Genomic DNA, 922,746 nt, shown 5'->3' with positions numbered 1-922,746 from the left:
ACGCAACATATGCTGCGCATGATCCGCGAAAAGCCGCCGACCATTGCCGGTGTGGATTGGCTGCTGCAACGCCACAAAGTCACCTTGAAGAAAACCATGAGCCGCCGCCGACTCAAGAGCGCCAGGCCCGATTATCTGGATGAATACACCGTCGCCGATCGCACCACCCATGAAGTGCTCTGGTACGCCCACTTCCACTACTCAACGTCATGGACGCCGGCCAAGGCGTTTATTTCCGCTCGGTTGAAAACTCCGACCGAGCGCCGTCTGGGGCTGGCCGCCGACACCGTCAATGGGCTGAACGCGCAGCAGCGGCTGGATTACTACCGCAGCGAAATCAATCTGGAGCAAGCCCGTCGGTTGTTCTTCAACCTCTGATCGGGCATTGCACGCGGCATGGGAATTGCTCGCTTTTGGCAATCGTCCCAAGGACTTACTCCATGCTGCACTCGCACCTGACCACCCTCAACGCCGTTTCGCTGGTACTCGACGCCTTCAGCGCCGACGGCATCCATCAGCAGGTGCTGCTGGCCGGCAGCGGCATTGCGAGCGCGGACCTGCACCAGCCCGACACGCGAATCACCACGCGTCAGGAGATGCGGGTCTGCGCCAATGCCGTAGCGCTGCGCCGCGATCTGGGGCTGGACCTGGGCCAGCGCATGCACGTGTCGTCCTACGGCATGCTGGGCTATGCGCTGCTCACCAGTGCCACCTTCGGTGACGCTTTGCGCCTGGCGCTGCGCTACCCCGCATTGCTGGGAACACTTTTCGAGCTGAGCCTTGAAGAGGACGGCCAACGGATCTGGTTCACCGCCAGTGATTATCGGGAAGACCCGGCGCTGGCCGCGTTCAATATCGAGCTGTGCCTGGTATCGCTCAAAGTCATCTGCGACGACCTGCTCGGCCAGCCGCTGCCACTGTTGGGGGCGCGCTTCGACTATCCGGCGCCGGCCTATCAGGCACGCTACCGCGAACGTTTCACCTGCTCGTTGCAGTTCCAGGCCGCCGGCAACGCGTTTGCCTTCGACCGTCACTGGCTCGATCAACCGTTGCCGCTGGCCGATGCCATCACCCATCGCGCCATGGCCGAACGCTGCCGCAAACAGAACACCGAATTCACCGGGCGCCAGGCGTGGCTGGGGCGTGTGCGCCAGTTACTGGCCTCGCAACTGCACGCCGCGCCGGGGCTGGATCGGCTGGCCGAACAGCTGAACTGCTCGTCACGCACCTTGCGGCGGCACCTGCACGATCTAGGCAGCAGCTACCAGGAGTTGCTCGACGAATTGCGGTTCGAGCGCGCCAAGCAATGGTTGGCAGAGGATGCGATGCCGATCCATTGCATCGCCGAGCAGTTGGGTTTCAGTGAAACCGCGAGTTTCCGGCATGCCTTCGTGCGCTGGAGCGGGGTCGCGCCGAGCCAGTTCCGGCCATGAAGGGGGCAAAAGAGGCCAGACTGGACAGCGCGCCTGGCCATATTTATCCCCTTTTGGCCGCTCCTGTCGTTCTCTTGCCGCGCCGGCCCGGCAACACTGCAAGGCATCACCCTCAGCCCGCGAGAACAACAACATGCTGACGATCTACTCGGACGATCATCACCTGCACCACGGCCGCTGCGAACTGATGGATGGGCAACTGATGCCCTGTTTCGAAATGCCCTCCCGCGCCGACCATGTATTACAGCGAGTCCAGCAACGCGAACTCGGCCCGGTGCAGGCGCCCCACGACTTTGGCCTGGCGCCGCTGGCACGCATTCATGACCCGGCGTACCTGGAATTCTTCAAAGGCGCGTGGGCACGCTGGGCCCTGTCGGGTCAGGAGGGCGACTTGCTGCCCTACACCTGGCCCGCCCGCACGTTGCGCCAGGTAATGCCCACCAGCCTGCACGGGCAATTGGGCTATTACAGCTTCGACGGCGGCGCGCCGATCACCGCCGGCACCTGGCAGGCGGCGTACAGTGCGGCTCAGGTAGCGCTCACCGCGCAGCAGGCGATCCAAAACGGTACCCACAGTGCGTTTGCCTTGTGCCGCCCGCCCGGACACCACGCCGCCGCCGACCTCATGGGCGGTTATTGCTATCTCAATAACGCGGCCATTGCCGCCCAGGCGTTCCTCGACCAGGGCCATCGCAAAGTCGCGATCCTCGATGTGGATTACCACCACGGCAATGGCACCCAATCGATTTTCTACGCCCGCAACGACGTGCTCTTCGCCTCCATCCACGGCGACCCGCAAGCCGAGTTCCCGTTTTTCCTCGGGTATGCCGATGAGCGCGGCGAAGGCGCCGGCGAAGGCTTCAACTTCAATTACCCGTTGCCGGCCGGCACCGGCTGGGCGCGTTGGAGCGCTGCACTGGACAGCGCTTGCGCCGAGATCGAAGGCTATGGCGCCGATATTGTGGTGGTGTCGCTGGGGGTCGATACGTTCAAAGACGACCCGATCTCACAGTTCAAGCTCGACAGCCCGGACTACCTGGCCATGGGGCAACGTATCGCCCAACTCGGCAAGCCGACGCTGTTCGTGATGGAAGGCGGTTATGCGGTGGAAGAAATCGGCATCAATGCCGTCAACGTTCTCGAAGGTTTTGAGGGGTCAGCCGAATGAACATATTCAGGTCTCTGTTGCTCTGCGCCGCCGTGGCGAGCAGCGCCGTGCACGCCGAAGAAAAAACCCTGCGGGTCTACAACTGGTTCGACTACATCACGCCCAAGGCGCTGGATGACTTCAAGGCCGCCAACCCGGCGATCAAGCTGATCTACGACATCTTCGATACCAACGAAGCCCTGGAAGCCAAGCTGCTGACCGGCAACTCCGGCTATGACGTGGTGGTACCGTCCAACGTATTCCTGGCCAAACAGATCGAAGCCGGGGTGTTCCAGCCCCTGGACCGTAGCCAGTTACCCAACTGGAACCACCTGGACCCCAAGCTGATGAAGCTGATCGAGGCCAACGACCCCGGCAACAAATTCGCCGTGCCCTACATGTACGGCACCATCCTGATCGGCTTCAACCCGGCCAAGGTCAAGGCGGCGTTGGGCGACGATGCGCCGGTGGACAGCTGGGACTTGATCTTCAAGCCGGAAAACATCAGCAAGCTCAAGCAGTGCGGCGTCGCCCTGCTCGACTCGCCTTCGGAAATCCTGCCCCTGGCCCTGCAACACCTGGGCCTGGACCCCAACAGCCAGAACCCCAAGGACTATGAAAAGGCCGAAGCGCTGCTGCTGAAAATCCGCCCCTACATCACCTACTTCCATTCCTCCAAATACATGGCCGACATCGCCAATGGCGACATCTGCGTGGCCGTGGGTTACTCCGGTAGCTTTTCCCAGGCCGCCAACCGCGCCAAGGAAGCCAATAACGGCGTGACCGTGGACATGCGCCTGCCCAAGGAAGGCGCACCGATCTGGTTCGACATGCTGGCCATTCCCAAAGGCGCGAAAAACCCGCAGGACGCCTACACCTTTATCAACTACCTGCTGCAACCCCAGGTGATCGCGCCAATCAGCGATTTCGTCGGTTACCCCAACCCGAACAAGGACGCCACCGAACAGGTCGACCCGGCGATCCGCAACAACCCCAACCTTTATCCCACTGAGGCGGCGATGGCCACGCTCTATACCTTGAAACCCCTCGACAGCAAGGCCGAGCGCGCCAGGACGCGGGCCTGGACCAAGATCAAGTCCGGCACCTGAGCCGGCCGCCACCTGGGCAATGTGCGAACTGTCCTTTACTGAAGTTCGCCACAGTCATAACCAGGCTTTACGCAGTCGCATCAAGGCCTGGGCGATGGCCGCCTCGGGCACGGCGGCGAACCCCAGCACCAGGCCGGCGCGCTGATCCGGCGCAATGGCCGAGTGCGGCAGCCAATAGCTGCTCAGGCCATTGACCTCGACATCCACCGCGCGGGCCTGTGCCAACAACTGTTGCTCCCGGGCGAGGCTGTCCACCCGCACGGTCAGGTGCAGGCCCGCAGCCACCGAGGGCAACTCGCCTACCCCCGGCAGCGCCGCCGGCCAGCCCGCCAGCAAGGTGTTGCGCCGACTCAGCGCGGCGCGGCGCATGCGGCGGATATGCCGTTGAAAGTGCCCCGCCGCCATGAATTCGGCCATGACTGCCTGGGTACTGACTTCCGAGTGGCGCATGTCCACGGCGCGGCGCCGCGAGAACGCATCCACCAGCCCCGGCGGCAACACTAGGTAGCCCAAGCGCAAAGCCGGAAATGCGACTTTGCCGAACGTGCCGACGTACAGCACCCGGCCGCTACGATCCAGCGCCGCCAGGGGCGACAGCGGTGCACCGCTGTAGCGGTACTCGCCATCGTAGTCGTCCTCGATAATCCAGCCGCCCGTGCGCTCGGCCCAGGCCAGCAGTTCCAGGCGCCGCGCCAGGCTCATTACCACCCCGAGCGGGTACTGATGGGACGGCGTGACATAGGCCACGCGGCAGTCAGTCAAGGTATCGAGCACCTCACACTCAATGCCGTCGGCATCCACCGGCACACCATGCAGGTGCGCACCGGCCAGGGCGAAGGCATGGCCCGCGGCGCGATAGCCCGGATTTTCCACCGCCACGCCGTCACCGGGCTCCACCAGCAGCTGTGCACAAAGGCTGATGGCCTGCTGCGCGCCACTGGTGATCACTATTTGCTCAGCGCAGCACTGCATGCCCCGCGAACTACGCAGGTACGCCGCGATCAAGCCACGCAGGCGACCGTCTCCGGCAGGGTCGCCATAGCACAACTGCTCAAGGTTCGGCTTGCGCCAGAAAGCCCCGTTGAGCTTGGCCCATACCTCAAACGGGAACAGATCGAACGCCGGCACGCCGACACGAAACGCCTTCGGCGGGCCAGCCGGCGGTGGCGGCAAATGGTTGTTTTCCAGACGATCCAATCCCGCCTTGTGGATAACTTTGGGGAGCGAATTAACCGGTAAATCCAGCCAATTTGTGGATAAGGCTGGGGATAAGCCTGGTGATAACCCTGTGGACAGTTTTGTGGATAGTTTTTCAGCGGTCGGCAATTGGGCAACATAGGTGCCGTCTCCCACCCGCCCTTCGATAAAGCCTTCGGCATACAGCTGATCGTAGGCGCGCACCACGCTGTTACGGGAAATCGCCAAGGCCGCCGCCAGATCGCGGCTGGCGGGCAAGCGCGTGCCGCCAACCAAGCGCCCATCCAATACACGCTGGCGCAGGGCGTCGTAGAGCTGGCGGGTCAGGCCCTGGCGGCGGTCCAGTTCGATACCGGCGGGGTTGAATGACAAAGGTGGTGCGATGGGCGACATATTGGACCTATGAAATTGGCCACAGATGGCTCTTACAACAGACCATTAGCCTGCCTAGGATGCAGCCATTCGCCAAGGAAAATAATCATGTATACACCGCGCGCCTTTGCCCTCGACGACTTGCCAGAAATCCAGCAATTGATCCAGCACACCCGGCTGGCGCAATTGGTCAGCGTCGGCGAGCACGGCTTGCAAGCCAGCCACCTGCCGCTGTTGCTCAACCCCGATGAGGGCGCCAATGGCACGTTGTACGGGCATATGGCCAAGGCCAATCCACAGTGGCGCGACTTGCAAAACGGCGCTGAAGCCTTGGTGATCTTTGCCGGCGCCGACGCCTACGTCAGCCCCGCGTTCTACCCGGCCAAGGCCGAACACGGCAAAGTCGTGCCCACTTGGAATTACCTGGCGGTGCACGCCTACGGCAAGGCCGAGGTGTTCACCGATGCCGAGCGCTTGCTGGCCGTGGTCAGCGCTTTGACCGATCGCCACGAAGGCGGCCGCCCGCAGCCGTGGGCCGTCAGCGATGCGCCGGCCGACTACATTGACGGCATGCTCAAGGCCATCGTTGGCTTCGCACTGCCCATCGAGCGCGTGATCGGCAAACGCAAGCTCAGCCAGAACCGCAGCCAGGCCGACATCAACGGCGTGCGTAACGGCCTGGCTGCCAGCGAGGACTTACGCGACCAGACCCTCGCCCGCTTTATTCCCCAAGGAGTTGCTGAATGAGCCAGATCGACATCCGCCCAGTCACCGCCGCCGACCACGCCGCCTGGCTGCCGCTGTGGCAGGCGTACTTGAAGTTCTACAACACCGAACTGCCGGACGCCGTCACCCAAAGCACCTGGCAGCGCCTGATCGACCCCAGCGAACCGACCCATTCGGCGCTGGCCTGGCAGGACGGCAAGGCGGTGGGCATGGTCAACTTCATCTACCATCGCTCCAACTGGAGCATCGAGAATTCCTGCTACCTGCAGGATCTGTTGGTGGATCCGGCCCAACGCGGCACCGGCGTGGGTCGCAAACTGATCGAATTCGTCTACGCCACCGCCAAGGCCGACGGTTGCTGCAAGGTGCACTGGCTTACCCACGAAACCAATGCCACTGCGATCCAACTGTATGAACGCATCGCCGAACGTCCGGGTTTCATTCAATTTCGCCAAGGTCTTTAAGGAGCGCAGCATGCCCACTTCCCTCGCCGACTGGAAAGGTGCCCCGGCCCCCTCCGCTCAACTGCTCGAAGGGCGCTTTATCCGCCTGGAAAAACTCGACCCCGCACGCCACGCCGAGCAACTGTGGCAAGCCCTCGAAGGCCCCGGCGCCGACCCCAAACTGTGGGATTACTTGCCCTATGGCCCGTTTACCGAGCGCACCGCGTTCGATGCCTGGCTGAACAACCACGCGGCCAACAGCGACCCGTATTTCTTCAGCGTGATCGACCGCGCCAGCGGCGAGGTGCAAGGTATCCTCAGCCTGATGTCGATCGTGCCGGCCCAGGGCCGCATCGAAATCGGCCACGTCACCTTTGGCGCACCGATGCAGCGTTCGCCGAAAAGCACCGAAGCGGTGTACCTGCTGGCCAAGTACGCCTTCGAGCAGGGTTATCGCCGCCTGGAGTGGAAATGCAACAACGGCAACGCCCGCTCCAAGTACGCGGCCGAACGGTTGGGGTTCAGTTTTGAAGGGGTGTTCCGCCAGCACATGGTGGTCAAGGGGCAGAACCGGGACACGGCGTGGTATTCGATTTTGGACGGGGAATGGCCGGTGGTGGGGGCGGCTTTTGAGCAATGGTTATCGGAGGCCAATCAGACCGCTTCGGGGCAGCTCAAGAGCCTGGCGGAGTGCCGCCAGGCGCTTTAAACGTCAGTTCAGCTTCTGCGCCAGCACCGCAATATGCTCCGGTCCGATCCCGCAGCAGCCGCCCAGGTGACTGGCGCCACGGGCCTGCCAGTCGGCCGCCCATTGCAGGTAGCCCGGCGGGTCGAGGTCTTCGCGCAGCGGGTCCAGGCCGTCGTTGGCCGTGGCTTCCTTGGGTTGCGGCGGGAAGGCATTGGCGTAGGCGCCGATCTGGATCTGCACGCCCAGGCGTTCGAAGGTCTGACGCGCCGCATCGATCGCCGCGCCAATCACTTCAGGCTGGCTGCAGTTGAACAGCAACACCTGTACACCCAATTGCGCCGCCGCCTCGGCCGCGTCCGCCACCGGCTCGCCGGAACGCAGGCGCGGCACTTCATCGGTGTCTTCGTCTTTCAAAGTGAAGGACAGCCAGAATGGCTTGCCGTCCTTTGGCAGACCGGCGTGGATCGCCCGCGCCTCGGCGATGGAACTCTGGGTTTCCGCCAGCCACAGGTCGACATGGGGCGCCAGGCCCTGCACCAAAGGCGTGAGCAATTCGGACACTCGCGCCGGCTCGAACAGATCCGGCCGATACGAGCCGAATAACGGCGGCAACGACCCCGCCACCCGCACGGCTTTGCCCGAGGCGTCCGCTGCGCGGCGCGCCAACTCACCCGCCAACGCTGCCAGGGCCTGGCCTTCGGCGACAAAGCGCGCTTCGCCGATATGGAACGGCACCACGGCGTAGCTGTTGCTGGTGATCACGTCGGCGCCGCTGTCGATGTAGGCCGCGTGCACCGCCTCTACCGCTTGCGGGGCCTCGCTCAGGGCCAGTGCCGACCACTCCGGCTGCCGGAAGGGCGCGCCGCGCCGTTGCAGTTCACGGCCCATGCCGCCGTCGAGAATTACTGTGCTTTTAGCGCCCATATAGCTTTTACTCATATGCTTATGAAAATAACTCACTATGAGAGTCGTTCTTATAACTATTTAATGCGTACCAATCGGTTAATAACAACTTCTTTTTTATTCAGGTGTTCATTTTGAAACTCAAACCGCTATTGGCCCTGGGCCTGACGATGCTGGCCGCTTCAACCCAAGCCTTTGGCGGCGCCACGCTGGATCGGATCGAACAGAAAAAAGAACTGGTGGGCGTGCTGATGGAAAGCTACCCGCCGTTTTCGTTTCTCAACGATCAGAACCAGCTCGACGGCTTCGACGTCGACGTGGCCAAGGCCGTGGCGCAGAAATTGGGCGTGAAGCTGCGCCTGGAAACGCCGTCCTGGGACGTGATCGCCGCCGGCCGTTGGAGCGGGCGCTATGACATCTGCATCTGCTCCATGACCCCGAGCAAGGCGCGCGCCGAGGTGTTTGACTTCCCGGTGGAGTACTACGCCTCGCCTGCGGTGATTGTGGTCAACGCCAAGGATGAGCGCATCCACGGCGCCAAGGACCTGAGCGGCAAAAAGGTCGGCCTGACCAGTGCCTCCAGCTATGAAAGCTACCTGAATAAAAATCTGGTGATCGAAGGCGCTGAGGACACGCAGTTGCAGTACCCGTTCGAAGACGTGCAAATCGCACCGTACGACACCGACAACGTGGCATTTCAGGACCTCGGCCTGGGCGCGGGCGTACGCCTGGATGCGATCCTCACCAACCTGGTCACTGCCCAGCCGCGCCTGAATCAAGACAAGCGCTTCAAGCTGGCTGGCGAGCCCCTGTATGCCGAACCCAACTCGGTAGCCATCGAAAAAGGCGACCCGCAGTGGGACAGCAAAGTGCGTGAAGTCTTCGCGCAGTTGAAACAGGACGGCACCTTGAGCAAGCTGTCGCAAAAATGGATCGGTGCCGACATCAGCCAATGAGTAATCTCCCCAAACCTGCGCGCGGGCTGTTCGGTTTTCGCACGCGCCTGTACCTGACCTGGGCAGCATTGTTCGCCCTGTTCGCCAGCTTCTTCCTGAGTTTTGACCTGAAGTTCTCGATCATCCTCGACAAGCTGCCCAACCTGGTCGGCGTGCACCTGGCGCCCAATGGCTTCCTGCAGGGCGCGGCGCTGACACTGTTTCTGTGTCTGTGCTCGATGCTGGCGTCGTCGGTGCTGGGCTTTATCACCGCTCTGGGGCGCCTGTCGAAAAGCGCCGTGGCCTTTGGCATTGCCAGTTTCTATGCCTCGTTCTTCCGCGGCACGCCGCTGCTGATTCAGATCCTGCTGATCTACCTGGGCCTGCCGCAGCTGGGGCTGGTGCCGGGCGCAATCGTCGCCGGGATCATCGCGCTGTCGCTGAACTACGGCGCGTACCTGAGCGAGATTTTCCGCGCCGGCATCCTTGGCGTCCCCCAGGGCCAACGGGAAGCCGCCCTGGCCCTGGGCATGCGCGACCGTGAGATCTTCTGGCACGTCACCCTGCCCCAGGCCATGCGCACGATCATCCCGCCGGCCACCAACCAGTTCATCTCGATGCTCAAGGACTCGTCACTGATCTCAGTGATGGGCGTATGGGAAGTGATGTTCCTGGCGCAGTCCTACGGCCGTTCGAGCTACCGCTACATCGAGATGCTCACCACCGCCGCGATCATCTACTGGGTGATGTCCCTGGGCCTGGAACTGATCCAGGCACGCATGGAGCGGCACTACGGCAAGGGCTATGCGGGGCGCGGGTGAAGGGGTGTCGATCGCGACTGATTCACCGTGCACTCAATGCTGTGCAGATTTAACGAATTGTTTTATCGCAACGGACTAGAGACATCTCCCGCAAACCCGCAGCAACCGGCCTGACAGTTATCCCCCAGACACCTCGCTAAATTCCCCGCCTCATACATCACGAGGTGGGTTTACATGCCGCTCATACACAAGCAATTCGCACTCGCCATCACCTTGGCATTGGGTGCAATCGGGGCTCAACATGCACAGGCTCGCGGCGACATGGCGCCAGAGGATGAAGTGCTGCAGCCACTTAGAATGAGCAGCACCAAACACCCTTATCAGCCGGTGACACCCGCACCGGAAGACTTTTATTTCGCCGACCGTGCCCTCAGCCGCAACGGCCTGAGCGTGGCCCGTGTGCTGGATGCGGCGGTAGACGATCTGCTGGCATCGGATGAATTCGGCCCACGGGAGAAATACCACCTGGAACATTACGCGCAGTATCTCGCCAGCCTCGAACCCGGTCGCCTGGGGGTTTGGCTTGAGCAACTGGCGGGCAGCCATAACGCCAACCTGGGCACGGCCACCCAAGCCAGCTTGGAGCCTTTGAACGCCAGCCTGCTTTCGGCCATCCGCCAGTTGGATAACAGCACCGACGAGGCAGGCCGCGTGTGGCTGCAGGCCTTTGGAAGCAGCGGCAATCTCGACGCACAACACGGCAGCGCCGGTTTGAAACAGCGTCGCCAAGGCGTGCTGCTAGGTGCCGACTGGTCCCTCGATCACGCTTGGCGGATCGGCCTGGTGGGCGGCAAATCCGCTAGCGACCTCAGCGCCGGTCGTTTCAAGGGCGACGTGGACAGCTGGCACTTGGGCGCTTACGCGGCACGTCAGGACGGGCCGATTGCACTGCGCCTGGGTGCGCTGTACAGCCGCCACGCGGGGCAAAACAAGCGCGAGGTCGATTTCAATTTCATCGATTACCGCGAACACCTCACCGGCCAATACAAGGCCGTCAGCCAAAACGTATTTGCCGAATTGGGCTATCGATTGGACACCGGCGACCTACGCGCCGAACCGTTTGCCGGTATCGGCTTCGCGCGTTATCAGCGTCAGAGTTTTCAGGAAAAAGGCGGCTACAGCGCGCTGAATGTCGGGGCTCAGACTCAACAAAACCTCAGCAGCACCTTGGGTCTGCGGGTGGCCAAGAACTTTACGCTGGATAACCAGATGACCCTCAAACCGAACCTGAGCGCCAGTTGGAAACACCTGTATGGCGACGTCAGCAGTCGCGTGCGTCAGTCGTTCGTTGAGGAGAAACGCGAAGACTTCAACAGCGAGTTCATCATCGGCGGCACGCCCCTGGACCGAGATAACCTGACCCTGCGCACCGGCCTGGATCTGGCACTGTCGGCCAAACACAGCATGGGCCTGACTTACACCGCCGCCTTCGGCAGCCACAGTCGCAACCAAGGCTTGATGGGGCAGTGGGCGATGGCGTTCTAAGGCGTCAAATCCGGCGCAAAAAAAAGGGGAGCACCTGCTCCCCGAGGATTAAGCGGTTGTATCGAAGGCTGTATCAGCCTTCGATTTCAATCAGGATTTCGCCAGGGTTGACCCGATCGCCCTTGGCCACATGCACGGCTGTCACCTTACCGGCAATGGCGGCCTGCACTTCGGTCTCCATCTTCATGGCTTCGGTGATCAACACAGCCTGACCGGCTTTGACCATGTCGCCTTCCTTGACCAGTACATCGACGATATTGCCCGGCATCGCGGTGCTCACATGACCCGGCGCCGTGGCTTGCTTGCGCTGGTTACCGCCGCTGCTGACGAACTCATTGAGCGGTTCGAACACCACTTCTTCCGGCATGCCGTCGATGGACAGGTAGAAGTGGCGCTTGCCTTCGGCCTTCACGCCCACACCAGTGATGTCGACACGGTAGCTTTCGCCGTGCACGTCAATGACGAACTCGGTCGGCACCCCTTCGCCACCGGCACGGGCCACGCCGCCGGCTTCTGGGATCGGCAACAGCACTTCCGGCGCCAGCGTCCCGGCTTCGCGCTCTTCAAGGAACTTGCGCCCGATGTCCGGGAACATGGCGTAGGTCAGCACGTCTTCTTCAGACTTGGCCAGCCCACCGATTTCCCCACGCAACTTGGTCATTTCTGGCTTGAGCAGGTCAGCCGGGCGCACGTCGATCACGTCTTCGCTGCCAATGGCCTGACGGCGCAGTTTTTCGTTCACCACGCCCGGCGCTTTGCCGTAGCCACCTTGCAGGTACAACTTCACTTCGTTGGTGATGGTCTTGTAGCGCTCACCGGCCAGCACGTTGAAGAACGCCTGGGTGCCGACGATCTGCGAGGTCGGGGTCACCAACGGTGGGAAACCGAGGTCTTCGCGTACCCGCGGGATTTCCGCCAGCACTTCGCTCATGCGGTTGAGCGCGCCCTGCTCTTTGAGCTGGTTGGCCAGGTTGGAAATCATGCCGCCCGGCACCTGGTTGACTTGCACCCGGGTGTCGACCGCGGTGAATTCGCTCTCGAACTGGTGATACTTCTTACGCACCGCGTAGAAGTACAGGCCGATCTCTTGCAGCAGCTCCAGATCGAGGCCGGTGTCGAACTCGCTGCCCTTAAGGGCGGCGACCATCGATTCAGTGCCCGGGTGGCTGGTGCCCCAGGCGAAGCTGGAGATGGCGGTGTCGATATGGTCGGCACCGTTTTCGATGGCCTTGAGTTGGCACATCGCAGCCAGGCCAGCGGTGTCGTGGGAGTGGATAAACACCGGCAGGCTCTGCTCGGCTTTCAGCGCCTTGACCAGTTCGCCGGTCGCGTACGGCGTCAGCAGGCCGGCCATGTCCTTGATCGCGATGGAGTCGCAGCCCATGGATTCCAACTGCTTGGCCTGGGCGACGAATGCCTCGACGGTGTGCACGGGGCTGGTGGTGTAGGCGATGGTGCCTTGGGCATGTTTGCCGGCGGCTTTCACCGCTTCGATGGCCACGCGCAGGTTACGCACGTCGTTCATCGCATCGAAAATGCGGAATACGTCGATGCCATTTACAGCCGCCTTGGCCACGAAGGCTTTGACCACGTCATCGCTGTAGTGGCGGTAGCCCAGCAGGTTCTGCCCACGCAGCAGCATTTGCAGGCGCGTGTTGGGCAACGCGGCGCGCAGTTTGCGCAGGCGCTCCCATGGGTCTTCCTTGAGGAAGCGCACGCAGGCGTCGAAGGTTGCGCCGCCCCAGACTTCCAAGGACCAATAGCCGACTTTGTCGAGCTTGTCGCAGATCGGCAGCATGTCGTCGGTGCGCATGCGGGTGGCCAGCAACGATTGGTGGGCGTCACGCAGGATGGTGTCGGTTACGAAGATTTTCTTAGACATTGGAATGTTCCTCACAGGCCTGCGTGGGCGGCAATGGCGGCGGCGATGGCCAGGGCCAGCTCTTCGGGTTTGCGCTTGATCGAGTAGTTGGTCAGCTCAGGGTGGCTTTCCACAAAACTGGTGTTGAACTGGCCGCTACGGAATTCCGGGTTGCGCAGGATTTCCTGATAGTAGGCGGCGGTGGTCTTCACGCCTTGCAGGCGCATGTCGTCCAGGGCACGCAGGCCGCGGTCCATGGCTTCTTCCCAGGTCAATGCCCAGACCACCAGTTTCAGGCACATGGAGTCGTAGAACGGCGGGATGGTGTAACCGGTGTAGATCGCCGTGTCGGTACGCACGCCGGGGCCGCCGGGGGCGTAGTAACGGGTGATCTTGCCGAAGCTGGGCAGGAAATTGTTTTTCGGGTCTTCGGCGTTGATACGGAACTGCAACGCAAAGCCACGGTGCTGGATGTCTTCCTGTTTCACCGACAACGGCAGGCCCGAGGCGATGCGGATCTGCTCACGAACGATGTCGATCCCGGTGATTTCTTCAGTGATGGTGTGTTCCACCTGCACCCGGGTGTTCATCTCCATGAAGTACACCTCGCCCTCGGCGAGCAGGAACTCCACGGTGCCGGCGTTCTCGTAACCCACGGCTTTGGCCGCGCGCACCGACAGGTCGCCGATGTAGGCGCGCTGTTCGGGGGTCAGCTGCGGGCTGGGGGCAATCTCGATCAACTTCTGGTTGCGGCGCTGGATCGAGCAATCGCGCTCGAACAAATGCACCACGTTGCCAAAGCTATCCCCGAGGATCTGCGCCTCGATGTGCTTAGGGTTGACGATGCATTTTTCCAGGAACACTTCCGCCGAACCGAAAGCTTTGGTGGCTTCGGAGATGACGCGGGGGAAGGCTTGTTCGAGTTCTTCGCGGCTGTTGCAGCGACGGATGCCGCGACCGCCACCACCGGACGTGGCCTTGAGCATCACCGGGTAACCGATACGGTCGCCTTCGGTGAGCGCTTCGTGGATGTCGGCCACGTTGCCTTCGGTGCCGGGGGTGACCGGCACGCCGGCCTTGATCATGCTGCGGCGCGCTTCGGTCTTGTCGCCCATGCGGCGGATCACTTCAGCGGCGGGGCCGATGAACTTGATCCCACGTTCGGCACAGATATCCGCCAATTCAGCGTTTTCCGACAGGAAACCATAGCCAGGGTGTAGGGCATCGCAACCGGTTTCCACCGCCAGGTTCACCAGCTTGCGCGGGTTGAGGTAGCCCGCCAGAGGCTCGGCGCCGATGCTGTGGGCTTCGTCGGCCCGTTTGACGTGCAACGCGTGGCGGTCGGCATCGGAATAGACCGCGACCGAACGGATACCCATCTCGGCGCACGCCCGCACGATGCGGACGGCAATTTCACCGCGGTTGGCGATCAGGATCTTTTTTATCACTTGGAAATTCCCTTGAGCCGATTGCTGCATTCTTCGACCCGCTGAAGCCGGGTCGACGCGTGACCAAATGTTTCAGGTCAGTCGCGAGACACACACTAAGCCGCGCAAGGGATTAACAAAAATCAATAATTATTGGGTCGTGCATAAGTAAAGACTTATAGTTGGCCGGACGGCCTTGGGCGAAAGGAATTGGATAATGCGTAAGTCATTGATGCGTATGACGTTGCGTCAATTGCAAATCTTCAATGAAGTGTGCGATTTGCGTTCTTACAGCCGCGCCGCCGAGGAAATGTCTCTGACACAACCGGCGGTCAGCCTGCAAATCCGCCAGCTCGAAGAGCTGATCGGCCAGCCGCTGTTCGACTATGTCGGCAAGAAACTCTATATGACCGAGGCCGCCGAGGCTCTGCAACGGGCCAGCCGCGATATCTTCGGGCGCCTGGAAAACCTCGATATGCAGCTGTCGGACATGCAAGGCTCGCTGCAAGGCCAATTGAAGCTGGCGGTGGAGTCCAGTGCCAAGTACTTCGTGCCGCACCTGTTCGCCGCCTTCAAGCGCCAGCATCCGGAGGTGCAACTGCAACTGACCGTGGTCAACCGCGCCCAGGTGATCCGCCGCCTCTCGGACAACCGGGACGACCTGGTGATCATGTCCATGGTGCCCCAGGACATGGGCCTGGAATTCCTGCCTTTCCTGAATAACCCCATCGTCGCCGTGGCGTTGCCGGATCATCCGCTGAGCCTGCAAGGCCCACTGCGCCTGCAAGACCTGGAACCCTACACCCTGCTGCTGCGCGAACCCGGCTCCGGTACGCGACTGGCCTGCGAAGAGTACTTCAAGGAAAAACGTGTGCACTTCACCCAGACGGTAGAAGTGGCCTCGGCCGAAGCACAGCGCGAATGCGTGGTGGCCGGCCTGGGCATCGCCCTGCTGACCCGCCACGCCCTGAACCTGGAACTGGCCACCGGCGGGCTCAAAGAGCTGCCGGTGGAAGAGCTGCCGCTTTACCGCAGTTGGTGCCTGGTGCAGGCCAAGGCCAAGCGCCTGTCACCGGTGGCCCATGCGTTCCTGGGCTTTATCCGCAGCGAACGGGTGCAGATCAGCGCGCTGGCTGAACGCTTCGCTGGGCGGCCGCGGGTGCCTGCCAATGAAGTTCCGGGTAGTCACTGATGCTCTGGAGCAATTGGCGCTCCTCACAACGGTCTTCGATTGCGCGACGAAACGCCATGCGGCGCTGGTCTTCCTGCTGACGACGGGTCTTGACGGCGCTGTTGCTGTCTTCGTAGGGACGTGCCATTTGGAATCTCCCAATGCGAGTACGGGAGTTCAGGATGGCCTTGGGGGATGACGGGGCGATGACAGCCTGATGAAGATTCTGGACACACAGGACAATCCAATGTCGGAGAGGGCAAGCCCCTTCCGCATTTGCCTGTATTTACAGCGTTCAGTCGTCGAGGGCTTTGACGGATTTGGGCGAGAGACGCAGGCTGCGCAAGCTGCGCTTCACGCTCTTGAGGTGATTGACCAGGCTCGGCCCGCGCGCCATGGCCACGCCCATGGCCAACACATCGATCACCACCAGATGGGCAATGCGCGAGGTCAGCGGGGTGTAGATCTCAGTGTCTTCGTGCACATCGATGGCCAGATTGACCGTGGACAGTTCCGCCAACGGTGTCTGGCTCGGGCACAGGGTGATCAACGACGCACCGCTTTCACGCACCAGGTTGGCGGTGATCAGCAGGTCCTTGGAGCGGCCCGACTGAGAAATGCAGATCGCCACGTCGGTCGGCTTCAAGGTCACGGCCGACATCGCCTGCATATGCGGGTCGCTGTAGGCCGCCGCCGTGAGCAATAGACGGAAGAATTTGTGCTGGGCATCGGCCGCTACCGCACCGGAGGCGCCAAAACCGTAAAACTCCACACGCTGGGCCTGAGACATGGCCGTCACGGCTTTTTGCAGCGCCACCGGGTCGAGCTTTTCGCGCACTTCCATCAGGGTGTGCAAGGTGGTGTCGAAGATTTTCAGGCTGTAGTCGGCGACGGAATCGTCTTCGTGAATCGCGAACTGACCAAAGCTGGCGCCAGCAGCCAGGCTTTGGGCCAGTTTGAGTTTTAAGTCCTGGAACCCGGAGCAACCGATGGCGCGGCAAAAACGCACGATGGTCGGTTCGCTGATGCCCACGCTGTGGGCCAGGTCGGCCATGGAACTGTGCATCACAGCCGCAGGGTCAAGCAGCACATGATCGGCAACCTTGAGTTCCGATTTGCGTAACAGGTGGCGCGACTGGGCGATATGTTGCAACAGGTTCAAAGGGCAGGACTCTTGTTATTGGCAGGGCCAGGGGATGTAGCAAGCTTGTAGTTATACTACAAGAATTGCGCTTTTGCCCGTCCAACACGTCACTAAATCGCCCTGCTGCCCTCTGATTCAAAGGGCAGACGCTTTGTAGCCACAATGGCGCCCTCGGTGTCCCTAAGAAAAATCCGCATTTTTTCGTAACAAATCCGCCATGCCATCGGCCTGCATCGGCCGACTGATCAGATAGCCCTGCACCTCGTCGCACTGCTCTGCGCGCAGGAAATCCAACTGCTGGTGATCTTCTACCCCTTCGGCCACCACTTTGAGCGCCAAGCCGTGGGCCATGGCGATAATCGCCCGGGTAATCGCCGCGTCTTCGCGACCTTGGCCCAGGCCGCGAATAAACGTTTGATCGATCTTTACGTAATCCACCGGAATGCGCTTGAGGTAACTGAGGGACGAATACCCCGTGCCAAAGTCATCAATCGCCAGTTTCACGCCTAGATCGCGTAATTGCCGGAAGGTCGCAATGATGTGTTCGACGCTGTCGAGCAACTGACTTTCGGTGAGTTCCAGCTCCAGGTACTGCGGGTCCAGACCGGTTTCCTCCAACACCTGGCGCACCAGGCTGACCAGTTTGCCCTGACGCAGTTGGTGCACCGACAAATTCACCGACACCCGAATCGGCGCCAACCCCTGACGCTGCCATTCGCACGCCTGCCAGCAGGCTTCACGCAACACGAACTCCCCCAGCGGCACGATCAGGCCGGTCTCCTCGGCCAGGCCGATAAACTCGGCCGGCGGCACCATGCCCCACTGCGGATGCTCCCAGCGGATCAGCGCCTCGGCGGCGTTGAGCTTGCCGGTGGCCAGGCACAACTTGGGCTGGTAGAACACGCTGAGCTGGCGCTCTTCGATGGCTTTGCGCAGGTGGTTTTCCAGCTGCAAGCGCTCCAGGGTGCTGGCTTGCAGGCTGTCGGTGTAGAACTGGAAGTTGTTGCCGCCCAGATGCTTGGCGTGCTGCATGGCCATGTTGGCTTGGCTGACCAGCGCGGAAATTTCCCGTGCGTTATCCGGCAAAAGGCTGACACCCATCGACGCACTGACCACCAATTCATGCCCCTCCACCGTGACCGGCACCCGCAGCTTGGCCAGCAGCCGCGTGGCCACCCGCGCCAGGCTCGACAGGCTGCCGTAGGCATCGAACAACACGGCAAATTCATCGCCGGACAAGCGCGCAATAGTGTCGGCCTCGGGCAAGGCGTTGATCAGGCGCCGCGCCATTTTCTGCAACAGCTGGTCGGCCACTTCGTGCCCCAGGCTGTCATTGAGCAGCTTGAAGCGATCCAGATTGATGTGCAGCAGCGCCAGGCTGCGCCCTCCCTTACGCACTCTTTGATGGGCTTCACGCAGCCGTTCGCGGAACAGCGAGCGGTTAGCCAGGCCGGTCAGTTCGTCGTAGTGAGTAAGGTGACGCATGCGTTCTTCGGACTCGCGGCGCGCCGACAAATCGGCGAAGAACCCCACGATATGACTGACGTTTCCCCGAACATCGCGCACTACATTAAGTTGCAGCCACTGCGGGTAGAGTTCGCCGTTTTTGCGCGTTTCCACCAATTCGCCCTGCCAGGTGCCGTGCATGAGCAATGCCTGACGGATCATCGGGAAGTGACGCCGCGCATCGCGGCTGCTGGGCAACTCCACCACGTTGCGACCCAGCATGTCATCGCGCTCAAAGCCGGTGACACGGCTGAACGCCTGATTGACGGCAATCAGTACGTAGTTCGGGTCGAGGATCACGATGCCTTCGCTGGCCGCCTCGAACACCGTCGATGCCAGGCGCTGTTGCTCTTCCAGGGCTTTGCCAGCGCTGATATCCCGGCGGGTGCCGAGCATGCGGATCACGCGCCCGCTCAGGCTACGTTCAACCGCACGGCCGCGGTCTTCGATCCAGACCCAGCGACCGTCGGCGTGCCGCACACGGTATTCCACCTGGTAGTCCTCGCTACGGCCTTTGAGGTGCTCTACCAGTGCGCGCTTGAGCAACGGCAGGTCGTCGGGGTGCAGGCGCGGCTTGAGGTGACTGAGCATGGCCGTGATGCATTCAGGCTCCAGGCCGAACAGCTCTTTGATCTGGGTGTGATGCACTTCGTCGGTTTGCAGGTTCCAGTCCCACAGCCCCAACTCACTGGCCTGCAACGCCATGACCAGGCGTGCTTCGCTTTTATTCAGGGCCTGGCTGGCGAGGTCCAGTTCCTGGCTGCGTTGCGCCACGCGATCCTGCAAGCCGACTTGTACGTCGCGCAATTCCTGCTCGACTTGGCGCCGTTGCTCGACTTCACGCACCAAGTCCTGATTCAACTGCTCACTGCGCTGCTGCGCCTGCTGCAGATGCTCGATCAATGCCTGGTTTTGAAAGCGGCGCAATAGGCCACGCTGAATCAGGCGATTGACCTGCCATGCCACCAGGCTCAAGGACGCCAGCAGAATCAGGCCGAGTACGCCCCAACCTTGTTGCTGCGGCTCGCCGTTCCAGAACAGATAGACAATGGAAGGCACCAGGCAGGGCAAAGCAAATGACAGAAACGCAGGAAAACTTACGGCATACGCCACGCTGGCCGACAACGTGGCCGCGCCGATCAGGCCGAACACCCACGCCTGCTGCATGAAACTGTTGACCGGCGCCAGGGCGATGGCGGCCGTGGCCAAGGTTAGACCGCTGACTGCCGAACCGAGCATGAACATGCGTCGCCAAATCGGCCTGGCCTGACGGCTGGGCATGGCCGAATCGAAAGCCGCCACCTGGATCACGCGCAGCGCCACCAACGCCAGCAGCCACACCAGCCAGATGCTGTCGAGCAGGTATTGGGCGGGGTTCCACAACAACCAGGCACACACCACTCCGTTGACCAGCATCAACAAGGTCGGCAGCAGCGACCCCTGATACAACAGGCGTGTGCGCTCGACGGCCATTTCGGTGGCGTACAGTTTGTGAATAACCTGCGCGGGCGCGGGCGCGGCCGAGGAGCTGGGCAGGTCAGTGCTGAGGGTCATAGGCAGTGTTCTTATAATGGTGAGCCCGAAACGTCGACGGAGCATACACAAGCAAGCGCTCCGGCCAAACTGCTCCACGTCATAAAAACCTCACGGCTGCGCCGCGCAAACCTTTGGGCCAGACGGCTTGAGCGAGACACCGCGCGGGCTGCGTCACCTGACCAACCGGTCATCCGCCGCGCCGGCGCAAGGAGCATGCCGAAGGTTTTGTCTCGACCGCCCGGCATTGGCATTTGCCCCACTCCCCCGAGGGCCATAGAATGCGCCGATGCGCGATGATCTCTCTCTTTTGCTTAATTCCCTCAACGATGCCCAACGCCAGGCCGTAGCGGCCCCCGTTGGCCGTCAGTTGGTCCTGGCCGGTGCTGGCTCCGGTAAAACCCGAGTGCTGGTGCACCGTATCGCCTGGTTGATCCAGGTCGAGAACGCATCGCCGCACTCCATCCTGTCGGTGACGTTCACCAACAAGGCCGCCGCCGAGATGCGCCATCGCATCGAGCAGCTGATGGGCATCAGCCCGGCCGGTATGTGGGTCGGCACCTTCCACGGCCTGGCGCATCGCCTGTTGCGTGCCCACTGGCAGGAAGCAGGCCTGAGCCAGACCTTCCAGATTCTGGACAGCGACGACCAGCAACGCCTGGTCAAGCGCGTGATTCGCGAGTTGGGCCTCGATGAACAACGCTGGCCCGCGCGTCAGGCCCAGTGGTTTATCAACGGCCAGAAAGACGAAGGGCTGCGCCCGCAACATATTCAGGCCAGTGGCGACCTGTTCCTGGCCACCATGCGCAGCATTTATGAAGCCTACGAGGCTGCTTGCGTACGCGCCGGCGTGATCGACTTCTCCGAATTGCTGCTGCGCGCCCTTGACCTGTGGCGCGACAACCCGGGCTTGCTGGCCCATTACCAGAAGCGCTTCCGGCACATTCTGGTGGACGAGTTCCAGGACACTAACGCCGTGCAGTACGCGTGGTTGCGCCTGCTGGCCAAGGGCGGCGACAGCCTGATGGTGGTGGGCGACGACGATCAGTCGATCTACGGCTGGCGCGGCGCGAAAATCGAGAACATCTATCAGTATTCCGAGGATTTCCCGGACGCGGTCACTATCCGCCTGGAGCAGAACTACCGCTCCACTGCCGGCATTCTCAAGGCTGCCAACGCCTTGATCGCCAACAACACCGGGCGTCTGGGCAAGGAATTGTGGACCGACGGCGGCGAAGGCGAAGCGATCAACCTGTACGCCGCATTCAACGAACATGATGAAGCGCGCTATGTGGTCGAAACCATCGAAAGCGCCCTGAAAACCGGCATCGCCCGCAGCGATATCGCCATTCTGTACCGCTCCAACGCCCAATCGCGGGTGCTGGAAGAAGCCTTGTTGCGCGAGCGCATCCCCTACCGCATTTATGGCGGCCAGCGCTTCTTCGAACGTGCGGAAATCAAGAACGCCATGGCCTACCTGCGCTTGCTGGAAGGCCGTGGTAACGACGCGGCGTTGGAGCGGGTGATCAATATCCCGGCCCGTGGCATTGGTGAGAAAACCGTTGAAGCGATCCGCGAGCATGCCCGCCACGCAGATGTGTCGATGTGGGAGGCCATGCGCCTGTTGATCGCCAACAAGGGTTTGACCGGTCGCGCAGCCGGGGCGCTGGGCGTGTTTGTCGAACTGATCGAGAACCTCGCGGCCAAGTGCGCGGAAATGCCCCTGCACTTGATGACCCAGACCGTCATCGAGCAGTCCGGATTGATCGCCTATCACGAAGCGGAAAAAGGCGAGAAAGGCCAGGCCCGGGTGGAAAACCTTGAGGAACTGGTCAGCGCGGCTCGTGCATTCGAGAACACTGAGGAAGACGAAGAACTGACCCCGCTCGCCGCATTCCTCGGCCATGCGTCCCTGGAAGCCGGCGATACCCAGGCCGACGAGCACGAAGACAGCATTCAGCTGATGACGCTGCACAGCGCCAAGGGCCTGGAATTCCCGTACGTGTTCCTGGTGGGCATGGAAGAAGGCCTGTTCCCACACAAGATGAGCCTGGAAGAACCCGGCCGCCTTGAGGAAGAACGCCGCCTGGCCTATGTGGGCATTACCCGGGCCATGCAGAACCTGGTGATGACCTACGCCGAGACCCGACGGCTTTACGGCAGCGAAACCTACAACAAGGTGTCGCGCTTCGTACGCGAAGTGCCAAAGGGTCTGATCCAGGAAGTGCGCTTGTCCAACAGCGTCAGTCGCCCATTCGGCGGTGGCCAGCAGCAGAACTCCAGCAACATGTTCGCCGGTTCTGAGATTCCGGAAACGCCGTTCAGCCTTGGCCAGCAGGTCAAGCATGCGATCTTCGGCGAAGGCGTGATCCTCAACTTCGAAGGCGCCGGTGCCCAGGCCCGCGTGCAGGTGAACTTCGCCGAAGGCAGCAAGTGGCTGATGATGGGTTACGCCAAGCTCGAAGCGATCTGAACTGCGGGCTTGCCGCTCGTTATCCTTGTTTTTAACGAGCGCGGGCCCATATCTGTAATTAGTCCTACAGATCTTTCGGATTCAGTCCTACGCAAAAGCCCGAAACATTATGTCGCTAGCCACTGTCATTACACCTGTGCAACATGGCGCGCGTGCAATCCTCAAATGGGAATTCCCTTTATGAAACGTTTTCTTAGCATCGCCATGGCGTTGTGCATCGGCCTGACGATGAGCCTCGACGCCAACGCCAAACGCTTCGGTGGCGGCAAAAGTTCGGGCGCAGCCCCCACTCACCAGACCAGCCAAATGGCCCCATCCGCCGGTGCGGGCGGTGCAGCAGCCACCGCAGGCGCGGCCGGTGCAGCAGGCGCTGCGGCCAAGGCCGGCGGCGCTTCGCGCTGGTTGGGCCCTCTGGCCGGTATCGCAGCCGGTGGCCTGCTGGCGTCCATGTTCATGGGTGGCGGCTTCCAGGGCATGCAGATCTTCGACATCCTGATCCTGGCGGTCATTGCCTTCGTGATCTTCCGCTTTATCGCCGCCCGTCGCCGCAAGCAGCAGGAGCACCTGGCTCCGGCCGGCGCGCCGATGCAGCGTGAAGTGTTCGAGCAGAAGCCGGCCATGGGCTCGATCTTCGGTGGTTCGGCAGCGCCTGCCGCCCGTCCGGTGATCAATGCACCGGCCTGGTTCAACGAAGAGCGTTTTATCGAAGCGGCCCGCAGCCACTTCCAGTCCCTGCAGCAGCATTGGGACGCCAACGAAATGGACAAGATCGCCGAGTTCGTGACCCCGCAACTGCTGGAGTTCCTCAAGCGCGAACGCGCCGATCTGGGCGACGGTTTCCAGTCGACCTATATCGACGACCTGCGCGTCCAGCTTGACGGTGTGGATGATCGCGCCGACAAGACCATCGCCACCCTGACTTTCAGCGGTGTGTCGAAAACCTCGCGTTTCGACCAGGGCGAAGCGTTCAGCGAAAGCTGGAACATGGAACGCGCCCAGGGCGATAACCAGCCTTGGCTGGTCGCCGGTATCCGCCAGAACGGCTGATCCCCGCTCGCTTGAGCCCGCAACAAAGAAACCCCGGACCTGTCCGGGGTTTTCTATTTCACGGTTGCACTTATAGCGAGCTACTGTATAAAACGCCCCTATCAACCCGCGCCATCAGCAAGAGGATCCCGGCCGTGGAAGAAATCATCGAACAACTGCGTGAAGCCAACGAACCGGTTCCGGTTCCGCTGGAACTGCCTGACGAAGACCTGCTGGTGGAAATCGAAGAACAGCTGTTCATCGATATCCCCTTTGTCTTCCGCGAATTTCTGCTGACCGTCAGCGACGTGGTCTACGGCAGCCTGGAGCCGGTGACCGTCACCGACCCTCAATCTCATACCTACCTGCCGGACGTGGCCGCCAATGCCTGGGATGCCGGTGTGGAGCGTAGCCTGATCCCGATCTGCCAGGACGGCGACGACTACTACTGCGTTGAGGAAGACGGCACTGTGGTGCTGTGGTCAGCCGAAGAGGAACTTGTCCAGGAAGAAACCTGGGAATCGGTCTGGCACTGGGCGCGGGACGTCTGGCTGGAAAGCTGAGTCCCGTACTCGGCGCTTTAGTGCTCCGGCGTATCGTTATGGTTGTCCAGCGTTTCCAACAACGCGACCTGCATCCGCGTATGCACGCGGATGAACCAGCGCCAGAGCACCGCCGCCACCGCCGCCGCAACCACCGCGATCAGCACCAGCAACTTGTTGGTCGGCAGGATACTGGCCGACAACGCGGCCAAAAGCAGAAAGATCACCAACAGCGACAGAATCGGAATCAGCTCGGCAATCACCCGCCGCACACGCTGGGTATGCCGTCCGGCCATTTCCGGCTTGACGCTCATCTCCGCCAGCAACATCGACAGGGCTTTGAGCTTGCGGTACGCCGCGATCAAAAACGGCAGCGACAACAGCAGCGCCCCGCCCCAGATCAATGCCTTTTGCCAGCTGGGATCGCTGATCCAACCCTCCAGATACCCGCCGATATGTGCGGCGAAATAGCTGCCGGCAAAGAAGATCGCCACCACCAGCGCCAGATTCACCCCTACTTGCAGGACGATTTTGCGGATCATCGCCGCCAGCATCGCGCCCTCTCCCTGAGGTTGAATGCTGCGCAGCCACTCACCGTACATGCCGAACACCCGGCTCATGCGCCGAGGCATCACCGCCGCCATCTTCAATGACAATGGGTCGGCCCCACGAATCAGATAGGGGGTGAGCAAAGTGGTAATGGCCGAGACCGCCACCGCCACCGGATACAGAAAGTCGCTGGTCACCTGCAACGTCATCCCCAACGCCGCGATGATGAAGGAAAACTCGCCTATCTGTGACAGGCCCATGCCGACCCGCAATGACGTACGCCCATCGTTACCCGCGATAAACGCCCCCAGGCCACAGGAGAGCATCTTGCCCAGCACCACCGCCACGGTGATCACGGCGATAGGCCAGGCGTACTGAAGCAGGATCTCTGGGTCGATCATCAGGCCGATGGCGACAAAGAAAATCGCACTGAACATGTCGCGAACCGGCTCGATCAGGCGCTCAATCTTAAGCAACTGCCGCGACTCGGCCATGATCGCGCCAATCAGGAACGCGCCCAGCACCATGCTGTATTCCAGCTTCACCACCAGCAGGCAGAACCCGAAGCACAGGCCCAACACGGTAATCAGCAACATCTCGTTGCTTTCGAACTTGGCCACATAGGCCAGCAGGCGCGGCACCAGCAAAATACCGATCACCAGCGCGACGACCATGAACAGCGAGAGCTTGCCGACCGTGGAAAACACCTCGCCGGAGCTGACCGTGCCGCTGACGGCGATGCTCGACAACAGCGCGATGATGCCGATCCCGAGGATGTCTTCCACGATCAGCACGCCGAAAATCAGTTGGGCGAAGCGCTGGTCTTTCATCTTCAGGTCATTGAGGGCTTTGACGATGATGGTGGTGGAAGAGATGGCCAGGATCGCGCCGAGGAACAGCGAGTCCATGGTGCTCCAGTCGAACCAGCGGCCGATTTCGTAGCCGATCCAGATCATCAGGATGATTTCCAGGAACGCCGCGATAAACGCAGTGGCACCCACCTTGAACAACTTGCGTAGGCTGAACTCCAGGCCCAGGCAGAACATCAGGAAGATCACCCCCAGCTCGGCCAGTGTCTTGATGGTGTCTTCGTCGTGGATCAGCCCGAAGGGCGGCGTGTGGGGGCCGATGATAAAGCCGGCGACGATATACCCCAGCACCACGGGCTGCTTAAGCCGATGAAACAGGATGGTAACCACCCCTGCCACCAACATGATCACAGCCAAGTCCTGGATAAAGCTGATGGCGTGCATGGCGAGGGGCTCCTTGAGGGTACCGGCGCTTTTCCCACTTCAGCTCGCAGCGTTAACTGGTCTTAAAAGGCTGAAGGAAAAGTCTACCTAAATCGTAAGAAATGCCCTGAGACGGGCTTTTGAAGGTTAACACCGCGACTTCCGGCGAAAAGCCGGTGCAATATATGGAAACAGATCGGCCTACGCGTGACGGCAAGCCGCCCGCCGGCGTCCCGTTAGGGCTAGCGCAGTAAAGAGTCCAGCACCCGCAGAGGTGCTTTCCCCACCAATGCCTATAACCCGTGAGTGAGCTATGGAACCCGGAAACGCCCAGCTGTCGATGACGGTCTTGATGACCCCTGATATGGCCAACTTCTCAGGCAATGTCCATGGCGGCACCTTGCTCAAGTACCTCGACGAAGTGGCCTACGCCTGCGCCAGCCGTTACGCCGGGCGCTATGTGGTGACGTTATCGGTGGATCAGGTGATTTTCCGCGAGCCGATCCATGTCGGCGAGCTGGTGACCTTTCTCGCTTCGGTCAACTACACCGGCAATACCTCCATGGAAGTGGGCATCAAAGTGGTCACCGAGAACATTCGCGAGCGCTCGGTGCGGCATACCAACAGCTGCTTCTTTACCATGGTAGCGGTGGACGACCAACGCAAACCGGCGGCCGTACCGCCGTTGCAACCGCATAACAGTGAAAGCAAGCGGCGCTTTGTGCAGGCTCAACAACGTCGGCAGATTCGCCAGGAGCTGGAAAAGCGCTATCAGGAAATCAAGGCCGACGCGCCGTAAGGTTGAGGCTGTAAACCCAACAACAATGTGGGAGCGGGCTTGCTCCCACATTGGGTCAGGTGTGCTTACAGAGTGATGGGTGTCGCTTCGAAGCGAACGCGAGGATGGGCGATACGGTCCTGGGCGCGCACCAGCTCCAATTCATAACTGGCGCAAGCCTGGGTCTCCAGCAGTACTTCGTGGACGGCCGCAGCGGTGAACTCAAAGGCCGCCAGTAAGCTGTCCCCCAACAACACACGCGCCAGGAACAACCCGGATGTCAGGTCACCCACCCCCACCGGCTGGCGCGGGAAGGCCAGCAACGGCCGGCGCAGGTGCCAACTGGCGTCGGCGGTTACCAGCAGCATCTCGAAGCCGTCCGGCAACTTGCCCGGGTAATCCAAATGCTTGACCAGAACCGCCTTGGGCCCACGGGCTAGCAACGCCTTGGCCATGGCCAGGCAATCGAACAGCGAGCGCGGTTTGCGCCCGGCAAAACTGTCCAGTTCCAGTTGGTTGGGGCACAGGAAGTCGGCCATGGCCGCGGCTTCATCAAGCAGGAAATCGCTGACTTCCTGGGGCACGATGCAGCCTTTTTCCGGATGCCCCATTACCGGGTCGCATAAGTAAAGCGCCTTGGGATTGACTGCCTTGATGCGCGCCACGCCGCTGAGGATCGCCCGGCCCTGGTCCGCACTGCCCAGGTAACCGGACAGGATGGCATCGCAGTTACCCAGCTCGCCGATGGCGGCAATGCCTTCCACCAACGCAGGAATTTGCTGCGGCGCCAACACTTCTCCCGCCCACTGTCCATACTGGGTGTGGTTGGAGAACTGCACCGTGTTGAGCGGCCAGACGTTTACCCCGACCCGCTGCATGGGGAACACGGCGGCGCTGTTTCCGGCGTGGCCAAAGACCACATGAGACTGGATCGCAAGCAGATGAGGGGTGCGTTTCATGCAGGGGATTTCCGTAAAGCCGTTTGGATTCTGGCCGCGCAGTATGCGACTAAACGCAGCCTGTACGACAGACCGGCGACACAGTTAAGCTGCTCTCACTTTGTTGGAGTTCATCGCATGCTGACCCTGGGAAACATGTTTGTGTTGATGCTGCTGGCGACCGGTGCCGCCTGGGTGTGGCACAACCACGGCTTGCGCGAGCGCGCGTTGGAGCGGGTCAAGCAGCATTGCGCCAAGCTCGACATCGAGCTGCTGGACGGCGCGGTAGCGCTCAAGCGCATCGGCTTTGTAAAGGATGCCAATGGGCGGCGGCGTTTGGCGCGGGTCTACAATTTCGAGTTCACCGTGACCGGCGAAACCCGCCACCCCGGCACCATCACTCAGTTCGGCGCCCATAGCGCGCAGATTGAACTGGCGCCCTACCCGTTCGAGATCAAGACACCTTTGCCTAGCGCCGAGATCATCGAGCTGAGCCAATGGCGCCAGGACCACAGCACCAAGCACCGTCAATAACGGCAGGCCGCCAACCCGGCCTGCAATGCCGCCACGTCCTTTGGCGTGCTGAAGATCAATTCAAGACGAGAATCACGGCGCCATTCGCTGGGCAGCCACGCGAGCGAGCGGTTATCCAGAGCATTGGCGCTGACCCAACCGTCGCGGCTGTGGATAACCAGCTTGGCGCGCCGCCACGCGAGGTCTGCCAGCCACGCCGCCACGCGTTGAGTGTCGAATTGCTGGCTAGGATGCCAACGCCAACCCACACTCCAGCCGCCGTCCTGGGCGTGGCTCAGGCAAATCGGCACGGCCGGATCGCTCCAGATCGCTGGTATATGCGCCAAGCCTGGGGCCTCATGACCGTTATCCACAGCCTCGCCCGCGTGCTGATCCAACCCCGGCAGCAGGGCCAATGGCAGATGCGCCTGATGGGTCCAGTAACGCGGGCAATCGGGTAACCGGGCCTCAATCGCCTGACGCTGCACCGCGTCCAGCCCCTCCTCCTTGTTCAAGACCAGCAGCCCAGCATTGGTCAGCGTTTCCTGCTGTGCCGGCGGCAAGGGGTTGCCTCTGGCCAGGGCCTGGGCATCCAGGACCAGCACACAAGGCTGGACCGTCAACACGCCCTGCCACGGCACTTGGCGCAACTGCTTGAGCAACTGCGCCGGATGGCCCAACCCCGATGGCTCGATAAACAAACGATGCGGCTTGGCCTTACGCAACAAACGGCTAAGACCTACCTGGAACGGTGCACCGTTCACACAACACAGGCAGCCACCGGCGACCTCGCCCAAGGCAATACCGTCGTCATCCTGGGTCAGCAGCGCGGCGTCCAGGCCGATCTGGCCGAACTCATTGATCAATACTGCCCAGCGCTCATCTTCCGGGCGTTGGGCCAGCAGTTGCTTGATCAGGCTGGTCTTGCCGGCACCTAGTGGCCCGGCTATCACATGAGTGGGAATGTTCTGCAGCATGGAGGGCATCATTCAGGCCGTGTAGAGCGCTTGATCCTACGCGGTTATGCCAGCCAATCCAGCGTCAGGATCAATCGGCGCTCGCCTTCTTTGAGCGCCGGCGAACGATGGATCAAACCGTGGCCTTCGTTACCGTGCCACTTGCTGCCTTTGAGCAAGGCCACTTCGCCACAATGGATCTGCTCAACACGTGCGGTGGGTTCGGCTTCGGGTTGTCCCAAGCGACGCCGGTCCATGACCCCCTCCCGCAACCACTGGCTGCCGACCCCGGCATAGGTGGTGATCAGTCGCACCGGTACGTGGTCGACGTGAAACCGTGGGCACATGGCTTTATCCAGCAAGCGCAGGCGCACGCCAATGCGTCGGGCGCCGAGCAGGCAGGCAAAGGCGCTGGTCAACCAGGACACATCGGCAATAAATCCCTCATAGCCTTCAAGATCGCGGCAATTGGCCGCCAATCCCTGCAAATTCGGCACCGCCTCATCACTGCCCAGTTCCGCCACCAACGAATCGGCTACGGGCTCGTTGAGCGAAACCAGCAAGGCGCCGAATTCGGCAATGTGCAGGGGTAATTGCCGCTGCCACAGCGCCAGATTTACGCCATCTTCGAGGATTTCAGACAGCGCCAACGGGGTTTCGCCGCGGGTTTGGCGAATCAGCGGGCGCAAGGGCGGCAGTGCAGCGAGCATCAGGCCACCTCGTCGTACCAAGGGCCAAAAGGATCGGCCAGCAAGCGCCATCCATCGACACCCAGGGCCATTTCTGCATCGGTGAGCAAGCACGCATCCAACTCGGCGCGTAGCTGGGCAAAGTCGATGTGTTGCCCGATAAACACCAGTTCCTGACGGCAATCGCCGTTGCTCAGTTGCCAATTGCCCATGATTGCCGCGACGCTTTCTTCATCCTGCGGCCACTGGTTTTTCGGCACGAAACGCCACCAGCGCCCGGCGAATCCATGGCGCATCAAGCCACCGGCCTGGGACCAACTGCCCGCATCCTGATGCTTGCTGGCCAGCCAGAAAAAGCCTTTGGAACGCAGCAATTTGCCGTTGACCCAGGGGCGGTCAATAAAGTCGTAGAAACGCTGCGGATGGAACGGGCGCCGCGCACGATAAGCGGTGGACGCGATACCGTACTCTTCGGTTTCCGGCACATGCTCGCCGCGCAATTCCTGCAACCAGCCGGGCGCCTGGGCGGCGCGCTCGAAGTCGAAGCGGCCGGTGTTGAGGATCTGGTCCAGAGGCACCTCGCCCATCACCATCGGGATGATCTTGGCGTGAGCGTTGAGGCGCTCAAGGATCGCCATCAACTCCTCGCGCTCGTGCTGGCTGATCAGGTCGATCTTGCTGATCAGAATCACGTCGGCGAACTCGATCTGCTCGATCAGCAGGTCGGTGATCGAGCGCTCGTCCTCTTCACCCAACGTCTCACCGCGCGAGGCCAGGCTTTCGGCAGCTTGGTAGTCGAGCAGGAAGTTGATGCCGTCGACCACGGTGACCATGGTGTCCAAACGTGCGATATCGGCCAGGCTTTGCTGGTTTTCATCGCGGAAGGTGAAGGTTTCGGCCACCGGCAGAGGCTCGGAAATACCCGTGGATTCGATCAGCAGGTAATCGAAGCGCCCGTCCCTGGCGAGCTTGGCGACTTCTTCCAGCAGGTCTTCACGCAAGGTGCAGCAGATGCAGCCGTTGCTCATCTCCACCAGTTTTTCTTCGGCGCGGTTGAGGGTGACATCGCGCTGCACTTCGCTGCCGTCGATGTTGATTTCACTCATGTCGTTGACGATCACCGCCACCCGCAGGTTGTCGCGGTTGCGCAGGATGTAGTTGAGCAGCGTACTTTTACCGGCGCCGAGGAAGCCGGACAGCACGGTAACGGGGAGTCGATTGGGCATCAGGTCATTCTCATCAGGTCGCCCGTTCGAATCGGGCTGTTATTAATGTTATAGTATAACAACACAAATAAGCCAACCCCCGCTTACTCAACGTGATGAAGACGGCAATGCTGGCACCTGCTGATGTCGAGAACGCCCATGAACTATCTGCTGTATGGCCTGCTGCTGATTTTCGCGACCCAGGCCAATCCCCAAACACCGAGCCTGTTGGCTAACTGCACGCGCAGCGCCAACCTGCTGGCCTGCGTAGACCCGTTGGGCAACGCCTACAGCGTAGCGACGATTGGCAGCACCACATATTTGCGTGGCTTTGAGGTAATCGGTAAACGCTACTGGGCGCAGACCAACAGCCGTTACGGGCAATTGACGTTCTTTACCGGCCTGGCGTCGGACGGTGAAGCGTGGGTCGGTTACACACGCAGAGTCGGTTGGACCACGATCAACCGCTTCTCCAGTTCCGGGGGCGCCGGCGCCACCTTCACCTGCAGCCGTCTCACCGGCTGCTAAGCACGGGCGTTTTTCTGGTCTTGCACCCAGCCCATATAGCTGTTGATCGGCGGATTCTTCTGGAAATAATTTCTCAGGCCCTCGAATAATCCGTCAGCCACAGCCTGCTGGTGACGTGCAGTCACCAGCCGCTGCGCGTCCCGGGCATTGGAGATAAACCCGGTCTCCACCAGAATCGACGGCACATCCGGTGACTTGAGCACCGCAAACCCCGCCTGTTCCACACGCTTCTGATGCAACGACGTGATGCTCTGCAAGCTGCCCAGCACCGAACTGCCCAATTGCAGGCTGGAAGCGATGGTGGCGTTCATCGACATATCAAGAATCACCCCGGCGAGCATCGGGTCTTTGTCCTTGAGATTGAGCAGCGTGGTGGCGCCCAGCAGGTCCGCGCCGTTTTCGCGCTGAGCCATAAAGCGCGCCGTGGCGGAGGTGGCGCCGCCTTCGGACAACGCATACACCGAAGCCCCCGACGCGGTCAGGCGTGGCGCGGCGTCGGCGTGTACGGAGATGAACATATCGGCTTTGTGTCGACGGGCGATGTCCACGCGCTTGCGCAGCGGCACGAAGAAGTCGTCGTTGCGTACCAGCTTCACATCAAAGCCCTTTTCGCGCTTCAAGCGCTTGGCCAGCAGTTGGGCGATGGACAACACCACATCTTTTTCGCGCTGGCCCTTGGAGCCAATGGCGCCGGGATCTTTGCCGCCGTGACCGGGGTCGACCACTACGATGATGTCGCGCTTGGGATGGGCTTTGTCCACCGAAGCCACTAACGGCGCCGATTCAGCTGCGATTTGACGGGGCGCCTGGGTCGCGCGGGTCAGGTCCAGCACCAGACGGTGCCCTTGGCCATCCTGGGGCGGCAGCACAAAGCTGTTGAGCTGCATCGGCGCCGCCAGGTCCAGCACGATGCGCGTGTCGTTCTGGCCGAAATGTCCCGAACGAATCGAAGTGATGCCGCTGTTTTTCAGCACCATCTGCGAAAAATCCCCACTGAGCCCGGCGCCGCTCAGGTCGATGATCAAACGCTCCGGCGTGGTCAGCGAGAAGGTCTTGTACTGCACCGGGCCACTAAGGTCGAACACCAGCCGTAGCTTGTCGTCCGAACGCCATAAGCGCGCGTTGCGGATTTGCGTGGCGTGAACCGTGAACGGCAGGACGAAAAGGGGGCTGGCCAAGAGCAGGTTAAGAAGCTGACGTCTGTGCATGACAAATACCGCGAATAAAGGAGCGTCCCTGCTCGACATGGCTGAACAAAGGCTGGCGTAGAAAATTCATCGTCGACTTGATTGTTATACTATAACATGTCGAATTATTTCCAACGATGGACCTGCTTATGAACGCGCTGACCTTGCCGGACATTGCCGCGCAGGCTTCACGCCAAGCCTTGCCACTCGACTGGGTCGGCATGTGCGGCATTGCCCTGCCAATTCTGATAGACGGCCAGCGCCTGGCCGCCACCGCCGACGCGGGTGTCAGCCTCGACGACGGCACCGCACGCGGCATCCACATGTCACGCCTGTACCTGGCACTGGAGATGCTCGACCAGCAGCCCCTCACCCCTGCACTTCTGCGCACTGTACTGCAGCGTTTTCTCGACAGTCATGAAGGTTTATCTAAGAACGCTTACCTGCGCATCCACACTGATTTGCTGCTCAAGCGCCCAGCGTTGGTCAGCCCTCTGACCGGCTGGAAAAGCTATCCGGTCAGCATCGAAGCGCAGTTGGAAAACCAGATGTTCCACGTGGAACTAAAAATTGACGTCGCGTACTCCTCGACCTGCCCATGCTCGGCCGCGCTCGCCAGGCAGTTGATTCAGCAGCAATTTATCGATGATTTCGCCAACACAGCTTTGCAGCATGCAGACGTACTGACCTGGCTCGGCAGCGCCAAGGGGATTGTCGCCACGCCCCACAGCCAGCGCAGCAGCGCGCAACTACATGTGCACCTACAAGGTGAGCAACTGCCCTTGGTCGAACTGATCAACGACGTCGAAGCCGCACTCGGCACCGCCGTGCAAACCGCGGTGAAACGCGCCGACGAGCAAGCCTTCGCCCTCGCCAACGGGCAGAACCTGATGTTCTGCGAAGACGCCGCCCGCCGCGTAAACCTCGCCTTGAAACGCTCGGACGCGATCAACGCCTTTCACCTCAAAGTGATCCACGCCGAAAGCCTGCACGCGCACGATGCCGTGGCTGAAAGCCGCTGGACGAGACACTCTGCATGATCACCTGCACCGCTTTGCGCTGGGGCGCGCCCGGCCAACCGCTGACGCCACCTGTGGATTTCACCCTTGAAAAAGGCAGCCTCACCGGCGTGATCGGCGCCAATGGCACCGGCAAGAGCAGCCTGCTCAAAGTCATTGCGGGCCTGCAAAAGCCGTTGACCGGTAAGGTCAGCGTGAACGTGCCGCGACGTGGCGGCCTGGCGTTCCTGCCGCAGCAACAGCACTTGGACCGGCAGTTTCCCATCAGCCTGCAAGAACTGGTCGCCGCCGGTTTCTGGGGATTGCAGCTCAGCCCGCAACAGCGCAGCCAGCGCCTGCAAGCCGTACTTGAAGACTGGTGCCTCGGCGGCCTGGAACAGCGCCCGTTAATGGCCTTGTCCGGCGGCCAGTTGCAGCGTGCGCTGCTGGCACGCATGAGCCTGTCGGAGTCGCCGGTGCTGCTGCTCGACGAACCCCACGCCGCCCTTGATGAAGAGGGCCAGGCGCTGTGCTGGAAACACATCCATGCCTGGCACGCGTCGGGCCGCACCTCGGTGGTGGTCTGCCATGACCTGGCATCCGTGCGCCGTCACACTCAAACCGTGTTGCAGATCAAAAGCACCGGCTGCTTGTTGGGCCCGAGCAAAGAGCTGATCCGACCCCAGCCCCAAATGCAGGTGGCCTGATGCACTTCGCCGCCCACCTGTGGATGCCATTCTTTGACTTCGTGTTTATGCGCCGCGCACTGATTGGCGGGCTGGTGCTGGCGTGCAGCACCGCGCCGCTGGGCGTGTTCCTGATTCTGCGGCGCATGAGCCTGATCGGTGACGCCGTGGCCCACGGCATCCTGCCCGGCGCTGCTCTGGGGTTTTGGTTCGCCGGTTTGAGCCTGCCGGCGCTGACCCTCGGCGGACTCGGTGCCGGCCTGGGCATGGCCGGATTGTCGGCGTGGATCACCCGCCGCACCGGCCTGCGCGAGGACGCCAGCCTCGCCGCCATCTACCCCATTTCCCTCGCCGCCGGCGTGTTGATCCTCGGCATCGCCGGCAAACGCCTGGACCTGTTGCACCTGTTATTCGGTTCTGCCCTGGCGGTGGATGAAACCACCCTTACCGGCATGCTGTGGGTGTCAGGGTTCAGCCTGATCGCCATGGCGCTGATCTACAAACCGCTGCTGCTGGACACACTCGACCCACTGTTCCTGCAAACCGTCAGCCGCCTCGGCCCTCTGGCTCACGGGCTGTTTTTGACCCTGGTGGTGCTGAACCTGGTGATCGGTTTCCAGGCCATCGGCGCGCTGATGGTGGTGGGGTTGATGATGCTGCCGGCCATCGCTTCACGGTTCTGGAGCCGGCGCCTGCCGGTGTTGATCGCGGTATCGGCGGTGCTGGGATGCCTGTCGGTATGGCTTGGCTTGTTGCTGTCGTTCTACTACTCGTTGCCCAGCGGCCCAGCAATCGTGCTGGTGGCGGGCGCCGGGTACTTGTTGTCTGTGGTCTTCGGTCCGGTGCACGGCTTGCTGCGCCGCCCGCCCCTACTGTCATCCCAATGAGGTGTTTGCCGATGCGCGCTCTACTCGTGCTGTTCAGTTTGCTGCTACCGCTGTCGATGGCCCAGGCCGCCGACAAACTCAAAGTGGTCACCAGTTTCAGTATTCTCGATGACATCACCCACCAGATTGGTGGCGATCACATCCAGATCAGCAATATGGTCGGCCCCGACGCCGACGCCCATACCTACGAGCCCACCCCGGACGATGCCAAGGCGCTGCTTAAAGCCAAGCTGATTATCAAGAACGGCCTGGGCTTCGAGCCGTGGCTGGACCGCCTGGTGGCGAGTACCGAAACCCGGGCCACCGTGGTCACCGCCAGCAAAGGCGTGATCTCTCACACCATGGAAGAAGACGGCGAAACCATCCCCGACCCGCACGCCTGGCACAACCTGGCCAACGCCGAAATCTATGTGAACAACATCACCAAGGCGCTGATAGCCGCCGACCCGGCCAACCAAGCCGATTACCAGCGCAACAGCCAAGCCTATCTGAAACAAATCTACCGCCTTCTGGCCGAAGCCAAAGCCAAGTTCGGCGCGCTACCGCCGGGTAATCGCCGCATCGTCACCTCCCATGATGCCTTCGGTTACCTGGGCCAGGCCTATGGCATTCAGTTCCTCGCCCCCCAAGGTTTGTCCACCGAGCGGGAGCCTTCCGCAGCCGAAGTCGCCGCGCTGATTACGCAGATTCGCAAGGACAAGGTCAAAGCGGTGTTTATGGAGAACATCAAGGACGCGCGCCTGCTCAAGCAGATCGCCGACGAAAGCGGCGCACAGATCGGCGGGACGCTGTACTCCGACGCCCTCGCCGCCGAAGGCCCGGCCAGCACCTTTATCGGGCTGTTCGAATACAACCTCAACACCCTGTGCAACACATTGGGCAAGCCATGATCCGTAAGAACCCTTCAGGCGATCTGCCGGTGATTGCCGAATCGGCCTACGTGGATAAAACCGCGATCATCTGCGGCAAGGTGATCATCGGCGAGAACGTATTCGTCGGCCCTTACGCCGTGATCCGCGCCGATGAGGTCGACGCCAGCGGCGCCATGGACCCGATCACCATCGGCGCCAACTCCAATATCCAGGACGGGGTGGTGATCCACTCCAAGTCCGGCGCGGCGGTGACCATCGGCGAGTTCACCTCCATCGCCCACCGCTCCATCGTCCACGGGCCTTGCACCGTGGGCGACCGCGTGTTCATCGGCTTCAACAGCGTGTTGTTCAACTGCGCAGTGGGTGACGGCTGCGTGGTGCGGCATAACTCGGTGGTCGACGGCCGCGATTTACCGGACGCCTTCTACGTACCCTCCACCACCCGCATCGGCCCGCACACCGACCTGTCGCAGTTCCCGCCGGTCAGCATCAGTGCCTCGGAATTTTCCGAAGACGTGGCGCGCACCAATGTCGATCTGGTGCGCGGCTACAAAGCCCTGCAAAACGAGTTCTGAACCATGAGCCGGCTGCTGATTCGCAACGCACGCTTGGTCAACGAAGGCCAGGTCCGAGACGCCGATGTGCTGGTCGCCAACGGCCGCATCGAAAAGATCGCCAACAGCATCACCGGCTGTAACGCCGCCGTGGCGATCGACGCGCAGGGCCAGTGGCTGCTGCCCGGCATGATCGATGACCAGGTGCATTTCCGTGACCCCGGTGCGCCGGACAAAGGTAGTTTCTACAGTGAATCGCGGGCGGCGGTGGCCGGGGGTATCACCAGCTTTATGGACATGCCCAACACCTCCCCCGCCACCTTGAACCTGGCGGCCCTGGCCGACAAAAAGCGCCGCGCGGGGCTGCATTCGGTGGCCAACTATGGCTTTCACTTTGGCGTCAGCCACGACAACCTCGATAAGGTCGCCGCTCTCGACCCGCGCGAGGTCGCCGGGGTCAAAGTGTTTATGGGTGCCTCAACGGGCAATATGCTGGTGGACGACCCGCGGATTCTGGAGCGGCTGTTCGCCGAAGTGCCGACTCTTCTGCTCGCCCATTGCGAACACAGCCCCAGCATCCAGGCCAATGAGCAGCGCCTGCGCGCACGCTTCGGCGATGGGATCCCAGCGGTGGCGCACCCGCTGATCCGCGATGCCGAGGCGTGCTATCGCTCGTCGTCTTATGCGGTGGAGCTGGCCAGGCGGTACGGCACGCGGCTACATGTGCTGCACCTGACCAGCGCCCGCGAGCTGGCGTTGTTCGAAGACAAACCCCTGACCGAAAAACGCATCACCGCCGAAGTATGCCTGCACCATCTGCTATTTGATGACCGCGACTATCACCGCCTCGGCCATCAGATCAAATGCAACCCAGCGATCAAGACTCGCGCCGACCGCGACGCACTGCGCCAGGCCTTACTCAGTGATCGTCTGGATGTGATTGGCAGTGACCATGCGCCGCATACCTGGGCACAGAAACAGTTGGGTTATCGCGAGGCGCCGGCGGGCTTGCCTCTGGTGCAGCATGCGCTGCCGGCGTTGATGGAATTGGTGGCCGATGGGCTATTGCCGTTGACCACGCTGGTGGCCAAAACCAGCCACCGAGTGGCCGATCTTTTCGCCATCCCGGATCGAGGCTATGTGCGCGAAGGCTATTGGGCCGACTTGGTGCTGATCAAACCTGAGCCACAAGGCAAGCCGGTCAGTGAGGAGCCGATCCTGGCCCGCTGCGGCTGGACGCCCTTCGCCGAGCGCCGCTTTCGCCACAGCGTCAGTACCACGTTAGTCTCCGGCCACCTGGCGTGGCACAACGGCCAGGTGGTCGACAGTTGCCAAGGCTTGCCGCTGTACTTCCAGCGTTAGGCGCGCGGCTTGACGGTGCCGCAGTCGTTGCCCAGCCATTGGGCATGGCTGTCCAGGCTGCCCTTTTGTTGCACGCCGGTGGCATTGAAAGTGCCATTGACGGTGGTGGTGAATTCTTTCTGGCTCTGGAAGGTGGCCACGCCCGTACCCTGGGCTTTGGGGCAACTGAAGCGGAATTTCCACTGGTTGCCGGTCTTGTCGGTCACTTCCTGGCGGCAGCCCGATTGTGGGTCGGTCAGGGGGATCGAATCGGACGCCACCTGCGCCGGCGTCAGACACACCTGCACGCCTTTACCGGCCATGGTGATGCCCTGTTTTTCCAGCATGGCGCGCTGTTCGGGGGTCATCTGTTGCTTGAGCTGGCCGAGGATCAGCGACAGATCCGGCAGCTCCTGGTTATCGACTTTCATATTGCTGGTGGTCACTTCCCACAAGCCCGGCGCCAACATCTGGGCCTGCGCCGCCACGGGCAACGACAAACCAACAACCATGGTCATACACAGCAGACGAGCATTCATCGGGTAACTCCTGGGTAAAGGTGGAGCGTTAGACGCCGCAAAACAGCCAGTGTTGCACGGCAAATAAAATAGCGACATTCGTGGCCGAACATGGTCTGTTAGGCACTGGATTGCCTGGAGTAACGTCGTCCATGGATTTTTTTGGCCCGCACCTGCTGGCGTACTTTATCGCCACCCTGCACTTCTTCGGCACCCTCGCCGCGATCCATGCGGTGCTGACCGTCCGGACCGCCCAAGGCTCCATCGCCTGGGCCTTGTCGCTGATGTTCATGCCGTACCTGACCCTGATCCCTTACCTGATTTTCGGCCGCAGCACCTTCGATGCGTATATCCAGGCGCGCCGCCAGGCCAACCAGGAAATGCACAGCGCCATCGCCGCGCTCAACTGGCGCCCGTGGGTCGAGGAAGCACTGGCCGCGCGTCACTCCAACGCCTACGGCTCATTGCGCGCCATGCCCAAACTGGGCCGCATGCCGTGCCTGGCCAATAACCAAGTACAACTGCTGGTCAATGGGGATGCCACTTTCAGCGCGATCTTCGACGCCATCCGCAACGCCAAGTCCGCTGTGCTGTTCCAGTTTTTCATCATTCATGACGACGAACTTGGCCGGCAATTGCACGCCCTGTTGAAGGAAAAGTCCGCGCAAGGTGTGGCCATTCATGTGCTGTACGACCGCATCGGCAGCCACGCCCTGCCCCATCACTACGTGCAATCACTGCGTGACGCGGGTGTGCAGATCAAAGCCTTCGCCACCCGCAGCGGCTGGCTCAACCGCTTCCAGGTCAACTTCCGCAACCATCGCAAGATCGTGGTAGTGGACGGCATCACGGGGTTTGTCGGCGGGCACAACGTGGGGGACGAGTACTTGGGCAAAAAACCGCCGCTGGCACCGTGGCGTGACACCCATGTGCAAGTCACCGGCCCGGTGGTGGCGTGCCTACAGGAATCGTTTGCCGAGGACTGGTTCTGGGCCGCGCGGGAACTGCCGCCGCTGATCCTGCCGGATACCTATCCCGAGGACGGCGTGCTCTGCCAACTGCTGTCCAGCGGTCCGGCCGACCCGTACGAAACCTGCTCACTGTTTTTCGTCGAGGCGATTCACGCCGCCACCGAACGGGTGTGGATCACCAGTCCGTATTTCATCCCCGACGAGGCCGTGTTCGCCGCCCTGCGCCTGGCGGTGTTGCGCGGCGTGGATGTGCGCCTGCTGCTGCCATCGCGCCCCGACCATCGCATCGTCTACGCCGCCTCTAGCCTGTACGCGATTGAAGCCGTGCGCGCTGGGGTGCGCGTGTTCCGCTATACCCCCGGTTTTCTGCATCAGAAAGTGGTACTGGTGGATGGCGAAATCAGCGCCATCGGCAGTGCGAATATGGACAACCGTTCGTTCCGCCTGAATTTTGAAGTGATGCTGCTGACCGTCGACGAAGCCTTCGCCCAGCAGGTGGAGCAGATGTTGCTCGACGATTTCGCCCAAGCCCATGAAGTCAGCCAGGAAGAAAGCCGCGAAACCCGCCAGTTGCAGCATTTGGGAATGCGCGTCGCGCGCTTGATCTCACCGATTCTCTAACTGCCAACACGGTAGAAAATGGTGGGAGGGGCTTGCCCCCTCCCCCCTCTGTATCACCGGTTCAGCGGTAGATATCTTCCCGCGTCCACGGCAGTTCATGACTGCCATCGGCATGGGGTTTGACCGCCAGGATCTGGTGCAGGTTGATCCAGCCCCGGGCGAACGCATAAGCACAGCCCGCCAGGTACAGCCGCCAGATACGCAGTGCCTGTTCCGGCACCATTTTGGCTGCGGCTTCCAGGTTGTCTTCCAGGCGCTCGCTCCAGTGGTCCAGCGTGCGCGCGTAGTGCAGGCGCAGGCTCTCGACATCGACCACTTCCAGCCCCACTTCGCTGAGCTCGGCGGTCATCATCGCCAGATGCGGCAGCTCGCCATTGGGGAACACGTAGCGCTCGATAAAATCACCCGCGCCACGCCCGACCGGGCGGCCGTCGGTGTGCTTGGCGGTGATGCCGTGGTTCATCACCAGGCCGCCTTCACGCACGGCGCCGAACAAGGTCTTGCAGTATTGCGCCAGGTTGGCGTGGCCAACGTGTTCGAACATTCCCACGCTGACCACTTTGTCGAAGCGGCCATCCTGGGGCAGATCGCGGTAGTCGAGCAGTTGCAGGTCAACCTGACCCTGCAAACCCTCGGCCTTGACCCGCTCCCTGGCCAGTTGCAATTGCTCTTTGCTCAGGGTGATGCCGTACACCTTGACCCCAAACTCCCGCGCCGCAAACCGTGCCAGCCCACCCCAGCCGCAACCGACATCCAGCAGGTATTCGCCCGGTTGCAACCGCAGCTTGCGGCATAGGTGGCGGAATTTGTCCTGCTGGGCCTGGTCGATGGATTCGCTGCCGGTTTCGAAATAACCGCAGGAGTACGCCATGTCCTGATCGAGCCACAGCTGATAGAAGGCGTTGGACAGGTCGTAATGGTAGGAAATGGCCGCTGCGTCTGTGGCCTTGTCGTGGATCGAGCGCACCGGACGACTGCCTTCGTCGTCATCGACCAAGGCGTGACTTAACTCGTCGCACACCCGGATCACTTCGGTGATGGAGCCTTCAAGCTCCAATTTGCCCACCACAAAGGCTTCGCCCAAGGTATCGAGCGTGGGATGGGAAAGCTGAGACACGACCGTGGGGTCCTTGACCACGATGGTGACGCTGGGCTCTGGGCCCAAGTTGAATTCATGGCCATCCCAGAGTCGAAGACGCAGCGGCAGCTGAAGATTCTGTAAGGCCGGTGGAAGTTGCGCGAGCATGAGTAGTCCCCCCTTGTTTCAGACGTCTGCTGTGAGGGTAGACCATCTCAAGACGCGTAGGAGGCTATCGATTAATAGCGCCTGACTATGCCGCTCGATACTGCAGCAAACCGTCCTGGACCCACTGTTTCAGCCATGTAACAGCCTGCAATGGGGCACCCTCTGCATAAGTGACTGCCAGTTGGGCACACAGTTCTGCAAAACACCCACCGGTCGTCACCATGGCCGCCAGGGCGCTGGCTTCCGCCGGCTCCAGCGTGCGGTAGCGACACACCTGTTCATGGCGCCATACCAGGCAGACCTGCGCAGGTTCCACAGCATGGCTGCCCGGAAAGTCACCGTTATCTTTGGCCGCGCGCCAGATTGCCAGGGAATTGAAATGGCAATCCAGTTGCTGCACCGACGGAACCCACGCCACTTGCAGCCCCGGCCACGCCTGCGGCGGTAGCTCGGCCATGTCCGCCAGGGTCAACGGCTCGCCATGGGGCGCATCGAAGGCCAGAGTAAACGCCCATTCCAAACGGGCCAGTTCGGCCAGCGGCGCGCCGTGTTCTTGCGCCAGGTGCTCAAGGATAAACCTCGCGAACCGCTCACCGAGCCAGCGCAAACTGTAATGCTCGGACGGATAACGCCGCACATAAGCGCCGGCCAGCGCGGCAAACTCATCATCCCCTAACCAGTAGCGCACGGCGCTGAAATCATGCCGCAGCACGTCCAACAGGCGCGCGCGATAAGCGTTGTGGTAGATCGCCAAGCCCGTGTCCACATCCAGGCTCGGCCCGCCGCGCAATGTTGCGGCAAACCCTTGGTCGAGCGCTGGCGCGTCGTTGAGCAGGTGCGCCTCGAACGCCAGCTGCCAGTCGGTCAGGCGCATAAGGCCCTCCCGGCCAAGGCGGATGCGCCTAATTGGCGCGCCTTAGCCAATTCGTCGAGCAGTTCCTGAAACGGCGGGAAATGGTCATCGCGTTCCAATAAGGTCGACACCGGCCCGATGTGCGCGAGGGTTTGTTGATACAGCGCCCACACCGGATCACACACCGGGTGGTCATGGGTATCGACCACGTAATCGCCGTAATCGCGGTGCCCGGCCAGGTGCAATTGGCGGATGCTCTGCGGCGGCAGGTTACGGATAAAGGTCCACGGGTCGAACCCATGGTTACGCGCGCTGACATAGACGTTGTTCACGTCCAGCAGCAATTGGCACCCCGACAAATGGGCCAGGGCATTGAGGAATTCCCACTCGCTGAACTCATCGGCTTTGGCACGCACATAGCTGGAGACGTTTTCCAACACCAAAGGCCGCTGCAATACGTCCTGCACCTGACGAACGCGGCCGGCCACGTAATAGAGGCTTTCTTCGGTGTAGGGCAACGGCAACAGGTCATGCAACTGGTGCGCGTTGCCGCGGCTCCAGCACAAATGGTCGGACACCCATGCCGGCTGGATGCGCTCGGCGAGCTGTTTGATCTGCTTCAGATAATCGAAATCGAGGGCATGGGGCCCACCGATGGACAGGGACACGCCGTGCATCACCAATGGGTAGCGCTCAGCGATGGCGTCCAGGTAATACAAGGCTTTGCCACCCTGCACCAGGTAATTCTCGGAGATCACTTCAAACCAATCCACCGCAGGGGATTGCTCAAGAATCTGTTCGTAATATTCGTTGCGTAGACCCAGGCCGTAACCCAGGAAGGGAAGAGAGGTGGGCATCATGGACTCCGGAAAAAAGTGTCCGCAGCGGTCGCAAAACACGCTGCGGGAGCACTTGGCTTGCGTTTATTCGCCGACTTTGCCGCCCGCCTTATCGCATTCCGCCTTGGTCATGGCCTTGAAACCGTGGCCCTTGCACACCGCCTGGCCTTTGCAGGCGTTTTCCGCGGTCTTGCAGTCGTTCATGCCTTTGCAAGACGTGACGCCGTAGCAATGCACCTGAGCATCAGCCGCTTGTGCCTGGGTGGCGACACCGGCAAACATGGAAGCGGCGGCGATCGCCAGGGCAGCACCGGAAACGGCTTGTTTGATATTCATGGGGTCATCCTCATTGTTCAGTTGGGAAGTCGGCCGAGCACTGCGCTCGGTCCTGACATGCCACTAGAGTGAGGCCCCCCCTCGGCGTTACAGCCGCTCGCATGTATTTCTGAAAATTTATTCTTCCGGTTTCAGCAGCGGCTCCTGAAACCGCAGCAAACGCCCGGCATTACCCAGTACCAGTAGCGTGCTGAGGTTATGCAACAGCGCCGCAATCATCGCCCCCGCTGCGCCCAGCCAGCCGAAGGCCGCGAACACGACGATGGCCAGCGTCCAGCCCAGGCCGATGATCACATTGACCTGCAACGTCTGCCGGCACTGGCGACTCAAGCGCACACAGGTGCCCAAGCGCCGCAGATCGCTGCCGATCAGCACCACGTCCGCCGAGGCCAGCGCGATATCCGCCCCGCCCGCGCCCATGGCCACGCCGACCACCCCGGCCTTGAGCGCCAGGCTGTCGTTGATGCCGTCACCCACCACCATCGGCCGGAAGCCGCTATCGATCTCGGCCAGCACGCGGTTGAGCTTGTCCTCGGGCAACGCCTGGGCGGCGACATCACTGATGCCCACCTCCAACGCCAGGCTGTCGGCGACACTCTGGCGATCGCCGGTGAGCAGCAACTGACGCCCCAAGCCCAGCTCGCGCAGCTCTTGCAGGGCCTGGCGGGCCTCCGGTTTCACGCTGTCGGCCAGCAGCAGCCAGGCCAAAAATTGCCCGTTCAGCGCCAACCCAGCAATCGGGCCGTCATGGGTCGGCACTGCGGTGGTCACGATGCCCAATTGCTCGAACAACTCAGGGCGTCCCAGGGCCGCTTCGCCCTCCTCGGTCTGTGCCACCACGCCCAGGCCCTGGCGTTCGCGGATGTCGGTCAACACCCACATCTGTTCCTGCGTCGCCAACCCCGCCAACGCCCGGCTGACCGGATGGCTGCTGGCCGAGCCCAGGCTGGCTGCCAGGTTCAGCAACACCTGCCGATCGGGCGCAGTGGTTTCGATGGATTGCAGGCGCAGGGTGCCAAAGGTCAGGGTGCCGGTCTTGTCGACCACCAGGGACGTCAGGTCCGCCAATTCCTCTAGAAATGCCGAGCTGCGAATCAAAATTCCATGGCGCGCCGCCACGGCAATCCCGGCAATCGCCGTGGCCGGTGCCGACAACACCAACGCACACGGGCACGCCGCCACCAGCACGGCGAGCATCGCCTGGGCGTCGTTGGTCACAAACCAAGTGACCGCTGCCAACAGCAACACCAGCACCATGTAACTGCCCGCATAGCGCTCCAGCAGCCGCGTGATCGGCGGCTTGGAGCGTTCCGCGTTCTGCATCAATGCAATGACTTTGCCCAAGGTCGACTCATGACCGGTACGCGTCACTTCAAGACGCAACAAGCCATCTAGATTGATCGCCCCGCCAAACACCTGCACACCGGCGCTGGCCTCCAGTGGCACCGATTCACCGGTGATGGGCGCCGTGTCCAGGCTGGCCTGGCCCGACAGCACCACGCCATCGGCTGGCACCCGGTCGCCCGCGCGCACTTCGACGATATCGCCGGTGTTCAGCGTGCCGTTGTCCACTTCCTGAATGCTGCCGTCGGCCTGCACAAGCCGCGCGTGGCTGCGGGTCAGCTTGCCCAGGGCGTGGATCGCCTCTTGGGAGCCGATCACACTGCGTTCTTCCAACACATGGCCGAAAATCATGATGATCGGCAGCAACGCCGCGGTCAGCAGATCGCCGGTGGCCCAGGCGCCGAGCATCGCCAAGGCGATCAGTTGGTCGGTGATGCCATGCAGGCTGGGAAAACGCAGGCTGTACCAGGCCGAACGCATCACCGGCACCGCCACCAGCAGCGAGGCCACGCCCAGCAGCAACTGGCTCACCCCGCTCTGGTCCGGCGCCAGCCAGCGCCACACCAAACCCAGGATCAATAAGCCCAGCGCCAGCATCGCCAGGGTCAATTGCCGCGCTGCGCTGCGCTGCTCGGCGGACGTCAGCATGGGTGCGCTCATTGTTCGGCTCCCTGGATGATCAAGCGGGAATCGTCTTTAGGATCGACCGTGGTCACGGAGCCGGCCTGGCCAAGTATTTTCGGCAGACGCTCGCGGTACAGGCGCAACAGCAGGCCAGGATCTTTGACCTGGGCCAGGCTGGCCACCGTAGCGGTTTGCGCCTGGGCATTGGCCAAGCGTTCGCTGGCCTGGGCGTGGGCCACTTGCACCAACCGGTCGGCTTGCTGAGTGGCAGCCTGGGTGAGTTTCTCGGCTTCGGTGCGCGCATTCGCCACGGCTTTATCGGCCTGTTGGCTCGCGGTGAGCACCGCGTTGAAGGCATTGACCGCCGGGCCCGGCAGGCTCGATTGCACGTCCACACGGGTGACTTCGATACCCAGGCCTAGCCCGCTGGCGGTCAACTCGGCCAGGCGTTTGTTGATGCCTTGCACCAAATCGCCGCGCAAGCGCTCGCGGCGTTCGGCGGCGCCGTTGTCACTGCCGATCAATTCCGGGCGGGCCACCAGGATCGTGTCCAGATCCCGCGCCGCCGTCAGCGCCACCGCGCTGCGGGTCACCAGGCGATCCAGCGCGGGCAGCACATGTTCGCCCTGCAATACAAAGGCATAGGGTTCGGTGACCTTGTAGAACACCCGCACATCCAGTTGCACCACGCCGGCATCGCCGGTCAACAGATAACCGGAACCGGCCAGGGCGTCGCTGAGCGGCGTGGCGAAACTGGCCACGCGGTCGGCCTGGATTGCCGCGTCTGAGCGCAACAACCCTTCCACCCGACGCTCGATCACGCGATCCGCCGCCGGCAGCAACACCACCTGTTCGAACGGCTGCGGCCAGGCCAGCAACAACCCGGCATTCTGGATGCGGTCCAGCGCGCCGAAGTGCAACACCACCGCGCGATTCTGCGGGTCGATCTGACGCACATTGGAAAACGCCCAGGCCAACGCCGCCAGCACCGTCACCGCGTACAGCGCCATAAAGGTCAAGCGCCCGGCCTGGATCCAGGGGCTGTCCGGGCTGCCACGCTCGGTCATGGCTGAACATCCTTGGGCCCGTCCACCAGCGCGCGAAAAGGCGCGGCATCGGTGCGCAGGATAATTTTGCTGCCCGGCGTGACCACCGTGCCCAGGGTGTCGAGAGAACGCAGCAGGTTATATAGCTGCGGATTGCTGGCGTAGGCGCGCCCGTAGATCTGCGCCGCTTCGACCCGCGATTGGGCTTCGATATCGGCGGCCTTGACCGTGGCATCCGCTTGCACGATCCGTGCGTCACGCTCGGCGGCCGAACGGATCTGCGCCGCTTCACGCTTGCCCACGGCGGTACGTTCGGTGGCGATGGTTTCACGCTCGGCGCGCATGCGGTCGACGGTGGCGGTGAGGGTCACCGACGGCAAGGTCAGCCGTTCGACCCCCACCTGCGCGACGCGCACGCCGTACGTGGCGAGCAATTGTTGATCGATCTGCTGGCGCAACTGCGCCTCGAAATCGGCGATGCGCACCTGGCCGGCGTCGGTGTTGACCAGGCTGGACAGGTCGAAACTGGCGGCGGTGGTTTCCAGCGCCGAACCGACAAACGTACGAATCTGCCGCGCGGCTTCATCCGGTTGGTTCTGCACCGCGCGCATAAAGCGCTGCACATGCTCGGCGTCACCCTGCACCTGCCAGGCCACGTAGGCCTGCACGATGATGCGCAGGCCATCGCGCGTACCCACATCCTGCAAACCGCTGGAAGTGGTGCGCAGGCGCAGGTCCACCGGGATCGCCGCTTCGAACGGCGCCGGCCAGCGCCAGCCCAGGCCAGGCTCCAGCAATACCCGCGACGGGTTGCCGAAGCGGGTGATCACCGTGGCCTCGCCGGAACGCACCTGCACCAGGCTTGCCGCCGCCAGCGCAAACAGCACCAGCAACGCGGCCCAGCCCATGCGCCGCCAAGGGATCGGCCCGGCGGCGTGCTCCTCGCCATGGTGATGGTGGTGATGATGGCCGTGGTGATGACCGTGATCGTGGGAATGAGCGCTCAACAAACAGACTCCTTATTGCACGGCTTTACGCGGCGCCATGGGGTCGGCCGGCAAAGTGAAAGAACGCAGATCGATGGTCGGCGCGCCATCGGCGCCCAGACGGTGATCCAGAATGAGCAACTTGGCGTGAGCCAGGCCCTGGCTGAGCTGGCTGAAATACTGCTCCAGCACAAACGCCCGGCCCGCCGTGGCATAGGCCTTTTGTTCGGCCGTGAAACGCAGGTCCGCAGCCTGTGCGGCGGCATTCACTTCACGGGCGCTGGCCTGGGCCTGGTCACGGGCGGTGCTGGCTTGCAGTTGGGCCTGGTTGGTCTGCTCGCTGGCGGCGCCGCGTTCGCGGGCAATCAGGGCCTGGGCTCCGATCTGCGCGGCCTGTACGGCGTGGTAGGCGTTGGCGGCGCCGGCCGGCGGGTGGATGGCTTCCACCACCGTGGCAAGGATTTCCACCCCGCTGTTCAGACGCTGCAAATCTGCTTGCACGGCGCGGCCGATTTCATCCGCCAGGCGGGTGCGCTGCTCACCGAGCAATTCATCAAGGGTGCGCGAGGCAAACTCATGCACGAGGATGCGGCTGGCGGTGCTACGGATCAGCGTCGGCACATCCGCGCTGTTATAGGTAGCGGCGAGCGCAGCCTGGTCGCTGAGGCCGATGCGGTAGACGAAACGCACGTCCATATTGACGATCTGAAAGCCCTGGGTGTCGCCCCGACGGCTGGCGATGACCTGGGATTTGTCGTTCACATGGCTGGCGTCCCAAAGACGATTGGCAATCAGCGGCGGCGGCCCTTCGGCGGGCGCCAGTGCCGGGGCGGCGGCGTCGCTGGCGCTGGTCGCCAGCTCATGCACCACGCCGTTTTCCACCGGCAACACACGCCCCAATGGCCAGGGCAATCCGGCGTGCAGCCCGGGGCCGAACACCTCGACCGGTTTACCGAAGCGCTCATAAATCCCGCGGCCTTGCAGCGGGACTTCATGCACGCCGGTCAACGCCCAGCCAATCGCCAGCACCACCAGTAACACCGGTAAAAACGCGCGGCGCATATAGGTAAATGCCCAGATCTGGCGCAGATCGATGCCGAAGCGGTTGTGCAATTCGTGCTGCAGCGCCAGCAACGGGCGCGGCGGCCAACGCAGCAGATCGGCGATAAAGCTCTGCGCCAGCAGGCGCGGTTCCAGCCGTGGCTGGCGCGGGCTGAACAGCGACAGCACGGCCCTGAGCAAAAACTCCAGCGCCACCAGCGCCGGCAACAACCCAATAAGGGTCGCCAGACGCAGCGGCCACACCGATGCCTCACTGGCAAACAGCAGGCAAACCGCACTGATCACCAGGCAACCGATCGCCACCCGGCACAATTGCGCCAGCTGCGCGGCTTCTGGCCATTGCGCGGCGGTTTCTTGAGCCAACCGACGCTCGAACACCAGCACGCCAAATGCCAGGGCCAAGGCCAGCGCTGCGCCGATACTGGCGGATTGGCCGACTTGGGCGGCCGGCAACGTCAGGTTCCAGAACTCCACCACGCTGATCAGCGCCAGCAGCGACCAACCGCACAGCCACAACACCGGCGTACCGACCTGCGCCAGTAGCCCGCTACCGAAGCGCTCGAACAGCCGCGCCGACCAGCCGTTGGGCGCCTCGGAGGAGGCGATGGGCTCAGCTGTCGTCGGCTCCAGCGCCTGCGCGCGCCAATCCGCCACCCACCATGCCGATTGCAACCCAGCCACCAGCACCAGCAACGCCGAAGCGCAATTGATCAACACCACCGGCCAGATCGACAGCGGCGCAAACAGCGCGACAAACAACGCCAGCACCCAGCCGGTCACCGCCAGCACCGTCAGGCTGATACCGGCCTGGCGCAATCGACGGGCATGGAACAGCCCCTGCTGAAAACGCGGCAGGCCCTCCACCGAGGCGCCGTCAGCTTCTAGATCCACTTGCATCCCAACACGCCTGCTCGTACACAATTCGTTACGATATAACACAGAGCGTGAAATTTTTGTTCGCTTTGGGAGGGGCTTGCTCCTGATGAGGTTGGGTCGGCCCACACATGCATCGACTGTCAGGCAGCTATCGGAGGCAAGCCCCTCCCACCGTTGAGTGTCAGTCAAGAGCGTGATTAAACCCCCATAAACACGCGCTATCACTGGTGTAGGCCCGGAATAATCGGCACACTCCAGCGGGCTCACGGACAAGGAAGCGTCACCTCCCATGATTTCGATCTATCAGCTCAAACCGCGGTTTCAAAACCTGCTGCGTCCCCTCGTGCAGCGCCTCTACGACAACGGCACCACCGCCAACCAGATCACCGTGCTGGCCGGTGTTATTTCACTGCTGGTCGGCCTGTTGATCGCCGGCTTTGCCCAACACTTGTGGCTGTTTGCGTTGATCCCGCTGTGGATGATCCTGCGCATGGCGCTCAATGCCATCGACGGCATGCTCGCGCGGGAATTCGGCCAGCAGTCGCGCCTGGGTGCGTACCTCAATGAACTGTGCGACGTGATCGCCGACAGCGCGCTGATCCTGCCGTTTGCCCTGATCCCCGGCGTCAGCCTGGCGCCGGTATTGCTGGTGGCGTTGCTGGCGGTGTTCAGCGAATACGCCGGCGTGCTGGGCCCGATGGTCGGTGCATCGCGCCGCTACGACGGGCCGATGGGCAAAAGCGACCGGGCCTTTGTGCTGGGCGTGTTGGCCACCGGTGTGGCGCTCGGCTGGTTGGGGGCCGTTTGGGTCGACACGGTGATGTGGCTGGTCGCCGCGCTGCTGGCCTACACCCTGGTTAACCGTGTGCGCCAAGGCATTAAAGAAGCTCAAACCACCTCCCCTTCTGCATAAAGGATTCTGCGATGCGCGAACAGCAAGAGCACACCTTCAGTACCCATGATGGCGTCGGGCTTTTCTATCGGCACTGGCCGGCCACCGCCCCGGCGGGCGGCGAGCCGCGTAAGGCAATCGTGTTGTTCCATCGCGGCCATGAGCATTCGGGGCGTATCGCGCATTTGGTCGACGAACTCGACTTGCCTCAGTTCGACTTCTTCGCCTGGGACGCCCGTGGCCATGGTCAGTCACCCGGCGAACGCGGCGACAGCCCCAGTTTTGCTACCAGTGCTCGCGATGTGCAGACCTTTTGCGACCATATCGGCGTCACCTACGGCATCGAGCAAGAGAACTTCGCCGTGGTCGCCCAAAGTGTCGGCGCGGTGATCGCTGCCACCTGGGTACATGATTACGCGCCGAAAATCCGCGCGCTGGTGCTCGCCTCTCCGGCGTTCAAGGTCAAGCTGTATGTGCCGTTCGCGCGGCCGGGCCTGGCCTTGATGCGCAAGTTTCGCGGCAACTTTTTCGTCAACAGCTATGTGAAGGCCAAGTTCCTCAGCCACGACCCGGAGCGCGTGGCGTCCTACGACAGCGATCCGCTGATCACCAAGGCGATTTCGGTTAACGTACTGCTGGGCCTGTACGAAGCTGCCGACCGGGTAGTAGCCGACGCCCAGGCGATCCAGGTGCCGACTCAGTTGCTGGTGTCTGGCGCCGACTTCGTGGTGCACCGCAAACCCCAGCAGCAGTTTTTCGACCGCCTCGGCAGCCTGAAAAAAGAACTGCATATCCTCCCCGGTTTCTTTCACGACACCCTCGGCGAACGCGACCGCGCGGTGGCGGTGAGCAGCGCACGGCGGTTTATTCTGCAGAACTTCACCCAACCGCTGGACCGCGCTTCGCTGCTGGACGCCGACAAACTGGGCGCCACCTGCGCCGAGTCCGAAGCCCTCGCCGCACCGCTGCCGCGCAACTCCCTGCGTGACCTTTACTGGCGCATGACCCGCGCCAGCATGGGCCTGGGCAAGAACCTGTCCGAAGGGGTCAAACTGGGCTTCGACACCGGTTTCGACTCGGGCAGCACCCTGGATTACGTATACCGCAACACCCCCACCGGCAAAGGCGCCCTGGGGCGGATGATCGACACCAATTACCTCAACTCCATCGGCTGGCGCGGCATTCGCCAACGCAAGTTGAACGTCGAAGAACTGCTGCGCCTGGCCATGGCCAGGTTGCGCGATGAACAGCGCGCGGTGCGCATCGTCGACATCGCCGCCGGCCATGGCCGTTACATTCTGGAGGCGTTGCAAGGGGTGACACCGCTGCCGGAATCAATCCTGCTGCGCGACTACAGCGACATCAATGTGCGCGACGGTGGCGCGCTGATCCGCGAAAAGGGCCTGGGGGATATCGCGCAGTTCGTCAAAGGCGACGCGTTTGACCGCCAGGATTTGGCGGCGCTGGACCCCAAGCCGACCCTGGCGGTGGTGTCCGGGCTGTACGAATTGTTCGCCGATAACGCCATGGTCGGCGGCTCGCTGGCCGGCTTGGCCGAGGCGGTGGAGCCTGGCGGTTATCTGGTCTACACCGGCCAGCCATGGCACCCGCAGCTGGAGCTGATCGCCCGCGCGCTGACCAGCCATCGCCAGGGTCAGGCCTGGGTCATGCGTCGGCGCAGCCAGGCGGAAATGGACCAGCTGGTGGAAGCCGCCGGTTTCCGCAAAATTACCCAGCGCGTGGATGAGTGGGGCATTTTCACCGTGTCCCTGGCCCAGAAGATCTGATCATGCGCGAACCCGGCCTGTTAAAGCCTGCCGTTCTGTGGCTGCTACTGTTGGCACCGCTGTTTTTCAGCACCTACGGCTTTGCCACCTGGGTCACCAGCCAGCGCAGCGATGTCGGCACACTGGTGTTCGATTGGGAAAGCCATATGCCTTTTTGGGCCTGGACCATCGTGCCCTACTGGTCCATTGACCTGCTGTATGGCTTCTCCCTGCTGCTGCCCAACAGCCGCCATGAATTGAAACAACACGCCCTGCGCTTGCTGTCCGCCCAGGTCATCGCTGTCAGCTGCTTTTTGATCTGGCCGCTGCGCTTCACCTTCGAGCGGCCCGAACTGGACGGCGTATTCGGCTGGTTGTTTGCCGTACTGGCGGGCTTCGACAAACCCTTCAACCAGGCGCCCTCGCTGCATATCGCGCTGCTGGTGATTCTGTGGGTGATGTACCAGCGGCACGCTCAAGGCGTGTGGCGCTGGGTGGTACATGGCTGGTTTGCCTTGATCGGTATTTCCGTACTGACTACTTATCAACATCACTTTATCGACTTACCCACAGGCGCCCTTGCCGGCTGGCTGTGCGTGTGGTTGTGGCCGGTGGAGCACCCGAGCCCGCTGCTGAATGCCCACCTGGCCCGCGACCCTAAGCGCTGGCATTTAGGGTTGCGCTACGGGCTGATGGCCGTGGCCCTGGCAATACTGGCCTTGGCGTTTGGCGGCGGCTGGTTATGGCTGCTGTGGCCGGCGGTGTCGCTGGGGTTGGTCAGTACGAACTATTGCGTGCTGGGCGCTGCCGGTTTTCAAAAACGCAGCGATGGTCGACTGACGCCAGCCGCTCGCTGGCTGTACGCACCTTACCTGGCCGGGGCGTGGATAAATTCGCGGCTGTGGACACGCAAACATCCCCAGCCGGATCTGATTGTGGATAACGTCTGGCTCGGGCGAATTCCCACAACTGGCGAGCAAACTTCCTTCAACGCCATCGTCGATCTATGCGCAGAGTTACCGATTCATCCACAGGGCCGTGCCTATCAGTGCATTCCGGTGTTGGACCTGACCACGCCCACACCCGCCGAATGCCTGCAAGCGGCCCAGGCCATCGAGCGTTTGCACGACGACGGCCCATTGCTGGTGTGCTGCGCCCTGGGTTATTCGCGCAGCGCCACCGCCGTCGCCGCCTGGTTGCTAAACAGCGGGCGCGCCGCAACGGTGGATGAGGCGCTGGCTATGATTCGTACAGCGCGGGCCGAAGTGGTCCTGCATCCTGCTCACCGTTTAGCCCTGGAGGGTTTGCCCCATGCCCGCTGATATGGAACTCCAGATCGTCGCCAGCCTGCTGCGCCGCGGCCGCTCGCTGGATCAGTTATCCACAGGCCTTACGCTGGTCGGTGTATTGTTCGGCCTCGCTCAGTTGCTGATGGCCAGCGTGTCGCCGATCTGCCTGTTGCTCAGCCTGTGGATGATTATTCTTGGCTTGCTGCAAAAGTATTGGGCGCTGCGCGTGGCCTTCGATGCAGACCTGTTTGCGTTGCTGGCCCGCGACACCGAACGCACCGCCGACCTCGACCAAGCACTGCAAAGCCTTGGCCTGCAATCGGCCAAGCGCGCCGGCCGGCCTTGGGCCGAGCGCCGTCGCGGCGCCCTCAAACTGCTGCGCAAACAAGCCTGGTTGCTAGGCGCGCAAGCCCTGCTGACCCTGGCCGTGATCCTCGCCAGCCCTTGGCTGCCTTTTGCCGGATAAGGAATTCCCATGTTCGAACCTGTGGTTGCCACGCTGATTACCTCCATGGCCCGCACCGTCACCGGCGCCCGCAGCCTGTGGCTGGGTTGCGCGCCGGTGCCGGTGCAACGTATCTACTTCGCCAACCACAGCAGCCACGGCGACTTTGTGCTGCTGTGGGCCTCGCTGCCGCAAAATCTGCGCGCATTCACGCGGCCCGTGGCCGGTAGCGACTACTGGAACAAGAGCGCCCTGCGTCGCTACATCATCAACCGCGTATTCAATGGCGTGCTGATTGATCGGGAGCGCAAAGAGCCTGTGGATAACCCCTTGCAGCCGATGCTCGATGCCCTTGAGGGCGGCGATTCACTGATCATTTTTCCCGAAGGCACGCGCAATCTGGAAGACGGACTGCTGCCATTCAAAAGCGGCCTCTACCACCTGGCAAAAAGTTACCCACAGGCCGAGCTGGTGCCGGTGTGGATAGCCAACCTCAACCGGGTCATGCCCAAGGGCCGCGTTCTGCCGCTGCCGCTGCTGTGTACCACCAGCTTCGGCGCACCGCTGCACCTGGAGGACGGCGAAGACAAAGCCACGTTCCTCGCCCGTACCCGCGATGCCTTGCTCGCCCTCGCTCCGGAGCATTTCTGATATGCCTAGCCAAACCCTGATGTTGTTCGGCGGGATCGGCGCGATCCTGGTGCTGGCGTCGTTGATCGGGCTGATCCTCAAACTGCGCACCCGTGGCACGCCAAACGCGGTGATCGACAACCTCAACGCACGCATCAATGCCTGGTGGGTGATGGTGGTGGTGATCGGCATTGCCTTCTGGCTCGGCACCGGCGCGGTGATCCTGTTGTTCTACGCCGTGTCGTTCTATGCCCTTCGCGAATTCCTGACCCTCACGCCCACCCGACGCAGCGACTACCCCGCGCTGGTGGCCGCGTTCTACCTGGCGCTGCCGCTGCAATATCTGCTGATCTACTCGGACTGGTACGGCTTGTTCTCGATCTTTATCCCGGTGTACGTGTTCCTGCTGCTGCCGATCCTCGCGTCCCTGGGCGGCGACAGTACGCACTTTCTGGAGCGCGCGTCGAAAGTGCAGTGGGGGCTGATGATCGCGGTGTTCTGCGTGTCGTTCGTGCCAGCGCTATTGACCCTCGACATTCCCGGCTACGAAGGCCGCAACTTGCTGCTGATCGCCTACCTGGTGATCGTGGTGCAACTGTCGGACGTGCTGCAGTACGTGTGCGGCAAGTTATTCGGCAAACGTAAGATCGCGCCCAACCTGTCGCCGTCCAAAACCGTGGAAGGCTTCGTCGGCGGGATTCTGCTGTCCTCCCTGATCGGCGCGGCGTTGTGGTGGACCACGCCGTTCAACCCGTGGCAGTCATTCCTGATCGCCTTGCTGATCAATCTGCTCGGCTTCGCCGGCGGGATTGTGATGTCGGCGATCAAGCGCGACCGGGGGGTGAAGGACTGGGGGCATATGATCGAAGGTCATGGCGGTATGCTGGATCGGCTGGATTCGGTGTGCTTTGCGGCGCCGATTTTCTTTCATCTGGTGCGCTACTGGTGGACCTGACATCACCGCACTTAAACAGCTAATAATCAAAAAGTGGGAGGGGTAAAACCCTCCCACTTTTTGTTACAAAGACCCGTGTAAGATACGCCGCACTCAGCCAGGGATGCTCACCATGTTCGATTCGCTTAAAGCCATCAGCCGCCGTGTTGTGGGCGTGTTTCTGACTCTGGTGGGGGCCGTGTTTGGCCAGTGGCATCCGCCGCGCTGGCTGCGTGCTATTGGCCATGGCCTGGCGAATCTGGGCCACAAGGCGCGTGCTTATCCACGCCAAGCCGGTGCCGGGGTTTTGGGCCTGATGCTGCTGGCGGCCATGGGCTTTTATGGCTGGCAGTGGTATTCCAACTTGCCGCAGCCGCACACCGTGGGCTACTCGCTGCACAAACCTAATTTGACCGACTACACACAGCCATCCCCCGTTGTGGATAACTTGCAGGTGCGTTTTGCCGAATCGGTGGCCCCGTTGGCGGCCATCGGCAAAACGGTGAGCGAAGGCATCAGCCTCAAACCTGCCGTGGCCGGCACCTGGCGCTGGGCCGATGACCACACCTTGTTGTTCGTACCGGAGAAAGACTGGCCTGTAGACGCGGGTTACACCCTGGACTTGGCCAAGAAAAATCTGCTGGCCGATGGCGTATTGCTCAGCCAATACAGCAGCCAGTTTTCCACCCAGCCCTTCCGCGCCACCTTGGCGCAAAACGAGCTGTATCAAGACCCGTCCAACCCGACGCTAAAACAGCTGGTAGCCACCTTCCATTTTTCCCACCCGGTAGATGAAGACAGCCTACGTAAGCGCGTGTCGGTCATCCTCGGCAAAGGCCTGGCGTACCGTGATGCGCAGCTGCCCAATCGCCCGGAAATCACCTTCGACGAGCACAAACTCAACGCCTATGTGCGCTCCGCTGCACTGGCCACGCCGCTGGAAAGCACGCCCGTCAGTGCCAAGTTGGATGAAGGCATCAAGGCCCGCGACGGTGGCAACGCCAGCACTGCACCGCTGATAGCGGAAGTGACCGTGCCCGGGCGTTATCGCCTGACGTTTACCGGTGCCGAAGTGAGCTTTGTGGATAACGCACGCGGCGAGCCCGAGCCTGTGCTGATGTTCAGCAGTTCCAGCGCCGTAGCCGATGACACCATCGCCGGTAAGGTGCAGGCCTGGCTGTTGCCGGAAAAAGCCGAGGACGACACCCGTCCCTACACCACCGTCGACATTGACGATACCCTGCTCGCCCGCAGCACCAAAGTCAGCCTCACCCACGTGCCCAGCGTGGAACCGCTGAACACCCTGCACGCGTTCAAGTTCAAGGCCCCGGCCGGCCGGGCCCTTTATGTGCGCGTACCCGCCAATTTGGAAGCTATCGGCGGCTACTTGGCGAAAAATCCCACGGCGTCCTTGGTAAGCATGCCGGCGTATCCGCGCACGTTGCAGTTTCTGTCCGACGGCGCGTTGCTCAGCCTCAACGGCGAAAAGCGCTTGGGCTTCATGGCCCGTGGCGTGCCCGGCGCCCATGTGGAAATTGCGCGCCTGCTGCCTAATCAGCTGCAGCACCTGGTGGATCAGAGCAGCGGCAGCTTCGCCCGCCCCAATTTCGGTAACGAGTACTTCGATCGCATGGTCGAGCGTCAGGCACTGGACATTCCCCTGTCGTCCAACGACCCGGCCAAAACCGTCTACGACAATGTGGACCTGAGCCACTACCTCACCGCCAACGGCGGCCGGCGCGGTATTTTTGTACTTAAGCTCAGCCCCCAGGATGAACAGGCCGAACGCACCTTCGACTATGACCGCAGCGGCACCCGCGACCTGCGGTTTATCGTGGTGACCGACCTGGGCATCATCGCCAAACGTTCCAGCGATGGCAGCCACGATGTGTATGTGCAATCCATCGGCAGCGGTTCTCCGGTGGCCGATGCGCAGGTCGACATCATTGGTCGCAACGGCCTGCCGGTCGCCAGTGGCCATTCGGATGCCGAAGGCCACGCGCATTTCGCCAAGCTCGATGAACTGCGCCGTGAGAAAACGCCGCTGATGTATGTGGTCACTCGCGGCAATGACCAGTCCTTCTTGCCCATTGCCCGTCAGTCCCAACAACTGGATTTATCGCGTTTTGATGTAGGCGGGTTGGAAGAAGACGGTGCGATCGATCGCCTCAGCGCTTACCTGTTCACCGACCGCGGCCTGTACCGGCCCGGCGAAACCGCGCACCTGGGCATGATCGTGCGCAGTGGTAACTGGAAAGGCGCCCTGCAAGGCTTGCCGGTGGAACTGCAAATCACCGATCCACGCGGCCTGGAAGTGATCCGCCAGCCGCTGAAGCTGTCCGCCAGCGGTTTTGAGAGTTTTGATTTCCCCAGCAGCGAAGTCGCCCCCGCCGGGGATTACACCGCAACGCTGCAGCTGATCGGCCAGAAACAGACGCGCACCGACCTGGGCAGCGTCAACTTCAAGGTGCGTGACTTCGAACCGGACCGCATGAAAGTCAGCCTGAGCCTGAGCGACACCCCGGTGGCGGGTTGGATTGCGCCGGACCAAGTGGTGGCCAAGGTCACTGCCATGCACCTGTTCGGCGCGCCGGCGGCGGACCGTCGCGTCACCGGCAAGATGTCCCTGAGCCCGACGCTCGCGGCCTTTGATCGCTACCCCGATTACCGCTTCCGTCTTAACGACTCTCTGGAAGACGCAAGCACCGAAGACCTCGCCGAAAGCACACTCGACGACAACGGCCAAGCCGTGCTCGACCTAAACCTGCAACGTTTCGCCAACAGCACTTACCGCCTGCAAGTGATGACCCAGGTGTATGAAGCCGAGGGCGGTCGCAATGTGGCAGCGCAGAGTGCCTTGCTGGTGTCGTCCGCGCCCTACTTGGTAGGTGTGAAAAGTCAGGATTCGCTGTCGTACGTCGCCAAGGATGCGCCGCGCCAGGTGCAATGGCTGGCGGTGGCACCGGACCTCACGCCGCTGGCGGTGGATGGCCTGACCAGCGAAGTGGTCGAGCACCGCTATGTCTCGGTGCTGGTGAAACAATCCAACGGTACCTACAAGTACGAGTCGCGCATCAAGAACATCAGCCAGCCGGCCTCACCGCTGGCGATGACCAAGGACGGCGCTACACAGACGTTGAACACCGCGACACCGGGCGACTTCACCCTGCAAGTCAAGGACGCCAACGGCAACCTGCTCAACCAGATCGACTACAGCGTCGCTGGCCATGGCAATACCTCACGCTCTCTGGAGCGCAACGCCGAACTGCAATTGCGCCTGGATAAACGCAGCTATGCCACCGGTGACGAGATCGCTATCAGCCTGCGGGCGCCGTACACCGGGGCGGGTCTGATCACCATCGAACGGGACAAGGTCTACACCCAGCAGTGGTTCAAGGCCGACAGCACCACCAGCGTGCAACATATCCGCGTGCCTGCGGGCCTTGAGGGCAATGCCTACGTTAACGTGCAGTTCGTACGCGATATGGGCTCGCCGGAGGTGTACATGAGCCCGTTGTCCTACGGGGTGGTGCCGTTCAGCATCAACCTGGATGCACGGCGCATGGCGTTGAAAGTGGAAGGCCCGGCGAAGATCGAGCCGGGGCAGACATTGGACATCAAAGTCAGCACCGATCGGCCGGGCCGTGCAGTGGTGTACGCGGTGGACGAAGGCATCTTGCAGGTGGCGCGCTATCAGACGCCGGACCCGCTGGGGTTCTTCTTCCAGAAGCGCGCGTTGGAGGTCGGCACCAGTCAGATCCTTGACCTGATCCTGCCGGAATTCAGCCGCCTGCTCAGTGGCGCGGCGCCCGGTGGCGATACGGAAGGCGCCCTGGCCAATCATCTCAACCCGTTCAAGCGCAAGCACCAGCCACCAGTGGCCTGGTGGTCCGGCCTGGTGGATTTGCCGGCCGGTGAAACCATGCTGCACTACCAGGTGCCGGACAGCTTCAACGGTAAGTTGCACCTGTTCGCGGTAGCGGTGGACAGCGACAGCGTTGGCGTCAGCGAAGCCAACACCGAAGTGCGCGGCCCCATCGTGATCACGCCAAACGTACCCGCCTTCGTGGCGCCGGGTGACGTGTTCAATGTCAGCGCCGGGGTGTTCAGCAATCTCGACGCGGCGGCGGACGTGAAGTTTGAACTGCAAACCAGCACCGGTCTGGTGGTACAGGGTGACAAGGGCAGCACGTTGTCCTTGCAACCGCGCAAGGAAGGCACCGCCGAATTCAAGATCAAGGTCGGCGAAACCCTGGGTTCGGCAGACCTGCGCTTTGTCGCGGTGCTGCCGGACGGCAAACGTATTCAAGTGGCCGAAACCACGTCGATCCGTCCTCTGAGCGAGCATCGCGTGGCCCTGAGCCTGGGTCGCTTCGACAGCGCCAGCAAAGAACTGAAACCGACCCGCGAACTGTTCGGCCAACTGCGCGACGTGCAACTGGGCGTGGCTGCTTCGCCGCTGGTATGGGCCAACGGCCTCAAGCATTACTTGGATGACTACGGCTACGCGTGCACCGAGCAATTGGTGTCCAAGGCCATGCCGGCGTTGATCTGGGGCGGCACGGCACCGGAGGCCGAGCAAGCCTTCGGCAGTGCGGTACGCATGCTGCGCCAGCGCCAGAACCAGGCCGGTGGCTTCGGTTTGTGGGCTGCCAACCCCGATGTGGCGCCGTACGCCAGCCTATACGCCACCGACTTCCTGATCGAAGCCAAGGAGCGCGGGCTGCCGGTACCGGAAGACCTGTTGGTTCGCTCGAATGCTTATCTGACAGACCTGGCCAATGGTCCTAGCGAGGGCCTGTCGGAATTGCGCAATCGCGCCTACGCCAGTTACCTCTTGAGCCGTCAGGGGATTCTGGTCAGCGGCGCCTTGAGCGATATCCGCGAACGTTACGAAAGCTACTTCAAAGACACCTGGCAGAACGACCTGGGCGCAGCTTACTTGGCCGCCAGCTACAAGTTGCTCAAACAGGATCGTCAGGCCGATGCCTTGTTCCGCAAAATCCCATGGCGCGCCCTTGTGGATAAGTGGGACAGCGACGGCCTTTATTACGACCCGCTGGTACACGATGCTGAACACCTGCACCTGCTGGCCCGGCACTTCCCGCAAATGCTGGACGACGTACCGACAGCGTTGCTGGATAAACTCGGCAAGCGCCTCAACGAACAGCGCTACAACTCGCTGTCGGCCGCCCTGCTGCTGCGCGCCTTGGACAACTACGGCCAGCGGGCGCAAAGCGACATGACCCTCAAGGCCAGCGCCTGGTTGAGCGACAAGCAGCAACAACTGTTGGAGATGGCCGGCCAGCCGCCGCGGGCTGCCGTGCCGGCGGCCACGAAGAAGCTGGTGATGGAGAAGTCTGACGGCCCGGCGGCGTTTTACATGCTCAGCGAAGCCGGTTTCGACAAGGGTGCCAAGCTCAAGCCGATCAACAATGGCCTGGAAATCATCCACGAGTACCTCGATCTCAAGGGCGAGCCCGTAAGCAAGGTGGCCGTGGGCGATGAATTCTTGGTGCGCCTGCGTCTGCGTGCCACTGACCGTGACCAAGTGCAGCAAGTGGCGGTGGTCGATCTGCTGCCTGGCGGCGTCGAGCCTGTGTATAACTTGCCGCCGGAGCCGGAATCGGCGAGCACTGAGGAAAGTGAAGGCGAAGGTGACGACGCCGAGTACGTCGAAACCAGTGAAGACAGCCAAGAGGCGGACACGTGGCAAGCCCCCATCGGCGAAACCGAGCTGAGTAACTGGCAGCCGGATTATGTGGACGTACGCGATGATCGAGTGGTGTTGTACGGCACTGCGCTGCGTGACGCAGGCACCTTCGTGTACCGCGTGCGCGCCACCAACGCGGGGACCTTCAATACCCCGCCGGCCTACGCCGAAGGCATGTACGAAACCACCCTGCAAGGGCGCGGCAAAGTAGGCCAGCTTGAAATTACCAAGCCTTAAGCGCCTGACGCCGCTGCTCGCAGCGGCGGTGGTGCTGGCGGGGCTGCGCCTGTGGCCCCATGCCCCGCTGGAACGGGCCGTAACTTCATCACGGGTGGTGCTGGCCGACGACGGCGCGCTACTGCGCATGACCTTGGCGGATGACGGCCAATACCGTCTATGGCTACCGCTGGAGCGGATATCGCCTTCATTGATCGAAGCCTTATTGCTCAAGGAGGATCGCAACTTCTACTGGCACCCGGGGATCAATCCCCCGGCATTGCTGCGCGCGGCCCTTGCTACCTACAGTGGCGGCCAGCGCCAGGGTGGGTCGACCCTGAGCATGCAACTGGCGCGGCGCCTGTGGGACCTGAACACTCGCCAGGTACCGGGCAAGTTGCAGCAGATGGCCTTGGCGCTGTGGCTGGAGGCGCGCTACAGCAAGCACGACATCCTTGAGGCCTACCTCAACCTGGCGCCCATGGGCGGCAATATCGAGGGGGCCGAGGCGGCCAGTCGTATTTACTTCGGTAAATCGGCAGCGCAGTTGTCACTATCCGAAGCGCTGGCGCTGGCGGTGATTCCGCAGCAACCGGGGCGGCGTGCGCGTTTCGGGCCGTCGCTGCAAAACGCACGGCTGCGCTTGATGGCCGACTGGCGCGAGACTTATCCACAAGACCCGCGCAACGACAGCCTGCTCGACCTGCCGCTGGAGGCGCGCAATCGCCAGCAGATCCCGTTTCTGGCGCCGCACCTGAGCGAACAGCTGCTGGCCTCCGAGATCGGCACGCAAATCAACAGCACCCTCAACCTGCCGCTCCAGCAATTGCTGGAACGTCTGATCAGCGGTTTTATCGCCGAGCGCCGCAGCACCGGCGTGGAAAACGCCACGGCCATCCTGATCGACAGCCGCGACCAGAGCGTCAAGGCGCTGGTGGGCTCGGCGGATTACTTATCCACAGGCATCCACGGCCAGGTCAACGGCGTGTTGTCGCGACGCTCGCCGGGGTCGACGCTCAAGCCCTTTCTGTACGGGCTGGCGCTGGACCAGGGGATTATCCATCCCATGAGTATCCTCAAGGATTTGCCCAGTAACTTCGGCTACTTCCAGCCGGAAAATTTCGACGGCAGTTTTGTCGGCCCGCTGACGGCGCGGGATGCTTTGATCCGTAGTCGCAATATCCCGGCGGTGTGGCTGGCCAGCCAGGTCAAGTCGCCGTCGTTGTATGGTTTGCTGCAACGCGCCGGCATCAAAGGCCTGCGCGATGAGAGCCATTACGGCCTGGCCCTCGCCCTTGGCGGCGGCGAAATGACTCCGGAAGAGTTGGCGCGGCTGTACGTGATGCTAGCGGGCGACGGGCATCTGCGGGCGTTGCGCTATGTGCAGGAACAAGCGCCATCCACAGGAGCGCAATTGCTCACCCCTCAGGCCGCCTTCATGGTGCGCGATATGCTGCGCCGCAACCCGCGTCCGGATGGCTTGCCCGCGCGCCATTGGCGCACTGCGTGGAAAACCGGCACGTCCTGGGGCTTTCATGATGCGTGGAGCGCCGGCCTGGTGGGTCCGTATGTGTTGGTGGTGTGGGTAGGTAACTTCGACGGGCGCCCGAACCCGGCGTTTATCGGCGCCAAGACCGCCGCGCCGCTGTTCTTCCGTATCGCCGACGCCTTGCCCCTGGCCTTGCCCAACGTGGTGATCAAACCCGACAAACCGCCCGCCGGGCTGGTACGCATCGACGTCTGCGCCGCCTCCGGCGAACTGCCCAACCGCTGGTGCCCGCAAACCCGCAAGACCTGGTACATCCCAGGCGTCTCACCGATTCGCGTGTCCAACCTGCACCGCCCGGTACTTATCGACACTCGCACCGGCAAAGCCGCTTGCCCACCGTTCGAGGCGCAATACACCCGCGAGGAAGTCTTCGAATTCTGGCCCAGCGACGTACAACGCCTGTACCGCGCCGCCGGCCTGCCGCGCCGCACACCGCCCAACGTGATGAAAAACTGCCAGCCCAACCGCATCAGCGACCAGAGCGAAGCGCCGCAGATTCGTTCGCCGTTGACCCAAGTGAGTTACCAACTGCGCCTGTCCCAGCCCCAGGAAAGCATCCCGCTGAACGCGAACGCGGCCAGCGACGCCGCAACGCTGTATTGGTTCGCCGACCAGACCTTGATCGGCCAGGGCCCGCCGCAGGCCACGCTGAATTGGCGACCGGGGAAGTCGGGGGAGTATCGGTTGCGGGTCAGCGACGATCAGGGCCGCAGTGCGAGTCGGGGGTTGCGGGTGGAGTTTGTGCCTTAGGCATGCCGCTTGTTCTCAACAACCTCTACGTAGCTGGACTCCCCTCCTCCCACAGCCCCCGACAACCAACCCCAGACAAAACTCAGGATAGTACGCCCGGTCTGATCCACACCCACCGTGCCCCGCGACCAACCGGACAGCAGTTCACCGTCCAGTGTCAGACAATGAAAAAGCAGCTCGATGGTATCGACTCCGGTTACGCGTCCGACTTGCATGCCTAGGCGAATTCGACCGCCCTTGTAGGTGCTGGAAATAGCGTCACCCTCAACAAGGTAGTGAAACACCGTGCCGGCACCGGATAGCCCGTGGGTATTGTTGGTGACCGCAAATCGACGATTGTGCAAACGCTCGCCAAGTTGGGAAAAGGTTGGTGTCATCTGCGTCGCGTCCTTGCATAGGCGCCTGGTGACCCAGAATGGGCCCCAGGCGCGTGCGGTATTACTCCACCGTTACCGACTTCGCCAAGTTACGCGGCTGGTCGACGTCAGTACCCTTGAGCACAGCCACGTAGTACGACAGAAGTTGCAGCGGGATGGTGTAAAGGATCGGCGACAGGGTGTCGTGGATGTGCGGCATGTTGATGACGTGGGTGCCTTCGCCATTGCTCATGCCGGCCTTTTCGTCGGCGAACACGATCAGTTGGCCGCCTCGGGCACGTACTTCCTGCAGGTTGGACTTGAGCTTTTCCAACAGTTCATTGTTCGGCGCCACGGTGACCACTGGCATGTCGTCATCCACCAGGGCCAGCGGGCCGTGTTTGAGTTCGCCGGCTGGGTAGGCTTCGGCGTGGATGTACGAGATTTCCTTGAGTTTGAGCGAGCCTTCCATTGCTACTGGGTACTGCGCGCCACGGCCGAGGAACAGGGTGTGGTTCTTGTCGGCGAACAGTTCGGCGACTTTCTCCACGGTGCTGTCCATGGCCAGGGCTTCGCCCAAACGGGTTGGTAGGCGACGCAGTTCTTCGACCAAGGTGGCTTCCACGCCAGCGGCAAGAGTGCCACGCACTTGGCCCAGGGACAGGGTCAGCAGCAACAGGCCGACCAGCTGGGTGGTGAATGCCTTGGTGGAGGCCACGCCGATTTCGCGACCGGCCTGGGTGAGTAGGGTCAGGTCCGACTCACGCACCAGGGAACTGATGCTGACGTTGCAGATCGCCAGGCTGGCCAGGAAACCCAGCTCCTTGGCGTTGCGCAGGGCGGCCAGGGTGTCGGCGGTTTCGCCGGACTGGGAGATGGTCACGAACAACGTATCGGGCTGTACCACCACCTTGCGGTAGCGGAACTCGCTGGCCACTTCGACCTGGCACGGGATGCCGGCCAGTTCCTCCAACCAGTAACGCGCGACCATGCCAGCGTGGTAGCTGGTGCCGCAGGCGACGATCTGTACATTACGGACCTTGGCGAACAACTCGGCGGCTTGTGGGCCGAACGCGTTGACCAGCACTTGCTTGTCGCCAAGGCGACCTTCCAAAGTGCGTTGCACCACGGATGGTTGCTCGTGGATTTCCTTGAGCATGAAGTGGCGAAACTCGCCCTTGTCGGCGGCTTCGGCGCCATCACGGTATTGCACCGCCTCGCGCTCGACAGAGTTGCCGTTGACGTCCCAGATCGCCACGCTTTCGCGACGGATGTCGGCAATATCGCCTTCTTCCAGATACATGAAGCGGTCAGTCACCTGGCGCAGGGCCAGTTGGTCGGAAGCCAGAAAGTTTTCACCCAGGCCCAGGCCAATCACCAACGGGCTGCCACTGCGGGCGGCCACGACGCGGTCGGGCTGGCTGGCGCTGATCACCGCCAGGCCGTAAGCGCCGTGCAGTTCCTTGACGGTGGCCTTGAGGGCGGTGGTCAGGTCGCCGAGATCTTTGAGCTTATGGTTGAGCAGGTGGGCGATCACTTCGGTGTCGGTGTCCGAGGTGAACACATAACCCAGACCCTTGAGTTGCTCGCGCAACACTTCGTGGTTTTCGATGATGCCATTGTGCACCACCGCCAAATCACCGGAAAAATGCGGGTGGGCATTGCGCTCGCACGGTGCACCGTGGGTAGCCCAGCGGGTATGGGCGATGCCCAGGCGGCCGACCAGCGGCTCGCCGGCCAGGGCCTGCTCCAATTCGCTGACCTTGCCCGGGCGACGCGTGCGCTCAAGCTTGCCGGCGTTGGTAAAAACCGCCACACCGGCGCTGTCATAGCCGCGGTATTCCAGGCGCTTGAGGCCTTCGATCAGGATGGGCGTTACGTTACGTTCAGCGACTGCGCCAACAATGCCACACATGGTATTTCTCCTAGATGATTGCCGCGCATATCAGCGTAATGCCGCGGGCTTGGATCTGGTCGCGGGCCTCAAGCGGCAGGCGATCATCGGTAATAAGGGTATGGACGCTGCTCCAGGGCAGTTCCAGGTTGGGAATTTTGCGGCCGATCTTGTCGGACTCGACCATCACCACCACTTCACGGGCGACCTCGGCCATTACGCGGCTCAGGCCCAGCAATTCGTTGAAGGTGGTGGTACCGCGCTGTAAATCGATGCCGTCGGCGCCGATGAACAGTTGATCAAAGTCGTAGGAGCGCAACACCTGCTCGGCGACCTGGCCTTGAAACGAGCCCGAATGCGGGTCCCAGGTGCCGCCGGTCATCAACAGCACTGGCTCGTGTTCCAGTTCGCTCAACGCGCTGGCCACATGCAAGGAGTTGGTCATCACCACCAGGCCAGGCTGGTGGCCCAGCTCGGGGATCATGGCCGCTGTGGTGCTGCCGCTGTCGATGATGATTCGTGCATGCTCACGTAAGCGCTTGACCGCAGCACGGGCGATGGCGCGTTTGTACGCGGAAATGGGTTGGGCAGGATCACCGACCAATTCCTGAGGCATGGTGATTGCGCCACCGTAGCGCCGCAGTAACAGGCCATTGCTTTCCAACGCGGCCAGATCCTTGCGAATGGTAACTTCCGAGGTTTCGAAACGCTTGGCCAATTCATCCACACTGACTTCGCCTCGCTCGTTGAGCAAGGTGAGGATGTTGTGGCGCCGTTGGGGGGTATTACGTTTCGACATGGTAGTGATAAGTTTCGTTTCGAAAGATAACGAAGGCAATCAAAACCTATTGGGATGGTATCGTCAAGCGTCGAGAAGAGATTTTTTAAACGACACATATGAAAATGTGGGAGGGGGCTTGCCCCGATAGCGCTGGGTCAGTCAGCTCATCTGCCACTGACGCACCGCCATCGGGGGCAAGCCCCCTCCCCCTTTGAAGCTAGCTGCTTATGTAACTGTGGATAACTCAGGTCTTCTTGATCTTGACCGGGCGCTTCCAGCCGTCGATGTTGCGCTGGCGAGCGCGGGCGACGCCCAGCTGCAAGTTATCCACATCCTGAATGATGGTGGAACCGGCGGCGGTAGTCGCGCCATCGCCCACTTTGACCGGCGCGACCAACGAATTGTTGGAGCCGATAAATACGTCTTCGCCCAATACGGTCTGGTGTTTATTGGCGCCATCGTAATTGCAGGTGATGGTGCCAGCGCCGATATTGGTGCGCGCACCGATGACGGCGTCCCCAAGGTAAGTCAGGTGACCGGCCTTGGCGCCTTCCCCCAGATGGGCATTTTTCAGTTCAACGAAGTTACCCACATGGGCCTTGGCTTCCAGCACGCTGCCAGGGCGCAGCCGCGCAAACGGGCCGGCATCGCTGCCCTCGCCCATTACGGCACCGTCGATATGGCTGTTGGCCTTGATCACTACGCCTTTGCGCAGGGTGCTGTCCTTGATCACACAGTTGGGGCCAATCACTACGTCGTCTTCGATAATCACGCGGCCTTCGAGGATCACGTTGATATCGATCAGCACGTCGCGGCCGACGGTCACCTCACCACGGATGTCGAAACGTGCCGGATCACGCAGGGTAACGCCCTGGGCCATCAGGCGACGACCTTCGCGCAGTTGGTAGTGACGCTCCAGCTCGGCCAGTTGCTTGCGGTCGTTGGCGCCCTGCACTTCCATCGGGTCGTGGGGCTGCTCGGTGGCCACCAGCAGACCATCGCTCACCGCCATTTCGATGACGTCGGTGAGGTAGTACTCGCCCTGGGCATTGTTGTTGGACAGGCGGCCCATCCAATCCGCGAGGTTCTTGGCAGGCACAGCCAGAATCCCGGTGTTGCCTTCGGTGATGGCGCGTTGGGCTTGGGTGGCGTCTTTGTGCTCAACAATAGCCGCGACCTTGCCGTCGGCGTTGCGCACGATGCGGCCGTAACCGGTGGGGTCATCCAGTTCCACGGTGAGCAGGCCCATTTGGCCTGGAACTACGTGCTGGAGCAGACGTTGCAACGTGTCGACTTCAATAAGCGGCACGTCGCCATAAAGGATCAACACAGTATCTGCGCCGATAAAGGGTACCGCCTGCGCAGTGGCGTGCCCGGTGCCCAATTGCTTGTCTTGGAGGACGAAGTTGAGATCGTCCGCCGCCAGGCGTTCGCGCACCACATCGGCACCATGGCCAATAACGACGTGGATACGCTGGGGCTGCAGTTGCCGGGCGCTGTGGATAACGTGACCCAGCATTGAATGACCGGCGACCGGGTGCAGCACCTTAGGCAGGGCCGAACGCATACGGGTGCCCTGGCCTGCGGCGAGAATGACGATTTCAAGAGACATGAATGGCTACCAATCCTGGGCGGTCCGACTTCAGACCAAAGAAGTGTTTTGCAAAAAAAGAAAAAGGGTAGCCGAGGCTACCCTTTTTAATCAATCGCGCGTGAAGCATGACGGCGTGGCCGCTTACTTCTTGCGGATCTGCTGGAGCGTGCGCAGCTGAGCTGCAGCCTCGGCCAGACGTACAGCTGCAGCGCTGTAGTCGAAGTCCGCACCCTTTTCGTTCAGGGCCTTCTCGGCAGCCTTGACGGCTTCCTGAGCGGAGGCTTCATCCAGGTCACTCGCACGTTGCACGGTGTCGGCAAGTACCTTGACCATGTTCGGCTGAACCTCGAGGAAACCGCCGGAGATGTAAAACACCTCCTTTTCCCCGCCTTGCTTGGTCAGAGTGATCGGACCTGGCTTCAAGCTGGTGATCAATGGCGCGTGGCCCATGGCAATACCCAGGTCACCGAGTTCGCCGTGTGCAATCACCATTTCTACCAGACCGGAGAAGATTTCCCCTTCCGCGCTGACGATATCGCAATGGACTGTCATAGCCATCTGATTGCCTCAACCTGATGAGCGCCCGTTTCCGGGCGCCTGGATTACAGTTTCTTGGCTTTCTCGATCGCTTCTTCGATGCCGCCGACCATGTAGAACGCTTGTTCTGGCAGGTGGTCGTAGTCACCGTTGAGGATGCCTTTGAAGCCAGCAATGGTGTCTTTCAGGGAAACGTATTTACCCGAAGCACCGGTGAAGACTTCAGCCACGAAGAACGGCTGCGACAAGAAGCGCTGGATCTTACGAGCACGGTTTACCAACTGCTTGTCGGCTTCCGACAGCTCGTCCATACCCAGGATCGCAATGATGTCCTTCAGTTCTTTGTAACGCTGCAGCACGTACTGAACGCCGCGAGCGGTGTCGTAGTGCTCCTGGCCGATCACGTTCGGGTCCAGCTGGCGCGAAGTCGAGTCCAGTGGATCGACCGCTGGGTAGATACCCAGGGAAGCGATGTCACGGGACAGTACAACGGTGGCGTCCAAGTGGGCGAAGGTGGTCGCTGGGGACGGGTCGGTCAAGTCATCCGCAGGTACGTATACCGCTTGGATCGAGGTGATCGAACCTTCCTTGGTCGAAGTGATACGTTCTTGCAGAACGCCCATCTCTTCAGCCAGGGTCGGCTGGTAACCTACTGCAGAAGGCATACGGCCCAGCAGTGCGGATACTTCAGTACCGGCCAGGGTGTAACGGTAGATGTTGTCGACGAACAGCAGAACGTCGTTACCTTCGTCACGGAACTTCTCGGCCATGGTCAGGCCAGTCAGTGCTACGCGCAGACGGTTTCCCGGCGGCTCGTTCATCTGACCGTAAACCAGTGCCACTTTGTCCAGAACGTTGGAGTCCTTCATCTCGTGGTAGAAGTCGTTACCCTCACGAGTACGCTCACCCACACCGGCGAACACGGAATAACCGCTGTGCTCGATGGCGATGTTACGGATCAGTTCCATCATGTTTACGGTCTTGCCTACACCGGCACCACCGAACAGACCGACTTTACCGCCTTTGGCGAACGGGCAAACCAGGTCGATAACCTTGATGCCGGTTTCCAGCAGGTCGTTGCCGCCTGCCTGTTCTGCGAACGACGGCGCGGCGCGGTGGATACCCCAACGTTCGTCGGTGGCAATCGGGCCAGCTTCGTCGATCGGGTTGCCCAGTACGTCCATGATCCGGCCCAGGGTCGCTTTACCGACCGGTACGGAGATGGCTGCGCCAGAGTCGATAACGTCCAGACCGCGCTTCAAGCCTTCGGTGGAACCCATCGCAATGGTACGAACTACGCCGTCGCCCAGCTGTTGCTGAACTTCCAGGGTAGTGTCCGCGCCTTGTACTTTCAGCGCGTTGTAGATGCTCGGTACGCTGTCGCGTGGAAATTCCACGTCGATAACGGCGCCGATGATTTGAACGATACGTCCGCTACTCATAGCTGGATCCTCTGAATATTTGAACCGTTAAACCGCGGCAGCGCCGCCGACGATTTCCGAGATCTCTTGGGTGATCGCAGCCTGACGCGCCTTGTTGTAGATCAGCTGCAAATCGCTGATCAGATCACCGGCGTTATCGGTAGCGTTTTTCATCGCGATCATCCGCGCCGCTTGTTCAGCTGCGTTGTTCTCGACCACCGCCTGGTACACCTGCGACTCCACGTAGCGCACCATCAAGCCGTCAAGCAGCTCTTTGGCGTCTGGTTCGTAGAGGTAGTCCCAGTGGTGCTTGAGTTCCTGATCCGGGGTCGCCACCAGTGGAATCAATTGCTCCACGGTCGGCTGCTGGGTCATGGTGTTGATGAATTTGTTGGATACCACGGACAGGCGGTCAATCCGGCCTTCCAGGTACGCATCCAGCATCACCTTCACACTGCCGATCAAATCATTGATCGACGGCTCTTCACCCAGGTGGCTGATAGCTGCAACGACGTTACCGCCGAAGTTACGGAAAAAGGCCGCACCCTTGCTACCAACAACACACAGATCGATCTCGACGCCTTTTTCGCGGTTTACCGCCATGTCCTTGACCAGGGCCTTGAACAGGTTGGTATTCAAACCACCGCACAAACCACGGTCACTGCTCACTACGACATAACCAACGCGCTTAACTTCGCGGTCGATCATGAACGGGTGGCGGTATTCCGGGTTGGCGTTGGCCAGATGCCCAATTACCTGGCGGATACGCTCCGCATAAGGACGGCTAGCAGCCATGCGCATTTGTGCCTTGCGCATTTTGCTGACCGCCACTTTTTCCATGGCGCTGGTAATTTTTTGCGTGCTTTTGATGCTCGCAATCTTACTGCGAATCTCTTTTGCGCCTGCCATGTAACACCTATCAGGTTAGCAAGCGGGAGCCTTGCGGCTCCCGCTGCGGCTTACCAGGTTTGGGTGGCCTTGAACTTCTCGATACCGGCTTTCATGCCAGCGTCGATATCGTCATTGAAGTCACCCTTCACGTTGATCTTCGCCATCAAATCGGCGTGATCGCGGTTGAAGTAAGCAATCAGCGCTTGTTCAAAGCTGCCGACCTTGGCGATTTCAACGTCGGTCAGGAACCCACGCTCAGCGGCATACAGCGACAACGCCATGTCAGCGATCGACATTGGGGCGTATTGCTTCTGCTTCATCAGCTCGGTAACGCGCTGACCATGCTCAAGTTGCTTACGGGTCGCTTCGTCCAGGTCAGAAGCGAACTGGGCGAATGCCGCCAGTTCACGGTACTGAGCCAGAGCGGTACGGATACCACCGGAGAGCTTCTTGATGATCTTGGTCTGAGCGGCACCACCCACACGGGATACCGAAACACCGGCGTTCACTGCAGGGCGGATGCCCGAGTTGAACATGGCCGATTCCAGGAAGATCTGACCGTCGGTGATGGAAATCACGTTGGTCGGAACGAACGCGGAAACGTCGCCAGCCTGGGTTTCGATGATCGGCAGTGCGGTCAGGGAACCGGTTTTGCCGGTCACTGCGCCGTTGGTGAACTTCTCTACATACTCTTCCGAAACGCGGGATGCGCGCTCCAGCAGACGGGAGTGGAGGTAGAACACGTCGCCTGGGTAAGCTTCACGGCCTGGTGGACGGCGCAGCAGCAGGGAAATCTGGCGGTAAGCCACTGCTTGCTTGGACAGATCGTCATAAACGATCAGCGCGTCTTCACCGCGGTCGCGGAAGAATTCACCCATGGTGCAACCGGAGTACGGTGCCAGGAATTGCAGCGCAGGAGATTCCGAAGCACTGGCAGCCACGATGATCGTGTTGGCCAGGGCGCCGTTTTCTTCCAGCTTGCGAACCACGTTGGCGATGGTCGATTGCTTCTGACCGATGGCTACGTAGACGCAGAAAATGCCGCTGTTCTTCTGGTTGATGATCGCGTCGATCGCCAGAGCGGTTTTACCGATCTGACGGTCACCGATGATCAGCTCACGCTGGCCACGGCCGACAGGGATCATGGCATCGACAGCCTTGTAGCCAGTCTGTACAGGCTGGTCTACCGACTTACGCCAGATCACGCCTGGAGCAACTTTCTCGACCGCGTCGGTCTCGGTGTTGCCCAGTGGACCTTTGCCGTCAACAGGGTTACCCAGTGCGTCGACTACGCGACCCAGCAGTTCCTTACCAACCGGAACTTCCAGGATGCGGCCAGTGCACTTGGCGCTCATGCCTTCAGCCAGACTGGTGTATGCGCCCAGTACAACGGCACCTACGGAGTCTTGCTCCAGGTTGAGGGCCATACCGTAGACGCCGCCCGGAAACTCGATCATCTCGCCGTACATAACGTCGGCCAGACCGTGAATCCGCACGATGCCGTCAGATACGCTGACGACAGTGCCTTCGTTACGGGCTTGGGAGGTCACATCGAGCTTGTCGATGCGGCCCTTGATAATTTCACTTATTTCGGAAGGATTGAGTTGCTGCATTGCTCTGCTGCCCCTTCAAACTCAAGATTTCAATGCTTCGGCAAGTTTCGCGATTTTGCCGCGAATCGAGCCATCGATAACCAGGTCGCCGGCACGGATAACAACACCACCAATCAGGGATGCGTCCTCCGAAGCTTGCAGGCGCACTTCCCGATTGAGTCGTGCACTGAGAACCTTGGCGAGTTTGTCTTGCTGTTCTTGGTTCAATGCGAAAGCACTGGTCACTTCAACGTCTACCGATTTCTCTGCTTCAGCCTTGTACAGGTCGAACAGCGCGGCGATCTCCGGCAACAGCGGGAGACGGTCGTTTTCGGCAATGACGTGAATGAAGTTCTGCACCTTCACATCAAACTTGTCGCCGCACACTTCAATAAAAGTGGCGGCCTTGTCTGCGCTCGTCAGGCGCGGGGCCTTGAGCACGCGCTGCATGGTGTCGTCTTGCGACACTGCTGCAGCCAGGCCGAGCATGGCTGACCAAGAGGCCAGCTGCTGGTGGGCCTGGGCGTGCTCGAAGGCTGCCTTAGCGTAAGGTCGGGCCAACGTGGTCAGTTCTGCCATGATCGCCCTCGCTTAAATTTCAGCAGCCAGTTTGTTAACCAGCTCCGCGTGCGCGTTTTGATCGATTGTGGCACCGAGGATCTTCTCAGCACCGCCGACCGCCAGAGCACCCAGTTGGGCACGCAGCGCGTCTTTGACGCCGTTCAGTTCCTGTTCGATCTCGGCATGAGCCGAAGCCTTCACACGGTCAGCTTCGACGCGGGCTTTTTCAACAGCCTCTTCGACGATCTGGTTACCGCGTTTCTTGGCTTGCTCAATGATCTCAGCTGCCTGTGCTTTAGCTTCGCGCAGTTGATGACCCACTTTCTCTTGGGCCAACTCCAGGTCGCGAGCTGCACGGCTGGCAGCGTCCAAGCCGTCCGCGATCTTCTTCTGACGTTCGTGCAAAGCCGCGATGACCGGAGGCCACACGAACTTCATGCAAAACACTACAAAAATGAAGAACGCAACGGATTGGCCAATCAGGGTTGCATTAATGTTCACGCCAACACCTCGCTCATTCGTTGTCCATCACCCCAATCACTCGAAATCGAGTGATTAGCCAGCGAGTTGACCAACGAAGGGGTTCGCGAAGGTGAAGAACAGTGCGATACCAACGCCGATCATGGTCACGGCGTCGAGCAGGCCGGCGACGATGAACATTTTAACTTGCAGCATTGGGACCATTTCTGGCTGACGCGCTGCGCCTTCCAGGAACTTGCCGCCCAGCAGGCCGAAACCAATGGCAGTACCCAGAGCGCCCAGGCCGATCAACAGTGCAACAGCGATAGCGGTTAGACCAACTACAGTTTCCATCTTTCCTCCCGACTTTTACGTCGTATGGTTTAGGTTTTTTAGATTTTAAAGCGGTAAAACAAATCGTTTCATTAGCCCTGGTGGGCCACCTTCCCGTTTCACCGGGAAGGACATCAGACTGGTCGAGACCTGCCTTAATGGTTCTCTTCGTGCGCCATCGACAGGTAGACGATGGTCAGCATCATGAAGATGAAGGCCTGCAGGGTAATGATCAGGATGTGGAATACAGCCCACGCCCACTGCAGAACAACGCCCAGGCCGCTAAGCCAGAGCAGACCGCTGCCGAACATCACAGCAATCAGAATGAACACCAGTTCGCCGGCATACATGTTGCCGAACAGTCGCAGTGCCAGGGAAATCGGCTTGGCGACCAGGGTGACGAACTCCAGCAGGAAGTTCACCGGAATCAGCAGGGCCTGAACGAAAATGTTCTTGCTGCCGAACGGGTGCAGGGTCAGCTCGCCGATGAAGCCGCCGATGCCCTTGACTTTGATGCTGTAGAAAATGATCAACGCGAACACCGACAGGGCCATGCCCAGGGTGGCGTTAGGGTCCGTGGTGGAAACGGCACGGAATGGAATGTGGTGATCGCCGGAGATCAGGATCGCCAATTGAGGAATCCAGTCGACCGGAATCAGGTCGACGGCGTTCATCAGGAACACCCAGACGAAGATGGTCAGTGCCAGCGGTGCGATCACCGGGCTACGGCCATGGAAGCTGTCTTTCACGCTGCCATCGACGAATTCGACCAATACCTCAACGAAGTTCTGCAGGGCACCCGGCTGACCGGAAGTCGCCTTTTTCGCCGCCATGCGGAAAATCAGGACGAAGATCAGACCCAGTGCGACCGACCAGCCCAGAGTATCCAGGTGGAAAGCCCAAAAGCCCATTTCTTTGGCTTCTGCTGCGGTGTGGGCGAAGCCCCAGCCGCCGTTGGGAAGCTGACCGAAGGTCAGGTTCTGCAAGTGGTGCTGGATATAGCCCGAAGCGGTTGTTTCTGCCATGGTTGCCTCAAACGCCCTAAGGTTTCGAAAGTCTTGTTTTCATTAGCAGGGGAGCGAACCAGCTGACCAGTTGGGTCAACACGAAGACACCGAATACAGCCAGCGGCGCCAATGGCTTCACACCTGCAAAGGTCAGTGCAAACAGCACTGCCGTCAAAATCAGTTTCCCCGCCTCGCCGGCATAAAAAGACCGGACGATGGCCTGGGCTGCTCGGGCGCCGGAAAACCGAAAGGCCCTGTGAGCAAAATACATATTGGGCAGCAAGGCTATCAGGCCTCCGCAGAGTCCTGAATATCCGGCTACGACTCCATGCCAATACCAAAGCGCCAATGCGGCGATCAGCAGGATGACAAATTGAGCCAATAAAACCGGGAAAACGGCCAAGCGATGGAACGGCAACGTGTTTGGCGTGCGGGTTTCCATCACTCTTGCTCCTCAATGGTCGGCTGCCGGAAATCAATAACTTGGCATAATTTGTGCCGACAAAATGCGCGCAGAGTATAGGGGCGGTTCAGCCCCTATTCAACTGTCGGGTAGTGATTTCCGATCACGCGCTACATAAGCAAATGTTTCAGCGGATGTGGGCAAGGACGCCCTGAAGCTCATCGAGGGAGTTATATCCGATGACCAATTGGCCTTTGCCCTTCTTGCCATGGCGAATTTGCACCGCAGAGCCCAGGCGCTCGGCCAGGCGCTGCTCGAGACGAGCGATATCCGGATCAGGTTTGGCCGTTTCGACCGGTGCAGGTTTACCACTGAGCCACTGCCGAACCAATGCCTCGGTCTGACGAACAGTGAGCCCTCGTGCGACAACGTGTCGCGCCCCTTCAACCTGTTGATTTTCCGGCAAACCGAGCAATGCACGGGCATGGCCCATTTCCAGGTCACCGTGGGACAACATGGTCTTGATGACTTCCGGCAGCGCGATCAGACGTAGCAGGTTGGACACAGTTACGCGGGATTTACCTACCGCCTCGGCCACCTGTTGCTGGGTCAGCTGGAATTCCTGCTGCAAACGCTGCAACGCAATCGCTTCTTCGATGGGGTTGAGGTCTTCACGCTGGATGTTCTCGATCAAGGCCATGGCGATCGCGGTTTCGTCCGGCACATCGCGGACCATCGCCGGGATCGTCTCTTTGCCGGCCTGCTGGCTGGCGCGCCAGCGGCGCTCGCCGGCGATGATCTCAAATCGGCCCCCGCCGATCGGGCGAACCACGATCGGTTGCATCACACCCTGGGCCTTGACCGAATTGGCCAGTTCTTCCAGCGCCTGAGGATCCATGTCCCGGCGCGGCTGGTATTTACCGCGCTGGATCAGGTCCAGGGGCAGGTGCTGCAACTCGCGCTCGTCAGCCTGCACCGCTTGTTCTTCAAGGGATGTAACGGTCGGACCACTCAACAGTGCATCCAGTCCACGTCCGAGACCTCGTTTCTTGACGGCCATGGGGATTCCTTAAGTTGGCTGGGCGGCAGCGGTGCGTGAGTTGCGGCGTTGGCGACGGACCATCTCGCCGGCCAGTGCCAGGTAGGCAATGGCGCCACGGGACGATTTGTCGTAAGCCAGGGCAGGCATGCCGTAGCTCGGGGCTTCGGCCAAACGGATGTTGCGCGGGATCACCGTATCGTAGAGCTGGTCGCCGAAGTGTTCCTTGAGCTGCGCCGACACATCGTTCATCAGGCTCAGGCGCGGATCGAACATAGTCCGCAAAAGACCTTCGATCTGTAGGTTCGGGTTGAGCAACTCGGCAATCCGCTTGATGTTATCCACAAGATCACTCAAGCCTTCGAGCGCGTAGTACTCGCACTGCATGGGGATGATCACCCCATCGGCAGCGACCAGCGCGTTGAGCGTGAGCATCGACAATGAGGGTGGGCAGTCGATCAAAATGTAATCGTAATTCTCGCGGATCGGTGCCAAGGCGCTGCGCAGACGGCTTTCTTTCATCTGCATTTCCAGCAGCACCACTTCGGCCGCAGTCAGATCGCGGTTGGCCGGCAGTAGCTGATAACCGCCGTGTTCGGAATAGTGCATGGCCTGAGCCAGGTCGCACTCGCCGATCAGCAAGTCATAGACTGAGTTTTCCAGGCCGTGTTTATCCACACCGCTACCCATGGTGGCGTTGCCCTGTGGATCAAGATCGATCAACAGCACCCGGCGCTTGGTGGCCACCAGGGATGCTGCGAGGTTGATGCAGGTGGTGGTTTTGCCCACGCCACCTTTTTGGTTCGCTATCGCGAATACCTTAGCCATTCTTGCTTGTGTTCCCAATCATGCCGTGCGGCGCAGTATCAGCAGATGGCGTTGGCCTTGGCAACCGGGTACGGCCAAGGCGTGTTCGCTATCAAGGTGGAAGTCCGTCGGCAATGCTAACAGCTCATCGCTTGGATGGACGCCCTTCATTGCCAGCCAACGGGTGTCTTGGTCGCCCAGGTGGCGGGTCCAGTTGCTGAAGTTTTCCATGCTACTGAACGCCCGGGAAACAATTCCGTTGAAGGGCTGTTCAGGCTTAAAGGCTTCGACGCGGCTGTGGATAACCTGCAGGTTATCCAATTTGAGTTCGAGTTTGACCTGAGTCAGGAAGCGCGTTTTCTTGCCGTTACTGTCCAGGCAAGTAACTTGAGACTCAGGAAACAGAATGGCCAGAGGAATGCCAGGCATGCCTCCGCCACTGCCCACGTCCAGCCAACGACCATTTTCGATAAAGGGCATCACGCTCAAGCTGTCGAGCAAATGACGCGACACCATCTCGTCGGGATCGCGCACGGCCGTCAGGTTGTAAGCCTTGTTCCACTTGATCAGCAGAGCCAGATAGCCCAGCAGCAAGTCATGCTGGGCCGGGGTAAGGTCGACGCCCAACTGGCGCGCACCTGTGGATAACTCTTCGGCATGTTGCGAGGTGACCAACGAACTCAAGCGCTTTGCTCCAACTGACGGCCCGCGCCGCGTTTTTTCAAATGAATCATCAACAGCGAGATCGCTGCCGGGGTAACGCCAGGGATCCGCGAAGCCTGGCCCAGGGTTTCAGGGCGAGTTATCCCCAGCTTGCTTTGGATCTCCTTCGAGAGCCCGGAAATGCTGGTGTAGTCGATATCCAGAGGTAGCTTGGTGTCTTCACTGGCGCGCAAGCGGGCAATTTCATCCTGCTGGCGGTCAATGTAACCGGCGTACTTGGTTTTGATTTCAATCTGTTCGGCGACCTGTGGGTCTTCTGCGCCCTGCCCCGTCACTTCGACCAAGCCAGCGTAGTCGATTTCCGGACGGGACAGCAGGTTCAGAAGGTTGTACTCGTGGGTCAGTGGCGTGCCGAACTTTTCGGCAATCGCGTCACCCTGCTCGGTGCCCGGGCGAACCCAAGTACTTTTCAGGCGTTGCTCTTCCAGCGCGATGCTCTCGCGTTTTTTGCAGAAAGCAGCCCAACGCACATCGTCGACCAGGCCCAGTTCGCGGCCTTTTTCGGTCAGGCGCAGATCGGCATTGTCTTCACGCAGGATCAAACGGTATTCCGCCCGCGAGGTAAACATCCGGTACGGTTCCTGGGTGCCCAGGGTAATCAGGTCATCGACCAATACACCGATGTATGCCTCATCGCGACGCGGGCACCAGCTGTCTTTGCCTTGGGCACGCAATGCTGCGTTGGTCCCGGCCAGTAAACCCTGGGCCCCGGCTTCTTCGTAACCGGTGGTGCCGTTGATTTGCCCGGCGAAGAACAAACCGCCGATCACTTTGGTTTCCAGGCTGTATTTCAGATCGCGGGGGTCGAAGTAGTCATATTCGATGGCGTAACCCGGGCGCACGATGTGTGCGTTTTCCATGCCGCGAATCGATTGCACGATCTGGATTTGCACATCGAAGGGCAGCGAAGTGGAAATGCCGTTCGGATACAACTCGTGGGTCGTCAGGCCTTCGGGCTCGATGAAGACCTGATGGCTTTCCTTGTCGGCAAAGCGGTGGATCTTGTCTTCGATCGATGGGCAATAGCGCGGGCCGACGCCTTCGATGACCCCGGAATACATCGGCGAGCGGTCGAGGTTCGCCGCGATGATTTCGTGGGTACGGGCGTTGGTGTGGGTGATCCAGCAACTGACCTGTTTAGGGTGTTGCTCTTTGGAGCCCATGAACGACATCACTGGAATCGGCGTATCGCCCGCTTGTTCGGTCATCACCGAAAAGTCCACAGAACGCCCATCGATACGCGGCGGCGTCCCGGTTTTCAAACGACCGACACGTAGCGGCAATTCACGTAGGCGTTTTGCCAGGGCAATCGACGGCGGGTCGCCGGCGCGACCGCCGGAATAATTCTGCATACCGATGTGGATAAGTCCGCCCAGGAACGTACCTGTGGTCAACACCACGGATTCAGCAAAGAAACGCAGGCCCATTTGGGTGACGACACCGCGCACCTGGTCTTGCTCAACGATCAGGTCATCGGCTGCCTGTTGAAATATCCACAGGTTCGGCTGGTTTTCCAGGGTTTCGCGCACCGCCGCCTTGTACAGGATGCGGTCGGCTTGTGCCCGAGTCGCTCGCACAGCAGGGCCTTTGCGGCTATTGAGCACGCGAAATTGAATACCGCCCTTGTCGGTGGCCATTGCCATCGCGCCGCCGAGGGCGTCGATTTCTTTGACCAGATGGCTTTTACCAATGCCACCGATGGCAGGGTTGCAACTCATCGCACCGAGGGTTTCCACGTTGTGCGTCAACAGCAGGGTTTTAACACCCATGCGCGCTGAGGCCAGTGCTGCCTCGGTACCGGCATGACCGCCGCCGATGACGATCACTTCAAAACGGGAAGGGAAATCCACCACGCACCTCGTGCCTGCTTATGTAGGTAATCAGGAATTGTTTGTTGAAAGGGTTTTGGAGCTTTGGCGGCAAGTATAGGGACTTAGCCCTTCCTAAAGAACCCTTTGCACAAAATTTAACCAGCTGTGGATGAATCACAGACAATAGAAATTAAAAGAGAGAAATTTATTAAGTCTTTGTTTTTATGTTTATTTCTACTGAGCAAGCTTTCTGTGGATAGATTGCTACAAGCCTTTATATTCGATGTGTACAGAGGTTCAAAAGTCTGTGGTCATGTGCCGATAAGCCCGTTGGATAACTGCGTTAAGCCTGTGGATTAAAGTGCTGGTTATCCACAGACGAGTTTATCCTTGGTTTTTAAGCCCTGTTATCAACTGGGTACAGTGCCGCTTACCCACAGGGCTTAATCCAAAGATTCTCGCCATTCACCCTGGATTTCGCCCATGGCGTAGCCACACCTATCTTCCGATTGGAGCCGATGACCTCATTGGGAGACCTATTGTGGGAAAACCACAGCGCAGTTAATAATAGCGATTATCATTAACCTACCTACGCGCCCTATGCCTCTTCCTTCTCACACGGCAGCCGTCCAGCACATCTACGAGCAACACCACACGTGGCTGCGCGGATGGCTCAAAGGCAAACTAAATAACGCCTGTGATGCGGCCGATGTGGCCCACGATACGTTCGTGCGCATCTTGGGTGGACGACACGCCTCCCAGATTCTGGAACCGCGTGATTATCTGGCAACCATCGCCAGGGGCCTGGTGATTGATCGTTATCGCCGAAGTGCCGTCGAACAGGCCTATAAGGAGGCCCTGGCTGATCGTCCTGAGATCACCGTCGTTAGTGAGGAGGACAAAGCGCTCATAATCGAGACATTAGTCGCTGTGGATAAAGCCCTGCACGCGCTTGGCGGGCGTGCACGAACAATCTTCATGCTGTCCCAGATCGATGGGCTGACTTATCAACAGATCGCCGATCAACTGCAGGTTTCGCTCACAACGGTGAAAAAACACATGATCCGAGCGTTTACCGAGTGTTCATTGATCATGGCCAGTTCCTGATGGCCGCCCCCGATCGCGACACCTTTGAAGCCGCCGCCACTTGGTATGTGCAATTTCAGTCTCAAGCTCCCACACCCGCCGAACACCATGCCTGGCAGCAATGGTTGAGCCGCGACCCTTCCCATCTGGCCGCTTGGAACCAGCTCGAACAACTGCAACGTAGTCTGGGCGGGTTACCTCAGGACGTCACTCGGCGTGCGCTGTCGACGACTCAACAACGCCGGCAAGTACTTAAATGGATGCTGGTGCTTGGCGGTGGGGGTTATCTCGGTTGGAATCTTCAGCAACACAGTGGCGTGGGAACGTTGTTGGCCGACTACCGCACGCCGATTGGCAAACATCAACGTATCCAGTTGGCCGACGGCACCCGAATCGAACTCAACACTCGCTCAGCAATCGATGTGATATTCGACGAACGGCAGCGGCTCATTCGTCTGCGCGAGGGTGAGGTACTTATCCACACCGGCAGGTTGGCGGCGCAGCTACCCTTCTATGTTGAAACTCGCCAAGGTCGGGTTCAGGCATTGGGCACCCGCTTTACCGTACGTCAGTTGGCCGATTCCACTCGCGTTGGAGTGTTGGAGGATCGCGTACAGGTGTCACCCGCAGACAATCCCTCCTCTGGTCAACTCCTTAAGGCGGGGCAGAGCGCTGACTTTGATCGGCTTAATGTCGGCCCGATCCATCCCTTCACCGCAACTCAGGCCGCCTGGGTCGACGGCCAATTAATCGTGCTGGATGCGCGGCTTGGCGATGTAATCGACGAGTTGTCACGCTATCGTCCCGGTGTCCTGCAATGCGATGCCGTCTCTGCCCGTCTGCGCGTATCCGGGACGTTCCGTCTGGACGCCACCGATGCAGTACTGACCAACCTGCAAGCCACCTTGCCTATCCAGGTGAAATACTTCACCCGCTATTGGGTTTCGATAACGCCAATCGGTTGATCAAAAATAATTCACCAGGCGGGTTACCTTTTTTTCACCTGGCGCGGCCCTACAGGTAATTACGACAATACCTTTAGGGTTTATCCGCCAATGCGCCTCCCCATCCAGCTACGCCAGCGACTTTCCTGCCATGGCATGACCTATGGTCTGCTGATTGCCACGGCCACCACAGCCAGTACCCTGTTTGCCACCGGCGTCTTGGCCGCCAGTACGGTTCAGCATTACGCCATTGCGGCCGGTCCGCTGGACAGGGCGTTAAGCCAGTTTGCGGCCAGCGCGAATGTGATCTTGTCTTTTTCTCCGGAGCAGACCGCACGGCTGATGACACCAGGGCTCGAGGGTGGCTACTCGATTGATCAGGGGTTCGCTGTGCTGCTGCAAAACACTGGGTTGTCGGCGGTCGCTCAAGCTCCTGGCAGCTACGTATTGCAGGTCGCTCCCGCAGACCAACTCACACTTGCACCGACGACGGTGAGTACTTATCAACAGGATGGTTTCGACCAGGATATCGCTGGGGATGTGGGCTACAAGGCGCAGAACAGTCGGATCGTTACCAAAACCAGCACCCCATTGTCGGAAACCCCGCGTTCAGTGTCGGTTGTCACCGGTCAGCGCATCAAGGATCAGAAGGCGCAAAGCCTGACGGAAGTGTTGGGATATGTTCCTGGCATCTTCGCGCCACCCTTTGCCGCCGGCGACAGTCTGGCAGGCGACCTGTTCTTCATCCGCGGTTTCAACGCCACTGATTATGGCTACGGTCTGCTGCGAGATGGCCTACGCGTGCAAGGCAACCGGTACGACACCACCAGCGAACCCTATGGTCTGGAGCGAGTTGAGGTTTTCCGCGGTCCCTCCTCCCTGCTCTATGGCGAAAACGCACCGGGCGGCCTGGTGAATCTGGTCAGCAAACATCCGACGGCCACGCCGCAAGGTGAGGTGCAACTCGGGTATGGCTCCAATAACCGCCGCCAGTTGGGTGTGGATATCTCGGGCCCGCTCAACGGTAATGACAACGTCCTCGGCAGGCTGGTGATGCTGGGGCGAAAATCCGATACGCAAACGGACCATGTACCGGATGATCGGCTCTATATCGCGCCATCATTGACGCTCAACTTCGACGATTACAACACCTTGACCCTGCTGGCCAATTACCAGAAGGATCACACCAACCTGGAACTCGGCCTACCGGCTGCGGGGACTTTGCTTACAAACCCTAGCGGCAAATTATCCAAGCACACGATGCTGGGTAACCCGGACTGGAACACTTTCGAACGGGAAGCCTGGAGCACGGGCTACGAATTCAGTCACAGCTTTAACGACGCCTGGCAGTTCCGGCAGAACTCCCGCTACATGCAGTCGCGCATCAACCGCCATGAAACCTGGCCCAGCGCCCTGAACAATCGCGGCTTTGGCACGCAACTGAATATGACCGCCTACGATCGCTATAACAAATCGATGGTTTACTCCCTGGATAACCAGCTAGAGGGCAAATTCCGACTCGGCGATTTGGAAAATACCGTGCTGTTGGGCGCCAGCTACGACCGTACCTCGTTCAATCAAGATTGGGACGCGGGGTTCGCGGGGACCATTAATGTGTATAACCCCGTGTACCTGCACGATCCGCTGACCCCCATCGCAGTACAAAACACCCTGCTTGAGCAACAAATGAAAGGGGTTTATGCACAGGTACAGAGCAAATACGAGCACTGGTTGTTCTTACTCGGCGGTCGTCAGGACTGGGTGGACAGCGAATTCCGCGACAAGGTGAACAAGGCCAGCAACACCCAGGCGGAAGACCGCAAATTCACCTATCAGGGCGGAGTCATGTACCAGTTCGACAACGGCCTGACGCCGTATGTCAGCTATTCCACCGCGTTCGTCCCTGTACAGCAGATCTCCAACGCCGGCTCACCGTTAAAACCGATCACCAGCAGCCAATACGAAGTGGGCGTCAAATACGAACCGCTCGGCTGGGACACGGCGATGACGCTGTCGGTGTATGACCTGCGTAAACAGGACGACACCTACCTTGACGCCACCACCAACAGCTATCGGCAGGTGGGTGAAAGTCGCGCCAAGGGTGTGGAAGTGGAGGTCAACAGTAACCTCACGCAGAATCTCAATGTGACGGCGGCCTATACCTACACCGATGCGCGTATTACCAAGGACTCGGCCACGTCTTTGGTCGAAGGGCATCAGATGACGGGGGTCCCGCGCAACCAGGCTTCCGTGTGGAGCAAGTATCGCTTCCTCGACGGTCAGCTTAAGGGGCTCTCCCTAGCTGGGGGTGTTCGCTATTTCGACAGTACTTTTTCCTACACCGCGCCGACGTTGTACGGCAAATTGGACGCAGGAAGCGTCACATTGGTGGATGCCGCGGTTGGTTACCAGATTGATAAGCACTGGTCCGTGGATCTGAATGCGAAAAACCTATTCGACAAGGAATATGTGTCCGGTTGCAACGATGCGGGGCGTTGCTACTGGGGTGACAGCCGTACCTTGCTCGGTACGGTGTCTTACAACTGGTGACCAGGTTGTGGATAACCGGTTACTTGCCGATGCAGAAGCTGGAAAAGATCCGCCCAAGTAAATCATCGGAGCTGAAGGCGCCGGTGATTTCCCCCAAAAGCTGCTGAGCCTGTCTCAAGTCTTCGGCCAGCAGCTCCCCTGCTCCTGCCAAGGTCAACTGTGCCCGTCCGTGCTCCAAGGCCGCGCTGGCCCGACGCAGCGCTTCAAGGTGCCGACGGCGAGCGCTGAAGCTGCTTTCCGAGGTCTGTTCGTAGCCCATGCAGGCTTTGAGGTGATCGCGCAGCAGCTCCAAGCCTTCCCCTGCCGATTTGGCGCTCAGACTGAGGGTGACATGGCCATCTTCGCTGGTTTGCAGAGCGATCGCTTCTCCCGTCAAGTCGGCTTTGTTACGGATCAACGTGACCTTGGCCGGATCCGGCCGCTGCTCCAGAAACTCCGGCCATAGGGCAAAAGGATCCACAGCCTCCGGTGCCGTGGCGTCCACGACCAAAAGTACGCGATCAGCTTCACCGATGGCCTTGAGTGCTCGCTCAACGCCAATTTTTTCGACCTGGTCATCGGTATCACGCAAACCAGCCGTATCGACGACGTGCAACGGCATGCCATCGATGTGGATATGTTCGCGCAGGATATCTCGGGTCGTGCCGGCGATCTCAGTCACGATGGCCGCTTCCCGACCTGCCAACGCGTTGAGCAGGCTGGATTTACCGGCGTTGGGACGACCGGCGATCACCACCGTCATGCCGTCACGTAGCAATGCCCCCTGACCCGCCTCACGCAGAACTGTGGATAACTCGTCGCGGACTTTGTCCAGCATCGCCAACACGTGGCCATCGGCAAGAAAATCGATTTCTTCCTCCGGGAAATCAATCGCCGCCTCAACGTAGATACGCAGACCGATCAACTGTTCCGTGAGATTATGCACACGCAAAGAAAATGCGCCTTGAAGCGAGCGCAGCGCATTGCGCGCCGCCTGTGCAGAACTGGCCTCAATCAAATCCGCGATAGCTTCGGCCTGGGCCAGGTCCAACTTGTCATTCAAGAACGCTCGCTCGCTGAATTCCCCTGGCCGAGCCAGACGGCAACCCAATTGCAGACAGCGCTGCAGCAGCATATCCAACACAACCGGGCCGCCGTGTCCCTGCAGTTCCAGAACGTCTTCACCGGTGAATGAATTTGGGCCAGGAAAATACAGCGCCAGTCCTTCGTCCAACACCTCGTTCTCGGCATCCAGGAACGGGCCGTAATGCGCGTATCGGGGCTTCAGGTCTCGCCCGCTGATGGCCTTGGCGGCTACGCCAGCAAGCGGCCCGGAAATACGAACGATACCGACACCACCACGACCTTGAGCGGTAGCGACAGCAGCGATGGTTTCACGAGGAGCGCTCATCAACAGGTTCCAGAACAAATGTGACGGAAAGCAAAACGCCCCACTAGGGGGCGTCTTGAGTGGTTATCCACAGAGTAATTACGCCGCGGCTTTTTGGGTAGCCGCTTCGATTTTACGTGTGATGTACCACTGTTGAGTAATCGACAACACGTTGTTGACCACCCAGTACAGCACCAGACCCGCCGGGAACCACAGGAAGAAGAAGGTGAAGATGATCGGCATCATTTTCATCACCTTGGCCTGCATCGGATCCGGAGGCGTTGGGTTCAGACGCTGCTGGATAAACATGGTCGCGCCCATGATGATCGGCAGGATAAAGAACGGGTCTTTGATCGACAGGTCAGTTATCCACAGCATGAACGGCGCCTGACGCATTTCCACGCTTTCCAGGAGTACCCAGTACAGCGATAGGAATACCGGCATCTGTACGAGAATCGGCAAGCATCCACCCAGCGGGTTGATCTTTTCTTTCTTGTACAGCTCCATCATGGCCTGCGACATTTTCTGCCGGTCATCACCATGTTGCTCTTTCAATGCAGCCAGCTTCGGCGCCACGGCACGCATGCGCGCCATCGACTTGTAGCTGGCGGCCGACAGAGGGAAGAAGATGCCCTTGATCAGCATGGTCAGGAAGATGATCGACCAGCCCCAGTTACCGACGATGCTGTGGATATGTTGCAACAACCAGAAAATCGGTTGGGCAATGAACCACAGAATGCCGTAGTCCACAGTCAATTCCAGGCCTGGGGACAACTCTTTGAGCACAGCCTGGCTTTTCGGGCCGGCATACAGAGTCGCGCTGGTTTCGCCAGTGGCACCTGGCGCGACGGTCAACGACGGGCCGGTGTAGCCAATGATGTAGTTACCCTTGGAGTCCTTGCGTGCCAGAACCACGTTATTCTGGCCTGGCTGTGGAATCCACGCGGTCACGAAATAGTGCTGCAACCAGGCAACCCAACCGCCGTTCACGTTGTAGGTGATGGCTGGCTTGGTTTTGTCTTCGCTCACCTTGTCCATGTCTTTCATGGACACTTTTTTGTACGGTTCCGAACTTGTCCACAGGGCGGCGCCCAGGTAAGTCGCGGTGCCCGTTGCTGTACTGGACGAAGGATCGGAGCTGGCGTCGCGCTTGAGTTGCGCGAACATGGCGCCGTTCCAAGGCTGAGCGCTTTGGTTGTCGATCAGGTAGGTGACAACGATGTCGTACAGACCACGCTTGAGCGTGAACCGCTTGATGTAGTTGACGCCATCCTTGCTGAACTTCAGGTCTACGACCAATTGGTCCTGACCGTCAGCCAGTTGATAACTTTTCTTCTCCGAAGAGAAAACCGGACGACCGGCTTGGCTTGCATCGGGACCGTTGGTACCGATCAGACCGCTTTGAGCCTGGTAAATACGCTCGCCACCGTTATCGAACAGCTGGAAAGGGATTTCCGGATGGTCTTGGCGGCGTGGATACAGCGGCAGGGTCAGCTTGGCTACGTCACCACCTTGTGGGTCGACTGCCAGGTCCAACACATCCGTTTTGATCTGGATGAGGTCGGTGCTTGCTGCAACTGGAACTTCGGCGGGCGCTTTGGCTTCGCCTGCTGCGCGTGGAATGTCATCACTGGCGGCAGCGTTAGTGCCACTTGCCGTGTCGGGAAGTCCCGCAGGTGCAGTGTTGACGGCAACATTCTGAGTCGGCAGGGCAGCTTGGCCATAGTCTTGGTTCCACTTAAGAACCATAACGTAGGACACGATTGCCAGGGCGACGATCAGGATCGTGCGTTTAATATCCATGATTACTCGGCCATCGAAGAAGAACGGGAGGTGGGGACAGGTGGAACCGGGTCATAACCACCGGGATTCCACGGATGACAGCGACCTAAACGACGAAAGGTCAGCCAGCCACCGCGCAGAAGACCATGATTTTCTATGGCCTCTAACGCGTAGCAGGAACAACTGGGGTAGAAACGACAGTGATTGGCCATCAGAGGACTAATGGCGTAGCGGTAAAACTGGATCGGAACGAGGGCCAGTTTACGCATCGTTGCTGTCTACCCCTACAGTTTCGGGGCTGGCTGGAGGTGCTGGCTTGTGGGTACGCGCCAAACGTTTCCAGAGCTTGCCGAAATGCTGAATCAATTCGGGGTTTTCTACATCCCCCAAGCCTTTACGCGCGACGATAACAATATCCCAACCAACCAGGGTGTCCTGGTGGAGGCGAAACGATTCGCGCATCAGACGCTTGAGGCGATTGCGCTCAACGGAGAGCTTTACGCTCTTTTTGCCGATCACCAACCCGAGACGGGGGTGATCCAGATCGTTGTTACGCGCAAGGAGCAGGAGATTTTTCCCCGGAACCTTGCCGGTGGGGGAGTCAAAGACTGCCTTGAAATGCCGGGGAGTTAGCAGACGCTTTTCCCGACTGAAGTCCTGACTCACCACCAGTGCCGGATTATCAAACTGCCAGACGCGCACGACCTTTGGCGCGGCGACGCGACAGGACGGCACGACCGTTCTTGGTAGCCATGCGGGCACGGAAGCCGTGGGTACGGGCGCGTTTGATGGTGCTGGGTTGGAAAGTACGTTTCATGGCGTTGTTACCTGGTTCGTCACAACGGGCCGGAATGGCCCCCGTTTTAAGAGACCGGCGATTCTAGAGAAAGCAAGCCTCTAGGTCAATTTCCAACCAGCTATTCCTTTAATTAGATCTGAATACGGCAGCGTCGCTGTTTTCACCGTTCAGACACTCATCAACACGAACCTAGATATAGAAATAAAGAAGGAAGTTATTTAAAGCTTTTCTGTAAAGCTTATAAAAGCTATGCAGTCCATCATCTGTGGATAACTGCCTCAAGCCCTTATTCCACTTGATGTACAGAGAATGACAACACAGGGGAGAAACGGTGTTCTGCCTGTGCTGCGCTGTCGGATAAGCTGTGGGTGGAATGGCATGTTATCCACAGTCCAGTTACCCACAGACTTTCGGACCTACTTGTGCAACGAGCTCAGGTACGCTTATCCACAGAGCTTATGCACAGACCATCGGTCGGCTTTTTCAAGGTTAAGGCATTGATTTTGGCTGGGGTGTCAGCAAGCTACATGTGGATAAGTGGACAGCTGATCGCTACAATGGCGGCTGTTTTTGCCTCACCGGCTTTCAACTTAGGGGATATCCGTGTCAGTGGAACTTTGGCAGCAGTGCGTGGAGCTTTTGCGCGATGAGCTGCCTGCCCAGCAATTCAACACCTGGATCCGTCCGCTACAGGTCGAAGCCGAAGGCGACGAGTTGCGTGTCTACGCGCCCAATCGGTTTGTGCTCGATTGGGTCAACGAGAAGTACCTGAGCCGTGTTCTCGAATTGCTCGACGAACATGGCAATGGTCTCGCCCCAGTGCTCTCCTTGTTAATAGGCAGCAAACGTAGCTCCGCGCCTCGCGCTGCACCTAATGCACCGCTGGCGGCTGCGGCGTCTCAAGCTCAGGCGGCGACCGCACCGGCTGCCCCGGCGCCTTCCGCTGCGCCGACGCCCTCCAAATCTTCAACGCAAAAAAATGCGCCGGAGCATGAAGAGCCGTCCCGCGATAGCTTCGACCCGATGGCAGGAGCCAGTTCCCAGCAGGCCCCTGTTCGTGCCGAGCAGCGCACTGTGCAGGTCGAAGGTGCGCTCAAGCACACCAGTTACCTGAACCGCACATTCACCTTTGAAAACTTCGTCGAAGGTAAATCCAACCAGCTTGCGCGCGCCGCTGCCTGGCAGGTCGCCGACAACCCCAAGCATGGTTACAACCCGCTCTTCCTTTATGGTGGCGTTGGCTTGGGTAAGACCCACTTGATGCACGCTGTGGGTAACCATCTATTAAAGAAGAATCCGAATGCCAAGGTCGTATACCTGCACTCGGAGCGCTTCGTGGCTGATATGGTCAAGGCCTTGCAGCTCAACGCTATCAACGAATTCAAGCGTTTTTACCGCTCTGTTGATGCCTTGCTGATCGATGACATTCAATTCTTCGCCCGCAAGGAACGTTCCCAGGAAGAGTTTTTCCACACGTTCAACGCTCTGCTCGAAGGCGGCCAGCAGGTTATTCTGACCAGCGACCGTTATCCGAAGGAAATCGAAGGTCTGGAAGAACGCTTGAAGTCCCGCTTCGGCTGGGGCTTGACGGTTGCTGTAGAGCCGCCCGAGCTTGAAACCCGCGTCGCGATCCTGATGAAAAAGGCCGACCAGGCCAAGGTCGAGCTTCCCCACGATGCGGCGTTCTTTATCGCCCAACGCATCCGCTCCAACGTGCGGGAGCTGGAAGGTGCACTCAAACGGGTAATTGCCCACTCGCATTTTATGGGCCGCGATATCACGATTGAGCTGATTCGCGAATCTCTGAAAGACCTGCTGGCTCTGCAAGACAAGCTGGTGAGTGTGGATAACATCCAGCGCACTGTGGCCGAGTACTACAAGATCAAGATTTCCGACCTGCTGTCCAAGCGTCGTTCGCGCTCGGTAGCGCGTCCGCGTCAGGTGGCCATGGCCCTTTCCAAGGAATTGACCAACCATAGCCTGCCGGAAATCGGTGATGTATTTGGTGGTCGCGACCACACCACGGTCTTGCACGCGTGCCGCAAGATCAACGAACTTAAGGAATCCGACGCGGATATTCGCGAGGACTACAAGAACCTGCTGCGTACACTGACTACGTGATGACACCAGCGCAGCTTATTAAGGCAAGGGACTAGACCATGCATTTCACCATTCAACGCGAAGCCCTGTTGAAACCCCTGCAACTGGTCGCAGGCGTCGTCGAGCGCCGTCAGACCTTGCCGGTACTCTCTAACGTATTGCTGGTGGTCGAAGGCCAGCAATTGTCCTTGACCGGTACCGACCTGGAAGTCGAGTTGGTGGGCCGTGTGCAGTTGGAAGAGCCTGCTGAACCGGGCGAGATCACCGTACCGGCGCGCAAGTTGATGGATATCTGCAAAAGCCTGCCGAACGATGCGCTGATCGACATCAAGGTTGATGAACAGAAGCTGGTGGTAAAAGCTGGCCGTAGCCGTTTCACCCTGTCCACGCTGCCGGCCAATGATTTCCCGACCGTCGAAGAAGGTCCCGGCTCGCTGACGTGCAGCCTGGAACAGAGCAGACTGCGCCGTTTGATCGAACGCACCAGTTTCGCCATGGCCCAGCAGGATGTGCGGTACTACCTTAATGGCATGTTGCTGGAGGTGTCCGAAGGCGTTATCCGCGCGGTCGCTACCGACGGTCACCGCTTGGCGATGTGCTCGATGCGCGCCGATATCGGTCAGCCCGACCGTCATCAAGTCATCGTGCCACGCAAAGGTATTCTTGAACTGGCACGCCTGCTCACTGAGCCGGACGGCAATGTGAGCATCGTATTGGGTCAGCATCACATCCGCGCCACTACGGGCGAATTCACGTTCACCTCCAAGCTGGTTGATGGCAAGTTCCCGGATTACGAGCGTGTATTGCCTAAAGGTGGCGACAAGCTGGTCATCGGCGATCGCCAGGCGCTGCGCGAAGCGTTCAGTCGTACTGCCATTCTGTCCAACGAAAAGTACCGTGGTATCCGTCTGCAATTGGCCAATGGTCAGCTGAAGATCCAGGCTAACAACCCAGAACAGGAAGAAGCGGAAGAAGAAGTGGGCGTCGACTACAACGGCGGCTCGCTGGAAATCGGCTTCAACGTGAGCTACCTCTTGGACGTGCTGGGTGTGATGACCACCGAACAGGTTCGCCTGATTCTGTCGGACTCCAACAGCAGCGCGCTGGTGCAGGAATCCGATAACGACGACTCGGCTTACGTTGTCATGCCGATGCGCCTGTAACCATGCTCAGCAGAAGCTAGATGTCCCTCAGTCGCGTCTCGGTCACCGCGGTGCGCAATTTGCACCCGGTGACCTTCTCCCCCTCCCCCCGCATCAATATCCTCCACGGCGCCAATGGCAGTGGCAAAACCAGTGTGCTGGAAGCCATTCATTTGTTGGGGCTCGCGCGTTCTTTTCGCAGTGCTCGTCTTTTACCGGTTATTCAATACGAACAGTTGGCTTGCACCGTGTTTGGCCAGGTCGAACTGGCTGAGGGTGGGCACAGCAGTTTGGGAATATCCCGTGATCGCGGGGGAGAGTTTCAGATCCGTATAGATGGGCAAAATGCTCGTAGCGCGGCTCAGTTGGCCGAAATTCTGCCGCTGCAGCTGATCAATCCGGATAGCTTCCGGCTACTGGAAGGTGCGCCAAAAATACGCAGGCAATTCCTCGATTGGGGAGTGTTCCACGTGGAACCGCGATTTATGGCCACATGGCAGCGCCTGCAGAAGGCCCTGCGGCAGCGGAACTCGTGGCTGCGGCATGGTACACTTGACGCCGCTTCGCAAGCGGCCTGGGACCGTGAACTGTGCCTGGCCAGCGACGAAATAGATGAATACCGCCGTGCCTACATCAAAGCCTTGAAACCAGTCTTTGAACAGACCTTGAGAGAGTTACTGGATCTCGAAGGGCTGACGCTGAGCTACTACCGTGGTTGGGACAAAGAGCGTGAACTCAGTGCAGTTCTCGCCACGTCCTTGCAGCGGGATCAGCAGATTGGTCACACCCAGGCCGGCCCTCAACGGGCTGATTTGCGTCTTAGATTAGGCGCTCATAATGCCGCGGACATCTTGTCCCGCGGTCAGCAAAAGTTGGTGGTGTGCGCTTTGCGTATCGCCCAGGGCCACTTGGTGAGCCAGGCCCGGCGCGGTCAGTGTATTTATCTGGTGGATGACCTGCCGTCCGAACTTGACGAGCAACATCGCCGCTCGTTATGCCGCTTGTTGGAAGACTTACGCTGCCAAGTGTTTATCACTTGTGTAGACCACGAATTATTGAGGGAAGGCTGGCAGACGGAAACGCCAGTCGCTTTGTTCCACGTGGAACAAGGCCGTATCACCCAGACCCACGACCATCGGGAGTGAAGGCATGAGCGAAGAAAACACGTACGACTCGACCAGCATTAAAGTGCTGAAAGGTTTGGATGCCGTACGCAAACGTCCCGGTATGTACATTGGCGACACTGATGACGGTAGCGGTCTGCACCACATGGTGTTCGAGGTGGTCGACAACTCCATCGACGAAGCTCTGGCCGGTCACTGCGACGACATCAGCATCATCATCCATCCGGATGAGTCCATCACCGTGCGCGATAACGGTCGTGGCATCCCGGTGGATGTGCATAAAGAAGAAGGCGTATCTGCGGCAGAGGTCATCATGACCGTGCTCCACGCCGGCGGCAAATTCGACGACAACTCCTATAAAGTATCCGGCGGATTGCACGGCGTAGGTGTTTCGGTAGTGAACGCTTTGTCTGAAGAGCTGATCCTGACCGTACGTCGTAGCGGCAAGATCTGGGAGCAGACCTATGTGCACGGTGTGCCTCAAGCGCCTATGGCCATTGTGGGAGACAGCGAAACCACGGGCACCCAGATTCACTTCAAGGCTTCCAGCGAGACCTTCAAGAATATTCATTTCAGCTGGGACATTCTGGCCAAACGCATCCGTGAACTGTCTTTCCTTAACTCCGGTGTAGGTATCGTCCTCAAAGACGAGCGCAGCGGTAAGGAAGAACTGTTCAAGTACGAAGGCGGTTTGCGTGCGTTCGTTGAGTACCTGAACACCAACAAGACGCCGGTCAACCAGGTGTTCCACTTCAACATCCAGCGTGAAGACGGCATCGGCGTGGAAATCGCCCTGCAATGGAACGACAGCTTCAACGAGAACCTGTTGTGCTTCACCAACAACATTCCGCAGCGCGACGGGGGTACTCACCTTGTGGGTTTCCGTTCGGCGCTGACGCGTAACCTTAATACCTACATCGAAGCCGAAGGCTTGGCCAAGAAGCATAAAGTCGCCACTACGGGTGACGATGCACGCGAAGGTCTGACGGCGATCATCTCGGTGAAAGTGCCGGACCCTAAGTTCAGCTCCCAGACCAAAGACAAGCTGGTGTCTTCTGAAGTGAAGACCGCTGTGGAACAGGAGATGGGTAAATACTTCTCCGACTTCCTGCTGGAGAACCCGAACGAAGCCAAGCTGGTTGTCGGCAAGATGATCGATGCCGCTCGCGCGCGTGAAGCGGCGCGTAAGGCTCGTGAGATGACCCGTCGTAAAGGCGCGCTGGATATCGCCGGCCTGCCGGGCAAATTGGCGGACTGCCAAGAGAAAGACCCTGCCCTCTCCGAACTGTACCTGGTGGAAGGTGACTCTGCTGGCGGTTCCGCCAAGCAGGGTCGTAACCGCCGTACCCAAGCCATCCTGCCGTTGAAAGGTAAGATCCTCAACGTTGAGAAGGCGCGCTTCGACAAGATGATTTCCTCTCAGGAAGTCGGCACCTTGATCACGGCGTTGGGCTGCGGTATTGGCCGCGAAGAGTACAACATCGACAAGTTGCGTTATCACAACATCATCATCATGACCGATGCTGACGTCGACGGTTCGCACATTCGTACCCTGCTGCTGACGTTCTTCTTCCGTCAATTGCCAGAGCTGATCGAGCGTGGCTACATCTACATCGCTCAGCCACCGTTGTACAAAGTGAAGAAAGGCAAGCAAGAGCAATACATCAAAGACGACGACGCCATGGAAGAGTACATGACGCAGTCGGCCCTGGAAGATGCCAGCCTGCACTTGAATGACGAAGCGCCAGGCATTTCCGGTGAAGCGTTGGAGCGCCTGGTTAACGACTTCCGAATGGTGATGAAGACCCTCAAGCGCCTGTCGCGCCTGTACCCGCAGGAGTTGACCGAGCACTTCATCTACTTGCCGGCCGTTAGCCTGGAACAGTTGAGCGACCACGCAGCAATGCAAGATTGGCTGGCTCAGTATGAAGTGCGTCTGCGCACCGTTGAGAAATCCGGCCTGGTCTACAAGGCCAGCCTGCGTGAAGACCGTGAGCGTAATGTCTGGCTGCCAGAGGTCGAGCTGATCTCCCACGGCCTGTCGAACTACGTTACTTTCAACCGCGACTTCTTCGGCAGCAATGATTACAAGACCGTGGTGACCCTGGGCGCACAACTAAGCACCCTGCTCGACGACGGTGCTTACATCCAGCGTGGCGAGCGTAAGAAACAGGTTAAGGAATTCAAAGAAGCCCTTGACTGGCTGATGGCCGAAAGCACCAAGCGCCACACCATTCAGCGATACAAAGGTCTGGGCGAAATGAACCCCGATCAATTGTGGGAAACCACCATGGATCCAAGCCAGCGTCGTATGCTGCGCGTGACCATCGAAGACGCGATTGGCGCGGATCAGATCTTCAACACCCTCATGGGTGATGCGGTCGAACCTCGTCGTGACTTCATCGAAAGCAACGCCTTGGCAGTTTCTAACTTGGATTTCTAAGTTCGATTAACGCGCCAAAAACAAGAAAGGCCAACGCTCTGCGTTGGCCTTTTTTATTGTTGGATGACCAGTTTTGCAAATGCTCCACGTGGAACATCGGCCTACTTAACCCGCCGAGCTGGTAGGAACACTTTCCAAGCGATAGCCATATCCATAAATGGTTAACAGCTGCCATCCCCTATCGGCAGTCAGTCCCAGCTTATTACGCAGTCGATAGATATGCGTATCTAGCGGCCGAGACGAGACCATTTCTTCGTGCGTCCAGAATCGCTCATAAAGGTATTCGCGAGACAGCGGACGCGCCAGATTGGCGAACAGGCAGCTGGCCAATCGGTACTCGCGCTCGGTGAGGTTGATCGGTTTTCCTGCGCGGGTGACTGTCAGTTCAGCATCGTCAAAAGTCAGGTCGTTGAAACTTTGCAGTTCATGGGTCGTGGATTTTTGCAGGCCATGCCGTCGAAGAACCGCGCTGACACGCGCCTTCAATTCATTCGGGCGAAACGGTTTGCTGACATAGTCATCGGCACCGCTGTTCAACGCCGTGACAATATCGCTTTCAGCGTCACGGCTGGTCAGCATAATGACCGCAGGGGGCGCATCCATGTGTTCGCGTGTCCAGCGCAGCAGTGCGATACCGGTGATGTCTGGCAACTGCCAGTCGAGTATCAGTAGATCAAAGGTTTCTCGACGTAACTGGCGTAGCAGGTCTTCACCCCGCTCGAAACAATGCAGGGTCCAAGGCTGTTCAGTGGTACCAGGGATCTGTCGCAGTGTCTGTTCCACCCGGCGCAATTCCGCGGGTTCGTCATCCAGTATTGCGACACGCATGGGTGGGTCCTTTCATTGAAGAGTACGGCAGCCGTCAGCCTGATCAAGGCACGTACTGCGCAGATGCCGGCCGTTGAATCTGAAGAATTGTGCTCAGAAACGGCGCTCCCTGGATCTCTCGGTAGGCTGAAGTCCATGAGCGGTTAACATGGAAATCCTCGCTACTCAGGTAGGGAAGATACCGACTCCCGATAGTAAGGAAAAGGATCAGCCGACGCATGAGCTGTCGTAGACTCCTGTCCGAGTTACCGCCAAATAATCCCATCGTGCTCAATTCGCCACGGGCAATGCCTTCATGAACTTCAAGCAGGAAACATCCTCCAGCGGGTCGAAAATGAGCTTCACTGGGGTCAAGGCGTGTGTGCCTATCCAGCCACTGCTTAGATACGGTGACCTATGATGCTTTGGGGCAAGGCTGAAAAACGCCAACCGACCTACGCCCAGCGGTTGTTTCATGGCCTGGTGCGCGAATGGGTGTGGATTGGCTTGCTGCTGCTGCCTATGACGGCCTACCTGTCGGTGAGTTCGGGGTTGGCGCTGAATAACTCCTTCTATGACACTTTTCGCCGCCTCACTCCTCTACCGGTGGATCCGCGCGTATTGCTGGTGACCATCGACGAACCGAGCCTCAAGAAACTGGGGCCGTGGCCATGGTCACGTAGCGTGCACGCCGATTTGATTGACCGCCTCAACGCTGCACAACCGGAAGGAGTTCTGTTGGATGTCATCTTCAGCGAACCTGAAGAACCTGCGAGCGACAAGCGCCTGTCTGACGCCTTATGTAACGCCGGCAATGTAGTGCTGCCGTTGGTTCGCGAAGGCTCTTCTCGCTACAGCCAGGCCGACGCGCAAATGTTGCCCCTGCTTAAATGTGCCAAAGGGCTGGGCCATATCAACGTAGAAGCCGACCCTGATGGCGTGGTGCGCAGTCTGTACCTACGTGAGGGACCTGCCGGTGCCACCGTCCCGCAGTTGGCCTGGTTGGCTTATGAAATGGGCAGGGAGCCGAACCCGATGCCGGGCACCCCGCAGGCGTCGATATCGCAACGTTGGCAGCGCGAGTATGGGGTTCGTGTCCCCGTTATTGCGTCTGATACCCGGTTTCCCAGCGTCTCTTATGTCAGCGTATTGCATGGTGAGGTACCACCTGAAATGCTGCATGGCCGCCTGATTTTGGTGGGGGCGATGGACTCAGGCCTGGGCGATTATTTTTTCAGCCCGCTCTCCTCCGCTGTCGGCGCCACGGCCGGGTTGGACATCCAGGCCAACGTTCTCAATGCCTTGCTCCAGGGACGCAGCATCGTGGATCTGCCAGGATGGCTGGCGGCGCTGCTAGCGACGAGTCTTGTGGCGGTGCTGCTGGGCCTGCTGCTTCATCGTCCCCGCTATGCCCTGTGGATGACCGTGGGCTGCATGCTCACGGCGTTGCTTATCGCTTTGGGGTTACTGCGGTTGGGTCACTGGTGGTCCCCCGCCGCGTGTTTGATCGGTTTGCTGCTCAGCTACCTGATCTGGAATTGGCGTCGCCTGAGTGTGATCCTGGCCTATTTCGGTTGGGAACTGGCGCGTCTGGATAACGAGCCCAAGGTGCTTCCCGAACGTCGCCGCGCACCCGCCAGCCGTGGTGATGTGTTGCAAGCACGCATTTTTGCCTTGGAACAGGCCGTCAGCCGCACGCGGGACACCCGCCGTTTTATGGCTGATGGGTTGGAATGCCTGCCGGTGGCCACGCTGATTACCGACCCCCGCGGCAATATTCTGTTGGCTAACCGCATTGCCCGTGAGGTGTTCGGTAATGACCTGGTCACCGAAAACCTGCTGGAGCAACTTGCCGATCTGGGCTATCCACCGCTGCACAATGGCGTGCGCCCCGCCCTGTCGGCGTTGGAATTGGTGGAGTTTCGCGACATCCATCAACGCAGTCTGCGCATGGAGCTTGCCCCGTTGCTACCGGCTGAAGGGGACATCGCCCTCGGCTGGCTGCTGAGTCTCACCGACCTGAGCAAAGAGCGCGAGGCCCAGCAGCATCGAGAAACCATGCTGCGGTTCCTGTCCCATGACCTGCGCGCGCCCCACTCGGCCATCCTCGCGTTACTGGATGTGCACAGCGGTGAGTCGCCGGTGTTTGCCCAGGTCGAACAACAAGTTCGACGTGCGCTGAGCCTTACGGAGTCATTTGTGCAGTTGGCGAAAGCTGAGGCCGACGGCTATCAATTCCAGCCGACTTTATTCGCCATGTTGGTGATGGATGCCTTCGACCAAGTGGCAGTGATCGCCCAGCTCAAAGGCATACACCTGGTTCATGACCTGGATGAGACTGACGAAGGCATGGTGTCAGCCGACCAATCGCTGCTGACGCGTGCGTTGTTTAACGTGCTGGAGAATGCCGTCAAATACTCACCTTCCGGGACTACCGTCAGGTTGAGTCACGCCAGTGAGCAGGGCTGGTTGGAATGCCGGATCAGCGACCAGGGCCCAGGTATAGCACCAGAGGATTTGCCGGAGCTGTTCAGCCAGTACCGGCGCTTTGATTCTGCACAGGGCAGCGAAGGGCTGGGGTTGGGGCTGACGATGGTTAAAGCGGTGGTTGAGCGCCATAGAGGCCGGATCGACTGCGAAAGTACACTGGGCAAAGGCACCGCCTTCAGCCTACGTTTGCCCCTTTTGGATGAATGAGAAACGGCTTTTTCACAGGCACAAAAAAACCGGTCATCAGGACCGGTTTTTTTTATAGCTGGAAAAACTTATGCACGGTTTTGGTGATTTTATTCTTTTTTTGAATATCCAACAAAATCAGGTAGTTATGCTTAAAAAAGAGCCATTTGCCAACAATCCGTGCACAGGTTATCCACAGAACTTCAAACGACTGGCGTGTCTACCACCACCGGCTCCGGAGGCAGCGAACCCATGGCCCGTTGCTGCGCTTCATTCCAAGCCTGAGCACGGTCGTTCAGTGCTGCAATAGCCCTTGGGCCCTCTTCTTCGGCGTACATCGGTTCGCCAATCACCACGGTGATCGTGCCTTCGCGTTTGGCCCAGCCAGTTTTTGGCCAGAATTTGCCGGCGTTATGGGCAATCGGCAATACCGGCAGATTGGCGTTGACCGCCAAAGCAGTCCCGCCACGGGAGAACTTGCCCACAGTGCCGTAGGGTACTCGTGTGCCTTCGGGGAAGATCAGTACCCACACACCATCTTTGAGTAGCTCATCGCCCTTCTTGGCAACGTGCTTGAGCGCGGCTTTGGGGTTGTCTCGATCAATCGCGATCGGCCGCAACATGGCCATGGCCCAACCGAAGAACGGAACATACAGCAGCTCGCGCTTGAGCACCTGGCTCAGGGGCGAAAAGTATGCCGAGAGAAAGAACGTTTCCCAGGTGCTCTGATGGTTCGACAGAATCACGCAAGGCTGCTGCGGGACGTTTTCCGCGCCCTTGACCTCGAAACGGATATTCAGGAATACCTTGGCCAACCACAAAGCGCAGCGGCACCAGTAGACGTTGATAAAGCGATAGCGCGCCTTGAACGGCAGGAACGGCGCAATAAAAAAGCTCAGGGTGCACCAGAGAAACGAACTGGTGCCCAGCAGCAGGTAAAAGAAAAAGGTTCTGATGGCCTGCAAGATCGACATGGCGGCATTTACCGTTGCGGGACACGGCCCGCCTGTTGAACAGCGCACTCCCGAACAATCCTTGGTCAGGAAGTCGAGGGCGGCTAGTTGTTGATAAGTTCTGCGGCAACTGCCGCCAGATCGTCAAAAATCAAAGTGCCTACCGGCAGGTTTTTCGCCTGGGTCTTTTCGCCTTTCCCGGTCTTTACCAAAACTGGCTGAGAGTCGACGGCCTTGGCCGCCTCCAGGTCACCGAGGCTGTCCCCGACGAACCATATCCCAGCCAATGGCACGTTGTAATGTTCTGCAATGGTTTTCAACATGCCCGGCTTGGGTTTGCGGCAATCGCAGCCCTCGTCCGGTCCATGGGGGCAGTACACCACCAACCCCACCTCACCGCCCTGCTCGGCCACCAACGTGCGCAAGCGCGCGTGCATGGCGTCCAGGGTTGCGAGATCATAGTAGCCACGGGCAATGCCGGACTGGTTGGTGGCGACGGCCACCGTCCAGCCGGCTTTGCTCAACTGCGCAATGGCCTCGATCGAGCCGGGCAGTGGAATCCACTCCTCCACCGACTTGATGTAAGCGTCGGAGTCGTAATTGATCACCCCGTCCCGATCGAGAATCAGCAGTTTCAGCATGGTCAGCTCAGGGTCGAAATATCGGCGATATTGACGAACAAGCCGCGCAGACGCGCGAGCATGGCGTAGCGGTTTTTCCGCACACCAGCATCTTCGGCATTGATCATCACCGCTTCGAAGAACGCATCCACCGGCTCACGCAAGGTAGCCAGGCGCGCCAGGGCTTCGGCGTAATTGCGTTCTGCAATCAGCGGTTTCACCGCATTCTCGGCCTTGGCGATGGCCGAGTTCAGCGAGAACTCCTTGGCATCGGCAAACAGGCCAGGGTCGACGTCGGCATTGCCCAGGCCTTCGGCCTTGCTCAGCAGGTTCGACACACGCTTGTTCACGGCCGCCAGCGCATCGGCTTCCGGCAACTTACGGAACGCCTGCACGGCTTGTACGCGCTGGTCGAAGTCCAGTGCCGAACCCGGTTGCAGAGCGCGAACCGACAGGTATACCGACACGTCCACGCCCTCGTCTTCGTAACGCGCACGCAGACGGTCGAACACGAATTCCAGCACCTGCTCAGCCAGGCCGGCCTGCTTGACCTTGCCGCCGAACTGGCCGACTGCGAACACCACGGCCTGGGTCAGGTCGAGGTCGAGCTTTTTGTCGATCAGAATGCGCAGCACGCCCAAGGCCGCACGGCGCAGGGCATAGGGGTCTTTGCTACCGGTCGGCAGCATGCCGATACCGAAGATGCCGACCAGGGTGTCCAGCTTATCGGCGATGGCCACGGCCGCGCCGGTCAGGGTGGAGGGCAACTCGGCGCCGGCACCGCGCGGCATGTACTGCTCGTTCAGCGCCAAAGCCACGTCGTTCGGCTCGCCGTCGTTGAGGGCGTAGTAGTAACCGGCGACGCCTTGCATCTCGGGGAACTCACCGACCATCTCGGTGGCCAGGTCGCACTTGGACAGCAAGCCCGCACGCGCGGCCCAGGCGGCATCACCGCCAATGCGCGGTGCAATGTAAGCGGCCAGTTTCGAAACCCGGACGGCCTTGTCATAGACACTGCCGAGTTTTTCCTGGAACACCACGTTCTGCAGGCGCAGGTTGAAGTCTTCCAGCTTCTGCTTCTTGTCTTGCTTGAAGAAGAACTCGGCGTCGGTCAGGCGCGGGCGAACGACTTTCTCGTTACCGGCGATGATCTGCTGCGGGTCCTTGCTCTCGATGTTGGCCACGGTGATAAAGCGCGGCAGTAACTTGCCATCCATGTCCAGCAGGCAGAAATACTTCTGGTTGTCCTGCATTGTGGTGATCAGGGCTTCCTGCGGCACGTCGAGGAAGCGCTCTTCGAACGAGCACACCAACGGCACCGGCCATTCAACCAGCGCGGTTACTTCGTCGAGCAGGTTCGGCGGCACGATGGCGGTGCCTTCCTGCAGGCGGGCCAGCTCTTCGGTGCGCTTGCTGATCAGTTCACGACGTTCATTGGCATCGGCCAATACGTAAGCGCCGCGCAGGTCACTGAGGTAATTGGCCGGCGAGGTGATGCGCACGCCTTGCGGATGATGGAAACGGTGACCGCGGGAGTCGCGGCCGGCTTTCTGGGCGAGGATAGTGCAGTCGATGACCTGGTCACCGAGCAGCATCACCAGCCACTGGGTCGGACGCACGAACTCTTCCTTGCGCGCGCCCCAGCGCATGCGCTTGGGAATCGGCAGGTCGTTCAGGGAGTCTTCGACAATGGTCGGCAACAGGCTGGCGGTCGGCTTGCCGGTAATCACCTGGCTAAAGCGCAGTTTCGGACCGCTTTGATCGATGTCGCTCAGCTCGACGCCACATTTTTTGGCAAAGCCAAGGGCGGCCTGGGTCGGGTTACCTTCGGCGTCGAACGCGGCCTGGCGCGGCGGGCCGTCGAGGTTGATGCTGCGGTCCGGCTGTTGGGTTTCCAGCGCGGTCAGCAACACCGCCAGGCGGCGCGGCGCGGCGTAGACTTTTTTCGCTTCAAACTTCAAACCTGCGGTCTGCAGGCCTTTTTCGATCCCGGCCAGGAACGCATCGGCCAGGGTATTGAGTGCCTTGGGTGGCAGCTCTTCGGTGCCCAGTTCAACCAGGAAATCTTGAGCACTCATTGTGCAGCCTCCAGCTTAGCCAACACTTCATCACGCAGGTCCGGGGTTGCCATCGGGAAGCCCAGCTTGGCGCGTGCCAGCAGGTAGGCTTGGGCGACGGAACGCGCCAGGGTGCGTACACGCAGGATGTATTGCTGACGCGCGGTCACCGAGATGGCGCGGCGGGCGTCCAGCAGGTTGAAGGTATGGGAAGCCTTCAACACCATTTCATAGCTCGGCAACGGCAGCGGCTGATCCAACTCGATCAGGCGCTTGGCTTCGCTTTCATAGAAATCGAACAGTTCGAACAGCTTTTCGACATTGGCGTGTTCGAAGTTATAGGTCGACTGCTCCACTTCGTTCTGGTGGAACACGTCGCCATAGGTGACTTTGCCGAACGGGCCGTCAGCCCATACCAGGTCGTAGACCGAGTCCACACCTTGCAGGTACATCGCCAGGCGTTCCAGGCCGTAGGTGATTTCGCCGGTCACCGGGTAGCACTCGATGCCGCCGGCCTGCTGGAAGTACGTGAATTGCGTCACTTCCATACCGTTGAGCCAGACCTCCCAGCCCAGACCCCAGGCGCCCAGGGTCGGCGATTCCCAGTTGTCTTCGACGAAACGGATGTCGTGTACCAGAGGGTCCAGGCCCACATGCTTGAGCGAGCCCAGGTACAGTTCCTGGAAATTGTCCGGGTTGGGCTTCAATACCACCTGGAACTGGTAGTAGTGCTGCAGACGGTTCGGGTTTTCGCCGTAGCGGCCGTCAGTCGGGCGGCGACTGGGCTGCACATAAGCGGCGTTCCAGGTTTCCGGGCCGATGGCCCGCAGGAATGTTGCGGTGTGGAAAGTGCCGGCGCCTACTTCCATATCGTAGGGCTGAAGTACCACACAACCTTGCTCGGCCCAGTATTGCTGGAGGGCGAGGATCAAGTCTTGGAAGGTACGCACGGCTGGCGTAGGCTGGCTCACGAAATTCACCTGTTACTTGGGCTGCGATTTAAAGAGCGGGAGTATACCCGATTCGGCCGCGCCACCATCCCCTGGAGCCTTATGCCACGCTGCTTTTGGTGTTCTGAAGATCCGCTGTACATGGCTTATCACGATCAAGAGTGGGGAACGCCGCTGCGCGATGCGCAGGGTTTGTTCGAGTTGTTATTGCTCGAAGGGTTCCAGGCGGGCCTGTCCTGGATCACCGTTTTACGCAAACGCGAGCATTATCGAAAGGTGTTGTTCGGCTTCGATGCCCAGCGCCTGGCGCGCTTGAGCGATGATGAAATCGAAGCGTTGATGCAGGACCCAGGCATCGTGCGCAATCGCTTGAAGCTCAACGCCACCCGCCGCAATGCGGCTGCCTGGCTGGCGCTGGAAGACCCGGTGGGCTTGCTATGGTCTTTCGTCGGTGGCGTGCCCAAGATCAATCACTTCAAGGATCGCAGTGAGGTTCCGGCGATCACGCCAGAGGCCGAGGCGATGAGCAAAGCCTTGAAAAAAGCCGGTTTCACCTTTGTCGGTCCGACCATTTGCTACGCCTTTATGCAGGCCTCGGGCATGGTCATGGATCACACTCAGGATTGCGACCGTTACGCGCAGTTGGTCAACGCCGGTTAGAATGCGCGCTTTGCGCACCGCACACGATCAGGAGTGACCTGTGGAAAAGTTTAAAGGCGCCTTGCTGGTAGGCGCTCTCCGGTTGTTCGCCCTACTGCCCTGGCGTGCTGTCCAGGCCGTCGGTACCGCGATTGGCTGGGTCATGTGGAAAACCCCCAACCGCTCTCGCGACACGGTGCGGATCAACCTCTCCAAATGCTTTCCGGACATGGACCCCGCCGAGCGCGAGCGGCTAGTCGGCCGCAGTCTGATGGACATCGGCAAGTCCCTGACCGAAAGCGCCTGCGCCTGGATCTGGCCGGCCCAGCGCTCCATTGACCTTGTGCGTGAAGTCGAAGGACTGGAAGTCCTGCACGAGGCTCTGGCGTCGGGTAAAGGCGTGGTGGGCATCACCAGTCATCTGGGCAACTGGGAGGTGTTGAACCACTTCTATTGCAGCCAGTGCAAACCGATCATTTTCTACCGCCCGCCCAAGCTCAAGGCGGTGGACGAATTGCTGCGCAAGCAGCGGGTGCAACTGGGCAACCGCGTAGCTGCGTCCACCAAGGAAGGCATCCTGAGTGTGATCAAGGAAGTGCGCAAAGGTGGCCAGGTGGGTATTCCCGCCGACCCGGAGCCGGCGGAGTCCGCGGGAATCTTCGTACCGTTCTTCGCCACCCAAGCCCTCACCAGCAAATTCGTGCCCAACATGCTCGCCGGCCACAAGGCTGTGGGCGTGTTCCTGCATGCCCTGCGCTTGCCGGACGGTTCGGGCTACAAAGTGATCCTGGAAGCGGCGCCGGAAGACATGTACAGCACCGACACCGCCACGTCCTGCGCGGCGATGAGCAAGGTGGTGGAACGTTACGTCGGCGCCTACCCGAGCCAGTACATGTGGAGCATGAAGCGCTTCAAGAAACGTCCGCCGGGTGAAGCACGGTGGTACTGACCCACTGCTGACCGAAAAACAACGGCAAACCAAATGTGGGAGGGGGCAAGTCGAATCGTCGCACCGCCCCTCCTACATTTTCGATCTGCTCGGGTTCAGCGGTCGAGTTTCTTCAGGAACACCATCATCTCTTTCTCGGCCTGCTTGTCGCCGTGGGCCTGGGCCGCTTCGACGCCCTTCTCCCACGCCTGTCGTGCTGCGGTGTTATCGCCCAGGCCCAATTGCGCCTTGCCTAACAACTTCCACGCCGCCGAATATTTCGGATCAAAGCCGACGCACCGCTGCAAATGCTCCGCTGCCTTGGCGTTGTCCTTCAAATCCAAATAACCCTTGCCCAGGCCAAAGCGCAGCAGCGAGTTATCCACACCCTTGGCGAGCATTTTCTCTAGGGGTTCAAGCATGCCGGCGTACTCCTAAATCAGAAAAAGCTCAGCCCCACGTGGAACAGTTTCTCCACGTCACGGATATGTTTCTTATCCACAAGGAAAAGGATGACGTGGTCACCAGTGGCGATCACCGTGTCGTCGTGGGCAATGATCACCTCTTCATCGCGAATGATCGCGCCAATGGTGGTGCCCGGCGGCAGGCCAATGTCGCGAATGGCCTTGCCGATGACCTTGCTCGACTTCGAATCGCCGTGGGCAATCGCCTCAATCGCTTCCGCCGCGCCCCGGCGCAGGGAGTGCACGCTGACGATATCGCCACGGCGCACATGGGCGAGCAAAGTGCCGATGGTCGCCAGTTGCGGGCTGATGGCGATGTCGATATCGCCACCCTGGATCAGGTCCACATAGGCCGGATTGTTGATGATGGTCATCACCTTTTTTGCCCCCAGGCGCTTGGCCAGCAGGGACGACATGATGTTGGCCTCGTCATCGTTGGTCAGCGCCAGGAAAATATCGGCGTCGGCGATGTTCTCTTCCACCAGCAGGTCGCGGTCCGAAGCGCTGCCTTGGAGTACGACCGTACTGTCCAAGGTGTCGGATAAATGCCTGCAGCGTGCAGGGCTCATCTCGATGATCTTGACTTGGTAGCGGCTTTCGATGGCCTCTGCCAAACGCTCACCGATTTGCCCGCCGCCAGCGATGACGATGCGCTTGTAGGTTTCGTCCAGACGGCGCATTTCGCTCATGACTGCGCGAATATTCGCTTTGGCGGCGATGAAAAACACTTCGTCGTCGGCTTCGATCACCGTGTCGCCCTGGGGCAGGATCGGCCGATCACGACGGAAAATCGCCGCCACGCGGGTTTCGACGTTCGGCATATGTTCGCGCAATTGGCGCAACTGCTGGCCCACCAAAGGCCCGCCGTAATAGGCCTTCACCGCTACCAGCTGCGCTTTGCCTTCGGCGAAGTCGATCACCTGCAAGGCGCCGGGGATCTCGATCAGGCGCTTGATGTAGTGGGTAACCACCTGCTCCGGGCTGATCAAGACATCCACCGGGATCGCATCGTTATCGAACAGCCCTGCGCGGGTCAGGTAGGCGGCCTCACGCACCCGGGCGATCTTGGTCGGCGTGTGAAACAACGTGTGGGCGACCTGGCAGGCGACCATGTTGGTTTCGTCGCTATTGGTCACGGCGACCAGCATGTCGGCGTCGTCGGCACCGGCTTGGCGCAGTACGGTAGGAAACGAGGCGCGGCCTTGTACGGTTCGGATATCCAGGCGGTCACCCAAATTCCGCAGACGCTCGGCGTCGGTGTCCACCACGGTGATGTCATTGGCTTCGCTGGCCAAATGTTCAGCCAACGTGCCACCGACCTGCCCTGCGCCTAGGATGATGATTTTCATCCGGTCACTCCCTCAAAGCCTTTAGCCGCGCGCGGCGGCGATCTTGATCAGTTTGGCGTAGTAGAAGCCATCGTGCCCGCCTTCCTGCGCAAGCAGTTGGCGGCCATGGGGCTGTTTGATACCGGCCGCGGTGGCGAGGTCCAGCTCCCGCGCCCCGCTGGTGCGCGCGAGAAAGGCTTCAATGACCTCGGTGTTCTCGGTGGGTAAAGTGGAGCAAGTGGCGTAGAGCAGAATGCCGCCGACTTCCAGGGTTGGCCACAGGGCATCGAGCAACTCCCCTTGCAGCGCGGCGAGGGCGGCGATGTCATCGGCTTGGCGGGTGAGTTTGATGTCCGGGTGGCGGCGGATCACGCCGGTGGCAGAGCATGGCGCATCGAGCAGAATGCGCTGGAAAGGTTTGCCGTCCCACCAAGTGGCGGTGTCGCGACCGTCGGCGGCAATCAGTTCGGCGCTCAGGCCCAGGCGCGCAAGGTTTTCCCGTACACGCACCAGGCGCTTGGCTTCCAAGTCGACGGCGACTACCTGCGCCAGGTCTTTTTCCACTTCCAGAATGTGACACGTCTTACCGCCCGGCGCGCAGCAGGCATCCAGCACACGTTGGCCTGGCGCCAGATCAAGCAGGTCGGCGGCCAGCTGTGCGGCTTCGTCCTGCACGCTGATCCAACCCTCGGCAAACCCCGGCAGGCTGCGCACATCGGTGGCGGCTTCGAGCACGATGCCGTCGACGCTGTAGGCGCATGGCGTGGCGCTGAGACCGGCATCGCTGAGCAGTTTCAGGTAGGCGTCGCGCTGATGATGGCGGCGATTGACTCGCAGGATCATCGGCGGGTGCGCATTGTTGGCTGCGCAGATGGCTTCCCACTGCTGCGGCCAAAAAGCTTTCAGGGATTTCTGCAACCAACGTGGGTGCGCGGTACGCACCACCGGGTCATGTTCAAGCTCGGCCAGCAGCGCTTCGCTTTCACGCTGGGCGCGGCGCAGCACGGCGTTGAGCAGGGCCTTGGCCCAGGGCTTTTTCAGTTTGTCGGCACAGCCGACGGTTTCTCCGATGGCGGCGTGGGCCGGCACCCGGGTGTAGAGCAGTTGATAGAGGCCCACCAAAAGCAGCGCTTCGACATCCGCATCCGCCGCCTTGAACGGCTTTTGCAACAGCTTGGCTGCCAACGCCGACAAACGTGGTTGCCAGCGGGCTGTGCCGAAGGCCAGGTCCTGAGTGAAACCGCGATCGCGATCTTCAACCTTATCCAACTGTGTGGGCAGCGAACTGTTGAGCGATGCCTTGCCGTTGAGAACGGCGGCGAGTGCCTTGGCGGCGGCCAGACGAGGGTTCATTGGACGGCTGCCCCGAGGACGGTACCCAGGGAAAACTTCTCACGTCGGCTGTTGAACAAATCGCTGAAATTCAGCGCTTTGCCACCGGGCAATTGCAGACGAGTCAGGCATAGCGCCTGTTCGCCGCAGGCCACCAGCAGGCCGTCCTTGCTGGCGCCGATGATCTCACCGGGCGCGCCGGTGCCGTCGGCCAAGGTAGCGGCCAGCACTTTCAGGGCTTCGCCATTGAGGGCGCTGTGGCAGATCGGCCAGGGGTTGAAGGCCCGCACGAGGCGCTCCAGCTCCACGGCCGGGCGGCGCCAGTCGATGCGTGCTTCGTCTTTGTTCAATTTGTGTGCGTAAGTGGCCAGGCTGTCGTCCTGCACTTCGCCTTCCAGGGTACCGGCAGCCAGGCCGGCGATGGCCTGGATCACGGCCGGCGGGCCCAGCTCGGCGAGGCGGTCGTGCAGGCTGCCGCCGGTGTCTTCGGCGGTGATTGGGGTGGTGACTTTCAGCAGCATCGGGCCGGTGTCCAGGCCTGCTTCCATGCGCATCACGGTCACGCCGCTTTCGCTGTCGCCGGCCTCGACGGCACGCTGGATCGGCGCCGCACCGCGCCAGCGCGGCAATAGCGAGGCGTGGCTGTTGATGCAGCCCAGGCGTGGGATATCCAGGACGGCCTGAGGCAGGATCAGACCGTAGGCCACCACCACCAGCAGGTCCGGTTGCAACGCGGCCAATTCGGCCTGGGCCTCGGCGTTGCGCAGGGTCGGCGGCTGCAGCACTGGGATGTTGTGTTCCAGCGCCAGTTGCTTGACCGGGCTCGGCATCAGTTTTTGCCCACGCCCGGCCGGGCGATCCGGCTGGGTGTACACCGCGACCACCTCATAGGGGCTGGCGAGCAGCGCCTTGAGGTGTTCGGCGGCAAATTCGGGTGTACCGGCAAAAACAATGCGCAGTGGCTCGGTCATGGGCGTTCTCGGTTAAAAACAGTCACAAAAGAAAAAGGCTTGCCGCAGCAAGCCTTTGGAAGAGGGGCATCAAGCTTGCTGGCGATGCTTTTTTTCCAGCTTCTTCTTGATCCGGTCACGCTTAAGCGTGGACAGGTAATCGACAAACAGTTTGCCGTTGAGGTGGTCGCACTCGTGCTGGATACATACCGCAAGCAGGCCGTCGGCGATCAGTTCATAGGGCTTGCCATCACGGTCCAGAGCCTTAATTTTCACGCGCAACGGGCGCTCGACGTTCTCGTAGAACTCCGGCACCGACAGGCAGCCTTCCTGGTATTCGCCCATCTCGTCGGTCAGCGGTTCGAATTCGGGGTTGATGAACACCCGTGGTTCGCTGCGATCTTCCGACAGGTCCATGACCACGACGCGCTGATGCACGTTGACCTGGGTCGCGGCGAGGCCGATGCCCGGGGCTTCATACATTGTTTCAAACATGTCATCGACCAACTGACGAACCTTGTCGTCCACTACGGCCACCGGTTTGGCGATCGTGCGCAGGCGCGAGTCGGGAAATTCGAGGATGTTCAAAATAGCCATAAGCGTAATTGCTGCACATGTGAGGTAAAGGCAAATCGGCGGTGGGATGGACCCATACGGCCGGTGTGAAGCGCTCGAAAGCCGCGAAGGCCAAGGCATTTCACGCGAACGCACATAATAAAGGAGATTGACCCCATGAGGAAATCGCTACTCGTCTTGCTGCTGTGGGCGCCGTTTGCCATGGCGTTCTCGCCGCGGCCAGACCAGCCTCTCGATCCATCGACGCAACAGGCCATCCAACGCTTCCTGCTGCATAACCGCATTCTGGATAAACCCGAGGATCTGGACACAGCGCCTTACATTATCGCGGCCGACAACGGTCGGGTCATGGGCACCAACGGTGAGCGTGTGCATGCCCGTGGCGTTTTGGATCCCGCCCAGCCCGCCTACGCCGTGGTGCGGCGCGGCAAGCTTTACACCGACCCTGCCACCCATGAATTGCTGGGCGTCAATGCCGACGATATCGGCACTGCTCGCTTTATCTACGCTGGTGATCTGAGCACCCTGGTGCTGCAACGGGTGACCCAAGAGGTACGCCCCGGTGATCGCTTGCTGCGTGCCGAGCCTGCGATGGACCTGGCAAGGCTCAAAGTGCCGCTGAATGCGGCGTTTATCGAAGGGCGCATCATCGATGTCCCCCGAGGCGTCACCCAGATTGGGGTACTCGACGCCGTCACTCTGGACAAAGGTCGTCGCGATGGCTTGGTCGAAGGCCAGTTGCTGACCGTCATCAAAGCCGGTGCCACCGTCAGGGACTCCCTGAATGACTCCCCGGTAACGCTTCCCGATGAGCCCGCCGGCACCCTGCTGGTGTTTCGCACCTATGAAAAGCTCAGCTTTGGCCTGGTGCTCAGCGCTTCACAATCATTGGCGGTGATGGACCGTTTCGAGACTGCCCGTCAAACCCAATAAGTAGCCTGCTAAATAAGTTACCAACAGACTTATCCACAGCTTGTTCCGGTCAAGGATGATCAGATGAATCCAATAAACAGCGACGAAATTTCCCCATCAGAACTGGAGGCCCGCCTACGGTTGCACAGGCTGCCAGAGCTGGGGCCGAAGCGTTTTCGTTTGTTGATTGAGGCGTTCGGTTGCGCCTCCAAAGCCATCAGCGCCCCTGCCAGTGCCTGGCGATCTCTGGGCTTGCCGGCCATCAGCGCCGAGGCACGGCGAAGCCAGGAAATCCGCGACGGTGCCAGCGCGGCATTGGCGTGGCTTGAGCATCCGGCCCAGCATTTGTTGATGTGGGATCAGCCTGAATACCCGGCACTGTTGGCTCAGATCGATGATGCACCGCCGTTGTTATTCATTGCCGGCGACCCTGGCATTCTGGAAAAACCGCAGTTGGCGGTGGTCGGCAGTCGTCGCGCATCCCGCCCAGGTATGGACACCGCCGCTGCGTTTTCCCGCAGCCTGGCGGGTGCCGGGTTTGTCATCACCAGTGGCTTGGCGTTGGGTATCGACGGCGCGGCGCATCAGGCTGCGCTGGAGGTGGGCGGTCAGACAATCGGCGTGCTGGGCACGGGACTGGAAAATTTTTATCCACAACGTCATCGGCGCCTTGCCGCGGCGATGATTGCTCAAGGCAGCGCGGTGGTTTCTGAGTTTCCGCTGGATGCCGCGCCCCAGGCTGCCAACTTTCCACGGCGTAACCGGATCATCAGCGGGCTGTCCCTGGGCGTACTGGTGGTGGAAGCCAGCATGGCCAGCGGTTCGCTGATTACGGCCAAACTGGCGGCCGAGCAGGGCCGTGAGGTGTACGCAATCCCTGGCTCTATTCATCACCCTGGCGCCAAGGGCTGCCATCAGTTGATCCGCGAGGGTGCGGTGCTGGTGGAAACCATCGAGCATATTCTGGAAGGGTTGCGTGGTTGGCAGGCGTTATCACAGCCGGCGCCGATCCCGGTTACTCATCCGCTGGTCGCACTGCTGCACGCTGCTCCCCAGACCAGCGAGGGGTTGGCCATTGCCAGCGGGCGCACATTATCCCAAGTGCTGGCGACGCTCACCGAGCTGGAGCTGGAAGGCCAGGTCATCTGCGAGAGCGGGCGCTGGCTCGCGCGTGGCTAGGTTTTTGTGCTGCTAGGTTTTGCAAAGAAGATGGGTAAACTGCGCACAGCTTTAGTCCGGAGAGTTAAACCATGGTCAACAGGTGGCGTGTGCTGAAAGCCGCACAAGAGGTTCGCGCAGGCGCGGTGATTGCCTATCCGACCGAGGCGGTCTGGGGCCTGGGCTGCGACCCTTGGAACGAAGAGGCGGTGGATCGGCTGCTGGCGATCAAGAATCGTTCGGTGGACAAAGGCCTGATCCTGGTGGCGGACAATATCCGCCAGTTCGATTTTCTGTTCGAAGACTTCCCGCAGGCCTGGATCGAGCGCATGGCCAGTACCTGGCCCGGGCCCAATACCTGGCTGGTGCCGCATCAGAATCTGTTGCCGGAATGGGTCACCGGCGTGCACGACACGGTAGCGTTGCGGGTAAGCGATCATCCGCTGGTACGGGACTTGTGCGCACTGGTGGGGCCGCTGATTTCCACCTCCGCCAACCCCCAGGGCCGCCCGGCAGCACGAACGCGGATCCGCGTGGAGCAGTACTTCCGTGGCCAGCTAGACCTGGTGTTGGGTGGTGCCCTGGGCGGGCGCAAGAACCCGAGCCTGATTCGCGACCTGGCGACGGGCAAGGTGGTCCGCCCGTCTTGATCCTCGCACCTACCCTGGGGCGAAGGCGCTGGTTTCGGTTGGCCTGTTAAGCAGGCCAACCAGCCCAGGCACCTCAGCCCGTCAAGGTAACAGGATGGTCGACCCCGTTGTACGCCGTCCCGACAGCTCGGTCTGCGCCTTGGCCGCCTCGGCCAGCGCATATCGCTGGTTGATATCGATGCGTACCTTGCCGCTTTGGATCATCGAGAACAGATCGTCAGCCATTGCCTGCAAGTTTTGTGGATTGTTGGCGTAGGTCGCCAGGGTTGGCCGGGTGACATACAGCGAACCTTTCGCCGCCAGAATCCCCAGGTTTACCCCATCCACCGCGCCCGATGCGTTGCCGAAGCTCACCACCAGCCCGCGTGGCGCGGCGCTGTCCAGCGAGGTCAGCCAGGTGTCCTTGCCGACGCCGTCATACACCACCGGGACTTTTTTGCCGTCGGTCAATTCCAGCACTCGCTGTGCGACATCTTCCTTGCTGTAGTCGATGGTTTCCCACGCGCCGAGGGATTTGGCCAATGCGGCTTTCTCCGGCGAACTTACCGTACCGATCAACTTAACGCCCAGGGCCTTGGCCCATTGGCAGGCCAGCGAGCCCACGCCACCGGCGGCGGCATGGAACAGGATGGTTTCACCACCCTTCAATTCATAGGTCTGGCGCAGCAGGTACTGCACCGTCAGACCCTTGAGCATGGCCCCGGCGGCTTGTTCGAAGCTGATGTCGTCGGGCAAGTGCACCAAGTTGGCGGCAGGCAGCACATGCAACTGGCTATAGGCGCCCAACGGGCCGCTGCCGTAGGCGACGCGATCGCCGACCTTGAATTGCGTGACCTCGCTGCCCACTGCATCCACCACGCCGGCCCCTTCTGCGCCCAGCCCCGATGGCAGGGATGGCGGTGCGTAGAGGCCGCTGCGGAAATAGGTGTCGATGAAGTTCAGGCCTATCGCCTCATTACGTACGCGAACCTGCTGTGGGCTCGGTTCCGCCGGCGTGTAGTCCACATATTCAAGTACTTCGGGGCCGCCATGGGCACTGAACTGGATACGCTTGGCCATCTGCACTTCTCCTTGGGTCGTTTTCACGAAGGCCCCTATCGGACTCCTATGCTTGATCTTCGTCAACTGCGGCGCACCTAAGTGCAGTGCTCATTAAGCGCGGTGGTATCCTGTGCGCCCATTTGCCGCCGACGCCTGATGGCCTCGCGTAGCTTTGCCCGATTCAAGGTGATGCCATGACTACCCGCACCGAGGCTGTAAAGGCCTACCTGCTTGACCTGCAAGACCGCATTTGCAGCGCCCTGGAAACCTTCGAGACGGACACTCGCTTTATCGAAGACGCCTGGACCCGGCCTGCCGGCGGCGGCGGTCGCACCCGTGTGATCGCGAACGGGACGGTGATCGAAAAAGGCGGCGTTAACTTTTCCCACGTGTTCGGCAGCGGCCTCCCACCGTCCGCCAGCGCCCATCGCCCAGAGTTGGCCGGTCGCGGGTTTGAAGCGCTGGGCGTGTCACTGGTGATTCACCCGCACAACCCCTATGTGCCGACGTCCCACGCCAACGTGCGTTTTTTCATCGCCGAAAAAGAAGGCGAAGAAGCGGTGTGGTGGTTTGGCGGCGGCTTCGACCTCACCCCTTACTACGCCAACGAAGAAGACTGCATCCACTGGCACCGTGTGGCCGAGCAGGCGTGTGCGCCGTTCGGCCCCGACGTCTACGCGCGTTACAAAGCCTGGTGCGACACCTACTTCCACATCAAGCACCGCAACGAACCGCGTGGCATCGGCGGCCTGTTCTTCGATGACTTGAACGAGTGGGGCTTCGACACCTGTTTCGCCTTTATTCGCGCCATCGGCGACGCCTATATCGACGCCTACCTACCGATCGTGCAGCGCCGCAAGGCCATGGCTTATACCGAGCAACAACGCGAGTTCCAGGAGTTCCGTCGTGGCCGCTACGTCGAGTTCAACCTGGTCTACGACCGCGGCACCTTGTTTGGCCTGCAATCGGGTGGCCGTACCGAGTCGATCCTGATGTCGCTGCCGCCGCAGGTGCGCTGGAGCTATGACTGGAAAGCCGAGGCCGGCAGCGAAGAAGCGCGTCTGACCGATTACTTCCTGCAGGACCGCGACTGGCTCGGCATCGCGGCCCCCAAGGCGGCGAACTGATGGATCGCTACGTCGTCTTCGGCAACCCCATCGGCCACAGCAAATCGCCGCTGATTCACCGGATGTTCGCCGAGCAGACTGGCGAACAGTTGGACTACAGCACGTTGCTTGCACCGCTGGAGGACTTTACCGGCTGTGCCCGTGAGTTTTTTCAACAGGGCCGTGGCGCCAATGTCACCGTGCCGTTCAAGGAAGACGCTTATCGCCTGGCCGACACCCTCACCGAACGCGCCAAGCGCGCCGGTGCGGTGAACACCTTGAGCAAACTCGCCAATGGCACCCTGCTGGGCGATAACACCGACGGCGCCGGGCTGGTGCGTGACCTGACGGTCAATGCCGGGTTGAGCCTCAACGGTAAACGCATCCTGCTGCTGGGCGCCGGCGGCGCGGTGCGTGGGGCGCTGGAACCGTTGTTGGCCGAACACCCGGCTTCGCTGATCATCGCCAACCGCACAGTGGAAAAAGCCGAATTGCTCGCCGAGTTGTTCGATGACCTGGGCCCAGTGTCGGCCAGTGGTTTTGATTGGCTGCGTGAGCCAGTGGACGTCATTATCAACGCCACCTCCGCCAGCTTGTCAGGCGATGTACCGCCGATTGCCAGCAGCCTGATCGAACCGGGTAGGACTTTTTGCTACGACATGATGTACGCCAAGGACCCTACCCCCTTCTGCCGCTGGGCCACGCAGCACGGCGCCGCCGTCTCGATGGATGGCTTGGGCATGCTGGTGGAACAGGCGGCCGAAGCGTTCTTCCTGTGGCGTGACGTGCGCCCGTCATCTGCCCCGGTGCTGGCTGAGTTGCGTCGACAGTTGGCCTGACGCCCCTCTGGTCAGTCTTCGAAATGGATGGGGCAGCGGTCGGCCCCTTCCAGCTTCTTCAGTTCCTCGACCACCTGCGGCCTGGCCCGACGCAACGTCAGGCTGCGCCCCAACCTGCGTAAACGCCGCGCTTCCTGGTGCAGCATCTCTACCCCGGAATAGTCGATAAAGTTGATCTGCTGCGCCTCGATGACCACGCGTTCGCCCTGTAAGCGTTGCAAGCGCGCTTGCAGGTAGTGGCTGGCGCCGAAAAAGATCGAGCCGCCGACGCGCAGCACATCCTCGTCACCGTCGCGCCAATGGTGGACGCGGGGCTGCGAGGTGCGCTTGAGATAGAAAAACAACGAGGCCAGCACGCCTGCATAAATCGCCGTTTGCAGCTCCAGCAGCAAGGTGGCCACGCAGGTCAGGCCCATCACCGCAAATTCGGCGCGGCTGACCCGGAACAATGCGCGAATACCGCGGTGATCCACCAGGCCCCAACTGATCAGGAGGATGCTGGCGGCCATGCTCGGGATCGGGATTTGTGAGATCAATGCCGCGCCAAACAGCGCGAACAGTGCCACCCATAACGCGGAAAACACCCCAGCCAGCGGTGAGCAGGCGCCGGCTTCATAACTGAGCCCGGAACGGGTAAAGGACCCGGCTGACAGGTATCCGGAGAAAAATCCGCCGATGATGTTGGAGAGTCCCTGCGCGCGAATTTCCTGATTCGCATCGAGCAGCTGTTGCGAGCGGGCCGACAGCGAGCGCGCAATCGACAGGCTGGTCACCAGCCCCAGCATGCCCACGGCCACGGCGCTGGGGAGCAGGCGCAGAATCGTGTCCAGGTCCATCGGCAACGGGCTGAACGGCGGCAATTTGCCCACGAATGAACTGACCCGCGCCACCTGCCCGAACATCGCCGGCCACAGCCAGGCCACCAGGCTACTGAGGGCCAGGGCGATCAACAGCGTCGGCCATCGCGGTTTCCAGTATTTGAGCAGCGCCCCCGCCAGCAATGTGCCGAGGCCCAGAGCGAGCGAGGCGTGGTCCCATTCGCCGCGGTGCTCGATCAGCGCCAGCAGGCTGTTAATCGCCGTGGCCTGGCTGGGCAAATCCAGCCCCAGCAAATTGGGCAGTTGCCCCAGCGCGATCACCACCGCGGCGCCCAGGGTGAACCCCAGCACCACCGAATGGGAGACGAAATTGACCAGCGCGCCGAAGCGCAGCATGCCCAGCAACCACTGGAAAACGCCGGCTATACAGGTGAGCAACAGGATCAAGGTGATGTAGTCCTGCGATCCGGGCACGGCCAGAGGGCTGACACTGGCGTAGAGCACGATGGAAATCGCGGCGGTCGGGCCGCAGATCAAGTGCCACGACGAACCCCACAGGCAGGCGATCAGCACCGGGATGATCGCGGCGTACAGCCCGTATTCCGGTGGGAGGCCGGCGATCAGCGCGTAGGCAATCGACTGCGGCAACGCCAACACCGCGCCGCTGAGGCCGACTATTGCATCGCGGCCCACGCTGGCGCGGGTCTGGCGCGGCAGCCAACTGAGGAAAGGCAAGAGAGTGTGGCGGTTGAGCCGGGGCATTTATAACTCGGTTGAAAAGGTTTGAATCAGGGTATCAGTACACACCGAAGTTTGTGGGAGGGGGCCCTCCCACAATGTCAGCCTTTAGAGTTTGGCTTTTACCGCCGGCAATGCCTCTTGACCGTCCAGGGTTTTTACGCCGTCGAGCCACTTGTCCAGCACCGCTGGGTTCGCCTTGATCCATGCCTTCGCCGCGTCGGCATTGCTGACTTTGTTGTTGGCGACCTCGGCCATAATGCTGTTCTCCATCTCTTGGGTAAAACTCAAGTTGGTCAGCAGTTTTCCTACGTTCGGGCAGGCCTGTGCATAACCTTTGCGTGTCAGGGTGTAGACGCTGCCGGTGTCACCGAAGTACTTCTCGCCGCCCTTGAGGTAGTGCATTTTCAATTGCACGTTCATCGGGTGCGGGGTCCAGCCCAGGAAGGTGACGAAACGCTGTTTTTTCACCGCTCGCGACACTTCGGCCAACATCGCCTGTTCGCTGGATTCGATCAGCTTCCACTGGCCCAGGTCGAAGTCGTTCTTCTTGATGATCTCTTGCAGCGAGATATTGGCCGGTGCGCCGGAGCCGATGCCGTAGATCTTCTTGTCGAACTTGTCGGCAAATTTGTTCAGGTCAGCAAAGTTGTGCACACCGGCATCCCATACGTAGTCCGGCACGGCGAGGGTGAACTCGGTGCCGTCGAGATTTTTCGCCAGTTGCACTACGTCGCCATTGGCCACGAATTTGTCGTAGAAGCCTTGCTGTGCCGGCATCCAGTTGCCCATAAACACATCCACTTGGCCGTCCTTGAGCCCGCCGAATGTGATCGGCACGGCCAGGGTATCGACCTTGGGTTTGTAGCCCATGCCCGTCAGCAGAAAACCGGTGATGGCATTGGTCGCGGCGATGTCGCTCCAGCCTGGGTCGGCCATCTTCACCGTCTCGCAACTGGTGTCTGCGTACACGTTGGCGCTGGTCAGCGCCAGGATGCTCAGTACTACCGTTAACTTTTGCATGGCCTTCCCTCAGTTTTATTGGTGTTGGCAGGGTTGTGGATAACGTGCCTTGCGCTCCAGGTCGTCGAGGTCGATATGGTTGCGCATGTACTGCTGACTGGCGTCGACCAGTGGCTGGTGATCCCAGCTCTTCAGCTTGCCGTGGGTCAGCGCCTCGAACACCAGGCGACGACGGCGTTGGCTGGCGAGCACCTGCTGGTGGATCGCCGGGATGTCCCATTTAGCCCGCGCTTCCTGCAAAAACGCCTCGAACAGTGGCCGGTGTTCCGGTGACTGGCTGAGGTTTTCCCGCTCGTGCGGGTCGTTGTGTACATCGAACAGCAGGCATGGGTCGTCCTCGCTGTAGATGAATTTATAGGCGCCCCGGCGGATCATCATCAGTGGGCTGATGGTGCCTTCGGCCATGTACTCGCCGAATACCTCGTCATGGCCGCCCTGCCCTTGCAGATGCGGAACCAGCGAGCGGCCGTCCAGGGGCAGGCGTGGGTCCAGTTCGCCACCGGCCAGTTCCACCAGGGTCGGCAGCAGGTCGGCGGTGGACACCGCAGCGCTCACCCGGCCCGCCGCGAATTGCCCCGGCGCGTATACCAGCAGCGGCACGCGGGCGGCCATCTCGAACCAGTGCATTTTGTACCAGAGGCCGCGCTCGCCGAGCATGTCGCCGTGGTCGCCGGAGAACACGATCAGGGTGTCGTCGGCCAAGCCGGTGTCTTCCAGGGTTTGCAGAAGTTTGCCGACATTGCTGTCGATGTAACTGCACGCACCGAAGTAGGCGCGGCGGGCGTCGCGGATCTTATCCACAGGCAGCGGCTTGTCCCACAGGTCATAGACCTTGAGCAAGCGTTGGGAATGGGGATCGAGGTCGCCTTGGGCCGGTGTGGCGGGCAAGGGGATATCGCTGTCGTCGTACAAATCCCAGAACGCCTTGGGAATGGTGTACGGGTCGTGGGGATGGGTCATCGACACGGTAAGGCAGAACGGTTGGTCGCCGTCTTCGCGGATATGGTCGAACAGGTATTGCTGGGCCTTGAACACCACTTCTTCGTCAAAATCCAGCTGGTTGGTACGCACGCATGGGCCGGCTTGCAGCACTGAGGACATGTTGTGATACCAGCTGGGGCGCACGTCCGGCTCGTCCCAGTTCACCGCCCAGCCATAGTCGGCGGGGTAGATGTCGCTGGTCAGGCGTTCTTCGTAGCCGTGCAATTGGTCGGGGCCGCAGAAGTGCATCTTGCCCGACAGCGCAGTGCGGTAGCCGAGGCGGCGTAGGTAGTGGGCATAGGTCGGTACATCGGCGGGGAAGTCCGCTGCGTTGTCGTAGGCGCCGATCTTGCTCGGCAACTGGCCGCTGACCAAGGTGAAACGCGAGGGCGCACACAGCGGGCTGTTGCAATAAGCGGCGTCGAACACCACGCCCTGGGCGGCGAGACGGCTGAGGCTGGGCAACTTGATTGGCGAGGCACCGTAGAACGGCAGCAGCGGCGCGGCCATTTGATCGGCCATGATGAAAAGAATGTTCTTGCGCTTCATGGGTTATCGGCATTCCATAGGCGGTGTTTATGCCAATGAGCATGCAGCCCGTGAAAAATGGGGTAAAGCCCATGAAAAGCAATGTCTAGGATAAGCACAGCTTATGTATGAAGCCCTGGGAGATCTGTCACTGGACCTGCTGCGCGCATTTGAAGCCGCCGCGCGCCACCGTAGTTTTACCGCCGCCGCGATGGAGCTGGGCACCACCCAGCCGGCCATCAGCCAGCAGATCAAGCGCCTGGAAGAACAATTGGCGATTCGCCTGTTCGACCGCATCTACCGTGGCATTGAACTGACCGACGCTGGCGCTCTGCTGTTCGAACACGTCCAAGGCGGCCTGCAGGCCATCAACCAAGGCCTGAGTACGATCACCCAGCACAGCCAGCACGAAGTGCTGCAAGTGGCCACCGACTTTGCTTTCGCCGCTTACTGGCTGATGCCGCGCCTGCATCGATTCCACCAGGCCAACCCGCAGGTGGATGTAAGCCTGGTGACCAGCGAACGCAACCACGCCACCTTGCGCAGCGATATCGACGTGGCGGTGTTGTTCGGCGATGGCCGGTTCAAGCAGGGCGACAGTCTGTGGTTGTTCAACGAGGAGGTTTTCCCGGTGTGCAGCCCGCAGTGGCTCAAGGGCCAGGACAAAGCCTTGACCGTGCAGGACTTGCCCGACTGCCCCCTTCTGCACTTGCGCCAGGAAAACAACAGCCAGTGGTTCGATTGGAGCGGCGTGTTCCGCGAATTGGGCCTCAGCGCCGCACCGCCCCCCGGCCAATTACGCTTCGACAATTACACCTTGCTGATCCAGGCGGCGATCGCCGGCCAAGGCGTGGCCATTGGCTGGCGTCATCTGGTGGATAACCTGCTGGAACAGAACTGGCTGTGCCGGCCATTCAGCGACACGGTGATCTCGCGCTTCGGCTATTACGTGGTGCAACCGCAGCGCAAACGGCGTGGGCAACTGGTGGAGCGCTTCGTCGATTGGCTGGTGGCCGAACAAGCCAGCAGCGCGCAATCGCTGACCGGACTGGCCCTGCCCTCGATTGCGGTCTAGCATCTGGCGCACGTCCCCATCGGAGCCGGTCATGCACCGTATCAAGGGTTATCACGCTCATATCTACTTTGACTCCAGCACGCTCGAACAAGCGCGCGCCTTGTGCGAGGACGCGGCCAAGCTGTTCCCGATACGCATGGGCCGCGTGCATGAGCGCCCCGTAGGCCCGCACCCGGACTGGAGCTGCCAACTGGCCTTCGACGCTGAGTACATCGGCGTCATGCTGCCGTGGCTGGCGCTGCATCGAAACGGGCTGGTGGTGTTCTTGCACCCCGATACCGGCGATGAGTTGAAGGACCACACCGACTACGCGATCTGGATGGGTGCGATGCGCGAGCTGGATCTGTCGGTTTTTTAACCTCTTCTTGCAAGACGCAAGTCCGCACATTCCCGATGACACGTAGGACTTTGCTTGCCTATCTCCCACTATATGGGATAGCCATTTATATATTGAGATATTTCACGGCATAGGTTTATAGTCGCCCATCTGCTTATTTCAGCACCCACACATTTCAGGTGAAGCGATGCAGGCGCAATTGATCGCGCTCGACTGGGGGACCAGCTCCCTTCGTGCTTACAAACTCGGCCCCGCAGGCGTGGTGCTGGAACAACGCTCGCTGGCGTCGGGCATCATGCATCTGCCCAGCGAACCCCGCGACATTGCCGGCGTGCGCTGCAGCGATGGTTTTGAGTTGGCGTTCGACGCGGCGTGTGGGGATTGGCTCGACGCCGAGCCACACCTGCCGGTGATCGCCTGCGGCATGGTGGGCAGCGCTCAGGGCTGGAGCGAAGCGGCATACCGCAATACGCCGGTGGACGTCGCCAGTCTCGGCAAAGCCTTGCACAGCGTACGCAGCCTGCGTGGCGTGGCGGTACATATCGTGCCCGGCGTGATCGAGCAAGGCCGCTTGCCCAACGTAATGCGCGGCGAAGAAACCCAGGTGCTCGGCGTGCTGCACAACCGGCCTGCCGGCGGTGAAGTCTTGATCGGCCTGCCGGGCAGCCACTCCAAGTGGGTCGAAGTGGTCGGTGGCTGCATCACCCATTTCGACACCTTTATGACCGGTGAAGTGTTCGCGATCCTCAGCAAGCACAGCATCCTGGGGCGTACGCAACAGCCTTGCGAGCATTTCCAGGCCGAAGCCTTTGATCGCGGCGTGCAAGTGGCGCGCTCTCAGGATGGCCAGCGCGGCGTGCTGTCGACGCTGTTCAGCGCTCGCACCCTGGGCTTGACCGCCGAACTCGCGCCCGATCAGCAAGCGGACTACCTGTCCGGTCTGATGATCGGTCATGAGCTGGCCGGTCTGCCTGAGCGCGCCCGGCACACCCCGATCATCCTGGTCGGCGCCGGCCCTTTATGCGCGCGCTACCAACGCGCCCTCGCCCTCTGCGGCTTTGCCCATGTCAGCCTGGCCGAAGAAGCCACCGAGCGCGGCCTGTGGCAATTGGCGCTGGCGGCCGGGCTCACTCAACCTGCAACGGAGGCCTGACATGCTCAAGCAAGCACTCGCTCAAAACGGTTTGATCGCCATCCTGCGTGGCCTGCGCCCGGAGGAAGCCCAGGCGGTCGGCCAGGTGCTGTACCAGGCCGGCTTTCGCGTGATCGAAGTACCCCTTAATTCACCGGACCCTTACACCAGCATCCGCATCCTGCGTGACAGCTTGCCAGCCGATTGCCTGATCGGTGCCGGCACGGTGTTGACGCCCGAGCAGGTCGAGCAGGTGAAAGCCGCCGGTGGCCAAGTGATCGTCATGCCTCACAGTGACGCCAAGGTGTTGCGCGCTGCCAAAGCGGCGGGCCTGTACCTGTCGCCGGGCGTGGCCACGCCCACCGAGGCCTTTGCCGCACTGGCCGAAGGCGCCGACGTGTTGAAGCTGTTCCCGGCCGAGCAAATGGGCCCGCCGGTGATCAAGGCGTGGTTGGCGGTATTGCCGGCGGGCACGTTGTTGCTGCCGGTGGGCGGCATTACCCCGGACAACATGCAGGTGTTCACCGACGCCGGCGCCAAGGGGTTCGGGCTGGGTTCCGGGTTGTTCAAACCGGGTATGACAGTGGATCAGGTAGCGAGCCGCGCCCAGGCTTATGTCGCCGCCTGGAAAGCCCTGAGCTGAATTCAAGTTCCGCGCCCCTGGCGCTGCATCTACAAGAGAGATAACAGATGAAAATCACCAAACTGACGACCTTTATCGTCCCGCCGCGCTGGTGCTTCCTGAAGGTCGAAACCGACCAGGGCGTGACCGGCTGGGGTGAGCCTGTGGTCGAAGGCCGCGCCCACACCGTGGCTGCTGCCGTTGAAGAACTGTCCGACTACCTGATCGGTAAAGACCCACGCAACATCGAAGACATCTGGACCGTGCTCTACCGCGGCGGTTTCTACCGTGGCGGCGCGGTGCACATGAGCGCCCTCGCCGGTATCGACCAGGCGCTGTGGGACATCAAAGGCAAGGCCCTCGGCGTTTCCGTCAGCGATCTGCTGGGCGGCCAGGTGCGCGACAAAATCCGCGTGTATTCATGGATCGGCGGCGACCGCCCCGCTGATACTGCCCGCGCGGCCAAAGACGCCGTGGCGCGTGGTTTCACTGCGGTGAAAATGAACGGCACCGAAGAGCTGCAATTCCTCGACAGCTTCGAAAAAGTCGACCTGGCCCTGGCCAACGTCGCCGCGGTGCGTGATGCGGTCGGCCCCAACGTCGGCATCGGCGTCGACTTCCACGGCCGCGTGCACAAGCCGATGGCCAAGGTGCTGATGAAAGAGCTGGACCCGTACAAGCTGATGTTTATCGAAGAGCCCGTACTCAGCGAAAACTACGAAGCGCTCAAGGAGCTGGCGCCGTTGACCAGCACCCCGATCGCCCTGGGCGAGCGCCTGTTCTCGCGTTGGGATTTCAAGCGCGTGCTCAGCGAAGGTTATGTCGACATCATCCAGCCGGACGCCTCCCACGCCGGCGGCATCACCGAAACCCGCAAGATCGCCAACATGGCCGAAGCCTATGACGTAGCGCTGGCCCTGCACTGCCCGCTGGGCCCGATTGCGCTGGCGGCGTGCCTGCAACTGGATGCGGCCTGCTACAACGCGTTTATCCAGGAGCAAAGCCTGGGGATCCACTACAACGAGAGCAACGACTTGCTCGACTACGTGCGTGACCCCGGCGTGTTCGACTATGAGCAGGGCTTCGTCAAGATCCCTAACGGCCCGGGCCTGGGCATCGAGATCAACGAGGAATACGTGATCGAGCGCGCGGCCATCGGCCACCGCTGGCGCAACCCGATCTGGCGCCACGCCGACGGCAGCTTCGCCGAGTGGTGATCACCCAATGAAGAGCGCCGGTTAAAAAATGTGGGAGGGGGCTTGCCCCCGATTGCGATGGCCCTGCCACTGACGATGTCGACTGACACTCAGCTATCGGCGGCAACCTCCCCTCCACATTCAATCCGGTTTCTTCAGTAAGACTTGTCCTCAATAAACATAAGAAGAGACTACCCCCATGCAACCTGAATCCTTGACCGGGCAGGCTCCTTTAGTCACGCCTAGCCGAAAGCGCTTCTTCATCATGGTGCTGCTGTTTATCACCGTGGTGATCAACTACCTGGACCGCAGCAACCTCTCGATTGCAGCCCCGGCCCTGACCAGTGACTTGGGTATCGACCCGGTGCACGTCGGCCTGATTTTCTCGGCCTTCGGCTGGACCTACGCGGCCATGCAAATCCCCGGCGGCTGGCTGGTGGACCGGGTGCCGCCGCGCATTCTCTACACCGCTGCCCTGCTGCTGTGGTCTATCGCTACTGTGATGCTGGGGTTTGCCGCCAGCTTCATCGCGCTGTTCGTTTTGCGCATGGCAGTCGGTGCGTTGGAAGCGCCGGCCTATCCGATCAATAGCCGCGTGGTCACCAGTTGGTTTCCCGAGCGTGAACGCGCCACCGCCATTGGCTTTTACACCTCCGGGCAATTTGTCGGGCTGGCATTCCTGACGCCGGTCCTGGCCTGGCTGCAGCATCGCTATGGCTGGCACATGGTGTTTGTGGTGACCGGTGGCGTCGGCATTCTGTGGGCGGCGATCTGGTACGCGGTGTACCGCGAGCCGCGTGATTTCAAAGGTATCAACCAGGCCGAAATCGACCTGATCCGCGACGGTGGCGGGCTGGTGGACCTCAGCACTCAAACGGCCAAGACCAAGACGCCATTCAGCTGGGTCGACCTGGGTATTGTCCTGAGCAAGCGCAAACTGTGGGGGATCTACCTCGGGCAGTTCTGCCTGAACTCCACGCTGTGGTTCTTCCTGACATGGTTCCCGACGTATCTGGTGAAGTACCGCGGCATGGACTTCATTAAGTCCGGCATGCTCGCGTCGCTGCCGTTTCTCGCGGCATTCGTTGGGGTGCTGTGTTCCGGGCTGTTTTCCGACTGGCTGATCCGTCGCGGCGCGAGCGTGGGTTTTGCGCGCAAGTTGCCGATCATCAGCGGCCTGCTGATCTCCACGGCGATCATCGGCGCCAACTTCGTCGAATCGACCCCGCTGGTTATCGCCTTCCTGGCCGTGGCGTTCTTCGGCAACGGGCTGGCTTCGATCACCTGGTCGCTGGTCTCGACCCTCGCCCCGGCGCGCTTGTTGGGCCTGACCGGCGGGGTGTTCAACTTCATCGGCAACCTGGCGGCGATTACCACGCCAATCGTCATCGGTTTCCTGGCCAGCGGCGATTCGTTTGCGCCGGCGATCACCTACATCGCGCTGCTGGCGTTGCTGGGGGCGTTGTCCTACGTGCTGCTGGTAGGCAAGGTTGAGCGCATCGAGCTGTAAACCAGCCACCCGCTGGCGAGGGCGCAATGCCCTCGCCAGCGGGGTTGTTGCCTCAGAGGCGCCGGTCGTTACGGGAGTGGCACCGACATTTCGTTGCGGAACACATTCAATGGGTCCCAGCGTTGCTTGGTTCTACGCAGACGGCTCTCGATGAGGGGGTTGGGGAAGAAAATTCCATACCACGACGGGTTCTTGGCATTGGCCGGGTCGCCGCCAATGTAGGTCATATCCAAGTCCGGGTAGTTGATGTAGCAGCCCTCGAATTGCGCATCGTCCGGCACGCCGGTGCTGAACGCCGCTTTAAAAAGTCCGCGAATCCAGTTGGCATGGGCCTGGTCCACTGCATCGTCCGTCGAATGCCAATAGCACTGCGGTTGCCATTTGAGGTACGAGGAACGCTGGGCGGCGGAGGTCTGCGCCAGGATCGGAGCCTCCATTTCGTTGATGCGCCCGCCAAACGATTGGATCTGGATCAGGCTCTGGGTCAGGTATTGCGCTGGGTCGGGCCATTTCAAAGTGTTCCAGATCGCGTCCTTGACCTGTAGCGTGAACGCGCCTTTCTGATACGCCGATTTATAGCGACCGCGCTGATTGTCGCCGGACCCGTTGAGCGATTGCGTGGCGTACAGCCAGTCCAGGCGCCTGGCGGCGTCATGGGCGGTGCGCAGGGAGGTGATGTGGCGGCCCTTATTCATGCCGCTGGGCTGGTGCACCACATGAAACGGCAACAATGATTCCCGTGCACTCCCGCCGACCGCAGCGAGCATGCTGCTGACAAAGTCGTCGAAGGGCGCGAGGTCATCGAGTTGGCCATCCTTGTCGACGTAATGAATGCCTAGAGTGACGTTGCCGGTATTGGCGTGACGCATCTCCAGCTTGGTGGCCAGGCCCCAGGTGCTGGGGTCCGCCTGATGGCTTGCAAACCAGAGCTGATAAGCGTCCAGCAGCCCGCCGAGCTTGGTGCGGTCCAGTTCGTTCAAATCCCATTCCAACGGCAGCCAAAGCACTTCCTTCGGTGCCGGCGGCAGCGCCTTGAAGTAGTAACTGGTGATGATGCCGAACTGGCCGCCACCGGCACCGCAGCAGGCCGCGAACAAATCCAGCTCGTCGCTATCGGTGCTGTCGCGGGACACATGCACCGGTTCAAGGCCTGTGCCGGTGGCATCGGCAACCAGGATATCCACACCGTCCAGCCAGTCGCAGACCAGCCCGTATTTGCGCGATAGCAACCCGTAACCGCCGCCGCAGATATGCCCGCCCAGCCCCACCGAATAACAGGAACCGCTCGGCAAGGCTTTGCCCGCCAGCTTGTACAGCGCGACGCTGGTGTCCCAATTCTGGCAACCGGGTTCCAGGCGCACGCTGTAGCGGTAGGTCGAGTCGGGCACCAGCACTGAGCCAATCTGCCCATTGGGGTCGTAGGCCACTTGGTTCATCTGGCCTACATCCAAAATCGATAATGCCTCGCCAGGCGCATTGGGCATCACGTTGGAGACGAAGCCCTCGTAACAGTGGCCGCCGCTACGCACGGTGATGCGGCCGTTGGGCATCGCCAAAGCCTGGGCGGCGGCGTCGATGATGTCCTGGGGGGTGTGACACAGGTATATCAGGTTGGCGCCGTCGGGCGACGACTCGCCCTGAACGTTGCCTTTTGGCCAGCGCAGGTTGAAGCCTTTTTGCAAGGTGGAGTGACGCGGGTCTGAAGGTGGGACGAGATCAAATGCCATGATGGACTCCAGGGAGACAATGATGACTTCTGATGCAACTAACTTAACGACCGACGGAGCAAGAACGGTGGGGCTTGCAGAGGTGGTTAGACAGCAATAGGCAAGAAGTGCGTTGAAGGTGGGGCGCAATGCCCACCTTCAGCCTAGCCTAGATCAGTCGGGAGCCTGAGGCCTTTACTTACGAGCGTTACGTACACCTTCCGACAATGCTGCGCAGTGGCTGAGCACGCCGTCGATAGCCTGCTGGTCGCTGCTGGCATTGGCGATGTGATCGATCAACGCCGAGCCCACCACCACACCGTCCGCCAGCCGTGCAATTGCGGCGGCCTGTTCCGGCGTACGAATACCGAAACCGATGCTGATCGGCAGATCGGTGTGCCGACGCAGACGCGTGACGGCTTCTTCGACGTGTTCCAAGGTGGCGGCGCCGGCGCCAGTCACACCGGCCACCGACACGTAATACACAAACCCGGAACTGCCGTTGAGTACGGTCGGCAGGCGCGCGTCATCAGTGGTCGGCGTGGTCAGGCGGATAAAATCCATGCCTGCGGCCTGGGCCGGGTCGCACAGCTCGCCGTTGTGCTCAGGTGGCATGTCGACCACGATCAAACCGTCCACACCGGCGGCTTTGGCATCGTCGATAAAAGCGGGCACGCCGTATTTGTGGATCGGGTTGAAGTAGCCCATCAACACCAGCGGTGTTTCGTTGTTGTCCTTGCGGAACTCGCGAACCATCTGCAGGGTTTTCGCCAGGTTCTGCTTGGCGGCCAGCGCGCGGATGTTGGCCAGTTGAATGGCCGGGCCGTCGGCCATTGGGTCGGTGAAGGGCATGCCCAGCTCGATCACGTCGGCACCGGCAGCCGGCAGACCTTTGAGGATCGCCAGGGAGGCATCATAGCCGGGGTCGCCGGCGGTGACGAAGGTCACCAGGGCGGCACGGTTTTGTTCCTTGAGTTGCGCAAAGCGGGTTTGCAGGCGGCTCATTTAGTGTTTCTCCTGCTGAGACTGTTCCATGTGGTGCATCACGGTCTGCATGTCTTTGTCGCCACGGCCGGACAGGTTGACCACCATCAGGTGATCCTTCGGCAGCGTCGGTGCGCGCTTGAAGACTTCGGCCAGGGCATGGGCGCTCTCAAGTGCAGGAATAATCCCTTCCAGACGGCAGCATTTGTGGAAAGCATCGAGGGCTTCGTGGTCGGTCACCGAGGTGTACTGGACGCGGCCGATATCATGCAACCAGGCGTGTTCCGGGCCGATGCCGGGGTAGTCCAGGCCGGCGGAAATCGAGTGGGCGTCGATGATCTGGCCGTCGTCGTCCTGCAACAGGAAGGTGCGGTTGCCGTGCAGTACGCCCGGTACGCCGCCGTTGAGGCTGGCGGCGTGCTTGCCGGTCTCAATGCCGTGGCCGGCCGCTTCGACGCCGATGATTTCCACGCTCTTGTCGTCCAGGAATGGGTGGAACAGGCCCATGGCGTTGGAACCACCGCCGATGCACGCCACCAGGCTGTCCGGCAGGCGGCCTTCCTGGGCTTGCAGCTGGGTGCGGGTTTCCTTGCCGATCACGGCCTGGAAGTCGCGCACCATCGCCGGGTACGGATGCGGGCCGGCCACGGTGCCGATCAGGTAGAAGGTGCTGTCGACGTTGGTGACCCAGTCGCGCAGGGCTTCGTTCATCGCATCTTTCAGGGTGCCGGTGCCGGCGACCACTGGGATTACTTCAGCGCCCAGCAGCTTCATGCGGAACACGTTGGCCTGCTGGCGCTCGATGTCGGTGGTGCCCATGTAGATCACGCATTGCAGGCCGAAACGCGCAGCCACGGTGGCAGTGGCCACGCCATGCATGCCAGCGCCGGTCTCGGCGATGATGCGTTTTTTGCCCATGCGTCGCGCCAGCAGGATCTGGCCGATGCAGTTGTTGATCTTATGCGCGCCGGTGTGGTTCAGCTCTTCGCGCTTGAGGTAGATCTTGGCGCCGCCGCAGTATTCGGTCAGGCGTTCGGCGAAATACAGCGGGCTTGGGCGACCGACGTAGTCGCGTTGGAAGTAAGCCAATTCCTCGTTGAATGCCGGATCGATCTTGGCCGCTTCGTATTCGCGGGCCAGGTCGAGGATCAACGGCATCAGGGTTTCAGCGACGTAGCGGCCGCCGAACGCGCCAAACAGGCCGCTGGCGTCTGGGCCGTTGCGTAGATCGGTCTGGGACTGAGTCATGGGACGCTCCAGGAAAGAATTCGTGTGGGAAGCAATGAGGGCCACTCTACCCCTCACATTCGATGCTGAAAACCGATAAGATCGCCGCAACCTGTCAGGAAAACTCACAGATGAGCCGAGACCTCCCGCCCCTCAATGCCTTGCGTGCATTCGAGGCCACCGCGCGCCTTAACAGCGTCAGCCAGGCCGCTGAGCAACTGCATGTGACCCACGGCGCAGTAAGTCGCCAGTTGAAGGTGCTCGAAGAACACCTGGGCGTCAGCCTGTTCGTCAAAGAGGGTCGTGGCCTTAAACTCACAGATGCCGGGGTACGGCTGCGGGATGCCAGCGGCGAGGCGTTCGAGCGCTTGAGGGATGTGTGTGCCGAACTTACTCAGAGCAGCGTGGATGCCCCATTTGTGCTCGGTTGCTCAGGCAGTTTGCTCGCGCGCTGGTTGATCCCGCGGCTTGGCCGGCTGAATGCCGATCTGCCGGACCTGCGCCTGCATCTTTCGGCGGGCGATGGCGATCTGGACCCGCGTCGGCCTGGGCTGGATGCCTTGCTGGTGTTCGCCGAACCGCCATGGCCGGCGGATATGCAAGTGTACGAGTTGGCCAGTGAACGTATCGGGCCGGTAATGAGCCCGCGCTTCAGCGGCTACGAGCGTTTGCGCCAGGCGCCCGCCTCGGCGTTGTGTGGCGAGGCGCTGTTGCACACCACTTCACGACCTCAGGCATGGCCCAGCTGGGCGCAGCAATATGGCATCGCACCGGCGGCGTTAAAGCACGGGCAAGGCTTTGAGCATTTGTATTATTTGCTGGAGGCGGCAGTGGCCGGGCTGGGCGTGGCGATCGCGCCGGAGCCGTTGGTGGCAGAGGATCTGCGGGCCGGTCGCCTGGTGGCGCCGTGGGGTTTCAGCGAAACCCCGGCGCACCTGGCGTTGTGGCTACCCAAGCGCGCCGCGGATGGGCGCGCTCGGCAGTTGGCGCAATGGCTCAAGGCTGAGCTGTCGCGCCAACCGGTTTAGTCACCGCGCTTGCACAGCAGGTAAGCCGCCAGCAGGCCCAGCGCGCCAACGGCGACGCCGGCGGTGGTCCATGGGTGCTCTTGTGCGTAATCGCGAGTCGCCACGCCGGTTTCGCGCAGTTTGACTTTGCTTTCTTCGTAGGCGTCGGTGATCAGGTGACGGGAATGCTTGAGCGCGTTCTCGGCATTGCTTTTCAGGGCCTTCAAGGTTTTGCGCGACTCATCGGACGCATCGTCCTTGAGACTTTCAAGGGACTTGAGCAGGCTCGAAATCTCGGCTTCCATGCTTTCCAGCGACGCTTTGCGTAAAGAAGTGTTGGCCATGTGGACTCTCCTGAAGTGATTGAGTGGCGTGTGTAGATACCGACTGCGGGGTTTGCAGAAAGTGCAGTAAATCTGAACTTTCGGGTAGGAACGGCCGCCAGAAGCAGTACGAAGATTGACTGCTAGGCTGCATAAACCACCCTTAGGAGAAACACCATGAGCGATCATCACACGTACAAGAAAGTCGAATTGGTGGGTTCGTCCACCACCAGTATTGAAGACGCAATCAACAATGCCATCGCCGAAGCGAACAAGAGCCTCAAGCATCTGGAGTGGTTCGAAGTCACCGAAACCCGTGGCCATATCGAAAACGGCAAGGTGGCGCATTACCAGGTGACGTTGAAAGTGGGATTCCGGATTGCCAGCAGTTGATCCCGTGAGTTGAACTTGCTGACTGGCCGATTGCCATAACCTGCGCTACACCGTTCGGGTGCCGATGCCATTGCAACGGTATGTCCATTTCGATCAGCGCAAGGAAGTAACGGATGAAGAAGCTCCTGTTAGCAGTAGGTTTGTTGAGCATTGCAGGCTCCGCACTGGCCGCGGGTAAGCCGTGTGAAGAGCTCAAAAGCGAAATTGCCGCGAAAATCGACGCCAAAGGTGCTTCGGGCTATTCGCTGGAAATCGTCGACAAAGGCGCTTCGACCGACGCCCAAGTGGTCGGTAGTTGCGAAGGCGGTACCAAGGAAATCGTCTACAAACGCGGCTAACCCCGTGTTGCAGACATAAAAAACCGACGCGGGTGCGTCGGTTTTTTTTCGCCTGAGGTTGGGTCAGCCCTTCATCAGCTGCGCCAGCAACTCGTAGGAATGAATCCGGTCGGCGTGTTCGTACAGATCGCAGGTGAAGATCAACTCGTCCGCGCCGGTCTGTTCGATCAGCACCTCAAGTTTGGCGCGGATCTTCGCCGGGCTGCCCACCATGGCCAGGCCGAGGAAACTTCCGACTGCGTCCTTTTCATGGGGCAACCACAGGCCGTCCATGGTTTTCACCGGTGGGCGCTGCACCAGGCTCTGGCCGCGCATCAAGGCGAGGATGCGCTGGTAGACGGACGTCGCCAGGTAATCGGCCTGCTCGTCGGTATCGGCTGCCACCAGCGGAATGCCCAACATCACGTAGGGTTTATCCAACACGGCTGAAGGCTTGAAGTGGTTGCGGTACACGCGAATCGCTTCGTGCATAAGGCGCGGTGCGAAATGGGAGGCGAAGGCGTAAGGCAAACCGCGCTCGCCGGCCAGTTGCGCACTGAACAGGCTCGAACCCAGCAGCCACACCGGTACGTTGGTGCCGGTGCCGGGAACAGCGATGACCCTTTGATCTGGCGTGCGCGGCCCCAGGTAGGCCATCAGTTCGGCCACGTCTTCGGGGAAGTCATCGGCGCTGCCCGAGCGCTCACGGCGCAGGGCGCGGGCGGTCATCTGGTCGGAGCCAGGCGCGCGGCCCAGGCCCAGGTCAATGCGCCCGGGGTACAGGCTTTCGAGGGTGCCAAACTGCTCGGCGATCACCAGCGGCGCGTGGTTGGGCAGCATCACACCGCCGGAGCCGACGCGAATCGTCGAGGTGCCGCCGGCCAGATAGCCGAGCAATACTGAAGTGGCTGAGCTGGCGATGCCATCCATGTTGTGGTGTTCAGCCACCCAGAAGCGGTTGTAGCCGAATTTTTCCAGGTGCTGAGCCAGGTCCAGGGAATTGCGCAAGGACTGCGCCGGGCTGCCATTGGCCCGCACGGGCACCAGGTCGAGGGCGGAAAACTTAATGTCGGACAGCGATTTCATAAGCCTGCTTCTCCAGTAGGGGCGCAGGCTTCTTAAGACGAACCAAAACCTGCCGCTTCATGTGCATGTTCTATGCAATGAGGGCATATACCCGAGATTCAATAGTGCGTGTAAGAAATCCTACTTAATTGCTGGGTTTTTCCTATGACTGAACTTTGCCAGAGCTTCTATCCTCAGAACCTTACTGAAGCAAAACCACCGTTCGAGGAGAAAGCTATGAGTATCGTTAAAAAGGCATCCGCGCATTGGGAAGGTGATCTGAAGACAGGTGTGGGCTCCATTTCCACCGAAACCGGCGTACTGCGTGAAGCGCCTTACGGTTTCAAGGCCCGTTTTGAAGGCGGCAAAGGCACCAACCCGGAAGAACTGATCGGCGCGGCCCACGCCGGCTGTTTCTCCATGGCGTTTTCCATGATTCTGGGCGATGCCGGCCTTAAGGCTGACAGCATCGACACCCAGGCAGACGTGACCTTGGACCAGGTCGACGGTGGCTTTGCGATCACCGCCGTGCACCTGACGCTCAAGGCCAAGATCCCAGGCGCCAGCCAGGCCCAGTTCGATGAACTAAGCAAAAAGGCCAAGGAAGGTTGCCCGGTATCCAAGGTCTTGAATGCAACCATCACCCTGGATGGCACGCTCGTAAACTGACACAAGGTCCATCGTGGGAGGGCGTAAGCCGCCTCCCGCGATGTTCTGCGTTAAATCAGAACTCCCGATTCGCAACTGTGGTCCTATACCCTATGCAGCCTAGTCGCACACTCGTGCGCAATGCATTCAGGGAGCTTCAACATGAAACGTTTTGCCTTGGCGATCATCTGCGGTGTGTTGGCCACATCGGCCGTGGCCGCTCCAAAAGATTGTGAAGAACTCAGGAAAGAGATCGAAGTGAAGATCCAGGCCAAGGCGATTCCGTCCTACACCCTGGAAATCATCACCGCCGAAGAAGCGAAGAACCACGACAGCGCCATGATCGTCGGTACGTGCGAAAACGGCACCAAACGCATCATCTACCAGAAGAACAACGACTGATTAGAGGCAGTTCACACTGCGCTCCTCTGCCAGCAACTGACGGCCCGAGTCGTAGAGCCGGATGTTGGGCGTGAAGGCCAGCGAGCGACCTTCCAGCAGGTAGCGCTGGCCGGCCTGGAAGTGGTCGTACTGCAACGTCATAAAGCAGGTTCGGTACATCATCTGGCTGAGGCTACCTAGGCCGCCACCCGCCGGCACCTCAAAATCAAACCGCACCATCAGTTCATGGGCGCCGGGCGGCATTTGGAAGTAGCGCCCGTCGTCGAGATTCTTGCCGTCCAGACGCTGTGCCATCACCAGCTTCGCCCCCGGAGTGGGCGTGATGAAATCGACCCATGCCTGTTGTGGGTCGGCCGACGGCACCGGCGTTGTGGTGCAGGCACTCAGAAGTAAGGCAGCGGCGGCAAACAGCAATGGGCGCATGGCACAGTCTCTATGCAGGATGAGGTTTGAGTATAAACACCTCAGGCCGTGGAAAAATTCCCGGCAGGCACGCTAGTCTGGCGCGCACATTACCCAGGAGCAGTCGGAATATGGTCAGGCGTTTTGTTGTTGCGGCGTTGACTGTGCTGCTGAGCGGTTGCTCCAGTGTCACTTACTACAGCCAATTGGCGAGCGGTCAATGGCAGTTATTGCGCGCCCGCGAGCCCGTGGCCCAAGTCATTGCCGACCCGACGCGCCCGCAAGTACTGCGCGAACACCTGGCACAAGCGCAGAAGGCACGCACCTTCGCCAGCGACCATCTGCACTTGCCCGATAACCTGAGTTACAGGCTGTACGCGGACATCGGTCGTCCCTATGTGGTCTGGAATGTCTTTGCCACGCAGGAGTTTTCTCTGACGCCTCAGACCCATTGCTTTCCCATTGCCGGCTGCGTGGCCTATCGCGGTTATTACAACCAGGGCGCCGCACGGGGTGAGGCGGCAATGTTGAAGCTGCAAGGCATGGATGTGGCGATCGGCGGCGTGGAGGCTTATTCCACCCTGGGGTGGTTCGACGACCCGATCATGAATTCGATGTTGAACTGGGGCGATGAGCGGCTGGCCACGTTGATCTTCCATGAATTGGCTCACCAGCGTTTCTATGTAAAAGACGACACGGAGTTCAACGAGTCGTTTGCCAGTTTCGTCGAGCAAGAAGGCACGCGCCAATGGCGTGCAGCGAGGGGGCTGGGGCCGATCAGCGATACCCAGGCGCGGCAGCGCGAGCAATTTATCCGCCTGATCCTCGACACCCGCCAATGCCTGGAAAAACTCTACGCACAGCCCTTGGCCCCGGAGGTGATGCGGCAGGCCAAGGCGGCGCAGTTCGAGCAATTGCGCCACGACTATCGACAACTGCGCGACACCCAGTGGGCGGGCGATAAACGCTATGACGCCTGGATCAATCAGCCGATGAATAACGCTCGGCTGCTGCCGTTTGGGCTGTATGACCAGTGGGTGCCGGCGTTTGCGGCGTTGTTTGCCCAGCAAGGTGGGGATTGGCTGAAATTCTACGCCGCGGTGGAAAAGATGGGCGAGATGCCGCAGATGCAGCGCAAGGCTGCGTTAAGGCAGTTGGAGGGTGTGGGCTTGTAGGGCCTCATCGGGGGCAAGCCCCCTCCCACCTTTTTACGCTGCACAGCTTGCCCCCGGTGACGATTTTTAAGGCCGCTGCAAAAACGCCCCGTGCATCGCGGCCAATGTCTCGAAATGCCAGGTCGGCGCTTCGGCATTCAATTCTTCAAAGCTGCCAAATCCATACCCCACCGCCGCCGAATCCAGCCCATTGCTACGGGCGCCGATCAGGTCGTGCTTGCGATCGCCGATCATCAGGGTGTTGGCCGGGTCCAGGCCCTCTTCTTTGATCAGGTGGGCAATCAGCTCGACCTTATTTGTGCGGGTACCGTCCAGCTCGCTGCCGTAAATCACCTTGAAGTGCTTGGCAAAGTCGAAATGCCGCGCAATCTCCCGGGCAAATTCCCACGGCTTGGAGGTGGCGATGTACAGCTGGCGGCCTTGGCTGTTGAGTGCCTCCAGCAACGGCATCACCCCGTCGAACACGCGGTTTTCGTACAGCCCGGTGACCTTGAAGCGCTCGCGATAGAAATTCACCGCGTCCCAGGCCTTGGCTTCATCGAAGTCATAGAACTGCATAAAGGCTTGCAGCAACGGCGGGCCAATGAAGTGTTCCAGGCGGGTCAGGTCTGGTTCATCAATGCCCAACTTGGCGAGGGCGTACTGGATCGAGCGGGTGATGCCTTCACGCGGGTCGGTGAGGGTGCCGTCCAGGTCGAACAGCACGGTGGAGTAATGCAGGGTCATCGGTCGAATCCTTCCGCCAGGTGCAGGTCTTTAAGCTTCACGTAGTTCGCCGCGCTGTAGATGAAAAAGGCGCGTTCCTTGTCAGTCAGCGCACGGATTTGTTTCACCGGGCTGCCCACATACAAAAAACCGCTTTCCAGTGTCTTGCCCGGCGGCACCAGGCTGCCGGCGCCAATGATCACGTCATCTTCCACCACTGCGCCGTCCATCACGATGCTGCCCATGCCGATCAGGATACGGCTGCCCACCGTGCAACCATGCAGCATGACCTTGTGGGCGATGGTCACATCGTCGCCGATCAGCAGCGGGAAACCGTCGGGGTTGAAGGGCCCGGCGTGGGTGATGTGCAGCACGCAGCCATCTTGGATGCTGGTGCGCGCGCCGATACGGATGCGGTGCATGTCGCCGCGAATCACGGTCAGCGGCCATACGGAGCTGTCGGGGCCGATTTCGACATCGCCGATCACCACCGCCGAAATATCGACAAACGCCCCGACGCCCAGGGTTGGCGTGTGGTTCTGATAGGTGCGAAGGGTCACGATAGCTTCTCTCTCTTTTGCTGATAGCTGCGGTGGGCATTGATTGTAATTAAGATGGCCCCATCTTTGTTCTTACATGTTTCTCCAGCCAAGGTACCCACCGTGAGCGCGAACAACCCTCTTCTGCAGCCCTACGACCTGCCGCCGTTCTCGGCGATCCGTGCCGAGCACGTTCAGCCGGCCATTGAACAGATCCTCGCCGACAGCCGCGTTGCCATCGAAGGCATCCTGCAAAACCAGGGGAAAAATCCGACATGGGCCGGCTTGGTCCTGGCCATGGATGAACTCAATGATCGCCTGGGCGCGGCCTGGAGCCCGGTGAGCCACCTCAACGCCGTGTGTAACAGCGCTGAATTGCGTGAAGCCTACGAGGCGTGCCTGCCGGCACTGAGTGCTTATTCCACCGAAATGGGCCAGAACCGCGAGTTGTTCCAGGCCTTCGAAGCCTTGGCCAATAGCCCGGAAGCCGCTGGCTTCGATGTGGCGCAAAAAACCATTCTCGAACACTCCCTGCGCGACTTCCGCCTGTCGGGTATCGATTTACCGCCCGAGCAGCAAAAACGTTATGCCGAAGTGCAAAGCAAACTCTCCGAGCTGGGCAGCAAGTTTTCCAACCAACTGCTCGACGCCACCCAGGCCTGGACCAAGCACGTCACCGATGAAGCTATCCTCGCCGGCCTGACTGACTCGGCCAAGGCGCAGATGGCCGCCGCCGCACAGGCCGTGGGCCTCGAAGGTTGGCTGATCACCCTGGAATTCCCTAGCTACTACGCGGTGATGACCTACGCCCAGGACCGCGCCCTGCGTGAGGAAATCCACGCAGCCTACTGCACCCGTGCGTCGGACCAAGGCCCGAATGCCGGTCAGAACGATAACGGCCCGGTGATGGAACAGATTCTCGACCTGCGTCAGGAACTGGCCAGCCTGCTGGGCTACGCCTCGTTCTCCGAACTGAGCCTGGCCACCAAAATGGCCGAGTCCAGCGACCAAGTGCTGAGCTTCCTACGTGACCTGGCCAAGCGCAGTAAGCCGTTTGCCGCTCAGGACCTGGAGCAGCTCAGGGCCTACGCCGCCGAACAGGGCTGTGCCGATTTGCAGAGCTGGGACAGCGGTTACTACGGCGAAAAACTGCGCGAGCAGCGCTACAGCGTGTCCCAGGAAGCCCTGCGCGCCTACTTCCCGATCGACAAAGTGCTGAGCGGCCTGTTCGCCATCGTGCAGCGCTTGTATGGCATTGAGATCGCCGAGCAAAAGGGTTTCGACACCTGGCACCCGGACGTTCGCCTGTTCGAAATCAAGGAAAACGGCCAGCACGTCGGACGCTTCTTTTTCGACCTGTACGCCCGCGCCAACAAGCGCGGCGGCGCCTGGATGGACGGCGCGCGCGACCGTCGTCGCACCATCGATGGCGTGCTGCAAAGCCCGGTGGCCAACCTGGTGTGCAACTTCGCCCCAGCCGACAGCGGCAAGCCTGCTCTGCTGACCCACGATGAAGTCACCACGTTGTTCCACGAATTCGGTCACGGCCTGCACCACCTGCTGACCCGTGTCGACCACGCTGGTGTCTCTGGGATCAACGGTGTGGCGTGGGATGCGGTGGAGTTGCCGAGCCAGTTCATGGAGAACTGGTGCTGGGAGCCCGAGGGTCTGGCGCTGATCTCCGGCCACTATGAAACCGGCGAGCCGCTGCCCCAGGACCTGCTGGAAAAAATGCTTGCGGCGAAGAACTTCCAATCCGGCCTGATGATGGTGCGCCAGCTGGAGTTCTCGCTGTTCGACTTCGAACTGCATGCCACTCATGGCGATGGTCGCAGCGTGGCGCAGGTGCTTGAAGGCGTACGCGACGAGGTTTCGGTCATGCGCCCGCCGGCCTACAACCGGTTCCCCAACAGCTTTGCGCACATCTTCGCCGGTGGTTACGCGGCGGGGTACTACAGCTACAAATGGGCCGAAGTGCTATCGGCGGATGCCTTCTCCAAGTTCGAAGAAGAGGGCGTGCTCAATGCTGAAACCGGCCGTGCGTTCCGTGATGCGATCCTGGCGCGTGGCGGTTCCCAGGCGCCGATGGTGCTGTTCGTCGATTTCCGCGGCCGCGAGCCTTCCATTGACGCTCTCTTGCGTCACAGCGGCTTGAGCGAGGACGCAGCAGCATGAGCCAAGGACCTGTAATCACCAAAAAGCAATTTATCGCCGGGGCTGTGTGCCCGGCGTGCAGCGAGCCGGACAAGCTGAAAATGTGGACGGAGGACAACGTGCCCCATCGCGAATGCGTGGCCTGCGGCTATACCGACACACTCAATGACCAAGGCTTGTCGGTGCCCAAGGAACTGGGTACGCGGGTCAACACCTCGGCGCTGAAAGTGCCGGATCCGAAGGTGCAGGCGGTGCAGTTCTTTCCGAACCCAAAGCTGAAAAAAGACTGAAGAAACCTCACGCAATCCTGTAGGAGCTGGGGGCTCGCAAAGAGCCTCAAGACAATGCGGTCATTCACGTGGCTGCATTGCTTTGATCACGTCCGCCCCTACTGCATCTGCTCCCTCCTTGTTTGAGGTGGAGATCCAATCCTTCATCGAACACAGTGCAAACGCGCTGGTGCTGCAATCTCCGTTTGCCAAGGCTGTGCGCAATTTGCCGACATCGGCCCGCATCATGTAGCGAACGCCGTCCTTGAAACCATTGCTGGTGCCAAATCCACCCAAGGTCATTTCGTTCAGTGCGTCTTCTTTGCTCCACCCTTGAATCACTACCCGGTACATCGCTGCCATCAAGCCCGTACGGTCCGAACCATGCTTGCAGTGCATCAGCACTGGGCCGTTGCTCTCTGCTTGCTGAATGGCGCGTAGCGCCGCCAGTACGTCCGAATCATCAACGTGATTGGTGCGATAAGTTAGTTGCACTTGTTTGATATCGGCTGTTTTAAGCCAAGTGGCATCGGATTCCGGTAGGAAATTGATCACCGTGCCGATCTTCAGCTTTTCCAACAAGGGCAGCGCACGGCTATCCGGTAAGCCACTGCGGTACAGCGTGGGGGTCATCTGGTGCACGTTGTAGTGGGCATCAATCGGTTGCGCCCATTCGGGTGAGCGCACGGAAGTGATGATCTCATCGGCCTGCACGGGGGTAGTGGCGAACAGGCTGACGAGCGTGAGGCAGAGAGCCGCTAATAAGGCGTGTTTCAACATGGTCGACGTAACCGAAAGGAGCTAATGGCTTTCAGATTGCGTGACGTCGGGTCAAGGCCGTGTGAGTCGGTCGTCAAAGAAGCGTGATTTGGCGGGCTTAGTGGCCGGTGATTTTCAGCTGAATCGATTTTCCTCGATGCTTAGCCTGCTATCATTCGTAACTATTCATGTCAGCTGTGTTCTATCTCTCTGAAACAGTTGGATCCAATTGCCCTGTAGACGCTCAAGCCGCTCGCCAGAAGCGGCTGTTCAATCCGTGACCACATGATGAGGTGCTCCATGTCTGATCAAGATCAAGACAACCCCCGGCGTGAGTTTTTACGCAAATCCTTGACCTTGATCCCGGTGGTCACGGTCGCTAGTACCGGCCTGGGTGGTTCGATGCTGATGGCCACGCCTGAGCCGGCACAGGCCAGCGCGGCCAAGCCAGCGGTTAGCGAAAAAGCCTACGAACCCAGCTACTTCACGGCTGAGGAATGGGCGTTTATCCAGGCTGCCGTCGCGCGCTTGATTCCTGCCGATGCCCAAGGCCCCGGTGCCCTTGAAGCGGGTGCGCCGGAGTACATCGACCGTCAGATGAACACGCCCTATGCCAGTGGGGCGTTGTGGTACATGCAGGGGCCATTCAACGCCGACGCCGCCCCAGAGATGGGCTGGCAGAGCAAGTTGGTGCCCAAAGAGATCTATCGCCTGGGCATTGCCGCGACCGATGCCTGGTCGAAGGCATTCAATGGCAAAGCCTTTGCCGCTCAAGACAGCGCTACCCAGGACGATATGCTGCGTCGCCTTGAAGCTGGCGGCGGCGAGGTGTCGGCCCATTTCGAGGCGGTGCCGGCGAAGATGTTCTTCAACCTGTTACTGCAGAACACCAAAGAAGGATTTTTCTGCGACCCGATTCACGGGGGCAATAAAGGCATGGTCGGCTGGACCCTGATCGGTTTCCCCGGCGCGCGCGCCGACTTTATGGATTGGGTGGAACGCAACGAGCAATACCCCTTCCCGGCAGTTTCCATCCGCGGCGAGAGGGCATAAGCGTGGCGACCATCATGAAGAAAGTCGATGCAGTGATCGTAGGCTTTGGTTGGACCGGCGCGATCATGGCCAAGGAACTGACGGAAGCGGGCCTGAACGTGGTTGCGCTGGAGCGCGGCCCGATGCAGGACACCTACCCCGACGGCAACTATCCCCAGGTCATCGACGAACTGACCTACAGCGTGCGTAAAAAGCTCTTCCAGGATATTTCCAAAGAGACCGTAACCATTCGCCATAGTGTGAATGACGTAGCCTTGCCCAATCGGCAGCTCGGTGCATTCTTGCCCGGTAATGGCGTGGGCGGTGCGGGCTTGCACTGGTCGGGCGTGCATTTTCGCGTCGACCCAATCGAGCTGCGCATGCGCAGCCACTACGAAGAGCGCTACGGCAAGCACTTCATACCCAAGGACATGACCATCCAGGACTTCGGCGTCAGCTATGAAGAGCTGGAGCCGTTCTTCGACTATGCGGAAAAAGTCTTCGGCACCTCAGGCCAGGCCTGGACCGTCAAAGGTCAATTGGTGGGCGAAGGGCGCGGCGGCAACCCTTATGCGCCGGACCGCTCAAACCCGTTCCCCCTGCAAGCGCAGAAAAATACCGTCTCTGCACAGCTGTTTCAGAAAGCCGCCACAGAGGTAGGTTACAAGCCCTACAACCTGCCGTCGGCCAACACCTCGGGGCCTTATACCAACCCCTACGGTGCGCAAATGGGGCCGTGCAACTTCTGCGGTTTCTGCAGTGGCTACGTGTGCTACATGTACTCCAAGGCGTCGCCGAACGTGAACATCCTGCCGGCCCTGCGGCAGGTGCCGAATTTCGAACTGCGGCCCAATTCTCACGTACTCAAGGTCAACCTCGACAGCACTAAGCGCAAGGCCACCGGCGTGACCTACATCGACGGCCAGGGCCGCGAGTGCGAGCAACCGGCGGACCTGGTGATCCTCGGTGCGTTCCAGTTCCATAACGTGCGTTTGATGCTGTTATCGGGTATCGGCAAGCCCTACGACCCGATCAGCGGCGAAGGCGTGGTCGGCAAGAACTTCGCTTACCAGAACATGGCCACCATCAAAGCGTTCTTTGACAAGGACACCCACACCAACAATTTCATCGGTGCCGGCGGCAACGGCGTGGCCATTGATGACTTCAACGCCGACAACTTCGACCACGGCCCCCACGGCTTTGTGGGCGGTTCGCCGATGTGGGTCAACCAGGCCGGCAGCCGGCCGATCGCAGGTACGTCCAACCCGCCGGGCACCCCCGCCTGGGGCAGTGCGTGGAAGCGCGCCACCGCCGATTACTACACCCATCAGGTGTCAATGGACGCCCACGGCGCTCATCAATCCTACCGGGGCAACTACCTGGATCTGGACCCGGTATACCGCGATGCCTACGGCCTGCCACTGCTGCGGATGACATTCGACTGGCAGGAAAACGACATCAAAATGAACCGCTTCATGGTCGAGAAAATGGGCAAGGTGGCGCAGGCCATGAACCCCAAGGCGATCGCTCTGCTGGGCAAGAAGGTCGGTGAGCACTTCAATACCGCGTCCTACCAGACCACCCACCTCAACGGTGGCGCGATCATGGGCACCGACCCGAAAACCAGCGCGGTCAACCGCTACCTGCAGTCCTGGGATGTGCACAACGTATTTGTCCCGGGCGCATCCGCTTTCCCACAAGGCTTGGGTTACAACCCTACCGGCCTGGTGGCGGCGCTGACCTACTGGTCGGCCCGAGCGATCCGCGAGCAGTACCTGAAAAACCCCGGCCCGCTGGTTCAGGCATAAGGAGCGATGACCATGAAAGCATTTGTTATCGCGACCTTGGCGCTGCTCAGCAGTTGCTCGATCAGCGCCGCTGAAACCGACCTGATCAAGCAAGGCGAGTACCTGGCCCGCGCCGGTGACTGCGTGGCCTGCCACACCGCCAAGGGCGGCAAACCCTTTGCCGGTGGCCTGCCGATGGAAACCCCCATTGGTGTGATCTATTCCACCAATATCACCCCGGACAAGACCGGCCTGGGTGATTACAGCTTCGAGGACTTCGACAAGGCCGTACGCCATGGCGTCGCCAAAAGCGGTAGTACGCTTTACCCAGCCATGCCCTACCCGTCTTACGCTCGTGTCAGCGAAAGCGATATGCAGGCGTTGTACGCGTATTTCATGAAAGGCGTCGAACCGGTCGCCCAAGCGAACAAGGACAGCGATATTCCCTGGCCCTTGAGCATGCGCTGGCCGTTGACGGCGTGGCGCTGGATGTTTGCGCCGGCCGTTGAGGATTATCAGGCCGTAGCGGGCTCCGATCCGGTGATCAGTCGCGGCGCCTATCTGGTGGAGGGCCTTGGCCACTGTGGCGCATGCCATACGCCGCGCGCCCTGACCATGCAGGAAAAAGCCCTGAGTGCTCAGGACGGCAGCGCGTTTCTGTCCGGCAGTGCGCCGTTGGAAGGTTGGATCGCCAAAAGCCTGCGCGGCGACCACAAGGACGGGCTCGGCAGCTGGAGCGAAGAGCAACTGGTGCAATTCCTCAAGACCGGTCGCAGTGACCGCAGCGCGGTGTTTGGCGGCATGAGCGATGTGGTCGTGCACAGCATGCAATACCTGTCGCAAGACGACCTGACCGCTATCGCCCGGTACCTCAAGAGTCTACCGGCGGTGGATCCCAAGGATCAGCCGCACCAGTACGACAAGCAGGTGGCGCAAGCCCTGTGGAAAGGCGACGACAGCCAGCGGGGTGCGTCGGTGTATATCGACAACTGCGCGGCCTGCCACCGTACCGACGGGCATGGTTATACGCGGGTGTTCCCGGCGCTGGCGGGCAACCCGGTGTTGCAGACGGCGGATGCGACGTCGCTGATCAACATCGTGTTGAACGGCGGCACATTACCGGCCACCCACGCGGCACCGTCCACCTTCACCATGCCGGCGTTCGCCTGGCGTCTGTCGGACCAGGAAGTGGCGGATGTGGTGAGCTTTATCCGGGGCAGTTGGGGCAACCAAGGGGGGCCAGTCAAGGCCAGCGACGTGGCTGACCTGCGCAAAGACGACATGCGCACCACCTCCGGCGATGACCTGGGGCAAGTGACGAAAAAGCACTGATCTTGCATTGACCGCCAAACGGCACTGGTCAGACACCTTGCGCCTCGATACTGTATATAAAAACAGTATCGAGGCGTTCTTATGTCGACTGCGCTGCCACCCCGGGGCCGGGGCACGGCCACCAACCTGCACAACCGCTTTGCGCCCACGGTCAGCGTGGTCGAGGATGACGGTTGGCATCAGGAAGTACCGCCGACCCAGGGCACCGAAGTGCGTATCGAGACGGCCAAGACCATCATCACGCGCAACAACTCACCAGACTTGCCGTTCGACCGCTCGATCAACCCTTATCGTGGCTGCGAGCACGGCTGTATCTACTGCTACGCGCGGCCCAGCCATGCCTATTGGGACATGTCCCCGGGGCTGGATTTCGAAACCCGCCTGATCGCCAAGCACAATGCCGCCCAGGTGCTGGAGCAGCAGCTGTCGAAACCGGGCTATGTGTGTGCGCCGATCAACCTCGGTTCCAACACCGATCCCTACCAACCCATCGAGCGCGAGCACCGCATCACCCGACAGATCCTGGAAGTGCTGCTGCGATACCGGCACCCGGTGACCATCATCACCAAGGGCTCGCTGATCCTGCGCGATCTGGACTTGCTCACCGAGTTGGCGCGCCAGCGTCTGGTGGCGGTGATGATCAGCCTCACCAGCCTGGACGATGAGCTCAAGCGCATCCTGGAGCCACGCACGGCGGCGCCCAAGGCGCGTCTGCGAGCGATTCGGGTGATGCGTGAGGCGGGGGTCCCGGTGGGCGTGCTGTGTTCGCCGATGATCCCGATGATCAACGACAGCGAGCTGGAAAGCCTGCTGAGCGAAGCCCATGCCGCCGGTGCCCAGAGCGCGGCCTACATGATGCTGCGCTTGCCGTTGGAGGTGGCGCCGCTGTTCGAAGAATGGCTGGCGGCGCATTATCCGCAGCGCGCGGCCCATGTGATGAGCCTGGTGCGCCAGGTGCGCGGCGGAGAGGTGTATGACAGCCGTTTCGGCGTGCGCATGCGTGGTGAAGGGCCGTTTGCCGATCTACTGGCCCAGCGCTTCAGCAAAGCGATCAAGCGTTTGGGGCTGGATCGTCGGGAAGGCTTCAATCTGGATTGCGAGGCGTTCTGTCCACCTGGCCGACAAATGGCATTGTTGTAGACTGGCTAGGAAGAATGCACCATTCCTGTAGGAATAGTCGCGTTTTGACATCACTGAAACCCGCGATCTAGAGCGGTTCATTCAGTTTGAGTTAAGTTTCGATGGTTACCTTGTTCAGCGAGTGACTGATGAGTCGGCCCTGGAGTCCGTGGCGGTTTACAACTATTCCACTAGCCAGGCGTCGAACTGACCTGAAAACTCCCCTGCATTAATTAAGAGGATGAATCATGAGTGACAAGGATAAACAGCCGTTGGCTGCGTCGGCATCAGCCCCTCAGGTGGCAGAATCCGCCGATGCAGCGTTGCAACATATCGTTGACGGTTTTTTGCATTTCCATCACGACGTCTTCCCTCAGCAGGAAGAACTCTTCAAGAAACTCGCCACGGCCCAGAGCCCAAGAGCGATGTTCATCACCTGCGCAGACTCGCGCATCGTCCCTGAATTGATCACCCAAAGCTCACCCGGCGACCTGTTCGTTACCCGTAACGTCGGTAATGTGGTGCCCCCTTACGGGCAGATGAACGGCGGTGTTTCCACTGCGATCGAGTACGCGGTGCTTGCCTTGGGTGTACAGCACATCATCGTCTGCGGGCATTCCGATTGCGGCGCCATGCGCGCGGTGCTCAACCCCGACAGCTTGGAGAAAATGCCCACGGTCAGGGCCTGGCTGCGGCACGCCGAGGTCGCCAAGGCCATGGTTCATGACAACTGCGACTGCGCCAATGAAGGCGAGAGCATGAAGGTGCTGACCGAAGAAAACGTCATCGCCCAGTTGCAGCATTTGCGCACCCACCCTTCGGTGGCTTCGCGCATGGCCAACGGTCAATTGTTTATCCACGGCTGGATTTACAACATCGAGACCAGTGAAATTCGCGCGTACGACGCGGAGCAATCAGCGTTCCGACCGTTGAGCGGTTCCGGACCTATCCCTTGCGCGACGCCTAAAGCGCGCTTCTAAAACACTTCCCTGCCGGGTAAAGCGGTGGCTGCCATGGACGCAGCCAGGCTTTACCGCGCCCGGCGAATGCCTCGGGAGAGCCATCATGCGTGCTGCTCAATTGAAAGCTGTACTGCCACGGGAGCTGCTCGCTTCGGTGGTTGTGTTTCTGGTCGCCCTGCCCCTGTGCATGGGCATCGCCATTGCGTCCGGCATGCCGCCGGCCAAGGGCCTGATCACCGGCATCATCGGTGGCCTGGTGGTGGGCTGGCTGGCGGGGTCGCCGTTGCAAGTCAGCGGTCCGGCGGCGGGTTTGGCAGTGCTGGTGTTCGAGTTGGTGCGCCAGCACGGCATGCTGATGCTCGGGCCTATCCTGCTGCTGGCGGGTTTCCTGCAACTGGTGGCCGGACGATTGCGCCTGGGCTGCTGGTTTCGTGTGACCGCACCGGCGGTGGTCTACGGCATGCTGGCGGGGATTGGCGTGCTGATTGTGCTGTCGCAGGTCCATGTGATGCTCGACGCCGCGCCCAAGCCTTCAGGGCTGGATAACCTGGCGGGCTTCCCGGCCGCGCTGGCCGAGGCGATCCCCACCCTTGGCGGTGGCCTCGGCTGGCAAGCGGGACTGCTTGGTTTGTCCACCATGCTGGTGATGTACCTGTGGGACAAACTGCGCCCGCAGTCACTACGATTCGTGCCGGGAGCCTTGCTCGGTGTTGGCCTGGCGACGGTCACCAGCCTGGTGCTGGCGCTGCAGGTCAAGCGGGTGGAGGTGCCGGAGAACCTCGCCGATGCCATCGACTGGCTGCGCCCCAGCGACCTGCTCAACCTGGCTGACCCCCAACTGCTGATCGCCGCGTTCGCCGTTGCTTTCATTGCCAGCGCCGAAACCCTGCTCTCCGCGGCGGCTGTGGATCGCATGCACAGTGGTCAAGGTTCCGATTTTGATAAGGAATTATCTGCCCAAGGTGTAGGCAACATGCTGTGTGGTCTGGTGGGCGCCCTGCCGATGACCGGTGTGATTGTGCGCAGTTCGGCCAACGTCCAAGCAGGCGCTACCACGCGGCTGTCAGCGATGTTCCACGGCGTGTGGCTGTTGGGTTTTGTGCTGCTGCTGTCGAGTGTGCTGCAAAGCATTCCGGTCGCAAGCCTGGCGGGTGTGCTGGTGTACACCGGGATCAAGCTGGTGGACGTCAAGGCGTTCAAGGCGCTGGGACGCTACGGACGGATGCCGATGTTCACCTATGCCGCCACAGCGCTGGCAATCATCTTCACTGACTTGCTGACGGGTGTGCTGGTGGGCTTCGGGCTGACCCTGGTCAAGCTGGCGTTCAAAGCGTCGCGCTTGAAAGTCAGCCTGATCGATCTGCCTCAGGACGGCGAGATGGAACTGCGGTTGATTGGCGCGGCGACATTTCTCAAAGTCCCGGCGCTGACTCAGGTGCTGTCGACCGTGCCTACCGGCACCACGGTGCATGTGCCGCTTAACAACCTGAGCTACATCGACCATTCCTGCCTGGAGTTGCTGGAAGAATGGGGCCGGGCAAATGCGGCCAAAGGGTCGAAGTTGGTGATTGAGGCGCGGGGGTTGAAGCGCAGGCTCGAAGGCCGAATCAGGACGACGACGGGGATCGGCTCGGCACCCTCTATCGGCTGACGGAGCCGGATCAAATGCGGGAGAGGGTTACCACCCTCCCGCATTAGATTGAAAATTCAAGCCGGCTGATCCAGCTCCAGCTCAACACCCAACTGGCGCGACAGGCACGGCCAGCGCTTCCACGCGGCTTCCGTTTCCGGGCTTTTGAGCTGCTCGCGATAGGTCTCCACAGACTCCAGCGCAAAGCTGTCCTCGTTGAGCATTTCATCCACGGCGTGGTGTACGGCTTCATCCAGCTGGTTGGCGAATGCCTCGCCGATCAACTGATGGGCGATCACGTTGGCGACGGTGATATCCACCGGAATCAATGGCTGGCCAAAGTGCTTGATATACAAGTCGTTGACCTCTTCCACCAGACGATGGGCCAGGTACGCTTCATCCAGCAGACCGTCGAGCCCTTCGTGGCCTTGCAGCAAAGCGGGCGGTTGCAGGAAAAAATGCTCGGCGATCTTCAGGACGGGTTTGATCTGACTTTCGATACCGGCCTCGCGCGCCACCTCGTTGGCCGCATCCAGCAGGTCCGGCACGAGGTCGATGTAGGCAGTGACAAAGCGGGTCATGATGGCGACGTGATCACCGTCAGCCAGGGAAATGGCCGAATGCAGGTGCGGCAATTGTTTTTCCAGCTGGCAACCCAGCTGGCCCGTTTCGGTCTCGTGTTGATGGGCACGGGAAATCTGCTCGCGCAATGCGGCGGTGTTCATGAACGCTCCAGTAGTGCAGGCATAAGAAGAAAGAGCATAAGGTAGCTCGTTTATACGAGAGCCTCAGATGCATTTGTCATAATTATTTCACGGTTATACGCAGGCGTTATATTGGATAGCCATCGTTCGTCGGAAAATCGATTCCGCCCCCCGCTTCCATTGGGTTTCCACCCAGCCTTTTCGGCTCATTTGCCCCTACACATTGCGGGGTTGCAGACCCTGTCTATACTCGGATTTGTACGCGATTAGCTGATGACGCCAGACTGCATAAGCAGGCAAGGCTAAGCGGTTGTAAGCAGTATGGAAGCCGCTCCCTTCGACGCAGGTGCAAACCGGCGGGATAACAAGAACGATAAGGGGAACCCGCAATGATGCGACATCCATACGTTTGGATGGGCCTCCTGTTGTGGTCGGTATTCGGCCAGGCGCACGCCGCTTGGACCACGAATATGGCGCCAGGGGCGACAGAAGTCAGTCACGCTGTGTTCGACCTGCATATGACCATTTTCTGGATCTGTGTGGTGATCGGCATCGTCGTGTTCGGCGCCATGTTCTGGTCGATGATGGTCCACCGCCGCTCCACCGGGCAGGTCGCCGCCAAGTTCCACGAGAGCACCACCGTGGAAATCCTCTGGACCGTGGTCCCTCTGCTGATCCTGATCGCGATGGCCATCCCGGCCACCAAGACCCTGATCAATATCTACGACAGCAGTGAATCGGATATCGATATCCAGGTCACCGGCTATCAGTGGAAGTGGCACTACAAATACCTGGGCCAGGATGTGGAGTTCTTCAGCAACCTGGCCACACCCGCCGAACAGATCCGTAACCAGGCTACCAAGGGCGAGCATTATCTGCTGGAAGTCGACCAGCCGCTGGTGCTGCCGGTGGGCGCCAAGGTGCGCTTTCTGGTGACGGCCGCCGACGTGATCCATTCCTGGTGGGTGCCGGCCTTCGCCGTCAAGCGCGATGCCATTCCGGGGTTCGTCAACGAAGCCTGGACCCGCGTCGAGAAGCCCGGCCTCTACCGTGGCCAATGCGCCGAGCTGTGCGGCAAGGACCACGGTTTCATGCCCATCGTGGTGGAGGTCAAGTCCAAGGCCGACTACGACACCTGGCTGGGCGAGCGCAAGGCCGAAGCCGCCAAGCTTAAGGAGCTGACATCCAAAGAGTGGACCCTCGACGAGCTGGTGGCTCGTGGCGACAAGGTCTATCACACCACCTGTGTGGCCTGCCACCAGGCCGAGGGCCAGGGCCTGCCGCCGATGTTCCCGGCGCTCAAGGGCTCGAAGATCGCTACGGGGCCTGCGGCCGATCACCTGAGCATCGTGTATCACGGTAAGCCGGGAACCGCGATGGCCGCGTTCGGCAAGCAGCTCTCGGAAGTGGATATCGCCGCCGTAGTGACTTACGAGCGCAACGCCTGGGGCAACAACAAAGGCGACATGGTCACGCCTAAAGACGTGTTGGCCATCAAGCAGGCGGAAAGCAAATGACTCCTTTCATTGCAAATGCCCTGAACCGCCCCGCCCCTTCGTTTGCAGGAGAACGGCCATGAGCGCTGTGATCGATGACCATGGCCACGCCAGTGACCATGCCCACGGCCCCGCCAAAGGTTTGATGCGCTGGGTGCTGACCACCAACCATAAAGACATCGGCACGATGTACCTGTGGTTTGCCTTCACCATGTTCTTGTTGGGCGGCTCCTTCGCCATGGTGATTCGCGCCGAGTTGTTCCAACCGGGTTTGCAAATTGTGGAACCCGCATTCTTCAACCAGATGACCACCATGCACGGCCTGATCATGGTGTTCGGCGCGGTGATGCCGGCATTTGTCGGCCTGGCCAACTGGATGATCCCGCTAATGATCGGTGCCCCCGACATGGCCCTGCCGCGCATGAACAACTTCAGTTTCTGGCTGTTGCCGGCGGCATTCCTGTTGTTGGTATCGACCTTGTTCACGCCAGGCGGTGGGCCGAATTTCGGCTGGACCTTCTACGCGCCGCTCTCCACGACCTATGCGCCGGAAAGCGTGACGTTCTTCATCTTCGCGATTCACCTGATGGGCATCAGTTCGATCATGGGTGCGATCAACGTAGTCGCCACCATCCTCAACCTGCGTGCGCCCGGCATGACATTGATGAAGATGCCGCTGTTCGTGTGGACCTGGTTGATCACCGCGTTCCTGCTGATTGCGGTGATGCCGGTGCTGGCCGGCTGCGTGACCATGATGCTGATGGATATCCACTTCGGTACCAGCTTCTTCAGTGCCGCCGGTGGCGGTGATCCGGTGCTGTTCCAGCATGTGTTCTGGTTCTTCGGCCACCCTGAGGTGTACATCATGATCCTGCCGGCCTTCGGCGCCGTCAGCTCGATCATCCCGACCTTCTCGCGCAAGCCATTGTTCGGTTACACCTCGATGGTCTACGCCACGGCGAGCATCGCGTTTCTGTCGTTTATCGTGTGGGCGCACCACATGTTCGTGGTGGGCATTCCGCTGGTGGGCGAGTTGTTCTTTATGTACGCCACGTTGCTGATCGCCGTGCCCACGGGGGTGAAGGTGTTCAACTGGGTCAGCACCATGTGGCAAGGCTCGCTGACCTTCGAGACGCCGATGCTGTTTGCCGTGGCCTTCGTGATTCTGTTCACCATCGGCGGCTTCTCCGGCCTGATGCTGGCGATTGCGCCGGCGGACTTCCAGTACCACGACACCTACTTCGTGGTGGCGCACTTCCATTACGTACTGGTGCCCGGCGCGATCTTCGGCATCTTCGCCTCGGCGTACTACTGGCTGCCGAAATGGACCGGCCATATGTACGACGAAACCCTGGGCAAGCTGCACTTCTGGCTGTCTTTCGTGGGCATGAACATGGCGTTCTTCCCGATGCACTTCGTGGGCCTGGCGGGCATGCCGCGGCGGGTGCCGGACTACAACCTGCAGTTCGCCGACTTCAACATGGTCTCGTCGATCGGCGCGTTTATGTTCGGCGCCACGCAAATCTTCTTCCTGTTTATCGTGATCAAGTGCATCCGTGGCGGCCCACCGGCACCGGCCAAACCGTGGGATGGCGCCGAAGGGTTGGAATGGAGCATTCCATCGCCGGCGCCGTACCACACCTTCACCACGCCGCCGGAGGTCAAATGAAGACGCTAATCCCCTGTGGGAGGGGGCTTGCTCCCGATGACGGTATGTCAGCCGACATCACCCTGGTTTGCGACGCAGCAGGTGGGCGTCATGGCTGACTCCGTGCCCGTCAGGCGCCTGGTCACGCGGCTGTTGATCCTGGTGGTGGCGATGTTCGCCTTCGGGTTCGCCCTGGTGCCCATCTACGACGTGATGTGCAAGGCATTTGGCATCAACGGCAAGACCGCTGGGCAGTACGAGGGCTCGCAGGTAGTGGACCCGTCGCGCCAGGTGCGCGTGCAGTTTCTGGCCACCAATGCCATCGACATGGTCTGGGAGTTTCGCTCCAAGGCCGATGAACTGGTGGTCCACCCTGGGGCGGTCAACGAGATGCTGTTCGTGGCCTACAACCCCAGCAATAAGCCAATGACCGCCCAGGCGATTCCGAGCATTTCCCCGGCCGAAGCGGCGGTGTATTTCCACAAAACCGAGTGTTTTTGCTTCACCCAGCAAGTGCTGCAGCCTGGCGAGCGCATCGAAATGCCCGTGCGTTTCATTGTCGATCGCGACATGCCCAAGGATGTAAAGCATTTGACCCTGGCGTACACGCTGTTCGATATCACTGCGCGCCAACCGCCCGTGGCTGCCCATAGCGGCGGCTAGCTACTGTTTGCCCGCTCAATCAGGAGAGCGAATACATGTCGACTCATGATACGTACTACGTACCAGCGCAAAGCAAATGGCCAATAATTGCCACGTTCGGCCTGTTGATCACCGTGTACGGCCTGGGCCTGTGGTTTAACGATCTCAAGGCCGCGCGCCCGGAATCCCACGGGCCGTGGATCTTTTTCGTCGGTGGCCTGCTGTTGGCCTACATGCTGTTCGGCTGGTTCGGCGCGGTGATCAAGGAAAGTCGCGCCGGTTTGTACAGTTCGCAGATGGACCGCTCGTTCCGCTGGGGCATGAGTTGGTTCATCTTTTCCGAAGTGATGTTCTTTATCGCGTTCTTCGGTGCGCTGTTCTATGTGCGGCATGTGTCCGGTCCGGCGTTGGCGGGCGAAGGCCCTAAGGGCATTGCGCACATGCTGTGGCCGAACTTCGAGTTTGCCTGGCCGTTGCTCAACAACCCGGACCCGAAACTCTATCCAGCGCCGGAGGGCACTATCAGCCCGTGGGGCTTGCCGTTGGTCAATACGATCCTGCTGGTCAGTTCCAGCGTGACCATCACCATTGCCCACCATGCCCTGCGTAAAGGCCATCGCGGTGCTCTGAAACTCTGGCTGGCGATCACCGTGCTGCTGGGCTTGGCGTTCCTGGGGTTCCAGGCCGAGGAATACATCCACGCCTATAAAGAGCTGGGTCTGACCTTGGGCTCGGGCGTGTACGGCGCGACCTTCTTTATGCTCACCGGTTTTCACGGCGCCCACGTGACCATCGGCACGATCATTCTGTTTGTGATGCTGATGCGCATCCTGCGCGGGCATTTCAATGCCGAGCACCAGTTCGGCTTCGAAGCGGCCAGTTGGTATTGGCACTTTGTGGATGTGGTATGGATCGGCCTGTTTTTCTTCGTTTACGTGCTGTAGGGCGTTTCACCACGGCGCGTGCGACACCAACTGGCCGCTGAAAAAGCCCCAGGTAATCAAGCCGAGGGTGATCACGGCCAGCACCACGCGCACGGTCAGGGCAGTGACGAGGCGGTTGGAGTGGCCCTCGTCCTTGACCAGAAAGAACAAGCCACTGAACAGGCTCACGACGGTCGCGATCAGCATCAGGGCAATAGCTGCTTTGAGCATGGTGCGGCTCCTGGGCTTTCGAGGGGAGGGGCGATGAAATCCAGTATAGCCAGTGCCTGGCAGCGCTTTCGTCCCGGTATTGCGCCGACGGTGGTAGTGCTTGTGCTGCTGCCGCTGATGGTGGGGCTGGGATGCTGGCAGCTGTCTCGCGGCCAGGAAAAGCAGGTGCTGGTGGACAGCTATGCCGAGCGCCGTGCGGCCGAACCGATCCATGGTGACCAGCTCGCGGCGCTCGCAGACCCTGCGTTTCGTCGGGTTCACCTGCGCGGGCAGTTCGATGCCGAGCACAGCGTACTGCTCGACAACCGCATGCGCGATGGCAAGGCTGGTGTCGAGCTGCTGCAACCCTTCCATGACCAGGCCAGCGGTCTGTGGCTGTTGCTCAATCGCGGCTGGCTGCCCTGGCCGGACCGGCGCACCCCGCCGGCCTTCACCACCCCTGAACAACCGGTGAATCTCGACGCCTGGGTGTACGTGGCGCCGGGCGAAACCTTCCAATTGCAGGCCGACCCGGTGGCGTCCAATTGGCCGCGCTTGCTCACCGCGCTGCACCCCTCCGCGTTGTGGGCCGAGCTGGGTCGCAGCGGGTATGCCTACGAGTTGCGCGCCGAACCCGGCCCGGGCACGTACGAAACCCGCTGGCCGGTCGTGGCCATGGGCCCGGAAAAACATCTGGCGTATGCCGTGCAGTGGTTCGCCATGGTCTTGGCGTTGCTGGCGCTTTATCTCTATCTCGGATGGCACCACACAAAAAAGGAGAAGCCCCATGAGAGCGGCCATGAATCCACCCAACATGTCTGAGCTGCCCGACCGTCGCAAAGGCCGCTGGCAGTTGATCCTGATTCTGCTGATGGTCATCGGCCCGATGGTGTTGGCCACACTCATGTACAAGCTGCAGTTCTGGGTGCCCGATAGTCGCAGCTATCACGGCGAGCTGATTGGTGATGGTCAGACCCGCGCCGACATCGGCGTGCAGGCCGACGAGCAGCGCTGGCAACTGCTGGTTACGGCACCCACGGCCTGCGCCGCCGACTGCCAGCAACTGGTGTACCTGGCGCGGCAACTGCAGATTGGCCTGGGCCGCGATGCTTCGCGCGCCAGTCATGCCCTGGCCAGCGCGCAACCTTTGAGCACTGACTATGACGCCAAGCTCAAGGCCGAATACCCCCAGTTGCAACGCTACGCGCTGGACCTGTCGACCTTCGGCAAAAACGCCGCCGCGCCGGGTGACGCGCAGCTTTGGATCGTCGATCCCCACGGCAACCTGGTGCTGCGCTATGACGCCACGGTCAAGGGCAAGGATCTGCTCAACGACCTGCGTCATCTGTTGAAACTGTCCAACATCGGATAAGGGCATCGTCATGGCCAAACCTGGATTTCGCCTCGCGTTGTTTGCCACCCTGCTGGCGCTGATCGTCGTGCTGCTGGGTGCCTATACCCGCCTGACCCACGCCGGTCTCGGCTGCCCGGATTGGCCCGGTTGCTACGGTTTTATTGGGGTGCCCAACAGTGAAGCCCAACTGGCCCATGCCGAATTGCATTTTCCCAACACGCCGGTGGAGGCCGACAAAGGCTGGAGCGAGATGATCCATCGCTACTTCGCCGGCACCTTGGGGCTGCTGATCGGCGTGTTGGCGGCGCGGTGCTGGAGCCATCGGCGCGATCCCGGTCAGCCGGTGAAGTTGCCGCTGTTTCTGCTCGCCGTGGTATTCGCCCAGGCGGCGTTTGGTATGTGGACGGTGACATTGAAGCTGTGGCCGCAAGTGGTCACAGGGCACTTGCTGGGCGGCTTTGCCACCCTGAGCCTGCTGTTTTTGCTGACCCTGCGTTTGTCGGGAGTGTTACCGGCGTTGATCGTGCCGAAGCGCCTGCAATATTGGGCCACGGCCGGGCTGGTGTTGGTGATCGGCCAGATCGCGCTGGGCGGCTGGGTAAGTTCCAACTATGCGGCCGTGGCCTGTATCGACCTGCCCACCTGCCACGGTCAATGGTGGCCGGCGGCGGACTTTGCCAACGGTTTTCACCTGACCCAACATATCGGCCCGAACTACCTGGGCGGGCAGCTCGACAGCGAGGCGCGTACGGCGATTCACCTGACCCACCGCTTGGGCGCGGTCATCGTCACCTTGGCCCTGCTCGGTTTGGCCTGGCAACTGCGCGCGGTGGGCATGACGCGACTGGCGGGCCTGTTGCTGATTGCCTTGGCCGCGCAAATCGGCCTGGGCTTGAGCAATGTGTATTTCCATCTGCCGCTGCCGGTGGCCGTGGCCCATAACGCCGGTGGCGCCGGGTTGTTGCTGACGCTGGTGCTGGTCAATTACCACGCGCGTACCAGCCTGGTACGGGTGCGCAGTCAGCGGCCGTTCGGCTGGCGCTTTATCCCGCGCAAACAGATATCGGGCCTGACCACCCTTAAAGGAGAAATGCCATGGCGACCTTGACCGGCGCGCGGCACGACCAGGCGCTCTGGCGCGACTATCTGGAGCTGACCAAGCCGAAAGTGGTGGTGCTGATGTTGATCACTTCCCTGGTCGGTATGTTTCTCGCGACCCGCGCTGGCGTGCCGTGGACGGTGCTGATTTTCGGCAATCTGGGGATCGCTCTGTGTGCAGGCGGCGCGGCGGCGATCAACCACGTGGTGGACCGGCGGATCGACGCCGTGATGGCTCGCACCCATAAGCGCCCGTTGGCCCAGGGGCGCGTGCAGCCTGTGGGCGCGCTGGCCTTTGCGTTGGTGTTGTCAGTGGCTGGGCTGACGCTGCTGCTGGCGTTCACCAATCCGCTGGCGGCATGGCTGACCTTGGCATCGTTGTTGGGGTATGCGGTGATCTATACCGGGTTTCTCAAGCGCGCTACGCCGCAGAATATCGTTATCGGCGGTTTGGCCGGAGCGGCGCCACCGCTACTGGGCTGGGTTGCCGTCACTGGGCATGTCAGCGCCGAACCGCTGCTGCTGGTGCTGATTATCTTCGCCTGGACCCCGCCACACTTCTGGGCTTTGGCCATTCACCGCAAAGAGGAGTACGCCAAGGCCGATATTCCGATGCTGCCGGTAACCCACGGCGAGCATTACACCAAGGTGCATATCCTGCTCTACACCTTCGCCCTACTGGCAGTGAGCCTGATGCCCTACGTGATCCACATGAGCGGCCCGCTCTACCTGGGTTGCGCGCTGGTCTTGGGTGGGCGCTTTCTGCAATGGGCCTGGGTGTTGTACCGTGGCGGTCGGCCGCACGCGGCGATCAACACCTTCAAGTACTCTATCTGGTACCTGTTCCTACTGTTTATCGCGCTGCTCGTAGACCACTACTTACTGTTGAACCTATGACTCGAACTCAAAAAACCGTCTTTATCCTGGTGGCCATCGTCGCGTTGATCATGGGCCTGACCGTTAACAAAGTGCTCAACGGCAAAGGCCAGGGCGACCCCACCGCGCTGATCGACGCCGGCATCATCCTGCTGCCGCAAAGCCGCGCGCTGCCGCCGGTGACCATGACCAATCAGGACGGCCAGCCGGTGGTGATCAATGAATTGAAGGGTAAGTGGAGCCTGCTGTTCTTCGGCTACACCTTCTGCCCGGACATTTGCCCTACCACCCTTGCTCAACTGCGCCAGATCAAGAGCGAACTGCCCAAGGACGTTGTGGATAAGCTTCAGGTGATCCTGGTGAGTGTCGACCCCAACCGCGACACTCCGACCCAGCTCAAGCAGTACCTGGGCTATTTCGATCCGCAATTCCAGGGTTTGACCGGCGCAAATGTGGCTGAGGTGCAGAAGGTCTCGAACGCCGTGAGTATCCCGTTCATCCCGGCCGATACCAGCAAGCCGAACTACACCGTCGATCACAGCGGTAACCTCGCGCTGATCGGCCCGGACGGAACGCAACGTGGTTTTATCCGCGCGCCGTTGAACAACCAGAAGCTGGTGGCGCAATTACCAGGGTTGTTACAGCGTCAGTAGTAGCCGACACAAAAAATGTGGGGGGGGCTTGCTTGGCCGATAGCAGAGTGTCAGTCGATGTAGATGTCGACTGAAGCATTGCCATCGGGGGCAAGCCCCCTCCCACATTTGCTTTGTGTTGCCTGAGGGGTCGGGGCCAGCGTCTGCTGTTGATTGGGATCGAGTTCACGCCGTAAAGCTGAATTGAGATGCAAGCCCATCGGGTGGCCGATGTCAGAGGCACTGAACCACGGTTGGTCGTCGATTAGCACATTCGAGTCTTGCACAAACCTAATGTGGGAGGGGGCTTTGTGTTGCCTGAGGGATCGGGGGCAGCGTTTGCTGTTCATCGGAATCGAGTTCACGCCGTAAAGCTGAATTGAGATGCAAGCCCATCAGGTTGCCGATGTCAGAGGCACTGAACCACGGTTGGTCGTCGATTAGCACATTCGAGTCTTGCACAAACCTAATGTGGGAGGGGGCTTGCCCCCGATAGCAGGTGTCAGTCGATGTAGATGCCGACTGAAGCACTGCTATCGGGAGCAAGCCCCCTCCCAAATTGTCGATCGCCAGTGGACTGGGGATCAGTTTGTTTCTTCAGGATCAGAAAGCCGGCTTGATCGCACCTTTGTATTTTTCTTCGATGAATTGCTTCACCTCAGGGGTATGCAGCGCGGCGATCAGTTTCTTCACGGCGTCCGCGTCCTTGTTGTCTTCGCGGGTGACTAGGATGTTCACATACGGCGAGTCGCTGCCTTCGATCAACAGGGCGTCCTTGGCAGGGTCCAGCTTGGCTTCCAGGGCGTAGTTGGTGTTGATCAGCGCTAGGTCGACCTGGGTCAATACGCGTGGCAGGGTGGCGGCTTCCAGTTCGCGGAACTTCAGGTTTTTCGGGTTGGCGGTAATGTCTTTGATGGTCGACAGGATGTTGGTTGGGTCCTTCAGGGTGATCAGGCCGTTGTTGGCCAGAAGCAGCAGGGCGCGGCCGCCGTTGGTGGCGTCGTTCGGGATCACGACGTTGGCGCCGCTTGGCAGCTCGTCCATTTTTTTGTACTTGCTGGAGTAAGCACCCAGGGGCTCCAGGTGTACCCCGCCCACGCTTACCAAGTGAGTGCCCTTGGTCTTGTTGAACTCATCGAGGTACGGTTGGTGCTGGAAGAAGTTGGCGTCCAGGCGCTTCTCGGCCACTTGTACGTTGGGCTGCACGTAATCGGTGAACACCTTGACCTCGAGGTCCACGCCTTCTTTAGCCAGGGCCGGCTTCACGAATTCGAGGATTTCCGCGTGGGGCACCGGCGAGGCCGCGACGGTGAGGGTCTCGGCCGCGTGAGCGGAAAACGCGGCAACGGCGGCGAAAGCAACCAGTAGTTTTTTCATCCAGCAAGCTCCTTGTTCGGGCATCTGCCGGCAGTTGGCCGGCAATGGCCGTTATTTTCGAGAATAGTGTGTCACCAGCTTGTCGCCGATGGTTTGCAGAATCTGCACCAGCACAATCAACATGATGACGGTGACGACCATGACGTCGTCCTGGAAACGCTGGTATCCATAGCGGATCGCCAGGTCGCCCAACCCGCCGGCACCGACCACGCCGGCCATGGCGGTATAGCCCACCAGTGCAATGGCGGTCACGGTGATTGCGGCAATGATGCCAGGCTTCGCCTCGGGCAAAAGTGCCTTGACGATGATCTGCCGAGTAGTGGCACCCATGGCTTGCGTAGCTTCGATGATGCCGCGATCCACTTCGCGCAGAGCCGTTTCCACCAGCCGCGCGAAGAACGTCGAGGCGCCTACCACCAACGGCGGAATAGCGCCGGCCACTCCCAGGGATGTGCCGGTGATAAAGATCGTTGTAGGAATCATCACAATCAGCAGAATGATAAACGGCAGTGAGCGTATAGCGTTGACGATAAACGCCAGAACGCCGTAGGTGGCTTTCTGCTCCAGCAACTGACGTGGGCTGAACAAGAAGAGCAGGATGCCGAGCGGCAGGCCGACCAGCACGGTGAACAGCAGTGAAGTGCTGAGCATCAGCATGGTGTCACCGGTGGCGACCCAAATGTCGGCCCAATCCACCTTATCGAAGTAATGCAGTAACACGTCCATTAACGCAGGACCTCCATATGCACGTCGGCTGCGGTGAAGCGGGCGAAAGCTGCTTCCATATCACCGCCGGTGATGGCCAGAGTCAGTTGCCCGTAGGGAATGTCTTTGATGCGATCGATACGACCGGCAAGGATGCTGTAGTCCACTCCCGTCTCGCGCGCGACGGTACCCAACAATGGCGCGTAAGTCGCTTCGCCCTGGAATGTCAGGCGCACGATACGGCCAGGCACGTGAGCGAAGTCATCGCGCTGTTCGCTTTCGTCGATTTGGTCGGCTTCCTGCACAAAACGCTTGGTGGTCGGGTGCTTAGGGTGCAGGAACACATCCGCCACCGACCCCTGCTCGACGATCACACCGGCGTCCATCACGGCGACTTGGTCGCATACGCGACGGATCACATCCATTTCATGGGTGATCAGCACGATGGTCAGTTTCAACTCGCGATTGATTTCGGCCAGCAATTGCAGGACCGACGCGGTGGTCTGCGGGTCGAGGGCGCTGGTGGCTTCGTCGCACAGCAGGATCTTCGGCTTGGTTGCCAGGGCGCGGGCGATGCCGACGCGTTGCTTTTGGCCGCCGGAGAGTTGCGCGGGGTACTTCTTGGCGTGTTCGGACAGGCCCACGCGAGCGAGCAGTTCTGCCACCCGTTGGTCGATTGCCTTGCGCGACATTTCGCCGGCCAGGGTCAGTGGCAGCGCCACGTTGTCGGCGACGGTCTTGGAAGCCAGCAGGTTGAAGTGCTGGAAGATCATGCCGACCTGCTGACGGAAACGACGCAGGCCGTTGGCGTCCAGGGCGGTGACTTCTTCGCCATCGACCGTGATCTGACCGCCGCTGGGTTCTTCCAGGCGGTTGATCAAGCGCAACAGCGTGCTTTTACCTGCACCCGAATGGCCGATCAGGCCGAACACCTGGCCGTTCTCGACTCGCAGGCTGGTGGGATGCAGCGCGGGGATATCCCTACCGTCGACACGGTAGGTTTTATGGACGTTTTGAAACTCGATCACGTAGCGAACCTTGTGGGGCGCATGAAAAGGGATCAGCGGTTAGCCGGGCGCGCATTTTAGCCTGTCCGTATAGCGTTTCTTAGCATTTATTTCGTATCCAACCAGCGATTTGGCAATAACGCGATCAAAGGTCATAAAAAAGGAACGGCGCAAAACCCTGTCAGTCCCTACTTAAGCAACTCAATTTCCCAGGTGCCGTGCCTGGGGTTTTGCTCAAATGAGCCGGGGAACGCTCTGGCCACTTTGAATAAGGAGTTTTGACTGATGAGCACCAAGAAGCCAGCTACCCCGTCCAAGAGCGAACTCGCGGGGACCGATACCCTGGACCGCGGCAATACCAACGCCAAGCTGCAGGCCCTGGAAGCCTTTCGCTCCGATGCCACCGGCCAGGCTTTGCGTACCAACCAGGGCGTGAAGATTTCTGACAACCAGAACAGCTTGAAGGTCGGCTCCCGCGGCCCGTCGCTGCTCGAAGACTTCATCATGCGTGAAAAAATCACGCACTTTGACCATGAGCGCATCCCGGAGCGCATCGTGCATGCTCGCGGTACCGGCGCCCATGGCTATTTCCAGACCTACGAAGACCATTCGGCACTGACCAAGGCCGGATTCCTACGGACCCCCGAGCATAAAACCCCGGTATTTGCGCGGTTCTCCACCGTACAGGGCCCGCGTGGTTCCGGTGACACCGTGCGCGATGTGCGCGGCTTTGCCGTGAAGTTTTTCACCGAGGAAGGCAACTTCGACTTGGTGGGCAACAACATGCCAGTGTTTTTCATTCAGGACGCGATCAAGTTTCCTGACTTCGTGCATGCGGTAAAACCTGAGCCCCATAACGAAATTCCGACCGGCGGCTCGGCGCACGACACTTTCTGGGATTTCGTTTCCCTGGTGCCGGAATCGGCCCACATGGTGGTGTGGGCAATGTCCGACCGCGCCATTCCGAAAAGCCTGCGCGCCATGCAGGGTTTTGGCGTGCATACCTTTCGCCTGATCAACACTGAGGGCAAGTCCAGCTTCGTCAAATTCCACTGGCGTCCGAAGGTCGGCACCTGCTCCCTGGTGTGGGACGAAGCGCAGAAGCTTGCCGGTAAAGACACCGACTACCACCGCCGCGACCTGTGGGAATCCATCGAGAGCGGTGACTACCCAGAGTGGGAGCTGGGCGTACAGATCGTCGCCGAAGAGGACGAGCATAAGTTTGACTTCGACCTGCTCGACCCGACCAAGATCATCCCCGAAGAGTTGGTGCCCATCACGCCGCTGGGCAAGATGGTGCTTAACCGCAACCCAGACAACTTCTTTGCCGAAGTCGAGCAGGTGGCGTTCTGCCCGGGTCATATCGTGCCGGGTATCGATTTCACTAACGACCCGCTGCTGCAAGGCCGTCTGTTTTCCTACACGGACACGCAGATCAGCCGCCTGGGTGGTCCGAACTTCCATGAAATCCCGATCAATCGACCAGTCGCGCCGTTCCATAACGGCCAGCGCGACGCGCAGCACCGCAGCGTGATTGATAAGGGACGTGCCTCTTACGAGCCGAACTCCATCGATGGCGGCTGGCCGAAAGAAACCCCGCCGGGCCCGACCGACGGTGGCTTCGAAACCTATTACGAGCGCGTCGACGCCAACAAGGTACGTGAGCGCAGTGAGTCGTTTGGCGATCACTTCTCCCAGGCCACGCTGTTTTTCAACAGCATGAGCCACCACGAGAAAGAGCACATTATTGCCGCTTACAGCTTTGAGCTGGGCAAGGTCGAGCGCGAGCATATTCGTGCGCGCCAAGTGAACGAGATCCTCGCCAATATCGATTTGGAACTGGCCAAGCGTGTGGCGCAGAACCTGGGTCTGCCGGCACCGACCAAGGGCACCGTGCCGCCACGCGAAACATCGGTGAAAACGTCGCCAGCGTTGAGCCAAGTGAACCTGCTGTCGGGGGATATCAAGACGCGCAAAGTGGCGATTCTGGCCGCCAACGGCGTGGATGGTGCCGCTATTGATGCATTGAAAAAGGCCCTAGAGGCCGAAGGGGCTCACGCCAAATTGCTGGGGCCGACTTCGGCGCCGGTGAAGACGGCCGATGGCAAAACCCTGGCGGTGGATGCGTCGATGGAAGGCATGCCGTCCATTGCGTTCGACGCGGTGTTTATCCCTGGCGGCAAAGACTCGGTGAAAGCCCTGAGCGGCGACGGTGTGGCGTTGCACTACGTACTGGAAGCCTACAAGCACCTGAAGGCGATTGCCGTAGGGGCGGATGTGAAGCCGCTGCTGGATCAGCTGAAGCTAGAGGCGGATGCGGGGCTGATCGTCGGCTCGGATGCCAAAGCATTCAAGGCGTTCTTCGCCGCGATTGCGCAGCACCGGGTCTGGGAGCGTGAACCGAAGGCCAAGGCGATTCCGGCTTAAGGCAGGAGTTGCTAGTTAGATAGCTATCGGGGGCAAGCCCCCTCCCACATTTGAATGTATTCAAAGTTCAATGTGTGGGAGGGGGCTTGCCCCCGATGCTTTTACTTCACTGCGCCTTGCGCGGAATCAGCACGATCTGCGCCGGGATCTTCTTCAAAATCTGCCGGTGAATCTTCAGGTCATATCCCGAATCAATGCGCTTCACCCGTTTGCTCAGCAGGCTGGCCAGCCACGGGTAATCTTCTGTGCGCGGCACCTGGATACTCACGTCGCACTGGTAATTCACCACGTCGGTGGCGATGGCGTCGAGCTGATGGCGCATGTCTTCGATGTTGGTGAGGTTCAGCGCCACGGTGGTGCTCGGTGCTGCCGGGTCGATGACCTTCGCGGCGGGCTTGGCTTCGGCGGCTTTAAGGGCCTCTTCGGCTTGATCCAGCTCGGCTTTACGGGCGTGAGTGATAGCGCTGTTGACGCCGCCGGTCAGCGCCGGTGCTTTTGGCATCAATGCCCGGGCGCGGCTCAAGGCGGTGGCGGCCGCGTTGACGTCGCCTTTTTGCAGCACGATTTGGCTGCGTTGTAGATAGGCTTCGGCCAGTTGGCGCTGGTAGGTTTCCAGCGCCGGATCATTGGGCGTCTGGGCCTGCAGGGTGGCGAGTTGGTCTTCGGCGGTGGCCAACTCACTGCTGGCCAGGTTTTGCTCCAGCTGCGCGATGGCCGCAGCACGCGGGTCCGTGGCCTCCGGGGCAGCGGGCGGTGTGCTTTGACAGGCACCCAGCAGCAGGGAAAATGCGGCAAGGAGCAGATAACGTGCGGTGAACGGCTTCATTCCTGCGACTCTCTATTTGCGCAAAAAGCGAGCAAGTCTACACCCCTCGACGGGGCAGGACAAAACTCAGCAGAAACAGGGCGGCGGCGGTGACCACGATCGACGGTCCGGCCGGCGTGTCCTTGAACCACGACAACGCCAGGCCCCCACACACCGCAAGCATCCCCAGCAGGCTGGCGCCAATCGCCATTTGCTCCGGTGAGCGGGCGTGACGCTGAGCGGCCGCGGCGGGGATGATCAGCAACGATGTGATCAACAATACGCCGACAATCTTCATCGCGACAGCAATCACCACCGCGATCAATAACATCAAGGCCATGCGCAGGGCGGGCACCGGCAAGCCTTCGACCCTGGCCAGTTCCTCATGCACGGTGATCGCCAGCAGCGGGCGCCACAGCGTCACCAGCAACACCAGCACCATCGCGCTGCCGCCGAGGATCCAGGCCAGGTCGGTGGGGCTGATTGCCAGCAGATCGCCGAACAGGTAAGCCATCAGGTCGATGCGCACTTCATGCATAAAGCTCAGCACCACGAGGCCCAGGGACAAGGTGCTCGGTGCCAGGATCCCCAGCAAGGTGTCGGAAGCCAGCGGCTGGCGCTGTTGCAGCGTCACCAGCAGCACGGCCAGCAGCAGGCAGCCGGCGGTCACGGCGATGGTCGGGCTCACATCCAACAGGAAGCCCATGGCTACGCCCAGCAGCGCGGCGTGTGACAAGGTGTCGCCGAAATAGGCCATGCGCCGCCAGACCACGAACGAGCCCAGAGGGCCCGCGACCAGTGCCAGAGCCAAGCCTGCCAGCAGGGCGTAGAGCAGAAAATCAGCCATGCTTGCAGCTATCTCCGTGAACGTGGGTATGGGGGACGCTCGGGTCGTCGACCACCGCGCCATGCAGGTCATGGGCGTGGTCATGATGGTGATGGTAAATCGCCAGGCTTTGCGCGTTTTTGCCGAACAACTCGACAAATGCCGGGTCGCCGCTGACTTGTTCCGGGTGGCCCGAGCAGCACACATGGCGGTTGAGGCATACCACTTGGTCGGTGGTGCTCATCACCAGATGCAGATCGTGAGACACCATCAGCACGCCACAGCCGTGGCGGTCGCGCAGGCGGGTGATCAGGCTATACAGTTCGGCCTGGCCGGCGACGTCGACGCCCTGCACGGGCTCGTCCAGCACCAGCAGCTCCGGTTCGCGCAGCAGCGCGCGGGCCAGCAGCACGCGTTGCATTTCGCCGCCGGAAATACTTTGTACCGGGCTGTCGATCACCTGTTCGGCGCCGACTTCCTTAAGTGCGGCTTGGGCGCGGGCGCGGTCCACGCCGGGCACCAGACGCAGGAAGCGCAATACGGACAGCGGCAGAGTTGGGTCCACATGCAGTTTCTGCGGCATATAGCCCACGCGTAGCTTGGGCTTGCGCCACACACTGCCGCTGTCGGGCTTGAGCAGGCCGAGCACGGCGCGCACCAGCGTGGTCTTGCCGGCACCGTTAGGGCCGATCAGTGTGACGATCTGCCCCTGCTCCACGCTGAGCGCGATGTTATCCAGCACGTTTTGCCCGGCGAACTTGACGCCGACCTGCTCCAGACGGATTAACGCGTTGCTCATCAAGCCCCCTGGCAACCCGAGCACAAACCGACCACTTCGACGGTTTGCCCTTCGACTTGGAAGCCAACGTCGGCGGCGCTGTGGATAATCGCATCGCTGATGCTTTTTTGTTCAAGCTCGATGGCCGCATGGCACACCCGGCAGATCAGGAACTGGCCCTGGTGCGCATGCTCCGGGTGGTTGCACCCGACAAACGCGTTGAGGGAGGCGATACGGTGGACCAGGCCGTTTTCCAGCAGGAAATCCAGCGCGCGATAAACCGTAGGCGGCGCGGCGCGGCGGCCGTCCTGCTCGCTGAGCACGCCGAGAATGTCGTAGGCGCCCAGTGGTTTGTGGCTCTGCCAGACCAATTCCAGCACGCGCCGCCGCAGCGCGGTCAGGCGCAGGCCTTGGCGTGCGCACAGCGCATCGGCCTCCGACAGCGCGCTGTGCACGCAGTGAGAGTGGTCGTGGGGACGGCTGGCAAGCGGTGTTATAGGCATGAGCGGCGACAGATATTTGATAGAGACGTTATTATGTTACCCGTTCCTACGCCATTGAGTGGTCATCGTGTCCCGACTTTTTCCCGTTTTTGTCGTATTTGTCACCAGTTTATTCATTGCCGGTGCCGCTCAGGCCGACGTCAAGGTGCTCACCAGCATCAAGCCGTTGCAGCTGATCGCCGCGGCGGTGCAGGACGGCGTGGCGGTTCCGGAAGTGCTGTTGCCGCCGGGCGCGTCGCCGCATAACTTCGCCTTGCGCCCATCCGACGTACGGCGTGTGCAGTCGGTCGACCTGCTGTATTGGATCGGGCCGGACATGGAAACCTTCCTGCCTCGCGTGCTCAAAAATCGTACAGCCACAACTGTGGCCGTGCAGGACCTGCCTGGCATGCAATTGCGCCGTTTCGCCGAAGATAGTCATTCCCACGCCGATGAAGCCGACGAACATGATCACGATCACCGTCCAGGCGGCTTGGATGCCCACTTGTGGCTATCGACAGTGAACGCCCGCGTGATTGCCGCGCGCATGGCCTCCGATCTCGCCAGCGCCGACCCTGCCAATGCCGCGCGTTATCAGAGCAACGCCAAGGCTTTCGCCGCACGCCTGGATGCGTTGGACGCGCGCTTGAAGACACGTCTGGCTGGCATCGGCGACAAGCCCTACTTCGTCTTTCACGAAGCCTTCGATTACTTCGAAGCTGCCTACGGCCTCAAGCATGCCGGCGTGTTCAGTGTTGCCGCTGAGGTACAGCCGGGGGCTCAGCACGTCGCGGCAATGCGTACGCGGTTGCAGGAAGTGGGCAAAACCTGTGTGTTCAGCGAACCGCCGCTGCGTCCGCGTTTAGCTGAAACCCTGGTGGCAGGGTTGCCGGTAAAACTGGCGGAATTGGATGCTTTGGGCGGTTACACCCCGGCGACCGCGCAAGGTTATGAGCAGGTGCTGGAAAAGTTGGGTAATGACCTGGCTGGGTGCCTGGAGTCGTTGTAAGTCTTAGTGCAGTTCAAATGCAGGAAGGGTTTGCCCCTTCCCGCATTGTTGACCGGATCGGCGCTTAGAGCGCGAATGGCAGGTTGACCGTGACCTGCTGACGCTGCGCTAGGCGATGTTCGAACTCGGCGGGATCGTGAATGAGAACATCCTGCCCGGCAAACGACTCGGCCGCGATCAAGCGCGAGAGCCAGAAGCGTACACACGCTACCCGCAGCATGGTCGGCCACAGTTCGGCTTCCTTGGCGGTAAATGGCCGCAGGCTCGCATAGGCGCCCAACAGTGCGCGAGCGCGGGGTGCGTCGATCACACCGTCGGCGTCCGAACACCAGTCGTTCAGGGCAATCGCCACGTCGTACAGCATCGGGCCCGAGCAGGCGTTGTAGAAGTCGATCAGGCCGGTCAGATGTGTGCCTTCGAACATCGCGTTGTCGCGGAACAGGTCCGCGTGCACGTTGGCCCGAGGCAAGGCGAGGATCTGAGCCTTATGGGCGGCGATTTCATCCAGCGCGCCTTGCAACAGGCGCTGTTGGGCATCGTTAAGATGTGAAATCAGTTGGTTGCCCTCACTGAGCATCCAGTCCAACCCGCGATCGGTCTTACGCTCCAGCACCTTGTCGCCCTGAGTCGCCAGATGCAGGTGACCGAGCAATTCGCCGACCTGGGCGCAGTGCTGGGCATTGGCATCTTTGATGTGCTTGCCGGCCAGACGCGGCTGCAACAGCGCCGGTTTGCCGGCCAGTTCGCGCAGGGCCACGCCATCGGTTGTACGCAGGGCGTATGGCACGGGCAGGTTGGCGTCGTGGAGTACGTCCAGCAGCTCGATGAAGAACGGCATTTCCTGCACCGGGCCGCGCTCAACCAGGGTCAGGACAAACTCGCCCTGCTCCAGGCTGATAAAGAAGTTGGTGTTTTCGCTACCAGCGGCAATCCCCTGGAAGTCAAGCAGGCGGCCGAGCCCATAAGGGGCAAGAAAGGTTTCCAGCTCGGGCCGAGCCAGGGGGGTAAACACAGACATGGTTAAAACTGCCAGTACGGGCGCCGCGGTGGGCGGCGCCAATTGAAGTTAAGAAGTCATTTCCATTCGAAGATCTTCCATGACGGGATCAGCATATCCGGCTGGTCGGAGCGGATGAAGTTCGCATCGGTTCCGTCTGCGCGCACCAGGAAATAGGGCGGGCCCTTCTTAGGGATCACCTTGATTGCGTACAGGAAGCCATTCTGACGATATTCCTGAATAGTCTTATCGCCTTCCGTGCGAATGGTAACTTGCGGGTCGCCCGAAGGCGCATCGTCTGCCGCCATGGCAGCCATCGGAGCGAGTGCGATCAAGCCGGTCAACAGCAGGCGATTGAATGTACGCATGATAACCTTGTCCCTTTGTTTTCATTGGTCCGGCTATTCTAGCGCCTGACCCGCCGAAAAGGTTGATCCTGCTCATGAGCCAAGCCCCCCTCGTCCTGGTGGACGGTTCGTCCTACCTGTACCGCGCCTTCCACGCGCTGCCACCGCTGACCACCTCCAAAGGCCTGCCGACCGGTGCGGTCAAAGGCGTCTTGAACATGCTCAAAAGCCTGCGCAAGCAGTACCCGGACAGCCCGTTCGCGGTGGTGTTCGACGCTAAGGGTGGGACTTTTCGCGATGACATGTACGCCGAATACAAGGCCAACCGCCCCAGCATGCCTGATGACATGCGCCTGCAGATCGAGCCGCTGCACCAGAGCGTGATCGCCTTGGGCTTCCCGTTGCTGTGCGTCGAAGGCGTCGAGGCCGACGACGTGATCGGCACCCTGGCGCGCAGCAGTGCGGCCGCTGACCGTCCGGTAGTGATCTCCACCGGTGATAAAGACATGGCGCAGTTGGTCGACGGGCACATTACCTTGGTCAACACCATGACCGGTAGCGCCTTGGACGTGGAGGGCGTAAAGGAGAAATTTGGCGTCGCTCCCGAGCAGATCATCGACTATCTGGCGTTGATGGGCGATTCGTCCGACAACATCCCCGGCGTACCGGGCATCGGCCCCAAGACTGCGTCCGGCCTGCTGGTGGGCGTCAATGGTGGCCTCAAAGAGCTTTATGAGCAGTTGGATATCGTGCCGACGCTGCCGATCCGTGGGGCCAAGAACCTGCCGGCCAAGTTGGAAGAACACAAGGAAATGGCGTTTCTTTCCTACCAATTGGCGACGATCAAGATCGATGTGCCGCTGGACGTGGGCCTGGATGACCTGCATCTGATCGAACCGGACCGTGAAAAACTGCTGGAGCTGTACACCCTGCTGGAGTTCAAGAGCTGGTACGACGAAGTGCAGCGTGATACCAAACGCGTCGAACTGAAGGCGTCGACCGAAGCGGCCCCCGTCGCGGCGGTAGCGGAGGCAGTGGTTGTGGCCCCTGTTGAAGCGGTCTACACCACCATCTTGGATCAGGCCACGTTCGACGTCTGGCTGAAGAAGCTCGACGCTGCAACGTTGATCGCGTTCGACACGGAAACCACCGGTATCGACGCTCATCAGGCGCAATTGGTCGGCGTGTCCTTTGCTGTGCAGCCCCACGAAGCGGCCTACGTCCCCCTAGCCCATTCCTACATCGGCGTACCGCAGCAACTGGATCGCGACAGCGTATTGCTCGCCCTGAAACCGCTGCTGGAAGATCCGAACAAGCTCAAAGTCGGCCAGCACGCCAAGTTCGACATGAACATCCTGGCCAACTGTGCCATCGGCGGCGACCCCGCGCACGGCATCACGGTGCGCGGCATTGCATTCGACACCATGCTCGAATCCTACGTGCTCAATTCCACCGCGACCCGGCATGACATGGACAGCCTGGCGAAGAAATACCTGGACTACGACACTGTCAGCTTCCAAGACATCGCCGGCAAAGGCGCCAAGCAACTCACCTTCGACCAGATTCCACTGGAGCAGGCCGGCCCTTATGCGGCTGAAGATGCCGATGTGACGCTGCGTCTGCATCAGGCGCTGCATGCGCGACTGGCCGCCATCCCGAGCTTGGCCAGTGTGCTGACGGACATCGAAATGCCGTTGGTGCCGGTGTTGGCACGTATCGAGCGTCAGGGTGCCTTGGTGGATGCGCAGCTGCTGGGCGTCCAGAGCATCGAACTGGGCAACAAGATGGTGGAGCTGGAGCGACAAGCATTCGAGATCGCCGGTGAGGCGTTCAACCTGGGCTCGCCCAAACAACTAGGGGCGATTCTTTACGAAAAGCTCGGGCTTCCGGTACTGAAGAAAACCGGCAAAGGCCAGGCCTCCACCGCTGAAGAAGTGCTGGCCAAGCTGGCCGAAGATGACTACCCGTTGCCCAAAGTGCTGATGCAGTACCGCAGCATGAGCAAGCTCAAAAGCACATACACCGACCGCCTGCCGGAGCAGATCAACCCGCGCACCGGGCGTATCCACACGTCTTATCACCAGGCAGTGGCGGCGACCGGTCGACTGTCGTCCAGTGACCCGAACCTGCAGAACATTCCGGTGCGTACCGCCGAGGGGCGGCGGATTCGCCAGGCGTTTGTCGCACCCAAGGGCTACAAGCTGCTGGCGGCGGACTATTCGCAGATCGAGCTGCGCATCATGGCGCACTTGTCCAAAGATGAAGGGCTGATGAATGCCTTCCGTCATAACCTGGATGTGCACACGGCCACGGCGGCCGAAGTGTTCAAGGTCGAGCTGGGGGCGGTCACGTCCGACCAGCGTCGCAGCGCCAAGGCGATTAACTTTGGTCTGATCTACGGCATGGGCGCGCAAAAGCTGGGTAAGGACATTGGTGTCGATACCAAGACGGCCAAGGCTTATATCGACGTCTACTTCGCCCGCTACCCGGGAGTGCGCGAGTATATGGAGCGCACTCGGGCCCAGGCGGCCGATCAAGGTTATGTCGAAACCTTCTTCGGGCGCCGGCTGTACCTGCCGGATATCAACTCCAATAAACCCCAAGAGCGCGCCGCGGCGGAACGCACCGCGATCAACGCGCCGATGCAAGGCACGGCGGCGGACATCATCAAGAAAGCCATGGTGCGGGTGGATAACTGGCTTACCGACTCGGGCCTGGACGCCAAGGTGATCCTGCAAGTGCACGACGAACTCGTACTGGAAGTGCGTGAAGACCTGGTTGCGCAAGTCAGCGAGAAGATCCGCGAGCATATGAGCGCCGCAGCCCAGCTGGATGTGCCGTTGCTGGTGGAAGTGGGCGTGGGTGATAACTGGGATGAAGCGCACTGATAACGGGCGCTTTGCCATCGCTAAGGGTGGTGGCATTGCGCTTTATGTCGGAAAGACCTGACAGTTATTTCCAATAGTTTTCGGGCAGTTCGGAACTTAACCTGTGAACTGCCACTCAGAGTTACTGAATGGGTGGTGAAGCCCTTCAATGCTCCTATGTTGTGTTAAGTGTTGGCAGATATCTGGACCCCGCCCTAGCGGTCCGGAACTTGAACCCCGAACTTCCCCTCCCCATAAGAAGTCCGGGGTTTTTTTTGCCCGCAGAAAAGTTACTCGGCGATTTCCGCGCCCTTGTCCGCCAATTCCATCCAGCCCGCTAGAACGGTGTAAGCCTCTTCCAAGCCCATGCGCTTAGGCGCGGAGAACAATTGGATGGTGATCGTATCGCCCCAACCCTTGCGGATTTCCGACTGCACTTTGAGCAACGTATTCTTGGCCGCGCCGTAGGTCAGCTTGTCGGCTTTGGTCAACAGGATGTGCATCGGCATGCCGCTGGCGACCGCCCAATCGAGCATCAGCAGGTCGAAGTCGGTCATTGGGTGGCGGATATCCATCATCAGGATCAAACCCTTCAAACTCTCCCGGCCACCCAGATAAGCCTCCAGGTGACGCTGCCAGTGCAGCTTCAACGGGATCGGTACTTTCGCATAACCGTAGCCTGGCAGGTCGACCAGACGCCGATCATCGTCTAGCTTGAAGAAATTGAGCAGTTGCGTGCGGCCCGGAGTTTTCGAGGTGCGCGCCAGGCTGGCGTGGGTGAGCGTGTTCAGGGCGCTGGATTTACCGGCATTGGAGCGGCCGGCGAAGGCGACTTCAAAGCCTTCGTCATCGGGGCATTGGTCAACTTTGGCGGCGCTGAGCATAAACGTGGACTGTTGGCACAGGCCGAGGATGGGATTCTTGAGTTGCATGAGATTTCCGATGTGGGCGGTGCCGAAAAAGGGTGCGGCAAGCGGTGTCGTTTCCGTTTCAGTGGCGCCAGTATATAATGCCGCAGATTTTGTGTGTGCTTTGTCCCAGCGAAGGATGAAGTTCACGGGAGCGATAGACCTTCATTGCGCATTAGAACGCAAAACGCTCTCAAACCCTGAAAAGGTCGATGTATGACCAGATGGTTGCTCGCTGTCGGTGTCCTGATTCCGCTTTACGGCGCTCAGGCTACACAGGAACCGGAAGCGCTGTACAACCGAGTTTGCGTGGCTTGCCATGCTGGCCAGTTGCCGAACGCCCCGAAGCGGGGTGATCAGGCAGCCTGGGCGCCGAGATTGGCGCAAGGTATGGACACGCTGGTACAGCACGTGAGCCAGGGTTTCAAGGCAATGCCGCCGCGTGGTTTGTGCATGGACTGCAGTACTGAGGATTACCAGGCCGTCATTGAATGGATGGTGAGTAAACCCGGTAGATAACTCTTAAACCCTTAGCCGTAGTTGGATTAGCTGATGAACAAACTGATCGTGAGTCTGCTGTTGACCCTGGGCATCACCGGTGTTGCCCATGCTGCAGGCGACGCTACTGCGGGCCAGGCGAAAGCCGCCGTGTGTGGTGCTTGCCACGGACCGGATGGCAACAGCCCGGCGCCGAACTTCCCCAAACTGGCCGGCCAGGGTGAGCGTTACCTGACCAAGCAGATGCAGGACATCAAGTCAGGCAAGCGCACGGTGCTGGAAATGACCGGCTTGCTGACCAACCTCAACGATCAGGATCTGGCGGACATCGCGGCGTATTTCGCCAGCCAGAAAGGCAGTGTGGGAGCTGCCGATCCGAAACTGGTAGCGCGTGGCGAGAAGCTGTTCCGTGGCGGTGACCTGAATAAAGGCCTGCCGGCTTGCACCGGTTGCCACTCGCCCAACGGCGCGGGCAATGCCGCCGCCGGTTTCCCACATCTGGGTGGCCAGCACGCTCAATACATCGCTAAACAACTGACCGATTTCCGCAAGGAAGAAGCCGGTCGTGCCAACGATGGCGATGCGATGACCATGCGCACCATCGCCCGCAAGCTGAGCGACGAAGACATCGCGGCAGTGTCCAGCTATATCCAGGGCCTGCACTGATCGGCGCGGCGACGTTAACGCTCGATTAATCCCGCGATGCAAGCATAAAAAGGGTGGCCATGGCCGCCCTTTTTTGTGGCCGCTGCCGTTACACTAACGAACTCATGCCTGCGTCGACCGGTCACAACTAAGGTCGCGTGAGGCGACTTTATTTGTCCAGGAGTAAAGCATGCGTAATCTGATCCTCAGCGCCGCTCTCGTCACTGCCAGCCTTTTCGGCATGACCGCTCAAGCTGCCGATGTGCCGCTTGAAGCCGGTAAGACCTACGTCGAATTGGCCAACCCAGTGCCCGTCTCGGTGCCGGGCAAGATCGAAGTGGTTGAGCTGTTCTGGTACGGCTGCCCGCATTGCTACGCTTTTGAACCGACCATCAACCCGTGGGTTGAGAAACTGCCTAAAGACGTGAATTTCAAACGCATCCCGGCCATGTTCGGCGGCCCTTGGGATGCCCACGGCCAACTGTTCCTGACCCTCGAAGCCATGGGTGTCGAGCACAAGGTCCACAACGCAGTGTTCAACGCGATTCAGAAAGAAGGCAAGCGTCTGACCAAGCCTGAAGACATGGCTGACTTTGTTGCCACCCAAGGTGTCGATAAGGATAAGTTCTTGGCCACCTTCAACTCCTTCGCTATCCAGGGCCAGATCAAACAGGCCAAGGAGCTGGCGCAGAAATACGGCGTGCAAGGCGTTCCGACCATGATCGTCAACGGCAAATACCGTTTCGACCTGGGTTCCACTGGTGGGCCTGAACAGACCCTCAACGTTGCTGACCAACTGATCGCCAAAGAGCGCGCAGCCAAGTAAGGGGCCTTTCATGCGCCGCTGGGGTACCGAACGTGTCGTTGGCCTGCATGATCCGCGGGTCAACGAAGATCACCTGGAATCCACTGGCCAGCTCGCGGACAGCCGTCTGCGCCTGCTCAGTTTCAATATTCAGGTTGGCATCAGTACCGAAAAGTATCGGCACTACCTCACCCGTGGTTGGCAGCACTTGCTGCCCCACAACGGGCGGGCCGGTAATCTGCAGAAGATCGGCGACCTGTTGAGCGATTTCGACCTGGTCGCGCTGCAGGAGGCCGATGGGGGTAGCATCCGTTCCGGTTACATCAATCAGGTGGAACACCTGGCCAGGCTCGGAGCGTTCCCCTACTGGTACCAGCAGCTCAATCGCAACCTCGGGCGCCTGGCGCAGCACAGCAATGGCGTGCTGAGTCGCTTGAAACCCACCGCTATCGAAGACCACCCGCTGCCAGGCCCTAAGGGCCGTGGTGCGATCCTCGTACGTTTCGGCGAAGGGCCGGAAGCGTTGGTGGTGGTTATGATGCACCTGGCGCTCGGGGGGCGTACGCGCAACCTGCAGTTGGCTTACGTGCGCGAAATGATCGGCAACTACAAGCATCAGGTGCTGATGGGTGATATGAACACCCATGCCAATGACCTGCTGCAAAACTCGCCGTTGCGCGACCTCGGGTTGCTGGCGCCGCAAGTCGAAGCGACGTTTCCCAGCTGGCGTCCGCAGCGCTGTCTCGACCATATCCTGCTCAGTCCCACCCTCACGCTGGAAAGTGTGCAGGTGCTTGCGCAGCCCATTTCCGATCACCTGCCGGTCGCGGTAGAGATTCGTCTGCCGGGTTCGCTCACGGCTGATGCATTGCCCGCGTTGAGCCCCGGCCCTCGCGGACCCCTTGCATGAGCGACGACGCCCAGCGCTGGAAAGAAAAATACCTGTTAAGCATCGAGCAACAAGACAAACTCGAACGCCGCTGGGCTGCGCGCCTCGACCTGCTGCGCCGTGGCCTCGTGCGCAGCACCTTGGCGGCTGAAGGCACCGACCGCGCGGTCGACCAGTGCATGAAGGAGATGCGCGACGTTGTCCGCACCGACGACATGGACGCCGCCCTCGCCGCGCTGCTGCCGCGTCTGGAAAAAGCCGTTTTGGATTCGGAGCAGCGCCGCGAAACCCGGGTTGAACAGATGAGCACCGCGCTGACGTCCCTGGTCACGCAGTTGCAGAAACTGCCGCTGCCACGCGAGGTGGCGCGACCGTTGAAAACCTTCGCTAAACAGTTGGATGGCCGTGTCGGCCAGGCCCGGGAAATTCCGCTATTGCTCAGCGAGCTGAGCGACCTGCAAGGGCAGGCGCTGACTAACCTGGACCCGGATGGTGAAACTCCACGTCCCGGACCAGGGCTTTTACAGCGTTTGTTCGGAACCAAGGACACCCACGTAGAAGCACCTGCCAGTGAGCCGGCTCCCGGCCCCTCAGCTGCACCGGTTGCGACTAAATCCGCATCGGAAACCCCGCAGCCCGAGCAATCCGAAGAGCTGACCCAGGCTTTGCGCGCCTTCGCGCCACAACCCGAAGCCGCGGCGCCTCAACCCGCCACACCGATCCAGCCAGCCCAAATTGCCGTCGAGACCTTCGTCTACGAATCTCCGCCTCAAGCCGACGCAGTGGCCGAGCCGGTCAAAGCTGCGCTGGCCCGCACGGAACCCAAGGCGCCTGAGCTCGAACCGCAGGCGCAAGAGCCGGCCAACGAAAGCGCCCTCGCCGCCTTTATCGACGCACCGCAGCCCGACGTCATAGAGGCACCGGAGCAGACGGTAATTGGCAGTCTGTCGCTGCCGCCTGTGTTGGACGTGGAGGCGCTTGACCCCGACGCGATGCAATCGGACGGCCAATACGCTTTGCCGGACTCGCCCGAGCCGTCCTACAGCTCCGTGGCCAAGCACATCGAAGACACGCTTATCGGCTTGCTCGAAGAGCTGGACCTGCCCGAGCGTCATCGCCCTCAGGCTGAAGCGATGCGCGAGCGTCTGGCCCACGGTTTGAACTGGTATGAACTGCTACCGATCCTGGATGATCTGGCGGTACTGATGTTGGCGATCACCGACAGTGGCCATCTAGAATTCGAGGCTTATCTCAAGCAACTCAATGAGCGCCTCGAAGCCTTCCAGGGGCATCTGAAGGTGGCCAGTGACGGGCATGCCGACAGTAGCTCTGCCGCGCGTGAACTGGATACGCAGATCCGCGAGCAGGTCGATGGGCTGCAAACCAGCGTACAGGACGCCGCCGACCTGGACAGCCTCAAACAGGTGCTGGAGAGCCATCTTGAGGGCTTGCTCGGCACCATGGACGAGCATCGGCAACAACGCGATCTGCGCGAGCAGGAGGTTGCCGAGCGCCTCAAAGGCCTGGCCGAGCGCGTCGCCAACATGGAGCAGGAAGCCCAGGGCTATCGTGAACACCTTGAAGTGCAGCGCCAGAAGGCCCTGATCGATCCATTGACCGGCCTGCCCAATCGTGCGGCCTGGAGCGAGCGCCTGGACTACGAAATCAATACCTGGCACCAGCGCGGCAACAGCCTGTCGCTGGCCATGCTGGACCTGGACCACTTCAAACGCATCAACGATGGTTACGGCCACCTGGCCGGCGATAAGGTGCTGAAGATCATCGCCAATGTGCTCAGCAAGCGCCTGCGGCCCACCGATTTCATCGCGCGTTTTGGCGGTGAAGAGTTTGTCTTGCTGATGCCCGATTCGACCCTCGCCGAGGCCTTGGCGGTGGGTGAAGGGCTGCGCGAGGCAATTCAAGCGTGTCCGTTTCACTTCAAAGGCGAACCGGTGACGATCACGGTGTCGATGGGCGTGGCGCAATTGCGCTCGGGTGAGCGCAGCGAACTGGCGCTCAAGCGCGCCGATGAAGCGTTGTATCGAGCCAAGGCGGCGGGGCGTAATCAAGTGCAGGCGGCGTAAAAGATGTTGCCTGTTTGTAATTAGGCCGCTCTGTTTCAGTCGGTACGTTACACTGTTGCATTGTCGTCTTCAGCGTACTGTCATCCGCCATGAAATCCATTTGTCTCGCCCTTGCGTTTCTCCTGCTTGCCGGCTGCGCCAGCGGCCCCCGCATCAACACCAGTCATCCCTCGGTCAACTACGACAATCGCGTGCAGTTTGTGATCGTTCATTACACCTCGGCCAACCTGGAACGCTCCCTGGCCTTGTTGACCCACGGCCAGGTCAGTAGCCATTACCTGATTGGCGATGACGCCTCGGCCACCATTTATAAATTGGTGGATGAAAGCCAGCGCGCCTGGCACGCAGGTGAGAGTGAATGGATGGGCCGCACATGGCTCAATTCAAGCTCCATCGGTATCGAGATTGTGAACCCGGGTTTCACGGACACCCCGACAGGCCGTCTGTGGTACCCGTATTCCGAGGCGCAGGTGAAGTCGTTGGTCGTGTTGCTTAAAGACATCAGCAAGCGCAACGGCATCGACCCGAAGAACATCATCGGCCACAGCGATATCGCGCCGTTACGCAAGTTGGACCCGGGGCCCTTGTTCCCCTGGAAGCGTTTGGCCGATGAAGGGTTGGGGGTTTGGCCGGATGCACAGGCTGTCGCGCGTTTTCAGGTGCAATACACCGCAGAGCTACCGAGCATCACTTGGTTCCAGGAGGAGTTGGCCCGATTGGGCTACCAGACGCCTCAAACCGGTGAGCTGGATGTCGCCACGCGTCATGTGCTCGCAGCGTTCCAGATGCACTTCAGGCCGTCGCGGTTCGATGGCACGCCGGATGCCGAAAGTGCCGCCATTCTGCGCGCCCTCAACCGGCGCTGACCGTCAGAGCGGCAGCGCCATGTAAAACTGGGTGCCCTGCCCCGGCCGCGAATACACCCCCATGCGGCCGCCGTGCAACTGCACGATCTCTTTGCACAACGCCAGCCCCAGACCGGCGCCGCCTTTCTTGCGGCCCACCTGCACAAAGGGCTCGAAGATGCGCCCTTGCTGCCCATAGGCAATCCCTTCGCCGTTGTCTTCGACGCTGATAATCACCCGCTCGCCATGGCGACGCGCTTGCAGGCGAATTTGCCCGCCATCGGCGGTATGGCGCAGTGCGTTGGCCAGCAGGTTGTCGAGTACCCGTTCCAATTGCGCCTGGTCTGCATATAAGCGTGGCAGGTCGGGCTGGGCTTCGATCAGCAGCTCGATTTGCTGCGCATTGGCCTGTTCTATAAAGCGCCCGCGGGCTTGCTCCAGCAGGTCGGGAATCTCACAGGGGCCGAGGGTGAGTTTCTGCAGGCCATTCTGGTAGCGCGAGAAGTTGAGCAAGTCATTGATCAGCTGCATCAGGCGCTGCATTTCTTCGTTAACGGTGTCCAGCAGGTCCGCTTCCCGGGACTCCGTGGGGAATTTCGCGCGTTCGCGGAACAGCCCGAACGCCATGTGCATGCCGGTTACCGGCGTGCGCAGTTCATGGGAGGCACGCAGCACGAATTCACTGCGCACGCGTTCGAAGGCGCGTTGCTCGGTCACGTCGTGCATCACCATCACCGCGCCGAGAATATGCCCTTGGGTGTGGCTGACTGGGGTCAGGCTGTAGGTCAGCAGGCGCAGTTCGCCGTCGACTTCCACCTCAAGGTCTTCCGGCGCGCGCTCCAGATTGCCGCCACGCAGCACCAAGTGCAGTTGTTCATCCAGCTCCGGGCGGCCCAGCGCTTCGCCCAGGCCTTGGCCGAGGCGTTCTTCATCCCAGCCCAATTGGCGTTGGGCAACCGGGTTCAGGTGCTCCAGACGCCCTTGGCGATCAATCATCAGCAAGCCGTCGTCGATGCTGTCGAGTACCGCCTGTAGCCGCTGCTGGCCGGCCAGTAGTTCGTCCACATTGGTGGCCTGATGCTGACGCAGCGCCTCGGCCATGATGCCGAAGCGCCGAGTCAGTAGGTTCATTTCCGCGGCTGACGAGATCGGCAGCGTGACCTCGAAATCGCCCTGGCCGATCTTGTCCGCGGCCTTGGCCAGCGCTTCGATCGGCCCGCCAAAGCGCCTGGCGATACCGTGGGCGGTCACGAAGCCGATGATCAGCACCGCCAAGCCCACCAAACCCATGAGACCGGCGATCAACAGCGCGCGGTCGCGGGATTTGCGTTCACTGGTGTTGATGGCTTCCAACGCGCGTTTGTGCTCGGCGATCAAGCCATTGCGCAGCACGTTGAATGTCTGGGTGAGTTTGTCGTTATTGCCGCTTACCAGCGATGCAGGTTGGGACTCGTCGAATGCCTTGAGGAAATTCAGGTAGTCGATGCGGGCCTGACTGAACCCGCTGCTTCTGCTGTCTTGCTGCTCGTGGGCGATACCCTCGTCCAGTAGTGCGAAATACTGTTGTTTGGACGCGTCCAGCGCTTTCGAATTGGGCCGCTCGTCGAGCATCAGGATCAACTGGTCGCCCAGGCTCTGGCGCAATTTCAGGCCAAGCTCCAAGGTGACGAAATTGCTGCGGATCAGCGACTCTTGGGTCTTGGCCATCTGCATGACGCTGACCAGGCCCAGGATCAATCCAAGCAGGGCGACGGTGATCAGCGCTGAGATACTCAAGAACAGCCGAGTCCGCAGCTTCATCGCTAACTTCATAAGGTACAGCTCACAGGTTGTACTGTTTTCGTTTGCGGTACAGCGTCGACGCGTCAATGCCGAGGGTGCGCGCCGCCTGATCTAGCGTGTCGCTGGTGGCCAGTACAGCACCGATGTGGGCTTTTTCCAGTTCGTCCAGGCTTAGCGCCGCACCGATGCGCGGGGCGTTGTTGGTCGGTTGCTCGGCCATCCCCAGGTGGCTGATTTCAACCTTTTCCTGCGGGCAGATAATGCTTGCGCGCTCCACCACGTTACGCAGTTCACGGATATTACCCGGCCAACGGTAGTTGAGCAGGGCTTCCCGCGCCTGATCGCTGAAACCGCGCGCCGGACGGGCATACTCCTTGACGAAGCGCGCCAGGAAGCGGTCGGCCAGGGTCAGGATGTCCTCGCTGCGCTCGCGCAGCGGTGGCAGGTGCAGGGTGATGACATTCAGGCGGTACAGCAAGTCTTCCCGGAAGCGGCCGTCGCGCACCATGTCTTCCAGGTTCAGGTTAGTGGCGGCGAGGATACGTACGTCGGCGCGCCGGGTAACCGGGTCGCCCACGCGTTCGTATTCCTTATCCTGAATAAAGCGCAGCAATTTTGGTTGCAACGTGAGGGGAAAGTCGCCGATCTCGTCGAGGAACAGCGTGCCGCCGTCAGCCTGGTTGACCCGGCCCAAGGTGCTTTCGCTGGCGCCGGTAAAGGCGCCGCGGCTGTGGCCGAACAGTTCGCTTTCCATCAGTTCGGCGGTTAGCGACGGGCAGTTGATGGTCACGCAGGATTTTTTCGACCGCTTGCTCCAACCGTGGATGGCCCGCGCCAGTTCACCTTTACCGGTGCCGGACTCGCCCAGGATAAGGATGTTGGCATCTGTACCGGCCACTTGGCGCGCGGTTTCTAGCACCACCATCATCGACGGGCTATGGGAGTCGAGTCCGTCCTTGGGCTGGCGCACCGCGCCTTCCAGGGCTTCCAGACGTGCAGAAAGTTGGCGCACTTCCAGCTGCTTGGCGGTGGCCAGGCGCAGTTGGTCCGGGCTGCACGGTTTTACCAGATAGTCGGCGGCGCCGGCCTGGATCGCGTCCACGGCGGTGTCCACGGCCGAATGCGCGGTGACGATCACCACGCGCATCCACGGCGCCTGAATGCGCATCTGGGCCAGCACATCCAGGCCGTTATCTTCGCCCAGGCGCAGGTCCAGGAAGCACAGATCGAACACTTGGCGTTGCATCAGCGCGTCGGCTTGGGCAGCGCTGTTGGCGGTGGCGACGGTATAGCCTTCATCTTCCAGGCAATAACGGAAGGTGCGGAGGATCGCGGACTCGTCATCTACTAAAAGAATGCGGCCTTGAAGTTCCTTGGCTGATTCCATCTGTCCCGCGCTCCCTAACTGATAAATGATGGTGTTTAGTCCCGGAATAATCGGGCAAGTTGCATGGTTTATTCTGACCGACAAAACGAATCGTCGTGCAGGTATCTGCGCTTCTTCTCACAAAGGCCACAGCGAGTGGCCATTTCATGTCATTCGCTCAGTTGGGCAGCGCCCATGTCGTGATGTATCCCTTGACCCGACCGCTGGCCATCGTGCATTTCGCACGGCCCCTAGAGGCCCATCGTGCAGGATGCTGCCCCTATCATCGAGCAACTATCTATAACTTATTGATTTTATTGGGTTTTATTTTGTTAAAAACCTGGCATGCGCTCTGCAATACCTCTCCCAAGAGTGTCATGAACGAATAATCAGAATGCGGGAGTACAGCAGCATGACTCGCCAAACCCTCAGCCAATTGCGTGTATCGCCACTGCATGTGCAGCAAGGTTTGTTTGCCAGCCTGGCCTTAATGGTCACGTTGATTGCAGGCCAGCAGATTCAACATTGGCAGGAGAGTCAGCAGCAAGCCCAAGTGTTTGAGCGTCCGGCCATGACCCAGACCCATTTCAGTTCGATGCAGAGCCGTCCCGCCGCCAGCGCTGTTGGCGATGTGAGCGTCAAGCAATTGCGAGTAGCTGACCAGAATTCAACGCTGGATCAGCTGCCAGCTCAGGAACGTTGGGTGTTCTAGGCAAGAAAAGCGGTCGTCCGCACTGGGCGTCCGTACGGCATGACCGCTGTACCCTCTAATAGAAGCGTAAGGAGAATCACCATGTTGAGTTGGGCAATCACATTTCTGATCATCGCCATTGTTGCTGCAGTCCTGGGCTTCGGTGGTATCGCAGGCACCGCAACCGGTATCGCCAAGATCCTGTTTGTCGTCTTCCTGGTGATGTTCATTGCTTCGTTCTTCTTTGGTCGTCGCGGCCGAGGCTGAATATGACCACTTTGTCTCTCAAAGCCATTGCTGCCGCCCTATTGCTGGGCGGTAGCGGTCTGGCGATGGCCGCCAATGACGGCCAGTCGCGGGCCAACGAATTGCTCAGCGCGGACCCGCAATACCGTGAGACCTGGCAAGGCGTGGTGAAGAAAGAAGAGCGCCTGCCGGAATGGGTGATGAACCTGACCGGTACGGCCGAGCAAATGAATGCTGTCGAAGAGGATGGCGACAAGTACTTGGTAGGGCCGCTCTGCGAGACCGCGGACACATGCCTGAACAAGCGTCTGATCGTCGCTTTCAGCTTTGACAAGGAAGATGCCTACGCCATGTTGGTGGAAGTGCCGGCCGGCCTCCCGGCTGACAAGTCGCCTACGCGGCACGCCGACTACCGCTTTATTGGTAAACCGGACGAAGGCATGCAGAAGTTGCTGATGGAACAGCTCAAGAAAGACCCGAATTGGTACTAGGTTTCGTTTAAAGCGCCGCTGATAACGGGACCAGCGTCCATAGAAAGAAGCTCTTCGCTTCTTTCTTCTGCACGCCCCGCCGCGGGGCGTGCATGACCAGGGGGCCGGGTTGCTCTGATCGATTGGGATCGGCGTGACCTACGGGTACAGGGAGTACCTGCGCAAGGGCCGGGTCAGGCGAAAAGCTGCGACGCAGGTTCACAAGTCGTCGACTTGTTGAACTTGCGGCGGGCTTATGCCTGTTATGCCGCCCATAGCCCACCATTTTATTTTTGCCTGCCCTCAACCATTACTGAGTATGTCGCGGCGACCATCTATCGAGAAAGTTTGCAGGGGTCTGTAGGACATTTCAGACACTACTGCGCTGAATCCTCAAGCATTTGTGCTGATTCTTCGATCAACGCCTGCAACCCTGCGTGAGCCTGAATTGGCCGTTTCACGGCATATTCGTCGGGCAAAATGTCGCATTTGAACTGACCGTTCGGACAGTTATTATCTAAAAAAGCCATGCCGATTCGGCATAGGGTAGGCGTTTACGGCATTAGACGTCGCCCCCTTGCATGGGAATAGTTGCGCCTTTTTTCGCCTGCCAGTAAGTCATTTCGGCCACGCGGCGGCGACCTTTCATGGAGGCGGATGCTCACACTTTTTCGCTTTCGAGCGTTGCAGCTGGCGCATTTGCCTTAAGTTCACTTGAAGTAAGGGTAATGACATGAAGAAGGCAAAGCTAAGCCTCGCCTGGCAGATCCTCATCGGGTTGGTACTGGGGATCGCAATCGGAGCAGTGCTCAACCATTTCAGTGCTGAAAAGGCCTGGTGGATCAGCAATGTGCTGCAGCCGGCGGGCGATATCTTTATTCGCCTGATCAAGATGATCGTGATCCCGATTGTGATTTCCTCGCTGATCGTCGGTATTGCCGGTGTCGGTGACGCGAAAAAGCTCGGTCGCATCGGCGTCAAAACCATCCTCTACTTCGAAGTGGTCACCACCATTGCCATCGTGGTCGGCTTGTTGCTGGCAAACCTGTTCCACCCCGGCGCCGGGATCGACATGAGTACCCTGGGTACCGTGGACATCTCCAAATACCAGGCGACTGCCGCCGAGGTACAACACGAGCATGCGTTTATCCAGACCATCCTCAACCTGATCCCGTCCAACATCTTCGCCGCCGTCGCCCGTGGCGAAATGCTGCCGATCATCTTCTTCTCCGTGCTGTTCGGCCTGGGCCTGTCGAGCCTCAAGCCGGAGCTGCGCGAGCCGCTGGTGACCATGTTCCAGGGTGTATCCGAGAGCATGTTCAAAGTGACTCACATGATCATGAAATACGCCCCCATCGGTGTATTCGCGCTGATCGCGGTGACTGTGGCCAACTTCGGCTTCGCCTCCCTGCTGCCGCTGGCCAAGTTGGTGATCCTGGTTTATGTCGCCATTCTGTTCTTCGCTTTTGTGATTCTCGGCCTGATCGCGCGCCTGTTCGGTTTCTCGGTGATCAAGCTGATGCGCATCTTCAAGGATGAACTGGTGCTGGCCTACTCCACCGCCAGTTCCGAAACCGTGCTGCCGCGCGTGATCGAGAAGATGGAAGCCTACGGCGCGCCGAAGGCGATCTGCAGCTTTGTGGTGCCGACCGGCTACTCGTTCAACCTCGACGGTTCGACCCTGTACCAGAGCATCGCCGCGATCTTTATCGCCCAGCTGTACGGCATTGACCTGTCAATCGGTCAGCAACTGATGCTGGTGCTGACCCTGATGGTCACCTCCAAAGGCATCGCCGGTGTACCGGGCGTGTCCTTCGTGGTGCTGCTGGCCACCCTGGGCAGCGTTGGCATTCCGCTTGAGGGCCTGGCGTTTATTGCCGGTGTCGACCGTGTGATGGACATGGCGCGTACCGCCCTTAACGTGATCGGTAACGCCCTGGCTGTGCTGGTTATCGCCCGTTGGGAAGGCATGTACGACGACGCCAAGGGCGAGCGCTACTGGAATTCCCTGCCGCACTGGCGCAGCAAGGAAGCATTGCCGGTCGGCGAGGTCAGCCGCGGTTGAACCCCCTGAGCTGAACAACGCAAACCCCGGGTAAATCCGGGGTTTGTCGTTTCTGCCGGCCCCGCTATCATTCGCCCCATCATTCGAGGGGATTCAACTGATGCTCAATGGCCTGTGGCTTGGCTTCTTTGTCGTGGCAATGGTGTCAGCACTGGCGCAATGGCTGGTCGGCGGTAACGCTGGGATCTTCGCGGCGATGGTGGAAAGCATTTTCGCCATGGCCAAACTGTCGGTTGAAGTGATGGTGTTGCTGTTCGGCACCCTGACGTTATGGCTGGGCTTTCTGCGCATCGCCGAAAAGGCCGGCATCGTCGATTGGCTGGCCAAGGCCCTCGGCCCGCTGTTTCGTCGCCTGATGCCGGAAGTGCCGGCGGGTCACCCCGCTATCGGTCTGATCACCCTTAACTTCGCCGCCAACGGCCTGGGACTGGACAACGCCGCGACCCCCATCGGCCTCAAAGCCATGAAGGCGTTACAAGAACTCAACCCGCTGCCGACCACCGCGAGCAATGCGCAGATTCTGTTCCTGGTGCTCAATGCCTCGTCGCTGACGCTGTTGCCAGTGACCATCTTCATGTACCGCGCCCAACAAGGCGCCGCCGACCCGACGCTGGTGTTCCTGCCGATTCTGCTGGCGACCAGTGCGTCGACCCTGGTGGGCCTGCTCTCGGTTGCCGTCATGCAGCGCCTGCGGCTGTGGGACCCGGTGGTGTTGGCTTATTTGATTCCAGGCGCGCTGATGTTGGGCGGCTTCATGGCATTGCTGGCGACCCTGTCCGCCACGGCACTGGCCGGGTTGTCATCGATTCTCGGCAACCTGACCCTGTTCGGCCTGATCATGCTGTTCCTGCTGATCGGCGCGTTGCGCAAGGTGAAGGTGTACGAAGCATTTGTCGAAGGTGCCAAAGAAGGCTTCGATGTCGCCAAGAACCTGCTGCCGTACCTGGTGGCGATGCTGTGTGCGGTGGGCGTATTACGTGCCTCCGGCGCGCTGGATTTCGGCCTGGAAGGGATTCGCCATGTGGTGGCGTGGACGGGCATGGACACGCGCTTTGTCGATGCCTTGCCGACTGCAATGGTCAAGCCGTTCTCCGGCAGTGCCGCGCGGGCAATGCTGATCGAGACCATGCAGACCCAAGGCGTGGACAGCTTCCCGGCGCTGGTGGCCGCGACGATTCAGGGCAGTACCGAAACCACCTTCTATGTGTTGGCGGTGTACTTTGGTTCGGTCGGTATCCAGCGCGCGCGGCATGCGGTGGGTTGTGCGTTGCTGGCGGAGTTTGCCGGCGTCGTGGCGGCTATCTCGGTGTGCTACTGGTTCTTTGGCTGAGACTTAGATAGCTATCGGGGGCAAGCCCCTCCCGCCCATTGACCTGTGAATACATTCAAATGTGGGAGGGGGCTTGCCCCCGATGACGCCCTCAGCGCTTCACGCCCCGGTTGCCTTGAGCCACCACCCAATCCACCACCTGCTTGTTCAACTGATCCCCTGCCTGGCCAAACGCAGCCACCACCCCTGGCACCTGGGTATCGCTCACCGGCTGGCGCACTTCAAAGCGCCGACTGGCCAGAATCCGTTGATCGCTCCCACGTACCAGGCGTGCGTCCAGGCGAATCACCACCTCCACTGCACTGCCTCGGTATTGGCTCTGAAACGCCTGCAACTGCCCGCCCAGCTCATAGTCGGCCTGCAGGTTGGTGTCATCGGTGCTGAGCAGCGTGACCCGGCCATCGCGCTGGAAGCCGTCGAGCAGGCGATTACGCAACAGCACTGGCGCCGGATCGCTCCAGCGCGAGTTCGCGTAGCTGCTGATCAAGTCGCCATTGGGCACCACGGCAATGCGCGGGCTGTCGAGAAATTCGCTGGTTTGCGGCTTGGTCACGCGTAGCGACCAACTCACCGGAGTGCCTTGGCTGGTGGCTTGGGCCGAAGCCAGGCGGTACACGTCGGACGGGTCGGCTTTGGGCAGGATCGAGCACGCGCTGATCAGCGCCAAGGCCACAGGGACGATCAGTTGATATGCACGCTTCATGGCGTGAACTCCTTGTTCTTGTCGCTGCCCAGCAGGTAGCCGCTGGGGTTGGCCTCCAGGCGGCGGGAGATGGCACGCAGCGAGCCGAGGGTTTCGCGCAGTTCGCGCACGGCCGGCGCCAGTTCGTTGAGCCCTTGCATGCCGCTGTTGACCGAATCCTTGTTGTTGGTCAGCAAGGTATTAATGGTGGCGGTGCTTTGCTCAAGGGACTTCATGGCCTGTTCGGCGCTGCCGAAGGCTTGCTTGCCCTGCTCGTTCAACAGGCCATTGGCATTGCGCATCAGCACGGTGGTCTGCTCCAGCGCGGCGTTTGCCTGTTTGCTCACTTGCATCAGCTGCTGCATCACAACCTTGATATCGCCACGCTGGTCAGCGATGGCGCCGGTCGTTTGTTCCAGATGTGCAAGGGTATTGCTCAAGTGCTCGACGTTTTCCGCGGAGAACATGCTGTTGGCGTTGTGCAGCAGCACGTTGATGCTGGTCATCAGATCATTGCTGTTGTTAAGCAAGCGCGCGATGGGCGAAGGTGAGGCGATGATTTCCGGCAGGTTGCCATTTTTGCCTTTGAGTTCGGGGCTTTGCGGCGTGCCGCCACTGAGCTGGATGATCGAGGTACCGGTGATGCCGGTCAGCGCGAGTTTGGCCTGGGTGTCTTCCTTGATCGGCGTCTGCCCGGCCAGGCGAATACGGGCGAGGACGCGACGCGGGTCTTTTGGGTCCAGGCGCAGGCTGATCACATCGCCCACCTTGATCCCGCTGTATTGCACCGCACTGCCTTGGGACAGACCGCTGACCGCTTCATTGAAGACCACTTCGTAATCCTGGAACGCGCTGTCGACGCTGGACTTGGCCAGCCACAAGCCAAACAGCATGGCGCCGACCACCACGATCACGCTGAACAGTCCGATCATCACATGATGGGCTCGGGTTTCCATGTCATACCTCGTTGAGCGATTGAGCGGCATCCAATGCCGCGCGGCCACGGGGGCCGTGGAAATATTCGTGAATCCACGCGTCGTCCGTTTCCGAGACGACATCGATAGCATCGGCCACCAGCACTTTTTTCTGCGCCAGTACCGCCACGCGGTCGGTGATGGTGTACAGCGTGTCCAGGTCGTGGGTCACCAGGAACACGCTCAAGCCCAGCGCGTCGCGCAGGGTCAGGATCAGTTGATCGAATTGCGCCGCGCCGATCGGGTCGAGGCCCGCGGTGGGTTCATCAAGGAACAGGATGTCTGGGTCCAGCGCCAAGGCCCGGGCCAGAGCGGCGCGTTTGATCATGCCGCCGGACAACGAGGCCGGGTACTTGTCGGCCGCCGACAGCGGCAGCCCGGCCAGCGCCAGTTTCACCGCAGCCAAATGCTCGGCATCGGCGCGGCTCAGGCCCGCATGTTCGATCAGTGGCAGGGCGACGTTCTCGGTCACCGTCAGCGAGGAAAACAGCGCGCCCTTTTGGAACAGCACGCCGAAGCGCCGTTCCACCAGGGAACGCTCCTGTTCCGGCAGGCTCGGCAGGTTCTTGCCGAACACCCGCACTTCACCCTCGTTTGGCCGGCGCAGGCCGACGATACTGCGCAGCAGCACCGACTTACCGCTGCCGGAACCGCCCACCACCGCGAGGATTTCACCTTTATACAAGTCCAGATCGAGGTTCTCGTGCACGCGCTGACTGCCAAAGCGATTGCACAGGCCGCGCACCTCAATCACCGCCTCGGCGGGTGCCCGGTGTAGACGGCTCACCAGCTCATCTCCATGAAGAACAGAGCCGCGACCGCATCCAGCAAGATCACCACGAAAATCGATTGCACCACGCTGGAGGTGGTGTGGGCACCGACCGACTCAGCACTGCCGCTGACCTTGAAGCCCTCCAGGCAGCCAATCGCCGCGATCAGGAAAGCGAATATCGGGGCTTTCACCATGCCCACCAGGAAATGTTGAACCCCAATGTCCGATTGCAACAGCGAAAGGAACATCGCCGGTGAAATATCCAAGGCCACGGCGCATACCACGCCACCGCCGACAATCCCCGAGAGCATCGCCAGAAACGTCAGCATCGGCAGCGCCACCAGCAGCGCCAGCACGCGGGGCAGCACCAGCAGCTCCATCGGGTCTAGCCCCAGGGTGCGGATAGCGTCGATTTCTTCGTTGGCCTTCATCGAGCCGATTTGTGCGGTAAACGCACTGGCCGTGCGGCCGGCGATCAGGATCGCCGTCAGCAGCACGCCGAATTCCCGTAGGAAAGAGAACGCCACCAGGTCCACGGTAAAAATCGTCGCGCCAAAGCTTTTGAGCACGGTGGCACCGAGAAAGGCCACTACGGCGCCGACCAGGAAGGTCAACAAGGCCACGATGGGGGCGGCATCCAGGCCGACCTGTTCGAGGTGGGCAACCATGGGCGTAATGCGCCAGCGCTTGGGCCGGAACAGGCTGCGGGCGAAGGTTTCGAGGATCAGGCCGATAAAGCCCAGCAGTTTCTTGCTGTCCTGCCACACCTTGTCCACCGCTGCACCGATACGCGCCAGCACCTGAATACCGGTAGCTTCTTCGGGGGCCTTGTCCGGCACGCAGAAGTCGTTGAGGGAGCGATACACGGTTTTAAGCAGTGCGCGGTCGGCGGTGGACAGGCTGCAATCGGTCTGCTCGGCGGATTGCTCGATGCGGGTCGGCCCGAGCAGTTCCACCAGCAGTGACGCGCCAGCAGTGTCCAGGGCGCCGAGGCCATTGAGGTCGATGCGCGCGCCGGCGTCGTATTGGCCGTCGAGCTTGTCCGACAGCTTTTCCAGGCTGGCGTAGTGGGCAAGCGTCCAGTCCCCCGTAATCCTGAGTAACGGAGGGGCGGTGGACGTATCGAGATGGGCGGCGCCGGCCGTGGTGTGGGTGGTCATAAGCTCCGAGCTTGTTTGCTATCCACAAGTCCTACGTAATAGCACGAAGCAGCCTACTGTGGGTTGTCCGTTTGTGCTGCGTCGGTGACTTTAAAGCGCAGCACGCCGATCACTTGTCCGTCTTCGGTGAGCACCCTCACCTGCCAGCGCCCTACGGAGTCGGCCGGGAAGTTCTGCTTGTGGGTCCAGGCGCGGTAGCCCTCTTTGCGTCCGCCGTGAATATCCAGGGCGATACGGTCCACTTCTTTGCCGTTGAGTTTCCACACATGGTAGATACGCTCGTCCAGCCCCCGCGGCGCGTTGATCGCGGTGTAGGCATACAGCCCACCGTTGCGCAGTTGCGCGGCGCTGACTTGTTTGAGGTCGTCGCCCGGGGTGCGGTCCTGCAACTGCGTGCTGATGGCCACCTCGGTCATCCACAGCGTGGCCGGCGGCACCCAACTGCGCAGCAGCCAACCCGCCGCGCCGATGGCGGCCGTGACCCCAAGCAGCATCGCCCAGCCCTTGAGACTGCGCAGCGGCAGGCTCACGGCCAGGCTCGGAATCGACAAGGCCATGGCCACGCCGAGGGCGAGTTTGTAACTCTCGGCGGTGGTCAGGTGCAGGATGATCGGCAGTGCAGTGAGCAGCGCGGCGAACAGGGTCAGGGTGTGCAAGGCCAGGAACAGCGAACGCTTGGGCGCCAGCCACTTGTAGTACAGCGGGTCGATGATCGACACCAGCGCCGCGGCGCCGAGCAGCCCTGTAAATATCGATTGGCCGCTGTTCCAGGCCGTGGTGATGAAAAAGAACGGCAGCACGAAGAACAGACTTTCCTGGTGGATCATCTGGGTCGCATAGCGCAGCAGAGGTTCGGGAATTTCCCGTTTGAAGAGTTTGGTGAACAGCTGCGTGAAGCTGTTTTCGAGCATCAGCCATAGCCAGCTCACCAGCATGATCACTGCGATCCAACTGGCCATGCCCTGCTGACGGTCCACCAGGATGAAACTGCACACCCCCGAGATAAAACCACCGAGTGCGATCACCCCTGGGTAGCGCTTCATCAGTTCAAGGATGCGCTGGATATAGTGAGTCAGGTTTGGCATTCGGCGATTCGCAGTGTGTGTAGGAAAAATCCCAGACAGAATAACGTCTTAGCCGGGTGTTCGGTGCGTCATTGCACAACCCGTTTGCGATAACGCCGCACGCTTATCCACAGGATCGCGATCACCCCCAGCAGCCCGACGCCGAGCCCACTCAGGCTGTCGTAGCTCAACAGTGGTTTTTCGATGCGCCAGTAGCCGGGTTGCTTGAGCAACTCGCGCAGCGTCTGGTTGGCCTCGTCCAGTTTGACGGCCTTGATGCGTTTGGCAGGGTCGCTGAAATGGCCGTTGTCATAGTCGCTGGTGGCGCTCCAATAATAGTCGGCCAGCGCGCTGTTGCCCTGCACAGCCCAGGCTTGTCGGGCAATGGCCGCTTGTTGCAGGCGCGCAAAGGTGGCCGGGGCCAGGCCGTCTTTGAGCAATTGCGTCTTGAGGTCTTGCAGTACCTGTTCGGCTTCGCTGAGGTCTTCCCGTTCCAGGTCTGCGTTCAGGCTCAGAAAACCGACGCCGCCGAGCACTTCGCGTTCGGCCCAGGGGCCGTAGGACAGACCATGTTTGAGGCGCAGTTGGCGGTACAGCGCCCAGTCCAAGTAGTCCTTGAGCAGGTCGTAGGTTTCATCGTGCTGGTCGTCCAGCACCGGTTCCGGCAGCAGCCAGTGCAGTTTGACGCTGTTGCCCAGCCATCCGTGGATCAGTTCGCGATGGGCGGCGGCGGCCTGTTGGATCTGCGGCAGCGGTAAATGTTCGCTGGGCTCGACCGGCGTCAATTGGCCGTAGGTGCGTTCCAGATAGGCCGGCAGCAGTTTGCCGAGATCGCCGACGACGATCAGCGTCATGTTGTTGGGGGCGTACCAGTCCTTGCGCAGTTTTTGCAATTGGTCGCGGGTCAGGTGATTGACCTCGGCGCGTTCGGCACATTTAAGGCCCAGTTCAACGGCCAGTTGATTGCTGGCGGTGTGGCCCAGGTCCTGGCGGTCAAGCAGGCGTTGCAGGCGTGAGTAGTGGCCGCCGTCCTCACGTTCCACCACCTGTTTAGCTGCATTGATGTGGGCGTCGGTCAACTCGGTGCGAGTGAGGATCGCCAGCAGCAGGTCCAGCACTTTGCGCTGGTTATAGGCGGGCGCTTCGATCACGAAGGTGGTGTCGGCGTTGCTGGTGTAGGCATTCCATTCGCCGCCCAGGGCTTGCATGCGTTCTTCCAGATCGCCTTCGCCGCCGCCATCGATCCCGCTGAACAGCAGGTGTTCAAACAGATGTGGCAGCTCTTTGTCCTCGCACCGGAAGTCATCCAGGCCCACACCCACCACCAAGCGAATCGCCACATGCCCGCGCTCGGTACCCGGTTTGAGCAGCAGTTGCAGGCCGTTGGGCAAGGTGTAGCCCTCGACTTGCAGGCGGTCAAAGGCAAAGGCGTGAGCGGCGCCCATCAGCAGGCAGGCGAATAACAGGCGACGCATAACTGGCTTCCTGGCGAGTGAGGTCAGTTGTAACTGACTTCACGGGCCATCGTACGTTCAGGGTGAATGCGTGATGTCGGCAATATCTTCGGCCGAGAGTGCGCCGGTGTCGGACGTTTCCAACACCACATACGCGCTGCTGCAAAACAACGAGTTCAGACGCTTCATGTCGGCAATCAGCTCCAGATGCAGGGAACTGGTCTCCAGGCTTTGTACGATCTTGCGCTGCAGACGGCTGACATGGGCATGGGCCAGGCGCCGCTCCTGGGCGCGGAAGCGGCGTTTCTCACGCAGCAGCTGGCGAGCGCTGTGGGGGTCGGCGCTGAGAAACACCGACAGCCCCAGGCGCAGATTGGCGATCAACTGGCTGTGCAGGTCGGTGAGTTCTTCCAGGCCCACCTCCGAGAACTGCCGGCGCTGGGAGGTCTTCTGCTGCTGGACCTTGCGCAGCATGCGTTCGATCAAGTCGCCGGCCAGCTTGAGGTTGATCGATAGCTCGATGATTTCGGCCCAGCGGCGGCTGTCTTGTTCGCTGAGGTCTTCGCGGGGCATTTGCGCCAGGTAAAGCTTGATGGCGCTGTAGAGCGCTTCAACGTCATCGCTGAGGCTGCGCATTTCCTGGGTGATGGCCGTCTGTTTGCCGCGCAGTACTTCCTGCATGGCGGTGAGCATATTGTCGATCAGGTCACCCAGGCGCAGGGTTTCTCGCGCGGCGTTGGCTAGCGCCAAGCTGGGAGTGGTGAGGGCGGTAGGGTCCAGATGCCGTGGTTTGGCTTTGCCATTTACCTCTTCTCGCTCCGGCAGCAGCCACGCGCACAGGCGTGCCATCGGGCCGATGGTGGGCAGCAGGATCAGGCAGCGGCTGACGTTGTAGAGCAAATGAAAGGTGATGACCATGCCCTGGGCGCTGTAGTCCAGGTTATCCATCCAGCGTACGAGCGGGTCGAGCACCGGGATGATCAGCAGCAGGCCGATCAGTTTGTACAGCAAGCTCCCTAGGGCGACCTGGCGACCGGCCGCGTTCTGCATGCTGGTACTGAGAAATGCCAGTATGCCGCTGCCGATATTGGCGCCGATCACCAGGCCGATTGCCACATGCAGGCCGATCACGCCGGCGCCGGCCAGGGTGGCGGTCAGCAGCACCGCGGCGAGACTGGAGTAGGAAATCATGGCGAACAAGGCGCCGACCAAGGCGTCGAGCAGGATGTCGCCGGTCAGCGACGCAAACACGACTTTGACCCCCTGGGCATGGGTAATCGGTCCCGCCGCTTCGACGATCAATTGCAGCGCCAGGATGATCAGCCCCAGGCCGATGCCCACCCGGCCCAACTGCCCTGCCCGCGTCTGTTTGCGCGACAGGAAGAAAATCACCCCCAGAAAAATCAACAGCGGCGACAGCCAGGACAGATCAAAGGTGAGTACCCGCGCCATCAAGGCCGTGCCGACGTCGGCGCCGAGCATGGTGGCCATGGCTGGCATCAGCCCCATCAGGCCCTGGCCGACGAATGATGTCACCAACATCGCCGTGGCGTTGCTGCTCTGCACCATGGCGGTCACCAGAATGCCGGCGATAAACGCCAGCCAGCGCTTGGCCATGTTCTGGCCGATGACGTGGCGCAAGTTGGAACCGTAGACCCGCAGGATGCCGGTTCGGACGATGTGCGTGCCCCAGATCAGCAGGGTCACGGCGGAAAGCAGATTGAGCAAGGTCAGCATGCTCGGCCCCCCGTGTGGGTGGGCTCCAGAAGGAGCCAATGAGAATTGCCGCGTGCCGTTCTACGTCTTGTACTTAAGCTGTAGTTGGCGAATGGGCTCGGCGCCAGCATCGCATAGCTAAAGTGGGGATTGAAACAAAACTGTCATGAAATCAGCTTTTTGCGATGCAAAAAAAACGGGGCGCGAAGGCCCCGTTTTTGTTCAGGCTCGGGTTTACTGACCCGGAATGTCCTTGCGCAGTTTCACCGGATCCTGCTGCTTTTTCTTTTTCGCGATGGCGGTGCGCATCTTGATGTTTACCGCTTCCACCGCCAACGAGAACGCCATGGCGAAGTAGACGTAACCCTTCGGCACATGCACATCGAAGGATTCGGCGATCAGCACGGTACCCACCACCAGCAGGAACGACAGCGCGAGCATTTTCAATGACGGGTGCTTATCGATGAACTCGCTGATCTTGCCGGCCGCCAGCATCATCACCAGTACGGCGACGACGATCGCGGCGACCATGACCGGCACATGGGACACCATGCCGACCGCAGTGATCACCGAGTCCAGGGAGAACACGATGTCGATGATCGCGATCTGGATGATGGTGTAGATGAACTTGCCACCGGCGCCCTTGGGCTCCTCGTGGGTTTCGTCTTCGCCTTCCAGCGCGTGGTACATCTCTTGGGAGCTTTTCCACAGCAGGAACAGGCCACCGAAGAACAGAATCAGGTCGCGACCGGAAATGCCCTGGCCGAGGACCACAAAAAGGTCGGCGGTCAACTGCATCACCCAAGTGATCGACAGCAGCAGCATGATGCGCGTGACCATTGCCAGCGCCAGGCCGAAAATCCGGGTGCGCGCTTGCATGTGCTTGGGCATGCGGCTGACCAGGATCGAAATCATGATGATGTTATCGATGCCCAGGACGATCTCAAGGGCCGTCAGGGTGAAGAAGGCAATCCAGATCTCCGGATTGGTCAGCCATTCCATGTGTATTCCTTTGCGCAAGTGTTGAACCGCGCCGGTATGGAACCGGCACAGTGGGTTGTACGGTTATAGAGTGCTGAACAGCGGAAAAATCCCCATCAGCAAGGCGGCGAACATTATGCACAGGCACACCAGCACTGCCCACTTCAACGTAAAGCGCTGGTGATCGCCAAATTCGATACCGGCCAGGGCCACCAGCAGGTAGGTCGAGGGGACCAACGGGCTGAGCAAGTGCACGGGCTGACCAACGATGGAGGCGCGGGCCATTTCCACGGCGGTGATGCCATAGTGGCTGGCGGCTTCGGCGAGTACTGGCAGTACGCCGTAGTAGAACGCATCGTTGGACATGAAGAACGTGAACGGCATGCTCACCAGCGCGGTGATCACCGCCAGGTACGGGCCCAACGCTTCAGGGATGACCGCCAGCAGGCTCTTGGACATAGCATCGACCATGCCGGTACCCGACAGAATGCCGGTGAAAATGCCCGCCGCGAAGATCAGCCCCACCACCGCCAGCACGCTGCCGGCGTGAGCGGCGACGCGGTCTTTCTGCTGTTGCAGGCACGGATAGTTGACGATCATCGCGATGCTGAACGCCACCATGAACAGCACCGGCAGCGGCAACAGACCTGCAATCAGAGTGCACATCAGCGCCAGGGTCAGGGCGCCGTTGAACCAGATCAGCTTGGGGCGGCGAGCGTCCGGGTACTGCGACACACTGATCTCGCTGTGGTCGATTTCGTCGACTTGCAGGTGCAGTTCACCCAAGCGCGCACGTTCGCGCTTGCCGTACATGTAAGCGATCACCAGGATCGCCACCACGCCGGCGGCCATGGCGGGGATCATGGGTACGAAAATATCCGACGGGTCCACATGCAGCGCACTGGCGGCGCGGGCGGTGGGGCCACCCCAGGGGGTCATGTTCATCACGCCACCGGCGAGGATGATCAGGCCGGCCATGATCCGCGGGCTCATGCCGATGCGCTGGTACAGCGGCAGCATGGCGGCTACGCAGATCATGTACGTGGTGGCGCCGTCACCGTCGAGGGACACCACCAGGGCCAGCACCGCGGTGCCGACCGAGACTTTCAGCGGGTCGCCCTTGACCATCTTGAGGATCTTGCGCACGGCCGGGTCGAACAGGCCGGAGTCGATCATCAAGGCAAAGTAGAGGATGGCGAACATCAGCATCACGCCGGTCGGCGCGAGCTTGGTGATGCCTTCGAGCATCATCGGGCCGATCTTCGGCGCGAAGCCGCCGAACAGCGCGAACAAAATCGGCACAATGATCAAGGCGATCAGCGCGGACAAGCGCTTGGTCATGATCAGGAACATGAACGTGATGACCATGGCAAAGCCAAGGAAAGTCAGCATAGGAATACTCCAGGCGTAGCGCGGCTAGGGAATGGCGAACCGGAACGGTTCAGCGCAGAACGGCAGTCACGAGGCTTACGGGCGGAGTGGGAGTGAACAGGCGGGTACGGACGGACATCGGGGATCACCATTGTTGTTGTGTACAGCCGGTCTGTTGCCGGCAGTTGGGGGCGATCCTAGACGCGTAAGCTTTCAGCCAGCTTTCGCTGGCAAAACAGTTGTCGGTGGGAAGACGCGCGGTATTCAGGGGAACGCATGTCAACAATCGCGGGGGCTTCAGGGCAGTTCGAGGCCGCCCGCTGCCTTGTGCAGACTGCGCAGATGTTCTCCGACTTGCTTGAGGTTGGCTTCACAGGCAGCAATCTCGGCGGCACGGGACGGATCCAGCAGCGCCCTCACCTCTTTGTCCAGCTCGCCGGTCAGCGATTGCAATTGCTTTTGCCGCTCGGCGCTTTCTGACTCCAGACGCGTGGCTTCCGACGGTTGCGGCAGACCGTAGCCGCCACTGCCGAGCAGTTCGGCCGGGCGGCTGAGAAAGCCGCTGTTGGCAAGGATCTGTTGCAACGTAGCGTTGGCTTTCTCCATGCCGCCGTTTTTCAACTCGCGGGCGCCGAGGTAACGCTGCTTGACCTCATCCTGGGCCAGCATCAGCTGTTTACGGAAGCTCGCCTGTTCCAACAGCAGCAACGCCGCACTGGTGCGCAGATCGGCCTGGTTGAACCACACGCGACGTTGCTCGGCGCTGAGGGAGAGCCAGTCTTCAACCTGAGTCTGTTTGATCGGCAGATGTTTGCGCAGCACGTCGAACATGGCCTGGTAGCGTTCGCGGAAGGAGTCGAAGTGATACCCCAGGCGCAGTGCTTCACGTTTGTCGTCCAGCACGCTGGTATCGGCCAGGCCGCGAGCCTGCAGTACTTCCAGCAAACCATTGGGGGTGATGTTGTCCAGGCCGGTCAGCTGCGGATTGGCGCTGCCGCTGCGCAACAGTTTCAGGCTTTCCACGGCACAGTTATTGGACAGGAAGAAATAGTTGCCGTCGTAGCTCCAGTGCATTTCGGCGGCGTGCTCGACTGTTTCGTTGATCTCCCGGCGCGTGAGTTTCAGCGGGATGGAGGCCAGGCCGCGCAGTTCGGTCTTGGTGTATTCATCGATCACCTGCGCCAGCGGCAATACGAACAGCCGCGACGGGTATTTGCCCACCAGACCGTCCCAGCTCGACAGTTGCACGTCACCCACGAAAGCGCGGTAGGACAGCACCAGGTGCTGGTCCAGATCCAGCCGACAGTCCGGCCCACGCGGGCGGCCCGGGGCGCAGATCACCAGACGCAACATGCTGTGGCCCCAACGGCTCACCAGGTTCTGGTTGGCTTCGGCCAGCAAGTAATCAATCTGGTACACCCGCTCGGGATCGATATGGCCCAGCGGCGTTTTGGCGAAATCGTTGCCGGCATTGAGAAACGCGTAAGTCTTGGCGCAGGCATCCTGTTTTGGCGGGGCCCAGCCGAAGTGATCGCGGTAGTAACGGAACAGTGCCGGGCGCCGGCAAGCGTAGCTCGGGTCGAGGAGGAAGTACTCCATATTGACCGCGACGAATTCCAGCGGGCTGGTGGTTTCGTACAGGTCAGGGCTGCGCACCACCTGGCGGTTGTGTTGTTCGCGTTCGCCGCGCCTGCCGACGTATTGTGGCCAGCCGGCGAGGTCGAGCAATCGCGGGTCATCGCTGAGGGTGAAGCGCCGGTCGTTCTGGCCACGGCACTGATCCGGCAGGCCGATCACGCCGGTGATGCTGTTCTGGCGACTGCAGCGCTGGATCAGCCTGCGTTCGTCTTCGGGCCACAGGCGCGCGCGATCATAGATGTGAGTCAGTTCATGCAGGACCGTGGCCAGCATTTCCCGGCGCACGGTGCCGTGGGGGCGATTGGTTTTATGCGTGGCGGCGCTGCCGTCGGTCAGGCTGGCCAACAGGTTGCGGTTGAGGTCCAGCTCAGACACCAGGGAGGCTTGGCCGTAAGCGTTTGCAGGCATCTGGTCGGTCCAGCCGACATCGATGCGTCGGTCCAGTTGCTCGATAAAGCGCGGCGGCAACGAGCGCATCGCGTCATCGAGCAATGCCTGGCTGGCCTGCTGTTCAGCCGGGCTCAAGCCCTCGGTCTTGAGCCGCAGTTGCAGGCTGGCCTGGGCAGCGCTGGCGCATAGCAGCACAGTCCCGGCCAGGAGCCAGGCCGCGAGGCGCCTCACAGTGCGAGGATGGCTTCGGCGAGAGTCTGATCGCTGGCATCGCGTGCTTCAGGCAGGCGGGTTCGAAGAGTATCGAAGGCGGCCTCCAGTTGCGCGCCACGGATTTCGCCGTTGGTGGCGACAAAACTGGCGGCGTCGTCGTGGGCTTCGCGTACGACCTTGGAGTCGCGGATGGAGGTGGTGGTGTCCGAGGTGAAATCAATGGTGCGACCGGAGGCGCGCACAATGATGTTACTGGTGGCCACCAGGGTATGCGCCTGGGCAACATCGGCCAACAACAGCAGGCCAAGGGTGGCGACGATCAGCGGGCTACGCATGGAATGACTCCGAAATACAAAGGTGATTATTGGACGAGAATTGCTTTCGCCAGTTCAAGGTCGCTGGCGATAAGTTTTGGCTGGCTGTGGCGCAGGTAATCCAGCGCCGATTCCAGCCGTGCTCCCCGCCACTGGCCGTCAGTGGCAATGAAAGCGGCGGCATCATCCTGGGCCGCCATGACGACTTTTCTGTCGAAAGGTGCGGAAGTCACTTTGCTGGTGGCGTACGCGCTCGCGACGGTGCCCTGAATGGTCACGTCAAAGGCAGAGGCAATGGGCGACCAACTGGCAGAAAACAACATAGGAACGATGAGCAAACGGTATGAAAAAGCCATAGCACTCGACAACTGAAAACGAGCGGCAAGGCTAGCGCAAAGCCCCGGCAAGGGCCAGTGCGAAGGCATCCGGGAGCGGCAGAGGCTCCCGTTGCATGGTGTTTCAGATCGCCAGGATGGCTTGGGCCAATTGTGCGTCCGTCGCGGTGTTCAATTGCGGAGCTTGTTGGCGGATCTGAGCCAGGGCGCTTTCCAGCTTCACACCACGAATTGCACCTTCGCTGGCGACAAAGCTGGCGGCGTCGTCACGGGCGGCGCGTACGACCTTGTTGTCACGTAGGGACGAAGTGGCATCGGAGGTAGCGTCGGACGTGGCTTTCAGGGCGCCAACGATGGAGTCGGTGGTCACGATAAAGCTGCTCGCGTTGGCAGTGGTAGCCAGGGTCAATAGCGCAGCGGCACTCAGCAGGCGAAGACGGGACATGGTGTGACTCCTTAAGATGAACGATAAGTGGTGCAGAACAGTCGTTGGGGATCAGACGCCTGCTCCCCGTGCTTCGCCACTCGGTTGCTGGATATTAGTCGCCACTTCTGCCTTCGGATAGCTTCTTGACTGCTTAGTCACGCCAGAAGGGCCTGGACAGCTCGGCAATACGATCACCCTGCGTGATGCCTGCATCGGCCAAATCTCGCGGATCAAGCTGAGCCAACTGGTGCCTACCGTGAGCACGCTGCGCCCAACGGCCAAGGCCGTCGACGATACGACGTGTCAGCCGCTTATATAGAGCGTCTCGATTAGTCATGGAAGGTGCCTTCGATTAGTTCTGAAGCACCATTGTGAGAGAGCTATATCGAGCGATACAGATACACTACGGGTAAATTGTACCGCTAAAGTGTTCTGTTATTTTAACTGTACCGGTCTTGATATAGCGCTTCTGTTCAGCGCCAAAAATCGAATCCCCCAAACGACAAAGCCCGCCTCCGGTTTCCCGGGGCGGGCTTTGTTTTGTTCAATCTGGTTGCTGGCAGTGGACCTAAGCAGGTCAGGGCCAGCGAGCGCTCATTAGCGCCAGAACGGCTTGCTCAGCTCTTCGTAGCGCTGAGCTTCGCTGATACCAGCATCAGCCAGCAGACGCGAATCCAGACGAGCCAGTTGGTGACGGCTGGAGATGCGGCGCTGCCACAGCATCAGGTTGGCCAGAACGCGCAGAGGCAGAGCGGCTTGGTGGTTGACGGCTTTTTCGGAGAACAGTTCGGAACTGAGTGTACGTTCCATGATGACATCCTTCCGCTTGTGGCGGGATTAGGTAGTGGTTTAACTGATGCCAATGATCCTCTTCCAGGGCAACACTCTCTAGATACAGTTCACCTGTATTGTGAGGGGCCAGTTAACTGTTTAATGAGGCTGTACGGTACGGAAATGGGGCAACTGTACCTGCCTGCACCTAAATGGTGCGAAATTGGCATTTTTCAGAGGTTGAGTAGGAAAAGGAGGTAGGAAATGACCGGTACAGCAGTACAGTTTTTTAAATTTTGGCGGGTTGCTTAAGGAGCTGAGGCAACTGTACTTGCCTCAGCCCCGAGGTGTGTGAATCAAGCCTTCAGCATATGCCCGGTTTCTTCCAGGTTGATGTGCCAGCTCAGTGCCTCGCGAAGGATGTGCGGGGTGTGGCCGCCTAAAGCGCGCGCGGTCTCGAAGTAGGTGTTCAGTGCATCGCGGTAAGCGGGATGTACACAGTTATCGATGATCACCCTCGCCCTTTCCCGTGGCGCCAGGCCACGCAGGTCGGCCAGGCCGACTTCGGTCACCAGAATGTCCACGTCATGTTCGGTGTGATCCACATGGCTCACCATCGGCACCACGCTGGAAATCGCGCCACCTTTTGCGATCGACTTGGTCACGAAGATCGCCAGATGCGCGTTGCGCGCGAAGTCGCCTGAACCGCCGATGCCGTTCATCATCCGCGTGCCGCACACATGGGTGGAGTTGACGTTGCCGTATATGTCGAACTCCAGAGCGGTATTGATACCGATAATGCCCAGGCGCCGCACCACTTCAGGGTGGTTGGAGATTTCCTGAGGGCGCAGCACCAATTTCTCTTTGTAGCGTTCCAGGTTGCCGAACACGTCGGCGTTGCGCCGTTCCGACAAGGTGATCGAACTGCCCGAGGCAAAGCTCAGCTTGCCGGCGTCGATCAGGTCAAATGTCGAGTCCTGCAGTACTTCCGAGTACATGGTCAGGTCTTCGAATGGCGAGTCGATCAAACCGCACATTACCGCGTTGGCAATGTTGCCGATCCCGGCCTGCAGCGGGCCGAGTTTGTTGGTCATGCGCCCGGCGTCCACTTCTTGCCTGAGGAAATTGATCAAGTGGTTGGCGATGCTCTGGGTGTCATTGTCAGGCGGGGTTACGGTAGACGCAGAGTCGGCCTGGTTGGTAATGACGATCGCGACGATCTTCTCCGGCGGAATCGGGATTGCGGTGCTGCCGATGCGGTCATCTACTTTTACCAGTGGAATCGGTGTGCGGGTCGGCCGGTAGGTCGGTATATAGATGTCGTGCAGCCCTTCCAGGTTCGGGTTGTGCGCCAGGTTGATCTCGACGATCACCTGCTTGGCGAAAATCGCGAAACTGGCCGAGTTGCCCACGGAGGTGGTGGGCACGATGTGACCCTGCTCGGTGATAGCAACCGCTTCGATCACTGCAATGTCCGGGAGCTTGAGCTGGTTGTTGCGCAGTTGCTCGACGGTTTCCGACAAGTGTTGATCGATGAACATCACCTCGCCTGCGTTGATGGCCTTGCGCAAGGTGCTGTCGACCTGGAACGGCATGCGTCGAGACAATACGCCGGCCTCGGTCAGCTGCTTGTCCAAGTCATTGCCCAGGCTGGCGCCGGTCATCAGCGTGATTTTCAGCGGGGAAGTCTTGGCGCGCTCGGCCAGGGCATGGGGGACGGCCTTGGCTTCACCGGCACGGGTGAAGCCACTCATGCCGACGGTCATGCCGTCTTCGATCAGTGCGGCGGCGTCAGCCGCGCTCATGACCTTGTTCAACAGCGAAGGCAAGCGGATACGATCACGGTACATGAATTGTTATCTCAGGCTACGGAAGCAAGGTGGGCAGTGTAGTGATTTCAAAAAAATTCGGCCCGCTACCATGGTCGAATGCGAGCTAGCGATTTAGAGCCTTTGGTCGGGATTCATCCCGCAATAAAAAACCCCAGCCTACTGCAGGCCGGGGTTTAGGGTATTGCGCTGGCGCAGTGTTATTCGACGGCCTTGACCATGTCCTCGATGACCTTCTTGGCGTCGCCGAAGACCATCATGGTTTTGTCCAGGTAGAACAGCTCGTTATCCAGGCCGGCATAACCGCTGGCCATTGAGCGCTTGTTGACGATGATGGTCTTGGCCTTGAAGGCTTCCAGGATCGGCATACCGGCGATTGGCGAGTTCGGGTCGTTCTTGGCGGCCGGGTTGACCACGTCGTTGGCGCCCAATACCAGCACCACGTCGGCCTGGCCGAACTCGGAGTTGATGTCCTCCATCTCGAACACCTGGTCGTAAGGCACCTCCGCCTCGGCGAGCAACACGTTCATGTGTCCAGGCATACGGCCGGCCACCGGGTGGATCGCGTATTTCACTGTGACGCCGTGGTGAGTGAGCTTCTCGGTCAACTCTTTAAGCGCATGCTGCGCCCGCGCCACTGCCAGGCCGTAGCCTGGGACGATGATCACGGTGTCGGCGTTGGTCAGCAGGAAGGTCGCATCGTCGGCCGAACCGGATTTCACCGGGCGCGCTTCTTTTGAGCCAGCGGCCGCCCCGGCGTCCGGTGCGTTACCGAAGCCGCCGAGCAGTACATTAAAGAAGGAGCGGTTCATCGCCTTGCACATGATGTACGACAGGATCGCGCCGCTGGAGCCCACCAGCGAACCGGCAATGATCAGCATCGAGTTGTTCAGCGAGAAACCGATACCGGCCGCCGCCCAGCCTGAATAGCTGTTGAGCATCGAGACCACCACCGGCATATCCGCACCGCCGATCGGGATGATGATCAACACGCCCAATACGAACGCCAGAGCCAGCATCAGCGCGAAAGCGGTGAGGTTGCCGGTGAACATGAATGCCAGCCCCAGACCCAGGGTTGTCAGGCCCAGTACCAGGTTCAGTTTGTGCTGGCCGCCGAACTGTACCGGTGCGCCCTGAAACAGGCGGAATTTGTACTTGCCAGACAGCTTGCCGAACGCGATCACCGAGCCGGAGAACGTGATGGCACCGATGGCCGCGCCGAGGAACAGTTCCAGGCGGTTACCGGCAGGAATCGCATCGCCCAGGTGTTTGACGATACCCAGGGATTGCGGCTCGACCACCGCCGCGATGGCGATAAACACGGCGGCCAGGCCAATCATGCTGTGCATGAACGCCACCAGCTCCGGCATCTTGGTCATTTCTACACGCTTGGCCATGATCGAACCGGCGGTGCCGCCGATCAGCAGACCGACGATCACATAGCCGATGCCGGCAGTGGCCAGCTCAGCGCCGAGCTTATAGATGAGCCCCACGGTGGTGAGCACGGCCAGGGCCATGCCCAGCATGCCGAACAGGTTGCCGCGGCGCGACGTGGTGGGGTGCGACAGGCCCTTGAGTGCCTGGATGAAGCAGATCGACGCGATCAGGTAAAGCGTCGTGACGAGATTCATGCTCATTACTTCGGCGCCTCTTCTTTTACTTTCGCGGCTTTCTTCTTGAACATCTCCAGCATCCTGCGGGTAACCAGGAAGCCGCCGAACACGTTGACCGCAGCCAGGGCCACGGCCAGGGTGCCCATGGTTTTGCCCAGCGGCGTCACGGTGAGGGCGGCGGCGAGCATGGCGCCGACGATCACGATGGCGGAAATCGCGTTGGTCACCGCCATCAAAGGCGTGTGCAGGGCGGGCGTGACGTTCCAGACCACGTGGTAACCGACATAAATCGCCAGCACAAAGATGATCAGGTTGTAGATACCGGGGGAGATAAGCTCTTCCATCGTCTGAATCCCTGCTTAGGCGTTTTTGCGGATGACTTGGCCGTCGCGGCACATCAGGCACGCGGCGACGATGTCGTCTTCGAGGTTGATTTCAAATTGGCCTTCCTTGTTGAAGACCAGCTTCAGGAAGTCCAGCAGGTTGCGCGCATACAGCGCCGACGCGTCGGCGGCAACTGCGCCCGCGAGGTTGGTCGGGCCGCAGATGATCACGCCATTTTCCACCACCACCTGGTCGGCCACAGTCAGCGGGCAGTTACCGCCTTGGGCGGCGGCGAGGTCAATGACCACCGAGCCGGGCTTCATCTGCGCGACAGTGTCGGCGCTTAGCAGCGTCGGTGCCTTGCGGCCGGGTATCAACGCAGTGGTGATAACAATATCGGCTTGTTTGGCGCGCTCGTGCACGGCCTGCGCCTGACGCTGCATCCAGCTGGTCGGCATCGGGCGGGCGTAACCGCCGACACCGACGGCGCATTCGCGCTCTTCATCGGTTTCGTAGGGCACGTCGACAAACTTGGCACCGAGGGATTCGATCTGTTCCTTCACGGCCGGGCGCACGTCAGACGCTTCGATCACAGCTCCCAGACGTTTCGCCGTAGCGATCGCCTGCAGCCCCGCAACGCCAGCGCCAAGGATCAATACGCGCGCGGCTTTAACGGTGCCAGCGGCGGTCATCAGCATGGGCATGAAGCGTGGGTAGTGATGGGCGGCGAGCAGCACGGCTTTATAGCCAGCAATGTTGGCCTGGGACGACAGCACGTCGAGGCTTTGGGCCCGAGAAGTGCGCGGTGCCGCTTCCAGGGCGAAGGCGGTGATGCCACGTTCGGCCAATTTGGCGATAGTTTCATTGCTGAACGGATTGAGCATGCCCACCAATACGGTGCCGCTTTTAATCAGCGCCATCTCGTTATCGCTGGGAGCGACCACCTTCAGGATCAGCTCGGCGCCAAATGCGTCGTTGGCGCTGCCAAGGGTGGCACCTGCCGCTTCATAAGCACTGTCGACAACGCTGGCCTTGAGGCCCGCTCCGCTTTGTACAGTGACCTTATGGCCCTGGCCGATCAGCTTCTTGATGGTTTCCGGGGTGGCAGCCACCCGCGTTTCACCGGTCTGGGTTTCGAGAGGAACACCAATGTGCACGTCAAATCTCCTGCATGATCTTTTTGCTTTTGATCTTTTTGTAAAAAGGCCAGTGCACCGCGAGAGGCGCAACTGGGGCGGCCGATCAGCACGATCCCGCTGAAATGACAGCGGGGCGCGGCATTTTGCAGGCGAACTTTACGGCCTTCAAGGGATTATGACGGGTGACGAAAAATTAACTACAAGTCACCCTGTGACTGATTGTCGCAACTCACTAAAATAACCTCTTTAAATACAAGTGATTAAAGGGTTTCAGGCATTTTTAGCGGTTTTTGTCATCGTTGTTGTGAATAGTCGTGCATTGGCTCGTCGTGGTCGCTGTAAGCCATGATAATCATGGCTTTGGCGCGCATTCTCGGTCGATAGATACAGTCTGCATAAATGCGACATATACGTATATCTGTAGGATTTATAAATAGCTGACTACAGAGTCAGTAATTTGAGCGACCCTTTAAATACTGGGGCTGTAGCGTTGTGATTGCTCGATGAGCCAGTCCCTGAAGGCGTGCAGCGACGCTGATTCGACCTTTCTGTCAGGAATCATCAGGTAATACGCCTTGGCGCTGGTCAGCGGCTCTGGGCTCGCAATCACCAATTGATGCTCATCCAACTCTCGCTGGATCAAAAACGGTGGGATCAACGCGATGCCCATATCGTGCATGGCTGCCTGAGACAGCATCGAGAATAGCTCGTAACGAGGTCCTGTCATGTCGCGGGGAACGTTCAGTTGCCTGGCGTTGAACCACTGGCGCCACGCATAGGGCCGAGTGGTTTGCTGCAGCAGCGGCAGTTCTGCGATTTCCTGGGCGCTGAAGTGAGTGCGATTGCCCAGCAAGCGCGGGCTGCAGATTGGCACCGGATTCTCTCCCATCAAGCGGTGGGATTCGGTGCCGGACCAATCGGCATCTCCGAAATAGATCGCAGCGTCAAAGTCAGTATCTGCAAATAGAAACGGCCGCGTACGGTTGGTGAGGTTCACCGTGACTTCCGGGTGTTGGCGCTGGAAATCCTTGAGCCGTGGAATCAGCCACTGCGTGCCGAATGTCGGGACCACCGCCAGCTCAATCACATTGGCGCCTTGTTGGCCCATGACGGACAGGGTGTCGCGTTCCACCGCATCCAGTTGCGTAGCGACCCGACGGCTATATGACAGTCCCGCTTCTGTTAGCTTCACGCCGCGCCGCGAACGGCGAAACAGTTCCACGCTCAAGAACTCTTCAAGGCTGGCAATCTGTCGGCAGATGGCGCCTTGGGTCAGGGAAAGTTCCTGAGCGGCCTTGGTGAAGCTCTCGTGGCGGGCCGCCGCTTCGAAGCTGACAAGGGCGGTGGTGCTGGGGATTTTTCTGCGCATGTACCTTGTCCTCACTCATAAAGCGAAATTTCACGGCATAAAACTGTTTCGAAGTGAGAAATTAGCACAACCTTATGCTTAAACCTCGTTTGCCCAGAACGATTACCCAGCCTAGGCTTGCTCCACGACTTCCACTGTTCTTTGCGAGGACTTAACTCATGGCTGGCAAGGCAAGCTTCAACTGGATCGATCCGCTTCTTCTGGATCAACAGCTCACCGAAGAAGAGCGCATGGTGCGCGACAGTGCTGAGCAGTTCGCTCAGGACAAACTGGCGCCGCGTGTGCTTGAAGCCTTCCGTCATGAGAAGACTGATCCTGCAATTTTCCGTGAGATGGGTGAGACCGGCCTGCTGGGCGCAATGATTCCCGAGCAGTACGGTGGCAGTGGCTTGAACTACGTGAGTTACGGCTTGATCGCGCGCGAAGTGGAGCGTGTCGATTCCGGCTATCGTTCGATGATGAGTGTGCAGTCGTCGCTTGTGATGGTACCGATCAATGAGTTCGGTACCGAGGCGCAGAAGCAGAAGTACCTACCAAAACTCGCCTCAGGCGAATGGATCGGTTGCTTTGGTCTGACCGAGCCTAATCACGGGTCTGACCCTGGCGCGATGATTACACGTGCACGCAAAGTAGAAGGCGGCTACAGCCTGACGGGCGCCAAAATGTGGATCACCAACAGCCCGATCGCGGATGTGTTTGTCGTCTGGGGCAAGGATGATGCAGGTGATATCCGCGGCTTCGTGTTGGAAAAAGGCTGGAAGGGGCTGAGTGCTCCGGCGATTCACGGAAAGGTTGGCCTGCGGGCCTCAATCACCGGCGAGATCGTTATGGATAACGTATTTGTGCCGGAAGAAAACATCTTTCCGGATGTGCGCGGCTTGAAAGGGCCCTTCACCTGCCTGAACTCTGCGCGCTATGGCATCTCCTGGGGGGCTTTGGGTGCTGCCGAGTTCTGCTGGCACACCGCCCGCCAGTACACATTGGATCGTCAGCAGTTTGGACGACCGCTGGCGGCCACCCAGCTGATTCAGAAGAAGCTGGCTGATATGCAGACTGAGATCACCTTGGCACTGCAGGGGTGCCTGCGTCTGGGGCGTATGAAAGACGAAGGTACGGCCGCAGTTGAGATCACGTCGATCATGAAGCGCAACTCATGCGGAAAGTCGTTGGATATTGCGCGGATGGCGCGTGACATGTTGGGCGGCAACGGCATTTCCGATGAATTCGGAGTGGCGCGTCACTTGGTGAACCTTGAGGTGGTTAACACCTACGAAGGTACTCACGACGTGCATGCCTTGATATTAGGGCGCGCGCAAACCGGGCTTCAGGCCTTCTATTAATAGGAGTATGGGCATGGGCGCGCTTTCCCATTTGCGGGTACTGGATCTTTCGCGGGTATTGGCCGGCCCTTGGTCGGGACAGATCCTTGCAGACCTGGGGGCTGAGGTAATCAAGGTCGAGCGACCGGTAAGTGGTGACGATACGCGGGCCTGGGGTCCCCCCTTTCTGAAGGACGCTTTTGGTGAGAGCACCGGCGAGGCGGCGTACTACCTGGCGGCCAATCGTAATAAAGAGTCGGTTACGATCGATTTCACTCGGCCGGAGGGGCAAAAGCTCATACGGGACCTAGCGGCCAAGTCCGACATCCTGATCGAGAACTTCAAGGTCGGTGGTCTGGCGGCTTATGGGCTGGATTATGAGTCGCTCAAGGAGATCAATCCTGAACTGATCTATTGCTCAATCACAGGGTTTGGCCAGACAGGACCCTATGCGGCGCGAGCGGGCTACGATTTCATGATTCAGGGGCTGGGTGGGCTCATGAGTCTGACCGGACGGCCTGAAGGCGACGAGGGAGCCGGGCCTGTGAAGGTGGGGGTAGCGTTAACCGATATCCTCACCGGGCTCTACTCGACTGTCGCGATACTGGCTGCCCTGGCCCATCGTGATCATGATGGTGGCGGTCAGCACATTGATATGGCGTTGCTCGATGTGCAGGTCGCCTGCCTGGCTAACCAGGCGATGAATTATCTGACAACTGGGATCGCGCCAAAGCGCCTGGGTAATGCTCATCCGAATATTGTGCCTTACCAGGACTTTCCTACTGCCGACGGTGACTTCATCCTGACGGTAGGTAATGACGGGCAGTTCCGGAAATTTGCGCAAGTGGCTGGGCAGCCGCAATGGGCGGATGACCCGCGGTTTTCTACCAATGGGATGCGGGTGGCCAATCGCGCCGAGTTGATTCCGTTGATTCGCCAGGCCACTGTCTTTAAAACGACGGCGGAGTGGGTGGCGCAGTTGGAGAGTGTCGGAGTTCCGTGCGGGCCGATCAACGATTTGGCGCAGGTGTTTACTGATCCGCAGGTCAAGGCGCGTGGATTGGCCATTCAACTGCCCCATCCGCTGGCGGGGGAGGTGCCTCAGGTTGCCAGTCCCATACGTTTATCCAAGACACCCGTGGAGTACCGTAGTGCGCCTCCCTTATTAGGAGAGCATACCGTTCAGGTGCTGCAGAGCGTATTAGGTATTGGGCCGGATCATGTGGCTGCTTTAAAGGAGGCAGGTGTTATCTGAATCTTTCCTTCTATATAGATAGCTGTAGCGATACTGCTGGTTGGTTTTTAGCCAGCTTTAACTAATTGATAGAGAACGCAAATTAACGCTTGACGGCAGATTCCAGAAGTCTATAATTCGCCCCACTTCCGGCGCAGTCGAAACGGAAAACTCCTTGGTAAACAAAGAGTTACGCAAGATTCGACAGCGGATCGCTTCAGTTCATCGAAGCCCAGAAGGAGTTGGTAGGGTAGTGTTGTTTGGCTCTATTAACGTTTCGATCTTCTCGATCGAAAGCGGAGAAAAAGAGGTGTTGACAGCAGCGTGTAACGCTGTAGAATTCGCCTCCCGCTAACGAGAGATCGGAAGCGCAAGTGGTTGAAGTTGTTGAGGAAATCTTCAAAAACTTCTGAAAATAATCACTTGACAGCAAATGAGGCTGCTGTAGAATGCGCGCCTCGGTTGAGACGAAAGATCTTAACCAACCGCTCTTTAACAACTGAATCAAGCAATTCGTGTGGGTGCTTGTGGAGTCAGACTGATAGTCAACAAGATTATCAGCATCACAAGTTACTCCGCGAGAAATCAAAGATGTAACCAACGATTGCTGAGCCAAGTTTAGGGTTTATTAAAAACCCAAAGATGTTTGAACTGAAGAGTTTGATCATGGCTCAGATTGAACGCTGGCGGCAGGCCTAACACATGCAAGTCGAGCGGTAGAGAGAAGCTTGCTTCTCTTGAGAGCGGCGGACGGGTGAGTAATGCCTAGGAATCTGCCTGGTAGTGGGGGATAACGTTCGGAAACGGACGCTAATACCGCATACGTCCTACGGGAGAAAGCAGGGGACCTTCGGGCCTTGCGCTATCAGATGAGCCTAGGTCGGATTAGCTAGTTGGTGGGGTAATGGCTCACCAAGGCGACGATCCGTAACTGGTCTGAGAGGATGATCAGTCACACTGGAACTGAGACACGGTCCAGACTCCTACGGGAGGCAGCAGTGGGGAATATTGGACAATGGGCGAAAGCCTGATCCAGCCATGCCGCGTGTGTGAAGAAGGTCTTCGGATTGTAAAGCACTTTAAGTTGGGAGGAAGGGCCGTTACCTAATACGTGATGGTTTTGACGTTACCGACAGAATAAGCACCGGCTAACTCTGTGCCAGCAGCCGCGGTAATACAGAGGGTGCAAGCGTTAATCGGAATTACTGGGCGTAAAGCGCGCGTAGGTGGTTTGTTAAGTTGGATGTGAAATCCCCGGGCTCAACCTGGGAACTGCATTCAAAACTGACTGACTAGAGTATGGTAGAGGGTGGTGGAATTTCCTGTGTAGCGGTGAAATGCGTAGATATAGGAAGGAACACCAGTGGCGAAGGCGACCACCTGGACTGATACTGACACTGAGGTGCGAAAGCGTGGGGAGCAAACAGGATTAGATACCCTGGTAGTCCACGCCGTAAACGATGTCAACTAGCCGTTGGGAGCCTTGAGCTCTTAGTGGCGCAGCTAACGCATTAAGTTGACCGCCTGGGGAGTACGGCCGCAAGGTTAAAACTCAAATGAATTGACGGGGGCCCGCACAAGCGGTGGAGCATGTGGTTTAATTCGAAGCAACGCGAAGAACCTTACCAGGCCTTGACATCCAATGAACTTTCTAGAGATAGATTGGTGCCTTCGGGAACATTGAGACAGGTGCTGCATGGCTGTCGTCAGCTCGTGTCGTGAGATGTTGGGTTAAGTCCCGTAACGAGCGCAACCCTTGTCCTTAGTTACCAGCACGTAATGGTGGGCACTCTAAGGAGACTGCCGGTGACAAACCGGAGGAAGGTGGGGATGACGTCAAGTCATCATGGCCCTTACGGCCTGGGCTACACACGTGCTACAATGGTCGGTACAGAGGGTTGCCAAGCCGCGAGGTGGAGCTAATCCCATAAAACCGATCGTAGTCCGGATCGCAGTCTGCAACTCGACTGCGTGAAGTCGGAATCGCTAGTAATCGCGAATCAGAATGTCGCGGTGAATACGTTCCCGGGCCTTGTACACACCGCCCGTCACACCATGGGAGTGGGTTGCACCAGAAGTAGCTAGTCTAACCTTCGGGGGGACGGTTACCACGGTGTGATTCATGACTGGGGTGAAGTCGTAACAAGGTAGCCGTAGGGGAACCTGCGGCTGGATCACCTCCTTAATCGACGACATCAGCTGCTCCATAAGTTCCCACACGAATTGCTTGATTCATTGAAGAAGACGAAAGAAGCAGCCCGAAATTGGGTCTGTAGCTCAGTTGGTTAGAGCGCACCCCTGATAAGGGTGAGGTCGGCAGTTCGAATCTGCCCAGACCCACCAATTTTGTGTGGGAAACGCCTGTAGAAATACGGGGCCATAGCTCAGCTGGGAGAGCGCCTGCCTTGCACGCAGGAGGTCAGCGGTTCGATCCCGCTTGGCTCCACCACTACTGCTTCTGTTTGTATAAAGCTTAGAAATGAGCATTCCATCGTGTCGATGGTGAATGTTGATTTCTAGTCTTTGACTAGTTCGTTCTTTAAAAATTTGGGTATGTGATAGAAAGATAGACTGAACGTTACTTTCACTGGTAACGGATCAGGCTAAGGTAAAATTTGTGAGTTCTCTTAGTTGAGAAATTCGAATTTTCGGCGAATGTCGTCTTCACAGTATAACCAGATTGCTTGGGGTTATATGGTCAAGTGAAGAAGCGCATACGGTGGATGCCTTGGCAGTCAGAGGCGATGAAAGACGTGGTAGCCTGCGAAAAGCTTCGGGGAGTCGGCAAACAGACTTTGATCCGGAGATGTCTGAATGGGGGAACCCAGCCATCATAAGATGGTTATCTTGTACTGAATACATAGGTGCAAGAGGCGAACCAGGGGAACTGAAACATCTAAGTACCCTGAGGAAAAGAAATCAACCGAGATTCCCTTAGTAGTGGCGAGCGAACGGGGACTAGCCCTTAAGTGGCTTTGAGATTAGCGGAACGCTCTGGAAAGTGCGGCCATAGTGGGTGATAGCCCTGTACGCGAAAATCTCTTAGTCATGAAATCGAGTAGGACGGAGCACGAGAAACTTTGTCTGAATATGGGGGGACCATCCTCCAAGGCTAAATACTACTGACTGACCGATAGTGAACTAGTACCGTGAGGGAAAGGCGAAAAGAACCCCGGAGAGGGGAGTGAAATAGATCCTGAAACCGTATGCGTACAAGCAGTGGGAGCAGACTTTGTTCTGTGACTGCGTACCTTTTGTATAATGGGTCAGCGACTTATTTTCAGTGGCGAGCTTAACCGAATAGGGGAGGCGTAGCGAAAGCGAGTCTTAATAGGGCGTCTAGTCGCTGGGAATAGACCCGAAACCGGGCGATCTATCCATGGGCAGGTTGAAGGTTGGGTAACACTAACTGGAGGACCGAACCGACTACCGTTGAAAAGTTAGCGGATGACCTGTGGATCGGAGTGAAAGGCTAATCAAGCTCGGAGATAGCTGGTTCTCCTCGAAAGCTATTTAGGTAGCGCCTCATGTATCACTGTAGGGGGTAGAGCACTGTTTCGGCTAGGGGGTCATCCCGACTTACCAAACCGATGCAAACTCCGAATACCTACAAGTGCCGAGCATGGGAGACACACGGCGGGTGCTAACGTCCGTCGTGAAAAGGGAAACAACCCAGACCGTCAGCTAAGGTCCCAAAGTTATGGTTAAGTGGGAAACGATGTGGGAAGGCTTAGACAGCTAGGAGGTTGGCTTAGAAGCAGCCACCCTTTAAAGAAAGCGTAATAGCTCACTAGTCGAGTCGGCCTGCGCGGAAGATGTAACGGGGCTCAAACCATACACCGAAGCTACGGGTATCACGTAAGTGATGCGGTAGAGGAGCGTTCTGTAAGCCTGTGAAGGTGAGTTGAGAAGCTTGCTGGAGGTATCAGAAGTGCGAATGCTGACATGAGTAACGACAATGGGTGTGAAAAACACCCACGCCGAAAGACCAAGGTTTCCTGCGCAACGTTAATCGACGCAGGGTTAGTCGGTCCCTAAGGCGAGGCTGAAAAGCGTAGTCGATGGAAAACAGGTTAATATTCCTGTACTTCTGGTTATTGCGATGGAGGGACGGAGAAGGCTAGGCCAGCTTGGCGTTGGTTGTCCAAGTTTAAGGTGGTAGGCTGAGATCTTAGGTAAATCCGGGATCTTAAGGCCGAGAGCTGATGACGAGTGTTCTTTTAGAACACGAAGTGGTTGATGCCATGCTTCCAAGAAAAGCTTCTAAGCTTCAGGTAACCAGGAACCGTACCCCAAACCGACACAGGTGGTTGGGTAGAGAATACCAAGGCGCTTGAGAGAACTCGGGTGAAGGAACTAGGCAAAATGGCACCGTAACTTCGGGAGAAGGTGCGCCGGTGAGGGTGAAGGACTTGCTCCGTAAGCTCATGCCGGTCGAAGATACCAGGCCGCTGCGACTGTTTATTAAAAACACAGCACTCTGCAAACACGAAAGTGGACGTATAGGGTGTGACGCCTGCCCGGTGCCGGAAGGTTAATTGATGGGGTTAGCTAACGCGAAGCTCTTGATCGAAGCCCCGGTAAACGGCGGCCGTAACTATAACGGTCCTAAGGTAGCGAAATTCCTTGTCGGGTAAGTTCCGACCTGCACGAATGGCGTAACGATGGCGGCGCTGTCTCCACCCGAGACTCAGTGAAATTGAAATCGCTGTGAAGATGCAGTGTATCCGCGGCTAGACGGAAAGACCCCGTGAACCTTTACTATAGCTTTGCACTGGACTTTGAATTTGCTTGTGTAGGATAGGTGGGAGGCTTTGAAGCGTGGACGCCAGTCTGCGTGGAGCCATCCTTGAAATACCACCCTGGCAACTTTGAGGTTCTAACTCAGGTCCGTTATCCGGATCGAGGACAGTGTATGGTGGGTAGTTTGACTGGGGCGGTCTCCTCCTAAAGAGTAACGGAGGAGTACGAAGGTGCGCTCAGACCGGTCGGAAATCGGTCGTAGAGTATAAAGGCAAAAGCGCGCTTGACTGCGAGACAGACACGTCGAGCAGGTACGAAAGTAGGTCTTAGTGATCCGGTGGTTCTGTATGGAAGGGCCATCGCTCAACGGATAAAAGGTACTCCGGGGATAACAGGCTGATACCGCCCAAGAGTTCATATCGACGGCGGTGTTTGGCACCTCGATGTCGGCTCATCACATCCTGGGGCTGAAGCCGGTCCCAAGGGTATGGCTGTTCGCCATTTAAAGTGGTACGCGAGCTGGGTTTAGAACGTCGTGAGACAGTTCGGTCCCTATCTGCCGTGGACGTTTGAGATTTGAGAGGGGCTGCTCCTAGTACGAGAGGACCGGAGTGGACGAACCTCTGGTGTTCCGGTTGTCACGCCAGTGGCATTGCCGGGTAGCTATGTTCGGAATAGATAACCGCTGAAAGCATCTAAGCGGGAAACTAGCCTCAAGATGAGATCTCACTGGAACCTTGAGTTCCCTGAAGGGCCGTCGAAGACTACGACGTTGATAGGTTGGGTGTGTAAGCGCTGTGAGGCGTTGAGCTAACCAATACTAATTGCCCGTGAGGCTTGACCATATAACACCCAAGCAATTTGAGTCGAAAGGCCAGATTGCGGTGTGTGAAGACGCAATGAACCGAAAGTTCGATGCTCACAAAACACCGACAGCTGTCACATACCCAATTTGCTGAAGCGAGGCCAAAAGGTCACGAGTCAGTACCCGAATTTCTTGACGACCATAGAGCATTGGAACCACCTGATCCCATCCCGAACTCAGAAGTGAAACGATGCATCGCCGATGGTAGTGTGGGGTTTCCCCATGTGAGAGTAGGTCATCGTCAAGATTAAATTCCGAAACCCCAATTGCGAAAGCAGTTGGGGTTTTGTTTATGTAGAAGTCCATGAAATTTCACCGGAACGATGCTCAACGTCGATCTGGTACACAGAATTTCTTGACGACCATAGAGCATTGGAACCACCTGATCCCATCCCGAACTCAGCAGTGAAACGATGCATCGCCGATGGTAGTGTGGGGTTTCCCCATGTGAGAGTAGGTCATCGTCAAGATTAAATTCCAAAACCCCTGTCTGCTAACGCAGGCAGGGGTTTTGTCGTTTATAGGGAATTAATAGGCGTCAAATCAAAAATTCGCCATTGAAGGGTGTCATAGGCTGCTTTAATGATTTTAGGTAGTTCGGATTTACCGCCTGTCGGTTTAACACTCAAAAAGAGGATGTTTCCCACAAAACCTTAAGATTTCACTCCGTTTGGCCGAAAGCCTGATGAGCCATGCGTGCACAGAAATAGAGCGGCCCGAGAAGCCGGCTATACCGTTACATGGAATGTTCCGTTCGGCACGCTCATCCCCCTTTGGCAAAAGAAGTCGACGAAATGAATCTCAAGTTCAGCCATAAAATTCTGTTAGCTGCGTCAGGCGTCGTGGTCCTAGCCTTCGCATTATTCACGCTTTACAACGATTATCTGCAACGGAGCACGATCAAGCAGAACCTGGAGTCGTCTATCCAGCAATCCGGTGAGCTGACCGCCAGCAGTGTGCAGAACTGGCTCAGTGGCCGAATACTGGTACTTGAAAGTCTCACGCAGAACATTGCCCATCAAGGCGCTGCCGCGGATCTGCCAGGTTTGGTGGATCAACCCGCATTGACCTCAAATTTCCAGTTCACCTATGTCGGTCAAACCAACGGCGTTTTCACCCAGCGTCCTGACGCCAAAATGCCTGACGGCTACGATCCGCGTCAGCGCCCTTGGTACAAGCAAGCCGTGGCCGCCGATAAACCCATGCTTACGCCGCCCTATATGGCCGCAGTGGGCGGGCAGATTGTCACTATTGCCATGCCGGTTAAAAAGAACGGTGAATTGCTCGGCGTGGTCGGTGGTGACCTGAGCCTGCAAACCTTGGTAAAAATCATCAACTCGGTGGACTTCGGCGGTATTGGCCATGCGTTCCTGGTCAGCGGTGACGGCCAGGTTATCGTTAGCCCTGACGAAGACCAAGTGATGAAGAACCTAAAGGACATCTACCCAGGCACCAGCGTCCGTATCGAGAAGATTAATCAGGACGTTGTACTCAATGGCCAGGATCGCATTCTTTCATTCACCCCCATCACCGGGCTGCCAGGCGCGGATTGGTACATTGGTCTGTCGATCGATAAAGACAAGGCCTACGCCCCGCTAGGTAAATTCCGCACATCTGCGTTAATCGCCATGCTAATCGCGGTAGTTGCGATTGCCGTGCTGTTGAGTCTGTTGATTCAAGTATTGCTGCGCCCCCTGACCACCATGGGCGTTGCCATGCAGGATATCGCTCAAGGTGAAGGCGATCTAACACGTCGCTTGGCTGTCACCAGCAAGGATGAGTTCGGTGAAGTTGGCAGCGCGTTCAACCGGTTCGTGGAACGTATTCATGCGTCGATTTCCGAAGTGTCTTCGGCCACACGTCAGGTGCATGACCTTTCCCAGCGCGTGATGGCGTCGTCCAATGCCTCGATCATCGGCTCCGACGAGCAGAGCGCACGCACCAACAGCGTCGCCGCGGCGATTAATGAATTGGGGGCTGCGACTCAGGAAATCGCGCGGAACGCTGCTGATGCGTCCCAGCATGCCAGTGGTGCCAGCGAGCAGGCCGACGATGGGCGCAAAGTGGTCGAACAGACCATCCTGGCCATGTCGGAGTTGTCTCAGAAGATCAGCCTATCGTGCACGCAGATCGAAACCCTGAATGCCAGCACCGACAACATTGGTCACATTCTTGATGTGATCAAAGGCATTTCCCAGCAAACCAACTTGCTTGCCCTTAACGCTGCGATCGAAGCTGCGCGGGCCGGTGAGGCTGGCCGTGGGTTTGCTGTGGTGGCCGATGAGGTTCGCAACCTGGCTCACCGAACCCAGGAGTCCGCCGAAGAGATCCATAAAATGATCACTTCGCTTCAAGTGGGCTCGCGTGAAGCGGTGACGACTATGAATGCCAGTCAGGTTTCCAGTGAGGAAAGTGTTGAGGTCGCTAACCAGGCCGGCGAGCGCCTGGTCAGTGTGACGCAGCGTATTGTTGAAATCGACGGCATGAACCAGTCCGTCGCGGCGGCCACCGAAGAGCAGACCGCCGTGGTGGAGACGCTCAACGTGGACATCAACCAGATCAATCTGCTGAACCAGCAAGGTGTGGAAAACCTCAACGAAACCCTGAGGGATTGCGATGCACTGTCACAGCAGGCCAATCGTCTGAAGCAATTGGTCGACAGCTTCAAGATCTGACTCGCCGGGGCAAGCCGTAGGAGCGCGCCAACTCGCTCCTACGGCTTGTCGAGTAATTTGCGTACGTTGTTCAGGGCGCTGTCGGCAAAGTCCTGCACGAACGCTTCGAACCCCTTGCGCGTTGTGTCTTCGGGTTCCGCGATGATCGTCCAGGTGACCTTGGCGCTCTGGGCGCCAAGTGCCTGCACATTAATCGCTGCCCACAGTCTGGCCACGCCCAAGGTGTTGTAGATCGTGGTCCATGTCATGTGCATGGCGTCGTCATCTCGACTGTTGAGTTGTTCGACCGCACAGTTGCCGTCCTGGAAAATTTTTGTACGCAAAGCGCCCACGCCCGCGCCAATCATTTCAATGCGCGACAGTGCAGGGATAAAGGCATCAAAGTTGGAAAATCGCCCCACCAGATCCCATACACGAGCGGCTTCGCAGTTGACTATGACACCGGCCACGATCGGCACGCCGTTTGGGTTGCGAATTAACGTATCGGGTTGCAGCGCTTTCATGAAGTTGTCCTGAAACGGTTCAAAGGAAGCCTATGGTTTTGAGGTAGTAACAGCCCTTGTCCAAGAGTGCCTGGTCTTTTTCGGGATACTGCTCGCCCATGTCTTGAACACCTCTGCGTGCGTTGCCATGCAGGATCCTCGTGGTATCGCCGATGTCTTTGTCCAGACGATCGAGATAGAACCCCAATACCCCAAACAATGCGTTGTCCGGGCTCACTGCCCGCAGCGCCTGCTGCCATTGCGTCACGCTGACTCGCTCAAAGCAGTAACCCGCGCGACTGAACGCGTCCAGGTATTGCTCCCAACTCAACGGAAGTGGGTTATGCAGATTGAACACGCAGCTATCGGCATTAAAACCGGCACTGTGAAAGGCGATAAACCGCGCCAGGAAGTCCACAGGCATCAGATCGAAATTCAAATGCAACTGCGGTAGCAGGCCTAATTGCAGCGACCCTTTGAGCATCAACATCAGGCGATTCTTGTGCGGTTGGCAAACACCGTTGCGGCTGTTGAAACTGATGTTGCCGGGGCGATGAATATTCACCCATGCGCCTTGCTCCACCGCTCGTCCCAACATTCGCTCGGCCACCCACTTGGACAGGTTGTAGCCGTTTTTGATGAACAGCGGCAGCGACGCGCAGGCCGGAGCCTCCAGCACATGCCCTTGGGTGTCGACGCTGCTGGAAGCCGACAGCGTCGAGACAAAGTTGAGGATTTTCTTACTGTGGGTCTCACAGAGGCGCAGGCATTCGAAGACGGGGTCGACGTTGTCCCTGGCCAGTGACGCATAGTCCATCACATGGTTGACCTGTGCGGCGTTGTGCACCAGCACACCGAAGCCATGGGCGAGTGCGTCATACGCGTTCTCGGCCAACCCCAGGCGTGGTTGGCTGATATCCGCAGCGAATACCTGCACACGACTCAGGTCCAGATGCTCCAACTGGTAGTCGCGTAACGCATGGGTAAACCGTGCCGTCGCGCATTGCCCGGGCCGTTCGCGCACCAGGCATGCCACTTGAGTCGCACCGCCGGCCAACAGCGCCTGAACAATATGGACGCCGACGAAACTGTTGGCCCCGGTCACAATCACTTTGTGCGGATCGCCTGCGCACGCGGCGGGTAGCGTCTTGATGCTCCATTCGCGTTGCGCATCTCGTACGGCTTGGCTAGAGGACGCGTCGGGCAGCTCACCGTCCTCCATCAGCGTGGCGAGGGTACGAAGGGTGGGTGCTTCGATGAAATGGCTCAAGGCGAAACTGCGGCCAAACTGTTCGCGTACACGCAGTAACAGGGTCGACAGTAAGATCGAGTGGCCACCCAGATCGAAGAAGCTGTCATCAACGGATAACTCGGCGCCATCCAGCCCTAGAAGCACTCCCCACAGGCTGGCCAGGCGCGCTTGAAGCGGTGTGTGTGCCACACGGCGTCGATCTGCAATAGTGAGCCGCAACGGCTGTGCAAGCAGGGCTTGCCGATCGACTTTGCCATTGTCGGAGCAAGGTAGAGCAGGCAGCTCGGCCCATGCGTTCGGTTGCATGTAATCCGGAAGCCACTGGCGTGCATGCTGTTTCAGCGCTTCGAGGGTCGAGCCGTGATCGGGCTGGGCAACAAAGGCGCAGATCCGGTCATCGCGGTCGATCGCCACGGCCACCTGACGATAGAGCCGGCTGTTGCGCAAACACTCCTCAACCTCCCGAGGCTCGACCCGAAAGCCACGGATTTTTACCTGATCGTCCCGGCGTCCGCGCAGCAGGATGCCATCGGCGCTCCACTGTGCCAGGTCGCCGCTGCGGTAAGCCCGCAACGACTGGCCGCCCGGCAGCGGTAAATCGACAAACGCGCTCGCCGTTTGCACCTGTGCATTCAGGTAACCCAGGCTGACGCCAGGGCCCACAAGGTACAACTCGCCCATCACCTGTTCATCCACGGGCTGCAGATGCTCGTCGAGAATCAGTACCTGGCTGTTAGCAATGGGGCGGCCGATATTGCGGTTGCTGTCACCCGGGGTGAATGTGCGGTGGGTTACCAGCACAGTCGCTTCGGAAGGACCATACAGGTTGTGGAACTGACACTGTCCAGCCAGGCGCTCGATGACATGGGGCTCGCACACATCGCCGCCGGTGAGCAGTTGCGTTAGGCCCAGCGGTTGATCCAGCGGCAAGATGCTGAGCAGCGCAGGTGGCAGGAACGCGTGAGTGACGCATTGCCGTCGCAGCAGCGTCAGCAGTTGCTCCGGATCGCGCCGTTGCGCTTCATTCGGGATGATCAGCTCGGCGCCGGCAATCAAGGCGGGGACGATATCGATCAGCGACGAGTCGAAACTCAGTGGCGAAAATTGCAGGACCCGGGCGTGTTCATTCAGGTTCATGCACGCCCCACACCAGGCGGTGAAATGTGCCAGGTTGCCCTGGCTCAGCAACACCCCCTTGGGCTGACCCGTGGTGCCCGAGGTGTAGAGCACCATGCACGGTGCATCCAGGCACGGACGCTGTCGCATCGGCAAGAGCGGGTTGCCGGCGGTGCAGGGCTCGATACTGCTGACATCCAGTGCGGTAAAGCGCTCCCGCAGAGGGTGTTCGCCCGCATCCAGCAAGAGCCGGGCTCCGGCAATCTCCAGCATGAGCTGATGACGTTGTGCAGGCTGGTCCAGACCCAACGGCAGGTAGACCGCGCCGCTGCCCAGGACAGCCAGCATGCTCGCATACAGCTCAATGGATTTATCCAGACAAACACCGACCACCGCGGGGGCTTCTAGCGCCTCCAGCAAACGGATCAAACGTTGTTGAATCGCTGCGGCCCGGCGGTGCAAGTCGCGGTAGCTCACGGCATAGCCATCGATGTTCAGCGCCGGGCGCTCGGCGAAGGCGTGCAGGCTGGCTTGCACCCGTTCCATCACCGGCACTTGCGCCTCCTGCATCAATGCGGGGTTTGCCGTGCAATTGAATCGATGCATGAACGCCAACGCGTCGAGCCCCAGCAGGCTCTGTTCGGGCCAGTCATTGGCCGTGGTGCTGATCGGCACGTACGCAGGGTCCCGTGAGAATTCACTGACCTGCAACGCGACCCAGTCCACCAGTGCGTTCGTCACCTGCTTACGCTGTCGCTCGCCATTGCCCGTAGGCTCGTCGGCGATCTCCAGCACCCCGTGCAAATGCCTCTGGCGGTCATAGGCGCGCAGTTGCAATGCGGGCAGCCCGTACTCGGTGGCGGCGCCCACCCCCAGGCGCAGGCGGATACAGGGCGCTTCGTCGATATCGCTTGGCAGCGGCAGGCTACCGTCTTCAATCCACAGATCGACGGCTTCTTCGCCCGTCGCGTGGCCGTATTGCTCCAGCATCTGCCTGATAGCCTGCAAAGCAGCACTGGTGCCGTTCCAGCCGATGGTCAGGCGCTTCATGCCAATCTCCTATTAACCGGCATGTAGTCGTTCAGCGCACGCGCCACGCTTGGCGTTTGCAGCAGGCCGCTGTTATGCACAAAGCTCAGGATGTTGCCCATCAAGGGGTGCTGGCGATGGATGGGGAATGCCAGTGCGTTGATGTCATCGCGCAATGCACGGCGCACGTCCGCGCTGACGTCTAGATGCTCGATCAGGTGCAGGTCGAAATTCTTTTGCAGTTGGTTGGTCAGGTAATGCGAGAGGAACGTCGGCAGCGCCTGAGCAATGGCATCGCGGTCGTTCGGGCTTGCGCTTTGCCAGTAGCTGCGCACCAGGCAGGTCCAGAACTGCGCGTGGCGCCCTTCATCGAACAGGTGGTCGGCCATCAGGCCCCGGATCGAGTCTTTGACGCTGCTGTCTTTGGAGAACGCCGCTACTTCGTGAGTGACAGTGTTTTCGGCAATGGCCACGCCAATCAGCTCCACGGCGTCGCGCAAGTGAGCCGGCACCTGCGCTTGCGCCGCTGGCAGGGCCAGGCTCAGTTCAATGTGTGTCGGCAGCTCAAGTGGCTCGATGCCTGTCATGGTTACGGTCTGTTGCAGGAAATCCAGAGCGACCAGCGCGTGGTAGTCCTCGTCCACCACGACGGTCATCGCGTCGACGCGACAGGCGAGGGGAAAGGGCAGCGAGAAGCGATTCTTGGCGATGGCGCGCGCAGTCTTGTCGACGATTTCCGTTTCGAAAATCACAACGTCATTGATGAACTTGTAAAAACTTTGCACCAGCACAAAGTCGCGCCACTGCGGGCATTGCTCGGTAAAGGTGGCACTGAGTACCAAAGGCTGGCGGCACAAGGGGAAGATCAATTTATCGTCGTTTTCCAGCAAGCGGCGTGGACGTGTGCGAATGGTTGCGCGGCGCTCCCAATCGTCGGCAAAGGCTGGGTAACTGGCCATATTCATGGCTGCACCTCCAGCAGCGAGGCTCGAACCTCATCCCAAAGCATGATCCGGCTTTGCATGGCCGCGAGAGCGGCGTCGTGGGCTTGTTGCGGGTAAGTCGGATGGGCATCGGTCAAACGCTCAAGTAAACGCTGCGCTGCCGGCCCGTGATCCTGAGCGTCCAGCTCGATATGACGGTTGAGGTAGGCACATAAGGTTGGCGCGTGCTCTCGAATCAACGTGCCGGCCTGCAGCAACTGCTCGAACATGCCTGGGATCACGCGTTCTCGACTATGAAGAAACACCGCTGCTACGCAGTGGGTGGGGGCGTTCAATGCGATCTGCAACGTATCGCTGACGAAGCGGGCCGCGCCGCGCGGTGCTTGAGCCCTAAGCAACGCCGTATTGGCAGCCAGGCCTTGGCGTTGCAGCGCAATGAAGTGTTCGATTGAAGCGGTGCTGGCACCGACTTCATTCATGGCTTCCAGATACAGCTGGAAATGGCTGCACTGGCCCTCTTGGGGGTGTTGGTCGGATTCTTCCTCCAGCACGATCTCGTTGATCAGGCGAGCAGCCGTCGGGTCGGCAGGCGGTAGCCAGGGCAAGCGTGTACAGGTCAGGTCTTGTTGGAGGCGTTTGAGGAGCGTCATGAAGTCCCAAACCGCGAATACATGACTTTCCATGAATTTTTTTAATGTGTGAATAGAAGTTATTTCTTTGAATAACGGGTGGGCGCAAAGGCGCTCTGCTCTTTGTGCAAGTAAGGATTGATACATGCTTGATGCCTATAAGTTATTGCGTCAACTGTGACTACAGCGATGGGCTTTTTTGAACGGCAAGTAGATAAGGGGATATAAGCCAGGCGTGGCGCAATCCCTTTGTCTAAGGGCTGCGCGCCCTGAATAAGGAGCCGGGTTAATGCCGAAGATAATAGTCAGGCTAACTAATTTGGCGAGCATATAAATGTGTTAGATGTTTTTCTAAATAATATCTTTTGTCAGTAAGTCGATTTATATAGGTGGGAAAGTTCTTTGCCGCGCGCCCTCGCCTTGAACCCGGCACTGATGCTGGCGTTTTTGGGAGGGCAGTGGCTATTGAATAACGCACGTTACGCGTTGGAGCAGCAACCCTGCCGCGCTCAGGTGCAGGGCGAATGTTAAAGGTTATTGCGGGCCTTTCTGACTGGCGACGTCCGGGCCATTGAGGTAAGTCCTGATCACTTCCATCCCGCGCATCAAGTGATTGCGCAGGGTCAGGACGCTTTCCTGGACTTTCTTGCGTGCGACCAGATTCAGTAGTTCCCGGTGGTCTTCCTGGGATGTCTCGCCCAGCCCCATGGCTTCCAGATTGAAGCGCAGGAAACGCTCCTCTTCGTTCAACCCGTGCTCCACCAGTTTGAGCAGCCGCTGGTTAGGGGCTTTGCTGTAAAGGGTCATATGGAACAAGCGATTCAGGCGGCCTATCTCGGTGTAGTCTTTTTCTTGCTCCAGCGCACAAATCAACGCGTCAGCCTCGGCGATATCGGTGTCGGTGAGCAAAGGAATCGACAAGCGCAGCGCTTCGGATTCCAGCAACATCCGCAGTTCATAGGTTTCGGCCGAGTTGTCTTCGATCAACGGAGCGACCACGGCGCCCTTGTGAGTCACCACATGCAGCAGTGACTGGGCTTCGAGTTGGCGCAAGGCTTCGCGCACCGGCATGCGGCTTACCCCGAACAGGCTGGCCAACTCCTGCTGACGCATGGCGGTCCCGCAGGGCAGGCGCCCATCGAGGATGGCGTTGCGCAAGGTTTCTTCTATGACGGAGCGAGCAAGGTGGGCGGGAATCGGACCGCTGATCTTGATGCTGTTCAAAGGTGTAGGCTTCTGCGTCACGGTTACGCTGCCCTCCTTATTGGAATGGCTGATGGCTAATTGGATCCAAAGCACACTAGTGACTGCCCATAAGCTTGTCAAACACGCACGGTTTCGGCTTGTAAGTAGTTCAACACCACGCTCCGCGCACTCACAGCATGCATTTATGGCGTCTTACAAACGGGATGGAAGCGCCCTCAGTCCAAGCAGCTTCGCTGCGAGCGCTACATCGTTTTGCCGCGCCGTTCACGCATATCGTTATGCGTAAACGGTATTTAAATTGAATTTCTTATACCTATAAAGTTTGTCTCCTGACTGCCAGGAGTGAACCCATGTCTGCCGCCTCTACCGCTTCACCCGCGTCGCTCGATGCACAAGTATTCGAGGTTCTTCCACTGCCCGGCAGCGTCGGTGCCGAGGTGGTTGGCCTGGACTTGTCCCGCCCGATCAACGACACGGATTTCGCGCGAATTCACCGCGCGCACCTCGATCACCATGTGCTGGTCTTTCGCGACCAGCGCATCACACCCGAGCAGCACATCGCGTTCAGCCGTCGCTTTGGCGTGCTGCAGATCCATGTGCTCAAGCAGTTCCTGCTGCTCAATCATCCGGAAATCCTGATCGTCTCCAACATCATCGAAAACGGCCAGGCTATTGGCTTGGGCGACGCCGGCAAGTTCTGGCATTCGGACCTGTCCTATAAAGCACTGCCCAGCCTGGGGTCGATGTTGCACGCACAGGAACTCCCCTGCGAGGGCGGCGACACGTTGTTTGCGGATATGCACAAAGCCTGGGACCAGTTGCCCGCGCATCTGCGCAACGCTGTTGAAGGCCGAAGCGCTGCGCACTCCTACACCGCGCGTTACAGCGAGACCAAATTCGAAGGCAACTGGCGCCCTACGCTCACGCCCGAGCAATTGGCCCAAGTCGCCGAAGTGGTGCACCCCATCGTGCGTACCCACCCTGAAAACGGCCGAAAAGCGCTGTTCGTCAGTGAGGGTTTCACCACTCGCATTATCGGTTTGCCTGAAGACGAAAGCCGCGACCTGCTGGCTCAGCTCTACGCCCACAGCGTGCTGCCGCACAACCTCTACCGCCATCAATGGCAGCCTCACGATCTGGTGTTCTGGGACAACCGTTCGCTGATCCACCTGGCCGCCGGTTGCCCAAGCCATCTGCGCCGCAAGCTGTTCCGCACCACCATCCAGGGCGACGCGCCTTTCTGATTCGGAGCATGACCATGTCCAGACACCTTCCATTTGCACGACTGGCCGCCACTGTCGGCCTGGGTATCAGCCTGCTGGCCGGCAGCCTGGCAGCGCCGGCGGTGGCCCACGCTGAGGGCGAGATTCGCATTGCCGAACAGTTCGGCATCGTCTACTTGCTGCTCAATGTGGTGCGCGACCAGCACCTGATTGAAAAATACGGCAAGCAGGAAGGCATCGACATCAAGGTCGACTGGACTCAACTGTCCGGCGGCGCGGCGGTCAACGACGCATTGCTCTCTGGCTCCATCGACATTGCCGGAGCCGGCGTCGGGCCGTTGTTGACCATCTGGGATCGCACCTACGGCAAGCAGAACGTTAAGGCCGTTGCGTCCTTGGGTAACTTCCCCTACTACTTGGTCAGCAATAACCCCAAGGTCAAGACCATCGCCGACTTTACTGACAAGGACCGTATCGCGGTGCCGGCAGTGGGGGTGTCAGTGCAGTCGCGCTTTCTGCAATACGCCGCCGCCAAACAATGGGGCGACCAGGATTTCAACCGCCTCGACAAGTACACCATCGCCGTTCCGCACCCCGACGCCACCGCGGCGTTGATCGCCGGCGGCACGGAGTTGACCGGGCATTTTTCCAACCCGCCGTTCCAGGACCAGGCCCTGGCCAATCCCAATGTCCATGTGGTGCTCAATACCTACGACCTGTTTGGCCCGAACTCGCCGACGGTGCTGTTCGCCACCGAAAAATTCCGCAACGACAACCCCAAGACCTACAAAGCGTTTGTCGACGCTTTGACCGAAGCCGCACAGTTCGCTCAGAACGACAAAGGAGCGGCGGCCGATACGTACCTGCGCGTGACCAAGGCCAAGATCGACCGTGCCGAGCTGCTCAAAATCATCGACAACCCGCAATTCGAATTCAGCGTCACGCCGAAAAACACCTACCCGCTGGCGGAATTCCTTTATCGCGTCGGCGCCATTAAGCACAAGCCGCAATCGTGGCAGGACTACTTTTTCCAAGACGCCAAACCCCTGCAAGGAAGCTGAGATGAACGCACCGTTATCAGCCCACGCGACCAGCAATCTGCACCCTGTCGCGCCGTTACTGGCGGTGGATAACGTCAGCCTGGAATATCGCACGGCCGAGCGCGTGGTGCGCGCGACGCATCAGGTCAGTTTCGAGATCGACCCGGCCGACCGCTACGTGCTGCTCGGCCCTTCGGGCTGCGGCAAATCCACGTTGCTCAAGTCCGTTGCCGGCTTTATCAAACCCAGTGAAGGCGAGATTCGCCTGCTAGGGCAAAAGGTCGAACAACCGGGCCCGGACCGTATCGTGGTGTTCCAGGAATTCGATCAGTTGCCGCCCTGGAAAACCGTCAAGCAAAACGTGATGTTCCCGCTGCTGACGTCGAAAACCTTGAAGCGCGCCGACGCCGAAGACCGCGCAGAGCATTACCTCGATAAGGTCGGCCTTAGTGCGTTTGCCGATGCCTACCCACACACCCTGTCCGGTGGCATGAAGGCGCGCGTGGCAATTGCCCGTGCGCTGGCGATGCAACCGAAAATCCTGCTGATGGACGAACCCTTCGCCGCCCTCGATGCCCTGACTCGGCGCAAGATGCAAGAAGAGCTGCTGCTGCTCTGGGAGGAAGTGCGCTTCACCTTGTTGTTCGTCACCCACTCCATTGAGGAGGCGCTGGTGGTGGGCAATCGCATTCTGTTGCTGTCACCGCACCCAGGGCGCGTGCGTGCGGAAATCCACAGTCATCAATACGACCTGCATAGCCTTGGCGGTGTCGACTTCCAGGCATCGGCGCGGCGGATCCACCGGCTGTTGTTCGATGAAGCCACTGAGGCGGAACCCGAGTTGGATTTTGCCGATATCCGCATCGCGTACTAAGGGGACATTTATGCGCCAGGAATACGAAATCACCCTCGAACCGCTACTCAGCGTGCCGGTGGAACGCGACCTGCCGCTGCGCCAGCGCCTATGGCAACAGGGCTGGTTGCGCAAGGGCTTGATCCTGATCGTGCTCGCTGTCCTCTGGGAAGCCGTTGCGCGCTATCAAGACAACGACCTGCTGCTGCCGAGTTTTCTGCAGACCTTTCACGCGTTCTACGACGGTTTGCTCAGCGGCGAACTGCTCGGCAAAGTCAGCATCTCGCTGGTGGTGCTGATCAAGGGCTACCTGATCGGTATCGTACTGGCGTTCGCCCTGACCACACTCGCGGTGTCGACGCAGGTGGGTCGCGACCTGCTCAGCACACTGACCTCCATGTTCAACCCGTTGCCGGCCATTGCGCTGTTGCCGCTGGCGCTGCTGTGGTTTGGCCTGGGTCAGAACAGCCTGATCTTTGTGCTGGTGCATTCGGTGCTGTGGGCGCTGGCGCTCAATACCTATTCAGGGTTCCTGGGCGTGTCCGAAACCCTGCGCATGGCCGGACGCAACTATGGCCTCAAAGGTATCCGCTTTGTGCTGTTTATTCTGATCCCGGCGGCGCTGCCATCGATTCTGGCGGGCCTGAAAATCGGCTGGGCTTTTGCCTGGCGCACGCTGATCGCTGCCGAATTGGTGTTCGGCGCCACCAGCGGCAAGGGCGGGCTAGGCTGGTACATCTTTCAGAATCGCAACGAGCTGTACACCGACAAAGTATTCGCCGGGTTGGCGGTGGTGATCCTCATCGGCCTGCTGGTGGAGAACCTGGTGTTCGATACTTTCGAACGGCTGACGGTCAAGCGCTGGGGCATGCAGCGCTGATAGATCCACCCTGATACGATTGCGCCCAGTTCACTCCTTACCGCATACGAGTGCTTGGCATGCAACTACCGGATATGAACCTACTGGTCGCCCTCGACGCTTTGCTCGACGAGGGCAGTGTGGTCGGCGCCGCGCGCCGCATGAACCTCAGCCCGGCGGCCATGAGCCGTACTCTCACGCGCATACGTGAAGCGGTGGGCGACCCGATCCTGGTGCGCGCCGGGCGTGGCCTGGTGCCGACCCCCAAGGCCCTGCAGTTGCAAGAGCAGGTGCGCAATGTGGTCGAGCAGGCAGCGCTGTTGTTTCGCTCGGCCGACCAAGTGGACCTGAGTACCTTGCGCCGGCGCTTCAGCGTACGAGCCAATGACTTCTTTATCGGTGTGTACGGCGGGCGGCTGTTCGACACCATGGAGCGCGTCGCACCGCTGTGCGAGCTGTGTTTCGTGCCCGAAGGCGACACCGACGACGAAGCGCTGCGCGAAGGTCGACTGGACCTGCGTGTGAGCAACACCATGCCCGCCAGCCCTGAAGTGAAAGTACAAAATCTGTTCTCTACCACCTTTGTCGGCCTGGCGCGGCAAGATCATCCCTTGTTCGATGAAGAAATCACCGCCGCCCGCTTCGCCAGCTATTCCCACATCAGCATCTCGCGGCGCGGCATCGCCCGTGGGCCGATCGATACGGCCCTCAATGCCCAGGGCCTGGAGCGCCGCGTGGCGATGATCGCACCGGGTTTTCACGGCGCAATGTTTATGCTGCCCGACTCCGACCTGCTTCTGCCGGTGCCCAAGGAAGCGCTCTACAGCGCCAACCGGCTGAAGCTGCCCCTGCGCGCGTTCCCGCTGCCCATCTCCTTGCCGACACTGGTGTTGGCCCAGTCCTGGCACCCGCGCTTCGACAACGACCCGGCGCACAAATGGCTGCGCGAGACCCTGCGTGAAAGTTGCCACGCCACCTGGCTGGAAGCTCAACCCTCCTGACCTCTAAATCATGCAGGGTCAAAATGTGGGAGGGGGCTTGCCCCCGATAGCGGTGTGAAGATGGAAAAAACTGTGGCTGTCAGAAAGCATCAGGGGCAAGCCCCCTCCCACCTGGGGTTTTTGGCCGGGTTCGAGATTGCGTTTGGCGCACTTATAAGCTGCCGATAAGTAACTTTTTGTCATGTGTTAGCCTGATTAAACTGCTCGGGTATTCCCTACGCCGAGTTACCTGTTCATGACGTCCCTCGCTGCTCCCACCCTTGCGGCCGCAGCCCAACCCACCGCCATCGCCCCGCCCGTATTCGGTCCGCGCATCATCATCGGCCTGGTCGGCGTGTTGCTGGCGGTGCTGGTGTCCGGTCTCAACGAGATGGTCACCAAGATTGCCCTCGCCGACATCCGTGGCGCGCTCGCCATCGGGTTTGATGAAGGCACCTGGCTGGTCGCTGCGTATACCGCCACCTCCGTGTCGGCCATGGCCTTTGCACCCTGGTGCTCGGTGACCTTTTCCCTGCGGCGCTTCACCTTGTGGGCCATCGGGTTGTTCACTTTGCTTGGAGTGCTGTGCCCGCTCGCGCCGAACTACCAAAGCCTGCTGGCGCTGCGCACCCTGCAAGGCCTGGCCGGTGGAGCGCTGCCGCCGATGCTGATGACCGTGGCGCTGCGTTTTCTGCCGGCCAACGTCAAGCTGTACGGCCTGGCCGGTTACGCACTTACCGCCACCTTCGGCCCGAGCCTGGGCACGCCGCTGGCGGCGCTGTGGACTGAATACGTCGGCTGGCAGTGGGCGTTCTGGCAAATCGTCGCGCCGTGCCTGTTGGCGATGGCCGCCGTGGCCTACGGGTTACCGCAGGACCCGTTGCGCCTGGAGCGCTTCAAGCAATTCAACTGGCGCGGCCTGCTGCTGGGCTTCCCGGCGATCTGCATGCTGGTCATCGGTGTGCTGCAAGGCAATCGTCTGGACTGGTTCGAGTCCGGCCTGATCACCTTCCTGCTCAGTGGCGGTAGCCTGTTGCTGGTGCTGTTCCTGTTCAACGAATGGTCGCAGCCGCTGCCGTTTTTCAAGCTGCAGATGCTGGGCCTGCGCAACCTCGCGTTTGCCTTGATCGTGCTGGCGGGCGTGCTGATGGTGCTGACCTCGGTGATCCTCATCCCGTCGAGTTTTCTCGCTCAGGTGCAGGGATACCGGCCGCTGCAAACCGCACCGCTGATGCTGCTGATGGCGCTGCCGCAACTGATCGCGCTGCCGTTAGTGGCTGCCCTGTGCAACCTGCGCTGGGTCGATTGCCGCTGGGTGCTGGGGGCGGGGCTGGGCATGCTGGTGCTGTCCTGTGTGGGCAGCGCGCACCTGACCTCGGCGTGGATTCGCGACGATTTCTATGTGCTGTACCTGCTGCAAATCTTCGGACAGCCCATGGCCGTGTTGCCGTTGTTGATGCTTTCCACCGGCAGTATCCAACCGGTGGAAGGCCCATTCGCCTCGGCCTGGTTCAACACCGTCAAAGGCCTCGCCGCCGTGATCGCCACGGGTGTGCTGGATGTGCTGACGACCCGCCGGGTGCATTTTCATTCGAGCAGGCTGGTGGACGGCCTCGGTAATTCGCCCCTGGCCGACGCCGATGCCCCGGGCCTGGCGCACCGTCTGCATGAGCAGGCCGTGGTGCTCACTTCTTCGGATCTGTACTACGTCATGGCCGCGGTGGCGGCGGCGTTGATCCTGCTGATTTTCTGGATGCCCACGCGGATCTATCCGCCGCGCGCACCGACCTAGCACAAAGGAATTCCCATGAAACGCAAAGACAAAATTGCCGTGTCGGCCATCGCCGTATTCGCCGTCGGCGTGCTGGTGTACCTGGCCGTCCCTGGTCTGTTGGGCAACCGACAGCAAACCACCAACGACGCCTTTATCGCCGCTGACTTCACACAGGTGGCGCCGCGCGTGGCCGGTTTTATCAAGGAGGTGCTGGTGGAAGACAACCAGCGCGTCAAAGCCGGGCAACTACTGGCGTTGATCGACGACCGCGATTTTCGCGCTGCCGCTCAGGCCGCCGATGCCGACACACTGGTGGCCCAAGCCCAACTGAAAAACGCCACCGCGACACTGGAGCGGCAAACCTCGGTGATCGCCCAGGCTCAGGCCACGGTGGCGGCGGATCGCGCCGAAGTGGCCTTCGCCGAACACGAACTGAATCGCTACAACCACCTGGCCGGTGTTGGCGCCGGCACCGTGCAGAACGCCCAGCAAGCCAAGACCCGCATCGACCAGGCCACCGCTCGCCTGGCCAAGGCCACGGCCGTGCTGGCGGCCGAGCGCAAGCAGGTGGAAATCCTCACGGCTCTGCGTGATGCCGCCGAGGGTGGGCTTAAACGTGCCCAAGCGGCGCTGGAAATGGCCAGTTATCAGCTGTCTTACACACGCATTGTCGCGCCAGTGGATGGCATGGTCGGTGAGCGCGCGGTACGGGTCGGTGCCTACGTAACACCGGGAAGCAAGTTGCTGGCGGTGGTGCCGTTGGCCGAGGCGTATGTGGTGGCCAATTTCCAGGAAACCCAGCTGTCCCACATGCATGCCGGTCAGGCCGTGCAGGTGCGCGTCGACAGCCTCGACGGTGAAGTGCTCAACGGCCACTTGGAAAGCCTGGCGCCCGCCACCGGAGTGACCTTCGCCTCGATCAAACCGGACAACGCCACCGGCAATTTCACCAAAGTCGTGCAGCGTATTCCGGTGAAGATCGTGCTTGAGCCCAATCAGCCGCTGACCGAGCGTCTGCGGGTCGGTATGTCGGTGGAAGCCAGCGTCGATACTCAAGCCGTAGCGCCACAGCGCGAGGTAGCCCAGCAATGAGACACCTCGCCTGGCTCACCCTCGGCCTGATCAGCCTGAGCGCCTGCACCGTCGGCCCGGACTTCCAGCGCCCCCACAGCGCGCAGCCCGCGCAGTGGACCGAACCCCAAGGCCGTCAGGCTGCCAGCCATGCCGTCAGCGACCCTTTGCAGGAGCGCTGGTGGGACGTGTTCCACGACGCGCAATTGTCGGCCCTGACCCGGCGCGCCCTCAGCGATAACCTCGACTTGAAACTGGCCAGCAGCCGTCTGCAACAAAGCCGTGCGGTGCGCCAGGTAACCACTGCCGAGCGCTACCCGAGCGTCAACGCTACCGGCGCCTATCAGCGCAAACGCAACAGTGGTGAGGGCCTCAACGACCCGTCCGGCGAGAATGGCCGCGCCGCGTTCAACCAGTGGGACGCCGGGTTTTCCGCCGCCTGGGAGTTGGACTTCTGGGGCCGGGTCAAACGCGAAACCGAGGCGGCCGACGCCACGCTGCAAGTCGCGGAGAATGACCGTCGCGCCGTGCTGCTGTCAGTGCTGGCTGAAACCGCCCAGGACTACATCCAACTGCGCGGAGTGCAGAACATCCGTGCCGTCACCGAGCAAAACCTCGACGTGGCGCGACACAGTCTCAAGCTCTCGCAATTGCGCCTGGCCGACGGCGTGGCGACTGACTTGGATGTGGCCGAAGCCGCCGCCCAGGTCGCCGCCATCGAAGCACGCCTGCCCGACCTGCAACAGCGTCAGGATCAGTTGATCAACGCTTTGAGCCTGCTGATGGGCGAGCCGCCGCAAGCCCTGCATGCACAGTTGTCCAAGGCTGCTGCCGTCCCGCAAACCCAGCGCCAGGTCGCCATTGGCCTGCCGTCTGAATTGGCCGAGCGTCGCCCCGATATCCGCCAGGCCGAGGCGCGACTGCACGCCGCCACCGCCAGCATCGGCGTGGCCAAGGGCGATTTCTACCCGCGCATCACCTTGTCCGGCAGCCTCGGCTCCCAGTCCATGCAACTGTCGGATTTCGGTGCGTGGGGCTCACGCGCCTTTGCCTTCGGCCCACAGCTGAGCCTGCCGCTGTTCAATGGCGGACGCTTGCAAGGCATGGTCGAGTTGCGCGAAGCCCAACAGCAGGAAGCGGCGATTGCTTACCAGCAGACCGTTTTGCGCGCCTGGCATGAAATCGACGATCAACTGACCCGCTACAACGCCAGCCAACTGCGCCGCGACAGCCTGACCGAAGCCGTGCGCCAGAACCAGATCGCCCTCACCACCGCGCAACATCAATACGTCGAAGGCGTGGTGGACTTCGTCAACGTGCTCACGGTGCAAAGCGCGCTGCTGGCGACCCAGGAGCAATGGGTGGAGAGTTCCACCGGCGTGTCCCTGGCCATGGTCGGGTTGTACAAAGCCTTGGGGGGCGGGTGGGAATCGGTATATCCGTTGCAAACGGCAGGGGGCTGATCGACAAAGAGTTTTGTCAGTAACGAAATAAGGTGTAATGATAATTGCTCTCAATAGTGTATCTGAGCTTTTCATGGACACCGCGACTGACGGCCAGCAACAGCTTCATCTTCTGTACCGCGACCATCACGGCTGGCTGCAAGGCTGGTTGCGCAAGCGCCTGGGCGATCGAGAGCACGCCGCCGATGTAGCCCAGGACACGTTCCTGCGGCTGTTGGTGTCCGGACGTTTTCCAGGTGACAAGGAAAGCCGCAGCTATCTGGCGCAGATCGCGCGCAATCTGGTGATTGACCAGTGGCGGCGCCTGCGTATCGAACGCGCCTATCTGGAGAGCATCGCCCATCTGCCGGAGCCGGAGTCGCCGTCGCTGGAAACCCGCGCACTGATCCTTGAAACCCTGATGCAGATCGACGCCATGCTCGACCGCATGCCCGACAACGTGCGCCGGGCCTTCCTGCTATCGCAATTCGAGGGGTTGAGCTACGCGCAGATCGCCGAGCGCCTGGGTGTCACCATCAGCTCGGTGCAGAAATACATGACCCGCGCCATCGTCGCCTGTTACCAGGTGGTCTACGAAGAATGAAACATGACGCACCCATTGCCCCGGCCATTGTCGAGCAAGCCAGCGAGTGGTTGATGCTGCATTGGGGCGGCGAGCTGCACGGCGAGCAACGCCACGCTTTTGCCCAGTGGCAGGCCGCCGATGCGGAACACCGTCGCGCCTGGCAGCGTTTGCAGCACTTGCAGCACACCCTCGGCGGCGTTCCTGCCGACAGTGCCCGCGCGGTGCTACGCGATACGCCGGACACCCAGCGCCGCGCCGCCCTCAAGCTGCTCGGCGCGCTCTTGATGGTCGGCGGCAGCGGCTATCTGGTGCGGCGTAGTGAACCTTGGCAAGCGGCATTCGCCGAACATCGCACGGCGACCGGTGAGATCCGCTACGTCACCCTCAGCGACGGTACGCGTCTGGACCTCAACAGCGACAGCGCAGTGGATGTGCGTTTCAGCGCCACTGAGCGACGTATTCGCCTGATCCGAGGCGAGATCCTGCTGACCAGCGGCCACGATGCACTGCGCCCGCTGATCGTGGAAACGGCGGCCGGCGATGTGCAGGCGCTGGGCACTCGCTTTGCCGTGCGCGAACTGGACGCGGGCAGCCGTGTCGACCTGTATGAAGGCCGCGTGCGCGTGACCCCGGTGCACGGCGCTGCGGTGCAGATGAACGCCGGTGACAGCCTGTGGTTCGATCAGCGCCAGACCCTTGCGTTACCTGCGGTGGGCGCCAACGGCAGCAGTTGGACCGAGCATCGCCTGATCGCCGAACGCCAGCCTCTGGGCGAATTTGTCACGCAACTGAGTCGCTATCGTCCGGGCCTGTTGCGGTGCGATCCGGCCGTGTCCGGGCTGTTACTCACCGGTGTTTTCCCGTTGAACGATACCGACGCGATCCTTGCCGCCCTGGAGCGCTCGTTACCGGTGCACGTCCAGGCAGTCACCCGCTACTGGGTGACGATCAAGGCTCGTGTCTGAAAATATTTTCTCTGGCGCTTGTCGGTTTCTCCATCCCGTTCGGGATACCTCTTGAAAGCCAATCAAGAAGCGTTCTCACGGGGAGTCCTGCAATGCCGCACCACCCAATCCAACCCTTGGCCCGCGCCCTGCGCCATGGTCTGTTTGTCGGCCTGATGGCGACCGCGCCGATGCTGCCAACCTTGGCCTATGCCGCCGAAGCCACTGAAGAAGTGCGTACCTACGCCATCCCGGCGGGCAGTCTCGACCAGGCGTTGAACCGTTTCGCCAGTGCCTCGGGCATCTTGTTGTCGGTTGATGCCACGCTTACGGAAGGTAAGCGCAGCGCCGGCCTGCAAGGGCGTTATGCGGTGGGGGCCGGTCTGGAGCGGTTGCTGGCGGGCAGCGGCCTGGTGGCGATGCAATCCCAGGGCGGTTGGTCGTTGCAGGCGAGCGCGTCTGACGGCACGTTGCAACTTGGGGCTACCCAGATCAGCGCCCAGCAAGCCGAGGAAAGCGCCTGGGGCCCGGTGGACGGTATCGTTGCCACCCGCAGCGCCTCCGGCAGCAAGACCGATTCGGCACTGGTGGAAATCCCCCAGACTATCAACGTGATCACTGCCGCCGAGATCAAGGCGCGCGGTGCCCAGAGCGTCACCCAGGCATTGCTGTACACGCCGGGCATGAGCGCCGGCGGCTTCGCCGACCGGGTCAAGTTGTTCGATGAACCCACCTCGCGGGGCTTCTCGCCCACACCCCTGTACCTCGACGGTTTGCACCTGCCCTATGGCGGTGGCAGCACTGGCGGCGCGCTGCAAATCGAGCCCTATTCCTTGGAGCGCATTGAAGTCCTCAAAGGCCCGGCTTCGGTGCTGTACGGCCAAAACCAGCCGGGCGGTATCGTCAATATGGTCAGCAAGCGCCCCAGCGAAACCCCGGTACACCAAGTGGTGCTGGAAGCCGGCACCTACGAGCATAAAAGCGCGGCCATCGACCTCAGCGGTCCGCTGGATGAGCAGGGGCAATTTCTGTATCGCCTGACCGGCCTGGCCAACGATGGGCAGGACGAGATCAACTACGTCGAGAACAAACGCCAGTTCATCGCCCCCAGCTTCACTTGGCGACCCAACGACGACACCCATGTGACGCTGTTCGCCCAGTACCAGAAAGACAAAGGTGTGCCCGAAGCCCAAGGCCTGCCGGCGTCCGGCACCTTGTGGGCCAACCCCAACGGCAAGATCAAGCGCGATGTGTTTATCGGCGAGCCCGGCGTCAACCAATACAACCGCGAGCAGTACGTGCTGGGCTACGAGGTTTCCCATCGCCTGAACGACACCTGGACCCTCAAACAAAATGCGCGCTACGCCGAGGTGGACGACCGTTACACCGCGCCGTTGCACGGCTACCGTTTCGTCGCCAACCCGGCCACCGGTGTGCAGGACCAGCGCTACCTGCAACGCTTCGGTGTGGACTGGGCGCAAAACAACAAAGTGTTTGGCGTGGACAGCATCGCTCAGGCCGAATTCGACACAGGCGCGTTGTCCCACACCCTGATCCTGGGCCTGGATTACTACCATTCCGGCTCGCTGTTCCATGGCCTGTATGACCGCAACCCGCCGATCATCGACCTGTTCAAGCCGGTCTATGGGCAGCGCCTGAATTTTGGCCAGCCATATCGGTGGGATCGCACCATCACCCAGACCGGCCTGTACGTTCAGGACCAGATCAAGTTGGATAAATGGGCGTTGGTCCTGGGCGGGCGCTATGACTGGGCCAACGTGGTGAACAAAGAACCCCTGACCGACACGCGCTTTGCCAGCAAAGACCAGGCGTTCACCGGTCGTGCGGGGTTGGTGTACTTGTTCGATAACGGCCTGGCGCCCTTTGTCAGCTACACGGAATCCTTCCTGCCACTGGCGGGCACCGACGTAAATAAAAAGCCGTTCGAGCCGTCTACCGGCAATCAGTACGAAGTCGGCGTGAAGTACCAGCCGCCCGGCCAGAAGAGTTTTGTGCAGGTCTCGGTCTATCAGCTGGACCAGGAAAATGTGCTCACCACCAACCCGGTGGACACCACCTACAGCACCCAAAGCGGCGCTATGCGCTCACGCGGCGTGGAGCTGGAAGCCAAGGCAGCGCTCAGCGACGCTTGGGAGATCATCGCGTCGGCCTCGCGCAATGACATCAAATACACCAAGGACAACGACGGTCGCCAAGGCCGCCACCCCGCAGGCATTTCGCCGCTCACGGCGTCGATGTGGGTCAATTACACCGTGCTCGGCGACACCCCGCTGGCCGGTCTCGGCGCGGGGCTGGGTGTGCGCTACGCCCGCCAAAGCCTGGGCGACTACTACGAAGGCGCCTTCAGCGTGCCCTCGTATAGCGTCTACGACGCCAGCCTGAGCTACGACCTAAGCCGCTCGCCGCTGAAACTCAAAGGCGTGAAACTGGCGCTGAACGTGCAGAACCTCACCGACAAGACCTACGTTTCGCAGTGCACCAGCGATCTGGATTGCTACTACGGGCAAGGACGGACGGCGGTGTCGAGCCTGACGTACGACTGGTAGCCAGGTGCTCTTGGAGCGGGCAAGCTCGCTCCAAGGATGTTCAAGGATTCTGCAAAAACACCACATACCCCCGAAACCACTCGTTGCTCTGCAAATACCCCGGCGCCTGCCATTCACCGCCCTGAATCAAGCCGATCTTGAACGGCAGCCCCAGCCGATTCATCCGCGGTAAGTACGCCGCGTAATCCGGGATGCTGTGGCGGCCTTGATAGGTCTGCACCACCACTTCATCCACCACGCCTTTGAGCTGGGCGATGGCGGCCGGGTCGGCGTTGCTGCTCCAGTCCATCAGGCCGGTGATGCTCAGCCGCAAGTCGGCGGGCAGGCGCTGGCGCAGGTCGCGCAGAAAGTCGGCGTATTCGTGCAGGTATTGGGTACGGGCGTCGAAGTCGATCTGAATGCCTATTACCGGGTTGCCCGCGTCGCGCCAGCGTTGCACCTGGCCGAGCAGCTGGGTGTAGATCGGTTCGGGCCAGCGCAAGGTGTGGGCGCGGTATACCACCCAGACCTCGCCCTGGGTCAAGCGCGGTACGCTCATGCCCTGGGCGATCAGCTGCACGCCGCGCTGGGGGGCGCGGCGGGTAGAGTTGATCTGGCCCTGCAGGATGTAGAGGGTCTTGGCCTGCTTGAGCACCGCTTGGGACTTGACGCCGCTCCACAGCCAGAAGGCGTCATAGTCGCGGGCGTCGACGGCACCGAAGGCCGGGCTCGCCAGCATCAGCAAGCCTAGCCACAGGTGTTTCACCAGTAGTACTGCAGCGATTTGCCCCACTGGGTGTCGGCGTAGCCGCTTTTGAGCTGGCGGAACCAGGCTTTGCGCACGGCCGGTTCAACGTCCTGCCCACCGCAGCTGTTATAGCCGGCCGGCGCGTAGCAGTTGATGGCGCGGAACAGCGCATAGGCCTTGTCTGTCTTCGGCGCCTTGGCGTCGCCGATCACCTGCTTGTAACCGTCGAGTCGCGAGAAGGTGGCCCCTTTGAAGTCAGACGCGGTGCTGCCCAGGCTGCCGGCGGCGCGTGCTTGTTCCAGCGGCATGCCGTCCAGGTTGTTGCGCAGGATGAACTCGCCGAGGCAGTTGAGGGCCTGGGGGTTCTTGGCCTCGGTTTGCAGGGTCGCGGCAGTTTGCGCGATGGCCGGGCAGGTGTAGCCCGAGGCAGCTTTCTCACCGTTCCACTGGAACAGTTTCAACGTCTGCCCTTCGCTGTAGACATAGCCCAGGCTGCTGCTCAACTTATCTTCGGGCACCGGGGTCGGCAGTTGCTTGAAGTCCTCGGCAAAGGTGGCGAACTGGCCGCGCAGCAGGTCTTTGTAGAGCAACACGAATTGCGCAGTCTGGCGCTCCACCGGATCGCTGGCCTGGGCGATCTGTTGGCGCAGCAGCTCAGGCCCGGCGACGTTGCGCAACAGGCTGTAGCGCACTTGCTTGGCGCTGATCGGCGAGTCGGCGGCAAACACCTCGGCCAACTGGCCGCTGCGCTCGTAGTTCATGGCCAGGGCCAATTCCAGTTGATCGCGCATCAACGGCAGTTTGGCCAGTGGCAGCAATTGCAGCCAAAGTGCTTGGGCGCCTTTCCAATCTTGCTTGGCTTCCAGCGCCAGGGCACGCAGGGTCTGTTGGCTGAAGGCGAAGTAATTCAGGCTCGACGGCACACTTTGCGGCAGCTGCTTCAGCGCGGCATCCGGCTGGTGCTCGATGTACAGCGCACACACCGCCAGCAGGTAATCGTAGAGTTCGGGTTCGCTGGCAAACAGTGCCTTTTGCTTCTCCAGGTCTGCGCGGGACAAGGTCGGCTGGTTGCCGCCGCGCATCACCATCAGATCACTGACCAGTTGGATCATCGGCGTCTTCACTGGCTGGCTGTTGACCATCAACAACTTGAGGTCAGCCTCTTCCACCAGCTCATCCTCGGACACATTGCGCTGCGCGTCGCTGGCTTGCGTGAGGCTCCAGGCGTACGCCTCGGCCAGTTTGCTGCCGTCATCGGCCAACCAGTAGACCCGCCGCAGCAGGCCGCGCGCGGAGGCGCTGTAATCGCCTTGTGGATAAGTACTCAGGTAGCTATCGAAGGCTTGCTCGGCATTGGCCAGCGCCGACTTATCCACACGCGCCAGAGTCGGCACGCCGTCGGCATCGTACGCGTCTGCCTGGGCCTGGTTCAGCGCAGTGCGGGCGGTCATGTACAGCGCGGCTTCCTTGAGCCAGGGCAGGGCACTGCTGCGAGCGGCACTGAAGCCGCGCTCGGCTTCGGCAAAACGGCCGCTATAAAAATCGGCGGCGGCTTGCAGGTAGGTGTACAGCTGCTGGCCGTCGGTCGATTGCAGTTGCTGCGCATTCGCCACGACCGGGCCGTCCCACTCGCAGGTGGTGAGCAGTTGCAGGCGGGCTTTGACCAGCAGCTCGCGTTCGGCGGCCGGCATATCGGCCTTGACCACTTGGCGCACAAACGCGGTGGCACTGTCGTCGTCGTTGCTGCGGCAACGGCTGCCCTCGCCCGTGACAAACGCCTCGCCGGCGGTGGTGTAGTCCTCGCGCTTGATGCCCAGGGGTTGCAGCAGGTTGTCCAGTTCGGCAGTGGACGATGTGTCTGCGCCGTCATCCGGTTCAGTGTCCGAGCTGCCGAGCAGCGTCAGGCGATACACCGGGAACGGCACAGGGCCGAACCCCTCAGCCAGGTCATCTTCGCTCAAGGCATTGGGCGTCAGGCCCGTATTTTTCTTGTCGGCCAGCAGCAGGCGCAGGTTGACCCGGCTGTCGTTGCCAGGGCTGAGGAAAGGCTGGTTGCTACACGGGTCGAGGGTGTCGCGGGAAACACGCAAGTCGGGGTAGCACGAATCGTCGGAGCTGGCCTGGGCCTGCACGGAGAGACCGGCCAGCAGGGCCAGTGCCAGAGGTGACAAAAAACCGATGCGCATGAGGTGTCCTTGATCCTGGTGCTTGGAGGGGCGCAATCATAGCTTGATCTGACAATTGCTTTGGTGACTGCCTACACAATTTGCCGATTTGTCCGATTGGGGGTAGTGGCAATTTAATTTCGCTGACTTAGACTGCGGTCATCGTCAGGGAGTCGACCATATGAAGCAATTGCATGGATGGGCGTTGGGTTTTATCGGCATATTGGGCGTGGCTCAGCTGGCCATGGCCGAAGACCCGTTGTTGGATCATTCGCCTGCGACCACCGCCAGTGCCGACAGCGAAGCGCGGGGCGTGTTGCGTGCCCGCGACCAGGCGATGCTGGCCAGTGAGCTGTCCGGGCGCATCGTCGAGTTGCCGTTCAGCGAGGGTGAGACGTTCAAAAAAGGCGACACCCTGGCGCGTTTCGATTGTTCGGCCTACCAGGCCCAATTGAACGCCGCCCAAGCCGCCAGCCGTGGTGCCGGGGAAGAACTGGCGCACAACAAACAGTTGGCGGCGCTCAATTCAGTCGGACGCTTTGAAGTGGCCCGCGCCGAAGCGCGGTTGAGCGAGACCCAGGCCCAGTCCCAGGTCTACCAGGTACAAGTCAAACGCTGCAATGTGCTGGCGCCGTATGACGGTCAAGTGGTGCAGCGCAAAGTGCAACGCTATGAAAGCGTCTCGGCCGGCGCGCCGCTGCTGGAAATCGTCGATAACCGCAGCCTGGAAATTCACCTATTGGTGCCGTCGCGCTGGATGGGCAAGCTCAAGCCGGGGCAGACGTTCAGCTTTACGCCGGATGAAACTGGCAAGTCGCTACAAGCGACGGTCAAGCGTTTGGGGGCACGCATCGATGAGGGGAGTCAGACGCTGTTGCTGGTGGCGAGCGTGCCGGATGCCGGTGGGCTGCTGTCCGGCATGAGCGGTACCGCGCGTTTCGTAGAACCCCAGTGAACGCGCCGTTCAAAGGCAACACCGAGCAGGTGTTCGCGCGCTTCCTCGACCTGGAGCGCCAGACCCGTGCCGCGCGAACGCCGGCGCAACTGAGCTACAGCCTGGTCAATGACGGTCAGGCACTGTTCGGGTTTCGCCATGCCGCTTTATTGATTGCCGGCAAAGTCCAAGCTGTCACCGGTGTGAGCGCGGTGGAGCCGAATGCGCCGTTCGTGGCGTTCGTCGAGCAGGCCGTGGCGTCGTTGTTCAAGCAGGGCCGTTTGAATCAGGCACGGGTGATCGACGCCGATGAGGTAAGCGAAGCCATTCGGGCGGACTGGCAAAGCCTGTCGGCCGGTCAGGTGTTCTGGTTGCCGTTGATCGATCATCAGGGCCAAGTGTTCGGAGGGTTATGGCTGGCCCGCGACCTTCCGTGGAGTAACCCCGAACAAGTCCTGTTGTCGCAATTGGGCGATACCTACAGCCATGCCTGGCTGGCGCTGCAACCGCGCAAGCCATGGCGCTTGCGCTGGTCGCGCAAATGGCGGGTGGCGCTGGTGGCGCTGCTGTTGTTGGGCTTGCTGATACCGGTACGCCAATCGGTACTGGCCCCGGCCGAAGTGGTGCCGCTGGGCGGGCAAGTGGTCGCCGCACCGTTGGACGGTGTGATCGCCGAGTTTCTGGTCAAACCCAACCAAACCGTCAAAAGCGGCGACCTTTTGCTGCGCTTCGAAAGCACCAGCCTCAAGGCCCAGGCCGATGTGGCCGAGCGGGCCTTGGGTGTGGCCGAAGCGGAACTCAAGACCCACTCCCAGCGTTCGTTCGCCGATGCGGAATCGAGTTCGAAGATCGACCTGCTGGCCGCGCGCGTGGAACAGAAACGCGCTGAGCGCAACTACGCGGTCGAACTGCTCAAACGCAGCGAAGTGCGCGCCGAGCGCGACGGTATTGCCGTGTTTCCCGATGCCGAACGCTGGCTGGGCAAACCGGTGCAGACCGGCGAGCGGTTGATGGAAATCGCGGACCCGAGTCAGGCCGAGTTGCGGATCGAATTGGCGGTGGGCGACGCGATTGCCTTGGCCCCAGGCGCGCAGGTGGCATTGTTTCTCGACAGCGATCCGCTGCATCGGCATGTGGCCTGGCTCGAACGTTCGGCCTATGAAGCGCAACCCACCGCGTCCGGTCAATTGGCCTATCGCCTGGATGCACGTTTCGATGCGACCGCGCCGCGTATCGGCCTGCGTGGCACCGCGAAGATTTTCGGCGACCGCGCCCCGCTGGCGCTGTACCTGCTGCGTCGGCCGTTGGCCGGCCTGCGTCAGAGCGTAGGTCTCTAGCATGGGCTTGCCGAGTCTGCGCGCCGATCTGCAACTATCGGCAGCGGCGCCGGATCGGGACGGTTCGCCGCAATGGACCCTGGCCGACCCGGTGCGCGGGCGCTATTTCAAAATCGGCGCGGCGGCCATGCGCATGCTGCGGCATTGGTCCCTGGGCGACCCGGAGCGGGTCCTGCAAGCGGCGAACCGGGAGCCGGGCCTGCCGCTTACGCCGCAGTCCCTGGAAGAACTGCTGGGGTTTTTACGCGGCCATGACTTGATCAGCGGCCTGGATGCGCAACAACGCGACAGCTATGCGCTCAAGATCGCCGCCCAGCGCCAGAGCCTTTGGCAAATCCTGCTGCATCAGTACCTGTTTTTCCGCATTCCGTTGTGGCGCCCGGATGCCTTTCTCAACCGCACCTGGCCTGTGTTGGCGCGGTTTGGCCCGAGCATGCTGCGCTACGGCATACCGCTGGTCCTGGGGCTGGGGGTTTTCCTGGTGTCGCGGGATTGGCAGCGGTTCGTTGCGACATTTCCGCATCTGTTCAGCCTTGGCGGGGCGCTGGCGTTTGGGGTGGCCTTGTTCTTTGCCAAGTTGTGCCATGAGTTCGGCCATGCGTTTATGGCCAAGCGCGCTGGTTGTCGCGTGCAGAGCATGGGTGTGGCGTTCATGGTGCTGTTGCCGATGTTTTATACCGACGTGAGCGATGCCTGGAGGGTCAATGATCGGCGTGCCCGTTTGCTGATCGGTGCCGGCGGCGTGCTGGCGGAATTGCTGCTGGCGTGCGTTGCCTTGCTGACCTGGTCGCTGCTGCCGGACGGGCCGGCGCGCACGGCGGCGTTCATGCTGGCCAGCGCCACGTGGATCACCACGTTGATCATCAACCTCAATCCGTTTATGCGTTTCGATGGCTACTTCCTGCTCAGCGATTTCTGGGCGGTGGATAACCTTCAGGGTCGCGCGTTCGCGCTGTGTCGCTGGCATCTGCGTGAAATGTTGTTCGGCTATGGCCTGGCCGCGCCGGAGCCGTGGTCGCCGCCGATGCGCCGTCGTTTGTTGCTATGGGGCTACGGTGCCTGGTTATGGCGCGCGGCGTTGTTTTTCGGCATCGCCCTGGCGGTGTATCACCTGTTTTTCAAGGTGTTGGGCATTTTCCTGATGATGGTGGAATTGATGTGGTTCATCGTGATGCCCATCGTCAAAGAATGGCGGCAATGGTGGAGCCGCCGCGAACAGGCCCATGGCCCAAGGGTATGGCTGACCGGTCTGGTGTTGCTGACGCTGCTGCTGGCGCTGTGGCTGCCATGGCGCAGCGCCGTGGAAGTGCCGGCAATGTTCGAGGCCGGGCGTGCCAGTGCCTTGCATGCACCGGTGGCGGCGCGGGTGCGGCAGGTCAATGTGCACGACGGCCAAACGGTGGCTCAGGGCGATGTATTGATTGAGCTGGAATCGTCGGATATGGCCTCGCGTCTGCTCATCGTGCGCCGGGAAATCGAGATCCAGCAGTTGCAGATGCGTCGCCAGGCCGGGCGCAGTGAAACCGCCGCGGATGCCGGCATCATCGAACAACAATTGGCCGAAGCGGTGGCCGAGTACCGGGGGTTGGTTGCCCAGCGCGAACGCCTGTTGCTGCGCGCGCCCCATGCCGGTCAGGTACGCGACCTGCTGCCGCAACTCACCGTGGGCCGTTGGTTGGCGCCCACACAAGTGCTGGCGCGGGTGGTGCAGACCGATTCGCGGCTGCGCGGCTACCTGACCGAGGCCGAGCTGTGGCGCGTCGCGCCTGGCGCCAAGGGGCGGTTTATCGCTGACGATCCGATGCACGCCTCCATTGCCGTGCAATTGGATGAAATCGACACCAACGGTGTGGCCTTCATTGAGCAGCAAGCCTTGACCTCCGACCACCACGGGCCAATTGCCGTACGCCGGGATTCGCAACAACGGGCGCAGCCCGTGCAGGCGCACTACGGCGTGCGCTTGAGTGCCATTGACGATACCGCCGCGCCGCTGCAACCGCTGCGGGGTGCGGTGGTTCTGCAGGGGCAGGGTGAGTCGGTATTGGGCGCGGCTTGGCGACGGTTGGCGGCGCTGGGTGTCAGGGAAAGCGGCTTTTAAGGAATCGATATGGATGCAGTCACGGCTGAAGGATTGGTGGTGCGGCCCTCAAGGGTCAGCGATGCTGGGTTTTTGCAAGCGCTCTATCAGGCGGCGCGCCCGGATCTGCAATGGGTCGACGGTGAGCCCGAGCAACGGCAGCAGATGATCGCGCAGCAATTCCAGGTGCAGGAGCGAGGGCTGGGCGAGCATTTTCCCGATGCCATGCATTACGTCGTGGAAAAGCTCGGCACCGCTATCGGCGCCTTGAGCACGGATTTTGGCGCCCATGAAATCCGGGTCTTGTACCTGGCATTTATCCCCCAGGCTCGTGGGCGCGGATATGGTCGGGCGGTTCTGCACGGGGTGCAGAAGGCTGCGCAACAGATCCGCTGCCCGGTTTCGACCGTGGTCTGGGCCAGCAACCCCCATGCGCGCCAGCACTATCTGGCGCTGGGCTTCGAGGTGCAGGAGCAGAACCCGGCGGCAGAGCGGTTGGTCTGGTATCCGAAAAGTCTCTGAGCGGCCGCCAACCGCTCGGGTTCAATTGAACGTGATGCAGAAATAACCCCGCGACGGGTTCCGTCCCGCGGCCGGTACGCGGGATACGAAAACGCCTTCCAGTCTTCCCAGCTCGGGGATGTCCAGATCGCACAGTCCGTCCACGAAGGCCGTGTCTTCCAGGCTGTTGAGTTGCACATTGAACGGCATGCGCTCGGTGTCGGGCATTTTAGCTTTGGGGGTTTCTTCCAAGTGCTCAATGCGCACTTCCAGACGGTGACCGTCCGGCAGGGTCAGGCTTCGGGTCTGACCCAGCAGCGCTTGAAAATGGTGGCTATGAACCTTTTGCAGCATATCGACACTCCACAAGGCCAGAGGGCCGCAGCCCTCTGGCGGATCATCAGTCGTGGGGAGGGAAAATCCCTTCAAGAGCAATGCTGAAGTTGACGGCCAGGTATGGGTTCATGACCGCCATCGGTGTGCCGCCTCCAGAAGGCGACACCGTGCCGCTGACGGTGGTGGTCACGCCTTGCAGCGGCACTGGCGAGGCACCCAACTGATCTGAATAGATCGCCGCCGAGCCCGGCCCGGTACCCGAGGTGCCAATGAATGAGTTGGTGGATGTCGGCGCGTTTACGGGATTGCTGGCCGGGTTGGCCAATTGCAGGGTGGTCGAGGCGGTGACGCCCGTGAGCGTATGGGTGTGTGCAGGCAAGTTGGACAGTGTTGCGCTGACGTTCTCGCTGCCAGCCGTGTCGCCGATGGTCCTCTGTGTCAGGCCCAGCCCGGTGCCCATCCCTAAAGGCAGGCGCCCTTGCAGGTTGGGGAGCATAAAGGTGGACTGGCCGTTGCCTCCGAAGTTGATCCCCAGCAATGCAAACAGCGCCGAATATTGGGAAATGCTGATCGTCTGCCCATTGCACAGCGCCCAGCCTCGGGGTGCGAAATTAAAGGCGAACGGTTGGATAGTGCCCATGAATACTTCCATAACTTCCTCATCCCTCAGGTCATTGGTCTGACGCCACCTGGCAGGTACAAGCAAGCCGTCCGCGATCAGCCCGACGCCTTCATTCCCTGGCCTGGTTACGCATGGCTGAGCGTAGACGGGATCATTTGATTCTGCCGAAACCAAGACATCGAAAAGTAGGTTTGGTTGGCTTAATCCATTCAGTTCTCGATCAGGCAATACCATCCATCTCTTTTTCTCATTCAGGGTGGGTTGATATCAAAGTACTACTAGGCGGAGTATTTTTCCTCGGCTACGCTTGGCCTCACAAAAAGGACTTTATGACTGGTGAAGGGATTGCCGCAGTTTCATTTTATTTCCGGTCTTCCGCGCTCAGGCTCGACCCTGCTTTCTGCGATTTTGCTGCAGAACCCGCGGTTTCATGCCGGTATGACCAGCCCGGTAGGTTCGCTCTTTAGCAGCGTGCTGCAGCAGTGCAGCGCCGGCAGCGAATTTGGTTCGGTGATCGACACCGATCTGCGCCGCCGGCTGCTGCGCGGCCTGTTCGATTCCTATTACGCCGATAAGGCCGACAAGCCCGTTATTTTCGATACCAACCGGCATTGGTGCGCGCGCTTGCCGGCCTTGCAGGATCTGTTTCCCCAGGCCAAGACCATCGCCTGTGTGCGCAATGTCGCCTGGGTGCTCGACAGTCTGGAGCGCCTCTACCGCGCCAATCCGTTCGAGAACACCAAGCTGTTCAACGACGATGATGAGCGCAACACCGTCTACAGCCGCTGCGAAACCCTGGCCCAGCGCAATCGCCTGGTGGGGTTTGCCTGGACCGCGCTCAAAGAAGCGTATTACGGCGACAACGCCGAGTCCTTGCTGATCGTTGACTATGACTTGCTGACCCAAGCCCCGGAGCGCGTGATGCGGTTGGTATATGCGTTCATCGACGAGCCTTGGTTCGAACACGATTTCAATCACCTGACCTACGACGCCCCGGCCTTCGACCAGGCGTTGGGCGTTGCCGGCCTGCACAAGGTCAAGCCCAGGGTGGCCCCCCAGTCGCGGCGCACGCTGTTGCCGCCGGACCTGTTTGAAAAGTTTGCGCAGTTGTCGTTCTGGCGTGATGGTTCTGCCAGTGCGGCCAATGTCATTCGTATGAAAAGCGACGCCGCGATCGGCTGATTGCGGTTTTTTCTATTGGCGTGTTGTAGCAGTTCGAGTTCGGGTGATCGTCATGTGGTGGAGCAAAGGCAAATCGCGGGTAACCGAGGCTTCTAAGGCCCTGGCATCGCCAATGATCATGTCCCTGGAACCGCGAATGCTGTTCGACGGTGCGGTGGCGGCGACCGTGGCCGAGGCGGCGCAGCCGGACGCGCATGCGCCGGCCGAAGCGGCCAAGCCCCCCACTGCGGACGGGCCCGCCGACAGCCATGCGCCTCAGGGCCAGGTCGCTGCCACCCAGGCTGCGGCGCCCGGCAAGAGCGTGGTGTTCGTCGATTCCCGGGTCAAGGATTTCGCCAGCCTGCTCGAAGGCGTGGCGCCGGGCACCCAAGTGGTGCAACTGGACGGCGGCAAGGACGGTCTGCAGCAAATTGCCGATTACCTGGATTCACACCAGGGTATCAGCTCCGTCCAGATCATCGCCCACGGTAATGCCGGTGATTTGTGGCTGGGCAACAGCTATCTCTCGGCCGATAACGTACAGGCACGCAGCGAAGTGCTGGCGCAGATCGGTCAGGACATGAACGCCGGAGGGGATATCCTCATCTACGGCTGCTATACCGCCGAAGGCGAGCGTGGATTGAGCCTGGTGGATTCGCTGGCGCAGTTGACCGGCCGCGACGTAGCCGCTTCCAATGACCGCACGGGCCTGGGCGGCGATTGGGATCTGGAAATTGCCACCGGCACCATCGAAAGCACCAGCGCGCTGTCGAGCAAGGCCATGAGTGAGTACCAATGGGGCCTGGCCACCTGGACCGCAACCAACAATCAAAACGCGGGCGTGGGCTCCCTACGCAGCGCCCTGGCTTCCGCGCAGAACGGCGACATCGTCACTTTCAATAACAGCATGACCGTTGCGCTGACCCAGGTGCTGGTGGTCAATAAGAACATCACGATCGATGGAGACATCAATGACGACAACGTTGCCGATGTCACCCTGGATGGGCAGTTCCGAACCCAAATCATCAACGTGACGGCCGGCACCACGGCGACCCTCGACGGCTTGGTGATTACCCGCGGCGTGGTGTCTGGCAACGGCGGTAACGGCGGCGACGATGCGCTGGTGGCCAAGGGGGGAGGGATCTACAACGCCGGCACCCTGACCCTGCGTAACGTCACGGTCACCGCCAACGTGGCGGCGGGCGGTGGTGGGGGTGGTGGGGTGACACCGGAATATGCCGGCGGTGGTGGTGGCGGCGGTGGCGCCCTCGGCGGCGGGATCGGCGGTCGTGGCGGCGACACACTCAACTCCTCAGGCTCCAACGGCTCAGCCAACCAGGGCGGTGCCGGTGGCGGTTTCTTCAATATCGGTGGCCGTGGTGGCAGCACGACCGGCGGTGCCGGCGGCGCCGTCTATGCGGGCTACAGCACCGGTTCCTCCGGCGGCACGGCCTCCAGCGCCGGGCTGTCCATCGGCGGCGGTGGCGGCGGTGATGGCTATAACGATATCGGTGGTGCCGGAGGTGGTGCGGTTGGTGGTATCTATAACGACACGGGCGCCACCCTGCGGGTCATCGGCAATTCGGTCATCTCCAATAACATTGGCGCGGGCGGCGGTGGCGGTGGCGGCGGTGCGGGCGGCGGTTATACCCAAAATGGCGGCGCCGGTGGGGTCGGGGTCGGGGCTATCTGGAACAAGGGCGCGATCCTTTTCACCGCCGCCAATTTCGCGGCGTTGAGTGGCAATGTCGGTGGCAGTGGCACGGGGGGCACGAGCGCAGGCACTGCCGGTGTCTCCCCGGCGTCGGTGAGCAACGTCTACAACGATGGCGGCACCCTCGTCACCAACTATGTACCGGACGAGACGCCGCCAACCGCTACAGTCGTGGTGGCAAACACCAACCTGAACTCCGGCGCTACGTCGTTGGTGACCATCACCTTCTCCGAGGCGGTGACAGGGCTGACCGCAGCCGACCTGACCGTGCAGAACGGCACCGTTGGCCTGTTGACCAGCGGCGATGGTGGCATCACCTGGACCGGCACGCTGACCGCAGCCAGCAATATTGCCGATACCACCAACATCATCACTTTGAACAACACCGGTGTGGCGGACCTGGCCGGTAACGCCGGCGTCGGTACCACCGATTCGAACAATTACGTGATCAACGACACCGTGGCGCCCACGGCGTCCATCGTCGTGGCCGACACGGCCCTCAGAAGCGGCGAAACCTCGTTGGTCACCATCACGTTTTCCGAGGCCGTCACCGGGTTTACCACAGCGGATTTGACCGTGGCCAACGGCACGCTCAGCGGGCTGAGCAGCAGTGACGGCGGTATCACCTGGACCGCGAGCCTGACGCCGGACACCGCGATCAGCGATACCAGCAATCTGGTCGTCCTGAACAATGCCGGTGTCACGGACTTGAGTGGCAATGCCGGCGTCGGCACTACCAATTCCAACAACTACGCGATCGACACGGTACTGCCGACCGCCACGATCGTGGTGACCGACACGGCATTGAGCATCGGTGAAACGTCCCTGGTGACGATCACCTTCAACGAAGCCGTGAGCGGTTTCACCGTCGCCGATCTGACGGTGGCCAACGGCGTACTGAGCGGGCTGAGCAGCAGCGACGGGGGCATCACTTGGACCGCCACGCTGACCCCTAGCGCTAGCGCCACGGATGCCACCAACCTCATCACCCTGAACAATACCGGCGTGAGCGATCTCGCTGGCAACATAGGCACAGGTACCACTGACTCCAACAATTACGCCATCGACACCCTGCGCCCGACGGCCACCATCGTGGTTGCCGACAACGCGCTGTCCATCGGCGAAACGTCCCAGGTGACGATCACCTTCAGCGAAGCCGTGAGCGGTTTCACCCTGGCTGATCTGGCTGTCGCCAATGGTGCCCTGAGCGGACTGAGCAGCAGCGATGGCGGTATCACCTGGACCGCCACGTTGACCCCTAGCGCCAGCATCACGGATGCCACCAACCTGATTGTCCTGGCCAACACCGGCGTGCTCGATCTGGCCGGCAACTCTGGCAGCGGTACCACCAGTTCCAACAACTATGCCGTCGACACCGCGCGCCCAACCGCCACGATCGTCGTCTCTGATAACGGCTTGAGGATCGGCGAAACTTCCCTGGTGACCATTACCTTCAGCGAAGCGGTGAGCGGTTTTACCAGTGCCGATCTGACGGTCGCCAACGGCACTCTGACCGGGCTGAGCAGCGGTGACGGCGGCATCACCTGGACCGCAACCCTTACCCCGAACGCCAGCATCAGCGACAGCACTAATCTGATCACTCTGGATAACACTGGTGTGTCTGATGCCGCCGGTAACGCCGGTAGCGGCACCACCGACTCCAACAACTATGCCATCGATACTGTGCGCCCCACCGCCACCGTGGTCATCGCCGACAGCGCTGTTGCTTTGGGCGAAACCTCGGTGGTGACCATCACCTTCAGCGAGGCGGTGACTGGCTTTACGCTGGCGGACCTGACAGTTACCAACGGCAGCCTGAGCGGGCTGAGCACCAGCGACAACATCACTTATACCGCGACCTTCACCCCGAGCGTGGGCGTCAGCGATACCACCAACCTGATCACCTTGGATAACACTGGCGTGACGGACGGCGCCGGTAATGCCGGCAGTGGTACCACCGATTCCAACAACTACACCGTCGACACGCTGCGCCCCACCGCGACCATCGTGGTCGCTGACACCGCACTGAGCGTCGGCGAAACCTCGCTGGTGACCATCACCTTCAGTGAGGCGGTCACTGGGTTCGACAATTCTGACCTGAGTGTGGCCAACGGCACCCTCAGCGCCGTCAGCAGCAGCGATGGCGGTATCACCTGGACCGCTACGTTCACCCCGAACCTGGGCGTCAGCGACACCTCCAACGTCATCGTGCTGAACAACACCGGTGTCTCGGATGCTGCGGGCAATACCGGCAGCGGCACAACCAACTCCAATAACTACCAGATCGACACTAACGTACCGACCGCGACTATCGTGGTCGCCGATACTACGCTGGGGATCGGCCAGACGAGCCTGGTAACCATCACCTTCAACTCGGCAGTGAGTGGTTTCGATAACGCCGACCTGACGATCAACAACGGCACCCTGAGCACTGTCAGCAGCAGCGATGGCGGCGTGACCTGGACAGCGACGTTTACCCCGAGCGCGAGCATTTCCGATAGCAGCAACGTGATCACGTTGGACAATACCGGCTTGATCAACGGCGCTGGCAATGCCGGCGTCGGCACCACCGACTCCAACAACTACGTGGTCGATACGGTGCGCCCTACCGCGACCATCGTGGTGGCCGATACAGCCTTGGCCGTCGGCGAAACCTCACTGGTGACGATCACCTTCAGCGAGGCCATCGTCGGCTTCTCCAATGCTGACCTGAACGTGGCCAACGGCACTCTCAGCGGGCTGAGCAGCAATGATGGTGGCATCACTTGGACCGCGACCTTGACCCCGTCGGCAGGCGTCAGCGATACCAGCAATGTCATCACCCTGACCAACGGCGGCATCGCCGACCTGGCCGGCAACGTTGGCAGCGGCACCACCGATTCCAACAACTACGCCCTCGATACCCAGCGCCCGAGCGCTACCATCGTGCTCAGCGATTCGACATTGAGACCAGGCGAGACCGCGCAGGTGACGATCACCTTCAGCGAGGCCGTCAGTGGCTTCGACAATTCCGACCTGACCATCGTCAACGGCAGCTTGAGCGCCGTCAGCAGCAGCGATGGCGGCCTGACCTGGACCGCGACGTTTACCCCGGACCCAGGCGTCTCCGACACCACCAACCTGATCACCTTGGATAACACCGGCGTGAGCGACGCCGCCGGCAACACAGGGGCAGGCGCCACCGACTCGGCCAACTTTATGATCGAAACACGGGTGCCGACGGCGACGGTGGTGGTGGCCGACAGCGCACTCAAGGTCGGTGAGACCTCCCTGGTAACCATCACTTTCTCGGAAGCGGTCAGTGGTTTCGACAATGCCGATCTGCTGGTGAATAACGGTACTCTCAGCGCCGTCTCATCCTCCGATGGCGGTGTGACTTGGACGGCAACCTTCACCCCGAACGCGGGCATCACCGACACCAGCAACCTGATCAGCCTGGATACCAGTGGCGTGGTCAACGTCTCAGGCAATGCAGGTAGCGGTACGGTGAACTCCAACAGTTTTGCGATCGATACAGTGCGCCCTGGCGCGACGATTACCCTGGGTGACACCCGCCTGGGCATCGGCCAGACCACTGTCGTGACCATCCGCTTTACCGAGGCGGTCAGCGGTTTCGATCTGTCGGATTTGAGTGTGGCCAATGCTGTGCTGTCCGACCTCGCCAGCACTGACGGCGGCCTGACCTGGACGGCCACCTTGACGCCCACGGCGGGCGTCAGCGATGCCACTAACCTGATCCTGCTGGACGCAAGTACTGTCCAGGACCTGGCCGGCAATGTCGGGGCGGGTATTGCGATCTCCAGCAACTATGCCCTCGACGCCACCCGGCCAACCGCAACCATCGTGGTTGCCGATCCGAACCTGACAGTAGGCGAGACAACGCAGGTCGTCATCACCTTCAGCGAGGCGGTAAGTAATTTCGACCTGTCGGACCTGAGTGTCACCAATGGGGAGTTGACCAATCTGGTCAGCAGCGACGGTGGTCTGACCTGGACCGCGACATTCACGCCGACCGCCAACCTTACCGATCCGAGCAACTTTATCGCCCTGGACACCGCCAACCTCACTGACCTGGCGGGCAACGCCGGGGTAAGCGTGGCCGTGTCCAACAACTATGCGATCGATACCGTGGTACCCAACGATGTGAAACCGCCGCCGGACTTCCTCACCGCAGACCCTGTGACGGTGGTTGCGCCATCCGAGGTGCCGTTACAACCGGTCGTCATTGCGCCACCCAGGGGCGATCTCGGCTCGCCGCTGGGCTTCCCGCCGCTGTTCGAGCAGCGGGACGTTGGCGGTGACCTCAAACCGATCGGCAGTATTTTCATCAGCCGGGGCCAGTTGGCACCGAGCTATATCGCCCAGGTGTTCGGCAACGACACCGCCGGCGATGGCTCGGGCCAAGGTTTCCTGGGGTTTGGTGGGGGCGATGGTGGGGTATTCGGCAGCAGCACGTTGTCGGGTGTGTTCAACCGCGACGCCGGTTCCGAGGACCATTCCTTGAACACTTTCGGCAGCCAATCAATGCAGAGTCGAGACCTTACCCAAGGGCTGCGCGGCCTGTTCGGCGCGCCGACGCTGGGTCAGCAACTGCAGCACCTCAAAGACACCGAGCAGCGTCAGGTCGATAACCTGGCGATGGCTTTACGACAGGCCGGCATCAGCGAAGTGCAGGCTTGAAAACTTCAAGAAAAGAACCGCAGTCAGGGGCAAGTCAGGGATGAATAGAGGTCAGAAGTTATTCGGAATGAGTCTGCTGGCGTTGGTTGTCAGCGGGTGCGCAGTCACCAGTGACCCCATCGAGCGCAGCGTCAGCGAGCAACGCGCGCGCAGCGATCTACACGGCATGTACAAGGATCAGGAACCGTTGAGCGGCCCGCTGACCCTGCACGAGGCCATGGCTCGCGCGGTCAAGTACAACCTCGAAGGCCGTTTGAAGGTGATGGAAGAGGCGCTGGCCAAGCGTCAATCCGACCTGTCCAGTTTCGACATGCTGCCGCGCATGGCCCTGTCCGCTGGCTATGCCGGGCGTAACAACACCAACGCCTCCAGCAGCCAGAGTGTGCTCACCGGCACCCAGTCCCTGGAACCCTCGACCTCCCAGGACCGCGACCGTCGCGTGGCCGACCTGACCATGGTGTGGAACGTGCTCGACTTCGGCGTGAGTTACATCAGCGCCAAGCAGCAGGGCGATCAGCGCCTGATCATCCAGGAACGTCGACGCAAGGTGATCAACACCATCGTGCAGGACGTGCGTTCCGCCTACTGGCGCGCGGTGGCCGCCGAGCGTCTGCTGACCCAGATCGACAGCCTCATGACCCGTGTCGACCAGGCCCAGGCCAATAGCCAGAGCATGAGCGAACAGCGTATCGGCGACCCGGTCCAGGCGCTCGGCTATCAGCGTGCGTTGATCGAAGCCACACGCCAGTTGCAAGAGCAACGCCGGGCCCTGTCGTTGGCCAAGACCGAGCTGTCGACCCTGATCAATCTGCCCATGGGCACTGAGTTGAAACTGGCCACGCCCGATGACTACAGCGTTCCTCAGCTCAAGGTGAACCTGGCCAGCCTGGAGCAGGAAGCCCTGGCCAACCGCCCGGAACTGCGCGAGCAGGATTACCAGACCCGCATCAGCGCCGCCGAAACCCGTAAAGCCATGCTGCGCTTGCTGCCGGGGCTGGAGTTTTCGGCCGGCGGGCATTACGACAGCAACTCGTTTCTAGTGGACAACCGCTGGGCCGACTACGGCGCCAAGGTCACCTGGAACCTGTTCAATGTGATCTCCGCCCCGGCGGCCATCGACGTGGCCAAGGCCGGTGAAGAAGTCGCCACCGCCCGGCGCCAGGCGATGTCGATTGCCGTGCTCGCGCAACTCTACGTGGCCAACGCCAACTTTCAGGACGCGGTGCGCCAGTTCAAAACCAGCGAACAACTTGCCGATATCGACGGGCAAATCCTCGGTCAATTGCGCAACCGTCATGAGGCCGCCGGGATCGGTGAGCTGGACCTGATCCAGGGTGAACTCAACACCTTGCAGGCCGACCTGCGCCGCGACCTGGCCTACGCCGATCTGCGCAACGCCTACGGGCAGATCTTCGCCAGCGCCGGTCTCGACCCGCTGCCGGAGCAACTGGACTCCGACCGCGTGCAAAGCATCGCCAGCGCCCTGGCCAGCCGCGAATCGGCTTGGGCGGCGGGCAATATCGCTGCACCAGTGCCCCGTGCCGTCGCTCAATAACCTGGTAGCGCCGACGGCGAGCATCACGCGCCGTCACCGCGAAGCCCGCAATGGGCATCGCGGCGTGGCGATCCTGCTCACCGGCCTGCCGGCGTCGGGTAAGTCCACCTTGGCCCAGGGCCTGCAAGCCGCCTTGTTCGAACAGGGCCGACAGACCCTGGTACTCGACGGCGATACCCTGCGCGGCGGGCTCAATCGAGACCTGGGGTTTTCCGATAAGGACCGCCTGGAAAACATCCGCCGCGCCAGCGAACTGGCGGCGCTGCTGGTGGATAACGGGCAGATTGTGATCCTGGCAATGATTGCGCCACTGACGGACCTGCGCGCGGTGTTTGCCGAACGCCTCGGTGACGATTATCGCGAAGTGTGGTGCAGCGCCTCGCTGGCAGTGTGCGAAGGCCGCGACCCCAAGGGGCACTACGCCCGTGCGCGTAAGGGCGAGTTGCCGGGGTTTACCGGCATCGGCTCCCCCTATGAACCGCCGCCCCTGGCATCGCTGGTGTTGGACACCGGCGTGCTGTCGGTGAAACAGGGCGTCGAGCGATTACTGGCCTGGCTGGCGCCTGAACTAGACTCTGGGCATTCATCTTCTCAGGAGCCCACCATGGAATCGCCCGTGCACAGCTTGCCGTCACTGTTCAAACAGCTTGGACTGCCGGATGACCCGGTCAGTATTGATCAGTTTGTGACCGCCCACTCACCACTCAAGCCGGATTTGAAGTTGGCAGAGGCGTTTTTCTGGACAGACAGCCAGAAAGCATTTTTGCGTGAGGAAATCTTGGACGATGCGGATTGGGCGGAGGTGGTGGATGAGTTGAATCTGATGTTGCGGGATGGCCGAGGGGTGTAAAAAAATCTTTTGAAAATGGTGTTTTGTAAAAAAAGGTGAGCAGTAAAAAAATCTGGGCGCTAATCGCCTGGGTTTTTTTGGGGGGGGTCACCTTGGCGACAGTCGGATATGCCCATCACTCGAATCGGCAGCGCCACCTGGATGGCGAGGCCGCACAACAATCCTGAAGCTGACACCGATCCAAATGTGGGAGGGGGCTTGCCCCCGATTACGGTGTGCCAGTAACAGCTTGTTTGCCTGACCCACTGCTATCGGGGGTAAGCACCCTGCCACCTGTGTCATGCACTCACCCTCCATCCATCGCTAAATTGTTTCAAAACTTGACGCAATTCGATCCCTTCGCCATATTGATAGTTAGCAAACTAACTGTATGCGAACTATCCAGTGCCTCAATCCCTCGAACAACTCCAGATGAACCTCAGCAGCAGCATGGTGGTGGGCGCCCGTCATTGGCGCAAAATCTGCCAGAGCACGCTGGTGAGCTACGGTATTTCCGAAGCCTGCGCCGTGCCGTTGTTGATGATCGGCCGTTTGGGCGACGGTGTGCATCAGGTCAAGGTCGCCCATGCGTCGGGGATGGAAAGCCCGTCCCTGGTGCGCCTGCTCGACCAGCTGTGCAGCGGCGGCTATGTGTGCCGCACCGAAGACGTCCACGACCGCCGCGCCAAGGCCTTGAGCCTCACCGAACGTGGTCGCGAACTGGTGCAAGCGGTAGAGGCGCAACTGGTGCGCCTGCGCAAAGACGTGTTGGCGGATATCGCGCCCGCCGATATGGAGGCGGCCCTGCGGGTGTTGCGTGCCTTTGAGGCGGCGACGCTTTGAACGGATTCTTCACCGGTTTCCCGCCCGCCCGCGACTGGTTCTACGGCGTACGCACCTTCGCGGCGTCGATGATCGCCCTGTATATCGCTATGCTGATGCAGATGCCCCGTCCGTATTGGGCAATGGCCACGGTGTATATCGTTTCCAGCCCGTTTGTCGGCCCCACCAGTTCCAAAGCGCTGTACCGCGCCATCGGCACCTTGATGGGGGCGGCGGCGGCGGTGTTTTTTGTGCCGATGTTCGTGCAATCGCCGTACATCCTGGTGGTGGTGATCGCGCTGTGGACGGGCACCTTGCTGTTTCTGTCCATGCACCTGCGCACGGCCAACAACTACGCGCTGATGCTGGCCGGCTACACCTTGCCGTTGATTGCCCTGCCGGTAGTGGATAACCCACTGGCCGTGTGGGACGTGGCCGAGGCGCGTACCGAAGAAATCTTCCTCGGCATTGTGGTGGCCGCCGTGGTCGGCGCGATGTTCTGGCCACGACGCCTGGCGCCGGTGTTCGACGGTTCGGTGGCCAAGTGGTTTGCCGATGCGCAGGTCTACAGCCAGCGGTTCCTCACGCGCACGGTGCAGCCTGACGAAATCAGCACCTTGCGCGGCGGCATGGTCGCCACTTTCAACACCCTGGAATTGATGATCGGCCAGTTGCCTCACGAAGGCGCGCGTCCACAGACGGTGCGCAATACCAAGGAGCTGCGCGGGCGCATGATCCACCTGCTGCCGGTGGTGGAGGAGCTGGATGACGCGCTGTACGCCGTCGAACAGCGCGCGCCGCAGTTTCTCGAACGCCTCAAGCCGCTGCTGGACGCCACCGCCCAGTGGCTGCAAAGCAGTGCCGACAATCCGTCCCTGGACAGTTGGCGCGCCCTGCGTAACCTGATCGAAGCCCAACAGCCCAAGGGCGACGCGCTGGATGATCGCCACACCTTGCTGTTTTCCAACGCGCTGTACCGTCTCGGCGAATGGGTCGACCTGTGGCAGGACTGCCGCAGCCTGCAAGCCGCCATCCACTGCGAGAGCCAGGACACCTGGCGCGCCGTCTATCGCCACTGGCGCTTGGGCCGTCTCACGCCGTTCCTCGACCGTGGCCTGATGTTCTACTCGGCGTTTTCCACCGTCACCGCGATTATCGTCGCCTCGGTGCTGTGGATTCTGCTGGGCTGGACCGACGGCGGCAGCGCGGTGATCCTGGCCGCCGTCGCGTGCAGTTTCTTCGCCTCGATGGACGACCCCGCGCCGCAGATCTACCGGTTCTTTTTCTGGACGGCGATGTCGGTGCTGTTTGCCAGCCTCTATCTGTTTTTGGTGCTGCCCAACCTGCACGACTTTCCGATGCTGGTGCTGGCGTTCGCGGTGCCGTTTATCTGCATTGGCACGCTGACCGTGCAGCCGCGCTTCTACCTGGGCATGCTGCTGACGCTGGTTAACACCTCGTCGTTCATCAGCATCCAGGGCGCCTACGACGCCGACTTCCTCAACTTCGCCAACGTCAACCTGGCCGGGCCGGTTGGCCTGCTGTTCGCGTTTGTGTGGACGCTGATCGCGCGCCCGTTCGGCGCCGAACTGGCGGCCAAGCGCCTGACGCGCTTCAGTTGGCACGACATCGTCGGCCTGACCGAGCCGGCGACCCTGGCCGAGCACCGGCACCTGGCCGTGCAGATGCTCGACCGTTTGATGCAGCACCTGCCGCGTCTGGCCCTGACCAATCAGGACACCGGCATTGCCCTGCGCGATTTGCGCGTGGCGCTCAACCTGTTGGACCTGCTGGCCTACTCGCCGCGCATCCTCGGCGTGCCGCGTGTGCTGCTCAACCAAGTGGTGGAGGGTGTGGGCGGTTACTTCAAGGCGTGCCTGAAAGCGGGTGAACGCTTGCCCGCGCCCAGCGGTCTGCTGATGACCCTCGACCGCACGCGCCGCGCCCTTAATGGCCAGGGCCTGCAAGGCGAAGACGACACCCGCCTGCATTTGCTGCATGCGCTGGCCGGCCTGCGTCTGGCGTTGTTGCCCGGCGTGGAATTTATTGGCGGTACGGAGATGGAAGCGCCGCTACCCGATGGAGCGCCTTTATGATCGGTGATCTGGATATCAGCGGGGTGTTCCTGCCCACGCTGCTGGTGCTGATGGGCATTACGTACGTGCTGTTTCTGGTGGTGCATGGGTTGTTGACCCGTCTCCACTTCTATCGCCTGGTCTGGCACCGGGCATTGTTCAATGTGGGGCTCTACGCGCTGTTGCTGGGCGCGGTGGACTCACTCAGTCGATACCTGATGACATGAAAAAACCGTTTTTGACTATTGGCCGTGTGGTCCTGACGCTGCTGATCGTGAGTTTTGCGGTCGTGGTGGTGTGGCGCATGGTCATGTACTACATGTTTGCGCCGTGGACCCGTGACGGCCATATCCGTGCCGACATCGTGCAGATCGCCCCGGACGTGTCCGGGCTGATCCAACGCGTGGACGTGCACGACAACCAACTGGTGAGCAAAGGCCAGGTGCTGTTTGCCGTCGACCAGGACCGCTTCAAGCTGGCCCTGCGTCAGGCCCAGGCCGCCGTGGCCGACCGCCAGGAAACCCTGGCCCAGGCCCAGCGCGAATATAAGCGCAACCGTGGCCTGGGCAACCTGGTGCCCAGCGAGCAATTGGAAGAAAGCCAGTCTCGCGTGGCCCGCGCCCAATCGGCCCTGGCCGAAGCCCAGGTGACGGTGGACTCGGCGCAGCTCAACCTCGACCGCTCGGTAATCCGCAGCCCCGTGGACGGCTACGTCAACGACCGCGCGCCGCGCACTCAGGAGTTCGTCACCGCTGGGCGCCCGGTGCTGTCGGTGGTGGACAGCAACTCGTTCCACATCGACGGTTATTTCGAAGAGACCAAACTCGACGGCATCCACGTCGGCATGGGTGTGGACATCCGCGTGATCGGTGACAACGCCCGTTTGCATGGGCATGTGCAGAGCATCGTCGCCGGCATCGAAGACCGCGACCGCAGCAGCGGCTCCAACCTGTTGCCCAACGTCAACCCGGCGTTTAGCTGGGTGCGCCTGGCCCAGCGCATCCCGGTGCGCATTGCTTTTGATGAGGTGCCGGCGGACTTTCGCATGATCGCCGGACGTACCGCCACGGTGTCGATCATTGACGACTCAACCAAGGCCGGAGCCCGGCCATGAAGCAGTTGTTAGCCATTGTTGCCCTGGGTTCTTTGCTGTCGGCCTGTCAGATGGTCGGCCCGGATTACCAGGTGCCGGATACCGCCGCGATCAAGCGTGGCGATCTGCAAGGGCAACTGCCGTCCGATGGCAAGAACGTGGTGTCGGCGCCGGTGCCGACGGATTGGTGGAAGCTCTACAACGACCCGCGTCTGGATGAACTGGTGCGCCAGGCCATGGCCTCCAACACCGACCTGCGGGTGGCTGCGGCCAACCTGCAACGCGCGCGCTATCAAGTGCAGCAGGCCGAATCCGCCGGCGGTTGGAGTGCCGGCGCCAAGGCCGAGGCCCAACGCTTGCAGGAATCCGGCGAAGCCTTCCTGCTGTCGGAAAAAGTCCCGGTGGGTAACATCGGCAGCGTGGGCATCACCACGTCGTATCAATTCGACCTGTTCGGCACCCTGCAACGCGGCATCGAAAGCGCCCAGGCCAGCGCCGACGCCACCCAGGCCGCCGCCGACATCGCGCGCATCACCCTGGTGGCCGATGTGGTGCGCTCCTACACGCAAATCTGTGCGGCGAATGAAGAACTGGCGATTGCCAACCGTTCCCTGGAACTGCAAGCGCAAAGCACCACGCTGACCCAGCGCCTACGCGATGCCGGCCGGGGCGATGAAACCCAGGTGACGCGCTCGCAAACCCAATACAAATCCCTGCGCGCCGAGATGCCGCGCTACCAGGCGGCGCGTCAGGCGGGGCTCTATCGCTTGTCGATGCTGCTGGCCAAACCCCTGGAGCAATTGCCGGCGGGCATCGGTGATTGCGCCGAGTTGCCGCACATCGCCCAATTGCTGCCGGTGGGCGACGGTGCCACGTTGCTCAAGCGCCGCCCCGACGTGCGCCAGGCCGAACGCCAACTGGCCGCCGCCACCGCGCGCATCGGCGTGGCTACCGGCGCCCTGTACCCGGACATCGCCATCGGCGCCAGCGTCGGCACCGTGGGCCTGCTCGATAACCTCGGCCAACCGGCGACCAACCGCTGGGGCTTTGGCCCGATGATCAGTTGGACCGTGCCGACCAACGGCGCCCGGGCGCGTATCCATGAAGCCGAAGCCGCCACCCAGGGGGCCTTGGCGCATTTCGATGGGGTGGTGCTCAACGCGATCCGCGAAACCCAGACCGGCCTGGCCCAGTACACCGCCGTGCTGCAGCGCCGCGACGCATTGGCCGAGGCCGAGCAATCGGCGCAGCAGGCAGCGGACCAGACCCACCGCTTCTTCCAGGCCGGTCGCGCCTCGTTCCTGGCCGACCTTCAGGCCACGCGCACTTACACCGAAATGCGTGCCCAACTGGCGGCGGCCAACACTCAGGTCGCCATGAGCCAGATCGACCTGTTCCTGGCCCTGGGCGGCGGCTGGGAAAGCGGACGAACGCAAGCGTCGGCGTCCAGCAAACCCTGAGCGAATAGCTATGCTTTGACAGGCGGGCGCCGTGGCTTTCGAGCCAGGCGCACGCCTGACACTGCTCGCGTTTGCTCATGGGGATTCCAATAATGAAAAACCCTTATGCTCCCGCTTTCTGGTGCGTGCTCTTCGCACTGGTGCTGTTATCGGCCGCGTATTTCTATGGCGTCATGCTTTCCCACCAACTCGACAAGGCCATGGTGTTTCTCGACAGCGCCTGCCTGGTGATCGGCACTTTGTCCATCGGCGTGGTGGCCTGGGCGTCCTACCAGAATCAACGCATCAAGAAAAAACTCCTCGAACAAGGCAAGACCCGCGTGGCCATCTGGGACACTAAGGTCGCACTGCGCCGCGTCGAAACCGTATTCGACCGCTATTTCTGGGGCAGCTACTGGCAGCCGGGGCGCACCTTCCAGGAAGTGATGGGCGACCTGACGGGCACGCCGTTGGAAAAAAGCCTCGAAACCCTGAAAAAGCAGTGCGTGGTGCTCGACAAGCAGGTCGCCGAAGGTCGGCATTGGCTCAATAACGCGCGGGAATTGTCCGACGTCGCCACGCAGATGGCCCGCGAGCGCTACCAGCTGGACTTCTGCGACCCCAAGACCGACACCCCTGGCAACGCCGTGATCCACCGCGAATTCGAGGTGCTGGTGTACACCTGGACGGCGCGCTTGAAGAGCTTCGATCACCAGCTCGATGAAATCGAATTGGAGTATTCGTGAACCAGTAGCGATCTGATGCCTCTGAAAGGTTGCGCCGTTTAAGGCCGCCAGTGCTAATCTTCCCCCCGTTTTCGGCGGGCTTGAGCCAACCCTTGCAGGGTTCAAGGAAGACAGCCCACTTCTCACAGGATTTGATCAGGTCACTTCATGAATAAGCCAGCAGTCGTTCTTTTGGGTTTTGTTGTCGCCGTCGGCGTCGTCAGTGCAGGCGGCGCCTGGTACACCGGTAAGCAGTTGGAGCCGGTGTTGCAGACCGCGATCCAAAACGCCAACAAGGAACTGCAAACCTCCATGGCCGGCGTCGACGGCAGCGTCGCCCTGGAACTGGTGTCCCTGGAGCGCGGCGTGTTCAGCAGCACCGCGCACTACCGCTTGAAGGCGCAGGGTCCGGTGTTCGGCGAAGAAAACCCGAACCCGGAGCTGCTGTTCGTCGACCATATCGAACACGGCCCGTTGCCGTTCTCGCGTCTGGTCACGCTTAAATGGCTGCCGGTCATGGCCACCAGTCACTACGAGCTGGAAAAGAACGCCACCACCGAGAAGTGGTTCGCTGCCGCCAAAGACGCATCGCCGCTCAAGGGCGTGGCCAATATCGGCTATACCCGCGCGGTCAACGGCAATGTCGAACTGCTGCCTCTGGAGTTCAAGGACGATAAGTCCTCGGTGAGCTTCTCCGGCGCCAACCTGAATTTCGATGGCACCGCCGAAGGCCAGAAAGTCAAAGCCGACGGTTTTATGAACAGCCTCAAGGTCGCCGCCGTAGACGCCCAGGGCGCGCCGTTCGAAGCCGAACTGGCCGGCCTGACCTTGGCCAGCAACCTGGCCAAGTCCACCTTCGGTTTCTACACCGGGCAGAACACCGTAGAGCTGACGGACGCCAAGTTCACCGTCGGCGTGCAGAAAGACGTGATCTCGCTCAAAGGCTTTGAGCAGAAAGACTCCAGCGAAACCAAGGACAACAACCTGGCCGGCCGCGTCGACTACAAAATCGACGAGATCGGCTACAAGGGTAAACCCGTCGGCTCGGCCGCCATGGCGCTGAGTATGAAAAACGTCGACGTCCCGGCCATGCTGGTGCTGACCAAGCTCTATCAAGACAAGATGCAGCCGGTGCAAGCCGCGGCCGCCGCTGGCGAGCCCGTGCCTGAGCTGCAATTGACCGAAGCCGAGCAGACCCTGGCCGAAGCCAACGTCAACCAACTGTTGGCCGCCAAGCCGCAACTGGCGCTGGAAAACCTGTCGCTGAAAACCACCCATGGCGAAAGCAAGTTCAGCCTGGTGGTGGACCTGGCCAAACCGGCGTCGATGGAATTGCCGCCGGTTGAACTGGGCAAGCAGATGGTGTCGCTGCTGGACGCCAACCTGACTCTGTCCAAGCCAATGATCGCCGATGTGTCCGCCCTGCAAGCCCAGGCCGGCGGCCTGACCGACCCGAAAGCCATCGAGCAGCAAGCGCAGATGGCCGCCGAGATGGTCAGCGGTATGGCCGTGGGTACCCAACTGGCGACCCTGGTGGGCAGCGATGTGGTGTCCAAACTGCACTACGCCAACAATGAAGTGACCTTCAACGGCCAGAAGATGACCGTCGAGCAGTTCATCGGCTTTGTGATGTCCAAAGTCGGCGCGGTCAGCGGCGCGCAATAATCGCCTCACGTGTGGCAAGGGCGCTTGCTCCCTTGCCACAAGCGGCACTGCTTCGCGGGCCGCGTGTAAATCCGCCTTCCTCATCCAATTCTGAACAATTGTTCTGATTTGCGCTTTTACCCACCGCCCTCGGCGATAGTGACCACAGGAAAGCTAGGCCGGGTCATGAGACGTCGGCACCCTGAAGCGAAGCGCTCAGGACCACCTATCGTTACAGCTTTCCCTGTAAGGAAGCTCACGATATGTTGCCAAACCCACCACTCAGTGCATCAGGCCGGTTGCGACTGCTTATCGGGGTCGCCTTGTGCAGCCAATTGCTGATGCCTGCTTTTGCCGTGGCCGATCCGGCCTATGACGCGCTGATCATCCAGGCGCGCAACGGCAATTTCACCCCCGCCCTTACGCAATTGCGCCAGTTGTCCGCCGAGCGCCAGACGCCTGGCCAGGTCAGCGATCACTTGGTGATTGCCGGTTGGGCCGGCCAGGACGCCGAAGTGCTGCAGGTCTACGAGGCCCAGGGCAAGCATCGCAACCTCAGCACCCAAGCGCTGGCCACGGTGGCGCGCATCTATCGTAATCAGAAACAGTGGGCCCAGGCCGAGGCGGTGTACCGTCAGGCGTTGCTGCGCGAACCGAACAACATCGACCTGCAACTGGGCCTGGCCCTTACCCAGGCCGATGGCGGCAAGGCTAACGAAGCGGTGCAGAGTACCCGTGCATTGGTGGCCGCCAAGCCTGAAGACCCCAACCGCCGCATGGCCCTGGGTTATGCGCTGACCCGTGCCGGCTTGAATTACGACGCGCTGTTCGAATTCGATCAGGCGTTTATGCGTGCCGGCGATAAGCCGGAAGTTGCCCGCGAATACATCATCGCTCTACAAAAGGCCCGCTTGCCGGAGGCCGCGCTGCGTCTGTCGGCCCAGCGTCCGGGCCTGCTGGATGCGGTTACCCAACGCCGCCTGGAAGGCGATCTGGCCGCCGAGCGTGTGCGCATGGCCGAGTTCGCCACCCGCAGTGAACAAGAGCGCTACGTGATCGCCGACCGTGCGCTGCAGGCGTACGACAACCTGCTCGCACGCTGGACCCCCGACGCCAGCGCCCACGATGACGTGGTGCGCTGGCGCATCGACCGCCTGGGCGCTCTCAAGGCTCGGGCGCGCACGGCGGATGTGGTGCGCGAATACGAAACCTTGACCCGCGAAGGCGTGCAATTGCCCACCTACGCCGTACGCTGGGTGGCGGCGTCCTACCTGGACCAACGCCAGCCGGAAAAGGCCGAGCCGCTGTACCGTCAGGCCCTGAGCGCCGCCGATGCCGAACCCGATGATCGCGTCGAAGACACCACCGCCTTGTTTTATGCCCTGCAAGAGAGCGATCAGGGCGAACAAGCCCGCGAAGTCGCTGGCAGCCTCGCCAACAGCCAAAAACCTCGGGTCGAACTCAAGGGCCTGCCGATTGGCAACCCCAACGATTCATGGATGGACGCCCAGCAACTGGCCGCTCAGTCCGGCGTCTACGGCGGCGACCTGCCGGGCAGCGAAGCCAGCCTGGAAGCATTGGTGGCCAAGGCCCCAGGCAATGTCGGCTTGCGCCTGGCCCAGGCCGACATGTACCGCGCCCGCGACCTGCCGCGCCGTGCCGAAGGCATTCTGAAAGAAACCGAAGCCCAGGCCCCGCGCGACATCGGCCTGGAAGTGTCCCAGGCTTACACCGCCATGGACCTGCAGGAGTGGCGCCAGCTCGACGTGCTCACCGACGACGTGGTCGCGCGCAACCCCGACAGTCGCCAAGTGCAGCGCCTCAACCGCTTGCGCAATGTGCACGACATGGCCGAATTGCGCGTTGAAGCCTACACCGGCAAAAGCTACGGCGGCGGCAACAACAGCGATGCCGGCGCAGTGGCCGGCAGCCGTGACTGGGGCATCGAGAGTGTGATCTACACCCCGCCCATCGACGAAGACTGGCGCCTGTTCGCCGGTGCTGGTTACGCCACCGCCGACTTTGAAGAAGGCACCGGCCACCACCGTTGGCAGCGCGTCGGCGTGGAGCGGCGCACCCGTGACCTGACCCTGGAAGCCGAGGTGTCCAACCACTCCTACGGCTTTGGTTCCAAACAGGGCGCCCGCGTAGCGTTTGCCTATGACCTCAACGATCACTGGCAATACGGCGGCAGCCTCGACTACCTCGCCGCCACCACGCCGTTGCGCGCGTTGAATGCCGACATCACCGCCAATGGCGGCAGCGGGTTTATCCGCTGGCGCGCCAATGAAAGCCGCGAGTGGAAACTGTCCGTCAGCCCATCCCACTTCAGTGACGGCAACGACCGCGTCGAAGCCCTGCTCGCCGGCCGCGAGGGCCTCTACAGCTCGCCGAAGGTGCAAGTGGACCTGGGCCTGGAAGTCGCCACCAGCCGCAACAGCAAGGAAGACACGGTGTATTTCAACCCGAAGTCGGACTTCAGCGTGTTGCCCACCGTCAACGTCAACCATGTGCTCTACCACCGCTACGAGACCCAGTGGAGTCAGCAGTTCCAAGTCGGTGCGGGTACGTACAGCCAGCGTGATTATTCCACCGGCGGCGTCGGCCTGATCGGCTATGGCCAACGCTATCGCTGGAACGATGTACTGGAAGTCGGCGCCAACCTGAGCCTGATCAGCCGACCTTACGACGGTGATCGCGAACGCGATCTGCGCCTGCTCGTCGACCTCACTTACCGTTTCTAAAAGAGCCTGACCATGACTGTTCTCAGCCGTTGCTTGTTGCTCCTGGGTGTATTGCTGGCCAGCGCCTGCGCCCAGCAACCCGCGCCCTTCACTCCACCCGCCGAGCGGCCGACCCCAGCCAACGAAGCGGCGTGGCCGAAGAACCATTTCCTGGGGATCGCCTACCACGACGTGTCCGACCGCGACCCCGATCAGGCCGTGGTGGCGGTGCGTACCGAGCGGCTGATCGAACAATTGGCCTGGCTGCGCGAGAACGGTTACCAGGCGGTCAGCGTCGATCAGATTCTCGCCGCCCGCCGTGGCGGCCCGGCGTTGCCGCCCAAGGCAATCATGCTGAGTTTCGACGACGGCTATTCGAGCTTCTATACCCGGGTAATGCCGATTCTGCGCGCCTACCGCTGGCCGGCGTTGCTGGCACCGGTGGGCTACTGGATCGATACGCCGCTGAACAAGCCGGTGGACTTCGCTGGCATGCCGCGCCCTCGGGGTGAGTTCCTCACCTGGGAGCAGATTCGCGAGGTGTCGCAATCGGGCCTGGTAGAAATCGCCGCCCACACCGATGCCAACCACAAAGGCATCCTGGCCAACCCCCAGGGCAACCTGGAGCCGGCCGCAACCACCCGCCGCTATGATCCGGCGACCAATCGCTACGAAACCGAAGCGCAGTTCCAGGCGCGCATGCGTGCCGACGTGGCGGCGATCTCCAACAAAATTCGCAGCGTCACCGGCAAGGCACCACGGGTGTGGGTCTGGCCGTATGGCGCGGCCGACGGCACGTCGCTGGCGGTGGTGGGCGAGCAGGGTTACCAGATGGCCCTGACCCTTGAAGACGGCCTCGACAACCTCGGCGACCTGATGAACAGCCCGCGCTTCCTGGTGGCCTCCGATCCGGACGGCGAGCACTTCGCTAATAGCATCGTGGCCGTGCAGGCCAAGGCGCCGCTGCGCGTGCTGCATGTGGACCTGGACAACGTCTACGACCCGGACCCCGCCCAGCAGGCGCGCAACCTCGACCAACTGGTACAGCGCGTGGTGGACATGGGCGCCGGCACGGTGTTCCTGCAAGCCTTTGCCGACCCCAAGGGTGATGGCCTGGTGCACTCGCTGTACTTCCCTAACCGTCACTTGCCGATGCGTGCCGACCTGTTCAACCGCGTCGCCTGGCAGTTGCATACCCGTGCCCATGCCAGCGTCTATGCCTGGATGCCTGTGCTCAGTTTTGCCCTCGACGCCAAGCTGCCGCGCGTGACCCGTTGGGATCCCAAGACCGGCAAGATCGGCCTCGATCCCGACCAGTACCAACGCCTGTCACCGTTCGATCCCGCCGTGCGCAAGGCCATCGGCGAAATCTACGAAGACTTGGCGCGGGTAGGGCCGATCGACGGCATCCTTTATCACGACGATGCGGTGTTCAACGATTTCGAAGACGCCAGCCCCGCCGCATTGAAAACCTACGCAGCCAACGGTTTGCCCGACAGCATTGCGGCCCTGCGCGCCGACCCGGCGGTGATGCAACGCTGGACGCGTTTCAAGAGCCGCTACCTGATCGACTTCACCCATGAGCTGACCGCCAAGGTGCGCGCCATCCGCGGGCCACAGGTGCTGACCGCGCGCAATATCTTCGCCGAGCCGATGCTCAACCCGCCGAGCGAAGCCTGGTTCGCGCAGAATCTGGATGATTTCCTCCAGGCTTACGACTGGACCGCGCCGATGGCCATGCCCCTGATGGAAGGTCAGCAGGTGAACACTTCCAACGCCTGGCTGGAGAAACTGGTCGCCACCGTCAAGAAGCGCCCCGGTGCCCTGGAGCGCACGGTGTTCGAGTTGCAAGCCAAGGACTGGCGCACCAAAGAGGCCACCGATATCAACGGTGCGCAAATGGCTGAATGGATGGGTGTGCTTAAACGCCAGGGGGTCACGAGTTTTGGTTACTACCCGGACAACTTCCTGGAAAACTCCCCGGACCTGAACACCGTGCGTCCGGCCCTTTCCAACCAATGGAACCCTTGACCATGTTCGACAGAATCCTGGCTTTATTCGTACTGGCGCTGGTGTTGGGCGTGCCCCTGGGCCTGATCTTTCTGGTCACCGGGCAGTTCCTGATGGACTTCGTGTTCTTCTACCCGCTGTTTATGTCGGCGCTGTGGATTGCCGGCGGCCTGTACTTCTGGCTGCACTGGGAGCGCCACTGGCCTTGGGAGGAAGACACCCCGGCGCCGACCCTGGCCGGCAACCCGCTGATCTCGATCATCATCCCTTGCTACAACGAAGGGGATAACGCCGCCGATACCATCCATGCGGCGCTCGGCCAGTTGTACCCGAACATTGAAGTGATCGCGGTCAACGACGGCTCCAAAGACAACACCGCGGCGGTGCTCGATGCCCTGGCGCTGGAACACCCACGCTTGCGCGTGTTGCACCTGGCGCAGAACCAGGGCAAGGCCGTTGCCCTGCGCATGGGGGCCGTGGCGTCACGCAGCGAATACCTGGTGTGCATCGACGGCGACGCGTTGCTCGACAAAAACGCGGCGGCTTATCTGGTGGCGCCAATGCTGGACAACCCACGCCTGGGCGCCGTCACCGGCAACCCACGAATTCGCACGCGGTCGACCCTGATCGGTCGCGTCCAGGTGGGTGAGTTCTCGTCGATCATCGGTTTGATCAAGCGCACCCAGCGCGTGTTCGGGCGGATCTTCACGGTGTCGGGGGTGGTGGTAGCGTTCCGTAAGAAGGCGCTGGACCGCATCGACTACTGGAGCACCGACATGATCACCGAAGACATCGACGTGAGTTGGAAGCTGCAGTTGGATCACTGGGCCATCTTCTACGAGCCGCGCGCGCTGTGCTGGATCCTGATGCCCGAAACCGTCGGCGGCCTGTGGAAGCAGCGCCTGCGCTGGGCCCAGGGCGGCGCCGAAGTGCTGTTCAAGAATATCCGCGGCATCTGGCAGTGGCGTCACCGCTATCTGTGGCCGCTGCTGTTCGAGTACTGCCTGTCCACCGGCTGGGCGTTCACCTTCCTGCTGTCGGTGATCTTTTGGGGCGTGGGCAAGTTTATTGCGCTGCCACAGGCAATCGCCGTCGACGCTCTGATGCCGCCGGCTTTTACCGGGTTGGTCCTGGCGATGGTCTGCCTGGTGCAGTTCGCGGTGAGCATCATCATCGACCGCCGTTACGAGAAAGACCTGTGGAAAACCCTGTTCTGGACCGTGTGGTACCCGATGGTGTTCTGGTTGGTCAGCCTGTTTACCACGCTGGTCAGTTTCCCCAAGGTGTTGTTCAACCAACATCAGAAACGCGCGCGCTGGGTCAGCCCGGACCGTGGTATCAAACCTGTCAGTGAGGAGGCGTGATCATGCACCTGGTCAGAACTCGCCAAAGCCTGGTGATGTGGATTATCGATGTGCTGTTGACCCTGATGGCTTGGGCCGGATTGATCTGGCTGCTGGCACGCGGTATCACCTCGATGCTCGACACCCACGGTGGCCCGCGTATCGAAGCGCCGATTTTCGCAGCGCTCAACACCTTGCAGATCTACCTGTGGATCGCGTTGTTCAACGCGGTAATCCTGGTGTGCTGGGCGCGCTATCAGCAACGCAAGGGCCGCAAGTTCGCCCAACGCCGCGCACAAGCCAACGCCTTGAGCGACCAGCACCTCAGTGAGAGCTTCAAATTGGGTGCCGGCGACCTGGAGCAACTGCGCCGCCCTGGCGTACTGGTTATCCACAACGACGAAGAGGGCGGTGTCGAAGAGGTGAGGTCCCATGTCTCCCGCGACGTGGAACGCCCGGCATTGACCCTGGTCCCCGGGCAGGAAAAAGATCAAAGCGTCAGATAAACCGTGCAGTCTTGACGGTGTGGTGAGCGGGCTCACCACGCCAACGCTGGCGGGTCCTGCTCTAGCGGCGTTGCATTGGAATACCGACAAATGGGATCCAATTCACAAAACGCCCGCGAACTTTTCCGTCTTTCTCGGTACTAACCTATCTCGGCAATAACTTGATGGCTAAATAATGGCATCTAATTAGTTGTTGTCGACTCATATTCAAAAAGTGCAGCCACTGGTCGGAATAATTGTTCCGTTAATCTGCGCATGCTCTTTTTGATTGGTTTTTATTGTTATTAATCAAGGGCTTGCAAACTAAATAGGTGCGGTTATACAACTAGCTCATTAGCTTGGGCTAGCGCAAGTTCGATGTTAGTTTGCGCCCCCTTGATTTTCGATGGATCGAACATGTCTCTGCTATTACCACGGACTCGGTACTTTCTATGCACTTTCCTGCTCGTTTGCTTGAGCATGAACAGCGCCACCGCCGCCCCCACCCCCGGGGACCAGGACCTGATCCGCGACCGGCAGAATCGCTTGCTCGAAGAGCAGAGCCGACGCCTGCAGGAACTCCAGGACCTGCCCGGCAAACAGACCAAGCCCGCCGCTCCGACGACGCCGGCAGACACTCGCTGCTTCCCGATCCAAGACATCGAACTCAAGGGCGCCGACAGCCTGTCCGCCGCCGACCGCACGCGCCTGCTCAAACCCTATTTGGGCCAGTGCCTGGGCGTGTCGCAGCTCAACGAACTGCTCAAGGTCATCACCGACTATTACATTGCCAAAGGCCGCGTCACCAGCCGTGCCTACTTGCCGCAGCAAGACCTGTCCAGCGGCCACCTGCAAGTGCTGGTGGTCGAAGGCAAACTCGAAGCGCTGAAAAGCGCCGAAGGCAGCAGCGTCACCAACCGCGAACTGGCCATGGCCTTTCCCGGCAAGGTCGGCGAGGCGCTGAACCTGCGCGAAATCGAGCAACTGGTGGATCAACTCAATCGCTTGCCCTCCAAGCAGGCGCAGATGGAACTGACCCCAGGCCAGCAGATCGGCGGCAGTGATGTGGTGGTCAAGAACACCCCGCAAAAGCCCTGGCGCGCCAGCCTGTCGCGTAACAACGACGGCCAGAAAAGCACCGGCGAACAGCAATGGGGCGCCGGCCTGGAATGGGACAGCCCGCTGGGTCTGGGCGACCAACTGATGCTGCGCGGCGGCCACGATGCGGTCAGCGACCACCAGAAAACCTCGAAAAACAGCATGCTGTATTACAACGTGCCGTGGGGCTGGTGGAACTTCAGCTACACCTACAGCGAAAGCGACTACCGCACCTACGGCCACACCAACGACTTCAAATTCAAGCAGGACGGCGACAACCAGAACCATCAACTGCGCGCCGAGCGGGTGATCCACCGCGACGACGTGAGCAAGACCTCGGTGAACGTCGGCCTGGCCCATCTGCGTACCAACAACTACATCCTCGATACGCGCACCGAGGCGAGCAGCAACCGCCTCAGCGAACTCCAGTTCGGCATCAACCACGGTCGGCGCATCGGCACTGCGTTCGTCAACCTCGACCTGGGCATGCAGAACGGCATCGGCCTGCTCGATGCCCAGTCTGAAGAAGAACGCGATCAGTTCGGCAACCGCCAGGCCAATTCGCGCTACCGCAAATACACCGCCACCGTCAGCTATCTGCAGCCGTTCACGCTGTGGGGCGAGTCGTTGAGTTTTTCCAGCCTGGCCACCGGTCAGCGCAGCGAAGACATTCTGTTCAGCCCGCAACGCGTGAGCCTGGGCGGCTCGGCCTCGGTACGCGGTTTCAAGGATCAGCAACTGACCGGCGACAGCGGCGGCTACTGGCGCAACGAGGTGCGTTGGGCGCGCCCGGTGACCCTGGATTGGATGCGCCCGGCCTTTGCCGAGTACGGCGCCAGCGTCGGCTACGACCAGGGCGTGATCAGCAACGACCGCTACAACGGCGACGTGCATGGTCGCGTGTCCAGCAACTCCCTGGAGCTGTTCGCCCGGGGCAAGCACGTCAGCACCAGCGTGACCTTTGCCCATTCTTTGGAAAGACCGGCCGTAGTGAGCGAGCGCGAAGCGCCGATCTACTTCCGTATGGACTTCTTCCTGTAATTCAACGCCCCGCCGCAATGAGAATCTGACAATGGATGTTCGCCAATTTGCCTTCCTGGCCCGCCAACCTTCCGCCGCTTTGAAGCCGCGTGACGCGTTCTTCGGCCTGCCCAAGCGCGGGCTGGCGTTGATCCTGGCCAACGCGCTGTTCTGGCAGCCGCTGCTGGCCCAGGCTGAAGGCATCGTGGTCAGCGCGCCGGGCACCACTGTTGGCGCGGCGGGCAATGGCGTGCCCGTGGTGAACATCGCCACGCCCAACGGCGCCGGCTTGTCCCATAACCAGTTCAAGGATTACAACGTTGGCCCCAACGGCGTGATCCTCAACAATGCCAGCGGCGCGGTGACCAACACCCAGTTGGGCGGCTACATCGTCGGCAACCCCAACCTCAAGGGCGGCGCGGCCAGCGTCATCCTCAACGAAGTCACCGGCAGCAACCCCAGCCAACTGCGCGGGTACACCGAAGTGGCGGGGCAGTCGGCCAAAGTCATCGTCGCCAACCCGTACGGCGTCACCTGCAGCGGCTGCGGCTTTATCAACACGCCGAACGTCACCCTCACCACCGGCAAACCGGTACTTGACGCGAACGGCCAACTGAAAAGCTACCAGGTCGACGGCGGCGCCGTGACCATCGACGGCGAAGGCTTGAACGCCAGCAATGTCGACCGCTTCGACATCATCACCCGCTCGGCCAAGATCAACGCGCAGATCAACGCACGCGAACTGAACGTAATCGCCGGGCGCAACGATGTGGACGCCCAAAGCCTGAAAACCACACCGCGCGCCGACGACGGCAGCGCCAAGCCCGAGCTGGCGATCGATTCCAGCGCGTTGGGCGGCATGTACGCCGGCGCGATCAAGCTGGTGGGCACCGAGGCGGGTGTGGGCGTAAAGCTCGACGGCACACTGGCGGCCAGTGGTGGGGATATTCAGCTGGATGCCAATGGGCGTTTGAGCATGGCCCAGGCGGCCACCGCCGGCAACATCAAGGTCACCGCGCAGAACGTTGACCTTACCGATAAGGTCTACGCCACCGGCAACGTGCAGATCACCAGCGCCCAGGCCCTGGTCAACCAGAAGAGCGTGGCGGCCGGCCAGCGCATTGAACTCAACGCCGCGACCGTCACCAACCCCGGCATCGTCGAAGCCGGCGTCGCCTCCGACAACAGCCGCAACACCACCGGCGATCTGGTGGTCAACGCGCAAACCGTCACCACCTCCGGCAACCTGCTGGCCAGCCGCGCCCTGGCGATCAGCGCCGCGCAAGAGCTGACCAACCAGGGCGCGATCATCCAGGCCAAGACCGTCGACGTCAGCAGCGCCAAACTGACCAACCAGGGCGCCACCGCGCGCCTGTTCGGCGAACAGAGCCTGGCGATCAACTCGCCGGCCATCGTCAACCTCGGCGGCCTGATTCGCTTTGGTGACGGCCAGGCCGCCATGCTCAACAGCGCTTCCCTGAACAACCAGGGCCGTATCGAGATGGCCGGCGGCAGCCTGGTACTCGCCAGTGCCGACCTGAACAACAGCGGCGGGCAAATCATCGCTAACGAGCTGACGGTCAACGCCGGCAAGCTCAATAACCAGAACGGCGTGCTGGTGGCCAAGACCGCCACCGTCAATGCCACCGAGCTCGACAACAGCCTCAAGGGCCTGATCCAGGCCGACGGCGGCGCGCTCAACCTCACCGTCAGCAACGGCTTCAACAACACCCAGGGTTTCGCCCAGGCCAGCACCGACCTGACCGTCAACGCCGGCACCCTCGGCAGCAATGCCGGCGGCGTATTGAGCGCCGACACCGGCAAGCTGACCCTCACCGCCGCACAACAGCTCAATAACGCCCAGGGCCGTGTGCAGGCCGGGCAGGGCAATATCGAACTGCACGCCGCGAACCTGGATAACCAGAGCGGCGTCATCGTCGGCAAACAATTGCTGCTCGACGTCGCCGGTGGGGATATCGATAACCGCGCCGGACGCGTATTGGGTGACCAACTCGACGTACGCGCCTCCGGCCTCGACAACCGCAGCGCCGGCTTGCTCGCCGGTGGCGCCCAGGGCGTAAGCCTGCTGCTCAAAGGCCCGGGCCAATTGCTCAACGCCCAGGGCCGCATCCAGAGCGAAGGCCTGCTGCAACTGCGCGGCGAGCGTTTCGACAACAGTGCCGGCATCCTGCTCGGCCAAACCGTCGATGTGACGGCGCAGCGCTTTACCAACAGCAACAAAGGCGCGTTGGTCAGCGATGGCGGCGACGTGGTGCTCAACGTCAGCGACCTGTTGACTAACGTCGGCGGCCAGATCGACGCGGGCGAGCGCAGTGTGTTGGTCAAGCAACTCACCACCCTCGACAACAGCGGCGGCACCCTGCGTGGCAAGCGCCTGGACATCACCGCCCAGCACCTGAATAACAACGACGATGGCCAACTGCTGGCCGGCGCCGGGGGCTTGAGCTTCAGCGGCCAGGATGTGAGCAACCGCAAGGGCCTGATCCTCAGCGGCGGCGCCCTCACCGAGTTGCACACTACCAGCCTGGATAACCAGGGCGGCACGGTGCAAGGTGACAGCCTGACCGTCACCGCCGACAAGGTCGACAACGGCAGCGGCGGCCTGATGGCGAGCCTGGTCGGCAACCTGCAACTGACCGTCGAAGCGCTGGCCAACCGTGGCGGCAAACTGTTCGGTAAAGAACAGCTGACCGTCAGCGGCGCCACCCTCGACAACAGCGAGGGCGGCCAGGTCAGCGGCAACCTGCTCAACCTGACCTCACGCGACACCCTCACCAACCAGGGCGGCCTGATCGAAGCCAACCAGGGGCTGAGCCTCAACGGTGGCAACCTGGACAACAGCGCCAACGGCCAACTGCGCGCGCTTGGCGGTGCCAGCAGTAGCCTCAACCTCAGCGGCGCGGTGAACAACGAGGGCGGCACCCTCGAATTCGGCAGCACGGCCTTCAGCCTCGACGCCACCAGCCTGAATAACCAGGCCGGCCTGTTGCAGCACGCCGGCAGCGGCCTGTTTCGCATCAACACCGCCAGCCTCAACGGCAGCCAGGGCACTATCAACGGCATGGGCACCGCCGACTGGGCGTTCGGCAAAGTCGACGGGCTCGGTCGCCTGCAACTCAACGAAGTGCTTACCTACAAAAGTGCTCAAGGCCTGGCCCTCAAGGCCGGCGACCGCATGGCCAGCGGTAAGGGCCTGGTCCTCAATGTGGCAAGCCTGGACAACGGCGGCGAACTGCTCAGCGACGGTGACCTGAGCGTCACCACTGGCGACATGAGCAACAACGGTCGCGTGTCGGCCCTGCAGACACTCACCGTGGCGGCGAACAACCTCAGCCAGAACGGCGGCCGCCTGGCGGCCAAACAATACCCGCCTGACACTGGGCGGCACCCTGGACAACCTCGGTTTCCTCACTGCGCGTCAGCAACTGGATATCGCCGCGGCGCAGATCAATAACCGCGGCACCCTCGGCGCCCAGGGTGCGGTAAATCTCACTGCGGTCAATGGCATCACCAACGCGGCCGATTCGCTGCTGTTCAGCGGTGGCAACCTGACTCTGCGCGCCAATGGTTTCAGCAACCTTCATGGCGATGTCTACAGCAAAGGCGACTTGAGCTTCGCCGCGCGCGATGGCGGCCGTGCCGCGCTGTTCAGTAACCGTTCCGGCACCGTGGAAAGCGAAGGCTCGATCGGTATCAATGCGGGCTTTATCGAAAACGCCAAAGATGAATTCGAACTCGGGCAGACGCTGACCACCGGCAGCTTGAGTTGGATCTGTGGCCAGCACTGCGGCGAAAAAGATTGGTGGGAAAAAGGCATCATCACCATCTACGAGACCCACCTTGAGGCGGCGACCAAGGATTCGGCAGCGGCGCGCCTGGTAGCTGGCAAAAACATGCTGCTGCAAGGCGACAATGTGCAGAATCGCTACAGCCTGATGGCTGCCAATGGCGACCTGAGTATTGCCGCCGGTGACCTGCTTAACCAGGGTGCCGCCACGCGCACAGGGCAGCGCAAGATTGTCGTCACCACGCCAGGACGTGTCTCCGACGATTTATTTGAACGCATGCAATGGGTCGACGTTCCCGCTTTCAATGCGGCCACGGCGGCTGGGCATTTCGATAAGGCGCGCTTTGAAGAGCTGAAAAACCGCTCACCCAATAGCTATCCTTTCGAGCACATAAGCGACGTCACCACCTGGACCAACAACAGTGGCCCCGGCTACGACGCCACCCTGCAAGCCGGCGGCACGGTCAACCTCAACGTCGCCCGCACCCTGCAAAACGGCACGCTGCACAACAACACCCTGGCCCAGTTGACCGGCACCCTCGGCGACGACCAGACCGGCATCCCCGTCGGTGGCATCAACATCAACCTGAGCAAACACGCCAACGACCCGAGCGCCAAGGCCGCCGGCAGCATCCTGCCCGTAGCAGGCGCGGCCCCCGGCGGCGGCTTCGTGCCCGTGGACTACACCGGCACCGCCTTCGCCCCGGTCGACCCGACCACCTCGCCTAACTTCCAACTGCCCAAGGGCGAGTACGGCCTGTTCGTTAAAAATCCTGACCCGACCAGCCATTACCTGATCGAGACCAACCCCGAGTTCGCCTCCCTCACGGGCTTCTTCAGCTCCGACTACATGCTCGGCAAACTCGGCTTCAGCTCCGACAACGCCTGGCGCCGCCTCGGCGATGGCCAATACGAAACCCGCCTGATCCGCGACGCCGTGCTCGCCCAAACCGGCCAACGCTTCCTCGCCGGCGGCCTGTACAGCGACGCCGACCAGTTCCGCTACCTGATGGACAACGCCCTGGCCAGCAAAGACGCGCTGCGCCTGAGCCTGGGTGTCACCCTCACCCGCCAGCAAGTCGGCGCCCTGACCCACGACATCGTGTGGATGGAAAACCGCGTGGTCGACGGCCAGACCGTCCTCGTGCCCGTGCTCTACCTGGCCCAGGCCGAGTCGCGCAACGTACGCGGCAACAGCCTGATCCAGGGCCGCGACCTCAACCTGGTCACCGGCGGTGACCTGATCAACGTCGGCACCCTGCGCGCCAGCAACAACCTCTCCGCTGCGGCTGGTGGCAGCCTCTACAACGGCGGCCTGATCGAAGCCGGCAACAACCTGGCGTTGCTGGCCCAAGACAGCATCCGCAACGCCATGGCCGGTGAGATTCGCGGCAAGCAAGTCAGCCTCACGGCGCTCAAAGGCGACATCACCAACGAAACCACCGCCATCCAGGTGCGTGACGGCGCCGGCATGCGCACCCTCACCGACGGCAGCGGCGGCACCATCGTCGCCCGCGAAAACCTGGCCATGGACGCTGGTCGCGACCTCATCAACCGAGGCGCCCTCACCGCCGGCAACGACGCCAACCTCACCGCCAGCCGCGACCTCAACCTCATCGCCGCCAGCGACACCAGCGTCAAGCACGAGATCCGCGACGGCGGCGAGAAATCCAGCATCACCACCGACGTCAAAAACCTCGCCGCCAGCGTCACGGCGGGCGGCAGCATCAACATGCAAGCCGGGCAAGACGTCAACATCATCGGCAGCACCGCCACCGCCGGCAAAGACCTCACCATCGCCGCCGGCCGTGACCTCAACATCGCCTCCGTCAGCGACATGCACAACGTCGATGGCAAGGAAAAGCACGGCAAGAAACGCATCAAGACCGCAGACGAGCAGACCACCCAAGTGGCCAGCGTACTGACGGCGGGTGGGGATTTTGTCAGCCAGGCCGGGCGTGACACCACGATCGTGGCGAGCAGGATCAGCGCGGGGAATGAGGCTTATCTGTATAGCGGGGATAAGTTGAGTTTGTTGGCGGCGCAGAACAGCACCTACAGCCTTTACGACATGAAGGAGAAGGGTGGCTGGGGCGCGAAGAAGACCAAGCGCGATGAGGTGACCCGCGTTACGAATGTGGGGACTGAGATCAAGACTGGTGGTGATCTGTCGCTGGTCAGTGGCGGTGATCAGTTGTATCAGCGGGCCAAGCTTGAGAGTGGTAACGACATGGCCATCACCAGTGGCGGTGCGGTGACGTTCGAGGCAGTCAAAGACCTGCACCAGGAGAGTCACGAGAAAAGCAAGGGTGACTTGGCTTGGACCAGCGCCAAGGGCAAGGGTAATACCGACGAGACGTTGCGTCAGAGTGAGTTGGTGGCGCAGGGCGAGCTGGCAATCAAGGCCGTGGACGGCTTGAAGATTGATATAAGGCAGGTTAACCAGAACACGGTAAGCCAGACCATCGACGCGATGGTCCAGGCGGACCCAAGCCTCGCCTGGATCAAGCAAATGGAGCAGCGTGGCGATGTTGACTGGCGCGAGGTCAAAGAGCTGCACGACAGCTTCAAATACAGTAATTCTGGCCTGGGCGCCGGCGCGCAAATTGTCATAGCGATCATTGTTACCTACTTCACGATGGGGGCTGCCAGCGGCGCAATCGCCGCCGCTGGGACGGGTACCTCGATGGCTGGGGCGACGGCTGCTGCCACAGCCACATCTGCCGCAGGCTGGGCCAACGCTGCGGGCAGCGTTGTGCTTGCCGGCATGGCCAGTAATGGTGCGATCAGTACGATCAATAACCGTGGCAATTTGGGCGCAGTGTTTAAGGACGTAACTTCCAGCGACGCGATGCGAGGCTATGTTGTATCGGGCGTTACTGCGGGGTTAACCGCAGGGTTCTACGACGACTGGACCAGCACTCAGACAGGCACTACTACTGCGCTGCCTAACTCGGGTGTGGTGACATCTGCTAGCCCATTGAGTACCTGGCAAGGTGTTGGTCAATTCACTGCGAATCAGGTTCTGCAAAACGGCACGTCGGCCATCCTGACTAAAGCGCTGGGAGGAGAGGCCAGTCTAGGGGATGCATTGCAAAGCAGCCTCGCCAATGCATTTGCTGCTTATGGCTTCAACATGATTGGTGACGTCTCCAAGAATCGGTTCGCCGACGGCGGTATCACCAAGATTGGGCTGCATGCGTTGATGGGCGGGCTGGCAGCTGAAGCCGCTGGCGGCGATTTCCGTACTGGTGCGTTGGCAGCAGGTGTGAACGAGGCATTGGTGGATAGCCTCGCTAAACAATACGCCAGCATGCCGGAGGATAAGAGAAAAGGTTTGCTGGTGATGAGCTCGCAGTTGATTGGTGTGCTTGCGGCGTCGGTGGACAGTGATGCTGACGGTGAGAGCTTGCAGACAGGGGCTTGGGTTGCGAGCAACGCGACACAGTACAATTTCCTGAACCATTCGGATGTAATTGAGTTAGAGGCGGCAGAAAAAGATTGCCACCCAAATGGAACCTGTGACCAAGTCAAAAAAGAGTTCGATGCTCGTAGTGCTGCGAACCTGGCCCGATTGGATAATTGCGAAGCGACGCACAACTGCGCGCAAATTCGCGCCGAGCTTGATGAGGGTTCTAAAGCGATCGTTGCATCGGTAGAAAGAACTGAGACACTTAACCCTGGCGGATCAAGTAATGACTTGGTGGCTAGCTATCGAACTGTCAATGAACAGGAATGGACTAAGGCAGGCCAGCTGCACCTTAATCAAATCGCTAATTTATGGGTAAATGGTGATCCTACATGGATGAAGGAAGGTTCCCTTTACCTCGATCAAACAGGATTCAACCCGTTCGGAATCAACGTAGTTCCTGGCATGCTTCCCGGCGGTGGTGCTGGAAGCGTAGGGGCGGCAGGTGTTAAACCAACAATTAATCCAGGCCATGAGGCCATGGCCGAAACTGGAAAACCGAGATGGGATACTCCTCAGTCGCGTGTAGATGGAGAGTTTGGGCCGACTAACGGTAATCACGCTGATACGCCGAAGGTTAAGGTTGAAGACTCAAACTACCCAAGTCCGATAGTGAATCCGGCAACAAATAAGATAGTTACAGAACATATAGTGGCTCCGTCAGGCAAGGCGCCTAAAACGGCAAATCCGAATTCGATTTATGAAATTTCCCGTGCAGACGGTAGCAAAAGTGTGACTTACTATGATGACTTGGGGCGGACGTTTTCTAGAGAAGATTATGGTCAGCAACGGAGTCATGGCAGCTTAGGTTACGCTACGGACGGTCGGGCGGTGCCTCATGAGCACAAAATAGAATATAACGATCGGGGTTTCGTCGATAAGCAGTATTATCGAGAAGTAAGTGCCGACGGAAAAGTTGTCGGGCCTTGGATTTTAGATAAGTAGGTATCAGCATGTCGAATGATGTATGTGGATATGTTTTTCCGCCACCCAGCCCGGACGCTTGGGTGGCGTTGGATAAATATATTTCCGAAAGCGATTTGGGGATATTCAAAATTAGCAGCGCGGAGCTATTTAATTATCCGCCACAGTTATTGCCAAGCGAAGAAACCTTTGTGTTTCTGATTGGGGATAGACCCGGGTATCCCAATGCTACATATTTGACTGATTATAATCAGTATGATCCGCTGTATTCGGATATTGGGTTTCCTGGTGATCCGGTAGAAAGAGTTAAGATTTTATTGGCGGCGATTTTTGAGATTGTTGCAATTTGTGAATGTAAAAAACTTGTATTTTCAATTTCAGACAGTAGCCAAATAGAAGCAATTAAACAAGTTAATGTTTCTTGTGTTGTTGATGTCGTTTTGTCAGATTTCGAACGTGCGCAGGCCCCACCGGACACTTTATACGAAGTTTCTATAGGATAAGTTAAATGGGCAGAGAAAATTCAGGTGGGTGACGTAATGATGTTCTTTGTCGGTAGAAACGTAATGGCGACGAAAACGGGGTTATGACCATTGGGGAAAGAGGGCGAATTTATTTAATTTTAGCTGCAAAGTACATTAAATAAACATATCCCCTTCATAGGGGAATAGTGGTCTCCCCTTTTTCTGTTTATAAAGCTGTTTTAGACAGTTCGCAAAGAACTAGAGCAGAGGTTAATAAGCGTCTTGGAGTTGACTGAATGGATGAGTCGTTGCCAATTATAACTAAAAGAGTTAACTCTGATGGGAGAGTCGAGCGTCATTTAGGCTTTTCTTCTGATTGGGATGGTTTTGACTCGATTGTAAAATATTTAAAAAAACATTGGCAGGCGAGCCCAGTTCAAACCGCTGATAATATTTATTCTCGGCGTTGGGTGTTGATATGTAATGGGGTTATGTTAACTGTTTATCACGACAGTCAGATAGGGAATTATTTGATTGTGGAAAATGGTGAAGATAAGGATAGCTTACTCGGTCAGATCGAGGCGGATCTGATTGAGCGGTTCCGTTGATTGCTAATCAGTAATGTTTATACTTTTCTCTCCCCATAAGAAAAGTGGGCAGATTTATTTGAATTAGGCTTGAAAAGCCTATTAGATAAATCTGTCCCGGATGGCACTTACTTAACAGCTAACCGGCTGATCTGATTACAAAAAATGAAAAAAGGCCGCCCTTGGTCTACGGTGATAGTTGCGAACACACACCACTAGAACAAGGACAGCCCGCTTGAATCGTAGACGTCAAATCGTCAGGCATCAACAGCAGCGCATTCAGCAGCACGCCAAAAACAGCAATGCCCATGCGTTCTTTAAGCTGCTCGCCGATCCGGCGCTGCTACAGCGTGCCGAGTCAGTGGTCGGGTGATAGGTAGGGACGGGAAGCCTGTTAGTGGATCGATTAAGGAACATGCGGAACAAGTCCATATACCTCTGAGCGAATATAAAAAATGGAAAATCTAGAACTCTCCGAACTAAAATTTCGCAGTATGAGAGAGGAGCTCATTTCATACTTGAGTGGATTGTCAGACCTTGAGTATCAGTACCAGGCTTGGGTAGAACGGTCATCGCCGGGTTTAGATTATGACGAGTTAAATTACACAATACATTTTTTATACGATGATACGGGGTTAGCTGAAAACGCTTCCAATTGGATAGGTTTGGTCCTGAGGGATGAAATAGAAGCAAGGTCCGTTGAAAATGTAGTAAGTGCACTTGATTTGGTTTTTGATAAGTACGGTACTGAACTTTCTGACAAAGAATATTTGGAGAAAAAAGAGTGGCTTTGGGTGGTTAATGCTTCTAAGGATGCTCTAAGTATTCTGCTTTCAAAATAGAAGAGAGTCGAGGCAGGTGAATAGGAGAAAGGCCCTGTGTGGATGCTGCTAGTTTTATTGGTTTCTCCCTCAGCGTCTACCTAGTGCATGAAGCGAGGTACAAGGCATCGGGTGATCACATTCAATCGGGACCACATTGTGAAAAGGGGACGAAATATTAATATCCCGTGGGAAATATGGGGAAGCGGCAGAGCATATTTCAGATGCGCAAAATGCCGGTCATCCTGATGTATTAACAATTGATAGGCCTGGTGCTCCCGGGAACAGAAAGGACTCTATTGGTGGTCTTCCTAAGGTCCCTGGAAAACAGTTAGATGAGTATCCACCGGCAATGTTTAAAGAGGGTGGGACTGGAGCGGGTGTTAGATCCATAAGCTCGAAAGATAATATGGAGGCTGGCGCATGTATAGGTAATGCATGTCGCGGACTGTCCGATGGCGAGAAAGTCAGAATTAAGGTGGTGGACTAATGGCTAGGTTTAGAGAAAGTATATATTTGTCTTATTCGCAATTTTGCGTGTTTTTAAGCTCGCTTGATCAGCCGTATAATGATTGGAGTGATCGTAGTTATGCGCAAGGATTTGCGTGGAGGTTAGGGAGTGTCTCTTTTAGAGCTTTGATTGATGAAGGAGATCATATAATTAGCTTTTTCATTAACGAACAAGTGCCCGCTATAAGCGCAGCCGTGGTTCGGGCCTTTAAAGTTCCCTTCTCGGTGATAGATAGAAATATTGAGATTGGTAGTATTTCGAGTACGGTTTCTCTAGAACTGCCTGAAGGAGATTATTCTCTTCAGGTCGAATTTATAAGACCCTCCTCAAGTGGAGTGTATGAAATAAATGTCCATTTGAATTTAGGGGGCTGCGATTTTGAGGTGTTGAGAGCAGACGCCGACATTAACGAGCAAGGTGAGTTTGATATCGATGCGGTTCCTGCGGGATAAGAATTCGGAGAAATGGGTAGAAAAGGGACAGATTTATTTAAATTAGAGTTGAAAACCTATTAAGTAATTCTGCCCACTTTTGTTGTATTTAATTACATAGGGGGCGATTTGTGTCGGACAAACAAGTATATGAGCTAATGATTGATGATCTTGATAGCTGTAGTGTTTGGTTTTTTCCGATGGACGAAACCGTGGAGGATGAATCAACTGTACGCCCCCTCGCCGAACAGGAAACGTGCTCAGATTTTCAGATTATCGTTCGAACTGATTTTCATGGTGAAAGTGGCGCTGTGTATCGCGGTTATTTATATTGGGACTTCAATGCCGCAATTGAATACGTAAAGCCTGTTATATTGTCTGATATGGGAGGCGCAGTAAGTTTTTGGAGCGGTATAGTCACTCCAGCGTGGGAAAGTTCGGAGTTTGCCAGTTCGATTAGATCCGAGCTGCCTATTTCTTATGCCTCAGAACCGGTTTTCGGTCTTCCTTCCATTTGCGGAAAGCTGGAGGGACTTTATTATCTTTCGGATGATCAGGTTTGCTGCGTGAAATGACGAAAAAAAGTGGACCGGTTTATTAAGTTGAATTGCTCACGCATAAAGCGGGCGACACTAAGGCCGCCCGATTTTAACTCAGTACGGATCGGCATTCAGCCTGCGACTGATGACATCCAGCAAATCACACCCGTCGCGCAGCGGAATGGCCAGCAAATGGGCGAAGTCTGAAAGCACTACGGCATCGCTGCTGAGTTGTTCGCGTAAGGCCAGGTTTTCCAGCAGTTGGGTGACGGCCCGAATGCGGTGCACGGCGGCGTCGTGAAGGACGTCGAGGGGTGCCTGGGTGTCGATGATCAGCGCTGGGACGGTGCAGTCGTGGCCGGTTAGGGGCATGTATCTATTCATACTTAACACTCTGTTTTTGGTGGTTGAAGCCGCCACTCAATCGTCGCCAAACGAATGGGTGGCAGCTGTACGCAGGTTGGCGAACCGGCAACAGAGTAAACCGGCAGACCCAAAGGTCTCCCGCGCACAGCCGCCATAACGAGCACAGCTTTGCGGGTGCAAAAACACCTGCATGAAGCGGATTGCTTTTGCACTCTGTTGTCAGGTCGCCAAACCTGATCACCGTATGGGCGACAGCCGGACTATAAGCCCCTCTCCCAAAACCGTGCAAGGCGTCACAGCGGCAGCATCTACACCATCGGCCTGGTCGAAGCCGGCAACAACCTGAGCCTGCTGGCCCAAGACAGCATCCGCAACGCCATGGCCGGTGAGATTCGCGGCAAGCAAGTCAGCCTCACCGCCCACCGAGGCGACATCACCAACGATACCACTGCTATCCAGGTGCGTGACGGCGCCGGCATGCGCACCCTCACCGACGGCAGCGGCGGCACCATCGTCGCCCGCGAAAACCTCGCCATCGACGCCGGCCGCGACCTCATCAACCGAGGCGCCCTCACCGCCGGCAACGACGCCAACCTCACCGCCAGCCGCGACCTCAACCTCATCGCCGCCAGCGACACCCGCGTCAAACACGAGATCCGCGACGGCGGCGAGAAATCCAGCATCACCACCGACGTCAAAAACCTCGCCGCCAGCGTCACGGCGGGCGGCAGCATCAACATGCAAGCCGGGCAAGACGTCAACATCATCGGCAGCACTGCCACCGCCGGCAAAGACCTCACCATCGCCGCCGGCCGCGACCTCAACATCGCCTCCGTTAGCGACATGCACAACGTCGATGGCAAGGAAAAGCACGGCAAGAAACGCATCAAGACCGCAGACGAGCAGACCACCCAAGTGGCGAGCGTACTGACGGCGGGTGGGGATTTTGTCAGCCAGGCCGGGCGTGACACCACGATCGTGGCGAGCAGGATCAGCGCGGGGAATGAGGCTTATCTGTATAGCGGGGATAAGTTGAGTTTGTTGGCGGCGCAGAACAGCACCTACAGCCTTTACGACATGAAGGAGAAGGGTGGCTGGGGCGCGAAGAAGACCAAGCGCGATGAGGTGACACGCGTTACGAATGTGGGGACTGAGATCAAGACTGGTGGTGATTTGTCCCTGGTCAGTAGCGGTGATCAGTTGTATCAGCGGGCCAAGCTTGAGAGTGGCAAGGACCTCTCGTTGATCAGCGGAGGGGCAGTAACGTTTGAGGCGGTCAAGGACCTGCATCAGGAAAGTCATGAGAAAAGCAAAAGTGACTTAGCGTGGAACAGCTCCAAGGGGAAGGGCAACACCGATGAGACCCTGCGGCAGACGGCATTAATTTCCCAAGGTGATTTGGTCGTTAAAGCGGTCAATGGCCTGCACATTGATGTAAAGCAAATTAGTCAGAACACCATCAGCCAAACCATCGACACTATGGTGAAGGCAGACCCACAGCTTGCGTGGCTTAAAGACGCTGAAAAGCGGGGCGATGTCGATTGGCGGCTTGTGAAGGAAACGCATGACTCCTTCAAGTACAGCCACTCCGGCATGGGCACCGGTGCGATGCTTGTCGTGATCATTGTTGTGACGGTCTTGACGGCCGGTAGCGGAGCGGCTGCGGCGGCTGGTGCATCTGCCAGCGCAGGCGCAACAAGCGCAGCAACGGCGGCGGGGTTGAGTGCTACTACCGCCGCGACCATAGGTACTGCTGCTGGTGCCGCTGCATCTGCCAGCTACACGGCGATGATTACTCAGAGTGTCGTCAGCGGGATCAATAACAAAGGTAACTTGAGCGATACATTCAAGGACGTTACCTCAAGCGATAGCCTCAAGGGTTATCTTGCATCAGGAATCGCTGCTGGTTTTGCTGCAGGTGTGCTCGACAAAGCCTATTCGGTATCGCCCGAGGAAGCCGGTTCTGCTACCCATGGCTTTAATTTGGGAGAGATGGAGGGCTTCACAAAATTTGCGGGCTACACCTTGGCGCAACAAGGCTTCGGTGCGGTCACTAACACCGCACTCAATGGCGGTAGCTTGAGTGAGACCCTTACTCAAGCGGGTATCAGCTCGATAGCCAACGTGCTGAGTGCGTCTGTCTATAACAAATTGGGTACCCAGTTAGAGTTCACGGGAATTCCTGCGAAGGTGGGTGCTCATGCCATTGTTGGCGGTCTACTCGCAGAGGCAGCGGGCGGCAGCTTCAAGTCTGGCGCTCTAGCCGCCGGAGCCAACGAAGCATTCGTCACGGCCCTGGGCGACTCGATTTTTGATGGGCCGATGCACGATCAGCTGTTAGCAATGACCTCACAACTGATAGGTGTGACGGTTAGTGCCGCGACGGGCGGTTCTGACAAGGATCAAGCCGTCGCTGGATGGATTGCTCAGCAAGCGACGTCTTTCAACAGCCTTGATCATCCAACAGCCGAAAAACTGCTGAATGAGTTGGAAGGTTGTCGAGCCAGCACAGAGTGCTCTGACGGAAAAGTCCGCGGCATTATTAAAAAGTATGAGGAACTTTCAGCATCGCGCTCCGCAGCAATCAGTGCCTGTGAATCCCGCGAATGTGCAGAAAGCATCAGGTCTGCAACGATCAAGATGGATGATCCCGTTGCGCAAAAACTCCTGGATACGTTCAAGCACACAGTGTCTTACGATATGTACGGGATGCTTGTTGGGAATCCTAAAAAACCTGCTTCTCCCGCTCAAGGTGTAGACCCATGGGGCGCGACCTATGCGACTGACGATGAAATTATATTCGCCAAGTATATACAAGAGAAATGGCTTACCCCTGCTGAGGAAACGCACCTAAACGAGTGGATGAAAAAAACTACCTGGCTTGAAAGAGCAGCAGGTAAAGCGCTGGATGCATCGGAAAAGGCTGCGATGCTCGTCAACCTGGGTAATGCGTTGGTTACCGAGGGCTGGCTCAACAAAGTTCCGGTTGGTAAAGCTACGGCTGGTCTTATTGATAAAGGACCTGGTATCTCGGCAGATGCGGATGGATTCGGCGTCTACCCAAAAACTTCTCCAGTTACAAAGGACGATGGGCGCACACCAGGCCTATATTTGGATGGTTTCAAACCGTCGCCTACGCCGCTCGAACTGGTTCAGCAGCAAGCGGGAAAACCCGCCAACGCTACTAGCATTCGGCTTGATCATATCCTTGATGGCGGCGTAAATATTCGACAAGATGGCTCAAAATCAGGTACGGGCGGACATTATTTGAGATCTCCGACTGTTCAGGTGGACAGAGTCAGCGGTGAAGCCGATGCGTTTGGTGTGACAAAGGGGTATGTGTCCATCCGTGATCCGTCAAACGGTGCTTGGGTGCCTAAGCAAGGTGAAACAACGTTTTATCCTGCTATGTGGAGTAAGAGGCAGACTCAGTTGGAGATCGAAGGTGCGTTCCAAAACTCCTCACCAATCCCTGGCACATCTAAGTGGAAGGGAACATCTCCAAGCGGATTGAAGATAGAAGGTTATTACGATAAACCAGACGGTACGGGCGCGACAGCTTGGCCAGTCTATCAAGGGAAAAATTGATAAATATGGCTATGGGTAAAATTCATTTTGTGAAAACTTCTAAACTTAACCGTTTAGACGTTTGGGCCACAGACCCAAACGCGGACCCACGGCTCTCTTCACCAGAAAGTGTTGGCGTTAGAGAAATAGCCGCTTGGCTGTCCGATGATGTGAACAGCCGTTTGTCAGCAGTTGGATGGATTGAGCGCTTGGAAGCTTTAGAAAGCGCAGGAGCAAAAGCGTATTTGGGAACAGGTAATGCTCATCACGTGGGAGTCATTAACGAGTACATATTTTTAGAGTGTGAGTTTGTAGAAGATTTCAAAGTTTTGATGCGTACGAAAAATGTTATTTCAGTATTAAGGTTTTATGTCGGTGCTCATGAAGGGTATGCAGCAAATGTTTGTTTTGATGTGGAGTACGAAATGGAGGGCGAGCAAGCTCTAAATCGCTATCTCGAATTGGGTGGGCGGTTAGGTCTTACCGATACGGAAATAGCCGAAAATACGCGGAAAGTTAAATTGTCACGTAAAAAGAAAGCAGATAAGCATCAACAGCGGTAGGTGGGATGTATATTTTTTCTTCGTCGTCTTAAATATTTTCGGTGAGTGAGTTATTTAACGATTAATAATCAAGGATGGCTATGAAGAATTTTACTGCGCTTCTGTGCGCCGTATTTGCATTATGCGGTTGTGTCACAAAAGACCTGAATGTTGAAAACCGACAAAAAATTAAGACGCTCACAATCTTACAGGCCCCGGTGGAGGAATTTACAAAGCCACCGGAACGCTTGACAGCAGCGGCAATCAGATCTACCTGGGTGGCAACGGTAACTACTACACGCTTACAGTAGAGAGCTCAACGCGAATCGTTTCACCTAATCCGTCGCTGGAAATTGGAGTAACGGGAAGAATTGGGGAGGAAGCACTGAAATCTCTAGGGGGGCAACCTCAGGTAACCTTTCAAACAACGCAGGGCGCTCGTGTTGTTGATCAACTAGCTCCAGGTAGTATTGCTCATGAATCTAAGGTCGGATACACATCGCTTGATGCAAATACAGCGTTGCAAGTTGCTAAGGACGCTGAGTTGTTGAGACGCGGCTTGGTCAATGGGGTAACATGGAACTTCTTCAGAAGTCCCGTTACAGGCCGTGTTGGACCCGCAGCGGCACTAGAAAAAGCGTTGTCCGAAGCCGGTATTAAGATAAAGGTGCATTAATCATGAAGTTCACAATAGCCTATTCGCCAGTTACAACAGCATTTGTATCTATGAGCGACAAAGATAGAGATGCTTTTTATGAATGGTTCATGCTTAACAAACCTTACTGTTTGGATGAGTTGATTCACACCGTTTGGCAGACCCCTGGATATGAAGGCTGGAGTGCGGATTTCTCACCTGCGTCGCTGGGTTTGCTAGGTGAGTGGCTTTTTTTCGTAATTACTACAAAACATCCAACCCTAAAAGATGACCACGTTGAGGAGAATTTTCTGAGTGGCGTGGATAAGTTCGAAGCTGACCCCCTGTCGGATCAAGAAAAGTCATTGGCTGTTATGGTTGGTATGTATTACGGGGATGTTGCCGTTAGAAATAATCCAGAGCTCGATTGGGTTCAATTAAGAGGCAGCAAAAAAGAGGCAGATTATGGCCAGCCTGTCATATCTGGTCCAGGCTTACTACCTACAAATCCTGTAAGAGCTTCTAATGCATTCGCATGCGGGATCGCCGATGGCTCCAGAAGTGGAAGCCGACTTCGAGAGACATACGAGCACTGGATGACTTTGGTAAAGAGGTAGAATGCGTAATTGAGGTCATAGTGGATTTAAATTTTAGAGCGACATCGCGTCAGTTTCCTTTGTTTTTTTTTGATATCTTTTGGAAAATTGTAGGGATTGAGCTCTTTAAAAATAATTTATTTTCACCTGTTTGATTTTTCTAAGCAGGTGGTTAGGAAATTGGGACATCCACGAAGAAGGTAAGGAGTACCGAGTACTTTATAAATTTTACTTGAGAAAGAGTTGTAGGTAAGGTTCTAGATGGAAATCCATTGTTGAGTCCGCACGGGCATTGGATGACGTGACCGAAAAATTTTGAGCTTTTAAAGATGAACCTGCATTTTCCAACAATAATGCAAGTTTGTCTTTCTGGAGGGAAGCTAATCAAAGCACATGGCAGTCATTACCGGATAAATTGAAGCGGTTTCCGCTTCTGGGTTTCTTGCAAGAAGGTGCGGCTGCGTATAAAGAGTTTGCTGAAATCTATCGTAAAAGAAAATTGATATTAATATTGTTGAGAAAATTATCGAGTCGTTGACAGAGCGGTTGGCTGTACTTGATTATGAAGTTTGTTTCGATGATTTAGATGGTGATTTCCAAGTGGTTTTAGGTGGCACGATTTGATTGAAAATGTCTAGGTTGTTAGTTTTATATATGCGCTATTTAAAACTTACCTCATTTTATTGAGTTTAGGTGTTGTCAAGTAGGGCGGTTGAAAGCCGCCCACTTTTACATCCAAAAAATCACAACCATCCCGCAGCGGTATAGCCAGCAGCAGCGCGAAATCATGTAGCACAACGGCATCACTGCTGATTTCCTCTCGAAACGCCAAGTTCTCCAAAACTGCGTCACCGCGCGAATACGATAGCTGAGGGCGAAACCCTGCTAGTCACGCCGGGTCACCCGTTCTATGTTCCGGCCAAGCGCGACTTCATCCCGGTTATCGATCTTAAACCGGGAGAGCAACTTCAATCCCTGGCTGATGGCGATACGGACAACACGTCCTCTGAAGTGGAGTCGCTGGAGCTTTACTTGCCGGTGGGCCAGACCTTCAACCTGACGGTGGACGTGGGGCACACGTTCTACGTTGGGGATTTGAAGACACTTTCGGCGGAAGAAATAATTCAGAAAAAATAAAGCTAGATGGCTCCGATCTTTATAAGGCCGCGGAAGCGGATATAGACACTTGGATGCCTGTGTGGAAGAACGAAGGATGGTCGGCTAGTAAAATAGACAATACGCGAAATCAAATTCACGAATTAAACAAAAGGTTATTTGAAGGAATGGGGCTTAAATATGAATCCAAATGAATACTTAAATGTGTCGTTAATTGATGCTCTTGCGGAGTTTAGAGAAGATAAGTCGATAGTCGAGTACGTAAAGGTTGAGGGTGATGAGTTCCTAAAACTGCCGGAGTGTGGGGTCTATTTTCAGGCGGGTAGTGAAGGTGTTATTGTTGCATACCGCGTTTATTATCAAGCCTCTGATGAGTATTTTCCAGCTGATGATGAAACTAAAACTGCTTGTGCGGATGTTGAAACAATTGAAGAATCAATTGCTAAATATGGTAAGCCTTTGCGTAATGTGCCCTCCATTCGAATTCCCGGTAGGGCTCCCACGAGTCCGGGGTGCGAGTTCTTAGTGAGAGGGAATGCGATAACTGTGCATTATGATATTGACAGTAAGTTGGTTAATTATGTTCATGTTAGGAGGACGTTTTGAACTGGCGGAAAAATGTCTGGGCGGTTGGGGGCGACATGAGAGGGCAGTTTTTTTGAATTCTACGGGGTAGCGTTTTTTGGAGTTCAGCAGAGTTGCTCTTTAAAAATATGATTTATTTTTGTAATCAGTTATTCTATTTAGTTGGTCTGTGATAGGCGGCGAAGCTGAAAGCTCTTATCCACTTAGGGGTTTAGATGGCTCGCCGTCCTAGGGTTTACTAATAGAAGAATAGTGGTCTGAATCCTAATTTTCCAAGAGATTTTAGGCGGCACAATTTGATTGAAGATGTCTTGATTGTTGATTTTATGTGCGCTCTTTAAAAGCTTACCTATTTTTATTGACTTTCGGTGTTCTCAAGTAGGGCGGTTGAAAGCCGCCCACATTTTATTATGAATTCTGCGAATTAAATTTCCTTCCAATTACGTCCAACAAATCACAACCATCCCGCAGCGGGGATAGGGCTCAGACCCAGAGAAATTCCGTAATGCAAACGGTACATTACATGGTCTTGAGGTCAAAAGCGGAACCGCTAGCAAGACAAGCGACCAAGAATTTACCGATTATTTTGTTAATAAGTTTGGGGAGTAAGGAAAAGGACGACTAGAGGGCAAAGTCATCGAAAGCGCTACAACTTGCTAGGTGCCATGGAGGTGGTAAATATGAAGCTCGAAGCCGAAAATAGTCCTGTAATAGTTGGTTCTAATCAGGCGCAGCTTATAAAAGAGCTAAAAAATTAAAAAGCTACGGCCCTAGCTCGTTCGCATGCATCACTGATTATAACGGTAACTACGTGCAAGTGGCTGGAGGCAGATCTACTTGTTTTATTGAACGACTTGACGCTAAAAGTAAAAAGTTGTTTAGATGTTATCATTAAAACTCAAGTACGAACTTTGAAGATGGAACCTTACTTTCGTTTGGTGGGGGGGCGTGTTCCGTTAAATAAAGATGAGTGGTTTAATGTTGATGATGTGATAGAGGTGATCTCTCTGTTTACCCAGAATCAGGCTTTACCAGAAAATATCTACTGGCGCGAGATAAGGGTTTTGGATCAGGACGGCAATTGAGGAAATGCGGCTAGACTACTGAGGGAATAGGGGGCCGAATTCAGCATAGTGTTAGAAAAGCTGGTTGAATAAATGTCCCCTGTTTCTCTAGGCTTGCTTGCGACATCTGACCTGTACTCTCGTATGATTTTTTGCCAAAAAAGAATTAGGAGTCTAGATTATGAGTTTCGAGCATAAAGCATTCATTTTTGACTTTGATAGTTTTGATAGTGAGCTTAGGCCGTTATTGGAAGCTTCCTTGCGCTCTGGAAATATTGAGCCCCTACGTTGTTTTATTCTTTCTAACAAAGAGCTTTTGGTCGATCCCTATGAGGGAGATGCGCTGGATGACGACTGGGAGGACATGATCGAAGACATGGATGCTCATCAATATGGGGACTTTGCGCTGACGAAATATTATTCCCCGAAGGATGATCATGGATTAGGAGTGAAATGGGCAGATTTTCAAGAGAAAATTTCCAATCGAGGTAAGCTAAATATTTCTCCTTTTTTGGGCGCGCCAGTAGGTGTAGATGGCGAGTTTTTTGATCCTGGTAAAATGGGGTCGTACTTTCAAACTACCCATGAAGTGGGTGAAAGTCTAAAAAAGATTGAGGGAGTGAAGGGCGAGATGCAAGATGATTTTATCGAAGAGTTGGAAAGTTACGAAAGTTTTCTCAGTCAAGCTAATTCAGTAAAAAAGGGGATCTATGTGACGTTTTGATTGAGAGAATGAAGCGAAGATGGAAAGTGAGCCGGTGTTAGACCTAAAGAATGTCGGGCAGTCACATTCTAATTCTCAGAGTGACATTAGTGTTCTCTTTTGATTTTTTCTGAGTTTCTTGCGCTCTTTCAATCACAGCTCTTTAAAAAATAGTTTTATTTTCTGCTTAAATTTCTAAGCGAGGCGGTTACCAGATAACCGCCCTTTTTTATTTACGAAACTTGCGAGTTCAACTTCCGTCCAACCACATCCAGCAGATCGCACCCATCCCTCAGCGGGATAGCCAGCAACAGCGCGAGATCATGCAGCACAACGGCATCACTGCTGATTTCCTCCCGAAACGCCAGGTTCTCCAAAAACTGCGTCACCGAGCGAATACGATACGCGGCGGCGTTACAGAGAACATCAAGGGGCGCTTGCGTGTCGATCACCAGCGCGGGAATGGTTGCGTCGTGGCTCGTTAAAGGCATGTATCGGTTCATATTTAAGCTCTCTACTTAAGTGATAAATACCATCACTCAAACGTCGCCAAACGAATGGGTGACAGCTGTACGCAGGTTGGCGAACCGGCAGTAGAGAAAACCTGCAGACCCGAAGGTCTCCCGCGCACAGCCGTCATAAAACGACTTTGCAGGCGCGCAAGTGGCTGCAAAAAAGCCACCAGCTTGCACATTCTCTACCGTCAGGTCGTTAAAACCGAATCGCCATGGGGGCAACCGGCAGACATAAGTCCTTCGCGTAAAAAACGCGCAGGGCATCAAAAGGCCAACGCTTCCTCGCCGGCGGCCTGTACAGCGACGCCGACCAGTTCCGCTACCTGATGGACAACGCCCTGGCCAGCAAAGATGTGCTGCGCCTGAGCCTGGGGGTCACCCTCACCAGCCAGCAAGTCGGCGCCCTGACCCACGACATCGTGTGGATGGAAAACCGCGTCATCGACGGCCAGACCGTCCTCGTGCCCGTGCTCTACCTGGCCCAGGCCGAGTCGCGCAACGTGCGCGGCAACAGCCTGATCCAAGGCCGCGACCTCAACCTGGTCACCGGCGGCGACCTGATCAACGTCGGCACCCTGCGCGCCAGCAACAACCTCTCCGCCGTCAGCAGCGGCAGCATCTACACCGGCGGCCTGGTCGAGGCCGGCAACAACCTGAGCCTGCTGGCCCAGGACAGCATCCGCAACGCCATGGCCGGCGAGATTCGCGGCAAACAAGTCAGCCTCACGGCGCTCAAAGGCGACATCACCAACGAAACCACCGCCATCCAGGTGCGTGACGGCGTCGGCATGCGCACCCTCACCGACGGCAGCGGCGGCACCATCGTCGCCCGCGAAAACCTCGCCATCGACGCCGGCCGCGACCTCATCAACCGAGGCGCCCTCACCGCCGGCAACGACGCCAACCTCACCGCCAGCCGCGACCTCAACCTCATCGCCGCCAGCGACACCCGCGTCAAACACGAGATCCGCGACGGCGGCGAGAAATCCAGCATCACCACCGACGTCAAAAACCTCGCCGCCAGCGTCACGGCGGGCGGCAGCATCAACATGCAAGCCGGGCAAGACGTCAACATCATCGGCAGCACTGCCACCGCCGGCAAAGACCTCACCATCGCCGCCGGCCGCGACCTCAACATCGCCTCCGTTAGCGACATGCACAACGTCGATGGCAAGGAAAAGCACGGCAAGAAACGCATCAAGACCGCGGACGAGCAGACCACCCAAGTGGCGAGCGTGCTGACGGCGGGCGGGAACTTCGTCAGCCAGGCCGGGCGTGACACCACGATCGTGGCGAGCAGGATCAGCGCGGGGAATGAGGCTTATCTGTATAGCGGGGATAAGTTGAGTTTGTTGGCGGCGCAGAACAGTACGCATACGTTGTATGACATGAAGAAAAACAGCGGCTGGGGTTCCAAGAAAACCCAGCGCGACGAGGTCACTCGCATTACCAACGTCGGTACTGAAATCAAGACGGGCGGCGATCTGATACTCAAGAGTGAAGGAGATCAGACCTATCAACTTGCCAAGCTTCAAAGCGGCAAGGACATCACCCTGGATAGTGGTGGCGCGATTACTTTTGAAGCGGTCAAGGATCTGCATCAGGAGAGCCATGAGAAGAGCAACAACAATGCGTTCTGGGTTTCCTCCAAAGGTAAAGGCAACACCGACGAAACCGTCCGCCAGAGTCAGCTGATTGCTGAAGGCAATGTTGCGATTAAAGCTGTCGCCGGTTTGAAGATCGACATTAACCAGGTCAATCAGGAGACAGTCAGCCAATCCATCGATGCGATGGTTAAGGCCGATCCACAGTTGGCTTGGATCAAGGATGCTGAGAAGCGTGGTGATGTGGACTGGAGGCAGGTCAAGGAGATCCACGACAGCTTCAAGTACAGCAACTCGGGCCTGGGGCCTGCTTCGCAGATCATTATTGCGATTGTGATGGCGGCGGTGGTTGGGCCATTGGCCGCGGGCGCGATGGGCACCGCTACTGGCGGAATGGTTGCTGCCGGAACAATGACGGCGAATACCGCAACCTTCATTAGTGCGGCATCAGGTGCAGTCGCAGCGGGAGCAGCAACTAACACAACAGTTTGCGTCATTAATAATCGGGGCAACCTGGGCGCAGTATTCAATGACGTGACCTCGTCAGATGCAATGAAGGGGTACGTGATTTCTGGCGTTACAGCCGGCCTGACAGCTGCTTATTTCGATGGTTGGACGGGGACCAAGACTGAGTACGGAACAGGGAACATTACGTCTCCGCCTTTGAATACATGGACTGGGGTTGGTCAGTTTGCTGCGAGTCAAACTTTGCAGAACGGCACGTCAATGCTTGTTGGCAAGGCGTTAGGGCAAGGTGGCAGTGGCAGTGACGCACTCAAAAGCGCGTTATTCAATACGCTGGCGGCGGTCAGTTTCAATGCCGTTGGAGACTATACAAAAGGTCGGTTGACCGAAGGCTATCCGCCAAAAATCATTGTGCATGCCATGGTGGGTGGCTTGCTTGCAGAGGCAACAGGAGGCGGTTTCAAAACAGGTGCTTTGGCTGCGGGCGTTAACGAAGCGGTAGTTGGGCACTTGAGCTCTCTGGTTCATGGCGATAAGACATTGCTCTCCATGAGCTCACAAGTGATTGGAGTGCTCGCAGCGGCGACGCAGAAAGACGCTGACGCTGAATCCTTGGAAAAGGGCGGCTGGGTGGCGAAAAATGCTACGCAGTACAACCATTCGCTTCACGAAATGCAGACCGTTGCACTGGATGAGCTACGTCGACGCGACCCTGAGAACAAGGCTAAATATGACGCTGCGGCATGTGCATTGACCCACTGCAGCGCGTCTGTTCCTAAAAGTGACGAAAATTACAAATCGCTTGTTGAGTTGGAAAACAAGGGTAATGAATTTACCAAGGAAATTGCGTTACTCAAAAGCACGGGGCAATTTGATTACACCTTCAAGGATCGAATAGACGACGCGCTTAGTGCAAACAACGAGTTATTCACGAACGTCGGGTACGCCGCAAGCGCAGCAGGCGGGGCGGGAGCTGGCACTCTTTCTTACATTGGTATGGTTGGTGCCTCCCCTGCTTGTGTGAGTATTGTTGGTTGCGCTGCGCCATTCGCCCTCGGCGCGATGGGCACTGTCGCGTTTGCAGGTGCGGCTGCCTCATATGATCAGATTGGCGCACCTTACACATCTACCGAGGGCGGGCGAGTTTTAGCTTCGCTTCACCCAGAGCAATTCCCCGGCGAAGCAAGCCCCCTGGGGGATCTCAGCCAGAGAGCTGCTGAGTCGCTGGCGGAGTTGGCAGTCGCGCACTATGGGGGGAAGGCGTTATCTGGAGAGCTGTCGTCGGTAATAAAGAACGGTGTTAATCCTAATGCTGCGACGAAGGGCCAACCTGTATTTGGTGGCGGCACTGATAACGAAGCGGGTACGCTGGTTGAAAGAAATGTCATAGAGGGGCCGTCTAAAGGTGCAAAAGGGCCAGGTTCTGCTGGTACGGGTACGACGGCGGGTAGTGATGTTACAAGTACAACGCCTAAAGCTGGTGTTTTTTGGAATAAAACAACAGTTCTAGATAGGACTGTTTATCAACGTAACGACCTCTTTGACCCAGAGGCCCTATCGACCTGGAGAGTACGAGGTAAAACTGTTCAAGGCTCAAACCTTGAGAGGATGGCCTCGGGTCGAGCACCAATTGGGTATGATGGGAAATCAGTTGAGTTACATCATCTCTCGCAAACTGAAGTTAATGGATTCGCTGGTACTCGTGGTTCACTTGCAGAAGTTGGATCTGTTTTCCATAGCCAGAATAGCAGTGTTCTTCACGTCCCATCCAATGCCGCTCAAAGCTTTAGGTATACCCGTTACAAAGACTCTGCAGAATACAGAAACCCTACGACTGATTATGTTTCAGTTCCTATGGATTTGAATGCAAAAACATTGACAAAACAGGCTAAAGAGTTTAACTCTTATTAGTCAGATTATTGGAAAATGCGGGCTCGGAGCGGGGAGTAATAAGACGTGGATTATTCGAGAATAATTAATCTTATTGAAGAGTCGGATTTCGTTGAGTTTGCTGATTATGGTAACGGGATTGCTGATGAGTGGATTTATAAAGCTGAAACTCATCTTGGGTTGAAGTTGCCTGATAGCTATAAGTGGTGGCTGAAGTGTTATTCTGGTGGGGAAATATCTGGGGAGGAGATTTATAGTATTTACGAAATGGATTTTGATAGTGTAAGGGGTGGTGATATCGTTTATATGTCAATCGTTAACGGTCGAAATGGGTTGTGTGGGAAGGAGAGGCTATTTATCTGTGAACCGCCGGGCGCAGGGGAGTCATTTTATTTTGCCACGGACGATGGTCTTAATGATGGGGAGTATCCTGTTTATAGGCTTGATCTTTCTAATAAAACTTCTAGTTTGTATGCGAAGAACTTTATCGATTTCTTAGAAAAAAGAATAATTTCTTTCAGTTGAATAATGATTAGGCGTTTAAAAATGGTTGAGAAAGGCTAGGTGCAAAAGACATAGGCGCTCATGCAAAAGTCGATTATTCAAGTATTGAAAATCCGCCAAATGTTGGTCCCGGTAAAGAATTCACTTTGCGGCAAAAACAAGAGGCATTGGAGTTGAATAAAGCAGCCAACGACGGTGTAGGCAAATCCGATGCCAGTGGTACAGATAGCAAGGTCTATACCTTTGACCCCGAAACAGGCTCGTTAGCGTATTTAGCTGATGATATTGAAAGCTGGGCGCAAATTCTCCTCAGTGATTATGAGGTACTTACGGGCTATCCGTTAGCGCATCAATGGCAAGAGCAGAACCGTCAGCTCCCTGCCGGTAAGCGTTTGTTACCTAAGGTGCCGTTCGTACTGAGTGGTGAGTTTGTGCTGGATAATTTGTACTTGGCTGATGCTGTAGAGGGAATGAGATTTAGAGCAGATATAGCCAGTCAAATTAAAGAACTGCCGGACGGCGCCCAGATTAGATTAAATATTGACAGCTAAATTTTTATAACGGGCTATAGATTTAGGTGCATAAGGTAAAGGCACCGAGGCTCCGTACAATCCTCAATCCATCAGAAATGAGAAAATAGGGTCAGACCACAATTAGTGCACCACTGTATAGGTGGTCTGACCCCTATTTCTGCTATTTTTCTCGCACTCAGCCATTCAGCAGGCGGCCGCCGTCAAGAACGATTTCGGAGCCGACTGTCCAACGCGACTCGTCGGATGCCAGATACAGCACGGCTTTGGCCACCTCTTCGGAGGTACCGAAGCGCCCAAGCGGAATGGTTGCCGCGATCTCTTTGTTAAGTTGCTCGCGATACGCTTGCGCAACACCAAGCTTGTCATAAAGGGGAGTCTCGACGGGGCCAGGGCTCACTGCGTTGACACGGATGCCACGGCCGAGCAATTCGGTCGAGAGCGTTTTCGACATGTTCAGCAGTGCGGCCTTCGTTGCGGCATACACGGACGAGCGATTTGCGCCCGCGTGCGCGCTTACGGAAGTAGTCAACACGACGGAAGCGGGATTTGCGAAGACCGGCAACAGCGCCTGCATCAGGAAGTACGGCCCCTTGACGTTGATGTCGAAAGAGCGGTCGAACCTATCTTCCGTCCATTCCTCAATGGGCAGCCATACGGATACGCCGGCGTTGAGAAAGGCAACATCGAGTTGGCCATAGTGCTCCTTGATGGCTTGTGCCAGTTCCTTTTGTGCTGCCACGCTGGCGGAGTCGGCGCGCAGCACCGGCACTTCCGGGCCCAACTCGGCCTGAGCCTTTGCAATCGAGTCGGGGTTTACACCCGTTACGATCACGCGAGCACCCTCGGCCAGGAAGTGCTTTGCCGTTTCCAGGCCGATACCGCTGGTGCCGCCAGTGATGAGCGTACGTTTACCTTGCAAGCGTGACATTTGAATTCTCCGGTGAATGACGACCACCGCGGTCGATATGGAGAAATATGCGCTTATGCGCTGAATAGGATAAGACCGCCTATTCGCATATGATTCATGCAAATAGGGCATGAGTTGAGGTGGAGAAGTGGACCGATTTCTTTTGATGACATGCTTCGCGCGTGCCGTAGAAACAGGGAGCTTTTCGGCGGCTGGGCGCGATCTAGGGCTGGGGCAGCCCAATGTAAGCCGCTATATAGCGGCTCTGGAGGATCATTTGCAGACGCGTTTGCTCCACCGGTCTACGCGCAAGCTATCCCTGACGCCGGAGGGCGAACGCTACTATGCGGACATCCGGCGCATTCTGGATGCGGTGGATGAATCCGAATCGTCCTTCAGGAACAACATCGACCCATCGGGACTCTTGCGCGTAGCTTGTCCGACAGCGCTCGCGCATGCGTTTGTACTGCCGCATGTGCCGACGTTTTTGCAGCGCTACCCTCAATTGGTCCTGGATCTCCAACTCAATGATCGATACGTAGACCTAGTCAATGAAGGCACTGAACTCGCCATTCGTATAGGACAGCTGGAGGACAGCGCCTTGCGCGCCCGGCCTCTTGGGTGGTACGACCGGGTCTTCGTCGCCAGCAAGGACTACTTGGCTAAACGCGGAGTTCCGCAAACCCCGGATGATCTACGCGACCACGATTGCATCGTCTACACCTTACTGTCGTCCGGTGCGACCTGGCGATTCCGCGACGCGGACATTCCGATTGCCGGCAGGCTCAGGGTTAACTCCCCCGACGCAGTGAGTGCGGCGGTCGCTGCAGGCCTGGGTGTGGCGCATGGGCCCGCGTGGCTCTTTGAGGGCGGGCTCAAAAGTGGGAGATTACAGTTCATTCTCACCGACCATGCGGTTCCCCCTGTCCCCGTGCAGATGGTTTATGTCGCCAATAGACTGCTTCCCACGCGGGCTATCGTGTTCATGGATTTTATGACTGACGTTTTTTCAAAGATTCCAGCCTTGAACGGCAATACCCCTTTGCCGACTCTATAAGACAAGACGACAAAACGTGATTTCTCACGTTTGCCTGAGGACGTTTCCATGAGCTTTCAAATCCCGCGTTTTTCGACCGTAGGATGCCGGATTGGCCAGTGGCTGTGCTTGCTGGTGATGTTTGTCAGCGCCACTGCCTTCATGCTGGTCTGGTCCTACCTCGACCGTCGTCAAGCGGGGTTGGGCACGGCAGCGGCTGGTTTTGTGTGGGGCGTTATCGGGCTGCTGTTCGCGTACGTGTTCGAACGGCCTCGTACCGTCGTCGCCACATTACGATTCATGCTGGCTCGGACCTTGGCATTGCTGGTGCTGGCGACGGGCGCGGTCTATTTGATCGGCCTGCTGTGGGTCGAGCCGCAGCAGGACTTTCTGGAGGCTCAATTAAAGGGCGCATCGTGCGGTAAATACACCGGTACCATTGAAAAAGGTTGGGAGCAAATTTGCGCCCGTTCGTATTCAACACAGACACAAACCCCTTGAAACTGGAGTAGCACGCTTGGCGAGTCTCGGCGAACACTCGCAATCGCGCTCAGCAAATCACCCATGCCAAGTTCAAGTGATCAACCTATGAACACTGGGAAGTACCCTCATCTGAAAGTGTTTTTTGCTTTCTGGTTTATGCCCTTTGCGGTCGGTTTGGTAGCCGGCCCCGTGATATTTGTCGCAATGGTGGCGCGGCTGTTCGCTAACCCACGCACACTTGGCGAGGTGCACGGGCTGGAGCTGTGGGCTGTGTTTATTTCCACACCAGTAATGGTGCAGTTGATTTATCTGCTGCCAGCGCTGGGTTTTGCGTTGTTCGTGACCCTGCGCAGATTCAGGAAGGGCCGTAGCGCTTATAAAACTATTGCGCTGAGCGGTGGCACGGTTGCGTTTGCATGGCTGGCGCTGTTGACCTATTTGGTGATGCGTGACAGCGAGGTTGTCTGGTTTATAAGCAACGGCTTACCTCTGATGGCTGCGTTTTTGATCGGTGCGCTCGGCAGTGGACTGATGGCGGTGATTGCATTGCCGGAACCGTCCGGTGCGTGCGAAGTGCCGGTCCGATGAACATCGGGGTCAGATCACTGTGCTTCAAGCCTCTTCTCATGCCCTGATGACTTTGCGGCTTGCAGTGGTGAGCAGGTCAAACCCGCTCCCACCTTTGGTCCGCGTTAGAGCAACTTACGCTGCACCGCCTCATCCAGCGTGCTACGCGTCAGCGCTTCAACCACTTCCCGCGTGTCCGCCTGGAACGGGATGCCGACGATCAGCACCAGGTGCATCCAGGTGCGCACCGATTCGCTTTTTTTGACGCGGCCCAGTTCCTTGCCTTCCTTGTCCTTGAACACTGTTTCCAGGGTGAAGATGTTCTTCGCCGTGCTTGGGATGATAAAGAACGTGAAGCCGGTGATGAACGCCGACACCGTGCTGTACTCTTCGTTGTTATGCAGCGTGGCATCCACGTAGATATCTGAGTCGACCTTGTCGGTGCTCACTCGGGAAAACCGGTTGGACGCACGATACGTATCGGCCACGGCTTTTTCCCACAGCACCACGGGAGCGCCGACTGCGGCGTTGCCAGGGCCGCCGTTGACGTGGTTCTGCGCCGTGGTGTGCACGTACGCCGTGGGCTTTTGCGCCGGCGCGTTGGCGGTCGGTGGCCAGGTTTGTACGGCGGGCAATTCGTGTTGCGAGTAAGACACGCAGCCGGTCAGCAGGACAGCGGCCAGTACCAGGCTGTGTTTGATCAATCCTTTCACGCAGTGCTCCTTGAAATTACGGTTTGGCCAGGTTGGCGGTGGCGGTGTCGAGCAGTTGCCCGACCAGTTTGGTCAGCTGTTGGCCACCCATCGACGGCGCCCAATATTGGCCGCTGTACAAGCCGACGTTGTGTTCGAACTTGATCGAGTCTGTGGCCTTGGCCAGTTCCTTGCCGTTGCGGTCGACGATCACCAGGTCGCCGGCCACGTCGAAGCTGTCCACGTAGATCGGGCCGTTGACCCAGATCCAGATGGTCAGGGTCAGCAGCGCGCCAGGCACATACGCCGGGTGCGGTGCGCGATGGCCCTTGAGGGACGTCATGTTGAATTTGAGCGTGACGTCCTGCTCGCCCAGGCGCACGGGGTACTCGGTGACTTGCTTGAAGTAACCGGCAGTGCGCACGTACTGAGTGATCTGGGCCGTCAGGGAGCTGCTGATCGCCGCTTTGTTGGCCTCGTTGACGTCGGCGGCGCTCACCGTCACATCGGCGATTTGCGCGCTGCGCGGGCTGCTGACAGATACCGGGTGGAGCGGGGTGGCGATAGGGCCTGTGACGGTGTAGGACACGCAGCCGGTCATCGACAGCGCGGCAAGCAGGGCCGTAGCCCGAAGGAGGGTTTTAAGCACGCAATTTCCCTATAAGTAAATAAGCCGAGTCAGTGTCTCGACGCCTTTAAGCAAAACTTGAGGCGTGTGCATTAACGCACATAGCCCGACGAAACACCTTGAGAACCCCTCTCAACTCCGTAAAATGCCGCCACTGTTTAAAGCACGATACTTTTCAGGGACGAATTCAGACATGCGCGCATTTGCCGTGTTCCTCGCCGTCTGCCTCCTGGCGGGCTGCGCCTCCAAGCCGGATTACTACATCTCGCCGGCGCCGGTGACCATTCCCAAAACTGCCACGTATTGGCTCGACACCTTCGATGTGGAGGTGGTGGGCAAGAACGAACGCTTCCTGCCCGATGACAAAGTGCGCCAGCAACTGGGCGTCGACCTGGTCGATCGGTTGCTCAGTGCCAAACGTTATGCTCCCAGCAAGGACAAAGCCGATTACCTGTTGGATGTCAGCATCGTCTACACGCGCCATATCCCGGACTCCAAAGGCGGCCTGTCGACGTTGATCGTCGATGACAACACCATTCTGGCCAGTGTGGATTTCAGCTATCAGGTCAAGGTCAAGAAGGCGGGTAGCGAAGTCCTGCACTTCGCCAAGACCCGCGAGAACCTCGTACCCGCCGGTGTGATGGGGGAGGCGCAAAAATGGAAGACCATGGGCGGCATCCTCACCAACTCCGGCAACTCAAGCGTCGAGCGGTTTTATACCGGCGTCCTGAGTCGCGACATCGTTGATGATCTGCTCGACATCCCGTCTCGCTGACGTTGCCATTACCGATTTATCACCCCAGGAGCATTCCGTGAAAACACTCTGCAAAACCCTGCTGTCCGGCCTCACCGCCGCAGCGCTGCTGACCGTGGCCGGCTGCGCCACCGAAAGCAATCGCGCGATGCCGGTAGAGCAAGTCGCCAGCGCCAACGTCGCCTACTCCGGCGTGCGCGTGCCGATTGCCGTGGGCAAATTCGACAACCGCTCCAGCTATATGCGCGGCATCTTCTCCGATGGCGTCGACCGCCTCGGCGGCCAGGCCAAGACCATCCTGATCACCCACTTGCAGCAGACCAACCGCTTCAGCGTGCTGGACCGCGACAACATGGGCGAAATTTCCCAGGAGGCCAAGATCAAAGGCACCGCGCAGAAGCTCAAGGGCGCGGACTATGTAGTGACCGGCGATGTGACCGAGTTCGGCCGCAAAGAAACCGGCGACCGCCAGCTGTTCGGCATCCTCGGCCGTGGCAAGACCCAAGTGGCCTACGCCAAAGTCGCGTTGAATATCGTCAACATCAACACCTCCGAAGTGGTGTATTCCACCCAGGGCGCCGGTGAGTACGCGCTGTCCAACCGTGAAGTGGTCGGCTTCGGCGGCACCGCCAGCTACGACTCCACCCTCAATGGCAAGGTCCTGGACCTAGCCATGCGCGAAGCGATCAATCGGCTGGTCGACGGCATCAACGCCGGCGCCTGGAACCCGCGCAACTGATCAGCAGCACCTCAAGGAGCAGTACACGGATGAGCAAGGCAGTTAAGTTAGCGCTGATGCTGACAGCAATCGCAACGGTCGCCGGGTGCCAGACGGCGCCCCAGCCCCTGTATCAATGGGAAAGCTACCAGCCGCAGGTTTACGAATACTTCAAGGGCGAGCCCAAGGAAGCGCAGGTCGAAGCACTGGAGCGTGATCTGCAGAAGATCAATGCCAGTGGTCGCAAGGCGCCACCGGGTTACCACGCCCACCTGGGCATGCTGTACCTGAGCATGGGCAAGGATGACCAGATGGTGCAGGAATTTCGCACCGAGAAGGCGCTGTTCCCCGAATCCGCCGCCTACATGGACTTTTTGCTGAAAAACGCCAAGACCGGAGTCGCGACTAAATGAGCCTGTTAAAACTCACCGGCGCCCTGCTGGCCCTGGCCTTGCTCGGCGGTTGCGCGGCACCCAAGACCATCGATTACACGGCGTATAAACAGGCGCGGCCCAAGTCGATCCTGGTGCTGCCGCCGCTCAATGAATCGCCGGAAGTGCAGGCGTCCTACAGCCTGGTGTCGCAGGTGACGTACCCGCTGGCCGAAGCCGGCTACTACGTGCTGCCGATTGCCCTGGTGGACGAAACCTTCCGCCAGAACGGCCTGACCACCGCCAACGATATCCAGGCCGTGCCGCCGACCAAGCTGCATGACATCTTCGGCGCGGACGCGGCGTTGTACATCACCGTCACCGAGTACGGCACCAAGTACATGCTGATCTCCAGCGATACAGCGGTGACCGCCTCGGCCAAACTGGTGGACCTGCGCACCGGCACCACCCTGTGGACCGGCACCGCGCGCGCCTCCAGCGAGGAAGGCAACAACAACAGCGGTGGCCTGGTCGGCATGCTGATCACCGCGGCGGTCAAGCAGGTGATCAACAGCTCCACCGACGCCGCGCACCCGATTGCCGGCATCACCAGCGCACGCTTGCTGTCGCCGGGGCAACGGGCGGGGATTCTGTACGGCCCGCGTAATCCCAAGTACGGCACGGACTGACAATCCGGCGCTGAAACACCACAGGTCAGCTGCACACACTTCAATTGTGGTGAGCGGGCTTGCCCCGCGCTGGGACGCGAAGCGGCCCTCTCTCCAGACACTGCGGTGTGCCAGGCAAAAACGGTTGGCCGGTTTTGGGGCTGCTCCGCAGCCCGGCGCAGGGCAAGCCTGCTCACTACAGGGCAGCTGCACACACTCTAATTGTGGTGAGCGGGCTTGCCCCGCGCTGGCGCGCGAAGCTGCCCTCTCTCCCGACACTGCGGTGTGCCAGGCAAAAACGGTTGGCCGGTTTTGGGGCTGCTCCGCAGCCCGGCGCAGGGCAAGCCTGCTCACTACAGGGCAGCTGCACACACTCTAATTGTGGTGAGCGGGCTTGCCCCGCGCTGGCGCGCGAAGCTGCCCTCTCTCCAGACACTGCGGTGTGCCAGGCAAAAACGGTTGGCCGGTTTTGGGGCTGCTCCGCAGCCCAGCGCAGGGCAAGCCTGCTCATACATGGACGCCCCCAGTATGCCAAGCACTCAATTCGTGAAAACACAGACGGGATAAGGTTGCAGCCATACATCCGGACTTTAAGTGAGGCGGTGCCTCTGTCCCTGATGGAATTCGCTGATCGGGCTCTTATCACTACAACGCGCTCGAAGCGCTGTGAGCAGGGCAGAGTTACCCGATCCCGGTCCTACCTGTCTTGCCATCACGTCATGATCGCCTGAGCAACCTTGGAAGTACTCCTTCTAACGCATCACTTTTTCATTCCACCGGGCCGGCTACGCCACCGTTACGTCGGGGGTGTAGTCGGGTCGGAACTTGGTGCCATGGGCCAATAATGCCCAGGCTATCCGGGCCGTTTTATTAGCCTGGGCAACGACAGCAACGTTGGTGTGACGACGAGCCAATAACCCCTTCAGCCAATCCGCCGAAGGATCTGTCTTGCTCTCCACCACTCGAACCATCGAGCGTGCGCCGTGAATCAGCAAGGTGCGTAAATAACCATCGCCCCGTTTACTGATCCCCAACAACGTGGGCTTGCCTCCGCTGGAGTGTTGTCGCGGCACTAACCCCAACCATGCCGCCATTTGCCGACCGTTACTGAAGTTTTTCGCGTCACCCACTGACGCCACTAGCGCGGTTGCAGTGAGCGGGCCAACGCCTGGGATTTCTGCCAGGCGGCAGCTGCCTTCATTGCTGCGATGCCATTGTTGAATCTCTCGTTCCAACTCGACGACCTGTCGATCCAGCTCTTTGAAATGCTCCATCAAGCGCTGCATCAGTTGGCGTAACGATCCAGGAAGAGCGTTTTCATGATCTTCCAAAATATCCGGCAAACGCTCGACGATATGTCGAATGCCCTGAGGCAAGACCACGCCAAATTCTCCAAGGAGCCCACGAATCGAATTAGCTTGTGCCGTTCTGGCCTTTACAAACCCTTGCCGTGCGCAATGCACCGCCAAAATAGCTTGCTGCTCTACCGTCTTGATCGGCACAAAGCGCATGTTGGGCCGAGTAACGGCTTCACAGATCGCTTCTGCGTCAGCTACATCGTTTTTGTTCGACTTCACGTAGGGCTTCACAAATTGCGGAGCCATTAACTTGACCGTATGACCAAGTGCCTGCAGTTTTCTTGCCCAATAGTGGGCTCCGCCACATGCCTCCATGCCCACTAGGCAGGGCTCCAGGTTGGCAAAAAAAGGGACAACCTGCTCACGTTTAAGCCGCTTCCTTAGCGCTGTTCTTCCTTGTTGATCGATCGCGTGAAGTTGAAACACGGTTTTTGCCAAGTCAACCGAAACAGTCGTAAGCTGCATGAGGACGCTCCCTTCCGCTAAGTGTGGGTAACACTTTAACTTTGGCACATAGATGCCGTTAGGAAGGGGGCGTCCATTCCATTACTACAGGGCAGCTGCACACACTCTAATTGTGGTGAGCGGGCTTGCCCCGCGCTGGACGCGAAGCTGCCCTCTCTCCAGACACTGCGGTGTGCCAGGCAAAAACGGTTGGCCGGTTTTGGGGCTGCTCCGCAGCCCGGCGCAGGGCAAGCCTGCTCACTACAGGGCAGCTGCACACACTCTAATTGTGGTGAGCGGGCTTGTCCCGCGCTGGGGCGCGAAGCGGCCCCAAACCTAGCGACGAGGTTTGTCTGATTGAGCGCGGTAGTCTTATGTGGGACCGCGTCGCACCCCAACGCGGACGGCGCGACGATTCGACAAGCCTGCTCACCAAAGCCTTAAGGAGACACCCATGCCCCCTATGGCGATGTTTCAGTCACTAGAGGCAGTGGCTGACACTCTGCCATCGGGAGCAAGCTCCTTCCCACACCGATTGAGATGTTTTCTAAATCGGTGTTAACCCGAATCCCCCGCACCTTGCGTCTGACCTTGTGAACGGATCATTCATTCACGAGGTTCAGCCCATGTCTCACTCTCTGCTCTGGCTACGTCCTGCTGCCCAAGGCTTCGCCGTTACCCTGACGCTGGCGCTTGCCGGGTGTGGGGCGTCGTCCTCCCATGATGTGGCGCCACCGGCCGACAGGGGCCCGATCTCTCGGCTTGAGGCCGATACTGTGCAAGGTGCCCTGAGCAAACCCATGCCGATCCCCGCGCCGATGTCTACACGCCTGGCGATGCAGGAATCGAGGACGATGGACTACCGCAGCGAGCCCCGTGAGCAATACGCCAACCTGCCGGATAACCCGGTGCACCGCGTGGCTGAAACGCCGGTGTCGACTTTCAGTGTCGATGTCGACACCGGCAGCTATGCCAACGTACGACGCTTCCTCAATCAAGGCAGCCTGCCGCCCGAAGGCGCCGTACGGCTGGAGGAAATGGTCAATTACTTCCCCTACCACTACGCACTGCCCACCGATGGCTCACCCTTCGGCGTGACCACCGAAGTCGCCCCTACGCCCTGGAACCCCCACACCCAATTACTGCGTATCGGCATCAAGGCGTCCGACCGCGCCGTGGCGCAGCTGGCGCCGGCCAACCTGGTATTTCTGGTGGATGTGTCCGGCTCCATGGACCGTCGCGAAGGTTTGCCGCTGGTGCAAAGCACCCTGAAGTTATTGGTGGATCAATTGCGCGAGCAAGACCGCGTGTCGCTGGTGGTCTACGCCGGCGACTCCCGTGTGGTGCTCAAGCCCACGTCCGGGCGCGACAAGGCCGCGATCCGCAACGCCATCGACCAGCTCACTGCCGGTGGTGCCACGGCGGGGGCGTCGGGTATTGAGCTGGCTTACCAGATGGCCCGCGAAGGCTTTATCGACAACGGCATCAACCGCATCCTGCTGGCCACCGACGGCGACTTCAACGTCGGCGTCAGTGACTTCGACAGCCTCAAGCAGATGGCGGCGCAGCAGCGTAAGAGCGGCGTGTCCCTCACCACACTGGGCTTTGGCGTGGACAACTACAACGAGCACCTGATGGAGCAATTGGCCGACGCCGGCGACGGTAACTACGCCTATATCGACACCTTGCGCGAAGCACGCAAAGTGCTGGTGGACCAGCTCAGCTCGACCCTCGCCGTGGTGGCGCGGGATGTGAAATTGCAGGTGGAATTCAACCCTGCGCGGGTCAGCGAATATCGCCTGCTCGGCTACGAAAACCGCGCCCTCAAGCGTGAGGATTTCAATAACGACAAGGTAGACGCCGGTGAGATCGGCGCCGGCCATACCGTTACCGCGCTGTACGAAATTGTGCCAAAGGGGCAGAAGGGTTGGCTGGAGCCGCTGCGCTATGCCGGCGCGGCTGTGGTCGAGGGGCAGTCCGAGGAGCTGGCCATGCTGCGCGTGCGCTACAAGCCTGCCGCAGGTGGCGATAGCCGCTTGATCGAACGGCCAATCACTGGCCAAACCACCCAGGCCAGCGACGATTTGCGCTTTGCGGCGGCAGTGGCTGCGTTCGCCCAGCAACTCAAGGGCGATGGCCGCTACACTGGCAGCATGTCGTTGAAAGACACCGCCGCACTGGCCCGCTCGGCGCGGGGCGACGACCCGTTCGGCCTGCGCAACGAGTTCGTGCAACTGGTGGAGTTGGCCCAAAGCCTCAAGCCCTGATCTCGAACACCACATAGCTGTTACTGATAGACCGCGATCGGGAGCAAGCGCCCTCCCACATTTGACCCGCGTTAACTTTACAAAAGGAGTTCGCCCCCTACATGGCTGTTCCAGATGACCCCTCCAGCGACGAAGCGTTGCTGGCCCGTTACCGGACCGGTGACGCCGCTGCGTTCGAAGTCTTGTACGCGCGGCATCGCCAAGGTCTGTATCGTTTCCTCGTGTCCCTGAGCAACAAGGCCGAACTGGCCGAGGAAATTTATCAGGAGACCTGGCTCAGCCTGATCCGCAGCGCCAGTCAGCCACAAGGCCGGGCGAGCTTTCGCACGTGGTTGTTTCAGATTGCCCGCAATCGCTTGATCGACCACTGGCGCAAGCACGGCATCCACAACCCATTGCACGACAGCTACGACGAGCACCTGCACGCTCAGCCCGACCACAGCGCCGGCCCTGAGCAGCAATTGAGCCTGAGCCGCGACCAGGCGCGCCTCGACGCGGCCCTGCAAGACTTGCCCGAAGACCAGCGTGAAGTGTTCCTGCTGCGTCTGCATGGTGACCTTGAGGTACCGCAAATCGCCGCGCTCACCCAGACCCCGCTGGAAACCGTAAAAAGCCGCTTGCGCTACGCCCAGCAGAAATTGCGTCGTCTGCTGGCCGAGGAGGTACCTGTATGACTGACTCCCGACACACCCCTGACGACGATTTGATCCAGCATTTTCGTCAACACAGCACCGGCGAGCCGCCCGCGTCTCTCGATGCCTTCATCCTCAACGTCGCCCGCCGCGAAGCCCCGGCGCCGCAACCGAGCCTTTGGCAACGTTGGCTGCACGCCTGCCAACGCCCACGCTGGCAGATGGCGTTCGCCACCGTCGCCGGCGTTGCGCTCATGGTCGGCGTGGTCATGCGCTCGCCGGTGCCGCAGCCCGAAGTGTCCACCGCGACCTTCTCCGCGCTCCACGACCAAGCTCCACCGCCGGCACCCGCCCCTGCGCCGATGGCGCGTATGGCTGTCGCACCCAAGGCCGAGAGTGCTCAGGCCGAAATCACCGGCTCGCTGGCCCAGGCGCCAGCGGCAAAACCCTTGAACAAGCGCGCGCCGCCGGGGTTGCCGAGCCTGGAGGACGGGTTGCAGGAAATTGTGAACCTACGCGCAGCAGGCCAAACCCGAGCGGCGGATGAAAAACTGCTGGCGCTGCACCAGCGTTTTCCCCAGGAAGATCTGCCAGCGCGATTGGAGGCGCTGCAGCCGCGCTGAAACCAGGCTCACGAAAAAAGCCCCAGGTCTCTCAACCTGGGGCTTTTTTACGCTGCGCCCTCAGCGCCGCCCTTCCAGCGCCATGCGCACGGCCAGCCCTGCCAGCACCGTCCCCATCAACCAGCGCTGTACCAACTGCCATAGCGGTTTGGCCGCCAGAAACGAGGCAATGGAGCCCGCCGACAGGGCGATCAACGCGTTAACGCTCACACTGATCATGATCTGGGTAAACCCCAGCACGAGGGACTGCGCCAGCACACTGCCGTGGCCATCGGGCACGATGAATTGGGGCAGCAACGACAGGTATATCACCGCAACTTTCGGGTTCAGTAGGTTGGTGACAAAGCCCATCATAAACAACCTGCGCGGTCCGTCCTGAGGCAGATCGCGCAACTGGAACGCCGACCGCCCACCGGGCTTCACCGCTTGCCAGGCCAGGTACAGCAAATACAACGCGCCGCCGAGCTTGAGCGCGTCATACGCAAAGGGCACCGCCATCAGCAGAGCGGTAATACCCAGCGCCGCGCAGAGCATATAAACCACAAAACCCAACGCCACGCCGCCCAGGGAAATCAAGCCCGCGACCCGCCCTTGGCAGATCGAGCGGGAGATCAGATAGATCATGTTCGGGCCGGGCGTCAGCACCATCCCGAGGCAAATCAGACCAAACGCCAGCAGGCTCGACAGTTCGGGCATGGGTAACTCCTATATGTAATGCCAGCCGCGGGCGCGCGGTCGCGGGTGGCGGGATGCGCACGATGGTAGGGCGGCCGAAGGCGGCGCGTTAGATACAGATGGCCCGACAAAACGTCATACAGGCACGCAGCCATGAGACGGAGCGTCTCAATCGCCCAGCGCTTTTCAGAGGGCTGATTCAGGGCGTCTCATTCGACGGTGATTGCGGCCAGCGCGGGTTGTGCCACGGATCGCTCTAAAAAACGCCTGTGCGAGGATTTTCGCGCAGCTGGCACCGGCCTTGCTCTGGCCCTCGCAACCCCCCGCGGGGTTTGTCATTCACTGCCGTTTCAAGGAGCCTTGCCATGACCCTAACGATCAACCCGCAACGCAGCATGCGTGCCGCTGTCTGGCACGGCCGTCACGATATCCGCGTCGAAGATGTTCCCCTGCCCGATGCGCCGCCCGCCGGCTGGGTGCAGATCCGCGTGCAATGGTGCGGCATTTGCGGCTCCGATCTGCATGAGTACGTGGCCGGGCCGGTGTTTATCCCGGTCGATGCGCCGCACCCGCTGACCGGCATCAAGGGCCAGTGCATCCTCGGTCACGAGTTCTGTGGCGAAATCGTCGAACTCGGCGCCGGCGTGCAAGGCTTCAGCGTCGGCGAACCGGTGGCGGCCGATGCCTGCCAACATTGCGGCACCTGCTACTACTGCACCCACGGCCTGTACAACATCTGTGAAAACCTGGCGTTCACCGGGCTGATGAACAACGGCGCCTTCGCCGAACTCGTCAACGTACCCGCCAACCTGCTGTACAAGCTGCCCGCCAACTTTCCCGCCGAAGCCGGTGCACTGATCGAGCCCCTCGCGGTGGGCATGCACGCCGTGAAAAAGGCCGGTAGCCTGCTGGGGCAAAACGTCGTGGTGGTCGGCGCCGGCACCATCGGCCTGTGCACCATCATGTGCGCCAAGGCGGCAGGCGCGGCCCAAGTGATCGCCCTGGAAATGTCCGGAGCCCGCAAGGCCAAAGCCAAGGAAGTGGGCGCGACCCACGTACTCGATCCCAACCAATGCGACGCCCTGGCCGAAGTACGCCGCCTCACCGGCGGGCTCGGCGCGGACGTCAGCTTCGAATGCATCGGCAACAAACACACCGCCAAACTCGCCATCGACCTGATTCGCAAAGCCGGCAAATGCGTCCTGGTGGGCATCTTCGAAGAGCCCAGCGAATTCAACTTCTTCGAGCTGGTGGCCACCGAGAAACAGGTACTGGGTGCGCTGGCCTATAACGGCGAATTCGCCGACGTGATCGCGTTCATCGCCGATGGGCGGCTGGATATCACGCCGCTGGTGACGGGGCGCATTCAGCTGGAACAGATCGTGGGGGCGGGTTTCGAGGAACTGGTTAAAAACAAGGAACACAATGTGAAGATCATTGTGTCGCCAGCGCGGGTTTGAAGGGGGGAGGGGTGATGGTTGTGGCTTGATACCAACACACATGAAAAAGCCCCAGGTCTTTCGGCCTGGGGCTTTTTTATCTGTATCTGGTGCACCCGGCGGGATTCGAACCCACGACCCCTGCCTTCGGAGGGCAGTACTCTATCCAGCTGAGCTACGGATGCAATGCGGGCGCCATGATACTCATCTGGCCGGGGGGCGTCCAGTTGCAGGGCGGTGAAGGGGCAAATCAGGGCAGGGTCTTACGTCTGCGGTGTCGCTGAGGGCTTGCCCGCTTGATGTCGCCGCCCGGTCCATGGGGGCTGGGTTCAGGACTCTGGCGCAGCCGTGGACTGATGCGGCGGGTGGCCGTGGGGTGGTTTGGGGGCTTTTGGCTGGGTCGTTCTGTTCTGCTCATGCCAGCGCGTCAAGGCGTCCGCGCCGCCCTCGGCGTGGGCAAACACTGGCAGGGTGGTGATTGAAGCGAGCGCGATCCACTTGATTAACGTGTTCATTCTGCAAGTACCTTCGTGAGTGGGAATAAGCAGTCGGCAATACCGCGAAAGCGGCCGACCTTCAGGTGATGGCCGTCGTTGCGTTTTCGTATCGCTCCAGCAGCCAGGCCAGGTTTCGGTAACGCGCTGCCCACTGCTCGGCGCCCAGCCGCTGCATGGACTTGGCTGCTCTGCGTGCTTGTGCGGCACCGATGGCGGTGTGGTAAGTCGAACGGGTCAGCCTTCTATTGGCCGTGGCTGCGCAGCGGGCAATCGGCGAGCCGGGGGGCAGGCGACGTGTGTGGTGTTGGAGTCGTGCCAGTTCGCGGCTGAGTTGGAGCGATAGATAGCCAGCCTCGTAATCCCCCTGACGGTGGGCGCCCAACAGGCTTTTCAAGGCGACGATGCGGTGCTGTTGTTGCGCTTGCCACCGGCGATGATTGAGCGTGTCTGCTCGATGCAGAAGCCGGCGCGTTGCGTGTAGCAGCGAGCGTTTGAGTGCTTGCACGGTGTGCTGGGGCTTTTTCGGAACAATGTTGAACGCCAGAAGGCAGATGCCCATCGCGACAAACCAGGCGAGCGCTTGGTTGACGAAGTCGGCGAAGTCGTAATGAGCGGTCGCGCCAGTGCTGACCAGCGTGTTGAACGCAATCAGGTAGGCGATCCCGATGAGGGCTTGACGAGGTCGGGTGGTGGCGTGAATGCCGAATGACCAGAACAACGCCAGCATCACTACAAGCAGTGGAAAGCCATTGATCGCCGGCATCAGTAAAAATTTGCACACAAGTGCGGCCAGCGTGGCGTAAAAGGTCCCTTTGATAAAACCGATGATGCCTTGAACCGGGTCGGGCGCCGCAGCCGATAACGTGCAGCAGGGCCCCAGCACCGCCAACAGGGTGGGGCCTTGATTCCAGCCGCTCAGGTACCACACGGCACCGGCGACCAGGGTGGCGCCCAAGGCGCGCAGACCGTTGCGGGCGGCGTCCTGATAGTTGCGATGAAACCCCTTCACCGTTTGGCGCGCTTGGGTGTCGCGCTCAAGGCTGGAGAAGCTGTGCAGGGCGGCATGCAGATCCGCAAGCTGCTCGCGCAAGCGCTCCACCCCTAGCGCCGTGAGGGCAGAGTCGGTGCGAAGGCCGCCAACCGTTTCCTCGTTCTCAAGCGCGTTCATTGCTCGTTTCACCCGATCCGCCGCCGTAGTGAAGTCGACGGTACGATCGGCTAAAGCCTCGCCCAGGTGCCGAAGCGGTTTACTGATCCGGTTCAACAACCAACCCGGGGCATCGTGATCGTCCACGCGTATATCCATAACGGCCGACTGCAACTGAGCGAGACCGGTTTGAATCACGGGCAGGCGCGTACGGATAAGCACGGACTCACCCCAGCCGATGCCGAGAAGCTCATCCACTTTGCCGATGTCCATCGACAGCTGCGCGCGCCGCGCGGCCAGCTCGGGTGTTTCTTCATTGGTGAACCGATCAGCCAACTGGTGTGCAGCGCGGGCAGACACGTCGACCAGCGCGTTCAGCAGCTTGCGATCAATGGTTTTACGACTGCCCAGCGTGGCAATAAGGCTGAGGCTGAACACGCCGACCACCACGGCGGTGCCTCGGGTCACGATGTGATCGAAGCCTTGCTCGGGGGCGACAATGGCGGGGCCCAACGCCAGGCACACGGTGTAGCCGGCGACTACCGCCGCAGTTGCCTGGTAGTGCCGCAGCAGCGTCATTGCCGCCACACATAAGCCGAGCCACAGGCCGACGCCGAAGATGAACAGCAGCATCTGCTGAGCGAACATGCCCAGCAGGATAAAGGCCGCAGTCACCCCGATAAGCGTTCCAACCATACGGTTGAAACCCTTGCCGACCACCGCCCCTTGCACCGGATGCACCAGCAGGAGCACGGTGGAGGCCGCAGAAAAAGGCGAGTCCAGTTGCAACTCAAAACCCAGCCAGAGCGCAAGGGCCGCGGCGATGATGCTGCGCAACACATACGCGAAGGTATCGGCCGTCCACGGTAGAGGTAGTGAGGCGAGCGCGTGGCGGACATACTCGGCCATCACATAAACCCCTGCAGCCAGTGGGTGAACCTCCAGTGCGACGGCGACTGTGCGTCGACAATCTCAATGCTCGCCGTCATCCCCGCCGCCAGTTCGACCCCGGCCGGAACGTTATCCAGCTCGATGCGTACAGGCACGCGCTGGGCCAGTCGTATCCAGCTGAACGTCGGGCTGACTTGAGGTAACCCGCTGTCGTTGCGCAGTTCATTGCCATCGGCGATCCCGCGGCCGATGCTGGCGACGTGTCCCTTGAGCAGTGGCGAGAAGCCCATCAACTTGATGGCTGCGGGCGCGCCTTCGCGGATGTTGGAGAGCTTGGTCTCTTCGAAATAGCCAGTGACCCAAAAGCTATGGCCATCGACCACGAACAGATTGGTATCGCCGTGGGCGGCGTAATCGCCTGGCTGTAAGCGCAGTTGAGTGACATAGCCGTCTACGGGGGAACGCAGGGTTGTGCGCTCCAGGTCCAGCCGCGCTCTGGCCAATTGGCCCTGCGCGGCATCGAGGCGAGCCTTGGCGACGTTCAGGGCGCGAGCGGCGTTGTCGATTTCCTCGCGGGCAATGGCGTCACCTAGGCGAGTGCGGCGTTTGAATTGTTCGTTGCGTTGCTCAAACACACTTTGCGCTTCGGCCAGCTCCGCCGCCCGTTGGCGCTGGGCCAGCAAATAGTCGCGCTGGTCGATGCGGTAGAGCAGATCGCCTTTGGACACCCATTGATTATCAGCCACCGCCAGGTGTTCGACCTGGCCGGACACCTCTGGGGCTATGCGAATAACTTGAGCGCTGACCCGCCCATCGCGGGTCCAGGGCGCCAACACGTAGGCACGCCACAGCTGCATGCACAGGGCGAGGGCGACAAGGCCCAGGGCCAGGGTCGCGGAGGCTTTAAGGCATTTGACGACAGACATGGGCGGCCTCACTCAAACCGTCAGAAACAGCGTGGCCAAGATGATCAGCAGCACAAAAAAGCGCGACAGGCTGGGATGCCATGTCCACTCCAAGGGGCCGTCGACTAAATGTTTCAACGCCTGGTAAGCGAGGGCCGAGGCGATCAGATAGGCCAACAGCGGAGGGATGTAGAGGTTCGCAATCGACAGTTCACTCAGCATCGTCATCACCGTAAATCGATGGGCTCGCAGGGAACGAGCGCTACTGGATGAGAATGCTACGCAACAACCGGAGGTGCCGATATCGACTACACTGCCAATTAATAATCAAATCCGGTCAATGTGAGAGATGCCAATGCAGGACGTTCAGCACCCGCCGCTGGAGCAATTCGAACTGGACGACCTCGGTCAGCCCGCCGTGGCGCTGATGCTGACCACGCAGCAGCACGCCAGGGAGTTTCCCGTGCATGAGCACCGCAAAGGCCAACTGGTCGTGGCCTGTCGCGGCGGTATCGTTTGTACGGTGGAGAATGGGGTGTGGATGGTGCCACCGGGGTTCGGTGTGTGGATTCCGGCCGGTGTGTCCCACAGCAACCGGGTCACGGCGAATGGGCAAGTGTGCTTTCTGCTGGTTGAACCTGAGGCGGCGGCGCTGCCCGATCAATGCTGCACATTGGCGTTGTCACCGGTGATTCTCGAACTGATCTTTCATCTCAGCGCTCAGGACCAGGCGTACCCGGCGGACTCTCCCACGGCTCGGTTGACCAGCGTATTGCTCGAACAGCTGGAAATGGCACGCTGCGAGCAGTTGTACCTGCCCCTTCCTGCCGCTTCCCCCTTGCGCACCATCGCCAAGGCCCTGGCGCAGGACCCTTCCAACCGCTCGACCATCGCCGATTGGGCGCGGCAGGTGGCCATGAGCGAGCGCTCGCTGGCTCGGCTGGTCAAAAGCGAAACCGGCCTGACCTTTGGCCAGTGGCGCCGGCAATGGCAGTTGATCGTGGCATTGCAGAGCCTGGCGGAAGGAGAGACCGTCCAACGCACTGCCGAAGTGCTGGGTTATGAGTCGGTGAGCTCTTTTATCAGCATGTTCCGAAAGACCCTGGGCGCGTCGCCGGCGCGGTACGTGCGCAGTACTGGCATGGCCAAGACTTCGGCAGCGCCTACGCTGGTCAGATAACGTCAGCGAATTCGCCGTTTTCGTTCTTTTTTTCGAACATCCTATTGCCCTGCACCCCCATTGATCCTAGGATTCGTTTGAGATTTCAAACGCTCTGTCTCCCGTGCGCTTTTTCGCTTCACTCGCGCGCAGGGGCTGATTTCCCTGACGGCAGCCCACAAGGCGCCTTTCAACAACTCTAATTCGCTCCGCGTGCGCGCGGTGCTGTTAAGGAAACCCGACATGCAGCTTAAAGATGCCCAGTTGTTCCGCCAGCAAGCCTTTATCGATGGCGCTTGGGTCGATGCGGACAACGGCCAGACCATCAAGGTCAACAACCCGGCCACCGGTGAGATTCTCGGCACCGTGCCAAAGATGGGCGCCGCAGAAACCCGCCGCGCCATCGAAGCCGCCGACAAGGCGCTGCCAGCCTGGCGCGCACTGACCGCCAAGGAGCGCGCCAACAAGCTGCGTCGTTGGTTCGAACTGCTGATCGAAAACCAGGAAGACCTCGGTCGCCTGATGACCCTCGAACAAGGCAAGCCGCTGGCCGAAGCCAAGGGCGAAATCGTCTACGCCGCGTCCTTTATCGAGTGGTTCGCCGAAGAAGCCAAACGCATCTACGGTGACGTGATCCCCGGCCACCAGCCTGACAAGCGCCTGATCGTGATCAAGCAGCCGATCGGCGTGACCGCTGCGATCACCCCGTGGAACTTCCCGGCCGCGATGATCACCCGCAAAGCCGGCCCGGCCCTGGCCGCCGGTTGCACCATGGTCATCAAACCGGCTTCGCAAACCCCATTCTCGGCCCTGGCCCTGGTGGAACTGGCGCACCGTGCCGGTATCCCGAAAGGCGTGTTGAGCGTAGTCACCGGCAGCGCCGGCGACATCGGCGGCGAGCTGACCAGCAACCCGATCGTGCGTAAATTGTCCTTCACCGGCTCGACCGAAATCGGTCGCCAGTTGATGGCCGAATGCGCCAAGGACATCAAGAAAGTGTCCCTGGAACTGGGCGGCAACGCGCCGTTTATCGTGTTCGACGACGCCGACCTGGATAAGGCCGTCGAAGGCGCGATCATCTCCAAGTACCGCAACAACGGCCAGACCTGCGTCTGCGCCAACCGCCTCTACATCCAGGATTCGGTGTACGACGCGTTCGCGGAAAAACTCAAGGTGGCGGTGGCCAAGCTCAAGATCGGCAACGGTCTGGAAGAAGGCACCACCACTGGCCCGCTGATCGACGACAAAGCCGTGGCCAAGGTGCAGGAGCACATCGCCGATGCGGTGAAGAAGGGCGCCAAGCTGCTCAGCGGCGGTAAGGTGATTGAAGGCAACTTCTTCGAGCCGACGATTCTGGTCGATGTGCCTAAAGACGCTGCCGTGGCCAAGGAAGAAACCTTCGGCCCGCTGGCGCCGCTGTTCCGCTTCAAAGACGAAGCCGAAGTGATCGCCATGTCCAACGACACCGAATTCGGCCTGGCTTCCTACTTCTATGCTCGCGACCTGGGCCGTGTGTTCCGCGTGGCCGAAGCCCTGGAATACGGCATGGTCGGCGTCAACACCGGGTTGATCTCCAACGAAGTGGCGCCGTTTGGCGGCATCAAGGCCTCGGGCCTGGGCCGTGAAGGGTCCAAGTACGGGATCGAGGATTATCTGGAAATCAAATACCTCTGCCTGGGCATCTAAGCCCCGTAAGAGATTGCAGTAAACGCAGAGGGCACGAGAGCGCTGACCCTTTGCGTGTGTCACATCGTTATTCGTAGTGGCCGGGAAAGCTGTGGCAGTCGATCATCGCATGCTGCCGTAGTTGCCTCCCCGCCACGTATTCCTTGGACCACGCCACCCGATGAGTGGCGAATGAGGACTTTATGAGCAAGACCAACGCATCCCTGATGAAACGCCGCGAAGCCGCTGTACCGCGCGGTGTCGGCCAGATCCACCCGATCTTCGCCGAATCGGCGAAGAACGCCACCGTGACCGACGTTGAAGGTCGCGAGTTCATCGACTTCGCCGGCGGCATCGCCGTGCTGAACACCGGCCACGTGCACCCAAAAATCATCGCCGCCGTGACCGAACAGCTGAACAAGCTGACCCACACCTGCTTCCAGGTCCTGGCCTACGAGCCTTACGTGGAGCTGTGCGAAAAAATCAACGCCAAGGTCCCTGGTGATTTCGCCAAGAAAACCCTGCTGGTCACCACCGGTTCCGAAGCCGTTGAAAACGCCGTGAAAATCGCCCGCGCCGCCACCGGCCGTGCCGGCGTGATCGCCTTCACCGGCGCTTACCACGGCCGCACCATGATGACCCTGGGCCTGACCGGTAAAGTCGTGCCTTACTCGGCCGGCATGGGCCTGATGCCCGGCGGTATCTTCCGCGCGCTGTACCCGAACGAACTGCATGGCGTGAGCATCGACGATTCGATCGCCAGCATCGAACGCATCTTCAAGAACGATGCCGAACCGCGCGACATCGCCGCGATCATCATCGAGCCGGTGCAGGGCGAGGGCGGTTTCTACGTCGCGCCAAAGGCCTTTATGAAGCGTCTGCGCGAACTGTGCGACAAGCACGGCATCCTGTTGATCGCCGACGAAGTGCAAACCGGTGCTGGCCGTACCGGTACCTTCTTCGCCATGGAACAGATGGGCGTCGCCGCCGACCTGACCACCTTCGCCAAGTCCATCGCTGGCGGCTTCCCGCTGGCCGGTGTGTGCGGCAAGGCCGAGTACATGGACGCCATCGCCCCAGGCGGCCTGGGCGGCACCTACGCCGGTAGCCCGATCGCCTGCGCCGCGGCACTGGCGGTAATGGAAGTGTTTGAAGAAGAGCACCTGCTGGACCGCTGCAAAGCCGTCGGCGAGCGCCTGGTGACTGGCCTTAAAGCTATCCAGGCCAAGTACCCGGTGATCGGCGAAGTACGTGCCTTGGGCGCGATGATCGCGGTGGAGTTGTTCGAAGACGGCGACAGCCACAAGCCGAACGCTGCCGCCGTGGCAGCGGTAGTGGCCAAGGCCCGTGAAAAGGGTCTGATCCTGCTGTCTTGCGGCACTTACGGTAACGTCTTGCGCGTACTGGTGCCGCTGACCTCGCCGGACGAGCAGTTGGACAAAGGCTTGGCGATCATGGAAGAGTGCTTCTCTGAACTCTGATAACGACCGCTGACAAAAAAACCGCTTCGGCGGTTTTTTTGTGCCCGTAGATTGTACGGCGCACGCCGCGTTGACTATGGTTCAGGCATTGCCGATGGAGCGTGACGGATGACTGCGGTTGATTTACCGGCTGTACCCCGTGTGTTGATTGCCGAGGCGGACCCTTGGTCGCAAGACCTGCTCAAGCAGGTCCTGCTTGCGGTGCGTTGTGACGCCCGGCTTGATGTGTGCGCCGACGGGCAGCAGGCTGCGACCCTGCTGCGCGACAAGCCCTACGATCTGATCCTGGCCGACTGGGAGTTGCCGGTCATCGACGGCTTGGATCTGCTGCGCGCGGTGCGTCAGCAGCGCCGTACGCCGCCTCTGCCATTTATTTTGCTGAGCAGTCGCAATGACAGTGCCAGCGTGCGCGAAGCCTTGCCCCTGGCACCCACGGCATACCTGACCAAACCGCTGAACATGCAGGCGCTGACCCAGCGTCTGCAGGACTTGCTGCTTAACGAAGGCGAAAGTGTGTATTGCGAAGTACCGGCGCTGGCGCCGGGCATGACGTTGCCGGGGTTTCTGGAGCAGCGTCGCGAAGCGTCCGATGGCGCACCGCTGCGGGTCGATGTGCAAGCGGCCGTGCAGCACAGCCTCGGCTCCGAGGGCCTGGACCTCAAACGCCTGGAAGAACAGGTGCGCACGGACCCGCAAATCACCGCCGTGCTTATCGCCGCCGCCAACAGCGCCGGCCATCACGGCGCACCGGTGCAGACTCTGCACGCGGCGTTGCACACACTGGCGCCGGGGCAAAGCATGAACCTGATCCTGGGCCTGGCGCTCAAGCACAACGTGGTACTCGGCGATCCGGTGCTGGCGGCGTACGCCGAGCGCTATTGGCAGTTGTCCCAAGACACGGCGGATTACGCGCTGCTGCTTGCGCACTTGCTTGATCTGGATCGCGAGCGCTGCTACAGCGCCGGCATCCTGCATCAGCTGGGGGACCTGGCGCTGTTGCGCAGCCTGGAAGACTGGCGCCGGGGCGGTGGGGAGCTGGACGACAAAGTGATTGGCGAGTCCCTCGACACTTTTGGCGCCGCCTTCGGCTCGTCGCTGCGCGCGCGCTGGCGCTTGCCGCTGGAACTGCGTCAGCTGATTGCGGCGAGCTATTCCCTGGAGGGCGGGGTGTATGCCCGTGATGCGCTGGCGGTGAACCTGGCCGCGCAAATGGCGCGGTTGACTGAGCACGAAGGCTTGGAAGCGTTGGCCGACGGCAAGACGGCACGTTTGCTCAAGATCGGCTTGTCGGAGTTGACGCGGATTCGCAAAAGGCCGGTGGGCTAAAAGTCGACGGTGGCGACGATGATGCGGTTCTTGCCCTGGCGTTTGGCTTCGTACATGGCGGCATCGGCACGGGCGAACAGGTTGTCCAGGGTTGAGTCTTCTTCGCTGAGGTTGGCCAGGCCCTGGCTGACGGTCACGCCAAATGCCTGGCCTTCGTAGCTGAAGTTCAGCGCTTGAATCTCTTTACCCAGACGTTCTGCCACCTGCAGCGCCATCTCCGGCGCGCAGCCAGGTAGCACGGCGGCAAACTCCTCGCCGCCAATACGCCCGAACAGGTCGCCACGGCGCAGCACCCCTCGGCCACTTTCGGCGATACGCCGTAGTACTTGGTCACCTTCCAGGTGGCCATAGGTGTCGTTGATGTCCTTGAAGTCGTCGATGTCCAGCAACAGAAAGGCCAGCGGCGCACCCTGTACGCTGGCGGTGTCGAAGGCTTGGTTGGCGCACTCGAAGAAGTGCCGGCGATTGCTGCTCTGGGTCAGCACGTCAGTGGTGGCCAGGCGGTGCAACTCCAGCTCCAGTTGCTTCTTTTCGGTGATGTCCTCGGCTATGCCCACCACGATCACCGGCTCGCCAGGCTCGACCTGCTGGTTGATGTAGCACTTGTCGCTCAGCCAGCGAATCTTGCCTTCGGCGGTGATGATGCGGTATTCGCGGTTTTCCACCGCGCCCTGTTCCAGCACGCGGGCCAGGCTTTGTTCGGCGTAATCGAGGTCTTCGGGGTGAATGCTGTTGCGCCATTCGCGATGATCGGCCAACAGCAGGCTGGCAGGGCGGCCGAAGACGCGTTCGTAGGCCGGGCTGACGTACAACACGCGGCGCGTCTCCCACTCCATGGCCCAGAGCACGGCATTCACACTCACCAGCAGCGAGCTGAGCAGTTGTTCGCGTTCGCTCAGCCGCTCGACTTCACCCTGAGCATGCACCAACGCCAGCAGGGTCGAAGCCGCAGCCGGAAGCGGTTGTTCGGCAGTGGGCGGGTCAGGTAAATGAGGCTTTTCTTGAACCATCGGCACAACTCTCTCTGGGCGCGCCGCAAGGCGAAGCAGCGGTCACAACAAGGGGCCACCATGATGGCGAAGTGTTCTTTGAGAGAGGCGAATTGCGGTGAAGTTCCGTCAACGGTATCGATTGGCGGCGCCCGGTAAATGACGCCAAAAACAGGTCGCGTGGGAGGGCGAGCCCTCCCACGGCAGGGTCACACGGCGGCAGGGCGCAGCGAGTAGGTTTTCAACTGGTGGGCAAAATCCCGCAGGGATTGGATGCCACTGGCTTCGGCTTCGTGTACCCATTCCTTGATGGCTGCCAGCATGTCGTGACCATTGGCGCTGGTCTTGACCCAGATCTGTTGCAGCGCCAGACGCTTCTCGTAGATCACCTTCAGCGCCTGGCTGTGCTCCAGCATGCTTTGGATGCGCAAGTGATGGCGATCATCCAGCAGGCTGGTTTCCCGCGACAGCAGGCGCTTGGCCCGATGGAATTGGTGCCGCACCGAGTGATCGACTTTTTCCAGTTCCTGTTTGACCAGCGGGCCAATCACCAACTTGCGGTACTGGGCCATGATCTGGAAGCGGTTGTTGAGGATCGCCATGGCGGTATCCATGTCCAAATGGCCTTTGCCCTCCACGCGATGGGCAATCGGCGCCACGCGCTGCACCTTGGCCAGGCGCAGGAAGCTGAACACCTTGATCCACGCCCAACCCAGGTCGAACTCCCATTTCTTCACCGACAACTTGGCGGAGTTCGGGTAGGTGTGGTGATTGTTGTGCAGTTCTTCACCGCCGACGATGATGCCCCACGGCACCAGGTTGGTGGCCGCGTCGCGGCATTCGAAGTTGCGATAGCCCACCGCATGGCCCAGGCCGTTGATTACGCCGGCAGCCCAGAACGGGATCCACATCATCTGGATCGCCCAGATAGTGATGCCGATGGTGCCGAACAGCAGCAGATCGATCACGCCCATGATCGCCACGCCCAGCAGTGGGTAGGGGGTGTAGAGGTTGCGTTCGAGCCAGTCGTCCGGGCAGTTCTTGCCGTAGATACGCAGGGTCTCGGGGTTCTCCGCCTCGGCGCGGTAGAGTTCGGCACCCTTGCGCAGGACGGTAGACAGGCCCTTGATCACCGGGCTGTGGGGGTCGTCGACGGTTTCGCATTTGGCGTGGTGTTTGCGGTGGATGGCGGTCCACTCGCGGGTGTTCTGCGCCGTGGTCAGCCACAGCCAGAAGCGGAAGAAGTGTTTAAGCCCGGCATTGAGCTCCAGGGAGCGATGGGCGGAATAGCGGTGCAGATAGACGGTGACCGCAATGATGGTCACGTGGGTCATCAACAGAGTGACTGCCACCAGTTGCCAGGCCGACAAGTCAAGAAAACCGTTGTACCACATAGGCTGTATGGCCCTCAGATAAAGAAAAGAACAGCTCACGCATTATCACTAAGCCTACAGAGAAAACCAGCCGCCCTTTCAGATAAGACTTACTGGATGTTTCTTATTCTATAATCCGCAGCTTCGTGGGGCGATTCTGTTTTTTGGGTAAGGATTACTGAACCTATGCTGCTTTCATACCGAGGTGCCCTGCGCGCGGGGCTGGTATATCTGCTGGTTTCCGTCTTATGGATCGGGCTCACGCAGCGTGTATTGATCGAGTTCTTCGATAACCCCAGCGACATGAGTCAATGGATGCAGGTGCGCGGCTACGTGTGGGTGGCCATTACAGCGCTGGTGATCTCCCTGATATGCGCGCACTTCGCCCGGGCTCACCTGCTGTTGCAGCCGACCAAGGAGTACCGCGAGCGCCTGCGCCAGGCCGCCGCCGTGTTCGATTGCACTCGTGAAGGCGTGCTGGTCACCGATGCCCAGGGCCTGATCGTGCACGTCAATCGTGCGTTTATGGAGATCACCGGATACCGGCGCGACGACGTGATGGGCCAGCAGCCGAGCTTGTTCAAGTCCGGGCGCCATTCGTCGCTTTTTTACCAACAGATGTTCCAAGCCTTGGAGCGCACGGGCGAATGGAGCGGTGAAATCTGGAATCGGCGCAAAAGCGGCGAAATCTACCCGCAATGGCAAACCATCCGGGTGATTCACGATGATCATGGCCACATCAGCCATTACGTCGCGGTGTTTTCCGATATCAGCGCCATCAAGAACTCCGAGCACGAGCTGGCTCACCTGGCGCACCACGACCCCCTGACCGACCTGCCCAATCGTCTGCTATTCACCGACCGCACCGAACAGGCGCTGGCCTCGGCGCAAATCCACAAACGCGGTTGTGCTTTGCTGTTGCTCGACCTGGATCACTTCAAAATCATCAATGACAGCCTCGGCCATAACGTCGGCGATCAATTGCTCAAACTGGTTGCCGAGCGGCTCCAGAGCCTGTTCGGCCCCGGCGTGACCCTAGCGCGGCTGGGCGGGGATGAATTCGCGGTGCTGGCGGAAAGTTGTCCACAGGTGGTGCAGGCCGCGGCATTGGCTCAGCGCATGCTCGATGTGATGAAGCAACCGTTCATCTTTGACGGCCATCAGCTGTTTGTCAGTGCCAGCATCGGTATCAGTTTGTTCCCCAACGACGCCCTCAGCGCCGAACAACTGCTGCGCAACGCCGATTCCGCGCTGTTCAAAGCCAAGGGCGTCGGTCGCGAAAGCTACGCGCTGTACACCGAGGAACTCACGGCCCATGCACAGAACCGCGTGGAGGTGGCCAGCGAGCTGCGTCGCGCCCTCGAACAGCAGGAACTGCGCGTGTATTACCAGCCAGTGCACGACCTGACGGGCAGCCGCCTGGTGGGCTTGGAAGCGTTGGTCCGTTGGCAGCACCCGGAGCGCGGCCTGGTACCGCCCATCGAATTTATCCCGATTGCCGAACGCACTGGCCTGATCGCAGAGATCGACGCCTGGGTCATGGACCAAGCCTGCCGCCAGATGTGCCAATGGCTGGCCGACGGCGTAAGGCTGAGCTTTGTCGCCGTCAACGTGTCCAGCCGCCTGTTCGCCCGGCGCGAGCTGTACGAGCAAGTCGCCCAGGTGCTGCATGACACCGGTTTGGACCCGGCATTCCTGGAACTGGAAGTCACCGAAAGCGCGGTGATGGACGACCCCGAGGCGGCCCTGGAACAGCTGCATCGCCTGCGCGAATTGGGTTTGCGCCTGGCGATCGACGACTTTGGCACCGGCTATTCCTCCCTGCTGCGCCTCAAGCGCCTGCCCGTGCAGAAGCTCAAGATCGATCAGGGGTTTGTCGCCGGGTTGCCATGGGATGAAGACGACATGGCGATCGTGCGCGTGGTCATCGCCCTGGCCAAAAGCATGGGCATGCAGGTGCAGGCCGAGGGTATCGAACAGGTGGAGCAGGCGCGGTTCCTGTTGGAGCAGGGCTGTGATCTGGGCCAAGGGTATTGGTTTGGCCGGCCGATGTCAGCGTCTGAAATAGATTGGCACCGCGCGCCCCTCATCCAAACTTGAAATGTGGGAGGGGGCTTGCCTCCTTTCTAACGCTCCACGCCTTGCCAGAAAATTCTTTTTGGTTATATAAAAATTCTTAAATAGTATTTTTAAGAATATTCACGCTTATCTACTATCGCTCTCACGCCGCAAGCAGTGCCGCCACTGCCAGGCACTATTCATTTCAGGAGCGAGACCATGAGCGCATCTCTACGTAGCGTCGACGGCCAGGACGAAGCAACCATCTTGCGTGAGATCCAGAGCGCCCTGCGCGATCTGCGTTTTGGCGCGGTGGAAATCACCGTGCACAACGCCCAAGTGGTGCAGATCGAGCGCAAGGAAAAATTCCGTTTGCAGAACCCCGGTAACAAACCGAGCTAAGCGCTGACGGCGATAGACCCGCAACTATAAGAAAAAGCCAACACCCCAGAATTTCAGGAGCTTCTATGTCGTCGATTCGCCGTTATGCCCTGGCCGCCCTGGCCAGCGCCGTGTTTGCCGGTTCCGCGGTTGCCAAGGACTACGAGCTGCTCAATGTCTCGTACGATCCGACCCGCGAGCTGTACCAGGATTACAACGCGGAATTCACCAGCTTCTGGAAACAGTCCCATCCCGGCGACACCGTCAAGATCCAGCAATCCCACGGCGGTTCTGGCAAGCAAGGCCGTGCGGTGATCGACGGCCTGCGGGCCGACGTAGTGACCCTGGCCCTGGCCGGTGACATCGACGAAATCGCCAAACTGGGCAAAACCCTGCCGGAAAACTGGCAGACCCGCCTGCCGGACGCCAGTACTCCGTACACCTCGACCATCGTGTTCCTGGTGCGCAAGGGCAACCCCAAAGGCATCAAGGACTGGGGCGATCTGATCAAGAAGGACGTCTCGGTGATCACGCCGAATCCGAAAACTTCCGGCGGCGCCCGCTGGAACTTCCTCGCCGCGTGGGCCTATGGCCTCAAGGCCGGCGGCAGCGAAGCCAAGGCCCAGGAATACGTGAAGGAACTGTTCAAGCACGTACCGGTGCTGGACACCGGCGCACGCGGCTCGACCATCACCTTCGTCAACAACGGTCAGGGCGACGTGTTGCTGGCCTGGGAAAACGAAGCGTTCCTGGCGCTCAAGGAAGACGGCGGCAAAGACAAATTCGATATCGTCGTACCGTCCCTGTCGATCCTCGCCGAACCGCCGGTAGCGGTGGTGGATAAGAACGCCGAGAAGAAGGGCAACACCGAAATCGCCACGGAATACCTCAAGCACCTGTACAGCCCCGCTGGCCAGGAGATTGCGGCGAAAAACTTCTACCGTCCACGGGATGAGAAAGTCGCCGCCAAATACGCCCAGCAGTTCCCGAAACTGGACTTGGTGACTATCGACAAAGACTTCGGCGGCTGGAAAACTGCCCAACCGAAATTCTTCAATGACGGTGGCGTGTTCGACCAGATCTACACGGCGCAGTAAGCCAGCAACAACCCGCCCACAGAGCCCGCATTCAGCTGCGGGTTTTGTGTGTCCGTTACGCTAACCAAGGACTCTTATGTCGCGTCGTATCTCCCCCGTCATACCCGGCTTCGGGCTGACGCTGGGTTACACCGTGGTGTACCTCAGCCTGATCGTGCTCATCCCCCTCGCGGCGATGTTCGTTCACGCCGCTCAACTCACCTGGGATCAGTTCTGGGCCATTATTTCCGCACCCCGCGTGCTGGCGGCATTGAAGCTGAGTTTCAGCACCGCGCTGTACGCCGCGTTGATCAACGGCGTGATCGGCACGCTGCTGGCCTGGGTGCTGGTGCGCTACACCTTCCCCGGTCGCAAGATCATCGACGCGATGATCGACCTTCCATTCGCCTTGCCCACCGCCGTGGCCGGTATTGCGCTGACCGCGCTGTATACGCCGACCGGCCTGGTGGGCCAGTTCGCCGCCGACCTGGGCTTCAAGATCGCCTACACGCCGTTGGGCATCACCCTGGCGCTGACCTTCGTGACTCTGCCGTTCGTGGTGCGCACGGTGCAGCCGGTACTGGCCGATATCCCGCGCGAAGTCGAAGAAGCCGCCGCCTGCCTGGGCGCCAAGCCGTTGCAGGTGTTCCGCTACATCCTCGTGCCGGCGCTGTTGCCGGCCTGGCTGACCGGTTTCGCTTTGGCGTTCGCCCGTGGCGTGGGGGAGTACGGCTCGGTGATTTTTATCGCCGGCAATATGCCGATGAAAACCGAGATCCTGCCGCTGCTGATCATGGTCAAGCTCGACCAATACGACTACCGCGGCGCCACCTCCATCGGGGTGCTGATGCTGGTGGTTTCCTTTGTGCTGCTGCTGATCAACTTGCTGCAGCGGCGTATCGAACGTCCTTAAGGAGGCGCGGAACATGTCCCAATCGTCTATTTCCGCCGCGTCCTCCAACGCCGCCCGACGTGGCAGCGCAGCGTCGCGGCGCATCCTGATCGGCTTTGGCTGGCTGGTGTTCGTGCTGTTTTTGCTGCTGCCGCTGTTTATCGTGGTGTCCCAGGGCCTGAAGAACGGCCTCGGCGCGTTCTTTACCGCGATTCTGGAACCCGATGCGCTCTCGGCGTTGAAACTCACGGTGATCGCCGTGGCCATTTCGGTGCCGCTCAACGTGGTGTTCGGCGTCAGCGCGGCGTGGTGCGTGAGCAAGTATTCGTTCCGTGGCAAAAGCATTCTGGTGACGCTGATCGACCTACCGTTCTCGGTATCGCCGGTGATTGCCGGTCTGGTGTATGTGCTGATGTTCGGCGCCCAGGGCTTCTTTGGCCCGTGGCTGCAAGAGCACGACATCCAGATCGTGTTCGCTTTGCCGGGCATCGTGCTGGCGACCATTTTCGTCACCGTGCCCTTCGTGGCCCGTGAGTTGATCCCGCTGATGCAGGAGCAGGGCACTCAGGAAGAAGAGGCCGCGCGCCTGCTCGGTGCCAACGGCTGGCAGATGTTCTGGCATGTCACCGTGCCGAACATCAAATGGGGCCTGATCTACGGCGTGGTGCTCTGCACGGCGCGGGCGATGGGGGAGTTCGGCGCGGTGTCGGTGGTGTCCGGCCACATTCGCGGCGTGACCAACACCTTGCCGCTGCATGTCGAGATTCTCTACAACGAATACAACCACGTCGCCGCGTTCGCGGTGGCGAGTCTGTTGCTGGTCCTGGCGCTCTTCATCCTGCTGCTCAAGCAGTGGAGCGAGAACCGTATCAATCGCCTGCGCGCCAGTGCGGCAGAGGAATAAGTCATGTCGATCGAAGTCCGTAACGTCAGCAAGAACTTCAACGCCTTCAAGGCCCTGGACAGCATCAATCTGGATATCCAGAGCGGCGAGCTGGTGGCGTTGCTCGGCCCTTCCGGCTGCGGCAAGACCACCTTGCTGCGCATTATCGCCGGCCTGGAAACTCCGGATGACGGCAGCATCGTGTTCCACGGCGAAGACGTGTCTGGCCATGATGTGCGTGATCGCAACGTCGGTTTTGTGTTCCAGCACTACGCGCTGTTCCGCCATATGACCGTGTTCGACAACGTCGCCTTCGGCCTGCGTATGAAACCGAAAAACCAACGGCCCAGCGAAAGTCAGATCGCGGCGAAAGTCCATGAGCTGCTGAACATGGTGCAGCTCGATTGGCTGTCCGACCGCTACCCGGAACAACTCTCCGGCGGCCAACGCCAGCGCATCGCCCTGGCCCGCGCCCTGGCGGTGGAACCCAAAGTACTGCTGCTGGACGAACCCTTCGGCGCCCTCGACGCCAAGGTGCGTAAAGAACTGCGCCGCTGGCTGGCGCGCTTGCATGAGGACATCAACCTCACGTCGGTTTTCGTGACCCACGACCAGGAAGAGGCCATGGAAGTCGCCGACCGTATCGTGGTGATGAACAAGGGCGTGATCGAGCAAATCGGCTCACCGGGCGAGGTGTACGAAGACCCGGCGAGTGACTTCGTGTACCACTTCCTCGGCGACTCCAATCGCCTGCACTTGGGCGAAGACCAGCACGTGCTGTTCCGCCCCCATGAAGTGTCGCTGTCGCGCCATGAACTGGAAGACCACCACGCCGCCGAAGTCCGCGATATCCGCCCGTTGGGAGCGACGACGCGAGTGACCTTGAAGGTGGAGGGTCAGCCCGAACTGATCGAAGCCGAAGTGGTGAAAGACCACGACAGCCTGATCGGCCTGGCCCGTGGCGAAACCCTGTTCTTCAAGCCCAAGGTCTGGCAAAAAACCTGAGAACCCTGCACTACCCAATGTGAGAATGGGGCCAATGTGGGAGGGGGCAAGTCGAATCGTCGCACCGCCCCTCCCACATTCAGACCTGTCTCGGCTTTAGATCGCGGCGCGCCACCGGGCCCGAGCGTTCTTCGATCTGCCGCTTGAGCCCCTGCCGCAACCCCAGCAAAAACGCCACCTCCGCCACCACAAACAGCGGCCCCACTATCAACCCCGAAATGTCATCCACAAACGCCGGTTTCTTGCCTTCGTAATAGTGGCCGACAAACTGAATCACCCAGCCCACCACAAACAGCCCGATGCCGCTGCTCAGCCATACCAGCGTGCTGTGCGTGGCGAGTGTGTGCCCGGCCCACACCGATAAGCCCATAAGCGCGCTCATCAACACGCCGAGCGCCAGTTCCAGACGCAAGTAAAACCATGCCGACAGCAGCGCCACGATAAGCGCCGGAGATATCCACAGGCCGCCGATAGCCCAGGTGGGGCGCGACAGCAGCACGGCGACGGCGATGACGATCAACGGGATGCCGACAAAATGGCTAGCGATATTGCGCGGGTCGCGGTGGTAGGCGGCGTATTGACTGAGGTGGTCGACGAGGCTTTTCATTGTTGTTCCTCCTGTAGGATGTTTGATCATGCCCTGTCGGACCACGCCTGACTGTCAGCTGGGCGACAATCTTCGGAGCGCTCATGAACCCAGAGAACTGGCACCGCCAATTGGTCACCGGCCACTGGTTCAGCCATTTACCGGACGATTTTCAGCGTAGCCTGCTGGCGGCCGCTCGGTTGCGCACGTTGGCGGCGGGACAGTTGCTGTTCAAACGCGGCGATCCGCCCTGTGGCCTGTATGCCGTGCTCGACGGCGCGGTGCGTATCAGCGCGGTCAATGCCCAAGGCAAGGAAGCAGTATTGAGCCTGGTGGAAACCCCTTACTGGTTCGGTGAAATCTGCCTGTTCGACGGCCTGCCGCGCACCCATGATGCGCTGGCCATGGGGCCGTGCACGTTACTGCAGGTGCCGCAGGCAGCGATGCTCGCGCTGCTTGAGCGCCAGCCGGTGTACTGGCGGGAAGTGGCCCTGTTGATGAGCCATAAACTGCGGCTGTCGTTGATCAATATCGAACAGATGAGCCTGATGCCCGCGTCGGCGCGTCTGGCCCATCGGTTGCTGATGATTGCCGAAGGCTACGGCGAAATCGAACAGGTACGCCGCGTGCTGCAACTGCCCCAGGAAGACCTGGCGGCGATGTTGGGCCTGTCGCGCCAGACCATCAACAGCTTGCTCAAGAGCCTGGAGCAGCAGGGCATTATCGGCTTGAGTTACGGCGCAATCGAAGTGCTCGACCTGCCTGGCCTGCGGCGTGCCGCAGGCGCGTGAACTAGGAACCGCGGTAGGTGGAGAACCCGTACGGGCTGAGCAGCAGCGGAATGTGGTAGTGCTGGTCGGCCTGCTTGACCTGGAAAATCACCGGCACTTCCGGGAAGAACGTCTCGCGGTTGGCTTTTTTGTAATAGTCGCCGGTCTTGAACACCACGCGGTACTCGCCGGGCGTCAGGCTGCGTTCGGCGGGGAACAGTTCGGCAATGCGCCCTTGCTGGTTGGTCACGCCCTCGGACAGCGCTTGCCAGTGATCGCCCACCTGCTGTTCCAGGGTGACGCTGACGCCCGCCGACGGCAGGCCGTTTTCCAGGTTGAGAACGTGCACGCTCAGCGGGTTGCCGGCGGCCAGGGCCAGGTTGCACAGGCCGCTCAGGCTGAGGGCGGCGAGGGTCATGCTCAGGGTTTTCATGGGGAGGTCCTTTCGAGGGTTAATCACAGAGAAGTTTTCAGGCCCAGTTGCTCGGCGGCCTGGACTGCACAGGCTTCGTCCTGCGCTGCGCCACCGGCTCCGGCGATACCCAGCGCGCCGACCAGTTCGGCGTCGGCAAACAACGGCACGCCGCCACCGAGCAACAGCAATTCGGGCAAGGTGTTAAGGTTGGCCGCTTCCGGGTTGTTGCGGGCGCGCTCGGCAAATAGCCGGGTGGCGGTTTTGCTCGACAGCGCGGTGTAGGCCTTGCGTTGGCTGGCGAGGCTGTTGTGCGGCCCGACAGCGTCGGCGCGCAGGGCCACCAGCAAATTGCCGCCGCGATCGAGCACGGTCAGCGCGGCGTTGCAGTGGGCCAGGCTGGCATCGGCCAATTGGCGGGCGGTACGCAGATCCAAATCGGCATGGCGTGGCAATTGCGGTGCCGCTTGGGCGGCGCCGGTCAGGGCCAGGCTCAGAAACAAAGCAGTGCGATACATGGTGAAAGCTCCGTTGAACAGGCCACCACGGTAGCCAGTGAACGGGGTCAGAAGCCGCACAATTGGATGACAGGTTTGTCATTAAACCCAGAGGTAAGGCATGCAGGTGTTGTTAGTGGAAGACCAGCCGCAGCTGGCGCAACGCATGGCCCAAGGCTTGAGCGAGGCGGGTTTCGCCGTAGAAGTCGCGGCCAACGGCATGGCCGCGCAGCGCTTTGTGGAAAGCAGCGTGTACGACCTGGTGATCCTGGACGTGATGTTGCCGGGCCTGAATGCCTGGACGCTGCAGCAGGCGATCCGACAGCAGGGCGACACGCCGCTGTTGTTCTTGACCACACCGGGCGGGATCGAAGATCGCCTGCGCGGGTTGGAACTGCATGAGGATGACTACCTGCTCAAGCCCTTTGATGACAAGGCTCTGGTCGCGCGGGTCAAGAAGCTGTTGCGGCGCGAGCGTGGGCGCTAACCCAGGCCTTCTCTGAACTGCCCCGGCGTCATCCCCGTCCAGCGCTTGAACGCGCGGTTGAAGCTGCTGGTATCGGCAAACCCTAATAAATGGCTGATCTCGGCCAACGAACACTGCGGATCGCGCAGGTGCTGCAACGCCAGGTTCTGCCGACATTGGTTGAGCAGCGCATCGAACCGACAGCCTTCATCCGCCAGGTGCCGTTGCAGGCTGCGCAGGCTCAGGTGCAGGGCTTGGGCAACGCGTTCGGCGCTGGGCTCGCCGTCCGGTAATTGCGCTTCGATAACCGCCCGCACCTTGCGCTCCCAGGTCAGCGGTTGCAGTTGGGCGAGGGTGCGTTTGAGCACGGTTTCGTTGTGTTCGGCCAGCTCCGGGTTGGCGTCGTCCAGGTGGCTGTCGAAGTCGCGCGCGGCGAATTCCAGGCGGTCTTCGTCGGCGGCGAAAAATACCGGCGCGCGGAACACCGTTTGCCACGGCGTGGGGTCGGCCGGCGGCGGGCGGCGCAGGTACACGGCCAACGGCGCGTAATCCCGACCCAGGCGATTGCGGCAGGTGCGCACGTAAATCGCCGCGAACGCATCAATGGCCTCCAACGCTGGCGCCGGGCTGCCTGGCGGTTGCAGCAGGCGAAACCGATAACGCTCGCCATCGCCGCTCAACTCCAGGGTCAAGGCGTCACTGACCACCGGGTGGTAACGCACGATGCGTTCGAACACCTCGCGCAAACTGCCGCTGGCCACCAGCGCATAGCCCAACGCATGAAACGTGGTGGGGCTGACAAACCGCGACACCCGCAGACCGATCGCCGGATCGCCGCTGGCCTGCACCGCCAATTCCCACAGGCGCGTGGTGGCCGACAGCGGGTAGCGCGCGTTGGGGTCCTCCATCAGCTGCGGATCGAGCCCGGCCTCGCGGCATAGCGCGGCGCTGTCCAGGCCCAAGGCATCGAGCTGCTTGCGCAAGGCGCGGGTCCAGCTGGCGAGGGAGGTGGGTTCGGTCATGGCGATTGGCATGTGCGGTCAACAGGTTGGCGTGTGGGGCTAGCGTCCTGCGCAAGCGCCTGGTGCAGGATGTAAACCTCGATAAACAAGAGGATGGGAGCATGGACGGTACTTCTGCAAGTCCCCAATCGCTGAATGCACAACAACGTTCGGCGCACATTCGCGAAGTCGTACTCGCCGAAGGCGTGCGCTTGCGCCAGCAATTCCCCTGGCTGCTGCATCAGGACGCGCTGGGCGCGGGCATCCTGGCCTTTGCGTTGCTGGGCATGCTCGGCTCGGCGGCGCTCTACATTACCGGGCATATGGCCTGGTGGGTGTGCCTGCTGCTCAACGCATTTTTCGCGTCACTGACCCATGAGTTGGAACATGACCTGATCCACAGCATGTATTTTCGCAAGCAACGTGTGCCGCATAACCTGATGATGGCGCTGGTGTGGCTGGCGCGGCCGAGCACCATCAACCCATGGATTCGCCGCCACTTGCACCTCAATCATCACAAGGTCTCCGGCACCGAGGCCGACATGGAGGAGCGCGCAATCACCAACGGCGAACCGTGGGGCCTGGCGCGCCTGTTGATGGTGGGCGATAACGTGATGTCGGCGTTTATCCGCATGCTGCGGGCCAAGACCTGGAGCCATAAATTCAAGATCCTCAAGCGCGCGCTGCTGGTCTACGCGCCGCTGGCGCTGCTGCACTGGGGCGCGTGGTACGTGTTTCTCGGGTTCCACGCCGCCAACGGTGTCGCCAGCTTGCTCGGCGCGCCCATCGAATGGTCGGCGGGCACCTTGCAGATGATGCACGTGATCGACATCGCCGCCGTGGTGATCATCGGGCCCAATGTGCTGCGCACGTTCTGCCTGCACTTTGTCAGCTCCAACATGCACTACTACGGCGATGTGGAACCGGGCAATGTGATCCAGCAAACCCAGGTGCTAAATCCATGGTGGATGTGGCCGTTGCAGGCGTTCTGCTTCAACTTTGGCAGCACCCACGGGATTCATCATTTTGTGGTGAAGGAACCGTTCTATATCCGCCAGATGACGGCCAAGGTGGCGCATAAGGTCATGGCCGACATGGGCGTGCGCTTCAATGATTTCGGCACATTTGCGCGGGCCAATCGGCTTGAGCCCATGGCGGCGCCCAATGCAGGCCTCAACCCGGCGGAAACGGTGCTGCGCTAAGGTGCGGCGGCCGGTTGAGGTGGCGAGTCTGGCCACCCCCGTGCTCAGTCGTTGACGGCACGGATGTGGGCGGCCAGCTCGGCCAACGTCGAATCGTCGGCCCTGGCGCAGTCATGGGATGAGAGATAGCCCTCATAGCGATCAAAAAACTTATCCACGCGGGAACTGATTTTTTTGAAGGCGCTGTCCTCGCCCGTTCCGTGCATCGGGAACAGTTTGGCGTGCAAATGATCGACGCCATAACCCTCCAGAATCATGCCGGTCCTCGCCACACCCGCGAGCGCCCGGTCAATCAGCAGTGCGGTCTTCTTGGCCGCAACCACTAATTCGCACAGCACCTCGTCCGACTGGGCAAACCCATAGCTGCCGTAATGAGCCTTGGGAATCACCACGCTGAACCCTGGGGTGTTGGGAAAGATGGAGAGGAAAGCCATGTGGCTCTGGTCTTCCCATAACAAGTGGGCAGGGGCGGTGCCGCGGGCGATGTTGCAGAAGATACAGTCCATCAGACGACGTCCTCGTTTTCGTCAAAGGGGCGGGTGGAGTTCAGTGGTGTAAATCTGACATGGGTGTGTGTCGCTAGTGTGTAAAGCGCTGGCTGGGGGCCACGACGGCCAGTTCGACGCGATAGCTTGCCGGGCTGAATACCCGCGTCACGGCCAGCATCGCCAGCACTGTCACGGTCAGCACCCACCAGGCACTGACGAAGTCGCCAGTAAGCTGGCGCAGCCAACCGGTCATCCACGGTGAAATGGCGTTGATCAAAAACCCCACGCCTTGCACGAAGGCCGCCAGTTGCCCGGCATGGCGTGGGTCGCGGTGGTGGTCGAGGGTCAGCAGCAGGCTCAGGGCAAAGCAGGCGCCCAGGCCGAAGCCGCACAGGGCCACCCACAGGTGGGGATAGTCCAGCGGCGCGAAGATCAGGCCGAGGTAACCCACGGTTTGCGCCAGCAGGCTAATGACCAGCAACGGACGACGATCGACACCGCGTTGCGCCAGCACCGGCATCAGCAGCGCGGCGATCACTTGAAAAATGGTCATGTACGCCAGCAGCGAGCCGCTGGGCAGCACGCCCCAGCCCAGTTGCTGGTAATAAGCCGGTAGCCAGGCCACCAGGCTCATGTAGCCGCAGTTCACCAGGCCGAAATACAACGCCAGCAACCACGCGCGCCGATTGCGCAGGCCTTCCAGCGCCGGCGGCACTTGCGGGTTACGCGCCGCGCCCAACGGCAGCCAGGCCCACAACAGCAACGCGCCGAGTGCCGGCAACAGCCAGACTCCGAGCCCGGCCTGCCACTGCGCAAAGTGCGTCGCCACCACCGGGCTGAGCAACGCCGCCAGCCCGCCGCCGGCCATCAGCGACGCCGAGTACACCCCCATCGCCACCGGCACGCGATGACGAAACTCGCGCTTGATCATCGCCGGCACCAGCGCCTGGATCAGCGCCACACCGGCCCCGCCGAGCAATGCCGTGACCAACAGCGCCGACGCCTGCCCCATCAGCCAGCGCGCCAGGCAGGCCAACAGGATCATCATCAGCCCCAGGGCGATGCCACGCCGCTCGCCCAAGCGTGCTTCCACCCGCACACCCACCAGCGCCACCAGGCCCATGCACACCACCGGCAGGCTGGTCAGCAGGGCGCTGCTCTGGAAACTCAAGCCCGTGGCCTGGCGAATTTCGCCCAGCAGCGGGCTGATTGAGCTGAGGATTGGTCGCAGGTTCAGGCCCAGCACCAGCAATAGTCCCCAGCCGGCGAGGGATTTGTTCAGGGTCATGCAGGCCGCTCCGGGCACGATGGGAGGTGAAGTATGGGCAGCCCTAAGGGTATTCTGAAATTAAATATAACCATGCCAATCAGTGGCAAACACAATGGTGATGTGGATGTTCGACCCCGTGTTATTGCGCAGCTTTGTCGCCGTGGTGGACTGCGGCAACTTCACCCGCGCCGCCGAGCGCCTGCACCTGACCCAATCCACCGTAAGCCAGCAGATTCGTCGCCTGGAGGACGCGGTGGCGTGCCAATTACTCGACCGCGACCAGCGCCGCGTGGTCGCCACTGCCGAGGGCGAGCGCTTGCTGGCGTACGCGCGGCGCATCCTCGCGCTGCATGAGGAGGCCGCTGAGGTGCTGATCAGCCAACAAAGTGACGGTGTGCTGCGCCTGGGGGTGCCGGAAGATTTTGCCGCCGAGCGCCTGATGCCGCTGTTGTCGTCATTTGTGCAGGCTTATCCACGGGTGCGTCTGGAGGTCACCAGTGGTTTGGGCCCCGAGTTGCAACGCCAATACCGGGCCGGCGAGTTCGATGTGTTGCTGGTCAAACAAATGGGCGACAGCGCCGACTGCCTGGCCTCGTGGCCCGAGCCGCTGTGCTGGGTGGACAGTCGCACCACACCCTCCGTGGGGCGCGACCCGTTGCCGTTGGTGGCCTTTCCGGTGGGCGGCCTGTACCGCAATGAAATGCTGCAGCACCTGGAAGTGGGCGGTTGGCGCTGGCGTATCGGTTACTCCAGCGCGAGTTTGGCCAGCGTATGTTCGGCAGTGGCGGCGGGGTTGGGGGTGAGTCTGTTGCCGCGCCGGGTAGTGCAGCCAGGGCATATGGAGCTGGGGCCTGACAGCGGTTTGCCCGAGGTGCAAGGCGTGCGTCTGGCGTTGTATGCCCGCCATGGCCTGAGTGCGGCGGGGCAATGCTTACAGGCTCAGTTGTTCGAATTGTGCGCGAAGTGACGTGAAGGCAGATCGGGTAGAATTTTGAATTTTTGGTTATTAATAAATAGCTTCTTATTCCTTAACGAATATAACCCCCGTCCCTATACTGCTCAGCAACGTTAAACGCTGCAGGAGGGCACATCCATGCACAGCGAGTTGGTTCGTTACCTGATCGTGCCGGGCTGGCAAGGATCGCCAGAAGATCATTGGCAGAGTCACTGGCAGAACAGCCTGCCCAACAGCACCCGCGTGGAGCAGGCCGATTGGTTGACACCGCGCCGCGAAGACTGGGTAGCCGCGCTGGCCGAGGCGATCGCCGCCGACAGCACGCCAGTGATTCTGATCGCCCATAGCCTGGGCTGCATCACCGTGGCCCATTGGGCCGCTACCGCGCCGCTGCATTTTCTGCGGCAGGTGCGCGGTGCCTTGCTGGTGGCGCCGGCGGATGTGGAACGCCCGGCCTGCTCGCCGGCCTTGCGCAACTTTGCGCCGATCCCTACCGACCTGTTGCCGTTCCCCACCCAGGTGGTCAGCTACGACAACGACAGTGCCGTCAGTGCCCCTCGGGCCTTGGAGTTGGCGCGCAACTGGGGAGCTGAAGCCGGGATCCTGGCCGGTGCCGGGCATATCAATGTGAAGTCCGGCCACCAGCGCTGGGAGCAGGGTTTCGCTTACCTCTATCGCCTGCAAAGTCGCCTTGAGCATCACGCCCGGCGCAGTGCCTGATCATTTTTTTAACGCCCCCGTCCCGCAGTGGATAGGGGCGGGAGCCTGTCATGAGTCTGCATGAAACCTTCGGCCAGCCACTGCTGACCTTCCCCGACGCGGAAAAAAGCCCGCTGAGCATCCGCGCCAAGGCCCTGGTGTTTGTCGACCCGCGCTCGCGCAAGCTGCGCGAAGACCTGGAAGCGCTCGCGCCGCGTGCCTTGCCCGTACTGATCCGCGGCGAAACCGGCAGCGGTAAAGAGCTGCTGGCGCGGCATATTCACCGTGGCAGTGACCGCAGTGGCTTGTTCGTTTCGGTCAATTGCGGCGCGATCAGCCCCACCTACGCCGATGCCGAGCTGTTCGGCTACGCCGCCGGCAGTCACAGCGGCGCCGCCAGCAGCCGCGCCGGTTGGTTCGGCTCGGCCAATGGCGGCACCTTGTACCTGGACGAGATCGGCGACCTGCCGTTGCCGATCCAGGTCAAATTGCTCGCCGCGCTGGAAAACCACGAAGTCACCCGCGTCGGGGCTCATCAACCGAGCCCGGTGGACGTGCGCCTGGTGGCCGCTACCAGCATCGACCTGGCCCAGGCCGTGGCGGCCGGCAAGTTCCATGAGCGGCTCTTCCACTATTTGAGCGAAGGCCGGCTGGACCTGCCGGCGTTGCGTGAGCGGGTGGGGGATATTCTGTCCCTGGCCGAATACTTCCTGGGCATCTACAGTCAGCGCCTGGACTTGCCGGTGCCGCTGATCAGCGAGGCTGCGCAGCGCGTACTGGAACATCACAGTTGGCCAGGCAATACCCGTGAGCTGGAAAACGTTATTCACTTCGCGTTGCTGGTCAGTAGCGGCGACGAAATTTTGCCCGAGCACCTGAACCTGCCGGTGGTGGATTCGCCTCTGGAGCAAGTGCGGCGGATCTATGCCCAAGCCAGCCCAGCGGAGCAGGCAACGTTGCGCCAATTCCTACATGAGCAAAATGGAATATCAACGTGAATAAAAGATATTGTTCGGGAATAAAAAATCTAGGTATTGTCCGTTCCATGCCGCGATAGCACTTCGCTGGCACCTCACTTAACAAACGGTCGTCAGAGACGCCCTCCGAATGTCGATAAGGACACTGCATGAAAAAGGTTCTGTTGTTTACCGCACTCGCCGCTGCCCTGACTGCCAGCTTCGCCCAGGCCAACGAGAAACTGGTGGTGGCCGCCACCCCGATCCCGCATGCCGAGATCCTTGAGCTGGTCAAGCCAACCCTGGCCAAGGAAGGCGTGGACCTGGAAATCAAAGTATTTACCGACTACGTGCAGCCCAACGTGCAAGTCGCTGAAAAGCGCCTGGATGCCAACTACTTCCAGACCCTGCCGTACCTGGAAAACTTCAACAAGGGCAAGGGCACCAACCTGGTGACCGTGGTGGGCGTGCACGTTGAACCGTTCGGCGGTTACTCGAAAAAGATCAAGAAAATTGAAGAGCTGAAAGACGGCGCCACCGTGGCCATCCCGAACGAAGGCTCCAACAGCGGCCGTGCCCTGTTGCTGCTGCAGAAAGCCGGTGTGATCACCCTCAAAGACCCGACCAACGCCCTGGCTACACCGAAAGACATCGCCAGCAACCCGAAAAACCTCAAATTCAAAGAGCTTGAATCGGCCTTGCTGCCCCGCGTGCTGGACCAGGTCGACCTGGACCTGATCAACACCAACTACGCCCTGGAAGCCGGCCTGAACCCGGCCAAAGATGCGCTGATCATCGAAGACGCCAAGTCGCCTTACGTGAACTTCCTGGTAGCCCGCCCGGACAACAAAGACAGCGATGCAATCCAGAAACTGTCCAAGGCCCTGACCAGCCCGGAAGTCAAAGCCTTTATCGAGAAGAAGTACAACGGTGCGGTCGTGCCGGCGTTCTGATGTAAGCCAAAACCCCCTTCAAGGTTTCAACGCCGACGGCTCACATAGCGTCGGCGTTTTTTTATGTGTGGAATCTGGAGTGCAATCAAAATGTGGGAGGGGCGGTGCGACGATTCGACTTGCCCCTCCCACATTAGATCTTTATCTCACAGTGAAACTTCAGCGTGTCAGAGCGCGCGGCTATTGATCGCCCTGCGCAACGCCACCAACCATTTCACCAGCTCCTGCGGATCAATCGGTTTCGCTTTGTTCATTGTTTATTCCCTCGAAACACAGACCCCTCAACCATAGCCGCCGCCCGTTCACTCCGCGAATCCCGAGGTTATCTTTTTGGGTGATATCAATATGCTATTTAGGTATTTAAATTTTACTTTTTATACCTTTAAAGTTCGTGCTACCCAGCGTTACCCACGTTGGCTTGGATAGCACGCGCCGCTCTACCCTGCGGCGTCATGGACTGCAAATGACCTTCGATTTCGCTTTTATCCTCAGCACCCTGCCGGCGTTTTTGAACGCTGTGGGTGTCACGCTGCAAGTGGGCCTGATCGCCATCGCCACCTCATTGCTTGTAGCGCTGATCAACGCGGCGCTGCTGGTGTTTCGCACGCCGTACCTGTCGCGCCTGGTGGCGTTGTATGTGGAGCTGGCGCGCAATACACCGCTGCTGATCCAGCTGTTTTTCGTGTACTTCGCCTTGCCTGCCCTGGGCGTGAATATCTCCGGGTTTTGGGCCGCGATCATCACCATGACGTTTCTTGGCGGCGCCTACCTCACGGAAGTGCTGCGCGCCGGCGTGGAAGCGGTGCCGCTGGCGCAGATCGAGTCGGGCAAGTCCATCGGCCTGTCCGACTGGCAACTGCTGCGCCATGTGATCCTGCCCCAGGCCGGCATTCTCAGCCTGCCGGCACTGTTCGCCAATTTCATCTTTTTGCTCAAGGAGACCACCGTAGTTTCTGCGGTGGCGGTGCCGGAAATTCTTTACACCACCAAGAGCTACATCGCCCTCTATTACAAAACCTACGAAATGCTCGCCGTGCTGACGCTGATTTGCGTGCTGTTGTTTTTACCGCTGTCGCTGCTGCTCAGCCGCTTGGAAAGGAGGCTCCAGCATGGCCAGTTCGGGTCTTGAATTGTTGTGGGTGTCGTTGCCACAACTGGGTAAGGGCGCCGCGCAGACCTTGTCGATCTCGGTGTTGAGCATCGTTTTCAGCACCCTGGGCGGCGTGCTGTATGGCGTGCTGCGCACCTTGAATAACAAGGCGATCAACGCGGTGCTGCGCGTCTATCTGGAACTGTTCCGCGCGATTCCGGTGTTGGTGTGGTTGTACCTGTTGTTTTTCGGGTTGCCGATTTTCTTCGGCCTCAGCCTCCCCAGTTTCTGGTGCGCGGTGCTGGTGCTATCGCTGTGGGGCGCCAGCGAAGTCGGTGAGGTAGTGCGTGGCGCCCTGCACTCGTTGCCCCGCGGCCAGCGCGAGGCGGGCTTGTCGATTGGTTTGTCGGCGCCGCAGTTGTACGGCTACGTGCTGCTGCCACAGGCACTTAAACGCATGACCCCGCCGACCATCAACGTCTACACCCGCATCATCAAGACCAGCTCCCTGGCAGTGCTGATCGGCGTGGTGGACGTGATCAAGGTCGGCCAGCAAATCATCGAGCGCACCTATGAGTCGGTGTTGATCTACGGCGCGCTGTTTCTGTTTTTCTTCTTTATCTGCTACCCGTTGTCGGCCGCCTCCAAGGTGCTGGAACGGCGCTGGGCCCAAGCATGAGCGCATTGATCGAGTTTCAGGGTTTCAACAAATTTTTCGGCGAGCAGCAGGTACTCAAGGGCATCGACCTGAGCGTGCACAGCGGCGAAGTGGTGGTGATCCTCGGCCCCAGCGGCTGCGGCAAAAGCACCTTGCTGCGCTGCCTCAACGGCCTGGAAGTGGCCGACGGCGGCAGCTTGCGGTTTGCCGGCCAGGAGCTGTTGGATAAAAACACCGACTGGCGCCAGGTGCGGCAGGACATCGGCATGGTGTTCCAGAGCTACCACTTGTTCCCGCACATGAGTGTGCTCGACAACCTGCTGCTCGGCCCGCTGAAAGTGCAAAAACGCAACCTGCACGAAGCCCGCGAGCAGGCTGAACAACTGTTGGCGCGTGTCGGCCTGGCGGACAAGCGCGACGCCTTCCCGCGTCAGCTCTCCGGCGGTCAGCAGCAACGTATCGCCATCGTCCGCTCGTTGTGCATGAACCCCCAGGTCATGCTGTTTGACGAAGTCACCGCGGCCCTCGACCCGGAGATGGTCAAGGAAGTACTGGAGGTGATCCAGGGCCTGGCCCGCGAAGGTATGACGCTGCTGATCGTCACCCACGAAATGGCCTTCGCCCGCGCCGTCGCCGACCGCGTGGTGTTCATGGAGGCCGGTCGCATTCTCGAACACAACACCCCCGAGGCATTCTTTACGAACCCGCAGACCGCACGCGCGCAGCAGTTTCTGGAGAAGTTCTCCTTTGTTTCAACACTGCCCAAGAAGATCAAGGAACTGGAATTGCTATGAAAAAACTACTACTGCCCCTGGTGGCCGTCGCTCTGCTGGTCGGCTGCGATAAAAAGGCCGAAGAGCCTGCAAAACCTGTGGCTGCTGCGAGTTACATCGACAAAATCAAGGCGCGCGACAAGCTGATCGTCGGCGTATTCACTGACAAACCGCCGTTCGGCTTTGTGGACGAGGCCGGGCGCTACGTCGGCTTCGATACCGATATTGGCCGTCGTTTCGCCAAGGACCTGCTGGGCGATGAGAACAAAGTCGAATTCGTCGCGGTGGAGCCGGCCAGCCGTATTCCGTTCCTGCAAAGCGACAAGGTCGACCTGATCCTGGCCAACATGACCGTCACCCCGGAGCGCAAGGAAGCGGTGGACTTCACCCACCCCAACCTGAAAGTCGCGGTGCAGGCCTTGGTGCCCAACGATAGCCCGGTCAAGCACCTGGATGACCTGGCGACCCGCACCCTCATCGTCACCACCGGCACCACCGCCGATATTTGGCTGACCAAAAACCACCCGGACTGGAAACTGCTCAAGTTCGAGAAGAACTCAGAATCCCTGCAAGCGCTGGCGGCCGGTCGCGGCGATGCCTACGCCCAGGACAACCTGGTGCTGTTCAGCTGGGCCAAGCAGAACCCAGGCTACCGCGTGCTGGAAGAGAAGCTCGGCGACGAGGCGCCAATTGCGCCGGCAGTGAAGAAGGGCAATATCGAACTGCGTGATTGGGTGAACGCCGAGTTGGCGAAGTTGGGCGAGGAGAAATTCCTGCTCAAACTGTATGACCAATACGTACGTAAAGAACTCAGCGATGACACCCCGCCTGACAGTGTGATTGTCGAAGGCGGCAAATGGCAGGGCTAGTTCTGCGCTGACTGTTGTACCGCTATCGGGGGCAAGCCCCCTCCCACATTTGAATGTATTCATAAATCAAAGTGTGGGAGGGGGCTTGCCCCCGATGAGGCCGGTGAAATCACCTCAATACTCTCTTCCCCATGCAGATAAGGAACCCTGATCTAAGCTGACAGTCGCATACACACTGGCACGTCGGCATCACGCAAAAGGAGACTGCATGGGCGGTCGTATTTCCACTTGTATATTCGGTCTTGGCTTAGTCGCGTTCTTGAGCGGTTGCGGTCAGGAAAACACCGAGCCCAAGGCGCATTCCCGGGTGTTTGTGCAAACCGTGGAGCCAGCGGATTTCGCCGCGGCGGTCACGCTGACCGGGGATATCCAGGCGCGGGTGCAAACCGATCTGTCCTTTCGCGTGGGCGGCAAGATCATCCAGCGCATGGTGGATGTGGGTGACCGCGTCAGCGCCAAGCAAGTGCTGGCCAGGCTTGATCCCAAAGACTTGCAGACCAACGTCGATTCGGCCCAGGCCCAGGTCGTGGCTGAACAGGCGCGGGTCAAGCAGACAGCGGCGGCCTTTGTGCGCCAGGAAAAACTCCTGCCCAAGGGCTACACCAGCCGCAGCGAATACGACTCGGCCCAGGCGGCGTTGCGCAGCAGCCAAAGCGCTTTGGCCGCCGCCCAGGCGCAACTGGCCAATGCCCGTGAACAACTGGGCTACACCGCGCTGGTGGCCGATGCGCCGGGTGTGATCACCGCGCGCCAGGCCGAGGTAGGCCAAGTGGTGCAGGCCACCATGCCGATTTTCAGCCTGGCTCGCGACGGCGAGCGCGATGCGGTGTTCAACGTATATGAATCGCTGCTGGTCGAACCGTCGACCGATACGCCGATCACCGTCAGCCTGCTGGACAACCCAAGCATTCAGGTGCAGGGCAAGGTGCGCGAAGTCACTCCCGCCGTGGCCGCCAACACCGGCACCGTGCAAGTGAAAATCGCCCTGCAGGCGCTGCCCGAAGGCATGCACTTGGGCTCGGTTGTCAGCGCCACTGCCAATGGCCCGGCCAAGGCCAGTGTGGAACTGCCGTGGTCGGCCCTCACCAAGGACCTCAACGAACCGGCGGTGTGGCTGGTGGACGGCGACGGCAAGGTGCAGCTGCATAAAGTCACCGTGGCCCGCTATCTCACTGGCAAAGTCATCCTCAGCGAGGGTCTCAAGGGCGGTGAAAAAGTCGTGGTGGCCGGCGGGCAATTGTTGCACCCCGGTATGCAGGTCGAGATTGCCCAGCCAGGAGCCCAGCCATGAAGCGTCTGGTATTGATGCTCGCCGCCGGCCTGTTGCTGGCGGCCTGCTCCAAAGAAGAGCCCGCGCCCGAGCCGGTGCGCCCGGTGCTGTCGATGCAAGTGAAGGCTGAAGACCAAGAAAACCTCGGCCGCTTCGCCGGCACCATCCAGGCCCGTTACGAAAGTAACCTGGGCTTTCGCGTGCCCGGCCGCATCGCCCGTCGCCTGGTGGATGTGGGCGCCGAAGTGGAGAAGGGCGCCTTGCTGGCCGTGCTCGACCCCACCGACCAGCAGAACCAGTTGCGCGCCGCCCAGGGCGACCTGGCGCGGGTGCAGGCGCAATTTATCAATGCCCAGGCCAATGCCCGGCGCCAGCAGGAACTGTTCAACCGTGGCGTCGGCGCCCAGGCCCAGTTGGATGTGGCCCTGACCGACCTGAAAACCACCCAGGCCTCCCTCGACCAGGCTCAGGCCTCGGTCAACCAGGCCAAGGATCAGCTCAATTACGCCGAACTGCGCACCGACCACGCCGGCATCGTCACCGCCTGGAATGCCGAGGCCGGCCAGGTGGTCAGCGCCGGCCAACAAGTGGTAACCCTGGCGCGCCCGGATATCAAGGAAGCGGTGATCGACCTGCCCGCCGGCCTGGCCGAGCGCCTGCCGCCGGATGGGGTGTTTCTGGTTGCCGGGCAACTGGACCCGAGCGTCAATACCACCGCCACCGTGCGTGAAATCGAGCCCCAGGCCCAGAGCGCCACGCGTACCCGTCGCGCGCGCCTGACGCTGGCCGAAACACCACCAGCGTTCCGCCTCGGCACCGCCATCAGCGTCACCCTGAGCACCGCCATTGAGCCGCGCATCGAGCTGCCGGTAAGCGCCTTGCAGGAGGTGGACGGCGCCACTCGCATCTGGCTGCTCGACACGCAAAACCAGAGCGTGCAGCCGCGCGACGTCACGGTGATCAGCCGCGAGGCCGGCAGCGCCTTGATCAACGGCGGCGTCAAACCCGGCGAGCGCATCGTCACCGCCGGCGTGAACAGCCTGAAGCCCGGGCAGAAAGTCAAAATCGACGAGGACAGCCCGCGATGAAAGGCAGCTTCAACTTATCCGACTGGGCCCTCAAGCATCAGTCCTTCGTCTGGTACCTGATGTTCGTCGCGCTGCTGATGGGCGTGTTCTCCTATATGAACCTGGGGCGCGAAGAAGACCCGTCGTTCACCATCAAGACCATGGTGATCCAGACCCGCTGGCCGGGCGCAACCCAAGAAGAAACCCTCAAGCAGGTCACCGACCGCATCGAGAAAAAACTCGAAGAACTCGACTCTCTGGATTACGTGAAAAGCTACACGCGGCCAGGCGAGTCCACGGTGTTCGTGTTCCTCAAGGACACTACCAGCGCCAAGGCCATCCCCGAAATCTGGTACCAGGTGCGCAAGAAGATCGACGATATTCGCGGCACCTTCCCCCAGGGCTTGCAGGGGCCATCGTTCAACGATGAGTTCGGTGACGTGTTCGGGTCGGTGTACGCCTTTACCGGCGACGGCCTGTCGATGCGCCAACTGCGCGACTACGTGGAACAGGTGCGTGCCGAAATCCGGGCAGTGCCGGGGCTGGGCAAGGTCGAGATGATCGGCCAGCAGGACGAAGTGATTTACCTGAATTTCTCCACGCGCAAACTGGCGGCCCTGGGTATCGACCAGCGCCAAGTGGTGCAGAGCCTGCAATCCCAGAACGCCGTGACCCCGGCCGGGGTGATCGAAGCCGGACCGGAGCGTATTTCGGTGCGCACCTCGGGGCAGTTCGCCTCGGAGAAGGACCTGGCCGACGTCAACCTGCGCCTCAACGACCGTTTCTATCGCCTGGCGGATATCGCCGAGATCAGCCGTGGCTACGTCGACCCGGCGCGGCCGATGTTCCGTTACAACGGCAAGCCCGCCATCGGGTTGGCCATCGCCATGCAGAAGGGCGGCAATATCCAGTCGTTCGGCAAAGCCTTGCATGAGCGCATGGACGAGCTGACCGCCGACCTGCCGGTAGGCGTTGGCGTGCATAAGGTTTCCGACCAGGCCGAAGTAGTGGAAGAAGCCGTGGGCGGCTTTACCAGTGCGTTGTTCGAGGCGGTGATCATCGTGCTGGTGGTGAGTTTTATCAGCCTCGGTCTGCGTGCCGGGCTGGTGGTGGCGTGTTCGATTCCGCTGGTGCTGGCGCTGGTGTTCGTGTTCATGGAATACAGCGGCATCACCATGCAGCGCGTGTCGCTGGGCGCGTTGATTATCGCCCTCGGCCTGTTGGTGGACGACGCGATGATCACCGTGGAGATGATGATCACGCGCCTGGAAAAAGGCGAAACCAAGGCCCAGGCGGCCACGTACGCTTACACCTCGACCGCGTTCCCGATGCTCACCGGTACGCTGGTCACCGTGGCCGGCTTTGTGCCCATCGGCCTCAATGCCAGCTCGGCAGGGGAATACACCTTCACCCTGTTCGCGGTGATCGCCGTGGCGATGCTGGTGTCGTGGGTGGTGGCGGTGTTGTTTGCGCCGGTGATCGGCGTGCATATCCTCAGCGCCAATGTGAAGCCGCACAACGCCGAGCCTGGGCGCATTGGCCGGGGTTTCAATCGCGGCATGCTGTGGGCGATGCGCAACCGCTGGTGGGCCATTGGCATCACCGTGGGGTTGTTCGTGGCGTCGGTGTTCTCCATGCAGTTCGTGCAGAACCAGTTCTTCCCGTCGTCGGATCGCCCGGAAATCCTGGTGGACCTCAACCTGCCGCAGAACGCTTCGATCAACGAGACGCGCAAGGCCGTCGACCGCCTGGAAGCGATCATCAAGGACGACCCGGACATCGCCCGTTGGAGCACTTACATCGGCCAGGGCGCGATTCGTTTCTACCTGCCCCTCGACCAGCAACTGGAAAACCCTTACTACGCACAGTTGGTAATCGTCAGCAAAGGCCTGGAAGAACGCGGCGCGTTGATCGCACGCCTGCAGAAGCGTCTGCGCGATGACTTCGTCGGTATCGGCAGTTATGTGCAGCCGCTGGAAATGGGCCCGCCGGTAGGGCGTCCGATTCAGTATCGGGTGTCCGGCAAAGACACCGACCAGGTACGCAAACACGCCATCGAACTGGCGACTCTGCTGGATAAAAACACCCACTTGGGCGAGATCATTTACGACTGGAACGAGCCAGGCAAAGTGCTGCGCATCGACATCGCCCAGGACAAGGCGCGGCAATTGGGGCTGTCCTCCGAAGATGTCGCGCAGTTGATGAACAGCGTAGTCAGCGGCGCGTCGGTGACCCAGGTGCACGACGATATCTACCTGATCAACGTGGTCGGCCGCGCCGAAGACGCAGAGCGCGGCACGCCGGAAACCCTGCAGAATTTGCAGATCGTCACGCCCAACGGCACGTCGATCCCGCTGCTGGCGTTTGCCACCGTGCGCTATGAGCTGGAACAGCCGCTGGTGTGGCGTCGCGACCGCTTGCCGACCATCACCATCAAAGCTTCGGTGCGCGATGAGATGCAGCCGACCGACCTGGTCAAGCAGCTCAAGCCGGAGATCGACAAGTTCAGCGCCGGCCTGCCGGTGGGTTACAAAGTCGCCACCGGCGGTACCGTGGAAGAAAGCGGCAAGGCCCAGGGCCCGATCGCCAGCGTGGTGCCGCTGATGCTGTTTTTGATGGCGACGTTCCTGATGATCCAGTTGCACAGCGTGCAGAAGATGTTCCTGGTGGCCAGTGTTGCGCCGCTGGGGCTGATCGGCGTGGTGCTGGCCCTGATTCCCACCGGCACGCCCATGGGTTTTGTGGCGATCCTCGGCATCCTGGCGTTGATCGGCATCATCATCCGTAACTCGGTGATCCTGGTGACGCAGATCGACGCCTATGAGCGCGACGGCTACACGCCGTGGGATGCCGTGGTGGAGGCTACCGAGCACCGCCGTCGGCCGATTCTGCTCACGGCCGCTGCGGCGAGCCTGGGCATGATCCCGATTGCCCGCGAAGTGTTCTGGGGGCCGATGGCGTACGCGATGATCGGCGGCATCATCATCGCCACCTTGCTGACGCTGCTGTTCCTGCCGGCGCTGTATGTGGCGTGGTACAAGATTCGCGAGCCCAAGCCTGAAGAAAAAACCGTTTAGAAATGGGGGAGGGGGCTTGCACTAATGCCAGTCGCCCTCCTCAGTATTAACTGAAAGAACCGGCTCAAAATGTGGGAGGGGGCTTGCCCCCGATAGCAGTGGTTCAGTCAGGCCAGCTATCACTGACGCATCGCTATCGGGTGCACGCCGAATCGTCGCACCGCCCCCCCACGTTTGATCGTCATCAGGGCATTTGTTACCCCGTCTACCGTTGAGTGTTTTACCCTCTTGGTTTCACTCTTCAACGGTTGCCCACCATGAACCGTCTGCGTCTTACCCTGCTGGTCTTCTGCTTGCTGTCGCCCATGGCGTTTGCCGGCGCCCTATTGGAAAACACGCTGTGGCGCGTCGAACTGGACCCCGCCACCCTGGCGCTGCGGGTGACACCGTCGGGTCAGGCCAGTGTGCAAGCCTCCAGCGGCGTCACCGCGCATGCCGTCAGCGACTTGCAAAGCAGCGCCGAGCAAGCGAGCTGGCAGTGGGACAACGGCGCCTATCGCCTCAGCGCACGCCTTGAGCAGCGCGAGTTGCTGCTGAGCATCACCGCGCGCCAAGCAGGGCATTTGGCATTGCTGCAACAACCGGCAGAGGCCATGGGCAACGGACTGATCTGGCCGTTGGCCGAAGGGCATTACGTGCCCACCGGCAATGCGGTATGGCAAGCGTTCCTGCTGGAGCAGGGCGCGTTCAACACCACCCAGGACCTCAGTCTGCCGCTGTGGGGTATGGATCACGGCGGTTTCACGCTGAACTGGCTGCTCACCAACCCCTACAACAACCGCCTGCAATGGCAAGCTGAAGGTGCCGGTGTGGGGTTGGCGCTGGCCCATGAATTCAACGCGCTGGACCCCAATACCCCAATGACCCTGCGCCTGTACCTGGGCGATGCGGACCCCCTCGCCGGCGCCAAACGCTATCGTCAATGGCTGGTCGAGCAGGGCCGTTATGAGACGCTCGACGACAAGCTGCAACAGACCCCCGAGGCGCAGAAATTGCTGGGCGCCAGCCACGTCTACCTGTGGGGCAATGACCTGCTGGCGCCGAACGATGTGCGTGACTGGCCGCTGTTGCTCAAGCAGCTGCGCGCCCATGCACTCAAGGCGTTGTTGGACAAGGAAGCCACGCAGATCCTGGCGCAATCCCGCCCGTTGAATCCCTACGAGCAGAGCGTGGTGCTGCGCAGCTTCAACGCGGCGATCAATAAAAAGGCGCGGCAGAGCTGGCAAGTCGACGAGCCGGACATGACCCGGCTGGCCGCACGTTATGGCGAGCTGCGCGCAGAACTGGCGGTGGCATTCGCCGGGGCGTTGAGCGCCGACCCGGCCACCTGGGGCGGCAAGACCCTTCAAACCCTGCGCAACAGCGGCCTGCCGCGTTTGCTGGTGACCCTGGGCGAAGGCTGGGAGGGCGGCCTCTGGCACCCCGAAGCGATTCGCGCCGCAGTGCAGGCCGGCTACTTGATGGCCCCTTACGACTCCTACGAAACCGCACTGTCGGCCACGGAAAACCCGGACTGGACCACCGCCCACCTGGGCCGCAAGGCGTATCGCGACTGCGCCATCGTGTTGCAAGACGGCACATACAAAAGCGGTTTCCAGAAATCCGGCCACTACACCGACCCGCGCTGTATGCGGCCGCTGCTGGAAGCGCGAGTGAAGGCCGTGCAGGCTAAGGCCGGTTTCAATGCCTGGTTTCTGGATGCCTACGCCACCAGCATGCTGTTCGACAGCTACCGCCCTGGCGCGCCGATGACCCAGGCGCAAAACGCCGCGGGTAATATCGACGCCGTGCGCTGGCTCAATACCGTGCTGAAGTTACCCACAGGCTCCGAAGACGGTAACGCTGTCACCGCCCAGGGCATCCTGTTCGCCCATGGCATGCAGACACCGGTGCTTGGTTGGGGCGACCGTGAGATGACCCAGGATAAGCAGTCGCCGTACTACGTCGGCAACTGGTACCCGCCAGAACAACCGGCGGTGTTTTTCAAGCCGGTGCCATTGAAAGCGTCGCTGCGCAGCGTGTATTTCGATCCGACCCTGCGCCTGCCGTTATATCAGGCGGTGTTCCATGGCTCGGTGATCACCACCCATCACTGGTTGTTCGACAGCCTCAAACTGAGCAACGTACGGGCCGAGAACGAACTGACCCAACTGCTCTACAACGTGCCGCCGCTGTATCACCTGAGCGCCGCCACCCTGGCGCAGCGCCTGCCGGCGATCCAGCGCCAGGACGCATTTTTCCGTCCGTTGCACCAGCGCCTGGCGACCCAGGCCATGACTGATTTTCGCTGGCTGACGGCGGATAGGCAGCTGCAACAGACCACCTTTGCCGATGGCACGCGGTTGGTGGCAAATTTCTCCGCTACCGGAAGAGAAGGCTATGCCTCGCGCAGTGTCACCGCACTGCCGGTGGGTGCGGCGCCGGTGATGTATCAGGTGCAGTAAATGTGGGAGGGGGCTTGTTGTGGTGAGCAGGCTTGCCCTGCGCTGGGCTGCGAAGCGGCCCTAAAACCTGGCAACCGCTTTTGCCTGGCACACCGCAGTGTCTGTAGAGAGGGCCGCTCCGCGCCCCAGCGCGGGGCAAGCCCGCTCACCACAAAAACCGCATTTTTTCAGGTTGCTAATAAGGTTTACACCAGACGCTCGCCAGCCACGCCTCCAGGTCGTGATACGACTCGTAGCGCGGCCTGTTCCAGCCTTCCTGGTTGTCACTGCGGATGGGGGAGGCGCCGGTGGTGTATCAGGTGCAGTAAATGTGGGAGGGGCTTGTTGTGGTGAGCAGGCTTGCCCTGCGCTGGGCTGCGAAGCGGCCCTAAAACCTGGCAACCGCTTTTGCCTGGCACACCGCAGTGTCTGTAGAGAGGGCCGCTCCGCGCCCCAGCGCGGGGCAAGCCCGCTCACCACAAAAACCGCATTTTTTCAGGTTGTTAATGAGGTTTACACCAGACGCTCGCCAGCCACGCCTCCAGGTCGTGATACGACCCGTAGCGCGGCCTGTTCCAGCCTTCCTGGTTGTCACTGCGGATGGGGGAGGCGCCGGTGGTGTATCAGTATCAGATGTACTGACTGACCCACTGTCATCGGGGGCAAGCCCCCTCCCACATTGGTATGTAATGCCAAGCTATTGGTGAGGTTTGCGCCAGACGCTGGCCAGCCACGGCTGTTGTTCGCGAGGCAATCCGGCAGGGCGGTAGTAATGCTCCAGCTCCACGAACCCTGCACTGGTCAGCAACGTCTGCCACGCCTCCAGGTCGTGATACGACCCGTAGCGCGGCCCGTTCCAGCCTTCCTGGTTGTCGCCGCGCGGGTTGGAGCTGAACAGCACGCCCCCCGGTTTCAGCGCGGCATGCAGCTGTTTGAGTACCCGGGGCAATTCCTGTTTGGGGATATGAAACAGCACCGCATTGGCGAAGATGCCGTCGAAGCGCGCGGCGGGTAGTTGCAGCTTGAGGAAGTCTTGTTGCAGCACTTCGCAGCCGCTGTCCTCGCGCGCCATCTGCGCGAAACGCTCGGAGCCGTCGAGCCCTACGGCGATGTGGCCCAGGCGCGTAAACGTCTGTAGATCGCGGCCAGGCCCGCAGCCAAAATCCAACACGGTAAACGGCGGCGCACCCTGGATATGCCGCAGCAAGGCGTCGATGTTCTGGCTCACATCGTGGTCGCGGGTGCCTTCGCGAAAGTCCTCGGCCACCTTGTTGTAGTGGCCGAGGGTGGTGGAGGTGATCTGGTCGAGGTCGTCGGGTTTGAGCGTCATGGCGAGCGATACCGGGCACTGAAAGGTCCCGACTATACCTCACCGTTTGTTCAGCACCCGCGCCAGGCGATCGCCGCTCACCTGAATCAGCACCACCAACGCCACCAGCAGCACGATCACCGTGAGCATGATCTGCGTATCGAAACGCTGGTAACCGTAGCGGTACGCAATGTCCCCCAACCCACCGGCACCGATTGCGCCGGCCATGGCCGAGGAGTTGATCATGGTCACCAGGGTGATGGTGAAACCGCCGACAATCCCCGGCAACGCTTCGGGTAACAGCACATGCCAAATGATGTGCCAGCGCCGGCAGCCCATGGCCTGGGCGGCTTCGATCAGGCCGTGGTCGACTTCGCGCAGGCTCACCTCGGCGATCCGGGCAAAGAACGGCGTGGCAGCGATGGTCAACGGCACCACTGCAGCCCACACGCCGTAGGTGGTGCCGACGATCAGCCGAGTGAACGGGATCAGCGCCACCATCAGGATCAAAAACGGAATCGAGCGGAACAGATTGACGAACGCCCCCAGCGCCCGGTTCAACGCCGGCGCCTGGAAGATGCCGCCCTTGTCGCTGGTGACCAGGAACACCGCCAGCGGGATGCCCACCAGCAACGCGATCAACGATGACACGCCGACCATCAGCAGGGTGTCGAGGGCGCCCTGTAATAAACGATCAAACCACATAACCCAACACCTCCGCCTGTTGTGCAAAGCGCCCGGCGCGTTGGCGCAAGGCGTCGGCGCCGTGGGCCGAACCACTCACCGCCAGCAGCAATTGCCCCAGGGCGTGGCCTTGGATGCGCTCCACCCCGCCGTGCAGCAAACGCACGCGCCCGCCCAGTGCGCTGAACAGCGCGGCCAGGTCCGGCTCGTCGGCGGCGCTGCCGGTGAACTGCACGCGCAGTACCACCGCCGCTTCGGCAGAGGCTGGCTGGTCCTGCAAGCGCGCTTGCAGCTCCGGCGGCAAACCTTGTTGCAGCGGTGCCAGCAGGGTTTTGCTGACCTCATGCTGCGGATCGCCGAACACCTGCCACACCGGGCCTTGCTCGACGATGCGCCCATGCTCCAGCACCACCACGCGGTCGCAGATTTCGCGGATCACCGCCATCTCATGGGTGATCAGCACGATAGTCAGGCCCAGGCGCCGGTTGATCTCGCGCAGCAGGCCAAGGATCGACTGGGTGGTTTCCGGGTCGAGGGCCGAGGTGGCCTCGTCGCACAGCAGGATTTGCGGGTCGTGCACCAGCGCGCGGGCGATGCCCACCCGTTGTTTCTGCCCGCCGGAGAGCTGCGCCGGGTAAGCCTGATGCTTGTCCTTGAGCCCCACCAATTCCAGCAGCTCGCGCACCTTCTGCTCGCGCTGCAGCTTGGGCACGCCGGCTACCTTGAGCGGCAGCTCGACGTTCTGCCATACGGTCTTGGCCGACATCAGGTTGAAGTGCTGGAAGATCATGCCGATGCGCCGCCGCAGCGCCACCAGGTGGTCTTCGTCGAAGTCGCCGATGTCCACCTGATCGATCAGCACGCGCCCGCTGCTGGGTTGTTCAAGCCGGTTGATGGTGCGGATCAGCGATGACTTACCGGCGCCGCTGCGGCCAATAATGCCGAACACTTCACCACGCTGGATCGCCAGGTCGATGCCTTGCAGCGCATGCACGCTGCCGTCGTAGGTCTTACCCAGGTTGATAAAGCGCACATGGGCGCGGTTCAGGTGCGGATGCAGCTCGGTCTGCTCGGCGTCCCTGGGCGGTAAACCCAGGTCGCGCAAATGTGCGTGGGCGACGGTCATGTTCAGCCCTCCCAACCGACTTGGTAGAGCTTGCCGAGGGATTTATCCAGCGCGGCGCGCACCACCGGCGAGTGCTGGTAGATGTCGACGAACTTGATCACCCGTGGGTCGGTTTTGCTGTTGGGCTGAACCACAAACTGGATCACGTATTCGGGATGGTCGAGGCCGTCGAACAGCAGCGCCGACTCGGCATCGAAGGTCTTGGACAAGCGGATATAGGCCGGGTAGCCCTGCACCAGGTCCGCGTCGTCATAGGCGCGTACCAGTTGCACGGCTTCCACTTGCAGGATCTTGATGTGTTTCGGGTTGGCGACGATGTCTTCTTCGGTGGCCTTGTAACCCACCCCCGGCTTGAGGGTGATCAAGCCCGCCTTGGCCAGCAATTGCAGACCGCGACCGCTGTTGATCGGGTCGTTGGCAATCGCCACGCTGGCGCCTTGGGGCAGGTCGGCGAAGCTTTTATATTTTTTCGAATACAACCCGACGTTGTTGATGATGCCCGGCGCATACGGCACTAGGTCAAACCCGGCGGCGGCCTTAGCGTTTTCCAGGAACGGGATGTGCTGGAAGTAATTCACATCGATGTCGCCCGCCGCCAGGCTGACATTCGGTGCGATCCAGTCGGTGAACTCCACCAGCTCGACCTTCAAGCCTTGCTTGCCGGCTTCGGCCACGGCGGCCTCCAGCGGAATCGCAAAGGCTGCGGTGGTGCCGACTTTCAGCGGTGCGTCGGCGGCGAACACCGTCGAGCTGAACAGCCCGAAGGCCAGGGCCAGTGCTTTGACTGGGTTATTGATCAATGTCTTTTTCATAGTGGTTTCCAGTCATCAGGGATCAGGGCAAACAAGGCAGTTGTACGGTGGGAGGGGCCCTCCCAGATCTTTTGATCAGTGGCGGTACGTAGAGCCGGTGTGTTGGTCGGGTAGGCGGGCGCTGGCGTGAAAGACTTTTTCACGCAGGGTGCCTTGCTCATATTCAGTCTTGTACGACCCGCGCCGCTGCAACTCCGGCACCACCAGGTCGATGAAGTCCACGTAGCTTTCCGGGGTCACGATGCGCGTGAGGTTGAAGCCATCCAGCCCGGTTTCGCTGATCCACGACTCCAGCTCATCGGCCACCTGTTGAGGCGAGCCCACCAGGGTGATGTAGCGCCCGCCCAGGGCGTGCTGGTCCAGCAATTTGCGGCGGGTCCAATCGTTGTTTTGCAGGGTCTTGGTGGCCGATTGAATGGCGTTGCTCTTCACGTATTGGATCGGTTCGTCCAGTTCGTACTGGGAAAAGTCGATGCCGGTGGACGCCGAAAAGTGCGCCACACCCGCTTCCGCGCTGGCGTAGCTCAGGTACTCGGCGTGTTTCTCCCAGGCCAGGGCTTCGGTGGCGCCGACGATCACATTGATGCCCATGAACACCTTGATGTCCTCGGGGTTGCGCCCGGCTTTGAGCGCGCTGGCGCGCACTTTGTCCACCTGCACCTTGGTCGCGGCTTTGTTCTGCCCGCTGATAAACACGCACTCGGCGTGTTGCCCGGCGAAGGCCAAGCCGCGCTCGGAACTGCCGGCCTGAAACAACACCGGTGTGCGTTGCGGCGAGGGCTCGCACAGGTGATAACCCTCCACCTGATAGAACTCGCCGCGATGCTCGACCTTATGCACCTTGCCCGGTTGCGCGTAGACCCGTTGCTGCGGGTCGTTGAGTACCGCGTCGTCTTCCCAACTGCCCTCCCACAGTTTGTAGAGCACCTGCAGGTACTCATCGGCCTGGTCGTAGCGGCGGTCATGCTCGACTTGCTCGGTGAGGCCCATGGCCTTGGCGGCGCTGTCCAGGTAGCCGGTGACGATGTTCCAGCCCACTCGGCCTTCGCTCAGGTGATCGAGGGTGGACATGCGCCGGGCGAACAGATACGGCGGCTCGTAGGTGAGGTTAGCGGTCAGGCCAAACCCCAGATGGCGGGTGACCGCAGCCATGGCCGAGACCAGCAGCAACGGGTCGTTGACCGGCAGTTGAATCGACTCCTTGAGCGGCACCTCGACCGATTGCTGGTAAACGTCATACACGCCGACGATATCGGCGATGAACAAACCATCGAACAATCCGCGCTCCAGGGTCTGCGCGAGATCGGTCCAGTAGGCCAGGGTTTTGTACTGGGTCGAGGTGTCCCGAGGATGGGTCCACAGGCCGTGGTTGATGTGCCCGATGCAGTTCATGTTGAAGGCATTGAGCAGGATTTTCTTTTTGCTCATCAGATCGTCCCCCGCAATGGCGGGTTGGCGTCGTTGAGGTAGTAATTGCCCACCGCGTGATACTTCCAGCGCACCGGGTCGTGCAGGGTGTGTACGCGTGCGTTGCGCCAGTGCCGATCCAGGCCGTGTTCAGCCAGGGTCGCCTGGCTGCCGGCCAGCTCGAACAAAGTGCTGCCGGCGGCCAGGGAAATCTCGGTGCTCAAGGCGCGCGCTTCGGCCACCGCAATCGAGGCGGCCGCGACGTGTTCGGCGCTGCTGTCGGCCTGGGCGCGGTCGAGGTATTCGCCGGCGCGCTCCAACAAGGCTTCGGTGGCATGCAGACGCACGCTCAGGTGGCCGAAGCTTTTCAGGGTCAGCGGGTCTTCGCTGGCTTTGTCGCTGGTGGCGTCGATCCACGGCCGGGTTTTGGTGCGCACAAAGTGCAGCGCGTCTTCAAAGGCGGCGCGAGCGATGCCGGTGTCGATCGCGGCATGGAGGATCTGCGCCAGCGGGCCCACGGTGGTCGGGCGCTCGAAGGCGCTCTGGAACGGCACCACGTCCTGCGCCGCGACCCACACATTATCGAACACCACCGAACCACTGCCGGTGGTGCGCTGGCCGAAGCCGCTCCAGTCGTCGATTACGTTCAGGCCCTGGCTGTCGCGGGGCACAAAGGCCAGTTGCTGCACGCCGTGTTCGTCCACCACCGAGGTGGGAATGCGTTGGGCGTAGAGCGCGCCGGTGGCGTAGAACTTGCGCCCGTTGATGCGAAAACCATCGCCGTCGCGGGTCAGGGCCGTCACGCGGTCGTGGGCGGTTTTAGTGCCCAGCTCCGCCAGTGCATTGCCAAAACGCTGGCCGGCGAGTACCTCGGCGTACAGGCGCTGCTGCTGGGCGGCGCTGCCATTTACGCGCAGCACCTCCAGGGCATAGAAATGGTTCTGCGGGATCTGGCCCAGGGAGGCATCGGCCTGGGCGATCAGCGCGATGACCTTGGCCAGGGTCACGTTGGACACGCCGGCACCGCCGAAGGCTTTGGGCACGCTGATACCCCACAGCCCGGAGCGCGAGAACGCATCCAGCTCAGGCCACGGCAGGCGGCGCTCGCGGTCGCGCTGGGCGCTGTCGCGACGAAAGTCTTCGGCCAGGTCGCTGGCCACCACAAGGGCATGTTCGTCGCTGGTGATCACCGCGACGTTGGTCGAGAAAGGCATAGAGGTCTCCAGACGTCCGCTCGGTTAAATCCAGGAGTGTCGGGCGGGCAAGGTGCCGTTGAGGCGATACGCGCCCACCGCGTGATACTTCCAGCGCACCGGGTCGTGCAGGGTGTGCACGCGGGCGTTGCGCCAGTGGCGGTCGAGGTTGAATTCGGCGAGGGTGGCGCGGCTGCCGGCCAGTTCGAAGAGCTTTTCGCTGACCAGCAGCGACACTTCGGTGGTCAGCACCTTGGCCTCGGCCACGGCAATCGACGCGCGCGCCGCCGACTGCGCAGTGATCGGCGCGGCGCTGACCTGGTCGAGTACCTGGCCGGCCTTGCGCAGCAGGGCTTCGGCAGCGTGCAGTTCGATGGTCAGCTTGCCGATATCGGCGATCACGTACGGGTCATCACTGGCGCGTTCGACCTTGGCGTCGATCCATGGGCGCGAGCGCTCACGCACGAAGGCGATGGTGTCTTGCAGCGCACCGCGGGCAATGCCGGCGTCGATGGCGGCCTGGATCAATTGCGAGACCGCGCCCTGGATGTTCGGGCTTTGGCCGAGGCGCCAGTTGTCCACCACCAGGTCGGCGTCCACCGGGACGCGATCGAGCAACACGGTGCCGCTGGCGGTGGTGCGTTGGCCGAACCCGGACCAGTCATCCACGATGCGCAGCCCTTGGGTGCCACGGCGCACGAAGGCCATGACTTGTTTGCCGTCGTCGTTGAGCGCCTTGATCGCAACCCAATGGGCAAACAGTGCGCCGGTGGAGTAGAACTTCTGGCCGCTGACTACATAACCGTCGCCTTGGGCGGTGAGGCGCGCCTTGAGTTCCAGGGTGTTTTTAGTCCCGCGTTCAGGGCCGCCGTTGCCGATGCGCCAACCGTCGAGCACGCTCTGGAACAGCTGCTCTTTCTGGCGCTCGGTGGCAGTGCCCTGCAACAGATGCAGGATGCCGAAGTGGTTCTGCGGGATCTGCCCCAACGCGGGGTCGGCCGCGCTGATGATCGCGAACACCTCGGCCAGGGTGGCGAAGGACACCTGCGGGCCGCCGTACTCGCGGGGAATAGAAATGCTGCCCAGCCCACTGCGGGTGAACTGTTCGATTTGCGCCCAAGGCAGTTTGCGTTGCTGGTCGCGTGTGGCGGCTTGCAGGCGCGCGGCCTGGGCCAGCTCATGGGCGGCGTCGAGCGCCTCTGCGTCGTTGCGCAGCACCACGGCCGGCAACAGCAAAGGCGCGACGTCCAGCTGAGTGACTGGGGGTGTAAGAGCCAAGTTAGACATCAGCGCCGCTCCTTGGCTGCACGCAATGCCCTGGCGTTGCGCACCGGGGTAATTCTGACCATACCGACCTCGCATTCAATGAAATTAAAAACAAAAATTCAGAGATGTCCGGTGGTCCGGTGCATATACCCTAAGCTTGTTAAATATTTAAATAAACTAACTTTTAGGAATATGCATAGAAGGCGATCAGCCCGGTTCGCACGGGGAGCCGAGCGGTTTGGGGCGATAGGGCGTCACGGCCCGGGACGGCCGTGACGACGTCGACGCTGCGATGCGCACCGTGCGTGACGGCGCCCAGTGCGAGGTGTTACCAACGCGATCCAGAATGCAGTACGTCACCTCCAGCCGGCAGTCGTCGCCCGCCTCCGCGATCACCGTCGCCGGCACCCAAACCTGCACGGCCAGGCCGATGCCGCGGGCCTGGATCTTCGGCAGATCCATGCGCACGTCGCCCCAGCGCAGGGTGATGGCGTCGCCGGTGGTCATGTTCAGGTAGGGCTCGATGGTCAGCGGCACACCACGGCGTACCTGGCGACTGTTGACGCCGTAGCGGCGAATGGTCTCGGGCAGGGCGACGGGGGCCAGGTTCTGGTTTTCGTCGCTGTACAGCGCCGGGGGCTGGCCGCCTGGGGCGTTGGTCTTGACGCGCACCTGGGTCACGGCCGAGCGCGCCGGGCCGTGGCCCACCTGCATAACCTGGTAATACACCTGCGCCAGGCCGTCTTGCACAAAACTCTCCGGCACCCGCAGATGCGTAGGCGTGCCGACCTTGCACGCCGTGATCCGCCGCGAGGCGGCAAAGCAACGGTTCCAGAACAATTCGATCAGGTCGCCTTCGTCCATGCCGAGGTACGGCGCAATGGCAACCTGCAACTGGGTGGCCGCCCGAGCGTTGATGCCATATCGGTTGGCCTGGGGCAGCGTTGGGGCGGTGAGCGTGGGCGTCATAAGTCATCTCCTTGATGCAGCCAGCAGCAATCGTTCCGGCCCCTTGGCGCGGGTGCGCAGGGGGGCTGAAAGGCACGATTCAGTGAATAGCCGGGATAGGATCCAATCCTCTGAGGCCTAGATAAGAGGGTTGGCCAAGGAGCGTCAATGGCGGCAAAAGGCTAAACGGCGGGTTTGCGGATATTCAGAAGGGTCTGACTGGGAGGGGGATTTCAGGCGGCGCGAGGCAGGGCGTTTTATGCGGCTCGATGGGGCGTTGCTGTAGGAACGCGGGGTATGGCGAGGGCGCAGGCACCCTCGCCACAAACAGGCAGGCTCAGTGAGCGAGAAACTTGCTCAGGAACTGCCGTGTGCGTTCTTCCTTGGGGTTGGCGAACAACGCCTTGGCTTCGCCTTGCTCCACGATCACGCCTTTGTCGAAGAAGATCACGCGGTTGGCCACATCCCGGGCAAAGCTCATTTCGTGGGTGACGATGACCATGGTGCGCTTCTCTTCGGCCAGGCTGCGGATGGTCGCCAGTACTTCGCCGACCAGCTCCGGGTCCAGCGCCGAGGTGGGTTCGTCGAACAGAATCACCTCCGGCTCCATGGCCAGCGCACGGGCAATCGCCACGCGCTGTTGCTGACCGCCGGACAGGCGCCGTGGGTAGGCGTCTTCCTTGCCCGCCAACCCGACCCGGGCCAGCAGCTTGCGGCCCAGGGCGACAGCGGCCTCGCGTGGCATCTTCTTGACCACGGTCGGGCCTTCGATGACGTTTTCCAGCGCGGTGCGATGCGGGAACAGGTTGAAGCTCTGGAACACAAAACCCACGTGCTGGCGCAGACGACGTATCAGGCCTTGCTGTTGGTTGATTGGGCGGCTGCCGTCGATCTCGATATCGCCCACCTTGATGCGTCCGCTGGTGGGCGTTTCGAGAAAGTTGAGGCAGCGCAGGAAGGTGGTTTTGCCGGAACCGCTGGGGCCGATGATGGCGATGACTTCGCCTTCCTTGACCTCCAGGTCGATACCGGCGAGCACCACCTGACCGTTGAATTGTTTGGTCAGTTTTTCAACCACGATCATGCTTCAAGACTCCAGGTCATGCCGGTTGACCCGGTCTTCCAGGCGATTCTGAAAATGCGCCAGGATGCTGGCCAGGATCCAATAGATCAGCGCAGCGCTGAGGTACATGGTGAAAATTTCGAAGGTGCGCGCCGACACCAATTGCGCCTGGCGAAACAGCTCGGGGACCTGAATGGTGGCGGCCAGCGCCGTGTCCTTGACCAGCGAAATAAAACTGTTGCCCAACGGTGGCAGCGCTGTGCGCATGGCCTGCGGCAGGATGGCCCGGCGCAGGGTCTGCGCGCGGGTCATGCCGATACTGGCCGCTGCTTCCCACTGGCCGCGCTCGATTGAGCCGATGGCGGCACGCAGGATTTCACAGGCGTAAGCGGCCATGTTCAGCGAGAAGCCGATCAATGCCGCCGGAATCGGGTCCAGCTCGATGCCTACTTGTGGCAAGCCGTAGTAGATCAAAAACAGCTGCACCAGCAACGGCGTGCCGCGAAAGAACGACACATAGATCCGAGCAATCCCTCGCACCGGCAAGAAGCGCGACAAGCGCATCAAGGCTAGGCCAAAGCCCAGCAGCAAACCGAAGAACATGCCGCCCAGGCTGAGGATCACCGTGTAGTACGCGCCCTTGAGCAGAAAGGGCGCGGAATCCAGTGCGAGTTGGAAGCTTGCTTCCATTATTGAGTGACGTCAGCGTTGAAGTACTTCTCGGACAGCTTCTTCAAGGTGCCGTCGGCGCGCAGTTTGTCGAGGGCCTTGTTCACAGCGTCCAGCAGTTCAGGCTCGCCCTTGCGCAAGGCAATACCCGATTCCTGGCGCGAGAATGCTTCGCCGGCAGCGGCGGTGTCCTTAGCCTTCTTGGCATATTCCAGCGCGGCCAGGCGGTCGATCAGGATCGCGTCGATGCGGCCGATACGCAGGTCCTGGAACTTGGTCGGGTCGTCGTTATAAGTCTTGATGATGGCTTTGGGCTGGTTGTCCTTGAGCCATTGTTCGTAGTTGGTGCCCAGGCCCACGCCGACTTTCTTGCCGGCCAGGTCATCGGCGGTCTTGATGCTGTCCACATTCTTTTTCAGAACCAGCGCCTGAATCCCGGAAACGGTGTAGGGCTTGGAAAAATCGTACTTTTTCTTGCGCTCTTCAGAGATGGTGACCTGGTTGACCACCGCGTCCAGGCGTTTGGATTCCAGCGCGGCGAGGATGCCGTCCCATGGCGTGGCTTGCAGCTTGACCTTTACGCCCAGCTCTTTGGCCAGGGCTTCGGACAGCTCCACCTCGAAGCCACTGAGCTTGCCGCTTTCATCTTGGAAGCTGAAGGGTGGATAGGTACCTTCCAGGCCGATTTTGATCTCGCCGGCCTTCTTGATATTGGCCAATTGTTCGCCGGCCACAGCCTGACCCAACCAACCGGCACCGAGTGCCAGACCCAGCGTGCCAACCAGTAACGTGCGACGGAATGCAGAAATAGACATGAAGAGCCCCTGTGTTTTTTATGGTGAGCGAAGCAGGTGACGCAGTAGGCGTATCCTGCCTTAAAGCGCGAAGCGCGTCTTCGCCTGCGGCGCGACTATAAAGCCGGTTTTTAAGACTTGAAAATAATATAAATTCAAAATCATATTCTTTTTTAGAATATAAACTGTTTCTAATGTGGGAGGGGGCTTGCCCCCGATAGCTATAGTCCAGCCAGCGCATCTCTGACTGATAGGCCGCCATCGGGGGCAAGCCCCCTTCCACTTTTAACCGGTTAACTCAGTTGAACACCGCGTCATAGGCAAACAGCGCCGGCGCGCCGCCGGTGTGCAGGAAGATAATCGGCCCGTCCTCAAAGCGCTGACGCCCGATACCGTCGAGCAAACCCGCCATGGCTTTGCCGGTGTAGACCGGGTCGAGCAACAGACCTTCCTGGCTGGCCAATAGTTTGATCGCGGCCAATGTGCCGGCATTCGGCTCGCCGTAGCGCGGCGCAAAGTACTCATCCCACAGGATCACCTTGAACGCCTCGGGCAAGCCCACGCCCAGCAGCTCGGCGGTGCGCTCGGCCAGGCCCTGGACTTTCGGGAACTGTGCCTCTTCGGTGCGCGATACGGTGACGCCGATGACGGGCAATTGCGGCAGTACCTCACTCAAGGCCAGCGCCAGACCGCTGTGCGTACCGGCACTGCCGGAGGCCAGCACCACGGCGGCGAAGTCGATGCCGCTGTCTTCGATCTGCGCGGCCAGCTCCAGCCCGGCGCGCACGTAGCCCAGGGCGCCCAACGCATTGGAGCCACCGATGGGCACCAGGTACGGCGTCTTGCCGTTGCTGCGCAGCCGGTCGGCGAGGGCGTTGAGCTGCTCGTCGACGTGATCGAGGTTTTCCACCAATTCCACCTTGGCGTCGAACAACTCCAGCAGCAGGCGGTTGCCGTTGCCCAGGTAGTTCGGATCGTCGGTGCCGGTAGGATTTTCCAACAGGGCGACGCAACCCAGGCCGAGCTTGGCGGTGAGGGCGGCGGTCTGGCGCACATGGTTGGACTGGATCGCGCCGGCGGTCACCAGGGTGTCGGCGCCTTGGGCGATGGCATCGGCGGCCAGGTATTCGAGCTTGCGCAGCTTATTGCCGCCCATGGCCAGCGGGGTGGTGTCGTCGCGTTTGACGTAGATATCCCGGCCCAGCCACGCCGATAGCCGTTCGAGTTTTTCCAGCGCGGTGGCACCGCCCAGCAGTTCCAGGCGGTCAAAACGGTCGAGCTGTTGTTTGATCATGGTTAAACACGGTGGCGAAGTAATGGGCCGACTATAGGCAGGCACTTTTCATCGGGCAACCGTCAATCGCTTATGTCCGATGGTTATGAGCATCGCACCATTGGTTCTTAATGTCGGTCGGTGCGCTTGCCGTAAAGTGATGGCCATTTTGTCAGGAGTGAAAACCGTGAGTGAGCGTTCCAGCCATTGGCAATTGCAGACCATCGTCAGCCAACTGCGCGGCGCCCGCGATCAGTGGCGCTCCCGCAATGGCCGCCTGAGCGGCGAGCATGGGGGGCGCGAGTTGCCCTCGCGCCAGGCCGTGGCGCAGATTCTTGAGTCGCTGTGCGGGGCGCTGTTCCCCATGCGCCTGGGCCCGGCGGACCTGCGTGAAGAAAGCGAGGATTTTTACGTCGGCCACACCCTAGATGTGGCCCTCAATGCTTTGCTCGCCCAGGCACGCCTGGAGCTGCGCTACGCCGCGCGCCAGGGCGGTGAGGATGACAGTGATATCGACGCCCACGCCATTCGCCTGATCCAGGATTTCGCTCTGGCGCTTCCAGCCCTGCGCAGCTTGCTGGACACCGACGTGCTGGCTGCCTATCACGGCGACCCGGCCGCGCGCAGTGTGGATGAAGTGCTGCTGTGCTACCCGGGGATCCTGGCGGTGATTCACCATCGCCTGGCGCACCATTTGTACCGCGCCGGTTTGCCGTTGCTGGCACGCATCAGCGCGGAAATCGCCCATTCGGCTACCGGCATCGATATCCACCCAGGCGCGCAGATCGGCCCGAGTTTCTTTATCGACCACGGTACGGGCGTGGTGATCGGCGAGACCGCGATCATCGGCGAGCGCGTGCGCATCTACCAGGCGGTGACCCTGGGCGCCAAGCGCTTCCCGGCCGATGAAGATGGGCAGCTGCAGAAAGGCCACCCGCGCCATCCGATCGTCGAGGATGACGTGGTGATCTACGCCGGGGCGACGATTCTGGGGCGCATCACCATCGGCAAGGGCTCGACCATCGGCGGCAATGTGTGGCTGACCCGCAATGTGCCAGCGGGGGCGAATATCACTCAAGCGAATCTGCAGCACGATGATGGGGCGCAGAAGTAGAGAACCTGCACGGGTTACCGGTGGGAGGAGGCTCACCACAAGTGGCCTGTCAGCCACAGATACACTGACTGTATTCCACACCGGGGCGGTATTTCCGTGAGCAGTCGCTGAACGATTTCCTTTGCTCAGCCGTCATACCGCTCAGCCCTGCGATTAGTCCAAAACCACCTATTCATGTTTAACTTGAACGTTCGTTCAAGTTAAACCGGTGGTTCGCTGCCCGCTCACAACAGGAGGCTTACCTTTGCTGAGTCTGTTTTTCCCAGCCACATTTCACATCCCAGGGGTGCATCGCTCATGAGTGCATCGTCTACCCCTTCCAGCGGCCTGGTGCGCATGAATGCGCCCGTTTTCTACTTTGCCGCCACGGTTATTCTGCTGTTCGGCTTGACCGTTATCGCCATCCCACAACAGGCCGGTGCCTGGCTACTGGCGGCGCAAAACTGGGCGGCCAATACGGTCGGCTGGTACTACATGCTGGCGATGACCCTGTATCTGGTCTTCGTGGTGGTCACCGCGTTATCGGGCTACGGCAAGATAAAACTCGGTGCCGACCACGACGAGCCCGAATTCAGTTACTTGTCCTGGGCCGGCATGCTGTTCGCCGCCGGCATCAGCATCACGCTGTTTTTCTTCTGCGTCTCGGAGCCGCTGACGCACCTGGTGCAACCGCCCCAAGGCGCGCCGATGAACGCCGACGCCGCACGCCAGGCCATGCAGGTGCTGTTTCTGCACTGGGGCCTGCATGGCTGGGGTGTGTTCGCCTTTGTCGGCATGGCCCTGGCCTATTTCGCCTACCGGCATAACCTGCCGCTGGCGTTGCGTTCGGCGCTGTACCCGCTGATCGGCAAGCGCATCAACGGCCCCATCGGTTATGCGGTGGATGGCTTTGGCATCATCGCCACGGTGTTCGGCCTGGGGGCCGACATGGGCTTCGGCGTGCTGCACCTCAACTCCGGTCTGGACTACCTGTTCGGCATCGCCCACACCCAGTGGATCCAGGTCGGGTTGATCACCCTGATGATGGGCGCTGCGATCCTGGTGGCCGTGGCCGGCGTGGACAAGGGCGTGCGGGTGATGTCCGACATCAACATGCTGCTGGCCTGCGCGCTGCTGCTGTTCGTGTTGTTCGCCGGGCCTACCCAGCACTTGCTCAACACTCTGATCCAGAACATCGGCGACTACCTCGGCGCCTTGCCGACCAAGAGTTTCGACGTCTACGCCTACAACAAACCCAGCGACTGGCTGGGCGGCTGGACGGTGTTCTACTGGGCTTGGTGGATCGCATGGTCGCCGTTCGTGGGTCTGTTTATCGCGCGGATTTCCCGCGGCCGCACCATCCGTGAATTCGTATTCGGCGTGCTGCTGATCCCGCTCGGCTTCACCCTGGCGTGGATGTCGATCTTCGGCAACAGCGCCATCGACCAAGTGCTCAACCACGGCATGGCGGCGCTCGGCCAATCGGCTATCGATAATCCATCGATGAGCCTTTACCTGTTGCTGGAAACCTATCCTTGGAGCAAGGCCGTCATCGCCGTCACGGTGTTTATCAGCTTTGTGTTCTTCGTGACGTCGGCCGACTCCGGCACTGTGGTGCTGTCGACGCTGTCGTCCAAGGGTGGCAACGCCGACGAAGACGGGCCGAAATGGCTGCGGGTGTTCTGGGGCGCGATGACGGCGCTGGTGACCAGCGCGTTGCTGTTCGCCGGCAGTATCGATTCGCTCAAGTCGGCGGTGGTCCTGACCTCGTTGCCGTTCTCGCTGATTCTGCTGCTGATGATGTGGGGGCTGCACAAGGCGTTCTACATGGAGTCGCAAAAGCAGATCGCCCAGTTGCACTCGCTGGCGCCGATCTCTGCGTCACGCAAGGGCCGTGGCGGCTGGCGTCAACGCTTGAGCCAGGCGGTGCACTTTCCATCGCGTGACGAGGTGTACCGTTTCCTCGAATCGACCGTGCGCCCAGCCATCGAAGAAGTGACCGCGGTGTTTGTCGAGAAGGGCCTGAACGTTGTCACCCAGCCGGACCCGGCCAACGACAGCGTCAGCCTGGAAATCGGCCACGGCGAGGAGCGCCCGTTTGTCTATCAAGTGCAGATGCGCGGCTACTTCACGCCGTCGTTTGCCCTGGGCGGCATGGGCAAGAAAGCTATCAATAACCGCCGCTATTACCGGGCGGAAGTGCATCTGAGCGAGGGCAGCCAGGATTACGACTTGGTGGGCTACACCAAGGAGCAGATCATCAACGACATCCTCGACCAGTACGAGCGTCACCTGCAGTTCCTGCATCTGGTGCGCTAGAGACGAAGCGTGCGTGTTCCTCTCGGGCAGGTCTTTGCTGTAAAACAGCAATGGCGAAGTTAAGCGATTCAGCTGGTTAAAAGGCCTGGGAATAGTCTTATTCCCGGGCCTTATTTGCCGATGTCCAAGAGAGGATTCGATGACTTATATTGCTGCCGAAAACCGCTATGAATCTATCCCGTACCGTCGCGTAGGCCACAGTGGCCTGGTGCTGCCGGCACTGTCCCTGGGGCTGTGGCACAACTTTGGCGACAGCACGCCGATCGCCACCCAGCGCGCGCTGTTACGCACTGCGTTCGACCTGGGCATCAACCACTTCGACCTGGCCAATAACTACGGCCCACCCTACGGCAGTGCCGAGATCAACTTCGGCCGTTTGCTGCGCGAAGACTTCAAGCACTATCGCGACGAACTGATCATTTCCAGCAAGGCCGGCTGGGACATGTGGCCCGGCCCGTATGGCCAGGGCGGCGGCTCGCGCAAATACGTGCTGGCCAGCCTGGACCAGAGCCTGCAACGCCTGGGCGTGGATTACGTGGACATCTTCTACTCCCACCGCTTCGACCCCGACACGCCCCTGGAAGAAACTGCCAGCGCCCTGGCCACTGCCGTGCAACAGGGCAAGGCGTTGTACATCGGCATTTCGTCCTACTCCGGCGCCAAAACCCGCGAGATGGCGGCGCTGCTCAAGGAATGGAAAGTACCGTTGCTGATCCACCAACCGGCCTACAACCTGCTCAACCGCTGGGTGGAAAAAGACCTGCTGGACACCACCGAAGCGCTTGGCACCGGCGTGATCGCCTTCACACCGCTGGCCCAGGGTTTGCTCACTGACAAGTACCTCAATGGCGTGCCGGCCGATGCACGGGTCAATCGTCCCGGCGGTGGTTCGTTGCAGGCCGGGCACTTGTCTGAAGCCAACCTCGCCCACGTCCGCGCGCTGAACGAGATCGCCCAGCGTCGCGGCCAGAGCCTGGCGCAACTGGCTCTGGCCTGGACCCTTCGCGACCCTCGGGTGACCAGCGCGCTGATCGGTGCGAGCCGGCCAGAGCAGATTGTTGAGAACGTCGGCGCGCTGAACAACTTGTCGTTCAGCGCTGAAGAACTGGCGGAAATCGATCGGTTTGCCCAGGAAGGTGGGATTAACTTGTGGGAAAAGCCGTCACTGGCGCAGTAATGCACGGCGCCCTCTCGCCTGGACGGCGAGAGGGCGTTTGATCATCCGGTCAGGCGCGGGCGCTATACCAGCTTGAGGTACATCCCGCGCCAATGCCGAAACTCGGACATTGAAAACGGTATTTTTTCCCCATAGAGGTCCACGTGCCCATCGACCACGGCCACCGAATGGTTGTTGAGGGAGGCGGTGCCGGTGTTGCCTTTGTCCAGTTCGCGAAAATGAGTCCAGCGGGTTTTGCCTAACAGGCCCAGGCGCTTAAACCCATCCCGGTCTCCTTCACCGTCGTTGAGCGTGCCCATGGCGGCTTCGAAGCTTCGCTTCGCCCGGCCCTCGTGGTTTTTCATCTGCGCGCGCTTGGCACTGGCGGCATATAAAAACACCGCATCCGCCATTACTGCGGGGTCATCGCCATGAAAAGCCGAACCGGTCCTCGCCTGTTTTATTTCGTCATGGGTCAGGCTCAGCTTGAACGTGTCGCGCATGACGATATCGAAGCCGGTGGGTGTTTCGGTCACCGACTTGAAGATGCCATGGGGGCTGTGACCGTATTTCATCATCGCCGCTTTTATAGCCGAAACAGTGACGCAATTCCCCTGCCTGCCTTGCGTGAAAGCAGACCAGATATTCTTGGGCTTGATGCCAGCGGCGGTTTTGGACATGGGCATGTACCCCGTGTCGAACCGGTTGACCTGTGCCGCCGTATTGTCATACGCGCCAGGACGCGCGGTGCCGGTGTGCTCAATCGCAGGGGGGACGAGGTTGGAATAAGGTTGGGCATAGCTGCCCACGAGTGCTGATAAGTTCATGCAATGCGCCTTGATGCTTGGAAATCCGCCTGTGTTACAGCCAACGAGCAAGGATGCTCAGACCAGGATGTAGCCGTGCCCGTCATACGGCAGCGCCTCTTTATCCAGCACCAGGCCGTGGTTATACAGGTAGGACGGTGCCTTGGTTTCCGACATCTCATGTGCGTTGGCGTGAGTCATAAACGGCACCATGCCAAGGTCTTCCAGGATCTTTTTCTCAAACCCTTGCGTAGTGATGACGCTACGCAAGGCGGCTTCGAAGTTGGAGCGAATGACCGGATCTTCATGGGTGTTCTGAACGCGCTTTACGTAAGCGGTCAGCATGAAGTTGGCGTCCTTGATCATTCCGTTGTCATGGCCGGCGAATTTGGCGGCATCTGCCGTAAGTTTTATTTCCGCGCGGGTGATGTTCACGCTTTCTCCGTCTTTCATGTCGACGGCATAGGTGTCTCCCGTTCGGGTGACTTTTTCGAAACAATCCATGGGGCTCTGTCCGAACCTCATCATCATCAGTTTGATCATTGCCGCGTAGCGATCCGTATAGCGGTTTTCACCAAACTCGCGGGGCACGGAATAAAACCCCTTTTCGATATCGCTGGGCGCTGCGCCGTTGGTTTTTGACGAAAGGTCCGGGAATTGCGGGTTTTCAGTGTCGTTCGTTGGCGTGACCTCTTTTTGCAGCAGGCTATTAAGACGGGTCGGGAGTTGCCGTGTTGTATCAACGCCGGGACAGACAGGCGTGGAAAGCTGCGTGTCTTGATGGATGACCGCTGCCTGTTGCGGGTGGGTCAAGTTCTTTAGAGCAGTTTCAAGGCTTTGCAATAACGTGAACATCGAACTTAAGACCAACTCGATGCTGTGCTGGGTGTGTGCATTGGGTTGCTGGGGAGCCTCGTAATCGTGGTTTTTTAGCAGCGCATTGCGGTTGTCCAGCGAGGGGGACGCATTGGCGGACAGGGCGTTGGAACGGTAGTTGGAGAACGTGTTCATCGGCTCAATTCCTAAGGGTGTGATGTTTTTGTTCCAGGCGTTTCAAAGGAATAGTCAAGTAAGCAGGTAGGCTTGTTGATGTTTTCGGACACCGGAAGGTGTGCAGTTGAAGTCTGCCAACCCATCGACAATGGCGAGGGACTCCACAGGGCTTTTCACAACAATGCCTAAACCTTTATTCGCGGCGATGTCATGGGACTTGGCCGACTGGATATGGTTTTTCATGCCCAATAACTCCAACACGTTTTTGGCCGACTCCCCCTTGTTGGTTTCCCACATGGCAATGGCATAGTCGGAGGGCGCCGAAGCATTAAATGATTCGATCTGCTTTCGTTTTACCAAGGCGCCGAAAAGAAAGGCTGCATCTTTGAGCATGCCTTCGTCACCGAGCATCTGGCAGCCTTCTTGAGCCAGTTTTAGTTCTTCAAACGTAATATGAAGTTTGAAGCCGTCGCGCATCGTTATATTGAAGCCCGTGTCAAGTCTGGTGACTTCACTGAAAATATCCCGTGGACTTTGACCAAACCGTTGCATGGCCAGTTTTATACCCGCGACATGGGAACTGAGCGGGGCGCCGCTCGAATACAGCGTGAGCACTGGTGAAGAAAACAGCCCGCCCCAGATGTCATCCGGTTTTTCGCCACTTTTTTTGGCTGAAAGAAACTCGTGTGATTGGGGGGCGGTCGCCTCGTCAACTACCTGGGTGGTTTCCAATGTTGTATGGGGTAGATCGGTGGCTGGCCGGAGAGGCTTGTTATCAACCAACGTTTTTACCGATGGTTGTATGTTTAGCAGGTTATTCAGTGATGTCATGATTTCATTGAGTGCATTGCCAAGCAGTGCAAGTTTTTTTTCGACACTTATATGAGAGGGTGCGGATGCTGAGGTGGTCTGAGCAAGTGTATGTTTTATTGATGTTGAATTAGAGTGCTTGTGAGGCGCAGTTGCCGTGGGTAACGTGTTGTTATAATTCTCGCTTTGTCTATTGGCGGCGATTGACGGGTGAGTAGATATTAGTGATGTGTTCATCTATTTGTTTCTCAATTAAATAAGATTTTTGTCGATATAAGATTAAGTTTTATATCGCTTTTGCGGTATTGATGAGTGAGGCGTTAGCGTTTTCACGTCGCGACAGTGTCGTGAGATCTGTGGTTGGTAACTGTCTGGGGTTCCGAGTGCCAGTGCGGAATTGGTAACGTGAGATAACGATAGCTATAGAGGATTTTTCTGAAGTGATAGCAAGGCGGGGATGTTAATTAATTGTGTAACGAGGTTGCCGAGAGTAGGCCATATGACGAGTTTTATTTTAATAAATCGGATGCGGTCGATATTGGCTGTTTAAAGTTTGCTATGAGCATCAAACGCGCCGACGCGAGGCGGCGCGTAATGAGCTGGACTGCACGGGGGCGCCGGAAATCAGAACGGCACATCTCCCAGAATCGTCGCGCGGTGCATCACCCGCCGTTGCGGTCGGTAGTCATCCACTGCGTAGTGCTGGGTCACACGGTTATCCCAGAACGCCACGTCATGGGCCTGCCAGCGCCAGCGCAGGGTAAATTCCGGCCGAGTGGCGTGGGCAAACAACAGCTTCAGAATCACCTCGCTCTCGGCGGCTTCCAACTCGTTGATCCGGGTGGTGAAACCTTCGCTGACAAACAGCGATTTGCGCCCACTCACCGGGTGCGTGCGTACCACCGGATGGGACAATGGCGGGTTCTTTTGGCGGGCAGCTTCCCAGCGCTGCAGGTCTTCGGCGCTGTTGCCGAAGCGCTCCAGAGGGAAGGACTTGATGAAGTCGTGGGTGGCGGTCAAGCCGTCCAGCAGCCGTTTCATCGGCGCGGATAGCGCCTCATACGCCGCGATCCCGCTGGCCCACAGCGTGTCGCCGCCGTACGCCGGCAGCAGCTTGGCGCTGAGCACCGCGCCGAGGGCCGGGGTGGGCAGGAACGTCACGTCGGTGTGCCACACCGCATTGTCGCGCACGTCGGTGACGGCGGTGTCGAGCACCAATACTTCGGGTTGTTCCGGCACGTTGGGGTAGATCGGATGGATGTGCAAGTCACCGAAATTCGCCGCGAATCGTGCCTGCTGTTGCGGGGTGATCGGCTGGTCGCGAAAGAACAGCACCGAGTGGGTAAGCAACGCCTGTTCAATGGCGTCGCGCTGATCGGGGGACAGCGGCCGGGTGATATCGACGCCACTGATCTGGGCGCCCAGGGCGGTGCTCAAGGGGCTCACGGTAACGTTGCTCATGGGATTCTCACAGTCAGTGTGCCTGGCCATGCCAGGGCACTAATTTACGCTGCAGGGCACGCAGGCCCATTTCCAGGGCGAAGGCGATCAGGGCGATGACCAAAATCCCCAGCACCACCACATCGGTCACCAGAAACTGCGCCGCCGACTGCACCATAAACCCCAGCCCACTGGTGGCCGCGATCAGTTCAGCGGCCACCAGCGTCGACCAGCCCACCCCCAGGCCGATGCGCACACCGGTGAGAATGTCGGGCAGGGCGCTTGGCAGAATTACATGACGAATCAATTGCGCGCGGGTTGCCCCCAGGGACTGCGCCGCACGCAGCTTGGCCGGGTCGACGGTGCGTACACCGGTGGCGGTGGCGATCGCGATGGGTGCAAAGATCGCCAGGTAGATCAGCAGCACCTTGGACAGCTCGCCGATGCCGCACCAGATCACGATCAACGGCAGATAGGCCAGCGGTGGAATAGGCCGATAAAACTCGATCAACGGGTCGAAGATGCCACGGGCGATGCGGTTGGCTCCGATGGCGATCCCCACCGGCACGGCGGTCAACACCGCAAAACCCAGGCCCAGGCCGATGCGGCTGAGGCTGGCGGCCAGGTGCTGCCATAAGGTGGAATCCATATAACCGCTGGTCGCCAGCAACCAGCCTTTTTGCAGCACAGCGGCCGGCGGCGGCAGAAACAGCGGCTCGATCACACCGGTGGCAGTCACGGCCCACCAAGCGATCAGCAAGGTAGTGAGGGTCAACAGGCTGATCCAGCGCGTGCTCAGGCTGCGGCGGACCGGAATGGGCGTTTGTGTTGCCGGCTCGGTGGTGATGACAGGAAGTTCGTAGCTGCTCATGGGGATACCTGCCGTTGCGAGAACACCTTGCCCAAGACATGTTCGCGGGTTTCGATAAAGCGCGGATCGGACTTGATCGCTCGCGCCGACTCGCCGGCGGCATAGCGTTGGCCGAAATCCAGGCGCAGACGTTCGACGATCTGGCCAGGGTTGGGCGCCAGCAGAATCAGATCGGTGGCGAGAAATACCGCTTCTTCAATGTCGTGGGTGATCAGAAACACCGGCTTGGCCGTGCGCCGCCAGACTTGCAGCAGCAGCTCCTGCATCTGTTCGCGGGTGAAGGCATCCAGGGCGCCGAACGGCTCATCCATCAGCAATACGCGCGGGTCGGCGGCCAATGCGCGGGCCAGGCCGACACGTTGCTTCTGGCCACCGGACAGTTGCCAGATGCGGCGGTGGTCGAAACCGGCCAAGTCCACCAGTGCCAGCATTTCCCGCGCGCGGGCTTCACGCTGTGTTTTAGGCACGCCGGCCAATTCCAGGCCGAAGCCAACATTGGCCAGCACGTCCTGCCAGGGCAGCAGCGCATCGTCTTGAAACACCACGCCACGCTCGGCGCTCGGGCCTTTGACCGGCACGCCGTCGAGGCTGATACGCCCGGCGCTGGGTTCGACGAAGCCGGCGATCAGGTTCAACAGTGAAGTCTTGCCACTGCCGGACGGGCCGAGAGCCACCAGCAATTGCTGGGGCCCCAGGTCCAGTGAGATATCCGCCAGCACCGGTGCCGGGGCGCCTGGGTACTGTGCGCTGATGCGCTCCAGTTGTAGCAAGGCCATCGCGATGAACTCCCGAATCAGTGGCTAATGAACTGTGCGCTGACGTATGGGGCGTAATCCGGCAGTACCGCTTCGACTTTGCCCTGTTCCTTGAGGAATGCGGCGGTGTCGGTTACGGCCTGGGTGGTCGGCGCGCCGAGCAGGGTGATTTGGTCTGCGGCCAGCGGGTAGACGTTGCCTTGCAGCAGTTGTGGGATATCACTGGACTTGGCGCCGGAGAGCTTGACCAGTTTGTCGACGTTGCCTGTGTTGGCCAGCCAGGCTTGCGGGTCTTTTCGATAGTCCGCGTAGGCATCCAGCGTGACCTTGGCGAAAGCCTTGACGATTTCCGGATGCTTCTCGGCGAAATCCTTACGCACGATCCAGGCATCGAAAGTCGGTGCGCCGAATTTGGCCAGTTCGCCGGAAGTGATCAGCACCTTGCCGTTTTCCTTGGCTACGCCCAGGGCCGGATCCCACACGTAGGTGGCGTCGATATCGCCGCGCTTCCAGGCTGCAATGATCGCCGGCGGTGCGAGGTTGAGGATGGTCACCTTGGACGGGTCAATGTTCCAGTGCTTCAGCGCGGCCAAGAGGCTGTAGTGGCCGGTGGACACGAATGGCACGGCGACTTTCTTGCCGATCAGGTCTTGCGGGCTGTTGATCCCCGAACCGTCACGCGCCACCAGCGCCTCGGCGCCGCCGATCTGCGTCGCGACCAGAAAGGTTTGCACCGGCACTTTGCGCGTAATCGCGGCGGTCAGTGGGCTGGAACCGAGGTAACCGATCTGCACGTCGCCGGAGGCAATGGCGGCGATGATGTCCGCACCGTTATCGAATTTGCGCCAGTCGATCTTGGCGTTGGCGGCTTTTTCGTAAGCGCCGTCGGCCTGCGCGACTTTGGCCGGGTCGACGGTGGTCTGGTAGGCAATGGTTACATCCGCCGCCTGGGCAAACAGGCTGGCACCGGCCAGGGACAATGCGGCCAACAGGCGCAGAGGGGTAAGCAGTTTCAAGGGGAGTCTCCTCAATCAGGCGGCCGAGGCTCGGCGTGAGAGGAGACTAAATGATCTAAGAATCGAAAAATAAATAACTTTTTCGAATTAGCTTATGTGGGTAAGGGTGAAGGGAGCCTTGAGCTTGATTGGGGGCAAATGTGGGATGAGGCTTGCCCCCGATGGCGGTAGTTCAGCCACTGGTGGGTTGACTGGCCCAGTACAATCGGGGGCAAGCCCCCTCCTAATGGACCGAGTTCGGTCTTAGTTACTGATCGCCAGAATACTCGCCTGGTACGAGCCGACAAACACGTCGAAATCGCCCACTTCGTTCTGCTCCAGTTCCGCCTGCTGCGCCAGCGATGTGCGTGCCAGCTCCTCAAAACGTGCCTGCTCTTCAGCCGGCAACGGCTCGCGGCGGAAGTATTCGGCGTGCACTTCGCTCTGATGCAGCGAGAACTGCGCGAAACTCTCTTTGCGCTCGGCCATCGCCGCCAGCACCTGGGCCGACGGTGTCAGGGACGGGTCATTGACCTTGGCCAGTTGGGCGTCCAACGCGTGACTGTGTTCGGTGATGCCGTGGCTTTCATCGAGCAGGGCGGCCAGCGGCGCGATTTGTTCCAACAATTCGGTAGCCCATTCCTTCATGTCCACGGCCTGGCCCTGACGCTGCAATTGCAGGCCCGGACGGCGGCCTTCCTTGACCACGCTGAGGAAGTTGGAGGTGGCGTTGCTGCACTCGTTGTTGGCGAACAGCGGGCTCTCGTTGAGAGCGCAGTACAGCAGGAACGCGTCGAGGAAGCGCGACTCCGGCAGGTCGATGCCCATCGGCAGGAACGGGTTGATATCCAGGCAACGCACTTCGATGTACTGGATACCCCGCGCCATCAGCGCCTGGATCGGCCGTTCGCCGGTGTAAGTCACGCGCTTGGGGCGGATGTTGGAGTAGTACTCGTTTTCGATCTGCAGGATGTTGGTGTTGAGTTGCACCCACTCACCGTCCTTATGCGTGCCGATTTCGACGTACGGCGCGTAGGGCGTTGCCACCGCTTTGCGCAGGCTGTCGGTGTAGCTTGCCAGGTCGTTGTAGCAGGGCGTCAGGCCGGCCTGAGCGTTACTTTGGTAACCCAGGTCACTCATGCGCAGGCTGGTGGCGTAAGGCAGATACAGGGTGTCGGCGTCGAGTACTTCCAACTGGTGCGAACGTCCGCGCAGGAACCCGGCATCCAGGGCCGGCGAAGCACCGAACAGGTACATCAGCAGCCAGCTATAGCGGCGGAAATTGCGGATCAGCGCAATATACGCGTCGGACTGGAAGTCGCGATCAGTGCCGACATAGCCCTCGTCTTGCTTGAGCAGCGGCCACAATTTTTCCGGCAGCGAGAAGTTGTAGTGGATGCCGGCAATGCACTGCATGGTCTTGCCGTAACGCAGGGCCAGACCCTTGCGATACACATACTTGAGTTGTCCGATATTGGAGGTGCCGTAGTAGGCAATCGGAATATCTTCTTCGGCCGGCAATGGGCACGGCATCGAAGGACTCCACAGGTATTCGCTGCCCAGCTTGGTGTAGGCGAACCGATGGATTTTTTCCAGGCTGCTCAGGGTATCGGCCGGGTTGGGCAGGGCTGGGGTGATGAACTCCAGCAGCGATTCCGAGTAGTCAGTGGTGATCTGTTCGTGGGTCAACGCAGCGCCCAGGGCTTCGGGGTGCGGCGTCTGCGCCAGGCGACCTTCACCCGTGACACGTAGGCATTCGCGCTCGATGCCGTGCAGGCACTGCTCTAGCAGGGAGAGGTGTTCGCGCTTGCCGAGCAGGGCCAGGCGGCGGTTGAGAAGTTCGCTCAAGTTGGATTCCTTCACGCGTCAGTCGCCCCAATATGGGGGTGGGCAGGACGGTCTACAAGGGTGAAGTTAAAACTGGCGTGATCGCCTGGTTTTGAGTCAAGTTGACCCGCTTTGAAAAAGCCTACTTCATTCCATGAATTGGGCTATAGCACAGCGAGAAAATTCCGACGCTGTTTCAGCAGCGCCGAAATTAACTCAAATCGAGGGTGGGGAGCTATAGGACAGCGAACGTGCCCTGTGCTTTTGCGACAAGTCTTTCGCCTTGGTACACATCCGCCTCGACCACCAACGTGCGCCGGCCGGCGTGAACGATGCGGCTGGTGCACAGCACCTCACCGTCTTCCACGGCGCGGATGTAATTGATCTTGCATTCGATGGTCGCGCTCTGCTGGTCGAAACCATGGGAACTGGAGCAAGCCAGTCCCATGGTGATGTCCACCAGACTGAAAATCGCCCCGCCATGCAGCTTGCCCGCGCGGTTGCGCAGATGCGGCTCCAGGCTCAGGGCCACCTCGGCAACGCCCTGCTCCAGGCGTTGCAGGCGGCAGCCGATCAGTTCGCTGAACGCGCTCTGGGTCAAGCCGGCCGGGATCTCCATCAACGCTTCTTCAACTGTTTGGCATTGGCGAACAGCGAGGCCATGGCGTTGTTGCTAGGCGCCGCGGTGGTGGTTTCCTTGCGCGGTGTGCTGTTCTGCGACTGACGCGGCGCCGAGCCAGGACGAGCGCCCCGCGCGCCATCGATTTTTTCACCGGGGGTGTCGCTCATACGCATCGACAGGCCAACGCGTTTGCGCGGGATATCCACTTCCATGACCTTGACCTTGACCACGTCACCGGCCTTGACCGCTTCGCGCGGGTCCTTGATGAATCTCTCCGAAAGCGCGGAGATATGCACCAAACCGTCCTGATGCACGCCGATATCTACAAAGGCGCCGAAGTTGGTCACGTTGGTCACCACACCTTCGAGGATCATGCCCAGTTGCAGGTCCTTGAGGTCTTCGACACCGTCCTGGAACTCGGCGGTCTTGAACTCGGGGCGTGGGTCGCGGCCCGGTTTTTCCAGTTCTTGCAGGATGTCGGTGATAGTCGGCACGCCGAAGGTTTCGTCGGTGTACTTCTTCGGGTCCAGGCGCTTGAGGAACGCGGCGTCGCCGATCAGCGAGCGGATATCGCGGTCGGTCTCAGCGGCAATGCGCTGCACCAGCGGGTAGGCTTCCGGGTGGACCGCCGAGGCGTCCAGTGGGTTGTCGCCGTTCATGACGCGCAGGAAACCGGCAGCCTGCTCGAAGGTTTTTTCGCCCAGGCGCGCGACTTTTTTCAGCGCGGCGCGGGTTTTAAAGGCGCCATTTTCATCGCGGTGGTTGACGATGTTCTGCGCCAGGGTGGCGTTGAGGCCGGAAATCCGCGCCAGCAGCGCCACCGAGGCGGTGTTGACGTCCACGCCCACGGCGTTCACGCAGTCTTCGACGACCGCGTCCAGTCCGCGTGCCAGCTTCAACTGCGACACGTCGTGCTGGTACTGGCCGACGCCGATGGATTTAGGGTCGATCTTCACCAGTTCGGCCAGCGGGTCCTGCAGGCGACGGGCAATGGACACCGCGCCACGGATCGACACGTCCAGGTCCGGGAATTCCTTGGAGGCCAGCTCCGATGCCGAGTACACCGACGCACCCGCTTCGGACACCATGACCTTGGTCATCTTCATGGCTGGGTATTTTTTGATCAGTTCGGCGGCCAGTTTGTCGGTTTCACGGCTCGCGGTGCCGTTGCCGATGGCAATCAGGTCTACCGAGTGCTTGGCGCACAGGGCGGCGAGGATCGCAAGCGTCTGGTCCCACTTGTTATGCGGCACATGCGGATACACGGTCGCGTGGTCCAGCAGCTTGCCGGTGGCGTCCACCACCGCGACCTTGCAACCGGTGCGCAGGCCCGGATCGAGCCCCAGGGTAGCGCGCGGGCCGGCCGGGGCGGCCAGCAGCAGGTCGTGCAGGTTGTGGGCGAACACGTTGATCGCTTCGGTCTCGGCGCCGTCGCGCAGCTCGCCGAGCAGGTCGGTTTCCAGGTGGGTGTAGAGCTTGACCTTCCACGTCCAGCGCACGACTTCACTGAGCCACTTGTCCGCAGGACGGTTCTGATTCTGGATGCCGAATTGTTGACCGATCATCCCTTCGCACGGGTGCATGGTGCCCGGCAGTTCGTCGCCGACTTTCAGCGCGGAGCTGAGAATACCTTCGTTGCGGCCACGGAAAATGGCGAGGGCACGGTGGGAAGGCATGCTCTTGAGCGGTTCGTCGTGTTCGAAATAGTCACGGAACTTGGCGCCTTCTTCCTCCTTGCCGGCGATTACGCGAGCGCTGAGGATGGCTTCTTGCTTCAAGTAGTTACGCAGTTTTTCCAGCAGGCTGGCGTCTTCGGCGAAGCGCTCCATCAAGATGTACTTGGCGCCTTCCAGCGCGGCCTTGGTGTCGGCGACGCCTTTTGCGGCATCGACAAAGCGCGCGGCTTCGGTTTCCGGCGTCAGGGACGGGTCGTTGAACAACCCATCGGCCAATTCGCCGAGGCCGGCTTCCAGGGCGATCTGGCCCTTGGTGCGGCGTTTCTGTTTGTAGGGCAGGTAAAGGTCTTCGAGGCGGGTCTTGGTGTCCGCGAGCTTGATGTCGCGCTCCAGTTGCGGGGTCAGCTTGCCCTGTTCCTCGATGCTGGCGAGGATGCTGATGCGCCGTTCGTCGAGTTCTCGCAGGTAGCGCAGGCGCTCTTCCAGATGCCGCAGTTGGGTATCGTCGAGGCTGCCGGTCACTTCTTTACGGTAACGGGCGATGAAGGGCACCGTGGAGCCTTCATCCAGTAGAGCGACGGCCGCTTCGACCTGTTGTGGGCGTACACCGAGTTCCTCGGCGATGCGGCTGTTGATGCTGTCCATAAAACCACCTGAAATTCTGAAAAGCAGCTCGGGAGCCCGGTAAACAAGGCGTTGCGAGGCTAGTTGAGCGGCCCGACCGGCGCCGCTGCCTGGGTCAAGAGGCAGCCTATTGACCCTCGAAATCGAAAAAATCGCGACAAACCTGTGAAAAAACCCGGCAGTAAACGGTAACGATCTGACGTTGCCCTGCACGACGGCGCGGCATTATAACCAGCGTTCTGCTCTTGGGGGGTACTGTGCCGGAGGGGTGTAGGGCGCGGGTTCGCTGGCAGTAGAGGAAAAATCTGCTAACAATGCACACGGTGCGTATAACGGCAGCTACGCCATAATGCGCGCCGAGATAAGAGGAGCATCCAATGAGCAGCACTGCACAAACTGCTGAAGGCGAAAAAATTCTCATCGTTGATGACGATCCGGGGCTGAGCAGCCTGCTGGAGCGTTTCTTCAACTCCAAGGGCTATCGTGCCCGCGCGGTACCGAACACCGAGCAAATGGACCGCCTTCTGGGGCGCGAAGTCTTCAACCTGGTCGTGCTCGATCTGATGCTTCCCGGCGAAGATGGCTTGACTGCGTGCAAGCGTCTGCGCGGCGCCAACAACCAGATTCCAATCATCATGCTCACCGCCAAGGGCGATGAGCTGAGCCGCATCAAGGGTCTCGAACTGGGCGCCGATGACTACCTGGCCAAACCTTTCAACCCTGACGAGTTGATGGCGCGTGTCAAAGCTGTACTGCGTCGCCAGGCGCCAGCGGTGCCGGGTGCTCCGGGTAGCGAAGATGAAAGCGTGACCTTTGGCGATTACGAGCTGTCGCTGGCGACCCGCGAACTCAAGCGCGGTGATGAAGTGCACATGCTGACCACCGGCGAATTTGCCGTGCTGAAAGCGCTGGTGATGAACGCCCGCCAGCCGCTTACCCGTGACAAGTTGATGAACCTGGCCCGTGGTCGCGAGTGGGATGCCTTGGAGCGTTCCATCGACGTGCAGATCTCCCGTCTGCGCCGGATGATCGAACCGGACCCGTCCAAGCCGCGCTATATCCAGACAGTGTGGGGCGTGGGTTACGTGTTCGTGCCGGATGGCACCGCTACCAAGTGACCGATGATTTGCAGAGGTGGGCATCCCGGCATTTGACCCCGTAAAGGTCGACGGGATGCTCGGCGTCTGCAATTCTGCGAGCGCCGCTCATTCTTGCAAGGTGTCCAGCTGTCCTCTATGAAAACCCCGTTGTGGTTCCCGCAAAGTTTCTTCTCCCGCACCCTCTGGCTGGTGCTGATCGTCGTTCTGTTTTCCAAGGCACTCACGCTGGTTTATCTGCTGATGAACGAGGATGTGCTGGTGGACCGGCAATACAGCCACGGCGTTGCTCTTACACTGCGTGCCTATTGGGCCGCTGACCCAGAGAATCGCGAGAAAATCGCCAAGGCTGCCACCCTGGTGCGTGTGGCCGGCGCCGGTGTGCCGGAAGGCGAGCAGCATTGGCCCTACAGCGAGATTTACCAGCGTCAAATGCAGGCCGAATTGGGCAAGGACACCGAAGTGCGGCTGCGCATGCATGTGTCACCGGCGTTGTGGGTGCGTGCGCCAAGCCTGGGTGAGGATTGGCTGAAAGTGCCGCTGTATCCGCATCCATTGCGCGGGCAGAAAATCTGGAACGTATTGGGCTGGTTCCTGGCCATCGGCTTGCTTTCGACGGCGTCCGCGTGGATCTTCGTGCGTCAGCTTAACCAACCGCTGAAGCGCCTGGTGTTCGCTGCCCGGCAGTTGGGCCAGGGCCGCAGTGTGCGACTGCCGGTGAGTGACACACCCAGTGAAATGACGGAGGTATACGGCGCCTTCAACCAGATGGCGGAAGACGTCGAACAGGCCGGTCGCGAACGCGAGTTGATGTTGGCGGGGGTGTCCCACGATCTGCGCACACCTTTGACACGCCTGCGCCTCTCCCTGGAGTTGATGGGCAACCATACGGACCTGACGGATGACATGATCCGGGACATTGAGGACATGGACGCCATCCTCGATCAGTTCCTGGCATTTATCCGTGACGGCCGCGATGAGGTGGTCGAACAAGTCGATCTCACCGATCTGGTGCGTGAGGTCGTCGCCCCCTATAACCAAAATGGCGAACAGGTACGCATGCGCCTGGAACCGATCCAGCCGTTCGCGCTGCGGCGGGTGTCGATGAAGCGCCTGTTGAACAACCTGATTGGCAACGCCCTTCATCACGCCGGTACGGATGTGGAAGTGGCGGCGTACGTGTCCGGCGATAGCGCTGCGCCTTATGTGGTGCTGAGTGTGATGGACCGCGGCACCGGCATTGATCCTGCTGAGCTGGAAGGTATCTTCAACCCCTTTACCCGAGGTGATCGTGCGCGCGGAGGCAAAGGGACAGGCTTGGGCTTGGCGATTGTGCGGCGGATTGCGTCGATGCATGGCGGCAATGTCGAGCTGCGCAATCGCGAGGGAGGCGGGCTGGAGGCGCGGGTGCGGTTGCCGCTTGGGCTGATGTTGCCTAGAGACGCGGTATAAAAACAGCGGCAAGTTTCGAAGCTTAAAGCCGCAAGCAAAAGGCAGACAGCTTTTGCCCTTTCTTGCAGCTTATAGCTTGAAGCAAACAGCTGCGTCTCTAACCCTTGCCCTTGGTCCTGGTCATATTCGGCCCGCCATTCTTTTCCAGATGCTGAATGATGATCCCCGCCACATCCTTGCCCGTGGTGGTCTCGATCCCTTCCAGGCCGGGTGAGGAGTTCACTTCCATCACCAGCGGGCCATGGTTGGAACGCAAAATATCCACGCCTGCCACCGCCAGGCCCATCACCTTGGCTGCTCGTAGCGCGGTCATGCGTTCTTCCGGAGTGATTTTGATCAAGCTGGCGCTGCCGCCACGGTGCAGGTTGGAGCGGAATTCCCCCGGCTTGGCCTGGCGTTTCATCGCCGCGATGACTTTGTCACCCACCACGAAGCAGCGAATATCCGCACCGCCGGCTTCCTTGATGTACTCCTGCACCATGATGTTCTGCTTGAGGCCCATGAAGGCTTCGATCACCGACTCGGCTGCGGTGGCGGTTTCACACAGCACCACGCCGATGCCTTGGGTGCCTTCCAATACCTTGATCACCAGCGGTGCGCCGTTGACCATTTCGATCAGGTCCGGGATGTCGTCGGGGGAGTGGGCAAAGCCGGTGACCGGCAAGCCGATGCCTCGGCGCGACAACAATTGTAGAGAACGCAGTTTGTCCCGTGATCGAGCAATGGCGACCGATTCATTCAGTGGAAATACGCCCATCATTTCAAACTGGCGCAAGACCGCGCAGCCATAGAAGGTCACCGACGCGCCAATGCGTGGGATGACCGCGTCGAAACCCTCCAGAGGCTTGCCCCGGTAGTGAATCTGCGGCTTGTGGCTGGCAATGTTCATATAGGCACGCAACGTGTCGATCACCACCATTTCATGGCCACGTTCGGTGCCGGCTTCGACCATGCGGCGGGTGGAATACAGACGCGGGTTTCGCGACAGCACAGCAATCTTCATGCAGCACCTGGGGCAGAAATAGTAGAGACCGGGAACACCGGCTTGTCTTGAACATACTTGACGCCGGGATTGACCACCAATTGGCCGTCAATCAGCGCCTTGGAACCCAGCAACAGGCGGTAACGCATGGCTTTGCGGCAGGCCAGGGTGAACTCCACCCGCCATACCCGATCACCCAACGCCAGCGTGGTGCTGATCACATAGCGCACCTGTGCATGGCCGTTGGAGCTTTTGATGGTTTTCATCGTCACCAGGGGCGCTTCGCAGCGACGATGGCGCAATTGCACCACGCTGCCCAGGTGCGCGGTAAAGCGCACCCATTTTTCACCGTCGCGTTCGAACGGCTCGATGTCGGTGGCGTGCAAGCTGGAGGTGCTGGCCCCCGTGTCGATCTTCGCGCGCAGGCCTGCCACGCCCAGGTCGGGAAGGGCCACCCACTCACGCAGACCCACAACGGTCAAATGATCAAATGTCTTCAATATGGCTAACCGCTCAATTCGCCCAGGCCTGGGAGGGAATCTTGGCCAAAGCATTGAATGCGGGCCTGGCGAACCAATAGCCCTGCATCAGAAATATTCCACAGTCGGACAGGAAGTCTCGCTCACCAGCACTTTCGATGCCTTCGGCGATGACAGTAACCCCCAACTGCTCACAGATTGTGACAATCCCCCGGACGATTACCTGGCGAACACGATCCTTGTCGACATCGCGAATCAGCGCCATATCGAGTTTGATCAAGTCAGGTTGGAAATCGGCCAGCAGGTTCAGCCCCGAATAGCCCGCGCCGAAATCATCGATGGCGGTCTTGAAGCCGAATTCTCGATATTCACGCAGAATATTCGTCAAATGGCGATAGTTATCTACATGCTCGCTTTCCAGTGTCTCGAAAATCAGCTGGTTCAGCGGAAAATAGTGCGCGCGAGCCGCTTCGAGTGTGCTGCGGATACACAACTCCGGACGGTACACGGCATTAGGCATGAAGTTGATTGAAAGATGAGTTTGCATCCCCAGCGCAGCGGCCCCGGCAATCGCCTGGGTACGGCAGCGTTGGTCGAAGCGGTAACGATTGCTTTCGTTAACCTGTTGCAGCACCGAGAGCGCTCCTTCTCCATTGACGCCACGCACCAGCGCCTCATTGGCAAAAATCGAATGGTCCCTAAGGTCTACGATAGGCTGGTAGGCGAACGCAAAATCGAACCCCAAAGGTTCGCTCTGCTGGCAGCCCACGCACCGTTGACCCGGCGAGGTGAGTGAAAGGGGAAAGTCGGTCACGGCGTATCCTCGCGAAAACGGGGTGCTACCTGGCGTATCTTAGGCGAGCCTTGGGATTTATGCGTCGAAGGGTTTCAACGGTAAAGTTGCGACATTTTTCAGAGGGAGGAATTCAAGTGGCTCAAAAGCAGGAAGAGGAAGACAAGGTCCGCTTGGACAAGTGGCTGTGGGCGGCGCGCTTCTATAAAACCCGCGCCCTGGCCAAGGCTGCTATTGAAAGCGGCAAAGTGCATCACCGAGGGGAACGCTGCAAGCCGGGTAAAGAGCCGCGTGTTGGCGATGAGTTTGAGATTCGTACGGGGTTTGATGAAAAGACCATCGTGGTCCAGGCATTGTCGATCGTGCGTCGCGGTGCACCTGAAGCCCAGACGCTGTACGTCGAAACCCAAGCCAGCATCGCCAAGCGCGAACAAGCGGCGGCGATGCGCAAGGCCGGGGCGTCAGGCCTGACTACTGACGGTAAACCGAGCAAGAAGCAACGCCGCGACCTGTTTAAGTTTCGCGGCAGTGGCAATGACGATTGATTGCGGCAATCACACTGTCAGCGCGGCGTTAAGTGAAGGTCCGCATGACGCTCAGTCGACCGAGCACGGGCAGTTTGCCAAATAATCCGAAGATCGGTGCTGTTACCCGCAGCAGTACCCCGGACACCTTCGCGGCAAAAGGCGTGTAATAACCCCAACCCAAGGCCAGCAGCGCCAGTAATACCCCACCGATGTAATCGTCCTGACCCCAATGCGCGCCAGCGACCAGGCGCGGCATCATGAACAGCAGCGCCAAGCCCCAGATCACCAGCACTTGGCCGATGCGTTTGGCAAACACGCTCATGAACATCCCCCAGATCAAGAGCACCGACGCGTGATCGCCTGGGAAGCTCTGGCTGGAGCGGTCCTTCAACTCCCAGGTTTTTTCCAGCCCTGGGAAATAGTCGCTCATCTGGATAGCGCCGCTGATCATCATCGACGGGCTGCTGTGTTGCCAGCCCATCTGCGCTGCGAGTTTGGAAAACAGCATGCGAATAAACAGTAGCAATAGCAGGATGCTGAAGAACCCGAAAAACGCCTGGCGAACCTGCACGGCTTTAAACACCCAATCGCCACGAATCAACAGCGCCAGCAGAATCACCCCGACCACTGCATCGAACGGTCGCAAACTCGCTACGGCCCACACATGCAGCCAGGCTGAACTTGTGGCCAGCGGGTCATTGAGTAGATGAAATAGCCATTCGTCGAAAACCACGCACAGCATCTGCCCCGTGGGCCATAGCCAAAAGCACAGCAGCCCGATAGCGAGTAGATTGCAGAGCGCCCAGCCCCCGAGGTTCCACCTGGCTTGGAACAAACCCGGATTGTTCATAAACTGTTCCTCTTCGCTCTGTAAAATCGCACCAGTTTGGTGCCAAAGCGTTTAATTTTATAAACTTTGTAACCATTTTGTCATCACTTCAGATATCCGACCTATGACTGATTTGCCGCATACAGACTTCACCCAACGCTTCATCTTCGACGACAGCGACGCTCGCGGCGAACTGGTGTCGCTGGAACTCAGCTATGCCGAAGTCCTTGCCAAACACGCCTATCCAGAGCCGGTCGCGCAATTGCTCGGCGAGCTGATGGCCGCGGCGGCGCTGCTGGTGGGGACCATGAAATTCGACGGTTTGCTGATCCTGCAGGCGCGCTCCGAGGGCCCGATTCCGCTGCTTATGATCGAGTGTTCCAGCGAGCGCGATATTCGTGGTCTGGCCCGCTACGAGGCCGAGTTGATCGCCCCGGACGCGAGCTTGTCCGACCTGATGCCCAACGGCGTATTGGCGCTCACCGTCGACCCGACCGAAGGCCAGCGTTACCAGGGGATTGTCGACCTTGACGGTAAAACCCTGTCGGATTGCTTCACTAACTATTTCGTGATGTCGCAGCAAGTTGGCACCAAGTTCTGGCTCAACGCGGACGGCAAGCGCGCCCGCGGCATGCTGTTGCAGCAACTGCCGGCAGATCGCATCAAGGACGAAGACGATCGCGCGGAAAGCTGGCGCCACACCATCGCCCTGGCCGACACGTTGAAAGCCGAAGAGTTACTTGGCCTGGACAACGAAACCATCCTGCATCGCCTCTACCATGAGGAAGAGGTGCGGTTGTTCGATGCACAAAGCCTGCGCTTCCATTGCAGTTGCTCCCGCGAGCGTTCGGGCAATGCCTTGGTCAGCCTGGGCCTGCACGATGCGCAAAATCTTGCGGTGGAGCATGGCGGTAAGGTGGAGATCGACTGCCAATTCTGCAATCAGCGCTACCTGTTCGATGCCGCCGATATAGCCCAATTGTTCGCTGGCGCAGGCGTCGATACCCCTTCCGGTACCCGTCACTAAAACGTTTAAGTACAGGTAAATCACCTGTGAATCGCCGGATAAGCGCTGTTCTGACGGGAGGGCCCTACTCTTTTTGGGCTTTTCTGGCATAATCCGGCCCACTTTTTTCGCGGTAGTAGTGCGCAACTTTCTACTACAAAACGTTTGGAGCACTCGGCCATAGGCCGACGGGGAACCTCATGACGCAAGCCAATAACGCCGTATACACCGATCTGAGTGTTGACGATCTGGTCAAAGAAGCCCTGCAGCGCGGTGAAGGCGTGCTTGCCGATACTGGCGCGCTGGTCGTAGAAACCGGGCACCGCACCGGCCGTTCGCCAGTCGACCGTTTCATCGTTGAAGAGCCTTCCACTCAGGACGCCATCGCCTGGGGCCCGATCAACCGCAAGTTCCCAGCTGACAAATTCGACGCTCTGTGGGCTCGCGTCGAGGCGTTCAACAACGCGCAAGAGCATTTCGTTTCCCACGTTCATGTAGGTGCTTCCGAAGCTCACTACCTGCCGGTGAAGATGACCACCCAGACTGCTTGGCAGAACCTGTTCGGTCGTTGCCTGTTCATCAACCCGGCGAAATACAACCCGGCGGGTCGCGACGAATGGCAAGTGCTCAACGTGGCCAACTTCGAGTGCGTGCCGGAGCGCGACGGCACTAACTCCGACGGTTGCGTGATCCTCAACTTCGCCCAGAAAAAAGTGCTCATCGCGGGTATGCGTTACGCCGGCGAAATGAAGAAAGCCATGTTCTCGGTGCAGAACTTCCTGCTGCCGGCCGCCGACGTACTACCGATGCACTGCGCCGCCAACATCGGCGAAGCAGGCGACGTGACCCTGTTCTTCGGCCTGTCGGGCACTGGTAAAACCACCCTGTCCGCCGACGAAAGCCGTTACCTGATCGGTGACGACGAACACGGCTGGGGCGAGGGCGTAGTGTTCAACATCGAAGGCGGTTGCTATGCCAAGTGCATCGACCTGTCCGAGAAGAATGAACCGGTCATCTGGAAAGCTATCAAGCACGGTGCCGTGTTGGAAAACGTGGTGATCGACGATGCCAAGCACGCCGACTACACCAACGTGAGCCTGACCCAGAACAGCCGCGCCGCTTACCCGTTGGAGCACGTTGCCAAGCGTTCCGAGAAGAACCTGGGCGGCGAGCCTAATGCGGTGATCTTCCTGACCTGCGACCTGACTGGCGTACTGCCGCCAGTGTCGATCCTCAGCGAAGAACAAGCGGCCTATCACTTCCTGTCCGGCTACACCGCGCTGGTGGGCTCCACCGAAATGGGTTCGGGCAGCGGCATCAAGTCCACCTTTTCCACCTGCTTCGGTGCGCCGTTCTTCCCACGTCCGGCCGGCGAATACGCAGAGCTGTTGATCAAGCGTATCCGCGGTTTCGGCTCCAAGGTTTACCTGGTCAACACCGGCTGGACCGGCGGCGGCTACGGCGTTGGCAAGCGCTTCAACATCCCGACCACCCGCGGCGTGATCGCAGCGATCCAGAGCGGCGCGTTGGTCGGTGCTGAAACCGAACATCTCGACACCATCAACCTCGACGTGCCATTGGCCGTACCGGGCGTTGAAACCGGCCTGTTGAACCCACGTAACACCTGGGCTGACAAAGCCGCTTACGATGAAGCAGCGAAGGCCCTGGCTGGTCTGTTCATCGAGAACTTCAAGAAGTTTGAAGTGAGCGATGCGATCAAGGCTGCGGGTCCGAAGTTGTAAGATTCGGGAACTGTGAAAAAGCCGCCCCTTGTGGGCGGCTTTTTTATGGGCGTCAGGCTGGCGAAGATACCCTTGTGGGAAGGCTTGGTGTTTTGCGCTCAGCTCAGGTTTTCCAGTGTTTGCGTGTCCCAACTGTGGGTTTTGATGGCCAGGTAGAGCATGCCAATGGTTAGCGGGACCTTGTCGCCATGCCCTTTGCTGCGACGTTTGAGGAACACGTCAAAGACCGGTGGGTTGAAGTAGCGATAAGTGTCGTAGTCGCCCAGGTCGAGGGCAAACTCCTGCTCCAGTGCTTCCATAAGCTGCTTGGCTTCACTGCCGTCACAGCCCAAGTCGAAATTAAGTGAGGTTTGCAGGCGGATGGTCTTGTGTTTAGGTAGACCGATTTCTTCGTGCAGCAATTGCAAGAGTTGCTGCATAACGGGGTCTTCGGGGAAGTTGGGGGCGAGGTTCATGATGGGCGCACTCAAGAGTGGGTGAGGAGGATGGTTGCGTTGTAGGCGGTATTTGTTTCGAGTGATGAAGAGCGCTAAGCCCACCAAGAACACAAAGACAGGCAGGAACGGCATTCTGAGGATCACTGCTACGTAGGGTAGGAGGAACGTCAAAATAAGGCCTGTTATGAGGCAAGTGACAGCGAAGCGCTTTCTGAGCAGAGGGTCTGTTATGTGATAGTGCAGCACCCAATAGATAATGAGAAAAGAAGCGAATTGAAGATAAAGGGCCATGTTACTAAGACTCGCCCGAGTAGACATGCATTGAAAGTATTGACCGCTGAGGCCCTATGCCTCCTTTCACACTGGCATCCAGACCGATGATGATGTCTCCTGCGTGATATCTGCGAAGCTTGCCGGAAATCGAATCGCCAACGAAGCCCGCGGCGACTGTTGAAACCGCAACCCCCGGCGCTTTCACCGCACCGGAGAATATTTGTTTGATGAGCACGTTTTGGTCGTTTAGCCGATCGGCCTGACTCCGACTTAACGGAAAGGAAACCGCCACCGCCATATCGCACGGCAAGTCTCTGGCCAGCATTTTTTCGTACAACCTGCTTATCTGATCACGCACTTGCCGTGCTCGCGTTTTTGCTTCGCGCACACATAGATTGGCTAAAGCATTCCGATTTTCAGGCACAACAGTGAAGCGCATCACTGTGAACGTGACGCCATAGTGGCCGATGTGTTGAGTCCTTTCGATGTTCACGGGGTTCTGCCGAGAAAGTAGAGACCGCGTTATTTTCATGCAGTTACGGGTAGATTCTATAGAGGGGTAAGCAGGCGTTTGGAGCAGTTTGGGAAGGGGATGTCGTGGAGTTTGGTGATTTCCTACAACTGTTTCCGGCATTCGTGGCTAGGCAGCGACGCACCGGGTTGAACTGGTCAAATGTGGAAGCCGGGCTTGGCCACAATCACTGATCTAAAGGTCTACTGATACACCGCTCAAAAATCGCCTCCAAGCCCCGATAGTCACACGCCACGGCATCAATATTCGCCGGTATCCATGCTGCCTGTTTCACCAGCCACCAATTCACCGAAAACCCCGCATTTACGATGATCTGTTCGAACAAAATTCGCTGCGCCCGGCCGTTGCCTTCGCGGAAAGGATGGATGACGTTGAGGTCGCCATAAGCTTCGGCGATTTGTGTCACCAGTTCGGCTTGGCTTGTGCCGACGAACCAGTTTGCCTCTTCCATATGCCGAATGATCTTTGCCGCTTCCGGCTGGATGCGTTCCGGGGTGCAGAACAGGGTGTCGCCTTTCTGGATGTTGACGCTGCGCAGTTCGCCGGCCCAGTCGTAAATGTCGCTGAACAGCGTGCGGTGGAGGTATTGCAGGCGTTCGAGGTCGTAGGGGGGAGGGAATAGCGGAAGGTTGCTCACGGCAATTTCGGATAATTCCCGCTCGGCTTGGTGCAGTTTATGTTCATCGTGCAAATCGAGGCGATTGCGCAGGACGCTGCTACCGGGGTAGCAGTACGGGTCCTGGCCTACCCCGTATTTGTCGAGCATCAGCGTGGAGTGTTGCGGTACTTGGCAAGCACGGCTTCGCGGGTCGGCAGGGGTTTGTCGACGTCGGCCGGTTGGGTCTCGAACCCTTCCAGGCGCAGGCTGGCCAAGTAATTGGAACGGCGGATCTTGTGGTAGTGATCCTGTTTCTGCTCAAAGGTCAGTTCGCTCATCGCAGCGTCCTCCTGGGTGGCAAGGCTTGATTGTAGCGCAATGCGTCAGCTGGAAGGCGGGATAAAAACCACGTCACATTTTGTATAAATACTCCGCCATCGGGCTGAATTCAGCGTATGTTTCACCGCAAAATCTTGTAGGGCGATTCCGCCCTCTAATTAAAGGGAGTTAAGCATGGGTTTGCTTCGTGTTGCTTCGGCGATGTCATTGTGTGCGGTAGCTTTTTCGATCCAGGCTGAGCAATTGCCGGTCGAAGTGCTCAGTGCGGTGGTCAAGGACCAGAAAATCGCCGACGCCGAAGTATTGCTGCAGCGCAATGGCGCACAGAACGTGGTGGGCCGCACCAACGCCCAAGGCCAAGTGACGCTGACCAGCGAAGCCGCCGATGATGCGAGCAATCTGCTGATCATCAAAAAGCCTGGCTATTCCAACCTGGTGGTCAAGTGTCCCTGCGCGGGCATGACCTATGCGATCAGCCCGGTTATGGAGAATCTTGACGGCCTGCGTGTCGTGCTGACCTGGGGCAAGACGCCGGAAGATCTCGATTCCCACATGATCTTCCCGGGCAACAATATCTACTTCGAAAACAAGCAGGGCACTGACGCCGAGTTGGACGTGGACGACGTCGACAGTTATGGCCCGGAAACCATCACCCTGCAGAAAAAACACTACGGCGAAAGTTATGTATATGCCGTGCATGACTTCACCAACATTGCTAATCCGGGCTCGCGCCAGCTGTCCAACAGCGAAGCCAAGGTGTTTGTGTACATGGGCCAGTCCCTGGTGCGCACTTACTATGTGCCGAAGAACCGCAGCGGCAACCTGTGGACCGTGTTCCGCATGACCGGCAGCGGTGACTTCCAGGACATCAACACCTTCAGCGGTGTAAAGGTGGACGCCAAGGACGTGCTCGACGAAGTCAAACCGCTGCTGGATGACAGCGTCGCCGTAACGGCAGTAGCCGTTAGCTCCTCCGCACAAGCGGATGCGAAACGTCTGAACGTGCAAGGTGAAGCGGCCTACCAGGCCGGAAACCTGGATCAGGCCATCGAGTTGTTCCGTCAGGCCATCGACCTGGATAACAGCTTCGGTAAAGCCTATGGCAACCTGGGCTTGGCCTATCAGAAGGCCGGTAACACCGCCGAGTCGATCTGGGCCAACCGCAAGGCCATCGCCCTGGCCACTGGTGCGAACGCTGCGACTGTACGTGCCGGTGCTTACTACAACATCGCACGGATCTACGAAGCGGCCGGGCAATTCTCCGACGCGTTGCGTCACTACCAGTTGGCCAAGGAACAGAAGGCTAACCCGGTATATGACACGGCGATTGAGCGTGTGCAGAACCGCTGATTCAGCACTTAGCGCTGTTCTGAACAACTGTGGGAGGGGATGACCCTCCCACAGCTGTTTGTGGTGTTCCTACAACTACAGTCGCCCTTGTCGAATTTGGCCCAAGGCCATGGCTGTACCCTGTGTATCATCCTGTCTCGTTTTTCCATGCGACCTTTCTCGATTCGCTGAACCGGCTGAACTACGTTTTAAAGCCACCTTCAGCGGTCAATGGAGTGACAGCCTATGCACGACACCCTCCAGCAGGTCTTTGGTTATCCACAGTTTCGTACGGGCCAGGAAGACACCGTCAGCGCTGTGCTGGCCGGGCGTTCGGCCGCCGCCATTTTCCCGACCGGATCGGGTAAGTCTCTGTGTTACCAGCTGTCGGCAGTGTTGCTGCCACATTTGACGTTGGTGGTATCGCCGCTGCTTGCGCTGATGCAAGATCAATTGGGCTTCCTGCAGCGTCACGGTATTTCGGCGGGCAGTATCGATTCGGCGCAAAGCCGCGAGGACGCCAATGACGTGATGGCCCGAGCGCGTTCCGGTGAATTGAAAATCCTGATGATTTCCGTGGAGCGCTTGAAGAACGAGCGTTTTCGCAACTTTCTGCAGAGCGTGCGGATATCGCTGCTAGTGGTGGATGAAGCCCACTGTATTTCCGAATGGGGCCACAACTTTCGCCCGGACTATCTGAAGCTGCCGGACTACCAGCGTCAGTTCAATATCCCACAGGCGCTGTTGCTGACGGCTACGGCGACGCCCGAGGTGATTGCCGATATGCAGACGAAGTTCGCCATCGCTGCGAACGATGTGGTCACCACCGGCTTCTACCGGCCCAACCTTAACCTGTTAGTCGAGCCGGTGAGCGGTGCAGACAAGCGTCGCAGGTTGATCCAGTGGATGAACGAGCGGGCCGGCCAGCCAAGTATCGTCTACGTCACCCTGCAGAAAACCGCCGAGCAGATTGCCGAACACCTGAACCGTCATGGCATCCAGGCCGAGGCTTATCACGCCGGTCTGCCCCACGATAAGCGCGAGGGCATTCAGCAGCGCTTCATGGAAGGGCGCTCCAATTGCATCGTGGCCACCATCGCGTTTGGTATGGGGATCGACAAAAGTGACATCCGCAATGTGGTGCACTTCGACCTGCCCAAATCCATTGAAAACTACAGCCAGGAAATCGGCCGCGCCGGTCGCGATGGCCGGCCGTCCGACTGTTTGGTGCTGGCCAACCGCGACAGCCTCAATGTGCTGGAAAACTTTGTCTACGGCGATACGCCCGAACAGGAAGGCATCCTGCGGGTGCTGGAGCAGTTGCAGGCAGCGCGCGGCGAAGGGCAGTGGGAGTTCTTGCTCAGGTCATTGGCGGATCACAGCAATATCCGCGAACTGCCACTCAAGACGCTGCTGGTGCAACTGGAACTCAGGGGCGTAATCGCGCCGCGCTATGCGTTCTACGCCGAATACCGCTTTAAGTACCTGGTCGAGCCCGAGGCATTGTTGGCGCGGTTTTCCGGTGAACGGCAGCAGTTTGTCGCGGCGATCATCCAGGTGTGCAAGCGGGCAAAAACCTGGGCGACGGTAGATTTCGATGCGCTCCACCAGCAGCACAATGCCGTGCGCAGTCGTGTGGTGAAGGCCCTGGATTATTTTCAGGAGCAGGGTCTGATCGAGCTGGAAAGCAAGCAGATGACCGAAGTCTACAGCCTGCTGAATACCGACTTTGATCCACAGGCGCTGAGCCAGGAGTTATACACAGGCTTCAAGCAGCACGAGATTGCGCAGGTGGCGCGAATTCACGCCATGCTGGAGCTGTTCGCCACCGAGCACTGCCTGGGGCAGCGACTGGCGCGCTATTTCGGCGATGAAAACGCGCCTCAACGTTGCGGGCATTGTTCGGTCTGCCATGGCCAGGTGGCGCACCTGCCGCCGCCGCCGAGTTTGCCGGCGCTTGTGGATAAAAACTTTATGGGGCTGTGCGGTGATTTTATCCACAGGCATCATGAGCACACCGGTCACCTGCCCGGCGCCGAGCGCATGACGCGCTTTCTGGGCGGTATCAGCGTGCCGTTGTTCACCAAGTTGAAGGCACGGACTATTCCCGGTTTTGCCGCGTTGGAAGACTATCCCTATGCCGAGGTTCGCGCCTGGGCCCAAGCCCATTTGAACGAACTGTAACGCCCATTCGAAGAGAGGTGCCGATGCCTGACTCAATGCCGCAACGTGGTGATTACCGTCACTTCCAGCCGATCATCACGCGCTGGCACGACAACGATGTGTATGGCCATGTTAACAACGTCACCTATTACAGCTTCTTCGACACGGCGGTGAATACCTACCTGATCGACCAGGGCGGGCTGGATATTCATGACGGCGAAGTGGTTGGGTTTGTGGTCAGTTCGTCGTGCGATTACTTTGCGTCGATCGCTTTCCCTGAGTGCATTGAGATCGGCCTGCGCGTAGGCAAGCTGGGCAATAGCTCAGTGCAGTACGAGTTGGCGGTGTTTAAAGCTGGCGAGGAGGAGGCCTGTGCGGCGGGGCGTTTTGTGCATGTGTTTGTGGATCGGAGGACGAACCAGCCGGTGACGATTCCGGGGATGTTGCGCGAGGCGCTGCAGAGGTTGGTGGTGTGACCGCAGCAACCCAATGTGCAGGGGGCAAGCCTCCTGCCACGTTGGGTTTTGCTGTGTTTTTAAGAAATCAACGGTGGCGGTAGTGGTGCTTGTTTTTGCGATGCCCGTAAGCATGGCCACGGCCTGGGTGATCGTCACGGTAGTAGCGACGGTCGTCTCGACCACGATAGCCACGGTCATCATCATCGCTCTTATTGCCCATGTAATTGCCCAAGGCACCGCCGGCGCCACCGCCTGCTGCTGAGCCGATCAGTGCGCCCGTGCTGCCGCCGACACTGCGGCCTACAACGTTGCCGCCCGCTGCGCCCAATGCGCCGCCGATGGCTGCTTCGCCACGGCTACGCTTGTCGGCGCCGACCGCGCTACCGCCCGCGCCACCGAGGGCTGCGCCGATCGTCGAACCGGTGTTGCCGCCCAACTGCTGGCCGACCACAGAACCTAGAACCCCGCCCAATGCGCCGCCCACACCGGCTTCGGTGGTGCCACCGGCCATGGCTGCGCCACTGACCAGGCCAAGGGACAACAAGAGAATCGAGGAGAACTTCATTCGGGAAACCTCAAGGGGATGACGGCGCGATCCTGAGGCTGTATTGACATTGTGACAATAGAAATCCGACCAGTAACACGAGTTGTACACAATTCCCTAAGTTACTGTTTTGAATAGGGAACTTAAGTGATTTTTACGAGTCTTTAGCTACTTCGGAACGGCCGCTTTTATGCAAAAGCGGCCTTTTTTTGTGTCCGAAATGATCGATCAGGCCGAGCGCGACATGATCAAACCGCTCTCGCTCGCCGCTTCCAGACGAATCGCTATAAATTTCGACGTTGGTGTATGGCTGCCATCGCCTGTGCTTTCGAGCGGCACCAGTGGGTTCACTTCCGGGTAATAAGCGGCTGCTTGCCCGGCTGGAATATCAAATGCCAGCAGGGTGAAGCCCTTCACACGACGCTCACGGCCATCTTCCCACAGCGACACGATGTCAGCCTTCTGCCCCGGCTTGAAGCCCAGACGGATGATGTCGGCTTCATTGACGAACAGCACGTCACGCTGACCTTTGACCCCACGGTAGCGGTCGTCCAGGCCATAGATCGTGGTGTTGTACTGATCGTGGGAGCGCATCGACTGCATGATCAGGTCCGGCACCCGGCCAGTGGCGTGGGTGCGCTCGTGGATCAAGTCCTTGGGCAGCACGTTCGGGCGGAAGTTGGCGCGTGTCGACGGCGTGTTCCATTTGCGCGCACCAGCCGCATTGCCCAGGTAGAAGCCGCCCGGGTTTTTGATTTTTTCGTTGAAATCCTTAAAGCCTGGAATGGTGTCGGCAATTAGATCGCGGATGCGCCCGTAGTCGGCCACCAGCCAGTTCCAGTCCACCGGCTGGCTGCCCAGGGTCGCGGCGGCGATGCCGGCCAGAATCGCCGGCTCGGACTTCATCAGGCTCGACAGTGGCTGCAGCTGGCCATTGGAGCCGTGCACCATGCTGAACGAGTCCTCCACCGTCACCGCTTGCGGCCCTTCGGCCTGGATATCGATGTCGGTACGGCCCAGGCACGGCAGAATCAGGGCGTCTTTGCCGTGCATCAGATGGCTGCGGTTGAGCTTGGTGCTGATCTGCACGGTCAGGTCGCAGTTGCGCAGTGCTTCGAAGGTGCGGGTGCTGTCCGGTGTGGCTTGGGCGAAGTTGCCACCCAGGCCGATAAATACTTTGGAGCGTCCTTCGAGCATGGCGTGGATCGCTTCGACCACGTTGTGGCCATTGGTGCGCGGCACCTGAAACTGGAAGCGGCGCTCCAACGAATCAAGAAACGCAACCGGCGGGCGCTCGTTAATACCCATGGTGCGGTCGCCCTGCACGTTGCTGTGGCCGCGTACCGGGCACAGGCCGGCGCCCGGGCGGCCGATATTGCCGCGCAGCAACATCAGGTTGGCGATTTCCTGGATGGTCGGCACCGAGTGGCGGTGCTGGGTGATACCCATCGCCCAGCACATGATCACGTTCTTGCCTTTGGCGTACATACGCGCCGCTTGCTCGATTTCAACCAGGCTCAGGCCTGACTGCTCGACGATCTCTTCCCAAGAGGTATCGTCGATCTGGCCCAGGTACTCCAGCACATTGGCGGTGTGTTCGTTGAGGAAGTCATGGTCGAACACCGTTTCGGTGCCTTCGGCCTGCGCCTGGCGTTCCCACAGCAACAGGAATTTGGCCATGCCGCGCAGGATCGCCATATCGCCGCCCAGCGCCGGGCGGAAGTATGCGGTGTTGGTCGGTTTGTCGCCGTTGGTGAGCATCTCCAGCGGGTGCTGCGGGTGCTGGAAGCGTTCCAGGCCGCGCTCCTTGAGCGGGTTGATGCAGACCACCTGGGCGCCACGTTTGACCGCTTCGCGCAGGGGTTCGAGCATGCGTGGATGGTTGGTGCCGGGGTTCTGGCCCCACACAAAAATCGCGTCGGCGTGTTCGAAGTCATCAAAGGTCACGGTGCCTTTGCCGACCCCCACGCTTTGCGCCAGGGCCACGCCGCTGGCTTCGTGGCACATGTTCGAACAGTCCGGGAAGTTGTTGGTGCCATAGGCGCGTACAAACAGTTGGTACAGGAACGCGGCTTCATTGCTGGCGCGGCCGGAGGTATAGAACTCGGCCATGTCCGGGCTGGGCAGGGCATTGAGGTGCTGGCCGATCAGGTCGAAGGCCGCTTCCCAACTGATGGATTTGTAACGGTCGGTTGCGGCGTCGTAGCGCATCGGCTCGGTCAGGCGGCCTTGGTATTCCAGCCAATAGTCACTTTGCTCCAGCAGCGACGTCACGCTGTGCTTGGCGAAAAACGCCGCATCCACCCGGCGCTTGGTGGCTTCCCAGTTCACGGCCTTGGCGCCGTTTTCGCAGAACTTGACCATGCCGCTTTCCGGCGAGTCGCCCCAAGCACAGCCTGGGCAGTCGAAGCCGCCATTCTGGTTGGTCTTGAGCATCATGCGCAGGTTTTTCAGCGCGTTATCGCTGGTCAACCACGCCTGCGCCACACTGATCAGCGCACCCCAGCCGCCAGCCGGGCCTTTGTAGGGCTTATAGCGCGGTGTGGGGGTTTGGTCGGCTTGATGATGATTGCTCACGGCTGGTTCTCCATCGCAGGGCTGTAGACCCGCGGCGCACTTTTCTGCGGCAGGTGGATGAGATTGAGGTTGTGCCGACGGGCCCATTGCAAGGCCAGGCCGGTGGGCGACGACAGGCTGACCAGGGTCTGGATGCCCGCGCGCAGGACTTTCTGGATCAATTCGAGGCTGCAACGGCTGGTGACAATCGCCACGCCGCCGTCGGTTGGAATTTGTTGACGGACCAATGCACCGATCAACTTATCCAGCGCGTTGTGCCGGCCAATGTCTTCACGGCCGAGCAACAATTCGCCCTGATTATTCATAAACACCGCCGCATGCACCGCACCGCTGTGCTGGCCGAGAGGCTGGAACGCGCTGATGCGTTGGCGCAGGCCGTCGAGCCACTCAGCAGGCGGCAGGGGCGCGCCGGCCAGCACTTGCAGATCCGGCAGGGCCTGTTCCACGGCTTCTACGCCGCATAACCCACAGCCGCTGGTGCCCGCTAACTGACGACGCTGCTGTTTGAGGTTCCAAAAAGCGCGGCTGGAGATCTGTACCTGGGCGTATTGCGCAGAGCCCGAGCCGCTAAGCTTCAGGTCATAGATATCGCTGATGTCGGCGATGATGCCGCTGCCCAGGCTGAAGCCGACGATAAAGTCTTCCAGATCCGTAGGCGTCACCAGCATCACCGCTTGGCTGATGTCGTTATAGGCGATCGCCAAAGCCACTTCTTCGGCCAGCGCGGTGCTGGCGAAGTCTGAGTGTCCGAGGGTGCAATACTGGTAGCTCTGGCTGGCGGCCGACGCGGGCGTTTGTGCAGCAGGCGCCGCGCAGGCTGGGCGCTGGGCGTTCATGGGGCGTACCACCGGCGGATTGATCAGTGTTTAGACTAGGCGCGACAAAGCGTCGCGTCTAATTGCCAGTACTGATGCGCCGATAGATGACGTCGATCAAGACTCTATTTGCGATTTCTGATACAGCGCAAAGCACGCCTCGGCCAATGCCGAACGCGGTGCACTGCGACGCATGATCAGCCCCAGCCGCGCGAGGGTGTGGGCGTTTTCGATCGGTTGCAGGCGCAGGTGCTCGGTGAGCGCTTCCAGCCCGCCCTCCAGCGGCATGACCGCACAACATAAACCGCCGTGCACCGCCTGCAATAACTGATGAACGGCATCGGTCTGCAGCAGCGGTTGTGGGTGCAGGCCACGACTGTGGAAGTTGTGGTCGATGGATTGGCGGAAGTGCATGCCGCTGGTGAGCATGCCCAGCGGCAGTTCGATCAGCGCTTCCCAGCTCAACGGTGTGTCGCCGAAGCTGAAGAAACGCTGGTCATATAGCAGCCCCATGCGGGTTTCGCCCAGGGCCAGGGAGTCGAAGCGTTCCGTGTCGAGACGCTCCAGATACGACACGCCCAGGTCCAGGCGATTGCTGGCCAGTTGTTCGAGGATCTGCTCGGAACTGAGCGCCGACAGCTCGAAGCGCAGGTTCGGATGCTCTTTATGCAACTGCTGCATCAGTGCCAAGGGATCGAAGCTCGATAACGGCACCACCCCCAGGCGCAACGTGCCCACCAGGTTGCCGCGACACGCCGCCGCTTCGGCCTGCAAACCGTCGTAGGCCGCCAGCACCGTCCGCGCCCACGCCAGTACCCGTTCGCCTGGCGCGGTAAAGCCTTCGAAGCGCTGGCCACGGTTGACCAGCGGTAAGTCCAGCTCTTCTTCCAGGCTGCGTAGGCGCATCGATAACGTGGGTTGGGTGATATGGCAACGGGCTGCGGCCTGGCCGAAGTGACGGGTCTCGTCGAGGGCGATGAGGAATTTCAGCTGTTTGATGTCCATCTTCGCTCCAGGGCTTATTCCAATGGCGTGGGGATTCTAGCGCGTTTGGGTCTTTGGTCGGTCTGGAACCCAAGTCTGCAGGACTGGTCTAGTCTTGGGCATCTGGAATTCATATCCCAAGGAGAGCGCACCATGAGTCTTTTAAGCTTTGTTAAGGAAGCCGGCGAGAAGTTGATCGACCTGTTGACGCCGGGTAATGCCAATGCCAGTGAGCAGTTGAAGGAACACGTGGCCAAAGTGGGTCTGGGTAATCCGAACGTGCAGACCAAGGTGGAGGGTGACAAGGTGACCGTCACCGGTGAAGTCGCCAGCCAGGAAGAGAAAGAGAAAATTCTGCTGGCGCTGGGCAATATTCAAGGTGTTGCGAGCGTGGACGACCAGATCACAGTATCCGGCCCGGTGGTGGCTGCCGCACGTTTCGTCGTGGTGAAAAAGGGCGACACTCTAAGTGCGATTTCTCTGGCGGTGTATGGCAACGCCAACCAGTACAACAAGATCTTCGAAGCCAACAAGCCGCTGTTATCGCATCCGGACAAAATCTACCCAGGGCAGACGCTGCGTATTCCTGAGTAATACACGGAAGAAAAGTGGGTGGGGGCTCATCCCCCCTCTCACCTCAGAGACCGACTATAAGATCGCGGTAGTCACCGACCGCTGCAAACTCGCCAGTGTCTTTCGGCCCCTTCTTGCTATCCGGTTCTTTTACCGCCAGCAAATGCCTTACGCCAAACGCCCCGGCGCTGCGTAGGATCGGCAGGGTATCGTCGATAAACAGACTGCGGGCCGGGTCGAACTCTATATCCGCTTGCAAAGCGTCCCAGAATTGCGGGTTTTCCTTGGCGAAACCGTAGTCGTGGGAACTGATCAACCGTTCGAAATAGGGCGCCAGCTCGATGCGTTCCAACTTCAACGACAGCGAATCGCGGTGAGCATTGGTGATCAGGATCACCCGCTTGCCGGCCTGTTTGATGGCCTGCAAAAACGTGTCGGCATCCGGGCGCAGGGCGATCAGGTGCGCGGTCTCCAGCTTGAGTTCGCGCACCGGGAGGTTGAGTTCTGCGCTCCAGAAGTCCAGGCAATACCATTGCAACTGTCCAGCGTTACGCTCGAACAGGGGCTGCAATTCCATCTCGGCCATGGCGCGGCTGACGCCATGCAGCTCGGCGTAACGCTGAGGCAGGTGTTCCATCCAGAAATGGTTGTCGTAATGCAGGTCCAGCAGGGTGCCGTCCATGTCCAGCAGGACGGTGTCGATGGCGTGCCAGGGCAAAGAGGGCATGGGCGTTCTCATCTAAGTAAAGATATCCGACACAGACAATCGGAAAAGCCACGGTATAGTAACCCGATCACGCCAAGGAGCCGCTTATGCGCCAGAAACCCACCGTCCTCGCCCGCGAAATAGTCGCCAGTAGCCGTTTGTTCCGCGTGGAGGAAGTGCAGCTGCGCTTCGCTAATGGCGTTGAACGGACCTACGAGCGCCTAGTGGGCCGGGGGAACGGTTATGGTGCGGTGATGATCGTGGCGATGATCGATGAGGACCATGCGTTGCTGGTGGAAGAGTACTGCGGCGGCACGGATGAATATGAAGTGTCGCTGCCCAAAGGCTTGATCGAGCCCGGTGAAGATGTGCTGGCGGCCGCGGATCGGGAACTCAAGGAAGAGGCAGGCTACGGTGCCCGGCAGTTGGAGCACATTACCGAGTTGTCGCTGTCGCCTGGCTATATGAGCCAGAAAATCCAAGTGGTGCTGGCTACCGATCTGTACGAAGAACGTCTAGAAGGCGATGAGCCCGAGCCGATGCGGGTGGACAAGGTCAACCTGCGCGAGCTGTCGAGCCTAGCGCAGAACGAGCAATTCAGCGAAGGTCGCGCCCTTGCCGCGTTGTACCTTGTGCGCGATCTGTTGACCCAGCGTGGAGCCTTCAACGCATGAGCGAACTGTTTCTGGGTCACCCGTTTATCGCCCCTGTCATTGAACTGGCCCGCCAGGCGGGTGAAGCGATCCTGCCGTACTGGCGCGCGGATGTGGCCGTGACCTCCAAGGCTGATGACTCGCCGGTGACGGCGGCGGACCTGGCGGCGCACCACCTGATCCTCGCCGGCCTGACGGCCCTGGACCCCAGCATCCCGGTGCTCTCCGAAGAAGATGCCGATATCGACCAAAGCGTGCGTGCCAGCTGGCAACGCTGGTGGCTGGTGGACCCGCTGGACGGCACCAAGGAATTCATCGCTGGCAGCGAAGAGTTCACCGTCAATATCGCGCTGATCGAACAGGGCCGCGTGGTGTTTGGCGTGGTCTCGATGCCCACCAGTGGCCGGTGCTACTTCGGTGGCGCGGCCCTGGGGGCGTGGCGTTCGGATGTCAATGAAGCCCCACGGCAGATTCAAGTGCGCCAAGCGCCGGCGGAGGGCGAGTGCTTTACGGTGGTGGCCAGTCGTCGACACAGCAGCCCTGAGCAAGAGCGATTGCTGGAGGGGCTGAGCGAAGGGCTGGGCAAACTGGAGCTGGCGAATATCGGCAGTTCGTTGAAGTTTTGCCTGCTGGCTGAAGGCAGCGCCGATTGCTACCCGCGCCTGGCTCCGACCTCACAGTGGGACACCGCGGCCGCCCAAGGCGTGCTGGAAGGTGCCGGTGGCGAAGTGCTGGAATTGAGCGGTGCACCGTTCAGTTATCCAGCGCGGGAATCACTGCTCAATCCGTTCTTTTTGGCGCTGCCGGCCAAGGCGGCCTGGCGTGAACGTTTGTTGAGCTTGGCGCGTTCTTAAGACCTCAAGCGAGCTGACTGTGGGACCTAGCCCCTTCCCACAGTTGTTTTGTGTAGGGGGTTCTAGCGGTGCAGGACGTATTGGCCAGTGAAGGCGACCGCTCTTTCGTCACTGCCCTCATTCACGATCCAGGTGTCCAACGTCAACCGCGCCCGCCCATAGCGCTTGTAGGTGGCTAAAAAACGCTTCCACACCTTTTCCTCCGGCGCCTGGCAAATCACCGTGGCGTCCTGTGTCACCGGCAACGGATAACTGATCTGCCCCTCCTGAATCACGATATGCCCGTCCTCGATGCCTTCCTCGCGCAATTGCAGGTGCAACCAACCCCAGCCCGCCAGCACCGCGCCGCAGTAGAGGCTGCCGCCGAACATGGTGCTCTTGTGGTTGATATTGGCTTGTAAGGGCAGGTGCAGCTGCAACTGGCGATCTTGCCAGTCGAGCACCTTGAGCCCCATTTCCCGGGTCAAGGGAATGTCATGGTGAAGGATGGATTCCAGGTAACGGCTGTCGCGGCTCATGGTGGCCTCTTGGCGGGTAGGAAGGGTCATTCGTCGTCGGCACTGTGCTGGGCGCTGTCGGCGAAGTTCAGCCCGTGCTTGCGCAGTTTGTCGTGCAAGGTCTTGCGCGGTACGCCGAGGGCTTCGGCGAGGCTGCGCAGAGAACTGTGGGGGCGGGCGAGTTCGGCGGCGATCAGGCTTTTTTCGAACTGTTCGACCTGTTCGCTCAAGCCGCCCGGCGTGGATGTCAGCACGCTGCCGGTGGGGTTGTCCGCCGAGCTGTCCAGGGCCAGCTCCAGGCCCAGTGCAAAGCGCTCGGCGGCATTCTGCAGTTCCCGCACATTACCCGGCCAGCTGTGGCGCAACAGCAATGCGCGCTGGCCCGGTTGCAGTTCGTGTAGCGGCAGGCCGTGGCGACTGCTGGCTTCGTCGGCAAAGTGTTGGAACAACATCAGCGCATCCTCGCCCCGTTCGCGCAATGGCGGGATGCGTAGCGGCGCCACGTTGAGACGGTAATACAGGTCGGCGCGGAAGCGGCCCTGGTCGGCGGCCTGGCGCAGGTCTTCCTTGGTCGCGGCGATGATGCGGATGTCCAGTGGGATCAACTGGTTGCCGCCCAGGCGCTCGACCACGCGCTCCTGCAACAGCCGCAGGAGCTTGACCTGCACGTCCAGGCTCATGCTTTCGATTTCATCCAGAAACAACGTACCGCCATTGGCAAACTCGAACTTACCGATGCGGCGCTTCTGCGCACCGGTAAATGCGCCGGGTTCATGGCCGAACAGTTCGCTTTCGACCACCGACTCGGCCAGCGCCCCTGCGTTGATCGCCACGAACGGCCCGCTGCGTCGGCTCGACAGATCGTGCAACGCGCGCGCCACCACTTCTTTACCGGCGCCGGTTTCGCCGAGGATCAGCACGTCGGCCTTGGTCGCCGCCAGGGCGCCGATCTGCTCGCGCAGGCGCAGCATCTGCGGCGAATGCCCCACCAGGCGCGTGCTTAGTTGCTGGCGGTCACTAAGGGCCAGGCGCAGGCTGCGGTTGTCGAGCACCAATCGACGCAGAGCCAGGGCGCGGCGCACGCTATCGAGCAAAGCGTCGCTGGCGAAAGGCTTTTCGAGAAAGTCATAGGCCCCGGCGCGCATGGCTTGCACAGCCAGCGGTACATCACCGTGGCCGGTGATCAGCAACACCGGTAGATCCGGGTCCTGGCCGTGCAGCTCGGTCAGCAGTTCCAGGCCGTCCATGCCGGGCATGCGGATATCGCTGACCACCACACCCGGCCAGTCCCGCGACAGCTGCGCGGTGAGGCCGGTGGCTTCGGCCAAAGGCAGGACCTTCAGCCCGGCCAGGTCCAGGGTCTGGCACAGGGCCTGACGCAAGTGCGGGTCGTCGTCGATCAGCACCACCTGAATCTGGTTATCGATACTCATACACTGCGGTCCTCGGACGGTTGCAGACTGACGCCCGGCGAACCGGCACGCAATTTCAAAGTTAACAGCGCGCCGCCTTCCTTGTGGTTGGCAAACAGCAGTTCGCCGCCAAAGGCGCGCATCAGGGTTTCACAGATGGCCAGGCCGAGCCCAAGGCCTTGTGTGCGCGTCTTGGTGGTATAGAACGGCTCACTGGCGCGGCCCAGGGCTTCCATGCAAAAGCCCGGGCCGTTGTCGCGAATGTACAGGTTGACGCCGTGCTCGGTGGTTTCGGCACTCAGCCAGAGTTTGCGCGGCGGACCTTTTTCGGTCAGCGCGTCCAGGGCGTTGGCCAGCAGGTTGCCCAGCACCTGGCGCAGGCGGGTTTCGCCGGCCTGCACCCATAGCGTGGCTTCCGGCAGATCGCGGATCAATTCCACTTCCATCGACCGGCGGCGCTTGGCCAGCAGCGCCAGGGCGTCATCGAGCGCCGGTTGCAGCGCCACGCTCTCGGGGGCGTGGCGGTCACGGCGGGCAAAGGCGCGCAGGTGGGCGATGATCGAGGCCATGCGTCCGGTCAATTCGCTGATCAGCTTGAGGTTGCCGCGCGCGTCGTCGGTGCGCTGGTGATCGAGCAGGATTTCGGCGTTTTCGGCGTAGCTGCGGATCGCAGCCAAGGGCTGATTGAGTTCGTGGCTGATGCTCGCCGACATGGTCCCCAGCGCCGACAGCTTACCGGCTTGTACCAGGTCATCCTGGGCGCGTACCAGTTCCTGCTGGGCGTGTTCGCGCTCCAGCACCTCTTGTTTCAAGCGTCGGTTAAGGCCTTCCAAGTCGCTGGTCCTTTCAGCCACACGCATTTCCAGTTCGCGGCGAGCTTTGGCTTCAAAGGCGATGCGCTCCAGATAGTGGCGGCGGCGCTGCATCAACAGACCGAGCAACAGCATCAACACCAGCAGCGCCGCGCCGCCCACGGCCACCACGGTGCGCACCGGGCGGCTGATCAAGGATTTCGGCGCGAGGATTTCCACGTTCCAGCCGGTTTCGGCGATGGCCGTGGACTGGCGCAACCAGGCGGTGCTGCTCAGGTTCAGCGGCTGTGGATCGCGGGTCGGGTAGGGCTGGATTGCGATGATGGCCTGGCGCTCTTCGGGGGTGAGCGGGCGCGTGGCGCGGAATCGCCATTGCGGGCGTGACGTCAGGATCACCACGCCGTTGTGGTCGGTGACCAGCAGTTGTTCCGGGGTGTTACCCCACAGGCTTTCGGTGTGATCCAGGTCGACCTTGACCACCAGCACGCCGATGACTTTTTCACCGTCGCGCACCGCCGCGGCGAAGAAGTACCCGCGCTTGGCGGAGGTGGTGCCCAGGCCGAAGAATCGACCCAAGCGCCCGGCCATGGCTTCACTGAAGTAGGGGCGGAATGAAAAGTTACGTCCGACGAAGCTGTCCTGTTTATCCCAGTTCGACGCGGCGAGGGTCTTACCGGTGGTATCCATCAGATACATCACTTCCACGCCGGCCTGGGCCGCCACGTCTTTGAGCAGCAGGTTAGCGTTGGCCAGGTGGGTACTGACCTCGGGCGCCGCCAGCGCGGTGCGCAGGGCGGGCAGATCGCCGAGGATCTGCGGCAGTACTTCGTAGCGGTGCAGGGTACCCAACAGGTTGGCGACGTACAGGTCGAGGGTCTGGCGGTTTTGTCCGGCCAGCTCACTGCGATAGTAGCGCTCGGCCAGGTGTTCCAGCGGCCACAGCAGCGGGGCCAGGCACAACGCCAGCAATGCGAGGCTGCGCCAGCGGGGTCTTCGCGGAAGGGGTGGAGTCATGGGAGTCGTGCGCCTGGGGGTACAGGCGCATTATGCCTAGTGCGGCTGTGCAAGACACTCGCGCAGTGCGTCCAGCCAATGCGGTTGGGCGACATGCCACTGTTGCTGCAAGAGGCTGCAGTCCAGGCGCGAGTTCAGCGGGCGTTTGGCGGGTGTCGGATAAGCACTGGAAGGGATAGGCTCCAACTCCGAGCAGGCTTTGCCGGTGGTTCGCAGGTGCTCGCCGATTGCTTCTGCAAAGCCGAACCACGACGTTTCGCCTTGGGCCGTCAGGTGATACACCCCCCACGCGCCGGCGGCCCCAGCCTGCCAATGTTCGATCAGGGCGCGAGTGCTGTCGGCGATGGTGCCGGCCCAGGTCGGCGCACCGATCTGGTCGGCGACGATACGCATCTGCGGCTTTTCCTGCAGCAGGCGCTGCATGGTCAGCAGGAAGTTCTTGCCGTGGTTGGAATACACCCAACTGGTGCGCAGAATCAGATGCTCGCCTCCCACTGCCGCAATCGCCTGCTCGCCGGCGAGCTTGCTTTGGCCATACACCCCCAACGGGTTCGGCGTATCGGTCTCGGTGTACGGCGCCGGTTTGCTGCCGTCGAACACGTAGTCGGTGGAGTAGTGGATCAGCGGCGCGCCCAGGGCCTTGGCCTCCTCAGCCAGAATGCCGGGGGCGATGGCATTGATGGCGAAGGCCACCTCTGGCTCGCTTTCGGCCTGATCGACCGCCGTGTGGGCGGCGGCGTTGATGATCAGGTCGGGGCGGTGGGCACGGACCTGCTGGCGGATCTGGTCGACGTTGGTCAGGTCCAGTTGCTCGCGACCCAGCACGATCAGTTCACCGAGCGGGGGCAGACGCTGTTGCAGAGCCTGGGAGACTTGGCCGTGTTGGCCGGTGATGAGGATTTTTAGGGCGCTGTTCATGGAAACACTTCGGCCTCATTAAACCGCACGCCGTTCTGGTCCTTGGTGGACAGAGTTGGCGGACTGCTCAACTGCCAATCGATGTTGAGCTCGCTGTCGTCCCAGCGAATGCAGCGCTCGGCCTGCGGGGTATAGTAGTCCGTGGTTTTGTAGAGGAACTCCGCGTAGTCGCTGAGAACTACAAAGCCATGAGCGAATCCCGGGGGGATCCACAACTGGCGGTTATTATCGGCTGACAGGCGCACGCTGACCCACTTACCAAAATTCGGCGAGCTGCGGCGGATATCTACTGCCACGTCCAATACTTCGCCTGCCGTCACACGCACCAACTTACCTTGGGCATGTTCGATCTGATAATGCAGGCCTCGCAACACGCCTTTTTGCGAACGGGAATGGTTGTCCTGCACGAATTGCAGTTGCAATCCTGTAGCCTGGGCGAAATCCCGGGCATTGAAACTCTCATAAAAGAAGCCGCGTTCATCGCCAAACACCTTTGGTTCGATGATCAAGACACCGGGCAGCTCAGTGGCGGTTACATTCATTTAGAGTCCTTGGCGAGTGTGAACAAATACTGACCATAACCGGTTTTGCCAAAATACTTGGCTCGCTCAAGCAGATAATCTCGGTCGATCCAGCCGTTCTCATAGGCAATTTCTTCAAGACAAGCGACTTTCAGACCTTGGCGATGTTCAATGGTCTGCACGTAGGTCGAGGCCTCCAGCAAGCTATCGTGGGTGCCGGTGTCGAGCCAGGCAAAGCCACGCCCAAAGCGCTCCACATGCAGATCGCCACGCTGCAGGTACGCGTTGTTGACGTCAGTGATCTCCAGTTCACCGCGAGGCGAAGGCTTGACCGCTTTGGCGATCTTGATCACATCGTTGTCGTAGAAATACAGGCCGGTCACGGCATAGCTGGATTTCGGTTTGGCGGGTTTTTCTTCGATTGAAAGCGCCCGGCCCTCGTTGTCGAAGTCGATTACACCGAAGCGCTCCGGGTCTTTGACCCAATAGCCGAATACAGTCGCGCCGGACGGGCGATTGGCGGCTGTGCGCAATTGATCGCCGAAGTGCTGGCCATGGAAAATGTTGTCGCCCAGGATCAAGCAGACCGGGTCGTCACCGATAAACTCTTCGCCGATGATAAACGCCTGCGCCAGGCCATCCGGCGAAGGTTGTTCGGCGTAACTGAACCGCACGCCGAACTGGCTGCCGTCGCCAAGCAGGTTGCGGTATTGCGGCAAGTCCAGCGGGGTGGAAATCACCAGGATGTCCTTGATCCCCGCCAGCATCAGCACTGAGATCGGATAGTAGATCATCGGCTTGTCGTACACCGGTAACAGCTGTTTGGACACACCCAGGGTAATGGGGTGCAAGCGCGTGCCGGAGCCACCGGCCAATACGATTCCCTTCATCATGCAATCAGATCCTTCATGTCGGTGTTGCCCAATCGTTCGCCCTGATAACTGCCGTCCTGGACCCTGCGGCACCATTCCAGGTTATCGAGGTACCACTGCACGGTTTTGCGCAGACCGGTTTCGAAGGTTTCTTCCGGAACCCAGCCCAGTTCGCGTTCGATCTTGCTGGCGTCGATCGCGTAGCGTTGGTCGTGACCTGGCCGATCCTTGACGAAAGTGATCAGGTCGGTGAATTGCGCGACGCCTGCGGGCCGTTGCGGCGCCAGTTCTTCCAGCAGGGAGCAGATACCGCGCACCACGTCGATGTTCTTTTGTTCGTTATGGCCACCGATGTTGTAGGTCTCGCCGACCACACCTTCGGTGACCACTTTCAATAGAGCGCGGGCGTGGTCTTCGACGAACAGCCAGTCCCGCACCTGCAGACCATCGCCGTAGACCGGTAATGGCTTGCCCGCGAGGGCGTTGAGGATCACCAGCGGAATCAGCTTTTCGGGGAAATGGAACGGGCCGTAGTTGTTCGAACAGTTGGTCAGCAGCACAGGCAGGCCGTAGGTACGGTGCCAGGCGCGCACCAAGTGGTCGGATGCGGCCTTGCTGGCGGAGTAGGGCGAGCTGGGAGCGTAGGGCGTGGTTTCGGTGAACAGATCGTCCACGCCGTGCAGGTCGCCATACACTTCATCGGTAGAAATGTGATGAAAGCGGAAAGCGCTCTTGGCCGGCTCGGTCAGCGTATGCCAGTAGGCGCGGGCGGCTTCGAGCAGGCTGTAGGTGCCGACGATATTGGTCTGGATAAAATCCGACGGACCGTCAATCGAACGGTCGACATGGGACTCGGCGGCCAGGTGCATGATCGCATGGGGCTCGAAGCGTGCCAGTACGGCGCTGACGGTGGCCTGGTCGATGATATCGGCCTGGACAAACTCATAGCGGCTGTTGGAGGCGATGCTGGTCAGCGACTCCAGGTTGCCAGCGTAGGTGAGTTTGTCGAGGTTGAGCACTTCGTGATCAGTATTTTGAATCAGATGACGAATCAAGGCTGAGCCAATAAAACCGGCTCCGCCGGTGATGAGAATACGCATGTCAGGGGCCTTTTCCTTAGACGGACATAGAGCAAATGGGGCATAGCTTGGGTTGTGATGCTTGGCAGTGCAAGTGCGACACGCGTGGGGGTTGCTTAACCCCCCAAAACAATGGCGATATACACGCCTAAAAATCAGAGGCTCTGACCATGCTGCTCGCCACGTTGATCCATCGCGCCAGTCTACCTTGCCCGCAAGTAGGCCTCGATCAGGCCACTCAACTCTTGGCGCAGCACTATGGCCTTGTTGGCACTTTGCAATCGCTGGGCAGCCAGCAAGACCTCAATTACAGAGTCGACACCCCCCAGGGACAGTTTGTTCTGAAAATCTGCCGGGGTGACTACGCGGCGTTGGAGCTGCAGGCTCAGCACGCGGCGCTGGGTCACCTGCAGGCGCACGCCGAGGTGCGTGTGCCCAAGGTCATCAAGACCCTGGCTGGCGATGAGTTGCTCACCCTGACGATCGGTGGGCAAACCCTGCATTTGCGGCTGCTGGACTATCTCGACGGCCAGCCGTTGACCCACATGCCGCACTTGGGCCGCGAGGTGATAGCCGGGTTCGGTGACCTGTGCGGCCGCATGAGCCTGGCGCTCGCGCCGTTCGAGCATGGGGGCCTTGAGCGCACGCTGCAGTGGGACCCGCGCCATGCTCAGGAACTGATCACCCACCTGCTGGCCAGCCTGGAACGCCTCCCGCACCGTGATGCGTTGGAGCGCGTGGCCGCGCAGGTTCAAGCCCGGATTCGCCCCTTGGCCGAGCGCCTGCCGTGGCAAGCCGTTCACATGGACATCACCGACGACAACGTGCTGTGGCAGCGCGATGCCCAGCGTCATTGGCACATCAAGGGGGTGATCGACTTCGGCGATCTGGTTCACACCTGGCGCATCGCTGATCTGTCGGTGACTTGCGCGGCCCTGCTGCACCATGCCGAAGGCGACCCCTTTGCGATTTTGCCGGCGATCCAGGCCTGCCATGCCGTGACCCCTTTGCAACGCGAAGAGTTACAGGCGCTGTGGCCGCTGATCGTTGCGCGGGCTGCGGTGCTGGTGCTGAGCAGTGAGCAGCAGCAACGCCTGGACCCGCATAACAGCTACCTGCTGAAAAATGCCGAGCATGAGTGGGAAATCTTCCATGTGGCGACTTCGGTACCGTTCGAACTGATGGAAGCGGCGATTTTGAGCAGCGTTGGCGAAACGCCGACGCCCATCGCCAGCCAGGATTTTGCCCCACTGTTACCGGAGCTGGTCGGTCGCGAATTTGCGTTGATCGACCTCGGGGTGCTCAGCCCGCATTTCGAGGCTGGCAATTGGGAGACACCCGGTGTCGATCGCAGGCTGCTGGACGAAGCGGCAGCAGTTCACGGGTTGGCGGCCAGCCGCTACGGGCAATATCGGCTGTCGCGCACCGTCCCTGACAGTGCCGCCGAGCCGGAGACGTTTCCTCTGCACGTCGAGCTGCATGTGCCCCACGGCACGGTGCTGGAAGCGCCTTTCGCCGGTACATTGCACCAGGACGCCGATGGCGTTGTGAGCCTGCAGGGCGTCGAGTCGAGCGTTCGCTTGATGGGGGTCAAACCCTCCCTCAAACCGGGTGCGCTGCTGGTCAAAGGGCAAGTGTTTGGCGAGGTTCAAGCGCCGCTGACCGTACAACTGTGCCGCGCCGATCTCGAACCGCCGCTGTTTTGCACGCCTTCGCGCGCATCGGCCTGGCAAATCCTATGCCCTTCGCCTGCTGCTGTGCTGGGGCTGGCTTGCGACGCCGAGCCTGAACTGGACGCTCACGCCCTGCTGGCTCGCCGCGACGCCAGTTTTGCGCGCTCGCAAAAGCACTATTACACCGATCCGCCGCGTATCGAGCGGGGCTGGCGCAACCACCTGATCGACATGCAGGGGCGTTCCTACCTGGACATGCTCAACAACGTGGCGGTGCTCGGCCATGGGCATCCGCGCATGGCTGCGGTGGCGGCGCGGCAATGGTCGCTGCTCAACACCAACTCACGCTTTCACTACGCCGCCGTCACGGAGTTTTCCGAACGCCTGTTGGCCTTGGCGCCGGCGGGCATGGACCGTGTGTTTCTAGTCAACAGCGGCACCGAAGCCAACGACCTGGCCATTCGCCTGGCCTGGGCCTACAGCGGCGGGCGCGACATGCTCAGCGTACTGGAGGCGTACCACGGCTGGTCGGTGGCGGCGGACGCGGTGTCCACGTCGATTGCCGATAACCCCCAGGCCTTGAGCAGTCGTCCGGACTGGGTGCATCCAGTGACGGCGCCCAACACCTATCGCGGTGAGTTCCGCGGGCAGGACAGTGCCCCAGACTATGTACGCAGTGTGGAACACAACCTGGCGAAAATCGCTGCCAGCAAACGCCAACTGGCAGGTTTTATCTGCGAACCGGTATATGGCAACGCCGGTGGCATCTCCCTGCCGCCGGGCTATCTGCAACAGGTGTATGGCCTGGTGCGCGCTCAGGGCGGCGTGTGTATCGCCGATGAAGTGCAAGTCGGTTATGGGCGCATGGGGCGTTTCTTCTGGGGCTTCGAGGAGCAGGGCGTGGTGCCCGACATCATCACCATGGCCAAAGGCATGGGCAACGGCCAGCCACTGGGGGCCGTGATCACTCGCCGCGAAATCGCCGAAGCGTTGGAGGCTGAAGGCTACTTCTTCTCGTCTTCTGGCGGCAGCCCGGTCAGTTGCCGGATCGGCATGGCAGTGCTGGATGTGATGGAAGAAGAAAAGCTTTGGGAAAACGCCCAAGTAGTCGGTGGACATTTCAAAGCTCGCCTGGAAGCCCTGATCGAGCTTCACCCGCTGGTCGGCGCGGTGCATGGGTCCGGTTTCTACCTTGGCCTGGAACTGGTTCTCGACCGGCACACCCTGGAGCCTGCTACCGAGGAAACCAAAATACTGTGCGACCGCTTACGGGAGTTGGGCATTTTTATGCAGCCTACCGGCGATTATCTGAACATTCTGAAGATCAAACCACCGATGGTCACTTCCCGCAGCAGCGTGGATTTCTTCGTCGACATGCTGTCGAAGGTGCTCGATGAACAGTTATAAATAGTCGACTCTTATCGATAATTAGGCGGGATGCTTCAGGCTGAAGCCTCTTAACTGCTTTTAAAGCCGATTTTTATCCGTTATAAAGTCGGCCATCACCCCTTCGGAGCACCGAACGCCATGACCACTTTGCACAGCACTCCCCGCGCCGATGGCTTCCATATGCCCGCCGAATGGGCGCCACAGACCCAGACCTGGATGATCTGGCCTGAGCGCCCGGACAACTGGCGCCTGGGTGGCAAGCCGGCGCAGGCGGCCCATGTGGCCGTGGCCAAGGCTATTGCGCGGTTCGAGCCGGTGACGGTGTGTGTGTCCGCCGGCCAATATGAAAACGCGCGGGCGCGTTTGGATGTGCCGAATATTCGCGTGGTGGAAATGTCCAGCGATGACGCTTGGGTGCGGGACACCGGCCCGACGTTCGTGATCAACAACAGCGGCGAAGTGCGCGGCGTCAATTGGGATTTCAACGCTTGGGGCGGTTTCGACGGCGGCCTCTACGCGCCGTGGAACCGTGACACACAGGTGGGCGGCAAAATCCTTGAGATCGAGCGCGCCCCCCGTTACCGCACCGAAGGTTTTGTGCTGGAGGGTGGTTCGATCCACGTTGATGGCGAAGGCACCCTGATCACCACCGAAGAATGCCTGCTCAACCGCAATCGTAACCCGCACCTCGACCGCGCCGAGATCGAAGCGGTGCTGAGCGCCAATCTGGCGGTGGATAAAATCATCTGGTTGCCGGACGGCCTGTTCAACGATGAAACCGATGGCCATGTGGATAACTTCTGCTGCTACGTGCGCCCGGGCGAAGTGTTGCTGGCCTGGACCGATGACCCGCAAGACCCGAACTACGCGCGCTGCCATGCCGCCATGGACGTCCTGCAACGCAGCACCGATGCCCAGGGCCGCTCGTTTACAGTGCACAAAATGCCGATTCCGGGGCCCTTGTTTGCTACCGAAGAAGAATGTGCCGGAGTCGACCCGGTGGATGGCTCCCAGGAACGTAATCCGACCGTGCGGTTGGCGGGTTCCTACGTCAACTTCCTGATCGTCAACGGCGGCATTATCGCGCCGAGCTTCGACGATCCGCTCGACCATGAAGCCAAGCGCATCCTGCAGGACCTGTTCCCGCAGCATGAAGTGGTGATGGTGCCGGGTCGTGAATTGTTACTGGGTGGCGGCAATATTCACTGCCTGACTCAACAGCAGCCTGCGCCGCACAAGAACTGAGTGCGGTTGTAACAGCGCTTCAACGACGACCTGGCGCTACGCGCCTCCAGCGTCCAAGGCAAGCCCGCGGCCCTACTAGCCCGCGGGCTTTTTTGCGCGCGCAGGCCCCTGAACCTGGCGCATTGGCATAGCTCTTGTATCGGTTTTGCCATAGCAGTGGCCCAAGGTGATGACTGCGCAGTTCTGTCATAAACCTTGAGTAAGTTAGCCGCTCACGCAGTCGGAGAGAGCGCTGAAATGAACGTCGAAATCAACCCCATGCGCGCGCGCCCGCTTCATCCTTCACGGGTCGACAGTGACGCCATCCATGCCCTGGCGCTCTGGTTGAAGGAAAACAGCGCGCGGCAGGTCAGGCAACCCGACCTGCGCAGTGTCTTGAGTGAACGCTACCCGCAGGGGTTGTTCAGTGAGGATGAAGTGCACGCGCTGTGCGAGCTGATGCACAGCACGCTCACCCCCATACAGGCTTCCAGTCTCTAGAAGCTATAAGTGCCCGTCACCACCAGGCTGCGCGGATCTCCCGGCTGGATCTGCGCCACGCTGGTGGCCGACGCGTAGTAGGTTTTGTCGGCGATGTTGTTCAGCGCCGCCGTCACATCCCACGTCTTTTGACGAAAGCCGGCCAAGGCGTCCCAGCGGCCATAGCCTGGCAGGACCACGGTGTTGAGGCTGTCGGCATAGCGGTCGCCGACCAGCGTCAGGCCGGTTTCTGCGTACCAGCCCATTTCCGGTTTCCAAGTCAGGAACAGGCTGGCGTTACGTTTGGCCACGTCACTGACGCGCTTGCCTTCAAAGCCGTTGTTGTCCTTCTCCACCTTGGCATCCTGCAGGCCTACACCGCCGCGAACATACCAGTTGCCGCCGATCTTGCCGGTGGCTGTCAACTCCACGCCTCGTGAGCGCTGCAGGCCGCTGAGCAAGGTGATGGAGCGGTCGAGCGGATCGCTGGTACGGCGGTTGTAGAGTTCCAGTTCGTATACGGCCAGGGTGGTGCTCAAGCGATCGTCGAGCCAATCGCTTTTCACGCCGATTTCTTTTTGTTTGGTCAGTTCGGGGCTCAGATCGTTGACGCCGCCGGATGCGTTTGGGGTGATGCCGATCAAACCGCCACCCGCAGGAGAAAAGGTCTTGCTCCACGAGGCGTAGAACGAGTGGTTTTCCAGTGGCGTCCACACCAGGCCAAAACGTGGGCTGGTACTGTGATTCTTCACCGCTTGTTGGGTATTCAGCAGCTTGTTGGTGGTGTCCACCTCGAAACGGTCATAGCGCAAGCCAGCGAGCACTTGCCATTGATCGTTCAGGCGCAGTTGGTCTTGCACATACAACGCACGGCTATCCACTTCGGTGTGGTTATTGCTCGACGCGCTCATGCGCCCGGTGTGGCTCAGGTGGCGATCAGGCTGGTTGAGGTCCAGATCTGGCACGGCCTGGCCCCCACGGTTCACGGCGGTGGCGGTGTACAGCTTCGGATCGCGATGCTGGCTGCCCAGCTCAAGGCCCGTGAGCACGCGGTGTTCCAGGCCGTATGTGCTGAAACCGCCCTCCATTTCCAGGTTATTGAACACATTGCGAGTGGTCAGATCCTGCTGCCAGCGTTGGCGCGTCACGCGGTTGGTCGCAGCGGTGTAGCCGGTCTGGTAGGTGTTGTCGAAATCGCTGTCGAGTTTGAACACGCCCAGGGTGTGGCGCAGTTGCCAATTGTCATTGAGTTCATAGGCGAGTTTGGACCGTAACGACTGGGTTTTATCGTCGATGTAGTCGCGGTTATCAAAGTAGGTAGTGCTGCGGCTTACGTCGGCAGGGCGGCCGTTGACACCGGGAACGCCGCGGTCCGGGGTGCGGTTGTAACGACTGTATTCGTACTGCACCAGCCAGTTGAGGTCCGGGGTCAGTTGCCAACTCATGGACGGCGCAAACAACTGACGACTGCCGCTCACGTCGTCGCGGAAACTGTTGTTGTCCTGGTTGCCCATGTTCAGGCGCAGGCTGATGTTATCGCTGGGGTCGGTGCTCAGGTCGGCGTACACGCTACGCCAATCATTGCTGCCACCCTGGACTTCGAGGGTTGAGGCGCGCCCAGCCGAAGGCAATTTGCTGACGCGGTTGACGATACCGCCCTGGCCACCACGTCCGTAGAGCACTGCCGCCGGTCCTTTAAGCACTTCGATGCGTTCGATGTTGTGCAGGTCGCGCACGTATTGGCTGTCGTCGCGAATGCCGTCCAGGTAGAAATCGTTACTCGCGTCGAAGCCACGGATACGCAAGCTGTCGAAGCGTGTGTCGGCGCCACTGCTGACGTTGGGAATACCGCTGAGCGCTTGGCCGAGGTCATTGGTGCCATAGGCGCGCAGATTTTCCGTCTTTACCGAGTCGATGGCCTGGGGTACGTAACGCACTGGCGTTGCCGTGCGGGTGGCAGTATTGGTGGCTTTGACGCGCGGGTCGTCTTCGTCGGCGTCGGCGCTGATCGATGTGGCGGGTAAAGTGGTGGTGGCGCAGGCGAAACCGGCAGACAACAGTACAGAAAGCCCAAGGGTGATGGGCGTCAGGCGAGGGGCGGGCATGGAGAAATGCATCCAGAATGTTTTGGAAAAACAGCGCGCTAATGGTAATGCCTTGCATTTGCGTGCGTTATCCATTACTAAACGTATCCACCTTGAGATATGTTACTGGATGTGTTTACAGACGATTGGAAAGCGTTTTTTTGTCGTTTTCAGATATGCCAGCGACAGGCTCTTAGAATTATTTCGCCTAAATACAGACGATTCGCGAAATTGACACATAGTTCAACGCGCGACTAGGATTGCGCCCAACGCCTGTGGCTAACCGCCATGACTCTTCCAATAAAAAAAGGCCCGCGGCATGTTCAGTCGTCCGCGGGCTTTCTTTTTTCTGGAAAAAGTCGATATCAGAAAGCGACATGGAGCCTGGTATCACAGCGCGTACTCAACCCGTAATAAGGAATACAAGAATATGTTGAAGCAACGGATGAGTCTGATCGCTCTGGGGATTTTGAGCGCATCGACAGCAATGGCTAATGACCAAGACCAATCCAAGGGTTTTGTCGAAGACAGCCACCTGAATATCGCCGCACGTAACGCTTATATCAGCCGTGACTACAAAAACGGCAAGCAAGACAAAGCCGAGTGGGGCCAGGGTTTCATCGGTAAATTCGAGTCCGGCTTCACCCAGGGCACCGTCGGTGTGGGTGTGGACGTGATCGGTCAGTACGCTATTCGCTTGGACGGCGGTAAAGGCCGCAGCGGCGCTGGCGGCATCGACTTCTTTAAGCAAGGCGATAGCGGCTCGGCCGCAGACGACCTGGCCAAAGGCGGCGCTGCCGTGAAGTTCCGGGTGTCCAACACCGTGCTCAAGTATGGTGATCAGTTCCCTAACGTCCCGGTTCTGGCCTACGACAACTCCCGCCTGTTGTCCGAAACCTATACCGGCACTTCGATCGTTTCCAAAGAGATCGAAGGCCTGCAACTGGACGCCGGTCACTTCACCAAGGAAGCGCGTAAGAGTGCTGAAGGTACCGACAGCGGTAACCTCAAGAGCATCAATTACCTCGGTGGTAGCTATAAATTCACCGAAAGCCTGTCCGCCGCTCTGTACGCGTCCGATATGGAAGACGTGCTGAAAAAGCAATACGTCAACGTCAACTACGTGCTGGCCTTGCCAGAAAAGCAGTCGCTGACCTTTGACTTCAACGGCTACAAAACCAAGCTGGACAAGAGCTTCGCCGAACAGCGCGGCGATGCCGATGCCCGTGATAACAAGATCTGGAGCCTGGGCGCTACCTGGGCTGTCGGCCCACACAGTTTCACCGTGGCCCATCAGCGCAGCACTGGCGATACCGGCTACCTGTATGGCGGCTACCGCGATAACACTCCGGACACCGGCTTCGGTGACGGCGGCAACACCATCCTGCTGGCCAACTCCTACTGGTCCGACTTCAACGGTAAAGATGAGCGCTCCTGGCAGGTCGGTTACGGCCTGGACTTCAGCACCTTCGGCGTGCCTGGCCTGACCTACAACGTGGCCTACGTGCGCGGCACCAACATCGATGACGGCTCCAACCGTGGCGATGGCACCGAGCGTGAAATCTTCAACCAGTTCAAGTACGTCGTTCAGAGCGGCCCGGTCAAAGACCTGAGCCTGCGCGCTCGTGCATCCTGGTTGCGCGTCTCCAACAACGCCAGCAACTACAACGTGGGCGGTAACGAACTGCGTCTGTTCGCTGACTACCCAATCAACGTGTTCTGATTGACCGCACGTTGCGCCTGATGTCAGGCGATAAAAAACCCCGACTGGTTCGGGGTTTTTTTATAAGCGCCGATCAGTCCTGACGGCTTTGCAAGATGCTGCGCGCCAGCGACGCGTTCACGTAATCGGTAATCAGCGACAGCCCTTCATAAGGCGCGATCTTTCGGTTATCGATGCACAACTGCGCCATCTGCAACACCACCAGGCGCTTCTTCTTATTGAGTCGCACCCCCGGCACGCCGAACGCCGTTTTGCGCAGTTCGGGCAGCGGTGCTTCGTCCGTCAGTTCAAGCGTGAGCCAGATGCCTTGGATCGGTTGCAGCGACACATTGGCGATATGCTCGATCGGCAGCGGTTGCGCCAGGTTGGCAAACACAAAATGCTCCGGCGTGAGCCGCAGCGCGATCTGCGGCGCGCGTTTGTAACGGCGCACGCCCAGCCACACAAAGATCAGCGCGATGCTGGCGATGGCCCCGCCGGCACCGAAGGTCGACAGCGGCGTGCCTTTCACGCGCGATGGATCGAGCCAAGGCAGACTCATGATCAGCAGCCCGAGCACCACAAACGGCACCGCCAGTACCGTCGTGATCAGGGCGCGCCGCCGGCCACCCTCGTGTAAGGCGTGTTCGCCCTGAGCGGAAGCGGCCAGCGTTTCCAGCAGTTCGGTTTGTGCCTCGTCTTCGGCGACCACGGCCTGGATCAAGTCGTCGGACAGCTGTTCGCTAAGCGCTGACACCGAACTGAAAAAAACCGCCAACTGCGCCTGCGCCGCCTCGACATCCACCGCGCGGGTAGCGTTGCGCGTGGTCTCATCCAGCGACACGTTCAGGGCTTGCAGGCGTTCGCCGTTGGAAGGGTGGGAGTCGGTTGGGTGTGGTTGGTGAATGTCCAGTGCGTCAGGCGGTAGTTGCAAGGCTTGTTCGCGTAATGCAATCAGCACGCCCTGGGTCAGGTCTGCGGTCGACGCCGTCTCGCACAGCGTGATCAACGCGTCCTCGAGGTGCGGTTGCAACACCGAAACGCGTAGCAAGGCCGAGGCTGTTGCCCCATTACCCGCCAACCGCGCGCCGGCGGCATCGGCCAGCAGTTCGCGTTCGCGACTCCAGTGGTTCACCGCGTGGTCGAAGCGCTGTATGAAAAACGCTCCGAACAGAAATGATGGACGCATCAGCCAACCTTGGATCAAATCACTGGCCAGCAATGTTTCTTGCAGCGCCTCCAGGCTGCGATTGACCCCATCGTAGATCGGCAGAAAACGCAGGCTGTACTCTGTGTCCTGCCCGACAAAGTGCGCCAGCTCATGGCCAATCACGGCATTGATTTCCGCCGGATTCAGCAGCCCCAGATACGGCAACGGCACGTGCAACGTCCGCCCATGCAGCGAGGTGTGCGCCGGCAGCAATGTGGCGTCGCTGGACGTGACGTAAAAGCCTTGGGCCAAGCTCACCACGATATGGTCGGGCGGCAAAGCACCGAGCCGCCCCGCCAATTCACTCACCAGGCGCCATAAACCTGGAGCCTGTACGGGCGCAACTTCCCGCGCGAAAATCTCCATGGGCGCCGGCGTGAACATCACCAGCATGTGGCGCAATTGCCGCAGCAGCAGCCAGATGGAATACAGGCAGAACGCCGCAACCACCCCCAGCACCGCCATCAGCTTGACTTCACCACTGCCCAACCGGCCTACATGCCACATCCCCAAGCCTTCGAAGCACAAGGCTAGCGCCACTGCCGCCGCCATCGCCACCACATGGCTCACCAGCCCATAAGGCAACAACCGACTGCCTTGGGTGAACACGCGCAGTAATGTTTCTCGCGATTGCAACGCCCGCCGTCCCGCCCAGTGCGTCCCGGCCAACGCCGCCAGGCCGATCACCGCCGCCAGCAAACCGAACCCCACCACCCACGGCGCCAACCCGCGCATCGCCCGATTCACCTGATGAGCCGTGGGTAACTCCGCTTCGATCTTTTCCAGGCGCGAGAGCGCCAACTGCACGCTGATCTTCTCATTCGGCAGATCGACACTGGCCATAGGGTTCCTCGCCGCCAGCGCCCGCAGTTGCTGTTTCGCAATGCTCACATTGCTGTGGTAATCGATCATCGCATTGCTCATCTCCTCCGCGCGCTGACGCTCCCAGTTACCCAGGGCGGCCAACAGCAGCGGGAAAATCACCAAAAGAGCGACGAGTTTTAGAGCGTTCATGGGAATCCGTTCGGGACGCTTGGGGATGTTGGTTATACCGAAAAGGGTTGGGGCTGGGCAAAGTGCTTTGCATACGTTTGGCGGTCAGAGCATCTGATTGCTGCCGATGCGAGAACATGGGAAGTCATATCCCGAGCCTACGAACAATTGAAATGATGGTCCCCTTATCTTCTGTTCAACACATTCATCGGTGTGTTCGCCATACACTTAGTGCGCCAGTTAAAGCGGGCGGAGGATGAAGTACCGACTGATGCGCCGCGTTCCTATTGAGTCGGAGGCGGACGAGGAACGCCAGCAGGCTCAGATCAGCGTGAGCAAAGGCGTGGGAAATTTTCGGTCGCTGTTCGTGAACATGTCGGGGGGCTAGAATCGCTATCCTATCTTTAACTATTTGTTTTTGAGTATTTGGAATTTAGATGTGTCGCATTTTTCGCACTTTTAGTCATGTTAGCAAAAGTTCTAGTCAGCTGTATGATGATGAGGGGGTTTGAAAAAAGTCGCTTATTCATATGAGATATCAACTCTTGGTATAAATGCATGGGAAGGGTGTTGGGCATGGAAAAAAGCTACTATTTGAAAAATCTAATTATTGGGCTGGTAATTTTTACGATTTGCGCATTCGTATTTAAATCAGATGCTGATGCAGCAGTATTTTTTTTGATTTATGGCATTAATGCGTTCTTGTTTCCGTTTGCCAAGCGTCTAGTCGAAGACTTGGTATTTCGTTATACATCTAAAGATTTTTGGAGGTCGGGCCCGTTAAGGACCGGTGCTGCAAATGGTGGGTATGCGCTTTTATATGGCTTTTATTTTGCGCTGGCTTTTCCACTTGGTTTATTGTTTTTTATAAGATTTTGTATTAAGAAAAAGTCTGCCATGTAGGCGGACTTTTTTATGGGGTTGCTATGGGAGTTTTGTTTTTCTAACTAATGCATCATAAATCAGAGCGCCCGTGGTAGCGATCAAGCGCCAGAGTGCCCAGAGGATTTGCTGCGATAAACCCAAGCACCTCACTAACTTGGGCTGTTGCTGCGACGTCAAGTAAAAACGGTGTCGGTAAAAACGGGGTCAGCCCCCTTTCTTCTCACTGTCGGGTCGCATGCCGGAGAATACGGTCGGGGTTTGGGGATGTTGAGAAGATTGATTGGGTTTATATGGTTGATGAGCTATGGCCGATTACGCGGTTGTTTTTCAGGTGAATGAAACTTTGCTTCTTGATAGAGGCTTCGGCTGAAAAATGGACATCGCCTAGAGGCTTACGATTGCGTGAATTTTTTTTGATAGAAGCTTTAGCACAGTAAAAGCGGGGTCAGACCCCTTTCTTCTCCGCGGTTAGGTGCGCTTTCTGCCACTGTCTCGGTGGCAGCGTATAAAAAACCGATTCAAAAAATGAGTGTGGACGTTTTGTGGACGTTTTGACGAAAACGAGACATAGGATTTCCGCCGTTTCCCAAACCCCAGAAACCACAAAGCCCCGCATTGCGGGGCTTTGAGATATGGTGCCGGCACCAGGAGTCGAACCCGGGACCTACTGATTACAAGTCAGTTGCTCTACCAACTGAGCTATACCGGCGTGTTAGGGCGACGATTATAGCGATTGGCAAGGTTCTGTAAACCCCTGAAATCTGACTATTTTTGCGAAAACTCAAGTTTTCTCACATTGCCCTGCTTTTCTCCGCCCCTTCAGCAAAAAATCAACGCTCGTGCAGTGCCTCTGCCCGGGATTTGATGATGGGTTTGAGCAGGTAGCTCAAGATGCTTTTCTTGCCGGTGATGATGTCTACCGACGCCACCATGCCGGGGATGATCAGCAGGGGTTTTTCGTCGGTGCCCAGGTGGCTGCGTTCGGTGCGCAGTTTGATGACGTAGAAGGTGTTCTTCTTTTCTTCGTCCATCACGGTGTCGGCGCCGATTTGTTCGAGCTTGCCTTTGAGGCCGCCGTAGATGGTGTAGTCGTAGGCGGTGAATTTGATCATGGCTTCCTGGCCGGGGTGCAGGAAGGCAATGTCTTGCGGGCGGATCTTGGCTTCCACCAGCAGCGTGTCGTCCAGCGGTACCACTTCGGCGATGTCACTGCCGGGTTGGATCACGCCGCCGACGGTGTTGACCAGCATCTGCTTGACGATGCCGCGCACCGGGGAGGTGACCATGGTGCGGCTGACGCGGTCTTCCAGGCCTTTAGATGTGGCTTGGGCCTTGCTCAGGTTGGTGCGGGCTTCGTTCAACTGGGCCAGGGCTTCGCTGCGGAATTTACCCCGGGTTTCGTCGATTTTGCGCTGCACTTCGTTGATCGCGGCTTGGGCGCGCGGGATGGCCAGCGTGGTGCCGTCGAGCATGCCTCGGGTTTCGACTTCGGAGCGCTTGAGGCGCAGCACTTCTACCGGCGATATCGCGCCTTGCTTCACCAGTGGTTCGGACATGCCGATCTCCTGGCGCAGCAGGCCCAGGCTATTACGGTATTGATCCTGTTTGGAGCTGAATTCACGCAGTTCCTGCTGACGTTGCAGCAGCTGTTGTTGCAGCCCGCCAATCTCATCTGCCAGTTGTTGGCGGCGGCTCTGATACAGCGACTCTTCGTTCGAAGCTTGGTTTGGCGCAGTCTTGCGTGCGTTGTCGGAGATGTTCAGCGGGCGGTTGTCGACTTCCGCGCTCAGACGCTCCACGCGCAGTTCCATGGCCACGCGGTCGGCTTCGGTTTCGCCGACGTTGGAGGCAAATCGCGTGTCGTCCAGGCGCACCAGCGGTGCCCCGGCGTCGACGATCTGGCCCTCATGCGCATAAATCTGCGCGACGATGCCGCCCTCCAGGTTCTGGATCTTCTGGATGCGCGAGGAGGGGATCGCTTTGCCTTCGCCCTTGGTCACTTCGTCGATGATCGCGAAGTGCGCCCACAGCAGCAGGAACACGAAGAAGCCGATCACGCCCCAGATGGTCAGACGTACGATGCGTGGCGCGTCGTCGACCAGGGCTTTTTCCACTTCGGGCAGTGGCTGGTTGTCGAGTGAGTCGGTGCCTTTGAAATAACCGAAGACCATCTTCTTTAAGCGGCGTAGACCGGAGTTAAGCGACACTGATCTGCCCCTTTTTCAGCGCTTCCATCACGGCCGCTTTAGGGCCGTCTGCGAGTATCTGGCCACGGTCGATCACCAGCAGGCGGTCGACCAGGCTCAGCAGCGAAGCACGGTGGGTGACGAGAATCACCGTCTTGTTTTCGATCACCGACTGCAAGCGCTGCTTAAGGCGCTCTTCGCCGGTGTTGTCCATGGCGCTGGTGGGTTCGTCCAGCAGCAGAATAGGTGGGTTCAGCAGTAGGGCGCGGGCCAGGGCCACGTTCTGGCGCTGACCGCCGGAGAGGTTTTGCCCGCGCTCGCCCACTTGCAGTTCGTACCCCTGCGGGTGGAGCCTGGCGAATTCATGCACGCCGGCCAGCTCTGCCGCTTGCAGCACCATCTCGTCGTCCACGTAGCGCGCACCGGACACCAGGTTGTCGCGCAAGGTGCCGGCCAGCAACTGGATGTCTTGGGCCACGTAACCGATGTTGTGGCGCAGCTCGCTGACGTCGATCTGGCGAATGTCCACGCCATCCACCAGCAGCGAACCCGAGTCTGGCTGATAGAGGCCCACCAGTAGTTTGGCCAGCGAGCTTTTGCCCGAGCCGCTACGGCCGATAATGCCGATTTTTTCGCCGGGGCGAACGTTCAGGTTGATGCCGCGTAGCGCCAGGTTCTGTTGGTTCGGGTAGGTGAAGTCGACCTCGCGGAAGGTCATCGCACCTTGCAGCGATTTGCGGCTGAGGGGGCGCTCTTCGAAGTTGCGTTCTTGCGGCAGCTCCATCATTTGGTCGACGGAGACCATCGTCACCTTGGCTTGCTGGTAGCGCGTCAGCAGGCCCGACAGTTGCGCCAGCGGGCCCAGTGCGCGGCCGCTGAGCATGTAGCACGCCACCAGGCCGCCCATGCTCAGGGTGCCATCAATGATCTGATACACGCCGAAGATGATCATCGCCACGCCCGCCACTTGCTGGATCAGCAGCGTGATGTTCATCGCCAGGCCGGACAGAACTTTCACCCGCAGTTCCAGGCGGCTGAGGGTGCCGATGGTTTGTTCCCACTGGTATTGACGCTCGCTCTCGGCGTTATTGACCTTCACCGCATCCAGCCCGGCGAGGGTTTCGATCAGGCTGGACTGGCGCTCGGCGCCCAGCGCCATGGTGCGCTCAAGTGTCGCAGTCAGCGGCTTTTGCAGGAAGTGACCAATCCCCAAGGCCAGCGGGAACGCGACGATTGGAATCCACACCAAGTGGCCGCCCAGCAGCGCGATCACGCCGAGGATTATCAATGTAAAAGGCAGATCGATCAGGCTGGCCAGTGTCAGCGAGGTTAAAAAGTCGCGCATCCCCTGAAATTCGTGGATGTTTTGCGCATAACTGCCGACGCGTGCCGGGCGCATTTTCATCGACATGCCCACGATGCGCTCGAACAGCGTTGCGGAAATGATCAGGTCGGTTTTCTTGCCCGCAAGGTCCAGGCACAGGCTGCGCATGCTCTTGAGCAGCAGGTCGAACAGGTAGGCACCGCAAATGCCGACCGCCAGCACCCACAGGGTGGCAGTGGCCTGGTTGGGGACCACGCGGTCGTACACGTTCATCACAAACAGCGGCGCGGCCAGGGCGATCAGGTTGATCACCAGGCTGGCAGCGATAGCATCGGCGTAGAGCCAACGTGAGCGTTTGAGGGTGTCTTTGAACCAGGAGCGCGCGCGCGGGATAAGCGTGCCGCTGGTGACGTCAAATTTATGCTGCGGTTGGGCGAAGAACACCCGGCCGCTGTAATCTTGACTCAGCACTTCCCGCGTGACGTGAACCTCGCCGCCTTCACTTTCGCTGAGCAGCAAGCGGGCGGTATCACCGTCCCACCCCACGAGCACCGCACTGCGCCCTTCCTTCAACAGCAATAAGGCCGGCAATGCGATGGTCGGAATCTGCTCCAACTTGCGCTGCAGGAGCCGACCCTGCAAACCCGCCCGCGCGGCTGCGCGGGCGAGCAGGTCGGGGCTCAAGCGCTGGCCTGCCAAGGGCAGGCCAGTGGTCAGCATTGCCCGACTAGCGGGCTTGTAATGCAGGGAGCAGAGGGTCAGCAACCCGTCCAGCAAGGGGTCATCATGCTGACTGCGCGGGTCATGGTTGAGCGGCGCCACACTTATTTCAGAATCCAAGCTGACTCTCTCTTAATGCAGTTGAGCGGTCCAACTCCGTCAAGAATCAGTTCATCCCTGGCAGGTTCACCTTCGTTTTGACTTCGTTCTGCACAACTGATGCCAGCGGCGCAACCACGCCTTGGCTTTTGAGCAGTTGGCCCATATCGGCCTTGATACGGTATTGCGTATACAGCTGCAGGTTTTTGATCTGTGCCAGGCGTTGCGATGCCGTGAACAGTTCGTTCTCGCTGTCGAGCAGGTCGAGCAGTGTACGCTCACCCAGGCTGAACTGCTGCTGGTATGACGTGCGCACGCGGGTGCTGCGGTCTACGTATTCCTGAGCGATCGGCAATTGCGCCGTGGCGTTGTTGTAGGCGTTCCACGCCAGGCTCAGTTCCTGGTTCAGCTCACGCAGGGCGTTATTGCGGATATCCAGCGCTTGGGATGCCTGGGACGCCTTGGACTGCAGGTCTGCTTTGTTGCTGCCGCCGGAGTATAGGTTGAACTGCATGCGCAGCATGGCGGAGTAGCCATTGTCGTGACCTTCTTCGCCGCCGATATTGCTGTTGGCCGAGCGCTGCAGCTCAGCATCGAAGCGCGGATAGAACGTCGACTTGGCGGATTCGTATTGCTTTTCAGCCGCAGCGATGTCCGATTCGGCCGAGCGCAGTACCGGGCTGCTCTCAACCATCTGCCGGCGTGCTTCTTCCAGGCTGGCAGGCATCAAGGCGACAAAGCCTTGGGGCTTCTCCAGCTCGTCGGGTTCTTGACCGACGGCGCTCATGTAGTTGGCTTTGGCGTCATCGAGGTTGGTCTGTTCGGTCAGCAAGTTGTTGCGCGCTTGGGCCAGACGGGCTTCGGCCTGGTCCATGTCCGCCATTCTTCCGACGCCACGGCTGGTGCGCAATTTGATTTGGTCAAAAATGCGTTCGTGGCTTTTCAGGTTGTCTTCTGCCAACTGCACCATCTCGCGACGGGTGAGGACATCCAGATAAACCTGAGCCACCGTCAGCGCAGTGCGCTCGGTGGTATTGAGCAGGGCATAGCCGCGAGAGTTGGCGGTGGCCTGCTGGCGGCCGACTTCATTCTCGGTGCCGAAACCTTGGAACAAGTTTTGCTGGAGACGAATGCTCGACTCGCCGCGGTTAAGGGTTTTCCAATCATGGCTATTGCTGGCGGCGCGGGTCGAGGTGTTGTCGGAGCTTTCGCGACCATAACCGCCCAGCAAGTCGATTTTAGGCAGGTAGCCGCCCTGGGCCGCTCTGACCTGATAGTCGGCGGCGATGCGTGCGTTGACCGCAGCCTGGATTTCTGGGTGAACGTCGACAGCCTTTTGCATGGCTTCTTGAAGGGTTTGAGCCTGTACGAAGCTAGTCGCAAAAACAAATGGCACAGCGGTGAATAAGTGCAAACGCATTCTGATTCTTCCCCGGGGATTGGTTGCCTGAAAGCCGCAACAAACTTGAAATATTGCACTGGAGTGGCAACTCGAAATACCCGTTTTTACTGGGCGCCGCAGGGCGCAAACAGAAAGTCGTGAAGCCGCTTAAATATCAATGTGACATTACTGGGCGGATTGTTTAGGATGACGTCCAATAGGTCAATACCTTGACGGAAAAGTAATTTTTCTGGCGCGGCAACAAAATATTGACGCCATTATTTTTTTAAGCAATTGAGTACTCCAGCTTATTGAATCGGCACCACTGACAGGGCCGGTCTCCTGGGTGGATACCCCTGAACGGCAATACACGGAGAGTCTTTTATGAGCAGCGTTGCGGTCGTCAAAAGCATTGTCGGTCAAGTGTTCGCGGTATCCCCAGAAGGGATTCGTCGTCTGCTGGTAGAAGGCGACCGCTTGTTCGCAGGGGAGCAGATTGATACGGGCCCGGCCGGTGCCGTTTCGCTGGAACTGGCCGACGGCCGCGTGATCGATCTGGGCCGCGACACTCAGTGGAGCGCCAACGCACCTGACTCGACCACCGACCTCAGCGCCGCCACTGCTCAAGCAGCACCGTCCGTGGCCGAATTGCAGCAGGCCATCGCTGCCGGCGCCGACCCGACCCAAGACCTCGAAGCCACCGCCGCGGGCCCGACCGCAGCCGGTGCTGACGGCGCTGTCGGCGGCGGTCATAGCTTTGTTGTGCTTGAAGCGACGGCCGGCGTGGTCGACCCTACCATCGGTTATCCGACCAACGGTCTGAATGCGGCGGATGCGGTGGCAAACGCCCTGACCGGCGCGGACAACAACGGCGTCGACCCGCGCAACGTCACCATCACCCTGACCGCCACGCCTACCATCACCGAAGCCGGTGGTGTTGTGGTTTACACCGTATTCATCACGCAGGCCCCGACCAGCGACCTGACCGTCACCTTGTCCAACGGCCTCTCTGTTGTGGTCCCAGCCGGCCAGACCTCGGGCGCGCTGAACGTCACGTTCGCCGGTAATGACACCCCTTACCTGGACGCCTCGTCGATCTCCGCCACCATCGCCGGCACGTCCGGCGGCGGCAACCTGATCATCACCACCGATCCGACGCCGGCGGTCACTCAGATCAACGACACCATCGACACCACCACCGTTACGCTCACCGCGACGGCATCGGTGGATGAGGGTGGCAAGATCGTCTACACCGCCACCGTGACCAACGCGGCGCAGACCGACGTTGTGATCAAACTGTCCAACGACCAGACCATCACCATCGAAGCCGGTAAAACCACCGGTACGGTCAGTGTCGACACTCCGGCTAACCTGGCGGATGGTAAAGACCTGACGGTCAGCGCCACCATTACCAGTGCCACCGGCGGCAACTACGAAAACCTGGCGATCAATCCCGCACCGGCCACCTCCACCGTTGTTGCCGTGGATGATCCCAGCGTTCTGGTCGCCGATACCAACACGATCGTCGAAGATAACGTCGCCACCGGCAATGTGCTGAGCAACGACAGCGACATCGACAACGTGCTGACCGTCGCCACCTTCAACGTGGGCGGCACCACCTTCGCGGCGGGCCAGACGGCTGTTATCGCAGGCGTGGGCAGTATCACGATTAGCGTCGACGGCGCGTATACGTTCACCCCGGTCAAGGATTACAGCGGCGAAGTGCCGCAGATCGGCTACACCACTAATACCGGTTCGAGCAGCACGCTGACGGTAACGATTACGCCGGTCAACGACGCGCCGGTGGCAGCGGTTGTTGAAGCTGGCGGGGCTGAAGATCCGGCCCAGGGCATTGCGGTCAAACTGAGTGCGACCGATGTGGATGGCGTGGAGAGCGTGAAATCGTTCACCGTCGGCACGCCTACCAACGGCACCTTCTACACAGACGCGGCCATGACCAAACCGGTGACTGGCTCCATTGATGCGGTCAACGGCGAAGCGACGGTTTACTTCAAACCGAACGAAAACTTCCACGGCACCGCGGACTTCACCTACACCGCGACCGACAGCGGCAACGCTGACGGCAGCAACCCGCTGACTTCTGCGCCAGCCAACGGCACCATCATCGTGACTGCGGTCAACGACGCGCCAGAAGCTATCGCCACTAGTGCGACCGGTTCCGAAGATCCGGCCCAGGGCATTGAAGTCAAACTGTCGGCTACTGATATCGATGGCGTGGAGAACGTGAAATCGTTCACCGTCGGCACGCCAACCAATGGCACGTTCTACACCGATGCGGCGATGACCAAACCGGTGACCGGTTCCATTGATGCGGTCAACGGCGAAGCGACGGTTTACTTCAAACCGAACGAAAACTTCCACGGCACCGCGGACTTCACCTACACCGCGACCGACAGCGGCAACGCTGACGGCAGCAACCCGCTGACTTCTGCGCCAGCCAACGGCACCATCACCGTGACTGCGGTCAACGACGCGCCGGTGGCTGCGGACACTAAGGCGAGCGGTGCTGAAGACCCAAGCGAGGGTATCGCGGTCAAGCTGAGCGCGACCGACGTGGATGGCCTGGCGGACGTGAAATCCTTCACCGTCGGCACGCCTACCAACGGCACCTTCTACACCGACGCGGCCATGACCAAACCGGTGACCGGTTCCATTGATGCGGTCGACGGCGAAGCGACGGTTTACTTCAAGCCGAACGAAAACTTCCACGGCACCGCGGACTTCACCTACACCGCGACCGACAGCGGCAACGCTGACGGCAGCAACCCGCTGACTTCTGCGCCAGCCAACGGCACCATCACCGTGACTGCGGTCAACGATGCGCCGGTGGCTGAAGCCACTAGTGCGACCGGTTCCGAAGATCCGGCCCAGGGCATTGAAGTCAAACTGTCGGCTACTGATATCGATGGCGTGGAGAACGTGAAATCGTTCACCGTCGGTACGCCTACCAATGGCACCTTCTACACCGACGCGGCCATGACCAAACCGGTGACTGGCTCCATTGATGCGGTCAGCGGCGAAGCGACGGTTTACTTCAAACCGAACGAAAACTTCCACGGCACCGCGGACTTCACCTACACCGCCACCGACAGCGGCAACGCTGACGGCAGCAACCCGCTGACTTCTGCGCCAGCCAACGGCACCATCACCGTGACTGCGGTCAACGATGCGCCAGAAGCTGTCGCCACCACTGCGACCGGTTCGGAAGATCCGGCCCAGGGTATTGAAGTCAAACTGTCGGCTACTGATATCGATGGCGTGGAGAACGTGAAATCGTTCACCGTCGGCACGCCAACCAATGGCACGTTCTACACCGATGCGGCGATGACCAAACCGGTGACCGGTTCCATTGATGCGGTCAACGGCGAAGCGACCGTTTACTTCAAGCCAAATGCGAACTTCAACGGCACTGCGGACTTCACCTACACCGCGACCGACAGCGGCAACGCTGACGGCAGCAACCCGCTGACTTCTGCGCCAGCCAACGGCACCATCACCGTGACTGCGGTCAACGACGCGCCGGTGGCTGATGCCACTACTGCGACCGGTTCCGAAGATCCGGCCCAGGGCATTGAAGTCAAACTGTCGGCTACTGATATCGATGGCGTGGAGAACGTGAAATCGTTCACCGTCGGCACGCCAACCAATGGCACGTTCTACACCGATGCGGCGATGACCAAACCGGTGACCGGTTCCATTGATGCGGTCAACGGCGAAGCGACGGTTTACTTCAAACCAAACGAAAACTTCCACGGCACCGCGGACTTCACCTACACCGCGACCGACAGCGGCAACGCTGACGGCAGCAACCCGCTGACTTCTGCGCCAGCCAACGGCACCATCACCGTGACTGCGGTCAACGACGCGCCAGAAGCTATCGCCACCACTGCGACCGGTTCGGAAGATCCGGCCCAGGGTATTGAAGTCAAACTGTCGGCTACTGATATCGATGGCGTGGAGAACGTGAAATCGTTCACCGTCGGCACGCCTACCAACGGCACCTTCTACACCGACGCGGCGATGACCAAACCGGTGACCGGTTCCATTGATGCGGTCAACGGCGAAGCGACCGTTTACTTCAAGCCAAATGCGAACTTCAACGGCACTGCGGACTTCACCTACACCGCGACCGACAGCGGCAACGCTGACGGCAGCAATCCGCTGACTTCTGCGCCTGCCAACGGCACCATCACCGTGACTGCGGTCAACGACGCGCCAGAAGCTGTCGCCACCACTGCGACCGGTTCGGAAGATCCGGCTCAGGGCATTGAAGTCAAACTGTCGGCTACTGATATCGATGGCGTGGAGAACGTGAAATCGTTCACCGTCGGCACGCCAACCAATGGCACGTTCTACACCGATGCGGCGATGACCAAACCGGTGACCGGTTCCATTGATGCGGTCAACGGCGAAGCGACCGTTTACTTCAAGCCAAATGCGAACTTCAACGGCACTGCGGACTTCACCTACACCGCGACCGACAGCGGCAACGCTGACGGCAGCAATCCGCTGACTTCTGCGCCTGCCAACGGCACCATCACCGTGACTGCGGTCAACGACGCACCGGTGGCTGCGGACACTAAGGCGAGCGGTGCTGAAGACCCAAGCGAGGGTATCGCGGTCAAGCTGAGCGCGACCGACGTGGATGGCCTGGCGGACGTGAAATCCTTCACCGTCGGCACGCCTACCAACGGCACCTTCTACACCGATGCGGCCATGACCAAACCGGTGACCGGTTCCATTGATGCGGTCAGCGGCGAAGCCACCGTTTACTTCAAACCGAACGAAAACTTCAACGGCACGGCGAACTTCACCTACACCGCCACCGACGGCGGTATTACTGACAACGGCAACCCGCTGACTTCTGCGCCAGCCAACGGCACCATCACCGTGACTGCGGTCAACGATGCGCCAGAAGCTGTCGCCACCACTGCGACCGGTTCGGAAGATCCGGCCCAGGGTATTGAAGTCAAACTGTCGGCTACTGATATCGATGGCGTGGAGAACGTGAAATCGTTCACCGTCGGCACGCCAACCAATGGCACGTTCTACACCGATGCGGCGATGACCAAACCGGTGACCGGTTCCATTGATGCGGTCAACGGCGAAGCGACCGTTTACTTCAAGCCAAATGCGAACTTCAACGGCACTGCGGACTTCACCTACACCGCGACCGACAGCGGCAACGCTGACGGCAGCAACCCGCTGACTTCTGCGCCAGCCAACGGCACCATCACCGTGACTGCGGTCAACGATGCGCCAGAAGCTGTCGCCACCACTGCGACCGGTTCGGAAGATCCGGCCCAGGGTATTGAAGTCAAACTGTCGGCTACTGATATCGATGGCGTGGAGAACGTGAAATCGTTCACCGTCGGCACGCCAACCAATGGCACGTTCTACACCGATGCGGCGATGACCAAACCGGTGACCGGTTCCATTGATGCGGTCAACGGCGAAGCGACCGTTTACTTCAAGCCAAATGCGAACTTCAACGGCACTGCGGACTTCACCTACACCGCGACCGACAGCGGCAACGCTGACGGCAGCAACCCGCTGACTTCTGCGCCAGCCAACGGCACCATCACCGTGACTGCGGTCAACGACGCGCCGGTGGCTGATGCCACTACTGCGACCGGTTCCGAAGATCCGGCCCAGGGCATTGAAGTCAAACTGTCGGCTACTGATATCGATGGCGTGGAGAACGTGAAATCGTTCACCGTCGGCACGCCAACCAATGGCACGTTCTACACCGATGCGGCGATGACCAAACCGGTGACCGGTTCCATTGATGCGGTCAACGGCGAAGCGACGGTTTACTTCAAACCAAACGAAAACTTCCACGGCACCGCGGACTTCACCTACACCGCGACCGACAGCGGCAACGCTGACGGCAGCAACCCGCTGACTTCTGCGCCAGCCAACGGCACCATCACCGTGACTGCGGTCAACGACGCGCCAGAAGCTATCGCCACCACTGCGACCGGTTCGGAAGATCCGGCCCAGGGTATTGAAGTCAAACTGTCGGCTACTGATATCGATGGCGTGGAGAACGTGAAATCGTTCACCGTCGGCACGCCTACCAACGGCACCTTCTACACCGACGCGGCGATGACCAAACCGGTGACCGGTTCCATTGATGCGGTCAACGGCGAAGCGACCGTTTACTTCAAGCCAAATGCGAACTTCAACGGCACTGCGGACTTCACCTACACCGCGACCGACAGCGGCAACGCTGACGGCAGCAATCCGCTGACTTCTGCGCCTGCCAACGGCACCATCACCGTGACTGCGGTCAACGACGCGCCAGAAGCTGTCGCCACCACTGCGACCGGTTCGGAAGATCCGGCTCAGGGCATTGAAGTCAAACTGTCGGCTACTGATATCGATGGCGTGGAGAACGTGAAATCGTTCACCGTCGGCACGCCAACCAATGGCACGTTCTACACCGATGCGGCGATGACCAAACCGGTGACCGGTTCCATTGATGCGGTCAACGGCGAAGCGACCGTTTACTTCAAGCCAAATGCGAACTTCAACGGCACTGCGGACTTCACCTACACCGCGACCGACAGCGGCAACGCTGACGGCAGCAATCCGCTGACTTCTGCGCCTGCCAACGGCACCATCACCGTGACTGCGGTCAACGACGCACCGGTGGCTGCGGACACTAAGGCGAGCGGTGCTGAAGACCCAAGCGAGGGTATCGCGGTCAAGCTGAGCGCGACCGACGTGGATGGCCTGGCGGACGTGAAATCCTTCACCGTCGGCACGCCTACCAACGGCACCTTCTACACCGATGCGGCCATGACCAAACCGGTGACCGGTTCCATTGATGCGGTCAGCGGCGAAGCCACCGTTTACTTCAAACCGAACGAAAACTTCAACGGCACGGCGAACTTCACCTACACCGCCACCGACGGCGGTATTACTGACAACGGCAACCCGCTGACTTCTGCGCCAGCCAACGGCACCATCACCGTGACTGCGGTCAACGATGCGCCAGAAGCTGTCGCCACCACTGCGACCGGTTCGGAAGATCCGGCCCAGGGTATTGAAGTCAAACTGTCGGCTACTGATATCGATGGCGTGGAGAACGTGAAATCGTTCACCGTCGGCACGCCAACCAATGGCACGTTCTACACCGATGCGGCGATGACCAAACCGGTGACCGGTTCCATTGATGCGGTCAACGGCGAAGCGACCGTTTACTTCAAGCCAAATGCGAACTTCAACGGCACTGCGGACTTCACCTACACCGCGACCGACAGCGGCAACGCTGACGGCAGCAACCCGCTGACTTCTGCGCCAGCCAACGGCACCATCACCGTGACTGCGGTCAACGACGCGCCGGTGGCTGATGCCACTACTGCGACCGGTTCCGAAGATCCGGCCCAGGGCATTGAAGTCAAACTGTCGGCTACTGATATCGATGGCGTGGAGAACGTGAAATCGTTCACCGTCGGCACGCCGACCAACGGCACCTTCTACACCGACGCGGCCATGACCAAACCGGTGACCGGTTCCATTGATGCGGTCGACGGCGAAGCGACGGTTTACTTCAAGCCGAACGAAAACTTCCACGGCACCGCGGACTTCACCTACACCGCCACCGACAGCGGCAACGCTGACGGCAGCAACCCGCTGACTTCTGCGCCAGCCAACGGCACCATCATTGTGACTGCGGTTAACGACGCGCCGGTGGCTGCGGACACTAAGGCGAGCGGTGCTGAAGACCCAAGCGAGGGTATCGCGGTCAAGCTGAGCGCGACCGACGTGGATGGCCTGGCGGACGTGAAATCCTTCACCGTCGGCACGCCTACCAACGGCACCTTCTACACCGATGCGGCCATGACCAAACCGGTGACCGGTTCCATTGATGCGGTCGACGGCGAAGCGACCGTTTACTTCAAACCGAACGAAAACTTCAACGGCACCGCAAACTTCACCTACACCGCCACCGACGGCGGTATTACTGACAACGGCAACCCGCTGACGTCGACCCCAGCCAACGGCACCATCACGGTGACTGCGGTTAATGACGCTCCTGTGCTGGGCAACGCTTCGACCAACGCATTCGGCGACACCTATATTGAAGGCAAGCCTGGCGGCTTCGTGGCGACGACCTTGACCATCAGCGACGTCGACAACAGTACACTGCAAAGCGCTAAAGTCACACTCGTCAACCATCTGGCAGACGATGTGCTGATCGCGGATGTCAGCAACACCAAAATTGCAGTCAGCTACGACAAAGCCACTGGCATCCTGACCCTGTCTGGTGAAGCCACGAAGGCGGAATACCAGGAAGTCCTGCGTTCGGTGCACTTCGCCAGCGAAAGCGAGAACCCGGACCCGGTCAATCGTACCCTGACCATCACCGTTAACGACGGTCAGTTGGATTCGGCACCCGTGACCTCCGTGGTACACGTGGTTCCGGTGAACGATCCGCCTGTGGTCAAGTTCGACAGCACCACGTTCACTGAGCAAAAAGACGCGGTCGCGCTGGTCGAGAACCTGACCATCAAAGACGTCGACAACACCACCTTCAGCAAAGTCGTGGTCACCGTCGACCATCTGGCTTCGGGTGATGTGCTTAGCAACACCGACGTGCTCAAGGCTCTGGCCGTTGCCGGCATCACCATCACCCAGAGCGGCAGCGCCGCTGACGGGAAAATCATCTACACCCTCACCAGCGACTCGGCGACCGGCAGCAGCGCCGCCGACTTCGTCAAGGTGGTTGAAGCCATCACCTTCCAGAGCCCGGGCGATAATCCTGTCGGCACTGATCGTACCGTCACCATCGACGTGACTGACGTCGGCGGCGGCAACCTGGATCGCGAACCGCCGCAAACCGGCAGCGCCACCGGCAAGGTCACTATCGACCTGTTCAACGACGCGCCGATTGCATCGGCCGACAACACCACCGCCGATGAAGACCATACGGCCAAGATCGTGCTGGATGGTAAGGACGTGGACGGTTCCATCTCCAGCTTTGTCATTACTACCTTGCCGGAGAACGGCAAGCTGTACAGCGACGCCACGCTGCAAACTGAACTCAAGATCGGCGACTCGGTGCCAGCGGGTGCCGACGGCAAGGCGGCGGTTTACTTCGCCCCGACCGGCGACTGGAGCGGCAAAACCGAGCTGACCTTTACTGCGGTCGACAACGGCGGTAAATCGAGCGCCGTAACCACAGCCGACATCACGATTGCGCCAGTTACCGACACCCCGCACTTGGGCCTGCTTGGCGGTGGCGTGGTGACCTCGATCAATTTCGACGGCGCCAATCTCAATGGTTCGTGGGGCGACGTCGCGGTAGGTAATGCTAACAACCCGGTCGTCAATGGCACCCCGAGCACTCCGTGGCTCACGGGGAATGCCGATGGCCAAGTCGAAATCGGCCAAAGCAGCATCTACGGCGTAGCGACCCCAGGCAACAGCCAGGTCATCGAGCTTGAGAAAAACGCCGGCGACGACTCCAGCCTGTACACCATCATCAAGGCGGAAGCCGGCACGGCGTACACCATCTCGGTCGACTACTCGCCACGTGCGGGTGCCGAGAACAATTCGGTGATCGACGTATTCTGGGGCGGCGTCAAAGTCGGCACCCTGGACACCACCACCGTTGGCATGAAGACTTATACCTTCGTCGTGCCGGTCACCGCTGACGGCGATGCCAAGCTCGAATTCAAAGCCCCTGCTGGCGAGACAAACAACTCGTTCGGCGGCGTGCTGGATAACATCAACGTCACCCAGGTGCTGAACACAGGCCTGGAAGACCATGCGATCAAGCTGTCGACCATCGACGCTTACGCCACCGACAAGGATGGCTCCGAGACGCTCAAGCTGGAAATCAGTGGCGTCCCGCTCAACGCGACCATCACCGATGGCACGCCGGGTCACACCTTCACAGCGACAGCTGGCAATCAAAGCGTCGATATCAGCGACTGGAATAAGGCCACCCTGGTCTTCACCCCGGCGGAAAACGCCAACGGCCTGGTGAACCTGATTGTCACTGCGACTGCGCAGGACGGCACCGCTGATCCGAAATCCGAGTCGATCACTCTGCCGATCAATGTGATTGCAGTGAATGATGCACCGGAAGCCATGGCCACTACCGCGACCGGTTCCGAAGATCAGGCCCAGGGCATTGAGGTCAAACTTTCGGCTACTGATATCGATGGCGTGGAGAACGTGAAATCGTTCACCGTCGGTACGTCGACCAACGGCACGTTCTACACCGACGCGACCATGACCAAGCCAGTGACGGGCGCTATTGATGCCACCAATGGCGAAGCCACGGTGTACTTCAAGCCAAATGCGAACTTCAACGGCACCGCGAACTTCACCTACACCGCGACCGACGGCGGTAACGCTGATGGCAGCAACCCGCTGACGTCGGCTCCCGCCAACGGCATCATCACTGTGACTGCGGTCAACGATGCGCCGGTGGCTGAATCCACTAAGGCGACCGGTGCTGAAGACCCAAGCGTAGGTATCGCGGTCAAACTGTCCGCCACCGACGTAGACAGCCCGACGGACGTGAAATCGTTCACCGTTGGCACGCCTACCAATGGCACCTTCTACACCGACGCGGCGATGACCAAACCGGTGACCGGCTCCATTGATGCGGTCAACGGCGAAGCCACCGTTTACTTCAAGCCGAACGAAAACTTCAACGGCACCGCGAACTTCACCTACACCGCGACCGACGGCGGCAACGCTGATGGCAGCAACCCGCTGACGTCGGCTCCCGCCAACGGCATCATCACTGTGACTGCGGTCAACGATGCGCCGGTGGCTGAATCCACTAAGGCGACCGGTGCTGAAGACCCAAGCGTAGGTATCGCGGTCAAACTGTCCGCCACCGATGTAGACAGCCCGACGGACGTGAAATCGTTCACCGTTGGCACGCCTACCAATGGCACCTTCTACACCGACGCGGCGATGACCAAACCGGTGACCGGTTCCATTGATGCAGTCGACGGCGAAGCGACCGTTTACTTCAAGCCGAACGAAAACTTCAACGGCACCGCGAACTTCACCTACACCGCGACCGACGGCGGCAACGCTGATGGCAGCAACCCGCTGACGTCGGCTCCCGCCAACGGCATCATCACTGTGACTGCGGTCAATGATGCGCCGGTGGCTGAATCCACTAAGGCGACCGGTGCTGAAGACCCAAGCGTAGGTATCGCGGTCAAACTGTCCGCGACCGACGTAGACAGCCCGACGGACGTGAAATCGTTCACCGTTGGCACGCCTACCAATGGCACCTTCTACACCGACGCGGCGATGACCAAACCGGTGACCGGTTCCATTGATGCGGTCAACGGCGAAGCGACCGTTTACTTCAAGCCGAACGAAAACTTCAACGGCACCGCGAACTTCACCTACACCGCGACCGACGGCGGCAACGCTGATGGCAGCAACCCGCTGACGTCGGCTCCCGCCAACGGCATCATCACTGTGACTGCGGTCAACGATGCGCCGACTGCGAGCAATGGCCGGATAGAAAGCAACGAAGACACCCCAGTCGAGCTGAAGTGGTCGACGTTCGGGGTCAATGATGTGGATTCCACGGACCTGAAAGTCGTCTTCACCAGCCTGCCCAACGGTGCCATCGAGTACAAAGTCGACGGTGTTTGGGTCCAGCTCAACGCAGCTGATCTGAAAACCGATACGTCGCCGGGCAAGGCCTTCAGCCAGGCCGACTTCGACAATCACAATGTGCGTTACAGCCCAGCGGCCAACGAGTCGGGCGATGACAGCTTCAAAAACGCCGGCATCGGTAACAAGCATGATGATTACACCGAGCTGAAGTTCCAGGCTACCGACGGCCAGCTCAACAGCGACACTCAAACCATCACCGTGGATATCCACCCAGTGACGGACGTTCCTGTCGTGACCGTCGGCTCGTTCGGTGACGTACCAACCGGCTTGACCATTCAAACCTGGACCGGCGGCAACCTGCCTGGTGCATTGGGTACGAACGGTAATGGTGTTGTTCAGTCCAGCGATTTGATCCGGGTCATCAACGCCCAAACCCCTGGCAGCGCAGCCTCCACCGGTGTGACCGCCAACGTGAGCAACGGTAATGTGGTGGAGCACACCGCGACCAAAGTCTCCGGCCTGGTTTACCTGGAAGCCGGCAAGAGCTACAGCTTCACCGGCAGCGCCGATGACAGCCTGGCGGTTACCGTCGGCGGCAAGTTGGTGTCGACCGAGACCTGGAGCCAGGGCAGCGGGATTAACGCAGCCCCCTTTACGCCGCCAGAGTCGGGTTATTACACCCTCGACATCTATCACTACAACCAGGCCGGCCCGGGCAACTACGACGTCAATGTCTCGATCAACAGCGGCCCGTCGATGGCGTTGGGTAGCAGCGGCGTGCAGACCTATACCAGCCTGGACGCGTTGAAAGCCGCCGGGGCGGTCTTTGACGATGCTCACGTGGTCAACGGAGAAGGCTATTACACCGGCTACGTTTACAACCACGGCCTGGAAGACAGTGCGATCAAGATCAGCCCGATCACGACCACGTTTGTCGACAATGACCAGTCGGAATTGCACAAGATAGAAATCAGCGGCCTGCCTGAAGGCGCTGTCATTACCGACGGCGCCTCGGGCCACAGCTATACCTCGACGGGTGCGACCACCCAGTACGATGTCAGCAATTGGAACCTGGCTACCTTGACCGTCACTCCGGCCAAGGATGCGACGGCCAATTTCGATCTGACTGTGAAGGCAACAGCCATGGAGTCGAGCACGCAGATTGAAATGGTCACGATTGGCAAGGTGAGCGTTGTGGTCACTGCGGTCAACGATGCGCCAGTGGCGATCGTCACCACTGCGACCGGTGCTGAAGACCCAAGTGTCGGGATCGCGGTCAAGCTGTCCGCCACCGATGTCGATGGTTTGGCCAACGTCAAGTCGTTCAACGTCGGCACGTCGACCAATGGCACCTTCTATACCGATGCGGCCATGACCAAAGCGGTGACCGGCGCTATTAACGCGGTCAACGGCGAAGCCACCGTGTACTTCAAGCCAAACGCGAACTTCAACGGCACCGCGAACTTCACCTACACCGCCACCGACAGCGGCAACGCTGACGGCAGCAACGTACTGACCTCGCCAGCGGCCAACGGCACCATCACCGTGACTCCGGTTAACGATGCGCCGGTGGCTGCGGCGACTACTGCGACCGGTGCTGAAGATCCAACGGTTGGTATCGCAGTCAAGCTGAACGCAACCGACGTAGATGGCCTGGCGAACGTGAAGTCCTTCACTGTCGGCACGCCAACCAACGGCACCTTCTACACCGACGCGGCCATGACCAAAGCGTTGACCGGCGCTATTAACGCGGTCAACGGCGAAGCCACCGTGTACTTCAAGCCAAACGCGAACTTCAACGGCACCGCGAACTTCACCTACACCGCCACCGACAGCGGCAACGCTGACGGCAGCAACGTACTGACCTCGCCAGCGGCCAACGGCACCATCACCGTGACTCCGGTTAACGATGCGCCGGTGGCTGCGGCGACTACTGCGACCGGTGCTGAAGATCCAACGGTTGGTATCGCAGTCAAGCTGAACGCAACCGACGTAGATGGCCTGGCGAACGTGAAGTCCTTCACTGTCGGCACGCCAACCAATGGCACCTTCTACACCGACGCGGCCATGACCAAAGCGTTGACCGGCGCTATTAACGCGGTCAACGGCGAAGCCACCGTGTACTTCAAGCCAAACGCGAACTTCAACGGCACCGCGAACTTCACCTACACCGCCACCGACAGCGGCAACGCTGACGGCAGCAACGTACTGACCTCGCCAGCGGCCAACGGCACCATCACCGTGACTCCGGTCAATGATGCGCCGGTGGCTGCGGCGACTACTGCGACCGGTGCTGAAGATCCAACGGTTGGTATCGCAGTCAAGCTGAACGCAACCGACGTGGATGGCCTGGCGAACGTGAAATCCTTCACTGTCGGCACGCCAACCAACGGCACCTTCTACACCGATGCGGCCATGACCAAACCAGTGACCGGCGCCATTAACGCGGTCAACGGCGAAGCCACGGTTTACTTCAAGCCGAACGCGAACTTCAATGGCACCGCGAACTTCAGCTACACCGCCACCGACAGCGGCAACGCTGACGGCAGCAACGTACTGACCTCGCCAGCGGCCAACGGCACCATCACCGTGACTCCGGTCAATGATGCGCCGGTGGCAGCGGCGACTACCGCGACCGGTGCTGAAGATCCAACGGTTGGTATCGCAGTCAAGCTGAACGCAACCGACGTGGATGGCCTGGCGAACGTGAAATCCTTCACTGTCGGCACGCCAACCAACGGCACCTTCTACACCGACGCGGCCATGACCAAAGCGTTGACCGGCGCTATTAACGCGGTCAACGGCGAAGCCACCGTGTACTTCAAGCCAAACGCGAACTTCAACGGCACCGCGAACTTCACCTACACCGCCACCGACAGCGGCAACGCTGACGGCAGCAACGTACTGACCTCGCCGGCGGCCAACGGCACCATCACCGTGACTCCGGTTAACGATGCGCCGGTGGCTGCGGCGACTATCGCGACCGGTGCTGAAGATCCAACGGTTGGTATCGCAGTCAAGCTGAACGCAACCGACGTAGATGGCCTGGCGAACGTGAAGTCCTTCACTGTCGGCACGCCAACCAACGGCACCTTCTACACCGACGCGGCCATGACCAAAGCGGTGACCGGCGCCATTAACGCGGTCAACGGCGAAGCCACGGTTTACTTCAAACCGAACGCGAACTTCAACGGCACGGCGAACTTCACCTACACCGCGACCGACAGCGGCAACGCTGACGGCAGCAACGTACTGACCTCGCCAGCGGCCAACGGCACCATCACCGTGACTCCGGTCAACGATGCGCCGGTGGCTGCGGCGACTACCGCGACCGGTGCTGAAGACCCAAGCGTAGGCATTGCAGTCAAGCTGAACGCAACCGACGTGGATGGCCTGGCGAACGTGAAATCCTTCACTGTCGGCACGCCAACCAATGGCACCTTCTACACCGACGCGGCCATGACCAAAGCGTTGACCGGCGCCATTAACGCGGTCAACGGCGAAGCCACGGTTTACTTCAAGCCAAACGCGAACTTCAACGGCACCGCGAACTTCACCTACACCGCCACCGACAGCGGCAACGCTGACGGCAGCAACGTACTGACCTCGCCAGCGGCCAACGGCACCATCACCGTGACCTCGGTCAACGACGCGCCTACCCTGGACCTCAGCACCGCAGACGGCGCGGTTGCCACCGGTTATAGCGCTGCGTACACCGAGCGAAACACTGCCGGTGTGGCAATTACCGGCAGCGTTGCCATCGGCGACGTCGACAGCAGCCAGATGCAAAGCGCGACCATTACCTTGAAAAACGCCAGCGCGGGCGATCAGTTGAGCTCAAGCCTGATAAATGTGGGCGGGACCTACAACGGCGTCACCCTGACCAGCGTCGGCACGGACGTCAGTGGCAAGATTGTATTGACCCTGTCGGGTGCGGCTGATGCGGCCACCTACAAAGCCCTGCTTGAGTCGTTCCAGTACACCAACACCGGCAAATACCCGTCACTTGGTGATCGCACCATCGATATCGCCGTAACTGATAATGAAGGTAGCAACAGCCTGAGTTCAAGCGTGGCCACCAGCACCATCACAGTGGCGCCGCAGACCTATCAGGTGACGGAAGGCACCGGTCTTGTCGATACCATCAACTTGAGCGGTTCGACCAATAACGTGGTGGTGGGCGACAAAGCCGGCGTGGTCACCCAGGGCAGCAATTACAACATTGCTTTCCTCGTCGATACTTCGGGCAGTATCGGTACCGATGCAATGAAGTCGATCAAGGCTCAACTGGCCAGCGTATTCGATACCTTGATTGCCAATGCCAGCACCAAGGACTCCGGCGTGGTGAAAGTCATGTTGGTGGACTTCGACACCCAGGTTCAGGCGCAGGTCTCGGTCAATCTGGCTGACAAGGACGGTGCCAAAGCGGCCTTGCAGGCGGTGTTGAACCAGATGAGCTCTAATTCGAGCGACATGACCAACTATCAGGATGCGTTCAACGCCGCCACAAACTGGTTCAAGAGCAGCGAAGCCACGAGTAACAAGGGTGCGACGAACCTGACGTACTTCATCACCGACGGCTCGCCGAATATGTACACCGACGTGCAAGGCAGTCCTTACCTGGGTGGGGTCAAGGTATGGGGCTCGGGCTCCAGCGTTTACTTCGACAGCATCGTCAACAGCTCGAATTACGTTTTGGGCCAGGGCAAGGCCGTTTACACCACCATCAACGGTTCCTCCCACATGGTTGTCGATGCGGATGGCAGGGTCTATTCCTACGATAGTTGGAACAATCGGACCTATGAAGGCACCGTGGTGGCCAACAGCAACGGCGGCTTTGATGTGGCTGCGGTCTATAACAACTCCAGCACCGCATTGACGAACGCGAAGACGGCCTACAACGATCTGGTTAACGCAGTGAGCGGCAAGGTCACCGTCGAGGCAATCGGCCTGGGTTCGAGCATTGACACTGCTGTGCTCAAGCAATTCGACACCGACAAGGTGGTCGCCACCATCGACACCGCGAAGCTGGCGGATGCGATCACTGGCCATACCGCCGACGCGGGCGCCGACAGCATCACCGGCGGCTCTGGCAATGACATCGTGTTCGGTGACCTGATCACCTACAAAGGTCAGGAAGGCAGTGCCGCACTCAAGGCGTTCGCCGCCGAGAAGTTGTCCACTACGGTCGACCACATTGATGACCGCACTTTGCACCAGTACATCACTGAACACGTGCAGGACATCGGTGCTCTGGCCAACGCGTCGAACATCTACGGCACCAATGATGGCGGCGACACCCTGATCGGCAACGCCGGTAACGACATCTTGTTCGGCCAGGGCGGCAACGACACCCTCTCCGGCGGTGCCGGTAATGACATCTTGGTGGGCGGCAAGGGTAACGACATCCTCACCGGCGGCGGGCAGGCGGATACCTTCGTGTGGCTCAAAGGCGATACCAACACCGGGACTGGCGTCGATACCATCACCGACTTCAAGCACAGCGAAGGCGATAAGTTGGATCTGTCCGATTTGCTGCAAGGCAGTAATGACGCCAACCTGTCGAGCTATCTGAAGTTGACCACCGACTCGTCAGGCTCGACGCTGAGTGTGAGCAGCACCGGCTCGTTCACGGCGGGTGGCACGGCCGATGTCACGATCAAGGTCGATGGCGTTAACTGGGGCAATGGCAGTGCCGCGATCAACAACCTGATCGCCGGTGGCGACTTGACCGTCAAGCACCACGACTGATCCCCCAGCAGCGCCAATCTTTCGGGATTGGCGCTGCGTGGGCATCAGCGTCGGGCAAATGTGTGTAATCTCTGCAGAGGCCGTGCGCGGCACCTGCAGGGATTTTTTATTGGGAGAACGTTGATGTTCTACGTGCAACGCGATCAAAACAACGCTTTGATCCGTGTCGAGGCCCAGGCCTATGCCGAGGCCACCGAGACGCTACCGGCCGACCATCATGAGATACAGGCGTGGTTTGCCGACGATGTGGTCGACAACAGCCTCAAGCAGCTCAAGCAAAGTGACTTTGAGATGATTCGGGTGCTGGACGACTTGATCCAGGTTCTGATCACCAAGAACGTCATGAGCATCACGGACTTGCCGCCCGCCGCGCAGGCCAAGTTCCTCGAACGTACCCAGGCCCGGGCAGCATTGGGCGGGTTGAGCGAGCTGATCAATGACGATGAAACCGGCTTGATCTGAGCCGCCCCACCTCCTTCACGGCATGACCGTCAAGGAGGCGAGGACGTTCTACTTCCAGGGCGCCGGTTCACCCACCAGTTGGCCTTGTACCCCTTCAATCCCCATCTCGCGAATCACCTGTAGCTCACCCTCGGTTTCCACACGTTCGGCAATCAACGGCAAATCGATGCTGTGGGCGGCGCGCTGGATGGCTTCGATAAAAAAGCGCTTGTGGCTTTCCTGGTCGATGGCACGGATGTAGCTGCCGTCGATTTTCAGGTACGCCAGGCCCAGGTTCGCCAGGTTGCCGATCATGCTGAAACGCCCGCCGAAACGCTGCAGGCCAAGGCTGAAGCCCAGGCTGCGCAAGCGTCGGGTCAGGCGCTCCAGCTGCGACTGCTCGGGCACTTGTTCTTCACCGATTTCCAGGGTCAGGCGCGGCCCCAGGGCGGGGTTTTGAGCCAGGCGTTCGAAGACGCGCTCCAGTGCCTGTGGGTCGTTCAGGGTAGCGGCCGACAGGTTCAACGCCACCGATGGGCTGTGCTGGGTCAAGTGCTTGATCACCAGATCAACCATCAATTGGTCAAGGCGTGCAGTCCAACCGAAGCGCTCCAGCCACGGTAGGAAGTGGCCCGCCGCGATGGTCTGGCCCTGTGGGTCGAGCAAGCGTGACAACACTTTGTAATGCAGGACCTGTTGGGTATCGCTGCTGCTCACCACCGGCTGGAAAAACAACCGGAAGCGCCCTTGGGTCAGGGCGTCGTCGAGCAAGGTGTGCCAGCTGTGGTGATCGTCGCTGACGGTGCCTTGGGTCTGGTGTTCCAGGCACACCCAAGTCTGGCCTGTACCGGCTTCGGCCTGGGCCAGTGCCTGGTCGGCCAGCATTAGCAGGTCTGCCGAGGCATCGCCCGGTTTGTACGGTGCCAGCCCGATGTAAGCCACGATCGGCATATCGGTGGCTCCCGTTTCGTAAAGGCTTTGCAGGGTGCCTTCCAGGGCCTGGGCCAGCTGCAACGCTTCATCGCGCACCAGCCCTGGGGCGAGCACCGCGAACTCGCCGCCACGGCTGCGGGTGATCAGGTTCTGGGTTTCCGGGTACTTGGCGCAGGTGCGCACCAGTTGCTGACTGACGGCCTGCAGCAGTTGGTCAGTGCGTTGCCCGCCCAAGCGTTGGTTGAGGCCGCTCAGGTCGTTGACCCGCAACATCAGCAGGTAACCCGAACTGGCTTCCTCAAGGTTGCTGACGCGCGATTGCAGCTGCATTTCAAAATAACGACGGTTGGCCAGGCCCGTGAGGCTGTCCTGGTAGGACTCCACCCGCAGTTTCTCGCTGCGTTCGGTCTGCTCACGGAACAGCGCCTTGAGCTTCTCCACCATCTGATTCATGGCCTGCACCACCCGGCGCAGCTCAGGAGTGCGGGGCAGATCGGGCAGGCTCAGGAATTCACGGCGGGCGATGGCATGGGACTGCTCGACCATATAATCCAGCGGCTTCAATTGACGCCGCAGCAACAGGGCGCCCAGTACCGCGCTCACGGCGCCGCAGAGCAGCAGCCAGCCCAGGCTGCCCAATGCGCTCTGCCACAGCTTGGCCAAGGCAAACATTGGATGGCTGACCACCTCGACCCGCGCCGCCTGCTGCCAGCCACGGCTGACGATCGCATCGCCGCCGGCCGGCGCCAAGCCGATCATCTTCACGAACCACGCCGGGACGCTGCTGGCGTCCGGCTCGGCGGCGCGCTCTACCAGCACTTGGTTGGTGCTCAGGTCCACCACGCGGATGCTGGCGTAGTAGCCGCTGTCGAAGATCGAACTGACCATCAGCTCGGTCATCGCCGGGTCATCGATGTTCGGCGTCAACGACAGCGCCAGCGCGGTGGCCGCGTCCTGAGCGTGGGAGCGCAGTTGGTTGACGTACTGGGTACGCGAGCTTTCCAGGCTGACGAAGAAGCTACCGCTGAACGCGACCACCAGGAACACGCAGATAGCGATCAGCAATTGTTTGAACAGTGACATCGTAGCTCCTGTTAATTATCCGAACCGGTCGGAAACCCTTCAGCGGTCATTTTCTTCAATACATCCTGCCAACGCGACAGACGCTTGGTATCGCCGACTTTTTTGTTGCCCGTCGCGCCGGTCAGCCACAGCCCTTCACCGTTGAAGGCGTAAACCGGCAGCAGGTCCGGCCGTTGGCTGGCCGGCAGAATCGGGTCCATCAGGCTGTCCAGTACCAAGGGCATGGCCTCGGGGCTTGAATAGTAGGTCAGCACCATATGTGCACGATTCTGGCGCAGAGCCTTGACGTAGGTTATGCGCAGCTTCTCGGCCGGTACGCCCAAATGACGCAGGCTGAAGTATTTGGCGATGGCGTAGTCTTCGCAGTCGCCGGCGCCTTTCCACAAGGATTGAATGGGCGTCGCCCAATAATCCACCTCGTGCCACAGGTCGATATCTTCTTCGTAATGCAGCTGACGATTGAAGAACAAGTTAACCACTTTGAGTTGTTCGCTCTCGCTGACCTGCTTTTCTGTGGCCAGTAGCTGTTGCCAGGCATCAATGCGCTGTCGACCGGGGCCGAGGGGGCCGTAGAGCGCTTCGGCTTTACGGCTGATCTGGCTGAAATCCCAATCGGCGAGTAAATCGCCCAGCAGTCCGCCGCCCAGCACCACCGCGATGGCGAGGCCGTAGAGGAACCGAGGGAATTTAAAGCGTATCGCCACTGCGCTTATCCAAAACGTACAGCCGGGAAGTTGCCGCAATGGTGCGGGGATGGCGGGTAAAAAACAATGGCACGATGAAATCACCGCCTATCAAATGACGGTATTTTTCGTCAGTAAATTGGCAGTTTTCCGCTCGTCTGAAAGGGCGGTGGATTTTTGATCAAAATAATGACACTTCATCGGGGCTGACACAGAATGCAGCCAATAAACACGCCAATATGAACACGTATGGGAAGCCTTGATGGGCCGACCTTCCACGTCTTCCGATGGCGTTGCGAAGGAGCCCGGCCATGAGCCGCACCGATGATCTATTTGCCCTGTTCGGCAACAGCGTTTCCCGTGACCCAAAGGGCAAAAACGCTCGGTTGCACTTTTTCGGCAGCATTCCATTTGATGATGGCACCCGGGTAAACCGTGAAGATGGCTCGCTCGTTCGTCCTCATGGGGCTCACGGCAATCAACCGTCCGCGCAGGCCGAACCCGTGCCGCTGCGTGCCACTGTGGTGGCGGTGGTCTCGATCAACGGCGGCGTAGGTCGTAGCACGCTGGTCACGGCATTGAGCAGCGGGTTGCAACGCTTGGGTGAGGCGGTGGTGGCCGTGGATCTGGACCCGCAGAATGCGCTGCGCCAGCACTTCGGCGTCGATCATCAGCGCCCCGGTGTGGGGCGCAGCAGTTTGCTCAATGCGCCGTGGGCCGGCGCCTTGCAAGCGGGGTTCGCCGGCTCTCAGGTGATCCCATTCGGCGACACCGACAGCCGCCAGAAGGAGGGCCTGCAACGCTGGCTTACGCGCGAGCCCACTTGGTTGGCCGAGCACCTGTCGGTCATGGGGCTGAGCGAAGCTCACACGGTGATCATCGATACCCCCGCGGGTAACAACGTTTATCTGCATCAAGCCCTGAACGTGGCCGATATTGTGTTGGTCATCGCTCAACCTAACGCCGCCTGCCTCGGCACCCAGGACCAGTTGGACGCACTGCTGGCGCCCTACCTTGAGCGTGCGCGCCCGCCCCGTTGCCATTTCGTGATCAATCAAGTGGATGACCAATCGGCGTTTAACCGGGAAATGCTGGAAGCCTTTACGCTGCGTCGCCAGGCTGACGCGTTGGCGGTCGTACATGATGACGCGCTGATCAGCCAAGCCCTGGCGTTTGCCACCGACCCGCTGGATAACGTGGCGTCCAGTCAGGCAGGTGCGGATATCAATGAGCTTTGCCGCTTATTGATTGCGCGTAAGCGAACCGCGTAAAGCGTGGTTTAGAGGCTAATCGTCAGAGGCTTATGCACAATCGGTTGGATGCGCCATTAAGAAACACTCTTTTTGCGGAGCGGTTCTCATCTGGGCTTAACTGCCTGTTTTACGTGCATTTTATTTTGTGAACAAAAAATGAACAGCTCGGGTTTTGGCCTGCGAGCTAGATGATTAAAGGCTTCGTAAAGAAACCATCAACAGAGTTATCCACAGGCCGCACTGCGTCAATTTGCCTCTTAATCGCGCTCGGCAAGCACCATCAAGTTGCGCGGCGTCAGTGCGGCGTCGCAGAAGCTGCCCAGTTCAACGCGGTAGCCTTGTTCGGTCAGAAACAGCGCACGATCCAGCACCAGCCATATCTCCAGCGGTCGCCGAAACAGACCACGTACCAGTTCCAGGTTTCTCACCTCGGCCAAGCGAGCCCAGCTATAGGCCTCCAGCGCGGCCCAATCCTGCTCGCCTGTGGATAAACCTTTCAGGTTTGCCAACGCTTGGCAGTAGTCGGCGAACGGTACGCTCAGCCACGCGGTCGGCAGTGAAGGGGTGGGCAGGTACTCATCGCAACCCCGTAGCTGCCGTTGCAGTTGATCGAAGCCCAGGCGGCGGGCCATGGATGTGTCCCGTTGCTGGCGTACGCGTTTGCCGGCAGTGACGGTTTCGCTGAGCGGCAGGCCGAGGTCTTCGACCGACAGTTGCAACGTTGAAGCGCGGCCTGCCTCGGACAGTGGTTGATAGGTCGATGCGCTGATGCGGTTGTAACAGCAGGGCGCCAGGGCCAGCTGTTTGCAGCCTTGTGCACTGGCCAGTTGCAGCAGGCGCACATGCAGGTCACCACAGGCGTGCAGGGCGACGGGGGTGTGTTCGGCGCTGAGGGTGACGCCCGCCATGACGTCTTGCAGGCGATGGGTCGCGGCCAAGCCATGGTGGTCACTCAGGGCCTGGCCTGCGGCGATCAGTGCCGGGTCGTATTCGAGGCAGGTCAGCTGTTGCGCGGTTTGCAGCAGCCGGCGGCCCAGGTGGCCCTTGCCGGCACACCAATCCAGCCAGTGCGTGGGGGCTTGCGCAAACGACAGGGCGGCGCCGAAGGCTTCGATTTGCTGCCACTTGCGGCCCGGCACATCGACATTCAAGCGATGGCGCGCGGGCGGCAGGGGCTGCGTCGGCAACTTATCCACAGCACTGAGCTGACGCGCCTGTGCGGAAAGTTGTGCAAAAGGCGCGGGCGCCGGGAGGTCATAGGGGGCGTTGTGGCTGGCTTCGGCGTCATCCAGCGAGCGCTGGCGCAACCAGTGTGCCAGCTCTGGATGTCGTGATTCCCAGGCCAATTGGCGATGAGTGAAGGGCCGTGGTTTCCACAGCCCTTGGTGCTCGATCAGGAAGGCATCCAGTGCCTGGAAGTGCGCCTTAACGTCCCTGGCAGGCATCGACGCGCAGCCAGCGTTCCAGCAGTTTGAAGCCGCGCACCAGGATGTAGGCCATCAACAGGTAGAACAGGCCGGCAGCGAAGAAGATCTCCACCGGCAGGTAGGTTCGGGCAATGATGGTTCGCGCCATGCCGGTCAGTTCCAGCAGGGTCACCGTACTCGCCAGGGCGCTGGCCTTGAGCATCAGGATCACTTCGTTGCTGTACGCCGGCAAGCCGATGCGCGAGGCGCGGGGCAGGATGATATAGAACAGCGTCTTTGGCTTGGACATGCCCAGGGCGCGGGCGGCTTCGATTTCGCCCGGTGGGATGGCCTGGATCGCCCCGCGCAGGATCTCGGCGATATAGGCGGCGGTGTGCAGGGTCATGGTGGCGGTGGCGCACCAGAACGGATCGCGCAGGTATGGCCACATAAAGCTGTTACGCACCGCATCGAATTGCGCCAGGCCGTAGTAGACCAGGAACAGCTGCACCAGCAGCGGCGTGCCACGGAAGAAGAAAATATAGGCGTAGGGCAGGGCGCTCACGTACCAGCGGCGCGACGAGCGGGCGATGCCCAAAGGAATCGCCAGCAGCAGCCCGGCAATGACCGCAATGGCCACCAGTTCCAGGGTGAGGATGGCGCCCTGGGCCAGTTTGGGCAGCCACTTGATGATCACGGCCCAGTTCAGGCCCAGGTCGAAATGCGCCAGCCAGCTGTAGTCGCCGCTCATTGGGTGCTCCTCGCAAAGCCGCGGGCGGCGCGTTTTTCCAGGAAGTGCATGGTGGTCATCGCCAGGACGGTGAGCCCCAGGTACATGAACGCCGCAACCATAAAGAAGGTGAACGGTTGTTTGGTCACCGTGACGCCGATCTGCGCGTGGCGCATGATTTCTTCCAGGCCGATCACCGACACCAGGGCGGTGTCTTTCATCAGGATCATAAACAGGTTGCCCAGGCCCGGCAGGGCGATGCGCCACATCTGCGGCATGATCAGGCGGGTGAAGATCCGAAACTTCGAAAGCCCCAATGCCACGCCCGCTTCGCGGTGGCCTTTGGGAATGGCGAGGATCGCGCCGCGGAATACTTCCGTGGCGTAGGCGCCGAAGCACAGGCCCAGGGCAATGACCCCGGCGGCAAAGGCGCTGAGAGACAGGTCGGGGTTACCGAAAAACTCACCCAGGGCACGCATCATGTTGACCGTGCCGAAGTAAATCAGCAGTACCCACAGCAGTTCCGGGATACCACGGACCACGGTGGAGTAAGCACCGCCAAGCCATTGCAGCGGCTTGTACGGGGATGTTTTGGCCAGGGCGCCGGCCAGGCCGAGCACCAGCCCCAGGCACAGGGCCGTGAGTGCCAGTTTGACGGTCATCAGCGCGCCGGCGGCGAGCGCGGGGCCGAATCCGTAAAGGTCGAAATTCATGGTTTAGTCGTTTCGTAAGGTAAAGCTCAGGACCGACGCGCTCGGGGGAGCGCGCCGGGCAGGCGTTCAGGTCATTCGATGCTGAACGGGAAGTACTTGTCGTTGATTTTCTTGTAGGTGCCGTCAGCCTTGATCTCCGCCAGGGCTTTGTTCAGGCGCTCGCGCAGTGGGTCGCCTTTGCGTACGGCGATACCGATCTTGTCGCTTTCCACGACAGGCTCACCTTTGAATTCAAAGTTGGAGCCGTCTTTGCTTTTGAGCCACTCATACTGCACGTACTTATCCGCCAGAATGCCATCGACACGCCCGGAGATCAGGTCGAGATAGGCGTTTTCCTGAGTGTCATAAAGGCTGATCTTGACGTTGTAGTCATCTTCCATATTGCGGTCGTCCAGCCAGGTGCCAGCGAGTGTTGCGCGTTGGGCACCGATGGTCTTGCCGCTGAGATAAGTCTTGTCTGTCTTGAAGTCGGTGGTCTTGGGCGCGATGAACTGCAGCTTGTTGGAGTAGTAAGGATCGGTGAAGTCGACGGCCTGCTTGCGTTCGTCGGTGATCGACAGCGAGGACACCAGGAAGTCGAATTTCTTGGCGTTCAGGGCCGGGATGATGCCGTCCCAGTCGGACACATACACTTCGCACTTCTCGACTTTCATCTTGGCGCACAGGGCGTCGCCGATATCTTTGTCGAAGCCAACGACGTTACCGCTGGCGTCTTTGTTATTGAACGGCGGGTAGGCCGCTTCAATCCCCATTATCAAGGTTTCTGCCATGGCCGAGGCGCTGAACGCCATCGTGACGGCGGCGGCCAAAAGGAACTTTTTATAGTTCTGCATGCATGTTGCTCCGTTAGCGGTTGCTGGACATGAATTGTTTGCAGCGCGCCGAAAGCGGGTTTTCAAATACCTGCTGTGGCGATCCTTGCTCCTCGATCAGGCCTTGGTGAAGGAACACCACCTCACTGGACACCTGACGGGCAAAGCCCATTTCGTGGGTGACCAGCAGCATGGTGCGACCTTCTTCGGCCAGCGCGCGGATCACACTAAGTACTTCCTGAACCATTTCCGGGTCAAGGGCGGAAGTGGGCTCGTCGAACAGGATGACTTTGGGCTGCATCGCCAGGGTGCGGGCGATGGCGGCGCGTTGTTGCTGGCCGCCGGACAATTGTGCCGGGTAGGCGTGGCGCTTATCGGCGATGCCGACCTTGGCCAGCAGCGCTTCGGCCACTTCGATGGCTTCGGCCTTGCTCTGGCCCAGCACACGGCGGGGCGCCTCGATGATGTTGTCGAGGATGCTCATGTGCGGCCATAGATTAAAGTTTTGAAACACAAAACCGATTTCGCTGCGCAGGCGGTTGATCTGCTTGCCGTCGGCGGCCATCAGCTCGCCGTTCTTCGCGGCTTTGAGTTTGAGTTCTTCACCCGCCACCAGGATCTGGCCCTGATGAGGGTTCTCCAGCAGGTTGATGCAGCGCAGGAAAGTCGACTTGCCGGAACCGGAGGAACCCAGGATCGAGATCACATCGCCGTCGCGAGCGGTCAGCGAGATACCTTTGAGTACCTCCAGCTCACCATAACGTTTATGCAAGTTGCGGATTTCAAGCGCGGGCGTGGCCTCGGCCATGGGGGGTCCTCATTGTGTTCTGCGTGCCTGCTGTTGGGCCGCCTTCCTGGCGAGGCGCCAAGCTAGCATAGCGTCCGGATGGCAGCCAACAGCGCGGCGGGCGGTAAGCGGGCGGCATGCGGCAGGGTGTCGCATCGGCACAGCGACGTGTCGCGCCGTCAACAACCGAACAAGCGTTTGAACCCGGAAAGCCGCAGGCTTCGCGTCAAAAAGGGCGCGATGGTGCCAGCTTTGGCCAGGTGTTGGAAGGGTTAAACGGGCAAACGGTCGCTATCGGCGCTTTTATGGGGCGTTACTTATTTTGTGTGTGTGTTTTTGGTGCGCGTATCGGCCTGAATAGTGAGTCGGACGGTAACGCTATAGCGGAATGCCATTGTTCTCAATGACTTGCGTGCGCTGTGGAAAAGTCCTACAGCCCGCGTCAATTGCGGCTTTGTAACATTTTGGCGCAAATCTTGCGTAAAAAATAAAGAACGCCCTGTTGGTTTCTTTTCACGAGGAGGATCCCAGGTCGGGCGGACCGTTTTCGCAATTCCTCGCAAAGGTGTGTCAATGAGTAGTACGCAAAGCTCCAATGACCTCGAACAGGGGCTCAAACCGCGTCACGTCACCATGCTGTCGATTGCCGGTGTTATCGGCGCCGGCCTGTTTGTCGGCTCCGGCCACGCGATCGCTGCTGCCGGCCCTGCGGTGCTGCTGGCTTATGCCGCTGCGGGTACGTTGGTGGTGCTGGTGATGCGCATGCTGGCCGAAATGGCCGTGGCTTCACCGGATACCGGTTCGTTCTCCACTTACGCCGACCGTGCGATTGGCCACTGGGCCGGCTTTACCATCGGCTGGCTGTACTGGTGGTTCTGGGTGCTGGTGATTCCATTGGAAGCCAACGCGGCCGCCACTATCCTGCATGCCTGGTTCCCCGATGTGGCGATCTGGGCGTTCACGCTGGTGATCACACTGCTGCTGACCGCCACCAACCTGTTCAGTGTGAAGAACTACGGCGAGTTCGAGTTCTGGTTCGCGCTGATCAAAGTCGTGGCCATCGTTGGGTTTGTGATCCTCGGGCTGGCGGCGATTTTCGGTTTCCTGCCGACCAGTCAGGTCAGCGGCGTTTCGCACCTGTTCGACACCCAAGGCTTTATGCCGAACGGCATGGGCGCAGTGTTGGCTGCGATCCTGACCACCATGTTCTCGTTTATGGGCACCGAAATCGTCACCATCGCTGCGGCCGAGTCGAAGAACCCAGGCCAGCAGATCACCAAGGCCACCAATTCGGTGATCTGGCGTATCGGCTTGTTCTACCTGTTGTCGATCTTCATCGTCGTCTCCCTGGTGCCATGGAATGATCCGACCCTGGCGGCGGTAGGTTCCTACCAGACCGTGCTGGAACGCATGGGCATTCCGAATGCCAAGCTGATCGTCGACCTGGTGGTCCTGGTGGCCGTGACCAGCTGCTTGAACTCGGCGCTGTACACCGCGTCGCGCATGCTGTTTTCCCTCGGGCGTCGCGGCGATGCCCCGGCTGTGTCCAAGCGCACCAACAAGAGCGGCACGCCTTACTGGGCGGTGATGCTGTCCACTGGCGCAGCGTTCCTGGCGGTGTTCGCCAACTACGTGGCCCCGGCGGCAGTGTTCGAATTCCTGCTGGCCAGCTCCGGTGCAATCGCACTGCTGGTGTATCTGGTGATCGCGGTGTCGCAACTGCGCATGCGTCAGAAACGCATGGCGGCAGGCGAGAAGATTGTCTTCAAGATGTGGCTGTTCCCCGGCCTGACCTACGCGGTGATGGTGTTCATCGTGGGCACGTTGACCATCATGCTGTTCCAGGAAGCGCATCGCGTGGAGATCATCGCGACGGGCATCCTGAGCCTGCTGGTAGTGGCGGCGGGGTTGATGGTGTCGAGCCGGCGCAAGGCTCAGAGAGTAGGGGCGGCGGTGCTTAACTGATCGCCATCTCAATGTGGGAGGGGGCAAGCCCCTCCCATTTTTTGTCAGTCTTGCGAGTTGGTAAGGGCTTGGGAGGCGGCAACGTAGTCCGCTTGAAACTGCGGCGATTCGATCCACGCCAATGCGGCGGCTTCATCGTCGCTGTCCGTGGCCCACTGCCGATATTCGATCAGTGCCGCCAGGATAAAGTCGGTAGCCTCTTCTTCGCCTTCCTGCTCAAGTACCAGCGCGAGCAGCGGGTGGGCCAGGAATGCGGCGCACAGCGCTTGCTGACTGATCTCGCCGGCAACGCGCATCTCCACGAACAGCTCTGTTAAATCCACCGACTCCAAATCGATACGGCTGTCATCGCCGGCGAACGCATCCGGCTTAGTCGCGACCGCGCGCTGGGTGCGGTTCTGCTTGGCCTTGGCCTTCGCCCGATGGGCACGTTTTTGCTGCTTGTTCGGCGAGGCCATGGGCTCACGTCCTTGGGGTCAGGATCTGGGTTGGGTATTGAAGCGCAGGTTGGCGCAAATCCCAAGGGTATCCGCCATTAATTGGCTGACATGTTCTCGCCGTTCCAGCCGCTTGCCTGGTAATCACGCCAGTAGATGCTTACGCTTGCGCTTTTGCGTTCCACCAGGGCGTTTCCATGACCCGCGACACCCTCGAACATCACCAGATCCCTATCTACTTCATCACCGTCCTCCTGGCTGTCGGCTTCGGCCTGCTTGCGCCTTCGTGGGGGCACGGCCTGGGTGTGTGGATCACTCCGGCCATCGCGGTGCTGATGTACGCGATGTTCCTGCAAATTCCGTTTCTGGACCTGCGCGAAGGTTTGAGCCACAAGCGCTTTATGGCGGCCTTGCTGCTGGCTAATTTCATCCTGGTGCCCTTGCTGGTGTGGGGGCTGACCTTTGGCTTGGCGGAGCGTCCGGCGCTGCTGGTGGGGGCGTTGCTGGTGTTGCTGACGCCGTGCATCGATTACGTGGTGGTGTTTACCCATATCGGCAAGGGCGATTCACGCTTGATGCTCGCGGCGACGCCGGTGCTGCTGTTGCTGCAGTTGCTGTTGTTGCCGCTGTACTTGGGGCTGATGCTGGGGTCGCAATCCGGCGTAGTGATTGACGCGCAGCCGTTTGTGCAGGCATTTGTGCTGCTGATTGTGGTGCCGATGGTGGCGGCGGTGGCGACCACGTTTGTGGCGCGCAGGTCGGCAGTCGTCGGCGCTTGGAACGCGGCTTGGGCCTGGCTGCCGGTGCCGGCGATGGCGCTGGTGCTGTTTGTGGTGATCGGTTCGCAGATCACGTCGGTGGTGCGCGATTTCAGCCTGTTGCTGCCGGTCATTCCGGCCTATGTAGGTTTCCTGTTGCTGGCGCCGCTGACGGGCGCCTTGGCCGCGCGGCTGTTCGCGTTGCCGAGTGCGCCCGCGCGGGCGGTGACGTTCAGCGCGTCGACGCGCAATTCGCTGGTGGTGCTGCCGCTGGCGTTGGCATTGCCCGAGGAGGTGCGTGGGCTGGCCGCGACGGCGGTCATCCTGCAAACCCTGGTGGAGCTGGTCGGCGAATTGATCTACGTGCGCCTGGTGCCCGCACTGGTATGGCGTGGCGGGCGCTGAAGGGTGAAATATTGAGGGTTGTTCAGGCGCTATTCAGCAGGGCGACCGGCACCATAGGTCGGCGCTTTCTACCTGACAGGTTAAACGATGGACCACCGCAACCGCTTTCGCCTGGAGTCCCTGGGCATTTTTTTGTTCGCCCTGATGCTGTTTACGCTGGGCATCTGGGACCAGCAGCCGCAGGGATTTGACGGGCGCTGGGCGCTGTTCCTGCAAGAAATGTATCGCCACGGCGCCAGTCTTTTTCCTACGACGTACGGCCAGCCTTACGCGGACTATCCTGGCACCGCGACCTTCTTCAGTTACCTGTTTGCCCGTCTGTTCGGCGCGCCCAATCACTTGGCCAATGTAATGCCCACGGCGCTGGCTTCTGCTGGGGTCGTGGCCTTGATCTATCGCTTGCTGGCTCCGTCAAGCCGCCAGTGGGCGCTGCTCAGCGTGCTGCTGACATTGCTCACCACTCAATTGCTCGAAAAGTCCCGTTCGGTATGTCTGGATCAGATGGTTGCGTTGCTGTGTGTAGGTAGTTTCTATCTGCTGCACACGGGGGAGCGCTTGGGTTCACGATTCAGGCAACTGGCGGTCTTCCCACTATTCGTGCTGGGCTTTGCGATACGCGGGCCGCTGGGGTTGATCGAGGTCTGCGGTGTGGTGTGCGTGTATTGGGCGTTGGGAAAGCCGGGCGAGCGGGTCAGGCAGGTGCTTGTCCATGGGGTTATCGGGTTGATACTGCTGGCGGCGTGCTGGTGGTTGCTGATGGAGCTCGCACGCTTGAGCGGTGGCGATGGGTTTGCCGCCGAGGTATTTAGAATGCAGGTGGGCGGGCGCCTGGATGAAAGCGGCGAGCCGTTCTATTTCTACTTCCAGTTGAGTTTGTACCGCTACTTCCCCGTGGTGCCCCTGGCGCTGGCAACGTTGTTTGCGTTGCGTCATCGCTGGTCTGCGCGCTGGGCGAATGATGATATGCAGCTCGTGGTGCGATTGGGCGCCTGTGGTTTGATGATCCTGCTCGGGTTGTCGGTGCCGCACTTCAAGCGGGCGTATTACATCCTGCCGATGGTACCGATGTTCGCCGCTGTCGCCGCCTACGGGCTACTCCAGGCGCAAAGCTGGCTGATCGGCGTGCGCCGCTGCTATGAGGTGCTTGTCGCGGCGCTGCCGACCTTGTGTGTGGTTGTGGTGTTTGTGTGTCGACACACATGGCAGAAGCACGGCTACTGGCCAGGCGTCTCATTGCCGTTGCTGATCGGCGCGCTGCTGGTGATGCAAGTGGCCGCGCTGATCAGCTGGCGTCGGCCGCGGCGCCTGGTGTGGCTCAGTCTGATTGCGTTGCTGGGGCAATGGTTGCTGCTGGTGAGCGTGGTGGAGCCGGCTAAAGATCTGCAATTCGATACACGCCATTTTGTCGGCCAGGTCGAGGCGCTGCGTGCCGCGCGGCCGGGGCCGTTGGTGTTCGTCAATCTGGGGCGGGACACCTGGGCGGTGCGCTACATGATGAACCTGGATCACGATGAACAGCCGCTGTTCGTCGGTCGTGATCAAGTACAGCGCCTGGCCACGTTACCGCGTCCGGCCTGGGTGATCGTAGCGCGCAAGGAAACTGCGCTGTTGAAGCAAACACCGTTGGAGCATCTGGCTCCGGCGCTCAATGGGCGGTTGAATGACAATCCGCTGATGGTGTTTTTGCTGGAGTGAGGTGAGTTTTTTGTCTCGCGGGAAAGCCTCGAAGGAGTGGGGCTAATGGAACGGTTCGTTGCTTCGAACAGGCCTGGGGGCGTCAAATCCCAGGCAATAAAAAACCCGCACTAGGCGGGTTTCTTATGTGTTTCAGATGATATGTGCACCACCTGAAACTAATGAGTGGTGCCCAGAGACGGAATCGAACCGCCGACACGGGGATTTTCAATCCCCTGCTCTACCGACTGAGCTATCTGGGCAACGGGGCGCATTAAACGGGTTTTTCAGGGGGTCGTCAAGCAAGTTTTCAAAAAATATTTAATTATTACCGTCGCTTACGTTCCGACCCCGGTTTTTGATCAGTTATTGAGCAGGTGGTACGTAGCCTTCGGCCTTGGCGTAATCCTCGCCGGAAAAGAACTTGTCCATTTCGCCTTGCAGGTATTTGCGGTCTTCGGCGTTCATCATGTTCAGGCGTTTTTCGTTGATGAGCAGGGTCTGGTGCTTCTGCCAATCGGCCCAGGCCTTGGCGGAGACGTTTTCGTAGATGTCCTGGCCCTTGGCGCCCGGATACGGAGGGCGTTCCAGGGCGGGCAATTGTTCTTTGTACTTGCGGCACATTACGGTGCGGGTCATGACGACTCTCCTGCGTTCAATACATCGGCCGCGCGTTTGAGCAGTTTTTTCACCGGGGCGGCAAGGCCCAGGCGCGGCGGGGTGGCGAGGTTATACCAGAGCCAGTCGGCCTCGGCCACGTGATGGGCGGATTCCTGCACTTGGACCAGCCAGGGTTCGATGGCCAGTTGGAAGTGGCTGAAGGTGTGGATCAGCCCCGGCAGTTCCTGTTGCGTGCCCAACTCAAGGGCATGCTGGTGGGCGAGGTGTTCCAGGTCTTGCAACTCGTCCAGTTCCGGCAGGCTCCACAGGCCGCCCCACAGGCCGGTGGACGGGCGACGGTAAAGCAGAATCGCGCCCTCGGCATTGGCCAGCATCGGCATCAACGTACGCTTCTGCGGAATGCTCTTACGCGGTTTCGGGATCGGGTAGCGCGTCTCCAGGCCAAGCATGTGTGCTTCGCAGCTTTTTTCCAGCGGGCACAACAGGCAGCTGGGTTTGCTGCGAGTGCAGAGGGTGGCGCCCATGTCCATCATGGCCTGGGTGTAGGCGTTGACCCGATCATGGGGCGTGAAGCGTTCGGCGGTGGCCCACAGTTGCTTGGCCACCTTGGGTTCGCCTGGGTAGCCCTCTTGCGCGGTAAACCGTGCCAGCACACGCTTGACGTTGCCGTCGAGGATCGGTGCACGCAGGCCCATGCTCAGGCTGGCGATCGCGCCGGCAGTGGACAGGCCGATGCCGGGTAGCTCGGTGAGTTTTTCCACGCTCCGCGGAAACTCGCCGCCGTACTCGGCGACCACGATTTTCGCGGTTTTTTGCAGGTTGCGTGCGCGGGTGTAGTAACCCAGGCCGGTCCACAGATGCAGCACCTCGTCTTCCGGTGCGGCGGCCAGGGCTTCGACCGTTGGCAGGGACGCCATGAACCGGTCGAAGTAATTGAGCACGGTGCTCACCTGGGTCTGCTGCAACATGATCTCCGAGACCCACACCCGGTAGGGTGTTATGCCCTGTTGCCAAGGCAGGTCATGGCGACCGTGGCGGTCGTACCAGTCCAGCACCGCCGTTGAAAACTGCTCGTCTCTCATCGTTTGAACAGGCCTTTGAGCGCGTCTTTGAGTTGCGGGTTGACCTTGTCGAGTTTCTCTTCGAGCTTCTCGTTGAGACGGTTGCCGGCGGCCTTGATAGCGACCTGACCGAGGCCGTCCTTGTCCAGGCGACACGCCTTGGCGCCCAGCTCCAGCGGGCCACGGCAGCGCAGCGGTACTTCGATGCCCTGGAAGTTGGCACCCACCTCGCAGGCCGGGTCCGGCACTTCGCGCTGGTCGCCTTCGACAATGATGCCCACGCGGTAATCCATGCCCAGCACCCGCAGGTCAACATCGCCGTTGCCATTGACCGTCAGGCCCGGGATGCGCACTTTCAGGTCCGGATTGTTGGCCACGCCATTACGGAAGGTCAGGTTGCCTTTGAGTTCCTGGAAGGGCGTGTCCTTGCCGCGTTGCTCGCCGCTCAAGGTCTTGCGATTGAGCAAGGCGATGCCGGTGCACAGTTGCTGTTCAAGGTTGGCGTTGAGCAGCACGCCGTTGTTGATCACAAAGCTGGCGGTACCGTTGAGGCTGTCGATCAGGGCTTTCTGGCTGTTGCCGCGACCGGTGAGGTTGCTGTCGAGCGTCACCTGGCCTTTGACCGGCGGCGTTTGCCCCTGGGCTTGCAGGATGCGTTCGACAGGCACTTGCTTGATGCGGCTTTGCAGCGCCAGTACCGGAATGTCCTGGCGTACATCCAGATTGCCGTTGGCCTGGAAGGAGCCGTTATAGAGCCCGCCACTCAAGGTTTCGAGCTTGAGCTGGCCATCGATGCCGGATGCTTTGAGCACTGCATTCTGGATCGGCAGCTTGCTCAGGGTCAGTTGGCCGAAGGCGAGGTCGGCATTGACGTCGAGGGTGCGCAGGCGCGTCAGCGGCAGCAGTTTGTCGGTGCTCCAGGCGCCTTTGGTCGGAGCCTCCGGCAGTGGTGTGGTGCCGCCGGCGGCCATCGCGCCGGCTTCGCTGTTCTGGACTTCGGCCTGGCGTGCGGCGCTGGCGCCTTTGGCGGATTCGGATTTGGCCGGCAGGTAATTGTCGGCGTTGAAGGTGTCGCCCTTGAGTTGGACACGCAGCGACTGCTTGGCGAAGTCGTCCACGGCGACGCGACCGGTGAAGGTGCTGCCGTCGAGTTTCAGGTTCAGGTCTTCCAAGGCCAGGCTGGTGGGCGTGCCCTTGAGGCGGCTGACCAGTTCGACTTTGCTCAGGCTGCCTTCGGCCATCGGCGGCAGCGGGTTGCCCACGCTGTCGAGGAACTTGGCCAGGTCAAACTGAGCGATCGACAACGCGCCGCTGAGCTGTGGAGTCTTATCTAGGTCGTTGACTTTCAATTCGCCCAGCGCGCGCAGCTGGTTGGCCGACAGTTTCAAATTGGTCCATTCGGCGATGTTGGCCGCTTGATCCACCAGCAGTTGGCCTTGGGTGGAGAAGGTCACGGTCTTGCCTTGCAGCGGTTCGCCGGTGGCTTCGCCGCTGATACGCATGTCTTCGAACTGGTAGCGCTTGAGAGCGCGCTGGATGCGCAGGTTGCCCGTCAGTTCGGTCTTGAGGCGCATCACTGGCTGATTGCTGCCGAAGAATGCGGTGAGCTTGACCGGGATGCTGGCGCCTTCATGAATGGCGCCTGCGCTCAACTGGATGCTTTCGGCGCTGAACTGCTTGCCGGTCTGCTCGTCGTTGTATTCGACCCGGGCGTTGTTGATGGTCAGGCTGTCGATGTCCAGGCGGATGGGTTGGGCCGGTTTTTCCGGTTTGACCTCAGCAGGTGGCTGCGCCGGCGTGGGCGCACTGGCGGTAGCCTCGGCGGGGTCGGGGACGTTTTTGCCGATGTCTTCCCAGTTGCCGTGGCCCTGCTTGTCGCGGTTCAGGCGCAGGTTCAAGCCTTCGACGCGCACATCGCTCATCTGTACTTCACGGCGCAGCAGCGGCAGCACGCGCACCGACAGGCCAAGCATCTGCAGGTCGGCGAACGGTTGGGTCGGGTTGGTCAGGGTCGCCACGCTGGCTTCGTGCAGTTCCAGGCCAAGCCAGGGGAACAGGCTCCAGCCGATGTCGCCATTGAGCGTCAGCTCGATGTGGGCCTTGTCGCGGGCAATCTGGCGAATCTCTTCTTTGTAGTCGTTGGGATCGAAGAGGTGGGTCAGGGCAAAGCCGAGAGCCACAATGATCAGCAACAGCCCGAGAAGTACCAGACCCAGGATTTTGCCGAACGCTTTCATGGGCGAGTCCTTGTATGTCGATTTCAAAAATTAGCCGAAGAGTATAACGCCCGACGGCCTGCGTCAGTTCATCGATCGTTACATTGTATCCATGGCCGCAAGAACAGGTTTTTGACGTCAAACAAACCGAAATTCCTTAAAAAGGTGATGGCATTTTGGTTTTTGTCGCGCTTTTAGATGCTAATCTCTGCGCGTTCGTCTGCCTTCTGCGACGTATCGTCGCGCCAAAATGGAGTTTCACTCAATAAAACGGCCACGCTTTGCGTGCAAGGCCGATGGGGGAAGCGCGCCTGACGGACGCATACCAATAACTGGGGGAAACACTAATGAGCACTCGCACTGCGGCCGCTTCTACAGCCGCACAGCCTGCGTTCCTGTCCAAGGAGCGCATTATCGCCAAGCCCGGGTTCAACCGCTGGCTGGTCCCGCCGGCCGCCCTGGCCATTCACCTGTGCATCGGCATGGCCTACGGTTTTTCGGTGTTCTGGCTGCCGCTGTCTAAGGCGCTGGGTATCACCGCACCGGTTGCCTGCGCGCCGGACATGAGTTTCATCGCCCAAGTCTTCTCGTCTCAATGCGACTGGCCTATCTCGATGCTGGGCTGGATCTACACCCTGTTCTTTATCTTCCTGGGCTGCTCGGCAGCGATCTGGGGCGGCTGGCTTGAGCACGCCGGACCGCGCAAGGCTGGTGTGGTATCGGCGCTGTGCTGGTGCGGCGGCCTGCTGATCTCGGCGTTGGGGATTTATACCCACCAGATCTGGTTGATGTGGATCGGTTCCGGCGTCATCGGCGGTATCGGCCTGGGCCTGGGGTATATCTCGCCCGTCTCGACCTTGATCAAGTGGTTCCCGGACAAGCGCGGCATGGCCACCGGCATGGCGATCATGGGCTTCGGCGGCGGCGCGATGGTCGGTGCGCCGCTGGCTGCGGCATTGATGGGCCATTTCGCTTCGCCCACCAGCGTGGGCGTTTGGCAAAGCTTCCTGGTGATGGCTGCGATCTATTTCGTGTTCATGATCGGTGGCGCGCTGTCCTACCGCGTTCCGCCGACCGGTTGGAAGCCTGAGGGCTGGACCGCGCCGGCGAAAAAAGCCAGCAACGCGATGATCACCCACCGTCACGTACACGTGAACGTGGCGTGGAAGACCCCGCAATTTCGTCTGGTGTGGCTGGTGCTGTGCCTGAACGTTTCGGCAGGTATCGGCATCCTCGGCATGGCATCGCCGCTGCTGCAGGAAGTGTTCGGCGGCAAGCTGCTGGGCGTGGATGTGCCCTTCGGTCAGCTGGATGCCGGGCAACTGGCGTCCATCGCGGCCATCGCTGCGGGCTTCACCGGTCTGTTGAGCCTGTTCAACATTGGTGGCCGGTTCTTCTGGGCGTCGTTTTCCGACTACCTGGGCCGTAAAAACACCTACTTCGTGTTCTTCGCTCTGGGTTTCGCCCTGTACGCGCTGATCCCGAACCTGGGGCATCTGGGCAACGTATCGCTGTTCGTGGCGGCGTTCTGCATCATCCTATCGATGTACGGCGGTGGTTTTGCCACCGTGCCGGCATACCTGGCCGACTTGTTCGGCACCCAAATGGTCGGCGCGATCCACGGTCGTCTGCTGACCGCCTGGGCGGCGGCCGGTGTGCTCGGCCCGGTGCTGGTGAACTACCTGCGTGAATATCAACTGAGCATCGGCGTCGAGCGCGCCGCGGCCTATGACATCACCTTGTACATTCTCGCCGGCCTGCTGGTACTGGGCTTTATCTGCAACCTGCTGGTGCGCCCTGTGGCCGACAAGTACTTCATGACCGACGCCGAACTGGCCGCCGAACAGGCGCTGGGCCATGACAAAGGTGCTGATGCCAGCACTTCCCTGGAGTGGAAGGCGTCTGCCGGTAGCAAGCCATTGGCTATCGCTGCGTGGCTGGTGGTAGGTATTCCGCTGGCGTGGGGTGTGTGGGTGACCCTGCAGAAGACCGCAGTACTGTTCCACTGACACCTTTATGAGGGGGCTCGGTTCCTGTGGGAGCCGGGCTCGCCCGCGATGGCATCACTGCGGTCAGTTGAATGGCCCCAGGTAGTTGCATCGCAGGCAGCCAGCTCCCACATTCCCATCAAAAGATATCCCTTCAGCGCCCCATTCTGGGGCGCCCGCTTGTCTGCACATGTCTAACACAGACACTCCATCAGTCTTATCCCCTTCGATGTTTCTGTTTAGCGCCCGCGCCCCTATAATGGCTGCCTTTTTCGCCCAATGATTTTGCGGAGCTGGTGATGGCCGAACGTATGGCGTCCGTCGAGCGCGACACTCTGGAAACCCAGATCAAAGCCTCGATCAACCTGGATGGCACCGGAAAGGCCCGATTTGATATCGGTGTACCTTTTCTTGAGCACATGCTGGACCAGATCGCCCGTCACGGGCTGATCGACCTGGATATCGTCTGCAAGGGCGACCTGCACATCGACGACCACCACACCGTGGAAGACGTCGGCATCACCCTCGGCCAGGCGTTTGCCAAGGCCATCGGCGATAAGAAAGGTATCCGTCGCTACGGCCATGCCTATGTGCCGCTGGACGAAGCGCTGTCGCGCGTGGTCATCGACTTCTCCGGCCGCCCGGGCCTGCAGATGCACGTGCCCTACACCCGCGCCACCGTAGGTGGCTTCGACGTCGACCTGTTCCAGGAATTCTTCCAGGGTTTCGTCAACCACGCCCTGGTCAGCCTGCACATCGACAACCTGCGCGGCACCAACACCCACCACCAGATCGAAACCGTGTTCAAGGCCTTCGGCCGCGCCCTGCGCATGGCCGTGGAGCTGGACGAGCGCATGGCTGGGCAAATGCCATCGACCAAGGGCGTTCTGTAATGCAGACGGTCGCGGTTATCGATTACGGCATGGGTAACCTGCACTCGGTGGCCAAGGCCCTCGAACATGTAGGTGCCGGCAAGGTGCTGATCACCAGCGATGCCAAAGTTATTCGCGAGGCCGACCGGGTGGTGTTCCCAGGCGTCGGTGCGATTCGCGATTGCATGGCCGAGATCCGTCGCCTGGGCTTTGACAGCCTGGTGCGCGAAGTCAGCCAGGACCGGCCGTTCCTCGGCATCTGTGTGGGCATGCAAGCCTTGCTCGAACGCAGCGAAGAGAACGACGGCGTCGACTGCATCGGTCTGTTTCCTGGCCAGGTGAAGTTCTTCGGCAAAGACCTGCACGAAGACGGTGCCCATCTCAAGGTCCCGCACATGGGCTGGAACCAAGTCAGCCAGACCGTGGACCATCCGCTGTGGCACGACATCCCCGACATGGCGCGCTTTTACTTCGTGCATAGCTACTACATTGCCGCGGGTAACCCGCGTCAGGTGGTGGGTGGCGGGCACTACGGCGTCGACTTCGCCGCGGCGCTGGCCGAAGGCTCGCGTTTTGCCGTGCAGTTCCACCCGGAGAAAAGCCATACCCATGGCCTGCAATTGCTGCAGAACTTCGCCGCCTGGGATGGACGCTGGTAAATGGCCAGGAAGCCGAAGCCGCCGATCTTGACCCTCACTCCCGAGCAGGAGAGTGAGGCTACCGTCAAGATCAAGCGCTTCATGGAGGATCGCTTCGAGCTCAAGTTGGGCTCGTTCGAGGTCGCCGAGATCCTTGAGTTGTTCACTAACGAAGTGGCACCGCACTATTACAACAGGGCGATTTTCGATACGCAGACGCTCCTTAAAGAAAGGTTCGAAAGCATCGAAAGCGACCTGTGGTCGCTTGAGAAACCCTGATTTCCCAAGCATTGCTGAATATCGAATAAGGTTTGCCAGATGCTGATTATCCCCGCTATCGATCTCAAGGACGGCGCCTGCGTACGTCTGCGTCAAGGCCGCATGGAAGACTCCACCGTGTTCTCCGATGACCCGGTCAGCATGGCTGCCAAATGGGTGGAAGGGGGCTGCCGTCGTCTGCATCTGGTGGACCTGAACGGCGCCTTCGAGGGCCAGCCGGTCAATGGTGAAGTGGTCACCGCGATCGCCAAGCGCTACCCGAACCTGCCGATCCAGATCGGCGGCGGCATCCGCTCCCTGGAAACCATCGAGCATTACGTCAAAGCCGGCGTGAGCTACGTGATCATCGGCACCAAGGCCGTGAAAGACCCGGCCTTCGTTGCCGAAGCCTGCCGTGCGTTTCCCGGCAAAGTGATCGTGGGCCTGGATGCCAAGGACGGTTTCGTCGCCACCGACGGCTGGGCGGAAATCAGCACCGTGCAGGTGATCGACCTGGCCAAGCAGTTCGAAGCCGATGGCGTGTCCGCCATCGTCTACACCGACATCGCCAAAGACGGCATGATGCAGGGCTGCAATGTGCCGTTCACCGCCGCATTGGCTGCGGCCACGCGCATCCCGGTGATCGCTTCGGGCGGCATTCACAACCTAGGCGATATCAAGTCGCTGCTGGACGCCAAGGCCCCCGGCATCATCGGCGCGATCACCGGCCGTGCGATCTATGAGGGCACGCTGGACGTGGCTGAAGCTCAGGCTTTTTGTGATAGCTACGCGGCCAGCTCCAAGTCGTAAGCTGCAAGCTGCAAGTAAAAGCAGATCTGCTTCTACTTGCAGCTTATAGCTCAAAGCTTGCAACTCTTATCGGAGATAAGCCCATGGCTTTAGCCAAGCGCATCATCCCTTGCCTGGACGTCGACAACGGTCGCGTGGTCAAGGGCGTCAAGTTCGAGAACATCCGTGACGCCGGCGACCCGGTGGAAATCGCCCGTCGCTACGATGAGCAAGGTGCCGACGAGATTACTTTTCTCGATATCACCGCCAGCGTCGACGGCCGCGACACCACCCTGCACACCGTCGAACGCATGGCCAGCCAGGTGTTTATCCCGCTGACCGTGGGCGGCGGCGTGCGCACCGTGCAAGACATCCGCAACCTGCTCAATGCCGGCGCGGACAAGGTGTCGATCAATACCGCGGCGGTGTTCAACCCGGAATTCGTCGGCGAAGCCGCGCAGCACTTCGGCTCGCAATGCATCGTGGTGGCCATCGACGCCAAGAAAGTTTCCGGCCCGGGCGAAACCCCGCGCTGGGAGATCTTCACCCACGGCGGCCGCAAGCCCACCGGGCTCGACGCGGTGGAGTGGGCGATGAAAATGGAAGGCCTGGGCGCCGGTGAAATCCTGTTGACCAGCATGGATCAGGACGGCATGAAAAACGGCTTCGACCTGGGCGTGACCCGTGCCATCAGTGACGCGCTGGGCATTCCGGTGATCGCCTCCGGCGGTGTCGGCAACCTGCAACACCTGGCCGATGGCGTCATCGAAGGCCACGCCAGCGCGGTGCTTGCGGCGAGTATTTTCCACTTCGGCGAATACACTGTCCCTGAGGCCAAAGCCTACATGGCGGCACGCGGTATCGTCGTCCGCTAAACGTTGCTGGACACCATGGCAGGCGCGCGGCACTCTCTGCGCTTGCCATGGATTTCGGTAACCTTCATGTTCAAACACCTGCTGCTCACCCTCGCCAGTACTTGCGCCCTGTTGGCCGGTTCGGCCTACGCCGAAGAGGCGCCTGGCACCTCCCTGGTGCTGCTCACGGAAAATTTCCCGCCTTACAACATGGCGAAAAACGGCAAGAACTTCGCCAAGGACGAGAACATCGAAGGCATCGCCGTGGACATCGTGCGCGAGACCTTCAAGCGCGCGGGCATTTCCTACAACCTCACCCTGCGTTTTCCTTGGGAGCGGATCTATAAACTCGCCCTGGAAAATCCTGGTTACGGTGTGTTCGTGATGGCGCGTCTGCCGGACCGCGAAGCGCTGTTCAAATGGGTCGGCCCCATCGGCCCCGATGATTGGGTGCTACTGGCAAAGGCAGACAGCAAGATTCAGCTCGATGAACTGGGGCAGGCCCGGCGCTACAAGATCGGTGCCTACAAAGGCGATGCCATTGCCGAGACCCTGGAGAAGCAAGGTCTCAACCCCGTAGTGGTGCTACGGGATCAAGACAATGCGCAAAAGCTGCTGGAGGGCCAGATCGACCTGTGGGCCACCGGTGATCCGGCCGGGCGCTACCTGGCGCGTCAGGTGGGGGTGACAGGGCTCAAGACAGTGCTGCGTTTCAACAGTGCTCAGCTGTACCTGGCCTTGAATAAAAACGTGCCCGATGACGTCGTCGCCAAGCTGCAAGCTGCACTGGATCAGTTGCGCAAGGACGGCGTGGTCAGCGAGATCATGGGGCGTTACCTCTAGCTACACCTGCCTGCGGTGTTGGCCTTTGTTGTTCCACTTGGAGATTGCCTTACCCGTTTTGTGGTTGGGTGATTAGCGCGGCTTGAGCAGGTCCACGCGCAGGGTCGACGGCTGATCCGCCTGGTCAAACGCATAGGTGCAGATCTTGTACGGCGTGCTCCAGGCATTGATGAGCTGAGCGTACTTTTCCTGAGAACCATCGGCAGCGTCATTGGGGGCGTAGAACAGATCGATGATGTCATCGTCTTCAGCCGGAACGGGTTCAGGGATGTTGTGGTAATCAACAGGCCGCAGGCAATCGGTGGTGGCGGCCGGACCATATTTGTAGGTGTAGCGACTCATAAAGGGAGGGGCCAGGTTCCAGATAACCGTGTAGGCCGCCGAACCTTGTTTATCCAAGCTGATTGTCAGGTTGGGTGTGCGTGCCGGCCCAGGTTCGGCTAGTTCTACCGCCAGGGTCAGGGCGTTTCTCATCATGCCATGGGTGGTCCGCTGATCGGCGGAACTCACACCGACGATACACAACATGTGCATGCCGGTTTGCGGTCCGATGGGATCCTTCACTAAGGCGTCTGCCGCGCTGATGGGCGCGCTGTAGGACACCGGATTTTCGCAATCAATCGCGCGGCGAGTGGTTTTGTATCGATAGAACGGTGTGTTGACGGTGAACGCCAGGTTCCACCGCGGCACGATGTTCTGCTGTCGGCTGCCGGTTTTTTTCAGGAAGTATTGCTGGATAGGCTCAGGGTTCCTGAACGTAATGGACGTGGTCGGGTATAGCTCGCAGTGTTCGTCGTCGGCCTTGAGCATGCCATCGACGAAACACGCATTCAGAAAGGTCACCGGGCTGCCGTAGTTGGTATCCGGGTGCCAGAGGGGCATGCCATTCTGGATTTCACAGGGGGCGTCGCGTTGGCATTTGCGCTCCTCGGGCTGGCCGGCGGTGCTGGTGCTGAGGACGCCGAACAGGGTATTGGTGGCGCGGTCGAGCAAGGGGCCGCCGAAACCGCCGAGGCCGATGTTCTTGCATTGGTTCTTCATGGTGACGCGCCATACGAACGGTTGCTCCACCAATTCCTGTGAGACCTGTTGACTGCAAGCGGATAGATGCAAGGTGTCCCATTCCGGCGCAGCCAAGGCGAGAATGTCATCCCCCGTAGCCGGGACTTGGCTGGCCAGCTTCAGCGGGGTGATGCCGGCTTTAATTAAATCGGCCAGTGACGCCTGCAACTCAATGATCGCCAAGTCCACACCTTGGCTGCTGCCCCATTTCAAGGTTTTGAGGGGAAAGGTCTTGATGGTTTCGAGGGTGTCGTCAAAGTAATTGAAGCTGATATTGCCCTTGATCGGCAGATCCCGCTGCACGGCGCCGTTGAGGCGATGCAGGCAGTGGCTGCTGGTCAGCACATAGGCCGGCCCGGATATGCCTTCGGCGCTGCGAGTGTCCAGTAGGCTGGCGGTGCAGAGGGTTTGGTTTTCGTTTCTGATGCGACCCACGCCGCTCCAATGATCGTGCTGATGCTGTGCATTGCTCAGCAAGCGGGCTGAGTGGTGGTTGACCAGGCCCTCGCCGAAATCCTTGGGTGCGGCATACAGCAAGCCGCTGAGGCTACCGAGCAGCAGCCCCGAAATAACCACGCTGATGGTGTTCATGAAATGCCCTTGAATAGTGAACGGAGGGTTCACTATTCAGGACCGGGAAGCGCGACGAGCTGTAGTTATCTAGGGGCCGGCCGGTAAGTGCCGTCTCGACCGTGGCCTGCCATCGCACGGTTGCTACGCACGCTGATCATCGACTTGATATCGATCCACTCGACGCCCTGAGCCTTGAGCTTGGGCAGCTCACGTTCCAGCACCGCCAGGGTTTGTGGATAAGGGTGGCCGATCATCACCGCCGAGCCCTGTTTGTGGGCGAGCTTGATCGCGGTTTGCAACTGCGTGGTGATGGCCGCTTCGGTGCGTTCGTCGTCGAGAAACACATCCCGCGAGACACTGGCCAGGCCGATTTTCTGTGCTTCGGCGGCGGCCACGGTTTGTGCGCTGGTGCGACTGTCGACGAAGAACTTGTGGCGCCGTTGCAATTCACCCATCAACCAGGCCATGGCCTGCGGTTGGGCGGTCATGCGGCTGCCCATGTGGTTATTGATGCCAGCGGTAAACGGCACAGCGTCGAACGCAGCCTCCAAGCGTTTGCCGAGTTCTTCGATCGGTAGCTCCGGGTGCCAGGCGAACGGGCCCGTGGCCGGGTCCATGGGCATGTGCAGGATCACGATCTTGCCGGCCTTGTGCGCTTCGCGGGCGAATTCGGCGGCGTGGGGTGTGTCGGGCATGATCGCGGTGGTCACGGGGCCGGGCAGGGCCAGCACGCGACGATCCCTGGGCAGGTTCTGCCCGAGGTCGTCGATGATGAGGGTCAGGTAGGCTTTGTGTGTCTGGCTGGCAGGCGTCGCATGGGCGACGCCTGCCAGGCTGCACAGCACGGCGATGATCAGGGCAAAACGCATATCAACGGCTGCGCGTGATGCTCAAACCCTTGAGCAGGCTCAGCGCCTGGGCCAGTTGGTAATCATCGTCCTGGGGCATCGGCTTGGCTTTGGCGCCGCTGCCGGTCGGCTGATCGGCGCCGCCGTTGCCATTGCCCAGGTGACCTTGCAGGTCGGCCTCTTTGTAATACTCGCTATCGATCTCGTTGGTGATCTTGGCTTTGCGCACTTCGATGTCCGGCACGATGCCCTGGGCCTGGATCGAACGGCCGTTCGGCGTGTAGTACAGCGCGGTGGTGATCTTCAGGGCGCGCTCATTGTTCAGCGGCAGCACGGTCTGTACCGAGCCTTTGCCGAAGCTGGTGGTGCCCATCAGCACGCCGCGTTTCTGGTCTTGCAGAGCGCCGGCGACGATCTCCGAGGCCGAGGCACTGCCGCCGTTGATCAGCACGGCCAATGGCACGTTCTCGCTGAGGTCGTTACCGGTGGCCGAGAAGCGCAGCTCGGAGTTGGCGATACGGCCCTTGGTGTACACGATCAACCCTTTGGTGATGAAGTGGTCCACCACTTCCACCGCCGACTGTAAGACGCCGCCGGGGTTATTGCGCAGGTCGAGCACAATGCCGTTGAGTTTCTTGCCGTTATCCTTGCGCAGCTTGGCCAGGGCCTTGGCTACTTCGTCGCCGGTCTTGACTTGGAACTGGGTGATGCGGATGTAGCCGTAGCCCGACTCCAGCAACTGGCTCTTCACGCTCTTGACCGTGATGGTCGCGCGGGTCAGCGTCACGTCGAACGGGTTACCGCCGTCGCGCACCAGGGTCAGGGTGATTTTCTGGCCGATCTTGCCGCGCATCTTGTCGACGGCTTCGGTCATGCTCTGGCCGCGGGTCGGCTGACCATTGATCTTGACGATAAAGTCGCCGGCCTGGATGCCGGCCTTGGAAGCAGGGGTGTCGTCGATCGGCGAGACCACTTTGATATTGCCGTCTTCGGAGCCGACCTCGATGCCCAGGCCACCGAATTCACCGCTGGTGCTCTCCTGCAGCTCGGCGAAATCTTCCGGGCCCAGGTAGGCGGAGTGTGGGTCGAGGTTGCTGAGCATGCCCTTGATGGCATTTTCCAGCAGGGTCTTGTCGTCCACGGGTTCAACGTAGGCTGCCTTGATCCGGTCCATGACCTCGGCGAACGTGCGCAGCTCATCCAGCGGCAACGGCGCCTTGGTGGTCGCGGCCGTGGCGGCGGGTGCAGCCGGAGCGGCCTGGTCGGCCAAAGCCAGAGGCGCGCCGATCACCAGAGCGATCGTCAGGGCCAGCGAAGTGAGGCGGGACAAATGCAGCATGTCGAACGAACTCCTAATGTAGATGCGACCCTTATCCTTGGGTTCTGCACCATTGTGCGGGATCGCTCGGGCGACCCTGCTGACGAATAGCGAAGTACAGCGCCGGGGTGTCCTGGCCGCCACTGTTACCGACAGTGGAGATGGACTCACCGGCTTTTACAACATCACCTGCCGACTTGAGTAATGTCTGATTGTGGCCGTAAAGGCTCAAATAGCCATTGCCGTGGTCGAGAATCACCAACAAACCGGCGCCGCGCAACCAATCGGCAAACACCACGCGCCCGCCGTGTACGGCGTGGACCGGGCTGCCGGCGGCGGCGCTGATCATCACCCCGTCCCATTTGGCGCGGGTGTCATCGCCACGGGTTTCCCCAAAGCGTGCCAATAGTCGACCATCAACTGGCCATGGAAGTTTGCCTCGCGCCGAAGCAAAGGGGCCGCCGAAGGACTCGCCGGCGCTGGAAACCAGTGGCCCCGGCGCTGTATGTGCCGGTTTGCGCGGTGCCGGAGCGTCGGTGGTGGCCGCCAGTTCAGCTTCGCGCTGACGCTTTTTTTCCGCTTCCTGCTGGGCGATCAGGGCTTTTTGCCGCGCTTCTTCGGCCTCGCGCGCCTGGCGGGCCAGGGTCTCTTCGATGGTCTTTAGTACTTTGGCCAGGTCGGCCTGGTCCTGCTCGCGGGCCTGCAACTTGGCATCGCGGGCTTTTACGTCGTCGTTGAGCTTGGCCAGCGCCAGTTGGCGTTCCTTGCGAACCTTGTCCAGTTCGTCGCGCTGGGCATTGAGGCTGCTTTTCTGGTCCTCCAGCTGAGACTGCTGGTTGGCGATTTCCTGCTCCACGTTCACCAACTGGCGCAGGGTCTCGTTGAAGCTTTTCAATTGCTCCAGACGGGCCTTGCTCAGGTAATCGTAATAGGTAAGGGTGCGCGCGAATTTTTCCGGGTTTTGCTGGTTGAGCAGCAGCTTGAGGTACTCCTGGCGGCCGCTCTGGTAAGCGGCGCGGGCCTGGATCGCGATCAGGCGTTGCTGTTCAACGCGTGCGCTCTGGAGTTTTTTTTTCTCAGCGTCGAGTCGCTCCAGTTCCGACTCGCTCTTCTTTAGTTCTTTTTGCAACTCCTGGACTTGCTTCTCCAGCTTGCCCATTTCGGTTTCTGTACCGCGCAGGTCCTTTTGCACTCCGGATTTTTCTTCCTGGAGTTTGCCAAGCAGCTTCTTCAGCTCGGCAATGTCCTGACGCGTAGCGTCCAACTGTTGTTGGGTTTGTGCGCGCTCGTCGGCAAACGCCGGTTGGAGCAGGCAGACAAGAACAAGGGTAATCAAGGCGCGAAGCATAGAGGCGGGCGACACCAGGGGAAAGGGACGGCCTAGTATGCCCGCCAAGCGCTGCAAAAAAAACGCCCAATTCGGGCAAGCGGACAAGATAGGCGCCGAGTGGCGGTGGTATGGCAAAAAGATATCTGCCAAACACTTAAAAGCCAGTGTGGGAGGGGGAAAGCCCTCTCACACTGTTTGTTTGGATCAGACCAGGATTGAGGTGCCAGTCATCTCTTTGGGCTTCTCCAACCCCATCAGCATCAGCATGGTCGGTGCCACATCCGCCAGCACGCCGCCTTTACGCACTTTGAAATCGCGCTTGCCGACGTAGATGAACGGCACGGGCTCGGTGGTGTGGGCGGTGTGAGCCTGGCCGGTGGATTCGTCGGACATCTGCTCGCAGTTGCCGTGGTCCGCCGTGATCAGCGCTTCGCCGCCGACTTTTTCCAGGGCGTCAACGATGCGGCCGACGCAGGTATCCAGGCATTCCACCGCCTTGGTTGCGGCTTCCAGGTTGCCGCTATGGCCGACCATGTCCCCGTTGGCGTAGTTGACCACGATCACGTCGTAACGCTGGTGGTCGATGGCGTCGACGATTTTGTCGGTGACTTCCGGTGCGCTCATTTCCGGCTGCAGATCGTAGGTGGCGACTTTCGGCGATGGAATCAGGATGCGCTCTTCGCCTGGGAACGGTTCTTCACGACCGCCGGAGAAGAAGAAGGTCACGTGAGCGTATTTCTCGGTTTCAGCGATACGCAGTTGGGTCTTGCCGTTTTTCGCCAGGTAGTCGCCAAGCACGTTGTCCAGGCTGCCCGGCGCGAAAGCTGCGGGGGCGGGAATGCTGGCGGCGTATTGGGTCAGGCCGACGTATTGCACTTTCGGCTGGCGGGCCCGTTCGAATTCCTTGAAGTCGTCTTCAACGAATACGCGGCTCAGCTCGCGGGCACGGTCGGCACGGAAGTTCATGAACACCACGGCATCGCCGTCTTCGACTTTGACCGGCTCGCCGATGGTGGTGGCCTTGACGAACTCATCGCTCTCGCCGCGGGCGTAGGCGGCTTCGAGACCTTCCTGGGCGGTGGCGGCGTTGAACTCGGCCTGGCCGTCGACGATCAGGTTGTAGGCTTGGGAGACGCGGTCCCAGCGATTGTCGCGGTCCATGGCGAAGTAACGGCCGATCAGGCTGGCGATGCGGCCCTTGCCCAGCGCGGTAAAGGTGGCATCCAGCAGTTCGATGGACGATTGCGCGCTTTTAGGCGGTGTGTCGCGACCGTCGAGGAAGGCGTGCAGGTAAATCTTATCGGCGCCGCGCTTAAAGGCCAGTTCGGCCATGGCCACCAAATGGTCCTGATGGCTGTGCACGCCGCCGTCGGACAGCAGACCCATGAAGTGCACGGCCTTGCCGGCCGCGACTGCTTTATCCACCGCCGCGCAGATGGTCGGGTTCTCGAAGAACTCGCCATCGCGGATCGCTTTGGTCACGCGGGTGAAGTCCTGATAGACCACTCGTCCGGCGCCGAGATTCATGTGGCCGACTTCCGAGTTGCCCATCTGGCCGTCCGGCAGGCCCACGTCCATGCCCGAACCGGAAATCAGGCCGTTGGGTACGCTGGCCGTGAGGCGGTCGAGGACGGGCTTGTTAGCCGCGTATACGGCGTTGTCGTGGTGGCTTTCACTGTGTCCGAAGCCATCGAGAATTATCAGGACCAAAGGTTTAGGCGTGGTAGTCATAGATCCTCTCGCGGCGTTAATAAAGGAAGGCAATTGAAAAGGGAGTGGCAGTTTAAAGCGAAGTTCCGAGCACGTCACCGCTTTACGGGGGTTGGCCCCCCCTGGCGGCTGTGTATACTTACCGCCATTTTAACGCCCTGGAACCTCCTTGATGGTTGATCACCTGATTGCATTTGCCACTGCCCATTATCTGCTCGTGGGTGCCTTTGTCATTCTGCTGGCGCTGCTGATCGCTCATGAAATGAGCCGTGGTGGCCGCAGCCTGAGCACGTCGGAACTGACCGCACTGGTCAACAAGGATGAGGCCGTTGTGGTGGATATCCGCCCGGCCAAGGATTTCGCCACCGGCCATATCGTCGGCGCATTGAACATCCCCCAGGACAAGCTGATCGCCCGCCTGGCCGAGCTGGAAAAGCACAAGGCCAAGACCATCATCCTGGTCGACGCCCAGGGCCAGCACGCCGGTACCCATGCCCGCGAGATGCTCAAGAGCGGCTTCACCGCCGCCAAGCTCTCCGGTGGCATCAGCAGCTGGCGCGCCGATAACCTGCCGCTGGTGAAGTGATATGAGCCAGGTCGTCGTATATTCCAGCGATTGGTGCCCGTACTGCATGCGGGCCAAGGCCCTGCTTGAGAAGAAGGGCGTTGCGTTCGAAGAGATCAAGGTCGACGGTAAGCCCCAGGTGCGTGCCGAAATGGCCCAGAAAGCGGGGCGTACGTCCGTGCCGCAGATCTGGATCGGCACCCAGCACGTCGGTGGTTGCGATGACCTGTTTGCTTTGGAGCGCGCCGGTAAACTCGATGCGCTGCTGGCCGCCTGACTCCCAAACCCTTAAAGACCCCAAGATAGAGAAGGATCTGCGATGACTGATCAACAGAACACCGAAGCAGCAGAAGCCCAAGGCCCGCAATTCTCGCTGCAACGGATCTATGTGCGTGACCTGTCCTTCGAAGCGCCGAAAAGCCCGGCCATCTTCCGTCAGGAGTGGACACCAAGCGTTGCCCTGGACCTGAACACCCGTCAGAAAGCCCTGGAAGGCGACTTCCACGAAGTGGTGCTGACCCTGTCGGTTACCGTCAAGAACGGCGAAGAAGTGGCTTTTATCGCTGAAGTGCAACAGGCCGGTATCTTCCTGATCCAAGGCCTGGACGAAGCTTCCATGAGCCACACGTTGGGTGCGTTCTGCCCGAACATCCTGTTCCCGTACGCTCGCGAGACCCTGGACAGCCTGGTGACCCGTGGTTCGTTCCCCGCATTGATGCTGGCGCCGGTGAACTTCGATGCCCTGTACGCGCAAGAGCTGCAGCGCATGCAGCAGGAAGGCGCGCCGACGGTTCAGTAATCTGTAACCGACGCAGCACCCAATGTGGGAGGGGGCTTGCCCCCGATTGCGGTGGATCAGTCACACATAAGTTGACTGACACTTCGCCATCGGGGGGCAAGCCCCCTCCCACATTTGTTTTGTGTATTACTTGAAACCGAGTTGGCGCCAGCCTTCATAGACCGCCACGGCGACGGTATTGGACAGGTTCAGGCTGCGGCAGCCCTCGCGCATCGGCAGGCGCAGGCGATGGCCGTCGGGCAGGGCGTCGAGCACGTCGGCGGGCAAGCCACGGCTTTCCGGACCGAACAGAAACGCGTCGCCTTCGGCAAAACTGGCATCATGAAATGGGCGCGAGCCTTTGGTGGTAAACGCGAACAGCCGTGGATGGCCGAGGCTTTCCAGGCAACTGGCCAAATCGGCATGGCGCTTGAGGGTGGCGTACTCGTGGTAGTCCAGTCCCGCGCGACGCAGACGCTTGTCGTCCATGTCAAAGCCCAGGGGCTCGATCAAATGCAGGTGGCAGCCACTGTTGGCGCACAGCCTGATAACGTTGCCGGTATTCGGCGGAATTTCTGGTTGAAAAAGGATGACGTGAAACATGCACGGCTCCGAAGGCAAAGATGCGCTGCATTCTACCCCCGAAGAGGATCCAAGGCCGAAGCTATTGCCGAGGGTTATGGGGTCATTGGCGATTGTCGGCTTGATGGTGGGCCTGATGATCGGCCGCCTGACCATTCCCGACCCGGTTGAGTTACAGCAGGTCGAAACGGCGCCGGACGGTGTGGTGGTGTGGTTCAACAGTGAACCCCAACTGCACGGCGAACATATCGACGGCACCGTGGCGCTGTTGTTCGACGCCCAGGGCAAGGCTGCCAGTGGGCAGCTCAAGGTCAACGATAAGGACGTGAACTGGCGCATCCGCAAGACCGATGGTGGCTTGCTGCTGAACCTGGTGGCGGCGCGGCCGTTGCGCGGAGAGTGGAAAGGCGCTGAGGCCGACGGCCGCTGGCGGCTGGAGATCCATCTCCAAGGGCAATAAAAGAGGGAGTTCCCGGCCTGCCTGTACCAGGGCTCCCAAAACGGGGTGAAGCCGTAAAGGCTTCGGCGTTAAAGAGGGGATTCTCGGCCTGCCTGTACCAAGGTCCCCGAAACTGGGTAGTACCAAGGTTATTGCAGGGCGCGTGCCAGAGTTTGCAATTTTCCCCAAAAAATCATGCCGAAAAGCGCAAAGCCCCGGAATTCGGGGCTTTGGCGGTTTAAGCTCAGCAGCGGTGTTTAGCGGCGGTGGTGTTCAGGCGCTCGTGCCGGTGCCCGATGCCGGTTCATGGTGCATTGAATCGGTGCACGACCCTGAAGCTCTGTGACGGTTAAAATGTGGGAGGGGGCTTGCCCCTGATGGCGGTGTATCAGGCACAGAGGTTGTGACTGACCTACTGCTATCGGGGGCAAGCCCCCTCCACATTAGACCTCGGTAGATTGGAGATCAGGCGTCGTCGCCCTCGTCATCGTCCCCACCATCCACCTTCATGCCCAGTTCCTTGATCTTGCGCGTCAAGGTATTGCGCCCCCAACCCAGCAATACAGCGGCATCGCGGCGGCGACCGGCGGTGTGCTTGAGGGCGGTTTCGATCATGATCCGTTCGAAGGCCGGCACGGCGCTGTCCAGCAGGTTCGACTGGCCGCGTGCCAGGGCCTGGTCGGCCCATTGACGCAGGGCCTGTTCCCAGTTGGTCACCGGCGCGGAGTCCTGCGGCAGGCTCAGCAGCTCCGGGGGCAAGTCGCTGATGTGCACTTCGCGCCCGGACGCCATCACCGTGATCCAACGGCAGGTGTTCTCCAATTGGCGCACGTTGCCGGGCCATGGCAGGTTTTTCAGGTATTCCTCGGTCTCGCTCTTGAGCAGCTTCGGCTCGACGGCCAGTTCCTGGGCGGCGCGGCTGAGGAAGTGACGGGCGAGGGTCGGGATGTCTTCGCGACGATCCGACATGCGTGGGATATGGATGCGGATCACATTGAGGCGGTGGAACAAGTCCTCACGGAATTTGCCCGCGTGCACCAGGGTTTCCAGGTTCTGGTGGGTGGCGGCGATGATTCGCACGTCGACCTTCACCGGGGTGTGCCCGCCAACACGGTAGAACTCCCCATCGGCCAGCACGCGCAGTAAGCGGGTCTGGGTGTCGGCCGGCATGTCGCCGATCTCGTCGAGGAACAGGGTGCCGCCGTCGGCCTGTTCGAAGCGACCGCGACGCAGGTTGGCCGCGCCGGTGAAGGCGCCTTTTTCGTGGCCGAACAGTTCCGACTCCATCAAATCCTTCGGAATCGCCGCCATGTTCAAGGCGATAAACGGCGAGGCCGCCCGTGGGCTGTGACGATGCAGGGCGTGGGCCACCAACTCTTTACCGGTACCCGATTCGCCGTTGATCAACACGGTGATGTTGGAATGACTCAAGCGCCCGATAGCGCGAAACACTTCCTGCATCGCCGGCGCTTCGCCGATGATTTCCGGGGTGCGCGTCAGTGTCGGCGGCGCTTCCTGGTTCTGCTGTTCCTGGGCGTGCTGGTTGGCGCGTTTGACCAGCGCCACGGCCTCGTCCACATCGAAAGGCTTAGGCAGGTATTCAAACGCGCCGCCCTGATAGGACGCCACGGCGCTGTCCAGGTCGGAGTGGGCAGTCATGATGATCACCGGCAGGCGCGGGTGCTGCTCGCGAATCCGCGCCAGCAGGTCGAGGCCGCTGGCGCCGGGCATGCGGATATCGGAGATGATCACGTCGGGCTGCTGGCGCGCCAGGCGGCTCATCACGCCGTCGGCGCTGTCGAAGCTCTGGGTGGTCATGCCTTCCTGTTGCAAGGCTTTCTCCAGGACCCAGCGGATAGAACGGTCGTCATCGACGATCCACACAGTTTCACTACGGCTCATGTCGATGGGGCTCCTTGTTCCAGTGGCAGAAAGATCGAGAACGTGGTGTGGCCGGGATGGCTCTCACATTCGATCAGGCCCTGGTGCTGGCTGATGATGTTCTGGGTGATGGACAGGCCCAGCCCGGTACCGTCCGGGCGGCCGCTGACCATGGGAAAGAAAATGGTTTCCTGCAGTTCCGCAGGAATGCCCGGGCCGTTGTCGATGATCTCGACCTTGGTCACCAGGCGATGGCGCACGTGGCCAATAGTGAACTGACGCAGGGCGCGGGTACGCAGGCAGATGCGGCCCAGGCGCAGTTCGTTCTGACTGCTGATGGCCTGCATGGCGTTGCGCACAATATTGAGCACTGCCTGGATCATCTGCTCGCGGTCGATCAACACGTCGGGGATGCTTGGGTCGTAGTCGCGCACCAAGGTGATGCAGCCCTGGCTTTCGGCTTCGACCAGTTGGCAGACGCGCTCCAGCACTTCGTGCACGTTGGTCAGCGCCAGCGACGGCAACTTGTTGGAGCCGAGCATGCGATCCACCAGATTACGCAGGCGGTCGGCTTCTTCGATGATGACGTTGGTGTAGTCCTTGAGGTTCTCGTCCGGCAGCTCGCGGGCCAGTAACTGCGCCGCGCCACGGATTCCGCCGAGTGGGTTCTTGATCTCATGGGCCAAGCCGCGCACCAGCATCTTGCTGGTTTCCTGCTTGGACAGCTGCGCTTCCTCTTTGGTAATGCGCAGCAGGCGATCGCGGGGGTGTACTTCAAGCAGCAGCAGCGTGGCGCCGTTGCTCAGGATCGGGGTTACGGCGTAGTCGACGGTGAGGGTCTGGCCGGTAAGGGCGGTGAGCATCGCTTCGCGCTTGGTGAAGGGGTGCGCCTGTTCAACCGCCTGGCGCAACGAACTCAAGGCCTCGGCCGACTCGGTGAACAATTCGCTGATGAACTGCCCATGGCTGCGCTGGCCGCTGATGGCCAGGAGCATTTCCGCCGCCGGGTTCATGTACTCAAGACGTAGATCGTCATTGAGCAGGATGGTCGCGGTGGTCAGGTTGTCGAGTAGCAAACGGTGCAGTGCATCGCTGATGGTCATCAGGACCTCTTTTGGAGCAAGGCGCGGGCTTGAGGCACACGCTGATACCAAGAAAATGCAAAAACCAAACCAAGGCTCCGAAAAGAAGCGCGCAGGCCCTGAAATAAGGGTTTTTGGCGCGAAACTGTGGCGTTCTGCCAGCTTTATCGTGAAGTTTCGAACCAAAATGGGTTTTCGGATTGGGTAGGGTGCAACTTGTTGCACCAATATAGTGCGAATTGATGACGTTTGTTCAGCAAGCGTGAAGGCAGGATCGTTTGGGGCAAACGATCCTGCGTTGCGTAAGGCGGTCAGTGGGTTTGCGAAAGCGGTATACCGGGGCTACCGGCATAGAACACCAGCAGTTCGACCGGCGTGTCGCCCGTACTGCCGCGATGCTCGATGCCCACCATTTCGGCCAGCGTATCGCCTTGGCGCAATGTGCGGGTGGCACCGCTCTCACGGGCTTCGACCTGCAATTCGCCGGAAAGGATATACGCCGCGTTGGGTATGGGATGGGTGTGCCACGGCAATTGGGTATTGGCCGGGATGTTGAGGCGTATCAGGGTCAACTGTGGTGTGCCCGAAGGGTAAGCCGTGTAAGGCGTGCCGTCCCATGACTCGCTGCTTTGCAGCAGTAACTCGGTTTTGATGGGGGCCGTATTCGGTTGTGGGGTGGTGCAGCCGAGCGCGGACAAGCACGCGGCTGCAGCGATCAAGCCGTTGAAGGATTTCATGGGGCCATCCTGTGTGGTCAATGACCCGCCAGGCTAGGGTGAGCCCCCAATCGGAAGATGCCGGAAACTGCCTAGGATGAGGTAGTCCACGTATTTATTTGCTGGCAGGCGCCTGGAGGCATAGCTCGCCAGTGGCGCGGGCTCTTGCTATCTGCATCAAGGGCTCGTGCAGTGGCTCGTGAATCGCCCTGGCCACCCATTGAGGGCATTGCGGGTTGTTACGCTGTGGGGCGAAGTCGGCTAATTGCTGCAAGAGGCGTTTTTGAAGCTGATCCAGCTGCGGGCGGATTTTACCCACCAAGTCCGGGCGTGGCAGATCCGGGGCCTTGCCCATGAACTGCCAGTCGGACAAGCGCGTGTATTGCACGAGTTTGTTGGCCTCGATCTGCGCGGCGAAAAACTGCTCGGCAACGGCTGGGTCGAGTTTGTAGTTGGGCGCCTGGGCGGCGACGCTGGCGAGCACTTCCTGTTCGCGCTGTTTATCTTCTACCGGCTTTTTGCTGTCCCATTTGCTCAGCGCGACCTGGTCGGCGATGGCCAGGCGTTCGGCGATGCTGTTGAGTAAAGGTTCCAGGCTGGGCGGCGCAGCGCTGGCGCTGGCGCTGGCCAATAAAAAAGCGAACACAAGTCGACGCTTCAAGGCTGATCTCCTTGTGGGAGGGGGCTACACCCGATGGCAGAGTGTCAGTCAGCACCTGTATCAGCTGATCCACCGCTATCGGGAGCAAGCTCCCTCCCACCTTTTTGATTGGGTTTGCAGATACGGAGCTATGTAATGTCCGGGCAAAAAAAAGACCTCCCGAAGGAGGCCTTTTTCATCGCGCTACGTCAAGCAGCGCAACCGGATCAGCAGCTGTAGTACAGCTCGTATTCCAGTGGGTGTACGAAGGTGCGTACTTTGATTTCTTCTTCGCTTTTCAGGGCGATGTAGGCATCGATAAAGTCGTCGCTGAACACGCCGCCTTTGGTGAGGAACGCACGGCCCTTGTCCAGCTCTTCCAGGGCTTCTTTCAGGCTGCCGCACACTTGTGGGATCTCTTTGGCCTCTTCAGGCGGCAGGTCGTACAAGTTTTTGTCGGCGGCGTCGCCAGGGTGGATCTTGTTCTGGATGCCGTCCAGGCCAGCCATCAGCAGGGCGGCAAAGCCCAGGTATGGGTTGGCTGCCGGATCCGGGAAGCGAGCTTCGATACGGCGAGCGCGAGGGCTGGACACGTAAGGAATACGGATCGAAGCCGAACGGTTGCGAGCCGAGTAGGCCAGCATTACAGGTGCTTCGAAACCTGGCACCAGACGCTTGTAGGAGTTGGTCGATGGGTTGGTGAAGCCGTTCAGGGCCTTACCGTGCTTGATGATGCCGCCGATGAAGTACAGGGCGGTGTCGGACAGGCCGGCATAACCTTCGCCAGCGAAGGTGTTCTTGCCTTCTTTGGCGATGGACAGGTGAACGTGCATACCCGAACCGTTATCGCCGTACAGAGGCTTAGGCATGAAGGTAGCGGTACGGCCGTAAGCTACTGCAGTGTTGTGCACGCAGTATTTCAGGGTCTGAACTTCGTCAGCCTTGGCCACCAGGGTGTTGAACTTCACACCGATTTCGTTCTGGCCGGCAGTGGCCACTTCGTGGTGGTGCACTTCGATGACCAGGCCCATGTCTTCCATGGCGTTGCACATGGAGGTACGGATTTCGTGGTCGTGGTCGAATGGCGGAACTGGGAAGTAGCCACCTTTGATACCTGGACGGTGGCCATGGTTGCCGCCTTCCACGTCCTGGTCGGACATCCACGAACCTTGTTCGGAGTAGATTTTGAACATGGAGCCGGAGATGTCGGATTTGAACTTCACTTCGTCGAAAATGAAGAACTCTGGCTCCGGGCCTACGAATACGGTGTCACCGATACCGGTGGACTTGAGGTATTCCTCGGCACGCTTGGCGATCGCACGTGGGTCGCGGTCGTAGCCTTGCATGGTCGAAGGCTCGATTACGTCGCATACCAGGATCAGGGTCGGCTCTTCGGTGAATGGGTCCAGCACGGCAGTGCTGTCGTCCGGCATCAGGATCATGTCGGAGGCTTCGATGCCTTTCCAGCCAGCAATGGAGGAACCGTCGAACATTTTGCCTTCTTCGAAGAAAGCTTCATCCAGCGCGTCGCGAGCCGGCATGGTCACGTGGTGCTGAGTGCCTTTGGTGTCCGTGAAGCGCAGATCAATCCATTTAACGTCATGATCTTTGATGAGTTGAACCGACTTCGACATAGTGTCCTCCGGGTGGCTTCGGGCTGGGGTAGTGGAGTTAGCCCTTAGAATGTGGGTGATGCCGGCGCGGATACTCCGCCATGGCAACCTGCCTCACAAGAGAGCAAATTGCATGCCAGTGCGCCAACATGGGTTTTCTGTTCCAAAAACGCCCCTATAAAGGTGCATTGCGACAAAACTGCAAAAACAGCGCACCGCAATGTGGCGCGGCTCGCGTTAAACGCACTGCTTTAGTGCGTGGCGGTTGAAGTGCATATTAACTGGTTAAACCTTGAGCGATTTCCGCTATAATCCGCGCCCCCCTTTTTCGGCAGGCCCTGCGCGCGCTGTTTCCATGAAATTAATCGTTAAAGTCTTCCCCGAGATCACCATCAAAAGCCGACCGGTACGGACGCGTTTCATCCGTCAGTTGGCCAAGAACATCCGTGCCGTGCTCCGCGATCTGGACCCGGCTGTGGTGGTGAACGGCGTGTGGGACAACCTCGAACTGGAAACCCGTGTTACCGACCCCAAAGCCTTGAAGGATATGACCGAACGCCTGAGCTGCATGCCGGGCATCGCGCATTTTCTGCAGGTGGACGAATACCCGCTCGGCGACTTCGACGACATCACCGAGAAGTGCAAACGGCACTACGGCAGCTCGCTGGAAGGCAAGATTTTTTCTGTGCGCTGCAAGCGTGCCGGCAAGCATCCGTTCAGCTCGATGGACGTCGAGAAATACGTCGGCAGCAAGCTGCGTCGCGAGTGCGGCGCCGCCGGAATCTCCCTGAAAGCGCCGCAAATTGAAGTGCGCATGGAAATTCGCGACCAACGGTTGTTTGTGATCCACAGCCAGCACAACAGCATCGGCGGTTACCCGCTGGGCGCCCTGGAACAGACCCTGGTATTGATGTCCGGCGGTTTCGATTCCACGGTGGCGGCCTACCAGATCATGCGCCGCGGCCTGATGAGCCACTTCTGCTTCTTCAACCTGGGCGGGCGTGCACATGAATTGGGCGTGATGGAAGTCGCGCACTATATCTGGAAGAAATACGGCAGCTCCCAGCGTGTGCTATTTGTGAGCGTGCCGTTCGAGGAAGTGCTGGGAGAAATTCTCGGCAAAGTCGATAACAGTCATATGGGCGTAGTATTGAAGCGTATGATGTTGCGCGCTGCGTCCCGAATTGCCGATCAATTGCAGATCGACGCGCTGGTGACCGGTGAAGCGATTTCCCAGGTGTCCAGCCAGACTCTGCCCAACCTGTCGATCATCGACTGCGTCACCGAGAAGCTGGTGTTGCGTCCGCTGATCGCCAGTCACAAGCAGGACATCATCGACCTGGCAGAGCAAATCGGCACCGCCGACTTTGCCAAACATATGCCGGAGTACTGCGGGGTCATTTCGGTGAACCCCAAGACCCACGCCAAGCGTCACCGCGTGGAGCATGAAGAGAAAGAATTCGACATGGCGATTCTGGAGCGTGCGCTCGAGAACGCCAAACTGGTCCCGATCGATCGCGTGATCGACGAGTTGGGCCAGGATGTGCAGATCGAAGAAGTCAGCGAAGCCCTGGCCGGCCAGATCGTCATCGACATCCGTCACCCGGATGCCGCCGAGGACGAGCCGCTGGAGATTCCTGGCATCGACGTACAAACGCTGCCGTTCTATGCATTGAACGCGCGTTTCAAGGAACTGGATAACAGCCGTCAGTACCTGTTGTATTGCGACAAAGGCGTCATGAGTCGCCTGCATGCTCACCATTTGCTCAGTGAGGGGCATGCCAATGTGCGCGTTTATCGACCGAGCTAAGAGCCCGGGGCTGTTTGCCTGTGGCCTGCGTCACCGGCCCCCCGACTCTGCCGTCAAGCTGTAACGGCAAGGCCTGACTCTACTGTTAATCGCTGCCACGACCTGACAGCACACCGAATCCTCTGATCGAGATACACAAGTGATCGAAAATCTACGTAACATCGCCATCATTGCTCACGTTGACCATGGTAAGACCACCCTGGTAGACAAACTCCTGCGTCAATCCGGCACCCTGGAGCGCAACGAGCTCAACGACGAGCGCGTGATGGACTCCAACGACCAGGAAAAAGAGCGCGGTATTACCATCCTGGCGAAAAACACCGCCATCAACTGGAACGGCTACCACATCAACATCGTGGACACCCCGGGCCACGCCGACTTCGGCGGCGAAGTAGAACGCGTAATGTCGATGGTCGACTCCGTGCTGCTGCTGGTTGACGCTCAAGACGGCCCTATGCCGCAAACCCGTTTCGTGACCAAGAAGGCGTTCGAAGCCGGCCTGCGTCCGATCGTGTGCATCAACAAGGTTGACCGTCCAGGCGCGCGTCCGGACTGGGTTCTGGACCAGATCTTCGACCTGTTCGACAACCTGGGTGCCACCGAAGAACAGCTGGACTTCAAAGTCGTCTACGCCTCGGCCCTGAACGGCATTGCCGGTCTGGACCACAACGACATGGCCGAAGACATGACCCCGCTGTACCAGTCGATCGTCGACAACGTACCAGCACCGGCTGTTGACCGTGACGGCGCGTTCCAGATGCAGATCTCCGCACTGGACTACAACAGCTTCCTGGGTGTTATCGGCGTTGGCCGTATCGCTCGTGGTCGCGTCAAGCCGAACACCCCGGTTGTGGCTATCGGCGCCGACGGCAAGAAGCGCAACGGTCGTATCCTGAAGCTGATGGGTCACCACGGCCTGCACCGCATCGACGTCGAAGAAGCTGCAGCCGGCGACATCGTGTGCATTAGCGGTATGGACTCGCTGTTCATCTCCGACACCCTGTGCCACCCGGACACCGTAGAAGCGATGAAGCCGTTGACCGTCGACGAGCCAACCGTTTCCATGACCTTCCAGGTAAACGACTCGCCGTTCTGCGGTAAAGAAGGCAAGTTCGTGACCTCCCGTAACATCAAGGAGCGTCTGGACAAAGAGCTGCTGTACAACGTTGCACTGCGCGTTGAAGAAGGCGACTCGGCCGACAAGTTCAAGGTCTCCGGCCGTGGTGAGCTGCACCTCTCGGTACTGATCGAAACCATGCGTCGCGAAGGCTTCGAAATGGGTGTTGGTCGTCCGGAAGTGATCATCCGTCAGGTTGACGGCGTGAAGCAGGAACCGTTCGAAAACGTCACCATCGACACCCCTGAAGAATCCCAGGGCAAGGTCATGGAAGAGATGGGCCTGCGTAAGGGCGACCTGACCAACATGGTGCCGGATGGCAAAGGCCGTGTTCGTCTGGAGTACAACATCCCTGCTCGCGGTCTGATCGGTTTCCGTAACCAGTTCCTGACCCTGACCAACGGTGCTGGCATCCTGACCTCGATCTTCGATCGCTACGACACCATGAAGTCCGGCGACATGTCCGGCCGTCAGAACGGTGTTCTGGTTTCGGTTGAAACCGGCAAGGCGCTGACCTACTCCCTGGAAACCCTCCAGGCACGCGGCAAGCTGTTCGTTGAACACGGTCAAGAGATCTACAACGGTCAGATCGTTGGTCTGAACAGCCGTGACAACGACATGGGCGTCAACCCAACCAAAGGTAAGAAGCTCGACAACATGCGTGCTTCGGGTAAAGACGAAACCATCGCCCTGGTTCCACCTGTTCGCTTCACCCTGGAACAGGCCCTGGAATTCATCCAGGACGACGAACTGTGCGAAGTCACGCCGAAGTCGATCCGCCTGCGTAAGAAGATCCTGGACGAAGGCGAGCGTACCCGCGCTGCCAAGAAAGCCAAGAACTGAGTTAACTCAGGCTGAATGAAAAACGCCCCCGGTCGAAAGGCCGGGGGCGTTTTTTTATGCCTGCAGATTTTGGGGTGGCTGTTCTGGCCTCATCGGGGGCAAGCCCCCTCCCACCTTTGAATGTGTTCACAGATCAAAATGTGGGAGGGGGCTTGAACTGGTCAAGTATTCTTGGACACCATTTAAGGTTCATGCCGCCAGTCTCTCCCTGACGACCGGCGACCGGTAATCGTTGTAACTGTGGGGCCTGGTGATGTTGTAGCGCGAGACATAACGCTGCACGTCTGCTCGGGCCTCATGTTCTGATGCGTAACCCGTCTCGGGCACCCACTCTGATTTCAAACTTCCAAAGAAACGCTCCATCGGAGCGTTATCCCAGCATTCACCTTTACGGCTCATGCTTTGCCGCAGGCCATGCGCCAGCAGCTCATTCCTGAACTTATGACTGGTGTACTGACAGCCTTGGTCTGAATGAAACAGCACCTCTTTAGGACGACCTCTGAGCTCAACCGCCATCCGCAAAGCCTCGCAGGTCAGCGTGGCATCGGAAATCATCGAAAACGACCAGCCCACGATCCGACGGGCGAACAAATCCAGAATCGCAGCGAAATACAGCCACCGCTTGCCGACCTTGATGTACGTCACGTCGCCACACCACACCTGATTGACCGCCGTGACATCAAACTCACGCTTGAGCACGTGCGGTGCCACCAAAGCTTCTACGCCGGACGATTTGTACTTATGGCGTCGGCGCTGGCGGCTGGCGATCCCCGCTTCGCGCATCAAACTGCGAGCCAAGTACCGGCCGATGCGATGCCCTTTCTCTTGCAGCTCCTTCGCCAAAGTCCTCGCTCCCGCAGAAGCTCGCGATGCCTTGTGATGCTTGACCAGCGCGGCTTTAAGCTGCTCTCGCTGAGGGTTAGCCTTACCTTGGCGCTGACGCCAAGCGTAAAAGCTGCTGCGGTTGACGCCGAACGCCCGGCAACACCGATTAACGCCGTACTGCTCGTCCAACTCATCGATCAGCGTGAATGATCTTTGGCGTCCAAAAGCAGGAGAGCACTGGCCTTTTTTAGGATTTCGATGTCCAGGTCTTTCTCCCTGAGCAGGGCTTTGAGCCTCTGAATTTCTCGCTGGTCGGCGGTAATCGCCTTGGCGCCTACCGGCGTCGAGCCCAAACGCTCTTTGCGTACCTGATCGACCCAACGACGCAAGGCGGTAGGGCCTATATCCAAACTGGCACACACCTCGGTAACCGGCTGGCCTTCGTCCAGCACCATGCTGGCAGCCTTGAGCTTGAACTCACTCGAATAAGATTTACGCATATCCAAACACCTCAGATTTGGGCGCCATCATAGCGCCCGATTGAAGTGTCCAAAATCATTAGGCCAGTTCAGCTTGCCCCCGATAGGGCCCTCAAGCCCCCCACAAAACCCCGATCAGAACTTATCGAGGGTCTTGAAGTTAGTCTCGCGCACCACTTCCTTGGGCTTATACGCGCAATACCCCGGCCGCGGCCCGATCTTCGGGTGGTTGCGGCAAGTGTCCGGGCGTTTGTCATAAATAGTGCAGAAGCGGGTTTTACGATCCAGGTACAGGCAGTCGTTATTGCTCATGCGCTGCAGGGTAAAAATCTCGGACTTGTTGTTGTAGCGCTCGACGATGCCTTCCTTCTGCAACCGCTTGGCGATGTTCTTCGGCGGGTCGCCGCGTTCGAACTCATCGACGATACCAATGCGGATCAGGTCCTTGATCTTCACCTCAACCGGCAGCGTGCAGCAGCTGGACACGCAGCCGCCGCACATATGGCTGGAGTATTTCTGCCAGGTTTCGAGACGGTCGAGTTCCGCGGCGGCGATCAGTTGAGGCTTCATCAGGGTTCCAGGGTGGGGCGGTATCAGGGCGCGCGATCATACCGGGATTGGTGCTTTTTTGAACAATATTTTGCGGTTTTCAGCTAAAAGGCGGCGCGGCGCAGGATCGGGCACGGCCCCTGCATCTAATTCCGGCAACGGTGAATGAGTTAAAAAACTGCCGAACCAGAGCCTCTGCCGTCTGTCAGACCGACTAGGCTCTAGCAACTCCTTCAATCTCGCCCGAGGTCACACCGATGTCTCAGGAACCGCTTGCACGAGAAGCAGAGGTAGCCGCGTTTCGCGATGCTGTCTTGACCAAACTCACCTATGCGGTGGGCAAGGACCCCGATCATGCCTTCGACCACGACTGGTTCGAAGCCATTGCTCTGGCCGCCCGCGACCAAATGGTCGACCACTGGATGGATCACACCCGACGCATCTACCGTAAAGGCCAGAAGCGGGTGTACTACCTCTCCCTTGAATTCCTTATCGGCCGCCTGCTCTACGACAGCCTGAGCAACCTGGGCGTGCTGGAAATCGCCCGCGATGCGCTGGCCGAGCTGGGCGTCGACCTGGAGCGCATTCGCCTGCTGGAGCCCGATGCGGCGCTCGGCAACGGGGGCCTGGGCCGTCTGGCGGCGTGTTTTATGGAAAGCATGTCGACCTTGGGCATTGCCGGCCACGGTTACGGCATCCGCTATGAACATGGCCTGTTCCGCCAGGCCGTTGTCGACGGCTGGCAGCAAGAGCAGACCGAACGCTGGCTGGATTTCGGCAACCCCTGGGAATTCGAACGGGCCGAAGTGATTTACCCGATCGGTTTTGGCGGTAGCGTCGAAACATTGGCGGATGCCTCCGGCAAGATGATCCAGGTCTGGTCGCCCAACGAAACCGTACGCGCCGTGGCTTATGACACGCCGGTGGTCGGCTGGCGCGGCGCAAGCGTCAACACCCTGCGCCTGTGGCGTGCCCGCGCGGTGGAAGACTTGCACCTGGAGCGCTTCAACGCCGGTGACCACTTGGGTGCGGTGGCCGAAGTGGCGCGTGCCGAGAGTATCTCCCGCGTGCTGTACCCGGCCGACAGCACCGAAGCGGGGCAGGAACTGCGCCTTCGTCAGGAATACTTCTTTGTTTCGGCCTCGCTGCAAGACCTGCTGCGTCGCCACAAGAACATGCACGGTTCGGTCTTGAGCCTGGGCGAACACGCCGCCATCCAGCTCAACGACACCCACCCGTCCATCGCCGTGGCGGAGTTGATGCGTCAATTGGTCGACCTGCACGATATTCCGTGGGAAGCCGCGTGGGACGTGACCGTCGAAACCCTGTCCTACACCAACCACACATTGCTGCCCGAGGCCCTGGAAACCTGGCCTGTAGGCTTGATGGAACGCATGCTGCCCCGGCATATGCAGATCATCTACCTGATCAACGCCCAGCATATCGACTCGCTGCGCGCCAAGGGCATCCACGATTTCGACGTGTTGCGCGCCGTGTCGCTGATCGAAGAAGACAACGGCCGCCGCGTGCGCATGGGCAACCTGGCGTTCCTCGGGTCCCACAGCGTCAACGGCGTGTCCGGCCTGCATACCCAACTGATGCGCAGCACGGTGTTCTCCGAATTGCACAAGCTGTACCCGGAACGTATCAACAATAAAACCAACGGCATCACCTTCCGCCGCTGGCTGTATCAGGCCAACCCCCAGCTCACCCAGATGCTGGTGGACGCCTTGGGTCCTGACATCCTCGACAACATGGAGACGCGCCTGGGCGAGCTGGAAACCTTCGCCGAGAAACAGGCGTTCCGCAAATCCTTCGCCGAGCAGCGTCTGCACAGCAAGCGTGCCCTGGCCGAGATCATCCACGAGCGCCTGGGCATTTCGGTGAACCCGGCGGCGATGTTCGACGTGCAGGTCAAGCGCATCCACGAATACAAACGCCAGTTGCTTAACCTGCTGCACACCGTGGCGCTGTACCAGGCGATCCGTGCCGAGCCGGAAACCGACTGGGTGCCGCGCGTGAAGATCTTCGCCGGCAAGGCTGCGGCGAGTTATCACCAGGCCAAGTTGATCATCAAGTTGACCAACGACATCGCCCGCACCGTCAACAACGACCCGACCGTGCGCGGCCTGCTCAAAGTGGTGTTTTTGCCCAACTACAACGTCAGCCTGGCCGAGAGCATCATCCCGGCGGCGGATTTGTCGGAGCAGATCTCCACGGCAGGCTTCGAAGCCTCGGGCACCAGCAACATGAAGTTCGGTCTCAACGGCGCGTTGACCATCGGCACCATGGACGGCGCCAACGTGGAAATGCACGAGCGCGTGGGCGCCGACCACATGTTTATCTTCGGCCTCAGCGCCCAGCAGGTGGAAGCGCGCAAACACGCCGGTGAATTCCACGCCGGGCCGGACATCGCCGCGTCCCATCGCCTCAACGATGTGCTGCAAGCGATCCGGGGCGGGGTGTTCTCGCCTGACGATCCGGGCCGCTATGTGGGCTTGATCGACGGGCTGATCGATTACGACCGCTTCCTGGTGTGCGCCGACTTCGATTCTTATTGGGAGGCCCAGGCCCGGGTCGAAGCGCATTGGCACGATTCCAAGGCGTGGTGGCGTTCGGCGGTGCTCAATACCGCACGAATGGGTTGGTTCTCGTCGGACCGGACCATCCGCGAATACGCTACCGAGATCTGGAAAGCACTCGACTAAGCAGCGCAGTTTGAAAGTGTGGGAGGGGGCTTGCCCCCGATGGCAGGGTGTCAGTTTGCAGATATGTGGACTGGTACACCGCTATTGGGGGTAAGCCCCCTGCCACATTGGTTGCGCGTCGATATACTGAGCGCCGGTTTGCTTAGGGAATATCGTTCATGCAATGGATTTTCATGCTGATAGGGCTGGTGCTCGGCTGGACGCTCGATGAGTCGTTCTATGATGCGGGCATCGGTGCGCTGTTGGGGTTGGGCATTGGCCAGGCGATCCGCCTGTCGATGCTCTCGTCCCAAGCGGACCAACAGGCTCGTCAGCTGGAGGCCGCGCAAAAAGCCCTGAGCGCCGTCGAGCAGCGTCTGGCGCAGTTGGAAAGACCCGCGCGACAACCTGATCCCACACCTGCGCCGCCGGTATTTGTCGAAACGCCTGTGGCCGAAGCTCCCCAAGCCGCACCGCCACCCAAGGCAGTCGAACTGGTTTGGGAATTACCGCCTGAACTGGCCCCGGTGGCCGTTACCAAGCAAGCCAGCCAACCGTTGCCCGCCGACGTGTGGGCACCGGCTCCTACACCTGCGCCTGCACCGCTCCCCAAAGAACCGGTCGTACCCCGTGGCCCCACCCTGATCGAGCGCGCCCTCGGCGGCGCGCGGAATTGGCTGTTTGGCGGCAATACCGTGCTGCGCGTCGGGGTGGTGCTGTTGTTTCTCGGCCTGGCGTTCCTGCTGCGCTATGCCACCGAAGGCATGGTGGTGCCGATCGAAGTGCGTTACGCCGGTGTGGCGGCGGCGGCCATCGGCCTGCTGGGTTTGGGCTGGTGGTTGCGACTGCGCAACAGCAACTATGGGCTGATGCTGCAAGGCACCGGGATTGCGGTGCTGTACCTCACGGTGTTCGCCGCGATGCGCCTGCATCCGCTGATCGATCCGAGTGCGGCGCTGGGTCTGTTGGTGGCGGTGACGGTGTTCTCGGCGATCCTGGCGATTACCCAGGACGCGCTGGGGTTGGCCTGCGCTGCGGCGCTCGGCGGGTTTGCCGCGCCGATTCTGACCTCTACCGGTTCAGGCAACCATGTGGCGTTGTTCAGTTACTTTGCCTTGCTCAACACCGGCATCCTCGCCATCGCCTGGTTCAAGGCCTGGCGCTTGCTCAACCTGATCGGTTTTGTCGGCACCTTCGGCATTGGCTTTGCCTGGGGCTTGCGTTCCTACACTCCGGAATTGCTGTGGAGCACCGAACCGTTTCTGGTGTTGTTCTTCCTGATGTACCTGGCCATCGGCCTGTTGTTTGCGCGCCGCAAATTGCTGCAGATGCGCGACGCGCCGCAAGACGATAGCCGTGGCGCACTGTTGCGCTGGTCGGCGGCCAAAGGTGATTACGTCGATGGCAGTATGCTGTTCGGCCCGCCGCTGGTGGGCTTTGGCTTGCAATTCGCGTTGGTGCAGCACTTGGAATTCGCGGCGGCGTTCAGCGCGTTGGGCCTGGGCATTATCTATATGGGCTTGGCCCGAGTGCTCAGCGGCGGGCGCGCCTTGCTGCTGGCGGAAACCTGTCTGGCCCTCGGTGTGATTTTCGCCAGCCTGGCTATTCCGCTGGGGCTGGACGCACGCTGGACCGCTGCCGCCTGGGCCGTGGAAGGCGCCGGGATCTTCTGGCTGGGCTTGCGCCAGCAGCGGCCATTGGCGCGAGCATTCGGCCTGTTGCTGCAATTGGGTTCGGCGCTGGCGTTCCTCAGCGAATTGCAGCTGGGCGAGCGTACCTTGCTGCAAGGCGCGCCACTGGGCGCACTGCTGCTGGGCGTGGCGTTGCTGTTCAGCTTCGACCAATTGCGCAAAGCCTCGGCCGAGCAGGCCGCAGAATGGGAGCGCAAGGGCCTGCCGCTACTGGCAAGCCTCGGTTTGAGCTGTCTGTACCTGCTGGCACCGTTGTTGTTGCTGACCCAGGGCACCGCGATCAGTTGGGCCATTGCCGGCCTGGCGACCCTGTTTATCGGCCTGCGCATCGGCGCGCGGACTTTCCTGTTTACTGCGTTCGCCGTGCAATTGCTGGGCGGCGCACTGTTCCTGCTGCGCCTGCGAAGCGGTGAAGGCGCTGCGGTGTTCGACGCCGGTTGGAGCGGTTTGCTGACCGCATCATTGATCGGCCTGGCCTTGATCGGCGGCATGTTGCTGGCGGTACGTGACGATACGGTGCGCGGCGATGTGCGGTTGGTGCGTGGGTTGTCGGTGGTGCTGCTCGCCGGCCTGGTATTGATCAACCTCGCGGTGCTGTTCGTGCTGCCTTGGGCCAGCGCCAGCGGCGTGTGGGCGGTCAGTGGTCTGTTGATCATCTGGCTAAGCCTATACCTGCAACAACGCGTGAGTTTTGTGTTTGGGTTGTTGCTGCAACTGATCGGCGGCGGTTCGTTCCTGCTGTCGGTGCCGGCGCTGCTCGGGCCGTTGTCCGGTGAAGATCTGCGGCCCTTGGCCCACAGCGGCTTCTGGACCCCGATGGTGCTGGGCCTGGCCGCGCTGGTCGGCGCTTGGCGCCTGCAACGTCAACCCCATGCGCCCTTGTTTGCCGCCCTGAAGCTGCAACGCCTGTCCGACCTGTTGCTGGTGTGGGGCGCGGCCTGGTGGACCCTGGCGTTGAGCGGCGAAGTGCTGCGGTTTATTCCCGACGAACTGCAGGGCGCATTCTGGCTGGGAATCGCGGCGCTCAGCGTGGCGATCTGGAGTGTCTGTGCAACGCGCCTGCGCTGGGCTTCCCTGGGCATGCTATGCACCCTGCTGATGCCGGCGGCGGGCATGGTGCTGCTGGTGTCCGCCCATACCTATTACCACCCAGCGGCGCATTACGGCTGGCTGGCTTGGCTGGCGGTGTTTGCCGTGCATTTCCTCTCGCTGCGGCGGTTGGCGCCGGTGGTGCCGGGCAAGGTGCTGAGCGTCGCCCATGTGCTGGGCTGCTGGATGCTGATCGGCGTGCTGGCCCTGGAGCTGCGTTACGGCCTGTTGAGCCTATCCAGCGAATACAACGCCTGGCGTTGGCTGGGTTGGGCGATTCTGCCGAGCCTGTACCTGGTGCTGGCCGCCGCGCCGCGTCAATGGCCGTGGCCGGTGGCGGCGTATTCACGGGAATATCGTGTGCTGGCCGCGCTGCCGTTGGCGGTGCTGATGCTCGGTTGGTTCTGGCTGGCCAACACGTTCAGCGACGGCACGGCCGAGCCGCTGCCTTACGTACCCTTGCTCAATCCGTTGGACTTGGGCCTGCTGTTCGCCTTGTTGGGTGTGTACCTGTTGTCGCGTAGTGTGGCGCCCCAGCGTGGGCCGCGGGCGCAGTTGATCGCACAGGGTGTGGCGGGGCTGTCGCTGTTTGCGTTCTTCACCGCGCTGGTGATGCGTACTGCGCACCATTGGGGCGGCGTGCCGTTTCATCTGGATGCGCTGCTGGCGTCAATGCTGGTGCAGGCCAGCCTGTCGATCGTGTGGACGCTGATCGCCCTCGGCCTGATGATCGGCGGCCATCTGCGTCACCGTCGTGACGTGTGGCTGATCGGTGCGGCGCTGATTGCAGTGGTGGTCGCCAAGCTGTTCTTTGTCGAATTGAGCAACCGTGGCGGCCTGGCGCGGATCGTGTCGTTTATCGGTGTGGGCGGGTTGTTGCTGGTGGTGGGTTATTTCGCGCCGCTGCCGCCCAAGCGTGCCGAACCTGTGTTGGAAACGGAAGGAGCAAGCTCTTGATCGGTAAGTTGAGTGTGGCCTTGGCCGGCGTGTGTGTGGCGCTGTGTGTGGGGGCCCAGGAGGGCCCGGCTGATTTCACTACGCAGGTGCCGCTGGCAGTCAGCGGCAACGGCCCCTGGTATCGCCTGGAATTGCCCTTGGCCGTGCAACTGAACGCGCGCCAGGCCGATCTTAGCGACGTGCGCGTGTTCAACGCCGCTGGTGAGCTCCAGGCGTATGCGTTGTCGCGCCAGGCCGCCTCAAGCACGGAAAGCCGCTCGGTTACCGACGTGAAGTGGTTCCCGCTGTACGCGGCCGACACCCGCGAAACCTTGCCCGGCGTGGTGATGAAAACCACCACCGAAGGCACCCTGGTGGAAATCAAACCGTCCTCGGTCGCCAAGCCCGGTACGCAGGTGTTGCGTGGCTGGGTGCTGGATGCCAGTGCGATCAAGGCGCCGTTGCAGCAGTTGAACCTCGACTGGAGCCGTGAGCAGGAAGGCTTCCAGCGCTTCACTATCGAAGCCAGCGATGATTTGCAGCACTGGGAATCCTGGGGCGATGGGCAAGTGGCGCGATTGTCGTTCGCCGACGAGCGGGTAGAGCAGCATGACATCAGCCTGCCCGGGCAATCGGCGCGTTACCTGCGCCTGCTGTGGCAGGGCCAGGCCGCGCCACTGCTGACTTCGGCCAAGCTGGTGAGCGCCACCCGCAGCAGCCTGCCGCAGCCGTTGGTGTGGTCGCCGCCGCTGGCGGGCACGCGGCTGGGGGCCGGTGAATACAGCTGGCAACTGCCCACGGGCCTGAGTGCCGAGCGTGTGCGCATCGAATTGTCGCAGCCCAACACCCTGGCGCCGGTGAGTGTGTCGGGGCGCCGTGACAACAAGCAGACCTGGCAACCACTGAGTTCGGGCCTGCTGTACCGCCTGACCCAGAACGGCCAGGACGTTGTGCAGGATGAGTTGGCATTGCCGGGCCAGGTGCTGAACCAGATCCGCTTGCAGGTCGACGAACGCGGCGGCGGCCTGGGCGCCGAAGCGCCGGCCTTGCGCTTTGCGGTGCGCGCCACGCAAGTGGTGTTCCTGGCGCGGGGCGAACCGCCGTTCACCCTGGCGTTGGGCAATGCCACGGTGAAGGCGGCGAACTTGCCGTTGTCCACGCTGATTCCTGACTACAGCGCCGAGCGTCTCAAGTCCCTGGGGCAAGCCAAGGTGGTGGGGGCGGCAGTGGTCAAGGCGCCTGCCGTCACCGTGGCGCCAGAGGAGGGGCGCGACTGGAAGAAACTCGGTTTGTGGGCCGTGCTGCTGCTGGGCGTGGCGGCGCTGGGGGCCATGGCCTACAGTTTGTTGCGCAAACCGCAGGGCCAGCCGTGAACTCTATTGGGGTTAAATCCTCTGATGAGAGGAAATTAGCCCCGACTCGCGCTAAACTGCGCGGGTTTTTAAGCCCCCCCATCCATCGGAGCCTTCCATGTCCCGCGTTACCTTGAGTCGCTATTTGATCGAGCAGACCCGCAGCAACAACACGCCTGCCGATCTGCGCTTCCTTATCGAAGTGGTGGCGCGTGCTTGCAAGGAAATCAGCCACGCCGTGTCCAAAGGCGCTCTGGGCGGTGTCCTGGGCAGCATGGGCACTGAAAACGTGCAGGGCGAGGTGCAGAAGAAACTCGACGTGCTGTCCAACGAGATTCTGCTCGAAGCCAACGAATGGGGCGGTCACCTGGCCGGCATGGCGTCCGAAGAAATGGACAATGCCTACCAGATTCCCGGCAAATACCCGAAAGGCGCCTACCTGCTGGTGTTCGACCCACTGGACGGCTCGTCCAACATCGACATCAACGCGCCGGTTGGCACCATCTTCTCGGTGCTGCGTTGCCCGAACGAATACCTGAGCCAGAACGAAGCGCTGAACGAAAAGGCCTTCCTGCAGCCAGGCACCGAGCAGGTCGCCGCCGGTTACGCGATCTACGGCCCACAGACCATGCTGGTACTGACCCTGGGCGATGGCGTCAAAGGCTTCACCCTGGACCGCGAAATGGGCAGCTTCGTGTTGACCCACGAGGACATCTCGATCCCTGCGTCCACCCAGGAATTTGCGATCAACATGTCCAACCAGCGCCACTGGGAAGCCCCGGTACAGCGCTACGTCAGCGAGTTGATGGAAGGCGAAGAAGGCCCGTTGAAGAAGAACTTCAACATGCGCTGGGTCGCGGCGATGGTGGCCGACGTGCACCGTATCCTCACCCGTGGCGGTCTGTTCATGTACCCACGCGACAGCCGCGAGCCGTCCAAGCCGGGCAAACTGCGCCTGATGTACGAAGCCAACCCGATGTCGTTCCTGGTCGAGCAGGCGGGCGGTGCGTCTACCGACGGCCACCAGCGCATTCTCGACATCCAACCCGAGGGCCTGCACCAGCGTGTGGCGGTGTTCCTGGGTTCGAAGGAAGAGGTTGAGCGCGTAACGGCCTACCACAAGCAGTGACCTGCTGCGACCGGTAACCGGTGTGGTTGTGAGCCGGTTCACCCTTAAAGAAGCCCCGAAACGTTTCAGCGTTTTCGGGGCTTTTTTTTGTTTTCGTCCGTCGGGAACCAGACACCTCTTTTCCCTTCTAAGCTTCTGGCAGATACCCAAGCCGCTTCGCCCCTCCAGGAGTTTCCCCATGTCGTTACGCCGTCTCGCCCTGCTGACTTTTTGTGTTGTGTTGGCCGCTTGCAGCAAGGTCAACCAAGAGAACTACGCAAAGCTGTCGGCCGGGATGCCAAAGGCCGAGGTGGAGTCGCTATTGGGTAAGCCAACGGATTGTTCCGGCGCACTGGGCATGTCCAGCTGCACCTGGGGCGATAAAAACAGCTTTATCAGCGTTCAATATGCCGGTGACAAGGTTCTGATGTTTTCCGGGCAAGGCCTGAAGTAAACCGGGGCGAGAGCCTACGGGAGAAGAAGAATGATGCGTTTTGTTTTGTTTCTTTGTGCCAGCCTGTTTTTGGCGGGCTGCGCCAGTCATTCTGGCGATGATCTGCAACCCAAGACCGCGAGCAACGTCAACCTGCATCGCTACCAGGGCACCTGGTATGAGCTGGCTCGCTTGCCGATGTACTTCCAGCGCAACTGCGCACAATCCGAAGCCCGCTACACCTTGCTGCCTGATGGCGACATGTCGGTGTTCAACCGTTGCCTGACCAACGAGTGGAAGTGGGAAGAAGCCCGAGGCACGGCCACGCCGCAAGTGCCGGGCAAGACCGATAAGCTTTGGGTCGAATTCAATAACTGGTTCACCGCGCTGTTACCGGGCGTCGCCAAGGGCGATTACTGGGTGTTGTACGTCAGCGATGACTACAAGACCGCCATCGTCGGCAGCCCAAGCCGTCGCTATATGTGGATTCTCTCGCGCACGCCGACGGTGAATGCCGACACTCGCGAAGACCTGCTGAGCAGGGCGCGTCAGCAAGGGTACGACACCACCCGATTGATCTGGCGTACGCCGGACAAGCAGATGGCCAAGAGTTCGCAGTAACCCTGGATCGCTACAAAATGTGGGAGGGTAAGCCCTCTCCCACGTTGGTTATGGGCTACCGGTTAGCCCAACAAATCCTTCAGGACTTGCGTGAATGCACGGCGGCTATCTTCCTCCCCGGCATGCCGCCCATCGCGCACCACCCACTGGCCGTTGACCAGCACATCGCGCACCTGGCGATCACCGCCGGCAAATAACCAGCGATTGAGAATGCCATCCTCTGTGGCGGTTGCCAGGTACGGATCATTGCCGTCCAGCACGATCCAGTCCGCGCGTTTACCCACTTCCAACCGGCCTATCGGCTGTCCCAGCGCCTGGGCGCCACCGTCCAGTGCCGCATCGAATAAAGTGCGCCCAACCATCGGCTGATCGCTGCGATACAAGCGGTTGCGTCGCTGATCTCGTAGACGCTGGCCGTATTCCAGCCAACGCAGCTCTTCGACCACACTCAACGACACATGGCTGTCGGAGCCAATCCCCAGGCGCCCACCCTGTGCAAGAAAATCCACCGCCGGGAAAATCCCATCGCCCAGGTTCGCTTCGGTGGTCAGGCACAGGCCGGCAATCGCGCGGCTCTTGGCCATGCGTTTAACTTCATCCGCGTTGGCGTGAGTGGCGTGCACCAGGCACCAGCGCTCATCGACTTCAACATGGTCATACAGCCATTGCAGCGGGCGCTTGCCGCTCCAGGCCAGGCAGTCGTCGACTTCCTTCTGTTGCTCGGCGATGTGGATATGCACCGGGCATGCCTTGTCGCTGGCGGCCAGAACTTCATTGATCTGTTGTGGCGTGACGGCGCGCAAGGAGTGCAAGCACAAGCCCAAATGCTGCGCCGGTTGTGCCGTCAGGATCGGTTGCAGTAGCGCTTGCAGATCCAGGTAGTTTTCCGTGCTGTTGATAAAGCGCCGCTGCCCGTCATTCGGCGCCTGGCCGCCAAACCCGGAATGGCTGTAGAGCACCGGTAGCAAGGTCAAGCCGATGCCGCTGGCGGCGGCCGCCTGGCTGATTTGTCGCGACAGTTCCGTGGGGTCGGCATAGGGCTGGCCCTGGGTGTCGTGATGCACGTAGTGAAATTCGGCGACTGAGGTGTAACCCGCTTTGAGCATTTCGATATACAGCTGACGTGCGATCACCTGGAGTTGCTCCGGGTTGATCCTGCCGACCATGCGGTACATCAGGTCGCGCCAGGTCCAGAAACTGTCGTTCGGGTTGCCGGCCACTTCCGCCAGGCCCGCCATGGCGCGTTGGAACGCGTGGGAATGCAGGTTGGGCATACCCGCCAACACCGGGCCTCTTAGCCGTTCGGCATGGTCTGCACTGGCATTGGACTCAACATGGGTCAGCATGCCGTCGGCGCTGACCTCAAGACGTACATTGTTGGCCCATCCACTAGGCAGCAGCGCGCGTTCGGCGAAGAAAGCGGACATGATTAGAGCACTCCGGTCGTGTGTTTATTTGTATATACATATACAGACGTTTGCCTGCTCGGTAAACTCCGGCAATCTATGCATCTTTTCCTACTGCAAGGATCCCCCGTGCCGACTCCGCCCGCCAACTCTTCGCTGGCTGCCCACATGGACGAAAGTCCGGCGCCCTTGTATGCCCGCGTCAAACACATGATCAGCCAGCAAATCCTCAACGGTAACTGGCCGCCTCACTATCGCGTGCCATCGGAGAGCGAGCTGGTCAGCCAATTGGGCTTCAGCCGCATGACCATCAACCGCGCCCTGCGCGAGCTGACCGCCGAAGGTCTGTTGGTGCGCATGCAGGGCGTCGGCACCTTCGTCGCTGAGCCGAAAAGCCAGTCGGCGCTGTTTGAAGTGCACAACATCGCCGATGAAATCGCCTCCCGTGGTCACCGGCATACCTGTCAGGTCATCACCCTAGGCGAGGAGGCCGCCGGTTCCGAGCGCGCCGTCGCCCTGGAAATGCGCGAAGGCGGGCGGGTCTTTCATTCGTTGATCGTGCATTACGAAAACGACATTCCCGTGCAAATCGAAGACCGTTTCGTCAACGCCCTGGTCGCACCGCAATACCTGCAACAGGATTTCACCCTGCAAACCCCCTACGCGTACCTCAACCAGGTAGCGCCGCTGACCGAAGGCGAGCATGTGGTGGAAGCCATTCTTGCCGACGCTTCTGAATGCCAGCTGCTGCAGATTGAACCCAGCGAGCCGTGCCTGTTGATTCGTCGTCGCACTTGGTCAGGCCGCCAACCGGTGACCGCCGCACGCTTAATCCACCCCGGTTCCCGTCACAGCCTGGAAGGACGTTTCAGCAAATGAGTGCAGTAAAAGTCTGGCGCGCCACCGAATACGTGCGCATGCCGTGGAAGAACGGCGGCGGCAGCACCGAAGAAATCGCCCGCGATGCTGGCGAGGGCCTGGAAGGCTTCGGCTGGCGCCTGTCGATTGCCGATATCGGCGAGTCGGGCGGGTTTTCCACCTTTGCCGGTTACCAGCGTGTGATCACCGTGATCAAAGGCGCAGGCATGGTGCTGACAGTGGATGGTGAGGAGCAGCGCGGGTTGTTACCGTTGCAACCGTTCGCCTTCAAGGGCGACAGCCAGGTTTCATGCCGCTTGATTACCGGGCCGATCCGCGACTTCAACCTGATCTACTCGCCCCAGCGTTACCATGCACGGTTGCAGTGGGTGGATGGTGTGCAGCACTTCTTCAGTACTGCGCAAACCGTGCTGGTGTTCAGTGTTGCGGATGAAGTGAAGGTGCTGGACCAGGTGTTGGGCCATCACGACTGCCTGCAAGTGGACGGTAACAGCGGCCTGCTGGATATTTCCGTCACGGGTCGCTGCTGCATCATCGAACTGACCCCGCGCGGTTAAACATGTGGGAGGGGGCAAGCCCCTCCCATATTTGTTTCTCACTGTTCTTGCGATCTGTTTCCAGGCCTCGCACCAATTTGTTACCGAACGCCCCAGCGTGGCGCAAAACCCCGCTGTCGTGCCTCACCTCCCGCGTAATAAAACGTCTTCGTAAGAAATTTCATCATCCCTTGAAGCCTTAATTTCCAAGGCTCTCACGCGCTTTCAAAAAATAACCAAACACCTCGCTCGGAAAGTTGGCCGCTTGATTGCATATGCTTGTATGTACAAGTAAAGATGTGTGCGTAAGACCCTGCTTTGCACCATCCCTGTTCGCGCATCGATCGCCGAGGAGTTTGAGTTGTGACCAAGCCTACAAAATACCGTGACGTTGAAATCCGCGCCGCCCGCGGTAACAAGCTCACCGCCAAAAGCTGGCTGACCGAAGCGCCGCTGCGCATGCTGATGAACAACCTCGACCCGCAAGTGGCCGAGAACCCGAAAGAGCTGGTGGTGTACGGCGGTATCGGCCGTGCCGCGCGCAACTGGGAGTGCTACGACCAGATCGTCGAGAGCCTTACCCACCTGAACGACGACGAGACCCTGCTGGTGCAATCCGGCAAGCCGGTCGGCGTGTTCAAGACCCATAGCAACGCCCCGCGCGTGCTGATCGCCAACTCCAACCTGGTGCCGCACTGGGCCAGTTGGGAACACTTCAACGAGTTGGATGCCAAGGGCCTGGCCATGTACGGTCAGATGACCGCCGGCAGCTGGATCTATATCGGCAGCCAGGGCATCGTCCAGGGCACGTACGAAACCTTCGTCGAGGCCGGTCGCCAGCATTACGACAGCAATCTCAAAGGCCGTTGGGTGCTCACTGCCGGTCTCGGCGGCATGGGCGGCGCGCAGCCGCTGGCCGCGACCCTGGCCGGTGCTTGCTCGCTGAACATCGAGTGCCAGCAGGTCAGCATCGATTTCCGCCTGAACAGCCGTTACGTCGACGAGCAAGCCACCGACCTCGACGACGCGCTGGCCCGCATCGCCAAGTACACCCAGGAAGGCAAGGCCATCTCCATCGCGCTGCTGGGTAACGCAGCGGAAATCCTGCCGGAACTGGTCAAGCGCGGCGTGCGTCCGGACATGGTCACCGACCAGACCAGCGCCCACGACCCGCTCAATGGCTACTTGCCTGCTGGCTGGACCTGGGACGAGTACCGCGCCCGCGCCAAGACCGAACCCGCCGCCGTGATCAAAGCCGCCAAGCAGTCGATGGCCGTGCACGTCAAAGCCATGCTGGAATTCCAGAAGCAAGGCATCCCAACCTTCGACTACGGCAACAACATCCGTCAGATGGCCCAGGAAGAGGGCGTCGAAAACGCGTTCGACTTCCCAGGTTTCGTACCGGCCTACATCCGCCCGCTGTTCTGCCGTGGCATTGGCCCATTCCGCTGGGCGGCGCTGTCGGGCGACCCGCAGGACATCTACAAAACCGACGCCAAAGTCAAAGAGCTGATCCCCGACGACGCGCACCTGCACAACTGGCTGGACATGGCCCGCGAGCGCATCAGTTTCCAGGGCCTGCCGGCGCGTATCTGCTGGGTCGGCCTGGGCCAGCGCGCCAAGCTCGGCCTGGCGTTCAACGAAATGGTGCGCAGCGGTGAGCTGTCGGCACCGGTGGTAATCGGTCGCGACCACCTGGACTCCGGCTCGGTGGCCAGCCCCAACCGTGAAACCGAATCCATGCAGGACGGCTCCGACGCTGTGTCTGACTGGCCGCTGCTTAACGCCTTGCTCAACACCGCCAGCGGCGCCACCTGGGTTTCGCTGCACCACGGCGGCGGCGTCGGCATGGGCTTCTCGCAGCACTCGGGCATGGTGATCGTTTGCGACGGCACCGACGAAGCGGCCGAGCGCATCGCCCGCGTGCTACACAACGACCCGGCCACCGGGGTGATGCGCCACGCGGACGCCGGTTACCAGATTGCTATCGATTGCGCCAAAGAGCAGGGCCTCAATCTTCCGATGATCAAGTAACCCAATGTGGGAGGGGCCGAGTCCTCTCCCTCCGTTGATCGGCAGCGAACCCAAGACAATCCATCAGAGGTTGAAAGTAAATGGCTGACACGCGTGCAACCACCCCGTTGATCGAAAAGCGTTCGATCGATTACATCCCGGAAGCGGAAAGACACGGTCGTCTCTTGAGTCAGTTCACCTTGTGGATGGGCGCCAATCTGCAGATCACTGCCATCGTCACCGGGGCCCTGGCCGTGGTGTTGGGCGGTGATGTGTTCTGGTCGTTGATCGGTCTGTTGATCGGCCAACTGCTGGGCGGTGGTGTGATGGCATTGCACGCGGCGCAAGGCCCTAAGCTGGGGCTGCCGCAGATGATCTCCAGCCGGGTGCAGTTCGGTGTCTACGGCGCGGCCATTCCGATCGTGCTGGTGTGCCTGATGTACCTGGGCTTCACCGCCACCGGCACGGTGCTGTCCGGGCAGGCGCTGGGCCAGCTGTTCGGGGTCAGCGACAGCGTCGGCATTCTGATCTTCGCCAGCGTCATTGTGCTGGTCACGGTGCTCGGTTACCGCGTGATCCACTTTATCGGGCGCGTGGCCAGTGTCATGGGGGTGATCGCCTTCGTGTACCTGTTCAGCCGTTTGATGAGCCAGACCGACGTGGGCGCGCTTCTGCAGATTCGCCACTTCAGCTGGAGCAGCTTCTTGCTCGCGGTGTCCCTGGCCGCGTCCTGGCAGATCGCGTTCGGCCCGTACGTGGCGGACTATTCGCGCTACTTGCCAAGCCGAACGTCGTCGGTGAAGACCTTCTTTGCCGCCGGTGCCGGTTCGGTGATCGGCGCCCAGGTGGCAATGGTTCTGGGCGTGTTCGCTGCTGCGTCGGCCAACGGTCAGTTCGCCGGTCATGAAGTGGCCTATATCGTCGGCCTGAGCGGCACCGGCGCCACGGCGGCGCTGCTGTACTTCAGCATCGCGTTCGGCAAGGTGACCATCTCCACCTTGAACTCCTACGGCAGCTTTATGTGCATCGCCACCATCATCAGCGGCTTTCGCGGCCACCTGCGGGTTACGCACTGGCAGCGCCTGGCCTTTGTGCTGGCGATTGTCGGCGCGGCGACCTTGATCGCTTTGCTCGGCCAGCACTCGTTCCTGGGGGCGTTCAAGTCATTCATCCTGTTCCTGCTGGCGTTCTTCACGCCCTGGAGCGCAGTGAATCTGGTGGACTACTACTGCATCACCCGTGAGCGCTATGACGTGCCGGCCTTGGCGGACCCGAATGGCCGTTACGGTCGCTGGAACCTGTTGGGGATCAGCGTCTATGTGTTCGGTGTGTTGGTGCAACTGCCGTTTATCTCCACCAAGTTCTACACCGGCCCGCTGGTGGATGTGCTCGGTGGCGTGGATATTTCTTGGATCATCGGCCTGGTCGTGCCGGGCGCGCTGTACTACCTGTGCGCGAAAAAATGGCACGCCGCCGTGCCCGATCACCTGATTCTGCCTCCTGAGCAGAGCAGCGTTGTACAACCTAAAACAAGCGGGACCGGTCGCGCTGCGGCGCAGGCCTGACTGGACGTGGACAGGGCTGGATGCCTCTTGACTGCCGTAAGCCCATTCATGATTAGGAGCGTCACACAATGAAATCGAACAAGACCCTGCTGACCACCGTGATTTCCCTGGGCCTGCTGGCCAGCGCCGGCGCCACCCAGGCGGCCGGTTGGTGCGAGTCCGGCAAACCGGTGAAATTCGCTGGCCTGAACTGGGAAAGCGGCATGCTGCTAACCGATATCCTGCAAACCGTGCTGGAAAAAGGCTACGACTGCAAAACCGATAGCCTGCCGGGTAATTCCATCACCATGGAAAACGCCCTGAGCAGCAACGATATCCAGGTGTTCGCCGAAGAGTGGGTCGGCCGCAGCGAAGTGTGGAACAAGGCCGAGAAGGCCGGCAAAGTGGTTGGCGTCGGTGCTCCGGTGGTGGGGGCTATCGAAGGCTGGTACGTGCCGCGCTATGTGGTCGAAGGCGACGCCAAGCGCAAGCTGGAAGCCAAGGCGCCGGGCCTGAAAAACATCGCTGACCTGGGCCAGTACGCCGCCGTGTTCAAGGACCCGGAAGAGCCGTCCAAAGGCCGTTTCTACAACTGCCCGGCCGGTTGGACCTGCGAGCTGGACAACAGCGAAATGCTCAAGAGCTACGGCCTGGAAAGTTCCTATACCAACTTCCGTCCAGGCACCGGCCCAGCGTTGGACGCGGCAGTGCTGTCGAGCTACAAGCGCGGCGAGCCGATCCTGTTCTACTACTGGTCGCCGACGCCGCTGATGGGCCAGGTCGACCTGGTGAAACTGGAAGAAAAACCCGGTGTGGATAAGAGCGTGAGTATCAAGGTGGGCCTGTCCAAGACCTTCCATGAGCAAGCGCCGGAACTGGTAGCCGTGCTGGAAAAGGTCAACCTGCCGATCGACCTGCTGAACCAGAACCTGGGCCGCATGGCCAAGGAGCGCATCGAGTCGCCGAAACTGGCGAAAATCTTCCTCAAGGAACACCCTGAAGTCTGGCACGCCTGGGTGAGCGACGAGGCTGCCAAGAAAATCGACGCGGCCTTGTAGGTCGAGCGTGCCCGGCTACCCTGAGAGGCAGCCGGGCGCCTGGCCACACCCCACTGGATCGAGAGCACGCTATGTTTCCTGAGAGTTTTACCTTTTCCATCGCCGACTGGGTCAACGGTTGGGTGGATTCACTGGTCACCAACTACGGCGATGTGTTCCGGCACATCTCCGACACCCTGCTATGGGCCATCGTCAACCTGGAGGGCCTGCTACGCGCCGCGCCCTGGTGGTTGATGCTGGCCATTGTCGGCGCCGTTGCCTGGCACGCCACCCGTAAAGTGCTGACCACGGCAGTGATCGTTGGGTTGTTGTTCCTGGTAGGCGCCGTCGGCCTATGGGACAAACTGATGCAGACCCTGGCGCTGATGCTGGTCGCTACGGTGATCTCGGTGTTGATCGGCATCCCGCTGGGCATCTTGTCGGCACGTAGCAATCGCCTGCGTTCGGTGCTGATGCCGTTGCTGGACATCATGCAAACCATGCCCAGCTTCGTGTACCTGATCCCGGTGCTGATGCTGTTCGGCCTGGGCAAAGTGCCGGCGATTTTCGCCACGGTGATCTACGCCGCGCCGCCGCTGATTCGCCTGACGGACCTGGGCATTCGCCAGGTCGACGGCGAAGTCATGGAAGCCATCAACGCCTTCGGTGCCAACCGCTGGCAGCAACTGTTCGGTGTGCAACTGCCGCTGGCGCTGCCGAGCATCATGGCCGGTATCAACCAGACCACCATGATGGCGTTGTCGATGGTGGTGATCGCCTCGATGATCGGCGCCCGTGGCCTGGGTGAAGATGTATTGGTCGGCATCCAGACCCTCAACGTCGGCCGTGGCCTCGAAGCCGGGCTGGCAATCGTGATTCTCGCGGTGGTCATCGACCGCATCACCCAGGCCTACGGTCGTCCACGGCATGAGGCGAGCAAATGACTACTGTCAGCAAAATCGAAGTAAAAAACGTCTTCAAGATTTTCGGCAATCGCGCCAAGGACGCGCTCTCGCTGATCGGCCAGGGCAAGACCAAGGACCAGGTGCTGGCCGAGACCGGCTGCGTGGTCGGCGTCAACGACCTGTCCCTGAGCATCGGCACCGGCGAAATTTTTGTGATCATGGGTCTGTCCGGTTCGGGCAAGTCGACCCTGGTGCGCCACTTCAACCGCCTGATCGACCCCACCAGCGGCGCGATCCTGGTGGACGGCGAAGACATCCTGCAACTGGACATGGAAGCCCTGCGCCAATTCCGTCGCCACAAGATCAGCATGGTGTTCCAGAGCTTCGGCCTGCTGCCTCACAAAAACGTGCTCGACAACGTCGCCTACGGCCTCAAGGTGCGCGGTGAAAGCAAGCAGGTGTGCGCCGAGCGCGCGCTGCACTGGATCGACACCGTGGGCCTGAAGGGCTACGAAAACAAATACCCGCACCAGCTCTCCGGCGGCATGCGCCAACGGGTGGGCCTGGCCCGTGCCCTGGCGGCCGACACCGACATCATCCTGATGGACGAAGCCTTCAGCGCCCTCGACCCGCTGATCCGCGCCGAGATGCAGGACCAGTTGCTGGAGCTGCAGAAGACCCTGCACAAGACCATCGTGTTTATCACCCACGACCTCGACGAAGCCGTGCGCATCGGCAACCGCATCGCGATTCTCAAGGACGGCAAGCTGATCCAGGTCGGCACCCCCCGCGAGATCCTGCATTCGCCGGCGGATGAGTATGTAGATAGGTTCGTTCAGCGGCGGGCGGCGGTAGTCTGACCCAGATCCTGTGGTGAGGCTGCTGGCCTTATCGGGAGCAAGCTCCCTCCCACATTTGATCGGGTTCACACTGCCCCAATGTGGGAGGGGGCTTGCCCCCGATGAGGCCGGCAAAGCTGTAGAGAATATGAAGAGGTCATCAATGTCCCAGGCACCAAAAATCACCATCGCCGACACGCCATTGCGCTGGCAGGACGTGGTCGCCGTGGCCCGTCATGGCGCGCGGCTCGAACTGTCGACCCAGGCCTGGGCGCGGATCGATAACGCCCAGGCCATCGTGCAGCGCATCGTCAGCAGCGGTGAGCGCGCCTACGGTGTGAACACCGGGCTGGGGGCGCTGTGCAATGTGTCGCTGCAAGGCGAGCAACTCAGCCAATTGTCGCGCAATACCTTGCTTAGCCATGCCTGCGGCGTCGGCCCGGTGCTGAGCGACGAACAGACCCGCGCGATCATCTGCGCGGCCCTCGTCAACTACAGCCACGGCCATTCCGGCCTGCACCCTCAAGTGGTGCGGGCACTGCTGGCGCTACTCAACCATGGCATCACCCCGCAAGTGCCGTCCCAGGGTTCGGTGGGTTACCTGACCCATATGGCCCACGTCGGCGTGGCGTTGCTGGGTGTCGGCAATGTGAGCTATCGCGGCGGCATTGTCTCGGCGCAGCAAGCCTTGCTGGCCGAAGGTTTGCAGCCCGTTGAGCTTGGCGCCAAGGACGGTCTGTGCCTGGTCAACGGCACGCCGTGCATGACCGGCCTGAGCTGCCTGGCCCTGGCCGATGCCCATCATCTGCTGCAGTGGGCCGACGTGATCGGCGCCATGAGCTTCGAGGCCCAGCGCGGTCAGCTCGATGCGTTCGACGCAACCATTATCGCCCTCAAGCCCCACCCAGGCATGCAGTTGGTGGGCGCCAACCTGCGCGCGTTGCTCGACGGCAGCGAGGTGATCGCCGCCAGCCAGGGCATACGCACCCAAGATGCCCTGAGCCTGCGCTCGATCCCGCAAATCCATGGCGCGACGCGTGACCAGGTGGTGCACGCCACCCAGCAGATCGAGACCGAACTCAACAGCGTCACCGATAACCCACTGGTGCTCGGCACACCGGACAACTACCGCGTGGTGTCCCAGGCCAACCCTCACGGGCAGTCGGTCGCGCTGGCGGCGGATATGCTCGCCATCGCCATGGCCGAAATCGGCTCGGTGGCCGAGCGCCGCCTGGATCGCTTGATCAACCCCCATGTCAGTGGCCTGCCGGCGTTTCTGGTAAGCAACCCCGGGGTCAACTCCGGCATGATGATCGTGCAGTACGTCGCCGCGTCGTTGTGTGGGCAGAATCGCCAACTGGCGCAGCCGGCGGTGCTCGACAATTTCGTCACCTCGGGCCTGCAGGAAGACCACCTCAGCATGGGCACCAATGCCGCACTCAAGCTGCACCAGATGTTGGCCAACGTGACCCAGATCCTCGCCATCGAGTACTTGCTGGCGGCCCAGGCTTTTGAATTTCTAAAAACCCAGCGCTTCGGCACCGGCACCGAGCGTGCCTGGCGTTTGCTGCGCGAACAGATCCCGCCCTATGAGCAGGACCGCTGGCTGGCGCCGGACATCGCGACCGCCGCCGCACTGCTCAAGGACAGCGCTTTGCTGCATCAAGCATTTCCCCATTTGCACTGAACAATAATTCCAAAGGAGCATCACTGTGACTGCGCTAAACCTGATTCCGGGCCAACTGAGCCTCGCCCAACTGCGGGCTATCTACCAGCAGCCGGTAACCCTCAGCCTGGATGCCAGCGCATCGGCGCAGATCGACGCCAGCGTGGCCTGTGTCGAGCAAATCCTCGCCGAAAACCGCACCGCCTACGGCATCAACACCGGCTTCGGCCTGCTGGCCTCCACGCGCATCGCCAGCGAAGACCTGGAAAACCTCCAACGCTCCCTGGTGTTGTCCCACGCCGCCGGTGTCGGCGAGCCGATCAGCGACGCACTGGTGCGATTGGTGATGGTGCTCAAGGTCAACAGCCTCAGCCGTGGTTTCTCCGGCATCCGTCGCGTGGTGATCGATGCACTGATCGCGCTGATCAACGCCGAGGTCTACCCGCATATTCCGTTGAAAGGTTCCGTGGGCGCGTCCGGTGACTTGGCGCCCCTGGCCCACATGTCTCTGGTGCTGCTCGGCGAAGGCAAGGCGCGCTACAAAGGCGAATGGCTTGAAGCAAAAGACGCGCTCAAGGTCGCTGGCCTTGCGCCGCTGACCCTGGCGGCGAAGGAAGGCCTGGCGCTGCTTAACGGCACCCAAGTGTCCACCGCCTATGCCTTGCGCGGCCTGTTCGAAGGTGAAGACCTGTTCGCCGGTGCCTTGGCGTGCGGTGGTCTGACCGTGGAAGCGGTGCTGGGCTCGCGCTCGCCGTTCGATGCGCGCATCCATGCGGCTCGCGGTCAGCGTGGGCAGATCGATGCGGCGGCGGCCTACCGTGATCTGCTGGGCGAAAGCAGCCAGGTGTCGCAGTCGCACCAGAACTGCGACAAGGTGCAGGATCCGTATTCCCTGCGTTGCCAGCCGCAAGTGATGGGCGCCTGCCTGACCCAGTTGCGCCAGGCTGCCGAAGTGCTGGTGGTGGAAGCCAACGCCGTATCGGATAACCCACTGGTCTTTGCCGCCGAGGGTGATGTGATCTCCGGCGGTAACTTCCATGCCGAACCGGTGGCCATGGCCGCCGACAACATGGCGCTGGCCATCGCCGAAATCGGTTCACTCAGTGAGCGACGTATCTCGCTGATGATGGACAAGCACATGTCCCAGTTGCCGCCGTTCCTGGTGGGCAATGGCGGGGTCAACTCCGGTTTCATGATTGCCCAGGTCACCGCCGCCGCATTGGCCAGCGAGAACAAGGCGCTGGCCCATCCCCATAGTGTCGACAGCCTGCCGACCTCGGCTAACCAGGAAGACCACGTGTCGATGGCTCCGGCGGCCGGCAAGCGGTTGTGGGAAATGGCCGAAAACACCCGTGGCATCCTCGCCGTGGAATGGCTGGCGGCGTGCCAGGGCCTGGATCTGCGCGAAGGCTTGAAAACCTCCCCCAAACTGGAAAAGGCCCGGGGCATCCTCCGCAGCCAAGTGGCGTTTTACGACAAGGACCGCTTCTTCGCCCCGGACATCCTCGCCGCCAGCGAACTGCTCGCCAGCCGCTGCCTGAATGAGCTGGTCCCGGGCCAGTTGCTGCCGAGCCTGTAACCCAAGGAGTGTCGGATGAAAACCCTTTGGCAACACTGCCACGTCGCAACCATGGCCCAGGGCAAGTACTCGATCATCGAGGATGCGGCCATGGTCACCGCCGGTTCGCTGATCGAGTGGATCGGCCCGCGCAGCCAGGCGCCCAGCGTGGATTACGCCCAGGTTCATAATCTGCAAGGCGCGTGGGTGACCCCAGGGCTGATCGATTGCCATACCCACACGGTGTTCGGTGGCAATCGCAGCGGTGAGTTCGAGCAACGCCTTGAAGGCGTGAGCTATGCCGAGATCGCGGCGCAGGGCGGTGGGATTGCCAGCACCGTACGCGCCACCCGCGCCGCCAGTGAAGATGAACTGTTCGCCAGCGCCCATAAGCGCCTGCGCAGTTTGTTGCGTGACGGCGTGACCACGGTGGAAATCAAATCTGGCTACGGCCTCGATTTGGCCAGCGAGCGCAAATTGCTGCGGGTGATTCGCCGTCTCGGTGAGGCGCTGCCGGTCAGCGTGCGCGCCACTTGCCTGGCCGCCCATGCCTTGCCGCCGGAGTACAAGGACCGCGCCGACGACTACATTGAGCATATCTGCCAGGAGATGCTGCCGGCCCTGGCGGCCGAAGGCCTGGTGGATGCGGTGGATGCGTTTTGCGAATACCTGGCGTTTTCCCCGGCACAAGTGGCGCGAGTGTTTGACGTCGCGCAGCAACTCGGCCTGCCGGTGAAGCTGCACGCCGAACAGTTGTCCTCGTTGCACGGCTCCAGCCTCGCCGCGCGTTATCACGCATTGTCGGCGGACCATCTGGAGTTTATGACCGAAGAAGACGCCATCGCCATGGCCGCCGCCGGCACCGTCGCGGTACTGCTGCCGGGGGCGTTCTACTTTCTACGCGAAACCCAGTTGCCGCCTATGGAGGCCCTGCGCAAGCACGGTGTGAAAATCGCCATCGCCAGCGACCTCAACCCCGGCACCTCGCCGGCGCTGTCTGTGCGCCTGATGCTGAACATGGCCTGCACCTTGTTCCGCATGACCCCGGAAGAAGCCCTGGCCGGCGCTACCCAACATGCGGCCAGCGCGCTGGGCATGGGCGACACACATGGTTCGCTGGAAGTGGGCAAGGTCGCGGATTTTGTCGCCTGGCAGATCGATCGTCCGGCCGACCTGGCTTACTGGCTGGGCGGCGAACTGGATAAACGCGTCGTGCGCCATGGCGTCGATGTCAACGTTTAAGGAGTACCGTTGTGGATAACGTTCTGAACTTCAAGCAAGGCCGCACACCGCTGCTGATCAGCATGCCCCACGCCGGGCTGCGCCTCACGCCTGCGGTAAAGGCCGGGCTGATCCCCGAGGCGCAGAGCCTGCCGGACACCGATTGGCATATCCCTTTGCTGTATGACTTTGCTGAGGAATTGGGTGCCAGCACCTTGTCGGCGGAGTATTCGCGGTTTGTCATCGATCTGAACCGACCCTCCGACGACACGCCGCTGTACGCCGGCGCCACCACCGGCCTGTACCCCAAAACCCTGTTCGATGGCGTGCCGTTGTTTGTCGAAGGCCAGGAGCCGTCCGAGGAGGAACGGGCGACCTACCTGCAGAAAATCTGGGGCCCCTACCACCGCGCGCTGCAAGAAGAGTTGGCGCGGCTAAAGGCTGAGTTCGGCTATGCGTTGCTGTTCGATGCGCACTCGATTCGCTCGGTGATCCCGCACCTGTTCGACGGCAAACTGCCGGACTTCAACCTCGGCACCTTCAACGGCGCGGCATGCGACCCGGAACTGGCCGGCCAGCTCGAAGCCATCTGCGCCAGGCACACGCAGTACACCCATGTGCTTAACGGGCGCTTCAAGGGCGGGCATATCACCCGGCATTACGGCAACCCGGCCGAGAATATCCACGCCGTGCAACTGGAGTTGTGCCAGAGCACCTATATGGAAGAGTTCGAACCGTTCAAGTACCGCGCGGACCTGGCTGAGCCGACGCGAGTGGTATTGAAGCAGTTGCTCGAAGGTTTGTTGGACTGGGGACGCAAGCGCTACGGCTAGGGAGGATCTACAGCGTTGGCCTTACCCTAAGCCAAATACAGTTCCAACTGTGGGAGGGGGCTTGCCCCCGATAGCCATAGGTATCTACATAAGTCTCAAAGGTTGAAATAACTCTGTGGTGAGCGAGCCCGCTCACCACTGCCAAGCCCTCATCCCAAGCCTTGCTTACCTGGGGAGCGAAGGGCTGACACAGGTCTAAGCGCTCAAGGACATGCTCATTGCACAATTCGGGTTTATAGTGCCAGACGGCAGAATAATATACGTCCCCCCAGGGATGAACCCGACCCCCTACGGAGCGCGCAATGCAGACTTGGTACCCGCAGATCAAACCCTACGCCCGGCACGATCTGGCCGTCGATGACACCCATACCCTGTACGTCGATGAAAGTGGCTCTCCCGAAGGCTTGCCCGTTGTATTCATCCATGGTGGCCCTGGCGCCGGTTGCGACGCCCAGAGCCGCTGCTATTTCGACCCCAACCTGTACCGCATCGTAACCTTCGACCAGCGCGGTTGCGGTCGCTCCACGCCACGCGCCAGCCTGGAAAACAACACCACCTGGGACCTGGTCGCCGACATGGAGCGCATCCGCGAGCACCTGGGCATCGATAAATGGGTGCTGTTCGGTGGCTCCTGGGGGTCGACCCTGGCCCTGGCCTATGCGCAAACCCATCCCGAGCGCGTGCATGGCCTGATCGTGCGCGGCATCTTCCTGGCCCGTCCGCAGGACATCCACTGGTTCTACCAGGAAGGCGCGAGTCGCTTGTTCCCGGATTACTGGCAGGACTACATCGCGCCGATCCCGGCCGATGAGCGTCACGACATGATCGCGGCCTATCACAAGCGCCTCACCGGTAACGACCAGATCGCCCAGATGCACGCGGCCAAGGCGTGGTCCGGCTGGGAAGGGCGCATGCTCGGCTTGTGCCCGAGCCCGCAGCATGTGGAGCGGTTTTCCGAGCCGCAGCGGGCGTTGTCGATTGCGCGCATCGAGTGCCATTACTTCACTAACCACTCGTTCCTGGAACCCAACCAACTGATCCGTGACATGCATAAGATTGCGCACCTGCCTGGCGTAATCATCCATGGGCGCTACGATATGATCTGCCCGTTGGATAACGCTTGGGAGTTGCACCAGGCGTGGCCCAACAGCGAGCTGCAGGTGATCCGCGAGGCGGGGCATGCGGCGTCCGAGCCTGGCATCACCGACGCGCTGGTGCGCGCGACCGGCGAAATGGCCCGGCGTTTGCTCGACCTGCCGCCTGAAGAAGCATGAAGGGGCTGCTGCAACGGGTGCGTGGTGCCCGGGTCGAGGTAGCAGGTGAAATCGTAGGGGCCATCGATCAGGGGTTGCTGGTGCTGGTGGCCGTCGAGCCTTCAGATACCCCTGAGAGTGCCGACAAATTGCTGCACAAGTTGCTGAACTATCGGGTGTTCAGCGATGACGAAGGCAAGATGAACCTGTCGCTCAAGGACATTGACGGCGGTTTGCTGCTGGTCTCGCAATTCACCCTGGCGGCGGATACCAAGAGCGGCTTGCGGCCCAGCTTCTCCACGGCGGCCCCTCCGGCCCTGGGAGCGGCGCTTTTTGAGCACTTGCTGTTACAAGCGCAACAATTGCATGGCAGGGTGGCGTCGGGGCGTTTTGGCGCGGATATGCAGGTGCATTTGGTCAATGATGGCCCTGTGACCTTCCTCTTGCAGACGTGAATGTATTGAAAACGACTTTTAATGCTTAAAAACGCAGGATTTCGCTACAAATACTTCGTTGCCCCTGATGCGTTGTCTCGCGGGCTACTAGATAATCGCGCGCTACGGGGATCAGCGTTGTTTGGTCCATTTTTGACTTAGGTAGAGACTTGTCCGACAACCATTGGGGAATCATTTTGACCCAGGGGAGTCGGAACAATGCTCGCCAACCTGGCATATAGATAGCTGGCCGTTGGTTTTTTGATCTGTTTTCGGCGAGGGTTGCTCGTGATTGTTAGTCCCTGTAATGCACCAAAATTGTCTGCCAAACGGTTACGAAACGCACTGGTGACGGGCTCTGCCCTGTTTTGCCTGTTCGGCGCGGGTCAACTGTGGGCATTCAGTCTGGATGATGTGTCGGCCAAGGCGAAAGAGCTGGCCGGGCAGAAGTACGAAGCTCCGCGCAGCAATCTGCCGAACGAATTCCGCGAAATGAAGTTTGCGGACTACCAGAAAATTCGTTTCCGCAATGAAAAAGCCGAGTGGGCCGATCAGAACACCCCGTTCAAGCTGTCCTTCTATCACCAGGGTATGCACTTCGATACGCCGGTGAAAATCAACGAAGTCACCGCTGACAGCGTTCAGGAAATCAAATACGACCCGTCGCGTTTCGATTTCGGTGATGTGAAATTCGATCCTAAGGCCACCGAACAACTGGGTTATGCCGGTTTCCGTGTTCTGTTCCCGATCAATAAGAGCGACAAGCAAGACGAAATCATGACCATGCTCGGCGCCAGTTACTTCCGCGTCGTGGGCAAGGACCAGGTCTATGGCCTGTCCGCCCGTGGCATGGCGATCGACACTGCGCTGCCGTCCGGCGAAGAATTCCCGCGGTTCACCGAGTTCTGGATCGAGCGTCCAAAGCCGGGTGACAAGCACCTGGTGATCTTTGCCCTGCTGGATTCGCCGCGCGCGACCGGCGCCTATCGCCTGATCCTGCGTCCGGGCACCGACACTGTGGTCGACGTCAAATCCCAGATGTTCCTGCGCGACAAGGTCAGCAAACTCGGGGTGGCCCCGCTGACCAGCATGTTCCTGTTCGGCGCGAACCAGCCGTCCAAAGTGCTCAACTACCGTCGCGAACTGCACGACTCCAGCGGTCTGTCGATCCATGCCGGCAACGGCGAGTGGATCTGGCGTCCACTGAACAACCCTAAACACCTGTCGGTCAGCAATTTCAGCGTAGAGAACCCGCGCGGTTTCGGCCTGCTGCAACGTGGTCGCAACTTTAGCCACTACGAAGACCTGGACGACAACTACGACAAGCGCCCAAGCGCCTGGATCGAACCTGAAGGCGACTGGGGCAAGGGCTCCGTGGACCTGGTTGAGATCCCGACCGCCGACGAGACCAACGACAACATCGTTGCGTTCTGGAGCCCGGAAAAACTGCCGGAAGTCGGTCAGCCGCTGGACGTAGCCTACCGCCTGCACTGGACTCTGGACGACGCCGCGTTCCATTCGCCGGACAGCGCCTGGGTCAAGCAGACCCTGCGTTCTACTGGTGACGTGAAGCAATCCAACCTGATCCGTCAGCCGGATGGCAGCGTCGCTTACCTGGTGGACTTCGAAGGCCCGTCCCTGAAGAAACTGCTGCCGGACGCGCCTGTGCGCAGCCAGGTGAGCGTGGGTGACAACGCTGAACTGGTTGAGAACAGCGTGCGTTACAACGAGCACACCAAAGGCTGGCGCCTGACCCTGCGCATGAAGATCAAGGACCCGAGCAAACCGACCGAAATGCGTGCCGCCCTGGTGCAGGACGTTGCTCAGCCAGAGCCTGAGCATGTGTCGACCCAGGTCCTCAAGGCCGACAAGGTATTGGCCAAGCAACACGAGAAACAGGCCAAGAAAGACGCCAAAGACAAGGAAGCCAAGCAGCCAGAAGCTGCCCCAGCCACACCGGAGCCGATCAAGACCGAACAGGTCCTGACCGAAACCTGGAGCTATCAGTTGCCTGCCGATGAGTAATTCTCAAGTCCAGCCAGAGACTCTGTCCGAGTATCTGGCGCATCTTCCGATGACTGCAGAGCAGCGCGCCGAACTGGCGGGCTGCTCCTCCTTCGCCGAATTGCATCAACGCCTGTCGTCCGCGACCTTCGACGAACCGGTCGACGCCGCTCAAGCGTCGGTGGGGCGCCGGTTGACCCTCAGCACGGCCGAAGAGCTGCAAGACGCCGAAATGCTTGCGGTCGATGCTGCCGGTCGCGTATGCCTCAAAGCCACGCCGCCGATCCATCGCACCCGGGTGGTGCCGGAGCCGTGGCGCACCAATATTCTGGTGCGCGGCTGGCGCCGCCTCACCGGGCGCAGCAACCCGCCCAAGCCGCCGAAGGATGAACGGGTATTGCCGGCCGCGCGCTGGCGCATCGTCGGTTCGATCCGTCGCTATATCCTGCTGGTGCTGATGCTCGGCCAGACCATCGTGGCCGGCTGGTACATGAAAGGCATCATGCCGTACCAGGGCTGGTCGCTGGTGGACTTCGACGAAATCCGCAATCAGACCCTGCTGCAGACCGCCACCCAGGTGCTGCCTTACGCCCTGCAAACCAGCATCCTGATCATGTTCGGGATTTTGTTCTGCTGGGTGTCGGCCGGTTTCTGGACAGCGCTGATGGGCTTCCTGGAGTTGCTCACTGGCCACGATAAATACCGGATCTCCGGTAAAAGTGCCGGCAACGAGCCGATCCCGAAAGACGCCCGCACCGCGCTGGTGATGCCGATCTGTAACGAAGACGTGCCCCGGGTATTCGCCGGCCTGCGCGCCACGTTCGAATCGGTGGCCGCGACCGGTGACCTGGACCGCTTCGACTTTTTCGTGCTCAGCGACAGTAACGACGCCGACATCTGCATCGCCGAGCAGCAGGCCTGGCTCGACGTGTGCCGCGAAGCCGGTGGCTTCGGCAAGATCTTCTATCGCCGTCGCCGTCGTCGCGTCAAACGTAAAAGCGGCAACCTCGACGACTTCTGCCGTCGTTGGGGCGGTGACTACAAATACATGGTGGTCCTCGACGCCGACAGCGTGATGAGCGGCGAATGCCTGACCAGCCTGGTGCGCCTGATGGAAGCCACGCCGGATGCCGGGATTATCCAGACCGCGCCGCGTGCGTCGGGCATGGACACCCTGTATGCGCGCATGCAGCAGTTCGCCACTCGTGTATATGGCCCGCTGTTCACCGCTGGCCTGCACTTCTGGCAGCTGGGTGAATCCCACTATTGGGGTCACAACGCAATCATCCGCATGAAGCCGTTTATCGAGCACTGCGCCCTGGCGCCGTTGCCGGGTAAAGGCGCGTTCGCTGGTTCCATCCTGTCCCACGACTTCGTAGAAGCGGCGCTGATGCGTCGGGCCGGCTGGGGCGTGTGGATTGCCTACGACCTGCCGGGCAGCTATGAAGAACTGCCGCCGAACCTGTTGGACGAACTCAAGCGTGACCGTCGCTGGTGCCACGGCAACCTGATGAACTTCCGTCTGTTCCTGGTTAAAGGCATGCACCCGGTGCACCGTGCGGTGTTCCTGACCGGCGTGATGTCCTACCTGTCGGCGCCGTTGTGGTTCCTGTTTCTGGTGCTGTCCACCGCGTTGCTGGCGGTGAACACCCTGATGGAGCCGCAGTACTTCATGGCGCCGCGCCAGTTGTACCCGCTGTGGCCGCAATGGCATCCGGACAAAGCAGTGGCGTTGTTCTCCACCACTATCGTGTTGCTGTTCCTGCCTAAATTGCTGAGCATCATCCTGATCTGGGCCAAAGGCGCGAAGGAGTTCGGCGGCAAGTTCAAGGTCACGATGTCCATGCTGCTGGAAATGCTGTTTTCCATGCTGCTGGCGCCGGTGCGGATGATTTTCCACACCCGTTTCGTGCTCGCCGCGTTCCTCGGCTGGGCCGCGACCTGGAATTCGCCAAAGCGTGATGACGACTCCACCACCTGGGGCGAAGCGTTCAAGCGCCACGGCACGCAAACCTTGCTGGGCTTCCTGTGGGCTCTGCTGGTGGTGTGGTTGAACCCAAGCTTCCTGTGGTGGCTGGTGCCGATTGTCGGGTCGCTGATGTTGTCGATCCCGGTGTCGGTGATCTCCAGTCGGGTGAACCTGGGCCTCAAGTCCCGTGACGAGAGCCTGTTCCTGATCCCTGAGGAATACAATCCGCCCCAGGCGCTGGTGTCGACCGACAAGTACACCCACGAAAACCGTTGGCACGCCCTGCACGACGGCTTCGTGCGCTCGGTGGTCGACCCGCAGCAGAACGCCCTGGCCTGTGCCTTGGCGACGTCGCGTCACGGTCAGGCCGAGCCGATCGAGTACCTGCGTGCCGAACGCGTGCGCCATGCGCTGAAAGTCGGCCCCGCCGGCCTCAACAATGCCGAACGTGTGGCCTTGCTCAGTGATCCGGTGGCCCTGGCCCGCCTGCACGAGCTGGTCTGGAGCGAAGGGCACGCCGAGTGGCTCGCCGCCTGGCGTGAGTCGATCAAGGCTGACCCGCACGCGCCGTTGCTGCCTCTGCAACCGCTGTCGTCCCAGGCCCAACCGGCCTGATTCAAACACCCCCGAGGGCTTACCTCGGGGGTGTTTCAAGCGCTTTTCCTACAACGATTTCTTTCCCTCCAAAAGCTAGCTAACTCCTTGTAATTTCGAAACAAAATACCCCCTGCCAAGGGCGTATTGACGTGCCCGTGGCTGGGGTAGGATCGCCCCCCAATTCGTTTCGGCCACAGGGGGATTCATGATCAAAAGGTATTGTGCGGCGTTGCTGCTGAGCGCCGTCGCCTGGGTACAACAGGACGTGCAGGCAGGCGCTATAGACGATGCTGTACGGCGCGGTGTGCTGAAAGTGGGCACCACTCCCACCTATGTGCCCTTCGAAATGACCGATAAGCAGGGGCGCATCGTCGGCTTTGAAATCGACCTGCTCACGGTCATGAGCCAGGCCATGGGCGTGGAGCTTGAACTGGTCTCGGTGCCTTACACCGAGTTGGTACCGGGGTTGCTGGCCAGAAAGTTCGACATGATCGGCAGTGGCATGACCGTGACACAGGAGCGCAACCTGAAGCTCAACTTCAGCGACTCCTTCATTGTGGTAGGCCAAACCGTGTTGCTGCATCCCAGCCTGGTCGGCAAGGTCACCAGTGTTGAAGACCTGGACGATCCCCATTACCGCATCGCCACCACCGAAGGCACCACCGGCGAAGCCGCGGCGCGGCGCTTTTTGGGGGCGGCGCGATTGAGCCGTTTCGCCACCCCGGAGGAGGGTGTGCGCCACGTGGTGGATGGCAAGGCCGATGCGTTTATCCACGATGCGCCCTATAACCTGATCGCCCTGAGCCGTGCGGAAAACAGTGCTTTGCTCTTGCTGGAGCAGCCGTTCACCTTCGAACCGCTGGCCTTTGGTTTGAAGAAAGGCGACTTCGACAGCCTCAACTGGATCAATCATTTCTTGAATCAGGTCGCCCAGGACGGCACCTACGATCGCCTGCATGACAAGTGGTTCAAGGACACGGACTGGCTGGCGGAAATCGATTGAAAGTCATAACTGCTTACACAACAGTTATCTGCCTTCATGACCTGGGCGCGTGTCTACCCCCTGTGCTGGATCGTCGCGTTGTGGGGTTTTTCTGACATGCGCAATAACAATTACCCGTGAAACCTTTGTGACCGGCAGTGAGTGGGTTAGGATCGCACCCCGAAATGGCGCAGCCCTTTTGTGCGCCGACCTTATAAGAATCGTTCAGGGGACTTGATGATGAAAAAGTATCTTTCGATGCTGCTGCTAGGCGTCACCGCACTGGTCGCGGCCACTGCGGCCCAGGCCGGCGCCATCGACGATGCGGTCAAGCGCGGCACGCTGAAAGTCGGGATGGACCCGACTTACATGCCGTTCGAAATGACGGACAAGCGCGGCGAAATCATCGGTTTCGAAGTCGACATCCTCAAGGCCATGGCCAAGTCCATGGGCGTCAAGCTGGAGCTGGTCTCCACCGGCTATGACGGCATCATCCCGGCCTTCTTGACCGGCAAGTTCGACATGATCGGCAGCGGCATGACCCTGACCCAGGAACGCAACCTGCGCCTGAACTTCAGCGAACCGTTCATCGTGGTCGGCCAGACCCTGCTGATCCGCAAGGACCTGGAAGGCACCATCAAGTCCTACAAAGACCTGAACGACGAGAAATACCGCCTGACTTCCAAGCTCGGCACCACCGGTGAAATGGTCGCCAAGAAGCTGATCTCCAAGGCCAAGTACCACGGCTACGACAACGAGCAGGAAGGTGTGCTGGACGTGGTCAACGGCAAGGCCGATGCCTTTGTGTATGACGCGCCGTACAACGTGGTGGCCGAGAAGAAAGTCGGCAATGGCAAACTGGTGTTCCTGGACGAACCGTTCACCTTCGAGCCCCTGGCGTTCGGTTTGAAGAAAGGCGACTACGACAGCATCAACTTCATCAACAACTTCCTGCACCAGATCAAGAACGACGGCACCTACGATCGAATCCATGACAAGTGGTTCAAGAGCTCCGAGTGGCTCAAGGACATGGAATAAGGTCCGACTGAACACCGCGTAGCGCCCATCGCGGGCAAGACTGCCACATTTGACTGTTGGAACTCGGTCAAGTGTGGGAGTGGGCGTGCCCACAATGGCGGCCTACCAGGCAACACACATCCGGAAAGATCAATGAAACAGAAAAAAGCCCAATGGCCCTGGCACCTGCTGACGGTGGTCGTGCTGGTTGGCTTGGCCGGCGCCTTGTATTACGCCACCTCGCTGATGTCCTACGAATGGCGTTGGAACCGCGTACCGCAGTACTTCGCCTATCAGGCGGAAACTGCCCAGCGTGCGGCGGATATCTCCACCGTCGTTGAGCTGGTACGCAATGGCGACGTGGCCGAAGTCACCTTGCGCAATGACGCGGGCGTCGAGCAAAAGCTCGCTGTCGCCGACAACAGCTTGCAAGTGGCCCGCGGCGATGATGTGGCCGAGGGCGATGTGGTCGGTGTGACCCGGCACTGGGCGTTGGGCCCGTTGATGTGGGGGCTGTGGACCACGTTGTGGCTGTCGGTGGTGTCCGGCATCCTGGGCCTGGTGATCGGTCTGGCGACCGGCCTGTGCCGCTTGTCCAGCAACCCGACCCTGCGCGACCTGTCGACGATCTATGTCGAATTGGTGCGCGGCACGCCGCTGCTGGTGCAGATCTTCATTTTCTATTTCTTTATCGGCACGGTGCTCAACCTTTCCCGCGAATTTGCCGGGATCGCCGCGCTGTCGCTGTTTACCGGCGCCTATGTGGCGGAAATCGTGCGCGCCGGTGTGCAGTCGATCACCCGTGGTCAGAACGAGGCCGCGCGATCCCTGGGCCTGAGTGCCAGCCAGTCGATGCGTCACGTCGTGTTGCCCCAGGCGTTCAAGCGCGTGTTGCCGCCGCTGGCCGGGCAATTTATCAGCCTGGTCAAGGACACCTCGCTGGTTTCGGTGATCGCCATCACCGAACTGCTCAAGAGCGGCCGCGAAGTGATCACCACCTCGTTCTCACCGTTCGAAATCCTGTTCTGCGTCGCAGGCCTGTACCTGCTGATCAACCTGCCGCTGTCGAAAATGGCCAGCCGGCTTGAGCGGAGGCTCGCGCAAAGTGATTGAAGTCCGCGATCTGGTAAAAGTCTTCGATACCCGTGGGCAGGTCGTCCGCGCGGTGGATAACGTCACCACCCAGGTGGCCAAGGGCGAAGTGCTGGTGGTGATCGGCCCGTCCGGTTCCGGCAAGTCCACCTTCCTGCGCTGCCTCAATGGCCTGGAAGCATTCGACTCGGGCTCGGTGAGCATCGACGGCCTGCAACTGGCCGATCCGAAAACCGACGTGAACGCCTATCGCCGCGAAGTCGGCATGGTGTTCCAGCACTTCAACCTGTTCCCCCATATGACCGTGCTGGAAAACCTGTGCCTGGCGCAGAAAGTCGTGCGCAAGCGCGGTAAGCAGGAGCGTGAGGCCAAGGCTTTGGCGCTGCTGGAGAAGGTCGGTATCGCGCAAAAGGCCAACGAGTTTCCATCCCGCTTGTCCGGCGGTCAGCAACAGCGGGTAGCCATCGCCCGGGCCTTGGCGATGGACCCTAAAGTGATGCTGTTCGACGAGCCCACCTCGGCCCTCGACCCGGAAATGGTCGGTGAAGTGCTCGATGTGATGAAGACCCTGGCCCTGGAAGGCATGACCATGGTCTGCGTCACCCACGAAATGGGCTTTGCCCGCGAAGTGGCCGACCGTGTGCTGTTCTTCGATCACGGCAAGTTGCTGGAAGACGCGGCCCCCGCCGCGTTCTTCGAGGCCCCCAAGGATCCGCGCGCCCAAGCCTTCCTGCGCCAGGTGCTGTAACCGGCCGGGGCGCGTTCAGACCTTGAACCGCCCCACACATGCCTGCAGATCCGTGCCCAACCGGGCCAGTTCAGTGCTTGCCGCGGCCGTTTGCTCACTGGCGGTGGCGGTCTGTTCCGACACGTCCCGCACCTTCAACACGCTGCGATTGATCTCTTCGGCCACCGCGCTCTGCTCCTCGGCCGCCGCGGCAATCTGTGGGTTCATTTCCTGAATCACTCCCACCGTGCGTGCGATCTCCATCAAGGCCTCGCCGGCGTTGCGGGTCAGGCCGACGCTTTGATCGGTCAGCGCACGGCTGTTGTCCATAATGTCGGCCACCTGTTGCGTGCCGCTGTGCAGACCGCCGATCAGTTCCTCGATTTCCTCGGCGGACTGCTGGGTGCGTTGGGCGAGGCTGCGCACTTCATCGGCGACCACCGCAAAGCCTTGCCCGGCCTCCCCAGCACGGGCCGCTTCGATGGCGGCGTTGAGGGCCAACAGGTTGGTCTGCTGCGACACCGACTTGATCACTTCCAGTACGCTGCCGATCTTCTGGCTCTCCCGTTGCAGCCCCAACATGGCTTGGCTGGAGCGCGCCATTTCATGGGCCAGATGCTCGATCTGCGCCACGGCATCCGTCACCACTCGGTCGCCCAGCTCGGTTTGCTGGTTGGCCTGCTTGGCGGCGATCGACGCCTGTTCAGCATGCCGCGCCACTTCCTGGGCGGTGGCCAGCATTTCGTTCATGGCGGTGGCGACCTGTTCGGTTTCGTCGCGTTGATTGTTGACTCCCGAACGGGTCTGTTCGGTGACCGTGGACAGCTCCTCGGCGGCGCTGGCGATCTGCCTGGCGTTGTCGCTGATGTTGCCGATCAGGGCGCGCAGGTTGAGCGTCATTTGCGTCATGCTGCACTGCAATTGGCCCAATTCGTCCCGGCGTCGGGTCTGGACATCATGGCTCAAGTCGCCTTCGGCAATGCGATTGGCCACCGCCAGGGCTTTGCGCAATGGCTTGACGATCTGCCCGGCGATAACCCACGCGGCCAAGGCGCCGAAGATCAGCGCGGCGGCCGTGGTCGCCAAGGTCTGGGTACGGGCGTGATCGGCGGCGAGGTCGCGTCGTTGGGTCTGGTCCTGGCTCAACAGGTCGCTCTGCGCGAGCAGTTGATCCAGCTGTTGCTCCAACTGGGCTTGCGCGGTCTCGGTGCTCAGTTGCGCCTCCTTGAGGCGGGTGAGATGGGTGCGGATGCTTTGCACGGCGTTGGTCAGCGCGCTGTTATCCACCGGCAGCTTCGCCACGGCGGCGAGGGTCAGTTCCAGGCTGCGCTCCGCGTCGCTGACGGCCTGGGCGTAGGCCTCCAGCGAATCGGCGGCCCAGGCCGCGCTCTGGGCGCTGTCTTCGGCGTGCCCAATGGCCTGTCGGAGATTCTCGATAGCATCCAAGGCCTTTTCATCCTCCTGATCCGGCAGGTCGCTGGCCAATTGCGCCAGTACATCGCCGATGCGCACGGTGCTTTGTTTCAATTGCTCGCGGGCGTTTTCCCGTTTCTCCACGCGGGTGGGTATGTCCTTGAGGGTCGTTTTGAACGCATCGGACAGACGCGTCATCTCCTGTAAATACTGAATGGACTGGGCGACTTTGAGGCGGTTGGAGAGCTCTGCCAGCGCGGCCTCGACTTTTTCCATGCCGTGGCTTAATCGATCGAGGCTTTTGGCATCGTCCAGCGTGCGGTAAACGATGCGATCGGAGCGCAGTTCTTCGCCGGCCACGGCCAATTGCGCGAGCACGGTGAGGGTTTGCGAGCGGTAAAGGGATGCGGCCAGGGCCTGCCAGCCGGTCACGGCGATGACCAGGCTCAGGGCCAGTACCAGGGCGAAGCCCAGGGCCAGTTTGAGGGTGACGCTGGCGTCGCCCAATAGGTGAGTCATTCGACGAAGCATGGTTAACCTCCGACAAGTGAACGAGGGACGTTCGTCAACGTATCGGCGCACCACGGGCGCGCTAACGCGGTGAACTGAGTTCAACGCTAGTTCTGTTGTCGGTGGGGAGAGCCTGAAAAACTCGTAGGAAATTTCACAGGCTGACAACGGCGACCCGAGGCAGGTCGCCGTGACACAGGGGGGTCAGACGCGGAAGCGGCCGACCAGGGCTTGCAGGTGGGTGCCCAGGCGCGCGAGTTCGGTGCTCGACGTGGCAGTCTCTTCGCTGGCGGCGGCGGTCTGTTCCGAGATGTCGCGCACGTTCAACACGCTGCGGTTGATCTCTTCGGCCACGGCGCTCTGCTGCTCGGCGGCGGTGGCGATCTGGGAGTTCATCGCCTGGATCGTCGATACGGTACGGGTGATGCTGGCCAGGGCACTGCCGGCGCGGCGGGTCAGTTCGACACTGCTGTCGGTGAGGCCGCGGCTGTTGTCCATGATGGCCGCCACCTGCTGAGTGCCGGTTTGCAGGCCGGCAATCAGCTCTTCGATCTCTTCGGTGGACTTTTGGGTGCGCTGCGCCAGGCTGCGCACTTCATCGGCCACCACGGCGAACCCGCGCCCGGCTTCACCGGCCCGTGCCGCTTCAATCGCGGCGTTGAGTGCCAACAGGTTGGTTTGCTGGGCCACGGACTTGATCACGTCGAGCACGCTGCCGATCTTGTCGCTTTCGCGCTTGAGATCGCCCATGGCCTCGGTGGAGTTGCCGACCTCGGTGGCCAAGCGTTCGATCTGGGCAATCGCCTCGCCCACCACCTTGTCGCCCTCACGGGCCTGCTGGTCGGCAGCCACGGCGGCTTCGGAGGCTTCCTCGGCATTGCGCGCCACCTCCTGCACGGTGGCGGCCATTTCGTTCATGGCGGTGGCCACCTGATCGGTCTCGACCTTCTGGCTGTTGACCCCGGCACTGGTCTGTTCGGTCACGGCGGACAGCTGTTCGGCGGCGCTGGCGATCTGGGTCACGCCATCGCTGATACCGCCGATCAACTCACGCAGGCCCACGGTCATGCTTTGCATGGCCCGTTGCAGTTGACCCAGTTCGTCCTGGCGCAGCGAGGTCAGGTTGTGGCTCAAGTCGCCCGAGGCGACGCGCTCCGCGACTTTGAGGGTCTGCTCCAGCGGGAGGATGATCTGGCGGGTGATGGCCCATGCGGCCACGAGGCCGAAGATCAGTGCCAGGATGGTCGCGAGCAGCAACAGGTTTTTTGCGTGGGCGGCGTCGGTGTCGCGCACGACAGTCTGAGAGTCAGTCAGTTTGTTGCTGCGATCAATCAGGATATCGCCTTGGGCGCCCATGATTTTCAGGGCAGCAGCGCTGGCCAATTGGGAGTCCCGGAATTGGCTGACCGCTGCGCGGTAGGCTTGCAACGAGACGCTGGCCTGTCCCAGATTGTTCGAGAATTGATCGCCAATCTGGCCGTTGAGGCTGGCAATTTTCTTGAGGGCGTTATCAATGGCATCCAGCGCGGGCTGTTCGGCTTCGACTTTGCCGCTGTAGGTGTAGCCACGAACCTGGAAGCGGGCCTGCTGAATCAGCTTGCTCAGTTCGACGATGCTGTTGAACTGGCTGACGCTGTCGCCTTGCAATAGAGCCTTTTCAACTTCAGCGACCTTAGCCACCGCGTTGTCGGCGGTATCGCCCAGCTTGCTACGGGCGTTCTCTCGGTTGGCACCGGCTTGTGCCATGGCCTCGAAGGCGCGTTTGTAGGTTTCGACCGCTGCTAGTTGGTCTTCGATCAAGGCGATATCGGCGGGTTGTTCGATCAGTGTGCGCGCGGTTTTAAGGCCGCTGTCCAGTTGCCCCAGCAGCCCGCTGACGGCGGTGGTTCCCTGTTCGCCGCGACGCATTTCATAGTCCAGGCGCGCAATGCGCAAGTCCTTGGTCAAGTCATTGAGGCTGGCGATATAACCCAGTTTGTCCCCTCGGCTGATTACCCCCGACAGCCCGGTCCAGCCAGTGAGCATGATCAATAGGGTCAGCAGCAGCACCAGGCCAAAGCCTACCGCCAGCTTGGTTTTGACACTGACATTCCCCAGTTTTTCGGCTAACCAACGATACATGCTGCAAACTCCCCTGGAACAAGGCTTGGACTTATCCAAGCCTTATCGGCTGCCTAGGGCGTTTCTGTAGGAATCAGCAGTTGGGGGCGTCAGAACAGGCGGGCAAGGAGAGCCGTCACGGCCGTTTCGACGCGCAGGATACGTGCACCGAGTTGCACCGGTTGCAAGCCGGCCTTGGTCAGCAATTCCACCTCGTAGGGGATCCAGCCGCCTTCCGGTCCAATCGCCAGGGTGACCGGTTCATCCAAGCCGCGCGGGCAGGCCGGGTAATCCCCCGGATGACCGATCAGGCCCAAAGTGCCCTCGGTCATGGCCGGCAGACGGTCTTCAACGAACGGCTTGAAGCGCTTTTCGATGATGATCTCGGGCAGCACGGTGTCGCGGGCTTGCTCCAGGCCCAGGATCAGTTGCTCACGGATCGCCTCGGGCTCCAGGAACGGGGTCTGCCAGAAACTTTTCTCTACGCGGTAGCTATTGACCAGCACCACCTTGGGCACACCCATGGCCGCCACGGTTTGCAGCACTCGGCGCAGCATCTTCGGGCGGGGCAGGGCCAGCAATAGGGTCAGGGGCAGTTTGGCCGGCGGCGGCAGGTCGAAGCTGACCTGTAACTCGGCCTCGGCGGCCTCAAGGCGCAGCAGGTGCGCATTGCCCATCAGCCCGCCGATGCGGCCGACGCGCAGGTTGTCGCCCACCGCCGCGCGGTGGACGTCCTGCATATGCACCAGGCGTCGATCCCGCAGGATCACTCGGTCGGCCGCGATAAAGTCGGCGTCTTCCAGCAGCAGCAGGTTCACGGCTGGGTCGCTGGCGGCTGGTCGTCGTCGGCGGGTTGGTCATCCGGGTGGTCGCTGCGCTTGCTGATCAGGCCGCTGAACAGGATGCCGATCTCGAACAGCATCCACATCGGCACGGCCAGAAGGGTCTGGGAGAAGATGTCCGGCGGGGTCAGGATCATGCCGACCACGAAGCAGCCGATGATCACGTACGGGCGGATCTTCTTCAGGTACTGCACATTGACCACGCCGATCCATACCAGCAGCACCACCGCCACCGGGATCTCGAAGGCCACGCCAAAGGCGAAGAACAGCGTCATCACGAAGTCGAGGTAGCTGGTGATGTCGGTCATCATCTCCACGCCGGCAGGTGTGGCGGCGGCGAAGAATTTGAAGATCAGCGGGAACACCAGGAAGTAGGCGAAGGCCATGCCGGTGTAGAACAGCAGGATGCTCGACACCAGCAACGGCACCGCGATGCGTTTCTCATGCTTGTACAGGCCCGGAGCGATAAAGCCCCAGATCTGATGCAGGATCACCGGGATCGCCAGGAACAGCGAGACCATCATCGTCAACTTCAACGGCGTGAGGAACGGCGAGGACACATCGGTGGCGATCATCGTCGCGCCGGCCGGCAGGTACTGGCGCAACGGCGTGGAGACGAACGTGTAGATCTGCTGGGTAAAGGCGAACAGCCCGGCAAAGATGATGAAGATCGCCGCTACGCAACGCAGCAGGCGGGTACGCAGCTCGGTAAGGTGCGAGACCAGCGGCATGTGCTGGTCGTTTTCCGGTTTATCAGCGCTCATGGGGCTCGCGGCGGCAATGTAGGGTCATGGGGAGCGGGCGACGCGGTGGGCGCCGGTACTGGCTCTTTCGGGGTTGGAGCGGTGTCGGCGGCTGGGGCTGGTGCAATGCTGTGTTCAGCCACCGGCTCCACCGGTTTGGCCGGCTCCTGCACGGGCGACAGGATCTTGCGCGCCTCTTGCTCCAACGACAGGATGTGTTCGTTGTGCAGTTGTCGGCGGATCTCGTCCGCGCCGATTTCCCGTTCAACTTCCTGTTTGATGGCGTTGAAACTGCGTTTCAGGCGCCCGATCCACAGCCCGGCCGTGCGTGCGGCACCGGGCAGGCGTTCCGGCCCCAGCACCAACAGGGCCACGAGGCCGACGAGGAGCAGTTCAGAGAAGCTGATACCAAACATTAGTCAGTGCTCACGAGTCTTTGCGGGTCGGCTCTTCGACTTTTTCAGCCTGCACGTCGAAGGTGCGACGCTCGGTGATCGGCTGGGCGGCCTGGGGGTGCACAGGCTGGGCCGGTGGCACCGGATTGGCCGCAGGGTCGGCGGGTTTTTCATCGTCGTTCATGGCTTTGCGAAAGCCCTTGATCGACTCGCCGACGTCGGTGCCGAGGTTTTTCAGTTTCTTGGTGCCGAACACCAACACCACTACCACCAGAATGACGATCCAGTGTTTCCAGTCAAAAATGCCCATGCTGCAAATCCTCTAATCAACGTTATTCAAGCGGACGGGCGCGAGGCCTTTTCGGCGTGCCCGGACAGGCCGAAGCGACGGTCCAGTTCATCCAGCACGGCCTGCGGATGCTGCCCCAGTTGGGCGAGCATGACCAGGCTGTGGAACCACAGGTCGGCGGTCTCGTAGATCACATCGCTGCAGTCGCCACTGATCTGGGCGTCCTTGGCGGCAATGATGGTCTCGACCGATTCTTCGCCGAGCTTCTCCAGGATCTTGTTCAAGCCCTTGTGGTACAGGCTGGCGACGTAGGAGCTGTCGGCGTCCGCACCTTTGCGGTCCTCCAGCACCTGGGCCACACGGTTCAGGGTATCGCTCATGTTCAGTGTCCTGCGGAGTAAATGGCGTGCGGGTCTTTGAGCACCGGTTCGACCACTTTCCACTCGCCGTCCTCGAACACGCGATAGAAGCAGCTGTGACGGCCGGTGTGGCAGGCAATGCCGCCGATCTGCTCGACTTTCAGGATGATGACATCCCCATCGCAATCCAGACGCAGCTCGTGCAGGGTCTGCACATGCCCGGACTCTTCGCCCTTGCGCCACAGTTTGCCACGCGAACGTGACCAGTAGATGGCGCGCTGCTCAGCGGCGGTGAGGCTCAGGGCCTCGCGGTTCATCCAGGCCATCATCAGCACGCGCCCGGTCTTGTAGTCCTGAGCAATGGCTGGCACAAGGCCGTCACTGTCCCATTTGATTTCGTCCAGCCAGTCTTTCATGTTCGGCTCCGGCAATTTGCAACAGTGTATAACTGGATCGGCTATCGCCGCACAATCAGATAAACACCCACGGCGACCATGATCCCGGCCGGCCAATGGCCCAATTGGTTCAGCGGCCCGCCGATCGCCAGCATCACGCCACCCACCAGATGCGCCGCGCCCAATAGGCGCAGAAACCAGTCGTCCTTGCGTTTTTGCCACGGTGGCGCGGGGTCTTTGGCGTGGGGTTGGGACATGCGCTCAAGCAGGTCACGGGTCATATTGGCCAGGTGCGGCAGCTGTTCGAACTGGCTGTGCAGGTTGCCCAGCATGGTCTTTGGACTCATGCGCTCGCGCATCCAACGTTCCAGGAACGGCTGCGCGGTATTCCACAGGTCGAGGTCCGGGTACAGCTGGCGGCCCAGGCCTTCGATGTTGAGCAAGGTTTTTTGCAGCAGGACCAACTGCGGCTGCACTTCCATATTGAAGCGCCGCGCGGTCTGGAACAGGCGCATCAGTACCTGGCCAAATGAAATATCTTTTAATGGTTTTTCAAAGATCGGCTCGCACACGGTACGGATTGCCGCTTCGAACTCATTGAGCTTGGTCTCCGCCGGCACCCAGCCCGAATCGATGTGCAATTGCGCCACGCGGCGGTAGTCGCGCTTGAAGAAGGCGAACAGGTTGCGCGCCAGGTAATCCTGGTCTTCCGGAGTGAGGCTGCCGACGATGCCGCAGTCGATCGCGATGTACTGCGGGCTCCACGGGTTGACGGTGCTGACGAAGATATTGCCCGGGTGCATGTCGGCGTGGAAAAAACTGTCGCGGAACACCTGGGTGAAGAAAATCTCCACGCCGCGTTCGGCGAGCATCTTCATGTCGGTGCGCTGGTCGGCCAGGGTGGCCAGGTCGGTGACCTGCACGCCATAGATGCGCTCCATCACCAGCACTTTAGGGCGGCACCAGTCCCAATACACTTGCGGCACATACAGCAGTTGCGAGCCTTCGAAGTTGCGCCGCAATTGGCTGGCGTTGGCCGCTTCACGCAGCAGATCGAGTTCGTCGTAGATGGTTTTTTCGTAGTCGGCGACCACGTCCACCGGGTGCAGCAAGCGTGCATCGGCGCTGAAACGCTCGGCGGCGCGGGCGAGGATAAACAGCCATGCCAGGTCCTGGCCGATGATCGGCTTGAGGCCCGGGCGAATCACCTTCACCACCACTTCTTCGCCGGTCTTGAGTTGCGCGGCGTGCACTTGCGCCACGGAGGCCGAGGCCAGGGGCTCGACGTCGAAGCGCCTGAACACCTCGCTGATCTTTTTGCCCAGTTGCTCTTCGATCAGCGCCATCGACTGTTGCGAATCGAAGGGCGGCACGCGGTCCTGCAACAGCATCAGCTCGTCGGCGATGTCTTCGGGCAGCAGGTCGCGGCGGGTGGAGAGAATTTGCCCGAACTTGATGAAGATCGGCCCCAGGTCCTGCAATGCCAGGCGCAGGCGCGCACCGCGGCTGAGCTCCAGCCGTTTGCGGGGCAGCCAGCGCCACGGCAGTACATAGCGCACCGCCAGCAGGAACCATGGCAAGGGCAGGGCGAACAGCAGGTCATCGAGACGGTAGCGGATTACGACGCGCTGGATACGGAACAAACGGCGGACGGCGAGCAGCTTCATGCGTTATCGCTTGGATCAAGGGAACGGCTCAGGCGCTCGAAGCGCGCCTCAAGACGTTCCAGGTCGAGTTTGGCCTTGTCGAGTTCGCGAAAGCGCGCTTGCGCTTCCCGTTGCCCGACCAGAGTGCGCGATTCTTCGCTCAGGTATTCGGCGAGGTTCTGGTTAAGGCTGGCGAATCCCTGCTGGTACCAGCGCGTGCGGCTGCGCACGTGACCGCTGATCAACTGGGTGGCGACGGGGCCGATCCAGCGCGAGAGTTCGTATTCCCAGTCCAGTTCCAGATCCTGCAGCACGGCGGCCAGGTCCATCAGCACCGCGCTGTCGCCTTCCAGCTCAACTTCGGTGCTGTGCAGGATGGCGGTCTTGTTGCGGCTCAGCGCAAGGTGCAGCAGGCTCGATGCCGGCGCACGCAGGGTGCAGTCGGCGTCGGCGGCCCACTGGGTCGCCAGCATCAGGCCTTCATCGCTGGGCAGGATAAACAGCTGCAAGGCGGGGCTGCGGCAGTCGACGGCGATGACGTTGCCGTTAAGGTGTGCGAGCCGCGCCAGGGCAGTGCTGTCCAGGCGCAGCACACGGTTGAGGCCGTGCTCGACGCTGGCGAGAAGACCTTGCAGCAGCATCAGGGCTTGATGCCGCGGTGCAGGGCGACGATGCCCGAGGTCATGTTGTGGTAAGTCACACGGTCAAAACCGGCTTCCACCATCATCGACTTCAGGGTCTCCTGGTCGGGGTGCATGCGGATCGATTCGGCCAGGTAGCGGTAGCTCTCGGCGTCATTGGTGATCAGCTTGCCCATCAGCGGCATGAAGGCAAAGGAGTAGGTGTCGTAGACCTTGGACATCAGCGCGTTGGTCGGCTTGGAGAACTCCAGCACCAACAGGCGGCCACCCGGTTTGAGTACGCGCAGCATCGAGCGGATCGCGTCTTCTTTATGGGTCACGTTGCGCAGGCCGAAGGCGATGGTCACGCAGTCGAAATGGTTGTCGGGGAACGGCAGCTTTTCAGCGTCGGCCTGGACGAATTCGATATTGCCGGCCACGCCTTTGTCGAGCAGACGGTCACGGCCGACCTTGAGCATCGAACCGTTGATGTCCGCCAGCACCACCTGGCCAGTCGGGCCGACGAGCTTGGAGAACTTGGCGGCCAGGTCGCCCGTGCCGCCGGCGATGTCCAGCACGCGATTGCCGGGGCGTACGCCCGACAATTCGATGGTAAAGCGCTTCCACAAGCGGTGCATGCCGCCGGAAAGCACATCGTTCATCAGGTCGTACTTGGCGGCTACAGAGTGGAACACCTCAGCGACTTTTTCCGCTTTCTGGCTTTCCGGGACGTTCTTGAAGCCGAAGTGAGTGGTGGGTTCGGCATCGCTGCCTTTGCGCTGATCAGTCATATCGCTGTCACCAAAAGAGAATGCGGCACATGATAATCCCCAAGGCTTGCTTTGTCTTGGCAAGGCTGCAGGTAAGATAGAAGGGCGCCGAGACGTTTTGCCGCATTCACGTTGTGCAAGTCTCTATTTTTCAAGTCTCTGCAAGAGGAATCATCGCAATGGCCCGTATCACCGTTGAGCGTGCACACTCCCTGGGTAAAGAAGGCGCACGGGCAAAGGCCGACAAGTTGGCGAACAAACTCAAGGAAAAATATGGCCTGGAGTCGTCATGGTCTGGCGATACCTTGAGCCTCAAGCGTTCCGGGGTTAAAGGCACCGTACTTGTGGCTGACGATTCGCTGCGTATCGATGTGGAACTTGGCCTATTGATGTCCGCCATGAGCGGCACCCTCAAGTCCGAAATCGAAAAAGCCCTGGACAAAGCCTTGGCCTGACTTCTTAGGGTTAGGGTGCCGATTCTAATTTTTCCTCCTACTTTGTGCCCAAGCCCACAACTCCTGCGGGCCGTTCCTCCCCCCTATTCTGTGTGAGGTGCACCATGGCCAACGTTATCCTGAAGAAAAAAATCGACACTCCAACCCGCGCCCTGAGCGATGTTAAATCCTACGCGCGCAAGATCTGGCTGGCGGGCCTGGGGGCCTATGCGAAGGTCGGCAGTGAGGGCAGCGAGTATTTCAAAGAGCTGGTTAAGAGCGGTCAAGATATTGAAAGTAAAGGCAAAAAAGTTGCCGTTGAACAACTTGATGCCGCCAACAGTCAGATTGACCAAGTAAAGAGTAATGTCACTGCGGTCAAAGGTCGGGTAGAAGTTCAGCTGGATAAAGTTGAAAAAGCTTTTGATACTCGCGTTGCAAGTGCCTTGAATCGAATCGGCATTGCGTCTAAACATGACGTGGAGACACTCTCTGCTAAGCTCGAAGAGCTGACGGCATTGCTCGAACGTGTCGCGCGTAAACATTAAGGAGACAACGGGATGGCTGTTAAAAAGAATACTCAGAAAGAAGGCAGCTCGTGGATCGGGGAAGTTGAAAAATACTCCCGTAAGATCTGGCTTGCTGGTTTAGGCGTGTACTCGAAGGTCAGCAGTGATGGCGGCAAGTACTTCGAGACCTTGGTTAAAGACGGCGAAAAAGCCGAGAAGTTGACCAAGACCACCGTTGGCAAGAAAGTCGATGCGGCCAAGGCCAGTGCAGGTTCGGCCAAGGCAAGCATTTCCGACACCTGGGGCAAGTTGGAAGAGACCTTCGACAAGCGCCTCAACAGTGCCATTTCGCGCTTGGGCGTACCCAGCAAAGCGGAGCTGAAGACGTTGCACAGCAAGGTCGACACGCTGACCAAGCAAATCGAAAAACTCACCGGCGCTAAAGTGGCACCCGTGAAAACCGCCGCCGCCAAACCTGCGGCCAAAACCGCAGCGGCTAAACCGGCCGCAAAAACTGCCGCCAAGCCGTTGGTGAAAGCCGCCGCCAAACCTGCAACAAAAACCGCGGCCAAGGCGCCGGCGAAAGCGGCGGCCAAGCCTGCGGCCAAAACCGCAGCAGCCAAGCCGGCTGCAAAAGCCGCCGCTAAACCGGTCGCTGCCAAAGCGGCTGCCAAGCCTGCGACCAAAGCCGCCGCCAAGCCTGCAGCCAAGCCAGCAGCTAAGGCTGCGGCGAAACCGGCCGCCAAGCCTGCGGCGAAAACCGCAGCGGCCAAGCCCGCCGCCAAACCTGCTGCCAAGCCCGCCGCAGCGAAGAAGCCCGCCGCCGCCAAAAAACCTACGGCCGCCAAACCGGCAGCGGCAACCAAACCTGCAGCTCCAGCATCCACCGCCTCTACAGCCAACTCGGTCTCCGCGCCGACGCCGGCTGCCGCTACCCCGACTGCAACGCCGGCTACCCCGACGCCTTCCAGTCAGTCCTGATTTTTCCGGGACATCCAAAAATACCCGGCCTGCGAAGGTCGGGTTTTTTTGTACCCGCTGATCTTTGCCGGCAACAACGCCAGCGCCATCAGTTGTAAGTGATCGAAACGGTAACGGCGCTGGCCAGACTCCCGTGGGTGAGGGGTTCCCCGGTTTTGTGGTACGCCGCCGTAAGCGGCATCACTGCTTTATTGCCGGCAGTTGCGATGCTACGGCTGCGCTGGTCCACGGTGCCGTTGGCGGGGATGGCATACGCGGGGGAGCCGCGGTGTATGAGCTGCAGGGCTGTTCCCCCCGAGGTCCCAGTATTGGAAAACAGTTGGGCGTTCCCCGTTGAAGGGGTGCCGGAGAACAGAAAAATCACAGTGTTGATATCCGACTCGCAGTCGGCGGAAATCTCGAAATCAAACGCGCCCGTACTGGCCGCCGCATCGAAGTCCGAGACCTTGATGGTGGGCAAGGTAATGGTGCGGTTCTCATCGCCGGCCGCCAGGTTGCAGGTGCCGGCGTTGATCTGGCCGACAAAAGTCAAAGTCCCCGTGGTGGCGGCCTGAACCCCATGGCTGGCCACGCCCACAGTGATTGCCAGCCAAACCGCCGGCGCGCGAATGTTCATCGCATGATCCTCAATCGGTCAGTCATAGGTGATGTGTACGGTCACGGTGCTCATGAAGGTGCCTTGAGTGACCGTGCCGTTCTTGTGATAAGCGCTACCGAGTGGCAGCACGGCGCGGTTGCCCGAGACCGCCAGCGTGCGTGTGTCTTCGGTGCCGTTGGCGAGAATGTTCTGCACGCCGCCGCCGAGGCGTGAGTACAGCCAGAGCGCAACGCCTGCGGCGGTGCCCGTGTTGGCGAAGATCCGATCATTGCCCGGTGCCGGAGCCCCGGAAAAACGGAACGTGACGTTCATGGCATCGCTGCATTGCGCGGTCAGCTCGAAATCCCGTCCGCCAACGACAGTCTGGGTGTCGAATGCACGGACTTGCACCGGCTCGAACAGGATCGTGCGGTTGACGTCACCGGCGTCCAGGTTGCAGGTGGGCGTAGGGGCGACAAAACGCACCGATGTATTGAGCAGCAAGTGAAAGCGGCCTTTGCCGCCGTCCCAACGATCTTCAACCAGGCTTCCACTGGTCAGCGTGCCGCTGGTGACGGGCCCGGTCTTGAAGAACAACGCCTCCGCGCTGACATTGCTGTACAGCGGCAACGCATTGCTCTGACTGAACGGGGGCGAGGTGTGCAGTTGATGGGGGTAAACCAGTCCCCTGTGATTACGCACCAGCACGCGTATGCCGACCCCTGGCACACCGGTGTGATACGCCGTGACGCCTGCGCCCGGCACCATCGCCGAGTCGGTGAAGCGCCCGATAATCTGCCTGGGCGTCGAAGTGCGGCAGTTGAGTTCAAAGCTGGGCGCGATGCCGTTGAAAGCCTGCCGGATAATCAGGCTGCCCACGGGAAGGCTGGCGGGAACGGTGATGGTGTCCGGTAGGGACAGGCCGTGCTCGGAGTTGGGATATAGCCGACACTCAGCAAGCACCGTGACCGGCGCCCCGACTATCAGCAGGAGCAAACAACATCTAACAGTGTGCGTCATGGGCAACCTCGTTATCAGAAGCCGGGTATCAAGGGGCGCGTGATCGTGCTGTTCAGCCGCTTGCATCGCGCTCGGCCGCTGGCGGCTGCGCGGCGAGGTCTGCACCGAGCTGGCACAGGCCAGCGTTCAGATGCCGCAAGCGCTGCTTGTTCTGCGCCGTGGCCGCGATGGCGGCGTTGTAGGTAAACCAGCAAGTGGCAGTGGCGGTTGAACCCCACTTGACGGTCAATTTGCCCCGCGCCCGGGAGACCCGAACAAACGCCTTTCCACCTTGGCCGACGATCCCGACACTGGCGCCGTCTTCATCGAATACATCCGAACCGAACGGCAATGGGCTGCCGTCCTCGCGCTGTGTGGTGATCAACAAGGCTTGGCCGCTGACCGTCTCGAATTGCAGCTTCACCACCGAGCCGGCGCGGGGCGCGACGTTGCGCGCTGCGGTCTTGAGTTCGACATCCACGGACAAGTCCTTGGGGTCCAGCTCGACCACGTTCTGTCGATAGGGCGTGAGGTGGCTCACCACGGCCTGGCCGTCCTTGCCGACGTGGGCGGCGTGGTTGCCATTGATCCTCGCGCCCTGGGCGTCGGGTGCCTGGACGATCCCCAGGGTGTCGCCCAGCTCCGGGGCGAAGATCAGGCCGTCGGCGTGCGCAACCAGGCCGCCGGTCATGCCCAGCGATGTCGAGCGGTACGCCTCGCTGTGGCCATAGCTGGCGGACAACACGCCATAATCGGCCTGGTATTTCATATCGGCACTCTGGGTGTTGCCGCTGCCCTGGGTGCGGCTGGTGCTCAGGCCGTAGCTCAGTTGATTGTGCTCGCCCCAACTACCGCCCAGGCTGATCCGCTCGCCGCTGTTGTGGTCTCCACGGTAGGCCGTACTGGTCAGAGTAGGCGTATGCGTGCCGCTGCCCAGCGGCAGGCTCAGGGTCAAATACAGCTGTTGATCGACCTCACCACTCAGCACATCACGGCCGCGCTGAACGCTGAGGGTGTAGTGGAGGTTTTTCCAGTGGCCGCTGTAGCCGGCGCTGAAGGTCAGGTTGCCCCCTGAACGGTTCCAGTAGTGTTGCGAAGAACCGGTCACATACACCGAGCCGTGGCTCAGGCTTTGATTAAGGCTGATATCCATCCTGTCGCGCAGGCGTGACACGTTGTCCAGGTCGCGTCCGTCCAGAGCATGGTCGCGCAGTTGCGCGGCATCGCCCGCCGTCAGAAAACCGGAGGTGGAGTAACGGTAAGCGCCGAGGGTGAAGTGGGTGCCGCTGTCGGCGAAATTCTTGCTGTAGCGCAGTTGCACGCTGTGCCCGCTGCGCGAGCCATGCCTGGGGATGTCGGCGCTTGAGTGAGTCAGGTCCACGGACAATGCGCCCAATGGCGTGTTGAATGCCGCGCCTGCCAATTGGGCGCGGTAGTCCTCGCCCAGCATCGCGCCGGTGTAGCCAGTCAGCAGATTGCTCAGACCCTGTTGGTAGGTGGCCTGCATCAGCTTGGGCGGATGGCGCAGCCCCAGCTCATCCACCTGGCCGACACTTAGCGTGTAGCGCCGGTAGCCCGGTCGCAGCAAGTGAGCATTGGCGGCGAACGGCACGATAAACGCGCGCTGGCGACCGTCGGCCTCGGTGATCGTCACACTCAGGTCGCCGCCGTAACCGGTCGGGAAAAAATCGTCGAGCACAAAGGGGCCGGGCGCCACCGACACTTCGCTGAGCAACACACCACGTTGACGCACGCTGACACGGGCATTGGTTTCGGCGACACCGCGCACCACCGGCGCGAAGCCGGTCATGGAGTCCGGCAGCATCCGGTCATCGCTGAACAGGCTGATGCCGCGCAGGCGAATGCTGTCGAAAAGTTCGCCGGGGGTATGGATTTCGCCGGCCATCAGTTGTGATCGCCACCGACTCAGTTCGCGCTGCACATAGGTGGCGTTGCTCTGATAGCCAGCGGCGCCGAGGCTGTGGCTGTAGCTGCCGTTATGTCGCCAATGCCAATCGCCCAGGTTGAGCCCGGTGTTCAGGCCCATGTAGTGGGAGTCCAGCGAGCGGCGGTTGGTGCGAGTGGTAAAGGTGTTGGCGTTGTAGCGCACGAACGCTGCGTCCACGCCACTTTCCCAGTGCCTGGGGTCGACGTAGCCACGCGCTTGGCGCGTCAGGTAAACCTGGGGGATCTGCAGGTCCAGGCGCGTTTCGCCGATATCGAACTGGCTGCTGGCGCCGGGTAGATAGCTGGCGATCTCGGCGCAACGGTCAAACGGTTTGCGCGGGCCGGGTGTTTGTTGGTCGGCACTGTCGACCTCGATACCGAAGCGTTGCAACGCCTCACGTTCCAGGCACAGCTGTGCCGACGGCTGACCCTGGACGGCGATAAACGTGACGCTCTCGCGCCCGAGCCACTGACCGTTGAGGTACACCTCTGAACGGTAGGTGCCTGGCAACACGACGTTGCCCTGGCTGAATTTCGCGATATCGACCTGCAAGCCTGCCGCGCCATCGGCAAAGAAAGCCGGGTTGAACTCCACATACTCGGCGCCGTGGGCGTCCATCGCCTCGGCGCTGCTCACCAGCAGCAGGCTACGCATTGTCAGACTCAAACCACGGCGTGCCAGGGGCGCACTGCGGACGCCGGTGGGCGTGATCGCACTCATTGTTAAGCGTTTCCAAAAACAGGTGTTGCTCGGCTCCCTGCATAGGGAGGGTCATGGGGCGACCTTGGCGTTGTGGAGGACCTTCACCCCGAAATCGTCCAGCGTCTGGAATTCCACGCTGGCCGTAGCTCCAGGCGGCGCTTTGAGGTCGGGCAGATCGAAGCGGGTGCGAGCGCCGGGCATCACCATATTGCCGGCCCCGGAGGCAGCGGCTTGGCGCCCATGGCGTTGCCCGGCGACCTGCACCTCGACACGCTCGAAGGTCACCAGGTAAGGAGTCGGGTTGAACACTTCCACCGCCTCGCCGTAGGCGCTCGACACGCGACGCCACTGCAACTTGGCGGGCGCGGCCTCGGCACCGTGGGGCAGGCCCGGGGGACGCAGGATCAGCTTGATCCGTGTGCGAAACGCCAGTTGCAGCTGGTTACTGGGCTGGACACCTCGCGCCTGCGCCGGCACCTCCAGCACGTTGAACCAAAACAGGCTCTCCTGCGCTGGCGGCAACCCTTCGCCGGTGTAAGCCACGCGTACGACCTGCTGTTTACCCGGCTCCATGCGAAAGATCGGCGGCGTGACCACGAACGGGATGTTGGCCAGTTCTGGCGTCGAATGTTCGTCGCCGTTGTCGAGCCAGGTCTGGATCAGCACCGGTACTTGGTTCCTGCTTTCAAGCCTGACGGTGACTTCCTTGTGGGACTGCGGATAGATGATCCGTGTGCTGCTGATCACCACGCTCGCCTGCGCCGATAGCGCGACGACCATGGCGCACAGGGCTGCCACGGTGTGTCGAATCGAAAGAGTGGACATGGGCGGTCATCCACCAGACGTGTGGCTGAGGCCGGCCACATGGCGCACGCGGGCGCCGAAGTCGCTGATGCTGGTGAACTCGACCTGAGCGGCGCCGTGCGGACGCTGCTGCAGGGTCGGCAGCACAAAGCGTTTTACGTCGCCGGCGGGCAGCAGCAGGCTGTCGTCGGCCGCTTGGCTCGGTGCCTTGCTGAAGCGCTTGCCGGCGCTGAACAACATCACCGGGCCGAGCGATACGTGATACGGCGTCGGGTTGGTGACTTGCAGGGCAAACCCGCGCTCATGGGGGACCAGCGTCCATTGCAGTTTCGAGGCCGCGCGCTCCACCGGATAGGGCAGAGCCGGTGGGCGCAGGAATACCCGCAGGCGGGTGCGGAACGACAGTTGGATCTGATTGTTCTGCGCGGCATCCACGGCACGCGGCGGCACTTCAAGTACATTCAGCCAGAACAACCGTTCACGCGCTTCGGTCAGCGGCTCGCCGGTATAGCGCAGGCGCAGGGCCTGTTGCTGGCCCGGCTCGATGCGGAAGATTGGCGGCGACACGCTGATCGGCGTGAGTGCGGTGGCCGGCGTCGAGTGTCGATCACCGCTGTCCAGCCAGGTTTGCACCAGCGCCGGGCGGTTGCCACGGTTCTCCAGACGCACGACTACTTCCTGCTGTTCGGCCGGGTAGACCACTCGCGTGCCGTGGATGATCACGCCGGCCTCGCCGGCTGACGTCCACCACGACAACAGACTGAAGGCCCAGGTGACCAGCACCCGTCGGGTTTGGCTGCTCATGGCGTTACTCGGCGTACTCGATCATAAAGCCGACCCGCGTGTTGACCTTGCCCTCGGTGGCCGGTCCGCTCGCATACAGTTGTGCCGCCAGCGGGATGATTGCCTGGTTATCGGCGATCACCACGCTCTCGGATTTTTCGCTGTAGACATTGATCGGCGAGCCGCTACGGCTGGTGACTTCGACCTGCACATTCTTGGCGTTGGTGGTGTCGGCCGGGTCGTCATGACCATCGATGTTCAGGCGTCCGGTAGCCACGTCGATGGCGGGGCTGGTTGGGTCGAACGCGACCATGGCGATGCGCCCGTTGGTGCAACTGCCTTCTCCGGGCGCGCCAATGCGAATGGTAAAACCGGTCAGGTTGGCGCGGCTGCCAGCGGTGGCCAGGCGCGCTGCCGAGACGCCACCCAGGTTGACGTCTTTGACCACCGCGCCACTGCCCGGCGCCGCACCTTCGACCGTGCAGGTCACATCGGTGACCAGCCCGCTGAAATTGATCACGCCGTCGACCGCGAACGCAGCGTGGGGGAGTGCGGCGGCCAATGCCAGTAGGGCTGCGACGGGGGGGAGAATATTGACGTTCATGGTATTTCCAGGGGGTGATTGATCGATAAGGGGCCTCGGTGGATGTGGATAATTTGTATCTAAAAGTTAATGCGTTCTATAGCGAAGCCACGACTTTTAGTTCGAGATAGTTCGAAACGGTGCTGTTTTAATTATGGTTTTTTGCAAGTCTTGTTCGAGCTGTGAAAGTTGCTGTAAGCGCTGTCCGTCAGCGGCTTCTGTAGGGCGTGTCGATATCCGTTGTGCGGCGATATTGAACCCTGTGTAGGCCTGGGCTATACCGGGCTGGTAATAAGGGTGGATTGTGTAGATCGTTGCGTTACTTATGCGGGTGTCTGTATGCCTACTTCAACTAGTCATGCGTATACCGTCATGTTGTTGGATGACCACGAAATGGTTCGGCAAGGTATTGAGCTGGGCCTGAGTGGAGCGTCCGATATCAAGGTGATCGGTTCTTTTGCCACGGGCCGGCAATTGCTGGACGCACTTGCCCGGCAATCGGCGGATGTCGTGGTGATGGACTTCATACTGGCACCGGCGGAAATCGATGGGCTCAGCCTGCTGCAGGCGCTGAACCGTCGTTTCAGCCAGTGTCGACCATTGATTGTGTGTTCCCACTACACGCCTGCGACGGTATCGCTGTCGTTGAAAGCGGGATGCTGGGGCATCCTCGGTAAAACCCAGAACTTGACCGAGTTGATCAGCGCCATTCGAACCGTCGCCCAAGGAAGGATTTATTTACAGCCGTGCATGGTGCCGGCATTGCAGGGTACGCAATCGGTGTGGGAGGCCATCAGCCAAAAAAACACCACGGATTTTGCATCGCCATTACGCTTGAATGCCTGCCTTACTCCAAAAGAACAGGAAGTACTGCGCTGTTTTCTGGATGGCATGTCGGTGAACTCGATTGCCGCCAAGTTCTCGCGCAGCGCCAGTACCATCAGCACGCAAAAACAATCGGCTTATCGCAAGTTGGGTATCAGGAACGACAGTGAGTTATTCAAGTTCACTCAACAATTCGGCGCGCTGGGCTGATGCTCACCGAGCAGCGTTAAATGTGATCGTCCAGATAACGCAGCGCCAGACGCTCCGTGGCCTGCCGCGCCGGCATCAACAGATGCGGCGCCACCAGCATCATAATTTGGTAAACGACCACCCGCACCTCGCCCTCGCGATCGAGAATGCGCTGGTAATCCAGGGAAAACAGCAGGGTGAGGGTGATCTGTTCCACCAACTGCCCCAGCGCCTGGGTATCGCTGACCAACTGCCCGGCCGCCTTCAAGCGTGCCAGCAGTGACGCCAGGGTGCGCTTGAGCGCCGTAAGCAGGTTGCGAATGCCCTTGGCCAGCTTGGGCAGGCGCCCGGCCAGGTTTGACAGGTCCTGGAACAGAAAACGGTAGTGGGCCATGCGCTCAATGATCAGGTGCAGGAACAGCCAGTAGTCCTGGGGCTCCAGTTGCGCGTCGGCCGGTGGGTCGAGCAACGGCGCCAGTTCATTCTGAAAGCGCTCGAACAACCCCAGCACCAAGGGTTCCTTGCCATGGAAGTGGTAGTAGAGGTTGCCGGGGCTGATCCCCATTTCATTGGCCACCTCCATGGTCGACACGTTCGGTTCGCCCTTGTGGTTGAACAACTGCAGGGCACATTCAAGGATACGGTCGCGGGTCTTCATCCAGTCTTCTTAATCTGATCGTTGAGCTCAGCGCACCCGCACATAGGTGCCCGGCGCCGCTTCCATTGGTGGGTAATTCTGGTTGCCCAGGGCGGTCAGGGTTTCGCGCTGCACGCCCGAGCGTTGCTGGATCCATGCCAGCCACTGCGGCCACCAACTGCCTTCGACATGGTTGGCGTCGTAGTACCAGGCGCGCGGGTCGCTGCTTAGCTTGGGGTTTTCGACGTAATTGGCCTTGGGGTTGCCAGGCGGGTTGAGGATGCTCTGGATATGCCCACTGTTGGACAGCACGAAGCGCCGCTCGCCACCCAGCAGTTGCGTGGAGCGATACACCGCATCCCAGGGCGTGATGTGGTCGTTGATGCCGGCCACGCTGAAGCTGTCCACCGTGACCTTTTGCAAGTCGATCGGCGTGCCGCACACCTCCAGGCCGCCGGGATGGCTCAGTGGGTTGTGCTTGAAAAAATCCAGCAGGTCGCCGTGCAAGGCGGCGGGCAGGCGCGTGTTGTCGTTGTTCCAATACAGAATGTCGAACGCCGGCGGTTCCTTGCCCAGCAGGTAATTGTTGATCCAGTAGTTCCAGATCAGGTCGTTGGGGCGCATCCAGGCAAACACCTTGGCCATGTCGCGGCCGTCCAGCACACCTTGTTGGTAGGACCGACGTTTGGCCGCTTCCAATGTTTGCTCATCGGCGAATAGGGTGGCGGGGCTGTCGATCTGGCTGTCCAGCAGGCTCACCAGGTAGCTGGCGCTGGAGATGCGGCGCAACTGGCGCTTGGCTTGCAGATGGCCTTGCAGCGCGGCGATGGTCAGGCCACCGGCGCAGGCGCCCATCAGGTTGACCTCCCGCGCGCCGGTAATGGCCCGGCACACGTTGAGCGCTTCTTCCAACGCCGCCACGTAGGTGGACAGGCCCCACTCGCGATGCCGCACATCCGGGTTGCGCCAACTGACAATAAAGGTCTGCAGGCCGTTTTTGAGCGCGTATTGCACGAAGCTGTTGGCCGGGCTCAGGTCGAAGATGTAGTACTTGTTGATTTGCGGCGGCACCACGAGCAGCGGCCTGGCGTACTGTTTCTCGCTCATGGGTTTGTACTGGATCAACTCCAGCAGCTCGTTGCGAAACACCACCGAGCCGGGCGTGGTAGCCACGGTTTTACCCACTTCAAATGCCTGTTTGCTCACCTGGCGCGGCAGGCCATTGTTGTGCAGCAAATCGTCGAACAGGTTGCTTACCCCGCGCACCACGCTATTACCCCCGGAGTTGAGCAGCTCCTTGACGGCCAAGGGGTTGAGCAAGGTGTTGGAGGGCGACACCGCATCGTTGAACAGCGACAAGGCAAAGTGCGCCCGGGCCCGGTCGTCGTCGCTCAGGGTGCTGTCGTCGATCCAGTGGCGGGTCTGTTTCTGCCAGCTCAGATACGCCTGAAGACTGCGCCGATAAAGTGGGTTGAGCTGCCAGGTGGGGTCGACGAAACGGCTGTCGCGGGGGTTGGGCTCATGCACGGTCTCGCCCAGCAGAACGCGACCCAGTTGCCCACCCAGGGCCAGGGCGTGACGGGCGGTATGCACCGGGTTACGCAAACCGTGGGCGGCCACGCTGCGCAGGGTCGACAGCAGGTCGCGGCCTCTCAGCCCGGTGATCGCATTTTGCGCATTGATGAACGCGGCGGGGGTGGGCGCCGGGTTCGTCACGGGTCTTTCTCGCATGAGCCAACACTCCTTCGTCTAGCCATCAACAGGCACGCCAATTCAGAACCATAGTCGGTTCCTGGCAAGTTGCGCGGCGGTGTGGTCCTTACACCGCGGGGCGTGGGTGAATCACTGCGCGCAGGCGCTCCTCCTCCAGGAATTTCATGATGATCGGCGCCACGGCTTCGGCCCGAGTGATCAAAAACAAGTGGCCATCATCGATGATGTGCAACTGCGCGTTGGGGATGCGCCAGGCGAGCATGCGCATATTGACCAGCGGGATCAGTGGGTCATCGTCGCCGGCCAATACCAGGGTGGGTTGGCGGATCTTGTGCAGCCAATGGATGCTGGTCCAGCCAAGCCCCGCGAACAACTGCCAGTAGTAGCCGAGCTTGCCGGCCGAACGCACTTTGCTGGCATGTTCGGCGGCCAGCTTCGAATCGCGACGGAACGAGCCGCCGTAGATCATCGGCGCAATGCGTACCACATGGGACGGCTGGATATAGCGGCGCGGGCTCGCCATCAGCCACAGCACTTTCGGCTTGCCCGGCACCATCACCGCGCCCGCCGCCGTCGCCGCCAGGATCAGCTTCTTGCAGCGCTCCGGGTAGTCATAGGCGAACTGCTGCGCCAGCGCGCCGCCCCAGGACACGCCGACGGCATTCACCTGGCCGTAGTCCAGGTAATCAAGCATGCGCGCGGTGAGCTTGGCCAGGCCAGGGAAGCGGTACGGCCGGCTGGGCGTCGAGGAACCGCCCACTCCCGGTACGTCGAAAGCAATGACCTCCAGGTCCGGGTCCAGAGCCTGCACGAACGGAAACACCAGCTCCAGGTTGGCGCCGATGCCGTTGAAGATCAGCAACGGCGTCAAGTGAGGCTTGCCCGGACGTACCGCCGTGCGGATGGTCTGGCCATCCAGGTCGATGGTACGGAAGATGAACGGTTGCGGCATTGGGGAACCCTTAGGGTTAGAGGGGCAGCTTCAAGCTACAAGCCTTAAGCTGAACTCAATCGGCTTGAGGCTTGTAGCTTGCCGCTAGCGTTCATGCACATAGGTACCTGGCGCCGCTTCGGCTGCGGCGTACGTCTTGTTGCCTAATAGCGTCGGCGCCTTCTTCAATTTGCCCGCCCGCTCGGCCTGCCACGCTTGCCAGTGTAGCCACCAGGAATCGGTGTGCTTGGTGGCGTTTTCCTGCCATTGCAGGGCCGTGCTCGCCAGGCCGTCGCTGGTCTGGTAGCGCGCCTTGGGGTTGCCCGGCGGGTTGAGGATGCTCTGGATATGCCCGCTGCTGGACAACACGAACTCCACGTTGCCGCCGAACAACTGCGCCGACTTGTAGCAGGACTGCCAGGGGGTGATGTGGTCGTTGGTGCCGGCCAGGGCGTAGATATCGGCGGTCACTTGCTTGAGGTCGATCGGCGTGCCGCACACTTCCAGTGCGTTGGGGCGAACCAGCGGGTTGTTCTTGAACAGTTCGATCAGGTCGCCATGGAATGCCGCGGGTAAACGCGTGGTGTCGTTGTTCCAGAACAGGATGTCGAAAACCGGCGGTTCGTTGCCCAGCAGGTAGTTGTTGACCCAGTAGTTCCAGATCAGGTCATTGGGACGCATCCAGGCGAACACCTTGGCCATGTCGCGACCTTCCAATACCCCGGCCTGGTAGGAGTGGCGCTTGGCCGCTTCCAGCGTCTGCTCGTCGACGAACAGCGCCACCTGGGTGTCGAGGGTGGTGTCGAGCACGCTCACCATCAGGGTCAGGGCGTTGACCTTTTTCTCGCCCAGCGCCGCGTAATGGCCCAGCAGCGCCGTGCAGGTGATACCACCGGAGCAGGCGCCGAGCATATTGATGTCTTTGCTGCCGGTGATCGCGGTGACCACATCGACCGCTTCCTTGAGCGCCTCGATATAGGTCGACAGGCCCCACTCGCGCTGGGCCTTGGTCGGGTTGCGCCAACTGATGATGAACGTTTGCTGGCCGTTGCGCAGGCAGAAACGCGCCAGGCTTTTATCCGGGCTCAAGTCGAATACATAGAATTTGTTGATCTGCGGCGGCACCACCAGCAGAGGGCGTTCATGCACTTGTTCGGTGATCGGCTTGTACTGGATCAACTCCAGCACATCGTTGCGAAACACCACCGCGCCTTCGGAGGTGCCCAGGCTCTTGCCCACTTCAAAGGCGCCCATGTTGACCTGGCTCGGCATGCCGCCGTTGTGCACCATGTCCTTGGCCAGGTGGGACAGGCCATCGAGCAGGCTTTTGCCGCCGGTTTCGAAGAAGCGTTTGACCGCCGCCGGGTTGGCCGCGCTGTTGGTGGGGGCCATGGCTTCGGTCATCAGATTGATCACGAAGTGGCCGCGGCTGATGTCCTGTTCCGACAGGTTGCTGTCGCCGATCCAGTCGTGCAGTTCCTTGCGCCACGCCAGGTAGGTTTGCAGGTAACGTTTGTAGAGCGGGTTCTGGCTCCAGGCCGGGTCGTGAAAGCGACGGTCATCGCTTTCCGGCGCCAGCGCCGATTTGCCGAACATGACGTTTTTCAGTTCCATCCCGAAATGGGCGACATGCTTGACGCTGTGCAACGGTTGCTTGATGGCTTGGGTCAGCACCATCTTCGCCGAGGCTAGTAAATCCTTTTTGCGTAACGCGATGATCGGGTTCAACCCCAGGGTGTTCTCCGAGGCCTGGCGTTTCAAGTCATCGTTGTTCTTGTTACTCATCTACGACGCTCCATTGTCCGAAAGACGAGTACCGGGTACCGCTGCGCACCAAGTTTCGATACACAACACAAGCCAGGTACTGCGACTCGGGTGACCGTTGATACCGCATCGTCAAATGCAGGGAACTTGCCAGTTCCATTGGTTACCCGAGTTTAATTTTTTTCGCAAGCAGGCCAATCATTGGCCACGCGACAGGGCATTCAAGCAGATGAAATTAGAAAATGCTCTCTAAAGAGCAAGACGCCTGACTTAGAGCATCAGGCGTACGACCGACTCACTCGGGTCGCGGGTTTTACCGGCGGCCTTGAGTTCGGCGAGGTAGTCAGCCCACAAGGTTTCCTGACGCACTGCCAGTTGGTAGAGGTAGTCCCAGGTGAACAGCCCGCTGTCATGACCGTCGTCGAAGGTCAATTTCAGTGCGTATTGGCCGGCCGGCTCGATCTTGGTCAGCCGAACGTTCAGCTTGCCGAATTGCAGGATGGGTTTGCCGTGGCCCTGGACCTCGGCGGAAGGCGAGTGCACCCGCAGGAACTCGGCGGGCAGCTGGTAGACCTCATCGGGCCCGTAAGTGAGGCCGAGGGTGTTGGAGGTTTTGTGCAAATTAACAGCGGTGGGGAATTTCGGCATTGGGGACCCCTTGGGCTGCGAGCTACAAGCCGCGAGTTGAATGTGCTCAACGTGCGGCTTGTAGCTTACAGCTTGCGGCTTACAGAATGTACCGCGACAAGTCTTCGTTCTGCGCCAATTCGCCCAAGTGGCTGTTGACGTAGTCGGCATCGATCTTGATTGCTTCGCCATTCTGCGCACCGGCCATGTCGCCGGCGCTGAAGGACACTTCCTCAAGCAGGCGTTCAAGCAGTGTGTGCAGGCGACGAGCACCGATGTTCTCGGTCTTCTCGTTGACCTGCCAGGCGATTTCCGCCAGGCGCTTGATGCCGTCCGCCTGGAACTCGATACCCAGCCCTTCGGTTTTCAGCAGCTCACGGTATTGCTCGGTGAGCGAGGCATGCGGCTCGCTGAGGATGCGTTCGAAGTCGCCCGGTGTCAGCGCCTTGAGTTCCACGCGAATCGGCAAACGGCCCTGCAGCTCCGGCACCAGATCGCTTGGCTTGCTCAGGTGGAATGCACCGGAAGCAATGAACAGGATATGGTCGGTCTTGACCATGCCCAGCTTGGTGTTGACGGTGCAGCCTTCGATCAGTGGCAGCAGGTCGCGCTGCACGCCTTCACGGGAGACATCGACGCCGCCGGAGTTACCGCGCTTGGCCACCTTGTCGATCTCGTCGATAAACACAATGCCGTGCTGCTCGACCGCTTCGAGGGCCTTGGCCTTGAGTTCTTCCTCATTCACCAGGCGCCCGGCTTCTTCGTCGCGCACCAGCTTGAGCGCTTCCTTGACCTTGAGCTTGCGGCTTTTCTTCTTGCCCTTGCCCATGTTGGCGAACAGGTTCTGCAACTGGCTGGTCATTTCTTCCATGCCAGGCGGCGCGGAGATGTCGACGCCGGACACTTCGGCCACTTCGATTTCGATTTCCTTGTCGTCCAACTGGCCTTCGCGCAGGCGCTTGCGGAACAGTTGGCGCGTGTTGGAATCCGAAGCCTGTGCGGCGTCTTCGTTGAAGCCCATGCGCGCCGGTGGCAGCAGGGCGTCGAGGATACGTTCCTCGGCGGCGTCTTCGGCGCGGTGGCTGACCTTGGTCATTTCCTGTTCGCGCAGCATCTTCAGCGCAGCGTCGGCGAGATCGCGAATGATCGACTCGACGTCACGGCCTACATAACCCACTTCGGTGAACTTGGTGGCTTCGACCTTGATGAACGGGGCATTGGCCAGTTTGGCCAGGCGCCGGGCGATTTCGGTTTTACCCACGCCGGTCGGACCGATCATCAGGATGTTCTTGGGCGTTACTTCAACGCGCAGTTCTTCTGGCAGTTGCATGCGGCGCCAGCGGTTACGCAGCGCGATGGCAACGGCGCGTTTGGCATCGTCCTGGCCGATGATATGGCGGTTGAGTTCATGGACGATTTCACGGGGAGTCATGGACATAATGTGTGGCGGCCCTCAAGCGCGAATAAGCCTGCGGCTTACTCGGCGAGGTCCTGCTCCTCAATGGTCTGGTTGTGGTTGGTGAACACGCAGATGTCGCCGGCGATACCCAGGGCGGTCTCGACGATTTCCCGCGCCGACAGGTCGGTTTTCTTCAGCAGCGCACTGGCTGCGGCCTGGGCGTAGCCGCCGCCGGAGCCCATGGCAATCAGGCCATGTTCGGGCTCAACCACATCGCCATTACCGGTGATGATCAAGGAGGCGTCTTTGTTGGCGACGGCCAGCATGGCTTCCAGGCGGCTGAGGGAGCGGTCGGTGCGCCATTCTTTGGCCAGCTCGACGGCGGCACGCACGAGGTGGCCCTGGTGTTTTTCCAGTTGGCCTTCGAAACGCTCAAAGAGGGTGAATGCATCGGCAGTGGCACCGGCGAAACCGGCGAGTACCTGGCCGTGGTACAGGCGACGCACTTTTTTCGCGTTGCCTTTCATCACGGTATTACCCAGGGAAACCTGGCCGTCGCCGCCCATGACGACTTTGCCGTGGCGACGTACTGAAACGATGGTGGTCAAGGGGAGAGTCTCCACGCAGCGGGGCGAAAATGCCCTGATGGAAACTCATATGGGGGTGGCGGGGGGGATTTCAACCATAGGGGGTGATGGCGGACGAGTGGTGCTCAAGGGTCTGACACACATTCCAGAGCCGGCAATACCAAGTGTGGGAGGGGGCTTGCCCCCGATGACGGTGCATCAGTAACAGATGTACTGGCTGACACACTGCATCGGGGCAAGCCCCCTCCCACACTGTTTGGTGCTGATTCTGGGTCAGCGGCTCTGGCGCTGTTGTAACAACAGGTTGCTAAACCCGGCGCCGGCCAATTGCTTCTGCGCCACGGTCAGCTGTTCGCGGTTGCTGAATGGCCCCACCAACACGCGATACCAGGTTGCGTCTTTCACCGTGCCGGATTCCACCGTCACCGTCTGGCCCAACAGAATGATCTGGGCACGCACGCGATCCGCATCGGCCTGCTTCGGGAACGAGCCAGCTTGCAGGAAGAACTTGGTCACCGGTGCGGCCTTGGTTTCGGCAACCGGCGGTGCTGGCGGAGGAGTAATCCCGGCCAACGCCGCCTGGGCCCGCGCGGTGTCGATTTTCGCCGCTTCCGCCGGGGTGACCGGCGTGGTCGGCACTTGCGGCGTCGGCAGGGTTTTCTCCGGCACAGCGTCAGGCGGCACGATCACTTCCGATTCCGGCAACAGCGTGTAGAAGTCGTATTTTGGCTTCACCGGCGCCGTAGGGCTTGGTGTGGTCTTGTTGGCTTCAGCGATCTTCGAGGCTTTCTGCTGCTCTTGTTTAACCCGTTTGACATCGTCACCCTGGCCTGGGTCCAGCTTCATCAGAAACACGATAAAGGCGCCGACCGTGAGGCCGATGGCCATCCACAACCAGCCCGGGATCGGCTTCTTCGCCGGGGGCTGGTAGCGGCTGGCGCCGCGCTTGGGTGCGGGTTTTTTCTTGGCAGCCAACTTACATACGCTCCAGAGTTTCCAGGCCCAACAGTTCCAGGCCTTGCTTGAGGGTCCGTCCAGCCAGTGCGGCGAGGCGCAGGCGACTCTGCTTGTGGGCTTCGTCGTCGGCGGTGAGGATCGGGCAGTTCTCGTAGAAACTGGAGAACAACCCGGCCACTTCGTACAAATAGGTGCACAGGATATGTGGCGTGCCTTTTTCGCCAACGCTGTTCAGCACTTCGCCGAATTGCGCCAACTTGGCGGCCAGGTCCTGTTCATGGGGAGCGTCCAGCACGATCTGGCCTTCGACTTGGCTGAAGTCCTTGCCCAGTTTGCGGAACACGCCGGCCACGCGGGTGTAGGCGTACAGCAGGTACGGCGCCGTATTGCCTTCGAAGTTGAGCATCAGCTCGAAGTTAAAGCTGTAGTCGCTGGTGCGGTGCTTGGACAGGTCGGCGTATTTCACCGCGCCGATCCCCACCACGCGGGCGATGTTGCGCAAGTCGGCTTCGGCCAGCTCCGGGTTCTTTTCCTTCACCAGGTTATAGGCACGGTCCTGGGCTTCGTTGAGCAGGTCGATCAGCTTGACGGTGCCGCCGTCGCGGGTTTTGAACGGGCGGCCGTCGGCGCCGTTCATGGTGCCGAAGCCCATGTGCTCCATATGCATCGGGTGGGTGACGAAACCGGCGCGACGCGCTACTTCGAACACCTGCTGGAAGTGCAGGGCCTGGCGCTGGTCGACGAAGTACAGCGCACGGTCCGCCTTGAGCACGCCACTGCGGTAGCGTACGGCTGCGAGGTCGGTGGTGGCGTACAGATAGCCGCCGTCGGCCTTGACGATGATCACCGGCAGCGGCTCGCCGTCGGCGGTCTTGAATTCTTCGAGGAACACGCACTGCGCGCCGTTGCTTTCCACCAGCAGGCCCTTGGCCTTGAGGTCGTTGACCACATTGATCAGGTCGTCGTTGTAGGCGCTTTCGCCCATCACGTCGGCCATGGTCAGTTTGACGTTGAGCAGGGTGTAGATCTGCTGGCAGTGGGCCAGGGAGATATCGCGGAAGCGGTTCCACAGCGCCAGGCATTCTTCGTCGCCGGCCTGCAGCTTGACCACCAGGCCACGGGCGCGGTCGGCAAATTCTTCGGATTCGTCGAAGCGCTTCTTGGCGGCGCGGTAGAAGTTCTCCAGGTCCGACAGCTCATTGCTGGTGATCGGGTTTTCCTGCAGGTACGCCATCAGCATGCCGAACTGGGTGCCCCAGTCGCCCACGTGGTTCTGGCGGATCACGGTGTCGCCGAGGAATTCCAGCACCCGTGCCACGCCGTCGCCGATGATGGTCGAGCGCAAGTGGCCAACGTGCATCTCTTTGGCCAGGTTGGGCGCCGACAGGTCGATGACCACGCGCTGGTTGTCGCCGGCCTTGCGCACGCCGATGCGGGCATCGGCCAGCGCGGCGTCCAGGCGCGAGGCCAGGGCCTGGGTGTTCTGGAAAATATTGATAAAGCCCGGGCCGGCGATTTCGGCCTTGCTCACCTGCGGGTCGGCCGGCAGGGCGGCGATGATTTTTTCCGCCAGGTCGCGCGGCTTCATGCCGGCCGGCTTGGCCAGCATCATCGCGATATTGCTGGCGAAGTCGCCGTGGGTCTTGTCACGGGTGTTCTCCACCTGAATCGCCGGCGTCAGGCCTTCAGGCAACACACCTTCGTTGACGAGTTGGGTGAGGGCTTGTTGGATCAGCTGGCGAATGGTGTCTTTCATGGTGTTCTCTTTCGACCGCAAGCGGCGGCGCGCGATGCGCAGGTGGAAAAACTGGGCATTATCCGTGGCGGGGGCGGGCTTGCCAACCTTCGCGGGACCTGTGGCCAGGCTTAATACAAATCTACCGGGTCTACGTCCAGCGACCATCTCACCTGGCGACCGCTCGGCATTTGCTCCAGCGCAAGTAACCAGCTACTTAACAGGCGATGCAAGGGGGCTCGCGCGCTGGCTTGCAGCAGCAGCTGTGCCCGATAACGTCCAGCGCGGCGCTCCATGGGCGCGGGCACCGGGCCAAGCAGTTCAATGCCGGTCAGACCCAACTCACCGAGCAAACGTTCGGCGGCGCTGCACGCTTCATCCAGAAAACCTTCGGCCTGCCCCGGTTTATGCGCCTCGGCGCGCAGCAGCGCCAAGTGTGCGAATGGCGGCAGGCCTGCGGAACGGCGTTCGCTCAGGGCCTGTTCGGCAAAGGCGAAGTAGCCTTGCTCGGTCAGTTGGATCAGCAACGGATGGTCGGCCAGGTGCGTCTGGATAATCACCCGCCCGGGCTCCTCGGCCCGTCCCGCGCGGCCGGCGACCTGCACGATCAACTGCGCCATGCGCTCGCTGGCGCGGAAATCACCGGAGAACAGGCCACCATCGGCGTCCAGGATCGACACCAGGGTCACCCGAGGGAAGTGATGGCCTTTGGCAAGCATCTGGGTGCCCACCAGAATGCACGGGTGGCCCTTCTGGATGGTGGCAAACAGTTGGTTCATCGCGTCCTTGCGCGACGTGCTGTCGCGGTCGACCCGCAGCACCGGGTAATCCGGGAACAGAATGCCCAGGCGTTCCTCGGCGCGTTCGGTGCCCGCGCCGACCGGTCGCAGGTCCACCTTGCCGCACTGCGGGCAGTGGCGCGGCACCCGCTCCACATGGCCGCAGTGATGGCAGCGCAATTCGCCGTAGCGCTGGTGCACGGTCATGCGCGCATCGCAGCGTTCGCACTCGGACATCCAGCCGCAGTCATGGCACAGCAGGGTGGGGGCAAATCCACGACGGTTGAGGAACACCAGCACTTGCTGGCCGGCGGCAAGGGTCTGGCCGATGGCTTGTTGCATCGGCCCGGAAATACCACTGTCCAGCGGACGGCTTTTCACGTCCAGACGCAGGAAGCGTGGCTGCTTGGCGCCACCGGCCCGCTCATTCAAGCGTAGGAGTCCGTACCGGCCGGTATAGGCGTTGTGCAAGCTCTCCAAGGATGGTGTGGCTGAGCCCAGCACAATCGGAATGTCTTCCTGGCGCGCGCGCACCAGTGCCAGGTCGCGGGCGTGGTAGCGCAAGCCTTCCTGCTGCTTATAGGAGCCGTCGTGCTCCTCGTCGATGATGATCAACCCGGGATTTTTCATCGGCGTGAACAGCGCCGAACGGGTGCCGATGATGATGTCGGCCTCGCCGTCCCGCGCCGCCAGCCAGGACTCCAGGCGCTCGCGGTCGTTGACCGCCGAATGCACCAGGGCGATACGCGCGTTGAAACGCTGTTCGAAGCGCGCCAGGGTTTGCGGGCCGAGGTTGATCTCCGGAATCAACACCAAGGCTTGTTTGCCGGCCTGCAGGGTTTCGCGGATCAGTTGCAAATAGACTTCGGTCTTGCCGCTACCAGTGACCCCGGCCAGCAGGAACGCGTGGAAGCTGTCGAAGCCGGCGCGAATGGCTTCATAGGCGGCGCGTTGCTCGGCGTTCAGCGGCAGTTCCGGTTGGGCCAGCCAATGTTCGTGGCGGGCGTCTGGGGCATGCTTGCGGATTTCCACCTGCACCAGGCCTTTGGCGAGCAGCAGGTCGAGGCTGTCCTTGCTCAACATCAGCTTGCTCAACAACTGATGGGCTACGCCATGGGGGTGTTGGGCCAGCGTCGCCAAGGCTTCGCGCTGACGCGGCGCGCGGGCGATGCGTGGGTCGTCCAGGCGCGCGCCAGGCACCGTCGACCAGAAACGCTCCTGGCGCGCCTCGGCCAGTTCGCCCTGGCGCAGCAACACTGGCAGCGCCCAACTTAAGGTGTCGCCCAGGCTGTGCTGGTAATACTGGGCGGTCCACAAGCACAGCTTGAACAGCGCCGGTGGCAACGGCGGCGTGGCGTCTAGGATCGCCACGGCCGGCTTGAGTTTCTCGGCGGGCACTTCGCTGTGGTCGGCAACTTCCACCAAGATGCCGATCATTTCCCGCCGGCCGAACGGCACGCGTACCCGCATGCCCGGCTGCAACTGCGCACGCAACACGCCGGCCGGCGCCCGGTAATCGAACAGGCGGCGCAGGGGCGAAGGCAGGGCGAGGCGCAAAATGGCGTCGGGCACGCGGGGAGTCTCATATAAAGGCAGGCGGTGGCGCAGGGGCGCGAGCCTAGCAGAGGAGGGCGTTAATGGGTATGCCGTGGTTTTCTGATGAAAGGGGCTTGCTGACGGTAAGGTCCGCTTGCGCGATTGCAAAGGTCTGGTAGAATCCGCGGCCTAATTACGTGCGGTATTCGACAATAGTGTCGAGTGGCGGCACGCTAGCCCGAGGAAGTCACCATGAAAGCCGATATCCATCCAGCGTACGAAACTATCGAAGTAACCTGCAGCTGCGGCAACAAGTTCGAAACCCGTTCGAACCTGTGCAAGCCACTGGGTACTGACGTATGCAACGAGTGCCACCCGTTCTACACCGGTAAGCAGAAAACTCTGGACACCGGCGGCCGTGTACAGCGCTTTGCTGACCGTTTCGGTGCTTTCGGTGCCAAAAAGGCCTAAGGCCGATCAACTTGGGAAGCCGCTGCGGTTTTTCCATGCTGATAAAAAAGGCGTCCCTTGTGGGCGCCTTTTTTGTGCCTGGGATTTGGCTTTCGGCGGTTCAGGCCGAGGTGTTTTGCCCGGCGCCGGCGTCCTTGGTTCAGGTGGAGGTGCAGCGCGTGGTGGACGGCGACACCGTGCGCCTCAAGGATGGCCGCAGTGTGCGTATGATCGGCCTCAATGCGCCGGAAACTGGTAAAAAGGGGCGGCCGGACGAGCCGTTCGCCGTCGCCGCGCGCGAGCGTCTGCAAGCCTTGGTGCAGGCCAGTGACGGGCGGGTCGGCCTGGTGCCGGGGCGCGAAGCCAAGGATCACTATGGGCGAACCCTGGCCCATCTCTACGGCGCCAATGGCCGCAATCTGGAAGCGCAATTGCTCGCCGATGGGCTGGGGTTTCAGGTGGGCGTCGCGCCGAATATCGATCTGGTGGCCTGTCAGCAGGCGGCCGAAAACAGCGCGCGCAAAGCGCGAGTGGGGCTGTGGCGGCAATCGCCGGTGCGCTCGGTGGCGCACATCAAGCGTTCCGGGTTCGCAGTCATCAGCGGGCAAGTCCGGAGCATCGAGCGCAATCGTGGCGGAATCTGGATCGAGTTACAGGGCTCATTGGTATTACGCATTGCACCCGATCAGGCCCGACAATTCGACTCGCGCCTGCTCACTGGTCTGCAAGGCAAGACCGTCGAGGCCCGTGGCTGGGTACAGGATCGCTCCCGGCGGGGTGGCCTTAAAACCCATCAAGCGCGCTGGTTACTGCCGCTGACCGATTCCAGCATGCTGAAAGTGCAGCGCGAATAAAAAATTGTAGACATTTTTTAATGGGATTGTGAACAGTCCAGCCCTTGTATCCCGTGGCCTTAGACCAAAGTACGGCGCTTTGGGGCCTTGACACCGGTGACTGCCCAGTCTTGTAGGGGCTTTACGACACGCGTATCCTCGGCGGTCCGTCGACCAACAGTAAAAGCGGAATGCCGATATGTCTGATTTGAAAACTGCCGCTCTCGAATATCATGCCCATCCTCGTCCAGGAAAGCTGAGTGTAGAGCTCACCAAAGCCACCGCCACCGCCCGCGACCTGTCGCTGGCCTACAGCCCTGGCGTGGCCGAGCCCGTACGTGAAATCGCTCGCGACCCCGAGCTGGCGTACAAGTACACCGGCAAAGGCAACTTGGTTGCAGTGATTTCCGATGGCACCGCGATTCTCGGCCTGGGCAACCTCGGCCCATTGGCGTCCAAACCAGTCATGGAAGGTAAAGGCGTGCTGTTCAAGCGCTTTGCCGGCATCGACGTGTTCGACATCGAAGTCGATTCCGAGAGCCCGCAGGCTTTCATCGACACCGTCAAACGCATCTCCATCACCTTCGGTGGCATCAACCTGGAAGACATCAAGGCACCTGAGTGCTTCGAGATCGAAAAGGCCCTGATCGAGCAGTGCGACATTCCGGTATTCCACGATGACCAGCACGGCACCGCGATCGTAACCGCGGCCGGCATGATCAACGCCCTGGAAATCGCTGGCAAAACCCTGGCTGACGCCAAGATCGTTTGCCTGGGCGCCGGCGCGGCGGCTATCTCCTGCATGAAGCTGATCGTCAGCATGGGCGCCAAGCTGGAGAACATCTACATGGTCGACAGCAAGGGCGTGATCCAGTCCGAGCGTACCGATCTGAACCAGTACAAGGCGATGTTTGCCCACCCGTCCTCCAAGCGCACCCTGGCTGACGCCCTGAACGGTGCTGATGTGTTCGTCGGCCTGTCCGGCCCGAACTTGCTGAGCGCCGAAGGCCTCAAGTCCATGGCGGCCAACCCGATCGTGTTCGCCTGCTCCAACCCGGACCCTGAAATCGCGCCGGAACTGGCTCACGCCACCCGTAACGACGTGATCATGGCCACTGGCCGTTCGGACTACCCGAACCAGGTCAACAACGTGTTGGGCTTCCCGTTCATCTTCCGTGGCGCCCTGGACGTTCGCGCCAAGCGCATCAACGAAGAAATGAAAGTAGCGGCCGCCAACGCCCTGCGTGAACTGGCCAAACTGCCAGTCCCTCAGGACGTTTGCGACGCCTACGGTGGCGCCAAGCTGGAATTCGGTCGTGAGTACATCATTCCGAAGCCAATGGACAAGCGCCTGATCACCGTGATCTCCGACGCCGTAGCCAAGGCTGCGATCGAGACCGGTGTGGCTACCCTGCCGTATCCGAAGCACTACCCGCTGCAAAGCGTGGATGATGTGTTCAACGGCTAAGCCGTTGTAGCGCACCAACAAAAAAGCCCCGTCTCTCGCGAGTCGGGGCTTTTTGTTGGGGTGGCGATTAACGGGTGTCCTGTGCAGATCAAATGTGGGAGGGGGCTTGCCCCCGATGGCGGTGTGTCAGTCACTCGATGAGTTGGCTGGTCCAGTGCTATCGGGGGCAAGCCCCCTTCCACATTGGGTTCTGCGTAGGCTTAAGGTTCAGGTTAGAACAGATCGATCGGCGCCGACTCGTCTGCGGGCAGCGGGCTGCCCGGCACGACGCCGTTGCCCAGCTCATTGACCGACGGCGGCGTATCTTCGCTCTTGAACAGTTCGAAATACGCATTCGGCGTGCTTGGCGAGGCAGCGCGGCCGCTGATCGGGTCGATCCGCAGGCTGAGGATGCCTTCCGGCTCCGGCTGGGTGTGCAGCGGCTTGTCCTTCAACGCAGCGCCCATGTAACTCATCCAGATCGGCAGCGCGACGGTGCCGCCGAACTCCCGGCGTCCGAGGCTTTCCGGCTGGTCATAGCCGGTCCATACCGTAGTGACGTAGTCGCCGTTGTAGCCGGAGAACCAAGCGTCCTTGGATTCGTTGGTGGTGCCGGTCTTGCCTGCGATATCTGCGCGGCCCAGGGCCAGGGCGCGGCGGCCGGTGCCCTTCTTGATCACATCTTCCAGGATGCTGTTGAGGATGTAGGTGGTACGGCCATCTACAACACGTTCGGCCACAGCCGGTGCCTGCGGTTCGCTAGGGGCGCTAGGGTTGGCGGCTGCCGGAGTCGTGCCGGGTGCTGGCTCGATGGTGATCCCGCCGTGGCTCGGCGCAGCCAGGCCATCGGTGGCAACTACGCCGTTGACCACATCACCCGGAACCCGTGGCGGGTTGGCAGTGAACAGGGTGTCGCCATTGCGGCTTTCGATCTTGTCGATCAGGTACGGCGCGATCTTGTAGCCGCCGTTGGCAAAGGTGCTCCAGCCGGTGGCGATTTCCATCGGCGTGAGGGTGGCGGTACCCAGGGCCAACGACAGGTTCGGCGGCAGGTCCGACTTATTGAAGCCAAAGCGCGTGATGTAGTCGATGGTCTTGCCGACGCCCATGGCTTGCAGCAAACGGATCGATACCAGGTTACGTGACTTGTACAACGCCTCGCGGATACGGATCGGGCCAAGGAAGGTATTGGTGTCGTTCTTCGGGCGCCAGACTTTGTCCAGGTACTCGTCGACGAACACGATAGGCGCATCGTTGACCAGGCTGGCGGCGGTGTAGCCGTTGTCCAGTGCGGCGCTGTAGATGAACGGCTTGAAGCTCGAACCGGGCTGGCGCTTGGCCTGGGTGGCGCGGTTGTAGTTGCTCTGCTCGAACGCGAAACCGCCGACCAGGGCGCGAATCGCACCGTTCTGCGGATCCAGCGACACCAGTGCGCCCTGGGCCAGCGGCACCTGGCTGAACTTCAAGCTGTCGTCCTTCTGGCGTTGCACGCGGATCAAATCGCCCACTTGCGCGACGTCCGACGGCTGCTTGGGCATGGCGCCCATGCTGTTGGTGTTCAGGAAAGGGCGCGCCCATTTCATGCTGTCCCAGGCCACATGGGCCTCGCCGGTACGGGTCAGCACTTGCAGGCCGTCTTTTTTCACCTGGGTGACGATGGCGGGTTCCAAGCCGCTGATGGGGCGCTGTTTGCTCAATTCTGCGGTCCAGGCGCTGAGTGTCTTGCCCGGCAGACGCGATTCAGGGCCGCGATAGCCGTGGCGCTGGTCGTAGGAAATCAGACCGGAATGCACCGCATCGTTGGCGATTTCCTGCAGGTCGCTCGGAACCGTGGTGGTCACGCGGAAGCCTTCGGTGTAGGCATCGCTGCCGTAGCGGCCGACCATCTCGGCGCGGGCCATTTCGGCGATATACGGGGCGTTCACTTCCGGCGTCGGTACGTGATAGCTGGCGTTCAGCGGCTCGGCCACGGCGCTTTCGTAAGCGGCCTGGTCGATCTTGCCCAACTTGTACATGCGCCCCAGGATCCAGTCGCGTCGCTCTTTGCTACGCGCCGGGTTGGCCAGTGGGTTGAAGCGCGAAGGCGCCTTGGGCAGGCCGGCGATCATAGCCATCTGCGCCAGGCTGGCGTCGCGGATGGACTTGCCGTAGTACACCTGGGAGGCGGCTTCAATGCCGTAGGCGCGGTTGCCCAGGTAGATCTTGTTGACGTACAGCTCAAGGATCTCGTCCTTGGTCAGCTGTCGCTCGATCTGCAGTGCCAACAGGATTTCAGTGGCTTTGCGCGAAAAGCTGCGCTCGCTGGTGAGGAAGAAGTTCTTCGCCACCTGCATGGTGATGGTGCTGCCACCGGATTGAATGTGTCCGCTTTTTACCAACTGGGTGGCGGCGCGCACCAGGCTGCTGGGGTCGACGCCATAGTGGTTGGCAAAATTATCGTCCTCGGCCGACAGCAGGGCGCTGATGAAATTAGGCGGAATGTCGGCAAAACGGATCGGTGTGCGGCGCATTTCGCCGAACTCCGCGATGAGTTTTTCATCGCTGCTGTAGACCCGCAAAGGAATCTGCAACTGGATACTTCTAAGGGCCTCTACCGACGGCAAACCCGGACTAAGGTAGAGGTACGCCCCGCTGAGCACGAGCAGCAGCCCGCAGACGATGGCGACAATGGAGTACCCGAAAAACTTCAGCAGACGAATCAAGGCTTTTGGATTTCCAGAGAAAAGAATGGGTTAGGCGTCGGGGCATGCATGGCAAACGATGGATCAACCCGAGCTGCAGATAAAAAGCGGGAAAAAACGCTGGGCATTAAAGCATTTTCGGCCTGGGGCGTCATTCGCGCCTCTGCAACAAGTCGACCGAATGCACGGCGTCCCGCGGCAACCAGGCGGTATGACAGGCAATGTTCTAGGGAGTTTTATGGGAAAGGGATTATTCAGGCGAAAAGTCGATACCTTGCTGGGCATCGATATCAATGACACGGCCATCAGGCTGGTCGAACTGGGGCGCTCGCCCGCAGGTTTCAGCGTTAAAGGTTACGTAACGCAGGGGCTACCCGCCGGGGCGGTGATCGACGGTGCGTTCCTGGACCTGGACGGCATCGGCCAGGCGTTGCACACCGCTTTGCTCAAGTTGCAGACGAGGGTTCGGCGCGCAGCGGTCGCAGTGAGCGGGCCATCGGTCATTACGCGACTCATCGAGCTGGAGGCGGGGCTTACTGACGAAGCGATGCTGGCGATGGTCGAGCGGGAGGCCGAGCAGTACATTCCTTATCCACTGGATGACATGGCCATCGACTTTCTAGTCCAGGGGCGCTCGGTCCAGAAGGCGGAGCGGGTCGAGGTGTTGCTGGCGGCATGCCTGAAGGAGCATGTCGAAGCGCGCGAGGCGGTTTTGACCATGGCGGGGCTCATACCGGCGGTGGTCGATGTTGAAGCGTTTGCATTGGCGCGCGCGAGCAGTCAGGATTTCGCCAGCTTCACGCCGTGCAATCGCGTCGATGGCGCACAATGGGCCGTAGATGGCCAAGGGATGGGAGTTGCTTGCGGGCTGGCCCTGAGGAGTTTCGCTTGAAGACACGAATCAACCTTTTGCCCTGGCGCCAAGCCCAGGCTGAACGACGCCGTCACTATTTTGTGGCGCTGCTTCTGGCGTTCGTGTGCATGGCGTTGGTTGTCGTGTGGTTGGCGGATCAGGTGATTGACCAAGCGATCGATCGGCAGGTGACGCGCAATAACCACCTGGGAAATGACATAGCCACTCAGGATTCCAGTATCAAGACCCTTGGCGACCTAGAGGCGCAAAGCCAGCAACTGGCTGAGCGGATGAAGGTCGTGCAGGACCTGCACAACGGCCACTCATCCGGTGCCCGATTGTTGGATCAGTTGGCCCGTGCGGTGCCCGATGGCGTGCATTTGCATGAGGTCGTGGCCAAAGGCGATACGTTGAGTATCAGCGGCACCGCCGAATCCAGCCAGGATATCGCCCAATTGATGCGTCGTCTGGAAGCATCGGAGGGCGCCCATGGGGCTCGTTTGCAGCATGTGCGCACCGAAGGCGCGCAAGGCAGCAATGGATTCCAACTGATGGTGCGCCAGGGAGCGTCCTCCGAGGCCCAGCCATGAGCCGGCCCCGGCTCGAATTTTCCGCGTTCTCTCACCGCGCTGCAAAATGGCCCCTACCTGGCAAGGTCTTGCTGGGCTGTGCCCTGGGCGGCCTGGTGCTGGCGATGGGTGAGCTGATGCAGCTTGGTCCCGCCCGCGTCCGGTTGCAGCAGGCGCAGGCGCAAGAGATGGCCCTGCAACGGCAGCTCGCGGAATCAGCTGTTTTAGCGTCCGAACTCGAAGAGCGCGCTCGTCAGCTCCAACTCAAGCAGGCCCAGGTCGAGGGGCTGTTGCGACAACTGCCGGGTGGGCCCCAGATGCCAAGCATGCTGGAAGATATCGCCCGATTGGCCTTGGCCAATGGCTTGGTGATCGAGTCCGTGCTCCCCCAGGATGAACAACTGCGCCCTCTGTATGCCGAGCAGCCTGTGCAGATCGGCCTCACTGGCGCCTATCACGACCTCGCCTCGTTCGTCAGTGCCTTGGCTGATCTGTCGCGATTTACCACGGTGCATGAGATGCGCCTGCAAGCGGATGGCCGCTTGTTGCGGCTTGACCTGCAGGCCAGGATCTACCGGCGTGCGCTGCCATCGTCGGTGAGGGATGAGGCTGAGCCGTCGCCGTTGCGCAAACCGCGCTTTATCTACCGTGTGGCCGGCCTGCGCGACCCGTTCCAGCCGTTGAGCTTGCAGGTCGAGCATGTGGCAGGGCGGCGCGCGCCTGGGCCGGACCCGATGCGGCCAAGGGGGCTGCTGGAGGGGCTTGCCCTGGACCGATTCGAAATGGTCGGCACGCTCTCTCGTGGGGCGCAGACCTTCGCCCTGCTGCGAGTGGCGTCCACGGTGCATCGCCTGGCGGTCGGCGATTACCTGGGGCCCGATTACGGTCGAGTCACGGCCATTCATGACAACCATATCGAATTGGTCGAGCTGTTTCCCGATAAACAGGGTGCCTGGCTGGAGCGCCCGCGAACCCTCGTGCTGAACGTCAACTCATAACGGAATCAAGCAAATGAAAAGGACTTTCCTGTCCTTCGGTGTAGCGCTATGGATAGCGCTTACGGCACCGATGGCTGCCGCTGTGCCCAATCGTGTGGACCTCATCCAATTGCCGCCCCCTGGCAGGGCGGTGGTGAGTGCCTTTAGCGGCGAACCGCTCAACCTCAATTTCCAGAACATCGAAGTACGTGCCGTGCTGCAGCAGATCGCCGATGTTGCAGGCCTGAACCTGGTCGCCGGCGACGACGTGCAGGGTACGATCACACTGCGCCTCAAAGGCGTGCCATGGGATCAGGCCCTCGACCTGGTGCTGCAAGCCAAGGGGTTGGACAAGCGGATCAAGGCCGGGGTATTGCTGGTGGCGCCCGCCGAGGAGTTGGCGGCCCGCGAACTGCTGACGCTGGAATCACGCAAACAAATGGCCGACTTGGCGCCGTTGCGTCGCGAGCTGTTGCAGGTCAACTACGCCAAGGCGGCGGACCTGGCCAAGCTGTTCCAATCAGTGACCGGCCTGGAAGGTGCTACCGACGAGCGCGGTTCGGTGGCGGTGGACGATCGCACCAATAACATCATCGCTTACCAGACCGGCGAACGCCTCGACGAGCTTCGGCGGATCGTGGCGCAGCTGGATATTCCGGTGCGCCAGGTCATGATCGAAGCGCGAATCGTGGAGGCCAACGTCGATTACGACAAAAGCCTCGGCGCGCGCTGGGGTGGGCGACTCACGAGCGGCAACTGGCAGGCCGGCGGTATGCCTAAGCCGCTGCCGGAGGGCGCGCAACCGCCGGAGAACCCACCCAGCTCGCCGTTTGTCGATCTGGGCGCGGTGACCGCGTCGTCCGGTCTGGGGGTGGCCTATATCACCGACAATCTGCTGCTGGACCTGGAACTGACGGCCATGGAAAAGACCGGCAACGGTGAAATCGTCTCGCAGCCCAAAGTGGTGACCTCCGACAAGGAGACCGCGCGCATCCTCAAGGGCACCGAGATTCCGTATCAGGAATCCAGCTCCAGCGGCGCGACATCGGTGTCGTTCAAGGAGGCCTCGTTATCGCTGGAAGTCACCCCGCAGATCACCCCCGACGACCGGGTGATCATGGAGGTGAAAGTCACCAAGGATGAGCCCGACTACCTCAACCGGCTCAATGACGTACCGCCGATCAAGAAAAACGAGGTCAATGCCAAGGTCCTCGTCAGGGATGGCGAGACCATCGTGATCGGTGGAGTTTTCTCCAATACCCAAAGCAAAGTGGTAGATAAAGTGCCATTTTTGGGCGATGTGCCGTATCTTGGCCGCCTTTTCCGGCGCGATATGCTGGCGGAGAAAAAATCCGAGCTGCTGGTATTCCTGACTCCGCGTATTATGAATAACCAGGCGATTGCTGTGAGTCGTTGATTCTGTGCGAAATTTGATTCTTGTAGGACCGATGGGGGCTGGAAAAAGCACCATCGGCCGTTTGCTGGCCAAAGAGCTGCGCCTGCCATTCAAAGACTCCGATAAGGAAATTGAATTGCGCACGGGTGCCAATATCCCGTGGATCTTCGATAAAGAAGGCGAACTGGGCTTTCGCGACCGTGAGCAGGCGATGATCGCCGAACTGTGCGGCTGCGATGGCGTGGTATTGGCTACCGGCGGTGGCGCGGTGATGCGCGATGAAAATCGCCGAGCGCTGCATGCCGGTGGTCGGGTGGTCTATCTGCATGCGTCGGTCGAGCAGCAGGTGGGCCGTACCGCTCGTGATCGCAATCGCCCTTTGCTGCGCACCGCCGACCCGGCGAAAACCTTGCGCGATCTGCTGGCGCTGCGCGATCCGCTGTATCGGGAAATCGCCGACCTGGTGGTGGAAACCGATGAGCGGCCGCCACGCATGGTGGTGCTGGACATTCTCGAACGCCTGCAACGGCTGCCTCCCCGTTAAAGCCAGGGGCGAAATGCGCTATTCTCGGCGTCGCGCCATCACCCTGAGCGGTGTGGCGTAGAGCCATCAGGCAGCGTCGGACCTCGACGTTACCGGTCGTCAATTCATCTCTCACGCGGGGACACATGCAGACACTTAAGGTCGATCTAGGCGAGCGCAGCTACCCGATCCACATTGGCGAGGGTCTGTTGGACCAGCCCGAGTTGCTCGCGCCGCATATTGCCGGGCGGCAAGTGGCGATCATCTCCAACGAAACAGTCGCGCCGCTGTATCTTGAGCGTCTGAGCCGCAGTCTGGCGGCCTACTCAGTGATTTCCGTGGTGCTGCCCGACGGCGAAGCCCACAAGAACTGGCAAACCCTGCAACTGATCTTCGATGGCCTGCTGACGGCGCGCCATGACCGGCGTACCACGGTGGTCGCCCTCGGCGGTGGCGTGATCGGCGATATGGCCGGTTTTGCCGCCGCCTGCTACCAGCGCGGCGTGGACTTTATCCAGGTGCCAACCACCCTGTTGTCCCAGGTCGATTCGTCGGTGGGCGGCAAGACCGGCATCAACCATCCGCTGGGCAAGAACATGGTCGGCGCGTTCTATCAGCCCAATGCTGTGCTGATCGACACCGCCACCCTCAACACCCTGCCACCGCGTGAGTTGTCGGCGGGTCTGGCGGAAGTCATCAAGTACGGGCTGATCTGCGATGAGCCCTTCCTGACTTGGCTGGAAGAGCACATGGACGCCTTGCGCGGTCTCGATCAGGTAGCGCTCACCGAAGCGATTTCCCGCTCTTGCGCGGCCAAGGCGCTGGTGGTGAACGCCGACGAACGCGAATCCGGCGTACGGGCCACCCTGAACCTGGGCCACACCTTTGGTCATGCGATCGAAACCCACATGGGCTATGGTGTGTGGTTGCATGGCGAGGCGGTGGCGGCTGGCACGGTGATGGCCATGGAAATGTCACACCGCCTGGGCTGGATCAGCGCCGACGAGCGCGATCGCGGTATCCGCCTGTTCCAGCGTGCTGGTTTGCCGGTCATTCCGCCGCAGGAGATGACCGAGGCGGACTTCCTCGAACATATGGCGATAGACAAGAAAGTGATCGACGGTCGACTGCGACTGGTGCTGCTGCGCCGCATGGGCGAAGCCGTAGTGACCGACGATTATCCGAAAGAGATTTTACAGGCCACGCTGGGAGCGGATTACCGCGCCCTGGCCCAGCTTAAAGGTTAATAAGATTCTCATGACTAGTTTGCATGCCGACGAGGCGTTCCTCGGCCATTACCAGTTAAGCCACGACCCTTTCGCTCCACGGGTGCCTGGTTTCAAATTTTTCCCGGCCCAGCGCAAGCCGGTGCTGGGACAGCTTCACCATCTCGCGCGCTATAGCCAACTGCTGCTGGTAGTGACCGGTCCCTTGGGCAGCGGCAAGACCTTGCTGCGCCAGGCTCTGGTAGCCAGTACCAATAAGCAATCGGTGCAGAGCGTGGTGGTGTCGGCCCGTAGTGCCACCGATGCGGCCGGTGTTCTGAGCCAGGTAGCCCAGGCGCTGGACGTGTCCACTGCCGAGCCGAACGCAATCCTCAAGCAGGTGGTGCAGTTGGGTCTGACCGGGCAGGAAGTCTATCTGCTGGTGGACGATGCCGAGCAGCTCGACGAGTCGGCACTGGAAGCCCTGCTGGCGCTGGCCGCGGGGACGCCGGAGGGACGCCCTCATGTGTTCCTGTTCGGTGAGTCTTCGTTGATCGCCGATCTTGAGCAGATCAGCGGCGATCAGGAGCTGTTCCACGTTATCGAATTGCAGCCCTACGAAGAAGAAGAGACCCGCGAATACCTGGCTCAGCGCCTCGAAGGCGCGGGGGCCGGCATCGAACTTTTCTCCGCTGCGCAGATCTCTGATATTCACGAAAGCGCAGGCGGCTGGCCTGGCAACATCAACCAGGTTGCCCGCGATGCCATGATCGAAGCCATGATTGCCAGCCGCTCTGCGGTCAAGCGTCCAAAGATGGGGTTCACTATGCCGAAGAAGCACGTACTGGCCATTTCCGCAGTGGTCGTGGTCGCCGTTGCCGCCGCCTGGTTGATCCCGGGTCGCAGCAAGGCACCTACTACTGCCGGCACGCCTGCCGAGCAGGCGCAATTGCCGCTGGGCAAGCCAACGCCGAATGTGGAGTTCGCCAACTCTGGTCAGCCGACCAATCTGCCGATGGTGGGCCAGCCGGTGATGCGTGGCCCGCTCGCCGAAGAGGCCGGCGGCATTTCCGAAGGCGACGACGGCGTGCCGGTGGAAGGCTCCAGCGCCACGCCGCCGACCGTGACCACCACCGCACCGCCTGCAGGCGTGCCTGCGGGTCAGCCTGCGGCGAACCCAGCGCCGACTGTCGCTACCGCCAAACCTGCACCGGTCACCAAGCCTGCGGTCGCAGCGCCCACTCCAGCACCAGCTGCCAAACCGGCGCCAGTGACCAAGCCTGCTGAAAAGCCGGCCGCTACCGTGGCCAAGGCCGGCACCGCCGGCAGCAGCTGGTACGCCAGCCAGCCGAGCGGCAATTTCGTGGTGCAGATCCTCGGCACCAGCTCCGAAGCCAATGCCCAAGCGTTCGTCAAAGAGCAGGGCGGCGAGTACCGTTATTTCAAGAAAGTGCTCAACGGCAAGCCTCTCTACGTGATCACCTACGGCAACTTCTCCAGCCGTGCGGCAGCTGATTCTGCCATCAAAGCCTTGCCAGCGAAGGTTCAGGCTGGTAAACCTTGGCCTCGCACTGTTGCCAGCGTTCAACAAGAACTGGCAGCAACTCGCTGAAGATCCGGCGGCCTTACCCAGGCCGCCCTCCCGGCACCTCAAAAAAAATCGCATGGCGTGCAGTCTCTAGGGACCGCGCGCTTTGTGGTGTCTGCGTCACAGTAGCTTTTGAGTCGTAGCGGTCAGAATTAAAAAGGTTTTGACTAGCACAGCATATCGCTTTAAACCTTTCATAAATGCGACATAGATTTGCGACATTTCGTCGCTAAATTTGTGAGCGTCTGTGTCGGTGTGTACAATGACCTCCCTTTTGCCCCCGCTAAGCCGGCGTACGTTCGGCGTGGAAGGTAACCGGTTGAATTGAAAAGAAATTTGCCTCGGTATAAGAGGCAGCCTGGTGAGAAAGTGTCTATGAAAGCAGGTCTGTACCAACCCGATGAATTCAAGGATAACTGCGGATTCGGCCTGATAGCCCATATGCAGGGCGAGCCCAGTCATACCCTTCTGCAAACGGCCATCGAGGCCCTGACCTGCATGACCCACCGTGGTGGGATCAACGCCGACGGCAAGACCGGTGACGGTTGTGGCTTGCTGATTCAAAAGCCCGACCAGTTCCTGCGCGCTGTCGCCAAAGAGCATTTCGCGATCGACCTGCCCAAGCAATATGCGGTGGGCATGGTGTTCTTCAACCAGGACCCGGTCAAAGCCGAAGCCGCTCGCGAAAACATGAACCGCGAAATCGTCGCCGCCGGTCTGCAACTGGTCGGCTGGCGCAAAGTGCCGATCGATACCAGCGTACTCGGCCGTCTGGCCCTGGAGCGTCTGCCGCAGATCGAACAGGTGTTCATCGCCGGCGATGGCCTGAGCGACCAGGACATGGCGATCAAGCTGTTCACTTCCCGTCGTCGCTCGTCCGTGGCCAATGCTGCCGACACTGACCACTACATCTGCAGCTTTTCCCACAAGACCATCATTTACAAAGGCCTGATGATGCCGGCGGACCTCACCGCCTTCTATCCGGACCTGAGCGATGAGCGCCTGCAAACCGCGATCTGCGTGTTCCACCAGCGCTTCTCCACCAACACCCTGCCGAAATGGCCGCTGGCCCAGCCATTCCGCTTTCTCGCCCACAACGGCGAGATCAACACCATTACCGGCAACCGCAACTGGGCCGTGGCCCGTCGCACCAAGTTCGCCAACGACCTGATGGACCTGGAAGAACTCGGCCCGCTGGTCAACCGCGTGGGTTCCGACTCCTCCAGCATGGACAACATGCTCGAACTGATGGTCACCGGCGGCATCGACCTGTTCCGTGGCGTACGCATGATCATTCCGCCTGCGTGGCAGAACGTCGAGACCATGGACCCGGATCTGCGTGCATTCTACGAGTACAACTCGATGCACATGGAACCGTGGGACGGCCCGGCCGGCGTGGTGATGACCGACGGTCGCTATGCGGTGTGCCTGCTCGACCGTAACGGTCTGCGCCCGGCGCGTTGGGTCACCACCACCAACGGTTTTATTACCCTGGCGTCGGAGATCGGCGTATGGGACTACAAGCCTGAAGACGTGATCGCCAAAGGCCGCGTAGGCCCTGGCCAGATCCTGGCCGTGGACACCGAAACCGGGCAGATCCTCGACACCGACGCTATCGACAACCGCTTGAAGTCTCGGCATCCGTACAAGCAATGGCTGCGCAAGAACGCCCTGCGCATCCAGGCGACCATGGAAGACAACGACCACGGTTCGGCCTTCTACGACATCGACCAGCTCAAGCAGTACATGAAGATGTACCAGGTCACGTTCGAAGAGCGCGACCAGGTGCTGCGTCCGCTCGGTGAGCAAGGCTACGAGGCGGTCGGCTCCATGGGCGACGACACGCCGATGGCCGTGCTGTCCCAGCGCGTGCGCACGCCGTACGACTATTTCCGCCAGCAGTTCGCCCAGGTGACCAACCCACCGATCGACCCGCTGCGTGAAGCCATCGTGATGTCCCTGGAAGTGTGCCTCGGTGCCGAGCGCAACATCTTCCAGGAGTCGCCTGAGCACGCCTCTCGGGTGATCCTCAGCTCGCCGGTCATTTCCCCGGCCAAGTGGCGCTCGCTGATGACCCTGGATCGCCCAGGCTTCGACCGCCAGATCATCGACCTGAACTACGACGAGAGCCTCGGCCTCGAAGCCGCCGTGCGCAATGTCGCCGACCAGGCTGAAGAAGCCGTGCGCGCCGGTCGTACCCAGATCGTGCTGACCGACCGCCATATCGCCCCGGGCAAGTTGCCGATCCATGCTTCGCTGGCCACCGGTGCGGTGCACCACCGTCTGACCGAAAAAGGCCTGCGTTGCGACTCCAACATCCTCGTGGAAACCGCCACCGCCCGCGACCCGCATCATTTTGCGGTGTTGATCGGCTTCGGCGCCTCGGCGGTGTACCCGTTCCTGGCCTACGAGGTGCTGGGTGATCTGATCCGTACCGGTGAAGTGCTGGGCGACCTCTATGAGGTGTTCAAGAACTACCGCAAGGGCATCACCAAGGGCTTGCTGAAGATCCTGTCGAAGATGGGCATCTCCACCGTGACCTCTTATCGCGGTGCGCAACTGTTCGAGGCCATCGGCCTGTCCGAAGAAGTCTGCGAACTGAGCTTCCGTGGCGTGCCGAGCCGCATCAAGGGCGCGCGTTTCGTCGACATCGAAGCCGAGCAGAAAGCCCTGGCGGCCGAAGCCTGGAGCGCGCGCAAGCCGATCCAGCAAGGCGGCCTGCTCAAGTTCGTACACGGTGGCGAATACCACGCCTACAACCCGGATGTGGTCAGCACCCTGCAAGCCGCTGTGCAACAGGGTGACTACGCCAAATTCAAGGAATACACGAGCCTGGTGGATAACCGCCCGGTGTCGATGATCCGCGACTTGCTCAAGGTCAAGACCCTGGACACGCCGATGGACATCAGCGAGGTCGAACCGCTGGAGTCGATCCTCAAGCGCTTCGACTCTGCGGGTATTTCCCTCGGCGCCTTGTCGCCCGAAGCCCACGAAGCCCTGGCCGAAGCCATGAACCGCCTGGGTGCGCGTTCCAACTCCGGCGAAGGCGGCGAAGACCCGGCACGCTACGGCACCATCAAGAGCTCGAAAATCAAGCAGGTCGCCACTGGCCGTTTCGGTGTGACCCCGGAATACCTGGTCAACGCCGAAGTGCTGCAGATCAAAGTCGCCCAGGGCGCCAAGCCCGGTGAGGGCGGCCAGTTGCCGGGCGGTAAGGTCAACGGTCTGATCGCTAAGCTGCGTTATGCGGTGCCTGGCGTAACCCTGATTTCGCCGCCGCCGCACCACGACATCTACTCGATCGAGGATTTGTCGCAGCTGATTTTCGACCTCAAACAAGTCAACCCGCAGGCGCTGGTCTCGGTGAAACTGGTGGCGGAAGCCGGCGTGGGCACCATCGCCGCCGGTGTGGCCAAAGCCTATGCCGACCTGATCACCATCTCCGGCTACGACGGCGGCACCGGCGCATCGCCGCTGACCTCCATCAAGTACGCCGGCGCGCCGTGGGAACTAGGCCTGGCCGAAACCCACCAGACCCTGCGCGGCAACGACCTGCGTGGCAAAGTGCGGGTGCAGACCGACGGCGGCCTGAAAACCGGCCTGGACGTGATCAAGGCCGCGATTCTCGGCGCCGAGAGCTTCGGCTTCGGCACCGCGCCGATGATCGCCCTGGGCTGCAAATACCTGCGTATCTGCCACCTGAACAACTGCGCCACCGGCGTCGCCACTCAGAACGAGAAGCTGCGCAAGGATCACTACATCGGCACCGTCGACATGGTGGTGAACTTTTTCACCTACGTTGCCGAAGAGACCCGGGAGTGGCTGGCCAAGCTGGGCGTGCGCTCGCTGGAAGAACTGATTGGCCGTACCGATCTGCTGGACGTGCTTGAAGGCCAGACCGCTAAGCAACAGCACCTGGACCTCACGCCGCTGTTGGGCAGCGATCACATCCCGGCCGACAAACCGCAGTTCTGCGGCGTCGACCGCAACCCGCCGTTCGACAAGGGCCTGCTGGCCGAGAAAATGGTGGAGATGGCCGCATCGTCGATCAACGACGCCAGCGGTGGCGAATTCGCCCTGGATATTTGCAACTGCGACCGTTCCATCGGCGCGCGCATCTCCGGCGAAATCGCGCGCAAGCACGGCAACCAGGGCATGGCGAAAGCGCCGATCACCTTCCGTTTCAAGGGCACCGCGGGCCAAAGCTTCGGCGTTTGGAACGCCGGCGGCCTGCATATGTACCTGGAAGGCGATGCCAACGACTACGTGGGTAAGGGCATGACCGGCGGCAAGCTGGTCATCGTTCCGCCTAAGGGCAGCATCTACAAGACCCAGGACAGTGCCATCATCGGCAACACCTGCTTGTACGGCGCTACGGGCGGCAAGCTGTTCGCCGCCGGTACGGCCGGTGAGCGTTTTGCCGTGCGTAACTCCGGTGCCCACACGGTGGTGGAAGGTACTGGCGATCACTGCTGCGAGTACATGACCGGGGGCTTTGTCGCGGTACTGGGCAAGACCGGTTACAACTTCGGTTCAGGCATGACCGGCGGTTTCGCCTACGTGCTGGATCAGGACAACACCTTCGTCGACAAGGTCAACCACGAGTTGGTCGAGATCCAGCGGATCAGCGGCGAAGCCATGGAATCCTACCGGAACCACTTGCAGCACGTGCTGGACGAGTACGTCGAAGAGACCGGCAGCGAATGGGGTCGCAACCTCGCCGAGAATCTCGATGATTACCTGCGTCGTTTCTGGCTGGTCAAGCCCAAGGCTGCCAACCTGAAATCGTTGCTTTCCAGCATCCGTGCCAACCCGCAGTGATATGCGCCTGAAGAGTTTGATGAGGTTTTAACATGGCTGAACGTCTGAATAACGACTTCCAGTTCATCGATGTCGGGCGCAAAGATCCGAAGAAGAAACTGTTGCGTCAACGCAAGAAAGAGTTCGTGGAAATCTACGAACCCTTCAAACCCCAGCACTCGGCCGAACAGGCCCACCGTTGCCTGGGCTGCGGTAACCCGTATTGCGAATGGAAGTGCCCGGTGCACAACTTCATTCCCAACTGGCTGAAGTTGGTAGCCGAGGGCAACATCCTCGCTGCCGCCGAACTGTCGCACCAGACCAACACCTTGCCGGAAGTGTGCGGCCGGGTGTGCCCACAGGATCGTCTGTGCGAGGGTGCCTGCACCCTTAACGACGGTTTCGGCGCGGTGACCATCGGTTCGGTGGAGAAGTACATCACCGACACCGCCTTTGCCATGGGCTGGCGCCCGGACATGTCCAAGGTCAAGCCGACCGGCAAGCGCGTGGCGATCATCGGCGCGGGCCCGGCGGGCCTGGGTTGTGCCGACGTGCTGGTGCGTGGCGGCGTGACCCCGGTGGTGTTCGACAAGAACCCGGAAATCGGCGGCCTGCTGACCTTCGGCATCCCCGAGTTCAAGCTGGAAAAAACCGTACTGAGCAACCGGCGCGAAGTGTTCACCGGCATGGGCATTGAGTTCCGCCTGAACACCGAAGTCGGCAAAGACGTGACCATGGAGCAACTGCTCGCCGAATACGATGCGGTGTTCATGGGCATGGGCACCTACACCTACATGAAGGGCGGTTTTGCCGGTGAGGACCTGCCGGGCGTGTACGACGCGCTCGACTTCTTGATCGCCAACGTCAATCGCAACCTGGGCTTTGAAAAGTCGCCGGAAGACTTCGTCGACATGAAAGGCAAGAAGGTCGTGGTACTCGGCGGTGGCGACACGGCGATGGACTGCAACCGCACCTCGATCCGCCAGGGCGCCAAGTCGGTGACCTGTGCGTATCGTCGCGACGAAGCCAACATGCCGGGCTCGCGCAAAGAGGTGAAGAACGCCAAGGAAGAAGGCGTGAAATTCCTCTACAACCGCCAGCCGATCGCCATCGTCGGTGAAGACCGCGTCGAGGGCGTCAAGGTGGTCGAGACCCGTCTCGGCGAACCGGATGCCCGTGGCCGTCGCAGCCCCGAGCCGATTCCGGGTTCCGAAGAGATCATCCCGGCTGACGCCGTGGTCATCGCCTTCGGTTTCCGTCCAAGCCCGGCGCCGTGGTTCGAGCAGTTCCAGATCCAGACCGATAGCCAGGGCCGCGTCGTCGCCCCGGAACAAGGCCAGTACAAGCACCAGACCAGCAACCCGAAGATCTTCGCCGGTGGCGATATGGTGCGCGGTTCGGACCTGGTGGTGACGGCGATCTTCGAAGGCCGCAACGCCGCCGAAGGCATCCTGGACTACCTGCAAGTCTGACCCCGATCCCGGGTTGAAATGGGATCAAAAGGTGGGAGGGGGCTTGCTGTGGTGAGCGGGCTTGTCCCGCGCCGGGCTGCGAAGCAGCCCCTTTGATCTGCGGTGAACGGTCACCAGATTCATTGGCTGACACACTGCAATCGGGGGCAAGCCCCCTCCCACATAGGTTCCAGATATTGTCGTAAATCAACCCGATAGACAAAAGGCACCGCTCTTGCCGTGCCTTTTGTGTCGCGCTCTGAGAAAATGCCCGCACTTTTTTTGCGGATGCCGACATGACTGCCCTCAAGAACGACCGTTTCCTTCGTGCCCTGCTCAAGCAGCCCGTAGACGTCACCCCGGTATGGATGATGCGTCAAGCCGGGCGCTATCTGCCGGAATACCGCGCCAGCCGCGCCCACGCCGGCGACTTCATGAGCCTGTGCATGAACCCGGCGTTCGCCTGCGAAGTCACGATGCAGCCGCTGGACCGCTATCCACAACTGGACGCGGCCATTCTGTTCTCCGATATCCTCACCATCCCCGATGCCATGGGCCAAGGCCTGTACTTCGAGACCGGCGAAGGCCCGCGTTTCAAGAAAGTCGTCAGCACCCTGGCCGACATCGAAGCCCTGCCGATTCCCGATCCGCACAAAGACCTGGGCTATGTGATGGACGCGGTCAGCACCATCCGCCGCGAGCTTAACGGCCGCGTGCCGCTGATCGGCTTCTCCGGCAGCCCGTGGACCCTGGCGACCTACATGGTCGAAGGTGGCTCGTCGAAAGACTTCCGCAAGACCAAGGCCATGCTCTACGACAATCCACAAGCCATGCACCTGCTGCTGGACAAGCTGGCCCAGTCGGTGACGTCTTACCTGAACGGCCAGATCATGGCCGGTGCGCAAGCGGTGCAGATTTTCGATACCTGGGGCGGCAACCTGTCAGCTGCGGCTTACCAGGAGTTTTCCCTGGCCTACATGCGCAAAATCGTCAGCGGCCTGATCCGTGAACACGAAGGCCGCAAGGTGCCGGTGATTCTGTTCACCAAGAACGGCGGCCTGTGGCTGGAAAGCATCGCCGATGCTGGCGCGGACGCCCTGGGCCTGGATTGGACCTGTGATATCGGCGACGCCCGTCGCCGGGTCGGCGATAAGGTCGCGCTGCAAGGCAACATGGACCCGACCGTGCTGTACGCCAAGCCGGAAGCGATCCGCGCCGAAGTCGGCCGTATCCTGGCCAGCTACGGCAAAGGCACCGGGCATGTGTTCAACCTGGGCCACGGCATCACCCCGGAGGTAAACCCGGACCACGCCGGCGCTTTCCTGCAAGCAGTGCACGAGCTGTCCGCGCAATACCACCAGTAACATCCCGCCTCAAGCGAGCCGCCCTCTGTCTGGCAGAGGGCGGCTCGTTGCGCTTCAGCGTTTGTTAAGTCCTGCCTTGGTACGCTGCCGAGGTTGGGATTTCTCCTACAGCCTTCGGTAACTGCCTCGGTAAAAATCCTACCCGACTCTTCAGCTCGCCAGTGATTGGCGTTTATTGTCAGGTGATATCAGGATGAACACTTCAGCGTATTCAACGGGCCAGAAACTCCTGCATTGGATTTCGGCCGTCATCATTCTGTGGGCATTGTTATCCGGTTTTTTCGTCGCCGTGTTCGGTGTGCCGGCGTCGGTCAAGGCGTGGGTCGCGTTCTTCAATGTGTCGTTGACCACCGCCTATATCCCGATCTTCGTGTTGCGGGTGTTCTGCTCTTTCAGCCACGGCCTGGATTTTTCAAGCAAACGCACGGTGCAGGAGTACCTGGCGTTGCTGGTGCACAAGGCGATGTACCTGGTGCTGGCCGTGGTGCTGGCGACGGGTGTGCTGATGATGGACCGCCCGATCAATATCTTTAACCTGGTGTCCATTGCGCCTTTTGAGAGCGACGCGACGCGCATCGCCCTCTACACCCGCGTGCATGTGCTGTCGTGCGTGGCGTTGTTGCTGATGCTGGTGCTGCATATCGGCGCGGTGGTGATGCATGAACGTCGCGGTAAACGGGTGATGGCGCGGATGTCGTTTACGCAGCCGAAGGTGCCTCAGGCCGAGGCCAGCGGCGGTAACTTGGCCAGCCTCAACGCCACCAGCAACGCCCCGGTCAGCAAGGTCAGGATAAACGCGCCGATGCCATTCCAACCGGCAAAGTGCCAGAAGAACCCGCCTGCCGTGCCGGCGATACTGGAGCCGGCGTAGTAGCAGAACAGGTACAGCGAGGAAGCCTGGCCCTTAGCCTTGGTGGCCCGGCGGCCGATCCAACTGCTGGCCACCGAGTGGGCACCGAAGAAGCCAAAGGTGAACACCAACATGCCCGGCACCACCAGCCATAACGGCGATAGCAGGGTCATGGCCATGCCGCCGAGCATCACCAGGATGGTGGCCCACAGCACGCGCCGGCGTCCGAGGCGGTCGGCCAGCGAGCCGATCTTCGCCGAGCTGTAGATGCCCGAGAGGTACACCAGCGACAGCAGACCCACCACGGCCTGGCTCAGGTCGTACGGATCGGCCAGCAAGCGATAGCCGATGTAGTTGAACAGCGTCACGAACGCGCCCATCAGCAGAAAGGCTTCAAGGAACAGCCATGGCAGGCCGGCATCCTTGAAGTGCATGACGAAGCCTTCCAACAGGCTGCGCGGCCGCAAACTACGGGGGCGGAAATTGCGCGATTCGGGCAGGATTTTCCAGAACACCGTCGCGGCGATCAGTGCCAGGGCGCCGATGATCAGCATCGCGGTGTGCCAACTGACGAAATCGATTAACACGCCGATGATCAACCGCCCGCTCATGCCCCCGATCGCGTTGCCGCCGATATACAAACCCATGGCCAGACCGATGTGTTGAGGGTGAATCTCTTCGCTCAAATACGTCATGGCCACGGCCGCCAAGCCACTGAGCGACAGCCCCACCAGCGCGCGCATCAATAGGATGCCTTCCCAGGACGGCATCAGGCCGCTGGCGATGGTGGCAAACGCGGCACAGAACAACGCGGCCACCATCACCGGTTTACGCCCCAGGGTGTCGGAAATCGGCCCGGTGATCAGCAGCCCCAGCGCCAGCATTGCCGTGGAAACCGAGAGCACCAGGCTGCTCTGCGCCGCATTGATGGAGAATTCATGGGACAGCGCCGGCATCATCGGTTGTACGCAATACAGCAGGGCAAACGTGGCGAAGCCGCCGGAGAACAGCGCGAGCACCGTGCGCATGAACAGCGGTGTGCCTTTTTCGATGTACTCGTCGTTGAGTTGAGCCACCACCTCATCCAGGGCGGTGGGTGGAAGATCATGAGCGAGTGGCGCAACAGCAGATTTCACAGGAACCTCGGGGGAGCAAAAGCCTGCCAGGCGGGCAATGGAAAAAAGAATATAGCTGGCTAATGATTCTTTCCAATATATTGTTCGACCTGTTTGATAGCTTAAACGACCTAATGAGGTGGGCATGGAATTGCGACATCTGCGGTACTTCATCGCGGTCGCCGAAGAATTGCACTTCGGCCGCGCCGCGCAGGTGTTGGGCATCTCGCAACCGCCCCTGAGCCAGCAGATTCAGGCATTGGAGCATGAGGTGGGGGCGCGGTTGTTCGAGCGTACCAATCGTCGGGTCGAACTGAGCGAGGCCGGGCGTCTGTTTCTGCAAGAGGCACGCCTTGTGTTGGCCCAAGTCGATAAAGCCGCGGACGTGGCGCGGCGTGCGCAGTTGGGCGAACTGGGGGAATTGAAGATTGGCTTCACATCATCGGCGCCGTTCAATGCCAGCATTCCCCAAGCCATCTTTGCGTTCCGCCAGGCGTTCCCGGCGGTTCACCTCAACCTGCAGGAAATGAGCAGCACCGAGGTGGCCGAGTCGCTGGTGGATGAGTCGATTCAGGTCGGGCTGATGCGACCGTTGCCTTTGCCGGATTCGTTGGCTGTGATCGAGCTGATGCGAGAACCGCTGGTGGCCGTGTTAAGCGCCGGCCACCCCCTGGCGCAAGGCTCCGAGCGTGGTTTGCACCTGGCGCAATTGGCGGAAGAACCGTTTGTGTTTTTCCCACGCAGTTACGGTAGTGGCTTATACGCCCAACTGCTCAACCTGGCCCGCGACGCCGGCTTCAGCCCGCGCTTCGCTCAGGAAGCGGGTGAGGCCATGACGATTATCGGGTTGGTGGCGGCGGGGTTAGGCGTGTCGGTACTGCCGGCGTCGTATCAGCGCATCCGCATCGATGGCGTGGTGTATCGCACCTTGCTGGACCCGGAGGCGGTGACGTCAGTGTGGCTGGTGCAACGCAAGAGCGCACAAACGCCAATGGGCAAGGCATTCGTGGAATTGCTCACGCGCAAGGCCACGCAGTAATCGTCGAGCCGCCCGAAAAGGGGCCGCTGCGCGCCCCAGCGCGAGGCAAGCTCGCTCACCACAGAGGTTGTCTCACTACATAGGTTGCCTCACCACAAGGTTGTCTCACTACATAGGTGAGGCTTCCTACGGTGAGTCCGGTTGTTGTGGTGAGCGGGCTTGCCCCGCGCTGGGCTGGGCCGCCGCCCCCATCCCATGCGCCAGTTGAACGGCATCGGTTGAAAAAGGGGCCGCTGCAAAAATGCTCGGCTTATCACCACATAAGATGGGCCGACCATCGAAGGGGGTAGTGCTTGGCCTCAGTTCTACTTTGAGGTGCCGGTCTGCTCAAACAACTGCGCCGCCGACCCTGCCTCGCCACTCACACCATTGCTGCGCAAGCCTGCCTTGATGTCGTTATCCAGGTTGTTCACCCAACGGTTGTAGTTGCGATGGATCTTGCCGTCCTTGTAGCCCAGGTCGCGGCTGTCGCGGTAGGTGATGGCGTAGCTGCTGCGGGTGTAGCGGATGTCGATTTCAGCGTGGTACTGGCCGCGCACGGTGATTTCGGCCTGCACCAGTTGCGGGCTCAGGCGTTGCACAGTCCATTCGCGTTTCTGCAAGGCGTTGACGATCACCTGCTTCATTTTTTCTTCGCTGACCTGAGTACCTGCCGGTAGCTCACTGTGAGGGTTGAGCACCGGTTTGCTGGTGCAACCGGCGGCGGTCAGCAGGGCCAACGTGATGAAGGTGGCGCGTAGCAAGGAAGACATTCCGTTTTCTCCAATCGATTAAAAATCAGGACCAGCGGCGAAAGATCAGTGACGTATTGACGCCGCCAAAGGCGAAATTGTTATTCATCACGTAGTCGTGGTGCATCTGGCGAAAGCCACCTTGCAGGTAGTCCAGTTCGCCGCACTGCGGGTCGACGGTGTCGAGGTTGAAGGTGTGCACGTACTGGTCGCGGTTCATCATTTCGATGCTGAACCACGACTCCAACGCGCCGCACGCGCCGAGGGTGTGGCCCAGGAAGCTCTTTTGCGAACTGATAGGCATGCGGCTGCCGAACAGGCTGCTGGTGGCCAGGGTCTCGGCGATGTCGCCTTGATCGGTGGCGGTGCCATGGCCGTTCACGTAGCCGATGGCGGCCGGTGCCAGGCCGGCGTCTTCCAGGGCCAGTTCCATGGCGCGGCGCATGGTTTTCTGTTCCGGGCGGGTGGTGTGCTGGCCGTCGGCGTTGCTGCCGAAACCGACGATTTCCGCATGGATATGCGCACCGCGCGCCAGCGCATGTTCCAGTTCTTCCAGCACCAGCATGCCGCCGCCTTCACCGATCACCAGGCCGTCGCGGCCGCTGTCATAGGGGCGTGGGCTGGTTTGCGGTGCGTCGTTTTTCAGGCTGGTGGCGTAGAGCGCGTCAAACACCATGGCTTCGGTGGGGCACAGTTCTTCGGCGCCGCCGGCGAGCATCAACGGCAGGCGCCCGAACTTGATGGCCTCGTACGCGTAGCCGATGCCCTGGCTGCCACTGGTGCAGGCGCTCGAAGTGGGAATCAAGCGCCCGGTCAGACCAAAAAAGATGCTGATATTGGCCGCGGTGGTGTGCGGCATCATGCGCACATAGGAGTTGGCGTTCAGCCCCTCGGCCACCGAGTTGAGCAGCATATTGCCAAAGGCTTTGATCTCATCGGTGCTGCCGGTGGACGAACCACAGGCCACGCCCATGCGCCCGTCCTTGATCGACTCATCCCCGAGCAAACCGGCATCCTGCAACGCCTGCTCCGCAGCCCACACCGCCAGGCGCGAGACGCGGCCCATGCTGCGCAGTTGCTTGCGCGTCCAGTGGGAGGGCACCACGAAATCGTCGATGGGCCCAGCCAAGCGCGTGTTCAGTTCGGTGAAACGGTCCCATTCGTCCATGCGCCGGATACCGCTGCGGTTGGCGCGGAAGTTGGCCGAGATGGTCGGCCAGTCGCTGCCCAGGGAGGTCACGCCGGCCATGCCGGTGACGACGACACGCTTCATCAACATAGGCCCCCATTCACCGCCAGCACCTGGCGGGTGATGTAACCGGCCTCGGCGGACATCAGGAAGTTCACCGCCCCGGCGACTTCTTCCGGGGTGCCCATGCGCTGTGCCGGGATCATTTTCATCAGTTCCTCGACGGGTACGTTTTCGTCCAGCATGGCCGTGTCGATCAACCCCGGCGCGACGCAGTTGACCGTGATCTTGCGCTTGCCCAGCTCGATGGCCAGGGCCTTGGCCGCGCCGATCAGGCCGGCTTTCGAAGCGCTGTAGTTGACCTGCCCGCGGTTGCCGATCAGCCCCGATACCGAGGTAATGCACACGATGCGCCCGGCCGCGCGACGACGGATCATCGGCATCATCACCGGGTGCAGCACATTGTAGAAACCGTCCAGATTGGTGCGCATCACCACATCCCAATCGTCCTCCGACAAGGCCGGGAACGCGCCGTCGCGGGTCAGGCCGGCGTTGAGCACCACGCCGTAATAGGCGCCGTGTTGCTCCACATCGGCTTCAAGGATGTGCTTGCAGCTGGCGCGATCCGCCACGTCGAATTGCAGCACCCGCGCCTGACGGCCCAGGGCCTGGATCTCGACCTGCACCGCATCCGCCTCGGCGCGGCCGCTGCGGCAGTGCAGCACAATGTCGTGGCCCGCCTGGGCCAGGCGCAGGGCAATGGCGCGGCCGATGCCACGGCTGGAGCCGGTGACCAGTACGGATTCAGTCATGGCGTTTCGTCCTTCGATTCATCTAAATAGGCGGCCGCCTGGGGCGGTCGAAATACGTTCAAGCGCGCGCTGGCGTGGAACCCGTCGCCGCGCAGGTGGCATTCGAACACACCCATGCCATTGTCGTCTTCCAGGGAGCGCAGGCCGTGGATGCTCAGCTCGGCACCAGCCGGGAAGTGCTCGACGTTGCACTCGAACTTACGCGTGCCGAGCAGGAAGCCCAGCGCCACCGGCTCGCCTTTGCGGCGGGCATGGCAGCCGGCATAGGCGGCCACGCTCTGCGCCATCAGCTCGATACCGACCCAGGCCGGCAGGCTGCCGTCAGGGCGGTTGAACAGGCCGCCGGGCTTGACGGTGGCGCGGGTATGAATCTGTTCGTCGTCGAACGACAGCACCTGGTCGATCAGGATCATGTCGCCCGCGTGGGGGATCAGTTCGGCGAGTGGCCAATCGATCATGGGGCCTCTCCGATAATCAGGCTGACGTTGTTACCGCCGAAGGCAAACGAGTTGCTCATCAGGCGCGTGTTTTTCAAGGGTTCGCCGACCCGTGCCCACTGCAAGGCGGGGAGCGCAGGGTCGGCCTCGCCGTCCCACACATGGGGCGGCACCTGGCCGTGGCGCAGGCTCAGCCAGCAGAACGCCGCTTCCAGCGCCCCAGCGGCACCCAGGGTATGGCCGCTCATGGGTTTGGTCGATGAGCAGCTCACGCCGTCGGGGAACAGGCTGGCGACCGCCAGGCTTTCCATGGCGTCGTTATGTTGGGTAGCCGTGCCGTGCAGGTTCAGATAGCCGATCTGCTCCGGCGCCAGTTTCGCGCAGGCCAGTGCCTTGCGCATCGCCTGGAGCGCGCCTTTGCCGCTCGGCTCCGGCGCGGAGATATGGTGCGCATCGCAACTGGCGCCGCTGCCCAACAGGGCGATGGGCGCCGGTTGCCTGCTCATCAGAAACAACACCGCCGCTTCGCCGATATTGATGCCGTCGCGGTTGCGCGAAAACGGGTTGCAGCGCGTGTCGGATACCGCCTCCAGCGCGCTGAAGCCGTTGAGGGTCAGCTTGCACAGGCTGTCCACGCCGCCGCAGATCACCGCATCGCACAGGTCCAGGTCCAGCAGGCGTCGGGCACTCATCAGCGCACGGGCGCTGGAGGTGCAGGCGGTGGAAATCACATAGGCCGGGCCGCTCAGTTGCAACCAGTCGGCAAGGAAATTGGCCGGGGCGCTGAGTTCCTGTTGCTGATAGTCATAGGTGCCGGGGAAGCGGTTGTCGCGCAGGTACTCGGCAATGCCGCGACTGGCTTCGTCGATGCCCGAAGTGCTGGTGCCGAGCACCACGCCTACTCGCGATGCGCCGTAGGTGTGGATCGCCTGGCGGATCTCTTCTTCGATTTGCAGCGCCGCTTCCAGCAACAGTTGATTGTTGCGACTGCTTTGCTGGCCCAGCTCAGGCGGGATACTCGCCAGCTCGCCCTGCACGCCGCCCACTGGCAACACGCGTTCGGGCACCCAGCCGCTTTCGGCGCGCATGCCCGAGCAGTCACCGGCGAACAGGCGGCGGCTGACCTCAGCCTGGCCACGGCCAAGGGCGCAGATCACGCCGAGGGCGTTCAAGTACGCGCTCATCGTGCGGTACCCAGCGGCGTGATGCGGTAGCTCAAGGGCTGTCCGACGATGTTCACGCTGAACACCTCTGAAGACTGGTAGATGATTTGCCAATGACCCGGCAGGGTGCGGGTCAGGTCGCGTGCCTGGGCGCTGGGGTACAGCGCGCGCACGTCATCGGCCGACGTCAGGGCAAACAACAGCGCGGCGAACAACTCGCGGGCCTGGGGGTTGGGCGGCAGCAAGCCATCGGCCTGCCACTGGCCATCGACCAGTTTCTGCCGGGCTTGGGGGATGCCCAGCGGATCCATCATCGACCAGCGAATCGCGCCGCCTTCGCGTTGCACCACCAGCAGCCAATCCTGGCTCTGGCCATCCGCCAGGCGCTGCACATGCAGTTGCAGCGGCAGCGGCAAGCTCGGGGTGGTGGCGGGCAGCGGTGGCTGGCTGGCGCAGGCGCTGAGCAGCAACAGGCAGCCGATCAACAGTGCGCGAATCATGGTACGACGCTCGCCAAGGGTTTGCGTGCCACGCAGTTGACCAGGGTTTCTTCGCGCTGGCCCACCGGTTTCGGTCGGCGCAGGCGCAGGCGTTCGAGCAGGCCGAAATCCTTCGAACGGCTCCACCACAGGTACGGGTACGAGACATTCTGCGGGCCGAACTCAAAGCCTTGCTCGCGCAGCATCGCCAGATACCCTTCGGCGCTTTTCTGCACGTGCATGGGGTGGCGGAACAGCCAGCGGATCACCCAGGTGTCGATATAGGCTTCGGTGGATTCGGCAAACAGCAGGTAGCCGCCGGGTTTGAGCACCCGGTAGAACTCTTGCAGCGCACGCTGCTGTTCCACCAGATGGTGGAAGGTCTGGTGGCAGAACAGTAGGTCGACGCTGTTGTCCGCCACATCGAGGGTGGCGCAATCGCTGCCGATCAGCTCGACGCTCAAACCCTGGCGCTCGGCCTCGGCCTGGCTCATCTGCAAACTGTGAGGGTCGGCATCCAGGCCGATCAGGCGTGCCGGCGCGAATGCTTGTTGTAGCAGGGTGAACGACTTGCCCTGGCCGCAACCGGCGTCCAGCAGTACCGGCGCCTGGGGCAGCGGCTCGCTGAACAGGCCGCGCAGGTCGTTGATCGCCACGCGCAGCACGTGGTGCTGCCAGGTGTGGCTGCGCAGGAACCACAGGCCGAAGCGGGTTTCCTCGACGTAGTTTTTGCTCAGGTATTGCGTGCTCATACCGGCTCACTCGCACAGATTTCCGACAACATCCGCAAACGTCGCTTGGGCTCGCTGACGAACGGGTTGCGCTCGTCCCACGCATAGCCGGCGAGGATCGAGCTGATCATACGGCGAATCTCCGGGGCACTGCCCGGATGGAAAATAACGTCCTGGAACGTCCCGGCGTACCAGCCTTCGACGTAGCAGCGGAAGGTGTCGACACCGCGCTTGAGGGGCGCGGCGAATTCGGTCTGCCAATCCACCGCCTCGCCGCTCAACTGGCGGTGCAGCACGCCGGCGGCCATGCTGGCCGAGCGCATGGCGATGGTCACGCCGGAGGAGAACACCGGGTCGAGGAATTCCGCCGCATTGCCCAAGAGCGCGAAGCCTGGGCCGTGCAAGGTCGTGACGTTCGCCGAATAGCCGTCAATGGTGCGCGCCGGCGTGTCCCACACGGCGTTTTGCAGCACGCCGGCCAGGCTTGGGGTTTCGGCGATAAAGCCGCGCAGGCAGGCGTCGAGGTCATCGCCACGGCCGTCGAAATGTTCCTTGGCCGCGACCACGCCCACCGAGCAACGGCCGTTGCTGAAGGGAATGGTCCAGAACCAGATATCGCGCTGGGTGGGATGGGTGGTGACGAGGATTTTGGTGCGGTCGAAGCCTGGATGTTCGATGCGATCCTCGATGTGGGTAAACACCGCTTGGCGCACCGGGAAATTCGACGGCGCTTCCAGGTCCAGCAGGCGTGGCAGCACGCGGCCGTAGCCGCTGGCATCGAGCACGAACTTGGCCTTGAGGTGATACTCGCTGCCGTTCTCGCGGCGCACATGCAGGTAGCGGCATTCGCCTTTGAAATCCACGCCGACGATGGTTTCGCCGTAGCGGATGTCCACGCCTTGCAGCGCGGCCTGGTCGGCCAGCAATTTGTCGAACTCGCCGCGTTGCACCTGGAAGGTGGTGGGCTTGCCGTCGCTGAAGGTGTCACTGAAATCGAACGCGCTGTAGCGCTCGCCCCAGGCGAACGCGGCGCCGGTTTTCAGTTGGAAACCGGCGGCCTGCACAGCGTCCAGCATGCCGGCTTCTTCGATGAAATCGATGCAGTGGGACAGCAGGCTTTCGCCGATCGAGAACCGTGGAAAATGCTGGCGCTCGATGATCAATACATCATGCCCTTTGCGCTTGAGCAGCGCGGCGGCGATGGCACCTGATGGGCCGGCACCGATCACCACGACCTGGCGGCGTTCCATTTCAACTGTGGGCACGAGGGCTCCTTGCCGCATTGGCGATAATCACATTCATAAGGCATGTTTCTGCTGGCCGGCCCAGGGCGCCAGCATAAAGCTGAACGCCAGGCCCAGGCTGACCGATAGACCGAAATTACTGACTGCGGGTGTACTCGACACTGCCAGCAGGCCGAACGACAACCATGTCGTCAGCGCCGCCAGCAGTGTTCCTAACAGGCTGACCGCAGCGCCGCCGATCTGTTCGCGCATCAGGATCGCGTAGTCGACACTGATCGCCGTCACCAGCAGCAGGCCGAACAGGCTGAACAACGTCAACGGCTGGCCCAGCCAACCGAGGCTGGCCAGGCTGCACAGCGCGGCGAGCAATGGCAGCGCGACGATACGCAACGCACCGCCGAGGCCAAATGGCACGATCAGCAGGATGACGATCAACCCGCACGACAGCAGTTTCAATTCAGCGGCGCTGATCTGCGTGGCGGCGAACACCCGATTCAAGTCGCCCAGGCGATCCACCAGTTGCACGCCTGGCAGGTCCGCCGCCTGCGCGTGCAGCAACGCCGGGTTGTTCAAGCCTTGCAGGCTGACCATCGCCGCCACACCGCCGTCCACCGGGCCCAGCCACAGGGTGCGCCAGGGTTCGGCCAGCGGGCCCGCTAAGGCGGCATCGATATCTTCGGTGGGCAGGGCCTGCAATTGCGCGATTTCGGCGTGCAGGGCACTGGCGGGAACGCCGAGGTCCAGCAGCGGCTGACAATGCTGCGGCAGGCGGTTCAACGCGTCACGCACTTGCTGTTGCTCGGCGGGGCGACTGACCAATTGGTTGAGGGCCAGGTAGCCTTGCAGTTTGTTCATGTTCACCAGTTGATCCAGGCGCTGGCCCAGCGTGTCCAGGCGCTCCAGCAACTGGGGTTGATCCGGCGCGCGCACCAGAAAGAACTGGCTGGTGGGCTGGAACCCGGTGATGCGCGCCACGGCCTGGGCCTCCTGGAGCAACTGCGGCGGCGCGCCGATCCATTGGCGAATGTCGTTCTTGGTGTTCAGCTGCCACAGGCCGCCCGCGCAAAACAGCAGCACCAGTGCCAGCAATACGGCACTCGGGACACGCTTGAGCAAGGCAACGCGCAGTTGCCACAGGCGTTCGGCGATGCGCAGCGGCCATTGCGCCGGGCGCAGTTCGACGCCGTTGAGCAGCGCCGGCAACAGGCACACCGCCGACAGGTACGCTCCCACCAGCCCGGCGGCGGAGAACACGGCGATCTGGGTCAGTGCCGGGAACGGTGTCCAGGCCAGCGCCAGGTAGCCGATGCAACTGGTCGCCAGGCTCAGGCTCAGCCCCGGCAGCGTCAGGCGCAGCGCCGGCCAACTGCGCCACGGTTGCAGGCTCCAGCTTTTGGACAGGTAGTGCAGCGGGTAATCCACGGCCACGCCGATCAGGCTGGAACCCAGCACCAACGTCATCACATGCATATGGTCGAACAGCGCCACACAAGCCACCGCGCCGAACAACATCCCCACCAGTACCGGCACGAACGCCAGCAGCACGCGCCAGCGCCGGAACGCCAGCAACAGCAGCAACAGGATGCCCACGGTCGCGCCGCCGCCGACCCAGGTGATTTCGCGAGTGGCCTGTTGCTGACCGTTGGCGGCGTACAACAGGCCGCTGGCGGCCAGCAATTGCGCGCCATGCTCGCCGGCCTCGGCACGGCTGGCTTGGAGCAGGTCCGCCACGCGCAGTGGCAGGTGCATGTCGAAGGCGTTGCCGGTGGTGCGCGCGCGCAGCAGCACCCAGCTCTTGCCGTCGGCATCGGCAATCAGCGCGCCGCTGCCGATGTCCAGTTGCACCGAGCCACGTTGCGGCTGGCTGTTCTGGATGCGCCCGGTCAGGCCCAGCCAATCGTCCTGGCTGGGCACCAGGCTGAACCCGGTAAAGGGGTCGAACAGCGCCTGCACCCGCTGCTGAATGAAGGCGTCGGGGTGTTCGATCAACTGCTCGCGGTCTTTGCCCGACAGCATCGCCAGGCGCCCGCGCAGCAGTTGCTCGCGCAGCGCCGGCAGGTCGGCTTGCAGGTTCCACTGCACTGTTTCAAACAGGCCGCTGGCCTGCCAGCGTTCGCCCAATTGCTGGGCCACGGCCACCGCCTGCTGGCGGTCGGTGTGGCCCACCAGCACTAGCATCTCGCGGTTCAGCGGCTCCTGCATGCGCTGCTCGGCTTGCAGTTCCAGGGCATCCGGCGTGCTGCCGGGCACCAGCTCCATCAGGTTGGCCGACAGCGGCGCGCCATGACGCCACTGCCAGCCGGCCAGGGCCAGCACGGCCACCAGCAGGATCAGGAACAGGCGCGGCAACTGGCGCTCACTGAGCAAAGTCATGCTGCTGCGCATCGCTGAGGGGAAGGTCGGCGCGGCTGTCCTGCATGCGCAGTACGGTGCTGTCGCCCTGGGTTTCCAGCAATTCGATGGTCTGCACCAGCGCGCCGCCATTGATGTTGATCTGGTTGAACACCTGCTTGAGCAGCAGCGAGCGTGGGATCAAGGTCAGCGTCCATTGCGTGGCCTCGCCTTGAAGGTGCAGCTCGAAGTCCCGTTGCAGGCCGCTGCTGTCGCCCTGTAGCACGGCGAGGAACAAGCGATTCTGCTCGGCGCCGGCGCTCTTGTTCGGCAGCAGCTGCCAGCCATTGGCATCACGGCGGGCGATGCCTTGGGCGCTGATGCGGTAATCCTGTTGCAGCGGCGTCTTGAGCAGCCACAGCAGGCCGTGGTCCTTGGCCAGGACGAAGGTGCCTTTGCTGACCAATGGCTGCGGCAGGGCGCGCAGGTGTTTTTCCTGGATAAAGCTGCCTTGGACCACCGAGGGCTTGGCCAACTGATCGCTGAGTTGTTGCAGGTCGAAGGCGTGGGCTTGAAGCGACAGCAGCAACGCGCCAAGGAAGGTGATCAGTTTCATGACAAGGCCCTGTCGACGGCGTCGGTGAAGACTTTGGGGGACGCCAGCTGCATCTCGCGAGTGGCGATTTCTACCGCCACCTGCACGGTGCTGGCGCGGGTCAGGCGCTCGCCGCTAGCCCGGTCGGTGATCAGGTAATTGACCTTCAAGCGGTTCTCCCACTCCACCAGGCTGGCGCGCACGTTGAGGGTCTGGCCGAACACCGCCCCGCGCACATAGCGCAGCTGCATGTCGATGACCGGCCAGGCATAGCCCGAGTCGAGCATGTGCGTGTAGTTGTGGCCGATCTTGTCCAGCAACGCGCAGCGTGCCACTTCCAGGTATTTCACGTAGTGCCCGTGCCACACCACGTGCATGGTGTCGACATCGAAAAACGGCACGAGGATCTCGGTGTCGCAGTGCAACACGCCCTGACTACGCATGCAGCCTCCAGTGTTGTTCGGCGATGCGTTGCAGACACAGGCGCAGCTCGCCTTCCAGGGCGCGGTCTTCGATCACCGGCGGGAAGTCCTTGGCCAGTTCCGCGTGCATGGCCGCCAGGGCCGGTGGCAGCGGGCGGGCGTCGTCGGCCTGGGCACGCAGCCACACGCCTTGATTGGCGGCCAGCAGGGTGGCGGCGGCAACCTGCTCGGTCAGCTCCAGCACGCGGATCGCATCGCGGGCGGCGATGGTGCCCATGCTGACTTTGTCTTGGTTGTGGCATTCGGTGGAACGTGAAAACACGCTGGCCGGCATGGTGTTTTTCAGCGCTTCGGCGGTCCAGGCGCTGGTGCCGATCTGCACCGCCTTGAAGCCGTGGTTGATCATGGCGCGATCCGCCGGCGCGCCGGACAGGTTGCTCGGCAGGCCGTGGTTGTAGCGCACATCCACCAGCAGGGCGAGCTGGCGGTCGAGCAGGTCGGCGACGTTGGCCACCAGGGTCTTGAGGCTGTCCATGGCAAAAGCGATATGCCCGCCGTAGAAGTGCCCGCCGTGCAGCACGCGTTCTTCTTCGGCGTCGATGATCGGGTTGTCGTTGGCGCTATTGAGCTCGGTCTCGATAAACCCGCGCAACCAGCCCAGGCTGTCGGCCAGCACCCCAAGCACATGGGGCGCGCAGCGCAGCGAGTAGCGATCCTGCAGGCGATGCAGCGGCGCGGTCGGTGCGTCGATGGCCAAGTCCTGGCGCAACCACGCGGCGACTTGCATCTGACCCGGGTGCGGCTTGGCGGCGAACAGGCGTTCGTCAAAGTGCTCGGGGTTACCTTGCAGCGCCACCACGTTCAGCGCGGTAATGCGCGTGGCCAGTTGCAGCAGATAGTCGGCGCGGGCAAACGCCAGGCACGCCAGGCCGGTCATCACGGCGGTGCCGTTCATCAAGGCCAGGGCTTCCTTGGGGCGCAGTACCAGCGGCTGCCAGCCCAGTTCGCGATGCACATCGGCGGCCGCGCGGCGCTCGCCACGGAACAGCACCTCACGCTCGCCGGACAGCGTCGCCGCCACATAGGACAGCGGCGTCAGGTCGCCGCTGGCGCCCACCGAGCCTTCTTCCGGGATCAGCGGCAGTATGTCGTGTTCCAGAAACGCTTGCAGGCGCTCCAGCAGTTCAACGCGCACCCCGGACACTCCGTGGCACAGCGACTGCAAGCGCGCGGCCAGCACCGCACGGGTGGCCTGGGCGTCGAGCAATTTGCCCAAGCCGCAGCCGTGGAAGGTGTACAGGTGACGGGGCAGGGCTTCGACATGCTGCAACGGTACCGCCACCACGCAAGAGTCGCCGTAGCCGGTGGTCACGCCGTAGATCACGCCTTCCTTGTCCAGCAGCGAGTCGAGGAACTGCGCGCCCTTGGCGATGCGCTGGCGATAGGCCGCGTCGCCTTGCAACTGGGTAGGCACCTTACGGTTGGCCAGGGCCAGCACGTCTTCGATGCGCAGGGGGCGTTCGCCAAAGGTTACCGGCTCAAGATGCGTCGTCATCGGTCTTCCAGAAAGGGTAAAAGTTGAACCATTGTTGGGGCGCTTCCAGACAGAAATCGGCCAGGCGCGCGGCGTAGCGTGAGGTCCACTGGGCGATGACCTGCTCGCGAGTGCTGCGTTTCCATTCGATCGATGGCGCGAACGGCTCGATGGTCAGGCGATAACGGCCATTGTGCTTGAGGCACATCAGCAGGTTCACCGGGCAGTTGAGCAGGCCGGCCAAGAGCCAAGGGCCCTGGGGAAATGCGGCGGCATGCCCGAGGAAATCCACGCGCACCGTGCGCCCGCCGTGCAGCGGCACGCGGTCGCCGGCAATTGCCAGCCATTCGCCTTCGTCCAGGCGCTGGCTGAGCAACAGCATGGTGGCCGGGTCCAGCTCGCTGACCTGAATCAGGCGCAAATGGGTCGCGCCGGCTTCGCCCAGCAAACGGTTGAAACGTTCGGCGTGCTTGGTGTGTACCAGCACGTTCATGGTCACTTGTTCGCCGATTTCCGCCAGGGCGCGGCACACTTCCAGATTGCCCAGGTGCGCCCCCACCAGCATCTGCCCGCGCTCGCCGCGCAATTGCCCGCGTAGCTTGGCCGGGTCGTCGATGTCGATTTGTTCGATGCGCAGCTTGCCGTTCCACACATCGAGCTTGTCGAGCAGGGCGTCGGCGAAGGCCATGAATTGGCCGAAGACTTTTCTATGGGAGGGGCGCAGTTCATCGCGCCCGCTCCACTCGGCCAGGCGTTGCTGGTACTGCCAGGCGCTCTGGCGCGCGGTGCGGCCGAACACGAAGAAGTACAACACGATGCCGTACAGCACCGGGCTCAGCAGGCGCCGGCCCAGCACTTTGGCGGCGAACGCGGTGAGTTTCATCAGCCAGTAGCTGCCGCGTTCTTCGCGGTCGGCCCAGTGCTTGGTGCTGTCGCTCATGCCTGCCACCGCCGCCACAGGATCATCGGCGTGCGCACCAGCATGCCGAAGAACAAACGCGTGTGCATGGCGCTAATGCGCACGTTGTCGTGGAACAGCCGGAAGTGCGACAGGCCATCGGCCGGGTAGTGGACTTGGGTGGGCAGCCAGCGCATTGGTTGGTTGCGCCAGGCCAGGCGCACCAGGATGTCCGAGTCGAAGTCCATGCGCGTGCCGATGTAGGCCGAGTCCATCAGTGCCAACACCGGGGCCAGCGGGTACACGCGAAAGCCGCACATTGAGTCGCGGATCTGCAGCGACAGGGTGTTGATCCACACCCACACATGGGTCAGGTAGCGAGCGTACAGGCGGCCTTTGGGCACGCTGTCGTCGTATTCGGGGTAGCCGCAGATCAGCGCGTCGGGCTGGCGGCGGGAGGCTTCGATAAAGGTCTCGACTTCGCGCAGGTCGTGCTGGCCGTCGGCATCGACCTGCAAGGCATGGGTAAAGCCCTGGCGTGCGGCCTCACGAAAACCGGCCATCACCGCACCGCCCTTGCCCTGGTTGTGGGGCAGGGTGACCAGGCTGACGTTGTCCAGAGTGGCCAACTGCGCCAGCACCGCTGCGCAGGCCGGGCTGCTGCCATCGTCCACCAACAGGCACGGCAGGCCGCTTTTCAACAGGCTATGGACCACGGCGGGCACGGCGGCTTCGTGGTTATAGACCGGGATCAGGGCGCAGGGCTTATGCATGGGCGGCTTCCAGTTGGATGCGGCCGCTGGAACAGGCCGCGATGCCGTTGCGGTAGGCGAAATACAGCTTGCCGCGCTCTGCGTCGAAGCGCAGGTGCAGTTCGATCCGGTCGCCTGGGCGTATCAGTTGCTGGAACTTGAGCACTTCCATGCCGGCAAAGGTCGACGGCAAATCCAGCAGTTGTTGGCCGAGGTTGAATGCCCACTCCACCTGCACCACTCCCGGCAATACCGGAGTGACCGGGAAATGCCCGCTGAAATAGGCTAGGTCCGGCGGCACGCTCAGTTGCAGTGTCCACTCGCCGTTAGCTTCAACCTGTTCCAACACCTGCGGCGCCTTGGGCCGTGGCGCCATGAGCAGCGCCGCCACGTCGGCCTGGGGCAGTTTGCCTTGGGCGTTGAGTGGCAATTGACTCAGCAGGCGCCAGCGGCGTGGCAGGGCCAGGGCTTCGCAATGTTGGCTCAAGTGCTGTCGCAGGGTCTGGGTAACGCTGCGCCGGCCCTGATTGCGCAATGCATGCAGGCCGGCGGCGCTCAGCACCACCAGCGCGCCGAGGGACGCGCGGCTTTCCTGAACCACGCCCAATCGCGTTTCGGCGACCCATGGATGGGTCATCAAGGCCTGTTCGAGCATGGGCAGGGAGATACGTTTTTCTTCCAGCTTGACGATGCGGTCCAGACGTCCCAGCAGCTCGAAGCGGCCATCGGCATGCAGGCGTGCGGCGTCGGCGGTCTGCTCGATATGCCCAGGGGGCAGGTACGGCGACGCGATGCGCAGGGCGCCGTCGGCATCCTGGCTCAGGTGCACATCGGCAAACGGCTGCCAAGGTTGATTGCCCTGGCGCCAGGCGATGCCGCCGGTTTCCGAACTGCCGAGGATTTCAGTGGGCCATTGTTGCAGGCGTTCATACAGACTGCTGGCGGCTTCCACCGGCAGCGCACCGCCGGATGAGAACACCCGCGCCACTTGGCTCAATGCCGGCCAATCGAGGTTGTCGCCCATGCGCTTGAGCAGCGCCGGGCTGGCCACCCAGGCGAACCGGGCGTGTTCGCGGCTGGCGCGCTGCAAATCTTCGGGGAAGGCCAGTTGTTGACGTACAAATGTGCGACCGGCGCACAGCGGCCACAATACGCGGAACAGCAAGCCGTAGATATGCTGCGTGGCGACACTGCCGACGATGCAGGCACCGTCGAGGTCGGCGCCCCACAAGGTTTCCAGGGCCTGCACTTCGTTGGCCAACTGGCGCAGGGTCTTGTCGATGCGCTTGGGTTCGCCGCTGGAGCCGGAGGTGCACAGGCTCAATTGGCAGGTGTCCAGGTCCAGCGCGGACGGGCTCAGGGCGGCCTGATACAAGGCGTCGAGGTCCGCGGCCTCGGTCAGCCAGGCGTCGACGGTGTCGGCCCAGCGTTGACGGGTTTGGGGTTGCAGGTCGGCGGGCAGCAACACGCTGGCCCCGGCACGCCAGGCGCCCAGCAAGGCGATTGCCAGCAGGCCGGCATCTTCCAGGTGCACGGCCACGCGTTGGATGCCACGGCGTTGCAGCCCGGCGCCCAGGCGCAAGGCCTGGTCCCACAGTTGGGCGTGATTCAGGCCTGCGCACACCGAACGCTGCGCCACCGGCTCAAGCAACAGATGCTCAAGGTTCAACCAATTCATACGCGGCCCCGCACCCTTTGTCGTACCAGCCATTCCACGGCAAACAGCAGCCCCATCAGCCCGTAGGCGATCAGGCCGTTGTACAACGTCCACCAGCTCAGCGGTGCCCACAAGGTGAGGGCGGCCGCGAGCAGGCCGTTAGCTAAGAAGAAAACACTCCAGACCACCGTGACCTGGCGCGTGTACACAATTGCCTCGGGGGGCAGTTGCGGTTCCGTCATCCGCGCCAGGCGCTCAACAATCGGTGGGCCGTATTTCAGGCTCAAGCCGAACAGCGTGAGCATGAACGCGCTGACCAGGCTCGGGTACCAGCGCAGCAGCTGCGGGTTGTCGAACCAGGCCAGCAACAGGCAGAACACGATCACCGCCACCGCCATCCAACGGCTGCCAGGGCGCCGCGCAGCGGTGAGCGCCCGCAACAGCCATAGGCTGCCCAGCAGCAGGCCGAATTGCCACGGCGCAAAATGCTCGGTGCCGTAATACACCGCGAAGGGGTACAGCAGCCCCGCCAGCAACAGGCCAAGGCCGATCAGCCGGCTCATGCGGCTGGTTGGACCAGACGGTACACCGCCTCAACCACATCGTTCACGGTGCGCACGGCCTTGAATTCCTCGGCAGCAATCTTCTTGCCGGTCTGGCGCTTGATATGGTCGATCAGGTCCACCGCATCGATGCTGTCGATTTCCAGGTCCTGGTACAGGTTGGCGTCGAGGGTCACGCGTTCAGGTTCCAATTCGAACAGTTCCACCAAGGCATCGCGCAGGGTGTTGAAAATATCGTCACGAGTTTGCATGGTCCGGTCTCAAGCTGCCTGGCGGGCCGTGACGAACGCCGCAAGGCTGGCCACGTTGGTGAAGTGGTTGCGAGTGTCCTTGGCGTCGGCGTCGATCTTGATGCCGTACTTTTTCTGGATGGCCAGGCCCAGTTCCAGGGCGTCCACCGAATCCAGGCCCAAGCCTTCGCCGAACAGGATCTGGTCGCTGGGAATATCGTCCGCGCCGATGTCTTCCAGGCCCAAGGCCTCGATGATCAGCGTCTTTATGTCGTGCTCAAGGCGTTGTTTGTCGCTCATCTTCGGCGAGCTCCTTAATGAAATAGTGGTGCAGGTAATCGTTGAGCTTGCGTGAAGCCTGGGGCGCGGGGCCCAGTGCAGCGAACGCCTGTGGTTCTATATCGGCGCCAACCCGCAAACTGAAGTGCACGCGGCGTTTAGGAATGCGATACCAGGGTTCGGCCTTGGTCAGGGTGGTGGGGCTGACCTTGATCACAACGGGGGTGATGATTGTCGCACCTCGCAATGCAATGGCGGCGCCCCCGCGATGAAAGGACGGCGCGGCACCGGGAGTGGTGCGGGTGCCTTCGGGAAAGATGATCAGGGTTTGCCCGCTTTGCAGGGCAGCGGCGGCGGCATCGAGCATTTCGGCGCTGCCGTCGTTGCTGATATAGCCGGCGTCGCGCACCGGCCCGCGGGTGAAGGGGTTCTGCCACAGGCTCTGCTTGACCACGCAATTGGCCTGGCGCACCAGACCGATCAGAAACACCACATCGATCAGCGACGGGTGGTTGGCAATAATCATCTGGCCGGGACGGCCGAGTTTTTCCGCGCCTTCGACGCTATAAGTCAGCACGCCCGCGCGTTGCATCAGGCGAATAAAGAACCAGAACAACCAACTGATGGTGTGCCGCGCGCGCCCTCGATGCCGGGCCGCACTGCCTGGCAGGCAACTGAGCAGGGGGAACACCAGCAGGCGCAAGCACAGCCCACCGAAACCGAACAGCACGAAGCTGGCAGCGGTGGCGAACAGGCGCCAGTAGTAGGCGTCCCGGGGCTTGTTGGTCATGGCTTGCGTTGCCAATTCCATACGCGGTTCTTCCAGGCATGTTGGCAGGCACCCTGGTCGGTGAGCAGGGCGCGCAGCAGGTTCAGGGCGTGGGGCCACTGGGTTTGAGTGGCTTGGACAGTGCCGGTGGTGAGTTCCAGTTGCCACTCGTCGCCTGGGGTGAGCAACAGGCCGAGTGCATATGGAAACGGCACGTCATGGATCCAACTGGTATAGGCGGCGGGCGGTTGTTCTTCGGTGATCACCAGCAGCACCGCCGGCGCGCCTTCCTGGAGCAGCGCGGCGGCTTCGAGCAGACCGTGTTCCAGGCCGTCGCCGGCGGCAGCGAGGGCGGTCATTTCGCTGGTTTCATTGCGCAGGATCGACCACAGGCCGATCACGGCGTTGTGCACCGATAGGCTGAACTGGGTCGGCGACAGCGGTTGTTCGTGGGCCAGATCGCTGAGGATATCGAGGGTGCGCGGGGTTTCGCCGTGGCGCGAAATGAATACCAGCGGCAGGTCTTGAAGGCCCTCGGCCAGCGGCCAGCCCACACTGAACGCCATGCGCGCCAGACGGCTCAAACGCCGACGTTGTATTGCCGGCAGAAATGACACGTCGGGAGAAGCTTCGCTTTCAGGCAGCAACACCGGGGCCTGGCACCACGCGTGCCAGTCGTCCGCACTCTCCAGGCCAGGGGCCCAGGCGCGCCATTGGGCGATGTTGAAATTGATCACTGAGAAGTTATCCCGCCCCTGCGGGCTTCCATGTGCGGCATTTGGCCCCGAATACCGGGACAGGCAGCAAGCGCCGAATGGCGCGCATTATCCGGGTGCCGTGGGGTTCTAGCAAACATTGGTAAAAAATTGTTCAAGGCCGATTACAAAATCGTGGGAAAGATTTGCAGATTGTCCGTTACCCAGGCGCTAGTTGGGCTGTCGGACCCTTCCTAAACCTTCGTGTGTGACGTACTACGGCTTTCGGTCGATGCAGCAGTGCATGGATGAACGAGGTAGCTAACAGGCGCTTTTGCCCTCTACACTCGGACATTCATTGATACACGGAGGTTTTTCCATGCGGCGTGTGGTGTTCAATCAGAAAGGCGGCGTGGGCAAATCCAGCATCGCCTGCAACCTGGCGGCGGTCAGCGCCAGCGAAGGCTATCGAACCCTGTTGGTTGACCTGGATGCACAAGCCAACTCTACCCAGTACCTGACCGGCCTGACTGGGGACGATATCCCCATGGGAATCGCCGATTTTTTCAAGCAAACCCTGTCTTCCGGACCGTTTTCCAAGAAGAACAAGGTGGATATCTACGAAACGCCCTTCGATAACCTGCATGTGATCACTGCCACCGCCGAGTTGGCGGACCTGCAGCCCAAGCTCGAAGCCAAGCACAAGATCAATAAATTGCGAAAACTGCTGGACGAGCTGGACGGCGATTACGACCGCATTTACCTCGATACCCCGCCAGCCTTGAATTTTTATGCGGTTTCGGCGCTGATTGCCGCTGATCGCGTATTGATCCCCTTCGATTGCGACAGTTTCTCGCGCCAGGCGCTGTATGGTCTGTTGGCGGAAATCGAAGAGTTGAAAGAAGACCATAACGAAGGGCTGGAAGTAGAAGGCATTGTGGTCAACCAATTCCAGGCCCGCGCCAGCTTGCCGCAACAGATGCTCGACGAGTTGATCGCCGAAGGCCTGCCGGTGCTGCCGGTGTACCTGGCCAGTTCGGTACGCATGCGCGAGTCGCACCAGGAAAGTCGCCCGCTGATCCACCTGGACCCACGGCATAAGCTGACTCAGCAATTTGTGGAACTGCATAACCTGCTGGAAAACGCCTGACCTTCAAGCGCCACACAGATCCAAGGTGGGAGGGGGGTTGCCCCCCACCCACGGCGTCCAGCATTGTCTCGGTGCGGTTATATCCCCTGGCTACGCAACCAGCTCATCAATTGCGGCAGCGGAAACGCACCGCTCTGGCGCGCCACTTCGCGGCCGTTCTTGAACAGGATCAAGCTGGGGATCGAGCGAATCCCCAATTGCGCTGACAACTGCTGGTTGGCCTCGCTGTCGAGCTTGGCCAGGCGGCACTTGCCTTCCAGCTGACCGGCTGCTTGTTCAAACACCGGCGCAAACGACTTGCACGGCCCGCACCAGTCGGCCCACACGTCCACCAACAGCGGCAGATCGCCCTTTATCTGGCTGGCGTAGTCGCCTTGTTTCAACTCAAACGGCTTGTTCAGCAATACGGGTTGCTTGCAACGCCCGCATTTGGGCGCATCACCCAGGCGTTCGCCGGGGATGCGGTTGAGGCCGTTGCAATGGGGGCAAGGGATGACAAGAGGTTCGGACATGATGGGCTCCTGGAATGGCCAATGGATTCTATTTGGCGCCGCCGCCGGTGTTTATCAAGGTAGCCAGCAGCGGGCTACCTCTCGATTTCACGACGAGCAACTGATTTCCAGGTGTTTGCCCCAATCCGGAGGCCGTTGCGCGTACTGTTCCATGCCTGCCTGCACCTCGAACGGCTGGCTCAGCACCTCATGTAGCCGCCGCACTTCGCTGTAATCGCCTGACTCGGCGGCGGTAATGGCGTTTTGTGCGAGGTAGTTACGCAGGATGTACAGCGGGTTGACCGCGTGCATGCGTTCGCGGCGTTGTTCTTCGGTGTAGTCGCCGTCCCGTGTGATCCGCGCTGTGTACAGCTCGGCCCAGGCATCGAAGCCGGCCAGGTCGACAAAGTCATCACGCAAGCGGCTCACGGCCAGCACCGCCGGTTCATCCCCCAGGCGGCGGAAGAACAAGGTGTAGTCCACGCCACTGTTCTGCATCAGTTGCAGCAGGCGTTCCACCAGTTTCTGGTCAGCCTCTTCGGCCGTGGTAAGGCCCAGGCGGCGGCGCATCAAGTCCAGGTAATGGGCTTGGTACAGCGGCAGGAATAAACCCAGCGTTTCCTTCAAGGCATCGACGCTGATAAACGGCGTGAGCGCCTGGGCCAATGCGCTGAGGTTCCACTGGCCAATCGGCACCTGGTTACTGAAGGAATAGCGCCCTTCATGATCGGAATGGTTGCAGATGAAGTGCGCGTCGAAATCATCCAGAAACGCAAACGGCCCGAAGTCGAAGGTAATGCCCAGGATCGACATATTGTCAGTGTTCATCACCCCGTGGCAGAAACCATAGGCCTGCCATTTAGCGATCAGTTCGGCGTTGCGCTCGACGATTTCGCGGAACATCGCCAGGTACGGTTCCGGCTGTTCGCGGCATTCGGGGTAGTGCAGGTTGAGTACGTGCTCGGCCAGTTGCGCCAACTGCTCGGACTTTTGGGTGTAATAGAAATATTCGAAATGCCCGAAGCGGATATGGCTCGGCGCCAGGCGCAGCAGCATGGCGCCGCGTTCCTGTTTCTCGCGCCATACCGGTGTGTCGGAGCCGATCACGCACAGCGCGCGGCTGCTGGGGATGCCCAGCGCGTGCAGCGCCTCGGATGCCAGAAACTCACGGATCGACGAGCGCAATACCGCGCGGCCATCGCCCATGCGTGAGTAAGGCGTCATTCCCGCACCTTTGAGGTGCAGGTCCCAGTGCTCGCCGGCGGCGTTGTATGCCTCGCCCAGCAGCAAGCCGCGGCCATCGCCCAGTTGTGGGCTGTAGCCGCCGAACTGATGGCCGGAATACACCATCGCCCGCGGCTCTGCTTCGGCCCACAGTTTGTGGCCGCCAAACAGCTCGGCGAACAGCGGCGTGTCGGCCACCGATGGGTCGAGATCGAGCAAGGCCATGGCCCCAGGACTGGCCACTACCAGGCGCGGCTCGTCGAGAGGTTCGGGCAGAACGTGGGTTGAAAACGCGTCGCCCAGGCGTGCGAAACGATTGTCGAAGGTCAGGTCGTCGAGGGCTTTCACCGGCCATCTCCAGCAGAATGTCCGAGCATTCTGCTGGGGATAGAGGGTTTAGTCGAGTTTGCTTGGCGGCGGTTCCGGTGCATCGACGACTTTGCCGGCGGGCGGCTCGGGGGCATCCGTGCTCGGTTGCGCGCCGACGATGGTCTTACGCTCGTCTTCCACCGGCACCAGTTTGTACTCCTGGCCGTGCATATTCTTGAGGTACACCTCCATCTGCCGGAACGAGATGTTGATGTGCTGTTTCTTGAATTCGCGGTTGATGTAGCGGTTGACCTCGTCCAGCACCGGGTTGCGGTCGCCCAGGTCGCGCACATGCATGCGCAGTTCGTGGTCCAGGGTGCTTTCGCCGAAGTTGAGGAAGTACACGTGGGGTTCCGGATCTTTCAGAACCCGTGGGTTTTCCCTGGCGGCCTTGAGTAACAATTCCTTCACCAGGTCCAGGTCGGAGCCGTAGTCCACCCCCAGTTTCAAGGTCACGCGGGTGATGGTGTCGGTCAGCGACCAGTTGATCAGTTGCCCGGTGATGAAGGTTTTGTTCGGGACAATGATGTCCTTGCGGTCGAAGTCGGTGATGGTAGTGGCGCGGATGCGGATCTTGCTCACCGTGCCCGACAGGTTGCCGATGGTGATGGTGTCGCCGATACGCACCGGGCGTTCGAACAGAATCATGATGCCGGAGATAAAGTTGGCGAAGATCTCCTGCATACCGAAGCCCAACCCCACCGACAGCGCCGCCACCAGCCATTGCAACTTGTCCCAGCTCACGCCGAGGGTAGACAGGGTTGAGACAAAGCCCACGCCGGCAATGATGTAGGACAGCAAGGTAGTGGTGGCGTAGGCGCTGCCCTGGGCCAGATCCAGTTTGGACAGCACCAACACTTCCAGCAGGCCGGGCAGGTTGCGCGCCAGGGCGAAGGTGATGCCGATGATGATCAGCGCGCCGAGCAAATCGCCGATGCTGATAGGCACCATGCTGATATTCGCACCGGTGCCGCTGGTGTATTCGTACAGGGTAACGTTGTCCAGGTAGGAAAATACCGAGATCAGGTCCGACCACACCCAGTACAACGCCGCAATAAAGCCGCCGAGCAGGGCCAGGCGGATCAGGCGCATGGACTGTTCGTTGACCTGTTCGATATCCAGCGTCGGCTCTTCGATCACCGCTTCGCCATCGCCGGCCTCTTTGGCCGCCTGACGTTTGGCCAGGGCGCGGGAGTAGGCCAGGCGACGGGCCGCCACGCCGAGGCCGCGGACGAAGGTGGCTTCGATCACCAGCCAGAACATCAGCAGGTACAGGGTATTGATCAAGCGGTCGCTGAGTTTGAGGGCGGTGTAGTAGTAGCCGAAGCACACCGCGATAAACAGTGCGATAGGCAGCGCGGTAAACAACAGGCCCACGGCTTTGCGAAACAACGATGCCTTTTCATGGGTGGGGCTGTTGAGCAGCAGGCGACCCAGCAGCCAGGCCATCAGCGCGTAGCAGGTCAGCACCACGCCGATGCCCAGCACGTCGTCGGCCAGCGCCGCCGGTTGGTGCTCGGCGATAGCGACCACGGCCACCAGGGCCAATACCACCAGGCCGAGCTTGCGCACCCAGCCCTGGAGGAATTCGACCTGGGGTTTTTCCCAGCGGAAATGCAGTTCCGCCACGCCGCCGGGCGCGAGAATCCGGTAAGCGGTGTAGAAAACCAACCACGCCTGGGCCAATTGCAGCAGGGCCGAGCCCAGGTTGGCGTTCTGCCCGCGTGCGTCGATCTGCAGCGCGTAGCCGCACAAGGCCAGGCCCAGGGACACCGGCATTGCCAGCAAAATATTGATCAAAATGGCCTGCGGCGTATGCCACTGGCTGTCGCGCTTGAAGTGGCCGATGTCCAGATGGACCTTATTCAGGCGCTGATACAGAGCCTTGCGGCGCCACAGCAGCGCGCCGATCAACAGCAGCAGCGGCAGGAACAGCAGCGGGCGCTGGGTCAGGCCGTCATACAATTCGCTGACGCTGGACGCCCATGGCAGGGTGGTGATTTGCTTGCTCAGGTGCGCCGGTACGGTTTCCAGCCACTCGGTGTCCAGCGGCTTGTTGCTGGGAATCCAGAACATCTGCTCGTCCAGCGTCGCGCGCAGGGTGGTGGCGGTGCTGAGCAGTTGTTTCTGGTTCAGTTGCAGGGTGATGGATTCGTTCAGCAACGCGCTCAACTCGCGGCTCAGGCGTTCAAGCAAGTCGCTGCGGGTGATCGCCAGTTCCAGCAGGGTGCGCCGCAGTTGCGGAGTCACGTCGTCCGGGGGCTGGTTGGCCAGCAGGTTATCCACATAAGCGCTGGGGGAGCTGATCAGCTCGCGCTGCTGGTTGACCTCAAACTGGTACAGCCGAATGTTGGCGATATCGTCCGCCAGGTCGCGGTCCACCGTGAGACGCGGCAGGGCTTGTTTCTGTTTGTAGAGAATCTTGGACAGCAGCAGGCTGCCCTTGAGCACGTTGATCTGCTCGTCCAGTGCTGAATCGCTCTGAGTGACGGCGTCCAGCTGTTGCTTGGTTTGCAGGTTTTTCTGCGTCAGGTCGTTGAGACGGTCGGTGCTTTTGAGCAGGTAGTCGGACAGCTTCAGGTTGGCTGCGCTTTCCGTGGCCAGCAGGCTGCTGCCGCCGGCTTTCTGCGCCTCGATGGACTGTTGGGTCACCGTCTGCTGGCTCTGGGCCAGACGCTTCTGATTGATCAGGGTTTGCAGGTCCTGGATTTCCTGTTCCAGGCGCGCGGTCTTTTCTTGGATCAGGTCGTGCTGGCTGTTGCCCAGGTCTTGCAACTGACTGTTGCCCGCCAGTTCCTGACGACGCAGCGGGATCAGTGCATTCAGGGCCGCCAATTCAGCGTTCAACTGATTGCGTTGGTCGCTGCTCAGGGCTTTGCCGTTGTCCTTGCCGGACTTGAGGGTGGCGTTGATCTGCTGGATGCGCGTCTGGCTGCTGCTGATTTCGGTCTGGGCGCGCTCTGGGCGGGTTTGGGCGGCGATGGTCAGGCTGTTGGCGTCGGCCAGTTCTTTTTGCAGGTCGCCTTGCTGAGTGCTGCGCTGCACCAGCAGCTGTTCCAACTGCGGGATCGGCAGGCTGGCATAACGCTGGGCCACGGGAATGATTTTGGTGGCCTTGAGCCGTGTCAGCTCGCGCTGGTTTTCGCTGGTCTGGCGCGGGGCGTCGTCCAGCTGGCGCTTGAGATCGACCAGGCGTTGCTCGTAATCCTGCTTGTTGCTCAGATACGTGAGGGTTTGCTGCAGGATGGTCTGCAGCGCCTTCATATCGGCGTCGGGCAGTTTGCGGTCGGGCAGCTTGTCCAGGGATTGCTGGATGGCGTCGGCGCTGGGCGGGTCGGCGGCGTAAACATTACCGACGCAAAGGGTCAGACCCAGCAGGGCAGTGGCGAGAAAAGAGCGCAGGATTGGCATAGAGACCGGTCGAGCTAGTGAAGAATCGGGGGCGTTGTCGCCCCGCAGTTTAGAGGAAGAGTCCGGGGCCCGGGCGACTTCCTTCGGGGAATCTGACGCCCACTTTGCCGATCTTGTTCCCGTCCATGACCGCGACGGTCCAGATGGTGTTGTTCCACTCCACCTGGTCGCCCACCACCGGGGCGCCCCCGACCTTTTGGGTGATGAACTGGCTCAGCGGCGTATCCGGGTCGATACCTTCGAGCTTGAGGCCATACAGCGCCGACACCGCGCCTAGCTGGGCGTCGCCTTCCAACACGAAATCGCCGAAGAAGCGCAGGTCCAGACCACGCTGCGGCGCCTGGCTGAACAGCTTGCCCAGGGCCGGCAGGTTGTGTTCGTGGCCGATTACGCAGAGCAGATCATCGACTTCCAGCACCGTACTACCCGACGGATGGAGCAGTTGCTGGCCACGAAACAGGGCGGCGATGCGCGTGCCTTCGGGCATTTTCAGCTCGCGCAGGGCCGCGCCGATGCACCATTTCTCCGCGCCCAGGCGGTAGACGAACAGCTCCCACTCGCTGGTGACATGCACTTCCAGCGCCGCGCGGGAGATCGGCGCCGGGTCCGGCGGCACTGTGACTTTAAGCAGCTTGGCCACCCACGGCAGGCTCGTGCCCTGTACCAGCAGCGACACCAGCACGATAAAGAACGCCAGGTTGAAATACAGCTGGGCATGGGGCAGGCCAGCCATCAACGGGAACACCGCCAGAATGATCGGCACCGCGCCGCGCAGGCCGACCCAGGCGATAAAGGCTTTTTCACGGCCGTGGAAGGCCTTGAAGGGCAGCAGGCCGACCATCACCGACAACGGTCGCGCGAGGAGGATCATCCACAGCGCCAGGCCCAGGGCCGGCAGGGCGATGGGCAGCAGATCGTGGGGCGTGACCAGCAGGCCCAGCACCAGGAACATGCCGATCTGCGCCAGCCAAGCCATGCCATCGAGCATATGCAAGATGCCGTGACGGCTGCGCACCGGGCGGTTGCCGATCACCAGGCCGCACAGGTACACGGCGAGGAAGCCGCTGCCGTGGAAGGCGTTGGTCAGGGCAAAGACGAACAGGCCGCCGGCGATCACCAGAATCGGATAGAGGCCAGTGGCCAGGTTGATGCGATTGACCATCTGCAACATCAGCCAGCCGCCGCCCAATCCGACCAGGCCGCCGATGCCGAATTCGCGCACCAGATGGGTCAGTAGGCTCCAGTGCAGGCCGGTCTGGCCACTGGCGAGCATGTCGATCAGGGTGACAGTGAGAAACACCGCCATCGGGTCGTTGCTGCCGGATTCGATTTCCAGACTGGCGCTGACCCGTTCGTTCAAACCCTTGCCGCCCAGCAGCGAGAACACCGCCGCGGCGTCCGTGGAGCCGACAATCGCGCCGATCAGCAAGCCTTGGATAATGTTGAGGTTGAACAGCCAGGCCGCCGCCATGCCGGTGAGGCCGGTGGTAATCAACACCCCCACCGTGGCCAGCGACAAGGCCGGCCACAGCGCCACGCGGAAACTCGCCACTCGGGTTCGCAAGCCGCCGTCGAGCAGGATCACGGCCAATGCGAGGTTGCCCACCAGGTAGGCGGTCGGATAGTTGTCGAAGATGATGCCGCCGCCGTCGACGCCGGCGACCATGCCCACGGCCAGGATAATCACCAGAATCGGGATGCCCAGGCGTGATGAAAGAGAACTCACCAGAATGCTCGCACTCACCAGCAACGCGCCGATCAAGAACAGGCTGTTGATGGTCGTCGCATTCAAAGGCAGTACTCCATGAGTAGATACAAAAAGACGGGGCGCAAACTGACCATGCAGTCTGCGTGCCAGGGATTCTAACCTGTTGAATTGCCGCCCTGTCAAAAAGCTTTTCATGGCGTTTAAATGTGGAAGGGGGGTTGCCGCCCCGACAGGTTCACCGAAAAATCCAAGGGCGCGCTTCGCGGCCCAGCGCAGGGCAAGCCTGCTCACCACAAAAAACTGGCTAGCTTCTGTGATGAACGAGCTTGCATCGCTATCGGTGGTACGACCAAAGCAGTGAAGAGTGCCTTGGGTTTTTGTCGCACCTGACGAGGGGTTAGCGGATTCAGGAACCAGATGGGGGAAATGCAGTCACTAAGGCTCGAAAGCGTGGCTCCACCCTGAAGAACCGGGCTGCGCGCCGGGGATAAGCCTGGCATCCGAGGTGAATTTTCTTTATCGTCACCGCCCTTTTAAAACGCTCGAGAAATCAAAATGTTAGAAGCATCCCTCAGCCAATTGGAACAACTGGTCAATGACCTGGTACAGCAAAACCAGGACCTGCTGGGCAGCAATGAATCCCTCAAGGCAGAACTTGCCCGCGCCAAGGATGAAAACGACAGCCTGCAACTGAACCTGATGGAGCAGGAAGAAAAACACGGTGCTACTGCCGCGCGTATTCAGGCATTGGTTGAGCGCGTGAGCGCAGGTCCTGTGGGCGCATGAACGAAGGGATAAAGGTCGTTTCGATTCTCGGAGAGGATTACTCGATCAAGGCGCCGCCCGGGGAAGACAAAACCCTGATGCACGCCGTGACCATGCTCAAGGCTTCCCTGGCCACCACCAAGAAAAAGTACCCGACCCTGATCGGTGACAAATTACTGGTGCTGGCGGCGCTGAACCTGTGCGCCGAGCAGATCGAAATGCAGCAGGCTCATCAGCAGGAACTCGACCGTTACCAAGAGCAAGTCAGCGCCACGGTCGAGGTGATTTCCAAGGCGATCCAGCCTTAGAACCATTCATCCTGCATCCCCAGGCACGTATCGTCCCGTGCTTCCAGAATCGCCAGTTCATGATGGCAGCTCGGTACTTCCCAGGTCAGGAAGTACCGGGCGGCCTGGAGCTTGCCTTTATAGAACCCTGCATCCGCTGCATTGCCCTTGGCCAGTCCTTCTTCGGCGCGAATCGCTTGTTCCAGCCAGCGCCAGCCAATCACCGTATGCCCGAACACCTTCAAGTACAGCGCCGAGTTCGCCAGGCTGCTGTTGACCTTGCCTTGGCCGAGATCCGTCAACAAACCGAGGGTGACGCTTTGCAGTCTGTTAAGCAGGTGGTCCAGCGGTTCACGCAACGCGGTGAGTGACGGGTACTGCTGGGCCCGCGCGCCGGTGTCGGCGATCAGGCGGATCAGTTGCTTGAGCCCCGCGCCGCCGTTCTGCGCCAGCTTGCGCCCCAGCAAGTCCAGGGACTGGATGCCATGGGTGCCCTCGTGGATCGGGTTCAAACGGTTGTCACGGTAGTATTGCTCCACCGGGTATTCACGGGTGTAGCCGTGGCCGCCGAGAATCTGGATCGCCAGCTCGTTGGCCTTGAGGCAGAACTCCGATGGCCAGGATTTGACGATAGGGGTGAGCAGGTCCAGCAATTCGTGGGCCTGTTTGCGTTCCGCTTCATCGGCCAGGGTGGTGGTGTCATCGAACAAGCGCGCCGCGTAGAGGCCCAGATCGAAGGCACCTTCCACGTAGGATTTTTGCGTCAGCAGCATGCGCTTGATGTCCGCGTGCTGAATGATCGAGACCGGCGCAGTCGTAGGATCTTTACTGTCAGGTAGACGACCTTGCGGGCGTTCGCGGGCGTATTCCAGCGAGTACAGGTAGCCGGCGTAGCCGAGCATCACCGCGCCCATGCCCACGCCGATGCGCGCCTCGTTCATCATCTGGAACATGCAGCTCAGGCCCTGGTGCGGCTTGCCCACCAAATAGCCCACGCAGTTGCCGTTGTCGCCGAAATTCAGCGCCGTGGACGTGGTGCCACGCCAGCCCATCTTGTGAAATAGCCCCGCCAGCAACACATCGTTACGCGCGCCCAGGCTACCGTCGTCGTTGACCAGGAATTTAGGCACGATAAACAGCGAAATGCCCTTCACCCCCGGCGGCGCATCCGGCAACTTGGCCAGCACCATGTGCACGATGTTTTCCGACAACGGATGATCGCCGCCGGAAATAAAGATCTTGTTGCCTTTGAGGCGATAGGTGCCGTCGGCCGCGGGCTCGGCGCGTGTACGAATATCCGACAGCGACGAGCCTGCATGGGGCTCGGTCAACGCCATGGTGCCGAAGAAGCGCCCCTCGATCATGGGCTGCAAGAAGCGCTGTTTCTGCTCTTCAGTACCGAAGCTTTCGATCAGGTTGGCCGCGCCCATGGTCAGGAACGGATACGACGTGGACGCCGCGTTGGCCGACTGAAAGTGCGCAAAACAGGCTTGGGACAGCAGGGTCGGCAATTGCATGCCGCCGGCCTCGAAGCTACGCGCCGCGTTGAGAAAACCGGCCTCCAGAAACGCATCCACGGCCGGTTTGACCTCCGGGATCAGGATGGCCTTGCCGTCCTCGTAGCGCGGTTCGTTTTCGTCGTTTTTACGGTTATGGGGCGCGAAGTACTTTTCGGCGATGCTGCGCGCGGTGCTGATGGCCGCATCGAAGGTTTCGCGGTTGTGCTCGGCAAACCGCTCGCGCTGGGTCAGGCCCTCGGCATCGAGGACTTCGTACAGCTCGAAAGCCAGATTGCGGGAACTGAGCAGCGTCTCGGACATGGCGGATTACCTTTAGAGGAATTGGCCCGAGTCTAAGCGTGCGAATTAAGGGTGAATAGCAAGATTGATCTAAGTGATGGAGCGGCAGAATGTGGGAGGGGGCTTGCCCCCGATAGCAGTGTGTCAGTGCCCGAGGTACTGACTGATACTCCACTATCGGGGGCAAGCCCCCTCCCACAATGTCTAGCGGTATTTCTTTCAGGGTTAGCCGATGGTCATCAGGCTGGCGTTACCGCCCGCCGCAGCGGTGTTGACGCTCAACGCTCGCTCGATCACCAGGCGCTCCAACGCAATGGAAGTTTCGCCCTGGGACAAACCATGCACGCCGACGATCGCCCCACCACGCTGCGCCACTTGCTGGCACACCGCGCGCAATTGGTCAGAGTCGCCGTGGTGCAGAACGGCATCAAACACCACATCGTCCTTGGTCCAATCGGCCACGCGCTTGATCTTCGCCTGAATGTCTTTCGGCAGGCGTGGGAACAAGGCCTTGGTCAGGTCGATTTCCGGCCATACCGCCGAGCCACCCACCGCCAGTACCGCAGCCAACTGAGTCAGCAGGTCACCTTCCACGTCCGCCAGGCACAGCACATGCTCGCGGGGCAGGATGGCGTAGCTGTTGCGCTCGCCGGTCGGGCCCGTCAGTTGGCGGGTGATACCGCTTTGCGATTGCGCGGCGAACTGGCTGCACAGCACGCTCAGCTCGCTGAACTTTTGGCTGTCGGCCCAGGCTTTAAGGGCTGTCAGCGGTTGGCTCATGGCATCGCGCAGACGTACGTCCGGCGCCGCCAACTTGTCGGCGCGCACGAAGGATTGCTCGATTGCATCGGTAGGACGAGTCGACAGCAAACGGTACAGGTACAGCGGGCCACCGGCTTTCGGGCCAGTCCCCGACAGGCCTTCACCGCCGAACGGCTGCACGCCGACCACAGCACCCACGATGTTGCGGTTGACGTAGACGTTACCGGCGTGAACGTTGTCGATCACTTTGGCGATGGTCTCGTCGATGCGCGTGTGCACACCCAGGGTCAGGCCGTAGCCGGACGCATTGATCTGGCCGATCAACTGGTCGATCTCTTTACGCTTGTAGCGGACTACGTGCAGTACCGGGCCGAAGATCTCGCGTTGCAGCTCGTCGAAGCTTTCCAGTTCGATCAGGGTGGGCATCACAAAGGTGCCGCGCTTGATTTCTTCGGCGTCGGCGATCGCCACCTGGTACACGTTGCGGCCTTTGTCGCGCATGGCCTGGATGTGCTTCTCGATGCCGGCCTTGGCTTCGGCGTCGATCACCGGGCCGATGTCCACGGACAAGCGCTCCGGGTTGCCCAGGCGGCATTCAGCCATGGCGCCCTTGAGCATTTCGATGACGCGGTCTGCCGAATCTTCCTGCAGGCACAGCACGCGCAGGGCCGAGCAACGCTGGCCGGCGCTGTCGAAGGCCGACGACACCACGTCGATCACTACTTGTTCAGTGAGTGCGGAGGAGTCGACGATCATCGCGTTCTGGCCACCGGTTTCGGCGATCAGCGGAATCGGACGACCCTGGGCATCCAGACGCCCGGCCACATTGCGCTGCAGCAGGCGCGCCACTTCGGTGGAACCGGTGAACATCACGCCTTTGACGCGATCATCACCCACCAGGCGGGCACCGACGGTTTCGCCCTGGCCCGGCAGCAGTTGCAGCACGCCTTCCGGAATACCGGCTTCCAGCAGGATGCGCACGGCCTGGGCTGCCACCAGCGGGGTTTGCTCGGCAGGTTTGGCCAGTACCGGGTTGCCGGCGGCCAGTGCCGCGGCGACTTGACCACTGAAGATCGCCAGCGGGAAGTTCCACGGGCTGATGCACACCACCGGGCCCAGTGGGCGGTGGGCGTCGTTGGTGAAATCGTTGCGCGCCTGCACCGCGTAGTAGCGCAGGAAGTCCACGGCTTCACGCACTTCGGCGATGGCGTTGGCAAAGGTCTTGCCGGCTTCGCGGGCCAGCAGCCCCATCAATGGCTGGATCTCGCCTTCCATCAGGTCGGCGGCGCGTTCCAGAATCGCGGCGCGCTCGGCCGGCGGGGTGGCCTGCCAGATCGGGCCGGCATTGATCGCGCATTGGATGGCGTTGTCGACGTCTTCGACGGTGGCTTCCTGAACCTGACCGACCACATCGCGCAGGTCGGATGGGTTCAATACCGCGGTCGACGTTTGCTCGCTGGACGCGCAACCAAGCATCGGTGCGGCTTTCCAGTTGTTGTGGGCGGTGGCCAGCAGGGCGCAGGACAACGAGGCCAGGCGGTGTTCGTTGGCCAGGTCGATACCGGCCGAGTTGGCGCGGTCGCTGCCATACAGGTCGCGCGGCAGCGGAATGCGTGGGTGCGGCAAGCCGAAGCCGCCTTCCACCGTCGCCATTTGCTCGATGCTGGCCACTGGGTCGGCCACCAGTTCCTGGATCGAAATCGACTGGTCGGCGATGCGGTTGACGAACGAGGTGTTCGCGCCGTTTTCCAACAGGCGACGTACCAGGTAGGCCAAGAGTGTTTCATGGGTGCCGACCGGGGCGTAGACGCGGCACGGACGGTTCAGCTTGCCGTCGGCAACCTTGCCGACTACCTGCTCGTACAGCGGTTCGCCCATGCCGTGCAGGCACTGGAACTCGTACTGGCCGGGGTAATAGTTCTGACCGGCGATATGGTAAATGGCCGACAAGGTGTGGGCGTTATGCGTGGCGAACTGCGGGTAGATGACTTCCGGCACCGACAGCAGTTTGCGCGCGCAAGCGATGTAGGAAACGTCGGTGTACACCTTGCGGGTGTACACCGGGTAGCCTTCCAGGCCTTCGACCTGGGCGCGCTTGATTTCGCTGTCCCAGTACGCGCCTTTTACCAGGCGGATCATCAGGCGGTGGCGGCTGCGGCGGGCCAGGTCGATCACGTAATCGATCACGTACGGGCAACGCTTCTGGTAAGCCTGGATCACGAAGCCGATGCCGTTCCAGCCGGTCAGTTGCGGCTCGAAGCACAGGCGTTCCAGCAGATCCAGGGACAGCTCCAGACGGTCGGCTTCTTCGGCATCGATGTTCAGGCCGATGTCGTATTGCTTGGCCAGCAGGGTCAGGGACAGTAGGCGCGGGTACAGCTCGTCCATCACGCGCTCGTACTGCGCACGGCTGTAACGCGGGTGCAGCGCCGACAGCTTGATGGAGATGCCCGGGCCTTCATAAATTCCACGGCCGTGGGAGGCTTTGCCGATGGAGTGAATAGCTTGTTCGTACGAGGCCAGATATTTCTGGGCGTCGTGTTCGGTGAGTGCGGCTTCACCGAGCATGTCGTAGGAGTAACGGAAGCCCTTGGCTTCGAACTTGCTGGCGTTGGCTAACGCTTCGGCGATGGTCTCGCCAGTGACGAACTGTTCGCCCATCAAGCGCATGGCCATGTCGACGCCCTTGCGGATCATCGGTTCGCCGCTCTTGCCGATGATGCGGCTCAGGGAAGAGGTCAGGCCGGCTTCGTTATGGGTAGAGACCAGTTTGCCGGTCAGCAGCAGGCCCCAGGTGGCGGCGTTGACGAACAGCGACGGGCTGTTGCCCAGGTGCGGCTGCCAGTTGCCGGTGCTGATCTTGTCGCGGATCAGTGCGTCGCGGGTGCCCTTGTCCGGGATGCGCAGCAGCGCTTCGGCCAGGCACATCAGCGCCACGCCTTCCTGGGAGGACAGGGAAAACTCTTGCAGCAGGCCCTGAACAATCCCGGCACGGCCGCCGACACTCTTCTGATTGCGCAATTTCTCGGCAATGGTGGCGGCCAGTTTGTTGGTGGCCTCGGCCATGGGTGCCGGGAGGCGGGCCTGTTCGATCAGCATCGGCACCACTTCCGGCTCGGGGCGACGGTAAGCGGCGGTGATCGACGCGCGCAGTACGGACTGCGGCAGGATGCTTTCGGCGAACTCAAGGAAGCACTGGTGAGCGTGGTCGGTCTGGACCTCGCCTACGTCGTCTGCGTCTTTGCTGCTCAAACCATTGAGTTCGGTCAGGGTTGCACCACCCTCCAGTTTCTCCAGGTAATTGAAAATCGCCTGCTTGATCAGCCAGTGCGGCGTGCGATCAATGGAGGTCGCGGCAGCCTTCAGGCGTTCGCGGGTCGGGTCGTCGAGTTTGACCCCAAGGGTGGTCGTCGCCATTTTCTTATCCTCATGGGTGCCACTACCGAGTGGCATTAGCTGGCGGCAAGATTAGCTGTGCACATGCGTAGGTGCAACCGGGTGCAACCTATTTTGTTAATGAAATTTTCGATGGTTCGTCGGAAATAATTAAGCCCTCAGCGTGATGCGCTGCGTGTTGGTGCATTTGCTTCTGAGATCGGCTGTTTTTGCTCCGAAAGGGAGCAAAAACAGGGTGTTTTCCGCAAAATCACTCAAGGTGCAACTTATTCGCGAGAAACTGGTTGCACCTGATTTGCTTTGTTGAATAGCATTCGCGGCCAAGGTGCAACCAGCTTTCGGGTTTGGGGCATCGGCTGGCGGCTTTCCTGGGGAAACGCCAGTCATAAATGCGCGGCACGCGGGTTCGTCTACCCTTGCAAAAGGGTCGGCGCCTGACAGACCGCCGCTACATAAAAACAAAGCCAGGGCGTCACTTCTTATGAGCGTTAGCAATCCAACCCTGATCACGTTCGTGATCTATATCGCAGCAATGGTGCTGATCGGCTTCATGGCCTATCGATCCACCAATAACCTTTCCGATTACATCCTCGGCGGTCGCAGCCTCGGTAGCGTGGTCACTGCCTTGTCGGCCGGCGCGTCCGATATGAGCGGCTGGTTGTTGATGGGCCTGCCGGGCGCTATCTACATGTCCGGTCTGTCGGAAAGCTGGATCGCCATCGGCCTGATCGTCGGTGCCTACCTCAACTGGCTGTTCGTGGCCGGTCGCCTGCGGGTACAGACCGAACACAACGGCGACGCCCTGACGCTGCCCGACTACTTCTCCAGCCGCTTCGAAGATAAAAGCGGCCTGCTGCGGATCATCTCCGCGGTGGTGATCCTGGTGTTCTTCACCATCTATTGCGCCTCCGGCATCGTGGCCGGCGCCCGTCTGTTCGAAAGCACCTTTGGCATGTCCTACGAGACCGCGCTGTGGGCCGGTGCCGCAGCGACCATTGCCTACACCTTCGTTGGCGGTTTCCTTGCGGTGAGCTGGACGGACACCGTACAAGCCACGCTGATGATCTTCGCGCTGATCCTCACGCCGATCATCGTGCTGCTGGCCACCGGCGGCGTCGACACCACGTTCCTGGCCATCGAAGCCAAGAACCCCGACAACTTCAACATGCTCAAGAACACCACCTTCATCGGCATCATTTCGCTGATGGGCTGGGGCCTGGGCTACTTCGGCCAGCCGCACATCCTCGCGCGCTTCATGGCGGCGGATTCGGTGAAGTCGATCGCCAAAGCGCGTCGCATCTCCATGACCTGGATGATCCTGTGCCTGGGCGGCACCGTGGCCGTGGGTTTCTTCGGTATTGCTTACTTCTCGGCGCACCCGGAAGTGGCCGGCCCGGTTACCGAAAACCACGAGCGTGTGTTTATCGAGCTGGCCAAGCTGCTGTTCAACCCATGGATTGCGGGCGTGCTGTTGTCGGCCATCCTGGCGGCGGTCATGAGTACTTTGAGCTGCCAACTGCTGGTGTGCTCCAGTGCATTGACCGAAGACTTCTACAAGACCTTCTTGCGCAAGAACGCCTCCCAGGTTGAGCTGGTCTGGGTCGGTCGCTTGATGGTGCTGCTGGTGGCCTTGATCGCCATCGCCATGGCCGCCAACCCGGAAAACCGCGTACTGGGCCTGGTGAGTTACGCCTGGGCCGGCTTCGGCGCTGCGTTCGGCCCTGTGGTGCTGATCTCGGTGATCTGGAAGCACATGACCCGCAATGGCGCTCTGGCCGGCATCCTGGTCGGTGCGATCACCGTGATTGTGTGGAAACACTTCGCGCTGCTGGGTCTGTACGAAATCATCCCTGGCTTCATCTTCGCCAGCCTGGCGATCTACATCGTCAGCAAGCTGGGCGCGCCGACTGCGGGTATGGTCGAGCGTTTTGATGCGGCGGAAAAAGACTACAACCTCAACAAGTAATTCGCCGGGCGCGCTGCGCCTGATGAGTTAAACGAAAGGCCCGCATCCTACGGATAGCGGGCTTTTTTTATGTGTGAATTGGGTCGGACAAACTGAAGATTCGCACGCTCGTTCGTAGGGTTTTACTGATTTACGCGCGCGCTGCTCGGCAGACGCGGGCACTGGTGCAGAATCGGCCCCCCAGCCTTCGCAGAGAAACATCGGATGTTCGCGCCTGCCAATCAAAGTGCTTTCACCCTGACCCTGGACGGGGTGCCCAGCGATCTCAAGGTCTACCGCTTCAACGGTCAGGAAACACTCAGCCAACCCTATCGTTTTGACCTGGAACTGGTCGGCGAACAGCCGGACCTGGATCTGGGCAACTTGCTGCATCGCCAGGCCTATCTGGGTTTCGATGATCAGGGCCACGGTGTGCATGGCCTGGTCGACCATGTGGCGCAGGGCGATTCGGGGCGGCGGCTGACGCGCTATAGCGTTCGTCTCGTCCCTCAGTTGGCTTATCTGGCCCATAGCAGCCATCCGCGTATTTTCCAGCACAAAAGCGTGCCGCAGATCGTTGCGCAGGTGCTCAAAGAGCAAGGCATCCAGGCGGATCGATTCGAATTTCATCTAAGCGGCACGTATCCGGAGCGTGAGTATTGCGTGCAGTTCGGCGAGACCGACCTGGCATTTATCCAGCGCCTGTGTGCCGAGCAGGGCATTCACTATCATTTTCAGCATTCGCCCGAAGGACATTTACTGGTATTTGGCGACGACCAGAGCGTGTTTGCCCAGGCCGAGCACGCAACGCCTTACGCCGCAGGCTCCGGGATGGTAGCGGACACTCCGGCCATCAAGCGCTTCACCGTACAACTGCAGACCCGCACCACGGCGGTGAGCCTGCGCGATTACGATTGGCGCAAGCCGCGCCTGACGCTGGAAAGCGCAGTGTCCGACCAGCAGACCCTGTGCCTTGAAGAGCAGGGTTACCCCGGCCATTTCACTGACCGCGTGGAGGGTAAGCACCTGGCACGGCGCGGTCTGGAGCGTCACCGCAGCGAGCATCGCCTCGCCTTGGGCAGCGGGGATGAGCCGGCGTTGGCCTGTGGACGCTTCCTCAAGCTGGCCGGGCATCCTCGCCAGGAATGGAACGACTTGTGGCTCGTGACCCAAGTCACTCACGAGGGCAGCCAACCCCAGGTACTCGAAGAGGCGGTGACCGAAGTGGCGGGTGGGGACATGCGCCAGGGTTACTCCAACCACTTCGTCGCGACGCCCTGGGATGTAGTTTTCCGCCCGCCCTTGGCGCCGCGCAGACCGATGACGGGTTACCAGAACGCGGTGGTGACCGGGCCCGCCGACAGTGAAATCCATTGCGACGAATACGGCCGTGTCAAAGTGCAATTGGCCTGGGATCGCCACGGCGAACATAACGAGCATTCCAGTTGCTGGCTGCGGGTCGCCAGCGGCTGGGCCCATGATCGCTACGGCGCGGTGCTGATCCCCCGGGTGGGCATGGAAGTGTTGGTCGGCTTTGTGAATGGCGACATGGACATGCCCGTGGTGGTCGGTTGCCTGGCCAATGCCGCGACGCCGGTGCCCCTGAACCTGCCAGCGGACAAGACCCGCAGCATCCTGCGCAGCCAAAGCAGCCCCGGTGGTGGCGGTTACAACGAACTGCGCATTGAGGATCGCAAGGGCGCCGAAGAGATCTACCTGCGCGCCCAGCGCGATTGGACCCAGCATGTGCTGCATGACCAGCAGGTGCAGGTGGATAACCGGCGTCGGATCACCGTGGGGGGCGAGTCGCACCATGAGCTGCAGGGAGAAGAGCAGCGCATCACCCACGGCAATCGCCTGACCGAACTCAAGCAGGACGACCACTTGGCGGTCGGCGGTTCGCAGCGGGTCCGCGCGGAGCAGGTGATTCAGATCGGCGCCGGCCAAAGCGTCGTCATCGATGCGGGTGCCAGCGTCACGATCCAGGCCGGTGGGCAGTCGATCACCCTGTCAGCCGCAGGCATCTTCAGCAGTGTGGCGATCCAGCTCGGTGGTGCTCCCGCCCCCGCTGCGGCACCGTTGTTGCCCGGGCTGCAGGACAAGGTGCTGGCGGTGATCCCGGCGCCTCTGAGCCGCGTGCAGATCGCCAGTTTGAAGCGCAGCGCGCCGTTCTGCGAAGAGTGTGAACGCTGCAAGAGCGGCCAGTGTGATGTCACTCACCAACCCCATTGATATGTGTTTTTCAACCCAAGGAGTTTCGCCCCAATGGATCAACCTCTATCGCCCAGTGCTTGGCTCGCACAGTGGCCTCTGCAGCCCCATGAGCAACTGTTCGCGGTGCTGGGCAATGCCAGCGATGCCCAGCCGTTCGAGGCTTGGCAAGGTGTGGCGGCGGGTGCGCCACCGCGCTCGATCTGGGCGAGCACGGCTTATGCGGATTGGACGCAGGTTATGCCTTATCTCGCACAAGTCGAGCCCGGCAGCGCCTTTCTCGATTGGGTGGCGAACACCCAGGCCGAGGATTGGGGTTGGCTGGCGGTGTCGTCCAGCCCGGCGGACGTGGTACTCGCTCATCTGCAAGGCTTGACCCAAGTGAAACTGCCCGAGGGGCCGCCGGTGTTCCTGCGCTTTTGGGACGGCACGCAGTTCTTGCCGCTGTTGCGGCAATTGGGCGGTGAGGCGGGGCAGGTGCTGCCGGTGTTTCAGCGCTATCTGATCAATGGGCAACCCCAGGCCGTTGCAACGGGGCCGGTTACTACCGCCAAGGCCAGCCCCTGGTGGCAGGTGCCAGCATCGTTACTGGAGCATCTGGCCGAACAATCGCCGCAAACCCTGATCGACAACCTGCTGCAATGGCTTGAGGAGCAGCGCCCGGACCTCTACACCGCCTTCACGCCTGCGACCTTGCAGCACAAGGTCGCTTACTTCGCTCGTGGTTCGACGGTGACCTATGCAGCGCTGACGGACTACCTCGCCTCAGAGGCGAGTTGAGGCCAGTGCCTGCTGCAAGTCGTCGATCAGGTCTTCAATGGCTTCAATACCGACCGACAGGCGAATCATCTCCGGTTTCACGCCAGCCTTGGCTTGCTCCTGCTCATTCATCTGCCGATGGGTGGTGGAGGCCGGATGGCAGGCCAGGGATTTGGCGTCGCCGATATTCACCAAACGTTTGAAAATCTGCAGCGCGTCGTAGAAGCGCACACCCGCGTCATAGCCACCCTTCAGGCCGAAAGACAGGATCGCCGAGGGTTTGCCCTGCATGTATTTTTGCGCCAGCCCATGGTGCGGATGTTCTGGCAGGCCCGCGTAGCTGACCCATTCCACCTCGGCATGCTCCTGTAGAAACTGTGCAACCTTGAGCGCGTTCTCGGTATGGCGTTCCATGCGCAGGGCCAGGGTTTCCAAGCCTTGCAGCAACAGGAAGGCATTCATCGGCGCCAGGGCCGCACCGGTATTGCGTAATGGCACGGTACGCGCGCGGGCGATGAACGCGGCGGGGCCGAATTTTTCGGTGTAGACCACGCCGTGATAAGCCGGCTCGGGCTGGTTGAGACCGGGGAATTTTTCCGGGTACTGGGTCCAGGGGAAAGTGCCACTGTCGACGATCACACCGCCGAGGGAGTTGCCATGTCCGCCGATGTACTTGGTCACCGAGTGCACCACGATATCGGCGCCGAACTGGATGGGTTTGCACAGGATCGGGGTGGCTACGGTATTGTCGACCATCAGCGGCACGCCTCGGGCGTGGGCCACCTTGGCCAGGGCTTCCAGATCGATAATATTGCCCGCCGGATTGCCGATGCTTTCGCAATACACCACTTTGGTCTGGTCGTCGATCAGCTCGGCAATGGCCTCGGCGGAGTCGTCCCGGGCGAACCGCACGTCCACACCGAAGCTGGGCAATAGGTGGGCGAATAAGGTGTAGGTGCCGCCGTAGAGCTGCGGCGTGGTGACGATGTTGTCGCCGGCGCGGGTCAGGGTCTGGATTGCGTAGTGAATCGCCGCGCTGCCCGCCGACACCGCCAGGCCCGCGATGCCACCTTCGAGGGCGGCGATACGTTGCTCCAGTACGTCATTGGTAGGGTTCATGATGCGCGTGTAAATGTTGCCGGGCACATCCAGGTTGAACAGGTCGGCCCCGTGCTGGGCGTTATCGAATTCGAAAGCCACGTTTTGGTAGATCGGCACGGCCACGGCCTTGGTGGTCGGGTCCGACTTGAAGCCGTGGTGCAGGGCGAGGGTGGCGTCTTTCATGATGGCAATTGACCTCCTTGGATTGGGTGCTCGCCACAATAAATCCGCGCTCATGGAGACATTTAGATTTTTTTCAGTCCGCTCCCTGCTTTTAGGGCATAAGCACCGCCCGGCATGCCGCCCTGCACCTTTGCCCGTGTAGAAGGTAAACTTCGCCCCCTGCGCAGGAGCAACCATGAATTATCGTCACGCCTTTCACGCCGGCAACCACGCCGATGTCTTCAAACACCTGACCTTGACCCGCCTCATCGCCCTGATGTCGCGCAAGGAGCAGCCGTTTGCCTACCTCGATACCCACGCGGGCATCGGCCTGTACGACCTGCAGGGCGATCAGGCCAACCGTACCGGCGAATACCTCGAAGGCATCGCGCGCCTATGGGGCCGGAACGATCTGCCGCCGCTGACCGCCGACTACATGCGGGTGCTGCACGAGATGAACCCAGACGGCCAGTTGCGCTACTACCCCGGTTCGCCGGAGCTGGCCCGACGCCTCACGCGCCCGCAGGACCGTGTGTTGCTCAATGAAAAACACCCCGAAGACGGTGTGTTGCTCAAGGACAACATGAAGGGCGACCGTCGGGTCAAAGTGCATTTGGGCGAAGGCTGGCATGTGCCGCGAGCGTTGCTGCCAGTGCCGGAAAAACGCGCGTTGATGCTGATCGACCCGCCGTTCGAAAAGCTCGACGAGATGCAACGCTGCGCGGCATCCCTCAAGGAGGCGGTCGGCCGCATGCGCCAGACCGTGGCGGCGATCTGGTACCCGGTCAAGGACCAGCGCATGTTGCGGCGCTTCTATCAGGACCTGGCCGGCACGGGGGCGCCGAAACTGCTGCGCGTGGAACTGCTGGTGCATCCCCTGGACACGCCCAACACCCTGACCGGCTCGGGCCTGGCGATTGCCAACCCGCCATGGGGCTTGGAGGAAGAACTGCGTGAGCTGTTGCCGTGGCTGTCCAAGCAACTGGGTCAGACCCAGGGCGGGTGGCAGATGGATTGGCTTATAGCTGAGTAACTGTGAGTTGCAAGCTTCAAGCTGCAAGTGAGAGCAGAAAACACCACTTGCAGCTTGCCGCTCCGAACGTCAGATCGGGCAAACCACGCCTGTTCCGCCAATGCCGCAATAGCCCTGCGGGTTTTTCGCCAGGTACTGCTGGTGATACGCCTCGGCGAAATACACCGTCGGCGCCTGGTCGATTTCGGTGGTGATCTGGCCCAGGCCGGCCTTGTTCAGTTCGGCCTGATACGCCTCGGCACTGGCCTTTGCAGCCTCCAGTTGTTCCGGTGTGGTCGCGTAGATCACCGAACGGTATTGGCTGCCGATGTCGTTGCCCTGGCGCATGCCCTGGGTCGGGTTGTGCAATTCCCAGAACATCTTCAGCAGGTCTTCGTACTTGACCTTGGCTTGGTCATAGACCACCAGCACTACTTCGCTGTGGCCGGTCAGGCCGGAGCACACTTCTTCGTAGGTCGGGTTGGGCGTGAAGCCGCCGGCATAACCCACCACGGTGCTGACCACGCCGTCGCGCTGCCAGAATTTGCGTTCTGCGCCCCAGAAGCAACCCAGGCCGAAGATCGCAAAGCCTACGTCATCGAGGAATGGGCCCAGTAATGGGTTGCCATTGACGAAATGCGTCTCTGGCAGGCTCATCGGGGTGTCACGACCAGGCAATGCTTGTTCTTGAGTAGGCAGCACGTTTTTGTTCACCAGAATTTCCGAGCGCAAGACCATGATCAGTCCTCTCGTCAGGTTGAGTGATGGTAAAAATTCAGACAGTCAGTGTGCCCGAGTGTTACAGCGATGTCAGGCGATTGGGCCGCGCGGGTAGCGTTTAAGCATCGCCGGCAGCTCTGCCCCGGGGATCGGCCGATCGAACAGGTACCCCTGGCCCACATCGCAGCGGTGCCGCCGCAGAAAGGCCAGTTGCTCGGCGGTCTCGATGCCTTCGGCGACCACCTTGAGCTTGAGGTTGTGCGCCATGGCGATCACGGCGGAGGTAATTTCCATGTCGTCCTGGTTGTCCGGGATCTCATGGATAAAGCTGCGATCGATCTTGATGATGTCGATGGGGAATTTTTTCAGGTAACTGAGGGACGAGTAACCAGTGCCGAAGTCGTCCATGGCCAGGGTCAGGCCAAGACTCTTCAACTGGTCCAGTTGCAGGCGCGTGTCTTCGGTGGCTTCCAGCAGCAGGCCTTCGGTCAGTTCCAGCTCCAACAGGTTGGCCGGCAACTCTTCTTCCTTGAGGATCGTGGCGATCGAGGCTACCAGATCCGGGTCGGAGAACTGCTTGGGCGACAGATTGATCGCCACCTGTAAGTCGCCCAGGCCGGCAGCGCTCAGTTGCTTGCTCATGCGGCAGGCCTGGCGGGCGATCCATTTGCCGATGGGGATGATCAGGCCGGTCTCTTCGGCCACGCTGATGAACTGGTCCGGGCGGATCATGCCCTTTTCCGGATGGTTCCAGCGCAGTAACGCCTCCATGCCCAGTAAGCGACCGCTGCGCAGGCACAGCTTTGGCTGATAGAACACGTCCAGCTCGTTCTGCGTTAGGGCGCGGCGCAGGTTGTTTTCGACGAACAGTTTGTAACTGGCTTCGGCATTGAGGGCCTCGGTGAACACCTGCACCTGATGTTTGCCGTTGGCTTTGGCCTTATGCAGTGCCAAGCCGGCGTTACGCATAAGGGTCTGCGGGTCGCGGCCATGCAGCGGCGCGCAGGCCAGGCCCACGGAGCCGGTAACGCTGATCAACTGGTTGTCGACGAACATCGGTTTGTCGAGGGTCGCCAGTAACTGGCTGGCCACTTGTTGACCGGCCTCCAGATCGGTTTCATCCAGCAGCACCGCGAACTCGTTACTGGCAAAACGCGCCAGGCTGCCGCGGCTGGTCAAGCTGTTGCGCAGGCGCCGGGCCAGGCTGATCAGCAACTTGTCGCCGGTCTGGTGACCGAGGCTGTCATTGATGCGCTTGAAATTGTCGATATCCACCAGCAGCAGGCTGATCGGGCTGTCGCTGTCGCGGGCGAAGCGTTCGTCGAGGTTGCGGATGAACGCCGGGCGGTTGCCCAGGTTGGTCAGGTTGTCGGTGTACGCCAGACGCTCGATGCGCTGCTGGGCCAGCTTGGTCTGGGTGATGTCTTCGTAGATGCCGATGTAGTGCGTCAGCTCACGGTTGTCGCCATATACCTTGGAGATCGACAACTGCCCCCAGTAGGGCTCCAGGTTCTTGCGGCGGCTCTTGAACTCGCCCTGCCAGCTGTTGCTCTTGGCCAGGCTCGACGGCGCGTCGAACAACAATTCGCTGAGGTTCTCCAGGGCCGGTAACTGCGCCAGGCGGTGGCCGTGGACTTCTTCGGCGCTGTATTGGGTGATCGCGGTGAAGCTGGGGTTGACGTACTCCACTACGCCGTCGCAATTGACCAGCAGGAAGGCGTTGGCGCTTTGCTCCACCGCGCGCTGGAACAGGTGCAGGGCGCTGGTGGCGGTACGGCGGTTATGGTTGTTGATCACTTGTGCAAACTGGTCTGCCAGCTCGCCGGCAAACGCGATTTCGTCGGCCTGCCAGGCGCGGGAACTGCCGCCCTGTTCGAGGCACAGTACGCCGACCACCTGGCCATCGACGCGGATACTGGCGTCGAGCATGGCGTGTATATCTTTGGCGCGCAGGTTTTCGGCCATTTCACGGGTGCGCGGGTCGCGCATGGCGTTGGTGGCATCGATGGCGCGGCTGGTGTGCAAGGCTTCCAGATAATCCGGGAAGCAACTGGCGTCGATAGGGTCGGGCAAATGGTGCTGCTGGTCGGCGCGGTGATAGGCCGAAATCGGCACCAGGCGCTGGCCTTCAAGGTTCCAGATACTGGCGCAGTCGAGCTGATAGATTTCGCAGGCGCTGCGGGTGATCAGCTCGGCGGCTTCCTGCAGCGAATTGTTGGCGGTGTAGCGTTGGCGGGCCAGCAGCAGGATCAGCTCCTGCTGGGCGCGCACCCGTTCCAGGTGCTGCAATTGTTCCTGCTGGGCCCGCTGGTTGAGTTCCAGGGCGATCTGCAGGCGGCTGTTCTGGCTCTCCAGGTCATCCGAGGAGGGCAGCGGCGAAGGCACTTCACTGAACAGACCGTCGACCACCATCAGGTAGCCGCGCAACAAGTGACGATTGTGTTGTTTGTAGGCTTCGCCCATTTCCAGCAGGCTTAGAGGGCCGTCGTTGGTGTGCAGGGTGTAGCGCACCAGATAGTGGGGGCTCAGGGTCAACTGCTGCTGGATGTTGTCGTGCAATTGATAGCGGGCCTGGGGCTCCATCAGGCTGGCGTAGGGGGTGCCGATCAGGGCACACAATTCGACCGCCGGCAGACCGAATTGGCGCTCGCAGTTGGGGTCGAGGTACAGCAGGGCCCAGCTTGCCTCATTAAGCCGCTCGAAACGCAGCATACCGAGGCGCGAAGGCACCGGTAATTGCGTGACTACCTCGGCCGCCGTACGGGCGACATCGGGTTGGCTTTTCATGGGGGAAACTCACTTGAAATAACGCGCACGGCGCCGGGCTCACGCCCTCTTTTCTGTCGCTTGCGGCAAGGTTGCATCATGCGGCGCGGGCTGACAAGAGAGGATGAAGGCTAAGTGCTATATGGGTGTTATCGGCCGCGTGGGGGATTTCTACAGTCGTGCTGACAGAAGGTGTACAAACCTGTTCTCTCTGTCCAATTTTTGCCGTTGGACGCGCAAAAAAAGCCCCGCCAAGTGGCGGGGTTGAGGTACGAGCGTGGCGCTCGGAAATCGATGCAAACGGGCCTTCCGAGTAAAAGAAGGCCCGTTGCGGCTTACAGCAGAATGGTGCGGATGTCGTTCAGCAATTGGCTCAGGCGCTGCGTGAAACGTGCAGCGGCGGCGCCGTTGATCACACGGTGATCGTAGGACAGCGACAATGGCAGCATCAGCTTCGGCTGGAACGCTTTACCGTCCCAGACCGGCTGGATAGTGGCCTTGGATACACCCAGGATCGCCACTTCCGGCGCGTTGACGATTGGCGTGAAGCCAGTACCGCCAATGTGCCCGAGGCTGGAGATGGTGAAGCAGGCGCCCTGCATATCGTCCGGGGTGAGCTTCTTGTCGCGGGCCTTGGCGGCCAGGGCAGCCGCTTCGGCAGCCAGTTGCAGCAGGCTCTTTTGGTCGACGTTCTTGATGACCGGCACCAGCAGGCCATCAGGCGTGTCGACGGCAAAGCCGATGTGCACGTACTTCTTGCGAATGATCGCCTTGCCGCTTGGTGCCAACGAACTGTTGAAGTCCGGCAGCTCCTTGAGCAAGTGTGCACAGGCCTTGAGCAGCAACGGCAGTACGGTCAGCTTGACGCCAGCCTTTTCGGCCACGGCTTTCTGCGCAACGCGGAATGCTTCCAGGTCGGTGATGTCGGCCTGGTCGAACTGAGTGACGTGTGGGATGTTCAGCCAGCTGGCGTGCAGACCTGCCGCACCGATTTGCATCAGGCGGGTCATCGGCACTTCTTCGGTTTCGCCGAAGCGGCTGAAGTCCACGGTACGGATCGGCGGGATGCCCGAACCACCGGTCGCGCCGCCGGCAGCTGGCGCTTCCTTGGCCTTTTGCATCATGGCTTTGACGTAAGCCTGCACGTCTTCCTTCAGCACGCGACCGTGAGGGCCGGTGGCCGCGACGGCACTCAGTTCAACGCCGAATTCACGGGCCAACTGACGCACGGCCGGGCCGGCGTGAACCTTGGCACCACTTGGCGCAGGCGCGGCGGCTGGGGCTGGGGCGGCCTCGGCTTTGGCAGCCGGTGCGGGTGCAGCAGCCGGAGCCGGCGCGGCGTCAGCTTTGGCAGCCGGAGCGGCGGCCGGTGCTGCAGCAGCGGCAGGCGCGGCGCCTTGTACTTTGAGCTTGAGGATGAAGTCACCGGTGCCGACTTCGTCTTCCAGTTTGACCGCGATGCTTTCTACCACGCCGGCAGCCGGCGATGGGATCTCCATGGAGGCTTTGTCGGACTCCAGGGTGATCAGCGACTGATCGGCTTCGACGGTGTCGCCGACCTTGACCAGCAGCTCGATGATCTTGGCTTTGCCCGACGAGCCGATGTCCGGAACGTGAATGTCCTGAACGCTGGCGGCAGCCGGTGCAGCGGCCGGGGCCGGTGCTGCTGGGGCCTCGGCGGCGGCAGGCTTTTCGGCCGGCGCGGGTGCGGCAGCGGCAGCAGGGGCCGCCGCAGGCGCCGCATCGGCGGCACCTTCGATTTCCAGCTCCAGCAGTTCGTCGCCTTCTTTCAGGCGGTCGCCCAGCTTGACCTTCAGGCTCTTGACCACACCGGCCTTGGGAGCAGGAATTTCCATGCTCGCCTTGTCCGATTCAAGGGTCAGGATGCTCTGGTCGGCTTCGACGGTGTCGCCGACCTTCACAAACAGCTCGATTACTTCACCTTCACCGCTGCCGATGTCAGGTACGCGAATGAGTTCGCTCACAAAAAGTCTCCTCAGCAGTCCAGTGGGTTGCGTTTTTCCGGGTTGATCCCGAACTTGACGATGGCGTCAGCCACCACCTTGGGTTCGATCTCACCACGGTCAGCCAAGGCTTCCAGGGCTGCCAACACCACGAAGTGACGGTCGACTTCGAAGAAGTGACGCAGCTTCTTACGGCTGTCACTGCGGCCGAAACCGTCGGTGCCCAGGACTTTGAATTCCTTGGACGGGACCCACTGGCGAATTTGTTCGGCAAACAGCTTCATGTAGTCGGTAGAGGCGATGACCGGGCCCTTGCGGCCGGCCAGGCATTCTTCGACGTAGCTCTTCGCTGGTTTCTGACCCGGATGCAGGCGGTTGCTGCGCTCTACGGCCAGGCCGTCGCGACGCAGTTCGTTGAAGCTGGTAACGCTCCACACGTCGGCGCCGACGTTGAATTCGTCACGCAGGATCTTCGCCGCTTCACGCACTTCGCGCAGGATGGTGCCGGAGCCCATCAGTTGGACGTGGTGCGCCGCTTCCTTGGTGTCTTCTTCGAGCAGGTACATGCCCTTGATGATGCCTTCCTCGACACCGGCCGGCATGGCTGGCTGCTGGTAGGACTCGTTCATCACGGTGATGTAGTAGAAAACGTCCTGCTGCTCTTCGGTCATCTTCTTCATGCCGTCCTGGATGATCACCGCCAGCTCGTAGCCGTAGGTTGGATCAAAGGTGCGGCAGTTCGGGATGGTGGCAGCCAGGATGTGGCTGTGACCGTCTTCGTGTTGCAGGCCTTCGCCGTTGAGCGTGGTACGGCCGGCGGTGCCGCCGATCAGGAAGCCACGGGTACGGCTGTCGCCCGCTGCCCAGGCCAGGTCGCCAATACGCTGGAAGCCGAACATCGAGTAGAAGATGTAGAACGGCAGCATCGGCTGGTTATGGCTGGAGTACGAAGTACCGGCCGCAATGAAGGAGCTCATGGCGCCCGCTTCGTTGATGCCTTCTTCGAGGATCTGGCCCTTCTTGTCTTCCTTGTAGAACATCACCTGGTCTTTATCGACTGGCTCGTAGAGTTGGCCGACGGAGGAGTAGATGCCCAACTGACGGAACATGCCTTCCATACCGAAGGTACGGGCTTCGTCCGGGATGATCGGGACGATGCGCGGGCCGATGTCCTTGTCCTTGACCAGCTGCGCGAGAATCCGCACGAAGGCCATGGTGGTGGAGATTTCACGGTCGCCCGAGCCGTCAAGGATGGCCTTGAGGGTGCTGAGGTCAGGCGTCGGTACGCTGAAGCTGTTGGCGCGGCGCTGTGGCACGAAACCGCCCAGTGCGGAGCGGCGCTCGCTCAGGTAACGGGCTTCGGCGCTGTTCGGCTCCGGCTTGAAGAACGGCAGGTTCTCCAGTTCTTCATCCTTGACCGGGATGTCGAAGCGGTCGCGGAACAACTTCAGGCTGTCGACATCGACTTTCTTGGTGTTGTGCGCGGTGTTTTTCGCTTCGCCGGCACCGGTGCCATAACCTTTGATGGTCTTGGCCAGGATGACGGTCGGTTGTTCTTTGTGGTTGACCGCTTCGTGGTACGCCGCATAGACCTTGTACGGGTCGTGGCCGCCACGGTTGAGCTTCCAAATCTCGTCGTCGGACAGGTCGGCAACCATCGCCTTGAGTTCAGGCGTGTTGAAGAAGTGTTCACGCACGAACGCGCCGTCTTTGGCTTTGTAGTTCTGGTACTCGCCGTCGATGACTTCGTCCATGCGACGTTGCAGGATGCCGTCGACGTCCTTGGCCAGCAGTGGGTCCCAGAAACGGCCCCAGATGACTTTGGTCACGTTCCACTGCGCACCGCGGAACACGCCTTCGAGTTCCTGGATGATTTTGCCGTTGCCGCGAACCGGGCCATCGAGGCGCTGCAGGTTGCAGTTGATGACGAAGATCAGGTTGTCCAGTTTTTCGCGGCCGGCCAGGGAGATGGCGCCCAGGGATTCCGGCTCGTCACACTCGCCGTCGCCCAGGAAACACCAGACCTTCTGCTTGCCTTCAGGGATGAAACCGCGGGCTTCCAGGTACTTCATGAAGCGCGCCTGGTAGATCGCCTGGATCGGGCCCAGACCCATGGATACGGTCGGGAACTGCCAGAAGTCCGGCATCAGCCAAGGGTGCGGGTAGGACGACAGGCCCTGACCGTCGACTTCCTGGCGGAAGTTGTTCATTTGCTCTTCGCTGATGCGGCCTTCCATGAACGCACGGGCGTAAACGCCTGGGGAGGTGTGGCCCTGGAAGTAGATCAGGTCGCCGCCGTGTTCGTCGGTCGGGGCCTGGAAGAAGTAGTTGAAGCCGATGTCATACAGGGTTGCGCTGGAAGCGAAGCTGGAGATGTGACCGCCCAGGTCCGAATCTTTCAAATTCGTGCGCATTACCATCGCCATGGCGTTCCAACGTACCAGCGAGCGAATGCGGCGTTCCATGAACAGGTCGCCAGGCATGCGTGCTTCGTGGGTAACGGGGATGGTGTTGCGGTATGGCGTGGTGATGGCGTAAGGCAGTTGCGAGCCGCTGCGGGTCGCGAGTTCGCCCATACGGGTCATCAGGTAGTGAGCACGGTCTTCGCCTTCTTTGTCGAGAACCGATTCCAGGGCGTCCAGCCATTCCTGGGTTTCGACGGGATCGAGGTCTTGCATGGCTTGCTCCAGGGCGGAAAGGCTACCAGAATCGGTTGCCTGAAGTTTGCGACTGGCCTTGTGGGCAGACGACATAAATTCTTGGATGGCCGAAGGTTGCTTCGGCGTCCTGTAGTTTTACTACAAATCGTCGGCCATTTCAGCCTTTCGAATGTATATACGAGTAGTAAAACTACACAAGACTGAGCGTATGGCTCGGTCTGGCTGGTGAGCATAATCGTTATTGTTGATCTTTTGCGAACAAGAAAAGGTAGAAGTTTAATGTTGCCTGCCAAAATTAAAGTGTTTTCAGCTATTTCTAACTTTTGTTCGACAGTCCTTCATTCAGCGTGGTGCCTGCACGTCTCGCTACAAGCCTTTTACGCGCCGACCAAGGATAGACCATGAGCCTTCCAACGCTGGCCGAATTGCCGGCCATTCTGCTCCCAGCTGCCCAGCGGGCCGAGCAGTCATTTCGTGACGCAGTGGCCGCGCTGGATGACGATCATGGCCTTTCTGAGTGGACGCCGCAACGCTGGGCCGACTTCGCCCGGGTGTGCGCCGCCAGTGATTTCGTTATTGAACAGAGCCTTCGTGACCCTTTGATGTTGCTCGAACTGGCGGCCTGGGGCGAGCTGGACCGTGGTTTCGCACCTGGCGAGCTATGCGGGCAAATTGCTGGCGCGGTGCAACAAGCCGAAACAGAAGATGAGCTGGGCCGTGTGCTGCGTCGCCAGCGTACCCGCCAGCAAGTGCGCATTATCTGGCGTGACCTGACGCGCCAGGCCGATCTGGTGCAAACCTGCCGCGACCTATCCGATATGGCCGATGCCAGCATCGACCAGGCCTACCAGTGGCTGTACCAGCGCCACTGTGTGCAATTCGGCACGCCCACCGGGCGCCGCAGCGGCGAGGCCCAGCACATGGTGATCCTCGGCATGGGCAAGCTCGGCGCGGTTGAGCTGAACCTCTCGTCGGACATCGACCTGATCTTCGCCTACCCCGAAGGCGGCGAAACCGTGGGGGTGAAGCGTGCGCTGGATAACCAGGAATTTTTCATCCGCCTTGGTCAAAAATTGATCAAGGCGCTCGACCCGATGACGGTCGACGGCTTTGTCTTCCGCGTTGATATGCGTTTGCGCCCATACGGTTCGGCCGGTGCGCTGGTACTGAGCTTCAATGCGCTGGAACAGTATTACCAGGACCAGGGCCGCGACTGGGAGCGCTACGCCATGATCAAGGCGCGGGTGGTGGCTGGCGATCAGGTGGCGGGCGCGCAATTGCTCGACATGCTGCGGCCGTTCGTTTACCGGCGTTACCTGGATTTTTCCGCCATCGAAGCGCTGCGCACCATGAAGCAACTGATCCAGCAGGAAGTGCGGCGCAAAGGCATGGCCGACAACATCAAGCTGGGCTCGGGCGGCATTCGCGAAGTGGAATTCATCGCCCAGGCGTTCCAGCTGATCCACGGCGGCCGCGACTTGAGCTTGCAGCAGCGCCCATTGCTTAAAGTGCTCGGCACTCTGGAGGGCCAGGGCTACCTGCCGCCGGCGGTGATCGCCGAGTTGCGCAACGGTTATGAGTTCCTGCGTTACACCGAGCATGCGATCCAAGCGATTGCCGATCGCCAGACCCAGATGCTCCCCGACAGTCCGCAGGATCAGGCGCGCATTGCCTTTATGTTGGGTTTTGCCGATTGGGCCGCGTTCCATGAGCGCCTGATGTATTGGCGTGGCCGGATTGACTGGCACTTTCGCCAAGTGATCGCCGACCCGGATGAAGATGAAGGCGAAGAAAGCGAGCTGGTGGTAGGCGGTGAGTGGTTGCCGCTGTGGGAAGAGTCCCAGGACGAAGACGCCGCCTGCCGGCAGCTGGCCGAAGGCGGTTTCACCGATGCACCCAAGGCACTCAAAGCCCTGGCCAGCCTGCGCGGCAGCCCGCAACTGCGCGCCATGCAGCGCCTGGGCCGTGAACGGTTGGATGCGTTTATTCCGCGCCTGCTGGCCCAGGCCGTCGAGCATGCCAACCCGGACCTGGTGCTGGAGCGCGTGTTGCCGCTGGTCGAAGCCGTCGCGCGGCGTTCGGCATATCTGGTGCTGCTCACCGAAAACCCTGACGCCCTGCGTCGCCTGTTGACCCTGTGCGCCGCCAGCCCCTGGATCGCCGAGCAGATCACGCGTTTCCCGCTGTTGCTGGATGAATTGCTCAATGAAGGGCGCCTGTTCAAGCCGCCGTTGGCGCCGGAACTGGCCGCCGAACTGCGCGAACGCCTTACACGCATCCCCGAAGATGACCTTGAACAGCAGATGGAAGCCCTGCGCCATTTCAAGTTGGCGCATCGCCTGCGTGTGGCCGCCTCGGAAATCGCCGGCAGCCTGCCGTTGATGAAAGTCAGCGATTACCTGACCTGGCTTGCCGAGGCGATCCTCGAACAAGTCCTCGCCCTGGCTTGGCGCCAGACCGTGGCGCGCCACGGCTCGCCGCAACGGCTGGACGGCACCTTGTGCGATCCTGGGTTCATCATTGTCGGCTACGGGAAAGTCGGCGGCATCGAGCTGGGGCATGGTTCCGACTTGGACCTGGTGTTTATCCACGACGGCGACCCGCATGCCGAAACCGATGGCGCCAAGCCGATCGACGGTGCGCAGTTCTTTACGCGCCTGGGTCAGCGCATCATTCATTTGCTGACGACCCAGACCAACTCCGGCCAGTTATATGAAGTGGACATGCGCCTGCGCCCGTCTGGCGCATCCGGGCTGTTGGTGAGTTCGTTGGGGGCCTTCGACCGCTATCAGCAAAATGAAGCCTGGACCTGGGAACATCAGGCGTTGGTCCGCGCCCGCGTGCTGGTCGGTAGCCAGGACGTTGGCCAGGCGTTCGAGCAAGTGCGGGCCAGGGTGTTGGGGCGCGAGCGTGACCTGGCGACGCTGCGCCAGGAGGTCAGCGAGATGCGCGCCAAGATGCGCGACAACCTGGGCACCAAGAGCACTGCGGCCGGCACGGGCGCCAATGCCTTCGAAGCCACGGCGCTGTTCGACCTCAAGCAGGACGCCGGAGGTATCGTCGATATTGAATTTATGGTGCAATACGCGGCTTTGGCGTGGTCTGCGCAACATCCATCGTTGCTGCGCTACACCGACAATATCCGCATTCTGGAAGGCCTGGAGCAGGTGGGGTTAATGCCCGCCGCCGATGCTCATCTGCTGCGTGAGGTGTATAAAGCCTACCGTTCCGCCGCGCATCGTCAGGCCTTGCAGAACGAGGCCGGTACGGTGGCCGGGGATCAGTTCGTCGAGGAGCGGCGCCAGGTGATGCGAATCTGGCAGGAACTGGGATTGAGCTGAAGACACTATTAGGGCGGGGAGGCATAAGCCTCCCCGCATCGTTTGTGGAAACTACATGAATATTCTGATCGTTGGGCCCAGTTGGGTCGGTGACATGGTGATGGCACAGACACTGTTCCAGTGCCTGCGCGCTCGCCATCCAGATTGCCAGATCGACGTGCTCGCCCCTGAGTGGAGCCGGCCGATCCTTGAGCGCATGCCCGAAGTGCGCAAGGCCTTGAGCTTTCCGCTCGGCCACGGCGCCCTGGAGCTGGCGACCCGTCGTCGCATCGGCAAATCCATGGCCGGCGAGTACGACCAGGCGATCCTGCTGCCCAATTCGCTCAAGTCGGCGCTGGTGCCGTACTTTGCCGGCATCCCCAAGCGCACCGGCTGGCGCGGCGAATTTCGCTATGTGCTGCTCAACGACGTGCGCACGTTGGACAAAACCCGCTATCCGCTGATGATCGAACGCTTTATGGCGCTGGCGTACGCGCCGGGTGCCGAGTTGCCCAAACCCTATCCGCGCCCGAGCCTGCGGATCGACCCGGTCACCCGCGACGCGGCGCTGGCCAAGTTCGGCCTTAGCCTGGATCGCCCGGTGCTGGCGCTGTGCCCCGGCGCCGAGTTCGGCGAGTCCAAGCGCTGGCCTTCGGAGCATTACGCCAAGGTCGCTGAGATGAAGATCCGCGAAGGCTGGCAAGTGTGGTTGTTCGGCTCGAAGAACGACCACTCGGTGGGCGAGGACATCCGCCAGCGTCTGATCCCGGGCCTGCGCGAAGAGGCGGTGAATCTGAGCGGCGACACCTCGCTGGCCGAGGCGATCGACCTGCTGTCCTGCGCCGATGCGGTGGTGTCCAACGACTCCGGCCTGATGCACGTGGCCGCGGCGCTGAACCGCCCGTTGGTGGCGGTGTATGGGTCCACCTCGCCGGGCTTCACCCCGCCGTTGGCCGACAAAGTGGAAGTGGTGCGCCTGGGGCTCGATTGCAGCCCGTGTTTCGAGCGCACCTGCCGTTTCGGCCACTACAATTGCCTGCGCCAGTTGTTGCCGCAGTCGGTCAGCGAAGCCTTGCAGCGGTTGCAGGGCGACGTGGTCGAGGTTCACTGAGTTGCGGGTACTGGTAGTCAAGACCTCATCCCTGGGCGACGTGATCCACGCCTTGCCGGCACTGACCGATGCGGCGCGGGCGATCCCCGGCATTCAATTCGACTGGGTCGTGGAAGAGGGCTTTGCCGAAATCCCCACCTGGCACCCAGCGGTAGACAAGGTGATCCCGGTGGCGATCCGCCGCTGGCGCAAGAACCTCTGGCAAACCTTCAAGAGCGGTGAATGGCGGCGCTTCAAGCAGCGCATCCAGGCGACCAAGTATGACTTGGTGATTGACGCTCAGGGCCTGTTCAAAAGCGCCTGGCTGACCCGTTACGTACGGGCGCCAGTGGCCGGCTTTGATAAAAACTCCGCCCGTGAACCCATCGCGGCGCGTTTTTACTCCCGACGTCTGGCCGTGGCTCGTGGGCAGCACGCGGTGGAACGCTTGCGTCAGTTGTTCGCCGTGGCCCTGGGTTATGACTTGCCCAAAGGCTTGGGCGACTACGGCCTGAGCGTCGACAAGTTGCTCGGCCTGCCACCGAAAAAGCCCTTCGTGCTACTGCTGCACGGCACCACTTGGGACACCAAGCACTGGCCGGAAGCCTACTGGCGCGAGCTGGCCGAACGCATGGGGCGCCTGGGCGTGGACGTGAAGCTGCCCTGGGGCAACGCCACGGAAAAAGCCCGCGCCGAACGCCTGGCTCAAGGCCTGGCGAACGCCGAAGTATTGCCCAAGTTGAACCTGGCCGGCGTGGCTCGCGTTTTGGCCGGCGCCCGCGCTTGCGTGGCGGTGGATACCGGCCTGGGGCACCTGGCGGCGGCGCTGGATGTGCCGACCATCTCCCTGTTCGGCCCCACCAATCCGGGCCTGACCGGCGCCTACGGCAAGGCGCAGATTCACCTGGCCAGCGATTGGTCCTGCGCGCCGTGCCTGCAAAAACACTGTACCTATCAACCGACGGCCGACGACCTGCGTCGATTCGACATCGCGCGCGAATCGCCCCTGTGCTTCACGCGCCTGAACCCTGAGCGTGTGGCAAGCCGACTGAGCACGTTGTTACTGGCTGAGGAACTGCACTGATGCAACTGGCTTTTGTTCTGTACAAATACTTCCCCTTCGGCGGCCTGCAGCGTGACTTCATGCGCATCGCCCTGGAGTGCCAGCGGCGCGGCCATCAGATTCGCGTCTACACCCTGATCTGGGAGGGCGATATTCCGCCCGGTTTTGAAGTGCTGGTGGCGCCGGTCAAAGCGTTCTTCAACCATCGGCGCAACGAAAAACTCAGTGCCTGGATGGAGGCCGACCTGGCCAAGCGCCCGGTGGACCGTTTGATCGGGTTCAACAAGATGCCCGGCCTGGACGTGTACTACGCTGCCGACGGTTGTTTTGAAGACAAAGCACAGAACCTGCGCCATTCGCTGTACCGCAGTTTTGGTCGTTACCGCCACTTCGCCGAATACGAACGTGCGGTGTTCGCCAAGGACGCCAAGACCGAAATCCTGATGATTTCCGAAGTGCAGCAGCCGCTGTTCATCAAGTACTACGACACCCCGGTGGAGCGCTTTCATCTGCTGCCGCCGGGCATCGCCCAGGACCGTCGCGCACCGCCGAACGCCGCCGAAATCCGCGCAGGGTTCCGCAAGGAATTCAACCTGGGCGAGGACGACCTGCTGCTGGTGCAGATCGGCTCCGGCTTCAAGACCAAGGGCGTCGACCGCAGCCTCAAGGCGCTGGCCGCGTTGCCCTCGGAGCTGAAAAAACGCACGCGTCTGTTTGTAATCGGCCAGGACGACCCCAAAGTATTCCAATTGCAAAGCGCCACATTGGGGCTGGGCGATAACGTGCAGTTTCTTAAAGGGCGCAGCGATATCCCGCGTTTCCTGCTGGGCGCCGACCTGTTGATCCACCCGGCGTATAACGAAAACACCGGCACCGTGCTGCTTGAGGCGCTGGTGGCCGGGTTGCCGGTACTGGTCTCGGCGGTGTGTGGTTATGCCCATTACATTGCCGAGGCCGACAGCGGCCTGGTGCTGGATGAGCCGTTCGAACAGGCTCAGTTGAACCAGTACCTGGCGCGCATGCTGACCGATTCTGCACAGCGCGCGGCCTGGAGCCGCAACGGGTTGGCTTTCGCTGAGACGGCCGACCTCTACAGCATGCCGCAGCACGCTGCGGATGTGATTCTGGCGGAGCCAAAGCCATGAAGTTGATGCTTGCCGAACCCTTCAAGAGCCTCTGGGCCGGACGCGATGCGTTCGCCGAAGTAGAGCGGCTGGAAGGCGAGGTGTACCGCGAACTGGAAGCCCGACGCACCTTGCGCACCGAGGTGGACGGCCGTGGCTACTTTGTGAAGATCCACCGGGGCATCGGCTGGGGTGAGATCGTCAAGAACCTGGTCACCGCCAAGCTGCCGGTGCTCGGCGCCGGGCAGGAATGGCTGGCGATCCAGCGCCTGCAGGAAATCGGCGTGCCGACCATGACCGCCGTGGCCTACGGCGAGCGCGGCAGCAACCCGGCGGACCAGCACTCGTTCATCATCACCGAAGAGCTGGCGCCCACGGTCAGCCTGGAAGACTTCAGCATTGATTGGGTCAAGCAGCCACCGCAGCCGCGCCTCAAGCGCGCGCTGATCGCCGAAGTGGCGCGCATGACCGGCATGATGCATCGCGGCGGGGTGAACCATCGTGACTGCTATATCTGCCACTTCCTGCTGCACACCGACACGCCGATCACGCCTGATCGCTTCAAGTTGTCGGTGATCGACCTGCACCGTGCCCAGACCCGGCCGAAAATCAGCCTGCGCTGGCGCAACAAAGACCTGGCCGCGCTGTACTTCTCGGCGCTGGACATCGGCCTGACCCGTCGCGACAAGCTGCGGTTCCTCAAGGGCTACTTCCAGCAGCCGTTGCGCCAGATCCTGGCCGAAGAAAGCGCTTTGTTGCAGTGGCTGCAAGGCAAGGCCGACAAACTCTACGCGCGTAAACAGCGATACGGGGATGCGCTCTGATGGCGGGCTGGAACCTGGAACCGGCCTATGCCGGCCTGGCGGATGACTTTGGCAGCCTCGACGCGGTGTTCGCCCTGCAAGGCGAGCGGCTGACCCGCGATCCGTTGTCCGAAGTGATCCGGGTAGAGCGCGGTGGGGTCAATTATTACGTCAAGCGCTACGTCGGCGCCGGCAAGGGCTTGCGTCGCTACTTGGGCAAGCCGCGGGTCAAGTCCGAATGGCAGAACCTCAAGCGCTTTGCCAAGTGGGGCATTCCTACTGCCGATGTGGTGGCCTGGGGCTTGGAGCGCAATGGCCTGGCCTATGATCGCGGCGCGATGATCACCCGTGAATTGCCCAAGACCGAAGACTTGTCGGCGCTGGCCGAGCGCAACGACCCCCGCCTGCGCGATCCGCGCTGGGTCGATGGGGTCAGCCGCCAGCTCGCCGAATACACCCGCACCATGCACGATCACCGCTTTACTCATAACGACTTGAAGTGGCGCAACCTGTTGATCGACGACCAGCAGACCCTGTACCTGATCGATTGCCCCAACGGCGATTTCTGGCGCGGGTTCTGGCTCAAGTACCGTATTACCAAGGATCTGGCCTGCCTGGACAAGGTGGCCAAATATCACCTGTCGGCCACTCAGCGCCTGCGGTTCTATCTGCAATACCGTCAGCGCCAGCACCTGAGTGCATCGGACAAACAGCGTATTCGCCATGTGGTGAAGTTTTTTGAGGGGCGCGAATGAGTGATTTTGTGGCGGCTGAAGACCGGGTTTTGTTGGAACGCAACGGTCTGGCCACGTTCGACGCCTTGTGGGCCAAACAGCTCGACGCAGTGGACGAACCGAACACCAGTCGCGGCGGCTGGAGCAGCGTGTTTCGCCTGGAGCTGGAGGGGCAGGGGTATTACCTCAAGCGTCAGAGCAACTACCTGACCCGCAGCCTTCATCGCCCATTGGGCGAGCCGAGTTTCTCCCGCGAGTTTCGCAATATCAGCCGTTACCGCACTTTGGGTATTCCGGCCTTGCAGGCGGCGTTCTATGGCGAACGCAAAGTGGCCGGCGAGTACCGCGCGATGCTGCTGACCCGTGCCCTTGACGGCTGGAACGACTTGGATTCGCTGCTTGAGCAGTGGCCTTCGCTCAGCGATGCCCAGCACCGCGCTATTCTGCGGGCGTGCGGCGAACTGGCGCGCCGGCTGCACGGCGTCGGCCAGGTGCATGGCTGTTTCTACCCCAAGCATATTTTCCTGCAGGCCACCGGCGACGGTTATGCCGCGCAGTTGATCGATCTGGAGAAAACCCGCCCGTTGTTGTTTGGCTGGCGGGATCGGGTCAAGGACCTGGAGCCGTTGCTGCGCCGTTCCCCGCAATGGTCCGACGCACAGGTGCGCCAGCTGCTGGCGGCCTACCTGGACCAACCAGAAGACAGCGCAGAGGTCGCCACTTGGCTGCAACGCCTGACGACCCGGCGCAGCCATAAGGAGAAGCGCTGATGCGTCTGTCGGAGCTGAAAAACGCCGGCCGCACCCCGAGCCTGCCCCTGACCCTGGACCTGGCGGACGCCGCCGGCCCCGGTCAACTGCAACTGTTGAGCCTGTTGCGCGTGTTGCCGGGCGAGCGCTATGTCGGCGCGGCCGTCTGGCGCGGTCGCGCAGTGCTGGCCAAGTTGCTGGTAGGCAGTAAGGCGGCGCGGCATTTTCAGCGTGAGCTCAGCGGTGTTCGCCTGTTGGCCGAACAGGGTCTGACCACGCCGTTGCTGCTCGCCGACGGTTTGCAGCAAGGCGAGGGTGGCTGGTTGCTGTTCGAGTTTATCGAGGGTGCCGAAAGCCTGGCCGATGCCTGGCAGGCGGTCGAAGGTTTGCCGCCCTTGGCTGATGAACAAACCGCGGTGCTCGCCGAAGCACTGGGCGCGATTGCGCAGATGCACGCCAAAGGCTTGTGGCAGGAAGACCTGCACCTGGACAACCTGCTGCGCAAGGACGGCAAGTTGTACCTGATCGATGGCGCCGGAATTCGCGTCGAAGAAGCCGGCAAGCCGCTGTCGCGCAACCGGGTGCTGGAAAACCTCGGGGTGTTTTTTGCGCAATTGCCGAAGAATCTTGAGCCGTTTACCGAAGAGTTGCTGGTGTATTACCTGCTGAGCAACAGCGAACATGCCTTGCCCCTGGAAGCCCTGGAAAAACAAGTACGCAAGGTCAGTGCCTGGCGTTTGAAGGACTTTCTGGAAAAGGTCGGCCGCGAATGCACGCTGTTCAGTGTCGTGCGCGGTGCTTTTGCCTTGCGCGCGATCAGGCGCGAGGAAGTGCCCGCAATGCTGCCGGTGCTGGAGCAGGCCGATGTGTTGCTGGACCAGGGCCATTTGTACAAGACCGGTGGTGCGGCCAGTGTGGCCAAAGTCGAGGTGGCCGGTCGGCCGCTGGTGATCAAGCGTTACAACATCAAAGGCTTCGCCCATTGGCTCAAGCGTTTTTGGCGCCCGAGCCGAGCCTGGCATTCCTGGCGCGAAGGCAATCGCCTGGCCTTCCTCGGCATCGCCACGCCCAAGCCGCTGGCGGTGTTGGAGAAGCGCTTTCTCTGGTTGCGCAGCCGTGCGTACCTGATCACCGAATACCTGCCGGGCCCAGACATCATCGAGCGTTTCGCGCCCTACGTTGAACACGGCGACGCGCCGGAAAATGAATTGCAGGCGCTGGATCATTTATTCGCCGAGCTGATCCGCGAGCGCATCAGCCACGGGGATTTCAAGGGCCATAACCTGTTTTGGCACGAAGACCGTTGGGCCCTGATTGATCTCGACGCGATGTGCCAGCACCGCAGTCTCGCCAGCTTCGCCCCGGCCTACGCCAAGGACCGCGCGCGGTTTATGCGCAACTGGCCGCAGGACAGTGCGTTATATCAACTGATCGACCAGCGGTTGCCCAAGCAACCCAGCTGATCGCTCTGACCATCAGAATTGATACTCGGCGCCGGCGCCGGCGTACCACGAACGGCCAGGCGCGGCTTCGTAGTAGCGGTTGTTGCTGTCGCCGACGATCACCGAACCGACGTACTGACGGTCCAGCAGGTTGTCCAGGCGCAGGGTCTGATGGAAGGTCCAGTGCTCGGCCTTCTGCTCGAAGCGCGCTCGCCAGTTGAACACGCTGTAAGCCGGTGCGGCGCGTTGCTGGTTGGTGTCTTCGACGTAGACCTTGCTGCGGTACAGCCCTTCGATGGCGGTGCTGACCCAGTCTCGCGGTTTCCAGTTCAGCTCGGCAAACAGCGTGGTCTGCGGTACACCGGGGAGGTAGTTACCTTTATCCACGGGGTTGCCGCCGCCCGTGAAGTCGCTGTCGTAGGTGGCTTGCAGGCGCGTATAGGCGAGTTGGGTGCTCCACTGTTGCGTCAGCTGGCTTTCGATGCCCAGCTCGAAGCCACGGCGGAGGGTGCGCCCGGCGTTTTGGTAAGTGGTGCGCCCGCCGCTGGATTGCTGGACCACCAACTCGTCTTCGGTGGTGATCTGGAATACCGCAGCGTTAAGGCGGGTGTCCTCGCCGACCCGTGCTTTCAGGCCCACTTCATATTGCGTACTCACCGATGGCTTGAGCGCGAAATTGAAACCATTTGAACCGCTGGAATACGCCGACTCCGCTTGTGTCGGGGTTTCGAAGCCTTTGCCGGCGCTCACATAACCGTGCAGGTCGGGTGTGAAGGCATACATCACGCTGACCGACGGAGTGTTCTTCTGGTAGGTCTTGCTGCCGCTGTCGTTACCGTCGCTGAGGAAATGGTCATCCACCTCCATCTTCATGGTGCTATGGCGTACGCCGGCTTGCAGAGTCCAGTCGCCCAGCAGCCAGTTGGCTTGTACGAATGGGTCGAGGCTGGTAGCGGTGTCGACTTCATCGCGGCCCAACGCACCTTTGACGCCATGCACGCCGTTGAGGGTGTTGGAATAGCCTTGGCGGTCATCCTCGCTGCGGTCGTAGTCGAGGCCGGCAATCAGGGTCAGGTCGCCCGGGGCGCTGGTGATGGGTTGCAGCCAGTGGATGGAGCCGCCGTAGAACGTGCGGTCGAATGCCACCACACCGCCGCGTGTATTGGCAGGGTTTTTCGCGCCACTGGCGAATTGTCGGGGATCGACAGGTACTGAATCACGCTGCGCCGCCCCGTATACCCATTTACCTGCAATGTCGCATCGCCGAAATACCGTTCGTAATTCATCCCCAATTGCTGATGGTCGATGCTCTTGCGCGTGTTGTACGTGAGTGCGTTGGCGCTCACCGAGCGTGGATCGGCTTTGTAGGCGGCCCACGTCTGCCCTAGCGGATCTTGCGTGCCGTTTTGTTCCAGGCTGCTGTAGATCAGCGCCAGTTTGCTGTCGTCGTCGGGCTGGACATTGAGTTTGGCGAAGGTCTGGTCGCGCCGGGCGCTGCTGTGGTCGCGGTAGCCGTCGGTGTCCATGCGCGAGGCATCCAGCACGAAGCCGGCGCCGTCGGTCGCGCCCTCGGCGCTGAGGTGGTTTTTGCTCAAGCCGTCGCTGCCTACCAGGGTTTCGGCGCCAATGCGCGGTGGGCCTTCGCCGTCGCGGGAGAACATCTGGATCACGCCGCCGGCGTTGCTGCCGTACAGGGTCGCTGCCGGGCCGCGCAGCACTTCGATGCGTTCGGCGGTGTCGAGGTTGAACGTGGCGGCTTGGCCCTGGCCGTCTGGGGTGCTGGCAGGGATGCCGTCGGCGATGAGTTTGAGGCCGCGCACGCCGAACGCCGAACGGGCGCCAAAGCCGCGTGAGGAAATCTGCAGGTCCTGGGCGTAGTTCTGGCGGTTCTGCACCACCAGGCCGGGCACGCGGGCCAGGGCTTCGGAAGCATTGATGCCCAGTTGGCCGTCGCTGATCTGTTCGCGGCTGATGCCGTCCACGGAATACGGCAGCTCAAACGTCGGGCTGGCGCTGCGCGAGCCGGTGACGACGCTGGGGTCGAGGATCAGAACAGTGTCGTCTGCCTGGGCGGTGTCGCACAGGGCAAGCAGGCCGGGCAGCAGCAGGGTAAAGCGGGTGAGGTGGTTCATCAATCGGCCGAAAATCAGTGGCGCTTGGGAAGTAAACGCGCAAAGGGGCGCGAGTTTAGTGAGTCGGGCGATTTTTATCATTCGGGAATCTTCCTACGCGGCTAATCGACGCGTCCGTACTGGGACTTCATGGTGGGCGGTGCTAGCGTGGCTGTTCCTGAGTAAATAGATCAAAGGAGCGGACATGCGGCATCTATCGAGGGTTATCTGGCTGGTTGGGATACTGGCATTGGCCGGTTGCGGCACGATCAACACCGTGTTCCGCCCCGACGCCGTGGCCAGTCAGAATCTCAAGGACTCGCGCAGCCATTGCGAAAACGTGCCGCGCATCTACAGCGGCGTGATGTACGGGTTTTGTACGCTCAACGGTGAACCCAAGCCGGAAAGAAGCCTGAACGATCCAAGCCTGTCGAACAGTAGCGGCAACGCTCTACCGATCATCGCCATCGAATTCCTGGGGTCCGGCGTGCTGGACACCCTGGTCCTGCCTTACACGATCTACCGCCAGAACAAAGACGGCAGCATCGAGATCTACCGCTAGGCCCACTTGCCGCTTGCCGCTAACAGCTTCCCACTGCTTTTACGCTATAATCCCGCCCTTTAGCTGTTTCCCGCCCGCGCGGGAGGCACACTTTTTTCAGGCGCGACCCGCCTGCATGCAGACTAAAAGAGGCTAGACCCCTGTGGCATTGACGATTCTTGGCCTGTCCGGCGCCCTTAGCCATGATCCTTCCGCAGCCCTGTATATCGACGGCAAGCTGATCGCGGCCGCCGAAGAAGAGCGCTTCGTACGCGACAAACATGCAAAGAACCGCATGCCCTACGAATCGGCGAAGTTCTGCCTGGAACAGGCCGGCATCAAGCCTTCCGACGTTGACGTAGTGGCGATTCCGTTCGCCCCGATCAGCCTGTTCGGCGAGGCGCGCTGGCACTACGCCAAGCGTTACTGGTACGCCCCGGACCGCGCCCTCGACGCGATCCTGATGGGCAACCGCCGCTACAAGCGCTACCGCAACAAGATCGTGTGGTGCCTGGAGCAGCTGGGCTTCGATCCGAAGAAGATCAAGATCGAGCCGGTCGAGCACCACCTGGCTCACGCCTCCAGTGCCTATCACTGTTCGGGCTTTCAGGAAAAAACCGCGATTCTTGGCATCGACGGCAAGGGTGAGTACGCCACCACGTTCTTCGGCTACGGCGAGAACGGCAAGATCCACAAAATCAAAGAATTCTACGACCCGGATTCCCTCGGCGGCCTGTACGGCGCGATCACCGAGTTTCTCGGTTTCGAGATGCTCGACGGCGAATTCAAGGTCATGGGCATGGCGCCTTATGGCGATGCCAGCAAATATGATTTCTCGCGTTTGGCTTCCTTTGAAAACGGCGAGCTGGTGATCAACACCGACTACGCCAACGTCATCGGCCTGCGCCGCTACAAAGAGAAGGGCAAGGGCTTCTACTTCTCGCCGAAACTGATCGAGTGGCTGGGGCCCAAGCGCGAAGGCGACATCGCCGACGAGCCGTACATCCACTACGCCGCCAGCATGCAGGCGCTGTTCGAGAAGCTGGCCCTGCAGATGATCGACCATTACCTGGGCGACATCCTCAAGGATACCGGCAAGCTGGCCTTCGCCGGCGGCTGCGCGCTGAACGTCAAACTGAACCAGAAAATCATCGCCCGTGATGACGTGAAAGAGCTGTTCGTGCAGCCTGCGTCCGGCGATGCCGGCACCGCCGTCGGTGCGGCCGCCTATGTATCCCACGCTCGTGGTGTGCCGGTGGAGAAGATGGAACACGTCTACCTCGGCCCGTCCTACAGCAACGAAGATGTGATTGCCGCGTGCGCCAAGCACGAGAGCAAGCCGAACTGGCGCAAGATCGAAAACATGCCCCAGCGCATCGCCAAGATCATGGTCGACGGCAACCCGGTGGCCTGGTTCCAGGGCCGCATGGAGTTTGGCCCGCGTGCGCTGGGCGGTCGTTCGATCATCGGTTGCCCGAGCGCCACCGGCGTGGCCGACCGCATCAACCACCAGATCAAATTCCGCGAGCGTTGGAGGCCTTTCTGCCCGTCGATGCTCGACACCGTGGCCCCGCAAATGATCAAGGTCGATCACCCGGCGCCGTTCATGACCTTCACCTTCGAAGTGGCTGAAGAGTGGAAGACCCGCGTGCCGGAAGTGGTCCATGAAGATGGCACCTCCCGCGCCCAGGTGCTCAAGCGCGAATACAACCCGCGCTATTACGACATGATGAAAGAGCTGGAAGTACTGACCGGCAACGGCGTGTCCCTGAACACCTCGCTCAACCGCCGTGGCGAAGCGATGATCTGCTCGCCGACCGACGCGCTGAACATGTTCTTCGGCTCCGACCTGCAATACCTGATCATGGAAGACATCCTCGTGGTCAAGGACGGTGTGGATCCTTATGACGCTGTGGTCTAAATGCTGAATCGCCTCCAGGCATGGCGTGAACGTGGCGGCTGGCAGCCTGTAGAGGCCGAGGTTTACGCTCAAGCCTGGCAGCGCTTCGGTGGCAGCGTCGCGACCCACCCTCAGGTCGTGGAGCGCTTGGCCGACCTGGCGCGAATTCCGGTGCGTTACCTGGGCTGGCAGCAGGGCGGCGAACTCAAGGGCGCGATAGCCACTTGGGGACGCGACCTCGCCCTGTCCAAAGACGTGCTCAAGCGCAGCGGCAAGAAAGGCCTGTTCGATCTGGGCAATGCCGAGATCATTCTGCCGATTGCCGTTGATGCGCAGCTGCCGGTGCGCCATCGCGGGCGCTATCTGTCGGCCCTGAATCAAGGGCGTGTCAGTACGCTCAAGCCTCAGGTTGAGCAATTGGCCATGGCACGCACCCCTGAAGACTTGTCGAAAAAGTTTCGCTATAACCAGCGCCGCGAATTGCGACTGCTGGAGGAGGCGGGCGGTGTGGTGCGTGCGGTCAGCGAGTTTTCCAGCACCGAATTGGCGGCGATTTATTGCGATCTGTTCCAGCGTCGTTGGGGTTTCCCGGCGACCGGGGCGGAGCGTTTGGCTGACGTGCTGGCGCTGCTCGAAGAGTTTCTGATCGGGTCGGTGCTGTTTCTCAACGATGCGCCGATCGCTGTGCAGTTGGTGTATCGCGTCGAGTCGCCCGAGTGGATCAGCGTTGAGTACGTCAATGGTGGGGTTGACCCCGAAACCCGCGCGTTCAGCCCTGGGAGCGTATTGAGTTTCCTCAACACCCAAAGCGCCTGGGAACAGGCTCGTGCAGTGGATAAGCCGCTGCGTTTTTCGTTCGGCCGCGCCGACCGTGAGTACAAAGAGCGCTGGTGCAACCCGGTGCCGGTGTTCAGCCTATGAGCCGCAAACAGCAACTGCTCAAACGTCATCGGCGCAATAAGCGCATGGTGCTGTTGATTGGCGCGCTGGCGTTGATCGTGTGCGGCGTGCTGGTGGCTTGGTGGCTGCCGCTGATCCTGGCGGTGCTGCTGTGGGTGGCGCATGAAGCCTGGTTTGCCGACCATCTTTTCTATTCGCCCAAGGACGACTACCAATACCGCTTCGCCCCCGACAGCCAGCAGCTGGCGTTAAGCCTGGAGGGCGGACGCCTGGTGCTTCAGGAGACCGTGGAACTGGTCGGTGACGAAACGCTGATCGTCCAGGTACAACTCAAAAGCAACTGGCTGGGCCGCTTTCTGGACCCTGCAGTTGAGCTGTCAGCAAGCGAGCAGCCTGATCGTCAAGCGTTCGAACGCGGTGTGGCTGGCACACGCTACCTCAATCTCACTGGCTCGGCGCAGGCGTTGCTCGGCGGTGAGTTGCGCTTGCGCGGCTGCCATTGTCGGGTGATCGGTCGGCCGGTGCTGTGGGTGTTCCGCCAGCCGGACGCTGCAGGCCAGCGGGTGATGGTGATCGCGCCCCATGCCGACGACGCGGAACTGGCGGCGTTTGGTTTGTATGGCCAGGCGCATGAAAGCTGGATCGTGACCTTGACGGCGGGGGAGATCGAGGCCGAGCACTATCAGCAAATGGGCTTGCCCAAGGCCGAAGCGGCGCAGCTCAAAGGGCGTTTGCGCGCTTGGGACAGTATCGCGGTGCCACGTTGGGCCGGGGTGCCAGAAGCGCAGTGCGTTCAATTGGGGTACTTCTGCCTGCAATTGCCAGCCATGCGCGCTACGCCGGACCAGCCCCAGCCGTCCCGCGAAGCGCAGTTGGACGATACTCGTGTGTTCCGCCAGTTCAACAGCTTGGCACTGCCCAGCGATGTGGATGGCGCTCCGACCTGGAACAACCTGATTGCTGACCTGCGGGAGTTGCTGCTTAAAGCTCGCCCCGAGGTCATCGTCATGCCGACCCCAGTGCTTGACCCGCACCCGGACCACATCTGCGCACATGAAGCCGTCGTGCAAGCCTTGCACGGGCTGGCATGGCAACCGAGCACATTGCTTGGCTATGCCAACCACTTGCATGATAACGACCGCTGGCCCATGGGCGACGCCGGCGCCGGCGTAGCGTTGCCGCCGCAGTTCGACCATGCCCAGGTACTCAAGCCTTACTGCCGGTTACTGAGCCTGAGCCAGCAGCGGGACAAGGCCATGGCATTGGGCATGATGCATGACCTACAGCCGCGCGCACCGTTCAAGCGCCGGGTGCGTCGCCTGTTGCAGCAATGGCTGGCAGGGCGCGGTCCATCGCCTTACGGTGAGAACGAATTTTTCCGTAAGGCCGTACGTCGGCACGAGCTGCTTTGGGTCCTCAAGCAGGACTGAAATTGACCTTTTTCGTCGGACTGCTCACGTGCAGCAGGCCGATTGCCTCATGGAGTGATATGAAACCTCGTTTCAAGGTTTTGCAATTGCAGCCGGACTACAACGTCAAGATCCATGACTTCGCCGATCTCGGTGAGCAGATCGTCAAGTCGTTGCCGGTTGAGCGTTTCGAGGTCACCTCGGCCTTTCTCAGTGGGCGGCCGCAACCGGGCCAGCCGCTGAGCGTGGCTGATCACTCCAAGTATTTCGAGTTTCCGGACAAGGCCCTCAAGGGCATACGTCTGGGCGCGATGTGGCAAATCTACAAATATTGCCGAGAGCAGAAGTTCGACGTGGTCATCTGTAACCGCTTCAAGTCGGTGAACATGATGCTGTCGCTCAACCGATGGTTGAAAATTCCGCTGTGCATCGGCATCTCCCACGGGTTTGGCGAGTATGAACGGGCGTATCGCCGGCGCCAGACGCGTCGGCTGGTGAGTCCGGCCTGGCGTTTTGTCGGGGTGTCGGCGGCGGTCAGTGATTATCTGGTAGGGCTTAATTGCGGCTTTACTCACCAGAACACCACCTTCGTCACCAATGCGATCGACATCCCCCAGGCCGAAGCCTTGCAGCTGCCTCGCGTGCAGGCGCGTGAGGCCCTCGGGCTACCCCAGGATGCGCGCATCATCGGCGCGCTGGGGCGCCTGGTGCCGATCAAAGGGCATACGCATCTGCTGCAGGCTTTCGCTCGTCTCAAGGACAAATACCCTAACGCCCAGGTCGGCATCATCGGCTCTGGCCGTGCCGAGGGCGACCTGCGCGCAGATATCGAGCGCCTCGGCCTCACAGGGCGGGCGCACTTGCTGGGTTTTCGCGAGGATGGTCTGCAATACGTGCGTGCGTTCGATATCTGGACCATGCCTTCATTGATGGAGGGGCTTGGTCTTGCCTTGTTGGAAGGCATGAGCGGGCGCTTGCCGGTCATTGCGTCCAATGGCCCGGCCATGCTGCCGTTGGTGCAAGGGGCGGGCGGTTTGTCCCATGAGCCTGGCAATGTCGAGCAACTGACGGCCGCCCTGGACACTTACCTGGCAATGAGCGACGAACAACTGCGTGCCAAGGGCGAACAGGTATTCCGTTACTTGGAACAAAACCACGCCCTGGCCGAATTCCAACAGAAATACCTGAACCTGATCGACACCGGCTTAAAGGAAGTAGGAAGAGCATGACTCAGCAGCAACCCCTGGTCTCGGTGATTATCGCGTCCTACAACCATGGCCGTTATATCGAAGAGAGCATCCTCAGCGTGCTCGGCCAGACATACCCCAATATCGAGCTGTTGGTGGTGGATGACGGTTCCAAGGACGACAGCGTTGAGCGCATCCGTCGCCTACAGGCCGAGCACGGTTTTGATTTTCAGGTGCAGCAGAACCAGGGGCTGACCGCCACCCTCAATGGCGCCATCGCGCGTGCCAAGGGCAGCCTGATTGCCCCGTTCGGCTCCGACGACATCATGCTGCCGGAGCGCATCGCGATTCAGGTCGCGTACATGCAGGACAAGCCGAAAGTGGGGATCTGCGCCGGCAACATCGAGCTGATCGATGGCGACGGTAATCTGCATCCGGAGAAAAAACAGCGTCGCGATGTGCCGTTTCGCAGCCTGGATTTCGACGACATGTTCATGGATCGCAAACCGTTCCCGCCGGCGCCGACCATGCTGATCCGCCGCGAAGCGCTGGAGGAAGTCGGTGGCTTCGACCCGCTGATCCCGTTGGAAGACCTGCTGATCCAACTGAAGATCACCGCTGCGGGCTACACCATTGATGCCCTTGATGTGGTAATGGCGCGCTATCGGCAACACGCCAGCAACACCTACAAGAATCACCGCTACATGATCCAGAACATCCTCAAGACGTACGCCAAGTTCAGTGATCACCCTGAGTACGACGCGGTGCGTTACAACTTTCTGAACTCGATGTTCCTGAAGACGGCCAACCGTGATCGCGCGTTGGCGCGGGAGATTCTGAAGCAGATCCCGTTGAAGTTCTGGGGGCGCAAGACCTGGCGCGGTCTGGTTCGGTTGTACCTGACGCCGCTCAAAGGCTAAGCGTCGAAGAAGGCGACTATCGGCAACGATAGTCGCCTTTTTTTCAGGCGGCTGGACTCGCCAATTTCAATACATGGGCACGGATTGTTGCGGTGGCGGCCTGCCCCGCAACGGATGCGTAACCCTTGGCCAGTTGCTCAAAGTGTGTCTCGAACAGCCAGGCGCGGTCCTGCGGATAGCGTTGCATGTGCCGCAGGTTGCGTTGTCGCAAGGCGTTGCGCAGCGGCGAAGGGAATATGCGCAGGTCAGCAATGTCGATTAGGCCGAACTCCCCATCATCCATCAGCAACACGTTGCCCTGATGCAATGAACGGAAATACACGCCGCGTTCATGCAGTTGAGCCATGAACTGGCCGAAGCGTTCAATCAGGGATTCGCGCAGGCTGCTGTCCAGGCTTTGAAGCGCCTGGCGCAGAGTCAAACCGGACAGTGGTGAGTAAATGACGGCGCTGCTGCCATCGCTCAGACCATACACGCCAAGAATCTGCGGTGTGGGTATGCCCATGGCGCGCAATTGTTCCGCGTTGCTGGCAAAACGCTCGGAGTAGGGGTTGAAACTGCCCGAGGTGTACCAGCGGCGTGGGCGGAAAACCTTGAGGAAACGCCCATCAGCCAAGCGCAGGACTTTCGGGCCGAGGCCGTCTGCTTCGATGACGTGAGCATCGCTGCACAGTTGCTCGAAGGTTTCGGTTTTCAGGGATTGCACCGGCATGCTCAGTACGCTGCGCCGCCGCTGGGCAACGCTCAAGCCCGCGATGATTGCCAGTGGGATCCAGAGCAGGAACCAGTGCTCCTTGGGGCGGGACAGAATCCCCCCGCCTTCGGTTAGGCCGGCACCAATGCCGTACATCAACAGGGACGAAGCCAGAATAAACAGCGGTTGCGCCCGTTGCTTGAAGCCTTTGAAAAGGCCCCAGGCGAGCATGAAAATCCATGGGATAAAGCCGATGATGCCTACGTAATACAGCACGCCCAAGGCAAAACTGTGGGGTTCGCGCAGCTCGTTGCCATCGGCCAGAGTCAGGTATAGCTCTGAATCGTAGCTGTGGCCGATCCAAGGGTGATCGGCAATGCGTTGCAGGGACATGCTCCACAGCTCAAAGCGGAACGAGCTGCCACGGCTGGTGATCAGCTCCGGATAGATCAGCAACAGACCTGCAGCGCCCACCACCAAGCCCGCAATCAGCAGGGCCGAACGGCGATTGCGGCTGACAAAGGTTATCCACAGGATGGTCAGAGTCAGGGCCACCAGGGGCGTGCGCGAACCGGTTGCAAGGACCGCCGCGGTCATGATCGCCATGGCCGGTACGCTGAACCACAGGACGTGCAAGCGCTGGGTGGTTACGCAGACATACAACCAATAGACGCAGAAGAAACCGAATACATGGGAACTGAGCAGCGGGTTATCCAGGGCGCCGCGGCCGCCGATCATACGCATGCCCGGCTCGAAGCCCTTGATGAATGCCACCAGATTGAACAGGCACACCACCAGTGCGATCACCGCCGCACTGAAGAAAATCGGCTTGAACAGTTCATTGCGGTAATGCAGCAACAGCCCGCAGCCGGCGAACAGCATGAAGGTATGCAGGGGGCGTTTGAACAGGTCGGTGTCAGGGTGTTGCTCCGGGCTCCATAACAGGCTGGTCAACGCCCACGCACAAAACACCAGAAAGGCGATCACCAGCGGCTCGCGCAATAATTCTTTGATTTCCCTGGGGCGCAGGCACAGCAACAGCAAGGTCGGCGCGCTGAAAAGGCCGTAGTAGAACTTGTGCAGCACATTGCGATTGGTCACGAAGAACAGCGAACTCAAAAGCAGCAATAAGCCTATGGGCAGAATCCATAGGACCAGGAAGTCGAAAACGCGATTTGCGCCATAGCTGAGGCGTTTGGAGTGCATACAAAAAGCCATTCCAGAAAGAGAAAGCCGACCATCTTAAAGTAGTGGCTATATAATGTCGCCGGTTGAGGCCGGCTAAGCGTTGGGTCATGCCGGGTGCAAGTACAACAGAGAAGCTGTGCTAAAGTCAGCCTCCTTTTTTAAAACGCCGCGTGATATGACCGACTCCAGTCCGAGCGCAAGCCCTTCGAGCTTGAAAATATATTTCCGCCTGCTCAGCTATGTGAAGCCCTACGCGGGTTTGTTCGCGCTGAGTATCGTCGGATTTCTGATTTTCGCGTCGACTCAGCCGATGCTGGGTTACATCCTCAAATATTTTGTCGATGGCCTTTCCAACCCGGAAGCCGTGCTGTTCCCCAGCGTTCCGTTCCTGCGTGACCTGCAGTTGCTGCAGGCTGTGCCGCTGCTGATCATCCTGATCGCGGCCTGGCAGGGCCTGGGGTCTTTTCTGGGTAACTATCTGTTGGCCAAGGTCTCTCTGGGGCTGGTTCACGACTTGCGGGTGCAGCTGTTCAACAACCTGTTGACGCTGCCCAACCGCTACTTCGACAACCACAACTCCGGGCACCTGATCTCTCGCATCACCTTCAACGTGACCATGGTCACCGGTGCGGCGACAGACGCGATCAAGGTGGTGATCCGCGAAGGCATGACGGTGATCTTCCTGTTCGCCTCCCTGCTGTTCATGAACTGGCGCCTGACGTTGGTGATGATCGCCATCCTGCCGTTGATCGCGGTGATGGTCAGCACGGCCAGCAAAAAATTCCGCAAGCAGAGCAAGAAGATCCAAGTCGCCATGGGCGATGTGACCCATGTGGCTTCTGAGACTATCCAGGGTTACCGCGTCGTGCGCAGCTTCGGCGGCGAGGTCTACGAGGAGAAGCGTTTCCTCAAGGCCAGCCAGAGCAACACCGACAAGCAACTGCGCATGACCCGTACCGGGGCCATCTATACACCGGCGCTGCAACTAGTGATCTATACCGCCATGGCCGTGTTGATGTTCCTGGTGCTGTACCTGCGTGGCGATGCGTCGGCGGGCGATATGGTGGCTTACATCACCTTGGCCGGTCTGTTGCCCAAGCCGATCCGCCAACTGTCGGAAGTCAGCTCGACCATCCAGAAAGGCGTGGCCGGTGCCGAGAGCATTTTCGAACAGCTCGACGAAACACCGGAAGTCGACCGCGGTACTGTCGAGCGTGACAAGGTCAGCGGCCGCCTGGAAGTGCGTCAGCTGAACTTCACTTACCCAGGCACCGATCGCCATGTGCTCAAGGACATCAGCTTTACCGCCGAGCCTGGGCAGATGGTTGCCCTGGTGGGACGTTCCGGCAGCGGCAAATCGACGCTGGCCAGCCTGATCCCGCGTTTCTATCACCATGAAAGCGGTGAAATCCTGCTCGACGGCGTAGAGATCGAAGATTACAAGCTGCTCAACCTGCGCAAGCACATCGCCCAGGTGACTCAGCACGTAACCCTGTTCAGCGACACCGTCACCAACAACATCGCCTACGGCGATTTGGCCGGCGCGCCACGGGCCGATGTTGAAGCGGCGGCGGCGGATGCCTATGCCAAGGACTTCATCGATCAGTTGCCCAAAGGCTTCGATACCCAGGTGGGTGAAAACGGTGTGCTGCTGTCCGGCGGCCAGCGCCAGCGTCTGGCAATTGCCCGTGCCTTGTTGAAGAACGCGCCATTGCTGATTCTGGATGAGGCCACATCGGCCCTCGACACCGAATCGGAGCGGCATATCCAGGGCGCGCTGGACAAAGTCATGCAGGGCCGCACCACCCTGGTGATCGCCCATCGTCTGTCCACCATCGAGAAGGCCGACTTGATTCTGGTGATGGACGACGGTCGGATCGTCGAGCGCGGCACCCATGCCGAGTTGCTGGCCCAGAACGGCTATTACGCCCGTCTGCATGCCATGGGCCTGGATGCCCCGGTCTCGGCGGATATCACTTAAGCCCGCCTGCGCTACGGCTGACGATGGCGGGGGAGTGCGCTCCCTCGCCATACCATCTTCTGTCACACCCCCCACAAGCCTGCTGTAACCCTGTGCTAATATCGCGCCCCTGTTCATTTTGTATGTGGGTTGCTCCATGAAGTTGTCCATGCCGCGATTCGATCAAGCCCCTGTCTTGGTGGTCGGCGATGTCATGCTCGACCGTTACTGGCATGGTGGTACCTCACGGATTTCCCCTGAGGCACCGGTACCGGTAGTCAAGGTCGAGCAAATCGAAGACCGTCCAGGTGGCGCTGCCAACGTTGCCCTTAATATTGCCGCCCTCGGCGCTCCGGCCTCGCTGGTCGGTGTGACCGGCGACGATGAAGCCGCCGACAGCCTGGCCAACAGCCTGCGCGGTGCCGGCGTACGTGCGCTGTTCCAGCGCATCGCCCATCAGCCGACCATCGTCAAGCTGCGGGTCATGAGCCGTCACCAGCAGTTGCTGCGAATCGATTTCGAAGAGCCCTTCGCCACCGACGCCCTGGCCCTCAGCGGTCAGGTCGACGAACTGCTCGAAGGCATAAAGGTGCTGGTGCTGTCCGACTACGGCAAAGGCGCGTTGAAGAACCACCAAATGCTGATCCAGGCCGCCAAAGCCAAGGGCATCCCTGTATTGGCCGACCCCAAGGGCAAGGACTTCTCGATTTATCGAGGTGCCAGCCTGATCACGCCGAATCTCAGCGAGTTCGAAGCTATCGTCGGCGGTTGTGCCGATGAGCACGACTTGGTGAGCAAGGGCGCCACGCTGATGGCCGACCTTGATCTGGGCGCCTTGCTGGTCACCCGTGGCGAGCACGGCATGACCCTGCTGCGCCCGGGCCACCCGGCGATGCACCTGCCGGCGCGTGCCCGTGAAGTGTTCGATGTGACCGGCGCCGGCGACACAGTGATCTCCACCCTGGCCGCCTCCATCGCCGCTGGCGAAGAACTGCCCCACGCGGTGGCCCTGGCCAATCTGGCGGCGGGCATCGTGGTTGGCAAGTTGGGCACCGCGGCCATCAGTGCTCCGGAATTGCGTCGCGCGATCCAGCGTTCCGAAGGCTCGGAGCGCGGTGTGCTGAGCATCGAGCAATTGCTGCTGGCGATTGACGACGCCCGTGCCCACAACGAAAGCATTGTGTTCACCAACGGCTGCTTCGACATCCTCCACGCCGGTCATGTGACGTACCTGGAGCAGGCCCGCGCCCAAGGCGATCGTCTGATCGTCGCGGTCAATGACGATGCGTCGGTCAGCCGTCTGAAGGGCCCCGGCCGTCCGATCAATAGCGTCGACCGGCGCATGGCGGTCCTGGCCGGTTTGGGCGCAGTGGACTGGGTGATCAGCTTCCCTGAAGCGACCCCTGAAAATCTGTTGGCCCAGGTCAAACCCGATGTGCTGGTCAAGGGCGGTGACTACTCCGTCGACCAGGTGGTCGGCGCCGATATCGTCAGCGCCTACGGCGGTACGGTTAAAGTGCTGGGCCTGGTGGAGAACAGCTCGACCACGGCAATCGTCGAGAAGATCCGCAACAATGAATAGGGCTGAACCGTTGGTTTTGATCACCGGAGGCGCGGGCTTTATCGGCTCGCATCTGGTCGATGCACTGCTTGCTAAAGGCTATGCCGTGCGGGTGCTGGATAATCTGTCCACCGGCAAACGCAGCAACCTGCCCCTGGACAATCCGCGCGTGGAGCTGCTCGAAGGCGATGTGGCCGACGCCGAACTGGTTGGTCAGGCTGCCTTCGGCGCGACGGCGGTCGTGCACCTGGCCGCCGTGGCCTCGGTGCAGGCGTCGGTGGACGACCCGGTCAGCACGCACCAGAGCAATTTCGTCGGCACCTTGAATGTGTGCGAAGCCATGCGCAAGGCCGGGGTCAAACGCGTGGTGTTTGCGTCCAGCGCGGCGGTGTATGGCAACAATGGCGAAGGGGCCTCGATCGACGAAGAGACCACCAAGGCGCCGCTGACGCCCTACGCGTCCGACAAGTTGGCCGGCGAATACTACTTTGATTTCTACCGTCGCCAGCATGGTCTGGAGCCGGTGATGTTCCGTTTCTTCAATATCTTCGGGCCGCGTCAGGACCCGTCCTCGCCGTACTCCGGCGTAATCAGCATCTTCTGCGAACGTGCCCAGCAGGGTCTGCCCATCAGCGTGTTCGGCGATGGTGAGCAGACTCGCGATTTCATGTACGTGGAAGACCTGGTGGACGTATTGGTGCAGGCCATCGAAGCGCCGGATGCGCCGCTGGGTGCGATCAACGTGGGCTGGAACCGCACCACCACCCTCAAGCAGGTCTTGCAGGCATTGGAAGAAGCGGTGGGCTCGTTGCCCGCCGTGACTTACGGGCCAGCGCGTTCGGGAGATATCCGACATTCGCGGGCGAACAATCAGCGGCTGCTGGCCAGCTTCACCCTGCCTGAACCCACGCCGCTGAAGGTCGGTTTGCAGCGCCTGCTTAACGGCTGAATCCTGAGGCCAGTACGCTAATTGCTTGATTAGCGGCTGGCCTTTTTCCTCGGCACAATCTTGCCCAGCATCTGCCGCGCCCTGCCAGTCAGGCGTTTGAGTTTCGACTCTTTCTCCGGCTGCGCCAGCCCTTGCTGGCGCAGCCAATCCTTCCAGCGAATCCGCTCTTCTCGCACCACCCAGCCGTCCTGCTGGGCGAAGCTCTCCGCCAGGAACAAGCCCCGTGTGCTGGCGGGGTGCAGTTGGTCTTTCTTGACTGTGTACAACTCGGCCAGTGGTTGACCGTCCTTCAGTGGCATCAGGTACAAGTCCGGGCGTTGACGGTCCAGGCGCGCCACCAGCTGGTCGCCTTCCAGGCGTTCATCCACATGGAACAGGCTCAGGGACTTTGCCTCCTTGGGCACTTCAAGGCGCAGGTCGTAAATCAATTGCAGCGAAGCGGTGGGCAGGTGCACATAAGCCCGTGGGCGTTCGATCAACTGGGTGGTGGCGCAGCGGACCGGGCGCGCGGCGCCGGACAGCGGGCTGAGGCGAAACGGCAGCGCCTCGCGGTAATGCAGGGCGGCGGAGTAGGGCGCCGGCAGCCAGGTATCGTTGAAGCGCCCGCCGAGCCAGCCTTCGGGGGTTTCCAGTAGGCACTCTTCGGCGATTTCCTGGATGGCGGTGTGCAGCGGCAGGTTCAATTCGTGAGCCGGGACGTAGCCGGAAATCAGCTTGAGCACCACGTCGCCCCGGTCCTGGCGGCGCTGGCGCACCAGCACCCAATAATCGCGGTTCTGCCAGTGCAAGGTCAGACGCACCGAGACCCCAAGGTTGGCCAGCTCCACCGCGAAGCGCTCGGCGTCCGGCACATCCACCGGTTTGCGCCGTTGCAGGGTCTGGGCGAAGTTGAGCGGCATGCCGACGCTCTGGTAACTCAGGCCTTCGGGGGTGGCTTCAACGTGCAGCGGCAGTGTCTTGAAGTTGCTGGGGTTTTTTCTTATGAGCGTGCGCGGCATGTCGGCTCCTTCTTGCGACGGGGTCGGCCGCGTGGGCGGCATCAGCGTTGACGAATGACCTGGGCAGCGGTCGCCACGTTATGGGCCAGGTGCAGCGGGTTAATGGTCCCGACAATAGCACTGGCGACGCCCGTTTGCGCAAACAACAACGTGAAACTGGCGCGTATTGGATCCATTCCGGGTTCCAGGCAGACATGGCCGCTGGCCAAGGCTTTTTTGACCAGGATGCCTTTGCCGTGGGCCGCTGCATAATCAATGACGGCTTTCTCGGCCTGTTCGTTCAGATTGTAGGTGACCATCGCGCAGTCGCCTTGCTCCAGGGCCTTCAGGCCACCTTCGACGGTTTTGCCGGAGAAACCGAAACCGCGAATCTTGCCCTCTTGCTTGAGCTGCGCCAGGGTCTGGTACACCTCGCAGTCGTTGAGGATGTGCAAGTCGTTGCCGTCGGAATGCACCAGCACCAGGTCGATAAAATCCGTTTCAAGTCGTTTCAAGCTGCGTTCTATCGACAGGCGCGTATGCGCTGCACTGAAATCGTGACGGGAGACACCCGCTTCGAACTCTTCACCCACCTTGCTGACGATCACCCAGTCCTGGCGCTGACCACGCAACAGCGGCCCCAGGCGTTCTTCACTCATGCCATAGGCCGGCGCGGTGTCGATCAGGTTGATCCCCAGCTCGCGAGCCTGGCGCAACAGCATGCGCGCCTCGTCATCCCCTGGAATCTGAAAGCCGTTGGGGTATTTCACCCCTTGATCGCGCCCCAGTTTTACGGTGCCCAGGCCCAGCGGCGAAACAAGCAGGCCGGTGTTGCCCAGCGGGCGATGCAGGTCGTGCAGGGTCGGCAGGCTCATGGCAACAGGGTCTCCCAGACGGGTACGCCGAGGGGGGGTTTGGGCAATTCCGGCAGCGGTTGCGTGGGGCCTGGCTGGATGCCGTCGCGTTCCAGGCTGTGCAGCACGCGGTCGGCGAAATCCGGCGCCAGGGCCAATTTGGTCGGCCAGCCCACCAGCAGGCGGCCCTGTTCGGCGAGGAAGGCATTGTCGGGACGGCTCAGGCCCGACTGCAGCGGTTCGGCACGGTCGACTCGCAGTGTGGCCCAGCGGGTCTGGTGCATGTCGATCCAGGGCAGTAAATGCGCCAGCTCTTTCTGTGCGGTGGCGATTTGTGCTTCCGGCGTGCGCGCCACGCCGTCGGCCTCGGCGATGTCGCCGCCCATGTACCACACCCATTCGCCATTGGCGGCCGGGTGCGTGGTGATGGTCAGGCGCGGCTTCGTGCCGCCGCCCAGGCAATGGGCATACAGCGGCTTCAGGCCGGGGCCCTTGGCGAGGATCATATGCAGTGGCCGCGTCTGCATGGCCGGCTGGCTCAAGCCCAGGGCGCTGAGCAAGTCGGCAGTGCCGGCGCCCGCGCTCAATACGATGCGTTGGGCGCGAATCTCGCGGCCGTCCACCTTCAGGCCCACCAAGGTGCCGCCGTCCTGCAGCGGTTCGATGTGCTGCCCGGCGAGCAGGCTGTCACCGCCCAGTTGTGCCAGGCGCTCGATCACGCTCGGCACGTCCACCACCAGTTCGGCCAGGCGATAGACCTTGCCTTTGAAGCGCTTGTCTTGCAGAGCTGGCGGCAAATCGTCGCCTTTGACCTGATCCACACGGCCACGCACAGCCTTGCTGGCGAAGAAGCTGGTGAGATTGCCGGCGAGGGTGCCGGGGGACCACAGGTAGTGCGCCTGGGACAGTACGCGCACCCCGGACAGGTCCAGCTCGCCGCTGCCGGCCAGGGCCTCGCGCCAGCGGCGCGGCATGTCGGCGATGGCTTCGGAGGCGCCGGTGAGGGCGCCGTGCAGGGCGTATTTGGCGCCGCCGTGAATGATCCCCTGGGACTTCACACTTTGTCCGCCGCCGAGGGTGGCGCTTTCCACCAGCACCGTGGAAAACCCCTGGCGGCGCAGGCGCGCGTTGAGCCAGAGGCCGGCAACCCCGGCGCCGACAATCAGAACGTCGGTGGAAATAGGCATGCGCGCGGGACCTCTGCGTTGGAAATGGGCGCCTAGTATAGCGCGCTGCGCTGCCTCATCAGTGCGACACGTTGGCCGCGACTCAATGCCCAGCCGTTTTCGAGAACAGCTGAATCACCACCACCCCCAGCACAATCAGGCCCATGCCCAGCATCGCCGGCAGGTCGAGCTTCTGCCCGTAGATAAACAGCGCCGCCACGCTGACCATCACGATCCCCATCCCGGCCCACACGGCATAGGCCACGCCCACCGGCACCGTGCGCACCACCAGGGTCAGCATCCAGAACGCCACGCCGTAGCCGACGATCACCAACAGCAGTGGGATCGGCGTGCTCCAGCCCTTAATGGCTTTCATGGATACCGTGGCGATCACTTCCGAGCAGATGGCGATGGCCAGGTAGCAGTAGGCGGCATTCATAGGTCAATCCTCGGCGTAGGGCGGGTCAATAGGCCGGCATTTTAGCGGCTGCTTAGATGGGGTAAAGTCATTACCTATCAGTGTGAGAGATAGGTTGCTCCATGAGCATTCAATGGAATCTGGAACAAATGCGCTTATTTGTGAACGTTGCCGAGCAGCGTTCTTTTTCGGCGGTGGCGCGGGGGCAGCGCAAGGCGCAGTCGGCGGTCAGCAGTGGGATTGCAATGCTGGAGGCTGACCTGGGCGTGAGCTTGTTCGAGCGCAGCAGCGGCCGCCAGCCGCGGCTGACCGAAGCCGGCGCGGTGTTGCTCGAAGAGGCCCGGGAAGTGTTGCGCCAGTGCGAACGCCTTAACGGTCGTGCCTTGTCATTGATGCGCGGCGAAGAAGCCTGCCTGCGCCTGGCTCAGGACGAGGCCATGCTGTACCAGCCAGTGCTCGACAGCTTGGACGCCTTGGCCGGGCAATTTCCCAATCTGGAAGTGCAGCTTTCCAGTGCAGCCCAGGGCGATGTCGCACGCAAATTGGTGGAGCGCAAGGCTGACCTGGGCATGCTGTTCTATCACGATCAAATCCCCGAAGCGCTGGAGCGCCGCGTGGTGGGCAGTGTGGAGATGGTCACGGTCTGCGGGCGCCACCACCCGCTGGCGGCGCAGAATCGCGTGGATTGTCAGGGCCTGGCGCAATACCGTCAGTTGCTGATGTCGACCCAGACCAGTGTCTACCCCGGCAGTGAAGCCGCTAGCCCCCAGGTCTGGCGGGCCGACAGCTTCTACGTGCTGGCCGAATGGCTGATCCGTGGCCTGGGTTGGGCCTGGCTGCCCCGGCATGTGGTGCAATACCCCGCGTATCAGAACCTGATGGTCGAACTCGACAGTGAATGGACCCCGCCGGCGCTGGTGGTGGAGCTGGTCTGGCGGCGCGATGAACCCCTGGGGCCCGCCGCGAGATTTCTTGCTGAACGTTTTGCCGAGTGCCTGCGGGCGATCGACTGAAAAAGCCGATAAACTCCGCCGCCATGAATAGAACTCTCTACACCTGCCTGTTTTACCTGGCGCTGCCCTTGGTGGCTTTACGTCTGTGGCTGCGCGCGCGCAAGGCGCCGGCCTATGCCCAGCGCGTGGGCGAGCGGTTTTCCTACGGTTTGCCGGCGATGCAGCCGGGCGGGATCTGGGTGCACGCCGTCTCGGTGGGCGAAAGCATCGCGGCCGCGCCCATGGTGCGCGGGTTGCTGGCGCGTTATCCAGACTTGCCGATCACGCTCACCTGCATGACGCCCACCGGCTCCGAGCGTATCCAGGCCCTGTTCGCCAATGAGCCGCGCATCCAGCACTGCTATTTGCCCTATGACGTGCCGTGCGCGGCCAAGCGTTTTCTGGATCGCGTGCAGCCGAAACTGGCGGTGATCATGGAAACCGAGCTGTGGCCCAACCATATTCACGCCTGCGCCCAACGCGGCATTCCGGTGGCGCTGGCCAATGCGCGGCTGTCGGCGCGTTCGGCCAAGGGCTATGGGCGCTTCGCCAAGTTGACCGCACCGATGTTGTCCGAGATGAGCCTGCTTGCCGTGCAGACGCAGGCCGAGGCTCAGCGTTTCCTGAACCTGGGCGCACGCCCCGAGACCGTGGAAGTGACGGGTTCGATCAAGTTCGACCTGACCATCGACCCGCAGTTGCCGGCCCGCGCCGCCGCGCTGCGTGCGCAATGGGGCGCCACTGAGCGGCCGGTGTGGATCGCCGCCAGCACCCACGCCGGCGAAGATGAAGTGGTACTTGCCGCCCATCGTCAACTGCTCGACAGCTACCCCAATGCGTTGTTGATCCTGGTGCCGCGCCATCAGGAACGCTTCGGGCCGATGTTCGATCTATGCCAGCAGCAAGGCTTCGCCACGGTTCGGCGCTCCAGCGGCGAGCCCGTCACGGCGCAGACATCGGTGCTGCTGGGCGACACCATGGGGGAGTTGCTGTTTCTGTACGCCCTGGCCGACAGCGCTTTCGTCGGCGGTAGCCTGGTGGCGACCGGAGGGCACAACCCATTGGAGCCGGCAGCGTTGGCGCTGCCGGTGATCATGGGGCCGCATGTGTTCAACTTCCTCGAAATCACCGCGATGATGCGCGAAGCCGGTGCGTTGCGCGAAGTGGATGACGCCGAAGGGTTGGCCGAAGCCGTGCGGCAGTTGTTCGAGCTACCCCAGGATGCCCGCAAGATGGCGCAGGCGGGGCTCAAGGTGATGCAGGCCAACCAGGGCGCGCTTGAGCGCTTGCTCAATGGTCTGGGCCGATTGATCGCGATTTAAAGGGCGAAAGGGGATTGCCCTTGATGACGATCTGTCAGGCCAAATAGTGTTGGCTGTCTTGCGCTATCGGGGGCAAGTCGAATCGTCGCACCGCCCCTCCCGCATGATCAAGCCCCTCACACATGATTTAGCAGCGTGATTAATTATTCGGGCGGGCCTTGAGCTGTTCGGCGGCGGCCTTGGCCAGGTCCGGCGGCAGGAAGTCGCGGTCCGGGTTGTAGTCAGCCTTGAGGTAGCGCGCCAGGTCCTGCAGATCCCCAGGGTTCAAGGTGCCCGCGGCCTGCTTCAAACGCAGGTTGTCGAGGATGTAGTCGTAGCGGCTGTTGTTGTAGTTGCGTACCGAGGCATAGAGCTGGCGCTGGGCGTCGAGCACGTCGACGATATTGCGCGTACCCACCTGATAGCCGATTTCCGTGGCTTCCACCGCGCTCTGGTTGGAGATGATCGACTGGCGGCGCGCCTGTACCTGTTCCACATCGGTGTTCACCGCGCGGTGCAGGTTGCGTGTGTTTTCCACCACCTGGCGGCGCAAGCCTTCGCGTTGCTGTTCGGTCTGGCCCAGGCGCGAGTACGACTCGCGGACCTGCGAGCTGGTCAGGCCGCCGCTGTAGATCGGGATATTAAGGCGCAGGCCGATGGTGCGTTGTTCCACGTCGCCGCGATAGGGCGTGCCGAAGGCATTCGGGTTGCTGAACCCCAGCGCATCGTTATCGCCTTTTTCGTATTGCGCCACTGCGTCCAAGGTTGGCGCGTGACCGGCCTTGCGCTGCTTGAGGACTTCCTCGGCGGCGGTGACGGCATAGTTGCTGGCCAGCAAGTTGAGGTTCTGGCGCCCAGCGGTTTCGACCCAGGCCTTGGCGTCGTTCGGCAGCGGCGGCAACACCGGCAGCGTGTGGACAATGCCCTGGATCGAATTGTACTGACGGTTGGTCAGGGTGATCAGTGCTTCAAACGCATCTTCTACCTGACGCTGCGCCAGAATCCGGTTGGCCCGCGCGGTGTCGTAGCTGGCTTGGGATTGCAGCACGTCGGTCTTGTCCGACAGGCCCACGTCGAAGCGCTCGTTGGACTGATCCAGTTGGCGTTTGAAGGCGTTCTCTTCGGCCTTGGTCGAGGCCAGGTTGTCCTGGGCGCGCAGCACGGCGAAGTAATTCTCGGCGCTCTGCAGAATCAGGTTCTGTTCGGTGGCCGACAGTTGCAGCGCTGCCTGTTCATTGGTGGCTTCAGCCGCCTGCAACTGGAACCAACGGTCGGCGCGGAACAGCGGCTGGCTGAGGGTCGCGCGCCAGGAGTGGGCATCGCGGTTGGCGGTGGCGGCCGGTGTGTCGATCTGGGTGCGTACATTGTTGATGTCGGCGCCGCCGGAGAGGTTCGGCAGCAAGCCGGCGCGGGCCTGAGGCACCACTTCTTTTTGCGCGCCGTATTGGGCACGGGCGGCGGCCAGGTCGGCGTTGTTATCCACTGCTTCCTGATAGACGCTGACCAGGTCGGTTCTGGCGGACAAGGGCGCTTCAGCTGCCCAGACCATTCCGTTGGTCGCACAAGACACGGCAATAGCCAGTGAGAGTTTGCGCAGCATGAGGCGATCCCTGAATAAATATTACGGTGATAATTCGACGGCCAAGGCTACGGCGACTGTTTCAGAGCGTCAAGCCTTGGGCAGTAGCCGAGTGTAGTGGCGCCGACCCGACGCAACAATCCTGCAATCATGCCATTCATCACGCTGAAAGCAGCACCATTGGCAATTTGCCCATTCCATGGTCTAGACTGGCCGCGTTCTTGTCGGGGTGCCTTGTTGGAAGGCTGAGATCGGTAAATACCGGATCCCGTTGAACCTGATCAGGTTAGCGCCTGCGTAGGGAACAAGATTTCTCGTCACCCGGCGAGTCCTCTTGTGCTTCGTCCGGGATGTTGTTCGTTTACCGAGCAGCCCTCGTGCGCCAAGCACAGCACTGGTTCCAGTGCGTCCGTCCGTCACAGGTTCGCTCCGACAAACATCCACCGCCTGGATAAGTTGGAGAGCCCGTGATGACTACAAAACTAAAAAATACCGTGCATTTGAGTGAATCGGCCAAGGTCGACTCTGGCTCCGTGCAGCCGTTTACCCGCTCGCAAAAAATCTACGTGCAGGGCACTCGCCCGGATATCCGCGTCCCCATGCGCGAAATCAGCCTGGACGTGACCCCCACCGATTTCGGCGGTGAAATCAACGCCCCTGTCACCGTGTACGACACCTCGGGCCCCTACACCGACCCCAATGTGATCATCGATGTGCGCAAAGGCTTGGCCGATGTGCGTTCGCCGTGGATCGAATCCCGTGGCGACACCGAACGCCTGGCCGGCCTGACCTCGCATTTCGGCCAGCAGCGCCTGAGCGATGCCGAGCTGACCGCCCTGCGTTTTGCCCATGTGAAGAACCCGCGCCGCGCCAAGGCCGGTGCCAACGTCACCCAGATGCACTACGCGCGCAAAGGCATCATCACCGCCGAGATGGAATACGTCGCCATCCGCGAGAACATGAAGCTCGAAGAAGCCCGGGCCAGTGGCTTGCTCGACCAGCAGCACGCCGGCCACAGCTTCGGCGCCAGCGTGCCGAAGATCATCACTCCGGAATTCGTGCGCGAAGAAATTGCCCGTGGCCGCGCAATCATCCCGGCCAACATCAACCACACCGAACTGGAGCCGATGATCATCGGCCGTAACTTCCTAGTGAAGATCAACGGCAATATCGGCAACAGCGCCCTGGGGTCGTCCATCGAAGAAGAAGTGGCAAAACTCACCTGGGGCATCCGCTGGGGCTCGGACACGGTGATGGACTTGTCCACCGGCAAACACATCCATGAAACCCGCGAGTGGATCATCCGCAACTCGCCGGTGCCGATCGGTACCGTGCCGATCTACCAGGCCCTGGAAAAAGTCGGCGGCGTCGCCGAAGACCTGACCTGGGAGCTGTTCCGCGACACCCTGATCGAGCAGGCCGAGCAGGGCGTCGACTACTTCACCATCCACGCCGGCGTGTTGCTGCGCTACGTGCCGCTGACCGCCAAGCGCGTCACTGGCATTGTGTCCCGTGGCGGTTCGATCATGGCCAAGTGGTGCCTGGCGCACCATAAAGAGAACTTCACCTACACGCATTTCGACGAAATCTGCGAAATTATGAAGGCCTATGACGTCAGCTTCTCCCTGGGCGACGGCCTGCGCCCCGGTTCGATTGCCGACGCCAACGACGCCGCGCAGTTCGGCGAGTTGGAAACCCTCGGCGAACTGACCAAGACCGCCTGGAAGCACGACGTGCAAACCATGATCGAAGGCCCCGGCCACGTGCCGATGCAGTTGATCAAGGAGAACATGGACAAGCAGCTCGAATGCTGCGACGAAGCGCCGTTCTACACCCTCGGCCCGCTGACCACCGACATTGCGCCTGGCTACGACCACATCACCTCCGGCATCGGTGCGGCGATGATCGGCTGGTTCGGTTGCGCCATGCTCTGCTACGTCACGCCCAAGGAACACCTGGGCCTGCCGAACAAGGATGACGTGAAGACCGGCATCATCACCTACAAGATCGCCGCCCACGCGGCCGACCTGGCCAAGGGGCACCCGGGCGCGCAGATCCGCGATAACGCCTTGAGCAAGGCGCGCTTCGAGTTCCGCTGGGAAGACCAGTTCAACCTCGGCCTGGACCCGGACACCGCGCGCTCCTACCACGACGAAACCCTGCCTAAGGACTCGGCCAAAGTCGCGCATTTCTGCTCGATGTGCGGGCCGAAGTTCTGCTCGATGAAAATCACCCAGGAAGTGCGTGAGTACGCGGCCAACCAGCGCATTGACGCGGTGGATGTGGACGTGGCCAAGGGCCTGGCGGAGCAGGCGGAGCGGTTCAAGCAGGAAGGTAGCCAGTTGTACAAGAAGGTCTAAGCCGCAGTCGGCGGTACCTGTACCGTCGTCTGCGGGGCAAGCCCCCTCCCAAATTCAAGTGTGGGAGGGGGCTTGCCCCCGATGGCTATCGCCCAAACAAAAATGTCCCTCAGAGATACCCGCCTTGAGCACTCAATCGAGTACCTATTCCCCTGACATCGCGGTGCCTGCTGACAAAAGAGTCTTCGGCGCCCGCGACCTGTTTTCCCTGTGGTTCTCCCTCGGCATCGGCCTGATGGTCCTGCAGACCGGCGCATTACTCGCGCCGGGCCTGGGCTTGTCGGGTGCCTTGCTGGCGATTTTCCTCGGCACTCTGGTCGGCGTGCTGTTGCTGGCCGCTGCCGGTGTGATCGGTAGCGACACCGGCTTGTCCGCCATGGCTGCGCTCAAGCTCAGCCTTGGGGCCAAGGGCGCCAGCCTGCCGGCGCTGTTCAACCTGTTGCAGTTGATCGGCTGGGGCTCGTTCGAAATCATCGTGATGCGTGATGCCGCCAGCCTGTTGGGCACGCGGGCGTTCGGCGAGGGCAGCCTGTTGGTCAGCCCGCTATTGTGGACGCTGTTTTTCGGTGGTCTGGCAACCTTGCTGGCAGTCAGCGGGCCGCTGACGTTCGTGCGCCAGATCCTGCGTAAATGGGGCATCTGGTTGCTGTTGGCGGCCTGTCTGTGGCTGACCTGGAACCTGTTCGCCAAGGCCGACCTAGGCGCACTCTGGGCTCAGGCCGGTGACGGTTCGATGCCCTTTGCGGTGGGGTTTGATATCGCCATCGCCATGCCGCTGTCCTGGCTGCCGCTGATCGCCGATTACTCGCGCTTCGGCAAACGCGCCAAAAGCGTATTCGGCGGTACCGCGCTGGGCTTTTTTATCGGTAATTTCTGGCTGATGAGCCTGGGCGTGGCCTACACCCTGGCGTTCGCGCCGAGCGGTGAAGTGAATGCGCTGCTGCTGGCATTGGCTGGGGCTGGACTGGGGATTCCGCTGCTATTGATCCTGTTGGATGAATCGGAAAACGCCTTTGCCGATATCCACTCGGCGGCGGTGTCCAGCGGGATGTTGCTGCGTTTGAAAGTCGAGCACCTGGCATTGGCCATCGGCGTGATTTGTACCCTGATCGCTTGCCTGGCGCCGCTGGCGCAGTACCAGAATTTCCTGCTGTTGATCGGTTCGGTGTTCGCGCCGCTGTTCGGTGTGGTGCTGGTGGACCATTTTGTCCTGCGCCGTCGCGGCCAGGGCGTACCGACTGCTCTGCGCTGGCCGGCGCTGTTGGCCTGGTTGGGTGGGGTTGCTACCTATCACCTGCTGGCCAACGTCTACCCGGATATCGGCGCGACCCTGCCGGCGCTGGTGCTGGCAGGGTTGCTGCAGTTCATGCTTGGGCGAGCCTTCAGCGGCGCGCGGGCACCAGTTCGGGTTTGAGGATGCCTTCCAGGCGCGAATAAGGGATCTGCAACTCGACGTGGCCCAGGGCGTACGGTGCGATGGTCGAGGTCGGGTACTTGAGGATCACGCCGCCGTAGGTCAGCGCCACGTTCGGGGTTTTCTGGAAGGGGTAGGTCTTCACGAACTCCTGCTCCAGGCTCAGGCGGGTGCTGATCAGCCAGCTATTGTGGGCGACCTGGGCGGCTTTCCAGAATGCGTCTTCCTTGCCCGGCAGCAGCATGTCGGCCAGGGACAGGGCTTTTTGCTGCTGACGCGAATAGTTGATGAACGCGCGGCCCGGCTCGCCATGGGTGGCGCCTTGGTCCAGATAGCTGGACAGTTCGATGATCACCAAGCCGTCATGCTGCTCGCGTACCTTGGCTTGCAAATACATGCTGTTGCGCGGCGCGGCGGTTTTCAGGAACTGCTCGCGGTACGTTTCCAGGCTTGTGGGCAAAGGCTCGTTCGGGGTGGTGCGGGTCATGTCCAGCAGGCGCTGCTCGATCAAGGCGTCGAGCTTGGGCTCTTTGGCAAAGTGCACGGTGTCGATGTTCACCAGTGGGCAGTCGGCGCTGGCGCAGCCCGGCTTGCTCTGCTCGGTGGCGTCGCGAGTGGCTTCCAGCGGGGTGCGATAGCTCGGTTGGAACAGGCTTTGGCAGGCACCGAGGGTCAATGCGATGCAGGCCACGGAGGCAATCTTTAAGAGCGACATGGATGTCCTTCGTCTAACGATAAGAGCGAAATTTGTGGTGCTTCGACTGCCAGCGAGGCAGTCAGTTCGCCACTAAGCTATTTAGAGTGAGTTTGACGTCCGCCGTCTATCCCGGCAACCGGAAAGGGGCTGCACCAAGGGGCGCGAGCGCGTTAGGATGGCGCGAATCGCCCAGGCATAACGAGGAAGGGATATGACGGACATTGCAAAATCGACGCCGAGCACGATTGAAATCGTTAAGCGCGACAATGCCTACAAGGGCTTCTACCAACTCGATCGCGTGCAACTGCGCCACGAGAAATTCGATGGCGGCATGAGCCGGGTGATCAACCGCGAAGTCTTCGTCCGTCACGACGCCGTGTGTGTATTGCCCTACGATCCGCAGCGCGACGAGGTGGTCTTGATCGAGCAGTTTCGCGTGGGCGCCATGGGCCGCGCGGGCAACCCGTGGCTGGTGGAGATGGTCGCCGGCTTGATCGATAAGGATGAGCAACCGGAGGAGGTTGCGCACCGTGAAGCCGAGGAGGAAGCTGGGCTGACCTTCTCCGCGTTGTGGCCGATCACCAAGTATTTCCCGTCGCCCGGCGGCAGCACCGAGTTCGTCCACTTGTACCTGGGCCGTTGCGACAGCACGGGCGCAGGTGGCGTTCACGGCCTGGAAGAAGAGGCAGAAGACATCCGCGTCACCCGCTGGGCATTCGACGATGCTCTGCAAGCGGTGCGCGACGGCAGAATTTCCAACGCAGCCAGCATTATCGCCCTGCAATGGCTAGCGCTTAACCGCGCGGAAGTGAGGGGGTTATGGCAGTAAAGGCACGGGAACGTTATCGGGTCGACCTGATCGGGCTGCAAGCGGCCTGCGAGGCCAACTATGCGCGGCTGATGCGCTTGCTCCCCGACATGCGCCACGCCCCCGAGGCGCGGCGTATCGGCGTGACCCATGGCGACCAGATGCTCGGCGTACTGGCCCTGGAAGTTATCGTCAATTGCCCGTACACCACCACCCTGCGCGTGCGCCAGGAACACAGCCTGCCATGGTTGCCGGTACCGCAACTGGAAGTGCAGGTGTACCACGACGCACGCATGGCCGAAGTAATCAGCGCCGAACATGCGCGACGCTTTCGCAGCATCTATCCTTACCCGAATGTGTTCATGCATCAGCCCGATGAAAAAGCCCAGCTCAATGTGTTCCTCGGTGAATGGCTGAGCCATTGCCTGGCACTTGGGCACGAGTTCGAAGTCGTGCGGTAGATGTGAACTGCGTCTGCTTCCTTAGGTTTCCTCTTTGTGTCCTGCCCAGCATAATCGCGCCAACCGTCCATTTCTGTGATTGCCTTGGGAGAACGCCTTGCCGAGCGTATCCACCGTGAGCCCCGACGCTTCGGCGTTGCTGGTGCAACTGTCCGACAGCCACCTGTTTGCCGAGGGCGACGCCACGTTGCTGGGCATGAATACCCGCGAGAGCCTGCAACGGGTGATCGAATTGGTGCGCGAGCAACAGCCGTCTATCGACCTGATGCTGGCCACGGGGGATCTGTCCCAGGACGGTACGCTTGAGTCGTATCAGCAGTTTCGCGCCTTGACCGCGGCCATCGACGCTCCCGCGCGCTGGATCCCCGGTAATCACGACGAACCGCTCCTCATGGCCCAAGCCGCCGAGCACAGTGATTTGCTGGAACCGGTGGTCGATATCGGCCACTGGCGCATTACCCTGCTGGACTCCGCCGTACCTGGCTCCGTGCCGGGTTATCTGGAGGACCAGCAGCTGCAATTGCTCGCTCAATCCTTGAGCGAGGCGCCGGATCGTCATCACCTGGTGTGCTTCCACCACCATCCGGTGTCGTTCGGCTGCGCATGGATGGAGCCCATCGGCTTGCGCAACCCCGAGGCCCTGTTTGCCGTGCTGGACCGCTTTCCCCAGGTAAAGGCCGTGCTCTGGGGCCACGTGCACCAGGAGATCGACCGCGAGCGCAATGGCGTGCGCCTGCTGGCGTCGCCGTCCACCTGCATCCAGTTCGCGCCGGGCAGCGAGGATTTCAAGGTCAGCGAGCAGGCACCGGGCTATCGCTGGTTGCGTATGCATGCCGATGGGCGGTTGGAGACCGGGGTGGAGCGGCTTAAAGATTTCGCCTTTACCATCGATTACGGCAGCAACGGCTATTAAAGACCGTAAACACTCCTCATAACGGTGGGAGATAGCTTGCCCCCAGTTGGATCATCGGCTGCTCACGCCACCCCGATCCCTGTAAACTGCGCCTTTTTCGCGTAAGCATGGAGAGCCCGGCATGTCGGCTTCGATCCTGTATATCCACGGCTTCAACAGCGCGCCGGCGTCCAACAAGGCCAGCCAGTTGATGGGTGTGATGGACGCTCTGGGCCTGGCCGATCAGTTGCGCGTGCCGGCCCTGCATCACCATCCACGTCAGGCAATTCCTCAATTGGAACAAGCCATTGCCCAGTTGGGGCGGCCGCTGCTGGTCGGCAGCTCCCTCGGCGGCTACTATGCAACCCATCTTGCCGAGCGCCATGGCCTCAAGGCGCTGCTGGTCAACCCGGCGGTCAGCCCCCATCGGATGTTCGACGGTTACCTGGGCATCCAGAAGAACCTCTACACCGATGAAACCTGGGAACTGACCCAGGACCATGTGACGGCGCTGGCCGAGCTGGAAGTGCCGGCTCCCCAGGATGCTGCGCGTTATCAAGTGTGGTTGCAGACCGGCGATGAAACACTGGATTATCGCCTCGCCCAGCAGTATTACCGGGCCTGTGCCTTACGCATCCAGGCCGGTGGCGATCATGGTTACCAAGGGTTTGCCCGGCAACTGCCGGCGCTGCTCAGTTTTGCCGGCATTGGCGCAGATCAGTATCAATCCTTCGATTTCTCGGCACTGTAATTGCCTTGCAAACCGCAGGTTACTTTTTAATCGAACGACTCACGATGAGACCCCATGGCCACTCCCAGCGCTAGCTCTTATAACGCCGACGCCATCGAAGTCCTCTCGGGCCTCGACCCGGTGCGCAAACGCCCCGGCATGTACACCGACACCAGTCGGCCGAACCACCTTGCCCAGGAAGTCATCGACAACAGCGTCGACGAAGCCTTGGCCGGGCACGCCAAGTCGGTGCACGTCATTCTTCATGCAGACCATTCCCTGGAAGTGTCCGACGATGGTCGCGGCATGCCCGTGGACATCCACCCAGAAGAAGGCGTGCCGGGCGTCGAGCTGATCCTTACCAAGCTGCACGCCGGCGGCAAGTTCTCCAACAAGAACTATCAGTTTTCCGGCGGCTTGCACGGCGTGGGGATTTCCGTGGTCAACGCCTTGTCCACCCTGGTGCGGGTCAAGGTCAAGCGCGATGGCAACGAGTACCAGATGACCTTCGCCGATGGCTACAAAGCCACCGACCTGGAAGTGATCGGCACCGTCGGCAAGCGCAACACCGGCACCAGCGTGTACTTCGCGCCGGACCCGAAATACTTCGATTCGCCGAAATTCTCCATCAGCCGCCTCAAGCACGTGCTCAAGGCCAAGGCCGTGTTGTGCCCGGGGCTGCTGGTCACCTTTGAAGACAAAGGCACCGGCGAGAAGGTCGAGTGGCATTACGAAGACGGCCTGCGTTCCTATTTGGAAGACTCGGTCAGCGACTTCGAACGCCTGCCCAACGAGCCGTTCTGCGGCAGCCTGGCGGGTAACAAGGAAGCCGTCGACTGGGCTCTGCTGTGGTTGCCCGAAGGCGGCGACAGCGTGCAGGAAAGTTACGTCAACCTGATCCCGACCGCCCAGGGCGGTACTCACGTCAACGGTCTGCGTCAGGGCTTGCTGGATGCCATGCGCGAATTCTGCGAATACCGCAGCCTGCTGCCGCGCGGCGTGAAGCTGGCGCCGGAAGACGTGTGGGAGCGCATCGCGTTCGTGCTCTCGATGAAGATGCAGGAGCCGCAGTTCTCCGGGCAAACCAAGGAACGCCTGTCGTCCCGTGAAGCGGCGGCGTTTGTCTCCGGGGTAGTCAAGGATGCCTTCAGCCTGTGGCTCAACGAGCATCCGGAACTGGGCCTGGCCCTGGCCGAGCTGGCGATCAACAACGCCGGGCGTCGCCTCAAGGCCAGCAAGAAAGTCGAGCGCAAGCGCATCACCCAAGGCCCAGCGCTGCCGGGCAAACTGGCCGATTGCGCCGGGCAGGATCCGATGCGCTCGGAACTGTTCCTGGTCGAAGGTGATTCCGCCGGCGGCTCCGCCAAACAAGCGCGGGACAAGGAATACCAGGCGATCCTGCCGTTGCGCGGCAAGATCCTTAACACCTGGGAAGTCGATGGCAGCGAAGTCCTGGCCAGCCAAGAAGTGCACAACATTGCCGTGGCGATCGGTGTCGACCCCGGCGCGGCCGACATGAGCCAGTTGCGCTATGGCAAGATCTGCATTCTCGCCGACGCCGACTCCGACGGCCTGCACATCGCCACCTTGCTCTGCGCGCTGTTCGTGCAGCACTTCCGTCCGCTGGTGGATGCCGGCCACGTCTACGTCGCCATGCCGCCGTTGTACCGGATCGACCTGGGCAAGGAGATCTTCTACGCCCTGGACGAAGCCGAGCGCGATGGCATCCTCGATCGTCTGGTAGCCGAAAAGAAACGCGGCAAGCCCCAGGTCACCCGATTCAAGGGCCTGGGCGAGATGAACCCGCCGCAACTGCGTGAAACCACCATGGACCCGAACACCCGGCGCCTGGTGCAGTTGACCCTGGACGATTTCGCCGCCACCAGTGAAATGATGGACATGCTGCTGGCGAAGAAGCGCGCCGGGGACCGCAAATCCTGGCTGGAATCCAAGGGCAACCTGGCCGAGGTTCTGGGCTGATGCGCACAGGCTTCGCCCTGGCGATCCTGATGTTGAGCGGGCTGGCAGCGACCACCGTCGCCGCCGCGCCCGTGGTGGAACTCAAACTCGTGTCCGAACACCCGGTGGACGGCATGCGCGGCGGCAACCTGTCGGGGCTGGCGCAGTGCGGTAACGAACTGTGGACGGTGTCCGATCGTGATGACGATCAGATCTATCGCCTGGATACCAGTGCGCCCACCTGGCAGGCCGAAGCGGTAAAGATCGAGGTGCCGCCGGTGCCGGACTCCGGCTTGCCCTGGGGGCTGCGCTCGCGTACCAAGGCTGCTTCGTTCATTCGCGGCGGTGACCTGGATTTTGAAGGCATCAGCTGTGATGGCATGGGTAATCAGTACATTGTCAGCGAAGCCCATGCCGCGGTGCTGAAGGTGCCGGTGAGCGGCGCGCCGGAATGGCTGAAAATCGCCCCCGGCATGGTGCGAGAGGCCCGCGCCAGCGGCATGTTGCTGCACTTCAATGCGTTGTTTGAAGGATTGGTGATCAACCCGGAAGGCAACCAGCTCTGGCTGGCGGCCGAGCGCGAGCGGCGCGGGCTGATCTCCATCAAGCGTGCGCAAAGCCTCTGGGATTGCGATGGCCCGTGCGTACTGCTGAGCGAGGCCGGCCAGGAAGTGCAGCCGGCCAAGTTCACCGATGCCAAGGCGGTGTCCAAGGATTTTGCCGACCTGGCGCTGTACAACGGCAAATTGTTTACCCTGGAGCGTAATGCGTTCCAGATTTGCCGGCGCGATGCGGTCACGGCCAAGGTCGAGCTGTGCTGGTCGTTCGCCGACGAAACCCTGACCCCCGAACGCCGCTACGCCCAACCCTATGGCCTGGCCGAGGCGCTGGTCATTGACGAAAGCGGGGCCTGGCTGGGTATCGACAACAATTTTGGCCCCCGGGCCGATGGTGAAAAACGCCCCATGGTCTATCGTTTCGCCGCCCCGGCCGGCGGCTGGAGCGCCCAGCCATGAATCGGCCCCTTTTTGAATCGAATCAGCGCAGCGGCAGTTCCGCTGCGCCTTACCCACTATTGATGAGGCCCGCATGAGTGACATCCTCGCAGACAGCTTAGATGGCGTAGAACGCCGGTCGCTGGCTGACTTCACCGAAAATGCCTACCTCAACTACTCCATGTACGTGATCATGGACCGTGCCTTGCCGCATATCGGCGACGGCCTGAAGCCTGTGCAACGGCGCATCATCTACGCCATGAGTGAGTTGGGCCTGGATGCCGACTCCAAGCACAAGAAGTCGGCGCGTACCGTCGGTGACGTGCTCGGTAAATTCCACCCCCACGGCGACTCGGCTTGCTACGAAGCCATGGTGCTGATGGCGCAGCCGTTCAGCTATCGCTACACACTGGTAGACGGCCAGGGTAACTGGGGTGCGCCGGACGATCCCAAGTCCTTTGCCGCCATGCGTTACACCGAAGCCCGTCTGTCGCGTTACTCCGAGGTGCTGCTCAGCGAGCTGGGCCAGGGCACGGCGGATTGGGGGCCGAACTTCGACGGCACCCTCGACGAACCCCTGGTGTTGCCGGCACGTTTGCCGAATATCCTGCTCAATGGCACCACCGGTATCGCGGTGGGCATGGCCACTGACGTGCCTCCGCACAACCTGCGCGAAGTAGCCACCGCCTGCGTGCGTCTACTGGATGAGCCGAAGGCCACCGTGGAGCAGCTCTGCGAGCATATCCAGGGTCCGGACTACCCGACCGAAGCGGAAATCATCACGCCGCGCGCCGATTTGCTGAAGATGTACGAAACCGGCAAGGGCTCGGTGCGTATGCGCGCCGTGTACCACATTGAGGACGGCGACATTATCGTCACCGCGCTGCCGCACCAGGTGTCCGGTGCCAAGGTGCTGGAGCAGATCGCCGCGCTGATGCAGGCCAAACCGTCGAAACTGCCGCAGGTCGCCGACTTGCGTGACGAGTCCGACCATGAAAACCCGTGCCGCATCGTGATTATCCCGACCAATAGCCGGGTCGATCATGAAGTGCTGATGCAACACTTGTTTGCCAGCACCGATCTGGAGTCCAGCTACCGGGTCAACGTCAACATCATTGGTCTGGACGGCAAGCCGCAGTTGAAGAACCTGCGCAACCTGCTGGTGGAGTGGCTGGAGTTCCGGATACAAACCGTTCGGCGCCGCCTGCAGTTCCGTCTGGACAAGGTCGAGCGCCGTCTGCATCTGTTGGACGGTTTGTTGATCGCTTACCTCAACCTGGATGAAGTGATTCATATCATCCGCACCGCCGAGCATCCGAAGGCCGAGCTGATCGCCCGTTTCGAGCTGAGCGAGATTCAGGCGGACTACATCCTCGACACCCGCCTGCGTCAGTTGGCGCGTCTGGAAGAGATGAAGTTGCGTGATGAACAGGATGCCTTGCTCAAGGAACAAGCCAAACTGCAAGCCCTGCTGGGTAGCGAAGCCAAGCTGAAAAAGCTGGTGCGTAGCGAACTGATCAAAGACGCCGAAACTTACGGCGATGACCGCCGCTCGCCTATCGTCGAGCGCGCCGAAGCGAAAGCTCTGACAGAAACCGAGCTACTGCCCAACGAGAAAATTACCGTCGTTCTGTCGGAAAAGGGTTGGGTTCGCTCCGCCAAAGGGCATGATATTGACGCCACTGGCCTGTCGTACAAGGCCGGTGACGGGTTCAAGACTGCAGCCGCTGGGCGTTCCAACCAGTTTGCGGTGTTTATCGACTCCACCGGGCGCAGTTACTCGGTGCCGGCCCATACTTTGCCGTCGGCACGGGGGCAGGGCGAGCCGCTGACCGGGCGTCTGACACCGCCACCGGGGGCAAATTTCGAGTGTGTGCTGCTACCGGACGATGACGCGCTGTACGTGATTGCGTCCGATGCGGGATATGGCTTCGTGGTCAAGGGGGAAGACCTGCAAGCCAAGAACAAGGCGGGCAAGGCGCTGTTGAGTCTGCCCAACAACGCCAAAGTGATCCTGCCGCGGCCGGTGCAGGACCGTGAGAACAACTGGCTGGCGTCGGTCACTACCGAAGGGCGTCTGCTGGTGTTCAAGATCAGCGACCTGCCGCAATTGGGCAAAGGTAAAGGCAACAAGATTATTGGAATCCCCGGGGAGCGGGTGGCCAGTCGCGAAGAGTACGTGACCGACATCGCCGTGATTCCGGAGGGCGCCACTCTGGTGCTCCAGGCGGGTAAGCGCACTTTGTCGCTGCGCCCTGACGACCTTGAGCACTATAAGGGCGAGCGTGGCCGCCGGGGTAATAAATTGCCTCGTGGCTTCCAGCGGGTGGATGCTTTGTTGGTTGAAACGCCCGTTTAAGGCGTTTTAGAGCCCTCGATCTACGATTTAACCCGTAGATCGACGCTTTGGCGCTGGAGTCATGGCGCATATTCACGGATGATATGGCCTCTTCAGCGCCGGCGTGGCCGAGCGTGTACAGGTTATTTTTTAGTATTACATTGTGGTTCGCCTTGTGGCAGCCACCTGGATGGGATGATGACTGCTCCACGCCTTCCTTTTATTTTTATGCTCGCTGGCCTTTTGGGGCTGGCGGGTTGCAGCACACATCAACCGGTGTCGCTGTACCAGCTGGACAGCGGAAGTCCGGCTCAGCCAGCTCAAACCGCCGGCATGGCAGTATTGCTGGGGCCGGTAATCGTCGCCGACTATCTGCAACGCGAGACCCTGCTGCAACGTCAGAACGACGGCAGCCTGCAAGGTTCCACCGATGGCCGTTGGGCGGGCAGTTTATCGTCCGACATCAACCAGCTGATGCTGCGCCAGGTGGCCGGTCAGTTGGACAGCCAACGTGTGGTCCTCGCCCCCGCGCCTGCCGGCTTTACGCCGGACGTGCAGGTGCTGCTGACCATCACTCGGTTGGACTCGGGCACTTCGCAACCGGCAATTCTCGATGCGCAGTGGCGCTTGATCGATCGCCGTGGTCAGGTGCGTGACAACCGTATCGTGCACTTGCAGGAACAGCACACCGGCAGCACCGCGTCCCAGGTCCAGGCCCAGGGCGTGCTCTTGCAGCACTTGGCGCAGCAACTGTCTGTGGCGCTCAAGCCATTGGCCAACCAGCCCCCGATTGCCGCCGAGGCCCCGCGCAAACAAGCGCCGGCCCAGGCCAAGCCGGTTGCTCCGGAAAAGCCCAAGATGCCGATGGCCACGCCGATTCGTACCGATATGGAAGTGTTCAGGTTTTGATCTGAATGCCACACAAACAAAAGGCCCGCTGATTCAGCGGGCCTTTTGTTTGTGTGCGATTTACTTGAAGTATTTAGGGATCCAAATGTGGGAGGGGGCTTGCCTCCGATAGCAGTGGGTCAGTCAGACCAGCTGTCACTGACACATCGCCATCGGGGGCAAGCCCCCTCCCACATTGAACTTGCGGTTTGCTTTAAGGCTTTGTGCGGGTCTCATGCATCCGCGCTAACTGACGCTCCAGCATCGACGGATACGGTTCCATCAAACGTTCCACACAGCTTGCGCCTTCGGGGCTGGCAATCGGGCGGATACGGGCGCGCTGGCGAATCAGCGGGTCTTCGCTGATCTTGCGCTCCACCAGCAGCAGGTTACGGCTGTGTTGGGACAAGGCCAGCGCGTCCTGGGCGATTTCGGTGAGCAGCAGGTCGATCTGGCTCATGCCGAACAGATCGTCGCCCACTGTCAGGCCCAGTTGCAGTTGCAGGGTGATGCCACTGTCCGCCACTTCGATCTGCAGGGCATGGCCCAAGGCGCGCAGCAGCTCGCCGCAGCAGATGGCGTTGGTCAGGTAGTCTTCACCGCTGTCTTCGCTGTGGAACAGCATCAAGGTGCTGCCATCGTTGAGGGTGTGCAGTTCGCTCTGGTATAGCGAGGCGGCCTGGTCGAGGCAGTCGCGGTAGCGCTCCAGCAATTCCGTCAGGCGTGCGCGGGGCAAGCGACGCAGTTGGTCCTGGGCGCCGAGTTGTACGGCCAGTACCGCGCTGTGCTGGGGCTCGGCGTTCTTTACTGGTACGGCTTTGGGTGCAACTGCCGGGCTGCTGGCCGCGGTATCGCGCAGATCAGCGAACGGGTCTTCGTCGTCCAACTCATCCTCTTCGGCGATAAGTGCCCTGCGTGTCGCCGGCTTGAGACCTGCCACCGGCGGCTTTTCGTCGAAGCCCGGATCGCGCAGGTCGCGTACTTCGAATTCGGGTTCGTCGTCGTAATCGGTGTCGTCGAATTCGGGTTCCGGTTCAACTTCGCGAACCACCGGCTCCGGGGCGAAGCTGGCGTGGAGTTGGCGGGCAAGGTCGCCGATTTCATCCTGGCGGTCGGTGGCCGGAGTGTGTTCGTCGATATCCCGCAGCCAGATGCGCAGTTGCATCAGCGGTGTCGAGATATGCCGACCCAGGCGCAGGCTCAAGGCCAGGGCCAGGGCCAGCAGAATCGCGCTCAGGATGCCCATGCTTTGCAGGCTGATGGTCATCGGCTGTTGGAATTGCTGCATATCCAGGCTGATGCGCAACTGGCCGGCTTTCACATCTTGAAAGGTGATATTGCTTTGATACAGGCCTTCGGCCTCACCCAACAAGCCGTTCTTCGGGCGCTGGCCGGCTTCGGCCATGATCCGGTTGTCGACGCTGTAGATGGCGGCGTGGGCCACCAGCGGATTCTTGGTGAGGTTATTGAGCAGCACGTTGAGACTGAGGATGTCGTTGGACACCAGCAGCTCGGTCGCCGAGGTGGCGGTCTGGGTGGTCAAGCTTTCGCCCAGGGCGTCGGCTTGCTCGTGCATGGCCTGTTTGAACTGCAAACCCATTACGCAGGCGTAGATCACCAGGGCCAGGGCGACCAGGATCACGTTATGGCTGGCGATGCGTAATGCGATCGGTACACGGCGGTGGCGCAGTGCCCGGAAGATCAGCAGGAAGAAGTTGTCGGTTTTTACTGGCGTGGGCCGGTTCACTTGAGCTCGGCTCTTGGTCCGTGAAGTTGACGCGCAGTATAGCGACAGGCCCATGACCGGCAAAGCGCTGGCTGTGCCCGATGGTCACTGAAAGTGGGTAGAATGCGGTTTTTTTCCAGCCTGGGGGTGCGCCTTGCGCGAAATTGTCCTGATTAACATCACTGGGGAAGACCGCCCGGGTCTTACCGCTGCCATTACCGGTGTGCTGGCCCAGGGTGGTGTGAACATTCTCGACATCGGCCAGGCCGTGATCCACGACACCCTGTCGTTCGGCATCCTGGTGGAAATTCCCAGCAACGAGCAGTCATCGTCCGTGCTCAAGGACATCCTGTTTACCGCGTACAAGCTGGATCAACAGGTACGTTTCACTCCGGTATCCGAAGCGGACTACCAGCATTGGGTGGCCGGCCAGGGCAAGAAACGCCATATCGTCACGTTGTTGACCCGCAAGGTCACCGCTGAACAACTGCAGCGCGTCAGCTCCATCACCGCGCAGTACGGCTTGAATATCGACCACATCGACCGTCTGTCGGGGCGCATGCCATTGGACACGCCGGCCGATCAGGGCAAAGGCTGCATCGAGTTTTCCGTGCGTGGCGAGCCGGCTGACCCGCAAGCCCTGCGCGCGGAATTCCTCAGCGTCGCCCAGGAGTTGAATGTCGATATCGCCTTCCAGGAAGATTCGCTGTTCCGCCGCAACCGCCGCCTGGCGGTGTTCGATATGGACTCCACTTTGATCGAAGCCGAAGTCATCGACGAACTGGCCAAGGCTGCCGGTGTGGGCGATCAAGTCAGCGCCATCACTGAGCGTGCCATGGCCGGCGAGCTGGACTTCCGCGCCAGCTTCAAGGAGCGCTTGGCACTGCTCAAAGGCCTGGATGTGAGCGTGCTGGATTCCATTGGCGCTTCCCTGCGCCTGACCGAAGGCGCCGAAACCCTGTTCGCCGAACTCAAGCGCCTGGGTTACAAAACCGCGATCTTGTCCGGCGGCTTTACCTACTTCGCCAAGCAATTACAGGCCAAACTGGGCATCGATTACGTATTCGCCAACGAGTTGGAAGTGGTCGACGGCAAAGTGACCGGCGTGGCGGTCGAGCCGATTGTCGACGCGCAACGCAAGGCCGACCTGCTCAAGGAGCTGGCGCACAAGGAAGGGTTGCGTCTGGAGCAGACCATCGCGGTAGGCGACGGTGCCAACGATTTGCCGATGCTGGCGATTGCCGGGTTGGGCGTGGCGTTCCGGGCCAAGCCGCTGGTCAAACAGTCGGCCAAGCAGGCCATTTCGACCTTGGGGTTGGACGGTGTGCTGTATCTGCTGGGCTTTCGCGACCGCGACGGTCAGCTCTGACGGTCAGAAATGTTGGAGGGGGCTTGCCCCCGATAGCGGTAGATCAGTCACTTTGATGTTGACTGATACTCAGCTATCGGGGGCAAGCCCCCTCTCACATTAGATCTCTGCAAATATTGGATCAGGCTTTCGGCAGGCCGATCCCTTGACCCATCTGCACCGGCGAACCGGCCAGCAGCGCTTCTGACCACTGCACTTGATCCGGCCCGAACAGCACGATCGCGGTGGAACCCAACTTGAAACGTCCCAGCTCCGCACCTTTTTCCAGGTGGATCGGCGCGCGGGCGGCTTCGTCATAGCGGAAGGTTTTCAGCTCGCGCTTGGGGGGCGTAACCAGGCCGGCCCACACGGTTTCAATCGACGCCACGATCATTGCGCCCACCAGCACCACAGCCATCGGGCCGCGTTCGGTGTCGAACAGGCAGACCACTCGCTCGTTACGCGCAAACAGCTCCGGCACGTTTTCGGCGGTGGTCTGGTTGACCGAGAAAATCCGCCCCGGCACATAGACCATCTCGCGCAGCGTGCCGGCCAGCGGCATGTGCACGCGGTGATAGTCCTTCGGCGACAGGTAAATAGTGGCGAAATCGCCGCCCATGAAAGGCGCCGCCATGGCAGCATCGCCGCCCAGCAATTCCAATACGCTGAAGCTATGGCCTTTGGCCTGGAACACACGGCCATGCTCGATCGGGCCCAGTTGGCTGACTGCGCCGTCGGCGGGGCTCAGCACGGCGCCGGGAGTGGGGTCGAGTGGGCGCGCGCCGTCTTTCAAGGCACGGGTGAAGAACGCATTGAAGTGCTCATAAGCGGTCACGTCCTCCACCAGTGCCTGGGACATATCCACTTGATAGCGCTTGGCGAACCATGTGGTGAAGGCATTTTTGAACCAGCGCACGCGGCACTCGGCCACGCAACCGGCCAGACGCGACAGCAAATGGTGCGGCAGCAAGTACTGGCTGAGGATAAACAACTGCTTTTTCATAACTGTCCTTAAACCTTAAGTCTTTTCAACGGGCGTGTCGGGGTGATTGCCCCATTCGCCCCAGGAACCGGCATAACCTTTGACTCGCGGATAACCGAGCGCCTTGGCCACCAGGTAGGTGAAGCCAGAGCGATGGTGAGTCTGGCAATGGGTGATGATTTCTTTGTCGGGCGTCAGGCCCAGTTTTTCAAGAATCTGTGGCATGTCGCGGCGGATGCGCAGGTTGCGCGCCTTATCCATGCCGTCAGTCCATTCGAAGTTGACCGCGCCGGGGATGTGCCCGCCCTTGGCCGCGAGCACCTTCTCGCCGGAATACTCCAGCGGGCCGCGCGCGTCCCAGATGCCCAGGTCGGCGGCGCCAAGACGGCTTTGCAGGTATTCGCGGGTGGCGGTCGGGCCATCATGCAGCGTGAGGCTGACCGGGCCGCCGGCCGACGGGGGGACGTCGGTGGAGACGGGCTGGCCGTCTGCCAACCATGCCAGCAGGCCGCCGTCGAGATAGTGGTATTTCTGATGGCCGATCACGTCGAGCAACCAGATAAAACGCCCGGCCCAGCCGCCGCCTTCGTCGTCGTAGACCACGTAGGTCGCATCCGGCGTGTGGCCGAGTTCGCCAAACAGCTTTTCCAGGTCCGCCTTGTTCGGCAGCAGGCCCGGAGCCGGTGGTTGACCCAGTTGGGTGCGTTTGGGGTCAACGAAGTGCGCGCCGGGGATATGCCCTTCGGCGTAGCGGGCGGCGCTGGTGAGGTCCACCACAATCAGGTGTTCGGCACCCAGGCGACTTTGCAGGTCGGCGGATTCGATCACCAGCGGCAAGCCAGAGAAGTCAGGCATGTGAGGTCTCCTGGGCGTAAAAGTTGGCGATAAAGGACGGCGATTGTAGCGCAAGCATCAGGCGCCGCGGTTGGTAAAGCAGTGCAGGGCCTTTTCGATGCATTGAGCGGTTTTGCCGAACGCCTGCACGGTGGTTTCCGAGAACGGACCGCCGCCCTGGTCGGCCACCATCAGCATCACGACTTTGCCGTTGCAGCTCAGGGAGCGCAGCAGCAAGTGTTCGCCATTGAACAGGCGGCGCAGGATCGGCGGCAGCAGCGCGGAGAACTGCGCGTGGTTGTCCGGTGTGAAGCGCACCTGGGCGGATTTCTCCAGCAGACGCTGGAGCATTGTGCTGTGGACCACATCCAGGCTCAGGTTGGCGGCATCCTTGGGTAGGCCGTCAACCTGATGCACGCGCAGGGTGCTTTGGGCGCGGTCGGTCATCAACAGCATCACCCGTTGCATGCCGCTGGCGACCAGCGCCTCTTTGGCGCAGGTGGTCAGGTGCATGGCGTTGGCAAAGCGGCTCGGTTCCATCAGCAGTTCGGTGCAGCGGCTGCGCCACACGGCCAGCGCCTCGGCGGTGGGCGGCGGGGCGGGCAGCAAACCACGGTGGATCTTCTGCACATGCCACGGCCAGATCAACGACAGCGCCGGGTGCCAAAGGTCGGGCATCAGCGTGGTGCGGGCGCTGGTCACTGCCTGTTGATGGACTTGCTGCTGCACTTCGGCCAAGGGTTGTTGCAGGTACAGAGCGGTGAGGAATTGCCAGCGCTGAGTGTGCGGGCAGGTCCAGGATTCTTGGGCGGACATCGCTAGGCCATTGGCCAGCAGTACGGTGTTGGCCGGCTGGTTCAGCCAGCGGCGCAGATGGGGGGCGGCGTCCAGCAATTGCTGTTGGTGCAACGGGTCTTCGTCACGGGCGATACGCAGCGCTTTGACCAACATGCGTTGCTCATTCAGCAGCAGGGTATAACCCTGGGATACCCACATTGGCAGGTGCCAGGCTTCGGTCAGGCCGATGCACAAGTCCAGCAGGCGTACGCCGAATAACTGCTGTTCAACCACGCGCGCCGACTCACCCTTGTGGATAACCCGCAGTTCCCATTCTTCCAGCAGCTTGGGATAAGCCACCGCCATCGGCCACAGCGGCGACAAAAACAGCAGGCTGCCCCAATGAATGTCTTGCCACAGTCGCGCCAATCGGCTGCCAAACAGACCGTTGGCTTGCTGCGAGGCGTGCTGACTGACCAACAATAGCTGGCGCAACGCCACGGGAATGTCTTGGTCGGGCACCGACGGCAAGCGTGCCAGCAGTTCCTCGGCGCGCTTGAGGCCCAGGCGGTTGAGTGCCACTTCGAGGTTTTCCGCCGGTTCGGCTAGGCTGCCATGGGTATGGCTGTTGGCCTCGCGCATCACGCTGAGCACCAGCGCCGGGCTGTTTTGCATCAGCTCGGCAATATCTCGCAACGAACTGCGGTTGTCGCGGATGGCTTTGCACACACGGTCATGGCTGGTCTGTGGAACGGGCAGGCGCACCTCGTCCAGACGCTTGATCCAGTCGGGGAGGGAAGCAGGTTTTGCAGTTGGGTCGATTTTTTGTTTGGCCATGGTAGGGGCGCGATCATCACTTGCGGTCAACACGCCCAGAGCGGGCCGAACTGGCTTTTCGCCTTAACGGGCTATAGTCTGGCGCAGTTTTGCCGATAAGTAGAACAAGAGTTTTTCAGTTCCCCCAAATATGTCCATGAACCTGACGGCGCAAGTACTCATCTCCTATGGCTAAAATTATCGGCATCATCGTCGTCCTCGCGAGCGTGCTCGGCGGTTACGTCCTTTCCCACGGTAAGATCGCCGCGCTGATCCAACCTTTCGAAGTGATGATCATCGGCGGGGCGGCATTTGGTGCATTCCTGCAAGCCAACCCTGGGTACATGACCATGCACGTGGTCAAGAAGTCCCTGAGCATGTTCGGCTCGCGCTTCTCCCACACGTTCTATCTGGAAGTGCTGGGCCTGGTCTACGAGATCCTCAACAAGAGCCGCCGCGAAGGCATGATGGCCATCGAGGCCGACATCGAAGACGCCGCCGCCAGCCCGATTTTCGCTAAGTACCCGGCCGTGCTCAAAGACGAGCGCATGACCGCCTATATCTGTGATTACCTGCGCATCATGTCCTCCGGCAACATGGCCCCCCATGAGCTGGAAGGGTTGTTCGACATGGAACTGTTCAGCCTCAAAGAAGAACTGGAGCACCCGTCTCACGCGGTGACCGGCATCGCCGACGGCATGCCCGGCTTCGGTATCGTGGCGGCGGTACTCGGTATCGTGGTGACCATGGCCTCGCTGGGCGAGGGTGATCAGGCGGCCATCGGTATGCACGTAGGTGCGGCCCTGGTGGGTACCTTCTTCGGTATTCTCGCGGCTTACGGGTTCTTCGGTCCGCTGGCGACCTCCCTGGCCCACGACGCCAAGGAAGAGATCAACCTGTACGAATCGATCAAGGCCAGCCTGGTGGCATCCGCTTCCGGCATGCCGCCTTCGCTGGCGGTGGAGTTTGGTCGCAAGGTGCTGTACCCCAAGCATCGCCCAAGCTTCGCCGAGCTGGAACAAGCGGTTCGCGGTCGCTAAGCCATGGAAAACAACCAGCCGATAATCATCAAGCGCGTCAAGCGCTTCGCTGCGGGGCACCATGGTGGTGCCTGGAAAATCGCCTTCGCCGACTTTGCGACGGCGATGATGGCGTTCTTTCTGGTGCTGTGGCTGATGTCTACCGCCACGCCTGAGCAGAAGATCGCCATCGCCGGCTACTTCAAAGACCCCATCGGTTTCTCGGAAAGCGGCACGCCCTTCATCATCGACCTGGGCGGCTCGCCTCAACTGGCGCCTGAACGCACCATCAACCCGGAAGTGAAGACCGAGGCGCCTCAGGAGAAAATCCCGATTGAGCGCGATACGGTCGAGTCCATGGCCGAACAGGTCGAGCAGGAGCGTCTTGAGCTACTGCTGCAGGAGTTGCAGAACAAGGTTGAGGAAAACCCACAACTGCTGAAGTTCAAGGACCAGATTTCTTTCGAGATCACCCCCGAGGGTTTGCGCATCCAGATCACCGACGCCGCCAACCGGCCGATGTTCGATTCCGGCAGTGCGCGTTTGAAGCCGTACTTCGAGGACATCCTGCTGGCCATGGCCGACACCATCAAAGCGGTGCCGAACAAGATCAGCATCAGCGGCCATACCGACGCCAAGCCTTATGCGGGCCAGGGCGACTTCGGCAACTGGGAGCTTTCTGCCAACCGCGCCAACGCGGCCCGTCGTGCCCTGGTGGCCGGCAGCTACCCAGACGCGCAAGTGGCGCGAGTGGTGGGTTTTGCCTCTTCGCAACTGTTTGATGCGAAGGACCCGTTCAACCCGATCAACCGGCGCATTGACATCGTTGTGCTGACCAAAAAGGCTCAGCGTGCGATCGAAGGCGATCAACCCCCGCCGGTGCCGGCTCCAGGCGCTGGCGCGCCAGGTGACGTACCGGCTGACCCGAACGCTATCCCGCCAGGGCAGGAGCCGTTGCCGGCCCATGAACTGCGGCAGAAATTGAATCTGTTCGATGACGGTGGGGTGAAAGACCCGACGGTGCCCAAAGCGGGCTCTTAAGCTGTATATGCAAAGGCCGCGATCATCGCGGCCTTTTCACATCTTCCTCGCAGGGCAAGGAACCGGTCAGTAACTGCTCTCAGGCAAGCTCGCAATGATCGACCGATAGCTGTTCATCCGCTGCTGTTGCACGCGGCCATCTTCCAGGGCCTTGAGCAGGGCACAGCCCGGTTCGCGGTCGTGCTTGCAGTCACGGAAGCGGCAGGTGCCGATCAGATCGTTGAATTCGATAAAGCCGGCTTCCACATCGCTGCGGCTGACGTGGCCGAGGCCGAATTCGCGGATACCTGGGGAGTCGATCAGCTCACCGCCGCCGGGGAAGTGAAACAGTCGCGCGGTGGTGGTGGTGTGGGTGCCCTGGCCGGACAGCTCCGACAGCGGCCCTACTCGGGTGTCGACTTCCGGCAGCAGGCTGTTGACCAGCGACGACTTGCCGACGCCGGACTGGCCTACGAACACGCTGATGCGCCCGTCCAACTGTTGTTGCAGTTGTTCCATGCCATTGCCGTGATGGGCCGAGACTTCCAGCACCGGGTAGCCTAGGGTGCGGTAGACCGCCAACAACGCATTGAGCGCCGGAGCATTCTGTTCGTCGATCAGGTCGAATTTGTTCAACAGCAGCAGTGGGCGAATGCCAGCGTGCTCGGCGGCCACCAGGTAGCGGTCGATCAGGTTGGCATGGGGCTCGGGCAGCGGCGCGAAAACAATCACGATCATGTCGACGTTGGCCGCCACCGGCTTGAGCTGGCCGCGACTGTCGGGGCGGCGCAGTTCAGTGCTGCGGGGCAACTGGGCGACGATCACGCCGATCCCCTGGTTGCCAGCACGCCAGACCACGCGGTCGCCGGTGACCAGCGCCGGCAGGTTGGCGCGCAAGTGACAACGGAACACCTGACCGGCGAGTTCGCCTTCCAGCGCCTCGACTTCGACCTGCACGCCAAAGTGCGCGATCACCAGACCCGTTTGTTCGGGGCCCAAGTCGCCGCCCTCGAGCGCTTCCACGGCGGAGGATTCACGTTTGGCGGCGCGGGCAGCGCGTTCGCCTTGAATCTTTTCGATGCGCCAGTTTTGGCGACGGTTGAGCTGGCGTTTGGCCATTGGTGTTCCGTATCGATAATGCAAAGGTTTGGGTGAAACGGTCGCGAGTCTAGCACGCCCCCGCCTGCTAAACTGCGCAGCTACGCCAAGGTGCCAAGAGAAACGAGCCATGCAAAACCCACAGAACCTGATTTGGATCGATCTGGAAATGACCGGTCTGAACCCCGACACCGACGTCATCATCGAGATGGCGACGATTGTTACCGACAGCAACCTCAATACCTTGGCCGAAGGTCCGGTGATCGCCATCCACCACAGCGATGCGGTGCTAGCCACCATGGATGAGTGGAATACCCGCACCCATGGCAATTCCGGCCTGACCCAGCGCGTGCGCGACAGTCGCATCAGCATGGCCGAGGCTGAAGCCCAGACCATCGCCTTCCTGGAGCAGTGGGTACCCAAGGGCAAGTCGCCGATCTGCGGCAACAGCATCTGCCAGGATCGTCGCTTCCTTTATACCCATATGAAAGCGCTGGAAAGCTACTTCCATTACCGCAACCTGGACGTGTCCACACTCAAGGAACTGGCTGCGCGCTGGGCGCCGGAAGTCAAAGACAGTTTCCACAAGGGCAGCACTCACCTGGCGCTGGACGATATTCGCGAATCGATTGCCGAACTGCAGCATTACCGCAAGCACTTCATCAAGGCTTGAAACGGTTTCTTACCGTGTCCGGGCTTCCTGTGGTGAGCGGGCTTGCCCCGCGCTGGGCTGCGTAGCGGCCCCACTGCTGTTGCCGCATTTTTCCCTATAGATATCGTCGCCAAGTATTTGGGGCTGCTGCGCAGCCCGGCGCGGGGCAAGCCCGCTCACTACAAGGATCGCCACCATGCTGCTGATGCTCTACCTCATTGCCATCACCGCCGAAGCCATGACCGGCGCCTTGTCCGCCGGTCGACGCGGCATGGACTGGTTTGGCGTGGTGTTGATTGCCTGCGTGACGGCGCTGGGGGGCGGTTCGGTGCGGGATGTGTTGCTTGGGCACTACCCGCTGACGTGGGTCAAGCACCCTGAGTACCTGGTGCTGACCTCGGTGGCCGCGCTGGTGACGATCTTTATCGCGCCGCTGATGCGACGCCTGCGCTCGGTATTCCTGGCCCTGGACGCCGTGGGCCTGGTGGCGTTCACCTTGATTGGCTGCATGACCGCCCTGGAAATGGGGCACGGCATGCTGGTGGCGTCGGTCAGCGGTGTGATCACCGGGGTGTTCGGTGGCATTCTGCGGGATATCTTCTGCAACGACATCCCGCTGGTCTTCCGCCGCGAGTTGTACGCCAGCGTGTCGTTCCTCGCCGCTTGGTTCTATCTGTTGTGCCTGCAGCTGGAGCTGCCCGGTGAGCAAGCCATCCTGCTGACGTTGTTCAGTGGCTTTCTATTGCGTCTGCTGGCGATCCGCTTTCACTGGGAAATGCCCAAGTTCGTCTACAACGATGATGTGCACTGACGCTCGGCATGCTGCTTGAGCGCCCATTCCACATGCTCGCGCACCAGCTCCGACGGGTACTCGCGCCGCGCTTTCAGGGCCTCCAGTACCGGAATACTTGATGGCGCATTGCCCAGTCCTACCGCCAGGTTGCGCAGCCAGCGCTCATAACCGGCGCGGCGCAGGGGTGAGCCTTCGGTGCTGCTGAGGAATCTATCCTCGTCCCACATAAACAGTTCGGCCAGCTCTGCGTTATCCAGGTTATGCCGTGGCTGGAAATCGCCTTCGTCAGTGGGGCGAGCGAAACGATTCCACGGACAAACGATCTGACAGTCATCGCAGCCGAAGACGCGATTACCGATCAGTGGGCGCAGGTCTTCCGGGATAGCCGTTTTCAGCTCGATGGTGAGGTACGAGATACAGCGCCGGGCGTCCAGTACATACGGGCCGACGAAGGCATTGGTGGGGCAGATATCCAGGCAGGCGGTGCAGCGTCCGCAGTGCTCGGTGCTATGGGGCGGGTCGACTGGCAAGGGCAAGTCGACGAACAATTCGCTGAGGAAGAAATAACTGCCGGCCTTGCGGTTGAGTACCAGGGTGTTCTTGCCGATCCAGCCCAGGCCGGCTTGCTCGGCGATGGCTTTTTCGAGCACTGGCGCGCTGTCGACGAATGCGCGAAAGCCAAAGGGGCCGATCTGGGACTGGATGCGATCGGCCAGTTGCTGCACGCGTTTGCGGATCAGCTTGTGGTAATCGCGACCCAGGGCATAGCGCGAGATGTAGGCTTTTTCCGGCTGGGCCAGTAGATGCGCCATCTGGGTATCGCCCGGCAGGTAGTCCATGCGCAGCGACACCACGCGCAGGGTGCCGGGTACCAGTTCTTCGGGGTGGGAGCGTTTGCTGCCATGGGCGCCCATGTAATCCATCTCGCCGTGGTAGCCCGCGTCGAGCCAGCGTTGCAGGTGCTGCTCATGCTCGGCGAGGTCCAGGCCGCTGATGCCGACTTGCTGAAAACCCAGCTCGCGGCCCCAGTCTTTGATCGATTGGGCGAGGGCGGGCAGATCGGAGGTAATAGCGGGCATGAGACACGGGAAACCACAGGTTAGATGCGTATAATTCTGCCAGACATCGGAGCTTGAAGACGCATGCCGCAGACAAAACACGAAATAACCGACGTTCAGCCACTGTTGCCCGGCCATTTGCCGACACTGGCTGCGCGTTCCCCTGACGCCCATAAAGGCCAGTTCGGCCACCTGCTGGTGATCGGCGGCGACCTTGGTTTTGGCGGCGCCGCGCTACTGAGCGCTGAAAGTGCCTTGCGCAGTGGTGCGGGCATGGTGTCTCTGGCCACGCGCCTTGAGCACGTGCCCGCGGCGCTGGCCCGTTTGCCGGAAGTCATGACCCTTGGCGTCAATTCCGCCAACCAATTGATGGGCTTGTTGGAAAAGATTTCGGTGATCGTCATTGGGCCTGGCCTGGGTGCTGCCAGTTGGGGCAAAAGTCTGTTGTCTGTCGCGGCCAATGCCCGCCAGCCGCAGGTGTGGGACGCCGACGCGTTGAATCAACTGGCCGACGGCGGTGTAAGCCTGCCGGCCAACTGCGTTATCACCCCGCACCCTGGCGAAGCGGCGCGACTGTTGGGGATCTCGACAGCCGACGTTCAGGCCGACCGTCTTAAGGTGGCGCGCGCGTTGAGCCTGAAATTCAATGCCGTCGCCATTCTTAAGGGCGCAGGCAGTCTGATTGCCTGCCCGGATGGGCGCGTTTCCCGCTGCGATCAAGGCCATCCGGCCATGGCCACCGCAGGGCTGGGCGATGTATTGGCAGGCCTGGTCGGGGCCTTGCTGGCTCAGGGCATGCCCGCGTACGAGGCCAGTTGCCTGGCCGTTTGGCTGCACGCCACGGCTGGGGAACGACAGGGCACCTTGGGTCGCGGGCTCGCCGCCAGTGACCTGATCCCCACCATTCGTCAATTGCTGGAGGAACAGTCACCGTGCCTGAAGTAATTCTTTTTCTGGCCGATGAAGACGCCATGGTTGCGTTGGGCCATCGCCTTGCGCAACTGACGGCCGGCAACGGTCTGATTTTCCTGGAGGGTGACCTGGGGGCCGGCAAGACCACGCTGTCCCGTGGGATAATTCGCGGGTTGGGTCATCAGGGGGCGGTAAAAAGCCCGACGTTCACACTGGTGGAGCCCTACGAGATTGGCGCGGTGCATGCCTTTCACTTCGATCTTTATCGCCTGGTGGACCCTGAAGAATTGGAGTTCATGGGTATCCGTGATTACTTCGATGAAGATGCTTTATGCCTGATCGAATGGCCAGACAAAGGTGCAGGCTTTTTGCCAAAGCCGGACCTGACCATTACCATTACGCCGCATGAGCATGGACGTCAGCTGAAGTTGTTGCCCCAGAGCGCGCGCGCCGAGTCGTGGTGTGCCGCTTTGGCTTTGGAATTCAAATAATTGGTGGGGTTAGGTATGCGCTTTCGCGCGTTGGTTGCTGTCGTAGGGGTGTTGCTTGCGGCAATGACTGTCAATGCTCTGGCTGCTTCACAGGTAAAGAGTGTGCGCCTGTGGCGAGCGCCGGATAACACGCGACTGGTGTTCGACCTGTCTGGGCCGGTCCAGCACAGCGTCTTTACCCTGACGGCGCCTGATCGCCTGGTGATCGACATCAATGGTGCGACCCTGGCCGCGCCGCTGAAAGTCTCCACCGCCAATACCCCGATTACCGCCATGCGCTCGGCACAGCGTACGCCGACCGATCTGCGCGTGGTTATCGACCTGAAAAAAGTCGTGACGCCCAAGAGTTTCTCCCTGGCGCCGAATGCTCAGTACGGCAACCGACTGGTGGTCGACCTGTTTGACAACGCCGCCGACGCCGCGCCGCCGCCCGCGCCGACCCCGAGCGTGGCAACTGTACCGGCGGTGCCGGTCAACCCTTCGCAGCCTCAGGTCAAGCTGCCACCGCCGCCGCCAGCCCCGGCCGGCAAGCGCGACATCATCGTGGTCATCGACGCTGGCCACGGTGGTGAAGACCCGGGCGCATCCGGCTCGCGTGGTCAGCATGAAAAAGACGTGGTGCTGGCCATCGCCCGCGAGTTGCAGCGCCAGGTCAACGGCATGAAAGGCTACCGTGCGGAACTGACCCGCACCGGTGACTACTTCATCCCGTTGCGCGGCCGTACCGAAATTGCGCGTAAGAAAGGCGCCGACCTGTTCGTGTCGATCCACGCCGACGCCGCGCCGTCGACGGCCGCCTTCGGTGCTTCGGTGTTCGCGTTGTCGGACCGTGGTGCCACGTCCGAGACCGCGCGCTGGCTGGCCGACAGTGAAAACCGGTCCGACCTGATCGGCGGAGCTGGCAACGTGTCCCTGGACGACAAGGACAAAATGCTCGCTGGCGTACTATTGGACCTGTCGATGACGGCCTCCCTGACGTCCAGCCTGAACGTCGGCCAGAAAGTATTGAGCAACATTGGGCGCGTCACGTCGTTGCACAAACAGCGTGTAGAACAGGCGGGGTTCATGGTGTTGAAGTCGCCGGATATCCCGTCGATCCTGGTGGAGACTGGCTTTATCTCCAACGCCAACGAAGCGTCCAAACTGGCCAGCGCCAGTCACCAGCAGGCGTTGGCGCGTTCCATCAGCGCTGGCGTGCGCCAGTTCTTCCAGCAGAACCCGCCTCCTGGCACTTACATCGCCTGGCTGCGTGACTCCGGCAAGATCGCCCAAGGCCCGCGTGATCATCGCGTACAGCCCGGCGATACCCTGGCCATGCTGGCGGTGCGTTTCCAGGTATCGCCCGCGACCTTGCGCAATGCGAACAACCTGAAAACCGATGAGTTGAAAGTCGGCCAGGTGTTGACCATCCCAGGCACAGAATTGGCGGCACAGTAATGAGCGAATCAAACCTCACCAGCGGGTCGCGCATTGAATTGCTCAGCCCGCGCCTGGCCAACCAGATCGCTGCGGGCGAAGTGGTGGAACGACCGGCATCGGTGATCAAGGAGTTGCTGGAAAACAGCATCGACTCCGGTGCCAAGCGCATCGATGTGGATGTGGAGCAGGGCGGTGTAAAACTCCTGCGCGTACGTGACGACGGCAGCGGTATTTCCTCCGACGACCTGCCGCTGGCCCTGGCCCGTCACGCCACCAGCAAAATTCGCGATCTGGAAGACCTTGAACGGGTGATGAGCCTGGGCTTTCGCGGTGAGGCCCTGGCGTCCATCAGCTCCGTAGCGCGCCTGACGTTGACCTCGCGCACCCGCAGCGCCGATCAGGCCTGGCAAGTGGAAACCGAAGGGCGCGACATGGCGCCCCGAGTCCAGCCGGCGGCGCATCCGGTGGGCACCTCGGTGGAAGTGCGCGATTTGTTCTTCAACACCCCGGCGCGGCGCAAATTCCTCAAAGCCGAAAAAACCGAATTCGATCACCTGCAGGAAGTCATCAAACGCCTGGCCCTGGCGCGTTTCGATGTGGCGTTTCACCTGCGCCACAACGGCAAGACCATTCTCAGCCTGCACGAAGCCAATGATGACGCCGCCCGTGCGCGTCGAGTCGCGGCGGTGTGCGGCGCGGGCTTCCTGGAGCAGGCGCTGCCGATTGAAATCGAGCGCAACGGCTTGCGTCTGTGGGGCTGGGTGGGCTTGCCGACTTTCTCCCGCAGCCAGGCGGATTTGCAGTATTTCTTTGTGAATGGCCGCGCGGTGCGCGACAAATTGGTGGCCCACGCGGTGCGCCAGGCCTATCGCGACGTGCTGTTCAATGGGCGGCATCCGACGTTTGTGCTGTTTTTCGAGGTCGACCCGTCGGTGGTGGACGTCAACGTGCACCCGACCAAACACGAAGTGCGTTTCCGCGATGGGCGCATGGTGCACGACTTCCTCTATGGCACGTTGCACCGCGCACTGGGCGATGTGCGCCCGGATGACCAACTGGCGGCGCCAATCGTAACGGCGGTGGTGCGGCCAAGTGGGCCCGAGGCCGGTGAATTCGGCCCCCAGGGGGAAATGAGCCTGGCAGGCAACCTGCTGCAATCGCCGCAACCGCAGCCGGCTTACACAGCACCGAACGCCGGCTCGGGGGCAGGTTATCAATATCAATACACACCGCGTCCGCAGTCAGCGGTGCCGGTGGCCGAGGCTCAGGCCGCCTATCGCGAATTCTTTGCGCCGTTGCCGGGCGCGCAGCCGAGTGCGGCTGCCTTGCCCGAAGGCGGCGGTGATATTCCGCCGCTGGGTTATGCGTTGGCGCAGCTCAAAGGTATCTACATCCTGGCGGAAAATGCCCATGGCCTGGTGCTGGTCGATATGCACGCCGCCCATGAGCGAATCATGTATGAGCGGCTAAAGGTCGCCATGGCCAGCGAAGGTCTCAGCGGCCAGCCGTTGCTGGTGCCCGAATCCCTGGCGGTCAGCCAGCGTGAGGCCGATTGCGCTGAAGAGCATCACGAGGTTTTCCAGAAACTGGGCTTTGAGCTGCAGCGCCTGGGGCCGGAAACCCTTGCGATCCGGCAGATCCCGGCGCTGCTCAAGCAGGCCGAGGCCAACCGGCTGGTCGCCGATGTGTTGGCGGACCTGATGGAGTACGGCACTAGCGACCGCATTCAGGCCCACATCAACGAATTGCTGGGTACCATGGCCTGCCATGGTGCAATCCGCGCCAACCGCCGCCTGGCGTTGCCGGAAATGAACGGGCTACTGCGCGACATGGAAAACACCGAGCGCAGCGGGCAGTGCAACCATGGCCGACCGACCTGGACCCAGATGGGCCTGGACGATCTGGACAAACTGTTCCTGCGCGGTCGTTGATGAGTGCCTTGCCCCCCGCAATCTTCCTGATGGGCCCCACGGCCGCCGGTAAGACCGATCTCGCTATCGAGCTGACCAAGGTGCTGCCATGCGAGTTGATCAGCGTCGACTCTGCCCTGGTTTACCGGGACATGGACATCGGCACGGCCAAGCCCTCCAAGGCGTTGCTCGCGCAGCATCCGCACCGGCTGATCGACATCATTGACCCCGCCGAGAGTTATTCGGCGGCGGATTTTCGCACCGATGCCCTGGCCGCCATGGCTGAGAGCACCGCACGGGGCAATATTCCCCTGCTGGTGGGCGGCACGATGCTCTATTACAAGGCTTTGCAGGAAGGTCTGGCGGATATGCCGCCAGCGGACGCCCAGGTGCGCGCCGAGCTTGAAGACGAAGCTGCACGCCTTGGCTGGCAAGCCCTGCATGATCAGTTGGCAGCGGTAGATCCGGTGTCGGCGGCGCGCATTCATCCTAATGACCCGCAGCGCCTCACGCGGGCACTGGAAGTCTGGCGTGTCAGCGGGCTGACCATGACCGAGCATCGGCAGCGACAATCTGCGCAAAGTGCTGATGCAGGCGCATCTGGGCAGTCACAATTGCCCTATACTGTGGCCAATCTGGCTATCGCTCCGGCAAATCGCCAGGTGCTGCATGAACGAATTGCACAAAGATTCACAATTATGTTGGAACAGGGGTTTGTGGAGGAGGTCGTAGCACTGCGTTCCAGAGGTGACCTGCATCCAGGGTTGCCTTCGATACGTGCTGTAGGCTATCGCCAAGTCTGGGATCATCTGGATGGCAAGCTGACGTCAGCCGAAATGCAGGAGCGCGGCATCATCGCCACGCGCCAATTGGCGAAACGCCAGTTCACCTGGTTGCGCAGTTGGAGCGATTTGCACTGGCTGGACAGTCTGGACAGCGACAATCTGTCACGCGCCTTGAAATACTTGGGAACGGTCTCCATATTGAGCTGAGTCCTTGCAATTGCCGTCTATCCTTGGGGGTGTGACGGTTAAAGCTTTCTATTTTCTGATTTTTATTATTGATCCTTAAAGGAGTGCGGCACATGTCAAAAGGGCATTCGCTACAAGACCCTTACTTGAATACCTTACGTAAAGAGAAAGTGGGGGTTTCCATCTATCTGGTCAACGGTATCAAGTTGCAAGGTACGATTGAGTCGTTCGACCAGTTCGTGATCCTGTTGAAAAACACCGTCAGCCAGATGGTTTACAAACACGCTATCTCGACAGTCGTCCCTGTTCGCCCGATCCGCCTGCCTAGCGCAGCGGGTGACGAACAAGCTGACGCTGAGCCAGGTAACGCCTGATAGGAGTCTCCTTTGTTCTTTGAGCGCCACGGTGGTGGTGAGCGAGTAATCCTCGTTCACTTGGATGGACAGGACCCTGAGGCGCGCGAAGATCCGCAGGAGTTTCAGGAGCTGGCAAATTCGGCCGGCGCCGAGACCGTTGCGTTTTTTAACGTGCCGCGTCATCGGCCAACCGCCAAATACCTGATCGGCAGCGGCAAGGTCGAGGAATTGCGCGACCTGGTCCACGCCGAAGAAGCCGATCTGGTGATCTTCAATCACACCCTCACGCCCAGTCAGGAACGCAACCTCGAACGTGTTTTCGAGTGTCGCGTGATTGATCGCACCGGTCTGATTCTCGATATCTTCGCCCAACGCGCCCGTACCCATGAAGGTAAGCTTCAGGTCGAATTGGCCCAGCTTGACCACATGAGTACGCGTCTGGTGCGCGGCTGGACTCACCTTGAGCGACAGGGTGGCGGTATCGGCATGCGTGGGCCGGGTGAAACCCAACTCGAAACCGACCGCCGCCTGCTGCGGGTTCGCCTGCGTCAGATCAAGGGGCGGCTGGAGAAAGTCCGCAGCCAGCGCGAGCAGTCGCGCCGTGGGCGTTCGCGTGCGGATATTCCCACCGTGTCTCTGGTGGGCTACACCAACGCCGGCAAGTCCACGCTATTCAACAACGTGACCAAGTCAGACGTGTATGCGGCCGACCAGCTGTTCGCCACCCTCGATCCTACTTTACGCCGTCTGGATCTGGCCGACCTGGGGCCGATCGTGTTGGCCGATACCGTGGGTTTTATTCGTCACTTGCCGCACAAGCTGGTCGAGGCATTTAGGTCTACGCTCGAAGAGTCGAGCAACTCCGACTTGCTGCTGCATGTAATCGATGCTGCCGAGCCGGATCGCATGTTGCAGATCGAGCAGGTGATGCTGGTGCTGGGCGAGATTGGTGCCCAGGACTTGCCGATCCTCGAGGTGTATAACAAACTCGATTTGCTTGAAGGCGTGGAGCCGCAAATCCAGCGCGATGAGAACGGCAAGCCCCAGCGGGTCTGGCTGTCGGCGCGCGATGGCAGTGGCCTGGAGCTGCTTGAACAAGCGATTGCCGAGTTGCTCGGCAGTGATTTGTTTGTCGGCACCTTGCGCTTGCCCCAGCGTTTTGCTCGACTGCGTGCACAGTTTTTCGAGCTGGGCGCGGTACAGAAAGAAGAACACGACGAAGAAGGTGTGAGCTTGCTGGCTGTTCGATTGCCGCGCTCGGAGCTGAATCGGCTGGTCAGCCGTGAAGGTGTGGTGCCGACAGAGTTCATCGAACAACACACTTTGCAATAAAAGCCTCCGAAAGCGGTTGTGCCGCAGTAGCAGGCATTCTGTAGCATTGGTCGGCGCGCCGTGGGTGCGTCTTTGCTTTATCAGATGGAGAGCGCTATGGCTTGGAATGAGCCGGGTGGCAACTCGAATAATCAGGATCCGTGGGGTGGTAAGCGCCGCAATAATGGCGACCGCAAGGGGCCACCAGATCTCGACGAGGCCTTCCGAAAGCTGCAGGAAAGCCTGAATGGGTTGTTCGGTGGTGGAAAAAAACGTGGTGGTGACGACGGCGGTCGCGCGGGCAAGGGCGGTGGCTATGGCCTGCTCGGCTTGGGCCTTGTGGTGCTGGCGGCTGTCTGGCTGTACAGCGCGGTCTACGTGGTGGACGAGCAGGAGCAGGCCGTGGTGCTGCGCTTCGGCAAGTACTACGAGACTGTTGGTCCGGGCCTGAATATCTATTTCCCGCCGATCGACAAGAAGTACATGGAGAACGTCACGCGTGAGCGTGCCTACACCAAGCAGGGCCAGATGCTGACCGAAGACGAGAATATCGTCGAAGTTCCGCTGACCGTGCAGTACAAGATCAGCAACCTGCAGGACTTCGTGCTGAACGTTGATCAGCCGGAAATCAGCCTGCAACACGCAACCGAAAGTGCACTGCGCCATGTGGTGGGCTCCACCGCCATGGATCAGGTGCTCACCGAAGGTCGTGAGCTGATGGCCAGCGAGATCAAAGAGCGCCTGCAACGGTTCCTCGATACCTACCGCACCGGTATCACCGTCACCCAGGTGAACGTACAGAGCGCAGCGGCACCGCGTGAAGTACAGGAAGCCTTCGACGACGTGATCCGTGCCCGTGAGGACGAACAGCGTTCGCGCAACCAGGCTGAAACCTACGCCAACGGCGTCGTGCCGGAAGCCCGTGGTCAAGCTCAACGCATCATCGAAGATGCCAACGGTTATCGCGACGAAGTAGTGTCTCGCGCCAAGGGTGAGGCTGATCGCTTTACCAAGCTGGTGGCCGAGTACCGCAAGGCGCCCGAGGTTACCCGCGAGCGTCTGTACCTGGACACCATGCAGGAAGTTTTCAGCAATACCAGCAAGGTTCTCGTGACCGGCAGCAAGGGTGGGCAGAACAATCTGCTGTACCTGCCGCTGGACAAGATGATCGAAGGTGGTCGTAACAGCACCAGCGCGCCGTCTACCGGTTCCACTGCCGCTGCCAATGAAGCGAGCGCCCGTGCGGCTGCTGACTTGCTGCAACAGCAAACACGTACCAGGGAGAGTCGTTGATGAGCAATAAATCGCTGACCGCCCTGATTGTGGGCGTCGTCGTGGTCATCGCTGCCTGGAACTGCTTCTACATCGTGGCTCAGACCGAGCGTGCGGTGCTGCTGCAATTCGGTCGCGTGGTCCAGGCGGATGTCCAGCCGGGTCTGCATGTGAAAGTCCCCTACGTCAACCAGGTGCGCAAGTTCGATGCACGCCTGATGACTCTGGATGCACCGACACAGCGCTTCCTGACCCTGGAAAAGAAAGCCGTGATGGTTGACGCCTACGCCAAGTGGCGCGTCAAGGACGCCGAGCGCTTCTACACCGCAACTTCCGGTCTCAAGCAGATTGCCGACGAACGTTTGTCGCGTCGTCTGGAATCGGGCCTGCGTGACCAGTTTGGTAAGCGCACCTTGCACGAGGTGGTGTCCGGTGAACGTGATGCGCTGATGGCGGATATCACGGCCTCGCTGAACAAGATGGCGGAAAAAGAACTGGGCATCGAAGTGATCGATGTTCGGGTCAAGGCCATCGACCTGCCGAAGGAAGTAAACCGCAGCGTGTTCGAGCGTATGAGCACCGAGCGTGAGCGTGAAGCGCGTGAGCATCGCGCCAAGGGTAACGAGTTGGCCGAGGGTATCCGCGCGGATGCCGATCGTCAGCGTCGTGTACTGCTGGCCGAAGCCTATCGCGAGTCTGAAGAGGCCCGTGGTGATGGCGACGCTCAAGCTGCGGCGATCTACGCCAAGGCCTACGGTCAGGACCAGGAGTTCTACGCGTTCTATCGCAGCCTGCGTGCCTACCGTGAAAGCTTCGCGAACAAAACCGACGTCATGGTGCTGGACCCAAGCAGCGATTTCTTTCGCTACCTGGAAAAAGCCAAGTAAGCGCCTGTGACTGCGTAGGGCACACTCCGTCGGGCGGGTAAAACGCCTGGCGGGGTGATCCTTTCAGAAAACGGGTGTATGATGCGGCAGCCGGGAAATTCCCGGCTTTTTTGCGTCTGCATGTTTGATTCGGCAGGCGTGACAGGTTTTTCGAGGAAAGTGCCCGACGAGGCCGCTGGCAGGCCGTTCGTCACGTCGCTCTTGCGCGTGGTTTATGCAGGCGGCGGGCATTTTCTGCTTCACTCAAGGCTCGGCCGAGGGCTGGCCGCCCGGATCAAAGGGGAATGGCGTAATGGCAACGGTAGACCGCTGGCTGCTGCCAGATGGCATCGAAGAAGTACTGCCACCGGAAGCTGCGCGCATTGAAGTAGCGCGTCGCCAGGTGTTGGATCTGTTCCAGAGCTGGGGTTATGACTTTGTCGTAACCCCTCATATCGAGTACCTCGAATCCCTGCTGACCGGCGCAGGCCAGGATCTGGATCTGCGCACCTTCAAGGTTATCGATCCGCAGTCGGGTCGGCAGATGGGATTCCGTGCCGACATCACGCCGCAGGTGGCGCGCATCGACGCACACACCCTGCGTCGCGAAGGCCCGAACCGTCTGTGCTACGCCGGCAGCGTACTGCATGCGAAGCCCCGCGCCTTGTCGTCTTCCCGTAGCCCGATCCAGCTGGGCGCCGAGCTGTACGGCGACGCCAGCCCGAGCAGCGACGTGGAAGTCATCAGTTTGATGCTGGCCATGCTGCAACTGGCTGACGTCCCGGATGTGCACATGGACCTGGGCCACGTCGGTATCTACCGCGGCTTGGCCCGTGCGGCCGGTTTGTCTGGTGAAGTGGAGCAACAGTTGTTCGATGCCTTGCAGCGCAAGGCCATCGATGAAGTCATCGCGCTGACTGAAGGTGTGCCCGCCGATCTGGCCCGCATGCTACGCGCGCTGGTGAACTTGTGTGGCGGCCGTGAAGTGCTTATGGCTGCCCGTGAACAACTGGCGAGCGCGCCGGTGGCGGTCTTGGCGGCGTTGGATGATGTGTTGGCCATTGCCGAGCAGTTGTCGGCACGTTTCCCGCAGTTGCCGCTGTATTTCGATTTGGGCGAGCTGCGCGGTTATCACTACCACACGGGTGTGGTGTTCGCGGTGTTTGTTCCGGGCGTTGGCCAGGCCATCGCCCAAGGCGGTCGTTATGACGATATCGGCGCCGACTTCGGTCGCGCGCGTCCGGCCACCGGCTTCTCCACCGATTTGAAAACCCTGGTGACCCTGGGGCGTGCTGAGGTCGAGCTGCCGTCTGGTGGCATCTGGATGCCCGACAGTACGGACGCGGCACTCTGGCAGCAGGTCTGCCAGTTGCGCAGTGAGGGTCAGCGTGTCGTCCAGGCGTTGCCTGGGCAGCCATTGGCCGCCGCCCGTGAAGCGGACTGCGACCGGCAATTGATTCTGCAGAACGGGCTTTGGCAAGTATCGCCACTGGCTTCTTGAGTTTTCCTGCCGGCCATCGCCGGCACCAAGTTTGCGCGAATGAGGACAAGTGTTATGGGTAAGAATGTCGTAGTCCTGGGCACCCAATGGGGTGATGAGGGCAAAGGCAAGATCGTTGATCTGCTGACCGAACATGCTGCCGCCGTAGTGCGCTACCAAGGTGGTCACAACGCTGGCCACACCCTGGTCATCGATGGCGAAAAAACCGTTTTGCACCTGATCCCGTCGGGCGTGCTGCGCGAAGGTGTGCAGTGCCTGATCGGTAACGGCGTGGTGGTTGCACCGGACGCCCTGCTGCGGGAAATCACCAAGCTGGAAGAGAAAGGCGTACCGGTGCGCGAGCGCCTGCGTATCAGCCCGTCCTGCCCGCTGATCCTGTCCTTCCACGTCGCGCTGGACCAGGCCCGTGAAAAGGCCCGCGGCGAGCTGAAGATCGGCACCACCGGTCGTGGCATCGGCCCGGCCTACGAAGACAAGGTTGCACGTCGTGGCTTGCGTGTGGGCGACCTGCTCAACATGCCGCGCTTTGAAGACAAGCTGCGTGAACTGGTGGATTACCACAACTTCATGCTGGTCGGTTACTACAAAGAGCCGGCCATCGAGTTCGACAAGACCCTGGCCGAGTGCAAAGAATACGCTGAGCTGCTCAAGCCGTTGATGCTGGACGTGACGGCTGAGTTGCACGACCTGCGTCGCGCCGGCAAGGACATCATGTTCGAAGGTGCCCAGGGTTCGTTGCTGGACATCGACCACGGCACCTACCCGTACGTGACCAGCTCCAACACGACGGCTGGCGGCGTTGCCACCGGTTCGGGCGTGGGCCCAATGTTCCTGGATTACATCCTGGGCATCACCAAGGCGTACACCACGCGAGTCGGTTCGGGTCCATTCCCGACTGAGCTGTTCGACGAAGTAGGCGCGCACCTGGCCAAACAAGGCCATGAGTTCGGTGCGACCACTGGCCGTGCTCGCCGTTGTGGCTGGTTCGACGCCGTTATCCTGCGTCGCGCTATCGATGTGAACAGCATCTCGGGCATCTGCCTGACCAAGCTGGACGTACTCGATGGTCTGGAAACCATCAACATCTGCACCGGCTACAAAGATGCAAACGGTAACGACGTTGCGCCGACTGACGCCGACAGCTACGTAGGCCTGCAGCCTGTGTACGAAGAAGTGCCGGGTTGGACCGAGTCCACCGTGGGCGCCAAGTCCCTGGAAGAGCTGCCCGCCAACGCCCGTGCCTACATCAAACGCGTTGAAGAACTGATCGGCGCACCGATTGACATTATTTCGACGGGCCCTGACCGCAACGAAACCATCGTTCTGCGTCACCCGTTCGCTTAATAAGCTGTTGATCTAAAACGCAAAGGGCTCCTTCGGGAGCCCTTTGTCGTTTCCAGGCAATAAACGGCACGACCCTTGCTGTATTTCCTTCTTTCGCGGTGCTATCAAATTAATGGCACCCGTGGTGGAGGGAATTTCCGATGTCTGCCGTTCTTTCATTGTTACAAAGCCGATTGCTGCGCCCGGTGTTCGTTACCCTGGGTATCGCCCTTTTGGTGCAGGTGCTGGTGGCCGTCGCGCTGACGCGGAGCACCGTCACGGCGTTGGAAGCCGATCTGGGCAACCGCCTAGGCATCGACAGTCAAAAACTGTCGAACGAGCTGGCGCAAGCCGGGAAGGAAGTCACTTCCAGTCTCGACAGCCTGTCCTCCAGTACGCGTCAGCGCTTGACCAGCGGTTTGTCTTCGCGTTTGCAGGCAGAGCAGAAGCAACTGCGCGCAACCCTGGAAAAAGACCTGCAAGACTCCGCCAATGATATGGCGCAGCTGCTGGCTTCGGTGGCGCCGCGGGCCATGTGGGACAGCGATGTGCCGACTTTGTCCGAGTTTGCCCGGCGTGCTCAGCGCAATCCCAACGTGTTGTTCGTGGTCTACGACGACGCGACCGGTGAGCATTTGACACGTTACCTGAACCGCGAAAACCCAATCAACAAAGCGCTGTTGGAAAAAGGCCAAGGCGATCGTGCCTTGGACAAAGTGCTCAATGCGGCCAAGACCGACCCGTCGGTTTACTACGTTGAGGCGTCCATCAGTCCGAATGGCGTGGAGATCGGCAAGGTGCTGATGGGGGTGTCCACCGCTTCGGTGGAAGCCGACCTGCAGGCGTTGGATAAGCGTTTTGCCGCCCTGATCGCCAGCGGCGACCAACTGGTGGGCGACAGCCTCAAGGGCGCGGCGGCTGACAGCGCGGCCGCCATGGGCGCCAAGTTGCAGTCGGCGCAGGCCACTGCCACCCAGATGACGGCTAATACCTCCAGTGCCGTGCAAGAAGCGGCCGGTACGCTGCGCTGGCGCATCGGCATGGGCCTGGCGTTGGTGGGGCTGGGGGTTCTGGTGCTGATTGCGGTGGTGCTCGGGCGCCGCGTGGTCAATCGTCTGAAGTTGCTGATTGCGGCCATGGATGATCTTGCGGCGGGCGAGGGTGACCTCACCAAGCGCGTGCAAATCAGCAGCAAAGACGAGATCGGCGACATGGCCTCGGCGGTTAATCGCTTTGTGGATAAGTTGCAACCGATCGTGCGTGAGGCGGGCGATGTGGCCCAGCGTACCGGGGTTGAGATCGGTGCGATGACCTTGCGTAATGCCGGTGCCGATGCGGCAGCCGGTTTGCAGCGTGATGAAGTGGCCGAAAGCCTGCGTGCCCTCTCGGAAATGGCCGACGAGGCTCAGGCCGAAAGCCAGGCCATGCAGGCGGCTTTGCAGCAGGTGGTGGATATCCGCCAGGCCACGGACCAAAACTCACGCACTTCGGCAGAAGTTGGCAGCTTGATAGAGGCGTTGGCAGGGCAGGTCGAGGCAGGCGCGCAGGTTATCGAGCGTCTGGCGCAACAGAGCGAGCAGATCGAGGTGGTGTTGACGGTGATTCATGGCATTGCCGAGCAGACCAACCTGCTGGCCCTTAACGCGGCCATCGAGGCTGCGCGTGCCGGCGAGACCGGGCGCGGCTTTGCGGTGGTGGCGGATGAGGTGCGCGCCTTGGCGAGCAAGACTCAAAGCTCCACTGGGGATATCCAGGCGCATATCGTGGCCTTGCAGCAAGGTGCCCGGGAGGCGGTGGAAACCATCGGCAAGGCCGGTCGCCAAGCCAATGAGGGTTTGCTGGTGCTGCGCGATAGCGTGCGCTTGCAGCAGACGGTGCAGGCGTCGGTGGAGCAGGTGCACGCCGCGATTGGCCTGGCCACTCGTGCCGCTGAACATCAGGCTAAAGGCGCCCAAGCCGTGCGTGGACGGGTCGAGGTGATCCATGCCCAGGCCGAGCGTGCCGCTCAGGCAGTGGTGGAAACCACCGCCAGCGGCAAGGTGTTGGATGGGTTGGCTGCACAGTTGAAGGCGAGTCTGGGGCAGTTCCGGGCTTAGCGTTGCCTGCCCTACAGCCTGTGGGAGGGGGCTTGCCCCCGATGACGCTTTCAGCGACTCAAATACATCCGCGTCGTGAGCAAATAGACCGGCAGCCCCGACACCACGATCAACAGCGCCGCATAAGGCGCCGCCGCCGCGAATTCCACATTTGAGGTATGCGCCCACACGGCTGTCGCCAATGTGTTCAACCCGGTTGGGCTGAGCAGCAGCGTCGCGGTCAGCTCCTTCATGGCATCGAGAAATACCAGTGCGAACGCTGCGCCCAATGCCGGAAAGATGATCGGCAGGGTCACCCGGCAAAACGCGCTGAATGACGATGCCCCCAGCGTGCGCGCGGCCTCTTCCAATTGCGGTGCCGCCTTGTTCAGCGCGGTGCGGATCGGCGCCTGGGCCAGTGGCAGGAACAGCAGCGCATACGCGATCAGCAGCAACGCCGAAGTCTGGTACAGCACCGGCACATAGTGCAGGGCGAAGTACACCAGCGTCAGCGCAATCACCAGCCCTGGCAGGGCGTGCAGCAGGTAGGGCAAGCGTTCCGCCCAGATCGCCAGTTGGCCTTTATAGCGCACCACCAGCAGTCCGACCGGCACCGCGAGCACCAGGCACAGCGCCGCACCGCCCAGCGACAGGGCCAGGGATGACAACAGCGCCTCGCTGATTTCAGCCAGCGGAAACGCCGCCGACGAACCCACCGCCAACCAATAGCCGAGCATCCCCAGGGGAATACCGCTGCCAATGATCGCCAGCGCCAGGCAATACGCTTGGCCCAGCGGTGCCCACTTGCCCAGTTGGACCGGCTCGGCATGGCGCGCGGCGCCTTGGCCGATACGCACATGTCGACCTTTGCCACGCACGCGCAGCTCCAGCCACAGCAGGGTCAGGCACATCACCAGCAGCACCGCCGAGAGCATCGCCGCATTGGCATTGCTGAATTCCAGTTCGAATTGCTGATAGATCGCGGTGGTAAACGTCTGTAGACCGATGATCGACAGCGCACCGAACTCCACCAGCATATGCAATGCAATCAACAGTGCCCCGGCCAGTAAGGATGGCCATAACAGCGGCAGCGTGACGCGCAGGAATATGCCCCAGCGATTCAGCCCCAGGGTGCGTGCCGATTCTTCCAGTGAGGGGTCGAGGTTACGCAACGTTGCCGCCACCGGCAGAAACACCAACGGGTATTTGGACAGGCTCATCACCAGAATCGCCCCGCCCAGCCCTTCGAAGTCGGCGCTCAGCGACACCCAGGTGAAACTGCTGACAAACGCCGGTACGGCAAATGGCAGGCACAGGATCACGCCCCAGATGCGCCGCCCGCGCAGGTTGCTGCGTTCCAGCAGCCACGCCAGGGATAGGCCGATCACACCGCAGGTCAGCGTCACACCGATCATCAGCGCCAAGGTGTTACGCAGCAATCCGAACACGTAAGGCCGCCACAGCAGATGCACCGCTTGCGCCCAGCCCGCCTCCCAGGCCTTCAGCCCCACATAGGCCAGTGGCAACAGGCTCAAGCCAACCAGCAATAGCACGGGAATCAGCAGCCAGATCGAAGGGCGCTTGCGTCGAGGGCTGAATCCCCCGCCCAGGGCGGGGATCGAGGGGTTCATCAGTTCAGGCCAACTTCACGTTCCAGCTCCAGGGCTTCTTCGGCGTTGCCCAGGTCGGCGGGGGTGACTTTCGGCGGTTGCAGTTCGTTGAACGGCTTAAGCCCGCGATTGGACTGCATACCTTTGCGCAATGGGTATTCCGCCGAGGTGTTGGTGATCACACGCTGGCCTTCTTCGCTGGCCATGAACGCCAGCAGTTGCTGCGCTTCCTTGGGATGCTTGCTCGACTTCAGCGCCGCAGCGGAGGACACGGTGATCAGGCCGCCGGCGTCGCCATCGGTGAAGTAATGCAGTTGGGAGTCGAGGTTGGTTTTTTCTTTCTTCAAGGCAAACCAGTAGTAGTTGTTCACCAGGACCGTGGCCACTTCGCCGTTTTCCACCGCCTTCAGTGCCACCATGTTGTTGCTGTACACCTTGCCGAACGCGCGTAGGCCGGTGAGCCATTCTTCGGCGGCTTCGCGGCCGTGCAGCTTGATGATTGCCACGGCTTGTTCCTGGAACGCGCCGCTGGTGGGGACGAAGCCGACTTTGCCTTGCCACTCGGGGCCGGCGAAATCCAGCACCGACTTGGGCAGGTCTTTCTCGGCGATCAGCTTGGGGTTGAACGCCACGACGCGGGTGCGTGCGGTTACGCCCATCCAGTTGCCTTTGCTGCCCACGTAGTCCTTGGGCAAGACGTCCAGAGTGCTGGCGTCGATCTTGGCCAGCAGGCCTTGCTCGCCGAGCTTGTTCAGCGGTGGGGATTCTTCGGTGTAGATCACGTCGGCGGGAGAGCGCTCGCCCTCTTCCACGACCTGGCTGGCCAGCTGGTTGCTGCTGCCTTTGCGCACATTGACGTGGATGCCGGTCTTGGCTTCGAAGGCTTTGGCGAGTTCGTCGCCGACTTCTTTGTGTTGGCCGTTGTACAGGGTCAGGGAGACCTTGTCGGCGGAATAGGCGGTGGGGGAGAGCAGAGTCAGGCCGAGTAGAGTGATGGTCAGGCCACGCAGAAGGGATGTCTTGGGACGGGTATCGCGGATCATCATCCGGGGTTTTCCTCACTTGAGTGCAACAAATCATTGCAAGGATAAACGATAAAACTTCTCAAGTGCGGGTGAGGGGACAATTGCGGGAAAAGTTTTCAAACCCCGGAAACGAAAAAACCCGCTTTCGCGGGTTTGATCTGAATATGGTGCCCAGGAGAAGACTCGAACTTCCACGACCGTAAGGTCACCAGCACCTGAAGCTGGCGTGTCTACCAATTTCACCACCTGGGCATTCTCAGCAGCGTTACCGCCGTTGATGGGGCGAACTATACGGTGGGCTTTTTGATCTGTAAACCCCTGATTCAAAAATATAAATCAAGTTTTTCGTTAAAAATCAAAGGCCTGTAACGCAAAAACCCGCTTTCGCGGGTTCTTGTGGAACTCAAGGTTAACCTCAAGTTTTGAAATGGTGCCCAGAAGAAGACTCGAACTTCCACGGCCTTGCGGCCACCAGCACCTGAAGCTGGCGTGTCTACCAATTTCACCATCTGGGCAGTATCTTCAACGTTGCCGTCGTCGATGGCGCGCACTATACGGAGCGCTTTTTGAGCTGTAAACCCCCGCCATGAAAAAAGCCTGGAAAATTTCGCCAGTGGTCGTGCAAGGTGCCCGACGAGGGCTTTAAAGGGCGTTTAAACGCTTGTTGATGCCTGAAATTTCCCGTTTCAATACGCGTATGCCAAACTAACCCGCATATAGACAAGGTGAAAACTCTCTAATGGCCGATTGGCAGTCCCTCGATCCCGAGGCCGCTCGTGAAGCGGAAAAATATGAAAACCCTATTCCTAGCCGCGAACTGATCCTGGCGCATCTCGCCGATCGGGGTTCGCCTGCTAGCCGCGAGCAGTTGGTTGAAGAATTCGGTCTGACCACCGAAGACCAGCTCGAAGCCCTGCGCCGCCGCCTGCGCGCCATGGAGCGCGACGCTCAACTGATCTACACCCGCCGTGGCACCTACGCACCTGTGGACAAGCTCGACCTGATCCTCGGTCGCATCGCTGGCCACCGTGACGGCTTCGGCTTCCTGATCCCGGACGACGGCAGCGATGACCTGTTCATGAGCCCTGCGCAAATGCGTCTGGTGTTCGACGGCGACCGTGCCTTGGCACGCGTTTCCGGCCTGGACCGTCGCGGTCGTCGCGAAGGTGTGATTGTCGAAGTGGTATCCCGTGGTCACGAAACCATTGTCGGCCGGTACTTCGAAGAGGGCGGTATTGGTTTTGTCGTTCCGGACAACCCCAAGGTGCAGCAGGAAGTGCTGATCACCCCAGGCCGCAACGCCAACGCCAAGGTCGGTCAGTTCGTTGAGGTGAAAATCACCCACTGGCCAACCCCGCGCTTCCAGCCTCAGGGCGATGTGATCGAAGTGGTCGGCAACTACATGGCGCCAGGCATGGAAATCGATGTCGCGCTGCGTACCTACGATATTCCTCACGTCTGGCCCGAGGCCGTAGTGAAGGAAGCACGCAAGCTCAAGCCGGAAGTCGAAGAGAAGGACAAAGAGAAGCGCATCGACCTGCGCCATCTGCCGTTCGTGACTATTGACGGCGAAGATGCCCGCGACTTCGACGACGCGGTCTACTGCGAAGCCAAGCCGGGCAAGCTGCGCTTGTTCTCCGGCGGCTGGAAGTTGTACGTGGCGATCGCCGACGTTTCCAGCTACGTGAAGATCGGCTCGGCCCTGGATAACGAGGCCCAGGTGCGCGGTAACTCGGTTTACTTCCCTGAGCGCGTGATTCCGATGCTGCCTGAGGAGTTGTCCAACGGCCTGTGCTCGCTGAATCCGAAAGTCGACCGTTTGGCCATGGTGTGCGAGATGACTATCTCGAAAACCGGCGAAATGACCGACTATCAGTTCTACGAAGCCGTGATCCATTCCCAGGCCCGCCTGACCTACAACAAGGTCAGCACTATCCTGGAAACGCCGAAATCCAGCGAAGCCAAGGCACTGCGTACCGAGTATGCGGGTGTAGTGCCGCACCTCAAGCAGCTGTATGCGCTGTACAAGGTGCTGCTGGGCGCACGTCACGTGCGTGGCGCCATCGACTTTGAAACCCAGGAAACACGGATTATTTTCGGTTCCGAGCGCAAGATTGCGGCGATCACACCTACGACTCGTAATGACGCCCACAAGCTGATCGAAGAGTGCATGCTGGCGGCCAACGTGGCCACGGCTGAGTTCCTCAAGAAGCATGAAATCCCTGCGCTGTACCGTGTGCATGACGGCCCACCGCCGGAGCGTCTGGAGAAACTACGCGCATTCCTCGGCGAGCTTGGCCTTTCCCTGCACAAAGGCAAGGAAGGCCCGACGCCGAAGGATTATCAGGCACTGCTGGCGAGCATTAAGGATCGTCCGGATTACCATGTGATCCAGACCGTGATGCTGCGCTCCCTGAGCCAGGCGGTGTACAGCGCCGACAACCAAGGCCACTTCGGCCTGAATTACGAGGCGTACACCCACTTCACTTCGCCGATCCGTCGTTATCCGGACCTGCTCACGCACCGCGCGATCCGCAGTGTGATCCATTCCAAGATGAACACCCCGCACGTCAAGCGCGCCGGTGCCATGACCATTCCGAAGGCGCGGATCTATCCGTACGACGAAGCGGCCCTGGAACAGTTGGGCGAGCAGTGCTCCATGAGCGAGCGCCGCGCCGACGAAGCCACGCGCGATGTGGTGAACTGGCTCAAGTGTGAGTTCATGAAAGACCGCGTGGGCGAGTCCTTCCCGGGCGTGATCACTGCCGTAACCGGTTTTGGTCTGTTCGTCGAGCTGACCGATATCTACGTCGAGGGTCTGGTGCACGTCACCGCCTTGCCGGGCGACTACTACCACTTCGATCCTGTGCATCACCGTCTGGCGGGCGAGCGCACCGGTCGCAGCTTCCGTTTGGGCGATACGGTGGAAGTGCAGGTCATGCGCGTCGATCTCGACGAGCGCAAGATCGACTTCGGTATGCCTGATAAACCGGTCGAACCGACTGGCCGTAAAAAACGTGGCGGCGATACCGCTGCCCCAGCCAGCAAGGGCAAAGGGGCGGCTGCCAAGACGGCCGAACCTGAGCCGGCTAAAGCCGCTCGCCGTTCGTCCGCCAAAGACAAGGCTCCTGATGCCTATCGCCCAAGCGACGCGGCGGCGAAAAACGCCGAGCTGCGCAAGAGTCGCGAGTTGAAGCAGCAGTTGCTCAACGAAGCCAAAAGTGGTGGTAAAGCGGCGTCTGGGGGAAAGTCCCACGGCGCGGAAAAACCGTCGAGCAAACCGAGTAAACATCGTAAAGGCCCGCCGAAAGCGGGTTCGGCTCCCGCGAAAAGCGGCGGGTCGCGCAAACCTAAGGCCAAGTCATGAGTCTGGAAAAAATCTACGGCGTACACGCCGTAGAAGCCCTGCTGCGTCACCATCCCAAGCGCGTCAAGCAGGTATGGCTGGCGGAAGGTCGCAGCGAGCCGCGCGTGCAGGCGCTGGTCGAGTTGGCCAATGAAAACCGTGTCGCCATCGGCCAGGCCGAGCGCCGTGAGATGGACGCCTGGGTCGAAGGCGTTCACCAGGGTGTGGTTGCTGATGTCAGCCCAAGCCAGGTGTGGGGCGAGGCCATGCTCGATGAGCTGCTCGACCGTACCGAGGGCTCGCCGCTGTTGCTGGTGCTGGACGGCGTGACCGATCCGCACAACCTCGGCGCCTGTCTGCGTTCAGCGGATGCTGCCGGCGCGCTGGCGGTGATTGTGCCTAAAGACAAGTCCGCCACCTTGACGCCGGTAGTACGTAAAGTCGCCTGCGGCGCGGCGGAAGTGATTCCGCTGGTGGCCGTGACCAACCTGGCGCGCACCCTGGAGAAACTCCAGCAACGCGGTTTGTGGGTCGTGGGCACGGCGGGCGAGGCCGAGGTCAGCATTTATGACCAGGACCTCACCGGCCCGACCATTCTGATCATGGGCGCCGAAGGCAAAGGCATGCGCCGCCTGACCCGCGAGCACTGCGATTACTTGGTGCATTTGCCGATGGCCGGTAGCGTCAGCAGTCTCAACGTTTCGGTCGCGACCGGCGTGTGCTTGTTTGAAGCCCAGCGTCAGCGTGGGGCCAAAAAGGCGGGCGCTTCGCGCAAGTCGTAAGCTCAAGCTGCAAGTTAACAGCGCGGTGGTTGACCACTTGTAGCTTGTAGCTTGCAGCTTCCCCCCTGCTCCTCTACTATTGCGCCCCTTGCCTTCCTGGCAGGCACCGATGTGCCTCCCTGCGGCAAGATCCATAAGTGTCATTCACTCCTTGTCTGACCGTTTTTGAGCGGCAGGCTACAACCCGTAAGGAGCATTCATGCGTCATTACGAAATCATCTTTTTGGTCCACCCGGATCAAAGCGAGCAAGTCGGCGGCATGGTTGAGCGTTACACCAAGCTGATCGAAGAAGACGGCGGCAAAATCCACCGTCTGGAAGATTGGGGCCGTCGTCAACTGGCCTACGCAATCAACAATGTTCACAAGGCTCACTACGTGATGCTGAACGTTGAGTGCACTGGCAAGGCCCTGGCCGAGCTGGAAGACAACTTCCGCTACAACGATGCAGTGATCCGTAACCTGGTCATCCGTCGCGAAGAAGCCGTTACCGGCCAATCCGAGATGCTCAAGGCTGAAGAAAACCGCAGTGAGCGCCGTGAGCGTCGCGACCGTCCTGAGCACGAAGGCGCTGATAGCGCTGACAGTGATGACAGCGACAACAGCGATAACGCTGACGAGTAATCCACGGACCTTTTAAGGAGCCTATCAAATGGCACGTTTCTTCCGTCGTCGTAAATTCTGCCGCTTCACCGCTGAAGACGTGAAAGAGATCGATTACAAAGATCTCAACACTCTGAAAGCCTACGTATCCGAGACCGGCAAAATCGTTCCAAGCCGTATCACCGGTACCAAAGCACGTTATCAGCGTCAGCTGGCCACCGCTATCAAGCGCGCCCGCTTCCTGGCCCTGCTGGCCTACACCGACAGCCACGGCCGCTGAGACCGGGCAGTCGACAAGTAGTAAGGGATTGAATGCATGCGCGCCTTAGCTGAGTTCATCATGCGCGGTCGTATGCAGGCCACTCTGGTAGTGGCTGGCTGTGCGGCGTTGCCGTTGCTTTATTGGTTGGGTGCTGCCGCGGGCTGCCTTGTGCTGCTGCGGCGCGGTTTGAAGGACGCCGTTGGCGTTCTTGCCCTGGGTTTGTTGCCGGCCTTGATCTGGTGGCTGCAAATGGGTGATCCACGAGTGCTTCTGGTACTGCTGGGGTCATCGAGCCTTGCGTTGGTTTTGCGCGCAAGCGAGTCCTGGGTCCGCACGCTGCTGGTCAGCGTGGCATTGGGGTTGGTGTACTCAGTGATGCTTGGCGCGGCTTTCCGCCCGCAAATCGAGGCGCTGGCGCAGGAAATCGTCAAGATCCTGCCGCTGGCCCTCGGGGATCTCTACCAGCAATTGTCGGTAGATGAGCGAGCGCGGTTTGCGTCACTGATTGCCCCGGTCCTGACCGGCCTGATTGCGGCATTGTTGCAGGTCGTCAGCGTGCTGAGCCTGATTTTTGGGCGTTATTGGCAGGCGTTGTTGTACAACCCGGGTGGTTTTGGTCGCGAGTTTCGCAGTATCAGAATCCCCGCGGGACCGGCGATGTTGCTGCTGGCGTGCATGGTTGTCGGACCGAACTTCGGTCCACAGATGGCCTTGTTGGCGCCGATTTGCAGTGTACCGCTGGTGTTTGCCGGGCTGGCCCTGATCCATGGGCTCGCTGCGCAGAAGCGCCTGGCCAAGTTTTGGCTGGTGGGGTTGTACGTGACGCTGTTGCTGTTCATGCAGCTGATCTATCCGTTACTCGTGGTTCTGGCCATTGTCGACGGCCTGATTGATTTTCGCGGTCGTCTGGCGCCGAAAGACGCCGATAACGCGAACGGTGAAGGTTAAAAGTTAGAGGATTTTCACATGCAACTGATCCTTCTGGAAAAAGTCGCCAACCTGGGCAACCTGGGCGACAAAGTGAACGTTAAGGCCGGCTACGGTCGTAACTACCTGCTGCCATACGGCAAAGCCACCGCTGCAACCGCTGCCAACCTGGCTGCGTTTGAAGAGCGTCGCGCTGAGCTGGAAAAAGCCGCAGCAGACAAAAAAGCATCGGCCGAAACTCGCGCTGCCCAACTGGCTGAGCTGGAAGTGACTATCACTGCCACCGCCGGTGACGAAGGCAAGCTGTTCGGTTCGATCGGCACCCACGACATCGCTGATGCACTGACCGCCTCCGGCGTTGAAGTGCAGAAGAGCGAAGTTCGTCTGCCGAACGGCACCATCCGCAACGTAGGCGAATTCGACGTAGCCGTGCACCTGCACGCCGAAGTTGAAGCCACCGTACGCGTTGTTGTGGTAGCTGCTTAAGGCTGTACCTAACTGACTGGCACCTCGCGTGTCAGCCAGTTAACATCGGGCACGATCCTGTTTACAGGTCGTGCCTTTTGTTTTTCTACACACCCCAAATTCCAAGTGGCCATGAACGATATTTCCGCTCCTGAGCAATACGATCTGCAAACCGCTGCCCTGAAGGTGCCGCCGCATTCCATCGAGGCCGAACAGGCCGTGCTCGGTGGCTTGATGCTGGACAACAACGCCTGGGAACGCGTGCTGGATCAAGTCTCGGACGGGGACTTCTATCGTCATGACCATCGCCTGATTTTCCGCGCCATCGCCAAGCTGGCCGACCAGAACTCCCCGATCGACGTGGTGACCCTGGCCGAGCAGCTCGATAAAGAAGGCCAGACCTCCCAGGTCGGCGGCCTTGGTTACCTGGGCGAGTTGGCGAAAAACACGCCGTCCGTCGCCAACATCAAGGCCTATGCCCAGATCGTGCGTCAGCGCGCCACGCTGCGTCAGTTGATCGGCATCAGCACTGAAATCGCCGACAGTGCCTTCAACCCCGAAGGCCGCACCGCTGAAGAAATCCTCGATGAAGCCGAGCGCCAGATCTTCCAGATCGCCGAAGCCCGGCCGAAAACCGGCGGCCCGGTAGGCGTCAACGAGCTGTTAACCAAGGCCATTGACCGGATCGACACCTTGTTCAACACCGACGCCGCCATCACCGGCATTTCCACCGGCTACACCGACCTCGACGAGAAGACCAGCGGCCTGCAACCGGCCGACTTGATCATCGTGGCCGGCCGTCCGTCGATGGGTAAAACCACCTTCGCGATGAACCTGGTGGAAAACGCCGTGTTGCGCAGCGACAAGACCGTTCTGGTGTACTCCCTAGAGATGCCAGGCGAATCGCTGATCATGCGTATGCTGTCGTCCCTGGGCCGCATCGACCAGACCAAAGTGCGTTCCGGTCAGTTGGAAGACGACGACTGGCCGCGCCTGACCTCGGCGGTCAACCTGCTCAACGACCGCAAGTTGTTTATTGATGACACGGCGGGCATCAGCCCTTCGGAGATGCGTGCGCGTACCCGTCGTTTGGTGCGTGAGCACGGCGACATCGCCTTGATCATGATCGACTACCTGCAGCTGATGCAGATCCCGGGCTCCAGCGGCGATAACCGCACCAACGAAATTTCCGAGATCTCCCGTTCCTTGAAAGCCTTGGCCAAGGAATTCAACTGCCCGGTGGTGGCACTGTCCCAGCTCAACCGTTCCTTGGAACAGCGCCCCAATAAACGCCCGGTGAACTCCGACTTGCGGGAATCGGGTGCGATCGAGCAGGACGCCGACGTGATCATGTTCGTATACCGCGACGAGGTGTATCACCCGGAGACCGAGCATAAAGGCATCGCCGAAATCATCATCGGCAAGCAGCGGAACGGGCCGATCGGCTTTATCCGCCTGGCGTTTATCGGTAAGTACACGCGCTTCGAAAACCTGGCGCCGGGCAGCTACAACTTCGACGACGACGAATAAAGCCTTCTGCTCAATTCCGACCATTACCGTCGGAATTGGTCATATTTTGTGCTATATTCCGCGCCCGCGATTTTTCATCTCAACACCGGTCACCGTCATGCAAACAGCCAAGCCGTTATTTGACTATCCCAAGTACTGGGCCGAATGTTTCGGCCCTGCGCCATTCCTGCCGATGAGCAGGGAGGAGATGGATCAGCTTGGCTGGGATTCCTGCGACATCATCATCGTCACCGGTGATGCGTACGTTGACCATCCGTCGTTCGGCATGGCGATCATCGGCCGGCTGCTGGAGTCCCAGGGCTTCCGCGTCGGGATCATTGCCCAACCGAACTGGCAGTCCAAAGACGACTTCATGAAGCTCGGCGAGCCGAACCTGTTCTTCGGCGTCGCGGCCGGCAACATGGACTCCATGATCAACCGTTACACCGCCGACAAGAAAATCCGCTCCGACGACGCCTACACCCCTGGCGGCATGGCCGGCAAACGCCCGGACCGCGCCAGCCTGGTGTACAGCCAGCGTTGCAAGGAAGCCTACAAGAATGTGCCGATCGTGCTCGGCGGCATCGAAGCTTCCCTGCGCCGCATCGCCCACTACGACTACTGGCAGGATCGCGTGCGCAACTCGATCCTGATCGACGCCACCGCCGATATCCTGCTGTACGGTAACGCCGAGCGGGCCATCGTCGAGGTGGCCCAGCGCCTGTCCTGGGGCCACAAGATCGAAGACATCACCGATGTGCGCGGCACCGCGTTTATCCGCCGTGACACGCCTGCGGGCTGGTACGAAGTGGACTCCACCCGCATCGACCGTCCGGGCAAGATCGATAAGATCATCAACCCGTATGTGAACACCCAGGACACCCAGGCCTGCGCCATCGAGCAGGAGAAAGGCCCGGTCGACGACCCGGAAGAAGCCAAGGTCGTGCAGATCCTCGCCAGCCCCAAGATGACCCGCGACAAAACCGTGATCCGCCTGCCGTCGGTGGAAAAAGTGCGCAATGACGCGGTGCTCTATGCCCACGCCAACCGCGTGCTGCACCTGGAAACCAACCCGGGCAACGCCCGCGCCCTGGTGCAAAAGCACGGTGAAGTGGACGTGTGGTTCAACCCGCCGCCCATCCCGATGACCACCGAAGAAATGGACTACGTGTTCGGCATGCCTTACGCACGCGTCCCGCACCCGGCGTACGGCAAGGAGAAGATCCCGGCCTACGACATGATCCGCTTCTCGGTGAACATCATGCGTGGCTGCTTCGGCGGCTGCACCTTCTGCTCGATCACCGAGCACGAAGGCCGCATCATCCAGAACCGTTCCGAAGAGTCGATCATTCGCGAGATCGAAGAGATCCGCGACAAAGTCCCAGGCTTCACCGGGGTGATCTCCGACCTCGGCGGCCCGACCGCGAACATGTACCGCATCGCCTGCAAGAGCCCGGAAATCGAATCCGCGTGCCGCAAGCCATCGTGCGTGTTCCCTGGCATCTGCCCGAACCTGAACACCGACCATTCGTCGCTGATTCAGCTGTACCGCAGCGCCCGTGCATTGCCGGGAGTGAAGAAGATCCTGATCGCCTCCGGTCTGCGCTACGACCTCGCCGTGGAATCGCCGGAATACGTGAAAGAGTTGGTGACTCACCACGTCGGTGGTTACCTGAAGATCGCCCCGGAACATACCGAGGAAGGTCCGCTCAACCAGATGATGAAACCGGGCATCGGCAGCTATGACAAGTTCAAGCGCATGTTCGAGAAGTACACCAAGGAAGCGGGCAAGGAGCAGTACCTGATCCCGTACTTCATCGCCGCTCACCCCGGTACCACCGATGAAGACATGATGAACCTGGCGCTGTGGCTCAAGGGCAACGGTTTCCGCGCCGACCAGGTGCAGGCGTTCTACCCGTCGCCGATGGCCACCGCCACCGCGATGTATCACTCGGGCAAGAACCCGCTGCGCAAGGTCACTTACAAGAGTGACGCAGTAACTATCGTCAAGAGCGAGGAGCAGCGCCGTCTGCACAAGGCTTTCCTGCGCTACCACGACCCGAAAGGCTGGCCGATGCTGCGCGAAGCGCTGACCCGCATGGGCCGCGCCGACCTGATCGGGCCGGGCAAGGACCAACTGATCCCGCTGCATCAGCCGAGCACCGACAGCTACCAGAGCGCCCGTCGCAAGAACTCGACGCCGGCCGGTAGCCACAAGGTCGCCAAGCAGACCACCACCAAGATCCTCACCCAGCACACCGGCCTGCCACCCCGTGGCAGCGACGGCAGCAACCCGTGGGACAAGCGTGAACAAGCCAAGGCCGCAGCCCAGGCGCGTAACAAGCAGGCGGCTAAGGAGCGTAGCGATGCGGCCAAGGGCAAGGGCGGCAAGCCAACCCGCAAGCCGGTGGTGCCGCGTTGATCGTCGCTTGAAAATGCAAAACGCCAGCCTTGTGCTGGCGTTTTGCTTTCTGGTCGGGGGTGAGGCTGTTTGGTAAGGTGGCGCCCATTGAAGCGCTATCGGGGGCAAGCCCTCTCCCACGCTTGACCGCATTCACGCTCCAATTGTGGGAGGGGGCTTGCCCCCGATAGCGTCAGTCCAGTCTCCACCCTTCAAGGAAGAACTCCTCATGGGCAACCCTCTGGCCGGCATCGGTATGGACTCCAACCGCTCCCAGTTCATGGCGCGCCAGCGCATCGAAAGTCAGATCAATTTGCCGCGCTTATTCGCCGCCATTGACGCCGACCCCGGCATCGTCGGCGCAGGCGTGGTGTATATCGACGCCGACTTCAACGTCGTCACCCTGCGCGAATTCAAGCCCATTTGCAGTATCAAGCCCAAGCGCATCATTTTGCGTGAAGCGCAGAAGTACATTTCGCCTGCCCAGTTTGTGGAGCAGGTGAAGACCGACCCCCGTGAAGGTCGCCTGCAGAAGGAGGCGTTTGATATGGGGCTTTCCTGCGGCGCGGCGGTGATTGGCTGGATTGTGGTGTTCAGCGGCAGTGTCGCTGTACCGTTCACCGCCGGCGCCAGTGCTTTTGTGGTGGGCATTGGCGTCACGGCGGCATTGGCCAGCAGCGCGCAATGCGGTTTTGGCGTGGCGCGTACTTACAACGAAGTGCTTGACCCTGAAGCCAACGACCGCATGGACGACGCGGAATGGTATGGCGCCGTTTCCCCAGTTCTCGATGCCGCCTCGCTGGTGGGCATCGGCACGGGCGCCTTGACCACGTTCCGGCTGCTCAAGGCCAAAAAAGCTGCCGCATTAGGCAAGAGTTGGTACGAGTTGCTCAAAGGTCTGACGCGCCAGGAGCGTAAGAAGTTGACCAAGGAGTTGCTCAGCCTGAGAGACCCGAGCCTGACCCCCAAATTGATCAAATTGCAGCAGCGTGCCGGCAAACTGACCAAAAGCTACAGCTCGACGCAAATCCGTCATGCCACGCTGACGCAAATCAAGGATGCATTGGGGGGCCTGTTGGGGATCTGGGGCAGCTATCGAACCGGCCATGTGGGCACGGCTGAAACCATTGCGATCGGTCTGTTCGAGGATTTGACGGAATGAAGGGCTTTCCCGACATGGGCAGCTTCCTGGCGCGCTATTTTCCCGTATTCATGGGTACCGTGTTCATGGCGATCTTTTCTGGCTCGGCCGCAGTGTCCATGGCGGGCGTGACGTACCTGCGCGGAGTTGATCCCGCGCTCAAGTCCAGCTATTCAGGGGCTGCGATCCTGGTATTGGTGGCGGTGCTAGTGTTTGGCAACGTGATGATCGCTCGAGGCTATCCCTGGGCGACCAGGCTGGTGGCAGGCTACCTGGTGTGCTGCCTGTTGTTCGTCGTGCCGATGATTCAATACGAGCTTCACTTGCTGGTATACGGCTCGGCGTTGTTGTTTCCGTTGCTGGGGTTGCTATTGCTCAACAGCAAGCGCCACCGCGAAATGCGCCACAGACTCCTCGAAATACGTCGTCTGCGCCAAGCCGTCGTTGCGCAGCGAAAAGCCCGTTGATTGGCTGGATTTGCTCTTCATTCGCCTACTCGCGTCACAAATAGGTGCAACGCTTGCACTATTGCCCTCTACGATGGCGCCGTTTTGGTGCTGTACTGCACCGGGTCTTACGATAACGCGCAATGACCGCTGCTCTGGCATAAGTCTTGCGCGCTATGTGCCCATGCCCTGGCTCGCAGGAGGCCGCCGTGTCGATTCATGTCGCGTTGCACCACGTTACGCATTACCGCTACGACCGTGCTGTCGAACTCGGCCCGCAAATTGTGCGCTTGCGCCCGGCGGCCCACAGCCGTACGCGGATTTTGTCCTATGCGCTGAAAGTGCTGCCCGAGCAGCACTTCATCAATTGGCAACAAGACCCCCAGGGCAATTACCTGGCGCGCCTGGTGTTTCCGGAAAAAACCGCCGAACTGCGCATTGAAGTCGATCTGGTCGCCGAGATGGCGGTGTTCAACCCGTTCGACTTTTTTCTTGAGCCCTACGCCGAAAACATTCCCTTCAATTACGCCGCCGACGAGCAGCGCGAGCTGGCGCCGTACTTGGAAACCCTGCCACTGACGCCGAAGTTCGCCGCTTACCTGGCTGGTATCGACCGCACGCCGCTGCCGGCGGTGGACTTTCTGGTGGGCCTCAATCAGCGCCTGGCGGCGGACATCGGCTATCTGATCCGTATGGAACCCGGTGTGCAGACCCCGGAATTCACCTTGGAAAACGCCTCGGGTTCGTGCCGCGACTCGGCCTGGCTGCTGGTGCAACTGTTGCGCAACCTGGGGCTGGCGGCGCGGTTTGTGTCGGGTTATCTGATCCAGCTCACCGCCGACGTCAAAGCCCTGGACGGGCCGTCCGGCACCGATGTGGATTTCACTGACCTGCACGCCTGGTGTGAGGTGTACTTGCCTGGTGCCGGCTGGATCGGCCTGGATGCCACCTCCGGCCTGTTCGCGGGGGAAGGGCATATCCCGTTGGCCTGTAGCCCCGATCCTTCCTCTGCCGCACCGATCAGTGGGCTGGTGGAGCCTTGCGAGTGCGAGTTTGCCCACGAAATGTCGGTGGAGCGGATCTGGGAGGCACCGCGTGTCACCAAGCCCTACACCGAAGAGCAGTGGCGCGCGATCCATGCCCTGGGCCGGCAGATCGACGGCGACCTGCTCAAGCACGACGTGCGCCTGACCATGGGCGGCGAACCGACCTTCGTGTCCATCGACGACCCCGACGGCGCCGAGTGGAACACCGCCGCGCTCGGGCCGGACAAGCGGCGCCTGTCTGCCCAGTTGTTCCAGCGCATGCGCCAGCACTACGCGCCCCAGGGCCTGGTGCACTTCGGCCAAGGCAAGTGGTACCCGGGCGAACAACTGCCGCGCTGGTCGCTCAATTGCTATTGGCGTCGCGACGGCGTGCCGATCTGGCACAACAGCGCACTGATCGCCGACGAGCAGCGGGACTACGGCGCCAATGACGAGTTGGCTGGGCGCTTCCTGGCCAGCGTCGCCGAGCGCCTCAAATTGCCGGCGCGTTTCGTGTTCCCGGCCTTCGAAGATCAGTTTTATTACCTGTGGCGCGAAGGTGCACTGCCGCAGAACGTCACGGCCCAAGACCCGCGACTCAGCGACGAACTTGAACGCGAGCGCCTGCGCAAAGTGTTCAGCCAGGGTTTGGATAAAGTCATCGGCCATGTGCTGCCGCTGGCGCGCACGGCGGCCAATGACCGCTGGCAGAGCGGGCGCTGGTACCTGCGCGATACCCATTGCCGGTTGGTGCCGGGGGACTCGCCCCTGGGCTACCGCCTGCCATTGGCGTCGCAGCCCTGGGTAACGGCGGCGGAGTATCCGTTCGTGCACCCCACAGACCCTAACCAGGATCTGCCGGAGCTGCCGGATAACGCGCAACTGCACAACCACGCCGAGCCGGCCCCCAGCGACGAACGCGTGCCGCAGGTGGACGAGTCCGCCGATTGGCTGACCCGCACCGCGCTGTGCGCCGAGGCTCGTGAAGGGCGGCTGTACCTGTTTATGCCGCCGCTGGAGCGCGTGGAAGATTATCTGGAACTGGTCGCCGCCATCGAAGCCAGCGCAGAAGAACTGCATTGCCCGCTGCTGCTGGAAGGCTACGAACCACCGGCCGATACGCGGCTGAGCAACTTCCGGGTCACGCCGGACCCGGGTGTGATCGAGGTCAACGTGCAACCGTCCGCCACTTGGGACGAGTTGGTAGAGCGCACCGAGTTTCTCTACGAAGAGGCGCGACAAACCCGACTGACCACGGAAAAATTCATGATCGACGGGCGCCACACCGGCACCGGCGGTGGCAACCACTTCGTACTCGGCGGCGCCACGCCCAAGGATTCGCCGTTCTTGCGCCGCCCGGATCTGCTGCGCAGCCTGATCAGTTACTGGCATAACCACCCGTCGTTGTCCTACCTGTTTTCCGGGCTGTTTATCGGCCCCACGTCCCAGGCGCCGCGGGTGGACGAAGCGCGCAACGATGCGCTGTACGAGCTGGAGATCGCCTTCGCGCAAATGCCCGAACCCGATGAGGAATGCCCGCCGTGGCAGGTCGACCGCCTGCTGCGCAACCTGCTGATCGACGTCACGGGCAATACCCACCGCGCCGAGTTCTGTATCGACAAACTCTACTCCCCCGACGGCGCCACCGGCCGTCTGGGCCTGTTGGAACTGCGTGCCTTTGAAATGCCGCCCCATGCGCGCATGAGCCTGACCCAACAGTTGCTGCTGCGCGCCTTGGTCGCGCGGTTCTGGCGTGAACCCTACGCCCCGGCCAAGCTGGCGCGCTGGGGCACCGAGCTGCATGACCGTTTCCTGCTGCCGCACTTTATCGAGCAGGACTTTGCCGACGTTATCGTCGAACTCAATGCCGCCGGGTATCCGCTGCGGGCCGAATGGTTTGCCGCGCACTTGGAGTTTCGTTTTCCCAAGGTCGGCGACTATGCCGTCAGCGGTATCGAGCTGGAATTGCGTCAGGCCCTGGAACCCTGGCATGTGCTGGGCGAAGAGGGCGCGGCGGGCGGCACGGTGCGGTATGTGGATTCGTCCCTGGAGCGCCTGCAAGTGAAGCTCACCGGCCTGCCGCCACAACGTTATCTGCTGACCTGCAACGGCATCCCGGTGCCGCTGCATCCCACTGGTCGTGTCGGTGAGTTCGTCGCGGGTGTGCGCTACCGCGCCTGGCAACCGGCCAACTGCCTGCAACCGACCATCCCGGTGCATGCGCCGCTGGTGTTCGACCTGCTCGACACCTGGATGCAGCGCTCGCTGGGCGGCTGCCAGTACCATGTTGCGCATCCGGGCGGGCGCAATTACGACAGCTTGCCGGTGAATGCCAACGAGGCGGAGAGCCGGCGCATGGCGCGGTTTTTACGGCTCGGCCATACACCCGGAAAGCTCCCCGTACCGACCATCGTGATCAACGATGAATTACCGATGACCCTGGATCTACGACGCTTTCCCAATAAGAATGACTGACTGCGATTGTAAGGTGGGAGGGCCCAGCTCCCGCCCACCGTTGATTGCAATGAATCTGAGTTAATCTGAGCTCCTTTGCCTCTGCCGAGCGTTCCATGTCCGACTTGCTCGACCGTTACCCGCTGACCGCGGGCACTTATCACGAATTGCTGGACGACAGCGGCGTAGTGCGTGCCCATTGGCGACGCCTGCTCGATCACCTGCAGCGCAGCACCCCGGCGCAGCTGGCCCAGCGCCAGGCGCTGTTGACCCGGCAGATCCAGGAAAACGGCGTGACCTACAACGTCTACGCCGACCCTAAAGGCGCCGACCGCCCATGGGAATTGGACCTGTTGCCCCATGTGCTGGCCTTTGACGAGTGGCAGCATCTGGCGGCCGGCATCGCCCAGCGTGCGCGCTTGCTCAACGCGGTGCTGGCCGATCTGTATGGCCCGCAGCGCTTGATCAAGGAAGGTCTGCTGCCGGCGGAACTGGTGTTCGGGCATAACAACTTCCTATGGCCGTGCCAGGGCATCCAGCCGCCCGATGGCACGTTTTTGCACCTGTATGCGGTTGACCTGGCGCGCACCCCGGATGGCCGCTGGTGGGTCACCGCCGACCGCACCCAGGCGCCGTCGGGTGCCGGCTACGCCTTGGAAAACCGCACCATCGTGTCCCGTGCCTTCCCGGACCTGTACCGCGACTTGCAGGTGCAGCACCTCACCGGTTTTTTCCGCACACTGCAGGAAACCTTAGCGCGCCAGGCCCCCGGCGATGATCAGACGCCGCTGATCGTGCTGCTCACCCCCGGGCGTTTCAACGAAAGCTACTTCGAACACCTCTACCTCGCCCGTCAGCTCGGTTATCCGCTGGTGGAGGGGGGCGATCTCACTGTGCGCGACAGCCGCGTGTTCCTCAAAACCCTCAGTGGCCTGCGCCGCGTGAATGCGATCATGCGCCGCCTGGACGACGACTTTTGCGACCCGCTGGAGCTGCGCACCGACTCAGCCCTCGGCGTGCCCGGCCTGCTCGATGCGGTGCGCCAGGGCAATGTGCTGGTGGCCAATGCCCTGGGCAGCGGCGTGCTGGAGTCTCCGGGTTTGCTGGGCTTTCTGCCGAAAATCAACCAGTTTTTGTTTGGCGAAGAACTGATCCTGCCGTCCATCGCCACTTGGTGGTGCGGCGAGGCGCCAGTGCTTGCCGAAGCCTTGGAAAAGCTGCCGGAGTTGCTGATCAAACCGGCATTTGCGTCGCAGAGTTTTACCCCCGTGTTTGGCCGCGATCTGGATGATGCGCAGCGCCAGGCCCTGACCGAACGTATGCGCGCGCGCCCTTACGCGTACGTGGCCCAAGAGCTGGCGCAACTGTCCCAGGCGCCGGTGTGGCACACCGAAGAGGATCACCTGCAGCACCGTGCCATCGGCATGCGCGTGTATGCCGTGGCCAGTGACGACGGCTATCGCGTGCTGCCAGGCGGCCTGACGCGCGTCGCCGCCGAAGCCGATGCCGAGGTGGTGTCGATGCAGCGCGGTGGCGCGAGCAAAGACACCTGGGTGCTCGGCGAGCGGGCGCCCGGCGGCGAACAGTGGCGCGCACAACGTTCCATCGGCGCCCATGATCTAGTGCGCCGCGACCCGTATCTGCCCTCGCGGGTGGTGGAAAACCTGTTCTGGTTCGGCCGGTATTGCGAGCGCTGCGATGACAGCGCGCGCTGGCTGCGGATCGTGCTGGCCCGCTATGTCGACGGCGACGACCCGCTGGCGTTGCAGGCGGCGGTGGAACTGGGCGAGAACTTGCGCTTGTTGCCGGAGGAGGGCGACCTGCCCGAGCGTCTGCTGGCCGCGTTGCTCGGTGACGACTGGCCGTCGAGCCTGCGCGCCAACCTGCAACGCTTGCAGTGGGCGGCGTCCCAGGTGCGCGGCAAGTTGTCCCGGGAAAACTGGCAGGCCCTGGTGGAGCTGCAGCGCGAAGCCTTGGAGTTGGAGCGCGAAACGGCGGACTTCGGCGAGTTGCTGGACTTTCTCAACCGCCTGGTGATGTCCCTCGCGGCGCTCTCCGGGTTCGCCCTGGACGACATGACTCGCGATGAAGGCTGGCGCTTCTTGATGATGGGGCGGCGCATCGAGCGCCTGCAGTTTCTCAGCAGCAGCCTTGCGGCGTTCCTGCGCGGCGTGGCGGTGTTTGATCAAGCGGGGCTGGAATGGTTGCTGGAATTGGGCAACAGCAGCATCACCTACCGCTCGCGCTACCTGGCGGTGCCGCAACTGATCCCGGTGCTCGACCTGTTGCTGCTGGACGAGCAGAACCCCCATGCGGTGTTGTTCCAGCTCAAACTGGTGAGCCGCACCTTGCGGCGGCTCAACGACGACTTTGGCGTGCCGCGAGAAACCGGCCTGGGGCCGTTGGTGGAGCGCCTTACGCGCTTCGACCTGAGTTGCCTGGAGAACCCGCTGTTCGGCGAGTCCGGCGTACGCGCCGCGCTGGATGGCCTGGCTGACCTGCTGCAAGCGGTGGCCGATGAGAGTGGGCAAGTGTCGGATCGCCTGGCGCTGCGCCACTTTGCCCATGTGGATGATGTGAGCCAGCAAACGGTGTCGCTGTGATGAGTGCGCGCTATCAGATTTTCCACGATACCCATTACCACTACGACAGCCCGGTGTCCCTGGCCCAGCAGTTGGCGCACCTGTGGCCGCGTGCGTGTGAGTGGCAGCGCTGCAGCGCGCAACAGTTGGATATCAGTCCGTCGCCGTCTTCACGCCGCGATGAGTTGGATGTGTTCGGCAACCCCATCACGCGCCTGGCGTTCGAGCGACCCCATGACGAGCTGCTGGTCAATGCCGGATTGACCGTGGAAGTACTGGCGCGCCCGGCGCCGGATTTCGCCCGGTCACCCGCCTGGGATCAAACCCGCGACAGCCTGACCTACAGCAGTCGCCCGATGTCGCCCGAGGCGATCGAAGCTTGCCGTTATCGCTTCGAGTCGCCCTATGTGCATTTGAAGCAAACCTTCGTCGATTTCTCCGAAAGTTGTTTCGCGCCGGGGCGGCCATTGCTGCTGGGCGTGCAAGCGTTGATGCAGAAGATCTTCAGCGAATTCACCTTCGATGCCGAAGCCACCCAGGTCGCTACACCGCTGGTGGAGGTGCTGGAACGCCGTCGCGGCGTGTGCCAGGACTTCGCCCACCTGATGCTTGCGTGCCTGCGCTCCCGTGGCCTGGCGGCGCGTTATATCAGCGGTTACCTGCTCACCCAGCCGCCACCCGGCCAGCCACGGCTGATCGGCGCCGATGCGTCCCATGCGTGGGTTTCTGTGTATTGCCCGGTGTCGGGCTGGGTGGATTTCGATCCGACAAATAACGTACAGCCGGCACTGGAGCACATCACCCTGGCCTGGGGCCGGGATTTTTCCGATGTGTCGCCGTTGCGTGGGGTGATTCTGGGGGGAGGGAGCCATGACCCGGAAGTGCGGGTGACGGTGATGCCGCTGGAGTAACGATGAATTGTGGTGAACAGGGCGGGCCCGTTCACCACAAAGAAAATTATTCAGCCGGATCTTTTGGTGTTTCGGTCTCGTCGCTCGTTTCTTCACCATCGGCATCCGGGTTCAGCGCGCCGGCTTCTTCATCGGCGGCGGCTTTCTTGCGTTGTAGCTTTTCCTCTTTCTTCTGTTCCTTGGCCAAGTCTCTCTGACGTTTGGCGAAGGAGTAATTAGGTTTGGCCATGGGCAATCCTCTAGGGTCGAAGGTGAGGGTGGGCGGCACGCGGCTGCCTCGGGTCGCCATGGTAGCAGCTTAGCAGCGCGCTTGGCCTTCACTTACCGCAGGCGTAGGCGGCCAGCAGGCCGTTGAACAGTTGGTTGAGGCGCATGGCTCGGACTCCAGTGGATGATGGAGCCGATCATAAGCAGGCTGCGGCACTTTGGCCGGTTGATTATGTCGATAGGTCTGATAGCCTAAAGTTGTATACAATTTGTTGATTCAGATCATAGGAAATCGTGCCTGTCTCAGGCACCCTTGCCGCATCATGCGTTTTTAACCCTGCCTTGGAGATTCACATGTTTGCCAAAATCGTTGCTGTTTCCCTGCTGACATTGGCCAGCGGCCAGTTGCTGGCTGCAGAGTGCAAGATTACCGTCGACTCCACTGACCAGATGTCCTTCAACACCAAGGAAATCACGATCGACAAGAGCTGCAAAAAATTCACCGTCGAATTGACTCACTCCGGCAGCCTGCCAAAAAACGTCATGGGCCATAACTGGGTGCTGACCAGCGCCGCTGACATGCAGCCGGTCGCGACCGATGGCATGGCCGCCGGTATCGAAAAGAACTACCTGAAAGAAGACGACGCCCGCATCATCGCCCACACCAAGATCATCGGTGCTGGCGAGAAAGATTCCGTGACCTTCGACGTGTCGAAGCTGGCCGCGGGTACTGATTACGCATTCTTCTGCTCGTTCCCAGGCCACATCTCGATGATGAAGGGCACTGTGGTCGTCAAGTAAGCGCGCGTAATCGTTCATCGGGGCAAGCCCCCTCCCACAGTTGACTGTATTCACAATCCAAGGTGGGAGGGGGCTTGCCCCCGATGACTTCATGCCTGGTTCAACTCACGGCGCAAACGGCATGACTCGCTTGTGCTCAGTCTTGCGATACGTCTCGCAGATGATCCTGAACGCCTCTTCCCGCACCGGCTCGCCATGCAGGAACGCATCGATCTCGGCGTAAGTCACCCCATGTGACGCCTCATCCGGCTTACCCGGCGACAAGTCTTCCAGGTCGGCGGTCGGCACCTTCTCCACCAGGGATTCCGGCGCACCAAAGTGCCGCGCAATCGCACGTACCTGGTTCTTTACCAGCCCGCTCAACGGCGCCAAGTCGCAGGCCCCGTCGCCGAACTTGGTGAAAAAGCCCATCACCGCTTCCGCCGCATGGTCGGTACCAATCACCAGGCCGCCAGCCGCCCCGGCGATGGTGTACTGCGCCACCATGCGCATCCGCGCTTTGGTGTTGCCCAACACAAAATCGCGGGACACCGCCGCCTTGCCTTCAAACACCGCCACTTCATTGGCCAGGGCTTTGACCGCCGGGCCGATATTGACGGTGTGGCGTTCGTCCGGGTCGATAAAGTCCACCGACGCCTGGGCGTCGATTTCATCGAACTGGGTTTCATAGGGCAGGCGCACGGCGATGAAGCGGTAGGCCTCGTCGCCGGTGCTGGCGCGCAATTCCTGCATCGCCCGTTGAGCCAGCAGGCCGGCGGTCAGGGAGTCGACGCCGCCACTGATGCCCAGCACCAGGGCCTTGAGCCCGGAGTTGCGCAGGCAGTCCTGAATAAACTTCACGCGCCGCGCCACTTCGGCTTCAAGCGCGGCCTGGTCATTGAATGGCGCTTGGACCTTGAGCTGCTGCGCAATCTCACGCTGTACGGCTTGCATGGTTCACTCCTTGCTGGATAGGGCAGGTACTTTGAAAACGTGACGCAAATAGGCGACGAAATTCGGGTCGGTGCATTGGGTCTTGCCCGGCTCATCGGAAATCTTCGCCACCGGCTGGCCATTGCAGGCGGTCATTTTAAGCACAATGCTCATGGGCTCCACCCCTGGAATGTCACAGGTCAGGTTGGTGCCGATACCGAAGCTCACATTAATGCGGCCCCGCAATGCGCGGAAAATCTCCAGGGCCTTGGGCAGCGACAGGCTGTCGGAAAACACCAGGGTCTTGCTCATCGGCTCGATACCCAGCTTGTGATAGTGAGTGATGGCTTTTTCCGCCCACTGCACCGGGTCGCCGGAGTCATGGCGCAGGCCGTCGAAGAGTTTGGCGAAGTACAGATCGAAGTCGCCGAGGAACGCGTCGGTGGTGATGCAGTCGGTCAGGGCGATACCCAGCAGGCCACGGTATTCGCGAACCCAGCAATCGAGCGCGGCGATCTGGCTGTCGATCAGGCGCGGGCCGAGCTGCTGATGGGCCATGATCCATTCATGGGCCATGGTGCCCAGGGGTTTCATGTCGAACTCGCGGGCCAGGTGCACGTTGCTGGTGCCGACGAATCGGCCGGGGAAGTCATGTTTGAGCACACTGACCACTTCTTCCTGCACCCGGTACGAGAAGCGCCGACGGGTGCCGAAGTCGGCCACTTGCAGCTCCGACAGCTCGTCGCTGCTGGCGTTGGCCGTCAGCCAGTCGAACTTGCGGTACAACTGCTCGCGCGCTTGTTCGAGGATCACCGTCTGGTAGCGGTAGCGGTTGCGCACTTCGCTGACGATGGCAAGCAACGGCACTTCGAACAGGATCACATGCAGCCATGGCCCCCGCAGGCGGATAAACAGCTCGCCGTTCTCGATGCCGGTCTGCACATAGCGCAGGTTGAAGCGGAACAGCCCCAGGAAGCGCAGAAAGTCCGGCTTCATAAAGCTGATGCGCTCCAGAAAACCCAGCTGATCCGGGCTCAGGCTCAGCTCGGCGAGGCGCTCGATTTGGTAGCGGATCTCCGCCAGGTAGGGGCGCAAGTCTTCGCTGTTACGGCAACGGAATTCCCATTCAACTTCCACGTTGGGGTAGTTGTGCAGCACCGCCTGCATCATGGTCAGTTTGTAGAAGTCGGTGTCGAGCAGGTTCTGCACGATGCGATCGGCAAACACACTCTCGCTCATAACGGGAATCTCCAGATGGGGCGGCGAGGGGGCCGACCTTTACGCACAATTAAGGAAAGGGGGCTAGTGGCGCATAGACCTGAGGGGTTTTGCCAGACATTTTTTCGGTGAGGCCACTGGCCTAATCGCGGCAAGCCCCCTCCCACATTTGAAATGCATTCCACTCCAGGCACTAAATCACTTGCTCCATCATCCACTTCACAAATTCGCGCACCTTGGGCACTTCGGCCGCGTGCTCCGGGTAAGCCAGGTAATACGCATCCTGGCTGGGCATCGCATGCTGCCAGGGGATCACGAGCTTGCCGTCGGCCAGTTCTTCTTCCACCAGAAAGCGCGGTAACAACGCCACGCCGCACCCCACCTGCGCCGCGCGGATGCACATATAGAAGGTGTCGAAACGCGGGCCGTGGTAGCTGTGCTCGGTGTGGTAGCCCTGGCTGGCGAACCAGTCGTGCCAGCCTTGAGGCCGCGAAGCGTTTTGCAGCAGTACCAGTTCGCTCAATTGGGTCGGGTCGGTAAAGGGCTGCGCGGGCAGGCTTTCCGGGGCGCACACCGGTACCAGTTCTTCGCTGAACAGCTTCAGGCTCTCGGTGCCGGGGCGTGAACCCGGGCCGAAGTAGAAGGCCATGTCGGCCTTGCCTTGCAGCAGTTCGTCCGGCTCCTGTTCGTTGCACAGGTCCAAATGGATCTGTGGGTGCCGCAAGCGCCAGCCCTTGAGGCGTGGCACCAGCCAGCGCGCGCCGAAGGTGTAGGGCGTGGACACCCGCAGCACTTCGGTCTCGCCGCCGTAAGAGCGCAGGTAATGGGTGGACATCTCCACCTGCGTGAGGATCTTGCGCACTTCCACCAAATACAGATCGCCCGCCGGGGTCATCTGCAAGCGCCGGCGCACGCGGCGGAACAGCAGGTGTTGCAGCAACTCTTCCAATTGCGCCACCTGTTTGCTCACCGCGCTCTGGGTGAGGTTCAGCTCCTCGGCGGCGCGGGTGAAGCTCAGGTGGCGAGTGGCGGCTTCGAAACACTGCAAGGCGGTGATCGAAGGCAAATGTCGTTTGTTCAGCACGGGGTGCCTCTTTTAATTCTTGGCATGAATAAACGGAATGATATCTCGCCTAATCGTCGTTTGTTGGCAAGTCTTGGGCCAGCTACAAATAAGCTTTGGATCGCCGCGCCGGCCGCGGCACTTTTTTGTACGCAGATTGAAGGAGTGACCCATGGTTGCCGCATTGCTTGATCGTCTCGGGGTGAACCCGGCGTTGTACCAGTCGGGGAAACAGCCCGTGCATTCGCCGATCGATGGCAGCCGTATCGGCAGCGTGCACTGGGAGGGTGCCGCCGAGGTGGAGCAACAGGTCAGTCGCGCCGAGCATGCATTCGAGGCCTGGCGCAAGGTGCCCGCACCGCGTCGCGGTGAGCTGGTGCGCCAGTTCGGTGACGCACTGCGTCAATACAAGGCCGACCTGGGTGAGCTGGTGTCCTGGGAAGCCGGCAAGATCACTCAGGAAGGTTTGGGTGAAGTGCAGGAAATGATCGACATCTGCGACTTCGCCGTCGGCCTGTCGCGTCAGTTGTACGGTTTGACCATCGCCTCTGAGCGCCCTGGCCACCATATGCGTGAAACCTGGCACCCACTGGGGGTGGTCGGCGTGATCAGCGCGTTCAACTTTCCGGTCGCGGTGTGGGCGTGGAACACCGCGCTGGCACTGGTGTGCGGCAACGCTGTGATTTGGAAACCGTCGGAAAAGACCCCGCTCACCGCCCTGGCCTGCCAGGCGCTGTTCGAGCGCGTGGTGAAAAACTTCAGCGATGCCCCCGAGTACCTGAGCCAGGTGATCATCGGCGGCCGCGACGCCGGCGCCGCGCTGGTGGATGATCCGCGCGTGGCCCTGATCAGCGCCACCGGCAGCACCCGCATGGGCCGCGAAGTGGCGCCTAAGGTCGCCGCGCGCTTTGCCCGCAGCATTCTCGAGCTGGGCGGCAACAATGCCATGATCCTTGGCCCGAGCGCCGACCTGGACATGGCGGTGCGCGCTATTTTGTTCAGCGCCGTCGGCACCGCCGGCCAGCGTTGCACCACCCTGCGTCGCTTGATCGCCCATGAGTCGGTCAAAGAAGAAATCGTCACCCGCCTCAAGGCCGCCTATGCAAAAGTGCGCATCGGCCATCCGCTGGAAGGCAACCTGATCGGCCCGCTGATCGACAAACACGGCTTCGACGCTATGCAGGATGCCCTGGAGCAAGCCTTGAGCGAAGGCGGCAAGGTATTCGGCGGCAAGCGCCAGCTGGAAGACAAGTACCCCAACGCTTACTACGTGTCGCCGGCCATTGTGGAAATGCCCGAGCAAAGCGATGTGGTGTGCACTGAGACCTTTGCGCCGATCCTCTACGTGGTCGGCTATAGCGATTTCGCCGAAGCCCTGCGCTTGAACAACGCCGTGCCGCAGGGCCTGTCCTCGTGCATTTTCACCACCGACGTGCGTGAAGCCGAGCAGTTCATGTCGGCGGTGGGCAGTGACTGCGGCATCGCCAACGTCAACATCGGCCCCAGCGGCGCGGAGATTGGCGGCGCGTTTGGCGGTGAGAAAGAGACCGGCGGCGGGCGTGAATCGGGTTCGGATGCCTGGCGCGGCTATATGCGGCGCCAGACCAACACCGTGAACTATTCGCTGGAGTTGCCGTTGGCGCAGGGCATTACTTTCGACTGATTACTGCACGTTGGACTGAATCTGGGGAGAGGGCTTGCCCCCTCCCACATTTGATCGCACTAGCACATCAAGATGGTTGTTTGTTGGGTCTCATCGGAGTCTGGCAATGGCATTACGCGAAACATGTTTGTGGGAACACCTCACCCCCAGCCGGCCGGATCGCGCCGCGCTCAAGGGCGAGGTCAACGTGGATGTGTGCGTAATCGGCGCCGGAATCACCGGCCTGTCGGCGGCCATTCACTTGCTGGAACAGGGAAAGAGCGTCGCCGTGCTGGAGGCTCATCGCACCGGGCACGGTGGTTCGGGGCGCAATGTCGGGCTGGTCAACGCCGGCTTGTGGATTCCCCCTGACGATATCGAAGCCGGCTTCGGCGAAGCGGTGGGCAGCCAGCTCAACCGCATGTTGGGTGCGGCGCCGGCGCTGGTGTTCAGCCTGATCGACAAATACAACATCGATTGCCAACTGCGTCGCGAGGGCACGTTGCACATGGCGCATAACGCCCGTGGCGAGGCGGATCTGCGCAGTCGTGAAGAACAATGGAAGCGCCGTGGCGCGCCGGTGGAATTACTCACCGGCCAGGCGTGCGAGCAAGCCACGGGCACCAAAAAGATCGCTGCTGCGTTGCTGGATCGGCGCGCGGGGACCTTGAACCCGATGGCCTACACCAGTGGTTTGGCCAACGCCGCAATGGGGCTCGGCGGTCAGTTGTTCGACCATTCCCCGGTGACCCAACTGGAACGCCAGGGCTCGAACTGGTCGGTGCAAACCGAGCACGGTGCGGTGCGGGCGACACAGGTGGTGATCGCTTCCAACGCCTACACCGAAGGCGAATGGACCGAGCTGCGCCGCAACTTTTTCCCCGGTTACTACTATCAGGTCGCGTCGGCGCCTTTGAGTGACGACGCTGCGCGGCAAATCCTGCCTGGCGGCCAGGGCTCCTGGGACACCCGCCAGGTCTTGAGCAGTATCCGCCGCGATGCCGATGGCCGACTGTTGCTGGGCAGCCTGGGCAACGGCAACCAGAAACCGGCATGGTTTCTCAAGGCGTGGGCCGATCGGGTGCAGCAGCACTATTTTCCTTACCTCAAATCGGTGCAGTGGGAGTACACCTGGACCGGCTGCATTGCCTTCACCCCCGACCATTTGATGCGCCTGTTCGAACCGGCCCCGGGGCTGGTGGCGGTCACTGGCTACAACGGCCGCGGCGTGACCACCGGCAGTGTGGTGGGCAAGGCGTTTGCCGACTACATCTGTCACCAGAATCCCCAGGCATTGCCGATTCCGTTTGCGCCGATGCAGCCGTTGGCGGCGGTGGGTCTGCGCAGCTGCCTGTATGAGGCAGGATTCTCGCTGTATCACGCGGGGCAATGCTTGAGGATTGTCATCTGATCAGCGAAATACCCTTCAAATCCCTGGGTTTTCTTAGCAGGCTACTAATCTGTATTGGTGCAAGTCGTAGCAATCACGCACTGTAAATGTGCAGTTCCGTTACGCCTTGGGTTACCGCTGTAGGAACTGTCGTTTGTGGTTCTGGTTGCAGGTGGCACCGGTAGAGGTTGTACCTTTTCGGGCTTGCGGTTGCGCCTGCGCGCGCCAGGGGGTTGCACGTCCTGGCGAGCGGAGCCGAAACACCTGTAATAACAATGACACCGTGTCTTTTTGAAGAATAAAAACGTAATGGCACGAGGCTTGCTCTGAGCTTTCGGTGAAAGGTTTGAATGCAAGTTGTCGTGCCAATAATCAAAAATATCGGAGCACCACTCATGTCCCAGACGTTTTACAAGAAAGGCTTTCTTGCTCTCGCCGTTGCAGCGGCGCTGGGTGTTTCTACGTTTGTTCAAGCTGATGTGAAGATCGGCGTAGCGGGGCCGATGACCGGCGCCAACGCGTCGTTCGGTGAGCAGTATATGAAGGGTGCCCAGGCGGCGGCCGACGCCCTGAACAAGACTGGCGGTATCAACGGCGAGAAAATCGTGCTGGTAGCCGGTGACGACGCATGCGAACCCAAGCAAGCCGTGGCCGTGGCCAACCGCCTGGTGGACCAGGACAAAGTGATTGGCGTGGTCGGGCACTTCTGCTCGTCGAACACCATCCCCGCGTCCGAGGTGTACGACGAGGCCGGCGTGATCGCAATCACCCCAGGCTCCACCAACCCCCAAGTGACCGAGCGCGGCTTGGGCGCCATGTTCCGTATGTGCGGGCGTGACGACCAGCAAGGCATCGTGGCCGGCGACTACATCGTCGATGTGCTCAAGGGCAAGAAAGTCGCGGTGATCAACGACAAGGACACCTACGGTAAAGGTCTGGCCGACGCCACCTCGGCGCAGTTGACCAAGCGTGGCGTCAAGCCGGTGCTGGAAGAAGGCCTGACCCGCGGCGAGAAAGACTTCAGCGCCCTGGTCACCAAGATCCGTTCCACCGGTGCCGACGTCGTGTACTTCGGCGGCCTGCACCCGGAAGCCGGCCCGCTGGTGCGTCAGTTGCGCGAGCAGGGTCTCAAGGACGTCAAGTTCATGTCCGATGACGGTATCGTCACCGACGAGCTGGTGGCCACTGCCGGTGGCGCGCAATACGTCGACGGCGTGTACATGACCTTCGGTGCCGACCCGCGTCTGCTGCCGGACAGCAAGGCCGTGGTGGAAGAGTTCCGCAAAGCGGGCTACGAGCCGGAAGGCTACACCCTGTATGCCTATGCCTCGCTCCAGGCCCTGGCCGCCGGCTTCAATGGCGCCAAATCCAACAAAGGCGAAGACGCGGCCAAGTGGCTCAAGGCCCACCCGGTCAAAACCGTGATGGGCGAGAAGAACTGGGATGCCAAAGGCGACCTGAAAGTCTCCGACTACGTGGTTTACCAGTGGGATAAAGACGGCAAATACCATCAGTTGGAAAAGCAGAAGTAATCCATGTGAGAGGGGGCTTGCCCCCGATAGCGGTGTGTCAGTCAACGGTTGTCTAGCTGACCCACCACATCGGGGGCAAGCCCCCTCCAACATTGGGACTGCGTTGTGATTGAGATCTGACTTTTCCTCCAGAAGCGCCGCGCACCTCCGGGTGTGCAGGTGCTCACCGCGTGAGATTGCGTTATGGATGGTATTTTCCTGCAGCAACTGGTCAACGGCCTGACCCTCGGGTCGGTCTATGGCCTGATCGCCATCGGCTACACAATGGTCTATGGCATCATTGGCATGATCAACTTCGCCCACGGCGAGGTTTATATGATTTCCGCTTACCTCGCGGCGATCAGTCTGGCACTGCTGGCTTACTTCGGCATCGAATCCTTCCCGCTGCTCATTCTCGGCACCTTGATCTTTACCGTGGTCGTCACTGGCGTTTACGGGTGGGTCATCGAACGTGTCGCCTATAAACCGCTGCGCAACTCCACCCGACTGGCGCCGCTGATCAGTGCCATCGGCATCTCATTGATCCTGCAGAACTACGCACAGATCGCCCAGGGCGCCAAGCAGCAAGGCGTGCCGACGCTGCTCGCCGGCGCATGGCGTGTGGATATCGGCACCGGCTTCGTGCAGCTCACCTACACCAAGGTGTTCATCCTGCTGGCTGCCTTCGCCGGCATGGCATTGCTCACCTACGTCATCAAGTACACCAAGCTCGGCCGCATGTGCCGCGCCACTCAGCAAGACCGCAAAATGGCCTCGATCCTGGGGATCAACACCGACCGCGTGATCTCCTACGTGTTTGTGATCGGTGCCGCCATGGCGGCCCTGGCCGGCGTATTGATCACCCTCAACTACGGCACGTTCGACTTCTATGCCGGCTTCATCATCGGCATCAAGGCGTTTACCGCAGCGGTACTCGGCGGCATCGGCTCCCTACCTGGGGCGATGCTCGGCGGGATCATCCTCGGGATCTCCGAATCGCTGTTCTCGGGGTTGATCAACTCTGACTACAAAGACGTGTTCAGTTTCTCCCTGCTGGTGGTGATTCTGATTTTCCGTCCTCAGGGCCTGCTGGGTCGTCCGCTCGTGGCTAAGGTGTAAAACATGTCTGCTGCCAAACCCATCGATATCAAGAAAAGTGTCGTCGATACGGTCCTTGCCGGGCTGATTTCGCTGATCGTGTTCGGTCCGATCGTCGGCGTGGTCCTCGACGGCTACAGCTTCAACCTGGAACCCGCCCGTGTGGGCTTGCTGGTCGCCATTGTGATGGTCGGCCGCTTTGCCATGAGCCTGTTCCTGCAAACCCCCAAGGGCGTGAAGATCCTGCAGGGCTTCGAAAGCAGTGGCTCCGGCGTGCATGTGCTGGCACCGGACTACAAATCGCGGCTGCGCTGGATCATTCCAGCATTGATCGTGATCGCCATCGTGTTCCCGATCTTTGCCAACAAGTACCTGTTGACCGTGGTGATCCTCGGGCTGATCTACGTGTTACTGGGCTTGGGCCTGAACATCGTGGTTGGCCTGGCCGGGCTGCTCGACCTGGGTTATGTGGCGTTCTACGCCATCGGGGCCTACGGTCTGGCGCTGGGTTACCAATACCTGGGCCTGGGCTTCTGGTCGGTGCTGCCATTGGCGGCCGTCGCGGCGGCGCTGGCGGGGTGTATCCTCGGCTTCCCGGTGTTGCGCATGCACGGCGACTACCTGGCCATCGTGACCCTGGGCTTCGGTGAAATCATCCGGCTGGTGCTCAATAACTGGCTGTCGTTCACCGGCGGCCCGAACGGCATGCCCGTGCCGTCGCCGACCTTCCTGGGTCTGGAGTTCGGGCGCAGAGCGAAGGAGGGCGGGGTACCGTTCCACGAGTTCTTCGGCATCGATTACAACCCTAACATCAAGTTCATGTTCATCTACATCGTGCTGTTCCTGGTGGTGCTGGCTGTGCTGTACATCAAGCACCGCCTCACGCGCATGCCGGTGGGCCGCGCCTGGGAAGCCCTGCGCGAAGATGAGATTGCTTGCCGCTCCATGGGCCTGAACCACGTGCTGGTCAAGCTCTCGGCGTTCACCATTGGCGCCTCGACGGCAGGTTTGGCCGGGGTGTTCTTTGCCAGCTATCAGGGGTTCGTCAACCCGTCGTCGTTCACCTTCTTCGAGTCGGCGCTGATCCTGGCCATTGTGGTGTTGGGCGGTATGGGCTCGACGGTGGGCGTAGTGATCGCGGCGTTCGTGTTGACCGTGGCGCCGGAACTGCTGCGCAGTTTCTCCGAGTACCGTGTATTGCTGTTCGGGGTGTTGATGGTGGTGATGATGATCTGGCGACCGCGCGGTTTGATCCGCATCAGCCGTACCGGCGTGACACCACGTAAAGGAGTGGCGCCATGAGCAAGGAAGTTGTGCTTTGCGTGGAACACCTGATGATGCACTTCGGTGGCATCAAGGCCTTGAGCGATGTGAGCCTCAAGGTCGAACGCAACTCGATCTTCGCCCTGATCGGCCCGAACGGCGCCGGCAAGACCACGGTGTTCAACTGCCTCACCGGTTTCTACAAAGCCAGTGGCGGCAAGATCGAGCTCAACGTGCGGGGCAAGCAGACCAATGTGATCCAACTGCTGGGCGAGCGCTTCCAGGCCACCGATTTTGTATCGCCGAAAAGCTTCCTCAGCCGCGTCTACTACAAGATGTTCGGCGGCACCCACCTGGTGAACCGGGCGGGGCTGGCGCGTACGTTCCAGAACATTCGCCTGTTCAAGGAAATGTCCGTGGTGGAAAACCTGCTGGTGGCCCAGCACATGTGGGTCAACCGCAATATGTTGGCGGGCATCCTTAACACCAAGGGCTACCGTAAGGCCGAGAGCGATGCCCTCGACCATGCGTTCTACTGGTTGGAAGTGGTGGACCTGGTGGACTGCGCCAACCGTCTGGCCGGCGAGCTTTCCTACGGCCAGCAGCGGCGCCTGGAAATCGCCCGGGCCATGTGCACCCGGCCGCAGATCATCTGCCTGGACGAGCCGGCGGCGGGCCTCAACCCTCAGGAAACCGAAGCTCTGAGCGCGATGATTCGCCTGTTACGCGACGAACACGACCTGACGGTGGTGCTGATCGAACACGACATGGGCATGGTGATGAATATTTCCGACCACATCGTGGTGCTGGACCACGGCAACGTGATCGCCGAAGGCGGGCCGGATGCGATCCGCAACGACCCGAAAGTGATCGCTGCTTACCTGGGCGCTGACGAAGAGGAGCTGGTATGAGTGCACCTATCCTCGAAATGAAGGAACTGGACGTGTTCTACGGCCCGATCCAGGCCCTGAAAAAAGTCTCGCTGCACATCAACGAAGGCGAAACCGTCAGCCTGATCGGCTCCAACGGTGCGGGTAAGTCCACACTGTTGATGTCGATCTTCGGCCAGCCTCGGGCCGAGTCCGGGCAGATCCTCTACAACGGCGTCGACATTACCCACAAGTCGTCCCACTACATCGCCTCCAACGGCATCGCGCAGTCGCCGGAAGGGCGGCGGGTGTTCCCCGACATGACCGTCGAGGAAAACCTGCTGATGGGCACCATCCCGATCGGTGACAAGTTCGCCAGCGAAGACATGCAGCGCATGTTCGAGCTGTTCCCGCGCCTCAAGGAGCGGCGTAACCAGCGCGCCATGACCATGTCCGGCGGCGAGCAGCAAATGCTCGCCATCGCCCGTGCGTTGATGAGCCGGCCCAAGTTGTTGCTGCTGGATGAACCGAGCCTGGGGCTGGCGCCGATTGTGGTGAAGCAGATCTTTTCCACCCTGCGCGAATTGGCGGCGACCGGGATGACGATCTTCCTGGTGGAACAGAATGCCAACCACGCGTTGCGTCTGTCGGACCGCGCCTATGTGATGGTCAACGGTGAGATTCGCCTGACCGGCACCGGCAAGGAGCTGTTGGTGAACGAGGAAGTGCGCAACGCCTATCTCGGCGGGCACTGAGGACGTGGGGGAGGGGGCAAGCTCCTCCCCGCATTTGTTTTGAGTGATCCACAAGGCTGATCCAAATTGTGGAAAACAAATCCAGCCTCCCTCCAAAGCGCGACATATAGCCGCCGCAAATCGCTGTTTTGTCACAGTTTTGACTTGTCCCCATCCACTGTGGAACCGGCTGTGGGTAACGTGGGAGTAGCTGGCTGAAAGCCTCTGTTTCCGCGGCCTGTAGCCTGGCGGTTGTTTTTTGAGCAGTGGTTTTTTCGTGAGCGTTCGAGGGGTTTGTCAACCTGTTTAAAGACACAGGTATATGACCGAATTATGTCCGTTAAGCCTGTGGATAAGTCTGTGATTAAACTCTGGAAAGACCTCCGCAGGGGCCGAAATAACTGGCCTGGAGCCATCGCGCGGATTTTTCAGCGTGTGTCGGGCCTACATAGGCCTCGCTGAAGGTCAAGCAAAATACTTTCCGAAACAGCCCGCAGCCCTTGTATACAGCGGGTTTGGCCGGTTTGAACTTGCCCCCAAAGACTGTGGGCGCAGCTGTGGATAACCTGCGTGCATATGGCTACAGGCTACGCAGTACAAGGGTTTGGGCCGAGTGATCATAAAATAACCAGTCATGCCGCAGTGCTTGCGCTTAGCGGTTGCCGCAACGGCGGTGGACGGGCATTCTGCTGGCTGATTTTTTCCCGTCGCTCGCAAGGAGAACACCATGTCCGACACGCTGTTTATTACTGGCGCCACTTCAGGTTTCGGCGAAGCCTGCGCTCGTCGCTTCGCCCAGGCTGGCTGGAAACTGGTGCTCACTGGCCGGCGTGCCGAGCGTTTGAATGCGCTGGTGGAAGAACTTTCCAAGCAGACCGAAGTGCACGGCCTGGTAGTGGACGTGCGTGACCGCAAGGGCATGGAAGACGCGATCGCTAACCTGCCGCCGTCGTTTGCCACCCTGCGCGGCTTGATCAACAACGCCGGCCTGGCGGTGGGCACCGACCCCGCGCCCAAGTGCAACCTGGACGACTGGGAAACCATGGTCGATACCAATATCAAAGGCCTGCTGACCACCACTCATCTGCTGCTGCCACGTTTGATCGCCCATGGTCGTGGCGCGGGCATCATCAACCTGGGCTCCATCGCCGGCAGCTACCCGTACCCCGGCAGCCATGTGTACGGCGGCTCCAAGGCGTTCGTCAAACAGTTCTCCCTGAACCTGCGCTGCGACCTGCAAGGCACCGGCGTGCGCGTGACCAACATCGAGCCGGGCCTGTGCGAAAGCGAGTTCTCCCTGGTACGTTTCGGCGGTGACCAGGAGCGTTACGACGCCACCTACGCCGGCGCCGAGCCGATTCAGCCGCAGGATATCGCCGACACTATTTTCTGGGTGCTTAACACCCCGGCGCACGTGAACATCAACCGCCTGGAGTTGATGCCGGTGAGCCAGAGCTGGGCTGGGTTTGCGATTGAGCGGGGGGCCAAGTAAGGCGTTAGACCGAGTCGCTGCTATCGGGGGCAAGCCCCCTCCCACACTCGACCGTGTTCACAAACCTAAGATGTGCACTGGTCAACTGTGGGAGGGGACTTGCCCCCGATGGCGTCAAATCGGCCAAAACACGACATAAGGTACACTCCCTGTCTGAAAGCCCCTCCGTATCGTGCGGATTCAGGGTTTTGACGGGAGGCAATGTGAGTAACCGAGGTGAGCAGGCACTGCTCAAACAATCGACGATTCTGATGTTCGCAGTCGCGATCGCCGGGATTGTCACGGGTGTGATATCCGGCGCCCAATCCATTCTGTTCGACGGCTTTTTCTCGCTGATCGCCACCGCCATCAAGGTGCTGATGCTGATCACGGCCAAGCTGATCGCCAAGAAAAGCAACGAGCGTTTCCAATTTGGCTACTGGCACCTGGAACCCATGGTGCTGTTGATCGAAGGCAGTTTCCTGCTGCTGATCGCCATCTATGCATTCCTCAACGGCGTGTTCGGCATTATCAATGGCGGGCGCGAGGTCGAATTGGGCCTGGTGATCATCTACGCGGCGGTGTTTACCGTCGTCGAGTTCGGCTATTTCTTCTATGTGCGTTATCGCAACCGCGCACTGAAATCGTCGTTGATCCAGTTCGATAACATCAGTTGGCTGGTGGACGCGATGCTGTCGGTGGGGCTGCTGATCAGCTTTCTGGCCGCGCTGTTGCTCAAGTCCCAGGGCTATGGCGAATGGGCGGTGTATGTCGACCCCATGATCCTGATTCTGCTGGCCCTGAGCATGCTGGCGCCGGCGTTCAAGATCCTGCGCCCGGCGTTGCGCGACGTGCTGGGGATTGCCCCGGATCATCTGGACGACAAGGTGCGCGAGGTTATGGACGCCGCGACGGATAGACATGGTTTCGAAGAGTACGTGTCGTACGTGCAGAAGCATGGACGCGCTCGGTTTATCGAAATCCATGTGGTGTTGCCAGCGGATTACCCGGTGGATAACGTTGCGACCCTCGACGGATTGCGCGAAGAGATATCCACAGGGCTCGGCACGCCGGATGCGGCGCGCTGGTTGACGATCAGCTTTACCGGAGATCGTAAGTGGATTGCGTAAGGCCCTGGTAGCAGGTCGCCAAGTGATACGGCGTGGTCGACGGCATGTCCCGTCGGCTCACGGCGCCGTTGGCATCCAGGCATTCGTGCCAGCCTTTGTCGTGCAGGAAATGCTGCTGCAGCGCCAGCAATTGGCGTTGCAACACGGCCTGGCTGTTGGGGCGCAGAGTCAGCGCGCGCAAGTATTCGGCCTGGGCCCAGATACGCTGGGTGCCGTCGCGCACGCTGCCATCGAGGGCAAGCATGCCGCTGACCGCGCCGGTCACGTTATCCACACCCTTGAGTTCGGCATAGGCAAACGCCCGCGTCAGTGAAGCGTGCAACGGCGTACCGCGCAGCACATCCGACGATTCCAGCAAAAAGAACCATTCGAACTGGTGCCCGGGCTCAAACCAGTTACCCACAGCACCCAGCGGTTTCTCCATCATCACGCCCTGCTGGCGGTCGATGAAGCGCTGTTGCATGGCGGTTGCCAGGCTGAGCAGAGCGGCTTGCACGGCGTCGTCCTCACGCACCGCGAGGGTGGCCAGAAAGCCTTCGGCCAAATGCATCAACGGGTTCTGCAACGGGCCGGAATCGAGCGACGACCAGTTGCGCTCCAGTACGGCTTCGTACAGGCCGTCATCTGTGGCGAAGCGTTGCGCGACGACTTCCAGGGCCGCATTGAGTACCGATTCCACCAACGGTTCGCGCACCTTGGCCCAGTAATGGGCACAGGCGAAGATGATGAATGCGTGGGTGTAGAGGTCTTTGCGCGTGTCCAGCGCCTGGCCGGCGGGGTCGATGCTGTAGAACCAGCCGCCGTGTTCGGCGTCGTGGAAGTGCCGCTGCAAGGAGCGAAACAATGCGGCTGCCCGCACTTGGGCAAACTCGGCATCGGGTTGGCCGATCAGGCTGGCGAACAGATACAACTGCCGGGCGCAGGCCATGGCGCGGTAGCGTTGCGGCGGCAAAGGATGGTGATCGGCGTCCAGCGCCTCGTAAGGCAACGCCAGCTCGGCATTCCAGCCTGGGCCCTGCCACAGCGGCACGATCAGGTCATGGAAGTGGGTGAGCACGGTGTTCAAAGAGGGTTGGGAAGCGCTGGGCATTGGCTGGCGTCGTCACGGCAGAGGTGTAGGCGCGCATGGTAGCAGGCTTGGGTTCTGTGGTGTCTGTGGCACAGCTATCGGGGGCAAGCCCCCTCCCACCGTTTGAGAGCGCTGCAGCCAAATGTGGGAGGGGGCTTGCCCCCGATGAGGCCTTTAGCCGCACTGCAAATCAGCCCGCCAGCCACCAGCCCCCTCCCACCGTTTGAGAGCGCTGCAGCCAAATGTGGGAGGGGGCTTGCCCCCGATGAGGCCTTTAGCCGCACTGCCAATCAGCCCGCCAGCCACCAGACCCCTCCCACCTTGTGATAGCGGCCAAATGTAGGAAGGGGCTTGCCCCCGATGAGGCCTTCAGCCGCGCTGCCAATCAGCCTGCCAGCAACCAGAACCCTCCCACCTTGTGATAGCAATGCAGCCAAATGTGGGAGGGGGCTTGCCCCCGATGAGGCCTTTAGCCGCGCTGCAAATCAGCCCGCCAGCAACCAGACCCCAGTCGCCGCCGAAGCCGCCCCGGCCACTCGCACCAATGGCGCCGCCGCTGCCGGCAGGAAGCGCACCAGTGCATAACCGGCTGCGTGCAGTGCTGCCGTCGCGCCGACAAAACCGGCGGCGTATGCCCAAGGGCTGGACATCTCCGGCAGTTCCAGGCCATGGGCCACACCGTGAAACAGCGCAAACAACGCCGTGGCGGCGATCGCCATCAACAGCGGCGGCCGCACCGCCAGCGCCACGGCCAGGCCTAGGGCCAGCACCGAGGCGGCAATCCCGTTTTCCAGCGCCGGCAGTGCCAGGCCCTCGAAACCCAGCAGGCCGCCGATCAGCATCGTGCCCACAAACGTGCACGGCAGTGCCCGGCGCGCGGCGCCTTTCTGCTGGGCGGCCCAGAGGCCCACCGCCAGCATGGCCAGCAAATGATCGAGGCCGCCCAAGGGGTGGCTCATACCGGCCACCAGGCCGTTATCGCCGTGGCCGGGGTGGGCGAGGGCCAGCGCCGGAGCGAGGAGCAGGGCAGCGGTGGCAAAGAGTTTGTTGAGGCTCATAACTAGCTTCCTTGAAGAGAGATCAGGCGGCGGTCAGCAGACCCTGGCGTTCGATAAAGGCCACGATGTCGTCCAGGCCGACCCCGGTTTTTTGGTTGCTGAACACAAAGGGTTTACCGTTGCGCATGCGCTGGGTGTCGCTGTTCATCAGTTCCAGCGAGGCGCCGACCAAGGGGGCGAGGTCGATCTTGTTGATCACCAACAGGTCGGATTTGCAGATGCCCGGGCCGCCTTTGCGCGGCAGCTTGTCGCCGGCGGACACATCGATCACGTAGATGGTCAGGTCCGACAGTTCCGGGCTGAAGGTCGCCGACAAGTTATCCCCACCGGACTCCACCAGGATCAGGTCCAGGCCGGGGAAGCGGCGGTTGAGTTGATCCACCGCTTCGAGGTTGATGGAGGCGTCTTCACGAATCGCTGTGTGCGGGCAGCCGCCGGTTTCCACGCCGATGATGCGCTCGGGCGCCAAAGCCTGGTTGCGCACCAGAAAATCGGCGTCTTCGCGGGTGTAGATGTCGTTGGTGACCACCGCCAGGTTGTAGCGATCGCGCAGGGCGAGGCATAGGGCCAGGGTCAGAGCGGTCTTGCCGGAGCCTACCGGGCCGCCAATGCCGACGCGCAAGGGTTGTGTGTGCATGTGCTTCTCCGAAGTAAAGGGCGCCAAAATCTAAAGAACCTATGAACGAAACAGGCGGCTGTACTGGCGCTCGTGGGCCATGCACGCCAGGGACAGGCCAAACGCGGCGCTGCCGCAGTGGTCGGGGTCGATGCGACTGGCGTCCTGCTGGGCTTGTTGCAACAGCGGCAGCAGTTCGCTGGTCAGGCGCTGGGCAGCTTGCTGGCCCAGGGGCAGGGTTTTCATCAGCACGGCCAATTGGTTTTCCAGCCAGCTCCACAGCCACGCGGCGAGGGCGTCTTCGGCGCTGATGCTCCAGGCGCGCGCGGCCAACGCCCAGCCGAGGGCCAGGTGCGGTTCGCTGAGGTGGTCGAGAAAGTGACGTGCGGCGGCGTCCAATTCGGGCAATCCGTTGAGCAGTTGTTGCAGGGAATAGCCCATCTGCCGACTTTCTTGATACAGCTCGCGAGTCTCACGGCTGGCGCGGTGTTCTTCGCACAATTGCGTCAGCCGCGGCCAATCCTGAGCGGCGGCCGCCCGGCAGTGGGCGAGCAGCAAAGGCGCTTCGAAGCGCGCCAGGTTGAGCAGCAACTGGTCGCCGATCCAGCGCCTGGCGCTGGCCGCATCGCAGACGCGGCCGTTCTCCACGGCCATCTCCAGGCCCTGGGAATAGCTGTAGCCGCCAATCGGCAATTGCGGGCTGGCCAGACGCAGCAACGCCCAAGCTGGGTTCATAGGCGCACGCCGAACTGATGCAGCTTGGGCGGGTAGTTGAAGTCTTCATCGCCATGGCGCGAGTGGTGATGGCCGCCGCCGTAGGCACCGTGCTCCGGTTGAAAGGGCGCCTCGATGGTTTCGGTGTGGGCGCCCAGTTGTTCGAGCATGGCTTTGAGCACGTAATCGTCGAGCAGGCGCAACCAACCATCCCCGACCTGCAGCGCCACATGGCGGTTGCCCAGGTGATAGGCGGCGCGGGTCAGCTCATAAGCGCTGCTGCAGGTGACGTGCAGCAGCTGTTCAGGGCGTGCAGTGACGCGTACGACACGTCCGTCTTCCGCTTGTAGGCATTCGCCATCGTGCAGGGGCGGCTGGCCGCGCTCCAGAAACAGGCCGACGTCTTCACCATCGGCACTGAAACAGCGCAGGCGGCTTTTGCTGCGCGCTTCGAAATTCAGCTGCAACTCAGCGGCCCAGAGGGCTTGGGGGGCAATTCGGCGATGGATCACCAGCATCAGAAGGCTTCCAGCTAGGGGCAATGAACCAGCTAGAGCAAGGGCCTTGCCAACCCCGCAAAAGCGTAGGAATTACCTGTAGGTGGGGAGGCGGCTGCCACCGAATGGGGCAGTGCTGCGCGCAGGGAGTGCCTCAATATGGTGCGTCTGCCGGTGGCTTGCCCCGGACATGGGCGCTTTGGGATTTTTCCTACGACATCTCGGGATTCGGCGCTCAGCGCGCTACACGGCCGGTGATTAGGCTTTGCGCCGTGTTTAATCCGCTGCGATGTTCATCATGTTTAAGTCATTTTTATGTTCGTTTTTTATCGGCTTGTCGTTTGTTGTGTCGTCGGCTTCAGCCAACTATCAACCGCGTTCGACCCTCGGCGCGTCACTGCAAAGCCTGCCGTCTGCCTCGATTACCAATGTGATCGACCGGGCCCATGAATTGTTGGGCACACCTTATAAGTGGGGCGGCATGTCGGTGGAGCAAGGCTTCGATTGCAGCAGCTTGCTGGTCTACCTGTTCAAGACCCAAGCCAATATCCAGATCCCACGCACCACGGCGGCGATGCACCGTTCAACGGCCGCCACCATCCAGCGCAACGCCCTCAAACCCGGCGATGCGGTGTTTTTCAAGGGCAATGGTCGCGGGCAAGTCAGTCACGTAGGGCTTTACATTGGCGAGGGCAAATTCATTCACTCGCCCCGTACCGGCAAGAACGTACGCATCGACTCGTTGAGCAACAGTTATTGGAACAAGCACTACACCACCGCCAAGCGTTTCCACGCGGCGGGTTGATTGGTCTACTCGGTGCTGCCCAGCCCTTGCCAGTGCTTGAGGCCGATAAAGATAAAGCGCAGCTGTTGAGTGATCTTCGCCTGGGGCGTGAGGTGGGCCGGCAGAGCCTGGGCCGGAGGGTCGATGATATCGGGCAGGGTGGCGAACACGCTCTTGACGATCAGGTCGGCCATCACATGCAAGCCTTCGGCATTCAGGTGTTGCAGCTTTGGCATCAGCGTCAGGTCGGCCGCCAGGTCGCGGGTAATGTCTTCGCGCAGTGCGGCGATGGCCTGACGCACGGCGAGGCAGCCGCCATATTGCTCGCGGGCCAGAAACAGGAATTGCGAGCGATTGGCCGACACCACATCGAGAAAGATGCGTACGGAGGCATCAATGATGCCGCCCATGACGAATTCGTTATGGCGCACCAGGCGAATGGTGGCGCGGAAGGTCTGGCCGACTTCGCTGACCAGCACCAGGCCCAGTTGATCCATATCGGCAAAGTGTCGATAGAAGCCGGTGGGGACAATGCCGGCCGTTTTGGCCACTTCGCGCAGGCTCAAGCTGCCAAACCCACGGCCGCACTCCATCAGATGACGAGCAGCGTCCATCAGGGCAAGGCGGGTCTGTTGCTTTTGTTCGGCACGGGGCAGCATGGGCGGGCGGGCTTTGTGGACAAGTACAGCGACGCACTCTAGCAAAACCGCTTGATCGGCGTCGAACTTGGCGGGGTCAGCGGCGAGACAGGTTCTGCAGAAAGTCAAAAGCCCGATCGGCGGATCGGGCTTTTTTCTGGGCCACCACAGGCTCAGCTCTGTGCTTGATGCATTTCTTCCAGGCGGTCGGCACCACCTTCGGCAACGGCATTGCGTTCCAGCAGACGATCAGCACCACCTTCGGCAACACCGTCAGTGTAGGTGCGTTTGTTGGCACGGTCGGAACCACCTTCGGCCACTGCGTTGCGCTCCATCAAACGATCCGCGCCGCCTTCGACCAAACCTTTTTCTTGCAGGCGATTAAAGCCGTTTTCAGCAACAGCGCCTTTGGCGTAGTCGCGGTTCTCTTCTTCTTGCGAACCGCTGCGTGCCACGGTTTGGCTCGACTGCACGGCTTGGGCTTTGTTCTGTGGGGTGGCTTGTTCGGCGGCTGGCAGGGCAAAGGCGCTCGAAGCCAGGACAGATAACAGGACGGTAGCGAGTACTTGGCGTTTCATGATCAGTTGCTCCTTGGGAGGGCGATAAAGTGGGTACGTGGCTAATGCTACTCTCGATAAGTCGATATAAAAGTTCATAAACACAATGGTAATAATCAACAGAATTGATTGTTCTCGCCGAGGGCTCTAGATCGCACCTCTCAAGCACGCGGTTTTGCACCGTGGTGGGTATTTTCGACACGCTGGCGGGTAACATTGGTGCGCCATCGATGGTGGAAACTGTCGATCCGGTCAGGAAAACCAGTTTTTTGCGCGACTTCTCGCCCTTAAAACGCGATCGGGTTAAACCCGTGGGCGGTTTGCCAGTCGTAGTCTTGTAAGCTGTTCTAAAGGCTGTCACCCAGCCGGTCGTATTCAGGAGTTCTGTGCAATGACGCGCACTCGTAAAGTCGTGGTTTGGAGCTGCGCCAGCTTCGTCGTGTTAATCGCTGCGGTAGTGCTGTTTCTAGTGTTTTTTGATTGGAACCGCATCAAACCGCCCCTCAATGCCAAAGTGTCCGAAGAGCTGCATCGCCCGTTTGCCATCAATGGCAACCTTGCCGTGAAGTGGCAGCGCGAGCCCGACGAAGGCGGCTGGCGCGCCTGGGTGCCGTGGCCCCATGTGATTGCCGAAGACCTGACCCTGGGCAACCCCGACTGGTCGAAAAAGCCGCAGATGGTCACCCTCAAAAAAGTGGAGCTGCGCATTTCGCCCCTGGCATTGTTGGCGCAACGGGTGGTTATCCCACGTATCGACCTCACTGAGCCGAGCGCCGAATTGCAGCGCCTGGCCGATGGCCGCGCCAACTGGACCTTCACGTTCGACCCTAAAGACCCCGACGCCGAGCCCTCCAATTGGGTGGTGGACATTGGCGCCATCGGGTTCGACAACGGCCATGTGACGCTCGACGATCAAACCCTCAAAACCCAGCTCGACGTGATCATCGACCTGTTGGGCAAACCCATTCCCTTCGGCGAAATCGTCGGCGATGCCGATGCCAAAAAAGCCTTGGAAAAAGGCTCGGCCCCTCAGGACTACGTGTTCGCCCTCAAGGTCAAAGGCCAGTACCACGGCCAGAAGCTCGACGGTGCCGGCAAAATCGGCGGGCTGTTGGCTCTGCAGGACGCAAACAAACCGTTTCCGCTGCAAGCTCAGGTCAAGATCGCCGACACCAGCATCGCCCTGGCCGGCACGCTGACCGAGCCACTGAACCTCGGCGCCCTCGACCTGCGCCTCAAACTCGCCGGCACCAGCTTGAGCAACCTGTACCCGCTGACCGGCGTGACCTTGCCCGATTCACCGGCGTACGCCACCGACGGTCACCTGATCGCCAAGCTGCACGACGCCAGTGGTGCGTCGTTTCGCTACGAGAACTTCAACGGCAAGATCGGCAACAGTGATATCCACGGCGACCTGGCCTATGTCGCCAGCCAGCCAAGGCCCAAACTCAGCGGTACGCTGGTGTCCAACCAGTTGCTGATGACCGACCTCGCGCCCCTGATCGGCGCCGATTCCAATGCCAAGCAAAAGGCCCGTGGCGGCGACAGCAAGCAGCCGGCGACCAAGGTGCTGCCGGTGGAAGAGTTCCGCACCGAGCGCTGGCGCGACATGGACGCCGATGTGGAATTCACCGGTAAGCGCATCGTGCACAGCGCCGACTTGCCTTTCACCGACCTCTACACGCACCTGGTGCTCAACGATGGCGAACTGAGCCTGGAACCCCTGCGTTTCGGCGTGGCCGGCGGCAAGCTCGATGCGCAGATTCGCCTGAATGGCCGCACCACGCCCATGGAAGGTCGCGCCCGGCTCACCGCGCGCAACTTCAAGCTCAAGCAACTGTTCCCCAGCTTCGAACCGATGAAAACCAGCTTCGGCGAACTCAACGGCGATGCGGATATTTCCGGGCGCGGCAACTCCGTCGCGGCGCTGCTGGGCACCTCCAACGGTGATCTGAAGATGCTGATCAACGACGGCGCCATCAGCCGTGGTCTGATGGAAATCGCCGGCCTCAACGTGGGCAATTACGTGGTGGGGCGCCTGTTCGGCGACAAGGAAGTAAAGATCAACTGCGCGGCGGCGGACTTCGGCGTCAAGAGCGGCCTGGCCACCACGCGGCTGTTCGTGTTCGACACCGAGAACGCGATCATCTATGTCGACGGCACGGCCAACATGGCCACAGAGCAGTTGGACCTGACCATCACCCCTGAGTCCAAAGGCTTTCGCCTGTTCTCCCTGCGCTCGCCGCTGTACGTCAACGGCCCATTTATCAAGCCCAACGCGGGCGTTAAAGCCATTCCCCTGGCCCTGCGGGGTGCAGGCATGGTGGCCCTCGGTGTGATCGCCGGCCCCGCCGCCGGCCTGCTCGCCCTAGTGGCCCCGAGCGGTGACGCGCCGAACCAGTGTGCGCCGTTGTTGCAGCAGATGAAGGAAGGCAAGGCGCCGAAGACGGTGAAGGGTTGACGTGACGCACGTTGAATAAGTGGGAGCAGGCAGGCCCTCTCCCACACAAACAAAAGGGGAGCTGACTGATCAGCTCCCCTTTTGTTTGTGTCGCGGTTTACAGGCTTTCGAGAATATCCGCCATGTCGTCCGCGTGCTCTTCTTCCTGGGCCAGGATGTCTTCGAAGATGCGGCGGGTGGTCGGGTCTTTGTCGCCGATGTATTGGATGATCTCGCGATAGCTGTCTACGGCGATGCGCTCGGCCACCAGGTCTTCGTAGACCATTTCTTTGAGGGTGTTGCCCGCCACGTATTGCGCGTGGGAGTTCTTCGACAGCAGGTCGGGGTTGAACTCAGGTTCACCGCCCAATTGCACGATGCGCTCGGCGAGTTTGTCGGCGTGTTCGGCTTCCTGGGTGGCGTGTTCGAGGAATTCCTGCGCGGCGACGGCGGCTTTGATGCCGCTGGCCATGAAGTAGTGGCGCTTGTAGCGCAGCACGCACACCAGTTCAGTGGCGAGGGAGGCGTTGAGCAGGCGAATGATTTCTTCGCGGTCAGCGTCATAGCCCTCGGTCACGGCACCGTTTTCGACGTTCTGGCGGGCGCGGCTGCGCAGGGTGGCAACGTCGGTCAAGTTTGCTTCAGTCATCTCAATCTCCTGGGGCTAATCCGGGTTACGCCACGCTCTGTCGGCGTGATCGCTCCAAGTTGTGAGTGCTGGGCGAGGCAAAAAGTTTTATCGGATTTGCCGCCTGCGTCATCAGCCGGACTTGCAGTTGGGCTAGGCTGCACGGCATCCAAGTATTTTCGAGGACGTTCGCTTCATGCCGCAGTCGTTAGCCACACGTTATCCGTTGGTACTGGTGCCCGGCATGCTGGGGTTCGTGCGTATCGGGCTGTTCCCTTATTGGTACGGTATCGTCCCGGCCCTGCGCGCGGGTGGGGCGCAAGTCTTCCCGGTGCAGGTGGCGCCGTTGGATTCCAACGAGGTGCGCGGCGAGCAATTGCTGGTGCAGATCGAGCGCATCCGCCGCGAGACCGGCGCAGAGAAGGTCAACCTGATTGGCCATAGCCAGGGCTCGCTCACCGCACGCTACGCGGCGGCCAAACGGCCGGAGTGGGTGGCGTCGGTGACGTCGGTGGCTGGGCCCAATCACGGCTCGGAACTGGCCGACTACTTCCACACCCATTACCCCATCGACAGCGTCAAGGGGCGGCTGGTGAGCGCGTTGTTGCACCTGGTGGCCTGGCTAATGGGCCTGCTGGAAACTGGCTATCGCGGCCCGCGCTTCAAGGCGGACTTGCAGGCGTCGCACCAGTCCCTGACCAGTGCCGGTGTGGCGCTGTTCAATCGCCAATACCCCCAGGGGCTGCCCGACACCTGGGGCGGCCAGGGCGCGGCGCAGGTCAACGGCGTGCGTTATTACTCATGGTCCGGCACCTTGCAGCCAGGCAAGACCGACCGCGGGCGCAACCTGTTCGATGGCACCCACCGCAGTTGCCGGCTGTTCGCCCGCAGTTTCGTACGGGAGAAAGGCCAGTGCGATGGCATGGTCGGGCGATACAGTTCGCACCTGGGGGTGGTGATTGGCGACGACTATGCGCTGGACCACTTCGACATCGTCAATCAGTCCCTAGGCCTGGTGGGCAAGGGCGCCGAGCCGATCCGCCTGTTTGTCGAGCACGCACGACGCTTGAAAGCGGCGGGGGTTTAAGCGGATCGACGCACCGGTGTGGTCCAGCGTTCCGACAGAACCACGCCGCCCAGGGTCAGCAACCCACCCACCAAGTGATACAACGCCAGTTCTTCCTTGAGCACCGCCGCCGCAATAAGTGCGGTGATCAGCGGCAGCAGGTTGAAAAACAGCGTGGTGCGGCTCGGCCCGAGGGTTTTGACCGAATGCATCCACGCCAGCGGTGCGAGCATCGACGCCAGCACGCAGGCGTACAGCACCAAGGGAATATTCGCCCAGCCCAGGCCGGCCTTTGCGGAGAACAGGTACAGCGGTAACAGCACCACCACCGCCACCAGTATCTGCAAATACAACAACACCAACGGCGGCAGGCGCAGCTGCCATTTTTTCAGCAGCGTGCTGTAGACCGCATAGGCCAGGGTGGCCACCAGCATCATCGCGTCGCCCAGGTTGACCCCATGTTGCAGCAGGGCGCCGAGGCTGCCGGCCGACACCACCACCGCCACCCCGGCAAACGACAGCACCGCCCCCGTGAGCGCGCCGAAGGTCAGGCGCTGGCCGAGGCTGATAATGGCGGCGGTCAATGCCATCAACGGCATCAGCGACAGAATGATGCCCATATTAGTGGCGCTGGTCAGCGACGCGGCGTAATACGCCAGGCTCTGGTACACCGCCATGCCTAGCACGCCGAGGATGCAAATCTTGACCAGGTTGGGGCGGATGGTCGGCCAATGAGCGATCACCGGTTTGAGCATGAACGGGGTAAACAGCAGGGCCGCCAGCAGCCAGCGGTAGAAACCGATTTCGGCAGGGAAGATCGAACCCACGGCCAATTTGTTGACCACGGTGTTGCCGGCCCAGATAAAGATGGCCAGCAGGGGATAAGCGTATTGCATGACAGCGCCGCATGGATGAATGAGCGGGGATTATCCTCTCTCAGCGCCGGAAGGTGTAACAAGGATTGACTACACTCTGCACAGGCCGTGCCCTCCGCATGGTAACCGGGAGAAAACTCCATGAAGATGCTGCGTATTCCGTTGTTGATGATGGGCCTGCTGCTGTGTGCCCAGGGCTTTGCCGCCACCGCCCAGCAGACCAAGATGACCACCTGCAACGCCGAAGCCACCACCAAGACGCTCAAGGGCGATGAGCGCAAGGCGTTTATGAAAACCTGCCTGTCGGCCCCGGCCGCCAACGATGCCAAGACGCTGACGCCGCAGCAGCAGAAAATGAAGGATTGCAACGCGTCGGCGAAAACCAAGGCGCTGACCGGTGATGCGCGCAAGACCTTTATGAGTAGCTGCCTCAAGGGCAGTTGAGTAGGCGACTCCTCTTGGGTGAGGGCGACTCATCGACTTGCCCCCGATAACGGTGTATCAGTCAGCTCTTGCGTCCACTGATGCACCGCAATCGGGGGCAAGCCCCTTCCCACGCTTGATCGCACTCGCTTGATTCTCTCAAGGCTGGCAGACTGCCCATCCTTTAACGCCGTTCGTTTTGAGGCTGTATGCCAACGTTTTCTCAGCGTCATATGTTGTTGCTGGCCAGCTACATCATTATTTTTGGCGGATTGCTGCTGGTATTGCCGCTCAAGTTGCTACCCAGCCTGCTGGCCGGTCTGTTGGTCTACGAACTGGTCAACATGCTCACCCCTCAACTGCAACGGCTGATCGAAGGCCGGCGCGCGCGCTGGCTGGCGGTGGCCTTGCTGGGCACCGTGATCGTCAGCGTGCTGACGCTGATCTTTGCCGGCGCTATTAGCTTCCTGCTCCACGAAGCGGAAAACCCTGGCGCTTCCCTCGACAAGTTCATGGGCGTGGTCGACCGTGCGCGCGGCCAACTGCCGCCCTTCCTCGACGCCTACCTGCCCGCCAGCGCCGCCGAGTTCCGCGTGGCCATCGGCGACTGGCTGAGCAAGCACCTGAGCGAACTGCAACTGGTGGGCAAAGACGCGGCGCACATGTTCGTCACCCTGCTGATCGGCATGGTGCTCGGCGCGATCATTGCCCTGCAACGGATTCCCGACCTGACCAAGCGCAAGCCCCTGGCCGCGGCGCTGTTCGACCGCCTGCACCTGCTGGTCCAGGCGTTTCGCAATATCGTCTTCGCGCAAATCAAAATCGCCGCCCTCAACACCGCCTTCACCGCGGTGTTCCTGGCCGTGGTGCTGCCGCTGTGCGGCATTCACCTGCCGCTGACCAAGACCCTGATCGTGCTGACCTTCTTGCTCGGCCTGTTGCCGGTGATTGGCAACCTGATGTCCAACACCCTGATCACCATCGTCGCGCTGTCGTTGTCGATTTGGGTCGCCGTGGCTGCGTTGGGCTATCTGATCGTGATCCACAAGGTCGAGTACTTCCTCAACGCCCGCATCGTGGGCGGGCAGATCAGTGCCAAATCGTGGGAATTGTTGTTGGCGATGCTGGTGTTCGAAGCGGCATTCGGTTTGCCGGGGGTGGTGGCGGGGCCGATTTACTATGCGTACCTCAAGAGTGAGTTGAAGCTGGGGGGGATGGTTTAAGGCTTGTTTTGCCTGGGCTGACGCCATCGGGGGCAAGCCCCCTCCCACCTTTGAATGCGTTCACAAATCAAAATGTGGGAGGGGGCTTGCCCCCGATAAACTCACCTCGGTATCCCAGGTGAAATTCAGCAGCCGTAGCGCTTACTCGCCTCAATCGCCAACCCGCTGCCGATACTGCCGAAAATATTCCCTTCCACATGCCGCGCATTCGGCAACATCGCCGCGATGCTGTGGCGCAGTGCCGGGATGCCGCTGGAGCCGCCGGTGAAGAACACGGTGTCTACCTGCGCCACGCTGACCGAGGCATCGTTGAGCAGTTGAGTCACGCTGCCACGTACGCGTTCGAGCAGCCCGTCGATGGCTGACTCGAACAAGCTGCGGCTCAGGTCCACGCTCAGGCCACGCTCGATGCGGTCGAGCGGCACATGGCGATTGTCGTCGTGGGTCAGCTGGATCTTGGTTTCTTCCACTTCCATCGCCAGCCAGTGCCCGGCGCGCTGTTCGATCAGCTTGAACAGGCGGTCGATGCCGCCGGTGTCTTCGATGTCGTAGCGCATGCTGCCCAGGGCCAACTGGGATTTTTGCGAGTACACCGAGTTGATGGTGTGCCAGGTCGCCAGGTTCATGTGGTGGCTGGTGGGCATGTAGGCGCCGCTCTTCATGCGGCTGCCGTAGCCGAACAGCGGCATCATGCCGGCCAACGAGAGTTGCTTGTCGAAGTCGGTTCCGCCGATGTGCACGCCGCCGGTGGCGAGGATGTCATCGTGGCGGTTGTCGTTGTGGCGACGCTCCGGTGACAGGCGCACCAGCGAGAAGTCGGACGTACCTCCGCCGATGTCGACGATCAGCACCAGCTCTTCCTTTTCGATGGTGGATTCGTAGTCGAACGCTGCGGCAATCGGTTCGTACTGGAACGAGATGTCTTTGAAACCGATCTTGCGGGCCACATCTACCAGTGTGTTTTCCGCTTCCTGGTCGGCCAGCGGGTCGTCATCGACAAAGAACACCGGGCGCCCCAGCACCACTTCTTCGAACTCGCGGCCGGCGTTGGCTTCGGCGCGGCTTTTGAGCTGGCCGATAAACAGCGCCAGCAGGTCGGTGAACGGCATCGCTGTGCCCAATACGCTGGTGTCGTGCTTGATCAGCTTGGAACCCAGCAGGCTCTTGAGCGAGCGCATCAGCCGGCCTTCGTAGTTTTCCAGGTATTCGTGCAGGGCCAGGCGACCATAGACCGGGCGACGCTCCTCGAAGTTGAAGAACACCACCGACGGCAGGGTGATTTTGTCGTCCTCCAGCGCAATAAGCGTCTCCTCGCCGGGGCGGATCCAGCCGACGGTGGAGTTGGACGTGCCGAAGTCGATGCCGCAGGCACGGGCTGGGGATGGGTTTTTCATGTCTATCGGGTTCCGGTCGAAAAACGGCCGCGCAGTGTATGCCAGTCGAGGGCCGATGCGTAGGCCGACTATCTGTTAAATCACGCTTGAAAGTCGCCGATTTGCCCCCACATCTGTTGCATACGGCTAGCGCCGATAACACTTTGACGCACCCCCAGGCCATAAGACTCAACAAGTGCAAAGCATCGCACCTTGTGCCCTGGGCTGTGCGATCCCGATGAGAGGATGGTGAACCGCCGATGGATTTCAAAGACTACTACAAGATTCTGGGTGTCGAGCCGACGGCCGATGACAAGGAAATCAAGACCGCCTATCGCAAGCTGGCTCGCAAATATCACCCCGATGTGAGCAAGGAAAAAGACGCCGAAGCCAAGTTCAAGGACGCGTCCGAAGCCTATGAAGCGCTCAAAAGCGCGGATAAGCGCGCCGAATACGACGAGCTGCGCAAGTATGGTCAGCATGGTCAGCCGTTCCAGGGGCCACCGGGCTGGCAGAGCCGTGGCGGCTTTGGTGGCGGCCAGGACGCGGGCGATTTTTCGGACTTCTTCAGTTCGATCTTCGGCTCCCGTGGCGACGCCTTTGGCGGCGGCCAGCGCCGCTCCGCAGCGCGCAAGGGCCAGGACGTGGAGATGCAACTCTCGGTATTCCTTGAGGAGACGCTGTCCACCGAGTCCAAGCAGATCAGCTTCCAGGTGCCGCAATACGACGCCTCGGGCCGGCATGTCAGCAACACCACCAAGAGCCTGAACGTGAAGATCCCCGCCGGCGTCACCGACGGCGAGCGTATCCGCCTCAAGGGGCAGGGTGCGCCCGGCGTGGCCGGTGGGCCCAATGGCGATCTGTACCTGATCATCAAGTTCGCGCCGCACCCCAAGTTCGAAGTGGACGGCGAAAACCTGATCACCCACTTGCCGCTGGCGCCGTGGGAATTGGCGTTGGGCGCGGAAGTCGCGGTGCCGACCTTGACCGGCAGGATCAACCTCAAAGTGCCGGCCGGCAGCCAGAACGGCCAGCGCATGCGCGTCAAGGGTCACGGCTTGATGAACAAGGCTGGGCAGCGCGGGTTCCTCTACGTGCAGCTCAAGGCAGTGATGCCTAAGCAGGCCGACGACGAAACCATCGCGCTGTGGCAGGCGCTGGCCAAGAAGGCCAACTTCAACCCGCGCGAAAACGTCTAAACCCGCCCCGGCGCGGGACCGTCAAAGCGAGCGCGGCAGCACCATGGTAAAGGTGGTGCCGTCCGCCTCGCTGGACGTCACTTCAATGCTGCCCCGATGGGCCAGCACCACTTCCTTGACGATAAACAAACCCAACCCCAGGCTGGTCGACGTGCTGCCCGGTTCCTCGTTGGCGCTGCGCACCAATGGGTCGAACACCGTGCCCAGGGCGGCTTCAGGGATCGGCGGGCCGTAGTTGTGCATGCGCAATTCCACGCTGTCCGCCGTGCCTTTGAGCGTCAAGGTCACCGCCTGGCTGTGGGTGCCGTGCTGCAAGGCGTTGCCGATCAGATTCTGCAGCAGTTGGTCGACGCGGCCACGGTCCCACTGGCCATGGGTGTCGCCATGGATGATCAGCGCCGGGTTGCATTCCGGGCGACCTGCGCACGCCTCGTCGATGGCCTCGCGCGCGGCGTCCGCCAGGCTCATGGGTTTGGGGTCGATGGGCAGGCTGCTGCCCAAACGGCTGCGTACGAACTCCAGCAGGTCGCTGACCATCGCCCCCATGTGGCGCGCGCCGTTGCGGATATTGCCCAGCAGGCTCAACCCCTGGTTATCCAACTGCGCCTTGCGCAACAGCATCTCGCTCGACATGTTCACTGCCTGCAACGGCGCGCGCAGGTCGTGGCCGAGGATCGCCAGGAAGATGTCCCGCGAGCGCGCCACCTGTTCGGCGTAGGCCGCGGTGGACTCGGCCAGGGCTTCGTCGATGGCTTCATTGAAGCGGATCATGTCTTGCAGGTCTGCCCGTTGCGGGGTCGGCACACTGTCGACCCACAGGCGGATCACGCAGGCGCGCAAATGGCGGAACTCGGAGGTCATCTGCACCAGGTCAAAGCCCACGGTATGGCGCAGCTCGCCATGGCTGGCGGCGGCTTGATCCAGGCTGGGGGTTTTCTCCGGGCCTTCGCCCTTGGCCTTGGCGGCTTGTTCGCTGGCGCTTTGGCGGGTGTTCATGTCACGGGCGGCGGCCAGCAGGATCGAATGGGCGTGGTCGCGCAATTGTGTGCGGTTGAGGGTGTCGGCGGCGGGTGTCAGGGTCTGGGCGAACAGCTCCCATTCATCAACGATCTGCTCGGCGTGTAACACGATGAATTCGGATAAACGCATGGCCAGGTTTCCAGAACGATGAAAGCGCGTGGCGCATCGTAGCGCCATACGCGTGCTTCATTCACTGGCCCCGCAGGTCTGTGCCGATGAACGGTCAGAACAGGAAATAACGCTGCGCCATCGGCAGCACATCCGCTGGTTCGCACCAGAGCAATTGCCCGTCCGCCTTGACCTGATAGGTCTGCGGGTCCACGTCGATCTCCGGCAGGTAATCGTTGTGGATCAGGTCGGTTTTCTGCACATCACGGCAGCCCTTGACCACGCCGATGCGTTTCTTCAAACCCAGCGCTTCGGGCAGACCCTCGTCCAGCGCCGCCTGGCTGATAAACGTCAGGCTGGTGGCGTGCAATGAGCTGCCAAAGCTGGCGAACATCGGGCGGTAGTGCACCGGTTGTGGGGTCGGGATCGAAGCGTTGGCATCGCCCATCAGGCTGGAGGCAATCGCGCCGCCCTTGAGGATCAGCGTCGGTTTGATCCCGAAGAACGCTGGACGCCACAGCACCAGGTCGGCCCATTTGCCCACTTCGATGGAGCCCACCTCATGGCTGATGCCATGGGTGATCGCCGGGTTGATGGTGTACTTGGCGATGTAGCGTTTGGCGCGGAAATTGTCGTTGCCCGGACCGTCGCCGGGCAGGGCGCCGCGTTGCTTTTTCATTTTGTCGGCGGTTTGCCAGGTGCGCGTGATCACTTCGCCGACGCGGCCCATAGCCTGGCTGTCGGAGCTGATCATCGAGAACGCGCCGAGGTCGTGCAGGATGTCTTCGGCGGCGATGGTTTCGCGGCGGATGCGGCTTTCGGCGAAGGCCACGTCTTCGGCAATGCTGGGGTCCAGGTGATGGCAGACCATCAACATGTCCAGGTGCTCGTCGATGGTGTTGCGGGTGAACGGCCGCGTCGGGTTGGTGGAGCTGGGCAGTACATTGGGGAAGCCGCACGCCTTGATGATGTCCGGCGCGTGGCCGCCGCCGGCGCCCTCGGTGTGGTAGGTATGGATGGTGCGACCCTTGAGCGCGGCGAGGGTGGTTTCGACAAAACCGGACTCGTTGAGGGTGTCGCTGTGGATCGCCACTTGCACGTCGTAGTCGTCCGCCACCGTTAGGCAGTTGTCGATGCTCGCCGGGGTGGTGCCCCAGTCTTCATGCAGCTTCAAACCGATGGCGCCAGCCTTGACCTGTTCGATCAATGGGCCCGGCAGGCTGGCGTTGCCCTTGCCGGTAAAACCGATGTTCATCGGGAACGAATCGCTGGCCTGCAGCATGCGCGCCAGGTGCCACGGCCCCGAGGTGCAGGTGGTGGCGTTGGTGCCGGTGGCCGGGCCGGTACCGCCGCCGATCATAGTGGTGACGCCGCTGGTCAGCGCTTCTTCGATCTGCTGCGGGCAAATGAAATGCACATGGGAGTCGATGCCGCCGGCGGTGAGGATCATGCCTTCGCCGGCGATCACTTCAGTGCTGGCGCCGACGGCCATGGTCACGCCGGGCTGGATATCCGGGTTACCGGCTTTGCCGATGGCGTGGATGCGCCCGTTCTTGAGGCCCACATCGGCCTTGACGATGCCCCAGTGGTCGATGATCAACGCATTGGTGATCAAGGTGTCGACCACCTCGGCGGCGAGCAACTGGCTCTGGCCCTGGCCGTCGCGGATCACCTTGCCGCCACCGAATTTGACCTCTTCGCCGTACACGGTGAAGTCCCGTTCCACTTCGACGAACAGCTCGGTGTCGGCCAGGCGGACCTTGTCGCCGACGGTGGGGCCGTACATATCGGCGTAGGCTTGGCGGCTGATTTTCATGTGTGTGCCCTGAAATATTTGTGTTGAATGTGAAATCGCTATCGGGGGCAAGCCCCCTCCCACCTTTGGAATGCGTTCCCCTGTGGGAGGGGGCTTGCCCCCGATGAGGCCTTAAAGCTCGCCCATGATCCGCCCGGCAAACCCAAATACCCGCCGCCCACCGGCCAGATCCACCAGCTCGACCTCACGGCTCTGCCCCGGCTCGAACCGCACCGCCGTACCCGCCGGAATATTCAAACGCATGCCACGGCTGGCGGCGCGGTCAAAGGTCAGCGCGTCGTTGGTTTCGAAAAAGTGATAATGCGAACCCACCTGGATCGGCCGGTCGCCGCTGTTGGCCACGCTCAGGGTGACGGTACGGCGGCCGACGTTGAGTTCGATCTCGCCGGTCTGGATCTGAAATTCACCAGGAATCATGCAGGTTGCCCCAGGGTCTTGTAGTAGATGGCGGTCGGGCTGTAGCGCCCGTCCGGGCTTTGGCAGTAGTCGGGCAGTTCACCGATCTTGGTGTAGCGCAGCGACTGGTAGAAGGCTTCGGCCGGCGATCCGGCTTCGGTGTCCAGGTACAGCAGGCCACGCCGGTGCTGGCGGGCGGCGAGTTCCAGGGCGTTCATCAATTGCTGGCCGAGGCCGTGGCGGCGGGCGCTGCTGTGCACCAGTAGCTTCTGGACTTCGGCGCGATTGCGGCCGTTGGCTTTCTGGCACAACGCCAACTGCACGCTGGCGATCACTTGCTCGTCGCGCACCACCACCCACAGCAACAGGCTGGCGTCTTGCAGGCTCGCCTGCACGCCGTTGAGGTAACTGCGCGCCTGGGCGTCATCGAAGTCGGCCATGAAACCCACCGACGCACCGTGACTGACCGCGTCCAACAGCAGTTCACTCAAGCCCTGGCGGTAATGGGCGAAACTTTCCGCATTGACGCGACGCATTTGCGCAGCACTCATCGATCTCACTCCTTGGGCGGTTCGGCGCCGGGGTTCAGGGCCAGTTGCATAAAGGTCAAGTCCAGCCAGCGGCCGAACTTGATGCCCACTTGCGGCATTTGCCCGGTGGTGACGAAGCCCAGGCGCTCGTGCAGGCGGATCGAGGCCTGATTGCCACTTTCGATGGCGGCGACCATCACGTATTTGCCGGCGCTGCGCGCTCGTTCGATCAGCACTTGCATCAAGCGTGGGCCAAGGCCCTTGCCGCGTTGGTCGTTGCGCACGTACACCGAGTGCTCGACGCTGTAGCGAAAACCTTCGAATGGTCGCCAGTCGCCGAACGAGGAATAGCCCGTCACCTCGTCGTTTTCCACCGCCACCAGGATCGGGTAACCCTGGGCCTGGCGCGCGTTGAACCACGCCAGGCGGTTAGCCAGGTCCACCGGTTGTTCGTTCCAGATCGCCGTGGTGTTGCGCACCGCGTCGTTGTAGATATCGCGAATGGCGGGAAGGTCCTTTTCAGTTGCATCACGAATCATGAGCGTGCCTCAGGCAATCGGTTGATGAACGGTGACCAGCTTGGTGCCGTCCGGAAAAGTGGCTTCCACCTGGATATCCGGGATCATCTCCGGGATGCCTTCCATCACTTGTTCACGGCTCAGCAGGGTGGTGCCGTAGTGCATCAGGTCGGCCACCGTGCGGCCATCGCGGGCGCCTTCCATCAAGGCGGCGGAGATGTAGGCGATGGTTTCCGGGTAATTGAGCTTCACCCCACGCGCCAGGCGGCGCTCGGCAACTAAGCCGGCAGTGAAGATCAGCAGTTTGTCTTTTTCCCGTGGGGTCAGGTCCATGGTTCAGTCCGTCGTGAAATACATTCGTAAATACAGTGAAGATTAAATGTGGGAGGGGGCTTGCCCCCGATAGCAGTGGGTCAGTGAAAAATGCTCTGCTTGACACGCCACTATCGGGAGCAAGCCCCCTCCCACATTTTTGATCTTCATGTGCTCCAGATTCTCGGTGATACCGCTTCTCGGCCCAATATGGCCGGGCGCAACAGCCGCCACACATCAATCAACCATCCCCGCGCCAGCAGCGCCTCGCTGGCCAGGCAGCGGGCCACCAGCAAGCCGGGCAATTGGGTCAGGTCGCCGCGCACGGCGTGGGGCAGCGCGCGGCAACGTTCCAATAACTCAGGGTCGATATCGCCCGTCACCAGCAACGTGGCGAACACCGGTTGCCCGTCCAGGCCGATGGGCGAATCCAGCAGCCCGTCGCCGCCGACGATGCGTTGACGTTCATGCCAGAGCGACTTTCCGTCGCGGCGGATATCCAGGTGCGATTGAAAGTGTCCCAGGTCGAAGCGTTCGTCACTGGCCGGGCGGCCCAGCGCAACCACGTCCCAATAGAACAGCCGGGCATCGCCGTGCAGGTCGATGCGCGTGGTGAGTTCGGCTTGGGCCGCGCTGAATACGATGGTTTCCTGGGGCAGCCACTCCAGCGTGGCGCCGGCCTCCACCGTCAGGTCCAGTTGCTGAAACGCCGGGCCGCTGGCGCGGTACCACTTGGCCGCGCCGGGGCTGGTCAGTTGTGCCCAGGCGCCCTCTGCGACGTGGGCGCTGATGTCCAGGCGGTCGCCGCCGGCGATGCCGCCCGGTGGATGCACAATGATGTGCTGGCACACCTCGGGGCCTTCGGCATACAGATGCTTTTGCACGCGCAGCGGGCCGACGTGGCGGCGCATCACCGGGCGCGTGGTGTCGCCGAAGCGCGCATAGCCGAGCTCCAGCGCGGCGTGCCAGCTGGGGGTGAACAGGGCAGGGGAAACGGGCAGGTTCATAACGGCGTGCTTTTCATGAGGTCGCAACAGATTAGATGGTTACCAGGCCGCGTACACCTTCGCTTTCCATATTTTCACCACGGCCTTGCTGGACGATTTCCCCGCGTGACATCACCAAGTACTGGTCGGCCAATTCGGCGGCAAAGTCGTAGAACTGCTCCACCAGCAGGATCGCCATATCGCCCCGGGCCGCGAGTTTTTTGATCACCGCGCCGATCTCCTTGATCACCGACGGCTGGATGCCCTCGGTGGGTTCGTCGAGGATCAACAGGCGCGGGCGACTGGCCAGAGCGCGGCCGATTGCCAATTGCTGCTGCTGACCGCCGGACAAGTCACCGCCACGACGATGCTTCATTTGCAGCAACACCGGGAACAGTTCGTAGATAAACGCAGGCACCTCCTTGGCTTCGGCGCCGGGGAATCGCGACAGGCCCATCAGCAGGTTTTCCTCCACCGTCAGCCGCCCGAAAATCTCCCGGCCCTGAGGCACATAGGCGATCCCGGCGTGTACGCGCTGATGGGGCTTGAACCCGGTGATCGGCTTGCCCTCCCAATTCACTGCGCCTTCTTTGGCCGGCAGCAAACCCATCAGGCATTTGAGCAGGGTGGTCTTGCCCACGCCGTTACGGCCGAGCAGGCAGGTCACTTCGCCGATCTTCACGTCAAACGTAAGCCCGCGCAGGATGTGGCTACCGCCGTAATACTGGTGCAGTTTGTCGACTTGCAGCATGTTCAATTCTCCCCAATGATCGTTCCCATGCTCCGCGTGGGAATGATCAACGAACTCCGTTAGTTGGCGTTAAGCGGCAAGCTTCAAGCTGCAAGTTAGAGCGGACGGATGCCTGCTTTGCTTTAACTTGCCGCTTGAAGCTTTAGGCTCGAAGCTGGCCGATGTATCACCGTCCCAAATACACCTCGATCACCCGCTCATCGGCCTGCACCTGCTCCAGCGATCCTTCGGCCAGCACGCTGCCCTGGTGCAACACCGTCACATGGTCGGCAATCGCGCCGACAAAGCCCATGTCGTGTTCCACCACCATCAGCGAATGCTTGCCCGCCAGGCCCTTGAACAGTTCGGCGGTGAATTCGGTTTCGGCGTCGGTCATGCCGGCCACCGGTTCGTCCAGCAACAGCAACTGCGGGTCTTGCATCAACAGCATGCCGATTTCCAGGAATTGCTTTTGGCCGTGGGACAGCAACCCGGCCGGGCGATGCACCGAAGCGCTGAGGCGGATGGTGTCGAGCACTTCATCGATACGATCCTTTTGTTCGCCGCTCAGGCGCGCACGCAGGCTGGCCCATACCGACTTGTCGGTCTTTTGCGCCAGCTCCAGGTTTTCGAACACGCTGAGAGCTTCGAACACCGTGGGTTTCTGGAACTTGCGACCGATGCCGGCCTGGGCGATCTGCACTTCGCTCAGGCTGGTCAGGTCCAGGGTTTCGCCGAACCAGGCATTGCCGTGGCTGGGGCGGGTTTTGCCGGTAATCACGTCCATCAGCGTGGTTTTGCCCGCGCCGTTGGGGCCGATGATGCAGCGCAGTTCGCCGACGCCGATGTACAGGTTCAAGTCGTTGAGCGCCTTGAAACCATCGAAGCTCACGCTGATATCTTCCAGGGTCAGGATGGTGCCATGGCGGGTGTTCAGGCCCTTGCCGGCCACCTGGCCCAGGCCGATGGCGTCGCGGCCGCTGCCCGCATCGAGAATAGGTTCAAGCATCACATTCCTCATTTCTTCAGCAGCCCGATCACGCCCTTGGGCAGGTACAGGGTGACGATGATGAACAGCGCCCCGAGGAAGAACAGCCAGTATTCCGGGAAGGCCACGGTGAACCAGCTCTTCATGCCGTTGACCACCCCGGCACCCAGCAGCGGGCCGATCAGCGTGCCGCGCCCGCCCAGGGCCACCCACACGGCGGCTTCGATAGAGTTGGTCGGCGACATTTCGCTGGGGTTGATGATGCCCACCTGCGGCACATACAGCGCCCCGGCCAGGCCGCACAGCACCGCGCTCAACACCCACACGAACAGCTTGAAACCGCGTGGGTCGTAGCCGCAGAACATCAGGCGGTTCTCGGCGTCGCGCAGGGCGGTCAGCACCCGGCCGAACTTGCTGCGCGCCAGGCGCCAGCCGATGAACAGACTCGCCACCAGCAACAGCACCGTGGCCAGGAACAACACCGCCCGCGTGCCCGGCTCGGTGATGCCGAAGCCGAGGATGCTGCGAAAGTTGGTGAAGCCGTTGTTGCCGCCAAAGCCGGTCTCGTTGCGAAAGAACAGCAGCATGCCGGCAAAGGTCAGGGCCTGGGTCATGATCGAGAAATACACGCCCTTGATTCGCGAGCGAAAGGCAAAGAACCCGAACACCAGGGCCAGCAACCCTGGCGCCAGCACTACCAGGCACAAAGCCCAGAGGAAGTGATCGGTGCCGGCCCAATACCAGGGTAATTCGGTCCACGATAAAAAGGTCATAAACGCCGGCAGCTCACTGCCGGCAGCCTGGCGCATCAGGTACATGCCCATCGCGTAACCGCCCAGGGCAAAGAACAAACCGTGGCCGAGGGACAGCATCCCGGCGTAACCCCACACCAAGTCCAAGGCCAGGGCGACGATGGCATAGCACAGGATTTTGCCCACCAGGGTCAGGGTGTAGGCCGATACGTGCAAGGCGTTGTCCACCGGCAACAGCGACAGCAATGGCAACGCCAGCAGCAGCGCCAGGATCACCGCGCCCACGGCGATGGTCACCTTGGGGCCGGCCTTTTGCGTGGCCGTGAGCATCAATGGCTGGTTCATCAGTCGATCACCCGTCCTTTCAGTGCGAAGAGTCCTTGCGGGCGTTTCTGGATAAACAGAATGATCAGCGCGAGGATCAGGATCTTGCCCAGCACCGCGCCGATCTGCGGTTCCAGAATCTTGTTGGCGATGCCCAGGCCGAAGGCGGCCATGACGCTACCGGCCAGTTGGCCGACGCCGCCGAGTACAACCACCAGGAACGAGTCGATGATGTAGCTCTGGCCCAGGTCCGGGCCGACGTTGCCGATCTGGCTGAGTGCGACACCGCCCAGGCCGGCGATGCCGGAACCCAGGCCGAACGCGAGCATATCCACACGCCCGGTGGGCACGCCGCAGCAAGCGGCCATGTTGCGGTTCTGGGTCACGGCACGCACGTTGAGCCCCAGGCGCGTCCTGTTCAACAGCAGCCAGGTCAGCACCACCACGCACAGCGCAAAGGCGATGATCACGATGCGGTTGTACGGCAACACCAGGTTGGGCAGTACTTGAATACCACCGGACAGCCATGCCGGGTTGGACACTTCGACGTTCTGCGCACCGAACACCAGACGCACCAGTTGGATCAGCATCAGGCTGATGCCCCAGGTGGCCAGCAGGGTTTCCAGCGGTCGACCGTACAGGTGACGAATCACCGTGCGTTCCAACGCCATGCCGATGGCGGCGGTGACAAAGAAGGCCACCGGCAACGCGATCAAGGGGTAGAACTCGATGGCCGCGGGCACGTAGCGCTGCATCAACAACTGCACCACATAGGTGGAATAGGCGCCGAGCATCAGCATCTCGCCGTGGGCCATATTGATCACGCCGAGCAGGCCGAAGGTGATCGCCAGGCCGAGGGCGGCCAGCAGCAGGATCGAGCCCAGGGACATACCGCTGAACGCCTGACCGAGGATTTCACCCAGCATCAGTTTGCGTTTGACTTGGGCCAGGCTGGTTTCGGCGGCGGTATGCACGGCGGCGTCGGTTTCCACGCCCGGCGCCAGCAGCGCTTCCAGGCGCGTGCGCGCCAGCGGGTCGCCGGTGCTGCCTAGCAGGCGCACGGCGGCCAGGCGTATCGCCGGGTCGGCGTCGACCAGTTGCAGGTTGGCCAGGGCCAGGCTGAGGGCGGTGTGAACGTCCTCATTGGTTTCGGCGGCGACTTGCTGGTCGAGGAATTTCAATTGCGCCGGTTGGGCGCTTTTTTGCAGGGTTTGCGCAGCCGCCAGACGCACTTTGGGGTCGGCGGCCAGCAGTTGTTGGCTGGCCTGTACGTTATCGATCAAGCCGCGTAGACGATTGTTCAAACGCACGGTCTTGGTTTCGCCATTGACGGTGAGTTGGCCCTGTTGCAGGGCGTCCACCAGCTCGATGCGCGCAGGGTCGGGGTTGGCGGCCCAGTCCTGCAACAGCTTGGCCTGTTGCGTCGGGTTGGCGGCCAGGAAGTCTTCGGCGTCGCCGGCGTGTACCACCAACGGCAGCAACAGCAAGGCTGTGACGATGAAACGGTGCAGGGCAGTGGGCATACAAAATGTCCTGATCGTGTGGGAGGGGGCAAGCCCGCTCCCACAGTTGACCTGTGGTGGGGCTTAGTTGCTCTTCACCGCATAGTCCGGCTTTTTGTCATTGCCTGGGATGTATGGGCTCCACGGCTGCGCCCGGATCGGCTCCTGGGTCTGCCACACCACCGAGAACTGCCCGTCGGCCTGGATCTCGCCGATCATCACCGGCTTGTGCAGGTGGTGGTTGGTCTTGTCCATGGTCAGGGTAAAGCCCGACGGCGCGGCGAAGGTCTGGCCGCCCAGCGCTTCACGCACTTTGTCGACGTCGGTGGACTTGGCTTTCTCCGCCGCCTGCGCCCACATATGGATACCCACGTAGGTGGCTTCCATCGGATCGTTGGTCACGGCTTTGTCGGCGCCCGGCAGGTTGTGTTTCTTCGCGTAGGCTTTCCAGTCGGCGACGAATTTCTGGTTCACCGGGTTCTCCACCGACTGGAAGTAGTTCCAGGCGGCGAGGTTGCCCACCAACGGCTTGGTGTCGATGCCGCGCAGTTCTTCTTCGCCCACCGAGAACGCCACTACCGGCACTTCGGTCGCTTTGAGGCCCTGGTTGGCCAGTTCTTTGTAGAACGGCACGTTGGAGTCGCCGTTGACGGTGGAGATCACGGCAGTCTTGCCGCCGGCCGAGAACTTCTTGATGTTGGCGACAATGGTCTGGTAATCGGCATGGCCGAACGGGGTGTAGACCTCTTCGATGTCTTTATCCGCTACGCCTTTGGAATGCAGGAACGAGCGTAGGATTTTGTTGGTGGTGCGCGGGTACACGTAGTCGGTGCCGAGCAGGAAGAAACGCTTGGCGCTGCCGCCTTCCTCGCTCATCAGGTATTCAACGGCCGGGATCGCCTGCTGGTTCGGCGCGGCACCGGTGTAGAACACGTTAGGTGACATCTCTTCGCCTTCGTACTGCACCGGGTAGAACAGCAGACCGTTGAGTTCTTCGAACACCGGCAATACGGATTTGCGCGACACCGAAGTCCAGCAGCCGAACACCACGGCGACTTTGTCCTGGGTCAGCAACTGCCGACCTTTTTCAGCGAACAGCGGCCAGTTCGACGCCGGGTCAACCACCACAGGCTCCAACATTTTTCCGTTCACACCACCCTTGGCGTTGATCTCGTCGATGGTCATCAACGCCATGTCCTTAAGCGACGTTTCGGAGATAGCCATGGTCCCGGACAGCGAGTGCAGGATGCCGACCTTGATGGTCTCAGCGGCCTGGACGGTCCACGTCATGCCCATGGCGGCAATGGATGCCGAAAGAGTGAAAGCCTTGATCAAGCTGCGACGCTTCATGGTGCGATCTCCGAGTACCCAAGTGTTGTTGTTGGACAGATACTCCGGTGATTGCAAGGGCTGTGCCTGCTTGCCCTAACGAGTGAATACGGCGCTCACACCGCGCTGGCGGCCAGGCTCTGCACCGAATCGGCGCCTGAACCTGGCCGTGGTGCGGGGCCGGCACTGCACTGGTGCGTTGGCCCCGGCTTGTGTCATGGGCGCGCCGATTGGCCTTGCCCGAACCACCGCGACAGCAGCAGGCGATCCAGCACCCACACCGCAATCAACGAGGCGCCCACCAAGGGGAAGATGATCGCCAGCGCCAGCATGATGGCCATCGCGGTTTTCCACTTCGGCAGGTCATGGCGCAATGGCGGCACCCCGAGCCCGCCCTGGGGCCGGCGCTTCCACCAGATCACCACGCCGCTGACCGCGCTGAGCAGGATCATCAGGCAGATCAGCAACACGAGCAGTTGGTTGACCCAGCCGAACATCTTGCCTTCGTGCAGCATCACGCCGGTCTCGGTGGCCCGCGCGACCAGGTTGTAGTGCGCCCAGCGCACGTCGGCCAGGACCTTGCCGGTGTACTGGTCCACATGCAGGGTCGCGTCGTTGCGCGGGTCGTCGGCGAACACGGCGATGGTGAATACGCCGTCGGCGGTGGTGGGGAAGGTGATGCTGTAGCCGGGCTCGACCTTGCGCGCGGTGGCCAGGTCGACCACCTGTTGCAGGCGCACGGTTGGCGCAGCTGGGCCCGAATGCATGGCGCCGTGATTCATGTGTTCGGCATGGTCGCCGGACATCGGCATCGGCGTATTTTCCATGGCCCAGGGCACGGTCTGTTGCGTCGCGGTGTTGAGTGCCCGCGCTTGCTGATCGGATTGCGGCACGTCGTTCCACATCGCTGCGGGGAAGCGGTTCCAGAGCTCGGCGTATTGCTTGCCCCAGAAGCCGGTCCACGTCATGCCGCTGAGCAGCATCACCAGCAGAAACGCCGCGCCCCAGAAGCCCACCACCGCGTGGAGGTCGCGCCAGAACAGCCGCCCGCGACTGCCGAGACGTGGCCACAGCACCCCGGCTGAAGACTTGCCGCGCGGCCACCACAGGTACAGGCCGGACACCACCAGCATCACCCCCCAACCGGCGGCGAGTTCTACCAAGCGATCGCCGGTGGTGCCGATCATCAATTCACCATGCAGCGCGCGGGCGATGGCTTGCAGATTGTATTGGGCGTCCTGCTCGCCGAGCACGGTGCCGCGATAGGGGTCGACAAACACCGTCACTTCGCGGCCATCGTTGTGCATCACAAACTGTGCGCTGCTGGTGGCGGTGGCCGGCGGTAGGTATTTGCTGATCTTGCCCAGCGGAAAGGCCGCCTGGGCCCGTTGCAGTTGCTCGTCGGCACTCAGCGCGTGTTCGGCGCTTTGCACCGTGAGCAGGTCGCCGTACATCAGCGGATCGAGCTGGGGTTTGAACAGGTAGATGATGCCGGTCAGGGCCAGCAGCACCATAAAGGGAGCGACAAACAGGCCGGCGTAGAAATGCCAGCGCCAGGCCAGGTTGTAGAAGGAAACTTTTTGAGTGCTCATCAGAGGCTCCGCAAGGCTTTGGTTTTTTTGTTTCAGATGTACCGCCATCGGGGGCAAGCCCCCTCCCACATTGGGTGCGCATTTCAAAATGTGGGAGGGGCTTGCCCCCAATGCTTTTAGAAGCTCATGTCCACCTTGGTCCAGAGCGTGCGCCCCGGCTCCTTGAGGGCTTGCGGATCGCTCGCCGGGTAGCCGAACCCGGCGTTGCCGGCCAGGTTCAAGTGCTCGGCGTAGGCCTTGCCGAACAGGTTGTCGACGCCGGTGCTGACTTTGAAGTTTTTATTGATGCGATAAGCCCCGTTCAGCGAGAACACGCCAAACCCGCCGCTCTTGTCATAGTCCTTGCCGACCACATTGCCTTTGTTCTGGTCGATGCGGTTTTGCGCCGCGACTACCCGCCACAGGGCTCCGGCGCTCCAGTTATCCTCGCTGTACGTCAGGCTCAGGCGGGTATCCAGCGGCGGCATTTGCGGCAGGGCCTTGCCGTCGCTGCTGTTCTTGCCCCAGGCGTAGGCCAGGGTCGCATCGGCTTTCCAGTGCTGGGTCAATTTGTAAGCCGCGCCCAGTTCGCCGCCCATGATGCGTGCATCCACATTGCGTGCCTGGGAGGTGGTGCCCATCATGCCGGGCTTGTAATCGAACAGGATAAAGTCGCGCACCTGGCCGACGTAGCCCGACGCCCAGGCTTCCAGCGTGTCGGTTTTGTACTGCGCGCCGACGTCGAGCTGGGTGGTTTTTTCCGGCTTCACACCTTCGAATGCATTCACCGAACCGACCGCGCCGGTGTTGGGCGAAAACAGCTCCCAGTAATCCGGGAAACGCTGCGAATGGCCGAGCCCGGCGTAGACAGTCGTGGGGCTGTCCGCCAGGTCGTGCTCATAGCGCATAAAGCCCGACGGCAAAGTGTCGGCGCGGGTCTCATCGGCGGTGGGGTTGGCGCGTTTGCTCATGCCCGAGCCGGTGGTCTGGCGAAAGTCCTTGGCCGAGGCGCGGTCCAGGCGCGCGCCGCTGACCAGGCGATCACGGTCGGCGGCATACCAGGTGAGTTCGCCAAACACGCCGTAGTTGTGGAAGTCGGCGTCCTTGTCGCGCGGCAGATTTTTGTAGGTGTCGATGCCCATGCTGCTGCGTTGGCGGTGTTCGTTGGTCTGGGCGTCCAGGCCGCCGATCAACTGCACGTCGGCCCAGCGCCAAGTGGCCTTGATGCGGGCGCCGAGGGTGCGTCGGTCGACGTTGGAGGCCATGGGCCCGGCCATCATCCCGGTGCCCGACGGCGTGCGCAGGCTGTAGTTGTCCATCACATGGTCGGCGTAGTTGTAGTAAACCTGGGCTTCGACCTTATCCAGCACCTCGCCGATATTCGACTTTTCGAAGCGCAGCCCCAGGCTCTCGCGCAGAAACTGCGAGCCGTCCATGCCGCGCCCGGCGTAGCGCGCTTCGCCGTCGCCACGGCCAGCGGTGAGTTCCAGCAAGGTGTCGGCGTCGGGGGTGAAACCCACCGCAACGTCACCGTTCCACTTGTCATAGCGCGAGGCGGCCGTGTCGTTATTGCCGTCCTTGTAGTCATCGGCGTGGGCCTGGTTGCCGATCACCCGCACATAGCCTAGCGGTCCGCCGGCGGCGGCATCGATGACCTTGTCGAAGCGCCCGTTGGAGCCGGCCAGCACACTGGCGTTGAGCCGCGTGCCGAGTTCGCCGAAATGCTCAGGCTCCCGGTCGAACAGGATCGTGCCGGCCGAGGCGCCCGGGCCCCAGAGTACGGTTTGCGGGCCTTTGATCACGGTGAGAGTGTCGTAGGTTTCCGGCGAGATGTAGGAGGTGGGCGCATCCATACGACCGGGGCAGGCCCCGAGCATCATGCTGCCGTTGGTGAGGATATTCAGGCGCGAACCGAACATGCCGCGCAGCACCGGGTCGCCATTGGTGCCGCCGTTACGCACCAGGGCGAAGCCGGGGATGGTTTTGAGGTAGTCGCCGCCATCACTGGCGGGCACCGGTTGACGGGGATCCTTGGGGTTGGTGACCACGGTCAGCGGCGAGCTGGGGGCGATTGCGGTGATCACCGTGGGGCTCAATTCATGTTCGTCGGCGTGGGCCATCGGAACCAGCAGTGCGCCGCACAGAACGGCGAACACGGGGGTGCTTCCCAAACGGGAGTCAGCAGAAAACCTGGACATGACAAATTCCATCAATCAATCGTAAACAACACGGCCAGCAGCCTGCGGCTGTCTGTCTAAAGTCGGCCGGGGTGAAGTAACGGGTTTGAGTGCTTACGTTGCGATGGGCGGCGCACGGCTGCGGGCGCCGGGGAAGATGCTCTGCCGGGCATGGCCCAGGCGCGTGGCGGGGGTGAGGGCGTTGGCCGGCGGTGGGGCGCCGACGGCCACGAAGGACGCGTTGCCGGGCAGGGCCGGGCAACTGAACAGCAGCTCGCAGTAGCCGCATTTGGCCCACAGCGCGTGGTGCTCGCTAGGGGCTTTGGGATGATGGGAGTCGCCGTGGTCAGCGGGCATCTCCATGGGCATTGCCATGGACATACCGGCGTGATGATCCATCGGCATCGCTTGGGAAATCAGCGGACCGATAAAGATCATCAGCATGGCGAACAGGCTGATCCAACTGCCGCGCGTTACACGGCGGCGGGGAGACAACCTGGCGCGAGGGGCGCCCATCGAGCTTCAGCCTATTGCGGGTGCTGGTGCTCGTGACTGGCCATGGGCGGCATTTTCTGCACTGACACTTGCACCTCGACCTTGCCGGCCTTTTCGAAGGTCAGGGTCAGCGGGAACTGTTTGCCGTCGGCCAGCAGGCTGCGGTCTTTGAGGCCCAGCAACATCACATGGTAGGCCATGGGCGCGAACGTCAGATCGCCTTTGGCCGGCACGGCCACGTTGGGCACCTCTTGCATTTTCATCAGGGCGCCTTGCATGACGTGCTCGTGCAACTGCGCCTTTTCTGCCACTGGCGTCTCGGCGCTGAGCAGGCGGTCCGGTGTTTCTGCGGTGTTATGCACCACGAAATACGCCGCGACGGTGGGCGCATTGGGTGGCAACTCCTGGGACCAGGGATCGCTGACCAGCAGGTCGCCGGCCTTGTAGTCTTGAGCATTGGCAGCACTGAACACCGGCAGCAGCAACGCGGCCAGAAGCAGGGAAGATTTGAGCATGGCAGTTCTCCAGAACGGTTCTAAACGCAGTTCACTTGCGAAAAAGACTAGACCGATGGAGAGGCGCGGGGGTTGAGGCTCGGCCATTGCTGGCGCGGGGTGGGGGTCTGCAATGACGGCGGCGACAGGCTTTGTAGCGGCTCGAAGCGCGTCACATACAACTGCGGCACATGCCCCGGCAATGCCACCAACGACGGTGAGCCCGAGCAACACCAGCAATGCTGCATGGTGGAATGATCGTCCGGCTGCGGTGCCGGAATCTCCAGTTTGCCCAGTTCGATAGTCTTGAAGCTGGCGCCATTGGATGAACAGAAACTACCCCACAGCAGTTGCTGCACAGGGTCCTTGGACTGCTGCATCGCCCCGGCCAGCGGCATGGCAAACGCGTTGAACAGCACTGCAAAGCAGGCGATCCAGACGATTGCAAAGCGTTGACGGGCCATGGCGGACAATCCGTAGGGTTAAACGATCAGGCCGGTATTTAGCCTGATCGGCGGGGATAAGTAAAAAGCGGCGGTGTGGTTTGGTGTCGCAGTGCTATCAGATCACTGTGGCGTGCAGCTTGAGGCCCAACGCTTTCATGACTTTCATGATAGTCGCGAACTCGGGATTGCCACTGCTGGAGAGGGCTTTGTACAGACTTTCTCTGCCGAGGCCGGCGTCGCGGGCTACTTGGGTCATGCCTTGGGCGCGGGCGATGTCGTTGAGAGCGGTGCGAATCAATAGACCATCGCCAGCATCATCCTCAAAACAGGTCTCTAAATATGCAGCCATTTCCAGAGGGGTTTTCAGATATTTTGCCGCATCGAAGCGGGAAAAGGACTCGCTCATAATTTATTCCTCACTACCAAAATTTATCGCAATTTGCTTTGCACGTTTGATGTCTCTGCTCTGTGTTGATTTATCACCGCCGATTAGTAATAGATAAACCACTTCGTCTCGGCGGGTGAAGTAAACGCGATACCCAGGGCCGTAATGGATCCGCATTTCAAACACTCCATCCCCCACTGATTCGCAGTCGCCAAAATTTCCGGCTTCAGCCATTCGCACTCTCTTGACCACACGAACTTTTACGAACGGGTCCCGAACAGCTTCCAGCCAGTTGGCAAACTCAATGGTTTCATTGAACTCGATTGTCATGGATCGTATTCCTCAGGATACAAGTTGGCAAGCTGTGACACGTTGTCGAAACGGCGTGCCCCCTTCGCGGGCGCTGACGCAAAACCGCGAAACGGGAGGTTAGGGCGGGGGCTTTTGGCTGAGCCAGCCAGCTGGCTCGGAAGTTTCTGTAGGTGGATTCTGCGTTTAAGGCGGGGTAAAAATCGGCGACCGCTCGGGTGGTATCGGCGTCTGTTCACCGTAGCCGATGGGATCAGCACCGAAGACCTGTTGGTCAACCTCAGCGAAGCCTCTGCCAATGCGCTGAGTAGCGATTGCTCGGCTGCGGAGCAGGCGATAGCCACAAGCCGCTAACGCCACAACAAACAAGGTGGGAGGGGGCTTGCCCCCGATAGCGTTGTGTCAGTCGCTGATTTGCTGGCTGAACTATCGCCATCGGGGGCAGCCCCCTCCCACATTAGGTTTATTAGGTTTGTGGTGCTCCACGAGTGTGTATTGCCTGTAGCAGCGCTGACACTGCTGTGAATTCTCGGTCCACCGCCGCCAACAATGGCCGCTTCAACACCAGCACTGGCAGCCCGCGTTCCCGCGCCACTTCCAGCTTCGGCTCGGTGGCGGTACTGCCGCTGTTCTTGCTGATCAGTACATCGATCCCACGCCGTTCAAACAGCGCGCGTTCATCTTCGAGCAGAAACGGCCCGCGTGCGCCAATCACTTCACAGCGATCATTGCCGGGGTACACATCCAATGCGCGCAGTGTCCAGAATTGCTCGGCGGGGATTTCGTCGAGGTGCTGCAACGGTTCGCGGCCCAAGGTGAAGAGCGGGCGCTTGAAGGGTTTCAGGGCTTCGATCAGCTCGGCCCAGTCACTCACTTCGCGCCAGTCATCTCCGGCCTGCGGCTGCCACGCCGGACGGCGCAGGGCCCAGCAAGGGATGCCACTCAACCGCGCAGCTTCGGCGGCGTTACTGCTGATCTGCGCCGCATAGGGATGGGTCGCGTCGAGGATCAGGCTGATCCCTTCATCCCGGACAAACTGCGCCAGGCCCTCAGCGCCGCCATAACCTCCGACACGCACTTGGCAACTGAGATCGGTCGGCACACGCCCCACCCCCGCCAAACTGTAGATGTGCTGCGCGCCCAATGTGCGGGCAATGGCGAGGGCCTCGGTCACACCGCCCAGCAGCAGAATCCTGTTCATAGTGGCTTGATCACTTCGAGCAAAGTGATCGGCAGCGCCTGGCGCCAGGTATCGAATTCGCCCAACGGCTGGGCCTGGGCCACATGGATGCGCGTCAGTTCGCCGCCGTGCCGGGCGCGCCAGTTCATCAGGGTCATTTCGCTTTGCAGGGTGACAGCGTTGGCGACCAATCGACCACCGGGGCGTAGGTGTTGCCAGCAGGTATCGAGTACGCCGTCGCGGGTGACGCCGCCGCCGATGAAGATCGCGTCCGGGGCTTCAAGGCCTCGCAACGCATCCGGCGCTTTGCCGCGTATCAGCTGCAGGCCGGGTACACCAAGGGCGTCGCGGTTATGTTCGATCAGGGTTTGGCGGCCTTCATCGGCCTCGATCGCCAGCGCGCGGCAGCTGGGGTGGGCGCGCATCCATTCGATGCCGATGGAGCCGCTGCCCGCGCCCACATCCCACAGCAGTTCGCCGGGCATGGGGGCGAGGCGGGCTAGGGTCATGGCGCGCACGTCGCGCTTGGTCAGTTGGCCGTCGTGCTGGAACGCCGAATCGGGCAACCCCGCCAGGCGCGACAGGCGAGGCGCCGTGGCATCCGCCACACAGTCGATGGCAACCAGGTTCAAATCGGCCACGCATGTGTGTTGCCACGCCTGCGCCAACCCATCGATGCGCTGTTCCTGCGCCCCGCCCAGGTGTTCGAACACGCTCAACCGGCTAGGTCCAAAGCCTGACTCAGCCAATAGCGAGGCGATCAAGGCAGGGCTGCGACCGTCATTGCTCAACACCAACAACCGCACGGCGCTGGCCAGATGCGCGTTAAGCGCCGCCAACGGGCGCGCCACCACGGACAGCGTCACTACGTCCTGCAACGGCCAGCCCAACCGCGCCGCCGCCAACGACACCGACGACGGCGCCGGCAAGATCAGCAACTCCTGTGCGGCCACTTGCCGCGCCAGGCTGGCCCCTACGCCGTAGAACATCGGGTCGCCGCTGGCCAGCACGCACACAGGCTCACCGCGCCGCGCCAACACCGGCTCCAGGGAAAACGGGCTCGGCCATAATTGCCGCTCGCCCCGAATACACATCGGCAACAGATCCAACTGGCGTTGCCCGCCGATAATCCGTGAGGCGCGCAACAGGGCGTGCCGGGCGTTCCTGCCCAGGCCCTTGAAGCCGTCTTCACCGATGCCTACTACCGTCAGCCAGGGCGACATAGGGATTCCTTGAACGACATCCGACGGGCAGGCTTTTCATGCCGCCGGACAAAGCAGGCATAATACCGCGCCTTTGCCTATGAACCGGTAGCCCCGTGAAGCCAACGCCCGCTGTGAATACCTTGCGCCCCTCGGCTTGTCCGGGGTTGCTGCGTATTGTCCAAGCGCTGGATGGCGGCATCTGCCGGATCAAATTGGCCGGCGGTTCCATCACCGCCGCCCAGGCCCACGCGGTGGCGGACGCCGCCCAAGCCTATGCCGGTGGGGTGATCGAGGCGACCAATCGCGCCAACCTGCAGATTCGCGGCATCGGCGCCGAGCAGGACGCGTTGATTGCCCTGCTGCTCGCCGCCGATCTTGGGCCGAATAACCCCGCCGGCGATGACGTGCGCAACCTGATGCTCAGCCCCAGCGCCGGCATTGACCCACAGATGCTGTTCGACACCCGCCCGCTGGCCGAGCAGATTCTCGCCACCTTGCAAAACCATTCGCGGTTTCACCAACTGTCGGCCAAGTTCGCGATCCAGTTGGATGGCGGCGAGGCCCTGGCGATGCTCGACCATCACCATGACCTGTGGCTATCGGCGTTTGTGCGCGATGGCAAGACATTGCTGGCGTTCGGCCTGGCCGGCTGCCCAGGCCAGGATGCCCCCGTGGCGGCGGTGCCGCTGGAGCAGGGCCATACGCTGGTGGTGGCAGTGCTGGAAGCTTTTCTCGACCTGGCGACCCCCGAGCAAACCCGCATGCGCCATCTGGATGTGGATAACCTCATGCGCCGCCTGCGTCTGCCGCTGCTGTCGGTGGAGGGCTTCAAACGCCCGGCCACTGGCGCGTTGCTGCACATCGGAAGTTATCCACAAGAGCAAAAGAATCAGTTCTATGTCGCGGCAGGCGCGCCGTTGGGCCGCCTGGACTCGATGATGCTCAAGGGCGCCGCGCAACTGGCCTGCGAGTACGGCGATGGGACGTTGCGCCTGACCCCTTGGCAGGGCGTGTTGCTGCCCAATATCGAGCGTCCGGTCGCGGTGACCCAGCGCTTGGCGCAGTTGGGCTTCCTGTGTGCAATCGACGATCCCCTCGCGCGCATGATCGCCTGCACCGGTTCCAGCGGCTGCGGCAAAGCCCTGGCCGATACCAAAGCTGACGCTGTGCAACTGGCCGCGCTGCAACCCGGCATAGAGGTGCATCTGTCCGGCTGCCCGCGCTCCTGCGCTGCGGCGCACACCGCGCCGGTTACCTTGCTGGCGGTGAGCCCCGGTCACTACGACGTCTATTTTCGCGATGCAGCCCAGCCCGGTTTTGGCCGGCTGCAGGCGCGCATCCTTTCTATTGAAGCGACGGGCACCTTGCTGCGTGCCCGCCCACGGAGCAACACCGATGATTGATTACATCCGCGACGGTCAGGAGATCTATCGCAACTCCTTCGCCATTATTCGCGCGGAAGCCAACTTGGCCCGTATCCCGGCTGATTTGGAAAAACTCGCGGTGCGCGTGATTCATGCCTGCGGCATGGTCGAGGCCATCGACGGCTTGCAGTTTTCCGACGGCGCAGGCAAGGCCGGGCGCGATGCACTGGCCGCCGGTGCGCCGATCCTGTGCGACGCGCGCATGGTCTCCGAGGGCGTGACCCGTGCGCGCCTGCCGGCCAACAACCCCGTGATCTGCACCCTGCGCGACGACAGCGTGCCGGAACTGGCGCGGGAGTTGGGCAACACCCGTTCCGCCGCCGCCCTGGAACTGTGGCGCCCACACTTGGAGGGCAGCGTGGTGGTGATCGGCAACGCGCCGACGGCGCTGTTCTATCTGCTGGAGATGCTCGATGCCGGCGCACCGAAACCGGCGTTGATCCTGGGCTTTCCGGTGGGGTTTGTCGGTGCCGCCGAATCCAAGGCGATGCTGGCCGCCGACAGCCGTGGCGTGCCATTCGTTATCATGCAAGGTCGCCTGGGCGGCAGCGCCATGGCCGCCGCAGCGGTGAATGCGCTCGCCACGGAGGTTGAATAATGTCGGCGCGCGGACGCTTGATCGGCCTGGGCGTGGGCCCCGGCGATCCTGAACTGATTACCGTCAAGGCGCTGCGCCTGCTGCGTGAGTCGCCGGTGGTGGCGTACTTCGTGGCCAAGGGCAAGAAGGGTAACGCCTTCGGCATCATCGAAGACCATCTGGTGCCACAGCAGACCCTGATGCCGCTGGTGTACCCGGTGACCACCGAAGCGCTGCCGGCACCGCTGTCCTACGAGCAGGTGATCAGCGATTTCTACGACACCGCCAGCGTCGATGTGGCCGCGCACCTGGATGCCGGCCGCGACGTGGCGGTGATCTGCGAGGGCGACCCGTTCTTCTACGGCTCCTATATGTACCTGCACGACCGTCTGGCCGAGCGCTACGAGGCGCAGGTCATCCCTGGCGTGTGTTCGATGCTTGGCGGCGCCTCGGTGCTCGGCGCGCCACTGGTGTATCGCAACCAGAGCTTGTCGGTGCTTTCGGGCGTGTTGCCCCATGACGACCTCAAGCGCCGCCTGGCGGACGCTGACGCGGCGGTGATCATGAAGCTGGGGCGCAATTTCCCCAAGGTGCGCCAGGTGCTCGAAGAGCTCGGCCTGGCCGAGCGCGCGCTGTATGTGGAACGCGCGACCATGGCCAACCAGAGGATCGTGCCGCTGGATCAAGTGGAACCGATGTCGTCGCCGTATTTTTCGCTGATCATCGTGCCCGGTGAACGGTGGCAAGGATGATGCGCCCGGCGATAGTCATCCTGGGCCAAGGCAGCTTGGCCACGGCGCGCAAGATCCAGCAGGTTTACCCTGGCGCGCTGATCCACGGCCTGGCGGGGCGTATTGAGGGTGCGGACACCCTCTACAACGAGTTCGGCACCACCCTGCGCCAGCTCTATCAACAGGGCACGCCGTTGATTGCGTTGTGCGCGGCCGGCATCGTGATTCGCACCCTGGCGCCGTTGCTGCTGGAAAAAGGCGAAGAGCCTGCGGTACTCGCGGTGGCCGAAGACGGCAGCGCTGTGGTGCCGTTGCTGGGTGGGCTGGGTGGGGTCAACGTCATGGCCCGCGAGATCGCGGCTGCGTTGAACGTGGCGGCGGCAATCACCACCAGTGGTGAACTGCGTTTCGGCACTTGCCTGCTCAACCCTCCGAGTGGTTATGAGTTGGCCGATCTGGAGTTGGGCAAACGTTTCGTCTCCGACCTGCTGGCCGGTGAAAGCGTGCGCATCGAAGGCGCGGCGCCGTGGCTGGAACAGGCCAATCTGCCCCAGGATCAACAGGCCCGCCTGGCGATTCATGTGGGCAGTGCCGAGCGCAAACCTGCGGCCAATGAATTGCTGATCTATCCGAAAACCGTGTGCGTGACCTGCGCTCCGGGCCCGTACTTGGCCGAACGCGTGCGCAGCGCTTTGGGAGAAGCCGGTATTGCCGTGCAATCCCTGGCCTGCCTGCTGGCCAGCCACACGCAGATGGCCGACTCTTCGCTGCACGAAGCCGCGCTGGCGCTGGGCGTGCCGCTGCGGTTTGCCGATGTGCAGCCCGGCGCGCAGTTGCTGATCGATGTTGCCGAGCAACCATTGGATGTGTCCCAGCTGGGCCGCGCCCGTGGCCGCCTCGCTGTGATTGGCCTGGGCCCCGGCGCCGCCGAGTTGATGGTGCCGGCGGTGAAAGCCGAACTGGCGCGCTGCACCGATGTACTGGGTTATGAAACCTATGTGCGCATGGCCGGCCCATTCCGTGACGATCAGGTACAGCATTGCACCGACAACCGCGAAGAAATGCAGCGTGCGCGCCATGCTTTCGAACTGGCCGCCCAGGGCCGTTCGGTGGTGGTGGTGTCGTCCGGCGACCCGGGTGTGTTCGCCATGGCGGCGGCGGTGATCGAGGCGTTGCACGAGTCCGACGACCCGGCCTGGCATCAGGTCGACCTGGAAATCCTGCCGGGCGTCTCGGCGTCCCTGGCCACCGCCGCTCAGGCCGGCGCGCCGTTGGGGCATGACTTCTGCGTGATGTCGCTGTCGGACAACCTCAAGCCCTGGTCGATCATCGAAAAACGCCTGGACCTCGCGTCCCAGGCCGACCTGGCCCTGGCGTTCTACAACCCGATTTCGCGTTCGCGCCCGTGGCAACTGGGTCGTGCCCTGGAAATCGTCGCGCTGCATCGCACGCCACAAACGCCGGTGGTGCTGGGCCGCGACATTGGCCGCCCTGGCCAGACGCTGCGCGTAACCACCCTGGGTCAACTCACCCCGGACCAGGTGGACATGCGCACCATGGTGCTGATCGGCTCGTCTACCACCTGCACATTCCCGCGGGCCGATGGCGGTACATGGGTCTATACACCGCGTTGGTACGGCGAAAAACCCGGCGCCTGAGGCTGCACGAAAGCTCCGATAAACCCTGGGCGATCACCGGGTGTTTTCGGAGCTTTTTTCTTTTTTGCACAAGGAAAACTGGAAGGCCCGGCGATGTGCCCCGCAATTGCTGGGCAGCGTTTCGCACGGCGTGGCGGCGAGCGTTGTTTGTCGTGTGGAAACCCCGCTGGGCGCTGGACTAGGGTGAAGGCAAGCCCCATGTTGGGGTGCTTGTGGAGAACTGGAAAATGGAGCGACATCACAAACGGATCAACAACGTAAAACGGCGCAAATTGATCGCCGCCTACAAACTGCCGGGAGCGCCCGGGGCGCACGCCACGTTACCGCTGGACACCGATGAAGACAGCAACGCCGCGGTGGTCAACAACAGTGTCATGTCGTTTGCCGAGGGCCTGTCGGGGCTGAACCGCGAATACATCCGTAAAAGCTATCTGCTGGCCAGCAGTTACGTGAGCGATGTGTTGAAAGTCCAACGCGGCAGCGAGGCGTGGTACGACGAATTTATCAAGGTAATGATCAGTCTAGGCTGGCTACCGGTGCGCAGTCGGTTCGAGCGCGTCTCCAGCGTCGGCAAGGGCCTGACGGTGCAACTGGCGGCGTTGAATATGATTGCGACGTTGCTGGCCTCGACGTCATTGAGCGGGCCGTTGCTGGCTACGCTGCCCAAGCTGGCGGCGGATGCGCTGGAGGCGCTGAAGCAGCAGCCGACGTCTTTCGAACTGTTCAAACGCAACAGCGCCGTGCACCAGGGCGGTGATTTCGGCCTGGCGTCCTGCGCCGAATCCGACGGTGAATTGACGATGGTGCTGGTGACCTACAGCACCCAGGGCGTGAGTAAACAGGTGGGGTTGCCATTCCTGGAGTGGGATAGCTCCTCGTTCGAGGCCTTCAGCGGGCAAACCTGCCTGGTGCTCAATACCTCGGTGGTCAACGAAAAAACCATCCAGCTGATGCGCGAGAGCGCCGGAGACAAAGTACAGCTGGCAATCGCGAAATACCGGATTTAGGGCACCAGATAGCCGCGCACGCCCGTAAAAATAATCTGCGCGGCAAGGGCGCAAACAAACAAGCCCATCAACCGACTGACAATCTGCAAGCCCTGGTCACCCAAAATGCGTTCGATGCGGTTGGACAAGTACAGCACCACACCCACCGTGAAGCTGGCCAGGGCGATGCTGAGGATGGCCATGATTTTGTCATCCCAGTGCGGCTGGCTGACCCCCATTACCAGCAACGCACCGATGGTGCCGGGGCCGACGGTGAGGGGGATGGTCAGCGGCACGATGGTTACGTCCTGCTGCACGTTATCGGTCTGCACGGCCGACTTACCCTGAGCCATGCCCAGGGCAGAGATGAACAGCACACTGCCGGCGCCGATGCGGAATGCGTCCACGGTGATGCCGAACACACTGAAAATCAACCGGCCGAACAGGTAGAGCAACACACTGGACACCAGTGTTGCCAAGGCCACTTTCCAGGCCAGGCGGCGTCGTTCTTTGCTGGAATAGCCGCGAGTCAGGCTGATAAAGCAGGACAGCACGAAGAACGGGCTGTAGAGCACCAGCATCTTCAGGTAAACGCTGAATAACACGTGGAGCATGGAGGAGGCTCGCGGCAGGAGAAGTGGGGAGAGTCTAACAGGCGCCAGGGGGCAAATGTGGGAGGGCAAGCCCTATCCCACATGGGATTTCAGGTCACGAGGGGGCGTGTTCGGGGCGCTGTTGACGCTGTGCCACCCAGAACTCCACCAGTTCACGCAGTTGCGACAGTTCCACTGGCTTGGCCATATGCCCGTCCATGCCGGCTTGGCGTGCACGCTCTTTATGTTCCGAGAGAATGTGCGCGGTGAGCGCGACCACCGGCGTGCGGATACGTTGGTGGCTGACTTCCCAGGCGCGCAGTTGTTGGGTGGCCGAAAAACCGTCGAGGATCGGCATCTCGCAGTCCATCAACACCAGGTCATAACGCTGGGCTTTCATGGCCTCTAGCGCTTCTTCGCCGTTGCTGGCGGTGTCCGGATCGAGGTTGAGTTTTCCGAGCATGCCGCGGATGACTTTGGTGGAAATGCTGTTGTCTTCGGCCACCAGAATGCGGAAATCGCTGGGCACGGTGACAGCTTCCGGCGTCGTCAGGACCGGGCGCGGCGTGGCGCTGCCTTTGCTGCGTTGGGTCAGTTCGTCGGCCAGGGTGGTCTTGAGGGTGTAGCCGGCCACCGGCTTGGCCAGGATGCGCTTGATCCCGCAGTTACGCGCGATGATCTTGCTCGGCGCGTTGCTGATACCGGTGAGCATGATCAACAGAATATCGTGGTTCAGGCTGGGGTCTTCCTTGATCTTCGCCGCCAGCTGCATGCCCGTCATGCCTGGCATGTTCTGGTCCAGCAGCACCACGTCGAAGTAGTCGCGCAGGTGCGCCTTGGTACGCAGCAGTGCCAGGGCCTCCTTGCCAGAAGGCGCGGCACTGACGTTCAGGCCCCAGGCCGAGCATTGCTGCACCAGCACTTTGCGGCACGTGTCGTTGTCGTCCACCACCAGCACGCGGGCGCCTTTGAGCGGGCCGTCGAGGTCGGACGTCGGGTGTTCCAGGCGCTCCGGGTCCAGCGGCAGGGTCAGCCATAGGGTGCTGCCCTGATGGCTGCCGCTCTTGATGCCGAATTCGCCGTTCATCAACAGGATCAGCTGGCGCGCGATCACCAACCCCAGGTGGCCGCTCAAACGGGTGGCCGACAGGAAATTCTTACTGTGCAGTTCGCTATGCAGCAGGGCCTCGCGCTCGGCGGCTTCCATCGGGATGCCGCTGTCTTGCACGGCGATGCGCAGGCGCGGTTTGGTGCTGCGATCATCCAGGGCCACCACGATCAGCACTTCGCCTTCGTCGGTTTTATGCAGGGCGTTCTCCAGCAGGCTCAACAGCGCCTGGCGCAGGCGTGTCGGGTCGCCGCTGATAACGCGCGGCACCTGGGGCTGGATAAAGCTGATCAGTTCGACATTCTGCTGCTCGGCCTTGGCGCGGAAGATACTCAGGCAGTCCTCGATCAGCGCATTGAGGTCGAACTGCACATCGTCCAATTCGATCTGCCCGGATTCGAGTTTGGAGATGTCGAGAATCTCGTTGATCAGCGTGAGCAGTTCGTTACCGGCGCTGTGGATGGTCTGCACATAGTCCCGTTGCTTCACCGACAGCGGAGTGCCCAGCAGCAGTTCGGTCATGCCCAGCACGCCGTTCATGGGGGTGCGGATTTCGTGGCTGATTTTTGCCAGGAACTCGGCCTTGGCGGCGATCTCGGCATTGCTGGCGGCCAGGTCGCGGCTGAGGCTGAAGCGTGCCTCGACAATCGCGCGCTGGCGCTCGCCCAGGGCCAGGCTCATCAACAGGCCACTCAGGCAAATGAATGCCAGCAGCGTCACGATCAGGCCCTGGGGCGAGACCATCGTCAGGCCCAGCAGCGCCGGCAGAATGATCAGAGTGCCGATATTGAAGACCACCATCCCCGCCACGAACAGTCGCGCTGGACGGTAGCCTTTCTGCCAGTGATACGCTGAAACGAACAACATGCTCAGCCCTGCCAACGCCACCAGCGCGTAGGTGATGATATTCAGGGGCAGGGTGTTGACGAACAACAACAGCAGACCGCACAGCACGATGAGCAGGATGTCGGCCATCAGCAGCTTGTTCAGTACATGGGGGCCGAGCGGCATAAAGAAGCGATAGGCAAACATCAGCCCGCACGGTGCGGTCAGCAGCAGGGCCAGGTACGCGCCGGGGGTCTGCACTGCGTGCCAGTTGGGCAGCCACGGGCCGACCAGGTTAAGCAGCAGCGCCAGGCTGAGCATCAACAGGGCCTCGCAGGCGGCCAGCCACAGGCTGCTGCGCGAGCGGTGGTAGGCGAAGCGTGTGAGGTTATGCAGGATCAGCATCAGCAGGCAGCCGAACAGCAGGCCGTAGATCAGCGTCTGCGTCTGGTTGGCGGCGGCAAGTACGGCCGGTTCCAGAGTGATATAGGGGCGCAGCTCGTGTTCCGAGACCAGCCGCACGTAGACCTCAAGGACGTTCTGACTTTGCGGCAGCGGTAGCATGAAGTCGCTGCTGGGCAGCGGGCGTTCCGTCTGGGCCTGGCGGGTGCCGGTGCTTTGTTGCTCTACCAGGGTGTCACCATCGAGCACGTACAGGTTCAGGTGGGACAGGTCCGGGGCGAAGATGCGCAGCACTTGCTCGTGCTTGCCGGGTTGCAACTTGAAACGTACCCACAACGCACCGTCCGGCTCCGCGGCGGTAATACGGTCCAGTTCGATGGGGCTGAATTGATTGGTGTAACGCGAGGAGCGGATGTCGCTCAGTTGCAGGTCGGCCTGTTCATCAAGCAATACTGCCCAGCCACTGCCTTGCGCGGCGGCCTGGGCCGGGAGCAAACAGAGCAGCGTCAGCAGACTGACAGTGAAACCTATGGCGATCCTGAGCCAGCGCACGGCGAAATCCCTTCGTAGGTTGATGCACGGGTTAACTATGCGCGGGGTGGCGGGTATACGGCAAGGGCCTTGAGCCCTTGCCTAACCGAACGGATAGCTACTGACAATGCTAGCGATGTTCGAGATTTACTGGCTCTCACCACGCTCGCGGGCAATGGCGCGATAGCCAATGTCCTTACGGTAGAAACAGCCCTTCCAGTCGATTGCCGCGGCCAGTTTGTACGCTTGCTGCTGCGCGGCGTCGACACTGGCGCCCATGGCGGTGGCGCACAGCACGCGGCCGCCGGCGGTGACGACCTGGCCGTCCTTGAGCGCAGTGCCCGCATGGAACACCTTGCCTTCCAGCTTAGCCGCCGCTTCCAGGCCTTCAATCACGTCGCCCTTGGCGTAGTCGGCAGGGTAGCCGCCGGCTGCCAGCACAATGCCGACGCTCGGACGTGGGTCCCACTGTGCTTCAACCTTGTCCAAGGCCTGGGCCAGGGCGGCTTCCACCAGCAGCACCAGGCTCGATTGCAGGCGCAGCATCACCGGTTGGGTTTCCGGATCGCCGAAGCGGCAGTTGAACTCGATGACTTTCGGATTGCCGGCCTTGTCGATCATCAGACCGGCGTAGAGGAAACCGGTGTACACGTTGCCTTCGTCGGCCATGCCGCGCACGGTCGGCCAGATCACCTGATCCATCACACGCTGGTGCACGTCGCTGGTCACCACAGGCGCCGGGGAGTAGGCGCCCATGCCACCAGTGTTCGGGCCAGTGTCGCCGTCGCCGACGCGCTTGTGGTCTTGGCTGGTGGCCATTGGCAGCACGTTCTTGCCGTCGACCATCACGATGAAGCTGGCTTCTTCGCCGTCGAGGAATTCTTCGATGACGACACGCGAGCCCGCATCGCCGAAGGCGTTGCCGGCGAGCATGTCGCGTACGGCGTCTTCGGCTTCCGGCAGGGTCATCGCTACGATCACGCCTTTACCGGCGGCCAGGCCGTCGGCCTTGATCACGATTGGCGCGCCTTTTTCACGCAGGTAAGCCAGGGCCGGCTCGATCTCGGTGAAGTTCTGGTAATCGGCGGTCGGGATCTTGTGGCGGGCGAGGAAATCCTTGGTAAAGGCTTTCGAGCCTTCCAATTGCGCAGCACCGGCGGTGGGGCCGAAGCAATCCAGGCCACGGCTGCGGAACAGGTCCACCACACCGGCCACCAGCGGTACTTCCGGGCCGACGATGGTCAGGGAAACGTTTTTCTCGGCGAAATCGGCCAGTTGCTCAAGGGCCAGCACGTCGATGGCAACGTTCTGGCATTTGGCTTCAATGGCGGTGCCGGCATTGCCGGGTGCTACGAAAACTGTCTGGACGCGAGGGTCCTGGGCAACTTTCCAGGCCAGGGCGTGTTCACGGCCGCCGCTGCCAATGATCAAAACATTCATGTCAAAACCTCAAATTCTGTAGGCGCCGCTGGAGCGCTTTATGTGGAAGGTGGCAAGCCCCTCCCACATTCCGATCGAGTCGGCTTAGTGGCGGAAGTGACGCATGCCAGTGAAGACCATGGCAATGCCAGCTTCGTCGGCCGCGGCAATCACTTCGGCGTCGCGCATCGAGCCGCCTGGTTGGATTACGGCGGTCACACCGGCCTTGGCGGCGTTGTCCAGGCCGTCACGGAACGGGAAGAACGCGTCGGACGCCATTACCGAACCGGCCACCTGCAACCCGGCGTGCTCGGCCTTGATCGCGGCGATACGCGCCGAGTTCACGCGGCTCATCTGGCCGGCGCCGACGCCGATGGTCTGGCGGTTCTTGGCGTAGACGATGGCGTTGGATTTAACGTACTTGGCCACTTTCCAGGCGAAGATCAGGTCGTGGATTTCCTGTTCGGTCGGCGCCCGCTGGGTCACCACTTTCAGGTCGTCGGCGCTGATCATGCCGATATCGCGGCTCTGCACCAGCAGGCCGCCGTTGACGCGCTTGTAGTCCCAGGCCGCGGCGCGGTCGGCCGACCACTCGCCGCAGGCCAGCAGGCGCACATTGGCCTTGGCTGCGACGATGGCGCGGGCTTCTTCGCTCACGGATGGGGCGATGATCACTTCAACGAATTGACGATCGACGATGGCCTTGGCGGTCTCGGCGTCCAGTTCGCGGTTGAAGGCGATGATGCCGCCGAACGCCGACTCGGTGTCGGTGGCGTAGGCCAGTTCGTAGGCCTGGCGAATGCCGCCTTCGGCGTCCGGGCTGACGGCCACGCCGCACGGGTTGGCGTGCTTGACGATCACGCAGGCCGGCTTGACGAAGCTCTTGACGCATTCCAGCGCAGCGTCGGTGTCGGCCACGTTGTTGTAGGACAGCTCTTTGCCTTGCAGCTGGGTCGCGGTGGCGATGCCCACTTCGGCAGGCTTGGCTTCCACGTAGAACGCCGCGCTCTGGTGCGGGTTCTCGCCGTAGCGCATTTCCTGGGCCTTGATGAACTGGCTGTTGAAGGTACGTGGGAACTGGCTGCGGCCTTCGGTGCTGAGGGTTTCGGCGGCTTGATTAACGGTGCCCATGTAGTTGGCGATCATGCCGTCGTAGGCGGCGGTGTGTTCGAACGCCTTGAGCATCAGGTCGAAACGCTGAGCGTAGGTCAGGCCACCGGCCTTGAGGTTTTCCAACACGCTGGCGTAGTCGCTGGCATTGACCACAATGGCCACGTCTTTGTGGTTCTTGGCCGCCGAGCGGACCATGGTCGGGCCGCCGATGTCGATGTTTTCGATGGCGGTCGGCAGGTCACAGCCGGGTTTGTTGATGGTGGCTTCGAATGGGTAGAGGTTGACGGCCACCAGGTCGATCGGCTTGATGCCGTGCTCGTTCATGATCGCGTCGTCGGTGCCGCGACGGCCGAGGATGCCGCCGTGGATTTTCGGGTGCAGGGTCTTGACCCGACCGTCCATCATTTCTGCGAAACCGGTGTAGTCCGCGACTTCTACTGCGGCCACGCCGTTGTCCTGCAGCAGTTTGAAGGTCCCGCCCGTGGAGAGGATTTCCACGCCCAGAGCTTCCAGCTCACGGGCAAATTCGAGGATCCCGGTCTTGTCGGAGACACTGATCAAGGCGCGGCGGATCGGCAGGCGGGTGGTCTGGTCGGTCATTTCAATTTCCATCAAAAGCAAAGGAGTCAGCAAAAAAGGCGACCGGTTTTACGCGGGCGCCTTTCTGGTTGGATTGAATGCTTACAGCAAATCGTACTGCTTGAGCTTCTTGCGCAGGGTCCCACGGTTGAGGCCCAGCAGCTCACTGGCTTTGGTCTGGTTGCCCTTGACGTAGTTCATCACGCTTTCGAGCAAGGGCGCCTCGACTTCGGAGAGCACCAGGTTGTACACGTCCGTGACGGAAGCGCCCTCAAGGTGGGCGAAATAATTGTGCAGCGCCTTCTCGACACTCCCGCGAAGGGTCTGACCTTCTTCGCTCGGTGTGTTGAGGTGCTGTTTCAAATTGACGTTGTCGCTCACGGGTGCTGTTCCACTCACTAAAGTCTCGGTCATCATCGTCATGCGGCCACCCCCTCTCCGTCACCTGTCACCAGGCTCTTGTAACGTCCGGCGAAGAACTCACGAACGTTGGCGCACTGTGCTTCCGTATCATCCAAACGATTGAAGTGGGCGCGAAACTCCTTGGCGCCCGGCAAGGTTGCGAGATACCAGCCCACATGCTTACGAGCAATGCGTACTCCCATGACGTCTCCATAGAAGGCGTGCAGGGCGGCCAGATGCTCTAGCAGAATACGTTCCACCTCGACCAGCTCCGGCGCCGGCAAGGTTTCGCCGGTGCGCAGGAAGTGCTCGATCTCACGAAAAATCCACGGCCGCCCCTGGGCAGCACGGCCAATCAACAGGCCATCGGCACCGGTCGCGTGGAGTACGCGCCGGGCTTTCTCGGCGGAGTCGATATCGCCATTGGCAAAGACCGGCATCGACACCGCCTGCTTTATCGCGGCGATGGTGTCGTACTCGGCTTCACCGGTGTAAAGGTCGGCGCGGGTGCGGCCATGCACCGCCAGCGCTGTAATACCTGCTTGTTCGGCGATCTTCGCCACCGTCAGACCATTCTTGTTGTCCCGGTCCCAGCCGGTGCGAATCTTCAGGGTTACCGGCACATCGACTGCGGCGACAACGGCCTGCAGGATCTCGGCAACCAACTGCTCATCTTTCAACAGCGCTGAACCGGCGGCCTTGTTGCAGACCTTCTTGGCCGGGCAGCCCATGTTGATATCGATAATCTGCGCACCCAGCTCCACGTTGGCTCGGGCCGCATCCGCCAGCATCTGCGCATCTCCACCGGCGATCTGCACCGAGCGGGGCTCGGGATCACCTTCGTGAATCATGCGCATCCGCGACTTGCGGGTGTTCCACAAACTCATGTCGCTGGTGACCATTTCCGAGACTACTAGGCCGGCGCCCAATCGTTTGCACAGCTGACGAAAGGGCTGGTCGGTGACGCCCGCCATGGGGGCGAGAATCAAGCCGTTCTGCAATGTGTATGGGCCGATGCGTACCGCCGACATAGGACTTCCCTGTTGTGGGGCCGGATCATTAGAGTTCGAAAAAGGGTTGGCATGATACCCGCTCTCGATGACTGGATAAAGGCTGAATTGGATAAAATCTGAACAGTTATTTCTTTATCGCCGTCGGTTTGGTTGAGCGGCGCGCAGTCAATATTCCACCGTCAGGTTTCGGTGGCTGAGTCGTTTCACTCAGGGGAGTGGAAGCTCAGGCTGTAATTCACGGCTCTGTTACCCGGATCGAGGATATCCAGGGAAATATGGATTGGGGTCTGCGATGGCATTTCGCTAACGCCGGCCAGCTCGCCGCTGAGGTATTCGCTCGGTTTGAACCGACGACTGGCAATCAAGCCGCCGTTGAGATCGGCGAAACGCAGCTCCAGCAACGGGAAGGGCTGGGAGAAGGTCGCGCGGTTGTAGATGATTGCGTCCACCACCAGCGCCCCGGCGAACTCAGGGTGGCTGCGCACCACCAGGTTGCTGCTCTTGATATGGGCGATATCGACCCGTGACGGTACCGTGCAGCCCAGTGTGGGGCACAATTGCTGGAACCACGGACGGTAGGCGTCCTGGCGGGCCAGGTCGTCGAATTGATAGGCGATGTACTGGCCCGCCAGGCCGGCTGCGGCGAGAAGCACCAGCAATAGCCAGATCAGGCGGCGGCCCAGCCCTGAAGGGCGTTTTTGTGCGTAGAGGTGCAGCGGGTCGTCTTCCAGGTCCTGAAGCACGTCGTCATGGACGCTGGCCGCAGGGCGCGCACGCTTGCGGCGCGGCTGAGGGTGTTCTTCGGGCTCCGGCGTGGGGGCCTCATCGTGTACTGGAGTGACCGGGGGATCGAATGCGTCGGTGTCGCGTATCGGCCGCAACGGCGGCTCATCCTCGATCTCGTCGGTGTGGAACGACATTGACGGTTCGGTGCGCTGACGTGTCGCAGCGCCTGGGGTCGCTTCGGGTTCGTCTTCGTCGGCTTGGACACGTTCTTCAGCAGGTTCGCTGAACAGGCTGGCGGCCCACTTTTCCTCTTCGGCCTTGACCGTGTCGCGACTGGCGCTGAGGGGTTCTTCCTTCTGCCGACGATCGCCGGGTTGGCGACGGTCTGCGCTCACCGATGCGGCGGGCTGAGTGGGGCGGCGTTCCAGCTTGGCCAGTTCTTCGTCCAGGTCCAAGCGGTCCAGGTCCAGCTCTTCGGCGCTCCATTGCTTCTGGCTGATCGCGCGCGGCGCCTCGGGCAAGGCCTCGGCGGCTGTCGGCGGCTCGGTCGTCGGCGCAGGCGCAGGCGCATGGGCCGCGCGTTGCTCCAGTAACTGGCGAGCCGCGTTGAACACTTGCAGGCACGAGCCGCAACGAACCACGCCGCGGGCCACGCTCAATTGAGCATGGTTGACGCGAAAACGAGTCTGGCAATGTGGGCACTGGGTGACGAAACTGTCGGTCATGCGGCCATCCGATTCAGGCAAGCGCTCATTCTAGCGCCGACGACCGCTGATGCGTACCCAGCCATCGCGGTTAGCGATCGGGTCCAGGTCGAAGTCCTGGGCATAAGCGGCGGCGACTTCATCGCCCTGTTCGGCGAGGATCCCCGACAGCGCCAGGCGCCCGCCGGTCTTGACCAGGCTCGACAGCTGCGGCGCCAGGGACACCAGCGGCCCGGCGAGGATATTGGCCACCAGCACATCGGCCTGCACCTGGGGCAAATCCTGTGGTAGGTAAAGCGGGAATTTGCCTTCAGGAATGTTGTTGCGCCCGGCGTTGTCGCGCGACGCTTCCAAGGCCTGTACATCGATATCGGTGCCGACGGCTTCCTTGGCACCCAGCAGCAGAGCGGCAATTGCCAGAATCCCCGAGCCGCAGCCGAAGTCCAGTACGTGGCTGTCGCGCAGGTCCTGACCGTCGAGCCATTCCAGGCACAGGGCAGTGGTGGGGTGGGTGCCGGTGCCGAACGCCAGGCCCGGGTCGAGCAGCAGGTTCACCGCGTCCGGCTCCGGGGCCGCGTGCCAGCTCGGCACGATCCACAGGCGCTGGCCGAAACGCATGGGCTGGAAGTTGTCCATCCAACTGCGCTCCCAGTCCTGGTCTTCGATCACTTCGCTGTGATGTTCCGGCAGCGGGCTGCCGGTGAGCAGTTCCAGGTGGGCCAGTACGCTGGCGGCTTCGGTGCCGCCCTCGAACAGGGCCAGCAAGTGGGTGTGGGACCACAGTGGGGTGGTGTTCAGCTCGGGTTCGAAGATCGGCTGGTCTTCGGCGTCCATAAAGGTCACCGACACGGCGCCCACTTCGAGGAACGCGTCTTCGTAGGTTTCGGCTTGTTCTGGGCTGATGGCGAGACGGACTTGCAGCCAAGGCATGGCGGGCACCTTTGAAAATAATGAGTGTGCGACGAGGGGGTCGCGAAAGCGCGCAAGTTTACGCGAGCGGCGGGCAGAAGACGACACTACTGACTGCACGCCGGTCAAATGTGGGAGGGGGCTTGCCCCCGATAGCGGTGGACCAGTTAGAGAGACTCAGACTGACACACTGCAGTCGGGGGCAAGCCCCCTCCCGCATTTGGGTTGTGTACATTTTCACAATAGAGGGCCCACAAACAACAAAACCGCCCGAAGGCGGTTTTGTTGGGTGGAGCACTTACTGGTCGGCCAGTTTGTGTTCCAGGTAGTGAATGTTCACACCACCTTCGCAGAAGCCTTCATCGCGGACCAGTTCCCGGTGCAGCGGAACGTTGGTCTTGATGCCGTCGACCACGATTTCGTCCAGAGCGTTGCGCATACGGGCCATGGCCTCGTCGCGGGTGGCGCCCCAGGTGATCAGCTTGCCGATCAGCGAGTCGTAGTTGGACGGAACCTTGTAGCCGCTGTACAGGTGCGAATCGACGCGAACGCCGTTGCCGCCCGGAGCATGGAAGTGCTTGACCAGGCCTGGGCTCGGCATAAAGGTTTTAGGGTCTTCGGCGTTGATTCGGCACTCTAGGGAGTGGCCATGAATCTTCACGTCAGCCTGGGTGAACGACAGCACGTTGCCGGCGGCGATGCTCAGCATCTCCTTGACGATGTCGATACCGGTGACCATCTCCGAAACCGGATGCTCCACCTGCACGCGAGTGTTCATCTCGATGAAGTAGAAACGACCGTTCTCGTAGAGGAACTCGAAGGTACCGGCGCCACGGTAGTTGATGTCGATGCACGCCTTGACGCAGCGCGCCAGAACTTCCTGGCGAGCGGTTTCGTCCAGGCCCGGAGCCGGCGCTTCTTCCAACACCTTCTGGTGACGGCGTTGCAGCGAGCAGTCACGGTCGCCGAGGTGGATGGCGTGGCCCTGGCCGTCGGACAGTACCTGCACTTCCACGTGACGTGGATTGGTCAGGTATTTCTCCAGATAGACCATCGGGTTGCCGAACCAGGCGCCGGCTTCCGCACGGGTCTGCTTGGCCGCTTCGATCAGGTCTTCTTCCTTGTGCACCACGCGCATGCCGCGACCACCACCGCCACCGGCGGCCTTGATGATCACCGGGTAACCGACTTCGCGACCAATGCGCAGGGCGGTTTCCTCGTCTTCAGGCAGTGGGCCGTCGGAACCTGGAACGGTTGGCACGCCGGCCGCAATCATGGCGTCCTTGGCCGACACCTTGTCGCCCATCAGGCGAATGGTCTCGGCTTTCGGGCCGATGAAGGCGAACCCGGATTTTTCCACTTGCTCGGCGAAATCGGCGTTTTCCGCGAGGAAGCCGTAGCCTGGGTGGATGCCATCAGCGCCGGTCACTTCTGCCGCGGCGATGATGTTCGGGATATTCAGGTAGGAGTTCGAGGCCAGTGGCGGGCCGATGCAGATGCTCTCGTCCGCCAGCTTAACGTGCATCAATTCGGTGTCGGCCGTCGAGTAAACAGCGACGGTCTTGATGCCCTCTTCCTTACAGGCGCGCAGGATACGCAGCGCGATCTCGCCGCGGTTGGCGATCAGGACTTTTTGCAGTTTCTTCGCAGGTTTCAACATCGAAGGTGCTCCGCGGTTCAAACGATGGTGAACAGCGGCTGGTCGTACTCAACCGGCTGACCGTTTTCTACCAGGATGGACTCGATCACGCCGGCTTTTTCAGCGGTGATGTGGTTCATCATTTTCATCGCTTCGACGATGCAAATGGTGTCGCCCACTTTCACGGTCTTGCCCACTTCAACGAAGGCTGGCGAGGTCGGTGCCGGGGTGCGGTAGAAAGTACCGACCATTGGCGACTTGACCACGAAACCGTTCAGCGCAGGAGCTGCCGGTGAGGCAGGAGCAGCCGGGGCAGCCGGTGCAGCGGCTGGTGCAGCAGCAGCCGGAGCCGGTGCTTGCATCTGCGGGGCATAGAATTGTTGAGCCGGGGTCTTGCTGTGGCGGCTGATCCGTACGGACTCTTCGCCTTCCTTGATTTCCAGCTCGTCGATACCGGATTCTTCCAGCAGTTCGATCAACTTCTTAACTTTACGGATATCCATGAATCATCAACTCCCAAGGGTCGGTCAGGGGCGCTTGGCCGGTTGTTCAAGCTGTTCCAGGGCGGCCTCCAGGGCCAGTCGGTAACCGCTGGCGCCAAGGCCGCAGATCACTCCTACCGCTACGTCGGAGAAGTAGGAGTGATGGCGGAAAGGTTCGCGTTTGTGCACGTTCGACAAATGCACTTCGATGAATGGGATGCTCACCGCCAGCAGCGCGTCACGTAATGCAACACTTGTATGCGTAAAAGCGGCGGGATTGATCAGGATAAAGTCCACACCTTCGCCGCGCGCGGCATGGATGCGATCAATCAACTCGTACTCGGCATTGCTTTGCAGGTATTGCAGATGGTGGCCGGCATCACGGGCCCTCTGTTCCAGATCGAGGTTGATCTGATCGAGGGTCACTGCCCCGTAGACGCCCGGTTCACGGGTGCCAAGCAGGTTCAGGTTGGGTCCGTGAAGAACCAGTAAGGTCGCCATCGGCTGTTCCTTGTTATAGAGGTGGGTACGTCAGAACCCGGCGACTATGCCGCAAAGCCTTTGTGACTGTCCAGTTCTATGCAGTAGGCAGCACGATTAGCGAGGATTGCGCAAAATTTATGACTGTGGGCCGGTATCCGGTCATAGGCGACACGTCCTTGAACCCTATGGAGATCAAGTGTGGGAGGGGGCTTGCCCCCGATTGCAGTGTGACAGTCTCAGTATCTCTAACTGATCCACCGCTATCGGGGGCAAGCCCCCCTCCCACATTAGTTGTTCATATGACGCTGGGTCCGGTTAGACGCGGAATGCCTGTACGGCGGTATTGAGCTGCCCACCCAGCACCAGCAAATGCTCACCCTGGCTGCGACCTTGGCCAATACGCAGCAAATTATCTTCGCCCAGTTGATGAATTCGCTCGCTGTTATCGCGAATCTCACTTACCGCGCCACTCTGCTGCGCGGTGACATCGGCGATGCGCACGGCGGTGTCGGAAATGGTCTGGATCGCGCCGACGATTTCGTCCAGCGCACCATCGGCCGCCTGGGCTTGCTGGGCGGTGGCTTCGGCGTGTTCCACCTGGGCGCGCATGCCTTCCACCGATTGGCGGGCGGCGCTTTGCAGGCCGGCGATCAACTCTTGGATTTCGGCGGTGGCGCCGGCGGTGCGCTGGGCCAGGGAGCGGACTTCGTCGGCGACCACCGCAAAACCGCGGCCGGCCTCCCCGGCGCGGGCGGCTTCGATGGCGGCGTTGAGGGCCAGCAGGTTGGTCTGGTCGGCGATGGAGCGGATTACCGTCAGCACGCCGCCGATGGTGGCGGATTCTTCGGCGAGCTTTTCGATCATCTGCGCGTTTTGCTGTACTTCGCCCACCAGGGCATGCAGGCCGGTCAGGCTCAGGCCGATCACCCGCTGGCCCTGTTCTACCGCCTGGCCTGCGCTGCGGCTGGCGCCGGCGGCCTGGCTGGCGTCGCCGGCCACTTGCTGAATGGTCGCTTCCAGCTCACCCAGGGAGTCGCGGATCTGCGCGGTATCGCCGGCCTGGCGTTCGGCGCCGTCGTGCAGGCCGCTGCTCAACTCGGCCAGCGCGCGGCTGCTGCCGGCAACTTCTTCGGCATTGCCACGAATGGTGCCTACCAAGTCCACCAGATAGGCACGCAAGCGGTTCAGTGAGGCTTCGATGTCGTGCAGTTCGCGGTTGGTCTTGCCCAGGGCAATCGGTTGGCTGAAGTCGCCCTCGGCCCAGGTCGATAAGGCCGGCGCCAGGCTGGTCAGCACTCGGGCCAGGCGGCGTTGCAGGGTGTCGATCAGCAGTGCGATCAGCAGGATCAGGCCAATCATCACGCCTTGCATCAGGCGCACTTCGCCCTGGATTTTGCCATGCTGCGCGCGCACCGCCGGTTCCAGCCCGGCGATGGCCTGTTGCACCGCGTTGATCTTCAGATGCGTGGCGGCGGCCAGATCGGCGCGCTGCTGGATCTGCGCGCGGGTGCGTTTGAGTTCGGCGGGGTAACGGGTCAGCAGGCTGTTGAGTTCGCGCTTGAGGTCGACGCCGCTGTCCTGGGCTTCGGCTTTTTCAGTGTTTTCCAGGCCCATCAACGCGGAGAAGTCATCGGTATTGGATTCGGCGCTGGCTTTCACACCCAGTAATGGCAACTGTTCCAGCAGGTCGGCCTGGCCACGGATCTGGCCCAGTTCGCGCTCCACGTCATCGGCCAGCTCGGCGCGCCCGCTGCTGACCAGTTTGTCGCGGGCCAGTGAGAGTTTGCCCAAGTGCTGGGACGCGGCCAGCAGCGCTGGTAGGTAGCGTGCAGCTTCCGGGGAGTTGACCCCCGTGGCGTACTGGCTCAGCTGTTCCAGGTTCGCGCCCAGCTCGCGCTCGGCCTGCACCAACAAGGCTTGCGGGTCGCCGGCCAACTTGCCGGCGGCGAGCAGGTCGGTCTTGCTGAAGGTGTCCAGCTCCACCAGGCTGGGGCGCAGGCTCTGCGTCAGCTCGGCGGGCAGTTCATCCAGATGTTGCAGCAGGCTTTCCAGGCTTTGGCTGGCGCCGCTCAAACGCAGCGCATCGCCACTGGCCAGATAGTCCTCGATATTGCGTGCCGCCTGGTTCTGAAAGGTCTGCGACAGGCTCAGGTAGCGTTCCATCAGCAGATAAGGGCGCTCCAAGGCGCGTTGCGACCACCATAAGGTCGCCCCCAGCGCCAGGCACACGGCCACTAACAGGAGGGTGTTGAGATTGGTCAGCAGCTTCAGGCGCATGCGTGGTTTCAGCCGGCAGCAAAAGATAAGTGCCTGAAGTTATTGCGTTTCTATTACAGCGTTATGACGGAGTCAGTGGATTCCGGTGAAAAGATGGCACTTTGCTTTGACGTGCGCGCCGCCTGTACGCGGTTGCGTCCTCCACCTTTGGCGCGGTACAGCGCCTCGTCGGCCTGGGCCGCCATCATCAGGCTGTCGGAACCGTCGCACAACTCCACCAGGCCGGCGCTGAAGGTGCACCACAGATCATGGGGCTGGGCGGGGTAGTGGATTTCGGCGAAGCGTTCGCGAATTTCATCCAGCACCTTGCAGGCCGATTCCAGGTCGGTGTCGGGCATGACGATGGCGAACTCCTCACCGCCGTAGCGCCCGATAAAGTCGGTCTTGCGCAACCGCTGCTTGAGAAACAGCGCCAGGCTCTTGATCACGCGGTCGCCCATCGGGTGGCCGTGGCTGTCATTGACGCGCTTGAAGTGGTCGATATCGAGCATGGCAAAGCTCAGCGGCTTGTTTTCACGGCGCGCGCGGAAGCTGCAGTCTTCGAGCAGTTGCAGGATATGGGTGTGGTTGTACAGACCGGTCAGGCTGTCGCGCACCATCCGCGCCTTGAGGTTACGGGCGCGGGCCGCGCGGTTGCGCACGGTGGTGATCAGGTGGCGCGGCTTGATCGGCTTGGTGAGGAAGTCGTCGCCGCCCTCGCTCATGGCATCCAGTTGCTTGTCCAGATCGTCCTCGGCCGACAGGTAGATGATCGGCACGCTCACATAACGGTCATTGTGGCGGATCACCTTGGCCAGCTCGGTGCCGGTGCAGGCGGGCATGTACATGTCGAGGATGATCAGGTCGGGCTGGAAATCCGCCAATTCGGCCATGGCCTGGATCGGCTCGATCAAGGTGCGGGTGACGATGCCGGCGCTGTTGAGCAGGCGCTCGGTGTGCAGGGCCTGGGCCCGCGAGTCATCAATGATCAGCACTTTATAAGGTTCGTACTGGGCGACGCAGGTCAGCACTTCGATCTTTTCCAGCAGGCTGGAGGCTTCCAGCGTGCCGGTGAGGAATTCCTGGCCCCCGGCGCGTACGGCGGCCAGGCGTGTGGGGGTGTCGGTTTCGTGCAGGCTGAAAAACAGCAGCGGCAGTTTTTGCTCCAGGCCCTCTTGGGCTTCGGCGGCGAGCTTGAGGCCCAGCCCGGTGCCGCAGAAATCCACGTCCATCACGATGGCGGATGGCAGACGCTCGGCCATGGACGAGCGAAATGCCGCTACGCTGTCCAAGGATTGGGCGCTCATCCCAAAGAACTCCAACTGCTTGGCCAGTCGCTCGGCGCGGTCGTGGTCGGCCAGCATCACGTAGATCGGCTTGCGCATCGGCGGCAGAACGGTTTGTTCCAGTTGGTCGCCCTGACGCAGGCCGGTGCGGGACAGGCGCTGCATCAAGCGGTTGAGTTCAGTGATCAAATGGCTGCTCAGGCGGCCGCGGTTCTCGTCCACCGCTTTAAGGGATTCGCCGATATGGTGAGCCAGTTGACCGTGCTCTGGCTGCTCAAAGCGCTCGGCAAAACGCAGCAAGCGCAAATTGGCCTCGCTGAGTTCGGAGAGGTCGGCGCTCGACCATTCGCTGCGTTGCAGGCGCTGCCAGATCTCAAGAATTTGACGTGCCTGATGAATTACCCGCTGGGCAAAATGCTGCTTGAGACGCTCACGGCTGGGGTCTTCTGGCTCGGTCATATCCTGACTACTTGGTGAAGGTGCATGCTGAAGTCGACTGATGGCTCTATGCTAGCACCTCTTTTCATGCCAATGAGTGTCATACGTCAATTAACTGTGCGTCTTCGGCATTCAGTTACTGACTCGATGGTCGCGCGGCAAAAAAAACGTGCATCCTTATATAGTTGAATGTGCCGGTTGCGCCAGTTTGGATAAAAGCCCCGCACCGGCGGGCACGATGGGGTAGGGTTGTGGTCGGAGTGTTTTGAACGCACGCCCTCAATTCAAGTGCATGAACTCAAGTGATTGAAAGGATATCGCCATGCTGGACTGGAAAAACCGTGCAGGCAGTGCCACCGGCCCCGCGCCTGAACCCAAATCGACTAACCGCGGCTATTTTCGTACGCTGCTGATGAGTCGGGCCGTACTCAGCGTACTCGGCCTGTATCTGTTGGTCACCGGCGCTCTGGGCTGGTACTGGAGCGAAGAGCCGGCGCTGTTTCCGGTCCAGCAAAACGCGCAGATCGCTGCCGAAAAAGACGGCAAGCAGATGGTCGTGGGCTTCACCACCGTTGAAACCCTCAAGACTGTGGTCGGCACGCTGTTGAACAAGCCCGGTGGCTACATTTCCAACGACCGCTTCCCGCCGGGCCTGTGGATGGACAACATGCCCAGCTGGGAATACGGCGTGCTGGTGCAAGTGCGCGACCTGACTCGTGCCCTGCGTAAAGACTTCGCCCGCTCCCAATCCCAATCGGCTGAAGACGCTGACTTGGCCAAGGCTGAGCCACGCTTCAACTTCGACAACAAGAGCTGGGTGCTGCCGTCCAGTGAGTCTGAGTACCAGGAAGGCATCAACTCCCTGAGCCGCTACGAAGCGCGCCTCTCCGATCCCAACCAGAAAGGCGCGCTGTTCTACGCCCGCGCCGACAACCTGAACAATTGGCTGGGCGATGTCGCCACGCGCCTGGGTTCGTTGTCCCAGCGCCTGTCGGCCAGTGTCGGTCGGGTAAAACTCAATACCGCGTTGAAAACCGAGGCGCTCGCCCCGGGTGAGGTGCCGCAGGTCGACGAAGAAGTGGTGGAAACCCCATGGATGCAGATCGACAACGTGTTCTACGAAGCCCGTGGCCAGGCCTGGGCACTGTCTCACCTGCTGCGCGCGATCGAAGTCGACTTTGCCGATGTGCTGGCCAAGAAGAACGCCACCGTCAGCGTGCGCCAGATCATTCGTGAACTGGAAGCCTCGCAAGAGCCGGTGTGGAGCCCGATGATCCTCAATGGCAGCGGTTTTGGCGTGCTGGCCAACCACTCGCTGGTCATGGCTAATTACATTTCCCGAGCCAACGCTGCGGTGATCGACCTGCGTCAACTGCTCAACCAGGGTTGATGATGGATGCCAGTCAACGGGAGGAGGCCCATCGCGCGGCCTCCGATGCCGAACTGATCTGTTGGGTCGACGAGCAGGACAACCTGCTCGGCCACCTCGTCAGGTCCGATCTGCGCGCGCGTGGATTGATCGGCCGCTGCACGTTTATCTTCCTCTTCAACTCCAAGGGTGAGCTGTGCGTGCATCGGCGTACTCTGAGCAAAGCCTTGTACCCAGGGTTCTGGGACACGGCGGCGGGTGGAATGGTCGCGGCGGGTGAGTCTTACGCGGTCTCGGCGGCCCGTGAGCTGGAAGAGGAGTTGGGCGTGGGCGGGGTGGATCTGGTAGAACATGACCATTTCTATTTCGAGGATGGTGACAGTCGGCTCTGGTGTAAATCCTATTCAGCCGTGTGGGATGGCCCTCTGCGGTTACAGCCAGAAGAGGTGATGGAGGCGCGCTTTTTACCCATCAGCAAAGTCTTGCAGGACGCCAAGAAAAAACCTTACTGCCCTGACGCCCAAGAGGGCTTGCGTCGCTATCTGGCCTTGCGTCGCTAAAGTTGCATGAATTGGCGCCATTTGGCTCTTAGCAAGCGTGCTTTTTGCCGTTACACTGCGCGACTTTTCACCCGCGTCGCTTTGGCGATGCGGTAGCGCTGCCCCTGCCTGAGTGGGGCTTCGCGGTCGGCTGACCCTTTTGGGGGCCGATCAGTCTTCATCCTCCCAAGAGGATTGCCGGTGGCCAAAAAAGCCGCATCCTTCGCCGCCCTTGGTGGCCTGGTATTTTCCACCGACGCAGGTCGACACTGCCCGGACTGTCGTCAGCCCGTGGACGCCTGCATCTGCAAACAGACCCTGATTCCCGAAGGCGACGGTATTGCCCGCGTGCGACGCGAGAGCAAGGGCCGCGGCGGCAAGACGGTGACCACCATCACCGGCGTGCCCCTGGCCGCGGAGCCCCTCAAGGAACTGGCCACCACGCTGAAAAAGCGCTGTGGCACCGGTGGTGCGTTGAAAGACGGCGTCATCGAGATCCAGGGCGACCACGTCGAGCTGTTATTGGCCGAGCTGATCAAGCTGGGATACAAGGCCAAAAAGTCCGGCGGCTGAGCCTCTTACCGGCCAGTGTCTAAACTCTGTCCTGCGAGTGGGGTCTACCTCTCTTACAGGCAAATCGTCATTTTCATTCTTTAGACTGCGCCGGCCTCGAACCCGAGGCGGTGCCTTCGACTTCATTTATAGGGGACTTCGATGTCCGTACGACGCACACGCAAAGACGATGGCAGCCAATGGACCGTTGCGGACAGCCGCAGTGTTTATGGGATCCGCCATTGGGGGGCCGGGTATTTCGCGATCAATGACGCCGGTCGCGTTGAAGTTCGTCCGAACGGCCCGAACAGCACGCCCGTCGACCTTTACGAGCAAGTCGACGAGCTACGCAAAAGCGGGCTGTCGCTGCCGCTGCTGGTGCGCTTCCCCGACATCCTGCAAGACCGTGTGCGCCAACTGACCGGTGCTTTCGATTCGAACATCGAACGCCTGGAGTACCAGAGCAAGTACACCGCGCTGTACCCGATCAAGGTGAACCAGCAGGAAGCGGTGATCGAGAACATCATCGCCACCCAGAACGTTTCCATTGGCCTCGAAGCCGGCTCCAAGCCCGAGCTGCTGGCCGTGCTGGCGTTGGCACCGAAGGGCGGCACTATCGTTTGCAACGGTTACAAGGACCGTGAGTTCATCCGTCTGGCGCTGATGGGCCAGAAGCTGGGCCACAACGTGTTTATCGTGATCGAAAAAGAATCCGAAGTCGGCCTGGTGATCGAAGAGGCCGCGAGCCTCAAGGTCAAGCCTCAGGTGGGCTTGCGCGTGCGCTTGTCGTCCTTGGCGTCGAGCAAGTGGGCGGACACCGGTGGCGAGAAATCCAAGTTCGGTTTGTCGGCCGCGCAGTTGCTGTCGGTGGTCGAGCGCTTCCGCGCCGCAGGCCTGGATCAGGGCATTCGTCTGCTGCACTTCCATATGGGCTCGCAGATCGCCAACCTGGCCGACTACCAGCACGGCTTCAAAGAGGCCATTCGTTATTACGGCGAACTGCGTAACCTCGGCCTGCCGGTGGATCACATCGACGTCGGCGGTGGCCTGGGCGTGGACTACGACGGTACTCACTCGCGTAACGCCAGCTCCATCAACTACGACATGGACGACTACGCCGGCGTGGTGGTGGGCATGCTCAAGGAGTTCTGCGACGCGCAGAGCCTGCCGCATCCGAACATTTTCTCCGAAAGCGGCCGTTCCCTGACCGCTCACCACGCCATGCTGGTGGTGCAGGTGACCGACGTCGAGAAACACAACGACGAAATCCCGCTGATCGAGAACAAGGAAAGCCTGCCGGAAACCGTGCAATGGCTGGTGGACCTGCTCGGCCCGACCGACATCGAGATGGTCACCGAAACCTACTGGCGCGCCACCCACTACATGAGTGATGTGGCCACCCAGTACGCCGACGGCAAACTGACCCTGGCGGAAAAGGCCCTGGCCGAGCAGTGCTACTTCGCCGTGTGCCGTCGCCTGCATAACTCGCTGAAAGCCCGCCAGCGCTCGCACCGCCAAGTCCTGGACGAACTCAACGACAAACTGGCCGACAAGTACATCTGCAACTTCTCGGTCTTCCAGAGCCTGCCCGACACCTGGGCCATCGGCCAAGTGCTACCGATCCTGCCGCTGCACCGTCTCGACGAAGAGCCGCTGCGCCGTGCGGTGCTGCAGGACCTGACCTGCGACTCCGACGGCAAGATCAAGCAATACGTCGACGAGCAGAGCATCGAAACCAGCCTGCCGGTACACGCCCTGAAGGAAGGCGAGGACTACCTGCTGGGTATCTTCCTGGTCGGCGCCTACCAGGAAATTCTCGGCGACATGCACAACCTGTTCGGCGACACCGACTCGGTGAACATCTACCAGCGTGAAGACGGCACGGTGTACAGCGCCGGGATCGAAACCCACGACACCATCGAAGACATGCTGCGCTACGTGCACTTGTCGCCGGAGGAGTTGATGACGCACTACCGTGACAAGTGCGCCAGCGCGAAGATCAGCGCGTCGGAGCGCACCCAGTTCCTGGACGCGTTGCGTCTGGGGCTGACGCGTTCGTCCTACTTGTCTTCCTGATACCGTCTTGAGCGACGCACGGTGTTTTCCGTGCGTCGTATCGGCGGGCGCTTCAGTGCACTTTCAGGCACACACTGTGCCCGCATTGAGCGGTGTTGAACTCAAGGCTAAGTCGGTCAATTCTGTCAACGTTACCGTTTCTACGGTGCACCATGACGACTCGGTCATCAATGGGCAGCTCAACTCGACCTTTTGGCGCAAGTTGGTGAACATCGGCTTCTTGGGTGACTATCAGATTGAACTGGCTGCTGTTTTCCACCTCCAGCATGCCCTGAACATTGGCCGGCCCTTGCCCATTAGTGCAGCCAGCAGTGGTTGCGAGTGTGCAAGCGGCGGCCATCCACAGTGCTTTCGTGATGTTCATATCCGACTCTCCTTGAATGTATGGGATGGGGATTACCCATGGCCATTCAACGCCCGGCGGGTCGGTTTGTAACCTGTGAAAACTAACAGGTCGGATCGCCAAACCATTGGTTCTTTTTGCTCAAGCGCCACGCGATAACCCACAACGTGAAACTGCGCAGCGCCATAAACAGCAGGAAGGTTATCCACAACCCGTGATTGCCCAACCCCTGCAAGACCCACGCGAACGGCAGCACGATCAATACCGTCAACAACATCCCATCGCGCATTTCCCGCGCCCGCGTAGCACCGATAAACAGCCCATCCAGCAGATAACTCCACACCGCAATCAAGGGCAGTACCGCTAGGTAAGGCAGGTAGATGTCCGCGGTTTCGCGCACGCTGGGGATATCAGTCTGCATGGCGATAAACAGATGGCCGGCGACGGTGAACAACAATGCAAATCCAAGGCTGGCGATCAGTGACCAACCACCGGCCACTACCAGCGAACGCCGCAGGGTTTGCCGGTCCCGTGCGCCGATGGCGTGACCGCACAGTGCCTCCACCGCGTGGGCCAGGCCGTCCAGGGCGTGGGCGGTCAGCAGTAGGCCGTTGAGCAGTAGCGCATTGGCCGCCACGGTGGCGTCGCCCAGGCGCGCGCCTTGCACCGTGATCATGAAAAACACCGACTGCAACGCCAGGCTGCGGATAAAAATGTCGCGGTTGACCGCCAGCAACGGGCGCCAGCTCTGCCAGCGCTTGAGGGCCGCCCAGGCGATATTCCCGGGGTAGGCGCGTAGGGCTTTTTGCGTGAGGGCCAGGCCAAGCAAGGCACCGGTCCACTCGGCGATGACCGAGGCGCGTGCCGACCCCGCCACGCCCCACTCCAGGCCAAGCACGAACCAAAGGTTCAGGGCGATATTGACCAGGTTGGTGGTCAGCAGAATCGCCAGCGGCGCGCGGGCGTTCTGCGTGCCGAGGAACCAGCCAACCAGCGCATAGCTGGCCAGTGCAGCGGGCAGGCCGAACAGGCGGGTGTGGAAAAAATCCCGGGTCAGTTGATTCAGTTGCGCGGACGGCTGCATCCATTCCAGTGCCATATGGCTCAGGGGAATGCCCACCGTGCCCAGCAATATGGCCAGCCCAAGCGCCAGCAGCAAGCCTTGCAGCAGGATCTGTCGCAGCGCCGCGCCATCCTTGCGCCCGGCGGCCTGAGCGGCGAAACCAGTGGAGCCCATACGCAGAAAACCCATGGCCCAGGCCAGAAAGGTGTACAGGCTGGCACCCACGGCCACCGCGCCCAATTGGTGGGCATGCGGCAAATGGCCGATCACCATGCTGTCGACCAGGGCAACCAGCGGCACCGAGATATTCGACAGAATCATCGGCGCAGCCAGGGCCCATACGCGGCGGTGGGTGGGGCGGTCGCGCCAGTCGGTCAGTAAGGTGGACATGCAGGCTCCTTGGGGGAACGACATTGTAACCATCCATTAGCCATGCAGCAGAGCCAATGTGGGAGGTGGCTGTGGGATTTGGCTGGGGGGTTCAAACGGCTGCGAACCAACCCACCCTCCGTCGGTCAATGTGACCAGCACCACATCGGCCCCGCTCGGGCTGATATATAGTTCACACCCCCGGTTCCCTCTGACAACGAGTGCCCCATGCTTAACAAAGGATTGTTCCTGGCCTGCGCCCTGGCCCTGCTGAGCGCCTGCGATTCTTCCGATAAACCCACTGCGCCCACCGCACCCGTGGCGACCACCAGCACCGCCCCCAAGCCGATCAAAGCGGCGGTGGATGTGGCGGCGCTGAAGCAGCGCTATGCCGGGCGTGAATTAAGCGTGGTAGACGTGTCCGAGGTGCAGTTGGACGGTGCCAGCACGCTATCGGTGAGCTTCTCCATTCCCCTGGACCCGGAGCAGAAGTTTGCCGACAAGCTGCACCTGGTCGACAGTAAGTCCGGCAAGGTCGACGGCGCCTGGGAACTCTCCGATAACCTGATGGAATTGCGCCTGCGTCACCTCGAACCGCAGCGCAAACTGGTGCTCACCGTCGACGCCGGGCTCAAGGCCGTCAACGATAATAAACTCGCCGCCGAGCACATCGCCCGCCTGGAAACCCGCGACCTGCAAGCCACCGTTGGCTTCGCCAGTCGCGGCACCCTGCTGCCGACGCGCCTGGCCGAGGGCCTGCCGGTGATCGCGCTGAACGTCGACAAAATCGACGTCGAATTCTTCCGCATCAAGCCCGAGTCCCTGCCGTCGTTCCTGGCGCAGTGGGGGCGCAATACCAGCCTGCAAAGTTACGAGTCCCGCGAGTTGCTGCCCATGGCCGATCTGGTCTACGGCGGGCGTTTCGATTTGAACCCTGCGCGCAATACCCGCGAAACCCTGCTGCTGCCGATCGCTGGCCTCAAGCAATTGCAGCAGCCGGGCGTATATCTGGCGGTGATGCGTGCGTCGGGCACTTATAACTATTCCCAACCGGCCACGCTGTTCACCCTGAGCGACATTGGCCTGTCGGTGCACCGCTACAGCAATCGCCTCGACGTCTTTACCCAAGCCCTGGAAGGCGGCAAAGCCCTGGATGACGTGGACCTGGAAGTGCTGGACGGCGATGGCCGCGTGCTGGCCGAGGGCAAGACCGAAAAGGGCGGCCACGCGCAGTTGCCGCTGCCGAAAAAAGCCCAGGTGTTGTTGGCCAAACAGGGTGAGCAGACCAGCCTGTTGCGCCTGGATAGCGCCGCGCTGGACCTGGCCGAATTCGACATCGGCGGCCAGCCGTCCCACCCCTTGCAGTTCTTTGTGTTCGGCCCGCGCGACCTGTATCGCCCAGGCGAAACCGTGCTGCTCAACGCCTTGCTGCGAGACAAGGACGGCAACACGGTCAAGCCGCAGCCGGTGAGCGTCGAAGTGCGTCGTCCGGATGAACAGGTCAGCCGCAAATTCGTGTGGGATGCCGACGCGTCCGGCCTCTATCAATACGCCCTGCAATTGGCCGGCGAGGCGCCGACCGGGCGCTGGCAGCTGGTGTTCGACCTGGGCGACGGCAAGCCGCAGTTGTACGAATTCCTCGTTGAAGACTTCCTGCCCGAACGCTTGGCCCTGGAACTCAAGGGCAGCGACACGCCGTTGAGCCCGGCGGACAGCCCGCAAATCCAGCTCACGGGGCGCTACCTCTACGGCGCGCCTGCCTCGGGTAACCGGGTGAGCGGCCAGGTTTATGTGCGGCCGTTGCGCGAGGCGGTCAAGTCGCTGCCGGGCTACGAGTTCGGTTCCGTCACCGAGGAGGACCTGAGCCAGGATTTCGAGATCGACGAGAACGTGCTCGACGCCAAGGGCCAGGAGGTCCTGAGCCTGGAGAGCAAGTGGGCCGAGGCCAAGTCGCCGCTGCAACTGATCGTGCAGGCCAGCCTGCATGAGTCGGGCGGGCGGCCGATCACACGGCGCCTGGTGCAGCCGATCTGGCCGGCCAAGCAACTGCCGGGCCTGCGCGGGCTGTTTGACGGCAAGGAAACCAATGGCGACGGCCCGGCGGAGTTCGAAGTGTTGCTGGCCAACCAGGACGGCCAGAAGCTTGCCGCGCCCAACCTCAAAGTGCGCCTGGTGCGCGAGCGCCGTGACTACTACTGGAACTACTCCGACAACGACGGCTGGAGCTACCACTACAACGAAAAATTCCTCAACCTCGACGAGCAGACCCTCAACATCAAGGCCGGTGATACCGCCAAGGTCAGCTTCCAGGTGGAGTGGGGGCCGTATCGCGTGGAGGTCGAAGACCCGCAGACCGGCCTAGTCAGCAGCCTGCGTTTCTGGGCCGGTTATCAGGCCCAGGACAACACCGAAGGCGGCGCCGTGCGCCCCGATCAGGTCAAGCTGGCGCTGGATAAGCCAGCCTATGGCGATGGCGATACCGCTAACATCACGGTCACGCCGCCGGCCGCCGGTAAGGGCTACTTGCTGGTGGAATCCGCCGAAGGGCCGCTGTGGTGGCAGGAAATCGACGTGCCGGCCGAAGGCAAGAGTTTTGCCGTGAAGCTTGACCCGAAATGGTCGCGCCATGACCTGTATGTCAGCGCCCTGGTGATTCGTCCCGGCGAGCGCAAAGCCAATATCACCCCGAAACGCGCGGTGGGCCTGCTGCACTTGCCCCTGGATCGCACCCAGCGCAAGCTCGGCGTGACCCTCAGCGCTCCGGAAAAAATGCGTCCCAAGCAACCGCTCACGGTGAAGGTCGCCGCCCGGAATGCCGATGGCAGCGTGCCTAAACAAGTACATGTGCTGGTGGCAGCGGTGGACGTGGGCATCCTCAATATCACCGAATATCCGACGCCCGACCCGTACGCCAGCCTGTTCGGCCGTAAGGCTTATGGCGTGGATCAGTTCGACATCTACGGCCAGTTGATCGAAGCCGGCCAGGGCCGTCTGGCCAGTCTGGCGTTCGGCGGTGACGCGGCGTTGGCCAAAGGTGGCAAACGCCCTGACACCAGCCTGACCATCGTGGCGCTGCAAAGCGCGCCGGTGACGTTGAATGACAAGGGCGAGGGTGAAGTCAGCGTCAATATTCCTGATTTCAACGGCGAGTTGCGCCTGATGGCCCAGGCTTGGAGCGATGACCGCTACGGCATGGCCGAAGCCAAGACCGTGGTCGCCGCGCCGCTGGTGGCCGAACTGTCGGCGCCGCGCTTCCTGGCCGACGGCGACCAGACGAGCCTGGCGTTGGACCTGTCCAACCTGTCGGGCAAGGCGCAGAAGCTCGATGTGCAACTGAGTGCCGAAGGCCAATTGGAACTGGTCGATGCCGGCGCGCAATCGGTCGAACTCAAGCAAGGCCAGCGCACCACGCTGCGCATCCCGGTGAAAGCCTGGGGCGGGCTGGGGCAGGGTAAGCTCAAAGTGACCGTCAATGGCCTGGACCTGCCGGGCGAACAGCTGCCGCCGTTCAGCCGCGAATGGACGTTGGGCGTGCGCCCAGCCTACCCGGCGCTGCTCAAGCATTATCGCGCGGTGCTCAAAAGCGAACCGTGGAACTTGCCCGTTGGCACGCTGGATCAATTCGATGCCTCGGGGCGTGAAGCCTTGCTGAGCCTGTCGAGCCGGCCGCCGTTGAACCTGGGCGCGCAGATCAGTGCGCTCAAGGCCTATCCCTATGGTTGCCTGGAGCAGACCGCCAGCGGCCTATATCCCTCGCTGTATGCCGATGACGCGTTGCTCAAGCGCCTGGGTATCAAGGGTGAGTCGGACGCCGAGCGCAAGCGCAAAATCGAACTGGGCACCGAACGCCTGCTGGGCATGCAGCGCTACAACGGCAGCTTTGGCCTGTGGGGTGCCGATGGCGAAGAGGAATATTGGCTGACCGCATACGTCACCGATTTCCTGCTGCGCGCCCGTGACCAGGGTTTTGCCGTACCGGCCGAGGCCCTGAAAAAAGCCAGCGAGCGCCTGCTGCGTTATGTGCAGGAGCGCAACCTGATCGACGTCGACTACAGCGACAACGCCGACCACACCCGCTTCGCCGTGCAGGCTTATGCCGGCATGGTCCTGGCGCGCAGCCAGCAGGCGCCGTTAGGGGCGTTGCGCAGTCTGTTCGAGCGGCGCAGCGATGCGCGCTCGGGGTTGCCGTTGGTGCAGTTGGCGATTGCCCTGCAGAAAATGGGCGACCAACCGCGTGCCGATCAAGCCTTGCTCGCCGGCCTTGCCGCACAGCGCAGTAACAAGGATTGGCTGGCCGATTACGGCAGCCCATTGCGCGATCAGGCGATGATCCTGGCGCTGCTTGAAGAAAACGACCTAGCCAAGGGCAAGCGCGAGGAGCGGCTGTTTACCTTGTCGGATCAATTGGCGGCCAGCCCGTATCTGTCGACCCAGGAGCGCAATTCGCTGTTCCTCGCCGGGCGTCTGGGGTTCGCGCAACCGGAGGCCAACTGGCAAGTGTCGCTTACCGGCAGCGGCGGGGTGCATGAGTTGAATAATCAGCAGTCGACACTGGCATTGGACGGCAAGCTGCTGTCCGCCGACCTGGCCCTGAGCAATCAGGGGGAGACGCCGGTGTACCAGCAACTGACGATCTCCGGTTACCCACAAGTCCCACCGGCACCGGGGGGCGACAACCTGAGCATCCGCCGCGAGTACCTTGGCATGAACGGTCAGCCGTTGAACCTGCGCAACCTCAACAGCGGCGACCTGGTGCTGGTGCATGTGGCAGTTAAAGCCAAGCAACGGGTGCCGGACGCTCTGGTGGTGGATTTGCTCCCCGCAGGCCTGGAGCTGGAAAACCAGAACCTGGCACAAAGCGCCGCCAGCCTGGAAAACGCCAGCAGCCAAGTGAAGGAGTGGCGTGAGTCGATGCAGAACGCATCGCTCAAGCACCAGGAGTTCCGCGATGACCGCTACGTGGCGGCCTTGAGTCTGGACAGCGATGTCACCACGCACCTGCTGTACCTGGCGCGTGCCGTAACCCCGGGCACCTATCGCGTGCCGCCGCCGCAGGTGGAGTCGATGTATCGGCCGAACTGGCAGGCGGTGGGTGAGACCCCGGCGGATCTGGTGATCAAGGGGCGCTGATTTCTCAACTCGGAATCGGCGCTAATGTGAGAGGGAGCTTGCTCCCGATGGCGGTGGGTCAGTTGCCAGGTGCGTTGACTGGAACGCTGCTATCGGGGCAAGCCCCCTCCCACAGGGGGCTGTGGCCTGCTTAACGTTAATGCACGACCCAACTGAGCAGCCACAGGCCGAGCATCAGCCAGATGATGCCCATGATTATCGACGCCCGCATAAAGGCGCGTACGGCCGAGTAGAGCAGCATCAGGCCGATGATCAGGGTGATGATGCTGATGATCGAAGTGTCCATGCCCAAGGTGCGGGACAGGCCTTCGACGAAGTTGCTGCCGGCGTGGGTCAGGGCGCCGAACAGTCCGCTGAGGCCGTCGACGATAAAGCGGATGACGGAACCGAGCGCCTGGCCCAGCCATTCGAAGAAGCTTTCTACCTGCATATATGTGTCCTGATCAGAAGGTGGGCGGGTGTGTGCCTTTGGTTGTTATTGCAGCGGGCTAGTTCCCCACAAGCATAGAGGTTTGCCGGTTTGAGGTTTCGTTTATTCATGGCTGGATTCACTCGGCTCCCACGGTTGCTGCGCTGGTTTTTGGGTGCTGTGCTGTCAGTGATTGCGCTGCTGTGGCTGGCTGACCGCATCTGGCCCTTGCCGCTGCCTCAGGATGATTTGGCGCGGGTGGTGCTGGCCGAGGATGGCACGCCGTTATGGCGGTTTGCCGATGCCGACGGCGTGTGGCGCTATCCGGTGCAGACCAATGAGGTGTCGCCGTATTACCTCGATGCGCTGCTCACCTATGAAGACCGCTGGTTTTATCAGCATCCGGGGGTGAACCCGCTGGCGTTGGTGCGGGCGACCTGGCAGAACCTGGCAGGGGAACGGGTGGTGTCGGGTGGCAGCACCCTGTCGATGCAGGTGGCGCGCCTGCTGGACCCGCACTCGCGCACCTTGCATGGCAAATTGCGTCAGCTGTGGCGCACAGCCCAGTTGGAGTGGCACCTGTCCAAGGCCGAGATCCTCAACCTGTACCTCAACCGCGCGCCCTTCGGTGGCACCTTGCAGGGCGTGGCGGCGGCCAGTTGGGCGTACCTGGGCAAATCCCCGGCGCAGTTGACCCACGCCGAGGCCGCGTTGCTGGCGGTATTACCACAGGCGCCCAGCCGCCTGCGGCCGGACCGCCATCCGCAACGTGCGCAGCAGGCCCGCGATAAGGTGCTGCGGCGCCTCGCCGAATTCCAGGTATGGCCGCAAACGGCAGTCGATGAAGCCCTGGAAGAACCGCTGCTGCTCGCCCCACGCCAGGAGCCCAGCCTGGCACCGTTGCTTGCGCGACGCCTGAACCGTCCCGACAGCCCGCCGTTGATCCGCACCACCCTGGACGCCTCCTTGCAGCGCCGTCTGGAAGACCTGCTGCTGGGTTGGCGCGCGCGTCTGCCGGAGCACACCTCGGCTGCGATCCTGGTGGTAGAAGAAGAAACCATGGCGGTGCGCGCCTACTTGGGTTCGGTGGACATCAACGATGCCAGGCGCTTCGGGCATGTGGACATGGTCAGCGCCTTGCGCTCGCCGGGCTCCACCTTGAAGCCTTTCCTGTACGGCATGGCGCTGGACGACGGCTTGATTCATTCCGAGTCGCTGTTGCAGGACGTGCCCCGGCGCTACGGCGATTACCGCCCGGGCAACTTTTCCATGGGCTTTACCGGTGCGGTGCCGGCGAGCACGGCGCTGTCCAGTTCCCTCAACCTGCCGGCGGTGCAGTTGCTGGAAGCCTACGGGCCCAAGCGTTTTGCCGCGCAGATGCGCATCGGTGGCGTGCCCCTGGCGCTGCCGGCGCTGGCCGAGCCGAATCTGGCGCTGATCCTGGGCGGCGCCGGCAGCCGCCTGGAGGATCTGGTGAGCGGCTACAGCGCTTTCGCCCGCGACGGCAAGAGCGCCACTTTGCGCTTTCAACCGGACGATACGCTCAGAGAACGGCCGTTACTGTCGCCAGGCGCCGCCTGGATTGTGCGGCGCATCCTCAGCGGCCAGGCCCGGCCGGATCGCGACCCGCGCGCCGAGTTGGTCCAGCGCCCGGTGCTGGCCTGGAAAACCGGCACCAGCTACGGCTTTCGTGATGCCTGGGCGATTGGTGTGGGGCCGCGCTACTTGATCGGCATCTGGATCGGCCGCCCGGACGGCACGCCCGTGCCCGGTCAGTTCGGTCTGGCGTCGGCGGCGCCATTGATGCTGCAGGTGCACGATGTGCTGACCAACCGCGACAGCCAGCGCGGTATCAGCGCGCCGGTCAAAGCGGTGCCGGCCAATGTCGGCGTGGCGGCGATCTGTTGGCCACTGGGCCAGCCCATGAGCCGCACGGACCCCAATTGCCGACGCCAGCGCTTTGCTTGGACTCTGGACAACACCACGCCGCCGACCTTACAGGCCTTGGATCAACCGCTCAGCGTAGGGCTGATGGAAAACGTGTGGGTCAACGCCAAAGGCTTGCGAGTGGATGCCCACTGCCCCGGCGCGCAGGCCAGGAATATCGCCCTATGGCCCGCGCCGCTGGAGCCCTGGTTGCCCAGGGCCGAACGCCGTGAAGCACGCATCCCGGCGGCCGACCCGGACTGCCCGCCACCGGCCTTGGCGGCCTCTTCACCGCTGTCGATTGTCGGCGTGCGCGAAGGCGACCAACTGCGCCTGCCGGCCGGCAGCCAGCAGGCTTTGCAGCTGAAGCTATCCGCCCTGGGCGGCAGCGGCCGGCGCTGGTGGTTCCTCAACGGCGCGCCACTGGGCGACAGTGCCAACCAGGACAGCATCAATGCCAGTTTCGAGCGCTTGGGCCGCTACCAGCTCAGTGTGCTGGATGAGGCCGGTCAAACCGCCAGGCTTGAATTCAGCGTGGTGGATTAGGACCTCATCGGGGGCAAGCCCCCTCCCACTTTTTGATAGGTGAATGCATTCAAATGTGGGAGGGGGCTTGCCCCCGATGGCGGCCTGAAGGCGACCCACTGCGCCTGCCGGCCGGCAGCCAGCAGGCTTTGCAGTTGAAGCTATCGGCCCTGGGCGACAGTGCCAACCAGGGCAGCATCAATGCCAGTTTCGAGCGCTTGGGCCGCTATCAGCTCAGTGTGCTGGATGAAGCCGGTCAAACCGCCCGGCTTGAATTCAGCGTGGTGGATTAGTACCTCATCGGGGGCAAGCCCCCTCCCACTTTTTAATATGTGAATGCATTCAAGTGTGGGAGGGGGCTTGCCCCCGATGGCGGCCTGAAGGCCATCCCAGGTGATTCACTTGCCTTCAACGCTCATCCCCCCGAAGCTATACACCTTCAGGAGCCCGCCCCATGAACCTCGAACATCTCACCGAACGCCTGCATCGCATCCGCGATACCAACGACTGGAAACAGTTTCACAGCCCGAAAAACCTGGCCATGGCCGCCAGTGTGGAAATGGCCGAGTTGGTGGAAATCTTCCAATGGCTCACCGAAGACCAATCCCGCCAATTGCCCGCCGACAAACTCGCCCACGCTGGCCAGGAAGTCGGCGATATTGTGTTGTATCTGTTGTTGCTGTGCAGTGAGCTGGGCCTGGACATGAACGAGGTGGTGCGCGCCAAACTGGCCGATAGCGAACGGCGGTTTATCCATGAGTGACCGTCACTTCGACCAACTGGCCACGCGCTTTGCCGAAAAAATCTATGGCGGCGCCAAAGGCGCGATCCGCCTGGCGGTGTTGCAGGCCGACCTGGCCGAAGCCTTGCCGCAGCGCCCTTTGCGCGTGCTGGATATCGGTGCCGGGCTCGGGCATATGTCCCTGTGGCTGGCCGAGCGTGGGCATCAGGTGACGCTGGCCGAACCCGCCGTGCCGATGCTCGAAGGTGCTCGCCAACGCTTCGCCGAAGCCGGACAGAACGCTATCTTCATTCACGCACCGTGGCAGGAACTGCTCGGCCAGCTCACCGAACCCTACGATCTGGTGCTGTGCCACGCCGTGCTGGAGTGGCTGGCCGAACCCCATGCCATCCTGCCGGTGTTGCATCAGCTGACCGCGCCGGGGGGCTGGTTGTCCCTGGCGTTCTACAACCGCGATGCGCTGATCTACCGCAACCTGCTCAAAGGCCATTTCCGCAAAATGCGCAAGAACGACATGGCCGGCGAAAAGCAAAGCCTTACTCCGCAACAGCCCCTCGACCCGCGAGAGCTGGCGGCGCAACTCGAAGGGTTGTGGCAGGTCGAAAGCCAAAGTGGCGTGCGGGTGTTCCACGACTATATGCCAGTGGAGTTCCAGGCCCGCGCCGCCTTGCAGGATCTTGTCGAGATGGAGCTCGCTCATCGTCGTCACCCAAGCTTTGCCGGACTTGGGCGTTATTTGCACTGGATCTGCCGTCCGGTTTAAGCGGTTCAGTTTGCGGAGGTCGAAATGCGTCGTCTGTGTTTGATCCTGCTGTCCCTCGGGCTCGGAGCATGCTCCAGCCCCAACCCTTACGTGGCCGCTTCGGCCCCGATCCCGCCGGCGCCGCCTCAGGCCGCCACCACGTTCGATGCCAGCGCTTACCCGGCGCCGGCGCGTGACTACGGCGCTTACCGCAATTGGGCTTGGCGCAATGGCCAACTGCCGGCGGGCACCGCGTGGGCCGATTCGGCGCAGATCGCCGAAGCGGTCAGCGGGGCCCTCGACCAGCGCGGCCTGCGCCCGCTGCATGACAACCGCCCGGCGGACCTGCTGGTGAGCGCCGATGTACGCCAGGAGAAGCGCCTGCGCCAAGTCCAGGATGATTACGGCTATGGTTACGGCGGCTATAACCGCTATGGTCCAGGCTACGGCATTTATAACAGCGTGCCGGTGGTGCGCACCTATGAAGTGCAAGTGGTGGTGGTTCGCATCAACCTGTTCGATGCCCGCAGTGGCCAGCCGGTGTGGAGCGCCAGCGCGGAAACCAGCAGCCAGGGCAGCCTCAGCGAGCGGGCCGATGCGCTGCGCCAGGCGGTACAAAAGGCCATGGCCGCGTATCCGCCGCGTTAACCGCTATTCTCATTTAACGTGTCTGCCGCTTTTTGGAGAACCACCATGTTTCGTCGTATCGCTACGCTTGCGTTTGCTGTGCTGCTGAGCGGTTGCCAGACCAGCCAAGTCAACCACGACTTCGATGCCAGCCGGGACTTCGGTGCTTACCGCAGTTGGGCTTGGAAAGACCCCGCCCTGCAATACCGCCCCGATGATCCGCGCATCAAAAGCGACCTCACCGAGCAGCGCATCCGCCAAGCCGTCGGCGAGCAACTTGACCAGCGCGGCTTGCGCCCGGCCGCTGCCGGCGCCAAGGCAGACGTGAACGTACAGGCTTACCTGATCGTCGAAGACCGCCAGCAGCAAGTCACCACCAACTACGGCGGCGCCTGGGGCGGTCCATGGAACGGCTATTGGGGCGCGCCGATGTACAACGAAACCCGCAGCGTCACCTATAAAGTGGCGACCATCCAGATCGACCTGCTGGACGGCAGGGACGGCAAACTGGTGTGGCGCGGCAGCGATGAACAACTGATGAGCAGCACCCCGAACCCGCAAGACCGCAATAACGCGATCCGCACCACGGTCACGCGCATCCTCTCCAGCTATCCGCCCCACTGATCGATCACCGGGGGCTGCGCGGCAGCCCCCGTATCTTTGTCTTCATTCCACCGACCTACGGACAGTACACGCGGACCGCTCGCACTTGCCGGTGATCGTTATGTCCGGTCATGCCGAGATGGATGAACTCAGCGACTTGCTGCGCTTGCAAGTGCTGGACCTGTTTCGCAAACCGATCTATCTGGCGCGGCTGGTCGATACGTTGAACAGCCTGCTTCCCAAACACGTCACAGGGTTCAAGCCTTGAGCGGCCAACGGTGCTCAGCCGATGGGCTGCCACCTGCCGACCATATGCTCAATCCCGCCCGCACCGTTTAACACCCACTCGCCACTAGAACCGGCGGCGCTGGCCGATAGGTGCACTTCGCTGGGCAGCCGCACCGGTTTTCTGAACTCCACAAACAGTTCGATATTGGCCGCAGGCAGATGCTCACCCAGGGCCGCCAGGCTGCGCGCCTTGTTCCATAAACCATGGGCGATGGCCTGGGGAAACCCGAACAGTCTGGCGGTGAGGGCGCTGAGGTGGATCGGGTTGTAGTCGCCGGACACCCGTGCGTAGCGGCGGCCGATGTCGCTGGGGGCGTTCCAGCGCGTCAGTTCGCTGACCTGGGCGGGCGTGGGCAGAGGCTCATCCTCTGCCGGGCCTGACAGCTTCACGCCTCGGCACAGCATGCGGCTCTCGCCTTCCCACAGCAGGCCGAGGGCGTCCTCGACGGTGGTGATCAGGTCGAACGTCGCGCCTTTGGCGTGTGGCTTGAGGTTCTGTGCGTGCACGCCAATCCACAGTTCGCCCACGCCGCCCAAGGGGCGGTGCACGCGAATGCGGTTACTCAAGTGGATCAGCCCGAGCAGGGGAAACGGGAACGCTTTGTCGGTGAGCAATTGCATCTGCACGCCGAAGGCGAGGATATGCGGGTAAGTGGCCGGCAGCATCGGGCTGTCGGCAAAGCCGCACACCTTGCGATAGGCCGCCACCGCCTTGGGATCGACGCTGACCCGGCAGCGCAACCCCAGGTCGGGCAGGCTGGTGCCGCTGATCTTGCGCTTGAGCGCTGCACGCCAATACAGCGGCGGCAGGAACGGTCGGTTGCTTAAGGTCTGCCACTGCATGCTCACGCTCCCAATAGACTTTGCCCACACACCCGCAGGGCTTGCCCGCTGACCGCGCCGGAGCCCGGCTGGCCCAGCCACGCCACGGCTTCGGCGACGTCCTGAGGCAACCCGCCCTGGCCCAACGAACTCATGCGCCGCCCGGCTTCGCGCAGGGCGAAGGGAATATGCGCGGTCATCTGGGTTTCGATGAACCCGGGCGCGACGGCATTGATGCTGATGCCTCGTGCCTTGAGCAACGGCGCCCAGGCTTCGGCCAGGCCGATCAAACCGGCCTTGCTCGCCGCGTAATTGGTTTGCCCGCGGTTGCCGGCGATGCCGCTGATGGAGGCCAGCAGCACCACGCGGGCGTTGTCGCGCAGTGTGCCGCTGTCTAGCAGGGCTTTGGTCAGTACTTGCGGCGCATTCAGATTGACCGCCAGCACGGCATCCCAATATTCCGGGGTCATATTGGCCAGGGTCTTGTCGCGGGTGATGCCGGCGTTATGCACCAGAATGTCGAGACCCTCGGGCAGATGTTCGATCAACTGCGTGGCGGCGTCTTCGGCGCAGATATCCAGGATGACGGTGCGCGCCCCCAGGCGCGCGGCCAGGGCTTCCAGATCGGCCTTGGCCTGGGGCACGTCGAGCAGGATCACCTCGGCACCGTCGCGGGCCAGGGTTTCGGCGATGGCCGCGCCGATGCCACGGGCGGCGCCGGTGACCAGGGCCTTGCGCCGCGCCAGGGGGCGGGTCCAGTCCTCCACTGGGGTAGCGCAGGCTTGCAGGCGAATCACCTGGCCTGAAATGTAGGCACTCTTCGGCGATAGGAAGAAGCGCAGCGCGCCTTCCAGTTGCGCCTCGGCGCCGTCGCCGACATACAGCAACTGCAACACGCCGCCATTGCGCAGTTCTTTGGCCAAGGAGCGGCTGAAGCCTTCCAGGGCGCGCTGGGCACTGGCGGCAAACGGATCGCTGAGGCTTTCCGGAGCGCGGCCGAGAATCACCAAGTGGGCGCTATGGTCGAGATTTTTCAGCAGCGGCTGAAAGAATTCGCGCAGTTGCTTGAGCGAATCGGTGTGCTGCAGGCCGCTGGCGTCGAACACCACCGCTTTGAGCTTGGGGCCATGGCCGGGGATCCATGTGGGGGCGTCCAGCGGTTCGGCGCCATAGCTGTAAATGGCATCGGTGAGTTTGTTGGCGAACGGCAGCACCTGGGCCGCCAGTGCGCCGCCGCCGAGCAGCAAGGCGCCCTCGACCGGCCGCAGGCGCCCGGCCTGCCAGCGTTCCAGGCGTCCCGGCGACGGCAGGCCAATGGCGGCGACCAGGCGCTGGCCGAGGCTGGAGTTGGCGAAGTCGATATAACGGTCAGACATGGAACGCTCTCCGAAGGCTGGGGTTCAAAGGGTTGACCATCCCAGGGTAGCAGTCGTTCGACTAGGCTTATCCTTCCAGGCCACGGCGGCCGGCCCACCACACACAGGGAGCTTTCCATGACTCAATTGCGGCGTGTAGCGATCATTGGCGCAAATCGCATTCCTTTCGCCCGCTCCAATGGCCCCTACGCTACTGCGAGCAACCAGGCGATGCTGACGGCCGCCCTGGAAGGTCTGATCGAACGCTACAACCTGCACGGCTTGCGCCTGGGCGAAGTGGCCGCCGGTGCGGTACTCAAGCATTCGCGGGATTTCAACCTGACCCGCGAATGCGTGCTGGGCTCGCGCCTGTCGCCGCAAACCCCAGCCTACGACATCCAACAAGCCTGCGGCACCGGGCTGGAGGCGGCGCTGCTGGTGGCCAACAAAATCGCTCTGGGCCAGATCGAATGCGGCATTGCCGGCGGCGTGGACACCACTTCCGACGCGCCGATCGGTGTGAATGAGGGGTTGCGCAAGATCCTGCTGCAGGCCAATCGCAGTAAGTCGATGGCGGATAAATTAAAAGTCCTGTTACAACTTCGTCCCCATCACCTCAAGCCTGAGCTGCCGCGCAATGGCGAACCGCGTACTGGCCTGTCCATGGGCCAGCACTGCGAATTGATGGCCCAGACCTGGCAGATCCCCAGGGCCGAACAGGACCAACTTGCCCTTGAGAGCCATCAGAAAATGGCCGCCGCCTACGCCGAAGGCTGGCACGACGATCTGATCACGCCGTTTTTGGGCCTGACTCGCGACAACAACCTACGCCCCGACCTGACGCTGGAGAAACTCGCCGCCCTCAAACCGGCCTTTGAACGCAGCGAGAAGGGCACCCTCACCGCCGGCAATTCCACGCCACTGACCGATGGCGCCTCCCTGGTGCTGCTGGGTAGTGAGGCGTGGGCTCAGGAACGTGGCCTGCCGATCCTGGCTTACCTGCGCGATGGCGAAGCGGCTGCGGTGGATTTCGTCAACGGCGCCGAAGGCTTGCTGATGGCGCCGGTGTATGCGGTTCCGCGCCTGCTGGCCAGGAACGGTCTGACGCTGCAGGACTTCGATTACTACGAGATCCACGAAGCCTTCGCCGCCCAAGTGTTGTGCACACTCAGGGCCTGGGAAGATGCCGATTACTGCAAGACCCGCCTGGGCCTCGACGCGCCGTTGGGCGCCATCGACCGCAGCCGACTCAATGTCAAAGGCAGCTCCCTGGCGGCGGGGCATCCGTTTGCCGCCACCGGCGGGCGCATTGTTGCCAACTTGGCCAAGTTGTTGGAGACGGCGGGCAAGGGCCGTGGGCTGATCTCGATCTGCGCCGCCGGCGGGCAAGGGGTGAGCGCGATCATTGAGCGTTAACGGCGCCCCGGAATTGGCCTATTGGTTGCATTCTTAAACGGGCAAAGATCAGTCGCCTCTCCCACCCGCGAGCCGATTGCCGTATAACGAGTGCCATACGCGTATTTGGTAACAAAGGACCCACAATAAAAGCTGATGAAGACTCCTAAACGCATTGAACCCCTGATCGAAGACGGTCTGGTCGACGAAGTGCTGCGCCCACTCATGAGTGGGAAAGAAGCAGCTGTTTATGTGGTGCGCTGCGGCAACGAATTGCGTTGCGCCAAGGTTTACAAGGAGGCGAACAAACGAAGTTTTCGTCAGGCATCCGAATACCAGGAAGGCCGTAAAGTCCGTAACAGCCGCCAGGCCCGCGCTATGGCCAAGGGCTCAAAGTTCGGCAAGAAGGAAACCGAAGACGCCTGGCAGAACGCCGAAGTCGCGGCGTTGTTCCGCTTAGCCGGTGCCGGTGTGCGCGTGCCGCAGCCGTATGACTTCCTCGAAGGCGTGCTGCTGATGGAGCTGGTGGCCGATGAGTATGGCGATGCCGCCCCGCGTCTGAACGACGTGGTGCTGGAGCCGGATCAAGCCCGCGAGTATCACGCTTTCCTGATTTCCCAGATCGTGCTGATGCTGTGTACCGGCCTGGTGCACGGTGACCTGTCCGAGTTCAACGTGCTGCTCACGCCGACCGGCCCGGTAATCATCGACCTGCCCCAGGCGGTGGATGCGGCGGGCAACAACCACGCATTCAGCATGCTGGAGCGGGATGTGGGCAACATGGCTTCCTACTTCGGGCGCTTCGCCCCGGAGTTGAAAAAGACCAAGTACGCCAAGGAAATGTGGGCGTTGTATGAAGCCGGCACCTTGCACCCTGGCAGCGTCTTGACCGGTGAATTCGACGAGCCGGAAGAACTGGCGGACGTGGGTGGTGTGATCCGCGAGATCGAAGCGGCGCGGCTCGATGAAGAGCGTCGCCAGGCGATTCGGGCGGCGGATGACGCGCCGTCGAGCAAAGTCCCCGACGAACCGCCACCGCCGCCTTGGATGCAATAGTCTGCGGCTGCATGCAGATCAACAGGTGGGAGGGGCGGTGCGACGATTCGACTTGCCCCCGGCGGCACAGGTATCTACACACCTTCGGTAGAAAACATAACCTGAGAAAGTGAGATTTTTTGTGGTGAGCAGGCTTGCCCTGCGCTGGGCTGCGAAGCGGCCCTGAAACCTGACAACCGGTTTTGCCTGATACGCCGCAGTGTGCAGAGAGGGGGCCGCTTCGCGCCCCAGCGCAGGGCAAGCCTGCTCACCACAGCGTTATGTGTTCGCCTTTAAAACTTTAAGATATCTATGCCCCGAAGGCAGCGTTTCAGTCACCGCAACGGCTGGCTGATCCACCGCTGTCGGGCAAGCTCTCTCCCTCATTGGGATGCAATATTCTGCGGCTGCATGCAGATCAACAGGTGGGAGGGGCGGTGCAACGATTCGACTTGCCCCCGGCGGCACAGGTATCTACACACCTTCGGTAGAAAACATAACCTGAGAAATTGAGGTTTTTGTGGTGAGCAGGCTTGCCCTGCGCTGGGCTGCGAAGCGGCCCTAAAACCTGACAACCGGTTTGGCCTGATACGCCGCAGTGTGCGGAGAGGGGCCGCTTCGCGCCCCAGCGCAGGGCAAGCCTGCTCACCACAGCGTTATGTGTCCGCCTTTAAGACTTGAAGATATCTATGCCCCAATGGCAGCGTTTCAGTCACCGCAACGGCTGGCTGATCCACCGCTGTCGGGCAAGCTCTCTCCCACATTGGTTTTGCGTATGGCCTTAGGAGCAGCAAGAGCCGGACGCCAGCTCCTTGAGGATCGGGCAATCGGGCCGGTCATCGCCTTGGCAGTGTTCCACCAGGTCCTGCAAAGTGTCGCGCAGTTGGCCCAGTTCCAGGATCTTCTGATTCAACTCGTCGATATGCTGGCGCGCCAAGGCTTTTACGTCGGCGCTGGCGCGGTGGCGGTCTTGCCACAGGGCCAGCAGTTTGCCGACCTCTTCCAGTGAAAACCCCAGATCCCGCGAGCGTTTGATAAACGCCAACGTATGCAGGTCCTCCGCGCCGTACACGCGGTAGCCGCTGTCGGTGCGGTGAGCCGCTTTCAGCAGGCCGATGGATTCGTAATAGCGAATCATCTTGGCGCTGAGGCCACTCTGACGCGCGGCTTGGCCGATGTTCATGGGTGTCGATCCTCCAAATCCTTGGGTTTCCAGGTTTTCAACAGCAAGGCATTGCTCACTACGCTGACGCTGGACAACGCCATCGCCGCGCCCGCCAACACTGGGTTGAGCAGGCCGAAGGCCGCCAGGGGAATGCCAATCAAGTTATACACAAAGGCCCAGAACAGGTTCTGCCGGATCTTGGCGTAGGTCTTGCGGCTGATCTCCAGCGCGGCCGGCACCAGGCGCGGATCGCCGCGCATCAGGGTAATGCCGGCGGCATGCATGGCCACATCGGTGCCGCCGCCCATGGCGATGCCGATATCGGCGGCCGCCAGGGCCGGGGCGTCATTGATGCCGTCGCCGACCATCGCCACCACGCCGGTTTTTTTCAGCGCGGCGACGGTGGCGGCTTTGTCGGCGGGCAGCACTTCGGCATGCACATCGTCGATGCCCAGCGCCTGCGCCACCACCTGCGCACTGCCGCGATTGTCGCCGGTGAGCAGATGGCTGCTGATGCCTTGAGCCGTGAGCTGCCCCACGGCCTGCAACGCACCGGGCTTGAGGGTGTCGCCAAATGCGAACAGCCCCAGCACCCGCGGTTGCGCGCCTTGCTCGATCAACCAGGACAACGTGCGACCTTCGGCCTCCCAGGTCTGAGCGGTTTGCGTCAGATCGCCAGGGTTCAGGCCGCTGTCTTCCAGCAGGCGGCGATTGCCCAAGGCCAGTGGCCGGCCATCGAGGGTGCCGGCGATACCGCGCCCGGTCAGGGATTGGCTGGCGCTGACATCGGCAACGTTCAGCCCCTGTTCGGCGCAGGCTTCCAGCACTGCGTTGGCCAATGGGTGCTCGCTGCCGCGTTGCAGCGCGCCGGCTTGTTGCAACAGTTGGGCTTGATCGCCATCCACCGCGATCATATGCGCGATTTTTGGCGTGCCGGAGGTGAGGGTGCCGGTCTTGTCGAACACTACGGCGCTGACTTCATGGGCACGTTCCAAGGCCTCGGCGTCCTTGATCAGAATGCCGTGTCGCGCGGCGACGCCGGTGCCGGCCATGATCGCGGTGGGTGTGGCCAGGCCCAGGGCGCATGGGCAGGCGATCACCAGCACCGCGACCGCATTGATGATGGCGGTTTCCAACGGCGCGCCGTACAGCCACCAGCCCACCAGCGTGATCAGCGCCAGCACCAGCACGGTCGGCACAAACACCTGGCTGACTTTATCCACCAGTTTCTGGATCGGCGCCTTGGCGGCCTGGGCGTCTTCTACCAAACGGATGATCCGCGCCAGGACGCTCTCGGCGCCCAGCGCGGTGGTGCGCACCAACAGGCGGCCTTCACCGTTGATGGCGCCGCCGGTGACCTTATCGCCCGGTTGTTTCGGCACGGGCAAGCTCTCGCCGCTGATCAGGGCTTCGTCGGCATGGCTCTGGCCTTCGATCACTTCACCGTCCACCGGGAAGCGTTCGCCGGGTTTGACGCTGACCATATCGTTGAGGGACAGGGCGTTGATCGCCACCTCTTGTTCATGGCCATCGCGCACGCGGGTGGCACGCTCGGGGCGCAAGGCTTCCAGGGCGCGGATGGCGCTGGCGGTCTGGCGCTTGGCGCGGCTTTCCAGGTATTTGCCCAGCAGGATCAGGGCAATCACCACTGCGGAGGCTTCGAAATACAGGTGCGGCATGCTGCCGGCGGGGGCGTTGAGCCATTCGTACAGGCTCAGGCCGTAACCGGCGCTGGTGCCGATGGCCACCAGCAAATCCATATTGCCCGCCCCGGCGCGCACGGCTTTCCAGGCGGCCACGTAAAAGCGCGCGCCGAGGATAAATTGCACCGGGGTGGCCAGGGCGAATTGCACCCAGGCCGGTAGCATCCAATGCAGGCCGAACGGCTGCACCAGCATCGGCAGCACCAGGGGCAGCGCCAGCACGATGGCCAACAGCAAGGCCCAGCGCTCGCGGTGCAGGCGCTGGGCTTGATCGGCGGCGGTGCGGGTTTCGGTCTGCGGCAGGCTGGCGCTGTAACCGGCCTTGTCGACGGCGGCGATCAGCACGCTGGGGTCCATCTGGCCGAGGACTTCGACGTGGGCACGTTCATTGGCCAGGTTGACGCTGACGCTCTGCACCCCCGGCACCTTGCCCAGCGCGCGCTCGACACGCCCGGCGCAACTGGCGCAGGTCATACCGCCGATGGGCAGGTCAAAGGTGGTGGTTCCATTCATGGGGCAATCCTCCAAGAGAAGTGGCCCCTAGGATCAACCTTGTCCTGTGGGTAAGGTCAAGCGCCTTCAGTATTCCAATGCCGCAGGCTTGAGGTACATGCCGTCCGGGCCTTGGGCGATCCGCAGTTTGCGTACGTCACCGGCCTTCAGTGTGATGTTCTGCGCCGGCGGTGCCAGCAGACCCGGCAAGCAGCCCGGCGCCTGGCCCGGCAGCAACTTGAGGCGTAACGACAGGTTACCCGCCGGCAAGTTGAACGAGGTGGACTGCTCCTGGAACAGCCGGCCGGCCAACTGGTCGTTGAGGTACAGGCCAATCTCGCAATTGGTCGGCACTTCCAGGCGTTCCCGGGAAATGATCAGCACCGCATAGTCTTCTGCGGCAAGGGCCTGGGGCGCGGCGGCAGACAAGCTCATCAGGCCCACAAGGCCAAAAAACGACCAGCGCATGGCGAGTACTCCGTGGTTCACAGCTTGAGAAAGTTGAAGCTTGGCCGACGTGGCCGCCGAATACCAGCCCGGCCGATTTCTCAGGAACTTGACCTTGCCATCGTGGCAAGGTCGAGACTGGGTCCAACCTCATCAAAGGAGTCATGTCATGCAAGTATTCACTGTGGAAGGAATGACCTGCGGCCATTGCGTCAAAGCGGTGACCCAAGCGGTACAGAGCCAGGACCCGACAGCCGAAGTGAAGGTGGACCTGGCGGCGAAGCAGGTCAGCGTGCAGAGCCAACTGAGCCGTGAAGCGATTGCCGGGCTGATCAAGGAGGAAGGCTACAGCGTCGTCTGAAATTTAATAGTTAGCGAGCTATCGTAATGTTCAAGGCACCCAAGCACGGCTAGACTGTCGGGCTGCCGACTCACTTGGGTGCCTGATGAACCTTCGCATAATTCTGATCCTGGGTGCCCTGAGCGCCTTCGCTCCACTGGCGATCGATTTTTACTTGCCGGGTTTTCCGGCGATGGCCACCGCGTTTGCCACCGATGAAAAACATATCCAGCTGACGTTGGCGGTGTATTTCGCTGGCCTGGCTATCGGCCAATTGATCTACGGCCCCCTGGCAGACCGTTTCGGTCGGCGCGGGCCGCTGCTCAGCGGCGTTACCCTGTTTACCTTGGCCTCCTTCGCCTGTGCCTTTGCGCCGTCCCTGGAGTGGCTGATCGGCGCGCGCTTTGTACAAGCCCTGGGTGGCTGCGCGGGCATGGTGATTTCCCGCGCGGTGGTCAGCGACAAATGCGATGCCGTGGGCTCGGCCAAAGTGTTCTCCCAACTGATGCTGGTGACCGGCTTGGCGCCGATCCTCGCGCCGCTGGCCGGTGGCTTGATGGTGGGGTTGTGGGGCTGGCAGTCGATCTTCCTGGCGTTGTCGATCTTTAGCGTGATGGCGGCAGTCGCCGTGGCGGTAGGGTTGCCGGAAACTTTCCCGGCCCACCAACCGCGCCAGCCATTGTCCGGCTCGCTGCGTCGTTATCTCGGGTTGCTGTCGGACCGGGTCTACCTCGGCTATGCCCTCACCGGTGCGCTGTCGATTGCCGGAATGTTTGCCTACATCGCCGGTTCACCTTTCGTATTTATCAAACTCTACGGCGTGCCAGCCGAGCATTACGGCTGGGTGTTCGGCTCCAACGCCGCCGGTTTTATCCTGGTGGCCCAGCTCAATGCCCGACTGTTAGCCAAACGTGGCCCGGCATTTTTGCTGTCGCGCACAGTGTGGGTGTACGTGGCGGCGGCGCTGACGCTGCTGGGAGTGGCTGCGCTGCGCACCCAAGCGTTGTGGCCTCTGCTGATACCGCTGTTTATCTGTATCGCCAGCCTGGGTTGCATACTGCCTAACACCTCGGCCTGTGCTATGGCGGGGCAAGGCGCGCGGGCCGGCAGTGCTTCGGCATTGCTCGGTTGTATTCAGTTCGGCGTGGCGGCGGGGGCGGCGTCGTTGGTGGGGGCGTTGCACGATGGCACAGCGATGCCGATGGCGATGGTCATCAGCTTGTGCGGGCTATTGGCGGTGACAGTGGCCATGTCGACCCTGCGCCTGCAACGGGCCAGGGCCGTGCAGGCGCAGGGCTGACCGAGGGGGTCAGCCAGCGGCGGCGCGCTGCTGGTTGACCCGGAAATTGTGCGGCGCCTGAATGCGCGCTTGCAGGGTCTCGGCAAAGGCGCGGGCCTCGGCTTCACTGCGGAAGGTAATGGTTCTCTGGTCCAGACGGACCTCCCATTGAGATTTTGCTAACGCTTTTATCAGGATCTTCATTGCTGACTTCCTCACGTAAAAGAATCGTGGCAAAGGCGGCCAATATAAACCCGAATGCGCTCGCAAATATGACAAAGGTCAACTGTCTGACTAGCGGCGTCGTCCATCACTCACACGAGTAACAGACGACGCCTACAGACCTGTTTCAGAAACCTTCCAACACGATCTTGCCTTTGGCCTTGCCGCTCTCCAGCAACGCGTGAGCCCGACGCAGATTGGCCGCGTTGATCGCACCGAAGTGCTCGCCCACGGTGGTTTCCAGCGTGCCGGCGTCGATCAGTTCAGCCACGCGATTGAGCAGGTGGTGTTGTTCGATCATGTCCGGCGTCTCGAACATCGAGCGGGTGTACATAAACTCCCAATGCAGCGACAGGCTCTTGCGCTTGAGCTTGCTGACGTCCAGTGCCTTGGGGTCGTCGATCAGCGCGAGCTTGCCCTGAGGTTGCAGCGCTTCGACCAACTGATCCAGGTGGTGCTCGGTCTGGGTCAGGCTGGCGACATGGGTCACTTGCGCTTCGCCGGCCTGTTGCAAGGCTTGGCTCAGCGGCTGGCTGTGGTCGATCACCCGATGGGCGCCCAGTGCTTTGGCCCATGCCTGGGTTTCCGGGCGCGACGCGGTGCCGATCACCTTCAATGCCGTCAGTTGCCGGGCCAGTTGGGTGAGGATCGAACCCACACCGCCGGCGGCGCCGACGATCAGCAGGCTCTGGCCTTCATCTTCCTTGCCCTCGCGAATCTGCAGGCGCTCGAACAGCAGTTCCCAGGCCGTGATAGCGGTCAGCGGCAGCGCGGCGGCTTCGGCAAAGTTCAGGCTCTTGGGCATATGCCCGACGATGCGTTCGTCCACCGTGTGCAGTTCGCTGTTGCCGCCCGGGCGGGTCAGGGAGCCGGCGTAGAACACCTTGTCGCCAGCTTTGAAGAGGGTCACGTCGCTGCCGACCGCCTTGACCACCCCGGCGACGTCCCAGCCCAGCACCTTGGCAGCGCCGTGTTCGGGGGCGACGTTCTGGCGCACTTTGGTGTCCACCGGGTTGACCGAGATGGCTTTGACTTCTACCAGCAGGTCGCGGGGGCCGGCGACGGGGGCCGGCAATTCGATGTCTTGCAGGGACAGGGGATCGTTGATGGGCAGTGACGCGTAGTAGGCAATGGCTTTCATGGAGGCTCCGGAAAATAGCGGTGATCAGGCGAGAAAATTCAGGCGTTTGAGTTCGAAATGTTCGAGTACCTGCGCCGCCTCGGCGCGGAAGTGCTGGATATGCGCACTCTGGTCGTGGGCGGCCAGGGCTGCGTCGTCGCGCCAACGTTCGAGCATGTAGAAGGTCCCGGGGTGTTGCTGGTCCTGATGCAGGTCGTACTGCTCGCAGCCGTCTTCACGGCGTGTGGGTTCAAGCAGACTGCGCAGCAGGGTTTCCAGGGCGGCCTGTTGGCCAGGTTTGGCGATCAGCGTGGCGATCACGTTAAAGGCAGCGGACATAAGCGACTCCTGGCACGTTAAACACGGGGTGGGCTGATGATTGGCTATTTCCCGCCATCATAAAAGCGGCTAAAACAGAGGGCTGTTTCAACGGAATTTTGATAATGCTGCGCTTCGATGATTTGCAATTGTTTGTACGAGCGGCGGACTTGGGCAGCCTGTCGGCAGCGGCGCGGGTGATGGACCTGTCGCCGGCGGTGGCCAGTGCGGCGCTCAAGCGCATTGAGCAGCAGTTGGGCGCGCGTTTGCTGGCGCGCTCCACCCGCAGCCTGCGCTTGACCGCCGAGGGCGAAGGGTTTCTGGAGTATGCCCGAGCTGCGTTGGGTTCCTTGGATGAGGGCCGGCGCTTGCTGGCCAGCGGTCAGGACCATGTCAGCGGCGTGCTGCAACTCTCGGCACCGTCGGACTTTGGCCGTAACCAATTACTGCCCTGGCTGGATGAGTTCCAGCGTGAACATCCGCAGCTCAACGTGCGCCTGTTGTTGGGTGATCGAATCGCCGACCTGTTTCGCCAACCGGTGGATATCGCCCTGCGCTACGGCGAACCCGAGGACTCCAGCCTGGTGGCGCTGCCCGTGGCGCCGAGCAACGTGCGTGTGCTATGCGCCGCCCCCAGTTATTTGGCGCGTCACGGCGAACCCCGTCACCTGGAACAACTGGCTCAGCACAATTGCCTGCTGTACATGCTCGGTAGCCGCGTGCATGACCATTGGGCGTTTCGCGACGGTAAGCGCGACATCAGTCTGACGGTCAGCGGCGACCGTTTCAGCGACGACGCCGATGTGGTGCGGCGCTGGGCGGTGGCCGGGGTGGGCATTGCCTACAAATCCTGGCTGGATGTGAGCACCGACGTGCTCGCCGGGCGCCTGCGCTTGATCCTCCCAGAGCTGCGCGGCGAGCCCACACCGCTCAATCTGCTGTGTGCCCACCGGGCGCAATTGAGCAAACCCGTCAACTTGCTGCGGGACATGCTGGTCACCCGTTGTGCGAACTTGACCGCGCAAATGCCGGAGCCAGCAGGGGCTGGGCAATAGCCTCCACCACAGCCAGAAATTTCACTCATGTTCTGTCCCTATTCGCGCTGTCAGACGCCGCGGAACCGGCCCATGGCGCACCTATACTTTGGCGCCAACCGCAGCAGAAAAGTGATTTAACAGGGAGTGAACCGATGGAAGCAGCACCTTGTATCAGTCAGATCGCCGGCTTGCTCGCCGAGCCGAAACGCGCCGCCATGCTTTGGGTTTTGATGGACGGCTCCGCTAAGACTTCAGAAGAACTCGCCAGGTTGACCGGGCTCTCGCCAGCGTCGGCCAATGCGCATTTGGCGCGGCTCACCGGCAGTGGCTTGCTACGGGCCGAGGCGCGGCGTGGCAAGCGTCTGTTTCGGGTGGCCGCCGCCGATGTCAGCCTCGCCATCGATGCGTTGGCCAGTACCACCCTGGCCAGTGCCGCCCGTGCCGCGCCCTGTTCGCCGGAACCGACGCTGTTGGCGCCGCCGTCACTGCGTCGGGCGCGACTGTGTCACGGCCATCTCGGCGGCGAGCTGGCGGCGGGGTTGTACGAGCGCATGATGGAGGCGAGGTGGATCGAGCGTTATGAACAACGCACCGATGTCACCGTCAAGGGGGCCCAGCAACTGGCGAACTTGGGCATTTTCACCCAGGCACTAAGCTCGCCGCTGACCTGCGATTGTTTCGACTGGAGTCAGCAGCATCCGCACTTGGGCGGTGCGCTGGGGGCGGGGTTGCTGCAATTGTTTCTGCAATCGAACTGGGTCAGCCTGATCAATGATTCCCAGGCGCTACAGGTCAGTGAGATCGGGCAGCAGGAAATCGACCGCCTGGCTGCGCCTGAATAGTCGTGGCGTCGTTGAGAGTTTTAATCAGGTCGCATCCAGCAAAAATCTGGAAAAAGCATGCCGCACACTCGTCCTCGGGCTTTTCTTACTGGGGGTGTGGCATGGGTATGCAAGGTTTTAGCGCAGCGGAACGCCTCGAACGGTTACCCATCAGCGGTTACCACCGAGTGATTTTTATCATCATTGCCTTGGCGTTTTTTTTTGACTCCATGGATCTTGCGATGATGACCTTCCTGTTGGGCTCGATCAAAACCGAGTTCGGGCTGAGCACCGCCCAGGCGGGGTTGCTCGCCAGTTCGAGTTTTTTCGGCATGGTGGTGGGGGCGTCGTTGTCCGGGATGCTCGCCGATCGCTTCGGGCGTAAGCCGGTGTTTCAGTGGAGCATCGTGCTGTGGGGCTTGGCCAGCTATCTGTGTTCCACGGCGCAGACCGTGGAGACATTGACGCTGTTTCGTATCCTGCTGGGGATCGGCATGGGCATGGAGTTTCCGATTGCGCAATCGATGCTGTCCGAGCTGATCCCGGCCAAGGCGCGCGGGCGCTATATCGCGTTGATGGATGGTTTCTGGCCGCTGGGCTTTGTGGCGGCGGGGGTGCTGTCGTATTTCCTGCTGCCGGTGATCGGCTGGCGTGACATCTTCCTGGTGTTGGCGGTGCCGGCGGTGTTTGTGTTGGCAATCCGTTTTTTCATCCCCGAATCGCCGCGCTGGTTGGAACAGGCCGGCCGCCATGACGCAGCGGACAAGGTGCTGATTGGGATCGAGAACAAAGTGCGTACCTCCCTGGGCCGCACCGACTTGCCGGAACCGATTCGCCTGCCACGGGTGCAGAGCGTGCCGGGGAATTTCTTTTCGGCATTCCAGCAATTGTGGTCCGCGCAGTATCGCCAGCGCACGCTGATGATCTGGAGCGTCTGGTTCTTTGCCCTGCTCGGTTTCTACGGGCTGACCTCGTGGCTGAGCGCGCTGTTGCAGCAGTCCGGTTTCGCGGTGACCCAATCGGTGTACTACACGGTGATCATTTCCTTGGGCGGGATCCCCGGCTTTTTGATGGCGGCCTGGTTGGTCGAGCGCTGGGGGCGTAAACCGGTGTGTGTGGTGACATTGCTCGGTGGCGGCTTGATGGCGTTTCTGTATGGGCAGAGTGCGGTGTTTGGCGGCAATGTCGGCTTGCTGATCACCACGGGGCTGTTGATGCAGTTCTTTTTGTTTGGCATGTGGGCGGTGCTCTACACCTACACGCCGGAGTTGTACCCCACGTCGGCGCGGGCGACCGGGTCCGGGTTTGCCTCGGCGATTGGCCGGGTCGGTTCGTTGCTGGGGCCGTTGGTGACCGGGCTGGTGTTTCCGGTGACCGGGCAGGGCGGAGTATTTGCCTTGGGCGCGCTATGTTTTGCGGTGGCGGCGCTGGTGGTGTGGGTATTTGGGATGGAAACCAAGGGCAAAACGTTGGAAGAGTTGGCCGAAGCCTGAAAACCGCTGCGCAAAAGAAGGGAGGGTGCAAGCACCCTCCCTTCTTTCGTTACGGCTTGATCAAGCGCGCATCCAGGCTGTTCTGGGCCAGGCGTTTGGCCTGATCCTGGGTCATGCCCAGTGATTCATACAGTGCATAGAAGTTTTCGGTGACATAACCGCCGAAGTACGCCGGGTCATCCGAATTCACCGTCACCTTCACGCCCCGCTCAAGCATGTCGAGGATGTTGTGCTGGGCCATGTCGTCGAACACGCAGAGCTTGGTGTTGGACAACGGGCACACGGTGAGCGGAATTTGCTCGTCGATGATGCGCTGCATCAGGCGCTCGTCTTCGATGGCGCGCACGCCGTGGTCGATACGCTGGATTTTCAGCAGGTCGAGGGCTTCCCAGATGTATTCCGGTGGGCCTTCTTCGCCGGCGTGTGCCACGGTGAGGAAGCCTTCATGCCGTGCGCGATCGAACACGCGCTGGAACTTGCTTGGCGGGTGGCCCATTTCCGAGCTGTCCAGGCCAACGGCCACGAACGCATCGCGGAACGGCAGGGCCTGGTCCAGGGTTTTCTCGGCTTCTGCTTCACTCAGGTGGCGCAGGAAGCTGAGGATCAAACCGCTGGTGATGCCCAATTGCTGCTCGCCATCTTTGAGCGCGGCGGCGATGCCGTTCAGCACCACCTCGAACGGGATGCCACGATCGGTGTGGGTTTGCGGATCGAAGAACGGCTCGGTGTGGATCACGTTCTGGGCTTTACAGCGCAGCAGGTAGGCCCAGGTAAGGTCGTAAAAATCCTGGGAGGTGCGCAGCACATCGGCGCCCTGGTAGTACAGGTCGAGAAATTCTTGCAGGTTATTGAAGGCGTAGGCCTTGCGCAGGGTGTCGACGTCGTTCCACGGCAGCGCGATTTTATTGCGCTCGGCCAGGGCAAACAGCAGCTCAGGCTCCAGCGAACCCTCCAGGTGCAGGTGCAGTTCGGCCTTGGGCAGGGCGTTGAGCCAATCGTACATGTCTAAATTCTCATCAGGTGCAATCGCCGCATTCTACAGGCCATGGCTGAAATAATCGGCAAAACCTGACCAGCAGGAGAGTATTCGTTTTATTCGCGCAAGGGCGACGTGAACTAAGGTGTAACGAAACGTTAGCGGCGTGGCGCAGTCTGTACCCCATCAATGACTGATTTGCCGCATTAAAAGGCCCGGAATGCTCACATCCCTCAAGCAAGAAAAATTCATGCTGCTGGCGCTGATTGCCGCCATCGCCGCCTATCCGTTGGAGCATTGGATGCTGCACAGCGGGCAAATGGTGGCGCTGCTCGCGGGGCTGGCGCTGATCGCGTTTATCGTGATGGCTTCGATGCGTGTAGCCCACCACGCCGAGCAACTGGCGGAAAAAGTCGGCGACCCCTACGGCACTATGATCCTGACCCTCGCGGCCGTGCTGGTGGAGGTGGTGATCCTGGCGATCATGATGAGTAACGAACCTTCACCGACCCTGGTGCGCGACACCATTTACTCGGCGGTGATGCTCGACATCAACGGCATCCTTGGCCTCGCTGCGCTGATGGGCGGGATCAAGCATGGCGAACAGTCCTACAACGACGATTCGGCGCGGACCTACAGCGTGATGATCCTCACCGCCATGGGCGTGTCGATGGTGGTGCCGGAATTTATCCCCAGAGGCGATTGGAAAATTTACTCGGCCTTCACCATCGGCGCGATGGTGGTGCTGTACACCTTGTTCCTGAGGATGCAGGTGGGGCCGCACAGTTACTTCTTCAGTTACAGCTACCCGGAAAAACGCCGTAAGCAGTTGCCGGCAGACGCGGAAGCGCCGCCGGTCAGCCTGGCGTTTTCCATTGGCACTTTGGTGTTCGGTGTGGTGGTGATTGGTGCGTTGGCAGAGGTCATGTCCAAGACTCTCGACCTTGGCCTGGAAGGCACGGGCGCGCCGCCGGTAGTGACGGCGATTGTGGTGGCGGCGATTTCGGCGGCGCCGGAAATTCTGACGGCATTGCGCGCCGCGTTGGCCAACCGTATGCAGTCGGTGGTCAACATCGCGTTGGGTGCTTCGTTGTCAACAGTGATCCTGACCGTGCCGGTAATGGAGGCCATGGCGCTCTACACCGGCCAGCCGTTCCAGATGGCAATGACCCCCGTGCAAACCGTGATGGTGTTTATCACGCTGATCGTCAGCGCGATCAACCTCAACGATGGCGAAACAAACGCCATCGAAGGGATGACCCACTTTGTGCTGTTTGCGACGTTTATCATGTTGTCGCTGCTGGGCCTGTAAGCGCAGCAGCGTAAGGTTGGTGAGGACGCCGGGATCAGCTCCCGGCGATCAACGCCCGCGCCGCCTGGCTGTGATCGGCAATCAAGCCTTTCAGATCCAGGCCTTCCACCTGCCCGTCGATGACTCGCCACTGCCCGCCGACCATCACCCGATCCGCTCGGTCCGCGCCGCACAGCAGCAGCGCCGAGATCGGATCATGGCTGCCGGAAAAGCGCAGCTCATCCAGCTTGAACAGCGCCAGGTCGGCTTGTTTGCCAACGGCCAACTCGCCTATATCCGTACGCCCCAACAAATGCGCCGAGCCTTTAGTGGCCCAGCCGAGCACGCCTTCGGGGGTGATGTGCTGCGCGCCATAACGCAAGCGCTGGATATACAGGGCCTGGCGCGCTTCGAGGATCATGTTCGACGCGTCGTTGGAGGCCGAGCCGTCCACACCCAGGCCGATTGGCGCGCCGGCGGCGATCAGGTCCAGGGTCGGGCAGATGCCCGAAGCCAAGCGCATATTGGAGCTTGGGCAGTGACAGATACCGGTACCGGCCTCGCCCAGGCGCGCGATTTCATCCGGGTTGAAGTGAATGCCGTGGGCCAGCCAGGTGCGCTGGCCGAGCCAGCCGACGCTGTCGAGGTAGTCCACCGTGCGCAGGCCGAAGCGCTGCAGGCAGAAGTTTTCTTCGTCGAGGGTTTCGGCCAGATGGGTGTGCAGGCGCACATCGAGTTGAGTGGCCAATTCGGCACTGGCGCGCATGATTTCCGGCGTGACTGAAAACGGCGAGCAGGGTGCCAGGGCGATCTGGATCTGCGCGCCGTCGCCGCGCTGGTGGTAGGCGCGGATCAGGCGTTGGCTGTCGTCCAGGATCACTTGGCCTTGTTGCACGGTTTGCTGCGGTGGCAGGCCGCCATCGGCTTCGCCCAAGCTCATGGAGCCGCGGGTGAGCATGGCGCGCATGCCCAGTTCGCGCACGCTGTCCACTTGCACATCGATGGCGTGTTCCAGGCCGTCGGGGAACAAGTAGTGATGGTCGGCCGCAGTGGTGCAGCCGGACAGCAACAGCTCGGCCAATGCTACTTTACTGGCCAGGGCGAGTTTTTCCGGGGTCAGCCGCGCCCATACCGGGTAAAGGGTTTTCAGCCACGGAAACAACGGCTGATTGACTACCGGCGCCCAGGCACGGGTGAGGGTCTGGTAGAAGTGATGGTGTGTGTTGATCAGGCCCGGCAGGACCACATGTTCACGGGCATCGAAGACCTGTTCGCAAGGTTGCGCAGGGACTTGGCCAGCCGATAGCACTTCGGCGATCACACCGTTTTGCAGCACCAGGCCGCCACGGGCATCGAGGCCATTGGCAGTGAAAATCGCGAGGGGGTTTTTTAACCAGATACGGGTCGCAGGCATTGGCCGGCTCCTCTGAATGATGGGTTCAGGTTTGCCAGCTCAGTGTTGCCCTGTCTGCTGATCCAGGGTCGCCGGTGGGGGCGAGGGGCTAGAGTACGTGGAGTTCGGTTTGTAGGAAAGCGGATTGATTTGTGTGGGAGGGATAAGCCCCTCCCACATTTTTTTCGTGTGTACTTACCAGGCGATAGTGGCGCCTTTGTAGTCCACGAAATGATGGCCACCTTTGCCGGCGAAGGCATTCACTTGATCCACCAGGCCACGCACGCTGGTATCGACATCAATATGGGCGTTTTCGCCGCCCATGTCGGTTTTGACCCAGCCCGGGTGCATCGACAGCACCGTTAGCCGGTGGTCGCCCAATTGGGTGATAAAGCTGTTGGTCATGGAATTGAGCGCAGCCTTACTGGCTTTGTACAGCGCCATCTCCGAGCCGTCGGGAATGGTGACGCTGCCCAGCACCGAACTCATGAACGCCAACACACCGCTGTCTTTGCGGATCTGCCCGACAAAACGCTGGGCCAGGTTGATCGGCGCCACGGCGTTGGTGAAGAACAGCTGGCCGACTTCGGCCAGGGTGGCGTGGCCGGGTTCCTGATTGTCCGGGCCTTTGACGCCGGCATTGATGAACAGCAGATCGAAGGTGCGCTCTTTGAGGCGCTGGTTCAGGGCGATCACGGCTTGTTGATCGTCCATGTCGAGTTTCTCGATCTGTACCGGGCCAACGGCTTTCAGCGCATCGGCTTTGCTCGGATCGCGCACGGTGGCGGTCACGTCCCAGCCGTCCTGGAGCAGTTGCTTGACCAGGCCAAGACCCAGCCCGCGGGAGGCGCCGATGATCAGTGCGGTTTTTGGCGTAGACATGAAAGGCTTCCTTTGAAATCGCGGTTCAGGGAGATTCAGCGCACAACAGTAGCAGTTTCAGCGTTGCAGGAGGATGCGGCCACGGCTCAAGTCTGCGAGCTGGGTTTGCAGGGTTTCGATCTGCGCTTCCCCCAGGGCCAGATGCAATTCGACACCATTGGCGGTGAAGGTTTCTTCCACCACCAGCCCGCCCAATTCGGCCACGCGCAGTTTGACCAAGTTCAATTCGGAGAAGCCGCACGCACAACGCAACGGCACGCGGCTGATCAGCTCGATGCGCTCGGCGTTTTGTAAGCATTTATTCGCGCCACCACCATAGGCACGGGCAAGCCCACCGGTGCCCAGTTGGATACCGCCGTACCAGCGGATGACCAGCACGGCGACCTGGTCAAAACCTTGGGCCTCGATGGCGGCCAGGATCGGTCGCCCGGCCGTGCCGCCGGGTTCGCCGTCGTCGTTGCTGCGGTACTGGTCGCCCAATTTCCAGGCCCAGCAGTTGTGCGTGGCATCGAGAACGCTGTGCTCCTGAAAAAACGCCTGGGCGTCCTGTGGGCTGGTGATCGGCACAGCGAGGGTGATAAAGCGGCTTTTGCGTATCTCTTCACGAAACTCGCAAAGGCCGGTGAGCGTGAAAGGCATAGGTTGCTTCGTCTAGAGGGCCGGCTTGATGCCGCAGCCTTTGAGAATGATATGGATCAGGTTGGTGCCGGCGTCTTCCATGTCTTGTTTGGTCAGGCGGGTACGCCCGGTGACGCGGCAGATCTGGGTAGCGAAATCGGCGTAGTGCTGGGTGCTGCCCCACAGCAGGAAGATCAGGTGTACGGGGTCCACGGGGTCCATTTTGCCGGCGTCGATCCAGGCCTGGAACACCGCCGCACGCCCGCTGAACCAGGCGCGGTAGTCCTGGCTGAAATATTCGGTGAGGCATTCGCCGCCGCTGATGATTTCCATGGCGAAGATCCGCGAGGCCTGGGGCTGGCGCCGTGAGAACTCCATCTTGGTGCGGATGTAGCGGGTCAGGGCCTCGGCGGGATCGTCCTCGGCGGTCAGCGTGTTGAAGGTGCTGTCCCATAGCTCAAGGATATTGCTGAGCACCGCGATATACAGGCCCAGTTTATTGGTGAAGTAGTAGTGCAAGTTGGCCTTGGGCAGCCCGGCGCTGGCAGCAATGGTGTTCATGCTGGTGCCCTTGTAGCCATGGCGCGCGAACTCATCCTCAGCAGCCTGGAGAATCGCTTGTTCGTTCTTTTGCCGGATGCGGCTGGCGGGCTTACCGGCGTGGTGGCTGTGGGCAGGAACTTCGAGGCTCATGGAGATTACCGTGCTGATCGATAGAGACGACGTGTGCACAGATAACCCACCCTCAAGCCCCAGACAAGTCCCGATGCAATAAAACCGTCAAAGCGGCTCCAGCGTGTCGCTTTCGGTTGCGTGGTTTACGGCGGTGCCGGGGGTTTTGGCCTCCGGCAATAGCACGCACAACACAATCGCGGTCAGGCCGCCGCTGGTGATGGCGGAATCGAACAGATTCTGTATCAGCGCGGGCATCAGGTGTAGCAGGTTTGGCTGGGCAGCGATCCCCAGGCCGACGCCGAACGAAGTTGCGATGATCAGCATGCTGCGCCGGTCCAGTGGCGCCTGCGCGAGGATGCGCACCCCGGCGGCGGCGACACTGCCGAACATAACCAGGGTCGCGCCGCCCAATACCGGCTTGGGGATTTGCTGCAGCACGGCCCCAATCAGCGGAAACAAACCGAGGCAGAACAGCACCACGCCGATATATAAGCCGACGTAACGGCTGGCGACGCCGGTGAGTTGGATCACCCCGTTGTTCTGCGCGAAGGTAGTGTTGGGGAACGCACTGAAGGTGGCGGCGATCATGCAGCTCACCCCGTCACCCAGCACGCCGCCTTTGAGCCGGCTTATATAGGAAGGGCCACTGATGGGTTGGCGGGCGATCATGCAATTGGCAGTCAGGTCGCCGACAGTTTCGATGCTGCTGATCAGATAGATCAGCGCAATCGGCAGGAAAGCGCTCCAGTCGAAGTTGAAACCAAACCGAAACGGTATCGGCAAGCTGACCAGAGGCAAGTCCGGCAAGGCCTGAGGCACCAGTTTGCCGCTGAACCAGGCCGCCAGACTGCCCAGGGCCAGGCCGATGATAATCGCCGAAAGCCGCACCCACGGTGTGTTCGAGCGATTGAGCAGAATGATCGTTAGCACCACGAACAGCCCCAATGCCAGGTTGGTCGGAGCGCCGAAATCGGCGGCGTTGAAACCGCCGCCCAGGTCGGTAATGCCGACTTTGATCAGGCTGATGCCGATCAGTGTTATCACGATGCCGGTGACCAGCGGCGTAATTACCCGGCGCAACTGCCCGATGAAGCGGCTGAGGACGATCTGCACGGCCGCGCCGAAAAAGCACACGCCGAAGATCATCGCCATGATGTCTTCCGGGCTGCCGCCGCGTTGCTTGACCAGAAAACCGGCTGACAGCACCGCGCCGAGAAACGCAAAGCTGGTGCCTTGCAGGCAGATCATTCCGGCGCCGATACCAAACGGCCTACGCGCTTGGATGAAGGTGCCCACACCGGAAACCATCAACGCCATGCTGATCAGGTAGGGCAAATGCGCGGTAAGGCCGAGGGTGGAGCCGATGATCAGCGGCGGAGTGATGATACCGACGAAGGCGGCCAACACATGCTGCAAGGCGGCCAATAGGGCGGGGGCGGGTTTTGGGCGGTCGTTGAGACCGTAGATCAGGTCGCTGGGGCTGGAGGATTCTGGTGGCATGGCGGGCAAACTCAAGGCGGACGGTTCTAGGTCCTGATGCCCTTGCAAAAAGCTGTCCAGTTGCTCAGCTTTTGCGCCGAGGCCCGATTTAGCGTGTTGCAGCCAAGCTGTCGAGAAAGCTTTCCAGCACCAAATGAGGGCGACGGCCCTTGCGCGTGACCGATGCCAGGCTCAAATCGTAAAAACGTGTAGCCGGTTTCAGCGCACGCAGTCGGCCTTGTTGTACCCATAGGTTGGCGTAGTGATCAGGTAAATAGCCGATATAGCGACCAGTGAGGATCAGAAACGCCATGCCTTCGCGGTCCGACGCGCTGGCGGTGCAGTTGAGCGCCTGGTAGTGAGCCTGGATGTCTGCGGGCAGGCGAAAGGTCGGGGCGATTGCGTCCTGGCTATCGATGCGGGTGTCGTCCAGCGCTTTGTCGTCGGCATAGAACAGCGGATGACCGACTGCGCAGTAAAGCAGCGAACGTTCGCTGTAGAGCGGCTGGTATTCCAGGCCGGACAGCGCGCTGGCTTGGGGCACAACTCCCACATGCAGGCGGCCGTCGAGTACGCCTTGCTCCACTTCGTTGGGTGCGATCATGCGGATCTGAATCTGCACGTCCGGGCCCCGTTCCTTCAATTGTGCCAAGGCGTGTGTGATGCGCATGTGAGGCAGGGTGACAAGGTTGTCGGTGAGACCGATGATTAATTCGCCGCGTAAGTGCTGGTGCAGGCCGTTGACCTCGGTGCGAAAACTTTCCAGCGCGCTCAACAACTGCAGGGCCGACTGGTACACCTCGCGCCCTTCCTCCGTGAGCGAAAACCCCGCGCGGCCACGCTGGCAGAGCCTCAATCCCAGCCGCTGTTCAAGGTCGCTCATTTGCTGGCTGATGGCCGAGCGCCCGATGCCGAGCACGGTTTCTGCCGCCGAGAACCCGCCGCATTCCACCACGCTGCGAAAGATGCGCAATAAGCGGATATCAAAGTCGCTGACTTGAGCCAGGGGATCGGGACGACGGATGCTCATAGTTTAGTGAAGCCCTGACTGAAGGTTAGAAAAGTTGGATTTCACCGACTTTATCGCCATGGCAATTTAGCTGCAAGAACGCTTTCAATCCCGACGCTGCCTTTTGCCCTGCGAGGTTTTGCTGATGAACATGCCCGAAAACGCCCCTTCGTCCCTGGCCAGCCAACTCAAGTTGGATGCGCATTGGATGCCGTATACCGCTAACCGTAATTTCCAGCGCGATCCACGCCTGATCGTGGCCGCAGAGGGTAGCTGGCTGACGGATGACAAGGGGCGCAAGGTCTACGATTCGTTATCAGGCCTGTGGACCTGCGGCGCCGGGCACACCCGCAAAGAAATTCAGGAAGCGGTGGCCAAGCAATTGGGCACGTTGGACTACTCGCCGGGCTTCCAATATGGTCATCCGCTGTCCTTTCAACTGGCGGAAAAGATTACCGATCTGACCCCCGGAAACCTCAATCATGTGTTTTTCACCGATTCTGGCTCCGAGTGCGCCGACACCGCGGTGAAGATGGTGCGGGCTTACTGGCGCTTAAAAGGCCAGGCCACCAAGACCAAGATGATCGGCCGCGCACGGGGTTATCACGGGGTTAACATCGCCGGCACCAGCCTTGGCGGTGTGAACGGTAACCGTAAGATGTTTGGCCAGGCGCTGATGGATGTTGACCATCTCCCGCACACCTTGCTGGCAAGCAATGCGTTTTCCCGCGGCATGCCTGAGCAGGGCGGCATCGCCTTGGCAGATGAGTTGCTCAAGTTGATCGAGCTGCATGACGCGTCGAACATCGCCGCGGTGTTCGTCGAGCCGATGGCCGGTTCGGCGGGCGTGCTGGTGCCGCCACAGGGTTACCTCAAGCGCCTGCGCGAGATCTGCGATCAGCACAATATCCTGCTGGTATTCGATGAAGTGATCACCGGTTTCGGCCGCACCGGCTTGATGTTCGGTGCGGACAGCTTTGGTGTGACCCCGGACTTGATGTGCATCGCCAAACAAGTCACCAACGGCGCGATCCCCATGGGCGCAGTGATTGCCAGTAGCGAGATCTATCAAACCTTCATGAACCAGGCGACGCCGGAGTACGCAGTGGAGTTCCCCCACGGCTACACCTACTCGGCGCACCCGGTCGCTTGCGCTGCTGGCCTGGCGGCGTTGGACCTATTGCAGAAGGAAAACCTGGTGCAGAGCGTAGCCGAAGTCGCTCCGCACTTTGAGAATGCGCTGCACGGTTTGAAGGGCAGCAAGAACGTAATCGACATTCGCAACTATGGCCTGGCCGGCGCGATCCAGATTGCCCCGCGTGACGGAGACGCCATTGTGCGTCCATTCGAGGCCGGCATGGCTTTGTGGAAGGCGGGGTTCTACGTGCGCTTCGGTGGCGACACGCTGCAGTTCGGGCCAACCTTCAACAGCAAGCCGCAGGACCTGGATCGCTTGTTCGACGCGGTCGGCGACGTGCTGAACAAAATCGACTGATTTCTCCTTCTATATAGAACAACTTTTCAGGAGCCCTGCATGAGCCTTATCCAGCATTTGATCAATGGCGAGTTGGTCAACGACAGCGGTCGCAGCGCTGATGTGTACAACCCGTCCACCGGCCAGGTGATTCACCAAGTGCCGTTGGCCAGCCGTGAAACTATCCAGCGTGCAATCGACTCAGCGAAGGCGGCCTTTCCGGCCTGGCGCAATACGCCGGCGGCTAAGCGCGCTCAGGTGATGTTTCGTTTCAAGCAATTGCTGGAGCAGAACGAAGCCCGCATCTCGCAGTTGATCAGCGAGGAGCATGGCAAAACGTTGGAAGATGCCGCCGGCGAGCTCAAGCGCGGGATCGAAAACGTCGAGTATGCGTGCTCGGCGCCGGAGATTCTCAAGGGCGAATACAGCCGTAACGTTGGGCCGAACATCGATGCGTGGTCGGACTTCCAGCCCCTGGGTGTAGTGGCCGGTATTACGCCGTTCAATTTCCCGGCGATGGTGCCTTTGTGGATGTACCCGTTGGCGATCGTCTGCGGCAATTGCTTCATTCTCAAACCTTCGGAGCGCGATCCAAGTTCGACGCTGCTGATCGCACAACTGTTGCAAGAAGCCGGTCTGCCCAAAGGCGTCCTCAGTGTGGTGCACGGAGACAAAGGGGCGGTGGATGCGTTGATCGAAGCGCCTGAAGTAAAAGCATTGAGCTTTGTAGGATCGACGCCGATTGCTGAGTACATCTATTCCGAAGCGACCAAACGCGGCAAGCGTGTACAGGCGCTGGGCGGAGCGAAGAACCATGCGGTGTTGATGCCGGACGCCGATCTGGATAACGCGGTCAGTGCCTTGATGGGGGCTGCCTACGGATCATGCGGCGAGCGTTGCATGGCGATCTCGGTGGCGGTGTGCGTGGGGGACCAGGTCGCCGATGCTTTGATTGCCAAGTTGGTGCCGCAGGTCAAGGCATTGAAGATTGGCGCAGGCACGTCTTGCGGCCTGGATATGGGGCCGTTGGTCACTGGGCAGGCGCGGGACAAGGTCAGCGGCTATATAGAAGACGGCGTGGCTGCCGGCGCTGAGTTGGTGGTCGATGGTCGCGGGTTGAGTGTTGCCGGTCATGAGCAGGGCTTCTTCCTCGGCGGTAGCCTGTTTGATCGCGTAACCCCTGAGATGCGTATCTATAAAGAAGAGATCTTTGGGCCGGTGTTGTGCGTGGTTCGGGTAGACAGCCTGGAAGCTGCGATGCAACTGATCAATGATCACGAGTATGGCAACGGCACTTGTATCTTCACCCGTGATGGTGAAGCGGCACGTCTGTTCTGTGACGAAATCGAAGTGGGCATGGTGGGTGTGAACGTTCCGCTGCCGGTGCCGGTGGCTTATCACAGCTTTGGTGGCTGGAAGCGATCGCTGTTTGGCGACTTGCATGCGTATGGGCCGGATGGTGTGCGCTTTTACACTCGGCGCAAGGCGATTACCCAGCGTTGGCCGCAGCGGGCCAGTCATGAAGCGTCACAGTTTGCTTTTCCCAGCCTTTAGCCCTCGTTGGCTAGGCGGGAAGCCGGCCCATTAGGGCCGGCTTTCGTGCTTTGGGGCGTTTTTTGACCAGTACGACAGAAATATGAAAATAGTGGTTGACGGCAGATTCCAGAAGTCTATAATTCGCCCCACTTCCGGCGCAGTCGAAACGGAAAACTCCTTGGTAAACAAAGAGTTACGCAAGGTTCGACAGCGGATCGCTTCAGTTCATCGAAGCACAGAAGGAGTTGGTAGAGCAGTGTTGTTTGGCTCTATTAACGTTTCGATCTTCTCGATCGAAAGCGGAGAAAAAGAGGTGTTGACAGCAGCGTGTAACGCTGTAGAATTCGCCTCCCGCTAACGAGAGATCGGAGGCGCAAGTGGTTGAAGTTGTTGAAGAAATCTTCGAAAACTTCTGAAAATAATCACTTGACAGCAAATGAGGCTGCTGTAGAATGCGCGCCTCGGTTGAGACGAAAGATCTTAACCAACCGCTCTTTAACAACTGAATCAAGCAATTCGTGTGGGTGCTTGTGGAGTCAGACTGATAGTCAACAAGATTATCAGCATCGCAAGTTACTCCGCGAGAAATCAAAGATGTAACCAACGATTGCTGAGCCAAGTTTAGGGTTTCTTAAAAACCCAAAGATGTTTGAACTGAAGAGTTTGATCATGGCTCAGATTGAACGCTGGCGGCAGGCCTAACACATGCAAGTCGAGCGGTAGAGAGAAGCTTGCTTCTCTTGAGAGCGGCGGACGGGTGAGTAATGCCTAGGAATCTGCCTGGTAGTGGGGGATAACGTTCGGAAACGGACGCTAATACCGCATACGTCCTACGGGAGAAAGCAGGGGACCTTCGGGCCTTGCGCTATCAGATGAGCCTAGGTCGGATTAGCTAGTTGGTGGGGTAATGGCTCACCAAGGCGACGATCCGTAACTGGTCTGAGAGGATGATCAGTCACACTGGAACTGAGACACGGTCCAGACTCCTACGGGAGGCAGCAGTGGGGAATATTGGACAATGGGCGAAAGCCTGATCCAGCCATGCCGCGTGTGTGAAGAAGGTCTTCGGATTGTAAAGCACTTTAAGTTGGGAGGAAGGGCCGTTACCTAATACGTGATGGTTTTGACGTTACCGACAGAATAAGCACCGGCTAACTCTGTGCCAGCAGCCGCGGTAATACAGAGGGTGCAAGCGTTAATCGGAATTACTGGGCGTAAAGCGCGCGTAGGTGGTTTGTTAAGTTGGATGTGAAATCCCCGGGCTCAACCTGGGAACTGCATTCAAAACTGACTGACTAGAGTATGGTAGAGGGTGGTGGAATTTCCTGTGTAGCGGTGAAATGCGTAGATATAGGAAGGAACACCAGTGGCGAAGGCGACCACCTGGACTGATACTGACACTGAGGTGCGAAAGCGTGGGGAGCAAACAGGATTAGATACCCTGGTAGTCCACGCCGTAAACGATGTCAACTAGCCGTTGGGAGCCTTGAGCTCTTAGTGGCGCAGCTAACGCATTAAGTTGACCGCCTGGGGAGTACGGCCGCAAGGTTAAAACTCAAATGAATTGACGGGGGCCCGCACAAGCGGTGGAGCATGTGGTTTAATTCGAAGCAACGCGAAGAACCTTACCAGGCCTTGACATCCAATGAACTTTCTAGAGATAGATTGGTGCCTTCGGGAACATTGAGACAGGTGCTGCATGGCTGTCGTCAGCTCGTGTCGTGAGATGTTGGGTTAAGTCCCGTAACGAGCGCAACCCTTGTCCTTAGTTACCAGCACGTAATGGTGGGCACTCTAAGGAGACTGCCGGTGACAAACCGGAGGAAGGTGGGGATGACGTCAAGTCATCATGGCCCTTACGGCCTGGGCTACACACGTGCTACAATGGTCGGTACAGAGGGTTGCCAAGCCGCGAGGTGGAGCTAATCCCATAAAACCGATCGTAGTCCGGATCGCAGTCTGCAACTCGACTGCGTGAAGTCGGAATCGCTAGTAATCGCGAATCAGAATGTCGCGGTGAATACGTTCCCGGGCCTTGTACACACCGCCCGTCACACCATGGGAGTGGGTTGCACCAGAAGTAGCTAGTCTAACCTTCGGGGGGACGGTTACCACGGTGTGATTCATGACTGGGGTGAAGTCGTAACAAGGTAGCCGTAGGGGAACCTGCGGCTGGATCACCTCCTTAATCGACGACATCAGCTGCTCCATAAGTTCCCACACGAATTGCTTGATTCATTGAAGAAGACGAAAGAAGCAGCCCGAAATTGGGTCTGTAGCTCAGTTGGTTAGAGCGCACCCCTGATAAGGGTGAGGTCGGCAGTTCGAATCTGCCCAGACCCACCAATTTTGTGTGGGAAACGCCTGTAGAAATACGGGGCCATAGCTCAGCTGGGAGAGCGCCTGCCTTGCACGCAGGAGGTCAGCGGTTCGATCCCGCTTGGCTCCACCACTACTGCTTCTGTTTGTATAAAGCTTAGAAATGAGCATTCCATCGTGTCGATGGTGAATGTTGATTTCTAGTCTTTGACTAGTTCGTTCTTTAAAAATTTGGGTATGTGATAGAAAGATAGACTGAACGTTACTTTCACTGGTAACGGATCAGGCTAAGGTAAAATTTGTGAGTTCTCTTAGTTGAGAAATTCGAATTTTCGGCGAATGTCGTCTTCACAGTATAACCAGATTGCTTGGGGTTATATGGTCAAGTGAAGAAGCGCATACGGTGGATGCCTTGGCAGTCAGAGGCGATGAAAGACGTGGTAGCCTGCGAAAAGCTTCGGGGAGTCGGCAAACAGACTTTGATCCGGAGATGTCTGAATGGGGGAACCCAGCCATCATAAGATGGTTATCTTGTACTGAATACATAGGTGCAAGAGGCGAACCAGGGGAACTGAAACATCTAAGTACCCTGAGGAAAAGAAATCAACCGAGATTCCCTTAGTAGTGGCGAGCGAACGGGGACTAGCCCTTAAGTGGCTTTGAGATTAGCGGAACGCTCTGGAAAGTGCGGCCATAGTGGGTGATAGCCCTGTACGCGAAAATCTCTTAGTCATGAAATCGAGTAGGACGGAGCACGAGAAACTTTGTCTGAATATGGGGGGACCATCCTCCAAGGCTAAATACTACTGACTGACCGATAGTGAACTAGTACCGTGAGGGAAAGGCGAAAAGAACCCCGGAGAGGGGAGTGAAATAGATCCTGAAACCGTATGCGTACAAGCAGTGGGAGCAGACTTTGTTCTGTGACTGCGTACCTTTTGTATAATGGGTCAGCGACTTATTTTCAGTGGCGAGCTTAACCGAATAGGGGAGGCGTAGCGAAAGCGAGTCTTAATAGGGCGTCTAGTCGCTGGGAATAGACCCGAAACCGGGCGATCTATCCATGGGCAGGTTGAAGGTTGGGTAACACTAACTGGAGGACCGAACCGACTACCGTTGAAAAGTTAGCGGATGACCTGTGGATCGGAGTGAAAGGCTAATCAAGCTCGGAGATAGCTGGTTCTCCTCGAAAGCTATTTAGGTAGCGCCTCATGTATCACTGTAGGGGGTAGAGCACTGTTTCGGCTAGGGGGTCATCCCGACTTACCAAACCGATGCAAACTCCGAATACCTACAAGTGCCGAGCATGGGAGACACACGGCGGGTGCTAACGTCCGTCGTGAAAAGGGAAACAACCCAGACCGTCAGCTAAGGTCCCAAAGTTATGGTTAAGTGGGAAACGATGTGGGAAGGCTTAGACAGCTAGGAGGTTGGCTTAGAAGCAGCCACCCTTTAAAGAAAGCGTAATAGCTCACTAGTCGAGTCGGCCTGCGCGGAAGATGTAACGGGGCTCAAACCATACACCGAAGCTACGGGTATCACGTAAGTGATGCGGTAGAGGAGCGTTCTGTAAGCCTGTGAAGGTGAGTTGAGAAGCTTGCTGGAGGTATCAGAAGTGCGAATGCTGACATGAGTAACGACAATGGGTGTGAAAAACACCCACGCCGAAAGACCAAGGTTTCCTGCGCAACGTTAATCGACGCAGGGTTAGTCGGTCCCTAAGGCGAGGCTGAAAAGCGTAGTCGATGGAAAACAGGTTAATATTCCTGTACTTCTGGTTATTGCGATGGAGGGACGGAGAAGGCTAGGCCAGCTTGGCGTTGGTTGTCCAAGTTTAAGGTGGTAGGCTGAGATCTTAGGTAAATCCGGGATCTTAAGGCCGAGAGCTGATGACGAGTGTTCTTTTAGAACACGAAGTGGTTGATGCCATGCTTCCAAGAAAAGCTTCTAAGCTTCAGGTAACCAGGAACCGTACCCCAAACCGACACAGGTGGTTGGGTAGAGAATACCAAGGCGCTTGAGAGAACTCGGGTGAAGGAACTAGGCAAAATGGCACCGTAACTTCGGGAGAAGGTGCGCCGGTGAGGGTGAAGGACTTGCTCCGTAAGCTCATGCCGGTCGAAGATACCAGGCCGCTGCGACTGTTTATTAAAAACACAGCACTCTGCAAACACGAAAGTGGACGTATAGGGTGTGACGCCTGCCCGGTGCCGGAAGGTTAATTGATGGGGTTAGCTAACGCGAAGCTCTTGATCGAAGCCCCGGTAAACGGCGGCCGTAACTATAACGGTCCTAAGGTAGCGAAATTCCTTGTCGGGTAAGTTCCGACCTGCACGAATGGCGTAACGATGGCGGCGCTGTCTCCACCCGAGACTCAGTGAAATTGAAATCGCTGTGAAGATGCAGTGTATCCGCGGCTAGACGGAAAGACCCCGTGAACCTTTACTATAGCTTTGCACTGGACTTTGAATTTGCTTGTGTAGGATAGGTGGGAGGCTTTGAAGCGTGGACGCCAGTCTGCGTGGAGCCATCCTTGAAATACCACCCTGGCAACTTTGAGGTTCTAACTCAGGTCCGTTATCCGGATCGAGGACAGTGTATGGTGGGTAGTTTGACTGGGGCGGTCTCCTCCTAAAGAGTAACGGAGGAGTACGAAGGTGCGCTCAGACCGGTCGGAAATCGGTCGTAGAGTATAAAGGCAAAAGCGCGCTTGACTGCGAGACAGACACGTCGAGCAGGTACGAAAGTAGGTCTTAGTGATCCGGTGGTTCTGTATGGAAGGGCCATCGCTCAACGGATAAAAGGTACTCCGGGGATAACAGGCTGATACCGCCCAAGAGTTCATATCGACGGCGGTGTTTGGCACCTCGATGTCGGCTCATCACATCCTGGGGCTGAAGCCGGTCCCAAGGGTATGGCTGTTCGCCATTTAAAGTGGTACGCGAGCTGGGTTTAGAACGTCGTGAGACAGTTCGGTCCCTATCTGCCGTGGACGTTTGAGATTTGAGAGGGGCTGCTCCTAGTACGAGAGGACCGGAGTGGACGAACCTCTGGTGTTCCGGTTGTCACGCCAGTGGCATTGCCGGGTAGCTATGTTCGGAATAGATAACCGCTGAAAGCATCTAAGCGGGAAACTAGCCTCAAGATGAGATCTCACTGGAACCTTGAGTTCCCTGAAGGGCCGTCGAAGACTACGACGTTGATAGGTTGGGTGTGTAAGCGCTGTGAGGCGTTGAGCTAACCAATACTAATTGCCCGTGAGGCTTGACCATATAACACCCAAGCAATTTGAGTCGAAAGGCCAGATTGCGGTGTGTGAAGACGCAATGAACCGAAAGTTCGATGCTCACAAAACACCGACAGCTGTCACATACCCAATTTGCTGAAGCGAGGCCAAAAGGTCACGAGTCAGTACCCGAATTTCTTGACGACCATAGAGCATTGGAACCACCTGATCCCATCCCGAACTCAGAAGTGAAACGATGCATCGCCGATGGTAGTGTGGGGTTTCCCCATGTGAGAGTAGGTCATCGTCAAGATTAAATTCCGAAACCCCAATTGCGAAAGCAGTTGGGGTTTTGTTTTGCGCGCTCGAAAACATTAGAAGCTCGATTAGGTTTACCTTCTACTCAGTCCAAGAGCACCGCCAAATCGCCGACAAATTTGAACAGTTATTTCTGAACCAGACCACTAGAATAGGCACCTAACCATTTTTAGAGTCAGAGCCCTACTATGCCCGATCCGGTTGATGCCACAGAGGTGTCGGATTTACCGCTGGACGACCTGGTGGCCTGCCATGAGTGCGACCTGCTGATGCGCAAACCCGTGCTCGCTGTTGGCGAAAAAGCCCAGTGCCCACGTTGCGGTTACGAGCTGTACGCTCACCGACATAACGTGGTTGAGCGAAGCCTTGCCTTGGTGCTTGCCGCACTGTTGTTGTACATCCCCGCGAACTTTCTGCCGATCATGCAGCTCAATCTACTGGGTCAGTCTTCAGAGGACACCGTGTGGAGCGGCGTTGTCGGTCTCTTCGACACGGGCATGCAGGGTGTGGCCATCGTGGTGTTCCTGTGCAGCATGGGCATTCCCTTGCTCAAGTTGCTATGTCAGTTAGCCGTGCTGCTGAGCATACGGTGGAACATCGGCCGCAGTTATGGCCTGCTGCTCTATCGTATTTACCACCACTTGAGAGATTGGGGGATGCTGGAGGTCTACTTGATGGGCGTACTGGTGGCGATCGTCAAGCTCGCTGACATGGCGTCCATCACGATTGGCCTGGGCCTTGGTTGCTTTGTCAGTTTGTTGATGGTTCAGGTCCTGCTTGAGGTGGTGATGTCGCCCCACCAGATCTGGCAAGCGCTGTCAGGGGAGGATGATCATGCGGGCGATTGATGCGGGCATTCTGATTTGCACCGAATGCCATGAGTTGAATAAGCAAGAGCCAGATGTCGATGAGCAAGTGTGCAGCCGCTGTGGCGCGCTGGTTCATGCTCGCCGCCCTGATAGCCTTACGCGTACTTGGGCGTTGTTGATCACCGCCGCTTTGCTCTACATCCCTGCCAATATGCTGCCCATCATGACGGTCAACTCCTTGGGGCAGGGCGATCCCAGTACCATTATGGCCGGTGTTATCCAGCTGGTGCAGCATGGTATGTACCCGATTGCCGCAGTGGTATTCATCGCGAGTATTCTTGTGCCGACATTCAAGCTGGTGGGTATCGGTCTGTTACTGTTCTCGGTGCAGCGCCATCAACCGCTCTCGGCGCAACAACGTATCGTGATGTACCGTTTTATTGAATTCATTGGCCGCTGGTCCATGTTGGATATCTTCGTGATCGCCATCCTCGTGGCGGTCGTAAACTTTGGACGACTTGCCAGCGTCGAGGCCAACCTCGGCGCTGCGGCGTTCGCCAGTGTGGTGATCTTGACGATGCTTGCCGCTGTAACTTTCGATCCCCGACTGATTTGGGATAACACGGAGTCGGACGACGACCATGAGTGACTTGCCTAAAGCTAAAACCCGCCCTGCTTCCAACTGGTCAGCCATATGGGTGTTGCCTCTGATTGCCCTGATTATCGGCGGGTGGCTGGGGTGGCGTGCTTACTCCCAGCAGGGCATCGAAATCCAGGTGCGCTTTGAAAGCGGCGAGGGCATCCAGGTCAACAAAACCGAAGTGGTTTATAAAGGCATGCCCGTGGGCAAGGTCAAAGCCTTGGCACTTGATGACGAAGGCAACAATCGCGGGGTGATCGCCACCATCGAGATGGGTAAGGACGTCGAGCAATACCTCAAAACCAACACGCGCTTCTGGTTGGTCAAGCCCAGCGTCAGCCTCGCGGGCATCACCGGTCTGGAAACCCTGGTATCAGGCAACTACATCGCTGCCAGCCCTGGTGATGGCGAACCCACTCGCAAATTCAAGGCGCTTTCCGAAGAGCCGCCTCTGTCCGACGCCAAGCCCGGCCTGCACCTGACCGTCAAAGCCGACCGCCTCGGCTCACTCAACCGTGGCAGCCCGGTGTTCTACAAGCAGATCCAGGTGGGTCAGGTCAAAAGCTATCTGCTGTCCGAAGACCAAAGCACCGTTGAGATCAAACTCTACATCGAGCCGACTTACGCGCACCTGGTGCGCAAACACACGCGTTTTTGGAATGCCAGCGGTATCAGCATCGACGCTAACCTCTCCGGCGTCAAAGTGCGCAGCGAGTCGCTTTCCAGCATCGTAGCCGGTGGTATCGCCTTCGCCACGCCAGAAAATCGCAAAGACAGTCCGCCCACCGATCCAAGCTTGCCGTTCCGCTTGTACGAAGATTTCGACGCGGCCGCCGCCGGTATTCGTGTGAAGGTCAAGCTGGCTGACTTCGAAGGCCTGCAAGCGGGGCGCACGCCGGTCATGTACAAGGGCATCCAGGTCGGTAGCCTGAAAACTCTGAAGATCGATCCGGATCTGTCCAGCGCCAATGCGGAATTGACCCTAGACCCCTTGGCCGAAGATTACCTGGTGCAGGACACCCAGTTCTGGGTGGTGAAACCTTCCATCTCCCTTGCCGGCATCACCGGTCTGGAAGCCTTGGTCAAAGGTAACTACATTGCCATCCGCCCTGGTGACAAAGGCAGTGCCCCGCAACGTGAGTTTGTCGCGCGGGCCAAAGCGCCGCCGTTGGACCTGCGTTCTCCGGGCCTGCATATGGTGTTGTTCACCGACAACCTGGGCTCCCTGGATGTCGGCAGCCCGATCCTCTACAAGCAGGTCAAAGTCGGTTCGGTGCAGAGCTACCAATTCTCGCGCAAGAGCAAGCAACTGGTGATTGGCGTTCACATCGAGAAGGAATACGAAAACCTCGTCAACGGTTCGACGCGGTTCTGGAATGCCAGCGGCGTGACCCTGACCGGCGGCCTGACCGGCGGCATCCAAGTAAAAAGTGAGTCCCTGGCGAGCCTGATGGCCGGCGGTATCGCTTTCGAAACCCCGCAGGCAAACGTTCCGCTGAAAAAACGTATCCCTCGTTTCCGTCTGTTTGCCGACCGTGAGGCCGCCAATCAACATGGGACCCTCGTCACCATCAAGGTCGACCGCGCCGATGGCCTGCGCCCAGGAACCCCGGTGCGCTTCAAGGGGTTGGATGTGGGCAAGATCGAAAGTGTCGACCTGAGTGCCGATATGCAGTCGGTCATGCTCAGTGCGCGTATCACCCAAGTGGCCGATCGCGTTGCGCGCGTCGGCAGTCAGTTCTGGGTGGTCAAGCCTGAGTTGGGCCTGATGAAAACGTCCAACCTCGAAACCTTGGTCACCGGTCAGTACATCGAGGTGCAACCGGCGGCGAAAAATGCCGGCCCGCAGAAAAATTTCGTCGCGCTAAATCAACCGCCGGAAGTCGTGAACCAAGAAGCTGGTTTGAGACTGGTCCTGAGCGCAGCGCGTCGCGGTTCTCTCAAGGAAGGCGTGCCGGTTACCTATCGTGAAGTCACCGTGGGCAAAGTCACCGGTTACGAGCTGGGCCAGACCGCCGACCGTGTGTTGATCCATATCCTGATCGAACCCAAGTACGCGCCGTTGGTGCGCAGTGGCAGCCGTTTCTGGAACACCAGTGGGTTCGGGCTCGACTTCGGCCTGTTCAAAGGCGCAACGGTACGCACCGAGTCCCTGGAGACTCTAGTGGCGGGTGGTATTGCATTCGCCACGCCGGAGGGTGAGCGCATGGGTAACGCCGCGCGTGCCCAACAAACCTTTCCGCTGTTCGACAAGTTCGAAGATGAATGGCTGACCTGGGCGCCCAAGATTCCACTGGGCAAATAAACCGAGGCGCGGCAATCGGGGGCAAGCCCCCTCCCACATAAATCAGGATGTGGGAAGGCTTGCTCCCGACAAGAGCCTCAACATCACCACAAAAAAAGGCCGCGATCCATAAGATCGCGGCCTTTTTGCATTTCAGTGCAACCGGTCAGACTTCATCCAGCTCCGGTTCATCCGCCTGCACGTTTACCGTGGCCTTCACCACATCACGACGACGGATGTACTTCCAGTCCGCCTCGTCGATGTAGATACCATTCGGTCCGCTACCGCCTTCCAAGTCGATAGCCACCTGGGCGGAAACCTGGGGTTTCACACTCGCCAGGATCGGCACGAAGCCCAGCTGCAAACTGGTTTCCAGCAGCGCGGCCTGGTTCTTCTCATCAATATCCGCCGCTTCATCCAGGTAGTACGGCAAACGCACACGACCGGCCTGGTCGCGGTCCATCAAGTGCAGCAACAAATACATGTTGGTCAGCGCCTTGATGGTCATGGTAGTGCCGTTGGACGCCGCGCCATCGATATCGGTGTGAATCACCGGCTGGCCGTTGACCTTAGTGATTTCGAAGGCCAGCTCGAACAGATCCTTGAGGCCCAACTGGTTATGGTTGGCGGCCACCAGGCGAGCCAGGTATTCCTTGGCTTCTTCGTTCTTGTTGTCCTGCTCGGCGCTCTGGCTGAGATCGAACACCGACAGGGTTTCGCCTTCTTCGTATTGACCGGCGCTGTGGATGATCTGGTCGATATGCTTGAGCGCTTCCTTGTTCGGTGCCAGTACGATGCGGAAGCTCTGCAGGTTGGACACCTGACGCTTGTTGATCTCGCGGTTGAACAGCGCCAGTTGGTGTTCAAGGCTGTCGTAATCGCTGCGGATATTGCGCAAGGTGCGCGCGATATCAGTGACCGCCGCACGGCGTGCCTTGCCCAGGGTCAGGGCTTCATCGGTGCGGTGGGCATAAGCGTTGATCAGCAGTTGCAGGCGACGCTCGACATCATCCTCGCTGTCGAATTTGGCCACACCCTTGAGGCGCACCTGAGCGTACAGCGCTTCGATCTGGCCGTCGGCGCGCAGCAGGCCCTGCCAACTGTCCTGATAGTCATTGAGCAGCGGCAGCAGGTTGTCCATGGAATCGTCGATAGGGTCCATGAACGGCGTGCCGAACGGCAAGTCCGCAGGCAGTAATTGACGACGGCGCAACGCGTCATCCAATGTGCGCTGCTTGGCTTCCATGTCGCCGATTTGACGCCCGACCAGTTGCAGCTTGGCCGACAGTTGCTGGACTCGTTCGGTAAACGCGTCGCTGGAGCGCTTCAACTCGTCCTGGGCCGCTTCCATCTGCGCCAGGCTTTCCAGCTTCTCACCTTCTTCGGCGCTCAAGGTCTGCGCGCGACGGAAATCCTCCAAGGCTTTCTGTGCGTCCAGCACCTGCTGGTACAGCGCTTCGGTCTGGGTTTTGCTCGCGGCGCGGTCAGCCGCCACGGCTTGCTGAGTTTTGAGCTGCTTGAGTTCTTTTTCCAGGCGCTCTTTCTGGTCGCGCAACGCCGCACGATCCGCGAGGGCCTGCAATGCCGGCGGTTCGATGTGGGAAATGTCGATAGACAACCCCGGCACTTCAAAGCGCTCGCCCTTGAAGCCATCAAGGATCTGCTCCAGGGATTTAACCCACAGGCCATCCTCATCCAGCGTGATGCCATGCTCGCCCAACGGCAGGCTGAACAGCGCACTGTTGAACAGTCGCATCAGACGCTCGACATCCTGCTGTGAGAATTCTTCCCGCAGCTTGGCGTAGCTGTTGTTGTCCGCATGGTCTAGCTGCTGCTTGACCGACTTCAAGCGCTTTTCCAGGTCACGCAAGCGCTCGTCCAAGTCTTCGGCGCTGAACTGTCGCGACTGCGCCAGCGCGCCCGCGAGTTCGTCGTGAGCGTCCTTGGCCGCGAGCAATTGCTGCTCCAGCACTTTCACATCGTCCACCAACGCGAAGCGATGTTTGAGCACCGACAATTCACCCAGCCAACGCTGGATGCCGCTGATTTCCCGCTCCAGGCGCATCAGCTCTTGAGTGCCGCCGCGCTGGTCGTTCTGCAGCGCGTCCTGTTCGTTGCGGTAATGCTCGGCCTGGATGGTCAGCTCTTCCTTGCGTGCACTGGCGTAGTCCGACCAGGTGCCCAGCAGCGAATCCAACAGTGGCGACAGGCGATGCAGTTTGCCGCGCAGGATGTCGCGGTGCTTCACGCCATTGGCCAGGGCTTCGACCAGCGGCCCGGCGGCCACCAGGGAGTTGTAGTCCTGTTCCATGCGTCGTACATCGCGGAAGGCTTCTTCGCACGCGGCGATGTAATCCACACTGCCGGAACGCAGGCTGTGTTCAAACGCATCGAGGAACAGCTGCTTGAGCTTGGCCGCGGTGATTTCGCGCATGTGCAGCAGGTTGATAAACAGCGCGCGGAAGGTCTTCAGGCTCTGCTCGCTGGTGGAGCGCAGCGGGATCAATGTCAGGTCCAGCGGGATCGACGTGTGGCCGCCGACCAGCAAACGCCGCAGTTCATCCGGCTTGAGTTCGTAAGCCTTGAGGCCCTCGCGCTCAAGGTTGGTGAACAGTTCTTTCTGACGCAGGCAGGTGTCGTTTTTCTGGTAGTGGGCCAGGTCGAGCTTGCCGGCATAGGCAAAGAATTGGTGGCCGAAACCACCGCCCGGCCCGCGGCCGACCACACCGATCACATGCGGGCCGTGGGGCAGGGAGACTTCCACGAGGATGTAGCTGGTGTCGCTGGCAAAGTAGAAGCGCCGCGATTGTTCCAGGGTGTACTTGCCGAAACTCATGTCCGACATGCGCGCCAGGATCGGGAACTGCAGGGCGTTGATTGAGGCGGACTTACCCAGGTTGTTCGCGCCGTACACCGACAGCGGCTCTTCCAGCGGAAACAAGCCCAGGCTGTAACCGGCGGTGTTCAATAGGGCGAAGCGGCGGATGCCGTAGCGTTCCTTACTCATGCGTCGGTCTCCTGTTCTTCGGCAATGGCACGGGCCAGGGCGTCTTCTTCGCTCTCGTTGTCAAACTCGCTGAGGTCCAGCGGGTCATCGGTCTGCAGCAGTTTCTCATCGCTGTCTTCGTCGATGATCACCGGCGCCGGCAGAGGCAAGACGCTGTGCACACTGGCTGCCAGGTCGCGGTCCTGCTGCACCGACAGGCACACGTCGAGGAACCGGTGCATCGGCGGCAGGAAGCGGTACACGCCGTTGTCTTCGCTGGCGAATCCGAGTTGGGTCATGCGGCGCATGATTTTTTCTTCGAGTTCTTCCTGGGTCTGCACTTCGGCCTGAATAAACAGGTCGCGGTACTTTTCCAGCAGCGACGGCAGCTCGTCGCGGCCCAGGCTGCCACCGTCCAGCACAGCGATTGGGTCGCGGCCCTGGTCGGCCAGGTGCTCGACGATGATGAAGGTGAATAGCGCCAGGCGCTGCGCGGTCTTGTTGACCTGCGCGGCAGCCACGGCGGTGTCGGGCACGAAGTAGTAGAAGCCCCGAGTGTCGCAAACCAGCTCAAAGCCCAGGGCCTTGAACAACGTGCGGTACTGGTCCTGGAAGTTCGACAGTTGGGCGTACAGCTCCGGGTCGCGGCGGCTGACATGGTAACCCTTGAACAGCTCGCGGAAGATCGGCGCCAGCTGGGACAGTTCGGATAGATCAAGATGCATGAGGAATGCTCGCAGAATGCTCGGCCGCGTCAGGCGTGGCCGGGAGCAGGGCGAAGGAGCGCAGGCTGACCTGGTGCTCGTGGGTGTGATAGTCGCGACGTTCCAGGCGTTCGCGCTTGAAGCGTTTTTCGCGGGACAGGCGTGAGAACCAGTACAGCAATTCGTCGGTGGCGCCGTCCGGTTCCTGCTCCAGCAGCCAAGTCATCAAGTCCGGCATCGGCAACGCGTCTTCGCAGCGTTCGAGCATCTCTTTGACCGTGCGCGGCGCGCGTTGGGCTTCGCCCTTGTGGGACTTGTGAGCCTTGGGGAACCGCGCAGGCTTGGGCTCGAAATTCGCCAGGGCATACACATAGGCTTCGACCTGGCTCGCACTGCCCAGGAAGGTACTTTGCGGTCGGGTAAACATCGGCATTGCCGCTTGCGGCACCGCGTCCAGGCCCTTGCGTCGAATGGCCGACAAGGCCAGCGCCGCGCCACGGGTCACGGCGTTGTGCCGGCGCGCTTCTTCACGCAGCGGCAGCAGCAGTTCCCGCGCATGGCGCAAGGTCAGTTGGGCGCTGGTCTGCATTTCGAGGATGCGCGCGTGGGTACGCAGCAGCATGTCATCGTCCACCAGATGGCCGAGGCGCTGCTGTTCGGTGAGCAGGCGCAACAGCACGTTTTCCACTTTGCGCACGCCTTGTTCGAAGGCGCCGTCGGCGTTCACCAGTTGGATCATCGGTTCGACGTATTCGTCCCAGGTCGCCAAGACCTCGGCGTAACGCTGGCGCAACGGGATCTGCCGGTCACTGGTCTTGGCGCGGTCGGCCACGGCGGCCAGGGCCTGTTCGTCGTTGGCGAGTTTTTTCAGCACGTCGCGCACGCGCATGTCGAGCAAGCGCAGTTGGCGGGCCAGGTCGTGGCCGTCGCGGATGTCGAAGGCGTCCTGGATATAACCGGCCAGGCGCTCAAGGTGGCGCAGGTAGGCTTCAATCTCCAGGCACAGGCCCAGCCGGTGCTCCTTGCGAAGATAGGCCAGGAAATCGTGGATCTGCGCGTTAAGCTCGAAGCGATTCGGGCTCTTGGCCACAGGCACGAGGATGTCGAGGCGAATCCACACGTCCAACAGGCTGGTGATGTCCTGGGGCGTGCTGTCCAGTTGTTGGGCGGCCAGTTGCGCGCGCAGCTCGCCGAGGCTCAGGGTGCCTTGGTCGAAGTGTTCGCACAGTGGCTCAAGTAAGGCCCAGTGTTCGGCGAGGGCGCGCAGGACGCGCTTGGGTTCGATCATGGGAATGGCCGCTGGTTGGCGATTAAAAGTCGCGATTGTACTGCATCGGACGGGGGATTTATCCACAGCCGGTCAGTGTGCAGTGGGCGATTGTGAGCGAACAGCGGTAGAATCCCCGCTCTTTACTTATCCACAAGTGGCCGAGCTGTGCTTATCGAGTCCCGACGTCGCGCTTACTTGACCGCCATGCAGGTGGTCAATTGGCTGCCCCGTACCGAACTGCCGTTTGCCGCACCGTCGCGGCCCGAGCTGCTGCAAGCGCTTGAGCCCGACGCGGTGTTCGAGTCTTCGGGGGAGGAAGCGGCCCCGCCGGTCGCGGTGATCAAGTCTGCGCCCGAGACACGCCCAACGGTGGAGCGGGCCAAGATCGAAGTCCCGCGGCCCTCGCCAGTGGTCAAGCCGGCCGTGGTCGAAGAGGCTGCGCCGGTGGTCAAGGCGCCGGTGGTGCCGCCGCCGCGTTTTGCCCTGCAATTGCTGCGCGCCGGGCGTTGCCTGCTGCTGGTGGAACTGCCCACCGGTGAGCGCTTCCAGACCCGCGACCCGGCCTATCTATTGCTCAAGGACATGCTGCGCGCCGCCGGCCTGCCCGACAGCCCGCAGATCGTCGGCGACCCGGTGCGCTGGCCGCTGCTGACGCGCGGCACCATGGATCAAGGCCCCGAGGCTGCGCGCGACTTTGTGCAAGGCTTTGTGGCGGCGCGCCTGGAAGACGAGCCCAGCGTGTGTGTGTGGTTGATCGGCCTGCCCGCTGTGCGTTTTGCCGGTGAAGCCAACGCCGAGGCGTGGTATCGCGAGCTGCAGGTCGACAGCCTGGGCTCGGTATGGGCCCTGCCGGGCCTGGAATTATTAATGGAAGAGCCACAGCGTAAGGCTGATGTCTGGCAAGCCATGCGCCGGCTGATGGCGCGCTGGAAAACAACCGATGAGTGAGGCTTTATCCTTCCGCCCGATGACCGAGGCCGACCTCGACGCCGTGCTAAAAATCGAATATGCGGCGTTCAGTCACCCCTGGACCCGTGGGATTTTTCTCGATGGGCTGGGCAAGTACCAGATCTGGTTGATGTTCGAAGGCGAGCAGCAAGTGGGGCACGGTGTGGTGCAGATCATTCTCGACGAGGCGCATCTGCTCAATATCACGGTAAAGCCGGAAAACCAGGGCCGCGGTCTGGGCCTGGCATTGCTCGAACACCTGATGTCCCGCGCACATGCCGCGAACGCGCGGGAGTGCTTCTTGGAAGTGCGGGACAGCAACACCGCAGCGTTCCGGTTGTACGAACGCTACGGTTTCAACGAAATCGGCCGTCGCCGGGATTACTACCCGGCCGTGGGTGGCCGGGAAGATGCGGTGGTCATGGCCTGTACTCTGGTCGATTGACCACCCGAGCCAATGTGGGAGGGGTTAAGCCGCCTCCCACAGGTGAACCGCGCTAGTCAGCGTTTGCCACCTATAGGGTCGATATCCGCCAGTTCTGCCTCATCCAGTCCATTCCCACCGCCGATATCGTCCTCGTCTACAACACTTAGATCGAAATCGGCAGGGCTGTCTTCCCCGGCCTCTCGCGCATCCCGCGCGCCGTCTTCGTGGATCAGGGTTTCGGGGCTCATGTCGTCGTCGGTGGCTTCATGATCGTCGGTGGAGGCTCCGGTCATCCCGGCTTCACGCACGCGCTCGTCAGGCATCAGGTGTTCGCGCTCGCCACGGGGGATTTCGTCGCCGATTTCTGCGCTAGGAGCCTCGTCGTCGAAATCCAGCTCGCGCATCGAGCCCATGCGGTCTTCGTTGTCATCAATCGGTTCGGGCTGGGTAGCGCCGTAGGGACGTCGTGATTCAGTCATGGCCAATCCTCATACTGTGGGGCATATAGTGTGTGGACAGGCACCACGCCCGAAAGATTCAAGCTAATTGCCGCGCGGCGTGACCTGGACGAGTGGTCGTGTGTCACACAGCTGCGCATCATTCCTGAGGCTTTCCTGATGAACGAACTACAAGACCTGCTTGATAACAACGAACGCTGGGCGGATGCGATCAAACAGGAAGATCCCGAATTCTTCGCCAAGCTCGCCCGCCAGCAAACCCCGGAATACCTATGGATCGGCTGTTCCGATGCACGGGTGCCGGCCAACGAGATCGTCGGCATGTTGCCGGGCGATCTGTTTGTGCACCGCAACGTGGCCAACGTGGTGCTGCACACCGACCTCAATTGCCTGTCGGTGATCCAGTACGCGGTCGATGTGCTCAAGGTTAAACATATCCTCGTCACCGGCCACTATGGCTGCGGTGGCGTGCGGGCTTCGATGCAGGACCGCCAGTTCGGCCTGATCGATGGCTGGCTGCGCACCATTCGCGACCTTTACTACGAAAACCGTGAGCTGCTGGCTCAGTTGCCGACCGAAGAAGAGCGCGTCGACCGCTTGTGCGAGTTGAACGTGATTCAGCAGGTGGCCAACGTGGGTCACACCAGCATTGTGCAGAACGCCTGGCATCGCGGGCAGAGCCTGTCGATCCATGGTTGCATTTACGGCATCAAGGATGGCCGCTGGAAGAGTTTGAACACCACCATCAGTGGCTTCGAGCAACTGCCGCCGCAATACCGCCTGCGTCCATTGGGCGAAGCCTAAGGCCGCTTGCGTTCGCGCCATCGAGCCATGAACGCCTGCCCTTCGGCGTTCAGTGGCTCATCGCGACCGGTGATCCAACCCCGGCAGTTCAACTCGCCGCACTGGCAGGCGAATTGCCGGAACAGCACGTCTTCGGTGCTGGCGTAGTCGCGGGTCAGTGGGGCGCCGACAGGGATGTCGCGTAAGGTCCAGACTTCCAGGTAATGCAGGTCGAGAAACACATTCGGCGTGCAGGAGTGCGGGAACAGGCCGCTGAACCAGCCATCGTAAAGATGAATGCGCGACGACAGTTGCAGGGTATGCAAGCGCCGCTCACTCAAGGCGTAGCCCGATATCTTGGCGATGCAAACGCGGCTTTCGAACGGGACGCGCGCAGTGATCCGCATGGTCAGCCCATCGGCCGATGGCACGACGTCGAAGTCACGTGTGGAGGGGTAGTCGTTTCCAAGCGCGGGCTTGAACGGGTAAAGACAGTCACTTCTGGCATTTTTAGCCTTAGCCATGGCCTGAGTCTTCATAACTCTCCTTGGTCAGGCTGCATCGACCTGCGGGTGGTGGCTGACGGCCAGTCTTGCAGCAGATGGGCTCCGGGCAAGACTCTCTGATGTTGGATCCGATTTCTACTGTCAAATCTGACAGTAGAAATCAGCTGTTTTTTGTGCGTTTTACAGCGCTGGCGCCGTGATTGTGGGGGTTGGCGCCGGTTCCTTCAGCTGTTTGAGATGGGTTTTGATCGGCGGCGTGGCGCATTTTTCATTGGCTTGTTCCGGCGTCAGCTTGCGTACCGAGGTGTAGAACAGCTCACAGGTCTGCTCCTTGCGCGTGACCTGCCAGGTATTCATGCAGGCTTTGAGCAACACATTCGGGTCGCTGGCCGGTTTCTGCCCCATGCCGGCCTGCCAGCAGGCGGCACTCAAATCCTGGCCCATGACTTTCAAACCTGCCTCATCGGCCTTCTGCTCGTTGCCGTCATAGGTCGCCGGGTCGGCGGCATACCAAATGTAGCTGGGGTGGTTGGAACCCAGCACCGATACGCTTTGGCCGGCGGCCGGGCTGATCTGCGCCAGGCCCAGCACGCCCACGGTTTGCCCATATTGCTGCTTGATCCAGTTACGCACCGGTGCGCCGAACGCCACCATCGGCAGCGCTCCGTTGGGCAGCAGGCTCAGCTCCTTGACCATACGCGTCTGGTAGTCGGTGAAGTAGCTGTAGACCGCCTCCAGGTCATTACCGGCGTTGGACGGCGCGGCGATGGGGGCAATATCGATAATGGTCTGATAGGCCGGGGTCTCGGTGGCGGGGACGCCGTTATCGGTGAGCAGCGTCGACCAGCGGTCGGTAGTGGCCGACTCCAGGTAGTCCTGGGCCTGAGTCAACGAGTAGTCCGGCGGGAAGTGCAGCAACTCGATGCTCTTACGGTTTTCCAAGGCCATGCCCAGCGGCAGGAACAGGTACCAGTTATAGGCCCACTTGCCGTCGCTATTGAGCTTGCTGGCGCCCTGATACGCCAGGTCGGCGGTGTCGAGCAGGGTGGTCAACGGTTGACCATAGGTGTCCGGCACGCCGCTGAACGTCGCGGTGAGCTGGCCGTCATGGCTTTTCACGCTGACTTTGGCGCGGCTGTAACCGTCGCGTTGCAAGCTCTGGTTCAGGTAATGCTCAGCGGTCTGCTCCAGCGTCCATGGCCGAAAACAGATCACATTGCAGTTATTGGGAAACGCGAATAATTGGGTGACGCGTTGCGTGCTGCCCAAAGGTACTTGGATATCGGCCTGCACGACCGCACTGGCCATCAGTGCGGCCAGGGTCAGGGACAGCCTGGTCGATTTGAACATAATTGATTCCTTGTCAGCGAAAGCCCGTCTGCGCGGGATGAAGGCCCACTTGCACACAGTAGCGGCTGACCAGGAAAACCGCGTGCTAAATCGCCAAGGGTGTCGCTATTGGATAAGAAACTGCAGTGCGTTGCTTAGATCGCCCATCGGTGCCTGACCACGCGCAATCATGGCGTCATCGCGCTGCTTGAGGCCGGGCAGGGTCTCCAATTGGAATACCCGGGTAATCAGGCGCAGGATCGATGCGGTGTCGTATACCGTATGGTCCACGGTGCCCTTGCGCGCAAACGGCGACACCACCAGCGCCGGCACCCGACTGCCCGGCCCCCAGCGGTCGCCCTTAGGCGGCGCGACGTGGTCCCACCAGCCGCCGTTTTCATCGACGGTCACCACCACCACCATGTTTTTCCATTGGGGGCTTTCCTGCAGCACCTTCAAGACACGCGCGATATGGCGATCGCCGGAAGCCACATCGGCATAACCGGCGTGCATGTTCAGGTTGCCCTGGGGCTTGTAGAACGTCACCGCCGGCAGCTTTCCGGCTTGTGCATCGGCCAGGAACTTGTTGGTACTGGACTCATCGCCCAACCCACCATCACGAAGACGTTTGCTGCGTTCCGCCGGGTTCTGCGGCCCCTGTTGCTTGAAGTAATTGAACGGCTGATGGTGGTACTGGAAATTGGGGATCTTCGGGATACCGCCCGAGTCCTTGAACTGATCCAGCGTCGCCTGCCACGCCCCGGCGTACCAGGCCCAGTCGATATTCTTCTGCGACAGCTTGTCGCCGATGTGTTCGTGGGTCTGAGGCACCAGCACATTGGGCAGGTCCGGCTTGGAGTAATCCGAGTTTTGCGGGTCGCGTATCCAGGTCGGCCAATAGGGCGGGGCCAGGGTATTGACCGCGTAACCGTCCGGGGTCAGGGCGCTGGGGCCGAACTGCGGCGGGCCGCTCATCGCGCTGGCCGGGGAGTTGTCCAGCGGCTTGAGGCGCGTGTCGGTGGGGTCATCGCTTTGCAACGTGGCGATCTGCGATTTAGCCACCGATTGTGCGGCGTTCGGGTACACCGGCGCGGTGGCGCTGATCAGGTATTGGTGGTTGAGAAACGAACCGCCAAACGCACCCTGAAAGAAGTTGTCGCAGAGCACGAACTCTTTGGCTACATCCCACAGGCGCAGGGAATAACGGCTCTGGGCGTAATGGCCCATCACCAGCCCGCCGGCGTCGGCCCAGGCGACAAAACCGTCGTTCTTGCCACCGTTGATCTGCATCTGGTTCTGGTAAAACACATGCCATAGATCGCGGGTCACAAGGCTCAACGGCAAATCTTCGGCATTCGGGCCCTTGAGGGCGAACGGTGCGTTGGGCAGGTTTTCCTGGAATTGCACTGCGTTGGGGTAGGTAACGCCGTCCACGCTTTGCGGCCCGACCTGCAGCACACCGCCCCAGGCTGGAGGCAGGGTGGCCAACAGGCTGCCGTCGCGGTCGCGTTGCTGGTATTGAGCGGCAGACAACGCCGACAGCGGTTTCTCCACGCCGGGGAAATCCGCAAACAAATTATTGAAGCTGCGGTTTTCGGCGTAGATCACCACCACGGTTTTAACCTGGTCGCGCAGGGCTTTGTCTAGCTCCTGCGGGGTCAGTGGTCGTGTCTGGGGTGGGTTTGGCCCTTCGCCGGTGTGGCCGCAGCCGCTCAAGGTAGCGCCCGCCCCCAGTACCGCCGCGCCTCCCAGGAAGCGCCGACGGCTGGTGTCTACGGGCGGTTGAGTTACGGAATTGGTGGAAGGGCGGTCTTCGTGCTCGTCGCTCATTGCGGGGGAGTCCTGGCGAGATGTTGCAAGATGTTTCGCAGGACGGTAGCAGTGGGAGATGACGGAACCAAGACAACGGCGCGACCTGCCGGAGCTGCGAGGCCCTGTGGGAGGGGGCTTGCCCCCGATGACGGCCTGACAGCCGACTAGAATTTCGCATCAGACCGAGTACATATACCGGCTGGCACGCCTGATTGACTGCGCCCGTTGCAATAACTGGCGCAGTCCCCATTCGCCTACGGCATCACCGGCGGCAAATACGCCAGCGTGGTCCCCAGTGCCCACAACAAAAACAACACTAGCGGCGTGTGCACCAGCAATTGCACGAACGAGAAACCGATCAAATCCCTCGCTTTAAGCCCCAGCACGCCCAATAGCGGCAGCATATAGAACGGGTTGATCAAATTCGGCAGCGCTTCGGCGGCGTTGTAGATCTGCACCGACCAGCCCAGGTGGTACTGCAGATCGTTGGCCACTTGCATCACATACGGTGCCTCGATGATCCACTTGCCTCCGCCCGACGGAATAAAGAAGCCCAGCACCGCCGAGTACACCCCCATCAGCAGTGCGTAGGTGTCGTGGGAGGCAATAGAGGTGAAGAACGTTGAGATATGGTGCGCCAGGGTCTGGCCGTCGCCGCCCTTGACCACCGTCATCAGCGCGGCGATCGAACCGTACAGCGGGAATTGGATCAACACCCCGGTGGTGGTCGGCACCGCACGGGCCACGGCATCCAGGAAGCTGCGCGGGCGCCAGTGCAGCAGCGCACCGACCATGATGAACAGGAAGTTATAGGTATTGAGCCCCGAGATGGCACTGATCGCCGGCTTGGTCGAAAACTCATGGAACAGCCAACCGGCGGCCAGCAGCGCCAGCAGGATGGTCAGCAGCGGGCTGTGTTCCAGCCATTCGCCGGGGCGCGTCGGCGCCTGTGGCTTGGGCAGGTTGAAGGCCGGGTCGACTCCACAGGCCTGGGCGTCGCGGGCGCTGTTCGGGCCGGGGGCGGTGGCGTAGGCGATGATCAGCGACACCACGATCAGCGCCAGCAACAGCACACCGGACTGCCACAGGAAGATCGTCTCGGTGAAGGGGATCATCCCGGTGATCGCCAGGATCGATGGCGGCAAACTGCCTGGGTTGGCCTGCAACTGCGCGGCCGACGACGACAACCCCAGGGCCCACACGGCGCCCAGGCCCAGGTAGGCGGCCGCACCCGCCGCGCGGTAATCCATGCGCAGATCGGTACGCCGGGCCAGGGCGCGTACCAGCAACCCGCCGAACACCAGGGACAAGCCCCAGTTCAGCAGCGACGCGACCATTGAAATCAGCGCCACCCACGCCACGGCCGAGCGGCCGTTCTTGGGGATGCGCGCCAGGCGGTCAATCAGGCGCACCGCTGGCGGTGAGCTGGCGACCACATAACCGCCGATTACCACAAAGGCCATTTGCATGGTGAACGGGATCAGGCTCCAGAAACCATCGCCAAAGGCTTTGGCGGCGTCGGTCGGAGCGGCGCCCATGCCCAGGGTCGCCACGGCCACGATGATCACCGCCAGTGCGGCGAACACCCAGGAGTCCGGGAACCAGCGTTCGGCAAAGTTGGAGCAGCGCAGGGCAAATCGGGCATAGCGGCTTTCTTCGATAGCGTCGGCCACGAGTCATTCCTCTTGTCGTTATTATGGGTTTGGCAGTTTTCCGGCATATTCCGCTACGGCCATTGATATGGGAATGCGGTTATCTTCATTGATCGATGAGGAAAACAAATATATCTGCCGCGATTGCCATGATCCGGTTCAGCTCATAACCTGCACGCCATTTTGTTTGTCTGCCGAGCCATTCCATGACTGCCACCTCTGTCGCACAGGCGCAGCGCTTTTCCCGCTCCGACTACAAAACCCTAGGCCTGGCCGCCTTAGGCGGTGCTTTGGAAATCTATGACTTCATCATCTTTGTGTTTTTCGCGCTGACCCTCAGCCAACTGTTCTTCCCGCCGGAAATGCCCGAATGGCTGCGCCTGCTGCAAAGCTTCGGCATCTTTGTCACCGGTTACCTCGCGCGCCCGCTGGGCGGCATCCTGATGGCGCATTTTGCCGATCACCTGGGGCGCAAACGGGTCTTCAGCCTGAGCATCTTGATGATGGCCTTGCCTTGCCTGCTCATCGGGATCATGCCCACCTATGCCCAGATCGGTTATTTCGCACCACTGATCCTGCTGGCGCTGCGAGTGCTGCAAGGCGCGGCGGTGGGCGGTGAAGTGCCCAGTGCCTGGACCTTCGTCGCCGAGCACGCGCCGCGCAACCATCGCGGGTATGCCCTCGGTTTCCTACAGGCAGGGCTGACCTTCGGCTACTTGCTCGGCGCCCTGACCGCGACGCTACTGGCGCAAGTTTTTACAGCTGCTGAGATCCTTGACTACGCCTGGCGTTTCCCCTTCCTGCTCGGCGGCGTATTCGGAGTAATCGGCGTTTGGCTGCGCCGTTGGCTCAGTGAAACGCCAGTCTTCCTGGAGATGCAGGCGCGTCGCCAGGCCGCCGCCGAACTGCCGCTGCGCACCGTATTGCGTGACCACCGCGCGGTGCTGCTGCCGGCGATGATCCTCACCTGTGTTCTCACCTCGGCAGTGGTGGTGCTGGTGGTTATCACCCCGACTATGATGCAAAAAACCTTCGGCATGAGCCCCAGTCACACCTTCGCGTTAAGCGCGCTGGGCATCGTGTTTCTCAATATCGGTTGCGTGCTTGCCGGCCTGCTGGTGGACCGCATTGGGGCCTGGCGCGCAGTGCTGGTTTACAGCCTTTTGCTGCCGGTGGGAATTGCGCTGTTGTACGCCAGCCTCATCGCCGGCGGTGTGTGGCTTGGTGCGGCGTACGCCGTGGCGGGCTTGAGCTGTGGCGTGGTGGGCGCTGTGCCGTCGGTGATGGTTGGTCTGTTTCCGGCGCCGGTGCGGGTATCGGGGATTTCCTTTACCTACAACATCGCCTACGCGCTGTGGGCCAGCACCACCCCGCTGATGCTGATCGCATTGATGCCCACCAGCCCGTGGATTTGCGTGGGCTACTGCGTGGTGATGGGTGCGGTGGGAGTGGGCAGTGTGGCGCTGTTTGGCAAGCGCCACACCTTGATGGCCTGAGGGTCAGGTCAAGAAGTGCCAGAGCAGCAAGGTGCCGACCAGGCCGACCACGGAAACGATGGTCTGCAGCACTGACCAGACCCAGATAGTCTGCTTGAGCTGCAGCCCGAAGTACTCGCGTACCATCCAGAACCCGGCATCGTTGACGTGGCAGAAGAACACCGAGCCGGCACCGATCGCCAGGGCCACCAGTGAGCTTTGCGTCGCCGCCAGGCCCGCCATCATCGGTGCCAGGATGCCCGCGGTTGTGGTGGTGGCGACGGTGGCCGAACCCGTGGCTTGGCGCAACGCCACGGCGATCAGCCAGGCCAGCAGCAGATAGGGCATGTGTGCGCCTTCTGCAGCTTTGCTGATGGTCTGGCTAACGCCTGCGTCGAGCAGGGTTTGCTTGAGGCCGCCACCGGCACCGATGGTCAACAGCAACACCGCAATCGGAGCGAGTGCCTTGCGCAAGGTATTGCCGATCTCAGCCCGCGGCATGCCGGCGGCCCAGCCCAGGCAGATCACCGCGCCAATCACCGCCAGGCCGAGGGCGATCAGCGGTTCGCCGAGGAATTTGAGCGTCAGGCCGGCGCTGCTGTCGGCGGGCAACGCAACCTTGGCCAAGGTGCTACCGAGCATCAGAATCACCGGCAACAGGATGATCAGCAACGACACGCCAAAGCCCGGCTGGCGCGGGGCCTTGGGCGGTGCACTGAACAGCGCGCCGATGTCGGCAGGTTCATCCACATGCAGGCGCTTGGACAACCAGTTGCCATAGATCGGCCCGGCCAGCATCACCGCCGGCACCGCCAGGCAAAAGCCCTGCAACATGGTCAGGCCCAGGTCGGCGTGCAACGCGCCCACCGCTATCAACGGCCCCGGATGGGGCGGCATCAGGGCGTGCAACGTGGTCATACCCGCCAGCGCCGGGATGGCGATTTTCAGCAAAGGCTGGTTTGAACGTTTGGCCATGACAAAGATGATCGGCACCATCATCACCAAGCCCACTTCGAAGAACAGTGGCAAGCCGATCACCATCGCTACCAAGGCCATGACCCACGGTAATGACTTGCCCTTACCCAGCCCCAATAGCGTGGTGGCGATACGGTCGGCCGCGCCGGACTCGGCCATCAGTGCACCGAGCATCGAGCCCAGGGCGATGATAATTCCAGCCTCCCCAAGGATCGCCCCGGCGCCTTTACTGAAGGCTTTAGCCACCTCTTCCGGCGGCAGGCCGGCGCCGACCCCAGCGATAAAGGTGCCGATCAAAATCGATAGGAACGGCGGTAACTTGGTCGCGCTGATCAGCACGATGATGCTGGCGATAGCCAGTAAGACGCAAAACATAAGGCGAGTGTCGTGAACCATCCACGCAGCAGTCGATAACTCCAAAACGGAACTCCTTATCGAACAGGTTGGGGAATTGTTTCTTTTTGTTTCCTGCGTGCAAAAGCATACCTGATCGCCCGATGGCGCCACAGGAAGCTGCGCTGGATCAACGATGTTTCATCTTTCCAATATTTAGGGTTCTACTTGCTTCGTTAGGGCTTCAGAAAACCCCGGCAGCGCCGATGCAGCTCAGATCTATTTCCCTAATCGCCATCGGTGAACCATGTTCAACACCCGTTTGAAGCAAGAGCTAGCAGCTCTTCGCGAAGAGTTGTCCAGCTTGAATCAGGTCAAGGAGAGCCTCGAAAGCGAAATGCTGTGTTTGACTCTGGATGCCGAGGGCCGGGTGGAATGGGCCAATACCAATTTTCTGCAGGAGTTGGCTTACCAGGCGAGCGCGATTCTGGGACGCCCGATTGAAGAGTTGGTACCGGCTCACGTACGTCAGGACTCGTTCCAACTGCGCTTCAAGAATGCGCTGACACGCGGTGAGCATTTCGCCGGCACCGTGCGCCTGATGCGCGGCAATGGCAAGGAAGCGTGGCTGCGCTCGATTGTGCAGCCTGTGCGCGACGCAAGCGGGCGGATCAAGCGCTTTTCGATCTTCTCCAGCGACCTCACCCGCACCATCGAAGCCTCGCGCGAGCATGAAAACCTGATCGGCGCGCTGGTGCGTTCCACGGCCGTGATCGAATTCGACCTGGGCGGGCATGTGCTCACCGCCAATGACCGCTTCCTCAATGGCATGGGTTACACCCTGGCGCAGATCCAGGGCAAGCATCACCGGATGTTTTGTGAACCACAGGAATACAACAGCGAGGCCTACGCGCAGTTCTGGCAGCGTCTGAACGCCGGTGAGTTCGTCGCGGCGCGCTTCAAACGAGTGGATAGCCATGGCCGCGCGGTGTGGCTGGAAGCCACCTACAACCCCGTGCTCGACGCTAACGATCGGCTGTACAAAGTGGTTAAGTTCGCCACGGTGATCACCGATCAGGTCACCCGCGAACAGGCGGTATCCGACGCCGCCAATATTGCCTACAGCACCTCCGTGCAAACCGACAACAGTGCACAGCGCGGCACCGCAGTGGTGACTCAGGCGGTGGGTGTGATGCGCGACCTGGCCCAGCATATGCAACAGGCCGGAGAGGGCATCGAGGCGCTGAACGCTCAGTCCCAAGTGATCGGCAGTATCGTCAAGACCATCAGCGGTATCGCCGAGCAGACCAACTTGTTGGCACTCAACGCGGCGATTGAAGCGGCGCGCGCCGGAGAGCAGGGCCGGGGCTTCGCGGTGGTGGCCGATGAGGTACGCCAGTTGGCTTCACGCACCAGTAAAGCCACCGAGGAAATCGTCGGCGTGGTGCGCCAGAACCAGGACATGGCGCGCGATGCGGTCAGCTTGATGACCGATGGTCGACTGCAAGCCGAGCAAGGTCTGGCCCTGGCGGCGGAAGCGGGCACGGTGATTGTGGAGATCCAGGATGGCGCGCAGAAAGTGGTCAGCGCTGTAGGACAATTCGCCAATCAACTGTCGAGCTGACCCTTGGAGCTTGTGCTTGAGGTATCGTAGGTTTTTTCGCTTGAAGAGCCGACCTGCATGAGCCCTGAACACTGCCGTCCTGTCCCCCTGCCCAAGGCATACCGCTTGCTCAATCACGGCCCAACCGTGCTGGTGAGCGCCGCCCATGACGGCCAGCGCACCATCATGGCGGCCGCCTGGGCCATGCCGCTGGATTTCGAACCGCCGAAAGTCGCGGTGGTGTTGGACAAAGCCACCTGGACCCGCCAACTGCTGGAAGGCGCCGGCACCTTCGCAGTGCAGGTGCCGTGTGCGGCCCAGGCCGACCTGGTGCAAACCGTCGGCACGACCAGCGGCCGTGACCTCGACAAGTTCGCCGCCTATGACCTGCGCACCTTCACAGGTGAACACACCGACGCTCCGTTGCTGGAGGGTTGCGTGGCATGGCTGGAGTGCCGCCTGCTCCCCGAGCCGCATAACCAGCAGACCTATGACCTGTTCCTCGGTGAAGTGGTGGCCGCCTATGCCGATGAGCGCGTGTTCAGTGACGGCCACTGGCACTTCGATGGGCATGACGAGCTGCGCACTCTGCACCATGTGGCGGGCGGGCATTTCCTGACCATCGGCCAGCCGATCGATGGGCGCCTGTTGTAAACCTGACCAGCGCGTTCAACGTCCCAGCATCTTTACCCAGCGCGACGGCGGCATGCCGTAGGTGCTGCGAAATTGCCGGGTCATATGGCTCTGGTCGGTGAAGCCGGCGGTCAGCGCAGCGTCCACCAGGGGTTGGCCTTGGGCCAGCAAGCTGCGCACCAAGTCCAACCTGCGCATGGTCAGGTAACGGTAGGGGCTGGTGCCGAACAGCAGGCGAAAATCCCGCGACAACGCCCAGCGGTCGCGTCCGGCGTGTTCGGCCATTTCTTCCAATGTGATGTTGCGTCCCAGGGCGCTGTGAATAAATTCCCGCGCCCGCTCGGCAGCCACGTAGTCGAAGGTCTTGCGGCTGACGATTGCCCCCGCCGCAGCGCTCAGGGCCTGGGCCAGGTCGAACAGTGCATCCTGTTCCTGCAACGGGTCGACCGGGTATTCCAGGTTTTGCAGCAGCACGTCGCTGGCGCGGAACAGCCGCGGGTCGGTGGACACACCGCCAGGCACAAACGGCAATGGCTTGCCGCCGAGAATCTGCTGGATCAGCGCCGGCTCGACATAAATCATGCGGTACTTGAAGCCTTCCTCGCTGCCGGCGCGGCCGTCGTGGACCTCGTCTGGATGAATCACCATGGTCGTACCCGGAAGGCCATGGATCATGCCGCCGCGGTAATGAAAACTCTGCACGCCCAGCAACGTACGCCCGATGGCGTAGGTGTCATGGCGATGCGGGTCGAAGGCGAAGCCGGCGAAGTACGCTTCGATACGGTCCAGGCCGCTGGCGTGCGGCGCACGGTGGAGCCAGTCGAGCGTGGAGGTCGGGTTACCCATGGTGACTTGTCACAAAAAAGAGGTGGAAACACGTTAACCCAGTGTGGGCGTGCTGTCTGCTGGGGTCTTGTACGATTGTGCAGACAGCGCCTACAGCACGTTTGGCAATCGCTGAGCGCCCATGGTAAGAAGCCTTACGTTCAACACTGAGGTCGGGTCATGGGTAAGGTGCGGGTAGGTATTATTTTTGGCGGCCGCTCGGCTGAGCATGAAGTGTCGTTGCAGTCGGCCCGCAACATCGTGGATGCCCTCGACCGTACGCGCTTCGAACCGATCCTGATCGGCATCGACAAGGCCGGTCACTGGCACCTCAACGACACCTCGAACTTCCTGCTCAATCAGGAAAACCCGGCCTTGATCGCCCTCAACCAATCCAATCGCGAACTGGCGGTGGTGCCCGGTAAAGCCAATCGCCAAGTGGTGGAAACCTCCGGCCAGGGCGTGCTGGAACATATTGACGTGATCTTCCCCATCGTCCACGGCACCCTGGGTGAGGATGGTTGCCTGCAAGGTTTGTTGCGCATGGCCGATCTGCCGTTTGTCGGCTCGGATGTGCTGGGTTCGGCGATCTGCATGGACAAGGACATCAGCAAGCGCCTGCTGCGTGACGCCGGAATTGCCGTCACACCGTTTATAACGCTCACCCGTGGCAATGCGGCGCGCACCTCGTATGAAAAGGCGGTGAAGACGCTGGGCTTGCCGCTGTTCGTCAAACCGGCCAATCAGGGCTCCTCGGTGGGCGTAAGCAAAGTCAGCAGCGAAGCCGAGTACCGTGCCGCCGTCGAACTGGCGCTGGGTTTCGATGAGAAGGTGTTGGTGGAGTCCGCCGTTCAAGGCCGTGAAATCGAATGCGCGGTATTGGGCAACGACAACCCCATCGCCAGCGGTTGCGGCGAGATCGTGGTGAGCAATGGGTTCTATTCCTACGACAGCAAATACATCGACGAACAGGCCGCTCAGGTGGTGGTGCCGGCCGCGATCAGCCATGACGCCAGCGAACGCATTCGCCAGTTGGCAGTGCAGGCGTTTGAAGTGCTGGGCTGCTCGGGGCTGGCGCGGGTCGATGTGTTTCTCACCGACAAGGGCGATGTGGTGATCAACGAAATCAACTCACTGCCCGGCTTCACCCGCATCAGCATGTACCACAAGTTGTGGCAGGCCACGGGGATGAGCTACAGCGAGCTGATCACCCGCCTGATCGAACTGGCGATGGAGCGGCATGCGGCGCGCAAGGGGCTGAAGATCAGCCGCTGAGTAAGCCTGTTGCAGTGAGCGGGCTTGCCCCTTCCAGTCAGTCGCCCAGCGCTTGGCCTTCGCGCCGAGGATCGGCGCCGCCGTTGAGCAAGACCTTGCCTTGCGCGTCTCGCGTGCGAACGATGGCCTGTACGCCGCTGGTCATCTCGATCTCGCTCAGCGTGTGGCCCTTGTCTTTCAGCGCTTGCTTGAGCGTCGGGCTGAACAGGCCGGCCTCCAGTTCGGTCGCGCCATTGCGACTGCCGAAATTGGGCAGGTTGATGGCGGCCTGCGGATCGAGTTTCCAGTCGAGCATGGCCACCAGCGACTTGCTCACGTATTCGATGATTTGCGAGCCGCCGGGAGAACCCACGGTGGCCAGCAGCTCCCCGCTCTGGCGGTCGAACACCAAGGTCGGCGCCATGGACGAGCGCGGCCGTTTGCCGGGTTGCACGCGGTTGGCCACAGGCTGGCCATTCTCCTCGGGGATAAATGAGAAGTCAGTCATCTGATTGTTGAGCAAAAAGCCCTGGACCATCAGGTGGGATCCAAACGCGGCTTCCACGGTGGTGGTCATCGACACCGCACCGCCCAGGTCATCCACGGCCACCACTTGCGAGGTGGAGATGCGCAGGGGCGAACGATCCGGCGCATACGCCACCTTCAGGCCGGCCGGTTGACCGGGCTTGGCTACACCCATGCTGCGCTCGCCGATCAACGTGGCGCGCTGGGCCAGGTAGTCCGGGGCGATCAGGCCGGCGACAGGAACCGGTGTGAAGTCGGTATCGGCCACATACAGGGCGCGATCGGCAAACGCCAGGCGCCCGGCTTCGGCGAGCAGATGCACGGCCTCGGGCGTCGGTTCCAGCCCGGCGGGCGACGGGCTCTTGAGCGGCATCATCGATGCGATGGCCCAGCGTGGGTCACGGGCTTCCAATGCCTGCAAGGTGCCCAGGATCTGCGCCACGGCAATCCCGCCGGAGGACGGCGGCGGCATGCCGCACACCCGCCATTGTTTGTAATCGCTGCACAGTGGTGCGCGCTCTTTGGCGACGTAGCGTTGCAAGTCGGCCTGAGACAGGCTGCCTGCGTTGCGATGGCCCTGGACCTTGCGCACGATTTCATCGGCGATCGGGCCGGTGTAGAGCGCGTCCGGCCCTTCCTTGGCGATGCGCTTGAACACCTGGGCCAGCGCCGGGTTTTGCAGCAAGGTACCGGTGGCTTTGGGGCTGCCGTCGGCGTTTAGAAAGTACGCCGCCATGTCTGGCGATTGGGCGATATACGGGTCGGCGGCAATCAGGCTGTGCAAGCGGGGTGAGATCGCGAAGCCTTGTTCCGCCAGACGGATCGCCGGCTCGAACAGTTTGGCCCACTGCAAGTGGCCGGTCTTTTTGTGCGCCATTTCCAGTGCGCGTAAAACCCCCGGCGTACCGACCGAGCGTCCGCCGATCTGCGCGTCGGGAAACGCCATCGGTTTGCCGTCGGCGTTGAGGAACAGTTGACCCGTCGCCCCGGCCGGTGCGGTCTCGCGGCCGTCGTACGCGTGCACCGTTTGGCCATCCCACAGCATGATGAATGCGCCGCCACCGATGCCCGAGGACTGCGGCTCCACCAAGGTCAACACCGCCTGCATCGCAATCGCGGCGTCAATCGCCGAGCCGCCTTGGCGCAACATCTCGCGTCCGGCTTGCGCGGCCAGCGGGTTGGCGGCGGCAGCCATATGGCGTTCGGCGTGACGGGTAGTCAGGTCGGTGCGATAACCCGAGCCCAGCTCCGGCGCCGGTGGTTGTTCGTTGACCGAGGTATGGCAGGCCGTCAGGGCCAGGGTTGCGGCGATGACCGTCAGTTGACGGCGAGAAATCGAAAACACGCGCTGAACTCCGTTCATGGTGAGCAAGATCCGTTGTCCTTTAGGTACGGCTTTTTTACAGGTAAATCGTGCCTTGCATGTACAGCGCGGCCTTGCCGGAGATAATCACGCGGTCGCCTTTGCACTGGCAGTGCAACTGGCCTTTGCGCAGGCCACCTTGCTCGGCCGTCAGGTGGGATTTGCCCAAGCGCTCGGCCCAGAACGGGGCCAGTGAAGTGTGCGCCGAACCGGTGACCGGATCTTCGTTGACCCCCACATTCGGCCCGAACCAGCGGGAGATGAAGTCAAACCGCGTGCTGCGCGCGGTCACGGCGATCCCGCGTTTGGGCATGCCCTTGAGGCGCGCAAAGTCCGGAGTCAGCGCGGCCACTTGAGCCTCATCCTGCACCAGCACAATGAAGTCATCGGTGTTGAATACTTCGGCATGCTCAATGCCCAGCGCGGCCAACATACCGGCGGGTGGCTCGCACGGGTGGGGCACTTTGGCCGGGAAATCCATCGCCAGTTCGTCACCGTTGCGTGTCACCCGAAGCTCGCCGCTGCGGGTGGCAAAACGCAGCACGTCAGAGGTGTCCGCCAGTCGATGAATCAACACCCAAGCCGCGGCGAGCGTGGCGTGACCACACAGGTCCACTTCGACTTCGGGGGTAAACCAGCGCAACTCATAGCCATCGCCACGGCGCACGAAGTAGGCGGTTTCCGAGAGATTGTTCTCGGCGGCGATCGCTTGCAACTGCTCATCGGGCAACCACTCAGTGAGCGGGCAGACTGCGGCCGGGTTGCCGCCGAAAGGCTGTTCGCTGAAGGCGTCGACTTGATAAATGTCCAGTTTCACCGCAGGGCACTCCGTGTGGGGGGAGGCTGGACACTAACAGTGGGTCAAGGGAGCGTCAAAATACAGTTGGGGAGTTTTTTTGTGCGCATGCAGACCGTGTTGCTTATCGTCATCTGCGGCACGGAGCGGGCCTGCGGCCGGCGGGGCTTTTCGGCAGGCATAAAAAAACGGCCTACCTTTCGGTAAGCCGTTTTTAGTACTTGGTGGCTACACAGGGACTTGAACCCCGGACCCCAGCATTATGAATGCTATGCTCTAACCAACTGAGCTATGTAGCCAAGTGGCGCGCATTATTCGCGCAGAACGACAACGCGTCAAGCGTTTATTTTGAGTTTTTATCTACGCTTTCAACTGTTTAACCGAAACAGGGCTAAATGGCGACGAGCGGAGAGGTGGAAAGCGGCATCGGTTGCCCGGCAAGCGTTTCCACCGGGCACTGTGAGGTAGGTTTCTGAAGCGGATATTCGGTTGGGCGATATCCCTGCCGCCCAACTATGGCTCCGGTTACGGCTGACGCGAGCTGTGGGTGACGCGCTTGAGCTGTTCGCGAGCCCGAGACAGGCGGGAGCGGACGGTGCCGATAGGTATGTCCAATACATCGGCGGTGTCTTGGTAGCTACCGTCGGTTTCCAGCGAGGCGTAGAGCGTTTTACGCATTTCCGTCGGCAGATGGTCGATGGCATTCAAGGTTTTTTCCAACCGGCGGTTGACCTCGAACTCCCAGTCCAGGTTGTTGTTTTCATCCTGACCGTGCCACAGCGATTCGTCGAACTCACAGTGAACCGGCTTGGCATACATTCGCCTGAAGTGATTGCGGATCAGGTTCTGGGCGATGCCGCACATCCAGGTGCTGAGTGTTGCGATGCCGCTGTAGCGTTCACGGTTACGCCAGGCTTCCAAGTAGGTCAATTGCAGAAGATCGTCCGCATCCTCCGGGTTGAGCACCCGCTTGTGGATAAAGCGTCGGAGTTTTTTTTGCTCGTCGTCTGTCAGGTGATGCATGAATTGAGGCGAGCTGCCAACGAGGTGAGCTAAAGCTTCAATAGGGATATTCATGTTTTTTTCCTTTGGGTAGACGCAGTCGAAACATGTCGACAGGACCCCTTTAGCACTGCCTGTGCCAAACGAAAAAAACTCATAAACCTATGATTTATATGTATAAATATCTTGAAATATCTGAGATTCGTGCAGCCTGTTGCGCGGCGGCGCGCAAGCTTGTGCAAGTCTTTTCAAATTTGTCCTGAGATCATTTTTGATGGAACCGCTCAGGAAGGTCTTGCCACACAGGGAAACACTCTTCCTGTGCTGGTCAGTCCATGAAAGTCGAATCCAAAAATGATGTGCAAGCGAACCAACGCTTGGATCAACCGGTTCTAAATCCCGCTACCGTGGCGATGCCCACGAAGGCTGCTGACGAACTTTCGTTCTTGTTCAGTCAGGAAGTGGACGCCAATTCCCGACCGTTGAGCGAACGCAAGATGGGATTTCCCATCCCTCCCGTCGAACATATGGTGCAGCTGTACGATCAGTTGGGTCATCCGGCCCAAGCGACCATGGCTGCGATCTCCCGTCGAGTCAGGATGCTATTGCTGCAGAAGCCCACTGTCGAGAAGTTGCTGGAGCTGACGGGGCGGGACCCGGCACGCGCATTTGTGGTGCTCAAGTATGTGGCGGCTCATGCGGACAGCGAAGCGCGTCCGGCTGAGGCCGCCTTGGCGCGCGATGCCATTAACCGGTTGGAAATCCGTTTCAAAGGGGAGATCCAGGCCGGGCTGAACATCGCCTCGGCGCTGCAGACGGCGAGTATCGATCCGCAGGAGCGCCAGGCCCTGCGTACGCTCTACTACGCCAGCGTAGTGGCGCGGCAATCGCTGGCCACGATGATGCAGGCGTTGCTGGGGGTCTATGGTGGCGAGCGGTTTCACGATGGGCTCAAGATCATGCGTAAAGCCTTGGCGGACGATATTGCCGCGCTGGTGTCGTCAAGCCCCACGGCCGTGTTGCGCACCTTATTGTTGGGGCTGCAAAGCTGCGGACAGTTGAGCGGCGTCTTGGCCGGCTGCCGTGCGTTGATTGAGCGCCTGGGTGTCGGGCATGACGCCGTGGAATTGCTGCAGCGGCTGTTGGGTTACGCCGGTAGCGGTATTGATGCCGGTGAATTCTTGCGCCTGGGCACTGATCTGGGCGGTGGCTCGATCGCTCAGAAGTTGGTCGTCCTCAACGCGTTTTACCCGCTACTGCAGCAGATGCCCCTGGCGTTGTGGGGGGACAGCCAGACCCGCCGTGAGACTCTGCATATGCTCTTGCTAGTGATCGATGAGTTGGACCGCAGTGTACGTGGGCCCAAACGCTTTGCTGGCGAGCCGAGGGCCGCGACGTGACCGCATTGTCGGCCATCAACCGTGTCCTGCTCAAAGTGGCCCAGCGCGCCGAAGTTCTCGGCGCGGTGGTGGTCATGGCCATCGTGTTCATTTTTATCGTGCCGTTGCCCACCTGGCTGGTGGATATCCTGATTGCGCTGAATATCTGTATCTCGTGCCTGTTGATTGTCCTGGCGTTGTACTTGCCGGGGCCGCTGGCGTTTTCCTCGTTCCCGTCAATTCTGTTGCTGACCACCATGTTCCGACTCGCGCTGTCGATCGCGACCACGCGCCTGATCCTGCTGGAGCAGGATGCGGGCGACATTGTCGAGGCCTTCGGCAACTTCGTGGTGGGAGGCAACCTGGCGGTGGGCATGGTGATCTTCCTGATCCTTACGCTGGTCAACTTCCTGGTGATTACCAAGGGCTCGGAGCGGGTGGCCGAGGTTGCGGCGCGCTTTAGTCTGGATGCAATGCCAGGCAAACAGATGTCCATCGACAGTGACTTGCGTGCCGGCCTGATCGACGGTGCGCAGGCACGCGACAAGCGTGAGCAGTTATCCCGTGAGAGCCAGTTGTTCGGCGCCATGGACGGGGCAATGAAGTTCGTCAAGGGCGACGCTATCGCAGGCTTGATCATTGTGGTGGTCAACCTGTTGGGCGGTTTCTCCACGGGCATGTTCCAGCATGGGTTGAGTGCATCAGACTCGATGGCGTTGTACTCGGTGCTGACCATCGGTGATGGGCTGATCGCGCAGATTCCTGCTCTGTTGATCTCGCTGACGGCCGGTATGATCATCACCCGCGTGGCACCGGATGGGCGCAAAGGCATCAGTAACATGGGGGCCGAAATCGCCCGGCAAATGACCAGCGAGCCCAAGAGCTGGGTGATTGCATCGGTGGGGATGCTGGCCTTCGCCGTAGTACCCGGCATGCCGACCGGGGTGTTTATCCTGATCTCGCTGATCACGGGAACCTTGGGCTATTACCTGGTGCGCCAGCGTCAAAAACAGGCAGAACCTGCCGCTGAAACCACCGAGGTCGTGCGTCCTGAAGAGAACGGGCGAGAGGACTTGCGCGGCTTCGATCCGTCGCGACCGTACCTGTTGCAGTTTCCGCCGTCCCTGCGCGGAACGCCGGAAGTGACCGAGCTTATTCACGGGATCCGACAGTCGCGAAATGCATTGGTAGCCAATATCGGCCTGACGCTGCCGCCCTTCGAAGTCGAGCTGGATGATTCATTGCCCGTCGATGAAATGCGTTTCTGTGTGCATGAAGTGCCGATGGTCAAAGCGTCGCTCGTCAGCCTTCTGGCGGTCGATCGCAAAGCGCTGACGGTGGAGCCTGAGCATGGCATACCCGGGTCGGTTGAGCGCGACGAGCAGAACTGGATCTGGCTGCCACCGAATGACCCGCTGCTTGACGACCCGCAACTGGAGCGTTTCACGGCGACGACCTTGATCATCGAGCGCATGAAGCAAGCCATGATGCTCAGTGGGCCCCAGTTCCTTGGGATCCAGGAGAGCAAATCGATCCTCAGTTGGCTGGAGCACAACCAGCCGGAATTGGTTCAGGAACTGCAACGCATCATGCCGCTGTCGCGTTTTTCGGCGGTGCTGCAGCGCCTGGCCAGTGAGGGAGTGCCGTTGCGGGCGGTGCGGCTGATCGTCGAGTCGCTGATCGAATACGGTCAGCATGAGCGGGAGCCGGAAGCCCTGGCCGACTACGCGCGCATTGCCCTCAAGGCGCAGATCTTCCACCAGTACAGCGAAGCCGATGGCCTGCATGCGTGGCTGCTCTCGCCCCAGAGTGAAAACATTTTGCGTGAGGCCCTGCGCCAGACCCAGACCGGTGTGTTCTTCGCGCTGGACGACGAACACAGCGCGGCGTTGATCAACCTGCTCAATCAGGCCTTTGCCGTGAGGCCCAAAAGCAAAAGCGTGCTGCTGGTAGCGCAAGACCTGCGCAGCCCGCTGCGTACCCTGCTGGTGGAGGAGTTCAACCACGTTGCCGTGTTGTCGTTTGCCGAGTTGGCGAGTACCTCCAAGGTCAAGGTACTGGGGCGCATCGATCTGGGCCAGGACGATCTGATGCGTGGTGCGGTGGCATGAGGATCTCGCCATGGCCTGTGTGGAGGGCTCTATGATGCTTGAGCTGCGGGTACTTGATGGCCTGAGCCAGGGCGCTGCGTTGCCATTGTTTGGTGAGCAGTGGAGCATCGGCGCCCATGGGGATGCTGACCTGGTGCTTAACGGTCCGGGGATCGAAGAGCAGCATGCGCGTCTTCGTTTTACTGACGCTAATTGGTCGGTGCAGGCGGAGGCGGGGCTGCTGCGAGACGCCGAAGGGCGGATGCTGGCGCAGATCGCGAACCTGGAGCTGAACATACCGTTTTGGGTGGGCGAGGTGCAGTTGTGTGTCACCTTGGCCGATCAGCCCTGGCCCCAGCCTTACGCGCCGGCACCGCTATCGCCGCCCCCGTCCCCGTCTCCTGAACCGGCGCGGGGGTTCACGCTATCGTCCATCCCGCAAGCACAGCAGAAGCGCTTGATCAGCGTGGTGTTGGTGGTCACGGCCATCATTGTAGTGATGGGCATGATTTCAACCGGGGAGCCCGAGGCCCAGGCTTCCTTGATGCCGCCGGTAGTCCGAAAGCACGAGTTGGCCACGCCATTTGAAGTGCGCCAGCAGCTGTTGAAGATGCTCGGCGAGCGTGAGTTGAGCCAGCGCGTCAGTCTGCAAGTGATCAATGGCCAGGTTGCCCTCAGCGGTGATGTTTCCCAGGACGAGGTGGAACTGGTGGCGCGCATGCTTGCCCGTTTTGGCGAGCAGTTCGACAGCGCCGTGCCGGTGATCAGCCGTGTGCGTGTGCGCGATGGGGCACTGCCTTTCAAGATTGTGCAAATCGTCGGCGGGCCCAATGGCCATGTGGTCCTGGAAGAGGGCGGCCGACTGTTTGTCGGAGACGAAGTGGAAGGGCTGCGGCTGGTGCTGATCGACAACACCAAGGTGGTCTTCGATGGCGCCCAGCGTTATGAGGTGCGCTGGTGAGTTTGGATGTGCAAGCGCGGCTCGAGGTTTGGCAGCAGCGTCAGGCCCAGTCACTGGCCAGTTTTGCGCCGGTGACGATGCGCGGTCGCATCCAGCGCGTTAACGGCATGCTGCTGCAGTGCCGCTTGCCGCAGGCGCGTATCGGCGATTTGTGCCAGGTGGAAAAAAGCCCCGGCGACTACATGCTCGCCGAGATCATCGGTTTCGATCAGCAGGACGCGGTACTCAGTGCCCTGGGTAATCTCGAAGGCGTGCGGGTGGGGGCCGGCGTGGAGCGCCTGGGTGTCTCCCATCGGGTGCAGGTCAGCGATGCGCTACTGGGCCAGGTGCTGGATGGCTTTGGGCGGCCGATCACGGGGGAGGGGCCCAGCGCCTTTGTCGAGGCTGACTTGCCGGACACCAGCGCCGTGTTATGTGAGGCGCCGTTGCCCACCGAGCGCCCCAGAATCAACCGGGCGCTGGCCACCGGCGTGCGTTCGATCGATGGCCTGATGACGTTGGGCGAGGGGCAGCGCGTAGGCCTGTTCGCCGGGGCCGGTTGCGGCAAGACCACCCTGCTGGCCGAGATCGCGCGCAACGTCGAATGCGATGTCATCGTGTTCGGCCTGATCGGCGAACGGGGTCGTGAATTGCGTGAGTTTCTCGATCATGAACTGGACGAACAACTGCGCGCCAAAGCGGTACTGGTGTGCGCCACCTCCGACCGCTCCAGCATGGAGCGCGCCCGCGCCGCGTTTACCGCCACGGCATTGGCGGAAAGTTTTCGTCGCAAGGGGCAGCGGGTATTGCTACTGATTGACTCTTTGACTCGATTCGCCAGGGCCCAGCGCGAAATCGGCCTGGCTGCCGGCGAACCCTTGGGACGCGGAGGCTTGCCACCGTCGGTTTACAGCCTGCTGCCTCGCCTGGTGGAACGTGCCGGGTTGACCCGCGACGGCGTGATCACGGCGATCTATACGGTGCTGATCGAGCAGGACTCCATGAACGATCCTGTGGCCGATGAAGTTCGCTCGCTGCTCGACGGCCACATCGTGCTGTCACGCAAATTGGCCGAGCGCGGACACTACCCGGCGGTGGATGTGCTGGCGAGCCTTTCACGGATTTTGAGCAACGTCGCGGCCCCTGAAGATATCCAGGCCGGCACCGGGTTGAGACGTTTGCTGTCGGCCTACCAACAGATCGAGCTGATGCTCAAGTTGGGGGAGTACCAACCCGGCAGCGACCCTCTCACTGACCTCGCGGTGGACAGCCGTCAGGCGGTCGATGGTTTCCTGCGCCAGGATCTGCGCGAGCCTACGCCGATGGCGCACACGCTGGAGCAACTCAAGGAGCTCACCGCCCATGTCCCATTCTGATGTATTGCAGGGTGAGGTGGAGACGCTGCGACGTCTGCGCCGGCATCGAGCCGACCGTGCCGAGCGCGCGCTACGCGAGGCCAAGCGCGCCCAGCAGGCGCTGCTCGCCCATATCCAACGGGCCCAGGACGCCCTTGAACAGACTCGACAGGAAGAGGCCCGCAAAAGTGCTGAATTGCTCAGTCAGCATCAGGGGCAGGTGCTGAGCCTGAAGGAGTTGAAATCCTGGGGCGCGCGGGAACGCTCGTTATCTGCCAGTACCCGGCGCGAACAAGGCCAGTTGGTGCAACTACAAGATCAGCAGGGCGAAAAGGAACGCCGCGTTGGAAGCGCTCAGAAGCACGTCACTGAGTGTCTGCGGCAGGTGGAAAAACTTCAGGAGTTATCGCTCCTTCTGGCTCAGGAGCCGACATGACTCAGGTTTCAAATAAACCCATCGAGCGGCCGCGTCCCAGTGACGCGCGTGAGGAACGCGAGCCCGGCGCTATGGGTGTAGTGGCTTGGGAACAGGGGCGATTGTTCGCTCAGCTGTTTGCCGATAACGATGAAGGCTTTGGGTCGGGAGCGTCCTTATCGGGCGTCAAGACATCGACCGATGCCGCCATGATGCAGGCCCTCGCCGAACAGTTGGCCCCTCGTATACAGGCCGGCGCCAACTGGCCGCTGCAGGCGGTTTTGTATTTACCCCGGCTGGGGCGGATCAACGCCAGCGTGCGCCGTGAGCCGAACGCCTGGACCATCGAACTGGAGGCGGAACATGACGCCACGGCGCGCTGGCTCAGCGGCGTGCGACAACAATGTGAAGAGCGGTTTTCGGGAGAGCTGGGGATGCCGGTCAATCTGCTTCTGCCGGCTGTCGGGTGCGCATGATAGTGCCGACCTTAACTCTACCTTCGATCAGGGCCACCACGGTTGCCGCGCGCCGTCGCCTGGGGCGCGGCCTGCGTATGGCGTTTCAGGTTGCCGGCCAGAGCGGTGAATTGCGACTGGAGCCTGGGCGAGCGCCCACACGGCCCGAGTTCTTTTGCTTCGAGACCGCGTGTGGCGTGCTGGCGTTCGCGCAAGCAGGGCCGGTGCTCAGCCTGCTGGGCGAGTGCCCGGTGACACTGGCCCCTTCCGGCAACGATCCGGATTCTTGGTTTTGGGCCGTGTTCCAACACCACCTTAGCCCGCAGGTGAGTGCGCTGTTGGGGCATGTGCGCTTGCTGGAAACCGACCGTCCCAAGGGCTTTGGTTGCCGGCTCTGCATCACCCTGGGGGCCTCTCGGGTGGATAGCTTTGTGTGGCTGACCCCGGACAGCTTCCTGGCGTTGTGCGAGGCCGGACCCTGGCGCGACACCGCCGAGCCGCTGCCGGCGCGATTCCAGCTGGCAATTGCCGTGACCCTTGGGCGCTTGCAGCTACCGATTGCACAGGTGCGCGGCCTGCGCACAGGCGATGTGCTGATGCTTGAACAACCCTTTTTTCAAGCCCAGGGCAAAGGTTATCTGCAAGTTGGCAAACAGCGGCTGCATGGCTGTATTGACGATGCTACCGGGGCTTTGTGCCTGACCCTTACTTCTATCGAGGACACGTCCATGGACGAAGAATTTTCAGCCCCCCATTACTCGGAATATGAAGAAGATGAACCCGTGGTGGATGTGTTCGGCCACGAGCCCTTCGATGAGTTGAGCATGGCGTTGAATGTGCGCTGCGGCACGTTGAACCTGACCTTGGGCGAGCTGCGCAATCTCGCACCCGGCTCAGTGCTGGGCATTGCCGGTTACGCGCCGGGAATGGCGGGCCTCTATTACGGCGACCGCCCCATCGGCCAGGGGCAATTGGTGGAAGTCGACGGTCGCCTGGGGTTGCAGTTGTCCCGCGTGATGTTCGGCCGATGATACTTCAGGGGCTAGACCCCCTCGTTCTCGCGCTTTTTCTGGGGGCGCTGTCGCTGATGCCCCTATTGTTGGTCATCTGCACATCGTTTTTGAAAATCGTGATTGTGCTGATGATTACCCGAAATGCCATCGGCGTGCAGCAGGTGCCGCCCAGCATGGCAATCAATGGCATCGCGTTGGCCGCGACGTTATTTATCATGGCACCGGTGGGGTACGAGATCGCTGAGAGCGTCAAGGCCTCGCCTCTGGATATGAGCAACGTGCAAACGGTACTGCAGACCGGTGGAGAAGCCATCAAGCCGTTGCGTGCCTTCATGCTGCGTAACGTGGACCCGGATGTGCTGACCCATCTGCTGGAAAATACTGGGCGGCTATGGCCTGCGCAGATGGCGCAAGAGGTGCAGCGCGAGGACCTGATCCTGTTGATCCCCGCCTTTGTGCTGTCGCAGTTGCAGGCCGGCTTCGAGATCGGCTTCCTGATCTACATTCCCTTTATCGTGATCGACCTGATTGTCTCCAACCTGCTGCTGGCGCTGGGCATGCAGATGGTCTCGCCCATGACCATTTCTTTGCCGCTCAAGCTGCTGCTGTTCGTGCTGGTGTCCGGCTGGTCGCGGCTGCTCGACAGCCTGTTCCTCTCCTATCTCTGAGTCGCTTATGGACCCGATCGTGCTGTTCAAGCAAGGCATGTTGCTGGTGGTGGTGCTGTCGGCGCCACCGTTGATCGTGGCGGTGGTGGTCGGTGTGCTGACGTCCCTGGTGCAAGCATTGATGCAGGTCCAGGACCAGACGTTGCCCTTTGGCATCAAGCTGGTGGCGGTGGGTATCACGCTGATCATGACCGGACGCTGGATTGGTGTGGAGTTGATCCAACTGATCAACCTGACCTTCGACATGATCGGCCGCTCGGCCCTGAACTGAGGCCTTGCCTGTGCTGCTCTACCTTGAATTCCTGCCCAGTCTGTTGATCGGCATGGCGCGTATTTACCCCTGTGCCATCCTGGTGGCGGCGTTCTGTTTTCAGCACATACGCGGCATGCCTCGGCACACCATTGTGATGGTCATGGCATTGATGCCCGCACCGGGTATCCATGCGGCGCTGCAGGGGCAGGATTACTCGGCGCTCATGCTCGGTGGGTTGGCGCTCAAGGAGGTGGCCCTCGGGCTATTGCTGGGCGTGTTGCTGGCGATGCCGTTCTGGATGTTCGAGGCGGTGGGGGCGCTGCTGGATAACCAGCGCGGTGCGCTGGCCGGTGGTCAGCTCAACCCTTCGTTGGGGCCGGATGCCACGCCGATCGGGCACTTGTTCAAGCATCTGGCGATTTTTCTGCTGATGGTCAGCCTGGGCTTGGGCGCTCTGACCCAAATGATCTGGGACAGCTACCTGATTTGGCCCCCGACCGTGTGGTTTCCGCTACCTGCGCCGAACGGTATGAGTGTATTCGTCGGCCTGCTGGGCGATACCTTCACGCACATGATGCTGTACGCCGCGCCCTTTATCGCGGTGCTGTTGTTGCTGGAGTTCGGCATCGCGTTGCTGGGGGTTTACAGCCAGCAGCTGCAGGTGAGTACGCTGGCGCCGCCGGTCAAGTGTCTGGCGGGTATTGGAATTGTGCTGTTGTACTTTGCTTTGCTGCAGGACCTGATCGTTGGGCGCATGCTCCAGCTCGGTGAGCTTAAACACTCGCTGGGGTTGCTGTTCAAGGCCTCGGGCGCATGAGTGACTCGGGGGAAAAAAAGCACCCGGCGTCCGCCAAGAAACTGCGTGACCAGCGCAAGAAGGGCCAGGTCGCCCAGAGCCAGGACGTCCCCAAGCTCGTGGTACTCACGGCCATCAGTGAGATTGCCTTGTTGACCGCCGAAACCAGCCTGCAACGTTTCCAGCAATTGATGGCATTGCCGATGTCGCGCTTTAACGAGCCGTTTGGACGGGCGTTGGAAGAAGTGATGGTTGAAGGGCTGGTGATGTTTGCCTCGTTTGCCCTGTTGATGGTCGGGGTAGCGATTACGACGAAGCTGATCAGCAGTTGGATGCAATTCGGCTTGCTGTTCGCCCCGGAGGCCCTGAAGCTCGATTTCAACCGCCTCAATCCGGTCAGCCAGCTCAAGCAAATGTTCTCTGCCCAGTCGGTGATGAATCTGTTGATGAGCATCGCCAAGGCATGTCTGATTGGCCTGGTGGTGTACGTGGTGGTCTGGCCCTCGCTGGGGGCTCTGATCAACCTGGCAACCAGCGATCTGCCCAGTTACGTGTTGGGGCTAATCGCCCTGTTTCGCCAGTTGCTGCATGCCTGTCTCGGGTTGTTATTGGTGCTGGCCCTGATTGACCTCGCCTTGCAGAAGTACTTCTTCGCCAAGCGTATGCGCATGACCCAGGTCGAGGTCGTCAAAGAGTACAAGGACATGGAGGGCGACCCTCATGTAAAAGGCCAGCGCCGCGCGTTGGCGCAGCAACTGGCCCAGGAGGAACCCAAGGTCAAGCTGCCCAAGCTGGAGGAGGCCGATATGCTGGTGGTCAACCCGACGCACTTTGCAGTGGCCCTGTATTACCGCCCAGGTAAGACGCCTCTGCCGTTGCTGATCAGCAAAGGTACGGACGCCGACGCCCGTCGACTGATCGTGCGGGCGAAGGCTGCCGAGGTGCCGGTGATCCAGTGCGTTTGGTTGGCCCGTACGCTCTACGAGAAAAAACTAGGTGCCAGTATTCCCCGCGAAACCCTGCAGGCCGTGGCGTTGATCTACCGGACCTTGCGTGAGCTGGATGACGAAGCCAAGCGCGAAACCCTGGAGTTGCCGGAGCTTGAGCGGCGTTGATCAGCGGCTGGAGGTTGTGTCCAGGGCGCTGAGGTTGGCCAGCGACAACATCCGGCTGAGAGTTTTTTCCAGCGCGTTACGCGCCGTAGGCAGCGCGTGCCAGATCACCAGTGCGTTCTGGGCGTCGAGGTAGGCAAAGCAGCCATCGTACAAGGACGCGTACTCAAAGCGTCGCTCCAGAACCCGTTGCAGTTGCCCGGGTTGCAACGATTCACGCGCAATGAGCAAGGCCATCCCTGGCTGCATGCCGGCTTGCAGTGCGCACACTTTAATTCCGGCGGCGAGTTGCAGGTGAGCGGCAGCGCCGCTCACCAGCTTGTCCAGAAATACCTGGCGTTGTACGTCGGGCATTTCCGTTGCGCTCATCGTTCCAGAGAGACCGTTTGGTAGTCTTTTCGCTCCCCGGCGGGGCCCGGTTCGACACGCATCTGCGGTGGCCACCAGATCACCATCTTGTCCTTGGTCGATTGCGGGCGAGAGCACGAGTCGCCTTTGCAAGTGGGGGTGCAGCCGGCGACGAGCAGCGCGGTACCGATCAGGGTGACGCAGAGTAGGCGGTGTTTCATGGTTTAGCCTTTTGAGCGGGAGTGATCAAGGAAGGGCGCGGCACGCTGAGGTGTTCATCCTTCACCACAGGGCGCATGGCGATAAACACCTCGGCTTCTTCACCGGGCTTGAGCCAGGCGCGCGGCCACACGCTGACGGCCAAGGTCTGGGCGTTGCTGCATTCTTTTTCGTCGATACGCACATTGCGATTGAATTGGTTGCGCAGCACAACGACTGCAACGTTGTACTCGGGACCTGCGTACCACTGGCTGCGCTCGGTATTCAACGCCAGCAAGTCGCGGGTGCTGCACAGCGTATCCAAGGCCAGCGGCATCGGTGCGGCCTTGAAGGGCTTAGGCACTTCACCGCTGACCAAATGCGCCAGGGTGCTGATGATATCGCTGCGCTTGATCACCGGCGGGTGAGGGGCATTGCGCCGGGCCAATGGCGCAAGGGCCTTCTGCAATTCAACCTGGTCGGCCTGGGGCAAGTAGCGTGACGGGTCGGACTGATCGCCGATGACCCTTGGGGTCAGGATGAACAAGCGCTCTCGTCGGTTGTTCTGCCGTTCGGTCGAGGAGAACAGCGCCTTGCCCAACAGCGGAATATCACCCAGCAGCGGCACCTTGTTGTGTTTGTCGGTGTTTTCGGTGACGTGGAAGCCACCGACCACTAGCGAACGTTTCTCCGCCATCACCGCCTGGGTACTGACCTTGCCTCGGCGTACATCAAGGTTGCCTGGGGTAGGATTGGACTCGTCGAAGTTACCGTCTTCGATATCCACCGCCAGATGGATCTGATGGCCGCCACGGCTGGTGATCACACGAGGCACCACCTGGAAACTGGTTCCCACAGTGACGGGCAAGATGGTTGCATTCTCTCTGCCCGGCGTCAGGTATTGGGTGCGGTTGAAGTCGATCACCGCCGGTTGGTTTTCCAGTGTGAGCACCGAGGGATTGGAGACCATGGTCGCCAGGCCCTTGGCCTCCAGGGCACGAATGTCCGCGTAGAAGCGATCGCGGTGTTCGATCGACAACTGTGACGACGTGCCCGGTGCCAGATTGGCCCCGCCGCGGAAACGGCTGTTCTGGAACCCCCAGTTCACCCCAAACTCCCGCAATTGCGTGCGCTCGATATCGAGGATGATCGCGTCGATTTCCACCAGCTTGCGCGCCACATCGAGTTGGGTGATCAGCTCGCGGTACATGGCCTGGCGTTCTGGCAAGTCATAGATCAGCACCGCGTTATTGCGCACATCGGCTTCGACCCGAATCCGACTGTTGGAGACCGGGGCGCGCGGTGTGAGCGCAGGGCCGATGTCCAATGACGCCGGGTTAGCGTTAGCACCGAGCATTTGGCCCAACAATGGGTTGCCCAGACGGGGAGTATTGGGGGTGAGCGGCGCGGGTTGTGAGTGGGGACGTTGGCTCAGCCCTGCAAGCGTTGAGCTGGAGCGGGGCTCCAACAGGCCGCGCAAAATACTGGCCACCCCGGGGATGGCCAGCTTTTCACCGCGATAGTCTACTTGGCGGTCCGCCGCATTCGCGAACTTGAGCGGATAACTCAGCACGCTCTGCTTTTCATCCGGTGAGCGTCGCTGGCTGCTGAAGTGCTTGATCTGCTCGATGTAGCGACGAGGCCCCGAAACAAGCACGACACCATCTTCGGGCAACTCACCCCAGCCGAAACGGCTGTCGAGCAGGCCGATGTCGGTGAGGGCCTGCTTGAGATCGGCGATGGTTTCGGAAGAGACTTCCAGGCGCGCTGATTCCTGCTGATCCAGCGTGCTGACATAGAGCGTGTTGTTGTACAGGTACCACTGGAAACGGTGTTCTACACCGAGACGATCGAGCATCGACTGCGGGGTGTTAGCGCGGATCTTGCCGTTGACGTTACCTTCCAGCAGGCCTTCGACTTGAAGTTGTGTGCCGAAGGTTTGGGCGAAGTCTTCGAGTACGTCTCGTAGGGGTTTGTGCTCGGCTTCATAGGCGTAGGCGGTGTTTCGCCATTCTGGAGGGATGGCGCCTAACGTGTTACTCGCGGGAATCAGCAGAAAGGAAAGCACCAACATGCTACGCCGCCAATGCGCTCGTTTAGATGAATCGTCGGGCGAATCAAGGCGCAAGCTACTGCGCTTGGAAGGGGGGTTATACATAGACTTTTCTCAGTTTAGAAAGGCAGTGATCGAAGCGAAGTGGGTTTGAAGTTCTGGGAGGGGCGAACAAGGCGCTTGATTGCTGCGCGCCATGTATCGCGTTGGTTGAGCAGCTGTTCTAGGCACTTGAGCACGCGGGTTTCTCCTTGCCCGTCCCGCAGACTTTGAACCAGCCATAACGCACCTGTGTCAGCTTTCTGAGCAAGTGCGCCCTGAAAGTGATTCAGACTGGCAGCGCCCAGTCGCATCCAGAGTTGGTGCGTTGCGTTATCTGAGTGTGTTGAAGTCAGTTGAACCTTGAGCAACAACGTGTCCCCCTGATGTTTCAAGGTTATTTCGCTATCGGCTTCATAGAAGATAATCTGTTCTTTGCGACTAAGTAGCCACTCGCTGATAAATTCACGCATTTATTGAAAGCTCTCAAAAGTGCTTTTGAGCAACATATGCTTGACTCGGGTATGCTCCAGGAATGCCATTTGAGCGGTGGTGGTTCTTACTGCGAGTTCGTAGAACAACGTGGAGTCCGAGGGGTCTTCCCCTGCAGCGAGAGAGTTCGCTTCGTAAAGTCGATGAGCGGTATTGCTTTTTTTTAAAAGATCATGCGACAGGTCTTTGAAAAAGTTCATATGTGTTCTCTTATTTGTGCATTGTTATATGAATTCGGTGAGGCGCGTCATGCAGAACACCAAGAGGTGTACGGTTAAATTTGCATGCGTAGTTCTTTGCCGGGGTTGAAAAAAGTATCGAGCATCGACCGCCAACTAATACGAAAGTCTCCCTCGTCTGTATGCAGAACAAGAGTCTGGGTAGGGATAGTTTCATCGGGTTGAAGCTTCCAAAATGTGGCCTTGTATTTGGCAAGGCACTGTTTCATCTCCTCATATTCATCAGGGTGGCAGAGCAGTGTTGCGTCGACCTCCTGGACCTGGCTTGCAAGCAACTGTTTAATCAGGGCCGAGAGACGTTGAGGGGGAACGGCTTCGTCAAGCAGGCAACGAATCGCCTGGTTCGTCAGCGATGTCGCGTAGCGTTCTAGGCTTTCGCACATCATTTGACGCTCGTGTGCCCACTGCTTGAATTGGGCATCTGCGCGCTGCCAGACCTCCAGAGAGGCCGTCTCCAGTAGTACTTCGCACTTTTTCTCTGCTTGGCGTATCAGCTCATTGGCCTGCGCATCAGCTCGGCTCAAGAGTTGATCTGCCTGCTCCCAATTTAAAAGCTCGTCGCGGGGGATCAGAATACGCGACGCTCTAGGCGCGCCCTTAGGTAACTCAATTGTGCATCGGCATAACATCGTCGGTTTCCTCGCCGCCAGGTTCGGGATGCATCTGATTGGTAGTACGTGCCATCGCGCGCCAAGCTACGGCTTGCCATAGCATATTCAGTCGGCTGCCTGCGTTCTCAATCAGGACATTGATCCTTTCAACTTCACGCACGCGCTCGCGGGGGAATCGCAGGCGAAGGCGCTTCCAGATAGGGGGATCTACCCAGTTATGGAGTAGTTGCAACGGATCTGCGTCCGGCGTCAGCATGGCGGGAGGAAACGCCTTGGATAAACGCAGGCACCATAGATGATGACTGTCGCTCAAGAGCGTTGCGGCCTGAGGACTAAACGTGTTGTGAACTAGTGCCATCGCCAAGTTAAGTTGGTCCGCTGTGGCCAAGGCCAGGCGAAGCACGGAGGGATGAGGTGCTGGAGGCAAACAGGGTGCAACCCCCGCAAGGCTGGCCGGCACCGACTTTCCACAATGATAGAGCCGTGTAAGCACGTGATACTTATCATCTCGCCAGTCTTCGTGAGCGCATGTCCACGGGAATGCCCACCACTGGGCCCACGCCAGCTCATCACGCATCGCATGATCAGGTCTATGCATCATGTGCGGGGCCAAGCGTGCCGCTAGCTGCGGGTGATTCTGAGTTAAGGCGTTGACGCCGATTGTGCAGGAATAGCCCGGCGCTCACGCATGACACCAGGCTGAGCAAAGAAACGATAACGGCAACTCGCCAAAATCCGAGATCGTCGCTGGGGACGAGAAATGGCCCGAAGTAGACCAGGCGTTGCTGTTCCTGATAAGTGGCGGCTGGTACGAATATAACCGTGAGCTTCTGCGGGTTATCCACTGCAGTGGTCATGCCTGGAATACTACTCGCCACCATCCTGCGTACGCGTGCGCGGATGTTATCGGGATCCAAACGAGGGTCGTGCTTGATGAATACTGAGGCGGACGCGGGTTGGACCGGCTCTCCTGGTGCGATGCGCTCTGGCAGTACTACATGAACGCGGGCAACGATGACGCCGTCGATGTTAGACAACGTCGCCTCAAGTTCCTGGGACAAGGCATAAATGTAGCGTGCCCGCTCTTCCAGTGGGGTGGAAATAACCCCTTCCTTACGGAAGGTATCGCCTAGGGTCGTCCTGGCAACACGGGGCAGGCCTGCGGCTTCTAACGTGCGTACGGCACGCCCTATGTCGGTTGCATTAACTGCGACGACAACACCATCTTTGGCTGGGACTTTTTGTGCGCGAATGTGTTTGTCAGCTAATTCTGCTATGACTTCGTTGGCCTCTTGCTCAGAGAGTTGGCGATGAAGTTCTACACGTTCGCTGCATCCGCTTAACGTGAATGTAATCACCAGAAGTAACGCGACAGACAGAAATTTAGTCATGTTCACTATTGCAGATTAGAAATTTTTTCGATGCATTGGGTAGCTTTGCCCAAGCTTTTTATGAGCAATTGCGAGGTAAGCGTCGCATTGGACAAATCCCGTGGATACTCCCTGAATTTTTCAACGTCCATAGTTTTACTTGATGATTTCAACGTGCGCCCAAGGCGACGGTTTAAGTCCTGAAGTTGGCTTGAAGTGGTAGCGAGCAGCGAAGGTGTGCCGTCTTTAGCCACCCTTGCGGTGTTCGATGCCGTTGGATCTAGCAACGACGAAAAAAAAGCAACATCTGTCGCAGGCGCTACAGTGGCTTGCTTAATTCTGGCGGTGTCCCTGCCGGTAATAAACGTTGCCGCACCAAAATCGTCTATCTGCATATAAGGCCTTTAGTGATGTTTGTCGCATGTTCACGACCTAGGGACATAAGAACCTCCCCTCCAACTGAAGAGCCGGGGGGAGGTCGCCTATTTATGAGCGGATTTCTTTAGCCGCGGCATACAGACCTGAGATCATCTTCGCTTTCAAGCTTTCCTTGAAAGTCGCCTCGGCGACCGCTGCTGCACGATCACTCGCCGAGCCAGCACTTCCACCACCTCCGATGTCCCCGGCATCTTTGTTCAGACTTTGTGACAAGTTGTTGTAAAGACTTGCTGACGAGCTGTATCCAGAACCAATTGCACTACTCATGATGAGTCTCCGGTTTCATTGACATAAAAATTGATATGGTTGCCGGCTGTCGAAGGGTACTTTGGCGCCTCTTTAAATTACTTAAGGAGGGTTCGAACCTGGCTATGACTAGGTGGCTAGCCCGACTAAAACGTTCCAATTTGTTTAACGGCTGAATATTTCAAAGTGTGTGTCTGGGCTCTGAAAGTATTAACAAGTCAATAGATGTTAGCGTGAAGGCCTGATGAGCGTTAAATTGGGGTTGGAATTGCCGAAAGTTTTTGAAAAGATCTGAGTGGATAGGGGCGAAAACGACGTTATGCGAGCGCTATCTCCAGTTGCTTAATTCTGTAGTACAACGTGCGCTTTGCAACCCCCAGCTCCAGTGCGACGGTATCTACACAGTGCTCGTGGCGACTCAACGACTCCTCAATCAGTGCTTTTTCAATTTGCTGCAGACGTGCCTTCAGGTTCGTCTGGGTAACCGCCAAGTTGCTCATGGGAATGGAAAGCGGTGTGAGTCCCAGCACGAAGCGTTTTGCCGTCGAACGCAGCTCGCGAACATTGCCCAGCCACGGGTGGTGCAGCAATTGTTGCAGCAATCCATCAGAGGGCAGCGGGGCCGAGCAATTAAAATAGCTGGCTTCCTGCCGGATCATCTCCAAGAACAACGGGATGATGCGCTCGCGCCTGTCCCGCAACGGCGTAAGCTGGATATGGACAACATTCAGGCGAAAATACAGGTCACGACGGAACGTGCCGTGCTCGACCATTTGGTGCAGCGAGTGCTGTGCAGAGGCTATGACACGCATGTCCACCGGGATAAAGCGGGTCGATCCCAAGCGCTCGACGCCTCGCGACTCCAGCACTCGTAGCAGCTTGGCTTGAAGATTCAATGGCATGCTGTCGATCTCATCGAGGTAGAGTGTGCCTAGGTGGGCCGCCTCGACGAAACCTGCCCTGGATTGCATCGCCCCGGTATAGGCCCCGCTGTTTACACCAAACAATTGGCTTTCCGCGAGGCTTTCCGGAATGGCCGCACAGTTCACGGCGACAAAGTTGCCTCGCCGGCCCGATAGAAGATGAATTCGTTGTGCTAGCGTATCCTTGCCAGTACCGGTTTCCCCCAGCAACAAAATGTCTATGTTGAGAGTGGCTGTGTTGTTTAAAGTATTTTCAATGTCCGGGCCTTCGATGAGTGAAAGGGCCGTTTCATTTTCCATGTTGAAGGTAGCCGACATTGGAAGATATTCCCTTCTCGCTATGGCTTCATTATTAAAAAGATATTATGCCTGCGGTCACCAGTAGAGCGTAGATTAAAGAAGTTGTCATTAGTCTTTGAGCCTCTGAAGAGGAAAGTGGTGTAGGAAAGTGACTTTCTATTGGACGATAAGTTACGCGATGCTTAATGAGAGAGAGGTGTGAGCGTGATAAATAGGAAGTATCTGAGAATATGTAATTTTTGCAGGTGGGGTTTTCCAATTAAAAGGTCGCCCACAAAAAAGCCGATGCAATGCATCGGCCTTTTGTTTATGAATGAATTACAAGTGACGCTTATACGTTAAAGCGGAAGTGCATCACATCACCGTCCTTAACGATGTACTCCTTGCCTTCCAACCGCCATTTACCAGCCTCCTTGGCACCGGCTTCACCCTTGTACTGGATGAAGTCGTTGTAAGCGATCACTTCAGCGCGGATAAAGCCTTTTTCGAAGTCGGTGTGGATCACACCGGCAGCCTGTGGTGCGGTGGCACCGACCTTGACGGTCCAGGCGCGGACTTCTTCGACACCGGCGGTGAAGTAGGTCTGCAGGTTGAGCATTTCGTAACCGGCACGGATTACACGGTTCAGGCCAGGCTCTTCCAGGCCCAGGGCCTCAAGGAACATGTCTTTTTCTTCGCCGTCTTCAAGTTCGGCGATTTCCGCTTCGATCTTGTTGCAGACCGGAACAACCATGGCGCCTTCTTCGTCGGCAATGGCCTTGACCACGTCGAGCAGCGGGTTGTTCTCGAAGCCGTCTTCAGCCACGTTGGCGATGTACATCACAGGCTTGGTGGTCAGCAGGTGGAAGCCTTTGATCACGGCTTTCTCGTCGCCACCCATGTTCTTCATCAGGCTGCGCGCAGGTTTGCCTTCGGTAAAGTGGGCGATCAACTGCTCCAGCAGACCTTTCTGGACCACGGCATCCTTGTCGCCGCCCTTGGCGTTACGCGCAACTTTCTGCAGTTGTTTTTCGCAGCTGTCGAGGTCGGCGAAGATCAGTTCCAGGTCGATGATCTCGATGTCGCGTTTCGGGTCGACGCTGTTGGAGACGTGAATCACGTTCTCGTCTTCAAAGCAGCGGACCACGTGGGCGATGGCGTCGGTCTCACGGATGTTGGCCAGGAACTTGTTACCCAGGCCCTCGCCTTTCGACGCGCCGGCCACCAGGCCCGCGATATCGACGAATTCCATGGTGGTCGGCAGGATGCGCTTGGGATTGACGATGGCCGCCAATGCGTCCAGGCGCGGATCGGGCATAGGCACGATGCCACTGTTGGGTTCGATGGTGCAGAAGGGGAAGTTCTCCGCCGCAATACCGGACTTGGTCAGGGCGTTGAACAGGGTGGATTTGCCGACGTTGGGCAGGCCGACGATGCCGCAATTGAATCCCATGGTGTTTCCCCTCGGTAAGAGTCAGGCCTTCTGGCTGTGCAGGTTTTTCATCGCACGGTTCCATTCACCGGCGAGGATATCCGGCAGCACGCCGAGGGCAAAATCGATGCTGGCATCGAGTTTTTCCTGTTCGGCGCGTGGCGCACGACCCAGGACGAAATTTGAAACCATACTGGCAACGCCCGGATGGCCGATGCCGAGCCGCAGGCGGTAAAAGGTATTCTGATTGCCCAACTGCGCGATGATGTCGCGCAGGCCATTGTGACCACCATGCCCGCCGCCCTGTTTGAGCTTGGCGACGCCGGGTGGCAGGTCCAGCTCGTCATGGGCCACCAGGATTTCTTCGGGTTTGATCCGGAAGAAGCCCGCAAGCGCCGCGACAGCCTGGCCGCTGCGGTTCATGTAAGTGGTGGGAATCAGCAGACGAACATCCTGACCTTGATGCGAAAAGCGTCCGGTCAGGCCGAAATATTTGCGATCGGCCACCAGGTTTACACCTTGGGCGTGGGCGATGCGCTCAACAAAAAGGGCCCCCGCGTTATGCCGGGTCTGTTCGTATTCAGCGCCTGGATTTCCCAGGCCAACGATCAGTTTAATGGCAGTCACGACAGGGGCCCTTCCTTTGGAGTTGTGGATAACATCGCCGCGACCTGCATGCGGCGAAAGTGGACGACAAAGATCATTTACTCAAGAGTAAACGCCGCGTTATCGCCCGCTTTCTCGCTACGTTTCGGTCCGCGATGTTTCCTCAAGCTCCGGCAAGACAGAGTGAATTACTCTGCAGCGCCTTCTTCAGCTTCTGGAGCAACGCGTGGAGCGTGTACGTTGGCAACTGCTTTGTCATCACCGTGAGCCAGTGCAACGAACTCAACGCCTTTTGGTGCCTTGATGTCGGACAGGTGAACGATGGCGCCGATTTCCAGAGCCGACAGATCGACTTCGATGAACTCAGGCAGGTCTTTCGGCAGGCAGGTCACTTCGATTTCGTTCAGGACGTGAGAGATCTCGCCGCCTTTCTTGACCGGAGCTTCTTCACCAACAAAGTGCACAGGCACGATAGCGGTCAGTTTCTGGCCAGCAACAACGCGAACGAAGTCGGCGTGCATGATGAACTGCTTGGAAGGGTGACGCTGCATTGCTTTAACGATGACGTTCTGCTTGGTGCCGTCGACGTTCAGCTCGATAACGTGGCTGTAGGCAGCTTCGTTTTCGAACAGCTTGGCGATTTCTTTGGCCAGGATGGTCACGGATTCAGCAGGCTTGCTACCGCCGTATACAACAGCAGGAATGTTGGCGGCGTGACGCAGGCGGCGGCTCGCACCTTTCCCCAGGTCAGTACGCGCTTGAGCGTTCAGAGTAAATTCAGTCATTTTGTATCTCCAAAATAGCCATCATCGAGCGGCGTTTGCGACCAGCGCCAGACTCGATATGGGCAAAAAAGCCCCGCCCCAACACAATGCTGGGGCGGGGCGCTTTTCGTCAGTGCTTTGTTACGAAGGGGGAACCCTTAACGGAACATCGCGCTGATCGATTCTTCGTTGCTGATACGGCGAACCGCCTCGGCAACGACCGGTGCGATATCCAATTGACGGATACGCGCACAGGCTTGAGCGGCGGCGGACAACGGGATGGTGTTGGTCACCACCAGTTCGTCCAGCACAGAATTCTCGATGTTCTCGATCGCTCGGCCCGACAGCACAGGGTGTGTGCAGTAGGCGAAGACTTTAGCCGCACCGTGCTCTTTCAAGGCTTTCGCCGCGTGGCACAGGGTGCCGGCGGTGTCGACCATGTCATCAACCAGAATACAGGTACGCCCTTCGACATCACCAATGATATGCATCACTTCAGAGTGATTGGCTTTTTCACGGCGTTTGTCGATGATCCCAAGGTCCACGCCCAGGGATTTGGCAACAGCTCGTGCACGCACGACGCCACCAATGTCCGGGGACACGATCATCAGGTTTTCAAAGCGCTGGTCTTCGATGTCATCCACCAGAACGGGGGAGCCGTAGATGTTATCTACCGGAATATCGAAGAACCCCTGGATTTGGTCAGCGTGCAGGTCAACCGTGAGAACACGGTCGATGCCTACCACGGTCAGCATGTCAGCCACGACTTTCGCGCTGATAGCCACACGTGCGGAACGCGGACGGCGATCCTGACGGGCATAACCAAAGTAAGGGATTACAGCTGTGATTCGAGTCGCTGAGGAGCGGCGGAAGGCATCAGCCATCACGACGAGTTCCATCAGGTTATCGTTGGTCGGAGCGCAGGTCGGCTGAATAATGAAGACATCTTTACCGCGGACGTTTTCATTGATCTCGGCTGTAATTTCGCCGTCGGAGAATTTACCGACAGAGATGTCACCGAGAGGGATATGCAGCTGACGTACGACACGTCGAGCCAGATCGGGGTTAGCGTTCCCCGTAAAGACCATCATCTTGGACACGCGCAGTACCTAGAGGCTGAGGGTAACCTGGATGAGTATAGGAAAATGGCAGGGGCGGCTGGATTCGAACCAACGCATGGCAGGATCAAAACCTGCTGCCTTACCGCTTGGCGACGCCCCTGTATCTGTTGCAACGAGTACCCAGTACTCGATTCCTTTTAGAGCAGACTTTGCAGCTTGCGATGCAACATCGAAACGTTGCTTCCCTTTGCTACAAACCCTGTAAGGGTCTCTGTAAGAAGGGCCGAGACTTTATCAGCTTCAGCTTTGTTTGGGAAGCCCCCAAACACACAACTTCCAGTTCCGGTTAATTTTGCTTCGGTAAATTTACCTAACAAATTCAAAGCGTTACGTACCTCTGGATAACGCCTTGCTACAACCGGTAAGCAGTCATTTCGACTGTTTCCCTTGGGAACGGGGCGCACTTTAATGGGAGGAGAGTTACGTGTCAACAGCGGATCTGAAAAAATTTCTGCTGTACTTACAGATACTTGCGGGACAAGCACGACGTACCATGGCTCTTCAGGCTCTACAGGCGTCAGTTTTTCCCCTACGCCTTCGGCAAAAGCCGCGTGCCCGCGTACGAAAACCGGGACGTCTGCCCCCAGCGTCAGGCCCAGCGCAGCCAGGCGATCAGGGTCCCAGCCGAGGTGCCACAAGTGGTTCAGGCCCAGCAGGGTAGTCGCGGCATTCGAGCTGCCACCGCCGATCCCTCCGCCCATGGGCAAAATTTTATCGATCCAGATGTCGATGCCCAGTGAGCTGCCGGATTGCTCTTGGAGTTTTTTCGCGGCCCGCACAATCAGATTGTTGTCGTGGGGCACGCCTTCGAATTCGGTATGCAACTGGATCACGCCGTCGTCGCGTACGGCGAAGGTCAGTTCGTCGCCGTAATCGAGAAATTGAAACAGCGTCTGCAGCTCGTGGTAGCCGTCTTCACGGCGTCCGAGAATATGCAGCATCAAATTGAGTTTGGCCGGAGAGGGCAGGGTCAGTTTTTCTGCGGTCACGTTATTGCCCCAATTTGCGCGGTTGCCAGTCCTTGATCACCAGCGTGACGTCCAGGTCCGTGCCGTGCAATTTGATGCGTTCGGGCAGCCAATAGCCGTTCTGTTGTACGTAACTGAGGTACTCAACCTGCCAGCCATCCTGTTCAAGGGTGGCCAGACGACTGTCGCCGTTAAGGCTCAGGCGACTCTTGCTGTCCGGTGCGGGCAAACCGCGCACCCACCAGACCAGATGAGACACCGGCAGTTTCCAGCCAATCTGTTCTTCCAGCAGAGCTTCCGGGGAGGTCGCTTCGTAGCGCCCCTGGTTGGCCACTTCGAGGCTCACCTGACCCGGACGCCCGGTCAGCCGCGCCGCGCCTCGGCCCAGTGGGCCCGAGAGGCGAATATCGTAGTAGTCCTGGCGTTGCAGCCAGAACAGCGTGCCGCTGCCGGAATCTTTCGGCGCGCGTACGCCGACTTTGCCTTCGATCTGCCAGCCATCGATGCTGGCCAGTTGGCTCTTGTGCTGCTTCCATTGCGCCGGTTTGCCCTGGCCTTCAACGGATTCGCGGGCGCCAAAGCCCGCGCAACCGGCGAGCAAGGCGATAAGACTGAACACTATAACGTGGCGCAAAAACATAAATTTAAAGGGTCTCGGATCCGGTCAGGCGCTTGATGGTGCTGCGCAGGATGGGGCTTTCGGGTTGTTCCTTGAGGAACTTTTCCCAGATTTGACGGGCTTCGCGCTGTTTGCCATTGGCCCACAACACTTCGCCCAAATGGGCCGCGACTTCCTGATCGGGAAAGCGCTCCAACGCCTGGCGCAGCAAGCGTTCGGCTTCATCCAGGTTACCCAGGCGGTAATTCACCCAACCGAGGCTGTCGAGGACGGCCGGGTCTTCCGGATTGAGTTTGTGCGCTTGTTCGATCAGCGCCTTGGCCTCGTCGTAGCGGGTGGTGCGATCGGACAAGGTGTAACCCAGGGCGTTGAGGGCCATGGCGTTGTCGGGGTCGCGCTTGATGATCAGGCGCAGGTCTTTTTCCATCTGCGCCAAATCATTGCGTTTTTCCGCCTGCATGGCGCGGGTGTACAGCAGGTTCAAATCGTCGGGGAATTGCAACAAGGCTTGTTGCAGCACTTTCCAGGCGCGATCACCCTGACTATTGGCCGATAAGGTCTCAGCCTGAATCAGGTACAACTGGATGGCATAGTCCGGCTCGGCATCCCGCGCGGCGGCCAGGCGTTTTTCCGCCTCATCGGTGCGGCCGTTGCTCATCAGGATATCGGCCTGGCGCAGTTGGGCCGGCAGGTAATCGTTACCGGAGCCGACCTGAGCGTATTCGAGCAGGGCTGCCTGTGGGTCGTTGCGCTCTTCGGCAATGCGGCCCAGGTTCAGGTGCGCGGAATCCACATGGCTTTCCCGGGCGATCAGCTCTTCCAGGTACCCTTTGGCCTCGTCCCAGGCTTTGGCTTCCAGGCATACCAGGGCCAGGGAATAGCGCAGTTCATCGTCGTCCGGATATTGCTGGACCAGATTGGCGAACTGCACTTTGGCGTCCTCCATGCGGTCCTGCTCCACCAGCATACGTGCGTAAGTCAGGCGCAGGCGCTTGTCTTCCGGGTACTTCTTGATGCTTTTTTCCAGCAACGGAATCGCTTCCTTGCCGCGATTGAGATTCTGCAGCAAGCGTGCGCGCAGCAGAATTGGGGCGATTTCCCCCTCATCCGGCGGGTTTTGTTCCAGCAGCTTCAGCGCTGCTTCGGCTTCGTCATCCTGTTGCAGCAGCAAGGCCTTGCCGAAAATCAGCTGGCTGTTTTTAGGGTGCTTCTGTAGCAGTCGGTCGAAACTGTTCATCAGGCCATTGCGGGTGTCCTGGTCGGTGTCGGCGGCCGACAGCGCCAGGAAGTCGAAATGGGTGTCACCCTTGCCCTGCAGGACTTTCTCCATATACACCATGGAGTCGTCATAGCGCCCGGCCCGCGCCAACTGAATGGCCGCCGCCCGTTGTGCTTCCAAGTCGTCCGGGGCGTTTTTCGCCCAGATCAGCGACGTGTCCAGCGCCGCCTGATCGGCCCCCAAGTACTCGGCGATGCGAAACGCGCGCTCGGAGATCCCCGGGTCCTGCGTATTGATGGCCTGGGTCACGTAGTTATCCAGCGCAATATCGAAGCGATTGCGCTGGCCGGCCAGCTCCGCGGTCAGCAGGCTGTACACCGTTTCTTCGCTGAACGATGAGTAAACTTTGGGCTTTTCAGGGGCGGGGGTGCTGTCTTCTGTCGGCGGCGTACCGTCCGGCTGCACGGGGGCCATGGCCTGGCAGCCGCTGAGGAAGACAAAAGCAAGGAGCAACGCGGAAGATCTATTCATATAGGAAGAGGACGACTAACCTGCGGTCGGATCATCATGACACAAGCCTTCGGCCAAACATAACCGAGTCTCAATGCGTGTCTTTTATAGGCACAAGGTATAGGGACAATAGACGACGGTGGTTGTTCTGAATCTTTCGAAGTAGGACAATCGCCGGCTTCCCGACATCATCAGCGATATTGAATGGCCTTCCTCGCACTCGGTATTAACCACAAGACTGCCTCTGTAGACGTGCGCGAGCGCGTGGCGTTTACGCCTGAGCAGTTGGTTGAAGCCTTGCAGCAGCTCTGCCGGCTCACCGACAGTCGCGAAGCTGCGATCCTTTCGACCTGCAATCGCAGTGAGCTTTATATAGAACAGGAACATCTCTCTGCGGATGTCGTCCTGCGCTGGCTGGCCGATTATCACCATTTGAGCCTCGACGAGCTGCGCGCCAGTGCTTATGTGCATGAAGAGGATGCGGCAGTTCGTCACATGATGCGTGTGGCGGCCGGTCTCGATTCGCTGGTGTTGGGCGAACCGCAGATCCTGGGCCAGATGAAATCCGCCTACGCCGTGGCGCGCGAAGCCGGCACCGTTGGTCCGTTGCTGGGTCGGCTGTTCCAGGCCACGTTCAATTCCGCCAAGCAGGTGCGCACCGACACGGCGATCGGCGAAAACCCGGTGTCCGTGGCGTTCGCGGCCGTCAGCCTGGCCAAGCAGATTTTCAGTGACCTGCAGCGCAGCCAGGCGCTGCTGATCGGCGCCGGGGAAACCATCACCTTGGTCGCTCGTCACCTGCACGACCTGGGGGTCAAGCGTATCGTGGTGGCCAACCGTACCTTGGAGCGCGCCAGTATCCTGGCCGAACAGTTCGGCGCCCATGCGGTGCTGCTGGCGGATATCCCGGCCGAACTGGTGCGCAGCGATATCGTCATCAGCTCCACCGCCAGTCAGTTGCCGATCCTGGGCAAAGGCGCGGTTGAGAGCGCGCTGAAGCTGCGCAAGCACAAGCCGATTTTCATGGTGGATATCGCCGTTCCTCGGGATATCGAGCCCGAAGTCGGCGAGTTGGACGATGTTTATCTGTACAGCGTCGACGATCTGCACGAAGTGGTCGCCGAAAACCTCAAGACTCGTCAGGGCGCAGCCCAGACCGCCGAGGAAATGGTCAGCACCGGCGCCGAAGATTTCATGGTGCGCTTGCGTGAACTGGCGGCGGTGGACGTGCTCAAGGCGTATCGTCAGCAGGGCGAACGCCTGCGCGACGAAGAACTGATCAAGGCCCAGCGCTTGCTGGCCAATGGCAGCAGCGCCGAAGAGGTGTTGATGCAGTTGGCGCGTGGCCTGACCAACAAATTGCTGCATGCACCCAGTGTGCAACTTAAGAAATTGACCGCCGAAGGCCGCCTCGATGCGCTGGCCATGGCCCAGGAACTTTTTGCCCTCGGAGAGGGCGCGTCAGACAGCTCTTCGGATAAAAAACCGCAATGAAAGCGTCACTGCTCAATAAACTGGACGTGCTCCAGGACCGTTTCGAAGAACTGACCGCCTTGCTCGGCGATGGCGAGGTCATCGCCGATCAAGCCAAATTCCGTGCCTATTCCAAGGAATACGCCGAAGTTGAGCCCGTGGTCGCCACTTATAAGAACCTGCTGAAAGTGCAGGGCGACCTCGAAGGCGCCCAGGCACTGCTCAAAGACAGCGACCCGGACATGCGTGAAATGGCCGTGGAAGAAGTCCGCGAGGCCAAGGAAAAACTCGCCGAGCTGGAAGGCGACCTGCAACGCATGCTGCTGCCCAAGGACCCCAACGACGGACGCAACGTGTTCCTCGAAATCCGCGCCGGCACCGGTGGCGACGAGGCGGCGATCTTCTCCGGCGACCTGTTCCGTATGTACTCGCGCTACGCTGAGCGTCGCGGCTGGCGTGTGGAGATCCTGTCGGAGAACGAAGGCGAACACGGTGGCTATAAAGAAGTCATCGCCCGTGTCGAAGGCGACAATGTCTACGGCAAGCTGAAGTTCGAGTCTGGCGCGCACCGTGTGCAACGGGTGCCGGCCACCGAGTCCCAGGGCCGCATCCACACCTCGGCCTGCACCGTCGCCGTGCTGCCCGAGCCGGATGAACAGGAAGCCATCGAGATCAACCCGGCCGACTTGCGCATCGATACCTATCGTTCGTCCGGTGCCGGCGGCCAGCACGTCAACAAGACCGACTCGGCCATCCGTATCACCCACTTGCCGTCGGGCATCGTGGTGGAATGTCAGGAAGAGCGCTCCCAGCACAAGAACCGGGCGCGTGCCATGTCCTGGCTGTCGGCCAAGCTCAATGACCAGCAGACCAGCGCCGCCGCCAATGCGATCGCCACTGAGCGCAAGCTGCTGGTGGGCTCGGGCGACCGCTCCGAGCGCATTCGCACGTACAACTTCGCCCAGGGACGGGTGACCGATCACCGAATCAACCTAACCCTGTATTCCCTGGACGAAATCCTCGCCGGCGGCGTTGAAGCGGTGATCGAGCCGTTGCTCGCCGAATACCAGGCCGATCAACTAGCGGCCATAGGTGAATAAATGACCATCATCGCCAGCCTGTTGCGCGCCGCCGACCTGCCGGATTCGCCCACCGCGCGCCTGGACGCCGAATTGTTACTGGCCGCAGCCCTGGGTAAATCGCGCAGCTATCTGCACACCTGGCCGGAAAAAATCGTCAGTAGCGAAGACGCGCTGAAGTTTGCCGGCTACCTGCAACGCCGCCGCGCGGGCGAGCCGGTGGCTTATATTCTCGGCCAGCAAGGCTTTTGGAAACTCGACCTTGAAGTGGCGCCGCACACGCTGATCCCGCGTCCCGAGACCGAAATGCTGGTGGAAGCGGCGCTGGAATTATTGCCGGCCACGCCCGCCCGCGTGCTTGACCTGGGCACCGGCAGCGGCGCGATTGCCCTGGCCTTGGCCAGCGAGCGTTCGGCCTGGCAAGTGACCGCGGTCGACCGTGTGCTGGAAGCGGTGGCCCTGGCCGAGCGCAATCGCCAGCGTCTGCACTTGAATAACGCCACGGTACTCAACAGCCATTGGTTCAGCGCCCTGCACGGGCACTCCTACGATCTGATCATCAGCAACCCGCCGTATATCGCCGACAACGACCCGCATCTGGTGGCCGGCGACGTGCGTTTCGAGCCCGCCAGCGCCCTGGTGGCGGGCCATGATGGTTTGGATGACCTGCGGCTGATCATCCAGGACGCGCCCGCCCACCTGAATGCGGGTGGCTGGTTGCTGTTGGAGCACGGTTACGATCAAGCCCCTGCGGTGCGCGACCTGTTGCAGAGCCAAGGTTTTGAGCAAGTGCACAGCCGCGTCGACCTTGGCGGGCACGAACGTATCACCTTAGGGCGCCGGCCGTGCTGACCGATCAGGAGCTGTTGCGCTATAGCCGACAGATTCTGTTGCAGCATGTCGACATTGACGGGCAATTGCGCCTCAAAAACGGCCGTGCCCTGATAGTCGGCCTTGGCGGTCTGGGCGCGCCGGTAGCGCTGTACCTGGCCGCTGCGGGCGTTGGCCAGTTGCATTTGGCGGATTTCGACACGGTCGACTTGACTAACCTGCAACGCCAGATCATCCATGACACCGACAGCGTCGGGCAGACCAAAGTCGACTCGGCCATGCGTCGCTTGCGCGCGATCAACCCCGACATCCAACTGGTGCCCCATCGCACCGCGCTGGATGCCGATTCGCTGGCCGCAGCCGTGGCTCAAGTGGATGTGGTGCTCGATTGCAGTGACAACTTCTCTACCCGCGAGGCGGTCAATGCCGCCTGTGTCGCCGCCGCGAAGCCGTTGATCAGCGGCGCTGCGATTCGTCTGGAAGGGCAATTGTCAGTGTTTGACCCCCGTCGCGCCGACAGCCCGTGCTACCACTGTTTATATGGGCACGGCAGCGACGCCGAATTGACCTGCAGCGAAGCCGGTGTCGTCGGGCCGCTGGTGGGCTTGGTCGGCAGCCTGCAAGCCCTGGAGGCCCTGAAGCTGTTGGCCGGTTTTGGCGAGCCGTTGGTCGGGCGTTTATTGCTGATCGATGCCTTGACCACGCGTTTCCGCGAGCTGCGGGTCAAGCGCGACCCTGGCTGCAGTGTCTGCGGGACTCGCCATGGGTAAGGATGCGCCGATCGGTGTGTTCGATTCCGGTGTCGGTGGCCTGTCGGTGCTGGAGGAAATCCAGCAACTACTGCCCCACGAGTCGCTGCTCTACGTCGCCGATTGCGGGCATATCCCTTATGGCGAGAAAACTCCGGCCTTTATTCGCGAGCGTTCGCGGCGGGTGGCGGCGTTTTTCCGCGAGCAGGGCGCCAAGGCATTCGTAATTGCCTGCAACACGGCGACGGTGGCCGCCGTCGCCGACCTGCGTCTGGACTACCCCGATTGGCCGTTGGTGGGCATGGAGCCCGCCGTCAAACCCGCTGCCGCCGCGACCCGCAGTGGAGTGGTCGGCGTGCTCGCCACCACCGGCACCCTGCAAAGCGCCAAGTTCGCGGCGTTGCTCGACCGTTTTGCCACCGACGTGCGCGTGATTACCCAGCCATGCCCAGGCCTGGTTGAGCTGATTGAAACCGGCGACCTGAGCAGCCCGGCCCTGCGCCAGTTGTTACAGGGTTATGTCGACCCCCTGCTCAGTGCCGGTTGCGACACCATCATCCTCGGTTGTACCCACTATCCCTTCCTTAAACCGATGCTTGCGCAAATGCTGCCGCCGAGCGTCATCCTCATCGATACTGGCGCCGCAGTGGCACGGCAGCTCAAGCGCTTATTGGGCGAGCGCAACCTGTTGGCCGACCGGAAACCTGTTCCCGCGCAGTTCTGGACCAGCGGCGATCTGTCTCACCTAAGAAATATCCTACCGACACTATGGAAACATCCCGGAATCGTGCGAAGCTTCGCCTCGTGAAAATTTCGTGAAATTTCGTGATTAGAAGCTGAACTTCTGACTCTGCGCAGGCTTCTATAGCGAGATTGCTTGTACAAAACACCATACAAACTTGTTCGGAAGGAACGTTTAATGAAGCGCTTGTTCTGTTTGGCTGCGATTGCGGCCGCCGTTGTAGGACACTCGTTCTCGGCGCAGGCCGCCGGCCTCGAATTCGGTCTGGGGGCCACCAGCGATTCGACGTTGACATACCGCCTGGGGCTGACTTCGGATTGGGATAAGAGTTGGATGCAAAGCGATGTAGGTCGCCTGACCGGTTACTGGAGCGGTGCTTACACGTACTGGGAAGGTGATGACCGCGCAGGCGCCAGCAGTCTGTCGTTCTCACCGGTGTTTGTGTACGAATTTGCCGGGCAATCGGTCAAACCGTACATTGAGGCCGGCATCGGCGTTGCGGTGTTCTCCCGTACCAAGCTGGAAGACAACAACATCGGCCAGGCTTTTCAGTTCGAAGACCGTTTGGGTTTCGGCCTGCGCTTTACCGGTGGGCATGAAGTGGGCATTCGCGCCACCCATTATTCCAACGCCGGTATCAGCAGTAACAACGATGGGGTAGAGAGCTACTCGCTGCACTACACCATGCCGTTGTAATCACCCGCATCGCAAAACGCTGCGGGGGCGGCTTGTGCCCTCCCGCATTGCGATCAGATATACGCCGTCGCAATCCCTTGGCGTTCTTCCAGGCACTCCGGTGCGCCCATCTCGAATTCCCGACAAATCAGCGGGCGCCGCTCGTAAATCGTACACATCATCGTGTCCCGATCCAGCGCCGCACACCAGCCGTCGTCCAGGCGCAGCATCACTTCACCGCCCCAATCGTCTGTGTCGATATAGCGCTCAGGCACGCCCGTATCGGTAATCAGCATGACTTCCAGCTGGCAGCAGCACGCCGCACACGTAGAGCAGGTGACGGCGGGTTCAGCGATTTGGATGTGGGGGATGTTGGTCATAGGCGCGCAGTGTAAGGCATGGACGAGTCTAGGGTGTGAAAGGTCTGACAGACGTCAGCGCGCCAATCGATGCAGCCCGACAAAAACCACGGCCCACAGCAGCGCCAGCCCGATCAGCGTGGGCGCCACGTCAAAGCCGAATTCCACGCCTGCCAACTGGCTGCCGGCGTAATACGACAGCGGCCCGCCGACTGCGCCTAATACGGCGGCTCGCCACCAGGGGCGTGCGCTCCATGCCAGGCAATGACGCAACGTGGTGGCCAGCAGCGCCCACAGCAGCATCAGCCAAAACGGGATCAACGGCCCCGGTTCGCTGAACTGAAACACACCCAGCGCTCGCAGTAACGTGTCCAGCAGCGTGCCCGCCACAGTCACGCCAATGATCAGCGCGCCATCCTTGGCCCAAGAACTTATCCACAGCAGATGAACGGCCAGCACCGCCACGCCAATCAGCAACCAGGGGCCGTCGCCGCCCAGCACGCAGGCAAACCAGCCGCACTGGAACAGCGCGGCGTTGGCCAGGTTTTTAAGCATTGAAACGGCCGAGCAGCGGAGGGTTGATCGCCGCCGGTTTGGCCAGCAGCAACTGGGCCGTGCCGATGGTGCGCTCCATAAAGCCACCTTCGCAGTAGCACAGGTAGAACTCCCACAGCCGCAGGAAGTACTCGTCGTAGCCCAGTTCTGTCAGGCGGCCATGGGCGCGGCGAAAATTCTCATGCCACAGGCGCAGGGTTTTTGCGTAGTGCAGACCGAAGTCTTCCATGTGCAGCAAGTTCATATCGGTGTCGCGGCTGACGATCTGCAGCATGTTCTGTACCGAGGGCAGGGCGCCGCCGGGGAAGATGTAGCGCTGGATAAAATCCACGCTGCGTTTGGCTTGCTCGAAACGCTGTTCGCGGATGGTGATGGCTTGCAGCAACATCAGGCCGTCGCGCTTGAGCAACTGTGCACATTGCTTGAAGTAGGTGGGCAGAAAGCGATGACCCACAGCCTCGATCATCTCGATGGACACCAGTTTGTCGTACTCGCCCGTGAGATCGCGATAATCCCTTAGCAGCAGGGTGACCTGATCTTGCAGGCCCAACGCCTGTATGCGTTGTTCGGTGTACGCAAATTGTTCTTTGGACAGGGTCGTGGTGGTGACCTTGCAGCCATAGTGCTGCGCGGCATACAGCGCCATGCTGCCCCAGCCGGTGCCGATCTCCAGCAAATGGTCTCTGGGTTTGAGGGCAAGCTTCTGGCAGATACGCTCCAGTTTGTTCAGTTGCGCCTGTTCCAGGGTGTCGTCGGCCGTCAGAAATTGCGCCGCCGAGTACATCATGGTCGGGTCGAGGAATTGTTCGAACAGCTCATTGCCCAGGTCGTAGTGGGCGGCGATGTTTTTTTGCGAGCCCTCGCGCGTATTGCGGTTGAGCCAGTGCAGGCTCTGAGTCAGCGGGCGGGCGAGGCGGGCCAGGCCACCTTCCAGCGCGTCGAGTACGTCCAGGTTGCTGACCATCACCCGCACCACGGCGGTCAGGTCCGGGCTGGTCCAGTAGCCATGGATAAACGCTTCGCCGGCGCCGATCGAACCGTTGGCCGCCACCAGGCCCCACACGGCCGGATCGACGATCTGGATTTCCCCCAACAGGTGCGCTTCCCGTGCGCCGAACACTTGGCGTTCACCGTCCTCGATCACCACCAACTGGCCATGGCGCAATTGGCTGAGTTGACGCAGCACACCCTTGCGCAGCAGCGCGGTGGTCATGCCGTTGACGTTCAGGCGGCTGGCCTTGACCGATAAGCTAGGGGATTTCATGGCGATGTTCCTTGGTATACCCGACGGCGGTGCGAGAGGCGCCATCGGCGGCCCGGTGGGAGAAAATCGGTGTGCGTTTGAGCAACAGGCGCAGGGCCTGCCAGTAAATGGCCAGGCAGGTCTTGGCGGTCATCCACGGAAAACGTCCCAGGTAGCGGTGCAGACTGGCGCGGGTCAGCGCCTCTTTGTGCAGGCTCAGGGTGGCGTCGAAGACTTTCAGCTCGCCCTGCCAGTCGGCCATATGCACGCCAAGCCGCTCGGCGGGCGGGCTGAAGCTCATGCGGTATTCCAGGTCCCGCGGCAGGAACGGCGATACATGGAACGCCTTGGCCACGGCGAAATGCTGGTGCTCGTCCGCGCCCAGTGCCTGGGCCGGCAGCACGTAGTGGTAGCGTTCGCGCCAAGGGGTGTTGGTTACTTCACACAGGATCGCGGCCAATTGCCCATCGGCCTCGAAACAGTAGAAGAAACTCACCGGATTAAAAGCCAGGCCCCAACTGCGAGCCTGGGTCAGTAGGCAGATAACGCCCTGGGGTGTGCGCCCCAGCGCCTTGCCGACTTCCTGGCGCACGGCATCGCTCAGGCTCATACCGTGGCCGGTCAACTCACGCAGGTAGTCCTGCTGGCGAAAACCGAAGGGCGCCAGGCGGCTACGCCCGGCCAGGGGCGAGAGCCCGAGCACTTGGTCTTCTTCGCTCAAATCCAGGTACAGCAGGCCGATGCGGTAGCGAAAGGCATGAGCCTTGGGCGCAAACCGGCGGTGGGCAATCCAGCCGCTGTACAGGGCGCTGTTCACAGGGTCTCTCCGAAGGTTTGCGCCACGCGCAGGGCGCTGACCACGCCGTCTTCGTGGAACCCGTTGGCCCAATAGGCACCGCAATAATGGGTATGTCGGGCGCCGTTCAGTTCTTCCCAGCGCTGCTGGGCGGCAACGGCGGCCAGGCTGTATTGCGGGTGGGCGTAGGTAAAGCGCGCGAGGATCTTCAGCGGGTTGATCACCGCCGTCTGGTTGAGGCTCACGCAAAAGGTCGTGGTGCTGTCGATGCCTTGCAGGATGTTCATGTCGTAGGTTACGGCGGCCTGGGCCTGACTGTCGCCGGTCAGCCGGTAGTTCCAACTGGCCCAGGCCAGCCTGCGGTCGGGCAGCAGGCGCGTGTCGGTGTGCAGCACTACGTCGTTGTCGGCGTAGGGCAGGGCGCCGAGGATTTCCTGCTCGGCCTGGCTCGGGTCGCCGAGTAACGCCAGGGCTTGATCGCTATGGCAGGCGAACACCACTCGGTCGAACGTCTCGCTACCGGCCGCGCTGTAGATAACCACACCGTCCTCGTTGCGTTCGACTTTATGCACAGGGCAGTTCAGGCGGATCCGCTCACGAAAACCGCGCGTCAGCGGTTCGATATAAGCGCTGGAGCCGCCTTCGATCACGCACCATTGCGGGCGATTGTTCACCGACAACAAGCCGTGGTTCTTGAAGAACCGTACAAAGAACTGCAACGGAAACCCCAACATGTCCGCCAGTGACATCGACCAGATCGCTGCCCCCATCGGCACGATGTAATGACGCACGAAGCGCTCACCGTAACCGCCGGCAGTGAGGTAGTCGCCCAGGGTCATATCGGCGCTGATCCGTTGTTCTTGCAGATCCAGCGGAGCCTGGCGGTTGAAGCGCAGGATGTCGCGCAACATGCCCCAGAAGCCTGGCGAGAGGATATTGCGGCGCTGGGCGAACAGGCTGTTGAGGTTGTTGCCGTTGTACTCGAACCGGGTGCGCTCGTCGCACACCGAAAAACTCATCTCGGTGGGTTTGAACGCCACGCCGATCTGCCCCAGTAACCGAATGAAGTTGGGGTAGGTCCAGTCGTTGAACACGATAAAACCGGTGTCCACCGCGTAGGGTTGGCCCTCCACCGTCACGTTGACCGTATGGGTATGCCCGCCGATGCGGTCGCCCGCTTCGAACAGGGTGATGTCGTGGCGGCGGCTGAGCAGATAGGCGCTGGTCAGCCCGGCGATACCGCTACCGATAATGGCGATCTTCACAGGTCGTCCTTCTTCGGCGGTGGGCTGCGCAACATGCGTTTGCCGATGATCAATTGCGCGCGGTTGGGCAGTTTCGACAACGGCCACAAGGTGGCGATAAACAGCGCGGGGAAGGCGATCTCCAACGGGCGCTTGCTCAGCTTGGCGAAGATATGCCGCGCGGCTTTGTCGGCGGGCCAGCTCAGGGGCATCGGGAAGTCGTTGCGTTCGGTCAGGGGCGTGTCGACAAAGCCTGGGCTGATCACGGTAACGTCGATGTTCTCCGGCGACAGGCTGATGCGCAGCGATTCGAACAAGTAGCGCAGGCCGGCCTTGGACGCACCGTACGCCTCGGCACGTGGCATTGGCAGGTAAGTCACGGCGCTGGCGACGCCCACCAGGTGCGGCGTGAGCCCGGCGCGCAGCAACGGCAGGGCGGCTTCGATGCAGTAACTGCTGGCCAGCAGGTTGGTGCGCACGACGTGCTCGATGATCGATGAGTCGAACTGGCGGGCGTCCACGTATTCGCACGTGCCGGCGTTGAGGATCACTGTGTCCAGCGCACCCCACACCTGAGCGATGTGCTCGCCGATTTCGCGCACGGTCTGGCTGTTGGTCAGGTCGCCGGCCACCACCAGCACTTGACCAGGGTAACGCTGCGCCAACGCCTCCAGCGGCTCTTTGGTGCGCGAGCTCAACGCCACCTGGGCGCCGCTGTTGAGCAGCTCCACGGCCAGCGCGGCGCCGATGCCACTGCTGGCGCCAGTCAGCCAATAACGACGAGGCGTCACTGCGTTCATCCCACTCTCCTTTTCAGCCAGCTGATCACCTTGCCCAACACGGGCAGGTGTTCGTACAGCAGTGCCCCGGCATCGAAATAATCCCGATGGCGGTACACCGTTTCACGCCACATCAGGTGTGAGCAGCCTTCCACGCGGATGACCTTGCCACTGGCCAGGCGCGGGTGGCAGAAGCTCATTTTCCAGCGCAGGTAGCCTTCGCCCTCGGCGACCTGATCGAAACCGTGGAAATCGAAGCGTAACTGGCTGACGTTGCCGTACAGCGACTCGAAATAGCGGTGCAGCGCGGTCAAGCCGTGCACTTCGTGCAGCGGATCGGTGAAGGTGATGTCCTTGCTGTACAGACTGTCGAGCAAGTGCAGGTTGTGCTTGTCCAGGGTGGCGAAGGTCTGGGCGAAACGGCGCAGGAAATCACTCATGGGCACCTCCTACCGCTTCGCGCGACGGCAGACTGCGGAACGCCGCCAGGGCGCGCTCGCGGGATTTTTTCAAATCGACAATGGCGCGCGGGTAATCCGCCACGCCAAACAGTCCGCCAACCGCGTCGGGGTTGTGGACTTCCTTTTTATTCAGCCCGGCCAGTTCCGGCAGCCAGTGCTTGATGAACACGCCTTCGCTGTCGAATTTTTCCGATTGGCTCAGCGGGCTGAAAATCCGGAAGTACGGCGCCGAGTCGGTGCCGGTGGAAGAGCTCCACTGCCAGCCGCCATTATTGGCGGCCAAGTCGCCGTCGATCAGATGGCGCATGAAGAACCGTTCGCCTTCGCGCCAATCGATCAACAGATTCTTGGTCAGGAACATCGCCACCACCATGCGCAGGCGGTTATGCATCCAGCCGGTTTCAAGCAACTGGCGCATCGCCGCGTCGATGATCGGCAGACCGGTGCGCGCCTCTTGCCAGGCCGCCAGGTCCTTGGGCGCATCGCGCCAGGCCACGGCTTCGGTTTCGGGGCGGAAGGCGCGGTGACGGGACACCCGAGGGTAGCCCACCAGAATGTGTTTGTAGAACTCACGCCACAGCAGTTCGTTGATCCAGGTGATCGCCCCGATATCGCCGCTTTCGAACTCGCCCTGATTGGTTTGCAGCGCCGCGTGCAAGCATTGGCGCGGCGAGACCACGCCGGCGGCCAGGTAGGCAGACAACTGGCTGGTGCCAGGTTTGGCCGGGAAATCGCGCTCGTCCTTGTAATAGCTGATCTGCGCATCGGCGAAGGTTTCCAGGCGGCGTCGGGCTTCGTCTTCACCGGCAGGCCAGAGGGCGCGTAGGCGTTCGCTCGGCGGTTCGAAGCCATCGACGGTGGCTGGCACGGCGTCGCTTTTGATCGCCAGTTTTGCCTGGGCCTTGGGCGTGCTCACCAGGCGCGGCAGGGCGCTGTGCAGACGGGTGTAGCAGACTTTGCGGAACTGACTGAACACCTGGAAATACGTGCCGCTTTTGGTCAGCACACTGCCGGGTTGGAAAAACAATTGATCCAGGTAGCTGTGGAAGGTCACCCCATCGGCTTCCAGCGCCGTGGCCACCGCCGCATCTCGGCGGCTTTCATGAATGCCGTATTCCTCGTTGACGTGCACCGACGCCACGCCCAACTCGCCGCACAATTGGCGGAGCACGGCGGGTGCCTGGTCCCAGGTGGCGGCGGTGCGGATCAGCAACGGGATGTTGAGTTCGCCCAAGGACCGGCTCAAGTGCCGCAGGTTACGCAGCCAGAAATCCACTTTGCACGGCGCGTCATCGTGGGCCAGCCATTGTTCGGGCGTGATCAGGTACACCGCTGCCAGCGGGCCGCGCTGGCTCGCAGCGGCCAGGGCGGTATTGTCGTGAAGGCGCAAGTCGGTGCGCAGCCAGATCAGGTGCATTTAGACGAGTCCACGCTGGAGCATAAGCTGGTGGGCCGACAACGGGTCTTCGGCAAGGGACAGATCCGCAAGGTCATGGCTCAATAACGCCAGCTCGGCCTGATGAATACTCACCGTGGGGCCGACCAGCAGTGTCGGGCAATCAACACCGCCCAGTAGTTTGGCGAAGGCCGGCAGTTGCAAGGCTTTGCTCGAATACAGCAGCACGGCGCGCGGTTTGAGGTGCTCCACCGCCAGGGCCAATTCGCCGGCCGGCAGCGGCCAGTCGAACACTTCCACCGGGCAATCGGCGCTGCTGGCCAGCCAGGCGCTGAGCCACAGATGCGGCTCCAGCGGCAAGTCGGACTGGTTGATCAGCAGCAGCGGCGCACCGTGCAATTGCCGATTGTTGTGGTAAATGCGCGCGCCAAATTTGCTACGCAGCCACGAAAGGAAAAACACCCGCTCCATTTGCGCGCCGAACTGGCCCTGCCAGCGTTGCTCCAGTTCCTGGATCAGCGGTAGCAGCAGTTGCTCGCACAAGGTGCGGGGCGGGTACAGCGCCATGGCCTGGTTAAAGGCATCGTCGACCCGGCGCTCGGCCAAGTCGCTGATGGCCTGCACCAGCGTTTGGCGCAGACTCTGCCATTCGTTGGCAACGCTGTCGGGGGTGATCTGGGCGGAGTCGATCAGGTTTTTCACCTGGCTGACCGGCACGCCACGATTAAGCCAGGTCAGGATGGTGTGGATACGTTGCACATGCTCGGCACTGAAGAGCCGATGCCCCTTGGGCGTGCGCTGCGGCACGATCAAACCATAACGGCGTTCCCAGGCGCGCAGGGTCACGGCGTTGACGCCGGTCTGGCGCGCCACTTCACGGATCGGCAGCCAGCCGTCTTCAAGGGCTTGGGCGATGTCTTCGCCGGGTTCGTCTTGGAGGACGGCGTTCATGACGCTTTTCATGGGTTAGATCGCATTTCGCAGGCTGAGATTTTCCGGGTGCGGCTGCAAGTACGCCTGCTGCGCAATGTAGCGGTCCGGGTGTTGACGAAAGTGGTGCTTGAGCAACGTCAGCGGCACCACCAGCGGCACGATGCCGTGGCGGTATTGCCCGATGACGGTCTGCATTTCCTGTTTGTCGTCGGCGCTGATCACCTGTTTCAGGTAGCCGCTGATGTGCTGCAGCACATTGCTGTGGGTGCCGCGGGTGGCGCATTTTTTCAGGCCGGTCATCAGCTCAGTGAAGTAAACGCTGGCCAGCTCATCCAGCTCGGTACTTTTATCCATCGTGCCCAACAGGTGACCGAGGCTTTTGTAGTGCTGCGGGCTGTGAGCCATCAGCAAGTACTTGTACCGAGAATGAAAGGCCAGCAAGCGATGACGGCTCAAACCTTCGGCCAGCAGTGCTTGCCAGCTGGCATAGACGAATACGCGGGTGAGGAAGTTTTCCCGCAGGACCGGGTCATTCAAGCGACCGTCTTCTTCCACCGGCAAGTTGGGGTGGCGCGCGCAAAACGCCTGGGCATAGATGCCGCGACCGCCGCCATCCACCGGTGTGCCGTTCTCGCGATACACCTTGACCCGCTCCAGGCCACAGGACGGGGACTTCTGCATAAAGATGTAACCGCACAGGTCGGTATGCTCGCGCGCCATCTGCCGGCCGTAATCGTCCAGCGGCTGGGTCACGTTGAGGGCACGGTTCACCGTGCCGACGGCTTGCGGCTGGGCAGGGTCGCCCACCAGACGGATCGGTTCACGGGGGATGCCCAGGCCGATGGCGACTTCCGGGCACAGCGGCACAAAGTCGAAATAATCGGCGAGGGTCTGGCAACAGAGCAGGGATTGTTTATGTCCGCCATTGAAGCGCACGTTCTCGCCCAGCAGGCAGGCGCTGATGGCGATCTTCGGTTTGGTGATGCTGGACATGAGCAAACCTCTGCAAAATTCCTATACAAACAAGAGTGCCTGTACAACTAAATCTCATCATAGGTTTGATGCTGTACAAGTCAAATCATTTGTATAAGTTTTTACGCTGAGATTATTGCCAGCCGATTTTCCACGCCCCGGCGTCTTGCAGGGTTTGCCACGGCAGGCGTTCACCCCGGCGCGTCATGACCGCTTGCAGCTCGATTTCCAACACGGTGCCTTCTTCGTCACGAAACAGTTCGGTGACCAGAAAATGCTTTTCCTTGTTTTGGGGGTGTGCTGCTGTCCACTTCGACAGCAGCAATTTGGCCGGGTTGATGCGGTTCATTGCAGATGCTCGATCAGCCGTCGCGCTGCTTCTTGCCCGCTGAGCCAGGCGCCTTCCACACGGCCGGACAAGCACCAGTCACCGCATACGTACAAGCCTAGGTCGGCATCGGCGAGCACGCCGAATTCATGGGCGCTGGACGGTCGCGCGTACAGCCAGCGATGCGCCAGGCTGAACGACGGCGCGGGCATGGCGCTGTGCAGCAGTTCGGCGAACGCGCCGTGCAGGTATTCGGTGACCGCTTCTTTGGACAGGTCCAGATGAGCCTTGCTCCACGCGCTGGTGGCGTGCAGCACCCAGGTGTCGAGGGTGGTGTCGCGCCCGGGCTTGCTGCGGTTGCGCGCCAGCCAGTCGAGGGGGCTGTCCTGTACGAAGCAGCCCTCCATTGGGGTGTCCAGCGGGGTGTCGAAGGCCAGGGCCACGGCCCAGGTAGGGTCCATTTTCACACCGGCGGCGACGCCCGCCAGTTTGGGCGCGGCTGCCAGCAGGGCAGTGGCCTGGGGCGCGGGCGTGGCGATGATGACATGGCTGAACGGCCCGTGATTGCCGCCGTCGGCGTCCTGCAGGTTCCAATGATGTTTGCCTTGGAACACCTCGGTGATGCGGCAGCCGAATTGCACCGGCAAATCATCCAGCAATGCGCGAGTGATCGCACTCATGCGCGGTGTACCGACCCAGCGCACCTGCTCATCGGGTGAGGGGGTGAGCTGGCCGGACTTGAATTGATAAAGCTGGGGTTGCCACTGATCGACCACGCCCTGCGTCTGCCAGCGTTGCACCTCGGTGGCGAAGCGCCGGTCGCGGGCGGTGAAGTACTGGGCGCCCATGTCGAGCGCACCGGCATCGCTGCGTTTGCTGGACATGCGTCCGCCGCTGCCGCGGCTTTTATCGAAGAGCTGTACAAGGTGCCCGGCCTCTTTTAACGCTCGGGCGGCGGAAAGTCCGGCGATGCCGGTACCGATAATCGCGATGGGTAGAGTCATGGTGGGCCTCATTTACCGTTGGGTACAGGCTACGCCGAGACCAATAGCTGTACAATATTGTTTTTTGGTATAAGTTTTGGCGTACCTGAACCGTTGACGTGGCCTATGGTTAACCCTACGCCACGCCCGACTTCGAATTGATCCCTGCTTATAAAATAGACCAGTGATCGGCGGCGAACGTTACATGAGGAGCGTCCCATGCATATTTTGCTGACCGGCGGTACCGGCTTGATCGGTCGCCAACTCTGCCAACACTGGCTGGCCCAAGGTCATCGTCTGACCGTGTGGAGCCGTCATCCTGAGGAAGTGGCGTCGCTTTGCGGCGCGCAAGTACTGGGCGTTGCGCGCCTGGAAGAGGTGATCGGCGCGGTAGATGCGGTGGTCAACCTGGCCGGTGCGCCCATCGCCGACCGCCCCTGGACTCACAAGCGCAAGGCGCTGTTGTGGAGCAGCCGCATCAGTCTTACCGAAACTTTGCTGGCCTGGCTCGAAGGCCTTGAGCAGAAACCGGCAGTGCTGGTGTCCGGTTCGGCGGTGGGTTGGTACGGCGACGGCGGCGAGCGCGAATTGACCGAAGCCAGTGGCCCGGTGCAGGACGACTTCCCCAGCCAGCTGTGCATCGCCTGGGAAGAAACCGCCCAGCGCGCCGAAGCTCTGGGCATCCGCGTGGTACTGGTGCGCACTGGTCTGGTACTGGCTGCCGAGGGCGGCTTTTTGTCGCGGTTGCTGCTGCCGTTCAAACTGGGGCTGGGCGGGCCTATCGGCAATGGCCGGCAGTGGATGCCGTGGGTGCATATCCAGGATCAAATTGCCCTGATTGATTTTCTTCTGCACAAGCAAGACGCCAACGGTCCTTATAATGCGTGCGCGCCGCACCCGGTGCGTAACCGCGAGTTCGCCAAGACCCTGGGCCAAGTGTTGCATCGCCCGGCATTCATGCCCATGCCGGCCTTCGCGTTGAAGGTGGGGCTGGGCGAGTTGTCGGGGTTGTTGTTGGGCGGCCAGAAGGCCGTACCGGAACGTTTGCTGGCGGCCGGTTTCACTTTCCAGTTCACTGAGTTGCGCGCGGCTCTGGACGACTTGTCCACCCGCCTCTAGAGATAGGATGTTGCATGACGGATCACGCGTTGTTACTGGTCAACCTGGGTTCACCGGCGTCCACTTCGGTGGCCGATGTGCGCAGCTACCTCAATCAGTTTTTGATGGACCCTTATGTGATCGACTTGCCATGGCCGGTGCGACGCCTGCTGGTGTCGCTGATCCTGATCAAGCGCCCAGAGCAGTCGGCCCATGCCTACGCATCGATCTGGTGGGACGAGGGCTCGCCGTTGGTGGTGCTCAGCCGTCGCCTGCAAGCGCAAATGACCGCGCAGTGGACCCAAGGCCCGGTGGAGTTGGCGATGCGTTACGGCGAGCCCTCCCTGGAAACCACCCTGACGCGCCTGGCCGCCCAGGGTATCCGCAAAGTCACGCTGGCGCCGTTGTACCCGCAGTTTGCCGACAGCACCGTGACCACGGTGATCGAAGAGGCCCAGCGCGTGGTGCGTGATAAGAAACTGGCTGTGCAGTTTTCGATCCTGCAGCCGTTCTACGATCAGCCGGAGTACATCGACGCATTGGCGGCGAGCGCGCGCCGCTATGTGGAACAGGATTACGATCACCTGCTGCTGAGTTTCCACGGCTTGCCCGAGCGCCACCTGACCAAGCTCGACCCCACCGGCCAGCATTGCTTCAAGGATGCCGACTGCTGCAAGAATGCCTCGCCTGAGGTGCTCGCCACCTGCTATCGCGCACAGTGCTTCAGTGTCGCCCGTGATTTCGCGGCGCGGCTGGGCTTGCCCGACGGCAAGTGGTCGGTGGCGTTCCAGTCGCGACTGGGTCGCGCGAAATGGATCGAACCCTACACCGAGGCCCGCCTGGAGGCGCTGGCCCAGCAAGGTGTGAAAAAACTGCTGGTGATGTGCCCGGCGTTCGTCGCCGATTGCATCGAGACCCTGGAGGAGATCGGCGACCGCGGCCGCGAGCAATTCCGCGAGGCCGGGGGCGAGGACCTGATATTGGTGCCGTGCCTGAACGATGACCCCCAGTGGGCGGCGGCGCTCAATACCCTGTGCGAGCGCGCGCCGCAGCAACTGTAGGCGCGCTACAGATTGAGGGTCAGGCTGACCGTGAGGTTGCGCGGTTCGCCGGGGTTGACCCAGTAATTGCTGTAGGAGCGCTCGTAGTACTTTTCATCGAACAGGTTGTTGAGGTTCAGGCCCACCGTCACGTTTTGCGTGGCCTTGTAATGGGCCAGCAAATCGACGGTGTGGTAGGCGGGCAGTTCAAAGCTACCGCCGGCCTCACCCGAGCGATCCCCCACATAGGTGAACGCCGCGCCCATATCCGAGCCGCGCAAGGCGCCATCCTGGAATTCATACACCCCCAATAGACTGCCGCTGCGCTTGGCCACGCCGAGAATGCGGCTGCCCGTGGGAATTGTTTTGTCACCCTTGGTCACTTCGGCGTCGATATAGGCCAAGGCGCCGATCACGCGCACCGCGTCGGTCACTTGCCCGCTCAGCTGCAGGTCGAAACCCTGGCTGCGAGCCTTGCCCATGGCGCGGTTGGTATTGGTGGCCGGGTCCAGGGCCAGCACGTTTTCCTTTTCGATATGGAACGCGGCCAGGGTGGCGCTGAGGCGGTCGTCGAACAGTTCGCTCTTGATCCCCACTTCATAACCCACGCCTTCTTCAGGCTCGAAGGTTTTACCCGTGGCGTCCAGGCCGCTATTGGGCTTGAACGAGGTTGAAGCGTTGGCGAACACGCCGACCTCGGGCGTGAGCTGATAAAGCAGCCCGGCGCGCTGGGTGAGGGCGTCGTGGGTTTGTCGACTGGTTGGGGCGTTACGAGTGAAGTCGTCGAGGGTTTGTTCGAAGTGCTCGAAGCGCGCGCCAATCATGCCGCGCAAGCGCTCGGTGAAGATGATCTGGTCCTGCAGGTTCAACGCGTGGCTTTTAGTCTGCTCGAAGAAGTCAGTGCCGGAGCGAGCGCCATTGGGTTTGGGTTGGCCGTAGACCGGATTGTAGAGGTCTATGGGGTAGCTGCCCCCGATCGCAGTCACGCGTTCGCTCTTGCGGTAGTCCTCGTATTCGGTGCCCACCAGCAATTCGTGCTGCCAACTGCCGATGTCGAACAGGCCACGCAGTTCCAGCTGGGTAATGCTGTCATGCCAGCCCATGGAGCGTTCGCGGTAACGGCGATTGAGCGTATGACCGTCGGCATTCAGCGCCCGGTTTTCCGAAGCATCGCCCCATAGGCTGCCTTGTTTGTAGTGGCTGGCCAGGCGCAGTTTCCAGGCGTCGTTGAGGTGATGTTCGAGGGTCGCTTGCAGGCGGTTGTTGTGGTTGTCGATATCGCCGTCGTTGGGCTCGCCGAGGAACGTGCGGCGCGATACGCCGGGAGCGTCGATGGTGCCGCGGTCGAAGGTAGAGCTGTGGCGCACGAATTCACTTTCCACCAGCAGGGTGGTATCCGGGTCCAATTGCCAGCTGAACGACGGCGCGACAAACACCCGCTTGCTGCCGACGTGATCGCGGAAACTGTGGTTGTCTTCCACCGCCAGGTTGACCCTCGACAGCACGTTGCCTTCGCTGTCTAGTGGGGTGTTGACGTCCAGTGCGGTGCGATAACGATCCCAACTGCCTGCGCTGGCTTGCAGGGTGGTGAAGGCCTCGGGTTGAGGTTTTTTGGTGACGATATTCACCGTGCCGCCGGGATCGCCGCGCCCGTAGAGGCTGGCGGCAGGGCCCTTGAGCACCTCGATGCGTTCGATATTGGCGGTGTCCGGCGTGCTCGGGTAGCCACGGTTGGCGCTGAAGCCATCCTGGTAGAACTCCGAAGTGGTGAAACCGCGCACGCTGTATTCGTACAGGGTCAGGCCGCCGAAGTTGTTTTGCTTGGACACCCCTCCGGCGAATTCCAGCGCGCGTTCCACGTTGGTACTGCCCAGGTCTTTGAGCACCGTGGCGGGAATCACGCTGATGGACTGTGGGATGTCACGCAGAGCCGTGTCGGTTTTGGTCGCGCTGGCGGATCGGGTGGCGCGGTAGCCCGTGACCGGGCCGGTGGCGGATTCATAAGCGTCGGTCGTGACGCTGATAGCTTCCAGTTCCAGGCGGTTGTCTTCGGCGAAGGCAGGGTCCAGCAGCAATCCCAGGGCCAGACCGGCCATGGGAGCGATTTTTCGAGACGGCATGAGAGAGCGTTCCAATGATTTAATTGAAACAATATAACATGCCTAATGAGAATGAATCGCTATGAGATGTCAGCTGGCAAGCGCCCGCGAACGGGCACCTGGGGGCGGCCGGTTATTCCTCTTCTTTTACCGGGGCTGGCGGTGGGCGCAGGCCGATCTCGGCTGACAACTTGATCTCTTTGCCATTGCGCATGACCTGAATTGCGACTTTATCCGTCGGTTTGATTCGCGCCACTTGGTTCATCGACTTGCGTCCGTCGCCGGCCGGTTCGCCGTTGATGCTCAGAATCACGTCACCCAATTGCAGGCCGGCCTTCTGCGCCGGGCCATCGCGGAAGATCCCCGCCACCACGATGCCTGGGCGCCCAGTCAGGCCGAACGATTCGGCCAGCTCTTTGGTCAACGGTTGCACTTCGATGCCCAGCCAGCCGCGAATTACCTGGCCGTGCTCGATGATCGACTTCATCACTTCCATCGCCAGCTTCACCGGGATCGCAAATCCGATGCCTTGCGAACCACCGGACTTGGAGAAAATCGCCGTGTTAATGCCGGTCAGGTTGCCATTGGCATCCACCAGGGCGCCGCCGGAGTTGCCCGGGTTGATCGCGGCATCGGTCTGGATAAAGTCTTCGTAGCTGTTAAGACCCAGTTGGTTACGCCCGGTGGCACTGATGATGCCCATGGTCACCGTCTGGCCAACCCCGAACGGGTTGCCGATGGCCAGTGCGACATCGCCCACGCGCAAGCCATCGGAACGGCCGAGGGTGATCGACGGCAGGTTCTTCAAGTCGATCTTCAGCACCGCCAGGTCCGTTTCCGGGTCACTGCCCACCACTCGGGCCAGGGTTTCGCGGCCGTCACGCAGGGCCACCACAATCTGATCGGCGCCACTGGTCACATGGTTGTTGGTGAGGATGTAGCCCTCAGGGCTCATGATCACCCCGGAACCCAGGCTGGACTCCATGCGCCGCTGCTTGGGCCCGTTGTCACCGAAATAGCGGCGGAATTGCGGGTCTTCAAACAGCGGATGCGCCGGTTTGTTGATGACTTTGGTGGTGTACAGGTTGACCACCGCCGGGGCGGCGATCACCACTGCGTCGGCGTAGGTCACCGGGCCTTGCACCACCGTGGTGGTCTGTGGGGCCTGTTGCAGGTTCACATCAAGGCTGGGTAAGCCCACCCACTGAGGGAAACGCTGAATGATCAGCATCGCGATCAGCACGCCGGCCAGCAATGGCCATCCAAAAAAACGCAGCGCCTTGAGCATCAAGTAAGTCCTGACAGGTTGCAGGGGGCGGGGGAGCGCCCATAATGTCGCGCATTATACGAGGCTGAGCGCGCCTCTGAACGGGATATTTAGGAGACTTTCATGGCCGTCCCCCTTACCACCCTCGTCGAGGAAGCCGACCGCTACCTCGGCAGTGCAAAAATTGCCGATTACTGCCCCAATGGCCTACAGGTCGAGGGTCGTCCGCAGGTGATGCGCATCGTCAGCGGCGTGACCGCCAGCCAGGCGCTGCTGGACGCCGCCGTCGAAGCCCAGGCCGACCTGGTGCTGGTGCACCACGGTTACTTCTGGAAAGGCGAAAACCCGTGCATCACCGGCATGAAGCAGCGTCGTCTGAAAACCCTGCTCAAGCACGACATTAGCCTGCTGGCCTACCACCTGCCGCTGGACCTGCACCCCGACGTCGGCAATAACGTGCAGCTGGCGCGCCAGTTGGATATCACCGTCGAAGGCCCGCTGGACCCGGACAACCTCAAGGTCGTCGGCCTGGTGGGCTCCCTCGCCGAGCCGCTATCCCCCCGCGATTTCGCTCGCCGCGTGCAGGACGTGATGGGCCGCGAGCCTTTGCTGATCGAAGGCAGCGAGATGATCCGGCGCGTCGGCTGGTGCACCGGCGGCGGCCAGGGCTATATCGACCAGGCGATTGCCGCGGGTGTCGACCTGTTCCTCAGCGGCGAAGCCTCCGAGCAGACCTTTCACAGCGCCCGCGAAAACGACATCAGTTTCATCGCCGCCGGCCATCACGCCACCGAACGCTACGGTGTGCAGGCGTTGGGCGATTACCTGGCGCGGCGCTTTGCCCTGGAACATCTATTCATCGATTGCCCCAACCCGATCTGAACCACAACGCTGACCAGGATGGGGGAGGGGATGCCTGCTTTCACACAAACCTGACGGCATATTGATATATCGTTTCGGTCTAGCTGGCGCCCTAAATAGAAGAAGTTGCTGTGCTAGCATGCCTCGCTCGAACACGGCCCGCTGGCCGTCCATAAGATCGTTTTTCCGTGAGTAACCATGGTCGACAAACTGACGCATCTGAAACAGCTGGAGGCGGAAAGCATCCACATCATCCGCGAGGTCGCCGCCGAGTTCGACAACCCGGTGATGCTCTACTCGATCGGTAAAGACTCTGCCGTGATGCTGCACCTGGCACGCAAGGCGTTTTTTCCGGGCAAGCTGCCCTTCCCGGTGATGCACGTCGACACCCGCTGGAAATTCCAGGAGATGTACAAGTTCCGCGACAAGATGGTCGAAGAACTGGGCCTGGACCTGATCACCCACGTCAACCCGGACGGTGTGGCGCAGGGCATCAACCCATTCACCCACGGCAGCGCCAAGCACACCGACATCATGAAGACCGAGGGCCTCAAACAGGCTCTGGACAAGCATGGTTTCGACGCAGCATTCGGCGGCGCCCGTCGCGATGAAGAGAAATCCCGCGCCAAAGAGCGTGTGTACTCGTTCCGCGACAGCAAACACCGCTGGGACCCGAAGAACCAGCGTCCGGAGCTGTGGAACGTCTACAACGGCAACGTCAACAAGGGCGAGTCGATCCGCGTGTTCCCGCTGTCCAACTGGACCGAGCTGGACATCTGGCAGTACATCTACCTGGAAGGTATCCCGATCGTGCCGCTGTACTTCGCTGCTGAACGTGAAGTGATCGAGAAGAACGGCACGTTGATCATGATCGACGACGACCGCATCCTCGAACATTTGTCCGACGAAGACAAAGCCCGCATCGTCAAAAAGAAAGTACGTTTCCGTACCCTTGGCTGCTACCCGTTGACGGGCGCGGTGGAGTCCGAAGCCGAGACGCTGACGGACATCATTCAGGAAATGCTCCTGACGCGAACTTCCGAGCGCCAGGGCCGGGTCATCGACCATGATGGCGCCGGCTCTATGGAAGATAAAAAACGTCAGGGGTACTTTTAAGTTTCGAGTTACAAGCGGCAAGCTGCAAGTTAAAGGCGGTATGCGTAATTTGGCGGTTTGGTGCTTGCAGCCGGTTGTTGCGAGCCGCTATCGAGTGACTCGTAATGGACTTCGAGAAGTTGGTCGTTTGGCAGAGAAGCAAATGTTTAGCGGTGGGAGTCTACCGGGAGTTGGCGCAATGCAGGGATCTTGGTTTTAAGGACCAGATCACTCGCTCTGCACTTTCGGTGCCCTCTAATATTGCTGAGGGTATGGAGCGTCGCAGTGCTAAAGAAAAGGCGCGTTTTCTTTGGATAGCGAAGGCTTCTTGTGGTGAGTTACGGACACAGATTCTCATCGGTCGCGACATTGCTTACATCGCCCGCCCGCTGGCTGAAAACTGGATTACAGAAACTCGCGAGCTCTCAAAAATGCTCTGCGGCCTGATCAACAAAATTTCTGACTAGCTGTACGCCGACAAGCTTGCCGCTTGAAGCTTACAGCTCGGAGCTTGAACCCAATGAGCCATCAATCTGATTTGATCAGCGAGGACATCCTCGCCTACCTGGGCCAGCACGAGCGCAAGGAAATGTTGCGCTTCCTGACCTGTGGCAACGTCGACGACGGCAAGAGCACCCTGATCGGGCGCCTGCTGCACGACTCCAAGATGATCTACGAAGATCACCTGGAAGCCATTACCCGCGATTCGAAGAAGTCCGGCACCACCGGTGACGACATCGACCTGGCCTTGCTGGTCGACGGCTTGCAGGCCGAGCGTGAGCAGGGCATCACCATTGATGTGGCCTACCGCTACTTCTCCACCGCCAAGCGCAAATTCATCATCGCCGACACACCCGGCCATGAGCAGTACACCCGCAACATGGCCACCGGTGCGTCCACCTGTGACCTGGCGATCATCCTGATCGACGCACGCTACGGTGTGCAGACCCAGACCCGTCGCCACAGCTATATCGCCTCGTTGCTGGGCATCAAGCACATCGTGATTGCCGTCAACAAGATGGACATCAACGGCTTCGACCAAAGCGTGTTCGAGGCGATCAAGGCCGATTACCTGAAGTTCGCCGAGGGCATCGCGTTCAAGCCGAGCACCATGGCGTTCGTGCCGATGTCGGCGCTCAAGGGCGACAACGTGGTCAACAAGAGCGAGCGTTCGCCTTGGTACACCGGCCAGTCGTTGATGGAGATCCTCGAAACCGTCGAGATCGCCAACGACCGCAACTACACCGACCTGCGTTTCCCGGTGCAGTACGTCAACCGTCCGAACCTTAACTTCCGTGGGTTTGCCGGCACCCTGGCCAGCGGCATCGTGCACAAGGGCGACGAAGTCGTGGTGCTGCCGTCGGGCAAGAGCAGTCGCGTCAAATCCATCGTCACGTTTGAAGGTGAGCTGGAACACGCCGGCCCAGGCCAGGCTGTGACCCTGACCATGGAAGACGAAATCGATATCTCCCGTGGCGACCTGCTGGTGCATGCCGATAACGTGCCGCAAGTGGCCGACGCGTTCGACGCCATGCTGGTGTGGATGGCCGAGGAGCCGATGCTGCCGGGTAAAAAATACGACATCAAGCGCGCCACCAGCTATGTGCCCGGTTCCATCACCAGCATCGTGCACCGCGTGGACGTGAACACCCTGGCCGAAGGCCCGGCGAGTTCGTTGCAGTTGAATGAGATCGGCCGGGTCAAGGTCAGCCTCGACGCCGCCATCGCGCTGGACGGTTACGACAGCAACCGCACCACCGGCGCCTTTATCGTCATCGATCGCCTGACCAATGGCACCGTGGCGGCCGGCATGATCATCGCGCCGCCGGTCAGCCATGGCAGTGCGTCGCACCACGGCAAGTTGGCCCATGTGGCAACCGAAGAGCGCGCCATACGCTTCGGCCAGCAACCGGCTACCGTGTTGTTCAGCGGTTTGTCGGGCGCCGGTAAGAGCACCCTGGCCTATGCGGTCGAGCGCAAGCTGTTCGATATGGGCCGCGCGGTGTTCGTGCTGGATGGTCAAAACCTGCGTCACGACCTCAACAAAGGGCTGCCGCAGGATCGCGCCGGGCGTACTGAAAACTGGCGGCGCGCGGCTCACGTTGCGCGTCAGTTCAACGAAGCCGGCCTGCTGACCCTGGCCGCGTTCGTCGCACCGGATGCCGAGGGTCGCGAGCAGGCCAAGGCGCTGATTGGCAGCGATCGCCTGTTGACGGTCTACGTGCAAGCATCGCCGCTGGTATGCGCCGAGCGTGACCCGCAAGGTCTGTACGCCGCCGGTGGGGATAACATCCCGGGCGAATCCTTCCCGTACGACGTGCCGTTGAACGCCGATCTGGTAATCGACACCCAGGCCCTATCGCTGGAAGAGAGCGTCAAGCAAGTGCTGGAGCTGTTGCGCCAGCGCGGCGCGATCTAAGCTTCGCGCAATCAAATGTGGGAGGGGGCTTGCCCCCGATAGCGATGCACCAGTGACAGATGTACTGACTGACGCACTGCTATCGAGGGCAAGCCCTCTCCCACCTTTTGATTATCGTTTGTCTGGGAAGTCTTTATGTAGCTTGTCCAGTAACGCATCCTTCTCTTCCCACAGCTGATTGATCCACCCCTGGAACGCCAGCCGATACTCCCCATCCTGCTCATAATTCCTGCCGATAAACTCGACCGGGATCTGCACCTCGTCAAACTGCACCACCACGTCCTTCACCTTCCCGCATAGCAAGTCCCAGTACCCAGGGCGCCCGGCGGGGTAGTGGATGGTCACGTTCACCAGTGACTTCAATTGCTCGCCCATGGCATCCAGTACAAACGCGATACCGCCGGCCTTGGGTTTGAGCAGGTAGCGAAACGGCGAGTTCTGCTGTGCGTGTTTGGCCGGCGTAAACCGCGTGCCCTCGGCGAAGTTGAAGATGCCCACCGGGTTGTCGCGAAATTTCGCACAGGTCTTGCGAGTGGTTTCCAGATCCTTGCCTTTCTTCTCCGGGTGTTTTTCCAGGTAGGCCTTGGTGTAACGCTTCATGAATGGAAACCCCAGGGCCCACCATGCCAGTCCAATCACCGGCACCCAGATCAGTTCCTGTTTGAGGAAGAACTTCAGCGGGCGAATCCGACGATTGAGCACGTATTGCAGCACCATGATGTCGACCCAGCTCTGGTGGTTGCTGGTCACCAGATAGGAATGCTGATAATCCAGGCCTTCAAGGCCCTTCACATGCCAGCGCGTGCGCTGAACCAGGTTCATCCAGCCCTTGTTGTTGGTCACCCAGGCCTCATGGGTATGGTTCATCAGCCACTCGCTGAACCCCTTGGCGAAGGGCAGGGCCTTGAACAGCGCCACGACAAACAGGAACGAACACAACAGGATGGTGTTCAGCGCCAGCAACAGCGAGGCGATCACCCCGCGTACGGCGGCAGGTAGAAAATCCAGCATTTAGATATCCATAGGTCGATTGGCGGCTTGGATCGCGGTCAGCGCGATGGTGTACACGATGTCGTCGACCTGGGCGCCGCGCGGCAGGTCGTTGACCGGTTTGCGCAGGCCCTGAAGCATTGGCCCCAGGCTGACGCAGTCGGCGCTGCGCTGCACCGCTTTGTGGGTGGTGTTGCCGGTGTTCAGGTCCGGGAATACAAACACCGTAGCCTTGCCAGCGACCGGGCTGTTGGGCGCCAGTTGGCGGGCCACGGTTTCGTTGGCGGCGGCGTCGTATTGCAGCGGGCCGTCGATCAGCAGTGAACTCTGTTGCTCGTGGGCGAGCAGCGTGGCTTCGCGGACTTTCTCGACTTCTTCGCCGCTGGCCGAATCGCCGCTGGAGTAACTGATCATCGCCACCCGTGGCGTGATGCCGAACGCCTGCGCCGAGTCGGCGCTCTGCAGGGCGATTTCCGCCAGTTCGGCGGCGCTCGGGTGCGGGTTCATCACACAGTCGCCGTACACCAACACCTGCTCGGGAAACAGCATGAAGAACACCGACGACACCAGCGTGCAACCTGGTGCGGTTTTAATCAGTTGCAAGGCCGGGCGGATGGTATTGGCGGTGGAGTGGATGACGCCGGACACCAGCCCGTCGACTTCATCCAGGGCCAGCATCATGGTGGCTATCACCACGGTGTCTTCCAATTGCTGCTCGGCCATTGGCGCATTGAGGCTCTTGCTCTTGCGCAGCGCCACCATGGGTTCGACATACCGCTCGCGGATCAGGTCCGGGTCGAGAATCTCCAGCCCTTCGGGCAG

788 protein-coding genes, 11 tRNA genes, 7 rRNA genes, 12 pseudogenes and 1 riboswitch (2 of these 819 running past the window's edge) are annotated in these 922,746 nt (G+C 60.6%); of the genes and pseudogenes, 418 read left to right on the top strand and 400 right to left on the bottom strand.

The genetic code is table 11. The annotated features are described in order from the left end of the window. The 4 genes from K1567_RS16455 to K1567_RS16440 form a co-directional block, all read left to right on the top strand. Positions 1–378, top strand: partial view of a hypothetical protein gene (locus K1567_RS16455; protein ID WP_220698655.1) — the end only. The gene continues 4,224 nt to the left of window position 1, outside the view; the window shows 378 of its 4,602 coding nt (coding positions 4,225–4,602); its start codon lies off the left edge, out of view; the stop codon is at positions 376–378. 62 nt (positions 379–440) lie between these two features. Beyond that, positions 441–1,433 (top strand): AraC family transcriptional regulator, encoded by a 993-nt coding sequence (locus K1567_RS16450; RefSeq protein ID WP_034115475.1) that lies wholly within the window; start codon positions 441–443, stop codon positions 1,431–1,433. A gap of 133 nt (positions 1,434–1,566) precedes the next feature. Then, positions 1,567–2,601, top strand: a complete 1,035-nt coding sequence (locus K1567_RS16445; RefSeq protein ID WP_220698654.1) for a histone deacetylase family protein — start codon at positions 1,567–1,569, stop codon at positions 2,599–2,601. Then, complete coding sequence (locus K1567_RS16440; RefSeq protein ID WP_034101536.1) at positions 2,598–3,689, top strand: polyamine ABC transporter substrate-binding protein; 1,092 nt, start codon at positions 2,598–2,600, stop codon at positions 3,687–3,689. Before K1567_RS16445 ends, K1567_RS16440 begins: the two co-directional genes overlap by 4 nt. A 54-nt stretch (positions 3,690–3,743) precedes the next feature. Here K1567_RS16440 and K1567_RS16435 read toward each other — a convergent pair whose 3' ends face one another. Next, positions 3,744–5,279: a PLP-dependent aminotransferase family protein gene (locus tag K1567_RS16435; protein WP_034101537.1), complete on the bottom strand. Its 1,536-nt coding sequence runs from the start codon at positions 5,277–5,279 to the stop codon at positions 3,744–3,746. Between the two features lie 87 nt (positions 5,280–5,366). On the opposite strand from K1567_RS16435, the gene K1567_RS16430 reads away from it, so the two are divergent. Genes K1567_RS16430 through K1567_RS16420 form a run of 3 tightly spaced genes read left to right on the top strand, consistent with a single transcriptional unit; the run spans position 5,367 to position 7,136 of the window. Beyond that, positions 5,367–6,005 (top strand): FMN-binding negative transcriptional regulator, encoded by a 639-nt coding sequence (locus tag K1567_RS16430; protein WP_220698653.1) that lies wholly within the window; start codon positions 5,367–5,369, stop codon positions 6,003–6,005. Further along, positions 6,002–6,448 carry a GNAT family N-acetyltransferase gene (locus tag K1567_RS16425; protein WP_034115479.1) on the top strand — a complete coding sequence of 149 codons (447 nt, stop codon included), beginning with the start codon at positions 6,002–6,004 and terminating at the stop codon, positions 6,446–6,448. Before K1567_RS16430 ends, K1567_RS16425 begins: the two co-directional genes overlap by 4 nt. Before the next feature lie 10 nt (positions 6,449–6,458). Beyond that, on the top strand, positions 6,459–7,136 hold the full coding sequence (locus K1567_RS16420; protein WP_034115480.1) for a GNAT family N-acetyltransferase: 678 nt from the start codon (positions 6,459–6,461) through the stop codon (positions 7,134–7,136). A gap of 3 nt (positions 7,137–7,139) precedes the next feature. Here the strand turns inward: K1567_RS16420 and K1567_RS16415 are convergent, their stop codons facing one another. Further along, on the bottom strand, positions 7,140–8,039 hold the full coding sequence (locus K1567_RS16415; RefSeq protein ID WP_220698652.1) for a homocysteine S-methyltransferase family protein: 900 nt from the start codon (positions 8,037–8,039) through the stop codon (positions 7,140–7,142). A 113-nt stretch (positions 8,040–8,152) separates the two neighbouring features. Between K1567_RS16415 and K1567_RS16410 the strand changes: the two genes are divergently transcribed. The 3 genes from K1567_RS16410 (at position 8,153) to K1567_RS16400 (ending at position 11,259) form a co-directional block, all read left to right on the top strand. Continuing rightward, entirely contained in the window at positions 8,153–8,974 is an 822-nt protein-coding gene (locus K1567_RS16410; protein WP_034101542.1) for an ABC transporter substrate-binding protein, read from the top strand. Next, a complete protein-coding gene (locus K1567_RS16405; protein WP_220698651.1) occupies positions 8,971–9,774 on the top strand; it encodes an amino acid ABC transporter permease in 804 nt (267 codons plus the stop codon). The genes K1567_RS16410 and K1567_RS16405 overlap by 4 nt, the downstream gene beginning before the upstream one ends. 174 nt (positions 9,775–9,948) lie before the next feature. Beyond that, positions 9,949–11,259 carry an autotransporter domain-containing protein gene (locus K1567_RS16400; protein ID WP_220698650.1) on the top strand — a complete coding sequence of 437 codons (1,311 nt, stop codon included), beginning with the start codon at positions 9,949–9,951 and terminating at the stop codon, positions 11,257–11,259. 73 nt (positions 11,260–11,332) lie between these two features. Here K1567_RS16400 and oadA read toward each other — a convergent pair whose 3' ends face one another. Next, positions 11,333–13,141 carry a sodium-extruding oxaloacetate decarboxylase subunit alpha gene (oadA, locus tag K1567_RS16395; protein WP_034115484.1) on the bottom strand — a complete coding sequence of 603 codons (1,809 nt, stop codon included), beginning with the start codon at positions 13,139–13,141 and terminating at the stop codon, positions 11,333–11,335. A gap of 11 nt (positions 13,142–13,152) precedes the next feature. Then, on the bottom strand, positions 13,153–14,568 hold the full coding sequence (locus tag K1567_RS16390; RefSeq protein WP_034101546.1) for an acetyl-CoA carboxylase biotin carboxylase subunit: 1,416 nt from the start codon (positions 14,566–14,568) through the stop codon (positions 13,153–13,155). Between the two features lie 196 nt (positions 14,569–14,764). On the opposite strand from K1567_RS16390, the gene K1567_RS16385 reads away from it, so the two are divergent. Continuing rightward, the gene (locus K1567_RS16385) at positions 14,765–15,739 is read left to right on the top strand and encodes a LysR family transcriptional regulator (RefSeq protein WP_034101547.1); all 975 of its coding nucleotides are present in this window, start codon (positions 14,765–14,767) and stop codon (positions 15,737–15,739) included. Here the strand turns inward: K1567_RS16385 and K1567_RS27570 are convergent. From K1567_RS27570 to K1567_RS16375, 3 genes are all read right to left on the bottom strand, one after another. Next, positions 15,669–15,866: a PA3496 family putative envelope integrity protein gene (locus K1567_RS27570; protein ID WP_080758807.1), complete on the bottom strand. Its 198-nt coding sequence runs from the start codon at positions 15,864–15,866 to the stop codon at positions 15,669–15,671. The two genes, K1567_RS16385 and K1567_RS27570, sit on opposite strands and share 71 nt — an antisense overlap. Positions 15,867–16,013: 147 nt before the next feature. Further along, positions 16,014–16,880, bottom strand: a complete 867-nt coding sequence (gene hexR / locus K1567_RS16380; protein ID WP_003187110.1) for a transcriptional regulator HexR — start codon at positions 16,878–16,880, stop codon at positions 16,014–16,016. Between the two features lie 162 nt (positions 16,881–17,042). After that, a complete protein-coding gene (locus K1567_RS16375; RefSeq protein WP_169867645.1) occupies positions 17,043–19,922 on the bottom strand; it encodes a GGDEF domain-containing phosphodiesterase in 2,880 nt (959 codons plus the stop codon). Between the two features lie 268 nt (positions 19,923–20,190). On the opposite strand from K1567_RS16375, the gene uvrD reads away from it, so the two are divergent. The 3 genes from uvrD (at position 20,191) to K1567_RS16360 (ending at position 23,963) form a co-directional block, all read left to right on the top strand. Beyond that, entirely contained in the window at positions 20,191–22,374 is a 2,184-nt protein-coding gene (uvrD, locus tag K1567_RS16370) for a DNA helicase II (RefSeq protein WP_034101549.1), read from the top strand. Between the two features lie 180 nt (positions 22,375–22,554). After that, positions 22,555–23,421, top strand: coding sequence for a Tim44 domain-containing protein (locus K1567_RS16365; protein ID WP_034101550.1), 867 nt, complete (start codon positions 22,555–22,557; stop codon positions 23,419–23,421). A 134-nt stretch (positions 23,422–23,555) separates the two neighbouring features. Continuing rightward, on the top strand, positions 23,556–23,963 hold the full coding sequence (locus tag K1567_RS16360; protein WP_034101551.1) for an SMI1/KNR4 family protein: 408 nt from the start codon (positions 23,556–23,558) through the stop codon (positions 23,961–23,963). Between the two features lie 17 nt (positions 23,964–23,980). On the opposite strand, the gene K1567_RS16355 is transcribed toward K1567_RS16360, so the two are convergent. Further along, complete coding sequence (locus K1567_RS16355; RefSeq protein ID WP_169867647.1) at positions 23,981–25,744, bottom strand: cation:proton antiporter; 1,764 nt, start codon at positions 25,742–25,744, stop codon at positions 23,981–23,983. A 292-nt stretch (positions 25,745–26,036) separates the two neighbouring features. Between K1567_RS16355 and K1567_RS16350 the strand changes: the two genes are divergently transcribed. Then, positions 26,037–26,522: an acyl-CoA thioesterase gene (locus tag K1567_RS16350; RefSeq protein WP_034101553.1), complete on the top strand. Its 486-nt coding sequence runs from the start codon at positions 26,037–26,039 to the stop codon at positions 26,520–26,522. 65 nt (positions 26,523–26,587) lie between these two features. Here K1567_RS16350 and pdxY read toward each other — a convergent pair whose 3' ends face one another. After that, the gene (pdxY, locus tag K1567_RS16345; RefSeq protein ID WP_034101554.1) at positions 26,588–27,460 is read right to left on the bottom strand and encodes a pyridoxal kinase PdxY; all 873 of its coding nucleotides are present in this window, start codon (positions 27,458–27,460) and stop codon (positions 26,588–26,590) included. A gap of 117 nt (positions 27,461–27,577) precedes the next feature. On the opposite strand from pdxY, the gene K1567_RS16340 reads away from it, so the two are divergent. Continuing rightward, on the top strand, positions 27,578–27,973 hold the full coding sequence (locus K1567_RS16340) for a DUF3301 domain-containing protein (RefSeq protein WP_034101555.1): 396 nt from the start codon (positions 27,578–27,580) through the stop codon (positions 27,971–27,973). Here the strand turns inward: K1567_RS16340 and K1567_RS16335 are convergent. Genes K1567_RS16335 through zigA form a run of 3 tightly spaced genes read right to left on the bottom strand, consistent with a single transcriptional unit; the run spans position 27,967 to position 30,823 of the window. Then, a complete protein-coding gene (locus K1567_RS16335; protein ID WP_220698649.1) occupies positions 27,967–28,929 on the bottom strand; it encodes a GTP-binding protein in 963 nt (320 codons plus the stop codon). The two genes, K1567_RS16340 and K1567_RS16335, sit on opposite strands and share 7 nt — an antisense overlap. Before the next feature lie 44 nt (positions 28,930–28,973). Next, on the bottom strand, positions 28,974–29,618 hold the full coding sequence (locus K1567_RS16330; RefSeq protein WP_220698648.1) for a DUF1826 domain-containing protein: 645 nt from the start codon (positions 29,616–29,618) through the stop codon (positions 28,974–28,976). Then, on the bottom strand, positions 29,618–30,823 hold the full coding sequence (zigA, locus tag K1567_RS16325; RefSeq protein ID WP_034101558.1) for a zinc metallochaperone GTPase ZigA: 1,206 nt from the start codon (positions 30,821–30,823) through the stop codon (positions 29,618–29,620). The genes K1567_RS16330 and zigA overlap by 1 nt, the downstream gene beginning before the upstream one ends. 138 nt (positions 30,824–30,961) lie before the next feature. Here zigA and K1567_RS16320 point away from each other — a divergent pair, with 138 nt between their 5' ends. Next, entirely contained in the window at positions 30,962–31,330 is a 369-nt protein-coding gene (locus tag K1567_RS16320) for a glutamine synthetase (RefSeq protein ID WP_099312945.1), read from the top strand. Here the strand turns inward: K1567_RS16320 and K1567_RS16315 are convergent. After that, on the bottom strand, positions 31,327–32,538 hold the full coding sequence (locus K1567_RS16315) for an N-acetylmuramoyl-L-alanine amidase (RefSeq protein ID WP_220698647.1): 1,212 nt from the start codon (positions 32,536–32,538) through the stop codon (positions 31,327–31,329). The two genes, K1567_RS16320 and K1567_RS16315, sit on opposite strands and share 4 nt — an antisense overlap. A gap of 128 nt (positions 32,539–32,666) precedes the next feature. Here K1567_RS16315 and folE2 point away from each other — a divergent pair, with 128 nt between their 5' ends. From folE2 to K1567_RS16285, 6 genes are read left to right on the top strand one after another with little or no spacing between them, the layout of a single operon-like run. Continuing rightward, positions 32,667–33,557: a GTP cyclohydrolase FolE2 gene (gene folE2 / locus K1567_RS16310; RefSeq protein WP_169867650.1), complete on the top strand. Its 891-nt coding sequence runs from the start codon at positions 32,667–32,669 to the stop codon at positions 33,555–33,557. Continuing rightward, on the top strand, positions 33,554–34,222 hold the full coding sequence (locus K1567_RS16305) for a metal ABC transporter ATP-binding protein (RefSeq protein ID WP_220698646.1): 669 nt from the start codon (positions 33,554–33,556) through the stop codon (positions 34,220–34,222). Before folE2 ends, K1567_RS16305 begins: the two co-directional genes overlap by 4 nt. Beyond that, positions 34,222–35,088: a metal ABC transporter permease gene (locus K1567_RS16300; RefSeq protein ID WP_034115491.1), complete on the top strand. Its 867-nt coding sequence runs from the start codon at positions 34,222–34,224 to the stop codon at positions 35,086–35,088. The genes K1567_RS16305 and K1567_RS16300 overlap by 1 nt, the downstream gene beginning before the upstream one ends. Before the next feature lie 11 nt (positions 35,089–35,099). After that, on the top strand, positions 35,100–35,978 hold the full coding sequence (locus K1567_RS16295; RefSeq protein ID WP_169867652.1) for a metal ABC transporter substrate-binding protein: 879 nt from the start codon (positions 35,100–35,102) through the stop codon (positions 35,976–35,978). Further along, entirely contained in the window at positions 35,975–36,535 is a 561-nt protein-coding gene (locus tag K1567_RS16290; protein ID WP_034115493.1) for a DapH/DapD/GlmU-related protein, read from the top strand. The genes K1567_RS16295 and K1567_RS16290 overlap by 4 nt, the downstream gene beginning before the upstream one ends. Positions 36,536–36,538: 3 nt before the next feature. Then, positions 36,539–37,876: a dihydroorotase gene (locus K1567_RS16285; RefSeq protein ID WP_047882291.1), complete on the top strand. Its 1,338-nt coding sequence runs from the start codon at positions 36,539–36,541 to the stop codon at positions 37,874–37,876. On the opposite strand, the gene K1567_RS16280 is transcribed toward K1567_RS16285, so the two are convergent. Further along, the gene (locus K1567_RS16280; protein ID WP_034101567.1) at positions 37,873–38,394 is read right to left on the bottom strand and encodes a DUF3617 domain-containing protein; all 522 of its coding nucleotides are present in this window, start codon (positions 38,392–38,394) and stop codon (positions 37,873–37,875) included. The genes K1567_RS16285 and K1567_RS16280 overlap by 4 nt on opposite strands. A 131-nt stretch (positions 38,395–38,525) precedes the next feature. Here K1567_RS16280 and cls point away from each other — a divergent pair, with 131 nt between their 5' ends. Then, positions 38,526–39,965: a cardiolipin synthase gene (gene cls / locus K1567_RS16275; protein WP_034101568.1), complete on the top strand. Its 1,440-nt coding sequence runs from the start codon at positions 38,526–38,528 to the stop codon at positions 39,963–39,965. 61 nt (positions 39,966–40,026) lie between these two features. Here cls and cfaB read toward each other — a convergent pair whose 3' ends face one another. The 8 genes from cfaB to hflK (K1567_RS16235) all read right to left on the bottom strand — a co-directional run bounded on the left by cfaB (position 40,027) and on the right by hflK (K1567_RS16235) (position 49,198). Continuing rightward, the gene (gene cfaB / locus K1567_RS16270; RefSeq protein WP_034101569.1) at positions 40,027–41,211 is read right to left on the bottom strand and encodes a C17 cyclopropane fatty acid synthase CfaB; all 1,185 of its coding nucleotides are present in this window, start codon (positions 41,209–41,211) and stop codon (positions 40,027–40,029) included. A gap of 85 nt (positions 41,212–41,296) precedes the next feature. Further along, complete coding sequence (locus tag K1567_RS16265; RefSeq protein ID WP_169867654.1) at positions 41,297–42,085, bottom strand: DNA-binding domain-containing protein; 789 nt, start codon at positions 42,083–42,085, stop codon at positions 41,297–41,299. Further along, positions 42,076–42,921, bottom strand: coding sequence for a DUF692 domain-containing protein (locus tag K1567_RS16260; RefSeq protein WP_099312952.1), 846 nt, complete (start codon positions 42,919–42,921; stop codon positions 42,076–42,078). The genes K1567_RS16265 and K1567_RS16260 overlap by 10 nt, the downstream gene beginning before the upstream one ends. 66 nt (positions 42,922–42,987) lie before the next feature. Next, positions 42,988–43,239, bottom strand: a complete 252-nt coding sequence (locus K1567_RS16255; protein WP_034101572.1) for a membrane protein — start codon at positions 43,237–43,239, stop codon at positions 42,988–42,990. Between the two features lie 117 nt (positions 43,240–43,356). Continuing rightward, positions 43,357–45,243 carry a cation-translocating P-type ATPase gene (locus K1567_RS16250; RefSeq protein WP_047882293.1) on the bottom strand — a complete coding sequence of 629 codons (1,887 nt, stop codon included), beginning with the start codon at positions 45,241–45,243 and terminating at the stop codon, positions 43,357–43,359. After that, positions 45,240–46,274, bottom strand: coding sequence for a protease modulator HflK (gene hflK, locus K1567_RS16245; protein ID WP_034115497.1), 1,035 nt, complete (start codon positions 46,272–46,274; stop codon positions 45,240–45,242). Before hflK (K1567_RS16245) ends, K1567_RS16250 begins: the two co-directional genes overlap by 4 nt. Further along, complete coding sequence (gene hflC, locus K1567_RS16240; RefSeq protein WP_177329689.1) at positions 46,271–47,263, bottom strand: protease modulator HflC; 993 nt, start codon at positions 47,261–47,263, stop codon at positions 46,271–46,273. Before hflC (K1567_RS16240) ends, hflK (K1567_RS16245) begins: the two co-directional genes overlap by 4 nt. A 9-nt stretch (positions 47,264–47,272) precedes the next feature. Continuing rightward, positions 47,273–49,198: a protease modulator HflK gene (gene hflK, locus K1567_RS16235; RefSeq protein ID WP_169867656.1), complete on the bottom strand. Its 1,926-nt coding sequence runs from the start codon at positions 49,196–49,198 to the stop codon at positions 47,273–47,275. Positions 49,199–49,466: 268 nt separating this feature from the next. Here hflK (K1567_RS16235) and K1567_RS16230 point away from each other — a divergent pair, with 268 nt between their 5' ends. The 8 genes from K1567_RS16230 to pbpC (K1567_RS16195) all read left to right on the top strand — a co-directional run bounded on the left by K1567_RS16230 (position 49,467) and on the right by pbpC (K1567_RS16195) (position 63,361). Next, on the top strand, positions 49,467–50,090 hold the full coding sequence (locus tag K1567_RS16230) for a CDP-alcohol phosphatidyltransferase family protein (protein ID WP_034101577.1): 624 nt from the start codon (positions 49,467–49,469) through the stop codon (positions 50,088–50,090). Positions 50,091–50,101: 11 nt separating this feature from the next. Then, the gene (locus tag K1567_RS16225) at positions 50,102–51,856 is read left to right on the top strand and encodes a bifunctional alpha/beta hydrolase/class I SAM-dependent methyltransferase (RefSeq protein WP_169867657.1); all 1,755 of its coding nucleotides are present in this window, start codon (positions 50,102–50,104) and stop codon (positions 51,854–51,856) included. A 2-nt stretch (positions 51,857–51,858) separates the two neighbouring features. Next, positions 51,859–53,157: a phosphatase PAP2/dual specificity phosphatase family protein gene (locus tag K1567_RS16220; RefSeq protein WP_034101579.1), complete on the top strand. Its 1,299-nt coding sequence runs from the start codon at positions 51,859–51,861 to the stop codon at positions 53,155–53,157. After that, on the top strand, positions 53,147–53,590 hold the full coding sequence (locus K1567_RS16215) for a hypothetical protein (RefSeq protein ID WP_040266648.1): 444 nt from the start codon (positions 53,147–53,149) through the stop codon (positions 53,588–53,590). Before K1567_RS16220 ends, K1567_RS16215 begins: the two co-directional genes overlap by 11 nt. A gap of 9 nt (positions 53,591–53,599) precedes the next feature. Further along, a complete protein-coding gene (locus tag K1567_RS16210) occupies positions 53,600–54,220 on the top strand; it encodes a 1-acyl-sn-glycerol-3-phosphate acyltransferase (protein WP_034101581.1) in 621 nt (206 codons plus the stop codon). Position 54,221: 1 nt separating this feature from the next. Then, on the top strand, positions 54,222–55,154 hold the full coding sequence (locus K1567_RS16205) for a phosphatidate cytidylyltransferase (protein WP_034101582.1): 933 nt from the start codon (positions 54,222–54,224) through the stop codon (positions 55,152–55,154). Positions 55,155–55,266: 112 nt separating this feature from the next. Next, positions 55,267–61,083, top strand: a complete 5,817-nt coding sequence (locus K1567_RS16200) for an alpha-2-macroglobulin (RefSeq protein WP_220698645.1) — start codon at positions 55,267–55,269, stop codon at positions 61,081–61,083. Beyond that, positions 61,064–63,361, top strand: coding sequence for a penicillin-binding protein 1C (pbpC, locus tag K1567_RS16195; RefSeq protein ID WP_213548348.1), 2,298 nt, complete (start codon positions 61,064–61,066; stop codon positions 63,359–63,361). The genes K1567_RS16200 and pbpC (K1567_RS16195) overlap by 20 nt, the downstream gene beginning before the upstream one ends. Here pbpC (K1567_RS16195) and K1567_RS16190 read toward each other — a convergent pair. The 17 genes from K1567_RS16190 to mnmG all read right to left on the bottom strand — a co-directional run bounded on the left by K1567_RS16190 (position 63,358) and on the right by mnmG (position 79,609). Beyond that, the gene (locus tag K1567_RS16190) at positions 63,358–63,738 is read right to left on the bottom strand and encodes a hypothetical protein (protein WP_034115504.1); all 381 of its coding nucleotides are present in this window, start codon (positions 63,736–63,738) and stop codon (positions 63,358–63,360) included. The genes pbpC (K1567_RS16195) and K1567_RS16190 overlap by 4 nt on opposite strands. A 61-nt stretch (positions 63,739–63,799) precedes the next feature. Continuing rightward, complete coding sequence (gene glmS, locus K1567_RS16185; protein ID WP_034115587.1) at positions 63,800–65,632, bottom strand: glutamine--fructose-6-phosphate transaminase (isomerizing); 1,833 nt, start codon at positions 65,630–65,632, stop codon at positions 63,800–63,802. A gap of 10 nt (positions 65,633–65,642) precedes the next feature. After that, on the bottom strand, positions 65,643–66,410 hold the full coding sequence (locus K1567_RS16180; protein ID WP_220698644.1) for a DeoR/GlpR family DNA-binding transcription regulator: 768 nt from the start codon (positions 66,408–66,410) through the stop codon (positions 65,643–65,645). Between the two features lie 226 nt (positions 66,411–66,636). Next, entirely contained in the window at positions 66,637–68,004 is a 1,368-nt protein-coding gene (gene glmU / locus K1567_RS16175; RefSeq protein WP_220698643.1) for a bifunctional UDP-N-acetylglucosamine diphosphorylase/glucosamine-1-phosphate N-acetyltransferase GlmU, read from the bottom strand. A gap of 123 nt (positions 68,005–68,127) precedes the next feature. Then, complete coding sequence (locus tag K1567_RS16170; RefSeq protein ID WP_034101601.1) at positions 68,128–68,544, bottom strand: F0F1 ATP synthase subunit epsilon; 417 nt, start codon at positions 68,542–68,544, stop codon at positions 68,128–68,130. 44 nt (positions 68,545–68,588) lie between these two features. Further along, on the bottom strand, positions 68,589–69,965 hold the full coding sequence (gene atpD / locus K1567_RS16165) for a F0F1 ATP synthase subunit beta (protein ID WP_034101603.1): 1,377 nt from the start codon (positions 69,963–69,965) through the stop codon (positions 68,589–68,591). A gap of 27 nt (positions 69,966–69,992) precedes the next feature. Beyond that, on the bottom strand, positions 69,993–70,853 hold the full coding sequence (atpG, locus tag K1567_RS16160) for a F0F1 ATP synthase subunit gamma (RefSeq protein ID WP_010207685.1): 861 nt from the start codon (positions 70,851–70,853) through the stop codon (positions 69,993–69,995). A 50-nt stretch (positions 70,854–70,903) separates the two neighbouring features. Further along, positions 70,904–72,448: a F0F1 ATP synthase subunit alpha gene (atpA, locus tag K1567_RS16155; protein WP_034101605.1), complete on the bottom strand. Its 1,545-nt coding sequence runs from the start codon at positions 72,446–72,448 to the stop codon at positions 70,904–70,906. 21 nt (positions 72,449–72,469) lie between these two features. After that, positions 72,470–73,006 (bottom strand): F0F1 ATP synthase subunit delta, encoded by a 537-nt coding sequence (locus K1567_RS16150; protein WP_003195833.1) that lies wholly within the window; start codon positions 73,004–73,006, stop codon positions 72,470–72,472. A 12-nt stretch (positions 73,007–73,018) separates the two neighbouring features. Further along, on the bottom strand, positions 73,019–73,489 hold the full coding sequence (locus K1567_RS16145; RefSeq protein WP_003177066.1) for a F0F1 ATP synthase subunit B: 471 nt from the start codon (positions 73,487–73,489) through the stop codon (positions 73,019–73,021). A gap of 54 nt (positions 73,490–73,543) precedes the next feature. Beyond that, entirely contained in the window at positions 73,544–73,801 is a 258-nt protein-coding gene (gene atpE, locus K1567_RS16140; RefSeq protein ID WP_002555987.1) for a F0F1 ATP synthase subunit C, read from the bottom strand. 134 nt (positions 73,802–73,935) lie between these two features. Beyond that, complete coding sequence (atpB, locus tag K1567_RS16135; protein ID WP_034101609.1) at positions 73,936–74,805, bottom strand: F0F1 ATP synthase subunit A; 870 nt, start codon at positions 74,803–74,805, stop codon at positions 73,936–73,938. 16 nt (positions 74,806–74,821) lie between these two features. After that, entirely contained in the window at positions 74,822–75,229 is a 408-nt protein-coding gene (locus K1567_RS16130) for a F0F1 ATP synthase subunit I (RefSeq protein WP_010565865.1), read from the bottom strand. Between the two features lie 148 nt (positions 75,230–75,377). Then, on the bottom strand, positions 75,378–76,250 hold the full coding sequence (locus K1567_RS16125; protein ID WP_099312966.1) for a ParB/RepB/Spo0J family partition protein: 873 nt from the start codon (positions 76,248–76,250) through the stop codon (positions 75,378–75,380). Positions 76,251–76,259: 9 nt separating this feature from the next. Then, on the bottom strand, positions 76,260–77,057 hold the full coding sequence (locus K1567_RS16120; RefSeq protein ID WP_016978715.1) for a ParA family protein: 798 nt from the start codon (positions 77,055–77,057) through the stop codon (positions 76,260–76,262). A gap of 18 nt (positions 77,058–77,075) precedes the next feature. Next, positions 77,076–77,720 carry a 16S rRNA (guanine(527)-N(7))-methyltransferase RsmG gene (gene rsmG / locus K1567_RS16115; RefSeq protein WP_034101612.1) on the bottom strand — a complete coding sequence of 215 codons (645 nt, stop codon included), beginning with the start codon at positions 77,718–77,720 and terminating at the stop codon, positions 77,076–77,078. Continuing rightward, positions 77,717–79,609, bottom strand: a complete 1,893-nt coding sequence (gene mnmG / locus K1567_RS16110) for a tRNA uridine-5-carboxymethylaminomethyl(34) synthesis enzyme MnmG (protein ID WP_034101777.1) — start codon at positions 79,607–79,609, stop codon at positions 77,717–77,719. Before mnmG ends, rsmG begins: the two co-directional genes overlap by 4 nt. Before the next feature lie 561 nt (positions 79,610–80,170). On the opposite strand from mnmG, the gene K1567_RS16105 reads away from it, so the two are divergent. The 3 genes from K1567_RS16105 to K1567_RS16095 all read left to right on the top strand — a co-directional run bounded on the left by K1567_RS16105 (position 80,171) and on the right by K1567_RS16095 (position 84,150). Then, on the top strand, positions 80,171–80,677 hold the full coding sequence (locus K1567_RS16105; RefSeq protein WP_034101614.1) for a sigma-70 family RNA polymerase sigma factor: 507 nt from the start codon (positions 80,171–80,173) through the stop codon (positions 80,675–80,677). Further along, complete coding sequence (locus K1567_RS16100) at positions 80,677–81,621, top strand: FecR domain-containing protein (protein WP_220699041.1); 945 nt, start codon at positions 80,677–80,679, stop codon at positions 81,619–81,621. Before K1567_RS16105 ends, K1567_RS16100 begins: the two co-directional genes overlap by 1 nt. Positions 81,622–81,711: 90 nt before the next feature. Beyond that, positions 81,712–84,150 (top strand): TonB-dependent siderophore receptor, encoded by a 2,439-nt coding sequence (locus tag K1567_RS16095; protein ID WP_220698642.1) that lies wholly within the window; start codon positions 81,712–81,714, stop codon positions 84,148–84,150. Positions 84,151–84,169: 19 nt separating this feature from the next. Here K1567_RS16095 and mnmE read toward each other — a convergent pair whose 3' ends face one another. The 5 genes from mnmE to rpmH form a co-directional block, all read right to left on the bottom strand. Next, positions 84,170–85,540 carry a tRNA uridine-5-carboxymethylaminomethyl(34) synthesis GTPase MnmE gene (mnmE, locus tag K1567_RS16090; RefSeq protein WP_034139936.1) on the bottom strand — a complete coding sequence of 457 codons (1,371 nt, stop codon included), beginning with the start codon at positions 85,538–85,540 and terminating at the stop codon, positions 84,170–84,172. A gap of 78 nt (positions 85,541–85,618) precedes the next feature. Further along, on the bottom strand, positions 85,619–87,322 hold the full coding sequence (gene yidC / locus K1567_RS16085; RefSeq protein WP_034115592.1) for a membrane protein insertase YidC: 1,704 nt from the start codon (positions 87,320–87,322) through the stop codon (positions 85,619–85,621). A gap of 2 nt (positions 87,323–87,324) precedes the next feature. Further along, the gene (yidD, locus tag K1567_RS16080; protein WP_080758814.1) at positions 87,325–87,570 is read right to left on the bottom strand and encodes a membrane protein insertion efficiency factor YidD; all 246 of its coding nucleotides are present in this window, start codon (positions 87,568–87,570) and stop codon (positions 87,325–87,327) included. Beyond that, complete coding sequence (gene rnpA, locus K1567_RS16075) at positions 87,563–87,967, bottom strand: ribonuclease P protein component (protein WP_198712244.1); 405 nt, start codon at positions 87,965–87,967, stop codon at positions 87,563–87,565. The genes yidD and rnpA overlap by 8 nt, the downstream gene beginning before the upstream one ends. A 16-nt stretch (positions 87,968–87,983) precedes the next feature. After that, the gene (gene rpmH / locus K1567_RS16070) at positions 87,984–88,118 is read right to left on the bottom strand and encodes a 50S ribosomal protein L34 (protein ID WP_003213577.1); all 135 of its coding nucleotides are present in this window, start codon (positions 88,116–88,118) and stop codon (positions 87,984–87,986) included. 585 nt (positions 88,119–88,703) lie between these two features. Between rpmH and dnaA the strand changes: the two genes are divergently transcribed. Genes dnaA through gyrB form a run of 4 tightly spaced genes read left to right on the top strand, consistent with a single transcriptional unit; the run spans position 88,704 to position 94,909 of the window. After that, positions 88,704–90,221, top strand: coding sequence for a chromosomal replication initiator protein DnaA (gene dnaA, locus K1567_RS16065; protein ID WP_034101621.1), 1,518 nt, complete (start codon positions 88,704–88,706; stop codon positions 90,219–90,221). A gap of 38 nt (positions 90,222–90,259) precedes the next feature. After that, entirely contained in the window at positions 90,260–91,363 is a 1,104-nt protein-coding gene (gene dnaN / locus K1567_RS16060; RefSeq protein WP_034101622.1) for a DNA polymerase III subunit beta, read from the top strand. A 20-nt stretch (positions 91,364–91,383) separates the two neighbouring features. Next, positions 91,384–92,487 carry a DNA replication/repair protein RecF gene (recF, locus tag K1567_RS16055; protein ID WP_034101623.1) on the top strand — a complete coding sequence of 368 codons (1,104 nt, stop codon included), beginning with the start codon at positions 91,384–91,386 and terminating at the stop codon, positions 92,485–92,487. 4 nt (positions 92,488–92,491) lie between these two features. Then, on the top strand, positions 92,492–94,909 hold the full coding sequence (gyrB, locus tag K1567_RS16050; RefSeq protein WP_034101625.1) for a DNA topoisomerase (ATP-hydrolyzing) subunit B: 2,418 nt from the start codon (positions 92,492–92,494) through the stop codon (positions 94,907–94,909). Between the two features lie 105 nt (positions 94,910–95,014). Here the strand turns inward: gyrB and K1567_RS16045 are convergent, their stop codons facing one another. Further along, positions 95,015–95,737, bottom strand: coding sequence for a response regulator transcription factor (locus K1567_RS16045; protein ID WP_034111079.1), 723 nt, complete (start codon positions 95,735–95,737; stop codon positions 95,015–95,017). Between the two features lie 396 nt (positions 95,738–96,133). On the opposite strand from K1567_RS16045, the gene K1567_RS16040 reads away from it, so the two are divergent. Continuing rightward, positions 96,134–98,413, top strand: coding sequence for a CHASE2 domain-containing protein (locus tag K1567_RS16040; protein ID WP_220698641.1), 2,280 nt, complete (start codon positions 96,134–96,136; stop codon positions 98,411–98,413). Between the two features lie 182 nt (positions 98,414–98,595). Here K1567_RS16040 and K1567_RS16035 read toward each other — a convergent pair whose 3' ends face one another. The 4 genes from K1567_RS16035 to glyQ form a co-directional block, all read right to left on the bottom strand. After that, positions 98,596–99,366: a 1-acyl-sn-glycerol-3-phosphate acyltransferase gene (locus K1567_RS16035; protein ID WP_220698640.1), complete on the bottom strand. Its 771-nt coding sequence runs from the start codon at positions 99,364–99,366 to the stop codon at positions 98,596–98,598. An 83-nt stretch (positions 99,367–99,449) separates the two neighbouring features. Next, complete coding sequence (gene gmhB / locus K1567_RS16030) at positions 99,450–99,986, bottom strand: D-glycero-beta-D-manno-heptose 1,7-bisphosphate 7-phosphatase (RefSeq protein ID WP_167389864.1); 537 nt, start codon at positions 99,984–99,986, stop codon at positions 99,450–99,452. Between the two features lie 2 nt (positions 99,987–99,988). Continuing rightward, positions 99,989–102,043: a glycine--tRNA ligase subunit beta gene (glyS, locus tag K1567_RS16025; RefSeq protein WP_034111082.1), complete on the bottom strand. Its 2,055-nt coding sequence runs from the start codon at positions 102,041–102,043 to the stop codon at positions 99,989–99,991. Beyond that, positions 102,040–102,993 carry a glycine--tRNA ligase subunit alpha gene (glyQ, locus tag K1567_RS16020; RefSeq protein ID WP_003213601.1) on the bottom strand — a complete coding sequence of 318 codons (954 nt, stop codon included), beginning with the start codon at positions 102,991–102,993 and terminating at the stop codon, positions 102,040–102,042. The genes glyS and glyQ overlap by 4 nt, the downstream gene beginning before the upstream one ends. Before the next feature lie 81 nt (positions 102,994–103,074). Here glyQ and K1567_RS16015 point away from each other — a divergent pair, with 81 nt between their 5' ends. Together K1567_RS16015 and K1567_RS16010 are read left to right on the top strand one after the other, a co-directional pair. Continuing rightward, a complete protein-coding gene (locus K1567_RS16015; protein WP_034111085.1) occupies positions 103,075–103,632 on the top strand; it encodes a DNA-3-methyladenine glycosylase I in 558 nt (185 codons plus the stop codon). A gap of 40 nt (positions 103,633–103,672) precedes the next feature. Beyond that, positions 103,673–104,560 carry a lysophospholipid acyltransferase gene (locus K1567_RS16010; RefSeq protein ID WP_034101631.1) on the top strand — a complete coding sequence of 296 codons (888 nt, stop codon included), beginning with the start codon at positions 103,673–103,675 and terminating at the stop codon, positions 104,558–104,560. A 95-nt stretch (positions 104,561–104,655) separates the two neighbouring features. Here K1567_RS16010 and K1567_RS16005 read toward each other — a convergent pair whose 3' ends face one another. The 5 genes from K1567_RS16005 to def form a co-directional block, all read right to left on the bottom strand. Then, a complete protein-coding gene (locus K1567_RS16005; RefSeq protein ID WP_034111087.1) occupies positions 104,656–104,961 on the bottom strand; it encodes a tetratricopeptide repeat protein in 306 nt (101 codons plus the stop codon). A 17-nt stretch (positions 104,962–104,978) separates the two neighbouring features. Then, positions 104,979–106,352, bottom strand: coding sequence for a Trk system potassium transporter TrkA (trkA, locus tag K1567_RS16000; protein ID WP_034101634.1), 1,374 nt, complete (start codon positions 106,350–106,352; stop codon positions 104,979–104,981). A 21-nt stretch (positions 106,353–106,373) separates the two neighbouring features. After that, on the bottom strand, positions 106,374–107,684 hold the full coding sequence (gene rsmB, locus K1567_RS15995) for a 16S rRNA (cytosine(967)-C(5))-methyltransferase RsmB (protein ID WP_034101636.1): 1,311 nt from the start codon (positions 107,682–107,684) through the stop codon (positions 106,374–106,376). Continuing rightward, entirely contained in the window at positions 107,681–108,634 is a 954-nt protein-coding gene (gene fmt / locus K1567_RS15990) for a methionyl-tRNA formyltransferase (RefSeq protein ID WP_034101638.1), read from the bottom strand. Before fmt ends, rsmB begins: the two co-directional genes overlap by 4 nt. Positions 108,635–108,703: 69 nt before the next feature. Then, positions 108,704–109,210 carry a peptide deformylase gene (gene def, locus K1567_RS15985; protein WP_034101640.1) on the bottom strand — a complete coding sequence of 169 codons (507 nt, stop codon included), beginning with the start codon at positions 109,208–109,210 and terminating at the stop codon, positions 108,704–108,706. 135 nt (positions 109,211–109,345) lie between these two features. Here def and K1567_RS15980 point away from each other — a divergent pair, with 135 nt between their 5' ends. The 3 genes from K1567_RS15980 to K1567_RS15970 all read left to right on the top strand — a co-directional run bounded on the left by K1567_RS15980 (position 109,346) and on the right by K1567_RS15970 (position 111,909). Beyond that, on the top strand, positions 109,346–110,122 hold the full coding sequence (locus tag K1567_RS15980; protein ID WP_220698639.1) for a peptidoglycan-binding protein: 777 nt from the start codon (positions 109,346–109,348) through the stop codon (positions 110,120–110,122). 63 nt (positions 110,123–110,185) lie between these two features. Continuing rightward, positions 110,186–111,280, top strand: a complete 1,095-nt coding sequence (gene dprA / locus K1567_RS15975) for a DNA-processing protein DprA (protein WP_220698638.1) — start codon at positions 110,186–110,188, stop codon at positions 111,278–111,280. A 71-nt stretch (positions 111,281–111,351) separates the two neighbouring features. Further along, a complete protein-coding gene (locus K1567_RS15970; protein ID WP_034101645.1) occupies positions 111,352–111,909 on the top strand; it encodes an L-threonylcarbamoyladenylate synthase in 558 nt (185 codons plus the stop codon). Positions 111,910–111,990: 81 nt separating this feature from the next. Here the strand turns inward: K1567_RS15970 and K1567_RS15965 are convergent, their stop codons facing one another. After that, a complete protein-coding gene (locus K1567_RS15965; protein ID WP_220698637.1) occupies positions 111,991–112,968 on the bottom strand; it encodes a quinone oxidoreductase in 978 nt (325 codons plus the stop codon). A 176-nt stretch (positions 112,969–113,144) separates the two neighbouring features. Here K1567_RS15965 and hemF point away from each other — a divergent pair, with 176 nt between their 5' ends. Together hemF and aroE are read left to right on the top strand one after the other, a co-directional pair. Next, the gene (gene hemF, locus K1567_RS15960; RefSeq protein WP_034101647.1) at positions 113,145–114,077 is read left to right on the top strand and encodes an oxygen-dependent coproporphyrinogen oxidase; all 933 of its coding nucleotides are present in this window, start codon (positions 113,145–113,147) and stop codon (positions 114,075–114,077) included. Next, entirely contained in the window at positions 114,077–114,895 is an 819-nt protein-coding gene (aroE, locus tag K1567_RS15955) for a shikimate dehydrogenase (RefSeq protein ID WP_034111091.1), read from the top strand. Before hemF ends, aroE begins: the two co-directional genes overlap by 1 nt. Positions 114,896–114,906: 11 nt before the next feature. Here aroE and K1567_RS15950 read toward each other — a convergent pair whose 3' ends face one another. The 3 genes from K1567_RS15950 to betC form a co-directional block, all read right to left on the bottom strand. Further along, positions 114,907–116,475 carry a SulP family inorganic anion transporter gene (locus tag K1567_RS15950; RefSeq protein WP_034111093.1) on the bottom strand — a complete coding sequence of 523 codons (1,569 nt, stop codon included), beginning with the start codon at positions 116,473–116,475 and terminating at the stop codon, positions 114,907–114,909. An 84-nt stretch (positions 116,476–116,559) separates the two neighbouring features. After that, complete coding sequence (gene choX, locus K1567_RS15945) at positions 116,560–117,474, bottom strand: choline ABC transporter substrate-binding protein (protein WP_034101651.1); 915 nt, start codon at positions 117,472–117,474, stop codon at positions 116,560–116,562. Positions 117,475–117,489: 15 nt separating this feature from the next. Continuing rightward, positions 117,490–119,004 (bottom strand): choline-sulfatase, encoded by a 1,515-nt coding sequence (gene betC / locus K1567_RS15940; RefSeq protein WP_220698636.1) that lies wholly within the window; start codon positions 119,002–119,004, stop codon positions 117,490–117,492. 103 nt (positions 119,005–119,107) lie between these two features. Here betC and K1567_RS15935 point away from each other — a divergent pair, with 103 nt between their 5' ends. The 6 genes from K1567_RS15935 (at position 119,108) to K1567_RS15910 (ending at position 124,855) form a co-directional block, all read left to right on the top strand. Then, the gene (locus tag K1567_RS15935) at positions 119,108–120,058 is read left to right on the top strand and encodes a choline sulfate utilization transcriptional regulator (protein WP_034111097.1); all 951 of its coding nucleotides are present in this window, start codon (positions 119,108–119,110) and stop codon (positions 120,056–120,058) included. A 31-nt stretch (positions 120,059–120,089) separates the two neighbouring features. Then, positions 120,090–120,416, top strand: a complete 327-nt coding sequence (locus K1567_RS15930; protein ID WP_034101654.1) for a DOPA 4,5-dioxygenase family protein — start codon at positions 120,090–120,092, stop codon at positions 120,414–120,416. A gap of 166 nt (positions 120,417–120,582) precedes the next feature. Beyond that, on the top strand, positions 120,583–121,548 hold the full coding sequence (locus tag K1567_RS15925) for a 2-dehydro-3-deoxygalactonokinase (protein WP_034101655.1): 966 nt from the start codon (positions 120,583–120,585) through the stop codon (positions 121,546–121,548). 1 nt (position 121,549) lies between these two features. Then, positions 121,550–122,170 carry a 2-dehydro-3-deoxy-6-phosphogalactonate aldolase gene (locus K1567_RS15920; RefSeq protein WP_034101657.1) on the top strand — a complete coding sequence of 207 codons (621 nt, stop codon included), beginning with the start codon at positions 121,550–121,552 and terminating at the stop codon, positions 122,168–122,170. A 47-nt stretch (positions 122,171–122,217) separates the two neighbouring features. Then, the gene (gene dgoD / locus K1567_RS15915; RefSeq protein ID WP_034111103.1) at positions 122,218–123,366 is read left to right on the top strand and encodes a galactonate dehydratase; all 1,149 of its coding nucleotides are present in this window, start codon (positions 122,218–122,220) and stop codon (positions 123,364–123,366) included. 178 nt (positions 123,367–123,544) lie between these two features. After that, the gene (locus K1567_RS15910) at positions 123,545–124,855 is read left to right on the top strand and encodes an MFS transporter (RefSeq protein WP_040266541.1); all 1,311 of its coding nucleotides are present in this window, start codon (positions 123,545–123,547) and stop codon (positions 124,853–124,855) included. 68 nt (positions 124,856–124,923) lie between these two features. Here the strand turns inward: K1567_RS15910 and K1567_RS15905 are convergent, their stop codons facing one another. From K1567_RS15905 to trpB, 3 genes are all read right to left on the bottom strand, one after another. Next, entirely contained in the window at positions 124,924–126,582 is a 1,659-nt protein-coding gene (locus tag K1567_RS15905; protein ID WP_220698635.1) for an FAD-binding protein, read from the bottom strand. 174 nt (positions 126,583–126,756) lie between these two features. Further along, a complete protein-coding gene (gene trpA, locus K1567_RS15900) occupies positions 126,757–127,566 on the bottom strand; it encodes a tryptophan synthase subunit alpha (protein WP_034101661.1) in 810 nt (269 codons plus the stop codon). Next, entirely contained in the window at positions 127,567–128,793 is a 1,227-nt protein-coding gene (trpB, locus tag K1567_RS15895; RefSeq protein ID WP_034101662.1) for a tryptophan synthase subunit beta, read from the bottom strand. A gap of 110 nt (positions 128,794–128,903) precedes the next feature. On the opposite strand from trpB, the gene K1567_RS15890 reads away from it, so the two are divergent. Then, positions 128,904–129,800, top strand: a complete 897-nt coding sequence (locus K1567_RS15890; RefSeq protein WP_034101780.1) for a LysR family transcriptional regulator — start codon at positions 128,904–128,906, stop codon at positions 129,798–129,800. On the opposite strand, the gene K1567_RS15885 is transcribed toward K1567_RS15890, so the two are convergent. After that, positions 129,797–130,123: a YqjD family protein gene (locus tag K1567_RS15885; RefSeq protein ID WP_034101663.1), complete on the bottom strand. Its 327-nt coding sequence runs from the start codon at positions 130,121–130,123 to the stop codon at positions 129,797–129,799. The genes K1567_RS15890 and K1567_RS15885 overlap by 4 nt on opposite strands. A 156-nt stretch (positions 130,124–130,279) precedes the next feature. Here K1567_RS15885 and K1567_RS15880 point away from each other — a divergent pair, with 156 nt between their 5' ends. Next, complete coding sequence (locus K1567_RS15880) at positions 130,280–130,495, top strand: dodecin (RefSeq protein WP_003170747.1); 216 nt, start codon at positions 130,280–130,282, stop codon at positions 130,493–130,495. Positions 130,496–130,608: 113 nt separating this feature from the next. Continuing rightward, on the top strand, positions 130,609–130,833 hold the full coding sequence (locus K1567_RS15875) for a DUF1161 domain-containing protein (RefSeq protein ID WP_034136332.1): 225 nt from the start codon (positions 130,609–130,611) through the stop codon (positions 130,831–130,833). Between the two features lie 63 nt (positions 130,834–130,896). Here the strand turns inward: K1567_RS15875 and K1567_RS15870 are convergent, their stop codons facing one another. After that, positions 130,897–131,898, bottom strand: a complete 1,002-nt coding sequence (locus K1567_RS15870; RefSeq protein ID WP_034111111.1) for an LLM class flavin-dependent oxidoreductase — start codon at positions 131,896–131,898, stop codon at positions 130,897–130,899. A 216-nt stretch (positions 131,899–132,114) separates the two neighbouring features. Between K1567_RS15870 and K1567_RS15865 the strand changes: the two genes are divergently transcribed. Together K1567_RS15865 and K1567_RS15860 are read left to right on the top strand one after the other, a co-directional pair. Further along, the gene (locus K1567_RS15865) at positions 132,115–132,546 is read left to right on the top strand and encodes an OsmC family protein (protein ID WP_034101667.1); all 432 of its coding nucleotides are present in this window, start codon (positions 132,115–132,117) and stop codon (positions 132,544–132,546) included. A gap of 141 nt (positions 132,547–132,687) precedes the next feature. Continuing rightward, the gene (locus K1567_RS15860) at positions 132,688–132,927 is read left to right on the top strand and encodes a DUF1161 domain-containing protein (protein WP_034101669.1); all 240 of its coding nucleotides are present in this window, start codon (positions 132,688–132,690) and stop codon (positions 132,925–132,927) included. Here the strand turns inward: K1567_RS15860 and K1567_RS15855 are convergent, their stop codons facing one another. After that, positions 132,928–133,350 (bottom strand): hypothetical protein, encoded by a 423-nt coding sequence (locus K1567_RS15855; protein WP_034101670.1) that lies wholly within the window; start codon positions 133,348–133,350, stop codon positions 132,928–132,930. Between the two features lie 110 nt (positions 133,351–133,460). Between K1567_RS15855 and K1567_RS15850 the strand changes: the two genes are divergently transcribed. Then, positions 133,461–134,504 carry an aminopeptidase gene (locus K1567_RS15850; RefSeq protein ID WP_213548384.1) on the top strand — a complete coding sequence of 348 codons (1,044 nt, stop codon included), beginning with the start codon at positions 133,461–133,463 and terminating at the stop codon, positions 134,502–134,504. A 66-nt stretch (positions 134,505–134,570) separates the two neighbouring features. On the opposite strand, the gene K1567_RS15845 is transcribed toward K1567_RS15850, so the two are convergent. Both K1567_RS15845 and K1567_RS15840 read right to left on the bottom strand, forming a co-directional pair. Then, positions 134,571–135,230, bottom strand: a complete 660-nt coding sequence (locus K1567_RS15845; protein ID WP_034136336.1) for an HAD family hydrolase — start codon at positions 135,228–135,230, stop codon at positions 134,571–134,573. Beyond that, the gene (locus tag K1567_RS15840; RefSeq protein ID WP_220698634.1) at positions 135,227–135,769 is read right to left on the bottom strand and encodes a gamma carbonic anhydrase family protein; all 543 of its coding nucleotides are present in this window, start codon (positions 135,767–135,769) and stop codon (positions 135,227–135,229) included. Before K1567_RS15840 ends, K1567_RS15845 begins: the two co-directional genes overlap by 4 nt. A 102-nt stretch (positions 135,770–135,871) precedes the next feature. Here K1567_RS15840 and prlC point away from each other — a divergent pair, with 102 nt between their 5' ends. Further along, a complete protein-coding gene (gene prlC / locus K1567_RS15835; protein ID WP_310794501.1) occupies positions 135,872–137,923 on the top strand; it encodes an oligopeptidase A in 2,052 nt (683 codons plus the stop codon). Further along, the gene (locus K1567_RS15830; protein ID WP_034101676.1) at positions 137,920–138,192 is read left to right on the top strand and encodes a YheV family putative zinc ribbon protein; all 273 of its coding nucleotides are present in this window, start codon (positions 137,920–137,922) and stop codon (positions 138,190–138,192) included. The genes prlC and K1567_RS15830 overlap by 4 nt, the downstream gene beginning before the upstream one ends. Positions 138,193–138,252: 60 nt before the next feature. On the opposite strand, the gene K1567_RS15825 is transcribed toward K1567_RS15830, so the two are convergent. Further along, positions 138,253–138,951, bottom strand: coding sequence for a dual specificity protein phosphatase family protein (locus K1567_RS15825; RefSeq protein ID WP_220698632.1), 699 nt, complete (start codon positions 138,949–138,951; stop codon positions 138,253–138,255). 279 nt (positions 138,952–139,230) lie between these two features. On the opposite strand from K1567_RS15825, the gene K1567_RS15820 reads away from it, so the two are divergent. The 6 genes from K1567_RS15820 (at position 139,231) to K1567_RS15795 (ending at position 146,813) form a co-directional block, all read left to right on the top strand. Then, on the top strand, positions 139,231–139,983 hold the full coding sequence (locus K1567_RS15820; protein ID WP_220698631.1) for a gluconate 2-dehydrogenase subunit 3 family protein: 753 nt from the start codon (positions 139,231–139,233) through the stop codon (positions 139,981–139,983). Positions 139,984–139,985: 2 nt separating this feature from the next. Beyond that, a complete protein-coding gene (locus K1567_RS15815; RefSeq protein WP_034101680.1) occupies positions 139,986–141,770 on the top strand; it encodes a GMC family oxidoreductase in 1,785 nt (594 codons plus the stop codon). Positions 141,771–141,782: 12 nt separating this feature from the next. Next, on the top strand, positions 141,783–143,081 hold the full coding sequence (locus K1567_RS15810) for a cytochrome c (protein ID WP_034101681.1): 1,299 nt from the start codon (positions 141,783–141,785) through the stop codon (positions 143,079–143,081). A gap of 81 nt (positions 143,082–143,162) precedes the next feature. Beyond that, positions 143,163–144,221, top strand: coding sequence for a PA0069 family radical SAM protein (locus tag K1567_RS15805; protein ID WP_034101683.1), 1,059 nt, complete (start codon positions 143,163–143,165; stop codon positions 144,219–144,221). 227 nt (positions 144,222–144,448) lie between these two features. Beyond that, on the top strand, positions 144,449–145,180 hold the full coding sequence (locus K1567_RS15800; protein ID WP_034101684.1) for a carbonic anhydrase: 732 nt from the start codon (positions 144,449–144,451) through the stop codon (positions 145,178–145,180). Between the two features lie 85 nt (positions 145,181–145,265). Next, positions 145,266–146,813 carry a SulP family inorganic anion transporter gene (locus K1567_RS15795; RefSeq protein ID WP_220698630.1) on the top strand — a complete coding sequence of 516 codons (1,548 nt, stop codon included), beginning with the start codon at positions 145,266–145,268 and terminating at the stop codon, positions 146,811–146,813. Between the two features lie 56 nt (positions 146,814–146,869). Here the strand turns inward: K1567_RS15795 and K1567_RS15790 are convergent, their stop codons facing one another. Beyond that, positions 146,870–147,517: a hypothetical protein gene (locus tag K1567_RS15790; RefSeq protein WP_034101686.1), complete on the bottom strand. Its 648-nt coding sequence runs from the start codon at positions 147,515–147,517 to the stop codon at positions 146,870–146,872. A 368-nt stretch (positions 147,518–147,885) separates the two neighbouring features. Here K1567_RS15790 and coxB point away from each other — a divergent pair, with 368 nt between their 5' ends. From coxB to K1567_RS15770, 4 genes are all read left to right on the top strand, one after another. Next, on the top strand, positions 147,886–149,013 hold the full coding sequence (gene coxB / locus K1567_RS15785) for a cytochrome c oxidase subunit II (RefSeq protein ID WP_220698629.1): 1,128 nt from the start codon (positions 147,886–147,888) through the stop codon (positions 149,011–149,013). Positions 149,014–149,071: 58 nt separating this feature from the next. Beyond that, entirely contained in the window at positions 149,072–150,661 is a 1,590-nt protein-coding gene (gene ctaD / locus K1567_RS15780; RefSeq protein ID WP_034101690.1) for a cytochrome c oxidase subunit I, read from the top strand. Positions 150,662–150,751: 90 nt separating this feature from the next. Next, the gene (locus K1567_RS15775; RefSeq protein ID WP_220698628.1) at positions 150,752–151,303 is read left to right on the top strand and encodes a cytochrome c oxidase assembly protein; all 552 of its coding nucleotides are present in this window, start codon (positions 150,752–150,754) and stop codon (positions 151,301–151,303) included. Positions 151,304–151,338: 35 nt separating this feature from the next. After that, positions 151,339–152,226 (top strand): cytochrome c oxidase subunit 3, encoded by an 888-nt coding sequence (locus tag K1567_RS15770; RefSeq protein ID WP_034101692.1) that lies wholly within the window; start codon positions 151,339–151,341, stop codon positions 152,224–152,226. A 6-nt stretch (positions 152,227–152,232) separates the two neighbouring features. Here K1567_RS15770 and K1567_RS15765 read toward each other — a convergent pair whose 3' ends face one another. Then, positions 152,233–152,436, bottom strand: coding sequence for a twin transmembrane helix small protein (locus tag K1567_RS15765; protein ID WP_034101693.1), 204 nt, complete (start codon positions 152,434–152,436; stop codon positions 152,233–152,235). 33 nt (positions 152,437–152,469) lie between these two features. Here K1567_RS15765 and K1567_RS15760 point away from each other — a divergent pair, with 33 nt between their 5' ends. From K1567_RS15760 to K1567_RS15740, 5 genes are read left to right on the top strand one after another with little or no spacing between them, the layout of a single operon-like run. Then, positions 152,470–153,237, top strand: coding sequence for an SURF1 family protein (locus tag K1567_RS15760; RefSeq protein ID WP_040266511.1), 768 nt, complete (start codon positions 152,470–152,472; stop codon positions 153,235–153,237). Then, complete coding sequence (locus K1567_RS15755) at positions 153,203–153,787, top strand: hypothetical protein (RefSeq protein ID WP_034101695.1); 585 nt, start codon at positions 153,203–153,205, stop codon at positions 153,785–153,787. Before K1567_RS15760 ends, K1567_RS15755 begins: the two co-directional genes overlap by 35 nt. A gap of 10 nt (positions 153,788–153,797) precedes the next feature. Beyond that, positions 153,798–154,877, top strand: coding sequence for a heme A synthase (locus K1567_RS15750; RefSeq protein WP_099312987.1), 1,080 nt, complete (start codon positions 153,798–153,800; stop codon positions 154,875–154,877). Continuing rightward, positions 154,865–155,764 (top strand): heme o synthase, encoded by a 900-nt coding sequence (cyoE, locus tag K1567_RS15745; protein ID WP_213548410.1) that lies wholly within the window; start codon positions 154,865–154,867, stop codon positions 155,762–155,764. Before K1567_RS15750 ends, cyoE begins: the two co-directional genes overlap by 13 nt. After that, the gene (locus tag K1567_RS15740) at positions 155,761–156,396 is read left to right on the top strand and encodes an SCO family protein (protein ID WP_034101699.1); all 636 of its coding nucleotides are present in this window, start codon (positions 155,761–155,763) and stop codon (positions 156,394–156,396) included. The genes cyoE and K1567_RS15740 overlap by 4 nt, the downstream gene beginning before the upstream one ends. A gap of 582 nt (positions 156,397–156,978) precedes the next feature. Here the strand turns inward: K1567_RS15740 and K1567_RS15735 are convergent. Genes K1567_RS15735 through K1567_RS15725 form a run of 3 tightly spaced genes read right to left on the bottom strand, consistent with a single transcriptional unit; the run spans position 156,979 to position 159,485 of the window. Then, positions 156,979–157,752: a MetQ/NlpA family ABC transporter substrate-binding protein gene (locus K1567_RS15735; protein WP_047882318.1), complete on the bottom strand. Its 774-nt coding sequence runs from the start codon at positions 157,750–157,752 to the stop codon at positions 156,979–156,981. A gap of 51 nt (positions 157,753–157,803) precedes the next feature. Beyond that, positions 157,804–158,478 carry a methionine ABC transporter permease gene (locus K1567_RS15730; RefSeq protein ID WP_034101701.1) on the bottom strand — a complete coding sequence of 225 codons (675 nt, stop codon included), beginning with the start codon at positions 158,476–158,478 and terminating at the stop codon, positions 157,804–157,806. Continuing rightward, positions 158,478–159,485 (bottom strand): methionine ABC transporter ATP-binding protein, encoded by a 1,008-nt coding sequence (locus K1567_RS15725; RefSeq protein WP_034111136.1) that lies wholly within the window; start codon positions 159,483–159,485, stop codon positions 158,478–158,480. The genes K1567_RS15730 and K1567_RS15725 overlap by 1 nt, the downstream gene beginning before the upstream one ends. A gap of 264 nt (positions 159,486–159,749) precedes the next feature. Between K1567_RS15725 and katE the strand changes: the two genes are divergently transcribed. Further along, a complete protein-coding gene (katE, locus tag K1567_RS15720; protein ID WP_034111138.1) occupies positions 159,750–161,891 on the top strand; it encodes a catalase HPII in 2,142 nt (713 codons plus the stop codon). A 106-nt stretch (positions 161,892–161,997) separates the two neighbouring features. On the opposite strand, the gene K1567_RS15715 is transcribed toward katE, so the two are convergent. The 4 genes from K1567_RS15715 to zur are packed head-to-tail and all read right to left on the bottom strand — an operon-like array spanning position 161,998 to position 164,803. Next, positions 161,998–162,717 (bottom strand): PA5502 family lipoprotein, encoded by a 720-nt coding sequence (locus tag K1567_RS15715; RefSeq protein ID WP_034101705.1) that lies wholly within the window; start codon positions 162,715–162,717, stop codon positions 161,998–162,000. A gap of 37 nt (positions 162,718–162,754) precedes the next feature. Continuing rightward, on the bottom strand, positions 162,755–163,543 hold the full coding sequence (gene znuB / locus K1567_RS15710) for a zinc ABC transporter permease subunit ZnuB (RefSeq protein ID WP_034101706.1): 789 nt from the start codon (positions 163,541–163,543) through the stop codon (positions 162,755–162,757). Next, positions 163,536–164,321 carry a zinc ABC transporter ATP-binding protein ZnuC gene (gene znuC / locus K1567_RS15705; protein WP_047882319.1) on the bottom strand — a complete coding sequence of 262 codons (786 nt, stop codon included), beginning with the start codon at positions 164,319–164,321 and terminating at the stop codon, positions 163,536–163,538. The genes znuB and znuC overlap by 8 nt, the downstream gene beginning before the upstream one ends. Beyond that, complete coding sequence (gene zur / locus K1567_RS15700) at positions 164,321–164,803, bottom strand: zinc uptake transcriptional repressor Zur (protein ID WP_034101709.1); 483 nt, start codon at positions 164,801–164,803, stop codon at positions 164,321–164,323. Before zur ends, znuC begins: the two co-directional genes overlap by 1 nt. A 58-nt stretch (positions 164,804–164,861) precedes the next feature. On the opposite strand from zur, the gene K1567_RS15695 reads away from it, so the two are divergent. After that, on the top strand, positions 164,862–165,791 hold the full coding sequence (locus K1567_RS15695; protein ID WP_034111140.1) for a zinc ABC transporter substrate-binding protein: 930 nt from the start codon (positions 164,862–164,864) through the stop codon (positions 165,789–165,791). Between the two features lie 64 nt (positions 165,792–165,855). On the opposite strand, the gene K1567_RS15690 is transcribed toward K1567_RS15695, so the two are convergent. Together K1567_RS15690 and K1567_RS15685 are read right to left on the bottom strand one after the other, a co-directional pair. Continuing rightward, positions 165,856–166,809, bottom strand: coding sequence for a homoserine kinase (locus K1567_RS15690; RefSeq protein WP_047882320.1), 954 nt, complete (start codon positions 166,807–166,809; stop codon positions 165,856–165,858). 56 nt (positions 166,810–166,865) lie between these two features. Continuing rightward, positions 166,866–167,156: a DUF2782 domain-containing protein gene (locus K1567_RS15685; protein WP_034101712.1), complete on the bottom strand. Its 291-nt coding sequence runs from the start codon at positions 167,154–167,156 to the stop codon at positions 166,866–166,868. 74 nt (positions 167,157–167,230) lie between these two features. Here K1567_RS15685 and polA point away from each other — a divergent pair, with 74 nt between their 5' ends. After that, positions 167,231–170,023 carry a DNA polymerase I gene (gene polA, locus K1567_RS15680; RefSeq protein ID WP_169867678.1) on the top strand — a complete coding sequence of 931 codons (2,793 nt, stop codon included), beginning with the start codon at positions 167,231–167,233 and terminating at the stop codon, positions 170,021–170,023. A 269-nt stretch (positions 170,024–170,292) separates the two neighbouring features. Here polA and yihA read toward each other — a convergent pair whose 3' ends face one another. Then, a complete protein-coding gene (yihA, locus tag K1567_RS15675) occupies positions 170,293–170,934 on the bottom strand; it encodes a ribosome biogenesis GTP-binding protein YihA/YsxC (RefSeq protein ID WP_003187369.1) in 642 nt (213 codons plus the stop codon). Between the two features lie 192 nt (positions 170,935–171,126). On the opposite strand from yihA, the gene K1567_RS15670 reads away from it, so the two are divergent. The 6 genes from K1567_RS15670 (at position 171,127) to K1567_RS15645 (ending at position 176,697) form a co-directional block, all read left to right on the top strand. Beyond that, complete coding sequence (locus K1567_RS15670) at positions 171,127–171,429, top strand: cytochrome c5 family protein (RefSeq protein ID WP_034101715.1); 303 nt, start codon at positions 171,127–171,129, stop codon at positions 171,427–171,429. A gap of 33 nt (positions 171,430–171,462) precedes the next feature. Further along, positions 171,463–172,074, top strand: coding sequence for a cytochrome c4 (locus K1567_RS15665; RefSeq protein ID WP_034111144.1), 612 nt, complete (start codon positions 171,463–171,465; stop codon positions 172,072–172,074). A 169-nt stretch (positions 172,075–172,243) separates the two neighbouring features. After that, entirely contained in the window at positions 172,244–172,879 is a 636-nt protein-coding gene (dsbA, locus tag K1567_RS15660; protein WP_034136358.1) for a thiol:disulfide interchange protein DsbA, read from the top strand. A gap of 10 nt (positions 172,880–172,889) precedes the next feature. Next, entirely contained in the window at positions 172,890–173,768 is an 879-nt protein-coding gene (locus tag K1567_RS15655) for an endonuclease/exonuclease/phosphatase family protein (protein WP_034101720.1), read from the top strand. After that, positions 173,765–175,831 carry a diguanylate cyclase gene (locus K1567_RS15650; protein ID WP_034101722.1) on the top strand — a complete coding sequence of 689 codons (2,067 nt, stop codon included), beginning with the start codon at positions 173,765–173,767 and terminating at the stop codon, positions 175,829–175,831. Before K1567_RS15655 ends, K1567_RS15650 begins: the two co-directional genes overlap by 4 nt. An 89-nt stretch (positions 175,832–175,920) precedes the next feature. Further along, the gene (locus K1567_RS15645; protein ID WP_034101723.1) at positions 175,921–176,697 is read left to right on the top strand and encodes an N-acetylmuramoyl-L-alanine amidase; all 777 of its coding nucleotides are present in this window, start codon (positions 175,921–175,923) and stop codon (positions 176,695–176,697) included. A 3-nt stretch (positions 176,698–176,700) separates the two neighbouring features. Here the strand turns inward: K1567_RS15645 and K1567_RS15640 are convergent, their stop codons facing one another. Then, the gene (locus K1567_RS15640) at positions 176,701–178,488 is read right to left on the bottom strand and encodes an ATP-binding protein (RefSeq protein WP_099312990.1); all 1,788 of its coding nucleotides are present in this window, start codon (positions 178,486–178,488) and stop codon (positions 176,701–176,703) included. Between the two features lie 10 nt (positions 178,489–178,498). Then, a complete protein-coding gene (algB, locus tag K1567_RS15635; protein ID WP_034101725.1) occupies positions 178,499–179,845 on the bottom strand; it encodes a sigma-54-dependent response regulator transcription factor AlgB in 1,347 nt (448 codons plus the stop codon). A 391-nt stretch (positions 179,846–180,236) separates the two neighbouring features. Here algB and K1567_RS15630 point away from each other — a divergent pair, with 391 nt between their 5' ends. From K1567_RS15630 to K1567_RS15610, 5 genes are all read left to right on the top strand, one after another. Next, positions 180,237–180,536: a hypothetical protein gene (locus tag K1567_RS15630; RefSeq protein ID WP_034101781.1), complete on the top strand. Its 300-nt coding sequence runs from the start codon at positions 180,237–180,239 to the stop codon at positions 180,534–180,536. Positions 180,537–180,617: 81 nt separating this feature from the next. Next, on the top strand, positions 180,618–180,782 hold the full coding sequence (locus K1567_RS15625; RefSeq protein WP_003170804.1) for a DUF1328 domain-containing protein: 165 nt from the start codon (positions 180,618–180,620) through the stop codon (positions 180,780–180,782). A gap of 2 nt (positions 180,783–180,784) precedes the next feature. Next, positions 180,785–181,252 (top strand): inhibitor of vertebrate lysozyme family protein, encoded by a 468-nt coding sequence (locus K1567_RS15620; protein WP_034111150.1) that lies wholly within the window; start codon positions 180,785–180,787, stop codon positions 181,250–181,252. A gap of 712 nt (positions 181,253–181,964) precedes the next feature. After that, positions 181,965–183,296, top strand: coding sequence for a glutamate/aspartate:proton symporter GltP (gltP, locus tag K1567_RS15615; RefSeq protein WP_034101729.1), 1,332 nt, complete (start codon positions 181,965–181,967; stop codon positions 183,294–183,296). A gap of 100 nt (positions 183,297–183,396) precedes the next feature. Then, positions 183,397–184,626 (top strand): nucleoside recognition domain-containing protein, encoded by a 1,230-nt coding sequence (locus tag K1567_RS15610; protein WP_034101730.1) that lies wholly within the window; start codon positions 183,397–183,399, stop codon positions 184,624–184,626. Positions 184,627–184,717: 91 nt separating this feature from the next. Here K1567_RS15610 and lptE read toward each other — a convergent pair whose 3' ends face one another. From lptE to K1567_RS15510, 20 genes are all read right to left on the bottom strand, one after another. Next, entirely contained in the window at positions 184,718–185,329 is a 612-nt protein-coding gene (gene lptE, locus K1567_RS15605; RefSeq protein WP_034101731.1) for an LPS assembly lipoprotein LptE, read from the bottom strand. After that, a complete protein-coding gene (locus K1567_RS15600; protein WP_047882323.1) occupies positions 185,326–186,264 on the bottom strand; it encodes an MlaD family protein in 939 nt (312 codons plus the stop codon). The genes lptE and K1567_RS15600 overlap by 4 nt, the downstream gene beginning before the upstream one ends. A gap of 1 nt (position 186,265) precedes the next feature. Continuing rightward, a complete protein-coding gene (locus K1567_RS15595; RefSeq protein ID WP_034101733.1) occupies positions 186,266–187,069 on the bottom strand; it encodes an ABC transporter ATP-binding protein in 804 nt (267 codons plus the stop codon). Beyond that, a complete protein-coding gene (locus tag K1567_RS15590; RefSeq protein ID WP_220698627.1) occupies positions 187,066–188,214 on the bottom strand; it encodes an ABC transporter permease in 1,149 nt (382 codons plus the stop codon). The genes K1567_RS15595 and K1567_RS15590 overlap by 4 nt, the downstream gene beginning before the upstream one ends. A 53-nt stretch (positions 188,215–188,267) precedes the next feature. Next, positions 188,268–189,299 (bottom strand): DUF5924 family protein, encoded by a 1,032-nt coding sequence (locus K1567_RS15585; protein WP_034101737.1) that lies wholly within the window; start codon positions 189,297–189,299, stop codon positions 188,268–188,270. A 68-nt stretch (positions 189,300–189,367) separates the two neighbouring features. Next, positions 189,368–190,753: a pitrilysin family protein gene (locus tag K1567_RS15580; RefSeq protein WP_220698626.1), complete on the bottom strand. Its 1,386-nt coding sequence runs from the start codon at positions 190,751–190,753 to the stop codon at positions 189,368–189,370. Between the two features lie 57 nt (positions 190,754–190,810). Further along, entirely contained in the window at positions 190,811–192,469 is a 1,659-nt protein-coding gene (locus tag K1567_RS15575; RefSeq protein ID WP_040266485.1) for a Na/Pi cotransporter family protein, read from the bottom strand. Between the two features lie 213 nt (positions 192,470–192,682). Next, a complete protein-coding gene (locus K1567_RS15570) occupies positions 192,683–193,450 on the bottom strand; it encodes a TerC family protein (RefSeq protein ID WP_034101741.1) in 768 nt (255 codons plus the stop codon). Positions 193,451–193,513: 63 nt separating this feature from the next. Beyond that, positions 193,514–194,821: a CitMHS family transporter gene (locus K1567_RS15565; RefSeq protein WP_169867684.1), complete on the bottom strand. Its 1,308-nt coding sequence runs from the start codon at positions 194,819–194,821 to the stop codon at positions 193,514–193,516. 276 nt (positions 194,822–195,097) lie between these two features. Beyond that, the gene (locus tag K1567_RS15560) at positions 195,098–197,059 is read right to left on the bottom strand and encodes a DUF4105 domain-containing protein (RefSeq protein ID WP_169902261.1); all 1,962 of its coding nucleotides are present in this window, start codon (positions 197,057–197,059) and stop codon (positions 195,098–195,100) included. Further along, a complete protein-coding gene (locus K1567_RS15555) occupies positions 197,056–197,376 on the bottom strand; it encodes a DUF2388 domain-containing protein (RefSeq protein ID WP_034101745.1) in 321 nt (106 codons plus the stop codon). Before K1567_RS15555 ends, K1567_RS15560 begins: the two co-directional genes overlap by 4 nt. Positions 197,377–197,402: 26 nt before the next feature. Beyond that, positions 197,403–197,711 (bottom strand): DUF2388 domain-containing protein, encoded by a 309-nt coding sequence (locus tag K1567_RS15550; protein ID WP_099312993.1) that lies wholly within the window; start codon positions 197,709–197,711, stop codon positions 197,403–197,405. Between the two features lie 103 nt (positions 197,712–197,814). After that, positions 197,815–198,135, bottom strand: a complete 321-nt coding sequence (locus tag K1567_RS15545) for a DUF2388 domain-containing protein (protein WP_034101747.1) — start codon at positions 198,133–198,135, stop codon at positions 197,815–197,817. Positions 198,136–198,268: 133 nt separating this feature from the next. Continuing rightward, entirely contained in the window at positions 198,269–198,454 is a 186-nt protein-coding gene (locus K1567_RS15540) for a DUF1127 domain-containing protein (protein WP_169867685.1), read from the bottom strand. Positions 198,455–198,714: 260 nt separating this feature from the next. Next, on the bottom strand, positions 198,715–198,927 hold the full coding sequence (locus tag K1567_RS15535) for a DUF1127 domain-containing protein (protein WP_034101749.1): 213 nt from the start codon (positions 198,925–198,927) through the stop codon (positions 198,715–198,717). Positions 198,928–199,244: 317 nt separating this feature from the next. Continuing rightward, positions 199,245–200,738 (bottom strand): acetyl-CoA hydrolase/transferase family protein, encoded by a 1,494-nt coding sequence (locus K1567_RS15530; RefSeq protein WP_047882326.1) that lies wholly within the window; start codon positions 200,736–200,738, stop codon positions 199,245–199,247. A gap of 179 nt (positions 200,739–200,917) precedes the next feature. Further along, positions 200,918–202,354: an NAD(P)(+) transhydrogenase (Re/Si-specific) subunit beta gene (locus K1567_RS15525; RefSeq protein ID WP_034101752.1), complete on the bottom strand. Its 1,437-nt coding sequence runs from the start codon at positions 202,352–202,354 to the stop codon at positions 200,918–200,920. Next, positions 202,354–202,674 carry an NAD(P) transhydrogenase subunit alpha gene (locus K1567_RS15520; protein WP_034101753.1) on the bottom strand — a complete coding sequence of 107 codons (321 nt, stop codon included), beginning with the start codon at positions 202,672–202,674 and terminating at the stop codon, positions 202,354–202,356. Before K1567_RS15520 ends, K1567_RS15525 begins: the two co-directional genes overlap by 1 nt. A gap of 15 nt (positions 202,675–202,689) precedes the next feature. Then, complete coding sequence (locus K1567_RS15515) at positions 202,690–203,811, bottom strand: Re/Si-specific NAD(P)(+) transhydrogenase subunit alpha (protein WP_034111163.1); 1,122 nt, start codon at positions 203,809–203,811, stop codon at positions 202,690–202,692. Positions 203,812–204,262: 451 nt separating this feature from the next. After that, positions 204,263–205,162 carry a LysR family transcriptional regulator gene (locus K1567_RS15510; protein ID WP_034101755.1) on the bottom strand — a complete coding sequence of 300 codons (900 nt, stop codon included), beginning with the start codon at positions 205,160–205,162 and terminating at the stop codon, positions 204,263–204,265. 158 nt (positions 205,163–205,320) lie between these two features. Between K1567_RS15510 and K1567_RS15505 the strand changes: the two genes are divergently transcribed. From K1567_RS15505 to K1567_RS15465, 9 genes are all read left to right on the top strand, one after another. After that, entirely contained in the window at positions 205,321–206,502 is a 1,182-nt protein-coding gene (locus tag K1567_RS15505) for an acyl-CoA dehydrogenase (RefSeq protein ID WP_010207882.1), read from the top strand. A gap of 13 nt (positions 206,503–206,515) precedes the next feature. After that, entirely contained in the window at positions 206,516–207,736 is a 1,221-nt protein-coding gene (locus K1567_RS15500) for a CaiB/BaiF CoA-transferase family protein (RefSeq protein ID WP_034101757.1), read from the top strand. A 627-nt stretch (positions 207,737–208,363) separates the two neighbouring features. Then, positions 208,364–209,900, top strand: a 16S ribosomal RNA gene (locus K1567_RS15495). 81 nt (positions 209,901–209,981) lie between these two features. Continuing rightward, positions 209,982–210,058 (top strand) — tRNA-Ile (locus K1567_RS15490). A 30-nt stretch (positions 210,059–210,088) separates the two neighbouring features. Continuing rightward, positions 210,089–210,164, top strand: a tRNA-Ala gene (locus K1567_RS15485). Between the two features lie 247 nt (positions 210,165–210,411). After that, positions 210,412–213,303 (top strand): 23S ribosomal RNA (locus K1567_RS15480). Positions 213,304–213,454: 151 nt separating this feature from the next. Continuing rightward, a 5S ribosomal RNA gene (rrf, locus tag K1567_RS15475) occupies positions 213,455–213,570 on the top strand. Positions 213,571–213,677: 107 nt separating this feature from the next. Next, positions 213,678–213,793 (top strand): 5S ribosomal RNA (rrf, locus tag K1567_RS15470). The 16S, 23S and 5S rRNA genes sit together here with 2 tRNA genes alongside, the layout of an rRNA operon. A 324-nt stretch (positions 213,794–214,117) precedes the next feature. Next, a complete protein-coding gene (locus K1567_RS15465) occupies positions 214,118–215,998 on the top strand; it encodes a methyl-accepting chemotaxis protein (RefSeq protein ID WP_034095233.1) in 1,881 nt (626 codons plus the stop codon). Positions 215,999–216,036: 38 nt separating this feature from the next. Here K1567_RS15465 and K1567_RS15460 read toward each other — a convergent pair whose 3' ends face one another. Genes K1567_RS15460 through K1567_RS15445 form a run of 4 tightly spaced genes read right to left on the bottom strand, consistent with a single transcriptional unit; the run spans position 216,037 to position 221,597 of the window. Then, positions 216,037–216,501 carry an SRPBCC family protein gene (locus tag K1567_RS15460; protein ID WP_034095234.1) on the bottom strand — a complete coding sequence of 155 codons (465 nt, stop codon included), beginning with the start codon at positions 216,499–216,501 and terminating at the stop codon, positions 216,037–216,039. A gap of 19 nt (positions 216,502–216,520) precedes the next feature. Beyond that, the gene (locus K1567_RS15455) at positions 216,521–219,898 is read right to left on the bottom strand and encodes an amino acid adenylation domain-containing protein (RefSeq protein WP_169869041.1); all 3,378 of its coding nucleotides are present in this window, start codon (positions 219,896–219,898) and stop codon (positions 216,521–216,523) included. After that, positions 219,895–220,842, bottom strand: coding sequence for a diiron oxygenase (locus K1567_RS15450; RefSeq protein WP_220698625.1), 948 nt, complete (start codon positions 220,840–220,842; stop codon positions 219,895–219,897). Before K1567_RS15450 ends, K1567_RS15455 begins: the two co-directional genes overlap by 4 nt. Further along, positions 220,839–221,597 carry a DUF3050 domain-containing protein gene (locus tag K1567_RS15445; protein WP_047882981.1) on the bottom strand — a complete coding sequence of 253 codons (759 nt, stop codon included), beginning with the start codon at positions 221,595–221,597 and terminating at the stop codon, positions 220,839–220,841. The genes K1567_RS15450 and K1567_RS15445 overlap by 4 nt, the downstream gene beginning before the upstream one ends. Before the next feature lie 255 nt (positions 221,598–221,852). Here K1567_RS15445 and K1567_RS27565 point away from each other — a divergent pair, with 255 nt between their 5' ends. Then, a complete protein-coding gene (locus K1567_RS27565) occupies positions 221,853–221,981 on the top strand; it encodes a hypothetical protein (protein ID WP_256589193.1) in 129 nt (42 codons plus the stop codon). 3 nt (positions 221,982–221,984) lie between these two features. On the opposite strand, the gene K1567_RS15440 is transcribed toward K1567_RS27565, so the two are convergent. Beyond that, positions 221,985–222,695, bottom strand: a complete 711-nt coding sequence (locus K1567_RS15440; protein ID WP_034095238.1) for a GntR family transcriptional regulator — start codon at positions 222,693–222,695, stop codon at positions 221,985–221,987. A 311-nt stretch (positions 222,696–223,006) separates the two neighbouring features. Between K1567_RS15440 and K1567_RS15435 the strand changes: the two genes are divergently transcribed. The 11 genes from K1567_RS15435 to K1567_RS15385 all read left to right on the top strand — a co-directional run bounded on the left by K1567_RS15435 (position 223,007) and on the right by K1567_RS15385 (position 235,995). After that, positions 223,007–223,900 (top strand): TauD/TfdA family dioxygenase, encoded by an 894-nt coding sequence (locus K1567_RS15435; RefSeq protein WP_034111192.1) that lies wholly within the window; start codon positions 223,007–223,009, stop codon positions 223,898–223,900. A 14-nt stretch (positions 223,901–223,914) separates the two neighbouring features. Further along, positions 223,915–224,940: an ABC transporter substrate-binding protein gene (locus tag K1567_RS15430; protein WP_034111194.1), complete on the top strand. Its 1,026-nt coding sequence runs from the start codon at positions 223,915–223,917 to the stop codon at positions 224,938–224,940. Between the two features lies 1 nt (position 224,941). Then, the gene (locus K1567_RS15425) at positions 224,942–225,793 is read left to right on the top strand and encodes an ABC transporter ATP-binding protein (RefSeq protein ID WP_034111196.1); all 852 of its coding nucleotides are present in this window, start codon (positions 224,942–224,944) and stop codon (positions 225,791–225,793) included. Positions 225,794–225,803: 10 nt separating this feature from the next. Beyond that, a complete protein-coding gene (locus K1567_RS15420) occupies positions 225,804–226,652 on the top strand; it encodes an ABC transporter permease (RefSeq protein WP_034111198.1) in 849 nt (282 codons plus the stop codon). A gap of 59 nt (positions 226,653–226,711) precedes the next feature. Continuing rightward, positions 226,712–227,632 (top strand): LysR family transcriptional regulator, encoded by a 921-nt coding sequence (locus tag K1567_RS15415; protein ID WP_034095243.1) that lies wholly within the window; start codon positions 226,712–226,714, stop codon positions 227,630–227,632. A 235-nt stretch (positions 227,633–227,867) separates the two neighbouring features. Continuing rightward, on the top strand, positions 227,868–229,403 hold the full coding sequence (locus K1567_RS15410) for an MFS transporter (protein ID WP_034111202.1): 1,536 nt from the start codon (positions 227,868–227,870) through the stop codon (positions 229,401–229,403). A 15-nt stretch (positions 229,404–229,418) separates the two neighbouring features. After that, positions 229,419–230,477, top strand: coding sequence for an HlyD family secretion protein (locus K1567_RS15405; protein ID WP_169869039.1), 1,059 nt, complete (start codon positions 229,419–229,421; stop codon positions 230,475–230,477). Further along, entirely contained in the window at positions 230,474–231,919 is a 1,446-nt protein-coding gene (locus tag K1567_RS15400; RefSeq protein WP_169869038.1) for an efflux transporter outer membrane subunit, read from the top strand. The genes K1567_RS15405 and K1567_RS15400 overlap by 4 nt, the downstream gene beginning before the upstream one ends. Positions 231,920–231,992: 73 nt before the next feature. Further along, positions 231,993–232,502, top strand: coding sequence for a sigma-70 family RNA polymerase sigma factor (locus K1567_RS15395; RefSeq protein WP_034095247.1), 510 nt, complete (start codon positions 231,993–231,995; stop codon positions 232,500–232,502). Further along, on the top strand, positions 232,499–233,449 hold the full coding sequence (locus K1567_RS15390; RefSeq protein ID WP_169869037.1) for a FecR domain-containing protein: 951 nt from the start codon (positions 232,499–232,501) through the stop codon (positions 233,447–233,449). The genes K1567_RS15395 and K1567_RS15390 overlap by 4 nt, the downstream gene beginning before the upstream one ends. Before the next feature lie 92 nt (positions 233,450–233,541). Continuing rightward, complete coding sequence (locus K1567_RS15385) at positions 233,542–235,995, top strand: TonB-dependent siderophore receptor (protein ID WP_169869036.1); 2,454 nt, start codon at positions 233,542–233,544, stop codon at positions 235,993–235,995. Positions 235,996–236,035: 40 nt separating this feature from the next. Here the strand turns inward: K1567_RS15385 and K1567_RS15380 are convergent, their stop codons facing one another. Further along, complete coding sequence (locus tag K1567_RS15380) at positions 236,036–236,740, bottom strand: DUF3142 domain-containing protein (protein WP_034136391.1); 705 nt, start codon at positions 236,738–236,740, stop codon at positions 236,036–236,038. Further along, positions 236,737–238,908, bottom strand: coding sequence for an outer membrane assembly lipoprotein YfiO (locus K1567_RS15375; RefSeq protein WP_169869035.1), 2,172 nt, complete (start codon positions 238,906–238,908; stop codon positions 236,737–236,739). Before K1567_RS15375 ends, K1567_RS15380 begins: the two co-directional genes overlap by 4 nt. Before the next feature lie 160 nt (positions 238,909–239,068). On the opposite strand from K1567_RS15375, the gene K1567_RS15370 reads away from it, so the two are divergent. The 4 genes from K1567_RS15370 to K1567_RS15355 are packed head-to-tail and all read left to right on the top strand — an operon-like array spanning position 239,069 to position 243,757. Further along, a complete protein-coding gene (locus K1567_RS15370) occupies positions 239,069–239,842 on the top strand; it encodes an efflux RND transporter periplasmic adaptor subunit (protein ID WP_094066075.1) in 774 nt (257 codons plus the stop codon). Then, positions 239,839–241,158 carry an efflux RND transporter periplasmic adaptor subunit gene (locus K1567_RS15365; protein ID WP_034111223.1) on the top strand — a complete coding sequence of 440 codons (1,320 nt, stop codon included), beginning with the start codon at positions 239,839–239,841 and terminating at the stop codon, positions 241,156–241,158. The genes K1567_RS15370 and K1567_RS15365 overlap by 4 nt, the downstream gene beginning before the upstream one ends. A 1-nt stretch (position 241,159) precedes the next feature. After that, positions 241,160–243,256, top strand: a complete 2,097-nt coding sequence (locus tag K1567_RS15360) for a biotin/lipoyl-binding protein (protein WP_034111226.1) — start codon at positions 241,160–241,162, stop codon at positions 243,254–243,256. Between the two features lie 9 nt (positions 243,257–243,265). Next, positions 243,266–243,757 (top strand): GNAT family N-acetyltransferase, encoded by a 492-nt coding sequence (locus K1567_RS15355; RefSeq protein ID WP_034111228.1) that lies wholly within the window; start codon positions 243,266–243,268, stop codon positions 243,755–243,757. Positions 243,758–243,778: 21 nt separating this feature from the next. Here the strand turns inward: K1567_RS15355 and K1567_RS15350 are convergent, their stop codons facing one another. Continuing rightward, on the bottom strand, positions 243,779–244,090 hold the full coding sequence (locus K1567_RS15350) for a DUF6916 family protein (RefSeq protein ID WP_034111236.1): 312 nt from the start codon (positions 244,088–244,090) through the stop codon (positions 243,779–243,781). Positions 244,091–244,136: 46 nt separating this feature from the next. Beyond that, entirely contained in the window at positions 244,137–244,724 is a 588-nt protein-coding gene (locus K1567_RS15345; protein WP_034111238.1) for a phage tail protein, read from the bottom strand. 306 nt (positions 244,725–245,030) lie between these two features. On the opposite strand from K1567_RS15345, the gene K1567_RS15340 reads away from it, so the two are divergent. The 25 genes and pseudogenes from K1567_RS15340 to K1567_RS15220 all read left to right on the top strand — a co-directional run bounded on the left by K1567_RS15340 (position 245,031) and on the right by K1567_RS15220 (position 282,700). Further along, positions 245,031–245,876 (top strand): sulfotransferase, encoded by an 846-nt coding sequence (locus K1567_RS15340; RefSeq protein ID WP_034111240.1) that lies wholly within the window; start codon positions 245,031–245,033, stop codon positions 245,874–245,876. A 52-nt stretch (positions 245,877–245,928) separates the two neighbouring features. Further along, a complete protein-coding gene (locus tag K1567_RS15335; protein ID WP_220698624.1) occupies positions 245,929–252,249 on the top strand; it encodes an Ig-like domain-containing protein in 6,321 nt (2,106 codons plus the stop codon). 40 nt (positions 252,250–252,289) lie between these two features. Next, positions 252,290–253,804 carry a TolC family protein gene (locus K1567_RS15330; RefSeq protein WP_034111242.1) on the top strand — a complete coding sequence of 505 codons (1,515 nt, stop codon included), beginning with the start codon at positions 252,290–252,292 and terminating at the stop codon, positions 253,802–253,804. After that, a pseudogene (gene cysC / locus K1567_RS15325) lies at positions 253,788–254,363 on the top strand (adenylyl-sulfate kinase); the annotation flags it as partial. The gene K1567_RS15330 and the pseudogene cysC, both read left to right, overlap by 17 nt. A gap of 45 nt (positions 254,364–254,408) precedes the next feature. Next, on the top strand, positions 254,409–254,654 hold the full coding sequence (locus tag K1567_RS15320) for a DUF2789 domain-containing protein (protein ID WP_187697034.1): 246 nt from the start codon (positions 254,409–254,411) through the stop codon (positions 254,652–254,654). Between the two features lie 411 nt (positions 254,655–255,065). Then, positions 255,066–255,476 carry a MarR family winged helix-turn-helix transcriptional regulator gene (locus K1567_RS15315; protein ID WP_034095264.1) on the top strand — a complete coding sequence of 137 codons (411 nt, stop codon included), beginning with the start codon at positions 255,066–255,068 and terminating at the stop codon, positions 255,474–255,476. After that, positions 255,473–257,551 carry an FUSC family protein gene (locus tag K1567_RS15310; protein ID WP_034111244.1) on the top strand — a complete coding sequence of 693 codons (2,079 nt, stop codon included), beginning with the start codon at positions 255,473–255,475 and terminating at the stop codon, positions 257,549–257,551. Before K1567_RS15315 ends, K1567_RS15310 begins: the two co-directional genes overlap by 4 nt. After that, positions 257,548–257,757 (top strand): DUF1656 domain-containing protein, encoded by a 210-nt coding sequence (locus K1567_RS15305; protein WP_010214247.1) that lies wholly within the window; start codon positions 257,548–257,550, stop codon positions 257,755–257,757. The genes K1567_RS15310 and K1567_RS15305 overlap by 4 nt, the downstream gene beginning before the upstream one ends. After that, on the top strand, positions 257,754–258,644 hold the full coding sequence (locus K1567_RS15300; protein ID WP_034095266.1) for an HlyD family secretion protein: 891 nt from the start codon (positions 257,754–257,756) through the stop codon (positions 258,642–258,644). The genes K1567_RS15305 and K1567_RS15300 overlap by 4 nt, the downstream gene beginning before the upstream one ends. After that, entirely contained in the window at positions 258,641–260,083 is a 1,443-nt protein-coding gene (locus tag K1567_RS15295; RefSeq protein ID WP_220698623.1) for an efflux transporter outer membrane subunit, read from the top strand. The genes K1567_RS15300 and K1567_RS15295 overlap by 4 nt, the downstream gene beginning before the upstream one ends. 92 nt (positions 260,084–260,175) lie before the next feature. Next, complete coding sequence (locus K1567_RS15290; protein ID WP_034095268.1) at positions 260,176–260,808, top strand: hypothetical protein; 633 nt, start codon at positions 260,176–260,178, stop codon at positions 260,806–260,808. A 147-nt stretch (positions 260,809–260,955) separates the two neighbouring features. Further along, on the top strand, positions 260,956–262,452 hold the full coding sequence (locus K1567_RS15285; protein WP_220698622.1) for a YdgA family protein: 1,497 nt from the start codon (positions 260,956–260,958) through the stop codon (positions 262,450–262,452). Positions 262,453–262,694: 242 nt separating this feature from the next. Beyond that, entirely contained in the window at positions 262,695–265,175 is a 2,481-nt protein-coding gene (gene pgaA, locus K1567_RS15280) for a poly-beta-1,6 N-acetyl-D-glucosamine export porin PgaA (RefSeq protein ID WP_220698621.1), read from the top strand. A 12-nt stretch (positions 265,176–265,187) separates the two neighbouring features. Continuing rightward, on the top strand, positions 265,188–267,185 hold the full coding sequence (gene pgaB, locus K1567_RS15275; protein ID WP_034136406.1) for a poly-beta-1,6-N-acetyl-D-glucosamine N-deacetylase PgaB: 1,998 nt from the start codon (positions 265,188–265,190) through the stop codon (positions 267,183–267,185). A 2-nt stretch (positions 267,186–267,187) separates the two neighbouring features. Further along, positions 267,188–268,528: a poly-beta-1,6-N-acetyl-D-glucosamine synthase gene (gene pgaC, locus K1567_RS15270; RefSeq protein ID WP_169903694.1), complete on the top strand. Its 1,341-nt coding sequence runs from the start codon at positions 267,188–267,190 to the stop codon at positions 268,526–268,528. 2 nt (positions 268,529–268,530) lie between these two features. After that, positions 268,531–269,013, top strand: coding sequence for a poly-beta-1,6-N-acetyl-D-glucosamine biosynthesis protein PgaD (gene pgaD / locus K1567_RS15265; protein ID WP_034095273.1), 483 nt, complete (start codon positions 268,531–268,533; stop codon positions 269,011–269,013). Between the two features lie 396 nt (positions 269,014–269,409). Then, on the top strand, positions 269,410–271,131 hold the full coding sequence (locus K1567_RS15260) for a ShlB/FhaC/HecB family hemolysin secretion/activation protein (RefSeq protein WP_034111254.1): 1,722 nt from the start codon (positions 269,410–269,412) through the stop codon (positions 271,129–271,131). 31 nt (positions 271,132–271,162) lie between these two features. Further along, the gene (locus K1567_RS28020) at positions 271,163–274,585 is read left to right on the top strand and encodes a filamentous hemagglutinin N-terminal domain-containing protein (RefSeq protein WP_259445001.1); all 3,423 of its coding nucleotides are present in this window, start codon (positions 271,163–271,165) and stop codon (positions 274,583–274,585) included. 1,183 nt (positions 274,586–275,768) lie between these two features. After that, positions 275,769–279,332, top strand: coding sequence for a DUF637 domain-containing protein (locus K1567_RS28015; RefSeq protein ID WP_405046001.1), 3,564 nt, complete (start codon positions 275,769–275,771; stop codon positions 279,330–279,332). A gap of 8 nt (positions 279,333–279,340) precedes the next feature. Continuing rightward, entirely contained in the window at positions 279,341–279,814 is a 474-nt protein-coding gene (locus tag K1567_RS15250; RefSeq protein ID WP_169869029.1) for a hypothetical protein, read from the top strand. A 257-nt stretch (positions 279,815–280,071) separates the two neighbouring features. Continuing rightward, complete coding sequence (locus K1567_RS15245; protein ID WP_220698620.1) at positions 280,072–280,383, top strand: hypothetical protein; 312 nt, start codon at positions 280,072–280,074, stop codon at positions 280,381–280,383. Between the two features lie 214 nt (positions 280,384–280,597). After that, a complete protein-coding gene (locus tag K1567_RS15240; RefSeq protein WP_169869027.1) occupies positions 280,598–280,735 on the top strand; it encodes a hypothetical protein in 138 nt (45 codons plus the stop codon). Positions 280,736–280,817: 82 nt separating this feature from the next. Beyond that, positions 280,818–281,204, top strand: coding sequence for an SCO4402 family protein (locus tag K1567_RS15235; RefSeq protein ID WP_220698619.1), 387 nt, complete (start codon positions 280,818–280,820; stop codon positions 281,202–281,204). A 468-nt stretch (positions 281,205–281,672) separates the two neighbouring features. Continuing rightward, entirely contained in the window at positions 281,673–282,146 is a 474-nt protein-coding gene (gene comJ / locus K1567_RS15225) for a competence protein ComJ (protein WP_169868618.1), read from the top strand. A gap of 110 nt (positions 282,147–282,256) precedes the next feature. After that, complete coding sequence (locus K1567_RS15220) at positions 282,257–282,700, top strand: hypothetical protein (RefSeq protein WP_169868617.1); 444 nt, start codon at positions 282,257–282,259, stop codon at positions 282,698–282,700. Between the two features lie 78 nt (positions 282,701–282,778). Here the strand turns inward: K1567_RS15220 and K1567_RS15215 are convergent, their stop codons facing one another. Further along, a complete protein-coding gene (locus K1567_RS15215; protein WP_169868616.1) occupies positions 282,779–283,036 on the bottom strand; it encodes a hypothetical protein in 258 nt (85 codons plus the stop codon). 267 nt (positions 283,037–283,303) lie between these two features. Here K1567_RS15215 and K1567_RS27550 point away from each other — a divergent pair. The 4 genes and pseudogenes from K1567_RS27550 to K1567_RS15200 form a co-directional block, all read left to right on the top strand. After that, positions 283,304–285,511: pseudogene (locus tag K1567_RS27550) on the top strand (DUF637 domain-containing protein); the annotation flags it as partial. 159 nt (positions 285,512–285,670) lie between these two features. Next, a complete protein-coding gene (locus K1567_RS27545; protein WP_310794508.1) occupies positions 285,671–286,618 on the top strand; it encodes an EndoU domain-containing protein in 948 nt (315 codons plus the stop codon). 5 nt (positions 286,619–286,623) lie between these two features. Then, complete coding sequence (locus K1567_RS15205) at positions 286,624–287,160, top strand: hypothetical protein (RefSeq protein WP_169868614.1); 537 nt, start codon at positions 286,624–286,626, stop codon at positions 287,158–287,160. A gap of 657 nt (positions 287,161–287,817) precedes the next feature. Then, positions 287,818–288,390, top strand: a complete 573-nt coding sequence (locus K1567_RS15200; protein ID WP_169868613.1) for a hypothetical protein — start codon at positions 287,818–287,820, stop codon at positions 288,388–288,390. Between the two features lie 649 nt (positions 288,391–289,039). Here the strand turns inward: K1567_RS15200 and K1567_RS27540 are convergent. Then, positions 289,040–289,245, bottom strand: a pseudogene (locus K1567_RS27540) (hypothetical protein); the annotation flags it as partial. Between the two features lie 420 nt (positions 289,246–289,665). Between K1567_RS27540 and K1567_RS15195 the strand changes: the two are divergent. The 3 genes from K1567_RS15195 to K1567_RS15185 all read left to right on the top strand — a co-directional run bounded on the left by K1567_RS15195 (position 289,666) and on the right by K1567_RS15185 (position 291,858). Then, positions 289,666–290,091: a hypothetical protein gene (locus tag K1567_RS15195; RefSeq protein WP_034095276.1), complete on the top strand. Its 426-nt coding sequence runs from the start codon at positions 289,666–289,668 to the stop codon at positions 290,089–290,091. A gap of 896 nt (positions 290,092–290,987) precedes the next feature. Then, positions 290,988–291,155: a hypothetical protein gene (locus K1567_RS15190; protein ID WP_169868612.1), complete on the top strand. Its 168-nt coding sequence runs from the start codon at positions 290,988–290,990 to the stop codon at positions 291,153–291,155. Positions 291,156–291,315: 160 nt separating this feature from the next. Then, positions 291,316–291,858, top strand: coding sequence for a hypothetical protein (locus K1567_RS15185; protein ID WP_220698618.1), 543 nt, complete (start codon positions 291,316–291,318; stop codon positions 291,856–291,858). Between the two features lie 212 nt (positions 291,859–292,070). Here the strand turns inward: K1567_RS15185 and K1567_RS15180 are convergent, their stop codons facing one another. Then, positions 292,071–292,340 (bottom strand): hypothetical protein, encoded by a 270-nt coding sequence (locus K1567_RS15180; protein WP_259445000.1) that lies wholly within the window; start codon positions 292,338–292,340, stop codon positions 292,071–292,073. Between the two features lie 338 nt (positions 292,341–292,678). Between K1567_RS15180 and K1567_RS15175 the strand changes: the two genes are divergently transcribed. The 3 genes from K1567_RS15175 (at position 292,679) to K1567_RS15165 (ending at position 297,366) form a co-directional block, all read left to right on the top strand. Next, positions 292,679–296,332, top strand: coding sequence for a DUF637 domain-containing protein (locus K1567_RS15175; RefSeq protein WP_405045976.1), 3,654 nt, complete (start codon positions 292,679–292,681; stop codon positions 296,330–296,332). A gap of 45 nt (positions 296,333–296,377) precedes the next feature. Beyond that, positions 296,378–296,836, top strand: a complete 459-nt coding sequence (locus tag K1567_RS15170; protein ID WP_034095279.1) for an SMI1/KNR4 family protein — start codon at positions 296,378–296,380, stop codon at positions 296,834–296,836. 125 nt (positions 296,837–296,961) lie between these two features. Next, a complete protein-coding gene (locus tag K1567_RS15165; RefSeq protein ID WP_220698617.1) occupies positions 296,962–297,366 on the top strand; it encodes a hypothetical protein in 405 nt (134 codons plus the stop codon). A 157-nt stretch (positions 297,367–297,523) separates the two neighbouring features. Here K1567_RS15165 and K1567_RS15160 read toward each other — a convergent pair whose 3' ends face one another. Next, positions 297,524–298,276 (bottom strand): SDR family oxidoreductase, encoded by a 753-nt coding sequence (locus K1567_RS15160; protein WP_220698616.1) that lies wholly within the window; start codon positions 298,274–298,276, stop codon positions 297,524–297,526. A 127-nt stretch (positions 298,277–298,403) separates the two neighbouring features. Between K1567_RS15160 and K1567_RS15155 the strand changes: the two genes are divergently transcribed. The 3 genes from K1567_RS15155 (at position 298,404) to K1567_RS15145 (ending at position 300,362) form a co-directional block, all read left to right on the top strand. Beyond that, positions 298,404–299,312: a LysR family transcriptional regulator gene (locus K1567_RS15155; RefSeq protein ID WP_040265218.1), complete on the top strand. Its 909-nt coding sequence runs from the start codon at positions 298,404–298,406 to the stop codon at positions 299,310–299,312. Positions 299,313–299,360: 48 nt separating this feature from the next. Continuing rightward, a complete protein-coding gene (locus K1567_RS15150; RefSeq protein WP_220698615.1) occupies positions 299,361–299,792 on the top strand; it encodes a hypothetical protein in 432 nt (143 codons plus the stop codon). 87 nt (positions 299,793–299,879) lie between these two features. After that, a complete protein-coding gene (locus K1567_RS15145) occupies positions 299,880–300,362 on the top strand; it encodes a hypothetical protein (protein ID WP_053060071.1) in 483 nt (160 codons plus the stop codon). Between the two features lie 104 nt (positions 300,363–300,466). Here K1567_RS15145 and K1567_RS15140 read toward each other — a convergent pair whose 3' ends face one another. Continuing rightward, positions 300,467–301,054 carry a lipoprotein gene (locus tag K1567_RS15140; protein WP_034095290.1) on the bottom strand — a complete coding sequence of 196 codons (588 nt, stop codon included), beginning with the start codon at positions 301,052–301,054 and terminating at the stop codon, positions 300,467–300,469. 16 nt (positions 301,055–301,070) lie between these two features. Further along, entirely contained in the window at positions 301,071–301,682 is a 612-nt protein-coding gene (locus tag K1567_RS15135; RefSeq protein WP_034095291.1) for a hypothetical protein, read from the bottom strand. A gap of 172 nt (positions 301,683–301,854) precedes the next feature. On the opposite strand from K1567_RS15135, the gene K1567_RS15130 reads away from it, so the two are divergent. From K1567_RS15130 to K1567_RS15115, 4 genes are read left to right on the top strand one after another with little or no spacing between them, the layout of a single operon-like run. Further along, positions 301,855–302,436 (top strand): hypothetical protein, encoded by a 582-nt coding sequence (locus K1567_RS15130; protein WP_034112920.1) that lies wholly within the window; start codon positions 301,855–301,857, stop codon positions 302,434–302,436. After that, complete coding sequence (locus K1567_RS15125; protein WP_376782723.1) at positions 302,408–303,154, top strand: CsgG/HfaB family protein; 747 nt, start codon at positions 302,408–302,410, stop codon at positions 303,152–303,154. The genes K1567_RS15130 and K1567_RS15125 overlap by 29 nt, the downstream gene beginning before the upstream one ends. 29 nt (positions 303,155–303,183) lie before the next feature. Beyond that, complete coding sequence (locus K1567_RS15120; protein ID WP_017848623.1) at positions 303,184–303,546, top strand: DUF4810 domain-containing protein; 363 nt, start codon at positions 303,184–303,186, stop codon at positions 303,544–303,546. After that, positions 303,543–304,193 carry a DUF799 domain-containing protein gene (locus tag K1567_RS15115; RefSeq protein WP_034095295.1) on the top strand — a complete coding sequence of 217 codons (651 nt, stop codon included), beginning with the start codon at positions 303,543–303,545 and terminating at the stop codon, positions 304,191–304,193. The genes K1567_RS15120 and K1567_RS15115 overlap by 4 nt, the downstream gene beginning before the upstream one ends. Before the next feature lie 764 nt (positions 304,194–304,957). On the opposite strand, the gene K1567_RS15110 is transcribed toward K1567_RS15115, so the two are convergent. Beyond that, on the bottom strand, positions 304,958–305,995 hold the full coding sequence (locus tag K1567_RS15110; RefSeq protein WP_034097221.1) for an IS110 family transposase: 1,038 nt from the start codon (positions 305,993–305,995) through the stop codon (positions 304,958–304,960). A gap of 605 nt (positions 305,996–306,600) precedes the next feature. On the opposite strand from K1567_RS15110, the gene K1567_RS15105 reads away from it, so the two are divergent. The 3 genes from K1567_RS15105 (at position 306,601) to K1567_RS15095 (ending at position 309,496) form a co-directional block, all read left to right on the top strand. Further along, complete coding sequence (locus K1567_RS15105; protein WP_220698614.1) at positions 306,601–308,241, top strand: VWA domain-containing protein; 1,641 nt, start codon at positions 306,601–306,603, stop codon at positions 308,239–308,241. Positions 308,242–308,342: 101 nt separating this feature from the next. Beyond that, the gene (locus K1567_RS15100; protein WP_034095297.1) at positions 308,343–308,915 is read left to right on the top strand and encodes an RNA polymerase sigma factor; all 573 of its coding nucleotides are present in this window, start codon (positions 308,343–308,345) and stop codon (positions 308,913–308,915) included. Further along, complete coding sequence (locus tag K1567_RS15095; RefSeq protein WP_220698613.1) at positions 308,912–309,496, top strand: hypothetical protein; 585 nt, start codon at positions 308,912–308,914, stop codon at positions 309,494–309,496. The genes K1567_RS15100 and K1567_RS15095 overlap by 4 nt, the downstream gene beginning before the upstream one ends. Before the next feature lie 60 nt (positions 309,497–309,556). On the opposite strand, the gene K1567_RS15090 is transcribed toward K1567_RS15095, so the two are convergent. After that, positions 309,557–310,192 (bottom strand): LysE family translocator, encoded by a 636-nt coding sequence (locus K1567_RS15090; protein ID WP_034136421.1) that lies wholly within the window; start codon positions 310,190–310,192, stop codon positions 309,557–309,559. A gap of 374 nt (positions 310,193–310,566) precedes the next feature. Here K1567_RS15090 and K1567_RS15085 point away from each other — a divergent pair, with 374 nt between their 5' ends. Then, the gene (locus K1567_RS15085) at positions 310,567–311,631 is read left to right on the top strand and encodes a 2,3-butanediol dehydrogenase (protein WP_232925220.1); all 1,065 of its coding nucleotides are present in this window, start codon (positions 310,567–310,569) and stop codon (positions 311,629–311,631) included. An 87-nt stretch (positions 311,632–311,718) separates the two neighbouring features. Here the strand turns inward: K1567_RS15085 and K1567_RS15080 are convergent. The 5 genes from K1567_RS15080 to K1567_RS15060 all read right to left on the bottom strand — a co-directional run bounded on the left by K1567_RS15080 (position 311,719) and on the right by K1567_RS15060 (position 315,272). Then, positions 311,719–311,795 (bottom strand) — tRNA-Arg (locus K1567_RS15080). Positions 311,796–311,939: 144 nt separating this feature from the next. After that, positions 311,940–312,125, bottom strand: coding sequence for a hypothetical protein (locus tag K1567_RS15075; protein WP_143506442.1), 186 nt, complete (start codon positions 312,123–312,125; stop codon positions 311,940–311,942). 61 nt (positions 312,126–312,186) lie between these two features. Continuing rightward, positions 312,187–314,163, bottom strand: a complete 1,977-nt coding sequence (locus K1567_RS15070; protein ID WP_220698612.1) for an FUSC family protein — start codon at positions 314,161–314,163, stop codon at positions 312,187–312,189. Further along, positions 314,163–315,071 (bottom strand): HlyD family secretion protein, encoded by a 909-nt coding sequence (locus K1567_RS15065; RefSeq protein WP_034095302.1) that lies wholly within the window; start codon positions 315,069–315,071, stop codon positions 314,163–314,165. Before K1567_RS15065 ends, K1567_RS15070 begins: the two co-directional genes overlap by 1 nt. A gap of 12 nt (positions 315,072–315,083) precedes the next feature. After that, on the bottom strand, positions 315,084–315,272 hold the full coding sequence (locus tag K1567_RS15060; protein ID WP_034095412.1) for a DUF1656 domain-containing protein: 189 nt from the start codon (positions 315,270–315,272) through the stop codon (positions 315,084–315,086). Between the two features lie 133 nt (positions 315,273–315,405). Here K1567_RS15060 and K1567_RS15055 point away from each other — a divergent pair, with 133 nt between their 5' ends. From K1567_RS15055 to K1567_RS15040, 4 genes are all read left to right on the top strand, one after another. Continuing rightward, positions 315,406–316,230 carry a helix-turn-helix domain-containing protein gene (locus K1567_RS15055; RefSeq protein ID WP_034111272.1) on the top strand — a complete coding sequence of 275 codons (825 nt, stop codon included), beginning with the start codon at positions 315,406–315,408 and terminating at the stop codon, positions 316,228–316,230. 222 nt (positions 316,231–316,452) lie between these two features. Then, entirely contained in the window at positions 316,453–317,895 is a 1,443-nt protein-coding gene (gene gabD / locus K1567_RS15050; RefSeq protein ID WP_099312140.1) for an NADP-dependent succinate-semialdehyde dehydrogenase, read from the top strand. A gap of 182 nt (positions 317,896–318,077) precedes the next feature. After that, complete coding sequence (gabT, locus tag K1567_RS15045) at positions 318,078–319,355, top strand: 4-aminobutyrate--2-oxoglutarate transaminase (RefSeq protein ID WP_034095305.1); 1,278 nt, start codon at positions 318,078–318,080, stop codon at positions 319,353–319,355. 108 nt (positions 319,356–319,463) lie between these two features. Then, positions 319,464–320,681 carry an HDOD domain-containing protein gene (locus tag K1567_RS15040; protein WP_184336719.1) on the top strand — a complete coding sequence of 406 codons (1,218 nt, stop codon included), beginning with the start codon at positions 319,464–319,466 and terminating at the stop codon, positions 320,679–320,681. Here K1567_RS15040 and K1567_RS15035 read toward each other — a convergent pair. Then, entirely contained in the window at positions 320,678–321,691 is a 1,014-nt protein-coding gene (locus tag K1567_RS15035) for a sensor domain-containing diguanylate cyclase (protein ID WP_034111275.1), read from the bottom strand. The genes K1567_RS15040 and K1567_RS15035 overlap by 4 nt on opposite strands. A gap of 188 nt (positions 321,692–321,879) precedes the next feature. Next, on the bottom strand, positions 321,880–323,064 hold the full coding sequence (gene desA / locus K1567_RS15030; protein WP_034095308.1) for a delta-9 fatty acid desaturase DesA: 1,185 nt from the start codon (positions 323,062–323,064) through the stop codon (positions 321,880–321,882). Between the two features lie 165 nt (positions 323,065–323,229). On the opposite strand from desA, the gene dibA reads away from it, so the two are divergent. From dibA to K1567_RS15000, 6 genes are all read left to right on the top strand, one after another. Next, positions 323,230–325,143 (top strand): phosphodiesterase DibA, encoded by a 1,914-nt coding sequence (gene dibA, locus K1567_RS15025; RefSeq protein ID WP_220698611.1) that lies wholly within the window; start codon positions 323,230–323,232, stop codon positions 325,141–325,143. A 177-nt stretch (positions 325,144–325,320) separates the two neighbouring features. Beyond that, positions 325,321–325,503 carry a sulfur starvation response protein OscA gene (oscA, locus tag K1567_RS15020; RefSeq protein ID WP_007941032.1) on the top strand — a complete coding sequence of 61 codons (183 nt, stop codon included), beginning with the start codon at positions 325,321–325,323 and terminating at the stop codon, positions 325,501–325,503. Between the two features lie 65 nt (positions 325,504–325,568). After that, on the top strand, positions 325,569–326,579 hold the full coding sequence (locus tag K1567_RS15015; RefSeq protein ID WP_034095310.1) for a sulfate ABC transporter substrate-binding protein: 1,011 nt from the start codon (positions 325,569–325,571) through the stop codon (positions 326,577–326,579). Positions 326,580–326,655: 76 nt separating this feature from the next. Further along, positions 326,656–327,471: a sulfate ABC transporter permease subunit CysT gene (cysT, locus tag K1567_RS15010; RefSeq protein ID WP_220698610.1), complete on the top strand. Its 816-nt coding sequence runs from the start codon at positions 326,656–326,658 to the stop codon at positions 327,469–327,471. Between the two features lie 13 nt (positions 327,472–327,484). Then, positions 327,485–328,354 (top strand): sulfate ABC transporter permease subunit CysW, encoded by an 870-nt coding sequence (cysW, locus tag K1567_RS15005; protein ID WP_034111277.1) that lies wholly within the window; start codon positions 327,485–327,487, stop codon positions 328,352–328,354. A 3-nt stretch (positions 328,355–328,357) separates the two neighbouring features. After that, the gene (locus tag K1567_RS15000) at positions 328,358–329,338 is read left to right on the top strand and encodes a sulfate/molybdate ABC transporter ATP-binding protein (protein WP_220698609.1); all 981 of its coding nucleotides are present in this window, start codon (positions 328,358–328,360) and stop codon (positions 329,336–329,338) included. A 79-nt stretch (positions 329,339–329,417) separates the two neighbouring features. On the opposite strand, the gene K1567_RS14995 is transcribed toward K1567_RS15000, so the two are convergent. Then, complete coding sequence (locus K1567_RS14995) at positions 329,418–329,945, bottom strand: DUF962 domain-containing protein (protein WP_034095314.1); 528 nt, start codon at positions 329,943–329,945, stop codon at positions 329,418–329,420. Positions 329,946–330,028: 83 nt separating this feature from the next. On the opposite strand from K1567_RS14995, the gene K1567_RS14990 reads away from it, so the two are divergent. After that, on the top strand, positions 330,029–330,715 hold the full coding sequence (locus tag K1567_RS14990; RefSeq protein WP_169868601.1) for a Crp/Fnr family transcriptional regulator: 687 nt from the start codon (positions 330,029–330,031) through the stop codon (positions 330,713–330,715). 1 nt (position 330,716) lies between these two features. Here the strand turns inward: K1567_RS14990 and uraH are convergent, their stop codons facing one another. After that, positions 330,717–331,127: a hydroxyisourate hydrolase gene (gene uraH, locus K1567_RS14985; RefSeq protein ID WP_169868600.1), complete on the bottom strand. Its 411-nt coding sequence runs from the start codon at positions 331,125–331,127 to the stop codon at positions 330,717–330,719. Positions 331,128–331,150: 23 nt separating this feature from the next. Beyond that, complete coding sequence (locus K1567_RS14980) at positions 331,151–331,624, bottom strand: heme-binding protein (RefSeq protein ID WP_034095317.1); 474 nt, start codon at positions 331,622–331,624, stop codon at positions 331,151–331,153. 100 nt (positions 331,625–331,724) lie between these two features. Here K1567_RS14980 and K1567_RS14975 point away from each other — a divergent pair, with 100 nt between their 5' ends. After that, the gene (locus K1567_RS14975; RefSeq protein WP_034095318.1) at positions 331,725–332,090 is read left to right on the top strand and encodes a response regulator transcription factor; all 366 of its coding nucleotides are present in this window, start codon (positions 331,725–331,727) and stop codon (positions 332,088–332,090) included. Here K1567_RS14975 and K1567_RS14970 read toward each other — a convergent pair. Continuing rightward, complete coding sequence (locus K1567_RS14970) at positions 332,087–333,091, bottom strand: AraC family transcriptional regulator (RefSeq protein ID WP_034095319.1); 1,005 nt, start codon at positions 333,089–333,091, stop codon at positions 332,087–332,089. The genes K1567_RS14975 and K1567_RS14970 overlap by 4 nt on opposite strands. Before the next feature lie 101 nt (positions 333,092–333,192). Between K1567_RS14970 and K1567_RS14965 the strand changes: the two genes are divergently transcribed. Next, entirely contained in the window at positions 333,193–334,272 is a 1,080-nt protein-coding gene (locus tag K1567_RS14965) for a fatty acid desaturase (RefSeq protein WP_213548468.1), read from the top strand. A 44-nt stretch (positions 334,273–334,316) separates the two neighbouring features. Here K1567_RS14965 and K1567_RS14960 read toward each other — a convergent pair whose 3' ends face one another. Both K1567_RS14960 and K1567_RS14955 read right to left on the bottom strand, forming a co-directional pair. Continuing rightward, positions 334,317–334,778, bottom strand: coding sequence for an HIT family protein (locus K1567_RS14960; RefSeq protein WP_047881489.1), 462 nt, complete (start codon positions 334,776–334,778; stop codon positions 334,317–334,319). 73 nt (positions 334,779–334,851) lie between these two features. Further along, the gene (locus tag K1567_RS14955) at positions 334,852–336,048 is read right to left on the bottom strand and encodes a CynX/NimT family MFS transporter (protein ID WP_034095322.1); all 1,197 of its coding nucleotides are present in this window, start codon (positions 336,046–336,048) and stop codon (positions 334,852–334,854) included. Between the two features lie 106 nt (positions 336,049–336,154). Between K1567_RS14955 and K1567_RS14950 the strand changes: the two genes are divergently transcribed. The 12 genes from K1567_RS14950 to K1567_RS14895 all read left to right on the top strand — a co-directional run bounded on the left by K1567_RS14950 (position 336,155) and on the right by K1567_RS14895 (position 350,841). Next, positions 336,155–336,997, top strand: coding sequence for a LysR family transcriptional regulator (locus K1567_RS14950; protein ID WP_099312146.1), 843 nt, complete (start codon positions 336,155–336,157; stop codon positions 336,995–336,997). A gap of 126 nt (positions 336,998–337,123) precedes the next feature. Continuing rightward, complete coding sequence (locus K1567_RS14945; protein ID WP_220698608.1) at positions 337,124–337,705, top strand: alpha/beta hydrolase; 582 nt, start codon at positions 337,124–337,126, stop codon at positions 337,703–337,705. 50 nt (positions 337,706–337,755) lie between these two features. Further along, on the top strand, positions 337,756–338,682 hold the full coding sequence (locus K1567_RS14940; RefSeq protein ID WP_034111285.1) for a sigma 54-interacting transcriptional regulator: 927 nt from the start codon (positions 337,756–337,758) through the stop codon (positions 338,680–338,682). 128 nt (positions 338,683–338,810) lie between these two features. After that, positions 338,811–339,593, top strand: coding sequence for a MetQ/NlpA family ABC transporter substrate-binding protein (locus K1567_RS14935; protein WP_034095325.1), 783 nt, complete (start codon positions 338,811–338,813; stop codon positions 339,591–339,593). Between the two features lie 463 nt (positions 339,594–340,056). Further along, positions 340,057–340,722: an amino acid ABC transporter permease gene (locus K1567_RS14930; RefSeq protein WP_034095326.1), complete on the top strand. Its 666-nt coding sequence runs from the start codon at positions 340,057–340,059 to the stop codon at positions 340,720–340,722. Next, positions 340,703–341,362 carry an amino acid ABC transporter permease gene (locus K1567_RS14925; RefSeq protein WP_034095327.1) on the top strand — a complete coding sequence of 220 codons (660 nt, stop codon included), beginning with the start codon at positions 340,703–340,705 and terminating at the stop codon, positions 341,360–341,362. The genes K1567_RS14930 and K1567_RS14925 overlap by 20 nt, the downstream gene beginning before the upstream one ends. Then, entirely contained in the window at positions 341,359–342,135 is a 777-nt protein-coding gene (locus K1567_RS14920; protein ID WP_034095328.1) for an amino acid ABC transporter ATP-binding protein, read from the top strand. The genes K1567_RS14925 and K1567_RS14920 overlap by 4 nt, the downstream gene beginning before the upstream one ends. Next, on the top strand, positions 342,132–342,983 hold the full coding sequence (locus K1567_RS14915) for a transporter substrate-binding domain-containing protein (protein ID WP_034095329.1): 852 nt from the start codon (positions 342,132–342,134) through the stop codon (positions 342,981–342,983). The genes K1567_RS14920 and K1567_RS14915 overlap by 4 nt, the downstream gene beginning before the upstream one ends. A 208-nt stretch (positions 342,984–343,191) precedes the next feature. Then, positions 343,192–344,274 carry an efflux RND transporter periplasmic adaptor subunit gene (locus K1567_RS14910; RefSeq protein WP_220698607.1) on the top strand — a complete coding sequence of 361 codons (1,083 nt, stop codon included), beginning with the start codon at positions 343,192–343,194 and terminating at the stop codon, positions 344,272–344,274. After that, positions 344,271–345,341, top strand: coding sequence for an efflux RND transporter periplasmic adaptor subunit (locus tag K1567_RS14905; protein WP_034111293.1), 1,071 nt, complete (start codon positions 344,271–344,273; stop codon positions 345,339–345,341). Before K1567_RS14910 ends, K1567_RS14905 begins: the two co-directional genes overlap by 4 nt. After that, positions 345,338–348,397, top strand: coding sequence for an efflux RND transporter permease subunit (locus K1567_RS14900; RefSeq protein ID WP_034095332.1), 3,060 nt, complete (start codon positions 345,338–345,340; stop codon positions 348,395–348,397). Before K1567_RS14905 ends, K1567_RS14900 begins: the two co-directional genes overlap by 4 nt. 257 nt (positions 348,398–348,654) lie before the next feature. After that, on the top strand, positions 348,655–350,841 hold the full coding sequence (locus K1567_RS14895) for a glycoside hydrolase (RefSeq protein WP_220698606.1): 2,187 nt from the start codon (positions 348,655–348,657) through the stop codon (positions 350,839–350,841). A 676-nt stretch (positions 350,842–351,517) separates the two neighbouring features. On the opposite strand, the gene K1567_RS14890 is transcribed toward K1567_RS14895, so the two are convergent. The 12 genes from K1567_RS14890 to K1567_RS14835 form a co-directional block, all read right to left on the bottom strand. Then, a complete protein-coding gene (locus K1567_RS14890) occupies positions 351,518–352,150 on the bottom strand; it encodes a bifunctional 2-polyprenyl-6-hydroxyphenol methylase/3-demethylubiquinol 3-O-methyltransferase UbiG (RefSeq protein ID WP_034095334.1) in 633 nt (210 codons plus the stop codon). Between the two features lie 39 nt (positions 352,151–352,189). After that, positions 352,190–352,834, bottom strand: a complete 645-nt coding sequence (locus tag K1567_RS14885; protein ID WP_034111298.1) for a methionine ABC transporter permease — start codon at positions 352,832–352,834, stop codon at positions 352,190–352,192. After that, positions 352,824–353,939, bottom strand: coding sequence for a methionine ABC transporter ATP-binding protein (locus K1567_RS14880; protein ID WP_047881483.1), 1,116 nt, complete (start codon positions 353,937–353,939; stop codon positions 352,824–352,826). Before K1567_RS14880 ends, K1567_RS14885 begins: the two co-directional genes overlap by 11 nt. A gap of 2 nt (positions 353,940–353,941) precedes the next feature. After that, positions 353,942–354,751, bottom strand: a complete 810-nt coding sequence (locus K1567_RS14875; protein ID WP_034095337.1) for a MetQ/NlpA family ABC transporter substrate-binding protein — start codon at positions 354,749–354,751, stop codon at positions 353,942–353,944. 75 nt (positions 354,752–354,826) lie between these two features. Further along, on the bottom strand, positions 354,827–356,179 hold the full coding sequence (locus tag K1567_RS14870) for an LLM class flavin-dependent oxidoreductase (RefSeq protein WP_220698605.1): 1,353 nt from the start codon (positions 356,177–356,179) through the stop codon (positions 354,827–354,829). Further along, entirely contained in the window at positions 356,179–357,372 is a 1,194-nt protein-coding gene (locus K1567_RS14865) for an SfnB family sulfur acquisition oxidoreductase (RefSeq protein WP_167418176.1), read from the bottom strand. Before K1567_RS14865 ends, K1567_RS14870 begins: the two co-directional genes overlap by 1 nt. Before the next feature lie 24 nt (positions 357,373–357,396). Next, positions 357,397–358,638 (bottom strand): SfnB family sulfur acquisition oxidoreductase, encoded by a 1,242-nt coding sequence (locus K1567_RS14860; protein ID WP_094066127.1) that lies wholly within the window; start codon positions 358,636–358,638, stop codon positions 357,397–357,399. A 186-nt stretch (positions 358,639–358,824) separates the two neighbouring features. Next, positions 358,825–359,586 (bottom strand): hypothetical protein, encoded by a 762-nt coding sequence (locus K1567_RS14855; RefSeq protein ID WP_220698604.1) that lies wholly within the window; start codon positions 359,584–359,586, stop codon positions 358,825–358,827. Positions 359,587–359,902: 316 nt separating this feature from the next. After that, positions 359,903–360,649, bottom strand: coding sequence for an L-cystine ABC transporter ATP-binding protein TcyN (gene tcyN, locus K1567_RS14850; RefSeq protein ID WP_034095342.1), 747 nt, complete (start codon positions 360,647–360,649; stop codon positions 359,903–359,905). 3 nt (positions 360,650–360,652) lie between these two features. Continuing rightward, positions 360,653–361,318: a cystine ABC transporter permease gene (gene tcyL / locus K1567_RS14845; protein ID WP_034111309.1), complete on the bottom strand. Its 666-nt coding sequence runs from the start codon at positions 361,316–361,318 to the stop codon at positions 360,653–360,655. Next, complete coding sequence (gene tcyJ / locus K1567_RS14840; RefSeq protein ID WP_034095344.1) at positions 361,318–362,112, bottom strand: cystine ABC transporter substrate-binding protein; 795 nt, start codon at positions 362,110–362,112, stop codon at positions 361,318–361,320. The genes tcyL and tcyJ overlap by 1 nt, the downstream gene beginning before the upstream one ends. A 277-nt stretch (positions 362,113–362,389) precedes the next feature. Next, the gene (locus tag K1567_RS14835) at positions 362,390–363,385 is read right to left on the bottom strand and encodes a D-cysteine desulfhydrase (protein ID WP_220698603.1); all 996 of its coding nucleotides are present in this window, start codon (positions 363,383–363,385) and stop codon (positions 362,390–362,392) included. 166 nt (positions 363,386–363,551) lie between these two features. Between K1567_RS14835 and epsC the strand changes: the two genes are divergently transcribed. From epsC to mgrA, 3 genes are all read left to right on the top strand, one after another. Beyond that, a complete protein-coding gene (epsC, locus tag K1567_RS14830) occupies positions 363,552–364,478 on the top strand; it encodes a serine O-acetyltransferase EpsC (RefSeq protein ID WP_034095345.1) in 927 nt (308 codons plus the stop codon). Between the two features lie 336 nt (positions 364,479–364,814). Next, the gene (gene betT / locus K1567_RS14825; RefSeq protein ID WP_167389851.1) at positions 364,815–366,776 is read left to right on the top strand and encodes a choline transporter BetT; all 1,962 of its coding nucleotides are present in this window, start codon (positions 364,815–364,817) and stop codon (positions 366,774–366,776) included. A gap of 139 nt (positions 366,777–366,915) precedes the next feature. Next, positions 366,916–367,953, top strand: coding sequence for an L-glyceraldehyde 3-phosphate reductase (gene mgrA / locus K1567_RS14820; protein ID WP_034111313.1), 1,038 nt, complete (start codon positions 366,916–366,918; stop codon positions 367,951–367,953). Positions 367,954–368,015: 62 nt separating this feature from the next. Here mgrA and K1567_RS14815 read toward each other — a convergent pair whose 3' ends face one another. From K1567_RS14815 to K1567_RS14770, 10 genes are all read right to left on the bottom strand, one after another. Beyond that, positions 368,016–368,759 carry a hypothetical protein gene (locus K1567_RS14815; RefSeq protein WP_052229499.1) on the bottom strand — a complete coding sequence of 248 codons (744 nt, stop codon included), beginning with the start codon at positions 368,757–368,759 and terminating at the stop codon, positions 368,016–368,018. A 57-nt stretch (positions 368,760–368,816) separates the two neighbouring features. Then, the gene (locus K1567_RS14810; protein WP_220698602.1) at positions 368,817–369,749 is read right to left on the bottom strand and encodes a hypothetical protein; all 933 of its coding nucleotides are present in this window, start codon (positions 369,747–369,749) and stop codon (positions 368,817–368,819) included. 54 nt (positions 369,750–369,803) lie between these two features. After that, positions 369,804–370,778 carry a hypothetical protein gene (locus tag K1567_RS14805; protein WP_220698601.1) on the bottom strand — a complete coding sequence of 325 codons (975 nt, stop codon included), beginning with the start codon at positions 370,776–370,778 and terminating at the stop codon, positions 369,804–369,806. Between the two features lie 387 nt (positions 370,779–371,165). Next, positions 371,166–372,002 carry a taurine dioxygenase gene (gene tauD, locus K1567_RS14800; RefSeq protein ID WP_213548505.1) on the bottom strand — a complete coding sequence of 279 codons (837 nt, stop codon included), beginning with the start codon at positions 372,000–372,002 and terminating at the stop codon, positions 371,166–371,168. A gap of 13 nt (positions 372,003–372,015) precedes the next feature. After that, positions 372,016–372,852: a taurine ABC transporter permease TauC gene (gene tauC, locus K1567_RS14795; RefSeq protein WP_034095349.1), complete on the bottom strand. Its 837-nt coding sequence runs from the start codon at positions 372,850–372,852 to the stop codon at positions 372,016–372,018. Then, entirely contained in the window at positions 372,849–373,628 is a 780-nt protein-coding gene (gene tauB, locus K1567_RS14790) for a taurine ABC transporter ATP-binding subunit (protein ID WP_034095350.1), read from the bottom strand. Before tauB ends, tauC begins: the two co-directional genes overlap by 4 nt. A gap of 17 nt (positions 373,629–373,645) precedes the next feature. After that, entirely contained in the window at positions 373,646–374,623 is a 978-nt protein-coding gene (gene tauA, locus K1567_RS14785) for a taurine ABC transporter substrate-binding protein (RefSeq protein ID WP_047881476.1), read from the bottom strand. Between the two features lie 243 nt (positions 374,624–374,866). Further along, complete coding sequence (gshA, locus tag K1567_RS14780) at positions 374,867–376,450, bottom strand: glutamate--cysteine ligase (RefSeq protein WP_034095352.1); 1,584 nt, start codon at positions 376,448–376,450, stop codon at positions 374,867–374,869. 214 nt (positions 376,451–376,664) lie between these two features. After that, the gene (locus K1567_RS14775) at positions 376,665–377,048 is read right to left on the bottom strand and encodes a PaaI family thioesterase (RefSeq protein ID WP_034095353.1); all 384 of its coding nucleotides are present in this window, start codon (positions 377,046–377,048) and stop codon (positions 376,665–376,667) included. Next, positions 377,048–379,372 (bottom strand): Tex family protein, encoded by a 2,325-nt coding sequence (locus tag K1567_RS14770; RefSeq protein WP_220698600.1) that lies wholly within the window; start codon positions 379,370–379,372, stop codon positions 377,048–377,050. Before K1567_RS14770 ends, K1567_RS14775 begins: the two co-directional genes overlap by 1 nt. Before the next feature lie 356 nt (positions 379,373–379,728). On the opposite strand from K1567_RS14770, the gene ompR reads away from it, so the two are divergent. Both ompR and K1567_RS14760 read left to right on the top strand, forming a co-directional pair. Beyond that, positions 379,729–380,469, top strand: coding sequence for a two-component system response regulator OmpR (gene ompR, locus K1567_RS14765; protein ID WP_034095355.1), 741 nt, complete (start codon positions 379,729–379,731; stop codon positions 380,467–380,469). Positions 380,470–380,586: 117 nt separating this feature from the next. Beyond that, entirely contained in the window at positions 380,587–381,900 is a 1,314-nt protein-coding gene (locus K1567_RS14760) for an ATP-binding protein (RefSeq protein ID WP_034095356.1), read from the top strand. 97 nt (positions 381,901–381,997) lie between these two features. Here K1567_RS14760 and rimK read toward each other — a convergent pair whose 3' ends face one another. From rimK to K1567_RS14745, 3 genes are read right to left on the bottom strand one after another with little or no spacing between them, the layout of a single operon-like run. After that, on the bottom strand, positions 381,998–382,903 hold the full coding sequence (gene rimK / locus K1567_RS14755) for a 30S ribosomal protein S6--L-glutamate ligase (RefSeq protein ID WP_034095357.1): 906 nt from the start codon (positions 382,901–382,903) through the stop codon (positions 381,998–382,000). Continuing rightward, complete coding sequence (locus K1567_RS14750) at positions 382,900–383,382, bottom strand: ATP-dependent zinc protease (protein ID WP_005783815.1); 483 nt, start codon at positions 383,380–383,382, stop codon at positions 382,900–382,902. The genes rimK and K1567_RS14750 overlap by 4 nt, the downstream gene beginning before the upstream one ends. Positions 383,383–383,395: 13 nt before the next feature. After that, positions 383,396–384,175 carry an EAL domain-containing protein gene (locus K1567_RS14745; RefSeq protein ID WP_220698599.1) on the bottom strand — a complete coding sequence of 260 codons (780 nt, stop codon included), beginning with the start codon at positions 384,173–384,175 and terminating at the stop codon, positions 383,396–383,398. Positions 384,176–384,291: 116 nt separating this feature from the next. Here K1567_RS14745 and K1567_RS14740 point away from each other — a divergent pair, with 116 nt between their 5' ends. After that, complete coding sequence (locus K1567_RS14740; protein ID WP_034095359.1) at positions 384,292–384,699, top strand: RNA-binding S4 domain-containing protein; 408 nt, start codon at positions 384,292–384,294, stop codon at positions 384,697–384,699. Between the two features lie 28 nt (positions 384,700–384,727). Here K1567_RS14740 and K1567_RS14735 read toward each other — a convergent pair whose 3' ends face one another. Then, a complete protein-coding gene (locus K1567_RS14735; RefSeq protein ID WP_099312103.1) occupies positions 384,728–385,531 on the bottom strand; it encodes a phosphatase PAP2 family protein in 804 nt (267 codons plus the stop codon). Between the two features lie 103 nt (positions 385,532–385,634). Here K1567_RS14735 and hslO point away from each other — a divergent pair, with 103 nt between their 5' ends. Beyond that, positions 385,635–386,537, top strand: coding sequence for an Hsp33 family molecular chaperone HslO (hslO, locus tag K1567_RS14730; RefSeq protein WP_169868581.1), 903 nt, complete (start codon positions 385,635–385,637; stop codon positions 386,535–386,537). Between the two features lie 179 nt (positions 386,538–386,716). Then, the gene (locus K1567_RS14725; protein ID WP_034111322.1) at positions 386,717–388,258 is read left to right on the top strand and encodes a phosphoenolpyruvate carboxykinase; all 1,542 of its coding nucleotides are present in this window, start codon (positions 386,717–386,719) and stop codon (positions 388,256–388,258) included. 98 nt (positions 388,259–388,356) lie between these two features. On the opposite strand, the gene K1567_RS14720 is transcribed toward K1567_RS14725, so the two are convergent. From K1567_RS14720 to K1567_RS14705, 4 genes are all read right to left on the bottom strand, one after another. Next, positions 388,357–388,713, bottom strand: coding sequence for a DUF1493 family protein (locus K1567_RS14720; RefSeq protein ID WP_034095363.1), 357 nt, complete (start codon positions 388,711–388,713; stop codon positions 388,357–388,359). A 277-nt stretch (positions 388,714–388,990) separates the two neighbouring features. Then, complete coding sequence (locus K1567_RS14715) at positions 388,991–389,461, bottom strand: hypothetical protein (protein WP_053060072.1); 471 nt, start codon at positions 389,459–389,461, stop codon at positions 388,991–388,993. Between the two features lie 205 nt (positions 389,462–389,666). Then, positions 389,667–390,266, bottom strand: coding sequence for a putative adenosine monophosphate-protein transferase Fic (locus K1567_RS14710; RefSeq protein ID WP_034095364.1), 600 nt, complete (start codon positions 390,264–390,266; stop codon positions 389,667–389,669). Continuing rightward, complete coding sequence (locus tag K1567_RS14705; protein ID WP_080761377.1) at positions 390,266–390,436, bottom strand: YhfG family protein; 171 nt, start codon at positions 390,434–390,436, stop codon at positions 390,266–390,268. The genes K1567_RS14710 and K1567_RS14705 overlap by 1 nt, the downstream gene beginning before the upstream one ends. A gap of 175 nt (positions 390,437–390,611) precedes the next feature. On the opposite strand from K1567_RS14705, the gene K1567_RS14700 reads away from it, so the two are divergent. The 3 genes from K1567_RS14700 (at position 390,612) to K1567_RS14690 (ending at position 394,405) form a co-directional block, all read left to right on the top strand. Next, a complete protein-coding gene (locus K1567_RS14700; protein ID WP_123478610.1) occupies positions 390,612–391,787 on the top strand; it encodes a tetratricopeptide repeat protein in 1,176 nt (391 codons plus the stop codon). Between the two features lie 225 nt (positions 391,788–392,012). Then, complete coding sequence (locus K1567_RS14695) at positions 392,013–393,950, top strand: ATP-dependent DNA helicase RecQ (RefSeq protein ID WP_034111326.1); 1,938 nt, start codon at positions 392,013–392,015, stop codon at positions 393,948–393,950. Positions 393,951–393,973: 23 nt separating this feature from the next. Further along, positions 393,974–394,405, top strand: a complete 432-nt coding sequence (locus K1567_RS14690) for a thioesterase family protein (protein WP_169868579.1) — start codon at positions 393,974–393,976, stop codon at positions 394,403–394,405. A 67-nt stretch (positions 394,406–394,472) separates the two neighbouring features. On the opposite strand, the gene K1567_RS14685 is transcribed toward K1567_RS14690, so the two are convergent. The 4 genes from K1567_RS14685 to K1567_RS14670 all read right to left on the bottom strand — a co-directional run bounded on the left by K1567_RS14685 (position 394,473) and on the right by K1567_RS14670 (position 399,328). Continuing rightward, positions 394,473–394,952 (bottom strand): glycine zipper domain-containing protein, encoded by a 480-nt coding sequence (locus K1567_RS14685; RefSeq protein ID WP_034095368.1) that lies wholly within the window; start codon positions 394,950–394,952, stop codon positions 394,473–394,475. A gap of 207 nt (positions 394,953–395,159) precedes the next feature. Continuing rightward, complete coding sequence (locus tag K1567_RS14680) at positions 395,160–397,508, bottom strand: FdhF/YdeP family oxidoreductase (RefSeq protein ID WP_220698598.1); 2,349 nt, start codon at positions 397,506–397,508, stop codon at positions 395,160–395,162. Then, complete coding sequence (gene fdhD, locus K1567_RS14675; RefSeq protein ID WP_034095370.1) at positions 397,505–398,344, bottom strand: formate dehydrogenase accessory sulfurtransferase FdhD; 840 nt, start codon at positions 398,342–398,344, stop codon at positions 397,505–397,507. Before fdhD ends, K1567_RS14680 begins: the two co-directional genes overlap by 4 nt. A 96-nt stretch (positions 398,345–398,440) precedes the next feature. Beyond that, positions 398,441–399,328 (bottom strand): LysR family transcriptional regulator, encoded by an 888-nt coding sequence (locus K1567_RS14670; RefSeq protein WP_034095371.1) that lies wholly within the window; start codon positions 399,326–399,328, stop codon positions 398,441–398,443. A gap of 132 nt (positions 399,329–399,460) precedes the next feature. Between K1567_RS14670 and lysM the strand changes: the two genes are divergently transcribed. Continuing rightward, positions 399,461–399,901, top strand: a complete 441-nt coding sequence (gene lysM, locus K1567_RS14665; protein ID WP_034111333.1) for a peptidoglycan-binding protein LysM — start codon at positions 399,461–399,463, stop codon at positions 399,899–399,901. Between the two features lie 43 nt (positions 399,902–399,944). Here lysM and yrfG read toward each other — a convergent pair whose 3' ends face one another. After that, entirely contained in the window at positions 399,945–400,607 is a 663-nt protein-coding gene (gene yrfG / locus K1567_RS14660) for a GMP/IMP nucleotidase (RefSeq protein ID WP_034095373.1), read from the bottom strand. 86 nt (positions 400,608–400,693) lie between these two features. On the opposite strand from yrfG, the gene nudE reads away from it, so the two are divergent. Together nudE and cysQ are read left to right on the top strand one after the other, a co-directional pair. Then, positions 400,694–401,260, top strand: a complete 567-nt coding sequence (gene nudE, locus K1567_RS14655) for an ADP compounds hydrolase NudE (protein WP_034095374.1) — start codon at positions 400,694–400,696, stop codon at positions 401,258–401,260. Next, positions 401,257–402,093, top strand: coding sequence for a 3'(2'),5'-bisphosphate nucleotidase CysQ (cysQ, locus tag K1567_RS14650; RefSeq protein WP_220698597.1), 837 nt, complete (start codon positions 401,257–401,259; stop codon positions 402,091–402,093). Before nudE ends, cysQ begins: the two co-directional genes overlap by 4 nt. A 62-nt stretch (positions 402,094–402,155) precedes the next feature. Here the strand turns inward: cysQ and K1567_RS14645 are convergent, their stop codons facing one another. The 7 genes from K1567_RS14645 to rfbB are packed head-to-tail and all read right to left on the bottom strand — an operon-like array spanning position 402,156 to position 409,239. Next, complete coding sequence (locus tag K1567_RS14645; protein WP_094066146.1) at positions 402,156–402,611, bottom strand: thioesterase domain-containing protein; 456 nt, start codon at positions 402,609–402,611, stop codon at positions 402,156–402,158. A gap of 26 nt (positions 402,612–402,637) precedes the next feature. Further along, positions 402,638–404,023, bottom strand: coding sequence for a sigma-54 dependent transcriptional regulator (locus tag K1567_RS14640; protein WP_034095377.1), 1,386 nt, complete (start codon positions 404,021–404,023; stop codon positions 402,638–402,640). Next, positions 404,020–405,828, bottom strand: a complete 1,809-nt coding sequence (locus K1567_RS14635; RefSeq protein WP_034111337.1) for an ATP-binding protein — start codon at positions 405,826–405,828, stop codon at positions 404,020–404,022. Before K1567_RS14635 ends, K1567_RS14640 begins: the two co-directional genes overlap by 4 nt. A gap of 36 nt (positions 405,829–405,864) precedes the next feature. Then, positions 405,865–406,746 (bottom strand): dTDP-4-dehydrorhamnose reductase, encoded by an 882-nt coding sequence (gene rfbD / locus K1567_RS14630; protein ID WP_220698596.1) that lies wholly within the window; start codon positions 406,744–406,746, stop codon positions 405,865–405,867. Further along, entirely contained in the window at positions 406,743–407,288 is a 546-nt protein-coding gene (gene rfbC, locus K1567_RS14625) for a dTDP-4-dehydrorhamnose 3,5-epimerase (protein ID WP_169868576.1), read from the bottom strand. The genes rfbD and rfbC overlap by 4 nt, the downstream gene beginning before the upstream one ends. Further along, positions 407,285–408,160, bottom strand: a complete 876-nt coding sequence (rfbA, locus tag K1567_RS14620; protein WP_169868575.1) for a glucose-1-phosphate thymidylyltransferase RfbA — start codon at positions 408,158–408,160, stop codon at positions 407,285–407,287. Before rfbA ends, rfbC begins: the two co-directional genes overlap by 4 nt. Then, positions 408,157–409,239 carry a dTDP-glucose 4,6-dehydratase gene (gene rfbB, locus K1567_RS14615; RefSeq protein ID WP_034095382.1) on the bottom strand — a complete coding sequence of 361 codons (1,083 nt, stop codon included), beginning with the start codon at positions 409,237–409,239 and terminating at the stop codon, positions 408,157–408,159. The genes rfbA and rfbB overlap by 4 nt, the downstream gene beginning before the upstream one ends. 149 nt (positions 409,240–409,388) lie before the next feature. Here rfbB and K1567_RS14610 point away from each other — a divergent pair, with 149 nt between their 5' ends. The 3 genes from K1567_RS14610 to K1567_RS14600 all read left to right on the top strand — a co-directional run bounded on the left by K1567_RS14610 (position 409,389) and on the right by K1567_RS14600 (position 414,005). After that, positions 409,389–412,298: an aminotransferase gene (locus K1567_RS14610; RefSeq protein ID WP_220698595.1), complete on the top strand. Its 2,910-nt coding sequence runs from the start codon at positions 409,389–409,391 to the stop codon at positions 412,296–412,298. Between the two features lie 120 nt (positions 412,299–412,418). After that, positions 412,419–413,525 carry an agmatine deiminase gene (gene aguA, locus K1567_RS14605; protein WP_034095384.1) on the top strand — a complete coding sequence of 369 codons (1,107 nt, stop codon included), beginning with the start codon at positions 412,419–412,421 and terminating at the stop codon, positions 413,523–413,525. 237 nt (positions 413,526–413,762) lie between these two features. Further along, complete coding sequence (locus K1567_RS14600) at positions 413,763–414,005, top strand: hypothetical protein (protein ID WP_034095385.1); 243 nt, start codon at positions 413,763–413,765, stop codon at positions 414,003–414,005. Here the strand turns inward: K1567_RS14600 and K1567_RS14595 are convergent. Then, positions 414,002–416,089 (bottom strand): TonB-dependent siderophore receptor, encoded by a 2,088-nt coding sequence (locus tag K1567_RS14595; protein ID WP_034095386.1) that lies wholly within the window; start codon positions 416,087–416,089, stop codon positions 414,002–414,004. The two genes, K1567_RS14600 and K1567_RS14595, sit on opposite strands and share 4 nt — an antisense overlap. Positions 416,090–416,498: 409 nt before the next feature. Between K1567_RS14595 and K1567_RS14590 the strand changes: the two genes are divergently transcribed. Continuing rightward, the gene (locus K1567_RS14590) at positions 416,499–417,791 is read left to right on the top strand and encodes an OprD family porin (protein WP_169903840.1); all 1,293 of its coding nucleotides are present in this window, start codon (positions 416,499–416,501) and stop codon (positions 417,789–417,791) included. 73 nt (positions 417,792–417,864) lie between these two features. Here K1567_RS14590 and K1567_RS14585 read toward each other — a convergent pair whose 3' ends face one another. Continuing rightward, positions 417,865–419,994 carry a M48 family metallopeptidase gene (locus K1567_RS14585; RefSeq protein ID WP_220698594.1) on the bottom strand — a complete coding sequence of 710 codons (2,130 nt, stop codon included), beginning with the start codon at positions 419,992–419,994 and terminating at the stop codon, positions 417,865–417,867. Positions 419,995–420,265: 271 nt separating this feature from the next. Between K1567_RS14585 and K1567_RS27535 the strand changes: the two are divergent. After that, positions 420,266–420,358: pseudogene (locus K1567_RS27535) on the top strand (phage portal protein); the annotation flags it as partial. Between the two features lie 191 nt (positions 420,359–420,549). Then, positions 420,550–420,876, top strand: coding sequence for a colicin E1 family microcin immunity protein (locus K1567_RS14580; protein ID WP_034111360.1), 327 nt, complete (start codon positions 420,550–420,552; stop codon positions 420,874–420,876). A gap of 615 nt (positions 420,877–421,491) precedes the next feature. Here K1567_RS14580 and K1567_RS14575 read toward each other — a convergent pair. The 4 genes from K1567_RS14575 to K1567_RS14560 form a co-directional block, all read right to left on the bottom strand. Continuing rightward, positions 421,492–421,567: transfer RNA gene (locus tag K1567_RS14575), tRNA-Thr, on the bottom strand. A gap of 121 nt (positions 421,568–421,688) precedes the next feature. Next, entirely contained in the window at positions 421,689–423,029 is a 1,341-nt protein-coding gene (locus K1567_RS14570) for an HlyD family type I secretion periplasmic adaptor subunit (RefSeq protein ID WP_103387674.1), read from the bottom strand. 25 nt (positions 423,030–423,054) lie between these two features. After that, positions 423,055–425,208 carry a type I secretion system permease/ATPase gene (locus tag K1567_RS14565; protein WP_034095405.1) on the bottom strand — a complete coding sequence of 718 codons (2,154 nt, stop codon included), beginning with the start codon at positions 425,206–425,208 and terminating at the stop codon, positions 423,055–423,057. 46 nt (positions 425,209–425,254) lie between these two features. Further along, complete coding sequence (locus K1567_RS14560) at positions 425,255–426,607, bottom strand: TolC family outer membrane protein (protein ID WP_034095406.1); 1,353 nt, start codon at positions 426,605–426,607, stop codon at positions 425,255–425,257. A 345-nt stretch (positions 426,608–426,952) separates the two neighbouring features. On the opposite strand from K1567_RS14560, the gene K1567_RS14555 reads away from it, so the two are divergent. After that, positions 426,953–443,950, top strand: coding sequence for a tandem-95 repeat protein (locus tag K1567_RS14555; protein ID WP_220698593.1), 16,998 nt, complete (start codon positions 426,953–426,955; stop codon positions 443,948–443,950). A gap of 123 nt (positions 443,951–444,073) precedes the next feature. After that, positions 444,074–444,412 carry a hypothetical protein gene (locus K1567_RS14550; RefSeq protein ID WP_034095418.1) on the top strand — a complete coding sequence of 113 codons (339 nt, stop codon included), beginning with the start codon at positions 444,074–444,076 and terminating at the stop codon, positions 444,410–444,412. 48 nt (positions 444,413–444,460) lie between these two features. Here the strand turns inward: K1567_RS14550 and lapD are convergent, their stop codons facing one another. Both lapD and lapG read right to left on the bottom strand, forming a co-directional pair. Then, positions 444,461–446,407, bottom strand: a complete 1,947-nt coding sequence (gene lapD, locus K1567_RS14545) for a cyclic di-GMP receptor LapD (protein ID WP_220698592.1) — start codon at positions 446,405–446,407, stop codon at positions 444,461–444,463. A gap of 11 nt (positions 446,408–446,418) precedes the next feature. After that, positions 446,419–447,111, bottom strand: coding sequence for a cysteine protease LapG (gene lapG / locus K1567_RS14540; RefSeq protein WP_047881464.1), 693 nt, complete (start codon positions 447,109–447,111; stop codon positions 446,419–446,421). 290 nt (positions 447,112–447,401) lie between these two features. Here lapG and bcsQ point away from each other — a divergent pair, with 290 nt between their 5' ends. After that, positions 447,402–448,361, top strand: coding sequence for a cellulose biosynthesis protein BcsQ (gene bcsQ, locus K1567_RS14535; RefSeq protein WP_034111370.1), 960 nt, complete (start codon positions 447,402–447,404; stop codon positions 448,359–448,361). Between the two features lie 239 nt (positions 448,362–448,600). Here bcsQ and K1567_RS14530 read toward each other — a convergent pair whose 3' ends face one another. The 5 genes from K1567_RS14530 to K1567_RS14510 form a co-directional block, all read right to left on the bottom strand. After that, positions 448,601–449,788 carry a methyltransferase gene (locus K1567_RS14530; RefSeq protein WP_220698591.1) on the bottom strand — a complete coding sequence of 396 codons (1,188 nt, stop codon included), beginning with the start codon at positions 449,786–449,788 and terminating at the stop codon, positions 448,601–448,603. Then, positions 449,769–450,458 carry an ABC transporter permease gene (locus tag K1567_RS14525; protein ID WP_169867941.1) on the bottom strand — a complete coding sequence of 230 codons (690 nt, stop codon included), beginning with the start codon at positions 450,456–450,458 and terminating at the stop codon, positions 449,769–449,771. The genes K1567_RS14530 and K1567_RS14525 overlap by 20 nt, the downstream gene beginning before the upstream one ends. A gap of 38 nt (positions 450,459–450,496) precedes the next feature. Beyond that, positions 450,497–451,192: an ABC transporter permease gene (locus tag K1567_RS14520; RefSeq protein WP_034095423.1), complete on the bottom strand. Its 696-nt coding sequence runs from the start codon at positions 451,190–451,192 to the stop codon at positions 450,497–450,499. A gap of 71 nt (positions 451,193–451,263) precedes the next feature. Further along, on the bottom strand, positions 451,264–452,025 hold the full coding sequence (locus K1567_RS14515; RefSeq protein ID WP_034095424.1) for a transporter substrate-binding domain-containing protein: 762 nt from the start codon (positions 452,023–452,025) through the stop codon (positions 451,264–451,266). Between the two features lie 13 nt (positions 452,026–452,038). After that, on the bottom strand, positions 452,039–452,812 hold the full coding sequence (locus K1567_RS14510) for an ABC transporter ATP-binding protein (protein WP_034095425.1): 774 nt from the start codon (positions 452,810–452,812) through the stop codon (positions 452,039–452,041). Between the two features lie 552 nt (positions 452,813–453,364). On the opposite strand from K1567_RS14510, the gene gabP reads away from it, so the two are divergent. Further along, positions 453,365–454,756, top strand: a complete 1,392-nt coding sequence (gene gabP, locus K1567_RS14505) for a GABA permease (protein ID WP_034095426.1) — start codon at positions 453,365–453,367, stop codon at positions 454,754–454,756. A 44-nt stretch (positions 454,757–454,800) separates the two neighbouring features. Here the strand turns inward: gabP and K1567_RS14500 are convergent, their stop codons facing one another. Beyond that, positions 454,801–455,214, bottom strand: a complete 414-nt coding sequence (locus K1567_RS14500) for a hypothetical protein (protein ID WP_034111372.1) — start codon at positions 455,212–455,214, stop codon at positions 454,801–454,803. 176 nt (positions 455,215–455,390) lie between these two features. Between K1567_RS14500 and K1567_RS14495 the strand changes: the two genes are divergently transcribed. Together K1567_RS14495 and K1567_RS14490 are read left to right on the top strand one after the other, a co-directional pair. Further along, on the top strand, positions 455,391–456,356 hold the full coding sequence (locus K1567_RS14495) for an arsenic resistance protein (protein WP_034111374.1): 966 nt from the start codon (positions 455,391–455,393) through the stop codon (positions 456,354–456,356). Positions 456,357–456,443: 87 nt separating this feature from the next. Beyond that, positions 456,444–458,051, top strand: coding sequence for a glycosyltransferase family 39 protein (locus K1567_RS14490; protein WP_034111376.1), 1,608 nt, complete (start codon positions 456,444–456,446; stop codon positions 458,049–458,051). 166 nt (positions 458,052–458,217) lie between these two features. Here K1567_RS14490 and K1567_RS14485 read toward each other — a convergent pair. The 4 genes from K1567_RS14485 to K1567_RS14470 form a co-directional block, all read right to left on the bottom strand. Continuing rightward, a tRNA-Phe gene (locus K1567_RS14485) sits at positions 458,218–458,293 on the bottom strand. A 103-nt stretch (positions 458,294–458,396) separates the two neighbouring features. Continuing rightward, entirely contained in the window at positions 458,397–458,669 is a 273-nt protein-coding gene (locus tag K1567_RS14480; RefSeq protein WP_034095430.1) for an oxidative damage protection protein, read from the bottom strand. After that, positions 458,666–459,733, bottom strand: a complete 1,068-nt coding sequence (gene mutY, locus K1567_RS14475) for an A/G-specific adenine glycosylase (protein WP_034095431.1) — start codon at positions 459,731–459,733, stop codon at positions 458,666–458,668. Before mutY ends, K1567_RS14480 begins: the two co-directional genes overlap by 4 nt. Then, the gene (locus tag K1567_RS14470) at positions 459,730–461,949 is read right to left on the bottom strand and encodes an AsmA family protein (protein WP_034111378.1); all 2,220 of its coding nucleotides are present in this window, start codon (positions 461,947–461,949) and stop codon (positions 459,730–459,732) included. Before K1567_RS14470 ends, mutY begins: the two co-directional genes overlap by 4 nt. Before the next feature lie 326 nt (positions 461,950–462,275). Here K1567_RS14470 and K1567_RS14465 point away from each other — a divergent pair, with 326 nt between their 5' ends. The 7 genes from K1567_RS14465 to K1567_RS14435 all read left to right on the top strand — a co-directional run bounded on the left by K1567_RS14465 (position 462,276) and on the right by K1567_RS14435 (position 468,170). Then, entirely contained in the window at positions 462,276–463,937 is a 1,662-nt protein-coding gene (locus K1567_RS14465) for an OFA family MFS transporter (RefSeq protein ID WP_034095433.1), read from the top strand. A 278-nt stretch (positions 463,938–464,215) separates the two neighbouring features. Then, positions 464,216–464,809: an imidazoleglycerol-phosphate dehydratase HisB gene (gene hisB / locus K1567_RS14460; protein WP_034095434.1), complete on the top strand. Its 594-nt coding sequence runs from the start codon at positions 464,216–464,218 to the stop codon at positions 464,807–464,809. Beyond that, positions 464,809–465,447 (top strand): imidazole glycerol phosphate synthase subunit HisH, encoded by a 639-nt coding sequence (gene hisH / locus K1567_RS14455; RefSeq protein WP_034095435.1) that lies wholly within the window; start codon positions 464,809–464,811, stop codon positions 465,445–465,447. Before hisB ends, hisH begins: the two co-directional genes overlap by 1 nt. Next, positions 465,448–465,705 carry a DUF2164 domain-containing protein gene (locus K1567_RS14450; RefSeq protein WP_034095436.1) on the top strand — a complete coding sequence of 86 codons (258 nt, stop codon included), beginning with the start codon at positions 465,448–465,450 and terminating at the stop codon, positions 465,703–465,705. Between the two features lie 39 nt (positions 465,706–465,744). Next, a complete protein-coding gene (hisA, locus tag K1567_RS14445; RefSeq protein WP_034095437.1) occupies positions 465,745–466,494 on the top strand; it encodes a 1-(5-phosphoribosyl)-5-[(5-phosphoribosylamino)methylideneamino]imidazole-4-carboxamide isomerase in 750 nt (249 codons plus the stop codon). An 83-nt stretch (positions 466,495–466,577) separates the two neighbouring features. Then, entirely contained in the window at positions 466,578–467,348 is a 771-nt protein-coding gene (gene hisF, locus K1567_RS14440; protein WP_003171107.1) for an imidazole glycerol phosphate synthase subunit HisF, read from the top strand. Positions 467,349–467,414: 66 nt separating this feature from the next. Continuing rightward, positions 467,415–468,170 (top strand): ABC transporter substrate-binding protein, encoded by a 756-nt coding sequence (locus tag K1567_RS14435; protein WP_034095438.1) that lies wholly within the window; start codon positions 467,415–467,417, stop codon positions 468,168–468,170. A gap of 72 nt (positions 468,171–468,242) precedes the next feature. Here the strand turns inward: K1567_RS14435 and K1567_RS14430 are convergent, their stop codons facing one another. The 5 genes from K1567_RS14430 to gpmI all read right to left on the bottom strand — a co-directional run bounded on the left by K1567_RS14430 (position 468,243) and on the right by gpmI (position 475,032). Continuing rightward, positions 468,243–469,823 (bottom strand): trypsin-like peptidase domain-containing protein, encoded by a 1,581-nt coding sequence (locus K1567_RS14430; protein ID WP_034111379.1) that lies wholly within the window; start codon positions 469,821–469,823, stop codon positions 468,243–468,245. A 65-nt stretch (positions 469,824–469,888) separates the two neighbouring features. Further along, entirely contained in the window at positions 469,889–470,674 is a 786-nt protein-coding gene (locus K1567_RS14425; protein WP_034095440.1) for a divergent polysaccharide deacetylase family protein, read from the bottom strand. A 1-nt stretch (position 470,675) separates the two neighbouring features. Next, a complete protein-coding gene (locus tag K1567_RS14420) occupies positions 470,676–471,992 on the bottom strand; it encodes a S41 family peptidase (RefSeq protein WP_034095441.1) in 1,317 nt (438 codons plus the stop codon). A 31-nt stretch (positions 471,993–472,023) separates the two neighbouring features. Continuing rightward, complete coding sequence (locus tag K1567_RS14415; RefSeq protein ID WP_034095442.1) at positions 472,024–473,319, bottom strand: murein hydrolase activator EnvC; 1,296 nt, start codon at positions 473,317–473,319, stop codon at positions 472,024–472,026. 186 nt (positions 473,320–473,505) lie between these two features. Beyond that, a complete protein-coding gene (gpmI, locus tag K1567_RS14410; RefSeq protein ID WP_099313018.1) occupies positions 473,506–475,032 on the bottom strand; it encodes a 2,3-bisphosphoglycerate-independent phosphoglycerate mutase in 1,527 nt (508 codons plus the stop codon). A gap of 151 nt (positions 475,033–475,183) precedes the next feature. On the opposite strand from gpmI, the gene K1567_RS14405 reads away from it, so the two are divergent. From K1567_RS14405 to secB, 3 genes are read left to right on the top strand one after another with little or no spacing between them, the layout of a single operon-like run. Continuing rightward, on the top strand, positions 475,184–475,597 hold the full coding sequence (locus K1567_RS14405) for a rhodanese-like domain-containing protein (protein ID WP_034095444.1): 414 nt from the start codon (positions 475,184–475,186) through the stop codon (positions 475,595–475,597). 1 nt (position 475,598) lies between these two features. Further along, positions 475,599–475,853 carry a glutaredoxin 3 gene (grxC, locus tag K1567_RS14400; protein ID WP_034095445.1) on the top strand — a complete coding sequence of 85 codons (255 nt, stop codon included), beginning with the start codon at positions 475,599–475,601 and terminating at the stop codon, positions 475,851–475,853. A 42-nt stretch (positions 475,854–475,895) separates the two neighbouring features. After that, positions 475,896–476,375, top strand: coding sequence for a protein-export chaperone SecB (gene secB, locus K1567_RS14395; protein WP_014716520.1), 480 nt, complete (start codon positions 475,896–475,898; stop codon positions 476,373–476,375). Positions 476,376–476,501: 126 nt separating this feature from the next. Here the strand turns inward: secB and K1567_RS14390 are convergent, their stop codons facing one another. Then, positions 476,502–476,957, bottom strand: a complete 456-nt coding sequence (locus K1567_RS14390; protein ID WP_034095446.1) for a tRNA (cytidine(34)-2'-O)-methyltransferase — start codon at positions 476,955–476,957, stop codon at positions 476,502–476,504. Between K1567_RS14390 and K1567_RS14385 the strand changes: the two genes are divergently transcribed. Next, complete coding sequence (locus K1567_RS14385) at positions 476,956–477,396, top strand: hypothetical protein (RefSeq protein ID WP_040265722.1); 441 nt, start codon at positions 476,956–476,958, stop codon at positions 477,394–477,396. The two genes, K1567_RS14390 and K1567_RS14385, sit on opposite strands and share 2 nt — an antisense overlap. A 444-nt stretch (positions 477,397–477,840) precedes the next feature. Here K1567_RS14385 and ntrC read toward each other — a convergent pair whose 3' ends face one another. From ntrC to glnA, 5 genes are all read right to left on the bottom strand, one after another. Then, a complete protein-coding gene (ntrC, locus tag K1567_RS14380; RefSeq protein ID WP_034095448.1) occupies positions 477,841–479,277 on the bottom strand; it encodes a nitrogen regulation protein NR(I) in 1,437 nt (478 codons plus the stop codon). Further along, positions 479,274–480,359 carry a nitrogen regulation protein NR(II) gene (glnL, locus tag K1567_RS14375; protein WP_034095449.1) on the bottom strand — a complete coding sequence of 362 codons (1,086 nt, stop codon included), beginning with the start codon at positions 480,357–480,359 and terminating at the stop codon, positions 479,274–479,276. The genes ntrC and glnL overlap by 4 nt, the downstream gene beginning before the upstream one ends. A gap of 290 nt (positions 480,360–480,649) precedes the next feature. Next, positions 480,650–481,075, bottom strand: a complete 426-nt coding sequence (locus K1567_RS14370; RefSeq protein ID WP_040265724.1) for a cupin domain-containing protein — start codon at positions 481,073–481,075, stop codon at positions 480,650–480,652. Between the two features lie 94 nt (positions 481,076–481,169). After that, complete coding sequence (locus tag K1567_RS14365) at positions 481,170–481,715, bottom strand: chorismate mutase (protein WP_169867893.1); 546 nt, start codon at positions 481,713–481,715, stop codon at positions 481,170–481,172. A gap of 206 nt (positions 481,716–481,921) precedes the next feature. Next, positions 481,922–483,328 carry a type I glutamate--ammonia ligase gene (glnA, locus tag K1567_RS14360; protein ID WP_040265726.1) on the bottom strand — a complete coding sequence of 469 codons (1,407 nt, stop codon included), beginning with the start codon at positions 483,326–483,328 and terminating at the stop codon, positions 481,922–481,924. A gap of 334 nt (positions 483,329–483,662) precedes the next feature. Between glnA and thiI the strand changes: the two genes are divergently transcribed. Both thiI and typA read left to right on the top strand, forming a co-directional pair. Further along, positions 483,663–485,117: a tRNA uracil 4-sulfurtransferase ThiI gene (gene thiI / locus K1567_RS14355; protein WP_034095453.1), complete on the top strand. Its 1,455-nt coding sequence runs from the start codon at positions 483,663–483,665 to the stop codon at positions 485,115–485,117. A gap of 139 nt (positions 485,118–485,256) precedes the next feature. After that, positions 485,257–487,077: a translational GTPase TypA gene (typA, locus tag K1567_RS14350; protein ID WP_016972267.1), complete on the top strand. Its 1,821-nt coding sequence runs from the start codon at positions 485,257–485,259 to the stop codon at positions 487,075–487,077. A 189-nt stretch (positions 487,078–487,266) separates the two neighbouring features. Here the strand turns inward: typA and K1567_RS14345 are convergent, their stop codons facing one another. The 3 genes from K1567_RS14345 to K1567_RS14340 form a co-directional block, all read right to left on the bottom strand. Further along, positions 487,267–488,091, bottom strand: coding sequence for an IS3 family transposase (locus K1567_RS14345; protein WP_405045956.1), 825 nt, complete (start codon positions 488,089–488,091; stop codon positions 487,267–487,269). An 8-nt stretch (positions 488,092–488,099) separates the two neighbouring features. Beyond that, positions 488,100–488,402 (bottom strand): transposase, encoded by a 303-nt coding sequence (locus K1567_RS28010; protein ID WP_040267329.1) that lies wholly within the window; start codon positions 488,400–488,402, stop codon positions 488,100–488,102. 114 nt (positions 488,403–488,516) lie between these two features. Further along, positions 488,517–488,951: a YkgJ family cysteine cluster protein gene (locus K1567_RS14340; RefSeq protein WP_034095454.1), complete on the bottom strand. Its 435-nt coding sequence runs from the start codon at positions 488,949–488,951 to the stop codon at positions 488,517–488,519. 236 nt (positions 488,952–489,187) lie between these two features. Between K1567_RS14340 and K1567_RS14335 the strand changes: the two genes are divergently transcribed. The 6 genes from K1567_RS14335 (at position 489,188) to K1567_RS14310 (ending at position 498,847) form a co-directional block, all read left to right on the top strand. Next, complete coding sequence (locus K1567_RS14335; protein ID WP_034095455.1) at positions 489,188–491,638, top strand: glycogen/starch/alpha-glucan phosphorylase; 2,451 nt, start codon at positions 489,188–489,190, stop codon at positions 491,636–491,638. Between the two features lie 158 nt (positions 491,639–491,796). Further along, entirely contained in the window at positions 491,797–495,354 is a 3,558-nt protein-coding gene (locus K1567_RS14330; RefSeq protein ID WP_220698590.1) for a DUF2339 domain-containing protein, read from the top strand. Next, positions 495,354–496,706, top strand: a complete 1,353-nt coding sequence (locus tag K1567_RS14325) for a DUF3999 domain-containing protein (RefSeq protein ID WP_034095707.1) — start codon at positions 495,354–495,356, stop codon at positions 496,704–496,706. Before K1567_RS14330 ends, K1567_RS14325 begins: the two co-directional genes overlap by 1 nt. Positions 496,707–496,803: 97 nt before the next feature. Then, positions 496,804–497,814 (top strand): class 1 fructose-bisphosphatase, encoded by a 1,011-nt coding sequence (locus K1567_RS14320; protein WP_034095457.1) that lies wholly within the window; start codon positions 496,804–496,806, stop codon positions 497,812–497,814. Between the two features lie 178 nt (positions 497,815–497,992). Further along, entirely contained in the window at positions 497,993–498,247 is a 255-nt protein-coding gene (locus K1567_RS14315; protein WP_034095458.1) for a lipoprotein, read from the top strand. A 30-nt stretch (positions 498,248–498,277) separates the two neighbouring features. Beyond that, positions 498,278–498,847, top strand: a complete 570-nt coding sequence (locus K1567_RS14310; protein WP_034095459.1) for a lipocalin family protein — start codon at positions 498,278–498,280, stop codon at positions 498,845–498,847. 62 nt (positions 498,848–498,909) lie between these two features. On the opposite strand, the gene K1567_RS14305 is transcribed toward K1567_RS14310, so the two are convergent. Continuing rightward, positions 498,910–500,274: a formimidoylglutamate deiminase gene (locus K1567_RS14305; protein WP_220698589.1), complete on the bottom strand. Its 1,365-nt coding sequence runs from the start codon at positions 500,272–500,274 to the stop codon at positions 498,910–498,912. A gap of 147 nt (positions 500,275–500,421) precedes the next feature. Between K1567_RS14305 and hutC the strand changes: the two genes are divergently transcribed. The 19 genes from hutC (at position 500,422) to K1567_RS14210 (ending at position 523,380) form a co-directional block, all read left to right on the top strand. Next, on the top strand, positions 500,422–501,132 hold the full coding sequence (gene hutC, locus K1567_RS14300; RefSeq protein ID WP_371263978.1) for a histidine utilization repressor: 711 nt from the start codon (positions 500,422–500,424) through the stop codon (positions 501,130–501,132). Further along, positions 501,129–501,689, top strand: coding sequence for a HutD family protein (locus tag K1567_RS14295; protein WP_034095462.1), 561 nt, complete (start codon positions 501,129–501,131; stop codon positions 501,687–501,689). The genes hutC and K1567_RS14295 overlap by 4 nt, the downstream gene beginning before the upstream one ends. Before the next feature lie 342 nt (positions 501,690–502,031). Further along, on the top strand, positions 502,032–503,702 hold the full coding sequence (gene hutU, locus K1567_RS14290) for a urocanate hydratase (protein ID WP_034111390.1): 1,671 nt from the start codon (positions 502,032–502,034) through the stop codon (positions 503,700–503,702). 80 nt (positions 503,703–503,782) lie between these two features. After that, positions 503,783–505,246, top strand: coding sequence for a cytosine permease (locus K1567_RS14285; RefSeq protein WP_034111393.1), 1,464 nt, complete (start codon positions 503,783–503,785; stop codon positions 505,244–505,246). A 68-nt stretch (positions 505,247–505,314) separates the two neighbouring features. Further along, complete coding sequence (locus tag K1567_RS14280) at positions 505,315–506,283, top strand: ABC transporter substrate-binding protein (RefSeq protein WP_094065183.1); 969 nt, start codon at positions 505,315–505,317, stop codon at positions 506,281–506,283. Between the two features lie 71 nt (positions 506,284–506,354). Further along, positions 506,355–507,206 carry a proline/glycine betaine ABC transporter permease gene (locus K1567_RS14275; RefSeq protein WP_034095466.1) on the top strand — a complete coding sequence of 284 codons (852 nt, stop codon included), beginning with the start codon at positions 506,355–506,357 and terminating at the stop codon, positions 507,204–507,206. Further along, the gene (locus K1567_RS14270) at positions 507,203–508,027 is read left to right on the top strand and encodes a glycine betaine/L-proline ABC transporter ATP-binding protein (RefSeq protein ID WP_052202157.1); all 825 of its coding nucleotides are present in this window, start codon (positions 507,203–507,205) and stop codon (positions 508,025–508,027) included. The genes K1567_RS14275 and K1567_RS14270 overlap by 4 nt, the downstream gene beginning before the upstream one ends. 142 nt (positions 508,028–508,169) lie before the next feature. Further along, positions 508,170–509,693 (top strand): histidine ammonia-lyase, encoded by a 1,524-nt coding sequence (hutH, locus tag K1567_RS14265; RefSeq protein ID WP_220698588.1) that lies wholly within the window; start codon positions 508,170–508,172, stop codon positions 509,691–509,693. A gap of 25 nt (positions 509,694–509,718) precedes the next feature. Continuing rightward, positions 509,719–511,251, top strand: a complete 1,533-nt coding sequence (gene hutH / locus K1567_RS14260) for a histidine ammonia-lyase (protein ID WP_034111397.1) — start codon at positions 509,719–509,721, stop codon at positions 511,249–511,251. Positions 511,252–511,266: 15 nt separating this feature from the next. After that, positions 511,267–512,472, top strand: coding sequence for an imidazolonepropionase (gene hutI, locus K1567_RS14255; protein WP_220698587.1), 1,206 nt, complete (start codon positions 511,267–511,269; stop codon positions 512,470–512,472). Positions 512,473–512,483: 11 nt separating this feature from the next. Then, positions 512,484–513,284: an N-formylglutamate deformylase gene (gene hutG, locus K1567_RS14250; RefSeq protein WP_040265741.1), complete on the top strand. Its 801-nt coding sequence runs from the start codon at positions 512,484–512,486 to the stop codon at positions 513,282–513,284. Positions 513,285–513,586: 302 nt separating this feature from the next. Beyond that, entirely contained in the window at positions 513,587–514,558 is a 972-nt protein-coding gene (gene pip, locus K1567_RS14245; protein WP_034095471.1) for a prolyl aminopeptidase, read from the top strand. After that, positions 514,555–514,992, top strand: a complete 438-nt coding sequence (dtd, locus tag K1567_RS14240; RefSeq protein WP_034095472.1) for a D-aminoacyl-tRNA deacylase — start codon at positions 514,555–514,557, stop codon at positions 514,990–514,992. Before pip ends, dtd begins: the two co-directional genes overlap by 4 nt. A gap of 324 nt (positions 514,993–515,316) precedes the next feature. After that, positions 515,317–516,996: a glucan biosynthesis protein G gene (locus K1567_RS14235; protein ID WP_187696826.1), complete on the top strand. Its 1,680-nt coding sequence runs from the start codon at positions 515,317–515,319 to the stop codon at positions 516,994–516,996. After that, a complete protein-coding gene (gene mdoH / locus K1567_RS14230) occupies positions 516,989–519,559 on the top strand; it encodes a glucans biosynthesis glucosyltransferase MdoH (protein WP_220698586.1) in 2,571 nt (856 codons plus the stop codon). The genes K1567_RS14235 and mdoH overlap by 8 nt, the downstream gene beginning before the upstream one ends. 187 nt (positions 519,560–519,746) lie before the next feature. Further along, positions 519,747–520,544, top strand: coding sequence for a transporter substrate-binding domain-containing protein (locus K1567_RS14225; RefSeq protein ID WP_034095474.1), 798 nt, complete (start codon positions 519,747–519,749; stop codon positions 520,542–520,544). Positions 520,545–520,763: 219 nt separating this feature from the next. Further along, positions 520,764–521,561 (top strand): transporter substrate-binding domain-containing protein, encoded by a 798-nt coding sequence (locus tag K1567_RS14220; RefSeq protein ID WP_034095475.1) that lies wholly within the window; start codon positions 520,764–520,766, stop codon positions 521,559–521,561. A 132-nt stretch (positions 521,562–521,693) separates the two neighbouring features. Next, positions 521,694–522,653 (top strand): amino acid ABC transporter permease, encoded by a 960-nt coding sequence (locus K1567_RS14215; protein ID WP_169867899.1) that lies wholly within the window; start codon positions 521,694–521,696, stop codon positions 522,651–522,653. After that, on the top strand, positions 522,646–523,380 hold the full coding sequence (locus K1567_RS14210) for an amino acid ABC transporter ATP-binding protein (RefSeq protein ID WP_220698585.1): 735 nt from the start codon (positions 522,646–522,648) through the stop codon (positions 523,378–523,380). The genes K1567_RS14215 and K1567_RS14210 overlap by 8 nt, the downstream gene beginning before the upstream one ends. A gap of 15 nt (positions 523,381–523,395) precedes the next feature. Here K1567_RS14210 and K1567_RS14205 read toward each other — a convergent pair whose 3' ends face one another. From K1567_RS14205 to ubiE, 12 genes and pseudogenes are all read right to left on the bottom strand, one after another. Continuing rightward, on the bottom strand, positions 523,396–525,303 hold the full coding sequence (locus K1567_RS14205; RefSeq protein ID WP_034095478.1) for a methyl-accepting chemotaxis protein: 1,908 nt from the start codon (positions 525,301–525,303) through the stop codon (positions 523,396–523,398). Between the two features lie 183 nt (positions 525,304–525,486). Then, positions 525,487–526,200: a methyl-accepting chemotaxis protein gene (locus tag K1567_RS28005; RefSeq protein WP_371263977.1), complete on the bottom strand. Its 714-nt coding sequence runs from the start codon at positions 526,198–526,200 to the stop codon at positions 525,487–525,489. Positions 526,201–526,344: 144 nt separating this feature from the next. Next, positions 526,345–527,307, bottom strand: a pseudogene (locus tag K1567_RS28000) (methyl-accepting chemotaxis protein); the annotation flags it as partial. A 185-nt stretch (positions 527,308–527,492) separates the two neighbouring features. Beyond that, positions 527,493–528,200, bottom strand: a complete 708-nt coding sequence (locus K1567_RS14195; protein WP_034111410.1) for a 16S rRNA (uracil(1498)-N(3))-methyltransferase — start codon at positions 528,198–528,200, stop codon at positions 527,493–527,495. Beyond that, entirely contained in the window at positions 528,197–528,988 is a 792-nt protein-coding gene (gene tatC / locus K1567_RS14190; RefSeq protein ID WP_034095481.1) for a twin-arginine translocase subunit TatC, read from the bottom strand. The genes K1567_RS14195 and tatC overlap by 4 nt, the downstream gene beginning before the upstream one ends. Further along, a complete protein-coding gene (tatB, locus tag K1567_RS14185) occupies positions 528,985–529,383 on the bottom strand; it encodes a Sec-independent protein translocase protein TatB (RefSeq protein WP_220698584.1) in 399 nt (132 codons plus the stop codon). The genes tatC and tatB overlap by 4 nt, the downstream gene beginning before the upstream one ends. 10 nt (positions 529,384–529,393) lie before the next feature. Beyond that, on the bottom strand, positions 529,394–529,672 hold the full coding sequence (locus K1567_RS14180) for a twin-arginine translocase TatA/TatE family subunit (protein ID WP_017738835.1): 279 nt from the start codon (positions 529,670–529,672) through the stop codon (positions 529,394–529,396). A 26-nt stretch (positions 529,673–529,698) separates the two neighbouring features. Then, positions 529,699–530,031, bottom strand: a complete 333-nt coding sequence (locus K1567_RS14175; protein ID WP_003209299.1) for a phosphoribosyl-ATP diphosphatase — start codon at positions 530,029–530,031, stop codon at positions 529,699–529,701. Between the two features lie 2 nt (positions 530,032–530,033). Beyond that, the gene (gene hisI, locus K1567_RS14170) at positions 530,034–530,426 is read right to left on the bottom strand and encodes a phosphoribosyl-AMP cyclohydrolase (RefSeq protein WP_034095483.1); all 393 of its coding nucleotides are present in this window, start codon (positions 530,424–530,426) and stop codon (positions 530,034–530,036) included. Between the two features lie 41 nt (positions 530,427–530,467). Then, positions 530,468–532,072 carry a ubiquinone biosynthesis regulatory protein kinase UbiB gene (gene ubiB, locus K1567_RS14165; protein WP_034095484.1) on the bottom strand — a complete coding sequence of 535 codons (1,605 nt, stop codon included), beginning with the start codon at positions 532,070–532,072 and terminating at the stop codon, positions 530,468–530,470. Further along, on the bottom strand, positions 532,069–532,692 hold the full coding sequence (locus K1567_RS14160; protein ID WP_034095485.1) for an SCP2 domain-containing protein: 624 nt from the start codon (positions 532,690–532,692) through the stop codon (positions 532,069–532,071). Before K1567_RS14160 ends, ubiB begins: the two co-directional genes overlap by 4 nt. Continuing rightward, a complete protein-coding gene (ubiE, locus tag K1567_RS14155; protein ID WP_034095486.1) occupies positions 532,692–533,462 on the bottom strand; it encodes a bifunctional demethylmenaquinone methyltransferase/2-methoxy-6-polyprenyl-1,4-benzoquinol methylase UbiE in 771 nt (256 codons plus the stop codon). Before ubiE ends, K1567_RS14160 begins: the two co-directional genes overlap by 1 nt. Before the next feature lie 158 nt (positions 533,463–533,620). Here ubiE and K1567_RS14150 point away from each other — a divergent pair, with 158 nt between their 5' ends. From K1567_RS14150 to K1567_RS14140, 3 genes are all read left to right on the top strand, one after another. Then, on the top strand, positions 533,621–533,896 hold the full coding sequence (locus K1567_RS14150) for a polyhydroxyalkanoic acid system family protein (RefSeq protein WP_034095487.1): 276 nt from the start codon (positions 533,621–533,623) through the stop codon (positions 533,894–533,896). 104 nt (positions 533,897–534,000) lie between these two features. Beyond that, positions 534,001–534,423: a phasin family protein gene (locus K1567_RS14145; protein WP_034095488.1), complete on the top strand. Its 423-nt coding sequence runs from the start codon at positions 534,001–534,003 to the stop codon at positions 534,421–534,423. A gap of 12 nt (positions 534,424–534,435) precedes the next feature. Beyond that, complete coding sequence (locus K1567_RS14140; protein ID WP_169867900.1) at positions 534,436–535,365, top strand: phasin family protein; 930 nt, start codon at positions 534,436–534,438, stop codon at positions 535,363–535,365. A gap of 88 nt (positions 535,366–535,453) precedes the next feature. On the opposite strand, the gene K1567_RS14135 is transcribed toward K1567_RS14140, so the two are convergent. From K1567_RS14135 to K1567_RS14110, 6 genes are all read right to left on the bottom strand, one after another. Beyond that, positions 535,454–535,981 (bottom strand): fimbrial protein, encoded by a 528-nt coding sequence (locus K1567_RS14135; RefSeq protein ID WP_169867901.1) that lies wholly within the window; start codon positions 535,979–535,981, stop codon positions 535,454–535,456. An 18-nt stretch (positions 535,982–535,999) separates the two neighbouring features. Beyond that, complete coding sequence (locus tag K1567_RS14130) at positions 536,000–536,938, bottom strand: fimbrial protein (RefSeq protein ID WP_259444998.1); 939 nt, start codon at positions 536,936–536,938, stop codon at positions 536,000–536,002. Between the two features lie 76 nt (positions 536,939–537,014). After that, positions 537,015–539,609 carry a fimbria/pilus outer membrane usher protein gene (locus K1567_RS14125; protein WP_220698582.1) on the bottom strand — a complete coding sequence of 865 codons (2,595 nt, stop codon included), beginning with the start codon at positions 539,607–539,609 and terminating at the stop codon, positions 537,015–537,017. 51 nt (positions 539,610–539,660) lie between these two features. Continuing rightward, a complete protein-coding gene (locus tag K1567_RS14120; protein WP_220698581.1) occupies positions 539,661–540,416 on the bottom strand; it encodes a molecular chaperone in 756 nt (251 codons plus the stop codon). Between the two features lie 6 nt (positions 540,417–540,422). Beyond that, positions 540,423–541,199 carry a molecular chaperone gene (locus K1567_RS14115; RefSeq protein WP_220698580.1) on the bottom strand — a complete coding sequence of 259 codons (777 nt, stop codon included), beginning with the start codon at positions 541,197–541,199 and terminating at the stop codon, positions 540,423–540,425. Positions 541,200–541,203: 4 nt separating this feature from the next. Continuing rightward, positions 541,204–541,782, bottom strand: a complete 579-nt coding sequence (locus K1567_RS14110; RefSeq protein WP_034095495.1) for a fimbrial protein — start codon at positions 541,780–541,782, stop codon at positions 541,204–541,206. A 318-nt stretch (positions 541,783–542,100) separates the two neighbouring features. Here K1567_RS14110 and K1567_RS14105 point away from each other — a divergent pair, with 318 nt between their 5' ends. Then, a complete protein-coding gene (locus tag K1567_RS14105) occupies positions 542,101–542,796 on the top strand; it encodes a response regulator (RefSeq protein WP_371263971.1) in 696 nt (231 codons plus the stop codon). Positions 542,797–542,812: 16 nt separating this feature from the next. On the opposite strand, the gene K1567_RS14100 is transcribed toward K1567_RS14105, so the two are convergent. The 10 genes from K1567_RS14100 to K1567_RS14055 form a co-directional block, all read right to left on the bottom strand. Next, entirely contained in the window at positions 542,813–543,433 is a 621-nt protein-coding gene (locus K1567_RS14100) for a TetR/AcrR family transcriptional regulator (RefSeq protein ID WP_034095497.1), read from the bottom strand. Between the two features lie 27 nt (positions 543,434–543,460). Then, positions 543,461–545,143, bottom strand: coding sequence for a class II poly(R)-hydroxyalkanoic acid synthase (gene phaC / locus K1567_RS14095; protein ID WP_034111420.1), 1,683 nt, complete (start codon positions 545,141–545,143; stop codon positions 543,461–543,463). Between the two features lie 88 nt (positions 545,144–545,231). After that, positions 545,232–546,077, bottom strand: a complete 846-nt coding sequence (gene phaZ, locus K1567_RS14090) for a poly(3-hydroxyalkanoate) depolymerase (RefSeq protein ID WP_034136573.1) — start codon at positions 546,075–546,077, stop codon at positions 545,232–545,234. Between the two features lie 84 nt (positions 546,078–546,161). Next, the gene (gene phaC, locus K1567_RS14085) at positions 546,162–547,841 is read right to left on the bottom strand and encodes a class II poly(R)-hydroxyalkanoic acid synthase (RefSeq protein ID WP_220698579.1); all 1,680 of its coding nucleotides are present in this window, start codon (positions 547,839–547,841) and stop codon (positions 546,162–546,164) included. A 249-nt stretch (positions 547,842–548,090) separates the two neighbouring features. Next, positions 548,091–548,468 (bottom strand): gamma-butyrobetaine hydroxylase-like domain-containing protein, encoded by a 378-nt coding sequence (locus tag K1567_RS14080; protein ID WP_034095501.1) that lies wholly within the window; start codon positions 548,466–548,468, stop codon positions 548,091–548,093. Positions 548,469–548,547: 79 nt separating this feature from the next. Continuing rightward, entirely contained in the window at positions 548,548–549,885 is a 1,338-nt protein-coding gene (gene hslU, locus K1567_RS14075) for an ATP-dependent protease ATPase subunit HslU (RefSeq protein WP_034095502.1), read from the bottom strand. A gap of 38 nt (positions 549,886–549,923) precedes the next feature. Continuing rightward, on the bottom strand, positions 549,924–550,454 hold the full coding sequence (gene hslV, locus K1567_RS14070; RefSeq protein ID WP_003171209.1) for an ATP-dependent protease subunit HslV: 531 nt from the start codon (positions 550,452–550,454) through the stop codon (positions 549,924–549,926). A 252-nt stretch (positions 550,455–550,706) separates the two neighbouring features. Then, on the bottom strand, positions 550,707–551,408 hold the full coding sequence (locus tag K1567_RS14065; RefSeq protein ID WP_034095503.1) for an SPOR domain-containing protein: 702 nt from the start codon (positions 551,406–551,408) through the stop codon (positions 550,707–550,709). 1 nt (position 551,409) lies between these two features. Then, positions 551,410–553,146: an arginine--tRNA ligase gene (gene argS / locus K1567_RS14060; protein WP_034095504.1), complete on the bottom strand. Its 1,737-nt coding sequence runs from the start codon at positions 553,144–553,146 to the stop codon at positions 551,410–551,412. Between the two features lie 110 nt (positions 553,147–553,256). Then, a complete protein-coding gene (locus K1567_RS14055) occupies positions 553,257–555,476 on the bottom strand; it encodes a primosomal protein N' (RefSeq protein WP_034095505.1) in 2,220 nt (739 codons plus the stop codon). A gap of 216 nt (positions 555,477–555,692) precedes the next feature. Here K1567_RS14055 and rpmE point away from each other — a divergent pair, with 216 nt between their 5' ends. From rpmE to K1567_RS14040, 3 genes are all read left to right on the top strand, one after another. Further along, positions 555,693–555,911 (top strand): 50S ribosomal protein L31, encoded by a 219-nt coding sequence (gene rpmE / locus K1567_RS14050; protein ID WP_010213765.1) that lies wholly within the window; start codon positions 555,693–555,695, stop codon positions 555,909–555,911. A 35-nt stretch (positions 555,912–555,946) separates the two neighbouring features. After that, on the top strand, positions 555,947–556,744 hold the full coding sequence (locus K1567_RS14045; RefSeq protein WP_034095506.1) for a thermonuclease family protein: 798 nt from the start codon (positions 555,947–555,949) through the stop codon (positions 556,742–556,744). Between the two features lie 178 nt (positions 556,745–556,922). Next, complete coding sequence (locus tag K1567_RS14040; RefSeq protein WP_034095507.1) at positions 556,923–558,191, top strand: malic enzyme-like NAD(P)-binding protein; 1,269 nt, start codon at positions 556,923–556,925, stop codon at positions 558,189–558,191. A 212-nt stretch (positions 558,192–558,403) separates the two neighbouring features. Here K1567_RS14040 and K1567_RS14035 read toward each other — a convergent pair whose 3' ends face one another. Further along, positions 558,404–560,869, bottom strand: coding sequence for a penicillin-binding protein 1A (locus K1567_RS14035; protein ID WP_371263976.1), 2,466 nt, complete (start codon positions 560,867–560,869; stop codon positions 558,404–558,406). A gap of 220 nt (positions 560,870–561,089) precedes the next feature. On the opposite strand from K1567_RS14035, the gene pilM reads away from it, so the two are divergent. The 11 genes and pseudogenes from pilM to K1567_RS13980 all read left to right on the top strand — a co-directional run. After that, on the top strand, positions 561,090–561,743 hold the full coding sequence (gene pilM / locus K1567_RS14030) for a type IV pilus biogenesis protein PilM (protein ID WP_232925082.1): 654 nt from the start codon (positions 561,090–561,092) through the stop codon (positions 561,741–561,743). Next, entirely contained in the window at positions 561,740–562,294 is a 555-nt protein-coding gene (locus K1567_RS14025; protein ID WP_034095509.1) for a PilN domain-containing protein, read from the top strand. Before pilM ends, K1567_RS14025 begins: the two co-directional genes overlap by 4 nt. Next, on the top strand, positions 562,291–563,271 hold the full coding sequence (locus K1567_RS14020; RefSeq protein WP_047881441.1) for a pilus assembly protein PilP: 981 nt from the start codon (positions 562,291–562,293) through the stop codon (positions 563,269–563,271). The genes K1567_RS14025 and K1567_RS14020 overlap by 4 nt, the downstream gene beginning before the upstream one ends. Positions 563,272–563,410: 139 nt before the next feature. Next, positions 563,411–564,667 (top strand): annotated as a pseudogene (locus K1567_RS14015) (type IV pilus secretin PilQ); the annotation flags it as partial. A gap of 4 nt (positions 564,668–564,671) precedes the next feature. Beyond that, positions 564,672–565,190, top strand: a complete 519-nt coding sequence (aroK, locus tag K1567_RS14010; RefSeq protein WP_003187914.1) for a shikimate kinase AroK — start codon at positions 564,672–564,674, stop codon at positions 565,188–565,190. Positions 565,191–565,315: 125 nt separating this feature from the next. Then, on the top strand, positions 565,316–566,416 hold the full coding sequence (gene aroB / locus K1567_RS14005; RefSeq protein ID WP_034095512.1) for a 3-dehydroquinate synthase: 1,101 nt from the start codon (positions 565,316–565,318) through the stop codon (positions 566,414–566,416). A gap of 10 nt (positions 566,417–566,426) precedes the next feature. Further along, positions 566,427–567,986, top strand: a complete 1,560-nt coding sequence (locus K1567_RS14000) for an SPOR domain-containing protein (protein ID WP_220698578.1) — start codon at positions 566,427–566,429, stop codon at positions 567,984–567,986. A 351-nt stretch (positions 567,987–568,337) separates the two neighbouring features. Then, positions 568,338–572,783, top strand: coding sequence for a glutamate synthase large subunit (gene gltB / locus K1567_RS13995; protein ID WP_040265781.1), 4,446 nt, complete (start codon positions 568,338–568,340; stop codon positions 572,781–572,783). A 32-nt stretch (positions 572,784–572,815) separates the two neighbouring features. Then, entirely contained in the window at positions 572,816–574,234 is a 1,419-nt protein-coding gene (locus K1567_RS13990; protein ID WP_034095515.1) for an FAD-dependent oxidoreductase, read from the top strand. A gap of 275 nt (positions 574,235–574,509) precedes the next feature. Beyond that, positions 574,510–575,577, top strand: a complete 1,068-nt coding sequence (hemE, locus tag K1567_RS13985) for a uroporphyrinogen decarboxylase (RefSeq protein ID WP_034095516.1) — start codon at positions 574,510–574,512, stop codon at positions 575,575–575,577. 193 nt (positions 575,578–575,770) lie between these two features. Beyond that, positions 575,771–576,259, top strand: a pseudogene (locus K1567_RS13980) (cytochrome b/b6 domain-containing protein); the annotation flags it as partial. Between the two features lie 35 nt (positions 576,260–576,294). Here K1567_RS13980 and K1567_RS13975 read toward each other — a convergent pair. Further along, positions 576,295–577,515 (bottom strand): MFS transporter, encoded by a 1,221-nt coding sequence (locus tag K1567_RS13975; RefSeq protein WP_258535406.1) that lies wholly within the window; start codon positions 577,513–577,515, stop codon positions 576,295–576,297. Positions 577,516–577,687: 172 nt separating this feature from the next. Between K1567_RS13975 and K1567_RS13970 the strand changes: the two genes are divergently transcribed. Continuing rightward, positions 577,688–578,581, top strand: coding sequence for a LysR family transcriptional regulator (locus tag K1567_RS13970; RefSeq protein ID WP_034095518.1), 894 nt, complete (start codon positions 577,688–577,690; stop codon positions 578,579–578,581). A 305-nt stretch (positions 578,582–578,886) separates the two neighbouring features. On the opposite strand, the gene K1567_RS13965 is transcribed toward K1567_RS13970, so the two are convergent. From K1567_RS13965 to K1567_RS13870, 20 genes are read right to left on the bottom strand one after another with little or no spacing between them, the layout of a single operon-like run. Next, positions 578,887–579,333 carry a hypothetical protein gene (locus K1567_RS13965; protein ID WP_099313041.1) on the bottom strand — a complete coding sequence of 149 codons (447 nt, stop codon included), beginning with the start codon at positions 579,331–579,333 and terminating at the stop codon, positions 578,887–578,889. Between the two features lie 25 nt (positions 579,334–579,358). Continuing rightward, entirely contained in the window at positions 579,359–580,585 is a 1,227-nt protein-coding gene (locus K1567_RS13960) for a beta-ketoacyl-ACP synthase (RefSeq protein WP_034095712.1), read from the bottom strand. Then, positions 580,585–581,313: a 3-oxoacyl-ACP reductase FabG gene (fabG, locus tag K1567_RS13955; RefSeq protein WP_034095520.1), complete on the bottom strand. Its 729-nt coding sequence runs from the start codon at positions 581,311–581,313 to the stop codon at positions 580,585–580,587. Before fabG ends, K1567_RS13960 begins: the two co-directional genes overlap by 1 nt. After that, the gene (locus tag K1567_RS13950; protein WP_034111448.1) at positions 581,310–581,771 is read right to left on the bottom strand and encodes a hotdog family protein; all 462 of its coding nucleotides are present in this window, start codon (positions 581,769–581,771) and stop codon (positions 581,310–581,312) included. The genes fabG and K1567_RS13950 overlap by 4 nt, the downstream gene beginning before the upstream one ends. Beyond that, entirely contained in the window at positions 581,768–582,934 is a 1,167-nt protein-coding gene (locus K1567_RS13945) for a beta-ketoacyl-[acyl-carrier-protein] synthase family protein (RefSeq protein ID WP_034095522.1), read from the bottom strand. The genes K1567_RS13950 and K1567_RS13945 overlap by 4 nt, the downstream gene beginning before the upstream one ends. Beyond that, positions 582,931–583,413, bottom strand: a complete 483-nt coding sequence (locus tag K1567_RS13940; protein ID WP_034095523.1) for a hypothetical protein — start codon at positions 583,411–583,413, stop codon at positions 582,931–582,933. Before K1567_RS13940 ends, K1567_RS13945 begins: the two co-directional genes overlap by 4 nt. Beyond that, complete coding sequence (locus K1567_RS13935; RefSeq protein ID WP_034111451.1) at positions 583,410–584,144, bottom strand: class I SAM-dependent methyltransferase; 735 nt, start codon at positions 584,142–584,144, stop codon at positions 583,410–583,412. The genes K1567_RS13940 and K1567_RS13935 overlap by 4 nt, the downstream gene beginning before the upstream one ends. Continuing rightward, complete coding sequence (locus tag K1567_RS13930; protein WP_220698577.1) at positions 584,141–585,388, bottom strand: NAD(P)/FAD-dependent oxidoreductase; 1,248 nt, start codon at positions 585,386–585,388, stop codon at positions 584,141–584,143. Before K1567_RS13930 ends, K1567_RS13935 begins: the two co-directional genes overlap by 4 nt. A gap of 33 nt (positions 585,389–585,421) precedes the next feature. Continuing rightward, on the bottom strand, positions 585,422–587,740 hold the full coding sequence (locus tag K1567_RS13925; protein ID WP_169867912.1) for an MMPL family transporter: 2,319 nt from the start codon (positions 587,738–587,740) through the stop codon (positions 585,422–585,424). Continuing rightward, positions 587,724–588,314, bottom strand: coding sequence for an outer membrane lipoprotein carrier protein LolA (locus tag K1567_RS13920; protein ID WP_047881435.1), 591 nt, complete (start codon positions 588,312–588,314; stop codon positions 587,724–587,726). The genes K1567_RS13925 and K1567_RS13920 overlap by 17 nt, the downstream gene beginning before the upstream one ends. Continuing rightward, positions 588,311–588,736, bottom strand: coding sequence for a thioesterase family protein (locus tag K1567_RS13915; protein WP_034095527.1), 426 nt, complete (start codon positions 588,734–588,736; stop codon positions 588,311–588,313). Before K1567_RS13915 ends, K1567_RS13920 begins: the two co-directional genes overlap by 4 nt. Beyond that, a complete protein-coding gene (gene hutH, locus K1567_RS13910; protein ID WP_169867913.1) occupies positions 588,729–590,270 on the bottom strand; it encodes a histidine ammonia-lyase in 1,542 nt (513 codons plus the stop codon). The genes K1567_RS13915 and hutH (K1567_RS13910) overlap by 8 nt, the downstream gene beginning before the upstream one ends. Continuing rightward, entirely contained in the window at positions 590,254–591,189 is a 936-nt protein-coding gene (locus K1567_RS13905) for a glycosyl transferase (RefSeq protein ID WP_034095529.1), read from the bottom strand. The genes hutH (K1567_RS13910) and K1567_RS13905 overlap by 17 nt, the downstream gene beginning before the upstream one ends. Then, entirely contained in the window at positions 591,186–591,920 is a 735-nt protein-coding gene (locus K1567_RS13900) for a glycosyltransferase family 2 protein (RefSeq protein WP_169867914.1), read from the bottom strand. The genes K1567_RS13905 and K1567_RS13900 overlap by 4 nt, the downstream gene beginning before the upstream one ends. Continuing rightward, entirely contained in the window at positions 591,913–593,577 is a 1,665-nt protein-coding gene (locus K1567_RS13895; RefSeq protein WP_169867915.1) for an acyl-CoA synthetase family protein, read from the bottom strand. The genes K1567_RS13900 and K1567_RS13895 overlap by 8 nt, the downstream gene beginning before the upstream one ends. Then, positions 593,574–594,119: a membrane protein gene (locus K1567_RS13890; RefSeq protein WP_034111460.1), complete on the bottom strand. Its 546-nt coding sequence runs from the start codon at positions 594,117–594,119 to the stop codon at positions 593,574–593,576. The genes K1567_RS13895 and K1567_RS13890 overlap by 4 nt, the downstream gene beginning before the upstream one ends. After that, a complete protein-coding gene (locus tag K1567_RS13885) occupies positions 594,116–594,370 on the bottom strand; it encodes an acyl carrier protein (RefSeq protein ID WP_003209389.1) in 255 nt (84 codons plus the stop codon). The genes K1567_RS13890 and K1567_RS13885 overlap by 4 nt, the downstream gene beginning before the upstream one ends. Positions 594,371–594,379: 9 nt before the next feature. Next, on the bottom strand, positions 594,380–594,649 hold the full coding sequence (locus tag K1567_RS13880; RefSeq protein WP_034095533.1) for a phosphopantetheine-binding protein: 270 nt from the start codon (positions 594,647–594,649) through the stop codon (positions 594,380–594,382). After that, the gene (locus K1567_RS13875) at positions 594,627–595,439 is read right to left on the bottom strand and encodes a 1-acyl-sn-glycerol-3-phosphate acyltransferase (RefSeq protein WP_034095534.1); all 813 of its coding nucleotides are present in this window, start codon (positions 595,437–595,439) and stop codon (positions 594,627–594,629) included. Before K1567_RS13875 ends, K1567_RS13880 begins: the two co-directional genes overlap by 23 nt. Then, on the bottom strand, positions 595,415–596,134 hold the full coding sequence (locus tag K1567_RS13870; protein WP_034095535.1) for a beta-ketoacyl synthase chain length factor: 720 nt from the start codon (positions 596,132–596,134) through the stop codon (positions 595,415–595,417). Before K1567_RS13870 ends, K1567_RS13875 begins: the two co-directional genes overlap by 25 nt. 337 nt (positions 596,135–596,471) lie before the next feature. On the opposite strand from K1567_RS13870, the gene K1567_RS13865 reads away from it, so the two are divergent. Further along, positions 596,472–597,242: a ParA family protein gene (locus K1567_RS13865; RefSeq protein WP_034095536.1), complete on the top strand. Its 771-nt coding sequence runs from the start codon at positions 596,472–596,474 to the stop codon at positions 597,240–597,242. A gap of 77 nt (positions 597,243–597,319) precedes the next feature. Here K1567_RS13865 and trxC read toward each other — a convergent pair whose 3' ends face one another. The 4 genes from trxC to K1567_RS13845 form a co-directional block, all read right to left on the bottom strand. Beyond that, entirely contained in the window at positions 597,320–597,754 is a 435-nt protein-coding gene (gene trxC, locus K1567_RS13860; RefSeq protein WP_034095537.1) for a thioredoxin TrxC, read from the bottom strand. An 87-nt stretch (positions 597,755–597,841) separates the two neighbouring features. Further along, on the bottom strand, positions 597,842–599,305 hold the full coding sequence (selO, locus tag K1567_RS13855) for a protein adenylyltransferase SelO (protein ID WP_169867916.1): 1,464 nt from the start codon (positions 599,303–599,305) through the stop codon (positions 597,842–597,844). A 48-nt stretch (positions 599,306–599,353) separates the two neighbouring features. Next, on the bottom strand, positions 599,354–602,737 hold the full coding sequence (gene mscK, locus K1567_RS13850; protein WP_034095539.1) for a mechanosensitive channel MscK: 3,384 nt from the start codon (positions 602,735–602,737) through the stop codon (positions 599,354–599,356). A 49-nt stretch (positions 602,738–602,786) separates the two neighbouring features. After that, complete coding sequence (locus K1567_RS13845; protein ID WP_034111465.1) at positions 602,787–604,529, bottom strand: potassium/proton antiporter; 1,743 nt, start codon at positions 604,527–604,529, stop codon at positions 602,787–602,789. 471 nt (positions 604,530–605,000) lie between these two features. Here K1567_RS13845 and K1567_RS13840 point away from each other — a divergent pair, with 471 nt between their 5' ends. Both K1567_RS13840 and K1567_RS13835 read left to right on the top strand, forming a co-directional pair. After that, positions 605,001–605,231: a hypothetical protein gene (locus K1567_RS13840; protein ID WP_034095541.1), complete on the top strand. Its 231-nt coding sequence runs from the start codon at positions 605,001–605,003 to the stop codon at positions 605,229–605,231. Further along, positions 605,228–605,518 (top strand): cell division protein ZapA, encoded by a 291-nt coding sequence (locus K1567_RS13835; RefSeq protein WP_034111467.1) that lies wholly within the window; start codon positions 605,228–605,230, stop codon positions 605,516–605,518. Before K1567_RS13840 ends, K1567_RS13835 begins: the two co-directional genes overlap by 4 nt. Here the strand turns inward: K1567_RS13835 and K1567_RS13830 are convergent. Together K1567_RS13830 and putA are read right to left on the bottom strand one after the other, a co-directional pair. Beyond that, complete coding sequence (locus tag K1567_RS13830) at positions 605,515–607,317, bottom strand: acyl-CoA dehydrogenase (protein ID WP_047881430.1); 1,803 nt, start codon at positions 607,315–607,317, stop codon at positions 605,515–605,517. The two genes, K1567_RS13835 and K1567_RS13830, sit on opposite strands and share 4 nt — an antisense overlap. Positions 607,318–607,521: 204 nt before the next feature. Beyond that, positions 607,522–611,475 carry a trifunctional transcriptional regulator/proline dehydrogenase/L-glutamate gamma-semialdehyde dehydrogenase gene (putA, locus tag K1567_RS13825; RefSeq protein ID WP_220698576.1) on the bottom strand — a complete coding sequence of 1,318 codons (3,954 nt, stop codon included), beginning with the start codon at positions 611,473–611,475 and terminating at the stop codon, positions 607,522–607,524. A gap of 460 nt (positions 611,476–611,935) precedes the next feature. Here putA and putP point away from each other — a divergent pair, with 460 nt between their 5' ends. The 3 genes from putP (at position 611,936) to K1567_RS13810 (ending at position 616,390) form a co-directional block, all read left to right on the top strand. Further along, the gene (putP, locus tag K1567_RS13820; RefSeq protein ID WP_034095545.1) at positions 611,936–613,420 is read left to right on the top strand and encodes a sodium/proline symporter PutP; all 1,485 of its coding nucleotides are present in this window, start codon (positions 611,936–611,938) and stop codon (positions 613,418–613,420) included. A 204-nt stretch (positions 613,421–613,624) separates the two neighbouring features. Further along, positions 613,625–615,631, top strand: coding sequence for a type VI secretion system tip protein VgrG (locus tag K1567_RS13815; protein WP_220698575.1), 2,007 nt, complete (start codon positions 613,625–613,627; stop codon positions 615,629–615,631). 33 nt (positions 615,632–615,664) lie between these two features. Then, positions 615,665–616,390, top strand: coding sequence for a DUF4123 domain-containing protein (locus tag K1567_RS13810; protein ID WP_220698574.1), 726 nt, complete (start codon positions 615,665–615,667; stop codon positions 616,388–616,390). Here the strand turns inward: K1567_RS13810 and K1567_RS13805 are convergent. After that, entirely contained in the window at positions 616,376–617,653 is a 1,278-nt protein-coding gene (locus K1567_RS13805; protein ID WP_034095548.1) for an O-acetylhomoserine aminocarboxypropyltransferase/cysteine synthase family protein, read from the bottom strand. The two genes, K1567_RS13810 and K1567_RS13805, sit on opposite strands and share 15 nt — an antisense overlap. Positions 617,654–617,828: 175 nt before the next feature. On the opposite strand from K1567_RS13805, the gene K1567_RS13800 reads away from it, so the two are divergent. Next, entirely contained in the window at positions 617,829–618,665 is an 837-nt protein-coding gene (locus tag K1567_RS13800; protein WP_034111472.1) for a 23S rRNA (adenine(2030)-N(6))-methyltransferase RlmJ, read from the top strand. Between the two features lie 69 nt (positions 618,666–618,734). Here the strand turns inward: K1567_RS13800 and msrA are convergent, their stop codons facing one another. The 4 genes from msrA to aceE all read right to left on the bottom strand — a co-directional run bounded on the left by msrA (position 618,735) and on the right by aceE (position 626,772). After that, a complete protein-coding gene (msrA, locus tag K1567_RS13795) occupies positions 618,735–619,382 on the bottom strand; it encodes a peptide-methionine (S)-S-oxide reductase MsrA (RefSeq protein ID WP_034095550.1) in 648 nt (215 codons plus the stop codon). 72 nt (positions 619,383–619,454) lie between these two features. Then, the gene (locus tag K1567_RS13790) at positions 619,455–622,151 is read right to left on the bottom strand and encodes a bifunctional diguanylate cyclase/phosphodiesterase (protein ID WP_220698573.1); all 2,697 of its coding nucleotides are present in this window, start codon (positions 622,149–622,151) and stop codon (positions 619,455–619,457) included. A gap of 314 nt (positions 622,152–622,465) precedes the next feature. Further along, entirely contained in the window at positions 622,466–624,115 is a 1,650-nt protein-coding gene (gene aceF, locus K1567_RS13785; protein WP_099313048.1) for a dihydrolipoyllysine-residue acetyltransferase, read from the bottom strand. A gap of 11 nt (positions 624,116–624,126) precedes the next feature. Next, positions 624,127–626,772, bottom strand: coding sequence for a pyruvate dehydrogenase (acetyl-transferring), homodimeric type (aceE, locus tag K1567_RS13780; RefSeq protein ID WP_003187985.1), 2,646 nt, complete (start codon positions 626,770–626,772; stop codon positions 624,127–624,129). A gap of 383 nt (positions 626,773–627,155) precedes the next feature. On the opposite strand from aceE, the gene glnE reads away from it, so the two are divergent. The 8 genes from glnE to K1567_RS13740 are packed head-to-tail and all read left to right on the top strand — an operon-like array spanning position 627,156 to position 637,100. Next, positions 627,156–630,095, top strand: coding sequence for a bifunctional [glutamate--ammonia ligase]-adenylyl-L-tyrosine phosphorylase/[glutamate--ammonia-ligase] adenylyltransferase (gene glnE / locus K1567_RS13775; RefSeq protein WP_034111476.1), 2,940 nt, complete (start codon positions 627,156–627,158; stop codon positions 630,093–630,095). 55 nt (positions 630,096–630,150) lie between these two features. Continuing rightward, positions 630,151–631,185: a lipopolysaccharide heptosyltransferase II gene (gene waaF, locus K1567_RS13770; RefSeq protein ID WP_034095554.1), complete on the top strand. Its 1,035-nt coding sequence runs from the start codon at positions 630,151–630,153 to the stop codon at positions 631,183–631,185. 1 nt (position 631,186) lies between these two features. After that, entirely contained in the window at positions 631,187–632,248 is a 1,062-nt protein-coding gene (waaC, locus tag K1567_RS13765; RefSeq protein WP_034095555.1) for a lipopolysaccharide heptosyltransferase I, read from the top strand. Further along, positions 632,248–633,372 carry a glycosyltransferase family 4 protein gene (locus tag K1567_RS13760; protein ID WP_034095556.1) on the top strand — a complete coding sequence of 375 codons (1,125 nt, stop codon included), beginning with the start codon at positions 632,248–632,250 and terminating at the stop codon, positions 633,370–633,372. The genes waaC and K1567_RS13760 overlap by 1 nt, the downstream gene beginning before the upstream one ends. After that, positions 633,369–634,175: a lipopolysaccharide core heptose(I) kinase RfaP gene (gene rfaP / locus K1567_RS13755; protein WP_034095557.1), complete on the top strand. Its 807-nt coding sequence runs from the start codon at positions 633,369–633,371 to the stop codon at positions 634,173–634,175. The genes K1567_RS13760 and rfaP overlap by 4 nt, the downstream gene beginning before the upstream one ends. Continuing rightward, positions 634,175–634,909, top strand: a complete 735-nt coding sequence (locus K1567_RS13750) for a lipopolysaccharide kinase InaA family protein (protein WP_034095558.1) — start codon at positions 634,175–634,177, stop codon at positions 634,907–634,909. The genes rfaP and K1567_RS13750 overlap by 1 nt, the downstream gene beginning before the upstream one ends. Next, on the top strand, positions 634,906–635,658 hold the full coding sequence (locus K1567_RS13745; protein ID WP_034095559.1) for a lipopolysaccharide kinase InaA family protein: 753 nt from the start codon (positions 634,906–634,908) through the stop codon (positions 635,656–635,658). The genes K1567_RS13750 and K1567_RS13745 overlap by 4 nt, the downstream gene beginning before the upstream one ends. Beyond that, complete coding sequence (locus tag K1567_RS13740; RefSeq protein ID WP_047881423.1) at positions 635,658–637,100, top strand: lipopolysaccharide kinase InaA family protein; 1,443 nt, start codon at positions 635,658–635,660, stop codon at positions 637,098–637,100. The genes K1567_RS13745 and K1567_RS13740 overlap by 1 nt, the downstream gene beginning before the upstream one ends. A 12-nt stretch (positions 637,101–637,112) precedes the next feature. On the opposite strand, the pseudogene K1567_RS13735 reads toward K1567_RS13740, so the two are convergent. Next, positions 637,113–639,211: pseudogene (locus tag K1567_RS13735) on the bottom strand (TonB-dependent receptor family protein). Positions 639,212–639,395: 184 nt separating this feature from the next. On the opposite strand from K1567_RS13735, the gene K1567_RS13730 reads away from it, so the two are divergent. The 6 genes from K1567_RS13730 to K1567_RS13705 all read left to right on the top strand — a co-directional run bounded on the left by K1567_RS13730 (position 639,396) and on the right by K1567_RS13705 (position 646,047). Beyond that, on the top strand, positions 639,396–639,752 hold the full coding sequence (locus K1567_RS13730) for a YceK/YidQ family lipoprotein (RefSeq protein WP_034095561.1): 357 nt from the start codon (positions 639,396–639,398) through the stop codon (positions 639,750–639,752). Positions 639,753–639,894: 142 nt separating this feature from the next. Then, the gene (locus tag K1567_RS13725) at positions 639,895–641,652 is read left to right on the top strand and encodes a carbamoyltransferase (protein WP_034095562.1); all 1,758 of its coding nucleotides are present in this window, start codon (positions 639,895–639,897) and stop codon (positions 641,650–641,652) included. Beyond that, positions 641,653–642,552, top strand: coding sequence for an antimicrobial resistance protein Mig-14 (locus K1567_RS13720; protein ID WP_034095563.1), 900 nt, complete (start codon positions 641,653–641,655; stop codon positions 642,550–642,552). Then, positions 642,549–643,961, top strand: a complete 1,413-nt coding sequence (locus tag K1567_RS13715; protein ID WP_047881421.1) for a PIG-L deacetylase family protein — start codon at positions 642,549–642,551, stop codon at positions 643,959–643,961. Before K1567_RS13720 ends, K1567_RS13715 begins: the two co-directional genes overlap by 4 nt. 59 nt (positions 643,962–644,020) lie before the next feature. Then, positions 644,021–645,169 carry a glycosyltransferase family 4 protein gene (locus tag K1567_RS13710; RefSeq protein WP_220698572.1) on the top strand — a complete coding sequence of 383 codons (1,149 nt, stop codon included), beginning with the start codon at positions 644,021–644,023 and terminating at the stop codon, positions 645,167–645,169. Continuing rightward, positions 645,166–646,047, top strand: coding sequence for a glycosyltransferase (locus tag K1567_RS13705; RefSeq protein WP_169902942.1), 882 nt, complete (start codon positions 645,166–645,168; stop codon positions 646,045–646,047). Before K1567_RS13710 ends, K1567_RS13705 begins: the two co-directional genes overlap by 4 nt. A gap of 43 nt (positions 646,048–646,090) precedes the next feature. Here K1567_RS13705 and K1567_RS13700 read toward each other — a convergent pair whose 3' ends face one another. Further along, complete coding sequence (locus K1567_RS13700; protein ID WP_047881420.1) at positions 646,091–647,947, bottom strand: bifunctional O-antigen ligase/aminoglycoside phosphotransferase family protein; 1,857 nt, start codon at positions 647,945–647,947, stop codon at positions 646,091–646,093. A gap of 157 nt (positions 647,948–648,104) precedes the next feature. Here K1567_RS13700 and msbA point away from each other — a divergent pair, with 157 nt between their 5' ends. The 3 genes from msbA (at position 648,105) to K1567_RS13685 (ending at position 652,399) form a co-directional block, all read left to right on the top strand. Continuing rightward, entirely contained in the window at positions 648,105–649,910 is a 1,806-nt protein-coding gene (gene msbA, locus K1567_RS13695) for a lipid A export permease/ATP-binding protein MsbA (protein WP_034095568.1), read from the top strand. Between the two features lie 136 nt (positions 649,911–650,046). Next, the gene (gene hldE, locus K1567_RS13690) at positions 650,047–651,471 is read left to right on the top strand and encodes a bifunctional D-glycero-beta-D-manno-heptose-7-phosphate kinase/D-glycero-beta-D-manno-heptose 1-phosphate adenylyltransferase HldE (RefSeq protein WP_034095569.1); all 1,425 of its coding nucleotides are present in this window, start codon (positions 650,047–650,049) and stop codon (positions 651,469–651,471) included. Beyond that, on the top strand, positions 651,464–652,399 hold the full coding sequence (locus K1567_RS13685; protein ID WP_047881419.1) for an NAD-dependent epimerase/dehydratase family protein: 936 nt from the start codon (positions 651,464–651,466) through the stop codon (positions 652,397–652,399). The genes hldE and K1567_RS13685 overlap by 8 nt, the downstream gene beginning before the upstream one ends. A 29-nt stretch (positions 652,400–652,428) precedes the next feature. Here K1567_RS13685 and K1567_RS13680 read toward each other — a convergent pair whose 3' ends face one another. From K1567_RS13680 to K1567_RS13665, 4 genes are all read right to left on the bottom strand, one after another. After that, positions 652,429–653,397 carry a hypothetical protein gene (locus K1567_RS13680; protein WP_034111491.1) on the bottom strand — a complete coding sequence of 323 codons (969 nt, stop codon included), beginning with the start codon at positions 653,395–653,397 and terminating at the stop codon, positions 652,429–652,431. Between the two features lie 41 nt (positions 653,398–653,438). Continuing rightward, complete coding sequence (locus K1567_RS13675) at positions 653,439–654,251, bottom strand: aldo/keto reductase (protein WP_034111492.1); 813 nt, start codon at positions 654,249–654,251, stop codon at positions 653,439–653,441. Beyond that, positions 654,248–655,417: an FAD-binding oxidoreductase gene (locus tag K1567_RS13670; RefSeq protein ID WP_047881418.1), complete on the bottom strand. Its 1,170-nt coding sequence runs from the start codon at positions 655,415–655,417 to the stop codon at positions 654,248–654,250. The genes K1567_RS13675 and K1567_RS13670 overlap by 4 nt, the downstream gene beginning before the upstream one ends. 82 nt (positions 655,418–655,499) lie before the next feature. Then, a complete protein-coding gene (locus tag K1567_RS13665) occupies positions 655,500–655,835 on the bottom strand; it encodes a multidrug efflux SMR transporter (protein WP_034095574.1) in 336 nt (111 codons plus the stop codon). Positions 655,836–655,936: 101 nt separating this feature from the next. On the opposite strand from K1567_RS13665, the gene K1567_RS13660 reads away from it, so the two are divergent. Both K1567_RS13660 and waaA read left to right on the top strand, forming a co-directional pair. Then, a complete protein-coding gene (locus tag K1567_RS13660; RefSeq protein ID WP_099313052.1) occupies positions 655,937–656,827 on the top strand; it encodes a LysR family transcriptional regulator in 891 nt (296 codons plus the stop codon). Positions 656,828–656,850: 23 nt separating this feature from the next. After that, the gene (waaA, locus tag K1567_RS13655; RefSeq protein ID WP_034111496.1) at positions 656,851–658,128 is read left to right on the top strand and encodes a lipid IV(A) 3-deoxy-D-manno-octulosonic acid transferase; all 1,278 of its coding nucleotides are present in this window, start codon (positions 656,851–656,853) and stop codon (positions 658,126–658,128) included. Between the two features lie 139 nt (positions 658,129–658,267). On the opposite strand, the gene K1567_RS13650 is transcribed toward waaA, so the two are convergent. Further along, positions 658,268–659,707, bottom strand: coding sequence for a TolC family outer membrane protein (locus K1567_RS13650; protein WP_034095577.1), 1,440 nt, complete (start codon positions 659,705–659,707; stop codon positions 658,268–658,270). 194 nt (positions 659,708–659,901) lie between these two features. Next, positions 659,902–660,007: riboswitch (TPP riboswitch) on the top strand. A 149-nt stretch (positions 660,008–660,156) separates the two neighbouring features. On the opposite strand from K1567_RS13650, the gene thiC reads away from it, so the two are divergent. Beyond that, positions 660,157–662,046, top strand: coding sequence for a phosphomethylpyrimidine synthase ThiC (gene thiC, locus K1567_RS13645; RefSeq protein ID WP_220698571.1), 1,890 nt, complete (start codon positions 660,157–660,159; stop codon positions 662,044–662,046). Positions 662,047–662,170: 124 nt separating this feature from the next. After that, a complete protein-coding gene (cytX, locus tag K1567_RS13640; RefSeq protein WP_220698570.1) occupies positions 662,171–663,460 on the top strand; it encodes a putative hydroxymethylpyrimidine transporter CytX in 1,290 nt (429 codons plus the stop codon). On the opposite strand, the gene K1567_RS13635 is transcribed toward cytX, so the two are convergent. Beyond that, on the bottom strand, positions 663,429–664,175 hold the full coding sequence (locus tag K1567_RS13635; RefSeq protein WP_213548599.1) for an RsiV family protein: 747 nt from the start codon (positions 664,173–664,175) through the stop codon (positions 663,429–663,431). The two genes, cytX and K1567_RS13635, sit on opposite strands and share 32 nt — an antisense overlap. A gap of 193 nt (positions 664,176–664,368) precedes the next feature. Here K1567_RS13635 and K1567_RS13630 point away from each other — a divergent pair, with 193 nt between their 5' ends. The 8 genes from K1567_RS13630 (at position 664,369) to K1567_RS13595 (ending at position 673,249) form a co-directional block, all read left to right on the top strand. Continuing rightward, on the top strand, positions 664,369–664,986 hold the full coding sequence (locus K1567_RS13630) for an NUDIX domain-containing protein (RefSeq protein ID WP_034095581.1): 618 nt from the start codon (positions 664,369–664,371) through the stop codon (positions 664,984–664,986). Then, a complete protein-coding gene (locus tag K1567_RS13625) occupies positions 664,977–665,426 on the top strand; it encodes a DUF1249 domain-containing protein (protein ID WP_003171323.1) in 450 nt (149 codons plus the stop codon). Before K1567_RS13630 ends, K1567_RS13625 begins: the two co-directional genes overlap by 10 nt. 97 nt (positions 665,427–665,523) lie before the next feature. Continuing rightward, on the top strand, positions 665,524–666,339 hold the full coding sequence (cpdA, locus tag K1567_RS13620; protein ID WP_220698569.1) for a 3',5'-cyclic-AMP phosphodiesterase: 816 nt from the start codon (positions 665,524–665,526) through the stop codon (positions 666,337–666,339). Positions 666,340–666,460: 121 nt separating this feature from the next. Next, on the top strand, positions 666,461–667,069 hold the full coding sequence (locus tag K1567_RS13615) for a YqiA/YcfP family alpha/beta fold hydrolase (protein ID WP_034095583.1): 609 nt from the start codon (positions 666,461–666,463) through the stop codon (positions 667,067–667,069). A gap of 54 nt (positions 667,070–667,123) precedes the next feature. Then, positions 667,124–669,028 (top strand): DNA topoisomerase IV subunit B, encoded by a 1,905-nt coding sequence (gene parE, locus K1567_RS13610; protein ID WP_034095584.1) that lies wholly within the window; start codon positions 667,124–667,126, stop codon positions 669,026–669,028. Next, positions 669,028–670,023, top strand: coding sequence for an esterase-like activity of phytase family protein (locus tag K1567_RS13605; RefSeq protein WP_034111504.1), 996 nt, complete (start codon positions 669,028–669,030; stop codon positions 670,021–670,023). Before parE ends, K1567_RS13605 begins: the two co-directional genes overlap by 1 nt. 73 nt (positions 670,024–670,096) lie before the next feature. Then, positions 670,097–672,361, top strand: a complete 2,265-nt coding sequence (gene parC, locus K1567_RS13600) for a DNA topoisomerase IV subunit A (RefSeq protein WP_047881414.1) — start codon at positions 670,097–670,099, stop codon at positions 672,359–672,361. 177 nt (positions 672,362–672,538) lie between these two features. After that, positions 672,539–673,249 carry a membrane integrity-associated transporter subunit PqiC gene (locus K1567_RS13595; protein WP_080758669.1) on the top strand — a complete coding sequence of 237 codons (711 nt, stop codon included), beginning with the start codon at positions 672,539–672,541 and terminating at the stop codon, positions 673,247–673,249. Positions 673,250–673,442: 193 nt separating this feature from the next. Here K1567_RS13595 and K1567_RS13590 read toward each other — a convergent pair whose 3' ends face one another. Then, on the bottom strand, positions 673,443–674,975 hold the full coding sequence (locus K1567_RS13590) for an AhpA/YtjB family protein (protein ID WP_047881413.1): 1,533 nt from the start codon (positions 674,973–674,975) through the stop codon (positions 673,443–673,445). 133 nt (positions 674,976–675,108) lie between these two features. Here K1567_RS13590 and serB point away from each other — a divergent pair, with 133 nt between their 5' ends. Then, positions 675,109–676,323, top strand: a complete 1,215-nt coding sequence (serB, locus tag K1567_RS13585) for a phosphoserine phosphatase SerB (protein WP_034095589.1) — start codon at positions 675,109–675,111, stop codon at positions 676,321–676,323. A 121-nt stretch (positions 676,324–676,444) separates the two neighbouring features. Here serB and asd read toward each other — a convergent pair whose 3' ends face one another. The 3 genes from asd to K1567_RS13570 are packed head-to-tail and all read right to left on the bottom strand — an operon-like array spanning position 676,445 to position 679,732. Further along, positions 676,445–677,305, bottom strand: coding sequence for an archaetidylserine decarboxylase (asd, locus tag K1567_RS13580; RefSeq protein ID WP_034095590.1), 861 nt, complete (start codon positions 677,303–677,305; stop codon positions 676,445–676,447). 15 nt (positions 677,306–677,320) lie between these two features. Further along, entirely contained in the window at positions 677,321–678,139 is an 819-nt protein-coding gene (locus tag K1567_RS13575) for a rhodanese-like domain-containing protein (protein WP_034095591.1), read from the bottom strand. A gap of 57 nt (positions 678,140–678,196) precedes the next feature. After that, positions 678,197–679,732 carry an HDOD domain-containing protein gene (locus K1567_RS13570; protein ID WP_034095592.1) on the bottom strand — a complete coding sequence of 512 codons (1,536 nt, stop codon included), beginning with the start codon at positions 679,730–679,732 and terminating at the stop codon, positions 678,197–678,199. Between the two features lie 167 nt (positions 679,733–679,899). Between K1567_RS13570 and motA the strand changes: the two genes are divergently transcribed. Both motA and motB read left to right on the top strand, forming a co-directional pair. Further along, entirely contained in the window at positions 679,900–680,751 is an 852-nt protein-coding gene (gene motA, locus K1567_RS13565; RefSeq protein ID WP_034095593.1) for a flagellar motor stator protein MotA, read from the top strand. Between the two features lie 3 nt (positions 680,752–680,754). Then, on the top strand, positions 680,755–681,771 hold the full coding sequence (motB, locus tag K1567_RS13560) for a flagellar motor protein MotB (protein WP_034095594.1): 1,017 nt from the start codon (positions 680,755–680,757) through the stop codon (positions 681,769–681,771). Between the two features lie 66 nt (positions 681,772–681,837). Here the strand turns inward: motB and rsgA are convergent, their stop codons facing one another. After that, the gene (gene rsgA, locus K1567_RS13555) at positions 681,838–682,869 is read right to left on the bottom strand and encodes a small ribosomal subunit biogenesis GTPase RsgA (protein ID WP_034111514.1); all 1,032 of its coding nucleotides are present in this window, start codon (positions 682,867–682,869) and stop codon (positions 681,838–681,840) included. 109 nt (positions 682,870–682,978) lie between these two features. On the opposite strand from rsgA, the gene orn reads away from it, so the two are divergent. Then, positions 682,979–683,521, top strand: a complete 543-nt coding sequence (gene orn, locus K1567_RS13550; RefSeq protein WP_034095596.1) for an oligoribonuclease — start codon at positions 682,979–682,981, stop codon at positions 683,519–683,521. Between the two features lie 175 nt (positions 683,522–683,696). Further along, positions 683,697–684,311, top strand: a complete 615-nt coding sequence (locus K1567_RS13545; RefSeq protein ID WP_034111516.1) for a trimeric intracellular cation channel family protein — start codon at positions 683,697–683,699, stop codon at positions 684,309–684,311. Here the strand turns inward: K1567_RS13545 and queG are convergent. After that, on the bottom strand, positions 684,290–685,372 hold the full coding sequence (gene queG, locus K1567_RS13540) for a tRNA epoxyqueuosine(34) reductase QueG (protein WP_034111518.1): 1,083 nt from the start codon (positions 685,370–685,372) through the stop codon (positions 684,290–684,292). The two genes, K1567_RS13545 and queG, sit on opposite strands and share 22 nt — an antisense overlap. A 63-nt stretch (positions 685,373–685,435) precedes the next feature. Here queG and K1567_RS13535 point away from each other — a divergent pair, with 63 nt between their 5' ends. The 13 genes and pseudogenes from K1567_RS13535 to K1567_RS27990 all read left to right on the top strand — a co-directional run bounded on the left by K1567_RS13535 (position 685,436) and on the right by K1567_RS27990 (position 699,779). Beyond that, on the top strand, positions 685,436–686,296 hold the full coding sequence (locus K1567_RS13535) for an NAD(P)H-hydrate dehydratase (RefSeq protein WP_099313056.1): 861 nt from the start codon (positions 685,436–685,438) through the stop codon (positions 686,294–686,296). Further along, on the top strand, positions 686,284–686,754 hold the full coding sequence (gene tsaE, locus K1567_RS13530) for a tRNA (adenosine(37)-N6)-threonylcarbamoyltransferase complex ATPase subunit type 1 TsaE (protein ID WP_034111521.1): 471 nt from the start codon (positions 686,284–686,286) through the stop codon (positions 686,752–686,754). The genes K1567_RS13535 and tsaE overlap by 13 nt, the downstream gene beginning before the upstream one ends. A gap of 15 nt (positions 686,755–686,769) precedes the next feature. Then, positions 686,770–688,191, top strand: a complete 1,422-nt coding sequence (locus K1567_RS13525) for an N-acetylmuramoyl-L-alanine amidase (RefSeq protein ID WP_034095601.1) — start codon at positions 686,770–686,772, stop codon at positions 688,189–688,191. Further along, on the top strand, positions 688,191–690,104 hold the full coding sequence (gene mutL, locus K1567_RS13520) for a DNA mismatch repair endonuclease MutL (protein ID WP_034136654.1): 1,914 nt from the start codon (positions 688,191–688,193) through the stop codon (positions 690,102–690,104). Before K1567_RS13525 ends, mutL begins: the two co-directional genes overlap by 1 nt. Continuing rightward, positions 690,104–691,075, top strand: a complete 972-nt coding sequence (gene miaA / locus K1567_RS13515; protein WP_047881407.1) for a tRNA (adenosine(37)-N6)-dimethylallyltransferase MiaA — start codon at positions 690,104–690,106, stop codon at positions 691,073–691,075. Before mutL ends, miaA begins: the two co-directional genes overlap by 1 nt. A gap of 92 nt (positions 691,076–691,167) precedes the next feature. Further along, positions 691,168–691,428, top strand: a complete 261-nt coding sequence (gene hfq, locus K1567_RS13510; protein ID WP_034095604.1) for an RNA chaperone Hfq — start codon at positions 691,168–691,170, stop codon at positions 691,426–691,428. Between the two features lie 12 nt (positions 691,429–691,440). Further along, a complete protein-coding gene (hflX, locus tag K1567_RS13505; RefSeq protein ID WP_034095605.1) occupies positions 691,441–692,742 on the top strand; it encodes a ribosome rescue GTPase HflX in 1,302 nt (433 codons plus the stop codon). A 96-nt stretch (positions 692,743–692,838) separates the two neighbouring features. Next, on the top strand, positions 692,839–694,014 hold the full coding sequence (hflK, locus tag K1567_RS13500) for an FtsH protease activity modulator HflK (RefSeq protein ID WP_169902912.1): 1,176 nt from the start codon (positions 692,839–692,841) through the stop codon (positions 694,012–694,014). Further along, complete coding sequence (hflC, locus tag K1567_RS13495) at positions 694,014–694,880, top strand: protease modulator HflC (protein WP_034095607.1); 867 nt, start codon at positions 694,014–694,016, stop codon at positions 694,878–694,880. Before hflK (K1567_RS13500) ends, hflC (K1567_RS13495) begins: the two co-directional genes overlap by 1 nt. Positions 694,881–695,172: 292 nt before the next feature. Further along, positions 695,173–696,360 carry an ATP phosphoribosyltransferase regulatory subunit gene (locus K1567_RS13490; RefSeq protein WP_220698568.1) on the top strand — a complete coding sequence of 396 codons (1,188 nt, stop codon included), beginning with the start codon at positions 695,173–695,175 and terminating at the stop codon, positions 696,358–696,360. A gap of 54 nt (positions 696,361–696,414) precedes the next feature. Beyond that, complete coding sequence (locus tag K1567_RS13485; RefSeq protein ID WP_034095609.1) at positions 696,415–697,704, top strand: adenylosuccinate synthase; 1,290 nt, start codon at positions 696,415–696,417, stop codon at positions 697,702–697,704. Positions 697,705–697,844: 140 nt separating this feature from the next. Continuing rightward, a pseudogene (locus K1567_RS27995) lies at positions 697,845–698,873 on the top strand (methyl-accepting chemotaxis protein); the annotation flags it as partial. 21 nt (positions 698,874–698,894) lie between these two features. Further along, complete coding sequence (locus K1567_RS27990) at positions 698,895–699,779, top strand: methyl-accepting chemotaxis protein (protein WP_371263975.1); 885 nt, start codon at positions 698,895–698,897, stop codon at positions 699,777–699,779. A gap of 50 nt (positions 699,780–699,829) precedes the next feature. Here K1567_RS27990 and K1567_RS13475 read toward each other — a convergent pair whose 3' ends face one another. The 4 genes from K1567_RS13475 to K1567_RS13460 all read right to left on the bottom strand — a co-directional run bounded on the left by K1567_RS13475 (position 699,830) and on the right by K1567_RS13460 (position 702,908). After that, positions 699,830–701,389 carry an iron ABC transporter permease gene (locus K1567_RS13475; protein ID WP_169867932.1) on the bottom strand — a complete coding sequence of 520 codons (1,560 nt, stop codon included), beginning with the start codon at positions 701,387–701,389 and terminating at the stop codon, positions 699,830–699,832. After that, the gene (locus tag K1567_RS13470) at positions 701,389–702,414 is read right to left on the bottom strand and encodes an extracellular solute-binding protein (protein WP_040265895.1); all 1,026 of its coding nucleotides are present in this window, start codon (positions 702,412–702,414) and stop codon (positions 701,389–701,391) included. The genes K1567_RS13475 and K1567_RS13470 overlap by 1 nt, the downstream gene beginning before the upstream one ends. Before the next feature lie 144 nt (positions 702,415–702,558). After that, positions 702,559–702,645: transfer RNA gene (locus tag K1567_RS13465), tRNA-Leu, on the bottom strand. Positions 702,646–702,821: 176 nt separating this feature from the next. Continuing rightward, a tRNA-Leu gene (locus K1567_RS13460) sits at positions 702,822–702,908 on the bottom strand. 224 nt (positions 702,909–703,132) lie between these two features. On the opposite strand from K1567_RS13460, the gene rnr reads away from it, so the two are divergent. From rnr to K1567_RS13395, 13 genes are all read left to right on the top strand, one after another. Continuing rightward, a complete protein-coding gene (gene rnr, locus K1567_RS13455) occupies positions 703,133–705,760 on the top strand; it encodes a ribonuclease R (RefSeq protein ID WP_047881403.1) in 2,628 nt (875 codons plus the stop codon). Continuing rightward, positions 705,757–706,521 carry a 23S rRNA (guanosine(2251)-2'-O)-methyltransferase RlmB gene (gene rlmB / locus K1567_RS13450; RefSeq protein WP_034095614.1) on the top strand — a complete coding sequence of 255 codons (765 nt, stop codon included), beginning with the start codon at positions 705,757–705,759 and terminating at the stop codon, positions 706,519–706,521. The genes rnr and rlmB overlap by 4 nt, the downstream gene beginning before the upstream one ends. Before the next feature lie 199 nt (positions 706,522–706,720). Then, positions 706,721–707,143: a 30S ribosomal protein S6 gene (gene rpsF, locus K1567_RS13445; RefSeq protein WP_003236224.1), complete on the top strand. Its 423-nt coding sequence runs from the start codon at positions 706,721–706,723 to the stop codon at positions 707,141–707,143. Between the two features lie 28 nt (positions 707,144–707,171). After that, positions 707,172–707,402 (top strand): 30S ribosomal protein S18, encoded by a 231-nt coding sequence (rpsR, locus tag K1567_RS13440; RefSeq protein ID WP_002551829.1) that lies wholly within the window; start codon positions 707,172–707,174, stop codon positions 707,400–707,402. Between the two features lie 36 nt (positions 707,403–707,438). Further along, positions 707,439–708,332 carry a hypothetical protein gene (locus tag K1567_RS13435; protein WP_034111526.1) on the top strand — a complete coding sequence of 298 codons (894 nt, stop codon included), beginning with the start codon at positions 707,439–707,441 and terminating at the stop codon, positions 708,330–708,332. An 18-nt stretch (positions 708,333–708,350) separates the two neighbouring features. Then, positions 708,351–708,797, top strand: coding sequence for a 50S ribosomal protein L9 (gene rplI, locus K1567_RS13430; protein ID WP_003171376.1), 447 nt, complete (start codon positions 708,351–708,353; stop codon positions 708,795–708,797). 111 nt (positions 708,798–708,908) lie between these two features. Next, positions 708,909–710,306, top strand: a complete 1,398-nt coding sequence (gene dnaB, locus K1567_RS13425; RefSeq protein ID WP_034095616.1) for a replicative DNA helicase — start codon at positions 708,909–708,911, stop codon at positions 710,304–710,306. A 97-nt stretch (positions 710,307–710,403) separates the two neighbouring features. Beyond that, on the top strand, positions 710,404–712,707 hold the full coding sequence (locus tag K1567_RS13420) for a YgiQ family radical SAM protein (protein WP_034111528.1): 2,304 nt from the start codon (positions 710,404–710,406) through the stop codon (positions 712,705–712,707). Positions 712,708–712,915: 208 nt separating this feature from the next. Then, positions 712,916–713,848, top strand: a complete 933-nt coding sequence (locus K1567_RS13415) for a hypothetical protein (RefSeq protein WP_034095618.1) — start codon at positions 712,916–712,918, stop codon at positions 713,846–713,848. Further along, entirely contained in the window at positions 713,845–714,294 is a 450-nt protein-coding gene (locus tag K1567_RS13410) for a hypothetical protein (protein ID WP_034095619.1), read from the top strand. The genes K1567_RS13415 and K1567_RS13410 overlap by 4 nt, the downstream gene beginning before the upstream one ends. Before the next feature lie 188 nt (positions 714,295–714,482). Then, the gene (locus K1567_RS13405; RefSeq protein WP_220698567.1) at positions 714,483–717,773 is read left to right on the top strand and encodes a DUF2126 domain-containing protein; all 3,291 of its coding nucleotides are present in this window, start codon (positions 714,483–714,485) and stop codon (positions 717,771–717,773) included. A 95-nt stretch (positions 717,774–717,868) separates the two neighbouring features. Next, positions 717,869–720,355: a circularly permuted type 2 ATP-grasp protein gene (locus K1567_RS13400; RefSeq protein ID WP_034095621.1), complete on the top strand. Its 2,487-nt coding sequence runs from the start codon at positions 717,869–717,871 to the stop codon at positions 720,353–720,355. Next, a complete protein-coding gene (locus K1567_RS13395) occupies positions 720,355–721,245 on the top strand; it encodes a transglutaminase family protein (protein WP_034095622.1) in 891 nt (296 codons plus the stop codon). The genes K1567_RS13400 and K1567_RS13395 overlap by 1 nt, the downstream gene beginning before the upstream one ends. A gap of 46 nt (positions 721,246–721,291) precedes the next feature. Here K1567_RS13395 and K1567_RS13390 read toward each other — a convergent pair whose 3' ends face one another. Next, on the bottom strand, positions 721,292–721,474 hold the full coding sequence (locus K1567_RS13390) for a hypothetical protein (protein ID WP_034095623.1): 183 nt from the start codon (positions 721,472–721,474) through the stop codon (positions 721,292–721,294). 332 nt (positions 721,475–721,806) lie between these two features. On the opposite strand from K1567_RS13390, the gene azu reads away from it, so the two are divergent. Next, positions 721,807–722,253, top strand: coding sequence for an azurin (azu, locus tag K1567_RS13385; RefSeq protein WP_034111536.1), 447 nt, complete (start codon positions 721,807–721,809; stop codon positions 722,251–722,253). 105 nt (positions 722,254–722,358) lie between these two features. Here azu and nadE read toward each other — a convergent pair whose 3' ends face one another. The 3 genes from nadE to K1567_RS13370 all read right to left on the bottom strand — a co-directional run bounded on the left by nadE (position 722,359) and on the right by K1567_RS13370 (position 725,467). Beyond that, on the bottom strand, positions 722,359–723,186 hold the full coding sequence (gene nadE / locus K1567_RS13380; RefSeq protein ID WP_034095625.1) for an ammonia-dependent NAD(+) synthetase: 828 nt from the start codon (positions 723,184–723,186) through the stop codon (positions 722,359–722,361). 3 nt (positions 723,187–723,189) lie between these two features. Continuing rightward, positions 723,190–724,404 (bottom strand): nicotinate phosphoribosyltransferase, encoded by a 1,215-nt coding sequence (gene pncB / locus K1567_RS13375; protein WP_034095626.1) that lies wholly within the window; start codon positions 724,402–724,404, stop codon positions 723,190–723,192. Positions 724,405–724,576: 172 nt separating this feature from the next. Further along, on the bottom strand, positions 724,577–725,467 hold the full coding sequence (locus K1567_RS13370; protein ID WP_094065098.1) for a LysR family transcriptional regulator: 891 nt from the start codon (positions 725,465–725,467) through the stop codon (positions 724,577–724,579). Between the two features lie 151 nt (positions 725,468–725,618). Between K1567_RS13370 and K1567_RS13365 the strand changes: the two genes are divergently transcribed. From K1567_RS13365 to K1567_RS13325, 9 genes are all read left to right on the top strand, one after another. Next, entirely contained in the window at positions 725,619–727,109 is a 1,491-nt protein-coding gene (locus K1567_RS13365; protein WP_040265920.1) for an aldehyde dehydrogenase family protein, read from the top strand. Positions 727,110–727,215: 106 nt separating this feature from the next. Continuing rightward, on the top strand, positions 727,216–728,499 hold the full coding sequence (locus K1567_RS13360) for an FAD-binding oxidoreductase (RefSeq protein WP_220698566.1): 1,284 nt from the start codon (positions 727,216–727,218) through the stop codon (positions 728,497–728,499). 374 nt (positions 728,500–728,873) lie between these two features. Further along, a complete protein-coding gene (locus K1567_RS13355) occupies positions 728,874–730,010 on the top strand; it encodes a branched-chain amino acid ABC transporter substrate-binding protein (RefSeq protein WP_034095630.1) in 1,137 nt (378 codons plus the stop codon). A gap of 183 nt (positions 730,011–730,193) precedes the next feature. Further along, positions 730,194–731,108, top strand: a complete 915-nt coding sequence (locus tag K1567_RS13350) for an ABC transporter permease subunit (RefSeq protein ID WP_034095631.1) — start codon at positions 730,194–730,196, stop codon at positions 731,106–731,108. 3 nt (positions 731,109–731,111) lie between these two features. Beyond that, positions 731,112–732,389 carry a high-affinity branched-chain amino acid ABC transporter permease LivM gene (livM, locus tag K1567_RS13345; protein WP_034095632.1) on the top strand — a complete coding sequence of 426 codons (1,278 nt, stop codon included), beginning with the start codon at positions 731,112–731,114 and terminating at the stop codon, positions 732,387–732,389. Further along, positions 732,386–733,261, top strand: a complete 876-nt coding sequence (locus K1567_RS13340; RefSeq protein ID WP_034095633.1) for an ABC transporter ATP-binding protein — start codon at positions 732,386–732,388, stop codon at positions 733,259–733,261. Before livM ends, K1567_RS13340 begins: the two co-directional genes overlap by 4 nt. After that, positions 733,258–733,974, top strand: a complete 717-nt coding sequence (locus tag K1567_RS13335; protein ID WP_034095634.1) for an ABC transporter ATP-binding protein — start codon at positions 733,258–733,260, stop codon at positions 733,972–733,974. Before K1567_RS13340 ends, K1567_RS13335 begins: the two co-directional genes overlap by 4 nt. Positions 733,975–734,680: 706 nt before the next feature. Continuing rightward, a complete protein-coding gene (locus tag K1567_RS13330) occupies positions 734,681–735,445 on the top strand; it encodes an SDR family oxidoreductase (protein WP_220698565.1) in 765 nt (254 codons plus the stop codon). 203 nt (positions 735,446–735,648) lie between these two features. Then, the gene (locus K1567_RS13325) at positions 735,649–736,554 is read left to right on the top strand and encodes a cation diffusion facilitator family transporter (protein WP_220698564.1); all 906 of its coding nucleotides are present in this window, start codon (positions 735,649–735,651) and stop codon (positions 736,552–736,554) included. On the opposite strand, the gene K1567_RS13320 is transcribed toward K1567_RS13325, so the two are convergent. The 5 genes from K1567_RS13320 to ureE all read right to left on the bottom strand — a co-directional run bounded on the left by K1567_RS13320 (position 736,526) and on the right by ureE (position 740,529). Further along, complete coding sequence (locus K1567_RS13320; protein WP_220698563.1) at positions 736,526–737,644, bottom strand: AGE family epimerase/isomerase; 1,119 nt, start codon at positions 737,642–737,644, stop codon at positions 736,526–736,528. The genes K1567_RS13325 and K1567_RS13320 overlap by 29 nt on opposite strands. A gap of 464 nt (positions 737,645–738,108) precedes the next feature. Further along, positions 738,109–738,681 (bottom strand): HupE/UreJ family protein, encoded by a 573-nt coding sequence (locus K1567_RS13315; RefSeq protein ID WP_220698562.1) that lies wholly within the window; start codon positions 738,679–738,681, stop codon positions 738,109–738,111. A 22-nt stretch (positions 738,682–738,703) separates the two neighbouring features. After that, positions 738,704–739,318, bottom strand: a complete 615-nt coding sequence (gene ureG / locus K1567_RS13310; protein ID WP_034095639.1) for an urease accessory protein UreG — start codon at positions 739,316–739,318, stop codon at positions 738,704–738,706. Between the two features lie 39 nt (positions 739,319–739,357). After that, positions 739,358–740,032, bottom strand: coding sequence for an urease accessory protein UreF (locus tag K1567_RS13305; protein ID WP_123479538.1), 675 nt, complete (start codon positions 740,030–740,032; stop codon positions 739,358–739,360). After that, on the bottom strand, positions 740,029–740,529 hold the full coding sequence (gene ureE, locus K1567_RS13300) for an urease accessory protein UreE (RefSeq protein ID WP_034111550.1): 501 nt from the start codon (positions 740,527–740,529) through the stop codon (positions 740,029–740,031). The genes K1567_RS13305 and ureE overlap by 4 nt, the downstream gene beginning before the upstream one ends. Positions 740,530–740,806: 277 nt before the next feature. On the opposite strand from ureE, the gene K1567_RS13295 reads away from it, so the two are divergent. After that, positions 740,807–741,313 (top strand): C40 family peptidase, encoded by a 507-nt coding sequence (locus K1567_RS13295; RefSeq protein WP_123479640.1) that lies wholly within the window; start codon positions 740,807–740,809, stop codon positions 741,311–741,313. A gap of 5 nt (positions 741,314–741,318) precedes the next feature. Here K1567_RS13295 and K1567_RS13290 read toward each other — a convergent pair whose 3' ends face one another. Next, positions 741,319–741,951 carry a TetR family transcriptional regulator gene (locus K1567_RS13290; RefSeq protein ID WP_034095642.1) on the bottom strand — a complete coding sequence of 211 codons (633 nt, stop codon included), beginning with the start codon at positions 741,949–741,951 and terminating at the stop codon, positions 741,319–741,321. A gap of 152 nt (positions 741,952–742,103) precedes the next feature. Beyond that, entirely contained in the window at positions 742,104–742,508 is a 405-nt protein-coding gene (locus K1567_RS13285; RefSeq protein WP_034095643.1) for a hypothetical protein, read from the bottom strand. Between the two features lie 370 nt (positions 742,509–742,878). Here K1567_RS13285 and K1567_RS13280 point away from each other — a divergent pair, with 370 nt between their 5' ends. Next, positions 742,879–744,948, top strand: a complete 2,070-nt coding sequence (locus tag K1567_RS13280; RefSeq protein WP_184336538.1) for an AsmA family protein — start codon at positions 742,879–742,881, stop codon at positions 744,946–744,948. Between the two features lie 97 nt (positions 744,949–745,045). Here K1567_RS13280 and K1567_RS13275 read toward each other — a convergent pair whose 3' ends face one another. After that, entirely contained in the window at positions 745,046–745,576 is a 531-nt protein-coding gene (locus K1567_RS13275; RefSeq protein WP_034095645.1) for a bacterioferritin, read from the bottom strand. A 175-nt stretch (positions 745,577–745,751) separates the two neighbouring features. On the opposite strand from K1567_RS13275, the gene K1567_RS13270 reads away from it, so the two are divergent. Beyond that, positions 745,752–746,642, top strand: a complete 891-nt coding sequence (locus K1567_RS13270) for a triacylglycerol lipase (protein WP_034111554.1) — start codon at positions 745,752–745,754, stop codon at positions 746,640–746,642. Here K1567_RS13270 and K1567_RS13265 read toward each other — a convergent pair. Continuing rightward, entirely contained in the window at positions 746,639–747,517 is an 879-nt protein-coding gene (locus K1567_RS13265) for a DMT family transporter (protein WP_220698561.1), read from the bottom strand. The genes K1567_RS13270 and K1567_RS13265 overlap by 4 nt on opposite strands. 120 nt (positions 747,518–747,637) lie before the next feature. On the opposite strand from K1567_RS13265, the gene K1567_RS13260 reads away from it, so the two are divergent. Both K1567_RS13260 and K1567_RS13255 read left to right on the top strand, forming a co-directional pair. Beyond that, positions 747,638–747,940: a PsiF family protein gene (locus tag K1567_RS13260; protein ID WP_034095648.1), complete on the top strand. Its 303-nt coding sequence runs from the start codon at positions 747,638–747,640 to the stop codon at positions 747,938–747,940. Positions 747,941–748,128: 188 nt separating this feature from the next. Continuing rightward, entirely contained in the window at positions 748,129–749,142 is a 1,014-nt protein-coding gene (locus K1567_RS13255; RefSeq protein WP_034095649.1) for an AI-2E family transporter, read from the top strand. A gap of 125 nt (positions 749,143–749,267) precedes the next feature. Here K1567_RS13255 and K1567_RS13250 read toward each other — a convergent pair whose 3' ends face one another. Then, positions 749,268–750,536, bottom strand: coding sequence for an Hsp70 family protein (locus K1567_RS13250; RefSeq protein ID WP_034095650.1), 1,269 nt, complete (start codon positions 750,534–750,536; stop codon positions 749,268–749,270). A gap of 239 nt (positions 750,537–750,775) precedes the next feature. Here K1567_RS13250 and K1567_RS13245 point away from each other — a divergent pair, with 239 nt between their 5' ends. Continuing rightward, complete coding sequence (locus tag K1567_RS13245) at positions 750,776–751,714, top strand: DnaJ C-terminal domain-containing protein (protein ID WP_034136683.1); 939 nt, start codon at positions 750,776–750,778, stop codon at positions 751,712–751,714. A 21-nt stretch (positions 751,715–751,735) separates the two neighbouring features. On the opposite strand, the gene K1567_RS13240 is transcribed toward K1567_RS13245, so the two are convergent. The 21 genes from K1567_RS13240 to cbiE all read right to left on the bottom strand — a co-directional run bounded on the left by K1567_RS13240 (position 751,736) and on the right by cbiE (position 771,305). Continuing rightward, positions 751,736–752,863, bottom strand: a complete 1,128-nt coding sequence (locus K1567_RS13240) for a sensor histidine kinase KdpD (protein ID WP_220698560.1) — start codon at positions 752,861–752,863, stop codon at positions 751,736–751,738. A gap of 94 nt (positions 752,864–752,957) precedes the next feature. Further along, entirely contained in the window at positions 752,958–754,658 is a 1,701-nt protein-coding gene (ureC, locus tag K1567_RS13235) for an urease subunit alpha (RefSeq protein ID WP_169869056.1), read from the bottom strand. A gap of 111 nt (positions 754,659–754,769) precedes the next feature. Continuing rightward, positions 754,770–755,075, bottom strand: a complete 306-nt coding sequence (locus K1567_RS13230) for an urease subunit beta (RefSeq protein WP_034095654.1) — start codon at positions 755,073–755,075, stop codon at positions 754,770–754,772. After that, on the bottom strand, positions 755,072–755,605 hold the full coding sequence (locus K1567_RS13225; protein ID WP_034095655.1) for a GNAT family N-acetyltransferase: 534 nt from the start codon (positions 755,603–755,605) through the stop codon (positions 755,072–755,074). The genes K1567_RS13230 and K1567_RS13225 overlap by 4 nt, the downstream gene beginning before the upstream one ends. Positions 755,606–755,610: 5 nt before the next feature. Further along, complete coding sequence (locus K1567_RS13220; protein ID WP_034095656.1) at positions 755,611–756,123, bottom strand: GNAT family N-acetyltransferase; 513 nt, start codon at positions 756,121–756,123, stop codon at positions 755,611–755,613. Between the two features lie 9 nt (positions 756,124–756,132). Next, positions 756,133–756,435, bottom strand: coding sequence for an urease subunit gamma (ureA, locus tag K1567_RS13215; protein WP_003171437.1), 303 nt, complete (start codon positions 756,433–756,435; stop codon positions 756,133–756,135). A 146-nt stretch (positions 756,436–756,581) separates the two neighbouring features. Next, positions 756,582–757,421 (bottom strand): urease accessory protein UreD, encoded by an 840-nt coding sequence (locus K1567_RS13210; RefSeq protein WP_034111563.1) that lies wholly within the window; start codon positions 757,419–757,421, stop codon positions 756,582–756,584. 31 nt (positions 757,422–757,452) lie between these two features. Then, a complete protein-coding gene (urtE, locus tag K1567_RS13205; protein WP_034136689.1) occupies positions 757,453–758,151 on the bottom strand; it encodes an urea ABC transporter ATP-binding subunit UrtE in 699 nt (232 codons plus the stop codon). A 166-nt stretch (positions 758,152–758,317) separates the two neighbouring features. Next, the gene (gene urtD / locus K1567_RS13200) at positions 758,318–759,151 is read right to left on the bottom strand and encodes an urea ABC transporter ATP-binding protein UrtD (RefSeq protein WP_040265956.1); all 834 of its coding nucleotides are present in this window, start codon (positions 759,149–759,151) and stop codon (positions 758,318–758,320) included. Further along, the gene (gene urtC, locus K1567_RS13195) at positions 759,148–760,215 is read right to left on the bottom strand and encodes an urea ABC transporter permease subunit UrtC (RefSeq protein ID WP_034095660.1); all 1,068 of its coding nucleotides are present in this window, start codon (positions 760,213–760,215) and stop codon (positions 759,148–759,150) included. Before urtC ends, urtD begins: the two co-directional genes overlap by 4 nt. Then, entirely contained in the window at positions 760,215–761,717 is a 1,503-nt protein-coding gene (gene urtB, locus K1567_RS13190; protein ID WP_220698559.1) for an urea ABC transporter permease subunit UrtB, read from the bottom strand. Before urtB ends, urtC begins: the two co-directional genes overlap by 1 nt. 63 nt (positions 761,718–761,780) lie before the next feature. After that, positions 761,781–763,046, bottom strand: a complete 1,266-nt coding sequence (gene urtA / locus K1567_RS13185) for an urea ABC transporter substrate-binding protein (protein ID WP_034095662.1) — start codon at positions 763,044–763,046, stop codon at positions 761,781–761,783. A gap of 194 nt (positions 763,047–763,240) precedes the next feature. Next, entirely contained in the window at positions 763,241–764,617 is a 1,377-nt protein-coding gene (locus K1567_RS13180) for a PepSY domain-containing protein (RefSeq protein ID WP_220698558.1), read from the bottom strand. A 116-nt stretch (positions 764,618–764,733) separates the two neighbouring features. Then, on the bottom strand, positions 764,734–766,794 hold the full coding sequence (locus tag K1567_RS13175) for a TonB-dependent copper receptor (protein WP_220698557.1): 2,061 nt from the start codon (positions 766,792–766,794) through the stop codon (positions 764,734–764,736). A 93-nt stretch (positions 766,795–766,887) separates the two neighbouring features. Next, positions 766,888–767,289 carry a DUF2946 domain-containing protein gene (locus K1567_RS13170; protein ID WP_034095664.1) on the bottom strand — a complete coding sequence of 134 codons (402 nt, stop codon included), beginning with the start codon at positions 767,287–767,289 and terminating at the stop codon, positions 766,888–766,890. A gap of 11 nt (positions 767,290–767,300) precedes the next feature. After that, positions 767,301–767,783 carry a copper chaperone PCu(A)C gene (locus tag K1567_RS13165; RefSeq protein WP_047881390.1) on the bottom strand — a complete coding sequence of 161 codons (483 nt, stop codon included), beginning with the start codon at positions 767,781–767,783 and terminating at the stop codon, positions 767,301–767,303. Positions 767,784–767,830: 47 nt separating this feature from the next. Further along, positions 767,831–768,226 (bottom strand): DUF2946 domain-containing protein, encoded by a 396-nt coding sequence (locus tag K1567_RS13160; RefSeq protein ID WP_169869052.1) that lies wholly within the window; start codon positions 768,224–768,226, stop codon positions 767,831–767,833. A 97-nt stretch (positions 768,227–768,323) separates the two neighbouring features. Continuing rightward, a complete protein-coding gene (locus K1567_RS13155; RefSeq protein ID WP_034095667.1) occupies positions 768,324–768,614 on the bottom strand; it encodes an addiction module antidote protein in 291 nt (96 codons plus the stop codon). A gap of 3 nt (positions 768,615–768,617) precedes the next feature. Beyond that, a complete protein-coding gene (locus K1567_RS13150) occupies positions 768,618–768,923 on the bottom strand; it encodes a type II toxin-antitoxin system RelE/ParE family toxin (protein WP_034095668.1) in 306 nt (101 codons plus the stop codon). Positions 768,924–769,368: 445 nt separating this feature from the next. Continuing rightward, positions 769,369–770,103, bottom strand: a complete 735-nt coding sequence (locus K1567_RS13145) for a cobalt-precorrin-6A reductase (RefSeq protein WP_220698556.1) — start codon at positions 770,101–770,103, stop codon at positions 769,369–769,371. After that, on the bottom strand, positions 770,100–771,305 hold the full coding sequence (gene cbiE, locus K1567_RS13140; RefSeq protein ID WP_220698555.1) for a precorrin-6y C5,15-methyltransferase (decarboxylating) subunit CbiE: 1,206 nt from the start codon (positions 771,303–771,305) through the stop codon (positions 770,100–770,102). Before cbiE ends, K1567_RS13145 begins: the two co-directional genes overlap by 4 nt. Positions 771,306–771,400: 95 nt before the next feature. Between cbiE and cobG the strand changes: the two genes are divergently transcribed. From cobG to K1567_RS13115, 5 genes are all read left to right on the top strand, one after another. Then, positions 771,401–772,690, top strand: coding sequence for a precorrin-3B synthase (cobG, locus tag K1567_RS13135; RefSeq protein ID WP_310794500.1), 1,290 nt, complete (start codon positions 771,401–771,403; stop codon positions 772,688–772,690). After that, positions 772,683–773,309 carry a precorrin-8X methylmutase gene (locus K1567_RS13130; protein ID WP_034095672.1) on the top strand — a complete coding sequence of 209 codons (627 nt, stop codon included), beginning with the start codon at positions 772,683–772,685 and terminating at the stop codon, positions 773,307–773,309. Before cobG ends, K1567_RS13130 begins: the two co-directional genes overlap by 8 nt. Continuing rightward, positions 773,306–774,040 (top strand): precorrin-2 C(20)-methyltransferase, encoded by a 735-nt coding sequence (locus tag K1567_RS13125; RefSeq protein ID WP_220699039.1) that lies wholly within the window; start codon positions 773,306–773,308, stop codon positions 774,038–774,040. The genes K1567_RS13130 and K1567_RS13125 overlap by 4 nt, the downstream gene beginning before the upstream one ends. After that, positions 774,040–775,677 carry a precorrin-3B C(17)-methyltransferase gene (gene cobJ, locus K1567_RS13120; protein ID WP_220698554.1) on the top strand — a complete coding sequence of 546 codons (1,638 nt, stop codon included), beginning with the start codon at positions 774,040–774,042 and terminating at the stop codon, positions 775,675–775,677. The genes K1567_RS13125 and cobJ overlap by 1 nt, the downstream gene beginning before the upstream one ends. Before the next feature lie 227 nt (positions 775,678–775,904). Continuing rightward, the gene (locus tag K1567_RS13115) at positions 775,905–776,684 is read left to right on the top strand and encodes a hypothetical protein (RefSeq protein ID WP_034095675.1); all 780 of its coding nucleotides are present in this window, start codon (positions 775,905–775,907) and stop codon (positions 776,682–776,684) included. Here K1567_RS13115 and K1567_RS13110 read toward each other — a convergent pair. The 13 genes from K1567_RS13110 to K1567_RS13050 all read right to left on the bottom strand — a co-directional run bounded on the left by K1567_RS13110 (position 776,681) and on the right by K1567_RS13050 (position 793,592). After that, a complete protein-coding gene (locus tag K1567_RS13110) occupies positions 776,681–777,277 on the bottom strand; it encodes a MarC family protein (RefSeq protein WP_034095676.1) in 597 nt (198 codons plus the stop codon). The two genes, K1567_RS13115 and K1567_RS13110, sit on opposite strands and share 4 nt — an antisense overlap. 94 nt (positions 777,278–777,371) lie before the next feature. Beyond that, entirely contained in the window at positions 777,372–780,143 is a 2,772-nt protein-coding gene (locus tag K1567_RS13105; RefSeq protein WP_220698553.1) for a hybrid sensor histidine kinase/response regulator, read from the bottom strand. Between the two features lie 126 nt (positions 780,144–780,269). Beyond that, on the bottom strand, positions 780,270–781,562 hold the full coding sequence (gene purD, locus K1567_RS13100) for a phosphoribosylamine--glycine ligase (protein WP_034111583.1): 1,293 nt from the start codon (positions 781,560–781,562) through the stop codon (positions 780,270–780,272). An 84-nt stretch (positions 781,563–781,646) separates the two neighbouring features. Then, positions 781,647–783,254 (bottom strand): bifunctional phosphoribosylaminoimidazolecarboxamide formyltransferase/IMP cyclohydrolase, encoded by a 1,608-nt coding sequence (gene purH, locus K1567_RS13095; RefSeq protein WP_034095679.1) that lies wholly within the window; start codon positions 783,252–783,254, stop codon positions 781,647–781,649. Between the two features lie 81 nt (positions 783,255–783,335). Next, complete coding sequence (gene fis, locus K1567_RS13090; protein WP_003221275.1) at positions 783,336–783,656, bottom strand: DNA-binding transcriptional regulator Fis; 321 nt, start codon at positions 783,654–783,656, stop codon at positions 783,336–783,338. Further along, entirely contained in the window at positions 783,653–784,666 is a 1,014-nt protein-coding gene (gene dusB, locus K1567_RS13085) for a tRNA dihydrouridine synthase DusB (RefSeq protein ID WP_034095680.1), read from the bottom strand. Before dusB ends, fis begins: the two co-directional genes overlap by 4 nt. Before the next feature lie 185 nt (positions 784,667–784,851). Next, positions 784,852–786,099, bottom strand: a complete 1,248-nt coding sequence (locus K1567_RS13080) for a DUF3426 domain-containing protein (RefSeq protein ID WP_220698552.1) — start codon at positions 786,097–786,099, stop codon at positions 784,852–784,854. Positions 786,100–786,129: 30 nt separating this feature from the next. After that, entirely contained in the window at positions 786,130–787,008 is an 879-nt protein-coding gene (prmA, locus tag K1567_RS13075; protein ID WP_169869048.1) for a 50S ribosomal protein L11 methyltransferase, read from the bottom strand. Positions 787,009–787,285: 277 nt separating this feature from the next. Beyond that, complete coding sequence (accC, locus tag K1567_RS13070; protein WP_034095683.1) at positions 787,286–788,647, bottom strand: acetyl-CoA carboxylase biotin carboxylase subunit; 1,362 nt, start codon at positions 788,645–788,647, stop codon at positions 787,286–787,288. 17 nt (positions 788,648–788,664) lie between these two features. Beyond that, on the bottom strand, positions 788,665–789,129 hold the full coding sequence (gene accB / locus K1567_RS13065; protein ID WP_034095684.1) for an acetyl-CoA carboxylase biotin carboxyl carrier protein: 465 nt from the start codon (positions 789,127–789,129) through the stop codon (positions 788,665–788,667). Positions 789,130–789,153: 24 nt separating this feature from the next. Beyond that, on the bottom strand, positions 789,154–789,609 hold the full coding sequence (gene aroQ, locus K1567_RS13060) for a type II 3-dehydroquinate dehydratase (protein ID WP_034095685.1): 456 nt from the start codon (positions 789,607–789,609) through the stop codon (positions 789,154–789,156). A gap of 297 nt (positions 789,610–789,906) precedes the next feature. Further along, positions 789,907–791,868, bottom strand: coding sequence for a methyl-accepting chemotaxis protein (locus tag K1567_RS13055; RefSeq protein WP_034095686.1), 1,962 nt, complete (start codon positions 791,866–791,868; stop codon positions 789,907–789,909). 53 nt (positions 791,869–791,921) lie between these two features. Continuing rightward, complete coding sequence (locus K1567_RS13050) at positions 791,922–793,592, bottom strand: PleD family two-component system response regulator (protein WP_034095687.1); 1,671 nt, start codon at positions 793,590–793,592, stop codon at positions 791,922–791,924. Positions 793,593–793,893: 301 nt separating this feature from the next. Here K1567_RS13050 and K1567_RS13045 point away from each other — a divergent pair, with 301 nt between their 5' ends. The 4 genes from K1567_RS13045 (at position 793,894) to speA (ending at position 798,107) form a co-directional block, all read left to right on the top strand. Next, a complete protein-coding gene (locus tag K1567_RS13045; protein ID WP_034095688.1) occupies positions 793,894–794,961 on the top strand; it encodes a DUF2333 family protein in 1,068 nt (355 codons plus the stop codon). A gap of 2 nt (positions 794,962–794,963) precedes the next feature. After that, positions 794,964–795,500 carry an NUDIX hydrolase gene (locus tag K1567_RS13040; protein WP_047881384.1) on the top strand — a complete coding sequence of 179 codons (537 nt, stop codon included), beginning with the start codon at positions 794,964–794,966 and terminating at the stop codon, positions 795,498–795,500. Positions 795,501–795,680: 180 nt separating this feature from the next. Further along, positions 795,681–796,052, top strand: a complete 372-nt coding sequence (locus tag K1567_RS13035; RefSeq protein WP_034095690.1) for a translation initiation factor Sui1 — start codon at positions 795,681–795,683, stop codon at positions 796,050–796,052. A 141-nt stretch (positions 796,053–796,193) separates the two neighbouring features. Beyond that, the gene (speA, locus tag K1567_RS13030; RefSeq protein ID WP_047881383.1) at positions 796,194–798,107 is read left to right on the top strand and encodes an arginine decarboxylase; all 1,914 of its coding nucleotides are present in this window, start codon (positions 796,194–796,196) and stop codon (positions 798,105–798,107) included. 52 nt (positions 798,108–798,159) lie between these two features. On the opposite strand, the gene K1567_RS13025 is transcribed toward speA, so the two are convergent. Beyond that, on the bottom strand, positions 798,160–798,471 hold the full coding sequence (locus K1567_RS13025; protein WP_047881382.1) for a hypothetical protein: 312 nt from the start codon (positions 798,469–798,471) through the stop codon (positions 798,160–798,162). 82 nt (positions 798,472–798,553) lie between these two features. Next, entirely contained in the window at positions 798,554–799,903 is a 1,350-nt protein-coding gene (locus tag K1567_RS13020; RefSeq protein WP_220698551.1) for an MATE family efflux transporter, read from the bottom strand. 207 nt (positions 799,904–800,110) lie between these two features. Here K1567_RS13020 and K1567_RS13015 point away from each other — a divergent pair, with 207 nt between their 5' ends. Next, a complete protein-coding gene (locus K1567_RS13015) occupies positions 800,111–805,012 on the top strand; it encodes an alpha-2-macroglobulin (protein WP_220698550.1) in 4,902 nt (1,633 codons plus the stop codon). Between the two features lie 136 nt (positions 805,013–805,148). On the opposite strand, the gene K1567_RS13010 is transcribed toward K1567_RS13015, so the two are convergent. Next, the gene (locus K1567_RS13010; protein ID WP_034095695.1) at positions 805,149–805,442 is read right to left on the bottom strand and encodes a hypothetical protein; all 294 of its coding nucleotides are present in this window, start codon (positions 805,440–805,442) and stop codon (positions 805,149–805,151) included. Positions 805,443–805,550: 108 nt separating this feature from the next. Here K1567_RS13010 and pbpC (K1567_RS13005) point away from each other — a divergent pair, with 108 nt between their 5' ends. The 7 genes and pseudogenes from pbpC (K1567_RS13005) to K1567_RS12975 form a co-directional block, all read left to right on the top strand. Next, complete coding sequence (pbpC, locus tag K1567_RS13005) at positions 805,551–807,893, top strand: peptidoglycan glycosyltransferase PbpC (protein ID WP_169902867.1); 2,343 nt, start codon at positions 805,551–805,553, stop codon at positions 807,891–807,893. An 86-nt stretch (positions 807,894–807,979) separates the two neighbouring features. Next, positions 807,980–808,165, top strand: a pseudogene (locus tag K1567_RS13000) (hypothetical protein); the annotation flags it as partial. A gap of 161 nt (positions 808,166–808,326) precedes the next feature. Further along, the gene (locus K1567_RS12995; protein WP_034095697.1) at positions 808,327–808,635 is read left to right on the top strand and encodes a MazG-like family protein; all 309 of its coding nucleotides are present in this window, start codon (positions 808,327–808,329) and stop codon (positions 808,633–808,635) included. Next, a complete protein-coding gene (locus K1567_RS12990; protein ID WP_213548655.1) occupies positions 808,628–809,377 on the top strand; it encodes a methyltransferase domain-containing protein in 750 nt (249 codons plus the stop codon). Before K1567_RS12995 ends, K1567_RS12990 begins: the two co-directional genes overlap by 8 nt. Positions 809,378–809,401: 24 nt before the next feature. Continuing rightward, positions 809,402–810,004 carry a DUF4136 domain-containing protein gene (locus K1567_RS12985; RefSeq protein ID WP_220698549.1) on the top strand — a complete coding sequence of 201 codons (603 nt, stop codon included), beginning with the start codon at positions 809,402–809,404 and terminating at the stop codon, positions 810,002–810,004. Positions 810,005–810,049: 45 nt separating this feature from the next. Continuing rightward, positions 810,050–810,607, top strand: coding sequence for a DUF4136 domain-containing protein (locus K1567_RS12980; protein WP_034095700.1), 558 nt, complete (start codon positions 810,050–810,052; stop codon positions 810,605–810,607). Between the two features lie 67 nt (positions 810,608–810,674). Next, positions 810,675–810,854, top strand: a pseudogene (locus tag K1567_RS12975) (response regulator); the annotation flags it as partial. Between the two features lie 14 nt (positions 810,855–810,868). On the opposite strand, the gene K1567_RS12970 reads toward K1567_RS12975, so the two are convergent. Further along, positions 810,869–811,717: a MaoC/PaaZ C-terminal domain-containing protein gene (locus K1567_RS12970; RefSeq protein ID WP_040266019.1), complete on the bottom strand. Its 849-nt coding sequence runs from the start codon at positions 811,715–811,717 to the stop codon at positions 810,869–810,871. 2 nt (positions 811,718–811,719) lie between these two features. Beyond that, a complete protein-coding gene (locus K1567_RS12965; protein ID WP_034095702.1) occupies positions 811,720–813,072 on the bottom strand; it encodes a 3-oxoacyl-ACP reductase in 1,353 nt (450 codons plus the stop codon). Between the two features lie 117 nt (positions 813,073–813,189). Here K1567_RS12965 and K1567_RS12960 point away from each other — a divergent pair, with 117 nt between their 5' ends. Together K1567_RS12960 and K1567_RS12955 are read left to right on the top strand one after the other, a co-directional pair. Further along, positions 813,190–814,467 carry an acetyl-CoA C-acetyltransferase gene (locus K1567_RS12960; RefSeq protein WP_034111606.1) on the top strand — a complete coding sequence of 426 codons (1,278 nt, stop codon included), beginning with the start codon at positions 813,190–813,192 and terminating at the stop codon, positions 814,465–814,467. 135 nt (positions 814,468–814,602) lie between these two features. Further along, positions 814,603–815,502 carry a PA4780 family RIO1-like protein kinase gene (locus tag K1567_RS12955; RefSeq protein ID WP_034095704.1) on the top strand — a complete coding sequence of 300 codons (900 nt, stop codon included), beginning with the start codon at positions 814,603–814,605 and terminating at the stop codon, positions 815,500–815,502. Between the two features lie 760 nt (positions 815,503–816,262). On the opposite strand, the gene cueR is transcribed toward K1567_RS12955, so the two are convergent. The 3 genes from cueR to K1567_RS12940 all read right to left on the bottom strand — a co-directional run bounded on the left by cueR (position 816,263) and on the right by K1567_RS12940 (position 819,309). Then, on the bottom strand, positions 816,263–816,664 hold the full coding sequence (gene cueR, locus K1567_RS12950) for a Cu(I)-responsive transcriptional regulator (RefSeq protein ID WP_034095719.1): 402 nt from the start codon (positions 816,662–816,664) through the stop codon (positions 816,263–816,265). Then, a complete protein-coding gene (locus K1567_RS12945) occupies positions 816,661–818,862 on the bottom strand; it encodes a cation-translocating P-type ATPase (RefSeq protein ID WP_220698548.1) in 2,202 nt (733 codons plus the stop codon). Before K1567_RS12945 ends, cueR begins: the two co-directional genes overlap by 4 nt. Positions 818,863–818,928: 66 nt before the next feature. Then, on the bottom strand, positions 818,929–819,309 hold the full coding sequence (locus tag K1567_RS12940; protein ID WP_034095721.1) for a hypothetical protein: 381 nt from the start codon (positions 819,307–819,309) through the stop codon (positions 818,929–818,931). A 148-nt stretch (positions 819,310–819,457) separates the two neighbouring features. Between K1567_RS12940 and K1567_RS12935 the strand changes: the two genes are divergently transcribed. Further along, on the top strand, positions 819,458–819,649 hold the full coding sequence (locus K1567_RS12935; RefSeq protein WP_034095722.1) for a heavy-metal-associated domain-containing protein: 192 nt from the start codon (positions 819,458–819,460) through the stop codon (positions 819,647–819,649). Positions 819,650–819,734: 85 nt separating this feature from the next. Further along, on the top strand, positions 819,735–820,928 hold the full coding sequence (locus K1567_RS12930) for a multidrug effflux MFS transporter (protein ID WP_034111610.1): 1,194 nt from the start codon (positions 819,735–819,737) through the stop codon (positions 820,926–820,928). A gap of 9 nt (positions 820,929–820,937) precedes the next feature. Here the strand turns inward: K1567_RS12930 and K1567_RS12925 are convergent, their stop codons facing one another. From K1567_RS12925 to K1567_RS12915, 3 genes are all read right to left on the bottom strand, one after another. Next, a complete protein-coding gene (locus tag K1567_RS12925) occupies positions 820,938–821,111 on the bottom strand; it encodes a hypothetical protein (protein ID WP_167389858.1) in 174 nt (57 codons plus the stop codon). 145 nt (positions 821,112–821,256) lie between these two features. Beyond that, on the bottom strand, positions 821,257–822,270 hold the full coding sequence (locus tag K1567_RS12920) for a zinc-binding alcohol dehydrogenase family protein (RefSeq protein ID WP_034095724.1): 1,014 nt from the start codon (positions 822,268–822,270) through the stop codon (positions 821,257–821,259). 24 nt (positions 822,271–822,294) lie between these two features. Then, complete coding sequence (locus tag K1567_RS12915; protein ID WP_099312888.1) at positions 822,295–822,588, bottom strand: putative quinol monooxygenase; 294 nt, start codon at positions 822,586–822,588, stop codon at positions 822,295–822,297. A gap of 104 nt (positions 822,589–822,692) precedes the next feature. On the opposite strand from K1567_RS12915, the gene K1567_RS12910 reads away from it, so the two are divergent. The 3 genes from K1567_RS12910 to K1567_RS12900 all read left to right on the top strand — a co-directional run bounded on the left by K1567_RS12910 (position 822,693) and on the right by K1567_RS12900 (position 825,918). Continuing rightward, positions 822,693–823,622, top strand: coding sequence for a LysR family transcriptional regulator (locus K1567_RS12910; RefSeq protein ID WP_034095726.1), 930 nt, complete (start codon positions 822,693–822,695; stop codon positions 823,620–823,622). 134 nt (positions 823,623–823,756) lie between these two features. Continuing rightward, a complete protein-coding gene (locus K1567_RS12905; RefSeq protein ID WP_034095727.1) occupies positions 823,757–824,446 on the top strand; it encodes a helix-turn-helix transcriptional regulator in 690 nt (229 codons plus the stop codon). A gap of 101 nt (positions 824,447–824,547) precedes the next feature. Next, on the top strand, positions 824,548–825,918 hold the full coding sequence (locus K1567_RS12900) for an MFS transporter (RefSeq protein WP_034095728.1): 1,371 nt from the start codon (positions 824,548–824,550) through the stop codon (positions 825,916–825,918). Between the two features lie 49 nt (positions 825,919–825,967). On the opposite strand, the gene K1567_RS12895 is transcribed toward K1567_RS12900, so the two are convergent. Next, complete coding sequence (locus K1567_RS12895) at positions 825,968–826,921, bottom strand: adenosine deaminase (RefSeq protein WP_047881371.1); 954 nt, start codon at positions 826,919–826,921, stop codon at positions 825,968–825,970. A gap of 193 nt (positions 826,922–827,114) precedes the next feature. Here K1567_RS12895 and K1567_RS12890 point away from each other — a divergent pair, with 193 nt between their 5' ends. Beyond that, positions 827,115–828,206 (top strand): calcium:proton antiporter, encoded by a 1,092-nt coding sequence (locus K1567_RS12890; RefSeq protein WP_034111618.1) that lies wholly within the window; start codon positions 827,115–827,117, stop codon positions 828,204–828,206. Between the two features lie 34 nt (positions 828,207–828,240). On the opposite strand, the gene K1567_RS12885 is transcribed toward K1567_RS12890, so the two are convergent. From K1567_RS12885 to K1567_RS12860, 6 genes are all read right to left on the bottom strand, one after another. Beyond that, positions 828,241–829,599, bottom strand: coding sequence for an 8-oxoguanine deaminase (locus tag K1567_RS12885; RefSeq protein WP_047881370.1), 1,359 nt, complete (start codon positions 829,597–829,599; stop codon positions 828,241–828,243). Positions 829,600–829,773: 174 nt separating this feature from the next. Beyond that, on the bottom strand, positions 829,774–830,460 hold the full coding sequence (locus tag K1567_RS12880) for an SDR family oxidoreductase (RefSeq protein ID WP_034095732.1): 687 nt from the start codon (positions 830,458–830,460) through the stop codon (positions 829,774–829,776). Between the two features lie 57 nt (positions 830,461–830,517). After that, a complete protein-coding gene (locus tag K1567_RS12875; RefSeq protein ID WP_047881369.1) occupies positions 830,518–831,099 on the bottom strand; it encodes a YigZ family protein in 582 nt (193 codons plus the stop codon). Positions 831,100–831,111: 12 nt separating this feature from the next. After that, on the bottom strand, positions 831,112–831,771 hold the full coding sequence (locus tag K1567_RS12870) for a TetR/AcrR family transcriptional regulator (RefSeq protein WP_034095734.1): 660 nt from the start codon (positions 831,769–831,771) through the stop codon (positions 831,112–831,114). A gap of 87 nt (positions 831,772–831,858) precedes the next feature. Beyond that, positions 831,859–833,253 (bottom strand): uracil-xanthine permease family protein, encoded by a 1,395-nt coding sequence (locus tag K1567_RS12865; RefSeq protein WP_047881368.1) that lies wholly within the window; start codon positions 833,251–833,253, stop codon positions 831,859–831,861. A gap of 88 nt (positions 833,254–833,341) precedes the next feature. After that, on the bottom strand, positions 833,342–834,262 hold the full coding sequence (locus K1567_RS12860; protein WP_034095736.1) for a LysR family transcriptional regulator: 921 nt from the start codon (positions 834,260–834,262) through the stop codon (positions 833,342–833,344). Between the two features lie 124 nt (positions 834,263–834,386). Between K1567_RS12860 and K1567_RS12855 the strand changes: the two genes are divergently transcribed. From K1567_RS12855 to K1567_RS12810, 10 genes are all read left to right on the top strand, one after another. After that, entirely contained in the window at positions 834,387–835,736 is a 1,350-nt protein-coding gene (locus tag K1567_RS12855; protein WP_169869113.1) for an aspartate aminotransferase family protein, read from the top strand. Positions 835,737–835,775: 39 nt separating this feature from the next. Beyond that, positions 835,776–837,269 carry a CoA-acylating methylmalonate-semialdehyde dehydrogenase gene (locus K1567_RS12850; protein WP_169869114.1) on the top strand — a complete coding sequence of 498 codons (1,494 nt, stop codon included), beginning with the start codon at positions 835,776–835,778 and terminating at the stop codon, positions 837,267–837,269. Between the two features lie 633 nt (positions 837,270–837,902). Further along, positions 837,903–839,439: ribosomal RNA gene (locus K1567_RS12845) — 16S ribosomal RNA — on the top strand. A gap of 81 nt (positions 839,440–839,520) precedes the next feature. Further along, a tRNA-Ile gene (locus tag K1567_RS12840) sits at positions 839,521–839,597 on the top strand. Between the two features lie 30 nt (positions 839,598–839,627). Next, positions 839,628–839,703: transfer RNA gene (locus K1567_RS12835), tRNA-Ala, on the top strand. A 247-nt stretch (positions 839,704–839,950) separates the two neighbouring features. After that, positions 839,951–842,842 (top strand): 23S ribosomal RNA (locus K1567_RS12830). Positions 842,843–842,993: 151 nt separating this feature from the next. Continuing rightward, positions 842,994–843,109, top strand: a 5S ribosomal RNA gene (gene rrf / locus K1567_RS12825). A gap of 193 nt (positions 843,110–843,302) precedes the next feature. After that, entirely contained in the window at positions 843,303–843,962 is a 660-nt protein-coding gene (locus tag K1567_RS12820) for a paraquat-inducible protein A (protein ID WP_034111645.1), read from the top strand. Further along, the gene (locus K1567_RS12815) at positions 843,949–844,572 is read left to right on the top strand and encodes a paraquat-inducible protein A (RefSeq protein WP_034095740.1); all 624 of its coding nucleotides are present in this window, start codon (positions 843,949–843,951) and stop codon (positions 844,570–844,572) included. Before K1567_RS12820 ends, K1567_RS12815 begins: the two co-directional genes overlap by 14 nt. Beyond that, positions 844,565–846,868, top strand: a complete 2,304-nt coding sequence (locus tag K1567_RS12810) for a PqiB family protein (RefSeq protein ID WP_034095741.1) — start codon at positions 844,565–844,567, stop codon at positions 846,866–846,868. Before K1567_RS12815 ends, K1567_RS12810 begins: the two co-directional genes overlap by 8 nt. Before the next feature lie 145 nt (positions 846,869–847,013). Here the strand turns inward: K1567_RS12810 and mksF are convergent, their stop codons facing one another. From mksF to mksB, 3 genes are read right to left on the bottom strand one after another with little or no spacing between them, the layout of a single operon-like run. After that, positions 847,014–849,854: an Mks condensin complex protein MksF gene (gene mksF / locus K1567_RS12805; RefSeq protein ID WP_034095742.1), complete on the bottom strand. Its 2,841-nt coding sequence runs from the start codon at positions 849,852–849,854 to the stop codon at positions 847,014–847,016. Continuing rightward, the gene (gene mksE / locus K1567_RS12800; RefSeq protein WP_034095743.1) at positions 849,851–850,558 is read right to left on the bottom strand and encodes an Mks condensin complex protein MksE; all 708 of its coding nucleotides are present in this window, start codon (positions 850,556–850,558) and stop codon (positions 849,851–849,853) included. Before mksE ends, mksF begins: the two co-directional genes overlap by 4 nt. Continuing rightward, positions 850,548–851,825, bottom strand: a complete 1,278-nt coding sequence (mksB, locus tag K1567_RS12795; RefSeq protein WP_099313235.1) for an Mks condensin complex protein MksB — start codon at positions 851,823–851,825, stop codon at positions 850,548–850,550. Before mksB ends, mksE begins: the two co-directional genes overlap by 11 nt. A 186-nt stretch (positions 851,826–852,011) precedes the next feature. Here mksB and K1567_RS12790 point away from each other — a divergent pair, with 186 nt between their 5' ends. Together K1567_RS12790 and rimI are read left to right on the top strand one after the other, a co-directional pair. Next, positions 852,012–852,755, top strand: coding sequence for a hypothetical protein (locus tag K1567_RS12790; protein WP_052202160.1), 744 nt, complete (start codon positions 852,012–852,014; stop codon positions 852,753–852,755). Beyond that, the gene (gene rimI / locus K1567_RS12785; RefSeq protein WP_034095746.1) at positions 852,748–853,200 is read left to right on the top strand and encodes a ribosomal protein S18-alanine N-acetyltransferase; all 453 of its coding nucleotides are present in this window, start codon (positions 852,748–852,750) and stop codon (positions 853,198–853,200) included. Before K1567_RS12790 ends, rimI begins: the two co-directional genes overlap by 8 nt. A 56-nt stretch (positions 853,201–853,256) precedes the next feature. Here the strand turns inward: rimI and K1567_RS12780 are convergent, their stop codons facing one another. Beyond that, positions 853,257–853,661 carry a hypothetical protein gene (locus K1567_RS12780; RefSeq protein WP_034095747.1) on the bottom strand — a complete coding sequence of 135 codons (405 nt, stop codon included), beginning with the start codon at positions 853,659–853,661 and terminating at the stop codon, positions 853,257–853,259. 138 nt (positions 853,662–853,799) lie between these two features. Between K1567_RS12780 and can the strand changes: the two genes are divergently transcribed. Beyond that, positions 853,800–854,444: a carbonate dehydratase gene (gene can / locus K1567_RS12775; RefSeq protein WP_034111649.1), complete on the top strand. Its 645-nt coding sequence runs from the start codon at positions 853,800–853,802 to the stop codon at positions 854,442–854,444. Here the strand turns inward: can and K1567_RS12770 are convergent. The 4 genes from K1567_RS12770 to K1567_RS12755 all read right to left on the bottom strand — a co-directional run bounded on the left by K1567_RS12770 (position 854,441) and on the right by K1567_RS12755 (position 859,743). Further along, entirely contained in the window at positions 854,441–854,962 is a 522-nt protein-coding gene (locus K1567_RS12770; RefSeq protein ID WP_034095749.1) for an SET domain-containing protein, read from the bottom strand. The two genes, can and K1567_RS12770, sit on opposite strands and share 4 nt — an antisense overlap. 147 nt (positions 854,963–855,109) lie before the next feature. Beyond that, the gene (locus K1567_RS12765; RefSeq protein ID WP_220698547.1) at positions 855,110–856,279 is read right to left on the bottom strand and encodes a hypothetical protein; all 1,170 of its coding nucleotides are present in this window, start codon (positions 856,277–856,279) and stop codon (positions 855,110–855,112) included. 105 nt (positions 856,280–856,384) lie between these two features. Further along, entirely contained in the window at positions 856,385–858,088 is a 1,704-nt protein-coding gene (locus tag K1567_RS12760) for an acid phosphatase (RefSeq protein ID WP_220698546.1), read from the bottom strand. Positions 858,089–858,324: 236 nt separating this feature from the next. Beyond that, a complete protein-coding gene (locus K1567_RS12755; protein ID WP_034095752.1) occupies positions 858,325–859,743 on the bottom strand; it encodes a short-chain fatty acid transporter in 1,419 nt (472 codons plus the stop codon). A gap of 185 nt (positions 859,744–859,928) precedes the next feature. Here K1567_RS12755 and K1567_RS12750 point away from each other — a divergent pair, with 185 nt between their 5' ends. Further along, positions 859,929–861,218 carry an MFS transporter gene (locus K1567_RS12750; RefSeq protein WP_034095753.1) on the top strand — a complete coding sequence of 430 codons (1,290 nt, stop codon included), beginning with the start codon at positions 859,929–859,931 and terminating at the stop codon, positions 861,216–861,218. Between the two features lie 3 nt (positions 861,219–861,221). On the opposite strand, the gene K1567_RS12745 is transcribed toward K1567_RS12750, so the two are convergent. Further along, the gene (locus K1567_RS12745; protein ID WP_220698545.1) at positions 861,222–862,592 is read right to left on the bottom strand and encodes a gluconate:H+ symporter; all 1,371 of its coding nucleotides are present in this window, start codon (positions 862,590–862,592) and stop codon (positions 861,222–861,224) included. Between the two features lie 220 nt (positions 862,593–862,812). Here K1567_RS12745 and K1567_RS27985 point away from each other — a divergent pair. The 3 genes and pseudogenes from K1567_RS27985 to K1567_RS12735 all read left to right on the top strand — a co-directional run. Further along, positions 862,813–863,589 (top strand): annotated as a pseudogene (locus K1567_RS27985) (PAS domain-containing protein); the annotation flags it as partial. Then, positions 863,569–864,129, top strand: a complete 561-nt coding sequence (locus K1567_RS27980; RefSeq protein ID WP_371263984.1) for a methyl-accepting chemotaxis protein — start codon at positions 863,569–863,571, stop codon at positions 864,127–864,129. The pseudogene K1567_RS27985 and the gene K1567_RS27980, both read left to right, overlap by 21 nt. Positions 864,130–864,186: 57 nt before the next feature. Further along, positions 864,187–864,762 carry a flavin reductase family protein gene (locus K1567_RS12735; RefSeq protein ID WP_034111656.1) on the top strand — a complete coding sequence of 192 codons (576 nt, stop codon included), beginning with the start codon at positions 864,187–864,189 and terminating at the stop codon, positions 864,760–864,762. A gap of 15 nt (positions 864,763–864,777) precedes the next feature. Here K1567_RS12735 and K1567_RS12730 read toward each other — a convergent pair whose 3' ends face one another. Continuing rightward, positions 864,778–865,587: an AraC family transcriptional regulator gene (locus tag K1567_RS12730; RefSeq protein ID WP_034095757.1), complete on the bottom strand. Its 810-nt coding sequence runs from the start codon at positions 865,585–865,587 to the stop codon at positions 864,778–864,780. A 159-nt stretch (positions 865,588–865,746) separates the two neighbouring features. Between K1567_RS12730 and ddlA the strand changes: the two genes are divergently transcribed. Further along, a complete protein-coding gene (gene ddlA, locus K1567_RS12725) occupies positions 865,747–866,841 on the top strand; it encodes a D-alanine--D-alanine ligase (protein WP_220698544.1) in 1,095 nt (364 codons plus the stop codon). Positions 866,842–866,878: 37 nt separating this feature from the next. Here the strand turns inward: ddlA and ggt are convergent, their stop codons facing one another. The 4 genes from ggt to K1567_RS12705 all read right to left on the bottom strand — a co-directional run bounded on the left by ggt (position 866,879) and on the right by K1567_RS12705 (position 870,581). After that, positions 866,879–868,708: a gamma-glutamyltransferase gene (ggt, locus tag K1567_RS12720; RefSeq protein WP_220698543.1), complete on the bottom strand. Its 1,830-nt coding sequence runs from the start codon at positions 868,706–868,708 to the stop codon at positions 866,879–866,881. A gap of 37 nt (positions 868,709–868,745) precedes the next feature. After that, positions 868,746–869,525: a PhzF family phenazine biosynthesis protein gene (locus K1567_RS12715; protein ID WP_220698542.1), complete on the bottom strand. Its 780-nt coding sequence runs from the start codon at positions 869,523–869,525 to the stop codon at positions 868,746–868,748. Positions 869,526–869,726: 201 nt separating this feature from the next. After that, positions 869,727–869,803, bottom strand: a tRNA-Met gene (locus tag K1567_RS12710). 226 nt (positions 869,804–870,029) lie between these two features. Continuing rightward, positions 870,030–870,581 (bottom strand): RNA polymerase sigma factor, encoded by a 552-nt coding sequence (locus K1567_RS12705; protein WP_034095760.1) that lies wholly within the window; start codon positions 870,579–870,581, stop codon positions 870,030–870,032. Positions 870,582–870,841: 260 nt separating this feature from the next. Between K1567_RS12705 and K1567_RS12700 the strand changes: the two genes are divergently transcribed. From K1567_RS12700 to sctU, 11 genes are read left to right on the top strand one after another with little or no spacing between them, the layout of a single operon-like run. Then, on the top strand, positions 870,842–871,906 hold the full coding sequence (locus K1567_RS12700) for a TyeA family type III secretion system gatekeeper subunit (RefSeq protein WP_034095761.1): 1,065 nt from the start codon (positions 870,842–870,844) through the stop codon (positions 871,904–871,906). Further along, the gene (gene sctV / locus K1567_RS12695; RefSeq protein WP_034095762.1) at positions 871,903–873,996 is read left to right on the top strand and encodes a type III secretion system export apparatus subunit SctV; all 2,094 of its coding nucleotides are present in this window, start codon (positions 871,903–871,905) and stop codon (positions 873,994–873,996) included. Before K1567_RS12700 ends, sctV begins: the two co-directional genes overlap by 4 nt. 34 nt (positions 873,997–874,030) lie before the next feature. Next, positions 874,031–874,936, top strand: coding sequence for an FHA domain-containing protein (locus tag K1567_RS12690; RefSeq protein ID WP_220699038.1), 906 nt, complete (start codon positions 874,031–874,033; stop codon positions 874,934–874,936). Continuing rightward, positions 874,933–876,291, top strand: coding sequence for a FliI/YscN family ATPase (locus K1567_RS12685; RefSeq protein ID WP_040267191.1), 1,359 nt, complete (start codon positions 874,933–874,935; stop codon positions 876,289–876,291). The genes K1567_RS12690 and K1567_RS12685 overlap by 4 nt, the downstream gene beginning before the upstream one ends. Continuing rightward, positions 876,278–876,706, top strand: a complete 429-nt coding sequence (locus K1567_RS12680) for a type III secretion system stalk subunit SctO (protein WP_034111670.1) — start codon at positions 876,278–876,280, stop codon at positions 876,704–876,706. Before K1567_RS12685 ends, K1567_RS12680 begins: the two co-directional genes overlap by 14 nt. Further along, positions 876,703–877,161: a type III secretion system HrpP C-terminal domain-containing protein gene (locus K1567_RS12675; RefSeq protein WP_169867949.1), complete on the top strand. Its 459-nt coding sequence runs from the start codon at positions 876,703–876,705 to the stop codon at positions 877,159–877,161. Before K1567_RS12680 ends, K1567_RS12675 begins: the two co-directional genes overlap by 4 nt. Continuing rightward, positions 877,158–878,171 carry a FliM/FliN family flagellar motor switch protein gene (locus tag K1567_RS12670; RefSeq protein ID WP_034095766.1) on the top strand — a complete coding sequence of 338 codons (1,014 nt, stop codon included), beginning with the start codon at positions 877,158–877,160 and terminating at the stop codon, positions 878,169–878,171. The genes K1567_RS12675 and K1567_RS12670 overlap by 4 nt, the downstream gene beginning before the upstream one ends. Continuing rightward, a complete protein-coding gene (sctR, locus tag K1567_RS12665; protein WP_034095767.1) occupies positions 878,168–878,821 on the top strand; it encodes a type III secretion system export apparatus subunit SctR in 654 nt (217 codons plus the stop codon). The genes K1567_RS12670 and sctR overlap by 4 nt, the downstream gene beginning before the upstream one ends. 7 nt (positions 878,822–878,828) lie before the next feature. Next, on the top strand, positions 878,829–879,092 hold the full coding sequence (gene sctS / locus K1567_RS12660; protein WP_034095768.1) for a type III secretion system export apparatus subunit SctS: 264 nt from the start codon (positions 878,829–878,831) through the stop codon (positions 879,090–879,092). A 10-nt stretch (positions 879,093–879,102) separates the two neighbouring features. Further along, positions 879,103–879,891, top strand: coding sequence for a type III secretion system export apparatus subunit SctT (sctT, locus tag K1567_RS12655; RefSeq protein WP_220698541.1), 789 nt, complete (start codon positions 879,103–879,105; stop codon positions 879,889–879,891). Continuing rightward, complete coding sequence (gene sctU / locus K1567_RS12650) at positions 879,888–880,985, top strand: type III secretion system export apparatus subunit SctU (RefSeq protein ID WP_169867950.1); 1,098 nt, start codon at positions 879,888–879,890, stop codon at positions 880,983–880,985. Before sctT ends, sctU begins: the two co-directional genes overlap by 4 nt. Here sctU and K1567_RS12645 read toward each other — a convergent pair whose 3' ends face one another. The 19 genes from K1567_RS12645 to K1567_RS12555 all read right to left on the bottom strand — a co-directional run bounded on the left by K1567_RS12645 (position 880,986) and on the right by K1567_RS12555 (position 895,478). After that, a complete protein-coding gene (locus K1567_RS12645; protein WP_169867951.1) occupies positions 880,986–881,336 on the bottom strand; it encodes a transcriptional regulator in 351 nt (116 codons plus the stop codon). 11 nt (positions 881,337–881,347) lie between these two features. After that, positions 881,348–881,551: an HrpT family type III secretion system protein gene (hrpT, locus tag K1567_RS12640; protein WP_034095772.1), complete on the bottom strand. Its 204-nt coding sequence runs from the start codon at positions 881,549–881,551 to the stop codon at positions 881,348–881,350. Continuing rightward, positions 881,548–883,686: a type III secretion system outer membrane ring subunit SctC gene (gene sctC / locus K1567_RS12635; RefSeq protein WP_220698540.1), complete on the bottom strand. Its 2,139-nt coding sequence runs from the start codon at positions 883,684–883,686 to the stop codon at positions 881,548–881,550. Before sctC ends, hrpT begins: the two co-directional genes overlap by 4 nt. Positions 883,687–883,700: 14 nt before the next feature. Then, positions 883,701–884,093 (bottom strand): hypothetical protein, encoded by a 393-nt coding sequence (locus K1567_RS12630; protein ID WP_034095774.1) that lies wholly within the window; start codon positions 884,091–884,093, stop codon positions 883,701–883,703. Further along, positions 884,094–884,312 (bottom strand): hypothetical protein, encoded by a 219-nt coding sequence (locus tag K1567_RS12625; RefSeq protein ID WP_034095775.1) that lies wholly within the window; start codon positions 884,310–884,312, stop codon positions 884,094–884,096. It abuts the gene before it with no gap. A 74-nt stretch (positions 884,313–884,386) separates the two neighbouring features. After that, the gene (sctL, locus tag K1567_RS12620) at positions 884,387–884,980 is read right to left on the bottom strand and encodes a type III secretion system stator protein SctL (protein WP_034095776.1); all 594 of its coding nucleotides are present in this window, start codon (positions 884,978–884,980) and stop codon (positions 884,387–884,389) included. Next, entirely contained in the window at positions 884,958–885,218 is a 261-nt protein-coding gene (locus K1567_RS27530) for a hypothetical protein (protein ID WP_244192360.1), read from the bottom strand. The genes sctL and K1567_RS27530 overlap by 23 nt, the downstream gene beginning before the upstream one ends. A 334-nt stretch (positions 885,219–885,552) precedes the next feature. After that, the gene (gene sctJ / locus K1567_RS12610) at positions 885,553–886,353 is read right to left on the bottom strand and encodes a type III secretion system inner membrane ring lipoprotein SctJ (RefSeq protein WP_034095777.1); all 801 of its coding nucleotides are present in this window, start codon (positions 886,351–886,353) and stop codon (positions 885,553–885,555) included. 5 nt (positions 886,354–886,358) lie between these two features. Continuing rightward, a complete protein-coding gene (locus K1567_RS12605) occupies positions 886,359–886,727 on the bottom strand; it encodes an EscI/YscI/HrpB family type III secretion system inner rod protein (RefSeq protein ID WP_169867953.1) in 369 nt (122 codons plus the stop codon). A gap of 91 nt (positions 886,728–886,818) precedes the next feature. Beyond that, positions 886,819–887,037: a hypothetical protein gene (locus tag K1567_RS12600; protein ID WP_143506543.1), complete on the bottom strand. Its 219-nt coding sequence runs from the start codon at positions 887,035–887,037 to the stop codon at positions 886,819–886,821. A 296-nt stretch (positions 887,038–887,333) separates the two neighbouring features. Next, positions 887,334–888,257 carry a sigma 54-interacting transcriptional regulator gene (locus K1567_RS12595; protein ID WP_169867954.1) on the bottom strand — a complete coding sequence of 308 codons (924 nt, stop codon included), beginning with the start codon at positions 888,255–888,257 and terminating at the stop codon, positions 887,334–887,336. A gap of 313 nt (positions 888,258–888,570) precedes the next feature. Continuing rightward, a complete protein-coding gene (ychF, locus tag K1567_RS12590; RefSeq protein ID WP_169867955.1) occupies positions 888,571–889,671 on the bottom strand; it encodes a redox-regulated ATPase YchF in 1,101 nt (366 codons plus the stop codon). A gap of 21 nt (positions 889,672–889,692) precedes the next feature. Next, a complete protein-coding gene (gene pth, locus K1567_RS12585; RefSeq protein WP_034095780.1) occupies positions 889,693–890,277 on the bottom strand; it encodes an aminoacyl-tRNA hydrolase in 585 nt (194 codons plus the stop codon). A 167-nt stretch (positions 890,278–890,444) separates the two neighbouring features. Next, a complete protein-coding gene (locus K1567_RS12580) occupies positions 890,445–891,041 on the bottom strand; it encodes a 50S ribosomal protein L25/general stress protein Ctc (protein WP_034095781.1) in 597 nt (198 codons plus the stop codon). Positions 891,042–891,178: 137 nt separating this feature from the next. Beyond that, the gene (locus K1567_RS12575) at positions 891,179–892,120 is read right to left on the bottom strand and encodes a ribose-phosphate pyrophosphokinase (protein ID WP_003171603.1); all 942 of its coding nucleotides are present in this window, start codon (positions 892,118–892,120) and stop codon (positions 891,179–891,181) included. 46 nt (positions 892,121–892,166) lie between these two features. After that, positions 892,167–892,241 (bottom strand) — tRNA-Gln (locus tag K1567_RS12570). A 37-nt stretch (positions 892,242–892,278) separates the two neighbouring features. Further along, entirely contained in the window at positions 892,279–893,082 is an 804-nt protein-coding gene (gene ispE / locus K1567_RS12565) for a 4-(cytidine 5'-diphospho)-2-C-methyl-D-erythritol kinase (protein ID WP_187696848.1), read from the bottom strand. A 49-nt stretch (positions 893,083–893,131) separates the two neighbouring features. Beyond that, entirely contained in the window at positions 893,132–893,749 is a 618-nt protein-coding gene (lolB, locus tag K1567_RS12560) for a lipoprotein insertase outer membrane protein LolB (RefSeq protein WP_099313228.1), read from the bottom strand. A gap of 4 nt (positions 893,750–893,753) precedes the next feature. Further along, the gene (locus tag K1567_RS12555) at positions 893,754–895,478 is read right to left on the bottom strand and encodes a tetratricopeptide repeat protein (RefSeq protein WP_034095784.1); all 1,725 of its coding nucleotides are present in this window, start codon (positions 895,476–895,478) and stop codon (positions 893,754–893,756) included. 183 nt (positions 895,479–895,661) lie between these two features. On the opposite strand from K1567_RS12555, the gene hemA reads away from it, so the two are divergent. From hemA to K1567_RS12525, 6 genes are all read left to right on the top strand, one after another. Then, positions 895,662–896,951 (top strand): glutamyl-tRNA reductase, encoded by a 1,290-nt coding sequence (gene hemA, locus K1567_RS12550; protein WP_220698539.1) that lies wholly within the window; start codon positions 895,662–895,664, stop codon positions 896,949–896,951. Then, complete coding sequence (gene prfA / locus K1567_RS12545; RefSeq protein WP_034111686.1) at positions 896,948–898,030, top strand: peptide chain release factor 1; 1,083 nt, start codon at positions 896,948–896,950, stop codon at positions 898,028–898,030. The genes hemA and prfA overlap by 4 nt, the downstream gene beginning before the upstream one ends. Further along, on the top strand, positions 898,031–898,861 hold the full coding sequence (prmC, locus tag K1567_RS12540; RefSeq protein WP_220698538.1) for a peptide chain release factor N(5)-glutamine methyltransferase: 831 nt from the start codon (positions 898,031–898,033) through the stop codon (positions 898,859–898,861). Further along, positions 898,855–899,610: a molybdopterin-synthase adenylyltransferase MoeB gene (locus K1567_RS12535; RefSeq protein ID WP_034095788.1), complete on the top strand. Its 756-nt coding sequence runs from the start codon at positions 898,855–898,857 to the stop codon at positions 899,608–899,610. The genes prmC and K1567_RS12535 overlap by 7 nt, the downstream gene beginning before the upstream one ends. Beyond that, positions 899,603–900,397, top strand: a complete 795-nt coding sequence (murI, locus tag K1567_RS12530) for a glutamate racemase (RefSeq protein ID WP_220698537.1) — start codon at positions 899,603–899,605, stop codon at positions 900,395–900,397. Before K1567_RS12535 ends, murI begins: the two co-directional genes overlap by 8 nt. Positions 900,398–900,508: 111 nt before the next feature. Beyond that, positions 900,509–901,027, top strand: coding sequence for an acyloxyacyl hydrolase (locus K1567_RS12525; RefSeq protein WP_032886125.1), 519 nt, complete (start codon positions 900,509–900,511; stop codon positions 901,025–901,027). Positions 901,028–901,080: 53 nt separating this feature from the next. Here the strand turns inward: K1567_RS12525 and K1567_RS12520 are convergent, their stop codons facing one another. The 12 genes from K1567_RS12520 to K1567_RS12465 all read right to left on the bottom strand — a co-directional run bounded on the left by K1567_RS12520 (position 901,081) and on the right by K1567_RS12465 (position 911,076). Beyond that, positions 901,081–901,386 (bottom strand): YkgJ family cysteine cluster protein, encoded by a 306-nt coding sequence (locus K1567_RS12520; RefSeq protein ID WP_034111692.1) that lies wholly within the window; start codon positions 901,384–901,386, stop codon positions 901,081–901,083. A gap of 54 nt (positions 901,387–901,440) precedes the next feature. Further along, on the bottom strand, positions 901,441–901,920 hold the full coding sequence (locus K1567_RS12515; protein ID WP_034095791.1) for a DUF2878 domain-containing protein: 480 nt from the start codon (positions 901,918–901,920) through the stop codon (positions 901,441–901,443). Then, complete coding sequence (locus K1567_RS12510; protein ID WP_220698536.1) at positions 901,913–903,184, bottom strand: cyclopropane-fatty-acyl-phospholipid synthase family protein; 1,272 nt, start codon at positions 903,182–903,184, stop codon at positions 901,913–901,915. The genes K1567_RS12515 and K1567_RS12510 overlap by 8 nt, the downstream gene beginning before the upstream one ends. After that, positions 903,171–903,980: a DUF1365 domain-containing protein gene (locus tag K1567_RS12505; RefSeq protein WP_034095793.1), complete on the bottom strand. Its 810-nt coding sequence runs from the start codon at positions 903,978–903,980 to the stop codon at positions 903,171–903,173. Before K1567_RS12505 ends, K1567_RS12510 begins: the two co-directional genes overlap by 14 nt. Next, complete coding sequence (locus K1567_RS12500; RefSeq protein ID WP_169903781.1) at positions 903,977–905,224, bottom strand: NAD(P)/FAD-dependent oxidoreductase; 1,248 nt, start codon at positions 905,222–905,224, stop codon at positions 903,977–903,979. The genes K1567_RS12505 and K1567_RS12500 overlap by 4 nt, the downstream gene beginning before the upstream one ends. Then, the gene (locus tag K1567_RS12495) at positions 905,221–906,003 is read right to left on the bottom strand and encodes an SDR family oxidoreductase (RefSeq protein ID WP_034095795.1); all 783 of its coding nucleotides are present in this window, start codon (positions 906,001–906,003) and stop codon (positions 905,221–905,223) included. Before K1567_RS12495 ends, K1567_RS12500 begins: the two co-directional genes overlap by 4 nt. Further along, a complete protein-coding gene (locus K1567_RS12490; RefSeq protein ID WP_034095796.1) occupies positions 906,000–906,422 on the bottom strand; it encodes a nuclear transport factor 2 family protein in 423 nt (140 codons plus the stop codon). Before K1567_RS12490 ends, K1567_RS12495 begins: the two co-directional genes overlap by 4 nt. Next, positions 906,415–907,860 carry a deoxyribodipyrimidine photo-lyase gene (gene phrB, locus K1567_RS12485; protein WP_034111697.1) on the bottom strand — a complete coding sequence of 482 codons (1,446 nt, stop codon included), beginning with the start codon at positions 907,858–907,860 and terminating at the stop codon, positions 906,415–906,417. Before phrB ends, K1567_RS12490 begins: the two co-directional genes overlap by 8 nt. Beyond that, positions 907,861–908,790, bottom strand: a complete 930-nt coding sequence (locus K1567_RS12480; protein WP_034111698.1) for a MerR family transcriptional regulator — start codon at positions 908,788–908,790, stop codon at positions 907,861–907,863. 15 nt (positions 908,791–908,805) lie between these two features. Continuing rightward, positions 908,806–909,765: a DUF523 and DUF1722 domain-containing protein gene (locus K1567_RS12475; protein WP_034095799.1), complete on the bottom strand. Its 960-nt coding sequence runs from the start codon at positions 909,763–909,765 to the stop codon at positions 908,806–908,808. 112 nt (positions 909,766–909,877) lie between these two features. Next, complete coding sequence (locus K1567_RS12470) at positions 909,878–910,093, bottom strand: TIGR02450 family Trp-rich protein (protein WP_047881679.1); 216 nt, start codon at positions 910,091–910,093, stop codon at positions 909,878–909,880. Further along, entirely contained in the window at positions 910,090–911,076 is a 987-nt protein-coding gene (locus tag K1567_RS12465; protein ID WP_034095801.1) for an NAD(P)/FAD-dependent oxidoreductase, read from the bottom strand. Before K1567_RS12465 ends, K1567_RS12470 begins: the two co-directional genes overlap by 4 nt. 198 nt (positions 911,077–911,274) lie before the next feature. Here K1567_RS12465 and K1567_RS12460 point away from each other — a divergent pair, with 198 nt between their 5' ends. Together K1567_RS12460 and hemH are read left to right on the top strand one after the other, a co-directional pair. Further along, complete coding sequence (locus tag K1567_RS12460; RefSeq protein ID WP_034111701.1) at positions 911,275–912,174, top strand: TIGR01777 family oxidoreductase; 900 nt, start codon at positions 911,275–911,277, stop codon at positions 912,172–912,174. 14 nt (positions 912,175–912,188) lie between these two features. Beyond that, the gene (gene hemH / locus K1567_RS12455; protein ID WP_034095803.1) at positions 912,189–913,214 is read left to right on the top strand and encodes a ferrochelatase; all 1,026 of its coding nucleotides are present in this window, start codon (positions 912,189–912,191) and stop codon (positions 913,212–913,214) included. A 5-nt stretch (positions 913,215–913,219) separates the two neighbouring features. On the opposite strand, the gene K1567_RS12450 is transcribed toward hemH, so the two are convergent. Then, positions 913,220–915,313, bottom strand: a complete 2,094-nt coding sequence (locus K1567_RS12450; protein WP_310794499.1) for a TonB-dependent siderophore receptor — start codon at positions 915,311–915,313, stop codon at positions 913,220–913,222. 112 nt (positions 915,314–915,425) lie between these two features. Next, entirely contained in the window at positions 915,426–916,580 is a 1,155-nt protein-coding gene (algW, locus tag K1567_RS12445; protein WP_034095805.1) for a Do family serine endopeptidase AlgW, read from the bottom strand. A 102-nt stretch (positions 916,581–916,682) separates the two neighbouring features. Between algW and K1567_RS12440 the strand changes: the two genes are divergently transcribed. The 4 genes from K1567_RS12440 (at position 916,683) to cysN (ending at position 920,934) form a co-directional block, all read left to right on the top strand. Beyond that, positions 916,683–917,441: a Nif3-like dinuclear metal center hexameric protein gene (locus K1567_RS12440; RefSeq protein WP_034095806.1), complete on the top strand. Its 759-nt coding sequence runs from the start codon at positions 916,683–916,685 to the stop codon at positions 917,439–917,441. A gap of 177 nt (positions 917,442–917,618) precedes the next feature. Next, positions 917,619–918,536, top strand: a complete 918-nt coding sequence (gene cysD, locus K1567_RS12435; protein ID WP_005784641.1) for a sulfate adenylyltransferase subunit CysD — start codon at positions 917,619–917,621, stop codon at positions 918,534–918,536. 104 nt (positions 918,537–918,640) lie between these two features. Then, positions 918,641–918,982, top strand: a complete 342-nt coding sequence (locus K1567_RS12430) for a four helix bundle protein (protein WP_167417770.1) — start codon at positions 918,641–918,643, stop codon at positions 918,980–918,982. A 53-nt stretch (positions 918,983–919,035) separates the two neighbouring features. Then, complete coding sequence (gene cysN / locus K1567_RS12425) at positions 919,036–920,934, top strand: sulfate adenylyltransferase subunit CysN (RefSeq protein WP_040267214.1); 1,899 nt, start codon at positions 919,036–919,038, stop codon at positions 920,932–920,934. 111 nt (positions 920,935–921,045) lie between these two features. Here cysN and K1567_RS12420 read toward each other — a convergent pair whose 3' ends face one another. Then, a complete protein-coding gene (locus K1567_RS12420) occupies positions 921,046–921,945 on the bottom strand; it encodes an acyltransferase (protein WP_220698535.1) in 900 nt (299 codons plus the stop codon). Then, on the bottom strand, positions 921,946–922,746 hold the 3' portion of the coding sequence (gene pta / locus K1567_RS12415; RefSeq protein ID WP_047881676.1) for a phosphate acetyltransferase. The gene runs 1,299 nt beyond the window's last position; 801 of the gene's 2,100 nt are visible here — the last part of the coding sequence; the start codon falls outside the window, past its right edge; the stop codon is at positions 921,946–921,948.

Origin of the sequence: Pseudomonas sp. S5F11 (assembly GCF_019641515.1) — a bacterium.
Classification (GTDB): Bacteria; Pseudomonadota; Gammaproteobacteria; order Pseudomonadales; family Pseudomonadaceae; genus Aquipseudomonas; species Aquipseudomonas rhodesiae.
Note: the sequence above shows the minus strand (reverse complement) of the source record. Positions and strands in the feature narration are given on the sequence as shown.

Coding starts and splice junctions, on each gene's coding strand:
- K1567_RS16450 (WP_034115475.1), top strand. CDS start 441: ATGCTGCACTCGCACCTGACCACCCTCAACGCCGTTTCGCTGGTACTC.
- K1567_RS16445 (WP_220698654.1), top strand. CDS start 1,567: ATGCTGACGATCTACTCGGACGATCATCACCTGCACCACGGCCGCTGC.
- K1567_RS16440 (WP_034101536.1), top strand. CDS start 2,598: ATGAACATATTCAGGTCTCTGTTGCTCTGCGCCGCCGTGGCGAGCAGC.
- K1567_RS16435 (WP_034101537.1), bottom strand. CDS start 5,279: ATGTCGCCCATCGCACCACCTTTGTCATTCAACCCCGCCGGTATCGAA.
- K1567_RS16430 (WP_220698653.1), top strand. CDS start 5,367: ATGTATACACCGCGCGCCTTTGCCCTCGACGACTTGCCAGAAATCCAG.
- K1567_RS16425 (WP_034115479.1), top strand. CDS start 6,002: ATGAGCCAGATCGACATCCGCCCAGTCACCGCCGCCGACCACGCCGCC.
- K1567_RS16420 (WP_034115480.1), top strand. CDS start 6,459: ATGCCCACTTCCCTCGCCGACTGGAAAGGTGCCCCGGCCCCCTCCGCT.
- K1567_RS16415 (WP_220698652.1), bottom strand. CDS start 8,039: ATGGGCGCTAAAAGCACAGTAATTCTCGACGGCGGCATGGGCCGTGAA.
- K1567_RS16405 (WP_220698651.1), top strand. CDS start 8,971: ATGAGTAATCTCCCCAAACCTGCGCGCGGGCTGTTCGGTTTTCGCACG.
- K1567_RS16400 (WP_220698650.1), top strand. CDS start 9,949: ATGCCGCTCATACACAAGCAATTCGCACTCGCCATCACCTTGGCATTG.
- oadA (WP_034115484.1), bottom strand. CDS start 13,141: ATGTCTAAGAAAATCTTCGTAACCGACACCATCCTGCGTGACGCCCAC.
- K1567_RS16385 (WP_034101547.1), top strand. CDS start 14,765: ATGCGTAAGTCATTGATGCGTATGACGTTGCGTCAATTGCAAATCTTC.
- K1567_RS27570 (WP_080758807.1), bottom strand. CDS start 15,866: ATGGCACGTCCCTACGAAGACAGCAACAGCGCCGTCAAGACCCGTCGT.
- K1567_RS16375 (WP_169867645.1), bottom strand. CDS start 19,922: ATGACCCTCAGCACTGACCTGCCCAGCTCCTCGGCCGCGCCCGCGCCC.
- uvrD (WP_034101549.1), top strand. CDS start 20,191: ATGCGCGATGATCTCTCTCTTTTGCTTAATTCCCTCAACGATGCCCAA.
- K1567_RS16365 (WP_034101550.1), top strand. CDS start 22,555: ATGAAACGTTTTCTTAGCATCGCCATGGCGTTGTGCATCGGCCTGACG.
- K1567_RS16355 (WP_169867647.1), bottom strand. CDS start 25,744: ATGCACGCCATCAGCTTTATCCAGGACTTGGCTGTGATCATGTTGGTG.
- K1567_RS16350 (WP_034101553.1), top strand. CDS start 26,037: ATGGAACCCGGAAACGCCCAGCTGTCGATGACGGTCTTGATGACCCCT.
- pdxY (WP_034101554.1), bottom strand. CDS start 27,460: ATGAAACGCACCCCTCATCTGCTTGCGATCCAGTCTCATGTGGTCTTT.
- K1567_RS16340 (WP_034101555.1), top strand. CDS start 27,578: ATGCTGACCCTGGGAAACATGTTTGTGTTGATGCTGCTGGCGACCGGT.
- K1567_RS16335 (WP_220698649.1), bottom strand. CDS start 28,929: ATGCTGCAGAACATTCCCACTCATGTGATAGCCGGGCCACTAGGTGCC.
- K1567_RS16330 (WP_220698648.1), bottom strand. CDS start 29,618: ATGCTCGCTGCACTGCCGCCCTTGCGCCCGCTGATTCGCCAAACCCGC.
- zigA (WP_034101558.1), bottom strand. CDS start 30,823: ATGCCCAATCGACTCCCCGTTACCGTGCTGTCCGGCTTCCTCGGCGCC.
- K1567_RS16320 (WP_099312945.1), top strand. CDS start 30,962: ATGAACTATCTGCTGTATGGCCTGCTGCTGATTTTCGCGACCCAGGCC.
- K1567_RS16315 (WP_220698647.1), bottom strand. CDS start 32,538: ATGCACAGACGTCAGCTTCTTAACCTGCTCTTGGCCAGCCCCCTTTTC.
- folE2 (WP_169867650.1), top strand. CDS start 32,667: ATGAACGCGCTGACCTTGCCGGACATTGCCGCGCAGGCTTCACGCCAA.
- K1567_RS16305 (WP_220698646.1), top strand. CDS start 33,554: ATGATCACCTGCACCGCTTTGCGCTGGGGCGCGCCCGGCCAACCGCTG.
- K1567_RS16300 (WP_034115491.1), top strand. CDS start 34,222: ATGCACTTCGCCGCCCACCTGTGGATGCCATTCTTTGACTTCGTGTTT.
- K1567_RS16295 (WP_169867652.1), top strand. CDS start 35,100: ATGCGCGCTCTACTCGTGCTGTTCAGTTTGCTGCTACCGCTGTCGATG.
- K1567_RS16290 (WP_034115493.1), top strand. CDS start 35,975: ATGATCCGTAAGAACCCTTCAGGCGATCTGCCGGTGATTGCCGAATCG.
- K1567_RS16285 (WP_047882291.1), top strand. CDS start 36,539: ATGAGCCGGCTGCTGATTCGCAACGCACGCTTGGTCAACGAAGGCCAG.
- K1567_RS16280 (WP_034101567.1), bottom strand. CDS start 38,394: ATGAATGCTCGTCTGCTGTGTATGACCATGGTTGTTGGTTTGTCGTTG.
- cls (WP_034101568.1), top strand. CDS start 38,526: ATGGATTTTTTTGGCCCGCACCTGCTGGCGTACTTTATCGCCACCCTG.
- cfaB (WP_034101569.1), bottom strand. CDS start 41,211: ATGCTCGCGCAACTTCCACCGGCCTTACAGAATCTTCAGCTGCCGCTG.
- K1567_RS16265 (WP_169867654.1), bottom strand. CDS start 42,085: ATGCGCCTGACCGACTGGCAGCTGGCGTTCGAGGCGCACCTGCTCAAC.
- K1567_RS16260 (WP_099312952.1), bottom strand. CDS start 42,921: ATGCCCACCTCTCTTCCCTTCCTGGGTTACGGCCTGGGTCTACGCAAC.
- K1567_RS16255 (WP_034101572.1), bottom strand. CDS start 43,239: ATGAATATCAAACAAGCCGTTTCCGGTGCTGCCCTGGCGATCGCCGCC.
- K1567_RS16250 (WP_047882293.1), bottom strand. CDS start 45,243: ATGAGCGCACCCATGCTGACGTCCGCCGAGCAGCGCAGCGCAGCGCGG.
- hflK (WP_034115497.1), bottom strand. CDS start 46,274: ATGACCGAGCGTGGCAGCCCGGACAGCCCCTGGATCCAGGCCGGGCGC.
- hflK (WP_169867656.1), bottom strand. CDS start 49,198: ATGCAAGTGGATCTAGAAGCTGACGGCGCCTCGGTGGAGGGCCTGCCG.
- K1567_RS16230 (WP_034101577.1), top strand. CDS start 49,467: ATGATTTCGATCTATCAGCTCAAACCGCGGTTTCAAAACCTGCTGCGT.
- K1567_RS16225 (WP_169867657.1), top strand. CDS start 50,102: ATGCGCGAACAGCAAGAGCACACCTTCAGTACCCATGATGGCGTCGGG.
- K1567_RS16220 (WP_034101579.1), top strand. CDS start 51,859: ATGCGCGAACCCGGCCTGTTAAAGCCTGCCGTTCTGTGGCTGCTACTG.
- K1567_RS16215 (WP_040266648.1), top strand. CDS start 53,147: ATGCCCGCTGATATGGAACTCCAGATCGTCGCCAGCCTGCTGCGCCGC.
- K1567_RS16210 (WP_034101581.1), top strand. CDS start 53,600: ATGTTCGAACCTGTGGTTGCCACGCTGATTACCTCCATGGCCCGCACC.
- K1567_RS16205 (WP_034101582.1), top strand. CDS start 54,222: ATGCCTAGCCAAACCCTGATGTTGTTCGGCGGGATCGGCGCGATCCTG.
- K1567_RS16200 (WP_220698645.1), top strand. CDS start 55,267: ATGTTCGATTCGCTTAAAGCCATCAGCCGCCGTGTTGTGGGCGTGTTT.
- K1567_RS16190 (WP_034115504.1), bottom strand. CDS start 63,738: ATGACACCAACCTTTTCCCAACTTGGCGAGCGTTTGCACAATCGTCGA.
- glmS (WP_034115587.1), bottom strand. CDS start 65,632: ATGTGTGGCATTGTTGGCGCAGTCGCTGAACGTAACGTAACGCCCATC.
- K1567_RS16180 (WP_220698644.1), bottom strand. CDS start 66,410: ATGTCGAAACGTAATACCCCCCAACGGCGCCACAACATCCTCACCTTG.
- glmU (WP_220698643.1), bottom strand. CDS start 68,004: ATGTCTCTTGAAATCGTCATTCTCGCCGCAGGCCAGGGCACCCGTATG.
- K1567_RS16170 (WP_034101601.1), bottom strand. CDS start 68,544: ATGGCTATGACAGTCCATTGCGATATCGTCAGCGCGGAAGGGGAAATC.
- atpD (WP_034101603.1), bottom strand. CDS start 69,965: ATGAGTAGCGGACGTATCGTTCAAATCATCGGCGCCGTTATCGACGTG.
- atpG (WP_010207685.1), bottom strand. CDS start 70,853: ATGGCAGGCGCAAAAGAGATTCGCAGTAAGATTGCGAGCATCAAAAGC.
- atpA (WP_034101605.1), bottom strand. CDS start 72,448: ATGCAGCAACTCAATCCTTCCGAAATAAGTGAAATTATCAAGGGCCGC.
- K1567_RS16150 (WP_003195833.1), bottom strand. CDS start 73,006: ATGGCAGAACTGACCACGTTGGCCCGACCTTACGCTAAGGCAGCCTTC.
- atpE (WP_002555987.1), bottom strand. CDS start 73,801: ATGGAAACTGTAGTTGGTCTAACCGCTATCGCTGTTGCACTGTTGATC.
- atpB (WP_034101609.1), bottom strand. CDS start 74,805: ATGGCAGAAACAACCGCTTCGGGCTATATCCAGCACCACTTGCAGAAC.
- K1567_RS16130 (WP_010565865.1), bottom strand. CDS start 75,229: ATGGAAACCCGCACGCCAAACACGTTGCCGTTCCATCGCTTGGCCGTT.
- K1567_RS16125 (WP_099312966.1), bottom strand. CDS start 76,250: ATGGCCGTCAAGAAACGAGGTCTCGGACGTGGACTGGATGCACTGTTG.
- K1567_RS16120 (WP_016978715.1), bottom strand. CDS start 77,057: ATGGCTAAGGTATTCGCGATAGCGAACCAAAAAGGTGGCGTGGGCAAA.
- K1567_RS16105 (WP_034101614.1), top strand. CDS start 80,171: ATGCCTCTTCCTTCTCACACGGCAGCCGTCCAGCACATCTACGAGCAA.
- K1567_RS16100 (WP_220699041.1), top strand. CDS start 80,677: ATGGCCGCCCCCGATCGCGACACCTTTGAAGCCGCCGCCACTTGGTAT.
- K1567_RS16095 (WP_220698642.1), top strand. CDS start 81,712: ATGCGCCTCCCCATCCAGCTACGCCAGCGACTTTCCTGCCATGGCATG.
- mnmE (WP_034139936.1), bottom strand. CDS start 85,540: ATGAGCGCTCCTCGTGAAACCATCGCTGCTGTCGCTACCGCTCAAGGT.
- yidC (WP_034115592.1), bottom strand. CDS start 87,322: ATGGATATTAAACGCACGATCCTGATCGTCGCCCTGGCAATCGTGTCC.
- yidD (WP_080758814.1), bottom strand. CDS start 87,570: ATGCGTAAACTGGCCCTCGTTCCGATCCAGTTTTACCGCTACGCCATT.
- rpmH (WP_003213577.1), bottom strand. CDS start 88,118: ATGAAACGTACTTTCCAACCCAGCACCATCAAACGCGCCCGTACCCAC.
- dnaN (WP_034101622.1), top strand. CDS start 90,260: ATGCATTTCACCATTCAACGCGAAGCCCTGTTGAAACCCCTGCAACTG.
- recF (WP_034101623.1), top strand. CDS start 91,384: ATGTCCCTCAGTCGCGTCTCGGTCACCGCGGTGCGCAATTTGCACCCG.
- gyrB (WP_034101625.1), top strand. CDS start 92,492: ATGAGCGAAGAAAACACGTACGACTCGACCAGCATTAAAGTGCTGAAA.
- K1567_RS16045 (WP_034111079.1), bottom strand. CDS start 95,737: ATGCGTGTCGCAATACTGGATGACGAACCCGCGGAATTGCGCCGGGTG.
- K1567_RS16040 (WP_220698641.1), top strand. CDS start 96,134: ATGATGCTTTGGGGCAAGGCTGAAAAACGCCAACCGACCTACGCCCAG.
- K1567_RS16035 (WP_220698640.1), bottom strand. CDS start 99,366: ATGTCGATCTTGCAGGCCATCAGAACCTTTTTCTTTTACCTGCTGCTG.
- gmhB (WP_167389864.1), bottom strand. CDS start 99,986: ATGCTGAAACTGCTGATTCTCGATCGGGACGGGGTGATCAATTACGAC.
- glyS (WP_034111082.1), bottom strand. CDS start 102,043: ATGAGTGCTCAAGATTTCCTGGTTGAACTGGGCACCGAAGAGCTGCCA.
- K1567_RS16015 (WP_034111085.1), top strand. CDS start 103,075: ATGCCACGCTGCTTTTGGTGTTCTGAAGATCCGCTGTACATGGCTTAT.
- K1567_RS16005 (WP_034111087.1), bottom strand. CDS start 104,961: ATGCTTGAACCCCTAGAGAAAATGCTCGCCAAGGGTGTGGATAACTCG.
- trkA (WP_034101634.1), bottom strand. CDS start 106,352: ATGAAAATCATCATCCTAGGCGCAGGGCAGGTCGGTGGCACGTTGGCT.
- rsmB (WP_034101636.1), bottom strand. CDS start 107,684: ATGAACCCTCGTCTGGCCGCCGCCAAGGCACTCGCCGCCGTTCTCAAC.
- fmt (WP_034101638.1), bottom strand. CDS start 108,634: ATGACCGAGCCACTGCGCATTGTTTTTGCCGGTACACCCGAATTTGCC.
- def (WP_034101640.1), bottom strand. CDS start 109,210: ATGGCTATTTTGAACATCCTCGAATTTCCCGACTCGCGCCTGCGCACG.
- K1567_RS15980 (WP_220698639.1), top strand. CDS start 109,346: ATGAGGAAATCGCTACTCGTCTTGCTGCTGTGGGCGCCGTTTGCCATG.
- dprA (WP_220698638.1), top strand. CDS start 110,186: ATGAATCCAATAAACAGCGACGAAATTTCCCCATCAGAACTGGAGGCC.
- K1567_RS15970 (WP_034101645.1), top strand. CDS start 111,352: ATGGTCAACAGGTGGCGTGTGCTGAAAGCCGCACAAGAGGTTCGCGCA.
- K1567_RS15965 (WP_220698637.1), bottom strand. CDS start 112,968: ATGGCCAAGCGTATCCAGTTCAGTGCCCATGGCGGCCCCGAAGTACTT.
- hemF (WP_034101647.1), top strand. CDS start 113,145: ATGACTACCCGCACCGAGGCTGTAAAGGCCTACCTGCTTGACCTGCAA.
- aroE (WP_034111091.1), top strand. CDS start 114,077: ATGGATCGCTACGTCGTCTTCGGCAACCCCATCGGCCACAGCAAATCG.
- K1567_RS15950 (WP_034111093.1), bottom strand. CDS start 116,475: ATGCCCCGGCTCAACCGCCACACTCTCTTGCCTTTCCTCAGTTGGCTG.
- choX (WP_034101651.1), bottom strand. CDS start 117,474: ATGCAAAAGTTAACGGTAGTACTGAGCATCCTGGCGCTGACCAGCGCC.
- betC (WP_220698636.1), bottom strand. CDS start 119,004: ATGAAGCGCAAGAACATTCTTTTCATCATGGCCGATCAAATGGCCGCG.
- K1567_RS15935 (WP_034111097.1), top strand. CDS start 119,108: ATGTATGAAGCCCTGGGAGATCTGTCACTGGACCTGCTGCGCGCATTT.
- K1567_RS15930 (WP_034101654.1), top strand. CDS start 120,090: ATGCACCGTATCAAGGGTTATCACGCTCATATCTACTTTGACTCCAGC.
- K1567_RS15925 (WP_034101655.1), top strand. CDS start 120,583: ATGCAGGCGCAATTGATCGCGCTCGACTGGGGGACCAGCTCCCTTCGT.
- K1567_RS15920 (WP_034101657.1), top strand. CDS start 121,550: ATGCTCAAGCAAGCACTCGCTCAAAACGGTTTGATCGCCATCCTGCGT.
- dgoD (WP_034111103.1), top strand. CDS start 122,218: ATGAAAATCACCAAACTGACGACCTTTATCGTCCCGCCGCGCTGGTGC.
- K1567_RS15910 (WP_040266541.1), top strand. CDS start 123,545: ATGCAACCTGAATCCTTGACCGGGCAGGCTCCTTTAGTCACGCCTAGC.
- K1567_RS15905 (WP_220698635.1), bottom strand. CDS start 126,582: ATGGCATTTGATCTCGTCCCACCTTCAGACCCGCGTCACTCCACCTTG.
- trpA (WP_034101661.1), bottom strand. CDS start 127,566: ATGAGCCGCCTGCAAACCCGCTTTGCGCAACTCAAGGAACAAAACCGT.
- trpB (WP_034101662.1), bottom strand. CDS start 128,793: ATGACTCAGTCCCAGACCGATCTACGCAACGGCCCAGACGCCAGCGGC.
- K1567_RS15890 (WP_034101780.1), top strand. CDS start 128,904: ATGAGCCGAGACCTCCCGCCCCTCAATGCCTTGCGTGCATTCGAGGCC.
- K1567_RS15885 (WP_034101663.1), bottom strand. CDS start 130,123: ATGGCCAACACTTCTTTACGCAAAGCGTCGCTGGAAAGCATGGAAGCC.
- K1567_RS15880 (WP_003170747.1), top strand. CDS start 130,280: ATGAGCGATCATCACACGTACAAGAAAGTCGAATTGGTGGGTTCGTCC.
- K1567_RS15875 (WP_034136332.1), top strand. CDS start 130,609: ATGAAGAAGCTCCTGTTAGCAGTAGGTTTGTTGAGCATTGCAGGCTCC.
- K1567_RS15870 (WP_034111111.1), bottom strand. CDS start 131,898: ATGAAATCGCTGTCCGACATTAAGTTTTCCGCCCTCGACCTGGTGCCC.
- K1567_RS15865 (WP_034101667.1), top strand. CDS start 132,115: ATGAGTATCGTTAAAAAGGCATCCGCGCATTGGGAAGGTGATCTGAAG.
- K1567_RS15860 (WP_034101669.1), top strand. CDS start 132,688: ATGAAACGTTTTGCCTTGGCGATCATCTGCGGTGTGTTGGCCACATCG.
- K1567_RS15855 (WP_034101670.1), bottom strand. CDS start 133,350: ATGCGCCCATTGCTGTTTGCCGCCGCTGCCTTACTTCTGAGTGCCTGC.
- K1567_RS15850 (WP_213548384.1), top strand. CDS start 133,461: ATGGTCAGGCGTTTTGTTGTTGCGGCGTTGACTGTGCTGCTGAGCGGT.
- K1567_RS15845 (WP_034136336.1), bottom strand. CDS start 135,230: ATGACCCTGCATTACTCCACCGTGCTGTTCGACCTGGACGGCACCCTC.
- K1567_RS15830 (WP_034101676.1), top strand. CDS start 137,920: ATGAGCCAAGGACCTGTAATCACCAAAAAGCAATTTATCGCCGGGGCT.
- K1567_RS15825 (WP_220698632.1), bottom strand. CDS start 138,951: ATGTTGAAACACGCCTTATTAGCGGCTCTCTGCCTCACGCTCGTCAGC.
- K1567_RS15820 (WP_220698631.1), top strand. CDS start 139,231: ATGTCTGATCAAGATCAAGACAACCCCCGGCGTGAGTTTTTACGCAAA.
- K1567_RS15810 (WP_034101681.1), top strand. CDS start 141,783: ATGAAAGCATTTGTTATCGCGACCTTGGCGCTGCTCAGCAGTTGCTCG.
- K1567_RS15805 (WP_034101683.1), top strand. CDS start 143,163: ATGTCGACTGCGCTGCCACCCCGGGGCCGGGGCACGGCCACCAACCTG.
- K1567_RS15800 (WP_034101684.1), top strand. CDS start 144,449: ATGAGTGACAAGGATAAACAGCCGTTGGCTGCGTCGGCATCAGCCCCT.
- K1567_RS15795 (WP_220698630.1), top strand. CDS start 145,266: ATGCGTGCTGCTCAATTGAAAGCTGTACTGCCACGGGAGCTGCTCGCT.
- K1567_RS15790 (WP_034101686.1), bottom strand. CDS start 147,517: ATGAACACCGCCGCATTGCGCGAGCAGATTTCCCGTGCCCATCAACAC.
- coxB (WP_220698629.1), top strand. CDS start 147,886: ATGATGCGACATCCATACGTTTGGATGGGCCTCCTGTTGTGGTCGGTA.
- ctaD (WP_034101690.1), top strand. CDS start 149,072: ATGAGCGCTGTGATCGATGACCATGGCCACGCCAGTGACCATGCCCAC.
- K1567_RS15775 (WP_220698628.1), top strand. CDS start 150,752: ATGGCTGACTCCGTGCCCGTCAGGCGCCTGGTCACGCGGCTGTTGATC.
- K1567_RS15770 (WP_034101692.1), top strand. CDS start 151,339: ATGTCGACTCATGATACGTACTACGTACCAGCGCAAAGCAAATGGCCA.
- K1567_RS15765 (WP_034101693.1), bottom strand. CDS start 152,436: ATGCTCAAAGCAGCTATTGCCCTGATGCTGATCGCGACCGTCGTGAGC.
- K1567_RS15760 (WP_040266511.1), top strand. CDS start 152,470: ATGAAATCCAGTATAGCCAGTGCCTGGCAGCGCTTTCGTCCCGGTATT.
- K1567_RS15755 (WP_034101695.1), top strand. CDS start 153,203: ATGAGAGCGGCCATGAATCCACCCAACATGTCTGAGCTGCCCGACCGT.
- K1567_RS15750 (WP_099312987.1), top strand. CDS start 153,798: ATGGCCAAACCTGGATTTCGCCTCGCGTTGTTTGCCACCCTGCTGGCG.
- cyoE (WP_213548410.1), top strand. CDS start 154,865: ATGGCGACCTTGACCGGCGCGCGGCACGACCAGGCGCTCTGGCGCGAC.
- K1567_RS15740 (WP_034101699.1), top strand. CDS start 155,761: ATGACTCGAACTCAAAAAACCGTCTTTATCCTGGTGGCCATCGTCGCG.
- K1567_RS15735 (WP_047882318.1), bottom strand. CDS start 157,752: ATGAAAAAACTACTGGTTGCTTTCGCCGCCGTTGCCGCGTTTTCCGCT.
- K1567_RS15730 (WP_034101701.1), bottom strand. CDS start 158,478: ATGGACGTGTTACTGCATTACTTCGATAAGGTGGATTGGGCCGACATT.
- katE (WP_034111138.1), top strand. CDS start 159,750: ATGAGCACCAAGAAGCCAGCTACCCCGTCCAAGAGCGAACTCGCGGGG.
- K1567_RS15715 (WP_034101705.1), bottom strand. CDS start 162,717: ATGAAGCCGTTCACCGCACGTTATCTGCTCCTTGCCGCATTTTCCCTG.
- znuB (WP_034101706.1), bottom strand. CDS start 163,543: ATGGCTGATTTTCTGCTCTACGCCCTGCTGGCAGGCTTGGCTCTGGCA.
- znuC (WP_047882319.1), bottom strand. CDS start 164,321: ATGAGCAACGCGTTAATCCGTCTGGAGCAGGTCGGCGTCAAGTTCGCC.
- zur (WP_034101709.1), bottom strand. CDS start 164,803: ATGCCTATAACACCGCTTGCCAGCCGTCCCCACGACCACTCTCACTGC.
- K1567_RS15690 (WP_047882320.1), bottom strand. CDS start 166,809: ATGTCTGTGTTTACCCCCCTGGCTCGGCCCGAGCTGGAAACCTTTCTT.
- K1567_RS15685 (WP_034101712.1), bottom strand. CDS start 167,156: ATGCGTACATTCAATCGCCTGCTGTTGACCGGCTTGATCGCACTCGCT.
- polA (WP_169867678.1), top strand. CDS start 167,231: ATGAGCCAAGCCCCCCTCGTCCTGGTGGACGGTTCGTCCTACCTGTAC.
- yihA (WP_003187369.1), bottom strand. CDS start 170,934: ATGCAACTCAAGAATCCCATCCTCGGCCTGTGCCAACAGTCCACGTTT.
- K1567_RS15670 (WP_034101715.1), top strand. CDS start 171,127: ATGACCAGATGGTTGCTCGCTGTCGGTGTCCTGATTCCGCTTTACGGC.
- K1567_RS15665 (WP_034111144.1), top strand. CDS start 171,463: ATGAACAAACTGATCGTGAGTCTGCTGTTGACCCTGGGCATCACCGGT.
- dsbA (WP_034136358.1), top strand. CDS start 172,244: ATGCGTAATCTGATCCTCAGCGCCGCTCTCGTCACTGCCAGCCTTTTC.
- K1567_RS15655 (WP_034101720.1), top strand. CDS start 172,890: ATGCGCCGCTGGGGTACCGAACGTGTCGTTGGCCTGCATGATCCGCGG.
- K1567_RS15650 (WP_034101722.1), top strand. CDS start 173,765: ATGAGCGACGACGCCCAGCGCTGGAAAGAAAAATACCTGTTAAGCATC.
- K1567_RS15645 (WP_034101723.1), top strand. CDS start 175,921: ATGAAATCCATTTGTCTCGCCCTTGCGTTTCTCCTGCTTGCCGGCTGC.
- K1567_RS15640 (WP_099312990.1), bottom strand. CDS start 178,488: ATGAAGTTAGCGATGAAGCTGCGGACTCGGCTGTTCTTGAGTATCTCA.
- algB (WP_034101725.1), bottom strand. CDS start 179,845: ATGGAATCAGCCAAGGAACTTCAAGGCCGCATTCTTTTAGTAGATGAC.
- K1567_RS15630 (WP_034101781.1), top strand. CDS start 180,237: ATGACTCGCCAAACCCTCAGCCAATTGCGTGTATCGCCACTGCATGTG.
- K1567_RS15625 (WP_003170804.1), top strand. CDS start 180,618: ATGTTGAGTTGGGCAATCACATTTCTGATCATCGCCATTGTTGCTGCA.
- K1567_RS15620 (WP_034111150.1), top strand. CDS start 180,785: ATGACCACTTTGTCTCTCAAAGCCATTGCTGCCGCCCTATTGCTGGGC.
- gltP (WP_034101729.1), top strand. CDS start 181,965: ATGAAGAAGGCAAAGCTAAGCCTCGCCTGGCAGATCCTCATCGGGTTG.
- K1567_RS15610 (WP_034101730.1), top strand. CDS start 183,397: ATGCTCAATGGCCTGTGGCTTGGCTTCTTTGTCGTGGCAATGGTGTCA.
- lptE (WP_034101731.1), bottom strand. CDS start 185,329: ATGAAGCGTGCATATCAACTGATCGTCCCTGTGGCCTTGGCGCTGATC.
- K1567_RS15600 (WP_047882323.1), bottom strand. CDS start 186,264: ATGGAAACCCGAGCCCATCATGTGATGATCGGACTGTTCAGCGTGATC.
- K1567_RS15590 (WP_220698627.1), bottom strand. CDS start 188,214: ATGACCACCCACACCACGGCCGGCGCCGCCCATCTCGATACGTCCACC.
- K1567_RS15585 (WP_034101737.1), bottom strand. CDS start 189,299: ATGCCAAACCTGACTCACTATATCCAGCGCATCCTTGAACTGATGAAG.
- K1567_RS15580 (WP_220698626.1), bottom strand. CDS start 190,753: ATGCGTCGCCTGTTATTCGCCTGCCTGCTGATGGGCGCCGCTCACGCC.
- K1567_RS15575 (WP_040266485.1), bottom strand. CDS start 192,469: ATGCTGACCTTGCTCAATCTGCTTTCCGCCGTGACCCTGCTGATCTGG.
- K1567_RS15570 (WP_034101741.1), bottom strand. CDS start 193,450: ATGGAATGGCTGACCAATCCGGAGATCTGGATTGCCTTCTTCACCCTG.
- K1567_RS15565 (WP_169867684.1), bottom strand. CDS start 194,821: ATGCTGACTTTCCTTGGCTTTGCCATGGTCATCACGTTCATGTTCCTG.
- K1567_RS15555 (WP_034101745.1), bottom strand. CDS start 197,376: ATGCGTAGCCCGCTGATCGTCGCCACCCTTGGCCTGCTGTTGTTGGCC.
- K1567_RS15550 (WP_099312993.1), bottom strand. CDS start 197,711: ATGGCTTTTTCATACCGTTTGCTCATCGTTCCTATGTTGTTTTCTGCC.
- K1567_RS15545 (WP_034101747.1), bottom strand. CDS start 198,135: ATGTCCCGTCTTCGCCTGCTGAGTGCCGCTGCGCTATTGACCCTGGCT.
- K1567_RS15540 (WP_169867685.1), bottom strand. CDS start 198,454: ATGACTAATCGAGACGCTCTATATAAGCGGCTGACACGTCGTATCGTC.
- K1567_RS15535 (WP_034101749.1), bottom strand. CDS start 198,927: ATGGAACGTACACTCAGTTCCGAACTGTTCTCCGAAAAAGCCGTCAAC.
- K1567_RS15530 (WP_047882326.1), bottom strand. CDS start 200,738: ATGTACCGTGATCGTATCCGCTTGCCTTCGCTGTTGAACAAGGTCATG.
- K1567_RS15525 (WP_034101752.1), bottom strand. CDS start 202,354: ATGAGCATGAATCTCGTCACGACGCTTTACCTGATCGCGTCGATCTGC.
- K1567_RS15520 (WP_034101753.1), bottom strand. CDS start 202,674: ATGGAAGAGCTTATCTCCCCCGGTATCTACAACCTGATCATCTTTGTG.
- K1567_RS15510 (WP_034101755.1), bottom strand. CDS start 205,162: ATGCGCAGAAAAATCCCCAGCACCACCGCCCTTGTCAGCTTCGAAGCG.
- K1567_RS15505 (WP_010207882.1), top strand. CDS start 205,321: ATGGCTGGCAAGGCAAGCTTCAACTGGATCGATCCGCTTCTTCTGGAT.
- K1567_RS15500 (WP_034101757.1), top strand. CDS start 206,516: ATGGGCGCGCTTTCCCATTTGCGGGTACTGGATCTTTCGCGGGTATTG.
- K1567_RS15465 (WP_034095233.1), top strand. CDS start 214,118: ATGAATCTCAAGTTCAGCCATAAAATTCTGTTAGCTGCGTCAGGCGTC.
- K1567_RS15460 (WP_034095234.1), bottom strand. CDS start 216,501: ATGAAAGCGCTGCAACCCGATACGTTAATTCGCAACCCAAACGGCGTG.
- K1567_RS15455 (WP_169869041.1), bottom strand. CDS start 219,898: ATGAAGCGCCTGACCATCGGCTGGAACGGCACCAGTGCTGCTTTGCAG.
- K1567_RS15450 (WP_220698625.1), bottom strand. CDS start 220,842: ATGAATATGGCCAGTTACCCAGCCTTTGCCGACGATTGGGAGCGCCGC.
- K1567_RS15445 (WP_047882981.1), bottom strand. CDS start 221,597: ATGTATCAATCCTTACTTGCACAAAGAGCAGAGCGCCTTTGCGCCCAC.
- K1567_RS15435 (WP_034111192.1), top strand. CDS start 223,007: ATGTCTGCCGCCTCTACCGCTTCACCCGCGTCGCTCGATGCACAAGTA.
- K1567_RS15430 (WP_034111194.1), top strand. CDS start 223,915: ATGTCCAGACACCTTCCATTTGCACGACTGGCCGCCACTGTCGGCCTG.
- K1567_RS15425 (WP_034111196.1), top strand. CDS start 224,942: ATGAACGCACCGTTATCAGCCCACGCGACCAGCAATCTGCACCCTGTC.
- K1567_RS15420 (WP_034111198.1), top strand. CDS start 225,804: ATGCGCCAGGAATACGAAATCACCCTCGAACCGCTACTCAGCGTGCCG.
- K1567_RS15415 (WP_034095243.1), top strand. CDS start 226,712: ATGCAACTACCGGATATGAACCTACTGGTCGCCCTCGACGCTTTGCTC.
- K1567_RS15410 (WP_034111202.1), top strand. CDS start 227,868: ATGACGTCCCTCGCTGCTCCCACCCTTGCGGCCGCAGCCCAACCCACC.
- K1567_RS15405 (WP_169869039.1), top strand. CDS start 229,419: ATGAAACGCAAAGACAAAATTGCCGTGTCGGCCATCGCCGTATTCGCC.
- K1567_RS15400 (WP_169869038.1), top strand. CDS start 230,474: ATGAGACACCTCGCCTGGCTCACCCTCGGCCTGATCAGCCTGAGCGCC.
- K1567_RS15395 (WP_034095247.1), top strand. CDS start 231,993: ATGGACACCGCGACTGACGGCCAGCAACAGCTTCATCTTCTGTACCGC.
- K1567_RS15390 (WP_169869037.1), top strand. CDS start 232,499: ATGAAACATGACGCACCCATTGCCCCGGCCATTGTCGAGCAAGCCAGC.
- K1567_RS15385 (WP_169869036.1), top strand. CDS start 233,542: ATGCCGCACCACCCAATCCAACCCTTGGCCCGCGCCCTGCGCCATGGT.
- K1567_RS15375 (WP_169869035.1), bottom strand. CDS start 238,908: ATGCGCATCGGTTTTTTGTCACCTCTGGCACTGGCCCTGCTGGCCGGT.
- K1567_RS15370 (WP_094066075.1), top strand. CDS start 239,069: ATGAAGCAATTGCATGGATGGGCGTTGGGTTTTATCGGCATATTGGGC.
- K1567_RS15360 (WP_034111226.1), top strand. CDS start 241,160: ATGGGCTTGCCGAGTCTGCGCGCCGATCTGCAACTATCGGCAGCGGCG.
- K1567_RS15355 (WP_034111228.1), top strand. CDS start 243,266: ATGGATGCAGTCACGGCTGAAGGATTGGTGGTGCGGCCCTCAAGGGTC.
- K1567_RS15350 (WP_034111236.1), bottom strand. CDS start 244,090: ATGCTGCAAAAGGTTCATAGCCACCATTTTCAAGCGCTGCTGGGTCAG.
- K1567_RS15345 (WP_034111238.1), bottom strand. CDS start 244,724: ATGGAAGTATTCATGGGCACTATCCAACCGTTCGCCTTTAATTTCGCA.
- K1567_RS15335 (WP_220698624.1), top strand. CDS start 245,929: ATGTGGTGGAGCAAAGGCAAATCGCGGGTAACCGAGGCTTCTAAGGCC.
- K1567_RS15330 (WP_034111242.1), top strand. CDS start 252,290: ATGAATAGAGGTCAGAAGTTATTCGGAATGAGTCTGCTGGCGTTGGTT.
- K1567_RS15320 (WP_187697034.1), top strand. CDS start 254,409: ATGGAATCGCCCGTGCACAGCTTGCCGTCACTGTTCAAACAGCTTGGA.
- K1567_RS15315 (WP_034095264.1), top strand. CDS start 255,066: ATGAACCTCAGCAGCAGCATGGTGGTGGGCGCCCGTCATTGGCGCAAA.
- K1567_RS15305 (WP_010214247.1), top strand. CDS start 257,548: ATGATCGGTGATCTGGATATCAGCGGGGTGTTCCTGCCCACGCTGCTG.
- K1567_RS15300 (WP_034095266.1), top strand. CDS start 257,754: ATGAAAAAACCGTTTTTGACTATTGGCCGTGTGGTCCTGACGCTGCTG.
- K1567_RS15295 (WP_220698623.1), top strand. CDS start 258,641: ATGAAGCAGTTGTTAGCCATTGTTGCCCTGGGTTCTTTGCTGTCGGCC.
- K1567_RS15290 (WP_034095268.1), top strand. CDS start 260,176: ATGAAAAACCCTTATGCTCCCGCTTTCTGGTGCGTGCTCTTCGCACTG.
- K1567_RS15285 (WP_220698622.1), top strand. CDS start 260,956: ATGAATAAGCCAGCAGTCGTTCTTTTGGGTTTTGTTGTCGCCGTCGGC.
- pgaA (WP_220698621.1), top strand. CDS start 262,695: ATGTTGCCAAACCCACCACTCAGTGCATCAGGCCGGTTGCGACTGCTT.
- pgaB (WP_034136406.1), top strand. CDS start 265,188: ATGACTGTTCTCAGCCGTTGCTTGTTGCTCCTGGGTGTATTGCTGGCC.
- pgaC (WP_169903694.1), top strand. CDS start 267,188: ATGTTCGACAGAATCCTGGCTTTATTCGTACTGGCGCTGGTGTTGGGC.
- pgaD (WP_034095273.1), top strand. CDS start 268,531: ATGCACCTGGTCAGAACTCGCCAAAGCCTGGTGATGTGGATTATCGAT.
- K1567_RS15260 (WP_034111254.1), top strand. CDS start 269,410: ATGTCTCTGCTATTACCACGGACTCGGTACTTTCTATGCACTTTCCTG.
- K1567_RS28020 (WP_259445001.1), top strand. CDS start 271,163: ATGGATGTTCGCCAATTTGCCTTCCTGGCCCGCCAACCTTCCGCCGCT.
- K1567_RS28015 (WP_405046001.1), top strand. CDS start 275,769: ATGCTCGGCAAACTCGGCTTCAGCTCCGACAACGCCTGGCGCCGCCTC.
- K1567_RS15250 (WP_169869029.1), top strand. CDS start 279,341: ATGTCGAATGATGTATGTGGATATGTTTTTCCGCCACCCAGCCCGGAC.
- K1567_RS15245 (WP_220698620.1), top strand. CDS start 280,072: ATGGATGAGTCGTTGCCAATTATAACTAAAAGAGTTAACTCTGATGGG.
- K1567_RS15235 (WP_220698619.1), top strand. CDS start 280,818: ATGGAAAATCTAGAACTCTCCGAACTAAAATTTCGCAGTATGAGAGAG.
- comJ (WP_169868618.1), top strand. CDS start 281,673: ATGGCTAGGTTTAGAGAAAGTATATATTTGTCTTATTCGCAATTTTGC.
- K1567_RS15215 (WP_169868616.1), bottom strand. CDS start 283,036: ATGCCCCTAACCGGCCACGACTGCACCGTCCCAGCGCTGATCATCGAC.
- K1567_RS27545 (WP_310794508.1), top strand. CDS start 285,671: ATGGATGATCCCGTTGCGCAAAAACTCCTGGATACGTTCAAGCACACA.
- K1567_RS15205 (WP_169868614.1), top strand. CDS start 286,624: ATGGCTATGGGTAAAATTCATTTTGTGAAAACTTCTAAACTTAACCGT.
- K1567_RS15200 (WP_169868613.1), top strand. CDS start 287,818: ATGAAGTTCACAATAGCCTATTCGCCAGTTACAACAGCATTTGTATCT.
- K1567_RS15195 (WP_034095276.1), top strand. CDS start 289,666: ATGAATCCAAATGAATACTTAAATGTGTCGTTAATTGATGCTCTTGCG.
- K1567_RS15190 (WP_169868612.1), top strand. CDS start 290,988: ATGGAACCTTACTTTCGTTTGGTGGGGGGGCGTGTTCCGTTAAATAAA.
- K1567_RS15185 (WP_220698618.1), top strand. CDS start 291,316: ATGAGTTTCGAGCATAAAGCATTCATTTTTGACTTTGATAGTTTTGAT.
- K1567_RS15180 (WP_259445000.1), bottom strand. CDS start 292,340: ATGAACCGATACATGCCTTTAACGAGCCACGACGCAACCATTCCCGCG.
- K1567_RS15175 (WP_405045976.1), top strand. CDS start 292,679: ATGGACAACGCCCTGGCCAGCAAAGATGTGCTGCGCCTGAGCCTGGGG.
- K1567_RS15160 (WP_220698616.1), bottom strand. CDS start 298,276: ATGTCACGCTTGCAAGGTAAACGTACGCTCATCACTGGCGGCACCAGC.
- K1567_RS15150 (WP_220698615.1), top strand. CDS start 299,361: ATGAGCTTTCAAATCCCGCGTTTTTCGACCGTAGGATGCCGGATTGGC.
- K1567_RS15145 (WP_053060071.1), top strand. CDS start 299,880: ATGAACACTGGGAAGTACCCTCATCTGAAAGTGTTTTTTGCTTTCTGG.
- K1567_RS15130 (WP_034112920.1), top strand. CDS start 301,855: ATGCGCGCATTTGCCGTGTTCCTCGCCGTCTGCCTCCTGGCGGGCTGC.
- K1567_RS15125 (WP_376782723.1), top strand. CDS start 302,408: ATGATCTGCTCGACATCCCGTCTCGCTGACGTTGCCATTACCGATTTA.
- K1567_RS15120 (WP_017848623.1), top strand. CDS start 303,184: ATGAGCAAGGCAGTTAAGTTAGCGCTGATGCTGACAGCAATCGCAACG.
- K1567_RS15115 (WP_034095295.1), top strand. CDS start 303,543: ATGAGCCTGTTAAAACTCACCGGCGCCCTGCTGGCCCTGGCCTTGCTC.
- K1567_RS15110 (WP_034097221.1), bottom strand. CDS start 305,995: ATGCAGCTTACGACTGTTTCGGTTGACTTGGCAAAAACCGTGTTTCAA.
- K1567_RS15105 (WP_220698614.1), top strand. CDS start 306,601: ATGTCTCACTCTCTGCTCTGGCTACGTCCTGCTGCCCAAGGCTTCGCC.
- K1567_RS15100 (WP_034095297.1), top strand. CDS start 308,343: ATGGCTGTTCCAGATGACCCCTCCAGCGACGAAGCGTTGCTGGCCCGT.
- K1567_RS15095 (WP_220698613.1), top strand. CDS start 308,912: ATGACTGACTCCCGACACACCCCTGACGACGATTTGATCCAGCATTTT.
- K1567_RS15090 (WP_034136421.1), bottom strand. CDS start 310,192: ATGCCCGAACTGTCGAGCCTGCTGGCGTTTGGTCTGATTTGCCTCGGG.
- K1567_RS15085 (WP_232925220.1), top strand. CDS start 310,567: ATGCGTGCCGCTGTCTGGCACGGCCGTCACGATATCCGCGTCGAAGAT.
- K1567_RS15075 (WP_143506442.1), bottom strand. CDS start 312,125: ATGAACACGTTAATCAAGTGGATCGCGCTCGCTTCAATCACCACCCTG.
- K1567_RS15070 (WP_220698612.1), bottom strand. CDS start 314,163: ATGGCCGAGTATGTCCGCCACGCGCTCGCCTCACTACCTCTACCGTGG.
- K1567_RS15065 (WP_034095302.1), bottom strand. CDS start 315,071: ATGTCTGTCGTCAAATGCCTTAAAGCCTCCGCGACCCTGGCCCTGGGC.
- K1567_RS15060 (WP_034095412.1), bottom strand. CDS start 315,272: ATGCTGAGTGAACTGTCGATTGCGAACCTCTACATCCCTCCGCTGTTG.
- K1567_RS15055 (WP_034111272.1), top strand. CDS start 315,406: ATGCAGGACGTTCAGCACCCGCCGCTGGAGCAATTCGAACTGGACGAC.
- gabD (WP_099312140.1), top strand. CDS start 316,453: ATGCAGCTTAAAGATGCCCAGTTGTTCCGCCAGCAAGCCTTTATCGAT.
- gabT (WP_034095305.1), top strand. CDS start 318,078: ATGAGCAAGACCAACGCATCCCTGATGAAACGCCGCGAAGCCGCTGTA.
- K1567_RS15040 (WP_184336719.1), top strand. CDS start 319,464: ATGACTGCGGTTGATTTACCGGCTGTACCCCGTGTGTTGATTGCCGAG.
- K1567_RS15035 (WP_034111275.1), bottom strand. CDS start 321,691: ATGGTTCAAGAAAAGCCTCATTTACCTGACCCGCCCACTGCCGAACAA.
- desA (WP_034095308.1), bottom strand. CDS start 323,064: ATGTGGTACAACGGTTTTCTTGACTTGTCGGCCTGGCAACTGGTGGCA.
- dibA (WP_220698611.1), top strand. CDS start 323,230: ATGCTGCTTTCATACCGAGGTGCCCTGCGCGCGGGGCTGGTATATCTG.
- oscA (WP_007941032.1), top strand. CDS start 325,321: ATGAGCGCATCTCTACGTAGCGTCGACGGCCAGGACGAAGCAACCATC.
- K1567_RS15015 (WP_034095310.1), top strand. CDS start 325,569: ATGTCGTCGATTCGCCGTTATGCCCTGGCCGCCCTGGCCAGCGCCGTG.
- cysT (WP_220698610.1), top strand. CDS start 326,656: ATGTCGCGTCGTATCTCCCCCGTCATACCCGGCTTCGGGCTGACGCTG.
- cysW (WP_034111277.1), top strand. CDS start 327,485: ATGTCCCAATCGTCTATTTCCGCCGCGTCCTCCAACGCCGCCCGACGT.
- K1567_RS15000 (WP_220698609.1), top strand. CDS start 328,358: ATGTCGATCGAAGTCCGTAACGTCAGCAAGAACTTCAACGCCTTCAAG.
- K1567_RS14995 (WP_034095314.1), bottom strand. CDS start 329,945: ATGAAAAGCCTCGTCGACCACCTCAGTCAATACGCCGCCTACCACCGC.
- K1567_RS14990 (WP_169868601.1), top strand. CDS start 330,029: ATGAACCCAGAGAACTGGCACCGCCAATTGGTCACCGGCCACTGGTTC.
- uraH (WP_169868600.1), bottom strand. CDS start 331,127: ATGAAAACCCTGAGCATGACCCTCGCCGCCCTCAGCCTGAGCGGCCTG.
- K1567_RS14980 (WP_034095317.1), bottom strand. CDS start 331,624: ATGTATCGCACTGCTTTGTTTCTGAGCCTGGCCCTGACCGGCGCCGCC.
- K1567_RS14975 (WP_034095318.1), top strand. CDS start 331,725: ATGCAGGTGTTGTTAGTGGAAGACCAGCCGCAGCTGGCGCAACGCATG.
- K1567_RS14970 (WP_034095319.1), bottom strand. CDS start 333,091: ATGACCGAACCCACCTCCCTCGCCAGCTGGACCCGCGCCTTGCGCAAG.
- K1567_RS14965 (WP_213548468.1), top strand. CDS start 333,193: ATGGACGGTACTTCTGCAAGTCCCCAATCGCTGAATGCACAACAACGT.
- K1567_RS14960 (WP_047881489.1), bottom strand. CDS start 334,778: ATGGACTGTATCTTCTGCAACATCGCCCGCGGCACCGCCCCTGCCCAC.
- K1567_RS14955 (WP_034095322.1), bottom strand. CDS start 336,048: ATGACCCTGAACAAATCCCTCGCCGGCTGGGGACTATTGCTGGTGCTG.
- K1567_RS14950 (WP_099312146.1), top strand. CDS start 336,155: ATGTTCGACCCCGTGTTATTGCGCAGCTTTGTCGCCGTGGTGGACTGC.
- K1567_RS14945 (WP_220698608.1), top strand. CDS start 337,124: ATGCACAGCGAGTTGGTTCGTTACCTGATCGTGCCGGGCTGGCAAGGA.
- K1567_RS14940 (WP_034111285.1), top strand. CDS start 337,756: ATGAGTCTGCATGAAACCTTCGGCCAGCCACTGCTGACCTTCCCCGAC.
- K1567_RS14935 (WP_034095325.1), top strand. CDS start 338,811: ATGAAAAAGGTTCTGTTGTTTACCGCACTCGCCGCTGCCCTGACTGCC.
- K1567_RS14930 (WP_034095326.1), top strand. CDS start 340,057: ATGACCTTCGATTTCGCTTTTATCCTCAGCACCCTGCCGGCGTTTTTG.
- K1567_RS14925 (WP_034095327.1), top strand. CDS start 340,703: ATGGCCAGTTCGGGTCTTGAATTGTTGTGGGTGTCGTTGCCACAACTG.
- K1567_RS14920 (WP_034095328.1), top strand. CDS start 341,359: ATGAGCGCATTGATCGAGTTTCAGGGTTTCAACAAATTTTTCGGCGAG.
- K1567_RS14915 (WP_034095329.1), top strand. CDS start 342,132: ATGAAAAAACTACTACTGCCCCTGGTGGCCGTCGCTCTGCTGGTCGGC.
- K1567_RS14910 (WP_220698607.1), top strand. CDS start 343,192: ATGGGCGGTCGTATTTCCACTTGTATATTCGGTCTTGGCTTAGTCGCG.
- K1567_RS14905 (WP_034111293.1), top strand. CDS start 344,271: ATGAAGCGTCTGGTATTGATGCTCGCCGCCGGCCTGTTGCTGGCGGCC.
- K1567_RS14900 (WP_034095332.1), top strand. CDS start 345,338: ATGAAAGGCAGCTTCAACTTATCCGACTGGGCCCTCAAGCATCAGTCC.
- K1567_RS14895 (WP_220698606.1), top strand. CDS start 348,655: ATGAACCGTCTGCGTCTTACCCTGCTGGTCTTCTGCTTGCTGTCGCCC.
- K1567_RS14890 (WP_034095334.1), bottom strand. CDS start 352,150: ATGACGCTCAAACCCGACGACCTCGACCAGATCACCTCCACCACCCTC.
- K1567_RS14885 (WP_034111298.1), bottom strand. CDS start 352,834: ATGTGGTTTGATCGTTTATTACAGGGCGCCCTCGACACCCTGCTGATG.
- K1567_RS14880 (WP_047881483.1), bottom strand. CDS start 353,939: ATGACCGTCGCCCACGCACATTTGCGCGACCTGGGTTTACCGCCCAGG.
- K1567_RS14875 (WP_034095337.1), bottom strand. CDS start 354,751: ATGAAAAAGACATTGATCAATAACCCAGTCAAAGCACTGGCCCTGGCC.
- K1567_RS14870 (WP_220698605.1), bottom strand. CDS start 356,179: ATGAGCAAAAAGAAAATCCTGCTCAATGCCTTCAACATGAACTGCATC.
- K1567_RS14865 (WP_167418176.1), bottom strand. CDS start 357,372: ATGCCTTTCTCGACCAACGTCGCGGTGATCACCAGCGACGAACATGCC.
- K1567_RS14860 (WP_094066127.1), bottom strand. CDS start 358,638: ATGTCTAACTTGGCTCTTACACCCCCAGTCACTCAGCTGGACGTCGCG.
- K1567_RS14855 (WP_220698604.1), bottom strand. CDS start 359,586: ATGACGCCCACGCTCACCGCCCCAACGCTGCCCCAGGCCAACCGATAT.
- tcyN (WP_034095342.1), bottom strand. CDS start 360,649: ATGATCGTGGTTGAAAAACTGACCAAACAATTCAACGGTCAGGTGGTG.
- tcyL (WP_034111309.1), bottom strand. CDS start 361,318: ATGGAAGCAAGCTTCCAACTCGCACTGGATTCCGCGCCCTTTCTGCTC.
- tcyJ (WP_034095344.1), bottom strand. CDS start 362,112: ATGTCTATTTCTGCATTCCGTCGCACGTTACTGGTTGGCACGCTGGGT.
- K1567_RS14835 (WP_220698603.1), bottom strand. CDS start 363,385: ATGATCAAACAACAGCTCGACCGTTTTGACCGCCTGGAACTGCTGGGC.
- betT (WP_167389851.1), top strand. CDS start 364,815: ATGAATGCGCCCGTTTTCTACTTTGCCGCCACGGTTATTCTGCTGTTC.
- mgrA (WP_034111313.1), top strand. CDS start 366,916: ATGACTTATATTGCTGCCGAAAACCGCTATGAATCTATCCCGTACCGT.
- K1567_RS14815 (WP_052229499.1), bottom strand. CDS start 368,759: ATGAACTTATCAGCACTCGTGGGCAGCTATGCCCAACCTTATTCCAAC.
- K1567_RS14810 (WP_220698602.1), bottom strand. CDS start 369,749: ATGAACACGTTCTCCAACTACCGTTCCAACGCCCTGTCCGCCAATGCG.
- K1567_RS14805 (WP_220698601.1), bottom strand. CDS start 370,778: ATGAACACATCACTAATATCTACTCACCCGTCAATCGCCGCCAATAGA.
- tauD (WP_213548505.1), bottom strand. CDS start 372,002: ATGAGCAACGTTACCGTGAGCCCCTTGAGCACCGCCCTGGGCGCCCAG.
- tauC (WP_034095349.1), bottom strand. CDS start 372,852: ATGAGCAGCTACGAACTTCCTGTCATCACCACCGAGCCGGCAACACAA.
- tauB (WP_034095350.1), bottom strand. CDS start 373,628: ATGGCCTTGCTACAACTGGAGCGCATCAGCGCACAGTACCCAGGCGCC.
- K1567_RS14775 (WP_034095353.1), bottom strand. CDS start 377,048: ATGGAGATCCCGGCCGGCTTGACCCAGAGCGCGTTCAGCGAACTGATC.
- K1567_RS14770 (WP_220698600.1), bottom strand. CDS start 379,372: ATGGACAGCATCAACAGCCGCATCGCCGAGGAACTCGGTGTACGCCCA.
- ompR (WP_034095355.1), top strand. CDS start 379,729: ATGAGCAGCACTGCACAAACTGCTGAAGGCGAAAAAATTCTCATCGTT.
- K1567_RS14760 (WP_034095356.1), top strand. CDS start 380,587: ATGAAAACCCCGTTGTGGTTCCCGCAAAGTTTCTTCTCCCGCACCCTC.
- rimK (WP_034095357.1), bottom strand. CDS start 382,903: ATGAAGATTGCTGTGCTGTCGCGAAACCCGCGTCTGTATTCCACCCGC.
- K1567_RS14735 (WP_099312103.1), bottom strand. CDS start 385,531: ATGAACAATCCGGGTTTGTTCCAAGCCAGGTGGAACCTCGGGGGCTGG.
- hslO (WP_169868581.1), top strand. CDS start 385,635: ATGACTGATTTGCCGCATACAGACTTCACCCAACGCTTCATCTTCGAC.
- K1567_RS14725 (WP_034111322.1), top strand. CDS start 386,717: ATGACGCAAGCCAATAACGCCGTATACACCGATCTGAGTGTTGACGAT.
- K1567_RS14720 (WP_034095363.1), bottom strand. CDS start 388,713: ATGAACCTCGCCCCCAACTTCCCCGAAGACCCCGTTATGCAGCAACTC.
- K1567_RS14710 (WP_034095364.1), bottom strand. CDS start 390,266: ATGCTCGACAAATACGGGGTAGGCCAGGACCCGTACTGCTACCCCGGT.
- K1567_RS14705 (WP_080761377.1), bottom strand. CDS start 390,436: ATGAGCGAACTGACCTTTGAGCAGAAACAGGATCACTACCACAAGATC.
- K1567_RS14700 (WP_123478610.1), top strand. CDS start 390,612: ATGGGTTTGCTTCGTGTTGCTTCGGCGATGTCATTGTGTGCGGTAGCT.
- K1567_RS14695 (WP_034111326.1), top strand. CDS start 392,013: ATGCACGACACCCTCCAGCAGGTCTTTGGTTATCCACAGTTTCGTACG.
- K1567_RS14690 (WP_169868579.1), top strand. CDS start 393,974: ATGCCTGACTCAATGCCGCAACGTGGTGATTACCGTCACTTCCAGCCG.
- K1567_RS14685 (WP_034095368.1), bottom strand. CDS start 394,952: ATGAAGTTCTCCTCGATTCTCTTGTTGTCCCTTGGCCTGGTCAGTGGC.
- fdhD (WP_034095370.1), bottom strand. CDS start 398,344: ATGAACGCCCAGCGCCCAGCCTGCGCGGCGCCTGCTGCACAAACGCCC.
- K1567_RS14670 (WP_034095371.1), bottom strand. CDS start 399,328: ATGGACATCAAACAGCTGAAATTCCTCATCGCCCTCGACGAGACCCGT.
- lysM (WP_034111333.1), top strand. CDS start 399,461: ATGAGTCTTTTAAGCTTTGTTAAGGAAGCCGGCGAGAAGTTGATCGAC.
- yrfG (WP_034095373.1), bottom strand. CDS start 400,607: ATGCCCTCTTTGCCCTGGCACGCCATCGACACCGTCCTGCTGGACATG.
- nudE (WP_034095374.1), top strand. CDS start 400,694: ATGCGCCAGAAACCCACCGTCCTCGCCCGCGAAATAGTCGCCAGTAGC.
- cysQ (WP_220698597.1), top strand. CDS start 401,257: ATGAGCGAACTGTTTCTGGGTCACCCGTTTATCGCCCCTGTCATTGAA.
- K1567_RS14645 (WP_094066146.1), bottom strand. CDS start 402,611: ATGAGCCGCGACAGCCGTTACCTGGAATCCATCCTTCACCATGACATT.
- K1567_RS14640 (WP_034095377.1), bottom strand. CDS start 404,023: ATGAGTATCGATAACCAGATTCAGGTGGTGCTGATCGACGACGACCCG.
- K1567_RS14635 (WP_034111337.1), bottom strand. CDS start 405,828: ATGACTCCACCCCTTCCGCGAAGACCCCGCTGGCGCAGCCTCGCATTG.
- rfbD (WP_220698596.1), bottom strand. CDS start 406,746: ATGAACAGCGCCCTAAAAATCCTCATCACCGGCCAACACGGCCAAGTC.
- rfbC (WP_169868576.1), bottom strand. CDS start 407,288: ATGAATGTAACCGCCACTGAGCTGCCCGGTGTCTTGATCATCGAACCA.
- rfbA (WP_169868575.1), bottom strand. CDS start 408,160: ATGATGAAGGGAATCGTATTGGCCGGTGGCTCCGGCACGCGCTTGCAC.
- rfbB (WP_034095382.1), bottom strand. CDS start 409,239: ATGCGTATTCTCATCACCGGCGGAGCCGGTTTTATTGGCTCAGCCTTG.
- K1567_RS14610 (WP_220698595.1), top strand. CDS start 409,389: ATGCTGCTCGCCACGTTGATCCATCGCGCCAGTCTACCTTGCCCGCAA.
- aguA (WP_034095384.1), top strand. CDS start 412,419: ATGACCACTTTGCACAGCACTCCCCGCGCCGATGGCTTCCATATGCCC.
- K1567_RS14600 (WP_034095385.1), top strand. CDS start 413,763: ATGAACGTCGAAATCAACCCCATGCGCGCGCGCCCGCTTCATCCTTCA.
- K1567_RS14595 (WP_034095386.1), bottom strand. CDS start 416,089: ATGCCCGCCCCTCGCCTGACGCCCATCACCCTTGGGCTTTCTGTACTG.
- K1567_RS14590 (WP_169903840.1), top strand. CDS start 416,499: ATGTTGAAGCAACGGATGAGTCTGATCGCTCTGGGGATTTTGAGCGCA.
- K1567_RS14585 (WP_220698594.1), bottom strand. CDS start 419,994: ATGAACGCTCTAAAACTCGTCGCTCTTTTGGTGATTTTCCCGCTGCTG.
- K1567_RS14580 (WP_034111360.1), top strand. CDS start 420,550: ATGGAAAAAAGCTACTATTTGAAAAATCTAATTATTGGGCTGGTAATT.
- K1567_RS14570 (WP_103387674.1), bottom strand. CDS start 423,029: ATGGTCTTCGGTTATTTCAAAGGCACCGACTCACTCGACAACCAGCCA.
- K1567_RS14560 (WP_034095406.1), bottom strand. CDS start 426,607: ATGCGTTTGCACTTATTCACCGCTGTGCCATTTGTTTTTGCGACTAGC.
- K1567_RS14555 (WP_220698593.1), top strand. CDS start 426,953: ATGAGCAGCGTTGCGGTCGTCAAAAGCATTGTCGGTCAAGTGTTCGCG.
- K1567_RS14550 (WP_034095418.1), top strand. CDS start 444,074: ATGTTCTACGTGCAACGCGATCAAAACAACGCTTTGATCCGTGTCGAG.
- lapD (WP_220698592.1), bottom strand. CDS start 446,407: ATGTCACTGTTCAAACAATTGCTGATCGCTATCTGCGTGTTCCTGGTG.
- bcsQ (WP_034111370.1), top strand. CDS start 447,402: ATGAGCCGCACCGATGATCTATTTGCCCTGTTCGGCAACAGCGTTTCC.
- K1567_RS14530 (WP_220698591.1), bottom strand. CDS start 449,788: ATGCCTGCCAGGGACGTTAAGGCGCACTTCCAGGCACTGGATGCCTTC.
- K1567_RS14520 (WP_034095423.1), bottom strand. CDS start 451,192: ATGAATTTCGACCTTTACGGATTCGGCCCCGCGCTCGCCGCCGGCGCG.
- K1567_RS14515 (WP_034095424.1), bottom strand. CDS start 452,025: ATGCAGAACTATAAAAAGTTCCTTTTGGCCGCCGCCGTCACGATGGCG.
- K1567_RS14510 (WP_034095425.1), bottom strand. CDS start 452,812: ATGGCCGAGGCCACGCCCGCGCTTGAAATCCGCAACTTGCATAAACGT.
- gabP (WP_034095426.1), top strand. CDS start 453,365: ATGAGTAGTACGCAAAGCTCCAATGACCTCGAACAGGGGCTCAAACCG.
- K1567_RS14500 (WP_034111372.1), bottom strand. CDS start 455,214: ATGGCCTCGCCGAACAAGCAGCAAAAACGTGCCCATCGGGCGAAGGCC.
- K1567_RS14495 (WP_034111374.1), top strand. CDS start 455,391: ATGACCCGCGACACCCTCGAACATCACCAGATCCCTATCTACTTCATC.
- K1567_RS14490 (WP_034111376.1), top strand. CDS start 456,444: ATGGACCACCGCAACCGCTTTCGCCTGGAGTCCCTGGGCATTTTTTTG.
- K1567_RS14480 (WP_034095430.1), bottom strand. CDS start 458,669: ATGACCCGCACCGTAATGTGCCGCAAGTACAAAGAACAATTGCCCGCC.
- mutY (WP_034095431.1), bottom strand. CDS start 459,733: ATGAGAGACGAGCAGTTTTCAACGGCGGTGCTGGACTGGTACGACCGC.
- K1567_RS14470 (WP_034111378.1), bottom strand. CDS start 461,949: ATGAAAGCGTTCGGCAAAATCCTGGGTCTGGTACTTCTCGGGCTGTTG.
- K1567_RS14465 (WP_034095433.1), top strand. CDS start 462,276: ATGAGCACTCGCACTGCGGCCGCTTCTACAGCCGCACAGCCTGCGTTC.
- hisB (WP_034095434.1), top strand. CDS start 464,216: ATGGCCGAACGTATGGCGTCCGTCGAGCGCGACACTCTGGAAACCCAG.
- hisH (WP_034095435.1), top strand. CDS start 464,809: ATGCAGACGGTCGCGGTTATCGATTACGGCATGGGTAACCTGCACTCG.
- K1567_RS14450 (WP_034095436.1), top strand. CDS start 465,448: ATGGCCAGGAAGCCGAAGCCGCCGATCTTGACCCTCACTCCCGAGCAG.
- hisA (WP_034095437.1), top strand. CDS start 465,745: ATGCTGATTATCCCCGCTATCGATCTCAAGGACGGCGCCTGCGTACGT.
- hisF (WP_003171107.1), top strand. CDS start 466,578: ATGGCTTTAGCCAAGCGCATCATCCCTTGCCTGGACGTCGACAACGGT.
- K1567_RS14435 (WP_034095438.1), top strand. CDS start 467,415: ATGTTCAAACACCTGCTGCTCACCCTCGCCAGTACTTGCGCCCTGTTG.
- K1567_RS14430 (WP_034111379.1), bottom strand. CDS start 469,823: ATGAACACCATCAGCGTGGTTATTTCGGGGCTGCTGCTCGGTAGCCTC.
- K1567_RS14425 (WP_034095440.1), bottom strand. CDS start 470,674: ATGCGTTTTGCCCTGATCATCGCCGTGCTGTGCAGCCTGGCAGGCGTC.
- K1567_RS14420 (WP_034095441.1), bottom strand. CDS start 471,992: ATGCTGCATTTGTCCCGCCTCACTTCGCTGGCCCTGACGATCGCTCTG.
- K1567_RS14415 (WP_034095442.1), bottom strand. CDS start 473,319: ATGCTTCGCGCCTTGATTACCCTTGTTCTTGTCTGCCTGCTCCAACCG.
- gpmI (WP_099313018.1), bottom strand. CDS start 475,032: ATGACTACCACGCCTAAACCTTTGGTCCTGATAATTCTCGATGGCTTC.
- K1567_RS14405 (WP_034095444.1), top strand. CDS start 475,184: ATGGTTGATCACCTGATTGCATTTGCCACTGCCCATTATCTGCTCGTG.
- grxC (WP_034095445.1), top strand. CDS start 475,599: ATGAGCCAGGTCGTCGTATATTCCAGCGATTGGTGCCCGTACTGCATG.
- secB (WP_014716520.1), top strand. CDS start 475,896: ATGACTGATCAACAGAACACCGAAGCAGCAGAAGCCCAAGGCCCGCAA.
- K1567_RS14385 (WP_040265722.1), top strand. CDS start 476,956: ATGCACGGCTCCGAAGGCAAAGATGCGCTGCATTCTACCCCCGAAGAG.
- K1567_RS14390 (WP_034095446.1), bottom strand. CDS start 476,957: ATGTTTCACGTCATCCTTTTTCAACCAGAAATTCCGCCGAATACCGGC.
- ntrC (WP_034095448.1), bottom strand. CDS start 479,277: ATGAGCCGTAGTGAAACTGTGTGGATCGTCGATGACGACCGTTCTATC.
- glnL (WP_034095449.1), bottom strand. CDS start 480,359: ATGACCATCAGCGATGCACTGCACCGTTTGCTACTCGACAACCTGACC.
- K1567_RS14370 (WP_040265724.1), bottom strand. CDS start 481,075: ATGAAATCCTTCAACGGCTTGATCGCTGCAGCCGCGTGCTTGTCCGCG.
- glnA (WP_040265726.1), bottom strand. CDS start 483,328: ATGTCGAAGTCGGTTCAACTCATCAAAGATCATGACGTTAAATGGATT.
- thiI (WP_034095453.1), top strand. CDS start 483,663: ATGAAATTAATCGTTAAAGTCTTCCCCGAGATCACCATCAAAAGCCGA.
- K1567_RS28010 (WP_040267329.1), bottom strand. CDS start 488,402: ATGCGTAAATCTTATTCGAGTGAGTTCAAGCTCAAGGCTGCCAGCATG.
- K1567_RS14340 (WP_034095454.1), bottom strand. CDS start 488,951: ATGAAGCCTCAACTGATCGCCGCCGCGGAACTCGACCGTCTCGAAACC.
- K1567_RS14335 (WP_034095455.1), top strand. CDS start 489,188: ATGTCTCAGGAACCGCTTGCACGAGAAGCAGAGGTAGCCGCGTTTCGC.
- K1567_RS14330 (WP_220698590.1), top strand. CDS start 491,797: ATGCAATGGATTTTCATGCTGATAGGGCTGGTGCTCGGCTGGACGCTC.
- K1567_RS14320 (WP_034095457.1), top strand. CDS start 496,804: ATGTCCCGCGTTACCTTGAGTCGCTATTTGATCGAGCAGACCCGCAGC.
- K1567_RS14315 (WP_034095458.1), top strand. CDS start 497,993: ATGTCGTTACGCCGTCTCGCCCTGCTGACTTTTTGTGTTGTGTTGGCC.
- K1567_RS14310 (WP_034095459.1), top strand. CDS start 498,278: ATGATGCGTTTTGTTTTGTTTCTTTGTGCCAGCCTGTTTTTGGCGGGC.
- K1567_RS14305 (WP_220698589.1), bottom strand. CDS start 500,274: ATGTCCGCTTTCTTCGCCGAACGCGCGCTGCTGCCTAGTGGATGGGCC.
- hutC (WP_371263978.1), top strand. CDS start 500,422: ATGGACGAAAGTCCGGCGCCCTTGTATGCCCGCGTCAAACACATGATC.
- K1567_RS14295 (WP_034095462.1), top strand. CDS start 501,129: ATGAGTGCAGTAAAAGTCTGGCGCGCCACCGAATACGTGCGCATGCCG.
- K1567_RS14285 (WP_034111393.1), top strand. CDS start 503,783: ATGGCTGACACGCGTGCAACCACCCCGTTGATCGAAAAGCGTTCGATC.
- K1567_RS14280 (WP_094065183.1), top strand. CDS start 505,315: ATGAAATCGAACAAGACCCTGCTGACCACCGTGATTTCCCTGGGCCTG.
- K1567_RS14275 (WP_034095466.1), top strand. CDS start 506,355: ATGTTTCCTGAGAGTTTTACCTTTTCCATCGCCGACTGGGTCAACGGT.
- K1567_RS14270 (WP_052202157.1), top strand. CDS start 507,203: ATGACTACTGTCAGCAAAATCGAAGTAAAAAACGTCTTCAAGATTTTC.
- hutH (WP_220698588.1), top strand. CDS start 508,170: ATGTCCCAGGCACCAAAAATCACCATCGCCGACACGCCATTGCGCTGG.
- hutI (WP_220698587.1), top strand. CDS start 511,267: ATGAAAACCCTTTGGCAACACTGCCACGTCGCAACCATGGCCCAGGGC.
- pip (WP_034095471.1), top strand. CDS start 513,587: ATGCAGACTTGGTACCCGCAGATCAAACCCTACGCCCGGCACGATCTG.
- dtd (WP_034095472.1), top strand. CDS start 514,555: ATGAAGGGGCTGCTGCAACGGGTGCGTGGTGCCCGGGTCGAGGTAGCA.
- mdoH (WP_220698586.1), top strand. CDS start 516,989: ATGAGTAATTCTCAAGTCCAGCCAGAGACTCTGTCCGAGTATCTGGCG.
- K1567_RS14225 (WP_034095474.1), top strand. CDS start 519,747: ATGATCAAAAGGTATTGTGCGGCGTTGCTGCTGAGCGCCGTCGCCTGG.
- K1567_RS14220 (WP_034095475.1), top strand. CDS start 520,764: ATGAAAAAGTATCTTTCGATGCTGCTGCTAGGCGTCACCGCACTGGTC.
- K1567_RS14215 (WP_169867899.1), top strand. CDS start 521,694: ATGAAACAGAAAAAAGCCCAATGGCCCTGGCACCTGCTGACGGTGGTC.
- K1567_RS14205 (WP_034095478.1), bottom strand. CDS start 525,303: ATGCTTCGTCGAATGACTCACCTATTGGGCGACGCCAGCGTCACCCTC.
- K1567_RS28005 (WP_371263977.1), bottom strand. CDS start 526,200: ATGAACGAAATGGCCGCCACCGTGCAGGAGGTGGCGCGCAATGCCGAG.
- tatC (WP_034095481.1), bottom strand. CDS start 528,988: ATGAGCGCTGATAAACCGGAAAACGACCAGCACATGCCGCTGGTCTCG.
- tatB (WP_220698584.1), bottom strand. CDS start 529,383: ATGTTTGGTATCAGCTTCTCTGAACTGCTCCTCGTCGGCCTCGTGGCC.
- K1567_RS14180 (WP_017738835.1), bottom strand. CDS start 529,672: ATGGGCATTTTTGACTGGAAACACTGGATCGTCATTCTGGTGGTAGTG.
- K1567_RS14175 (WP_003209299.1), bottom strand. CDS start 530,031: ATGAGCGATACCCTGAACCGTGTGGCCCAGGTGCTGGAGGACCGCAAA.
- hisI (WP_034095483.1), bottom strand. CDS start 530,426: ATGAAAGACTGGCTGGACGAAATCAAATGGGACAGTGACGGCCTTGTG.
- ubiB (WP_034095484.1), bottom strand. CDS start 532,072: ATGAAGCTGCTCGCCGTCCGCCGTTTGTTCCGTATCCAGCGCGTCGTA.
- K1567_RS14160 (WP_034095485.1), bottom strand. CDS start 532,692: ATGCTGCTGCAAGGTCTTCTCGCCAGCGTCGAGCACGGCCTCAACCGT.
- ubiE (WP_034095486.1), bottom strand. CDS start 533,462: ATGACTGATCAGCGCAAAGGCAGCGATGCCGAACCCACCACTCACTTC.
- K1567_RS14150 (WP_034095487.1), top strand. CDS start 533,621: ATGGCCCGTATCACCGTTGAGCGTGCACACTCCCTGGGTAAAGAAGGC.
- K1567_RS14145 (WP_034095488.1), top strand. CDS start 534,001: ATGGCCAACGTTATCCTGAAGAAAAAAATCGACACTCCAACCCGCGCC.
- K1567_RS14140 (WP_169867900.1), top strand. CDS start 534,436: ATGGCTGTTAAAAAGAATACTCAGAAAGAAGGCAGCTCGTGGATCGGG.
- K1567_RS14135 (WP_169867901.1), bottom strand. CDS start 535,981: ATGAACATTCGCGCGCCGGCGGTTTGGCTGGCAATCACTGTGGGCGTG.
- K1567_RS14125 (WP_220698582.1), bottom strand. CDS start 539,609: ATGAGTGCGATCACGCCCACCGGCGTCCGCAGTGCGCCCCTGGCACGC.
- K1567_RS14120 (WP_220698581.1), bottom strand. CDS start 540,416: ATGTCCACTCTTTCGATTCGACACACCGTGGCAGCCCTGTGCGCCATG.
- K1567_RS14115 (WP_220698580.1), bottom strand. CDS start 541,199: ATGAGCAGCCAAACCCGACGGGTGCTGGTCACCTGGGCCTTCAGTCTG.
- K1567_RS14110 (WP_034095495.1), bottom strand. CDS start 541,782: ATGAACGTCAATATTCTCCCCCCCGTCGCAGCCCTACTGGCATTGGCC.
- K1567_RS14105 (WP_371263971.1), top strand. CDS start 542,101: ATGCCTACTTCAACTAGTCATGCGTATACCGTCATGTTGTTGGATGAC.
- K1567_RS14100 (WP_034095497.1), bottom strand. CDS start 543,433: ATGAAGACCCGCGACCGTATCCTTGAATGTGCCCTGCAGTTGTTCAAC.
- phaC (WP_034111420.1), bottom strand. CDS start 545,143: ATGCGAGAAAGACCCGTGACGAACCCGGCGCCCACCCCCGCCGCGTTC.
- phaZ (WP_034136573.1), bottom strand. CDS start 546,077: ATGCCGCAACCGTTCATCTTCCGTACCATCGACCTGGATGGCCAGACC.
- phaC (WP_220698579.1), bottom strand. CDS start 547,841: ATGAGTAACAAGAACAACGATGACTTGAAACGCCAGGCCTCGGAGAAC.
- K1567_RS14080 (WP_034095501.1), bottom strand. CDS start 548,468: ATGCCGAAATTCCCCACCGCTGTTAATTTGCACAAAACCTCCAACACC.
- hslU (WP_034095502.1), bottom strand. CDS start 549,885: ATGTCCATGACTCCCCGTGAAATCGTCCATGAACTCAACCGCCATATC.
- argS (WP_034095504.1), bottom strand. CDS start 553,146: ATGAAAGACACCATTCGCCAGCTGATCCAACAAGCCCTCACCCAACTC.
- rpmE (WP_010213765.1), top strand. CDS start 555,693: ATGAAAGCCGATATCCATCCAGCGTACGAAACTATCGAAGTAACCTGC.
- K1567_RS14045 (WP_034095506.1), top strand. CDS start 555,947: ATGCTGATAAAAAAGGCGTCCCTTGTGGGCGCCTTTTTTGTGCCTGGG.
- K1567_RS14040 (WP_034095507.1), top strand. CDS start 556,923: ATGTCTGATTTGAAAACTGCCGCTCTCGAATATCATGCCCATCCTCGT.
- pilM (WP_232925082.1), top strand. CDS start 561,090: ATGGGAAAGGGATTATTCAGGCGAAAAGTCGATACCTTGCTGGGCATC.
- K1567_RS14020 (WP_047881441.1), top strand. CDS start 562,291: ATGAGCCGGCCCCGGCTCGAATTTTCCGCGTTCTCTCACCGCGCTGCA.
- aroB (WP_034095512.1), top strand. CDS start 565,316: ATGCAGACACTTAAGGTCGATCTAGGCGAGCGCAGCTACCCGATCCAC.
- K1567_RS14000 (WP_220698578.1), top strand. CDS start 566,427: ATGACTAGTTTGCATGCCGACGAGGCGTTCCTCGGCCATTACCAGTTA.
- gltB (WP_040265781.1), top strand. CDS start 568,338: ATGAAAGCAGGTCTGTACCAACCCGATGAATTCAAGGATAACTGCGGA.
- K1567_RS13990 (WP_034095515.1), top strand. CDS start 572,816: ATGGCTGAACGTCTGAATAACGACTTCCAGTTCATCGATGTCGGGCGC.
- hemE (WP_034095516.1), top strand. CDS start 574,510: ATGACTGCCCTCAAGAACGACCGTTTCCTTCGTGCCCTGCTCAAGCAG.
- K1567_RS13970 (WP_034095518.1), top strand. CDS start 577,688: ATGGAATTGCGACATCTGCGGTACTTCATCGCGGTCGCCGAAGAATTG.
- K1567_RS13965 (WP_099313041.1), bottom strand. CDS start 579,333: ATGTCTTCCTTGCTACGCGCCACCTTCATCACGTTGGCCCTGCTGACC.
- K1567_RS13960 (WP_034095712.1), bottom strand. CDS start 580,585: ATGAAGCGTGTCGTCGTCACCGGCATGGCCGGCGTGACCTCCCTGGGC.
- fabG (WP_034095520.1), bottom strand. CDS start 581,313: ATGACTGAATCCGTACTGGTCACCGGCTCCAGCCGTGGCATCGGCCGC.
- K1567_RS13950 (WP_034111448.1), bottom strand. CDS start 581,771: ATGATCGATTGGCCACTCGCCGAACTGATCCCCCACGCGGGCGACATG.
- K1567_RS13945 (WP_034095522.1), bottom strand. CDS start 582,934: ATGAGCGCGTACTTGAACGCCCTCGGCGTGATCTGCGCCCTTGGCCGT.
- K1567_RS13940 (WP_034095523.1), bottom strand. CDS start 583,413: ATGATTCGCGCACTGTTGATCGGCTGCCTGTTGCTGCTCAGCGCCTGC.
- K1567_RS13935 (WP_034111451.1), bottom strand. CDS start 584,144: ATGAGCACGCAATACCTGAGCAAAAACTACGTCGAGGAAACCCGCTTC.
- K1567_RS13925 (WP_169867912.1), bottom strand. CDS start 587,740: ATGACTTTGCTCAGTGAGCGCCAGTTGCCGCGCCTGTTCCTGATCCTG.
- K1567_RS13920 (WP_047881435.1), bottom strand. CDS start 588,314: ATGAAACTGATCACCTTCCTTGGCGCGTTGCTGCTGTCGCTTCAAGCC.
- K1567_RS13915 (WP_034095527.1), bottom strand. CDS start 588,736: ATGCGTAGTCAGGGCGTGTTGCACTGCGACACCGAGATCCTCGTGCCG.
- hutH (WP_169867913.1), bottom strand. CDS start 590,270: ATGACGACGCATCTTGAGCCGGTAACCTTTGGCGAACGCCCCCTGCGC.
- K1567_RS13905 (WP_034095529.1), bottom strand. CDS start 591,189: ATGAGCGACAGCACCAAGCACTGGGCCGACCGCGAAGAACGCGGCAGC.
- K1567_RS13900 (WP_169867914.1), bottom strand. CDS start 591,920: ATGCATAAGCCCTGCGCCCTGATCCCGGTCTATAACCACGAAGCCGCC.
- K1567_RS13895 (WP_169867915.1), bottom strand. CDS start 593,577: ATGAATTGGTTGAACCTTGAGCATCTGTTGCTTGAGCCGGTGGCGCAG.
- K1567_RS13890 (WP_034111460.1), bottom strand. CDS start 594,119: ATGAGCCGGCTGATCGGCCTTGGCCTGTTGCTGGCGGGGCTGCTGTAC.
- K1567_RS13885 (WP_003209389.1), bottom strand. CDS start 594,370: ATGCAAACTCGTGACGATATTTTCAACACCCTGCGCGATGCCTTGGTG.
- K1567_RS13880 (WP_034095533.1), bottom strand. CDS start 594,649: ATGAGCGACAAACAACGCCTTGAGCACGACATAAAGACGCTGATCATC.
- K1567_RS13875 (WP_034095534.1), bottom strand. CDS start 595,439: ATGGAATTGGCAACGCAAGCCATGACCAACAAGCCCCGGGACGCCTAC.
- K1567_RS13865 (WP_034095536.1), top strand. CDS start 596,472: ATGCGGCGTGTGGTGTTCAATCAGAAAGGCGGCGTGGGCAAATCCAGC.
- trxC (WP_034095537.1), bottom strand. CDS start 597,754: ATGTCCGAACCTCTTGTCATCCCTTGCCCCCATTGCAACGGCCTCAAC.
- mscK (WP_034095539.1), bottom strand. CDS start 602,737: ATGCCAATCCTGCGCTCTTTTCTCGCCACTGCCCTGCTGGGTCTGACC.
- K1567_RS13840 (WP_034095541.1), top strand. CDS start 605,001: ATGTTAGAAGCATCCCTCAGCCAATTGGAACAACTGGTCAATGACCTG.
- K1567_RS13835 (WP_034111467.1), top strand. CDS start 605,228: ATGAACGAAGGGATAAAGGTCGTTTCGATTCTCGGAGAGGATTACTCG.
- K1567_RS13830 (WP_047881430.1), bottom strand. CDS start 607,317: ATGTCCGAGACGCTGCTCAGTTCCCGCAATCTGGCTTTCGAGCTGTAC.
- putA (WP_220698576.1), bottom strand. CDS start 611,475: ATGGCGACGACCACCCTTGGGGTCAAACTCGACGACCCGACCCGCGAA.
- putP (WP_034095545.1), top strand. CDS start 611,936: ATGAGCGTTAGCAATCCAACCCTGATCACGTTCGTGATCTATATCGCA.
- K1567_RS13815 (WP_220698575.1), top strand. CDS start 613,625: ATGTTCGCGCCTGCCAATCAAAGTGCTTTCACCCTGACCCTGGACGGG.
- K1567_RS13810 (WP_220698574.1), top strand. CDS start 615,665: ATGGATCAACCTCTATCGCCCAGTGCTTGGCTCGCACAGTGGCCTCTG.
- K1567_RS13805 (WP_034095548.1), bottom strand. CDS start 617,653: ATGAAAGACGCCACCCTCGCCCTGCACCACGGCTTCAAGTCGGACCCG.
- K1567_RS13800 (WP_034111472.1), top strand. CDS start 617,829: ATGAATTATCGTCACGCCTTTCACGCCGGCAACCACGCCGATGTCTTC.
- msrA (WP_034095550.1), bottom strand. CDS start 619,382: ATGGTCTTGCGCTCGGAAATTCTGGTGAACAAAAACGTGCTGCCTACT.
- K1567_RS13790 (WP_220698573.1), bottom strand. CDS start 622,151: ATGAAAAGCCAACCCGATGTCGCCCGTACGGCGGCCGAGGTAGTCACG.
- aceE (WP_003187985.1), bottom strand. CDS start 626,772: ATGCAAGACCTCGATCCCGTCGAAACCCAGGAATGGCTGGACGCCCTG.
- glnE (WP_034111476.1), top strand. CDS start 627,156: ATGAGCCTTCCAACGCTGGCCGAATTGCCGGCCATTCTGCTCCCAGCT.
- waaF (WP_034095554.1), top strand. CDS start 630,151: ATGAATATTCTGATCGTTGGGCCCAGTTGGGTCGGTGACATGGTGATG.
- K1567_RS13760 (WP_034095556.1), top strand. CDS start 632,248: ATGCAACTGGCTTTTGTTCTGTACAAATACTTCCCCTTCGGCGGCCTG.
- rfaP (WP_034095557.1), top strand. CDS start 633,369: ATGAAGTTGATGCTTGCCGAACCCTTCAAGAGCCTCTGGGCCGGACGC.
- K1567_RS13750 (WP_034095558.1), top strand. CDS start 634,175: ATGGCGGGCTGGAACCTGGAACCGGCCTATGCCGGCCTGGCGGATGAC.
- K1567_RS13745 (WP_034095559.1), top strand. CDS start 634,906: ATGAGTGATTTTGTGGCGGCTGAAGACCGGGTTTTGTTGGAACGCAAC.
- K1567_RS13740 (WP_047881423.1), top strand. CDS start 635,658: ATGCGTCTGTCGGAGCTGAAAAACGCCGGCCGCACCCCGAGCCTGCCC.
- K1567_RS13730 (WP_034095561.1), top strand. CDS start 639,396: ATGCGGCATCTATCGAGGGTTATCTGGCTGGTTGGGATACTGGCATTG.
- K1567_RS13720 (WP_034095563.1), top strand. CDS start 641,653: ATGCTGAATCGCCTCCAGGCATGGCGTGAACGTGGCGGCTGGCAGCCT.
- K1567_RS13715 (WP_047881421.1), top strand. CDS start 642,549: ATGAGCCGCAAACAGCAACTGCTCAAACGTCATCGGCGCAATAAGCGC.
- K1567_RS13710 (WP_220698572.1), top strand. CDS start 644,021: ATGAAACCTCGTTTCAAGGTTTTGCAATTGCAGCCGGACTACAACGTC.
- K1567_RS13705 (WP_169902942.1), top strand. CDS start 645,166: ATGACTCAGCAGCAACCCCTGGTCTCGGTGATTATCGCGTCCTACAAC.
- K1567_RS13700 (WP_047881420.1), bottom strand. CDS start 647,947: ATGCACTCCAAACGCCTCAGCTATGGCGCAAATCGCGTTTTCGACTTC.
- msbA (WP_034095568.1), top strand. CDS start 648,105: ATGACCGACTCCAGTCCGAGCGCAAGCCCTTCGAGCTTGAAAATATAT.
- hldE (WP_034095569.1), top strand. CDS start 650,047: ATGAAGTTGTCCATGCCGCGATTCGATCAAGCCCCTGTCTTGGTGGTC.
- K1567_RS13685 (WP_047881419.1), top strand. CDS start 651,464: ATGAATAGGGCTGAACCGTTGGTTTTGATCACCGGAGGCGCGGGCTTT.
- K1567_RS13680 (WP_034111491.1), bottom strand. CDS start 653,397: ATGCCGCGCACGCTCATAAGAAAAAACCCCAGCAACTTCAAGACACTG.
- K1567_RS13675 (WP_034111492.1), bottom strand. CDS start 654,251: ATGAGCCTGCCGACCCTGCACGACCTGCATCGCCCGCTGGGCAACACC.
- K1567_RS13670 (WP_047881418.1), bottom strand. CDS start 655,417: ATGCCTATTTCCACCGACGTTCTGATTGTCGGCGCCGGGGTTGCCGGC.
- K1567_RS13665 (WP_034095574.1), bottom strand. CDS start 655,835: ATGAATGCCGCCTACTGCTACCTGGCCATCGCCATCTGCTCGGAAGTG.
- K1567_RS13660 (WP_099313052.1), top strand. CDS start 655,937: ATGAGCATTCAATGGAATCTGGAACAAATGCGCTTATTTGTGAACGTT.
- waaA (WP_034111496.1), top strand. CDS start 656,851: ATGAATAGAACTCTCTACACCTGCCTGTTTTACCTGGCGCTGCCCTTG.
- K1567_RS13650 (WP_034095577.1), bottom strand. CDS start 659,707: ATGCTGCGCAAACTCTCACTGGCTATTGCCGTGTCTTGTGCGACCAAC.
- thiC (WP_220698571.1), top strand. CDS start 660,157: ATGACTACAAAACTAAAAAATACCGTGCATTTGAGTGAATCGGCCAAG.
- K1567_RS13635 (WP_213548599.1), bottom strand. CDS start 664,175: ATGTCGCTCTTAAAGATTGCCTCCGTGGCCTGCATCGCATTGACCCTC.
- K1567_RS13630 (WP_034095581.1), top strand. CDS start 664,369: ATGACGGACATTGCAAAATCGACGCCGAGCACGATTGAAATCGTTAAG.
- K1567_RS13625 (WP_003171323.1), top strand. CDS start 664,977: ATGGCAGTAAAGGCACGGGAACGTTATCGGGTCGACCTGATCGGGCTG.
- K1567_RS13615 (WP_034095583.1), top strand. CDS start 666,461: ATGTCGGCTTCGATCCTGTATATCCACGGCTTCAACAGCGCGCCGGCG.
- parE (WP_034095584.1), top strand. CDS start 667,124: ATGGCCACTCCCAGCGCTAGCTCTTATAACGCCGACGCCATCGAAGTC.
- K1567_RS13605 (WP_034111504.1), top strand. CDS start 669,028: ATGCGCACAGGCTTCGCCCTGGCGATCCTGATGTTGAGCGGGCTGGCA.
- parC (WP_047881414.1), top strand. CDS start 670,097: ATGAGTGACATCCTCGCAGACAGCTTAGATGGCGTAGAACGCCGGTCG.
- K1567_RS13595 (WP_080758669.1), top strand. CDS start 672,539: ATGACTGCTCCACGCCTTCCTTTTATTTTTATGCTCGCTGGCCTTTTG.
- asd (WP_034095590.1), bottom strand. CDS start 677,305: ATGAAAAAGCAGTTGTTTATCCTCAGCCAGTACTTGCTGCCGCACCAT.
- K1567_RS13575 (WP_034095591.1), bottom strand. CDS start 678,139: ATGCCTGACTTCTCTGGCTTGCCGCTGGTGATCGAATCCGCCGACCTG.
- K1567_RS13570 (WP_034095592.1), bottom strand. CDS start 679,732: ATGGCCAAACAAAAAATCGACCCAACTGCAAAACCTGCTTCCCTCCCC.
- motA (WP_034095593.1), top strand. CDS start 679,900: ATGGCTAAAATTATCGGCATCATCGTCGTCCTCGCGAGCGTGCTCGGC.
- motB (WP_034095594.1), top strand. CDS start 680,755: ATGGAAAACAACCAGCCGATAATCATCAAGCGCGTCAAGCGCTTCGCT.
- rsgA (WP_034111514.1), bottom strand. CDS start 682,869: ATGGCCAAACGCCAGCTCAACCGTCGCCAAAACTGGCGCATCGAAAAG.
- orn (WP_034095596.1), top strand. CDS start 682,979: ATGCAAAACCCACAGAACCTGATTTGGATCGATCTGGAAATGACCGGT.
- K1567_RS13545 (WP_034111516.1), top strand. CDS start 683,697: ATGCTGCTGATGCTCTACCTCATTGCCATCACCGCCGAAGCCATGACC.
- queG (WP_034111518.1), bottom strand. CDS start 685,372: ATGCCCGCTATTACCTCCGATCTGCCCGCCCTCGCCCAATCGATCAAA.
- K1567_RS13535 (WP_099313056.1), top strand. CDS start 685,436: ATGCCGCAGACAAAACACGAAATAACCGACGTTCAGCCACTGTTGCCC.
- K1567_RS13525 (WP_034095601.1), top strand. CDS start 686,770: ATGCGCTTTCGCGCGTTGGTTGCTGTCGTAGGGGTGTTGCTTGCGGCA.
- mutL (WP_034136654.1), top strand. CDS start 688,191: ATGAGCGAATCAAACCTCACCAGCGGGTCGCGCATTGAATTGCTCAGC.
- miaA (WP_047881407.1), top strand. CDS start 690,104: ATGAGTGCCTTGCCCCCCGCAATCTTCCTGATGGGCCCCACGGCCGCC.
- hfq (WP_034095604.1), top strand. CDS start 691,168: ATGTCAAAAGGGCATTCGCTACAAGACCCTTACTTGAATACCTTACGT.
- hflK (WP_169902912.1), top strand. CDS start 692,839: ATGGCTTGGAATGAGCCGGGTGGCAACTCGAATAATCAGGATCCGTGG.
- hflC (WP_034095607.1), top strand. CDS start 694,014: ATGAGCAATAAATCGCTGACCGCCCTGATTGTGGGCGTCGTCGTGGTC.
- K1567_RS13490 (WP_220698568.1), top strand. CDS start 695,173: ATGGCAACGGTAGACCGCTGGCTGCTGCCAGATGGCATCGAAGAAGTA.
- K1567_RS13485 (WP_034095609.1), top strand. CDS start 696,415: ATGGGTAAGAATGTCGTAGTCCTGGGCACCCAATGGGGTGATGAGGGC.
- K1567_RS27990 (WP_371263975.1), top strand. CDS start 698,895: ATGGCCTCGGCGGTTAATCGCTTTGTGGATAAGTTGCAACCGATCGTG.
- K1567_RS13475 (WP_169867932.1), bottom strand. CDS start 701,389: ATGAACCCCTCGATCCCCGCCCTGGGCGGGGGATTCAGCCCTCGACGC.
- K1567_RS13470 (WP_040265895.1), bottom strand. CDS start 702,414: ATGATGATCCGCGATACCCGTCCCAAGACATCCCTTCTGCGTGGCCTG.
- rnr (WP_047881403.1), top strand. CDS start 703,133: ATGGCCGATTGGCAGTCCCTCGATCCCGAGGCCGCTCGTGAAGCGGAA.
- rlmB (WP_034095614.1), top strand. CDS start 705,757: ATGAGTCTGGAAAAAATCTACGGCGTACACGCCGTAGAAGCCCTGCTG.
- rpsF (WP_003236224.1), top strand. CDS start 706,721: ATGCGTCATTACGAAATCATCTTTTTGGTCCACCCGGATCAAAGCGAG.
- rpsR (WP_002551829.1), top strand. CDS start 707,172: ATGGCACGTTTCTTCCGTCGTCGTAAATTCTGCCGCTTCACCGCTGAA.
- K1567_RS13435 (WP_034111526.1), top strand. CDS start 707,439: ATGCGCGCCTTAGCTGAGTTCATCATGCGCGGTCGTATGCAGGCCACT.
- rplI (WP_003171376.1), top strand. CDS start 708,351: ATGCAACTGATCCTTCTGGAAAAAGTCGCCAACCTGGGCAACCTGGGC.
- dnaB (WP_034095616.1), top strand. CDS start 708,909: ATGAACGATATTTCCGCTCCTGAGCAATACGATCTGCAAACCGCTGCC.
- K1567_RS13420 (WP_034111528.1), top strand. CDS start 710,404: ATGCAAACAGCCAAGCCGTTATTTGACTATCCCAAGTACTGGGCCGAA.
- K1567_RS13415 (WP_034095618.1), top strand. CDS start 712,916: ATGGGCAACCCTCTGGCCGGCATCGGTATGGACTCCAACCGCTCCCAG.
- K1567_RS13410 (WP_034095619.1), top strand. CDS start 713,845: ATGAAGGGCTTTCCCGACATGGGCAGCTTCCTGGCGCGCTATTTTCCC.
- K1567_RS13400 (WP_034095621.1), top strand. CDS start 717,869: ATGTCCGACTTGCTCGACCGTTACCCGCTGACCGCGGGCACTTATCAC.
- K1567_RS13395 (WP_034095622.1), top strand. CDS start 720,355: ATGAGTGCGCGCTATCAGATTTTCCACGATACCCATTACCACTACGAC.
- K1567_RS13390 (WP_034095623.1), bottom strand. CDS start 721,474: ATGGCCAAACCTAATTACTCCTTCGCCAAACGTCAGAGAGACTTGGCC.
- azu (WP_034111536.1), top strand. CDS start 721,807: ATGTTTGCCAAAATCGTTGCTGTTTCCCTGCTGACATTGGCCAGCGGC.
- nadE (WP_034095625.1), bottom strand. CDS start 723,186: ATGCAAGCCGTACAGCGTGAGATTGCGCAGCAGCTCAAGGTCCAAGCG.
- pncB (WP_034095626.1), bottom strand. CDS start 724,404: ATGAGCGAGAGTGTGTTTGCCGATCGCATCGTGCAGAACCTGCTCGAC.
- K1567_RS13365 (WP_040265920.1), top strand. CDS start 725,619: ATGGTTGCCGCATTGCTTGATCGTCTCGGGGTGAACCCGGCGTTGTAC.
- K1567_RS13360 (WP_220698566.1), top strand. CDS start 727,216: ATGGCATTACGCGAAACATGTTTGTGGGAACACCTCACCCCCAGCCGG.
- K1567_RS13355 (WP_034095630.1), top strand. CDS start 728,874: ATGTCCCAGACGTTTTACAAGAAAGGCTTTCTTGCTCTCGCCGTTGCA.
- K1567_RS13350 (WP_034095631.1), top strand. CDS start 730,194: ATGGATGGTATTTTCCTGCAGCAACTGGTCAACGGCCTGACCCTCGGG.
- livM (WP_034095632.1), top strand. CDS start 731,112: ATGTCTGCTGCCAAACCCATCGATATCAAGAAAAGTGTCGTCGATACG.
- K1567_RS13340 (WP_034095633.1), top strand. CDS start 732,386: ATGAGCAAGGAAGTTGTGCTTTGCGTGGAACACCTGATGATGCACTTC.
- K1567_RS13335 (WP_034095634.1), top strand. CDS start 733,258: ATGAGTGCACCTATCCTCGAAATGAAGGAACTGGACGTGTTCTACGGC.
- K1567_RS13330 (WP_220698565.1), top strand. CDS start 734,681: ATGTCCGACACGCTGTTTATTACTGGCGCCACTTCAGGTTTCGGCGAA.
- K1567_RS13320 (WP_220698563.1), bottom strand. CDS start 737,644: ATGCCCAGCGCTTCCCAACCCTCTTTGAACACCGTGCTCACCCACTTC.
- K1567_RS13315 (WP_220698562.1), bottom strand. CDS start 738,681: ATGAGCCTCAACAAACTCTTTGCCACCGCTGCCCTGCTCCTCGCTCCG.
- ureG (WP_034095639.1), bottom strand. CDS start 739,318: ATGCACACACAACCCTTGCGCGTCGGCATTGGCGGCCCGGTAGGCTCC.
- K1567_RS13305 (WP_123479538.1), bottom strand. CDS start 740,032: ATGAACCCAGCTTGGGCGTTGCTGCGTCTGGCCAGCCCGCAATTGCCG.
- ureE (WP_034111550.1), bottom strand. CDS start 740,529: ATGCTGGTGATCCATCGCCGAATTGCCCCCCAAGCCCTCTGGGCCGCT.
- K1567_RS13295 (WP_123479640.1), top strand. CDS start 740,807: ATGTTTAAGTCATTTTTATGTTCGTTTTTTATCGGCTTGTCGTTTGTT.
- K1567_RS13290 (WP_034095642.1), bottom strand. CDS start 741,951: ATGCTGCCCCGTGCCGAACAAAAGCAACAGACCCGCCTTGCCCTGATG.
- K1567_RS13285 (WP_034095643.1), bottom strand. CDS start 742,508: ATGAAACGCCAAGTACTCGCTACCGTCCTGTTATCTGTCCTGGCTTCG.
- K1567_RS13280 (WP_184336538.1), top strand. CDS start 742,879: ATGACGCGCACTCGTAAAGTCGTGGTTTGGAGCTGCGCCAGCTTCGTC.
- K1567_RS13275 (WP_034095645.1), bottom strand. CDS start 745,576: ATGACTGAAGCAAACTTGACCGACGTTGCCACCCTGCGCAGCCGCGCC.
- K1567_RS13270 (WP_034111554.1), top strand. CDS start 745,752: ATGCCGCAGTCGTTAGCCACACGTTATCCGTTGGTACTGGTGCCCGGC.
- K1567_RS13265 (WP_220698561.1), bottom strand. CDS start 747,517: ATGCAATACGCTTATCCCCTGCTGGCCATCTTTATCTGGGCCGGCAAC.
- K1567_RS13260 (WP_034095648.1), top strand. CDS start 747,638: ATGAAGATGCTGCGTATTCCGTTGTTGATGATGGGCCTGCTGCTGTGT.
- K1567_RS13255 (WP_034095649.1), top strand. CDS start 748,129: ATGCCAACGTTTTCTCAGCGTCATATGTTGTTGCTGGCCAGCTACATC.
- K1567_RS13250 (WP_034095650.1), bottom strand. CDS start 750,536: ATGAAAAACCCATCCCCAGCCCGTGCCTGCGGCATCGACTTCGGCACG.
- K1567_RS13245 (WP_034136683.1), top strand. CDS start 750,776: ATGGATTTCAAAGACTACTACAAGATTCTGGGTGTCGAGCCGACGGCC.
- K1567_RS13240 (WP_220698560.1), bottom strand. CDS start 752,863: ATGCGTTTATCCGAATTCATCGTGTTACACGCCGAGCAGATCGTTGAT.
- ureC (WP_169869056.1), bottom strand. CDS start 754,658: ATGAAAATCAGCCGCCAAGCCTACGCCGATATGTACGGCCCCACCGTC.
- K1567_RS13230 (WP_034095654.1), bottom strand. CDS start 755,075: ATGATTCCTGGTGAATTTCAGATCCAGACCGGCGAGATCGAACTCAAC.
- K1567_RS13225 (WP_034095655.1), bottom strand. CDS start 755,605: ATGAGTGCTGCGCAAATGCGTCGCGTCAATGCGGAAAGTTTCGCCCAT.
- K1567_RS13220 (WP_034095656.1), bottom strand. CDS start 756,123: ATGATTCGTGATGCAACTGAAAAGGACCTTCCCGCCATTCGCGATATC.
- ureA (WP_003171437.1), bottom strand. CDS start 756,435: ATGGACCTGACCCCACGGGAAAAAGACAAACTGCTGATCTTCACTGCC.
- K1567_RS13210 (WP_034111563.1), bottom strand. CDS start 757,421: ATGAACCTGCCCGTTTCCCCTGCCCTGTTCACCCCCAGCTGGCACGCC.
- urtE (WP_034136689.1), bottom strand. CDS start 758,151: ATGCTGCAAGTCGACAAACTGCACCAGTATTACGGCGGTAGCCACATC.
- urtD (WP_040265956.1), bottom strand. CDS start 759,151: ATGAGGAATGTGATGCTTGAACCTATTCTCGATGCGGGCAGCGGCCGC.
- urtC (WP_034095660.1), bottom strand. CDS start 760,215: ATGAACCAGCCATTGATGCTCACGGCCACGCAAAAGGCCGGCCCCAAG.
- urtB (WP_220698559.1), bottom strand. CDS start 761,717: ATGCCCACTGCCCTGCACCGTTTCATCGTCACAGCCTTGCTGTTGCTG.
- urtA (WP_034095662.1), bottom strand. CDS start 763,046: ATGAAGCGTCGCAGCTTGATCAAGGCTTTCACTCTTTCGGCATCCATT.
- K1567_RS13180 (WP_220698558.1), bottom strand. CDS start 764,617: ATGAGCACTCAAAAAGTTTCCTTCTACAACCTGGCCTGGCGCTGGCAT.
- K1567_RS13175 (WP_220698557.1), bottom strand. CDS start 766,794: ATGTCCAGGTTTTCTGCTGACTCCCGTTTGGGAAGCACCCCCGTGTTC.
- K1567_RS13170 (WP_034095664.1), bottom strand. CDS start 767,289: ATGGGCGCCCCTCGCGCCAGGTTGTCTCCCCGCCGCCGTGTAACGCGC.
- K1567_RS13165 (WP_047881390.1), bottom strand. CDS start 767,783: ATGCTCAAATCTTCCCTGCTTCTGGCCGCGTTGCTGCTGCCGGTGTTC.
- K1567_RS13160 (WP_169869052.1), bottom strand. CDS start 768,226: ATGGCCCGTCAACGCTTTGCAATCGTCTGGATCGCCTGCTTTGCAGTG.
- K1567_RS13155 (WP_034095667.1), bottom strand. CDS start 768,614: ATGAGCGAGTCCTTTTCCCGCTTCGATGCGGCAAAATATCTGAAAACC.
- K1567_RS13150 (WP_034095668.1), bottom strand. CDS start 768,923: ATGACAATCGAGTTCAATGAAACCATTGAGTTTGCCAACTGGCTGGAA.
- K1567_RS13145 (WP_220698556.1), bottom strand. CDS start 770,103: ATGAACAGGATTCTGCTGCTGGGCGGTGTGACCGAGGCCCTCGCCATT.
- cbiE (WP_220698555.1), bottom strand. CDS start 771,305: ATGTCGCCCTGGCTGACGGTAGTAGGCATCGGTGAAGACGGCTTCAAG.
- K1567_RS13130 (WP_034095672.1), top strand. CDS start 772,683: ATGATTGATTACATCCGCGACGGTCAGGAGATCTATCGCAACTCCTTC.
- cobJ (WP_220698554.1), top strand. CDS start 774,040: ATGCGCCCGGCGATAGTCATCCTGGGCCAAGGCAGCTTGGCCACGGCG.
- K1567_RS13115 (WP_034095675.1), top strand. CDS start 775,905: ATGGAGCGACATCACAAACGGATCAACAACGTAAAACGGCGCAAATTG.
- K1567_RS13110 (WP_034095676.1), bottom strand. CDS start 777,277: ATGCTCCACGTGTTATTCAGCGTTTACCTGAAGATGCTGGTGCTCTAC.
- purD (WP_034111583.1), bottom strand. CDS start 781,562: ATGAATGTTTTGATCATTGGCAGCGGCGGCCGTGAACACGCCCTGGCC.
- purH (WP_034095679.1), bottom strand. CDS start 783,254: ATGACCGACCAGACCACCCGCCTGCCGATCCGCCGCGCCTTGATCAGT.
- fis (WP_003221275.1), bottom strand. CDS start 783,656: ATGACGATGATGACCGAGACTTTAGTGAGTGGAACAGCACCCGTGAGC.
- dusB (WP_034095680.1), bottom strand. CDS start 784,666: ATGTCGGCGGTACGCATCGGCCCATACACATTGCAGAACGGCTTGATT.
- K1567_RS13080 (WP_220698552.1), bottom strand. CDS start 786,099: ATGACCGACAGTTTCGTCACCCAGTGCCCACATTGCCAGACTCGTTTT.
- prmA (WP_169869048.1), bottom strand. CDS start 787,008: ATGCCTTGGCTGCAAGTCCGTCTCGCCATCAGCCCAGAACAAGCCGAA.
- accC (WP_034095683.1), bottom strand. CDS start 788,647: ATGTTGAAACCTGCGAAGAAACTGCAAAAAGTCCTGATCGCCAACCGC.
- accB (WP_034095684.1), bottom strand. CDS start 789,129: ATGGATATCCGTAAAGTTAAGAAGTTGATCGAACTGCTGGAAGAATCC.
- aroQ (WP_034095685.1), bottom strand. CDS start 789,609: ATGGCGACCTTACTGGTTCTTCACGGACCCAACCTGAACCTGCTTGGC.
- K1567_RS13055 (WP_034095686.1), bottom strand. CDS start 791,868: ATGCGCCTGAAGCTGCTGACCAATCTCAACACCCTCCTGTTAGTGGCC.
- K1567_RS13050 (WP_034095687.1), bottom strand. CDS start 793,592: ATGACCGAGCCAGAAGACCCCAGCCGTGAGCGTCTCAAGCAGCATTTT.
- K1567_RS13045 (WP_034095688.1), top strand. CDS start 793,894: ATGCTGGACTGGAAAAACCGTGCAGGCAGTGCCACCGGCCCCGCGCCT.
- K1567_RS13040 (WP_047881384.1), top strand. CDS start 794,964: ATGGATGCCAGTCAACGGGAGGAGGCCCATCGCGCGGCCTCCGATGCC.
- speA (WP_047881383.1), top strand. CDS start 796,194: ATGTCCGTACGACGCACACGCAAAGACGATGGCAGCCAATGGACCGTT.
- K1567_RS13025 (WP_047881382.1), bottom strand. CDS start 798,471: ATGAACATCACGAAAGCACTGTGGATGGCCGCCGCTTGCACACTCGCA.
- K1567_RS13020 (WP_220698551.1), bottom strand. CDS start 799,903: ATGTCCACCTTACTGACCGACTGGCGCGACCGCCCCACCCACCGCCGC.
- K1567_RS13015 (WP_220698550.1), top strand. CDS start 800,111: ATGCTTAACAAAGGATTGTTCCTGGCCTGCGCCCTGGCCCTGCTGAGC.
- K1567_RS13010 (WP_034095695.1), bottom strand. CDS start 805,442: ATGCAGGTAGAAAGCTTCTTCGAATGGCTGGGCCAGGCGCTCGGTTCC.
- pbpC (WP_169902867.1), top strand. CDS start 805,551: ATGGCTGGATTCACTCGGCTCCCACGGTTGCTGCGCTGGTTTTTGGGT.
- K1567_RS12995 (WP_034095697.1), top strand. CDS start 808,327: ATGAACCTCGAACATCTCACCGAACGCCTGCATCGCATCCGCGATACC.
- K1567_RS12990 (WP_213548655.1), top strand. CDS start 808,628: ATGAGTGACCGTCACTTCGACCAACTGGCCACGCGCTTTGCCGAAAAA.
- K1567_RS12985 (WP_220698549.1), top strand. CDS start 809,402: ATGCGTCGTCTGTGTTTGATCCTGCTGTCCCTCGGGCTCGGAGCATGC.
- K1567_RS12980 (WP_034095700.1), top strand. CDS start 810,050: ATGTTTCGTCGTATCGCTACGCTTGCGTTTGCTGTGCTGCTGAGCGGT.
- K1567_RS12970 (WP_040266019.1), bottom strand. CDS start 811,717: ATGCAGTGGCAGACCTTAAGCAACCGACCGTTCCTGCCGCCGCTGTAT.
- K1567_RS12965 (WP_034095702.1), bottom strand. CDS start 813,072: ATGTCTGACCGTTATATCGACTTCGCCAACTCCAGCCTCGGCCAGCGC.
- K1567_RS12960 (WP_034111606.1), top strand. CDS start 813,190: ATGACTCAATTGCGGCGTGTAGCGATCATTGGCGCAAATCGCATTCCT.
- K1567_RS12955 (WP_034095704.1), top strand. CDS start 814,603: ATGAAGACTCCTAAACGCATTGAACCCCTGATCGAAGACGGTCTGGTC.
- cueR (WP_034095719.1), bottom strand. CDS start 816,664: ATGAACATCGGCCAAGCCGCGCGTCAGAGTGGCCTCAGCGCCAAGATG.
- K1567_RS12945 (WP_220698548.1), bottom strand. CDS start 818,862: ATGAATGGAACCACCACCTTTGACCTGCCCATCGGCGGTATGACCTGC.
- K1567_RS12940 (WP_034095721.1), bottom strand. CDS start 819,309: ATGCGCTGGTCGTTTTTTGGCCTTGTGGGCCTGATGAGCTTGTCTGCC.
- K1567_RS12935 (WP_034095722.1), top strand. CDS start 819,458: ATGCAAGTATTCACTGTGGAAGGAATGACCTGCGGCCATTGCGTCAAA.
- K1567_RS12930 (WP_034111610.1), top strand. CDS start 819,735: ATGAACCTTCGCATAATTCTGATCCTGGGTGCCCTGAGCGCCTTCGCT.
- K1567_RS12925 (WP_167389858.1), bottom strand. CDS start 821,111: ATGAAGATCCTGATAAAAGCGTTAGCAAAATCTCAATGGGAGGTCCGT.
- K1567_RS12920 (WP_034095724.1), bottom strand. CDS start 822,270: ATGAAAGCCATTGCCTACTACGCGTCACTGCCCATCAACGATCCCCTG.
- K1567_RS12915 (WP_099312888.1), bottom strand. CDS start 822,588: ATGTCCGCTGCCTTTAACGTGATCGCCACGCTGATCGCCAAACCTGGC.
- K1567_RS12910 (WP_034095726.1), top strand. CDS start 822,693: ATGCTGCGCTTCGATGATTTGCAATTGTTTGTACGAGCGGCGGACTTG.
- K1567_RS12905 (WP_034095727.1), top strand. CDS start 823,757: ATGGAAGCAGCACCTTGTATCAGTCAGATCGCCGGCTTGCTCGCCGAG.
- K1567_RS12900 (WP_034095728.1), top strand. CDS start 824,548: ATGGGTATGCAAGGTTTTAGCGCAGCGGAACGCCTCGAACGGTTACCC.
- K1567_RS12895 (WP_047881371.1), bottom strand. CDS start 826,921: ATGTACGATTGGCTCAACGCCCTGCCCAAGGCCGAACTGCACCTGCAC.
- K1567_RS12890 (WP_034111618.1), top strand. CDS start 827,115: ATGCTCACATCCCTCAAGCAAGAAAAATTCATGCTGCTGGCGCTGATT.
- K1567_RS12885 (WP_047881370.1), bottom strand. CDS start 829,599: ATGCCTGCGACCCGTATCTGGTTAAAAAACCCCCTCGCGATTTTCACT.
- K1567_RS12880 (WP_034095732.1), bottom strand. CDS start 830,460: ATGTCTACGCCAAAAACCGCACTGATCATCGGCGCCTCCCGCGGGCTG.
- K1567_RS12875 (WP_047881369.1), bottom strand. CDS start 831,099: ATGCCTTTCACGCTCACCGGCCTTTGCGAGTTTCGTGAAGAGATACGC.
- K1567_RS12870 (WP_034095734.1), bottom strand. CDS start 831,771: ATGAGCCTCGAAGTTCCTGCCCACAGCCACCACGCCGGTAAGCCCGCC.
- K1567_RS12865 (WP_047881368.1), bottom strand. CDS start 833,253: ATGCCACCAGAATCCTCCAGCCCCAGCGACCTGATCTACGGTCTCAAC.
- K1567_RS12860 (WP_034095736.1), bottom strand. CDS start 834,262: ATGAGCATCCGTCGTCCCGATCCCCTGGCTCAAGTCAGCGACTTTGAT.
- K1567_RS12855 (WP_169869113.1), top strand. CDS start 834,387: ATGAACATGCCCGAAAACGCCCCTTCGTCCCTGGCCAGCCAACTCAAG.
- K1567_RS12850 (WP_169869114.1), top strand. CDS start 835,776: ATGAGCCTTATCCAGCATTTGATCAATGGCGAGTTGGTCAACGACAGC.
- K1567_RS12820 (WP_034111645.1), top strand. CDS start 843,303: ATGCCCGATCCGGTTGATGCCACAGAGGTGTCGGATTTACCGCTGGAC.
- K1567_RS12815 (WP_034095740.1), top strand. CDS start 843,949: ATGCGGGCGATTGATGCGGGCATTCTGATTTGCACCGAATGCCATGAG.
- K1567_RS12810 (WP_034095741.1), top strand. CDS start 844,565: ATGAGTGACTTGCCTAAAGCTAAAACCCGCCCTGCTTCCAACTGGTCA.
- mksF (WP_034095742.1), bottom strand. CDS start 849,854: ATGAGTAAGGAACGCTACGGCATCCGCCGCTTCGCCCTATTGAACACC.
- mksE (WP_034095743.1), bottom strand. CDS start 850,558: ATGCATCTTGATCTATCCGAACTGTCCCAGCTGGCGCCGATCTTCCGC.
- mksB (WP_099313235.1), bottom strand. CDS start 851,825: ATGATCGAACCCAAGCGCGTCCTGCGCGCCCTCGCCGAACACTGGGCC.
- K1567_RS12790 (WP_052202160.1), top strand. CDS start 852,012: ATGCAGGTGGTCAATTGGCTGCCCCGTACCGAACTGCCGTTTGCCGCA.
- rimI (WP_034095746.1), top strand. CDS start 852,748: ATGAGTGAGGCTTTATCCTTCCGCCCGATGACCGAGGCCGACCTCGAC.
- K1567_RS12780 (WP_034095747.1), bottom strand. CDS start 853,661: ATGACTGAATCACGACGTCCCTACGGCGCTACCCAGCCCGAACCGATT.
- can (WP_034111649.1), top strand. CDS start 853,800: ATGAACGAACTACAAGACCTGCTTGATAACAACGAACGCTGGGCGGAT.
- K1567_RS12770 (WP_034095749.1), bottom strand. CDS start 854,962: ATGAAGACTCAGGCCATGGCTAAGGCTAAAAATGCCAGAAGTGACTGT.
- K1567_RS12765 (WP_220698547.1), bottom strand. CDS start 856,279: ATGTTCAAATCGACCAGGCTGTCCCTGACCCTGGCCGCACTGATGGCC.
- K1567_RS12760 (WP_220698546.1), bottom strand. CDS start 858,088: ATGAGCGACGAGCACGAAGACCGCCCTTCCACCAATTCCGTAACTCAA.
- K1567_RS12750 (WP_034095753.1), top strand. CDS start 859,929: ATGACTGCCACCTCTGTCGCACAGGCGCAGCGCTTTTCCCGCTCCGAC.
- K1567_RS12735 (WP_034111656.1), top strand. CDS start 864,187: ATGAGCCCTGAACACTGCCGTCCTGTCCCCCTGCCCAAGGCATACCGC.
- K1567_RS12730 (WP_034095757.1), bottom strand. CDS start 865,587: ATGGGTAACCCGACCTCCACGCTCGACTGGCTCCACCGTGCGCCGCAC.
- ddlA (WP_220698544.1), top strand. CDS start 865,747: ATGGGTAAGGTGCGGGTAGGTATTATTTTTGGCGGCCGCTCGGCTGAG.
- ggt (WP_220698543.1), bottom strand. CDS start 868,708: ATGAACGGAGTTCAGCGCGTGTTTTCGATTTCTCGCCGTCAACTGACG.
- K1567_RS12705 (WP_034095760.1), bottom strand. CDS start 870,581: ATGAATATCCCTATTGAAGCTTTAGCTCACCTCGTTGGCAGCTCGCCT.
- K1567_RS12700 (WP_034095761.1), top strand. CDS start 870,842: ATGAAAGTCGAATCCAAAAATGATGTGCAAGCGAACCAACGCTTGGAT.
- K1567_RS12690 (WP_220699038.1), top strand. CDS start 874,031: ATGCTTGAGCTGCGGGTACTTGATGGCCTGAGCCAGGGCGCTGCGTTG.
- K1567_RS12680 (WP_034111670.1), top strand. CDS start 876,278: ATGTCCCATTCTGATGTATTGCAGGGTGAGGTGGAGACGCTGCGACGT.
- K1567_RS12675 (WP_169867949.1), top strand. CDS start 876,703: ATGACTCAGGTTTCAAATAAACCCATCGAGCGGCCGCGTCCCAGTGAC.
- K1567_RS12670 (WP_034095766.1), top strand. CDS start 877,158: ATGATAGTGCCGACCTTAACTCTACCTTCGATCAGGGCCACCACGGTT.
- sctR (WP_034095767.1), top strand. CDS start 878,168: ATGATACTTCAGGGGCTAGACCCCCTCGTTCTCGCGCTTTTTCTGGGG.
- sctS (WP_034095768.1), top strand. CDS start 878,829: ATGGACCCGATCGTGCTGTTCAAGCAAGGCATGTTGCTGGTGGTGGTG.
- sctU (WP_169867950.1), top strand. CDS start 879,888: ATGAGTGACTCGGGGGAAAAAAAGCACCCGGCGTCCGCCAAGAAACTG.
- K1567_RS12645 (WP_169867951.1), bottom strand. CDS start 881,336: ATGCCCGACGTACAACGCCAGGTATTTCTGGACAAGCTGGTGAGCGGC.
- hrpT (WP_034095772.1), bottom strand. CDS start 881,551: ATGAAACACCGCCTACTCTGCGTCACCCTGATCGGTACCGCGCTGCTC.
- sctC (WP_220698540.1), bottom strand. CDS start 883,686: ATGTATAACCCCCCTTCCAAGCGCAGTAGCTTGCGCCTTGATTCGCCC.
- K1567_RS12630 (WP_034095774.1), bottom strand. CDS start 884,093: ATGCGTGAATTTATCAGCGAGTGGCTACTTAGTCGCAAAGAACAGATT.
- K1567_RS12625 (WP_034095775.1), bottom strand. CDS start 884,312: ATGAACTTTTTCAAAGACCTGTCGCATGATCTTTTAAAAAAAAGCAAT.
- sctL (WP_034095776.1), bottom strand. CDS start 884,980: ATGTTATGCCGATGCACAATTGAGTTACCTAAGGGCGCGCCTAGAGCG.
- K1567_RS27530 (WP_244192360.1), bottom strand. CDS start 885,218: ATGCTGACGCCGGACGCAGATCCGTTGCAACTACTCCATAACTGGGTA.
- sctJ (WP_034095777.1), bottom strand. CDS start 886,353: ATGACTAAATTTCTGTCTGTCGCGTTACTTCTGGTGATTACATTCACG.
- K1567_RS12605 (WP_169867953.1), bottom strand. CDS start 886,727: ATGCAGATAGACGATTTTGGTGCGGCAACGTTTATTACCGGCAGGGAC.
- K1567_RS12600 (WP_143506543.1), bottom strand. CDS start 887,037: ATGAGTAGTGCAATTGGTTCTGGATACAGCTCGTCAGCAAGTCTTTAC.
- K1567_RS12595 (WP_169867954.1), bottom strand. CDS start 888,257: ATGTCGGCTACCTTCAACATGGAAAATGAAACGGCCCTTTCACTCATC.
- ychF (WP_169867955.1), bottom strand. CDS start 889,671: ATGGGATTCAATTGCGGCATCGTCGGCCTGCCCAACGTCGGCAAATCC.
- K1567_RS12580 (WP_034095781.1), bottom strand. CDS start 891,041: ATGACTGAATTTACTCTGAACGCTCAAGCGCGTACTGACCTGGGGAAA.
- ispE (WP_187696848.1), bottom strand. CDS start 893,082: ATGCTGCATATTCTCGGACGCCGTGAAGACGGCTACCACGAGCTGCAG.
- lolB (WP_099313228.1), bottom strand. CDS start 893,749: ATGTTTTTGCGCCACGTTATAGTGTTCAGTCTTATCGCCTTGCTCGCC.
- K1567_RS12555 (WP_034095784.1), bottom strand. CDS start 895,478: ATGAATAGATCTTCCGCGTTGCTCCTTGCTTTTGTCTTCCTCAGCGGC.
- hemA (WP_220698539.1), top strand. CDS start 895,662: ATGGCCTTCCTCGCACTCGGTATTAACCACAAGACTGCCTCTGTAGAC.
- prfA (WP_034111686.1), top strand. CDS start 896,948: ATGAAAGCGTCACTGCTCAATAAACTGGACGTGCTCCAGGACCGTTTC.
- prmC (WP_220698538.1), top strand. CDS start 898,031: ATGACCATCATCGCCAGCCTGTTGCGCGCCGCCGACCTGCCGGATTCG.
- murI (WP_220698537.1), top strand. CDS start 899,603: ATGGGTAAGGATGCGCCGATCGGTGTGTTCGATTCCGGTGTCGGTGGC.
- K1567_RS12525 (WP_032886125.1), top strand. CDS start 900,509: ATGAAGCGCTTGTTCTGTTTGGCTGCGATTGCGGCCGCCGTTGTAGGA.
- K1567_RS12520 (WP_034111692.1), bottom strand. CDS start 901,386: ATGACCAACATCCCCCACATCCAAATCGCTGAACCCGCCGTCACCTGC.
- K1567_RS12515 (WP_034095791.1), bottom strand. CDS start 901,920: ATGCTTAAAAACCTGGCCAACGCCGCGCTGTTCCAGTGCGGCTGGTTT.
- K1567_RS12510 (WP_220698536.1), bottom strand. CDS start 903,184: ATGAAATCCCCTAGCTTATCGGTCAAGGCCAGCCGCCTGAACGTCAAC.
- K1567_RS12495 (WP_034095795.1), bottom strand. CDS start 906,003: ATGAACGCAGTGACGCCTCGTCGTTATTGGCTGACTGGCGCCAGCAGT.
- K1567_RS12490 (WP_034095796.1), bottom strand. CDS start 906,422: ATGAGTGATTTCCTGCGCCGTTTCGCCCAGACCTTCGCCACCCTGGAC.
- phrB (WP_034111697.1), bottom strand. CDS start 907,860: ATGCACCTGATCTGGCTGCGCACCGACTTGCGCCTTCACGACAATACC.
- K1567_RS12480 (WP_034111698.1), bottom strand. CDS start 908,790: ATGAACGCCGTCCTCCAAGACGAACCCGGCGAAGACATCGCCCAAGCC.
- K1567_RS12475 (WP_034095799.1), bottom strand. CDS start 909,765: ATGTCCAGCATCACCAAACCGAAGATCGCCATCAGCGCCTGCCTGCTG.
- K1567_RS12470 (WP_047881679.1), bottom strand. CDS start 910,093: ATGAACCGCATCAACCCGGCCAAATTGCTGCTGTCGAAGTGGACAGCA.
- K1567_RS12465 (WP_034095801.1), bottom strand. CDS start 911,076: ATGACTCTACCCATCGCGATTATCGGTACCGGCATCGCCGGACTTTCC.
- K1567_RS12460 (WP_034111701.1), top strand. CDS start 911,275: ATGCATATTTTGCTGACCGGCGGTACCGGCTTGATCGGTCGCCAACTC.
- hemH (WP_034095803.1), top strand. CDS start 912,189: ATGACGGATCACGCGTTGTTACTGGTCAACCTGGGTTCACCGGCGTCC.
- K1567_RS12450 (WP_310794499.1), bottom strand. CDS start 915,313: ATGCCGTCTCGAAAAATCGCTCCCATGGCCGGTCTGGCCCTGGGATTG.
- algW (WP_034095805.1), bottom strand. CDS start 916,580: ATGCTCAAGGCGCTGCGTTTTTTTGGATGGCCATTGCTGGCCGGCGTG.
- K1567_RS12440 (WP_034095806.1), top strand. CDS start 916,683: ATGGCCGTCCCCCTTACCACCCTCGTCGAGGAAGCCGACCGCTACCTC.
- cysD (WP_005784641.1), top strand. CDS start 917,619: ATGGTCGACAAACTGACGCATCTGAAACAGCTGGAGGCGGAAAGCATC.
- K1567_RS12430 (WP_167417770.1), top strand. CDS start 918,641: ATGGACTTCGAGAAGTTGGTCGTTTGGCAGAGAAGCAAATGTTTAGCG.
- cysN (WP_040267214.1), top strand. CDS start 919,036: ATGAGCCATCAATCTGATTTGATCAGCGAGGACATCCTCGCCTACCTG.
- K1567_RS12420 (WP_220698535.1), bottom strand. CDS start 921,945: ATGCTGGATTTTCTACCTGCCGCCGTACGCGGGGTGATCGCCTCGCTG.